The organism is Streptomyces canus, from assembly GCF_041435015.1.
GTDB lineage: Bacteria > Actinomycetota > Actinomycetes > Streptomycetales > Streptomycetaceae > Streptomyces > Streptomyces canus_G.
In genome coordinates, this window is record NZ_CP107989.1 from 7,586,549 (window position 1) to 8,503,682 (window position 917,134).

At 70.4% G+C, this 917,134-nt stretch carries 806 protein-coding genes, 9 tRNA genes, 6 rRNA genes, 16 pseudogenes and 3 riboswitches (2 of these 840 cut by a window edge); of the genes and pseudogenes, 524 read left to right on the forward strand and 313 right to left on the reverse strand.

Annotated features, from left to right (window positions below):
* Positions 1-48, reverse strand: partial view of a bifunctional metallophosphatase/5'-nucleotidase gene (locus tag OG841_RS34640; RefSeq protein ID WP_328637789.1) — the 5' portion only. It extends 1,752 nt beyond the left edge of the window; only the first 48 of its 1,800 coding nucleotides appear in the window; its start codon is at positions 46-48; its stop codon lies beyond the left edge, outside the window.
* Between the two features lie 127 nt (positions 49-175).
* Between OG841_RS34640 and OG841_RS34645 the strand changes: the two genes are divergently transcribed.
* Both OG841_RS34645 and pyk read left to right on the forward strand, forming a co-directional pair.
* The gene (locus tag OG841_RS34645) at positions 176-862 is read left to right on the forward strand and encodes an SIMPL domain-containing protein (protein ID WP_328637788.1); all 687 of its coding nucleotides are present in this window, start codon (positions 176-178) and stop codon (positions 860-862) included.
* A gap of 145 nt (positions 863-1,007) precedes the next feature.
* The gene (gene pyk / locus OG841_RS34650) at positions 1,008-2,444 is read left to right on the forward strand and encodes a pyruvate kinase (protein WP_328637787.1); all 1,437 of its coding nucleotides are present in this window, start codon (positions 1,008-1,010) and stop codon (positions 2,442-2,444) included.
* A gap of 6 nt (positions 2,445-2,450) precedes the next feature.
* On the opposite strand, the pseudogene OG841_RS34655 reads toward pyk, so the two are convergent.
* Positions 2,451-3,235: pseudogene (locus OG841_RS34655) on the reverse strand (helix-turn-helix domain-containing protein).
* A 105-nt stretch (positions 3,236-3,340) separates the two neighbouring features.
* A tRNA-Leu gene (locus OG841_RS34660) sits at positions 3,341-3,413 on the reverse strand.
* Positions 3,414-3,515: 102 nt separating this feature from the next.
* Between OG841_RS34660 and OG841_RS34665 the strand changes: the two genes are divergently transcribed.
* Positions 3,516-4,172, forward strand: coding sequence for an ANTAR domain-containing response regulator (locus OG841_RS34665; protein WP_031041938.1), 657 nt, complete (start codon positions 3,516-3,518; stop codon positions 4,170-4,172).
* Positions 4,173-4,245: 73 nt separating this feature from the next.
* Here OG841_RS34665 and OG841_RS34670 read toward each other — a convergent pair whose 3' ends face one another.
* The 8 genes from OG841_RS34670 to OG841_RS34705 form a co-directional block, all read right to left on the reverse strand.
* Complete coding sequence (locus OG841_RS34670) at positions 4,246-4,962, reverse strand: ABC transporter ATP-binding protein (protein ID WP_062038154.1); 717 nt, start codon at positions 4,960-4,962, stop codon at positions 4,246-4,248.
* A complete protein-coding gene (locus OG841_RS34675) occupies positions 4,959-5,807 on the reverse strand; it encodes an ABC transporter ATP-binding protein (protein WP_328643503.1) in 849 nt (282 codons plus the stop codon). Before OG841_RS34675 ends, OG841_RS34670 begins: the two co-directional genes overlap by 4 nt.
* Before the next feature lie 5 nt (positions 5,808-5,812).
* Positions 5,813-7,582: a branched-chain amino acid ABC transporter permease gene (locus OG841_RS34680; protein ID WP_328637785.1), complete on the reverse strand. Its 1,770-nt coding sequence runs from the start codon at positions 7,580-7,582 to the stop codon at positions 5,813-5,815.
* Between the two features lie 5 nt (positions 7,583-7,587).
* Positions 7,588-8,517: a branched-chain amino acid ABC transporter permease gene (locus OG841_RS34685; protein ID WP_057618429.1), complete on the reverse strand. Its 930-nt coding sequence runs from the start codon at positions 8,515-8,517 to the stop codon at positions 7,588-7,590.
* A gap of 134 nt (positions 8,518-8,651) precedes the next feature.
* Entirely contained in the window at positions 8,652-9,878 is a 1,227-nt protein-coding gene (locus OG841_RS34690) for a branched-chain amino acid ABC transporter substrate-binding protein (protein ID WP_328637784.1), read from the reverse strand.
* 227 nt (positions 9,879-10,105) lie between these two features.
* A complete protein-coding gene (locus tag OG841_RS34695) occupies positions 10,106-10,792 on the reverse strand; it encodes a hypothetical protein (RefSeq protein ID WP_328637783.1) in 687 nt (228 codons plus the stop codon).
* A gap of 223 nt (positions 10,793-11,015) precedes the next feature.
* Positions 11,016-11,477 (reverse strand): PaaI family thioesterase, encoded by a 462-nt coding sequence (locus tag OG841_RS34700; RefSeq protein ID WP_069763116.1) that lies wholly within the window; start codon positions 11,475-11,477, stop codon positions 11,016-11,018.
* A 53-nt stretch (positions 11,478-11,530) separates the two neighbouring features.
* Positions 11,531-13,810: an FdhF/YdeP family oxidoreductase gene (locus OG841_RS34705; protein WP_371568072.1), complete on the reverse strand. Its 2,280-nt coding sequence runs from the start codon at positions 13,808-13,810 to the stop codon at positions 11,531-11,533.
* A 168-nt stretch (positions 13,811-13,978) separates the two neighbouring features.
* Here OG841_RS34705 and polA point away from each other — a divergent pair, with 168 nt between their 5' ends.
* Both polA and OG841_RS34715 read left to right on the forward strand, forming a co-directional pair.
* A complete protein-coding gene (gene polA / locus OG841_RS34710; RefSeq protein WP_328637781.1) occupies positions 13,979-16,708 on the forward strand; it encodes a DNA polymerase I in 2,730 nt (909 codons plus the stop codon).
* Positions 16,709-16,916: 208 nt separating this feature from the next.
* Positions 16,917-17,357 (forward strand): hypothetical protein, encoded by a 441-nt coding sequence (locus tag OG841_RS34715; RefSeq protein WP_328637780.1) that lies wholly within the window; start codon positions 16,917-16,919, stop codon positions 17,355-17,357.
* On the opposite strand, the gene OG841_RS34720 is transcribed toward OG841_RS34715, so the two are convergent.
* Positions 17,290-18,135 (reverse strand): DUF4184 family protein, encoded by an 846-nt coding sequence (locus OG841_RS34720; RefSeq protein ID WP_328637779.1) that lies wholly within the window; start codon positions 18,133-18,135, stop codon positions 17,290-17,292. The two genes, OG841_RS34715 and OG841_RS34720, sit on opposite strands and share 68 nt — an antisense overlap.
* Before the next feature lie 308 nt (positions 18,136-18,443).
* Between OG841_RS34720 and OG841_RS34725 the strand changes: the two genes are divergently transcribed.
* From OG841_RS34725 to OG841_RS34735, 3 genes are all read left to right on the forward strand, one after another.
* Complete coding sequence (locus OG841_RS34725) at positions 18,444-20,177, forward strand: lytic transglycosylase domain-containing protein (protein WP_365118462.1); 1,734 nt, start codon at positions 18,444-18,446, stop codon at positions 20,175-20,177.
* 144 nt (positions 20,178-20,321) lie between these two features.
* Positions 20,322-20,456 (forward strand): SPW_0924 family protein, encoded by a 135-nt coding sequence (locus OG841_RS34730; protein ID WP_106409822.1) that lies wholly within the window; start codon positions 20,322-20,324, stop codon positions 20,454-20,456.
* Positions 20,457-20,471: 15 nt separating this feature from the next.
* Entirely contained in the window at positions 20,472-21,458 is a 987-nt protein-coding gene (locus OG841_RS34735; protein ID WP_328637777.1) for a DUF3068 domain-containing protein, read from the forward strand.
* On the opposite strand, the gene hrpB is transcribed toward OG841_RS34735, so the two are convergent.
* On the reverse strand, positions 21,448-23,922 hold the full coding sequence (hrpB, locus tag OG841_RS34740; protein ID WP_328637776.1) for an ATP-dependent helicase HrpB: 2,475 nt from the start codon (positions 23,920-23,922) through the stop codon (positions 21,448-21,450). The two genes, OG841_RS34735 and hrpB, sit on opposite strands and share 11 nt — an antisense overlap.
* Before the next feature lie 31 nt (positions 23,923-23,953).
* Entirely contained in the window at positions 23,954-24,937 is a 984-nt protein-coding gene (locus tag OG841_RS34745; RefSeq protein ID WP_328637775.1) for a class I SAM-dependent methyltransferase, read from the reverse strand.
* Between the two features lie 223 nt (positions 24,938-25,160).
* Here OG841_RS34745 and rpsA point away from each other — a divergent pair, with 223 nt between their 5' ends.
* The 4 genes from rpsA (at position 25,161) to OG841_RS34765 (ending at position 28,968) form a co-directional block, all read left to right on the forward strand.
* Positions 25,161-26,672: a 30S ribosomal protein S1 gene (gene rpsA, locus OG841_RS34750; protein WP_328637774.1), complete on the forward strand. Its 1,512-nt coding sequence runs from the start codon at positions 25,161-25,163 to the stop codon at positions 26,670-26,672.
* 237 nt (positions 26,673-26,909) lie between these two features.
* Positions 26,910-27,848 carry a PAC2 family protein gene (locus OG841_RS34755; RefSeq protein ID WP_057618419.1) on the forward strand — a complete coding sequence of 313 codons (939 nt, stop codon included), beginning with the start codon at positions 26,910-26,912 and terminating at the stop codon, positions 27,846-27,848.
* A 71-nt stretch (positions 27,849-27,919) separates the two neighbouring features.
* A complete protein-coding gene (coaE, locus tag OG841_RS34760; RefSeq protein WP_328637773.1) occupies positions 27,920-28,537 on the forward strand; it encodes a dephospho-CoA kinase in 618 nt (205 codons plus the stop codon).
* Between the two features lie 50 nt (positions 28,538-28,587).
* Positions 28,588-28,968, forward strand: a complete 381-nt coding sequence (locus OG841_RS34765; protein ID WP_328637772.1) for a tetratricopeptide repeat protein — start codon at positions 28,588-28,590, stop codon at positions 28,966-28,968.
* A gap of 13 nt (positions 28,969-28,981) precedes the next feature.
* Here OG841_RS34765 and OG841_RS34770 read toward each other — a convergent pair whose 3' ends face one another.
* Entirely contained in the window at positions 28,982-29,248 is a 267-nt protein-coding gene (locus tag OG841_RS34770; RefSeq protein WP_328637771.1) for a DUF6343 family protein, read from the reverse strand.
* Positions 29,249-29,324: 76 nt separating this feature from the next.
* Here OG841_RS34770 and OG841_RS34775 point away from each other — a divergent pair, with 76 nt between their 5' ends.
* Positions 29,325-30,224 (forward strand): acyltransferase domain-containing protein, encoded by a 900-nt coding sequence (locus tag OG841_RS34775; RefSeq protein ID WP_328637770.1) that lies wholly within the window; start codon positions 29,325-29,327, stop codon positions 30,222-30,224.
* 180 nt (positions 30,225-30,404) lie between these two features.
* Entirely contained in the window at positions 30,405-30,872 is a 468-nt protein-coding gene (locus tag OG841_RS34780; protein ID WP_328637769.1) for a DoxX family protein, read from the forward strand.
* Between the two features lie 121 nt (positions 30,873-30,993).
* Here OG841_RS34780 and OG841_RS34785 read toward each other — a convergent pair whose 3' ends face one another.
* The gene (locus OG841_RS34785) at positions 30,994-31,704 is read right to left on the reverse strand and encodes an RNA-binding S4 domain-containing protein (protein WP_328637768.1); all 711 of its coding nucleotides are present in this window, start codon (positions 31,702-31,704) and stop codon (positions 30,994-30,996) included.
* A 36-nt stretch (positions 31,705-31,740) separates the two neighbouring features.
* Between OG841_RS34785 and OG841_RS34790 the strand changes: the two genes are divergently transcribed.
* Together OG841_RS34790 and pip are read left to right on the forward strand one after the other, a co-directional pair.
* Positions 31,741-32,472, forward strand: coding sequence for a uracil-DNA glycosylase (locus OG841_RS34790; RefSeq protein ID WP_328637767.1), 732 nt, complete (start codon positions 31,741-31,743; stop codon positions 32,470-32,472).
* 9 nt (positions 32,473-32,481) lie between these two features.
* Entirely contained in the window at positions 32,482-33,450 is a 969-nt protein-coding gene (gene pip / locus OG841_RS34795; RefSeq protein WP_328637766.1) for a prolyl aminopeptidase, read from the forward strand.
* On the opposite strand, the gene OG841_RS34800 is transcribed toward pip, so the two are convergent.
* Positions 33,447-34,115, reverse strand: coding sequence for a GntR family transcriptional regulator (locus OG841_RS34800; RefSeq protein WP_328637765.1), 669 nt, complete (start codon positions 34,113-34,115; stop codon positions 33,447-33,449). The two genes, pip and OG841_RS34800, sit on opposite strands and share 4 nt — an antisense overlap.
* 156 nt (positions 34,116-34,271) lie before the next feature.
* Between OG841_RS34800 and OG841_RS34805 the strand changes: the two genes are divergently transcribed.
* A complete protein-coding gene (locus OG841_RS34805) occupies positions 34,272-35,750 on the forward strand; it encodes an NCS1 family nucleobase:cation symporter-1 (protein ID WP_328637764.1) in 1,479 nt (492 codons plus the stop codon).
* Between the two features lie 5 nt (positions 35,751-35,755).
* A complete protein-coding gene (locus OG841_RS34810) occupies positions 35,756-36,475 on the forward strand; it encodes an aspartate/glutamate racemase family protein (protein ID WP_365117947.1) in 720 nt (239 codons plus the stop codon).
* A gap of 21 nt (positions 36,476-36,496) precedes the next feature.
* Here OG841_RS34810 and OG841_RS34815 read toward each other — a convergent pair whose 3' ends face one another.
* Together OG841_RS34815 and OG841_RS34820 are read right to left on the reverse strand one after the other, a co-directional pair.
* Entirely contained in the window at positions 36,497-36,946 is a 450-nt protein-coding gene (locus tag OG841_RS34815; protein WP_328637762.1) for a GNAT family N-acetyltransferase, read from the reverse strand.
* Positions 36,943-37,356: a RidA family protein gene (locus OG841_RS34820; protein ID WP_266566218.1), complete on the reverse strand. Its 414-nt coding sequence runs from the start codon at positions 37,354-37,356 to the stop codon at positions 36,943-36,945. The genes OG841_RS34815 and OG841_RS34820 overlap by 4 nt, the downstream gene beginning before the upstream one ends.
* A gap of 610 nt (positions 37,357-37,966) precedes the next feature.
* On the opposite strand from OG841_RS34820, the gene OG841_RS34825 reads away from it, so the two are divergent.
* Positions 37,967-38,752 carry a nucleotidyltransferase family protein gene (locus OG841_RS34825; RefSeq protein ID WP_371568091.1) on the forward strand — a complete coding sequence of 262 codons (786 nt, stop codon included), beginning with the start codon at positions 37,967-37,969 and terminating at the stop codon, positions 38,750-38,752.
* Here the strand turns inward: OG841_RS34825 and OG841_RS34830 are convergent.
* On the reverse strand, positions 38,749-40,992 hold the full coding sequence (locus OG841_RS34830) for a UvrD-helicase domain-containing protein (RefSeq protein WP_365117942.1): 2,244 nt from the start codon (positions 40,990-40,992) through the stop codon (positions 38,749-38,751). The genes OG841_RS34825 and OG841_RS34830 overlap by 4 nt on opposite strands.
* On the reverse strand, positions 40,989-47,882 hold the full coding sequence (locus OG841_RS34835) for a DEAD/DEAH box helicase (protein WP_371568094.1): 6,894 nt from the start codon (positions 47,880-47,882) through the stop codon (positions 40,989-40,991). The genes OG841_RS34830 and OG841_RS34835 overlap by 4 nt, the downstream gene beginning before the upstream one ends.
* 187 nt (positions 47,883-48,069) lie before the next feature.
* Between OG841_RS34835 and OG841_RS34840 the strand changes: the two genes are divergently transcribed.
* The 5 genes from OG841_RS34840 (at position 48,070) to OG841_RS34860 (ending at position 55,286) form a co-directional block, all read left to right on the forward strand.
* Complete coding sequence (locus OG841_RS34840) at positions 48,070-49,173, forward strand: beta family protein (RefSeq protein ID WP_371568097.1); 1,104 nt, start codon at positions 48,070-48,072, stop codon at positions 49,171-49,173.
* Between the two features lie 137 nt (positions 49,174-49,310).
* Complete coding sequence (locus OG841_RS34845) at positions 49,311-49,736, forward strand: SseB family protein (RefSeq protein ID WP_365117936.1); 426 nt, start codon at positions 49,311-49,313, stop codon at positions 49,734-49,736.
* Positions 49,733-50,332, forward strand: coding sequence for a hypothetical protein (locus OG841_RS34850; protein ID WP_371568100.1), 600 nt, complete (start codon positions 49,733-49,735; stop codon positions 50,330-50,332). Before OG841_RS34845 ends, OG841_RS34850 begins: the two co-directional genes overlap by 4 nt.
* Positions 50,332-54,999, forward strand: coding sequence for a putative T7SS-secreted protein (locus tag OG841_RS34855; RefSeq protein WP_371568102.1), 4,668 nt, complete (start codon positions 50,332-50,334; stop codon positions 54,997-54,999). The genes OG841_RS34850 and OG841_RS34855 overlap by 1 nt, the downstream gene beginning before the upstream one ends.
* Entirely contained in the window at positions 54,996-55,286 is a 291-nt protein-coding gene (locus OG841_RS34860; protein ID WP_365117928.1) for a hypothetical protein, read from the forward strand. The genes OG841_RS34855 and OG841_RS34860 overlap by 4 nt, the downstream gene beginning before the upstream one ends.
* 597 nt (positions 55,287-55,883) lie before the next feature.
* Here the strand turns inward: OG841_RS34860 and OG841_RS34865 are convergent.
* The 3 genes from OG841_RS34865 to OG841_RS34875 all read right to left on the reverse strand — a co-directional run bounded on the left by OG841_RS34865 (position 55,884) and on the right by OG841_RS34875 (position 58,269).
* Positions 55,884-56,543, reverse strand: a complete 660-nt coding sequence (locus OG841_RS34865; RefSeq protein WP_365117925.1) for a hypothetical protein — start codon at positions 56,541-56,543, stop codon at positions 55,884-55,886.
* On the reverse strand, positions 56,543-57,748 hold the full coding sequence (locus tag OG841_RS34870; RefSeq protein ID WP_365117923.1) for an AAA family ATPase: 1,206 nt from the start codon (positions 57,746-57,748) through the stop codon (positions 56,543-56,545). Before OG841_RS34870 ends, OG841_RS34865 begins: the two co-directional genes overlap by 1 nt.
* An 86-nt stretch (positions 57,749-57,834) precedes the next feature.
* Positions 57,835-58,269: an ATP-binding protein gene (locus OG841_RS34875; protein WP_365117920.1), complete on the reverse strand. Its 435-nt coding sequence runs from the start codon at positions 58,267-58,269 to the stop codon at positions 57,835-57,837.
* 184 nt (positions 58,270-58,453) lie between these two features.
* On the opposite strand from OG841_RS34875, the gene OG841_RS34880 reads away from it, so the two are divergent.
* Together OG841_RS34880 and OG841_RS34885 are read left to right on the forward strand one after the other, a co-directional pair.
* Complete coding sequence (locus tag OG841_RS34880; protein WP_371570909.1) at positions 58,454-59,311, forward strand: helix-turn-helix domain-containing protein; 858 nt, start codon at positions 58,454-58,456, stop codon at positions 59,309-59,311.
* On the forward strand, positions 59,308-59,520 hold the full coding sequence (locus tag OG841_RS34885) for a DUF397 domain-containing protein (protein WP_365117918.1): 213 nt from the start codon (positions 59,308-59,310) through the stop codon (positions 59,518-59,520). The genes OG841_RS34880 and OG841_RS34885 overlap by 4 nt, the downstream gene beginning before the upstream one ends.
* Before the next feature lie 61 nt (positions 59,521-59,581).
* On the opposite strand, the gene OG841_RS34890 is transcribed toward OG841_RS34885, so the two are convergent.
* The 3 genes from OG841_RS34890 to OG841_RS34900 are packed head-to-tail and all read right to left on the reverse strand — an operon-like array spanning position 59,582 to position 68,721.
* Positions 59,582-64,612: a class I SAM-dependent DNA methyltransferase gene (locus OG841_RS34890; RefSeq protein WP_371568107.1), complete on the reverse strand. Its 5,031-nt coding sequence runs from the start codon at positions 64,610-64,612 to the stop codon at positions 59,582-59,584.
* Between the two features lie 21 nt (positions 64,613-64,633).
* A complete protein-coding gene (locus tag OG841_RS34895; RefSeq protein WP_328637746.1) occupies positions 64,634-67,453 on the reverse strand; it encodes a DEAD/DEAH box helicase in 2,820 nt (939 codons plus the stop codon).
* A 44-nt stretch (positions 67,454-67,497) separates the two neighbouring features.
* The gene (locus OG841_RS34900) at positions 67,498-68,721 is read right to left on the reverse strand and encodes a serine/threonine-protein kinase (protein ID WP_371568111.1); all 1,224 of its coding nucleotides are present in this window, start codon (positions 68,719-68,721) and stop codon (positions 67,498-67,500) included.
* Between the two features lie 291 nt (positions 68,722-69,012).
* Here OG841_RS34900 and OG841_RS34905 point away from each other — a divergent pair, with 291 nt between their 5' ends.
* Positions 69,013-70,962, forward strand: a complete 1,950-nt coding sequence (locus OG841_RS34905; RefSeq protein WP_328643501.1) for an FUSC family protein — start codon at positions 69,013-69,015, stop codon at positions 70,960-70,962.
* A gap of 13 nt (positions 70,963-70,975) precedes the next feature.
* Here OG841_RS34905 and OG841_RS34910 read toward each other — a convergent pair whose 3' ends face one another.
* Positions 70,976-71,956: an endonuclease/exonuclease/phosphatase family protein gene (locus OG841_RS34910; RefSeq protein ID WP_371568114.1), complete on the reverse strand. Its 981-nt coding sequence runs from the start codon at positions 71,954-71,956 to the stop codon at positions 70,976-70,978.
* 138 nt (positions 71,957-72,094) lie between these two features.
* Here OG841_RS34910 and OG841_RS34915 point away from each other — a divergent pair, with 138 nt between their 5' ends.
* The 4 genes from OG841_RS34915 (at position 72,095) to OG841_RS34930 (ending at position 75,845) form a co-directional block, all read left to right on the forward strand.
* Complete coding sequence (locus OG841_RS34915; RefSeq protein WP_371568117.1) at positions 72,095-73,447, forward strand: amidohydrolase; 1,353 nt, start codon at positions 72,095-72,097, stop codon at positions 73,445-73,447.
* Positions 73,448-73,534: 87 nt separating this feature from the next.
* A complete protein-coding gene (locus OG841_RS34920) occupies positions 73,535-74,704 on the forward strand; it encodes a cytochrome P450 family protein (protein ID WP_371568120.1) in 1,170 nt (389 codons plus the stop codon).
* A 93-nt stretch (positions 74,705-74,797) separates the two neighbouring features.
* Positions 74,798-75,487, forward strand: coding sequence for a DUF899 domain-containing protein (locus OG841_RS34925; RefSeq protein WP_328637741.1), 690 nt, complete (start codon positions 74,798-74,800; stop codon positions 75,485-75,487).
* 172 nt (positions 75,488-75,659) lie between these two features.
* On the forward strand, positions 75,660-75,845 hold the full coding sequence (locus OG841_RS34930) for a hypothetical protein (RefSeq protein WP_079162746.1): 186 nt from the start codon (positions 75,660-75,662) through the stop codon (positions 75,843-75,845).
* Between the two features lie 2 nt (positions 75,846-75,847).
* On the opposite strand, the gene OG841_RS34935 is transcribed toward OG841_RS34930, so the two are convergent.
* From OG841_RS34935 to OG841_RS34945, 3 genes are all read right to left on the reverse strand, one after another.
* Positions 75,848-77,791: an ABC transporter ATP-binding protein gene (locus tag OG841_RS34935; protein ID WP_371568123.1), complete on the reverse strand. Its 1,944-nt coding sequence runs from the start codon at positions 77,789-77,791 to the stop codon at positions 75,848-75,850.
* Positions 77,792-77,967: 176 nt separating this feature from the next.
* Positions 77,968-78,414 carry a hypothetical protein gene (locus tag OG841_RS34940; RefSeq protein ID WP_328637739.1) on the reverse strand — a complete coding sequence of 149 codons (447 nt, stop codon included), beginning with the start codon at positions 78,412-78,414 and terminating at the stop codon, positions 77,968-77,970.
* Entirely contained in the window at positions 78,405-79,067 is a 663-nt protein-coding gene (locus tag OG841_RS34945) for an ATP-binding protein (protein WP_328637738.1), read from the reverse strand. Before OG841_RS34945 ends, OG841_RS34940 begins: the two co-directional genes overlap by 10 nt.
* A gap of 249 nt (positions 79,068-79,316) precedes the next feature.
* On the opposite strand from OG841_RS34945, the gene OG841_RS34950 reads away from it, so the two are divergent.
* Entirely contained in the window at positions 79,317-80,177 is an 861-nt protein-coding gene (locus tag OG841_RS34950; protein ID WP_328637737.1) for a helix-turn-helix domain-containing protein, read from the forward strand.
* Positions 80,178-80,432 (forward strand): DUF397 domain-containing protein, encoded by a 255-nt coding sequence (locus OG841_RS34955; protein ID WP_007381290.1) that lies wholly within the window; start codon positions 80,178-80,180, stop codon positions 80,430-80,432.
* 116 nt (positions 80,433-80,548) lie between these two features.
* Here the strand turns inward: OG841_RS34955 and pdxR are convergent, their stop codons facing one another.
* Positions 80,549-82,000: a MocR-like pyridoxine biosynthesis transcription factor PdxR gene (gene pdxR, locus OG841_RS34960; RefSeq protein ID WP_371568125.1), complete on the reverse strand. Its 1,452-nt coding sequence runs from the start codon at positions 81,998-82,000 to the stop codon at positions 80,549-80,551.
* Between the two features lie 46 nt (positions 82,001-82,046).
* On the opposite strand from pdxR, the gene OG841_RS34965 reads away from it, so the two are divergent.
* Positions 82,047-82,526, forward strand: coding sequence for a carboxymuconolactone decarboxylase family protein (locus OG841_RS34965; RefSeq protein ID WP_371568126.1), 480 nt, complete (start codon positions 82,047-82,049; stop codon positions 82,524-82,526).
* 585 nt (positions 82,527-83,111) lie between these two features.
* Here OG841_RS34965 and OG841_RS34970 read toward each other — a convergent pair.
* The 3 genes from OG841_RS34970 to OG841_RS34980 form a co-directional block, all read right to left on the reverse strand.
* A complete protein-coding gene (locus OG841_RS34970) occupies positions 83,112-84,599 on the reverse strand; it encodes a glutamate synthase subunit beta (protein ID WP_328637734.1) in 1,488 nt (495 codons plus the stop codon).
* 179 nt (positions 84,600-84,778) lie between these two features.
* Positions 84,779-85,258 carry an anthrone oxygenase family protein gene (locus OG841_RS34975; RefSeq protein WP_328637733.1) on the reverse strand — a complete coding sequence of 160 codons (480 nt, stop codon included), beginning with the start codon at positions 85,256-85,258 and terminating at the stop codon, positions 84,779-84,781.
* Positions 85,259-85,483: 225 nt separating this feature from the next.
* Positions 85,484-86,197: a DUF2293 domain-containing protein gene (locus OG841_RS34980; RefSeq protein ID WP_328637732.1), complete on the reverse strand. Its 714-nt coding sequence runs from the start codon at positions 86,195-86,197 to the stop codon at positions 85,484-85,486.
* A gap of 125 nt (positions 86,198-86,322) precedes the next feature.
* Here OG841_RS34980 and OG841_RS34985 point away from each other — a divergent pair, with 125 nt between their 5' ends.
* The gene (locus OG841_RS34985; RefSeq protein WP_328637731.1) at positions 86,323-86,955 is read left to right on the forward strand and encodes a uridine kinase; all 633 of its coding nucleotides are present in this window, start codon (positions 86,323-86,325) and stop codon (positions 86,953-86,955) included.
* A 159-nt stretch (positions 86,956-87,114) separates the two neighbouring features.
* On the forward strand, positions 87,115-87,546 hold the full coding sequence (locus OG841_RS34990) for a CBS domain-containing protein (RefSeq protein ID WP_328637730.1): 432 nt from the start codon (positions 87,115-87,117) through the stop codon (positions 87,544-87,546).
* Positions 87,547-87,568: 22 nt separating this feature from the next.
* On the opposite strand, the gene OG841_RS34995 is transcribed toward OG841_RS34990, so the two are convergent.
* On the reverse strand, positions 87,569-88,696 hold the full coding sequence (locus OG841_RS34995) for a magnesium and cobalt transport protein CorA (protein ID WP_371568132.1): 1,128 nt from the start codon (positions 88,694-88,696) through the stop codon (positions 87,569-87,571).
* A gap of 241 nt (positions 88,697-88,937) precedes the next feature.
* Here OG841_RS34995 and OG841_RS35000 point away from each other — a divergent pair, with 241 nt between their 5' ends.
* Entirely contained in the window at positions 88,938-89,732 is a 795-nt protein-coding gene (locus OG841_RS35000; protein WP_371568135.1) for a class I SAM-dependent methyltransferase, read from the forward strand.
* A gap of 48 nt (positions 89,733-89,780) precedes the next feature.
* Here the strand turns inward: OG841_RS35000 and OG841_RS35005 are convergent, their stop codons facing one another.
* Both OG841_RS35005 and OG841_RS35010 read right to left on the reverse strand, forming a co-directional pair.
* Entirely contained in the window at positions 89,781-90,716 is a 936-nt protein-coding gene (locus OG841_RS35005; protein WP_328637727.1) for a carbohydrate kinase family protein, read from the reverse strand.
* Positions 90,713-91,621, reverse strand: a complete 909-nt coding sequence (locus OG841_RS35010) for a pseudouridine-5'-phosphate glycosidase (protein WP_365117882.1) — start codon at positions 91,619-91,621, stop codon at positions 90,713-90,715. Before OG841_RS35010 ends, OG841_RS35005 begins: the two co-directional genes overlap by 4 nt.
* A gap of 99 nt (positions 91,622-91,720) precedes the next feature.
* On the opposite strand from OG841_RS35010, the gene OG841_RS35015 reads away from it, so the two are divergent.
* Complete coding sequence (locus OG841_RS35015; RefSeq protein WP_371570912.1) at positions 91,721-92,149, forward strand: VOC family protein; 429 nt, start codon at positions 91,721-91,723, stop codon at positions 92,147-92,149.
* A gap of 60 nt (positions 92,150-92,209) precedes the next feature.
* Here OG841_RS35015 and OG841_RS35020 read toward each other — a convergent pair whose 3' ends face one another.
* From OG841_RS35020 to OG841_RS35030, 3 genes are all read right to left on the reverse strand, one after another.
* Positions 92,210-92,374: a hypothetical protein gene (locus tag OG841_RS35020; RefSeq protein WP_328637724.1), complete on the reverse strand. Its 165-nt coding sequence runs from the start codon at positions 92,372-92,374 to the stop codon at positions 92,210-92,212.
* 324 nt (positions 92,375-92,698) lie between these two features.
* Positions 92,699-93,253 carry a methylated-DNA--[protein]-cysteine S-methyltransferase gene (locus OG841_RS35025; protein WP_328637723.1) on the reverse strand — a complete coding sequence of 185 codons (555 nt, stop codon included), beginning with the start codon at positions 93,251-93,253 and terminating at the stop codon, positions 92,699-92,701.
* 56 nt (positions 93,254-93,309) lie between these two features.
* On the reverse strand, positions 93,310-94,179 hold the full coding sequence (locus tag OG841_RS35030; protein ID WP_371568141.1) for a glycerophosphodiester phosphodiesterase: 870 nt from the start codon (positions 94,177-94,179) through the stop codon (positions 93,310-93,312).
* A 279-nt stretch (positions 94,180-94,458) separates the two neighbouring features.
* Here OG841_RS35030 and OG841_RS35035 point away from each other — a divergent pair, with 279 nt between their 5' ends.
* The 7 genes from OG841_RS35035 (at position 94,459) to OG841_RS35065 (ending at position 103,210) form a co-directional block, all read left to right on the forward strand.
* Entirely contained in the window at positions 94,459-95,328 is an 870-nt protein-coding gene (locus tag OG841_RS35035; RefSeq protein WP_328637721.1) for an MHYT domain-containing protein, read from the forward strand.
* A gap of 74 nt (positions 95,329-95,402) precedes the next feature.
* A complete protein-coding gene (gene uvrB / locus OG841_RS35040; protein ID WP_328637720.1) occupies positions 95,403-97,538 on the forward strand; it encodes an excinuclease ABC subunit UvrB in 2,136 nt (711 codons plus the stop codon).
* Positions 97,539-97,672: 134 nt separating this feature from the next.
* Positions 97,673-98,251: a TerD family protein gene (locus OG841_RS35045; RefSeq protein WP_266566271.1), complete on the forward strand. Its 579-nt coding sequence runs from the start codon at positions 97,673-97,675 to the stop codon at positions 98,249-98,251.
* 52 nt (positions 98,252-98,303) lie between these two features.
* The gene (locus OG841_RS35050) at positions 98,304-100,403 is read left to right on the forward strand and encodes a TerD family protein (RefSeq protein ID WP_371568146.1); all 2,100 of its coding nucleotides are present in this window, start codon (positions 98,304-98,306) and stop codon (positions 100,401-100,403) included.
* A gap of 227 nt (positions 100,404-100,630) precedes the next feature.
* Positions 100,631-101,632, forward strand: a complete 1,002-nt coding sequence (locus tag OG841_RS35055) for a TerC/Alx family metal homeostasis membrane protein (protein ID WP_371568150.1) — start codon at positions 100,631-100,633, stop codon at positions 101,630-101,632.
* Positions 101,633-101,761: 129 nt separating this feature from the next.
* The gene (locus OG841_RS35060) at positions 101,762-102,064 is read left to right on the forward strand and encodes a hypothetical protein (protein ID WP_371568152.1); all 303 of its coding nucleotides are present in this window, start codon (positions 101,762-101,764) and stop codon (positions 102,062-102,064) included.
* Positions 102,065-102,109: 45 nt separating this feature from the next.
* The gene (locus OG841_RS35065; protein ID WP_371568154.1) at positions 102,110-103,210 is read left to right on the forward strand and encodes a calcium:proton antiporter; all 1,101 of its coding nucleotides are present in this window, start codon (positions 102,110-102,112) and stop codon (positions 103,208-103,210) included.
* Here OG841_RS35065 and OG841_RS35070 read toward each other — a convergent pair.
* Together OG841_RS35070 and OG841_RS35075 are read right to left on the reverse strand one after the other, a co-directional pair.
* Positions 103,200-104,471 (reverse strand): MFS transporter, encoded by a 1,272-nt coding sequence (locus OG841_RS35070; protein WP_371568157.1) that lies wholly within the window; start codon positions 104,469-104,471, stop codon positions 103,200-103,202. The two genes, OG841_RS35065 and OG841_RS35070, sit on opposite strands and share 11 nt — an antisense overlap.
* A 95-nt stretch (positions 104,472-104,566) precedes the next feature.
* Entirely contained in the window at positions 104,567-105,613 is a 1,047-nt protein-coding gene (locus OG841_RS35075; RefSeq protein ID WP_371568160.1) for a S66 family peptidase, read from the reverse strand.
* Positions 105,614-105,698: 85 nt separating this feature from the next.
* On the opposite strand from OG841_RS35075, the gene aroQ reads away from it, so the two are divergent.
* Positions 105,699-106,172 (forward strand): type II 3-dehydroquinate dehydratase, encoded by a 474-nt coding sequence (aroQ, locus tag OG841_RS35080; protein ID WP_371568162.1) that lies wholly within the window; start codon positions 105,699-105,701, stop codon positions 106,170-106,172.
* Between the two features lie 46 nt (positions 106,173-106,218).
* Here aroQ and OG841_RS35085 read toward each other — a convergent pair whose 3' ends face one another.
* From OG841_RS35085 to OG841_RS35105, 5 genes and pseudogenes are all read right to left on the reverse strand, one after another.
* Entirely contained in the window at positions 106,219-106,971 is a 753-nt protein-coding gene (locus tag OG841_RS35085; RefSeq protein ID WP_371568165.1) for an amino acid ABC transporter ATP-binding protein, read from the reverse strand.
* Positions 106,968-107,864 carry an amino acid ABC transporter permease gene (locus tag OG841_RS35090; RefSeq protein ID WP_371568168.1) on the reverse strand — a complete coding sequence of 299 codons (897 nt, stop codon included), beginning with the start codon at positions 107,862-107,864 and terminating at the stop codon, positions 106,968-106,970. The genes OG841_RS35085 and OG841_RS35090 overlap by 4 nt, the downstream gene beginning before the upstream one ends.
* Positions 107,861-108,745 (reverse strand): ABC transporter substrate-binding protein, encoded by an 885-nt coding sequence (locus OG841_RS35095; RefSeq protein ID WP_371568170.1) that lies wholly within the window; start codon positions 108,743-108,745, stop codon positions 107,861-107,863. The genes OG841_RS35090 and OG841_RS35095 overlap by 4 nt, the downstream gene beginning before the upstream one ends.
* A gap of 301 nt (positions 108,746-109,046) precedes the next feature.
* Positions 109,047-109,235 (reverse strand): annotated as a pseudogene (locus OG841_RS35100) (MBL fold metallo-hydrolase); the annotation flags it as partial.
* Between the two features lie 152 nt (positions 109,236-109,387).
* Positions 109,388-109,643, reverse strand: a pseudogene (locus OG841_RS35105) (Rv2578c family radical SAM protein); the annotation flags it as partial.
* Between OG841_RS35105 and OG841_RS35110 the strand changes: the two are divergent.
* Entirely contained in the window at positions 109,618-109,995 is a 378-nt protein-coding gene (locus tag OG841_RS35110) for a hypothetical protein (protein WP_328643778.1), read from the forward strand. The pseudogene OG841_RS35105 and the gene OG841_RS35110 sit on opposite strands and share 26 nt — an antisense overlap.
* A gap of 243 nt (positions 109,996-110,238) precedes the next feature.
* Positions 110,239-110,787, forward strand: a complete 549-nt coding sequence (locus OG841_RS35115; protein WP_328637711.1) for a GNAT family N-acetyltransferase — start codon at positions 110,239-110,241, stop codon at positions 110,785-110,787.
* Positions 110,788-110,938: 151 nt separating this feature from the next.
* Here the strand turns inward: OG841_RS35115 and OG841_RS35120 are convergent.
* From OG841_RS35120 to OG841_RS35135, 4 genes and pseudogenes are all read right to left on the reverse strand, one after another.
* Positions 110,939-111,868: pseudogene (locus tag OG841_RS35120) on the reverse strand (transposase).
* 387 nt (positions 111,869-112,255) lie between these two features.
* On the reverse strand, positions 112,256-112,405 hold the full coding sequence (locus OG841_RS35125; RefSeq protein WP_371568173.1) for a hypothetical protein: 150 nt from the start codon (positions 112,403-112,405) through the stop codon (positions 112,256-112,258).
* A 66-nt stretch (positions 112,406-112,471) separates the two neighbouring features.
* A protein-coding gene (locus OG841_RS35130; protein ID WP_328637499.1) for an IS3 family transposase occupies positions 112,472-113,634 on the reverse strand; the annotation gives its coding sequence in 2 pieces (ribosomal slippage) (positions 112,472-113,347 and positions 113,350-113,634; 1,161 coding nt in all).
* Entirely contained in the window at positions 113,562-114,593 is a 1,032-nt protein-coding gene (locus OG841_RS35135; RefSeq protein WP_371568176.1) for a glycoside hydrolase family 5 protein, read from the reverse strand. The genes OG841_RS35130 and OG841_RS35135 overlap by 73 nt, the downstream gene beginning before the upstream one ends.
* A gap of 545 nt (positions 114,594-115,138) precedes the next feature.
* Here OG841_RS35135 and OG841_RS35140 point away from each other — a divergent pair.
* Positions 115,139-115,594 (forward strand): hypothetical protein, encoded by a 456-nt coding sequence (locus OG841_RS35140; protein WP_371568179.1) that lies wholly within the window; start codon positions 115,139-115,141, stop codon positions 115,592-115,594.
* A gap of 203 nt (positions 115,595-115,797) precedes the next feature.
* Here OG841_RS35140 and OG841_RS35145 read toward each other — a convergent pair whose 3' ends face one another.
* Together OG841_RS35145 and OG841_RS35150 are read right to left on the reverse strand one after the other, a co-directional pair.
* Complete coding sequence (locus OG841_RS35145; protein ID WP_371568182.1) at positions 115,798-116,451, reverse strand: MBL fold metallo-hydrolase; 654 nt, start codon at positions 116,449-116,451, stop codon at positions 115,798-115,800.
* A 9-nt stretch (positions 116,452-116,460) separates the two neighbouring features.
* The gene (locus tag OG841_RS35150) at positions 116,461-117,147 is read right to left on the reverse strand and encodes a maleylpyruvate isomerase family mycothiol-dependent enzyme (protein ID WP_328637707.1); all 687 of its coding nucleotides are present in this window, start codon (positions 117,145-117,147) and stop codon (positions 116,461-116,463) included.
* A gap of 229 nt (positions 117,148-117,376) precedes the next feature.
* Here OG841_RS35150 and uvrA point away from each other — a divergent pair, with 229 nt between their 5' ends.
* Complete coding sequence (gene uvrA, locus OG841_RS35155) at positions 117,377-120,394, forward strand: excinuclease ABC subunit UvrA (protein ID WP_328637706.1); 3,018 nt, start codon at positions 117,377-117,379, stop codon at positions 120,392-120,394.
* Between the two features lie 149 nt (positions 120,395-120,543).
* Here uvrA and OG841_RS35160 read toward each other — a convergent pair whose 3' ends face one another.
* The 4 genes from OG841_RS35160 to OG841_RS35175 form a co-directional block, all read right to left on the reverse strand.
* Positions 120,544-121,455: a carbohydrate kinase family protein gene (locus OG841_RS35160; RefSeq protein WP_328637705.1), complete on the reverse strand. Its 912-nt coding sequence runs from the start codon at positions 121,453-121,455 to the stop codon at positions 120,544-120,546.
* Positions 121,452-122,588 carry a LacI family DNA-binding transcriptional regulator gene (locus OG841_RS35165; RefSeq protein ID WP_371568187.1) on the reverse strand — a complete coding sequence of 379 codons (1,137 nt, stop codon included), beginning with the start codon at positions 122,586-122,588 and terminating at the stop codon, positions 121,452-121,454. Before OG841_RS35165 ends, OG841_RS35160 begins: the two co-directional genes overlap by 4 nt.
* A 136-nt stretch (positions 122,589-122,724) precedes the next feature.
* The gene (locus OG841_RS35170) at positions 122,725-123,681 is read right to left on the reverse strand and encodes a hypothetical protein (RefSeq protein WP_365117851.1); all 957 of its coding nucleotides are present in this window, start codon (positions 123,679-123,681) and stop codon (positions 122,725-122,727) included.
* Between the two features lie 213 nt (positions 123,682-123,894).
* Positions 123,895-124,269: a response regulator gene (locus OG841_RS35175; protein ID WP_371568191.1), complete on the reverse strand. Its 375-nt coding sequence runs from the start codon at positions 124,267-124,269 to the stop codon at positions 123,895-123,897.
* A 207-nt stretch (positions 124,270-124,476) separates the two neighbouring features.
* On the opposite strand from OG841_RS35175, the gene OG841_RS35180 reads away from it, so the two are divergent.
* Together OG841_RS35180 and OG841_RS35185 are read left to right on the forward strand one after the other, a co-directional pair.
* Positions 124,477-125,859, forward strand: a complete 1,383-nt coding sequence (locus OG841_RS35180) for an ABC transporter substrate-binding protein (RefSeq protein WP_371568194.1) — start codon at positions 124,477-124,479, stop codon at positions 125,857-125,859.
* A gap of 193 nt (positions 125,860-126,052) precedes the next feature.
* Complete coding sequence (locus OG841_RS35185; RefSeq protein WP_371568197.1) at positions 126,053-128,794, forward strand: nitrate- and nitrite sensing domain-containing protein; 2,742 nt, start codon at positions 126,053-126,055, stop codon at positions 128,792-128,794.
* Positions 128,795-128,902: 108 nt separating this feature from the next.
* On the opposite strand, the gene OG841_RS35190 is transcribed toward OG841_RS35185, so the two are convergent.
* A complete protein-coding gene (locus OG841_RS35190; protein WP_328637699.1) occupies positions 128,903-129,064 on the reverse strand; it encodes a hypothetical protein in 162 nt (53 codons plus the stop codon).
* 246 nt (positions 129,065-129,310) lie between these two features.
* Between OG841_RS35190 and OG841_RS35195 the strand changes: the two genes are divergently transcribed.
* Complete coding sequence (locus OG841_RS35195; protein WP_328637698.1) at positions 129,311-129,985, forward strand: response regulator transcription factor; 675 nt, start codon at positions 129,311-129,313, stop codon at positions 129,983-129,985.
* Positions 129,986-130,126: 141 nt separating this feature from the next.
* On the opposite strand, the gene OG841_RS35200 is transcribed toward OG841_RS35195, so the two are convergent.
* Positions 130,127-130,333: a hypothetical protein gene (locus OG841_RS35200; protein WP_371568202.1), complete on the reverse strand. Its 207-nt coding sequence runs from the start codon at positions 130,331-130,333 to the stop codon at positions 130,127-130,129.
* Between the two features lie 301 nt (positions 130,334-130,634).
* Here OG841_RS35200 and uvrC point away from each other — a divergent pair, with 301 nt between their 5' ends.
* The 11 genes from uvrC to pgi all read left to right on the forward strand — a co-directional run bounded on the left by uvrC (position 130,635) and on the right by pgi (position 144,857).
* A complete protein-coding gene (gene uvrC, locus OG841_RS35205; RefSeq protein WP_328637696.1) occupies positions 130,635-132,689 on the forward strand; it encodes an excinuclease ABC subunit UvrC in 2,055 nt (684 codons plus the stop codon).
* Positions 132,686-133,645, forward strand: coding sequence for an RNase adapter RapZ (gene rapZ / locus OG841_RS35210; protein ID WP_062038358.1), 960 nt, complete (start codon positions 132,686-132,688; stop codon positions 133,643-133,645). Before uvrC ends, rapZ begins: the two co-directional genes overlap by 4 nt.
* Entirely contained in the window at positions 133,642-134,709 is a 1,068-nt protein-coding gene (locus OG841_RS35215) for a gluconeogenesis factor YvcK family protein (RefSeq protein WP_328637695.1), read from the forward strand. Before rapZ ends, OG841_RS35215 begins: the two co-directional genes overlap by 4 nt.
* On the forward strand, positions 134,700-135,689 hold the full coding sequence (whiA, locus tag OG841_RS35220) for a DNA-binding protein WhiA (RefSeq protein ID WP_020120074.1): 990 nt from the start codon (positions 134,700-134,702) through the stop codon (positions 135,687-135,689). Before OG841_RS35215 ends, whiA begins: the two co-directional genes overlap by 10 nt.
* Positions 135,690-135,835: 146 nt before the next feature.
* Positions 135,836-138,790 (forward strand): M14 family metallopeptidase, encoded by a 2,955-nt coding sequence (locus tag OG841_RS35225; RefSeq protein WP_328637694.1) that lies wholly within the window; start codon positions 135,836-135,838, stop codon positions 138,788-138,790.
* Between the two features lie 213 nt (positions 138,791-139,003).
* Entirely contained in the window at positions 139,004-140,014 is a 1,011-nt protein-coding gene (gap, locus tag OG841_RS35230; protein ID WP_057618359.1) for a type I glyceraldehyde-3-phosphate dehydrogenase, read from the forward strand.
* A gap of 122 nt (positions 140,015-140,136) precedes the next feature.
* Positions 140,137-141,348, forward strand: coding sequence for a phosphoglycerate kinase (locus OG841_RS35235; RefSeq protein WP_371568211.1), 1,212 nt, complete (start codon positions 140,137-140,139; stop codon positions 141,346-141,348).
* 5 nt (positions 141,349-141,353) lie between these two features.
* Positions 141,354-142,130, forward strand: coding sequence for a triose-phosphate isomerase (tpiA, locus tag OG841_RS35240; RefSeq protein WP_328637692.1), 777 nt, complete (start codon positions 141,354-141,356; stop codon positions 142,128-142,130).
* Positions 142,131-142,233: 103 nt separating this feature from the next.
* Positions 142,234-142,464, forward strand: coding sequence for a preprotein translocase subunit SecG (gene secG, locus OG841_RS35245; RefSeq protein WP_031057628.1), 231 nt, complete (start codon positions 142,234-142,236; stop codon positions 142,462-142,464).
* A gap of 214 nt (positions 142,465-142,678) precedes the next feature.
* On the forward strand, positions 142,679-143,014 hold the full coding sequence (locus OG841_RS35250; RefSeq protein ID WP_003957010.1) for an RNA polymerase-binding protein RbpA: 336 nt from the start codon (positions 142,679-142,681) through the stop codon (positions 143,012-143,014).
* Positions 143,015-143,201: 187 nt separating this feature from the next.
* Positions 143,202-144,857 carry a glucose-6-phosphate isomerase gene (gene pgi / locus OG841_RS35255; RefSeq protein WP_328637691.1) on the forward strand — a complete coding sequence of 552 codons (1,656 nt, stop codon included), beginning with the start codon at positions 143,202-143,204 and terminating at the stop codon, positions 144,855-144,857.
* 66 nt (positions 144,858-144,923) lie between these two features.
* On the opposite strand, the gene pgl is transcribed toward pgi, so the two are convergent.
* The 5 genes from pgl to tkt are packed head-to-tail and all read right to left on the reverse strand — an operon-like array spanning position 144,924 to position 151,618.
* On the reverse strand, positions 144,924-145,706 hold the full coding sequence (gene pgl, locus OG841_RS35260; RefSeq protein WP_371568216.1) for a 6-phosphogluconolactonase: 783 nt from the start codon (positions 145,704-145,706) through the stop codon (positions 144,924-144,926).
* Positions 145,703-146,854, reverse strand: coding sequence for a glucose-6-phosphate dehydrogenase assembly protein OpcA (gene opcA / locus OG841_RS35265; RefSeq protein WP_328637689.1), 1,152 nt, complete (start codon positions 146,852-146,854; stop codon positions 145,703-145,705). Before opcA ends, pgl begins: the two co-directional genes overlap by 4 nt.
* Positions 146,851-148,374 (reverse strand): glucose-6-phosphate dehydrogenase, encoded by a 1,524-nt coding sequence (zwf, locus tag OG841_RS35270; protein WP_328637688.1) that lies wholly within the window; start codon positions 148,372-148,374, stop codon positions 146,851-146,853. The genes opcA and zwf overlap by 4 nt, the downstream gene beginning before the upstream one ends.
* Before the next feature lie 4 nt (positions 148,375-148,378).
* Positions 148,379-149,497, reverse strand: coding sequence for a transaldolase (gene tal, locus OG841_RS35275; protein WP_328637687.1), 1,119 nt, complete (start codon positions 149,495-149,497; stop codon positions 148,379-148,381).
* A gap of 33 nt (positions 149,498-149,530) precedes the next feature.
* Entirely contained in the window at positions 149,531-151,618 is a 2,088-nt protein-coding gene (gene tkt, locus OG841_RS35280) for a transketolase (RefSeq protein ID WP_328637686.1), read from the reverse strand.
* Positions 151,619-151,972: 354 nt separating this feature from the next.
* On the opposite strand from tkt, the gene OG841_RS35285 reads away from it, so the two are divergent.
* From OG841_RS35285 to OG841_RS35300, 4 genes are all read left to right on the forward strand, one after another.
* Complete coding sequence (locus tag OG841_RS35285) at positions 151,973-152,926, forward strand: heme o synthase (protein ID WP_328637685.1); 954 nt, start codon at positions 151,973-151,975, stop codon at positions 152,924-152,926.
* Between the two features lie 44 nt (positions 152,927-152,970).
* Positions 152,971-153,303 (forward strand): hypothetical protein, encoded by a 333-nt coding sequence (locus OG841_RS35290; protein ID WP_328637684.1) that lies wholly within the window; start codon positions 152,971-152,973, stop codon positions 153,301-153,303.
* Between the two features lie 233 nt (positions 153,304-153,536).
* The gene (locus OG841_RS35295; protein ID WP_365117831.1) at positions 153,537-154,643 is read left to right on the forward strand and encodes an amidohydrolase family protein; all 1,107 of its coding nucleotides are present in this window, start codon (positions 153,537-153,539) and stop codon (positions 154,641-154,643) included.
* An 18-nt stretch (positions 154,644-154,661) separates the two neighbouring features.
* On the forward strand, positions 154,662-155,381 hold the full coding sequence (locus tag OG841_RS35300) for a nucleotidyltransferase domain-containing protein (protein WP_365117828.1): 720 nt from the start codon (positions 154,662-154,664) through the stop codon (positions 155,379-155,381).
* Here OG841_RS35300 and OG841_RS35305 read toward each other — a convergent pair.
* From OG841_RS35305 to OG841_RS35320, 4 genes are read right to left on the reverse strand one after another with little or no spacing between them, the layout of a single operon-like run.
* Complete coding sequence (locus tag OG841_RS35305; RefSeq protein WP_328637681.1) at positions 155,336-156,358, reverse strand: COX15/CtaA family protein; 1,023 nt, start codon at positions 156,356-156,358, stop codon at positions 155,336-155,338. The two genes, OG841_RS35300 and OG841_RS35305, sit on opposite strands and share 46 nt — an antisense overlap.
* A 38-nt stretch (positions 156,359-156,396) precedes the next feature.
* Positions 156,397-157,167, reverse strand: a complete 771-nt coding sequence (locus OG841_RS35310; RefSeq protein ID WP_328637680.1) for an ABC transporter permease — start codon at positions 157,165-157,167, stop codon at positions 156,397-156,399.
* The gene (locus OG841_RS35315) at positions 157,164-158,087 is read right to left on the reverse strand and encodes an ABC transporter ATP-binding protein (RefSeq protein WP_365117823.1); all 924 of its coding nucleotides are present in this window, start codon (positions 158,085-158,087) and stop codon (positions 157,164-157,166) included. The genes OG841_RS35310 and OG841_RS35315 overlap by 4 nt, the downstream gene beginning before the upstream one ends.
* Before the next feature lie 10 nt (positions 158,088-158,097).
* A complete protein-coding gene (locus OG841_RS35320) occupies positions 158,098-158,967 on the reverse strand; it encodes an aminoglycoside N(3)-acetyltransferase (RefSeq protein WP_365117820.1) in 870 nt (289 codons plus the stop codon).
* 161 nt (positions 158,968-159,128) lie between these two features.
* Here OG841_RS35320 and OG841_RS35325 point away from each other — a divergent pair, with 161 nt between their 5' ends.
* The 8 genes from OG841_RS35325 to OG841_RS35360 all read left to right on the forward strand — a co-directional run bounded on the left by OG841_RS35325 (position 159,129) and on the right by OG841_RS35360 (position 165,695).
* Positions 159,129-159,872: a helix-turn-helix transcriptional regulator gene (locus tag OG841_RS35325; RefSeq protein WP_328637677.1), complete on the forward strand. Its 744-nt coding sequence runs from the start codon at positions 159,129-159,131 to the stop codon at positions 159,870-159,872.
* Positions 159,869-161,293, forward strand: a complete 1,425-nt coding sequence (gene sufB / locus OG841_RS35330; RefSeq protein ID WP_266566365.1) for a Fe-S cluster assembly protein SufB — start codon at positions 159,869-159,871, stop codon at positions 161,291-161,293. The genes OG841_RS35325 and sufB overlap by 4 nt, the downstream gene beginning before the upstream one ends.
* A gap of 62 nt (positions 161,294-161,355) precedes the next feature.
* Positions 161,356-162,537 (forward strand): Fe-S cluster assembly protein SufD, encoded by a 1,182-nt coding sequence (sufD, locus tag OG841_RS35335; RefSeq protein WP_365117815.1) that lies wholly within the window; start codon positions 161,356-161,358, stop codon positions 162,535-162,537.
* Positions 162,537-162,854, forward strand: a complete 318-nt coding sequence (locus tag OG841_RS35340; protein WP_328637675.1) for a non-heme iron oxygenase ferredoxin subunit — start codon at positions 162,537-162,539, stop codon at positions 162,852-162,854. The genes sufD and OG841_RS35340 overlap by 1 nt, the downstream gene beginning before the upstream one ends.
* Positions 162,855-162,861: 7 nt before the next feature.
* Positions 162,862-163,626 (forward strand): Fe-S cluster assembly ATPase SufC, encoded by a 765-nt coding sequence (gene sufC, locus OG841_RS35345; RefSeq protein ID WP_059206187.1) that lies wholly within the window; start codon positions 162,862-162,864, stop codon positions 163,624-163,626.
* Positions 163,623-164,879 carry a cysteine desulfurase gene (locus OG841_RS35350; RefSeq protein ID WP_328637674.1) on the forward strand — a complete coding sequence of 419 codons (1,257 nt, stop codon included), beginning with the start codon at positions 163,623-163,625 and terminating at the stop codon, positions 164,877-164,879. The genes sufC and OG841_RS35350 overlap by 4 nt, the downstream gene beginning before the upstream one ends.
* A gap of 16 nt (positions 164,880-164,895) precedes the next feature.
* Complete coding sequence (sufU, locus tag OG841_RS35355) at positions 164,896-165,366, forward strand: Fe-S cluster assembly sulfur transfer protein SufU (protein ID WP_059206188.1); 471 nt, start codon at positions 164,896-164,898, stop codon at positions 165,364-165,366.
* On the forward strand, positions 165,363-165,695 hold the full coding sequence (locus tag OG841_RS35360; RefSeq protein ID WP_328637673.1) for a metal-sulfur cluster assembly factor: 333 nt from the start codon (positions 165,363-165,365) through the stop codon (positions 165,693-165,695). Before sufU ends, OG841_RS35360 begins: the two co-directional genes overlap by 4 nt.
* A 68-nt stretch (positions 165,696-165,763) precedes the next feature.
* On the opposite strand, the gene OG841_RS35365 is transcribed toward OG841_RS35360, so the two are convergent.
* Positions 165,764-166,582: an AbfB domain-containing protein gene (locus OG841_RS35365; protein WP_328637672.1), complete on the reverse strand. Its 819-nt coding sequence runs from the start codon at positions 166,580-166,582 to the stop codon at positions 165,764-165,766.
* A 306-nt stretch (positions 166,583-166,888) separates the two neighbouring features.
* Here OG841_RS35365 and OG841_RS35370 point away from each other — a divergent pair, with 306 nt between their 5' ends.
* From OG841_RS35370 to OG841_RS35395, 6 genes are all read left to right on the forward strand, one after another.
* Positions 166,889-167,209: a DMT family transporter gene (locus OG841_RS35370; RefSeq protein WP_371568228.1), complete on the forward strand. Its 321-nt coding sequence runs from the start codon at positions 166,889-166,891 to the stop codon at positions 167,207-167,209.
* The gene (locus OG841_RS35375; RefSeq protein WP_371568231.1) at positions 167,209-167,757 is read left to right on the forward strand and encodes a TetR/AcrR family transcriptional regulator; all 549 of its coding nucleotides are present in this window, start codon (positions 167,209-167,211) and stop codon (positions 167,755-167,757) included. The genes OG841_RS35370 and OG841_RS35375 overlap by 1 nt, the downstream gene beginning before the upstream one ends.
* A 646-nt stretch (positions 167,758-168,403) precedes the next feature.
* Positions 168,404-169,393, forward strand: coding sequence for a 2,3,4,5-tetrahydropyridine-2,6-dicarboxylate N-succinyltransferase (gene dapD, locus OG841_RS35380; protein ID WP_328637669.1), 990 nt, complete (start codon positions 168,404-168,406; stop codon positions 169,391-169,393).
* Between the two features lie 89 nt (positions 169,394-169,482).
* Positions 169,483-169,635, forward strand: a complete 153-nt coding sequence (locus OG841_RS35385) for a hypothetical protein (protein WP_328637668.1) — start codon at positions 169,483-169,485, stop codon at positions 169,633-169,635.
* Between the two features lie 150 nt (positions 169,636-169,785).
* Positions 169,786-170,355: a SigE family RNA polymerase sigma factor gene (locus OG841_RS35390; protein WP_328637667.1), complete on the forward strand. Its 570-nt coding sequence runs from the start codon at positions 169,786-169,788 to the stop codon at positions 170,353-170,355.
* A complete protein-coding gene (locus OG841_RS35395; RefSeq protein ID WP_365117802.1) occupies positions 170,352-171,578 on the forward strand; it encodes a WD40 repeat domain-containing protein in 1,227 nt (408 codons plus the stop codon). The genes OG841_RS35390 and OG841_RS35395 overlap by 4 nt, the downstream gene beginning before the upstream one ends.
* Here OG841_RS35395 and dapA read toward each other — a convergent pair whose 3' ends face one another.
* Entirely contained in the window at positions 171,579-172,472 is an 894-nt protein-coding gene (gene dapA / locus OG841_RS35400) for a 4-hydroxy-tetrahydrodipicolinate synthase (RefSeq protein ID WP_371568236.1), read from the reverse strand. It abuts the gene before it with no gap.
* Positions 172,473-172,627: 155 nt separating this feature from the next.
* On the opposite strand from dapA, the gene OG841_RS35405 reads away from it, so the two are divergent.
* From OG841_RS35405 to OG841_RS35420, 4 genes are read left to right on the forward strand one after another with little or no spacing between them, the layout of a single operon-like run.
* A complete protein-coding gene (locus OG841_RS35405; RefSeq protein WP_365117796.1) occupies positions 172,628-172,756 on the forward strand; it encodes a hypothetical protein in 129 nt (42 codons plus the stop codon).
* Complete coding sequence (locus OG841_RS35410) at positions 172,753-173,445, forward strand: hypothetical protein (RefSeq protein ID WP_365117793.1); 693 nt, start codon at positions 172,753-172,755, stop codon at positions 173,443-173,445. Before OG841_RS35405 ends, OG841_RS35410 begins: the two co-directional genes overlap by 4 nt.
* A gap of 52 nt (positions 173,446-173,497) precedes the next feature.
* Entirely contained in the window at positions 173,498-173,917 is a 420-nt protein-coding gene (locus OG841_RS35415; protein ID WP_328637663.1) for a phage holin family protein, read from the forward strand.
* On the forward strand, positions 173,914-174,450 hold the full coding sequence (locus OG841_RS35420) for a DUF3618 domain-containing protein (protein ID WP_328637662.1): 537 nt from the start codon (positions 173,914-173,916) through the stop codon (positions 174,448-174,450). The genes OG841_RS35415 and OG841_RS35420 overlap by 4 nt, the downstream gene beginning before the upstream one ends.
* Positions 174,451-174,505: 55 nt before the next feature.
* On the opposite strand, the gene OG841_RS35425 is transcribed toward OG841_RS35420, so the two are convergent.
* Positions 174,506-175,477 (reverse strand): YihY/virulence factor BrkB family protein, encoded by a 972-nt coding sequence (locus tag OG841_RS35425; protein ID WP_328637661.1) that lies wholly within the window; start codon positions 175,475-175,477, stop codon positions 174,506-174,508.
* Between the two features lie 115 nt (positions 175,478-175,592).
* Between OG841_RS35425 and OG841_RS35430 the strand changes: the two genes are divergently transcribed.
* The 3 genes from OG841_RS35430 to OG841_RS35440 are packed head-to-tail and all read left to right on the forward strand — an operon-like array spanning position 175,593 to position 177,687.
* A complete protein-coding gene (locus OG841_RS35430) occupies positions 175,593-176,294 on the forward strand; it encodes an antibiotic biosynthesis monooxygenase (protein WP_328637660.1) in 702 nt (233 codons plus the stop codon).
* Between the two features lie 58 nt (positions 176,295-176,352).
* Entirely contained in the window at positions 176,353-176,949 is a 597-nt protein-coding gene (locus OG841_RS35435) for an ArsR/SmtB family transcription factor (protein WP_328637659.1), read from the forward strand.
* A gap of 3 nt (positions 176,950-176,952) precedes the next feature.
* Positions 176,953-177,687 carry an SRPBCC family protein gene (locus tag OG841_RS35440; protein ID WP_328637658.1) on the forward strand — a complete coding sequence of 245 codons (735 nt, stop codon included), beginning with the start codon at positions 176,953-176,955 and terminating at the stop codon, positions 177,685-177,687.
* Between the two features lie 11 nt (positions 177,688-177,698).
* Here OG841_RS35440 and OG841_RS35445 read toward each other — a convergent pair whose 3' ends face one another.
* A complete protein-coding gene (locus tag OG841_RS35445) occupies positions 177,699-179,522 on the reverse strand; it encodes an endonuclease/exonuclease/phosphatase family protein (RefSeq protein ID WP_328637657.1) in 1,824 nt (607 codons plus the stop codon).
* 276 nt (positions 179,523-179,798) lie between these two features.
* Here OG841_RS35445 and OG841_RS35450 point away from each other — a divergent pair, with 276 nt between their 5' ends.
* The 6 genes from OG841_RS35450 (at position 179,799) to OG841_RS35475 (ending at position 187,773) form a co-directional block, all read left to right on the forward strand.
* Entirely contained in the window at positions 179,799-181,223 is a 1,425-nt protein-coding gene (locus OG841_RS35450; protein ID WP_328637656.1) for a hypothetical protein, read from the forward strand.
* Between the two features lie 196 nt (positions 181,224-181,419).
* Positions 181,420-182,865 (forward strand): alkaline phosphatase PhoX, encoded by a 1,446-nt coding sequence (locus OG841_RS35455; protein ID WP_328637655.1) that lies wholly within the window; start codon positions 181,420-181,422, stop codon positions 182,863-182,865.
* A gap of 452 nt (positions 182,866-183,317) precedes the next feature.
* Complete coding sequence (locus OG841_RS35460; RefSeq protein WP_328637654.1) at positions 183,318-184,898, forward strand: TROVE domain-containing protein; 1,581 nt, start codon at positions 183,318-183,320, stop codon at positions 184,896-184,898.
* 95 nt (positions 184,899-184,993) lie between these two features.
* Entirely contained in the window at positions 184,994-185,641 is a 648-nt protein-coding gene (locus tag OG841_RS35465; RefSeq protein WP_328637653.1) for a GntR family transcriptional regulator, read from the forward strand.
* A gap of 29 nt (positions 185,642-185,670) precedes the next feature.
* A complete protein-coding gene (locus tag OG841_RS35470; RefSeq protein WP_328637652.1) occupies positions 185,671-186,687 on the forward strand; it encodes a 1-aminocyclopropane-1-carboxylate deaminase in 1,017 nt (338 codons plus the stop codon).
* A 45-nt stretch (positions 186,688-186,732) separates the two neighbouring features.
* Entirely contained in the window at positions 186,733-187,773 is a 1,041-nt protein-coding gene (locus OG841_RS35475) for a LacI family DNA-binding transcriptional regulator (protein WP_328637651.1), read from the forward strand.
* A gap of 82 nt (positions 187,774-187,855) precedes the next feature.
* Here OG841_RS35475 and OG841_RS35480 read toward each other — a convergent pair whose 3' ends face one another.
* Positions 187,856-189,478 (reverse strand): PucR family transcriptional regulator, encoded by a 1,623-nt coding sequence (locus tag OG841_RS35480; RefSeq protein WP_328637650.1) that lies wholly within the window; start codon positions 189,476-189,478, stop codon positions 187,856-187,858.
* A 279-nt stretch (positions 189,479-189,757) separates the two neighbouring features.
* On the opposite strand from OG841_RS35480, the gene solA reads away from it, so the two are divergent.
* From solA to OG841_RS35550, 14 genes are all read left to right on the forward strand, one after another.
* Complete coding sequence (gene solA / locus OG841_RS35485; RefSeq protein WP_328637649.1) at positions 189,758-190,912, forward strand: N-methyl-L-tryptophan oxidase; 1,155 nt, start codon at positions 189,758-189,760, stop codon at positions 190,910-190,912.
* 112 nt (positions 190,913-191,024) lie between these two features.
* A complete protein-coding gene (locus tag OG841_RS35490; protein WP_328637648.1) occupies positions 191,025-191,705 on the forward strand; it encodes a haloacid dehalogenase type II in 681 nt (226 codons plus the stop codon).
* Positions 191,706-191,803: 98 nt separating this feature from the next.
* Positions 191,804-192,898: a polyamine ABC transporter substrate-binding protein gene (locus OG841_RS35495; RefSeq protein ID WP_328637647.1), complete on the forward strand. Its 1,095-nt coding sequence runs from the start codon at positions 191,804-191,806 to the stop codon at positions 192,896-192,898.
* Positions 192,891-194,057, forward strand: coding sequence for an ABC transporter ATP-binding protein (locus tag OG841_RS35500; protein WP_328637646.1), 1,167 nt, complete (start codon positions 192,891-192,893; stop codon positions 194,055-194,057). Before OG841_RS35495 ends, OG841_RS35500 begins: the two co-directional genes overlap by 8 nt.
* 3 nt (positions 194,058-194,060) lie before the next feature.
* Entirely contained in the window at positions 194,061-194,963 is a 903-nt protein-coding gene (locus tag OG841_RS35505) for an ABC transporter permease (RefSeq protein WP_328637645.1), read from the forward strand.
* A complete protein-coding gene (locus tag OG841_RS35510) occupies positions 194,960-195,799 on the forward strand; it encodes an ABC transporter permease (RefSeq protein WP_328637644.1) in 840 nt (279 codons plus the stop codon). The genes OG841_RS35505 and OG841_RS35510 overlap by 4 nt, the downstream gene beginning before the upstream one ends.
* A gap of 103 nt (positions 195,800-195,902) precedes the next feature.
* Positions 195,903-197,183, forward strand: a complete 1,281-nt coding sequence (locus OG841_RS35515) for an NAD(P)/FAD-dependent oxidoreductase (RefSeq protein WP_328637643.1) — start codon at positions 195,903-195,905, stop codon at positions 197,181-197,183.
* 41 nt (positions 197,184-197,224) lie between these two features.
* On the forward strand, positions 197,225-198,676 hold the full coding sequence (locus OG841_RS35520; protein ID WP_328637642.1) for an NAD-dependent succinate-semialdehyde dehydrogenase: 1,452 nt from the start codon (positions 197,225-197,227) through the stop codon (positions 198,674-198,676).
* A 1-nt stretch (position 198,677) separates the two neighbouring features.
* Positions 198,678-199,661, forward strand: a complete 984-nt coding sequence (locus OG841_RS35525) for a D-2-hydroxyacid dehydrogenase (protein ID WP_328637641.1) — start codon at positions 198,678-198,680, stop codon at positions 199,659-199,661.
* Between the two features lie 179 nt (positions 199,662-199,840).
* The gene (locus OG841_RS35530; protein WP_328637640.1) at positions 199,841-201,127 is read left to right on the forward strand and encodes an ABC transporter substrate-binding protein; all 1,287 of its coding nucleotides are present in this window, start codon (positions 199,841-199,843) and stop codon (positions 201,125-201,127) included.
* Between the two features lies 1 nt (position 201,128).
* Complete coding sequence (locus tag OG841_RS35535) at positions 201,129-202,130, forward strand: carbohydrate ABC transporter permease (RefSeq protein WP_328637639.1); 1,002 nt, start codon at positions 201,129-201,131, stop codon at positions 202,128-202,130.
* Positions 202,120-202,989: a carbohydrate ABC transporter permease gene (locus tag OG841_RS35540; RefSeq protein WP_328637638.1), complete on the forward strand. Its 870-nt coding sequence runs from the start codon at positions 202,120-202,122 to the stop codon at positions 202,987-202,989. The genes OG841_RS35535 and OG841_RS35540 overlap by 11 nt, the downstream gene beginning before the upstream one ends.
* 23 nt (positions 202,990-203,012) lie before the next feature.
* Positions 203,013-203,417, forward strand: a complete 405-nt coding sequence (locus tag OG841_RS35545; RefSeq protein WP_328637637.1) for an NUDIX hydrolase — start codon at positions 203,013-203,015, stop codon at positions 203,415-203,417.
* A gap of 61 nt (positions 203,418-203,478) precedes the next feature.
* On the forward strand, positions 203,479-204,045 hold the full coding sequence (locus OG841_RS35550; RefSeq protein ID WP_328637636.1) for a TetR/AcrR family transcriptional regulator: 567 nt from the start codon (positions 203,479-203,481) through the stop codon (positions 204,043-204,045).
* Between the two features lie 11 nt (positions 204,046-204,056).
* On the opposite strand, the gene OG841_RS35555 is transcribed toward OG841_RS35550, so the two are convergent.
* The 8 genes from OG841_RS35555 to OG841_RS35590 form a co-directional block, all read right to left on the reverse strand.
* Entirely contained in the window at positions 204,057-204,821 is a 765-nt protein-coding gene (locus OG841_RS35555) for a class I SAM-dependent methyltransferase (protein ID WP_328637635.1), read from the reverse strand.
* 115 nt (positions 204,822-204,936) lie between these two features.
* Complete coding sequence (locus OG841_RS35560; protein WP_371570917.1) at positions 204,937-206,172, reverse strand: TerD family protein; 1,236 nt, start codon at positions 206,170-206,172, stop codon at positions 204,937-204,939.
* Between the two features lie 72 nt (positions 206,173-206,244).
* The gene (locus OG841_RS35565) at positions 206,245-207,234 is read right to left on the reverse strand and encodes a zinc-dependent alcohol dehydrogenase family protein (protein ID WP_328637634.1); all 990 of its coding nucleotides are present in this window, start codon (positions 207,232-207,234) and stop codon (positions 206,245-206,247) included.
* A complete protein-coding gene (locus tag OG841_RS35570; protein ID WP_328637633.1) occupies positions 207,231-208,067 on the reverse strand; it encodes a carbohydrate ABC transporter permease in 837 nt (278 codons plus the stop codon). Before OG841_RS35570 ends, OG841_RS35565 begins: the two co-directional genes overlap by 4 nt.
* Positions 208,064-209,002 (reverse strand): carbohydrate ABC transporter permease, encoded by a 939-nt coding sequence (locus OG841_RS35575; RefSeq protein WP_328637632.1) that lies wholly within the window; start codon positions 209,000-209,002, stop codon positions 208,064-208,066. Before OG841_RS35575 ends, OG841_RS35570 begins: the two co-directional genes overlap by 4 nt.
* Entirely contained in the window at positions 208,999-210,372 is a 1,374-nt protein-coding gene (locus OG841_RS35580) for an ABC transporter substrate-binding protein (protein WP_328637631.1), read from the reverse strand. The genes OG841_RS35575 and OG841_RS35580 overlap by 4 nt, the downstream gene beginning before the upstream one ends.
* Before the next feature lie 77 nt (positions 210,373-210,449).
* A complete protein-coding gene (locus OG841_RS35585; protein WP_371568264.1) occupies positions 210,450-211,220 on the reverse strand; it encodes a DeoR/GlpR family DNA-binding transcription regulator in 771 nt (256 codons plus the stop codon).
* Positions 211,221-211,479: 259 nt separating this feature from the next.
* Positions 211,480-212,289 carry an NAD-dependent epimerase/dehydratase family protein gene (locus OG841_RS35590; protein ID WP_371568267.1) on the reverse strand — a complete coding sequence of 270 codons (810 nt, stop codon included), beginning with the start codon at positions 212,287-212,289 and terminating at the stop codon, positions 211,480-211,482.
* Positions 212,290-212,464: 175 nt separating this feature from the next.
* Here OG841_RS35590 and OG841_RS35595 point away from each other — a divergent pair, with 175 nt between their 5' ends.
* Together OG841_RS35595 and OG841_RS35600 are read left to right on the forward strand one after the other, a co-directional pair.
* A complete protein-coding gene (locus OG841_RS35595) occupies positions 212,465-213,406 on the forward strand; it encodes a 5-dehydro-4-deoxyglucarate dehydratase (RefSeq protein ID WP_328637628.1) in 942 nt (313 codons plus the stop codon).
* Positions 213,403-214,563, forward strand: coding sequence for a hypothetical protein (locus OG841_RS35600; RefSeq protein ID WP_328637627.1), 1,161 nt, complete (start codon positions 213,403-213,405; stop codon positions 214,561-214,563). The genes OG841_RS35595 and OG841_RS35600 overlap by 4 nt, the downstream gene beginning before the upstream one ends.
* Here the strand turns inward: OG841_RS35600 and OG841_RS35605 are convergent.
* On the reverse strand, positions 214,500-216,020 hold the full coding sequence (locus OG841_RS35605) for an MFS transporter (protein ID WP_371568270.1): 1,521 nt from the start codon (positions 216,018-216,020) through the stop codon (positions 214,500-214,502). The genes OG841_RS35600 and OG841_RS35605 overlap by 64 nt on opposite strands.
* Positions 216,021-216,154: 134 nt before the next feature.
* On the opposite strand from OG841_RS35605, the gene OG841_RS35610 reads away from it, so the two are divergent.
* From OG841_RS35610 to OG841_RS35705, 20 genes are all read left to right on the forward strand, one after another.
* Complete coding sequence (locus OG841_RS35610; RefSeq protein WP_365117748.1) at positions 216,155-216,739, forward strand: TIGR03086 family metal-binding protein; 585 nt, start codon at positions 216,155-216,157, stop codon at positions 216,737-216,739.
* 236 nt (positions 216,740-216,975) lie between these two features.
* A complete protein-coding gene (locus OG841_RS35615; RefSeq protein ID WP_371568273.1) occupies positions 216,976-217,731 on the forward strand; it encodes an MBL fold metallo-hydrolase in 756 nt (251 codons plus the stop codon).
* Between the two features lie 161 nt (positions 217,732-217,892).
* Entirely contained in the window at positions 217,893-218,549 is a 657-nt protein-coding gene (locus OG841_RS35620; RefSeq protein WP_371568275.1) for a GntR family transcriptional regulator, read from the forward strand.
* Entirely contained in the window at positions 218,546-219,457 is a 912-nt protein-coding gene (locus OG841_RS35625) for a dihydrodipicolinate synthase family protein (protein ID WP_326669660.1), read from the forward strand. The genes OG841_RS35620 and OG841_RS35625 overlap by 4 nt, the downstream gene beginning before the upstream one ends.
* The gene (gene araD, locus OG841_RS35630; RefSeq protein ID WP_371568279.1) at positions 219,454-221,184 is read left to right on the forward strand and encodes an L-arabinonate dehydratase; all 1,731 of its coding nucleotides are present in this window, start codon (positions 219,454-219,456) and stop codon (positions 221,182-221,184) included. Before OG841_RS35625 ends, araD begins: the two co-directional genes overlap by 4 nt.
* Positions 221,185-221,328: 144 nt before the next feature.
* Positions 221,329-222,264 (forward strand): carbohydrate ABC transporter permease, encoded by a 936-nt coding sequence (locus tag OG841_RS35635; protein ID WP_059206229.1) that lies wholly within the window; start codon positions 221,329-221,331, stop codon positions 222,262-222,264.
* Entirely contained in the window at positions 222,261-223,157 is an 897-nt protein-coding gene (locus OG841_RS35640; RefSeq protein WP_328637620.1) for a carbohydrate ABC transporter permease, read from the forward strand. The genes OG841_RS35635 and OG841_RS35640 overlap by 4 nt, the downstream gene beginning before the upstream one ends.
* Entirely contained in the window at positions 223,154-224,452 is a 1,299-nt protein-coding gene (locus OG841_RS35645) for a pectate lyase family protein (protein ID WP_328637619.1), read from the forward strand. The genes OG841_RS35640 and OG841_RS35645 overlap by 4 nt, the downstream gene beginning before the upstream one ends.
* Entirely contained in the window at positions 224,449-225,603 is a 1,155-nt protein-coding gene (locus OG841_RS35650) for a Gfo/Idh/MocA family protein (protein WP_328637618.1), read from the forward strand. The genes OG841_RS35645 and OG841_RS35650 overlap by 4 nt, the downstream gene beginning before the upstream one ends.
* On the forward strand, positions 225,600-226,445 hold the full coding sequence (locus tag OG841_RS35655; protein WP_328637617.1) for a PmoA family protein: 846 nt from the start codon (positions 225,600-225,602) through the stop codon (positions 226,443-226,445). The genes OG841_RS35650 and OG841_RS35655 overlap by 4 nt, the downstream gene beginning before the upstream one ends.
* Positions 226,442-227,941, forward strand: a complete 1,500-nt coding sequence (locus OG841_RS35660; protein ID WP_371568286.1) for a glycoside hydrolase family 43 protein — start codon at positions 226,442-226,444, stop codon at positions 227,939-227,941. The genes OG841_RS35655 and OG841_RS35660 overlap by 4 nt, the downstream gene beginning before the upstream one ends.
* A 33-nt stretch (positions 227,942-227,974) precedes the next feature.
* Positions 227,975-229,948, forward strand: coding sequence for a pectinesterase family protein (locus tag OG841_RS35665; RefSeq protein ID WP_371568288.1), 1,974 nt, complete (start codon positions 227,975-227,977; stop codon positions 229,946-229,948).
* Positions 229,949-230,021: 73 nt separating this feature from the next.
* Complete coding sequence (locus OG841_RS35670) at positions 230,022-231,365, forward strand: ABC transporter substrate-binding protein (RefSeq protein ID WP_371568291.1); 1,344 nt, start codon at positions 230,022-230,024, stop codon at positions 231,363-231,365.
* 115 nt (positions 231,366-231,480) lie between these two features.
* On the forward strand, positions 231,481-232,275 hold the full coding sequence (locus OG841_RS35675; protein ID WP_371568293.1) for a rhamnogalacturonan acetylesterase: 795 nt from the start codon (positions 231,481-231,483) through the stop codon (positions 232,273-232,275).
* A gap of 35 nt (positions 232,276-232,310) precedes the next feature.
* Entirely contained in the window at positions 232,311-233,630 is a 1,320-nt protein-coding gene (locus tag OG841_RS35680) for a pectate lyase family protein (RefSeq protein ID WP_365117729.1), read from the forward strand.
* Positions 233,631-233,737: 107 nt separating this feature from the next.
* Entirely contained in the window at positions 233,738-234,865 is a 1,128-nt protein-coding gene (locus OG841_RS35685; protein ID WP_371568297.1) for a pectinesterase family protein, read from the forward strand.
* A gap of 1 nt (position 234,866) precedes the next feature.
* Positions 234,867-235,895: a pectinesterase family protein gene (locus OG841_RS35690; RefSeq protein WP_328637610.1), complete on the forward strand. Its 1,029-nt coding sequence runs from the start codon at positions 234,867-234,869 to the stop codon at positions 235,893-235,895.
* Positions 235,882-237,036 (forward strand): dienelactone hydrolase family protein, encoded by a 1,155-nt coding sequence (locus OG841_RS35695; protein ID WP_371568298.1) that lies wholly within the window; start codon positions 235,882-235,884, stop codon positions 237,034-237,036. Before OG841_RS35690 ends, OG841_RS35695 begins: the two co-directional genes overlap by 14 nt.
* Before the next feature lie 73 nt (positions 237,037-237,109).
* Positions 237,110-238,222, forward strand: coding sequence for a right-handed parallel beta-helix repeat-containing protein (locus OG841_RS35700; RefSeq protein ID WP_328637608.1), 1,113 nt, complete (start codon positions 237,110-237,112; stop codon positions 238,220-238,222).
* Positions 238,223-238,316: 94 nt separating this feature from the next.
* Complete coding sequence (locus tag OG841_RS35705; RefSeq protein WP_328637607.1) at positions 238,317-239,114, forward strand: HAD family acid phosphatase; 798 nt, start codon at positions 238,317-238,319, stop codon at positions 239,112-239,114.
* On the opposite strand, the gene OG841_RS35710 is transcribed toward OG841_RS35705, so the two are convergent.
* Positions 239,111-241,309, reverse strand: coding sequence for a family 43 glycosylhydrolase (locus tag OG841_RS35710; RefSeq protein ID WP_371568302.1), 2,199 nt, complete (start codon positions 241,307-241,309; stop codon positions 239,111-239,113). The two genes, OG841_RS35705 and OG841_RS35710, sit on opposite strands and share 4 nt — an antisense overlap.
* A 208-nt stretch (positions 241,310-241,517) precedes the next feature.
* Between OG841_RS35710 and OG841_RS35715 the strand changes: the two genes are divergently transcribed.
* Positions 241,518-242,672, forward strand: a complete 1,155-nt coding sequence (locus OG841_RS35715) for a right-handed parallel beta-helix repeat-containing protein (protein ID WP_328637605.1) — start codon at positions 241,518-241,520, stop codon at positions 242,670-242,672.
* Positions 242,673-242,795: 123 nt separating this feature from the next.
* Here the strand turns inward: OG841_RS35715 and OG841_RS35720 are convergent.
* The 3 genes and pseudogenes from OG841_RS35720 to OG841_RS35730 form a co-directional block, all read right to left on the reverse strand.
* Positions 242,796-242,930 (reverse strand): annotated as a pseudogene (locus tag OG841_RS35720) (polysaccharide lyase family protein); the annotation flags it as partial.
* A gap of 81 nt (positions 242,931-243,011) precedes the next feature.
* Positions 243,012-243,863, reverse strand: a complete 852-nt coding sequence (locus OG841_RS35725) for a hypothetical protein (RefSeq protein WP_371568306.1) — start codon at positions 243,861-243,863, stop codon at positions 243,012-243,014.
* Entirely contained in the window at positions 243,860-244,426 is a 567-nt protein-coding gene (locus OG841_RS35730) for a SigE family RNA polymerase sigma factor (RefSeq protein ID WP_328637603.1), read from the reverse strand. Before OG841_RS35730 ends, OG841_RS35725 begins: the two co-directional genes overlap by 4 nt.
* 236 nt (positions 244,427-244,662) lie before the next feature.
* Between OG841_RS35730 and OG841_RS35735 the strand changes: the two genes are divergently transcribed.
* Positions 244,663-246,066, forward strand: coding sequence for an NCS2 family permease (locus OG841_RS35735; RefSeq protein WP_371568310.1), 1,404 nt, complete (start codon positions 244,663-244,665; stop codon positions 246,064-246,066).
* Positions 246,067-246,079: 13 nt separating this feature from the next.
* On the opposite strand, the gene OG841_RS35740 is transcribed toward OG841_RS35735, so the two are convergent.
* The 3 genes from OG841_RS35740 to OG841_RS35750 form a co-directional block, all read right to left on the reverse strand.
* Positions 246,080-247,531, reverse strand: coding sequence for a peptidoglycan D,D-transpeptidase FtsI family protein (locus OG841_RS35740; RefSeq protein ID WP_371568313.1), 1,452 nt, complete (start codon positions 247,529-247,531; stop codon positions 246,080-246,082).
* Between the two features lie 103 nt (positions 247,532-247,634).
* A complete protein-coding gene (locus OG841_RS35745; protein WP_057618262.1) occupies positions 247,635-248,105 on the reverse strand; it encodes a GNAT family N-acetyltransferase in 471 nt (156 codons plus the stop codon).
* A 3-nt stretch (positions 248,106-248,108) separates the two neighbouring features.
* Positions 248,109-248,882, reverse strand: coding sequence for an IclR family transcriptional regulator (locus OG841_RS35750; protein ID WP_007381154.1), 774 nt, complete (start codon positions 248,880-248,882; stop codon positions 248,109-248,111).
* Positions 248,883-249,003: 121 nt separating this feature from the next.
* Here OG841_RS35750 and OG841_RS35755 point away from each other — a divergent pair, with 121 nt between their 5' ends.
* The 6 genes from OG841_RS35755 (at position 249,004) to OG841_RS35780 (ending at position 255,171) form a co-directional block, all read left to right on the forward strand.
* The gene (locus OG841_RS35755) at positions 249,004-250,533 is read left to right on the forward strand and encodes an aldehyde dehydrogenase (NADP(+)) (RefSeq protein ID WP_328637600.1); all 1,530 of its coding nucleotides are present in this window, start codon (positions 249,004-249,006) and stop codon (positions 250,531-250,533) included.
* Between the two features lie 225 nt (positions 250,534-250,758).
* The gene (locus tag OG841_RS35760) at positions 250,759-251,367 is read left to right on the forward strand and encodes a DUF1349 domain-containing protein (RefSeq protein WP_328975713.1); all 609 of its coding nucleotides are present in this window, start codon (positions 250,759-250,761) and stop codon (positions 251,365-251,367) included.
* A 226-nt stretch (positions 251,368-251,593) separates the two neighbouring features.
* Positions 251,594-252,319: a DsbA family oxidoreductase gene (locus tag OG841_RS35765; RefSeq protein ID WP_371568320.1), complete on the forward strand. Its 726-nt coding sequence runs from the start codon at positions 251,594-251,596 to the stop codon at positions 252,317-252,319.
* A 99-nt stretch (positions 252,320-252,418) separates the two neighbouring features.
* Entirely contained in the window at positions 252,419-253,471 is a 1,053-nt protein-coding gene (locus OG841_RS35770; RefSeq protein ID WP_371568323.1) for an aminotransferase class V-fold PLP-dependent enzyme, read from the forward strand.
* A gap of 58 nt (positions 253,472-253,529) precedes the next feature.
* The gene (locus OG841_RS35775) at positions 253,530-254,138 is read left to right on the forward strand and encodes an RNA polymerase sigma factor (protein ID WP_371568326.1); all 609 of its coding nucleotides are present in this window, start codon (positions 253,530-253,532) and stop codon (positions 254,136-254,138) included.
* A gap of 34 nt (positions 254,139-254,172) precedes the next feature.
* On the forward strand, positions 254,173-255,171 hold the full coding sequence (locus tag OG841_RS35780) for a maleylpyruvate isomerase family mycothiol-dependent enzyme (RefSeq protein WP_371568329.1): 999 nt from the start codon (positions 254,173-254,175) through the stop codon (positions 255,169-255,171).
* A gap of 37 nt (positions 255,172-255,208) precedes the next feature.
* On the opposite strand, the gene thpD is transcribed toward OG841_RS35780, so the two are convergent.
* The 5 genes from thpD to OG841_RS35805 all read right to left on the reverse strand — a co-directional run bounded on the left by thpD (position 255,209) and on the right by OG841_RS35805 (position 259,820).
* The gene (gene thpD, locus OG841_RS35785; protein WP_328637594.1) at positions 255,209-256,102 is read right to left on the reverse strand and encodes an ectoine hydroxylase; all 894 of its coding nucleotides are present in this window, start codon (positions 256,100-256,102) and stop codon (positions 255,209-255,211) included.
* 8 nt (positions 256,103-256,110) lie between these two features.
* Positions 256,111-256,521 (reverse strand): ectoine synthase, encoded by a 411-nt coding sequence (locus OG841_RS35790; protein WP_266379969.1) that lies wholly within the window; start codon positions 256,519-256,521, stop codon positions 256,111-256,113.
* A 32-nt stretch (positions 256,522-256,553) separates the two neighbouring features.
* Positions 256,554-257,825 carry a diaminobutyrate--2-oxoglutarate transaminase gene (gene ectB, locus OG841_RS35795; protein WP_328637593.1) on the reverse strand — a complete coding sequence of 424 codons (1,272 nt, stop codon included), beginning with the start codon at positions 257,823-257,825 and terminating at the stop codon, positions 256,554-256,556.
* A gap of 29 nt (positions 257,826-257,854) precedes the next feature.
* Complete coding sequence (gene ectA, locus OG841_RS35800) at positions 257,855-258,379, reverse strand: diaminobutyrate acetyltransferase (protein ID WP_328637592.1); 525 nt, start codon at positions 258,377-258,379, stop codon at positions 257,855-257,857.
* 340 nt (positions 258,380-258,719) lie between these two features.
* Positions 258,720-259,820 (reverse strand): pyridoxal-phosphate-dependent aminotransferase family protein, encoded by a 1,101-nt coding sequence (locus OG841_RS35805; RefSeq protein WP_328643499.1) that lies wholly within the window; start codon positions 259,818-259,820, stop codon positions 258,720-258,722.
* Positions 259,821-259,994: 174 nt separating this feature from the next.
* Here OG841_RS35805 and OG841_RS35810 point away from each other — a divergent pair, with 174 nt between their 5' ends.
* The 11 genes from OG841_RS35810 to OG841_RS35860 all read left to right on the forward strand — a co-directional run bounded on the left by OG841_RS35810 (position 259,995) and on the right by OG841_RS35860 (position 271,748).
* On the forward strand, positions 259,995-260,846 hold the full coding sequence (locus tag OG841_RS35810; protein ID WP_328637591.1) for a transporter substrate-binding domain-containing protein: 852 nt from the start codon (positions 259,995-259,997) through the stop codon (positions 260,844-260,846).
* Complete coding sequence (locus OG841_RS35815) at positions 260,843-261,676, forward strand: amino acid ABC transporter permease (RefSeq protein WP_328637590.1); 834 nt, start codon at positions 260,843-260,845, stop codon at positions 261,674-261,676. Before OG841_RS35810 ends, OG841_RS35815 begins: the two co-directional genes overlap by 4 nt.
* A complete protein-coding gene (locus tag OG841_RS35820; RefSeq protein ID WP_328637589.1) occupies positions 261,673-262,455 on the forward strand; it encodes an amino acid ABC transporter ATP-binding protein in 783 nt (260 codons plus the stop codon). The genes OG841_RS35815 and OG841_RS35820 overlap by 4 nt, the downstream gene beginning before the upstream one ends.
* A gap of 55 nt (positions 262,456-262,510) precedes the next feature.
* Positions 262,511-263,302 (forward strand): PIG-L deacetylase family protein, encoded by a 792-nt coding sequence (locus OG841_RS35825; RefSeq protein WP_371568336.1) that lies wholly within the window; start codon positions 262,511-262,513, stop codon positions 263,300-263,302.
* A gap of 25 nt (positions 263,303-263,327) precedes the next feature.
* On the forward strand, positions 263,328-264,419 hold the full coding sequence (locus OG841_RS35830) for an amidohydrolase family protein (protein ID WP_328637587.1): 1,092 nt from the start codon (positions 263,328-263,330) through the stop codon (positions 264,417-264,419).
* A gap of 105 nt (positions 264,420-264,524) precedes the next feature.
* Positions 264,525-265,136, forward strand: a complete 612-nt coding sequence (locus tag OG841_RS35835) for a hypothetical protein (RefSeq protein WP_328637586.1) — start codon at positions 264,525-264,527, stop codon at positions 265,134-265,136.
* A gap of 190 nt (positions 265,137-265,326) precedes the next feature.
* Positions 265,327-266,181: an ABC transporter permease gene (locus OG841_RS35840; protein ID WP_326673143.1), complete on the forward strand. Its 855-nt coding sequence runs from the start codon at positions 265,327-265,329 to the stop codon at positions 266,179-266,181.
* Positions 266,178-267,065, forward strand: a complete 888-nt coding sequence (locus tag OG841_RS35845) for a carbohydrate ABC transporter permease (RefSeq protein WP_328637585.1) — start codon at positions 266,178-266,180, stop codon at positions 267,063-267,065. The genes OG841_RS35840 and OG841_RS35845 overlap by 4 nt, the downstream gene beginning before the upstream one ends.
* A 27-nt stretch (positions 267,066-267,092) precedes the next feature.
* Positions 267,093-268,730, forward strand: a complete 1,638-nt coding sequence (locus OG841_RS35850) for an extracellular solute-binding protein (RefSeq protein ID WP_371568341.1) — start codon at positions 267,093-267,095, stop codon at positions 268,728-268,730.
* Between the two features lie 43 nt (positions 268,731-268,773).
* Complete coding sequence (locus OG841_RS35855) at positions 268,774-269,847, forward strand: LacI family DNA-binding transcriptional regulator (RefSeq protein WP_328637583.1); 1,074 nt, start codon at positions 268,774-268,776, stop codon at positions 269,845-269,847.
* Positions 269,844-271,748 (forward strand): DUF2264 domain-containing protein, encoded by a 1,905-nt coding sequence (locus OG841_RS35860; protein WP_371568344.1) that lies wholly within the window; start codon positions 269,844-269,846, stop codon positions 271,746-271,748. The genes OG841_RS35855 and OG841_RS35860 overlap by 4 nt, the downstream gene beginning before the upstream one ends.
* On the opposite strand, the gene cobC is transcribed toward OG841_RS35860, so the two are convergent.
* From cobC to cobM, 6 genes are read right to left on the reverse strand one after another with little or no spacing between them, the layout of a single operon-like run.
* Complete coding sequence (gene cobC / locus OG841_RS35865) at positions 271,696-272,766, reverse strand: Rv2231c family pyridoxal phosphate-dependent protein CobC (protein WP_328637581.1); 1,071 nt, start codon at positions 272,764-272,766, stop codon at positions 271,696-271,698. The genes OG841_RS35860 and cobC overlap by 53 nt on opposite strands.
* A complete protein-coding gene (locus OG841_RS35870; protein ID WP_371568348.1) occupies positions 272,756-273,685 on the reverse strand; it encodes a sirohydrochlorin chelatase in 930 nt (309 codons plus the stop codon). Before OG841_RS35870 ends, cobC begins: the two co-directional genes overlap by 11 nt.
* Positions 273,682-274,272 carry a precorrin-8X methylmutase gene (locus tag OG841_RS35875; RefSeq protein WP_328637579.1) on the reverse strand — a complete coding sequence of 197 codons (591 nt, stop codon included), beginning with the start codon at positions 274,270-274,272 and terminating at the stop codon, positions 273,682-273,684. Before OG841_RS35875 ends, OG841_RS35870 begins: the two co-directional genes overlap by 4 nt.
* Positions 274,269-275,951 (reverse strand): precorrin-3B C(17)-methyltransferase, encoded by a 1,683-nt coding sequence (cobJ, locus tag OG841_RS35880; RefSeq protein WP_371568351.1) that lies wholly within the window; start codon positions 275,949-275,951, stop codon positions 274,269-274,271. Before cobJ ends, OG841_RS35875 begins: the two co-directional genes overlap by 4 nt.
* The gene (gene cbiE / locus OG841_RS35885) at positions 275,948-277,177 is read right to left on the reverse strand and encodes a precorrin-6y C5,15-methyltransferase (decarboxylating) subunit CbiE (protein ID WP_371568354.1); all 1,230 of its coding nucleotides are present in this window, start codon (positions 277,175-277,177) and stop codon (positions 275,948-275,950) included. The genes cobJ and cbiE (OG841_RS35885) overlap by 4 nt, the downstream gene beginning before the upstream one ends.
* Positions 277,174-277,995: a precorrin-4 C(11)-methyltransferase gene (gene cobM, locus OG841_RS35890; RefSeq protein ID WP_328637576.1), complete on the reverse strand. Its 822-nt coding sequence runs from the start codon at positions 277,993-277,995 to the stop codon at positions 277,174-277,176. The genes cbiE (OG841_RS35885) and cobM overlap by 4 nt, the downstream gene beginning before the upstream one ends.
* A 95-nt stretch (positions 277,996-278,090) precedes the next feature.
* Here cobM and OG841_RS35895 point away from each other — a divergent pair, with 95 nt between their 5' ends.
* Complete coding sequence (locus OG841_RS35895) at positions 278,091-278,819, forward strand: ZIP family metal transporter (protein WP_328637575.1); 729 nt, start codon at positions 278,091-278,093, stop codon at positions 278,817-278,819.
* Positions 278,820-278,851: 32 nt separating this feature from the next.
* Here OG841_RS35895 and cobI read toward each other — a convergent pair whose 3' ends face one another.
* From cobI to OG841_RS35940, 9 genes are all read right to left on the reverse strand, one after another.
* Positions 278,852-279,598 carry a precorrin-2 C(20)-methyltransferase gene (gene cobI / locus OG841_RS35900; RefSeq protein WP_328637574.1) on the reverse strand — a complete coding sequence of 249 codons (747 nt, stop codon included), beginning with the start codon at positions 279,596-279,598 and terminating at the stop codon, positions 278,852-278,854.
* On the reverse strand, positions 279,583-281,049 hold the full coding sequence (locus OG841_RS35905) for a cobyrinate a,c-diamide synthase (protein ID WP_371568359.1): 1,467 nt from the start codon (positions 281,047-281,049) through the stop codon (positions 279,583-279,585). Before OG841_RS35905 ends, cobI begins: the two co-directional genes overlap by 16 nt.
* Positions 281,046-281,645: a cob(I)yrinic acid a,c-diamide adenosyltransferase gene (cobO, locus tag OG841_RS35910; protein WP_069762938.1), complete on the reverse strand. Its 600-nt coding sequence runs from the start codon at positions 281,643-281,645 to the stop codon at positions 281,046-281,048. Before cobO ends, OG841_RS35905 begins: the two co-directional genes overlap by 4 nt.
* Positions 281,645-283,636 carry a putative cobaltochelatase gene (locus OG841_RS35915; protein WP_365117687.1) on the reverse strand — a complete coding sequence of 664 codons (1,992 nt, stop codon included), beginning with the start codon at positions 283,634-283,636 and terminating at the stop codon, positions 281,645-281,647. The genes cobO and OG841_RS35915 overlap by 1 nt, the downstream gene beginning before the upstream one ends.
* Positions 283,633-287,289 (reverse strand): cobaltochelatase subunit CobN, encoded by a 3,657-nt coding sequence (cobN, locus tag OG841_RS35920; protein ID WP_371568363.1) that lies wholly within the window; start codon positions 287,287-287,289, stop codon positions 283,633-283,635. The genes OG841_RS35915 and cobN overlap by 4 nt, the downstream gene beginning before the upstream one ends.
* Positions 287,286-288,797 (reverse strand): cobyric acid synthase, encoded by a 1,512-nt coding sequence (locus OG841_RS35925; RefSeq protein ID WP_365117684.1) that lies wholly within the window; start codon positions 288,795-288,797, stop codon positions 287,286-287,288. The genes cobN and OG841_RS35925 overlap by 4 nt, the downstream gene beginning before the upstream one ends.
* Positions 288,794-289,735: a cobalamin biosynthesis protein gene (locus OG841_RS35930; RefSeq protein ID WP_371568366.1), complete on the reverse strand. Its 942-nt coding sequence runs from the start codon at positions 289,733-289,735 to the stop codon at positions 288,794-288,796. Before OG841_RS35930 ends, OG841_RS35925 begins: the two co-directional genes overlap by 4 nt.
* A gap of 101 nt (positions 289,736-289,836) precedes the next feature.
* Positions 289,837-289,976, reverse strand: a riboswitch (cobalamin riboswitch).
* A gap of 150 nt (positions 289,977-290,126) precedes the next feature.
* Positions 290,127-290,348 (reverse strand): hypothetical protein, encoded by a 222-nt coding sequence (locus tag OG841_RS35935; RefSeq protein ID WP_020121372.1) that lies wholly within the window; start codon positions 290,346-290,348, stop codon positions 290,127-290,129.
* 26 nt (positions 290,349-290,374) lie between these two features.
* The gene (locus OG841_RS35940; RefSeq protein WP_328637568.1) at positions 290,375-291,613 is read right to left on the reverse strand and encodes an inorganic phosphate transporter; all 1,239 of its coding nucleotides are present in this window, start codon (positions 291,611-291,613) and stop codon (positions 290,375-290,377) included.
* A gap of 420 nt (positions 291,614-292,033) precedes the next feature.
* On the opposite strand from OG841_RS35940, the gene OG841_RS35945 reads away from it, so the two are divergent.
* The 3 genes from OG841_RS35945 to OG841_RS35955 all read left to right on the forward strand — a co-directional run bounded on the left by OG841_RS35945 (position 292,034) and on the right by OG841_RS35955 (position 295,906).
* On the forward strand, positions 292,034-292,726 hold the full coding sequence (locus OG841_RS35945; protein WP_328637567.1) for a class II aldolase/adducin family protein: 693 nt from the start codon (positions 292,034-292,036) through the stop codon (positions 292,724-292,726).
* 449 nt (positions 292,727-293,175) lie between these two features.
* Positions 293,176-294,351, forward strand: coding sequence for an alpha/beta hydrolase (locus tag OG841_RS35950; RefSeq protein WP_328637566.1), 1,176 nt, complete (start codon positions 293,176-293,178; stop codon positions 294,349-294,351).
* Between the two features lie 157 nt (positions 294,352-294,508).
* Complete coding sequence (locus OG841_RS35955) at positions 294,509-295,906, forward strand: hypothetical protein (protein ID WP_328637565.1); 1,398 nt, start codon at positions 294,509-294,511, stop codon at positions 295,904-295,906.
* 1 nt (position 295,907) lies between these two features.
* On the opposite strand, the gene OG841_RS35960 is transcribed toward OG841_RS35955, so the two are convergent.
* The gene (locus OG841_RS35960) at positions 295,908-296,321 is read right to left on the reverse strand and encodes a VOC family protein (RefSeq protein WP_328637564.1); all 414 of its coding nucleotides are present in this window, start codon (positions 296,319-296,321) and stop codon (positions 295,908-295,910) included.
* Positions 296,322-296,586: 265 nt separating this feature from the next.
* Between OG841_RS35960 and OG841_RS35965 the strand changes: the two genes are divergently transcribed.
* From OG841_RS35965 to OG841_RS35975, 3 genes are all read left to right on the forward strand, one after another.
* Positions 296,587-298,185, forward strand: a complete 1,599-nt coding sequence (locus tag OG841_RS35965) for an ABC-F family ATP-binding cassette domain-containing protein (RefSeq protein WP_326669751.1) — start codon at positions 296,587-296,589, stop codon at positions 298,183-298,185.
* Positions 298,186-298,547: 362 nt separating this feature from the next.
* Positions 298,548-298,769 (forward strand): helix-turn-helix domain-containing protein, encoded by a 222-nt coding sequence (locus OG841_RS35970; RefSeq protein ID WP_004002281.1) that lies wholly within the window; start codon positions 298,548-298,550, stop codon positions 298,767-298,769.
* Positions 298,770-298,898: 129 nt separating this feature from the next.
* The gene (locus OG841_RS35975; RefSeq protein WP_371568378.1) at positions 298,899-299,711 is read left to right on the forward strand and encodes an enoyl-CoA hydratase/isomerase family protein; all 813 of its coding nucleotides are present in this window, start codon (positions 298,899-298,901) and stop codon (positions 299,709-299,711) included.
* Positions 299,712-299,775: 64 nt separating this feature from the next.
* On the opposite strand, the gene OG841_RS35980 is transcribed toward OG841_RS35975, so the two are convergent.
* Positions 299,776-300,492, reverse strand: a complete 717-nt coding sequence (locus tag OG841_RS35980) for a nucleopolyhedrovirus P10 family protein (RefSeq protein ID WP_371568381.1) — start codon at positions 300,490-300,492, stop codon at positions 299,776-299,778.
* 86 nt (positions 300,493-300,578) lie between these two features.
* On the opposite strand from OG841_RS35980, the gene OG841_RS35985 reads away from it, so the two are divergent.
* Genes OG841_RS35985 through amaP form a run of 5 tightly spaced genes read left to right on the forward strand, consistent with a single transcriptional unit; the run spans position 300,579 to position 302,930 of the window.
* Positions 300,579-301,043 carry an Asp23/Gls24 family envelope stress response protein gene (locus tag OG841_RS35985; protein WP_280856739.1) on the forward strand — a complete coding sequence of 155 codons (465 nt, stop codon included), beginning with the start codon at positions 300,579-300,581 and terminating at the stop codon, positions 301,041-301,043.
* A 36-nt stretch (positions 301,044-301,079) separates the two neighbouring features.
* Positions 301,080-301,274 (forward strand): hypothetical protein, encoded by a 195-nt coding sequence (locus OG841_RS35990; RefSeq protein ID WP_059206289.1) that lies wholly within the window; start codon positions 301,080-301,082, stop codon positions 301,272-301,274.
* Positions 301,271-301,669, forward strand: a complete 399-nt coding sequence (locus OG841_RS35995; protein WP_328637561.1) for an Asp23/Gls24 family envelope stress response protein — start codon at positions 301,271-301,273, stop codon at positions 301,667-301,669. The genes OG841_RS35990 and OG841_RS35995 overlap by 4 nt, the downstream gene beginning before the upstream one ends.
* Complete coding sequence (locus OG841_RS36000; protein WP_328637560.1) at positions 301,666-302,346, forward strand: DUF6286 domain-containing protein; 681 nt, start codon at positions 301,666-301,668, stop codon at positions 302,344-302,346. Before OG841_RS35995 ends, OG841_RS36000 begins: the two co-directional genes overlap by 4 nt.
* Before the next feature lie 5 nt (positions 302,347-302,351).
* Positions 302,352-302,930 carry an alkaline shock response membrane anchor protein AmaP gene (amaP, locus tag OG841_RS36005; protein WP_371568387.1) on the forward strand — a complete coding sequence of 193 codons (579 nt, stop codon included), beginning with the start codon at positions 302,352-302,354 and terminating at the stop codon, positions 302,928-302,930.
* A gap of 6 nt (positions 302,931-302,936) precedes the next feature.
* Here amaP and OG841_RS36010 read toward each other — a convergent pair whose 3' ends face one another.
* Genes OG841_RS36010 through OG841_RS36030 form a run of 5 tightly spaced genes read right to left on the reverse strand, consistent with a single transcriptional unit; the run spans position 302,937 to position 307,940 of the window.
* Complete coding sequence (locus OG841_RS36010) at positions 302,937-303,692, reverse strand: SDR family oxidoreductase (protein WP_328637558.1); 756 nt, start codon at positions 303,690-303,692, stop codon at positions 302,937-302,939.
* 5 nt (positions 303,693-303,697) lie between these two features.
* A complete protein-coding gene (locus OG841_RS36015) occupies positions 303,698-305,509 on the reverse strand; it encodes a glycoside hydrolase family 15 protein (RefSeq protein ID WP_371568391.1) in 1,812 nt (603 codons plus the stop codon).
* Between the two features lie 33 nt (positions 305,510-305,542).
* Positions 305,543-305,845 carry a hypothetical protein gene (locus OG841_RS36020; protein ID WP_266566585.1) on the reverse strand — a complete coding sequence of 101 codons (303 nt, stop codon included), beginning with the start codon at positions 305,843-305,845 and terminating at the stop codon, positions 305,543-305,545.
* Positions 305,842-306,411: a SigE family RNA polymerase sigma factor gene (locus OG841_RS36025; RefSeq protein WP_328637555.1), complete on the reverse strand. Its 570-nt coding sequence runs from the start codon at positions 306,409-306,411 to the stop codon at positions 305,842-305,844. Before OG841_RS36025 ends, OG841_RS36020 begins: the two co-directional genes overlap by 4 nt.
* On the reverse strand, positions 306,408-307,940 hold the full coding sequence (locus OG841_RS36030; protein ID WP_328637554.1) for a sodium:solute symporter family protein: 1,533 nt from the start codon (positions 307,938-307,940) through the stop codon (positions 306,408-306,410). The genes OG841_RS36025 and OG841_RS36030 overlap by 4 nt, the downstream gene beginning before the upstream one ends.
* Positions 307,941-308,119: 179 nt before the next feature.
* Between OG841_RS36030 and OG841_RS36035 the strand changes: the two genes are divergently transcribed.
* The 4 genes from OG841_RS36035 (at position 308,120) to OG841_RS36050 (ending at position 311,763) form a co-directional block, all read left to right on the forward strand.
* The gene (locus OG841_RS36035; protein ID WP_266524998.1) at positions 308,120-308,335 is read left to right on the forward strand and encodes a DUF3311 domain-containing protein; all 216 of its coding nucleotides are present in this window, start codon (positions 308,120-308,122) and stop codon (positions 308,333-308,335) included.
* A gap of 112 nt (positions 308,336-308,447) precedes the next feature.
* On the forward strand, positions 308,448-310,547 hold the full coding sequence (locus OG841_RS36040) for a carbon starvation CstA family protein (protein ID WP_371568395.1): 2,100 nt from the start codon (positions 308,448-308,450) through the stop codon (positions 310,545-310,547).
* 8 nt (positions 310,548-310,555) lie between these two features.
* Entirely contained in the window at positions 310,556-310,744 is a 189-nt protein-coding gene (locus OG841_RS36045) for a YbdD/YjiX family protein (protein WP_069766455.1), read from the forward strand.
* 71 nt (positions 310,745-310,815) lie between these two features.
* Positions 310,816-311,763 carry a hypothetical protein gene (locus OG841_RS36050; RefSeq protein ID WP_371568398.1) on the forward strand — a complete coding sequence of 316 codons (948 nt, stop codon included), beginning with the start codon at positions 310,816-310,818 and terminating at the stop codon, positions 311,761-311,763.
* Between the two features lie 648 nt (positions 311,764-312,411).
* Here OG841_RS36050 and OG841_RS36055 read toward each other — a convergent pair.
* The 3 genes from OG841_RS36055 to OG841_RS36065 all read right to left on the reverse strand — a co-directional run bounded on the left by OG841_RS36055 (position 312,412) and on the right by OG841_RS36065 (position 314,572).
* Complete coding sequence (locus OG841_RS36055; RefSeq protein ID WP_371568401.1) at positions 312,412-313,209, reverse strand: SURF1 family cytochrome oxidase biogenesis protein; 798 nt, start codon at positions 313,207-313,209, stop codon at positions 312,412-312,414.
* A 48-nt stretch (positions 313,210-313,257) separates the two neighbouring features.
* Complete coding sequence (locus OG841_RS36060; RefSeq protein ID WP_266524968.1) at positions 313,258-313,491, reverse strand: hypothetical protein; 234 nt, start codon at positions 313,489-313,491, stop codon at positions 313,258-313,260.
* Positions 313,492-313,588: 97 nt separating this feature from the next.
* On the reverse strand, positions 313,589-314,572 hold the full coding sequence (locus OG841_RS36065) for a DEDDh family exonuclease (protein WP_371568404.1): 984 nt from the start codon (positions 314,570-314,572) through the stop codon (positions 313,589-313,591).
* A gap of 88 nt (positions 314,573-314,660) precedes the next feature.
* On the opposite strand from OG841_RS36065, the gene OG841_RS36070 reads away from it, so the two are divergent.
* The 4 genes from OG841_RS36070 to OG841_RS36085 all read left to right on the forward strand — a co-directional run bounded on the left by OG841_RS36070 (position 314,661) and on the right by OG841_RS36085 (position 318,361).
* Positions 314,661-315,374, forward strand: coding sequence for a VIT1/CCC1 transporter family protein (locus OG841_RS36070; protein WP_328637549.1), 714 nt, complete (start codon positions 314,661-314,663; stop codon positions 315,372-315,374).
* 342 nt (positions 315,375-315,716) lie between these two features.
* Entirely contained in the window at positions 315,717-316,583 is an 867-nt protein-coding gene (locus OG841_RS36075; protein ID WP_365122891.1) for a sterol desaturase family protein, read from the forward strand.
* Positions 316,580-317,281, forward strand: a complete 702-nt coding sequence (locus OG841_RS36080) for a lysoplasmalogenase (RefSeq protein ID WP_371568407.1) — start codon at positions 316,580-316,582, stop codon at positions 317,279-317,281. The genes OG841_RS36075 and OG841_RS36080 overlap by 4 nt, the downstream gene beginning before the upstream one ends.
* Before the next feature lie 36 nt (positions 317,282-317,317).
* Complete coding sequence (locus tag OG841_RS36085) at positions 317,318-318,361, forward strand: zinc-dependent alcohol dehydrogenase family protein (protein ID WP_371568410.1); 1,044 nt, start codon at positions 317,318-317,320, stop codon at positions 318,359-318,361.
* An 18-nt stretch (positions 318,362-318,379) separates the two neighbouring features.
* On the opposite strand, the gene OG841_RS36090 is transcribed toward OG841_RS36085, so the two are convergent.
* From OG841_RS36090 to OG841_RS36105, 4 genes are all read right to left on the reverse strand, one after another.
* Positions 318,380-319,387 (reverse strand): CopD family protein, encoded by a 1,008-nt coding sequence (locus OG841_RS36090; protein WP_365122887.1) that lies wholly within the window; start codon positions 319,385-319,387, stop codon positions 318,380-318,382.
* 111 nt (positions 319,388-319,498) lie between these two features.
* Positions 319,499-320,821 (reverse strand): CoA transferase, encoded by a 1,323-nt coding sequence (locus tag OG841_RS36095; RefSeq protein WP_365122884.1) that lies wholly within the window; start codon positions 320,819-320,821, stop codon positions 319,499-319,501.
* 43 nt (positions 320,822-320,864) lie between these two features.
* A complete protein-coding gene (locus tag OG841_RS36100) occupies positions 320,865-322,421 on the reverse strand; it encodes a S8 family peptidase (RefSeq protein WP_365122881.1) in 1,557 nt (518 codons plus the stop codon).
* A 47-nt stretch (positions 322,422-322,468) separates the two neighbouring features.
* On the reverse strand, positions 322,469-324,025 hold the full coding sequence (locus tag OG841_RS36105) for a S8 family peptidase (protein ID WP_365122879.1): 1,557 nt from the start codon (positions 324,023-324,025) through the stop codon (positions 322,469-322,471).
* Between the two features lie 253 nt (positions 324,026-324,278).
* On the opposite strand from OG841_RS36105, the gene OG841_RS36110 reads away from it, so the two are divergent.
* The 3 genes from OG841_RS36110 to moaA all read left to right on the forward strand — a co-directional run bounded on the left by OG841_RS36110 (position 324,279) and on the right by moaA (position 327,398).
* The gene (locus OG841_RS36110; protein ID WP_057618197.1) at positions 324,279-324,635 is read left to right on the forward strand and encodes a DUF485 domain-containing protein; all 357 of its coding nucleotides are present in this window, start codon (positions 324,279-324,281) and stop codon (positions 324,633-324,635) included.
* On the forward strand, positions 324,632-326,251 hold the full coding sequence (locus tag OG841_RS36115; RefSeq protein ID WP_328637542.1) for a solute symporter family protein: 1,620 nt from the start codon (positions 324,632-324,634) through the stop codon (positions 326,249-326,251). Before OG841_RS36110 ends, OG841_RS36115 begins: the two co-directional genes overlap by 4 nt.
* Before the next feature lie 157 nt (positions 326,252-326,408).
* Positions 326,409-327,398, forward strand: coding sequence for a GTP 3',8-cyclase MoaA (moaA, locus tag OG841_RS36120; RefSeq protein ID WP_328637541.1), 990 nt, complete (start codon positions 326,409-326,411; stop codon positions 327,396-327,398).
* Here moaA and OG841_RS36125 read toward each other — a convergent pair.
* Both OG841_RS36125 and OG841_RS36130 read right to left on the reverse strand, forming a co-directional pair.
* Positions 327,395-327,613, reverse strand: coding sequence for a hypothetical protein (locus tag OG841_RS36125; protein ID WP_328637540.1), 219 nt, complete (start codon positions 327,611-327,613; stop codon positions 327,395-327,397). The genes moaA and OG841_RS36125 overlap by 4 nt on opposite strands.
* 203 nt (positions 327,614-327,816) lie before the next feature.
* Positions 327,817-328,215: a DUF3099 domain-containing protein gene (locus OG841_RS36130; protein WP_328637539.1), complete on the reverse strand. Its 399-nt coding sequence runs from the start codon at positions 328,213-328,215 to the stop codon at positions 327,817-327,819.
* Between the two features lie 247 nt (positions 328,216-328,462).
* Here OG841_RS36130 and OG841_RS36135 point away from each other — a divergent pair, with 247 nt between their 5' ends.
* Positions 328,463-328,741 (forward strand): GlsB/YeaQ/YmgE family stress response membrane protein, encoded by a 279-nt coding sequence (locus tag OG841_RS36135; protein ID WP_371568419.1) that lies wholly within the window; start codon positions 328,463-328,465, stop codon positions 328,739-328,741.
* A 64-nt stretch (positions 328,742-328,805) separates the two neighbouring features.
* Here OG841_RS36135 and tyrS read toward each other — a convergent pair whose 3' ends face one another.
* Genes tyrS through OG841_RS36150 form a run of 3 tightly spaced genes read right to left on the reverse strand, consistent with a single transcriptional unit; the run spans position 328,806 to position 333,046 of the window.
* A complete protein-coding gene (gene tyrS, locus OG841_RS36140; RefSeq protein ID WP_371568422.1) occupies positions 328,806-330,074 on the reverse strand; it encodes a tyrosine--tRNA ligase in 1,269 nt (422 codons plus the stop codon).
* Positions 330,075-330,131: 57 nt separating this feature from the next.
* Complete coding sequence (locus OG841_RS36145) at positions 330,132-331,526, reverse strand: metallopeptidase TldD-related protein (RefSeq protein WP_328637536.1); 1,395 nt, start codon at positions 331,524-331,526, stop codon at positions 330,132-330,134.
* The gene (locus tag OG841_RS36150) at positions 331,523-333,046 is read right to left on the reverse strand and encodes a TldD/PmbA family protein (protein ID WP_328637535.1); all 1,524 of its coding nucleotides are present in this window, start codon (positions 333,044-333,046) and stop codon (positions 331,523-331,525) included. The genes OG841_RS36145 and OG841_RS36150 overlap by 4 nt, the downstream gene beginning before the upstream one ends.
* 251 nt (positions 333,047-333,297) lie before the next feature.
* On the opposite strand from OG841_RS36150, the gene fabG reads away from it, so the two are divergent.
* From fabG to OG841_RS36165, 3 genes are all read left to right on the forward strand, one after another.
* Positions 333,298-334,002, forward strand: coding sequence for a 3-oxoacyl-[acyl-carrier-protein] reductase (fabG, locus tag OG841_RS36155; RefSeq protein WP_125190472.1), 705 nt, complete (start codon positions 333,298-333,300; stop codon positions 334,000-334,002).
* Positions 334,003-334,007: 5 nt separating this feature from the next.
* Complete coding sequence (gene fabI / locus OG841_RS36160; RefSeq protein ID WP_059206314.1) at positions 334,008-334,775, forward strand: enoyl-ACP reductase FabI; 768 nt, start codon at positions 334,008-334,010, stop codon at positions 334,773-334,775.
* A 216-nt stretch (positions 334,776-334,991) separates the two neighbouring features.
* Entirely contained in the window at positions 334,992-335,345 is a 354-nt protein-coding gene (locus OG841_RS36165) for a hypothetical protein (RefSeq protein WP_328637534.1), read from the forward strand.
* On the opposite strand, the gene OG841_RS36170 is transcribed toward OG841_RS36165, so the two are convergent.
* Positions 335,320-336,015: a FadR/GntR family transcriptional regulator gene (locus OG841_RS36170; RefSeq protein WP_328637533.1), complete on the reverse strand. Its 696-nt coding sequence runs from the start codon at positions 336,013-336,015 to the stop codon at positions 335,320-335,322. The two genes, OG841_RS36165 and OG841_RS36170, sit on opposite strands and share 26 nt — an antisense overlap.
* Positions 336,016-336,085: 70 nt before the next feature.
* Here OG841_RS36170 and OG841_RS36175 point away from each other — a divergent pair, with 70 nt between their 5' ends.
* The 4 genes from OG841_RS36175 to OG841_RS36190 all read left to right on the forward strand — a co-directional run bounded on the left by OG841_RS36175 (position 336,086) and on the right by OG841_RS36190 (position 338,633).
* A complete protein-coding gene (locus OG841_RS36175) occupies positions 336,086-337,498 on the forward strand; it encodes a CynX/NimT family MFS transporter (protein ID WP_371568428.1) in 1,413 nt (470 codons plus the stop codon).
* 48 nt (positions 337,499-337,546) lie between these two features.
* A complete protein-coding gene (locus OG841_RS36180; protein WP_086724758.1) occupies positions 337,547-337,663 on the forward strand; it encodes an SGM_5486 family transporter-associated protein in 117 nt (38 codons plus the stop codon).
* Positions 337,664-337,842: 179 nt separating this feature from the next.
* Complete coding sequence (locus OG841_RS36185) at positions 337,843-338,049, forward strand: hypothetical protein (protein ID WP_069766417.1); 207 nt, start codon at positions 337,843-337,845, stop codon at positions 338,047-338,049.
* 65 nt (positions 338,050-338,114) lie between these two features.
* Positions 338,115-338,633 (forward strand): SixA phosphatase family protein, encoded by a 519-nt coding sequence (locus tag OG841_RS36190; protein ID WP_371568430.1) that lies wholly within the window; start codon positions 338,115-338,117, stop codon positions 338,631-338,633.
* 76 nt (positions 338,634-338,709) lie between these two features.
* Here the strand turns inward: OG841_RS36190 and serB are convergent, their stop codons facing one another.
* Positions 338,710-339,924, reverse strand: coding sequence for a phosphoserine phosphatase SerB (gene serB, locus OG841_RS36195; protein WP_328637530.1), 1,215 nt, complete (start codon positions 339,922-339,924; stop codon positions 338,710-338,712).
* A 1,540-nt stretch (positions 339,925-341,464) separates the two neighbouring features.
* Positions 341,465-343,084 (reverse strand): annotated as a pseudogene (locus OG841_RS36200) (streptophobe family protein); the annotation flags it as partial.
* 239 nt (positions 343,085-343,323) lie between these two features.
* Here OG841_RS36200 and OG841_RS36205 point away from each other — a divergent pair.
* The gene (locus OG841_RS36205) at positions 343,324-345,879 is read left to right on the forward strand and encodes an ABC transporter ATP-binding protein/permease (protein WP_365122864.1); all 2,556 of its coding nucleotides are present in this window, start codon (positions 343,324-343,326) and stop codon (positions 345,877-345,879) included.
* Positions 345,880-345,954: 75 nt separating this feature from the next.
* On the opposite strand, the gene OG841_RS36210 is transcribed toward OG841_RS36205, so the two are convergent.
* The 3 genes from OG841_RS36210 to OG841_RS36220 form a co-directional block, all read right to left on the reverse strand.
* Positions 345,955-346,710 carry a transglycosylase SLT domain-containing protein gene (locus OG841_RS36210; RefSeq protein ID WP_328637528.1) on the reverse strand — a complete coding sequence of 252 codons (756 nt, stop codon included), beginning with the start codon at positions 346,708-346,710 and terminating at the stop codon, positions 345,955-345,957.
* 298 nt (positions 346,711-347,008) lie between these two features.
* The gene (locus tag OG841_RS36215) at positions 347,009-348,085 is read right to left on the reverse strand and encodes an S-adenosylmethionine:tRNA ribosyltransferase-isomerase (RefSeq protein ID WP_328637527.1); all 1,077 of its coding nucleotides are present in this window, start codon (positions 348,083-348,085) and stop codon (positions 347,009-347,011) included.
* Complete coding sequence (locus tag OG841_RS36220) at positions 348,082-348,777, reverse strand: SDR family NAD(P)-dependent oxidoreductase (RefSeq protein ID WP_328637526.1); 696 nt, start codon at positions 348,775-348,777, stop codon at positions 348,082-348,084. Before OG841_RS36220 ends, OG841_RS36215 begins: the two co-directional genes overlap by 4 nt.
* Positions 348,778-348,963: 186 nt before the next feature.
* Between OG841_RS36220 and OG841_RS36225 the strand changes: the two genes are divergently transcribed.
* The 4 genes from OG841_RS36225 to OG841_RS36240 all read left to right on the forward strand — a co-directional run bounded on the left by OG841_RS36225 (position 348,964) and on the right by OG841_RS36240 (position 351,610).
* Positions 348,964-350,142: a GAF domain-containing sensor histidine kinase gene (locus tag OG841_RS36225; RefSeq protein WP_371568435.1), complete on the forward strand. Its 1,179-nt coding sequence runs from the start codon at positions 348,964-348,966 to the stop codon at positions 350,140-350,142.
* Complete coding sequence (locus OG841_RS36230) at positions 350,135-350,776, forward strand: response regulator (RefSeq protein ID WP_057618176.1); 642 nt, start codon at positions 350,135-350,137, stop codon at positions 350,774-350,776. The genes OG841_RS36225 and OG841_RS36230 overlap by 8 nt, the downstream gene beginning before the upstream one ends.
* A 157-nt stretch (positions 350,777-350,933) precedes the next feature.
* Positions 350,934-351,179, forward strand: coding sequence for a chaplin ChpE (chpE, locus tag OG841_RS36235; protein WP_323184347.1), 246 nt, complete (start codon positions 350,934-350,936; stop codon positions 351,177-351,179).
* Positions 351,180-351,370: 191 nt separating this feature from the next.
* Positions 351,371-351,610, forward strand: coding sequence for a chaplin (locus OG841_RS36240; RefSeq protein ID WP_371568439.1), 240 nt, complete (start codon positions 351,371-351,373; stop codon positions 351,608-351,610).
* Between the two features lie 156 nt (positions 351,611-351,766).
* Here the strand turns inward: OG841_RS36240 and OG841_RS36245 are convergent, their stop codons facing one another.
* Positions 351,767-352,555, reverse strand: a complete 789-nt coding sequence (locus OG841_RS36245; RefSeq protein ID WP_328637523.1) for a hypothetical protein — start codon at positions 352,553-352,555, stop codon at positions 351,767-351,769.
* A gap of 140 nt (positions 352,556-352,695) precedes the next feature.
* Between OG841_RS36245 and OG841_RS36250 the strand changes: the two are divergent.
* The 3 genes and pseudogenes from OG841_RS36250 to OG841_RS36260 form a co-directional block, all read left to right on the forward strand.
* Positions 352,696-353,226, forward strand: a pseudogene (locus OG841_RS36250) (ABC transporter ATP-binding protein); the annotation flags it as partial.
* A 361-nt stretch (positions 353,227-353,587) separates the two neighbouring features.
* A complete protein-coding gene (locus OG841_RS36255) occupies positions 353,588-354,019 on the forward strand; it encodes an NfeD family protein (RefSeq protein ID WP_280856700.1) in 432 nt (143 codons plus the stop codon).
* 130 nt (positions 354,020-354,149) lie between these two features.
* A complete protein-coding gene (locus OG841_RS36260) occupies positions 354,150-355,088 on the forward strand; it encodes an SPFH domain-containing protein (RefSeq protein ID WP_057618170.1) in 939 nt (312 codons plus the stop codon).
* A 158-nt stretch (positions 355,089-355,246) separates the two neighbouring features.
* Here OG841_RS36260 and OG841_RS36265 read toward each other — a convergent pair whose 3' ends face one another.
* The 3 genes from OG841_RS36265 to OG841_RS36275 form a co-directional block, all read right to left on the reverse strand.
* Positions 355,247-355,753: an HNH endonuclease gene (locus tag OG841_RS36265; protein WP_328637522.1), complete on the reverse strand. Its 507-nt coding sequence runs from the start codon at positions 355,751-355,753 to the stop codon at positions 355,247-355,249.
* A 151-nt stretch (positions 355,754-355,904) separates the two neighbouring features.
* Complete coding sequence (locus OG841_RS36270) at positions 355,905-356,444, reverse strand: YbhB/YbcL family Raf kinase inhibitor-like protein (RefSeq protein WP_328637521.1); 540 nt, start codon at positions 356,442-356,444, stop codon at positions 355,905-355,907.
* Between the two features lie 44 nt (positions 356,445-356,488).
* Complete coding sequence (locus tag OG841_RS36275; RefSeq protein ID WP_328637520.1) at positions 356,489-357,271, reverse strand: sporulation protein; 783 nt, start codon at positions 357,269-357,271, stop codon at positions 356,489-356,491.
* A gap of 142 nt (positions 357,272-357,413) precedes the next feature.
* Here OG841_RS36275 and OG841_RS36280 point away from each other — a divergent pair, with 142 nt between their 5' ends.
* From OG841_RS36280 to OG841_RS36300, 6 genes and pseudogenes are all read left to right on the forward strand, one after another.
* On the forward strand, positions 357,414-358,055 hold the full coding sequence (locus tag OG841_RS36280) for a DNA-3-methyladenine glycosylase (RefSeq protein WP_365122849.1): 642 nt from the start codon (positions 357,414-357,416) through the stop codon (positions 358,053-358,055).
* Between the two features lie 492 nt (positions 358,056-358,547).
* Positions 358,548-360,073, forward strand: a 16S ribosomal RNA gene (locus OG841_RS36285).
* 305 nt (positions 360,074-360,378) lie between these two features.
* Positions 360,379-363,499 (forward strand): 23S ribosomal RNA (locus tag OG841_RS36290).
* A 105-nt stretch (positions 363,500-363,604) separates the two neighbouring features.
* Positions 363,605-363,721: ribosomal RNA gene (gene rrf / locus OG841_RS36295) — 5S ribosomal RNA — on the forward strand.
* The 16S, 23S and 5S rRNA genes sit together here, the layout of an rRNA operon.
* Positions 363,722-363,783: 62 nt before the next feature.
* Positions 363,784-364,665: pseudogene (locus OG841_RS48665) on the forward strand (hypothetical protein); the annotation flags it as partial.
* Positions 364,666-365,109: 444 nt separating this feature from the next.
* Positions 365,110-365,895 (forward strand): hypothetical protein, encoded by a 786-nt coding sequence (locus OG841_RS36300; RefSeq protein WP_328643497.1) that lies wholly within the window; start codon positions 365,110-365,112, stop codon positions 365,893-365,895.
* 62 nt (positions 365,896-365,957) lie between these two features.
* On the opposite strand, the gene OG841_RS36305 is transcribed toward OG841_RS36300, so the two are convergent.
* On the reverse strand, positions 365,958-367,250 hold the full coding sequence (locus tag OG841_RS36305; protein ID WP_328637518.1) for a DUF1015 domain-containing protein: 1,293 nt from the start codon (positions 367,248-367,250) through the stop codon (positions 365,958-365,960).
* A gap of 72 nt (positions 367,251-367,322) precedes the next feature.
* Between OG841_RS36305 and OG841_RS36310 the strand changes: the two genes are divergently transcribed.
* The 4 genes from OG841_RS36310 to OG841_RS36325 all read left to right on the forward strand — a co-directional run bounded on the left by OG841_RS36310 (position 367,323) and on the right by OG841_RS36325 (position 371,385).
* On the forward strand, positions 367,323-368,351 hold the full coding sequence (locus OG841_RS36310; protein ID WP_371568448.1) for an HAD hydrolase-like protein: 1,029 nt from the start codon (positions 367,323-367,325) through the stop codon (positions 368,349-368,351).
* Between the two features lie 90 nt (positions 368,352-368,441).
* Positions 368,442-369,485 carry a FecCD family ABC transporter permease gene (locus tag OG841_RS36315; protein WP_371568450.1) on the forward strand — a complete coding sequence of 348 codons (1,044 nt, stop codon included), beginning with the start codon at positions 368,442-368,444 and terminating at the stop codon, positions 369,483-369,485.
* A complete protein-coding gene (locus OG841_RS36320) occupies positions 369,482-370,519 on the forward strand; it encodes a FecCD family ABC transporter permease (RefSeq protein WP_371568452.1) in 1,038 nt (345 codons plus the stop codon). Before OG841_RS36315 ends, OG841_RS36320 begins: the two co-directional genes overlap by 4 nt.
* The gene (locus OG841_RS36325) at positions 370,516-371,385 is read left to right on the forward strand and encodes an ABC transporter ATP-binding protein (protein ID WP_328637514.1); all 870 of its coding nucleotides are present in this window, start codon (positions 370,516-370,518) and stop codon (positions 371,383-371,385) included. Before OG841_RS36320 ends, OG841_RS36325 begins: the two co-directional genes overlap by 4 nt.
* Here OG841_RS36325 and OG841_RS36330 read toward each other — a convergent pair.
* On the reverse strand, positions 371,369-371,716 hold the full coding sequence (locus OG841_RS36330) for an SCP2 sterol-binding domain-containing protein (protein WP_266379689.1): 348 nt from the start codon (positions 371,714-371,716) through the stop codon (positions 371,369-371,371). The genes OG841_RS36325 and OG841_RS36330 overlap by 17 nt on opposite strands.
* 42 nt (positions 371,717-371,758) lie before the next feature.
* Between OG841_RS36330 and OG841_RS36335 the strand changes: the two genes are divergently transcribed.
* The 6 genes from OG841_RS36335 (at position 371,759) to OG841_RS36360 (ending at position 377,681) form a co-directional block, all read left to right on the forward strand.
* On the forward strand, positions 371,759-372,061 hold the full coding sequence (locus tag OG841_RS36335; RefSeq protein ID WP_371568454.1) for a hypothetical protein: 303 nt from the start codon (positions 371,759-371,761) through the stop codon (positions 372,059-372,061).
* A gap of 7 nt (positions 372,062-372,068) precedes the next feature.
* A complete protein-coding gene (locus tag OG841_RS36340) occupies positions 372,069-372,884 on the forward strand; it encodes a TlyA family RNA methyltransferase (RefSeq protein ID WP_328637512.1) in 816 nt (271 codons plus the stop codon).
* On the forward strand, positions 372,881-373,786 hold the full coding sequence (locus OG841_RS36345; RefSeq protein WP_062052107.1) for an NAD kinase: 906 nt from the start codon (positions 372,881-372,883) through the stop codon (positions 373,784-373,786). Before OG841_RS36340 ends, OG841_RS36345 begins: the two co-directional genes overlap by 4 nt.
* Before the next feature lie 107 nt (positions 373,787-373,893).
* On the forward strand, positions 373,894-375,612 hold the full coding sequence (gene recN / locus OG841_RS36350; protein ID WP_328643496.1) for a DNA repair protein RecN: 1,719 nt from the start codon (positions 373,894-373,896) through the stop codon (positions 375,610-375,612).
* Positions 375,609-376,364, forward strand: a complete 756-nt coding sequence (locus tag OG841_RS36355) for a hypothetical protein (protein ID WP_371568459.1) — start codon at positions 375,609-375,611, stop codon at positions 376,362-376,364. The genes recN and OG841_RS36355 overlap by 4 nt, the downstream gene beginning before the upstream one ends.
* Positions 376,365-376,544: 180 nt before the next feature.
* Positions 376,545-377,681, forward strand: a complete 1,137-nt coding sequence (locus OG841_RS36360; RefSeq protein ID WP_328637510.1) for a glycosyltransferase family 4 protein — start codon at positions 376,545-376,547, stop codon at positions 377,679-377,681.
* Between the two features lie 18 nt (positions 377,682-377,699).
* Here the strand turns inward: OG841_RS36360 and OG841_RS36365 are convergent, their stop codons facing one another.
* Both OG841_RS36365 and OG841_RS36370 read right to left on the reverse strand, forming a co-directional pair.
* On the reverse strand, positions 377,700-379,343 hold the full coding sequence (locus tag OG841_RS36365) for a PucR family transcriptional regulator (RefSeq protein WP_371568461.1): 1,644 nt from the start codon (positions 379,341-379,343) through the stop codon (positions 377,700-377,702).
* A 123-nt stretch (positions 379,344-379,466) separates the two neighbouring features.
* A complete protein-coding gene (locus OG841_RS36370; RefSeq protein ID WP_328643495.1) occupies positions 379,467-381,269 on the reverse strand; it encodes a glycoside hydrolase family 15 protein in 1,803 nt (600 codons plus the stop codon).
* Between the two features lie 469 nt (positions 381,270-381,738).
* On the opposite strand from OG841_RS36370, the gene OG841_RS36375 reads away from it, so the two are divergent.
* From OG841_RS36375 to OG841_RS36430, 12 genes are all read left to right on the forward strand, one after another.
* Positions 381,739-383,403 carry a CTP synthase gene (locus OG841_RS36375; RefSeq protein WP_266566689.1) on the forward strand — a complete coding sequence of 555 codons (1,665 nt, stop codon included), beginning with the start codon at positions 381,739-381,741 and terminating at the stop codon, positions 383,401-383,403.
* An 84-nt stretch (positions 383,404-383,487) separates the two neighbouring features.
* Positions 383,488-384,114 carry an NUDIX domain-containing protein gene (locus tag OG841_RS36380; protein WP_069761171.1) on the forward strand — a complete coding sequence of 209 codons (627 nt, stop codon included), beginning with the start codon at positions 383,488-383,490 and terminating at the stop codon, positions 384,112-384,114.
* A gap of 248 nt (positions 384,115-384,362) precedes the next feature.
* The gene (locus OG841_RS36385) at positions 384,363-386,426 is read left to right on the forward strand and encodes a tetratricopeptide repeat protein (protein WP_371568465.1); all 2,064 of its coding nucleotides are present in this window, start codon (positions 384,363-384,365) and stop codon (positions 386,424-386,426) included.
* Between the two features lie 144 nt (positions 386,427-386,570).
* Positions 386,571-387,686 carry an alanine dehydrogenase gene (ald, locus tag OG841_RS36390; RefSeq protein WP_311718501.1) on the forward strand — a complete coding sequence of 372 codons (1,116 nt, stop codon included), beginning with the start codon at positions 386,571-386,573 and terminating at the stop codon, positions 387,684-387,686.
* A gap of 413 nt (positions 387,687-388,099) precedes the next feature.
* Positions 388,100-389,227 (forward strand): ParA family protein, encoded by a 1,128-nt coding sequence (locus OG841_RS36395; RefSeq protein ID WP_266566697.1) that lies wholly within the window; start codon positions 388,100-388,102, stop codon positions 389,225-389,227.
* On the forward strand, positions 389,212-389,775 hold the full coding sequence (locus tag OG841_RS36400) for a hypothetical protein (RefSeq protein ID WP_266566699.1): 564 nt from the start codon (positions 389,212-389,214) through the stop codon (positions 389,773-389,775). Before OG841_RS36395 ends, OG841_RS36400 begins: the two co-directional genes overlap by 16 nt.
* Before the next feature lie 18 nt (positions 389,776-389,793).
* Positions 389,794-390,849 (forward strand): segregation and condensation protein A, encoded by a 1,056-nt coding sequence (locus tag OG841_RS36405; RefSeq protein WP_365123425.1) that lies wholly within the window; start codon positions 389,794-389,796, stop codon positions 390,847-390,849.
* Positions 390,846-391,499 carry an SMC-Scp complex subunit ScpB gene (gene scpB / locus OG841_RS36410; RefSeq protein WP_365123422.1) on the forward strand — a complete coding sequence of 218 codons (654 nt, stop codon included), beginning with the start codon at positions 390,846-390,848 and terminating at the stop codon, positions 391,497-391,499. Before OG841_RS36405 ends, scpB begins: the two co-directional genes overlap by 4 nt.
* Positions 391,499-392,620, forward strand: a complete 1,122-nt coding sequence (locus OG841_RS36415) for a pseudouridine synthase (RefSeq protein WP_328637504.1) — start codon at positions 391,499-391,501, stop codon at positions 392,618-392,620. The genes scpB and OG841_RS36415 overlap by 1 nt, the downstream gene beginning before the upstream one ends.
* A gap of 275 nt (positions 392,621-392,895) precedes the next feature.
* Positions 392,896-393,429: a TIGR03086 family metal-binding protein gene (locus OG841_RS36420; protein WP_371568472.1), complete on the forward strand. Its 534-nt coding sequence runs from the start codon at positions 392,896-392,898 to the stop codon at positions 393,427-393,429.
* 79 nt (positions 393,430-393,508) lie between these two features.
* Entirely contained in the window at positions 393,509-394,225 is a 717-nt protein-coding gene (locus tag OG841_RS36425; RefSeq protein ID WP_371568475.1) for an NUDIX hydrolase, read from the forward strand.
* Positions 394,222-395,241 carry an ADP-ribosylglycohydrolase family protein gene (locus tag OG841_RS36430; RefSeq protein WP_371568478.1) on the forward strand — a complete coding sequence of 340 codons (1,020 nt, stop codon included), beginning with the start codon at positions 394,222-394,224 and terminating at the stop codon, positions 395,239-395,241. Before OG841_RS36425 ends, OG841_RS36430 begins: the two co-directional genes overlap by 4 nt.
* Here OG841_RS36430 and OG841_RS36435 read toward each other — a convergent pair.
* The 3 genes from OG841_RS36435 to OG841_RS36445 are packed head-to-tail and all read right to left on the reverse strand — an operon-like array spanning position 395,238 to position 396,907.
* Positions 395,238-395,645: a Rieske (2Fe-2S) protein gene (locus tag OG841_RS36435; protein WP_328637500.1), complete on the reverse strand. Its 408-nt coding sequence runs from the start codon at positions 395,643-395,645 to the stop codon at positions 395,238-395,240. The genes OG841_RS36430 and OG841_RS36435 overlap by 4 nt on opposite strands.
* Positions 395,642-396,223 carry a DUF6529 family protein gene (locus tag OG841_RS36440; protein WP_371568481.1) on the reverse strand — a complete coding sequence of 194 codons (582 nt, stop codon included), beginning with the start codon at positions 396,221-396,223 and terminating at the stop codon, positions 395,642-395,644. The genes OG841_RS36435 and OG841_RS36440 overlap by 4 nt, the downstream gene beginning before the upstream one ends.
* Before the next feature lie 21 nt (positions 396,224-396,244).
* Positions 396,245-396,907 (reverse strand): hypothetical protein, encoded by a 663-nt coding sequence (locus OG841_RS36445; RefSeq protein WP_328637497.1) that lies wholly within the window; start codon positions 396,905-396,907, stop codon positions 396,245-396,247.
* A gap of 230 nt (positions 396,908-397,137) precedes the next feature.
* Here OG841_RS36445 and aroH point away from each other — a divergent pair, with 230 nt between their 5' ends.
* From aroH to der, 5 genes are all read left to right on the forward strand, one after another.
* Positions 397,138-397,506 carry a chorismate mutase gene (gene aroH / locus OG841_RS36450; protein ID WP_328637496.1) on the forward strand — a complete coding sequence of 123 codons (369 nt, stop codon included), beginning with the start codon at positions 397,138-397,140 and terminating at the stop codon, positions 397,504-397,506.
* Positions 397,503-398,588, forward strand: coding sequence for a prephenate dehydrogenase (locus OG841_RS36455; RefSeq protein WP_371568484.1), 1,086 nt, complete (start codon positions 397,503-397,505; stop codon positions 398,586-398,588). Before aroH ends, OG841_RS36455 begins: the two co-directional genes overlap by 4 nt.
* A gap of 114 nt (positions 398,589-398,702) precedes the next feature.
* Entirely contained in the window at positions 398,703-399,389 is a 687-nt protein-coding gene (gene cmk / locus OG841_RS36460; RefSeq protein WP_328637494.1) for a (d)CMP kinase, read from the forward strand.
* 71 nt (positions 399,390-399,460) lie between these two features.
* Positions 399,461-400,048: a lysophospholipid acyltransferase family protein gene (locus tag OG841_RS36465; protein ID WP_328643494.1), complete on the forward strand. Its 588-nt coding sequence runs from the start codon at positions 399,461-399,463 to the stop codon at positions 400,046-400,048.
* Between the two features lie 78 nt (positions 400,049-400,126).
* The gene (der, locus tag OG841_RS36470; protein WP_328637493.1) at positions 400,127-401,605 is read left to right on the forward strand and encodes a ribosome biogenesis GTPase Der; all 1,479 of its coding nucleotides are present in this window, start codon (positions 400,127-400,129) and stop codon (positions 401,603-401,605) included.
* Positions 401,606-401,655: 50 nt separating this feature from the next.
* Here the strand turns inward: der and OG841_RS36475 are convergent, their stop codons facing one another.
* Both OG841_RS36475 and OG841_RS36480 read right to left on the reverse strand, forming a co-directional pair.
* Positions 401,656-401,976 (reverse strand): hypothetical protein, encoded by a 321-nt coding sequence (locus tag OG841_RS36475; RefSeq protein WP_328637492.1) that lies wholly within the window; start codon positions 401,974-401,976, stop codon positions 401,656-401,658.
* A 61-nt stretch (positions 401,977-402,037) separates the two neighbouring features.
* Positions 402,038-402,820 carry a hypothetical protein gene (locus tag OG841_RS36480; protein WP_328637491.1) on the reverse strand — a complete coding sequence of 261 codons (783 nt, stop codon included), beginning with the start codon at positions 402,818-402,820 and terminating at the stop codon, positions 402,038-402,040.
* Positions 402,821-403,220: 400 nt separating this feature from the next.
* Between OG841_RS36480 and OG841_RS36485 the strand changes: the two genes are divergently transcribed.
* Positions 403,221-403,841 (forward strand): transglycosylase family protein, encoded by a 621-nt coding sequence (locus OG841_RS36485; protein WP_328637490.1) that lies wholly within the window; start codon positions 403,221-403,223, stop codon positions 403,839-403,841.
* Between the two features lie 32 nt (positions 403,842-403,873).
* Here OG841_RS36485 and OG841_RS36490 read toward each other — a convergent pair whose 3' ends face one another.
* From OG841_RS36490 to OG841_RS36500, 3 genes are read right to left on the reverse strand one after another with little or no spacing between them, the layout of a single operon-like run.
* Complete coding sequence (locus OG841_RS36490; protein WP_328637489.1) at positions 403,874-404,533, reverse strand: ABC transporter ATP-binding protein; 660 nt, start codon at positions 404,531-404,533, stop codon at positions 403,874-403,876.
* Positions 404,530-407,310 carry an ABC transporter permease subunit gene (locus OG841_RS36495; RefSeq protein ID WP_371568491.1) on the reverse strand — a complete coding sequence of 927 codons (2,781 nt, stop codon included), beginning with the start codon at positions 407,308-407,310 and terminating at the stop codon, positions 404,530-404,532. Before OG841_RS36495 ends, OG841_RS36490 begins: the two co-directional genes overlap by 4 nt.
* A complete protein-coding gene (locus tag OG841_RS36500; RefSeq protein ID WP_328637487.1) occupies positions 407,310-407,786 on the reverse strand; it encodes a hypothetical protein in 477 nt (158 codons plus the stop codon). The genes OG841_RS36495 and OG841_RS36500 overlap by 1 nt, the downstream gene beginning before the upstream one ends.
* A gap of 123 nt (positions 407,787-407,909) precedes the next feature.
* Here OG841_RS36500 and OG841_RS36505 point away from each other — a divergent pair, with 123 nt between their 5' ends.
* The 3 genes from OG841_RS36505 to OG841_RS36515 all read left to right on the forward strand — a co-directional run bounded on the left by OG841_RS36505 (position 407,910) and on the right by OG841_RS36515 (position 410,596).
* The gene (locus OG841_RS36505; protein WP_371568494.1) at positions 407,910-408,458 is read left to right on the forward strand and encodes a hypothetical protein; all 549 of its coding nucleotides are present in this window, start codon (positions 407,910-407,912) and stop codon (positions 408,456-408,458) included.
* The gene (locus tag OG841_RS36510) at positions 408,427-409,722 is read left to right on the forward strand and encodes an ABC transporter substrate-binding protein (RefSeq protein WP_371568496.1); all 1,296 of its coding nucleotides are present in this window, start codon (positions 408,427-408,429) and stop codon (positions 409,720-409,722) included. Before OG841_RS36505 ends, OG841_RS36510 begins: the two co-directional genes overlap by 32 nt.
* Before the next feature lie 70 nt (positions 409,723-409,792).
* Entirely contained in the window at positions 409,793-410,596 is an 804-nt protein-coding gene (locus OG841_RS36515) for a hypothetical protein (RefSeq protein ID WP_328637484.1), read from the forward strand.
* Here OG841_RS36515 and OG841_RS36520 read toward each other — a convergent pair.
* Entirely contained in the window at positions 410,585-411,739 is a 1,155-nt protein-coding gene (locus OG841_RS36520; protein ID WP_371568499.1) for an epoxide hydrolase family protein, read from the reverse strand. The genes OG841_RS36515 and OG841_RS36520 overlap by 12 nt on opposite strands.
* Before the next feature lie 62 nt (positions 411,740-411,801).
* On the opposite strand from OG841_RS36520, the gene OG841_RS36525 reads away from it, so the two are divergent.
* Positions 411,802-412,842 carry a helix-turn-helix transcriptional regulator gene (locus OG841_RS36525; protein ID WP_371568502.1) on the forward strand — a complete coding sequence of 347 codons (1,041 nt, stop codon included), beginning with the start codon at positions 411,802-411,804 and terminating at the stop codon, positions 412,840-412,842.
* Here the strand turns inward: OG841_RS36525 and ctaD are convergent.
* Positions 412,841-414,412: pseudogene (gene ctaD, locus OG841_RS36530) on the reverse strand (aa3-type cytochrome oxidase subunit I); the annotation flags it as partial. The gene OG841_RS36525 and the pseudogene ctaD sit on opposite strands and share 2 nt — an antisense overlap.
* 365 nt (positions 414,413-414,777) lie before the next feature.
* On the opposite strand from ctaD, the gene OG841_RS36535 reads away from it, so the two are divergent.
* The gene (locus OG841_RS36535) at positions 414,778-414,993 is read left to right on the forward strand and encodes an I78 family peptidase inhibitor (protein ID WP_365662427.1); all 216 of its coding nucleotides are present in this window, start codon (positions 414,778-414,780) and stop codon (positions 414,991-414,993) included.
* A gap of 98 nt (positions 414,994-415,091) precedes the next feature.
* On the opposite strand, the gene OG841_RS36540 is transcribed toward OG841_RS36535, so the two are convergent.
* A complete protein-coding gene (locus OG841_RS36540) occupies positions 415,092-416,126 on the reverse strand; it encodes a phosphatase PAP2 family protein (RefSeq protein ID WP_371568505.1) in 1,035 nt (344 codons plus the stop codon).
* A gap of 238 nt (positions 416,127-416,364) precedes the next feature.
* The gene (locus OG841_RS36545; protein ID WP_371568508.1) at positions 416,365-417,543 is read right to left on the reverse strand and encodes a mannosyltransferase family protein; all 1,179 of its coding nucleotides are present in this window, start codon (positions 417,541-417,543) and stop codon (positions 416,365-416,367) included.
* A 259-nt stretch (positions 417,544-417,802) separates the two neighbouring features.
* Here OG841_RS36545 and OG841_RS36550 point away from each other — a divergent pair, with 259 nt between their 5' ends.
* Together OG841_RS36550 and OG841_RS36555 are read left to right on the forward strand one after the other, a co-directional pair.
* A complete protein-coding gene (locus OG841_RS36550; protein WP_328637479.1) occupies positions 417,803-419,404 on the forward strand; it encodes an MFS transporter in 1,602 nt (533 codons plus the stop codon).
* A gap of 98 nt (positions 419,405-419,502) precedes the next feature.
* Complete coding sequence (locus tag OG841_RS36555; protein ID WP_371568512.1) at positions 419,503-420,675, forward strand: acyl-CoA dehydrogenase family protein; 1,173 nt, start codon at positions 419,503-419,505, stop codon at positions 420,673-420,675.
* Between the two features lie 36 nt (positions 420,676-420,711).
* Here OG841_RS36555 and OG841_RS36560 read toward each other — a convergent pair whose 3' ends face one another.
* Both OG841_RS36560 and OG841_RS36565 read right to left on the reverse strand, forming a co-directional pair.
* A complete protein-coding gene (locus OG841_RS36560; protein ID WP_328637477.1) occupies positions 420,712-421,152 on the reverse strand; it encodes a cell division protein SepF in 441 nt (146 codons plus the stop codon).
* Positions 421,153-421,430: 278 nt separating this feature from the next.
* Positions 421,431-422,357, reverse strand: coding sequence for an ABC transporter substrate-binding protein (locus OG841_RS36565; protein ID WP_371568515.1), 927 nt, complete (start codon positions 422,355-422,357; stop codon positions 421,431-421,433).
* Between the two features lie 431 nt (positions 422,358-422,788).
* Here OG841_RS36565 and OG841_RS36570 point away from each other — a divergent pair, with 431 nt between their 5' ends.
* From OG841_RS36570 to OG841_RS36600, 7 genes are all read left to right on the forward strand, one after another.
* Positions 422,789-423,646, forward strand: coding sequence for an amino acid ABC transporter permease (locus OG841_RS36570; protein WP_328637475.1), 858 nt, complete (start codon positions 422,789-422,791; stop codon positions 423,644-423,646).
* A complete protein-coding gene (locus OG841_RS36575; RefSeq protein ID WP_371568519.1) occupies positions 423,643-425,397 on the forward strand; it encodes an FAD/NAD(P)-binding protein in 1,755 nt (584 codons plus the stop codon). Before OG841_RS36570 ends, OG841_RS36575 begins: the two co-directional genes overlap by 4 nt.
* A gap of 28 nt (positions 425,398-425,425) precedes the next feature.
* Positions 425,426-426,187, forward strand: coding sequence for an amino acid ABC transporter ATP-binding protein (locus OG841_RS36580; RefSeq protein WP_371568522.1), 762 nt, complete (start codon positions 425,426-425,428; stop codon positions 426,185-426,187).
* Positions 426,187-427,248, forward strand: coding sequence for an LLM class flavin-dependent oxidoreductase (locus OG841_RS36585; RefSeq protein WP_371568525.1), 1,062 nt, complete (start codon positions 426,187-426,189; stop codon positions 427,246-427,248). Before OG841_RS36580 ends, OG841_RS36585 begins: the two co-directional genes overlap by 1 nt.
* Complete coding sequence (locus tag OG841_RS36590; RefSeq protein ID WP_371568528.1) at positions 427,238-428,533, forward strand: NtaA/DmoA family FMN-dependent monooxygenase; 1,296 nt, start codon at positions 427,238-427,240, stop codon at positions 428,531-428,533. The genes OG841_RS36585 and OG841_RS36590 overlap by 11 nt, the downstream gene beginning before the upstream one ends.
* A 4-nt stretch (positions 428,534-428,537) precedes the next feature.
* On the forward strand, positions 428,538-429,320 hold the full coding sequence (locus OG841_RS36595; RefSeq protein ID WP_371568531.1) for a DUF1684 domain-containing protein: 783 nt from the start codon (positions 428,538-428,540) through the stop codon (positions 429,318-429,320).
* Between the two features lie 210 nt (positions 429,321-429,530).
* Positions 429,531-430,439 carry a S1 family peptidase gene (locus tag OG841_RS36600; RefSeq protein WP_328637469.1) on the forward strand — a complete coding sequence of 303 codons (909 nt, stop codon included), beginning with the start codon at positions 429,531-429,533 and terminating at the stop codon, positions 430,437-430,439.
* Between the two features lie 75 nt (positions 430,440-430,514).
* Here OG841_RS36600 and OG841_RS36605 read toward each other — a convergent pair whose 3' ends face one another.
* On the reverse strand, positions 430,515-431,414 hold the full coding sequence (locus OG841_RS36605) for an alpha/beta fold hydrolase (protein WP_371568535.1): 900 nt from the start codon (positions 431,412-431,414) through the stop codon (positions 430,515-430,517).
* 89 nt (positions 431,415-431,503) lie between these two features.
* Between OG841_RS36605 and OG841_RS36610 the strand changes: the two genes are divergently transcribed.
* The 4 genes from OG841_RS36610 to OG841_RS36625 all read left to right on the forward strand — a co-directional run bounded on the left by OG841_RS36610 (position 431,504) and on the right by OG841_RS36625 (position 438,282).
* Positions 431,504-432,352, forward strand: a complete 849-nt coding sequence (locus OG841_RS36610) for a slipin family protein (protein ID WP_328637467.1) — start codon at positions 431,504-431,506, stop codon at positions 432,350-432,352.
* 233 nt (positions 432,353-432,585) lie between these two features.
* Positions 432,586-433,668 (forward strand): S1 family peptidase, encoded by a 1,083-nt coding sequence (locus tag OG841_RS36615; protein ID WP_328637466.1) that lies wholly within the window; start codon positions 432,586-432,588, stop codon positions 433,666-433,668.
* Between the two features lie 214 nt (positions 433,669-433,882).
* Positions 433,883-437,317 carry a DNA polymerase III subunit alpha gene (locus OG841_RS36620; protein WP_371568538.1) on the forward strand — a complete coding sequence of 1,145 codons (3,435 nt, stop codon included), beginning with the start codon at positions 433,883-433,885 and terminating at the stop codon, positions 437,315-437,317.
* Positions 437,314-438,282: a DNA polymerase Y family protein gene (locus OG841_RS36625; protein ID WP_328637457.1), complete on the forward strand. Its 969-nt coding sequence runs from the start codon at positions 437,314-437,316 to the stop codon at positions 438,280-438,282. Before OG841_RS36620 ends, OG841_RS36625 begins: the two co-directional genes overlap by 4 nt.
* Position 438,283: 1 nt before the next feature.
* Here the strand turns inward: OG841_RS36625 and OG841_RS36630 are convergent, their stop codons facing one another.
* A complete protein-coding gene (locus OG841_RS36630; protein ID WP_328637456.1) occupies positions 438,284-438,658 on the reverse strand; it encodes a cupin domain-containing protein in 375 nt (124 codons plus the stop codon).
* A 96-nt stretch (positions 438,659-438,754) separates the two neighbouring features.
* On the opposite strand from OG841_RS36630, the gene OG841_RS36635 reads away from it, so the two are divergent.
* Positions 438,755-439,198: a MarR family winged helix-turn-helix transcriptional regulator gene (locus tag OG841_RS36635; RefSeq protein WP_365120333.1), complete on the forward strand. Its 444-nt coding sequence runs from the start codon at positions 438,755-438,757 to the stop codon at positions 439,196-439,198.
* A 171-nt stretch (positions 439,199-439,369) separates the two neighbouring features.
* On the forward strand, positions 439,370-440,233 hold the full coding sequence (locus tag OG841_RS36640) for an esterase/lipase family protein (RefSeq protein ID WP_328637454.1): 864 nt from the start codon (positions 439,370-439,372) through the stop codon (positions 440,231-440,233).
* A 56-nt stretch (positions 440,234-440,289) separates the two neighbouring features.
* On the opposite strand, the gene OG841_RS36645 is transcribed toward OG841_RS36640, so the two are convergent.
* Positions 440,290-441,267 carry a lytic polysaccharide monooxygenase auxiliary activity family 9 protein gene (locus OG841_RS36645; protein ID WP_328637453.1) on the reverse strand — a complete coding sequence of 326 codons (978 nt, stop codon included), beginning with the start codon at positions 441,265-441,267 and terminating at the stop codon, positions 440,290-440,292.
* Positions 441,268-441,407: 140 nt separating this feature from the next.
* Between OG841_RS36645 and OG841_RS36650 the strand changes: the two genes are divergently transcribed.
* Positions 441,408-441,857 (forward strand): GNAT family N-acetyltransferase, encoded by a 450-nt coding sequence (locus OG841_RS36650; RefSeq protein ID WP_266526557.1) that lies wholly within the window; start codon positions 441,408-441,410, stop codon positions 441,855-441,857.
* A 21-nt stretch (positions 441,858-441,878) separates the two neighbouring features.
* On the opposite strand, the gene OG841_RS36655 is transcribed toward OG841_RS36650, so the two are convergent.
* Positions 441,879-442,013: a hypothetical protein gene (locus OG841_RS36655; RefSeq protein WP_020117828.1), complete on the reverse strand. Its 135-nt coding sequence runs from the start codon at positions 442,011-442,013 to the stop codon at positions 441,879-441,881.
* A gap of 140 nt (positions 442,014-442,153) precedes the next feature.
* On the opposite strand from OG841_RS36655, the gene OG841_RS36660 reads away from it, so the two are divergent.
* A complete protein-coding gene (locus OG841_RS36660; RefSeq protein WP_371568546.1) occupies positions 442,154-442,765 on the forward strand; it encodes a class I SAM-dependent methyltransferase in 612 nt (203 codons plus the stop codon).
* Here OG841_RS36660 and OG841_RS36665 read toward each other — a convergent pair.
* Positions 442,762-443,274: a DUF402 domain-containing protein gene (locus OG841_RS36665; protein WP_371568549.1), complete on the reverse strand. Its 513-nt coding sequence runs from the start codon at positions 443,272-443,274 to the stop codon at positions 442,762-442,764. The two genes, OG841_RS36660 and OG841_RS36665, sit on opposite strands and share 4 nt — an antisense overlap.
* Positions 443,255-444,184: a GNAT family N-acetyltransferase gene (locus OG841_RS36670; RefSeq protein ID WP_371568552.1), complete on the reverse strand. Its 930-nt coding sequence runs from the start codon at positions 444,182-444,184 to the stop codon at positions 443,255-443,257. The genes OG841_RS36665 and OG841_RS36670 overlap by 20 nt, the downstream gene beginning before the upstream one ends.
* Before the next feature lie 71 nt (positions 444,185-444,255).
* On the opposite strand from OG841_RS36670, the gene OG841_RS36675 reads away from it, so the two are divergent.
* Positions 444,256-444,627, forward strand: coding sequence for a GntR family transcriptional regulator (locus OG841_RS36675; protein ID WP_371568555.1), 372 nt, complete (start codon positions 444,256-444,258; stop codon positions 444,625-444,627).
* On the opposite strand, the gene OG841_RS36680 is transcribed toward OG841_RS36675, so the two are convergent.
* Positions 444,612-445,343, reverse strand: a complete 732-nt coding sequence (locus OG841_RS36680) for a DUF72 domain-containing protein (RefSeq protein WP_328637449.1) — start codon at positions 445,341-445,343, stop codon at positions 444,612-444,614. The genes OG841_RS36675 and OG841_RS36680 overlap by 16 nt on opposite strands.
* Positions 445,344-445,358: 15 nt before the next feature.
* Positions 445,359-446,453: a DUF5925 domain-containing protein gene (locus OG841_RS36685; RefSeq protein WP_328637448.1), complete on the reverse strand. Its 1,095-nt coding sequence runs from the start codon at positions 446,451-446,453 to the stop codon at positions 445,359-445,361.
* Between the two features lie 167 nt (positions 446,454-446,620).
* Here OG841_RS36685 and OG841_RS36690 point away from each other — a divergent pair, with 167 nt between their 5' ends.
* Positions 446,621-448,042 (forward strand): GH39 family glycosyl hydrolase, encoded by a 1,422-nt coding sequence (locus OG841_RS36690; protein WP_328637447.1) that lies wholly within the window; start codon positions 446,621-446,623, stop codon positions 448,040-448,042.
* A gap of 22 nt (positions 448,043-448,064) precedes the next feature.
* Here OG841_RS36690 and OG841_RS36695 read toward each other — a convergent pair whose 3' ends face one another.
* From OG841_RS36695 to OG841_RS36720, 6 genes are all read right to left on the reverse strand, one after another.
* Positions 448,065-451,913 (reverse strand): lipopolysaccharide biosynthesis protein, encoded by a 3,849-nt coding sequence (locus OG841_RS36695; protein WP_328637446.1) that lies wholly within the window; start codon positions 451,911-451,913, stop codon positions 448,065-448,067.
* The gene (locus OG841_RS36700; protein ID WP_328637445.1) at positions 451,906-452,706 is read right to left on the reverse strand and encodes a polysaccharide deacetylase family protein; all 801 of its coding nucleotides are present in this window, start codon (positions 452,704-452,706) and stop codon (positions 451,906-451,908) included. The genes OG841_RS36695 and OG841_RS36700 overlap by 8 nt, the downstream gene beginning before the upstream one ends.
* Positions 452,699-453,688 (reverse strand): glycosyltransferase, encoded by a 990-nt coding sequence (locus OG841_RS36705; protein WP_328637444.1) that lies wholly within the window; start codon positions 453,686-453,688, stop codon positions 452,699-452,701. The genes OG841_RS36700 and OG841_RS36705 overlap by 8 nt, the downstream gene beginning before the upstream one ends.
* A complete protein-coding gene (locus tag OG841_RS36710) occupies positions 453,685-454,506 on the reverse strand; it encodes a glycosyltransferase family 2 protein (RefSeq protein WP_328637443.1) in 822 nt (273 codons plus the stop codon). Before OG841_RS36710 ends, OG841_RS36705 begins: the two co-directional genes overlap by 4 nt.
* A gap of 362 nt (positions 454,507-454,868) precedes the next feature.
* Positions 454,869-455,990, reverse strand: coding sequence for a GNAT family N-acetyltransferase (locus OG841_RS36715; RefSeq protein ID WP_328637442.1), 1,122 nt, complete (start codon positions 455,988-455,990; stop codon positions 454,869-454,871).
* Position 455,991: 1 nt separating this feature from the next.
* Positions 455,992-456,387 (reverse strand): hypothetical protein, encoded by a 396-nt coding sequence (locus OG841_RS36720; RefSeq protein ID WP_328637441.1) that lies wholly within the window; start codon positions 456,385-456,387, stop codon positions 455,992-455,994.
* 186 nt (positions 456,388-456,573) lie between these two features.
* Here OG841_RS36720 and OG841_RS36725 point away from each other — a divergent pair, with 186 nt between their 5' ends.
* Positions 456,574-457,368: an SGNH/GDSL hydrolase family protein gene (locus tag OG841_RS36725; protein ID WP_328637440.1), complete on the forward strand. Its 795-nt coding sequence runs from the start codon at positions 456,574-456,576 to the stop codon at positions 457,366-457,368.
* Positions 457,369-457,375: 7 nt separating this feature from the next.
* Here OG841_RS36725 and OG841_RS36730 read toward each other — a convergent pair whose 3' ends face one another.
* From OG841_RS36730 to OG841_RS36745, 4 genes are all read right to left on the reverse strand, one after another.
* On the reverse strand, positions 457,376-458,953 hold the full coding sequence (locus tag OG841_RS36730) for a serine/threonine-protein kinase (protein ID WP_365120321.1): 1,578 nt from the start codon (positions 458,951-458,953) through the stop codon (positions 457,376-457,378).
* A gap of 75 nt (positions 458,954-459,028) precedes the next feature.
* Positions 459,029-460,714: an urease accessory protein UreH domain-containing protein gene (locus OG841_RS36735; protein WP_328637438.1), complete on the reverse strand. Its 1,686-nt coding sequence runs from the start codon at positions 460,712-460,714 to the stop codon at positions 459,029-459,031.
* Complete coding sequence (locus OG841_RS36740) at positions 460,711-462,168, reverse strand: tetratricopeptide repeat protein (RefSeq protein ID WP_328637437.1); 1,458 nt, start codon at positions 462,166-462,168, stop codon at positions 460,711-460,713. Before OG841_RS36740 ends, OG841_RS36735 begins: the two co-directional genes overlap by 4 nt.
* 115 nt (positions 462,169-462,283) lie before the next feature.
* Positions 462,284-463,819, reverse strand: coding sequence for a DUF4331 domain-containing protein (locus OG841_RS36745; RefSeq protein ID WP_371568567.1), 1,536 nt, complete (start codon positions 463,817-463,819; stop codon positions 462,284-462,286).
* 207 nt (positions 463,820-464,026) lie between these two features.
* On the opposite strand from OG841_RS36745, the gene OG841_RS36750 reads away from it, so the two are divergent.
* From OG841_RS36750 to OG841_RS36760, 3 genes are all read left to right on the forward strand, one after another.
* Entirely contained in the window at positions 464,027-464,569 is a 543-nt protein-coding gene (locus tag OG841_RS36750) for a sigma-70 family RNA polymerase sigma factor (RefSeq protein WP_328637435.1), read from the forward strand.
* Complete coding sequence (locus OG841_RS36755) at positions 464,566-465,390, forward strand: anti-sigma factor (RefSeq protein ID WP_371568569.1); 825 nt, start codon at positions 464,566-464,568, stop codon at positions 465,388-465,390. Before OG841_RS36750 ends, OG841_RS36755 begins: the two co-directional genes overlap by 4 nt.
* 126 nt (positions 465,391-465,516) lie before the next feature.
* Positions 465,517-465,786, forward strand: a complete 270-nt coding sequence (locus tag OG841_RS36760; protein WP_059207754.1) for a hypothetical protein — start codon at positions 465,517-465,519, stop codon at positions 465,784-465,786.
* A gap of 243 nt (positions 465,787-466,029) precedes the next feature.
* Here OG841_RS36760 and OG841_RS36765 read toward each other — a convergent pair whose 3' ends face one another.
* Entirely contained in the window at positions 466,030-466,812 is a 783-nt protein-coding gene (locus OG841_RS36765; RefSeq protein ID WP_371568573.1) for an ABC transporter permease, read from the reverse strand.
* Positions 466,809-467,747 (reverse strand): ATP-binding cassette domain-containing protein, encoded by a 939-nt coding sequence (locus tag OG841_RS36770; RefSeq protein WP_328637432.1) that lies wholly within the window; start codon positions 467,745-467,747, stop codon positions 466,809-466,811. Before OG841_RS36770 ends, OG841_RS36765 begins: the two co-directional genes overlap by 4 nt.
* 63 nt (positions 467,748-467,810) lie before the next feature.
* Here OG841_RS36770 and OG841_RS36775 point away from each other — a divergent pair, with 63 nt between their 5' ends.
* On the forward strand, positions 467,811-468,524 hold the full coding sequence (locus tag OG841_RS36775) for a TetR/AcrR family transcriptional regulator (RefSeq protein WP_328637431.1): 714 nt from the start codon (positions 467,811-467,813) through the stop codon (positions 468,522-468,524).
* Here the strand turns inward: OG841_RS36775 and OG841_RS36780 are convergent.
* Genes OG841_RS36780 through hmgA form a run of 3 tightly spaced genes read right to left on the reverse strand, consistent with a single transcriptional unit; the run spans position 468,521 to position 471,825 of the window.
* A complete protein-coding gene (locus OG841_RS36780; RefSeq protein ID WP_365120316.1) occupies positions 468,521-469,675 on the reverse strand; it encodes a type ISP restriction/modification enzyme in 1,155 nt (384 codons plus the stop codon). The two genes, OG841_RS36775 and OG841_RS36780, sit on opposite strands and share 4 nt — an antisense overlap.
* 26 nt (positions 469,676-469,701) lie before the next feature.
* Positions 469,702-470,451 (reverse strand): GntR family transcriptional regulator, encoded by a 750-nt coding sequence (locus OG841_RS36785; protein ID WP_371568577.1) that lies wholly within the window; start codon positions 470,449-470,451, stop codon positions 469,702-469,704.
* Positions 470,452-470,478: 27 nt separating this feature from the next.
* Positions 470,479-471,825 (reverse strand): homogentisate 1,2-dioxygenase, encoded by a 1,347-nt coding sequence (gene hmgA / locus OG841_RS36790; RefSeq protein ID WP_365120313.1) that lies wholly within the window; start codon positions 471,823-471,825, stop codon positions 470,479-470,481.
* 173 nt (positions 471,826-471,998) lie between these two features.
* Here hmgA and OG841_RS36795 point away from each other — a divergent pair, with 173 nt between their 5' ends.
* The 12 genes from OG841_RS36795 to OG841_RS36850 all read left to right on the forward strand — a co-directional run bounded on the left by OG841_RS36795 (position 471,999) and on the right by OG841_RS36850 (position 487,045).
* Positions 471,999-472,955 carry a hypothetical protein gene (locus tag OG841_RS36795; RefSeq protein ID WP_371568581.1) on the forward strand — a complete coding sequence of 319 codons (957 nt, stop codon included), beginning with the start codon at positions 471,999-472,001 and terminating at the stop codon, positions 472,953-472,955.
* A 64-nt stretch (positions 472,956-473,019) separates the two neighbouring features.
* Positions 473,020-473,640, forward strand: coding sequence for a TetR/AcrR family transcriptional regulator (locus OG841_RS36800; protein ID WP_326669955.1), 621 nt, complete (start codon positions 473,020-473,022; stop codon positions 473,638-473,640).
* A gap of 77 nt (positions 473,641-473,717) precedes the next feature.
* Positions 473,718-475,955, forward strand: coding sequence for a molybdopterin oxidoreductase family protein (locus OG841_RS36805; RefSeq protein ID WP_371568584.1), 2,238 nt, complete (start codon positions 473,718-473,720; stop codon positions 475,953-475,955).
* Between the two features lie 138 nt (positions 475,956-476,093).
* The gene (locus OG841_RS36810; protein ID WP_365120306.1) at positions 476,094-477,524 is read left to right on the forward strand and encodes a CitMHS family transporter; all 1,431 of its coding nucleotides are present in this window, start codon (positions 476,094-476,096) and stop codon (positions 477,522-477,524) included.
* A gap of 25 nt (positions 477,525-477,549) precedes the next feature.
* Positions 477,550-478,788: an MFS transporter gene (locus OG841_RS36815; protein ID WP_371568587.1), complete on the forward strand. Its 1,239-nt coding sequence runs from the start codon at positions 477,550-477,552 to the stop codon at positions 478,786-478,788.
* Between the two features lie 101 nt (positions 478,789-478,889).
* On the forward strand, positions 478,890-479,549 hold the full coding sequence (locus OG841_RS36820) for a hypothetical protein (protein ID WP_328637422.1): 660 nt from the start codon (positions 478,890-478,892) through the stop codon (positions 479,547-479,549).
* Positions 479,536-480,372: a class F sortase gene (locus tag OG841_RS36825; protein ID WP_371568592.1), complete on the forward strand. Its 837-nt coding sequence runs from the start codon at positions 479,536-479,538 to the stop codon at positions 480,370-480,372. Before OG841_RS36820 ends, OG841_RS36825 begins: the two co-directional genes overlap by 14 nt.
* Before the next feature lie 172 nt (positions 480,373-480,544).
* On the forward strand, positions 480,545-481,882 hold the full coding sequence (locus OG841_RS36830) for an ABC transporter ATP-binding protein (protein ID WP_328637420.1): 1,338 nt from the start codon (positions 480,545-480,547) through the stop codon (positions 481,880-481,882).
* Between the two features lie 671 nt (positions 481,883-482,553).
* Positions 482,554-483,006, forward strand: coding sequence for a DUF3574 domain-containing protein (locus OG841_RS36835; RefSeq protein WP_328637419.1), 453 nt, complete (start codon positions 482,554-482,556; stop codon positions 483,004-483,006).
* A gap of 102 nt (positions 483,007-483,108) precedes the next feature.
* A complete protein-coding gene (locus tag OG841_RS36840; protein WP_365120300.1) occupies positions 483,109-484,497 on the forward strand; it encodes an aldehyde dehydrogenase family protein in 1,389 nt (462 codons plus the stop codon).
* Between the two features lie 11 nt (positions 484,498-484,508).
* On the forward strand, positions 484,509-485,588 hold the full coding sequence (locus OG841_RS36845; protein ID WP_365120298.1) for a Zn-dependent alcohol dehydrogenase: 1,080 nt from the start codon (positions 484,509-484,511) through the stop codon (positions 485,586-485,588).
* 128 nt (positions 485,589-485,716) lie between these two features.
* Positions 485,717-487,045 carry an MFS transporter gene (locus OG841_RS36850; protein WP_365120297.1) on the forward strand — a complete coding sequence of 443 codons (1,329 nt, stop codon included), beginning with the start codon at positions 485,717-485,719 and terminating at the stop codon, positions 487,043-487,045.
* Here OG841_RS36850 and OG841_RS36855 read toward each other — a convergent pair.
* From OG841_RS36855 to OG841_RS36865, 3 genes are all read right to left on the reverse strand, one after another.
* On the reverse strand, positions 487,031-487,975 hold the full coding sequence (locus tag OG841_RS36855) for a DMT family transporter (protein WP_371570924.1): 945 nt from the start codon (positions 487,973-487,975) through the stop codon (positions 487,031-487,033). The genes OG841_RS36850 and OG841_RS36855 overlap by 15 nt on opposite strands.
* 70 nt (positions 487,976-488,045) lie before the next feature.
* Positions 488,046-488,765 (reverse strand): ArsR/SmtB family transcription factor, encoded by a 720-nt coding sequence (locus OG841_RS36860; RefSeq protein ID WP_328637414.1) that lies wholly within the window; start codon positions 488,763-488,765, stop codon positions 488,046-488,048.
* Positions 488,766-488,800: 35 nt separating this feature from the next.
* The gene (locus OG841_RS36865; protein WP_266566870.1) at positions 488,801-489,442 is read right to left on the reverse strand and encodes a TetR/AcrR family transcriptional regulator; all 642 of its coding nucleotides are present in this window, start codon (positions 489,440-489,442) and stop codon (positions 488,801-488,803) included.
* 76 nt (positions 489,443-489,518) lie between these two features.
* On the opposite strand from OG841_RS36865, the gene OG841_RS36870 reads away from it, so the two are divergent.
* From OG841_RS36870 to OG841_RS36880, 3 genes are all read left to right on the forward strand, one after another.
* On the forward strand, positions 489,519-490,673 hold the full coding sequence (locus OG841_RS36870) for an acyl-CoA dehydrogenase family protein (protein WP_371568599.1): 1,155 nt from the start codon (positions 489,519-489,521) through the stop codon (positions 490,671-490,673).
* 74 nt (positions 490,674-490,747) lie between these two features.
* Positions 490,748-491,035 (forward strand): YiaA/YiaB family inner membrane protein, encoded by a 288-nt coding sequence (locus tag OG841_RS36875; RefSeq protein WP_020117785.1) that lies wholly within the window; start codon positions 490,748-490,750, stop codon positions 491,033-491,035.
* 410 nt (positions 491,036-491,445) lie between these two features.
* The gene (locus OG841_RS36880) at positions 491,446-492,072 is read left to right on the forward strand and encodes a TetR/AcrR family transcriptional regulator (protein ID WP_328637411.1); all 627 of its coding nucleotides are present in this window, start codon (positions 491,446-491,448) and stop codon (positions 492,070-492,072) included.
* A 4-nt stretch (positions 492,073-492,076) separates the two neighbouring features.
* Here OG841_RS36880 and OG841_RS36885 read toward each other — a convergent pair whose 3' ends face one another.
* Entirely contained in the window at positions 492,077-492,538 is a 462-nt protein-coding gene (locus OG841_RS36885) for a MaoC family dehydratase (protein ID WP_328637410.1), read from the reverse strand.
* Between the two features lie 107 nt (positions 492,539-492,645).
* Here OG841_RS36885 and soxR point away from each other — a divergent pair, with 107 nt between their 5' ends.
* Positions 492,646-493,167 (forward strand): redox-sensitive transcriptional activator SoxR, encoded by a 522-nt coding sequence (gene soxR, locus OG841_RS36890; protein WP_328637409.1) that lies wholly within the window; start codon positions 492,646-492,648, stop codon positions 493,165-493,167.
* 33 nt (positions 493,168-493,200) lie between these two features.
* Here the strand turns inward: soxR and OG841_RS36895 are convergent, their stop codons facing one another.
* Both OG841_RS36895 and OG841_RS36900 read right to left on the reverse strand, forming a co-directional pair.
* Positions 493,201-493,923 carry a 3-keto-5-aminohexanoate cleavage protein gene (locus OG841_RS36895; protein ID WP_328637408.1) on the reverse strand — a complete coding sequence of 241 codons (723 nt, stop codon included), beginning with the start codon at positions 493,921-493,923 and terminating at the stop codon, positions 493,201-493,203.
* Between the two features lie 91 nt (positions 493,924-494,014).
* On the reverse strand, positions 494,015-494,617 hold the full coding sequence (locus tag OG841_RS36900; RefSeq protein WP_057614408.1) for a hypothetical protein: 603 nt from the start codon (positions 494,615-494,617) through the stop codon (positions 494,015-494,017).
* Positions 494,618-494,852: 235 nt separating this feature from the next.
* Here OG841_RS36900 and OG841_RS36905 point away from each other — a divergent pair, with 235 nt between their 5' ends.
* Complete coding sequence (locus tag OG841_RS36905) at positions 494,853-497,639, forward strand: penicillin acylase family protein (protein ID WP_371568605.1); 2,787 nt, start codon at positions 494,853-494,855, stop codon at positions 497,637-497,639.
* Positions 497,640-497,658: 19 nt separating this feature from the next.
* Here OG841_RS36905 and OG841_RS36910 read toward each other — a convergent pair whose 3' ends face one another.
* The gene (locus OG841_RS36910) at positions 497,659-498,972 is read right to left on the reverse strand and encodes a serine-threonine protein kinase (RefSeq protein ID WP_371568608.1); all 1,314 of its coding nucleotides are present in this window, start codon (positions 498,970-498,972) and stop codon (positions 497,659-497,661) included.
* 71 nt (positions 498,973-499,043) lie between these two features.
* Positions 499,044-500,279: an exo-beta-N-acetylmuramidase NamZ family protein gene (locus OG841_RS36915; RefSeq protein WP_371568611.1), complete on the reverse strand. Its 1,236-nt coding sequence runs from the start codon at positions 500,277-500,279 to the stop codon at positions 499,044-499,046.
* 188 nt (positions 500,280-500,467) lie between these two features.
* Between OG841_RS36915 and OG841_RS36920 the strand changes: the two genes are divergently transcribed.
* From OG841_RS36920 to OG841_RS36930, 3 genes are read left to right on the forward strand one after another with little or no spacing between them, the layout of a single operon-like run.
* Entirely contained in the window at positions 500,468-501,241 is a 774-nt protein-coding gene (locus OG841_RS36920) for an SDR family oxidoreductase (RefSeq protein WP_371568613.1), read from the forward strand.
* Positions 501,238-502,905 (forward strand): class I adenylate-forming enzyme family protein, encoded by a 1,668-nt coding sequence (locus tag OG841_RS36925; protein ID WP_328637403.1) that lies wholly within the window; start codon positions 501,238-501,240, stop codon positions 502,903-502,905. The genes OG841_RS36920 and OG841_RS36925 overlap by 4 nt, the downstream gene beginning before the upstream one ends.
* A gap of 26 nt (positions 502,906-502,931) precedes the next feature.
* Complete coding sequence (locus tag OG841_RS36930; RefSeq protein ID WP_266526460.1) at positions 502,932-503,525, forward strand: TetR/AcrR family transcriptional regulator; 594 nt, start codon at positions 502,932-502,934, stop codon at positions 503,523-503,525.
* An 8-nt stretch (positions 503,526-503,533) separates the two neighbouring features.
* Here the strand turns inward: OG841_RS36930 and OG841_RS36935 are convergent, their stop codons facing one another.
* The 3 genes from OG841_RS36935 to OG841_RS36945 all read right to left on the reverse strand — a co-directional run bounded on the left by OG841_RS36935 (position 503,534) and on the right by OG841_RS36945 (position 506,240).
* A complete protein-coding gene (locus OG841_RS36935) occupies positions 503,534-504,748 on the reverse strand; it encodes an acyl-CoA dehydrogenase family protein (protein WP_371568617.1) in 1,215 nt (404 codons plus the stop codon).
* A 5-nt stretch (positions 504,749-504,753) separates the two neighbouring features.
* A complete protein-coding gene (locus OG841_RS36940; RefSeq protein WP_365120285.1) occupies positions 504,754-505,788 on the reverse strand; it encodes a phosphotransferase family protein in 1,035 nt (344 codons plus the stop codon).
* 155 nt (positions 505,789-505,943) lie between these two features.
* Positions 505,944-506,240 carry a hypothetical protein gene (locus OG841_RS36945; RefSeq protein ID WP_365120283.1) on the reverse strand — a complete coding sequence of 99 codons (297 nt, stop codon included), beginning with the start codon at positions 506,238-506,240 and terminating at the stop codon, positions 505,944-505,946.
* Between the two features lie 127 nt (positions 506,241-506,367).
* Here OG841_RS36945 and OG841_RS36950 point away from each other — a divergent pair.
* Positions 506,368-506,601: pseudogene (locus tag OG841_RS36950) on the forward strand (NmrA family transcriptional regulator); the annotation flags it as partial.
* Positions 506,602-506,618: 17 nt separating this feature from the next.
* On the opposite strand, the gene OG841_RS36955 reads toward OG841_RS36950, so the two are convergent.
* The 4 genes from OG841_RS36955 to OG841_RS36970 are packed head-to-tail and all read right to left on the reverse strand — an operon-like array spanning position 506,619 to position 508,853.
* The gene (locus OG841_RS36955) at positions 506,619-506,954 is read right to left on the reverse strand and encodes a DUF202 domain-containing protein (protein ID WP_328637399.1); all 336 of its coding nucleotides are present in this window, start codon (positions 506,952-506,954) and stop codon (positions 506,619-506,621) included.
* On the reverse strand, positions 506,951-507,343 hold the full coding sequence (locus OG841_RS36960) for a YidH family protein (protein ID WP_311718617.1): 393 nt from the start codon (positions 507,341-507,343) through the stop codon (positions 506,951-506,953). Before OG841_RS36960 ends, OG841_RS36955 begins: the two co-directional genes overlap by 4 nt.
* Before the next feature lie 50 nt (positions 507,344-507,393).
* On the reverse strand, positions 507,394-507,909 hold the full coding sequence (locus OG841_RS36965; RefSeq protein WP_365120281.1) for an NUDIX hydrolase: 516 nt from the start codon (positions 507,907-507,909) through the stop codon (positions 507,394-507,396).
* Positions 507,910-507,959: 50 nt separating this feature from the next.
* The gene (locus OG841_RS36970) at positions 507,960-508,853 is read right to left on the reverse strand and encodes a DMT family transporter (protein ID WP_328637397.1); all 894 of its coding nucleotides are present in this window, start codon (positions 508,851-508,853) and stop codon (positions 507,960-507,962) included.
* Between the two features lie 471 nt (positions 508,854-509,324).
* Between OG841_RS36970 and OG841_RS36975 the strand changes: the two genes are divergently transcribed.
* The 4 genes from OG841_RS36975 (at position 509,325) to OG841_RS36990 (ending at position 513,281) form a co-directional block, all read left to right on the forward strand.
* Complete coding sequence (locus OG841_RS36975) at positions 509,325-510,275, forward strand: hypothetical protein (protein ID WP_328637396.1); 951 nt, start codon at positions 509,325-509,327, stop codon at positions 510,273-510,275.
* 29 nt (positions 510,276-510,304) lie between these two features.
* Positions 510,305-511,837, forward strand: coding sequence for an APC family permease (locus OG841_RS36980; RefSeq protein WP_328637395.1), 1,533 nt, complete (start codon positions 510,305-510,307; stop codon positions 511,835-511,837).
* Between the two features lie 111 nt (positions 511,838-511,948).
* The gene (locus OG841_RS36985) at positions 511,949-512,677 is read left to right on the forward strand and encodes a molybdopterin-dependent oxidoreductase (RefSeq protein WP_328637394.1); all 729 of its coding nucleotides are present in this window, start codon (positions 511,949-511,951) and stop codon (positions 512,675-512,677) included.
* Positions 512,661-513,281, forward strand: a complete 621-nt coding sequence (locus tag OG841_RS36990; RefSeq protein ID WP_328637393.1) for a cytochrome b/b6 domain-containing protein — start codon at positions 512,661-512,663, stop codon at positions 513,279-513,281. The genes OG841_RS36985 and OG841_RS36990 overlap by 17 nt, the downstream gene beginning before the upstream one ends.
* Positions 513,282-513,312: 31 nt before the next feature.
* Here OG841_RS36990 and OG841_RS36995 read toward each other — a convergent pair whose 3' ends face one another.
* Together OG841_RS36995 and OG841_RS37000 are read right to left on the reverse strand one after the other, a co-directional pair.
* Complete coding sequence (locus OG841_RS36995) at positions 513,313-514,710, reverse strand: GntP family permease (RefSeq protein WP_328637392.1); 1,398 nt, start codon at positions 514,708-514,710, stop codon at positions 513,313-513,315.
* 55 nt (positions 514,711-514,765) lie between these two features.
* A complete protein-coding gene (locus OG841_RS37000; protein WP_328637391.1) occupies positions 514,766-515,272 on the reverse strand; it encodes a gluconokinase in 507 nt (168 codons plus the stop codon).
* 157 nt (positions 515,273-515,429) lie between these two features.
* Here OG841_RS37000 and OG841_RS37005 point away from each other — a divergent pair, with 157 nt between their 5' ends.
* On the forward strand, positions 515,430-516,131 hold the full coding sequence (locus OG841_RS37005; RefSeq protein ID WP_328637390.1) for a FadR/GntR family transcriptional regulator: 702 nt from the start codon (positions 515,430-515,432) through the stop codon (positions 516,129-516,131).
* 37 nt (positions 516,132-516,168) lie between these two features.
* Here OG841_RS37005 and OG841_RS37010 read toward each other — a convergent pair whose 3' ends face one another.
* The 4 genes from OG841_RS37010 to OG841_RS37025 form a co-directional block, all read right to left on the reverse strand.
* Positions 516,169-516,561, reverse strand: a complete 393-nt coding sequence (locus OG841_RS37010; RefSeq protein ID WP_328637389.1) for a YchJ family protein — start codon at positions 516,559-516,561, stop codon at positions 516,169-516,171.
* Positions 516,558-517,934, reverse strand: a complete 1,377-nt coding sequence (locus OG841_RS37015; protein WP_328637388.1) for a M1 family metallopeptidase — start codon at positions 517,932-517,934, stop codon at positions 516,558-516,560. Before OG841_RS37015 ends, OG841_RS37010 begins: the two co-directional genes overlap by 4 nt.
* Positions 517,935-518,011: 77 nt before the next feature.
* Positions 518,012-521,875, reverse strand: a complete 3,864-nt coding sequence (locus OG841_RS37020) for a Pls/PosA family non-ribosomal peptide synthetase (RefSeq protein ID WP_371568628.1) — start codon at positions 521,873-521,875, stop codon at positions 518,012-518,014.
* Between the two features lie 280 nt (positions 521,876-522,155).
* A tRNA-Leu gene (locus OG841_RS37025) sits at positions 522,156-522,243 on the reverse strand.
* Positions 522,244-522,441: 198 nt separating this feature from the next.
* On the opposite strand from OG841_RS37025, the gene OG841_RS37030 reads away from it, so the two are divergent.
* From OG841_RS37030 to OG841_RS37040, 3 genes are all read left to right on the forward strand, one after another.
* On the forward strand, positions 522,442-523,767 hold the full coding sequence (locus OG841_RS37030; protein WP_371568631.1) for a M20/M25/M40 family metallo-hydrolase: 1,326 nt from the start codon (positions 522,442-522,444) through the stop codon (positions 523,765-523,767).
* Positions 523,768-523,903: 136 nt separating this feature from the next.
* On the forward strand, positions 523,904-524,137 hold the full coding sequence (gene chpH / locus OG841_RS37035) for a chaplin ChpH (RefSeq protein WP_007380902.1): 234 nt from the start codon (positions 523,904-523,906) through the stop codon (positions 524,135-524,137).
* Between the two features lie 149 nt (positions 524,138-524,286).
* Positions 524,287-525,153: a chaplin gene (locus OG841_RS37040; RefSeq protein ID WP_328637385.1), complete on the forward strand. Its 867-nt coding sequence runs from the start codon at positions 524,287-524,289 to the stop codon at positions 525,151-525,153.
* A 61-nt stretch (positions 525,154-525,214) separates the two neighbouring features.
* On the opposite strand, the gene OG841_RS37045 is transcribed toward OG841_RS37040, so the two are convergent.
* The gene (locus tag OG841_RS37045; RefSeq protein WP_007380901.1) at positions 525,215-525,403 is read right to left on the reverse strand and encodes a DUF5703 family protein; all 189 of its coding nucleotides are present in this window, start codon (positions 525,401-525,403) and stop codon (positions 525,215-525,217) included.
* 47 nt (positions 525,404-525,450) lie between these two features.
* Between OG841_RS37045 and OG841_RS37050 the strand changes: the two genes are divergently transcribed.
* On the forward strand, positions 525,451-526,143 hold the full coding sequence (locus OG841_RS37050) for a hypothetical protein (protein WP_328637384.1): 693 nt from the start codon (positions 525,451-525,453) through the stop codon (positions 526,141-526,143).
* 62 nt (positions 526,144-526,205) lie between these two features.
* Here the strand turns inward: OG841_RS37050 and OG841_RS37055 are convergent, their stop codons facing one another.
* Both OG841_RS37055 and OG841_RS37060 read right to left on the reverse strand, forming a co-directional pair.
* Entirely contained in the window at positions 526,206-528,590 is a 2,385-nt protein-coding gene (locus OG841_RS37055) for a helix-hairpin-helix domain-containing protein (protein WP_328637383.1), read from the reverse strand.
* On the reverse strand, positions 528,587-529,570 hold the full coding sequence (locus tag OG841_RS37060; protein WP_328637382.1) for an aldo/keto reductase: 984 nt from the start codon (positions 529,568-529,570) through the stop codon (positions 528,587-528,589). The genes OG841_RS37055 and OG841_RS37060 overlap by 4 nt, the downstream gene beginning before the upstream one ends.
* Positions 529,571-529,746: 176 nt before the next feature.
* On the opposite strand from OG841_RS37060, the gene OG841_RS37065 reads away from it, so the two are divergent.
* Both OG841_RS37065 and OG841_RS37070 read left to right on the forward strand, forming a co-directional pair.
* Complete coding sequence (locus tag OG841_RS37065; RefSeq protein ID WP_328637381.1) at positions 529,747-530,802, forward strand: LLM class F420-dependent oxidoreductase; 1,056 nt, start codon at positions 529,747-529,749, stop codon at positions 530,800-530,802.
* A gap of 252 nt (positions 530,803-531,054) precedes the next feature.
* Complete coding sequence (locus OG841_RS37070; protein WP_328637380.1) at positions 531,055-531,843, forward strand: ferritin-like domain-containing protein; 789 nt, start codon at positions 531,055-531,057, stop codon at positions 531,841-531,843.
* Between the two features lie 6 nt (positions 531,844-531,849).
* Here the strand turns inward: OG841_RS37070 and corA are convergent, their stop codons facing one another.
* Positions 531,850-532,845: a magnesium/cobalt transporter CorA gene (gene corA, locus OG841_RS37075; RefSeq protein WP_328637379.1), complete on the reverse strand. Its 996-nt coding sequence runs from the start codon at positions 532,843-532,845 to the stop codon at positions 531,850-531,852.
* Positions 532,846-532,907: 62 nt separating this feature from the next.
* Between corA and OG841_RS37080 the strand changes: the two genes are divergently transcribed.
* The 4 genes from OG841_RS37080 to mshC all read left to right on the forward strand — a co-directional run bounded on the left by OG841_RS37080 (position 532,908) and on the right by mshC (position 536,385).
* Positions 532,908-533,594: a histidine phosphatase family protein gene (locus OG841_RS37080; protein WP_328637378.1), complete on the forward strand. Its 687-nt coding sequence runs from the start codon at positions 532,908-532,910 to the stop codon at positions 533,592-533,594.
* An 87-nt stretch (positions 533,595-533,681) separates the two neighbouring features.
* Positions 533,682-534,272 (forward strand): DUF3090 domain-containing protein, encoded by a 591-nt coding sequence (locus OG841_RS37085; protein ID WP_266526379.1) that lies wholly within the window; start codon positions 533,682-533,684, stop codon positions 534,270-534,272.
* Positions 534,236-535,054: an SCO1664 family protein gene (locus OG841_RS37090; RefSeq protein ID WP_328637377.1), complete on the forward strand. Its 819-nt coding sequence runs from the start codon at positions 534,236-534,238 to the stop codon at positions 535,052-535,054. Before OG841_RS37085 ends, OG841_RS37090 begins: the two co-directional genes overlap by 37 nt.
* A gap of 101 nt (positions 535,055-535,155) precedes the next feature.
* Positions 535,156-536,385 (forward strand): cysteine--1-D-myo-inosityl 2-amino-2-deoxy-alpha-D-glucopyranoside ligase, encoded by a 1,230-nt coding sequence (mshC, locus tag OG841_RS37095; RefSeq protein ID WP_328637376.1) that lies wholly within the window; start codon positions 535,156-535,158, stop codon positions 536,383-536,385.
* 64 nt (positions 536,386-536,449) lie between these two features.
* On the opposite strand, the gene OG841_RS37100 is transcribed toward mshC, so the two are convergent.
* Entirely contained in the window at positions 536,450-537,019 is a 570-nt protein-coding gene (locus tag OG841_RS37100) for a hypothetical protein (RefSeq protein ID WP_328637375.1), read from the reverse strand.
* Between the two features lie 49 nt (positions 537,020-537,068).
* On the reverse strand, positions 537,069-538,787 hold the full coding sequence (locus tag OG841_RS37105) for a S8 family peptidase (RefSeq protein ID WP_371568643.1): 1,719 nt from the start codon (positions 538,785-538,787) through the stop codon (positions 537,069-537,071).
* A 271-nt stretch (positions 538,788-539,058) separates the two neighbouring features.
* Here OG841_RS37105 and OG841_RS37110 point away from each other — a divergent pair, with 271 nt between their 5' ends.
* A complete protein-coding gene (locus OG841_RS37110) occupies positions 539,059-539,988 on the forward strand; it encodes an SMP-30/gluconolactonase/LRE family protein (protein WP_328637373.1) in 930 nt (309 codons plus the stop codon).
* 68 nt (positions 539,989-540,056) lie between these two features.
* Here the strand turns inward: OG841_RS37110 and OG841_RS37115 are convergent, their stop codons facing one another.
* The 3 genes from OG841_RS37115 to OG841_RS37125 all read right to left on the reverse strand — a co-directional run bounded on the left by OG841_RS37115 (position 540,057) and on the right by OG841_RS37125 (position 542,880).
* Entirely contained in the window at positions 540,057-541,067 is a 1,011-nt protein-coding gene (locus OG841_RS37115; RefSeq protein WP_328637372.1) for a PAC2 family protein, read from the reverse strand.
* Between the two features lie 264 nt (positions 541,068-541,331).
* A complete protein-coding gene (locus tag OG841_RS37120) occupies positions 541,332-542,003 on the reverse strand; it encodes a FadR/GntR family transcriptional regulator (protein WP_266567015.1) in 672 nt (223 codons plus the stop codon).
* A gap of 133 nt (positions 542,004-542,136) precedes the next feature.
* Positions 542,137-542,880, reverse strand: coding sequence for a nucleoside phosphorylase (locus OG841_RS37125; protein ID WP_371568648.1), 744 nt, complete (start codon positions 542,878-542,880; stop codon positions 542,137-542,139).
* 331 nt (positions 542,881-543,211) lie between these two features.
* On the opposite strand from OG841_RS37125, the gene OG841_RS37130 reads away from it, so the two are divergent.
* Positions 543,212-544,207 (forward strand): phosphotransferase, encoded by a 996-nt coding sequence (locus OG841_RS37130; protein WP_371568651.1) that lies wholly within the window; start codon positions 543,212-543,214, stop codon positions 544,205-544,207.
* 73 nt (positions 544,208-544,280) lie between these two features.
* On the opposite strand, the gene OG841_RS37135 is transcribed toward OG841_RS37130, so the two are convergent.
* The 4 genes from OG841_RS37135 to OG841_RS37150 all read right to left on the reverse strand — a co-directional run bounded on the left by OG841_RS37135 (position 544,281) and on the right by OG841_RS37150 (position 549,524).
* A complete protein-coding gene (locus tag OG841_RS37135; protein ID WP_328637370.1) occupies positions 544,281-545,897 on the reverse strand; it encodes a glycerol-3-phosphate dehydrogenase/oxidase in 1,617 nt (538 codons plus the stop codon).
* A gap of 55 nt (positions 545,898-545,952) precedes the next feature.
* Positions 545,953-547,491, reverse strand: a complete 1,539-nt coding sequence (glpK, locus tag OG841_RS37140) for a glycerol kinase GlpK (RefSeq protein ID WP_328637369.1) — start codon at positions 547,489-547,491, stop codon at positions 545,953-545,955.
* A gap of 83 nt (positions 547,492-547,574) precedes the next feature.
* Positions 547,575-548,375, reverse strand: coding sequence for an MIP/aquaporin family protein (locus tag OG841_RS37145; RefSeq protein ID WP_328637368.1), 801 nt, complete (start codon positions 548,373-548,375; stop codon positions 547,575-547,577).
* 375 nt (positions 548,376-548,750) lie between these two features.
* A complete protein-coding gene (locus OG841_RS37150; protein ID WP_328637367.1) occupies positions 548,751-549,524 on the reverse strand; it encodes an IclR family transcriptional regulator in 774 nt (257 codons plus the stop codon).
* 284 nt (positions 549,525-549,808) lie between these two features.
* Here OG841_RS37150 and metH point away from each other — a divergent pair, with 284 nt between their 5' ends.
* The 4 genes from metH (at position 549,809) to OG841_RS37170 (ending at position 557,846) form a co-directional block, all read left to right on the forward strand.
* Complete coding sequence (gene metH / locus OG841_RS37155) at positions 549,809-553,330, forward strand: methionine synthase (protein ID WP_371568655.1); 3,522 nt, start codon at positions 549,809-549,811, stop codon at positions 553,328-553,330.
* Positions 553,331-553,445: 115 nt separating this feature from the next.
* Entirely contained in the window at positions 553,446-554,144 is a 699-nt protein-coding gene (locus OG841_RS37160) for an HAD family hydrolase (RefSeq protein WP_328637365.1), read from the forward strand.
* 434 nt (positions 554,145-554,578) lie between these two features.
* Entirely contained in the window at positions 554,579-556,183 is a 1,605-nt protein-coding gene (locus OG841_RS37165; protein ID WP_371568658.1) for an ABC transporter substrate-binding protein, read from the forward strand.
* A gap of 82 nt (positions 556,184-556,265) precedes the next feature.
* Positions 556,266-557,846 (forward strand): ABC transporter substrate-binding protein, encoded by a 1,581-nt coding sequence (locus OG841_RS37170; RefSeq protein WP_371568661.1) that lies wholly within the window; start codon positions 556,266-556,268, stop codon positions 557,844-557,846.
* Positions 557,847-557,942: 96 nt separating this feature from the next.
* Here OG841_RS37170 and OG841_RS37175 read toward each other — a convergent pair whose 3' ends face one another.
* Both OG841_RS37175 and OG841_RS37180 read right to left on the reverse strand, forming a co-directional pair.
* Entirely contained in the window at positions 557,943-558,614 is a 672-nt protein-coding gene (locus tag OG841_RS37175; protein ID WP_030606450.1) for a response regulator, read from the reverse strand.
* Positions 558,615-558,628: 14 nt separating this feature from the next.
* A complete protein-coding gene (locus OG841_RS37180; protein WP_365120683.1) occupies positions 558,629-559,600 on the reverse strand; it encodes a RecB family exonuclease in 972 nt (323 codons plus the stop codon).
* A 174-nt stretch (positions 559,601-559,774) separates the two neighbouring features.
* Here OG841_RS37180 and OG841_RS37185 point away from each other — a divergent pair, with 174 nt between their 5' ends.
* From OG841_RS37185 to OG841_RS37195, 3 genes are all read left to right on the forward strand, one after another.
* A complete protein-coding gene (locus tag OG841_RS37185; RefSeq protein WP_328637361.1) occupies positions 559,775-561,628 on the forward strand; it encodes a site-2 protease family protein in 1,854 nt (617 codons plus the stop codon).
* Positions 561,629-561,666: 38 nt separating this feature from the next.
* Positions 561,667-562,569, forward strand: a complete 903-nt coding sequence (locus OG841_RS37190; protein ID WP_057614329.1) for a tRNA (adenine-N1)-methyltransferase — start codon at positions 561,667-561,669, stop codon at positions 562,567-562,569.
* 216 nt (positions 562,570-562,785) lie between these two features.
* The gene (locus OG841_RS37195) at positions 562,786-563,364 is read left to right on the forward strand and encodes a hypothetical protein (RefSeq protein WP_365120689.1); all 579 of its coding nucleotides are present in this window, start codon (positions 562,786-562,788) and stop codon (positions 563,362-563,364) included.
* Between the two features lie 57 nt (positions 563,365-563,421).
* Here OG841_RS37195 and OG841_RS37200 read toward each other — a convergent pair whose 3' ends face one another.
* A complete protein-coding gene (locus OG841_RS37200) occupies positions 563,422-563,727 on the reverse strand; it encodes a ferredoxin (RefSeq protein WP_069761305.1) in 306 nt (101 codons plus the stop codon).
* A 244-nt stretch (positions 563,728-563,971) separates the two neighbouring features.
* On the opposite strand from OG841_RS37200, the gene arc reads away from it, so the two are divergent.
* From arc to prcA, 6 genes are all read left to right on the forward strand, one after another.
* The gene (gene arc / locus OG841_RS37205) at positions 563,972-565,738 is read left to right on the forward strand and encodes a proteasome ATPase (protein ID WP_057614326.1); all 1,767 of its coding nucleotides are present in this window, start codon (positions 563,972-563,974) and stop codon (positions 565,736-565,738) included.
* Between the two features lie 245 nt (positions 565,739-565,983).
* A complete protein-coding gene (dop, locus tag OG841_RS37210) occupies positions 565,984-567,495 on the forward strand; it encodes a depupylase/deamidase Dop (RefSeq protein WP_353964044.1) in 1,512 nt (503 codons plus the stop codon).
* A gap of 155 nt (positions 567,496-567,650) precedes the next feature.
* The gene (locus OG841_RS37215; protein WP_007380863.1) at positions 567,651-567,869 is read left to right on the forward strand and encodes a ubiquitin-like protein Pup; all 219 of its coding nucleotides are present in this window, start codon (positions 567,651-567,653) and stop codon (positions 567,867-567,869) included.
* 49 nt (positions 567,870-567,918) lie between these two features.
* Positions 567,919-568,524, forward strand: coding sequence for an endonuclease VII domain-containing protein (locus OG841_RS37220; protein WP_365120693.1), 606 nt, complete (start codon positions 567,919-567,921; stop codon positions 568,522-568,524).
* A complete protein-coding gene (gene prcB / locus OG841_RS37225; RefSeq protein ID WP_328637359.1) occupies positions 568,476-569,321 on the forward strand; it encodes a proteasome subunit beta in 846 nt (281 codons plus the stop codon). The genes OG841_RS37220 and prcB overlap by 49 nt, the downstream gene beginning before the upstream one ends.
* Positions 569,322-569,381: 60 nt before the next feature.
* Positions 569,382-570,137, forward strand: coding sequence for a proteasome subunit alpha (prcA, locus tag OG841_RS37230; protein WP_059207842.1), 756 nt, complete (start codon positions 569,382-569,384; stop codon positions 570,135-570,137).
* Positions 570,138-570,208: 71 nt separating this feature from the next.
* On the opposite strand, the gene OG841_RS37235 is transcribed toward prcA, so the two are convergent.
* Positions 570,209-571,225: a LacI family DNA-binding transcriptional regulator gene (locus OG841_RS37235; RefSeq protein ID WP_328637358.1), complete on the reverse strand. Its 1,017-nt coding sequence runs from the start codon at positions 571,223-571,225 to the stop codon at positions 570,209-570,211.
* Positions 571,226-571,313: 88 nt separating this feature from the next.
* Here OG841_RS37235 and OG841_RS37240 point away from each other — a divergent pair, with 88 nt between their 5' ends.
* From OG841_RS37240 to OG841_RS37295, 12 genes are all read left to right on the forward strand, one after another.
* Positions 571,314-572,573: an MFS transporter gene (locus OG841_RS37240; RefSeq protein WP_371568674.1), complete on the forward strand. Its 1,260-nt coding sequence runs from the start codon at positions 571,314-571,316 to the stop codon at positions 572,571-572,573.
* A gap of 9 nt (positions 572,574-572,582) precedes the next feature.
* On the forward strand, positions 572,583-573,944 hold the full coding sequence (gene pafA / locus OG841_RS37245; protein ID WP_059196529.1) for a Pup--protein ligase: 1,362 nt from the start codon (positions 572,583-572,585) through the stop codon (positions 573,942-573,944).
* A gap of 127 nt (positions 573,945-574,071) precedes the next feature.
* Complete coding sequence (locus OG841_RS37250) at positions 574,072-575,076, forward strand: FKBP-type peptidyl-prolyl cis-trans isomerase (RefSeq protein WP_328637356.1); 1,005 nt, start codon at positions 574,072-574,074, stop codon at positions 575,074-575,076.
* Positions 575,077-575,164: 88 nt separating this feature from the next.
* The gene (locus OG841_RS37255) at positions 575,165-575,536 is read left to right on the forward strand and encodes an FKBP-type peptidyl-prolyl cis-trans isomerase (RefSeq protein WP_020117713.1); all 372 of its coding nucleotides are present in this window, start codon (positions 575,165-575,167) and stop codon (positions 575,534-575,536) included.
* 176 nt (positions 575,537-575,712) lie between these two features.
* Entirely contained in the window at positions 575,713-576,666 is a 954-nt protein-coding gene (locus OG841_RS37260) for a helix-turn-helix transcriptional regulator (RefSeq protein WP_328637355.1), read from the forward strand.
* Between the two features lie 18 nt (positions 576,667-576,684).
* Positions 576,685-577,722 carry a helix-turn-helix transcriptional regulator gene (locus OG841_RS37265; RefSeq protein WP_306983962.1) on the forward strand — a complete coding sequence of 346 codons (1,038 nt, stop codon included), beginning with the start codon at positions 576,685-576,687 and terminating at the stop codon, positions 577,720-577,722.
* Positions 577,719-578,009, forward strand: coding sequence for a hypothetical protein (locus OG841_RS37270; RefSeq protein WP_328637354.1), 291 nt, complete (start codon positions 577,719-577,721; stop codon positions 578,007-578,009). Before OG841_RS37265 ends, OG841_RS37270 begins: the two co-directional genes overlap by 4 nt.
* Before the next feature lie 10 nt (positions 578,010-578,019).
* Positions 578,020-578,214, forward strand: a complete 195-nt coding sequence (locus OG841_RS37275; protein ID WP_328637353.1) for a hypothetical protein — start codon at positions 578,020-578,022, stop codon at positions 578,212-578,214.
* A gap of 258 nt (positions 578,215-578,472) precedes the next feature.
* Complete coding sequence (tatA, locus tag OG841_RS37280) at positions 578,473-578,760, forward strand: Sec-independent protein translocase subunit TatA (protein WP_328637352.1); 288 nt, start codon at positions 578,473-578,475, stop codon at positions 578,758-578,760.
* Between the two features lie 48 nt (positions 578,761-578,808).
* The gene (gene tatC, locus OG841_RS37285) at positions 578,809-579,759 is read left to right on the forward strand and encodes a twin-arginine translocase subunit TatC (RefSeq protein WP_328637351.1); all 951 of its coding nucleotides are present in this window, start codon (positions 578,809-578,811) and stop codon (positions 579,757-579,759) included.
* A gap of 30 nt (positions 579,760-579,789) precedes the next feature.
* Positions 579,790-580,680: a diacylglycerol kinase gene (locus tag OG841_RS37290; RefSeq protein WP_328637350.1), complete on the forward strand. Its 891-nt coding sequence runs from the start codon at positions 579,790-579,792 to the stop codon at positions 580,678-580,680.
* 58 nt (positions 580,681-580,738) lie between these two features.
* Positions 580,739-583,600 (forward strand): DEAD/DEAH box helicase, encoded by a 2,862-nt coding sequence (locus OG841_RS37295; RefSeq protein WP_328637349.1) that lies wholly within the window; start codon positions 580,739-580,741, stop codon positions 583,598-583,600.
* A gap of 13 nt (positions 583,601-583,613) precedes the next feature.
* Here the strand turns inward: OG841_RS37295 and atzF are convergent, their stop codons facing one another.
* The 4 genes from atzF to OG841_RS37315 are packed head-to-tail and all read right to left on the reverse strand — an operon-like array spanning position 583,614 to position 590,282.
* On the reverse strand, positions 583,614-585,260 hold the full coding sequence (gene atzF, locus OG841_RS37300; RefSeq protein WP_365120706.1) for an allophanate hydrolase: 1,647 nt from the start codon (positions 585,258-585,260) through the stop codon (positions 583,614-583,616).
* A 50-nt stretch (positions 585,261-585,310) separates the two neighbouring features.
* Complete coding sequence (locus OG841_RS37305; RefSeq protein WP_365120708.1) at positions 585,311-588,847, reverse strand: 5-oxoprolinase/urea amidolyase family protein; 3,537 nt, start codon at positions 588,845-588,847, stop codon at positions 585,311-585,313.
* Entirely contained in the window at positions 588,844-589,461 is a 618-nt protein-coding gene (locus OG841_RS37310; RefSeq protein ID WP_328637346.1) for an urea amidolyase associated protein UAAP2, read from the reverse strand. Before OG841_RS37310 ends, OG841_RS37305 begins: the two co-directional genes overlap by 4 nt.
* Positions 589,458-590,282 carry an urea amidolyase associated protein UAAP1 gene (locus tag OG841_RS37315; RefSeq protein ID WP_365120711.1) on the reverse strand — a complete coding sequence of 275 codons (825 nt, stop codon included), beginning with the start codon at positions 590,280-590,282 and terminating at the stop codon, positions 589,458-589,460. Before OG841_RS37315 ends, OG841_RS37310 begins: the two co-directional genes overlap by 4 nt.
* A gap of 359 nt (positions 590,283-590,641) precedes the next feature.
* Here OG841_RS37315 and OG841_RS37320 point away from each other — a divergent pair, with 359 nt between their 5' ends.
* The 6 genes from OG841_RS37320 to OG841_RS37345 all read left to right on the forward strand — a co-directional run bounded on the left by OG841_RS37320 (position 590,642) and on the right by OG841_RS37345 (position 596,165).
* Positions 590,642-591,283, forward strand: coding sequence for a TetR/AcrR family transcriptional regulator (locus OG841_RS37320; protein WP_328637344.1), 642 nt, complete (start codon positions 590,642-590,644; stop codon positions 591,281-591,283).
* A 274-nt stretch (positions 591,284-591,557) separates the two neighbouring features.
* Positions 591,558-593,147, forward strand: coding sequence for an ATP-binding protein (locus OG841_RS37325; protein ID WP_328637343.1), 1,590 nt, complete (start codon positions 591,558-591,560; stop codon positions 593,145-593,147).
* On the forward strand, positions 593,144-593,551 hold the full coding sequence (locus tag OG841_RS37330) for a roadblock/LC7 domain-containing protein (RefSeq protein ID WP_007380839.1): 408 nt from the start codon (positions 593,144-593,146) through the stop codon (positions 593,549-593,551). Before OG841_RS37325 ends, OG841_RS37330 begins: the two co-directional genes overlap by 4 nt.
* Entirely contained in the window at positions 593,548-593,970 is a 423-nt protein-coding gene (locus OG841_RS37335) for a DUF742 domain-containing protein (protein WP_328637342.1), read from the forward strand. Before OG841_RS37330 ends, OG841_RS37335 begins: the two co-directional genes overlap by 4 nt.
* Positions 593,951-594,571 carry a GTP-binding protein gene (locus tag OG841_RS37340; RefSeq protein WP_328637341.1) on the forward strand — a complete coding sequence of 207 codons (621 nt, stop codon included), beginning with the start codon at positions 593,951-593,953 and terminating at the stop codon, positions 594,569-594,571. Before OG841_RS37335 ends, OG841_RS37340 begins: the two co-directional genes overlap by 20 nt.
* Before the next feature lie 127 nt (positions 594,572-594,698).
* The gene (locus tag OG841_RS37345; protein WP_371568692.1) at positions 594,699-596,165 is read left to right on the forward strand and encodes a cytochrome P450; all 1,467 of its coding nucleotides are present in this window, start codon (positions 594,699-594,701) and stop codon (positions 596,163-596,165) included.
* Between the two features lie 16 nt (positions 596,166-596,181).
* Here OG841_RS37345 and OG841_RS37350 read toward each other — a convergent pair whose 3' ends face one another.
* On the reverse strand, positions 596,182-597,126 hold the full coding sequence (locus tag OG841_RS37350) for an RluA family pseudouridine synthase (protein ID WP_371568695.1): 945 nt from the start codon (positions 597,124-597,126) through the stop codon (positions 596,182-596,184).
* Between the two features lie 78 nt (positions 597,127-597,204).
* A complete protein-coding gene (locus OG841_RS37355) occupies positions 597,205-598,605 on the reverse strand; it encodes a hypothetical protein (RefSeq protein ID WP_328637338.1) in 1,401 nt (466 codons plus the stop codon).
* 1,166 nt (positions 598,606-599,771) lie between these two features.
* Between OG841_RS37355 and OG841_RS37360 the strand changes: the two genes are divergently transcribed.
* On the forward strand, positions 599,772-600,353 hold the full coding sequence (locus tag OG841_RS37360; protein WP_328637337.1) for a GNAT family N-acetyltransferase: 582 nt from the start codon (positions 599,772-599,774) through the stop codon (positions 600,351-600,353).
* 48 nt (positions 600,354-600,401) lie between these two features.
* Here the strand turns inward: OG841_RS37360 and OG841_RS37365 are convergent, their stop codons facing one another.
* Positions 600,402-601,928 (reverse strand): amino acid permease, encoded by a 1,527-nt coding sequence (locus OG841_RS37365; RefSeq protein WP_328637336.1) that lies wholly within the window; start codon positions 601,926-601,928, stop codon positions 600,402-600,404.
* A gap of 256 nt (positions 601,929-602,184) precedes the next feature.
* Here OG841_RS37365 and OG841_RS37370 point away from each other — a divergent pair, with 256 nt between their 5' ends.
* The 3 genes from OG841_RS37370 to OG841_RS37380 all read left to right on the forward strand — a co-directional run bounded on the left by OG841_RS37370 (position 602,185) and on the right by OG841_RS37380 (position 604,724).
* On the forward strand, positions 602,185-602,775 hold the full coding sequence (locus OG841_RS37370) for a PadR family transcriptional regulator (protein WP_328637335.1): 591 nt from the start codon (positions 602,185-602,187) through the stop codon (positions 602,773-602,775).
* A 186-nt stretch (positions 602,776-602,961) separates the two neighbouring features.
* The gene (locus OG841_RS37375) at positions 602,962-603,951 is read left to right on the forward strand and encodes an ATP-binding cassette domain-containing protein (RefSeq protein ID WP_365120727.1); all 990 of its coding nucleotides are present in this window, start codon (positions 602,962-602,964) and stop codon (positions 603,949-603,951) included.
* A complete protein-coding gene (locus OG841_RS37380; RefSeq protein ID WP_328637333.1) occupies positions 603,948-604,724 on the forward strand; it encodes an ABC transporter permease in 777 nt (258 codons plus the stop codon). The genes OG841_RS37375 and OG841_RS37380 overlap by 4 nt, the downstream gene beginning before the upstream one ends.
* A 117-nt stretch (positions 604,725-604,841) precedes the next feature.
* Here OG841_RS37380 and OG841_RS37385 read toward each other — a convergent pair whose 3' ends face one another.
* Complete coding sequence (locus OG841_RS37385; protein ID WP_371568702.1) at positions 604,842-605,687, reverse strand: siderophore-interacting protein; 846 nt, start codon at positions 605,685-605,687, stop codon at positions 604,842-604,844.
* A 93-nt stretch (positions 605,688-605,780) separates the two neighbouring features.
* Positions 605,781-606,710: a 5'-3' exonuclease gene (locus OG841_RS37390; RefSeq protein ID WP_355947136.1), complete on the reverse strand. Its 930-nt coding sequence runs from the start codon at positions 606,708-606,710 to the stop codon at positions 605,781-605,783.
* A gap of 194 nt (positions 606,711-606,904) precedes the next feature.
* Here OG841_RS37390 and OG841_RS37395 point away from each other — a divergent pair, with 194 nt between their 5' ends.
* The 4 genes from OG841_RS37395 to OG841_RS37410 all read left to right on the forward strand — a co-directional run bounded on the left by OG841_RS37395 (position 606,905) and on the right by OG841_RS37410 (position 612,133).
* Complete coding sequence (locus tag OG841_RS37395) at positions 606,905-607,954, forward strand: quaternary amine ABC transporter ATP-binding protein (protein WP_328637331.1); 1,050 nt, start codon at positions 606,905-606,907, stop codon at positions 607,952-607,954.
* Entirely contained in the window at positions 607,947-610,556 is a 2,610-nt protein-coding gene (locus tag OG841_RS37400; RefSeq protein WP_365120730.1) for an ABC transporter permease/substrate binding protein, read from the forward strand. Before OG841_RS37395 ends, OG841_RS37400 begins: the two co-directional genes overlap by 8 nt.
* Positions 610,557-610,850: 294 nt before the next feature.
* Positions 610,851-611,420 (forward strand): helix-turn-helix domain-containing protein, encoded by a 570-nt coding sequence (locus OG841_RS37405; protein ID WP_365120732.1) that lies wholly within the window; start codon positions 610,851-610,853, stop codon positions 611,418-611,420.
* Positions 611,417-612,133 carry a helical backbone metal receptor gene (locus tag OG841_RS37410; protein ID WP_371568706.1) on the forward strand — a complete coding sequence of 239 codons (717 nt, stop codon included), beginning with the start codon at positions 611,417-611,419 and terminating at the stop codon, positions 612,131-612,133. Before OG841_RS37405 ends, OG841_RS37410 begins: the two co-directional genes overlap by 4 nt.
* Here OG841_RS37410 and OG841_RS37415 read toward each other — a convergent pair.
* Positions 612,045-613,169, reverse strand: coding sequence for a TDT family transporter (locus tag OG841_RS37415; protein WP_371568709.1), 1,125 nt, complete (start codon positions 613,167-613,169; stop codon positions 612,045-612,047). The two genes, OG841_RS37410 and OG841_RS37415, sit on opposite strands and share 89 nt — an antisense overlap.
* Before the next feature lie 70 nt (positions 613,170-613,239).
* Between OG841_RS37415 and OG841_RS37420 the strand changes: the two genes are divergently transcribed.
* Both OG841_RS37420 and OG841_RS37425 read left to right on the forward strand, forming a co-directional pair.
* A complete protein-coding gene (locus OG841_RS37420; RefSeq protein WP_371568711.1) occupies positions 613,240-614,166 on the forward strand; it encodes a LysR family transcriptional regulator in 927 nt (308 codons plus the stop codon).
* A 65-nt stretch (positions 614,167-614,231) separates the two neighbouring features.
* Positions 614,232-615,194: an aminoglycoside phosphotransferase family protein gene (locus tag OG841_RS37425; RefSeq protein ID WP_328637325.1), complete on the forward strand. Its 963-nt coding sequence runs from the start codon at positions 614,232-614,234 to the stop codon at positions 615,192-615,194.
* On the opposite strand, the gene OG841_RS37430 is transcribed toward OG841_RS37425, so the two are convergent.
* Both OG841_RS37430 and OG841_RS37435 read right to left on the reverse strand, forming a co-directional pair.
* Entirely contained in the window at positions 615,181-615,870 is a 690-nt protein-coding gene (locus OG841_RS37430; protein ID WP_328637324.1) for a gamma-glutamyl-gamma-aminobutyrate hydrolase family protein, read from the reverse strand. The two genes, OG841_RS37425 and OG841_RS37430, sit on opposite strands and share 14 nt — an antisense overlap.
* A 67-nt stretch (positions 615,871-615,937) precedes the next feature.
* Positions 615,938-616,675, reverse strand: a complete 738-nt coding sequence (locus OG841_RS37435) for a FadR/GntR family transcriptional regulator (protein ID WP_371568716.1) — start codon at positions 616,673-616,675, stop codon at positions 615,938-615,940.
* 95 nt (positions 616,676-616,770) lie between these two features.
* On the opposite strand from OG841_RS37435, the gene OG841_RS37440 reads away from it, so the two are divergent.
* The 4 genes from OG841_RS37440 to OG841_RS37455 are packed head-to-tail and all read left to right on the forward strand — an operon-like array spanning position 616,771 to position 621,073.
* Positions 616,771-618,129 (forward strand): glutamine synthetase family protein, encoded by a 1,359-nt coding sequence (locus OG841_RS37440; RefSeq protein WP_328637323.1) that lies wholly within the window; start codon positions 616,771-616,773, stop codon positions 618,127-618,129.
* 11 nt (positions 618,130-618,140) lie between these two features.
* Positions 618,141-619,523 carry an aldehyde dehydrogenase family protein gene (locus tag OG841_RS37445; RefSeq protein WP_328637322.1) on the forward strand — a complete coding sequence of 461 codons (1,383 nt, stop codon included), beginning with the start codon at positions 618,141-618,143 and terminating at the stop codon, positions 619,521-619,523.
* Complete coding sequence (locus tag OG841_RS37450; RefSeq protein ID WP_371568720.1) at positions 619,520-620,302, forward strand: 3-oxoacyl-ACP reductase; 783 nt, start codon at positions 619,520-619,522, stop codon at positions 620,300-620,302. The genes OG841_RS37445 and OG841_RS37450 overlap by 4 nt, the downstream gene beginning before the upstream one ends.
* Before the next feature lie 21 nt (positions 620,303-620,323).
* Entirely contained in the window at positions 620,324-621,073 is a 750-nt protein-coding gene (locus OG841_RS37455; protein WP_328637320.1) for a DUF2510 domain-containing protein, read from the forward strand.
* A 1-nt stretch (position 621,074) separates the two neighbouring features.
* On the opposite strand, the gene OG841_RS37460 is transcribed toward OG841_RS37455, so the two are convergent.
* Positions 621,075-622,277 (reverse strand): amino acid deaminase/aldolase, encoded by a 1,203-nt coding sequence (locus OG841_RS37460; protein WP_365120739.1) that lies wholly within the window; start codon positions 622,275-622,277, stop codon positions 621,075-621,077.
* A 270-nt stretch (positions 622,278-622,547) separates the two neighbouring features.
* Between OG841_RS37460 and OG841_RS37465 the strand changes: the two genes are divergently transcribed.
* Together OG841_RS37465 and mycP are read left to right on the forward strand one after the other, a co-directional pair.
* Positions 622,548-624,650, forward strand: a complete 2,103-nt coding sequence (locus OG841_RS37465) for a hypothetical protein (protein WP_371568722.1) — start codon at positions 622,548-622,550, stop codon at positions 624,648-624,650.
* Positions 624,647-625,831, forward strand: coding sequence for a type VII secretion-associated serine protease mycosin (gene mycP / locus OG841_RS37470; protein ID WP_365120741.1), 1,185 nt, complete (start codon positions 624,647-624,649; stop codon positions 625,829-625,831). Before OG841_RS37465 ends, mycP begins: the two co-directional genes overlap by 4 nt.
* A gap of 14 nt (positions 625,832-625,845) precedes the next feature.
* Here the strand turns inward: mycP and OG841_RS37475 are convergent, their stop codons facing one another.
* Positions 625,846-626,844, reverse strand: coding sequence for a serine hydrolase (locus OG841_RS37475; protein ID WP_328637316.1), 999 nt, complete (start codon positions 626,842-626,844; stop codon positions 625,846-625,848).
* A gap of 150 nt (positions 626,845-626,994) precedes the next feature.
* On the opposite strand from OG841_RS37475, the gene OG841_RS37480 reads away from it, so the two are divergent.
* Positions 626,995-627,726: an SseB family protein gene (locus OG841_RS37480; RefSeq protein ID WP_328637315.1), complete on the forward strand. Its 732-nt coding sequence runs from the start codon at positions 626,995-626,997 to the stop codon at positions 627,724-627,726.
* Positions 627,727-627,741: 15 nt separating this feature from the next.
* On the opposite strand, the gene OG841_RS37485 is transcribed toward OG841_RS37480, so the two are convergent.
* Entirely contained in the window at positions 627,742-628,116 is a 375-nt protein-coding gene (locus OG841_RS37485; RefSeq protein WP_328637314.1) for a DUF1844 domain-containing protein, read from the reverse strand.
* Between the two features lie 333 nt (positions 628,117-628,449).
* On the opposite strand from OG841_RS37485, the pseudogene infC reads away from it, so the two are divergent.
* The 10 genes and pseudogenes from infC (at position 628,450) to OG841_RS37535 (ending at position 639,205) form a co-directional block, all read left to right on the forward strand.
* A pseudogene (gene infC / locus OG841_RS37490) lies at positions 628,450-629,146 on the forward strand (translation initiation factor IF-3).
* 110 nt (positions 629,147-629,256) lie between these two features.
* Positions 629,257-629,451 carry a 50S ribosomal protein L35 gene (gene rpmI / locus OG841_RS37495; protein ID WP_057614273.1) on the forward strand — a complete coding sequence of 65 codons (195 nt, stop codon included), beginning with the start codon at positions 629,257-629,259 and terminating at the stop codon, positions 629,449-629,451.
* Positions 629,452-629,552: 101 nt separating this feature from the next.
* Positions 629,553-629,936, forward strand: coding sequence for a 50S ribosomal protein L20 (rplT, locus tag OG841_RS37500; RefSeq protein WP_020132316.1), 384 nt, complete (start codon positions 629,553-629,555; stop codon positions 629,934-629,936).
* 96 nt (positions 629,937-630,032) lie between these two features.
* Positions 630,033-630,878 (forward strand): TrmH family RNA methyltransferase, encoded by an 846-nt coding sequence (locus OG841_RS37505; RefSeq protein WP_371568729.1) that lies wholly within the window; start codon positions 630,033-630,035, stop codon positions 630,876-630,878.
* Positions 630,879-630,926: 48 nt separating this feature from the next.
* On the forward strand, positions 630,927-632,045 hold the full coding sequence (locus OG841_RS37510; RefSeq protein ID WP_328637312.1) for a sensor histidine kinase: 1,119 nt from the start codon (positions 630,927-630,929) through the stop codon (positions 632,043-632,045).
* Between the two features lie 144 nt (positions 632,046-632,189).
* Positions 632,190-633,335, forward strand: coding sequence for a phenylalanine--tRNA ligase subunit alpha (pheS, locus tag OG841_RS37515; protein WP_371568733.1), 1,146 nt, complete (start codon positions 632,190-632,192; stop codon positions 633,333-633,335).
* Positions 633,335-635,845, forward strand: a complete 2,511-nt coding sequence (gene pheT / locus OG841_RS37520) for a phenylalanine--tRNA ligase subunit beta (protein WP_328637310.1) — start codon at positions 633,335-633,337, stop codon at positions 635,843-635,845. Before pheS ends, pheT begins: the two co-directional genes overlap by 1 nt.
* A gap of 146 nt (positions 635,846-635,991) precedes the next feature.
* Positions 635,992-637,050, forward strand: a complete 1,059-nt coding sequence (locus OG841_RS37525; RefSeq protein WP_371568736.1) for a PP2C family protein-serine/threonine phosphatase — start codon at positions 635,992-635,994, stop codon at positions 637,048-637,050.
* 194 nt (positions 637,051-637,244) lie between these two features.
* The gene (locus tag OG841_RS37530) at positions 637,245-638,585 is read left to right on the forward strand and encodes a transcriptional regulator (RefSeq protein ID WP_306984057.1); all 1,341 of its coding nucleotides are present in this window, start codon (positions 637,245-637,247) and stop codon (positions 638,583-638,585) included.
* Positions 638,586-638,659: 74 nt separating this feature from the next.
* Positions 638,660-639,205 (forward strand): NUDIX hydrolase, encoded by a 546-nt coding sequence (locus OG841_RS37535; RefSeq protein WP_266567110.1) that lies wholly within the window; start codon positions 638,660-638,662, stop codon positions 639,203-639,205.
* Positions 639,206-639,230: 25 nt separating this feature from the next.
* Here the strand turns inward: OG841_RS37535 and OG841_RS37540 are convergent, their stop codons facing one another.
* Both OG841_RS37540 and OG841_RS37545 read right to left on the reverse strand, forming a co-directional pair.
* Positions 639,231-639,488 (reverse strand): hypothetical protein, encoded by a 258-nt coding sequence (locus OG841_RS37540; protein WP_057614266.1) that lies wholly within the window; start codon positions 639,486-639,488, stop codon positions 639,231-639,233.
* A 210-nt stretch (positions 639,489-639,698) separates the two neighbouring features.
* Positions 639,699-640,598, reverse strand: coding sequence for a 3-hydroxybutyryl-CoA dehydrogenase (locus OG841_RS37545; RefSeq protein ID WP_328637308.1), 900 nt, complete (start codon positions 640,596-640,598; stop codon positions 639,699-639,701).
* Between the two features lie 158 nt (positions 640,599-640,756).
* Here OG841_RS37545 and OG841_RS37550 point away from each other — a divergent pair, with 158 nt between their 5' ends.
* Positions 640,757-642,016: a glycoside hydrolase family 10 protein gene (locus OG841_RS37550; RefSeq protein WP_371568742.1), complete on the forward strand. Its 1,260-nt coding sequence runs from the start codon at positions 640,757-640,759 to the stop codon at positions 642,014-642,016.
* Here OG841_RS37550 and OG841_RS37555 read toward each other — a convergent pair.
* Both OG841_RS37555 and OG841_RS37560 read right to left on the reverse strand, forming a co-directional pair.
* Positions 641,985-642,185: a DUF1918 domain-containing protein gene (locus tag OG841_RS37555; protein ID WP_328637306.1), complete on the reverse strand. Its 201-nt coding sequence runs from the start codon at positions 642,183-642,185 to the stop codon at positions 641,985-641,987. The genes OG841_RS37550 and OG841_RS37555 overlap by 32 nt on opposite strands.
* Positions 642,186-642,278: 93 nt before the next feature.
* On the reverse strand, positions 642,279-643,190 hold the full coding sequence (locus tag OG841_RS37560; RefSeq protein ID WP_365120760.1) for a DMT family transporter: 912 nt from the start codon (positions 643,188-643,190) through the stop codon (positions 642,279-642,281).
* Here OG841_RS37560 and OG841_RS37565 point away from each other — a divergent pair.
* The 3 genes from OG841_RS37565 (at position 643,189) to OG841_RS37575 (ending at position 645,777) form a co-directional block, all read left to right on the forward strand.
* Complete coding sequence (locus OG841_RS37565; protein ID WP_328637304.1) at positions 643,189-644,652, forward strand: aminotransferase-like domain-containing protein; 1,464 nt, start codon at positions 643,189-643,191, stop codon at positions 644,650-644,652. The two genes, OG841_RS37560 and OG841_RS37565, sit on opposite strands and share 2 nt — an antisense overlap.
* A 17-nt stretch (positions 644,653-644,669) precedes the next feature.
* A complete protein-coding gene (locus tag OG841_RS37570; protein WP_328637303.1) occupies positions 644,670-645,110 on the forward strand; it encodes a GNAT family N-acetyltransferase in 441 nt (146 codons plus the stop codon).
* 73 nt (positions 645,111-645,183) lie between these two features.
* Positions 645,184-645,777 carry a histidine phosphatase family protein gene (locus OG841_RS37575; RefSeq protein ID WP_326670175.1) on the forward strand — a complete coding sequence of 198 codons (594 nt, stop codon included), beginning with the start codon at positions 645,184-645,186 and terminating at the stop codon, positions 645,775-645,777.
* A 113-nt stretch (positions 645,778-645,890) separates the two neighbouring features.
* Here the strand turns inward: OG841_RS37575 and OG841_RS37580 are convergent, their stop codons facing one another.
* The gene (locus OG841_RS37580; RefSeq protein ID WP_328637302.1) at positions 645,891-646,388 is read right to left on the reverse strand and encodes a DUF6314 family protein; all 498 of its coding nucleotides are present in this window, start codon (positions 646,386-646,388) and stop codon (positions 645,891-645,893) included.
* 138 nt (positions 646,389-646,526) lie between these two features.
* Between OG841_RS37580 and OG841_RS37585 the strand changes: the two genes are divergently transcribed.
* Positions 646,527-649,004, forward strand: a complete 2,478-nt coding sequence (locus tag OG841_RS37585; protein ID WP_371568747.1) for an alpha-L-arabinofuranosidase C-terminal domain-containing protein — start codon at positions 646,527-646,529, stop codon at positions 649,002-649,004.
* Here the strand turns inward: OG841_RS37585 and OG841_RS37590 are convergent.
* Positions 648,991-649,428, reverse strand: coding sequence for a carboxymuconolactone decarboxylase family protein (locus OG841_RS37590; RefSeq protein ID WP_031056191.1), 438 nt, complete (start codon positions 649,426-649,428; stop codon positions 648,991-648,993). The two genes, OG841_RS37585 and OG841_RS37590, sit on opposite strands and share 14 nt — an antisense overlap.
* A gap of 182 nt (positions 649,429-649,610) precedes the next feature.
* Here OG841_RS37590 and OG841_RS37595 point away from each other — a divergent pair, with 182 nt between their 5' ends.
* The 6 genes from OG841_RS37595 to OG841_RS37620 all read left to right on the forward strand — a co-directional run bounded on the left by OG841_RS37595 (position 649,611) and on the right by OG841_RS37620 (position 657,089).
* Positions 649,611-652,193, forward strand: coding sequence for a YfhO family protein (locus OG841_RS37595; protein ID WP_365120772.1), 2,583 nt, complete (start codon positions 649,611-649,613; stop codon positions 652,191-652,193).
* A 65-nt stretch (positions 652,194-652,258) separates the two neighbouring features.
* On the forward strand, positions 652,259-653,287 hold the full coding sequence (gene argC / locus OG841_RS37600) for an N-acetyl-gamma-glutamyl-phosphate reductase (protein ID WP_328637298.1): 1,029 nt from the start codon (positions 652,259-652,261) through the stop codon (positions 653,285-653,287).
* Positions 653,284-654,435, forward strand: a complete 1,152-nt coding sequence (argJ, locus tag OG841_RS37605) for a bifunctional glutamate N-acetyltransferase/amino-acid acetyltransferase ArgJ (protein WP_328637297.1) — start codon at positions 653,284-653,286, stop codon at positions 654,433-654,435. Before argC ends, argJ begins: the two co-directional genes overlap by 4 nt.
* Positions 654,432-655,340: an acetylglutamate kinase gene (gene argB / locus OG841_RS37610; RefSeq protein WP_311719805.1), complete on the forward strand. Its 909-nt coding sequence runs from the start codon at positions 654,432-654,434 to the stop codon at positions 655,338-655,340. Before argJ ends, argB begins: the two co-directional genes overlap by 4 nt.
* Positions 655,337-656,524 (forward strand): acetylornithine transaminase, encoded by a 1,188-nt coding sequence (locus OG841_RS37615; RefSeq protein WP_328637296.1) that lies wholly within the window; start codon positions 655,337-655,339, stop codon positions 656,522-656,524. Before argB ends, OG841_RS37615 begins: the two co-directional genes overlap by 4 nt.
* 19 nt (positions 656,525-656,543) lie before the next feature.
* On the forward strand, positions 656,544-657,089 hold the full coding sequence (locus OG841_RS37620) for an arginine repressor (RefSeq protein ID WP_328637295.1): 546 nt from the start codon (positions 656,544-656,546) through the stop codon (positions 657,087-657,089).
* A 63-nt stretch (positions 657,090-657,152) separates the two neighbouring features.
* On the opposite strand, the gene OG841_RS37625 is transcribed toward OG841_RS37620, so the two are convergent.
* The 5 genes from OG841_RS37625 to OG841_RS37645 all read right to left on the reverse strand — a co-directional run bounded on the left by OG841_RS37625 (position 657,153) and on the right by OG841_RS37645 (position 662,045).
* Positions 657,153-657,953 carry an FAD:protein FMN transferase gene (locus tag OG841_RS37625; protein ID WP_328637294.1) on the reverse strand — a complete coding sequence of 267 codons (801 nt, stop codon included), beginning with the start codon at positions 657,951-657,953 and terminating at the stop codon, positions 657,153-657,155.
* Positions 657,946-658,734, reverse strand: coding sequence for an FMN-binding protein (locus OG841_RS37630; RefSeq protein WP_371568753.1), 789 nt, complete (start codon positions 658,732-658,734; stop codon positions 657,946-657,948). Before OG841_RS37630 ends, OG841_RS37625 begins: the two co-directional genes overlap by 8 nt.
* 28 nt (positions 658,735-658,762) lie before the next feature.
* Positions 658,763-660,145, reverse strand: a complete 1,383-nt coding sequence (locus OG841_RS37635; RefSeq protein ID WP_328637292.1) for a ferredoxin reductase family protein — start codon at positions 660,143-660,145, stop codon at positions 658,763-658,765.
* A 78-nt stretch (positions 660,146-660,223) separates the two neighbouring features.
* Complete coding sequence (locus tag OG841_RS37640; protein ID WP_328637291.1) at positions 660,224-660,682, reverse strand: FMN-binding protein; 459 nt, start codon at positions 660,680-660,682, stop codon at positions 660,224-660,226.
* Between the two features lie 10 nt (positions 660,683-660,692).
* The gene (locus tag OG841_RS37645) at positions 660,693-662,045 is read right to left on the reverse strand and encodes a ferredoxin reductase family protein (RefSeq protein ID WP_371568758.1); all 1,353 of its coding nucleotides are present in this window, start codon (positions 662,043-662,045) and stop codon (positions 660,693-660,695) included.
* Positions 662,046-662,195: 150 nt separating this feature from the next.
* Here OG841_RS37645 and OG841_RS37650 point away from each other — a divergent pair, with 150 nt between their 5' ends.
* Both OG841_RS37650 and OG841_RS37655 read left to right on the forward strand, forming a co-directional pair.
* On the forward strand, positions 662,196-662,936 hold the full coding sequence (locus OG841_RS37650; protein WP_328637289.1) for a response regulator transcription factor: 741 nt from the start codon (positions 662,196-662,198) through the stop codon (positions 662,934-662,936).
* Complete coding sequence (locus OG841_RS37655) at positions 662,933-664,375, forward strand: sensor histidine kinase (protein WP_328637288.1); 1,443 nt, start codon at positions 662,933-662,935, stop codon at positions 664,373-664,375. The genes OG841_RS37650 and OG841_RS37655 overlap by 4 nt, the downstream gene beginning before the upstream one ends.
* Before the next feature lies 1 nt (position 664,376).
* Here the strand turns inward: OG841_RS37655 and OG841_RS37660 are convergent, their stop codons facing one another.
* Both OG841_RS37660 and OG841_RS37665 read right to left on the reverse strand, forming a co-directional pair.
* Positions 664,377-664,964 (reverse strand): pyridoxamine 5'-phosphate oxidase family protein, encoded by a 588-nt coding sequence (locus OG841_RS37660; protein WP_328637287.1) that lies wholly within the window; start codon positions 664,962-664,964, stop codon positions 664,377-664,379.
* A 121-nt stretch (positions 664,965-665,085) separates the two neighbouring features.
* Entirely contained in the window at positions 665,086-665,985 is a 900-nt protein-coding gene (locus OG841_RS37665) for a hypothetical protein (RefSeq protein ID WP_328637286.1), read from the reverse strand.
* Between the two features lie 198 nt (positions 665,986-666,183).
* Here OG841_RS37665 and argH point away from each other — a divergent pair, with 198 nt between their 5' ends.
* From argH to OG841_RS37685, 4 genes are all read left to right on the forward strand, one after another.
* Positions 666,184-667,614, forward strand: coding sequence for an argininosuccinate lyase (argH, locus tag OG841_RS37670; RefSeq protein WP_328637285.1), 1,431 nt, complete (start codon positions 666,184-666,186; stop codon positions 667,612-667,614).
* Between the two features lie 137 nt (positions 667,615-667,751).
* The gene (locus OG841_RS37675; RefSeq protein WP_365120787.1) at positions 667,752-668,723 is read left to right on the forward strand and encodes an aldo/keto reductase; all 972 of its coding nucleotides are present in this window, start codon (positions 667,752-667,754) and stop codon (positions 668,721-668,723) included.
* 83 nt (positions 668,724-668,806) lie between these two features.
* Positions 668,807-669,373 carry a TetR/AcrR family transcriptional regulator gene (locus OG841_RS37680; protein ID WP_328637283.1) on the forward strand — a complete coding sequence of 189 codons (567 nt, stop codon included), beginning with the start codon at positions 668,807-668,809 and terminating at the stop codon, positions 669,371-669,373.
* A complete protein-coding gene (locus tag OG841_RS37685) occupies positions 669,370-670,893 on the forward strand; it encodes an MFS transporter (protein ID WP_328637282.1) in 1,524 nt (507 codons plus the stop codon). The genes OG841_RS37680 and OG841_RS37685 overlap by 4 nt, the downstream gene beginning before the upstream one ends.
* Before the next feature lie 36 nt (positions 670,894-670,929).
* Here OG841_RS37685 and OG841_RS37690 read toward each other — a convergent pair whose 3' ends face one another.
* The gene (locus OG841_RS37690) at positions 670,930-671,601 is read right to left on the reverse strand and encodes a lysophospholipid acyltransferase family protein (protein ID WP_328637281.1); all 672 of its coding nucleotides are present in this window, start codon (positions 671,599-671,601) and stop codon (positions 670,930-670,932) included.
* A 371-nt stretch (positions 671,602-671,972) separates the two neighbouring features.
* Between OG841_RS37690 and OG841_RS37695 the strand changes: the two genes are divergently transcribed.
* The 3 genes from OG841_RS37695 to OG841_RS37705 all read left to right on the forward strand — a co-directional run bounded on the left by OG841_RS37695 (position 671,973) and on the right by OG841_RS37705 (position 674,264).
* Positions 671,973-673,139 (forward strand): glycerophosphodiester phosphodiesterase, encoded by a 1,167-nt coding sequence (locus OG841_RS37695; RefSeq protein WP_328637280.1) that lies wholly within the window; start codon positions 671,973-671,975, stop codon positions 673,137-673,139.
* Positions 673,140-673,214: 75 nt separating this feature from the next.
* Positions 673,215-673,721: a sigma-70 family RNA polymerase sigma factor gene (locus OG841_RS37700; protein WP_328637279.1), complete on the forward strand. Its 507-nt coding sequence runs from the start codon at positions 673,215-673,217 to the stop codon at positions 673,719-673,721.
* A 45-nt stretch (positions 673,722-673,766) separates the two neighbouring features.
* Positions 673,767-674,264 carry a GNAT family N-acetyltransferase gene (locus OG841_RS37705; RefSeq protein WP_328637278.1) on the forward strand — a complete coding sequence of 166 codons (498 nt, stop codon included), beginning with the start codon at positions 673,767-673,769 and terminating at the stop codon, positions 674,262-674,264.
* A gap of 96 nt (positions 674,265-674,360) precedes the next feature.
* Here OG841_RS37705 and OG841_RS37710 read toward each other — a convergent pair whose 3' ends face one another.
* Together OG841_RS37710 and OG841_RS37715 are read right to left on the reverse strand one after the other, a co-directional pair.
* The gene (locus OG841_RS37710) at positions 674,361-674,789 is read right to left on the reverse strand and encodes a hypothetical protein (RefSeq protein WP_266526156.1); all 429 of its coding nucleotides are present in this window, start codon (positions 674,787-674,789) and stop codon (positions 674,361-674,363) included.
* Positions 674,770-675,129: a hypothetical protein gene (locus tag OG841_RS37715; RefSeq protein WP_057614223.1), complete on the reverse strand. Its 360-nt coding sequence runs from the start codon at positions 675,127-675,129 to the stop codon at positions 674,770-674,772. Before OG841_RS37715 ends, OG841_RS37710 begins: the two co-directional genes overlap by 20 nt.
* A 69-nt stretch (positions 675,130-675,198) precedes the next feature.
* On the opposite strand from OG841_RS37715, the gene OG841_RS37720 reads away from it, so the two are divergent.
* The 9 genes from OG841_RS37720 (at position 675,199) to OG841_RS37760 (ending at position 687,523) form a co-directional block, all read left to right on the forward strand.
* Positions 675,199-675,849, forward strand: coding sequence for an HAD family hydrolase (locus OG841_RS37720; RefSeq protein ID WP_328637277.1), 651 nt, complete (start codon positions 675,199-675,201; stop codon positions 675,847-675,849).
* A gap of 320 nt (positions 675,850-676,169) precedes the next feature.
* Positions 676,170-677,201, forward strand: a complete 1,032-nt coding sequence (locus OG841_RS37725) for a methionine ABC transporter ATP-binding protein (RefSeq protein ID WP_328637276.1) — start codon at positions 676,170-676,172, stop codon at positions 677,199-677,201.
* Positions 677,198-677,923, forward strand: a complete 726-nt coding sequence (locus OG841_RS37730; protein WP_328637275.1) for a methionine ABC transporter permease — start codon at positions 677,198-677,200, stop codon at positions 677,921-677,923. The genes OG841_RS37725 and OG841_RS37730 overlap by 4 nt, the downstream gene beginning before the upstream one ends.
* A gap of 67 nt (positions 677,924-677,990) precedes the next feature.
* Positions 677,991-678,821, forward strand: coding sequence for a MetQ/NlpA family ABC transporter substrate-binding protein (locus tag OG841_RS37735; protein ID WP_328637274.1), 831 nt, complete (start codon positions 677,991-677,993; stop codon positions 678,819-678,821).
* A 146-nt stretch (positions 678,822-678,967) separates the two neighbouring features.
* Positions 678,968-679,606, forward strand: a complete 639-nt coding sequence (locus OG841_RS37740) for a GNAT family N-acetyltransferase (RefSeq protein ID WP_328637273.1) — start codon at positions 678,968-678,970, stop codon at positions 679,604-679,606.
* Positions 679,607-679,726: 120 nt separating this feature from the next.
* Positions 679,727-680,938, forward strand: coding sequence for a precorrin-6y C5,15-methyltransferase (decarboxylating) subunit CbiE (cbiE, locus tag OG841_RS37745; protein WP_328637272.1), 1,212 nt, complete (start codon positions 679,727-679,729; stop codon positions 680,936-680,938).
* A 377-nt stretch (positions 680,939-681,315) separates the two neighbouring features.
* Entirely contained in the window at positions 681,316-685,230 is a 3,915-nt protein-coding gene (gene cobT / locus OG841_RS37750; protein ID WP_365120796.1) for a nicotinate-nucleotide--dimethylbenzimidazole phosphoribosyltransferase, read from the forward strand.
* Positions 685,231-685,398: 168 nt separating this feature from the next.
* Positions 685,399-686,640, forward strand: a complete 1,242-nt coding sequence (gene cobA / locus OG841_RS37755) for a uroporphyrinogen-III C-methyltransferase (RefSeq protein ID WP_328637270.1) — start codon at positions 685,399-685,401, stop codon at positions 686,638-686,640.
* 64 nt (positions 686,641-686,704) lie between these two features.
* The gene (locus OG841_RS37760; RefSeq protein WP_069761407.1) at positions 686,705-687,523 is read left to right on the forward strand and encodes a TrmH family RNA methyltransferase; all 819 of its coding nucleotides are present in this window, start codon (positions 686,705-686,707) and stop codon (positions 687,521-687,523) included.
* A gap of 61 nt (positions 687,524-687,584) precedes the next feature.
* Here the strand turns inward: OG841_RS37760 and OG841_RS37765 are convergent, their stop codons facing one another.
* Complete coding sequence (locus OG841_RS37765; protein WP_365120814.1) at positions 687,585-689,000, reverse strand: serine/threonine-protein kinase; 1,416 nt, start codon at positions 688,998-689,000, stop codon at positions 687,585-687,587.
* Positions 689,001-689,196: 196 nt separating this feature from the next.
* On the opposite strand from OG841_RS37765, the gene OG841_RS37770 reads away from it, so the two are divergent.
* The 4 genes from OG841_RS37770 (at position 689,197) to OG841_RS37785 (ending at position 691,755) form a co-directional block, all read left to right on the forward strand.
* Complete coding sequence (locus tag OG841_RS37770; protein WP_057614212.1) at positions 689,197-689,472, forward strand: hypothetical protein; 276 nt, start codon at positions 689,197-689,199, stop codon at positions 689,470-689,472.
* Between the two features lie 198 nt (positions 689,473-689,670).
* Positions 689,671-689,853, forward strand: a complete 183-nt coding sequence (locus tag OG841_RS37775) for a hypothetical protein (RefSeq protein WP_069761409.1) — start codon at positions 689,671-689,673, stop codon at positions 689,851-689,853.
* Between the two features lie 571 nt (positions 689,854-690,424).
* Positions 690,425-691,363: an aminoglycoside phosphotransferase family protein gene (locus OG841_RS37780; protein WP_365120800.1), complete on the forward strand. Its 939-nt coding sequence runs from the start codon at positions 690,425-690,427 to the stop codon at positions 691,361-691,363.
* An 80-nt stretch (positions 691,364-691,443) separates the two neighbouring features.
* The gene (locus tag OG841_RS37785; RefSeq protein ID WP_328637268.1) at positions 691,444-691,755 is read left to right on the forward strand and encodes a TFIIB-type zinc ribbon-containing protein; all 312 of its coding nucleotides are present in this window, start codon (positions 691,444-691,446) and stop codon (positions 691,753-691,755) included.
* 48 nt (positions 691,756-691,803) lie between these two features.
* On the opposite strand, the gene OG841_RS37790 is transcribed toward OG841_RS37785, so the two are convergent.
* From OG841_RS37790 to OG841_RS37810, 5 genes are all read right to left on the reverse strand, one after another.
* A tRNA-Val gene (locus OG841_RS37790) sits at positions 691,804-691,875 on the reverse strand.
* Between the two features lie 31 nt (positions 691,876-691,906).
* A tRNA-Val gene (locus OG841_RS37795) sits at positions 691,907-691,978 on the reverse strand.
* Positions 691,979-692,012: 34 nt separating this feature from the next.
* Positions 692,013-692,084: transfer RNA gene (locus OG841_RS37800), tRNA-Val, on the reverse strand.
* Between the two features lies 1 nt (position 692,085).
* Positions 692,086-692,159 (reverse strand) — tRNA-Cys (locus tag OG841_RS37805).
* 39 nt (positions 692,160-692,198) lie between these two features.
* Positions 692,199-692,271, reverse strand: a tRNA-Gly gene (locus tag OG841_RS37810).
* A 178-nt stretch (positions 692,272-692,449) separates the two neighbouring features.
* Here OG841_RS37810 and OG841_RS37815 point away from each other — a divergent pair.
* The 3 genes from OG841_RS37815 to OG841_RS37825 are packed head-to-tail and all read left to right on the forward strand — an operon-like array spanning position 692,450 to position 695,184.
* Positions 692,450-693,493, forward strand: coding sequence for a chorismate-binding protein (locus OG841_RS37815; protein WP_365120802.1), 1,044 nt, complete (start codon positions 692,450-692,452; stop codon positions 693,491-693,493).
* Positions 693,490-694,311, forward strand: coding sequence for an aminotransferase class IV (locus tag OG841_RS37820; protein WP_328637266.1), 822 nt, complete (start codon positions 693,490-693,492; stop codon positions 694,309-694,311). The genes OG841_RS37815 and OG841_RS37820 overlap by 4 nt, the downstream gene beginning before the upstream one ends.
* 48 nt (positions 694,312-694,359) lie before the next feature.
* Positions 694,360-695,184 (forward strand): GNAT family N-acetyltransferase, encoded by an 825-nt coding sequence (locus OG841_RS37825; protein WP_328637265.1) that lies wholly within the window; start codon positions 694,360-694,362, stop codon positions 695,182-695,184.
* A 7-nt stretch (positions 695,185-695,191) separates the two neighbouring features.
* Here OG841_RS37825 and OG841_RS37830 read toward each other — a convergent pair whose 3' ends face one another.
* Positions 695,192-695,713, reverse strand: a complete 522-nt coding sequence (locus tag OG841_RS37830; protein WP_328637264.1) for a DsbA family protein — start codon at positions 695,711-695,713, stop codon at positions 695,192-695,194.
* A 224-nt stretch (positions 695,714-695,937) separates the two neighbouring features.
* On the opposite strand from OG841_RS37830, the gene OG841_RS37835 reads away from it, so the two are divergent.
* Together OG841_RS37835 and OG841_RS37840 are read left to right on the forward strand one after the other, a co-directional pair.
* On the forward strand, positions 695,938-696,387 hold the full coding sequence (locus OG841_RS37835; protein WP_328637263.1) for a hypothetical protein: 450 nt from the start codon (positions 695,938-695,940) through the stop codon (positions 696,385-696,387).
* A 156-nt stretch (positions 696,388-696,543) separates the two neighbouring features.
* Positions 696,544-696,696: a hypothetical protein gene (locus OG841_RS37840; protein ID WP_167363017.1), complete on the forward strand. Its 153-nt coding sequence runs from the start codon at positions 696,544-696,546 to the stop codon at positions 696,694-696,696.
* Positions 696,697-696,776: 80 nt separating this feature from the next.
* Here OG841_RS37840 and OG841_RS37845 read toward each other — a convergent pair whose 3' ends face one another.
* Together OG841_RS37845 and OG841_RS37850 are read right to left on the reverse strand one after the other, a co-directional pair.
* The gene (locus tag OG841_RS37845) at positions 696,777-697,337 is read right to left on the reverse strand and encodes a CGNR zinc finger domain-containing protein (protein ID WP_365120809.1); all 561 of its coding nucleotides are present in this window, start codon (positions 697,335-697,337) and stop codon (positions 696,777-696,779) included.
* A gap of 211 nt (positions 697,338-697,548) precedes the next feature.
* A complete protein-coding gene (locus OG841_RS37850; RefSeq protein WP_004002642.1) occupies positions 697,549-697,962 on the reverse strand; it encodes an SsgA family sporulation/cell division regulator in 414 nt (137 codons plus the stop codon).
* A gap of 191 nt (positions 697,963-698,153) precedes the next feature.
* On the opposite strand from OG841_RS37850, the gene OG841_RS37855 reads away from it, so the two are divergent.
* From OG841_RS37855 to OG841_RS37885, 7 genes are all read left to right on the forward strand, one after another.
* Positions 698,154-698,615, forward strand: coding sequence for a TIGR02611 family protein (locus OG841_RS37855; RefSeq protein WP_328637261.1), 462 nt, complete (start codon positions 698,154-698,156; stop codon positions 698,613-698,615).
* Between the two features lie 76 nt (positions 698,616-698,691).
* Positions 698,692-698,763, forward strand: a tRNA-Val gene (locus OG841_RS37860).
* A 383-nt stretch (positions 698,764-699,146) separates the two neighbouring features.
* Complete coding sequence (locus OG841_RS37865; RefSeq protein ID WP_371568786.1) at positions 699,147-700,436, forward strand: extracellular solute-binding protein; 1,290 nt, start codon at positions 699,147-699,149, stop codon at positions 700,434-700,436.
* Between the two features lie 14 nt (positions 700,437-700,450).
* Positions 700,451-701,407 carry a carbohydrate ABC transporter permease gene (locus tag OG841_RS37870; protein WP_062045119.1) on the forward strand — a complete coding sequence of 319 codons (957 nt, stop codon included), beginning with the start codon at positions 700,451-700,453 and terminating at the stop codon, positions 701,405-701,407.
* Positions 701,404-702,276, forward strand: coding sequence for a carbohydrate ABC transporter permease (locus OG841_RS37875; protein ID WP_266378636.1), 873 nt, complete (start codon positions 701,404-701,406; stop codon positions 702,274-702,276). Before OG841_RS37870 ends, OG841_RS37875 begins: the two co-directional genes overlap by 4 nt.
* A 10-nt stretch (positions 702,277-702,286) precedes the next feature.
* A complete protein-coding gene (locus tag OG841_RS37880; RefSeq protein WP_365119973.1) occupies positions 702,287-702,883 on the forward strand; it encodes a hypothetical protein in 597 nt (198 codons plus the stop codon).
* An 87-nt stretch (positions 702,884-702,970) separates the two neighbouring features.
* A complete protein-coding gene (locus OG841_RS37885) occupies positions 702,971-705,706 on the forward strand; it encodes an exo-rhamnogalacturonan lyase family protein (protein ID WP_371568790.1) in 2,736 nt (911 codons plus the stop codon).
* Positions 705,707-705,774: 68 nt separating this feature from the next.
* Here OG841_RS37885 and OG841_RS37890 read toward each other — a convergent pair whose 3' ends face one another.
* On the reverse strand, positions 705,775-708,153 hold the full coding sequence (locus OG841_RS37890) for an SCO7613 C-terminal domain-containing membrane protein (protein WP_371568792.1): 2,379 nt from the start codon (positions 708,151-708,153) through the stop codon (positions 705,775-705,777).
* Between the two features lie 84 nt (positions 708,154-708,237).
* On the opposite strand from OG841_RS37890, the gene OG841_RS37895 reads away from it, so the two are divergent.
* Together OG841_RS37895 and OG841_RS37900 are read left to right on the forward strand one after the other, a co-directional pair.
* Positions 708,238-708,684: an SRPBCC family protein gene (locus tag OG841_RS37895; protein WP_328637256.1), complete on the forward strand. Its 447-nt coding sequence runs from the start codon at positions 708,238-708,240 to the stop codon at positions 708,682-708,684.
* Between the two features lie 39 nt (positions 708,685-708,723).
* Positions 708,724-708,795, forward strand: a tRNA-Val gene (locus OG841_RS37900).
* 49 nt (positions 708,796-708,844) lie between these two features.
* Here OG841_RS37900 and OG841_RS37905 read toward each other — a convergent pair.
* A complete protein-coding gene (locus tag OG841_RS37905) occupies positions 708,845-709,570 on the reverse strand; it encodes a 3'-5' exonuclease (RefSeq protein WP_328637255.1) in 726 nt (241 codons plus the stop codon).
* Positions 709,571-709,761: 191 nt separating this feature from the next.
* Here OG841_RS37905 and OG841_RS37910 point away from each other — a divergent pair, with 191 nt between their 5' ends.
* The 3 genes from OG841_RS37910 to thrS all read left to right on the forward strand — a co-directional run bounded on the left by OG841_RS37910 (position 709,762) and on the right by thrS (position 713,618).
* The gene (locus OG841_RS37910) at positions 709,762-710,328 is read left to right on the forward strand and encodes a DUF4365 domain-containing protein (RefSeq protein ID WP_328637254.1); all 567 of its coding nucleotides are present in this window, start codon (positions 709,762-709,764) and stop codon (positions 710,326-710,328) included.
* Positions 710,325-711,539 carry a hypothetical protein gene (locus tag OG841_RS37915; protein WP_328637253.1) on the forward strand — a complete coding sequence of 405 codons (1,215 nt, stop codon included), beginning with the start codon at positions 710,325-710,327 and terminating at the stop codon, positions 711,537-711,539. Before OG841_RS37910 ends, OG841_RS37915 begins: the two co-directional genes overlap by 4 nt.
* Positions 711,540-711,641: 102 nt before the next feature.
* Positions 711,642-713,618, forward strand: coding sequence for a threonine--tRNA ligase (gene thrS / locus OG841_RS37920; RefSeq protein WP_326670257.1), 1,977 nt, complete (start codon positions 711,642-711,644; stop codon positions 713,616-713,618).
* Between the two features lie 31 nt (positions 713,619-713,649).
* Here the strand turns inward: thrS and OG841_RS37925 are convergent, their stop codons facing one another.
* Positions 713,650-714,258 (reverse strand): potassium channel family protein, encoded by a 609-nt coding sequence (locus OG841_RS37925; protein ID WP_328643491.1) that lies wholly within the window; start codon positions 714,256-714,258, stop codon positions 713,650-713,652.
* A gap of 262 nt (positions 714,259-714,520) precedes the next feature.
* Between OG841_RS37925 and OG841_RS37930 the strand changes: the two genes are divergently transcribed.
* Positions 714,521-715,081, forward strand: coding sequence for an HIT family protein (locus OG841_RS37930; RefSeq protein ID WP_266526096.1), 561 nt, complete (start codon positions 714,521-714,523; stop codon positions 715,079-715,081).
* Positions 715,082-715,120: 39 nt separating this feature from the next.
* Here the strand turns inward: OG841_RS37930 and OG841_RS37935 are convergent, their stop codons facing one another.
* Positions 715,121-716,782: a hypothetical protein gene (locus OG841_RS37935; RefSeq protein ID WP_328637252.1), complete on the reverse strand. Its 1,662-nt coding sequence runs from the start codon at positions 716,780-716,782 to the stop codon at positions 715,121-715,123.
* 365 nt (positions 716,783-717,147) lie between these two features.
* A complete protein-coding gene (locus OG841_RS37940) occupies positions 717,148-719,346 on the reverse strand; it encodes an elongation factor G-like protein EF-G2 (RefSeq protein WP_328643490.1) in 2,199 nt (732 codons plus the stop codon).
* Between the two features lie 273 nt (positions 719,347-719,619).
* Here OG841_RS37940 and pgsA point away from each other — a divergent pair, with 273 nt between their 5' ends.
* From pgsA to OG841_RS38015, 15 genes are all read left to right on the forward strand, one after another.
* The gene (gene pgsA / locus OG841_RS37945) at positions 719,620-720,387 is read left to right on the forward strand and encodes a phosphatidylinositol phosphate synthase (RefSeq protein WP_365119960.1); all 768 of its coding nucleotides are present in this window, start codon (positions 719,620-719,622) and stop codon (positions 720,385-720,387) included.
* On the forward strand, positions 720,384-721,301 hold the full coding sequence (locus tag OG841_RS37950; protein ID WP_328637250.1) for a phosphatidylinositol mannoside acyltransferase: 918 nt from the start codon (positions 720,384-720,386) through the stop codon (positions 721,299-721,301). The genes pgsA and OG841_RS37950 overlap by 4 nt, the downstream gene beginning before the upstream one ends.
* The gene (locus OG841_RS37955; protein WP_328637249.1) at positions 721,298-722,467 is read left to right on the forward strand and encodes a glycosyltransferase family 4 protein; all 1,170 of its coding nucleotides are present in this window, start codon (positions 721,298-721,300) and stop codon (positions 722,465-722,467) included. The genes OG841_RS37950 and OG841_RS37955 overlap by 4 nt, the downstream gene beginning before the upstream one ends.
* Positions 722,468-722,692: 225 nt before the next feature.
* Positions 722,693-723,235 (forward strand): hypothetical protein, encoded by a 543-nt coding sequence (locus OG841_RS37960; RefSeq protein WP_328637248.1) that lies wholly within the window; start codon positions 722,693-722,695, stop codon positions 723,233-723,235.
* 115 nt (positions 723,236-723,350) lie between these two features.
* Positions 723,351-724,256, forward strand: a complete 906-nt coding sequence (gene pdxS, locus OG841_RS37965) for a pyridoxal 5'-phosphate synthase lyase subunit PdxS (RefSeq protein WP_280856425.1) — start codon at positions 723,351-723,353, stop codon at positions 724,254-724,256.
* Positions 724,257-724,262: 6 nt separating this feature from the next.
* On the forward strand, positions 724,263-724,868 hold the full coding sequence (gene pdxT, locus OG841_RS37970; protein ID WP_328637247.1) for a pyridoxal 5'-phosphate synthase glutaminase subunit PdxT: 606 nt from the start codon (positions 724,263-724,265) through the stop codon (positions 724,866-724,868).
* Positions 724,869-724,917: 49 nt separating this feature from the next.
* Positions 724,918-725,670 (forward strand): YebC/PmpR family DNA-binding transcriptional regulator, encoded by a 753-nt coding sequence (locus OG841_RS37975; RefSeq protein WP_328637246.1) that lies wholly within the window; start codon positions 724,918-724,920, stop codon positions 725,668-725,670.
* A 132-nt stretch (positions 725,671-725,802) separates the two neighbouring features.
* On the forward strand, positions 725,803-726,342 hold the full coding sequence (ruvC, locus tag OG841_RS37980; RefSeq protein WP_328643489.1) for a crossover junction endodeoxyribonuclease RuvC: 540 nt from the start codon (positions 725,803-725,805) through the stop codon (positions 726,340-726,342).
* Positions 726,339-726,944, forward strand: coding sequence for a Holliday junction branch migration protein RuvA (gene ruvA, locus OG841_RS37985; protein ID WP_328637245.1), 606 nt, complete (start codon positions 726,339-726,341; stop codon positions 726,942-726,944). The genes ruvC and ruvA overlap by 4 nt, the downstream gene beginning before the upstream one ends.
* Before the next feature lie 25 nt (positions 726,945-726,969).
* Positions 726,970-728,040: a Holliday junction branch migration DNA helicase RuvB gene (gene ruvB / locus OG841_RS37990; protein ID WP_328637244.1), complete on the forward strand. Its 1,071-nt coding sequence runs from the start codon at positions 726,970-726,972 to the stop codon at positions 728,038-728,040.
* A 174-nt stretch (positions 728,041-728,214) separates the two neighbouring features.
* Entirely contained in the window at positions 728,215-728,748 is a 534-nt protein-coding gene (gene yajC, locus OG841_RS37995) for a preprotein translocase subunit YajC (protein ID WP_328637243.1), read from the forward strand.
* Positions 728,749-728,879: 131 nt separating this feature from the next.
* A complete protein-coding gene (secD, locus tag OG841_RS38000) occupies positions 728,880-730,622 on the forward strand; it encodes a protein translocase subunit SecD (RefSeq protein ID WP_328637242.1) in 1,743 nt (580 codons plus the stop codon).
* Positions 730,623-730,624: 2 nt separating this feature from the next.
* On the forward strand, positions 730,625-731,731 hold the full coding sequence (gene secF, locus OG841_RS38005) for a protein translocase subunit SecF (protein WP_328643488.1): 1,107 nt from the start codon (positions 730,625-730,627) through the stop codon (positions 731,729-731,731).
* On the forward strand, positions 731,728-732,276 hold the full coding sequence (locus OG841_RS38010) for an adenine phosphoribosyltransferase (protein ID WP_328637241.1): 549 nt from the start codon (positions 731,728-731,730) through the stop codon (positions 732,274-732,276). The genes secF and OG841_RS38010 overlap by 4 nt, the downstream gene beginning before the upstream one ends.
* Before the next feature lie 427 nt (positions 732,277-732,703).
* On the forward strand, positions 732,704-735,238 hold the full coding sequence (locus OG841_RS38015) for a bifunctional (p)ppGpp synthetase/guanosine-3',5'-bis(diphosphate) 3'-pyrophosphohydrolase (protein WP_328637240.1): 2,535 nt from the start codon (positions 732,704-732,706) through the stop codon (positions 735,236-735,238).
* A gap of 54 nt (positions 735,239-735,292) precedes the next feature.
* Here the strand turns inward: OG841_RS38015 and OG841_RS38020 are convergent, their stop codons facing one another.
* Together OG841_RS38020 and OG841_RS38025 are read right to left on the reverse strand one after the other, a co-directional pair.
* Positions 735,293-736,522, reverse strand: coding sequence for a DUF349 domain-containing protein (locus tag OG841_RS38020; protein WP_057614175.1), 1,230 nt, complete (start codon positions 736,520-736,522; stop codon positions 735,293-735,295).
* 132 nt (positions 736,523-736,654) lie between these two features.
* On the reverse strand, positions 736,655-737,473 hold the full coding sequence (locus OG841_RS38025) for a peptidylprolyl isomerase (protein WP_328637239.1): 819 nt from the start codon (positions 737,471-737,473) through the stop codon (positions 736,655-736,657).
* 180 nt (positions 737,474-737,653) lie between these two features.
* Between OG841_RS38025 and OG841_RS38030 the strand changes: the two genes are divergently transcribed.
* The gene (locus tag OG841_RS38030) at positions 737,654-738,361 is read left to right on the forward strand and encodes an MBL fold metallo-hydrolase (RefSeq protein ID WP_328637238.1); all 708 of its coding nucleotides are present in this window, start codon (positions 737,654-737,656) and stop codon (positions 738,359-738,361) included.
* A gap of 11 nt (positions 738,362-738,372) precedes the next feature.
* Positions 738,373-739,635, forward strand: coding sequence for a histidine--tRNA ligase (hisS, locus tag OG841_RS38035; RefSeq protein ID WP_371568811.1), 1,263 nt, complete (start codon positions 738,373-738,375; stop codon positions 739,633-739,635).
* 41 nt (positions 739,636-739,676) lie between these two features.
* On the opposite strand, the gene OG841_RS38040 is transcribed toward hisS, so the two are convergent.
* From OG841_RS38040 to OG841_RS38055, 4 genes are read right to left on the reverse strand one after another with little or no spacing between them, the layout of a single operon-like run.
* Positions 739,677-740,300 (reverse strand): response regulator, encoded by a 624-nt coding sequence (locus OG841_RS38040; RefSeq protein ID WP_371568814.1) that lies wholly within the window; start codon positions 740,298-740,300, stop codon positions 739,677-739,679.
* Positions 740,297-741,496, reverse strand: a complete 1,200-nt coding sequence (locus OG841_RS38045; protein WP_371568816.1) for a sensor histidine kinase — start codon at positions 741,494-741,496, stop codon at positions 740,297-740,299. Before OG841_RS38045 ends, OG841_RS38040 begins: the two co-directional genes overlap by 4 nt.
* Complete coding sequence (locus tag OG841_RS38050; protein ID WP_328637236.1) at positions 741,493-742,338, reverse strand: ABC transporter permease; 846 nt, start codon at positions 742,336-742,338, stop codon at positions 741,493-741,495. The genes OG841_RS38045 and OG841_RS38050 overlap by 4 nt, the downstream gene beginning before the upstream one ends.
* The gene (locus OG841_RS38055; RefSeq protein WP_371568818.1) at positions 742,335-743,201 is read right to left on the reverse strand and encodes an ABC transporter ATP-binding protein; all 867 of its coding nucleotides are present in this window, start codon (positions 743,199-743,201) and stop codon (positions 742,335-742,337) included. Before OG841_RS38055 ends, OG841_RS38050 begins: the two co-directional genes overlap by 4 nt.
* Positions 743,202-743,346: 145 nt before the next feature.
* Here OG841_RS38055 and OG841_RS38060 point away from each other — a divergent pair, with 145 nt between their 5' ends.
* The 3 genes from OG841_RS38060 to rpsD all read left to right on the forward strand — a co-directional run bounded on the left by OG841_RS38060 (position 743,347) and on the right by rpsD (position 746,308).
* Positions 743,347-744,009 carry a vitamin K epoxide reductase family protein gene (locus tag OG841_RS38060; RefSeq protein ID WP_328637234.1) on the forward strand — a complete coding sequence of 221 codons (663 nt, stop codon included), beginning with the start codon at positions 743,347-743,349 and terminating at the stop codon, positions 744,007-744,009.
* Between the two features lie 46 nt (positions 744,010-744,055).
* A complete protein-coding gene (locus tag OG841_RS38065) occupies positions 744,056-745,411 on the forward strand; it encodes a replication-associated recombination protein A (RefSeq protein ID WP_365119951.1) in 1,356 nt (451 codons plus the stop codon).
* Positions 745,412-745,693: 282 nt separating this feature from the next.
* A complete protein-coding gene (gene rpsD, locus OG841_RS38070; RefSeq protein ID WP_086766745.1) occupies positions 745,694-746,308 on the forward strand; it encodes a 30S ribosomal protein S4 in 615 nt (204 codons plus the stop codon).
* Between the two features lie 30 nt (positions 746,309-746,338).
* Here the strand turns inward: rpsD and OG841_RS38075 are convergent, their stop codons facing one another.
* Positions 746,339-748,495 (reverse strand): ATP-binding protein, encoded by a 2,157-nt coding sequence (locus tag OG841_RS38075; protein WP_328637232.1) that lies wholly within the window; start codon positions 748,493-748,495, stop codon positions 746,339-746,341.
* A 161-nt stretch (positions 748,496-748,656) separates the two neighbouring features.
* Between OG841_RS38075 and OG841_RS38080 the strand changes: the two genes are divergently transcribed.
* The 13 genes from OG841_RS38080 to nusB all read left to right on the forward strand — a co-directional run bounded on the left by OG841_RS38080 (position 748,657) and on the right by nusB (position 761,601).
* Positions 748,657-749,082 carry a DUF948 domain-containing protein gene (locus tag OG841_RS38080; RefSeq protein ID WP_307073923.1) on the forward strand — a complete coding sequence of 142 codons (426 nt, stop codon included), beginning with the start codon at positions 748,657-748,659 and terminating at the stop codon, positions 749,080-749,082.
* A 10-nt stretch (positions 749,083-749,092) separates the two neighbouring features.
* Positions 749,093-749,419, forward strand: coding sequence for a hypothetical protein (locus OG841_RS38085; protein WP_328637231.1), 327 nt, complete (start codon positions 749,093-749,095; stop codon positions 749,417-749,419).
* Entirely contained in the window at positions 749,419-752,091 is a 2,673-nt protein-coding gene (alaS, locus tag OG841_RS38090) for an alanine--tRNA ligase (RefSeq protein WP_371568825.1), read from the forward strand. Before OG841_RS38085 ends, alaS begins: the two co-directional genes overlap by 1 nt.
* Complete coding sequence (ruvX, locus tag OG841_RS38095) at positions 752,091-752,555, forward strand: Holliday junction resolvase RuvX (RefSeq protein ID WP_007380695.1); 465 nt, start codon at positions 752,091-752,093, stop codon at positions 752,553-752,555. The genes alaS and ruvX overlap by 1 nt, the downstream gene beginning before the upstream one ends.
* A gap of 122 nt (positions 752,556-752,677) precedes the next feature.
* Positions 752,678-754,408 carry an endolytic transglycosylase MltG gene (gene mltG / locus OG841_RS38100; RefSeq protein ID WP_371568828.1) on the forward strand — a complete coding sequence of 577 codons (1,731 nt, stop codon included), beginning with the start codon at positions 752,678-752,680 and terminating at the stop codon, positions 754,406-754,408.
* Positions 754,389-755,228 (forward strand): shikimate dehydrogenase, encoded by an 840-nt coding sequence (locus tag OG841_RS38105; RefSeq protein WP_328637228.1) that lies wholly within the window; start codon positions 754,389-754,391, stop codon positions 755,226-755,228. Before mltG ends, OG841_RS38105 begins: the two co-directional genes overlap by 20 nt.
* Positions 755,229-755,412: 184 nt before the next feature.
* Positions 755,413-756,597 (forward strand): chorismate synthase, encoded by a 1,185-nt coding sequence (gene aroC / locus OG841_RS38110; RefSeq protein WP_059207963.1) that lies wholly within the window; start codon positions 755,413-755,415, stop codon positions 756,595-756,597.
* On the forward strand, positions 756,594-757,109 hold the full coding sequence (locus OG841_RS38115) for a shikimate kinase (protein ID WP_328637227.1): 516 nt from the start codon (positions 756,594-756,596) through the stop codon (positions 757,107-757,109). Before aroC ends, OG841_RS38115 begins: the two co-directional genes overlap by 4 nt.
* On the forward strand, positions 757,106-758,197 hold the full coding sequence (gene aroB, locus OG841_RS38120) for a 3-dehydroquinate synthase (RefSeq protein WP_059207965.1): 1,092 nt from the start codon (positions 757,106-757,108) through the stop codon (positions 758,195-758,197). Before OG841_RS38115 ends, aroB begins: the two co-directional genes overlap by 4 nt.
* Before the next feature lie 290 nt (positions 758,198-758,487).
* Positions 758,488-759,366 carry a Pro-rich N-terminal domain-containing protein gene (locus OG841_RS38125; RefSeq protein WP_371568833.1) on the forward strand — a complete coding sequence of 293 codons (879 nt, stop codon included), beginning with the start codon at positions 758,488-758,490 and terminating at the stop codon, positions 759,364-759,366.
* Between the two features lie 78 nt (positions 759,367-759,444).
* Positions 759,445-760,548 (forward strand): aminopeptidase P family protein, encoded by a 1,104-nt coding sequence (locus tag OG841_RS38130; RefSeq protein ID WP_328637225.1) that lies wholly within the window; start codon positions 759,445-759,447, stop codon positions 760,546-760,548.
* A 49-nt stretch (positions 760,549-760,597) separates the two neighbouring features.
* Positions 760,598-761,164 (forward strand): elongation factor P, encoded by a 567-nt coding sequence (gene efp, locus OG841_RS38135; protein WP_057614159.1) that lies wholly within the window; start codon positions 760,598-760,600, stop codon positions 761,162-761,164.
* Positions 761,165-761,166: 2 nt separating this feature from the next.
* Entirely contained in the window at positions 761,167-761,601 is a 435-nt protein-coding gene (gene nusB / locus OG841_RS38140) for a transcription antitermination factor NusB (protein WP_057614158.1), read from the forward strand.
* Between the two features lie 189 nt (positions 761,602-761,790).
* Here nusB and bldD read toward each other — a convergent pair whose 3' ends face one another.
* The gene (gene bldD / locus OG841_RS38145; protein ID WP_007380685.1) at positions 761,791-762,291 is read right to left on the reverse strand and encodes a transcriptional regulator BldD; all 501 of its coding nucleotides are present in this window, start codon (positions 762,289-762,291) and stop codon (positions 761,791-761,793) included.
* A 253-nt stretch (positions 762,292-762,544) separates the two neighbouring features.
* Between bldD and pyrR the strand changes: the two genes are divergently transcribed.
* From pyrR to OG841_RS38215, 14 genes are all read left to right on the forward strand, one after another.
* Positions 762,545-763,117 carry a bifunctional pyr operon transcriptional regulator/uracil phosphoribosyltransferase PyrR gene (gene pyrR, locus OG841_RS38150; protein WP_371568838.1) on the forward strand — a complete coding sequence of 191 codons (573 nt, stop codon included), beginning with the start codon at positions 762,545-762,547 and terminating at the stop codon, positions 763,115-763,117.
* Between the two features lie 87 nt (positions 763,118-763,204).
* A complete protein-coding gene (locus tag OG841_RS38155; protein ID WP_328637224.1) occupies positions 763,205-764,182 on the forward strand; it encodes an aspartate carbamoyltransferase catalytic subunit in 978 nt (325 codons plus the stop codon).
* Positions 764,183-764,187: 5 nt separating this feature from the next.
* The gene (locus tag OG841_RS38160) at positions 764,188-765,483 is read left to right on the forward strand and encodes a dihydroorotase (protein WP_371568842.1); all 1,296 of its coding nucleotides are present in this window, start codon (positions 764,188-764,190) and stop codon (positions 765,481-765,483) included.
* Positions 765,480-766,070 carry a PH-like domain-containing protein gene (locus OG841_RS38165; protein ID WP_371568845.1) on the forward strand — a complete coding sequence of 197 codons (591 nt, stop codon included), beginning with the start codon at positions 765,480-765,482 and terminating at the stop codon, positions 766,068-766,070. The genes OG841_RS38160 and OG841_RS38165 overlap by 4 nt, the downstream gene beginning before the upstream one ends.
* Positions 766,067-767,224 (forward strand): glutamine-hydrolyzing carbamoyl-phosphate synthase small subunit, encoded by a 1,158-nt coding sequence (gene carA / locus OG841_RS38170; protein WP_365119936.1) that lies wholly within the window; start codon positions 766,067-766,069, stop codon positions 767,222-767,224. Before OG841_RS38165 ends, carA begins: the two co-directional genes overlap by 4 nt.
* Positions 767,217-770,525, forward strand: a complete 3,309-nt coding sequence (gene carB / locus OG841_RS38175) for a carbamoyl-phosphate synthase large subunit (protein ID WP_371568848.1) — start codon at positions 767,217-767,219, stop codon at positions 770,523-770,525. The genes carA and carB overlap by 8 nt, the downstream gene beginning before the upstream one ends.
* Before the next feature lie 51 nt (positions 770,526-770,576).
* Positions 770,577-771,686 (forward strand): quinone-dependent dihydroorotate dehydrogenase, encoded by a 1,110-nt coding sequence (locus tag OG841_RS38180; protein WP_371568851.1) that lies wholly within the window; start codon positions 770,577-770,579, stop codon positions 771,684-771,686.
* Positions 771,683-772,522 carry an orotidine-5'-phosphate decarboxylase gene (pyrF, locus tag OG841_RS38185; RefSeq protein ID WP_328637218.1) on the forward strand — a complete coding sequence of 280 codons (840 nt, stop codon included), beginning with the start codon at positions 771,683-771,685 and terminating at the stop codon, positions 772,520-772,522. Before OG841_RS38180 ends, pyrF begins: the two co-directional genes overlap by 4 nt.
* A 323-nt stretch (positions 772,523-772,845) precedes the next feature.
* Positions 772,846-773,169, forward strand: a complete 324-nt coding sequence (locus OG841_RS38190) for an integration host factor (protein WP_003977346.1) — start codon at positions 772,846-772,848, stop codon at positions 773,167-773,169.
* Positions 773,170-773,228: 59 nt separating this feature from the next.
* The gene (gene gmk / locus OG841_RS38195) at positions 773,229-773,786 is read left to right on the forward strand and encodes a guanylate kinase (RefSeq protein ID WP_365119929.1); all 558 of its coding nucleotides are present in this window, start codon (positions 773,229-773,231) and stop codon (positions 773,784-773,786) included.
* A 65-nt stretch (positions 773,787-773,851) separates the two neighbouring features.
* On the forward strand, positions 773,852-774,124 hold the full coding sequence (rpoZ, locus tag OG841_RS38200) for a DNA-directed RNA polymerase subunit omega (protein WP_003988945.1): 273 nt from the start codon (positions 773,852-773,854) through the stop codon (positions 774,122-774,124).
* A gap of 125 nt (positions 774,125-774,249) precedes the next feature.
* Positions 774,250-775,452, forward strand: a complete 1,203-nt coding sequence (gene coaBC, locus OG841_RS38205) for a bifunctional phosphopantothenoylcysteine decarboxylase/phosphopantothenate--cysteine ligase CoaBC (protein WP_328637217.1) — start codon at positions 774,250-774,252, stop codon at positions 775,450-775,452.
* Between the two features lie 240 nt (positions 775,453-775,692).
* A complete protein-coding gene (gene metK / locus OG841_RS38210; protein ID WP_328637216.1) occupies positions 775,693-776,901 on the forward strand; it encodes a methionine adenosyltransferase in 1,209 nt (402 codons plus the stop codon).
* 161 nt (positions 776,902-777,062) lie between these two features.
* Entirely contained in the window at positions 777,063-779,222 is a 2,160-nt protein-coding gene (locus OG841_RS38215) for a primosomal protein N' (protein ID WP_328637215.1), read from the forward strand.
* 307 nt (positions 779,223-779,529) lie between these two features.
* Here the strand turns inward: OG841_RS38215 and OG841_RS38220 are convergent, their stop codons facing one another.
* The gene (locus tag OG841_RS38220; RefSeq protein WP_328637214.1) at positions 779,530-780,081 is read right to left on the reverse strand and encodes a hypothetical protein; all 552 of its coding nucleotides are present in this window, start codon (positions 780,079-780,081) and stop codon (positions 779,530-779,532) included.
* Between the two features lie 283 nt (positions 780,082-780,364).
* Here OG841_RS38220 and fmt point away from each other — a divergent pair, with 283 nt between their 5' ends.
* Positions 780,365-781,297 (forward strand): methionyl-tRNA formyltransferase, encoded by a 933-nt coding sequence (gene fmt, locus OG841_RS38225; protein ID WP_371568861.1) that lies wholly within the window; start codon positions 780,365-780,367, stop codon positions 781,295-781,297.
* A 716-nt stretch (positions 781,298-782,013) separates the two neighbouring features.
* On the forward strand, positions 782,014-783,432 hold the full coding sequence (locus tag OG841_RS38230; protein ID WP_328637212.1) for an RsmB/NOP family class I SAM-dependent RNA methyltransferase: 1,419 nt from the start codon (positions 782,014-782,016) through the stop codon (positions 783,430-783,432).
* A 1-nt stretch (position 783,433) separates the two neighbouring features.
* Here OG841_RS38230 and OG841_RS38235 read toward each other — a convergent pair whose 3' ends face one another.
* The gene (locus OG841_RS38235) at positions 783,434-785,590 is read right to left on the reverse strand and encodes an MMPL family transporter (RefSeq protein ID WP_328637211.1); all 2,157 of its coding nucleotides are present in this window, start codon (positions 785,588-785,590) and stop codon (positions 783,434-783,436) included.
* Positions 785,591-785,724: 134 nt separating this feature from the next.
* Here OG841_RS38235 and rpe point away from each other — a divergent pair, with 134 nt between their 5' ends.
* From rpe to OG841_RS38250, 3 genes and pseudogenes are all read left to right on the forward strand, one after another.
* Positions 785,725-786,411, forward strand: coding sequence for a ribulose-phosphate 3-epimerase (gene rpe, locus OG841_RS38240; RefSeq protein ID WP_062045012.1), 687 nt, complete (start codon positions 785,725-785,727; stop codon positions 786,409-786,411).
* 78 nt (positions 786,412-786,489) lie between these two features.
* A complete protein-coding gene (locus tag OG841_RS38245; protein ID WP_326670328.1) occupies positions 786,490-787,533 on the forward strand; it encodes a sugar-binding transcriptional regulator in 1,044 nt (347 codons plus the stop codon).
* A 39-nt stretch (positions 787,534-787,572) separates the two neighbouring features.
* Positions 787,573-787,821: pseudogene (locus OG841_RS38250) on the forward strand (ribonuclease domain-containing protein); the annotation flags it as partial.
* 1,053 nt (positions 787,822-788,874) lie between these two features.
* Here OG841_RS38250 and OG841_RS38255 read toward each other — a convergent pair.
* From OG841_RS38255 to OG841_RS38280, 7 genes and pseudogenes are all read right to left on the reverse strand, one after another.
* Positions 788,875-790,053, reverse strand: coding sequence for a cytochrome P450 family protein (locus tag OG841_RS38255; protein ID WP_328637210.1), 1,179 nt, complete (start codon positions 790,051-790,053; stop codon positions 788,875-788,877).
* A gap of 322 nt (positions 790,054-790,375) precedes the next feature.
* Positions 790,376-790,723: a hypothetical protein gene (locus tag OG841_RS38260; protein WP_371568868.1), complete on the reverse strand. Its 348-nt coding sequence runs from the start codon at positions 790,721-790,723 to the stop codon at positions 790,376-790,378.
* A gap of 234 nt (positions 790,724-790,957) precedes the next feature.
* Positions 790,958-791,113: pseudogene (locus OG841_RS48670) on the reverse strand (zinc finger domain-containing protein); the annotation flags it as partial.
* Positions 791,114-791,227: 114 nt separating this feature from the next.
* Entirely contained in the window at positions 791,228-791,659 is a 432-nt protein-coding gene (locus OG841_RS38265; RefSeq protein WP_371568870.1) for a VOC family protein, read from the reverse strand.
* Positions 791,660-791,700: 41 nt separating this feature from the next.
* Positions 791,701-792,453, reverse strand: coding sequence for an SDR family oxidoreductase (locus OG841_RS38270; protein ID WP_371568873.1), 753 nt, complete (start codon positions 792,451-792,453; stop codon positions 791,701-791,703).
* 73 nt (positions 792,454-792,526) lie between these two features.
* A complete protein-coding gene (locus OG841_RS38275; RefSeq protein WP_371568876.1) occupies positions 792,527-793,636 on the reverse strand; it encodes an NADH:flavin oxidoreductase/NADH oxidase in 1,110 nt (369 codons plus the stop codon).
* Between the two features lie 163 nt (positions 793,637-793,799).
* Positions 793,800-794,447 (reverse strand): NAD(P)H-binding protein, encoded by a 648-nt coding sequence (locus tag OG841_RS38280; protein WP_328637204.1) that lies wholly within the window; start codon positions 794,445-794,447, stop codon positions 793,800-793,802.
* Between the two features lie 90 nt (positions 794,448-794,537).
* Here OG841_RS38280 and OG841_RS38285 point away from each other — a divergent pair, with 90 nt between their 5' ends.
* A complete protein-coding gene (locus OG841_RS38285) occupies positions 794,538-795,221 on the forward strand; it encodes a GntR family transcriptional regulator (RefSeq protein ID WP_371568880.1) in 684 nt (227 codons plus the stop codon).
* 218 nt (positions 795,222-795,439) lie between these two features.
* Here the strand turns inward: OG841_RS38285 and OG841_RS38290 are convergent, their stop codons facing one another.
* Positions 795,440-796,036, reverse strand: a complete 597-nt coding sequence (locus tag OG841_RS38290) for a PadR family transcriptional regulator (protein ID WP_371568882.1) — start codon at positions 796,034-796,036, stop codon at positions 795,440-795,442.
* A gap of 134 nt (positions 796,037-796,170) precedes the next feature.
* Here OG841_RS38290 and OG841_RS38295 point away from each other — a divergent pair, with 134 nt between their 5' ends.
* The 8 genes and pseudogenes from OG841_RS38295 to OG841_RS38330 all read left to right on the forward strand — a co-directional run bounded on the left by OG841_RS38295 (position 796,171) and on the right by OG841_RS38330 (position 802,579).
* Positions 796,171-796,563 carry a nuclear transport factor 2 family protein gene (locus OG841_RS38295; RefSeq protein ID WP_371568884.1) on the forward strand — a complete coding sequence of 131 codons (393 nt, stop codon included), beginning with the start codon at positions 796,171-796,173 and terminating at the stop codon, positions 796,561-796,563.
* A 906-nt stretch (positions 796,564-797,469) separates the two neighbouring features.
* Positions 797,470-797,607, forward strand: a pseudogene (locus OG841_RS38300) (ribonuclease domain-containing protein); the annotation flags it as partial.
* A complete protein-coding gene (locus OG841_RS38305) occupies positions 797,604-797,918 on the forward strand; it encodes a barstar family protein (RefSeq protein WP_328637200.1) in 315 nt (104 codons plus the stop codon). The pseudogene OG841_RS38300 and the gene OG841_RS38305, both read left to right, overlap by 4 nt.
* Before the next feature lie 132 nt (positions 797,919-798,050).
* Positions 798,051-799,493 carry a GuaB1 family IMP dehydrogenase-related protein gene (locus tag OG841_RS38310; protein WP_328643487.1) on the forward strand — a complete coding sequence of 481 codons (1,443 nt, stop codon included), beginning with the start codon at positions 798,051-798,053 and terminating at the stop codon, positions 799,491-799,493.
* 71 nt (positions 799,494-799,564) lie between these two features.
* Entirely contained in the window at positions 799,565-800,080 is a 516-nt protein-coding gene (locus OG841_RS38315; protein ID WP_371568888.1) for a GNAT family N-acetyltransferase, read from the forward strand.
* 15 nt (positions 800,081-800,095) lie between these two features.
* Entirely contained in the window at positions 800,096-800,482 is a 387-nt protein-coding gene (locus OG841_RS38320) for a hypothetical protein (RefSeq protein ID WP_057614138.1), read from the forward strand.
* Positions 800,483-800,649: 167 nt separating this feature from the next.
* The gene (locus OG841_RS38325) at positions 800,650-802,116 is read left to right on the forward strand and encodes an amino acid permease (protein ID WP_365119914.1); all 1,467 of its coding nucleotides are present in this window, start codon (positions 800,650-800,652) and stop codon (positions 802,114-802,116) included.
* 10 nt (positions 802,117-802,126) lie between these two features.
* Positions 802,127-802,579, forward strand: a complete 453-nt coding sequence (locus tag OG841_RS38330) for an Lrp/AsnC family transcriptional regulator (protein ID WP_007380661.1) — start codon at positions 802,127-802,129, stop codon at positions 802,577-802,579.
* Here the strand turns inward: OG841_RS38330 and OG841_RS38335 are convergent.
* Both OG841_RS38335 and OG841_RS38340 read right to left on the reverse strand, forming a co-directional pair.
* A complete protein-coding gene (locus OG841_RS38335) occupies positions 802,572-803,030 on the reverse strand; it encodes a hypothetical protein (protein ID WP_365119911.1) in 459 nt (152 codons plus the stop codon). The two genes, OG841_RS38330 and OG841_RS38335, sit on opposite strands and share 8 nt — an antisense overlap.
* A 25-nt stretch (positions 803,031-803,055) precedes the next feature.
* Positions 803,056-803,796 carry a GntR family transcriptional regulator gene (locus OG841_RS38340; RefSeq protein ID WP_059207979.1) on the reverse strand — a complete coding sequence of 247 codons (741 nt, stop codon included), beginning with the start codon at positions 803,794-803,796 and terminating at the stop codon, positions 803,056-803,058.
* Positions 803,797-804,010: 214 nt separating this feature from the next.
* Between OG841_RS38340 and OG841_RS38345 the strand changes: the two genes are divergently transcribed.
* The 8 genes from OG841_RS38345 (at position 804,011) to OG841_RS38380 (ending at position 813,302) form a co-directional block, all read left to right on the forward strand.
* Entirely contained in the window at positions 804,011-805,156 is a 1,146-nt protein-coding gene (locus OG841_RS38345) for an ABC transporter substrate-binding protein (RefSeq protein ID WP_371568894.1), read from the forward strand.
* Complete coding sequence (locus OG841_RS38350; protein ID WP_371568896.1) at positions 805,153-806,049, forward strand: ABC transporter permease; 897 nt, start codon at positions 805,153-805,155, stop codon at positions 806,047-806,049. Before OG841_RS38345 ends, OG841_RS38350 begins: the two co-directional genes overlap by 4 nt.
* Positions 806,037-806,849: an ABC transporter permease gene (locus OG841_RS38355; RefSeq protein WP_057614133.1), complete on the forward strand. Its 813-nt coding sequence runs from the start codon at positions 806,037-806,039 to the stop codon at positions 806,847-806,849. The genes OG841_RS38350 and OG841_RS38355 overlap by 13 nt, the downstream gene beginning before the upstream one ends.
* A gap of 3 nt (positions 806,850-806,852) precedes the next feature.
* Positions 806,853-807,902, forward strand: coding sequence for an ABC transporter ATP-binding protein (locus OG841_RS38360; protein WP_328637193.1), 1,050 nt, complete (start codon positions 806,853-806,855; stop codon positions 807,900-807,902).
* Positions 807,903-807,922: 20 nt separating this feature from the next.
* Positions 807,923-809,329: an HAD-IA family hydrolase gene (locus OG841_RS38365; protein WP_371568901.1), complete on the forward strand. Its 1,407-nt coding sequence runs from the start codon at positions 807,923-807,925 to the stop codon at positions 809,327-809,329.
* Positions 809,330-809,434: 105 nt separating this feature from the next.
* Positions 809,435-810,655, forward strand: a complete 1,221-nt coding sequence (locus OG841_RS38370) for an MFS transporter (protein WP_371568903.1) — start codon at positions 809,435-809,437, stop codon at positions 810,653-810,655.
* Positions 810,656-810,772: 117 nt separating this feature from the next.
* A complete protein-coding gene (locus OG841_RS38375; RefSeq protein ID WP_328637190.1) occupies positions 810,773-811,561 on the forward strand; it encodes a carbon-nitrogen hydrolase family protein in 789 nt (262 codons plus the stop codon).
* Between the two features lie 40 nt (positions 811,562-811,601).
* Positions 811,602-813,302 (forward strand): flavin monoamine oxidase family protein, encoded by a 1,701-nt coding sequence (locus tag OG841_RS38380; protein ID WP_328637189.1) that lies wholly within the window; start codon positions 811,602-811,604, stop codon positions 813,300-813,302.
* A gap of 266 nt (positions 813,303-813,568) precedes the next feature.
* On the opposite strand, the gene OG841_RS38385 is transcribed toward OG841_RS38380, so the two are convergent.
* Positions 813,569-814,255 carry a DUF5995 family protein gene (locus tag OG841_RS38385; RefSeq protein ID WP_365119896.1) on the reverse strand — a complete coding sequence of 229 codons (687 nt, stop codon included), beginning with the start codon at positions 814,253-814,255 and terminating at the stop codon, positions 813,569-813,571.
* Positions 814,256-814,425: 170 nt separating this feature from the next.
* Here OG841_RS38385 and OG841_RS38390 point away from each other — a divergent pair, with 170 nt between their 5' ends.
* The gene (locus OG841_RS38390; protein ID WP_328643486.1) at positions 814,426-815,556 is read left to right on the forward strand and encodes a glycoside hydrolase family 6 protein; all 1,131 of its coding nucleotides are present in this window, start codon (positions 814,426-814,428) and stop codon (positions 815,554-815,556) included.
* A gap of 10 nt (positions 815,557-815,566) precedes the next feature.
* Here the strand turns inward: OG841_RS38390 and OG841_RS38395 are convergent, their stop codons facing one another.
* Positions 815,567-816,778: an MFS transporter gene (locus tag OG841_RS38395; RefSeq protein ID WP_371568907.1), complete on the reverse strand. Its 1,212-nt coding sequence runs from the start codon at positions 816,776-816,778 to the stop codon at positions 815,567-815,569.
* Between the two features lie 113 nt (positions 816,779-816,891).
* On the opposite strand from OG841_RS38395, the gene OG841_RS38400 reads away from it, so the two are divergent.
* The 10 genes from OG841_RS38400 (at position 816,892) to OG841_RS38445 (ending at position 825,921) form a co-directional block, all read left to right on the forward strand.
* On the forward strand, positions 816,892-818,064 hold the full coding sequence (locus tag OG841_RS38400) for an ROK family transcriptional regulator (protein ID WP_328637186.1): 1,173 nt from the start codon (positions 816,892-816,894) through the stop codon (positions 818,062-818,064).
* A gap of 264 nt (positions 818,065-818,328) precedes the next feature.
* Positions 818,329-818,459: riboswitch (FMN riboswitch) on the forward strand.
* Positions 818,460-818,607: 148 nt separating this feature from the next.
* The gene (locus OG841_RS38405; protein WP_328637185.1) at positions 818,608-819,213 is read left to right on the forward strand and encodes a riboflavin synthase; all 606 of its coding nucleotides are present in this window, start codon (positions 818,608-818,610) and stop codon (positions 819,211-819,213) included.
* Entirely contained in the window at positions 819,210-819,851 is a 642-nt protein-coding gene (locus OG841_RS38410) for a nicotinamide mononucleotide transporter family protein (protein ID WP_365119892.1), read from the forward strand. The genes OG841_RS38405 and OG841_RS38410 overlap by 4 nt, the downstream gene beginning before the upstream one ends.
* Positions 819,848-821,137: a bifunctional 3,4-dihydroxy-2-butanone-4-phosphate synthase/GTP cyclohydrolase II gene (locus OG841_RS38415; protein WP_328637183.1), complete on the forward strand. Its 1,290-nt coding sequence runs from the start codon at positions 819,848-819,850 to the stop codon at positions 821,135-821,137. Before OG841_RS38410 ends, OG841_RS38415 begins: the two co-directional genes overlap by 4 nt.
* A gap of 28 nt (positions 821,138-821,165) precedes the next feature.
* The gene (ribH, locus tag OG841_RS38420) at positions 821,166-821,651 is read left to right on the forward strand and encodes a 6,7-dimethyl-8-ribityllumazine synthase (protein ID WP_057614122.1); all 486 of its coding nucleotides are present in this window, start codon (positions 821,166-821,168) and stop codon (positions 821,649-821,651) included.
* Between the two features lie 34 nt (positions 821,652-821,685).
* Positions 821,686-821,958, forward strand: a complete 273-nt coding sequence (locus OG841_RS38425; RefSeq protein WP_020117406.1) for a phosphoribosyl-ATP diphosphatase — start codon at positions 821,686-821,688, stop codon at positions 821,956-821,958.
* Positions 821,959-822,003: 45 nt separating this feature from the next.
* The gene (hisG, locus tag OG841_RS38430) at positions 822,004-822,861 is read left to right on the forward strand and encodes an ATP phosphoribosyltransferase (protein WP_328637182.1); all 858 of its coding nucleotides are present in this window, start codon (positions 822,004-822,006) and stop codon (positions 822,859-822,861) included.
* A gap of 14 nt (positions 822,862-822,875) precedes the next feature.
* Positions 822,876-823,334, forward strand: a complete 459-nt coding sequence (locus OG841_RS38435) for a PH domain-containing protein (protein ID WP_307073878.1) — start codon at positions 822,876-822,878, stop codon at positions 823,332-823,334.
* A gap of 179 nt (positions 823,335-823,513) precedes the next feature.
* Complete coding sequence (locus tag OG841_RS38440) at positions 823,514-824,848, forward strand: hemolysin family protein (protein WP_328637181.1); 1,335 nt, start codon at positions 823,514-823,516, stop codon at positions 824,846-824,848.
* Entirely contained in the window at positions 824,845-825,921 is a 1,077-nt protein-coding gene (locus OG841_RS38445; protein ID WP_326670364.1) for a hemolysin family protein, read from the forward strand. The genes OG841_RS38440 and OG841_RS38445 overlap by 4 nt, the downstream gene beginning before the upstream one ends.
* 96 nt (positions 825,922-826,017) lie before the next feature.
* Here the strand turns inward: OG841_RS38445 and OG841_RS38450 are convergent, their stop codons facing one another.
* Both OG841_RS38450 and OG841_RS38455 read right to left on the reverse strand, forming a co-directional pair.
* Positions 826,018-827,880: an AAA family ATPase gene (locus OG841_RS38450; protein WP_365119885.1), complete on the reverse strand. Its 1,863-nt coding sequence runs from the start codon at positions 827,878-827,880 to the stop codon at positions 826,018-826,020.
* 432 nt (positions 827,881-828,312) lie between these two features.
* Complete coding sequence (locus OG841_RS38455; protein ID WP_328643485.1) at positions 828,313-828,933, reverse strand: uridine kinase family protein; 621 nt, start codon at positions 828,931-828,933, stop codon at positions 828,313-828,315.
* 233 nt (positions 828,934-829,166) lie between these two features.
* Between OG841_RS38455 and OG841_RS38460 the strand changes: the two genes are divergently transcribed.
* The 3 genes from OG841_RS38460 (at position 829,167) to OG841_RS38470 (ending at position 831,534) form a co-directional block, all read left to right on the forward strand.
* Positions 829,167-830,528, forward strand: coding sequence for a peptidase C39 family protein (locus OG841_RS38460; protein WP_371568916.1), 1,362 nt, complete (start codon positions 829,167-829,169; stop codon positions 830,526-830,528).
* Positions 830,529-830,668: 140 nt separating this feature from the next.
* Complete coding sequence (locus tag OG841_RS38465) at positions 830,669-830,809, forward strand: SCO1431 family membrane protein (protein WP_371568919.1); 141 nt, start codon at positions 830,669-830,671, stop codon at positions 830,807-830,809.
* Between the two features lie 65 nt (positions 830,810-830,874).
* A complete protein-coding gene (locus OG841_RS38470) occupies positions 830,875-831,534 on the forward strand; it encodes a TetR/AcrR family transcriptional regulator (protein ID WP_328637177.1) in 660 nt (219 codons plus the stop codon).
* A gap of 61 nt (positions 831,535-831,595) precedes the next feature.
* Here OG841_RS38470 and OG841_RS38475 read toward each other — a convergent pair whose 3' ends face one another.
* The gene (locus OG841_RS38475) at positions 831,596-832,828 is read right to left on the reverse strand and encodes a glycoside hydrolase family 18 protein (RefSeq protein WP_371568923.1); all 1,233 of its coding nucleotides are present in this window, start codon (positions 832,826-832,828) and stop codon (positions 831,596-831,598) included.
* A 342-nt stretch (positions 832,829-833,170) separates the two neighbouring features.
* On the opposite strand from OG841_RS38475, the gene OG841_RS38480 reads away from it, so the two are divergent.
* From OG841_RS38480 to OG841_RS38490, 3 genes are all read left to right on the forward strand, one after another.
* Positions 833,171-834,379, forward strand: a complete 1,209-nt coding sequence (locus OG841_RS38480) for an acyl-CoA dehydrogenase family protein (protein ID WP_371568924.1) — start codon at positions 833,171-833,173, stop codon at positions 834,377-834,379.
* A 337-nt stretch (positions 834,380-834,716) separates the two neighbouring features.
* Positions 834,717-835,829 (forward strand): hypothetical protein, encoded by a 1,113-nt coding sequence (locus OG841_RS38485; RefSeq protein WP_371568927.1) that lies wholly within the window; start codon positions 834,717-834,719, stop codon positions 835,827-835,829.
* Between the two features lie 30 nt (positions 835,830-835,859).
* On the forward strand, positions 835,860-836,954 hold the full coding sequence (locus tag OG841_RS38490; protein WP_371568930.1) for a phosphotransferase family protein: 1,095 nt from the start codon (positions 835,860-835,862) through the stop codon (positions 836,952-836,954).
* 10 nt (positions 836,955-836,964) lie between these two features.
* Here OG841_RS38490 and OG841_RS38495 read toward each other — a convergent pair whose 3' ends face one another.
* Positions 836,965-837,399 (reverse strand): hypothetical protein, encoded by a 435-nt coding sequence (locus tag OG841_RS38495; protein WP_328637172.1) that lies wholly within the window; start codon positions 837,397-837,399, stop codon positions 836,965-836,967.
* Between the two features lie 268 nt (positions 837,400-837,667).
* On the opposite strand from OG841_RS38495, the gene OG841_RS38500 reads away from it, so the two are divergent.
* The 4 genes and pseudogenes from OG841_RS38500 (at position 837,668) to fxsA (ending at position 841,759) form a co-directional block, all read left to right on the forward strand.
* Complete coding sequence (locus tag OG841_RS38500) at positions 837,668-838,108, forward strand: Lrp/AsnC family transcriptional regulator (protein ID WP_006136660.1); 441 nt, start codon at positions 837,668-837,670, stop codon at positions 838,106-838,108.
* A 69-nt stretch (positions 838,109-838,177) separates the two neighbouring features.
* Positions 838,178-839,773, forward strand: coding sequence for an amidohydrolase (locus tag OG841_RS38505; protein ID WP_371568933.1), 1,596 nt, complete (start codon positions 838,178-838,180; stop codon positions 839,771-839,773).
* 551 nt (positions 839,774-840,324) lie between these two features.
* Positions 840,325-841,119, forward strand: coding sequence for a polyprenol monophosphomannose synthase (locus tag OG841_RS38510; RefSeq protein ID WP_328637170.1), 795 nt, complete (start codon positions 840,325-840,327; stop codon positions 841,117-841,119).
* Between the two features lie 72 nt (positions 841,120-841,191).
* Positions 841,192-841,759, forward strand: a pseudogene (gene fxsA / locus OG841_RS38515) (FxsA family membrane protein).
* Between the two features lie 95 nt (positions 841,760-841,854).
* Here fxsA and OG841_RS38520 read toward each other — a convergent pair.
* The 4 genes from OG841_RS38520 to yczE form a co-directional block, all read right to left on the reverse strand.
* Complete coding sequence (locus tag OG841_RS38520; protein WP_003977404.1) at positions 841,855-842,229, reverse strand: RNA polymerase-binding protein RbpA; 375 nt, start codon at positions 842,227-842,229, stop codon at positions 841,855-841,857.
* A 267-nt stretch (positions 842,230-842,496) separates the two neighbouring features.
* Entirely contained in the window at positions 842,497-843,852 is a 1,356-nt protein-coding gene (locus OG841_RS38525) for an MFS transporter (RefSeq protein WP_371568940.1), read from the reverse strand.
* Between the two features lie 54 nt (positions 843,853-843,906).
* The gene (locus OG841_RS38530) at positions 843,907-844,674 is read right to left on the reverse strand and encodes a glycerophosphodiester phosphodiesterase (RefSeq protein WP_371568942.1); all 768 of its coding nucleotides are present in this window, start codon (positions 844,672-844,674) and stop codon (positions 843,907-843,909) included.
* Positions 844,671-845,324, reverse strand: coding sequence for a membrane protein YczE (gene yczE / locus OG841_RS38535; RefSeq protein ID WP_371568945.1), 654 nt, complete (start codon positions 845,322-845,324; stop codon positions 844,671-844,673). The genes OG841_RS38530 and yczE overlap by 4 nt, the downstream gene beginning before the upstream one ends.
* A 101-nt stretch (positions 845,325-845,425) precedes the next feature.
* On the opposite strand from yczE, the gene OG841_RS38540 reads away from it, so the two are divergent.
* Positions 845,426-846,925 (forward strand): SCO1417 family MocR-like transcription factor, encoded by a 1,500-nt coding sequence (locus OG841_RS38540; RefSeq protein ID WP_371568948.1) that lies wholly within the window; start codon positions 845,426-845,428, stop codon positions 846,923-846,925.
* A 142-nt stretch (positions 846,926-847,067) separates the two neighbouring features.
* Here the strand turns inward: OG841_RS38540 and OG841_RS38545 are convergent, their stop codons facing one another.
* Positions 847,068-848,711, reverse strand: coding sequence for a hypothetical protein (locus OG841_RS38545; protein ID WP_371568951.1), 1,644 nt, complete (start codon positions 848,709-848,711; stop codon positions 847,068-847,070).
* A 40-nt stretch (positions 848,712-848,751) separates the two neighbouring features.
* On the reverse strand, positions 848,752-848,946 hold the full coding sequence (locus tag OG841_RS38550; RefSeq protein ID WP_007380617.1) for a hypothetical protein: 195 nt from the start codon (positions 848,944-848,946) through the stop codon (positions 848,752-848,754).
* Positions 848,947-849,161: 215 nt separating this feature from the next.
* Here OG841_RS38550 and OG841_RS38555 point away from each other — a divergent pair, with 215 nt between their 5' ends.
* From OG841_RS38555 to OG841_RS38575, 5 genes are all read left to right on the forward strand, one after another.
* A complete protein-coding gene (locus OG841_RS38555) occupies positions 849,162-849,554 on the forward strand; it encodes an ankyrin repeat domain-containing protein (RefSeq protein WP_328637164.1) in 393 nt (130 codons plus the stop codon).
* A 300-nt stretch (positions 849,555-849,854) separates the two neighbouring features.
* Positions 849,855-851,273: a HEAT repeat domain-containing protein gene (locus OG841_RS38560; protein WP_328637163.1), complete on the forward strand. Its 1,419-nt coding sequence runs from the start codon at positions 849,855-849,857 to the stop codon at positions 851,271-851,273.
* 187 nt (positions 851,274-851,460) lie between these two features.
* Positions 851,461-852,594, forward strand: coding sequence for a glycosyltransferase family 4 protein (locus tag OG841_RS38565; RefSeq protein WP_328637162.1), 1,134 nt, complete (start codon positions 851,461-851,463; stop codon positions 852,592-852,594).
* A complete protein-coding gene (locus OG841_RS38570) occupies positions 852,591-853,754 on the forward strand; it encodes a glycosyltransferase (protein WP_328637161.1) in 1,164 nt (387 codons plus the stop codon). Before OG841_RS38565 ends, OG841_RS38570 begins: the two co-directional genes overlap by 4 nt.
* A 13-nt stretch (positions 853,755-853,767) precedes the next feature.
* Positions 853,768-854,625, forward strand: a complete 858-nt coding sequence (locus OG841_RS38575; RefSeq protein WP_328637160.1) for an SGNH/GDSL hydrolase family protein — start codon at positions 853,768-853,770, stop codon at positions 854,623-854,625.
* A gap of 72 nt (positions 854,626-854,697) precedes the next feature.
* On the opposite strand, the gene OG841_RS38580 is transcribed toward OG841_RS38575, so the two are convergent.
* Genes OG841_RS38580 through OG841_RS38600 form a run of 5 tightly spaced genes read right to left on the reverse strand, consistent with a single transcriptional unit; the run spans position 854,698 to position 859,134 of the window.
* Positions 854,698-855,588, reverse strand: a complete 891-nt coding sequence (locus OG841_RS38580) for a biotin-dependent carboxyltransferase family protein (protein WP_328637159.1) — start codon at positions 855,586-855,588, stop codon at positions 854,698-854,700.
* The gene (pxpB, locus tag OG841_RS38585) at positions 855,585-856,196 is read right to left on the reverse strand and encodes a 5-oxoprolinase subunit PxpB (RefSeq protein WP_328637158.1); all 612 of its coding nucleotides are present in this window, start codon (positions 856,194-856,196) and stop codon (positions 855,585-855,587) included. The genes OG841_RS38580 and pxpB overlap by 4 nt, the downstream gene beginning before the upstream one ends.
* Positions 856,193-856,951, reverse strand: a complete 759-nt coding sequence (locus OG841_RS38590; protein WP_328637157.1) for a LamB/YcsF family protein — start codon at positions 856,949-856,951, stop codon at positions 856,193-856,195. The genes pxpB and OG841_RS38590 overlap by 4 nt, the downstream gene beginning before the upstream one ends.
* Positions 856,952-856,996: 45 nt before the next feature.
* Entirely contained in the window at positions 856,997-857,842 is an 846-nt protein-coding gene (locus tag OG841_RS38595; RefSeq protein ID WP_328637156.1) for a putative hydro-lyase, read from the reverse strand.
* Positions 857,839-859,134 carry an MFS transporter gene (locus OG841_RS38600; protein WP_328637155.1) on the reverse strand — a complete coding sequence of 432 codons (1,296 nt, stop codon included), beginning with the start codon at positions 859,132-859,134 and terminating at the stop codon, positions 857,839-857,841. The genes OG841_RS38595 and OG841_RS38600 overlap by 4 nt, the downstream gene beginning before the upstream one ends.
* 130 nt (positions 859,135-859,264) lie before the next feature.
* Between OG841_RS38600 and OG841_RS38605 the strand changes: the two genes are divergently transcribed.
* From OG841_RS38605 to OG841_RS38620, 4 genes are all read left to right on the forward strand, one after another.
* A complete protein-coding gene (locus OG841_RS38605) occupies positions 859,265-859,957 on the forward strand; it encodes a GntR family transcriptional regulator (RefSeq protein ID WP_057614090.1) in 693 nt (230 codons plus the stop codon).
* Positions 859,958-860,089: 132 nt separating this feature from the next.
* Entirely contained in the window at positions 860,090-861,619 is a 1,530-nt protein-coding gene (locus OG841_RS38610) for a hypothetical protein (protein WP_328637154.1), read from the forward strand.
* 31 nt (positions 861,620-861,650) lie between these two features.
* A complete protein-coding gene (locus OG841_RS38615; protein ID WP_328637153.1) occupies positions 861,651-862,529 on the forward strand; it encodes a hypothetical protein in 879 nt (292 codons plus the stop codon).
* A gap of 37 nt (positions 862,530-862,566) precedes the next feature.
* Complete coding sequence (locus OG841_RS38620) at positions 862,567-867,261, forward strand: hypothetical protein (RefSeq protein ID WP_371568960.1); 4,695 nt, start codon at positions 862,567-862,569, stop codon at positions 867,259-867,261.
* A 34-nt stretch (positions 867,262-867,295) separates the two neighbouring features.
* Here OG841_RS38620 and OG841_RS38625 read toward each other — a convergent pair whose 3' ends face one another.
* Positions 867,296-867,832: a hypothetical protein gene (locus OG841_RS38625; RefSeq protein ID WP_328637151.1), complete on the reverse strand. Its 537-nt coding sequence runs from the start codon at positions 867,830-867,832 to the stop codon at positions 867,296-867,298.
* Between the two features lie 430 nt (positions 867,833-868,262).
* Here OG841_RS38625 and OG841_RS38630 point away from each other — a divergent pair, with 430 nt between their 5' ends.
* From OG841_RS38630 to OG841_RS38650, 5 genes are all read left to right on the forward strand, one after another.
* Positions 868,263-871,292 carry a nitrate- and nitrite sensing domain-containing protein gene (locus OG841_RS38630; RefSeq protein WP_365119853.1) on the forward strand — a complete coding sequence of 1,010 codons (3,030 nt, stop codon included), beginning with the start codon at positions 868,263-868,265 and terminating at the stop codon, positions 871,290-871,292.
* A complete protein-coding gene (locus OG841_RS38635; RefSeq protein WP_057614086.1) occupies positions 871,289-871,711 on the forward strand; it encodes a roadblock/LC7 domain-containing protein in 423 nt (140 codons plus the stop codon). The genes OG841_RS38630 and OG841_RS38635 overlap by 4 nt, the downstream gene beginning before the upstream one ends.
* Positions 871,712-871,720: 9 nt before the next feature.
* Positions 871,721-872,116 (forward strand): DUF742 domain-containing protein, encoded by a 396-nt coding sequence (locus tag OG841_RS38640; protein WP_328637149.1) that lies wholly within the window; start codon positions 871,721-871,723, stop codon positions 872,114-872,116.
* A 279-nt stretch (positions 872,117-872,395) separates the two neighbouring features.
* Positions 872,396-876,031: a hydantoinase B/oxoprolinase family protein gene (locus tag OG841_RS38645; protein WP_371568965.1), complete on the forward strand. Its 3,636-nt coding sequence runs from the start codon at positions 872,396-872,398 to the stop codon at positions 876,029-876,031.
* Positions 876,012-876,617, forward strand: a complete 606-nt coding sequence (locus OG841_RS38650) for a GTP-binding protein (protein WP_328637147.1) — start codon at positions 876,012-876,014, stop codon at positions 876,615-876,617. The genes OG841_RS38645 and OG841_RS38650 overlap by 20 nt, the downstream gene beginning before the upstream one ends.
* 71 nt (positions 876,618-876,688) lie before the next feature.
* On the opposite strand, the gene glpK (OG841_RS38655) is transcribed toward OG841_RS38650, so the two are convergent.
* The 5 genes and pseudogenes from glpK (OG841_RS38655) to OG841_RS38675 all read right to left on the reverse strand — a co-directional run bounded on the left by glpK (OG841_RS38655) (position 876,689) and on the right by OG841_RS38675 (position 881,206).
* Positions 876,689-878,200 carry a glycerol kinase GlpK gene (glpK, locus tag OG841_RS38655; protein WP_371568967.1) on the reverse strand — a complete coding sequence of 504 codons (1,512 nt, stop codon included), beginning with the start codon at positions 878,198-878,200 and terminating at the stop codon, positions 876,689-876,691.
* Between the two features lie 53 nt (positions 878,201-878,253).
* Positions 878,254-878,979 carry an MIP/aquaporin family protein gene (locus OG841_RS38660; RefSeq protein WP_328637145.1) on the reverse strand — a complete coding sequence of 242 codons (726 nt, stop codon included), beginning with the start codon at positions 878,977-878,979 and terminating at the stop codon, positions 878,254-878,256.
* A gap of 360 nt (positions 878,980-879,339) precedes the next feature.
* A pseudogene (locus tag OG841_RS38665) lies at positions 879,340-879,579 on the reverse strand (diguanylate cyclase); the annotation flags it as partial.
* 14 nt (positions 879,580-879,593) lie between these two features.
* Positions 879,594-880,784 carry a lipid-transfer protein gene (locus tag OG841_RS38670; RefSeq protein ID WP_365119979.1) on the reverse strand — a complete coding sequence of 397 codons (1,191 nt, stop codon included), beginning with the start codon at positions 880,782-880,784 and terminating at the stop codon, positions 879,594-879,596.
* The gene (locus OG841_RS38675) at positions 880,781-881,206 is read right to left on the reverse strand and encodes a Zn-ribbon domain-containing OB-fold protein (RefSeq protein WP_328643483.1); all 426 of its coding nucleotides are present in this window, start codon (positions 881,204-881,206) and stop codon (positions 880,781-880,783) included. Before OG841_RS38675 ends, OG841_RS38670 begins: the two co-directional genes overlap by 4 nt.
* Positions 881,207-881,341: 135 nt before the next feature.
* Here OG841_RS38675 and OG841_RS38680 point away from each other — a divergent pair, with 135 nt between their 5' ends.
* Positions 881,342-881,878: an NUDIX domain-containing protein gene (locus tag OG841_RS38680; protein ID WP_326670420.1), complete on the forward strand. Its 537-nt coding sequence runs from the start codon at positions 881,342-881,344 to the stop codon at positions 881,876-881,878.
* Between the two features lie 3 nt (positions 881,879-881,881).
* On the opposite strand, the gene OG841_RS38685 is transcribed toward OG841_RS38680, so the two are convergent.
* On the reverse strand, positions 881,882-884,248 hold the full coding sequence (locus OG841_RS38685) for a glycoside hydrolase family 31 protein (RefSeq protein WP_371568970.1): 2,367 nt from the start codon (positions 884,246-884,248) through the stop codon (positions 881,882-881,884).
* A gap of 212 nt (positions 884,249-884,460) precedes the next feature.
* Between OG841_RS38685 and OG841_RS38690 the strand changes: the two genes are divergently transcribed.
* Positions 884,461-886,428 carry an acetoacetate--CoA ligase gene (locus OG841_RS38690; protein WP_365119845.1) on the forward strand — a complete coding sequence of 656 codons (1,968 nt, stop codon included), beginning with the start codon at positions 884,461-884,463 and terminating at the stop codon, positions 886,426-886,428.
* Between the two features lie 9 nt (positions 886,429-886,437).
* On the opposite strand, the gene OG841_RS38695 is transcribed toward OG841_RS38690, so the two are convergent.
* A complete protein-coding gene (locus tag OG841_RS38695) occupies positions 886,438-887,757 on the reverse strand; it encodes an aminotransferase class I/II-fold pyridoxal phosphate-dependent enzyme (protein WP_371568973.1) in 1,320 nt (439 codons plus the stop codon).
* Positions 887,758-887,876: 119 nt separating this feature from the next.
* On the opposite strand from OG841_RS38695, the gene OG841_RS38700 reads away from it, so the two are divergent.
* The gene (locus OG841_RS38700; protein WP_371568976.1) at positions 887,877-889,085 is read left to right on the forward strand and encodes an MFS transporter; all 1,209 of its coding nucleotides are present in this window, start codon (positions 887,877-887,879) and stop codon (positions 889,083-889,085) included.
* A 22-nt stretch (positions 889,086-889,107) separates the two neighbouring features.
* Positions 889,108-890,001, forward strand: a complete 894-nt coding sequence (locus OG841_RS38705; RefSeq protein WP_328637140.1) for a hypothetical protein — start codon at positions 889,108-889,110, stop codon at positions 889,999-890,001.
* 71 nt (positions 890,002-890,072) lie between these two features.
* On the opposite strand, the gene ptsP is transcribed toward OG841_RS38705, so the two are convergent.
* Both ptsP and OG841_RS38715 read right to left on the reverse strand, forming a co-directional pair.
* Positions 890,073-891,743 carry a phosphoenolpyruvate--protein phosphotransferase gene (ptsP, locus tag OG841_RS38710; RefSeq protein WP_371568978.1) on the reverse strand — a complete coding sequence of 557 codons (1,671 nt, stop codon included), beginning with the start codon at positions 891,741-891,743 and terminating at the stop codon, positions 890,073-890,075.
* A gap of 73 nt (positions 891,744-891,816) precedes the next feature.
* On the reverse strand, positions 891,817-892,266 hold the full coding sequence (locus OG841_RS38715) for a PTS sugar transporter subunit IIA (protein WP_266378267.1): 450 nt from the start codon (positions 892,264-892,266) through the stop codon (positions 891,817-891,819).
* A 554-nt stretch (positions 892,267-892,820) separates the two neighbouring features.
* Between OG841_RS38715 and OG841_RS38720 the strand changes: the two genes are divergently transcribed.
* The 13 genes from OG841_RS38720 (at position 892,821) to OG841_RS38780 (ending at position 908,177) form a co-directional block, all read left to right on the forward strand.
* A 16S ribosomal RNA gene (locus OG841_RS38720) occupies positions 892,821-894,346 on the forward strand.
* 306 nt (positions 894,347-894,652) lie between these two features.
* Positions 894,653-897,773 (forward strand): 23S ribosomal RNA (locus OG841_RS38725).
* Positions 897,774-897,844: 71 nt separating this feature from the next.
* Positions 897,845-897,961: ribosomal RNA gene (rrf, locus tag OG841_RS38730) — 5S ribosomal RNA — on the forward strand.
* Positions 897,962-898,070: 109 nt separating this feature from the next.
* On the forward strand, positions 898,071-898,679 hold the full coding sequence (locus OG841_RS38735) for a CDP-alcohol phosphatidyltransferase family protein (RefSeq protein ID WP_266567473.1): 609 nt from the start codon (positions 898,071-898,073) through the stop codon (positions 898,677-898,679).
* 114 nt (positions 898,680-898,793) lie between these two features.
* On the forward strand, positions 898,794-901,289 hold the full coding sequence (locus OG841_RS38740; RefSeq protein ID WP_371568981.1) for a sugar phosphate nucleotidyltransferase: 2,496 nt from the start codon (positions 898,794-898,796) through the stop codon (positions 901,287-901,289).
* A gap of 164 nt (positions 901,290-901,453) precedes the next feature.
* The gene (locus OG841_RS38745; protein ID WP_371570937.1) at positions 901,454-902,290 is read left to right on the forward strand and encodes a DUF881 domain-containing protein; all 837 of its coding nucleotides are present in this window, start codon (positions 901,454-901,456) and stop codon (positions 902,288-902,290) included.
* Entirely contained in the window at positions 902,287-902,619 is a 333-nt protein-coding gene (locus OG841_RS38750; protein WP_003988855.1) for a small basic family protein, read from the forward strand. Before OG841_RS38745 ends, OG841_RS38750 begins: the two co-directional genes overlap by 4 nt.
* Before the next feature lie 5 nt (positions 902,620-902,624).
* Entirely contained in the window at positions 902,625-903,455 is an 831-nt protein-coding gene (locus OG841_RS38755; RefSeq protein WP_328637137.1) for a DUF881 domain-containing protein, read from the forward strand.
* A 61-nt stretch (positions 903,456-903,516) separates the two neighbouring features.
* Positions 903,517-904,422, forward strand: coding sequence for an FHA domain-containing protein (locus OG841_RS38760; RefSeq protein ID WP_280852756.1), 906 nt, complete (start codon positions 903,517-903,519; stop codon positions 904,420-904,422).
* 18 nt (positions 904,423-904,440) lie between these two features.
* Positions 904,441-905,178: a transcriptional regulator FtsR gene (ftsR, locus tag OG841_RS38765; protein WP_371568986.1), complete on the forward strand. Its 738-nt coding sequence runs from the start codon at positions 904,441-904,443 to the stop codon at positions 905,176-905,178.
* 77 nt (positions 905,179-905,255) lie between these two features.
* On the forward strand, positions 905,256-905,729 hold the full coding sequence (locus OG841_RS38770) for a bifunctional nuclease family protein (RefSeq protein ID WP_004002801.1): 474 nt from the start codon (positions 905,256-905,258) through the stop codon (positions 905,727-905,729).
* Between the two features lie 263 nt (positions 905,730-905,992).
* On the forward strand, positions 905,993-906,691 hold the full coding sequence (locus tag OG841_RS38775; RefSeq protein WP_328637135.1) for a MerR family transcriptional regulator: 699 nt from the start codon (positions 905,993-905,995) through the stop codon (positions 906,689-906,691).
* Positions 906,692-906,749: 58 nt separating this feature from the next.
* Complete coding sequence (locus tag OG841_RS38780) at positions 906,750-908,177, forward strand: DNA polymerase IV (RefSeq protein WP_328637134.1); 1,428 nt, start codon at positions 906,750-906,752, stop codon at positions 908,175-908,177.
* On the opposite strand, the gene OG841_RS38785 is transcribed toward OG841_RS38780, so the two are convergent.
* Entirely contained in the window at positions 908,093-908,470 is a 378-nt protein-coding gene (locus tag OG841_RS38785) for a PRC-barrel domain-containing protein (protein WP_328637133.1), read from the reverse strand. The genes OG841_RS38780 and OG841_RS38785 overlap by 85 nt on opposite strands.
* Positions 908,471-908,593: 123 nt before the next feature.
* A riboswitch (glycine riboswitch) is annotated at positions 908,594-908,689 on the forward strand.
* Between the two features lie 176 nt (positions 908,690-908,865).
* On the opposite strand from OG841_RS38785, the gene gcvP reads away from it, so the two are divergent.
* Positions 908,866-911,751: an aminomethyl-transferring glycine dehydrogenase gene (gene gcvP / locus OG841_RS38790; protein ID WP_365122998.1), complete on the forward strand. Its 2,886-nt coding sequence runs from the start codon at positions 908,866-908,868 to the stop codon at positions 911,749-911,751.
* Positions 911,752-911,792: 41 nt separating this feature from the next.
* Here the strand turns inward: gcvP and OG841_RS38795 are convergent, their stop codons facing one another.
* Positions 911,793-912,212, reverse strand: a complete 420-nt coding sequence (locus OG841_RS38795; protein ID WP_328637131.1) for a TOBE domain-containing protein — start codon at positions 912,210-912,212, stop codon at positions 911,793-911,795.
* A 96-nt stretch (positions 912,213-912,308) separates the two neighbouring features.
* Complete coding sequence (locus OG841_RS38800; RefSeq protein WP_328637130.1) at positions 912,309-914,261, reverse strand: amino acid transporter; 1,953 nt, start codon at positions 914,259-914,261, stop codon at positions 912,309-912,311.
* A 278-nt stretch (positions 914,262-914,539) separates the two neighbouring features.
* Here OG841_RS38800 and OG841_RS38805 point away from each other — a divergent pair, with 278 nt between their 5' ends.
* Entirely contained in the window at positions 914,540-915,121 is a 582-nt protein-coding gene (locus OG841_RS38805) for a potassium-transporting ATPase subunit C (RefSeq protein WP_328637129.1), read from the forward strand.
* A gap of 1,366 nt (positions 915,122-916,487) precedes the next feature.
* Positions 916,488-917,134, forward strand: the 5' portion of a protein-coding gene (locus OG841_RS38810) for an extracellular solute-binding protein (protein ID WP_328637128.1). Its footprint extends 649 nt past the window's final position; only the first 647 of its 1,296 coding nucleotides appear in the window; its start codon is at positions 916,488-916,490; the stop codon falls past the right edge of the window.

A 917,134-nucleotide genomic window follows, 5' to 3' on the forward strand; every position in this document is an offset into this window, starting at 1 on the left:
ACCGGTCACGGCGGACTTCTCCAGGAACTTCCTGCGGTTCAAGGGCATGTCTTGATCTCCTCGGGGAACGGTCAACAACGCGCGTAGATTCTGACCCGGTCATGCCCAACGGCAACAGGCCTCGCAGGTTTCGATCTGATGACCCCCTCTGTAAAAACTGACAGAGTGGGTCGTTATGACCGTTCCCTACGGCACCCCCGACGCCCCCCGCATCGCCGTCCGTGGCGAAGCCCACCTCGAAGTCGACCCCGAGATCGCCCGCATCGGCGTCACCGTCGCCGCCCGCGGCAAGGACCGCCGCACCGCCCTCGACGACCTCACCCGCCGCAACGCGAGCGTCCTGGACCTGCTGAAGTCCTACGGAGACGCAGTCGAACGCCTGGAAACCGGCTCCTTCTCGGTCACCCCGGAACTCAAGGAACACGGCCGCGGCGAACGCGTCCACGCCTACCACGGCCGCGTCCACATCACGGCCGAACTGACCGACTTCACCGCACTGGGTGAACTCACGACCCGGCTGGCCGACCAGGAGTTGACGACGGTCGACGGCCCTTGGTGGGCCCTGCGCCGGGACTCACCCGCCTACCGGGAAGCCCGGCAGCAGGCGGTGCGGGAAGCGGTCCAGCGGGCGAGGGAGTACGCGGAAGCACTGGGCACATCGCTGGCGGCCCTCGTCGAACTCGCCGACATCGGCGCCGAGGACCCCGAACCCCGCTTCGTCGGCAAGGCCAGCCGCGCACGCTCCATGGCCTACGAGGCCGCGGCGGACACCTCAGCCGCCCCCCTCGACCTCGAACCCCAACGCCAACACGTCCACGCCCAGGTCAACGCACGCTTCACCATGGCACCACCGAGGCTGTGAGCGACCGCTGGGATTTGCAAACGAAATGCTCATCAGAGCGGGATGGCGCACACTTCAACGCTTGTCAACAGCCCTTCACCCAAAGGTTGTTGAGTGGACATGCCTCCCCAATTCCCTACCCGCCGGTAAGGTCTAGTGTCGAAACATGCGCCGAGCAAAGATCGTCTGCACCCTGGGCCCCGCCACCCACTCGTACGACCAGATCAAAGCCCTGGTCGACGCGGGAATGGACGTAGCCCGCTTCAACCTCAGCCACGGCAGCTACGCCGAACACGAGGAGCGGTACCACCACGTCCGCAAGGCCTCCGACGAAACCGGCCGCAGCGTCGGCCTCCTCGCCGACCTTCAAGGCCCGAAGATCCGCCTCGGCCACTTCACGGAGGGGCCCGTACTCCTTGAACGCGGCGACACCTTCACCATCACGGTGGAAGAGGGCGCGGAGGGGGACCAGCGGTCCTGCGGCACGACATACGGCGGACTCGCCGAAGATGTTGCCGTGGGTGAGCGCATCCTCGTCGACGACGGCAAGGTCTGCCTCGAGGTCACGTCGGTGGAGGGCCCCCGCGTCCACACCAGGGTGATCGAGGGCGGCATGGTCTCCGACCACAAGGGCCTGAACCTCCCGGGCGTGGCGGTCTCCGTCCCCGCCCTCTCCTCGAAGGACGAGGAGGACCTCCGCTGGGCCCTGCGCATGGGCTTCGATGTGATCGCGCTGTCCTTCGTGCGGTCGGGCCGCGACATCAAGGGCGTCCACCGGATCATGGACGAGTCGGGGCGCCGGCTGCCGGTGATCGCCAAGGTGGAGAAGCCGCAGGCGGTCGAGGAGATCGACGACATCGTCGCGGCCTTCGACGGCATCATGGTGGCCCGCGGTGACCTGGGCGTGGAGATGCCGCTGGAGCAGGTGCCGCTCGTCCAGAAGCGGGCGATCAAACTGGCGAAGCGGAACGCCAAGCCGGTGATCGTGGCGACGCAGATGCTGGACTCGATGATCGAGAACTCGCGCCCGACGAGGGCTGAGGCATCGGACGTCGCGAACGCGGTGATCGACGGCACGGACGCGGTGATGCTGTCGGGGGAGACGAGCGTCGGCAAGTACGCGATCGAGACGGTCCGGACGATGGCGAAGATCGTGGAGGCGGCGGAGGAGGACATCCTCGCGAAGGGGCTGCCGCCACTGACGGAACGCAACAAGCCCCGTACGCAAGGGGGCGCTGTCGCTCGGGCGGCGGCGGAGATGGGCGATTTCCTGGGCGCGAAGTTCCTGGTCGCGTTCACGCAGAGTGGGGACACGGTGAAGCGGCTGTCCCGGTACCGGTCCCCGATCCCCCTGCTGGCCTTCACCCCGGAGCCGGCGACTCGGTCTCAGCTGAGCCTGACGTGGGGTGTGGAGACGTTCCTCGGTCCGCAGGTCGACTCCACGGACGCGATGGTGGACCAGGTGGACGAGCTGCTGCTGAAGTACGGCCGCTGCGAGCAGGGCGACGTGGTCGTGATCACGGCCGGCTCACCGCCCGGGGTGTCGGGGTCGACGAACCTGGTCCGGGTGCATCACATTGGCGAGGACGACAGTCCGAAGTAGTCGTGGTCAGTGTTTGGGGCCTACGTGGGTGTCCATGAGGGCGACTGAGGCTTTGCGGGCGACGGAAATGTTGTACGCGTTGCCGTGGCGGGTGCAGTGCGTCCAGTCGATGCCGAGCTTGTCGAGCGTGTCCGTATAGAGCTTTCGGATGTCGTCGGACACGTTGGTGAAGAAGTACCGGGGGTATTCATAGCGCTTGCGTTCACCGGCGACGGTGCGCGTCGTCCAGTTGATGATCCGGCAGCCGTCGGAATGGATGAGGCCGCGGATGAACTCCCAAGGGTGCGCGTCGACAATCTCTTGCTGCCAGGGTTCGAGGGCGATGGTGCGCTCGTGCTTCTTGCCGGGGCCATGCTGGGGGAACATACAGGTCCAGTCCAGTGCTTGGTGTACGACTTCACCTCGACGCAGCCGGTTTTGTAGCGCTGCTTGACGCTCGGCAGCGGCATCACTGTGCGCATCGCGTCTTCAGCGGCAGTAATCAGGCCGGTCTGTGTTGCGTTGCAGAACACGGATAGATGGTGCTGCTTGGGCTTCGAGATGATGTGGCCATCCCCGAGGTAGAGGCCCAGAAGGTAGGCGTACGCCGTTTCGTCGAACGGGCGCCCCGTACACCTGGGGCAGTCCGTTGGCTGCTCGTAAGTCTCACCCCGTGCCTTGCGGTCTTCGCTACGCCACCAGCCGACGGTCCCGCGTGGGATATTGAGGCGCTCCGCGACTGTTCGATTGGGGACGCCCTGACGCATCAATGCGATAGCTTGGGCGCGAATCGAAGGGCTGTACTGTTCCATGCCGACACTCTGTGAGAGTGATCGCGACGACACGCAGTAAAAAGCGGATGTTCACGAGAACGGGAACATCCGCTTTTGGTGGCGACCTTGGAATCCAAGGAAAAGTGCCCCGAGTCGGATTCGAACCGACGCTGTATGGGTTTTGAATCCATGGCCTCTACCGCTGGGCTACCGGGGCCCCTTCGATACGAAGGTCGGCGGTCACCCGCCTTGCCCCCACCTTACCGCAGCTAGGTACGCTCTTGTCAGCAGTACCCCTGCCCCTGAACGAGGAGCCCCCGTGACCGCCCCCGAGTCGCCCCAGCCCGTAGACGCGCCCGACGACGACAAGTCGCACGTGCCTCCGCTGACGACCCGTGTCGTCATTGCCGAGGACGAGGCCCTGATCCGCCTCGACCTCAAAGAGATGCTGGAGGAAGAGGGCTACAGCGTCGTGGGCGAGGCCGGTGACGGTGAGCAGGCCGTCGAGCTCGCCCGTGAGCACAAGCCGGACCTCGTCATCCTCGATGTGAAGATGCCCAAGCTGGACGGGATCTCCGCCGCCGAGAAGATCGCCGAGGAGCGGATCGCCCCGGTGCTGATGCTCACCGCCTTCTCGCAGCGGGACCTGGTGGAGCGGGCGAGGGACGCCGGTGCGATGGCGTATCTCGTGAAGCCCTTCAGCAAGAGTGATGTCGTGCCGGCGATCGAGATGGCCGTGTCCCGGTTCACGGAGCTCAGGGAGCTGGAGAACGAGGTCGCGGACCTGACCCTGCGCCTGGAGACCCGCAAGCTGGTCGACCGGGCGAAGTCGATTCTTCAGACGTCGTACGGACTGACCGAGCCCGCCGCGTTCCGGTGGATCCAGAAGACCTCGATGGACCGGCGCATGTCGATGCAGCAGGTCGCCGAGGCCGTGATCCAGGACGCGGACGAGAAGAAGGCCAACAAGGGCTGAACCCCGGCGGCCACAAAAGACCAAGGCCCGCGTCCCCAACAGGGGGCGCGGGCCTCGTCGTGCGGGCAGAGAGTCAGTCTTCGCCGAGGTAGGCCTTGCGGACCGACTCGTCGTGGAGGAGGTCCTGTCCGGTGCCGGACAGGACGATGCTGCCGACCTCCATGACGTGTCCCTGGTCGGCGAGGGAGAGCGCCGCCTGGGCGTTCTGCTCGACGAGGAGGATCGTCATGCCCTGGGACTTCAGTTCGACGATGGTCGACATGATCTTCTGCATCATGATCGGCGAGAGGCCCATGGAGGGTTCGTCGAGCATGAGGAGCTTCGGCTGGGACATGAGCGCGCGGCCCATGGCCAGCATTTGCTGCTCGCCGCCGGACAGGGTGCCTGCCGCTTGGTTGCGGCGTTCTCCCAGGATCGGGAAGAGTTCGTAGGCGCGCTGTACGTCCTTCTCGATGCCCTCCTTGTCCTTCCTGAGGAACGCTCCGAGCTGGAGGTTCTCGAAGATCGTCAGGCGGGGGAAGATGTGCCGGCCTTCGGGGGAGTGGGCGAGTCCGAAGGAGACGATCTTGTGGGCGGGGACGCTGCTGAGGGGCTTGCCGTCGAAGAGGATCTTGCCGGCGGTGGGCTTCAGCAGGCCTGAGAGCGTGCGCAGCGTGGTGGTCTTGCCGGCGCCGTTGGTGCCGATGAGGGTGACGACCTGGCCGGCTTCGACGCTGAAGGAGATGCCTTTGACGGCTTCGATCTTGCCGTAGGAGACCCGGAGGTCCTCGACTTCGAGGAGTGCGGTCACTGGGCTTCTCCCTTGGTGCCGGTGGTGCTCTGCGCTTCGGCCGCGTCGACCGCGGCGGCGTCCGCCGCGCCGGGGTCGCCTTCGAAGGGTTCGCCGAGGTAGGCGGCGATGACGCGTTCGTCGGCCTGGACGACTTCGGAGGTGCCTTCGACGAGTTTTTCGCCCTGGACGAGGACGGAGACGCGGTCGGAGAGGTTGAAGACGAAGCGCATGTCGTGCTCGATGAGGAGGACGGCGATGCCCTTGTCGCGGATGGCGAAGACCAGTTCTTCGGTGGCGCGCGTCTCTTGGGGGTTCATGCCGGCGGTGGGCTCGTCCAGGAGGAGCAGGCCGGGGTCGGACGCGAGCGCGCGGGCGATCTCGAGCTTGCGCTGTTCGCCGTAGGGGAGGTTGCGGGCGAGGTGGTCGCGCTTGCCTTCCAGGCCGATGAACTCCAGGAGTTCCATGGCCCGTTCCTCGCTGGCCCTCTCTGCCTTCTTGAAGCCGGGGCCGCGGAGCAGTGCCGACCAGAGGCCCTCCTTGGTCCGCGTGTGGCGGCCTACGAGGACGTTCTCGAGGACCGTCATGTTGGAGAACAGGCGGATGTTCTGGAAGGTGCGGGCGATGCCGGCCTTGGTCACCAGGTGGGGCTTGGGCGGCAGGACGGTGCCCTTGTAGGAGACCGTGCCTTCCGTGGGGACGTACAGGCCGGTGAGGCAGTTGAAGAAGGTGGTCTTGCCTGCGCCGTTGGGGCCGATGAGGCCGACGATCTCACCGGAGTTGACGGTGAAGTCGACCGAGCGGACGGCGGTGAGGCCGCCGAAGCGCATGGTGACGTTGCGGGCTTCGAGTACAGGTGTCGTCATGGTGCTCACGCCCCCGCCTTGGTGACGGCGGCCGGTTCGCCGGACAACGTCGTTTGTTCTGGTATGTCGAGTTGGCCGGTCTCGTGGAATTCGAGTTGGTTGCGGCGGTTGGCGATGATGCCTTCGGGGCGGAAGCGCATCAGCAGGATGAGGGCGATGCCGAAGGCCAGCAGCGACTTGTCCTGGAGGAAGACGAGCTTCTCCGGGAGCAGGTAGAGCAGGGCGGCGCCGAGGAGGGGGCCGGCGACGGTGCCCATGCCGCCGAGGACGACCGCGGCGAGCAGGAAGGCGGAGTTCGGGGGCGTGGAGCCGGCGAACTGATACGGCGTCGGGACGACGCTGTAGGTGACGTGGGCGCTGACGGTGCCGGCGAGGCCGGCGAGGGTGGCGCCGAGGGCGAAGGCGATGAGTTTGACGCGGAAGCCGTTGATGCCCATGGCGGTGGCGGCGGTTTCGTCTTCGCGGATGGCGATCCAGGAGCGGCCGATGCGGGAGTCGGCGGCGCGGGTGTAGACCAGGACCACGAGGGCCATGATCAGCACCATGAGGAGGTAGTAGTTGGCGAAGCGGCCGAGGGTGAAGCCGCCGATGTCGTGGGCTTCGCCGAGGTTGAACCCGAGGAGTTTGAGGTCGGGGATGGCCGGGATGCCGTTGGGTCCGTTGGTGAGGTCGGGGCCGGAGTCGCCGTCCATGTTGTTGACGGCGATGCGGAAGATCTCTCCGAAGCCGAGGGTGACGATGGCGAGGTAGTCGCCGCGCAGTCGCAGGGTGGGGGCGCCGATGAGGACGCCGAAGACGAGCGATGCGGCGGCGCCGGTGAGGGCGGCGGCCCAGAAGGGGAAGTGGACGCCGGAGAAGCGGGAGAACTCGGAGCCGGAGACGAGGGCGGCGGTGTAGGCGCCGACGCCGAGGAAGGCGACGTATCCGAGGTCGAGGAGGCCCGCGAGGCCGACGACGATGTTGAGGCCCAGGGCGACGGTCCCGAAGATCAGGATGTTGACGCCGATGTTGGCGTAGTGGTCGTTGGTCTGGGTGAAGGGGAACGCGATCGCGGCGGCGAAGCCCATGGCGAGCGTGAAGCTGCGGTTGCGGGCGACGATCCGGGAGAAGCGGTCGTTGAGGCCCGCGGTGTGCAGGGCCCAGACGGCGAAGACGACGACGATGAGGTAGCCGACGAAGAGTTCGCCGTACTCGGTGTCGATGCCGTAGGTGAACACCGCCAGGCCGACGATCGTGGCGAGGGTGATGATCGCGCGCTCGACCCAGGGGCTGATGGGTGCGGGGGCGGGGATGCCGTCGGGCTTGGCGAGGTACGCCTTGAAGTTCTCCTTGCCGCTCGCGGTGCGGGGCTCGGGGAGGGCGAAGGCGCCGATGACGGGCAGGAGGGAGGCGATGGCCGCGACCCAGCCGCCAGGTTCGAGGTTGGCGAGTCCGCCGAGTTCGGCGGCGATCGAGATGATCGTGTACCAGGTGACGCCGAAGGCGCCGAGGGCGGTGAGCACCAGGGGTGCGTTGTTGCGGGCGGGTATGAGGCCGCCGAGGCCGCGTATGCCGTAGGCGGCGAGGGCGAACAGGGTGGTGAGGAGGCCGGCGATGAAGGTCAGCCACTGGAGGCCGCCGGGGTAGCCGGTGATGGTGAGGTCGCCGGGGAACTCGCTGGTCCAGGTCCAGGCGAGGAAGGCGGAGGCGGCGGTGGCGATGCCCCCGGCGAGGAGGAGTGCGCGGGCCGCGGCGAGGGGCAGCGGGATCAGACCGCGGGTGGTGGTGTCGGTCATCGTGATCACGCCCTGTCCGCTACGCGTTCGCCGAGCAGGCCTTGTGGCCTGACGAGGAGGACGATGATGAGCAGGCAGAAGGCCCAGACGTCCTTCCAGGAGCCGCCGCCGAAGAGGTGCATGCCGGGGATGTCGTCGATGTAGGCGGAGGCGAGGGTCTCGGCGACGCCGAGGACGAGGCCGCCGAGCATGGCGCCGTAGATGTTGCCGATGCCGCCGAGGACGGCTGCGGTGAAGGCCTTGAGGCCCATCAGGAAGCCCATGCGGTAGTCGATGCTGCCGTACTTGAGGCCGTAGGCGACGGCGGCGACGGCGGCGAAGAACCCGCCGATGGCGAAGGCGATCACGATGATGCGGTTGGTGTCGATGCCCATGAGCTGTGCGGTGTCCGGGTCCTGGGCGGTGGCCTGCATGGCGCGGCCGGTGCGGGACTTGCGGACGAAGAAGGCGAGGGCGGACATGCAGACGATGGCGGCGACCACGAGGAAGATGTCGGCGTCCTTGATGGTGACGGAGCCTATGTCGTGGGTGCCGTCGAGGCCGGGGAAGGCGACGGCGCGGTCGGCGCGGGGGTAGAAGTTGCGGACGACTTCCTGGAGGGCCAGGGAGAGACCGATCGCGGTGATGAGCGGTGCGAGCCGTGGGGCTCCGCGCAGGGGCCGGTAGGCGAACCGTTCCGCTCCGACGGCGATGAGGATGGCGACGATACCGCCGCCTATCAGCATCAGGGGGACGGCGAGGGCCATAGAGGTGCCGTCGGGCAAGAGGTAGAAGTAGACCGTGAAGGCGCCGAAGGCCCCGGTCATGAAGATCTCGCCGTGCGCGAAGTTGATGAGCTGGACGATGCCGTACACCATCGTGTAGCCGATGGCGATCAGCCCGTACATCGAGCCCAGAAGCAGCCCGTTGGCCAGCTGCTGCGGCAGGGTGTTCACCGCGTGGCCTCCATTGTCGCTGGTGGTCGTGTGCACATATCGCGTGCTGGGGTGGGGTGTGGCAAGGGCCGCGCGGTCGGGGTCCCCTCCCGCGCGGCCCGTGGTGGTGTTGCTGTGTGCTGCTGGGCCCTGGACTAGCCGAGGTCGGCGGTGCCGGTCTTCACAGCCTTCCACGCACCCTTGGTGACCTGGTAGACGGTCAGCTGCTTGTTGGTGGTGTCGCCGTACTGGTCGAAGGCGACCTTGCCGGAGATGCCTTCGAAGTCGGACTTCTGGACGGCGTCGACGACGGAGGAGCGCAGGGCGTTGATGTCGCTGGGGACCTTGCCGCTGTTGGCGTCGACGGCGGCCTTCACGGCCTTGATGATGGCGGTGGTGGCGTCGTAGGAGTACGCGCCGTAGGCGCCGTAGTCACCCTTGTAGCCCTTGGACTTGTACGTCTCGATGAACGTCTTGGCGGCGGGCAGGGTGTCGGCGGGGACGCCGACGGCGGTGGCGAGGTCGCCCTCGGACGCGGTGCCCGCGGTCTCGATGTAGGTGGAGGCGAACATGCCGTCGCCGCCGAAGAGCGGGACCTTGACTCCGCCGCCCTTGAGCTGCTTGGTGATCAGGGAGGACTCGTCGTACTGGCCGCCGTAGTAGAGCAGGTCGGCGCCGGAGTTCTTGACCTTGGTGACGAGGGAACCGAAGTCCTTGTCGCCGGTGTTGACGTGGTCGGTGCCGACGACGCTGCCGCCGAGCTTCTTGAACTGCTCGTTGAAGATCTTCGCGAGGCCGGCGCCGTAGGTCTGCTTGTCGTCGACGACGAAGACCTTCTTCTTCTTGAGGCCGTTGTACGCGTAGTCCGCGGCGAAGCTGCCCTGGAGCTCGTCGGTGGTGGCGGTGCGGAAGTACGTCTTGTACGGCCGCTTCTTGTCCGTCTGCCAGTTCTTGCCCTGGGTCAGCTCGGGGTTGGTGTTCGAGGGGGAGATCTGGACCATGTTGGCCGAGGCGAACACCTGCTGCATCGTCTGGGCGACGCCGGAGTTCAGCGGGCCGACGGCGCCGACGGCGGTCTTGTCACCAGTGATCGTGGTGGCGTTGGACTGGCCGGTGGCGGGCTGCGCCTTGTCGTCGTAGGCCTTCAGTTTGAAGGTGACGCCGGGGACGAGCTTGGCCTTGTTGGCGTCGTCGACGGCGATCTGGGCGCCGTACTGGATGCCGAGACCCGTGGTGGAGTTCTCGCCGGAGAGCGGGGCGTCCACGCCGATCGTCAGGGTGGTGCCACCTCCGCCTTCGCTGTCGCCGCCCTTGTCGTCTCGGGAGCCGCAGGCGGTGAGCGTCAGAGCTCCAGTCGCGAAGACGGAGGTCAGTATCACCATGGAACGTCGCACAATCAGTCCTTTCCGCAGGCACACGCGCCCTCGTGGGTGCGGCCTTGTGCCGCGCTGGTACCGAACTCCCGATGGAGCGGTGACTGGCCGTGACTCTAAGCCCGGTTTGCAGGCAGGGGCATCGCTGTGCGCTGGCTTGTGACTTTCTTGTTATGACGGGGTGGATGGTGCGCTTCCGCGGAGGGGACTCTCAGCCGGTTTGGCGGAATTTCCCCTCAGTCCGCATTTTGAGAACCTGCACTTCCGCTTGGCCGTCCGGCCTGTGACGGCGTGGTCGTGGCGCAGGCGCCTCGAAGGAGCGCGAAAAGGTCGTGGGAGTAGGCCCGGCCGAAGATGAAACTGTGGTGCTGTATTGCGCGCGTGTTACGGAGCGTCACGTCAAGAAATGGTAGGTCGGCATTCAGCGGCAGACCCGAACAGTCGGAAACCGATATCTCCACGGTGACCCGGCGGGTCGTGCCGGCGTGCACGGTGAAGGCCTCGGGCAGGGCGTGGGCGGTGAGGCCGGTGAAGGCGGCGCCGGTGACCCGGAGGGTGACGGGGGGTCCGCTGTGGACGTCGACGGCGAAGCGGAAGCGGCCGCTGGTGGGATGGGCGCCGGAGATTTCGGGGAGTCCGGCGGGTCCGAGGTACCGCCATGCGGTGACGTTGGCGGGCCAGGGGACGGGGACGTCCGGGACCTCGGCGCGGTGCTCGTCGGCCAGGATGCGGGGGAGGAGGACTCCGGCCGCGAGCAGGGTGAACGCGGCCGTTGTCGCAGCTGTTCTGCGGGCCCTGGGCGACAACGTCTCCCACCGCGACGCCCAACGGTCCGTCAGACGTGCCTCGTCGGCGCCGATGACGTCGTGATTCTCCCCCGTCTCCGGTGAGTTGACGGGCTCGACGGGGCCGATACCGGTCATGGGAGAACGGTAGGGGTGCCGGGGGGCTCGTGCCCAGTCGGTGTGCGCCTCAGGGCCTGTCCCGCGGATCATGCCGACGTCGCGGGGTCTGGCACGCGGATCTGCCCCGTTGCCGTCCCTCTCCCCGCTCTCGGCCCCGCTCGAGCGGGGGGACGCCCATGACCCCGCTCACCTGAACCGATCAGGCACCGTTGCTTGAAGTCGGCCTGATCCGCCGGAGGCTCTAGCGGCCGGGGGCGTCCCGCAGGAGGCAGGTGAGCCGGGCGGTGCAGACGCGTCGACCTTCCTCGTCGCTGATCACGATCTCGTACGTCGCGGTGGACCGCCCCCGGTGCACCGGTGTGGCGACTCCGGTGACCAGCCCGGAGCGGGCTCCCCGGTGGTGTGTGCAGTTCAGGTCCACGCCCACCGCGATCTTCGAGCTCCCGGCGTGCAGCATGGAGCCGACGGAGCCCAGGGTCTCGGCGAGGACGGCCGAGGCGCCTCCGTGCAGCAGCCCGTACGGCTGCGTGTTGCCCTCGACGGGCATGGTGCCGACGACCCGTTCCGCGGAGGCCTCGACGATCTGCACGCCCATGCGGGTGCCCAGGTGGCCGGCCGAGAACATGGCGACGAGGTCGACGCCGAGCGCCGCGTACTCGTCGATGACCTCTTGGGGAAACGTGGCGTGCTGCTGCTCACCCATGGGGCGGGCTCCGTTCGTCCTGGTCGCTACGACTGCCTGCGCTGAGCAAACGCTCAGTCGGTGGCCGATTGTTCCAGACGTACGACGACGGACTTGCTGGCCGGGGTGTTGCTGGTGTCGGCGGTGGCGTCCAGCGGCACCAGGACGTTGGTCTCGGGGTAGTAGGCGGCCGCGCAGCCCCGGGCGGTCGGGTAGTGCACGACCCGGAACCCGGGTGCCCGCCGCTCCACGCCGTCCTTCCACTCGCTGACGAGGTCGACGTACGAGCCGTCGGCGATCCGGAGCCGGTCGGCGTCCTCGGGGTTGACCAGGACGACCCGGCGGCCGTTCTTGATGCCCCGGTAGCGGTCGTCGAGGCCGTAGATCGTGGTGTTGTACTGGTCGTGCGAGCGCAGCGTCTGCAGCAGCAGCCGTCCCTCGGGCAGTTCGGGGTACTCGACGGGCGCGGCGGTGAAGTTGGCCTTGCCGGTGGCGGTGGGGAAGCGGCGCTCGTCGCGCGGGGCGTGCGGCAGGGTGAAGCCGCCGGGGCGGGCCACGCGCGCGTTGAAGTCCTCGAAGCCGGGGATCACTCGCGCGATGCGGTCGCGGATCGTGGCGTAGTCCTTCTCGAACTCCTCCCACGGCACCCGGCTCTTCTCGCCGAGCACGCGGCGTGCCAGCCGGCACACGATGGCGGGCTCGGACAGCAGTTGCCGGCTCGCGGGTTCCAGGCGGCCGTGGGAGGCGTGCACCATGCCCATGGAGTCCTCGACGGTCACGAACTGCTCGCCACCGCCCTGGAGGTCGCGCTCGGTGCGGCCGAGCGTGGGCAGGATCAGGGCACGCGCGCCCGTGACCGCGTGCGACCGGTTGAGCTTGGTCGACACGTGCACGGTCAGCCGGGCGCGCCGCATGGCGGCCTCGGTGACGTCGGTGTCGGGGGAGGCGGAGACGAAGTTGCCGCCCATGGCGAAGAAGACCTTGGCCTCGCCGTCGCGCAGGGCGCGGATGGCGCGGACGACGTCGAAGCCGTGCTCGCGCGGCGGGGCGAAGCCGAACTCCTTCTCCAGGGCGTCCAGGAAGGCGGGCGCGGGGCGCTCGAAGATGCCCATGGTGCGGTCGCCCTGGACGTTGGAGTGGCCGCGGACCGGGCAGACGCCGGCGCCCCGGCGGCCGATGTTGCCGCGCAGGAGGAGGAAGTTGACGACCTCGCGGATGGTCGGCACGGAGTGCTTGTGCTGGGTGAGGCCCATGGCCCAGCAGACGATGGTCCGCTCGGACGCGAGGACCATGGAGAGGGCTTCCTCGATCTCCTTGCGGGACAGGCCGGTCGCGGTGAGCGTGTCGTCCCAGTCGGCGGCGCGGGCGGCCTCGGCGAACTCCTCGTAGCCGTGGGTGTGTTCGCGGACGAAGGCCTCGTCGACGGCCCCTTGCGTCTCCAGGATCAGTTTGTTGAGGAGACGGAAGAGGGCCTGGTCGCCGCCGATGCGGATCTGCAGGAACAGATCGGTGAGCGCGGCGCCCTTGAGCATGCCCTGGGGGGTCTGCGGGTTCTTGAACTTCTCCAGGCCGGCCTCGGGCAGCGGGTTGACGCTGATGATCTTCGCGCCGTTCGACTTGGCCTTCTCCAGGGCGGAGAGCATGCGGGGGTGGTTGGTCCCCGGGTTCTGCCCGGCGACGATGATCAGGTCGGCCTGGTAGAGGTCGTCGAGCAGGACACTGCCCTTGCCGATGCCGATGGTCTCGCTGAGTGCCGAACCGGACGACTCGTGACACATGTTGGAGCAGTCGGGCAGGTTGTTCGTGCCGAGTTCGCGGGCGAAGAGCTGGTAGAGGAACGCGGCCTCGTTGCTGGTGCGGCCGGAGGTGTAGAAGACGGACTCGTCGGGGGAGTCGAGGGCGGCGATCTCCTCGGCGATGATGTCGAAGGCACGCTCCCAGGTCACCGGTTCGTAGTGGGTGCCGCCCTCGGGGACGTACATGGGGTGGGTGAGCCGCCCCTGCTGGCCCAGCCAGTAGCCGCTCCTGGTCGCGAGGTCGGCGACGGGGTGCGCGGCGAAGAACTCCGGGGTGATCCGGCGCAGGGTGGCTTCCTCGGCGACCGCCTTCGCGCCGTTCTCGCAGAACTCCGCCGCGTGCCGGTGGTCGGGCTCGGGCCAGGCGCAGCCCGGGCAGTCGAAGCCGTCCTTCTGGTTGACCCGCAGCAGGGTCAGCGCGGTGCGCTTCACGCCCATCTGCTGCTGAGCGATCCGCAGGGTGTGGCCGATGGCCGGGAGGCCGGCCGCCGCGTGCTTCGGTTCGGTGACCTGTGGAGCGTCCTGAACCGGATCACCCTTGGGCGGCTTCGTGGCCATCGGACTCTCTCCTTCGCACACACATGTGAGGTAGGTCTCCGATCCTCGCACGCGCCGGTGACGACGGCGTTTGCCGGGCCTGCGGGAAGCGGTGGCAGAGCTTGTCCGTTCTGTGCCGTCGGCGGCGGGCGGGTCCGACTGTCAGTGGGGCGTGGCAGGATCGGGGGCGTGGCAGAGACAGCAGCGAAGAAGACCGACAACAGCCCCGGCGGCAGCCGCCCGCGTCTGATGCTCATGGACGGGCACTCGCTGGCCTATCGCGCGTTCTTCGCGCTGCCCGCGGAGAACTTCACCACCGCGACCGGCCAGCCGACGAACGCGATCTACGGCTTCGCGTCGATGCTGGCCAACACCCTGCGCGACGAGGCCCCCACCCACTTCGCGGTGGCCTTCGACGTGTCCCGCAAGACCTGGCGCTCCGAGGAGTTCACGGAGTACAAGGCCAATCGCTCCAAGACCCCCGACGAGTTCAAGGGCCAGGTCGAGCTGATCGGCGAGCTCCTCGACGCGATGCACGTCTCGCGCTTCGCGATCGACGGCTTCGAGGCCGACGACGTCATCGCCACGCTCGCCACGCAGGCCGAGGCCGAGGGCTTCGACGTGCTGATCGTCACCGGCGACCGCGACTCCTTCCAGCTGGTCACCGACCACACCACCGTGCTCTACCCGACGAAGGGCGTCTCGGAGCTGACCCGGTTCACTCCGGAGAAGGTCTTCGAGAAGTACGGCCTGACGCCCGCCCAGTACCCCGACTTCGCGGCCCTGCGCGGTGACCCGTCCGACAACCTCCCCGGTATTCCCGGCGTCGGCGAGAAGACCGCGGCGAAGTGGATCAACCAGTTCGGTTCGTTCGCTGAGCTGGTCGAGCGCGTCGAGGAGGTCAAGGGCAAGGCCGGGCAGAACCTCCGCGACCACCTGGAGGCCGTCAAGCTCAACCGCCGCCTCACCGAGATGGTGCGCACGGTGGAGCTGCCGAAGGCGGTCACCGACCTGGAGCGCGCTCCGTACGACCGCAAGACCCTCGCGATGATCCTCGACACCCTGGAGATCAGGAACCCCTCCCTGCGGGAGCGGCTCCTGGCCGTCGACCCGGGCGCCGAGGAGGCCGAGGGCACCCCGGTCGTCGCGCCCGGCGTGGAGCTGGACGGCACGGTGCTCGGCACCGGCGAGCTGGCGGGCTGGCTCGCCGAGCACGGCGCGCAGCAGGCTCTCGGCCTGGCCACGGTCGACACCTGGGCCCTCGGCACCGGTTCGGTCGCCGAGGTCGCGCTCGCCGCGTCCGGCGGTGCGGCCGCCTGGTTCGACCCGTCCCAGCTGGACGAGGCCGACGAGAGGGCGTGGGTCGCCTGGCTCGCCGACGCCGACCGGCCCAAGGTCCTGCACAACGCCAAGGGCGCCATGCGGGTCTTCGCCGAGCACGACTGGAGCGTCGCCGGCGTCGGCATGGACACCGCGCTCGCCGCGTACCTGGTCAAGCCGGGGCGCCGGTCCTTCGACCTGGACGCGCTGTCGCTGGAGTACCTGGGCCGGGAGCTGGCCCCCGCGGCGACGGCCGACGGACAGCTCGCCTTCGGCGCGGACGACGGTGCCGAGGCCGAGGCGCTGATGGTCCAGGCCCGGGCCGTCCTCGATCTGGGCACGGCCTTCGAAAGCCGCCTGGAGGAGGTCGGGTCCGCGGATCTGCTGCGGGACATGGAGCTGCCCACCTCCGCTTTGCTGGCTCGCATGGAGCGGCACGGCATCGCGGCCGACCGGGCCCACCTCGAGGCCATGGAGCAGATGTTCGCGGGCGCGGTCCAGCAGGCCGTGAAGGAGGCGCACGCGGCGGCCGGGCACGAGTTCAACCTCGGCTCGCCCAAGCAGCTCCAGGAAGTCCTCTTCGGCGAGCTGGGCCTGCCCAAGACGAAGAAGACGAAGACCGGGTACACGACGGACGCCGATGCCCTCGCCTGGCTGGCGAACCAGACGGACAACGAACTGCCGGTGATCATGCTCCGGCACCGTGAGCAGGCCAAGCTCCGGGTGACCGTCGAGGGGCTGATCAAGACGATCGCCGCGGACGGGCGTATCCATACGACGTTCAACCAGACGGTCGCGGCCACGGGCCGTCTGTCGTCGACGGATCCCAACCTCCAGAACATTCCGGTCCGCACGGACGAGGGGCGGGCGATCCGGCGCGGGTTCGTGGTGGGGGACGGCTTCGAGTCCCTCATGACCGCGGACTACAGCCAGATCGAGCTGCGGGTGATGGCCCACCTCTCCGAGGACGAGGGGCTCATCGAGGCGTTCACGTCGGGGGAGGACCTGCACACGACCGCCGCCTCGCAGGTGTTCGCCGTGGAGCCCGGTGGGGTCGACGCGGAGATGCGGCGGAAGATCAAGGCGATGTCGTACGGGCTGGCGTACGGGTTGTCCGCGTTCGGGCTCTCGCAGCAGCTGAACATCGAGGCGGGGGAGGCGCGGGCCCTCATGGACGCGTACTTCGAGCGGTTCGGTGGGGTGCGGGACTATCTGCGGCGGGCGGTCGACGAGGCCCGGGCGACGGGGTACACGGCGACGCTCTTCGGGCGTCGGCGGTATCTGCCCGACCTCAACAGCGACAACCGTCAGCGCCGTGAGGCGGCCGAGCGGATGGCTCTGAACGCGCCGATCCAGGGGACCGCGGCGGACATCGTCAAGATCGCGATGCTCAAGGTGGACGGTGCGCTGAGGGAGGCCGGCCTCGCGTCCCGCATGCTGCTCCAGGTCCACGACGAAATCGTGCTGGAGATCGCACCGGGGGAGCGGGAGGCCGCGGAGGAGATTGTGCGGCGGGAGATGTCCGATGCCGTGGATCTGCGTGTGCCGTTGGGGGTGTCGGTGGGGGATGGGGCGGACTGGGAGTCCGCAGCGCACTAGCCTCCGGCGGGGTGCCGGGTCAGGTCCGTCGAGTGGGTGCGGGTGCGTGGGGGCTGGTCGCGCAGTTCCCCGCGCCCCTGAGGCCCCCACCGGCCTGTACCCGCCCGGCACCCCCGTAGGCGCCCGCCTCAGGCCCCGTGTACGCGGCTGTCACTCGCGTGGACGCCACAACAACGCCCCCGACCGCACCCCCGGCCAGGATGCGCTCATGGGTATACGCATGCTCCACCGCCGGACGGCTTCCGCACAGGCGTACGCCGACCAGGCACCGTTCTCCGCGCAGCGTCCCGTTCCGGCCCATGCGGCCGCCGCAAGCACCGCCCGCATTCCCTTCGACCTGGCGACACTCCTGCGCCGAGTCCCGGCCCGCTTCACCAGCACCCTGCGCCATGCCGCCACAGAGCTACGGCACCGCGTCGCCCGCCGCGACCGGTGCGCCGTGGACGACGTGGAGGAAGAGCCGTCCGGCCATCGGCTGTGGGCCGAGCTGGCGCTCAGTTATCTGGCCCTTGCCCTCACCCTGCTGCCCCGGTCCCGTCCGATGCCCACGATGACGGTGTTCATGGCGACGGCGGACACCGTCAGCGAGCGAGCGGGAGTCCGGCCTCTTCCTCGGCACCGGACACCGGGGCCGGGCGCCACAGCCTGACCCCCGCGGCGTACAGCAGTATCCCGAGCACCAGGCCGGCGCCCGCGCCGAAGCAGAGGGCCGGAATCAGTTCCCAGGGCTTCGCGGTGGAGCCCCAGTACGCCCACCACCGCGAGGCCCGCTGCAACGCGCCCACCGTCATGCACCCGCCGATCACGGCCACGGCCCACCACCTGTCCCGCACCGACAGAACGGGGACACCGGACGGCTCGGCCGCCACGGGTGCCCGGCGCAGCGCGTGCACGCAGAACACGGTGATCACCACCGCGGCCAGTGCCGAACCGCCGTACTGGAGATACCAGTACAGAGGGGAGCCGGCCACCTCGCGGCCCAGGACGGGGAACAGCCGCACCCCCCACCGGTCGTGATGCGTGAACGCGTCCCACACGACATGGCTCAGCGCTCCTACGGCGGCGGAGGCGTACCAGCGCACGGCCAGTGCCGCAGTCACGCGCGCGCGTGGCGCCCCGCAGCGCAGCAGCGTCGCCACCCTGCCCTGTCGCCCTCGTGGCAGCAGGGCCACGAGCGGTTCTCGCAGCAGTAGCCACAGACCCACCAGTGCCCAGGCGACGAGCACGTCGATCGTGAAGACGCCCGGGAAGGAGTGCGTGACGGTGCCGAACTCCATCGCCCCGGGCACGACACTTGCCGCGTAATAGGTCATGTCGGGTGCGAAGGATCCGGCCACGAGGACGGCCGGAAGCAGTCGGCCCCGGCCCGTTCCGTCGGTGCGCACCGCGGGCAGTACCGCCGCCGCATGGCTCAGGGTGAACGGCAACGGGGCTCCTCGTGACGGGTGTTGGCCGGGCGGCGGCCCGGGTGATCGGTGCCGTCCAGTATGGGCGACGCGGGTCCGCACCGATCGAACATGGCCAACCGGTGAATATCGGGCACGAACCGGTGTCCGCGAAAAGGAAGTTGTCGTAGGGTCACACGGGTCACCGCGCTGGGAAGCTCGGGCGAACGTGCGACTCAGGAATTACCGCGCGTCACAGGGGCAACCTCAAGGACGGTTCGACTGTCTCAACGGGACGAGAGCGACAGACGGAGAAGGGCGCTCGGGCGTCCACGGGAGGGGTTCACTTTATGGCGGCGCAATTCGGCAGGAGGCTGCGCAAGGGAGCGGTGACCACCGCCGTGGCCGCGGCCGCGGTCGCGGCACTGTCCGCCTCCCAGGCCCCGGGGGCCACGGTCGACGACCACGGCAGATCCACCGCCGCCGACGCCCAGCCCTCTCCCGACGCGACCGCCGGTGACAGCGGCGCGACCGGCAACTCGCCGTACTACACGGACCTGCCGCCGCTGAACACCCCGAGCCCCGCGCCGACCGACGGCACCTCCACCGTCTCTCCGGTCGAGTCCGAGGCGGGCATACCCGCGACCGTCCTCGATGCCTACAAGAAGGCCGCGGCCGAACTCCAGGGGGCCAAGCCCGGCTGCAATCTGCCCTGGCAGCTGCTCGCCGCCATCGGCCAGGTCGAGTCGGGCCAGGCCCGCGGCGGCCGGGTCGACGCGGACGGCACCACCACCTCCAAGATCCTCGGCCCGCAGCTCGACGGCAACGGCTTCGAACTCATCAAGGACACCGACAACGGTGCCTACGACGGCGACACCGCCTACGACTCGGCCGTCGGGCCCATGCAGTTCATCCCGTCCACCTGGGCGTGGGCCGGCCGTGACGGCAACGGCGACGGGGTGAAGGACCCGAACAACGTCTACGACGCCGCTCTCGCCACCGGTCACTACCTGTGCCGCAATGGCTGGGACCTCTCGGACAGCGGTGACCTGGACAGCGCGATCCTCAGCTACAACCCCTCGCGGCACTACGTCAACACGGTCCTTTCGTGGCTGGAGTACTACCGCAAGGGCACCCACGAGATCCCCGACGGCACCGGCACCGTCCCGGGCAACCGCAGCGACGGCGGAACCGGCGGCGGCTCGGCCACCTCGCCGTCGTCGCCCTCGACTCCGAGCGCGCCGCACCCGTCGAAGCCGAGCAGGCCCGGCTCGCCGAGCCCGACCCCGCCGTCGACCACCCCGCCCCCGTCGGGGACCCCCACCACTCCGCCCCCGGCCCCTCCGGTCACGCCCACCCAGTCCGTGGACCACCTGGAGGACTCGGGCACCGCGAAGCTCACCGCCATCGCGGGCGACGCGTTCACCGAGCAGATCAGCACCAAGGCCGAGAACGCCGCCGGCAAGGGTGTCGCCAAGGTCCGGATCCGTTTCACGATCGTCGGCGACACCGACGCCGCCTTCACCGGCGGCGAGAAGGTCGCCACCGCGCTGACCAACAGTTCCGGCGTGGCCACCGCGCCCGCGCTCCAGGCGGGCGAGACCACCGGCGCCTTCACGGTCCGCGCCACCCTCATCGGCCGCACGGTCACCGGCCCGGACTACACGGCCACCGTCACCCAGCGCGTCGCCGACACTCTCGTGCGCACCAGCGACACCGCGCTGACCTGCACCCCGGGCGGTCAGTTCGCCGACGCGGTCCAGGTCAAGGCCAGCTACAAGGACGCCGTCGCCGACAAGGTCGCCGCCACCGCCACCCTGATCAAGTCGGCGGACGAGGCGACCGAGAACGACAAGGGCCCCTACTTCAAGGACGCCGACGGCAAGACCGTCCGCACCCTGACGGGCCTCACCACGGACGCCGACGGCCTGCTGAAGCTGCCGCAGCTCTACTCCGACGACACCACCGGCACCTTCGTGCTCCGCGTCACCACCGCGGGCGGCGCGACGCTCGACGTGACGCTGACCGTGGCGGCCGCTGAGACCTCCGCGAGCCCCTCGCCCAGCCCCAGCGCGAGTTCGTAGCCACCGGAGCCACTTCGAAGGGCGTCCTCTCCGCTACGGCGGACCGGGCGCCCTTCGTCCGTGCGCGAGCTGTTCTCATCTCGCCCGCCCGTTGCTACGGTGCCGGACCTGACGATGTATCAGTTCCCGTGCCGGGAGGTGGATATGCGCGCCCTGATCGCCGCCGCGACCGGTCTGGCCCTCGCGTTCGCGCTGGTCCTCACCATCACCGCACTCGGCACGCCGACCGGCGGGACGTCCCCGAAACCGCTGCTGACCACAGTGCCCGCACACCCGTGACCCCGGGAGGCCGAGATGCGCCGCAAGACCAGTCTGGTCCTGCTCGCCCTCGCCGTGTTCTTCGCGGCGCTGTCCCCGCTGCTGCGCTGGTACGCCTTCCCGCGCCTGGCCAAGATCCCCGCGAACCAGTACCAGGACATGGTCCTGGAGGCCAAGGACGCGACCCTCATCGACTACAACGACGGAATGAAGGCGAAGAAGGTCCCCAAGGTCACCATCGTGCAGACCCTCAAGGGCAACGTGGAGGCCTCGGAGGAGATCGAGAAGACGGCAGGGAAGGACGTCGTCGTCTGGGACGGCCTGTCCTACGTGGTCGGCCCCGACGGCAAGATGGTCTCCCGGATCCCCGAGCGCTACATCTTCGACGCCCACACCCAGGAACCCGTCCACGCCACCGGCGAGATGGTCGACGGCGACCCGGTCAAGCGTGAGGGCATCGAGTTCAAGTTCCCCTTCCTGACGGAGAAACGGGACTACGTGTACTTCGACGCCCAGGCGCGCACCTCGGCCCCCATCCACTACAAGGGCACCCGGACCTTCCGCGGCGTCGACGTCTACTACTTCGAGCAGACCATCCCCTGGACCAAGGTGCCCTTCCCGAAGACCATGCCGGTCCAGGGCATCACCCGCGAGTCCCTCGCCAAGACCGGCACCACCCGCTGGTACACCACGGTCCGCAAGTTCTGGGTCGAACCCCTCACCGGCGCCCCCGTCTACGGCGAGGAGCTCCACACGGAGGAACTGCGCGGCGGCACCCTCCTGGGCGGCCGCGACAAGGTGACCGTCTTCGCCGGCGACGTGAAGATGCGCGAGGACTACATCAGGCACACGGTCGACCTGGTCAAGTCGAACCGCACCCTCGTCCTCCTCATGACCTCGTACCTGCCGTGGGGCTTCCTGAGCCTGGGCCTCCTCCTGCTGGCGCTGTCGCTGTGGCTGGAAGCCCGCAGCCGCCGCCCGGCCGCCACGAAGGTCGAGGAACCCGAACCGGTCACGGCCTGAGCCGTGCCTTGGTGTGCCGCGTCGGCTCGGAGCCCGCCGGGTCCTCGGGCCACGGATGCTTCGGATACCGGCCGCGCAACTCCGCCCGGACGCCCGTGTAGCCGTCCTTCCAGAAGGACGCGAGATCGGCGGTGACGGCCGCGGGGCGGCCCGCGGGGGAGAGGAGATGGACGAGGAGGGGCACGCCGGCGATCCGGGGCGACTCCTGCAGCCCGAACATCTCCTGCAACTTCACCGCGAGGACGGGCTGTTCGGGGCTGCCGTAGTCGATCCGGATCCTGGATCCACTCGGTACGGCGATCCGCTCGGGCGCCAGCTCCTCCAGCCGTGTGGCCTCACCGGAGGCCCAGGGGAGGAGCCTTTGCAGTGCCTGTCCGGCGTCGATGCGCGCCAGGTCGGCCCGTCGCCGGGCACGGCTCAGCTCGGGCTCCAGCCACTCGTCCACGCGCGCGTGGAGCGCATCCTCGGACACCTCGGGCCACGGGTCGCCGAGGTGGTGGCGCAGGAACGCCAGCCGCTGCCGCAGTACCCCGGCGTCGGGCGTCCACCGCAGCAGCCGTAGCCCTTCCTGGCGGAGTCCTTCGAGGAGTGCCTCGCGTACGAGGACGGCGTCGGCGTCTCTCAACGGCCGTGCCGCGAGCTCGATCGCGCCGAGCCGCTCCACCCGCCGTGCCACGACGTCCCCGTCGGCCCAGTGCACCTCCTCGCGCTCGGAGTACAGGGACGCGGCCGCCGACCGGGCCGTGTCCTCGTCGATCACCGCGGCGAGCTGCACGCGCGCGTGCCCCTTTCCGACGGGCCGGTCCGCCACGGCGACGGCGAGCCAGGGCGAGCCCCGCAGCGGGGAGCCGTCGGAGAGTTCGGCGCGAGTGCCGGAGGCCATGAGATAGGAGCCCGAATCCGCTCTGGCGACCCGTTCGGGAAAGGCGAGCGCGGCGACGAGACCGTCGTTCCCGGCAGCCGGCTCGGTGAACTCCGCCGAGGCGGACCGCAGCCGCCGCAGCTCTGTGCGCCACCGTCCCGCATAGGCGTCACCGCCCCGCCGCGCGGTCCGCACGGCGGCCGCCAGGTCGTCGCCGTACTCCCGCGGCGGCTCCTCCGACAGCAGCGCGACCGTCTCGGCGCCGGCACCCGAGGTGTCCAGCAGCGCCCGCCCCAGCCGGGGATGCAGGCCCAGACGAGCCAGGCGCACACCCCGCGCGGTCGCCCGTCCGTCGGCGTCCACCGCCCCCACGGCGGTCAGCACGCCCCGGGCGGCCGCCATCGCGCCGCCCGGCGGCGGGTCCAGAAGAGCCAGCCCGGACGCGTCCGGATCGCCCCAGCAGGCCACCTGCAACGCGAACGCCGTCAGGTCGGCCACCTTGATCTCCGGCGACGGGAAGCGCGGCAGACGCGCGTCCTCGGCCTCCGCCCAGCACCGGTACACCGCACCCGGCGCCTCACGTCCGGCGCGGCCCGCCCGCTGGCGCCCGGCCGCCTGCGAGGCCCGTACCGTCGCGAGTGCGCTCAGCCCGCGCGCGTGGTCGACGCGCGGCTCCCGGGCGAGCCCCGAGTCGATGACCACCCGCACGCCGGGCACGGTCAGGGACGACTCGGCCACGGAGGTCGCCAGGACCACCCGCCGCCGCTCCCCGCCCGCCAGCACCGCGTCCTGCACGGCCGCCGGAGCCCGGCCGTGCACCTGGAGCACCTCCACGTCACCGAGACCGCCCAACTGCCCGGCCACGCGCGCGATCTCGCCCACGCCCGGCAGGAAGCACAGCACGTCCCCCTGCCGCTCGGACAGCGCCCGCCGTACCACCGACGCCACGTGCGCGAGCAGTGCGGGATCGACGCGCATGCCGTGCGGCGGCCGTACCGGACGGGCCGGCGGCGCCCACACGACCTCCACCGGATGCGGGACACCCTCCGCCTCGATCACGGGCGCGTCCCCCAGCAACCGGGCCCACCCCTGCGCGTCGGTCGTCGCGGACGCGGCCACCAGCCGCAGCTCCGGCCGCAGGGCCTGCCGTACGTCCCACAGGAAGGCCGCCGTCGTGTCCGCGTCCAGGTGCCGTTCGTGGCACTCGTCGAGCACCACGACGTCGACGCCCGCCAGCTCCTGGTCGCGCTGGAGCCGCTGAAGCAGCACCCCTGTCGTGACGACCTCCAGGCGCGCGTGCCGTCCCACCACCCGCTCACCGCGCACGCTGTAGCCGACGCTCCCGCCGACCTTCTCCCCCAGCAGCCACGCCATCCGCCGGGCCGCCGCGCGGGCGGCGATCCGGCGGGGCTCGGCGACGACGACCTTCCGCGCGGGTGCGTCCGAGTCCAGCAGGCCGGCGAGGGCCGGCGGCACGAGGGTCGTCTTGCCCGTGCCCGGCGGGGCGACGAGGACGGCCGTTCCGTGGCCTTCCAGGGCGTCGCGCAGCGCGGGCAGGGCACCGCGTACGGGAAGGGAGTCCAGGGCGTCGTAACGGATCACGCCCCCAGTGTCGTACGACTGACGGAACGCCTCAGTCGCGCTCGCACACGAAGATCGCGCTCCCGGGGATCAGATTCCCGCGCAGGGGAGACCAGCCGCCCCACTCCGAGGTGTTCCAGACCGGCCACTCCGGCTCGACCAGGTCGACCAGGCGGAAGCCGCCGGCGACCACGTCACGCACCCGGTCGCCGATCGTGCGGTGGTGCTCGACGTACACCGCGCGGCCCTCCTCGTCCTGTTCGACGTAGGGCGTGCGGTCGAAGTAGGAGGCGGAGACGGAGAGCCCCTCGGGGCCGGGCTCGTCGGGGAATGCCCAGCGGATGGGGTGGGTGACAGAGAAGACGAAGCGGCCGCCCGGGCGCAGGACGCGCCGCACCTCCTTGAGGACCAGTACCGGGTCGGCGACGAACGGCAGAGCGCCGTACGCCGAGCACGCCAGGTCGAACGAGGCGTCCGCGAAGGGCAGCGCGCCCGCGTCGGCGCACACCAGGGGGAAGGACGTACCGATGCGCAGGGCGTGCTGGAGCTGGCGGTGGGAGATGTCGAGGGCGACCGGGCGGGCTCCCTGCGCCGCCAGCCAGCGCGCGCACTGGGCGGCGCCGGCGCCGATCTCCAGGACGTCCCGGCCCTTGAGGTCCTCGGGCGGGCCCAGCAGCTCGGCCTCCACCTCGTCGAGGCCCTCGGGGCCCCACACGAAGCGGTCGTCGCCGAGGAACGTGCCGTGTTCGACCTGGTACTCGTCCGCGTTGCGGTCCCACCAGCCCCGGTTGGCCCGGGAGCTCTCGGTGACGTCCGCGTCACGCCGGGTGGCCTGCGACTCCGCGTCCGGACCGGTCTCCTGCTGGTGTGATGCGGGCTCTTGGATGATCGGCTCCCTCGTATTAGTCTGCGGGCTCTTCCGTCCGACCTTCGTGACGACGTCACGAAGGGGACGACGGCGGGTCCGCGTGGCCTCGTGAGACTGGTTTTCTGCCGGGTATGCGGCGATCCGCCCCGGGTGTGCGCCTTCGCGCATTGACCCTGTCCGGCTGCCCCCGTATGCTACAAGTTGCGCTGCGGGCCTGCGCTCCTCAGACGTAGCAGGCTGCGCTCGCATCTGTTGTATGTCCCCTCGGTTGTCGAGGCGCCACCAGTGATTGTGTGGCGCTTCCTTGGCTGTCCGGCTTCTTCAGAGCGAAACAGGCTCCCGGCGTAAGCAGTACCTACGACTCACTGTCCGTACCGGAGCCCTTTCCCACATGACGAGCAGCACCGAGACCACCTCTACCACTCCGCAGGTAGCGGTCAACGACATCGGTAACGAGGAAGCCTTCCTCGCCGCGATCGACGAGACGATCAAGTACTTCAACGACGGCGACATCGTCGACGGCGTCATCGTGAAGGTCGACCGGGACGAGGTCCTGCTCGACATCGGTTACAAGACCGAAGGCGTTATCCCGAGCCGCGAGCTCTCCATCAAGCACGACGTCGACCCCAACGAGGTCGTCGCCGTGGGCGATGAGATCGAGGCCCTTGTTCTCCAGAAGGAGGACAAGGAAGGCCGCCTGATCCTCTCGAAGAAGCGCGCCCAGTACGAGCGTGCCTGGGGCACCATCGAGAAGATCAAGGAAGAAGACGGCATCGTCACCGGTACCGTCATCGAGGTCGTCAAGGGTGGTCTCATCCTCGACATCGGCCTCCGTGGCTTCCTGCCGGCGTCCCTCGTCGAGATGCGCCGCGTGCGCGACCTCCAGCCTTACGTGGGCAAGGAGCTCGAGGCCAAGATCATCGAGCTGGACAAGAACCGCAACAACGTGGTCCTGTCCCGCCGTGCCTGGCTCGAGCAGACCCAGTCCGAGGTTCGCCAGACGTTCCTCACGACCCTCCAGAAGGGTCAGGTCCGCTCCGGTGTGGTCTCCTCGATCGTCAACTTCGGTGCCTTCGTGGACCTGGGTGGCGTCGACGGACTGGTCCACGTCTCCGAGCTCTCCTGGAAGCACATCGACCACCCGTCCGAGGTTGTCGAGGTCGGCCAGGAAGTCACCGTCGAGGTTCTCGACGTCGACATGGACCGCGAGCGTGTCTCCCTGTCGCTGAAGGCGACCCAGGAAGACCCGTGGCAGCAGTTCGCCCGGACCCACCAGATCGGCCAGGTCGTGCCCGGCAAGGTCACGAAGCTGGTTCCGTTCGGTGCGTTCGTCCGCGTGGACGAGGGCATCGAGGGTCTGGTCCACATCTCCGAGCTGGCCGAGCGCCACGTGGAGATCCCGGAGCAGGTCGTCCAGGTCAACGACGAGATCTTCGTCAAGGTCATCGACATCGACCTCGAGCGCCGTCGCATCAGCCTCTCGCTGAAGCAGGCCAACGAGGCGTTCGGTTCGGACCCGGCCTCGGTCGAGTTCGACCCGACCCTGTACGGCATGGCCGCGTCCTACGACGACCAGGGCAACTACATCTACCCCGAGGGCTTCGACCCCGAGACCAACGACTGGCTCGAGGGCTTCGAATCCCAGCGTGAGGTGTGGGAGAACCAGTACGCCGAGGCGCAGACCCGCTTCGAGCAGCACCAGCAGCAGGTCATCAAGTCCCGCGAGGCCGACGCGGCTGCTGCCGCCGAGGGCGGGGACACCGCGGGTGCGGCTCCGGCCGCCGGTGGTGGCGGTGGCGGTGGCGGTTCGTACTCCTCCGAGGGTGCGGACACCTCCGGCGCGCTGGCTTCGGACGAGGCGCTTGCCGCGCTGCGCGAGAAGCTGGCGGGTGGGCAGAGCTGACGCCCACTGAGCACTAGCTCCTGACTGAGGGGCCGTACCTTTCGGGGTGCGGTCCCTCAGTGTTTGTCCGACGGCCGGTGGGGGCTCGTCCCGCCGTTCCCCGCGCCCCTGACGGGGCGCGTTGTTCCTCCCCTGCCAGGAAAAGGGCGTAAGAGATGGCCTGATCAAGCGCTCGGGTGGGAATGCCGCTGTTCCAGGGCGCGTTGAAGCGTATGAACACGAGGAGGAGCGGTCACAGTGCTTGATCCGCAGGGTTTGTACGCATGGGAGCCCAAGGGCCTCGCCGTTGTAGACATGGCGCTCGCCCAGGAGTCGGCCGGCTTGGTCATGCTCTACCACTTCGACGGATACATCGACGCGGGCGAGACCGGCGACCAGATCGTCGACCGGCTGCTCGACTCGCTGCCCCACCAGGTCGTGGCCCGTTTCGACCACGACCGACTCGTCGACTACCGCGCCCGCCGTCCGCTGCTCACCTTCAAGCGCGACCGCTGGACGGAGTACGAGGAGCCCACGATCGACGTGCGGCTCGTCCAGGACGCCACCGGAGCGCCCTTCCTGCTGCTGTCGGGCCCGGAGCCGGACGTGGAGTGGGAGCGTTTCGCCGCGGCCGTCCAGCAGATCGTGGAGCGGCTCGGCGTCCGGCTGTCCGTGAACTTCCACGGCATCCCGATGGGCGTCCCGCACACCCGCCCCGTCGGCCTCACTCCGCACGGCAACCGCCACGACCTCGTCCCCGGCCACCGCAGCCCCTTCGACGAGGCGCAGGTGCCCGGCAGTGCCGAGGCCCTGGTGGAGTACCGGCTCATGGAGGCCGGTCACGACGTCCTGGGCGTCGCGGCGCACGTCCCGCACTACATCGCGCGCTCGACCTACCCGGACGCGGCCCTGACCGTCCTGGAGGCCATCACGGCCGCCACCGGCATGGTCCTGCCCGGCATCGCCCACGCCCTGCGCACCGACGCCCACCGCACCCAGACCGAGATCGAGCGCCAGATCCAGGAGGGCGACGAGGACCTCGTGGCCCTCGTCCAGGGCCTCGAGCACCAGTACGACGCGGCGGCCGGCGCGGAGACCAGGGGCAACATGCTGGCCGAGCCGGTGGACATTCCGTCGGCGGACGAGATCGGCCTGGAGTTCGAGCGCTTCCTGGCGGAACGGGAAGGCGACACCTGAGGCACGCGCCCCAGGTCTCCTTCCGTACCACCCCGCACCGCCCCCCAGGCGGAGCGTCTAGGCTTCCGGTCATGCTGAAGGTGGGCCTGACCGGCGGTATCGGCGCCGGCAAGAGTGAGGTGTCGAGGCTCCTCGTGGAGCACGGCGCCGTCCTGATCGACGCGGACCGCATCGCGCGCGAGGTCGTCGCGCCGGGCACGCCCGGCCTCGCCGCGGTCGTGGCGGCCTTCGGCGAGGACGTACTCGCCGAGGACGGCGGCCTCGACCGCCCCAAGCTGGGCTCCATCGTCTTCGCCGACCCGGACCGGCTCGCCGTACTGAACTCGATCGTGCATCCGCTGGTGGGCGCCGGTTCCCGCGAGCTCGAATCCGCCGCGGCCGACGACGCCGTCGTCGTCCACGACGTCCCCCTGCTCGCGGAGAACGCCCTCGCGCCGCTCTACGACCTCGTGGTCGTCGTCGACGCGAGCCCCGAGACCCAGCTCGACCGGCTCGTCAGGCTGCGTGGCATGACCGAGCAGGACGCACGCGCGCGTATGGCCGCCCAGGCGACACGCGAGAAGCGCCTGGAGATCGCGGACGTCGTGATCGACAACGACGTCCCCCTGGAAGAGCTGCGGCGACGCGTACAGGAGGTATGGGGCGATCTCGTACGCCGGGCACGCGCGTCCCGGACGTCTCCGGAATAGCGCCCCCCTGTCCGGGCGTTGAACCCCTCCAGTGAGGGAAGGACTTTGCCGTGCCCGAGACCAGCGGATCGACCGGACGTACTCCGGAGACCCATGTCATCGACTTCCGCGCAGCGGAGCAGTTGCTCTCCGCGCGGGACCCGCGGGGCGCGGTGAAGCTGCTCGACTCCGTCATCGCCGCCCACCCGGAGAACACCGCGGCCCGGCTGCTGCGCGCGCGGGCCTTCTTCGCCGCCGCGCAACTGCGGCCCGCCGAGCTGGAGTTCACCATCGTCCTGGAGCGCGAGCCGGACAATGCCTTCGCCCACTTCGCACTCGCCCGCACCTATGAGCGACAGGGCCGGTCCGACCAGGCCAGACGTCACTTCCGGCTGGCGGCCGCGCTGGACCCGAACCCGGAGTTCCTGAAGGCGGCGCGGTTCGACACCTGAGCGCGTCGGCCCGCTACCTGGGTCGGCTTTCCGGCGGGCGGTACGGCGGGATGTCGGGGCCCGGCTGGTAGTGCGGGCCCTGACGGATGTGCCGGAGGATCATCGCGAGGTCGGCGGTGATCACCAGCCACAGCACTCCGCAGGCGATCGCCCACCCCGGCCGGCCCGCCAGCGCGAACGCGACCGTACCGAAGACCGCCCAGACCAGTCCCCACACACTCAGCCACAACCGCATCCGCAGTGCACTGCGCGCGGTCGTCGGCTCACTGCCCGTACGCATCGGGATCACCACTCCTCCCTTGCAACGTACTCTTCGGAACGGACGTTGACCAAAGGGCGAAAGAGAGGGTCACCGCGTGCTTCCGGACGCCGATGAACTGGCCGAGGTGCTGGTGGAACTCGCTGTACCGCACGAGGACGTGGGCGAACTCGTACGGATGGGCCGGCGGGTCATGGACGACCCGGAGCTGCGGCGGTTCCTGGAACACTCCGTCGACGAACTCGTCCGGGACATGGGCAGGGCCGACGACCCGGTCGTCCTGCCCGAGCTCGACTGGCCGGCCGGCGCCCTCCAACGCTGCTTCCCCGTCTACGTGTTCGTGGCGGCGCTGCCCCACACGCGCGCGTACCACCGCTCGCGCGGCATCCCGGCCGAGGTGTCCCGGCGCACCCTCGCCGACCTCGGGCGGAACATGGCCGTGCACCGCAGGCGGTACGGCAGGACGGGTGTGCAGTCACCGCGCTGGCTGACCCGGCACTCCCGGGGCGAGCTGTACCAGCTGGGACGACTCCAGTTCGAGCGGACGCGGTACGGGCCGTGGAACAGTCGGACGCTGAAGCCTGCCGGGCTGGACATCGCCTCCGGCACGCCATGTCTGAGCCTGCACATCCCCGACTTCCTCGGCCCGCTGTCACCGGAGGCCTGCGAACGTTCGCTCGCCCTGGCCGCCGAGTTCTTCGCCCGGCACTTCGGGGAGGAGCCGTATGGTGCCGCGCTGTGCCATTCCTGGCTGCTCGACCCGCAGTTGAAGGGGTATCTGCCCGCGGACTCCAACATCGTCCGGTTCCAGGAGCGCTTCCGGCTGGCCCCCGAGGACCGGGAGCCGGAGGACGCCGAACCGGTCCAGTTCGTGTTCGGGGACCCGGAGCTGTCGGTGGAGAGCCTGCCACGCCGGACGGCGCTGGAACGGGCCGTCGGTGATCATCTGCGGGCCGGCGGGCACTGGTACATCGGACACGGCTGGTTCCCCTGGTAGCTCGGACGGGTGAACCTGAGCGACTCGGGAACGGCCGTGCGGACACGGGCCGTTGGACGGGTGCGGGCGGTGTTGGACGACGGGCTGAGGAAATCGGTCAGGGGGCAGCGATGAGTTCGAGCGTGGGCGCGGGTCTACCTCTGCGACAGCAACACGGACCGCTTCCCACAGGAGACCCCGATGTCCGAGACCACCGTCCCCGTCACCCGTACCGCCGCTTCCTCCGCCGTCTCCCCTGTCATCGCCGAGTCCTCGACCGGACGCGGCCGCCGGGCCCGGATCGCTCTGCGCACCCTGCAGGTCGTGCTCGCCCTCTTCTACGTCATCGCGAGCGCGCTCCCCAAGCTGATCGCGCACCCCTCGGCCGTCGAGGGCTTCGACGAGATGGGCTGGGGCAGCGCGGGGATGTACATCATCGGCGTGCTCGAACTGGCAGGGGGGATCGCCCTGTTGATCCCGGTGCTGCAGTCGGTGGCGGCCGTGGCGCTGAGCGGGCTGATGGTCGGCGCGTTCGTCGTCCAGCTCACCTACTTCGACGGGGAGAACGCGGCGACTCCGCTCATCCTGATCGTCCCGCTCGCCCTGATCGCCTGGGCCCGGCGCCGGCACAACGCGGACCTGCTGCGGCTGGTGCGACGACGGGCGTGAGGAGAGCGGCCCCACGGCCACCGCGGTGAGGCCGGTCCCTGCCCTTCGGGAGGGGACCGGCCTCACCGCGGTGGCCGACGGTTGCTGGTCCGCCGACGCCGGAGCAGCGTCCGGTTTCGCCTCAGCGTCCGGTTCTGCCCGAGTGACCGCCCCGGTTCGAGCGCCTGTCCCGGCCGGAGCGGCGTGCCCCGCCCGAACTGTCGGGGCCGCCCGGGCCGTCGGGTCCGCCTGAGTCGGCGATCGCGTCCGACTCGCCGGACCCGCCCGGGCCGCCGAAGCGGGTGCGGCGGTTGCCCTCCGTGAGGCCGCGCAGGCGTTCCAGCTCGCGGCGGTCGCGCTTGGTCGGGCGGCCGGTGCCGCGATCGCGGATGCCGGCGGGGGCGACGGCCGTTCGGGGCGGGGGCGGGGGAGAGTTGTCGACGTAGCACTGGACGGCCACGGGGGCGCCGACCCGCTTGCGAATCAGACGCTTGACGATGACGATCCGCTCCCGGCCCTCCTGCCGGACGCGCACCTCGTCGCCGACGCGCAGCGAGTGGGCGGGCTTCACGCGCTCGCCGTTCACCTGCACATGCCCGCCCCGGCAGGCGGTGGCTCCCGCGGAACGGGTCTTGGCCAGCCGTACGGACCAGATCCAGCTGTCGATCCGCACGCTCTCGCCGCTCTGCGGTCCGGCGGCCTCCGCGGCGGCGACCGCGGCGGCGATCTTCGGGTCGGGTGCCTCGGGGGCCGTGAGGCCGGGACCGGCGACCTTCGCGTCGGGACCCTCGGCCGTCGTTCCGGCCCGGTCCGTCCCACCGGTCTCGTTGTCGTCCGTACGATCCACAGCCATGGCTCCGACATTAGTACGTGCCCGTACCGTGGAGTCGTGAACGCCCTCGCTGATCTCGACCGCCGGATCGCGGGCTGTCGCGCCTGCCCGCGGCTGGTCGACTGGCGGGAGGAGGTGGCCCGGACCAAGCGGGCCGCGTTCGCCGACTGGACGTACTGGGGGCGGCCGGTGCCCGGCTTCGGGCCGGCGGACGCGCGGATGCTGATCGTCGGGCTCGCGCCGGCCGCGCACGGCGGGAACCGTACCGGGCGGATGTTCACCGGTGACCGTTCCGGGGACGTGCTGTACCAGGCGCTGTACGACATCGGGCTCGCCTCGCAGCCGACCGCCGTGACCGCGGACGACGGCCTGGAGCTGTACGGCGTGCGGATCACCTCGCCCGTGCACTGCGCCCCGCCCGCCAACAAGCCCACCCCCGGCGAGCGCGACACCTGCCGGCCCTGGCTGGTCCAGGAGCTGAACCTGCTGCGGCCCACGTTGCGGAGTGTGGTCGTGCTGGGTGCCTTCGGCTGGCAGGCCGCGCTGCCCGCGTTCGCGGAGGCGGGCTGGAGCGTGCCCCGGCCGCGGCCCGCCTTCGGACACGGCGCGCGCGTCCGGCTCGACGGTCTCGAACTCTTCGGCTGTTTCCACGTCAGCCAGCGCAACACCTTCACCGGCAAGCTCACGCCCGAGATGCTGCGGGACGTGCTGCGCACGGCTGCCGAGACGGCGGGACTGCGTGGCCGTACCGACGAAAACCGGACGACGAGACCGCCGTACGACGACTAGGGTCGCCGGATGCCCCTCTACCCGGAGATCGAACCGTACGACCACGGCATGCTCGACGTCGGCGACGGCAACCATGTGTACTGGGAGACCTGCGGGAATCCGGACGGCAAGCCGGCGGTGGTGCTGCACGGTGGGCCGGGGTCCGGCTGCACGCCGTGGGCGCGTCGGCTGTTCGATCCGGCCGCGTACCGGATCGTGCTCCTCGACCAGCGCGGCGCCGGGCGGTCGACGCCGCACGCGAGCGCGTACGACACCGACATGAGCGTCAACACGACCCCGCATCTCCTCGCGGACCTGGAGCTGCTGCGACGGCATCTGGGGATCGAGCGGTGGCTGGTGTGGGGCATTTCCTTCGGGTCGATGCTCGGGCTGCGATACGCGCAGACGCATCCGGAGGCCGTGACGGAGCTGGTGCTGACGGGGATCGCGACCGGCGCGAATCCCGAAGTCACCCTGCTCACCAGGGGACTCGGGAAGATCTTCCCGGCGGCGTTCGAACGGTTCGTCGGAGAGCTGCCGGCCGAGGAGCGGGCCGGGAACATCCCCGCCGCCTACAACCGGTTGCTGGAGTCGCCCGATCCGGAGGTGCGCGAGCGGGCGGCGCGGGCGTGGACCGATTGGGAGACGGCGATCGAGTCCGCGCCGCCGCGGTCGGTGCCGCGCTACGAGGACCCGGTGTTCCGTCAGGGCTTCGCCCGGACCGTCACCCACTACTGGGGCAACGACCACTTCCTGGGCGAGGGCAACGACGAGGGCGTCGTCCTGCGCGACGCGCCCCTCCTCAAGGACATCCCCGGCACCCTCGTTCAGGGCAGCCTCGACCTCGGCAACCTCCTCGGCACCGTCTGGCGGCTCCAACACGCCTGGCCCGGCAGCGAGTTGACGGTGATCGACGAAGGCGCGCACTTCGCGGGGGAGCGGGGCGTGGACGTGATGGTGGCGGCGACGGACAAGTACGCGCGCGGCCGGCCCCGTTAGATCTTCTCGGCCGTGTCCCCGAACAGCTGCCGTACCGTCGACTCGTAGTTGGTCCGCACGTGCGCGAGGGCGTGGGCGCGGGCCCGGTCGGGGTCGCCGGACGCGATCGCCTCGTACAGGTCCCGGTGTTCGACGAGGAGTTGGGGCCACTCCTCGTTCCGCCGGGTCATCCAGCGCAGCCGCCCCGCAACCGGTTCCAGGGCGTCGACCAGCAGGCTGTTGCGGGCCATGGCGACGATGCTGTCGTGCAGACGGCTGTTGACGTCCGTGATCGTCTCCGCGTCGCCCGCCTCGGTCGCGGTCGCCGCGAGGGCGAGGAGCCGCTCGACCTCGGCGAGGTCCTGAGGGGTCGCGCGCGTCGCGGCGAGGCCGGCGGCGTACACCTCCAGCGCCTCGCGCAGCTCGAAGAGTTCCTTGACGTCGTTCGGGGTCAGTCGCCGTACGACCGTCCGGCGGGGCGTCTCGAAGTGGACGAAGCCCTCGGCGACCAGCGCGCGGATCGCCTCGCGGACCGGCACCCGGGAGACCCCGAAGCGCTCGGCGAGCTCCCGCTCGACCAGCCGGTCGCCCGGGCGCAGCCCGCCCGCGATGATCTCCTGCCGCAGGGTGGCCAGGACGCGTTCGCGGACGGCGCCGAGGGGCTCGATGTTCGTCGTGGAGCTCATGGAGCCATCTTCTCCGACTCCGGAGCTGTTTTACGGAGCGTTAACGAACGCGACATCGGTCGGAACTCTTGACGGCGGGACCATGTCCGCAGTTTGGTATACCAAAACTGGATGCCAGGCGGCCGCCCTCCTCCTGTCCCCGTCCCTGGAGGCCCTGTGTCCCTCGCCGACCGTGCCGAAGTCACCGGCGTACCAGCGTTCGTCCCCGATCCCCGGCTCACCAACGAAGACCTGGCGCCGGCCGGCAAGCGCAACTGGAAGGTCTTCGACCTCTTCGCCATGTGGATGTCCGACGTCCACAACCTGGGCAACTACACCTTCGCGGCCGGTCTGCTGGTTCTCGGCATGAACGTGTGGCAGGTGTTCACGTCCCTGCTCGTCGGCTTCGTGCTGATCTACGTCGGCATGAACTGGATGGGGAAGATCGGCCAGCGCCACGGCGTGCCGTTCCCCGTCGTCAGCCGCATCAGCTTCGGTGTGTGGGGCGCCAACATCCCGGCCCTCATCCGGGCCGTGATCGCCATCATGTGGTACGGCATCCAGACCTATCTGGCCTCCGTCGCCGTCAACGTGATGCTGCTGGCCGCCTGGCCGGGCCTGGAGTCCTGGACACACAGCTCCTTCCTCGGCCTCGACGCGCTCGGCTGGGTCTCCTTCCTCTCCCTGTGGCTGATCCAGGCGCTGATCATCAGCCAGGGCATGGAGTCGGTGCGGAAGTTCCAGGACTTCTGCGGTCCCGCGATCTGGCTGGTCATGATCGCGCTGGCGATCTGGGTGCTGGCCAAGGCGGGCTGGAGCATCTCGCTCACCACCACACCGCACCCGGTCTCCGTCGGTGAGCAGTGGCGGCAGTGGTTCGGCGCGATCGGCCTGATCCTCGCCACGTACGGCACGCTGATGCTCAACTTCTGCGACTTCTCGCGCTTCGCGCCGGACTACAAGACCGTCCGCCGCGGCAACTTCTGGGGCCTGCCCATCAACTCCACGGCCTTCGTGGTCGTCTCCGTGATCGTCACCGCGGGCTCGCTGGAGGTCTGGGGCCAGGCCATCACCGACCCGGCGGAGCTCGTCGCCAAGGTCGGCAACACCTGGGTGATGGTCCTGGGCGCGCTCACCTTCGCCATCGCCACCATGGGCGTCAACATCGTCGCCAACTTCGTCTCACCGGCGTACGACCTCGCCAACGTCTGGCCGCAGAAGATCACCTTCAGGGTCGGCGGCATGATCAGCACGGTCGCCGCCCTGCTCGTGACCCCGTGGAACCTCTTCTCCAACCCCACGGTCGTCAACTACTTCCTCGGCGGCCTCGGTGCCTTCCTCGGTCCGCTGTTCGGCGTGATCATGCTCGACTACTACTGGGTCAAGAAGGGCCGCGTGGACGTCGACGAGCTGTTCAAGGCCGAGCCCGGCTCCCGCTACTACTACCGCAAGGGGGTCAACCCCAAGGCTTTGTGGGCGTTCCTGCCGGCGGCCGCGGTCGCGGGCGTCCTCGCCCTGGTGAAGACCTTCAGCGACGTGGCCCCGTACTCCTGGTTCATCGGTACGGCGCTCGCGGCCGGCCTGTACGCGCTGCTGTGCCGGAGCGAGCGAACGGCCGACTCCGCCGGTGTGACCGAGAAGCCTCTGGAGGTCTGAGGAACGTGCGGATCGTCGTCACCAACTGCAACACCACGCAGGAGATGACCGAGGAGATCGTACGAGGTGCCCGGGCCGTCGCAGGCCCGGGCACCGCCGTGCTCGGACTCACCCCGCGGTGGGGACCCGAGTCCGCGGAGGGCTGGCTCGACAGCTATCTCTCCGCGGCGGCGGTCATCGACCTGCTGCGCACGTATGAGGGTCCTCCCTACGACGCCGTCGTCATGGCCGGCTTCGGCGAGCACGGCCGGGAGGGCGTCCGGGAGCTGGTGGACGTACCGGTCGTCGACATCACCGAGGCCGCCGCCCATCTGGCCTGTCTGCTCGGCCGGCGCTACGGCGTGGTGACCACGCTGGAGCGGTCGTGCGGGCAGATCGAGGACAGCCTGGAGCTGGCGGGGGTGGGGCGCAACTGCGCCGCCGTGGTCGGGACCGGACTGGGGGTTCTCGACCTGGGCGACGCCGACCGCACGGAGGCCGCGTTCCTGGCGGCCGCCGAGCGGGTGCGGGAGGCGGGCGCCGAGGTCCTGGTGCTGGGGTGCGCGGGGATGACCGGGCTGCAACGGACGGTGGGGGAGAAGCTGGGGCTTCCCGTCGTCGACGGGGTGGGGGCGGCGGTGAAGCTCGCGGAGTCGCTGGTGGGGCTGGGGCTGAACACCAGTCGGGCGGGCGGGTATGCCAAGCCGGTGCCGAAGAGGCGGGTGTGGGGAGCGCGGTCGGACTGACCAGGTTCGAAGCGGCACGCTTCAGGGCCGCCACACATACCGCACGTCCGGCTCCCGCTCCTCGTTGCCGCTGCCGTCGGTGCGTTCGGCCTCGACGAAGCCGTGCCGTTCGTAGAAGCGGTGGGCCGGTTTGTTGACCTGGAAGGTCCACAGGCCCAGCCCCCGCGGACTGCGCTCCTTGGCGAGCGCGACGAACCGGTCGCCGATGCCGCGCCCTCGCCAGGCGGGGTCGAGATACAGCTGGGACAGCAGATCGTCGGCGAGGACCATGAGGCCCACGACCTGTTCCTCCGCCACGGCCACCCACGTCTCCCGCGACGGCACCACGACGTCCCGGATGTAGGCGCGCACCTCGTCGTCGGACCGGGGCCGTACGACCGTCGGCAACGCGGCGGCGAAGGAGCGCAGATAGACGTCGGCCGTGGCGGAGGCGTCGGAGGCGGTGGCCCGGCGGATGACGACCGCGCTCATCGCGAGGCCTTCTCCGGTACGACGGCCGTGGCCGTGATCTCCACCAACTGGCCGGTGTAGCCGAGGCAGGCCACCCCGATCAGCGTCGACGAGTGCGGGCCGGTGCTCAGCCCGGACGCCTCCACGACCTCCCACACGGCGGACAGCACCGCCGGCTCGCTGCTCACGACGTGCACGTCGGTGGCCAGCACGTGCTCCAAGTCGCTTCCCACCGCGTGCAGTTGCTCCCGAAGGTTCGCGATCACCTGCTCGGCCTGCCGCGCCGGATCCCCCTCACCGACGAGGTTCCCCTTCGCGTCCAGCGGAACGGACCCGGCCAGAAACGCGAGCTTCGTGCCGGCCTCGACGACGGAGGCGTGGGAGTAGGTCGGCGGCGGGAACAGGGCCGGGGCGGTGACGCGCTGGATCACGTGGACTCCTGGGGTGAACGGCGGACAACTTTCCGATCATCGGGGGCGGGGGACGGGACCGCACCTGAATTTCCGGGACCGGACTCCCGTTCGCCCGACCGGCGTTCACACTCCTGCGCAAGGTCGGGGTACCCCGGGGAGGACTCCGGGGGCCTGCCCCTCGCGATGCGTGCGAGCACCTCCCGCCGCCTCCGCGACGCGGCCTCCCTCACCGCGGCGGACCGCCGGGCGGCAACGGCCGAAACGGCTCTGAACTCCGCGCTCCGCTCAGCGGCCTCGACCCGCTCGACACTGTAGAGACGAATCGGCGGGGCCGTACGGGACAACGGGTTGGCCCGCCGCAGATCGGGCTCGCCCAGCAGCCGGCGGATCATGCCGGCGGTCCAGCCGCGAGCCCGTAGGCCGGCGGCGGAGAGATGCGTGCGGTGCGCTCGCGGGTCAGGATCCTTCTCGTACGTCGTCATCGCCGACTCCCCCGTTGCCGTAACACTGAGTGACGACTTCATTGATAACGCGTGCCACTGACAACGGCCCTCGCGGCTGTGCCGTGCGGAGGCGCCGGCCGCGTAATTCCGTGGAGGGCGGCCCCCGGGCTTCGTACGCTGCACCCATGCCCCCCACACACTCCGACGCCGCCTTCCTCGACACCACCGCCGACCGTCTCGCCGCCCTCCCCGGTGTCCGGGCCGTCGCCCTCGGTGGCTCCCGCGCCCAGGGGACCGCACGGCCGGACAGCGACTGGGACCTGGCGGTCTACTACCGGGGCGCCTTCGACCCGGCCGATCTCCGTGCCGTCGGCTGGGAGGGCGAGGTGTCCGAGATCGGCGGCTGGGGTGGCGGGGTGTTCAACGGGGGTGCCTGGCTGACGATCGACCAGCGGCGGGTCGACGTCCACTACCGGGACCTCGAGGTCGTGGAACGGGAGTTGGCGGAGGCGGAGGAGGGGCGGTTCCGGGTGGAGCCGTTGCTGTTCCATCTCGCGGGGATCCCCAGCTACTTGATCGTCGCGGAGCTGGCGATCAACAGGGTGCTGCGGGGCGAACTCCCGCGACCAGCCGCTTATCCCGAGAAGCTGCGCACTTCCGCCGCCGAACGCTGGCACGGCACGGCCCGTGCCACCCTCGCGTACGCAAAGGCGAACCACGCACCGGCAGGCCGCCTCACGGAGGTCGCGGGCGCCCTCGCCACCGCTGCCGTACAGGCCGGGCATGGAGTTCTGGCGGCTCGGGGGGAGTGGGTGACCAATGAGAAGCGGTTGTTGGAGCGGGTGGGGTTGCGGGGTGTCGACGACCTCTTGGCCGGGATGGGGCGGCAGCCCGAGGCGCTGGCTGCCGCCCTGTCTGAGGCCGAGGCGTTCTTCACCGGCGCTGGTGACCAGGGTCTGCTGAGGCGCTAGCTTGCGAGCAGTGGCTCCAGGAAGCGGCTGGGCGTTCCGTGCCAGAAGATCGCCAGCGAATCGCGTGAACGGGTGGCCGCGACGAAGAGGAGGGAGCGGGCCCGCTGAAGTTCACGGCGGTAACGCAGCGCGTCTGTGCGCCGCATACCGATCACCTCTGTGCGCGGCACAAGGCCTTCGCTCACCCCGGCGATGATCATGCGCTGGTACTCAAGTCCCTTGAACCGGAACATCGTGCCGATGTGCACACCGTCATCGCCGCGTGGGCCGTCCGGGCCGATCTCCACCGCACGGATGCCGGACTGGGCCAGCGACACCGCGACTTGTTGAGCCATGGCGTTGGTGGGCACGCAGATGGCGATCTGCTCCAGGGGGATGTCGTCCCACTGGGAGATCAGTTCGGTGATCGCCTCGCGTTCGGCCTCCCAGTCGGCGCTCGGGTGGAGTTCGGGCACTGCGCCGTTCAGGACGGACCGGTATCCGGCCAGAGTCTCCGCGTTGCCGTCGAGGTCGTCGAACGACTCGCCGCTCAGCACCCCGAGTGCCGAGCCGAGGATCTGCCGGGTGGTCCGGTAACTGAGGGTGAGCTTGGCGGACCGGCCGCGGATGTTGATGCCGAGGCTGCCCAGGGTCACCTGGTTGTTGTAGATGCGCTGGTGGGTGTCGCCGACGAGGAAGATGTCGTTGCGGTCTCTGGCGACCATGGCGCGCAGCATCTTCCAGTGCCCCGGCCGAAGGTCCTGGGCCTCATCCACGACGATGTGCCGGTAGCGGTAGCGCAGCCATCCGGCTGAACCGTCCTGGAGGTGGATGTTGTCCAGGCCGCCATGCTCCGCGCGTTGCTGCTCGACGATCTGCATGCGCCGCTCACGCTCCGTCTCCAGCCGCGCGGCCCGCTCGGCGACCTGCGCCCACGTCTGGCGCCCGAGACTGTCCAGCCGCTGGGTGAACTTCTCGGCCAGCTGCCAGATCTCGGCTCGCTCGGGCCGGGTGATGTTCCGTCCCCGGCCCGCCCGACGCGCCCGGAAGTAGTCGGTGCGGGAAGCAACGGCCTGGCCGAGGATCACTTGTGTCCACTCGTCCTGGAGGAACTCCGCGTCCCAGGTCGTCTCACCGAGCTCGTCGAGCATGGCGCGCCACTCGCGGAGCACCTGATTGTCGTCGATCGTCTGCTTGGTGCTGCCGGGCTCCGCCTCCCGGACCACGCGCAGTGCCAGTTGGTCGACATGGCTGATGTCCACGCGGGACAGCAGCCGCTCGCCACCGAGTTCCAGCAGCCGCGCACGGAGGTCCGCCGCGAGGTTCTTGTTGTACGTGGTCAGCAGCACCTGCTTGGTGCGGCCCTGGGGGAGTTGCTCGACCAGATGCTTCACGCGGTGCAGGGCGACGATGGTCTTGCCTGTCCCCGGGCCGCCGCCGACGCGGGCCGGACCGGAGTAGTCACGCTCGACCAGCTTGGACTGCGTGGGGTGCAGGAACACCTTCCAGCGCCCGAAGTCCTCGCCTTCCAAGGCCTCCCGCAGCGCCTCGTCAGTGGTGGTGACCATCGTCGCCGGGCGTTCGGCGGCGGTCTGGAAGTCCTCGGTGTCGACCGGTTCGGGTGCGGCGACCGGGGCCGTCACCTGCTCCAGCACGTCCTCGTACGACGTGCCATCGAAGAGCGACAGCAGGATCTCGCCGGTCAGCTGCGGCGCGTACTCGCTGAGTCCGAGCAGTTGTTCCTCGGTGGTGAGCGTGCGGATCACCGGTACGAGCGGCTCGGCCACGCCGAGGTCGGTGAGCTGCTGGTCCGAAAATAGTGCGAACAGCGGTTCCGGCTGCGCGGTTTCAGGCTGCGCACGGGGAGTCGGCCCGGCTGTCGGCGGGGCGGTTGCCGTCCGCCTGAGGACGCTCTCCTCGACGACCTGGAGGTCGACGTACTCGATGCCGCCGGTGACCTGGTTGATGCCATAGGAGAGGCGGTCGAGGTTCTCGTAGACCTCTTTGCGGTGCTTGACCGAGACGATCAGCCAGTCACTGTCGGCGAGGCGCAGCAGCAGGGCGCGGTACTCGTCGTTGACGCGCGCGGACCAGAGCCTGCTGTCGCCCTTCAGCTGCTTCAACTGGAGGCCGGTGGCCTGCGGGTTCGCCTTGAACTTGTGCTGGAAGTCGTACAGCGCGCCCTTGACCGTCCGGGGGAGCTTGAGGATCTCCTTGTCGGCCTTGTCGAGCAGACGCAGGGTCACGCTCGCGGTGTTCATCGGTGGGGCTCCCCCTGAGTCGTTCCGGTCGTTCCGTCTTCTCGCTGATCACGATGCCTGCCGGGCGCATATGGTTGCGGTTGCGCGGCCAGCCGTTCCGCCAGGTCTCCGGCCGTCCACTCACTCGCGGGACGTACGTCCCACCCCGCGCTGACGAACGCGGCGTCCCGGTCCTGAGCCTCGTAGTCCGGATCGGAGCCAACGGGACGGGGCGCCAGGACCACGGCGATCCTGCGGTCCGGCCAGGCGAGTTCGGCCATCCAGCCGCGGTCGTCGAGCTCGAAGCCGGCGACGGGCACGGGTGCCGCCATCGAGGCGAGCGCCACTGCCAGCAGCTGGAGTCCGGGCTCGTCCGGATCGAGGTACTCCAGCACGGAGTCCCAGCCGGTGGTCGCGGGCGCGCTTCCGCTCGGCTCCGTCGCGGTCGGCGTCGCCTCAGGAGCCTCCCGGAAGTCCGGCTCGGCAGGCTGCTCGCCGGCACCGATCCCGAGCTCGATCCGGGTGGAGGCCAGCCAGCCGGAGCCACCGGTCACCGCGAAAGTGTCGGCCGAGAAACCGTCCAGCAGGCTTGCGGTCAGCTGGGCGCTGTCGCCTCCGCCGTGCTCCAGGAACTGCAGCAGGTTGCTCCAGTACAGCCAGGCCCGCCAACGTTTGCGGTGAGCGTCGGCGTTCGCCACGGCTGTGGGGCTGTCGTCCAGCACGGTGGCCGCCGTCCAAGCGGGCGGCTTGTGCCGGGCGTCCGCGACAGCCGTGACGCAGCAGCCCGACCGGTCCACCGCGGCGAGGACGCGCAGCGGCCCGCCGCGGCCCTGCGGCGGGGTGCCGTGCAGGGCCGCAGTGAGCTGTGCCCCGACGGCTTCCTCGGATACGGCCGCCATGTGAGGGCGGGTCCCGGTGAGGCCGGCCACGACCGATTCCACACGTGCCAGCCATGCGTCGGCGTCCGGAGATCGCAGATAGGAGAGCAACAGATCCGCCGGGTTGATCCAGACCGTGTGGGCGAGCTCGCCCGGCAGGCCACCCCGCACCTCGTCGTAGTACTTCCGGGCCTGCTGCGTGCCGAGGTCGCCGTAGGGATGCCAGACCGGATCCGCGGGCCCGGCAGCGGCATAGCCGGTGTCGCGCACCCGGGTGCGCCACTCCTTCACGTCGAAGTAGGTGAGCTGGAAGACGCGCAGCCCTTCCGCACGCAGCCGAGTGCGCTTGGCGGCGTCATCGGCCAGCCGGTTGTGCTTCGGGGTGGCATGGAACTCGTAGCCGTCGAGGTAGAGCGCGAGGCGCGGGCCGGGAGCGTCGAGGCGCTCGAAGAGGACGTCCGGACGCGTCCCGTCCAGGGCTCGCTGCTGCGAGACCCGCCAACTGAGCGTCGAGCCGTCCGCGCCGGTCAGCCTGAGATCCAGTGAGTACGTGCCGGCCGTGGTCGTGTACGCGTCGGCGCTGGCGCGCGAGTCGGGATGCCCCGCCCATTCCTTGAGCGTCTCGATGAACATGACCTCCAGGTCGCTCTCCGCCTGACGCTCCAGCGGGATGTGGTGCGTGGCCGCGACGGGTGAGGTCTTCCAGGTCTCACCGGTCTTGCCGAGCAACTCGTCGAACATCTGCCGGACTTCGTTCCGGCTCACCCGGTCGTAGTCGCCCGCCGGGACGCGGCGCAGCAGACACCGGTGGCAGCCGTCCATGCCCTTCTCGATGCACGGGCAGCTCTCGATGACCTCGCGTGCCCTGAGCAGTACCTCACGGAAGCCGTCGGCCGACGCCAGCCGGTGAAGGTATCCGGTGCCGCCCGGCAGCCGGTCGTACACCACGAGGAAACGCCGGGGCCAGTCGGCGTCGCCGCCGTCGGGCATCGAGGCGGAGGCGATGTCGATGTGGTCGGGGTCGCCTCCGTACCGTGCCGCTATGCCCACGAACAGGGCGGCGGTGAACGATGCCAGCCGCTCCTTGGCACGAGCGACGGACGCCGGCAACAGGATGCGTACGGCCTCGGTGACCAACTCGTGGGCGAGCAACAGCGGCACGTCCTGGCCTTTGCCCTGCTGGTCTCCGGCGTCCCGTGTCTTGCGGCGCGGGCACCACAGCAGATGGTGGGCGCTCGCCCTGTTGCTCGTGGCGAGGGACTCCGTGAGCGCCCCTGATGCCTGGTCGACGACGGGGCGTCCGTCGGCGGTGGCACCCCCGCAACTCGTGCACACGTAGAAGGGGTTGAGCCGGACGTCGTCCCCCGCGACCGGCACGGTGCTGCCGCCGTCCTGCCGGTCGAGCCCGAGGTTGAGGGTTCTGATGACGGCGCGCCGGGTGAAGTCGACACCGAAGACGGCCGTTTCGTGCCGCCAGGAGCCGGGTGCCAGATGCACCGGATCGATGTCGACGGTCGTGAGCATCGCGTAGCGACGGCGGTCCCGCTCGTCCTTGTCGTCCCGGACCCTGGCGTCGTCGCGTTTGTCGCGGGCGATGACCCGCTTGGGCTCCATGACGTACTGGACGCATCCGGCGTCGGCGATCTCCCGTCCACCGCAGCGCGGGCACGGCGAGGTGTCCGTCCTCGCGTTCTCGGTGCGGGCGTAGCCGCACGCCGGGCACAGCCGCCACACGGACCAGGCGCGCCGCTCCGGGCTGCCGATGTCCAGGGCGCGTACGACGTGCTTGTAGCCGTTGACGTAGAAGCTGTTGCCCGGGGCGAGTTCGGAGAGGGAGAGCCTGCGGGATCGCTCGTAGTCCCGTACCTCGCTGCGGTACGTCTTCTTCGAACCCCCGGCTTCGCCCTCGCCGTCTTCGCCGTCAGCGCCTCGCTCCTCCGTCCAGTAGAGGGTGGCCTCCAGCTGGGTCGTCGTGTCGGCGAGGCTGTAGTTCGGCAGCAGGCCCAGATCGACGAGCGCGCTGTGGGCGCTGCTCTGGCTCAGTTCACGCAGCAGGTCGCCAGTGGCGCGGCGCTCGGCGATCAACTCGCGGTATTCACGGTCCTGTTCAGGGTCGGAGCGCACGAGTCCGCCCATCGCCGTGTCGATGGCCGCGATGCGCCGGCGCAGTTCCTCGCGCCGCCCCGTCCAGTCCTCCTCGGCCTCCTGCAGGGCCCGAACGATGCCGCCCGTCGCGTACGCGCGCAGCTCGTCGGCGGCGTGCTCGGAGATTCCCCAGCCGTCCGCCCCGCCGACGGGAAACAGGGCCAGGAAATCCTCGACCAGACGCGCGCCATGGGTGAGCGCGGCGTCCGCGAGGTCCTGGGACCAGCCGGTGATGCCGAAGAGCGCCGACACCAGCCGCGGCGCGGGCTGGAGCCGCTCCCCGTCGGCAGTGGTGAGCGAACCGAGGGCCGCCAGGTCCAGGAGATGCGCCGTGTACTGACGGCGCAGGATCTCCACCGCGGACAGATAGCAGCCGGGCGGCACGATGTCGCCCGCGATCATCTCCCGGGGCTCGTCCAGGTAGTAGAGGTCACGGGCACGCCTGCCACCGAAGGCGACGATCAGCGCGTTGCCGGTCTTTCGCCCGGCCCGCCCCGCCCGCTGCACATAGTTCGCCGGGCCCTTCGGCAGGGAGCCGAGCAGTACGGCCGACAAGTCGCCGATGTCGATGCCGAGTTCGAGAGTGGGCGTGCAGGAGAGCACGTTCGGGTCGGTGTAGTGCGTGCCCTCCCGGAAGGTCCGCTCGACGCGTTCGCGCTGCGGACGCGTGAGCATGCCCGTGTGCTCCGCGGTGACCACACGGAAGGTGCCGCCCGTCAGATACAGGCGCCGGTAGTAGTCGTTCCGGTAGTCGCGCTCCCGAGAGCCGCCGAAGCTGCCGGACGTGCTGGTGACGCTGACGGAGACGTCGGACTGCGGCGGCCGGAGCACGCCCGGGCAGCGGTACCGCGGACACGGATGCCCGTACCAGCGGGTTCTGCGCTCGGGCAGCACGACCTGTTCCCAGCCGCAGTCCCCGCAGCTGACGAAGGACTTGTTGACCACAGCGTCGTCGAGCAGCCGCACGTCGATGTGGCCGGGCTGGAGGCCGTACACCTTGGTGGTCCGGTCCTGTGCCGTGCGCACCGCGAGGACGTGTTCCTCCGCCAGCACCGGCAGCAGCCGGCGCAGATACTCGCTCGCGCCGGCCGAGTCCAGGCCGAGGCAGCGGCGAGTCCAGTCCTGGTACCAGCCCAGCCTGCCGGTGGCCGCGTCGAACGTCGACTTCTCCTTCGGCCCGTCCAGGAGGAATCTCGGAGCGGCCACCCCGTCCGGAAACGCCGGCATGCCGTCGGGCCGCCCGCCCCACACCTTGAACCGGGTCACGCCCGCGTCCCGCATCCACGGCTCCAGCCACCGGTGCCGGACGCCACCGCGCTGCCGTACCCGTTCCAACAGTCCGCGGACGAAGGCCAGATAGCGCTCGGGCGTGGGCAGCCCGCCCACCGCGACGAGCTGACCGGGCAGCGACAGATGCAGATCGCGCGCGAGCGCTGTGACGCGGTCCGGGTCCTCGATGACGACCTCGGCGGCGGCGGTACGGGTGAGTTCCAGCGTGCGCCCTTGACGCGAACGCAGACCGAACTCCATGACCGTGGCGAAGGCCAGCCGCTCACCGATGAGCTTCCACGTACGGGCATCCCCCGTGCCCCGCCCGGACAGCAGCCGGTCCACACCCGGCTCGTCGTGCAGGTCGGGCGGCACCACGGCCGCCAGCACCTGGGGGTCGTCGACGGAGTCGAGCACGTTCCCGATCAGGTCATTGAGCGGCACCGGCTCCGGCGAGTCGTCCAGAGCGTGCGCGAGCAGCGATCGCAGGGAGAACTTGTACGAGGCGTTGGCGACGTACCCCGCCCGGTGCGCGGCGTCCTGGGTGGAGTCGTTGAAGAGCAGCGTCTTGCGCTCCTCCGGGACGAGCGCGATGTCCCCGCCCGTGAACAGCTGGGTGATGGTGGCGGAGGCCAGCGCGGCGAGCGACGTGCCGAGGAAACGGATGCCGTTGTCCGCGTTGCAGGCGGGGCAGCGGTCCTCGACGGCGGCCCGGTCCGCGGACTTCTTGTCCGTGATGGCCAGTGCGAACCAGCCGTCCTGCAGTTCGTCGCGGTCCGCGGCCGTCGGCAGCCGGTACGTCCCCTGCGCACCGTCGAGTACGACGACGGAGAGCGGGTCGACGCCGCTTCCCGACGATGCCCTGGCACCGGTGAGGGCGCCCAGCGCTTCGTCCCGCTCGGCGGGCGTGGCGGAGATGAAGTACCGGATACGCCGCTTGTCGCGGCCGATTCCCGCGCGCCACACCTTGTCCTGGGCCATCACGAGCTGCTGCGGATCAGCCTCCGGAGACAGTGCGGCCCACCCGGACCGCCCGCAGTTGCGGCAGTAGACGGCGGGCAGATGTACGGCTGCGGGCCGCACCGCCGTGTCCGAGCCGGGCTGCGCCAGCGCCCGCCTCGCGTCACCGGACGGCCACGACCCGGACGACCGTTCGTCCTCGCCACCCCCCGCGGGCGGTGTGGCGAGGGCCGCCCTGCGCGCCGCGGTGCGGTCGTCCTCGTACCAGCGGAATTCCGGCGTCGGCCCCACGCCGCGCAGCACGCGCGTGACGGGCCGCACCCACAGATGTGCCTCCACGTGCAGCAGCGGCCGGGGCCGCTTCTCGTCCGACTCGGGATCTCGGGCGGCGGACAGCAGCGCCACGAAGCGCGACAGGGCTTGCAGCACGAGCCGCGGATTCTCCCGGGCGGCCCGCCCCCACGCATACCCGAACCGGCTCATCCGGTCCCGCAGTTCCCATTCGCCGAGCGGCTCGCCGTCCAGGAGCGAGAGCACTCCGTGGGTGAAGTCATGCCGCTTGAGAAGCCTGCCGAGCGCGAACGCGTCGAGCCCCCGCCGTCCGAGGAGCCTCTCCGCGAGCCCGTCGAGGTCCAGCAGGTCGGGGCGTGCTTCTACGCCGAGGCCGCCGGAGCAGTCGATGACCTCTTTCGGAGTCGGCGGCTCGGGCAGTTCGTAGTCCACCTCGCCGGTAAATTGTCCGGCGGACATACGCTCTTCACCGATCACGGCGTCCGCTGCGAACGGCATCCCGAAGACCTGAGCGGCGACATCGAGGAGGCCGACCTCCTGGCCGCCGCCGGAACCGCCCTCACCCAGGGTCGCGGACGTCGCCACCGGACAGATCGCCCCGAGCGGCCGCCCCGGCCTGCTCTGTCCGGTCGCCGAGGCGAGTCGGCGCAGCAGCATCGCGACATCGGTGCCTTGCGCCCCGTCGTAGGTGTGGAACTCGTCGAGCACCACGAACGCGATGTCGGCGCCCTCCCACAGGGGTCGGTCCTCGCCGCGCTGCAACAGCAGATCGAGCATCTTGTAGTTGGTGATCAGCACATCGGGCGGCGTGAGCCGCATCTCCTCACGCCGGGTCAGCACCCGCCGGAAGTCGGTGTCCGGCCGGTCACCGATGTAGAGGCCCGCGGTGACCTGGGCGAGCTCCGGCTGCGCGAGGTACTCGCCGATACGCCCCGCCTGGTCGGTGGCGAGCGCGTTCATCGGGTACAGCAGGACGGCCTTGAGCCCGCTCCGCCCACGCGCCTTCTCCCGCCGGCAGTGGTCGAGGACGGGCACGAGAAAGGACTCCGTCTTGCCCGAGCCGGTCCCCGTGGTGACCAACGTGGGCCGCGCCGGCCCGTGGAGCGTGCTCAGCCGCTCCCACGCCTTGGCCTGATGCCGGTACGGCGGAAAGCCGGGAGCCCATTCGAGATGCCGCTGCCAGCCGTCGTCGGCTTTGTGGAACGGCGTCCTGATCCGCAGATACGGACCGCGGAAAATGCCCGTCTCCGGGTGCCCGAGGAAGCGCTCCAGGGCGAGACGGGTGTCTCCGTCGGTGAGGGCGTACGTCGTCGTGAGGTACTGGATCAAACTGCCGCGGACCTGCGCTGCGGCCAGGGTCGGCCTCACGACGTACTCCTTCACCCCAGGATGTTGTACGGCCCAACCGTATAGCGGGCATCTGACAGCGTCCCCGGATTCACGGCTCACATGAGCGGCCCATGGCCGGAATCGCCTTCTTTCGTCACCGAGAGTCCCACTTCACCCTTCAACCAGGGGCGATACGGCGATGCAGCGGGGTCTGGGGGAAGCCGCGATGGTCGAGCCGATCTACGTACCGGTCCTGCCGGCACGGCGGGACGCCTGGAACGCCTACGCGGAACTGGACGTGCGCGTTCGACGGCGGATCGCTCCGTTGTGGACACTCGTCCCGCACACCGGACGGGAGCGCCCACGTGGCGGGAGGGCAGCACCGGCCCGTGCCCCGGACATCGCCCAGACCGCACTCGACCGTTGGCTCGCTCCGCGCACGGACCAACTGATCGAGGCGATGGACGGAATGCCCGGCTGGGTGGACCCCGTCCATGTCGAAGGCAGCCTCCACGCGGCGGCGGTGAGCCTGTGGCGACTGACGACCCGGAGCGCCCTACGACTGGTCACTGGCCCGGAGCGGGATCCCACTCTGCAGCGCTACGCCGCCGACCTCGCCTTCCTCAGCGGGCGCGGAATCGGCATACGCGTGCTGGTCGACACCCCGCCGGACGAGCCTCAGCGGACGGAGCTGCTGAGGTTGATCGACCGCCTCTGCCTGCCGCCTTCGCGGATGGACCTGATCCTGGACATCGGAGCGGTCGCGGACGCGGCGGAGGCGAGCAAGAGGGCCATCGCGGCCTTGGACCTCCTGGGTGCGCTGGTCCCGTGGCGGACGGTCGTGCTGACGTCCGGCGCCTTTCCCCGTCTGTACGACAGCCCTGGCGCGGAGTCCTTCTCCTACGTTGCTCCGCGCCACGACCGACAGCTGTACGGGGCGGTGCGGGCGGCCCGCCCGGCGTTCCCGAGAGCCCTGGTCTACGGGGACTACTCGACGGAGCACGCCTTCAGCGCGAACATCCCCCATGTGCGGGCGCCGGGGCCGCCGTGGGGACTGATGCGCTACACCGCACCGGACGGCTTCCTCATCGGGCGGGCCCCCACCCGGGGAAACGACCGAGTGGACCGGGTCCGTGCCACGGCCCGCTGGATCACGGAGTCCGAGGCGTTCCGGGGTGCCGAATACAGCGACGGCGAGCGCTGGTTGTCCGAGTGCGCGCGGGGAGCGGGCTCCAAGGGGTCGGGGAACGCGGAGACCTGGATCAGGGTGGGGCATGTCCAGCACATGAGCTTTGTCGTGCGCCAACTTGTCATGGGCGATCGCCCGTGAGTCGGCCACAAGGTGAGCGTGCGTGGAGTGGGACGGAGACTGACCGCGAGGGGTGTGATGACCGCTCGCGGCCGAGATGCGGCTGGTGTTCCCCAAACTAGGCGGTCTAGCATGATCGTTCACTTGTGCGACGTTCGATGAGGGCTACGACGGGGGCGGCTGGAGTGAGTGCCGAGGCGTTGCGGGGACGGCTGACGGACCTGGCGGCTGTGGGGCAGGGCAACCTGCGTGCGGTCGTGGGGGAGTTCCGGCGCAGCGAGGTGCTGGTGCCGGTGGTGGACGGTTCGTTGGTGTCGGTGGAGGCGGGCGGGATTCGCTGGCTGTTCGCGTTTACGGACGAGGCGGCGTTGGAGCGTTTCGCCGAGGCGCGGGGTGAGGCTGTGCCGGAGCGAATACCCGTGCACGGGGCGCGGCTGCTGGACCAGGTGATCCCGAAGGTGGGCGGCCCGGCGGGGGTCGCGGTGGACGCGGGCAGCCCGACGGGCCTCGCGCTGCCGCCGGTTGCGGGGATCGTGCCGGACGCGGTGGCTGTGGACGGCGCTTCGAAGGAGCCGGTGGCATGAGTGACGGCTACCAGGTCGATCCGGAGGCGATGGAACGGATCACCCGCGGCATCAACCAGGCGATGGCGGAGCTGAAGGAGTTCGGCTTCGACATCGAGGCGAACCTGGGCCGCGGCTTCGACGACCTGTCGATGACCGGCCTGGAGGTGGGCGACGACGGCCTCCAGCAGGTGTTCGGGGACTTCTGCGACCGCTGGGGCTGGGGTGTGCGTTCGCTGATGCGGGACGCGAACGAGTTCGCGGGCCGGCTGGGGCTGTCGGCGGGGATCTACCACGAGCAGGAGCAGTACGTCTCCGACACCTTGAAGTCGGTGTGGACGGCGGGCACGGGCAACCCGTACCTGTCCCCGGACGAGGTGAAGGCACGTTCCTGGTCGGAGACGCTGAAGGACAACCCGGTCAGCCAGGTGGCGAACGCGGACTACAGCGCGGAGTCGTTCACGTCGGGTGCGGACGAGGTGAAGGCGGCCTGGACCCAGGCGGCGGAGGACGTTTCGACATCGACGGTGACGCCGGACGCGTTCCTCGACCCGGATACGGACTGGCAGTGGAGCGGCCCGCCTCAGGCCTCTGCTGAGGGGGAGGGTGAGGGCTGATGGGGTTCGGGGATCTGGTCGACGACTTCGGCGACGGCCTGGAAAGCGCGGCCGACGGCCTGAACAAGGGCGTCGGCGAGGCCGTCAACTGGGGCACGGACAAGACGGCGGGACTGCTCTCGAAGGTGGGCGCGGACGGCGCGGCCGAGAACGTCCGGGACTTCGGCGAGAGCGTGAACAACCGCCTGGGCGGCACGGTCGCCGAACGCGCCTTGGGCGAGACCGAGGACCCGAAGGAGCTCGTCCATGGCAGCGAGCCGGCGCTGCGCGAACGGGCCGGGCATCTGCGGAAGTTCGCGGGCGCCTTCGAGAACGTCGGCCAGGGCATGCGGTCGCTGGACCCGGGGGAGTGGCGGGGCCAGGCCGCGGACGCGTTCCGCGCGAAGTTCGACGTACAGCCGAAGCAGTGGTTGACGGCGGCGGACGCGTGCACGTCGGCCGCGGCCGCGCTGGAGGCGTACGCGGACACGGTGGCCTGGGCGCAGGGGCGCGCGCAGGCGGCGATCGAGACGTACCGCGCCGCTCAGGACGCCTCCCGGCGGGCGGCGGACGCTTACGACGCGCAGGTGTCGGCGTACAACCGGGCGGCCGAGCGATACAACGCGACCGCCGAGGCGGGCGGCGACCCGGGCGTGAAGCCGACGAAGCCCGGCGATTTCGTCGACCCTGGGACGGCGGGCCGCCAGGAGGCGCAGGACATCCTGTCCGACGCCCGCAGCCAGCGTACGGATGCCGCTGGGGACGCCCGCCGCAAGATGGCCGCCGCCCTGGAATCGGCCCCACCGAAACCGGAGTTCACCGACCGTATGGGCGCGGATGCGGCGGACCTGTTCGTCGGCACCCAACTCAACTCGGTCCATGTCGCGGGAGGCCTCCTGCGCGGCGGCACGGACATGCTGAAGCTGGCCCGCACGGTCAACCCGCTGGACCCCTACAACCTCACCCACCCCGGCGACTGGGGCAAGAACTCCCAGCTGCTGCTGGCCGGTCTGGTGGGGACGGCGGCCCACCCGGAACGCCTGCCGATGTCGATCCTGGGCACGGGGTGGTCCAGCGACCCGGGGGACTCGGCGGGGTATCTGTTCTCGAACCTGATCGGCGGGAAGGGGGCGGGAGGGCTGGGCCGGGCGGCGCTCCTGCGGGACGGGCTGCGCGGGGTTGCCAAGGATGCGGCCACGGGAGCCGCGCGCCAAGGCACGCGCCGGGGACTCATGGACGTCGCGCGGGAACTGAAGTGCAGGCTGTTCGGCGGCGACCCGATCGACATGGCCACCGGCCGCATGTCCCTCCCGCAGACGGATGTGACGCTACCGGCCCGGCTTCCCCTGGTCTTCTCCCGCCAGTTCGAGTCGTCGTACCGGGCGGGCCGCTGGTTCGGCCCGTGCTGGACGTCGACGGCCGACCAGCGCCTGGAGATCGACGCGGAGGGCGTCGTCTTCGTCCGCGAGGACGGCTCGTTGCTGGCGTATCCGCACCCGGCGCCGGGCGTCCCGGTTCTGCCGCTGGCGGGCGCTTCCTGGCCGCTGACGGTGGACGAGTGGGGCGACTACACGGTCACCGACCCGGAGTCCGGCCGTCTCTGGGACTTCGCGGGCCCGGGCGGCGACGGCATAGCTCTGTTGGCGCAGGTCATCGACCGCTCGGGCAGCCAGTGGCTGACCTTCGAGTACGACGACGAGGGCGCCCCTACAGGCATCGTGCACTCGTCCGGCTACGACCTGAGGATCACGACCGACGGCGGCCGCATCACCGCCCTGCACCTGGCCGACGACGTCGAATTGGTCCGCTTCACCTACGACGCGCACGGCCACCTGTCGACGGTGACGAACTCATCGGGCCTGCCGACCCGTTTCACCAACGACGCGATCGGCCGGATCACGGCATGGACGGACACGAACGACTCCTCGTACCACTACGTCTACGACGACGAGGACCGGTGTATCTCGCAGGGCGGCGAGGCGGGCCACCTGCGCAACACGTACACCTACGGCGAACCGGACCCGACCACCGGTCTTCGAACCGTCGCAGCGGTCAACTCGCTGGGGCACAGCACCCGTTACGAGGTCAACGGCGAGCTTCAGGTGGTGGTGGAAACCACCCCGGACGGCGCCACGACCCACACCACCTACGACCGGGCCCACCGCCCGCTGACCGTCACCGACCCCCTGGGCCGCACGCGTGGCTATGCCTACGACCGGGCGGGCCGTACGGTCCTGGCGATCCGTCCGGACGGCTGCTATAACAGCGTCGGCTACAACGACCACGGCCTGCCGGTCGCGGTGACCGGCGCGGATGGCACCCACGTCACCCAGGAGTTCGACGAGTTCGGCAACCGCACGTCGGTGACCGACGCCTCGGGTACGACGACCCGTTTCACGTACGACGACCAGGGCCACCTGGAGTCCGTCACCAACGCCCTCGGGGACACCACCCGGGTCCGCTGCAATGCGGCGGGCCTGCCCCTGGAGATCACCGACCCCCTGGGTGCGGTGACCCGCTACGAACGCGACGCCTTCGGCCGCCCGGTGACGATCACGGACCCGACGGGTTCCGTCACCCGCCTGGAGTGGACGGTGGAGGGCCGCCTGTCCCGCCGTACGGCGGCGGACGGCTCGGCGGAGTCCTGGACGTACGACGGCGAGGGCAACTGCACCACCCACACGGACGCGTCGGGCGCGGTCTCCCGCTACGAGTACACCCACTTCGACCTGCTGGCGGCCCGCACGGGCCCGGACGGCGTGCGCTACGAGTTCGACCACGACACGGAACTACGCCTCACGCGGGTGCTGAACCCGCAGGGCCTGACGTGGAGTTACGAGTACGACCCAGCGGGCCGCCTCATCGCGGAGACGGACTTCGACGACCGCAGGCTGACGTACGAGCACGACCCGGCAGGCCAACTGAGCGCCAGCACCACGGCATCCGGAGAGCCGATCACCTTCTTCCGTGACGTCCTGGGCCGGGTGATCCGCAAGGAGGCGGCCGGAGCGGTCACGACGTACGCCTACGACCCGACGGGCGCCCTGACGGAGGCGACGGGCCCGGACGCGTTGCTGACCCTTCACCGGGACGAGGCGGGCCGCGTGCTGTCGGAGACGGTCAACGGCCGCACGCTCACGCACACCTACGACGTGCTCGGTCGCCGCACCGGCCGCACCACGCCCACCGGCGCGACGACGACGTGGTCGTACGATGCATCGGGCAACCGCACAGGAATGGCGGTGTCGGGCCGCACCCTCACCTTCACGCACGACGAGGCAGGCCGCGAACTGGCCCGCCACATAGGCGAGTCGGTGACCCTGACCCAGGCCTTCGACCCCCGGGGCCGCCTGACGAAACAAGACATCATCGGCCCGGCCGGCAGCCATCTCCAGCACCGCGCGTACACCTACCGGGCCGACGGCAACCTCACCGCCATCGACGACGATCTGAACGGCACCCGCCACTTCGACGTCGATGTGGCGGGCCGGGTGACGGCGGTGCACGCGGCGAACTGGACGGAGACGTACGCGTACGACGAGGCGGGCAACCAGACGTCCGCGAGGTGGCCCTCCACGCACCCTGGCCATGAGGCAACCGGCACCCGCTCCTACAACGGAACCCGCATCACCCGCGCCGGCACCATCCGCTACGAACACGACGAAGCGGGCCGCGTCACCCTCCGCCAGAAATCCCGCCTGTCCCGCAAGCCGGACACCTGGCGCTACGCATGGGACGCGGAGGATCGCCTGACGGCGGTAACGACCCCCGACGGTACGACGTGGCGCTACCGCTACGACCCGTTGGGCCGCCGCATCGCGAAGCAACGGATGGCCCCCGACGGCGAATCGGTCCTGGAACAGGTGGACTTCACCTGGGACGGCACGATCCTCTGCGAACAGACCGCGACGTCAGCGGATTTGCCGAATCCGGTCACGCTGACCTGGGACCACCAAGGCCTGCGCCCGATCACCCAGACCGAACGCATCACCGCGGCGGAAGCCCCCCAGCAGGAGATCGACTCCCGCTTCTTCGCCATAGTCACGGACCTGGTCGGCACCCCGACCGAACTCATCGACGAGGCGGGCGACATCGCCTGGCGCACCCGCAGCACCCTGTGGGGCACCACGGCATGGACCGCGGACAGCACCGCGTACACCCCACTCCGCTTCCCCGGCCAGTACTACGACCCAGAAACCGGCCTGCACTACAACTACTTCCGCCACTACGACCCTGAGACCGGCCGCTACACCGCCCCTGACCCCCTTGGGCTCGAACCCGCGCCCAACCCGGTTGCCTATGTAAGCAATCCCCACGTCTGGATTGACCCGCTCGGGCTGACGCCTTGTGAGCCTGGTGAGGGTGAGCAAAGTCTTTACAAGGCGCCCCAGAGAGGACAGGGGCAGCATCAGTACGACAATGGTTACCTGGCTGATGACTTCCCTGGTGGTCCCGACGACCCCTATATGAATGGAATGGCCTACTTTGCAAAGGAACGAGAGCTCGCTGAAAGTTACGCAAAGTTTTACAAAGAAGGTGTGATTGAGGTTAGGATACCTGTGGCTGAATATGAGCGATATTTTGCAAAATTTGAGCACCCGTACGAGGGTGGGCCCCTGACGGAGCTGGAGATCCCGAACACTGACGTGGAGCGTCTCAATAACTACCCAAGGGAGTGGCACAGGTGAGCGATGAAGAAGAGTGGCAACGAGCCAAAGAGATTTATGGGGTTGGCTCTCGGGCGGCTGGTGTCGTCGTTGCTCATTTCCCATTCGGATTCTTTGTGCAGCTGGATGAGGCTCCAAATGTAAAAGGCTTTGTGGATATCATCTCTTATAATCCTAGCGGGGGCTCATGTGGCCCTGAGAGCTGGCCCGCCGTGGGAGGGCGTGTTGATGGTGTAGTGGCGGACCTGGTCGATCGGGACCATCAGGTAAGGATCCGCGTTGAACATCCCTCGGAGAAGAGCGGATGATAATCCGATGCGTTAAGTGAAAAATTCCAGCCGTTCCGCAATTCGCATGTGTGCGTTTTCGGCCTTGCGCTCCTCGGGCCTGGTCTCTGGCTCAACACCCCGTTTCGGTAGCGCGTTCGCATAGAACTCGGGCGATTACCTGAACCGCCGTCAAGGGCCCTGTATGGCGCCGGGAAACCGCTTGACTGCAACTGTATGCATGGGCATAGTCGGAATACTCCGACCCACTGCCAGACCTGGATTGTTATGGAACCTGGCCGATGAAAGTTCTCCCTTTGTGGCCTGACTCTCCTCCGTGGCTGGCCGTTCCGGGCCCTATGCGGCTTTTTTGGGGCGGTTACTGCCCGGAAGCCCCGGCGACGACAAGGATTGCCGCGGCCAACTGGCCCAGGGGCTCCGCGAGGGCGGTGGCGCGTCGGCCGAGGCGGGACGCTGCTCGACTGGTTCGGGTCAGGCGGGTGCGCCATGCGGACTCGTCCGGTGACGGTTGGGCGTTGCTCGTGTATCACCTTGTTGCGGAAGGCATGGTGGTTGTAGGCCGCAGCACGGCGGTTGGCCGTAGGTGAGGGCGCTCCGTCGAAGGTTGACCGGATCTCGTCACTTCCACTGTGCGAGATCGGCCGCGAAGTCGGCGTAGGAGCGATTGCGGCTGGGGTCGCAGGAGGTCACGTAGCCGTACGCGACGGCCTTCTCGATCACTTCGGGGGCGTGGCTCTCGAGGTATGGGGGGCGGGTGAGGCGGCTTTTGAGGAGTTCCTTGGAGCCGCCGGATATGGTTCCCAGGTTTCTCTTACGGTCCTGCTGTGTGAGCTTCCACGTCGAGTTGAGCTTGGTGAACGCTTCGGGGAACAGCATCAGCCAGGCCTCCATCTCGTCGGCGGCGAGGGCGAGGGCCGTGTCGCAGCCGAAGGCCTTCCGGAGCTCGGCCGAGAGCTGTCGGCGACGATTTTCGTAGGCCTCGTCGATGACGGCGTCGAGGTCGACGTGCACGACGATGCCGGCGAGCTGGGCCTGGAGGCGCGTGGCCTGCCCCTGGGCGAGCAGATGCAGCCGTTCCAGACGTGGTGCCAGCTGGTTCTCCGCCTTCTTCAGCCGTACGGGCGTCTTCACTTCGATGATCTTCGGTGGGCGGGCAGCGGGCCAGCGGCACAGAACGGGGAGCAGATGCCGTAGAACGTCCCTGTCGTGCTGGCCCTCCCCGGCTATCGCGATCACCGGTTTGCCCTGGCCACGGCCTGCCTGCTTCTTGCCGGCCACTACAGCCCCCCGCCCAGCGCCCCCGAGAACCACAGCTCGCCCAGCGGCAGTCCTTCGGACGCGTCGACGACCTCGCGGATACGTTCCGTGCTGGTGGCCGGGATGTGGGAGGCCCCCTTCGCGTCGCGCTCGCAGATGACGATCTCCTCCGGTTCGAGCTGGTCCACGAGCACCGGGGCGTGGGTGGTGACGAGGAGCTGGGTGCGTTCGCTGGCCTCGCGGAGCCGCTCGGCGAGGAGCTCCAGGGCGTGCGGGTGCAGGCCGTGGTCGATCTCCTCGATGCACGTCATCACCGGCGGGTGCGGGTCGTGGAGGAGGGCGAACAGGCAGAGCATGCGTACGGTGCCGAAGGAGGCGTCGGCGAGGCTGGTCCGGCCGCGCAGGTTGCGTTCCTTGAGCTGGACGGTGGCCCGTCCGCTGGTGCCGGGGACCAGTTGTATGTCGATGTCCTCGATGGAGGGCACCAACGTGGTGACGTCCTCCAGGAGGGCCGCCCACGCGTCCGGCTCTTCCCGGAGTTTGAGGAGGAAGTCCACGAGATTGGACGCGTCGTCGGCGAGCAGCTGACCGGGCAGACCCACGGCCGCGGGCCGTCGGGCGGCACGTACGTCGGCGTCGAAGACGCGGACTTCGGTGAGGTGCTGGGCGAGCCCTCGTATGGCCGTGGCGGAGGGGGCGCCTTTGGGCAAGGGGAGTTCACCGCGCAGGCCGGTGGCCATGGGGTCGACCTTCGGCGGCCGGGGCAGCTGTTCGCCTGCGACCGCGCTGACGATCTCGGCCGTGGTGAGGCGGAGCTCGATCCTGGTCTCGGCGGCTTCCGTGTGCAGGACGAAGCCCTCACGGCGCGAGAAGTGGTAACGGCCCCTGTCCTCCCCGGGCACCCGACGGCGCAGCAGGCTCAGGCTGTACGCGTCGGGGGCCGACTCCGAGGCGTGCGGGCTCCAGATGCCTTCCAGGCCGATCCGGAGCCCTGAGCGAGTGTGGTTGCCGCCCCGGTAGGCGATTTCCTCGTAGCCGCCGAGTGTCTCCACCGTGGGTTCGATGCCGGCGCGGGCCACGCCGGCGAGGAACTCGAAGACTCTGAGGACGTTCGACTTGCCCACGGCGTTGGGGCCGACCAGGACGGTGAGGGGGCCCAGTGGGAGGTCCATCCGCGTGAGGGTGCGGAAGTTCTCCACGGTCAGGCGCAGAAATCGGCTGTTCAAGCGGCGGGCCAATCCGGACGGGGGCCACCGGCCGACAGCCGGTCGCGGGTGGTGAAGTGCCGGGTAAGGATATCCGCCGAAGATCCTCAATTTCCCCCGAGTCCGCCAACTCGCCCGGGATTTCCGCACCCTGACGGAACGTGGAACTCGGCCCACACGGTCTTGCCGGGACCCGTCGGGCGAGGGTCGACACCCCAGACGTTCGCGAGGGCGTCCACGAGGAGGAGGCCGCGGCCCGACTCGCCGTCGGGGGGTGGTGTGCCGGGGGCGGGCAGCTTCTCGGCGCGGGTGTCCGTGACCTCGATGCGGAAGCCGCTGCCGGTCGCTGTCCCGACGACGCTGAGGTGGAAGTCCCGTCCGGGGACGTGGCCGTGGCGGACCGCGTTCGCGGTGAGCTCGGCGGCGATGAGGGTGACGGTTTCGTTGGTGGGCGAGGCGTAGGGGTGGCCCCACTCGTTCAGGCGGTGCGAGACGAGTCGACGGGCGAGGCGTGCGCCGCGTGGTGTCGAGGTGAACCGCATCGAGAATTCGCGCCTTTGTGGGGGAACTGCTGGCTTCATGCTGTCAACGGTTGTGTCTGTGCGTAGCGTTGAACAGGCGTGATGCGCTGACGGTCACCGGTTGTACGCGGTCGGTGTGCGGCTGTACGTGGCCGGCGGCGTGACCGGGGTCCAGGGCGGTGCGTTGGTTGTGCTCGGCGGTGTGGTGCGTACGGGAGGTGTCGGGGTGGAGGAGCAGCAGGCTGAGGGTGAGCAGGAGTACGAGTTCGGTGCGGGCATCCTGCACGTGTGGCGGCGGCAACTGAAGCTGTTCCGGGAGCGGGCGGGGATGGACCGGGCGGAGCTCGGGGCTCTGACGGGGTACTCGGCCGCGACGATCGCCTCTTTCGAGCAGGGGAGGCGGATTCCACCGCCGAAGTTCATCGACCGGGTGGATGAAGTGCTGGATGCCGGTGGGGTGTTGAAGGCAGGGAAGGAGGATGTGGCTCGGGCTCAGTATCCGGCGTTCTTTCGGGATGCGGCGAAGTTGGAGGCCGAGGCGGTTGAGCTTCACGTGTACGCGAATCAGGCGGTGCCTGGGCTGTTGCAGACGGCGGAGTATGCGCGGGCTGTGTTCACGAATTGGCGGCCTTTGCTGGACGAGGAGACGGTGGAGCAGAGGGTGGCGGCACGTCTGGCCCGCCAGGAGATCTTCTGCCGAACGCCGTTGCCGACCATCAGCTTCGTCATCGAGGAGTCGGTGCTGCGTCGCCCCCTGGGCGGGTGGGGTGTCATGCGGGGCCAACTGGAGCAGATCCTGCTGCACGGTCACCGGCGTAACGTTGAAATTCAGGCGATGCCCGTCGAGCGGGAGGAACATGCTGGACTGGCTGGTCCGTTCACCTTGATCGAGACGAAGGAAGGACGGAGGATCGCCTACGTGGAGGCACAACAGGACAGCCGCCTCTACACCGCGCGGAAACCGGTCCGAGAGATCGAGGAGCAGTACGGCCTCCTCCGGGCACAGGCGCTCACTCCGCGCGAATCGCTGGCCCTCATTGAGAAGTTGCTGGGAGAGACATGAACGTCGAAGAGCCTCTGGCGTCAGTGCCCGAGTCGGCATGGTTCGTGAGCAGTTACAGCAGTGGGGCGGGCGGCGAGTGCGTCGAGGTTGCAGCCTGGACAGGCGCCTTGCATGTGCGTGACTCGAAGGACAAGGCGGGCCCGGTGCTGAGCCTTACGCCGGACGCCTGGACCGACTTCGTCGGGTTCGCCGCTCGGCACCCCGTGTAGCGCGTAGCACGACCTCGCCGTGCCCCGTGATCGTTCACGAACGGTCGCGGGGCACTGGCGTTCACGACCAGCGGCCGGCCGCGATCTCGGCGTCCAGGCGGGCCTGGAAGTGGGCGTGGGCGGCGCGCATTTCGGTCTCGCGGTCGGCCTTGTAGAAGGGGGCCTGGTAGCCGGCCGGAGGTGGAGTGTGCTCCGGGTCTTCCAGGTGGGCCATGAGGTCGAGGTAGTCCTGCTTGGTCTGGCCGTGGCCGTACGTGTTGAAGTCGGCGGCGATCTTGCGGCCGTTGGCGTCGAAGTAGGTTGCCGACTCGTAGTCGTACAGCTGTGGGTAGCGGGACTTGAAGATCGCGGCGAGCTGGTCGGCGGTGATGCCGAGCCATACAGCGACGAGGGCGTCGAGTTCGACGAGGGCGGCCCGGCGTTCGTGCTCGGTGCGGAGGGGGGTGTCGTACTCCCAGGTCGGCTTGAGGCTGGCGGCGAGGGGCTTCAGGCGGGGCCAGTTGGGGTTCGCCCAGTCTTCGTAGCCCGCCCAGCGGGGGTCGAACAGCTCTGCCCAGAGAGGCGCGTAGTGGGTGGTGAGGGCATTCAGACGGAGGGTGCGGAGGAGGAGGGCGGAGGCGAGGGGGTGTTTGGGGTCGGGGGCAGGTACTTTGTGGGCCTCGGCGGCGCGAAGGTGAGAGCGGCCGGTGATGCGAAGCAGGTAGTCCAGAGGTAGTGCTGCCCAGAAGCCTGCGTTAAGGGCGGTTGAGTGGTTGTTCGCAAGGGCCATCGAGTTTACGGCGTCTACGTGAGCGGGGCCGGGTGGGATGAGAGCGGCGTGCAGGCAGCGGCTACTGTCGAAGGGGATCATGACACGCCAGGCCAACCGAAAGTAGGCGGTGAACGGCCTTTCCGACCAGGTCTGTTGGTCCCCCAGGTACGTCGCTTCGTCGGTGGCCCGGACAAGGTTGGTCACCGGAACGTACCTCTCGGGCAGCTCCGTCGGCGCGAGCGAGTCCCAGTCTCTGTTGCTTCGGCAGGGGATCCTTGGCTCCTTTGAGAAGGGAAGCGCGGATGCGAAGTGCGGTCCCTGGAGGATGACATCTGCGAGTTTTGTGACGGCCTGATTGCCCCAGCGAATCAATCCGTCCTTCCTGGCCCCGGTTTCGTGGTATCCGCTTGAGATCATCGGGCCGTAGTCGGCCATGCTCTTGGGGTAGGCGGCCAATGCCTCAATTGCGCCTTGTTCGCCGACGAGGACCGGGTACAGCAGAGGGGCCTGTGCCGCTCCGCCCGTAGAGCCCGTCAGGGCTTGCCAACTGGCAAGCAGCGCAGTGTCTACATGCACGATGCGGTCGCGATGTGGCCTTATGTCCCACGAGCCGTTGTGTTTGATGCCGGGGCTTGTGCCCCGCCCATCGTGGGTCAGCGAATCTGGCAGGACATCGATGCCGCGGAGCTCGCTGACATGCAGGAAGTCAGGATCCTGTGGCGAGCCGTAGACATGCATCCCGAATTCTGCGGAACGGTTGAGGTCGTCGAATGCCCAGTTGGCCGAGTTCACAAAGTGCGCGTGAACCCGGAGATGCCGGTACGTGGCAGCCCGGATGGCGCCCTCGCGGACGCCACCGAAGTGTGTGTCCGGATGGATCATGCCTGCGCTGCCCTGCGGCGCGATCTGCCGCCACACCCTAGCCATGAAGGCCCGGTAGAGGTCGCCCTGAGTACCGATAAGAAGCGGGTACATCACCGGGCTGCCCAGCACAGCGACGGCACCAGCAAGGGCGGCCAGCTCATCGAGGAGGAAAGCCTGGCTATCGGCACGCGCGCCCAGCACCTCTTCTTTACGGAGCCGCCATTCCCCTGCACTCGGCTTCTCCGCCAGCGAAAACCAGGGCTCCAGCTCCGCCAGAACCAAATCCTCCTGCCACCGAGGCCTCACCCAAGGCGGATTCCCCACCTGCAAATCAAACCCACCCCGCGCAAATACCTGCGCGAACTCCAACTCCCAATGAAAGAACCCCTGCTGCCCAGCAACATCCTTCGCCACCGCAGCCCACGGATACTGCTCCTCCAGCCGATGAGCCCCATCCATGCCCATCAGATCCGGCAGCGCATCCTCATACGGCTCAAGCTCATCCAGCCGTTCGAACTCCGAGACCAACGAATCCGCCGGAACCTCCTGCCTCCCCAGCAAGGACTCCGCGAACTCCAGCCAGTCGTCCAGGTCCGCCAGCGGAACAGCCTCCCGCCGCCGCTCCTTGACCTGCTCCTGCCGTCGACCGGTCCTCCGTCGCTCCACCGCATCCCGCGTCAGACTCAGCTGCTTCGAATCGACCCCGAACCCAGGCAGCGCATCCGCCTCCCAGGCCATCAACACACCGTCGTCCGAAGCCTCGGCGTCATCATCGACAGGCGACTCCTCCTCACCCCCCTCCACCCACTCCGCCACCCGCCGGTACGCCCCATCGGTCCCGTCCAGCAGCGCAGCCCCCCGCACCGGCCAGAACCACAACGCACACCACGCGTCCATCAGCGTCTTCAACCGCCAGTACGGCGTATCGACCGCCTCAAGATCCGCCAGCACCTTCTCCCGCTGCACCGCCACCTCAGGCGCCCGCAGCGACCCGGCCTCCGCCCCCCACACGTCGATCCGCCGCGAGATGTCCCGCTCGGAGATCTCCAGGCGCCGTACGACAAGCCCCCACAGGTACTCAGCTCGCCGGGCCAGCCCCTGCAACCGCTCGGTCTGCTTCTTCGACGGAGACTTGGTGATCGCCTTCCGCCAGGCACCCAGCGCCTTGGCCGCCTCCGGCGCCAGTGCCCTGGCCTCCTTCTCGGCGGCGACCGCGCCCCACTCCTTCGCGGGCAGCAGGAAGTGATGCACGGCCCCGTCCGGCAGGCCACCCTCCACCCCCGTCTCCGTCAGCGGAAAGCGTTCCGGCGTGCTCCCCAGCCAGCCGCCCTTCTTCAACCTCTCCGCCGAATAGATCTCCCGCCGCCCACCGATCAGCGAGTTGCCGCGCCGCAGGTGCAGCCCGAACCACGGCGCTTCCATCCCCGGATGCATCGTGTTGAGCCACAGCGAGACCTCCGCCAGCTCCACAGCCGTCGAGTTCAGGTCCACGCCGTACGAGTTGTGCAGCGCGACATACGCCTTGGCCTTCTGGAGCTCGATCGCATACGTCTCCGTGTCGATGGCGACGCCCAACTCGTCCTGCCGCCGCCGCAGATACTCTGCCGCCACCTGATTGATGGCCTCGTTGAGGAACGCGCCCGAACCGAGCGCCGGTTCGCAGATCTTCCAGTCCAGCAGCTCCCGAGCCGCCGTAACCGAACCGTCCTGGTCCAGTCGATGCTGCAACGCCAGCTGCACGGTCACCTTCGTCAGCGACTCCGGCGTGTAGTACGAGGCCGATGTCTGCCGGTCCCGCCCGGACAGGCGGTACACGAACGACCCCGGCCGATACCGGACCCGTACGTCCGCACCCGTCTCCTCGTCCCGTCGCCGTACGAAGACCGAGTCGGCGTACTCGTCGGCCCGCGAGGCCGGCACCAGCCAAGAGCCGTCCTTCGGGTCGCCGGCCTTCGCGACCTCGTACAGTTCCTCGCTCGCCACGAAGCCCGAGTACGACATCAACCCCTCGTACACGGCGCCCAGTTGGTTGATGCCGAGCTGGGCGTACGAGATGAAGCCGCCGCGCTCGCCCTTCCTGCCGCGCGTGAGCATCAGCAGCCGCAGCACCCGGTACAGCGTGGCGTTGCGCAGGCGCGTGTCGACGTACCTGACCTCGCCGGTCTCGTCCTCGTCGAAGCGGGGGTCGGCCACCGAGCGGGCGCCGATCAGCTGGATGGAGTCCGGCTCGAACAGTTTGGAGTGGAGGGGCTCGAAGCGCAGGCCGATGTCCTCCGACGTGGGCGCCCCTTCGCCGTGGGTGCGCCGCGAGCGGTATCCCTCCTGCACCTTCCGGAAGAGCAGGTCCAGTGACTCGTAGAGGTAGAAGCCCTCGCGGGCCTTCTCGCCGACCAGGTCCCGTTCCGCCACCAGCTCGCCCAGCCGTCCGAGCCCGTATCCCTGGTGGTACTCCGGATAGTCCGAGGGCAGAATGCCCAGCTCGGGCCGCGCCTCCGCGTACAGCAGGAACAGGATCCGGTACAGATAGCGCAGTGATTCGCGCGTCAACTGCCTTGACAGTTCCGGGAGTTCCTTGACGTCCTGCGGGCGCAGGCCCGCCACCCGCAGCCGTTCCAGGATCTCGTTCGCGATCAGCTCCACCGACAGGCGCAGACCGTCGCGCAGGTCCGACGAGACGCCCACCGCGTGCCTGGTGGACTTGTCGACGAGGCCTGTCAGGGGGTTCTCGCCGCCCTCCTCCGGCGTCCGCAGGGAGTCCGCGCCGAACAGGGCCGCCAGCGTGTCGAGTTCGCCGCCCATGCGGACGTCGTTGCGTTCCAACGCCGCGTCCAGCGAGGCCGCCAGGTAGCGTCCCTCGCCCCACACCGCCCGGTCGGCCAGGATGATCACGCCGCCGACCAGCAGCAGCACATAGCGCGGTGCGTCCTCGCTCGCGAACAGGAACGACGCCAGCTTCGAGCCCGTCGTCAGCTCCGCGGACCCCTCCAGCTGGACCCGGTGCAACAACCGGCCCGCCCCGTCCGGTTCCAGCGCCGCGTCCGGCTCCGCCGCCCAGCCGCAGTCCAGCGCCATCAGGCCGGGCTCGGCGTGGGCGACCCGCACCTCGTACGCATGGTCCGCCCGCTGCACGGTCACGGTCTGCGGCTTGGCGTCGTAGCCGAAGGCGCGCAGCACCGACGCGTTCAGCTCCGTGGCCCGCTCCCGCCAGTCCGGGTTGTCGTACGTCGTCGCGTCGTCCGGCTCGGCCGCCGCCTCCGCGAAGAACGCCCGTGCCCGGAAGTACGGGCGGCGCAGCTCGCGCAGGCCCACGCGGGCAGTCACCGGCAGCGCGTCCGCCGCACTCTCGGTGTCGCGGGCGGCCTCCTCGCGCTCCTTCCAGGTCGCCAGGAGACCCGCCTTGAGGTCCTTGGGGAGGACCTCGGCCAGATAGTGCGCGGAGAAGTAGTCGCCGCGGTTGACGAGGGAGTCGTACGTCATGGCTGGGTGAACCTCGGGAGATCAGGCGGTGGAGTCGAGGACGGCGAGGATCCGGAGCATCGGGCGGCCGGTGGTGAGGAGCGAGTCGGCCAGGTCCGTGAGCTTCGACTTGGTGTCGGGGCCTGCCAGGGTCGGCTGCTCCCAGGTGCCCAGGCGTTCCTTGTACTTCTCGATCGGGTCGAGCAGCGCCCGGTCCCACTCGGCGCTGTGCCGGCGCAGGAAGTCCTCCGCCGCCTCCAGGGCGGCCGGGATGCCCGAGGTCAGCAGGTCGAGGTCGTGGCTGTGGAGCGGGTTGGCCATCGTGGGGCCGACGCCCGCGTCGCGCAGTACGCCCACCATGTCGTCGGTGACCGTGCGGCCCTGGACGGTCATCCACTTCACCACCGTCGGGCGGCCCAGCGCGTTGGAGAAGATCCCCTGGATCAGATAAACGGGCAGCTTCACGTTCGCCGTGATGACCGGGGCCTCCTGGCGGCCCAGGCGCACCAGGACCTTGTCCGTCAGCCACTCCATGACCGGATGGAGATCGGTGAGCAGGGAGATCTCCGGCCAGCTGGACGTCGAGGACTCCCGGGCGCGAATCAGCGCCAGGTCGGCGAGCTTGCGGTTGAGGGTCACCAACAGGCGTTCGTGGAGGCGCTGTTCGCGGCGGTAGTCCAGGGGCAGGGCCTTCAGCCGGTGGGTCAGGTCCGACGGCGGCCGGAAGGAGATCAGGCCCGTCTCCGGGTCCTGGTCCAGCTCCAACTCACGCTGTGACTCGGGGAAGGCCTCGCGCATCGCCTCGTCGATGAACTCGCGGGTGTTCGTGAACAGGCGGGGCACGTCGGCAGGGGCGGGCGGAGCGTCCCCGTCGACCTCGTCCGGGTCGTCGCCGACGGCTCCGAAGAAGTCCGCGAGGAAGTCGGTGCCGGAGTCCTCGGCCGCGGCCGCCTGTGCCGTCGCGTCGAGGGACTCGTCGACCGTACGGCCTCGCAGTAGATCCTGGATGAGGGACTTCTCCTCCGCGTCCGCCCGGTACAGACCCGAGACCGCCTCCGCCGTACCCATGCTGCGGTGCGCCTCGTCCTCGCGCTCCAGGAGCCGTTCGGCGACCGTACGGTCGTCCTTCGCGCCCTCGACCTCGCTGGTGAGGATCAGCGCGCGGAACTGCGGGGGGTGGGACTGGCCGTAGCGGTCGATACGGCCGTTGCGCTGCTCGATGCGGATCAGGGACCAGGGGACGTCGTAGTGGACGAGCTGGTGGCACTGGCGGTGGAGGTTGACACCCTCCGATGCCACGTCTCCCGTGAACAGGATGCGCACGGGGGTGTCCGCCAGGCCGAAGTCCTCGACACACTGCATCTGCTGCTCGTCGGAGAGACCGCCGTGCATGACCCGCGCGGCCTCCTGCAACGCCTTCCCCTTGAAGCCGAGAGCCGCCGGGACCGTCCTACGCAGCCACTCCAGCGTCTGGACGCGCTCGGAGAACACCACGACCCGGGTGTCGCTCTTCGGGCCGATTCCGATGGACCGGAGCTGCTCGACGAGGGTTTCGAACTTCGCCGAGTCCTGCTCCGACATGCCGGCCGTGAGGTCTTTGAGGCGGTGCAGCGCGTCCAGTTCGGGGCCTGGAACGGCGTATTCCTTCGTGGTGAGCGTCTTGATGCGCGCGTCGACCGTCGCCCCCAGAGCCACGTGTGAGGAGAGGAAGGACTTCAGCACCGTGTACGGGAACAGACGGCTCTCGCTCACCGAGGAGCGACCGTCCCGTGGCAGCCACACCTCTGCCAGTTCCTCGAAGACCCTCTCCTCGGCCGCCGTCGCGGCACAGTGCACCGACATGCTCGGGCCGCGGTCCGCCCACTGGCCCTTCATCTGCTCGCGGACCTCGGGGCTGATCTTCGTACGACGGATGAAGAGGTGCTCGATGTCGGCCGCCTCGTAGCGCTCCGGGTCGCGGATCGCGGCCGGGTCGAGGAGGGAGATCAGTTCGGCGAAGGAGCGGGCGTCGCCGTTGTGAGGGGTTGCCGAGGCCAGGATGAGCGCGTCGGTCTGCGGGGCGAGGATACGGGCCAGCTGGTTGCGGAGCGAGCCGCGGTTGATGAGGTTGTGCGACTCGTCGATGACGACCGCGTCCCAGCGGATGCGCTCCAGATGGTGCTTGTACTGGGCGGTGTTCTTGAGCGTGTCGATGGAGACGATGACACGCTTGAAGTACGTGAAGGGGTTGCGGCCCGCCGGGATCTCCCGCTGGATGCGCTCGATGCCCACCGAGTCGAGCCGGATGAGCGGGATCGCGAAGCGGGTCCACAGCTCGTGCTGGAACTGCTCCAGGACATGCTGCGGAGTGACGACGAGAATGCGCTCGCCACGCCCGCGACGGATCAACTCGGCGAGGGTCATGCCGATTTCAAGGGTCTTGCCGAGGCCGACCACGTCCGCGATGAGCATGCGCGGACGCAGGTTCTTGCCGGAGAGAGCGAGCTGTGCGGGGCGGTGTTGGTAGGGGAGCGAGTCGAGCAGGAAGCTGTCCGCCAGCGCCAGACCGCGTTCGGACTGGGGGAGCGGGGTCTTGCGCAGGACCGCTTCGAGGAAGAGGCGGCTGCGGCGGAAGTTGGGGGAGTCGTCCCTCGTCAGCCTGGTCCGGCGGGGGTCCATCAGCTGCACGTCGTCGAGCGCGGTGAAGAAGACGGCTTCCTGGTCCCGTACGAACTCCGAGACGCCCACCGCCTCGATCCGGTCTCCGTCGTGTGCCGTGGGCGTCACGTTCCGTACGAGCCACTCCTCGTCCCGGACCTCGATCTGCGAACCGGGCGGGTACTTGGCGGACTCCGCGGCGTGCGCAGCCTGGTCGACGGTCACGTGCACTGCCTCTCTTGTACTGATGGGGACTGTGCTGATGGGGACTAGAACTTCGCGCGCTGGGCGTAGACCTCGCGCAACTGCTGGGCCACACGCCTGGCTTGGACCGACGTACGGAGGGGTCCGGGGCCCGTGCGCTCCCGGCCGCGCTGGGCGGGCGGGGGAGTCCCTGGGGCCGCGACAGGACGGGCGGGCGGCAGGTCGTGGGCCGCCGGGGCCTGCTCGGCCTTGACCGTGCGGGTGTACGCGGCGGGAGGCAGCGTGTCCTGGGGGAGCGGGACAGTGGGGGCCGTGGTGTGCGTCGGCTGCTGAGGGAGCGTCTCCGTGGGGAGGTTCGCCACGGCCGCATCGACGACAGTGAGCGAGGCGGGGGGCACGGGGGGCGTGTCCGTCACCGTCGTCGCCGCGGTGAGGCGGCGCCTGGCCTGAGCGATCTTGAGGCCCTGCGCTTCGATCACGGCACGGCATTTCTGGACGACCTCGGGCAGCGCGGGCCGGTCCTGCGGGACGTACGTGAGCATCGACGTGAGGAGCGGGACCAACTCGGCCGGCGCTCCGGTCAGGTCTGCCTGTGCGTCCGCCTTGGTGATCAGGTGGAACAGCGCGTGGATGTTGTCCGCCTGGAACGGGTAGTGGCCGGTCGCCGCGTACAGCATGACGGCACCGAGGGCATACACGTCGACAGGCGCCGTGAGCGGCTTGACGCCGTTCGCCTGCTCGGGCGCCATGCATGCGGGCGTGCCCAGCACGGTGTTCGGGGCGGTGAGAGACGCGCTGGACTCCGTGAACACCGCGAGACCGAAGTCGATGATCTTCGGGCCGTTCGGGCCGAGGAGGATGTTGGCGGGCTTCAGATCACGGTGGAGCAGGCCCTGTTTGTGCACGCCCGCGAGGGCTTCCGCGAGCGTGGCGCCCAGGGAGGCGACCAGCACCAAGGGCAATGGACCGTGGGTGTTGATGTGCTTGCGCAGGTCCGGTCCGTCGATGTACTCCGTCGCCAGCCACGGCTGTTCGGCCTCCGCGTCCGCGTCGAGGAACGCCGCGATACGCGGACCCCAGATCGTCTTCAGGACCTCTATCTCCTGCGCGAAACGCAGACGGGTCTCCGAGTCCACCACCGACGGCTTGATGATCTTCACCGCCGCGGGCTCTCCACCAGGAGACTCACCGAGGTATACCTGACCCATGCCACCGTGGCCGATGCGCCCGAGGAGCTCGAAGCCGCCGAGTTCCGTCGGGTCCTCGGGGCTCAGCGGGGCCGCGTTCACGTAGGTCGTCCTTTCGCCCTGGTCAGCTGGTGTATGTCAGCAGTCGTAACCGTAGTCCAAGGTCTGATGGCGCGGACCGGGTCTTGCCCGATCGAGTCCGCGCCCGGTTGCGTTCATAAAGAAAGCGCCTCTCCGGCCAACCGTCACATGCCCGAAATACAACCACCCCATCCCCTCCACCATCGCGATCTACCGTGGACACCACAGCCCAACGCCCGGCCACCGTCGCCCGAAGGCACACCCCCGCCTCCCCCAGACGACAGGAGCCCCGTGTCCCGCCCCGCCGTACGGATGCACCTACCGCCCTGGCTCGCGCACGCCCTGCGTGCTCAGCGTGGGCCGATTCCCTGGAACGCCGTGGTGCGGGGTGCGCTGTCCGCCGGACCCATCCTCCTGGTGGCCGTCCTCGCCGACCGCACCTCCCTCGGTGTCGTCGCCGCCATCGCCGCCATGCTCGCCGGGATCAACGACCGGCCCGGGAGCCGGCGGGTCTCCGTCAAGCGGATCGGGGTGCCGGCGCTCGCGGGGGCGGTCGGGATGTTCGTGGGGACCACCGCCGGGGAGCACATCGGGGCGGTCCCACTGACCCTGCTGCTGACCCTTGTCGGGCTCGTGGCGGGGGGTGTCAGCGCCGTCGGACCCGTCGCCTCCGGGGCCGGTACGCAGCTGCTGGTCGCTTCGGCGATCGGGGCGGGCATGCCGTTGCCGGAGGAAGGGGGGCTGCGCGCCGTCGTGTATCTCGGCGGGGCCTGCTGGCTGCTCGCGCTGCGGCTCGTGCTGCCCACCCCCGGTGCCCTCGTCGGGGACTTCCGGTTCGACGGCGAGCGGGAGGCCGTCGCCGATGTGTATGACTCCGTCGCCGCTCTCCTGGACGCCGCGGGGAGTGAGGACGCCACCGCGCGGCGCGTCGCGCTCACCGCCGCCCTCGATCACGCGCAGGACGCGCTCACCGGGCCCCGGCTGCGGCGGTACGCCAGCTCGTCCGCCGAGCGGCGGCTGCACGCGCAGTACGCCGCCGCGCTGCCGCTCGCCGAGGCCGCCACCGCGCTCGCCTGGGCGGAGGAGGCGGTGCCCGGGCGGGCCTCCGCGGGACCCCGACGGCTCGCCGTCGCCGTACGGGAGAACACGCACACCGGGCCGTTGCCCGCGCCCACCCGGTCGGCGCCCGCGCTGCGGGCACTCGACGACGCGCTGCTGCGGGCCGCCGAGGCCTTCGACCGGGGCCGGGGCGGGGATCTGCACAAGCGCCGGCTCACCGTCCGGGGCGTGCTGCGGTCCGTTTTCGGGGCCGGCGGGCGGGAGTACGGGCTGCGGGTCGCCCTCTGCTTCGGGGCAAGCGTCGCCGTGGCACAGGCGCTGCACCACTCCCACTGGTACGGGGAGCACCAGCACTGGTACTGGCTGCCCGCCACCACCGTCTTCCTCGTCAAGCCCGACCTCGGACCGCTCGTCTCCCGGGTGCTGTGCCGGGCCGCCGGGACCGTCCTCGGAGCACTGGTCTTCGCCGGGTTCGCGCTCGTGCTGCCGCGGCCCGAAGGACTCATCGTGCTCGTCGCCCTCAGCGGGGCGCTCATTCCCGTGGCCACCCGGCACTTCGCCGCGCAGACCGCCGTCGTCACGGTCCTCGTCCTGGCGCTCGTGATGGTGGGCGGCGAGCCGCAGGCCTCCGCCGGCCGGATCACCGAGACCCTGCTCGCCTGCGCCATCGTGCTGATCGTGGGGCATCTGCCGATGCCGGGGCAGCGGGGCGGGGGCGTGCGGTCCCGGCTGGCCGCGGCGAGCGGCGCGGCCGAGGCGTACCTCACGCATGTTCTGCGGGAGACCGAACGCCCTGTTCCACGGGAGATGGCGCGGCTTGTGCCACGGCAGGCCGCGCGGCCTGTCCCACGAGGCGCCGGGACCGTCGTACGGGACACTCCCACCGACGACACCCGCGCCCGGCGCTGGACCCTCCGCCGCGAGGCCTACCGCGCGCTCGCCGAGGCCCGTACCGCCATCGCCCTCGCCGCCGCCGAACTCCCCGCGCTCGCCCGGCACTCGGAGGGCGCCGACGAGATCGTCGCCGTGCTCGAAGGGATCGTCGACACGACCACCGCGTGCGCCGTCCACCTCGACGACTCCGGGCGGCTCGCCCCCGAACAGGTCCAGCGGCTCACCGAACTCCTCGACGAACTCGGCCGACTCGACGAGGGGCGCGGGCGAGTGGGGGTCCGGCTGCCCGACGTTCCCCTCGCCGGTTAGGGCCGGTCGGGAGTCACACCCGTACCCACACCGGTGCGTGGTCCGACCCGGGCGTCCCCACCCGCTTCGTCGGATCCTCGTCCACGGACGGCAGTGCGAGGGCGTCGTCCTGCTGCTCGGGCAGGCCCGTCCCCGCCTCCACGATGCGGCGGGCCAGACGGTGGCTCAGCAGGACGTGGTCGATCAGTTCGGCGCGTCCGAAGCTGACGCGGGAGAAGCGGCGCTTTTCGGGTATGCGCGGGGCGATGTCCCACAGCCGGAACGGATCGCCGAGGTCGGCCTTGAGGAACGCGCGCTTTTTGTCGAGCTCGGAGCCGGGCGGACCGAGCAGGATCTGTGTGGTGGCGGCGTTCACCACGTCGTTCATGTCGCCGAGGACGATCACGTCCCGTTCGGTCCCGGCACCTTCGAGCAGGAAGTCCGCGAGGGCGCGCAGGGTCGTCGCCTCGGCCGCCCGCCGGTAGAGGGCGTAGGCGCCGAAGCGGGCCCGTTCGGCCTCGTCGTGGGGCTGGAAGCGGCTCCGGCCCCCGGTGCCCGGATACGACAGCAGCTTCGACTTGAGATGGGCGACCGCCACCTGGAGGACCCCGTCGTCGGTGTCGGTCTCCACGGCGAGGAAGCCTCGGCTGGTCTCCTTGTCGTGCGCGTCCGGCTCGGTGCCGTCGTCACCCTGCACGGGGCGCAGCCCGTCCGCGAACGCATGGGTGTCCCGCCGCATCCGCAGGGGGGTACGGCTGAGGAAGCCGACGCGGATGCCCCTGCGGTCCGCGTGCCGGGAGAGCGCGATGTGCCAATCCCCGCCGATCGCCTTGGCCAGATCGGCGAGTGTCTCCTCCTGCCTGACCTCCTGGACGCCCAGCAGCGCCGGGTCGAGCGCGGTGATCACGGAGGCGAGGGCGGCCACTTTCGCCTCGTACTCGGCCTCGGTCCCGGGTGCGCCGTCACCACTGTGCGGCAGCATCAGATTCTCTAGATTCCAGGTGCCGACGAGCATGCCGGACCCCTTCCGGAAGGCGTACGACGGGTGGTGCGGTGAGGCCAGGGTGCAGGTGTCCGCGCCGTCGCGACAGAGCGGCGACGGGATGCGCGGTTGACCCACTGCGAGGGCACGACCGCGTCGTACGGTGCCTGTATGACGCCTTCTCCCGCAGGTCTCATCATCACCCCGTGCACGGTGCTGACGCACGACGATCAAGAGCAGGTCGGGTTCGTGCACGACGCCGGGATCGTCGTACGGGAGGGTGTCGTCGAGTCGGTGATCAGCAGTGCGCAGGCCGAGGAACTGCCCGCGGCGGAGCGCATCGACGGGCGGGGGCAGGTCGCTCTTCCCGGGCTCGTCAACTGCCACACCCACGCGCCCATGGTCGCCCTGCGGGGGGTCGCGGAGGATCTGCCGACCGAGGAGTGGTTCAACGACGTCGTCTGGCCTATCGAGTCCAACCTCACCGAGAAGGATGTGGAGTTGGGGGCTCGGTTGGCCTGCGCCGAGATGATCCGGGGCGGTGTCACCTGCTTCGCCGACCACTACTTCTCGATGGACGCCGTCGCCGCGGTCGTCGAGGAGTGCGGGATCCGCGCGCATCTCGGGGAGGCGTACTTCTCCTCGCAGGGGCCCCAAGGGCGGGAGAAATCCCTGGAGTTCGCTCTACGGCACCGCGGCGGCGCCGGTGGCCGCATCACCACGGCGCTCGCCCCGCACGCGCCCTACACCGTGGACGACAGCGACCTCACCGCGACCGCCGCGCTCGCCCGGGAGCACGGCCTCCCCGTCCATCTCCACGCCGCCGAGAACCGCGACCAGACCGAGACGAGCCTCGCCCGGCACGGGGCGACGCCCATCGAGGTGTTGCGGCGCACCGGGATCCTCGACACGGACGTCCTGATCGCGCACGGCTCCGGCATCCTCGACAGTGACCTGCCGATTCTCTCAAGTGCCTCCGGTCGTACGGCTGTCGCGACCGCCCCGCGCGGCTACCTCAAGTTCGCCTGGCCCACCACCACGCCCGTGCGCGCCCTGCGTGACATCGGCATCCCCGTCGGACTCGCCACGGACGGGGCCGCCTCCAACAACTCCCTCGACGTATGGGAGTCGATGGCGCTCACCGCGCTGTTCCAGAAGTCGACGACCGGTGACCCGCGCTGGCTGACGTCCCGTCAAGCCCTGCACCACGCGACCCTCCAGAGCGCCCGCGCGGTCGGCCTCGGTGAGGTCGTCGGCAGCATCGCACCCGGCAGGCGTGCCGACATCATCCTGGTCGACCTCACAGGACCGCACACCCAGCCCGTCCACGACCTCGCCGCCACCCTGGTCCACAGCGCCCGCTCCTCCGACGTCCGTACGACGATCGTGGACGGCCGTGTGCTGATGCGGGACCGTGAGCTGCCGACCATTGATGTCCCGTCCGTGGCGGGGGAGTTGAGCAAGCGCCTGCCCGCCCTCCTCGACCGGAGCCACGGCAGGCGGATCCAGGACTACGACAACTGAAACCCGGCCCAGGAAGGGCGCTTCGGCGCCAACTGACGGTGACCGTTGGCGGCAGCCCGTGATCTCCGCGCCGCTAGGCTGACGCCCATGGACCCCGCCGACGGCCTTCTTGAGCACCCCTACGACGTGTACCGGCGCCTGCGCGACACCGCGCCCGTGCATCGGATCGCCGGGCCCGACGGGACGCCCGCCTGGATCGTCACGCGGTACGACGACGTGCGGGCGGCTCTCGCCGATCCGCGGTTGTCGCTGGACAAGCGGTACGCCACGGCGGGGACGTACAAGGGGTTCTCGTTGCCGCCCGCGCTCGACGCCAACCTGCTCACCATGGATCCGCCGGACCACACCCGGATCCGTCGACTGGTCGGGCGGGCCTTCACCCCGCGGCGGATCGAGCAGTTGCGCGGGCCGATCCGGCGCACCGCCGACGGGCTCCTCGACGCGCTCGGTTCCCATGGGACCACCGATCTCATCGCCTCCTACGCCGCGCCCCTCCCGATCACGGTCATCTGTGACCTGCTCGGCATTCCGGACGAGCACCGGCTGGACTTCCGGGTGTGGACCGACACGCTCGTCGCGCCGGACCCGGCGGCCGGACCCGCGGCGGCCAAGGAGGCGGTCGTGGCGATGCTCGGCTTCTTCACGCGGCTCCTCGCGGACAAGCGCCGGGAACCCGCCGACGACCTGCTCTCCGATCTGATCGCCGTCCGCGACGAGGGCGACCGGCTCAGCGAGGACGAGCTGATGTCGCTGGCCTTCCTCATCCTCTTCGCCGGGTACGAGAACACCGTGCAGCTGATCGGGAACGCGGTGCTCGCGCTGTTCCAGCACCCCGGACAGCTCGCCGCCCTGCGCGAGGACCCGGCCCGGCTCCCCGCGGCCACCGAGGAGTTCCTCCGCTACGAGGGCCCTGCCCTGCTGGCCATCCGTCGCTTCCCCGTCGAGGACGTCACCATCGGCGGGGTCACCGTCCCCGCGGGCGAGACGGTCTGGGTCTCCCCGTCCGCCGCCAACCGCGACCCCGACCGCTTTCCCGACCCCGACCGTCTGGACCTCGCCCGCGACGCCTCCGGCCACCTCGCTCTCGGCCACGGCATCCACTACTGCCTCGGCGCCCCGCTGGCCCGTGCCGAGACCGAGATCGCCCTGGCCGCGCTACTGGAACGGTTCCCGGATCTCGCGCTCGCCGAGCCCACCCCGAAGTGGCGCAACTCCCTGCGCGCCCGAGGCCTGCTCGCGCTCCAGGTGTCGTACTGAATCAACCCGTCCCGGAATTTTCCGTGACAGCGATGAGTTTCGCCCCTCCCCACGGTCACCACCCCGAACGGACCGTTGCACAGGAGGGACCCCATGGCGCTTCCGGAGATCGTCTCTCGGGACGAATGGCGCGCGGCGCGCGCGGAGTTGCTGGTAAGGGAGAAGGCGGCCACGCGCGCGCGGGACGCCCTCAACGCCGAGCGGCGCAGGCTTCCCATGGTCGAGGTCGAGGAGGAGTACGTCTTCGAGGGCGGTGACGGCAAGGCCACCCTGCTCGACCTCTTCGAGGGGCGCGGTCAGCTCGTCGTCTACCACTTCATGTTCGCGCCCGAGTGGGACGCGGGCTGCCGCAGCTGCTCCGCCTTCCTGGACCAGATCGGACACCTGGCCCATCTGAAGGCGCGGGGGACGACGTTCGCGGCCGTGTCGAGAGCGCCGTATACGAAGATCCTGCCGTTCAAGGCGCGGATGGGATGGACCGTGCCCTGGTACTCGTCGCACGGCGGCGACTTCAACGACGACTTCGAGGCCACCCTGGAGATGGACGACGAGCCGGCCGAGCGGCCCGGCATCAGTTGCTTCCTGCGCGACCGCGACCGGGTCTTCCACACCTACTCGACCTATGAACGCGGCCTCGACGGACTCGGCTCGACCACCAGCTTCCTCGACCTGACCGCACTGGGACGGCAGGAGGAATGGGAGGAACCCAAGGGGCGCGCCTCCGCTCTCGGGGCGCCCGCGGGCAGCGTACGCATGCGGTATCACGACGAGTACGAGGACTGACACGGAGGGTGAGGTAGATCGTCACACGGTGACAGGACCCTCACACTCCGGGGTGAACTTGTGTCGGCTACGTCTCAGTACGGCAACTCACCGAGGCTTTCGGGCCCTGGAAGGCGTTAACTCCTACAAGCGCTCCTACGGGGAGCGCAACGCTTTCTGGAGGTGCAGGGTGGTGAACGGGCGAACAGTGCTCGAACGCTTTCCCGCTGGCGGGCCGCGCGGATCGTGGCCGGCGGAGGAGTTCGCGCAGGCGAGGCGTCTTGAGGGGCTGCCGGCGGAGGTCGTCATGGACCTCGCGACGGACACGTTCCTGGTGATCGTCCGCAGTGGAGAGGCAGCGGTAGACGCTGTCGCGTGAGGTCAGCCCGCCTCCTTGGCGGGCACCTTTACCGTGAACTGCTCGGCCTGGAGCGAGTACAGCTCCGCGTAGACACCACCGGAGGCCAGGAGTTCGTCGGGCGTGCCCGACTCCACGAGCCGGCCCTGCTCCAGGACGTGCACCAGGTCCGCGTGGCGTACCGACGCCAGCCGATGGGTGATCAGGATGACCGTCTGACCGGTGCCGGACAGCGCGCGGATCTTCTCGAAGACCTCCAGCTCGGCCCGTGCGTCCAGGGCGGCCGTCGGCTCGTCCACGATCAGGATGCGCCCGCGCCGGTAGGCGGCCCGGGCGATCCCGAGCCGCTGCCACTGCCCGCCGGACAGCTCGTGCCCGCCGCTGAAGTTGCGGGCCAGCAGGGTGTCCAGGCCGCGCGGCAGATCGGCCAGCACCTCCCCGGCGCCGGCCTCGGCGACCGCGCCGGACACCCGTTCCTCGGTGAGCGGCACCGAGGAACGGCCCACCGCGACATTGACGCGGGCGGTGAACGGCCACCGCTTGAAGTCCTGGGCGACCATCGCGACCCGCTCGGCGAGCAGCTGCCGGTCCGCGTGCGCCGCGTCGAGGTCGTCCCACAGGATCCGGCCCCGGTCGGGGGCGTACAGCCCCGCGAGCAGCTTGACCAGGGTGGTCTTGCCGGAGCCGTTCTCCCCGACCAGTGCGACGATCTTGCCGAGCGGCAGGGTGAGGGTCACGTCGTCGAGCGCGGGGCGGGTCGCGTCACCCGGGTAAGTGAAGGAGACGTTCTCGAAGCGGATCTCGCGCGGCTCGTCCGGCAGCGCGGCCCCGCCCTCCGGGATCGCCCGCTCGGCCGCCTCCGCGTAGAGCCGCTGGAGGTCGCCGACGAACAGGGCCTCCTCGTGCAGTGCGTTCATCTCGATGACCAGGGTGTTCAGGCTCTGCGAGCCGGTGCGCACGGCGATCACGGCCGTACCCGCCACCGACAACGCCATCGCGCCCGCCAGCAGCAGCCCGCCCAGTGTCGCGTACGTCGCCACCGTCGCCAGGCCCGTCCAGGCCGCCGCTGTCAGACCCGTCCGGGCCGCGAGCCGGGCCAGTCGGGCCTGCTCCGCCTCCGCCGTCTCCGCCATCGCGCGGTAGTGCCTGAGCAGGAACGGCCCCACTCCGTGGACGCGGATCTCCGGCGCCGCCTCCGGCTCGATCAGCAGGGCGCCGAGGAGGCGGCCCGCCCGCACGTGCTGCACCCAGGTGTGGAAGGACTCGTACTGGCGGCGTGCGATGGTCAGCGCGCCCCAGCCGCTCGGGATCGTCATGGTGACCAGCAGCGGCAGCAGCGCCGGGTGCAGCACGGTCAGCACGCCCGCCGCCGCGATCAGCGAGATCATCGCGTTCACCACCCGCGTCGCGAACGAGATCATCCGGCGGGCCGAGGTGGCGCCGTACTGCGCGGTGTCCAGCAGCTTGTGGAAGGCGTGGTCCTCGATCGCCGCAAGCTCGACGGTGGCCGCCCGCTCCAGATACCGCTCGGTCGCCACCCGCTCCACCTTGGGCTCGAGGCGGCCGGTGGCATGCGTCGACGCGGCCCGCAGCAGCGCCCCGAGGAGCATCACGGCGGCCATGGTGACCAACGCGGGCACGGCCCCTCGCAGCCGGTCCTCCAGCGCGCCCCCGCCGATCAGCCGGCCCAGCACGCTGTTGACCGCGAGCAGACTCACCGCCTGCGCGAGACCCCGGGTCACCTCGGCGGCCAGCACGGTCCGCGCGGCCCGCCGGTCCGCCTGCCAGGCCAGCCGGAGACTCGCCGACAACAGCGACGGCAGCCGCACCACCATGGCCCGGAACCCCAGCTCCATGAACGCGTCGGGGTGGGAGTTCCAGCCCGTGTCGTACCTCAGCGGTCCTCCGAAGAGCAGCCGCTCCGACTCGGAGACTCCGGGCTGCTCAGTGCCACGCCGTTTCCCCACCACAGACCTCCCCCGATCCTGGACGGGGCAACTATGGCGGGGGCGGGCCGCAGGGAGGGAGGGCGCAAAAGGGAGCGGAGAAAACACGCGGGCGTACGACGCGCCGCAAAGGGGCGCGGAGAACTGTGGAGCCGGCCCTCACGGACCCGCTCCCGACAGACGGCCTTCCGGCGGAGCTAACCCGCTGAGCTGACCGGACGGGACCAACTGGGCGTGGTCCCCGTGAGCCGGCACAACGCCAGGTAGAGAGGGATGGGCGGCGTGTACGGCAACGTCCCCTCGGCCCGATGAACGAGAGACGGCACCACCGGGGCGTCCGGAACAACCGCCCCGGTGGCGTACTGGGCGGGCCTGGGCCATTCGAGTGCGTAGTCGGAGTCGGCGGGAACGATCCACCACCAGTGCGTGTCATCGGCGTACACACACCCGACCCGCGGCAACCGGGACACCAGCTCTCTGCTCAACTGCACCGGCACCCCCACCGCGTCGCAGCCCAGCGGCACCGTCATCCCCTCCGGGACGGCCAGTCTGCGCGGCGTCCCCGGCGCGCGCAGCCCGCGGCCGAGGCGGACCAGCGTGTCCATGGTCAGCACCTGGCCGCCGGATCCGCTGCTCACGCCCATGCGTCAGCGCCCCCCGCTCCGTGATCGCGTGCTTCACCCACGGGCGCCGCTCTGTGATGCTCCTCGGTCTCGTCCCCCTGGCCCGACCCCCCGGAGGGAAGCGGCTTCGGGCGGGCTCCCCAGCCCAGATCGTTGCGCGGTCCTGTGTCGTCGCGGGGCTTGTCCGCCTTGCGCGGCAGCTCCGCCCATACCAGCAGACCGGGGCCGTGCTCATGGGCGCCCCACGCGTGACAGAGGGAGTCGACGAGGAGCAGTCCCCTCCCGTGCTCCTCTTCGCCGCGCTGCGGGGACGGGTGCGGTTCACCCGGCGCGCAGCCCTCGTCACGTACGGCTATTCGCACCAGGTCGTCATCGTCGTGCAGCTCGCAGACCACACGGCTGCTCGCGGTGTGCACGATGGCGTTGGTGACCAGCTCGGAGACGACCAGGGCGGCCGAGTCGCAGGTGTCCTCGCAGACCGACCAATGGGTCAGCCGCGCCCTCGTCAGGCGTCTGGCCTGCGCGGGAGAACCCGGATGCGCGGCCAGCTCGAAACGGAACCGGCGCCGGGCAGCGGCCCTGTCGGGCCCCTTTCCCGCGACAGCACCGAGACCCTGGGGGCGGCCTACGGCAGCGTCTGTTCCTAAGGGCGGGGACGGAATCACGCTTGCCACTATCGCCCCGTCGTGAACACTTGGCAAGTGTCACTCTGAAAAATGCAGAGTGCCGTGTGACGCGGTGAGAGGCCGTGGCACACTGCTCGCAACAGCATCTTGAGCGGCGCCAGTTGGGATCACCGAAGATCCGTACGCAGCGGTATTTGTATTCGTACAGATCTTCGAATCAGGTCTTCGAATGGCGCCGCTGGGCTGTCAGCATGCAGGTGGTTGTGACGCCCGTACATGACTTCGTGGAGGTGGAGCGTGAGCGAACCGCGGTCCGCGCCGACGGTCGGCCAGGTCGTCCTCGGCCGGCGCCTGCTGGACCTGCGGGAACGTGCCGGGCTCAAGCGTGAGGAAGCAGCCCGTATCCTCCGTGTCGCCCCCGCCACCGTCCGCCGTATGGAGATGGCCGAGGTAGGGCTCAAGATCCCGTACCTCCAGCTCCTGCTGAAGGCCTACGGCGTCAGTGACCAGGAGGCCGAGGACTTCGTCCAGCTCGCCGAGGACGCCAACCGCCCCGGCTGGTGGCAGCGCTTCCACGACGTGCTGCCCGGCTGGTTCTCGATGCACGTCAGCCTGGAGGGCGCGGCCGCGCTCATCCGCGAGTACGAGCCGCACTTCGTCCCCGGTCTGCTGCAGACGGAGGACTACGCGCGTGGCGTCCTGCGCTCGGGCGCCATCGGCCAGACCAGCCCCGAGGACATCGAGCGCCATGTCGCCCTGCGCATGGAACGGCAGGGACTGCTCACCCGTCAGGACGCGCCCCGGTTGTGGGTCGTCATGGACGAGACCGTGCTGCGCCGCCCCGTCGGCGGTCCGGAGGTGATGCGTGCCCAGTTCGACAAACTGCTCGAGGCAACGAAGCTGCCCAACGTGACGCTCCAGGTCGCCCCGTTCGCCAACGGGCCGCACCCCGGCACGTACGGGCCCTTCGTGCTCTTCCGATTCGCCGTGCCCGAACTTCCGGACATGGTCTACAGCGAGTACCTGACCGGCGCGATCTATCTGGACGCGCGCGTCGAGGTGGCGACCCATCTCGAGGTCATGGACCGCATGGCGGCGCAGGCCGCTACGGCACATCGCACGAAGGAGATCCTCCGGGATCTCCGCAAGGAGCTGTGAATGAATCGCATCAAGCCGCGCCTACCCGTCTACAATGGCATGCCCGCCCGGGAGCTGGGGAGCGAAGGCTGGCACAAGCCGTGGAGCGGCGGCAACGGCGGCAACTGCCTGGAGGCGATGAAGCTCGCCGACGGCCGGATCGCCGTCCGCCAGTCCACCGATCCCGACGGACCGGCGCTGATCTACACCACCGACGAGATGACCGCGTTCATCGAGGGCGCGAAGGCGGGGGTGGCCGACTTCCTGCTCTCCTGACCTCAGTGCTCCCTTGATGAGTAATCGCTGAATGATTGAGATCGACCAACGGGGGTGGGCCGCTGCCGGCCCACCCCGGAGGCAGGGCCCGGGGGATCAGCGGATGCCGGTGTCTCCTACGGCACCTGCGTCTCACCCGGCGGCAGCGCCCCGCACAGGGCCTCCAGCGCCGCCGCGTACGCATGCTCGGAGGGGGTCGCGTACCCCACGACCAGGCCGTCGTGGGCCGGCATGTCCGTGTCCGGGTGACGGAACTCCGCCAGCCCGTCCAGCGCGACGCCCTGCCAGACCGCGGCCTTGACGGCGGACCGCTCGGTGCCCGGCGGCAGCCGCAGCACCGCGTGCAGCCCGGCCGCGACCCCGCTGACCTCGATGTGCGGCGCACGCTCGGCCAGCGCGGCGACGAGCCGGTCCCGGCGGCCGCGGTACCGCTGCCGCATCTGCCGGACGTGACGGTCGTAGGACCCCGAGACGATGAGGTCGGCGAGGGCCAGCTGGTCGAGCACGCTCGCCCAGGCCTCCCGCTCGCCCTTGGCCGCGAGTACGTCACCGACGTACCGCTCGGGCAGCACCATCCACCCCAGCCGTACCGCGGGAGACAGGCTCTTGCTGACCGAGCCGATCAGGATCACCCGCTCGGGGTCGAGGCTCTGCAGGGCGCCGACGGGCTTGCGGTCGTAGCGGAACTCCCCGTCGTAGTCGTCCTCCAGCACCACCGCGCCACGCGCGCGTGCCCAGTCGACCACCGCCGCCCGGCGTTCGGCGTGCAGTGGGCCGCCGGTGGGGAACTGGTGCGCCGGCGTGAGCAGTACGGCCCGCTCGCGGCTCAGCCGGTCGACGCGTGCGCCGTGTTCGTCGAGGGGGAGCGGCACGGTCCGGACGCCCTCCGCCGCGAGCAGCTCCCGGTGGAAGGGCAGGCCGTACGCCTCCACGGCCAGCGGGCCGCGCAGGGGCTGCCGGCCGCCTCCTCCTCCTCCTCCGAAGAGCAGCCGTAGGGCATGCGCGAACCCGGAGCAGATGACGATCCGGTCCGGCTCCGTCCGCACGCCGCGCGCGCGTGCGAGGTAGGCGGCGAGGGCCGCTCTGAGCTCCGGCCGGCCGGCGGGGTCGCCGGGCCCGAAGACCTCGTTGGGGGCCTGGTGGAGGGCCCGGCGGTAGGAGGCGAGCCAGGCGGTTCGGGGGAAGCCGGAGGCGTCGGGGGTGCCTTGGCGGAGGTCGTGGCGGGTGGCACGCGCGCGCGGGTCGGGGGCCGGCCTTCTCGGGCGTACGGCGGCGTGGAGCGGCGGCCGGGATCGTTCGGCGACGCGGGTGCCGGAGCCCTGGCGGGCGGTGAGCCAGCCCTCGGCGACGAGTTCGGCGTAGGCGTCGGCCACCGTGTTGCGGGCGACGCCGAGGTCGGCGGCGAGTGAACGGTAGGGCGGCAGCCGGGTGCCGGGAGCGAGCCGCCCACTGTGGACGGCGTCCCGCAACGCCCGGATCAGCGCGGCCCGCTTGCTCCCCGGAACGGAGAGCTCGAGGTGCAGGTCGGAGCCGATCCGCTCCGCGTAATTGACCCATGATTCCGCCATGGAAATGCACCCTACAGCCGGTCTTTCCGGCCCGTAGGTTGGTCACATGACGACGACGCACACGAACGTGACAGGTATGGCTCGGCTGAACTTCGCGAAGGCCGCCCCGAAGGTGTTCCGGGCCCTGATCGGCTTCGACGCGGCCGCCCGGGAAGGCCTCGACCCCACCCTCGTCGAGCTGATCCAGATCCGCGCCTCCCACCTCAACCACTGCGCCTACTGCCTCCACATGCACACCAACGACGCCCGCAAGGCCGGCGAGACGGAGGACCGCCTCCACATGGTCCCGGTCTGGCGAGAGGCCCGCCATTTCTTCACGGAGAAGGAACAGGCCGCCCTGGCCCTCACGGAGGCGGTGACGCTGGTGGCCGACGGCGGAGTCCCCGACACGGTCTACGCGGAGGCCGCGGCCCGCTTCGACGAGCAGGAACTGGCCCACGTACTGTCCCTGATCCTCGCGATCAACACTTGGAACAGGGTGGCGCTGTCGACGGCGAAGGTGGCGGGGACGGACGAGCGGGGGTGAGGTGGGCCCGGCCCGGTGGGGGAGCGGCGTCCGGCGGGGAGGGGGTGGGCGTGGGTGGGGGAGCGGCGTCCGGTGAGGGAGCTGGGCGGGCTTGGGTCGGTGCGGGCTCGGGTGGAGGCGCGACGCCTGGCGGGGGACCGCGTCGGAGGTGTCCTGCGGCTCCTGCCGGACGGGCGAGAGTTCAGAGCCCGGCCGCCCCAGGAGCCGCAGCACCGCCGGCGCGGGTCGGATCAGCCGGGTGAGCCTCGGCGGCGACGCGGCAGAGCGCCAGGGCCCCGCGCGGATCGGTCGCCGGTTCGCACCAGGTGGCCGGCACCAGGGCATTCGGGTCGCGGGGCCGCCGCGTGCGCCGGCCCCGGGCCGGCGTGGGCGTGGCCCGCGCGAGGACGACGACACGGTGACCGCGGCGGTTGCCGGCCGTCCACCGGTGTTCCGCAGAAGCCGCTCCACCTGGGCGATGGCGAGGTCCGAAGGTCCGGCGGTCCCCTCTCGCGCCGGCCCCTTCATCCGCCGTGACGGCGCGCAACTGCATCGGCGCGCTCCCGCGGTGCCGAACTCGCCGCGCCCCTCGGCCCGACCGCCGCCCTACACCGTCATCGGCCGGTCGTACGGCCCGATGGGCGCCGGCAGTCGCGAACTCCCCGTCAGATACCGGTCGACCGCCGCCGCGACCGCCCGCCCCTCGGCGATCGCCCACACGATCAACGACTGTCCCCGAGCGGCGTCACCCGCGGCGAACACCCCCGGCACGTTCGTACCGAACCCGGCATCGCGCGCGACCGTCCCCCGGGGCTCCATCCCCAGCCCCAACTGCTCCACGAGCCCATCCCCCCGATCCGGCCCGGAGAACCCCAGCGCCAGCAGCACAAGGTCGGCGGGAATCGTCCGCCCCGTCCCCGCCACCGGCCGCCGCGCGGCGTCCACCTCGACGAGATGCAGAGACCGCACATGCCCGTCCCCGTCCCCGGTGAAGCGCAGCGTGGACGCCGCGAACAGCCGCGCGTCCGCGTCGGCCGCGGGCGCGGTCTCCAGATCCCGGGCCTCCTCGTGCGCCGCCGACAACCGGTAGATCTTCGGATACGTGGGCCACGGCTCGGCATCCTCGTCCCGCTCACCCCCGGGCTGCGCATAGATGTCCAACTGGGTCACGGAGGCGGCCCCTTCACGCACCGCGGTCCCCAGACAGTCGGCCCCCGTGTCACCTCCACCCACGATCACGACATGCTTCCCGGAGGCCGACATCGGGGACTCCGCCAGATCCCCCTCGCGCACCCGGTTCGCCAACGGCAGATACTCCATGGCTTGCTGAACCCCGGCCAACTCCCGCCCCGGCACTTCCAGTTCGCGCCACGCCGTGGCCCCCGTGGCGATCACCACCGCGTCGTACCGCGACCTGAGCTCCGCCGCCCCGACGTCCCGCCCGACCACCGTGGACGTACGGAACTTCGTCCCCTCGGCCCGCATCTGCTCGATCCGCCGCTCCAGATGGTGCTTCTCCATCTTGAACTCGGGGATGCCGTACCGCATGAGCCCGCCGAGCCGGTCGTCCTTCTCGTAGACGGCGACCGTGTGTCCCGCCCGGGTCAACTGCTGTGCCGCGGCGAGCCCGGTCGGCCCCGACCCGATCACCGCGACGGTCCGCCCGGACAACCGGTCCGGCGGTCGCGGCGGCGTGAACCCGAGCTCCCAGGCCCGGTCGGCGACGGCAGCCTCGACGTTCTTGATCGTGACCGCCGGCTGGTTGATGGCCAGCACACACCCCGCCTCGCACGGCGCCGGACACAACTTCCCCGTGAACTCAGGGAAGTTGTTCGTCGCGTGCAGCCGGTCGGCGGCCTGCCGCCAGTCCTCCCGCGAGACCAGGTCGTTCCACTCGGGGATGAGATTCCCCAGCGGACAGGCGTCGTGGCAGAACGGGATGCCGCAGTCCATGCAGCGGTCCGCCTGTTTGCTGATGATGGGCAGCAGCGCCCCGGGGACGTACACCTCGTCCCAGTCCCGGACCCGCTCCTCTACCGGCCTGCGAGGCCAGTCCTGGCGAGGTGTGGTCATGAATCCCTTGGGATCGGCCATGGCCGTCTTCCTTGCTCGCGCTGGTGACGCCGACGCGTCCGCCGTGGCCGTGCGTCATCGGGCGGCACTCCTGCGGAACTCCTTTCGGCCACGATACGGCTGATCGGCCCCTCGTGCAGAGGGCCGGCCAGACGCCGGGACAGCGCTTTCTCGGCGATCGGAGGACGGGCGCGCAACGCTCACGTGAGGGCCAGCACATACGCCAGCGCCGCCGCGCCCGAGGCGACCGCGCGGACGTGGTTCCACATCGTCCACTCGCGCACGTACGTCGGCCAGTACGCCGCCGCCTCCGCAGTACCCGGGTCCAGCTTGAGCAGGGCGTCGTTGCGGGGCACGTTCGCCACCATCGTCAGCCCGAACGAGCCGAACAGATACAGCGCGCTGCCCACCAGCAACTCCACCGTCCCCTCGTCCGGCCACAGCACGAACGTCACCACCGCGATCACCGCGCACAGCACCGCGGAGCCCGCGAACACGGCCATGAACGGCGGCCGCACCGCGGTCACATTGATCGCGTTCATCGCGGCGACGCCCTGCGCGGGCGGCAACTCGGCGAGCCCCCTCATCACAAAGGTCGAGAACGCACAGAAGACCCCGGCCACCAGCCCGGTCCCGAGCACCCCCAGCACGACCAGTCCGAAGTAAGGCCCCTCGATCATCACCACACCAGCTCCCGCCTCCGGCCGAGCCCCAGGCCCAGCACCACCCGTCCCCACCAGTCAATCCCGCCCCCACCCTCCGAACCATGGCCTTGGCGCGCACCCTCATAACCAAACGTCCACCCCACCCGAACTCCTGAGTTGCGCCACACCGGTTGTTCCGCCGGTCCTCCGCGTCCGCCGGTCCTCCGTTTTCGCCGGTCCCAGCAGCCGGTGCCGGTGCCCTCAGCGCGGCGCCTGAGCCACCTCCTCCACCATTCCCAGGACCCGCCACCCCCTGAGCACCGTCTCCACACCCCCCGAGATCCGTCGCCGTGCCTCATGCCGCGTCACCCCGCTCATCAGCAACGCGTCATACGGCGTGTCCACGTGCCGCACGGAAGCCACCACCGCCGACACCACCGCGCCCTCCGACAAGGCTCGTCCCGCCGCGCTCCGCCCCACCCGCCCGCTGCCGCGCAGGGACGCGTGGGACGCGATGGCCCGAGCCCGCTCCTCGGGGCACGCCGGAAACAACCGCCGGATCTCCGCAGCGAACGCCTCGGCGAACCGCACGTCCTCCACCGCCCGCCGCCGCGCGTCCCGCACCCGGCGCCGCCGCCGCGCCTCCGCGTCAGCCAGGCACCGCTCCTCGGCCCGCGCCAGCCCCGCCTCCTCGACGAGGACGCCCTGCCGTTCGTAACGCCCCCTGCGCCGGTTGAACCGCACGACGACCGCCGACAGCGCGCTCTCCTCCCGCGAGCGGCGCGTGAGAGCCGTGTCCCCGCGCGGCAGGAACACCAGGTGCCCGAGGTCGGCGCAGTCGAGACACCGCGGCGCCCCGCCCTCGACGACGAGCATCGCCAACGGCCCGCCCCGGCACTCCGCACAGTGCCGTCTCCTCAACGGCTGGACGACAAGAATGCCGCCAGGGGTCGGGGGAGTCGCGAGGCCTGCCATGAGGGGTTCATTCCCAGCCACGCTCATTGCCGACACCGAACAACCGGCGCGGTGACCCCTGCCCGGCGCCCACCGGGTCCACGAGCGCGATGCCTTCGGAACATCGGCTGACGCATCATGGCCGTGTGCGACTCGAAGCGATCACCTGGGACCGGCTCGGCGAGCAGCTGGCCGACCGACTCCTCGACCTGAAGCCGGCCGACGGCAGCCCCTGGCCCCGCGTCGCCCTCGACGGCGCCCCGGCAGCCCGTCCCGGCGACCTCGCCGAGCGCGTCGCTGAGGCTCTGCGCATACGCGGCCGCCCTTCGCTCGTCGTCGGCATGGAGGGCTTCCTGCGCCCCGCCTCGCTCCGTCTGGAATACGGCCACCACGACCTGGAGGCCTACTACAGCGGCTGGTTCGACACCGGCGCTCTCTGGCGCGAGGTCTTCGGCCCCCTCGAACCCGGCGGCGACGGCCGAGTCCTGCCCGACCTGTGGGACCCGGTCAGCGACCGCGCCACCCGCAGTGCCTATGTCCAGCTCCCGCCCGGCGGCGTCCTGTTGCTGCACGGCCCCCTCCTGCTGCACCACTGGTTCCCCTTCGACCTGACCGTCCACGTCCTCCTCTCCGAGGGCGCCCTCCGGCGCCGTACTCCCGAGCCCGACCACTGGACCCTCCCCGCCTACGTGCGCTACGCCGACGAGACCGACCCGGCCGGCACGGCCGACGTCCTTGTCCGCGCCGACGACCCCCGCCACCCGGCGTGGAGCGGCTGAGCCGGGCCGTTCGAGGCCTGTGGCGTCGCTGCCCGAGACCGGCCGCGGTCACCGGCAGGTTCCGGGTGCGGGCCCCCGGCGGCGCGGCGAGAATGTAGGGCGTCGGGACTTGCGGTGCCGTCCGCGCCGCGCCGGCCGTCCGGCACCGGGAGGTACTCCATGACCACCGCCGGAGACATCATGCACCGGGGTGCCCAGTGGATCCCCGCCCACGAGACCCTCGACCGCGCCGCCCAGCTGATGCGTGAACTCGGCGTCGGAGCCCTGCCCATCAGTGACGCGAACGAACGGCTGTGCGGCATCCTCACCGACCGCGACATCGTCATCGGCTGTGTGGCCGTGGGCCACGACCCGGCCAAGGTCACCGCGGGCGAGATGGCCCAGGGCACACCCCGCTGGATCGACGCGAGCGCCGATGTCTCCGACGTCCTGCACGAGATGCAGGAGCATCGGATCCGCAGGCTCCCCGTCATCGAGAACAAGCGCCTGGTGGGCATGATCAGCGAGTCCGACCTGGCCCGGCACCTGACGGACGAGCAGATCGCCGACTGGACCGAGAGCGTCTACGCGCGCAGCTCCACCACCCACTGACCGTCCCCGCGGACCACCCCGGTCACAGCCAGCCGTTGCGCCGGAAGCCGCGGTACAGCACGCCACAGGCGACGGCTATCACGCCCATGACCAAGGGATAGCCGAACGTCCAGTGCAGCTCCGGCATGTGGTCGAAGTTCATGCCGTACACACCGCAGACCATCGTCGGGACGGCGATCACCGCGGCCCAGGCCGTGATCTTCCGCATGTCCTCGTTCTGCGAGACCGTCACCTGCGCGAGGTGGGCCTGCAGGATCGAGTTGAGCAGCTCGTCGAACGCGGCGATCTGCTCCTTGGCACGCAGCAGATGGTCGGAGACGTCGCGGAAGTACGCCTGTATCTCCGGGGCGATGACGTGGATCGGCCGCGTGGCGAGCTCCTCGAGCGGGCGGCTGAGCGGGACCACCGCCCGCTTCAGCTCCAGGAGTTCGCGCTTGAGCTGGTAGATGCGGCCCGGATCGACCCGGGCGCCGTTCTCCGCGAACACCGCCGTCTCGACCAGGTCGATGTCCGACTGCATCGAGTCGGTGACCTCCAGGTAGTCGTCGACCACATGGTCCGCGATCGCGTGCAGCACCGCGGCCGGCCCCTTGGCGAGCTGCTGGGGATCGGACTCCAGCCCCTCGCGCAGCGGACCCAGCGATCCGTGACTGCCGTGCCGAACCGTGATCACGAAGTCCTCGCCGGCGAACACCATGATCTCTCCGGTGTTGACCACCTCGCTCGTCGCCGTGAGCTCCTCGTGCTCGACGTAGCAGACCGTCTTGAACACCGCGAACAGCGTCTCGCCGTAGCGCTCCACCTTCGGGCGCTGATGGGCCTCGACCGCGTCCTCGACGGCCAGCGGGTGCAGGTCGAAGAGGTCCGCGATGCCCTCGAACTCATGGTCCGACGGCTCGTGCAGGCCGAGCCAGACAAAGCCGTCACGGCTCTTGCGCACCCGCTCCACGGTGTCGACCAGGTCACCGCCGACCGGGATGCGGGCCCCCTCCTTGTACGTCACGCAGTTGACGACCGAGGTGCCCAGCGGGGAGCGGGCGTGGTGGCTCAGGTCGACGCGCGGGCGCCGCCGGGCCAGCCGGGCCACCTTGCGCAGGCCGCCGACGCGGCCGAGGCTCGTGACCTTTCGCAGATTCCCTGCCATGGACATCCGGATCTCCTCGCGTGGATCTCCCAGCGACGCGTGTCCGCGTCCTGGCGGGCCAGTTTGCCAGGCCGACGTAAGCGTCGGGTGAGCCTGTGGGCGGGCGAGGTTCCGCTTGGTTCCCGCCTGTGGACAACCGGCCCGCGCCCCCCTCGGCGCCGTCGCCTCCTCGGACGGAGGCCGGCCATCTCGTCGTGGGACCGCGTCGTCCGTTTCGGACAAGCACGCCAACTGGGATCATCGCGGCATGACACGAACCGACCGGTATCTCCTCGACAACCGGCAGACGGAGGCGGGAGAGCGCTTCGACGCGTTCGCCACCCTCTTCGACCCCACGACCTTCCGGCACATCGAAGGATTCGGCATCGGAGCCGGCTGGCGCTGCTGGGAGGTCGGCGCGGGCGGCACGTCCGTGGTGTCCTGGCTGGCCAAGAAGGTAGGTCCGACAGGAAAGGTCGTCGCGACCGACATCGACACCACGCTCCTGGCCGCGGCGGCCCGCGCGCCGGTGGACGTCCGCGTTCACGACGTGAGCGCCGAGGAACCGCCGGGGAAGGATTTCGACCTGGTGCACGCCCGGCTCGTCCTTGTCCATGTGCCCGACCGGGAACGGGCGTTGCGGTCGATGATCAAGTCCCTGCGCCCCGGCGGACGGCTCCTGCTGGAGGACGCCGACCCCGCCCTGCAACCCCTGACCTGCCCCGACGAGTGCGGCCCCGAGCAGCAACTGGCGAACCGGCTGCGCCAGGGGTTCCGCCGGCTGCTCGCCGACCGCGGCGCCGACCTCTCCTACGGCCGCACCCTCCCGCGCCTGCTGCGCGAGGCCGGTCTGCGCCAGGTGGCGGCCGACGCCTACTTCCCGCTCGCCTCGCCGGCCTGTGCCGCCCTGGAGTCCGCCACGATCCGCCAGATCCGCGGGCAGCTGGTCACGGCGGGCCTCGCCACGGAGGAGGACATCGACCGCCACCTCGCCAATGTCGCCACCGGCACGATGGACCTGGCCACGGCCCCGTTGATCTCGGCGTGGGGCCGCAAGGCGTAGGACGGGAGCGGCAGCCGGGGCGCCGGGCCGGCGGTCGGCGGTCGGCGGTCACGGCATCGGAGGTCTCCCGCCCACCCGCTCCACCGCGAGCGCACCCGCCCGGCATCCGTCCGCCGCCGCGTCCTCGGGTGCGGCGCCCGCCAGCAGAGCCGCGAGGAACCCGCCCGTGAAGGCGTCGCCCGCCCCGGTGGTGTCCCGGGGCGTCGCCGCTACGGCGGGCACGCGGGCGTACACGGTGCCGGAGCGGGCGATCACCGCACCCTCCGCTCCCTGCTTGACGACCACCAGCGGGACGTGGCGGCTCAGTTTGGCCGCCGCGTCCGCCGGGTCGGGCAGCCCGGTGAGCAGGCACGCCTCGTCCCGGCTCGGCAGCAGGACGTCCACCCCCTCGACGAGCGAGAGACAGCGGTCCACCCCCAGCTCCCGGAGGAAGCCCGCCGACGCCGGATCAAGGCTCACCGGAACGCCACGCGCGCGTGCGGATTCCAGGGCCATCGCCACCAGCGCCCGGCTCGGCTCCGAGAAGAGCAGATAGCCCGACAGGTGCAGCCACGCCACGCCGTCGAGCAGCGCGTCCGACCAGTCGTCCGGCTCCAGCCGCAGCGAGGCGCCGCTGTCCGTGAGGAACGTCCGCTCGGCGGCCTCTCCCGTGTCCACGAGGCAGATCACCGTACCGGTGGGTGCCTCCGGATCGACGACGAGCCGCGGCCGTACCCCGCATTCGGCCAGCTCCCGCTCGTGCCACGCGGCCGCGTCCGCGCCCACCCGCCCCAGCAGCCGTACCTCCGCACCGCCCCCGCGGGCGGCCCAGCAGGCCACGTTGGCCCCTGCCCCGCCGGGCACCGTACGGATCGTGGCAGCGGTGTCCGTGCCCGCGGCGAGCGGCCCCCGGTGCCGGGCGACGACGTCCGTGATGACATCCCCGACGACCAGCAGGGCGCCACCCCGGCCGGCCGCGGCGGTACCGAGCGCGTCCGTCGTCACGCCCCGGCCCGGGCCGCCGCGATCCGCCCCGCCAGCCGCACGTTGCCGCGCACCGCCGCCAGGTTGGCGCTCAATGAGGCACCGTCGGTGTGCCGCACCAGGTAGCCCAGTAGAAACGGCGTGACCCCTTGACCGGTGACCCCCGCCTCCGCGCACGCCTGCAGCGCGGCCGCGAGCACCCGCGCGTGCAAGTCGGGATCCAGCTGCTCCTCCTCGGGGACCGGGTTGGCGACGATCAGCGCGGAGCCGGGCGCGCTCAGCGCTTCCCGCGCCCGCATGACGTCCGCGACCTGCTGCGGGGAGTCCAGCCGCCACTCCACGGGGTAGCCGGAGTCGGACAGATAGAAGCCGGGGAAACGGTCCGTCCCGTACCCGGCGACCGCGACCCCCAGCGTCTCCAGCCTCTGGAGCGTCGCGGGCACGTCCAGGATGGACTTCACGCCCGCGCACACCACGGTGATCGGTGTGCGCGCCAGCAGGCCGAGGTCGGCCGACTCGTCCTGGGTCGTCGTCCACTCCCGGTGCACCCCGCCGAGCCCGCCGGTCGCGAACACCTCCACCCCGGCCAGGGCCGCCAGCTGCGCCGTCGCCGACACGGTGGTCGCCCCGCTCACCCCCGCGGCCACCGCGAGCGGCAGATCCCGGTGACCCAGCTTGCGGATCCCGTCCTCGTTGGCGACCCGCTCCAACTGCTCCTTGTCCAGGCCGACCAGGGGCCGCCCGTCCAGTACGGCGATCGTCGCCGGTACGGCTCCCTGCCGCCGTACGACGTCCTCCAGCTCCAGCGCCACCTGCAGATTGCGCGGACGCGGCAGCCCGTGCGCGATGATCGTGGACTCCAGGGCCACCACGGGTCGACGCGCGTCGATCGCCTCGCGCACCTCTTCGGACACCACCAGCACCACGGGCCTGCCTCCTGTCGTTCGGTCTTCCCTCATCTCTGGCGGGCGGCACGTCCGGTCAAACCCTTGCGGGCTGTGGAGGACGACACCAGCCTGGAGTGCATGAAGGACAACTCGACACGTCTCGACCATGTCGTCCTCTGGGTCCGTGACCCGGTGGCCTCGGCCGACTTCTACGAGAAGACCCTGGGCATGGAATCCGTGAGACTCACCGACTTCGCCGCGGGGGCGGTGTCCTTCCCCTCCGTACGGCTCAACGACGAGACCATCTTCGACCTCATGCCGCTCACCATGGCGGACCACATGGAAATGGTCCCTGGCGCTGCCGAGAGCGCGGGACACCCCGTCAATCATGTCTGCCTGGCCCTGTCCGCCGACGATTTCGAGACACTCCGTGCCCGACTCGAGGAAGGGTCCGTGCCCGTCTCGGACTTCTCGCGCGACTCCTTCGGCGCCCGCGGAATGGCCCGGCGCAGCTTCTACTTCCGCGACCCCGACGGGAACGTCTTCGAGGCGCGCCACTACGACTGACGCGGACCGACGCGCGAAGGGGTCGCGCGCCACGCGTGTGTGGCCCCCTCCCGCGAGATGTCAGACCTGCGGTACGCCGGTCAGCGCTCCGTGCGGGTCGAGCACGTACTGACGACTGGCGCCCTGGTCGAACTCGGCGTAGCCGCGCGGCGCGTCGTCCAGCCCGATGACGGTCGCGTTGACCGCCTCGGCGATGTGCACACGACCGTGCAGGGTCGCCGTCATCAGAACTCCGGTGGTACTTCATCACCGGGCACTGTCCGGTCGCGAAGCGGTGGCTCTTGGCCCGGCCGAGCCCCAGCCGTACCTTCAGCGTCCCGCCCCTGGCGCCGTCGCCGACCCCACCGCGGTCATCGGTGACATACAGGCCCGGGATACCCAGCGCACCGCCCGTGATACGCGACTGTCCTGTTTCCGCTCATGTCTGATCGCCGTCCCTTCGGCTCCGATTCCTCGGATGCCAGTGGCTGTGCGCATGCCGGCGTCTGCCAGTCGGCCTTCCGGCCGGCCGTCGCGCGCGGGCCGTCACGAAGGGACGCGGGCCGCGCGTCAGAACAGCGGCTCGGGCAGCACGCCCTCCAGCGCGAGCAGTTTCCGCTTGGTCTCCAGGCCGCCGCCGAACCCGCCGATGCCGCCGTCGCTCTCCACGACCCGATGGCACGGCACGACCACCGGCAGCGGATTGGAGCCCATGGCCACCCCCACGGCCTGCGCGGCACCCGGCTGGCCGACCCGTCCGGCCAGATCGCCGTACCCGACGACCTGGCCGTACCGCACACCGGACGCCAGCTCGCGCAGCACCTGTCGGTTGAAGCCCGAGATCAGCGACCAGTCCAGGGGCAGCTCGAAGTCGTGCCGCTCGCCCGCGAAGTAGGCCTCGACCTGGCGTATCGCCTCGGCCAGCAGTGCGGAGCCGGGCGCCTCGACGGGCTCGGTACCCAGCCGGGACGCGAGCCGCTCCAGCGCTTTGCCGCGGACCGGTTCCGTGGCGTGGAAGACCACGTTGACCAGGCCCTCGTCGGTCGCGGCCAGCAGCAGCGGCCCGATCTCCGTGCCGACGACGGTCCACACGACCCGCTGCTCGTCCTGCCCTTGGCTGTTCATGCGTCCACCGTACGAGCCGGCACTGACAACGCCCGGCGGCGATGGCGAACAGGCCGCTACTCGCGCAGCGCGTCCCGGACCACGTCCGGCTTGTTGGTGATGATGGCGTCGACGCCATACCCGGCGACCAGCCGCGCGGCGCCCGCGGTGTTGACGGTCCAGGCGGAGACCTCGAGCGGTCTGCCGTGCGGACCCGTGAAGGCCTGGACCGCGGAGACGTACGCCCTGGAGACTGCGGCGTACGACGGGTTGATCTGGTCGGCGAATTCCGCGTAGGCGTGCAGGTCCGCCACGGACGGCGTTCCCAGGAAGCCGGTCTTCACAGCGGGCTTGAGATCGTGGACGGTCCGCAGACTGGCCGCGCTGAAGCTCTGCACGACCAGCCGGCTCCTGTGCTTCCGGTCGAGCCACCCCTCATTGCTGAGGAGCTTGAGGGTCTCGTGCTCGATGCCCGGATACAGCTCCGGGTTCTTGAGTTCGAGGAGCAGCTTCTGATGGTGAAGATCGACGCGGTGCACATACTGCTTGAGCGTCGGCACGCGCGCGCCCGCGTAGGCGGCGCCGAACCAGCCGCCCGCGTCCAGACGCGCGATTTCCGCGGCGGTGAAGTCCTTCACCTTCCAGGGCGCCCGACCGGGGAACACCTGCTCCACGTCGGTGGTGCGCCGGAGGCTGTCGTCGTGGAGGACGACGAGTTCGCCGTCCTTGGTGCGCTGGACGTCGTTCTCGACCCAGACCGCGCCGAGCCGTGCGGCCTTGTCGACGGCGGCCAGGGTGTTCTCGGGGGCGTAGGCGGAGGCGCCCCGGTGGGCGATGATCGCGGGCGGGGTGCCGTCCTCGACGGCTCGGACGTCGGTTGCGGGAAGCAGGAGGGCGGCGGTCCCCAGGAGCGCGGTGATCATGGAGGTCGCAGCGCGCGCGTGCATACGTACTCCTCGCGTCGAGCAATCACGTACAGCACAACTGTGACAGCACCGGGTCAACGGCGGTGGGGTACAGAATGGCCACATCCTGAATGGTCGTGTTCCAAGTCCGCTCACGGGTGCCGCACAACTGGGGCAAGGGCGTGTTTCTTTGCCGGAAAATCGTTCGACCATTCCGGTGAGGGTCATACTCTCTGCCTCGACCCCGACCGCTCGGGCGGTGCTGGGAAGAGGCACATTTCAGGGATTTCCAGGACGTAAGAGGGCGGAAGGTAGCCGCGCATGCAAGGCACGGTCGACGGATTCAGCTACGGACTCGTCACACCGCTGGTGGCTTACCTCATGGCCTGCCTCGGCGGCGCCCTCGGCCTGCGCTGCACCACCAGATCCATGCTGGTCAGCCGGTCCTGGCGACCCGGCTGGCTGGCCCTCGGCTCGGCGGCGATCGGCTCCGGCATCTGGACCATGCACTTCGTCGCGATGATGGGGTTCAAGGTCGAACAGGCGCCCATCCACTACGACAGGGCCATCACCTTCGCGAGCCTGGGCGTCGCCATCGTCATGGTGGGCGTCGGGGTCTTCATCGTCGGCTACTGGGGCGCGACCGGAACACCCCTGATGACCGGCGGTGCGGTCACCGGCCTGGGCATCGCCTCGATGCACTACCTGGGCATGGCGGGGATGCGCCTGAACGGGCAGCTGGAGTACAACACCGTCACCGTCGCCATCTCCGTGGTCATAGCCGTCGTCGCCGCCACCGCCGCCCTCTGGGCCGCCGGGCAGGTCAGGGGATTCCTGTGGAGCGTGGGCGCGAGCCTGGTCATGGGCCTCGCCGTCACGGGCATGCACTACACCGGCATGGCCGCCCTCAGCGTCCATGTGCACCGCACGTCCGCCCCCGTCGCCGGTGACTCGCCCACCTCCCTGCTCGCGCCCATGATGATCGGCCCGCTCGCCTTCCTGCTGATCGCGGGTGTCGTCGTGATGTTCGATCCGCTGATGGTCATGGGCAAACCCGTGTGGTCGCCCGCCGAGAACAAGCCCGGCGTCCCCGCGCGCGAACTCGTCCACCACCCGGCCGCCCGCCGCCCCTCGATCCGCCCCCGCCGGAACCTGGCCCACAGCGACGCCCGCACCCCGCAGAACCGCTGACCCCACCGGCCCCTCCTCCGCCCGGAGCCCCTGATCGGACCGCGTTGTCAGTGGGGAGTCGTACGGTGGACTCCATGCGGCCCGTTTCCCACATCGAACGTACGGTGGCGCCCTTCGAGGTCGTCAGCTCCTACCAGCCCAGCGGCGATCAGCCGGCGGCCATCGCCGAGCTGGCCAAGCGCATCGAGGCAGGTGAGAAGGACGTCGTCCTGCTCGGCGCGACCGGCACCGGAAAGTCCGCCACCACCGCGTGGATGATCGAGAAGCTCCAGCGCCCCACCCTCGTGATGGCCCCGAACAAGACGTTGGCCGCCCAGCTGGCGAACGAATTCCGCGAGCTGCTGCCGAACAACGCCGTCGAGTACTTCGTCTCGTACTACGACTACTACCAGCCCGAGGCCTACGTCCCGCAGTCGGACACCTACATCGAGAAGGACTCCTCGATCAACGAGGAGGTGGAGCGCCTGCGCCACTCCGCCACCAACTCGCTGCTCACCCGCCGGGACGTCATCGTGGTCGCGTCGGTCTCCTGCATCTACGGCCTCGGCACCCCGCAGGAGTACGTGGACCGCATGGTCCCCCTCAAGGTCGGCGAGGAGATCGACCGCGACCAGCTCCTGCGCCGCTTCGTCGACATCCAGTACACGCGCAACGACCTGGCCTTCACCCGCGGCACCTTCCGGGTGCGCGGCGACACCATCGAGATCTTCCCGGTCTACGAGGAACTCGCCGTCCGCATCGAGATGTTCGGCGACGAGATCGAGGCACTGTCCACGCTCCACCCGCTCACCGGCGAGATCATCAGCGACGACGACCATCTGTACGTCTTCCCGGCCTCGCACTACGTCGCGGGACCCGAGCGCATGGAGCGGGCCGTCAACGACATCGAGAAGGAGCTCGGGGAGCGCCTGGCCGAGCTGGAGAAGCAGGGCAAGCTCCTGGAGGCCCAGCGCCTGAGGATGCGCACGACGTACGACCTCGAGATGCTCCGCCAGATCGGCTCCTGCTCGGGCATCGAGAACTACTCGATGCACTTCGACGGCCGCTCGCCCGGTTCCCCGCCGCACACCCTGATCGACTACTTCCCGGACGACTTCCTCCTCGTCATCGACGAGTCGCACGTGACCGTGCCCCAGATCGGCGCGATGTACGAGGGCGACGCCTCCCGCAAGCGCACCCTCGTCGACCACGGCTTCCGCCTTCCCTCGGCCCTGGACAACCGCCCCCTCAAGTGGGAGGAGTTCACGGAGCGCATCGGCCAGACCGTCTATCTGTCGGCGACGCCCGGCAAGTACGAGCTCTCGCGCGGGGACGGCGTCGTCGAGCAGATCATCCGCCCCACCGGCCTGATCGACCCCGAGGTCGTCGTCAAGCCCACCGAGGGCCAGATCGACGACCTGGTGCACGAGATCCGCACCCGCACCGAGAAGGACGAGCGTGTCCTGGTCACCACGCTGACCAAGAAGATGGCAGAGGACCTCACGGACTACTTCCTGGAACTCGGCATCCAGGTCCGCTATCTGCACAGCGACGTCGACACCCTGCGCCGCGTGGAGCTGCTGCGCGAGCTGCGTTCCGGCGAGTTCGACGTCCTCGTCGGCATCAACCTCCTGCGAGAGGGCCTCGACCTGCCCGAGGTGTCCCTGGTGGCCATCCTCGACGCCGACAAGGAGGGCTTCCTGCGCTCCGGCACCTCCCTGATCCAGACCATCGGCCGCGCCGCGCGCAATGTCTCCGGCCAGGTCCACATGTACGCCGACAAGATCACCCCGGCGATGGAGAAGGCCATCGAGGAGACCAACCGGCGCCGGGAGAAGCAGGTCGCGTACAACACGGAGCGGGGCATCGACCCCCAGCCGCTGCGCAAGAAGATCAACGACATCGTCGCGCAGATCGCCCGCGAGGACATCGACACCGAGCAGCTGCTCGGCTCCGGCTACCGCCAGGGCAAGGACGGCAAGGGAGCCAAGGCCCCCGTGCCCTCCCTCGGCAAGGCGGCGGCCGGCACCAAGGCCGCCAAGAGCAAGGCCAAGGAGACCGTCCCGACCGACCGCCCCGCGGCCGAACTGGCCGAGCAGATCGAGGAGATGACGGCACGCATGCGTGCCGCCGCCGCCGACCTCCAGTTCGAGATCGCGGCCCGGCTGCGCGACGAGGTCTCCGAGATGAAGAAGGAGCTGCGACAGATGAAGGAGGCCGGCCTGGCCTGACCTCCATCGCGCTGTGTTGCAAGACCGACACAAAGTGCGCTTCGGGGTGCGTCACCGTCAGTGCCCCTGCGTAGGGTTCTGGACAACCGCGGGCACCGCGGTAACAGGGGACAGCAGCGAGAGGGGTTCGGCGCGTGACCGTCAACATGACCAAGGGTCAGGCCATCAGTCTGCAGAAGAACGACGGAGGCAGCCTGACCGCGGTGCGCATGGGCCTCGGCTGGCAGGCGGCCCCCCGGCGCGGCCTGTTCGGTTCGCGCACGCGGGAGGTCGACCTCGACGCCTCCGCCGTCCTGTTCGCGGACAAGCAGCCCGTCGACGTCGTCTTCTTCCGTCACCTGGTGAGCGACGACGGCTCGGTCAAGCACACCGGTGACAACCTCGTCGGCGGCGTCGGCCAGGGCGGGGACGACGAGGCGATCCTCGTCGACCTGGCCCGCGTCCCCGTTCACATCGACCAGATCGTCTTCACCGTGAACTCCTTCACGGGCCAGACCTTCCAGGAGGTGCAGAACGCCTTCTGCCGGCTGGTCGACGAGACCAATGGCGACGAGCTGGCCCGCTACACGCTCGCCGGCGGCGGCGCCTACACCGCCCAGATCATGGCGAAGGTGCACCGGACGGGCCCGGGCTGGACCATGACGGCCCTCGGCACCCCGGCCAACGGCCGCACCTTCCAGGACCTCATGCCGGCGATCCTGCCGCACCTGTAGCCGGCCCGCCGAGCGGCACCCGACCGACACCACGACACAGGGGGAGAAGGCGATGACGGCCGAGCTGGTGCGGGGGCAGAACCACCCGCTCTCCCAGGCCCGTCTCGAGATCCGGATCGCGGCCGGTACGCCGATCGTGGCCGGAGCCACGCTCGGCGACGAGCACGGCACGGTGCACGGCGTCGAGTGGGTCGTCCACCCGGGCGCTCCCGCCCTGCCGGGTCTGGAGGTCTCCCGGCAGGCGGCCTCCGACCACCGCCTCGCGGTCGATCTCGGCGCGGTGCCCGAGGCCGTCCACCGGGTCCATGTGCTGCTCGCCCTGCCCTCGGCGGGCGGCCCCGTGCGCTTCGGCGCCGTCGCCGCCCCCTTCGTCGCGGTCACGGGCCTCGACGGCATCGAGCTCGCCAGCTACACCATCACCGGCCTGGACGCCGAGTCGGCGGTCGTCGCGCTGGAGCTCTACCGCCGCCAGGGCGCCTGGAAGGTACGCGCCGTCGGCCAGGGCTACGCGGGCGGTCTCACCGAACTCCTCACCGATCAGGGCCTTCCCCAGGCCCACCAGCTGGCGAACACCATCCATGAGGCGGTGGCCCAGGGCCTGGCCCGAGCGGTGACGCCCCCGGCCCGCACGGCGGACGGCGACCGTGCCCGCCAGACGGCCACGCCGGCACCGGGCCCCGAGCAGGGCTCTTCCGCGACCCGGGGCGCCTCCGGTGCCGTACCCCCGCAGCCGCTGTCGCCGTACGGCACACAGCCCCCGGGCACACCGCCGCAGCCGACGACCCCGAACGGCGGCCCGGCCTCCGGCACATCGCAGCCCGCCTCCCCCTACGGCGCGCAGGGCGCCCCGGCAACCGGCGGGCCGCAGCCCGGACACCCCCAGGTGCCCGCTGACGCGTCCGCGGCTCAGCCTCCCGTGCCCACCGTCGGCGGCCCGGTCGACTACAGTCACCCCCGACGGCAGAACGCCGCCCCGCCCCCGCCTCCGTCGGCCGCGCCCCCCGTTCAGCCGGGACAGCCCGCGCGGCCCGTCGCCGGGGACGCGACCGGCTGGTCCATGGACGAGCGGCTCTACAACCAGGTGTGGGGCATGTTCGAGGACCTGGCCCGCTCCACGGCCGCGTACCGCAGCGCCGTCGACTTCGCCGACTCGCGCATGGAGAAGGAGTTCGACGCGGCCCTCGCCGACCCGCGTCATCGGATCGGCGGGCAGGGCGACGCCGCACGCGAGGCGTCCCGTGCCAAGCACGCCGAGCTCGTCGAACAGGCCCGCGCGGCCTACGACCGGGATCTCGGCCAGCTCACGGCCGAGTCCGAGGTGGTCGAACCCGCCCTGCCCCTGGCGTACGCCCGCTGGGACAACCCCGTCTGGCACGGCTACCGGGTGCCGTTCGAGGCACCCATGGCCGTGCGCCTGGGCGATCTGCATCTGCCCGAGTGCCCCGAGCTGCGTATCCCGATGCTGGTCCGGCTGCCGCTGGAGCGCGGCCTGTGGATCGACAGCGGAGCCGCCGGATCCCTCGACGGCTCGTTCTTCGACTCCCACGAACTGCACCGCCTCGCCATGGACACGGCTGTGGCGCTCGCGGCCCGGCTCCTCGCCGTCCACCCCGCGGGGGACTACACCCTGCACGTCATCGACCCGGCCGGGTCGGGGGCGCAGTCGCTCGCCCCGCTGGTGTGGGCCGGGGTGCTCGCGGCCCCGCCCGCCGTCGGCGCCGCGGGCGTGGCGGACGTCCTGGCCCGCCTCACCGAGCGCGTCGACCTCGTGCAGATGGCGGTGCGCGGCGGCGCGGCCGACTCCCTCCCGCCCGGCCTCGACACCTCCGAGCAACTTCTGATCGTCAACGACTTCCCGCACGGCTTCGACGACCGGGCCGTGACCCAGCTGCGCTACCTCGCGGACGAGGGACCGTCCGTCGGCGTCCACCTGATGATGGTCGCGGACCGTGAGGAGGCGTCCGCCTACGGTCCCCTCCTCGACCCCCTGTGGCGCTCGCTCATGCGACTGACGGCGGTGCCCGACGACCACCTCGCCGACCCGTGGGTCGGCCATGCCTGGACCTACGAGCCCGCGCTCGTCCCGCCCGGCAGCCAGGTGGTCCAACAGGTCCTGAACCAGGTCGCGGAGGCTCGTACCAAGTACACGTAAAGCAGCTCCCACCAGGTATTTTGACCTTTCTTTTGCCAACCGCTTTACCTTTACTTGGTGATTGAGGTACGGTGGGTGGCACGGAGGGGAGTACTCCCTGTCGACTGCGGCGTACCCGTCAATACGGATCAGGCCTGATCCCGGGGCGTCGGCCCACCGTGGGTGGAAGAGACCTCCGGCAGCGCGACGACGCTGGTTACTTGCCGTTACGTATTGCCGGAGGAACTGTGGATGTTTCCGTGACCCTGTGGGTCCTGACCATCGTGGGCCTCGCCGCCCTCATCGCGGTCGACTTCTTCATCGGCCGCAAGCCGCACGACGTGTCCATCAAGGAAGCGGGCATCTGGACGGTCGTCTGGATCGCCCTGGCCGGCCTCTTCGGGCTCGGTCTGCTCGTCTTCGGTGGCGGCCAGGCCGGTGGAGAGTTCTTCGCGGGCTTCATCACCGAGAAGTCCCTGAGCGTGGACAACCTCTTCGTCTTCGTCCTGATCATGGCGAAGTTCGCGGTGCCCTCGCAGTACCAGCAGCGGGTGCTTCTCGTCGGTGTCCTGATAGCCCTGGTGCTGCGCGCGATCTTCATCGCCGCCGGTGCCGCGATCATCGCCAGCTTCGCCTGGGTGTTCTACATCTTCGGCGCCTTCCTCATCTGGACCGCCTGGAAGCTCATCCAGGAGGCCCGGGCGGACGAGGAGGAAGAGGAGTTCGAGGAGAACAAGCTGCTCAAGGCCGCCGAGCGCAGGTTCGGCGTGGCCGACCGCTACCACGGCACCAAGCTGTGGATCGTGGAGAACGGCAAGCGGGTCATGACCCCGATGCTCGTCGTGATGCTCGCGATCGGCTCCACCGACGTGCTCTTCGCGCTCGACTCGATCCCCGCGATCTTCGGCCTGACCCAGGACCCGTACATCGTCTTCACGGCCAACGCCTTCGCCCTGATGGGTCTGCGGCAGCTGTACTTCCTCATCGGCGGTCTGCTGAAGAAGCTGGTCCACCTGAGCTACGGCCTGTCGCTCATCCTGGGCTTCATCGGCGTCAAGCTGGTGCTGCACGCCCTGCACGAGTCCGGGGTCCACGTCCCCGAGATCAGCATTCCGGTCTCGCTCGGCGTGATCTGCGCGGTCCTGATCGTCACCACGGTCACCAGTCTGATGGCCACCAGGAAGCAGGAGGCGGCCGAGGCGGCGCAGGCGGAGGGCGAAGGCGCTCCGAAGGACAGCATCGAGGCCTGACCACGGCGGACGGAGAAGAACCAGCACCGGGAGCGGAGCGCGGCGAATTGCCGGGTATCGCTCCCGGTGCTTGTTTGGTTCCAGAGCGCGTTCCCCGGCCCGGGGGCGCCGTGGCCGGCTGGAGACACCATGAAGTTCGTGCAGATCATCGGCTTCGAGACCGAGCGTATGGAAGAGATGCAGCAGCTGCTGCAGGAGGCGGGGGAGCGCAACGCGGGCAGGACGGGCGGCCCGACCCACCGCATGCTCCTGAAGGACCGGGACAAGCCCCATCACTATCTGGCGCTGATCGAGTTCGACTCGTACGACGAGGCCATGCGCAACAGTGACGACCCCGAGACGAGCAAACTCGCGGAGCAGCTGGGCGCGCTGAGCATCGGCGAGCGCGTCTACACCAACTGCGACGTCCTGGAGTCGGGCGAAATCAAGTAGCGCCGGCACGGTGCGGAGCCGATCGGCCTCTGCGACGATCACGGCATGATCGCTCGGCTCAGGTCGCTCGCCACGAGCTGGACGTCCGCCGTGCCGGTGCTCGCCGTCGTCCTGCTGGTGTTCACATGGGGACGCGATCTGCCCGGCGCGGTCGTCGTGCTCGTGAGCCTGGTCCTCGCGGGGGCCGTGCTGGCCGCCGTGCACCACGCCGAGGTGATCGCCCACCGGGTCGGTGAACCGTTCGGCTCCCTCGTCCTCGCCGTCGCCGTCACGATCATCGAGGTCGCCCTGATCGTCACCCTGATGGTGGACGGCGGAGACAAGAGCTCGACCCTGGCCAGGGACACGGTCTTCGCAGCCGTGATGATCACCTGCAACGGCATCGTCGGCATCAGTCTCCTCGTGGCCGCACTGCGTCATGGCACCGCGGTCTTCAACGCCGAGGGCACCGGCGCCGCGCTCGCCACGGTCGCCACCCTGGCCACACTGAGCCTGGTCTTGCCGACGTTCACGACGAGCAAGCCGGGCCCGGAGTTCTCCGCCACGCAGCTGACCTTCGCCGCGCTGTCCTCGCTGATCCTGTACGGCCTGTTCGTGGCGACCCAGACCGTACGGCACCGCGACTACTTCCTCCCGATCACCCGTCAGGGCGAGGTGATCACCACCGAGGACCACGCCGACGCACCCACCGCCCGTACCGCGCTGACCAGTCTCGGCCTGCTGGGCCTGGCCCTGATCGGGGTGGTCGGCCTGGCCAAGGGCGTGTCGCCCACCATCGAGTCCGGGGTCGCCAAGGCGGGTCTTCCCCAGGCCGTCGTCGGCGTGGTCATCGCCCTGCTGGTGCTGCTCCCCGAGACCATCGCCGCCCTGCGCTCGGCACGCCGCGACCGGGTGCAGACCAGCCTCAACCTCGCCCTCGGCTCGGCCATGGCCAGCATCGGCCTGACCATCCCCGCGGTCGCTCTGGCCTCCGTCTGGCTCTCCGGCCCGCTCGTCCTCGGCCTGGGCTCCACCCACATGGTGCTGCTGGCCCTGACCGTGGTGGTGAGCTCGCTGACGGTGGTTCCCGGCCGGGCCACACCGCTCCAGGGCGGTGTCCATCTGGTGCTGTTCGCGGCCTATCTGGAACTGGCGGTCAATCCATAGCGGGCTCCGCCGCCGCCTCGGGCACCGGCCGCGTCTCCGGCAGCAACGCGAAACACCCCAGGCTGAGCAGCGCGATCCCGGTCAGATACGCACCCACGCCCCAGGGCACCCGCCCGCCGTGCTCCACCAGCGCCGTCGCCACGATCGGCGTGAGCGCGCCGCCTACGACCCCGCCGAGGTTGTAGCCGACCGCGGCACCGGTGCAGCGCACCCGCGGCTCGTACAGCTCCGGCAGATACGCGGCGATCACCGCGAACATCGTGATGAAGGCGATCATCGCGCCCAGGAAACCGAGGAGCATCAGCAACGGCTGCCCGGTCGCGAGCAGCGCCACCATCGGGAACATCCACAGCGCTGCCGCCGCGCACCCGGCCAGACACAACGGCCGCCGTCCGTACCGGTCCCCGAGCAGCGCCGCCACCGGCGTGAGCGAGCCCTTCACCAGCACCGCGGCCATGATGCAGGTCAGCATGACGGCACGGCTCACCCCGAGCCGCTCGGTCCCGTAGGCGAGGGACCACGTCGTCACGGCGTAGAAGATCGCGTACCCGATCGCGAGCGCCCCGGCCGTCAGCAGCACGAGCCGCCCATGGTCGCGCACCACCTCGGCGAGCGGTACGCGCGCGTGGTCGTCGATCTCCAGGAAACCGGGGCTCTCCGGGACCGAGGAGCGCAGCCACAGCCCCGCCGCCGCCAGCACCCCGGCCGTCCAGAACGGCACGCGCCAGCCCCACGCGGCGAACTGCGCCTCGGACAGCGCGGTCGACAGCGCCAGCACCACGCCGTTGGCGAGCAGGAAGCCCAGCGCGGGCCCCACCTGCGGGAAGCTCGTCCACAGCCCGCGCCGCTCGGCGGGCGCGTGCTCCGCGGTCAGCAGTACGGCCCCGCCCCACTCCCCGCCGAGCCCGAGCCCCTGGAGAAAACGCAGCACCAGGAGCAGCACCGGCGCGGCCACCCCGAGCGTGTCGTACGTCGGCACACAGCCGACCGCGACCGTGGCGGCGCCGGTCAGCAGCAGTGAGGCCACGAGCACCGGCCGCCGTCCGCGCCGGTCCCCGATGTGCCCGAACAGCACCGACCCGAGCGGCCGTGCGAGGAACCCCACGCCGAAGGTCCCGAAGGCGGCCAGCGAACCCGCCAGCGGGGAGAACGTCGGGAAGAAGAGCGGACCCAGGACCAGTGCCGCGGCCGTCCCGTAGACGAAGAAGTCGTAGAACTCGATGGCCGTCCCGGCGAGCGAGGCGGCCGCGAGCCGCGGCATGGAGGGCGCCCTTACGGTGCGTACGTCGTGCATGCCGCGTCAACTACCCACAGTGATCGGGAGTTACGGGGGCGCGTGAGCGCGCTCGGGCGTGATCAGTAGGTGACGGTGATGCGCCGGGCGGGACCGTCGACTCGGACGAGACCGCCGTAGGGGAGGACGAGTTGTGGATCGGTGTGTCCGAAGTCCACATCGAAGACGATGGTGGTGTGCGGGGCATATACGCGCATGGCCCGCAGTACGGCCTCGCGCTGGTCGGCGGCGTAACGATCCGCCTCCTCGGGGCTGGTGGGGCGGTCGAGGGCCCACGTCTTGGGGCGGCCCCAGAGCAGTGCGGAGAAACGCTGGAGGAGTCCGCGCTCACCCATGTTGCGCAGGGTGCGGAAGACCTCGACGTCGCTCGGCATCTCCTCCGAGGTCTCCAGGAGCAGCACTCCGCCGTCGTACTGACCCAGGTCACGCGCGATCTCGCGGTCGGCCATGAGCAGCCAGCCCACGATCTCCAGACAGCCGCCCCAAGCCCGGCCCTCCACCGTCCGGTCGGCGTTCACCCAGGTCCAGCCGGTGCCGGGACGGGTCTCCGGTGCGGAGTCGAAGGTGGTGGGGTCCGCCCAGTCACGGTCGACGTCCCGCCAGCGGGCGGCGGGAGTCAGCTCGTACTCGCCCGAGGTGAACAGGGCCGCCCGCAGGGAGTCGGCGGTCAGCGCGCTCATGGCCACCGGCCGTCCGAGCGCGGTCATCACCGTCGCGCCGTGGTAGCCGACGATGCCGGTGCTGTACAGGAACGCGAGCAGGTTGGTGTTGTCGCTCATCCCGAAGAACGGCTTCGGATTCGCCCGGATCAACTTCCGGTCCAGGAACGGCAGCACGGTGATCTGGTCGTCGCCGCCGATGGACGCGATGATCGCCTTGACGCTCGGGTCGGCGAACGCGGCATGGATGTCGGCGGCGCGCTCCTGGGGCGTCGAACCCATCCTGCGGGTCGACGGATACTCGACCGGTTCCAGCCCGAACTCCTTGCGCAACCGCTCGAGCCCCAGCTCGTAGGGGCGCGGGAAGAGCCCCGGCAGGCCTGCGCCCGGGGAGATGACGGCTATACGGTCGCCGGGTACGGGCTTGGGCGGGTACGAGATCGTCGTCATGCCGGGAGGGTACGGGCGGCACCGCGCGCGGCGCACCGTGATAAACCGGGGTCCGAGCAGCCCGCCCGCACCGACCGGAGGAACCGTGCCCCGCACCCTGGCCAACGCCCCGATCATGGTCCTCAACGGCCCCAACCTGAACCTGCTGGGTCAGCGTCAGCCGGAGATCTACGGCAAGGACACCCTCGCCGACGTCGAGGCCCTGTGCGCCAAGGCGGCGGCCGCGCACGGCGGCACGGTGGACTTCCGGCAGTCGAACCACGAGGGCGAGCTGGTCGACTGGATCCACGAGGCGAGGCTCCAGCACTGCGGGATCGTCATCAACCCCGGCGCCTACTCGCACACGTCAGTCGCGATCCTGGACGCGCTCAACACCTGTGACGGGCTCCCGGTGCTGGAGGTGCACATCTCCAACATCCACCAGCGCGAGGCCTTCCGGCACCACTCCTACGTCTCGCTGCGCGCGGACGGAGTCATCGCCGGCTGCGGAGTGCAGGGATACGTCTTCGGCGTCGAGCGCGTCGCGGCGCTGGCGGGGCCGGCCCAGGCCGACGTGTAAGGACCGATGTCCTGGGCGCACGGTCCTTACCGCCGCTTCGTCACCGCTACAGTCGCCCCGCCTCCACGATCCGCTTCAGAAAGCGCTGCGTGCGCTCCTGCTGCGGGTCGCCGAAGATCTGCCCGGCGGTCCCGCGCTCGAGCACCACACCCGCGTCCAGAAAACACACCTGGTCGGCGACCTCGCGCGCGAAGCCCATCTCGTGCGTGGCCAGCACCATGGTCATGCCGTCGCCCTTCAGGTCGCGCACGACGTTCAGGACCTCGCCCACCAGCTCCGGGTCGAGGGCCGCGGTGATCTCGTCGAGCAGCAGCAGACGGGGGCGTACGGCGAGGGCCCGCACGATCGCCACCCGCTGCTGCTGACCGCCGCTGAGCCGGTCGGGGTACTCGCCGGCCTTGTCCGCCAGGCCGAGCCGCTCCAGGAGCTCACGGGCGTGCTCCTCGGCCTCCGCGCGGGCCGCTCCGTGCACCCGGCGCGGGGCCAGCGTGATGTTCTCCAGCACCGTCATGTGCGGGAAGAGGTTGTACGCCTGGAAGACCACGCCGATACGGCGCCGTACCGCGTCCTGGTCGGCGCGCGGATCGGTGATCTCCTCGCCGTCCAGCCAGATGGCGCCGTCGTCGATCTCCTCGAGGAGGTTGGCGCAGCGCAGCAGGGTCGACTTGCCGGAGCCGGAGGCACCGATCAGCGCGGTCACCGTGTGCGGGGCGACCTCCAGGTCGACGCCCCGCAGTACGACCGAGCCGCCGAAGGTCTTGCGGACGGACTCCATCCGCAGCACCGGTGCGTCGCTCATGTGGTCCCTCCCTGGGCCCGCCTGCGGTCCATCCGTGCCGTCACCCAGTCCGTGAAGCGGGTCATCGGGATGGTCAGCGCCACGAACACCAGGCCCGCGACGATGTACGGCGTGTAGTTGAGGCTGCGGCCGACGATGATGTCCGCGGCCCGTACGGCGTCGATCGCGCCGCCGATCGACACGAGACCGGTGTCCTTCTGGAGCGACACCAGGTCGTTCAGCAGGGGCGGCACCTGGCGGCGCACGGCCTGCGGGAGCACCACATGACGCAGCGCCTGCCGGTTGGACAGACCGAGCGAGCGGGCGGCGGCGCGCTGCGAGGGGTGCACGGACTCGATGCCGGCGCGGAACACCTCGGCCACGTACGCCGAGTACGTCAGCGTGAGGGCCGTACCGCCCAGCAGCACCGGATCGACCGTCACGCCCTGGAGCCGCAGTGCCGGAACGCCCAGGACGACGATCATGAGGTTGATGATGAGCGGAAGTCCGCGGAAGAAGTCCGTGTAGGCGGCGGCCAGGAAGCGCAGTGGGAAGAACACCGGGCCGCGCAGCGTGCGGGCGATGGCGATCAGCATGCCGAGCACCAGCACGGCGACACCGCAGATCAGCAGCAGACGGACGTTCAGCCACAGCCCTTCGAGGACCTTCGGGAACGCCTCACGCGCGTACTGCCCGTTGAAGAACGTCTCCTTGGTGCGCGGCCAGCCGGGCGCGCTGACGACGACCAGATAGAGCACGACGGCGGTGACCAGGGTCGAGACCGCGGCGATCGCCGTCGCGCGGCGGGCGCGGGCCCGCTTGAGACGCTCCCGCTCGATCCGCCGCTGCGACGGTGTGTACGAGTCGTCCGCGTCCGGTGTCGCGGCGCCGGACTCGTCCTTCGTGAGCGTCACTTGAGCACCGGGGCGTCGACGGCGTCCGACAGCCACTCCTGCTCCAGCTTGGCGAGCGTGCCGTCCTTGCGCAGGGCGTCCACGGCGGCCGTCACGCAGGAGGTGAGCGCGCTGCCCCTGTCGAGGACGAGTCCGAACTGTTCCGGTGTGCCGGCCTGGTTCTCGAACTGCCCGACGATCGTGCCGTCCGTCACCTCGGCCGCCGTGATGTAGAAGGCGGTCGGCAGGTCGACGACGATGGCGTCCACCTGGCCGTTCTGGAGCGCGGACTTGGCCTGGTCGTTCTTGGCGTACGCGGCGGCCTCCCGCGTCGGCTTCACCACGTCCTCGATGTAGTTGAGGCTGGTCGTGCCGACCTGGGCGCCCAGCTTGAGGCCCTTCAGGTCCGCGATGCTCTTCGCCTTGGCGGCCTTGGTGCCCTTGAGCGCGATGACGGCCTGACGCACGTCGTAGTAGCCGGACGAGAAGTCCACGGCCTTCTTGCGCTCGGCGCTGATCGACACCTGGTTGATGTCGAAGTCGAAGGTCTTCTCACCCGGCGCGAAGGCCTTGTTGAAGGGGACGCTCTGCCAGACGACGGCGCTCTTGCCATAGCCGAGCTGCTTCGCCACGGCGTAGGTGACGGCCGACTCGAAGCCCTTGCCGCTCGCGGGCTTGTCGTCCTTGAACCACGGCTCGTACGCGGGCTCGTCGGTCGCGACGGTCAGTTTTCCGGAGCTCTTGGTGGCCAACTTGCCCTTGGCACAGGTGGTTCCGGTCGACCCCGAGGCCTTGGCGTTCGCGTCGTCCTCCGGCTGAGGAGCACAGCCGACGGCGGTGGCGAGCAGGGCTATGGATGCCGCGGCGGCGGCGCGGCGCAGTGCGCGGGGGGCAAGGTGCATGGCGGGAGAGTGACAGTCCACTGTCCCGTTTGTCGAGGTCACAACGGCAATCGTCCGCATATTGGGAACGTATGTTGCATTCGTGTGAACGCTTTTCGGACAGGACGCCGGGGCCGCCGGTCGAGGGCGGGGATAGAAAGACCGGCGGCCCGTACCGCGCAGGAGCCGTCATCCTGTGCGGGGCTGCTTCCAGTTGACTGCGCAACCATGTGCGCCGGGAGCGCGTGCGTGACACCGGCGTGTGTGAAGAGTTCACACGGGGCGCGTGCGAAGGGTATGCGCAGGGCGCGTACCCCGGGGTTCACCACCCCCGCGCGCGCCACTCCGGCAGGTGCGGCCGCTCCGCGCCCAGCGATGTGTCGTTCCCGTGTCCCGGGTACACCCAGGTCTCGTCCGGCAGCGCGTCGAAGATCTTCGTCTCGACGTCGTGGAGCAGGCTGGCGAACGCCTCGGGATCCTTGCGGGTGCTGCCCACGCCTCCCGGGAACACCAAAGCTGACCGGGTAACACAGCAAATGTGACCGCCAACCTTGCCCCCGCCCGCACAGTGGCTGTTTCTGTACGCCCGTATCAACGAGGACCCCTGCGACCTGAAGCGCGGTGTCGACCGACAGATGGACGCCCCCCCGAGCCAACGCCCTCTCAGATCAGCGAGAGCTGCGTCGGTTCGGTCACGGGCGCCTCGCGCGGGTCGGCCGGCTCGGGAATCCGCCGGGGCATCCCCGCGCGCGGGACCGATGCCGTACTCCTGCGCCACGTCGTGGACCTGACGGGTGATGATCCGGCGCTGGTACCACTTCGGGGCGTACGAGCCCTCCGCGTACAGCCGCTCGTGACGGCGCACCAGATGTGGGTGCTGCCCGAGCCAGGCCATGAACCACTCGCGGGCACCCGCCCGATCGACGTCGGCCCAAAGCTGGGGGAACCCGATCGCCTCCGCGCAGGCCGGGACCATCCGCTCCGACGCGAGCCTGCCGCCCAACGTCAACGTGTCCCTGGGCAAGGCTGCCAAGGGACTGAAGACGGCACTCGTGTCCCCCCGCGCCGACACCTGCCGCACCACGAAGATCGGCCAGAACGACGCCTGGGCCACCATCGGCGAGGGCTTCCCGGCCGCCCCGGGCTACGGCACCACGCGCGGCACGGCGTGGATGACCCACAGCAACGGCTCCGAGGTCACCTACGGCGCGGCGGTCACCACGGACGGCACGACTTGGTCCGCACACGGTGGACGGAACTGTCGTCTGTGACGGAGAGCAGACCTGAGAAGTTGCCGAGTGCCGCATGGCGTCGCAACCGGCCGCCTGGCACAACTGAGCAGGACGGACCGGGAACAGCAAGCAACTGTGCCGCATCAGCGAACCTTCGCCCCGCCGGAGCGAGCGTTCGGTTCGGTTGCTGGTCCGGTGTGCAACTGGGCGGTCACTGGGCTCGTGTCTTTCCGGTTCCAAAACCGTGTGCGAGCCGCCCGAAGGGGCCTTTACCCTCCGGGCATGGATCTTCGCGAAGAACTTCCCAGCGACAGGCAGGCCGTGCGGGATGTTCACCTGCAGGCGTTCGGTGACCATGGCCTTGTCGTGGCCGACCTGGTCGATACCCTGCGGGACACCATCACACCCCAGGACGGTCTCTCGCTGGTCGCCGAGCACGACGGGCAGGTCGTTGGGCATGTCATGTTCACCCGCAGTCTTCTCGATGCGCCTCGTCGGCTGGTTGACGTGCAAGTCCTCAGTCCTTTGGCCGTGATGCCTGAGCTCCATAAGCGGGGTATCGGCTCGGCCCTGGTTCGACACGGCCTGGGGGTCCTCGCCGAGCGCGCTGTTCCGCTCGTCTTCCTGGAGGGTGATCCGGGCTATTACTCGCGTTTCGGCTTCGCGCCCGGTGGTGGCCTGGGCTTCCGAAAGCCGTCCCTGCGCATCCCGGACGGTGCCTTTCAGGTCATCAGGTTCCCGGGGCATGAACCATGGATGACGGGGACGCTGGTCTATGCAGAGCCGTTCTGGCGGCATGACGCGGTCGGCTTGCGTGACCCCAACGCCTAGCCTCGCCGTTTCGGTTGGTGGGATGAGGCGTGGCTGAGGGGTCGGCTGTCTCGTGGCGATGTGATTTCGGTGCTTGGGCGTGGCGGGGTCCCGGCGCGGTGGTCGGGTTCTCCAAGGTCCTTCGGGTCGCGGGCGGTCAGGGGGTTGCTGGTCAGCCGGCCGGGCGGGACAGTGTTGCGAGGCGGTGGAAGGCGGTGGCGAGTTCGTGTCGCCAGGGCCAGGTCGCCGATATTCGCAGGCGCAGGCGGCGGCCGCCGCGGGTGAGGCGGGCGGCGACGTGCAGTAGCCGGTAGCGGAGCTTCTTCGGCTCGGCAGTGGCGAGTTCGCCGTCCAGCAACAGGAAGCGCATCCAGGCCAGCAGGTCGATCGCCGCGAGGCTGAGTTCGAGCCAGGCGGCGTTGGCTTGGAAGTCGCGGGAGGGGAAGCGGCCGAAGCCGGTGGTCTTGCCGCACCGGACGCGGTCCTCGACCGTGGCGTGCCCGCGGTGGCGGGCCTCCAGGAATTGGTCGGAGCCGCCGCCGCAGTACGGGGTGTCGGTGAGGAACACCTGATGCCGCCGACCCTCGTCCTGATCGAACAGGGACAGTTGGGTTCCGGGGTGCGGCCGCTCCCGGCGCACGATGATGCGAGAGTCGGCCGGCTAGCCGGTCAGGTCGAGCATGCCGGTCAGCTCGGCGACCTCAGCGCCGTCACGCAGCGTTCCGTCCTGGTCCAGGGCGGGATGCCAGAGGTGGTTGGGCACGGCTTGAATGGCGCGGCGGACCGGCTCGGTGACCGCGTATCCGACCGAGAACCGCAGGTTGAGGCTGACCGGGCCGAACACTTCACCCTGGTCCCGCAGTACAGCCAGGTCCGCGATGGCCTCGCCGCCGTCGGCGAGCAACACCGCCAGGTCGGTGGCGATCCGGCCCGGATCGTGTCCGGTCCCGCGCGGCCGAAGCGGCCTGAGAGCGGCCGAGTACGCGGCCACCAGCCCGGTGGCATCCGCGAGATCTGCCGGCAACCGTGGCCCGGCATGCCCGACCACCCCCGAACCGTCGGCACTGACATGGACCTTGGGACGCAACCCGATAGCCTGCACGTGGAAAGTGCCCTCCGCTTGGACCGACCGATCCCCTCAGCAAGGTTCATCGTCCCAGGTCAGGAAGGTCACATTTCCGCCTCACCAGCCGCCGACCCAACCGAAACGGTGAGGCTAGAGCTCGGTGCAGAAGCGGCCGTTCCGGGACGTCGGCCAGTTCGTCGCCTGCCCTCTGCGAGTCAGTTCCCGCCGCCTACGCGGACCAAACGGTGAGGGCGCGGGGGCGGAGCCTTACTGGCTCTCCCGAGCTTTCCTGGACTTGTTCCTGCCCGCTGAACGGCTCTTTGTGGACGTGGGGCACCATCGTGCCGCCGGAGCACGCAGCGGGTCGTGCGGATGGGCGGGGCTGCTCCGGTGAGCCGGAGCAGCCCTCCGTCCGCACTCCGGTCAGCCGGAGGCGAGGCGGTTCTTGAGTCCCTGTCCGTAGGCGGTCGGGGTCCCGTTGTAGTCGGTGATGAGCGACGGGCCGGACTTGCAGTCCCACGTGTTCCAGGTCCAGCCCAGGTAGCCGAGATCTCGGCTATCCAGCCAGTTCATGAGGGTGTCGATGTAGCCGTGGGCGCAGTCGTTCGGGTCTGGTGCAGCTTTGGGTGACAGGTTCGGTCACGCGGCCTGGAGAGCCGGTGTGGTCATGACGCTCTCGAATTCGACGGGGGTCAGCCGGCCGAGCGAGGCTTGTCTGCGGCGCCGGTGGTAGGTCCTCTCGATCCAGGTCACGATCGCAATCCGCAGTTCCTCGCGGGTGGCCCACGATCGACGGTCGAGGACGTTCTTCTGCAGCAGGCTGAAGAAGGACTCCATGGCCGCGTTGTCGCCTGCCGCCCCGACCCTCCCTATCGAACCGACGATCCGGTGACGATCGAGCGCCCGGACGAACTTCCGTGACCGGAACTGCGACCCGCGATCGCTGTGCAGAATGCACCCGTCGACGTGTCCACGCCGGGCGACAGCGTTGTTGAGGGCTGTGACGGCCAGGCGGGACTTCATCCGCGTGTCCATCGAGTAGCCGACGATCCTTTTGCTGAAGACATCCTTGATCGCACAGAGATACAACTTGCCTTCGCCGGTGGCGTGTTCGGTGATGTCGGCGAGCCACAGCCGGTTCGGGCCAACCGCGGTGAAGTCACGGCGGACCAGGTCGTCGTGCACCGGCGGGCCGGCCTTCTTGGCCTTGCCGCGCTTCTTGCCGAACACGCTCCACCAGCGGTTGTCCCGGCAGATTCGCCACGCGGTCCGGTCCGCCATCACGGCCCCGGCACCGCGCGCTTCGTCTGCCAGGAAGCGGTAGCCGAACTCCGGGTCGTCACGGTGCGCGTCGAACAGCGCGTTCGCGCGGTACGCCTCCTCCAGCATGGCATCGGTCACCGGCTGGTCCAGCCAGCGGTAGTAGGGCTGCCTGGCGAGCTTCAGCACCCGGCACGCAACCGTGACGGGCACCCCGTCCCCGGCCAGCTCCTTCACGAGCGGGTAGATCCTTTTCCCGGCAGATGCGCCTGTGACAGATAGGCCGCGGCCCGCCGCAGAACCTCGTTCTCCTGCTCCAGCAGCTTGATCCGCCGACGAGCTTCCCGAAGCTCTGCGCTCTCCTGGCCGGTCGTTCCGGGCTTGGTTCCGTCGTCGATGTCCGCGCGACGCATCCACTTCCACAACGTCATCGGATGGACTCCGAAGTCGGTGGCCACCTGCTCGACCGTCACACCCGGACCGCGGTTCCTCGCGACCCGCACAACGTCCTGGCGGAACTCCTCCGGATAAGGCTTGGGCACAGCGACATCCTTCCCACCCGCCCCACAGGGCAAGCCAGTTCAGATGTCACCCGATCGTGCGGCAGACCCTTCTGGCCGATCTCGCCGACCACCAGCGGATAGCGGGCGGCAACGGGCGCGATCTGGGAGTCCCAGCAGCTCTGGGTGTTGCAGCTGTTGAAGTTGTACGAGTGCCAGGACACCACGAGCTTCGCGGCGGGGTCCGAGGGCGCGTACGTCAGCCACCCCGACAGGTCGTTGGAGTAGTTGATGCCGCCGACCATGATGTAGTTGGTCGCGCCGGTGGACCGCACGGCATCGATGAGAGTCTGCATACCAGCCACGGAGTAGAGGAAGCCGATGCATGCCGAACCGCCATCGCGCCAGCACTTCCACGAGGCGTTGTGGTCGAACATCACCAGGTTCGGGAAGGGCTCGTTGAACAGGTCGAAGACGACGGCCTGGTCGCTCTTGAAGGTGTTGGCCACCGACTTCCAGAAGTCCGGGGTGTGGTCGCTGTTGGGCATGGGCTTCTGGCACTGCGAGGCATACGTCCAGCAGCTGGAGCCGAAGCCTATGTGGACACCGCTGCTCCAGTGCAGTTCGAGGATGACGTACAGGCCGGCCTGGCGGAGCCGGGAGACGTAATCGGAGATGGCGTTACGGTAGTTGGTGCCGCTGTAGGCGGAGTTGACGCCGTTGGTGCCGAGCCAGCAGTCCTCGTTGAGCGGAACGCGGACGACGTTGGCCTGCCAGTTCTTGATCGCCTGGATCGAGGCGCTGTCAGCAGGGCCGTCGAAGATGCCCCGGTTCTGCACGCACATGAACTCGGTGCCGGAGCGGTTGACTCCGCGCAGCCTGGTGGGCAACGCCGCGGCGGAGGCGGAGGCGGCATGCCCGATGACGGACGTACCGCGGGCAGCCTGTGCCGCGGACACCGGCTCGGGCACGAGCAGCGCTCCGATCAGGCCCAGCAGCATGGCGAGAACGCCTGCTGCCCAGCGGCTTCCAGCAGTGGAGTGACGAACTCTCAACGTGTCTCCCGATGGGGGTGGTGCGTGGGGCGCATCCCCTATGCGCCCCACGCCTGGGAAATCGAGGGTGCGAGGTTGCTCAGCGGAAAGCGGACGCCATGGTCGCCGCGTGCTCTCGCAGGAGGCGCGTCGTGGATCGGGGGGCGTCGGCGGAGTCATTGTTCCAGGTGATCCGCAAGCCGTCATGGTCCGGGTAGATGGACCTTGGGACGCAACCCGACAGCCTGTACGTAGAAGGTGTCCTCCGCTTGGACCGACCGAACCCCTCAGCAAGGTTCATCGTCCCAAGTCAGGAAGGCACTTTCACATTTCCGCCTCACCAGCCGCCGACCCAACCGAAACGGCGAGGCTAGTGATGCGAGCGCCGATACCCCTGCTCGTGACGTGACGCTGCCCTTGCCCAATACCTCGTCCACGCAGGTGGGATCGGGTTTGGGCGTTGGCCGAGGCCGATCGAGTCGCCGGTATCGCGCGGCGCCGCTTGGCGCGGCATGATGATCGGTCGTGCTGCTGGGACTGGCGTACCTGGGTGTGACGAACGCGTTCGCGATGCTGCGACTGCTGCCGATGAGCGACCGGGAGAAAATGTCGAGACCCTCGCTCTGCGCCACCAGATCGGCGTTCTGGAACGGCAGCTGAACGGCCAGCAGGTCCGGTTCCACGCGAGCGACCGGGCGTTTTTGGCGTCGCTCCTCCATGGCCTGCCACGGGAAGTGCTGCGCCGGATGCGGCTGCTGGTGCGGCCGGACACGGTACTGCGCCGGCACCGCAACGTCATCGCCCGCCGACACGCTTCCCAGTCCCGGCCGAAGCGCGGAGGCCGGCCCCGCACCGTGCACTCGATCCGGGCGCTGGTGCTGCGCCTGGCCAGGGAAAATCCAAGTTGGGGCTATCGGCGCCTGCACGGTGAGCTGCCCGCCGGCACGCAGACGCCTTCACTGTCCTGATCGCGGCCGAAGAACAACGCTGCACGCGAAACGAGGGTGCCCCCGATCTTCGGGAACTCAGGGCAGGCTCGTGCACCGCCAGGTCGAAGCCCCCCCCCGCGAAGTCTTTGCCGTTCCGGGTGAGGGGGAGAGTGCCGACCGAACGCCCGGCCACGTCGCTGCGCGTGTGCGGGCTGGCCGTACAACCAGTCGTCGTTGAGTGGTTACCAGCCTCGTGCGCGCCATTCTGCGAGGCGGGGTCGCTCTGTGCCGAGGGTGGTGTCATTGCCGTGGCCGGGGTAGACCCAGGTCTCATCGGGCAGGGCGTCGAATACCTTGGTCTCCAGGCCGTCCATCAAGGAGTTGAAATCCTCCGGCCGTGTTGTCCGGCCAGGACCCCCCGGGAACAGGCAGTCCCCGGTGAACACATGGGGATGCCCGTGGGGGTCGTCGTAGACGAGGGCGATCGAGCCCGGTGTGTGCCCGACCAGGTGGCGCGCGGTCAGCTCCACACGCCCCACGCGGATGGTGTCGCCGTCGTCGACCAGGACGTCGGTGGGCACGGGGATGCCTTCGGCGTCGTCCCGGCCGGCGTACGTACGCGCGCGTGTGGCCGCGACGACCGCGGCGAGCGCCTGCCAGTGGTCGCCGTGCTGATGCGTGGTGACGACGGAGGCGATGCCGTCGTCGCCGATCATGCCCAGCAGGGTGTGCGCGTCGTTGGCCGCGTCGATCAGCAGTTGCTCGTCGGTGACCCGGCAGCGCAGCAGATAGGCGTTGTTGTCCATTGGACCGACCGCGATCTTGGTGATCATCAGGTCCTTGAGCTCGTGCACGTCGGCGGGCCCGCCGACCGTCACCTGTCCGCTGTACGTCATGGCGTCAGCCTATAGCGGGGGCAGTGAGGGGAGGGCGCCGCCGTGGACCGTCAGTGCCGAGCCGTCGCGGCGGCCGGCCAGCCAGCCGAGCAGGTCGGCCCGGCGCCCCGTGACGACGAGTGCGATGTCCTCGTGGCCGCCCGTCGGGATCCGGCGGCCGTCGTCCTCCTCGATCACGAGGGAAGGGACGTCGGGGTGCCCCAGGAACCGCTGCGCGAGGAAGTCGATCTCGCGCTGGACGAAGTCCTCCGGGAGATCCTCCAGCTCGTAGCCGATCCCGAGGTCCACGTGGTGCAGCTCCACCTCGACCCACCGCCGGAACGGCACCCGGGACGCCGAGTCGGTGACCCCGTTGCGGAGCTCGACCGTGCGCGACCAGTCGGCCGGTGCGGCCCCCACGTCCTGGAAGCGCTCGGCACTGTCGCGGAGGTCGGCGAGCTGGACGTCGAGGGGGCGCGGGGCGTCGCGCTCGATGTCGGCGTCGCGCGCTTCAGCGGAGGGGTACATGGGCTGTCCCCGCAGAACGTTCACGAGGGCGTCGGCATTGCGGGACAGGTGTGCGAGGACATGGCCGCGGTTCCAGCCCGGCAGCCGTGACGACTCGGTCACGGACGCGTTGTCCAACGTGGCGGCTGCGGTCAGGAGCCGCTCGGTCGCACCACGTACAGACACCAGGTCATGAGCGTGATCAATCATGGTGCTGACCCTAGCTCCGCCACCCCTTTGGGTGAAGGTGGTGAAGCAGTGCCGTAAATCGAAAGCGCGTGCTATATGGTCGAGTGCGGCGTCGGGCATGCTGGATGGTCGGGGATTGTTATGCCTCCGGGGAATCCGACCGGCGTTGTCAGTGGCTCCCCCTAGTCTGAGAAAGCACGGGGGCCCCGCCCCTGTCACTCCTCTCAAGCCAAGAAAGGTGCGGACCGGCGTGGCCGACCGTCTCATCGTCCGTGGCGCGCGCGAGCACAACCTGAAGAACGTCTCGCTCGACCTGCCTCGCGACTCGCTCATCGTCTTCACGGGCCTGTCCGGGTCGGGCAAGTCCTCCCTGGCCTTCGACACCATCTTCGCCGAGGGCCAGCGTCGCTACGTGGAGTCGCTCTCCTCGTACGCCCGCCAGTTCCTCGGCCAGATGGACAAGCCCGACGTCGACTTCATCGAGGGTCTCTCGCCCGCGGTCTCCATCGACCAGAAGTCGACCTCGCGCAACCCGCGCTCGACGGTCGGCACCATCACCGAGGTCTACGACTACCTGCGCCTGCTCTTCGCGCGCATCGGCAAGCCGCACTGTCCCGAGTGCGGCCGCCCGATCTCGCGCCAGTCGCCGCAGGCCATCGTCGACAAGGTCCTGGAGCTGCCGGAGGGGAGCCGCTTCCAGGTGCTCTCGCCGCTGGTGCGCGAGCGCAAGGGAGAGTTCGTCGATCTCTTCGCCGATCTCCAGACCAAGGGCTACAGCCGTGCGCGCGTGGACGGCGAGACCATCCAGCTCTCCAACCCGCCCACGCTGAAGAAGCAGGAGAAGCACACCATCGAGGTGGTCATCGACCGCCTCACGGTGAAGGAATCCGCCAAGCGCCGTCTCACCGACTCGGTGGAGACCGCCCTCGGCCTCGCCGGCGGCATGGTCGTGCTCGACTTCGTCGACCTCCCCGAGGACGACCCCGAGCGCGAGCGCATGTTCTCGGAGCACCTGTACTGCACGTACGACGACCTGTCCTTCGAGGAGCTGGAGCCCCGCTCCTTCTCCTTCAACTCGCCCTTCGGCGCCTGCCCCGACTGCTCCGGCATCGGCACGCGCATGGAGGTCGACCCCGAGCTGATCGTCCCCGACGAGGACAAGTCCCTCGACGAGGGCGCCATCCACCCCTGGTCGCACGGGCACACCAAGGACTACTTCGGCCGTCTGATCGGCGCCCTCGCGGACGCGCTGGGCTTCCGGACGGACATCCCCTTCGCCGGGCTGCCCCAGCGCGCCAAGAAGGCCCTGCTCCACGGCCACAAGACGCAGATCGAGGTCCGCTACCGCAACCGGTACGGCCGCGAGCGGGTCTACACGACCCCCTTCGAAGGTGCCGTTCCCTTCGTCAAGCGCCGGCACAGCGAGTCCGAGAGCGACGCCAGCCGCGAGCGCTTCGAGGGCTACATGCGCGAGGTGCCCTGCCCCACCTGTGAGGGCACCCGCCTCAAGCCGCTCGTCCTCGCGGTCACCGTCATGGGCAAGTCGATCGCCGAGGTCTCCGGCATGTCCATCAGCGACTGCGCGGACTTCCTGGGTGAGCTGAAGCTCAGCGCCCGTGACAAGAAGATCGCCGAGCGCGTGCTGAAGGAGGTCAACGAACGACTGAAGTTCCTGGTCGACGTCGGCCTGGACTACCTCTCGCTGAACCGCGCGGCCGGCACCCTCTCCGGCGGCGAGGCCCAGCGCATCCGTCTGGCCACCCAGATCGGCTCCGGACTCGTCGGCGTCCTGTACGTCCTCGACGAGCCGTCCATCGGCCTGCACCAGCGCGACAACCACCGGCTGATCGAGACCCTGGTCCGGCTGCGCGACATGGGCAACACCCTCATCGTCGTCGAGCACGACGAGGACACCATCAAGGTCGCCGACTGGATCGTCGACATCGGCCCCGGCGCGGGCGAGCACGGCGGCAAGGTCGTGCACAGCGGCTCCCTGAAGGAGCTGCTCGCCAACGCCGAGTCGGAGACGGGCCAGTACCTGTCGGGCAAGAAGGCCATCCCGCTGCCCGACATCCGCCGCCCCCTGGACCCGTCCCGGAAGCTCACGGTGCACGGAGCCCGTGAGAACAACCTCCAGGACATCGACGTGTCCTTCCCGCTGGGTGTGTTCACCGCGGTCACCGGTGTCTCCGGCTCCGGCAAGTCGACCCTGGTCAACGACATCCTGTACACCCACCTGGCGCGCGAGCTCAACGGCGCGAGGAGCGTCCCCGGCCGGCACACGCGCGTGGACGGCGACGACCTCGTCGACAAGGTCGTGCACGTCGACCAGTCGCCCATCGGCCGCACCCCGCGGTCCAACCCGGCGACGTACACCGGCGTCTTCGACCACGTCCGCAAGCTGTTCGCCGAGACCACCGAGGCGAAGGTCCGCGGCTACATGCCCGGACGCTTCTCCTTCAACGTCAAGGGCGGCCGCTGCGAGAACTGCGCGGGCGACGGCACGATCAAGATCGAGATGAACTTCCTCCCGGACGTCTACGTCCCGTGCGAGGTCTGCCACGGCGCCCGCTACAACCGGGAGACGCTGGAGGTCCACTACAAGGGCAAGTCCATCTCCGACGTCCTCAACATGCCGATCGAGGAGGCCACGGACTTCTTCGAGGCCGTCCCCGCGATCGCCCGCCACCTCAACACCCTCAAGGACGTCGGTCTCGGCTACGTCCGTCTCGGCCAGGCCGCGACCACTCTGTCCGGTGGCGAGGCGCAGCGCGTGAAGCTCGCCAGCGAGCTCCAGAAGCGGTCCACCGGCCGTACGGTCTACGTCCTGGACGAGCCGACCACCGGTCTGCACTTCGAGGACATCAGCAAGCTGCTGAAGGTCCTGTCCGGCCTGGTCGACAAGGGCAACACCGTCATCGTCATCGAGCACAACCTCGATGTGATCAAGACGGCCGACTGGGTGGTCGACATGGGACCCGAGGGCGGCGCGGGCGGCGGACTCGTCGTCGCCGAGGGCACCCCGGAGGAGGTCGCCGGAGTCCCGGCCAGCCACACCGGCAAGTTCCTCAGGGAGATCCTCGGCGCCGACCGGATCAGCGACGGGGCCGCGGTGAAGGCCCCGCGCAAGGCACCGGCCAGGAAGACGGCCGCGGCGAAGAAGACGGTCGCCGCCAAGTCGACGGCGAAGAAGACGGCGACGGCCAGGACGACGACAACCAAGAAGGCCGCGCCCGCCAAGAAGGCGACCCGGGCCCGCAAGGCCTGAGGCGCCGGGGCGGCGAGCCGTCCACATCCGGAGAAGACACGCGACGAGCGGTGCCCCGCGGGAAGTTCCCGCGGGGCACCGCTCGCTCCGTCGTCAGCTCCCTGGCTCGACGTGCCGCCCCCGCGGACCCGTACCGGTCTCCTCAGTGCCTACAGTCCGCCCAGCTCGGACGCGTACGGCGGCTGCGCCCCCGCCCGGGAGCAGGTGATCGCGGCCGCGCGTGCCGCGAACCGCAGCAGCCGGGTCCAGTCCTCGACGCCCAGGCCCGCGAGCCCTGCGGGGGACAGCGCGTCGAGGGTGCCCAGACCGTGCAGCAGGGCCGCGTTCACGGTGTCGCCGGCGCCGATGGTGTCCACGACGTCGACCTTCTCGCCCGGCACGGCAAGCGCCGCCCCGTCTCGGGTGAACACGGTGAGCCCGTCGCCGCCATGGGTGACCACGACGGCCGAGGGCCCCGAGGCCAGCCACTCACGCGGGGTGCCGCCCAGCCACAGCGCGTCCTCCTCGGAGAGCTTGAGCAGCGACACCGACGGCAGCCAGCTCTTGAACCGGGCCCGGTAGGCGTCCGCGTCGGGGATCAGCCCGGCCCGGATGTTGGGGTCGAGCGCGGTGAACACACCCTGCGCGGCCGCGGTCCGCAGCAGTTCCTCGTAGGCGCTCGCCCCCGGTTCCAGGACGAGCGAGCAGGTACCGAAGGACACCGCGCGCGTGTCGGTGGGGAGTGAGGCGGGGGCGGTGAACAGGCGGTCGGCGGTGCCGTCGACGTAGAACGAGTAGGCGGCCGAGCCGTTGGTGTCGATCGTGGCGACGGCGAGCGTGGTGGGTTCCGCACCGCGCTGCACGGGGGACACGTCCACCCCCGCCTCCCGCAGCCCGTCGAGCAGGGCCTCGCCGAAGGCGTCGAGCGAGGTGCGGGAGCAGAAGGCGGTGGCGGAGCCGAGCCGGCCGAGGGCCACGGCGGTGTTGTAGGGGCCGCCGCCGAGCGCGGGCGTGAGGCTCGCGAGGGCGCCCCTGCCCTGCGGTACCAGGTCGATCAGGGCCTCACCGGCGACGACGATCACGAGACGTTTCCTTTCTCGAACTGCGAGGGCTGGGAAGGCTGCGAGGACTGCGAGGACTGCGAGGGCCGCCCCCGCTCCCCGGAGTCGGGGCAACCGCATGACGTGCGGTGGACGAACGTGCAGTCGAGGCGCACGGTCCGGGCGGGCCGGTCCGGCGCGGCGAGGCGTTCCAGGAGCACACGGACCGCCTGCGCGCCGATCTCCCTGCTCGGCTGGGCGATCGCGGTGAGCCGGGGCGAGAACAGGTCGGCCCAGGCGAAGTCGTCGAAGCAGCACAGGGCGAGGTCGTCCGGCACCGACAGACCGCGGTCTTGCAGGGCGCGCAGGGTGCCGATGGTCATCGCGTTGTTGGCGGTGACGAGGGCGGTGGGCGGCTCGGCGAGGGAGAGCAGGGTGGCTGTGGCCCGCTCGGCTCCGGCCGACTCGGAGTCGCCGTGGACGACGAGGTCGTCGTCGTAGGGGAGACGGGCGGTGGTGAGGCCGTGGCGGTATCCGGAGATCCGTTCGGCGGTGGTGCTCAGCCCGGGCAGGCCCGCCACCAGGCCGATGCGTCGGTGGCCGAGTCCGGCGAGATGGGTGACCAGCCGGGCCGTCGGCCCGGTGTTCTCGGCGCAGACCTGGTCGAAGTGCTGCGGACCGTCCGCCGGGTCCTCGACCACACCGCCGACCACACCTTCGATCACTCCGTCGATCACACGGTCGAGGAACACCGTCGGGACCCGGTGGCGCCCGAGGTAGGAGACCAGCTCGCACGGGTCCGCCGAGGGCGCGACGATCATGCCGTCCACCCGCCTCTCGTGCAGCAGTTGGACGACCTTGCACTCGTGGTCGGGATCGTCGTGCGGATCGGCGATGAGCAGGCTGTAGCCGTGTTCCAGTGCGCCCGCCTCGACGCCCTGGAGGATCTCCGTGAAGTACGGGTTGCTGATCGCCGACACCGCGAGCCCGATGGAGCGGGTGCGGGAGGTCACCAGGGAGCGGGCGAGGGTGTTGGGGGTGTAACCGAGCTCGTCGACGGCGTCCAGCACGGCCTGGCGGGTGTGGGGCAGGACCGGCCGGGTGCCGTTGAGGACGTGCGAGACGGTCGCCACGGACACCCCGGCGCTACGTGCCACGTCGGCCATGGTCGGCATCGGGTTCCCCTCCCGGAAGGACGCCCACGGGGCACCGGAAGCAGTGACCCTCGGCCCGGAAGGTATCCCATTCAGCAGCGCACGTAAACGCTTGCGCAAACGTTTACGCGCAGCCGCCGACCTGACGTCACCCCGGTCACTCCCAGTCCCACCCGATCCCGACGACCCCCGACCGCACCCGCTGCTCGACGAGGTGCACCGAGTGGTGGTGGCCGGTGAGGGCCAGTTCCTGGCGGCCGCTGCGGGGCGCCGCGGGGGAGTGCTGGGCGAAGCGGTGGCAGCGCAGGGGCAGGGCGTTCTCGTCGAAGCGGACCTGGAGCGCGTACTGACCGCCCGGTGAGCCGAAGCCGCGCACGTACTCGCGGGACACCCCGGCCGTGCCGTCCTCGACGTGGTAGCGGAACAGGAAGGTGTCCCCCGCGCGCAGCCGGGCGTCGAGGAGCAGCTCGGCGACGAGCACCCCCGTGTCCTGGTGCGAACGGACGCGTCCCGTACGGCAGTTCTCCAGCGCATGCACGGTCATGAGATCGGGCCTGCACCCCGGGTCGCCGTGGTGGACGGCCATGAAACGGTCGACGCCCTCACGGTGGGCGCGCACGATGTGGTGCGACTCGCGGCCGCGTAGCTCGCGGCGCGCCCCGATGTCTATCCGCTCGTGGTGGCCGAGCGTGTGCAGCCCGCCGTCGGGCGGCGAGTCCAGCTCGCCCAACAGCTGTTCGAGGACGTCCGAGGCCGCGAGGAGGGAGCGGTAGGAGCGCGCCCCGGGCCGTACGGCGGCCGACCGGTCGTCGTGCTCGGCGAGCAGCCGGATCAGCGACTCCTCCGGCAGCTGCAGGATCTCCTCCAGCGCCCGTACGGCCCGCAGCGACTCGGGACGCTGCGGGCGCCGGGCACCCTGCTGCCAGTAGCTCAGGCTGGTGACGCCCACCCTGACCCCGTACCGCGTCAAATGATGCTGGACGCGCTGCAGCGGCAGCCCCCGGGCGGCGATCGCGGCGCGCAGCGCGACGTGAAAGGGGCCGCCTCGCAGGGCCGTGTCCAGTTCCGCGTCGGCGACGGTCGCGACGTCCGCGTGCTGTGTGGCGTGCGGCATGCAGGGGCCTTTCTGTGCAGGTCCGGGCGGCTGGTCAGGCCGTACGTGAGGGTGCGTCGGGGCCGTCCGCGGCAGTGCCGCATGGAGGCTTCACATCCGTACGCCGTCGTTCCCGGCCCCGAGTTCCCCCGCATTGAAGCGTGTTGACCAAGTCCCGACAACACCTGCCGCCGAACGATGGCGCACTCCCGGCCGGACGGCGGCCCCTTTGTTTCAGGCGGACGGGGCCTCCCCGTCGCCGCCCAGCGACTCCCTGATCGCCCGCGCCGACAGCGCCGACTTGGGCAGAAAGCCGCGCGCCGGACTGCCGGCGACCAGCTCCCGGACGTCGTCCAGCGCGTGTGTGGAGATCAGGATGATGACGCAGGAGACACTGCGGGCCAGCTCCGCCGCCACGTCGAACCCGCTCTCGCCGTCGAGGTCGAGATCGACCAGGACGACGTCCGGGGTCAGCTCCGTGGCCCGTGCGAGAGCCTCGGTACCGGACAGTGCGACGCCGACGACAGGTATCCCGTCGCGTTCCAGCAGACTGCGCGCGGCCTCCAGGAACCGGATGCTGTCATCGACGAGAAGACAGCGCATGGACATGCGCACAGGGTCCCAACCGTCCGGGGATCGCGCTTTCCGGCTACCCGGAAAGAGTCGGGACGGATTGCTTCCCGGCACCTGGAATGTGCTCGAGTCCTGTGCCGAACACGTCAGTTCCCGCTCACCCAGCGCAGCGAGGGGTGACGGGCGGTAGCATGTGGGCTGCCCTGGGGAGGCCGTGCGAGTCCGGTCGAGTGGGGGTGTGCCATGAATGTGCCGCTCGGAGACGTCGGAAGAGGCCGTGGGCGTCGCGCCCTGGCCTCGGGGCTGGTGGCAGCCGTGCTGCTGCTCGTCGCGTGCGGTGGCGGAGGAGGCGGCGGCGACAGGGGCGAGCGGACCCGTACCGACACCACCTGCGACGGCAGGATCGAGGGCACCGCGCAGGTCACCGTGTGGTTCCACGCGGGGCCGAGCGCCGAGTACAACACGCTGCGCCGCCAGGTCCAGGACTTCAACAAGGCGCAGCGGGAGGTGCGGGTCGAGGTCGTCACACTGCCCGAACAGCGGCCGTACAACGAACTGGTGCTCTCCGCCGCGGCCAGCGGCGACCTGCCGGACCTGCTCGACTTCGACGGACCCCGGCTCTACAGCTATGCCTGGTCCGGCAAGATCAAGCCGATCGACTCCTGTCTGTCCGACAGCCTGCGGAAGGACCTGCTGCCCTCGATCCGCCAACAGGGCACCTACGCGGGGAGGTTGTACGGGATCGGCACCTTCGACTCCGGGCTCGGGCTCTATGTGCGGCCGTCGGTGCTGAAGAAGGCCCGTATCCGCATTCCCCGGAGCGCCGAGGACGCCTGGACCGCCCGCGAGTTCACGGACATCCTGCGCACCCTGCGCAAGGCGGGGTACCGGTATCCGCTCGACATGGGCCTCGTCGACGCGAAGCCCGGCGAGGAGTGGAACACCTACGGCTTCGCGCCCGCGGTGTGGTCGGCGGGCGGGGATCTCATCGATCCCAGGACGTTCCGGACCGCCGACGGCTTCCTGAACGGACCCGAGTCGGTCGAGGCGCTCACCACCTTGCAGAGCTGGGTGCAGGAGGGTCTCGTCGAGCCCGGCAGGAGCGTTCATACCTTCCTCCAGGAGCGCAGTGCCATCTCCTGGACAGGCCACTGGTGGTACCCGGACTACACCAGGAAGTTCCCCGGTGACCTGGCGATCGTGCCGCTGCCCGACTTCGGCGAGGGCACCGTGACCGGGATGGGCTCCTGGCAATGGGGCGTGACCTCGGGCGGGGCCGACGGCGACGCCGTATGGCGCTTCCTCGCCTATCTGCTGAAGCCGGACCAGATCCACCGGATGAGCGTGGCCAACGGCGCGATCCCGGCCACGCGCAGCGCGGTGAAGCTCTCGCCGGAGTACGCCGAGGGCGGTGCCGAGCGCCTGTTCATCGAGCAGTTGACGGGCGGTGTGGCCCGGCCGAGGCCGCGCACCCCCGCCTACCCGGCGATCACCGAGGCGTTCTCCCGGGCCTTCCCGAAGATCATGATCGACAGGGCTCCGGTGAAGGCCACGCTCGACGAGGCGGTCGAGGCCATCGACAAGGACCTCGCCGTCCACGACGGTTACCCGAAGGACGGACCGTGAGCCGCCTCCGCGCCGGGTCGTGTGGCTCCAGGGACGCATGGACGGCAGCGGAGTTCGCGGGCATGCTGAAGAGGCCGGGCCACGACCGACCGTGCCCTGCACGGGCGCGTGAAAGCGCCCTCCACAAAGGGGTGTTCGCGTGACGGAACCCAGCGGCACCATGCATGGAAGCGTCGGCGCCTGAGGCCCGGTCATGAGCCGCTCACCGCTCAGACGAAGCTCCGGGGTCCCGCACCGCGTCCCGCTGCTCGCCCGGCTGCGCGTCGGCCGGAAGCTGATGCTGCTGGTCCTGCTGCCGGTGACCGGGCTGCTCGCCTTCACCGCCTTCAGTTCCGTGGCCCAGTGGCGGGAAGCGCGGACCCTGCGTGACTTCCACACCGGCACCGAGGTGTCGTTCGCGACGGCCGACGTCACCGACGCCGTGGCAGGCGAACGGCTCGCCGCCGTCACGGCCCGGCTGCGCTCCGGCCCGGACACGCCGACGGAACGGACCGAGGCCGAACGCGCCACCGACCGGACCCTGGAGCGCGCCGTGAACCGCGCCGCCTCGTGGTCCGGATCCGACATCGCCGGCGACCTCGACGCCCTCGGCCGTCAACTGCACTCCCTGCGCGTCCAGATCACCACCGGCTCGCTCACCGCCCCCGACATCGCGGAGCAGTACGGCAGCGTCGAGGACACCCTGCTGCACGACGTCACCGCGCTCGAAGCCGGCCGCCCCACCCGGGCCTCGGGCCGCGCCGCCGACGCCCACATCGCGCTCCTGCGCGCCATCGAGGCCGCCGACCGGGAGCAGGCGGAGGTCGCCGCCCTGCTCGCCGGGCCTGCAGGCCGGCCCACCGGCGCCGGACGCTGGCCCGCGCTCGAGACGGCCCAGCTGGACGCCTTCCGGGAGAACACCTCGGCCCAACTGCGGACCCAGCTCTACGTCATCCAGTTCCGGGACCCCGGCCGAGCCGTCCGCAGGGTCCGCGACCTGCTCGCCACCGCCCGCCCGGAGACCGACGCCTGGCCCTCGTACGAGCGCTGGCTCGCCGACTCCGGGGCCCGCATCGACTCCCTGCGCGGCATCCAGGACCGGGCCGCCCGCGCACTGGACGCCACGGCCGACCACGACCGCCGCGACGCGGAGGTCCGCGTGGTGCGCGACCTCACCGCCTCCTTGGCCGTGCTCGCCCTCGTCACCTTCCTCGCGCTCGCACTCAGCCGGTCGATCACCCGGCCCCTCGGTCAGGTCGCCGCGGGAGCCCGGGCACTGTCGTACGGCGATCTCTCGTACGACATCCGGTACGCCGGCCGCGACGAACTGGGCGATGTCGCCGACACCTTCCGCGAACTGCGCGTGACCACCGAGCGGCTGGCCGCCGAGATCCGCGCCATGAACACGGCGATCGACCACAACCGCCTCGAACACCGCGCCGACGAAGCCTCCTTCGAGGGCACGTGGAGCCAGCTGCTGGGCGGCATGAACAGCACCATGGCCTCCTTCGCGGCGGCGCACGGGCGGCGCGAGGAGGCCGAGCAGGAACTGGCGAGCATCTTCAACCTCTCTCTGGACCTGCTCTGCATCAGCGGGACCGACGGCTACTTCAAGCGGGTCAACCCGGCCTTCGAGCGCACTCTGGGCCACCCGCGCGAGACGATCCTGTCGATGCCGTTCATCGAGTTCGTGCACGAGGAGGACCGGGACACCACCCGTGCGGCTCTCGCACGGCTGGCCGACGGCGTCGAGGTGGCCGAGTTCGAGAACCGCTACCTGCGCGCGGACGGCACCGAGTGCTGGCTGCAGTGGAGCGCCCGGCCGGTCCCGGAACAGGGCCTCATCTACGCCACCGCCCGCGACGTCACCGAGAGCCGCCGCACCGCCCGGGAACAGGCCGCCCTGCGCCGGGTCGCCACCCTGGTCGCCCACGGCGCCCCGCCGTCCGAGGTGTTCGGGAGGGTGGCCGAGGAGGTGGGGGACCTGCTGGACACCACCGCGGCCGTCCTGCGGCAGGAGCCCGACGGCAGCCAGACGGTCCTCGGGACCGTGCTCGGCATCCCGGAAGATCTCGAAGAGGCCACGCGCAAGGAGCGCAGCGAGGCGGGGTACGAGGCGATCGACACGGTCACCCGGACCCGGCGCGCCGCCCACGTCGGCCACGCCGTGGGAGCGCCCATCGTCGTCGACGACCGGCTGTGGGGCTTCGTCGTCGCGGCCTCTCCCCTGGAGATGCTGCCGGTGGGCACCGAGTCGCGGCTGGCCGACTTCACCGAACTCGTCGCCGCTGCCATCGCCAACGCCGACAGCCGCGACCAGCTGACCGCCTCACGCGCGCGCGTGGTGGCCGCGTCGGACGCCTCCCGGCGGCGCATCGAGCGCGATCTGCACGACGGGGTCCAGCAGCGGCTCGTCGCCCTCCAGCTGGATCTGAGGCTCGCCGAGACCCTGGTGACCGACCGGTCCTCCGAACTCGCCGAACAGCTGGTGCATGTCGGCAAGGGCCTCGACGACGCCTTCCAGGACCTGCTCCAGGTGGCCCGGGGCATCCACCCGGCCATCCTCGCCAAAGGCGGCCTGGGGCCCGCCCTGCGCTCCCTGGCCCGCCGCTCCGCCGTCCCCGTCGAGCTCGACCTGAAGCTGCCCGCGGGCCGGCTGCCGGAACACCTGGAGGTGGCCGCCTACTACGTGACCTCCGAATGCCTCACCAACGCGGCCAAGCACGCGCACGCGCGCGTGGTGGAGGTCTCGGCGGAGATCCGGGGCGGCTTCCTGGAGCTGACCATCCGCGACGACGGCTCCGGCGGCGCCGAGCCGGGACGCGGTTCCGGGCTGATCGGTCTCATCGACCGGGTCGAGGCGATCGGCGGCAAGCTGGCGGTCAGCAGTCCGCCCGGCGAGGGCACGACCCTGGACGTGCGGCTGCCCCTGGGCGGGCCCTCGCCGGACCGGTGACCGCCCGGGGCGCACGCCGGGGAGTTCGTCCAGGTGGGGGAGCCTGAACTGGGTGACGTCGCGTACGCGCCGGGCGGTCCTGTCGGACGGAGAGGCATCCGTCCGGCTCTAGAGGCGGTGGGTTCCGCCGTTCTGTGCGGTCTGCAGGCGCTTGGCACGCACGACGTCCGGGTCCCTCGGGTCCAGGGCGTCGACGGTGCCGTACGTGTCGTCCGGGTACCGACGGGCACGGACCGGCCGCCGCTGCTTCTCGATCCGTGTCCGCCGCATGTCCCGCACCCTTCGGCCGTGCGACCTTCCGTCCCTCGCCCGGGACGGCCGGTCGGACTGCATCTGCACTCGTTCGAGAATCGCCCCGACACGTCCTGATGTCGTCACGGCAGGCCTCCAATTCCGCTTCCGGCTAGCCGTAAACCCAAGGGTGGGGCAGGCTGTTGGAGCGCGGGCAGCGGGCGGGGGCGGGGGAGCTCCGACCTCGGACGACGCACCGCACAGGCCGGGTGAGGGGGCTGGGGCATGGACGACGCATCGCAGCAGCCGGCACAGGGACGGGTTGTCCTCGCCGACGACGACATCCTGCTCAGGGAGGGTCTCGCCAGCCTGTGCGAGCGCCTCGGATACCAGGTCGCGGGCCAGGCCGGTGACGCGGTCCGGCTCCTGGAACTGGTCGACGAGGAACGCCCCGAACTGGCGATCGTCGACATAAGGATGCCTCCGGACCACTCGACCGAAGGCCTCAAGGCCGCCCGCACCATCCGTGAGCGCCACCCCGACACCGGCATCCTCGTCCTGTCCGCGTTCGTCGAGGTCGAGGAGGCCCTGGAACTGCTGGCGAGCGGCCGTAAGGTCGGTTACCTCCTCAAGAGCCGGGTCACGGTCGTCGACGAGTTCATCGAGGCCCTGGAGCGCATCCACCGGGGTGGCTCGGTGGTCGACCCCTCCCTGGTGCAGGAGCTGTTCTCCGCCCAGCGCCGCGACGACCCGCTGGCCCGTCTCAGCGCCCGCGAGCGCGAGGTCCTCGCCCTGATGGCCGAGGGCCGCTCCAACGCCGGCATCGGCCGTCGGCTGTGGGTGACCGAGGGCACCGTCGAGAAACACGTCCGCAGCATCCTCGGCAAACTCGCCCTCACGGAGGACACCGACGACCACCGCCGGGTGCTGGCCGTGCTGACGTTTTTGGAGTCCCGCTAGGGCCTCCGGCGGACATGGGGAAGGCCGCCTGCGTCGTCCGCGGACGTGTCACCGCGGTCGCGATCCGGACTCCGGCTCCGGACAGTCGCCGGAACGCCGCGATCGGAGCGGTGGCTCGTTCACGGCGGGCCAAGGCGCGCATCACCGGAAGGAAACGGTGACGAGCCACGGCGATGCGGTGAGCACGCGCTGGTCGAGCGGCATGGTCGACAGCCGGGCCGCCGCGAGCCCGGCGAACAGCGTCGAACGCCTCGGCCAGGACGTTGGGTCCGGCCGCCCTCCGCCCGCCTCACGGATCCGGAGCGGCACCGCAACGTACAGATCCGGCGCCGGGCCGACACCGGCCACGAAGTACGTGATCGCGTCGATGGGGGGCGGGCCCGCCGGGACCGGCTCGGCCGGGCCGCCGCTCGATGTCGAGGACCGCTCGGCCGGATGCCCGGCAGGCCGCTGACCCGAAACCGGTGCAGCGTGCTCGGCCGCTCCCGAGGTTCGGCCGGCAAGGGCGAGCGCAGCAGCACGGACGCGACCTCGGCGGTGTCTCGCCACGGCCGCCTCCGGCAGGCTCCGCACAGGATCCGCCCGACAGACCTTGGCCGTTGTCCACAGGCTCACCGGACTGTCAGCCCTCGCCAGTAGGGTGTGAGACATGGCCGACCCCTCCAGCTACCGCCCCAAACCAGGGGAGATCCCGGACTCTCCCGGGGTGTACAGGTTCCGCGACGAGCACCGACGGGTGATCTACGTCGGAAAGGCGAAAAGCCTGCGCCAGCGCCTGGCGAACTACTTCCAGGACCTGGCGAGCCTGCACCCCCGCACCCGCACCATGGTGACCACGGCCGCTTCCGTGGAGTGGACGGTGGTGTCCACGGAGGTCGAGGCCCTCCAGCTGGAGTACTCCTGGATCAAGGAGTTCGACCCCCGGTTCAACGTCAAGTACCGCGACGACAAGAGCTACCCGTACCTCGCGGTGACGATGAACGAGGAATTCCCGCGCGTGCAGGTGATGCGCGGCCAGAAACGCAAGGGCGTCAGGTACTTCGGGCCGTACGGGCACGCGTGGGCGATCCGCGACACCGTCGACCTCCTCCTGCGCGTCTTCCCGGTCCGCACCTGCTCCGCCGGCGTCTTCAAGAACGCCGCCCGCACCGGCCGCCCCTGCCTCCTCGGCTACATCGGCAAGTGCTCGGCGCCCTGCGTCGACCGCGTCTCCGCCGACGAACACCGCGACCTGGCCGAGGACTTCTGCGACTTCATGGCCGGCCGCACCGGCACCTACATCCGCCGTCTCGAGCAGCAGATGAGGGACGCGGCCGAGGAGATGGAGTACGAGCGGGCGGCCCGCCTGCGCGACGACGTAGGGGCCCTGAAGAAGGCCATGGAGAAGAGCGCCGTGGTGCTCGCCGACGCGACCGACGCCGACCTGATCGCGGTCGCCGAGGACGAGCTGGAGGCCGCCGTCCAGATCTTCCACGTGCGCGGCGGACGTGTCCGCGGCCAGCGCGGCTGGGTCACCGACAAGGTCGAGGAGATCACCACCGGCGCCCTCGTCGAGCACGCCCTCCAGCAGCTCTACGGCGAGGAGAAGGGCGACTCGGTCCCCAAGGAGGTCCTCGTCCCGGCCCTGCCCGACCCGGTCGAGCCGGTCCAGGAGTGGCTGACCGAGCGCCGCGGCTCGGGGGTCTCCCTGCGCATCCCGCAGCGCGGCGACAAGAAGGCCCTGATGGAGACCGTGCAGCGCAATGCCCAGCAGGCACTCGTCCTCCACAAGACCAAGCGCGCCTCCGACCTGACCACGCGCTCGCGTGCCCTGGAGGAGATCGCCGAGGCCCTCGACCTGGACAGCGCGCCCCTGCGGATCGAGTGCTACGACATCTCCCACCTCCAGGGCGACGACGTGGTCGCGTCCATGGTCGTCTTCGAGGACGGACTCCAGCGCAAGAGCGAGTACCGCCGCTTCCAGATCAAGGGCTTCGCGGGGCAGGACGACGTCCGGTCCATGCACGAGGTGATCTCCCGCCGGTTCCGGCGCTACCTCGCCGAGAAGGAGAAGACGGGCGAGTGGGTGGACGACCTCCCCGAGGAGGGCACCCCCGAGAACGGCCTCAAGGACGACGACGGCCGCCCGAAGAAGTTCGCCTATCCGCCCCAGCTCGTCGTCGTCGACGGCGGACAGCCCCAGGTCGCCGCCGCCAAGAAGGCCCTGGACGAGCTCGGCATCGACGACATCGCCGTCTGCGGCCTCGCCAAGCGCCTGGAGGAGGTCTGGCTGCCGGACGACGACGACCCGGTCGTGCTGCCCCGCACCAGTGAAGGCCTGTACCTTCTGCAGCGGGTCCGCGACGAGGCCCACCGCTTCGCGATCACCTACCAGCGCACCAAGCGGGCCCAGCGCTTCCGGTCGAGCCCCCTCGACGACGTCCCCGGCCTCGGAGACACGCGCAAGCAGGCCCTGCTGAAACATTTCGGGTCCTTGAAGAAACTACGATCCGCCACCATCGACCAGATCTGCGAGGTCCCCGGCATAGGCCGCAAGACGGCCGAGACGATCGCCGTGGCCCTCGCCCAGGCGGCCCCGGCCGCGCCCGCCGTGAACACGGCGACTGGAGAGATCATGGATGAGGAGGAACCCGGCACCACGGGTTCCGGTGGGGAACCCGTGACGGCGGGTGCCCCGGACGAACGACGGGGGCAGGAGACATGAATGTGAACGAGCACGAAGAACCACAGGACCAGGGCGGAGAGGACGCACAGGTGAGTACGGGCGCGCCCGCCGATGCCGCCGGAGTCCCGGAGGCGGCCATCCCCGAACTGGTGATCATCTCCGGGATGTCCGGCGCCGGGCGCTCGACCGCCGCGAAGTGTCTGGAGGACCTCGGCTGGTTCGTCGTCGACAACCTCCCGCCCGCGCTGATCCCCACCATGGTGGAGCTCGGCGCCCGCTCCCAGGGCAATGTCGCGCGGATCGCCGTGGTCGTCGACGTCCGCGGCCGGCGCTTCTTCGACAACCTCCGCGAGTCCCTCGCCGACCTGGCGGCCAAGCACGTCACCCGACGGATCGTCTTCCTGGAGTCCTCCGACGAGGCCCTGGTGCGCCGCTTCGAGTCCGTGCGCCGCCCGCACCCCCTCCAGGGCGACGGCCGCATCGTCGACGGCATCGACGCCGAGCGCGAGCTCCTGCGCGAGCTGCGCGGCGACGCCGACCTGGTCATCGACACCTCCAGCCTCAACGTGCACGAGCTGCGCGCCAAGATGGACGCCCAGTTCGCCGGCGAGGAGGAGCCCGAGCTCAGGGCCACCGTCATGTCCTTCGGCTTCAAGTACGGCCTCCCGGTCGACGCCGACCTGGTCGCGGACATGCGGTTCCTGCCCAACCCGCACTGGGTCCCGGAGCTGCGCCCCTTCACCGGCCTCAACGAGGAGGTGTCGGCGTACGTCTTCAACCAGCCCGGCGCCAAGGAGTTCCTCGACCGCTACGCCGAGCTGCTGCGTCTCATCGCGGCCGGCTACCGCCGCGAGGGCAAGCGCTACGTGACCATCGCCATCGGCTGCACCGGCGGCAAGCACCGCTCGGTCGCCACGTCGGAGAAGCTCGCCGCGCGCCTCGCGGCCGAGGGTGTGGAGACGGTGGTCGTACACCGGGACATGGGACGGGAATGACCGCACGTAGTCCGCGGCTGAGCAGGCTGCGCCGGGCCGTCCCCGAAGGGCGGGCGGCCCGGCCCGTCGAGGCCCGCGGGGCAAGACCCCGTCGGCGTGGTGCCCAGCCCAAGGTGGTCGCGCTCGGCGGCGGCATGGGCCTGTCCGCCTCGCTCGCCGCACTGCGCCGGATCACCGGCGACCTCACCGCCGTCGTCACCGTGGCCGACGACGGCGGCTCCAGCGGGCGCCTGCGCGACGAACTGGGCGTCCTGCCGCCCGGCGACCTGCGCAAGGCGCTGGCCGCGCTGTGCGGTGACGACGACTGGGGCCAGACCTGGGCCCGGGTCATCCAGCACCGCTTCCAGTCCAAGGGCGACCTGCACGAACACGCGGTCGGCAACCTGCTCATCGTCGCCCTGTGGGAGCAGCTCGGCGACCATGTCCAGGCCCTCGACCTGGTCGGCAGACTCCTCGGCGCGCACGGGCGCGTGCTGCCCATGTCCGCCGTACCCCTGGAGCTCCAGGCCCTGGTCAAGGGGCACGACCCGAACCGGCCCGAGGACGTGGAGACCGTCCGGGGACAGGCGACCGTGGCCCTGACCCCGGGTGAGGTGCAGTCGGTGCACGTCGTGCCGCACGACCCGCCCGCCGTCCCCGAGGCGGTGGAGGCGGTCCTGGACGCGGACTGGGTGGTCCTCGGACCCGGCTCGTGGTTCTCCTCGGTCATCCCGCATCTGCTGGTGCCCGAACTTTTGGACGCCCTCACCCAGACGAAGGCGCGCCGGGTACTCTCCCTGAACCTCGCACCGCAGCCGGGAGAAACCGATGGCTTCTCCCCGCAGCGTCATTTGGAGGTTTTGGGACGACACGCCCCTAAACTCGCCCTGGACGTGGTGCTGGCCGACCAGGCCGCCGTGCCCGACCGCGATTCCCTGACCGACGCCGCCAAGCGGTTCGGCGCCGCGGTCGAGCTGGCGCCGGTGGCCCGGCCCGACGGGACCCCGAGGCACGACCCGGAGCTGTTGGCCGCCGCGTACGACCGTATTTTTCGGATGCATGGAAGGATCGGCCCATGGCGATGACGGCAGCGGTGAAGGACGAGATCTCCCGGCTCCCCGTCACCCGGACCTGCTGCAGAAAGGCGGAGGTCTCCGCCATCCTGCGGTTCGCCGGCGGCCTCCACCTGGTGAGCGGGCGCATTGTGATCGAGGCGGAGCTGGACACCGCGATGGCGGCCCGCAGACTCAAGCGGGACATCCTGGAGATCTTCGGACACAGCTCCGAACTGATCGTGATGGCACCGGGCGGACTGCGCCGCGGTTCGCGTTACGTCGTCCGGGTCGTGGCCGGCGGTGACCAGCTGGCCCGCCAGACCGGCCTGGTGGACGGCCGGGGCCGCCCGATCCGGGGGCTGCCCCCGCAGGTCGTCTCCGGTGCCACCTGCGACGCCGAGGCCGCCTGGCGCGGTGCCTTCCTGGCGCACGGCTCGCTGACCGAGCCCGGCCGCTCCTCCTCCCTGGAGGTGACCTGCCCGGGCCCCGAGGCGGCGCTCGCCCTGGTCGGCGCCGCCCGCCGCCTCTCGATCGCCGCCAAGGCCCGTGAGGTCCGCGGCGTGGACCGCGTGGTCGTCCGGGACGGTGACGCGATCGGTGCCCTGCTCACCCGGCTGGGCGCCCACGAGTCGGTGCTCGCCTGGGAGGAACGCCGGATGCGCCGCGAGGTGCGGGCCACGGCGAACCGTCTCGCCAACTTCGACGACGCCAACCTCCGCCGCTCCGCGCGCGCGGCCGTGGCCGCCGGAGCCCGGGTCCAGCGGGCCCTGGAGATCCTCGCCGACGACGTGCCCGAGCACCTCGCCGCCGCCGGCCGGCTGCGCATGGACCACAAGCAGGCCTCCCTGGAGGAGCTGGGCGCGCTCGCCGACCCGCCGCTGACCAAGGACGCCGTCGCCGGCCGTATCCGCCGCCTGCTGGCCATGGCCGACAAGCGTGCCTCCGACCTCGGCATTCCGGGCACGGAGTCCAGCATCACCGAGGAGATGGCCGACAACCTGGTCGGCTGACCGTCACTCACCACGCCGGTGCCGACGCCCACTTGGGACGTCGGCACCGGCGTTTGCGTATGTGTGAGGCGCCCTTGACTGGATCATCAACTGTCATGAGCCTGGCATCTGTTCGCTGCTGTGGCGGACCACCGCAAGGGGGGCTCATGAGACGAAGAGCGAGACCGATCCTCGCTGTTGGCGCGCTCCTGCTCGGCGGCGCGGGCATCGCGCCCGTCGCCCAGGCCGCGGAGAGCGCAACCAGTTCTCCTGATCCGAACGAAGTCAAGGTCTTCCGCGCCGAGGTGACCAGCGGGCAGGTACCCCTGCTGCTGGCGGCCGGGCAGGACGGCCACGAACTGAGCGAGCAGGTGCCCGCGAAGGGCACCGCGACCGTCGAGGTCTACCTCACCGACCAGGAGGCCCAGAAGCTCGAAGGGCAGGGCGTCGAGCTCACCGAGCACACCCTGACCGCCAAGGCCGAGGCCCGCGTGGACAAGGCCGCCGAGGGCGTGTTCCGGCCGTACAGCGGAAGCGGCGGCCTCCAGGAGGAGATCCTCGCGACCGCCCGGGCCAACCCCGGCCTCACCAAGGTCGTCTCCATCGGCAAGACCGTGAACGGCAAGGACATCCTCGCGCTCAAACTGACCAAGAACGCGAAGAAGTCCAAGGACGGCGCCAAACCCTCCGTCCTCTACATGTCCAACCAGCACGCGCGCGAGTGGATCACGCCGGAGATGACCCGCCGGCTACTCCACCACTACGTCGACAACTACAAGAGCGACAAGCGCGTCAAGAAGATCGTCGACTCCACCGAGCTGTGGTTCGTCCTGTCGGCCAACCCCGACGGCTACGACTACACCTTCCAGAGCGACGACAACCGCCTGTGGCGCAAGAACCTGCACGACAACAACGGCGACGGCACCATAGGCGTCGGCGACGGCGTCGACCTCAACCGCAACTTCTCCTACAAGTGGGGCTACGACGACGAGGGTTCGTCCCCCAACCCCACCAGCGAGACCTACCGCGGCGCGGCCCCCTCCTCGGAGCCCGAGACCAAGGCGCTGGACGCCTTCGAGAAGCGGATCGGCTTCACGTACGGCATCAACTACCACTCCGCCGCCGAACTCCTCCTCTACGGCGTCGGCTGGCAGGTGGCCACCGACACGCCCGACGACGTGATGTACAAGGCGCTCGCCGGCACCCCGGACAACTCTGCGATCCCCGGCTACCGTCCACAGGTCTCCTCGGAGCTGTACACCACCAACGGCGAGGCGGACGGCCACGCGTCGAACGTCAACGGCCTGGCGATGTTCACCCCCGAGATGTCGACCTGCCAGACCGCCTCGGACCTCGACCCGAACGACCGGTGGAACGCGGCGGACTGCCAATCGGTCTTCAACTTCCCGGACGACGAGAAGCTGATCCAGCAGGAGTTCGAGAAGAACCTCCCGTTCGCGCTCTCCGTCGCCGAGTCCGCGGCCACGCCCGACCAGCCGAAGTCGTCGCTCGGTCTGAAGGCCGCCGACTTCACCCCGAAGCCGTTCACCACGTCCTACGCGCGCGGCGCGGACCAGGAGGTCTCCGTCGTCGTACGCAGGTCCGTGCGCGACAAGGAGCTCAAGTACCGCGTCAACGGCGGCCGTACGAAGGACGTGGCGCTCAAGGCCTGGAAGGGCGGAGAGACGTACGGCGGTGAGGACAACCTCTACTTCGACGAGTACCGTGCCAAGGTCGCCGACGGCGATCCGGGCGACAAGGTCGAGGTCTGGTTCACCGGCCGGACGAAGAGCAAGAAGCCCAGCTCCAGCGCGCACTTCACCTACACGGTGGCCGAGCGGCCGCGCGCCGACGTGCTCGTGGTCGCCGAGGAGGGCGCGACCGCCACTCAGGCGCAGACCTACGTGGACGCCCTCAAGGCGGCCGGCCGCAGGGCGATCGTCTGGAACGTCGCCACGCAGGGCGCGCCCGACGCGCTCGGCGTGCTGGACCACTTCCGGACCGTCGTCCACTACACGGGCGCGACCGTCCCGGGCAACCCCACCCAGCTCCAGCTGCGCGCCTTCCTGAACGAGGGCGGCAAGCTGGTCGAGGCGGGCGAGCGGGCCGGCGGCAACGTCGACCTGGGCGGCGGCACCCTGTCGAACGACTTCAGCCAGTACTACCTGGGCGCCTACACCCGTACGACGCTGCCGGGCGCCACGGCCTTCCAGGGCACCGGCAGACTCGCCGGAGCCGGCGCGAGCCTCGGGGCCGCCCCCGGCAACCCGCTGGACGCGGCCGGATCCTTCAGCGTCACCTCGGACAACCTGCCCGCGGCGACCTTCCCGCAGTTCGCGAGTGCGGGAGGCGGCACGTACCCCGGCACGCCCAACCCGTACGGACCGTACGAGGGCACGTCCATGGCGGCCGTCACGCACAGCGACTACGCCTGGAACCGCCTCACCCGCACCGTCGACCTCACCCAGGTGACCGCCGCGCAGGCGCCCACGCTGCGCACCCGGATGCTGTGGGACACCGAGGAGGGCTACGACCACGCCGTGCTGGAGGCGCACACCGCCGGGGCGGACGACTGGACCACCCTCCCGGAGAAGAACGGTGCAACCACCAGCGCCGTGCCCGCCGAGTGCGAGGCCGGGTTCTTCATCGCGGCCCACCCCGCTCTCAAGCGGTATCTGACCCTGGGCACCGGCGACTGCACGGCCTCCGGCACCAGCGGCCGGTGGAACAGCTTCACCGGGGCCTCGGCCGGCTGGCAGGAGGTCTCCTTCGACCTCTCCGCGTACGCGGGCAAGAAGGTCGAGGTGTCCTTCAGCTACATCACCGACCCCGGGTCCGGCGGTCGCGGCGTCCTCGTCGACAACACCTCGGTCGTCGTCGGCGGCCAGGCCGTCGAGACGGAAGGCTTCGAGACCTCGCTCGGCGCGTGGAGCGTGCCCGGGCCGCCCGCGGGCAGCCCCGCGGTCGTGAAGGACTGGGGGCGCGCCGGAGAGCTGTTCAAGACCTACGGAGCGGTCACCACGGACGACACCGTGCTGCTGGGCTTCGGCCTGGAGCACATCACCGCGGCGGCCGACCGCAAGGTCCTTCTCGCCAAGGCGCTCGCGGCGATCGGCGGGTGAACCCCGGGTGACTCGATGTAGTCATTTCGGGTGACCGGAGATCTCGGTCCAGGGCGGTCCGTACCCCTACTGGCGGGTACGGACCGCCCTGCCGTGTATGGGGCATCTCGATGTCACCACGCCGGGCTCAGGGAGGTAGGGTCGGGGGTGGTCGGGGACATCCCATACAGCTCGCCGGTCTCACAACCGGCGTACCAACGAGGAGATCGGTTCGTGACGATCCGCGTAGGCATCAACGGCTTTGGCCGCATCGGTCGTAACTACTTCCGCGCGCTGCTGGAGCAGGGTGCTGACATCGAGATCGTGGCTGTCAACGACCTGGGTGACACCGCGACCACCGCGCACCTGCTGAAGTACGACACCATCCTGGGCCGCCTCAAGGCCGAGGTGTCGCACACCGCCGACACGATCACCGTCGACGGTCACACCATCAAGGTGCTGTCCGAGCGCAACCCGGCCGACATCCCGTGGGGCGAGCTGGGCGTCGACATCGTCGTCGAGTCCACCGGCATCTTCACGAAGAAGGCCGACGCCGAGAAGCACATCGCGGGCGGCGCCAAGAAGGTCCTCATCTCGGCTCCGGCCAAGGACGAGGACATCACCATCGTGATGGGCGTCAACCAGGACAAGTACGACGCGGCCAACCACCACGTCATCTCGAACGCCTCCTGCACCACCAACTGTGTGGCGCCGATGGCCAAGGTTCTGGACGAGAACTTCGGCATCGTCAAGGGTCTGATGACGACGGTCCACGCGTACACCAACGACCAGCGCATCCTGGACTTCCCGCACTCGGACCTGCGTCGCGCCCGCGCCGCCGCCGAGAACATCATCCCGACCACGACGGGCGCCGCGAAGGCCACCGCCCTGGTCCTCCCGCAGCTCAAGGGCAAGCTGGACGGCATCGCGATGCGCGTCCCGGTCCCCACCGGCTCGGCCACCGACCTGGTCGTGACGCTGCAGCGCGAGGTCACCAAGGACGAGGTCAACGCCGCGTTCAAGAAGGCCTCCGAGGACGGCGACCTCAAGGGCTACCTGTCGTACACCGAGGACCCGATCGTCTCCTCGGACATCGTCAGCGACCCGGCCTCCTGCACCTTCGACTCCTCCCTGACCATGGTCCAGGAGGGCAACTCGGTGAAGATCCTCGGCTGGTACGACAACGAGTGGGGCTACTCCAACCGCCTCGTCGACCTCACGGTCTTCGTCGGCAACCAGCTCTGATCGACCGATCAGGCACCTAGGTGTGTGAGCAGGGCTCGGGCAGCGTGAGGACGCGTTGCCCGAGCCCTCACTCACGTGATCAGCTTTCGTACGATCCAGAGCCCTCCTCAGGAGTCCCCTTTATGAAGACGATCGACGAACTCCTCGCCGAAGGCGTGGCCGGCAAGCGGGTCTTCGTCCGCGCCGACCTCAACGTGCCGTTGTCCGGCACCACCATCACCGACGACGGCCGTATCCGAGCCGTTCTGCCGACCGTGAAGGCCCTCGCCGACGCGGGCGCCCGCGTGGTCGTCGCCTCGCACCTGGGCCGCCCCAAGGGCGCTCCGGACCCGGCCTTCTCCCTCGCCCCGGCGGCCGCCCGCCTCGGTGAACTCCTGGACGCTCCCGTGGAGTTCGCGACCGACACGGTGGGCGAGTCGGCCACCGCCACGGTCGCGGGCCTCGCCGACGGCCAGGTCGCGGTCGTCGAGAACCTCCGCTTCAACGCCGGCGAGACCTCCAAGGACGACGCCGAGCGCGGCGCCTTCGCTGACCAGCTCGCCGCCCTCGCCGATGTCTACGTCGGCGACGGCTTCGGCGCGGTCCACCGCAAGCACGCCTCGGTGTTCGACCTCCCGGCCCGGCTGCCGCACTACGCAGGCCACCTCATCGCCACCGAGGTCGGCGTCCTCAAGAAGCTCACCGACGACGTCCAGCGCCCCTACGTGGTCGTGCTCGGCGGCGCCAAGGTCTCCGACAAGCTCGCCGTCATCGACGAGCTGCTCGGCAAGGCCGACCGCATCCTCATCGGCGGGGGCATGGCCTTCACCTTCCTCAAGGCCAAGGGCCACGAGGTCGGCGCGTCCCTCCTCCAGGAGGACCAGATCCCGGCCGTTCTGGAGTACATCGAGCGCGCCGAGAAGACCGGCGTCGAGCTGGTCCTGCCGGTCGACGCGGTGGTCGCCCCCGCGTTCCCGGACCTGAAGACCAAGGCCCCGGCCGACTCCACCACCGTCGCCGCCGACGCCATCCCCGCCGACCGGATGGGCCTGGACATCGGCCCGGCGTCCGGCAAGCTGTACGCCTCGAAGATCACCGACGCCGCCACCGTCTTCTGGAACGGCCCCATGGGCGTCTTCGAACACCCCGAATTCGCCGAGGGCACCAAGGCGGTCGCCCAGGCTCTCCTCGACTCCCCGGCCTTCACGGTGGTCGGCGGTGGCGACTCCGCCGCGGCCGTCCGCACCCTGGGCTTCGACGAGAACGCATTCGGCCACATCTCGACCGGTGGCGGCGCCTCCCTCGAATACCTCGAGGGCAAGACGCTCCCCGGCCTCGCCGCACTGGAGGACTGACCTACATGAGCACGCGCACGCCGATCATGGCGGGCAACTGGAAGATGAACCTCAACCACCTCGAGGCCATCGCCCACGTCCAGAAGCTCGCCTTCGCCCTCGCGGACAAGGACTACGAGGCCGTCGAGGTCGCCGTCCTGCCGCCCTTCACCGACCTGCGCTCCGTGCAGACCCTGGTCGACGGCGACAAGCTCAAGATCAAGTACGGCGCCCAGGACCTCTCGGCGCACGACTCCGGCGCCTACACCGGCGAGATCTCCGGCTCGATGCTGGCCAAGCTGAAGTGCACGTATGTGGCGATCGGCCACTCCGAGCGCCGTCAGTACCACGCGGAGACCGACGAGATCGTCAACGCCAAGGTCAAGGCCGCCTACAAGCACGGTCTCACCCCGATCCTGTGCGTCGGCGAGGAGCTGGACGTCCGCGAGGCGGGCAACCACGTCTCCCACACCCTCGCCCAGGTCGAGGGCGGCCTCAAGGACCTCCCGGCCGAGCAGGCCGAGTCCGTCGTCATCGCCTACGAGCCGGTCTGGGCCATCGGCACCGGCAAGGTCTGCGGGGCGGAGGACGCCCAGGAGGTCTGCGCCGCCATCCGCGGCAAGATCGCCGAGCTGTACTCGCAGGAGCTGGCCGACCAGGTCCGCATCCAGTACGGCGGCTCCGTCAAGGCCGGCAATGTCGCCGAGATCATGGCGCAGGCCGACATCGACGGGGCGCTCGTGGGCGGTGCGTCCCTCGACGCCGACGAGTTCGTCAAGATCGTGCGCTTCCGGGACCAGTGAGTAGGACCTGGCGAGGATCCGTCGTACCCTTGCGGGGGCATGGCCCTGAAGGCCGTGCCCCCGTCGTTCATCCGAATCCGAGAGAGTTGGTCCAGCCGTGGTTATGGGGTTCTCGATCGCCCTGATCATCTTCAGCGGCCTGATGATGCTGCTGGTGCTCATGCACAAGGGCAAGGGCGGCGGCCTCTCCGACATGTTCGGTGGCGGTATGCAGTCCTCCGTCGGCGGCTCTTCGGTCGCCGAGCGCAACCTCGACCGGATCACCATCGTGGTCGGTCTGCTGTGGTTCGCGTGCATCATCGTGCTCGGTCTCCTCATGAAGACGAACAGCTGAGCGGCGACGCCACACACAGCACGTACATTCCGCACGTAAGGCCCCATGTTCGGTACGCGCAGCTGAGCGCGGCCTATCATGGGGCTTGCGTCTAGGTGTGGGGGCTGTAACTCCAATCACTGGACGCGCGTTGGGCCTTACGTAGACTGAGGCGCTCGCAACGAAGCGACACGCCGACTCGCTTCGCGGCACCATCACGCAGGGAGTTACGACCGTGGCAAGTGGCAACGCGATCCGAGGTAGCCGGGTCGGGGCGGGGCCGATGGGCGAAGCCGAGCGGGGCGAGTCCGCGCCCCGTCTGCGCATCTCCTTCTGGTGCTCCAACGGGCACGAGACGCAGCCCAGCTTCGCCAGCGACGCGCAGGTCCCCGATACCTGGGACTGCCCCCGCTGCGGCTTTCCCGCCGGACAGGACCGGGACAACCCGCCGGACCCGCCGCGCACCGAGCCGTACAAGACGCACCTCGCGTACGTACGGGAACGGCGCAGCGACGCCGACGGCGAGGCGATCCTCGCCGAGGCGCTCGCCAAACTGAGGGGCGAGATCTAGCGTCGACAGCCGGCCGGACACCGAGAGGTGCCTGGCCGGAGCGGTTTCAGGCTCGGCCGACGCGCTGCGTGGGTCCGCCTTGCCCTGTTCGCGACGGGCTTCTTCGTCCTGTTCATCGCCTGGCTGATGCGCTGATCAACTAGGTTGGAGCAGCTGGCACAGGTACGAAAGAAGGCTGAAGTCGGACATGAACGCAGACGGCCGTACCAGGCTCAACCGGACGCCCGAGTGGACCGCGCTGGCCGAGCACCGCGAAGAGCTCGGCGAGGTACGGCTGAGGGAGCTGTTCGCCGCCGATGCCGGACGCGGCACCGGGTACACACTGCGGGTCGGTGACCTGTACGTCGACTACTCCAAGCACCTCGTCACCGACGAGACACTGCGGCTGCTGCGCGAACTCGCCGCCGCGACCGACGTCTTCGGTCTGCGGGACGCCATGTTCCGCGGCGAGAAGATCAACACGACCGAGAACCGGGCCGTGCTGCACACCGCTCTGCGTGCCCCGCGGGACGCCGTGATCGAGGTGGACGGGGAGAACGTCGTACCGGGCGTGCACGCCGTGCTCGACAAGATGAGCGACTTCGCCGACCGGGTCCGCTCCGGCGAGTGGACCGGCCACACCGGCAGGCGCATCAAGAACATCGTCAACATCGGCATCGGCGGCTCGGATCTGGGCCCCGCGATGGCGTACGAGGCCCTGCGCGGCTTCACCGACCGCGACCTCACCGTCCGCTTTGTGTCGAACGTTGACGGCGCCGACCTGCACGAGGCCACCCGCGACCTGGACGCGGCCGAGACGCTGTTCGTCATCGCCTCGAAGACCTTCACCACCATCGAGACGATCACCAACGCCACCTCGGCACGCGCGTGGCTGCTCGGTGAGCTGAAGGCGGATCAGGAGGCGGTCGCCCGGCACTTCGTGGCGCTGTCGACGAACGCCGAGAAGGTGGCGGACTTCGGCATCGACACGGCCAACATGTTCGAGTTCTGGGACTGGGTCGGCGGTCGCTACTCCTACGACTCGGCGATCGGTCTGTCACTGATGATCGCCATCGGGCCCGACCGCTTCCGCGAGATGCTCGACGGCTTCCACCTCGTCGACGAGCACTTCCGCACCGCCCCGGCCGAGTCCAACGTACCTTTGCTCCTTGGTCTGTTGGGCATTTGGTACGGCAACTTCCACGACGCCCAGTCGCATGCCGTGCTGCCGTACAGCCACTACCTGTCGAAGTTCACCGCCTATCTCCAGCAGCTGGACATGGAGTCCAACGGCAAGTCGGTGGACCGTGACGGCAACCCCGTGGACTGGCAGACCGGGCCGGTGGTGTGGGGCACGCCGGGCACCAACGGGCAGCACGCCTACTACCAGCTCATCCACCAGGGCACGAAGCTCATCCCGGCGGACTTCATCGGCTTCGCCCGGCCGGTCGCCGAGCTGTCCGACGCCCTCAGGGCACAGCACGACCTGCTGATGGCGAACTTCTTCGCCCAGACCCAGGCGCTGGCCTTCGGCAAGACTCCGGACGAGGTGCGGGCGGAGGGGGTGGCCGAGGAGCTGGTCCCGCACAAGACGTTCCAGGGCAACCACCCGACGACGACGATCCTGGCCCGCGAGCTGACCCCGTCGGTCCTCGGCCAGCTCATCGCGCTCTACGAACACAAGGTGTTCGTCCAGGGCGCGATCTGGAACATCGACTCCTTCGACCAGTGGGGCGTCGAGCTCGGCAAGGTCCTCGCCAAGCGCGTCGAGCCGGCGCTCACCGAGGGCGCCGAGGTGCCGGGCCTGGACGCGTCGACGAAGGCCCTGGTGACGACGTACCGGGAGCTGCGCGGCCGGCAGTGAGAACGCGGACGCCGGGCCCCTCCTGGGAGGGACCCGGCGTCCGAACCGCCTTCTCGAAGGCGGCTGTTACGACGACGCCGGCGGATACAGCGACCTCGGCAGCTGGGAGGCCGCCGCCGAGTCCAGCAGCCACAGGGTGCGGGCCCGGCCACGGGCCCCGGCCGCCGGCGCCTGGATCTCACCCGCGCCGGACAGGGCGATCGCCGCGGCCTGCGCCTTGTCCTCGCCGGCCGCCAGGAGCCAGACCTCGCGCGCCGCGCGGATGGCGGGCAGCGTGAGGGTGACCCGGGTCGGCGGTGGCTTCGGGGCGCCGTGGACGCCGACGACCGTGCGCTCGGTCTCCCGTACCGCGGGGAGCTCCGGGAACAGGGACGCCACGTGGGTGTCCGGGCCCACGCCCAGCATCAGGACGTCGAAGGTCGGGACCGCGCCGTGGTTCTCGGGACCGGCAGCACGGGCCAGCTCCTCGGCGTAGGCCGCCGCCGCGGCCTCGACGTCGTGCCCGAAGGGACCGTCCGACGCGGGCATGGCATGCACACGCTTCAGGTCCAGCGGTACGGCGTCCAGCAGGGCCTCGCGGGCCTGCGTGACATTGCGCTCCGGGTCGCCCTCGGGCAGGAAGCGCTCGTCGCCCCACCACAGGTCCAGACGGCCCCAGTCGACGGCGTCCCGGGCGGGCGCCGCGGCCAGCGCGGCGAGCAGGCCGTTGCCGTTGCGGCCGCCCGTGAGGACCACCGACGCCGAGCCCCGGGAGGCCTGCGCGTCCACGATCTTCGTGATCAGACGGGCCGCGGCGGCCTGCGCCATCAGCTCCTTGTCGTGGTGCACGACCAGCTGCGGGGTGCTCACTTCGCCGCCTTCCCGGACAGCCCGGAGGGGACCGGCTTCAGCGATGCCGACGGCGCCGCTTCCTGCCCGGAAGCTTTCGCAGGGCCCTCGACAGGGGCTTTGACGGCGACTTCCGCGGAGGCTCCGGTTGCGGCCGGCTCCGCGGAGACGGAATCTCCGGAGCCGGGTTCTCCGGCATCGGAGCCAGGTTCTCCTTTGGGGGCCGGTTCCGGAAAGGGAGCCGACGGGTTCAGCCGTTCCACCCCGAACCGCAGCGCGGAGGCGTACGTGTCGTCCGGGTCCAGCCGGCGCAGTTCCTCCGCGATCAGCTCGGCGGTGTCCCGGCGCTTGAGCGCCACCGCACGGTCCGGCTGGCCCTGGATGGAGAGCGTGGCGAGCGAGCCGTCCGCGCGGTCCAGGACGATCGGACCGCTGTCCGTGTGCAGGCGTACGGCCGTGAGACCCGGACCGCCGGACAGCGACCGCTTCACCGGCACGTCCAGCCGGTCCGCCAGCCACATCGCCAGCAGCTCGCAGCTCGGGTTGAACTCCTCGCCCTCCACCTCGACGGCGTCCACCTTGCAGGTGACCTGGTCGAGCGCGGCGGCCAGCATCGAGCGCCACGGCGTGATCCGGGTCCAGGAGAGGTCGGTGTCGCCCGGGGTGTAGGTGTCGGCGCGTGCCGTCAGCTCGCGCACCGGCTGCTCGGAGGAGTAGGTGTCGGTGACCCGCCGCTGGGCGAGCGCCCCGAGCGGGTCCCCGGCCGGGTCGAGCGGTGCGGCCACCGGCCACCAGACGACGACCGGCGCGTCCGGCAGCAGCAGCGGGAGGACGACCGACTGGGCGTGGTCGGCGACTTCGCCGTACAGCCGCAGCACCACCGTTTCGCCGGTGCCGGCGTCGGCGCCCACCCGTACCTCGGCGTCGAGGCGGGACTGGGTGCGGTCACGAGGACTCCTCGACACCCGCTTGATGACCACCAGCGTGCGCGAGGGGTGCTCGCGGGACGCGTCGTTGGCGGCCTTGAGGGCGTCGTAGGCGTTCTCCTCGTCCGTGACGATGACCAGCGTGAGCACCATGCCGACGGCCGGTGTCCCGATGTCCCGGCGGCCCTTGACCAGCGCCTTGTTGATCTTGCTGGCGGTGGTGTCCGTGAGGTCTGTCTTCATGGCCGGCGCCAGCTCCGTCCCTCTCGTGCGAGCATTTCGTCCGCCTCGACCGGGCCCCAGGTACCGGAGGGGTACTGGGCGGGCTTGCCGTGCGTGTCCCAGTACTCCTCGATCGGGTCGAGGATCTTCCAGGACAGCTCGACCTCCTCCGTGCGGGGGAAGAGGTTGGAGTCGCCGAGCAGGACGTCGAGGATCAGGCGCTCGTACGCCTCGGGAGAGGACTCCGTGAACGACTCGCCGTAGGCGAAGTCCATGGACACGTCCCGGATCTCCATCGAGGTGCCCGGCACCTTGGAGCCGAAGCGGACGGTGACGCCCTCGTCGGGCTGGACGCGGATGACGATCGCGTTGGAGCCGAGCTCCTCGGTGGCCGTCGTGTCGAAGGGGGAGTGCGGCGCGCGCTGGAAGACCACCGCGATCTCGGTGACCCGGCGGCCCAGACGCTTGCCGGTGCGCAGGTAGAACGGGACGCCCGCCCAGCGGCGGTTGTCGATCTCCACCTTGATGGCCGCGTACGTGTCGGTCTTGGACCGGGGGTCGATGCCGTCCTCTTCGAGGTAGCCGACCGCCTTCTCGCCGCCCTGCCAGCCCGCCGCGTACTGCCCGCGCACGGTGGCGGTGCCCAGGTCGGCGGGGAGCCGGACGGCGCCGAGCACCTTGGTCTTCTCGGCGGCCAGCGCGTCCGCGTCGAAGGAGGCCGGTTCCTCCATGGCGGTGAGGGCCATGAGCTGGAGCAGGTGGTTCTGGATGACGTCACGGGCGGCGCCGATGCCGTCGTAGTAGCCGGCCCGGCCGCCGATGCCGATGTCCTCGGCCATCGTGATCTGCACGTGGTCCACGAAGGACCGGTTCCAGATCGGCTCGAACATCGTGTTGGCGAAGCGCAGCGCCAGGATGTTCTGGACGGTCTCCTTGCCCAGGTAGTGGTCGATGCGGAAGACCTGGTCCGGGGCGAAGACCTCCTCGACGGTCGCGTTGAGCTCCTCGGCCGACTTGAGGTCGTGGCCGAAGGGCTTCTCGATGACCGCGCGCCGCCAGGAGCCGCTCGACTGGTCGGCCAGCCGGTGCTTCTTCAGCTGCTGGATGACCACGGGGAAGGCCGACGGCGGCACGGACAGGTAGAAGGCGAAGTTGCCGCCGGTGCCCTGCGCCTTGTCGAGTTCGTCGATGGTGTCGCGCAGCCGTTCGAACGAGTCGTCGTCGTCGAAAGTGCCCTGGACGAAGCGCATCCCCTGGATGAGCTGCTGCCAGACCTCCTCGCGGAACGGCGTCCGGGCGTGCTCCTTGACGGCGTCGTGGACGACTTCCGCGAAGTCCTCGTTCTCCCAGTCCCGCCGGGCGAAGCCGACCAGCGAGAAGCCCGGTGGCAGCAGACCCCGGTTCGCGAGGTCGTACACGGCGGGCATGAGCTTCTTTCGTGACAAATCGCCCGTGACGCCGAAGATGACCAGGCCCGACGGCCCCGCGATACGCGGGAGCCGTCGGTCGGCGGGGTCACGCAGCGGGTTGCTGCTCGACAAGAGTTCAGCCCTCCGATGGGGCGAGGCGCTGAAGCTCCGCCTCGGTCGACTTGAGCAGGTCGTTCCAGGACGCCTCGAACTTCTCGACGCCCTCGTCCTCCAGGAGCTGCACCACCTCGTCGTACGAGATCCCGAGCTTCTCGACGGCGTCGAGTTCCGCACGGGCCTGCTCGTACGTACCGGCGACCGCGTTGCCGCGGATCTGGCCGTGGTCCTCGGTGGCGAACAGGGTCGCCTCCGGCATGGTGTTCACCGTGTTCGGCGCCACCAGCTCGTCGACGTACAGGGTGTCCTTGTAGGCCTTGTCCTTGACGCCGGTCGAGGCCCACAGCGGACGCTGCTTGTTCGCGCCGGCGTTCTCCAGCTTCGACCAGCGCTCGCCCGAGAAGACCTCCTCGTACGCCTGGTAGGCGAGGCGCGCGTTGGCGACGCCGGCTTTGCCGCGGGCGGCCTTGGCCTCGTCGGTGCCGAGCGCGTCGATGCGCTTGTCGATCTCGGTGTCCACACGGGACACGAAGAAGGACGCCACGGAGTGGATCTTCGACAGGTCGAGACCCCGCTCCTTGGCCTTCTCCAGGCCGGCCAGGAAGGCCTCCATGACCTCGCGGTAGCGCTCCAGCGAGAAGATCAGCGTGACGTTGACGCTGATCCCGAGGCCGATGACGTCGGTGATCGCCGGGATGCCCGCACGGGTGGCCGGGATCTTGATGAGGGTGTTGGGGCGGTCGACGAGCCAGGCGAGCTGCTTGGCCTCGGCGACGGTCGCCTTCTCGTTGTGCGCCAGGCGCGGGTCGACCTCGATCGACACGCGACCGTCCTGGCCGCCCGTGGCGTCGAAGACCGGGCGCAGGATGTCGGCCGCGTCCCGGACGTCCGCCGTGGTGATCATGCGGATGGCCTCTTCGACCGTGACCTTGCGGGCGGCGAGGTCGGACAGCTGCTGGTCGTAGCCGTCGCCCTCGGAGATCGCCTTCTGGAAGATCGACGGGTTGGTGGTGACGCCCACGACGTGCTGCTGGTCGATCAGCTCGGCGAGGTTGCCGGACGTGATCCGCTTGCGCGACAGGTCGTCCAGCCAGATCGCCACGCCTTCCTCGGAGAGGCGCTTGAGTGCGTCTGTCATGGAATTACATCTCCTACGTGTCGTATGTGAGCGTCAGCGCTGGGCGGCGGCGAGAGATTCCCGCGCCTTCGCGGCCACGTTCTCGCCAGTGAAGCCGAACTCCTGGAAGAGCACCTTGCCGTCCGCGGAAGCACCGAAGTGCTCCAGGGAAACGATGCGACCGGCGTCCCCGACGTACTTGTGCCAGGTAAGGCCGATACCCGCCTCGACCGCGACACGGGCCCTCACGGCCGGCGGCAGGACGCTGTCCCGGTACCCCTGGTCCTGCTCCTCGAACCACTCCACGGACGGCATGGAGACGACGCGCGTCGGCACCCCGTCGGCCTCCAGCTGCTCGCGTGCCTCGACGGCCACGTGCACCTCGGAACCGGTGGCGATGAGGATGACCTCGGGAGTCCCCGTGGAGGCCTCGAACAGGACGTAACCGCCCTTGACGGCGTCCTCGTTGGGCTCGTACGTCGGCACGCCCTGACGGGTCAGCGCCAGGCCGTGCGGGGCACCCTTGCCGAACTCCTTGGTCCAGCGCTTGAGGATCTCGCGCCAGGCGATCGCGGTCTCGTTGGCGTCGGCCGGGCGGACCACGTTCAGGCCGGGGATCGCGCGCAGTGCGGCGATGTGCTCGACCGGCTGGTGCGTCGGTCCGTCCTCGCCGAGGCCGATGGAGTCGTGCGTCCACACGTACGTCACCGGCAGGTGCATCAACGCCGAGAGCCGGACGGCGTTGCGCATGTAGTCGGAGAAGACGAGGAACGTACCGCCGTAGATACGGGTGTTGCCGTGCAGCGCGATGCCGTTCATCTCCGCGGCCATGGAGTGCTCGCGGATGCCGAAGTGGATCGTGCGGCCGTACGGGTCCGCCTCCGGCAGCGGGTTGTCCGCCGGGAGGAACGAACTGTTCTTGTCGATCGTGGTGTTGTTCGAGCCCGCGAGGTCGGCGGAGCCGCCCCACAGCTCGGGGATGACCGCGCCGAGGGCCTGGAGGACCTTGCCGGACGCGGCGCGGGTGGCGACACCCTTGCCGGGCTCGAAGACCGGAATCGAGGACTCCCAGTCCTTGGGCAGCTCACCCGCGGCGATGCGGTCGAACTCGGCCGCGCGCTCGGAGTTGTTGTTGCGCCACTCCTGGAAGGACTTCTCCCACTCGGCCTTCGCCTGACGGCCGCGCTCCAGCGCCTGGCGGGTGTGGTTGATGACCTCGTCGGACACCTCGAAGGACTGCTCCGGGTCGAAGCCCAGCACCCGCTTGGTCGCCGCGACCTCGTCGTCGCCGAGCGCCGAGCCGTGCGCGGCCTCGGTGTTCTGGGCGTTCGGGGCGGGCCAGGCGATGATCGAGCGCATCGCGATGAAGGACGGCTTGTCCGTCACCTTCTTCGCGGCCTCGATCGCGTTGTAGACGGCATGCGGGTCGATGTCGCCGTCCGGCTTCGGGGCGACGCGCTGCACATGCCAGCCGTACGCCTCGTAGCGCTTGGCCGTGTCCTCGGAGACGGCCGTCTCGGTGTCGCCCTCGATCGAGATGTGGTTGTCGTCCCACAGAAGGACGAGGTTGCCGAGCTTCTGGTGGCCGGCCATCGAGGACGCCTCGGCGGAGATGCCCTCCTGGAGGCAGCCGTCACCGGCGATGGCGAAGACGAAGTGGTCGAAGGGGGAGGTGCCCTCGGGGGCCTCCGGGTCGAACAGACCGCGCTCGTAGCGGGCGGCCATCGCCATGCCGACGGCGTTGGCGACACCCTGGCCGAGCGGACCGGTGGTCGTCTCGACGCCCTTGGTGTGGCCGTACTCCGGGTGACCCGGGGTCTTCGAACCCCAGGTGCGGAACGCCTTCAGGTCGTCCAGCTCCAGACCGAAACCGGCCAGGTACAGCTGGGTGTAGAGGGTCAGGGACGAGTGGCCCGCGGACAGCACGAAGCGGTCGCGGCCGACCCAGTCGGGGTCGGCCGGGTCGTGCCGCATCACCTTCTGGAAGAGGGTGTAGGCGGCGGGGGCCAGGCTCATCGCCGTACCGGGATGGCCGTTGCCGACCTTCTGTACGGCGTCGGCGGCCAGGACGCGGGCGGTGTCGACGGCCCGCTGGTCCAACTCGGTCCACTCGAGGTCTGTGGTGGTCGGCTTGGTGCTCACCCTGGGTCAGGGCTCCTCTCCACATGTCACGCATGTCGAAATGCCGGGGCACGGGACGCCCGGCCGTTGTCGAGCCTACCCCCGTAAGTACGTGCGTTTTTTCGAGTCATTCCAGACTGCCGGGCCGCGCGGACATCCGCCTCCCGACTGGCCCGTACCGCATTCGGCAACTGAATACGCAGCCGCTCGTAAGAGTGCTCAACCGAGTGCGCCGGAGCTCTTCCGGGGGCGCCCTCGGACACGACCCGACCCCCGCGAATATCGGGGTATGGGCAACGTCTACAGTGGCGTGGTACGCGCGAGCCTTTACCGGGACTTCACACGGGTGAGGCTTGCTGGGATGTCTCTGTAGGGGTGTGCGTGACGGCCGTCGAATCCCGTCCAGCGGGTGTGCTCGGTGCGAGCCAGAGCCCGGTTCACCGGCCGTTCGGGGCCCGTGTCAAGGCGTTCGTGGCGCTGACCAAGCCTCGGATCATCGAGCTGCTGCTCATCACCACCGTTCCGGTGATGTTCCTGGCGCAGCAGGGTGTGCCGGACCTGAAGCTGGTCCTGCTCACCTGTGTCGGCGGCTACCTCTCGGCCGGCGGCGCCAACGCGCTCAACATGTACATCGACCGCGACATCGACGCGCTCATGGACCGCACCTCGCAGCGTCCACTGGTGACCGGCATGGTGTCGCCGCGCGAGTGTCTGGCCTTCGGCATCACGCTGGCGGTCGTCTCGACGCTGCTGTTCGGACTCGCCGTCAACTGGCTGAGCGCCTGGCTCTCCCTCGGCGCGCTCCTCTTCTACGTCGTCGTCTACACGATGATCCTCAAACGCCGTACCTCGCAGAACATCGTGTGGGGCGGCATCGCCGGCTGCCTCCCGGTCCTCATCGGCTGGTCGTCCGTCACGAACTCCATGTCGTGGGCGCCGATCATCCTCTTCCTGGTCATGTTCTTCTGGACGCCTCCGCACTACTGGCCGCTGTCGATGAAGGTGCGCGAGGACTACGCGCGCGTGGGCGTGCCGATGCTGCCGGTGGTCGCCTCCAACAAGGTGGTCGCCCGCCAGATCGTCATCTACAGCTGGGTGATGGTCGCGGTCTCGCTGCTGCTGACGCCGCTCGGCTACACCGGCTGGTTCTACACGGCGGTCGCGCTGCTCGCGGGCGGCTTCTGGCTGTGGGAGGCGCACGGGCTGCAGAACCGCGCCAAGGCCGAGGTGACGGGCGCGAAGCTCAAGGAGATGCGGCTGTTCCACTGGTCGATCACCTATGTGTCGCTCCTCTTCCTCGCGGTGGCGGTCGACCCCTTCCTGAGGTAAGGGTCACGTCGCCGTTCCCTCTACCCGTCGGTAGCATCCTGGTCATGGCAGACACGCAGCAGGTTGACGCGAAGGCCGCGCGCAAGGTCGCCCGGCTCGCCAAGCAGATCAGCGCCTTCTCCAAGGAGCACGGCGGCGCCGAGGGCCAACTGGCCTACATCGGTGAGCGCGGCACCCGGATCGTCCTCGTCGGCGAGGACGGCGGCTGGGGCGACCTGGTGGCCCCCTCGTACGAGATCGCCGAGAAGGCCGTCGAGAAGTCCGGCATCACGGTTCACGAGGAGTTCGACGGCGAGTTCGCCGCGAAGGTGAGGACGGGGCCGTACGAGTGGACCCGGATGGCGGGCATCCAGGTCGGCGGCCCGAGCAACGGCTGATCAGACGCGCCCCGAAGGCGCGCGGGGCTTTGTCGACGTGCGGCTCCGCCGCGTGGGTGCGATCAGCCACGACGGGCCCGCCGTCGCGCGAAGGGCGGTGCCGTCCCTCACGGCGGGCGAAACGGCTCAGCCCGCGGAGCGCTTCGCACGGGGTGTGTGACACCAACACCTGATGCCCCGTTCACCCGTTAGGACCTGTGAGCAGCGACACGGTCCAGCAACGGGGAGCCCGGATGATCGAAACGCCGTCCCTCGTGGACCAGTACTGCCACGGCGTACTGAGGACGGAGCTGGGTCTCGGCACCTTCGAGACCCAGCTGGCCCGCACCGAGGGCCCGCCCGCCCCGGGGACCACGCTGTTCGACACCCAGACGGGTTTCGCCGTACGACGATGGTGCCCGCCCCTGCTCGGCCTGGAACCGCACTGTCCGCCCGCCCGCTATCTGGCCCGGCGCCGCGAGCTGGGCGTACTGGAAGCGGGCCGCAGGCTGCTGCGCGGCAGTGGAATCACGACGTATCTGGTCGACACGGGACTGCCTGGCGACCTCACCGGCCCCGCCGAGCTGGCCTCCGCCGCGGACGCCGAGGCCCGCGAGATCGTGCGCCTGGAGCTCCTCGCCGAACAGGTCGCCGACACCTCCGGCACCGTCGAGTCCTTCCTCGCCAACCTCGCCGAGTCGGTGCACGGAGCCGCCGCGAGCGCGGTCGCCTTCACGTCGGTGGCGGGGGTACGGCACGGCCTGGCACTCGCGCCCGAGCCACCCGGGCCGGGAGAGGTGCGGGGCGCGGCGGGCCGATGGCTGGCGGGCCGCCGGGTGGGCGGCGAACTGTCCGACCCCGTTCTGCTACGACACCTGCTGTGGATCGCGGCCGCCTCGGGCCTGCCCCTCCAGCTGCACGCCGGGCTCGGCGAACCGGGTCTGCGCATCGACCGCACCGACCCGGTGCTGCTCACCGACTTCGTCCGGGCCACCGCGGGCCTCGGCACCGACCTCGTCCTTCTGCACAGCTACCCCTACCACCGGCACGCCGCCCATCTCGCCGGCGTCTTCCCCCACGTCTACGCCGACTCCGGAGCCGCCCTCGTCCGCACCGGCGCCCGCGCGGCTACCGTCCTCGCGGAGATCCTGGAACTGGCCCCCTTCGGCAAGATCGTCTTTTCCAGCGGGGCCCACAGCCTGCCCGAACTGCATGTCGTGGGCGCCCACCTGTTTCGCGAGGCGCTGGCCCGGGTCCTGGGCGGCTGGGTCACGGAGGGGGCCTGGTCACTGGCGGACGCGCAGCGGGTGGCCGGCCTGATCGCGGCGGGGAACGCGCGCAGGGTGTACGGACTGGAGTGAGCTGTACAGGATGGGTGCATGCAGACAGAGGTGTTACTGGACCGCTTCCTGACCGGGCTCGCCCCGCTCGCCCCCGTCGCCGTCTGGGCCCACGGCTCCCTCGCGGGCGGTGACTACCAGGAGGGCCGCAGCGACCTGGACCTGATCGCCGTACTGCCCTCGCTGACACCCCGCACGGTCTGGCGGCTGGCGAAGGCGCACGCCCGGCTGCGGGCCGAGCCGCTGTCCGGGCAGCTGCACTGCACCTATCTGACGCCTTCGGCCGATCCGGGCCGCCGCCACCTCACCTGGGCGCACGAGGAGCTGTTCAAGCGGCCGGTCACCCAGGTGACCCTGCGCGAACTGCACAGCTTCGGACGGGTGCTGCTGGGGAAACCGCCCGCCGAACTGCTGCCGCCGGTATCGGACCGCGAGCTCGCCGACTTCATCGTCCGTGACCAGCGCGACTTCTGGCGCCCGGCCCTCGACAACGCCCCGCTGTGGACCCGGGACGTGTGGGTCGACGGGGGGCTGCTGACCTTCGCCCGCGCGAGCGTCACGCTGGGGGAGGGGCGACTGATCAGCAAGCGCGAGGCGCTGGAACTGCTGCCGGGGCTCGGGGCGCCGGTGGAGGTCGTCGAGGACATCCGGAGGCGCCGCTACGGCGAGCCCGGCGAACCCGCCGTCGAGAACAGGGCGGCGCTGACCCGCGGCTACCTGGGCCCGGCGATCGACGAACTGGTGGCGGCGTACGACTGAGCCGGGACCTCGGCCGGCTCACCCTCGGACCGCTCCCGCAGGGCCAGTAGGACACGCAGGACCGCGATCCACACCAGGGCCGAGCCGAGCATGTGCAGGCCGACCAGGAACTCGGGCAGGTCGGTGAAGTACTGGACGTAGCCGATGACGCCCTGGGAGAGGAGGACCAGGAAGAGCTCGCGGGTGCGGTGCAGGGGGCCCTTGGGGGCGTCGACCGCCTTGAGGATGAACCACAGGGCGAAGGTCAGCGACACCACGATCCAGGCCAGGACCGCGTGCACCTTGCTCACCGTCTCCCAGTCCAGCGGCATCCGCTCGACCTCGCTGGAGTCACCGGCGTGCGGTCCGGCGCCGGTCACGACGGTGCCGACGAGGATCAGCAGGGCGGCGGCCGCGACCAGGAACCACACCAGCTGCTGCACCGGCTTGCCGACCAGCGGACGGGGTGCCGTGTCGCCCTCGCGGGTGCGCTGCCACATCACCGCGGCGACCGTGATCAGGGCCGTCGTCGCCACGAAGTGGGCCGCGACCGTGTACGGGTTCAAGCCCACGAGGACGACGATGCCGCCGAGGATCGCGTTGCTCATCACGATCCAGAACTGCGCCCAGCCCAGCCGGGTCAGGCTGCGCCGGTACGGCTTCTCGGAGCGCGCGGCGATGATCGCCCATCCGACGGCGGCACACAGCACGTAGGTGAGCATCCGGTTGCCGAACTCGATGGCACCGTGGAAGCCCATCGCGCTGGTCGCGGTCAGCGAGTCGTCCGTGCACTTGGGCCAGGTCGGGCACCCGAGACCCGACCCGGTCAGCCGCACCGCCCCGCCGGTGACCACGATGACCACCGCCATGACGAGCGCGGCGAGGGCCGCCCGCTGAACCGTCCGGGAAGTCGGGGTCCAGCGTGCGGCGATGAAGGCGAGCGGGTTGCGGACGGCCGCTACGGCGTCGGCGCGGGTCAGGTTCGGCACGCGTTCCATCGTAGGGGGCCGCTTGTGCACGCGTTCACGAGGGCCCCCTACTCCCAGCGGAAGAAGCGTCCGGCCAGGGCCAGACCCGCCACGGCCCACACCGCCAGAATCCCCAGGTCGCCCCACGGCGTCCCGGCCCCGTGCTGCAGCACGTCCCGCAGGCCGTCCGACAGGGCGGTGATAGGCAGCAGACCCAGGACGTCCTGGGCGCCTGAAGGGAACTTGGACAGGGGGACCATCACTCCACCGCCCACCAGCAGCAGGAGGAAGACGAGGTTCGCCGCCGCCAGGGTCGCCTCCGCCTTCAGGGTGCCTGCCATCAGGAGGCCGAGGCCCGAGAACGCCGCCGTGCCCAGGATCAGCAGGAGCAGCACGGACAACGGATTGCCGTGCGGTGACCAGCCCAGCGCGAAGGCGACCGCGGTCAGCAGGATCACCTGGAGGATCTCCGTCACCAGGACCGATGCCGTCTTCGCCGTCATCAGGCCCCAGCGGGGGAGCGGGGAGGAGGCCAGACGCTTCAGGACGCCGTATCGGCGTTCGAAGCCGGTCGCGATCGCCTGGCCCGTGAAGGCCGTCGACATGACCGCGAGGGCGAGAACGCCGGGGGTGAGGAAGTCCACCGCCTTGCCCTCGTCCGTGTCGATGATGTCCACCGAGCTGAACAGGACCAGCACCAGGGTCGGGATCACCACCGTCAGCAGGAGCTGCTCGCCGTTGCGCAGGAGCATCTTCGTCTCCAGGACCGCCTGGGTCGCGATCATGCGTCCCAGCGGCGCCGCGCCCGGCTTCGGGGTGTACATACCGGTGGCCGTCACGCGCGCAGCTCCTTGCCCGTGAGTTCGAGAAAGACGTCTTCCAGGGTGTGCCGTTCCACCGAGATCTTCTCCGGCATCACGCCGTGCTGGGCGCACCAGGACGTCACCGTCGCCAGCAGTTGCGGGTTGACCTTGCCGACCACCCGGTAGGAGCCGGGGGTCAGCTCCGCCGCCGAGGAGTCGGCGGGGAGGGCCTTCAGGAGGGAGCCCACGTCGAGGCCGGGGCGGCCCATGAAACGCAGGGTGTTCTCGGCGCCGCCCCGGCACAGCTCCTCCGGGGAGCCCTGGGCGATGACCCGGCCGCCGTCGATGATCGCCACGTCGTCGGCGAGTTGCTCGGCCTCGTCCATGTAGTGCGTGGTGAGGATGACCGAGACGCCGTCCGCGCGCAGGTCGCGGACCAGGTCCCAGGTCGAGCGGCGGGCCTGGGGGTCCAGGCCGGCGGTCGGCTCGTCCAGGAACACCAGCTCCGGGCGGCCCACGACGGCCATGGCGAGCGCCAGCCGCTGCTGCTGGCCGCCGGACAGGCGCCGGTACGTCGTCCTGCCGCAGCTGCCGAGGCCCAGGCGCTCGATCAGCGCGTCCACGTCGAGGGGGTGTGCGTGGAGCTTGGCCACGTGCCACAGCATCTCGTCGGCCCGGGCGCCCGAGTACACGCCCCCGGACTGCAGCATCACGCCGATCCTCGGGTGCAGCTCACGGGCCTGCCGCACCGGGTCGAGGCCCAGGACCCGTACCGTGCCGGAGTCCGGCCGCCGGTATCCCTCGCAGGTCTCGACCGTCGTCGTCTTGCCCGCGCCGTTGGGCCCGAGTACGGCGGTCACGCCCGCCCGGGCCACCAGGTCGAGGCCGTCCACGGCGGTCTTCGTGCCGTACCGCTTCACCAGGGCGTGGACCTGGACCACGGGCTCACTTCGCATGGGCCCGAGTCTAGGTTCGCCACCCGCGCCGCAGACGGGCGGGTGCAGGATCTCCACCCGGACCTCCTCCCAGGGCGTTCCGGGGGGTGTCCTCCCGTGGCCGGTGCAGCGGCAGCCACCGCTGCGCGTACCGCACGGCCTCCGCCACCGGGAACAGCCGAGCGTCGGCCGCGCCCACCCTCCCCCGTACGACGACGGCCCGGTCGCGCTCGAAGTCGTGGCCCAGTTCGTCGAAGCGGTCCGAGGTGATCGAGACCTCCGTCACCACCTCCCACCCGTCCGGTCCCGGGCGGCCGACCCTCACCAGCGGGGTCGGGACGCGGTACTCGGCGAGATGGAAGCTCGTGCAGGTGTCGTAGCCCGCGCCGAGGAGCAGCACGCGCGCGTGGAGGTCCTCGAGGCGGGCCAGCGGGCTGTGCTCGCCGAGGCGGCAGTCGGGGGCGTGTCCGTCCAGGACCGCGTGCGCGCGGGGGCCTATCGCCGCGAAGGAGGTCTGCGGGTGCGCGCTGCGCCGGGCGCCGGGCCAGGTGCGCACCGTCTCCGGGATCACCCCGACCCCGCGCGAGGGCGTGACGAGGGGGTCGTAGGCGGGCATGGTCGCCCGGATCGTGTCCCACCACTCCTCGGGCACCGGCGGGTTGCTCCACACCGCCGGGTCGGAGAGGTCGCCGGTCTGGGTGGGGACCACGAGTGTGCCGTCCGGGCCGAGGGTGTCGAGCAGTCCCTGGACCACCGCTACCGGGCCTCCGCAGACCCAGCCGAGGGCGCTCAGGGAGGAGTGCACGAGGAGGATCTCGCCGCTGCGGACCCCCAGCTCGCGCAGCTGCCCCGCGAGGGTGTCGCGGGTGACAAGTGGGCCGGTGGGAGGTGGTATCGGCATGGTTCCGCAGTGTCCCTGACAGGGCCGCGACATGCCACCGGTTTGATCGATCAAAGATCGTTCTCCCAGGTCAGGTTAGGGATGCCTAAGTGATGCAGGGCACCGTCCACCGGATGGGACACGGCTTGCCCGGTCCTGAGGAATTACGCAACAATGGCGTTGTGAAAAACGTCGGCGAGGTTCGGGAGACCCCCACGGGGGCCCCTCAGGAGGAGCTCGCGACCGGTGAGCGGTCCACCCGCAACCGCGTCGCGCGATCCATCCTGGACCACGGCCCGTCGACCGTCGCAGAGCTGGCCGGCCGACTGGGCCTCACCCATGCGGCCGTACGACGTCATCTGGACGCCCTGGCGGCCGACGAGGTCGTGGAGGCGCGGGAGCAGCGGGTGTACGGCGCGCGGACGCGTGGCCGTCCCGCCAAGGTCTTCGCGCTCACCGACTGCGGCCGGGACGCCTTCGACCAGTCGTACGACAAGCTCGCCGCGGACGCCCTGAGCTGGATCCAGGAGCGGTTCGGCGGGGATGAGGCGGTCGTCGCCTTCGCACGCGCGAGGATCGCCGCGCAGGCCGAGGAATACCGCAAGGCCGTCGAGTCCGCCGCCCCCGAGGAGCGCACCGAAGCCCTGGCCAAGGCCCTGAGCGCGGACGGGTACGCTGCTACGGCGCGGAGCGCACCGGTCGGCGAGCAGCTCTGCCAGCACCACTGCCCGGTGGCCCATGTCGCTGAGAAGTTCCCCCAGCTCTGTGATGCGGAGACCGAGATCTTCTCCCAGCTGCTCGGAACGCACGTCCAGCGACTGGCGACCATCGCGCACGGCGACGGCGTCTGCACGACGTTCATCCCCAAGATTTCCCAGACCACTGATAACGCATCCGCAAGTACCGCCGGGAGGAACCCCGCATGACACTCCCCATCGAGGAGACCGCCCACCCTGAGCTCGAGGGTCTGGGCAACTACGAATACGGCTGGGCCGACTCCGACGTGGCTGGTGCCTCTGCCAAGCGCGGTATCAACGAGGACGTCGTCCGGGACATCTCCGCCAAGAAGAACGAGCCGGAGTGGATGACCAAGCTCCGTCTCAAGGGTCTGCGCCTGTTCGGCAAGAAGCCCATGCCGAACTGGGGATCGGACCTCTCCGGCATCGACTTCGACAACATCAAGTACTTCGTGCGCTCCACGGAGAAGCAGGCGGAGTCCTGGGAGGACCTGCCCGAGGACATCAAGAACACGTACGACAAGCTCGGCATCCCCGAGGCGGAGAAGCAGCGCCTCGTCGCCGGTGTCGCGGCCCAGTACGAGTCCGAGGTCGTCTACCACCAGATCCGCGAGGACCTGGAGGAGCAGGGCGTCATCTTCCTGGACACCGACACGGCCCTGAAGGAGCACCCGGAGCTCTTCAAGGAGTACTTCGGCACCGTCATCCCCGTCGGCGACAACAAGTTCGCGTCGCTGAACACCGCGGTGTGGTCCGGCGGCTCCTTCATCTACGTGCCGAAGGGCGTGCACGTGGAGATCCCGCTCCAGGCCTACTTCCGTATCAACACGGAGAACATGGGCCAGTTCGAGCGGACGCTGATCATCGTCGACGAGGACGCCTACGTCCACTACGTCGAGGGGTGTACGGCCCCGATCTACAAGTCGGACTCCCTGCACTCCGCGGTGGTCGAGATCATCGTGAAGAAGGGCGCCCGCTGCCGCTACACGACCATCCAGAACTGGTCGAACAACGTCTACAACCTGGTCACCAAGCGCGCCGTGGCGTACGAGGGCGCGACCATGGAGTGGATCGACGGCAACATCGGCTCCAAGGTGACGATGAAGTACCCGGCCGTCTACCTGATGGGCGAGCACGCCAAGGGCGAGACCCTGTCCATCGCCTTCGCGGGCGAGGGGCAGCACCAGGACGCCGGCTCCAAGATGGTCCACATGGCGCCGAACACGTCCTCCAACATCGTCTCGAAGTCCGTGGCGCGCGGTGGCGGCCGTACGTCCTACCGCGGTCTCGTCGAGATCGGCGAGGGCGCCCACGGCTCCAAGTCGAACGTGCTGTGCGACGCGCTGCTGGTCGACACCATCTCCCGCTCCGACACGTACCCCTACGTGGACGTCCGCGAGGACGACGTGTCCATGGGCCACGAGGCGACCGTCTCCAAGGTCTCCGAGGACCAGCTCTTCTACCTGATGAGCCGTGGCCTGAGCGAGTTCGAGGCGATGGCGATGATCGTGCGCGGCTTCGTCGAGCCGATCGCGAAGGAACTCCCCATGGAGTACGCCCTTGAGCTCAACCGGCTGATCGAGCTGCAGATGGAAGGCGCGGTCGGCTAAGACCGGTCTCCCCGCAAGCAGCTAGCGAATTCCGACGTAGGAAAGAGAGCAGACCGACAGCCATGGCTGAGGCTCAGAACATTCCGGTGGGATCCACCACCGCCGGCCAGATCGCGGTGGCCGCCGAGTCGACCGTCGCCACGCGCATGAGCGCGCCCCCGTCCTTCGACGTGGCGGACTTCCCGGTCCCCCACGGCCGCGAGGAGGAGTGGCGGTTCACGCCGCTGGAGCGGCTGCGCGGGCTGCACGACGGCTCCGCGGTCGCCACCGGCGACGGCGTGAAGGTCGACATCGCGGCCCCCGAGGGGGTCGTGATCGAGACCGTCGGCCGCGACGACGCCCGCCTCGGCAGGGCCGGCACCCCGGTGGACCGCATCGCCGCCCAGGCGTACTCGGCGTTCGAGAAGGCCGGCGTGATCACCGTCCCCAAGGAGACGGTCCTCACCGAGCCGATCCGGATCGCCGTGCACGGCGAGGGCGGGACCACCTACGCCCACCAGGTCGTGGAGCTCGGAGCCTTCGCCGAGGCCGTCGTCGTCATCGACCACACCGGTGACGCCGTACTCGCCGCCAACGTCGACTACGTCCTGGGTGACGGCGCCAAGCTGACCGTCGTCTCCGTCCAGGACTGGGACGACAAGGCCGTGCACGTGGCCCAGCACAACGCGCTGATCGGCCGGGACGCCACCTTCAAGTCCTTCGTGGTCACCTTCGGCGGCGACCTCGTCCGGCTGCACCCCCGCGTCGCCTACGCCGGCACCGGCGGCGAGGCCGAGCTGTTCGGCCTGTACTTCACCGACGCCGGCCAGCACCAGGAGCACCGCCTCCTCGTCGACCACAACACCCCGCACTGCAAGTCGAACGTCGCCTACAAGGGCGCGCTCCAGGGCGAGGGCGCCCACGCGGTGTGGATCGGTGACGTGCTCATCGAGGCCAAGGCCGAGGGCACGGACACGTACGAGATGAACCGCAACCTCGTCCTCACCGACGGCGCCCGGGTCGACTCCGTGCCGAACCTCGAGATCGAGACCGGCGAGATCGTCGGAGCCGGCCACGCGAGTGCGACCGGCCGCTTCGACGACGAGCAGCTCTTCTATCTGATGGCCCGCGGCATCCCGGCCGACGAGGCCCGGCGCCTCGTCGTCCGCGGCTTCTTCGCCGAGCTGGTCCAGCAGATCGGCGTCGACGACATCGAAGAGCGCCTTCTCGTGAAGATCGACGAGGAGCTGGAGGCCACAGTCTGATGGCCTATGTACGCGCCTGTGGGCTGAGCGAGCTGGAGGAGGACACCCCGAAGCGGGTGGAACTCGACGGCACGCCGGTCTCGGTCGTGCAGACCGAGGGGGAGGTGTTCGCGATCCACGACATCTGCTCGCACGCGAACGTCTCGCTCTCCGAGGGCGAGGTGGAGGACTGCCAGATCGAGTGCTGGCTGCACGGCTCCAGCTTCGACCTGCGCACCGGCAAACCGTCCGGCCTTCCCGCGACGCGCCCCGTCCCCGTATACCCAGTAAAGATCGAAGGGGACGATGTGCTCGTCTCCCTTTCCCAGGAGTCCTGAGGCACCCATGGCAACGCTTGAAATCCGAGACCTGCACGTCACCGTCGAGGCCGACAACGCCACGAAGGAGATCCTCAAGGGCGTCGACCTCACCGTGAAGCAGGGCGAGACGCACGCCATCATGGGCCCCAACGGCTCCGGCAAGTCGACGCTCGCCTACTCGCTCGCGGGTCACCCGAAGTACACCATCACCGGCGGCACCGTCACCCTCGACGGCGAGGACGTCCTGGAGATGTCCGTCGACGAGCGCGCCCGCGCGGGCCTGTTCCTGGCGATGCAGTACCCGGTCGAGGTCCCCGGCGTCTCCGTGTCCAACTTCCTGCGCACCTCCGCCACCGCCATCCGCGGCGAGGCCCCCAAGCTGCGGACGTGGGTGAAGGAGGTCAGGGAGACCATGGAGCGTCTCAACATGGACCCGGCCTTCGCCGAGCGCAACGTGAACGAGGGCTTCTCCGGCGGTGAGAAGAAGCGCCACGAGATCCTCCAGCTCGAGCTGCTCAAGCCGAAGGTCGCGATCCTCGACGAGACGGACTCCGGCCTCGACGTCGACGCCCTGCGCGTCGTCTCCGAGGGCGTCAACCGCGTCCGTGAGACCGGCGAGGTCGGCACCCTGCTGATCACGCACTACACGCGCATCCTGCGCTACATCAAGCCCGACTTCGTCCACGTCTTCTCCGGCGGTCGCATCGTCGAGTCCGGCGGCGCGGAGCTCGCCGACAAGCTGGAGAACGAGGGCTACGAGGCATACACGAAGGGTGGCGTATCCGCGTGACGCAGCTGCCGGGCCTCCTCGACACAGAGGCGATCCGCAAGGACTTCCCCATCCTGGACCGCCAGGTCCACGACGGTAAGAAGCTCGTGTACCTGGACAACGCGGCGACCTCGCAGAAGCCGCGCCAGGTGCTCGACGCCCTGAACGAGTACTACGAGCGCTACAACGCCAACGTCCACCGCGGTGTGCATGTGCTCGCCGAGGAGGCCACGGCGCTGTACGAGGGCGCGCGCGACAAGGTCGCCGCCTTCATCAACGCGCCGAGCCGCGACGAGGTGATCTTCACCAAGAACGCCTCCGAGTCGCTCAACCTCGTGGCGAACATGCTGGGCTGGGCCGACGAGCCCTACCGGGTGGACCACGAGACCGAGATCGTCATCACGGAGATGGAGCACCACTCCAACATCGTGCCGTGGCAGCTGCTCGCGCAGCGCACGGGCGCGAAGCTGAAGTGGTTCGGCCTGACCGACGACGGCCGGCTCGACCTGTCCAACATCGACGAGATCATCACCGAGAAGACGAAGATCGTCTCCTTCGTGCTGGTGTCGAACATCCTGGGCACGGTCAACCCGGTCGAGGCGATAGTGCGCCGCGCGCAGGAGGTCGGCGCGCTGGTCTGCATCGACGCCTCGCAGGCCGCGCCGCACATGCCGCTGGACGTACAGGCCCTCCAGGCCGACTTCGTGGCCTTCACCGGTCACAAGATGTGCGGCCCGACGGGCATCGGCGTGCTCTGGGGTCGCCAGGAGCTCCTGGAGGACCTGCCGCCGTTCCTGGGCGGTGGCGAGATGATCGAGACCGTGTCGATGCACTCGTCGACGTACGCCCCGGCGCCGCACAAGTTCGAGGCGGGCACGCCTCCGATCGCGCAGGCGGTCGGTCTGGGCGCCGCGATCGACTATCTGAACTCGATCGGCATGGACAAGATCCTCGCCCATGAGCACGCGATCACCGAGTACGCGGTGAAGCGCCTGGCGGAGGTCCCGGACCTCAGGATCATCGGCCCGGCCACGGCCGAGGACCGGGGCGCGGCGATCTCCTTCACGCTCGGCGACATCCACCCGCACGACGTGGGCCAGGTCCTCGACGAGCAGGGCATCGCGGTCCGGGTCGGTCACCACTGCGCGCGGCCGGTCTGCCTGCGGTACGGAATTCCCGCGACCACGCGAGCGTCGTTCTATCTGTACTCCACGCCGGCCGAGATCGACGCACTGGTCGAGGGGCTGGAGCACGTACGGAACTTCTTCGGCTGAAGGGCGTGCTGAAACCGTGAAGCTGGACTCGATGTACCAGGAAGTCATCCTGGACCACTACAAGCACCCGCACGGGCGTGGTCTGAGGGATGGCGACGCCGAGGTGCACCATGTGAACCCCACGTGCGGCGACGAGATCACCCTCCGTGTGAAGTACGACGGCAAGAGGATCGAGGACGTCTCGTACGAGGGCCAGGGCTGCTCGATCAGCCAGGCCAGCGCGTCCGTCCTGAACGATCTGCTGGTCGGCAAGGACCTGGCGGAGGCGCAGAAGATCCAGGAGACCTTCCTGGAACTGATGCAGTCGAAGGGCAGGATCGAGCCCGACGACGCGATGGAAGAGGTGCTGGAGGACGCGGTCGCGTTCGCCGGTGTCTCCAAGTACCCGGCCCGGGTCAAGTGCGCCCTCCTCAGCTGGATGGCCTGGAAGGACGCGACGGCCCAGGCGCTGGGCGCCGACGCCGAAGCCGAAAGGAAGACGGCATGACCGACACCGTTGAGATGAAGCCGGCCTCGGAGGAAGAGGTCCGCGAGGCGCTGTACGACGTCGTCGACCCCGAGCTGGGCATCGATGTCGTCAACCTCGGCCTGATCTACGGCATCCACATCGACGACGCGAACATCGCGACCCTCGACATGACCCTGACCTCGGCGGCCTGTCCGCTGACGGACGTCATCGAGGACCAGGCCAAGTCCGCCACGGACGGCCTCGTGAGCGAACTCCGCATCAACTGGGTGTGGATGCCGCCGTGGGGACCGGACAAGATCACGGACGACGGCCGGGAGCAGCTTCGGGCGCTCGGCTTCAACGTCTGAGCGACCCCGCACGTGGGAAAGCGGCGGCACCTTCCGGGTGCCGCCGCTTTCCTGTGTTCATCCGCGGCTCAGGACAGTCCGCCCACCAGCTGGAACGAGGAGTCCGCCAGGTACTGGGAGCTGTACTCGAAGCGTTCGAGGCGGACCACGAAGTTCTGGTGGCGGAGGAAGTAGCCGGGGAAGTTGACCGACTCCAGCATTTTCGCGCCGGAGTAGGAGGAGTCCCGGGGGCAGAACGTGGCGTCCTGCTTGAAGAGGGAGGAGCCGTCGTTGCGGTCGGCCCGCAGGACGAAGTTGCGGTGGCGCAGGTACGTGCCGTCGTGGGTGGTGAAGGAGTAACAGGAGCTGTTCGCCAGCCCCTTGACCTGGGTGAAGGTGGCGTCCTCGCGGAACTCCGAGCCGCCGACCGGGTCCAGGCCCACATAGCCGTCGTCCACGTGCCAGTACCGGGCGGGGTAGTTGACCGAGCGGACCGAGCGGTAGGTCACGGACGGGTGGGGCTTCGACGAACTGCCCTTGGACGCCGTGGACTTGGGCGGCTTCGGGTTGGCCGTGACCGTGGCGGTGGGCTCGGCTCCCTGCTGCCGGGGACCCCGGGGAGTGGGGGACACCGAGGAGAGGCCGCTGTCGCCCGGCGGGGGCGTGGTCGGTGCGGGGGGCTGCGAGGAGAAGGAGATCAGACCGGATCCCTCGTCCCGCGCGGTTTTCGCCGGTCCCCCGGACTTGTTGTCCGTGGCGGCTATCGCCGCCACACAGGCGATGATCGTGGCCACCGCCAACGCCCCGGCGAGATAGAGCCGTCGGGTGCCGGGCGTGCGGGAGGTGTCCAACGTCCAGCCGTTCTCCCAGGGGCGGTCCTGGGGCGGCCGGGACTTGTCTTCGGGCATGCGCTGTTCCTCCGGCGCGGCGCGAGGCGACGTGCCGCTGCTGTGGTGGCGCGGTATGTGAATGGTGAAACACAAGTGGTTCCGGGGGAACACTAGTGGTTACCGGCGGTCCCGAGCAGCCCTTTGAACCGGCTGCTTTCCACATTCCTCTCTCGGAGTGTTCACAGTGTGGCAGCGTGGTCAGGTCTGAACCCCCTTGTCCTGAACGGCCCGTCTTCGTCCTGTGCTGCCCCCGATCAGTGGCTGACGATCGATCAGATACGGCTGTGCGACGCCACCCGCGTTTCGTTATGTACGCTTGTACACATGGGATACCTGCTGCTCGCCGGAGCCATCGCCGCCGAGGTCGGAGCGACCACGGCCATGAAGTACACCGAGGGCTTCAGTCGGCTGGCGCCCTCGCTGCTGACCGTGCTGGGGTACGTCCTCTCCTTCGCGCTGCTCGCCCAGACGCTCAAGACGGTGTCGGTCGGCACGGCCTACGCGATCTGGGCCGGGGTGGGCACCGCGGCCATCGTCGGCATCGGGATGCTCTTCCTCGGGGAGGGGATGACGGCCACCAAGGCCGCCGGGATCGTGCTGATCATCCTGGGGGTCGTGGTGCTGAACCTGGGCGGGGCGCACTGATGGCGCGGCGGCACGACCCCGAGCGCCGGCAGCGGATCATCGACGCGGCCATCCGGGTCGTGGGGGAGAAGGGGCTCGCGGGGCTCAGTCACCGCAGCGCCGCCGCCGAGGCCGATGTGCCGCTCGGTTCGACGACGTACCACTTCAAGAGCCTCGACGAGCTGATGGTCGCGGCGTTGCGCCAGGCCAGCGAGGGCTTCGCCAAGGCGGTCGCCGCGCACGGAGCCCTGGACGACCCCGGTGGTGACCTGGCCGCCGACCTCGCCCGCGTGCTCGGCGACTGGCTCGGCGGCGACCGCACCGGCGTCGAGCTGGAGTACGAGCTCTACCTCGCCGCCCTGCGCCGCCCCGCCCTGCGCCCCGTCGCCGCTGAATGGGCCGACGACCTCGCCGAACGCCTCACCCGCCGCACGGACCCGGTCTCGGCACGGGCGCTGGTCGCCCTGGCCGACGGGATCTGCCTACAGGTACTGCTGACGGGGGTGCCGTACGACGAGGGGTATGCGCGGGAGGTGCTGGGGCGGGTGATTCCGGCCGACTGCGGGTGATTCCCGTTGGCCTGAGTGGTCTCCGCTGATCGCGGGTGGTTCCGGTCGGCGTGCGTGATCCGCGGGGCCGGGGGTGGCGCCGGGTCGATCGCGGGTGATCCGCTCGGCCCGGGTGGTCTTCACTGATTGCGGGTGACCCTGATCGGCGTGCGTGATCCGCGGGGCCGGGGGTGGTCCCGGTCGACCGCGGGAGATTTCCGTCGCGCCGGGTGGCCCCCGTCAATTGGCGGTGTCCCGGTCGGCACGGGTGGCCCCCGCCAGCTGCGGGTGGTCCCGGTCGGCCTGCCTGGGCGATCCCCACGACCGTGCGTGGTCCCCGCCCGATCACTGGTGACCGCCACGACCGCGGCTGGTCTCGGCCGATCGCCATGACCGCGGATGATCCCGGCCGACCGCGGGTGACCCCCTCGACTTCGGGGTGATTTCCCTCGGCCCGGGGGAGCTCCACCGGCCGGGGGTGGTCCCCGTCGGCCCGGGGTGTCCCCGCCGACCGTCCGTGACCCCCGCCGACCCGTGTGGTCCCTACCGGCCCGGGTGATCTTCTCCTGGGTGTCACGGGGTGCCGTCCGGGGGCCGGGCCGCTCGACTTCTGAGACGTCCCGTGCAGGGTTCGCATCGCATGGCCTGTGCCGGTTAGGTTTCCCTCATGACCGACACGACTGCTCCGCGCACCACCGGCGCCATCGCCGCAGGCCTCGCCACCGTCGCCGCCGACGGCACCGTACTCGACACCTGGTTCCCCGCCCCCGAACTCTCGGCCGAGCCCGGCCCCGCCGGTACCGAGCGGCTGTCGGCCGAGAAGGCCGTCGAACTGCTCGGCGAAGGCGCTGCCAAGGCGATCGGCCCGGACGCCCGCCGTGGCGTCGAGGTGATCGCGGTCCGTACGGTCATCGCCTCGCTCGACGAGAAGCCGCTCGACACGCACGACGCCTACCTGCGTCTGCACCTGCTCTCGCACCGTCTGGTCCAGCCGCACGGCCAGAGCCTGGACGGCATCTTCGGCCTCCTCCCCAACGTCGCCTGGACCTCGCTCGGCCCGGTCGCCGTCGACGAGATCGAGAAGGTTCGGCTCAATGCCCGCGCCGCGGGCCTGTACCTCACGGTCACCTCGGTCGACAAGTTCCCCCGTATGACGGACTACGTGGCCCCCAAGGGCGTCCGGATCGCCGACGCCGACCGGGTCCGCCTCGGCGCGCACCTCGCCGCGGGCACCACCGTCATGCACGAGGGCTTCGTCAACTTCAACGCGGGCACGCTCGGCACGTCGATGGTCGAGGGCCGCATCTCCGCCGGTGTCGTGGTCGGCGACGGCTCGGACATCGGCGGCGGCGCCTCCACCATGGGCACGCTCTCCGGCGGCGGCAACGTCCGCATCACCATCGGCGAGCGCTGCCTGATCGGCGCCGAGGCGGGCGTCGGCATCGCGCTCGGCGACGAGTGCGTCGTCGAGGCCGGTCTCTACGTCACCGCGGGCACCCGGGTCACCATGCCCGACGGCCAGATCGTCAAGGCCCGTGAGCTGAGCGGCGCGTCGAACATCCTCTTCCGCCGCAACTCGGTCACCGGCACGGTCGAGGCCCGCCCGAACAACGCGGTCTGGGGCGGCCTCAACGACATCCTGCACAGCCACAACTGAGCCGCTCCGGCACAGGCGAAGATCACTTACGGGTTACTCCGCGTGACCTCGGAGGTGTTTCGGCAACGGTCCTGGCGGCGGTGTGTCTCGTGCCCGTCGGCAACGCGCACGCCGACGAGACCAACACCGCCTCGCACAACGGGCCCCGGGTCGGCCTGGTCAACGTCGGCCAGGTCGACGATCCGATGGAGGACGTGCTGGAGCACCTGCTGCTGATCGGCGACGGGTACTCCTGGAACTGACCCGCGACCCCGTGTGGAAGTCGCCGTGGCGGATCGAATTTCCGCTACGGCGACTTTTTTTCGTGGCGGTGGCATAGCGGCGGGCCACGGCACGCGTCACAAGGGTCGGAGGGGTGGCGCACAGGCGTCGCCGGGGAAGAGAAGGTGACGATGAATGTCGAAGGGCTGGAGAGTTTCCGGGACTTCGTGGACAGCAGGTCGTCCGCCCTGCTGAAGACCGCCGTGCTGCTGTGCGGGGGAGACCGGCACGCCGGCGAGGACCTGCTGCAGAACGCCCTGGTGAAGGCGGCCGGGCGGTGGCAGAAGATCGACGAACCGGAGGCCTACGTACGGCAGGTCCTCTACCGCCAGCAGGTCAGCCGCTGGCGGCTCAAGTGGCCCCGCCGGGAGGTCAGTGTCGCCGAGCCGCCCGAACCGCCCGGCACCGGCGAGCCCGGCCCCGACACCGCCGCCGCGGCCGAACTGCGTCTGGTGATACGCGAGGCCCTCTCCCGGCTCACCGCACGCCAGCGCACCGTGCTGGTGCTGCGCTACTTCGAGGATCTACCCGAGGCCGACGTGGCCCGCCTGCTCGGCTGCTCGGTCGGCACCGTACGGTCCACCACCCACCGTTCGCTGGCCCGGCTGCGTCAGCTCGCCCCCGAACTGGCCGCCCTGGGGCCCGCGGAGGCCGAGCAGTTCGACGCCCGTGACTATTCGCCCGTGGAGGTGCGTCCGTGAACGTCGACGACATCGTGCGCGACGCACTGCGCGAACAGGCCGCCGAACAGCCCCCGGCGGCTGCGGGATTCGCCGACCGGGTGTTCGCCGTCCGGCGCCGCCGCCGCAACCGCAGGATCGCGGCCGCCGCCGTGACCGCGGTCGCCGTGGTCGCCGTCGGGGTGGCGGTGCCGCTGCTGGACTCCGGCAAGCACGACGTGCGCCCCTCGGGCGGCGGCGGGGTCGTGGTGGAGAAGAAGACCAAGGCCCACCCCGACCAGTCCCCGCCGCGCGAGGAGATCTCCGTCGGGGGCACGACCCTGGCCGGGTACTTCGTCCCGGAGACGGTCAAGAAGACCGCGGAGACCGCCGTCTACCGGCGCACCTACCACCTGCTGAACCCGAGGACCGGCGAGTACGCCAGGGCCGCGGACTGGTCCTGGGTCGCCGTCGCCCCCGGCGCGAAGACCGCCGTTGTCCTCGAACAGGACCTGCCCGCCTCCCGGATCGGTCTGCTCGACCTGACCACCGGCACGGTGGCGCGGTGGATCCCGGTCGACCACGGCGTCGGCGGACTCGCCTTCTCCCGCGACGGCCGCAAGCTGGTCGCCACGACCTACACCAAGAACCCCGATCTGCTGATCAAGACGCAGGACGGCGACGACTGGGTTCAGGAGAGGACATCGAGCCGCACCGGCTTCTACGTCCTCGACGTGGCCTCCGGGAAGGGCGCCTGGAACGAGGTGAAGCTCGCCTCCGACAACGGTGAGTTCGGGAGTGGCTTCCTCAACTCCCGCCAGGACTTCGCTCTGACCGACGACGGGCGGCACGTCTGGGCCGGGAACCCGATGGGGGACATCGGCAAGGAGTTCTGGGACCTCAAGGGCGTCAAGGTCCCCACGCCCGCGCAGGACAGGTACCCGGAGTGGTTCGTCGACGCGGGCAAGTCGCCCAGCGGCATGCTCGTCGCCGGTGACTTCGCGGGCAAGAAGTGGAAGACCTCGTCCTGGGTCCTCGACGCCAAGACCGGCGCCAAGACCGAGGTGCGTGGGCAGCAGTTGCTGGCCTGGGTGGGCAACAAGCAGCTCATCGCCTGGGACATCGGCGAGAACGACAAGAACGAGTTCCATCAGCGGCTCGTCCTGGTCACCATCGGCAGCGACAAGGAGGTCCCGCTCAGCGGCTTCCGCGAGGGCAACGACGGGGACGCCGGGCGCTGGGAGCCACTGTTCGCCCAGCCCTGATCAGGCGGCCACGAGGCGTTCGTACTCCGCCAGCAGCCCGTCGGCCGTCTTCCGGTCGGCGGGCCGCAGCGGGGCGCGGACCGGGCCCGCGGGCAGACCGAGCGCGTTCAGGAGGGCCTTGGCAGTGACCGTGCCGGGCAGGCCCGCCGACATCATCGCCTCGATCAGCGGCGTGGCCCGTTGTTGGAGGCGGGCGGACACGGGGGTGTCGCCCGCCTCGAACATGTCCAGGATCGCGCGGAGTTGAGCGGGGACCACGTTGGCCACCGTGCTGACGTAGCCCGCCGCACCCACCGCGTACAGGGCGAGGATGTGCTCGTCGCAGCCCGCGTAGTACGCCAACTCCGTGCGGTTCAGGACCTTTTGGGTGCCGAGAAGGTCGTAGGAACAGTCCTTGACCGCGACGATCCGGGGGTGCTCGGCGAGCCGGATCATCGTCTCCGGCTCGATGCGGGTGCCGGTGCGGCCCGGGATGTCGTAGAGCATGACGGGCAGTCCGGAGGCGTCCGCGATCTCCCTGAAGTGTGCCTCCAGCGCGTCCTGCGGCGGCCTGCTGTAGTAGGGGCTGACCACCAACACCCCGTCCGCGCCCGCCTTTTCGGCCGCGAGGGTCAGCTCCACGGTGTGCCGGGTGTCGAAGGTGCCCACCCCCGCCACCACCGAGGCCCGCTCGCCCACCGCCTCGCGCACGGCCGCCACCAGTGCCGCCTTCTCCGCGTCCGTCGTGGTCGGCGACTCGCCCGTGGTGCCGGAGAGGACGAGCCCGTCGCAGCCCTCCCTCACCAGGTGGTCGGCGAGCCCCTGCGCGCCGTCGAGATCGAGGGCGCCGGCCTCGTCGAAGGGCGTGATCATGGCGCAGAGGGCGCGGCCGAAGGGCGGGGCGGTTGTCGTCATACGCGTAGTCTCGGCAGACCGACCGTGAAGCTCCACTTAATTCTTCTACGGCGTACTGGTAAGTGATGCTGCGAAAAGAAGGTCCTATGTCCAAAGGGGGCCCGCATGGGTCACCATGGTCAGGACGGTGCACGACCCCTGGTCCTGGAGGCGTCATGAAGCTCGGCAAGGCACTCGCCACCGGAGTCGCGGAAGAGCGGCCCGAGATCCACGACGCGGAGCTCGAGCTCCCCGAGGAGATCAAGGAGCTGAAGGCTCCCGAAGAGGTTCCGGCGGCCCGATGAGACTGCGGCTTCCGGAGGAACGCCCGACGGAGCCGCCGACCGGATACAAGATCGCCCACCCGGTGCTGTCCCAGGACGGCACCCGGGCCGGGTTCACCGGTGTGTCGCTCGGCGGCGCGCTGCCGTACGGAGTCCTGGCCGACGCGTCCTGCGTCTACGGCCTGCGGCACCGGGCGCCGAGCCGTCGCTGCGACTGCGGCTTCCACTGCGTGCACGACCGCGCGGCGGCCGAGGCGCTGCTGTGCACGGCCGAGCACCGTACGGCCGTCCTCCTCGACGTCCTGGTCCTCGGCCGCTACCTCCGCTTCGAGCGCGGCTTCCGCTACGCCCGCCAGCGGGTGCGGACCGCCACCGTCGGACCCTGCGCCTGCGGCACGGTCGCTGCGGCCCTCGCCGACGCCGACTGGGGCAGACCCGGCTGGCGGGCCCTGGCGCCCTCGTGCGCGGGCTGCCTGCGCGGTCGTACGGCCGTCTCGCTCGCCGGGTTCGCGCGGCTGGCCGGAGAGGGGCTGCGGGTGGTGGCACGGCCGGCCACCGTGCTCACGCAAGGTGACCCCGGTCTGCCCGAGGGTCTCGGGGTGCCCGAACTCGCCGCCGAGGCGGCCCTGTTGCAGGCCAGGCTCGACTGGTTCCAGAGCCAGCTGGCCCGGCTCGGACAGCGTGGCCCGGACGGCGGTCCGCAGGGGTAGCGGGGGCCGGGCCGGGTACCCGGGAGTTCCGACCGAGAGGAGGCGGAACACCGTGACCGGAACCACGGCCCCCAGGCCGGTGCACGACGAACATCACTCGGTGGGCGAACTCGTCGGACAGGCCACCGAACAGGTCTCGCGGCTGGTGCGGCAGGAAGTCGCCCTCGCGAAGGAGGAGCTGGCCGAGAAGGGCCGGCGGGCCGGCAGGGGCGGGGGGCTGCTCGGTGCGGCCGGCGCCTTCGCCTACGCAGGACTGCTCGCCCTGGCCGGAACGGCCACCGCCGCCCTCTCGCTGGTGCTGTCGGTGTGGGCCTCGGCGCTGATCGTGACGGCCGTGCTGTTCGTGATCGCAGGGGTGCTCGCCGCCATCGGCCGCGCCCAGCTGCGCCGCGCCACACCCCCGACGCCCGAGGAGGCCCTCGGCAGCGTCAAGGCGGACGTCGAGGAGATCAGGGAAAGGGCGCACCGATGACGGACAGGACGAGCGGCGAGCCCCCCGTGACGGGGGCCAAGGGACCCGATGAGCTGCGCCGCCAGATCGAGCGGACCCGCAGCGAACTAGGCGACACGGTAGAGGAGTTGGCAGGCAAGATGGACGTGAAGGGCCGCGCGCGGGCTCGTGCGGCAGATCTCAGGGACAAGGCGGGCGCGATGACCGTGCAGCTGCGCAGCAGCGCCGCACAGGCCGGTCACACCGTGCACGACCGGGCCATGCAGGCCGGTCACAAGGTCCAGGACACGGCGGCGAAGACCGGCCACCAGGTCCAGGACAAGGCGGTGAAGACCGGTCATCAGGTCCAGGACCGGACGCAACGGGCCGGCCATGTCACCCAGGACAGGGCCTCGCAGACGAGTGCCGCCCTGGAGCGGAAGGCGCAGCACAGCGTGCCCGCTCCGGCCCGGCCCCTGGTCATGGCAGCGCTACGGCATCCGAGGCCGGTGCTGATCGTCGGCGCGGCCGTGGCCGCGGTCGTCGTGGTGTCGTGGCGGTACCCCAAGAAGTGAGCGATGCGTACGGCTGGGCGCGGGCGGTGGCCCGCGCCCAGCCGTGTGCCTACCGTCACCGCCCGCGGTTCGCCCGCAGCCTCGGCGGCCACTTCCGGGTGTCCCGGGGCTCCACGTACGGCTCCTCGGTCGGCTCGGCCTCGCCGGAGACGATCGCCCGCTCCCGGGCCAGTTCCGCGTCGAACTCCAGGCCCAGCAGGATCGCCAGGTTCGTCAGCCAGAGCCACACCAGGAAGACGATGGCGCCGGCGAGGGTGCCGTAGGTCTTGTTGTAGGAGCCGAAGTTGGCGGCGTAGAGAGCGAAGCCCGCGGAGGCGGCGAGCCAGACCAGGGTGGCGAGGACACTGCCCGGCGAGATCCAGTGGAAGCCGCGGCCGCGGACGTTGGGGGCCGCCCAGTACAGCAGCGCGATCATCAGGACGACCAGGAGCAGCAGCACCGGCCACTTGGCCACGCCCCAGAGCGCGATCGCCGCGTCGCCGAACCCCACCGCCCTGCCCGCCCGTTCGGCCAGCGGGCCCGTGAACACCACGATCAGCGCGCTCGCCGCCAGCATCACCATCAAGGTCACGGTCAGCGCCAGCCGCAGCGGCGTCAGCTTCCACACCGGACGCCCCTCGGGAAGGTCGTACACCGCGTTGGACGTACGGATGAACGCGGCGACGTACCCGGACGCCGACCACAGCGCGGCGAACAGGCCGACGATCGCGAGCACGCTGCCCGTGCCGCCGCTGTCGCCGAGTTGGACCACCGCGTCCCGCAGGATGTCCCGGGCCGGACCCGGCGCGAGGTCCCCGATGTTGTCCAGGATCTTGTCCGTGGCGCGCTGTCCCACCACGCCCAGCAGGGAGACCATCACCAGCAGGGCGGGGAACAGCGACAGGACGCCGTAGTACGTCAACGCCGCCGCGCGGTCGGCGAGTTCGTCGTCCAGCAACTCCTTCCCCGTGCGCCGCAGCGCCGCACGCCAGGATCGCGCGGGCAACTCGGAGGGGCTGTTCGGCTGGTCGTCGGCCTGCTCGTCCATGCCGTGGCGGGTCTCCCGAAACGCCCCCGCGAACCGCCGACTTGACCTGAATCTTGGTTGAGGTTGAAGGGTGGTGGCTGCACACATCGAGCAGCGATCCGAGGAGGCCGTGCGCATGACCCGCCGTACCGAAACCCATCCCGATCTCACCCGGCCCGAGGTGGGTGCGTCCCTTTTCAGTACCTGGCGGGTGGGCAACCCGCTGCGGCAGCGGCAGACCGTCGAGGCCGTCGCCGGTACCTGGGAACGCCGGCCGTGGCCCGCCGACGGACTGCTCGGCTACCACGTCTACACCGGACACGACACCGCGAGCCTCCTGCACTACTCGCAGTGGACGGACGAACAGACCTACGAGGCCTTCGCGCGGACACAGCGGCTGGAGCGCGTCGACGAGATCGACACCGCCGTCCCCCACATCGAGCGGGTGGGGCTCGGCCGCTACCGGCACTACCGCAGCGTCGCCCGGGACGGTGACCGGCGGGTCCCGGGATGCATCGTGATCGTCGACATCGAGTTCGACGGTCCCGACCCCGACCGGCAGCGGGCCTGGGTCGACGCCGTCCTCGAGGCGCTGGAGAACGAGCCGAACCCGCATCCCGGTGGCATCGGCGCCCACTTCCACCTCAGTACCGACGGCACCCGCGTCCTCAACTACGCCGAGTGGGAGAGCGCTCAGGCGCATCTCGACGCGCTCGCCGCGCCGGGGGACGGGATCGGCTCGGCCTCGGACCGCTGGGAGCGCGTGCAGACCTGGCCGGGGCTGAAGAGCAGCGTGGTCAGCCGGTACGACCACGCTCTCGGGCTGATTCCCGGCTAGGTCAACCGAAAACTCAAACCGTCTGGACAAAAAAAGTGTTCGGTGAGACGGTGGACCCATGCTGGACGTCACCGTGATCGAGGACCCCGAGGCCGCAGCCGTCTCCCTGGACCCCATAAGGGCGCGACTGCTCGCCGAGCTGGCGGCCGGCCCCGCGTCGGCCGCCATGCTGGCCGGCAAGGTCGAGCTGCCCAGACAGAAGGTGAACTACCACCTGAAGGCGCTGGAGCGGCACGGCCTGGTCGAGCTCGCCGGGGAGCGCCGCAAGGGCAACGTCACCGAGCGGCTGATGCGGGCGACCGCGGCGTCGTACGTGATCTCACCGCTCGCCCTCGCCGCCGTGCAGCCCGACCCGGACCGCTTCCGCGACCAGCTCTCCGCGCGCTGGCTGCTGGCGCTCGGGGCCCGGCTGGTACGGGATGTCGGTTCGCTGATCACCGGCGCGGCGAAGGCCCGCAAGCGGCTGGCGACGTACGCGCTGGACGGCGAGGTGCGCTTCGCCTCGGCCGCCGAACGGGCCGCGTTCATTGAGGAGTTGACGGCCGGCATCACCGGCCTGATCCGCAAGTACGACGCCCCGGACGCCGAGGGGGGCCGGGACCACCGGATCGTGGTGGCCGTCCATCCCACGCTGAAACAGACCGAGTTGGAGTAGATCATGTCCAAAGAGTTCGAGATCGCCCGCGAGTTCGAGGTCGACGCCACCCCCGAGCAGGTGTGGGAGGCGATCACCACCGGCACCGGTGGCTATCTGTGGCCGATGGAGCCGCCCGAGCCTCGCGTCGGCGGGACCGGCCCCTTCGGGTCCAAGGTCGTCGCCTGGGACCCGCCGCACCACTACACCAACCGGGTCGAGGACGTCGAGGGCATCTCCCAGCAGACCCTCAACCAGCTCGACTACACCGTCGAACCCCGCGACGAGGGCCGACGCGCCTGGGTGCGGTACGTCCACAGCGGGATCTTCGTCGACGACTGGGACAACCAGTACGACGGCGCCGCCAAGCACACCGACTTCTATCTGCACACCCTGCGCGAGTACCTGACCCACTTCGCGCCCCGCCCGGCCGCCTTCGCGACCTTCGACGGACCCGAGGCGTCCAAGGCCCCCGACGCCCTCGCCGCCGTGGGGCGGGCGCTCGGCGTCGGCGAGGACGTGGCCGCCGGGACGCGCGTGACGGTCCACGGGCCGGACACCTTCGGCGCCGTGGTCGACTTCCGCAACCCGTACTTCATCGGGCTGCGCACCGAGCGGAGCCTCACCCGTGTCTTCGGCCGCAACCACTGGGGCCACCCGGTCGGGATCTCCCTGCACGACTTCGCATCCGACACCGACATCAAGGAGTGCGAGAGCGAGTGGCAGGCCTGGCTGAACGGGGTGTTCAACCAGGCCTGACCCTTCGTGGGTTACGGCTTGAAGCGCAGCACCTGCGGGTCGTGGTCGCTGATCTGGTCGTTGAACTCCGAGTTGATGTGCACGCTGTCGTACTCGAAGTCGCAGCCGCGCCGGATCGACGGGCTGACCAGGATCTGGTCCAGGACCTGCTGGTTGCCCTGGTAGTCGTAGGTGTAACGCTCGCTCCTGGGCAGCGACTTGATCGCCGACCAGAGCTCGCCGTCACCCTCCAGGATCTTCGCGGTGTCGGAGAACTCGAAGTCGTTGATGTCGCCGAGGGCGATGACGTCCGCGTTCTTCTGGGTGTCGAGGATGTCCTTGACGAAGGCGTTGACCAGCGTCGCCTGCTGGTGGCGCTGGATCTCCGAGCTGCGCGGCACCGGCTGGGTCGCCGAGCTCAGACCGAAGTCGCCGCCCTTGGAGTTGAGGTGGTTGGCGATCACGAAGACCGTGCGGCCACGGAAGACGAACTCGCCGGCCAGCGGCTTGCGGCTGCTGTTCCAGGCCGTGTTCGTCGGGTCGATACGGCCCGGGGAGACCGTCAGCGCGGCCTTCCCGTGGGTCCTCGTCACGCCGACGGCCGTCGTGGCGTCGCCGCCCGCGCGGTCCGTGAAGGAGACCCGCTGCGGGTTGAAGAGGAACACCTGGCGGATGTTGCCGCCCGGCTCGCCGCCGTCGGTGTCGTTGGCCGGGTCGATCGAGCGCGACTCGTACCTCGGGCCGCCCGCCGCGACGATCGCGTCGATCAGCTTGTTCACCGTCACGTCGGCGGCGGTCGTGCCGTCGTCCTTGGCGCCGTTGTTGTCCTGGATCTCCTCCAGGGACACGATGTCGGGCGACTTCAGGTTGTTCACGATCGCGGAGGCGTGCTCCTCGAAGGTGGCGTCGGTCGGGTCGAGGTTCTCGACGTTGTACGTCGCGACCGCCAGCTCGCCGTTCTTCTGCTTCTGCGTGGTCTCCCGCTCGAGACCGGCGCTCTTCAGCGTGCCGATCTCGTTCGCCACCAGGGTGTAGCCGCCGAACTGGTTGTAGTCCAGCGGGCCCGCGGTGCTGCCGGTGAGGACGTCACCGACGTTCGCGACGGGGAAGGCGGAGGTCGAGCCCAGCGACTGGATCTGCAGCCGTCCGGCGTTCTGCGACGTGTAGGAGCCGTAGAGGGTGCCGCCGCGGCGGGTGGTGTTCTCGCGCGGCTTCACCGTCACCCACAGCTCGGTGTACGGGTCGGTCGCGCCGACCACGCGGGTGTCGGCGACCTTGACGTTCATGCCCTCCAGGGACTCGTAGAAGTCCAGGGCGTACTTCTTCGGCTCCAGCGTCAGGCCGTTGATCGAGTTGCCCGCGGCGGGGTCGCCCGCCGGGGCGTAGGCGGCCGGCACCGACCTCGCGTCGATCACCGTGGCCGCGGGGACCGTGTTGCCGCTGGAGACGACCGTGACGGTCGGCTTGGTGATCTCGGTCAGCGACTGGTTCCCGGTCGACGTGCCGCCCGGGACGTACTCCGAGACCGTGCCGGTGACCGTGACGGCGTCGCCGACGGCGACCTTCGGGGCGGAGCTGGTGAAGACGAAGACGCCCTCACTGGTGGCCGGGTCGGCGTCGGGGTTCGGATCCTGGATCCAGAAACCCTTGGAGGAGCCGTAGGTGCGCACACCGGTGACGATTCCGGCCACATCCGCGACCTTCTGACCGGCGTACGGGGATATCCGGGTCGCGCCCTGGATGTCATGGATGCTCACGCCGGCCGCATGGGCGGGGGAGACGAGGACGACGGTGGAAGCCGCCGACAGGGCGGCGACGGTGAGCGCGGCGAGACGCGCGGACTTCTTGCTCGGCAACGGGATCCCTCCGGGGACGAACGTAGGCGCCGGGACGAGGGTGAACGTGGAACGGTGGGAGCCGCGACCTGTGGGGCGGTGGCGACGCGCGTAGAAAATACAGTGAACAGATGTCCGCCGGATTTCTACGCGCGTCAATCTCCTGCCTGGTCAGCCCAGTTGTCAAGGTTTCAGCCATGTACGGACCCTGTCGGGAACATGAACCGGGCGGCATAGGTGGATATCCGTCTACGCTGAGCGGCTGAGTGGCACGACGCGTCCGAGGAGAACCAGCCGATGTCAGACAGCTCCCCCCTGCCGCCGGTGCGGCTGCACCCCGAAGCGGAGCTGGCGCGGGACGCCCTGTCCACGCCGCTGCTCGCCCGAGCCGCCCGGCTCGCCCGCTGGGCCGGCGAGGACACGCGGGTCGACGCCGGGGGCGGACTCGTCGAGGAGCAGCTGCCCGCGGCGGCCGCGCACCTCGGACTGACCGGGGACGAGGCGGCGGCGAGTGCGAGCGAGGCCTGGCGGGTGGCCCTCGACACCGGGCTCGTCGAGATCGTCGACGAGGAGGAGGGCACGGTCGCCACCAGCGAGGACCTGGCTCTGCTGTCCGGGTCCCCGCAGGACGTGCTCGGCGTGTGGCTGACGGCGCTGGAGACGGCGCTGGCCGACGCGAGCGTGCCCGATCTGGACGATCTGGTCGATGCCATGGACGACGGCGGCGAGGTCGACTTCGCCTCCCTGGACTGGGACCCGCAGGCCGAGCAGGAGTTCCTCGACGGTGTGCTCGGCAACCTCTACCTGCTCACGGTCAGCGAGGACGGCCCCGGCAACGGACCCGTGCCGCTGCCCGCCCTCGCCGCGTCGATGATCGTGCCGAGCGACATGGGCGAGCCGACCAACGACGTCCTGGAGCAGGTGTCCGACGCGATGATGCGGCTGGACGACCAGTTCCGGGTCCTGGAGCCGGTGGGGATCGTCGAGTACCAGCCCGTCGACGAGGCCCTGATGGCGGACACCGACGAGGAGCCCGCGGCGGTCGTCGACGAGACCGACGTCTCCCGGTACGGCATGGTCCGGCTCACCCCGCTCGGGCTGTACGGGCTGCGGTCGCGGCTGCTGGAGGCGGGCATCACGGCACCGGCCGTCGGCGACCTCGCCGACAAGGGAGCGGACGCGCTGCTCGACGGGACCTCGACATTCCCGCCCTCCGCCGCGCAGGCCGAGACCGAGCAGTGGCTGGACCGGCGTGAACCTCTCGCGGCGGTCCGGGAACTGCTGACGGCGGCCCGGGGGAGCGACTCAGGTGCGCCCCTGCGCAGGCTGCGGTGTCAGCAGGCGTTGTCCCTGGTCGGTGCGGTCGCCGAACCCGCGTTGCGGGAGGTCCTCGACGACGCCGAGCTGGGTGGGCTGGCCCGGGTCTGGCTGACCGAGCGGGGGTTCGGGGAGGTGCCCCCGCCTTCCCAGGACATGGTGTTCTGGCTGACCATCGACACGATCGCCGCGCAGCTCGCCGCTGAGGGGAACTCCGAGGAGCTACAGGCGCTGGTGGAAGGACTGGCCCAGCAGCACGGTGGGTTCTTCGCCGCGGCCTGGCGGGTCGACCACCCGGCCACCGCGGATGTGCTGGAGGCGATGGGGCGGTTGCATCCGGACAAGCGGGTGGCGAAGGAGGCCCGGAAGGCCGCGTTCAAGGCGCGGTCGCAGCAAGGGGGTTGAGGGCGGCTTGCGAGTCCCGGGGCTCACTGTGGCCGGTCACGCACCTAAAGGACTCCCCATCAACGTGTGTTGATTCATTCAAGCCACTCCACTGAATCCTCTCGCTGTTCAGCTGGCGTTCAGACATGGGCGGGACCGTAGCGCCGACCCGAGGTCCCCCACCCTCCACGGCATACCCACCGTCTCAGGAGACACCATGTCGCTCACCCGCAGGGATTTTGCCGCGAAATCCGCCATCACCGGAGCCGGTGTCGCGCTGGCGGGCAGTGTCGGCGCCCTCGCCACCGCACCCAACGCGCTCGCGGCCACCGACGTCGAGAGCGAGGGCGCGGAGATCGCGGGCGCCCACGGCGGCGTCGGCTACGGGCCGCTGATCGCCGACCCCGAGGGCCTGCTCGCGCTGCCCGCCGGGTTCACGTACAAGGTCATCACCTACAGCGGCAGGACCAAGCTGGAGTCCGGCGAGTTCACGCCGTCCAACCACGACGGTACGGCCACCTTCTGTGGCCCCCGCGGCGCGACCCTCCTGGTCAACAACCACGAGCTCAAGGGCCCGCGTGCCAACTGGCCCCACCCCGTGCCGCTCACCGAGGGCCTCGTCTACGACCCCGCCGCCTCCGGTGGCTGCACGGTCGTCGAGGTCCGTCACGGGCATGTCGCCGAGTGGGTCGGCATCGCCGGCACCTCCACCAACTGCGCGGGCGGCACCACCCCTTGGGGCACCTGGCTCACCGGCGAGGAGACCGAGGACAAGGCCGGCCAGAACGGCATGACCAAGGACCACGGCTACATCTTCGAGGTCGACCCCGAGGACCACCGCGCCAACCGCGACCCCAAGCCCGTCAAGGCGTTCGGCCGGTACGCCCACGAGGCGGTCGTCATCGACCCCAAGCGCGGCCACGCCTACCTGACCGAGGACGCTTCCGGCCCCAACGGCCTGCTCTTCCGCTGGACCCCGCCGGCGGGCTTCCACCACGGCCGCGGCAAGCTGCGCACCCTCGCGGACAACGCGGGGGTCCTGCAGGCCTTCAAGTGCTTCGACTCCGGCGGCAAGTTCGTCGACGACCTCTCCCGCGCCACGAAGATCGGTACGGTGTACGGCGTCGACTGGGTCGACGTGCCCGACCGCGACGCCAAGACGGTCTCCGTCCGCAAGCAGTTCACCGACGGCCAGGTCACCCGCGCCCGCAAGCTCGAGGGCATGTGGTGGGGCGACGGCGGCGCGTACGTCGTCTCCTCGTACGCCCGTGAGGAGAGCCCCGTCCAGCACGACGGCCAGGTCTGGTTCTACGACCCCAAGCGCCGCACCCTCACCCTGAAGGTCCTCCTCGGCGTCAACCCCGACCCGTCCAAGGACGGCGCCTTCGACGGCCCCGACAACATCACCGTGTCCCCGTACGGCGGCCTCGTGATCGCCGAGGACGGCGAGGGCGTCCAGCACCTGTTCGGCGCCACGGAGAGCGGCCGCACCTACCCGATCGCCCGCAACGAACTGAACCTCGGCACCGAAGAGGAGCCCGAGTACAGCGAGTTCACCGGCGTCACCTTCTCGCCCGACGGCCGGACCCTGTACGCCAACATCCAGACGCCGGGGATCATGCTGGCGATCACGGGGCCCTGGAAGCGGCAGAAGCGCGGCTGAATTTAATTCGCTCGCCAGTCCCGCGGCCCCCTCCTAAAGTGATGTATGTCCAGGTGCGAAGGCAGGACCTACTTCCACTCTTAATGGGGAGGCCGCGGGTTCGAATCCCGCCACCGGTACCACGTGCCGGTGTAGCTCAGAGGCAGAGCACCTAATGTCGGTTCCGCCGATCTGAACTCTGGACACCACAACTTCATGCACCTCCCGGTGCGAGCACTTTGATCTCGGGAGGCGCAGCTCATGGTGGGTGCCCGGTGCGCAGGCAGCGGATACTTCGGGAACTGGTGGGGGGAAAGCCCTCGTGCGGGTTCGAATCCCGTCATCGACCCAGGGTCGATGTGGCGGAACGGAAGACGCGCCAGTTTATAAGCACCGCAGTCGACTTCGACCTCGGGCACCCTCCTTTTGCTGCGTCTCCCTCCGAAACGGAAACGAATTCGGGGGAATTCACCATGACGCGATTCAACAAGAAGGCCGCACGGGCCCGCCCCACCTCGCGAGTGACGTCGACGGGACGCATCCTGCGGACCTACGAGGGCGGCCGGGGACATGAGCGTGACGCACGCTCCGAGCTCTTTCTGCTCGCGGTCGCCAACTTCGTCTCCCAGCAGACCTCTTACGAGTCCGGCGCGAACCGCGACGACCGGTTCGCCACGCTCGTACGGCAGCTCGCCGTCACCGACCCGGCCTGGACGGCCGGCCTGCTCGGCTGGCTGCGCGGCGAGGGCAACCTCCGTACCGCCTCGATCGTGGGCGCCGCCGAGTACGTCAAGGCACGCCTCGACGCGGGCACCACCGACGGCCCCTCGAACCGCCAGGTCGTGGCCTCCGTACTCCAGCGGCCCGACGAGCCCGGCGAATTCCTCGGATACTGGACGGCGCAGTACGGCCGTAACGTGCCGAAGCCCGTCAAGCGCGGGATCGCCGACGCCGTACGCCGTTTGTACAGCGGCAAGTCGCTGCTGAAGTACGACACCGCGTCCAAGGGCTACCGTTTCGGCGACATCCTCAACCTCGTGCACGCGGCCCCGGACCCGGACAAGCCGTGGCAGGGCGAGCTGTTCCAGTACGCCCTCGACCGCCGGCACAACCCGGACACGGCCGTGCCGCCCGAGTCGAGCCGGGTGCTCACCGCGCACCGCGAGCTGATGGCGGTGCCGCCCGGCCGGCGGCGTGCGCTGGTCACGTCCGAGGGCGGGGCCGAGCGGCTGGCCGCGGCCGGGATGACGTGGGAGGCGCTGGCCGGCTGGCTGCAGGGGCCGATGGACAAGGCGGCCTGGGAGGCGGTGATTCCGTCCACGGGCGCGATGGCATTGGCGCGTAACCTGCGCAACTTCGACGAGGCCGGAGTCTCCGACGAGGTCGCGGCCCAGGTGGCGGCCCGGATCAGCGACCCGGCGGAGGTCGCACGTTCGCGGCAGTTCCCCTTCCGGTACCTCGCCGCTTACCAGCACGCGCCGTCGCTGCGCTGGTCCTACCCGCTGGAGCAGGCGCTCGGCCACTCGCTGGCCAACGTGCCCGCACTGCCCGGCCGGACCCTGGTGCTCGTCGACCGCTCCGGCTCGATGTGGACGCGGCTGTCCGACCGCTCGCGGCTCAACCGGGCCGACGCGGCGGCGATCTTCGGCACGGCGCTCGCGCTGCGGGCGGCCGACGCGGATCTCGTCGAGTTCGGCACCACGAGCCGGCGTCTGACGTTCGGCGAGGGCGAGTCGGTGCTGAAGATCCTCGGCCGCTTCGGCGACCTGGGCGGCACCGACACCACCTCGGCCGTCCGCGCGCACTACCGGGGCCAGGACCGGGTGCTGATCGTCACCGACGAGCAGTACACGTACAACCGGCACGGCGGCCCGACCGAGCAGATCCCGGCCGAGGTACCGGTCTACACCTGGAACCTCGCCGGCTACCGGGCGGGCCACGGCCCTTCCGGCATCGGCAACCGCCACACCTTCGGAGGCCTCTCGGACGCGGCCTTCCGGATGGTTCCGCTGCTCGAGGCGGCCCAGGACGCCGACTGGCCCTGGGCCGCCTGAGCCCCGAGCGTGGCCCGCACCTCACGGGGGGTGCGGGCCACTCGCATGCCCGCACCCTTGTGCGCGGTCCTCATTGACATCTAACATTTCAGTCCATGGAAGCCATGCGTCCACTCGCTCGCACCCTTCTCCGGGACCGCGCCTACGCGTCCATCCGGGACGCCATCGTGGCCGGCGAGATCGAGCCCGGGGCGGTGGTGCGGGACGCCGATCTCGCCGAGCGGCTCGGGCTGTCACGGGCGCCCGTGCGGGAGGCCTTCGCGCGGCTCGTCGACGACGGGCTGCTGGAGAGCAAGCCGCAGAGCTACACGCGGGTGACCCAGGTCGTCGCCGCCGAGGTGCGGGACGCCGCCGCCGTGGTCGGGGCCATGCACGAACTGGTCACGCGGGTCGCCGTGCCCCGGCTGTTCGCCGCCGACATCGAGACGATGCGCGCGGCCAACGAACGGTTCGCGGCCGCCGTCACCGCCGGTGATGTGGACGAAGCCGTGCACGCCGACGACGCCCTGCACGACGTCCTCGTCCGCGTCAGCGGCAACCGCGCGGCCGCCGCCACCACCGCCCGCTACACCCCTCTCATCCGCAGGCTGGAGCGCCGGCGCTTCGGCGAGGGCGGCAACTGCCGCTCGGCGGGCCTGCACGACCGGCTGATCGAGGCCTGCACGGCCGGTGACGTGGACGAGGCGGTCCGGGTCACGGCGGAGATCTGGCGGGGCCTGGCCGAGCTGGCCGACAGCGACTGAGCCCACAGCGACCGACCCGGGAGGTCCCCGTGCCCCTTTCGTCCTACGACCGTTATCCCCTCCTCTTCGGACCGTCCCCCGTGCACCGCCTGGAGCGCCTCACCGCGCACCTCGGCGGCGCCGCGCTGTGGGCCAAGCGCGAGGACTGCAACTCCGGGATCGCGTACGGCGGCAACAAGACCCGCAAGTTGGAGTACCTGGTCGCGGACGCCCTTGCCAAGGGCTGCGACACCCTTGTCTCGATCGGCGGGGTCCAGTCCAACCACACCCGTCAGGTCGCCGCCTGTGCCGCCCGGGCCGGGCTCAAGTGCGTGCTGGTGCAGGAGAGTTGGGTGGACTGGCCGGACGCCGTCTACGACAAGGTCGGCAACATCCTGATCAGCCGGCTCGCCGGGGCCGACGTACGGCTGGTGAAGGCCGGGTTCGGCATCGGGTTCAAGGAGAGCTGGGAGCAGGCGCTCAGGGATGTCGAGGAAGGGGGCGGCACGCCGTACGCCATCCCCGCCGGCGCCTCCGACCACCCGCTCGGCGGCCTCGGCTTCGCCGCGTGGGCCTATGAAGTAGCCGATCAGGAACGCGAGTTGGGCGTCTTCTTCGACACGGTCGTGGTCTGCTCGGTGACCGGCTCCACCCAGGCCGGCATGGTCGCCGGGTTCCGGGCGCTGGAGGAGGCGGGCGGGCGGCCCCGGCGGGTGCTCGGCATCGACGCCTCCGCCAAGCCCGTCGCCACCCGGGAACAGATCGCGCGGATCGCCCACGGCACCGGGCAACTCATCGGCGTACAGAAGGAGTTGACCGAGGAGGACGTAGAGCTGGACGAGCGGTACCACGCGGGTGTCTACGGCATCCCCGACGACACCACGCTGGACGCGATGCGCCTCGCCGCCCGCACCGAGGGGATGGTCACCGACCCCGTGTACGAGGGCAAGTCGATGGCCGGGATGATCGACCTGGTCAGGCGGGGCGAGATCGGCGCGGACTCCACCGTGCTCTACGCCCACCTCGGAGGGCAGCCGGCCCTCAACGGGTACAGCGCGCTGTTCTAGCCCGGGCCGGGCCCGTCCCCGTGCCGGCTGGATACAGTGCACTGCATGTGGACCGACGAGCAGCAGCGGGAGCCCGGTGGTCAGGCGTCCGACGGTCCTCGCCGCCGGGCCACGATTCACGACGTGGCGCAGCTCGCGGGAGTGTCTCGGCAGACGGTCTCGCGGGCGGTGAACGACAAGGGCGAGATCGACCCGGACACCAAGGCGCGGGTACTCGAAGCCGTGCGGATGCTGGACTACCGGCCCAGCCGGTTCGCGCGCGGGCTGGTGCGGAAGGGGACGGTGACCGCGGGGCTGGTCATTCCGGATCTGATGAATCCGTTCTTTCCCGAGGTCGCGGCCGGGGTGCTGGAGGCCGCCGAGGAGCGTGGCTGGCAGGTGGTGGTGTGGGACACCCGCACCGACGGTGCCAAGGAGCGGGAGGCGCTCGGCGTGCTGTCCCACCAGGCGGACGCCGTGCTGGGCTACTTCAAGAACGACGACGAGGTCCTCGCCCGGTACCTCGGCGGTCTGCCGCTCGTCCTGCTGGAGCGCGGCCCGCAGCAGACCCGGTTCGCGGCCGTCGGTATCGACGCCGCCGCGGGCCTTGAACAGGGCATCGCCCACCTGGTCCGGGCAGGTCACCGCCGGATCGGCATGCTGGACGGTGACCGGCTCAGCCCCGGTCCCCGACGGGAGGCGTTCCTGGCCGAGGTGCGGCGGCACGGGCTGCCGGTCGACGACGGCTGGATCGCGATGTCCGACGGCCACGGCGTCGCGGGCGGCGAGGCGGCGATGGAGCAACTCCTCGACGCCCGGCCCCAGCTGACGGCGGTGTTCGGCTTCAACGACCTGATCGCCGTCGGCGCGATGCGGGCCGCCCGGCGCCGGGGCCGGCGGGTACCGGAGGACCTGGCCGTGCTGGGCTTCGACGGGCTCTCCCTGGGCGAACTGGTGGAACCCGCCCTCACCACCCTGCGGCTCGACAAGCGGCGGCTGGGGCGGCTGGCCGTCGAGCAGGTCGCTCGGCTGCGGGCCGGCGAGAAGCCGCTGACCGGCGCGGATGCCTGGGTGGCGCCTGAGCTGGTGGTACGCGCCTCGGCCTGAGAGCTGCCGGGGCCATCGCGCACGCGATCGCCTTGATCCTGGCCACGTCCGATGTCCGCACCGGTGACGGCCGGCGTGCCCCTCATGCGCCGGGAACTGTTGCTTCTTGTGCGTCCAGGACCAGCACCGCGACGTGCAGGGACGTGCGCTGCAGGCCCGATTCCAGGTCGCAGCCGAGGAGCCGTTCGATGGTGTGGAGGCGCTGGTAGTACGCCTGCCGGGACATGCCGACGCGTTTCGCCGCGACCGACTTGTTCCCGGCCGCCGTCAGATAGGCGCGCAGTGCCGGGAGCAGATCGCCGCTGTTGCGGTCGTCGTGCTCGATGAGGCGGGTCAGCTGCCGTTCCGCGTACCGCTGAAGACGGGTGTCCTGCCGCAGGACGCCCAGCAACTCCGGCAACTGCACGTCGGCGGGGACGTAGAACCACCGTTCCGGGGAGGCCGGTGTGATGGCCTCGGCCGTCTGCTCCGCCTCCTGCCACGACCGGGCGATCCCGGCGAGGTCGGTCACCCCGGGGCCGACGGCGACGACGGCCTCCGGCCCCAGCTCCTCCCGGGTCAGCCGGCCGATCCGCTCGGCGACCGGCTGCCAGGCGCTCGCCTGTGCCAGTGCCAGAAGCACGCCGATCCGGCCCGGGGCCGTCTCGCCGACCAGGGCGCGGACGCCGGTATGCGCCAGCGCCTTCGCGATCCGTTCGTCGAGGTGCTCACCCTCGGTGCCGGTGTACGTGTGGCGGATGACCACGGCGAACAGCCGGTGCCCGAGGGCCGGGAGCCCCAGCGCCTCGGCGCGGGCGCGCGCATCCGCGGGGGAGCGGAACCGCCGTTCGTACAGGTCCCGCAGTACGGAGCGGTGGGCCCGGCGCTCCCACCAGGCCGGCCCGGCCAGGCGCGCCATGGTCAGCGCGATCGCCGCACGCTCCAGCACCAGGACGTGTTCCGGGTCGGGCTCGGCGTTCAGCCGGCCCTCCAGCAGGACCAGCCGCCCCCACAGCCCCTGGTGGTCCTGCACCGGCGCGATCAGCCACCCCTCCGGGCCGCTCGGCGTGATCCTCTCCGGCGTCGGGGCGGCCCGCGAACGCCGCGACCAGGCCGACACCACCGGCTCGTACGGCCGGCCGAGCAGCTCGCACATCAGGACCCGGTGGGTGAGATCCTCCAGCACCACCGGGGCTCCGGTGAGCTCCGCCGTGGTGTGCACCAGTTCCTCGGGATCCGCGCCCCGCAGCGTCAGGGCGGTGAAGACGTCCTGGATGTCCCTCCCGCGCCGCAGCAGGGCCCCCTGGGCGTCAAGGATGAGCGCGTGCACCGTCTGCGTGACGTCGATGAACCGGACGCCCCGGGCCAGCTCGACCAGCGGCACGTCACGGGCACGGCACGCCGCCACCAGCTCGCCGGGCACCTTCCGGTACCGGTAACCGAGCTCCACGATGAGACCGGCCGCGCCGACGTCGGCCAACTGGTCGACATAGCCTCGCAGCTCGGAGGTGTCCTCGGGATGCGGCATGCCGGTCGTCAGCACCAGCTCGCCGCCCTCCAGGAAATCTGCGGGATTGAGCAGCTCCGTGACGTGCACCCAGCGCACCGCCCTGTCCAGCTGTGACTCACCGGCCAGCACGCGTGGCATCCCCTCGGTGAGCACGGGCAGCCGCAGTACCTCCGCGATCGTGGGGAAGTGCCCGTTTGCGGGCCGTCTGGGCGGCATGGGGGGTGCTTTCGTCCGAGGGGATCGGGCACACCCTCGCACCGGCCACTCACCGTGACAAGAGGGGGCAGACATTTTGTACGGCCCGGCCGTCCGCGGTGACAGACCGTCTCGAGAAGGCCCTCAGGTGGAACACAGTGTGGGTTGACCTGCAGGTTCCCCCGGGCCGAGAGTGAACGCCATCCCCAGCGGGACCCGAACCGGAAGAGTCCCCACGATGTCTTCACCGTGCTGGGGCCCGACTGCCACCCGGACCACACCATCGAAAGGAGCGACCTCATGCGCAACCCGAAGCGCGTCGCCGTGATCGGTGCCGGCAGCATGGGCAGCCAGGCCATGTGGCGACTGGCCGCCCGCGGAGCCGAGGTCATCGGCTACGACCGGTACGCGCCGGGTCATGACCGCGGTGCGGCCGGGGGCGAGACCCGCATCTTCCGAGCCGTCCACCTCGGCGAACCCCGCTACATCCCGCTGCTGCGGCTCGCCGACCGGATGTGGGACCACCTCCAGGAAGAGACCGGATTCTCACTGCGACGCCGCAGCGGATGCCTGGTGATGGGCGAAACCGCGTCGCCCTCCATGGGCCTCCTCCTCGCCGCCGGCTCCACCCACCGGCTGGATCACGAGGTACTGGACCGGGAGGAACTCGCCCGCCGCTACCCGCAGCACCGCCTCCCGGACGGGCACACCGCCGTCCTCGACCGGAGGGGCGCCGTCATCAGGCCCGAGGCGTCGATCCAGGCCGCCGCCACCCGTGCCGAGCAACTGGGCGCCCGGCTGCACCGCTACACCCCGGTGCGGGAGATCGCGCCCGCGGCAGGCGGCGGGGTGCACATCGTCACCGACCAGGGCACGGATCACGTGGACACCGCGGTGGTGACCGTGGGCCCCTGGATCAACACCCTGCTCCCGGACCTGCCGCGCGCGGTCGACGTCCGCCGGCTGATCAGCTCCTGGCACATCCCCACCCGCCACGACTGGTTCGCGGGCGGCGCCCCCGCCTTCGTACGCAGCACACCCCACGACTGCTACGGGCTCCCCTCGCCCGACGGCATGTCCGTCAAGCTGGGCCTCTCCTTCAAGCTGGGCGTCCACTCCGCGCGCCATCTGCCGGTATCCGACCCCGAACGGCTCGACCGGACGGTCCGTCCGGAGGAACTCGCCACCATGCGTGAGTTCATCAGCGAGCTGATGCCCGACCTGAACCCCGATCCCATCAGGATGTCGGCCTACATGGAGGGCTACACCGACTCCGGCGACCCGCTCGTCGGCCGCCTCCCCGGCGAGGACGACATCATCGTCATGGCCGGCTTCTCCGGCAGCGGCTTCAAACTGTCCCCCGCCATGGGCGAGATCGCCGCCGACCTCGCCCTGGACGGCACCACCGACCATCCCGTCGGCTTCCTGGCACCGGCCGCGGCCGACGCTGCCTGACCTGAAGTCACCCGCCTCCCCTCATGGGGAAGTCCGTCACCGATGTGCCGGACAAACAGCGACAAATGCTGAATCGAAACCTGTTCCTGCAGCAAAGAACTGGAGTTCGTCCATGCCCATTCCGTCGTTTCAGTTCCGGCCGAAGTACGTCTCGTTCGACTGCTACGGCACGTTGATCGAGTGGCCGATGACGCCCATCACGCGTGAGCTCGTCGGCGACCAGATCCCCGCGGAGCACTGGGACCAGTTCCTCCGGGAGTTCCGCGGCTACCGCTACGACCAGGTCCGCGGCGCGTACTACCCCTACGAGCAGGTGCTGCAGGACTCCTTCGAGCGGGTCTGCCGCAAGTGGGGTGTGAAGGCGGCGCCGGACGCGGGCAAGCGGTTCGCCGACGGCGTGCGCAGCTGGGGTCCGCACGCCGACGTGCCCGAGCCGCTGAAGAAGATGGGCGAGCACTACAAGCTGGTGATCTTCTCCAACGCTGAGGACTCCTTCCTGGAGGAGAGCGTGCCCCGGCTCGGGGCGGACTTCCACGCGGTCTTCACCGCGGAGCAGGCCGGCTACTACAAGCCCCGGTACGCAGCGTTCGAGTACATGCTCGACCAGCTCGACGCGTCCCCCGAGGACTTCGTGCACGTCTCCTCGCACACCCGCTACGACCTGATGCCGATGCACGACCTGGGCTTCCGCAACCTGATCCTCCTGGACCGGGGCTACGACCCGGTCACCCACGGCTACGACTACGTGCCGGTGAAGTCCCTGGACGAGCTCAACACCATGCTCGGCATCTGAATCTCCACGCACACCGTCCCGCACGGACCGCCCAGAAGGACCCCCCACCCAGTGTTTTCCGTTCCCCCGAATCCACACCCAGCACCAGGAGGCGCCCGATGGAAGCCAACCGAATAGGACGCAGAACCGTACTCAGCACCGCAGGCGCGCTGGCCGCCGCCACCGTGGTGACCGGCTGCGGCACCCTCATGGGCAGCAGCGAAAGCCGCGGCTCGGGCAGCTCCAAGAAGCGACTCGTCGTCAGCAACAGCGGTGGCGCCTACAACGACGCCCTGACCAAGGCGATCTACGAGCCGTTCGCCAAGGAGACCGGCATCACGGTCACGACGGTCAACTACCAGTCGGCGCAAATCATCGCCCAGGTCAAGCAGGGCCGTCCGCAGGTGGACCTGATGGACAACACACTGCTGAACTTCCAGAAGATGGCCCGCCTGGAGTGTCTGGAGCCGGTGGACCACGATCGGCTGAAGAGCGTCAAGGGCGCCGGGATCGCGGAGAACAACCTGCCGGAGCACGCGGTCGGCAAGAACGTGTGGGCGAGCGTGATGGCCTACCGCACGGACAGTCTCAAGCGCGCCCCGAAGAGCTGGGCCGACTTCTGGAACACGCATTCCTTCAGCGGCCCCCGGTCGCTGCAGAGCGCGGAGGCCGACCTGCCGGAGCTGGAGTTCGCGCTGCTGGCCGACGGTGTGCCGCTGGACAAGCTGTACCCGCTGGATGTGGACCGGGCGTTCGCGTCGATGTCGCGGATCCGCGGCGATGTGAAGAAGTTCTGGAACACCGGCGCCCTGCCGGCCGTCCTGCTCGGCCGCAAGGAGGTCGTCATGACCTCCCTGTGGGGCGGCCGCGCGGATGAACTGATCAAGCAGGGGCAGCCGGTCGCCTACCAGTGGAACGGCGCCCGCAGGATGACCAACGGCTGGGGCATCCCGAAGGGCGCGGACAACACGGACGCGGCCTACCGGCTGATCGACTTCTCGCTGCGTCCCGAGGTGCAGGCGGCGTTCGCCAAGCTCAGCCCCACCGGCGGCCCGGTCGTCCCGGCGGCGACCAAGCTGCTCTCGGAGGACGTCCTGGCCACGCTGCCGACCTCACCGCAGAACCTCAAGATCGGGTTCGACGCGGATGCCGCCTGGTGGGACAAGAACCGTGACGCCGTCACCAAGCGCTGGCAGGAGTGGGCCGATGCGTGAGCGGACCCAGACCCCGACCGCCGCGAAGCTGTCCGCCGACGACCTCGCCGCCGCCCTGGCCCCTCGCTCCTCCTCACCGACGGGCAAGTCGTTGTCGGTGACGGGGCTGTGCAAGTCCTACGGCGGGACGACAGTGGTCGACGGCGTGGACATGGACATAGCGGCGGGTGAGTTCGTCACCTTCCTCGGCTCCTCCGGTTCCGGCAAGACGACCACGCTGATGATGCTGGCCGGGTTCACCGAGCCCGACTCCGGCGCCATCGCAGTGGACGGCCGGGACATCACCGAACTCAACCCGGGCAAGCGGGACTTCGGTTTCGTCTTCCAGCAGTACCTGCTCTTCCCGCACATGACGGTCGCCGAGAACGTCGCCTTCCCCCTACAACTGCGAGGGGTGGACAAGGCGGAGATCCGCCGCCGGGTGGGGGAGACCCTGGAGGCGGCGGGCCTGTCGAAGTTCGCCGGCCGCAAGCCCCGTGAGCTCTCCGGCGGTCAGCAGCAGCGCGTCGCCCTGTGCCGGGTGCTGGTCTACCGCCCGCCGATCGTGCTGATGGACGAACCGCTGGGTGCGCTGGACAAGAGGCTCCGCGACCAGATGCAGACCGAGATCAAGTCCATCCAGCGCGAACTCGGCCTGACCGTCGTCTATGTGACGCACGATCAGGAGGAGGCGCTGGTTCTCTCGGACCGGATCGCCATCATGAAGGACGGCCGCATCGAGCAGTTCGACACCCCCCGCGGCCTGTTCGAACGCCCCCGTACCCCGTTCGTCGCCGACTTCCTGGGCGCCGCCAACTTCCTCACCGGCAAGGTCGAGGACGGCGGAACAGACGACTGCACCCGCGTACGGCTGGACACCGGCGGTGTCCTCACGGCCCGCGCCCACCCCTGCGTGCCAGGACAGAGCGTGCGCGCCGCGGTGCGGCCGGGCAAGCTGCGCCTGGTCGGCGCCGAGGAGGGCTGCTGCACCGGCACGGTCGAGACGGCCGTCTACGTCGGCTCGCTCACCCGGATCGGCGTCCGCCTGGACGGGGCCGCTCCGGGGACCCCGCCGCTGCGGATCGAGACCGCCGCCGTCCCGCCGCGCACGGGCGAGCGGGTGTGTGTCACCGCCGACCGGGACGACGTCAGCGTCTTCGACGCCACGGACGGGGGGTGAACCGTGGCCGGCACCGCTCTCGCACCCGGCAAGGTGCGTGTGAAGACGTCCGCGATGCGCGGGCACCGCTCCCGGCTCGCCCTGGTCAACGCCGTCCCCGTCACGGTGTTCCTGCTGGTGCTGTTCGTGTACCCGATCATCGGGGTGCTCTCGCTGAGCCTCAAGGGCGACAGCGGCGGATTCACCCTGCACTGGTACGCCGACGCTCTCAGCGGCGTGAACCTGTCCGTGCTGCTCTCCACCCTGCGGATCTCCGCGGAGACCGCGGTGCTCAGTCTCCTGGTGGGTTTCGTCCTGGCGCACGCCATCGCCCGGATGCGGCCCGTCTTCGCCGCGCCGGCCATGCTGATCGTGGTGGTGCCGCACTTCATCAGTGCCCTGGTGCGCACCTACGGGTGGATCATCATGCTCGGTGACCACGGCCTCATCAACACGCTGTTGACTTCGCTGCACGTGCCCGGAGCCCCGTTCCCGCTGCTCTACAACGAGACCGGTGTGGTCATCGGGACCACCTCGGTGATGCTGCCCTACACCGTCCTGATCCTGCAGGGCGTGATGCGCGGCGTCGACGGCCGGCTCCTGGCCGCGGCGGCCGGCTTCGGCGCGAGCCGGTTCACCATCTTCCGCAGGATCTACCTGCCGTTGGTCGCGCCCGGGATCGGCACCGCGGGACTGCTCAGCTTCATCCTGTGCCTGGGCTACTACATCACCCCGGCCCTGATGGGCGGCGACAAGCAGACCGTCGTCGCCGCGCTCATCGACCAGCAGGTGATGCAGCAGGACCAGTGGAACTCCGCCGCCGCCTTCGGCGTCATCCTGCTCCTGCTCACCTTCGCCGGCCTGGGCGTGCTCGGCCTGGCCAAGCTCCGCCGCAAGAAGGCACACGCCCGAAGGAGCAGCTCATGATGGAACTGCCCGCCACCCGGGCCGGACACATCGGCCGCGCCCTGAGCGCCACCGCGATCCTGCTGTTCCTGGCGATGCCCATCGTCATCATCCTGGTCACCTCCTTCGGCGCGGACGGCATCGGCACCTTCCCGCCCAAGGAGTACAGCACCCACTGGTACGAGCAGATGGCCGCGCCCGGCGGCAACTGGGCCACCTCCATCGCCCTGTCCAGCCTCATCGCCTCCCTCACCACGGTGTTCTCCCTCATCCTGGGAGCCACCGCCGCCACCGCCCTGGCCCGCGGCCGGCTGCCCCTGCACACGGCGGTCTACGGGCTGGTCCTGGCTCCGCTGCTCATCCCCCAAGTGGTCATCGCGCTCGGCCTGTTCCTGTTCTTCGAACCGGCCGGAATGCTCGGCAGCCCCCTGGCCATCGCCCTCGGCCACACCGTGCTCGCCGCGCCCATCGCCATCCTCATCATGATCTCCACGCTGCGGGGCATCGACGAACGGCTGGAGGACGCCGCCGCGAGCATGGGTGCCGGCCGGCTCACCATCGCCCGGCGCATCACCTTCCCCCTGGCCACACCCGGGTTGATCGCCGCCGCGGTGTTCTCGTTCATCACCAGCTTCGACGAGTTCTTCATCGCGCAGTTCATGTCGACCCCCGACACCCGCACCCTGCCGGTCCTCGTCTTCAACGCCCTGCAGTTCGACGTCGACCCGACCGTCACCGCGGTCAGCGCCGTCCTCATCGCCCTGGCCGTCCTGGCGCTCGCCCTGGTCGCCCTCGTCCGCAAACTCGGCGGTCACCGCGACGGCCGGAACGCCCTCCCCGTGGAACCGCTCGCCTGAGCCCTGCGCCGGCACGGGCCCGCGCTACCGCTGACAGCGCCGTGCCCCACCCCCGGTGTGCCCGGCCGCGCCCTCCCCGAACACATCCCGCAGGAGACCCGTTATGAAGACGATCCCGTACTGGATTGAGACCGCCGGTCCGTTTCCCGACCGCTCGGGCAAGCCCCTCTCCGAGGACGCCGACCTGGTGGTCGTAGGCGCCGGCCTGACGGGTCTGTCCACCGCCCTCCACACCGCCCGCAAGGGTGCTCGCGTCACCCTCGTCGAAAAGGGCCAGATCGGCTCCGGTGCCTCAGCTCGCAACGGCGGCATGGCCAACCTGGGCTTCACCATCGGTGTGGGCCAGGCCATCCGCCGGTACGGACTGGAGCGGGCCCGCGAGATCTACACCTCCTACGGCGAGGCCGTGGACACCGTCGAGCGGCTCGTGAACGAGGAGTCCATCGACTGCGAGTTCCGCCGCGTCGGACGCCTGGGTGTCGCGTCCCGCCCCGCGCACTTCGAAGGCAAGAAGGCCCAACAGCGCGACCTGGCCAAGCACTTCGGACACGAGACCATTCTGATCGGTAAGTCCGAGCTGCGTTCCGAGATCGGCTCCGACGCCTACCACGGCGGCCTGCTCGACCCGTTCAGCGCCGCACTGCACGTCGGCCGCTTCGTACGCGGCATGGCCGAGGCCTGCGAGCGCACCGGTGTCGAGATCCACGAGCGCAACGCGGCCATCGGTGTGCGGCGCACCGCCGGCGGCCGGTTCGAGGTCAGCACCGAGCGCGGTGTGATCCGCGCCGGGCAGGTCATGATGGCCACCGACGCCTACACCGACAAGAACTTCCCGTGGCTGCGCCGCCGGCAGGTCTGCCTGGGCAGCTTCATCATCGTGACCGAGCCGCTCGGCGAGGACCTCGCCCGGGACATCATCCCGAAGGCCCGCCTCATCGTCGACTCCAACCAGGTCTGCCACTACTTCCGGCTCACCCCGGACAACCGGCTGCTGTTCGGCGGCCGAGCCCGCTTCGCGCCGTCGGACCCCACCTCGGACAAGAAGAGCGGGGCCGTCCTGTTCCGTGAGATGTGCGAGATCTTCCCCCAACTCGCCCGCACGAAGGTCGAGTACGTGTGGGGCGGCTCCGTCGGCTTCGCGATGGACCGCATCGTGCACGCCGGGCAGACCGAGGACGGCGTCCACTACTCCATGGGATACGCGGGCCACGGCGTGCAGATGGCCACGCACATGGGCCAGGTCATGGCCGAGGTGATCGACGGCCACCCCGAGGTCAGCCCGGTCCGCGACCTGGCCCCGCCCCGCATCCCCCTCTACAACGGCACCGCCTGGTTCCTGCCCTTCGCGGGCGCCTACTACAAGACGCTGGACCGCATCCGCTGACCGGTCGGCAGCCCCTCCACACCTTCAAGGAGATACCCACGATGACTGTCGTCCGTGATGTTCCCAAGCAGCTGTTCATCGGCGGTGCCTGGCAGGACGCCGCGTCCGGCCGGACCCTGTCCGTCGACAACCCGGCCACCGGCGAGGAACTGTGCCGGGTCGCCGACGCCTCACCCGCCGACGGCCGGCGTGCCGTTGAGGCGGCGGTCGCCGCGCAGGCCGCCTGGGCCGCCACTCCGCCCCGGGTGCGCAGCGAGATCCTGCGCCGCGCCTACGACCTCATCATCGCGCGCACCGAGGACCTCGCGCTGCTGATGACCCTGGAGATGGGCAAGCCGCTGGCCGAGGCGCGTGCCGAAGTCGCCTACGGCGCGGAGTTCTTCCGCTGGTTCTCCGAGGAGGCCGTCCGTATCGACGGAGGCCTGACCACCGCCCCCGACGGCAGGAACCGCCTGCTGGTCACCCGTCAGCCCGTCGGCCCCTGCCTGCTCATCACCCCCTGGAACTTCCCCCTCGCGATGGGTACGCGCAAGATCGGCCCCGCCATCGCCGCCGGCTGCACCATCGTCCTCAAACCCGCCCCCCAGACCCCCCTGACCAGCCTCGCCCTGGCGGAGATCCTCACCGAAGCGGGTCTGCCGGCCGGTGTGCTCAACATCGTCACCACCACCGACGCCGCCGGCCTCGTCGAACCTCTCCTGCGCGGCGGGAAAATCCGCAAACTCTCCTTCACCGGCTCCACCCAGGTCGGCCGGATCCTGCTGGCCCAGTGCGCCGACACCGTCATCCGCACCTCGATGGAACTGGGCGGAAACGCCCCCCTCATCGTCTTCGACGACGCCGAGCTCGACGTCGCCATCGAGGGCACCATGGTCGCCAAGATGCGCAACATGGGCGAATCCTGCTGCGCAGCCAACCGCATCTACGTCCACACCTCCGTCGCCGACGAGTTCGCCACCCGCCTCGCCGCCCGCATGGCCGCCCTGAAGGTCGGCGACGGCACCGCACCCGGCACCGACGTCGGACCCCTCATCGACATCGCCGGCCGCAGCAAGGCCCACGACCTGGTACGGGACGCCGTCAAGCGCGGCGCCACCGTGCTCACCGGCGGTGAACTCCCCGACGGGCCGGGCTGCTTCTACCCGCCCACCGTCCTCACCGGCATCGCCGCCGAATCGGCGATCATCGACAGCGAGATCTTCGGCCCGGTCGCCGCGATCCGTACCTTCGACACCGAGGACGAGGCCGTCACCGCCGCCAACGACACGGAATTCGGCCTGGCCGCCTACCTGTTCACCCAGAACCTCGACCGCGCCCTGCGCGTCGCCGAACGCCTCGAAAGCGGCATGATCGGCCTCAACACCGGACTGGTCTCCAACCCCGCAGCGCCCTTCGGCGGCGTCAAGCAGTCCGGCCTGGGCCGCGAAGGCGGACGCGTCGGCATCGACGAGTTCCTGGAGTACAAGTACATAGCCGTCCCCGTCGGAGCCTGACATGCCCGAGCGACTCGTCGTCCTCCACCGCGGCAACCGGCCCCCCGCCACCGCACTCATCGAACGCCTCGCGGACACCGTCTACGCCACCGAGGAAGAACTGCCCTACCTCCTCCCCGGCGCCGACGCCCTCCTGGCCTGGGTCACCATCACCCCGGCCATCCGCGAGGCCTGGCCCGACAACCCGGACAAGGCACCCCGCTGGGTCCACGCGGCCTCGGCGGGCGTGGACTCCTTCCTGTTCCCCGCCCTGGTGGACGATCCGGGCGTTGTCCTGACCAACGCCCGCGGGGTCTACGACCAGCCGACCGCCGAGTACGTCCTCGGCCTGATCCTCGCCCTGGCCAAGGACTTCCCCGGCACCTGGGAGCACCAGCGGCGCCGCGAGTGGCGTCCGCGCCCCAGCGACGGCATCACCGGACGCACCGTGCTGGTCTGGGGGACGGGGCCGATCGGCCGGGCCATCGCCCGGCTGCTGCGCGCCGTCGGGATGCGGGTGTGCGGCGCGGGCCGCAAGGCCCGCACGGACGACCCCGACTTCGGCACGGTCCACGGTGCGTCGACCCTGCGCTCCGCCCTGACGGAAGCGGACTACGTCGTCCTGGCCGCACCCCTCACCCAGGGCACCCGGGGCATGGTCGACGCCTCCGTGCTCGCCGCCATGAAGCTCGGGGCACGGCTGATCAACGTGGGCCGGGGCGGACTCGTCGACGAGGAGGCGCTGGTCGACCATCTCGCCGCCGGACGGCTCGGCGGCGCGGCCCTGGACGTGTTCGCCCAGGAACCGCTGCCTGCCGTATCACCCCTGTGGGACATGCCCGGCGTGATGATCTCCCCGCACACGGCGGGCGAGACCACCAGCGAGCGGGAGGCGCTCGTCGAGGTGTTCCTCGACAACCTCACCCGGCACCTCGAGGGCCGGCCGCTGCGCAACGTGGTGGACAAGCGGCGCGGATACGTGGTCGACGGGACGCACCCCGCCTGAGGGCGGCACTATCGGCACAAAAGGACAGGCACTCAACACGTCGCGCCCGCACATGTCTTGACTCCTGTTTTCAGCCACCCCAATACTCGTCGGCAACGTTCACGTGAACGTTCACGGCAGCTTGACATCGTTGTCCTACCCGTCCGGAAAGCGAGTGCGCGCCCATGCCACACCGAACGATGTCCCGAAGGCGCCTGCTCGGTGCCTCTCTCGGCGGGGCGGGTGCCGCTCTGCTGGGCCTGTCGGGGTGCGGGAGCGCGAGCGGCTCGATCTCCGCGGGCACCGACCACCTGACGATCTGGTACTGGAACGGCTCGCTGAGTGCCAAGCTGCTCGCCACCTCCGCACGCGGCGTGCCGGGGGCGAGGGGGCTGAAGGTCAAGGGTGCCTCGATCGCGGGCGATTACCGGGGCAAGCTGCGGACCGTCATGGCGGCCCGTGCCTATGTGCCGGACCTGGCCTGTCTCAACTCCCCGATCGGGGACTACTTCCCGGACGAGAGCGAGTTCGTGGACCTGAAGGACCTGGGCGCGGACGCCGTCGAGGACGAGTACCTCGCCTGGAAGTGGAAGAGCTGCGTCAGCCCGTCCGGCCGGATGATCGGTTTCCCGCTGGACGCCGGTCCCACCGCGCTCTACTACCGACGTGACCTGTTCGAGCAGGCCGGTCTGCCCACCGAACCGGAGGAGGTCGCGGAGGCCACCTCGACCTGGGAGAAGTACCTCCAGGTCGGCAAGACCCTCAAGGCGAAGGCGCCGAGCCACCCGTATCTGGTCTCGCAGATCGCCTACGTGTTCCGGATGGCGCTCTACCAGAGCCCCAAGCAGTTCGTGGACGCCGACAACCGCTTCATCGGCGACCAGGAACACGTGAAGCGCGCCTGGGACCTGGCCGTGGAGACCTACCGGCAGGGGTTGAGCGCCCGGGCCCTGGACGGCACGCCCGACTTCAACTCGGCCCTCAGCGGCGGCCGTATCGGCACGATCAACAACGCGGTCTGGTACATCGGCGGCCTCAAGGACACCGCGCCCAGGACCTCGGGGAAGTGGCGGCTGACCACCATGCCGGACGGCCCGGCGAACTACGGCGGGTCCTACGTCGGCATCACCCGCTACTGCCGTGATCCGGAAGGGGCGTTCGCCTTCCTGAAGTGGATGCTCGGCCCCGCGAACCAGCTGAAGAGCTATCAGGAGATGTCGCTGTTCCCCACCACCCCGGCCGTGTACTCCCAGCCGGCGATGCGCGAACCGGACCCGTTCTTCGGCGGGCAGATCCCCGTCGACGTCTTCGGACCGGCGGCGAAGAAGGCCCCGGTGATCTTCTTCAGCGCCTACGAGAACACCGCGAACACCCCGGTCTACCAGGAGCTGACGAACGTGGAGACGCTCGGCAAGAACCCCGACAAGGCCTGGCGCGACGCCATGAACGCCGCCGAACGGGCGCTCGCCCAGCGGGGGGTGAGCTGACATGGCCACCCTGGCACAGGCACCTCCGTCCGACAGCACCGAGGAGCCGGCCCGCACGGAGGCACCGCGGGGGAGGTGGCGGCGTCATCTTCCGCCGTACGTCGCCATCTCGCCGTACTACATCCTCTTCGCCCTCTTCGGCGCCTTCCCGGTGTTCTTCTCGTTCTACCTGTCCTTCCACGACTGGGACGGCATCGGGAGCATGAAGTTCGTCGGGTTCCGGCAGTACTACTGGCTGCTGCATGACTCGGTGTTCTGGCACTCGATCGTCAACACCTTCGAGATCTGGTTCATGTCCACGGTGCCGATGCTCTTCCTGGCGCTGGTACTGGCGTTCCTGCTGCACTCGCAGGTGCGGTACTCGGCCGCCTGGCGGGTGGCGTACTTCATTCCGAACGTCACCTCCATGGTCGCCATGACCATCGTGTTCGGGTCGGTCTTCGCGCAGGCGGGGCTCGCCAACTCGCTGCTCAAGGCGGTCGGGGTGGACGGCATCGGCTGGCTGACCTCCTCCCTCGGGATCAAGTCGGCGATCTCCCTCATGGTCATCTGGCGGTGGGTCGGTTACAACGCCCTGATCTTCCTGGCCGGTCTCCAGGCCATCCCGAACGAGCTCTTCGAGGCCGCCCGGGTCGACGGGGCGAGCAGCCGCCAGGTGCTGTTCCGGGTCGTCGTGCCGCAGCTCAGGCCGGTGATCCTGTTCGCCATCATCACCTCCACCATCGGCGGCCTCCAGATCTTCACCGAGTCGCAGGTGCTCTTCTACTCGGACGACCCGGGCACCGCGGGCGGTCCCGGCCAGGAAGGCATGACGATCGTGCTCTATCTGTGGCAGAAGTCCTTCAACGACCTCCAGTTCGGCTACGGCGCCGCGATGGGCTGGATCCTCTTCGCACTGATCGCCGTCTTCGCCGTCATCAACTGGCGGCTGGTGTCCGGGGGCGACCGCGACGACCGCCGCGGTATCCCGCTGCTGCGCAAGGGAGGCCGCAATGGCCGCTGAGCACACGAACTCCCACGCCGGCCTCGCGATCGGCGCCGGCAGCAGGCGGACCCGGGTCCTGGTACGGGTCGCCCTGCTCCTCGGGGTGCTGGTCTCCCTCTTCCCGTTCTACTGGCTGGTGGTGATGGCCTCCGTCACCACCCAGGACATCCTGGCCTACCCGCCCCGGCTGGTGCCCGGCACCCAACTCCTGCACAACATGCGGGAGGTGATCGACCGGATCGATTTCTTCACCTCCCTCTTCAACACGGTCGTGGTGGCCACGGTCGGCACACTGCTGGTGCTGTTCTTCGACTCCCTGGCGGCCTTCGCCTTCGCCAAGTACGAGTTCCCGGGGAAGGGGATTCTCTTCGGCATCCTGATGGCGACGTACATGATCCCGTCGCAGCTGGCGCTGGTGCCGCAGTTCGTCACCATGGCCGAGTTCGGCTGGGCGGGCACGTTGAAGGCGTTGATCATCCCGGGGGCGGCCAACGCGTTCGGCATCTTCTGGATGCGCCAGTACGCCCAGAACTCGTTGCCGGACGAACTCCTCGACGCCGGCCGGATCGACGGCGCCGGCTTCTTCCGGCTCTACGCGCAGGTCGCGCTGCCGCTGTTCCGGCCCGCGCTCGCCTTCCTCGGCATCTTCACCTTCATCAGCCTCTGGAACGACTACATCTGGCCCCTGGTGGTGATGGTCAACCCCGACAAGGTCACCCTCCAGGTCGCCCTGGCCAACCTCAACATCGCCTACAACACCGACTACGCGGTGGTGATGGCCGGCGCGCTGATGAGCGTCCTGCCGCTGATCGTCGTCTTCCTGATCGGCGCACGGCACTTCCTGCGGGATCTCGCGGCGGGGGCGACGAAGATGTGAACGCGGGTGGGTAGGGTCCCGGGATGGGAAAGGGTGAGGGCGTTCCGGAGAAGGTGGCCTGGGTTCTCGTGCGTGACGGGCGGGTGCTCGTGACACGCAGCCGCGGTGTGGATGTCTTCTACTTCCCGGGCGGGAAGAGGGAGCCGGGCGAGTCCGATGCCGAGACCTTGGCGCGCGAGATCGTCGAAGAACTCCGGTCCCGGGTCGATACGACCACGATGGTGCACGTCGGCACCTTCGAGACGCGGAGGGACGACGGACGCACCGAGTTCCGGATGATCTGTTACACCGCCGAGTGCACCGGTCCGCTGGTTGCCTCGAGCGAGATCGAAGAGACGGACTGGTTCGGCTACGGCGACCGTGAGCGGGTCTCGGCCGTGGACCGGATGGTGTTCGACGCGCTGCACGCCTCCGGCCTACTGCTCTGAGGGGACAGGCCGGGGTTCGGTACCATGCGGGGAGAGTCTCCGGTTCGCGAGGAGTGTCTGGATGACGCCGGTCAGGCCCATGCGCGCGGACGCTCGGCGCAACTACGAGCGGTTGCTGAAGGTGGCGGCGGAAGCCTTCGCCGAGCATGGGGAGGGCGCGTCGCTGGACGACATCGCCAAGCGGGCCGGTGTGGGGTCCGGGACGCTGTACCGGCATTTCCCCACGCGGCAGGCCCTGCTGGAGGCGGCGTACGTGGACCGTGTCGAGGGGTTCGCGCGCCGGGCCGACGAGCTCGCGGAGGAGTTGCCGCCGGGGGAGGCGCTGGCGGAGTGGCTGTACGAGCTGTGCGTCGGGACGATTCAGGTACGCGGGCTGAAGACGCTGCTGGGGTCGGCGGTGGCGGACGCGAGCGATGCGGTGCTCACGGTGTGCGGGACGCATGTGCGGGGGGCGGCGACGCGGCTCGTGGAGGCGGCGCGGGCGGAGGGGACGCTGCGGGCGGATGTCGAGCCGATCGAGTTGCTGCGGCTGGCGCACGGGGTCGTCGGCGCGGCGGAGTTGGCGGACGGCGGGGGCGAGTCCATCCGGCGTTACCTGTCACTGCTCACGGAGGGGCTGCGGGCGTAGTCGGTCGTGGGTCAGCCTGCCAGCCGCGCTTTCCAGATCTCCTCGCTGGGCCATTGCCGGGCCCAGTCGGCGGAAACCTCCGGATAGTCCTGGTGGGCATGCCGGGGCGCTTGAATCTCCAGCAGGTCCTCGACGACGAAGCCGCAGGAGCGAAGCAGACGGAGCATCTCACCATGCGGCAGGATGAACTCCACGTGCGATTCCCGGTGCAGCCGGGTCAGGCCGAACTGCCCGCGGGACAGCGTGGTGGACACCGGTCCCTCGGACGGCACGCACAGCGCGAACAGCGGTGAGTAGCGCATGAAGACCAGCCGGCCACCGGGAACGAGGAGCCGGGCCGCCTCCGGGATCCACTGGTAGGGGTCGCACCACAACGAGGCGCCGAATTCGCTGATCGCCAAGTCGAAGGTGTTGTCCTCGTAGGGCACCTTCTCGGCATTGCCCAGGATCAGCGGGAAGTCGATGCCGAACTCCGCCTGCATCGCGCGAGCGGTGGCGAGCTGCTTCTCCGAGAGGTCGATCCCGACCGGGTGGGCGCCCGCTCCGGCGAGCCAGGCGGAAACGTAGGCGGTACCGCAGCCCAGCTCGATGGCGCGCATCCCGTCGATGCCGTCGGGAAGGACGCGGGCCTGCGACTCGGGGGTGGCCCACAGTCCCCAGGACGGTTCCGTGCGCGCCCAGTGATCACGGGCGAGCGGCCCGTGCCACGCGGCCGCCTCGTCATCCCAGAAGCGTCGGTTCTGCTCCAGATGGTCCGCAGGGCCGTCATGAGTCATGAAGGCATTCGATCGAAGATGCCGGTGCTGCGGCAACGCAATTACACAGTCGGTGGGGGGCCGACTCGCGCAGGCCCCCCACCACTCACCGCCTGGCCATGCACCGCATCGTGCACTAGAGCGCCTGTGCCGCCGGCTTCACCATCCCCCTCACCGTGCGGGACTTCACGAAGTCGCCGATCGCCGTCATCTCCCATTCACCGGAGAACTGCTTGATCAGCTTGGCCATCATGACGCCCGTCTGCGCCTCGGCGTTCGTGAGGTCGAAGCGGACCAGTTCCTCTCCGCTCGCGGCGTCGATGAGGCGGCAGTACGCCTTGGCGACCTCCGTGAACTTCTGGCCGGAGAAGGAGTTGACGGTGAAGACGAGGCCGGTGACCTCCTGGGGGAGCCGGCCGAGGTCGACGACGATCACCTCGTCGTCACCGCCGCCCTCACCCGTGAGGTTGTCACCGGAGTGCTTGATCGCGCCGCCGACGATGGACAGCTTGCCGAAGTAGCAGCTGTCGATGTGGTTGCGCTGCGGCCCGTAGGCGATGACGGACGCGTCGAGGTCGATGTCCTTGCCGCGGTAGGCGGGCTCCCAGCCGAGACCCATCTTGACCTGGGAGAGCAGCGGACGTCCGCCCTTGACCAGGGACACCGTCTGGTTCTTCTGGAGGCTGACCCGGCCCTTGTCGAGGTTGATCTTCCCGGCGCCGGGAGCGGGCGGAGCCGGGGCAGCGGGCGGCGCCGGCGGGGCGAGCCGCGGGTCCATGGCCGGGGTCGGCGGGGCCACCGGGGTCTGCATGGTCGGCGCGGGCGGCGGAGTCACCGGCTGCGGCGGGGCGACAGGGGCCGCGGCGGGCGCCGGGGCGGGTTCCTCCACCGTCACGCCGAAGTCCGTCGCGATCCCGGCCAGCCCGTTGGCGTACCCCTGCCCCACCGCCCGGGCCTTCCAGGCGCCGTTGCGCAGGTAGACCTCCACGATCACCAGCGCCGTCTCGGTGCCGAGCTGCGGGGGTGTGAACGTGGCCAGCACGCTGTTGTCGTCCGCGTCACGGATCGTGGCCGTCGGCTCGATGCCCTGGAAGGTCTGGCCCGCGGCGTCCGGGCTGGCGGTGACGACGATCTTCTCGATGCCCGGCGGTACGGCCGACGTGTCGACGGTGATCGCGTCGGGGGCCGTACCACCGCCCGAGCGGTACGTCACCCCCGGGCCGGAGGGCTGGTTGTAGAAGATGAAGTCGTCGTCGGAGCGCACCTTGCCGTCGGCGGTGAGCAGCAGGCCCGATACGTCGAGCCGCACGGGCGCGGCGACGTCCACCGTCACGCGGGCGGCGGACAGGGGGATGTTCGAGCCGGGGGTCATAGCTGTCATGCCCCGTGAACGATCGGGCCCACTTTGCCGTTCCCTTACCCGACGGCCAAATGGCCGAGCGGGCTACGGCACCACCACGATCTTGCGTCCCACCCCCGCGGCGAACTGCTCCAGGGCCTCCGGATACCGGTCCAGAGGCAGCCGGTCGCTGATGAAGATCTCCGGATCCAGGACACCGGTCGCGAACAGCTCAGCCGCGCGTTCGAAGCTGTGCAGGACGGCCATGGAGCCGGTGATGGTGATCTCCTGGTTGTAGATGCGGTACGGGTCGATCGTCACCCGCGTCGCGTAGTCGGCCACCCCGAACTGGAGGAAGGTGCCCGCCTTGGCCACCCGCTCCAGGCCGTCCTGGATCGCCGCCGCGTTGCCCGTCGCGTCGACCACCAGGTCCCAGCCCTGCGGACGGTCCAGCTCGTCCGGGTTCGCGGCGGACGCCGAGACGCCGAGGCTGCGGGCCGTCTCCAGGCGGGCCGGGTTCACGTCCACCATGTCCACGCTCGCCGCGCCCGTCCGCTTGGCCAGCTCCAGCATCATCAGGCCCATCGTCCCCGAGCCGTAGATCAGGACATGGGCACCCAGGCGGGACTGCAGGACGTCGTACCCCCGGACCGCACAGGACAACGGCTCCACCAGCGCCGCGTCCTGGGTACGGACGTGTTCGGGCAGCCGTACGCAATTGGCCACCGGCGCGACCGCGTACTGTGCCGCGCCACCCGCCGTCGTGACGCCGATCGCGGCCCAGCGTTCGCAGAGGTTGTTGTGGCCCGTACGGCAGTAGCGGCACTCGTAGCAGTACAGGGACGGGTCGACCGCCACCCGGTCGCCGACCGAGAGCTCGGTGACCTGGGTGCCGACGCCGACCACCTGGCCGGCGAACTCGTGGCCCGGCACGATCGGCAGCTTGGGGGCGAACTCGCCCTGGAGGATGTGCAGGTCGGTGCCGCACAGACCGCACGCGGCGACCTCGACGACGACCTCGCGCGGGCCCGGCGTCGGGTCCGGGACCTCGGCGACGACGGCACGGCCCACGGACTCGATGACGGCGGCCTTCATTTCACGGCTCCCAGCGACAGGCCCTGGACCAGTTTGTCCTGGGCGGCGAACCCCGCGGCGAGTACCGGCAGGGAGATGACGAGCGACGCGGCGCACACCTTGGCCAGGAACAGGCCCTGGCTGGTGATGAAGCCGGTCAGGAACACGGGGGCGGTCTCGGCCACCACGCCGGTCAGCACCCTCGCGAACAGCAGTTCGTTCCAGCTGAAGATGAAGCAGATCAGGGCGGTCGCCGCGATGCCGGGCAGGGCGATGGGGGCCACCACGCGCGCGAGGATCGTCGGAAGCCGGGCGCCGTCCACGCGCGCGGCCTCGATCACGGCCACCGGGACCTCGGCGAGGAAGGACTGCATCATCCAGACGGCGATCGGCAGGTTCATCGACGTGTAGAGGATGACCAGCAGCCAGATGTTGTCGAGCATGTCGGTGTTCTTCGCGAACAGGTAGATGGGGAGCAGGCCCGCCACCACCGGGAGCATCTTCGTCGACAGGAAGAAGAACAGGACGTCCGTCCACTTCCTGACCGGGCGGATGGAGAGCGCGTACGCCGCCGGGAGGGCCAGGAGCAGGACGAAGAGGGTCGAGGCCAGCGAGGCGACCGTCGAGTTGATCAGGGCCGGCCAGGGGCTCGCGCCGCCGCCGGTGCCGAAGAACTCGCGGTAGCCGTCCAGGGTCAGGGCGGCGCCGAAGGAGGGCGGGTTGGTGGCCGCGTCCGTCTCCGAGTGGAAGGACGTCAGGGCCATCCACGCGATCGGCAGGAAGAAGACGATTCCCAGCAGCCAGGCCACCAGACCCAGGCCAAGTCCCTTGCGTTTCACGGCGATCGTGCTCATGCCCGGCCCACCTCCTCACGGAACAGGGACGACACCACGCGCAGGGCGAAGGTCGCGATGATGATGGAGCCGATGACGACCAGGACGCCGGCGGCCGAGGCGAGGCCGTTCTCGTGGGCCTGGTAGAAGCTCTGGTAGACGGTGTAGGGGAGGTTGGCGGTCCCGAGGCCGCCGGAGGTGATCGTGAAGACCGCGTCGAAGTTCTGGACGATGTAGATCGAGCCCAGCAGGGCGCCCAGCTCCAGATACCTGCGCAGATGCGGGAGGGTCAGATAGCGGAAGATCTGCCAGTCGCTCGCGCCGTCCACCCGCGCGGCCTCCATCTGCTGCTGGTCGCGGCTCTGGAGGCCGGCCAGCAGGATGAGCATCATGAACGGTGTCCACTGCCAGACCAGGGAGGCCTCGACGGCGAGCAGCGGGGTGTTGGATATCCAGTCCGGCTGTGGGCCGCCCACATAGTGCAACAACCCATTGAGTAGGCCGTATTCGGGGTTGTAGAGCACATGTTTCCAGAGCAGTGCGGCTGCCACCGGGACCACCAGGAAGGGCGCGATCAGCAGCGTGCGGACCACGCCACGGCCTTTGAAGCGACGGTCCAGGAGCAGGGCCAGGAGCAGTCCGAGGACGAGGCTGACCAGGACCACCGTCACCGTCAGCAGGACCGTCGTCCACACGGAGTGGCGCAGGTCCGCGTCGGTGAGGACGTCCTTGTAGTTGTCGACGCCGGTGAAGTGACGGGCCTTGGGATAGAGGGAGTTCCAGTCGAAGAACGAGATCACCACCGTGGCCACGAACGGCAGCTGGGTGACCACGATCATGAAGATCAGGGCGGGGAGCAGCGGGGCGCGGGTGGCCCAGGCGCGGAGGCGGGCCTTCGACGGGTCCGCGGTGCGTACGGTCTGAGTGGCCGGCGGGGCCACGGTTGTCGCGGTCATCGTCCCTCGTACTCCTCGGAGATCTTCTCGGCGAGCTGCTGGGACTTCTTCAGGGCCGACTCGACGGACTGGCGTCCGGCGATGGCCGCGCTGATCTCCTGGGAGACCCTGGTGCCCAGATCGGTGAACTCGGGGATGCCGACGAACTGGATGCCGGGCGCGGGGCGCGGCTGCACCCCCGGGTCGTTCGGCCGGGCCTGCTCGATGGCCTCCTTGGTCATCTCCTGGAAGGCGGCGGCCTCTTTCACGTAGGCGGGGTTGGTGTACGTCGACGCGCGTTTGCCGGCCGGCACGTTGGACCAGCCGATCTGGTCGCCGACCAGCTGCTCGTACTGCTTGCTGGAGGCCCAGGAGACGAACTTCCAGGCCTTGTCGGGGTTGCGTGAGGCGTCCTGGATGCCCCAGGCCCAGGTGTAGAGCCAGCCGGAGGACTTCGTCTCCTCGACGGGGGCGGGGGCGTAGCCCACCTTGCCTTTGACCGGGGAGCCCTTCGCCTCCAGGGAACCCGCCGCGGAGGTGGCGTCGTACCACATGGCGACCTTGCCCTGGGTCATGTTGTTGAGGCACTCGGCGAAGCCGGACTGGGCGGCGCCGGACTCGCCGTGGTCGCGGACGAGGTCGACATAGAACTTCACCGCCTTCTCGAACTCGGGGGAGTCGAGGCGGGCCTTCCAGCCCTTGTCGAACCAGGTGCCGCCGAAGGTGTTCACGACCGTGGTGAGCGGGGCCATGACCTCACCCCAGCCGGGCAGGCCGCGCAGACAGATGCCCTTCATGCCGGACTCGGCGCCGTCCACCTTCGCGGCCAGGTCGGCCACCTGGGTCCAGGTGGGACGGGCCGGCATCGTCAGCCCTTTCTGCTCGAAGAGGTCCTTGCGGTACATCAGGAAGGACGACTCGCCGTAGAAGGGCTGGCCGTAGAGCTTGCCGTCGTCGCCGGTCAGCGACTGGCGCATCGGCGCGAGGACGTCCCTCTCGTCGTACGACGGGTCCCTGGCGACGTACGAGTTCATCTCGTGCAGCCAGCCGTTGCGGGCGTAGATCGGGATCTCGTAGTTGGACAGGGTCGCCACGTCGTACTGGCCGGCCTGGTTGGCGAAGTCCTGGCTGATCTTGTCGCGGACGTCGTTCTCGGGCAGGACGGTGAAGTTGACCTTGATCCCGGTCTCCTTGGTGAAGTGGGCCTTGGTCAGCTTCTGCAGCTCGGTCATCTGGGGGTTGTTGACCATCAGGACGTTGATGGCGTCGCCGCCCGACCCCGCCCCGCCGGCTCCGACCCAGCAGCCGGAGAGCAGCGGGGCGAGCAGCGTCCCTGCGGCGGCCATGGCGAGCGTGGCTCGCGGCGGCCGTCGTCGGCTCTGGGTTCGCATGGATCGCTCCTGGACATAGAGGGATATATAGGGCGCTTCATGGTGCGGAAGGCCCGCTGATCACGGCAGTTCGACGTTCAGACCCTGATGACCTGTGGTCCCAGCAGGGAGTACCGATGGGCCTCGGGCGAGGGCAGCAGCGTGCTCGTCACGATCGCCTCCAGCGCGCCGATCTCCGCGAAGCGGCAGAAGCTGACCGCGCCGAACTTGGTGTGCACGCCGGCGAACACGGTGCGGCGCGCGGCTCGGATCGCCTGTGCCTTGACCTCGCTGACCGCCGGGTCGGGGGTGGTGAGGCCGTGTTCGCGGGAGATGCCGTTGGCGCCGATGAAGGCCAGGTCGAGGACGAAGCCGGCCAGCATCTTCGTCGTCCAGTGGTCGACGGTCGCCAGGGTGCCGGGGCGGACCCGGCCGCCGAGCAGCAGGACGGAGGTGTGCTCGGCCTCGGCAAGGGCTCCCGCGACCGGCAGGGACGCGGTGACCACGGTCAGCGGCCGGTCCCGGGGCAGGGCCTCGGCGATGAGCTGCGGGGTGAAGCCCTCGTCGACGAAGACGGTCTCGGCGTCCCCGAGCAGCTCGGCCGCGGCGGCCGCGACCCGGCGCTTCTCGGGCACATGGCTGGTGGCCCGGAAGGCGAGCGTGGTCTCGAACCCGGCGCTCTCCACGGGATAGGCCCCGCCGTGCGTACGACGCACCAGCCCGTGGTCCTCGAGGGCGCGCAGATCCCGTCGTACGGTCTCCTTGGCCACGCCCAGTGCGGCGGCGAGCGCGTTGACGTCGACCGAGCCGGTGGCGCGCGCGGTGCGCACGATCTCGCGCTGGCGTTCCTCCGCGGTTCTCGCGTCCATGGCCGACACCCGCCTCTCGCACGCGCTGCTCTGCCCGTTCGGGCCCGGTGTGGCCCTTGGGGGAAGTTCTACAGCGGGTACGGGGGACTGACCAGGCCTGTTGCGGGTCCGATGCTGCCCGTGTGTGCCCGTTTGCGGAGCGGAGTGACCGCCTCGGACCTGCGGAGGCGTCCGAAAAGGCGTGGGATCGGGCACCGCCGGTGCCCGAAGACGGCTATGGGCGGGCCCGTTCGGTGCCCGCCCGTCCGTCTCGGGGGTGTCAGTACGGCCAGATCGGTGGGTCCGTCACGAACTGGCCGCCCAGGTAGGCGTGCCCCTCGTTGCCGTCCTGGAGCTCGCCCTGCTCGGCGATCAGCTTGTCCGCGTACGGCTCGGAGTCGTCCTGCGGGTCGTAGCCGAGCGCCCGCGCGGTGGTGAGGTCCCACCACAGACGGGTGTTGGCGGAGGAGCCGTAGACCACGCTGTGGCCGACCTGCTCGGCGGTCAGGGCCGCGTGGAGGAGGCGGGCGCCGTCGGCCGGGCTCATCCAGAGCGAGAGCATGCGCACGCTGGTCGGCTCGGGGAAACAGGAGCCGATGCGCACGGAGACGCTCTCCAGGCCGTGCTTGTCCCAGTAGAACTGCGCGAGGTCCTCGCCGAAGGACTTGGACAGGCCGTAGAAGGTGTCCGGGCGGCGCGGGGTGTCGATGGGGATGAGCGGGTCGGCGCCCTGGGGGCGGGGGGTGTAGCCGACGGCGTGGTTGGAGGAGGCGAAGACGATCCGTCCGACGCCCTCGGCGTGAGCGGCCTCGTACAGGTTGTAGGTGCCCTCGATGTTCGCCTTGAGGATCTTCTCGAAAGGGGCTTCCAGGGAGATGCCCGCGAGGTGGATGATCGCGTCGACACCCCGAACGGCTTCGCGTACCGCGTCCTTGTCGGCGAGGTCGGCGACGACCGCGTCCGGCTCGCCCTCGACGGGCCGCAGATCGAGCAGGCGCAGGTCGTAGCCGTAGGCCGGGAGCAGATCCCGCATCAGGGTGCCGAGCCCGCCGGCGGCACCGGTGAGCAGAACGGTACGGGGAGCGGGCATCCTCGGGTCTCCTTGGGGCGACGGCCGTATGAGTGCACGGTATTCACATTCGTGGACAAGCTAAGGATCATTCCGCTTCTCCGTCAAGGGTGGCGCGACCCATGTTCATAAATATAAACTTCGATCAGAATCCCGCACGCCCGTTCTTCTCGTCCACTCGTTCTAGGGAGAGCCTGTGACGTCTGCCGACCTCGCCCATCGACTCGGCATCCCCAGCGGGCCGCTGTTCTTCCCGGTCACGGCGTACGGCGCCGACGGCTCCGTCGACCTCGACACCTACCGCGCGCATGTGCGCCAGGGCGTGGCGGCGGGGGCCGCCGCCGTGTTCGCGTGCTGTGGCACCGGGGAGTTCCACGCGCTCACGCCCGAGGAGTTCGAGGCGTGCGTCCGCGCGGCCGTCGAGGAGACGGCGGGGCGGGTGCCGGTGGTGGCGGGCGCCGGATATGGCACCGCGCTCGCCGTACGGTACGCGCGGCTCGCCGAGGCGGCCGGGGCCGACGGGCTGCTCGCCATGCCGCCCTACCTCGTCGTCGCCGGGCAGGAGGGGCTGCTGCGGCACTACCGGGAGGTGGCCGCCGCGACCGCGCTCCCGGTGATCGTCTACCAGCGCGACAACGCCGTCTTCACCCCGGAGACCGTCGTCGAACTGGCCCGCACCGAGGGGATCATCGGCCTCAAGGACGGCCTCGGCGACCTCGACCTGATGCAGCGGATCGTCAGCGCGGTGCGCACCGAGGTACCCGGCGACTTCCTCTACTTCAACGGACTGCCGACCGCCGAGCAGACCCAGCTCGCCTACCTCGCCATCGGCGTCCCCCTGTACTCCTCGGCCGTCTTCTGCTTCGCCCCCGAGATCGCCCTCGCCTTCCACCGCGCGATCGTCGACGGCGACCGGGCCACCGTCGACCGCCTGCTCGACGGCTTCTACCGCCCCTTCGTCGAACTGCGCGCGCGTGGCCGTGGATACGCGGTCTCCCTGGTGAAGGCCGGCGTCCGGATGCGGGGCCTCGACGTGGGGGAGGTCCGCCCGCCGCTGCACGAGCCGGGCGAGGATCATGTGAAGCAGCTCGCGGAGATCATCGAGCGCGGATACGCGCTCCTGGAGGAGGCACAGTGAAGGCGTCCACGTTCGTCTACCCCTGGGACGTCAACGGGGACCCGGAGGCCGCGACGCGTATCGCCGGGCTCGGCGTACAGCAGGCGACCCTCGCCGCCGCCTACCACTCCACGCGCGCCCTGACCCCCCGCCACCCGCGGCACCGCATCGTCACCGCCGAGCACGCGTCCGTGCTGTATCCGACGGACGCACGCTGGGAAGGGCGTGCACTGCGTCCGTACGCGGCCGGCGACTGGGCCCCCGGCGACGCCTTCGGCGAGGCGGCCGCGCAGCTTTCCGAGGCGGGCCTCGACGTGCACACCTGGGTGGTCCTCGCGCACAACTCCCGCCTGGGCGCCGAGCATCCGGACACCTCGGTCGTCAACGCCTACGGTGACCGCTACCCGTGGGCCCCGTGCATCGCACAGCCCGCCACGCGCGCGTACCTGATCGACCTCGCCGTCGAGGCGGCGCTGCGCCCGGGGGCGGCCGGCACCGAACTCGAGTCCCTCGGCTGGTACGGCCTCCAGCACCTGCACGCCCACGACAAGACCGGCGGGGTGCCGCTCGGCGACGCCGGGATGTACCTCATGGCGCTCTGCTTCTGCGGGACGTGCCGCGAGGGGTACGGCGAGCAGGGGCTGGACGCCGACTCGCTGGCCGCGGCCGTGCGCACCGCCCTGGAGCCGCTGTGGCAGGGCGCGCCGGACGACGGGGGCTGGGCCGGGGTCGAGAAGCTCCTCGGCGCCGGTACGGCGGCGGCCACGCGCGCGTGGCGTGACGAGACCGCCCGTACGCTCCAGGAGTCGGCGGTCCGCGCGGTCCGCTCGGCCGCTCCCGAGGGCTTCCAGATCCTGCTGCACGCCGACCCCGTGACGTACCACGTCGGTGCCAACCCGGGTGTCGACCCCGAGCACATCCTGTCCGTCGCGGACGGTGTCGTCGTGCCCTGCGCGGGCGGACCGGACCTGCTCACGCCCTTTGCGCGGGCCCGCGAGGACGCGGTGATCGCCGCCAACTTCCCCGTCGTCTCGCAGATGGGCGGCAGCCCGGGCACGCTCGCGGCGGACGTGGCGCGGGCACGGGAGCTGGGAGCGACCGAGATCCGGCTGTATCACGCGGGGTTGGCGTCGGACGGCGACCTGGACGCGATCCGTGAGGCACTGGCCGGCCGCTGAAACAACGGCACTGCCGTGGCCAGCCAGGCCACGCCCAGGAGGGCCGACAGCGGCCGCTGGTCGACCAGTTCGACCAGGGCCGCGCCGGCCGCGAGGCCGAGCACGTTCGGGGTGTACACCAGCGTGTGCGCCGTGGCGACGGCACGGCCCAGGAGTGCGTCCGGGGTCTCGCCCTGTACGGCCGTGAGCGCGGCGATCAGCACACAGGGGAGACCCGCGCCGATCGCCGCACTGGACACCAGGGCCAGCGGGTCGGACGGGATCGCCCGCAGGCCGGCGGCGACGGCGGTCAGGGCGATGCCGTACGCGGCGAACCGGCGCTCGCCCAGCCGGCGCAGAGCGGGCCCGGAGACCAGCCCCACCGCCAGGGAACCGGCGCCCTGGGCGGCGTACAGCGCACCGGCGTACGCGGGGGAGTGGCCGAGTCCGTCGATCACGGCGTAGATCAGCGCGCCGTTGATCCCGGCGCACAGCATGGTGGTGCCGCCGGCCAGGACCAGCGGCCGGAGTATGGGGTGGGCCCATATGTGGCGGGCTCCGGCGCCGGCGGGGGTGCGCCTGGACAGCGTGCGGCGGCGGGTGGTGGCCGGGCCGAGGCCGGGTGTCTTGGGCGCGGCTGCCGTGCGTCTGAACAGTCTGGGGCGGCTGGGGGTGGTCGGGCCGAGGCCGGGTGTCTTGGGTGTGGCTGCCGTGCGTCTGAACAGTCTGAGGCGGCTGGGGGTGGTCGGGTCGTCGGGTGTTTTGGGTGTGGTTGCCGTGCGCTGTCCGGGGAGGCTCGTGGCGGTCGGGCTGCGGCTGGGTGACGGCGGCGGGGTCGCCGTTCGCCCGGACGGCTCGTCCCCGCTGCCAGTGCTCGTCGGCGGCGCGAGGGGATCCGGTCGGGTCTCGCGGACCCGCAGCCCGGCGTACAACAGCGCGGCCAGGACGAACGTGATCGCGTCCAGGAGTGCCACGCCCGGTCCGCCCTGGAGTGCGTAGAGCCCTGCTCCCGCCAGCGGCGCCACCAGCTTCATGCCCTCCGTGACCGCCATCCGCAGCCCGTTGAAGTCGCCGAGCAGGGACGGGGGGACGGCGCCGGCGACCAGGGCCGACTCCGCCGCGTCATGGACAACGCCCGCGGCGCCGTACACGAAAAGGACCGTGAGGACGAGCCACACCCGGTCGGGGCCGTCGACGGCGAGGAGGGCCGGGAGCAGGACCGCCATCAGGAGGCTGCCGCCGATCAGCAGGCGCTTGCGCGGGACCCGGTCGGCCAGTGCGCCGAGCAGCGGGCCCGCCAGGGCCGGTGCCCACATCGCGAGCATGCACAGCGCGGCCAGGCCGTCCGAGCCGGTGAGGTCCTTGACCCAGACGCCGGACACCAGCCACAGGGCCGAGGTGCCGAAGCCCGAGACGGTCACCGCGGTGAGAAAGAGCCTGGCGTTGCGGTCGTGGAACACCGCCCATGTCTTCGTCATGCCTGGACATCGTGGGCCTAAGGCCCCGGGCCCGGGATGGGGCAGGTGCCCTACATCCGCGGTCGTGCGAGCGATGAGTTCTCGGGGCGGGGGCGGTCTAACCCTTACGACACCGTGACCACGAGGAGTACCGCATGACCGTCCCACCCCTGGACCTCGGACCACAGACACGCGTCATCGCCCTTCTGGCCGAGGCCGTCACCGATGATCAGCTGGGGAACGCCACGCCCTGTCCGAAGTACGCGGCGCACCACATGCTCGGCCACCTGCTCGGCCTCTCCGCGGCCTTCCGTGACGCCGCCCGCAAGGACCTCGGCGCCACGACCGACACCCCGCCGACCGACTCCGTCCCGGACATCGGCCCCGGCTGGCGCGAGGAACTCCCCAAGGTCCTCGACGAACTCGCGGAGGCCTGGCGCGACCCGGCCGCCTGGACCGGAATGACCCGCGCGGGCGGCGTCGACCTGCCCGGAGAGATCGCCGCAGCCGTCGCCGTCGACGAACTGGTCGTCCACGGCTGGGACCTGGCCCGCGCCACCGGCCAGGCGTACGACCCGGACCCCGCCGCGCTCCAGGCGACGTACGACTTCCTCCAGGCCTCCGCAAAGGACCCGAGCCGGGACGCCATCTTCGGCCCGATCGTCCCCGTGCCCCAGGACGCGTCCCTGCTGGACCGGGCGATCGGCCTCAGCGGGCGGAACCCGGGCCGGACGTCGTAACAGGGCCCCCGGCTCTCGTGGACGCCGTCACGGGAGGCGCCCCCCGTCGGCGTCCCCTTCGCTGCCCGCGACACCGGCCTGCCCCGTCCGCCTCGCCGCGCCCGGGTGGCCATCGGGCCAGGACCGTCCCCGCGTCCCACGCGCGGCGCCCGGCTGCCGTAGACACCGGTACGACCCTGCCGTAGAGGAACGGAAACCGGCGGCGGGCGGCAGGCCCGGACCGTACGCTCCCCACCATGCCGCCCCTCAGCCTCACCGTCCTCGGTACCGCCTCCCCGCACCCGGCGCCGGGCCGCCCCTGCTCCGGCTATCTGCTGCGCGGCGGGGGCGCCGAGGTGTGGGTGGACGCCGGGCCCGGCACCTTCGCCGAGTTGCAGCGGCACACGGATCCCTCCCGGCTGACGGCGATCTGGATCTCCCATCTGCACGCCGACCACAGCGCGGACCTGCTGTCCGCCGTCTACGCCTTCGCGTTCGGCGGACTCACCCCGCCCGCCCCGATCCCGGTGTACGCGCCACCCGGCTGCGCCCATCGGCTCGCCGGGTTCTTCGGGCGGTCCGACGTGCGCTTCCTCGAGGGCATCCTCGCCTTCCATCCCCTGTACGACGGTCACACCGTCCGGCACTGGAACCTCCGGCTCGCCGCGCGGGCCGTCGCGCACGACGCCGAGGCGTACGGGCTGCGCGCCGAGTGCGCCGGACGCGTCTTCGCCTACTCCGGGGACAGCGGGCCCTGTGCCGCCCTCGTCGAACTCGCCGCGGAGTCGGACGTGTTCCTGTGCGAGGCGGACATCGACCGTCATCGCGAAGGCGAACAGACCCACCTGACGCCCGAGGACGCCGGCGGCATCGCCCGCAAGGCCGGGGTGCGCGAACTGATCGTCACCCACGTCGGACCCACGCTCACCAGGGAGGCGGCCACCACACGCGCGGCCGTCGCCTTCGCCGGGCGCACCAGCACGGCGTTCGAGGGCGCCACCCGGCTGGTCTGACCCTCGTCTTCACCGCAACTTCAACTTCCTCTGCCAGAAGCATTGACGAAACATCGCACCCCTCCCTACCTTCAACGCGTCGTACTTCATACGTCATATATGAGACGCGATATGCGAGATCAGATACGCAAGATCCGATACGCGAGATCCGAGAGGCGCGCATGACCTCTGTGCCCACGCCGATCCCCTCCCGCACGCAGTACGTGCTGGAGGAGATCAAACGCCGCATCCTCACCGGGCGCCTGACGCCTGGTCAGGCCCTGGTGGAGACCGAACTCGCCGCAGAGTTCGGGGTGTCCAAGACCCCGGTGCGCGAGGCGCTCAAGACCCTGGCCGGGACCGGGCTCGTCGTGATGAGCCAGTACAAGGGCGTCACGGTGCGCATGGTGGACGCGGACATGGCGCGCGAGGTCTACGACGTCCGGCTGCTCCTCGAACCCGAGGCGCTGAAGCGGGCCGTACGGCGCGGGGCCTCCCTCGACGCCGCACGGGACGCGCTGACCCGGGCCGACGACGCCACCGACACCGCCGAACGCTCCCTCGCCAACCGGGAGTTCCACCGCTCGCTCTACCTGCCCTGCGGCAACCCGCTGCTCGGCCGGATGCTCGACGAGGTCCGCGACCAGGCCGCCCTCGTCTCCGCCGTCGCCTGGGCGGCCTCGCCCTCCTGGGAACGGGAGGCGGGCGAGCACCGGGAGATCCTGCGGCTCGCCCTGGAGGGCGACGCGGACGGAGCGGCCCGCGCCCTGCACGCCCACATCGCGTCCTTCGTGGAACGAGCGTTCCCCGGAGTGCTGGACGAGGAAGGTCAGGAATGAGCAGCGAGACGTTCGAGACCCGGCGGGCGGCCCTGGCCGACGTGGTGGCGATCCCGGTGACTCCGTTCGCCGAGGACGGCACCGTCGACCAGGACACCCACCGGGCCCTGCTGCGTCGGCTGCTCGACGGAGGGATCACCACCCTCACCCCCAACGGCAACACCGGCGAGTTCTACGCTCTGACCCCCGAAGAGCGCCGCCTGGTCACCGAGTTGACCGTCGAGGAGGCCGGGGACCGGGCGAACATCCTCGTCGGCGTCGGTCACGACGTCCCGACCGCCGTGGCCTCCGCCCGCCACGCCCGCGAGCTCGGCGCCGGGATGGTCATGGTCCACCAGCCCGTCCACCCCTATGTCTCGCAGGGCGGCTGGGTCGACTACCACCGCGCGATCGCCTCGGCCGTCCCGGAACTGGGAGTCGTTCCGTACATCCGCAACGCCCAGCTCAGCGGCGACCGCCTGGCCGAACTCGCCGACGCCTGCCCCAACGTGATCGGCGTGAAGTACGCCGTCCCGGACGCGGCCAGGTTCGGCGCCTTCGCACGGGACGCGGGACTCGAACGCTTCGTGTGGGTCGCCGGGCTCGCCGAGCCCTACGCGCCCTCCTACTTCTCGGCGGGTGCCACCGGCTTCACCTCGGGGCTGGTCAACGTCGCCCCCGCCGTCTCGCTGAACATGATCGAGGCGCTCCGGTCCGGTGACTACCCGGCCGCCATGAAGGTCTGGGAGCAGATCCGCCGCTTCGAGGAACTCCGCGCCGCGAACGGCTCCGCGAACAACGTCACCGTCGTCAAGGAGGCCCTCGCCTCGCTTGGCCTGTGCCGCCGCGACGTGCGTCCGCCGAGCCGCGAGCTGCCCGAGGCCGAGCGCGCCGAGGTCGCCGCGATAGCCGCCGGGTGGTCGATATGACCGACAGGAAGCGTCCCGAAGAGCTCAGAAGCCATCAGTGGTACGGCACCGAGGGCCAGCTGCGGACCTGGTCGCACAACGCCCGTATGCGCCAGCTCGGTTACGAGGCCGAGGAGTACCGCGGCCGCCCGGTGATCGCCGTCCTCAACACCTGGTCGGACATCAACCCCTGCCACGTCCATCTGCGCGAGCGCGCCGAGGCGGTCAAGCGGGGGGTGTGGCAGGCCGGGGGCTTCCCGCTCGAATTCCCGGTCTCCACCCTCTCGGAGACGTACCAGAAGCCCACCCCGATGTTCTACCGCAACCTCCTCGCGATGGAGACGGAGGAGCTGCTGCGGTCGTATCCGATCGACGCGGCGGTGCTGCTCGGCGGCTGCGACAAGTCGACGCCGGCGCTGCTCATGGGCGCGGCCTCGGCCGATGTCACCTCGATCTTCGTGCCCGCGGGGCCGATGCTGCCGGGGCACTGGCGGGGCGAGACCCTCGGGTCCGGCACCGACATGTGGAAGTACTGGGACGAGCACCGCGCGGGCAACCTGACGGACTGTGAACTGCGCGAGCTCCAGGGCGGGTTGGCGCGCTCGCCCGGTCACTGCATGACCATGGGGACCGCGTCCACGATGACCGCGGCGGCGGAAACCCTGGGCATGACCCTGCCGGGTGCGTCCTCGATCCCGGCCGTCGACTCCGCGCACGAGCGGATGGCCGCGGCCTCCGGGCGCCGCGCCGTGGAACTCGCCTGGACCGGCCTGAAGCCGTCCGAGATCCTCACCCGCGAGGCCTTCGAGGACGCTGTCACCACGGTGCTCGGGCTCGGCGGCTCCACCAACGCGGTCATCCATCTGATCGCCATGGCCGGCCGGGCGGGCATCAAGCTCACCCTGGACGACTTCGACCGTATCGCGCGTACCGTGCCGGTGCTGGCGAACGTCCGGCCCGGCGGACAGACGTACCTCATGGAGGACTTCTACTTCGCCGGCGGTCTGCCCGCCTTCCTCTCGCGGATCACCGACCTGCTCCACCTGGACCGGCCGACCGTGAACGGCACCCTCGGGGAGCAGATCGAGGGCGCGGAAGTCCACAACGACGACGTCATCCGCACCCGGGACAACCCGGTCGCGAGCGAGGGCGGGGTGGCCGTCCTGCGCGGCAACCTCTGCCCGGACGGCGCCGTCATCAAGCACATCTCCGCCGAGCAGCACCTGCTCAAGCACACCGGCACCGCGGTCGTCTTCGACGACTACAGGACCATGCAACGCACCCTCAACGACCCGGCGTTGAACATCACCGCCGACAGCGTGCTGGTGCTGCGCAACGCCGGTCCCAAGGGCGGCCCGGGCATGCCCGAGTACGGGATGCTGCCGATCCCGGACCATCTGCTCAAGCAGGGCGTGCGGGACATGGTCCGGATCTCCGACGCCCGGATGAGCGGGACGAGTTACGGCACGTGTGTGCTGCACGTGGCGCCCGAGTCGTACGTCGGCGGACCGCTCGCCCTCGTGCGGTCGGGGGACGACATCACCCTCGATGTCGAGGCGCGCGTCCTCCAACTCAACGTGGACGACGAGGAGTTGGAGCGCCGACGGGCGGAGTGGACACCGCCGCCCGCGCGTGACGAGCGCGGCTACGGCGCGCTCTACAACGAACAGATCACCCAGGCGGACACCGGCTGCGACTTCGAGTTCCTCGCCCGCCCGGGCAAGGTCGCCGACCCGTACGCGAGCTGACCCACGACCCGCTTCCGCGGGCGGCACCATCGCACAGCACTACCTGGCACAGCACGACCTGGCACAGCCATGTGCAGAGAGAAAGCGCTTCCCGCACGACGAACGCACGTCGCACGTCCGACGTACTGAGAACGGAGAACAGTCATGGCCCAAGCCGCAGCCGTGGCGAAACCGCCCGCGCCACCCCGGCGGCGCCGTGCCTCCGCCACGCCGCGCAGACTGCCGTACCTGCTGATCGCGCCGGCGGCCCTGCTGATGCTGGGCTTCATCGCCTACCCGGTCATCAGCGTCTTCTACTACAGCCTGCAGAACTACAACCCCACCAAGCCGTGGCGGAACGGGTACGCGGGCTTCGACAACTTCGTCCAGATCTTCACCAAGGACCCGCAGTTCTGGGACACGCTGACCTTCAGCGCCAAGTGGGTCTTCGTCGAGGTCGGGCTCCAGCTGCTGTTCGGCCTGGCGCTCGCGCTGATCGTCAACCAGACCTTCGTGGGCCGGGGACTGGGGCGCGCGATGGTCTTCTCGCCGTGGGCCGTCTCCGGAGTGCTGACCTCCGCGATCTGGGTGCTGCTCTACAACTCCCAGACGGGCATCACCCGTTACCTCGCCGACATGGGCATCGGCTCCTACGGCACCAGCTGGCTGTCGGACACCTCCACCGTCTTCTCGGCGGCGGTCGTCGCCGACCTGTGGCGCGGTGTGCCCTTCTTCGCGATCCTCATCCTCGCCGACCTCCAGTCCGTCTCGAAGGACCTGTACGAGGCCGCCGAGGTCGACGGGGCCAGCCGCTTCAAGCAGTTCTGGCACATCACGCTGCCGCACCTGAAGGACGCGATCATCCTGTCCACGCTGCTGCGCGCGGTGTGGGAGTTCAACAACGTCGACCTGCTCTACACGTTGACCGGCGGCGGACCGGCGGGCGAGACCACCACGTTGCCGCTGTACATCGCCAACACCAGCGTCGACGCCCACAACTTCGGCTACGCGTCCGCCCTGACCACGGTCGCGTTCGTGATCCTGCTCTTCTGCTCGATGGTCTATCTGCGGCTGAGCAAGTTCGGAGGCGGTTCCAAGTGATCACCAAGGAGGCCACGGAGGTCGCGCCCGCGCCCGTGCGCGAGACACCCGAACCGCCGCGCTCGGTCAAGCACCGCCGTTCCTGGGACGAGGTCCCGCGCTGGCAGATCTACACACCGCTGTCGATCTACCTCGTCTTCACGCTCATCCCCTTCTACTGGATCCTGCTCTTCGCGCTGCGCCCGGCCGGCTCGACCTCGCTCGTCCCCTGGCCGATCACCTTCGACCACTTCAAGAAGGTGTGGACGGAGCGGGCCTTCGGCACCTACTTCGAGAACAGCGTGTACGTCGGCCTCGCCACCCTGGTGATGACGACACTCGTCGCCCTGGCCGGCGGATACGCCCTCGCCCGGTTCGACTTCAAGGTCAAGAACGCGTTCATGCTGGCCCTGCTGTGCTCGCAGTTCGTGCCGGGTGCGCTGCTCCTGGTGCCGCTGTTCGAGATCTTCGCCGAGCTGAAGATGATCAACTCGCTGGGCAGTGTCATCATCGCCGAGACGGTGTTCCAGCTGCCGCTGTCGATGATCCTGATCAGCAACTTCATCAAGAACGTGCCGTACTCGCTCGAAGAGGCGGCCTGGGTCGACGGCTGCAACAGGATGACGGCCTTCCGGATCGTCGTCCTGCCGCTCCTGCGGCCCGGTCTGATCGCCGTCGGATCCTTCGCCTTCGTGCACTCCTGGAACCACTTCCTGTTCGCCCTGATGTTCCTCAACAACCAGGACAAGCAGACGATCCCGGTCGGCCTCAACACCCTGATGAGCGCGGACAGCGTCGACCTCGGCGCGCTCGCCGCCGGCGGCATCATCGCTGCCGTACCCGTGGTGATCGTGTTCGCCTTCATCCAGAAGTGGCTGATCACGGGCTTCAGCGCGGGGGCGGTGAAGGGATGATACCCCGTCGGATCGGCGTCGACATGGGCTTGTTGGAGAGTCTCTGCGTCCCCGCTCACGCCGAGGCCCGTGACCTCAGCCGCGAAACCTTGCCACCGAACGACTGCTGGGCAGCCGCCGACGGCCGCATCACCGGCGGTGCGACGGTCGACGACGGTCACGTGTATACGGTCACCGACTGCGCCGGACTCGCCCACGCCCTGGACGGCAGCAGCGACGCCCCGGAAATCATCAAGATCGCCGGGACGATCGCCGCCAACACGGACGACACCCGCCCCCAACTGGACTGCGCCGAGTACGCCACTGGCGGCTACAGGACGAAGAAGTACCTCGCCGCCTACGACCGTTCCTGGGCGGTCGGCAGGAGTGAGCCCGCTTACTGGCACGCCCCGAACGGCCTTGGGCGTGCTGGGCGTCCGCCTTCGCCTCCGGAGGGCGACACGGATCCTGTCCGTGGTCCGGTCCTGGAAGGGCGGAGTCCCTCACGATCTGGCCATGTGGGTGCGGCCAGAGGCGACGGGGAGGCCCTGAGCCATCTCGCTGGTGGAGCAGGGGCCCCGCACGCTGGCACCGCACCCGGCGTCCCAGATCGCACAGCGACGCTACCTCGATCAGCCCAGTCCACCGCAAGCCTGCAAGCCGACGATCACACGATCGAGCTAAAGCGTCCCCCTGTATCCCCGGCGAACAGTTGCCACCCCGACGCCGACGAGCCCACCTACTTCGCCCGCAACTACCTCCGCCACGACGGCCTGCTGGACATCACCAACGGCTCCGACCTGGTCACCGTCTCCTGGAGCCGGTTCGCCGACCACGACAAGGCGATGCTCATCGGCAACAGCGACTCGGCCACCGGCGACCGCGGCAGACTCCGGGTCACCCTGCACCACAACCAGTTCGAGTCCGTCGTACAGCGCGCGCCCCGTGTCCGCTTCGGACAGGTGCACCTCTACAACAACCGGTACCTCGCCAGGAACGACGACTACCGCTACTCCCTCGGCATCTCCACCGAGTCCGCCGTCCACGCCGAGAACAACGCCTTCCACACCCCCGGCCACATCGAGGCGGCCGACCTCGTCAAGAGCTGGAACGGCAGCGCGCCGCACCAGACCGGCACCCTCTTCAACGGCTATCCGGTGGATCTGCTCGCCCTTTACAACGCCTACGACTCGGGCAGCGAGCGTGACCTCACGGCGGACGTCGGCTGGACGCCTACCCTGCACACAAAGATCGACAGCGCCGAAGCGGCCGACCGGCAGGTGGCCCGCGGCGCGGGCGCAGGGAGGATCCCATGAGCACCGTAGACATCGTCCTGGCGGGCGCGCGCGGCCACGGCCGCTGGCACCTGGAGAACATCCGCCGACTGCAGGACAAGGGGATCGTACGACTGGCCGGGATCTGCGAGCTGACCCCGCTGACCGGCGACGAGATCCCCGAAGGCCTGGGAACGCCCGAGCAGTCCGCCGACTTCGGCGCGCTCCTCGACGCGACCGGCGCCCGGATCGCGGTGATCTGCACGCCGATCCCGACCCACACGGACCTGGCACTCGCGGCGGCCTCCCGAGGAGTGCACCTTCTTCTGGAGAAGCCCCCCGCTCCCTCCTACGCCGAGTTCCGCCGCATGGCCGACGGAGTCGCCGCGGCCGGTGTCGCCTGCCAGATCGGTTTCCAGTCGCTGGGCTCGCACGCCGTGCCCGCGATCCGCGAGCTGGTCGAGGAGGGAGCGATCGGCGAGGTGACCGGGATCGGCGGGGCCGGTGCCTGGGCGCGTGCCGAGGCGTACTACCGGCGTGCGCCCTGGGCGGGCAAGCGGCGGATGAACGGCGTCGACGTGATCGACGGAGCACTGACCAACCCGCTCGCGCACGCCGTCGCCACCGCGCTCGCCCTGGGCGACGCGAGCCGCGCCGAGGACGTCACCCGTATCGAGACCGAGCTGCTGCGCGCGAACGACATCGAGTCCGACGACACCTCCTGTGTCCGCGTCACCACCGCGAACGGCCTCCAGGTGACCGTCGCCGTGACCCTGTGCGCGGAGGACCCCGACGAGCCGTACGTCGTCGTGCACGGCGACCGCGGCCGGATCACCTACTGGTACAAGCAGGACCGCGTGCTGCTCCAGCGGGCCGGCCACGGCCCCGAGGAGTACGAGTACGGCCGCACCGACCTGCTGGAGAATCTGGTCGACCACGTCACCGACGGCGACGACCTGCTGGTCGTCCCGGACGCGACCGGCGCCTTCATGAAGGTCGTCGAAGCCATTCGGCTCGCCCCCGACCCGGACCCGCTCCCGGCGACGGCCTGGCACCTGCTCCCCGACGAGGACCGCCGGGTCGTCCCCGGCATCGACGGACTCGTCGCGGCCGCCGCCGACAGTCTCGCCCTCTACTCCGAGCTGGGCGCCGACTGGGCCCGGCCACACGTCGCGAACGAGGTGAGCACATGACGACCCCCGATTCCCCGGTCCTGCGTGTCGCGGGCCGCCCGGTCGGCCGCTACGTCACCCGGCCCGAGCTGCCCGCCCGGCTCTCCCCGCGCCCCTACCTGCACCCCGTCACCACCCTGGCCGGCACGGCTGTCACCGAAGTCAGCCCCGCCGACCACATCCACCACCTCGGCGTCGGTGTCGCCGTTCCCGACGTCGAGGGGCACAACTTCTGGGGCGGGCGCACCTACGTCCGCGACCAGGGCCCGACCGAGCTCGACAACCACGGTGCCCAGCGCCACAACTCCTTCCAGCTCCGCGACCCGGACGGCTTCGTGGAGGAGCTGCGCTGGGTCGCCTCCGGAACCGAGCTGCTGCGCGAGCGCCGTACCGTCGCGGCCACCGAACTGACCGGCTCCGCATGGGCGTTGGACTTCACCTTCTCCCTCACCAACGTCACCTCGGACCCCCTGTCGATCGGCAGCCCCGCGACCAACGGCCGCCCGGGCGCGGCCTACGGCGGGTTCTTCTGGCGGGCCCGGAAGGAACAGGACGCGCCGGACGTCTTCACCGTCGACCGCGAAGGCGAGGACGCGATCCACGGCACCCGCGCCGACTGGGTCGCCCTCACCGGCGCCACCTGGACGCTCGTCTTCGCCGGGGCCACCGACCGGACCCGCCGCGACCCGTGGTTCGTGCGCGTCGGCGAATACCCGGGCGTCGGATCATCGCTGGCTTACGACTCAAGGCTGCCCATCCCGCCCGGCGAGACCGTCGTCCGCCGGATCGTCACCGTCGTGGCCGACGGACGCCTGCCCCGGCTCGAAGTGGCGGCCCTGGTACGGAAGGCGGTCAGCCAGTGACGTACACGAATCCGATCCTGAACGCCGACTGGTCCGACCCGGACGTGCTCCGCGTCGGCGACGACTTCTACCTCACCGCCTCCAGCTTCGGCCGGGTCCCCGGACTGCCGCTGCTGCACTCCCGCGACCTGGTCAACTGGACGCTGATCGGCCACGCCCTCCAACACCTGGAGCCTGCGGGGGAGTTCACGAAGCCCCGGCACGACTGCGGGGTCTGGGCCCCCTCGCTGCGCCACCACGACGAACGGTTCTGGATCTTCTGGGGCGACCCGGACCAGGGCATCTTCCAGATCAACGCCCCCGAGATCAGGGGCCCTTGGACCCGCCCGCACCTCGTCAAGTCGGGCAAGGGCCTGATCGACCCCTGCCCCCTGTGGGACGAGGAGACCGGCGAGGCCTATCTGGTGCACGCCTGGGCCAAGTCCCGCTCCGGCGTCAAGAACCGCCTCACCGGCCACCGCATGGACCTCGACGGCCGCGAACTCCTCGACGAGGGCAAGGTGATCGTCGACGGCGACCGGTTACCAGGCTGGTTCACCCTGGAGGGCCCCAAGCTCTACCGGCACGACGGCTGGTTCTGGATCCTCGCTCCGGCGGGGGGAGTGGAGACCGGCTGGCAGGGTGCCTTCCGCTCGCGCGGGTTCTTCGGCCCGTACGAGGAGAAGGTCGTCCTGGAGCAGCAGGACTCCGACGTCAACGGGCCGCACCAGGGCGGCTGGGTGCGCACCCCGTCCGGCCAGGACTGGTTCCTGCACTTCCAGCAGAAGGGCGCCTACGGCAGGGTCGTCCATCTCCAGCCGATGCGCTGGGGTGACGACGGCTGGCCGGTGATCGGCGACGACGGCGCCCCCGTCGCCGTACACGAGAGGCCCGACCTGCCGCCGCAGCAGGACGCGGCGCCCGCCACCGACGACGACTTCCCCGGCGGACGCTTCGGCCGCCAGTGGCAGTGGACCGCGAACCCGCAGCCCGGCTGGGCCACCCACCACTCGGGCGACGGGCTACGGCTCACCTGCGTCCGTTCGGCCGACGCGCCCGACCTGCGCAAACTGCCCAACGTTCTCACCCAGCGGCTGCCCGGCACACCATCGGCGGTCGAGGTGGAACTGCGACTGCGCAGCGAGGAGCCGGGGGCACGCGCCGGACTCGCCGTCCTGGGCGATGCCTTCAGCTGGATCGGGCTCCAGCGCGGGGCCGACGGGAGCGTCCATCTCGTGCACCGGTTCGCCGAGGGCGTCGCCGAGCAGGAGCGGGACGCCGACCATCCGCGGCCGGCGCCCACGGGACGGGCGCGGTTGCGGATCGAGATCGGCGCGGGGGCGCGCTGCCGTTTCTTCTCCGACGTCGGCGACGGCCTGCGCCCCAGCGGACCCGTCTTCGCCGCCACCCCCTGGCGCTGGGTCGGAGCCCTGCTCGGACTGTTCGCCCTCGTGCCCGTCGGAGGAGGGCACGCCGGGGCGGCAACCTTCTCGCACTTCAGGATCGACCCCCTGTAACGCACCGAACCCGTAAGCCTGTTGGGAGCCGCAATGACGCAGCACCTTCATAGCAAGCGCTTGCAGAGACCGGGATACGGCACGGTCCTGGCCGCTGTCCTCGGTCTGGTGGCCGCGCTGAGCCTCGGGGCGATCGGGCAGGCCAAGGCTGCCGAGAAGACTCCGGTCGACCGCTGGAGTGACCGGGCCCACGGCTTCGCCTCCCTCGCCGGCGGGACCACCGGAGGGGCCGGCGGCAAGGTCGTGACCGTCACCGACCAGGCCGCGCTGGCCACTTACGCGGCGGCCGAGGAGCCGTACGTCATACGGGTCTCGGGCGCGATAGCCGTCGAGCCCTTCGGCTCGGACATCGTCGTGGCCTCGAACAAGACGATCATCGGCGTCGGCGACACCGGCGAGATCGTCCACGGCGAGCTCCATCTCAACCCCGGCACGCACAACGTGATCATCCGCAACCTGACGATCCGTGACTCGTACGTCGAGGGCGACTGGGACGGCAAGACGACCGACTTCGACGCGATCCAGATGGACACGGTCGACCATGTCTGGATCGATCACAACCGCTTCACGCACATGGGCGACGGTTTGCTCGACATCCGCAAGGACAGCCGGTACATCACCGTCTCCTCCAACCAGTTCACGAACCACAACAAGGCGTTCGGGATCGGCTGGACCACCAATGTCCTCACCGAGATGACGATCGACCACAACTGGTTCCGCGGCACCAAGCAGCGCAACCCCTCGGCGGACAACCTCGCCTTCGCCCACCTGTACAACAACTACCTGTCCTCGCAGGTCGCCGACGGTGACCCGGTGTGGACGTACGGGAACTGGGCGCGCGGCAGGACCAGGATGGTCATCGAGAACAGCTACTACGACGGTGTCCAGCATCCCTACCAGGCCGATGCCACCGCCGAGTTGGTGCAGCGCGGATCGATCCTGAAGAACACGACCGGGCGCACGGACGCGTGGGGCACGGCATTCGATCCGCGGTCCTTCTACGACTACCGGCTGGACCCGGCCGCCGCCGTGCCCTCGCTGGTGTCGAGGTTCTCCGGTCCGCAGAAGCGGATCGGGGTGACCCTGCACGTCCCCGCTGACTACCCGACCGTGCAGGCCGCGGTGGACGCCGTGCCCGACGGCAACGCCGTGCCGGTGACGATCACCGTCGCGCCGGGCACCTACCGAGCCAAGGTCTACATCCCCGCGACCAAGCCCAGGATGGTGCTCCAGGGCACTGGACACGACCGGTCCGACACCGTCATCGTCTACGACACCCCCGCCGAGTACGGCGGTTCGACGGGCAGCGCGACGGTCCGGATCGCCGCGAACGACGTCACCGCCCGCCACCTCACCTTCAGCAACGACTTCGACGAGGCCGCGGTCGAGCTGAAGGGCGAGCAGGCCCTCGCGATGAAGACGACCGGCGACCGGATCGTCTTCGAGGACACCGCCTTCCTGGGCAACCAGGACACCCTGATGACCGACAGCCCCAAGCTGGACCTGATCAGCCGGGTCTACATCCGCGACTCGTACATCGAGGGCGATGTCGACTTCGTCTACGGCCGGGCGACCACGGTGATCGACCGGTCCGTGATCCGGGCGCTGAGCCGGGGCTCGGACACCAACAACGGCTACATCACGGCCGCTTCGACCTGGACGGGCAACCCGTACGGGTTCCTGATCACCCGGTCGAAGGTCGTGAGCGACGCGCCGGGCCAGTCCGTCCATCTGGGACGGCCGTGGCACCCGGGCGGTGAACCCGCCGCCGTGGCCCAGGTGCTGATCCGCGACACCGAGCTGCCGGCCGCCGTGAAGTCCTCGCCGTGGACCGACATGAGCGGTTTCTCGTGGAGGGACGCGCGGTTCGCCGAGTTCCGCAACTCCGGGCCGGGCGCGGCCCCGAGCGCGGACCGGCCACAGCTCGGCGCCGCCGACGCGAGGACCTGCACGCTCGCGAACTACCTCAAGGGCACGGACGGCTGGGCGCCGTACGCCGGCCACTGACTTCCGGGCGCCACCGACTTCCCCCCACAACTTCATTTCTCCGCTGGAATCAGAAGAAGAAGAGAGCCGATCAATGAAGATCAGTATCCGCAGAAGCAGGCGCGCTGCCACAGCCGTCGCCCTCGGGTCCGTCCTGGCGCTGACCGCCACCGCCTGCGGTGACGACGGCAGCGGGTCCGGCGGTGACAAGGGAGGCGAGGGCAGCGGCAAGGGCAAGATCGTCTTCTGGGACAACAACGGCGGTGTGCGCACCGACATCTGGAAGGAGATCATCGCCGACTTCCAGAAGGCGAACCCGGACATCAAGGTCGAGTACGTCGGTATCGCCTCCACCGAGTACCAGTCCAAGGTCGACACCGCCATCCAGGGCGGCGGCCTGCCGGACGTCGGCGGTGTCGGCGCGGCCATGCTCGCCGGGTTCTCCGCGCAGAACGCGCTGGAGCCGCTGGACAGCCGGCTCTCCAAGTCCTCCCTGAACGGCAAGCTCAACGAGGACATGGTCGGCGTGCTGAAGGCGGCGGGGGGTGGGGACGGGACGCTGTACTCGATCCCGACCTCCGCCAACAACGGCGTGCTGTACTACCGGACCGACCTGTTCAAGAAGGCGGGCCTCGACGAGCCGACCACCTGGGACAAGTTCTACGCGGCCGCGGACAAGCTCACCGACGCCAAGAAGAACGAGTTCGGTTACACCATCCGCGGTGGCGCAGGGTCCATCGCTCAGGCCCTGGACGCGATGTACGGGCAGAGCGGGATCACCTCGTTCTGGAACGGCGACAAGACCACCGTCAACGATCCGAAGAACGTGGCCGGGCTGGAGAAGTACGCGGCCCTCTACAAGAAGGTCACTCCGGCGGCCGACCTCAACAACGACTTCACCAAGATGGTCGCCCAGTGGGACTCCGGCACGATCGGGATGCTGAACCACAACCTCGGGTCGTACCAGGACCACGTGAAGGCACTCGGGGTCGACAAGTTCCGGGGCATTCCGCAGCCGATCGGCGCCTCCGGCAAGCGGGTCCAGGTGTCCAACCCCGTCGACGGGATGGGGGTGTTCAAGAGCTCGAAGAACAAGGACGCCGCGTGGAAGTTCATCGAGTTCGCGACCTCGGCCGCGGAGAACTCGAAGTTCAACAAGGCCGCCGGGCAGGTGCCGTCGAACAACGACGCAGCCAAGGACGCCTGGATCTCGGAGGCCGAGCCCACGAAGCTGGCCGCCGCCGCACTGACGGACGGTTCCACGACGATCGTCCAGCTGCCGTACTACCTGCCCGACTGGAACACCATCTCCAAGGCGGACAACGAGCCGAACTTCCAGAAGGTGCTGCTGGGTGACATGAGTGCGAAGGACTTCCTGGACACCATGGCCGACCAGCTGAACAAGGCTCAGGTCGAGTGGAAGGAACAGAACGGCTAAGAGCTCGGGGGTTCACTGTGCGGCCGGCCGCGGGTTCGTCGTGGCTGGTCGCGCCCCGCGGCGGAGCCGCACATCGATACAGCCCGCGCCCCTGAGGGAAGAGAGGCTACCCAAGGTGTCACTCACACGCAGACAGGTCACCGTGGCGGCGATGGCCGCCGTGCCCGTCGCTTTCAGCGCAACCGGTACTGCTCAGGCCAAAGAACAGCGCACCCTCTACATCGCCGGTGACTCCACCGCCGCCCAGAAATACGCCGACGCCGCTCCCGAGACCGGGTGGGGCATGGCGCTCCCCTTCTTTCTGCACAAGGACCGGCGTGTCGCCAATCACGCGGTGAACGGGCGGAGTTCGAAGTCCTTTGTCGACGAGGGACGGCTCGATGTCATCCTCGGCGCCATTCAGCCGGGCGACTTCCTGCTGATCCAGTTCGGCCACAACGACGAGAAGACCGCGGACCCGGCCCGCTACACCGAGCCCTGGACGACGTACCAGGACTATCTGCGCCTGTACATCGACGGTGCCCGCGCCCGTGGTGCCCGGCCCGTGCTGGCCACCTCGGTCGAGCGGCGGAAGTTCGACGCCTCCGGCAACGCCGTGCCGACCCACGGCGACTATCCGGCGGCGATGCGGGCGCTCGCCACCGAGGAGGGTGTCGCACTGCTCGACATCCAGGCCCTGTCGCTCGCGCTGTGGCAGAAGCTCGGGGTCGAGGAGACCAAGCGGTACTTCAACTGGACCGCGACCGAGCAGGACAACACGCACTTCAATCCGCCGGGTGCCATAGCCGTGGCCCGGCTCGTCACCCGTGAACTGCTGCGGCACCGCGTGCTGGCACCCCGGGACGTGTGCCGGCTCGATGCCGAGATCCCGGAGTCCTGGATCACCTGGCCGTCGTCGGCCACCGCCTGACCACTCCTTCTTCGTTGTCGAAAGAGAGCCGCACCATGAACGCACAGATATGGCATGGGCATGTCATTACAAGGGTGATGGCCGTGGCGGGTTGCGCCGCCCTGGTCCTCGCGGTCACCGGCCCCACCGCCCAGGCCAAGGGTCATGACGTCGCCCGCGAGACCCTCGCCACCGGCGACGGCTGGGCCTCCGAAGGCACCGGCACCACCGGAGGCGCGGCCGCCGACGCCGCCCACGTCTACACCGTCACCGACTGGGCCGGCTTCAAGGCCGCCCTCGCCGCCGGTGGCGGCGCCCCGAAGATCATCAAGGTGAAGGGGACCGTCGACGCCGTCTCCGAGGGCTGCGACTCCCTCGCGGCGCCCGGGTACGACTTCGACGCCTACCTCGCGAAGTACTCGCCCGAGGCCTGGGGCCTGGACACCGACCTGAGCGCCGAGCCCGACGACAGCCCCGAGGGGCTGCGCCGCGCCTCCGCCGCCAACCAGGACCAGACCATCAAGGCGAACGTGCCCGCCAACACCACGATCATCGGCGTCGGCAAGAACGCCGGGTTCAAGGGCGCGAGCCTGCAGATCAAGGCCGTCGACAACGTCATCGTCCGCAACCTCACCTTCGAGAGCCCGATCGACTGCTTCCCGCAGTGGGACCCGACCGACGGTGACAAGGGCAACTGGAACTCCGAGTACGACACCGCCGTCGTCTACGGGTCCACCCATGTGTGGCTGGACCACAACACCTTCACCGACGGCAGTCACCCCGACAGTGCCGCGCCGACCTACTTCGGCATGCTCTACCAGCAGCACGACGGCGAGCTGGACATCGTCCGCGGCGCGAACTACGTCACCGCCTCCTGGAACGTCTTCACCGAGCACGACAAGACGATCCTGATCGGCAACAGCGACAGCGAGTCCACGGCGGCGGGGGACCGGGGCAAGCTCAAGGTCACCTTCCACCACAACCTGTTCTCCGACCTCGTCGAGCGCGCGCCCCGCGTCCGCTTCGGCCAGGTCGACTCCTACAACAACCACTTCGTGGCGAACGACGACTACGCCTACAGCTTCGGCATCGGCAAGGAGTCCCAACTCGTCGCCGAGCACAACGCGTTCACGCTGCCTGCGGGGATCAGCGCGGCCAAGGTGCTCAAGCGGTGGAACGTCTCCCCGCTCACCGCCGCGGACAACTACGTCAACGGCAAGCCCACCGACCTGATCGCCGTCCACAACGCCGAGATCCCCGCCGAGACCCTGGAGTCCGGCGCGGGCTGGACGCCCACCCTGCGCACGAAGGTCGACCCGGCCAAGAAGGTGCCCGGGATCGTCGACCGCGGCGCGGGCGCCGGGCGCGTCTGCTGACACCCCCCTGACCGGCCGGGGCGGAATCCAGCGGCCGTCCCGGCCACCCACCTCACCCCCCACGCGAGGCACCCCACCCCTGAGCCGCATGTCCAAGGAGCACCCGCATGCCCTCGCACGACACCCGACTCCCCCTGTCCAGAAGGGGATTCCTGCTCGCGAGCACCGGAGCGGCGGCCGCGCTCGCCCTCGCGCCGGCCCCCGCGCACGCCGGCGCCCGGCGCCCGTTCGGCCGCTTCGGATCACCCGCCGCCCGGCTCACCCCGCAGACGCTGTACGTCGACCCGAAAGGCCGGGGCGACCACACCACCGTCAAGGACGCCGTCACCGCCGCCACCGGCAGCGGCTGGACCCTCGTCCTCGCCCCCGCCACCTACCGCGAGACCGTCGCCGTCGACATCACCCGCACCGACGCGACCTGGATCGGCGCCTCCGAGGACCCCCGGGACGTCGTGGTCGTGTACGACAACGCGGCCGGCACCCCCAAGCCCGGCGGCGGCACCTACGGCACCACCGGGTCGGCCACCACGACCGTGCAGGCCGACGGATTCACCGCCCGCTGGATCACCTTCGCCAACGACTGGCTGCGTGCCGACCACCCCGGCATCACCGGCACCCAGGCCGTCGCCATCAAGATCCAGGGCGACCGCTCCGCCTTCCACCACTGCCGCTTCCTCGGCCACCAGGACACCCTCTACGCCGACTCGATCGCCCTCACCTCCTTCGCCCGCCAGTACTTCTCGCACTGCTATGCCGAAGGCGACGTCGACTTCGTCTTCGGGCGGGCCACGGCCGTCTACGAGAACTGCCACTTCAGGACCCTGAACCGGACCGACCTGGCGGCTGCGCCGTACGGCTTCGTCTTCGCGCCCTCCACGGCGGGTGCCAACCCGCGCGGTTACCTCGTCACCAGGAGCCGCGTCAGCAGCGAAGCACCCGACGCCTTCTACAAGCTGGCCCGCCCGTGGGTGCCGAGCTCCGACACCACCGCCCGGCCCTCGCTCGTGGTGCGGGACACCTGGCTGGGCCCCGGCATCGACGCGGCCGCCCCCTACACCACCATGTCGGACGCCTTCCCCTGGCGGAACCAGCGCTTCGCCGAGTACCGGGACACCGGCCCCGGCGCCAGGATCACGGTCCCGGGGAACCGGCCCCAACTCACCGCCGAGCAAGCCCAGTCGGCCACGCGCGAGGCCTACCTCGGCGACTGGAAGCCGTGGCGGGAGGAGTGCTGACATGCGGCGACGAGCACTGATCAGCGCCGGCGTCGGCCTCGTCGTGGCGGCGTCCGCCCCGGCCCATGCGGGAACGCGCCGCGTCCTCCACGTCCGCCCCGGCGATTCCGTCCAGGCGGCCGTCGACGCGGTCATCGGCCCCGGCTGGACGATCGTCGTGCACCCGGGCACCTATCGCGAGATCGTCAACGTTCCCGCGGACAAGGCGGAGCTGACCCTGCGCGGCGCCGTCCGTGACCCACGCGCCGCCGTCATCGTCCACGACAACGCCAACGGCACCCGCAGGCCCGACGGTTCGGGCACCTACGGCACCGCGGGCTCCGCCACCTTCACCTCCGCGGCCCCCGGCCTCACCGTCCGCGACCTCACCCTCGCCAACGACTGGCTGCGCGCCGACCACCCCGACATCACCGGCACCCAGGCGGTCGCCGCCTACACCTACGGCGACCGCACCCACTTCGAGAACGTCCGCCTCCTGGCCCACCAGGACACCCTCTTCGTCGAGACGACCGCGCTCACCGCCTTCGACCGGCAGTACTTCCGCCGCTGCTATGTCGAGGGCGACGTCGACTTCGTCTTCGGCCGGGCCACCGCCGTCTTCGAGGAGTGCCACTTCCACACCCTCCAGCGGGACGTCGACTTCACCCCCAAGGGCATGGTCTTCGCCCCCTCCACCGCCCGCGCCAACCCCTACGGCATCCTCGCCGTCCGCTCCCGCATCACCTCCGGGGCCGAGGACGCGGCGTACAAGCTGGCACGGCCCTGGGTGCCGTCGTACGAGACGACCGCCTGGCCGTCCCTCGTGGTGCGGAACAGCCGGGTCGGGCCCGGAATCGACCCGGTCGCGCCGTACACCAACATGCGCGAGGCCTACCCCTGGCAGACCATGCGCTTTCGGGAGTACGCCAACTCAGGCCCCGGCGCGGTGATCTCCGTCCCCGGCAACCGGCCCCAGCTGACCGCCGAAGAGGCCGCCGTGCACACCCGGCGGACGTATCTCGGCGACTGGAGGCCCTATGAACGCCGGTGAGGTGGGCCGACGGGCGTTCGTGGTGGGCGCCGGAGCGGCCATGCTGGCCGGGGGAGCGGTGAGCCCCGCGGAAGCCGGGGTCGTCGACGGCCCGCTGCCCGACTTCCACCCGGCGCTCAAGGCCGAGCTGGACTTCCCGCTGGCCTGGGGGACTTCACCGGTCCGTGACTTCCGCGCCTGGCGACGGACCGCGCGTTCCACGGTCGAGGAGCACCTCCTCGTCGACCGCGAGGACGGGACGCCGTACGACGCCGAATTCGACCAGGGCCCCCAAAGCGAGGGCTACACGCGGGAGTTGGTCACCCTCTCCCTCACCCGTCACGAACGCGTCCGTGCCGCCCTGCTCACTCCGGACGGCCCCGGGCCGTTCCCCGCCGTGCTGCTTCTCCACGATCACGGGGCGAAGTTCGACATCGGCAAGGAGAAACTGGTCCGGCCCTGGTACGACGACACTCGGCTCGCCTCCGCGCAGACCTGGGCGGACAAGTACTTCAGCGGCCGTTTCGTCGGCGACGAGCTGGCCCGGCGCGGCCGTGTCGTCCTGTGCGCGGACGCGCTCGGCTGGGGCGACCGCGGACCGATCGCCTACGAACAACAGCAGGCCCTCGCCTCCAACTTCTACAACCTCGGCTCCTCCCTCGCAGGTCTCATGGCCCGCGAGGACGCCCGCGCCGCCGGCTTCCTCGCCGGTCTCGACCGGGTGGATGCCAAAAGGGTCGCGGCTCTCGGGTTCTCCATGGGCGCTCACCGCGCCTGGCAGACCGCCGCGCTGACCGACGCCGTCAAGGCCACGGCGGCCGTCTGCTGGATGACCGGCCTCAGGGAAATGATGGTGCCCGGCAACAACACCCTGCGCGGGCAGTCCAGTTACTACATGCTCCACCCGGGGCTGCCCCGGTTCCTCGACTTCCCCGACGTGGCGAGCATCGCCGCCCCCAGGCCGATGCTCTTCTTCAACGGCGGGCTCGACCCGCTGTTCCCCGCCGACGGCGTACAGGTCGCGTACGACAAGCTGCGCGCCGTCTGGCACTCCCGCCACGCCGAGGAGCGGTTGCACCTGAAGACATGGCCGGACCTTGGCCATGTCTTCGTCGACCGCATGCAGGACGAGGTCTTCGGCTGGCTCGACGCCGTCCTGTAACCCCGTCCCCGAAAGGCACGACTCCCCGAAAGGCACGACTCCCCCATAAGCACGGCGAAAGGACCCGCACTCCATGTCTCGTCGTACCGCTCTCATCGCCACGGCCGCCCTCGCCCTCGGCTCCGGCCTCGCCGTTCTCCCCACCCAGGCCCAGGCCGCGACGGTCGTCGTCAGCACCTCGACCGACCTGTCCAACGCCATCAAGAACGCCACCGCCGGCACCGTCATCCAGGTCCGCGGCGGCACCTACTACCCGACGGCCACCCTCCAGTCCACGGCAAACGGCAGCTCCTCCGCGCCGGTCACGCTCACCGCGTACGGCGCGGAGACCGTGAAGATCGACGGCTCGTCGCTCCCCGACGGCGACTGGATCTTCAAGCTGACCGCCGACTACTGGAACGTCTCCAACATCACCTTCCAGAACTCCCCGGACAGCGCGGTCGTCTGCCAGTCCTGCACCGGGACGGTCTGGAACAACATCAAGACCGTCAACGGCGGCGACTCCGGCTTCACGCTCACCGGAGACGGGACCGTCAACAACACGGTCAAGAACATCGACTCCTACGGCAACTACGACGCCGCGAACCACGGCGAGAACGCCGACGGCATCGCCGTGAAGTTCGGCTCCGGCACCGGCAACCTCATCACCGGTGCCCGCCTCTACAACAACTCGGACGACGGGATCGACTTCTGGTCCTTCTCCTCGCCCGTCACGGTCGAGCACACCTGGTCCATGGGCAACGGCGTCAACCGCTGGTCCGACTCCGCCTTCGCGGGCGACGGCAACGGCTACAAGCTGGGCGGCGACGGCGAGGTCGTCGCACACGTCATCAACAACTCCGCGGCCTGGGGCAACGCCGGCAACGGGTTCACCGAGAACTCCAACACCGGCGCGATCGTCATCAACCGCACCACCGCCTACGCCAACAGCAAGTGGGGCTACTACTTCGCCACCAGCTCCGCGAAACTCGGCAAGAACCTCGCGGTGAGCAACGGCGGCGGCTCGGTCAGCAAGGGCTCCAAGGTCACCTCGTCCGGCAACAACTGGGACAGCGGGATCAGCACTCCCGCGTTCAAGTCGACGGACGCCTCGACGACGTACAACGCCCGCAGCTCCAGCGGCACCCTGCCCGCCACCACGTTCCTGACGACGGGCAGCACCACCATCGGCGCCACCATGAACTGACGCCGCCTCCGAACACCCCGGCTCAGGGCGCTTGACCCGTTTTTTACCGGGCGGGTCTCGCGCCCACCAGGGTGACGCGCGTAGAACCTCTGTCATGCATAAGTCACTGCGTATCGCAGCCGTCGCCACCGCCTGTGCGGTCGCCGGCGGCGCCCTGTACGGCGCCGGCGCGGCCACCGCCGGTCAGTCCACGGCGAACTCCACGCACGAGCCCTACAACATCGGGCTCCTGGTCAAGGACATCGACACCTACTACGGCACCGCGGCCGACGCGAACGGTGTCTACCAGGCGTCCCCCACCAGCCCGTACGCCAAGGACCTCGCGTCCCTCGACAAGGCGGCCCGGAAGTACATCGACCAGGCCACCCGCAAGGCGCACCACAAGGGCGAGAAGCCCGCCGTCGTCTTCGACATCGACGACACGCTGCTGCTCAGCCTCGACTACGAGAAGCGCTACAACTACACGTACAACGCGACCACATGGGCCGACTACGTGAACCGGGCCGACCGCCCGGCCGTCTTCGGCAGCCCCGAGCTCGTGCAGTACGCCGAGAAGAAGGGCGTCGAGGTCTTCTACAACTCGGGTCTCAGCGAGGCGCAGCGCTCGGCGGCGGTCGAGAACCTGAAGAAGATCGGTGCCGACGTGAACCTCGACACCGACCACGTGTTCCTCAAGGACAAGGCGAACCCGCCGTCCTACCTGAGCGCCTGCGCCACGCCGGGCACCTGGACCTGCACCACCGTGCAGTACAAGTCCGGCACCCGCGCGCACATCGAGAAGGACCTCGGGTACGAGATCATCGCCAACTTCGGCGACCAGTACTCCGACCTCGACGGCGGTTACGCCGACCGGACGTACAAGCTCCCGAACCCGACGTACTTCGTGAGCTAGTTCTTCACCGGCCGGATCCCCTCGAGGGTCGGTACCACGGGCTTGATCGTGCCGTCCGCCGCGAACTCCATCCGGTCGATGGTGGTTTCGCGGTGCATTCCGTCGCCGCCGGGCTTCCCCGGCCCGTTCAGGGCGAACCGGTGATAGACGATGTACCAGTCGTCGGTGCCGGGGACGTTCACCACGGAGTGGTGGCCGGTGGCGAGGATGCCGTACTCGGGACGCTTGGACAGGATCGTCCCCTTCTTGGTCCACGGGCCGAGCGGGGACGGTCCCGTCGCATAGGCGACGTGGTAGTTCTCGCTGCGGGTGTCGTCCTCGGACCACATGAAGTAGTACGTGCCGTGCCGCTTGATCACGAAGGATCCCTCGCGGAAGTTGTCCGGGGTGATGTCCTTCACCGCGGCGGCGTCGTAGGACGTCATGTCGTCGTTCAGCGGGACGACATAGCCGTGCCCGTTGCCCCAGTAGAGGTACGACGTCCCGTCGTCGTCCGTGAAGACGGCCGGGTCGATCATCTGGCCCTGGAGCGAACCGCCCTTCGCCACCAGGGGTTTGCCCAGCGCGTCCTTGAAGGGACCGGCGGGGGAGTCCGCCACCGCCACGCCGATCTGCTGCTCGGCACAGAAGTAGAAGTAGTACTTCCCGTTCTTCTCCGCGATCGCCGGCGCCCACGCGTACTTGTCGGCCCACGACACGTCCGCGCCGAGGTCGAGGACGACCCCGTGGTCCTTCCAGTGGACCAGGTCCTTCGACGAGTACGCCTTGAACCGCGTCCCGCTCCAGCCGTTGAAGCCGTCGGTGGTCGGGTAGATCCAGTACTCGCCGTTCAGATAGTGCACGTCCGGGTCGGCGTTGAGGCCGGGGAGGACGGGGCTTCCGGTCCGCACCGCCTCGACCGTCCAGCTGCGGCTGGTGCCGTTGGCGGCTGTCACGGTGTACGACTGCGGCCTGCGGAAATCGCGCCGGGTACCGGACCTGGGGGCGATGCTCGCGCCCTCACCCACGGCGATCTTCGGAGCGAGGTGCGTGAGGTCGGTGTCGGTCTGCACCGGGAGCACGACCTTCGACGCGGCCTCGGTGACGATCGCGTACCCCTTCTGACCCGCGGCCGTCGCGTCCACGACCGAGGCGGGCGTCGACGGATACGCGGCCAGCAGCCGGTCGTACTCCTTCTGCGTCACCGGAAGCACCGTGCCGTGCCGGGGATTCGCGGGCAGCTGGTAGTTCGTGGACGGGGTCCACCTGCCCGAGTCGAGGTCGGTGGTCTCGAAGGGGACGTATCCGCGACCGCCGTACTCGTCGATGAACAGGTACCACTTCTTCTCCGTGTTCGACTTGAACACCGTCGGACCCTCACCGCGGTCCATCGCCCCGCTGCCGATGCAGTCCGCGACCAGGTCGTACTTGGTCGCGGTCAGACTCGTCGACTTCTCGCCGGTGATGAACTTGGCGCAGGGCGAGCTGGAGGTGGGGTCCCGCTCGTCCTTGGTGTAGCGGTAGTAGGTGTCCTTGTACTTCACGACCGTCGAGTCGATGACCGAGTAGCCGGGGTCGTCCCAGACCTTGGGCGCGCTGAAGGTGCGGAAGTCCTTCGTGGTCGCGTACAGCATCTTGTTGTACGTCGATCCGGTGTGCCCGGGGTCGTCGTCGGCGTACAGCTTCGACGCCCAGAAGACGACGTACTCACCGAGGCTGTCGTCCCAATAGGCCTCCGGCGCCCAGGTGTTGCCCGCGTTGTCCGGGGCGACCTTCACCAGGCGCTGGTCGGTCCAGTGGACCAGGTCGGTGGACTCCCAGATCATGATCGACTTGCTGCCGTGCCGCTGGACGTCGTCCCAACTGCCGCTGCTGTTCTTGTACATGCGCAGGTCGGTGGCGATCAGATAGAACTTGTCGCCCTTCGGGGAGCGGATCACGAAGGGGTCGCGCAGGCCCTTCTCGCCGATCGTCGACGTCAGGACCGGCTTGCCCTGGTTCAGCTCGCGCCAGTGCAGGGGGTCGTTGCCGCGGCTGAGGGCGTAGCGGATCTGCTCGCCGTCGGCGGTGCCCTCGCCGGTGAAGTAGGCGAAGAGGTAGCCGGCGTACTTGGGGTGACTCACGGGTGGTGCTCCTGAGTGGGCGGAACCGGCCGGTGCGGTGAGAAGGGCCAGCAGTAGCGAGAGACAGGCGACGAGGAGGATACGAGGGCGCATGTCGCTCCTGTGAGTGTGGGGGTGTGGGGGTTTCTGTTGGGGGCTGTGCGCGCCTTCGGAGTGTTACGAGCGGGAAACAGCACGTCAATCGATGAGCGCGCGAGGAGGAGCAGCGAAAGTTTCGATTGTTTTCGTTGGGGCCCGGCAACCTCGCCGGTCACGGCGGCGACTTCAGGGCGTCCCCATCCCCGAGGAAAGGAACGCCCCCGTGCGTCACAGCACCGGACGCCACCGCCGGACCCGCACGCTCTCCATCGGCGCGGCGGTCGCCGTCGCCGCGTGCGCGGGCGGCGTACATCTCGGTCTGTCGGGCGGCGGGGCCGAGGCCGCGTCGACGACGGTCACCGTGTCCGGCACGGCTCAGCTGGAAGCGGCCGTGAAGAACGCCACCGCGGGTACGGTCATTGAGGTCCGCGCCGGTACGTACACCCCGTCGGCCACCCTCAAGTCCACGGCTGACGGCACGAGTTCGGCGCGGATCACCTTGCGGGCGCACGGCAGCGAGAAGGTGAGGATCGACGGGTCCAGGCTGCCCGCAGGGTCCTGGCTCGCCGGGATCTACGGCGACTACTGGACCGTCCAGAACCTCACCTTCCAGAACTCCCCGGCCCAGGGCTTCGTCGTCACCTCCTCCGTGGGCGGCGTCTTCAAGAACCTCGTCACCGCGCACAACGGGGACTCCGGGTTCACGCTGCGCGGCGACGGCACCAGCGACAACCTCGTGCAGAACCTGGACAGTCACGGCAACTACGACCCCGCCGGGCACGGACAGAACGCCGACGGGATCGCGGTGAAGTTCGGGTCCGGCACCGGCAACCGGATCACGGGGGCCCGCCTCTACAACAACTCCGACGACGGGCTCGACCTGTGGCAGTTCTCCTCGCCGGTCACCATCGAGCACAGCTGGGCCTTCGGGAACGGCGAAAACCGGTGGGCGGACGGCGCCTTCGAGGGCAACGGCAACGGGTTCAAGCTGGGCGGCGGGGGCGTCACGGTGGCGCACCTCGTCAACAACAACGCGGCCTGGGACAACACGCTGAACGGGTTCACCGAGAACTCCAACACCGGGGCGATCGTGCTGAACCGCAACACGGCGTACTCCAATGCCGAGGCCGGCTTCTACTTCGCCACGGGCAAGGCCCGGTTGGCGCGGAATCTGGCGGTGAGCAACAAGGGCGGGCTGTCCGAGCGGGGTTCGTCCACGGTGTCCGCGGCGAACAACTGGGACAGCGGGGTGCCGACGCCGGCATTCAGGTCGACGGACGCCACCACGGCGTATGGCGCCCGCGAGCCGGGCGGTTCGCTGCCCTCGACGGCCTTCCTGACCACCGGCTCCACCACCATCGGCACCACGATGAACTGAGCGGGGAACGACGAAACGCCCCGCCTGTCGTCACAGGCGGGGCGTTCCTCGTGCCGGCCCGAGGGGGGCTCCAGCCGGCAGCTGCCGGCCGAGGGGGGCTCAGGCCGGCAGGTCCATGTACGTCCACGCACTACTAGGGACGTTGAAGAGGAACGAATGGTTGTTCCCCCGGTACGAACCCGTGGTGAAGGAGCGCGTGCCGGGCTGCGTGGGGGCCGTGGGGATGGCCGAAACCCAGCCGTTCACCGTCATCAGGGGACCGTGCACCCATTAAGTGGCCGCTGAGGACGAAAGGGTTGCCGCGCCGCCGGAGATTTTTTCAAGGCTCCGGCGACGGACCTAGGAGTCCCCTTCGTCCGCGCCGTCGGCCTGGGCCGCGAAGCCGCCCTTCACGGCGAGGTCCCCGGACTTCGCGGTCGCCGTCGCCGTGTAGCCGTCGCCCTTCGCGTCCCGGCCGCCGCGCGCGTGGTTGTACTGCCCGGCGAACACCCACTCGCCATTGGGGACCGTACGGCCGTCCTTGAGCACCCAGGTGTAGACGAGGAAGCCGTCCTTCTCGGCGACCGTCAGCGTGAAGTCGTCCTCGGGCAGTGAGCGCCAGGCGCCGGTGGTGGTGACACCGCCGGTCTGTTCGATCCTCAACTCGACCGTGAGCGCGGTCAGCTGCTCGGAGGTCCTGACGGTCACATCGCTCTGCGCCCAGAACTCGTTGCTGTGCGGGTCCATCGCACCGTCCGACCACAGCGGGCCGTCCTCGGCGCCGGACGCCTGCACCTCGGTGGAGGCGCTGGGCGTGCCCGAGGGCGGACCGCTCGGCTTCTCGGCCTCCCGCGTGGGGGTGGTCCTCGGCGTCGGATCCGCCGGCGGGGCGGGCGGCCGGCTGGTCGCGTCGGGCGACGGAGTGGGCGTGCCCGTGGCCGCGACCGACGTCTGCGCGGGTGTCTTGTCCCTGACCGCGGACGCCACCGCGTAACCGCCGAGGCCCAGCACACAGGCGACCGCGGCCGTGGCGCTCACCACCCGCACCCAGCCGTAGACCGGTGGCCGGGTCGCCCGGTGGTCGGGGCGGGTCTGCTCCGACATGCCGCGCTCGATCCGGGCGAGGATCTGCTCGCGGTTCGGCTCGTGCGCCTCGGCCGCGTCCCGCAGCCGGGCGCGCAGTGCGCCGTGCACGTCCCGCTGCATGGTCATCGGTCCCTTCCTCCGGCGTCACCGGTGCGCGCCATCGCGGCGTGCACCTTCAGCGGAGCGTTCTGAGGGCCGAGCAGCCGCTGCAACTCGGCCATCCCCTTCGAGGTCTGGCTCTTAACCGTACCGACCGACACACCGAGGGCCAGCGCGGTGTCCTTCTCCGAGAGATCGAACGCGTGCCGCAGCACGACACACGCCCGCTTGCGGAACGGCAGCCTGCGCAACGCCTCCTGGACGTCGACCACGCCCGCCACGTCGGGGTCCTCGACCTTCTCCTCGCGCTGGGACCAGAACAGGGCGATGCGCCGGCGCTCGCGGACGGCGCTGCGGATGCGGGTGCGAGCCAGATTGGCGACCACTCCGCGCGCGTACGCAGCCGGGTGGTCGGCCGCGCGCACCCGGTCCCAGCGGTGCCACAGCGCCAGCAGGGCGTCCGCCGCCAGATCGTCGGCGGCGTCCGGCTCGCCGGTCAACAGATGGGCGAGGCGCGACAGTTCGGCATAGTGGCGTTCGAAGAAGGCGTGGAACTCCACGGAGGCGGCGTCGTCGGCGACTGTGCCCACGGGCTCCCTCTCCTTTGCGTGTCATGTGAATGACATGTGGTCGTCCGGGGGTGGCCGGGCGGAGATGCGGAAGCGTAGCAGTGATCGAGTACGTGGTTTCGTACGGTCCTTCGAACGATGGATGACGGGGCGACCCCCGAATCCGTAACACGGGGAAAACCTGAAGCGCGTTCAACGCAGGAACAATCCAGCCAGCATCCGCACATCGATCATTCAGGCACCAAGGAGCATCGACCATGTCCGTCGACCGGTACTTCAGGATCTCCGAGAGGGGATCCACCTTCGCCCGTGAGATACGCGGCGGCTTCGCCACGTTCTTCACGATGGCCTACATCCTTGTCCTGAATCCCATCATTCTCGGCAGCGCGAAGGACAAGTTCGGCCACCAGCTGGATGCGGTGCAGTTGACCACCGCGACGGCTCTGGTGGCCGCGGTGATGACGATCATCATGGGCGTGGGCGGCAACCTGCCGCTCGCGCTCGCCGCCGGGCTCGGGCTGAACGCGGTCGTCGCCTTCCAGATCGCCCCGCTGATGAGCTGGGACGACGCGATGGGCCTGGTCGTCCTGGAAGGTCTGCTCATCTGTGTGCTGGTGGTCACCGGACTGCGGGAGGCCGTCATGCACGCCATTCCGCAACCGCTCAAGCAGGCGATCAGTGTCGGGATCGGGCTGTTCATCGCGTTCATCGGCTTCGTGGACGCCGGGTTCGTGAGCCGTATCCCCGACGCCGCGAACACCACCGTGCCGGTTCAGCTCGGGGGCACCGGCGCCCTCACCGGGTGGCCCATTCTCGTCTTCTGTCTCGGAGTGCTGCTGACGATCGGGCTGCTCGCGCGCAAGGTCAAGGGCGCGATCCTGATCAGCATCGTGACCATGACGGTCCTCGCGATGGTCATCAACTCCATCGCCGACATCAAGGCCTGGGGGCTGACGACACCGGCGTGGCCCGACAAGGTCGTCGACACCCCCGACTTCGGGCTGATCGGTCACTTCAGCCTGTTCGGTTCCTTCAGCGCGCCCGGCGTGGGGATCGTCACGGTCGTCCTGCTGATCTTCACGCTGATCCTGTCCGACTTCTTCGACACGATGGGAACGGTCGTCGGGATCACCGCCGAGGCGGGGCTGCTGGACGAGGAGGGCAAGGTGCCCAACCTCGGCCGGGTGCTGCTGATCGACGGGGCGGCGGCGGTGGCCGGTGGTGCGGCGTCCGCGTCCTCCGCCACGTCGTACATCGAGTCGGCGGCGGGCGTCGGTGAGGGCTCGCGCACCGGGTTCTCGAACCTCATCACCGGTGGGCTGTTCGGCCTGGCGCTGTTCCTGACCCCGCTGCTGACCATCGTCCCGCTCCAGGCCGCCGCTCCCGCCCTCGTCGCCGTGGGCTTCCTGATGATGACGCAGGTCAAGCACATCGACTGGGACAAGTACGACATCGCGATCCCGGCGTTCCTGACCATCGCCGTGATGCCCTTCACCTACTCGATCACGAACGGCATCGGGGCCGGCTTCCTGGCGTACGTCGTGATCAAGGTGGTGCTGGGGAAGGCCAAGGAGATCCACTGGCTGTTGTGGGCGGCCTCGGCGCTGTTCCTCGTGTACTTCGCGATCGACCCGATCGAGCAGATCCTCGGCGCCAAGTAGCCACCGGGACGCCTCAGTTCTTGAGGGCCGCCTCCATCACGGCCTTGGCCACGGGGGCGGCCAGCCCGTTGCCGCTCACCTCCGAGCGGGCCGCGTTCGACTGCTCCACGACCACCGCCACGGCGACTTCCTTCCCGTCGGCCTTCCCGTAGGACGTGAACCAGGCGTACGGCGTCTGGCTGTTGTTCTCGCCGTGCTGGGCCGTGCCGGTCTTGCCGCCCACCGTGACGCCGTCGATCAGGGCGTTCGTGCCCGTGCCCTTCTCCACCACCGTCTGCATCGCCGACTGGAGTTGTTCCGCCGTGTCGGAGCTGACGATCCGCTCGGTGCCCGCCTCGTCGTCGTAGTTCTTCAGGACGTCACCGCCGTGGTCGGTGATCGTCGACACCATGTGGGGCGTCACCAGCTTGCCGCCGTTGGCTATGGCCGCGGAGACCATGGCCATCTGGAGCGGGGTGGCCGTGACGTCGTACTGGCCGATACCGGTCAGGGCCGTCGAGGACTTGTCCATGCCGGACGGATAGACGCTCTCGTAGGCCCGCACCGGGACGTCCTGCGTGGCGTCGTTGAAGCCGAACTTCTCGGCCATCTCCTTCACCTTGTCCTGGCCGAGGTCGACGGCCATCTTCGCGAAGACGTTGTTGCACGAGTACTGCAGCGCGGTGCGGATCGTGGCGTTCTCGCAGGGCGCGGAGGTGTTCTCGTTCGCGAGTTCCCTGGTCGTCCCCGGCAGGGTGTACGGGTCCGGGCTCTCGGTCTTCTCGTCCACCGAGGAGTAGAGGCCGTCCTCCAGCGCGGCCGAGGCCACGACCAGCTTGAACGTCGAGCCGGGCGGCAGCGGCTGGCGCAGCGCGCGGTTGGTCAGCGGCTTGTCGGAGTCCCCGTTGAGCTGCTTCCAGGCACTGCCCGCGGTGTTGGCGTCCGTCAGCGAGGACGGGTCGTACGACGGTGTCGACACGACCGCCAGGATCTTGCCGGTCGTCGGGTCGATCGCGACGGCCGCGCCCTTCTTGTCGCCGAGCGCGTCGTACGCCGCCTTCTGCACGGCGGGGTCGATCGTCGTGATCACATCACCGGGCTCGGCCCGCTGATTGGTGATCGTGTCCATGACGGTCTTCAGCCGGCTGTCGGTGCCTTTGAGGAGGTCGGCGTAGATGCCCTCCAGCTGGGTCGGGGCGTAGGCCTGCGAGGCGTAGCCCGTCACCGCCGCGTACAGCTTGCCGTTCGTGTACGTCCGCTTGTACGCGAGGTCGCTGTCCGTCACCCTCTCGGAACCCGTGACCGCTCTTCCGGCCACGATGATGTTCCCGAGCGGCGAGGAGTACGTCTCGATCGCGTTCCGCCGGTTGTCGTTGTCGTCCGCGAGTGCCTGGCCGTCGTAGAACTGCACCCAGGTCGCTCGGATCAGCAGAGCGAACACCAGGAGCAGCGCGAAGACCGATGCGCGCCTGATCGTCTTGTTCATCCCACCGAGAAGACGATCAGGCGGAAGCGGATCGTTCCCATGCGTCCGCTTTTCTCATCGGACGTTCATCTGAGGCTTCTTGCGCGGCTTTTCTACGGCGGTCTCACGCGTCCAGCATGAGCACGGTCTCGTCGATCTCCGCCCCGCGCGCGTGGGCGTACCCCGACGCCTGTGCGGTCACCCGGAATCCGCACTTCTCCAGGACGCGCAGGGAGCCCGTGTTGTCGGCGGCCGCGCGGGCGTACAGGGGGCGCTCGGGCACCTGCCGGACCAGTTCCCGCAGCGCCTCCGTGGCGATGCCGCGCCCCCAGTAGGCCCGGTCGACCCAGTAGGTCACCTCGCGCTCGCCCGGCTCGCCGTACACCGACGCGCTGCCCACCACGTCACCGTCCACCAGGATCGTGCGGTGCACGGCGTCCGAGGCCCGGATGCGTTTCCAATGGGCGTCGAACGCGTCCCGGTCGGCCGGGTCCTTCGGGGTGAACGCGGCCATGCGCAGGGACTCGGGATCGTTCATCTGCCGGAAGAAGACCGGCAGATCGCTGTCATGAACCTCTCGAAGCGCGATCTGCATGCCTCAGAGCCTACGGGTGGCCAGTGTCAGCCGGTCCCGCGCGTCGAACAGCGCGTCCTTCACCATCTGCTCGTGGGCCGGGGTCAGTCGCGCCACCGGCACCGAGCAGCTGATCGCGTCACGCGCGGGCGTGCGGTACGGGATCGCGACGCCGAAGCAGCGCAGCCCCAGCGTGTTCTCCTCGCGGTCCACGGAGAAGCCCTGCTCCCGGATCTGGTGCAGCTCCTCGATGAGCTTCTCGCGGTCGGTGATCGTGTGCTCGGTGAGCGCGGGCAGGGTCTCCGGCAGCATCTTGCGGACCTGCTCGTCGGAGTACGTGCTGAGCAGCGCCTTGCCGAGGGAGGTGGAGTGCGCCGGGAGCCGGCGGCCCACTCTCGTGAAGGGCCGCAGGTAGTGCTGCGACTGTCGGGTGGCGAGGTAGACGACGTTCGTGCCGTCCAGTCGCGCGAGGTGGATGGTCTCGGTGGTGTCGTCGGAGAGCCGGTCCAGCGTCGGCCGGGCCGCCGCGACCACCTCGTCGCCGTCGATGTAGGAGGTGCCGACGAGCAGCGCCCGCACGCCGATGCCGTACCGCGTGCCCGTCGCGTCGGTCTCCACCCAGCCCAGCTCGACAAGCGTGCGCAGCAACATGTAGAGACTGGACTTGGGGTACCCGACGGCCTCCTGGACCGCCGCGAGGGAGTGCATGCCGGGACGTCCGGCGAAGTATTCGAGCAGTTCAACCGTCCGTACCGCGGACTTGACCTGTGACCCGCCGCCCGTCTCGCCAGCCGACATCGCCCTTGACCCCTTCGTTCGACGGGAAATAGTCTCCAACAGCATATTCACCATCAGGGACAGCGTTCAGCATATCGAACGGTCCTGGTGGCTGACCCAGATACACGTGGAGGGACCCGCGGTGGCAGCAGCACCAGTCTGGAGTGTCGACCCCCGAACCGGGAAGCAGCGCGAGCAGGTTGCGGTGGAGGCCACAGCCCAGGAGGTGGACGCCGCCGTCCGCGCCGCGCACGACGCGCGCGCGTCCCTCGCCGACCGCACCGTCCGCGCGGCCTTCCTGCGCACCGCCGCCGACCGGCTCCAGGACTCCAAGGATCACCTCGTCGAAGCCGCCGACGCCGAGACCGCGCTCGGTCCGGTCCGGCTGACCGGCGAGCTCGCCCGCACCAGCTACCAGCTGCGGGCCTTCGCCGACATCGTCGACGAGGGCGAGTTCCTCGGCGTGGTGATCAACCACCCCGACGACACCGCGACCCCGCCGATCCCGGACCTGCGCCGCTACAAGGTCCCCCTGGGCGTCGTCGCCGTCTACTCGGCCTCCAACTTCCCCTTCGCCTTCTCGGTCGCCGGCGGCGACACCGCGAGCGCGCTCGCGGCCGGCAACCCCGTGGTCGTCAAGGCCCACCCCGACCACCCGGCCCTGTCCGAGCTGGTCGCGTCCGTGCTGCGCCGGGCCGCCGCCGAGCACGGCATCCCCGCGGGCGTGGTCGGTCTCGTCCACGGCTTCGAGGCCGGCCTCGAGCTGATCAAGCATCCGCTGGTCGCGGCCGCGGGCTTCACCGGTTCCGTGAAGGGCGGCCGTGCCCTGTTCGACGCGGCGGCCGCGCGTCCGGTGCCGATCCCGTTCCACGGCGAGCTGGGCTCCCTGAACCCCGTCGTGATCACCGAGGAGGCGGCCGCCGAGCGCGCGGAGGCCATCGGCGCCGGGCTCGCGGGCTCCATGACCCTCGGCGTCGGCCAGTTCTGCGTGAAGCCGGGCCTGGTCCTCGTGCCGTCCGGCGCGGCGGGCGACGGCCTGCTGAAGTCCCTGACCGACGCCGTCAGCGACACCGAGGCGGGTGTCCTTCTCGACCACCGCATGCGGGACAACTTCGTCGCCGGGGTCGCCGAGCGCGTCGAGCTTCCCGAGGTCGAGTCGCCGGTGACGCCCGGAGCGGGCGGCGAGCACACGGTGAGCGCGGGCTTCCTCACGGTGGCGGCGGACAAGCTGACCACCGAGGGGGCGTACGACCTGCTCCTGGAGGAGTGCTTCGGTCCGGTCACCGTGGTGGCCCGCTACGAGGACGACGACGAGGCGCGGGCCGTGCTGTCCCGGCTCCCGGGCAACCTCACCGCGACGGTGCACCTGTCGGCGCAGGAGGCCGCGGGCGAGGGGCGTGGCGCCGAGATCCTCGCGGAGCTGACGCCGCTGGCCGGCCGGGTCCTGGTGAACGGCTGGCCGACGGGCGTGGCCGTGGCCCCGGCCCAGCAGCACGGCGGCCCGTACCCGGCGACGACGTCCACGTCGACGTCGGTGGGCGGTACGGCGATCGAGCGCTGGCTGCGACCGGTGGCGTACCAGAACGCGCCGGAGGCCCTGCTCCCGCCGGAACTGAGGGACGACAACCCACTGGGCCTGCCCCGCCGTTTCAACAACCAGCTGGAGCGCTAGGGCCTGCCGGCGGATCAGGCCGACCGCACGCAACGGTGCCTGATCAGCGCCGGTGAGCGGGGGGCTGGTGCGGGCAGCTGCACGGCGGGGGAGAGCGACGACAACGTCGCTGGGGGCGCCCCCTCCGGCAGGAATGTGCCAGGGCCCGCGACGTCGGCATGATGTGCCGACCGGGCCCTGGCACCCGGGAGTCGCGGGCGGAGAGGGAGCTGGAAAACTCTGAGGATGGACGTCGAACTTCCCGAACTCCCTTTCCCTCTCCGCACCTATGGCCCCGACGGGCACTGGGCCCACGAGGACGGCATCCTCTCCGGGTGGGCCGGCCCCCGGCAGGACCGGTTCGTGCCGCCCACCGGGGAGTCCCTGGACCCCGCCGCCGACGCGCCGCGGCTGCTCGGTGCCCCCGAGGGGGACTTCCAGCTGATAGCCCGGGTCACCGTGGGCTTCAACAAGTCGTTCGACGCGGGCGTGCTCTACGTCCATGTCGGCGAGCGGGCCTGGGCCAAACTCTGCCTGGAGAACTCCCCGGACGTGCCCACCGTTTGCACGGTCGTCACCCGGGGACACTCCGACGACTGCAACTCCTTCACCGTGGACGGCAGTTCGGTGTGGCTGCGGGTCAGCCGCACCGGCCGCGCCTTCGCCTTCCACGCCTCCCGCGACGGCAAGCGCTGGACCTTCGTCCGCCTCTTCACCCTGGGCGACGAGAAGGAGACCGGCGCGGCCCTGATCGGCTTCATGGCGCAGTCGCCGATGGGGGAGGGGTGTGTGGTGACGTACGACCACATCGAGTACCGGCCCGAGTGGCCGGCCGACCTGCGCGACGGAACCTGAGCGCTGCGCTGGGCCTGAGCCGGGCGCCATCCGGGGTGCCGGGTTCGGTCGTCGGGCGGCTGCGGGTGGGAGGGGGCTGGGCGCGCCCACGCGGCGGAGCCGCACATCGATACGGCCCCGCGCCCCTGAGCAGGTGCAGGCACCCGGGGAATGAGACCCGCTGCTTGAATGTTCACCCACTGAGCGGAGGGAGTCTCCGTACGTCCGACCTGGAGAGAGCCGAACCATGCGCGTCGAGATCTGGAGCGACATCGCCTGCCCCTGGTGCTACGTGGGCAAGGCCCGCTTCGAGAAGGCGCTGGAGGCCTTCCCGCACCGTGACGGGGTCGAGGTCGTCCACCGGTCGTTCGAGCTGGATCCCGGGCGGGACAAGGGCGACGTGCAGCCCGTCCTCGCCATGCTCGGCAAGAAGTACGGCATGAGCGAGGCCCAGGCCCAGGCCGGCGAGGAGAACCTCGGCGCCCAGGCCGCCGCCGAAGGGCTCGCCTACCGGACCCGGGACCGCGACCACGGCAACACCTTCGACCTGCACCGGCTCCTCCACCTCGCCAAGGAACAGGGCAGGCAGGACGAGCTCGTCCAGATCTTCTACCGGGCCAACTTCGCCGAGGAGAGGTCCTTGTTCACCGAGGGCGACGAGCGCCTCGTGGAGCTCGCCGTGGAGGCCGGCCTGGACGCCGACGAGGTCCGCAAGGTCCTCGCCGACCCCACCGCCTACGCCGACGACGTCCGCGCCGACGAGCGCGAGGCCGCCGAGCTCGGTGCCAACGGCGTCCCCTTCTTCGTCCTGGACCGCACGTACGGCGTCTCCGGAGCCCAGCCCGCCGAGGTCTTCACCCAGGCCCTCACCCAGGCCTGGGGCAACCGCTCCCCGCTGAAGCTGATCGACCAGGGCGACACCTCCGCCGAGGCCTGCGGTCCCGACGGGTGCGCCGTACCCCAGCAGGGCTGACAAAACACGCAGGTCGGCGCGGACGTATAAGCGTTCCTTGGCGAAACCGCGTAGAAATTCGCAATGGACCGAGAGGTCTTCCGGCCCCACAGTGGAGCCATGGAGACGTTCGAGAGCCTCGTCCGCGCCGAGTTCGCCCCGAAGAACACCTTCCTCAACACCGCGAGCAGCGGCCTGCTCCCCGCACGCACCGTGACCGCCCTCCAGGAGGTCGCGCTGATCCGCGCCGAGGGCAGGCCGCTGGACCCGCTGTTCCAGGACGTGGAGATGTCCCGCGCCGCGTTCGCCAGGCTCGCCGGCGTCCCGGTCACCCGGGTCGCGGCGGGAGCGTCCGTGTCCAGCCACTCGGGCCTGGTCGCCGCCTCGCTGCCGCCGGGCGCCGAAGTCCTCACCGCCGAGGACGACTTCACCTCCGTCGTGAACCCCTTCCACACCCGCGGCGACCTTAAGGTCCGCATCGTGCCGCTGGAACGGCTCGCCGACTCCGTCCGCCCCGGCACCGCCCTCGTCGCGGTCAGCGCCGCCCAGTCCGCCGACGGCCGGATCGCCGACCTGCCCGCCCTGCGGGACGCGGCCAGGGACCACGGAGCCCGCACCTACGTCGACTTCTCGCAGGCCGCGGGCTGGCTCCCGGTGGACGCGCGGTCGTACGACTACACCGTCTCCACCACCTTCAAGTGGCTGCTCGGCCCGCACGGCGCGGCCTTCCTCGCCGTGCCGGAGGACTTCGGCGACCTGAAGCCGGTGCTGGCCGGCTGGGTCGCGGGGGAGATCCCGTGGGACAGTTGCTACGGCCCCGTCGCCGAACTGGCCCACTCCGCCCGGCGGTTCGACGTCAGCCCAGCCCTGTTCACCTACACGGGCACCCGCCGTTCCCTCGAACTCCTGGAGGAGCTCGGCGTGGACGCCGTGCGCGCCCACGACCTCGCCCTCGCGGACATCTTCCGTACCGGACTCGCCGCCCTCGGCCACGCACCGCTGCCGGCCCCCGGCTCGCCGATCGTGTCCGTGCCCGGACTCGGCCACCGGCAGCGCGAGTTGAGCGCCGCCGGCATCGAGGTCTCCGACCGCGCGGGCAACCTGCGCGCCTCCTTCCACCTCTACAACACCGCCGCCGATGTCGACCGGCTCCTGGACGCCCTGTCTGCCTGAACCGCTGGCGCCGCGCCGCCCGGGACGCTAGGAAGGGGCATCAAGGGGTGGTGGTGCCGTGGAGTCCACGGACGGGACGACGTCCGTACAGCAACCCGCAGACGCGGAGCTGCACCGGCGGCTGGTGTACGGCGACGAGTCCGCGCTGGCCGAGGCGTACGGGGCGTACGGCGGGCTGGTGCGGGCGGTCGCGGTGCGCGTGACCGGCAGCCGGGCCGCGGCCGAGGACGTGGCGCAGGAGGTCTTCGCGCAGCTGTGGAGCAGGCCGTACGCCTTCGACGCGCGCCGCGGCACCCTGCGCACCTGGCTGTCGGTGCTGGCCCACCGGCGGGCCGTGGACTGGGTGCGCAGGGAGGCCCGGCACCGCAAGGACGTCCGCGCCGACGACCTGGCCCTGCACGGCATCCCGGACGCCTCTCCCGGCCCCGCCGAGGCGGTCGTCGACCGGGAGCGGTCCCTCCTGCTGCACACCGCTCTCGCCGAACTCCCGCAGTCGCAAAGGGAGGTGGTGCACCTCGCCTACTTCGCGGGCCGCACCTACCGGCAGGCCGCCGTCGAGCTCGGCATCCCCGAGGGCACCGCGAAGACCCGGCTGCGCACCGCCCTGCGTGCCCTCGCGGAGACTTTGGCCGACCCACCCGACCCGGCGTGGGAAGAGGGCGCATGATGGCGACAGGGGAACACAGGGAAGGGGGCGAGCGGTGACCGATCACGACGACGTACGCGATCTGCTGGCCGCCTGGGCCTTCGGCGCCCTGGAACCGGCCGAGGAGCGGCTGGTCCCACCGCATCTGGCCGAGTGCGAGAGCTGCGCGGCGGAGGCGGAACGGCTGCGCGCGACCGTACGGCTGCTGGACGGCCCGCCGCTCGACGAGCCGCCGTCCCCCCTCGGCACCCTTCTCACCGGAGCCCTCCGCGCCCGCCCCGCGCCACCCCGCGTGGCCCGGCACGCCGCCCCCTACGCGGCCGCCGTCGCCGGGCTCGAGGCGCTGCTGCCCGAGCTCGCGGGGCGCTGGTCGACGCCGGTCGTGCACGACTGGGACGTGCACGCGACCATCGCCCATCTGCTGGCCGCCGACGAACATCTGGCCCTGCGGCTCGGGATCGACGCCCGGGTGCCGGGCGCGTGGATCGACGAGGACGCGGACTGGGCGGACGCCTGGGAGAGGCGTACCGCCGAGGTGATCGCCCATGAATACGGCCGTACGCCCGAACAGACCATCGCCGACTGGTCCGCGCAGGCGGCCGCGCTCCTCGGCACCCCGCATGCCCTCGATCCCGAACTCGCCGCAGGAACAACCCTGTTGATGGGCCTCAGGCTGCCCGTCACCGAGCACTTCCTGGCGCGGGCCTTCGAGGCGTGGATCCACACCGACGACATCGGCCGCGCCCTGGGCCTGGCCGTGCCGCCGCCGCCCGAGGAGCACCTGGGGCAGCTGGTCAGGCTGGCCGTCCGCGTTCTCGGCACCGTCCTCGGGGCCGAGGCCCCGCCGGTGCTGTTGGGGCTCAGGGGCGGCGAGGAGTGGGTCCTGGGTTCGCAGAGCGACCCCGTCGCCGCCGAACTCACCCTGGACGCCGTGGACTTCTGTCTGCTGGTCGGCGGGCGGCACGCGCCGGACACGGTTCCCCGGGACACCACGGGCGACGCGGCCGCCGTACGGAACGTACTGGAGCGGGCCGCGTCGCTGTCGTGGCTGTGAGGGCCACCCCCGGGGTCACTCAGGGGTCACCGTGGGGTCACTTCACCGGCGTGAAGTCCCTCGCGCCAATGAACTCCGGCCGCCGGATGGGCGCCGCGAACGGCTCCACGGCCTGGTTCTCCACGCTGTTGAACACGATGAACACGTTGCTGCGCGGGAACGGCGTGATGTTGTCGCCGGAGCCGTGCATGCAGTTGCAGTCGAACCAGGTCGCCGAACCGGCCTTGCCCGTGAACAGCTTGATGCCGTATTCCGAGGCCATCGCGGTGAGCGCCTCGTCCGACGGCGTGCCCGCGTCCTGCATCTGCAGCGACTGCTTGTAGTTGTCCTTCGGGGTGGCCCCCGCGCACCCGAGGAAGGTGCGGTGGGACCCCGGCATGATCATGAGGCCGCCGTTGGTGTCGTAGTTCTCGGTCAGCGCGATCGAGACGGACACCGTCCGCATGTTCGGCAGGCCGTCCTCGGCGTGCCAGGTCTCGAAGTCGGAGTGCCAGTAGAAGCCGCTGGCCCCGAAACCGGGCTTGACGTTGATCCGCGACTGGTGGACGTAGACGTCCGAGCCGAGGATCTGCCGGGCCCGGCCGACGACCCGCTCGTCGCGCACCAGACTCGCGAAGATCTCGCTGATCTTGTGCACCTCGAAGACCGAGCGGATCTCCTTGGACGTCGGCTCGATGATCGAGCGTTCGTCCGCGCGGATGTCCGGGTCGGTGACGAGCCGCTCCAACTCACGCTGGTAGACGGGGACCTCGTCGGGGCCGATGATCTGGTCGACGGCGAGGAAGCCGTCGCGCTCGAACGCCTCCAGCTCGCCCGTGGCGATCGGTCCCGGCGCGCCGGGGGCCGACCAGACCACCGGGTCCTTGCGGGGCGTCGACACCTCGGTGGCGCCGCGGCTGGGGTAGAGATCGGTGACGGTGGTGGTGGTCATGGGTGCGGTCACACCTCCTCGGATTCGGGTTCGGTGAGCAGCGGGTAGACGCCGTTCTCGTCGTGGTCCTCCCGGCCGGTCACGGGCGGGTTGAACACGCAGATGCAGCGGAAGTCCTCCTTGACCCGCAGCGTGTGCCGCTCGTGACCGTCCAGCAGGTACATGGTCCCGGGCGTGATCGAGTGCGTCTGCCCGCTCTCGTGGTCGGTCAGCTCGGCCTCGCCCTCGACGCAGACGACGGCCTCGATGTGGTTCGCGTACCACATCGACGTCTCCGTACCCGCGTACAGGATCGTCTCGTGCAGCGAGAAGCCGACCCGCTCCTTGGCGAGCACGATGCGTTTGCTCTCCCAGGTGCCGGACGCGGCCCTCACATGCCGGTCGGTGCCTTCGATGTCCTTGAAAGAACGGACGATCACGGTGCTGCGATGCCTCCTACGTAGACGGTGATTCAGACGGTTTCGCGTACGGAACGGGCGAGGATGCTGAGTCCCTCGTCCAGTTCCTCGGGGGTGATCGTGAGTGCCGGAAGCAGCTTCACGACCTCGCTCTCGGGGCCCGACGTCTCGATGAGCAGCCCGAGTTCGAAGGCGCGGTGCGCCACCTTGCCGGCGCGCTCCTTGTCGTGGAACTCCATGCCCCACACGAGCCCGCGCCCGCGGTACTCCTTCACGTCGGCCAGGTTCTCCTCGGTGATGGAGATGAGCCCCTGCTCGACCTGCTCGCCGCGCTTGCGGGTCTGCTTCTCCATCGCGGACCCGTCCGCCCAGTACTGCTCCAGGGTGGCGGTGGCCGTGACGAAGGCGGGGTTGTTGCCGCGGAAGGTGCCGTTGTGCTCGCCCGGCTCCCAGATGTCCAGCTCCGGCTTGAACAGGCAGAGCGACATCGGAAGGCCGTAGCCGCTGATGGACTTGGACACGGTGACGATGTCCGGCGTGATGCCCGCCTCCTCGAAGGAGAAGAAGGCACCGGTACGCCCGCAGCCCATCTGGATGTCGTCGACGATGAGCAGCATGTCCTGCCGCTCGCACAGCGCGGCGAGCGCCTGCAGCCACTCCCGCCGGGCGACGTTGATGCCGCCCTCGCCCTGCACGGTCTCGACGATCACGGCGGCCGGCTTGTTCAGGCCCGAGCCCTGGTCCTCCAGGAGCCGCTCGAACCACAGGAAGTCCTCGACGGTGCCGTCGAAGTAGTTGTCGAACGGCATCGGCGTGCCGTGCACCAGCGGGATACCGGCGCCCGCCCGCTTGAAGGCGTTGCCGGTGACGGCCAGGGAGCCCAGCGACATCCCGTGGAAGGCGTTGGTGAAGGACACGATGGCCTCGCGCCCCTTGACCTTCCGGGCGAGCTTGAGCGCCGACTCCACGGCGTTGGTGCCCGTCGGGCCCGGGAACATGACCTTGTACGGCAGGTCGCGCGGCCGCAGCACGAGGTCCTGGAAGGTCTGGAGGAAGGCGCGCTTGGCGGTGGTCGACATGTCGAGCCCGTGCGTGACGCCGTCGCGCTCCAGGTAGTCGATCAACGCCCGTTTCAGCACGGGGTTGTTGTGGCCGTAGTTCAGTGAACCGGCGCCGGCGAAGAAGTCCAGGTACGCGTGGCCGTCCTCGTCGTACATGCGGCTGCCCTGCGCGCGGTCGAAGATGGTGGGCCAGCCGCGGCAGTAGCTGCGCACCTCGGACTCGACGGTCTCGAAGACGCTGAGGTCGGGCTGGGTGATGGTCACGAAGAATCGCTCCTCGGGTGCGTGGGGGGTCAGGCGGAGGGAGTGGGGGTGGGGGAGAGGGGCCCGATGCGGTAGAGGACCTCGGGGTCGTGCGGCCCGTCGGGGAACAGGCTCGCGTCGAACAGCACCTCGCGCTCCAGGCCGGCGCCACGGCGTTCGGCGAACGCCGTGAACAGCCGCTCGGAGGCGGTGTTGCCCGGCGTGATGGTGGTCTCGACGGTGGTCAGCCCGCGCTCGGCGGCGAGCCGCGCGGTCAGTCCGTCGAGCAGGGCGGCGGCGAGTCCGCGGCCGCGGTACGCCGAGTCCACCGCCACCTGCCAGACGAGCAGGGTGCCGGGTCGGTCCGGGCGGACGTACCCGGTGACGAAACCGATCGGCTCCCCGCTGTCGTTCCGTGCGACGGCCGACGTGGCGGCGAAGTCGCGGCACCACAGCAGATAGCTGTACGACGAGTTCAGGTCGAGGACCTCGGAGTCACGGGCGATCCGCCACAGTGCGGCTCCGTCCGCGACCGTCGGCCGGTCGATTTGCAGGTCTGCTTGTGCGGCAGTCATGCGAATTGAATTTACCGAGGGAAATTCAAAATTGCATCGCCGGGTGGGGTTACATGCGGGCGTTCCATGTGTTATCACGCGGGCGCGCGCCGACGCGCAAGAAGTGACCGTTTTGCACGGTTATGCCCGGCAGATAAGGGGCAAATGGATCACGATGTGTAACGCGTCACAGGCATGTAACCACCACGAGATCTCCCCGAATTCAGCCGGTTCGCGTTCGCAGAATCTTTGCGTTTAGGTCCAGGGAAAGCGGGCAGAAGAATACGGGAAGCTATTCTCTGATAAGCCCCGGAATTACTCTGTCAATTATGCACCCGTTAATGAAAGGGTCGGCCGAGGGTTACCGCCACGCTTCCTCCGCGGCGCGCAGCGCGCCTTCCACGTCCACCGCGAGTCCCTTCTCCCGCAGTGCCGCGCCCAGTGCCGCCAGGCTCGCCCGCACGGCCCCCCGCGTCGCGTCCACCCCGTAGTGGTTGACCCGGATCATCTCCTTGGCCAGCGCGCCCCCGCCCGCGGCCAGCGGCAGCGCGGGGTCGGACGCCAGGGCGCGGGCGACGAGTTCCGATGCCACCAGGCCGGAGGGCGAGCGCAGCGTCGTGGCGACGGGTGCGGCCTCGCGGTCCTCGTACACATAGGGCTCCAGGCCCGCGCCCAGCACCCGCGCCCCCGCCCGGGTCGCCGCGGCGGCGGCCCGGTGTCGGCCCATCACCGCGTCCAGTCCGTCCGCCTCGATCCGCTCGACGCACGCCTCCAGCGCCAGCATCTCCAGCTGCGCCGGAGCGTGCAGCAGGGCCTTGCGGCCGCCGTCGATCCAGCGCTCCTTCCAGTCGAGGAGAGAGAGGTACGACCGGCGCGGGGCCCTCGGGTTCGCCGCCATCCGGGTCCACGCCCGCTCGCTCACCGACACCGCCGACACACCCGCAGGGCCGCCCATCGCCTTCTGCGCCCCGATCACGCACAGGTCCACACCCCACGCGTCCGGCAGAACCGGCTCGGCGCCGACGGAGGCGACCGCGTCGAGGTAGAAGAGGGCGCCCTGCCGCCGTACGACGTCCCCGATCTCTGCCACCGGATTGGTGTTGCCGGTCGCCGCCTCCGCGTGCACCAGCGACACGAAGCCGATCGACGGGTGCTCCTCGAACGCCGCGGAGATCTGCTCGGCCGTCACCGCCGTGTGGAACGGCACCGCGAGGTCGATCACCGTCGCACCGCAGTCCCGCAGCCAGTTGCCGAAGGTCTGCCCGTACGGACCGGTGATGACGTTCAGCGCGGTCGTACCCGGACCGGCAGCGGAGCGGATCGCTCCCTCCAGCGGCAGCAGCGCCTCGCCCTGCATGATCACGACGTCCTGCTCGGTGCGCAACAGCCGCGCCACGCGGTCCTCGATCGAGGCGAACTGTGCCGCGCCGAGCGGGGCCAGATCCAGGAAGGGGTGCGTCACGACGGTGCTCTCTTCGCTCACTGGGGTAGACGTGACGAGCGTAACCGTTCCCCCTCCACCCCCGACGACCGGCGACTTCCTAGGCTGAACGGCCTCGCAACCATCGGTTTGGTTTGAGAGACTCAAACTTCTCCTTATAATCGGAACCCACAGTTCCCCCACAGGAGGCCTTCCGTGAACACCCTCTCCGGGCGCCGGACCCGCGTCCTGGCCGCCACCACCGCGACGGCCGGGCTCCTGCTCGTCGCTGCCTGTACCTCGAGCGACGACGGCGGCAGCGGTTCGAAGACCGCCGCGGGCGGGGTCGAACTGGTCAAGGGCGGACAGCTCACCACCTGTACCCACCTGCCGTACCCGCCCTTCCAGTCGGAGATCGACGGCAAGGTCCAGGGCTTCGACGTCTCGCTCATCGACCTGGTCGCCAAGGACCTGGGCGTGAAGCAGGAGATCCTCGACACCCCCTTCGAGAACTTCAAGACCGGCGCCTTCCTCAACTCCGGCTCGTGCGACCTGGCCGCGGCCGGCATGACCATCACCGAGGAGCGCAAGAAGAACGTCGACTTCTCGGACCCCTACTTCGACGCCACCCAGGCCCTCCTGGTCGCCAAGGGCAGCGGGATCTCCTCGCTCGCCGACGCCAAGGCGAAGAAGGTCAAGCTCGGCGCCCAGGCGCAGACCACCGGCGAGGACTACGTCAAGGGCCAGGGCTTCGACCCGGTCTCCTTCGAGTCCTCCGACGCCGTCCTCAACGGTCTGCGCTCCGGCCAGGTCAAGGCCGTCGTCATCGACTACCCGGTCGTCCAGGGCTGGCTCAAGAACAAGGCCAACGCCGACGCCTTCCAGGTCGCCGACAACATCAACACCGGTGAGCAGTACGGCTTCACGGTGAAGAAGGGCAACACCAAGCTGCTGGCCGCCGTCAACAAGGCGCTCGCGGACGCCAAGGCCGACGGCACGTACAAGAAGCTCTACGAGAAGTGGATCGGTCCGTACGACGAGTCGGTCGCGTCTCCCTCCGCCTCATGACCGCGACGGACGCGCAACTCACGCCTCGCAAAAAGGGCCTGACTCGACGTCAGAAGCGCAGCCTGTCCCGTGGCGTCCAGTACGTCGTCTTCGTCGGCGTCGTGATCGCCTTCGCGGTCTCGGCGGACTGGGGGCGGCTGAAGAACCAGTTCGCGCAGGCGGACATCGCCGACCAGATGTTCCCCGACGTCATCACCCTGGCGCTGAAGAACACCGTGCTCTACACGTTGTCCGGCTTCGTCGTCGGGCTCGTCCTCGGCATGGTCATCGCGCTGATGCGGCTGTCGTCGGTGGGCCCGTACCGCTGGTTCGCCGGCGTCTACATCGAGATCTTCCGCGGTCTGCCCGCACTGCTGATCTTCATCTTCATCGGCGTGGCCGTACCGCTCGCGTTTCCCGGTACGGAGATCATCGGCGGCACGTACGGCAAGGTCGCCCTCGCGCTCGGTCTGGTCGCGGCGGCGTACATGGCGGAGACGATCCGCGCGGGCATCCAGGCGGTGCCCAAGGGGCAGATGGAGGCGGCCCGCTCGCTGGGCTTCTCACCGGCCCGCGCGATGGTCTCGATCATCGTCCCGCAGGCGTTCCGGATCATCCTCCCGCCGCTGACCAACGAGTTGGTGCTCCTGTTCAAGGACTCCTCCCTCGTGCTGTTCCTCGGCGTCACCCTGGAGGAGCGGGAACTGTCCAAGTACGGCCGCGACCTGGCCAGTACGACCGCCAACTCCACGCCGATCCTCGTCGCGGGGCTGTGCTATCTGCTGGTGACGATCCCGCTCGGGTTCGTGGTCCGCCGTATGGAGGCCAAGGCCCAGGAGGCCGTGAAATGACCGTTGAGACGAGCCGGCCGGAGATCGAGGTACGCGGCCTGCACAAGTCGTTCGGCACCAACGAGGTCCTCAAGGGCATCGACCTGGAGATCGGCCAGGGCGAGGTCGTCTGTGTGATCGGGCCCTCCGGCTCGGGCAAGTCGACGCTGCTGCGGTGCGTGAACCTCCTGGAGGAGCCCACGAAGGGCCAGGTCTACGTGGGCGGCACCGAACTCACCGACCCCGACGTCGACATCGACGCCGTACGCCGCCGTATCGGCATGGTCTTCCAGCAGTTCAACCTGTTCCCGCACCTCACGGTGACCGAGAACCTCACGCTGCCGCAGCGCAGGGTCCTGCGGCGGGGCAAGGCGCGGGCGGCCGAGGTGGCCGCCGAGAACCTGGAGCGTGTGGGCCTGGCGGAGAAGGCGGACGCCTACCCGGCCTCCCTCTCCGGCGGACAGCAGCAGCGGGTCGCGATCGCCCGCTCGCTGTCCATGGGCCCCGAGGTGATGCTCTTCGACGAGCCGACCTCGGCCCTCGACCCGGAGCTGGTGGGCGACGTCCTCGCGGTCATGCGGATGCTCGCCCGGGAGGGCATGACGATGATGGTCGTCACCCACGAGATGACCTTCGCCCGCGAGGTCGCCGACCGGGTCGTCTTCATGGACGACGGAATGATCGTCGAGGACGGCACCCCGGCCCAGGTGATCGGCGCCCCGCGCCATGAACGCACCCGCCACTTCCTCTCCCGGCTCCTCGACCCCGCGATGGCCGACGTGGAGGAGGACGGCGACTGAAAAGGGACGTACGTTCCCCTGTCGCTCGACGCCGGACAACCGCCATCATTCGGGCATGACGACTCTCGACGACACGGGCGGCTTCGGAGCGGGCGGCACCCTGCCCCCGCTGCCGGAGGACTGGGAGCGCTGCCTGGCCGTGGCGGCGCACCCGGACGACATCGAGTACGGGACGGCGTCCGCGGTGGCCCGCTGGACGGAGCAGGGCAAGCGGGTCACCTATCTGCTGGCCACCCGTGGCGAGGCGGGCATCGACGGGCTGCACCCGGACCGGGCGGCCCCCCTGCGCGAGGCCGAGGAGCGGGCGGGCGCGCGTGAAGTGGGCGTGGACTCCGTGGAGTTCCTCGACCACCGCGACGGGATGATCGAGGAGGGCCCGGCCCTGCGCCGCGACCTCGTGCGGGTCATCCGCCGGCACCGCCCCGAGGTCGTGGTGACGGGGGCGTACACCGTGCGGATGGTCGGCGGGGTGGTCAACCAGGCCGACCACCGCGTGGTGGGCCTGGCCACGCTCGACGCGGCACGCGACGCCGGCAACCGGTGGATCTTCCCGGAACTCGCCGACGAGGGCCTCGAACCCTGGGGCGGCGTCCGCTTCGTGGCCGTCGCCGGCACCGACCGCCCCACCCACGGCGTGGACGTCACCGGCGAACCCCTGGAGCGGGGCATCGCCTCCCTGGCCGCGCACGCCGAGTACACCAAGGGCCTGGGCGCCGGAGCCTTCGAGCCGCGTTCCTTCCTGACCTGGGCGGCCCGGCAGGGCGGACCCGCCCTCGGCGTCGAGGCGGCGGTCCTCTTCGACGTCCACCAGCTCGCCTTCGAGGGACCACCGCCCTGGGAGCAGTGACCTCCCGCTGGCTAGGGTGCGATGCATGAACGATCACGCGGTGCTGCACGTGAAGGGCCGGATCCTGGCCGGCCCCGAGGACGTCCGGGACGAGCTGTGGGTGGTCGACGGGCGGATCTCCTACGACCGCCCCGTCGCCGCCCGTGACATCCGTACGGTGTCGGGCTGGGCGCTGCCCGGTCTGGTGGACGCGCACTGCCATGTGGGCCTGGGCCCGCACGGCCCGGTCGACCAGGACGTGGCCGAGAAGCAGGCCCTGGCCGACCGGGAGGCCGGCACCCTGCTGATCCGTGACGCCGGGTCGCCCTCCGACACCCGCTGGGTGGACGACCGCGAGGACCTGCCGAAGATCATCAGGGCCGGCCGGCACATCGCCCGCACCCGCCGCTACATCCGGAACTACGCCTGGGAGATCGAGCCCGAGGACCTCGTCGCATACGTCGCCCAGGAGGCCCGGCGGGGTGACGGCTGGGTCAAGCTGGTCGGCGACTGGATCGACCGCGAGGTGGGCGACCTCGCCCCCAGCTGGCCCCGGGAGGCGGTCGAGGCGGCGATCGCGGAGGCCCACCGCCTGGGTGCCCGGGTCACCGCGCACTGCTTCGCCGAGAACTCCCTGAAGGACCTGGTCGAGTCGGGCATCGACTGCGTCGAACACGCGACGGGCCTCACGGAGGACCTGATCCCGCTGTTCGTCTCCCGGGGCGTCGCGATCGTGCCGACCCTGGTCAACATCGCGACCTTCCCGAAGCTCGCGGACGGCGGCGAGTCCAAGTTCCCCCGCTGGTCCGCCCATATGCGACGGCTCCACGAACGCCGCTACGACACCGTACGGAACGCCTACGACGCCGGCATCCCGGTCTACGTCGGCACGGACGCGGGCGGCACCCTCCCGCACGGCCTGGTGGCGGCGGAGGTCGCGGAACTGGTGACGGCCGGCATCCCCCCGCTGGAGGCCCTGTCGGCCACGGCATGGGGTGCCCGGGCGTGGCTGGGACGCCCCGGCCTGGAAGAGGGCGCCGCCGCGGACCTGGTGGTCTACGCACAGGACCCGCGCACGGACGTACGCGTGCTGGCGAACCCGCTCCAGGTCGTGCTGAACGGCCGGGTCGTGCAGTAGGTCCCGGGCCGCCGCCGGGACTTCTCCCGGATGGCACGGCGGCCGTATCCCTGTCACCGTGGAAGACGAGGGGGTGGGCCCCGCCGGGGGGTGTAGGAGGTCCCCATGCGCATCGCACCCCTGACCGGTCTGGTGGCCGTGGTGTTCACGGTCATCGGCTTTCTGCTGTTCGGCGACACCCCGGCGTACGACGCCCCGGGCCGCCAGGTGAGGTTCTACTACTCCGACCACCAGGGACAGCTCGGCGTGGGCCTGTACTTCCTGGTCGTCGCCGCGGTGCTCTTCGTCTTCTTCGCCGCCCATCTCGCCCGGCTGGTCCGGGACATCGCGCCCGGTGACGGCTGGCTGCACCACGTCGTCTTCTCGGGCGGCGTCCTCGTCGCCGTGGGCTTCCTGGCGGGCGCGTCCCTCACCCTGGCCCTGCTGGACCTCTCGGACAAGTCCTCGGCGACCCCTGGGGCGCTCCAGGCGCTCAATGCCCTCAACGAGGACTTCTTCATCCCGTTCGTCGGTGGCATGGGCCTGATGCTGCTGGCCGCCGGCCTGGCCACGGTCCGCGCCCCGGACTCGCCCCTGCCCCGCTGGTTGGCCTGGGCGGCCGTGGTCGTCGGGGTGCTGGTGTTCATCCCCTGGGTCGGGTTCTTCGCCTTCATCCTCGCGGGCGTGTGGGTGGCCGTCGTGAGCGTCCTCATGGCACGCCGCCCCACAACCGACTGAGAGCGTTTTCACTCGCCGTTACGCTTCGGCGCGCCACTCTGACCTGCACCAACTCCCCAGCTTTGTCAGAACTGTTGACCCATGCATGAAAGCGCTTTAACTTCCTCTTCGGTCTGAGCCACCAGGAAGAGGGAGAGCCTTGGCAGTCGTCCGACGAAAACGCTTCCAGAGCAGAGCCCTCTTCCTGCTGATGCTGCCCGGCCTCGCCTACTTCCTGCTCTTCCACTACGGCGCGCTGGTCGGCAACGTCATCGCGTTCAAGGAGTACGTCCCCTTCGACGGCCTGTGGGGCAGTCCGTGGACCGGACTCGGCAACTTCCGGCGGATGTTCGAGGACACCGCGTTCTGGGACGCGGTGTTCAACACCGTCTGGATCGCCGTCCTCCAGCTCGTGTTCTACTTCCCGGTCCCGCTCGGCCTCGCCCTGCTGCTGCACAGCCTCACCCGGAGCAGCGTCCGCCGGTTCGTGCAGTCGGTCGCCTATCTCCCGCACTTCATCTCATGGGTGATCGTCGTCGCCCTCTTCCAGCAGCTGCTCGGCGACACCGGACTGCTCAACTCCGGCCTGGACGGCATGGGGTTGCACAGCGTCGACATCATCGGCAACCCCGACGCCTTCAAGCCGCTCGTCGTCGCCCAGGTCATCTGGAAGGACGCCGGCTGGGGCACGATCATCTTCCTCGCCGCCCTCGCCCAGGTCGACGAGCAGCAGTACGAGGCCGCCGCGATCGACGGGGCGGGCCCCTGGCGGCGCTTCTGGCACGTCACCCTGCCCGCCATCCGCCCGGTGATCGTGCTGCTGCTCATCATGCGGCTCGGCGACATCCTCTCGGTCGGCTTCGAGCAGATGCTGCTCCAGCGCGACGCGGTGGGCCCCGAGGCCTCCGAGATCATCGACACCTTCGTCTACTACCAGGGCATCGTCGGCGGCGACTACGGATTCGCCGCCGCCGCGGGCCTGTTCAAGGGCGTCGTCGGCGCCCTGCTCGTCTACGCCGCCAACAAGGTCGCCCACCGCCTCGGCGAACAGGGGGTCTACAAGTGAGTGCCCAGGCCCGTCCGGGATGGATGGAGAAACCGAAGCCGGTGACGCAGGCCGCGAAGGCGGTGGCCCTCGCCGTCGTCGTGCTGCTCGTCTGTGTGCCCTTCCTCGTCATCGTGTCGACCTCGCTCGCCTCCACCGAGGAGGTCGTCGACAACGGCGGCTGGGTGCTGTGGCCCACCGAGCCCTCTCTCCGGGCCTACCGCGACATCCTCGACGGCGGCATCGTCACCCACGCACTGGGCGTCAGCGTCGGCGTCACGGTCGTGGGAACCCTGCTGAGCCTCCTGTGCACGGTCACCCTCGCCTACGCCCTCGCCCGCCCCGGAGTCCTCGGCGGCCGGCCGGTACTCCTGCTGGTCCTGTTCACCTTCCTCTTCCCACCCGGCATGATCCCGAGCTTCCTGCTGGTCAAGGAGCTCGGCCTGCTGGACAGTTACGCCTCGCTGGTCCTGCCCGTCCTGGTCAACGTCTTCAACCTGGTCGTCCTGCGCGGCTTCTTCCAGGGCATCCCCGACGAGCTCTACGAGGCCGCGCGCCTCGACGGGGCGGGGGACTGGCGGGTGCTGGTCTCCGTCGTACTGCCGCTGTCCAAGGCCGCGTTGGCCGTCGTGGGACTCTTCTACGCGGTGGCCTACTGGAACTCCTGGTTCTACGCCTCCCTCTACCTGGAGAGCGACCACTGGCCCCTCCAGCAGGTGCTGCGCACCTACGTGGTGGCCGGTTCCGGGCTCACCGACGCCACCACCGGCGAGGGCACCGTCACCGCCCCGCAGACGGTGCAGATGGCGGTCCTCGTGATCGCCACCGTGCCGATCCTGCTGATCTACCCCTTCCTCCAGAAGTACTTCACCAAGGGCGTGCTCACCGGCGCCATCAAGAGCTGAACCAAGCCGACACGAGGTGATTCACCCATGCCCAGCCTGTCCCGACGCACCCTGCTGCTGTCCGCGGCGGCGGCCTCCGTCTCCGGTGCGCTGACCGCCTGCTCCACCGGCTCCGGCGACAGCGATGTCTCCAACGCGGGCAAGAAGCTGGCCCCCTGGCCCGCGTACAGGGCCACGAGCGGTCCCAAGCCGGACCTCGCCCCCACCGAGGCGGGCGTCCAGGCCGGATACACCGCCTACCCCGCCGACCTCGTCAGGTCCGTCTCCCGTACGCCCGGCGACGGCTCGACCGTCAAGGTCATGTCGGTGTCCTTCGGCACCCCGCCCAAGCCGGCCTCGGCGAACCGGTTCTGGGCGGCCGTCGAGAAGGCGCTGGGCGTGAAGATCGAGTACACGATCGTCTCCCAGGCCGACTACCAGAAGAAGATGGCCACGGTCATGGCGGGCGACCCCGACACCCTGCCCGACATCATCAACCTGTTCTCCGGCTTCGTCCTGCCCCGCGAGGCGGAGTTCGTGCAGCGACGGGCCGAGGACCTCACGCCGTATCTCTCCGGTGAGGCGATCAGCGCCTACCCGAACCTGGCCGGGATCCCCACCCATGCCTGGCAGGACATGGGTCGCGTCGGCGGTCGCATCTACGGCATCCCGCTCGAACGCCCGCTGCCCGGCTCCACCCTCTGGCTGAACCAGGGCATGTTCACCGACGCAGGCATGAAGGAGGGCTGGACCTCCGAGGACTTCGCCGCCGTCGCCCAGCGGGCCACCGGCGGCCGCACCTACGCGCTCGGGGCCGCCAACGGCTCCCTGTTCGGCAACGCCGTGCACGCCGCCGCCCACCACGCGCCCAACGAGTGGGCCGTCACCAAGGACGGCACCTTCCGGCACTGTGCCGCCGACGAACGCTACAAGGCGGCCATCGCCTACCAGGCCCGGCTCCGCAAGGGCGGCTCCTACTACCCGGACTCGACGTCCGTCTCCCAGATCGACCTCACCACCCTCTACTACAACGGCACGGTCGGCTCCATGCAGGACGGCTTCGGCGCCTACCTCCCCAAGTACCGTGAGTCCCAGGGCAAACTGACCCCGGCCGCGGCTCTCCCGTACACCGTGGACGGCAGGCCCGGCGGAATCGTCGCCGCCCGCCGCTCCTTCGGCTACACCGTCCTGAAGAAGGCCAAGAAGGAGCGCGTCGAACTCCTCCTGCGCATCCTCGACTACCTCGCCGCCCCTTTCGGCAGCCAGGAGTGGGAGCTCGTCCACTACGGCGTCGAGGGCACCCACTTCACCCGCGGCAAGGACGGCTCCCCCGAGCCCACCGAGCTGGGCGAGGTCGAGAACAACACCAACCTGCCGCTGAAGTACCTCGCCGAAGGCCCGCAGGTGCTGTTCGTGCCGGGCATGCCGGATGCCGTACGGGCCCTGCACTCCTGGCAGCGAAAGGTAGTGCCGTACGCCATCCGCAACGCCTCCAACGGCCTGCAGTCCCGCACCAAGAACGCCCAGGGCACCACCCTCAAGGCGATGCTCGACGACGCCGTCACCGGGATCGTGGCCGGGCGGCTGCCGCTGTCGGAGTGGGACGCGGTGGTCAAGAAGTGGCGGGCCCAGGGCGGCGACAGAATGGCCGGGGAGTTCGCGAAGGACTACGCGGCCAATACGTGAGGCGCCGCCGGTGGAACAGGAGACGCGGGGGATGGAGAACGACATGACGGACACGGGGTCCAGGCGGCGGGTCACGATCCGTGAGGTCGCCGAGCGCGCGGGGGTGTCGATGGCGACGGCCTCGCGCGCGCTCAGCGGCAACCATCCGGTGCCGGCCGCGACCCGGGCCCGAGTCCTGCGTGCCGCCCGCGATCTCGACTACGTCGCCAACGCGCATGCCCGGGCGCTGGTCGCCGGGGGCCGCAAGATGGCCGCCGTCGTCGTCCGGCAGGTCACCAGCCCCTTCTACGCCCAGGTAGCCGAGGGAGTGGAGGCCGAGGCCGCCGACCGCGGGTGGCTGTGCGTGGTCGGGGCGACCGGCGGGGATCCACAGCGGGAGATGGAGTTCGTGCAGCTGATGCGGGAGGAGGGGGCCCGGCTGGTGATCCTCGTCGGCGGGGTCGTCGAGGACGAGGCGTATCGCTCGCGCGTGGCCCACTACGCGCAGGCCCTCGACTCCTCCGGGGCGCGGCTGGTGCTGTGCGGCCGTCCCGCCCCGGATCCCGACATCCCGGCGCTGGTCGTCGAGTTCGACAACGAGGCGGGGGCCCGGGCGATCACCGGGCACCTGCTGTCCGCCGGACATCGGCGGATCGTCTTTCTCGGGGGTCTGCCGGGCAACACGGCCCTTGATGCGCGCGTCGCGGGATACCGGGCCGCGCTCGCCGAGCACGGGCTGCCCCCGGCGGCCGCGCGGGTCGTCGACTGCGGGCTGGGTCGGGCGGCCGGGGTGCGGGCGATGACCGAACTGCTCAAGGAGACCAGGGAGTTCACGGCGGTGGTCGCCGGGGACGACATGGTCGCGGCGGGGGCGTTGCGCGCCATCGCCGACGCCGGGCTCGGGGTGCCGGCGGACATCTCCGTCGTCGGCTACAACGACATCCCGCTCGCCGAGGACTTCAACCCGCCGTTGACGACGGTCCGTACGCCCGCCGAGGAACTCGGCCGCTCCGCCGTACGCATCGCCCTGCGCGACCCCGAACACGCCGCCGGGAGCCGTCATCTGCTGGGCACCCACATCGTCGTACGCAAAAGTGTCGCCCCACCACCGACCGACGGAGGACTCACCCCCGTATGACCGCGCCGCATGTGTCGCCCCCCGACGACCCGACGCACCACCCCGACCTCCCGCCCACCGACCGCCTCCTCTCCCCCCTCACCGGCTGGACCCGTGCCCACTGGGAAGCCGTCGCCGACCGGCTGCTCGACGGGCTCCTGCCCTATGCCACCCCGGGCTTCGCCCAGTACCGGCTGCCCGGGCCGCCCAGCCACTCCGGGGCCTGGTCCGACGGACTGGAGGGATTCGCGCGGTCCTTCCTGCTCGCCGCCTTCCGGATCGCCGGGTCGGCCGGGCGGGTCGGCCCCGCGCTCGTCGAGCGGTACGCCGCCGGACTCGCCGCCGGCACCGATCCGCACCACCCCGAGCGCTGGCCACCGATCGCCGACCGTGCCCAGCCGATGGTGGAGGCGGCCTCGATCGCCCTCGCGCTGCACGAGTCCCGGCCCTGGCTGTGGGACCGGCTCGACGACGGTGTGCGGAGCCGAGTGGCCGAGTGGCTCGGCCGGTTCGTCGGGGCGACCGCCAACGACTCCAACTGGCGGCTCTTCCAGGTGATCACGGAGGAGTTCCTGGCCTCTGTCGGCGCCCCGCACAGCCGGGAGGAGATCGACGCGGGCCTGGCCCGGCTGGACGACTGGTACCGGGGCGGCGGCTGGTACACCGACGGGGACGGGAAGAAGTTCGACTACTACAACGCCTGGGCGCTGCACCTGTACCCGGTGCTGTGGGCCCGGATCGCGGGACCGCGCGCCGCCCCGGAGACCGTGGCCCGCCACCGCGACCGGCTGCGGGAGTTCCTCGGCGTCCACCAGTACTTCTTCGGCTCCGACGGCGCCCCCGTCCACCAGGGCCGCTCCCTCACCTACCGGTTCGCGGCCGCTGCCCCGCTCTGGGCGGGAGCCCTCGCCGACGCCACCCCGCTGCCGCCCGGCGTCACCCGCCGCCTGGCCTCCGGCACTCTGAAGCATTTCACCGAGCGGGGCGCCCCCGACGAGCGCGGCCTGCTCACCCTCGGCTGGTACCGGCCGTTCGACGGAGTGCTCCAGCGCTACTCGGGCCCCGCCTCCCCGTACTGGGCGAGCAAGGCGTTCCTCGGCCTGCTGCTGCCGGCGGACCACCCCGTGTGGACGGCCCCCGAGGAGCCCGGTCCCGTCGACACCACCGACACCGTCCTCGCCCTCCCCGCCCCCGGCTGGCTGATCCACTCGACCGCTTCCGACGGCATCGTCCGCCTCGTCAACCACGGCACCGACCGCCTCCCGCCCCCGCCCGCGGCCGACGCCGACAGCCCGCACTACTCCAAGTTCGCCTACTCCACCGCCACCGCCCCCGAGACCCCCCTCGGTCCCGACAACCACCTCGCCCTGCTCGCCCCGGACGGCAGCCCGTCCCCCCGCGGCCGTCTCCACCCGCTGGACTGCGCAGGCCGCAGGGCCGCCTCCTGGCACCTCGCCCTCGGACACCGTGTCGAGACGGTGAGCCTGGTCCACGGGCCGTGGGAGGTACGTGTGCACCGCATCCCGGTGGCCGACGTCCCGGTGCGGGAAGGGGGTTGGGCTCTCGCCTGCGACACCGGGCCGCCGATCGCCGAGTCCGGGCCCGGCTGGTCGCGGGTCCGCCGGGCCGCGGACGGGCTGACGAGCACCGTCGTCGGACTGTACGGCTGGGGCGAGGCCGACGGCACGGTCGTGGCGGCCGAGGACACCAACGCCTGCGGCCGGTACTCGGCGACCCCCGTCCTCGAAGGCACCGGCGCCCTCCTGGTCACCCTCGTGGCTCTCGGCACCGACGTACCGGTCACCGGCGCGGCCGCCACGCTCACCCCCGGCGGCACCGTCGAGATCCGTTTCCCCGACGGCACCCGCCTCAGTGCTGGGCCAGCGTCACCGCCTGGTCCAGGGCCTGCAGGAAGGAGTTGACCGTCGCCCGGTCCCGCACCGCGAGCCGCAGCCACTCCTCGCCGAGCCCCGGGAACGTGTCCCCGCGCCGCACTGCGAAACCGAGATCGCGCAGATGCCGTCGTACGGCAGCCGCCTTCGGCAGTCGTACGAGGACGAAGGGGCCCTGGGCCGGCTCGACCACCCGGAGCCCGTCCGAGGCGAACTCCCGCAGCCCGGCGACGAGATGGGCCCGGTCGGTGGCCACCCGGTGGGCCGCGTGGGCGGCCTCCGCCACGGCACGTGGCTCCATGCACGCCAGGGCCGCCGCGAGGGCCGGAGTGGAGACCGGCCACAGCGGCTGGGCCCGCTCCAGGGCGGAGATCGTCTCCGGGGCGGCGAGGACGTAGCCGATCCGGAGCCCGGCCAGCCCCCAGGTCTTCGTCAGGCTGCGCAGGACGACGAGTCCGGGCACGTCCGTCCGCCCGGCCAGGGCCTCGCGCTCGCCCGGCACCGCGTCCAGGAACGCCTCGTCCACCACCAGTGTCCGCCCGGGGCGGGCCAGTTCGGCGATCGTGGCGGCCGGATGCAGGACCGACGTGGGGTTGGTCGGATTGCCGACGACCACCAGGTCGGCGTCCTCGGGGACGGCCGCCGGGTCGAGCCGGAAGCCGTCCTCCTCCCGCAGCAGTACCCGGTCGACGGTGTGCCCGGCATCCCGCAGCGCCGCCTCCGGCTCCGTGAACTGCGGGTGCACCACCACCGGGTGACGCATCGTCAGGCCGCGCGCGAGCAGCACGAACGCCTCGGCGGCCCCCGCCGTCAGCAGCACCCGTTCCACGGGCACGCCGTGCCGGGCCGCCACCGCCGCGCGCGCCGCCCGCCCGTCGGGATAGGCGGCGAGCCCGGCCAGCGATCCGGCGATCCGCTCCCGCAGCCAGACCGGGGGAGTGTCCGCGCGGACGTTCACGGCGAGGTCGGTGAGCCGCGCCCCGTCGTCCCGCACCTCGGCGTCGCCGTGGTGCCGCAGGTCGTGGCCGCCGGCCCGGTCAGTGCGCATGGGTGTGGGCGCCGTGGGGGTGCCCGTGGTGGTGATGGTGGCCGTCGTCGTCCGGGTGGAAGTGCGGCTGCTGCGGCAGACCCACCTTGTCCTCGAAGCCCGGCAGCGCGATGCGGTACACGCACGAGTCGCAGTTCATCCGCAGATCGCCCCTGACGGCCTCCTCGTACCGCTCCATCACCAGGTCGAGCAGCTCCGGCTCCGGACCGATGACCTCCGCCGAGCGCACCTCGACCTCCGGATGCGCGGCCGCCCAGCCCTCGGTCTGCTGCTTCACCCGGTCCGGCAGGATCCCGGTGAACAGGAAGTAGGGCAGCACGACGATCCTGCGCGCCCCCAGTGCCACACACCGGTCGAGCCCGCTCGGCACGTCCGGCGCGGCCAGCGACACGAACGCGGTCTCCACGCCCGCGTATCCGCGCCCCTCCCACAGCAGCCGGGCCGCCTTGTACACCTCGGCGTTGGCGTCGGGATCGGTGGAACCCCGCCCGACGAGCAGCACGGTCACGTCCGCCCGGTCCATCGGGGTGCGTCCGCCGGTGGCGCCCAGCGCCTCGTCGAGACGCCGCTCCAGGACGTTCAGCAGCGCCGGGTGCGGGCCCAGCGGACGCCCGTAGGTGTACGAGATCCCGGGGTGACGCTCCTTCTCGCGGGACAGCGCCGCCGGGATGTCGCCCTTGGCGTGTCCGGCCGACACCAGCATCAGCGGCACGGCGGCGAACCGGCGGACGCCGCGCTCCACCAGCTCGGCCACCGCGTCGCCCAGCGGCGGCGGGGAGAGCTCGATGAAGCCGCCCGCGACGGGCAGTTCGGGGTGGCGGGCCCCCAGCTCCCGGACGAAGTCACGGAACGCCTCGGCTCCGGCCTCGTCCCGGGTGCCATGACCGGCGATGAGCAGGGCGGGCGGCGGGGTGGTCACGATGTCTCCTCGGAAGGGTGAGTGGGGTGGTACAGCAGGGCGTTGAGCGCCGCGGAGGCGACCGCCGAACCGCCCTTCTCGGACACGTTGCTCACGGCGGGCAGCCCACTCTCGCGCAACGCGGCCTTGGACTCGACCGCGCCGACGAAGCCGACGGGCAGCCCGATGACGAGCGCCGGGGCCGCGTCCAGGGTCAGCAACTCCTCCAGCGCGGTGGGCGCGTTGCCGATCACCCAGATCGCCCCGGCGCCGACCTGCTCATGGGCGAGGCGGATGGCGTGGGCCGAACGGGTCAGCCCCGGCCCCGACTCGGCGTCCCTCAGCCGGCAGACGGTCTCCCGCCGGGTGATGCCGGCCGCGACCATCTCCACGTCCGTGACCACGGGCGCGCCGGAGTGCAGCGCGATGTGCGCCTTCTCCAGGTCGCTCTCGTCCATGACGAGATCGGTGGCGTACTCCAGATCGGCGGCGGAGTGGATGACCCGCTCCACCACCGCCCGGGTCAGCGGCGGGAAGTGCGAGGTGTCCAGGCGGGCGCGCAGCCGCCGGTAGGACTCCACCTCGATCGGGTGGACGACACGGTTCACTTGGCGCCCTCCTGCCAGCGGTAGCCGCGCGGCGTCACCATGCGCCCCGCGATGTCGCGGGTCGCCGTGTTGCCCACCGTCACGACCGTCATCATGTCGACCGTGGCCGGGTCGAGAGCGGCCAGTGTCGTCAGCCGGGCCGACTCGTCCGGCCGCGACGCGTTCCGTACGACACCGACCGGCGTCGCCGGCTCCCGGTGCTCGGCGAGGATCGCCAGCGCCTTGGGCAGCTGCCAGTCCCGGCCCCGGGAACGGGGGTTGTAGAAGGTGACCACGATGTCCGCCTCGGCCGCGGCCCGCACCCGCCGCTCGATGACCTCCCACGGCGTGTGCAGGTCGGACAGGCTGATGGACACGTGGTCGTGGCCCAGCGGGGCACCGAGGATCGCGGCCGCCGCGAGCGCCGCCGTGACCCCCGGCACGCCGATCACGTCGATGTCGTCGGAGGCCTCGGCGAGCGCGGGGGAGGCCATGGCGTACACGCCGGCGTCCCCGCTGCCGATGAGCGCGACCGCCCGGCCCTTGCGCGCCTCGGCCACGGCGGTCCTGGCTCGCTCCTCCTCGGCCCCGAGCCCCGACTCCAGGATCCGGGTGCCGGGCCGCAGCAGATCACGGATCTGGTCGACGTACTGGTCGAGCCCGACCAGCACCGAAGCGCGCCGCAACTCCGCCTTCGCGCGCGGCGTGAGCAGGTCCCGGGCGCCGGGACCGAGCCCGACGACCGCGAGCCGGCCGCGCGCGGGACGCCGTACGACGGCGCAGGTCGCCATGGCGGGCCGCGCGGCCGACTTCCGCTTGGGGACGAGGAGTTCACCGCCGCCGATCAGCGCGGCGGCCTCGGCGACGGACGGGGTGCCCACGGCGGCCAGGGGCGCGTCCGACGGGTTGGGCACCTCGACGGCGGCCAACTCCTCGGCGGAGTACGTGACCAGCGGCACGCCGAGTCGCCCGGCCGCCGCCACGATCCCCGGCTCCTGAGCCTTGGCGTCCACGGTGGCGAGTTCGGCGACGCTGAGAACGGACAGCCCCGCCTGTCGCAACGAGCCTTCGATCAACTCCACGATCTCCTCGGTGGGCGCGCCCCTGGAGGCACCCACGCCGACCACGACGGTGGGCGGACGCAGCACGACCTCCCGCTCGGAGAGCTCGACGAGCCGGTCCGTGACCCGGATGCCGTACGCCCCCTCCCCGGCGACCGGCAGCGGCGGCAGCGGCCAGAGCGACTCGTTGTGCAGGGCGACGGGTTCCCCGTTCAGCAGCGCCCGCGAGACGGCGGCCACCGCGCCCTCCACCGGCAGCCCGAGCGTGTCGAGCCCGGGCACCCCCACCGCGTCGGTCGCCGTCGTCACCACGGGCTCGGCACCCAGCAACTCCCCGGCCTCCCGGGCGAGTTCGTTGGCGCCGCCGCCGTGCCCGCCGACCAGGGACACGGCGAACCGCCCGCCCTCGTCGACACACACCACACCCGGGTCGGAGGCCTTGTCACCGAGGAGCGGCGCGATCAGCCGTACGACCGCCCCCGTGGCCAGGAAACACACGAGCTGCTCGCACTCCGCGAACGCCCGCCGTACGGCGTCGCCCACGGGCCCGTCGTACACGCGCGTACGGTCCGGCCAAGCCGCGGCCAGCCGGTCGCGTGCCGCCGCCCCCGCCGCGGTGGCGGAAATGAGGCCGATCACTGGGCAACTCCTTCATGAGAGACGGGGTTTCTGGCACCCCACAGCAGAAAGACCGGATTGGTCGCCGCGAGCCGGGTCACGTCCCCGGGCAGCGGTGCGAGGCGGGACGACTGCAGCAGTACGCCGTCGCAGTCGAACCCCGCGTCGGTGAGGGCCGCGCGTACGGCCGGCACCCGGTCGAGCGCGGCCATGGCGACGACGACGCTCCGCCGGGCCCGCCGCGCGCACACGGCGACGATGTCGGGCAGTTCACGTCCACCACCGCCGACGAACACGGCGTCGGGGTCGTCGAGTTCCGCGAGGGCGTCCGGTGCGGACCCGTGCACGATCCGCACGTCGACTCCGTGGGCGGACGCGTTGGCGCGGATCCGCTCGACACCGTCGGGAGCCTTCTCGACCGCGACGACGGCGGCACCGAGCCGCGCGCACTCCACGGCCACGGACCCCGAGCCCGCGCCGACGTCCCACACCAGATCCCCGAGCCGCGGCCCGAGCCGCGCCAGCGCCAGCGCCCGCACCTCGAACTTGGTGATCATCGAGTCCCGGTGGGTGAACTCGCCCTCGTCCAGGGCCCATCGGACGGGCTGGGCCGCGGGCCCGGCCACCGTGCGCACGGCACCGAGCGCCCGCGACTCGTCGAGACACAGCACGACACTCACCGCCGTACCCCAGTCCCGGACCGCGGCCTCGGCGGGGGTGACACGCTCGACGCGTTCGTCGTCGGTGCCCAGGGCGGAGGCGACGACGAGAACGCGGGTGTGGGCCGTGAGCGCGGCTCCCAGCTCGGCGGGACCCGCCCCCGGCCCCGTCAGCACCGCCACCTTCGGTCGCGCGCGGCACACGTTCACGGCCGTACGGAGATCACGCCCGTGCGCGCTGACCACCACCGCGTCGTCCCACGGCAGTCCGACCCGCGCGAAGGCGGCGGCGACGGAGGAGACCCCCGGCCGCACGTCCAGCGCGGCGGGCCCGAACCGCTCGGCCAGCACCCGCACGATCCCGAAGAACCCGGGGTCGCCGGAGGCCAGCACGACCACCCGCCGCTCCTTCTCCAGGTACTCCGCCATCGTGTCGAGGGCGGGAGCCAGCGGCCCGAGCACGATCCGCTCCGCGGCCTCCGGCAGCCGTACGGCATCCAGGTGCCGCCGCCCGCCGACCACCAGCTCGGCGCCGGCCAGGCACTCCTGGGGCGGCGCCCCCGTCCCCGTCCCCACGACCGTGATCATGTGCCGGCACCCCGCGCCGCGCGCAGCGCCCGCCGGGCCTCCGGATCGGCCTTGCGGTACCCGTGGAAGTGACCGGGGTGGTAGAGGTGCGACCGCGTGCCCTCGGCGTCCAGCGCCGGCCCGACCAGGAAGAGCGTGTGCTTCCAGAGCTTGTGCTCCTTGACGGTCTCCTCCAGCGTCTCGATCGTGCACCGCACGACCAGCTCCTCCGGCCAGGTCGCCTGGTAGGCGACGACGACCGGCGTGGAGGTCGGATAGCCGCCCTCGAGCAGCTCCCGCACCAGCTGTCCGCTGCGGGCCGCGGACAGGAAGATCGCCATGGTGGTGCCGTGCTTGGCGAACTCCCGCACCTCCTCGCCGGGCGGCATGGGCGTCTTGCCGCCGCCGAGCCGGGTCAGCACGACGGACTGCGCGACCTCGGGAATGGTCAGCTCGCGCTGCGCGAGCGCGGCGACCGCGGAGAACGCCGAGACACCGGGCACGACCTCGGTCCCGATGCCGATCCGCGCACACCGGTCGAGCTGCTCCTGCGTACCGCCCCACAGGGCGGGGTCGCCGGAGTGGATCCGGGCGACCTTCAGGCCCTCTTCGCGCGCCCGCTCGTAGACCGCGACGACGTCCTCGAGCGACATGGTCGCCGAGTCGAGGATCTCCGCGTCCTCGCGCGCGTGCTCGAGGACCTCCGCCTGCACCAGGCTCGCGGCCCAGATCACGACGTCGGCCTCGGCGATGGCGCGCGCGGCCCGGAACGTCAGCAGATCGGCGGCGCCGGGGCCGGCACCGACGAAGGTCACCTTGCCGGTGGGGGCATCGGCCATGGGAATCGGTCCTCTCATTGCAAAAGGTGTCAAGGGTGTCGCCGGTGCGATGGCCGGATGTGCGCGAACAGGGGTTGATCGGATACCAAGGCCCTATGGCGGTCTTCGTCGCGCTCGGCGCGTTCCTGATGACGCTGGCCGGAGGCTGGACGGCACAGCGGGTGACCGACCACCGTCATCTGGTCCTCGGTCTGGCCGGCGGCCTGATGCTCGGCGTGGTCGGCCTGGATCTGCTGCCGGAGGCGCTGCGCGCGGCCGGCGACGAGGTCTTCGGCGTCCCCGCGGCCCTGCTCCTCTTCGTGGCCGGCTTTCTGCTGGCCCATCTGGTGGAGCGTCTGCTGGCGGCCCGTCAGGCTGCGCACGGTGGCGAGGAGCGGAACGGCCGGGCGCCCGAGGTGGGCCTCACGGCGGCGGCCGCGATGGTCGGCCACAGCGCCATGGACGGCGTGGCGATCGGCGCGGCCTTCCAGGTGGGCGGCGGCATGGGCACCGCAGTCGCGCTCGCCGTCGTGGCCCACGACTTCGCGGACGGCTTCAACACGTACACGATCACGAGCCTGTACGGGAACGACCGCCGCAAAGCGCTGGGGATGCTGTTCGCGGACGCGGCGGCCCCGGTGGTGGGGGCCGCCTCGACGTCGTTCGTGACCATCCCGGAAGGTCTGCTCGGCGGCTACCTCGGCCTCTTCGGCGGCGCGCTGCTCTATCTCGCGGCGGCCGAGATCCTCCCCGAGGCCCACCACGAACACCCCGCCCGCTCGACCCTGCTGTGCACCGTCGCGGGCGTGGGTTTCATCTGGCTGGTGGTGGGCCTGGCCGGCTGATCCGGCGGCTCTGGAGGGGCTTGCGGAGGGTGTCACAACTTGCCACCCCGGGTGCCGTCCCGCCGCGCGGGCGCGATGAGGGTGGAGAGATACGGCAGGGGAGCCCCGTCGAGCTCACCGGCGGGCCGGATGGACTCGGCCTCCATGCCCAGCGCCGATCCCCATACGGCGTCCTCGATCCGCCCGGTCTCCCTGAGCGCCTCGGCCACCTCACCGGCCAGCCGCCCGAACTTGTACGCGACGACGGTCCCTGGTCCGTTGAGCGCCTCCTTGAGGACGGCGGAACCGGCGGTGACGGGCACCAGCGTCAGCGGCTCGGTGCCCTCGGTCAGCACGGCCCCGGAACGCGCGGCGAGATCCTGCATGGCGGTGATCCCGGGCACGGTCTCGACGACGGCGTCGGGCACGAGCTCGCCGATGGTCTGGGCGAGATAGGTGAAGGTCGAATAGACGTTGGGGTCGCCGATGGTGGCGAAGGCGACGCACGCGTGGGCGGCGAGCAACTCGGCGACCCGCTCCCCGGCCGCGTCCCAGGCGGCCTCGCGCCGGGCGTGATCACTGCGCTCGTTGAGGGCGAAGACGACCCGGACGATCCGCTCCTGGGGCACGTAGTGCAGAACGGTGGCCTCGGCCCGCCCCTTCTCACCGGTGTCCATGACCGGCACCACGACCACATCGGCGGCGCGCAGGGCGTTGACACCCTTGACGGTCACCAGCTCCGGATCCCCGGGCCCGACCCCGACCCCGATCAACCTGCTGCTGCTCATGACGTCCGGCACCTCTCCACGAACCGACGGGCGACACCGGGCACCGAGGCCCAGTGCGTGTGCAGATAACTCGCGTGCACACCACGCTGTACAAATCCTTCGAGCCGCCGCCGGGGCACCCGCACACCCCAGGCCGCGGCGTCCCCCGCCTCCGGCTCCACCACGGTCCGGTGGAACTCGTGCCCCTGCATCCGTGTCCCGGCGACAGCAAGTGAACTGTCGCTGACGGCGACGGCGTCCCGATACCCGAGGGTGAGCCTGTCCTCCATCCGGGCCGAGGCATCGAGCACCCCGCACATCGGCTGCCCGTCGAGCTCACGGCACAGATAGAGCAGGCCGGCACACTCGGCGGCGACGGGAGCGCCGGTCTCTGCGAGGGCTGAAACGGCCTTGCGCAGCGGTTCGTTGGCGGAGAGCTCGGCGGCGTAGACCTCGGGAAACCCGCCCCCGATGACCAGGCCGGCGGTCCCGTCGGGCAGCCGCTCGTCCCTCAGCGGATCGAAGGGAACGACTTCGGCACCGGCGGCGGCGAGCAGCTCGCTGTGCTCCGCGTAGGAGAACGTGAAGGCAGGACCACCGGCAACAGCGACCACCAGCCCGTCCGGCGTTTGAGGACGAGGCCCCTCAAGGGCCGACGGGGGTCTGGGGGCGGAGCCCCCAGGCGGGGTCGAAGGGGCGGCAGCCCCTGGGGACGGGACGGGTAGGGGCGGCGGGGGCGAAGAAGCCAACACCTCAGCCGCATCCCAAGCCGCGCACGACAACGCCCCCGCACCCCGGGCCAGCGAAACCAGCCCATCGAGATCGCACCCGGCACGGACCTGTTCCGCCATCGCCGCGACCGCATCCACCGCCGCCCCCCGCCGCTCGGCGACCGGCACCAATCCCAGATGCCGAGAAGGCGTGTCCACCTGGGCCACCCGCCGCAGCACCCCGAACACCGGCACCCCGGCCGACTCCAAGGCCTCCCGCAACAACGCCTCATGACGGTCGGACGCGACCTTGTTGAGGATCACGCCCCCCACCCGGACCTCGGGATCCCACGACGCGAACCCGTGCACCAGCGCGGCAACGGACCGGGACTGCGACGAGGCGTCGACGACCAGCACCACGGGCGCCCGCAACAGCTTCGCCACATGAGCCGTGGACGCCAGCTCTCCTTCCCCCGCGGCCCCGTCGAACATCCCCATCACCCCCTCCACGACGGCGATGTCACACCCGCGCGCCCCGTGCAGGAACAGCGGAGCCACCAGCTCCGGCCCACACAGATACGCGTCGAGATTCCGTCCCACCCGCCCGCTCGCGAGCGCGTGATACCCGGGATCGATGTAGTCCGGCCCCACCTTGTGCGGAGACACGGCGAGCCCCCGCGCGGCGAACGCGGCCATCAACCCCGTGGCAACGGTGGTCTTGCCGCTGCCGGACGACGGCGCGGCGATGACCAGCCGAGGGACGGAAGAAGTCACCACTCGATGCCCCTCTGCCCCTTCTGCCCGGCGTCCATGGGGTGCTTCACCTTGGACATGTCGGTCACGAGATCGGCGAAGTCGACCAGCTTCTCGGGCGCGTTGCGGCCGGTGATGACCACGTGCTGGGTCCCGGGCCGATTCCTGAGCACGTCAAGAACCTCATCCGTGTCCACCCACCCCCAGTGCATCGGGTAGGCGAACTCATCGAGCACATACAGCTGGTACGTCTCGGCGGCGAGGTCCCGCTTGACCTGCTCCCAGCCCTCCCGGGCCTTCTCCTCGTTGTCCATCTGGGCGTCGCGCTGCACCCAGGACCAGCCCTCACCCATCTTGTGCCAGTCGACCGACCCGCCCTCCCCGGACGCCCCCAGCACCCGCAGCGCGTTCTCCTCGCCGACCTTCCACTTCGCCGACTTGACGAACTGGAACACTCCGATGGGCCACCCCTGATTCCAGGCCCGCAGGGCAAGCCCGAAAGCGGCGGTCGACTTCCCCTTGCCGATGCCCGTGTGCACCACCACCAACGGCCGATTACGACGCTGACGAGTCGTCAGTCCGTCCTCCGGCACCACACTCGGCTGTCCCTGAGGCATTACGCGGCCCTCCTCTGTACGTCCTTCACCAGTCCGGCGATCGAGTCGGCCCGCAACTCGTCCAACGTCACCGCCGTGCCGTCCAGTTCACCCGCCAGCTGCCCGGCGAGCCCCAGCCGCACCGGCCCGGACTCGCAGTCGACGACGACGGAGGCGACGCCGTCCGCGGCGAACAGCCGGGCCGCCCGCCCCGCGAGCGCGACCGGTTCGGGCCCACCGGTGGCCCGCCCGTCCGTCACCACGACGACCAGCGCCCGCCGCGCGGGATCCCGCAGTCGCTCCACCCGCAGCACCTCGTGCGCCCGCAGCAGCCCGGCCGCGAGCGGGGTACGCCCACCGGTCGGCAGGGTCTCCAGCCGGGCGGCCGCGGCGTCCACCGAGGACGTGGGCGGCAGGGCGACCTCCGCCGCCGACCCCCGGAACGTCACCAGTCCCACCTTGTCCCGCCGCTGATACGCGTCGAGGAGCAGCGACAGCACGGCCCCCTTCACGGCACTCATCCGCTGCCGCGCCGCCATCGACCCCGAGGCGTCGACGACGAACAGCACGAGATTCCCCTCGCGCCCCTCCCGCGTCGCCTGCCGCAGATCGTCACGCCGGACGACGAGCCCGCGCCCCGTCCGTCCCCGCGCCCGCTGATGCGGGGCGGCCGCCTGCACGGTGGCCGCCAAGTGCAGCTTGGTCAGGGCCCCTTGGGGCCGCCGGGCACCGGTCGTCCGCCCGTGCTCGGTCCGCGCACGGGACCGTCGCCCGGCAGCGCCGTCGCCGAGCCCGGGCACGCTGAGCACCTTGGTACGGAAGGGCTCGGAAGCCCGCGCGGCGGACTGCTCCCCGGAACCGGCACCGGAGGCCTGCGGCTCGCCACCGTCCCCCGCCTCCGGCTGCGCACCGGAATCCCCGTCGGCCTGCGGCCCGTCGGACGACGGCGGCTGCCCGCCACCCCCACCGGGCCCGTCCGGGTCGGGATCCTCGTCGCCCTCCCCGCTGAACTCCTCCAGCGTCTCGTCGAGCTTGTCCTCGTCAAGTCCCGGCGCGTCGAAGGGGTTACGGCGTCGGCGGTGCGGCAGCGCGAGGAGCGCGGCCTGCCGCACGTCCTCCGCGAGCACATCGGTCCGCCCGGCCCACGCCGCCAGCGCGGTCGCCGTACGGGCCATCACGATGTCGGCCCGCATACCGTCCACCTCGAACGCGGCACAGGTCGCCGCGATCTGCCGGAGCGCCCCGTCGCCCAGCCGCACCGACGGCAACAACTCCCGTGCGGCGACGATCCGTTGCCGTACGGCACTCTCCTCGTCCGCCCAACGCGCCGCGAACCCGGCCGGATCGTCGTCGTAGGCGAGCCGCCGCCGCACGACCTCCACCCGCTGGTCCGGCTCCCGCGAGGCCGCGACCTCGACGGTCAGCCCGAACCGGTCGAGCAACTGCGGCCGCAGCTCGCCCTCTTCGGGGTTCATGGTGCCGACGAGCAGGAACTTCGAGGCGTGCCGTACCGAGACCCCCTCCCGCTCGACGTACGACGCCCCCATCGCGGCGGCGTCGAGGAGCAGGTCGACCAGGTGGTCGTGGAGGAGGTTGACCTCGTCGACGTAGAGGATCCCGCGGTGGGCGTCGGCGAGGAGTCCCGGCTCGAAGGCCTTCACTCCCTCCGCGAGCGCCCGCTCGATGTCGAGGGCGCCGACGAGCCGGTCCTCGGAGGCGCCGACGGGGAGTTCGACCATGCGGGAGGGGCGCATGCCGCCGTTGCCCGCCTCGTGCGGACCGTCCGGGCAGGACGGGTCCGGTGCGGCGGGGTCACAGGAGAAACGGCAGCCGGGGACGACCGCGACCTCGGGCAGCAGAGCCGAAAGGGCGCGCACCGCAGTCGACTTGGCGGTGCCCTTCTCGCCGCGCACCAGCACACCGCCGACCGCCGGCGACACGGCGTTCAGCAGCAGCGCGAGCCGCAGGTCCTCCTGGCCGACGACGGCCGTGAACGGAAACGGGGTACTCACTTCTCGTCACCCTCCAAGTCGCCCTCGAGCTCCAGGTACGTGGCCCGCAGCCGCTCCAGCGTGTCCGCGTCCGGCTCGGCCCACAGTCCACGGTCGGCGGCCTCCAGGAGCCGCTCCGTGATGCCCCGCAGCGCCCAGGGGTTGGACTTCTTCATGAAGTCCCGGTTCTCCGCGTCGAAGACGTACTCCGCGCTGAGCTTCTCGTACATCCAGTCGTCGACCACGCCCGCCGTGGCGTCGTAGCCGAAGAGGTAGTCGACGGTCGCCGCCATCTCGAAGGCGCCCTTGTAGCCGTGCCGGCGCATGGCCGCCATCCAGCGCGGGTTGACGACCCGGGCCCGGAAGACCCGGTGGGTCTCCTCGCCGAGCGTCCGCGTCTTCACCTGGTCGGGCGTGGCCGAATCACCCACGTACGCCTCGGGGTTGGCGCCCGTGAGGTGGCGCACCATGGCGACCATGCCGCCGTGGTACTGGAAGTAGTCGTCGGCGTCGACCAGGTCGTGCTCGCGGGTGTCGACGTTCTTCGCGGCGACGTTGATCCGCTTGAAAGCGGTCTCCATGTCCCCGCGCGCCGCCCGCCCGTCCAGCCCGCGCCCGTAGGCGTAGCCGCCCCACACCGCGTACACCTCGGCGAGGTCGGCGTCCGAGCGCCAGTTGCGGGCGTCGATCAGCGGCAGCAGACCGGCGCCGTACGCCCCCGGCTTGGACCCGAAGATCCGGGCCGTCGCGCGCCGCCGGTCACCGTGCTCGACGGTGTCCTCGTCGGCGTGCGCCTTCACGAAGTTCCGGTCGGCCGGCTCGTCCAGCTCGGCGACCTTGCGGACGGCGTCGTCGATCAGGCCGACGACGTGCGGGAACGCGTCCCGGAAGAAGCCGGAGATGCGGACCGTGACGTCGATGCGCGGACGGCCGAGCTCGGTCAGGGGAACGACCTCGAAGCCGGTGACCCGCCGCGAGGCCTCGTCCCACACCGGACGGCAGCCCAGCAGCGCGAGGATCTCGGCGATGTCGTCGCCCTGCGTACGCATCGCGGACGTACCCCAGACCGTGAGCCCCACGGACTTCGGGTACTCGCCGGTGTCGGCCAGGTACCGCTGCACGAGCGAGTCGGCGAGCGACTGTCCGACCTCCCAACTCAGCCTGGACGGAATGGCCTTGGGGTCGACGGAGTAGAAGTTCCGGCCGGTCGGCAGGACGTTGACGAGCCCGCGGGTCGGCGAGCCGGAAGGCCCGGCCGGGACGTAACCGCCGTCCAGGGCCTTGAGGATGTGGGCGATCTCGTCCGTCGTACGGGCCAGCCGGGGCACGACCTCGGTGCAGGCGAACTCCAGCACGGCGACGGCCTCGGGGAGTTCGGTGCCGAGGACGTCACGCACGAGAACGGGGACGGCTGTCACGTCCCAGGACACGGCCTCCATGCCCTCCGCGACCCGTCGGCACAGCTGCTCCAGCAGATCGATCGCGTCGGCGGCGCTGCGCGCAGGACCGTCGACGAGGTCCGAGAGCTCGACCGGAACCTTCACCGGCGCACCGGGCTCGGCCAGCAACTCCTTCTCGACCAGCCCGAAATGCTCCGCCAGCGAAGCCCGCAGCCCCGGCAGGGCGTTCGCCTGCCCGCCCCACACCTGAGAGGCGCGCAGCACGGCGAGCACGAGGTTGACCCGGGCCTCGTCGACCGGTCCGCCGCCGAGGATGTGCAGCCCGTCGCGGATCTGCACGTCCTTGATCTCGCACAGATAGCCGTCGATGTGCATGACGAACTCGTCGAACGCCGCGTCGTCCGGCTGCTCGTCCACATGCAGGTCGTGGTGGAGCTCGGCCGCCTTGACCAGCGTCCAGATCTGGGCGCGCACGGCCGGGGCCTTGGTCGGGTCGAGGTCGGAGACGAGCGCGTACTCGTCGAGGAGCTGCTCCAGCTTGGCGAGGTCGCCGTAGGTGTCGGCCCGCGCCATCGGCGGCACCAGGTGGTCGACCACGGTGGCGTGCCCGCGCCGCTTGGCCTGGGTGCCCTCGCCGGGGTCGTTGACGATGAAGGGATAGATCAGCGGCAGTTCACCGAGCACGGCGTCCGGCGCGCAACCCCCGCTGAGGCCGAGGCCCTTGCCCGGCAGCCACTCCATCGTGCCGTGCTTGCCCATGTGGACGATCGCGTCGGCGCCGAAAGAGTTCTCGAGCCACCGGTACGCGGCCATGTAGTGGTGGGACGGCGGCATGTCCGGGTCGTGGTAGATCGCGATCGGGTTCTCCCCGAAGCCGCGCGGCGGCTGGATCATCACGACGACGTTCCCGAACTGGAGCGAGGCCAGCACGATGTCGTCCCCGTCGACGTACAGCGAGCCCGGCGGCTCACCCCACGCGTCCACCATGGCCTGGCGAAGTCCCGGCTCCAGCCGGTCGAACCAGGCCCGGTAGTCGGCGAGCGGCACCCGGGCGGGAGCCGACGCCAACTGGTCCTCGGTCAGCCACTCGACGTCGTGTCCGCCGGCCTCGATCAGCCGGTGGATGAGCTCGTCGCCGTTGTCGGGGTACCCCTCGACGACGTACCCGGCATCCCGGAGCGAGTCCAGCACCCGCACCGCCGAAGCGGGCGTGTCCAGGCCCACCGCGTTGCCGACCCGCGAGTGCTTGGTCGGATACGCGGTGAAGACCAGCGCGAGCTTCTTCTCGGGGTTCGGCTTGTGCCTCAACTCCGCGTGCCGTACGGCGATCCCGGCGACCCGCGCGGCCCGCTCGGGGTCCGCCACGTACACCGGGACGTCGTCGGGCCCCTGCTCCTTGAAGGAGAACGGCACGGTGATCAGCCGTCCGTCGAACTCCGGGATCGCGACCTGCATGGCCGCGTCCATGGGGGAGAGGGCGGCGTCCGACTCGTCCCACGCCGCCCTGGACGACGTGAGGCAGAGCCCTTGCAGCACCGGCACGTCGAGGTCGGCCAGCGCCCCGATGTCCCAGGCTTCCTCGTCACCGCCCGCCGAGGCCTGCGAGGCGTGGGTGCCGCCGGCGGCGAGGACGGTGGCGACGAGGGAGTCGGCCCGGGCGAGGAGCTCGTAGAGCCCGGCGTCGGCACCGCGCAGTGAACCGCAGTACACGGGAAGGGCGTTGGCGCCCCGCGCCTCGATCGCGTCGCACAGGGTGTCCACGAAGGCGGTGTTGCCGCTGAGTTCATGGGCCCGGTAGAAGAGCACGCCGACGGTCGGGCGGCCGTTGTCCGGCGCCGGCGGGCCGTGGACGCCGTACTCCGGCATCTTCCGCGGCTCGGCGAACCCCTCGCCGGTCAGCAGCACGGTGTCGGACAGGAACCGGGCGAGTTCCTCCAGGTTCGCGGGCCCGCCCTCGACGAGGTACCTGAGTGCCTCGGCCACGACACCGGCCGGTACGGACGACTCGGCCATCAACTCGGCGTCCGGCACGGTCTCTCCGCCGAGCAGGACGGTCGGGACGCCGGAAGCCTTCAGCGCGGCGAGCCCGTCCTCCCAGGCCCGCTTGCCGCCGAGCAGCCGTACGACGGCGATGTCCGCGCCGTCCAGGAGTGCGGGCAGCTCGTCCGTGACGTCGATCCGCGTCGGGTTGCCGATCCGGTACTCGGCACCGGAAGCGGCCCGGGCCGCCAGCAGATCCGTGTCGGCGGTGGACAACAACAACACTGTGCTCATGCGGGCGCTCCCGGTGGAATGAAAGGCAGTCCTTGCGGCGCGCCGGACTCGATGAGTCGCCACAGCGCGTCCGTGTCCGCGTGCTCTTCGATCAGGTCGCCGAGCCGGTCGAGTTGCTCCTCGCGCAGCGCGGCGAACGAGGTGTGGGGGGCCGGCACGAACCGGCGGCCCGCGGCGGCCGCCACCTCCCGCAGGAAGGCCCGCCGGAACCCGTCCGACTCCAGCGAGCCGTGCCAGTGGGTCCCCCAGGTCTGGCCGACGCGGCAGCCGTCGAGGAAGGTTTGGCCCCCGTGGATGTCGGCGACCCCGTGATGGATCTCGTACCCCGCGACATGCTCGCCGAGGGCTTCGCCCTCCGGCCGGGTCAGGGTCTTCTCCCGCGCGAACCGCACCCGCACGGGAAGGACTCCGAGCCCCTCGACGTGCCCCCGCCGACTCTCGACCTCGTCCTCGATGTGCTCGCCGAGGATCTGGAAGCCACCGCAGATGCCGAGCACCGGGCGTCCTTGAGCGGCCCTGGTGACGAGGGCGTCGGCCAGCCCGCGCTCCCGCAGCCACTCCAGCGCCCGAACGGTCCCGCGGGTTCCCGGAATCACGACGAGGTCGGCGTCCGCCAGCTCCTCCGCCCGGTCCACGAACCGCACCACCACACCGGGTTCGGCGGCCAGGGCGTCGACGTCGGTGAAGTTGGACATCAGCGGAATCGCACAGACGGCGACCCGCAGCACGTCCTCACCCACCGGAGGGCTCACCGCGGACTCCCGGACCGTCCCCCGCAGGGACACCCGCAGCCCGTCCTCCTCGTCGATCCCGAGCCCGTGCCGGAAGGGCAGAACGCCGTAGGTGTGGCGTCCGGTGAGCCCGTGGAGCATGTCCAGTCCCGGCTCCAACAGCGAGACATCCCCCCGGAACTTGTTGACGAGGAACCCGGCGACGAGCGCCTGGTCCTCGGGGGAGAGCAGCGCGACGGTCCCGAAGAAGGAGGCGAAGACGCCCCCGCGGTCGATGTCGCCCACGACCAGCACGGGCAGCCCGGCGTTCCGGGCGATCCCCATGTTGACGATGTCGGTACGCCGCAGGTTGATCTCGGCCGGGCTGCCGGCCCCCTCACAGATCACCGCGTCATACGTGCCCCGCAACTCGCCGAGACAGTCGAGCACCGTCCCGAGAAGCTGCTGCTGCCGCCCCCCGTGATAGCCGCGTGCGCTCAACTCCCCGACGGGCTTCCCGAGCAGCACGACCTGACTGCTCTGCTCACCACCGGGCTTGAGCAGCACGGGATTCATCAGCGCGGTCGGCTCGATGCGGCAGGCCTGCGCCTGCATGGCCTGCGCCCGGCCGATCTCGGCGCCCTCGCGGGTGACGAACGAGTTGAGGGACATGTTCTGCGCCTTGAACGGCGCGACCTTCACCCCCTGCCGCACCAGCCACCGGCAGATCCCGGCGGTGACGACACTCTTGCCGGCGTCCGAGGTGGTTCCGGCGACGAGAAGACCCCCGCCACTCATGCCGTACGCCCCTTCACGAAGGCCCGCGCGGCGACACCGACGCCCAGCGCGAGCAGCCCGACGCGCCGTGACAGCCGTACGGCGCGCTCGATGTCGTACGTGGCGACGGCGCGCCCTTGCCGATGCAGCACTGGCCGATGCTCGACCCGCCCCGCGTACGAGAGCGTCCCCCCGAGCCGGACACCCAGCGCCCCCGCGAACGAGGCTTCCACGGGCCCGGCGTTGGGGCTCGGGTGCTTGGGCGCGTCCTCCCGCCAGGCCCGCACGGCACCCCGCGGACTGTCACCGGCCAGGGCGGCGAGTACGGCGGTCAGCCGCGCTCCCGGCCACCCGGCGAGGTCGTCGAGCCGGGCGGAAGCCCACCCGAAGCGGCGGTAGGTGACGGACCTGTGCCCCACCATGGCGTCGAGCGTGTTCACGGCCCGGAACCCGAGCAGCCCCGGCACCCCGGCGACGGCCCCCCACACAAGCGCCCCCACGACGGCATCGGAGGTGTTCTCGGCGACGGACTCCACGACGGCCCGCGCGATCCCGTCGGCATCGAGCGCCTGAGGATCGCGCCCACACAGATGCGGCAGCCGCTCCCGGGCCGCCTCGACGTCTCCGGCCTCCAGCGCCCGCCCGATGACCCGGGCCTCCCGCACGAGTGAAGTCCCGCCCACGACGGCCCAGGTGGCGGCGGCGGTGAGGGTGACGGAAGCGGTACGGGACGGACGTACGACGTTCTCCGCGACGGCACCGAGGCCCACGGCACCGCCCACACACACGGCGGTGTGCAGTGCACCCCACCCCCGGTGGTCCCGCCACAACACCCGCTCCACGGCGCCCGCGGCCCGTCCGAACGCGGCGACCGGATGCCCCCGACGGGGGTCACCGAGCAGAAGGTCGCCGATCAGACCGGCGGCGGCGCCGTACGCGAAGACGCGATCGGCACGCACCGGCTCAGCCGATCGCGGGGTCGTTCAAGTGCCTGGTACCGCAGGTGGATCGGCAGGCGAGCATCGCGTCATGTCCTCACTCAGGGTGTCCACGCCCTGGTTCGACGAGTCCGGCGGCGAGAGTTCCTGGCTCCCGGGGCTACCTACCCCGGTGACAGTGGCGGGACCGCGCCGGATTCGCACCGGCTTCCTCTTCTGCCGCCGTATATGGCTCCGGCAGTCCACCACGGCCCTTCGAGAGCCGTCAACTTGCTTCTGACCTGCGGCGGGGGAGTGTGCACAACCCCACATCGCCGGTCCGGCGGGACAGCGGACCGGAGGCGAAAGAACGGCCGGGAGGGTACGGAACGTTGAGTTCCGTACCCTCCCGGCCGTCGAGGGACCGGTGCCGTCAGGCCACGATCAGATAGATCCCGTACGCCACGGCCGCCGCGCACGCCGCGAAGCAGGCGTAGGCGCCGGTGACCGCGAGGGCGGCCGAGTCGCCCTGGGCGGTGGCCCGTTCCTGGCGGGACAGGCCCATGATGCCGAGGGTGAACAGGGCCACGAGGCCCACGGTGACGACGAGGCTGACGCCGAAGACGGAGCCGAGTGCTTCCCAGTCGATCTTCATGGTGAGGCTTCCTTAGTACTGCGGGCTCAGACGGCGGCCGGCGGGGCGGCCGGTTCCGTCGTGGCGGGCGGGGCCGGGATCGTGGCGGTGAGGGCCTCGGTCACCGTGCCCGCGGGCGGCGGGGTCACGGCGGCGATCGCCGTGGTCACCACGCCGGCCGGCTCGTCGGTGTGGTTGACGTTGGACGCGTCCACGACCTCGCGCCGCGAGATCTTCCAGATCGCCGCGCTGGAGGCGACGAGGAAGACCGCCACGACCGCCGTACCCCAGTCGCCGAGGTCCGTGACCGACTCCGCCAGGGCGCCCACCAGGGCCGCCGCCGGGAGCGTCAGGCCCCAGGCGACGAACATGCGGGTGGCCGTGGACCAGCGGACGACGCCGCCCTTGCGGCCGAGGCCGGCGCCCATCACCGAACCGGAGACGGAGTGCGTGGTGGAGAGGGAGAAGCCGAGGTGGGACGAGGCCAGGATGACGGTGGCCGCGCTGGTCTGGGCGGCGAAGCCCTGCTGCGGCTGGAGGTCGGTCAGGCCCTTGCCCATGGTGCGGATGATGCGCCAGCCGCCGAGGTAGGTGCCGAGCGCGATGGCGAGGCCCGCCGAGAGGATGACCCAGGTGGGCGGGTCCGAGTCGGGTGCGACGACACCGCCGGCGACCAGGGCGAGGGTGATGATGCCCATCGTCTTCTGCGCGTCGTTGGTGCCGTGGGCCAGCGAGACCAGACCGGCCGAGGCGATCTGGCCGGTGCGGTAGCCCTTCGCGGCGGCCTTGCCGTCGGCCTTCTTGCCCAGGCTGTAGGAGAGCCGGGTGGCCAGCATGGCGGCGATGCCCGCGACGATCGGCGCCGCGATCGCCGGGATCAGGACCTTGGTGATGAGCGCGTCACCGTGGACCGCGCCCATGCCCGCCGAGGCGATGGTGGCGCCGATCAGCCCGCCCATGAGGGCGTGCGAGGAACTGGAGGGCAGGCCCACCAGCCAGGTCAGCAGGTTCCAGAGGATCGCGCCGACCAGGGCGGCGAAGATGACCTCGGGACGGATGCCGGTCTCGTCGACGAGACCCTTGGAGATCGTGTTGGCGACCTCCACCGAGAGGAAAGCGCCCACAAGGTTGAGCACGGCGGACATGGCCACCGCGACCTTGGGCTTGAGTGCACCGGTCGAGATGGTGGTGGCCATCGCGTTGGCGGTGTCGTGAAAACCGTTCGTGAAATCGAACGCGAGTGCGGTTACCACCACAATCGCGAGGATCAGCGAGAAGTTTTCCATTTACCCAGGCAATCGTTCGAGGTCATTGGCCTGTTGAAGGTAAGTAACCTGGATGAACGGAAGGTGAACTGAGGCGGGCCGCACGGTGACCGTAATCTTCTGCTACGGCTTTGCTCGACCTCGCGGCCCCCGCGCGGCCCGTGCGCCCCACGGCTATGCCCCCGAACGAACCCCCTCGGCTGATGCGCCGACCCGTTTGAAGAGATTCCGGTCACCCGCCGAGTTGGAGCGGGCCATCCACGGACGTAGACGAACTCGGCACCCGTGGTCCTGGCCTTCTGCCCGTTGACGTTCTTCTGGTGCGGCGAGATGGGCAGGCTTGCGATCACGGGCCAGGTGTCCCCCGGAATGGCGTCGGATCTGTGCCCTACAGGGCCCCGGCCCGAGGCGAACCGGCGCCACGGCTGGCAGGATCGCGGCATGGCTGAGGAACAGCGGGATCCACGGGACGTACGGCGTGTCGGTGCCGAGGAGGCGGACGCCTGGGGGGAGTTGGTCGACACGGCCCGCCGGACGGTGTCCGACGGACTGGTCGTCGGAACCTCCGGCAACGTCTCGGTGCGCGTCGCGGACACGGTCCTGGTCACGCCCTCTGGCGTCCCCTACGACCGCCTCACGCCGGACGACGTCACGGGCGTCGACCTCGACGGCCGACAGGTCCTCGGCAGGCTGGTCCCGACGAGCGAACTCCCCATGCATCTGGCCGTCTACCGCAGCACCGACGCCCGCGCGGTCGTCCACACCCACGCCGTGCACGCCACGGCCGTCTCCACGCTCGTGCCCGAGCTCCCCGCGATCCACTACATGACCGGCGCGCTCGGCGGTGCCGTCCGGGTTGCCCCCTATGCCACCTACGGCACCGACGAGTTGGCCGAGAACATGCTCCACGCCCTCGCCGACCGCTCCGCCTGCCTCCTCCAGAACCACGGAACGATCGCCTACGGCGCCACCCTCTCCCAGGCCTACGACCGCACCGCCCAGCTGGAATGGATGTGCCACCTGTGGCTCACGGCCCGCGCGGTACCGGGCCTGACCCCGAACCTGCTGACGGAGGAACAGGTGATGGAGGCGGGGGAGCGGTTGCGGGGGTACGGGCAGCGGGGGCTGCGCTGAGCTTGAGCGGGAAGCCTACGGGGGTGCGACGCCGGGTCCTTGCGCGTGTGCGGGCCGGTGGGGGCTGGTCGCGCAGTTCCCCGCGCCCCTGAGGAGTTGCAGTCACCCGCGCCACAATGGACCGCTCGCCGCGTACGGCGCGCAGGGGACGGGCTGGGGGGTGTCCGCCCGCAGCGGCCGGCGTCCGATACCGAGCCCTGCTCAAGGGACCGAGCCCCGGACCGAGGACGGACACCCCCCACCCCGGCCCCGACCCACACACCACCCGCACGCGCTACATCCGCCCCCACCGAAGCCGAAACGGGCCGCCGCAGGCATCCAGGGGCGCGGGGAACTGCGCACAACGCCCACCCCCACCCAACCGAAGCAGGCCGCCGCAGGCACCCCCGCCCAACCGCCGGAGGCACGCCCACTGGCCGTCGACCGGGTCTGACAGGACACTGAAAGGCGTGCGTACTGTCAAAGCGACGGCCGCTGCCGTCACCGCAGCCCTGGCGGCCGGCACGGCCGGAATCGTCGCCGGGAGGATCGCCAGCGACGCCGGACTGAAGGCGCCACCGGGCCGCCCGCTGCCCGGTGAACCCCGGCTCACCGTTCACTCCGTCGCCGCCGGCCGTATCACCCTCACCCGCGACCTCGCCGCCCTCCGCCCCGGCCGATACGGCCTCGCAGGCGACGCCTCCCACGCCGTCGTGGGCCCCGTCCTCGCCGCGGAACCGCACTCCGCCGACACCGTCGTCCGCCGCCTGGAAAGCGTCACCCACGGCACCCTGGAACCGGGCGACAAGGTCTGGCTCACCCCGAACGCGTACGTCGGCAACCCGAAGTCGATCCTCGGCCTCGACCACACCGACGTCGAGATTCCGGGCGAACTCGGCGCCCTGCCCGCGTGGTTCATCCCGGGTGTACGCGACACCTGGGTCATCGCGGTCCACGGCCTCGGCACGACCCGCGAACACGCCATGAACCTCATGGAGTTCCTGCACGGCCTCCGCTTCCCGGTCCTCGCCCCCGCTTACCGCGGCGACGCGGGCGCCCCCCGCCCGCCCGACGGCCTGAACCACTTCGGCGACACCGAGTGGCGCGACCTGGACGCGGCGATGCGGTACGCCGTCGACCACGGCGCCCGCCAACTCGTCCTGCACGGCTGGTCCACCGGTGCCACGATGGCCCTGCGCGCCGCCGCCCACTCGGACCTGCGCGACCGCGTCAGGGGGCTGATCCTGGACTCCCCGGTCCTCAGCTGGGAGCGGACCCTGCGCGCCCTCGCCGCGGCCCGCCACACCCCCGGCGTCCTCCTGCCGCTCGCGGTGCGCGCGGCACAGGGCCGCACCGGGCTGCCCAGCGACCACTTCGGCCTGTACGCGGACCGCACCGTCCCCTACGCCGACCACGAGAACCGGACCGACGACATGGGCCCCGACCGGCCCCCGCCGCCGACCCTGATCTTCCACGGTCCGGACGACACGATCGCCCCCTGGGACCTCTCCCGCCGTCTCGCCGGCACCCACCCCGACCGGATCGCCCTCCACACGGTCCGCGAGGCCCCCCACGCGGCGATGTGGAACGCCGACCCGAGCGGCTACGAAGAAGCACTGCGCCGTTTCCTCACCCCCCTGATGTGACCTCCGGGCGCCCCGGTCCCACAGGTTCCGTTTAAGCCCGTACTACTGGCCTGATCTCGGCGTATGCCCCTTCGCGCGGCCCCGGCGTCGGCCCGCCCCGTCGCGCGCGGTGGCATTCCGTTTGGGTTTTCGGACCGTCAACCGGAAGACTGCACCCGTGACGTCCCGTATCCCGCGCGACTCCAGGCTTCGACTCGTCCGCCCGCGACCCCTGGCCGCCGCCCCCTCAGCCGTGAACCAACGGCGCCCACGCCGCCCCGCGCCCCGCCCGCCGGAAGGCACACCGGCCCCCGCGGAACTGGCCAGAATGGCGCGCTCCGGTCTCGCCGACGCGGCCCGTGTCGCGCACTGGGCCGACGGCGCCCTGGGCCCCGGCAGGGACGGCGCGGGCTCCGACGGCAAGGGCACCCTCTCCGACGAGACAGCCGGGCGCGCGGCCGGGGATCTCGGCCTGACCGCGGCTCAGGTCCGCGCCGCCTGGGACACCGCCCGCCTCGCCGGTCTGATCGAGGTGCATGGCGACAGCGCGCGCCCGGGCTGGCGGCTGCGCGCCTGGAACCGTGACGACAGCGCCGTACTGCGCGGCTGGGTCGCCCTCTTCGACGCCTGGTCGCTCGCCTCCCCGGAACCCACCGACCGCGAGCCCGCCGCCGTCGCCGAGGTCGTCTCGGCCATGCCCCAGGTGCTCTCCTTCCTCCAGCTGTCGGCCGGCCCCGTCCCGGTCGAGCAACTCCTGGACCTCCTGGAGCAGCGCGTCACCGAACTGCGCACCGCGCGCTGCGAGATCCCCTACGGTCCCCAGCCGGAGCCCGTGGAGGAGCCCGAGACGGCCGACGCCCCCCTCGCCCCCCTCCTCGACTGGGCCCTGCGCGCCCTCGCCTCCGTCGGCGCCCTGACCTACGGCGACGGGCAGGCCACCCTCACCCCGCTCGGCAGTTGGGCGGTGTGGGTCAAGCTGGAGCAGATCTGCGTCGCCGCGCAGAGTCCGGCCGGCAACATCGAGGTCGCCGCCGAGGAGATGCTGCGCGGCTGCGCCCAGCTGCGCCCCAACGCGGCCCGCGCCGAGTACCGCGCCTGGCTCGCGGCCCGTCCCGTCGGCAGCGCCGTCACCGAGCTGCTCGGCGCCGCCCGCGGTGACGACGCCCTGCTGCGCGGCCTCGCCTTCGAGGCCCTGCGCGTCGTCGGCGCCCCGGCCGAGCCCGACGTCCGCTCCGTGGCCGACGAGCCGACCCTGCGGCCGTACGCCCTGCTGTGGCTGGCCGAGCACGACGGGATCGACCCGGAGGACGCCCACGAGGTGCTCACCCGGGAAGAGGCCACCTGGCTGTGGGTCGACACCGCGGCCGCCGTCGCCGACCACGGCGAGGCCCCGATGCTGGTGCGACACCTGGAGTCCGCCCTCCAGCCGACCGTCCCCCGACTGCTCGACGAGGTCCGGGCCGTCGGCCACCCGCGCACCGTGCAGGTCCTGGTCGCCCTCGCCGCCGCCCACCCCGACCCGGCCCTCGCCAAGGCCGTACGCCGCGCCGCCTTCCAGGTGCACACGGGAGGATGAGTCAGGCGTGGATCTCCGGGGCGTACGTCCCGAAGCTCCACACATTGCCCTCGGCGTCCCTGGCCATGTAGTCCCGGGAGCCGTACTCCTGGTCCGTCGGGGGCATCAGGATCTCCGCGCCGTGCTCCACGGCGCGGCGGTGGTGGGCGTCGGCGTCGTCCACGACGACATACACCCCGGTCGTGCCCGCGTCCTTCATCGCCGCGTCGAAGACGCCGCCGCGGCCTTTCGAGCCGAGCATCACCGCGCCGTTGCCCTGCACCAGCTCGGCGTGCAGTACCGAGCCGTCCTCGCCCTCGTACACCGACAGCTCGGTGAACCCGAAGGCCTCCGTCAGCTGCTTGATCGCCGCCTTCGCGTCGGTGTACAGCAGCGTCGGGTAGATGCTCGGACGCCCACCGCTCGTGCCTGCCATGCCGATCACTCCCTCGTGATCAAGCGCCGGATCGGAAACCGGGCGCGTGCCGGGATTTCCCTCTGCCGACCAGTCTCGCAGCGACCACTGACAACGGCCCGACGGCAGCGACCGCTGAAGCGAGACGAACCGAACACCCGAACCCACAAAAGTGCTTGCACGCCACCGTTAGACTTGGCCCATGGCCATTCTCCTCGCGCATTAGACGGCGGGAACGTCCTCAGCCGCCCACCCGTCAATCCCGAATCCGCCCTGGAGTCTGTCCGTGATCTCCGCCTCCGGTATCGAGCTGCGCGCCGGCGCCCGAGTCCTCATCGAGTCCGCCACCTTCCGCATCGCCAAGGGCGACCGCATCGGCCTGGTCGGCCGTAACGGCGCGGGGAAGACCACCCTCACCAAGTGCCTGGCCGGCGAGGGCATCCCCGCCGCGGGCCAGATCACCCGCTCCGGCGAGGTCGGCTACCTCCCCCAGGACCCCCGCACCGGCGACCTCGACGTGCTCGCCCGCGACCGGATCCTCTCCGCGCGCGGCCTCGACGTCCTGCTGAAGAAGATGCGCGACAACGAACAGCGCATCGCCAACGGCCAGGGCGCCACCCGGGAGAAGGCGCTCAGGCAGTACGAGCGCCAGGAGACGGAGTTCCTCACCAAGGGCGGGTATTCCGCCGAGGCCGAGGCCGCCACCATCGCCGCCGCGCTGAACCTCCCCGACCGGGTGCTGGGCCAGCCGCTGCACACCCTCTCCGGTGGTCAGCGCCGCCGTATCGAACTGGCCCGGATCCTCTTCTCCGACGCCGACACCCTGCTCCTGGACGAGCCGACCAACCACCTCGACGCGGACTCGATCGTCTGGCTGCGCGACTACCTCAAGACCTACCGCGGCGGCTTCATCGTGATCTCCCACGACGTCGACCTGGTCGAGACGGTCGTCAACAAGGTGTTCTACCTGGACGCCAACCGCGCCCAGATCGACGTCTACAACATGGGCTGGAAGCTCTACCAGCAGCAGCGCGAGGCCGACGAGAAGCGCCGCAAGCGCGAGCGGCAGAACGCCGAGAAGAAGGCCGCGGCCCTGCATTCGCAGGCCGACAAGATGCGCGCCAAGGCCACCAAGACGGTCGCCGCGCAGAACATGGCCAAGCGTGCCGACCGGCTGCTCGCCGGCCTCGACGCGGTGCGCCAGCAGGACAAGGTCGCCAAGCTGCGCTTCCCCGAGCCCGCGCCCTGCGGCAAGACTCCGCTGATGGCGGAGGGTCTGTCGAAGTCGTACGGCTCGCTGGAGATCTTCACCGACGTCGACCTGGCCATCGACAAGGGCTCCCGCGTGGTCATCCTGGGCCTGAACGGCGCGGGCAAGACCACCCTGCTGCGTCTGCTGGCCGGGACCGAGCAGCCGGACACGGGCGCGGTCGTGCCCGGCCACGGCCTCAAGCTCGGCTACTACGCCCAGGAGCACGAGACCCTCGACCCCGAGCGCACGGTCCTGGAGAACATGCGCTCGGCGGCTCCCGACCTCGACCTCGTCGAGGTGCGCAAGACGCTGGGTTCGTTCCTGTTCTCCGGCGACGACGTCGACAAGCCGGCCGGCGTCCTCTCCGGCGGCGAGAAGACCCGCCTGGCGCTCGCCACCCTGGTCGTCTCGTCGGCGAACGTCCTCCTCCTCGACGAGCCCACCAACAACCTCGACCCGGCCAGCCGCGAGGAGATCCTCGGCGCACTGCGCACCTACAAGGGCGCGGTCGTCCTGGTGACTCACGACGAGGGCGCCGTCGAGGCGCTCCAGCCGGAGCGGATCATCCTGCTGCCGGACGGCGTCGAGGACCTGTGGGGTGCCGACTACGCGGATCTCGTGGCCCTCGCCTGAGTGAGCGCCGCTTGATCGAAAGCGTGATCCATGGCGTGATCCACGGCGTATGGATCATTCGGCCCACCGGTGATCCATCATCTGTGTGAGATCTCCTCGTACCGAGGTGTGTCCTACATCGATTTCACGGCCGAGCCCTTTATCGACAAGGGCTCGGCCGTCGTACGTCGCTGACCTGGCATTTCACAAAAGAACCCGTTCGGCGGTACGAACGACTCTGGGTGGAATTACAGATTCCGCTTGTGGGGATGCGCTCCTGTCGTCAAAACCCTGTCTTACGGACCTTGCCGAATGGGTGGCCATCGCGCCCCGGAGGGGTGATCATGAGGGGACCAGAGCGCACTTCCCATGAGGAGGCACGGGTGGCCGAGACTCTGAAGAAGGGCAGCCGGGTAACCGGCGCCGCGCGCGACAAGCTCGCGGCAGACCTGAAGAAGAAGTACGACTCCGGTGCGAGCATTCGGGCACTGGCCGAGGAAACCGGCCGCTCGTATGGCTTCGTGCACCGGATGCTCAGCGAATCGGGCGTCACGCTTCGTGGGCGTGGCGGAGCGACGCGGGGCAAGAAGGCCGCATCGTCCTGATCCGGGCGGCCATCGGCTTCGATGGTGGCCACCCGGTCGGTCGGCTGACTGACCGGGTGGTTACTGTGCAGTCACTTAGCTGTGCCGTCCTGCGGCACGGAGGATGACCGCACTCATCGGAGGCGCCCCATGGCGACGTCCAGCCAGGATGGCCAGGAACTCGTTCCCCTGCTCGACAAGGACGGCGTGCGGCTCACCGTCGAGGACACCCTCGCCACGGTGACGCTGACCAACCCGGCCAAGCGCAACGCTCAGAGCCCCGCTCTGTGGCGGGCGCTCGCCGAGGCGGGCCGGCTGGTGCCGGGCTCCGTCCGGGTCGTGGTGCTGCGTGGCGAAGGCAAGTCCTTCTCCGCCGGGCTCGACCGGCAGATGTTCACGCCCGAGGGGATCGAGGGCGAGCCGTCGTTCATCGACCTCGCCCGCAGTGGTGACGCCGAACTCGACGCCGCCATCGCTCAGTTCCAGGAGGGCTTCACCTGGTGGCGGCGCAGTGACGTCGTGTCCATCGCCGCCGTGCAGGGGCATGCCATCGGGGCGGGCTTCCAGCTGGCCCTCGCCTGTGACCTGCGCGTCGTCGCCGACGACGTGCAGTTCGCCATGCGCGAGACCAGCCTGGGCCTGGTCCCCGACCTCACCGGCACCCACCCTCTGGTGGGCCTCGTCGGGTACGCCCGGGCGCTGGAGATCTGCGCCACCGGGCGCTTGGTCACGGCCGAGGAGGCGGTGAACACCGGCCTCGCCAACCTCGCCGTACCGCTCGACCAACTCGACGCCGCCGTGCAGGACCTGGCGGCCGCGCTCCTGTCCGCCCCCCGCGACGCGGTCATCGAGACCAAGTCGCTGCTGCGGGGCGCCCAGGACCGCACCTACGACGAGCAGCGCGCCGCCGAGCGGGCGGCCCAGACCCGACGGCTGCGTGACCTCGCCGGAGTCGGCGACTAGGACCTGCCGGCGGATCGGGCAGACGTCAAGCAACGGCGACGTCCGCATGATCCGCCGGACAGCCCTAGGTCATCACGGCCGTCACCAGCACGGCCACCGTCGGACGATCCGACAGCACCTCTCCCACGGCGGCGCGGACCTCCCGGGCCACGTCCAGGGCCCGGCGGCCGGCGTCCACCGACAGTTCGACGCGGACATGCCGGCGCGGAAGCGAGCCGTCCCCGGTCTCCCCGTCCTCGATGTGCACCGGCCGCCCGAGCAGACCGGTCAGCCGGTCCACACCGGGCACCGCCAGAGCGGCGCCGGCCGCGAGAGCCTCGTCGCCGTGCCCCGCCGCCACGGCACGCGGCGGCTCGGGCCGTCGTACGGGAGACGGTTCCGCGTCCTCGTCCACGAGGGCCGTCACCCGCAGGTCCGCCTCGCCGAGTTCCAGCCCCAGCAGCCCCGTCGCCGCTCCGGCGAGTGCCGTGCGCAGCCGCTCCGCCGTCACCGGCAGCGGCCGTGCGGGGGTGGCCTCGAACTCCGCCGTGATCCGCAGCGGGCCGGGCGGCAGCGCGCTCGGAGGCGGCGGCACGGCGGGCTCGTGCGCGTCCTCCGGATCGGCGAGGCCGATGCGCACGGTACCGAGCCGTACCTCCGGTAGTTCTCGCACGGCGGCTCGCAGCACCCCCTGAGCCGCATCCTCGGAGATCCACGCCCCGTCGCGCGGCCCGCCCAGGGGCAGCAGCCGCCCCAGCCCCAGCTGATGCCGCACCGTCCGTGCCCACTGCTCCGCCGTCATTACTCCAGCCTGCCGCATCTCCGGCGCGCGATCGCGCAACCGCGCTTACGGTGGTCGAAGGAGGACGACCGAAAGGGGTGATGGTGATGACCGACATGACGCAGAACACCGAGGTGGAGTCGTCGGTGCAGCCGCGGAAGACCACCAAGCGCGGCGGCGGCGACGCGGCGACACGTGGGCGGACCACCATCGCCGACGGTGTCGTGGAGAAGATCGCCGGACTCGCGGCACGGGACGTCCTCGGCGTCCACGCCATGGGCAGCGGGCTGAGCCGCACCTTCGGGGCCGTACGGGACCGGGTGCCCGGCGGTTCGAAGTCCGCCACTCGCGGGGTCAAGGTGGAGGTCGGCGAGGTGCAGACCGCGCTCGACCTGGAGATCGTCGTCGACTACGGCGTCTCGATCTCCGACGTGGCCAGGGCCGTGCGCGAGAACGTCGTATCGGCGGTGGAGCGGATGACCGGTCTGGAGGTCGTCGAGGTCAACATCGCGGTGAGCGATGTGAAGCTGCCCGACGAAGAGGACGAGGAGCCGGAGACCCGGCTCCAGTAGCCCGACCACACTTCAGGGACTTTTAGGGAGCGTGCGATGAGCATGGCCGTGGTCGGCATGATCGCCGGCATGGCGCTGGGCTTCGCAGGGTATTTCGGCGGATTCGGCGCCTTCCTGCTGGTGGCGGCGCTGGGCGCCATCGGCTTCGTCGTCGGCCGGTTCCTGGAGGGGGACCTGGAGATCGGCGACCTCTTCCGTACTCGTGACGAGCGGCGTGACCGGCGGCGATGACGTCCGTGAGCAGCGAGGCAGGCGCGGCGGACGAGCTCCGCACACCCCTGAGCGCGACCGCCGTTCCGCCCGGTGACCGAGGGGCGACGAGGATCGCCGACCGGGTGGTCGCGAAGGTCGCGGGTCAGGCGGCCCGCGAGGCGCTCGGACGGCTCCCCGCCGAGGCCCAGCCCCCGTACGCCACCGTCGTCGTCCACCGCGAGGTCGCCCGGATCCGCATGCACCTCGAACTCGACTACCCCTGCGACATCGGCGCGCGTTGCCGAGAGGTGCGTCAGCACGTGGTCGAGCGGGTAGTCGCGTTGGTGGGCATGGAGGTGTCGGAGGTCGCCGTCCAGGTGGAGCGGCTGTATCCGGCACAGGCGCACGGTGTGGCACAGGGGAGGACGCGATGAGCGAGCCCCAGGGCTCCGAGGGCACTACACAACGACTGCCGGTCATCGAGAAGGCACCGGACCTGCGCGACCAGTCCGCGTCGGCGGCGGCGTACGGACCACCACCCGCCCTGGAGGACCGGGCGGGCGGCGGCGAACGCCGTTTCTGGTCGGCGCGCAGGGTCCCGGCGGGCATCGTGGCCCTGCTGCTCCTGCTCGTCGCGGGGATCTTCCTGTACGACATCGCAGCCGTCCGGGCCGACCGGCCGCCCATGCACTGGCGCCGCGAGCTCGCCCGGCAGCTCGCCGAACGCCCCCTGGACGACATCTGGGTCCTGGTGGGCGCCGGAGTCGCCGCGGCCCTGGGCCTGTGGCTGATCGTCCTGGCCGCCACACCGGGTCTGCGCGGCGTCCTCCCGATGAGCCGCACCCATCCGGATGTGCGGGCGGGCCTCCACCGGGACGCGGCCGCGATGGTCCTGCGGGACCGGGCCATGGAGGTGGCCGGCGTCCAGTCCGCACGCGTACGGATGCGCCGGAAGAAGGCCGACGTCCGCGCGGTCTCCCACTTCCGCGAACTGGACGACGTCCGGGCGGACTTGGACGTGACCCTCACCGAGGCGATCACGGCACTGGGCCTGGCCCGGCCCCCCGCACTGTCGGTGCACGTGGCGCGGACGACCAGGAAGAAGGGCTGAGGCCGATGCTCAGGACCGTCAACCGCGTACTGATCGGCCTGGTGGGGCTGGTACTGCTCGTCGTCGGCGGCTCGGTACTCGCCGTGGGCCTCGGTCTCGACCCGCCCTCATGGTGGATCCACGACGGCAAGAAGGACGTTCTGCTGAGCGACGCCGAGCGCACCCGCTGGGACGGCGAGGGCTGGTGGTGGCCGACGGTCATCGCCGCCCTGGCACTCGTGGTGCTGCTGACCCTGTGGTGGCTGACCGCGGTCCTCCGCAGGCGCTGGCTCACGGAGGTACGCGTCAACACGGGCGACGGCGAGGGTGCGCTCCTGCGGGGCCGGGCCCTGGAGGGCGTACTCGAAGGTGAGGCAGCCGAGGTGGACGGCGTCCACCGGGCCCACGCCCACCTGACCGGCCGTCCGGACGCGCCCCGGACCCGCGTACGACTCCTGCTGGAACCCCACGTGGACCCGGGAACGGCCCTTCACGTCCTGACGGCACAAGCCCTGACCCACGCCCGCGATTCGGCAGGGCTCGAGACACTCCCGGCCGAGGTCCGCATGACCGGCGTCAAGCACAAAGCGGAACGGGTCAGTTGAGAGCGTTCAGAAACCGTGCCTCATGCCCCCGTCGACAGGAAGCATGACCCCCGTCAGATAAGACGCAGCCGGCGACAGCAAGAACGCGGCAGCCCGCCCGAACTCCTCCGGCGTTCCGTACCGCCGCAAGGGAATCCGGGACTCGTTCGCGGCCCGGGTGGCCTCCGGATCCGCCGACAACGCGTCCAGCTCACGCACGCGATCCGTGTCGATACGGGACGGCAGGAGCCCGACGACCCGAACCCCCCGCGGCCCCAGTTCATCCGAGAGCGACTTCGCGAACCCGGCGAGACCGGGCCGCAGTCCGTTGGAAATCGTCAGTCCCGGAATCGGTTCATGCACGGAACCGGAGAGAACGAACCCGATCACACCGCCGGCTTCCAGCTCGGCCGCAGCCGCCCGGGCCAGCCGAACCGCTCCCAGAAACACCGACTCGAACGCGGACTGCCACTGCTCGTCCGTGTTGTCGGCGACGAACCCGGGCGCAGGCCCGCCCACGCTGATCAGCACCCCGTCGAAACCGCCGAAGTTCTCCCGCGCGGCGGCGATCAGCCGCTCGGCAGCCGACGGATCGGCATTCTCGACGGCCACCCCGAAGGCGTTCGGTCCCAACTCCGCCGCCGCGGCGAGCACACGCGTCTCGTCCCGCCCGGTCACGACGACCTTCGCCCCGTCGGCGACCAGCTCGCGCGCGGCCGCGTTGCCGAGCCCCCGGGTCGCTCCGGTGACGACGTACACACGGTCCTTCAGTCCAAGATCCATGGTTCCTATCCTGCCTCCTCGCCCCCGTACAGGGTGAGGGCGGTGTTCACCAGTCCGATGTGGCTGAACGCCTGCGGGAAGTTGCCGAGCTGGGCGCCGGCCACGGGGTCGTACTCCTCGGACAGCAGCCCCACGTCGTTGGCCAGCCCCAGCAGCCGTTCGAAGAGCTCCCGCGCCTCCTTCGTACGGCCCGTCATGTGGAGCGCGTCGGCGAGCCAGAACGAGCACACCAGGAAGATGCCCTCGCCGCCCGGCAGCCCGTCCACCGTCGTCTCCTCGGCGCTGTACCGCCGGACGAATCCGCCGTGGTCGAGCTCCGTGCGGATCGCGTCGACCGTGCCGACGACACGGGGGTCGTCGGGCGGAAGGAAGCCGACGCGCGGGATCAGCAGCAGGGACGCGTCGAGTGCGCGCGAGCCGTAGTACTGGGTGAAGGTGTTGCGTTGGCGGTCGTAGCCCTTCTCACAGACCTCGCGGTGCACCTCGTCGCGCAGCGCGCGCCAGCCGTCCGGGTCGCCGCTCAGATCCGGGAAGGCCTCCAGGGCGCGCACGGCGCGGTCGGCGGCGACCCACACCATGACCTTCGAGTGGACGAAGTCGCGGCGGCCGCCGCGCACCTCCCACAGTCCCTCGTCCGGCTGCCGCCACGAGGACCGGAGAAAGTCCAGCAGGACGTTCTGCAGGGACCACATGTGCGGTTTGGCGGGCAGGCCCGCCCGCCGGGCCAGCGACAGCGAGTCCATGACCTCGCCGTACACGTCCAGTTGGAGCTGCTTCACGGCCTCGTTGCCGATGCGTACCGGCGTCGAGCCGCCGAAACCGGACAGCCACGGCAGCTCGAACTCCGGCAGCCGCCGTTCTCCCGCGACGCCGTACATGATCTGGAGGTCCGCCGGGTCGCCGGCCACCGCGCGCAGCAGCCAGTCCCGCCAGGCCTCGGCCTCCTCCAGGTAGCCGCATTGCACCAGGGCGCCCAGGGTGAGGGTGGCGTCGCGCAGCCAGCAGTAGCGGTAGTCCCAGTTGCGCACCCCGCCCATCTCCTCCGGCAGCGAGGTCGTGGCCGCCGCCACGATGCCGCCGGTCGGCCGGTAGGTGAGCGCCTTCAGGGTGATCAGGGAACGGACCACGGCGTCCCGGTGCGGACCGTCGTAGCGGCAGCGCGCCGCCCAGGCCTGCCAGTCGGCCACGCTGCTCTCCAGCGCCTCGAAGGGGTCGGTCAGCGGGGGGCGCGGCTCGTGCGAGGGGTGCCAGGTGAGGACGAAGGCGACCTTCTCGCCCTCCTCGACGGTGAACTCCGAGTGCGTCCCGAAGTGCTCGCCCCAGGTGCGTACCGGGGGCTCGCTGCGCAGCCACGTCGCGTCGGGGCCCGCGACGGCCACCCGGTGCCCGTCGGATTGGCGCATCCAGGGCACGATCGAGCCGTACTCGAAGCGCAGCCGGAGCGTGCTGCGCACGGTGACCCGGCCGCGGAGCCCTTCCACGACGCGCACGACGTCGGGGGCCAGGTCGCGCTGGGGCATCAGGTCGGTGACGCGCACCGCTCCCTCGTCGGTCTCCCACTCGGTGTCCAGGACGAGGGTGCCGGGGCGGTAGGCGCGCCTCGTGCACCGGTCGGCGTTCTCCGGAGCGATCCGCCAGTGCCCGTTCTCCTCGTCGCCGAGCAGCCTCGCGAAGCAGGCCCCCGAATCGAAGCGGGGCAGGCACAGCCAGTCCACCGAGCCGTCCGTGCCGACCAGGGCGGCGGTCTGTTCGTCGCCGATGAGGGCGTAGTCCTCGATACGGGGGATCCGGGTGGCCGGTGGGGTTCGGGGGTGCACGGAGTGCGGGTTCCCTGCTGGTCGTGCGGGCAATCAGGGGTGCGGCCGGGGGAGTGACGCCGTCGTGCCGGAGAAGATCACCCCCGGGTGGGCCGGAGTCTGGTTCAGCACCCACAGACCGATCAGCGTCGCCAGCGCGAACACGACCGCGATGAGGACGGCGAGGACGAGCCGGCGGCGGCGCTCGCGGCGCAGCCACTCGCCGCGTGCCGTGCGGTAGGCGTCGGGGGCCGCGTGCACCCCGCCCGCCAGCGCGGCCAGGGCCTCCTGCAGCTCGCGCTCGGTGCTGCGGTCCGGACCGGTGCCACGTGACTCGGTCGCGTCTCGATGCGTCATCGCCGGGCCTCCATCGCCTGGGTCAGGGCGGCCAGGCCGCGTGCCGTGTGGGTCTTGACGGAGCCGCAGGAGATGCCCATCGCCGAGGCGATCTCGCTCTCCTTCAGCCCGAGCCAGTGCCTGAGCACCAGCGCCTCGCGCTGCCGGGCGGGCAGTCGCTGGAGCGCGTCGATGAGGACGCGCTGGTCGTCGTGGAGGAGCGCGGTGCTCTCGGCGGAGGCGACGAGCTCGTCCAGCGGGGCCGGGGGGTTCTCGACGTGCTTGCGCGCGACCTGGAGGTGCCGTATCCGCATCCGCGTCAGATTGCAGACCGTGGAGCGCAGATAGGCCTCCGCGGCCTCGGTGTCCCGCAGACGCCGCCACTTCCGGTAGATCTGGTAGTACGCCTCGGCGACCACGTTCTCCGGGTCGTCGGCGCCGAGCAGCACGGCGAGGCGGAGCATCGAGGCGTAGTGCAGCTCGAAAAGGCGGGCCACACCGGCCTCGCGCTCCAGTTCGGCCGGGTCGGCCGCCGCGGGGGCGAGCGGGAGGGGCCCGGGGGTGCCGTGTCTCAGATGCTGTTTCACGGGTTGTTCGCTCCCGTCTCGGGGCGCCGCCTGACGGTCAGGCGCGACGGTAGGTCGGTCAGGTCGGCGCCGCGCGGGACGCCGAGCCGTTCGAGGGCCGCGGTTCCGGCCAGGGCGACGGTCAGGTTGAGCAGAAGGGCGACGAGACCGGCGTAGATCTGGAAGGGTCCGCTGCCGAGCGACGAGAATCCCTCGCGGACCACGAGGAAGGTGCCGGCCAGCATGCCCGCGCCCCACCCGGCGAGCAGCGCCCGCGGATGCAGCCGCCCGGTGAACAGGCCCACGGCGACGGCCGGGAAGATCTGCAGGATCCAGACCCCGCCGAGGAGTTGGAGGTTGACGGCGTCCTGGTCGCGCAGCCCGAACACGAACGCCACCGCGCCCACCTTCGCGGTCAGCGACACCGCCTTGGCGATCCGCACCTGCCGTTTGGGCGTGGCCGTCGGGTGCACGTACTCGACGTAGACGTTGCGCACGAAACTGGTGGCCGCTGCTATCGACATGACCGCGGCCGGGACCAGCGCCCCCACGGTGATCGCGCCGAACACCAGCCCGGCCAGCGGCCCCGGCATCAACCGGTCCACCAGCATCGGTACGGCCGTCTCGGCGCCGCCCTCCGGTGCCCGCACCCCGGCCGCGAGTGCCGCGATGCCCAGGAACCCGAAGAGCGCGAGCAGCCCCGTCCAGGCGGGCAGGGCCACGACGACCTTGCGCAGGGTGCGCGGGCTGTCGGCGGCGAAACCCGCAGTCAGGACGTGCGGGTACATCAGCAGGGCGAGGGCGGAGCCGAGGGCGAGGGTGGCGTAGGCGGGCTGCTGCTGCGGGGAGAGGAGCAGGGCGGGTCCGCCCAGTCGCTCGGCGGCCCCGTCGAACACCGCGCCAGGACCGCCGAGCCGTTCCAGGACCAGCCAGGTGACGGCGGTGAGCGAGACGAAGACGGCGACCGCCTTGAGCGCGGAGATCACGGTGGGCGCCCGCAGCCCGTGCCGGTAGGTGGCCACCGCGAGGCCCGCGAACAGCGCCACCATCACCAGGTCACCGGTCGCGCCCCGCGGATACACGCCCCCCGCGGTCAGCACCGCCCGTATCCCGAGCAGTTGCAGCGCCAGGTACGGCATCGTCGCGAGGATCCCGGTCAGCGCGACCACCAGGGCCAGCGGCGGCGAACCGTAGCGTCCGCGCACGAAGTCGGCGGCGGTGATGTAGCCGTGCCGGCGGGCCACCTCGCCCAGGCGGCTGAGCAGCACGAAGGCGATCGGGCACACGATCACCGTGTACGGCACCGCGAAGAAGGCGGCCGCGCCGTTGCCGTACGCCAGTCCCGGTACGGCGGTGAAGGTGTACGCCGTGAAGATCGTGCCGCCGAGCAGCAGCCAGGTCCACACCGGCCCGAGACTGCGGTCGGCCAGCGCCCAGCCCTCCAGGGACGGCAGCCGGTCGCTGGGACGCAGGCGGCGCGCGGTCACGGCGAGCAGCGACGCTCCGCCGATCACGGCGAGGAACGTCGCGGTCATGGCGCTGTCGGCCATGGTCACCGTCCTTGGTGTGCCCGCAGGTATGGCTGGACCCTCGCGCAAGAGTTGCGCGGGCGGCCGGTTCGGAGGACAGGGAACCGGCGGGATATCTTCTGGACATTCGCTGTCAACCGTCTGCGACGGGTGGGCAACTCTTGCACAGACCCACAGCGATGGGGAGAGGAGCGCAGGTCATGGCACGGACCGGTCATCACCGGCTACGGCGCGTCGCGATCGCCGTACTGCTTCTCGCACCCACCGCGGGACTGCTGTGGGTTCCGATGTACGCCGGAGCGGAGCCGCGCCTGGCGGGCACGCCGTTCTTCTACTGGTACCAGCTCGCCTGGGTGCCGGGGTGCGGTCTGTGCCTGCTCGCCGCGTACGCGCTGACGGACCGACATCGCCGCTGAGTCTCTCTCCGCCTTTCCCGTTCCGCCTTTCCCGTTCCACCGTTTCCGGTGAGGAGCCGCCATGCCTGAAACCGTCCTTCAGCCTGCCCTCGAGGCGCCTGAAAAGTCACGTATGTCACCTCGGTCGATCCTGCTGTGGGCCGTCGTCGCGCTGCTCGGCGCGGTCGCCTGGGGCGTGCTCGCGCTGGCCCGGGGCGAGAAGATCTCCGCGGTCTGGCTGGTCGTCGCCGCCCTCGGCTCGTACGCGATCGCCTACCGCTTCTACTCCCGCTTCATCGCCCGCCGGGTCCTGAAGCCGGACGACCGTCGCGCCACTCCGGCCGAACGGCTGGAGGACGGCGTCGACTTCCAGCCCACCGACAAGCGGGTGCTCCTCGGCCACCACTTCGCGGCCATCGCGGGCGCCGGACCGCTGGTCGGCCCGGTGCTGGCGGCCCAGATGGGATATCTGCCCGGCACGCTGTGGATCGTCGCCGGAGTGATCTTCGCGGGGGCCGTACAGGACATGGTCGTGCTGTTCCTGTCCATGCGGCGGGACGGCACGTCGCTCGGGCAGATGGCCCGGGACGAGATCGGCAAGGCGGGCGGCGCGGCCGCGCTGATCGCGGTCTTCGCCATCATGATCATCCTGCTGGGCGTGCTGGCCCTGGTCGTGGTCAACGCCCTCGCGCACTCCCCGTGGGGCACCTTCTCCGTCGCCATGACCATCCCGATCGCCCTGTTCATGGGCTTCTGGATGCACCGCATCCGCCCCGGCCGGGTCGTGGAGACCAGCTTCATCGGCGTCGCGCTGCTGCTGCTCGCGATCGTCGGCGGCAGCTGGGTCCAGAACTCCTCGCTGGCCTCCACCTTCACGCTGAGCCCGACGACCCTGGTCTTCTGCCTGGTCGGCTACGGCTTCGTGGCGTCGGTCCTCCCGGTCTGGATGCTCCTGGCCCCCCGCGACTACCTCTCCACCTTCATGAAGATCGGCACCATCGCGCTGCTGGCCGTGGGTGTCGTGGTCGCCGCCCCGGTGCTGCGCGCGGACGCGGTGAGCGACTTCGCCACATCGGGCGCGGGGCCGGTGTTCGCGGGGTCCCTGTTCCCCTTCCTGTTCATCACCATCGCCTGTGGGGCCTTGTCCGGCTTCCACGCGCTGGTCTCCTCCGGTACGACGCCGAAGCTCATCGAGAAGGAGTCGCAGGTCCGTCTCATCGGTTACGGCGCCATGCTGATGGAGTCGTTCGTCGCGATCATGGCGCTGATCGCGGCGGCGACCCTGGAGCCCGGCCTGTACTACGCGATGAACGCCCCGGGGGGACTGCTGGGCGCGACAGCCGAGTCGGCCTCGCACGCGGTGGCGGGCCTCGGCTTCACCATCACACCCGACCAGCTGACCCAGGCCGCCAAGGCGGTCGAGGAACAGTCGCTGATCGCCCGGTCCGGAGGCGCCCCGACCCTCGCGGTCGGCATGTCGGAGATCTTCTCCGGGGTGTTCGGCGGTACCGCCATGAAGGCCTTCTGGTACCACTTCGCGATCATGTTCGAGGCGCTGTTCATCCTGACGACGGTGGACGCGGGTACCCGGGTCGGCCGCTTCATGCTCCAGGACATGCTCGGCAACGTGTGGAAGCCGGTCGGCCGGGTCAACTGGAAGCCGGGCATCTGGCTGTGCAGTGCTCTGGTGGTGGCGGCCTGGGGTTACTTCCTCTACACCGGAGCCACCGACCCCCTGGGCGGAATCAACCAGCTCTTCCCGCTCTTCGGCATCGCGAACCAGTTGCTGGCCGCGATCGCGCTGGCCGTGTGCACCACCGTCCTCGTCAAGTCCGGGAAGCTGCGCTGGGCGTGGGTCACCGGGGTCCCGCTGGCCTGGGTGGTCGCGATCACGTTCACCGCGGGCTGGCAGAAGATCTTCTCCGACGACCCGCGGGTCGGGTTCTTCGCCCAGCGGGCCAAGTACGCGGACGGCATCGACGCGGGCCAGGTGCTCCCGCCCGCCAAGACGCTCGACGACATGCACACGGTGGTCACCAACTCCACGGTCGACGGGGTGCTGATCGCCGCGTTCCTGCTGCTGGTCGCGGTCGTGATCGTCAACGCGGCGGTGGTGTGCGTGCGGGCTCTCCGGGCGCCGGGCGCGTCGCCGACCACCGAGGCGCCGTATGTCGAGTCGCGGATCGACGTGCCCGAGCAGGCCGGTGAGGAGCTCGTGGGAGTGCGCTCGTGACGGTGACCGTGACAGCGCGGCGGTGGGCGCGGGCCGTCCGGTGGTACCTGCGGGAGCTGACCGGGGAGGCGGAGTACGACCGCTACCGCGAGCGGCATCTGCGCCACCATCCGCTCGCGCCGGTACCGACCCGACGGGAGTACGAGGTGCTGCGCAGCCGGCACCGGGAGGCTCACCCGCAGGGGCGGTGCTGCTGACGCCGCCGTCGTGGACCACGGGGCGGGCGCACCGCCCGCCCCGTACGCCCCACTCACCTTTCGGGACCGAGATGTTCAGACGCCGCACCGCCCTGCTGGTCCACCCCGCCCTCGACGACGACGCGCTGCACACGACGCTGACCGAACTCCGGCCCACCCCTCAGCTGCACGGCCTCGGCGCGGGTTCCAGCCGTCCGCTCTGGCAGCCGGTCGCCGACCTGCTGCGGGACACGGGGCGGGACTGGGATCGCCGGTGGCACCGGATGTCCGTACTGGCGGACGGGTTGCCGCCCGCGGTGTGCGAGCGGTGGATCACCGAACGGCCCGGTGACGGGGACGCGCTGGCGTTGTGGGCCTGTGTCCGGTGTGTACGGCGGGCCCCGGCCGACGGGTGGACCGCTGCCCGGGACGCCGAGCGGGCGTGTCTGCGTGCCGCTGAGGTCTGCCCCGAGGATCCGACGCCCTGGCTGGCCCTCCTCGGCCTGATGCACTCCCTCGCCGTGCCGGCCCGGGACGCCGTGCCCGTCTGGACCGAGGCCGTGACCCGTGCCCCGTGGCACCGGGGCGCCTACCACCGGCTGCTGCGCTATCTGTCCCCGCGCGGACACGGCTCGGTCGCCGACATGATGGACTTCGCCCGTCAGGGCGCCGCCCGCGCTCCGCACGGCTCGCCCGTCGCCCTGCTCCCCGTCGCGGCCCGCGTCGAACTCGTCGCCCACCGGCAGCGGCAGACGTCGCTCGGGGCCGACAGTCACTGGAACGAACCCCTCGCCGGCGCCGAGATCGACTCGGCCCTGACCGACTGGTTCCACACCGCCGCGCCACCCCACGCCGAGGCGGTCGCCGACCTCAACATCCTGGCCTTCGCCCTCGTCCGCGCACACCGCCCGTCCGACACGGCACCCGTCTTCCGGCGGATCGGCCGCCGTATGACCCCGCATCCGTGGGAGCTCCTGCCCGAGCCGGAGCGCACGTTTCTCTACTGGCGGGACCGGGACCGGGGCCGTCCCGGCCGGTGAGGCGGAGACTGCGGTTGGTGCGTCGGGGGCGGGGCGACGGGCGTGAGGCCGACCGACGGCCACTCTGTGGTCGGCGGTCCGGGGCCCGGGGCTGGGGGGCACCGTGGTCGGCGATCTGGGGGTGGGCCGGGGCTTCACGTGGTGGCCGGCGTTGTGGGGTCGGGGCGGTGGGTCACGTCGCGGGGGCCGGGCAGGCGGCATCGTGGCCGGTGCTGTGGGGGTGGGCGGATGCGTCACGCCGCGGCCGATGCGTCGCCTGCGACTGACGTGGGGCCGGGCCGATGAGGCAGACCCTGCGGCCGATGTCGAGGCCGGGGCGATGGGGCGCACCCGGCCGGTGTGCCGAGACCGGGCCGACTGGGCACGGCGTGGTCGGCGGTCCGGCGTACCGGGCTGGTGGCATCGTGGTCGGGCTTGTGGGGGTGGGCCGGGGCATCACGTGATGGCCGGCGCTGTGGGGTCGGGGCGGTGCATCACACCGCGGTCGGCGCCGTGCGATGGGCCGGTGCGTCACCTGCGACTGACGTGGGGCCGGGTCGGCCGACCACACTGCGACTGACGTGGGACCGGGCCGGCCGACCACACTGCGACTGACGTGGGACCGGGTCGGCCGACCACACTGCGGTCGGCGTGGGGCCGGGCCGGTTGTCACACCGCGGCCGGTTCCGCCTTCGTCGTGCTGTCCTGATCCGCCTTCTCCCGGCGGTCGCGCAGTTCCCGCCGCACCAGGACCACCCAGCCGATCGGCACGCCGATGGAGAACAGCCACCACTGGATGGCATAGGCGTAGTTCAGCGCGGCGTCCTCCTTGCCGGGGTTGCCGCCCATCAGTTCCGGGCTGTCGCCCTTCGGCTCGGGTGCCGTCTGGGCGATGTAGCCGCCGAGCACCGTGGCGCCCAGCCGCTCGGCCTCCTGCTCGCTGTTGATCAGCATGACCTGCCGGTCGGGCAGCCCCTCGAGGTTCTTGATGCCGCTCGCCGCGGTCGTCTCGTCGGGCATCAGCCGCCCCGTGACGGTGATCTCACCCTTCGGGGGAGCGGGGATCTTCGGGAACGCGGTCTGGGTCGGCCCGTCCGAGGGGATCCACCCCCGGTTGACCAGCAGCACCTTGCCGTCGTCCAGGACGAAGGGGGTCAGGACGTGGTACCCGACCTCGTCGTCGGAGTTGGTGCGGCGCCGGACCACGACCTCGTCGTCCGTGTCGAAGTGCCCCTTCGCGGTCACGCTGCGATACCGGTCGTGGGTGGTGACGATGTGTCCGGGCGAGGTCATCCGCTCCACGGGCACCGGCTTCGCCGACATCGCGTCGGAGACCAGCTGGTTGCGGGCGGTGCGCTCCTCGTAACGGTGCATCTGCCAGATGCCCAGCCTGATCATCGTGGGGATGAGGAGCAGGGCGACCAGCGTGAGGATCACCCACTGCCGGGACAACAGGAAGCGGTACACCCCACGACCGTACAACTCGGACCGCGGGGTGTTCGCACAGGGGTGTGGTCAGACCCGGTCGACGATGCCCACCCTTCCCTCCGCGCGAGCGCAGTGCGCACCGCAGAACCAGTGGCCCTCGACCTCCACACCCTGCCCGATGATCTGCACACGACAGTGCTCGCAGATCGGTGCCATCCGGTGGATCGCACAGGAGAAGCAGTCGAAGACATGCACCGCACCCTGCGCGTGCACCTCGAAGGTCATGCCGTAGTTATTGCCGCAAACTTCGCAAGTCGCCATGCGCCACAGGGTGGGCCGTCGGCGCCGTGCGGACGAGTCGGCGCGGGGCGAGTCGTACGGCAAATCACCCGTCCGTACGGTCCTGGCTTCCGTACGGTCATCCCTCCGACGCCGGCTCCACATCCCTGAGGAGCTGCCCGAAGGCCGCCTCGTCGACGACCGGTGTGCCGAACTGCCGGGCCTTGACCACCTTGGACGTGCCCGAGTCCGGGTCGTTCGTGACGAGCAGACTGGTCAGCCGGGACACGCTGGTGGCGACATGCAGCCCAGCCTCGACCGCCCGGTCCTCCAGGAGGTCGCGCTCGATCGAGGTGTCCCCGGAGAACGCGATCCGCATGCCCTGCTTGAGCGGCTTGCCGTCCTCGTAGCGCCCCGGGTTGGGGTAGGGGCACGCGGGCCGCTTGCGCGCGGGCCGCCAACTCGTCGGCCGATAACTGCCGTAGCCCGCCGACTGCCTGGGCACCGCCCGGTCCGTCCACTCGGTCAGCGGCCGGCACTCGTGCAGGGGCAGCCGCACGCTTCGAGCGGCCGCCGCCCGCAGACTCGGCCGGAACGCCTCCGCGAGCACGCGCGCGTCGTCGAGCGCATGGTGCGCCCGCTGCTGTACGACGCCGAAGTGCGCCGCCAGCGACTCCAGCTTGTGGTTGGGCAGCGGCAGCCCCAGCTCCTTGGACAGGACGATGGTGCACAGTCGCTGACTCACCGGCGGCACCCGTCCCGCGCGCGCGTACTCGCGGGCGATCATCTGCCAGTCGAAGACGGCGTTGTGTGCGACGAGCACGCGACCGTCGAGACGGGCCGAGAACTCGTCGGCGATGTCCTGGAAGAGCGGCGCGCCGTCGAGTGCCTCGCTCGTCAGCCCGTGGATCCACACCGGGCCGGGATCGCGCTCCGGATTGACCAGCGTGTACCAGTGGTCCTCGACCTCGCCGCGCGCGTCCAGCCGGTAGACGGCGGCGGAGATTATCCGGTCGTCCCGGGCCAGGCCGGTGGTCTCCACGTCGACGACGGCGTATCCCTGCGGATACACGGCCGGCCACGTTGTGGGGGAGGACGCTGCGGTCGTCTGGTCTTCGAGCATGGTCCATGAGGATACGGGCCGCGACTGACAGTCCCTCACGGCGGCGTCGGTGCCCCGCTCGCGACGACCGGGGTGCCATCCTCCGGGGATGACCGAACCGACGCACGACGAGACCCATGGCGGCGCGCTCGGCGCCCGCCTCAACTGGCTGCGCGCGGCCGTCCTGGGCGCCAACGACGGCATCGTCTCCACGGCGGGGCTGGTCGTCGGCGTGGCCGGCGCGACGAGCGACCGCGCGGCGTTGCTGACGGCGGGTCTGGCGGGCCTGCTGGCCGGCTCGATGTCCATGGCGGCCGGGGAGTACGTGTCCGTGTCGACCCAGCGCGACTCGGAGATGGCCGCGCTGGCCGTGGAGAAGAGGGAGTTGAGGGAACAGCCGGAGGCGGAGCTGGAGGAGTTGACGGATCTTCTGGAGGAACGGGGGCTGTCGCGCGACGTGGCCCGTGAGGCGGCGGAACAACTGACGGAACGTGACGCACTGCGGGCTCACGCGCGCGTGGAGCTCGGCATCGACCCGGACGAACTGACGAACCCCTGGCATGCGGCCTGGGCGAGCTTCCTGGCGTTCACGGCGGGGGCGTTGCTGCCCCTGCTCGCCATCGTGCTGCCACCGTCGGGGTGGCGGGTACCGGTGACGGTGCTGTCGGTGGTGGCGGCGCTGGTGCTGACCGGCTGGAGCAGCGCACGGCTGGGGGCGGCGGCTCCTGGACGAGCGGTGCTGCGGAACGTGGGGGGTGGGGTGTTGGCGATGGGGGTTACCTACGGGGTGGGGGTGTTGCTGGGGGCGGCGGGGGTCAGTTGACGTAGAGGCGGTCGTCCCGGTCCGCGCACCAACGCCCGCCCGTCGGCGAGGAGTTCCTCCCCCCGGCCGTCGGGGGCGCACAGCCGCACCTCCGGTGACCGGCAGGCGTAGCAGGAAGGGCGTGCACCGGTTCCAGCCTGCGGGTGCTCCCGTAACCGATACGCCGGCCGCCCGGCATCCAGAATCCGCCGCGAACAACCGCTCGGCGTCCTGCCTCCGCAGCGTAAGACCGCCCACGGACACCCCTTGGTGGAGATCGCCAAGAAGCAAGCGCGTACCACCGGTAATACTTGTGGGTAACAACGTCTGGCGGCGCGCGACCGGCGGTTCTACGGTGCAGGCATGCCGAACCTCCCCGACGTCGTGGTCTGGTCCATACCCGCCTTCGTCCTGCTCACCGTCATCGAAATGATCAGCGTCCGCGTCCATCCCGACGAGGACGCCGCCGGCTACGAGACGAAGGACGCCGCCACCAGCATCGGCATGGGACTCGGCAGCCTCTTCTTCGACTTCCTGTGGAAGATCCCGATCGTGGCCCTCTACACGGCCCTGTACGAACTCACCCCGCTCCGCGTCCCCGTCCTGTGGTGGACGGTCCCCCTGATGCTGCTCGGGCAGGACTTCTTCTACTACTGGTCCCACCGCGGCCACCACGTCATCCGCATCCTGTGGGCCTGCCACGTCGTCCACCACTCCAGCCGGAAGTTCAACCTCACCACCGCGCTGCGCCAGCCCTGGACCACGCTGACCGTCTGGCCGTTCTACGTCCCCCTCGTCGCCGCCGGCGTCCACCCGGCCGCGCTCGCCTTCTGCTCCTCCGCGAACCTCGTCTACCAGTTCTGGATCCACACCGAACGCATCGACAAGATGCCCCGCTGGTTCGAGTTCGTCTTCAACACCCCGTCCCACCACCGCGCCCACCACGCCTCCCAGGGCGGCTACCTGGACCGCAACTTCGGCGGGATCCTCATCGTCTGGGACCGGCTCTTCGGCTCGTTCGTCGCCGAGACCGAACGGCCCGTCTACGGGTTGACCAAGAACATCAACACGTTCAACCCGATCAAGGTGGCCACCCACGAATACGTAGCGATCGTCAAGGACGTAAAGGAGGCACGGAGTTGGCGCGAGCGGGCGGGACGGGTCTTCAGGGGGCCCGGCTGGGCACCGGCACCGGTACCGGAGACGGCCGAGGAGACCGTGCCCGCGTGAGAATCCCGAGCGCCCGCGGGACCCACCGCACCCGCCGCGCACTCCTCACGGTCCTCGTTCTCGCCGCCGCCGTCGACCTCACCTCCCTGGCCACCGGCTTCGCTCCCGGGCACGCCGTCGCCAAGCCCCTTCTGATGCCCCTCCTGGCCGCGTACTCCGTCGCGTCCGCGGCGCCCCGGCTCCTGGTCGCCGCCCTCCTGTGCGGCTGGGGCGGCGACGTCCTGCTGCTGTCCGACGCCGACCTCGCCTTCCTCGCGGGCATGGCCTCCTTCGCGGCGGGCCACGTCTGCTACCTCGCGCTCTTCCAGGCGTACGGCAGCCCACGCGCGCGTGTCGGCCTCCTCGCACCCGCCTACGCCACCGCGCTCGTCGTCACCGTCGTGGCCCTGTGGCCGGACCTGCCCGCCGGACTGCGCGTGCCCGTCGCCGGCTACAGCGTTCTGCTCACGACCATGGCGTGCGCGTCGGCCGTGCGGTTCGGGGCGCTCACCGGAGTCGGCGGCGCGCTCTTCCTCCTCTCGGACACCCTCATCGCGACCGGCGTCGCCGACTGGCCCCAGCTTCCACGGCCCGAGTTCTGGATCATGCTCACGTACATCGCCGCGCAGTTCCTGCTGGCCAGTGGCACACTTCGAGCCCTCGAAGCGCGCCCGGGACCGCTGGCGACGTACGGTGAGGTGCGCTCGACCACCCCCTGAGCGCCGTCACGACCTCGCACGAGAAGGATCCTCGCCATGCGCGCCACCACCATCCACGCCCCGTACGACATGCGCGTGGAGGACGTGCCCGAGCCGGTGGTGCAGCTGCCCACCGACGCCGTGCTCCGGGTGCTGCGCGCCTGCATCTGCGGCAGCGACCTGTGGGCCTACCGCGGCGAGGCGGCCCGGCAGCCGGGTCAGCGGATCGGCCACGAGTTCCTCGGCATCGTGGAGGAGACCGGCTCCGAGGTCGGTACCGTCAGCCGCGGTGACCTCGTCGTCGCGCCCTTCATGTGGTCCGACGGCGTCTGCGACTACTGCCGCGAGGGCCTGACCACCTCCTGCGAGCACGGCGGATTCTGGGGTTCCGTCGGCTACGACGGCGGCCAGGGCGAGGCCGTGCGCGTCCCCTTCGCCGACGGCACCCTCGTACCGCTGCCCAAGGAGGCGGCTTCCGACGACCGCCTGCTGTCCTCCCTGCTGACTCTCTCCGACGTCCTGGGCACCGGTCACCACGCGGCCCTCGGCGCCGGAGCCCGCCCGGGCGCCACGGTCGCCGTCGTCGGCGACGGAGCCGTCGGCCTGTGCGCGGTGCTCGCGGCCAAGCGGCTCGGCGCCGAACGGATCATCGCCCTGGGGCGTCACCAGGTCCGCACCGACATCGCGCGCCGCTTCGGTGCCACCGACGTCGTCGCCGAACGCGGGGACGCGGCCCTCGAGGCCGTCCGCGAACTCACCCGCGGCCAGGGCGCGCACGCCGTCGTCGAGGCCGTCGGCACCGAACAGTCCATGCGTACGGCGGTCGGCATCACCCGCGACGGCGGTGCCATCGGCTTCGTCGGTGTGCCGCACGGCAGCGGCACCGGCGTCGACCTCGGCGTCATGTTCGACCGGAACATCGCCCTGCGCGGCGGGGTCGCGCCCGTCCGTGCCTACATCTCCGAGCTGCTCCCCGACGTCCTGGACGGCACCGTCGACGCGTCACCCGTCTTCGACATGACCGTCGACCTGGAGGGCGTCCCCGCCGGCTACAAGGCGATGGACGAGCGCACCGCCCTCAAGGTACTCGTCACCAACTAGCGCTCACCGAGCGGCATTTCACCAGCGGATCGGCAGCGGCAGCGCCGTCAGCAGCCCGGACACCACGACCACGAGTCCCAGGGCGACGACCTCCGCGCGTGCGGGTGCGCAGGCGGTCAGCGATGCGGGGGCGCGGTGCAGCCGGATCCGCGCCCACAGGGCGAGAGCGGCGACGACGGCCACGAGGAGCACCTTGGCGAGCAGCGTGCGCCCGTAGGCCGTGTCCGTCAGCTGCTCCAGAATCGTGCCGGGCGGCATCCGGCGCAGCGAACTCCACACGCCGGTCGCGGTGATGGCGGCGAGCAGAACGGCCGCCACACGCGCGTAGAGCGAGAGCAGCGCCGCGCCCGGCCCCGCGGGACCCCAGCGGCGCAGCGTCCGCAGCACCCGCAGCAGTCCGCCCGCCCACAGCGCCGCGCACGTCAGATGAACCAGCGTCAGTCCGGAGCCGGTCAGCGGACTGTGCTGGGTCGGGGGATGCGCGCGCAGGGCCTCGGCCACCACCACGGCCGCCAGCGGCCACAGTTGGGTGGCCGGGCGGCCCGAACGGGCGCACAGGCCGGCCACCAGGAACGCGTTGACCTCCAGGAGCGCCAACTTGCCGTCCCGCGACTCGTACAGACCGCCGACATTGATCTCGGAAAAGCTGTGCGGCACCAGATTGCCGGTCGCCACGACCGACGCCAGACCCAGCGCGGCGAGGAAACCGGCGGCGGCCGCGTAAGGGGCCCAGGAGCGCGGCACGTGCGGCGGGGCATCGGGCACGGAACGGGCCAGCAGGCCCACGAACAGCTCGCCCAGCGGCACACACAGCGCCGCGAACAGCACCGCCCGCAACAGGGCCACCCCGCCGGTCCCGGGTGCGGCGGCCTCCCCGGTGCCGTGCAGTGCGACGGACGGCCCGAACAGCGGTATCGCCACGGCCAGTACCGCCAGGACAAGGACGGCGACCGCCCGGCCGGTGCCGGGACGCCGGGTGGGGCCGCCCGCGTCGGTCGCCTCGGAGGTGGGTCTTATCAAGGTCACCCCTCGATCTTGACCACAACGGACAGAACCGGGCAACTGCAGTGAAACAAGTGGTGGTAAGGCATTCCACCCATAGGTACGTTGCCGGTGCCACGGTCGGTTCCGGCCCGCTCAGCGCAGGCGTGCGGCGTCCGTGCCCCACGGCACCGGCGGCCGTGCCCAGTCCCTCGGGCCGCCCTCGAAGGAGACCGGTGAGAGGGCGTATCGCAGCCGCCCGAGCGCGCTGTCCGTCTCCGCCAACCAGGGCTCAGGGCCGTCGTACGGCTCACTCACGACGTCGCCCGCCGCCGTGCCGTCCAGGCCGTCGGTCAGCCACTGGGCCGTCCGTGCCAGCGCCAGCCGCACGAACCGGCTCCCGCCCTCGTACGACTGCTCGGTCAGCGCCCGCAGCACGGCAGCCGCCAGCAGATAGCCCGTCCCGTGGTCGAGGGCCTGCGCGGGCAGCGCGCCCGGCCGATCCGGTGAACCCTCCAGCACCGCGATCCCGGTGGCCGCCTGGACGAGGCTGTCGAAGCCTCGCCGTTCGCGCCACGGCCCGTATCCGCCCCACGCCGACAACTGCGCCACGACCACCCCGGGCCGCCGCTCCGCCAGCGCTTCGGGTGACAGCCCGAACCGGTCCAGCGCGCCCGGCCGGTATCCGGTGACGACCACGTCCGCCACCGCGAGCAGCTCCTCGAATGTCTGCCGGTCGGCGGCCAGGTCGAGCGTCGCCGACCGCTTCCCGAAACCGGTGTCGGCGTGCTGGTCCGGCAGTTCGGGCAGGTGGGGCGCGTCCAGGCGCAGGACGTCCGCGCCGAGCAGGGCGAGGGTGCGGGTGGCGACCGGTCCCGCGAGGACCCGCGTCAGGTCCAGGACACGCAGGCCGGCGGCCGGCCGCAGGGGAGAGGTGCCGACCGGCGCGAACGCACGCACGCGTGCCGTGTCCAGCCGCCCCCGCTCGACCAGCGGCCGTTTCGCCACCTCGGCCGCCTGAGGGTGCACGGCCCACTCCTCGGGAGAGCGCAGGGCGACGGCGAGACCCCCGGCCGCGTACACGGCGTCCTCGACGTCCAGGGCGGACCGCTCGGCCAGCGCCGCCTCCACGGCCACCGGGTCCTCCGGCGCACCCAGCGCCCGGAGCAGCCGCGCGCGGTGGTGCGGATAGTTCGCGTGCGTGCGGACCCACCCGTCCGCCGTTCGCCAGAACCGGGACAGCGGCGCGAAGTTGACCGGCGCGCGACCATTGATCAACAGATGACGCTCGCTCAGGAAAGCGGTGGCGACCGCCCCGTCGTCCACCCGCACCGTCGGTGCTTCGGCGAGCCCGGCCCGCAGTGCCCCCAGTTCGGCGGCGGCCAGCGCGCACTCGCCGACACAAGTCCGCGCCAGCTGCTGTGCGGGAAGGCGCCCCTGAAGAGCACCCTCCCGCACCACAAACTTGATTCCCGTCATGACTGCACTATGCAGTATTGACGCAATCAATATATGGAGGGACCTACTTCGTCACCGCGTCCAGTGCGTCCACCGTGCCCCAGCCGTAGAAGCCATTGCGGTTCTTGGACCCCTCGCACACCGCGTCGACCTTGCCGTCGCCGTTGATGTCGTAGGGATCCGTGCACGGCGTGGCGTCGGCCTCGGCGTACAGCAGCGCCTTCACCAGGGCCGGCGGGGCGTACGGATGCCTCGACTTGATCAGGGCGGCCACGGCCGCGGCGTGCGGCGAGGCCATCGACGTACCGGCCATGTAGCCCCACTTGCCGCCGGGCAGCGTGCCCAGGATGAGCCCGCTGGTCGCGGGCGGCAGCGGCGTCTGGTAGGCCGTCGAGTCACCGCCGGGCGCGGCGACGTCGATGACGCCCAGGCCGTGGTTGGAGAAGGACGACTTGATGCCCTTGGCGCCGGTCGACGCGACCGTCACGACCCCCGGCAACTGGGTCGGTATGTCGAAGCACTTCGACGGGTCGATCACCCGGTCCGAGGGCGTGCCGTCGTTCGGCGAGACGGGATCGGTGATCTCGTCGGCCGCGAGGTCGTAGTTCTCGTTGCCGGCCGCGGCGACGTTGACCACGCCCTTCTTCTCCGCGTACCGCGTGGCCCGGGTGATGGCGTCCACGAGGGCCTTCTGGTCCGGGTCGTCGGTGCAGTTGAAGTACCAAGGGTCGGTGTAATAGCTGTTGTTGGTGACGTCGACCCCATGCGTGGCCGCCCACACGAAGCCGCAGACCACGGCCTCCGTGTAGAAGTAGCCGTCGGTGGTCGACACCTTGATGCCCGCCACCTTCACGCCGGGCGCGACCCCCGTCATACCGACGCCGTTCTTGGCGGCCGCGATCTCACCTGCCACGTGCGTGCCGTGCGGGCTCTCCGCGGCGCTCGGCCGCCACGCCCCGTCGGTGGTGTCCGGCTTGCCCGTCACACAGTTGACCGACGCGGCCCGGTCGAAGTTCGGCGCGAGGTCCGGGTGGGTGTCGTCCACGCCGGTGTCGATCACGGCAACCGTCACCTTGCTGCTGCCGAGCGACTTCTCATGCGCCTTGTCCGCCTTGATGGCGGGCAGGTCCCACTGCAAGGACTCCAGCGGGTCCTGGCCGGCGGCGGCGGCGGCCTGCGCGGCGGCCAGCTGCGCCGAGTTGAGCGCCTTCGGCGTCCCCTCGTCGGTCGTCGACTGCGCGGGAAGCGGCGCGTTGCGCGTGTTGCCTGCCGACTCGACCCCGCGGACCTTGCGGATCGTCTTGGCGAACTCGGGGTTCGACGAGTGGACGACGATCACGCCGATCTGGTCGTACGACGTCACGATCGTGCCGCCGGCTGCGGCGATGGCCTTCTTCACCTGGGCGGAAGGGCCGTGCCCGGGGCGGACGTTGACGACGTAGCTGAGCGCCGTGCCGTCCGCGTCGGCGGAGGCGAGGACAGCACCGGTGACATCGGCCGTGGTGCCGGGCAGGCCGGACGCGGACGCCGTGGCGCCCGGCAGGAACGCCATGGCCGTCGCCATGGCCATGCCGAGCGGGATCGCGAGCGCGCGCCGATGGCGCGAGTGGGGCCCTGTCATGATGAGAATCTCTCCACTTCGTATGCGGGACAAGCGGTGCGGGCGGGTCACTTGACCGCGCGCAGCGCGTTGACGATGCCGAAGCCGTAGAACCCGTTGGCCCGGGTGCCGCCCTCGCACACCGCGTCCTGTGTGCCGTCGCCGTCCTGGTCGTAGGAGGCCGGGCAGCTCGTCGCGGACGCCTGCGCCTTGAGCAGCGCCTGCAGTTGGGCCGGGCTCGCCTTGGGATGCGTCGACTTCAGCAGGGCGGCGACGCCCGCGGCGTGCGGCGAGGCCATCGAAGTGCCCTGCAGGAAGCCGTACGCGCCGTTCGGCAGGGTGGACAGGATGCGGCCGTTCTGCGACGGCGTGTCCGGGATCTGGTAGAGCCGGTCGCCACCGGGTGCCGCGACGTCGATGACGCCCTTGCCGTATGAGGAGTAGTACGACTTGAGGTTCTTGACGCCCGTCGCGCTGACCGTGACGACACCGGGCAGCTGCGTGGGCACGTCGAAGCACTCGTGCGGATCGACGGTGCGCTCCACCGGAGTGGAGTCGTCGGGGCTCGAGGCGTCGGCGAGCGCGTCGGAGTCCAGGTCGTCATTGGAGTTGCCCGCCGACGCCAGGCTCAGCGTGCCCTTGTGCTGTGCGTACAACTGCGCTCTGTTGACCGAATCAACGATGGCCCGCTGATCGGGGTCGTCCATGCAGTTGTACAGCCAGGGATCAACGTAGTAGCTGTTGTTCGTGATCTCGACGCCGTGGTCGGCGGCGAACACGAAGGCGCACACGACGCTCTCCGGGTAGAAGAGGCCGTTGCTCCGGTCGGTCACGTTGATGGCCGAGACCTTCACGCCGGGCGCGACCCCGGCCACGCCGACACCATTGCGGGCCGCGGCGATCTCACCGGCCACGTGCGTGCCGTGGTAGTCGTCCGCGGTGTACGGCCGCCAGGCGCCCGCGGTGGTGTCCGGGACACCACCGTCGCAGTTGGCCGACTGCGCGGCGGAGAAGTTCGGTGCGATGTCGGGGTGGGTGTCGTCGACGCCGGTGTCGATCACGGCGACGGTCACCTTGCGGCTGCCCGGGTTGATCTTGGCGGCCTTGTCGGCGCCTATCGCGCGCAGGTCCCACTGATCGGCCTCGAGAGGCTCGCTGTCCGGCGTGGTGGCCGAGGTCTTCGCGACCTGCGCGGCCTGCGCGTCCGACAGCACCTGGACCGCGCCCTCGTCCGTCGTGCCCGCCGGGGTCAGCGGCGAGGTGCGGGTGGCGCCGGCCGACTGCACCCCGCGCGCCGTGCGGATCTTCTGGGCGAAGTCCGGCGCGGAGGAGTGGACGACGATCACGCCGATCTTCTCGTACGCGATCACGACGGTGCCGCCGGCCGCCGATATCGCCTTCTTCACCGACGCGATCGTGCGGTGGTCCACCTTGGTGTTGACGACGTACGACAGGTTCGTCGCGTCCGCTGCCTGCGCTACGGACTCCGTGGCAGGGGCGGCCGAGGCCGCCGAAGGCAGGAAGCCGAGCGAGGCCGTGAGGGACAGCACGACGGGCACGGCGAGCGCGAGACGGTTTCTTGAACGTATGGAACGTCTCGAACGTCTGGAACGCGGCTGGGACATGGGGTCTCCACATCATCCGGAAACGAAACCGGCCCGAGACACAGGTGTCGCTCGGGCAGGTACATGACGGGTGGTGCAGGCCGAAGCTATCTCCCGAAGTCGCTGGCCAGCAATGACTTCCCCAAGGTGAGTTCGGAAAGAAGCAAAGCGAGTTGAACCGGTCCGCGCGTGCCGCCGTGACCTTGGGCAGGGAAGGCGAGGACACTCGCGCCCGATCCCCGTCACAACCGCATCCGCAACGCGAGGAGACTCCGTGGCCACCGACGCACCGCCACCCTCGAAAGAGACCCATAAACTCCCCACCACCGAGGAGTTCACCGAGGTGCAGGAGAGCGCGGAGTTCGGTGAACTGCGCCGCTCCTACCGCTCCTTCGCCTTTCCGCTGACCGTCGGCTTCATCGCCTGGTACCTGCTGTACGTCCTGCTGTCCAACTACGCGGGCGACTTCATGGGCACCAAGGTCGTCGGCAACATCAACATCGCCCTGGTCCTGGGCCTCGCCCAGTTCCTCACCACGTTCCTCATCGCCTGGTGGTACGCGCGCACCGCTGCCGCCCGCTTCGACCCCAAGGCCGAGGCGATCAAGTCCCGGATGGAGGGCGGCGCATGAGCCCCGCGATCACCCTGGCGGCCGGCGAGGCCAGCGAGCACCGAGGGCTGATCATCAGCCTGTTCGCGGTCTTCGTCCTCGCGACCCTCGTCATCACGATCTGGGCCGGACGCCAGACCAAGGACGCCTCCGACTTCTACGCGGGCGGCCGCCAGTTCACCGGCTTCCAGAACGGCCTCGCCGTCTCCGGCGACTACATGTCCGCCGCGTCCTTCCTCGGCATCGCGGGTGCCATCGCCCTCTTCGGCTACGACGGCTTCCTGTACTCCATCGGCTTCCTGGTCGCCTGGCTCGTCGCCCTGCTCCTGGTCGCCGAACCGCTGCGCAACTCCGGCCGCTACACGATGGGCGACGTCCTCGCGTACCGGATGCGCCAGCGCCCGGTCCGCACGGCCGCCGGCACCTCCACCATCGTGGTCTCGATCTTCTACCTGCTGGCCCAGATGGCGGGCGCGGGCGTCCTGGTCTCCCTGCTGCTCGGCATCACCAGCGACGGCGGCAAGATCGGCATCGTCGCCCTGGTCGGCGTCCTGATGATCGTGTACGTCACCATCGGCGGCATGAAGGGCACCACCTGGGTCCAGATGGTCAAGGCCGTGCTCCTGATCGCGGGCGCCCTGCTGCTGACCTTCCTGGTGCTGCTGAAGTTCGACTTCAACGTCTCCGACCTCCTCGGCTCCGCCGCCGACAACAGCGGCAAGGGCGCGGCCTTCCTGGAGCCGGGTCTGAAGTACGGCGCCACGGGCACCACCAAGCTGGACTTCATCTCGCTCGGCATCGCCCTGGTCCTCGGCACCGCCGGTCTGCCGCACATCCTGATCCGCTTCTACACGGTGCCCACCGCCAAGGCGGCCCGTAAGTCGGTCATCTGGGCCATCGGCCTCATCGGCGCCTTCTACCTGATGACCCTCGCCCTCGGCTTCGGCGCCGCGGCCCTGATCAAGCCGGACGAGATCATCGCCTCCAACAAGGCGGGCAACACGGCGGCGCCACTGCTGGCCCTGCATCTGGGCGGCGTCGACTCCAACTGGGGCGCGATCCTGCTGGCCACCATCTCGGCGGTCGCCTTCGCCACGATCCTCGCGGTCGTCGCCGGCCTCACCCTGGCCTCGTCGTCGTCCTTCGCGCACGACATCTACGCGAACGTCATCAAGCGCGGTCAGGCCACCGAGAAGCAGGAGATGAGTGCGGCCCGCTGGGCCACCGTCGGCATCGGCGCGGTCTCCATCCTGCTGGGCGCCCTCGCCCGCGACCTCAACGTCGCGGGCCTCGTCGCGCTCGCCTTCGCGGTCGCCGCCTCGGCAAACCTGCCGACGATCATCTACAGCCTCTTCTGGAAGCGGTTCACCACCTCCGGCGCCCTGTGGTCGATCTACGGCGGCCTCGTCACGGCGGTCGGCCTGGTGCTGTTCTCGCCGGTCGTCTCCGGCAAGCCCACCTCGATGTTCCCGGACGTCGACTTCCACTGGTTCCCGCTGGAGAACCCGGGTCTCATCTCGATCCCGGTCGGTTTCCTGCTCGGCATCATCGGCACCTACCTCTCCAAGGAGGAGCCGGACAAGGGCAAGTACGCGGAGCTGGAGGTCCGGTCGCTGACCGGTACCGGCGCGCACTGACACGCACCTCGAAGCGGCCGTGTCGTAGATCTCTACGACACGGCCGCTCCGTACGTCGTGGGATCGGGCACTGTCGTTGTCAGCGGCGTCACGTAGGCTCGCAAGTGACGGAAACCGATGGAGCCGGCACTGATCCGCGACGAGGGAGGGGGCCCACGTGCTCATCGACACCTACGGCCGGGTGGCCACCGACCTGAGAGTCTCGCTGACCGACCGCTGCAATCTGCGGTGCACGTACTGCATGCCGGAAGAGGGCCTGCAGTGGCTGGCCAAGCCGGATCTGCTCACCGACGACGAGATCGTCCGCCTGATCGACATCGCCGTCACCTCCCTCGGTATCGAGGAGGTCCGCTTCACCGGCGGTGAGCCCCTGCTGCGCCCCGGCCTGGTCGGCATCGTCGAGCGCGTCGCGGCTCTGGAGCCGCGCCCCCAGATGTCCCTCACCACCAACGGCATCGGCCTCAAGCGCACGGCCGGCGCCCTCAAGGCCGCCGGCCTGGACCGGGTCAACGTCTCCCTCGACACCCTGCGTCCGGACGTCTTCAAGACCCTCACCCGCCGCAACCGCCACCAGGACGTCCTGGAGGGCCTGGACGCGGCCCGCGAGGCGGGCCTGACCCCGGTCAAGGTGAACTCCGTCCTGATGCCCGGACTGAACGACGACGAGGCCCCCGACCTTCTCGCCTGGGCGGTGGAGCACGACTACGAACTGCGCTTCATCGAGCAGATGCCCCTGGACGCCCAGCACGGCTGGAAGCGCGACGGCATGATCACCGCCGGGGACATCCTGACCTCCCTGCGCACCCGTTTCGACCTCACGGAGGAGGGCTCGGACAAGCGCGGCTCGGCCCCCGCGGAACGCTGGATCGTGAACGGCGGTCCACACGTAGTGGGTGTCATCGCCTCGGTCACCCGCCCGTTCTGCGCGGCCTGCGACCGCACCCGCCTCACGGCCGACGGTCAGATACGCAACTGCCTCTTCGCCCGCGAGGAGACGGACCTCCGAGCCGCACTGCGTTCCGACGCCCCCGACGAGGAGATCGCCCGCATCTGGCGCGAGGCGATGTGGGGCAAGAAGGCGGGAGCGGGCCTGGACGACCCGACGTTCGTCCAGCCGGACCGGCCGATGTCGGCGATCGGCGGCTAGGCCCCTTCGGGCGCCTGCCAGTCCTCGAACGGCACGACATCCTTGAGGAAGCCCCGCACCCCGAGGAACTGCGACAGATGCTCCCGGTGCTCCTCACAGGCCAGCCACGTCTTGCGCCGCTCCGGCGTGTGAATCTTCGGGTTGTTCCACGCGAGCACCCACACGGCATCGGCGCGGCAGCCCTTCGCGGAGCAGATCGCGGTCTCGTCACTCACGGATTTCGTCTCACAAGCGGGGAAAGCGAGCGGGGAAAACAAGCGGGGAAAAGGCGACGCCGAGCAGCCACGGGGGGAGCTGCCCGGCGTCGGTCTGTCGCTCCGACGGGGGATGCGGAGCGCGTACGAAGTATGTCACGGGTAACCCGTCGTACGGCACTGGAACAACATGATTGATCTGAGCTTTCCTTGAGCTTGGTGCTTCAGGTCCGCTCGCGCGGTTCACCCCGTGCACCCGACGCCGCCCCGCCCGCACCGCCTTCCGGCACGGGTTCCGCGAAGTCGTCATCGGCTCGCGGCGGCAAGATCATCGGCCGGGTGGGAGCGGTCACGAAGGTCGACGGCAGCGAGGGCGCGTTCTCCCGCCCCGCGTTGGCGATGACGACGGCGATATAGGGCAGAACCGCCCCGAGCACCAGCGCGACGATCGCGACGTGCCGTTCGACGTTCCAGAGCGTGGCCGCGAGCACCACGGAAATCGTACGGACCGTCATCGAGATGACGTACCGGCGCTGACGTCCGCGCACGTCCTCCTGAAGGCTCGTCCTGGCTCCGGTGATCCGGAACACCTGGGCGCTGCCGCCGCCATGCTGCTTCCGCATCACATTCCACCATCCGCCCGCATCGGACTCTCCGCGTTCCCCGCATCCGCTCCGTACCCGGTGGAGGTACCGGGCCCGGACAACTCCCACGTTACGCCGCGTCTGCGCCGCCTACGAGACCGGGGCACCTCCCGCCCGGGCGAACCGGCTCGCTCCCGGCACGTACGGCCGCACCCGGCATGCGGCGTAGCCCGAACGGACCGACACTGACCGTAATGCTCACGTCGAGCCGTACGAGGAGGCAGCCATGGGCTGGTTGTGGGCGATCATCGTGGGATTCGTGCTGGGTCTCATCGCGAAGGCGATCATCCCCGGCAAACAGCACAGCCCCCTCTGGCTGACCAGCATCTTCGGCATGCTGGGCGCCGTGGCCGGCAACGCCATGGCGCGCGGGTTCGGCGTGGACGAGACGCCCGGCATCGACTGGAGCCGCCACGTCTTCCAGCTCATCGCCGCGATCGTCATCGTCGGCTTCGGCGACATGCTCTACATGGCGACGCTGGGCAAGAGGAAATTCCGGACCTGAGAGCCGTACGACGAAGGGGGCGCCCTCCACCGGGAGAGGCGCCCCCTTCTGCTGTGCTCAGGATCTAGGCCGAGGTGACCTCGACCGCGGCCAGGTTCTTCTTGCCCCGGCGCAGCACCAGCCAGCGACCGTGGAGCAGGTCCTCCTTGGCGGCCACCGCGTCCTCGGCCGCGACCTTGACGTTGTTCACGTAGGCCCCGCCCTCCTTCACCGTCCGCCGCGCGGCCGACTTGCTGGCCACGAGTCCCACCTCGGCGAACAGATCCACGACGGCACCGAGCTCGGCGACCCGGATGTGCGGCACCTCCGAGAGCGCCGCGGTCAGCGTCTTCTCGTCCAGCTCCGCCAGCTCCCCCTGCCCGAAGAGGGCACGGCTCGCGGCGATCACGGCGGCCGTCTGGTCGGCGCCGTGCACCAGCGTCGTCAGCTCCTCCGCCAGCGCCCGCTGCGCGGCCCGGGCCTGCGGACGCTCCTCGGTCTGCTTCTCCAGCTCCTCGAGCTCCTCACGGGACCTGAAGGACAGGATGCGCAGGTAGGTCGAGATGTCCCGGTCGTCCACGTTCAGCCAGAACTGGTAGAACGCGTACGGCGTGGTCATCTCCGGGTCGAGCCAGACGGCGCCGCCCTCGGTCTTGCCGAACTTGGTGCCGTCCGCCTTGACCATCAGCGGCGTCGCGAGACAGTGCGCCTCGGCCTCGGGCTCCAGCTTGTGGATCAGGTCGAGCCCCGCCGTGAGGTTGCCCCACTGGTCGCTGCCGCCCTGCTGCAACGTGCAGCCGTACCGCCGGTACAGCTCCAGGAAGTCCATGCCCTGGAGCAGCTGGTAGCTGAACTCCGTGTAGCTGATGCCCTCCTGGGACTCCAGCCGGCGTGCGACCGAGTCCTTGGTGAGCATCTTGTTGACACGGAAGTGCTTGCCGATGTCCCGCAGGAACTCGATGGCCGACATCCCGGCCGTCCAGTCCAGGTTGTTCACCATGACCGCGGCGTTCTCGCCCTCGAAGGACAGGAACGGCTCGATCTGCGCGCGCAGCCGGGACACCCAGTTCGCGACCGTCTCCGGGTCGTTCAGCGTGCGCTCGGCCGTGGGGCGGGGGTCGCCGATCTGCCCGGTCGCCCCGCCCACCAGCGCCAGCGGGCGCAGGCCCGCCTGCTGGAGCCGGCGCATGGTGAGGACCTGCACCAGGTGACCGACGTGCAGGCTGGCCGCCGTGGGGTCGAAACCGCAATAGAACGTGACGGGACCGTCCGCGAGCGCCTTGCGCAAAGCGTCCTCGTCAGTGGACAGGGCCCACAGCCCACGCCACTTCAGCTCGTCGACGATGTCCGTCACGGTTCTCGTATCTCCTAGAAAGGTCCTCGGGCAGTCGAGTGACTACCGGCTACGAGGTTATACGCCCTGACTGACAGAACTCATATTGAAATCCGGCACCCGCAGCGCCGGCATCGCGGCCCTGGTGAAGTAGTCGCTCCACTCCCTCGGCAGCGTCTTCTCCGTCCGCCCCGCCTCCGTCGCCCGCCCCAGCAGGCCGACCGGCGACTCGTTGAACCGGAAGTTGTTGACCTCGCCGGTCACCTCGCCGTTCTCGACGAGGTACACGCCGTCCCGGGTCAGCCCGGTGAGCAGCAGGGTGGCCGGGTCGACCTCGCGGATGTACCAGAGGCAGGTCAGCAGCAGCCCGCGCGTGGTGTTCGCGACCATCTCCTCGATCGAGAGGTCCGAGCCTCCGTCGAGGACGAGGCTGCCGGCCGCCGGGGCGACGGGCAGCCCGGTCAGGCCCGCGCTGTGCCGGGTCGTCATCAGATGCGCCAGCTCGCCCTGCCGGATCCAGTCGGTGGCGGCGACCGGCAGACCGTTGTCGAACACCGACTGATCGCCACCGGATGAGTGCGCGACCACGAAGGGCGCGGATTCCAGGCCCGGCTCGTGCGGGTCGCTGCGCAGGGTCAGCGGCAGCTCGGTCAGCCTCTCGCCGACCCGGGTGCCGCCGCCCGGCTTGGAGAACACCGTCCGCCCCTCGGCCGCGTCCCGGCCCGACGCCGACCACAGCTGATAGATCAGCAGGTCGGCGACAGCGGTCGGCGGCAGCAGCGTCTCGTACCGCCCGGCGGGCAACTGGTGGCGCCGCTCGGCCCATCCCAGGCGTACGGCGAGCTCGGCGTCCAGGACTGCCGGGTCGACGTCCTTGAAGTCCCGGGTGGAGCGTCCGGCCCAGGCCGAGCGGGTCCGGTCCGGCGACTTGGCGTTGAGCTCCAGCGTGCCGTTGGGCTGGTCGTGGCGCAGCCGCAACCCCGTGGACGTGCCCACATACGTCGACACGAGTTCGTGGTTGGCGAAGCCGTAGAGCTCGCGGCCACCCGCACGCGCGCGTGCGAAGGACTCGCCGAGCGCCGGCGCGAAGTCGGCGAAGACGGCCGAGGACGTCTCGGCGGGTGCGTCCGTGAAGTCCGGGGACTCCGGTACGCCCGTGACCAGCGGCTGGGCGTCCTCGGCGGGCGCGGCACCGCGCGCGGCGGCCTCCGCGGCCCGCACCAGCGGCTCCAACTCGTCCGCGGTCACCGCGGACCGGGAGACCACACCGGAGGCGGTGCCCTCCTTGCCGTCGACGGTCGCGACGACCGTCAGCGTGCGCCCGCGCGTGACGCCGTTCGTGGTGAGCGCGTTGCCCGCCCAGCGCAGGTTGGCGGTCGACTGCTCGTCGGCGATCACGACACAGCCGTCGGCCCGGGACAGCGCGAGGGCCCGCTCGACGATTTCGTGCGGCTTGTTGGTGCGGGCGCTCATCGACCGGCCTCCTGCGTGGTGTTCAGAATGTTGACGCCCTTGAAGAGGGCCGACGGGCAGCCGTGCGAGACGGCCGCGACCTGGCCGGGCTGGGCCTTGCCGCAGTTGAAGGCGCCGCCGAGGACATAGGTCTGCGGGCCGCCCACGGCGGCCATCGAGCCCCAGAAGTCGGTGGTGGTCGCCTGGTAGGCGACGTCCCGCAGCTGTCCGGTGATCCGCCCGTTCTCGATCCTGAAGAACCGCTGGCCGGTGAACTGGAAGTTGTAGCGCTGCATGTCGATCGACCAGGACCGGTCCCCGACGACGTAGATACCGCGGTCCACGCTCCCGATGAGGTCCTCGGTCGACATCCCGGCCGGGTCGGGCTGGAGCGACACGTTGGCCATGCGCTGCACCGGGACGTGCCCGGGGGAGTCGGCGTAGGCGCATCCGTTGGAGCGCTCGAACCCGGTCAGCTTCGCGATCCTCCGGTCCAGCTGGTAGCCGACCAGGGTGCCGTCCTTCACCAGGTCCCAGGACTGGCCCTCGACGCCCTCGTCGTCGTAGCCGATGGTCGCGAGGCCGTGCTCGGCGGTGCGGTCACCGGTGACGTTCATCAGCTCGGAGCCGTACCTGAGCTTGCCGAGCTGGTCGAAGGTGGCGAAGGAGGTGCCGGCGTAGGCCGCCTCGTAGCCCAGCGCGCGGTCCAGTTCGGTGGCGTGGCCGATGGACTCGTGGATGGTCAGCCACAGGTTGGACGGGTCGACGACCAGGTCGTACAGGCCCGCCTCGACACTGGGCGCCCGCATCTTCTCGGCGAGCAGCTCCGGGATCTGCTCCAGCTCGCTCTCCCAGTCCCAGCCGGTGCCCGTGAGGTACTCCCAGCCACGGCCGACCGGCGGCGCGATGGTCCGCATCGAGTCGAACTCGCCGCTGGACTCGTCGACCGACACCGCGGTCAGCTGCGGATGCAGCCGCACCCGCTGCTGCGTGGTCACGGTGCCGGCGGTGTCGGCATAGAACTTGTTCTCGTGCACGGTGAGCAGCGAGGCGTCGACGTGGTTGACCCCGTCGGCCGCCAGCAGCCGCGCGCTCCAGTCCGCGAGCAGCGCCGCCTTCTCCTCGTCGGGCACGGAGAACGGATCGATCTCGTACGACGAGATCCACGTACGGTCGGCGTGCACGGGCTCTCCGGCGAGCTCCACCTGCTCGTCGGACCCGGCCGCGCGGATCACCTGGGCGGAGAGCTTCGCCATGGCCACGGCCTGCGAGGCGACCTTGGCGGCGGCGTCCAGCGTCAGGTCCACGCCGGACGCGAAGCCCCAGGTGCCGCCGTGGACGACCCGCACCGCGTACCCGAGGTCGGTGGTGTCCGAGGACCCGGAGGGCTTGGCGTCCCTGAGGCGCCAGGACGCGCTGCGCACCCGCTCGAACCGGAAGTCCGCGTGCTCGGCGCCGAGCGCACGCGCGCGTGCCAGCGCGGCGTCGGCGAGGGCACGTAGGGGAAGCGCTGTGAAGGCTTCGTCGATCGTATGAGGCACCTGGGTCTCTTCCTGTCGGCGTGAGGGTGGGCGAGGGGCTGCCCCGATCATGTCGCGGCGACCGGTGTGCGGACCACACGTTTGTGACCGCTGTCGGCAACTTTCTGTAGGGACCCGACAGCGAGTCCCGTAAGCCACTGTCGGTGCCCGAATGTCCCCGACAGCGACCGGCCCGATAGGTTTTCGGGGAAGCCGCCTGCCATCCACGTGTTCGGGCGGGTGTGTCAGACCCCTATGGAAAGGGTGATCCGTTGAGCCGCTCGGTTCTCGTCACCGGAGGCAACCGGGGCATCGGCCTCGCCATCGCCCGCGCATTCGCCGACGCCGGCGACAAGGTCGCGATCACGTACCGCTCGGGTGAGCCGCCGGCCGGCTTCTTGGCCGTCAAGTGCGACATCACCGACACCGAGCAGGTGGAGCAGGCCTACAAGGAGATCGAGGCCGAGCACGGCCCGGTCGAGGTTCTGATCGCCAACGCCGGCATCACCAAGGACCAGCTCCTGATGCGGATGTCCGAGGAGGACTTCACCTCGGTCGTCGACACCAACCTCACCGGTACCTTCCGCGTGGTCAAGCGCGCCAACCGCGCCATGCTGCGCGCCAAGAAGGGCCGGGTCGTCCTGATCTCCTCGGTCGTCGGTCTCTACGGCGGCCCCGGCCAGGCCAACTACGCCGCCTCCAAGGCCGCCCTGGTCGGCTTCGCGCGCTCCCTCGCCCGTGAGCTGGGCTCGCGCAACATCACCTTCAACGTCGTCGCGCCCGGCTTCGTCGACACCGACATGACCAAGGCGCTCACCGACGAGCAGCGCGAGGGCATCGTGAAGCAGGTGCCGCTCGGTCGTTACGCGCAGCCCGAGGAGGTGGCCGCGACGGTGCGGTTCCTGGCCTCGGACGACGCCTCGTACATCACTGGAGCCGTCATCCCCGTTGACGGCGGACTGGGAATGGGTCACTGAACACCATGAGCGGAATTCTCGAGGGCAAGCGCGTCCTGATCACCGGTGTGCTGATGGAGTCCTCCATCGCCTTCCACGCCGCCAAGCTGGCCCAGGAGCAGGGCGCCGAGATCATCCTGACCGCGTTCCCGCGGCCCACGCTGACCGAGCGCATCGCCAAGAAGCTCCCCAAGCCCACCAAGGTCATCGAGCTCGACGTCACCAACGACGAGCACCTCGGCCGTCTTGCCGACATCGTCGGCGAGGAGCTCGGCGGCCTCGACGGCGTCGTGCACTCCATCGGCTTCGCGCCGCAGGACGCGCTCGGCGGCAACTTCCTGAACACGCCGTTCGAGTCCGTGGCCACGGCCATGCACGTCTCGGCGTACTCCCTGAAGTCGCTCACCATGGCCTGCCTGCCGCTGATGCAGAACGGCGGCTCGGTCGTCGGCCTCACCTTCGACGCGCAGTACGCCTGGCCGCAGTACGACTGGATGGGCCCGGCCAAGGCCGCCCTGGAGGCCACCAGCCGCTACGTCGCACGGGACCTGGGCAAGCAGAACATCCGCTGCAACCTCATCTCCGCGGGCCCGCTCGCCTCGATGGCCGCCAAGTCCATCCCCGGCTTCAGCGACCTGGCCGCCGTGTGGGACAACCGCTCCCCGCTGGAGTGGGACCTCAAGGACCCGGAGCCGGCCGGCAAGGGCATCGTCGCCCTGCTGAGCGACTGGTTCCCGAAGACCACCGGCGAGATCATCCACGTGGACGGCGGCCTGCACGCGATCGGCGCGTGACGCTGCCGCTGAGCCTCGGCCGATTCTGAGGGCCCCCACCCGTCGAGGGTGGGGGCCCTCGACGCTCGGGCCTCCGGCGCGACGGACGCGGCTCGGGGGTGTCCCGGGATGTCCCCCGTTCGGCCCACCGGCCGCGCGCGGACATCCACAACTGGGCACGCTGGATCACGGGTTCACCCGCGATTCCCTCCCCAGCACGGCCGAGGAGGTCCCCTTGTGCGCCTGTCCCGCAGTCTGGCCTCAGCGACCGCAGCCGTCTGTCTCGTGATCTCCTTGTCGTACGAAGCGATGCCGCACACGCGCGTGGAAGCGCCCGGAGCCGCGGCTTCGGAGCTGTTCGGCGCCTCCTGTCGCAGCAGGGTCACCGGTTCCCACGTGACCACCTACTGCCACAACCCCTATCCGCGCACCGACGGCGTCCGCCTGCACATCGAGTGCGACCGCTGGTGGGACCTCGACACCGACGGCGCCGAGGTCCAGGCGGGGCCCGCGCAGACCGTGCGGCTGACCGGCCGGTGCTGGAAAGAGGTCCGCTCGGTGTGGGTCAGCCACCGGAAGCTGGCGCGCTGAACCGTCCCGGACGGCACAGGAAGGGGTAACCGGCCGCCTCCACGGCGGCCGCCGCCGCGTCGCCCGCGCGGATCGCGTCGACGAGCCGGGCGTGGTCCATGTACGTCTCCGGCGTCAGCTTCTCGCCGACGTCCTCACGCAGCCAGTCCCGTAGCACCTCGCCGAGGTCCGCGTACATCTCGGTCATCACCTCGTTGTGGGAGGCGGCCACCACGGCCAGGTGGAAGGTGGCGTCCGCGGTCACGAAGGCCTCCGCGTCGCCCGACTCCCAGGCCTGATCGCGCCGGACGAGAAGCGCGTCGAGCTGCTTGAGATCCTTCTCGGTGCGCCGCTCGGCCGCCAGCCGCGCCGCGGACGACTCCAGGGTGGACCGCAGCTCGGCGATGTGCCGGGGGTCCGCGTCGGCGAACCGGCGGTGCATCACGCCGGCCAGCTCACTGGTCGCCACGACGTACGTCCCCGAGCCTTGCCGGATGTCCAGCAGGCCGTTGTGGGCGAGCGCGCGGACCGCCTCGCGGACCGTGTTGCGGGCGACCCCCAGCTGCTCGACCAGTTCGGGTTCCGTCGGGATCCGGGAGCCGACCGGCCATTCGCCCGAGGTGATCTGGTTGCGCAGCGCGGCGATGACCTGCTCGGACAGCGCCGAGCGGCGGGGATGGCTCAGGGGCATGGCACACCTTCGCACGGGCGGGACGAACGAGGACGCCCCGGGGATGGACAACCAATCATCCTATGATTCTATGATAGGCGGCATGGCACGCGAGGAAACCCGGACACCGAAGTCCACGACCGCACCCGGTTCCGCGACCGCACCCGGTTCCGCGACCGCACCCGGTTCCGCGATCGCACGCGATTCCGGTGTCGGGCCGCAGGAGGGAGCCGCGGTGCCCGCCACGCGCGCGTGGGCGGTGCGCCTGGTCGTCGTCGGCATCGTGCTGTCCGCTCTCAACCTCCGCCCCGCCATCACCAGCCTCGGCGCCCTCCTCGAAGAGGTGCGCGACGGACTCGGTATGAGCGGCAGCATGGCCGGCCTGCTCACCTCGGTCCCCCCGCTGTGCTTCGCCGTCTTCGGCGTCATGGCCCCGCGTCTGGCCCGCCGTTTCGGCGCGGGCGCGGTGGTGTGCGCCGGCATGGTCGCCATCACGGCAGGTCTGCTCATACGGCCGTACACGGGCTCCACGGCGGGCTTCCTGGCCGCCAGCGCACTCACCCTCATGGGCATCGCCGTCAGCAACGTCCTGATGCCGGTCATCGTCAAGCGCTGGTTCCCCGACCGGGTCGGCTCCATGACCGGCCTGTACTCGATGGCCCTCGCCCTCGGCACCGCGGCCGCGGCCGCAGTGACCGTGCCGGTGACCGAGGCACTGGGCGGGAGCTGGCAGTCCGGACTCACGGTGTGGGCCGGCCTGGCCGCCGCGGCCGTACTGCCGTGGATCCCGCTCGTACGGGACCGGGGGGCCGCCCCGGCGGAGCGGGAGGCCGTGCAAGGGGTCTCCCGGCATGTCCACGCGCGCGTGGACGGGGCGGGGCCGGTCCGGCAGACGCACGCGCGCGTGGAGCCGCCCACGCTGCGGATCACCCGGAGCCGGACCGCCTGGGCGCTCGCCGTGTTCTTCGGGCTCCAGGCCACCGCCGCCTACATCACCATGGGCTGGATGGCGCAGATCTTCCGGGACGCGGGCGTGTCCGCCGGCACGGCAGGGCTGCTGCTGGCCGTCACGATGGTGATGGGCGTCCCGCTGGCCTTCGTCATCCCGCGCGTGGCCACGCGGCTGCCGCACCAGGGCCCGATCGTGATCGCGCTCGGCGCCTGCGGCCTCGCCGGATACGCGGGCCTGTACCTCGCCCCGGCCGCCGGCGCCTGGGCCTGGGCCGTCCTGCTCGGCGTCGCCAACTGCGCCTTTCCGCTGGCCCTCACCATGGTCGGGATGCGGGCCAGGACCGGCGCGGGCGTGGCCCAGCTGTCCGCCTTCGCGCAGAGCACCGGCTATCTGATCTCCATCCCCGGACCGCTCCTGGTGGGCGTGCTGTACCAGCACAGCGGCGGCTGGGGCCTGCCGATCGCGCTCATGGTCGGCCTGCTGGTCCCGCAGATGGCGGTCGGGGTGCTGGCGGGCCGCGACCGCACGGTGGAGGACGAGGCGGCCCGCTGAGGTCACCCCGGCAGCCCCGGTAAGAGACCGGGGTGCGAGACTGGCCGTATGCCAGTGCTCGATCCGAACCCCCAAAACGGCCAGAAGAAGATGCTGCTGGTCTTCGGCTCGTTCTTCGCCATCTTCGTCGTCATCGCGATCATCGCGACGATCGCCTCGCCCTGATCCGGGCACCCGTTCCCGGCTCCGACGGTGGGGTTAACCCCCTGTCCCCTAGGGGGCGAGTGTCAGGGTCAACTGGGTGGATCTCCGGATGGGTTGAAGGCCCCCGGTTCCGTAACTTCGAGATGTGACCGCGCCACGCCGGTCACCGCCCAGGCCACTCGAAGACAGCGGAGGCACTCATGTCGGCCCCTACGCACACCCCGCCCCACCCGGCGTCCCGGGGCGGCGTCGACATCCGCCTGCCCTGGTGGGCCCTCGCCCTGCCGACGCTCGCCTTCGTGGTGCTCCTGGCCCTCATCCTCAACCCCGCCGACGCGCACGCGGCCTCCGGTGACCCGGCCGTCACCCAGTTCCTGGAGCGGGTCCAGCAGCTGATAGCGCGCTGAGCACCCATAAAGCCGCCCGTCAACTCCCTGCGCCCCATGGCCTGTTTCATGCGAAGCTGGATCCCATGAGCGTCGCAGAACCCCGCAGGATTGTCCTTTTCCGGCATGCGAAAGCCGACTGGCCGCAGGTGACCGATCATGAGCGGCCGCTCGCCGACCGTGGCCGCAAAGAATCAGCGGAGGCCGGACGACGACTGGTCGATTCCGGCATCCCCTTCGACCTGGCCCTCTGCTCCACCGCGACCCGGACCCGTGAGACCTGGAAGCTCGCCGTGCAGGAGTTCCCGCACCGGCCGAAAACGGTCTACGAGGAGCGGATCTACGAGGCCTCTCCCGGCGAGCTGATCGCCGTGCTGAACGAAACCCAGGACGACCTGCAGAACGTCGTCCTGATCGGCCACAACCCGGGTGTGCAGGGTCTCGCCGACGTCCTTGCCGGCGCCGCCGAGGGTGACGCCCGCCAGCGGATGAGCGCGCGCGGCTTCCCTGCCGCCGCCTTCGCCGTCCTGACGTTCAGCGGCCCCTGGAAGACCCTGGAGCCGGGCGTGGCCACCCTCGCCGACTACTGGGCACCGTCCGACTGACCGCGACCCCCACCGGCGCGTGACACGGCAGGGGCCCGGCACCGTCATGGTGCCGGGCCCCTGCCGATGTGCCGGGTCAGTCCTCCTCGTGCGCGTCCGCCGCCTCGACCTCTTCGCGGGTGACGCCCAGCAGGTACAGCACCGTGTCCAGGAAGGGCACGTTCACCGCGGTGTGCGCGGCCTCCCGCACCACCGGCTTGGCGTTGAAGGCGACCCCGAGCCCGGCCGCGTTGAGCATGTCCAGGTCATTGGCGCCGTCGCCGATCGCCACCGTCTGGGACAGCGGCACTCCCGCCTCCGCAGCGAACCGGCGCAGCAGCCGCGCCTTGCCCGCGCGGTCCACGATCTCCCCGGTGACCTTGCCCGTCAGCTTCCCGTCGACGATCTCCAGCGTGTTGGCCTGGGCGAAGTCCAGCCCCAGCCGGTCCTTCAGATCATCGGTGACCTGGGTGAATCCGCCCGAGACGACACCGACTTGGAAGCCGAGGCGCTTCAGCGTACGGATGAGGGTGCGCGCGCCCGGCGTGAGCCGTACTTCGGAGCGCACCTTGTCGACGACCGAGGCGTCCAACCCCTCCAACAGCGCTACGCGCGCGTGCAGCGACTGCTCGAAGTCCAGCTCGCCGCGCATCGCGGCCGCGGTCACCTCGGCGACCTTGTCCTCGCAGCCGGCGTGCGCGGCGAAGAGCTCGATCACCTCGTCCTGGATGAGCGTGGAGTCCACGTCCATGACGACGAGCCGCTGGGCCCGGCGGTGCAGACCGGCCGCGACGACGGCCACGTCGACGCCGAGCTTGGCGGCGTCCGTGACGAGCGCGGTGCGCAGCGCTTCGGTCGCCACGCCGGACACCGCGAACTCGACGGCCGTGACCGGGTACTTGGCCAGCCGGAAGATACGGTCGATGTTGCCGCCCGCCTGGGCGATCTTGGCGGCGATGGCGGCGGTGGCCTCCGCGGTGAGCGGGTGACCGAGCACGGTGACCAGGGAACGCCCCAGCCCGCGCGGCCGGTTGTCGCCGAGACCGGAGATGATCTCCGCCTGCATCTTGATCGACTCGGCCCAGCTGTGGACGGTCGCCCGCAGATCGCCCTCCAGCGTGCGGGGCGGCGCGGTCACGAGCGCGCACAGCACCATGCGGCCACGCGTGACGACCTGCTCGATGTCGACCACGTCGACGGAGTACGCGGCGAGGGTGTCGAAGAGGCCGGCCGTGATGCCCGGCCTGTCCTTCCCGAAGATCTTGACGAGAAGGGTGGGGACGTCGGAGGACGAGGTCTGCGAAGCGCTCATGGTGTTCCCACCGTATCCGGCACCCAGTGCCTTCTGCTCCCGCGGTCCGTCTGACGGACACGGAACACTCGGTGGCGGGCGGGTGGCGAGATCCTTACCAGCGGGACACGGCTTCGCTGCGGGAGGGGGCTTGAGGGAGCGGGATCGGGTCGGTGTTCAGCAGCGTTCCGCCCGGAGCCGGCGAGGCCAAGGGCCCGGCCGACGGCCGTGTCCTACGACTCCGCGAGGGCAGGAGCGGCCTTGATTCCGCCGGCTTCGAACGACCCCACCGCACGGCGGGAACACCCGGCCGGCGACCACGCCGTCTCCCCACACAGCCCTGCCTGCGACGGGCGCCGTGTCAGCGCCGCCCTTTCGGCTTCCCTGGCGGCGGCGGCGGCGGCGGCGGTGGCGGGGGCGGGGGAGGAGGTGGTGGCGGTGGCGGTGACTGACGGCCCTCGTCTCCGGAGGACGACCGTCGGCCACCCGGTCGCTGCCGGGGAGGCCGTTGCGGTGAACGAGGGGGCTCGTCGATCGGGCGAGCCATCGTGGGGGCGCCGTAGACGTTGTCGGGCGGTGGCGATCCGCCGGGCCGACGTGAATCGTCCGACGGCCGAGCGCTCTCCTCGGGGGGCTGCACCTCATCCTGCGGCCGAGGGCTGCCGCCGGGCCTGTCCAGCGGAGGCCTGCTGCCGAGCCCGTCCTGTCGTCGAGGGCTACTGCCGGGCCCGTCTTGTGGCCGAGGGCTGCCGCCCGGCGCGTCCGTCCCCTCGTCCTGCCGGTACCCGCCGGAGCCTTGCGGACCGGAGGCGGCCGGCGCCCCACCACCAGGCCACCCCCTGCCCGACACTCCCGGCCCCTCCCGCCCAGGTTCTTCCCGACGACCCTCACGCCGCGGCGCGCGCCCACCGTCCTCACGGCCCGGAGTCGGCCGACCGCCCTCCGGCCGAGGTGGGCGTTCGTTGTCCTGAGGGCCTGGTGTCGGCCGACCGCCCTCCGGCCGAGGTGGGCGCTCGTTGTCCTGAGGGCCCGGTGTCCGCCAACCGCCCTCTGGCCCAGGCGGCGCCTGCCCGCCGCCCTCGCGGCCCGGTTCTCGCCGACCCTCGCCACCGGGCCGTGCATCCTGAGGCCCCAGCAACTCATCCGGCACCCGCAGATACGGGTTCGTCGCCGGGTTCGGAGGCCGATGAGGCGTACCCCGCACGTAGGGTCCCGGCTCACCGTCGTACGGCCGTGGTCCACCGTCGTACGCCCCGGGCCCGCCCTCCTCGTACTCCCTGCCCCCACCCTCACCTCGACGCGGCCCAGCCTCACTCCCATACGGCCCGGCGCCGCTCCCGTAGGACGCGCTCCCGCTCTCATGCGGCCCGGCGCCGCTCCCGTAGGACGCGCTCCCGCTCTCATGCGGCCCGGCGCCGCTCCCGTAGGACGCGCTCCCGCTCTCATGCGGCCCGGCGCCACTCCCGTAGGACGCGCTCCCGCTCTCATGCGGCCCGGCACCGCTCCCATAGGCCGCGCCCCCACTCCCACGCGGCGCGCCCTCACTCCCGCCCGTCCCGCCCCCACTCGCGTACGGCCCGTCCGCCCGCTGATACGCCCCACCCGCACCGCCATACCGCGAGCCTCCGGCCGCTCCGGCCGCCTGCCCCCCGACCTCCCCAGCCGCCCGCACCCCCACAGCCCCTGCCCCCGCACCGCCACCCGCCAAGTCACCCAGTGCCGGCCCCGCCGCCCGGGCCCCCGCCGCCCCCGTCGCCCGGGCCAGCAACGCCCCCGCGGCCCCCGCCCCCGCACCCCACAGCGCCCCGAGCAGCAGCGCCATGCCCAGCTGCCCCCGCAGCCGGACCCCGGCGCCGAACGCGTCGAACCCCAGCACCGACAGCGAGGCGTCCACCGACACCGCCGTCAGCCAGGCGAGCAACGGCAGCGCCAACGCCGTGGCGATCCCCAGGCGTACCGCGCACCGCCCCGCGAAACCAAGGGCACCGGGATCACGTACGACCTCGGACCCCGCCCCCGCAGAACCGCTGCCCCCTTCCCGCCCGGCCCCCTTCACCCCGTCTCCCCGAACCCCCACCGGCGTCCGCACAGCGGTAAGCACTCCCGCCAGCAGCATCATCAGCGCCGCCCCCACCCCCAGCAGCCACACCCGCCCGTCCAGCTCCGCCAGGCGCCCCAGGGACACCGACTGGTCGGAGTCCGAGGTGAGGAGTCGGTCCAGTGGGTCCGGGAGGAAGTTCGTCAGCACCCCCGTGGCCCGGCCGTCGAAGGGGACGAACAGGCCGATCGGGATGCCCAGCCACACCCCGTTCGGCGCACCGAGCAGCGCCGCTCCCGCGATCCGCTTGGGGTGGTCGTCGCCGATCGCCGCGAACGCCGCCGCCGAGAGCCCCGCGGCCACTGCGACCAGCATCACCGTCACGAGGGCGGACACGGCCGGCCGTACCACGCGGTGCACGGCCTCCCAGCCGCGCGGCAGCGGCGTACGGCGGGACGCCAGCAGGGCGACCAGCAGGATCCCGGCCGACCAGCCGAGCCCGCCGAGCAGCGTCGGCGCGGTGTCCACCGTGAAGCCGACCGCGGCCTTCGCGTCGATGAGGCCCCCGATCTGGTCGGGCAGCAGCCCGCCGATGTCCCCGACGTCCCCCAGTCCGGGGATGTCGAGGCCGCCGCTCCCGCCCGCGCCGGGCAGCTTGTCGAGCCCCAGGGCGCCCCCGTCGATCGTGATGACGTCGTGCCCCGCCCAGGCCAGCCCGCCCATCATCGCCGTGAACAGGACGATCACCGACCCCCCGCGCGCGAGGAGTTCCGACGGCGCGATCACCGCTCCGGCGCCCCGCAGGGACCGTAGGAAGAACCATGACAAAAGCACCGCGCCGACGAGGCTGACGCCCAATGGCGTGATCTCGATGGCGGTAGTCGCCTCCGCCCCCGTCAACCCGAACGCGGACACGTCACCGGAGGGTGTCACCGAACCACCCGCCGCCAGGGCCACAACCGCCGCGGTCATCGGGCCCAGCGAGGCCGCGGAATCGGCCTCCAGCAGATGCAGACCGAGCGCGGCCGCACCCGCCATGCCGATCAACGCCCAGCTCACGGCGGCTATGGCGGACAGCAGGATGTCGCCCCACGGCAGCCTCACGCCGTGCTTCGTCGTCTCGGCGCTCATGGACGCACTCATGGCAGACCCCCCGATCCGCGGCGCGGACAAGACCGCGCTTGTCCCCCTCGCGTGGATTACCCACTCTCCGGGTCGGTTTCAACCCCGTCAACGGAACCGGCCGAAGCGCGCGAACGTGGTGTTCTCGGGGCTCAACTTTCGGTCAGGAGGTGGATCCTGAAATAGTTCCCGACGATGTTCGACATCCCTACACTCCCTGTGACGGGGGCAATGCGGGGGACTACTCAGTGGGGCTTGGAGTGCCGGAACTCGTACTGGAAGCGAACGGACGTACCTGGACGCTCGATCCGTCCAGGTCGTACAGCCTTGGACGCGATCCGCAGGGGGACATCGTGTTCGACGACGCCAGGGTGTCCTGGCGTCACGCCACGATCGTCTGGAGCGGGCGCGGTTGGGTCATCGAGGACCACAGCAGCACCAACGGCACGTTCGTGCAGGGCCAGCGGATCCACCAGACGGAGATCGGGCCGGGCGCGGCGGTCCACCTCGGCAACGCGAACGACGGCCCGCTGCTGAGCCTGTCCGGCACCGCGGCCCCGGTCGCCGAGCCGCAGCCCCGGCAGCAGCCGTACGTCGCGCAGAGCGCGAACCCCGGCTGGGCCCAGCAGACACCACAGCAGGCCCCGCACCAGCAGGCCTCGCCGTCCGGATGGCCCCAGCCCCAGCCCCGGCAACAGCCGCAGCCGCAGCCGTACGCGCACCAGCCGCCGCAGAAGATCCCGCAGCAGCAGGGACCCGGCGCGGGCGCGGGCGCGCCGCCGGTCTACGGCGACCGCAGCCCGACCACGTTCCACCAGTTCACCATCGGCCGCATCATGCGCATCGGCCGTGCTCTGGAGAACGACCTGGTCGTCTCCGACCTGCAGGTCTCCCGCAACCACGCGGAGTTCCACTCCACGCCCGACGGCCGCATGGAGATCCGCGACCTCGGCTCCCACAACGGCACGTACGTCAACGGCCAGCCCATCGCCAAGGGCGGCTCGACGATGCTCGGCCCGAGCGACATCGTCGGCGTCGGCCACTCCACGTTCCGGATCGTCGGCGACCGCCTCGAGGAGTTCGTCGACACCGGTGAGGTGACGTTCTCCGCCCGGCACCTGACCGTCACGGTCGACGGCGGCAAGCAGATCCTCAAGGACGTCTCCTTCGGCGTCCCGGAGAAGTCCCTGATCGCGGTCATCGGACCGTCCGGTTCCGGAAAGTCGACGCTGCTCAAGGCGCTCACCGGCTACCGGCCCGCCAACCAGGGCGACGTCCTCTACGACAACCGCAATCTCTACAAGCAGTTCGCCGAGCTGCGCCAGCGCATCGGTCTGGTCCCGCAGGACGACATCCTGCACAAGGAGCTGACCGTCAAGAAGGCCCTCAAGTACGCGGCCAAACTCCGCTTCCCGGCCGACACCACCGGCGCCGAGCGCGAGTCACGCATAGACGAGGTGCTGCGCGAGCTGAAGCTCGACATCCACAAGGAGAAGAAGGTCACCTCCCTCTCCGGCGGCCAGCGCAAGCGCGTCTCCGTCGCCCTGGAGCTGCTCACCAAACCGTCCCTGATCTTCCTGGACGAGCCGACCTCCGGCCTCGACCCGGGTATGGACCGCGATGTCATGCAGCTGCTGCGCGGCCTCGCCGACGACGGCCGCACGGTCCTCGTCGTCACCCACTCCGTGGCCGAGCTGGCGCTGTGCGACAAGCTCCTGGTGATGGCCCCGGGCGGCGCGGTCGCCTACTTCGGCCCGCCGGAGGAGGCGCTGAACTTCTTCGGCTACGACACATGGGCCGACGTCTTCTCCGCCTTCGAGAACTACCGCGACTACGACTGGGCCGGACGCTGGAAGGGCTCACAGCACTACCAGATGTACGCCGCGGACATCGACGCCGTCGCCGCACAGTCCGTACAGCTGCCTCCGATGCAGGCGATGAAACCGCCGAAGCCGCAGGGCTGGATGGGCCAGTTCGGGACACTCGTGCGCCGCTATGTCTCCGTCATAGCGTCCGACAAGGGCTTCCTGGCCCTGACGGTGATCCTGCCGCTCGTCCTCGGCGCGGTGAGCCTGCTCATCGACTTCGGCGACCCGCTGTTGCCCAAGCCGATCGACCCCAGGACCAAACTCCCCGAGCCCAACAGCACGGCCACCACCGTCCTGCTGATCCTGGCGGTCGGCGCCTGCTTCGCCGGCGCCGCCAACTCCGTCCGCGAACTGATCAAGGAACGGGTCATCTACGAACGGGAGCGGGCCACCGGCCTGTCCCGCTCGGCGTACCTGATGTCCAAGGTGTTCGTGCTCGGCGTGATCACCATCCTGCAAGGACTGATGGTCGGCGTCATCGGCTTCGCCAGCCGTGGCCTCCCCAAGGAGGGACTGGTCCTCGGCAGCGCCACCCTCGCGGAGCTGTGTCTGCCGATCATGGGCCTCGGGTTCACCTCGATGATGTTCGGCCTGATCATCTCCGCGCTGGTGAAGACGTCCGAGAAGACCATGCCGCTGCTGGTCATGTTCGCGATCGTCCAGGTCGTCTTCACCGGCTGTCTGTTCACCCTGCACGGCACGATCGGCGTCAACGAGCTCTCGTACCTCATGCCGTCCCGCTGGGCGGTCGCCGCCGCGGGCGCCACGCTGGACTTCAACCAGGTCAACCCGCCCGTCAAACCGGGCGACTCGACCGACCCGCTGTGGAACCACACCGTCGGCGTCTGGGGCCTCGACATGATCGCCCTCATCGCCATCGGCGTGGTCTGCGGCTTCTTCGTGGCCCGCTTCCTGCGCCGCCACGAGCCCGAGGTCATGCGCAAGTGATCACTGTCGTACCACGGTGAAGGGCGGCACCCCGACAGGGTGCCGCCCTTGTGCGTAGAAGAGGTCCGCGCGACCTCAGTACGCGCTGTTCACGTTGTCCATCGAGCCGTACTTGTCGGCCGCGTAGTTGGCGGCGGCGGTGATGTTGGCGACCGGGTCGTAGATGTTCCAGGACGTGCCCGCGACGTGGTACGCCCGGAACGTCGGCGGGATGACCTGGAGCAGCCCCTTCGACGGGATGCCGTTGATGGCGTTGATGTCCCAGTTGTTGATCGCGTTCGGGTTGCCCGAGGACTCCCGGAGGATGTTGCGGTGCAGGCCGTTGTAGCTGCCCGGGATGCCCTTGGCCTTCATGATGTCCAGGGACTCCTTGATCCAGCCGTCAAGGTTGTTGGCGTAGCTCTTGTGCACCGCGGCCTTGAGCTTGGCGCGATGCGCGGCCCGGCTCGCGGCCTTGGCCTTGCGCGCCTGCGCGGCCTTCTTGGCGGCGGCGGCGTGCGCGGCCCTCTTCTTCGCGGCGGCCGCGGCCTTGGCCTTGGCCTTCGCCTCGGCGTGCGCCTTCGCTGCCTTCGCCTCGGCGGCGGCCTTGCTCTGCAGGGCCTTGGCGGCGAGCTGCTCGCTGACGTCGGCCTGGCGGCTCTTGAGCTGCTCGGAGGAGTACTTCACCGGGGCCGAGGAGACGGTGGCCTCGGACGTGGTGGTCTCCGCGTTGCCCGGAACCGCGCTGAACACGACGGCGGCGGCACCGAGCGTGGCGACGCCGGCGACGGCGATCTTGTGGCGCTTGCTCAGCTCGCGACGATGACCACGGGTGAAAGGGTTCTTGGGCATGCGGGATGGACCTCTTCGAATAGCGCGGGAGGTCGCTCGCTGTCCTGGAGGACACGGGTGCTTCCGGCACAAACGCCGCGGTCGGAACCCGCGGCGCTGAGCGACGTTGGCCATTCTTAGCTGGCGCAAAACACCCGGGCAAAGGTGTGACGTACGACCCCGGATAGTGGACCGGGGGAGGACAAAAACGGACAGACTGGAACGTCTGTGCCGTTCACGACGTAAGCCTTTGTCTCCTATGTCGCTTCGTACGTGATCTGCGCCCTATGTGCGGGCTCACATCGCCCGCACATCGGTCTCACCGAAAGTTGCCTGAGCAATGCTCTGCGTGAGAACCCTCCGGGGGCAGGAGGAGATGCACGTCCCCGAACTCGTGCCACAGGTAGAGCCTGCGCAGCGCCTCCTCGTACCCGCGGTCGATCGCCGCCCGCCCCGCGACCGCCTCCAGCATCAGCAGATGCGAGGCCTCCGGCTCGTGCAGCCCGGTCAGCAGCCCGTCCACCACCCGCACCCCGCGCTCCGGGGTCACGACGAGGTCCGTCCATCCCTCACGCGCGCGTACGACCCCGTCGGCCCCGGCGGCCGACTCCACGGCCCGCACCGCGGTCGTCCCGACGGCGACGACCCTGCCGTCCCCGGCCCGCACCGCGTTGATCAGTCGCGCGGAGGCCTCCGGCACCGAGAACCGCTCCGGATACGGCGGCTCGTGCGCCTCCGTCGAGGCCACCCCCGTGTGCAGCGTGACCGGCGCGAACTGCACACCCCGGCTCACCAGCTCCGCCACCAGCCGCGCGGTGAAGGGCCGTGCCGCACTGGGCATCTCCGCACTGCCCGACCCGTCGGACGACGGCAGCGCGAACACCGTCTGATAGACGGACAACGGCTGGTCCCGCTCCGTATAGGAGTACCGAATGGGCCGCCCGTGCTCCCGCAGCAGCCCGAGAACCTCCCCGCCGCACACGCGCGCCCACCACAGACGCTCGCTCACCGCCTCCGCCAGGACCAGCCGCCCGCCCCCGGGCAGCCGCACCTCCGTCCCCGCGGGCCCTCCCGCACGCGCACGCGTGGTGCCCCTCCCGTCGGGATCCCGCAGCTCGACCGCCCACCGGCCGTCGTCCCCGCGCGTGGAGAAGTGCACCACCACACGCGCGTGCCCGATCCGCCCGTCGACGGCCGCGGCCAGCGTGGGGGAGGTGTTCACGACGAGCAGGTCCCCAGCCCGCAGCAACCGCGGAAGCTCCCCGAACGAGTGGTGCGACACCGCCGTACCCCGCGACACCAGCAGCCGTACGGCGTCCCGGTCGAGCCCCGGCCCACGCTGCTCGGCGGGCAACCGTGCCGACAGCTCCTCCGGTACGCGCACCGCGAGTGTCATCGCCCCTCCAGCAGCGAGGGCGCCCCGTACCTGCCGCTCGCCGGCCGCTCGTCCAGCAACCGCAGAAAGGCCGGCACCACGCTCGCCGGCTCCGGCCGCGGATCACCGTCGTCCGGTACGGCCGCCGCGTACAGGTCCGTCGCCATGTCCCCGGGATCGACGGCCCACACCCGCAACCGCGGCTCCTCCTCGCCCAGCACCGCCGCCAGGTGGTCCAGGGCGGCCTTGGACGCCCCGTAACCGCCCCACGTCTCGTACGCCTCGGCGGCGGCGTCCGAACTCACCGTGATCACCGTGCCGGCCTCCGACGCCCGCAACAGCGGCAGCGCCTCCTGAACCAGCCCGAGCACGGCCACCACGTTCACCTCCAGCGCGCGGCGCAGCCCGTCCAGGGGCAGCCCCTCGAGCCGGGCCAGCGGCTCGGCACCCAGCGCGCTCGCGTTGTTCACCAGCAGATCCACGCCACCGAGCCTCCAGGCCGCGGCCACCAGCTCCGAGCGGTGCGCCGGGTCCGTGACGTCCCCGGGCAGAGCCGTCACCCGGGTGCCGTGCCCGGCGAGCGCGGCCGCCGTCTCCTCCAGGACCTCCGCCGTCCTCGCGTCGAGCACCAGGTCCCAGCCCCGCGCGGCCAGGCCCTCGGCGAGCGCCCGTCCCAGCCCCTTCGAGGCCCCCGTGATGATCGCTACCGGCATGACACACGTCCCCTCGTCCTCCACGCCTCCTGATCGGCGTGCTCCCAACGTAGGAACGGGGCGGTCCCGGCCGCCTCGGACGCGGGCCGCAAAGCGGCGAGGCCCTTCGCCCTAGGTCGTTCGCCCTAGTCGGAGGCCGTCACAGGTCCGATCCGCGCTGTCACACCCCGCCCGTACTCTGAGGGCATGAGTCAAGGCCCCCGGTCCGGCCTCGCCGCGGTGAGCTCCGCGCTGCTGGCCATGAGCAGGCACCTCGAGGTGCGCGACGTCCTCAAGACGATCGTCGCCTCCGCCCGCCAGCTGCTCGACGCGCAGTACGCCGCCCTCGGCGTCCCCGACGACCACGGCGGCTTCGCCCAGTTCGTGGTGGACGGTGTCAGCGACGCCCAGTGGAAGGCCATCGGCCCCCTCCCGCGCCAGCACGGCATCCTCGCCGCGATGCTGCACGAGGCCACCCCCGAGCGCCTCGCCGACGTCCGCAAGGACCCCCGCTTCGAGGGCTGGCCGTCCGCCCACCCGGACCTGATCGACTTCCTGGGCCTGCCGATCCGCGACGGCGACGAGGTCATCGGTGCACTGTTCCTCGCCAACAAGCTGCGTCCTGTGGGGGGACACCCCCCACACCCCCCGTGCCCGAAGCCCGAGGGCAGCTGCGGCTTCACCGAGGAGGACGAGGAACTGCTCTCGATCCTCGCCCAGCACGCCGCGATCGCCCTGACCAACGCCCGCCTGTACGAACGCAGCCGGGAGCTCACGATCGCCGAGGAGCGCTCCCGGCTGGCCCACGAACTGCACGACGCGGTCAGTCAGAAGCTGTTCTCCCTGCGCCTGACCGCCCAGGCCGCCGCAGCCCTCGTCGACCGTGACCCCTCCCGCGCCAAGGACGAGATGCAGCAGGTGGCCACGCTCGCCGCCGAGGCCACCGACGAACTGCGCGCCGCCGTGGTCGAGTTGCGCCCCGCGGCCCTGGACGAGGACGGCCTGACCGCCACCCTCCGCACCCACGTCCAGGTCCTGGACCGTGCCCACACCGCGCGCGTGACCTTCGCCGCCCACAGCTTCCGCGCCCTGCCCGCCGCCCAGGAGGAGGCCATGCTCCGCGTGGCCCAGGAGGCCCTGCACAACGCGCTGCGGCACTCGGGCGCGGCCCACGTCGACGTGACCGTGGACCGGCGCGGCGGCGGAGCCGTCCTGCGCGTGACGGACGACGGCAGCGGCTTCGAGCCGCAGTCCATACGCCGCGCGGGACGCCACCTGGGTCTGGTCTCCATGCGGGACCGCACCAGCGGGGTCGGCGGCACGCTGACCGTGGAATCGGCGCCCGGCAAGGGCACCACGATCGAGATGGAGGTACCCGGTGGCTGACGCGATCAAGGTCCTGCTCGTCGACGACCACCAGGTCGTCCGCCGGGGTCTGCGCACCTTCCTCGAAGTGCAGGACGACATAGAGGTCGTGGGCGAGGCGGCCGACGGCGCCGAGGGCGTCGAGCGCGCCGAGGAACTGAAGCCCGACATCGTCCTCATGGACGTCAAGATGCCGGGCATGGACGGCATCGACGCCCTGCGCAAACTCCGCGAACTGAACAACCCCGCGCGCGTGCTGATCGTCACCAGCTTCACCGAACAGCGCACCGTGGTCCCGGCCCTGCGCGCGGGCGCCGCCGGATACGTCTACAAGGACGTCGACCCCGACGCCCTCGCCGGAGCCATCCGCTCCGTCCACGCCGGCCACATCCTGCTCCAACCCGAGGTCGCGGGCGCCCTGTTGTCCCAGGAGGAGAACAACTCCGGCCAGGGCAGAGGCGGTTCGCTCACCGAGCGGGAGCGCGAGGTGCTCGGGCTGATCGCGGACGGCCGCTCCAACCGGGAGATCGCCCGCGCGCTGGTCCTCTCCGAGAAGACCGTCAAGACACACGTCTCGAACATCCTGATGAAACTCGACCTGGCGGACCGGACCCAGGCGGCCCTGTGGGCGGTTCGTCACGGTGTGGCCGGTTGATCCACGAGACGCACGGCAATACGGAGGGTTCCGCTCCGGACTGAGATTCATACCGTCGTGGGAATGTCCCCCGGATGGCGCATCCTTCGTGGATCTCCGCCGTTCTCCAGTGCGTGCTGCGGCGACTGCCGCGGCAATCGCTAGGGAGGGCTTAGAAGTGAAGAACCTGAAGAAGGTAGCGGCCGTGACGATGGTGGCCGGCGGACTGGTCGCGGCCGGTGCCGGTATGGCCTCCGCCACCGACGGGTCGCACGCCGACGGCAAGGCCGTGGGCTCGCCCGGCGTCGTCTCGGGCAACCTCATCCAGGCCCCGGTGCACGTCCCGGTGAACGTGGTCGGCAACAGCGTGAACGTCATCGGCGCGCTGAACCCCGCCTTCGGCAACCTCGGCGTCAACCGCTGACTTCCCCCGAGCGGGCAGTGACTTCGGCCTCCCGGGTGCACCCCGCACCCGGGAGGCCGGTCCGTTTGTCGTTCGAATGATCCGAACGGGCACTCCTGCTCGTATCTCCGTACCGTCCCTTGTCCTTCCGCGTTGATCAGCGCACGACCCGCGGCCGGGTCGGACTCGCAAACGCAGGAGGAACGCTTCTCATGAACATCGCCAAGAAGGCTGCCGTGGCCCTGACCGTCGCCGGTATCGCCACGGGTGCCGCTGCCGGTGCCGCTGTCGCCGACGCGGGTGCCGACGGCGCGGCCGTGAAGTCGCCGGGCGTCGCCTCGGGCAACCTCATCCAGGCTCCGGTGCACGTCCCGGTGAACGTGGTCGGCAACACCGCCAACCTCATCGCCCTGCTGAACCCGGCCTTCGGCAACGCGGGTGCGAACGACTGACGTCAGGTCTGAGCAACGGGGCCTCATAAGTCAACGCGACTTGTGGGGCCCTTGGCGTTGCCGCCGTAGAAACGGACGGTGGGATGTGCCTCGCTGTGCCGGTGTGCGGGTGCGACCAGCCCCCACCGGGCCCGCAGCCGAACGATCAGGCACAGCTCACCGCACTCCCCGCTCCAGCTCCTCCACATACGCGTTGTACGCAGCCACCTGCGCGCGCCGCCCCGTCCGTTCCACCGGCCGCAACGCCTCCCCTCGAGCCCGCATCTCGGCGGAGCTGACCGCACCCCCGTGCCCGTTCTCATAGGCCAGCGACACCAACAGCCCCACCCGCTGAGCAAGCTCCAACACCCGTACCGCCCGAGGCGGATACCCGGGCGCCAGAACCTCCCGCCCCCGCTCGGCCCGAGCCCGGTACGCATCGATCGCCGCCTCCGCCACCGGACCCGAGCCGGCCAGGTCCAGCCCCGACAACACCTCGGTCGCCTCCCGGAGCGCCTCCGCGAGCTCGCGCTCGGCCTCGCCCAGCGAGGGAACATCCGCCGGCGGAGCCTCCCGCACCGGCAGCACATGCCACACCACCTCGACATGCACATCACCCGACGGCCCGGCCTCGTACACCTCCGGCACCAGCCCCAGCGCGGCGCCGTGACAGACCACCGCCTCCTCGGCGTCCAACGCCCGCGCGTTGAACTCCGGAGGCCCGCTCAGCCCCAGCGGATGCCCGGGAGCGGGGAGCGCGACCCGCAGTCCCGTCACGCCGAGCGACCGCAGCCGCCCCAGCGCCAGCGTCAGACCGACGGCCGCCGTCTCACCCGGCAGCCCTTCGACCCGGTGCACGGCATCGTCACCGACGATCGCCAGTACGGCGTCGTCCGGCGAGACAAGTCCGGCCAAAAGGCCGTTTCCCCAAGCGGCAAGGCGTCCAGAGCGCGGTTCCGAGAGCATGCCCCCAGCCTAAGGACCGGACCGATGGATGGGAGCGGCCGACCGGTGGCGTAGATTTCTTCGAGGGCTGCGCCCAAAAACGCGCACGCGACAGCCGAGACGCCGACACCGGTCACACTGCAAGGGGAGACAACGCGCTCATGAGCGATGTTCTGGAGCTTCAGGACGTATCCGTGGTCCGTGAGGACCGGGCTCTGGTGGACCAGGTCTCCTGGTCGGTCAAGGAGGGCGAGCGCTGGGTCATCCTCGGCCCCAACGGCGCCGGCAAGACCACGCTCCTGAACCTCGCCTCCAGCTACCTCTACCCCAGCAAGGGCACCGCCACCATCCTCGGCGAGACCCTCGGCAAGCCCGGCACCGACGTCTTCGAACTGCGCCCCCGCATCGGCATGGCCGGCATCGCCATGGCCGACAAGCTCCCCAAGCGCCAGACTGTCCTGGAGACCGTGCTGACGGCGGCGTACGGCATGACCGCGGGCTGGCAGGAGGAGTACGAGGACATCGACGAGCAGCGCGCCCGCGCCTTCCTCGACCGCCTCGGCATGACCGACTACCTGGACCGGAAGTTCGGCACCCTCTCCGAGGGCGAGCGCAAGCGCACCCTCATCGCCCGCGCCCTGATGACCGACCCCGAACTCCTCCTCCTCGACGAGCCCGCCGCCGGCCTCGACCTCGGCGGCCGCGAGGACCTGGTCCGCCGCCTCGGCCGACTCGCCCGCGACCCGATCGCCCCCTCGATGCTCATGGTCACCCACCACGTCGAGGAGATCGCCCCCGGTTTCACCCACGTCCTCATGATCCGCCAGGGCAAGGTGCTCGCCGCGGGTCCCCTGGAGCTCGAGCTCACCTCCCGCAACCTTTCCCTCTGCTTCGGCCTCCCCCTCGTCGTCGAGCAGGTCGGCGAACGCTGGACCGCGCAGGGCCTGCCTCTGTCGTGATCACGTGAAGTCCCCGCAAAAACACGGGTAAGAAGCCCCTTCCCACTCCATCGCGCCCTGTCCGCGGCGGTCCCCCGCACCTACCATGACCCATGTGAACGACATCGACGCATGGGTGTGGTGGCTCGTCGGCGCGGCTGCGCTCGGAATCCCGCTCGTGGTCACCGCGATGCCGGAGTTCGGCATGCTCGCTGCGGGCGCTATTGCCGCCGCGATCGCGGCCGGACTCGGCGGTGACATCGTCGTCCAGGTGCTCGTCTTCGCCGTCGTCTCGGTGGCCCTCATCGCCGTCGTACGGCCCATCGCGACCCGGCACCGCTCTCAGCGACCCCAACTTGTCACAGGTGTCGACGCGTTGAAGGGGAAACAGGCCGTCGTCCTGGAACGCGTCGACAACGCGGGAGGCCGGATCAAGCTCGCCGGCGAGGTCTGGTCGGCCCGCTCTCTCGACACCGGCCGGGCCTACGAAGTGGGCCAGGAAGTGGATGTCGTCGACATCGAGGGAGCCACGGCGATCGTCATGTGACCTCGCAGGATGCAACTGAACCGAACGCACTACGAGTTGCACGACGGTCTGTCAGACTCGACCAGCAAGATCTTCAACAACCATAAGATCTTCCGAGAACGCCGAGGCAGAGAAGGGCACGGGGAGCACGATGGAACCGGTCATCATCGTCTTGATCATCCTGGTGGTGTTGGTCTTCATCGCCCTCATCAAGACGATCCAGGTCATCCCGCAGGCGAGTGCCGCGATCGTGGAGCGGTTCGGCCGCTACACGCGGACACTCAACGCGGGCCTCAACATCGTCGTCCCATTCATAGACACCATCCGCAACCGCATCGACCTGCGTGAACAGGTCGTGCCGTTCCCGCCGCAGCCGGTGATCACCCAGGACAACCTGGTCGTCAACATCGACACGGTCATCTACTACCAGGTGACCGACGCCCGGGCCGCGACCTACGAGGTCGCCAGCTACATCCAGGCCATCGAGCAGCTCACCGTCACCACGCTCCGCAACATCATCGGTGGCATGGACCTGGAGCGCACCCTGACCTCCCGCGAGGAGATCAACGCGGCCCTGCGCGGCGTCCTCGACGAGGCCACCGGCAAGTGGGGCATCCGCGTCAACCGCGTGGAACTGAAGGCCATCGAGCCCCCGACCTCCATCCAGGACTCGATGGAGAAGCAGATGCGCGCCGACCGTGACAAGCGCGCCGCGATCCTCACCGCGGAAGGTACGCGCCAGGCCGCCATCCTCACCGCCGAGGGTGAGAAGCAGTCCCAGATCCTGCGCGCCGAAGGTGAGGCCAAGGCCGCGGCCCTGCGCGCCGAGGGTGAGGCCCAGGCGGTCCGCACGGTCTTCGAAGCGATTCACGCCGGAGACCCCGACCAGAAGCTCCTGTCGTACCAGTACCTCCAGATGCTCCCCAAGATCGCCGAGGGCGACGCCAACAAGCTCTGGATCGTCCCCAGCGAAATCGGCGACGCCCTCAAGGGCCTCTCCGGAGCCATGGGCAACTTCGGCAACTTCGGCGGCGGTTCGAGCGGAGGCAACGGCGGCTCGGAACGCCGGGAGACCCCGAAGATCGACTGACCCAGGGACGTCCGTACGACAAAGGGGCCCGCCTTCTCGACGAAGGCGGGCCCCAACGTACTCAGGGGCGCGGGGCTGTATCGACATGCGGCTCCGCCGCGGGGCGCGACAAGCCACAACGCACCCGCAGCCGCATCAGAACCGCACCCGGCGGATGACTAGGCGGCCTCTCCGGCCAGCCAGTCCGGCAGCGCGGAGAAGTCCTCGTGCCCCAGCGACAACAGCATCGCGTCAGCCGGAGTCGGCTCGAACGGCTCCCGCAGCAACGGCATCCCCGCCTCGGACGGAGTCCGGTTCGCCTTGCGGTGGTTGTCCTCCGCGCAGGAGGCCACCGTGTTCAGCCAAGTGTCCTGACCACCCTGGGACCGCGGCACCACGTGGTCCACGGTCGTCGCCCGCCGCCCGCAGTACGCGCACCTGTGCCGGTCACGCACCAGAACACCCCGCCGAGACCATGGGGCTTGTCTTCGGAAGGGCACCCGTACATACCTGCACAGCCTGATCACCCGGGGTGCCGGTATGTCGACCGCGGCTCCGCGCATGCGCAGTTCGGGGTGGGACTGCTCGACGACGGCCTTGTCCTGAAGCACCAGAACGACGGCTCGGTTCAACGTCACCGTCGACAGCGGCTCGAAGCTCGCGTTGAGTACCAGCGTGTCCCGCATACCAGCCCACCTCCCGTGCGCACCGGCCCACCCCTTGGCGGGCTTGGGCTTGGATCAACTCTGGCCGGGCACGCCGAGATGGACAACGCAATAAAAAGTGCCCGCCTCTGATCAATTCCAAGACCAGAGGCGGGCAAACGCTCAATGAACGTCAGTCTTCGGCGGGCACCTCGTACTCACCGATCAGCTGAGCACGCGCGATTGCGTGGAATCGCAGGTTGAAGCCCACAACGGCGGGAGAGGCATCGGAATCGGGCCCGAGCTTCTCCTGGTCCACGGCGTACACGGTGAAGACGTACCGGTGCGGCCCGTCCCCGGCCGGCGGCGCGGCCCCACCGAAGTCCTTCGACCCGTAGTCGTTCCTCGCCTGTACGGCACTCTCCGGCAGCCCCTCGAACTTGCCGCTGCCCGCACCCACCGGCAACTCGGTCACCGAGGCCGGGATGTCGAACACGACCCAGTGCCAGAACCCGCTGCCCGTGGGCGCGTCGGGGTCGTAGCAGGTCACGGCGAAGCTCTTGGTCTCCGGCGGGAAGCCCTCCCAGCGCAGCTGAGGAGAGGTGTTGCCGGCCGCGTAGACCTGAGCGTCCTTGAGCGTCGCCCCCTCGGCGACGTCCTCGCTCGTGACCGTGAACGACGGCACGGGCGGGTGGAAGTCGTGGGGGAGCGGCCGCCGCTTGAGCTCGGTCACCTCGGTACCTCCTGGATCGAGTACTGGAGTCAGTGGTTCCGAGCCTAGAACCAGTTGCGCTTGCTGCCGACCTCGGACAGCCACTGGTTGAGATAAGCGGCCCAGTCGGTGCTCTGGTAGTCGTGCAGACCCACCTGGAAGGACCGGAAGGTGTCACTGCCCTCGCTGAACAGTCCCGGCTTCTTGTCCATCTCCAGCACGACGTCCATCGCGTTGCCGTCCGCGACGAAGCTCAACTCGACCTGGTTGAGCCCGCGGTACTGCTGCGGCGGGAAGAACTCGATCTCCTGGTAGAACGGCAGCTGCTGCCGCGTCCCACGGATGTGGCCGCGCTCCAGGTCCGCGTTCTTGAAACGGAAGCCCAGCTGGACGAACGCGTCCAGGATCGCCTTCTGCGCGGGCAGCGGGTGCACGCTGACCGGGTCCAGGTCACCGGAGTCCACGGCACGCGCGATCGCCAGCTCGGTGGTCACACCGACGTTCATGCCGCGCAGGGCCTGGCCGTCGATCGTCGTGATCGGCGTCTCCCAGGGGATCTCCAGACCGAACGGCACCGCGTGCACCGCGTTCGCCTGAAGCGTGAAGGCACCGCCGAGCGAGACCTTGGTGAACTCGATGTCCTGCTTGTACTCCTGGTCGCCGCTCTCGACCTCGACCCTGGCCTGGAGCCCGACCGACAGCCCCTCGATCTCCTGGTCGACGGACCCACCCTGGATCCGCACCTCGCCCTGGACGACACCCCCCGGGACGACGTTGACCTCGGTCAGCACCGTCTCCACCGAAGCCCCGCCGGCCCCCAGGCTCGCGAGCAGCTTCTTGAACGCCATGTCTCTCCTCTTAAGAACGCGCGGATTCCTGATCCCTACAAACGCGATCCGGCCGCAGTCGGTTCCGCGCCCTCACCCTGGCAAGCGGACGGACCCCTTGACCACCCTTGGCACACACCCGTCTGGACTACGCTCGTACGCCATGATCACGCCCCCGGACCGTACGCCACTGCCACGAGAGTTCTTCGACCGCCCTGTACTGGAAGTCGCCCCCGACCTCCTCGGCCGCACCCTCGTCCGCACGACCCCGGCCGGTCCGATCACCGTGCGCCTCACGGAGGTCGAGGCCTACGACGGTCCGAACGACCCGGGCTCCCACGCCTATCGGGGCCACACGGCCCGCAACGGCGTGATGTTCGGTCCGCCTGGGCATGTGTACGTCTACTTCACCTACGGCATGTGGTTCTGCATGAACCTGGTCTGCGGACCGGAGGGCCGGGCGAGCGCCGTCCTGCTCCGCGCCGGCGAGGTCCTCGAAGGTGCGGATCTGGCCCGCAAACGTCGACTCTCGGCCCGAAATGACAAGGAACTGGCCAAAGGACCGGCCCGCCTGGCCACGGCCCTGGGCGTGGACCGAGCCCTGGACGGCACGGACGCGTGCGCGTCGGGTGAGACCCCTCTGAGGGCGCTCACCGGCACCCCAGTTGCCTCCGACCAGGTACTCAACGGTCCGCGGACCGGAGTGGCCGGCGACGGGGGCGTGCACCCCTGGCGGTTCTGGATCGCCAACGACCCGACAGTGAGCCCCTATCGCGCCCATGTGCCGAGGCGCCGCTCAAGTTGACTCGCTCTTGGAAGATGCGTAACGTGGCACGAGCCGCTTGAACCGGTTACGGCGATCGCCAGCAGCCGAGAGCGGCCAAACCACTACCTACGACATCCCCTCAGCGGGGGCGATTTCGGCATGCTCGCATGCTGAAATTCGAACTCGCGGACTCGATTATGAGTTGCCGAGGGAATCGGCTAACGTAGTGAATGTCGAAAGGCCCCGCCGACAGGGAATCAGGCCCGAAAGGATCTGATAGAGTCGGAAACGCAAGACCGAAGGGAAAAAGCCCGGAGGAAAGCCCGAGAGGGTGAGTACAAAGGAAGCGTCCGTTCCTTGAGAACTCAACAGCGTGCCAAAAATCAACGCCAGATATGTTGATACCCCGTCTCCAGCATCTGCTGGGGCGAGGTTCCTTTGAAGAAAACACAGCGAGGACGCTGTGAGCGACCGCCTTATTCCGGTGGTCGCTCCGCTCTCGTGATGTGTGCACCCGATTACGGGTAAACATTCACGGAGAGTTTGATCCTGGCTCAGGACGAACGCTGGCGGCGTGCTTAACACATGCAAGTCGAACGATGAACCACTTCGGTGGGGATTAGTGGCGAACGGGTGAGTAACACGTGGGCAATCTGCCCTTCACTCTGGGACAAGCCCTGGAAACGGGGTCTAATACCGGATACCACTACCGCAGGCATCTGTGGTGGTTGAAAGCTCCGGCGGTGAAGGATGAGCCCGCGGCCTATCAGCTTGTTGGTGAGGTAATGGCTCACCAAGGCGACGACGGGTAGCCGGCCTGAGAGGGCGACCGGCCACACTGGGACTGAGACACGGCCCAGACTCCTACGGGAGGCAGCAGTGGGGAATATTGCACAATGGGCGAAAGCCTGATGCAGCGACGCCGCGTGAGGGATGACGGCCTTCGGGTTGTAAACCTCTTTCAGCAGGGAAGAAGCGAAAGTGACGGTACCTGCAGAAGAAGCGCCGGCTAACTACGTGCCAGCAGCCGCGGTAATACGTAGGGCGCAAGCGTTGTCCGGAATTATTGGGCGTAAAGAGCTCGTAGGCGGCTTGTCACGTCGGGTGTGAAAGCCCGGGGCTTAACCCCGGGTCTGCATTCGATACGGGCTAGCTAGAGTGTGGTAGGGGAGATCGGAATTCCTGGTGTAGCGGTGAAATGCGCAGATATCAGGAGGAACACCGGTGGCGAAGGCGGATCTCTGGGCCATTACTGACGCTGAGGAGCGAAAGCGTGGGGAGCGAACAGGATTAGATACCCTGGTAGTCCACGCCGTAAACGGTGGGAACTAGGTGTTGGCGACATTCCACGTCGTCGGTGCCGCAGCTAACGCATTAAGTTCCCCGCCTGGGGAGTACGGCCGCAAGGCTAAAACTCAAAGGAATTGACGGGGGCCCGCACAAGCAGCGGAGCATGTGGCTTAATTCGACGCAACGCGAAGAACCTTACCAAGGCTTGACATACGCCGGAAAGCATCAGAGATGGTGCCCCCCTTGTGGTCGGTGTACAGGTGGTGCATGGCTGTCGTCAGCTCGTGTCGTGAGATGTTGGGTTAAGTCCCGCAACGAGCGCAACCCTTGTTCTGTGTTGCCAGCATGCCCTTCGGGGTGATGGGGACTCACAGGAGACCGCCGGGGTCAACTCGGAGGAAGGTGGGGACGACGTCAAGTCATCATGCCCCTTATGTCTTGGGCTGCACACGTGCTACAATGGCAGGTACAATGAGCTGCGATACCGTGAGGTGGAGCGAATCTCAAAAAGCCTGTCTCAGTTCGGATTGGGGTCTGCAACTCGACCCCATGAAGTCGGAGTTGCTAGTAATCGCAGATCAGCATTGCTGCGGTGAATACGTTCCCGGGCCTTGTACACACCGCCCGTCACGTCACGAAAGTCGGTAACACCCGAAGCCGGTGGCCCAACCCCTTGTGGGAGGGAGCTGTCGAAGGTGGGACTGGCGATTGGGACGAAGTCGTAACAAGGTAGCCGTACCGGAAGGTGCGGCTGGATCACCTCCTTTCTAAGGAGCATCTAGGCTGCCGGGCTTGCCCGGTGGTCCAGGGCCATTACGTCGGCACACGTTCGACGGTGGTTGCTCATGGGTGGAACGTTGATTATTCGGCACTTTCAGTCATCTCGGGCTGCCAGTACTGCTCTTCGGAGCGTGGAAAGCTGATCATGAGTGGCGAGGGTGTCGGGCACGCTGTTGGGTGTCTGAGGGAATGAACCCCCTCGATGCCGGCCCCAGTGAACTCGGAGTGAAGCTCCGGGGTGATGGGTGGCTGGTCGTTGTTTGAGAACTGCACAGTGGACGCGAGCATCTGTGGCCAAGTTTTTAAGGGCGCACGGTGGATGCCTTGGCACCAGGAACCGATGAAGGACGTGGGAGGCCACGATAGTCCCCGGGGAGTCGTCAACCAGGCTTTGATCCGGGGGTTTCCGAATGGGGAAACCCGGCAGTCGTCATGGGCTGTCACCCATACCTGAACACATAGGGTATGTGGAGGGAACGCGGGGAAGTGAAACATCTCAGTACCCGCAGGAAGAGAAAACAACCGTGATTCCGGGAGTAGTGGCGAGCGAAACCGGATGAGGCCAAACCGTATGCGTGTGAGACCCGGCAGGGGTTGCGCATTCGGGGTTGTGGGATCTCTCTTCTGTCGTCTGCCGGCGACAGGACGAGTCAGAAACCGTTGATGTAGGCGAAGGACATGCGAAAGGTCCGGCGTAGAGGGTAAGACCCCCGTAGTCGAAACATCAGCGGCTCGTTTGAGAGACACCCAAGTAGCACGGGGCCCGAGAAATCCCGTGTGAATCTGGCGGGACCACCCGCTAAGCCTAAATATTCCCTGGTGACCGATAGCGGATAGTACCGTGAGGGAATGGTGAAAAGTACCGCGGGAGCGGAGTGAAATAGTACCTGAAACCGTGTGCCTACAAGCCGTGGGAGCGTCGGACATCAAGCTTGCTTGGTGTCTCGTGACTGCGTGCCTTTTGAAGAATGAGCCTGCGAGTTTGCGGTGTGTTGCGAGGTTAACCCGGGTGGGGTAGCCGTAGCGAAAGCGAGTCCTAATAGGGCGTTTGAGTAGCACGCTCAAGACCCGAAGCGGAGTGATCTAGCCATGGGCAGGTTGAAGCGGAGGTAAGACTTCGTGGAGGACCGAACCCACCAGGGTTGAAAACCTGGGGGATGACCTGTGGTTAGGGGTGAAAGGCCAATCAAACTCCGTGATAGCTGGTTCTCCCCGAAATGCATTTAGGTGCAGCGTCGTGTGTTTCTTGCCGGAGGTAGAGCACTGGATAGGCGATGGGCCCTACCGGGTTACTGACCTTAGCCAAACTCCGAATGCCGGTAAGTGAGAGCACGGCAGTGAGACTGTGGGGGATAAGCTCCATGGTCGAGAGGGAAACAGCCCAGAGCATCGACTAAGGCCCCTAAGCGTACGCTAAGTGGGAAAGGATGTGGAGTCGCAGAGACAACCAGGAGGTTGGCTTAGAAGCAGCCACCCTTGAAAGAGTGCGTAATAGCTCACTGGTCTAGTGATTCCGCGCCGACAATGTAGCGGGGCTCAAGCGTACCGCCGAAGTCGTGTCATTCATACAATAGGGCCAACGCCTGTATGGATGGGTAGGGGAGCGTCGTGTGCCGGGTGAAGCCGCGCCGGAAGGCAGTGGTGGACGGTTCACGAGTGAGAATGCAGGCATGAGTAGCGATACACACGTGGGAAACGTGTGCGCCGATTGACTAAGGGTTCCTGGGTCAAGCTGATCTGCCCAGGGTAAGTCGGGACCTAAGGCGAGGCCGACAGGCGTAGTCGATGGATAACCGGTTGATATTCCGGTACCCGCTGTGAAGCGTCAAACACCGAACCTATTGATGCTAAGGCCGTGAAGCCGTTCCGGACCCTTCGGGGAATGGAAAGTGGTGGAGCCGCCGAACCAAGGTGGTAGTAGGTGAGTGATGGGGTGACGCAGGAAGGTAGTCCAGCCCGGGCGGTGGTTGTCCCGGGGTAAGGGTGTAGGACGTCAGGTAGGTAAATCCGCCTGGCAATAGTCTGAGACCTGATGCCGAGCCGATTGTGGTGAAGTGGATGATCCTATGCTGTCGAGAAAAGCCTCTAGCGAGTTTCATGGCGGCCCGTACCCTAAACCGACTCAGGTGGTCAGGTAGAGAATACCGAGGCGTTCGGGTGAACTATGGTTAAGGAACTCGGCAAAATGCCCCCGTAACTTCGGGAGAAGGGGGCCATCACTGGTGAGAGGACTTGCTCCTCGAGCTGGGGGTGGCCGCAGAGACCAGCGAGAAGCGACTGTTTACTAAAAACACAGGTCCGTGCGAAGCCGTAAGGCGATGTATACGGACTGACGCCTGCCCGGTGCTGGAACGTTAAGGGGACCGGTTAGTCACATTTCGGTGTGGCGAAGCTGAGAACTTAAGCGCCAGTAAACGGCGGTGGTAACTATAACCATCCTAAGGTAGCGAAATTCCTTGTCGGGTAAGTTCCGACCTGCACGAATGGCGTAACGACTTCTCGACTGTCTCAACCATAGGCCCGGTGAAATTGCACTACGAGTAAAGATGCTCGTTTCGCGCAGCAGGACGGAAAGACCCCGGGACCTTTACTACAGTTTGATATTGGTGTTCGGTTCGGCTTGTGTAGGATAGCTGGGAGACTGTGAAGCTTGGACGCCAGTTCAGGTGGAGTCGTCGTTGAAATACCAGTCTGGTCGTGCTGGATGTCTAACCTGGGTCCGTGATCCGGATCAGGGACAGTGTCTGATGGGTAGTTTAACTGGGGCGGTTGCCTCCTAAAGAGTAACGGAGGCGCCCAAAGGTTCCCTCAGCCTGGTTGGCAATCAGGTGTTGAGTGTAAGTGCACAAGGGAGCTTGACTGTGAGACCGACGGGTCGAGCAGGGACGAAAGTCGGGACTAGTGATCCGGCGGTGGCTTGTGGAAGCGCCGTCGCTCAACGGATAAAAGGTACCCCGGGGATAACAGGCTGATCTTCCCCAAGAGTCCATATCGACGGGATGGTTTGGCACCTCGATGTCGGCTCGTCGCATCCTGGGGCTGGAGTCGGTCCCAAGGGTTGGGCTGTTCGCCCATTAAAGCGGTACGCGAGCTGGGTTTAGAACGTCGTGAGACAGTTCGGTCCCTATCCGCTGCGCGCGCAGGAATATTGAGAAGGGCTGTCCCTAGTACGAGAGGACCGGGACGGACGAACCTCTGGTGTGCCAGTTGTTCTGCCAAGGGCATGGCTGGTTGGCTACGTTCGGGAGGGATAACCGCTGAAAGCATCTAAGCGGGAAGCCTGCTTCGAGATGAGTATTCCCACCCCCTTGAGGGGTTAAGGCTCCCAGTAGACGACTGGGTTGATAGGCCGGATCTGGAAGCCCAGTAATGGGTGGAGGTGACCGGTACTAATAGGCCGAGGGCTTGTCCATATTTGCTCGCGTCCACTGTGTTAGTTCTGAGGCAACGACTGTTGTCGGCTTTGAGCTAGAACGCATAACAGAAAAGTGTGCTTGTTCGCTCGAAACCATTAGGGTTTCGGTGGTCATAGCGTGAGGGAAACGCCCGGTTACATTTCGAACCCGGAAGCTAAGCCTTACAGCGCCGATGGTACTGCAGGGGGGACCCTGTGGGAGAGTAGGACGCCGCCGAACAATATTTGGAGGACCCCTGGTCCCAGCGTTCAGCTGGGACCAGGGGTCCTTTTGTTTTTAGAATGCTTGCAGTACCGAAGACAGGAGTCACCATGTCCACCAACTCTCCCGACGACCGACCGGAGCGCGACCAGCGGCGACGGGACAGTGGTGACCGTGGCGGTTTCCGTCGCGACGACAACCGCGGTGCCGGCGACCGTGGCGGCAATGAGCGCGGTGGCAATCGCGGTGGCGGCTACGGCCGCCGTGACGACAACCGCCGTGACGACAACCGCAGTGGTGGTTATGTCCGGCGGGATGACCGCGGTGGCGACCGCCGGAGCGATGACCGCGGTGATCGTGGTGGTTTCCGTCGCGACGACAGCCGTGGTGGCGACAGTCGTGGTGGGGACAACCGTGGTGGCGGTTATGGTCGGCGTGACGACCGTGACCGCGGTCCTCGTGGGGACGACCGTGGGCCTCGCCCCGCGTTCCGTCGCGACGACCGGCCGGCCGGGCCGCGCCGTGACGATCGTGACCGCGACCGTGGGTTCCGGCGTGATGGAGACCGGCCTGCCTTCCGCCGTGACGACCGAAGCGACCGTAGTGACCGAGGTGAGCGCGTAGAGCGTCGCGACAACGACCGTGGTGGCTTCCGTCGCGACGACAACCGCGGCGGTGGGTACAGGGGTCGAGACGACCGCGGTGATCGTGGTGGTTTCCGTCGCGACGACAGCCGTGGTGGCGACAGCCGTGGTGGGGACAACCGTGGTGGCGACAGTCGTGGTGGGGACAACCGTGGGGGTGGCTATGGTCGGCGTGACGACCGTGACCGTGGCCCTCGTGGGGACGACCGTGGGCCTCGCCCCGCGTTCCGTCGCGACGACCGGCCGGCCGGGCCGCGCCGTGACGATCGTGACCGCGACCGTGGGTTCCGGCGTGATGGAGACCGGCCTGCCTTCCGCCGTGACGACCGAAGCGACCGTAGTGACCGAGGCGAGCGCGTAGAGCGTCGCGACAACGACCGTGGTGGCTTCCGTCGCGACGACAACCGCGGCAGCTACGAGCGCCGTGACGATCGGCGGGACGACCGCCGGAGCGATGACCGCGGTGAACGTGGTGGTTTCCGTCGCGACAACGACCGGCGTGACGACAACCGGCGGGTCGACAACCGAGTCGGCGACCGTGGTGGCTTCCGGCGTGACGACAACCGGGACGACCGGGGCGGCTTCCGCCGCGACAGCGACCGGCGGGACGACCGTGGCGGGCGCAGTGGGCCGCGTAGGGACGACCGTGGTGGGCGGCCCGGCGGTTTCCGTGGACGGGACGACCGGCGCGGTGGCGACGACCGTCGTGGCGGCGGGCGTTTCCGCGACGAGCGGGAGCGCGATCGTGAGCCGATCAAGCGGCTGCCCATCCCCGAGGACGTCACGGGCGACGAGATCGACAAGGACGTACGGCAGGAGCTCCAGAGTCTGCCGAAGGGGCTCGCGGAGGATGTCGCCAAGAACCTGGTGATGGTCGCCCGGCTCATCGACGAAGACCCCGAGGGTGCCTACGGCTACTCCAAGGTGGCCCTGCGGCTGGCCTCGCGTGTCGCCGCCGTACGAGAGGCGGCCGGGTTCGCGGCGTACGCCAGCCAGAAGTACAGCGAGGCGCTCGCCGAGTTCCGGGCCGCGCGGCGGATGACCGGGAACGTGGAGCTGTGGCCGGTCATGGCCGACTGCGAGCGCGGGCTCGGGCGGCCGGAGAAGGCGCTGGACATGGCCGGGGCGCCCGAGGTGCACAAGCTCGACAAGGCAGGGCAGGTGGAGATGCGGCTCGTCGTCGCCGGTGCCCGGCGTGACATGGGGCAGCTCGACGCGGCCATCGTGACGTTGCAGAGTCCCGAGCTGGCCTCCAACTCGGTGCAGCCGTGGACTGCGCGGCTGCGGTACGCGTACGCCGACGCGCTGCTCGCGGCCGGTCGGGAGAGTGAGGCGCGCGAGTGGTTCGCCAAGGCCGTGGAGTCCGACAAGGACGGCAGCACGGACGCCTCCGACCGGCTCGCCGAGCTGGACGGGGTCGAGTTCGTCGACGCCTTCGACGAGGCTGAGGAACAGGCCGACAGTGAGGCCGCCGAGAAGGTCGTAGAAGTGGACGACGAACTCGCCGAAGAGGGCGAAGACGACGAGGACGGCGACCTCAAGGACTGACACGCGCGGTCAGTGAAGCAGTGAACAAGGGGCGGGATCCCATGATCCCGCCCCTTCGTGCGTTACACGTCCAGTGCGCGCAGGACCAGCCCCGACGCCGGTTTCGGGCCGAACGACGTCGACTTTCGGGGCATCGTGACGCCCTGGCGGGCGAGGTCGCGTACGACCTCCTCGCGGACCGGGTGCATCAGGACGGCTGTTCCGCCGTCGCGTTCCGCTTTCTCGACGGTGGCGGCCGTGTCGTGGATGTAGGCGATGCGGGCGGGGTCGTCCTCGGGGATGTGCCAGACGTGGGCGAGGAGCGTGGCGTGCAGGACCGTGGCGTCCAGGGTGCGCCAGGCGGTGGGGCGGTCCGTGGGGACCGTGCGGGACAGGAGGTCCGGGTCGGGGCGGTCCACGAGGTGGAAGGCGCCGTCTCCGGCGAGGACGAAGGCGTTGCCCGCGCAGGCCGAATCGGCGAGGGCGTCCAGGGCCTCGGCGAGGGGGACGTCGAGGCGTTGTACGCGGAAGAGACCGTCGAGGAGCGCCAGGGACCGGGCCACCGGGACGCCGTGCAGCAGGCGGTGGATGGCACGGACGCGGAGGGGGTAGCGGGCCGTGTCCACGAGGAGGACCAGGCCGTGGTCCCAGGGGCTCGGGGAGGCGTGCTCCGCGCGTAGACGGCGGTAGGTCGCCCAGCGGTGGTGGCCGTCGGCGATGAGGGCCTGATGCCGGCCCAGGTCCGAGCGGATGCGGGCCACTTCGGACGGGTCGGTGATCGACCACAGGCGGTGGCTGTAGCCGTCCTCGGTGGTCGTGGCCAGGAGCGGGGGCTGCCCGGCCATGCGTTCGATCGCGGTCGTCGTGACGGACTCCGAGCCGTTTCCGCGGTAGGTGAGGAGCAGGGGCTCCAGATTCGCCGAGGTGGCGCGCATCAGGGCCGCGCGGTCGGCGACGACATGCGGCATGACGTCCTCGTGCGGCAGGACCACGCCCTCCGACGGCTCCGAGAGGAGCAGGGTGCCGATGATCCCGCGCTGGAGCAGGCCGGCTCCGTCGCGCTGTTCGTACACGTACAGGCCGGGCTCGGGGTCGGCGGTCAGAATGCCCTCGGAGAGCCAGCCGCGCAGGGTGCGGGCCGCCTGTTCGTTGCGTTCGGCCGGGGTCGTCGCCTGCGGGAGAATCAGCCGGACGATGTTGTACGGGTCGTTGGACTGGAGTTGGTGCAGGCCGTCGGGGCGGACCACGACGTCGTACGGCGGTGATGTCACGGCGGCCAGGCTGCCGACCCGGTCGGGGTCGTAGCGCAGGCCTCGGAACGGGGTGAGTTCCAGGCCTCGGCGCGCCGTTGCTTCCGGGTGACCTGCTGTGTTCATCCCGGCATCGTACGGGTGTCGGTGGCATGGGGGATGATCGGGGGAAAGCCGTCGAACGAGGAGCGATGCGGAATGAGCCAGGGCGCGAGGACGAGGCCCGAGGGCAGTGGGCAGTCCCTGAGCAAGGCGTACGACACCGCACTGCTCGACCTCGACGGGGTGGTGTACGCGGGCGGGAACGCGATCGCGCACGCCGTCGACTCGCTCGCCACCGCGCGCGAGGGGGGTATGCACCTCGCCTACGTCACCAACAACGCGCTGCGCACGCCCGACACGGTGGCCGAGCACCTCACCGAGCTGGGGATACCGACGGGCGCCGATGACGTCATCACCTCCGCCCAGGCGGTCGCGCGGCTGATCAGCGAGCAGGTGCCGGCTGGTTCCCGGGTGCTCGTGATCGGGGGCGAGGGACTGCGGGTCGCGCTGCGCGAGCGGGGTCTTGAGCCCGTGGAGTCGGCGGACGACGACCCGGCTGCGGTCGTGCAGGGCTTCGGTGGGCCTGACCTGCCCTGGGGACGGTTCGCGGAGGCCAGTTATGCCGTTGCGCGGGGAGTGCCCTGGTTCGCGTCCAACACCGACCTGACGATTCCGAGCGGGCGCGGGATCGCACCGGGCAACGGAGCCGCGGTGGAGGTCGTGCGGATAGCGACCGGTGCCGAGCCGCAGGTCGCGGGCAAGCCGTTGCCTCCCATGCACCGCGAGACGATCCTGCGGACCGGCGCGACGCGGCCGTTGGTGGTCGGGGACCGGCTGGACACGGACATCGAGGGCGCGTTCAACGGCGAGGTGGACTCGCTGCTCGTGCTCACCGGCGTCACCGACGGCGCCCAGCTGCTGGCCGCGCCGCCGCAGCACCGGCCGACCTATGTGGACGCCGATCTGCGGGGGATGCTCACCGGGCAGCCCGAGGTCACCGAGGCGGGAGAAGGCTTCCGGTGCTGTGGCTGGACCGCGAGGGCCGGCGAGGAGCGACTGGAACTCGACGGTGACGGCGAGGCCCTGGACGGACTGCGGGCGCTGTGCGCGGCGGCCTGGACGGCGGCCGGAGACGGTGTGTGCGAGCTGGAGGGGGGGAAGGCGCTCGCCAGGCTGGGGTTGTGAGTCGTCGGGGCGGGCAGGCGACCCGGTGAGCCCGGGAACGTTCGGGCCTCGGGATCGTGGCCTGTTGGCAGGGTAGGCTAACCTAACTGCGTGTTGGTCGACAGTCCTCCCGAACAGCGCGCGGAGACCGCCCCCGTGCCCCCAACCCGCCGGGCGATACGAGTCCTTGGGCTCCTCGTGTCCGTCGTGATCCTGGTGCTCGTCGCGACGGCGAGCATCGCGGTCGGGGCGAAAGGGCTGTCCGTGGAACAGGTCTGGCACGGCCTGTTCCAGGACACGGGGACCTATGGCGACGTCGTGGTGGCCGACCGGCTGTCGCGGACCGTCCTCGGCCTGCTGGCCGGTGCCGCGCTCGGTCTGTCCGGGGCGGTGCTGCAGGCGCTCACCCGTAATCCACTGGCCGACCCCGGGCTGCTCGGCATCAACGCGGGCGCGTCCGCCGCGGTCGTCACCGCGATCACCTTCTTCGGTGTCACCTCGCTCAGCGGCTATGTCTGGTTCGCCTTTCTCGGTGCGGCCGCGGTGGGCGCCCTGGTCTGGTTCCTCGGCGGGAGCCGTGGTGCCACCCCGGTCAGGCTCGCGCTGGCCGGCACGGCGATCAGCGCGGCGTTGTACGGCTATCTCCAGGCCGTGATGATCACCGACGACCAGGCGCTCAACAAGATGCGGTTCTGGACGGTCGGTTCGCTGTCCTCGGCGAACAACTCGACCATCGTGCAGGTGCTGCCGTTCCTCGCGGCCGGCTCGCTCCTCGCCCTCGCGCTGGCCCGGCCGCTCAACGCGATGGAGATGGGCGACGACACCGCCAAGGCCCTCGGCGCGCACCTCAACCGCACCCGGGCGCTGGCCATGCTCGCCGCGACCGTGCTGTGCGGGGCCGCGACCGCCGCCTGCGGACCGATCGTGTTCGTCGGCCTGATGGTGCCGCACGTCGTGCGCTCCTTCACCGGCCCCGACCTGCGCTGGATCCTGCCGTACGCGACCATCCTGTCGCCCGTGCTGCTGCTGGGCTCCGACGTCATCGGGCGCCTCGTCGCGCGGCCCGCGGAGCTCCAGGTCGGCATCGTCACCGCGCTCGTCGGCGGGCCGGTCTTCATCTTTCTCGTACGACGGCGGAGGACGGCGCAGCTGTGAGGACCAACCGTGCCATCAGGACCCCCGGCGGCCTGTCCCTCCGGCTGGACGTCCGGGCCACCGTCGTCGTCGGACTGATACTCCTCGCCGCGCTCACCGCGAGCGTCGTGCTGATCGGCACCGGCGACTTCCCGATCCCCGCCGGGGACGTGCTGAAGACGCTGCTCGGGAACGGCAACGCGGGGCAGGAGTTCATCATCAACGAGCTGCGGCTGCCGCGAGTCCTCGTCGGGCTCCTGGTCGGCGCCTCGCTCGGGGTCGGGGGCGCGCTCTTCCAGGCCATCTCCCGCAATCCGCTGGGCAGTCCGGACGTGCTCGGGCTCAGCCAGGGGGCGACGGCCGGGGCGCTCACGATGATCGTGCTGTTCTCCGGGAGCGCGACCCAGGTCACCCTGGGCGCGCTCGTGGGCGGACTCGTGACCGGGTTCGCCATCTATCTGCTCGCCTGGAAGCAGGGCGTGCACGGATACCGGCTGGTCCTGGTCGGCATCGGCGTCTCCGCGATCGTCACGGCGGTCAACGGCTATCTGCTGACCCGGTCCACCCTCACCGAGGCGGCCCAGGCCGTCGTCTGGATGACCGGATCTCTCAGCGGCCGGGACTGGGCGCAGGTCTGGCCGCTGCTGTGGCTGTGCGCCGTTCTGGTCCCGCTCGTCCTCGCCAACGCACGCGGCCTGCGGATGACGGAGATGGGCGACGACGTGTCGAACGCCCTCGGGGTGCGTGTCGAACGCGTACGGCTGCTGCTGTTGGTCGCCGCCGTCCTGCTCACCGCCGCCGCCACCGCGGCCGCCGGACCGGTCAGCTTCGTCGCGCTCACCGCTCCGCAGCTGGCCCGCCGCCTCACCCGCTCACCCGGCCCCAACCTGGTGCCGTCCCTGTGCATGGGCGCCACCCTCCTGGTCACCGCCGACTGGGTCTCGCAGAAGGTCTTCGGCGCGGACCAGCTGCCCGTCGGCGTGGTCACCGGAGTCCTCGGCGGCGTCTATCTGCTGTGGCTCCTGGTCACCGAGCGCAGGGCGGGCCGGATATGAGCGCCGAGACCATCCTCACCAGCGGACTGAACAACCCAAGGAGCACCGTGAACCGCCTGTCCGCCGACACCGTCACCCTCGCCTACGACCAGCGGGTCATCGCCGAGCAGCTGTCGGTGGAGATACCCGACAACTCCTTCACGGTGATCGTCGGCCCCAACGCGTGCGGCAAGTCCACGCTCCTGCGGGCCCTCTCCCGCATGCTCAAGCCCAGCCAGGGCAAGGTGCTGCTCGACGGGCAGGTCATCCAGTCGATGCCGGCGAAGAAGGTCGCCCGCACTCTGGGTCTGCTCCCGCAGTCGTCGATCGCGCCCGACGGGATCACCGTCGCCGACCTGGTCGGCCGCGGCCGCTACCCCCACCAGGGCATCCTGCGCCAGTGGTCCACCGAGGACGAGCGGGTCGTCCAGGAGTCCATGCGGCAGACCGGGGTCGCGGAACTCGCCGAGCGGTACGTCGACGAGCTGTCCGGCGGTCAGCGGCAGCGGGTGTGGATCGCCATGGCGCTCGCCCAGCAGACCCCGCTGCTGCTCCTCGACGAGCCGACGACCTACCTCGACATCCAGCACCAGATCGACGTCCTCGACCTCTGCGCCGAGCTGCACGAGGAGCAGGGCCGCACGCTGGTGGCCGTCCTGCACGACCTCAACCACGCCGCCCGGTACGCCACGCATCTCATCGCGCTGAAGAGCGGGAAGATCATCGCCGAGGGGCGTCCGAACGACATCGTCACGGCCGAACTGGTCGAGGAGGTCTTCGGACTGCGCTGCCAGGTGATCGACGACCCGGAGACCGGGACGCCGCTGGTGGTGCCGGCAGCGCGCAAGGCACGCGTGCGCGTGGAGGCCGCTACAGAAGCTTCCTGAGCTGGAACAGGTCCCTGAGGCCCGCCTCCAGTTTCACCCGGCCCGAGCCCCAGGCCTTGGCGAAGTTCAGCTCGCCGTTCACCAGGGCCACCAGGTCGTCACCGGACATGGTGAGCCTGATCTGGGCCTTCTCCTTCGGAGGGCCCTGCAGGGTGTCGTGCACCACGATCCGGCCGCCGGTCATCCGGCCGACGAAGGTGACGTCGAGATCGGTGATACGGCAACTCACCGAGCGGTCCATGGACGCCGCCGTGGCGGCGTCCCCCTCGGCGTTCCGCATGTTGTCGGAGAGCTTTTCGAGTGCGGCGCGGCACTCCTCGATCGTGGCCATCATGATCGACGGTACCCCAGCGGTTCGGGGTAGCGTCTGGGCATGAGCGACGCTGTTCCAGAGCCTTCACAAGAGGTCCCGGTCGAACCCGGGTACGACCCGGCTGCCCCCGCCCCTCTGCACGTCCCTCGCACCCCCACCGGCAACGCCGAGGTGGACGCTCAGCTGGAGCGGCTGGGCGACGCCGACCACCTCGCCACGGACGGACACATCGAGGTGTACGAGGATGTACACCGGGGGCTGCGCGACGCGCTCACCGCGCTCGACGCCCGCCCGGGACCTCCGGCGCCCTCACCGTCGTATGACCAGAGGGCGCCCTCACCCTCGTATGGCACTAGGAGCTGAACCGAACGTGGCAGGAGTCGCACGCAACCGTCTGGACGCGGAGCTGGTCCGCCGGAAGCTGGCGCGCTCGCGCGAGCATGCCGGCCAGCTGATCGCGGCCGGGCGGGTCACCGTCGGCAAGACCGTCGCGACCAAGTCCGCCACCCAGGTGGAGACCGCGGCCGCGATCGTGGTGCAGAGCGACGACAGCGATCCCGGCTACGTGTCCCGGGGTGGGCACAAGCTCGCGGGTGCCCTTCAGGTGTTCGTGCCGCGGGGACTCGTCGTGGAGGGGCGGCGGGCGCTGGACGCCGGGGCCTCCACCGGCGGTTTCACCGATGTGCTGCTGCGGGCGGGGGCGTCGCACGTGGTCGCCGTCGACGTCGGCTACGGGCAACTCGCGTGGTCTCTCCGGAGCGATGAACGCGTCACCGTCAAGGACCGTACGAACGTACGCGAGTTGACGCTCGAAGCGATCGATGGGGAACCAGTGGATCTTGTCGTGGGGGATCTGTCCTTCATCCCGCTCGGACTGGTACTGCCCGCCCTGGTGCGGTGCGTGAAGCCGGACGCCGATCTGGTGATGATGGTGAAGCCGCAGTTCGAGGTGGGTAAGGAACGGCTGGGCAGTGGGGGAGTCGTGCGCAGCACGCAGCTGCGGGCCGAGGCCGTGCGCGGTGTCGCCGCGAAGGCGGCGGAACTCGGGCTCGGGGTGAACGGGGTCACGGCCAGTCCGTTGCCCGGACCCTCGGGAAATGTCGAATACTTTCTGTGGCTGCGTGCCGGGGCCCCCGCCCTGGACCCGGCCGATGTAGACCGTGCAGTTGCGGAGGGGCCGCGTTGAGCCAGAACCGAGCTCGTACTGTTTTCCTGCTCGCCCACACCGGGCGGCCCGCGGCCATTCGCAGTGCCGAGCTGGTCGTCAAGGGGCTGATGCAGTCGGGGATCGGCGTGCGCGTCCTGGAGTACGAGGCGGCCGACCTGCCGCTGCCGCCGGAGGTGGAGCTCGTCAAGGAGGCGACTCCGCAGTGCCTCGAAGGGTGTGAGCTGCTCATCGTGCTCGGCGGCGATGGGACGCTGCTGCGCGGCGCCGAGTTCGCCCGGGCGTCCGGGGTGCCGATGCTGGGCGTCAACCTGGGCAGTGTCGGGTTCCTCGCGGAGGCCGAGCGGGACGATCTCGACAAGGTCGTCGACCGGGTGGTGACCAAGGCGTACGAGGTCGAGGAGCGGATGACCGTCGATGTCGTCGTTCACCGCAACGGGGACATCGTTCACACGGACTGGGCGCTGAACGAGGCGGCCGTGCAGAAGGCCGGCGCGGAGAAGTTGCTCGAGGTCGTGCTGGAGATCGACGGGCGGCCGGTGACGGGCTTCGGGTGTGACGGGATCGTGCTGTCCACGCCCACCGGGTCCACGGCCTACGCGTTCTCCGCGGGTGGGCCGGTGGTGTGGCCCGAGGTGGAGGCGCTGCTGATGGTGCCGATCTCCGCGCATGCGTTGTTCGCGAAGCCGTTGGTGACTTCGCCGAACTCGGTGCTGGCCGTGGAGTTGTTGCCGCATATTCCGCCGGGTGTGTTGTGGTGTGACGGGCGGCGGACGTTCGAGTTGCCGCCAGGGGCGCGGGTCGAGGTGCGGCGGGGGGCTGTGCCGGTGCGGTTGGCTCGGCTGCATCATGCTTCGTTCACGGATCGTCTGGTGGCGAAGTTCGCGTTGCCCGTTTCTGGATGGCGGGGGGCGCCGCACTAGCGAGCAGTTCCTCGCGCCCCTGAACAGGTGGGTCCACTCGCCCGAGTGACAGGGGGCCTCGCATCTCGTCGTCCGGACCTCGTAAGGTCTTCACCGTGCTGGAAGAGATGCGGATACGGTCGCTCGGAGTCATCGATGACGCCGTCGTCGAGTTGTCGCCCGGGTTCACCGCTGTCACCGGTGAGACGGGCGCGGGCAAGACCATGGTGGTCACCAGCCTGGGGCTGCTGCTCGGCGGGCGGGCTGACGCGGCGCTCGTGCGGATCGGGGCCGAGAAAGCGGTGGTGGAGGGGCGGATCACCGTGTCCGCCGGCGACTCCGTCGTCGTACGGGCCGAGGAGGCCGGGGCGGAGCTCGACGACGGGGCGCTGTTGATCAGCCGTACCGTTTCCGCCGAAGGCCGGTCCCGGGCGCACCTGGGTGGGCGGTCCGTGCCCGTGGGGGTGCTCGCCGAGCTCGCCGACGAGCTGGTCGCCGTGCACGGGCAGACCGATCAGCAGGGGCTGCTCAAGCTGACCCGGCAGCGGCAGGCGCTCGACCGGTACGCGGGTGATGCCGTCGCCGTGCCACTGGCCAAGTACACCGAGGCCTACCGGCGGCTGCGGGCCGTCTCGGTCGAACTGGACGAGATCGTCACGCGCGCGCGTGAGCGGGCCCAGGAAGCCGACATGCTGCGGTACGGGCTCGACGAGATCGCCGGCGTGGAGCCTCGGGCAGGGGAGGACGTCGAGCTGGCCGAGGAGGCCGAACGACTCGGGCACGCCGAGGCGCTGTCGTCGGCCGCCACGGCCGCCCATGCCGCCCTCGCCGGGAACCCCGAGGACCCCGAGGGCATCGATGCCGCGACGCTCGTGGCGGGCGCTCAGCGGGCTCTGGAAGCCGTACGGTCGCACGATCCCGCGCTGGCGGCGCTCGCCGACCGGATCGGGGAGATCGGGATCCTGCTGGGCGATGTGGCCGGGGAGCTGGCGGGGTACGCCGACGACCTGGACGCCGATCCGCTGCGGCTGTCGGCGGTCGAGGAGCGGCGGGCCGCTCTCACCGCACTGACGCGGAAGTACGGCGAGGACGTCGCCACTGTGCTCACCTGGGCCGAGCAGAGTGCCGCGAGGCTCACCGAACTGGACGGCGACGACGAGCGGATCGACGAGCTGACCGCCGAGCGGGACGCGCTCAGGACCGAACTGGGCGGGCTGGCGCAGGCGCTGACGGACGCGCGCACGGAGGCCGCGGAAAGGTTTGCCGCCGCGGTGACCGCAGAGCTGGCCTCGCTGGCGATGCCCCACGCGCGCGTGTCCTTCGCCATCCGGCAGACCGAGGACCCGGAGGGTGTCGAGGTCGGCGGGCGCGCGGTCGCGTACGGGCCGGCCGGTGTCGACGAGGTCGAGCTGCTGCTCGCCCCGCATCCGGGTGCGCCGGCGCGGCCCATCGCCAAGGGCGCGTCCGGCGGTGAGCTCTCGCGCGTGATGCTGGCCGTCGAGGTCGTGTTCGCGGGGACGGACCCGGTGCCGACGTATCTCTTCGACGAGGTGGACGCCGGGGTCGGCGGCAAGGCGGCGGTCGAGATCGGGCGGCGGCTCGCGCGGCTCGCGAAGACCGCGCAGGTCGTGGTCGTGACCCATCTGCCTCAGGTCGCCGCCTTCGCCGACCGGCAGTTGCTGGTCGAGAAGACGAACGACGGGTCCGTCACGCGGTCCGGTGTGAAGGTCCTGGAGGGTGAGGAACGGGTTCGGGAACTGTCCCGGATGCTTGCCGGACAGGAGGACTCGGAGACGGCCCGCGCGCATGCGGAGGAGTTGCTGGCCACAGCTCGGGCGGACGCGTGAGGGGTACGTCCCTGGGAATCACCGCTGCCCTGACGCGCGTCGGCATCACCGCCCTTCGGGCAACGGCACCGGGCGGGCGGGGGCGGTGGGAGCGGACGAACTACGCCGGTCGGACGGTCGAGTTGTACGCCGGGCCCGCGACCGCGCTGGCCGCTGCGATCGGGGCCGGGCGGATTCGGCCCGCCGCGGGGCTGGCGGTGGCCGTCGCGGGGCTCTGCGGGGCGTACGACGACGTCGCGGGGGACCATCGGCGGGGGTTCCGGGCACACATGGCCGCGCTGCGGGACGGTGAAGTGACCAGCGGAGCCGTCAAATTGTTCGGGATATCGGCGGCCGGGCTGGTCGCGGGGGCGCTGATGAAGGAGCGGCTGGTGGACAAGGCGCTCGCGGGTGTGGTGATCGCCGGGGCCGCGCATTTCGTCAACCTCGTGGATGTACGGCCCGGTCGGGCGGCCGGAGCGGTGGTGGCGCTCGGGGTGCCGGGGATGGTGCGGTCGGAGGTGGCCGAGGTTGCCGTGGGCGCGGCGGGGGCTGTCTTGCCGGACGACCTCGGTGAGCGCGTGATGATCGGCGATGCGGGGGCGCACGCGTTGGGGGCGGCTCTGGGGGCCGCGGTGGTCGAGGGCAACGGGCGGCTGGGGCTGGTTGCGCATGCGGCCGCGGTTGTTGCTGCTGCTGTGTGGGGGTGCGGTGAGTCGTGTGTCGGCTGCGGGCACCTTCAGGTCGGAAGAGGCTTACCGTCACTCTTGTGAGTGACCCCGACTCGCCGCACACGCCGTTCCCCCGTTCTCCGCATTCACGGAACACCCGTACGTCCTGGCATCCTTGGCAGAGAACCCATCACGCGTAGGAAGCGCGCGGTACACCCCTCCGCTCGACACCTTCTGTACGTTTCCTCGTGACCGTCCGACCCGAACCAGGAGCCCGGCCACGTGACCCCCGTGAGCAGCCACTCACCGCACGGCCAGTCGCCGCTGCGCACCGTGCAGGTGCTGGGCGGAGGCAATGCCGGCAGCAGCGCGCATGTGCGCTCCCTGACCTCGGGGCTTGTCGCGCGGGGCGTGCGGGTCACGGTGTGCGCCCCCGCCGAGGCGGATCGGGCCTTCGACTTCTCCGGGGCCGGTGCCGACCATGTGCACGTGCCGCGCAGCAGCGACCCCACCTCCGTGGCGGTGCTGCGGGCGGCATGCGCGGACGCCGATCTGGTCCACGCGCACGGGCTGCACGCCTCGTTCCGCGCGGTGCTGGCGCTCAGCGGGCGGCGCACTCCGCTCGTCGTCACCTGGCACGACCGGGCGTACGCCGAGGGCGCGCGGGCTCATTTCGTGCGCCTTCTCGAACGCCGGGTCGTGAAGGCCGCCTCCGTGGTGCTCGGGTCCACCTCGGCGCTCGTGGACCGGGCGCGCAGGACCGGTGCCCGGGACGCGCGACTCGCCGCCGTCGCCCTGCCCGGGCCGCGTGCAGTCGCCGAGCAGGAGGATCCCGACCGGTTGCGGCCCAAGGTGCGAGCCGAACTCGGGGCCACCGGCCGCCCGTTGCTGATGGCGGTCGGCTCCCTGGACCGGCATCGGGGCTACGAGACCCTGTTGGACGCCACGCGCGCGTGGCGCCTTCTCGACCCGGTGCCGCTGGTCGTCATCGCGGGCGAGGGTCCGCTGCGCGCCGTCCTTCAGGGCCGTATCGAGGACGAGGGACTGCCCGTTCGGCTGATCGGTCGGCGCGACGACATCTCCGAACTGCTCGCCGCCGCCGATCTCGCGCTCCTGCCCAGCCGCTGGGAGGCGCGCTCGCTCCTCGCCCAGGAGGCCTTCCACGCGCGCGTGCCGCTTGTCGCGACCGAGGTCGGCGGCATCCCCGAACTCGTCGGCGACGCGGCCGAACTCGTCCCGTACGGCGACCCGGAGGCCCTCGCCGAGGCCGTCGTACAGCTGCTCGGGGATCCCGAGCGCCGGGAGCTGCTGAAGGAGCGGGGGGCGCGGCAGGCGGCGACCTGGCCGACCGAGGACGAGACCGTCGCGCAAGTGCTGAGTGTCTACGACGAGTTGACCCAGCCCCGGCCGCTCATCTGAGAGCCCTCCCGAACCGGGCTAGGGCACATGTCGGCGTGCCCGTAGTGCCAGGCTCAACGCCAGGACCGTCTGCGGGTCGTCAAGGTCCGTGCCGAGCAACTCGCCGATGCGGGCGAGGCGGTTGTAGAGCGTCTGCCGGTTGAGGTGGAGTTCACGGGCCGTCTCCGCCTTGCGGCCCGCGTGCGCCAGATAGGTCTGGAGGGTGGGCAGCAGCGGCGGCTTGGAGCGGTCGTCGTGGGCGCGCAGCGGGCCGATGGCGCGGTCCACGAAGGCCGCCAGGTCCGGGTGGTCGCGCAGCCGCCACAGGAGCAGGTCGATGTCGAGGCGGCGGGCGTCGTACCAGGGGCGGTCCGACAGGCCCTGCGCCGCGGTCGCCGTCTCGGCCGCGTGCCGCAGGCCCGCGGAGGCCGCCGCCCAGCCACCGGCGACTCCGACGACCACGACCGGCGCCTGGGCGCCCGGGCCTTGCGTCCCGGCCCGCTCCACACCCGCCCGCAGCGCTGCCGCGACCCGGTCCGCCACCGCCGACCGCTCCGACTCCGAGCGCAGACCGAGCAGGACGAGCACACGGCCCTCGACGGGCCGTACGCCGAGCAGGACGGGCACGCCGAGCGAGGCCAGCTCCTCGGAGACGGCCCGGGCCGGCAGCGCCCAGCCTCCCCCAGCGGTGGAGAGCGTGTCGCCCAGTCGCATCACCACGGGCAGCAGCGGGCCGGTGCCCGGCCTGAAGCCCAGCACGCGCGCCTGTGCCGGCGCGTCCTGCGCGGTGATGCGGCCCTCGGCGAGGTCGGTCAGGAAGTCGCCGCGTCCGCGTGCCGCGAGCTCCTCCTCCTGGCGGGCCTGCATCAGGACGACGGCCAGGATGCCGGCCGCCCGCTCGGCCGCCATGCGGTGCACGGGTGCCAGCGGTGCTCGTACGGGAAGCAGGACCAGCCGCGCCCGTACCGAACCCGCGCCGGGCCCGCCCCCGGGCACGTCCACGAGGACCGAGCCGGACGTCGGTGTGTCCTTGTGCTGGCCGCGCAGCCCTTCCCAGACCTGGAGCGGGTCGGCGCCCTCGGGGCCCTCTCCGGCGGCGTACAGGAGCCGTCCGTCCGTCGTCTCCAGGAAGACCGGGTTGCCGCTGAAGTCGGCCAGGATGCCGAGGGCCTGTGGGACACCGCCGCCGCCCAGCAGGGCCTCCGTGCAGCGGCGGTGCACCTCCTCCGCGCGCTGGAGCAGCGCGTAGTGCCCGTTGACGATCTCGGTGTGGATCTCCTCGGTGACCGCCACGAACGGCACCTCGCGGTGCAGCTGGACGAGCGGGAGGCCGGTCGCGCGAGCGGTGTCCACGAGGGCGGCCGGCAGCCGCGTGAAACGCGGGCCCAGCTCGACGACCAGGGCCGCGATGCCGCGCTCGGCCAGGGTGCGGACGAACGCGCGCTGCTCGGCCGGACGGGTGCCGAGACCGTACCCCGTGGTCAGCAGCAGCTCGCCGCCCTTCAGCAGAGAGGCGATGTTCGGGACCTCGCCCGCGTGCACCCAGCGCACGGTCCGGTCCAGCCGGTCCGCGCCCGCGAGGATCTCCGGGAGCCCGCTGCGCAGACCGGGCAGCTCCAGCGCCCGCTGCACGGTGATACCGGTGCCCTGGGTGTCGAAACCGCTGTTCGTCGCGCTGTCCATGAGCCGGACGCTACCCGAGGCGTGCCCGGCGCAGGGCGGGGCAGCGTCCGGTGCATGGACTTCGGCGTGGCCGCCGTGGCACGGGAGGACGACAGTCCGGTCGAGGAGCCGCTCAGGTCCTGTTCAGCCGCCGTACGCCCCCGACGCCGTCAGGCGCAGGGCCGTGTCGATGAGCGGAACGTGGCTGAAGGCCTGGGGGAAGTTGCCCACCTGGCGCTTCTGGCGCGGGTCCCACTCCTCGGCGAGCAGACCGAGGTCGTTGCGGAGCGAGAGGAGCTTTTCGAAGAGCTTCCTCGCCTCGTCCACGCGGCCGATCATCGCGAGGTCGTCCGCCATCCAGAACGAGCAGGCCAGGAAGGCTCCTTCGTCACCGGGGAGGCCGTCGACGTTCTCGTCGCCGCTCGAGGTCGGGTAGCGCAGGATGAAGCCGTCCGGCGTGGACAGCTCGCGCTGGATCGCCTCGATGGTGCCGATCACGCGCTTGTCGTCCGGGGGCAGGAAGCCCATCTGCGGGATGAGGAGCAGGCTCGCGTCCAGCTCCTTCGAGCCATAGGACTGCGTGAAGGTGTTGCGCTCCTTGTCGTAGCCCTTCTCGCACACGTCCCGGTGGATGTCGTCGCGCAGCTCGCGCCACTTCTCCAGCGGGCCGTCCGCGTCACCGGACTCGATGAGCTTGATGGTGCGGTCCACGGCGACCCAGGCCATCACCTTGGAGTGCACGAAGTGCCGGCGCGGGCCGCGCACCTCCCAGATGCCCTCGTCCGGCTCGTCCCAGTGCTGCTCCAGGTAGCGGATCAGCTTGAGCTGGAGCAGGGAGGCGTAGTCGTTGCGGGCCAGGCCCGTCATGTGACCCAGGTGCAGGGCCTCGGTGACCTCGCCGTACACGTCGAGCTGGAGCTGGTGCGCGGCGCCGTTGCCGACCCGGACCGGGGCGGAGTTCTCGTAGCCGGGCAGCCAGTCGAGCTCGGCCTCACCCAACTCCCGTTCGCCCGCGATGCCGTACATGATCTGCAGGTTCTCGGGGTCGCCGGCCACTGCCCTGAGGAGCCACTCGCGCCAGGCGCGGGCCTCCTCGCGGTAGCCGGTGCGCAGCAGCGAGGACAGGGTGATGGCCGCGTCGCGCAGCCAGGTGTAGCGGTAGTCCCAGTTGCGGACGCCGCCGATGTCCTCGGGCAGCGAGGTCGTCGGCGCGGCCACGATGCCGCCGGTGGGGGCGTACGTCAGCGCCTTGAGGGTGATCAGCGAGCGGATGACGGCCTCGCGGTAGGGGCCGTGGTACGTGCAGTGCTCGACCCACTCACGCCAGAAGTCCTCGGTGGCCTCCAGCGACTGCTCCGGCTCCGGCAGCGGGGGCGGCTGCTTGTGCGAGGGCTCCCAGGAGATGGTGAACGCGATCCGGTCACCCGGGGCGACCGTGAAGTCCGAGTACGTCGTCAGGGACTTGCCGTAGGTCTCGCAGTCGGTGTCGAACCACACCGAGTCCGGGCCCGCCACGGCGACCGTGCGCCCCTCGTGCTTGTGGACCCACGGCACGACACGGCCGTAGGAGAACCGCATGCGCAGGGCCGAGCGCATCGGGACGCGGCCCGAGACGCCTTCCACGATCCGGATGAGCTGCGGGGCGCCGTCACGCGGGGGCATGAAATCGGTCACTCTGACCGTGCCGCGCGGGGTGTCCCACTCGGATTCGAGGATGAGCGAGTCGCCGCGGTAGGTGCGCCGGGCCGCCGTGGGGGGCGCGGCGTCGGCCGCGTGCGCGGGCCCGAGGCGCCAGAAGCCGTGTTCCTCGGTGCCCAGCAGGCCGGCGAAGATGGCATGCGAGTCGAAGCGGGGCAGGCACAGCCAGTCCACCGTGCCGTCCCGGCAGACCAGGGCTGCGGTCTGCATGTCTCCGATGAGTGCGTAATCTTCGATGCGCCCGGCCACGTGCAACTCCAGTCGAACGGCCACGTCACCCCCTGCAGGAAAGGGGGCTGTCGCTTGGTGCGGTCAAGGGGGTCGTTGTAATGCGTCGTTGAGCGGTGAAGCAAAACAGTCCTGCCGCTGTGAGGCAAAACGACAACTGTTGCTCAACGAACTGACGAGCTCTCGTTGTTCCGGCGCTTACGGGTGGGGGTGGTCCCGAGTTTCCGGCCGGGCTCGGCAGTGAGTGTCCGAGCAGGATACGACGCACGTAGATGATCTGCGTGCCGCTCCGGGCAACGCGGCTGAGCCGAACGGGTGAGCAACGGGTGAGAAACGGGTGTGTTCGTGCGGGTCCGTGTCGGCGTGTGCGCGGAGCGTGGCCGGAAGCCATCTCCCCGAGGCGCTGATACCCTGGTAGCCCGTGGACCGGTGGGCGTCTGACCCCCGAACCGCACCTCCAGATCGCGACCACGGGAGCCCCCTCTTGGCCATGACCGCTGCTTTTCGAAACAGCACAGCCACGACGACCAAGCACATCTTCGTCACTGGGGGTGTCGCCTCCTCGCTCGGCAAGGGCCTGACGGCCTCCAGCCTCGGCATGCTGCTCAAGGCGCGGGGCCTGCGCGTCGTGATGCAGAAGCTCGACCCGTACCTCAACGTCGACCCGGGCACGATGAACCCCTTCCAGCACGGTGAGGTGTTCGTCACCAACGACGGCGCCGAGACCGACCTGGACATCGGCCACTACGAGCGCTTCCTCGACCGAGACCTCGACGGCTCCGCCAACGTCACCACCGGCCAGGTGTACAACACGGTGATCGCCAAGGAGCGGCGCGGTGAGTACCTGGGCGACACCGTGCAGGTCATTCCGCACATCACCAACGAGATCAAGCACCGCATCCGACGCATGGCGACGGACGAGGTGGACGTCGTGATCACGGAGGTCGGCGGCACGGTCGGCGACATCGAGTCGCTGCCGTTCCTGGAGACGGTCCGCCAGGTGCGGCACGAGGTCGGCCGTGACAACGTCTTCGTCGTCCACATTTCCCTCCTGCCGTACATCGGCCCGTCGGGAGAGCTGAAGACGAAGCCGACCCAGCACTCGGTTGCGGCCCTGCGGAACATCGGTATCCAGCCGGACGCGATCGTGCTGCGGTCCGACCGCGAAGTGCCGACCGCCATCAAGCGCAAGATCTCGCTGATGTGTGACGTCGACGAGGCCGCCGTGGTCGCCTGCCCGGACGCCCGTTCGATCTACGACATCCCGAAGACCGTGCACAGCGAGGGCCTGGACGCCTATGTCGTCCGCAAGCTGGACCTGCCGTTCCGCGACGTGGACTGGACGACCTGGGACGACCTGCTCGACCGCGTCCACAACCCCGACCACGAGATCACCCTCGCCCTGGTCGGCAAGTACATCGACCTGCCCGACGCCTACCTCTCGGTCACCGAGGCCCTGCGCGCCGGCGGCTTCGCCAACAAGGCCCGCGTGAAGATCAAGTGGGTCACCTCGGACGACTGCAAGACCCCGGCCGGCGCCGCCGCGCAGCTCGGTGACGTCGACGGCATCTGCATCCCGGGCGGCTTCGGCGACCGTGGTGTGCTCGGCAAGGTCGGAGCGATCCAGTACGCCCGCGAGAACCGGATCCCGCTGCTGGGTCTCTGCCTGGGCCTGCAGTGCATCGTGATCGAGGCCGCGCGCAACCTCGCCGACATCCCGGACGCCAACTCCACCGAGTTCGACTCGGCCACCGGCCACCCGGTCATCTCCACCATGGCCGAGCAGCTCGACATCGTCGCCGGCGAGGGCGACATGGGCGGCACCATGCGGCTCGGCATGTACCCGGCCAAGCTCGCCGAGGGCTCCATCGTCCGTGAGGTGTACGACGGCAAGGAGTACGTCGAGGAGCGGCACCGGCACCGTTACGAGGTGAACAACGCCTACCGTGCCGAGCTCGAAAAGAAGGCGGGCATCCTGTTCTCCGGCACCTCGCCGGACGGCAAGCTCGTCGAGTACGTCGAGTACCCGCGCGATGTCCACCCGTATCTGGTCGCCACGCAGGCCCACCCCGAGCTGCGCTCGCGCCCGACCAGGCCGCACCCGCTGTTCGCCGGCCTGGTGAAGGCCGCGGTCGAGCGGCAGAGTTCCAAGTAGCACGACAGTTGTACGGTGGCCGGGGCGCACGCATTCAAAGGCGAGCGCCCCGGCTTCTTTTGCGCACGTGGGGAAGGACAGGGAATGACGATCAAGGATGCCCCGGAGGAGTGGGAGATCCGGGCGACGGAGACCCCCTTCGTGGGCAACAAGACCTCCGTCCGCACGGACGAGGTGGTGATGCCCGACGGGTCGGTGGTCCGCCGGGACTACCAGGTCCACCCGGGTTCCGTGGCCGTCCTCGCCCTCGACGACGAGGACCGGGTGCTGCTCATCCGGCAGTACCGGCATCCCGTACGGCAGAAGCTGTGGGAGATCCCCGCGGGGCTGCTGGACGTGCCCGGTGAGAATCCGCTGCACGCGGCCCAGCGGGAGCTGTACGAGGAGGCGCACGTCAAGGCGGAGGACTGGCGGGTGCTGACGGACGTCTACACCTCGCCCGGGGGCTGCGACGAGGCGATCCGGATCTTCCTGGCCCAGGGGCTGTCCGAGGCCGAGGGCGAGCGCTTCGAGGTCGAGCACGAGGAGATCGACCTGGAGTACGCGCGCGTGCCGGTGCCCGAGCTGGTGCGGGGGGCGCTTGCCGGAGAGCTGCACAACGCCTGCCTGGTGGTGGGCGTGCTTTCGCTCGTCGCCGCGCGGGCCTCCGGCGGGGTGGACGGGTTGCGTTCGGCCGATGCGGAGTGGCCTGCGCGGCCTTTCGAGGCGTGAGGTCTTACGGGGTGCGCGGTTCGTTGCGGGTGCCGGTTCGTCGTGGCTGGTCGCGCAGTTCCCCGCGCCCCTGTCTACCGGAACTGCCGACTCGGTGATCATATGAACCGTTGATCCGATCAGGGGACTCTCTGGTCCCCGCCGCCGCGCTCTGCCGGGACCGTTGCACAGGGTGAACTAGGCTCTGAAAAGCCCGAACCGGGGTCACCGGCGGGCTTTGCGCGTGCGGTGGGACGGGAGTGTGGCCCGTGACGGATCAGGCGGTGGACACAGGCGGCGTACGGCTGTCGGGCGAGGGCCAATTCCTGGGGCGGACGCGAGAGTTGAAGGAGCTGCTCGCCGACATCGAGCGGGCGGGACTCGACACCCTCTCCGGCAAAAAAGCACCCCGCGCGCGTGTGCTGCTCATCGCGGGGCGCCCCGGATCCGGCCGTACCGCACTCGCCGAGGAACTCGTCCGGGCGGTAGCTGAACGTTACGACGACGGGTTGCTGCGCGCCCGGCTGAGCGAGCCCGACGGCACCCCTGTGCCGGTCGGGAACTCCGCCCGTGAACTGCTCACCGCGCTCGACGTGGCGGCGCCCGCCGGGGCCTCCGAGGACGACCTCACGGCGGTGTTGCGCGAGGCTCTCGCCGGCCGTCGCTCGCTGCTCCTGCTCGACGACGCGCTGGCCGCGGAGCAGGTGGACGCCCTGCTTCCGGATGCCCCGGAATGCCTGGTCGTGGCCGTCTCAGGAGGTCCGCTGACCGGGATCGCGGACGTTCGCCCGTGCACCCTCGGCGGCCTCGACACCAAGGCCGCGCTGGAGTTGCTGTCCCGGCACACCGGGTCGGTCCGCATCACCGTCGACCCGCGCGCCGCCGAGGGCCTGGTCGAGGAGTGCCAGGGCCACCCCGCCGCGCTGATGCTGGCGGGAGGCTGGCTCGCCGCCCGCCCCAAGGCGGCCGTCGCCGACCTGGCCAAGCAACTGCACACGGAGAGTGACGAAGGCAGTCCGCTCAGTCGGGTCTTCAAGCTCGTCTACACGTCCCTTCCCGCGACGGCCGCCCGGATACTGCGACTGCTCTCCCTGGCCCCGGCAGGACTCGTCGATCCGCACACCGCCTCCGCGCTCGCCGGCTGCTCGGTGAGCGGCGCCCGCTCCACCTTGGACGACTTCGTCGCCCTCGGTCTGCTGCACGCCGTGGAGTCGCCGCTGCCGCAGTACGAGGTCCCCAACTGCCTGTATCCCCTGCTCAAGGCCCTCGCCGACACCCAGGACCGCCCGGCCGAGCTGCAGCTGGCCCGGGCTCGCATGCTGGAGCGGACCGTGCGGCTGCTCCAGTCCTCCCGCGCGATCACCGAGACCGACAGCCCCGACGCCCGCGAGAAGCTCCAGGGCATGTCGCCCTCGGTGCGCTTCCCGAGCCCCAGGGCGGCCGAGGACTGGCTGCGCATCCGCAGGCCGGCCCTGCTCGCCGCGGCCCGGCACGCGGTCGCCGACGGGGAGCTGGACACCCTGGCCCGGCGCCTGATGGCGCAGCTCGTGCGCGCGATGGTGGCCCACTTCGGTATGAAGGCCGCCGCCCCCGACCTCTACGACATCCACGGTCTCGTCCTCGACGTGGCCGGGCGGCGTGCTCTGCCGCGCGAGAAGGCCGCCGCCCTGCTGAACCTCGCCGACCTCGACGCCCAGACCGGCCGGACCCGGGAGGCGCTGGCGCGCTATCGGGCTGCCCTGGACGCCGGACGGGAAGCGAATGACCTGTACGCGACCGGCCGCGCGATGGAATCCGTAGGCGGCGCGCATCTGGAGCTCGGGGACTACGACCGGGCGGCCGACTGGTTCGGCCGGGCCCTGGCCCAGCGGCTGGCCCGGGACGAGCGCGCGGAGGCCGCCCGGCTGTACGGCCGTATCGCCGCCACGCACACCTACGCGGGCCGCTACGGCGAGGCGGTCAGGAACTGGCGGGCCGCGCTCGCCGGACACCGCAAGAACGGCGATGTGGCCGCGCACGCACGGGCGTTGAGCGAACTCGCCCGCGTCCAGGAGTACGCCGGACGCCCCGAGGAGTGCCTGCGCACCTGCCAGGAGGCCGTGGAGTGGGCGCGCCGCGCCGAGGACGTCCGGCTGCAGGCCGCGCTCCAGTTGCGGCTCGCCGACACGCTGGACCGGCTCGGCGATCCCGCCGCCGCCCAGCTGCACCGCGCCGCCGCCGAACGGCTGCTGGGCGAGGAGGTTTCCGAGGAGGAACCGGGGTCTCAGCAGGTCGATGAGCCGAAACAAGCCGCTGACGCCTGCGAAATCCGTAGTACATCCGCAGAAGATTGATGCAATGAAAGGCTAGACAGCGGGAACACCTTCATTAGACTGGCTCTGCCGCACCTTCTCCTGCGGTGTCTCCTGGTGTGCTCACGCATGCCCGGGTATGTGTTGTATTGCCCCACACACTCTGAGCCAAGGACCGTGATCCACGTGAAGGTCGGCATCCCCCGCGAGGTCAAGAACAACGAGTTCCGGGTGGCCATCACCCCCGCCGGTGTGCACGAGCTGGTGCGCCACGGCCACCAGGTCGTCATCGAGCGGGGCGCCGGCGTCGGCTCCTCCATCCCGGACGAGGAGTATGTCGCCGAGGGCGCCCAGATCCTGGACACCGCCGACGAGGTGTGGGCCACCGCCGACCTGCTGCTGAAGGTCAAGGAGCCCGTCGCCGAGGAGTACCACCGCCTCCGCAAGGACCAGACGCTCTTCACCTACCTGCACCTGGCCGCCTCCAAGGAGTGCACCGACGCGCTGATCGAGTCCGGCACCACGGCGATCGCCTACGAGACCGTCGAACTGCCCTCGCGTGCGCTCCCGCTGCTCGCCCCGATGTCCGAGGTCGCGGGCCGGCTCGCCCCGCAGGTCGGCGCCTACCACCTCATGCGCTCGGTCGGTGGCCGCGGTGTCCTCCCCGGCGGCGTCCCCGGCACCCAGCCCGCGCGCGCCGTCGTCATCGGCGGCGGGGTCTCCGGCTGGAACGCCACGCAGATCGCCGTCGGCATGGGCTTCCACGTCACGCTGCTCGACCGCGACATCAACAAGCTCCGCGAGGCCGACAAGGTGTTCGGCACCAAGGTCCGGGCGATCATGTCCAACGCCTTCGAGCTGGAGAAGGCCGTCCTGGACGCCGACCTCGTCATCGGTGCCGTCCTCATCCCGGGCGCCAAGGCCCCGAAGCTGGTCACCAACGAGCTCGTCGCGCGGATGAAGCCCGGAAGTGTCCTTGTCGACATCGCGATCGACCAGGGCGGCTGCTTCGAGGACTCCCGCCCCACCACCCACGCCGAACCGACCTTCCAGGTCCACGACTCGGTCTTCTACTGCGTCGCCAACATGCCCGGCGCGGTGCCCAACACCTCCACCTACGCGCTCACCAACGCGACGCTGCCCTACATCGTCGAACTCGCCGACCGGGGCTGGGTGGAGGCGCTGCGCCGCGATCCGGCGTTGGCCAAGGGGCTCAACACCCATGACGGCAAGGTCGCTTACCGCGAGGTCGCGGAGGCGCACGGCCTGGAGCACGTGGAGCTCGAGACGCTGCTCGGCTGAGGCTGTGACCTGCCCGGATGGCTAAGTCACCTTTTCGTAAAGGCGATACGTCAACAAGGCGCGTCAACGAGGCACATGCGGCCGGACCTTGCCCCACAAGGTCCGGCCGGATGTGTGTATGGTCACTTTGCGACTCTCGGTCAACTCGCGTCGAACGTAACCCTTGAACCGATTCGTACACCGGCGAAACCTGCCGTGCGACTGCCGTACGCCCTTGACAGCGGGATGTTTCATTGCCGACACATCCTGCCGGGTCCGGCGGATTGTGTTGCTGTGAACACCCGACACGCCATAGAGTCGCCAACCGTCGGCATGGTGCCACGCTGACCTTGTCTAGAAGTTTCCTGGTCTCCAAGGAGGTAAGACGACTTGTGAATGAGTCGACATTTTCTCCCGGGGGTGGTCAACCAGGAATGCCTGCCGGGGCCCAGAGCCCCGCGGGGTTCGAGGCTGTCGGCTCCGTCGCGGTGCGCACCTTCGCAGCCCGTCAGAGTCCGCAGACCGTGCGGACAGCACACCAGAGCATGGATGGCCATCACGTGAACGCCATGGCCGGCGACGGAAGTGGCGCGCCCCACAACCACTTCGCCGACTACGACGAACTGCCCGAGGGGCACTTCTACGACCCCGACGCCGAGTACGAGCCCGATCCGGAGTACGCGGCCACGCTCGCGCCCGATGCGGCCCGCCAGCGCCGAGAGCGCGTCGGCCCGACCGGCCGCCCCCTGCCGTACTTCCCGATCCCGGGCCCGCTGACCGACCACGGCCCCGCGAAGATCATCGCGATGTGCAACCAGAAGGGCGGCGTGGGCAAGACGACGTCGACCATCAACCTGGGTGCCGCGCTCGCGGAGTACGGCCGGCGCGTGCTGCTCGTGGACTTCGACCCGCAGGGCGCGCTGTCGGTGGGTCTCGGTGTCAACCCGATGGAGCTCGACCTCACGGTCTACAACCTGCTCATGGAGCGGGGCATGGCGGCCGACGAGGTCCTGCTGAAGACCGCGGTCCCCAACATGGACCTGCTGCCGAGCAATATCGACTTGTCGGCGGCGGAGGTCCAACTGGTCTCCGAGGTCGCCCGCGAGTCGACATTGCAGCGTGCCCTGAAGCCGCTCATGGCCGACTACGACTACATCGTGATCGACTGTCAGCCCTCGCTCGGCCTCCTCACGGTCAACGCCCTGACGGCCGCGCACAAGGTGATAGTCCCTCTGGAGTGCGAGTTCTTCGCCCTGCGTGGTGTCGCACTGCTGACGGAGACCATCGAGAAGGTCCAGGAGCGGCTCAACCCGGACCTGGAGCTCGACGGGATCCTCGCCACGATGTACGACTCGCGCACCGTGCACAGCCGTGAGGTGCTCGCGCGCGTCGTCGAGGCGTTCGACGATCACGTCTACCACACGGTCATCGGGCGCACGGTCCGCTTCCCGGAGACCACGGTCGCCGGTGAGCCGATCACCACCTACGCCTCCAACTCCGTCGGTGCCGCCGCCTATCGCCAGCTCGCCAGGGAGGTGCTCGCCCGGTGTCACGCCGAGTGAGTCTGCCGGGGGCCGACGAACTGTTCCGTACGACAGGGGGGATGGCGCTCCAGGCGTCCACTCCCCGGCGGGGGACCAACGGCGAGGCCCGGGTGCCGGCTCCCGCGGGGGAGCCGGACGGGGCGGCCGAGGACGCGCCGCAGTCCGTGCCCGCACAGGGCGGGGACGGCGACGGGGCGGAGCACGTCGCGGCCGACGCCGAGGCGGGCGAGTCCCGCAGCCGGGCCGCCACCGCGGAACGCTCCGGGCCACGTCAGGAGGCGCAGGAAGGTTCTGCCCAGGCCTCCGGTGGCCAGCAGCGCGGCAAGCGCGGTCGCTCTCCCTCCCGGCGGCCCAGCGGGCGGGAACGGCACGACGAGAAGATCACCGTGTACGTGTCCGCCGAGGAGCTCATGGATCTGGAGCACGCCCGTCTGGTGCTCCGGGGTGAGCACGGGCTCGCGGTGGACCGCGGCCGGATCGTGCGGGAGGCGGTCGCCGTGGTGCTGGCGGACCTGGAGTCCCGAGGGGACGCGAGCATTCTCGTCCGTCGGCTGCGTGGGCGGTAGCGGTAGCCTGCGGGGGCTATGACCTCGAACGACGTTCCCGTGCCCGGCGGCTCCGCCGGCCGTCGGCGTGTGCTCGGCCGGGGGCCGGGGGCCGAGCCGGTCGCTTCACCGGCCGAGGTGGAGAGCGAGCCGGCCGAGGTGGAGAGCGAGCCGGTCGAGGTGGAGAGCGAGCCGGTCGCGGTGGAGAGCGGGCCGGTCGAGACGGAGAGCGAGCCGGTCGCCGAGGCCGAGGCTCCGGCCGGGACCGGCGAGCGGGAAGAAGCCTCCGACGGTGTCTTCAAAGTTCGGCTGGCCAACTTCGAGGGGCCCTTCGATCTGCTGCTCCAGCTGATCTCGAAGCACAAGCTCGACGTCACCGAGGTGGCGCTCTCCAAGGTCACCGACGAGTTCATGGCGTACATCCGCGCCATGGGTCCGGACTGGGATCTCGACGAGACGACCGAGTTCCTCGTCGTCGCGGCCACTCTCCTCGACCTCAAGGCGGCTCGGCTGCTGCCGGCCGCGCAGGTGGAGGACGAGGCCGACCTGGCACTCCTCGAAGCGCGGGACCTGCTCTTCGCACGGCTGCTGCAGTACCGCGCGTACAAGCAGATCGCCGACATCTTCAACCGGCGTCTCGACGAGGAGGCCCGGCGTTACCCCCGCACCGTCGGACTGGAACCGCACCACGCCGAGCTGCTGCCCGAGGTCGTCATCAGCATCGGGGCGGAGGGCTTCGCGAAGCTCGCCGTGAAGGCGATGCAGCCCAAGCCCAAGCCGCAGGTGTACGTCGATCACATCCACGCGCCCCTGGTGAGTGTCCAGGAGCAGGCGGGGATCGTGGTCGCGCGGCTCAGGGAGCTCGGTGAGGCCAGCTTCCGTCTGCTGGTGGAGGATGCCGACGGCACCCTGACCGTCGTGGCGCGCTTTCTGGCGCTGCTGGAGCTGTATCGGGAGAAGGCCGTGGCACTGGACCAGGAGACCGCGCTCGGGGAGCTGGTGGTGCGGTGGACCGGTGGTGCGGGGGAGGACGAGCCGGTGGTGACCGACGAGTTCGACCGACCGCCCGAGCCGCCCAAGGAGGACAAGGCGTGAGCGAGGACACCACCGAGGTGCCGACGGGACCGCCGACCGTCGCCGATCTCGATCTGAAGCCGGCGCTGGAGGCCGTCCTGATGGTCGTGGACGAGCCCGCGACCGAGGAGCACCTGTCGAAGATCCTGGAGCGGCCCAAGCGGCAGATCGCGAAGGCGCTCAGGGAGCTGGCCGACGACTACACCGTGCAGCGGCGCGGTTTCGAGTTGCGGTACGTCGCCGGCGGCTGGCGTTTCTACACCCGCGCCGAGTACGCCCCGGCCGTGGAGCGGTTCGTCCTGGACGGCCAGCAGGCCCGGCTCACCCAGGCCGCGCTGGAGACGCTGGCCGTGGTCGCGTACCGCCAGCCGGTCAGCCGCAGCCGGGTCTCCGCGGTGCGCGGCGTGAACTGTGACGGCGTGATGCGCACCCTGCTCCAGCGGGGTCTGGTCGCGGAGGCGGGCACGGAACCCGAAACAGGTGCGATCCTGTACGTGACGACGAACTACTTTCTGGAGCGGATGGGCCTGCGCGGTCTGGACGAGCTCCCGGAGCTCGCGCCCTTCCTCCCGGAGGCGGAGGCGATTGAGGCCGAGACCCAGGAAGCCGTACCGTCGTTCGATCCGGACGCCCCGGATTCCGAGGACGCAGACGACAAGACGGAACTTTGATGCGAAGCAGCAGCGGCAGGAACAGCAGCGGAAACAACGGCGGGAGCCGTGGTGGCAACAGCGGCGGCCGCGGCGGGAGCAGCGGTGGCCGCGGTAACCCCCGCGGTGCCGGGAACGACCGCGACGACAAGCAGGGGGGCCGGCCGAAGAGGCCCCGTCCCGAGGAGCGCCGCTACGACGTGGGCCCCGGCGCCACCCACGAGGGACCGAAGACCGGTCGCGGTGCCTCCGCGCGCGGCGGTGCCAAGGGCGGGCCGAAGCAGGGCCAGAACACCGGGCGTGGCCGTTCGGTGCCGGCGACCTCCCGCGAGTACGAGGCGCGGGCCGAGGAGCGCAACCGTGAGCGGTACGCCGGCAAGAAGGACGTGAAGCCGCCGAAGACCTTCCCGGGCGCCGAGCAGGAGGGCGAGCGGCTGCAGAAGATCCTCGCGCGCGCGGGCTACGGCTCGCGCCGGGCCTGCGAGGAGCTCATCGAGCAGGCGCGGGTCGAGGTCAACGGCGAGATCGTCCTGGAGCAGGGCAAGCGGGTCGACCCGGAGAAGGACGAGGTCAGGGTCGACGGCCTGACCGTGGCGACGCAGTCGTACCAGTTCTTCTCGCTGAACAAGCCCGCCGGTGTCGTCTCGACGATGGAGGACAACGAGGGCCGGCAGTGCCTCGGGGACTACGTCACCAACCGTGAGACGCGGCTCTTCCACGTGGGGCGGCTCGACACCGAGACCGAGGGCGTCATCCTGCTCACCAACCACGGTGAGCTGGCCCACCGGCTGACCCACCCCAAGTACGGCGTGAAGAAGGTCTACCTCGCGCACATCGTGGGCCCGATCCCGCGCGACCTGGGCAAGCAGCTCAAGGACGGCATCCAGCTGGAGGACGGGTACGCGAAGGCGGACCACTTCCGGGTCGTCGAGCAGACCGGCAAGAACTACCTCGTCGAGGTCACCCTCCACGAGGGGCGCAAGCACATCGTCCGCCGCATGCTCGCCGAGGCGGGCTTCCCGGTCGACAAGCTGGTGCGGGTCGCCTTCGGCCCCATCACCCTGGGCGACCAGAAGTCCGGCTGGCTGCGGCGGCTGTCCAACACCGAGGTCGGCATGCTGATGAAGGAAGTCGACCTGTAGTCCCCACGGACACACCCGCGCGTGCGGCCGGTTCCGGAAGTCTCCCGGGGCCGGCCGATGCGTTTTCTCCCTCCCTGCGGTCTGTATCGGTGACGGAAGGAGCGCGGGATGGACGGAGTGGGGATGGACACGAGGACCGGGATCCGTGACGAGGCGTGTCAGGCAGCGCTGGAGGGCCCTGTGCGGCCTTCGCGGTCCTGCGGGCCCCAGCGGGCCCAGGAGACCCCTGTGGGGCCGCTGAGGAGCTGCTGTGGCGTCCGGGCGGAGGTGCTGTCATGAGCGCGGGTGAGCTGCTGGAGCGCTCGCTCGCCTATTCGCTGGGCAGCGTGGCGGGGACGAAGGCCGTGAGCCTCGGCAGGGCCACGCCGTGTGCCGGGTGGAATCTCGAGGAGTTGCTGGGCCATCTCGACGACTCCCTGGACGCGCTGTACGAGGGGCTGACCGGCGGGCGGATCGGGCTGCTCCCGCACGCCGACCGGGTCTGCGGCTTCCGCACACGCGCGTGTGCCGTGCTCGGTGCCTGGGCCGCCGGTCCGCCGGAGGACGTGCTGGTGGGAGAACGGCCGCTGGACGTACGGGTGATGGCCGCCGTCGGCGCCGTCGAGATCACCGTGCACGGGTGGGATGTGGCCCGGGCCTGCGGCCGGCAGTGGCCCATTCCGGAGGGCCTCGCGGCCGAACTGCTGTCCGTCGCCCAGTGTGTGGTGGGGGAGGAGGACCGGGGCGTGCGGTTCGCGGAACCGGTCGCCGTGCCGCCCCGCGCACGGCCCGAGACACGGCTTCTCGCCTTCCTGGGGCGGCACCTCTAGGGGCTTGTGGAACACCCTCGCGCTCTTTATAGTCGTAAGGACTATTAGTCATCCTGACCATAAAAGGGGGCGAGCGCGAGTGGACTACGACAAGTACGCCCACGAACCCTTCGCCGTCACCGTCGACCTCGCCGTCCTCACCGTCGCGGAGGGCGCCCTGCACGCGCTGCTCGTCGAGCGGGGGCAGGAGCCGTACGCCGGACACTGGGCGCTGCCCGGCGGGTTCGTGCACCCGGACGAGTCCGCGGAGACGGCGGCCCGGCGCGAACTCGCCGAGGAGACCGGGCTGTCGGACGTCTCCGGGCTGCATCTGGAGCAGCTGCGGACCTACAGCGAGCCCGACCGCGACCCCCGGATGCGGGTCGTCTCCGTCGCGTTCGCCGCGCTGCTCCCGGATCCGCCCGAGCCGCACGGCGGCAGCGATGCGGCCGAGGCCCGCTGGGTGCCGTACGACAAGGCGGGGCCGCTCGCCTTCGACCACGACCGCATCCTGGCCGACGCCCAGGAACGCGTGGGGGCCAAGCTCGAGTACACCTGCCTCGCCACCGCCTTCTGCCCGCCGGAGTTCACTCTCGGCGAGCTCCAGCAGGTGTACGAGACCGTGTGGGGCACCACCCTCGACCGGCCCAACTTCCGCCGCAAGGTGCTCGCCACGCCCGGCTTCGTCGAGGCAGTCCCCGGCGCCGCACGTCTGACCGGCGGCCGCGGCAAACCGGCCGCGCTCTATCGCGCGGGGCCGGCCACCGCCCTGCACCCCCCTCTCCTCCGACCGTCCCCGGAAGGACGCCCCGCATGACCACGATCCTGACCAAACGCGCCGCCACCGGAACACTCGTCGGCCTCGCCCTCGGGGACGCCCTCGGCTTCCCGACCGAGTTCAATGACGTGCCGTCGATCCTCGCCAAGTGCGGACCCTGGCGGGAGATGGAGCTGCGGACCCCGGCGATCGTCAGCGACGACACGCAGATGACGCTCGCGCTGGGGAGGGGCCTGCGGACGGCGATGGACCGGGGGGTGCTCGGGCCCGAGCACCTGGAGCGGCCGCTGAGGGAGGAGTTCGTCGACTGGTATCAGTCACCGGAGAACAACAGGGCGCCGGGAAACACCTGTCTGCGGGCCTGCTCTCTGCTCAAGAACGAGCAACTGCCCTGGCAGGAAGCCAGCCAGATCAACTCCAAGGGCTGCGGCGCCAACATGCGTGTGGCACCCGTCGGACTCGTTCTCGGGCTCAGCGACGAACAGCGCGCGGGCGCCGCCCAGTTGCAGTCCGCGCTCACCCACGGGCATCCGACCGCGCTCGCCGCGTCCGACCTCACCGCGCGCGCCGTGCGGCTGCTTCTGCAGGGAGCCGAGCCGGGCGAACTGGTCGGGCTGCTGCGGTCGTACGCCCTGGTGAACCGGGGGCAGTACCACGAGCGCTGGCTCGGCGACCTGTGGACCCGCGGTCAGGACCGGACGCCCGGGCAGTTCATCGCGCGTGGCTGGGACGAGTGCCTGGCGATCCTCGACCGGCTCGACGACGCCGTGCGCACCGCCTCGCCCGAGGAGGACCCGTGTCTGGCCACCGGGGCGGGCTGGATCGCCGAAGAAGCCCTGGTGACCGGGCTGTTGTGCTTCCTGCAGTTCCCCGACGAGCCGCTGACGGCACTGCGGCGGGCCGCGTGCAGCTCCGGCGACTCCGACTCGATCGCCTGCCTGACGGGCGCCTTCGCAGGCGCCCACCTGGGGGCGGACGCCTGGCCGGCCGCGTGGGCCGACCGGATCGAGTACGGCAGTGAACTGATGACGCTCGGGGCGCTCTGGGACGCCTAGCCGAACTGGATCGAGTCCCCGCTGACCTTGATCTGCTTCTCGGGCAGCGGCTTGGTGGCGGGTGGGTTGGCCACCGAGCCGTCCGTGATGTGGTACTTGCTGCCGTGGCAGGGGCAGTTGATGGTGCCGCCGGACACGCTGGTCACCTGGCAGCCCTGGTGGGTGCAGATGTCCGAGAAGGCCTTGAACTCGCCCTCCTTCGGCTGGGTGACGACGACCTTCTCGTCCTTGAAGATCTTCCCCCCGCCGACCGGGATCTCGCTGGTCTTCGCCAGTTCGGTGCCGGCCTCCACCGAACTGGACCCGGAGTCGCCGTTCTCGTTGCCGTACTCGCTGCAGCCGACGGTCAGCGCGGCCGCGCCCGTCGTGAGAAGGATCGTGCGCCGCGTCGGGCTGTGCGTCATGTCGTGACTCCGAAGGTGCGGAAGAACCAGAGGGCCGAGGTCAGCCAGAGGACCGTGAGCGTGGTGAAGACGAGCCCGCCGACGATCGGCAACAGCCAGCCGGGAAGTCGCTCCGAGCGGAGCAGCAGCATCTTGGCACTGAACACACCGAAGAAGAAGCAACCCAGGAGGGAGTGCCACAGAACGCGTGATTCGTACGACTGGAAGCCCAGCGCGTACAGGCAGTGCACCGCGACCGGCACCGCGACCAGGAAGGCCACACGGCCGGACCAGCGGTGCAAGGTGGCGGACCAGCTCGGGCCCGGAAGCTTGCCGTACAGCATCAGGGCCGAGACGAGCTGCACGATCGCGAAGAAGAACGCGACCGTCGCGAGCCACGACTTCACCGCGCCCGTGCTGCTGAAGCCGGCGAGGTTGAAGGCCGTCCCCGTCGGGTCGTGGACCTTGCCGTACGCGCCCAGGGCGACCGCCACCGCGGCGGCCACGAGGGCGGGGATCAGATAGCGGGCCGGGCCGGAGCGGCGCTCGGGTTCGGGCGAGGGCCAGCTCTGGGTGGCCGCGTTCGGGTCGACGGTCATGATCGGCTCCTTCGCCCTAGGTCAGGGGGTTACCGGACGGGCCGTGAGCTGCTGTCCGTCGACCGTCACCGCACCGGTCTCCGGGTCGATCCTCGGTGCCGGGGAGGGCTTGCCGTCGCGCTTGAGGATGCCGACCTGCTCGCCGTCCGGAAGGACGATCCAGCCGCCTTCGATCTTCGCGCCGGCCACCGTGCTGTTCGCCCGGTAGAGCCCGGACGACTTCTTCGCCCTGCCGATGGTGAAGGCGTAGCTCCCGCTGCCGACGTGGGCCGTGCCGCGGATCTCCGTGGTCCCCTTCACCTTGCCGTCCAGGCTCGCGCCGCCCTTGCCGGTCAGCCGCAGGCTGCCGTCGTCCTTCACGTCACCCTGCAGCCACGACTCGATGTTGTGGCCGTCGCAGACGTAGGCGATCGCCTTGTCGTCGCGCACGGTGATCGCGACCGCGGAGGAGTCGTCGTCGGTACGGCCCGTGTAGACGCCCTCGGGCACGGGGGTCCGGGACGGGGACGGGCTGGGCGGCGCGGACGTCCGTGCCGGTGCGGTGCTCGCTGACGCCTTGGTGCTGGGCGACGGCTTCACGTACGACGAGGTGGCCTTCTCTCCCGTCGTGGCGTTGAGCGAGAGCATGAACAGGCCGACCAGCAATCCCGCGAGCAGGGTCAGCAACGGTCCGGAACGCTTCATGTAAGGGGCCTCCCCCGAGGCGAGTTTCCTGCCATCAGAGCGGACCCCGGGCCCCGAGTCCAGAGGCGCACAGGTGTGTTTTCACCCCAAGTAGCGGAACTGGGACATTCAGGTGACATTGGCACGGTCCGGGACGCCATCTCAGGGTGCGGGCGCCGTGCACCCGCCCCGCACGGGCTGACTAGGCTGGACGGTCAGGAGCCGAACGCACATCAGCAAGGAGCAACGCCGTGGCGGTACGAGCGGTCCGGGGCGCCGTCCAACTCGAAAAGGACGAGGCCGGCCACATGGACGAGCAGGTCGGGGCGCTGCTCACCGCCATCATGGAGCGGAACGAGCTGACCGCGGACGACCTGATCAGCATCTGGTTCACGGCCACGCCCGACCTGCACAGCGACTTCCCCGCGGCCGCGGCACGCAAGCTCGGCACCGGTTTCGCCGATGTACCGCTGATCTGCGCCCAGGAACTCGACATCGAGGGAGCCATGCCCCGCGTCGTCCGTGTTCTCGCGCACATAGAGTCCGACCGGTCCCGCGCCGACATCGCGCACGTCTACCTCGGCGCCGCGGCCGCCCTGCGCAAGGACATCGCACAGTGAGGACCGCACTCGTCGTCGGGACCGGGCTGATCGGGACGTCCGCCGCGCTGGCGTTGGCGGGGCGCGGTGTCACCGTCCACCTCGCCGACCACGATCCCGAGCAGGCCCGTACGGCCGCCGCGCTCGGAGCGGGTACGGACCAGGCGCCCGAGGGGCCTGTCGACCTCGCGATCGTCGCCGCGCCGCCCGCGCACGTGGCCGGGGTGCTCGCCGACGCGATGCGGCGCGGGGTGGCTCGCGGGTACATCGACGTGGCCAGCGTGAAGGGCGGGCCGCGGCGGGAGCTGGAGGCACTGGGGCTCGACCTCTCCTCGTACATCGGTACGCATCCGATGTCCGGTCGCGAGAAGTCCGGACCACTGGCCGCCTCCGGGGATCTCTTCGAGGGGCGGCCCTGGGTGCTGACCCCCACCCGGGACACCGATACCGAGGTGCTGAACCTCGCGCTGGAGCTGGTCTCGCACTGTCGTGCGGTGCCGGTGGTCATGGACGCAGACGCCCACGACCGTGCTGTGGCGCTTGTCTCGCACATGCCTCATCTGGTGTCCAGCATGGTCGCCGCGCGGCTCCAGCACGCCGAGGAAGCCGCCGTACGTCTGTGTGGGCAGGGGATCCGGGATGTGACCCGGATCGCCGCGTCGGATCCCGGGATGTGGATCGACATCCTCTCCGCGAATCCGGGTCCGGTGGCCGATCTGCTCACCGATGTCGCCGGGGACCTGGAGGAGACGGTGCGGGCGCTGCGCGCGTTGCAGTCCGCGGACGAGGCGAAGCGGCTCGAGGGCACGACCGGGATCGAGGACATGCTGCGGCGGGGGAACGCCGGGCAGGTCCGGGTGCCCGGGAAGCACGGGTCCGCTCCTCGGGTGTACGAGGTCGTGGCCGTGCTCATCGACGACCAGCCGGGGCAGCTGGCCCGGATCTTCGCGGACGCCGGGCGGGCGGGGGTCAATATCGAGGATGTGCGGATCGAGCATGCGACAGGGCAGCAGGCGGGGCTGGTGCAGCTGATGGTCGAGCCGTCGGCGGCGCCGGTGCTGGCGGCGTCCTTGCGGGAGCGGGGCTGGGCCATCCGGCAGTAGGGCAGGAGTCCGGACGAGGGCGTCCGGACGAGTGACGCGCACCCAGTAACCTTGTGCGGGGCACAGTCGCGTCCCCACACCACTCGCCAGACCGCACCCGAAAGGTGTCCCCCCGTGGAAAACGGCGCCGCCCAGCCCGTGATTGTCGCCATAGACGGCCCCTCCGGCACGGGCAAGTCGAGCACCTCGAAGGCTGTCGCCGCGCAGCTGGGGCTCAGCTACCTGGACACCGGGGCCCAGTACCGGGCGATCACCTGGTGGATGGTGACCAACGGGATCGACATCGACGACCCCTCCGCGATCGCCGCCGTGGCGGGGAAGGCGGAGATCATCTCCGGCACCGATCCGCAGAACCCGACGATCACGGTGGACGGGACCGATGTGGCCGGTCCGATCCGGACCCAGGAGGTCACCTCCAAGGTCAGCGCGGTGAGCGCGGTGCCCGAGGTGCGGGCCCGGATCACCGAGCTGCAGCGGTCGCTGGCGACCTCGGCCGAGAAGGGCATCGTCGTCGAGGGGCGGGACATCGGTACGACCGTGCTGCCCGACGCCGACCTCAAGGTCTTCCTCACCGCTTCGCCCGAGGCCCGCGCCGCGCGCCGCAGCGGGGAGCTCAAGGGTGCCGACGTCCACGCCACCCGCGAGGCGCTGATCAAGCGGGACGCGGCCGACTCCAGCCGGAAGACCTCGCCGCTCGCCAAGGCGGACGACGCGGTCGAGGTGGACACCACCGAGCTCAGCCTCGCGCAGGTCATCGAGTGTGTCGTCACCCTCGTCGAGGAGAAGCGGGCCGGGAAGTGAGTGCGGACTCTTCCGGCACGGTTCCTTCGACGAAGGGCGCCGAGGTCGGGCGACGGATCGGCGTCGGGCTGATGTACGGGCTGTGGAAGCCGCGTGTGCTCGGCGCCTGGAGGATGCCCGCGACCGGGCCCGCGATCCTCGCCGTCAACCACTCCCACAACATCGACGGCCCGATGGTCATGGGGGTGTCACCCCGGCCGACGCACTTCCTGATCAAGAAGGAAGCGTTCATCGGCCCGCTGGATCCCTTCCTGACGGCCATCGGACAGCTCAAGGTGGACCGCTCGGTGGCCGACCGCGGGGCGATCACCCAGGCGCTCGATGTCCTCAAGGCCGGCGGGGTGCTCGGTATCTTCCCGGAGGGCACCCGCGGCGAGGGCGACTTCGCCTCCCTGCGGGCCGGGCTCGCGTACTTCGCGGTGCGCAGCGGGGCACCGGTCGTTCCGGTCGCCGTGCTGGGAAGCTCCGAGAAGCCGGGACGGTTGATACAGGGGCTGCCCCCGCTGCGCAGCCGCGTCGACGTCGTCTTCGGCGACCCCTTCGATGCGGGCGACGGCAGCGGACGGCGTACGCGCAAGGCGCTCGACGAGGCGACCGAGCGCATCCAGAAGCAGCTCAGCGCCCACCTGCAAAACGCCAGGCGCCTGACCGGGCGCTAGGCCACACTGAGTAGTGGATCAATCCGGCGGAACAACCGGGGGTCCACCGATCACCACGATGAACGAGGTACGGACTTCATGAACGACCACATCCACTCCGAGGGCTCTTCCGAAGAGCACGACCACGGAGCGCTTGGCGATGCCGAGTACGCGGAGTTCATGGAGCTCGCCGCGGAAGAGGGCTTCGACCCCGAGGACGTCGAGGGTGCCATCGAGGCGGCCGGGCACGGCCCGCTGCCCGTGCTCGCCGTAGTCGGCCGTCCCAATGTCGGCAAGTCGACTCTGGTGAACCGCATCATCGGGCGCCGCGAGGCCGTCGTGGAGGACAAGCCCGGCGTCACCCGCGACCGTGTCACCTACGAGGCCGAGTGGGCCGGACGCCGCTTCAAGGTCGTCGACACCGGCGGCTGGGAGCAGGACGTCCTCGGCATCGACGCCTCCGTGGCCGCGCAGGCCGAGTACGCGATCGAGGCCGCCGACGCCGTCGTGTTCGTCGTCGACGCCAAGGTCGGCGCGACCGACACCGACGAGGCGGTCGTACGACTGCTGCGCAAGGCCGGAAAGCCCGTGGTGCTGTGCGCCAACAAGGTCGACGGACCGAGCGGCGAGGCCGACGCCTCCTACCTCTGGTCCCTCGGACTCGGTGAGCCGCACCCCGTCTCGGCGCTGCACGGCCGGGGCACCGGTGACATGCTCGACTCCGTTCTGGAGGCGCTGCCGGAGGCGCCCGAGCAGAGCTTCGGCACCGCGATCGGCGGGCCGCGCCGCATCGCCCTGATCGGCCGCCCGAACGTCGGCAAGTCCTCGCTGCTGAACAAGGTGGCCGGCGAGGAGCGGGTCGTCGTCAACGAGATGGCCGGCACCACCCGTGACCCGGTCGACGAACTCATCGAGCTCGGCGGTGTCACCTGGAAGTTCGTCGACACCGCCGGTATCCGCAAGCGGGTCCACCTCCAGCAGGGCGCCGACTACTACGCCTCGCTGCGCACCGCCGCCGCCGTCGAGAAGGCCGAGGTGGCGGTCATCCTGATCGACGGCTCGGAGTCCATCTCGGTCCAGGACCAGCGGATCGTCACCATGGCCGTCGAGGCGGGTCGCGCGATCGTCCTCGCCTACAACAAGTGGGACAGCCTCGACGAGGAGCGCCGCTACTACCTGGAGCGGGAGATCGAGACCGAGCTCGGCCAGGTCGCCTGGGCGCCGCGCGTCAACGTCTCGGCGCGCACCGGCCGCCACATGGAGAAGCTGGTCCCCGCGATCGAGACGGCTCTGGCGGGCTGGGAGACGCGTGTCCCGACCGGCCGCCTCAACGCCTTCCTCGGCGAGCTGGTGGCCGCCCATCCGCACCCGATCCGGGGCGGCAAGCAGCCGCGCATCCTCTTCGGCACCCAGGCGGGCACCAAGCCGCCGCGGTTCGTGCTCTTCGCCTCCGGGTTCATCGAGGCGGGCTATCGGCGTTTCATCGAGCGCCGGCTGCGTGAGGAGTTCGGCTTCGAGGGCACTCCGATCCACATCTCGGTGCGGGTGCGCGAGAAGCGCGGCGCGAAGAAGAAGTGACGTACACATGAGGAAGGGCGGCCCCCACCGGGGCCGCCCTTCCTCATGTGTCAGATCCCTCTGCGCGGAGGCGGCAGCGCCGCCGGGACGTGGCGCATCCCGCTGTGCTGTTGCCCGATGTGTCCCACCCGCTGCCACTGCGACTGCTGGCGGGCGCTGAACGCACCCGTGCTGTAGGCGCTGTACGAGCTGCTGAACGAGCCCGAGGCGTGCGGGGTGTTCCCGAACGCGGTGAAGCCCAGCTCCTCCTCGCCGCTGCGGTCACCCGGCAGCGAACGGAAGGCCTTGACGTACTCGGAGTAGAGCGCGTCGTAGATCGGCGTGGCCGATGGTCCGCCGGGAAACCGGCGCGGAGCGTCGTATGGGTGCACGTATGTCCAAACGACGCCGGGACCTCGGGGATGCGGTCCGGCGTGATCCTTCAGCCGGTTGTCAGGTCCCGGCGAGAGGCATCGCGGCCGCGACCAGCTTGCCGTTCGCCGCCGCCTTGTCGAGCGCGTCCCGCAGCAGATCCTCCCGGGGCTGGCGTCCGATGGAGCCCACCGGTGCCGCGAACATCAGCACCTGCTGGTGCTTGTTGGCGGCGGCCCGCCAGGGCTCGGTGACCTGGAGCGGCTGGTGCGCCTGCCACCAGGCCACCGGCTGCCCGCCGTTCGGCGACGGCTGGAGCACCGCGTGCAGCTGGCCCACCGCCAGCAGCACCGACCACCCGTGCAGCACGGACGGCACCGCCGCGATCGCCGTCAGCGGCATGAACCCCTGTTCGATCAGCAGCGGCAGGAAGTCGTCGCCGAGCCCCGTCGCGCCCGGCCGCACGATCGGCCCGGTCGGCTCCACGACCAGCGCCGGGTGCAGCTCCCCGGCGATCAGGATCAGCCCGCTGGTCACCCCGAGCACCGCCTGCTCGGGTACGACCTTGTCCGGGTCCAGGTCGACGGTGTCGCCGGTGATGGACTTCACCGCGCCCCGGAGCTGCTCCTCGGTGACCTGGACGACCTGTGAGGGCAGGCAGCTGGCGTGGGCGAAGGCCAGGACGGCGGTCTCGTCGCCGATGAACAGGACGGTGCTGGTGCGCTCCTGTGCGGAGTCGCCCTGGGTGCGGCAGGAGGTGCAGTCGTAGCTGCCGGGGGCGTTCTCTCCGGCGAGCAGCCGGTCGGCTTCTTCGTCGCCGATCTCGGCGCGAACCTCGTCGCTGACGTCGAGCATGCGCGGCACGGGTGACTCCCTCGGGAAGCGGTGCCCGGGTGGGTCCCGGGCTCATGAAGAAGACAACGGGCGATCTGTGGCGGGAGTCACGCCCCAGGGCGAACGGAATCGAACCATCCACCGCGCAGGGTCACCTCGGCTGCGGAATCGGGCACTCAGTGTCAAGTCGTTGGAAATCCAAGGAAGTTGGTTGCGTGAAGTGGGTCACAGGTCGACTGGGTGACAGGTCGACAAATCAGGAAATCAGCGAATGAAGTGGGTGGCCGGAAATTGCCGATACCTGCGGTAACGGGCAATCGGCCTGGAATGACGGGGCGTTGCTTGCTGGCGCCTCCACAGGCTCTCTACATTCCTCCGCCGTGTGCAACGAGCACCGCTCGGGACCCCGAGTCCTTCGAGAGGGAAATACATGTCCGAATGTGCTGATACCACGCGCGACAACGCTCGTAAGGCCCGAACCACCGCGGCCCTCGCCGGGGCCGTCCTGCTCGCCCCGCTCGGACTGCTGGCTGCGGCCGGCAACTCCGCGGCCGCGGACGGCGGAGTATGGGACCGCATCGCCCAGTGCGAGAGCGGCGGGAACTGGCACATCAACACCGGAAACGGCTACTACGGAGGACTCCAGTTCTCCGCCGGCACCTGGCGCGCGTACGGCGGCACGGCCTACGCGCCCACCGCCGACCAGGCCACCGAGGCGCAGCAGATCGCGGTGGCCACCAAGGTGCAGCGCGCCCAGGGATGGGGCGCCTGGCCGACCTGCTCGGCACGCGCCGGGGCGTACGGCAGCGTGCCCGCCGCCTCGTCCGAGACCAAGGCCGCTCCTTCCAAGCCGGCGAAGGCGCGGGCCCGTTCGGAGAGCCACACCAACCGCGGCGCCTCCCGTGGCGACTACACCGTCCGCCCGGGCGACACGCTCAGCGAGGTCGCCGCACGGCACGGGACCACCTGGCAGAAGGTCTACGCCGCCAACAAGGCCGTCATCGGCGCCGATCCCCACCTGATCGTGCCCGGGCAGCGCCTCGACATCTGAGAGCTCCCTGTGGGCGGGGCGGGGCGGGGCGGTCAGCCCCGCCCCGGTCGCAGCTCCGCCGCCTCTCCGCCGAACGCGACCACACCGCGCCGCAGTTCGTACACGATCACCGTCCGGTCGCGGAGCGCGGGTGGGAGCCGTTGCTCGGCCACGACCACACACGCGTCCAGTGCGGCCAGGAGTTCGTACGTGCGGGCCGCGACCGTGGGAGACATGCCTTGCGCGGGTTCGTCGACGAGGACCACCCGCGCTCGTGCCAGGAGGGCTCGGGAGAGCGCGAGCATGCGTTGTTCGCCGCCGGAGAGGGTGCCGGCACGGCGGGGGAGCAGGCGGGCGAGCTGAGGGTAGGCGTCCAGGGCCAGGTCGTGGGTGGGGGCGGCCAGTTCGAGGTTCTCGCGGACCGTGAGGGAGCCGAACACCGACCGGCGTTCGGGGACCAGGCACAGACCGCGGCGGGCCCGCTCGTACGCCGGTACGCGGGTCACGTCGGTGCCGTCCCACACCACGCTGCCGTCGGTGAGCGGCACTGTTCCGGCCAGGGCGCGCAGAGTCGTCGTACGGCCGGAGCCGTTGCGGCCCAGCAGGACGGTGAGGCCGGGGCCCGGTGCGGTGAGGGTGATGCCGTGCAGGGCCTCCAGGGGGCCGTAGCGCACGCGCGCGTGGCGGAGGGAGATGGCCGTGACGGCTGTCATGAGGCGGTCTCCCGGGCGGCGAGTGTGTCCAGCACGTGGGCCGGAGGGCCGGAGGCGATGATGCGGCCCGCGCTCATGACGTGCACGACGTCCGCGAGGTCGGCGACCAGGTCGAGGTCGTGTTCGACGACGAGGAGGGCGGTGCCGTCGGCTGCGAGGGCCCTCAGGATGCGGGCCAGGGCGGTCACCTCGGCGGTGTCGAGACCGGCGGCGGGTTCGTCGAGGAGGAGGACGCTCGGGGTGCCGGCGAGGGCTCTGGCGAGTTCCACCCGACGCAGGGTGCCGGTGGGCAGGTCGGCCGCGGGGGCGTCGCGCAGGGGGCCGTCGAGGGCGAACAGTCTCAGGGCGCGGTCCGCTGCGGCCGGGTCTGTCGTCCGGCCTTGCTCGGCGCCGACCCGGACGTTCTCCGCCACGGTCAATGTGGGGAAGACCGCGAGTTGTTGGAAGGTGCGGGCGATCCCCAGGCGGGTCCGGGCGTGGGCGGGGAGACGCGTGATGTCACGGTCGCCGTAGCGGACTCGGCCCTGGGAGGGGCGGACGGTTCCTGCCAGGCAGTGGAAGAGCGTGGTCTTTCCGGCGCCGTTGGGGCCGATGATCGCGGTGATTCTGCCCGGTGGGACCGTGAGGTCGACTCCGTCGAGGGCGGTGAAGCCGTCGTAGCGGGCCCGGAGGTCGTGCGTGGTGAGAACCGCCCGGCCTCGGGCCGGTGGCCACGGTGGAGAGTCGTTGCCGGCGTGCGGCGCGGGGGGTCGGCTCCGGCGGGACGGGTCTTGTTCGACACCGCCGGGATCGGCGCGGAGTGGCGTGCCGGGTCGGGCGCCGCCGGGATCCGCCGTCGGGGTGTTCGCCGGGGCGGCAGGGAGAGCGGTGCTCGGCTCCTGGCTGTGCCTCGCGCCCGCGCCCGATGCCGCGGTCGGGGGCGTCGCGGTCCGCAGCGCCCGTCGCAGTCGTCTCCGTGCCTGGAGGCCCGCCGTCGTCAGGCCCGCCTCCCGACGTGGCCGCAGCCTCCGCACCGCCTCGTACGGCCCCCCGGGAAACCGTCCCACCAGCACCGCCAGTACCCCGACCAGCGCCGCCGCCACCCCTCCCCGAGCCCCCGCGTCCAGGCCGACCAGGAGGGCCGCCGCGGTCAGGGCGCCCAAGGTGCTGTCGGCGCCCAGGACGACCACCGCCGCGAACCAGAGGAGGCCGCGGACGGGGTCGTAGGCGGTGGGGTCGAAGGCGCGCAGGCCCATGCCGAGCATTCCGCCGCCCAGGGCGGCCAGGGCGGCGCCCGCCACGAAGGCGAGGAGCTTCAGGGCGGGGACCTGGACGCCCGCCGCCGAGGCTCCCGACTCGTGGTCGCGCATGGCGGCCAGCGCCCTGCCCGTCCGGCCTCTGCGCAAGGCGTGGGTGGCCATGAGGGCGAGCGTGAGCAGGGCCAACTCCATGACGTAGTACGCGCGGTCGCCCTCGAAGCCCGCCGGGCGGCCCAGGGACAGCCCGGACGTGGCGTACGGCTGGGCGAAGACGAAGCGGCTCACGCCGACGCCGACCGCGAAGGTCGCGAGGGCCAGCGCCAGCCCCCGGCGGGTGATCGCAGGCCAGCCGGTCAGCAGGCCCAGGGGGGCCACCAGGACCACCGCCAGCGCCAGCGCCGCCAGTTCCGGCAGCCGGGGAAGGCCCGGGAAGCGGCCCGCCGCCAGCAGGGCGGTGAACAGGGCGCCCAGGCCCGCGTAGGCCGCCTGCCCGAGGGAGATCTGGCCGCCCCGGCCCGTCACGACCACCAGGGAGAGCAGGACGACGCCCAACGCCGGTACCTGGACCGAGGTGTGCAGGTCCGAGCCCGCGAAACCCAGCGGGATCAGGAAAAGGATCACCGCGACGATCCATGCGCCCTGAGGCGTCGGCACGCGCGCGGTGGCCGTCCGGGGGAGCACATCCCGGGTACCGATGCGGGGGAGTGCCAGGCACGCGACCAGGAGGGCCACGACGAACAGGTTCGCCCCCACCGCCTGGAGCAACGGTTCGGCCCGGCCCGAGGGGTGCAGTCGGGTCAGCTGGCTCTGGGCCACCCCGATGCCCAGCGCCACCACCACGGCCACCGGCAGGCTGCGCATCCGCGCGGCCACCGCGACCGCCACCACCTCCATGACGAGCAGGGGCAGCCCGTACGGGTCCAGGCGGACGAAGGGGGCCAGCAGAACGCCCGTCAGGCCCGCCGTGAACGCCCCGAACGCCCAGCCGGCCGCCGCCACCCGGTCGGCGTCGATCCCGCCGAGCACGGCCAGCCCGCGGTCGTCCACGACGGCCCGCAGCTCCCGTCCGAAGCGCGTCCAGCGGATCACCGCGCCCACGCCGGCCGCCAGGACCAGGACGACCGCCAGCTGCCCCCAGGGATCCGCGGACACCAGCTCCGGAGCGTCGTCCCGTGCGCCCTGGCCCCACAGCAGCGCGGCCCCGCCCACCAGCAGCACGAAGACCCCGATGGAGGCCACCAGGGTCTGGGCCGGATCGCCGCCCAGGACGGACAGGGGCCGGAAGACGAAACGCTCCAGCACCACGCCCATCACCGGCGCCAGGATCAGCAGGGTCACCACCGCCCCGGCCCACAGCGGCCAGCCCCACTCCACCACGCACTGCCGCAGCACGTACGCGCACACCATCGCGATCGCCCCGTGCGCGAAGTTCAGCACCCCGGTCGCGCGGTACGTCACGATCAGGCCGACTCCGGTGAGCGCGGCCGCGCTGCCGACCGACAACCCGGCGAGGGTGAGGTCGTAGGTCAGCGACGACATCAGTCGGTTTCCTCGACGGGCTCGCAGATCGGACAGGGGCCCAGCTCTCCGCTCGCCAGGAGCTTCGCGTCCACCGGGACCGACTCGACCTTCCCGGCGACCAGCGGGCAGTCCGCGCGGTGCCAGAGCGTGCCGCCGGGCACCATCAGCAGGTCCCCGCTGACCGCCAGGGGCGCGCCGGCCGCCGTGCCGGACTCCTCGGCCTCATCGGGCTCCGCGGTGACCAGGAGGCCGTACAGCTCCTCCACGCGCGCGGCGGCGAGCGCGCCCCGGCCGTGGGTGAGCAGCACCGCCCCGGCGACGATCAGGGCGGCGCCGGGCACCGTGCAGGAGGCGAGGTAGGGCAGCTGCCGCTCGGCGTAACGCTCGCCCGAGACGCCGTACCAGCCGAGGACGCACAGCACCGCGCCCGCGGCGAGCGCGGCCCAGCCGGCCCACAGAACGGGGTGCACGGTCCGCAGTCGGGCTGTCCGCATCTCTGGCTCCCACATGTCGCGTGCCTGTCCATGTAAGCCAATCGCTTGCACTATGCCTTCTGGAAGCTGACCCTGAAAGCACCGGGCGCACGTGGCCCGGACCGACACCCGGTGGTGAGCCAGATGGTTCTCGGGAGCGACCGCACGTGGGGGAACGGCAGCCGGGGGCTGATGGCGGTGGGGTTCGTCCTCACCGTGGCCCTCACGGCGTGCAGCGACGACAGCGGCGGCGGCAGCGAGAGCCCGCCGCCGACGCCTTCCGTGGAGCGGACCACACCTTCCGCGGCCCCGTCGCCGAGCGGACCCGCCGACGCGGCGGCCGCCCAGCGGGAGATCAAGACGAACTGGGAGAAGTTCTTCGACCCGAAGACCTCCACCAAGGACAAACAGGCCGTCCTGGAGAACGGCGACGAGATGGGGCCGGTGCTCCAGGCCTTCAGCGGTGACCAGCGCGGCGGACAGGTGCAGGCGAAGGTCACGAAGGTCGGGTTCACCAAGCCGACGGCGGCCGACGTGACGTACACCCTCATGCTGAACGGCGCCACCGCCCTTCCGGACGCCTCCGGAACGGCGGTCGAACAGGACGGCACCTGGAAGGTGTCCGTCAACACCCTGTGCGCACTGGTCCAGTTGAGCGGCAATGCCACGGCGTCGGCTCTTCCGGGCTGCTGAGGCCGCCCTCGCGGTCCTGCTGCTCACGGTGGGCACGGCGTGCGGCAGCCGGCTGCCGGAGAGCGACTTCGAGCACCGGGAGCGGGCGACCCCCGCCCAGGACGACACCCCGATCCGGGTCGGCATCGTCACCAGTGCCACCAGTCCGGTCGGCGGCAGCGCCTTCACCGGCCCGCGCGACGGTGCCAAGGCGTACTTCGAGCGCCTCAACGCGCGCGGGGGCGTCGACGGCCGCCGGATCGAGGTGCGCGAGTGCGACGACGGCGGCAGCGGGGTCGGCAACAACACCTGTGTGCACCGGCTGATCGACGAGGACAAGGTGGTCGCCCTGGTCGCGACCACCGCCCTCGACTACGCCGGCGCCTCCCGCGTCTCCCACGCGCGCGTGCCCGACATCGGAGGCCAGCCCCTCGGCGCCGCCTACGACACCTGGCCGCACCTCTACGGCATCTACGGCAGCCTCGCGCCCCGGCGCGGCACGACCGGCTGGGGCGGAAAGCAGTACGGCGGCACCGAGGTCTACCGCTATTTCAAGCGCGAGCACGGGGCCCGTACGGCGGCTGTCGTGTCGTACAACCAGGCCGCGTCCGCCGCCTACGCCCGGCTCGTCGAGCAGGGGCTGAAAGCCGAGGGGTACAAGGTCGTCACCGAGCAGGTCGACTTCGCGCTGCCCAACTTCCGTGCCGTGGCGGCCGACCTGAAGGATCAGGGCGCCGACCTGGTCTTCGACGCCGTCGACAGCCATGGCAACGCCCAGCTGTGCGAGGCGATGGACGCGGCGGGCGTCGAGGTCACCGCCAAGGTCACCAACGTCCAGAACTGGACCTCGACCGTCCCGCACGACTACAAGGACGCCCCGCGGTGCCGCAACGCCCTGTGGGCGACCGGGGCCAGCCGCAACTACGAGGACACGGACCACGCGGCCGTACGGGAGTTCAGGGAGGCCACGAAGAGCCTCGAGACGCACTCCCAGTGGCAGTTGGAGGGCTGGGCGGCCGCGATGTGGTTCACGGACGCCGCGACATCATGCGCTGAGGCCCAAGGCATCACGCGCGCGTGTGTCGACGCCTACATGAACCGCAGCCGGGACCACACCGCGGACGGCCTCCTCGTCCCTGTCACCTTCGAGCACCTCGCCGAGCCGCCGAAGTCCCGCCGGACCTGCCTGTCGGTGGCCCGCTGGGAGGACGGGCGGGGTTGGGTCTCCCAGGGCGAGATGGACCACACCTGCTTCGACGTTCCGCAACTGGCCTATCGACAATGAGTCACCGGCCGCACGCAACCAAAGGGGGCCCACGACGGTCTGACCGGACACCATGAACCACGGGAGGACCATGCCCGCAGGGCACGACGTGTCACTGCGCGCCGACTGTGTCGCCGACTCCGCGGGCGGACTGACCTTCGACGTCACCGCCGACGGGGCGAGCAGGACGGCCCATCTGGTGCTGCGCCGACGCGACGGGGACGAGGAGGTGGGACTGCCGCTGGCCCCGACCGCCGACGGAACGCTGCGCGCCGCCCTGCCCAGCACCGTCGCCCTGCCCGAGGGCCGCTGGGACGCGTACGCGCGCGTGGCCGACGACGAGCCCCTGCGCCTCGCGCCCGGCGCCACCGACCTGCGCGCGCTCACCGCCCGCACCCCGAGCGGCTCCCGCGGCCATGTCGCCGTGCGCATCCCGTATGCGACGCGGCAGGGCAAGCTCACCGTCCGCAGCTGGCTGCGCGCCCCGCACGCCGAGGCGGGCGAGCTGCGCGTCGAGGGCGCCGGACTGACCGTACGCGGGCGGCTGTACGGCGCCTGCTTCGCCCCCGACGCCTACGCCGAGGTGCGCCCCCGGCACTCCCCGGGTCCCGCGCGCCGCAGCGACGTCGCCGCCGACGAGGCTCGGTTCGCCTTCCCGGTGTCGTACGCGGCGCTCGGACCCGGAGTCTGGGACCTGTGGCTGCGGCCGCACGGCGAGAGCGGGCCGCGGGTGCGGATCGCGCGGCTGCTCGACGACGTCGCCGACAAGAAGCCCGTGTTCACCTATCCACGCGCACGCGTGGAGACGGCGTACGGCCCGGTGGAGGCCGGGCCGTACTACACGCGGGACAACGACCTGTCGGTGTCCGTCACCGCGTGCCCCTCACCGCAGTGAGCCGAAGAACTCCCTGACGTCACCGGCCAGCAGCTCGGGGACCTCCAGGGCCGCGAAGTGGCCGCCGCGGTCGAACTCCGTCCAGCGGACCAGGGTGTTGGCCTGCTCGGCCCAGCGGCGGATCGCCACGTCCTCGCCGAAGTTGGCCACCGCGGTCGGCACCCCGGAGGTCGCCGTCGGGAACCAGTCCGGCACATGGCTGTTCTCGTAGTACATGCGGGCCGCGGAACCGGCCGTGCCGGTCAGCCAGTACAGCATCACGTTGGTGAGCAGGGTGTCCCGGTCGATCGCGTCCTCCGGCAGCGTGGCCGAGGAGTGCGTCCACGCCTGGAACTTCTCCATGATCCACGCCAGTTGGCCGACGGGCGAGTCGGTGAGGGCGTAGGAGAGCGTCTGCGGACGGGTCGACTGCAGGGCGTTGTAGCCGAAGCCGTCCGTGGTGAACTCGGCGATGCTCGCAAGGCTTTGCCGCTCGCGGGCGGTCAGCCCCTGCTGCGCCTCCTCGTCGACCGGGCCGAGCGGGATGAACCCGACCGAGGCGGCGTTCACATGGACACCGGCCACGGACTCGGGAGCGACCCGGGCGAGCGCTGGGGAGATCAGCGCGCCCAGGTCGCCACCCTGGGCGCCGTAGCGCTCGTAGCCCAGCCTGCGCATCAGCTCCGCCCAGGCGCGGGCGACCCGGTTGACGTTCCAGCCCTTGTCGCGCGTCGGCCCGGAGAAGCCGAAGCCGGGAATGGACGGGATCACCAGATGGAAGTCCTCGCTCAGCGAGCCGATCACACCGAGGAACTCGACGATCGAACCCGGCCAGCCGTGCGTCAGGATCAGCGGGAGCGCGTCCGGCCGGGACGAGCGGACGTGCAGGAAGTACACCTGGGTGCCGTCGATCTCGGTGACGAACTGCGGCAGCTCGTTGAGGGCGGCCTCGTGCTTGCGCCAGTCGTAGGCACCGCGCCAGTACGCGGCGAGATCGCGGAGATACGGCAGGGAGGCGCCGTACTCCCAGCCGGCGTCCGGCAGCTCGTCCGGCCAGCGGGTGAGGTCCAGGCGGGTGTGCAGGTCGTCGAGCCGCGCCTGAGGGATGTCGATCCGGAAGGGGCGGATCTCACGGGTCTCTGTGGTCGCGCTGTTGTCTGCCATGAGTCCAAGCTAGGAAGGCTTGCGGACAACAACTGTCCGCAATGGCTGGCAGACTCGATTTTATGTTGGAGACCTCGGCACGACTCCTGCGCCTGCTCTCGCTCCTGCAGGCCCACCGCGAATGGTCCGGCGCCGCCCTGGCCGACCGCCTCGGCGTCACCCCGCGCACCGTGCGCCGGGACGTGGACCGGCTGCGCGAGCTCGGCTACCCCGTCAACGCCAGCCCGGGCACCGGTGGCGGCTACCAGCTGGGCGCGGGCGCCGAGCTGCCGCCGCTGCTCCTGGACGACGACGAGGCCGTCGCGGTCGCCGTCGGCCTGCGCACGGCCGCGGGGCAGGGCATCGAGGGGATCGGGGAGACCTCCGTACGGGCCCTCGCCAAGCTGGAGCAGGTCCTGCCGAGCCGGCTGCGCCGCCGGGTGGGCGCCCTGAACGCCTTCACCGTGCCCATGCTGCGCGGCACCCAGCCCTCCGCCGTCGACCCGGGCGTCCTCACCGAGCTCGCCAACCTCTGCCGGGACGCCGAGCGGCTGCGCTTCGAGTACAGCGACCACGGGGGCGCGTCCAGTCGCCGTACCGTCGAACCGCACCGCCTGGTGTGCAGCGAGCGGCGCTGGTATCTGGTCGCCTGGGACGTGGACCGTGACGACTGGCGGACCTTCCGGGTCGACCGGATCACCCCCAGGCCGCCGCACGGTCCCCGGTTCACTCCGCGCACCCCGCCGGCCGACGATCTCGCCGCGTACGTCTCGCGAGGCGTCTCCACGCGCGCGTACGCCTCACACGCGGTCGTGCGGCTGCTGGTGCCCAAGGAACGGGCCGCCGAGCGGATCTCGCCGAGTGCCGGGGTGCTGGAGGCGGAGGGGCCCGACAGCTGTCTCCTGCACACCGGGGCCTCGAGTCTCGACGTGATGGTGATCCACGTGATGATGACGGGCTTCGAGTTCGAGGTGCTGGAGCCGGCCGAGCTGACCGAGGCGATCAGGACGGCTCACGACCGGCTTGCTCGCTCTTTGGCTCGGGCTGCGGAACCTGGGCCGCGTACTGCGGATGGTGCAGGTCGAATGCCGGGGACTCGGAGCGGATCCGGGGCAGTGTCGTGAAGTTGTGCCGCGGCGGCGGGCAGGACGTGGCCCACTCCAGGGACCGGCCGTAGCCCCAGGGGTCGTCGGTCTCCACCTTCACGCCGTACTTGGCGGTCTTCCAGACGTTGTAGAGGAACGGCAGCGTCGAGGCGCCCAGCAGGAACGCCCCGATCGTCGAGATCGTGTTGAGCGCGGTGAAGCCGTCCGCGGCGAGATAGTCCGCGTACCGGCGGGGCATGCCCTCCGCGCCCAGCCAGTGCTGCACCAGGAACGTGGTGTGGAAGCCGACGAACAGCGTCCAGAACTGGATCTTGCCGAGTCGCTCGTCGAGCAACTTCCCGGTGAACTTCGGCCACCAGAAGTACAGCCCGCCGAAGATCGCGAAGACGACCGTGCCGAACACCACGTAATGGAAATGTGCCACGACGAAGTAGGTGTCCGAGACATGGAAGTCCAGCGGTGGCGAGGCCAGCAGCACCCCGGTCAGGCCGCCGAACAGGAACGTCACCAGGAACCCCGTCGCCCACAGCATCGGCGTCTCGAAGGACAGTGAGCCCTTGATCATCGTCCCGGTCCAGTTGAAGAACTTCACGCCCGTCGGGACGGCGATCAGGAAGCTCATGAAGGAGAAGAACGGCAGCAGCACCGCGCCGGTGACGAACATGTGGTGCGCCCACACCACGATCGACAGACCGGTGATCGACATCGTCGCCGCGACCAGCGTCAGATAGCCGAAGATCGGCTTGCGGCTGAAGACCGGGATGATCTCCGTGATGATGCCGAAGAACGGCAGCGCGATGATGTACACCTCGGGATGCCCGAAGAACCAGAACAGGTGCTGCCACAGCAGTGCCCCGCCGTTGTCCGCCTCGAAGACCTGCGAGCCGAAGCGCCGGTCCGCCTCCAGGACCAGCAGTGCGGCCGCCAGCACCGGGAACGCCAGCAGGACCAGGATCGACGTGAACAGCGTGTTCCAGGTGAAGATCGGCATCCGGAACATGGTCATGCCGGGCGCGCGCATCCCGATGATGGTGGTGATGAAGTTGACCGCGCCGAGGATCGTGCCGAAGCCGGCCAGCGCGAGGCCCATGATCCACAGGTCGGGGCCGACGCCGGGGGAGTGCGCGGAGTTGTTCAGCGGCGCGTAGGCGAACCAGCCGAAGGCGGCCGGACCCGACGGCACGAGCAGCGAACCCAGCACGATCAGGCCACCGAACAGGAAGAACCAGTAGGACAGCATGTTCAGCCGCGGGAAGGCCACGTCCGGGGCGCCGATCTGCAGCGGCATCAGTTCGTTGGCGAAGCCCGCGAAACTCGGGGTCGCGAACAGCAGCAGCATGATCGTGCCGTGCATCGTGAACAACTGGTTGTACTGCTGGTTGTCCAAGATCTGCAGTCCCGGCCGGGCGAGTTCGGCCCGCATCAGCAGGGCCATGACGCCGCCGACCAGGAAGAACACGAACGACGTGATCAGATAGAGGTGACCGATCTTCTTGTGGTCGGTGGTGGTCAACCAGTCGACGACCACCCGCCCGTGCCCCTTGGTCCGCACGGGTCGTGCCGTCGCGTGCACGGTCTGCGTCCCCATCGCTCGCCCCTTCGCTCGGCTCACGCCATGATGCTCGCGCGGTCGTGCGCGGCGACAGAGGGCGTAAGGGGGTTCTGTGCCGGAACCGTGTATTTCCTATGCGGTGTCAGCTTCCGTGGCCCTGTCCGGAATGCGTGGGCAAAGGGCCCGGGTCGGTTCTCGGACAAGCCTTCTCACGGCTCATTCGGGGAAGTCCTACGACACGCGGAAATTGCGTTCGAATACCTGCGGAAGGGTGAGGGAAACGCCCGTCCGTGTGACGCAGTGCGAGGGAAACGCGTGTCGTGATCCTGTGACAGAAGCGTGACAGGAGGCGTGCGGGATCCGGACTTCCGCGGCCGCCGGGCAGGGCCTAGCGTGGCGGTATGGCATCCATTCCGACACCGCCCGCCGAACCCCAGGACAGCCCGGACACCTACGTCGGCCTCGACTCCGCCTCCGCCGAGCGCACCGCGCGTGAGCGGGGCTGGTCGACGGTCAGGTCACTGCCGCCGGGGGCGATCATCACGATGGAGTACCGCGCGGGCCGGCTGAACTTCGAGGTGAAGGACGGCCGCGTGGCGCGGGCCTGGAAGGGCTGAACCGCATGACGCAGGCCCCGGTTCCACGCAGGGGAACCGGGGCCTGCGTCATGCGCGGGGTGGTGGTGCGTACCGGCCCCGCCGTGTCGGAGGCGGGATCAGCCGCCGGTCACCGGCCGGGTGGCCGGCGCGTGGGGCGTGCCGCGCGCGATCCGGTCCGACTGCGGCGGGCGGCGGCTGCCGACCGGGGTGACCGGGGTGCGCTCCGAGCGGGTGGTGTGCGGGCCCGGGGCCAGGTAGGCGGGTGACCTGGGGCCACGCGTCGGCGTGGTGGCCTCGCGGGCCGCCGTCTCGTTCTGTGGGGCCGTGAGCGGCTTGAGGCGGGCGGGCGCGGGCGCCGTGACGGGGGTGACCGGGGCCGGTGTCCTCGCACCGCCGCGGGCCCGCCAGCGGTCGCGCAGGTCGAAGGCGTAGGTCTCGGCGCGGGCGATCAGCGGCTCGAACCAGGGCAGCGCGAGCAGGATCAGCAGACCGGCGACCCATCCCAGCACGACGTCGCTCAGCCAGTGCGTACCGAGGTAGACGGTGGCCATGCCCACGCCCAGCGAGGTCACCGCGGAGATGGCGGAGAGCCAGCGGCGGGCCCTCGGGGTGGAGGCCAGATACGCCAGGATCCCCCAGGTCACCACGGCGTTGGCGGTGTGACCGCTGGGAAATATATCGCCGCCCAGGCCCATCTCGTTCGAGCCGATGACGGTCGCGTAGTGCGGTCCGAGTCGTCCCATGCCGTACTTGGCGGCGCCGACCGTGATGTTCAGCAGCAGCAGCGAGGCGCCCAGGGTCAGCAGCGGGCGCACGGTGTGCTGCCGCCAGGAACGCCAGCCCAGCCAGGCCGCGACCATCACCGCGGTCGGGCCGCGCTGGCCCAGCACCACGTAGTAGTCGACGAACCAGTGGATGGACGCCCACTGCTGGTACGGCCGGAAGAACATGACCTGCCAGTCGAGGCGGACCAGCCACGAGGTGGTCACCACGAGCCACACGATCGCCAGGTAGAAGGCCAGGGCGGCGATCACCAGGACGGTCCGGTGCCGGCTCGCCCTGGGCACGCTGAGGTGGGCCGGTCGTTCCGGCTCACGGTCCAGCCTGGCGAACACCCGGTCCAGACGGGTGAGGTTTCGTTCGGTACGCACCCAATCGACGTTACAGCGAGTGAGCTCTGTTCCCTGTCGAATCAGCGGCTTTGTGATGACGATGTGATGTGGGATTCCTCTCAGCCGGGGGTTTATTTCCAGGGATTCCGCAAAAGCAGGTGGCTGCGTCCTTCAATTCCTTTGATCATTCCGGGGCCGGGTTTATTGGCCCTTATGAATTAGTTCACCGAATCATGGGACGGAATTCTCCGGGTGCTCATCGACGCCCCGGAGCCGATCATGGCGGACCGGAGCCGTTCAGCCAGAAGGCGCCGTACAGGGCGGACGCGAGGGCGATCACCACGACGACCCCGGCTGACCTGCGGGTCCTCGAGCGCGCGAGGGCCAGGGCGAGGGGGAGCAACAGGGGAAAGGCGGGCATCAGCAGGCGCGGCTTCGAGCCGAAGTAGCTCGACGCGCACAGGGCGAGCGCCGTGACGACCCCGGAGTACACCAGCAGGGGCAGCGGCTGGCCCTGCCGCACACAGGTGGCATACAGCCACACGACCAGCCCGACCCCGACGATCAGCCCCACGCCGGCGAGGGCCGACGGGAACGACGTGAACTTGTCGGCGACGAAGCGGGCGAAGGCGTATCCGCCGTCGAATCCGTTGCGCCACCCCGCCTGCACGTCGAGATAGCCGAGCGGCCCTCCGCCGGTGCGGTGACCGACCCACAGGACGTAGGCGGCGGCACCGAGGGGGGCGAGGGCCATGCCCGCGGCCCGCGTGGCTGTGGTCGCCCCGGCCGGCGTGACGCGCTCCGACCCGGACGCGGCGCGGTTCCCTCGGTCCCGCAGGAACGCGGCGATCCCCGCCGCCCACACCGCCGCGACCACCGCGAGGCCCACCGGGCGCGTCAGGCCGGCCAGGGAGGCCAGCAGGCCCGCCGTCAGCCAGCGGCCGGTCAGCAGGGCGTAGAGCGACCAGGCGGCCAGCGCGGTGAACAGGGACTCGCTGTACGCCATCGACTGGACGATCCCGACGGGCAGGACGGCCCACAGCAGGACTGCGCAGACGCCGGCCCGGCGGCCGTACACATGATCCGTCACCGCGAAGACGCCCCAGGCCGCGAACAAGGAGGCGAGCAAGGAGACCGCGAAGCCCGCGTCGGCGTACGACAGCGGCGTCACCGCGGACAGCAGCCGCTCCAGCCAGGGCAGGAGCGGGAAGAACGCCAGGTTCGAGTGCACGTCGCCGTTCGGCAGCCGCACCTCGTAGCCGTAACCGAGGTCGGCGACCCTCGTGTACCAGAGGGCGTCCCAGCGGGCCGTCAGCAGGGTGTACGCGCTCTTGTCGCGCGCCGCGCTCCACAGGGCCAGGGTGACGAGGCCCAGGGCGCGTACGGCCGCATAGCCGAGCAGCGCCGGGGCGGCTCGGCGCAGGGCCGGTTCGGTGCGCGTTCCAAGATCGGTCACGGCCCCGATTATCGACCGCGCGCCGAACCGGCACGCCCGCCGGGGCGTGGGACCCGATGAGAACGTGGTGTACGCCACACGTGTTCCGCGCGAAGTGTGAGAGGTCCGCCACTGGGCCGACGCGAGAACTCGCGTACCCTGACGTGTCACCCGCCGTTCGCTGCGCGGGCCGGAGACACCGCTCCTCTCCGGCCGAGATCACGGGTCCCCACCCCGTGTGCCCGCCGAACGTGCCAGGGAACATCTGGGAGGTACGTGCATGTCCGGGACGACCACGGCCGCCGCAGCGCTGCGCCGTCGGGCGGCCGGGGCCGGTGCAAACCGCTGGGTCGTCCTCGTCGTCCTCTGCGTCAGCCTGCTCCTGGTCGCCCTCGACGCGACCGTGCTGCACGTGGCGGTGCCCGCCGTCACCGAGGACCTCAAGCCCGGCGCGATAGAGCTGCTCTGGATCGTCGACGTCTATCCCCTCGTCTGCGCCTCGCTGCTGATCCTCTTCGGCACGCTCGGCGACCGCGTGGGCCGCAGGAGAGTCCTCCTCCTCGGCTACGCCCTCTTCGGCGTCGCCTCCGGTGTCGCCGCCCTGGCGGACACCGCCCAGGTGCTGATCCTCGCGCGGGCGCTGCTCGGCGTCGGCGGCGCGATGATCATGCCCGCCACCCTCTCGATCCTTCGCCAGGTCTTCCCCGACCGGCGCGAGCGGGCGCTCGCGATCGGTATCTGGAGCGCGGTCGCCGCTGTCGGCGCGGCTGTCGGACCACTGCTCGGCGGCTTCCTCCTGGAGCACTTCTGGTGGGGGTCGGTCTTCCTCGTCAACATCCCGCTGATGCTGGTCAGCCTGCCGGTGGGCCGCCTGCTGCTGCCCGAGTCGAAGGGCGCCGCGAACGGTCCCTGGGACGTCGTCGGCGCGCTGATGGCAGCCGCCGGGCTGTTCGGCCTCGTCCTCGGCGTGAAGCAGCTCGGCGCCGGGGAGCTCGACGCGTTCACCGCGGTACCGCTGGTCGTGGGCGCGGTCCTGCTTGTCCTGTTCGTACGGCGGCAGAAGCGGCTCACACATCCCCTGGTGGACCTGCGGATGTTCGCGCGCCCGGCCTTCAGCACCTCGGTCGGCTGCATCGTCCTGGCGATGCTCGCCCTCGTCGGGCTCGAACTGATCGCGGCGCAGTATCTCCAACTGGTCCTGGGCCTGTCCCCGCTGGAGACCGGCCTGCGGCTGCTGCCGCTGACGATCGCCGCGATGGCGGCGGGGCTGGCCGGAGCGCGTCTGCTGCGGAGATTCGGGCCGCGCCGGATGGTCAGTGCCGGGTTCTGTCTCACGGCCGTGGCCGTACTGCTGCTGACCGCGATGGGCGACGCGGACAACACGGGCCTGCTGGTGTCCGGGTTCGTCCTGCTCGGGTTCGGTCTGGAGACGACGCTTTTCGGGGCGTACGAGTCGATGCTCAGCGAGGCGCCCCCGGAGCAGGCGGGCGGGGCGGCGGCCATCGGCGAGACCTCGTACCAGCTCGGTGCGGGCATCGGCATAGCGCTGCTCGGCAGTGTGATGAACGCGGCGTACACGCCCGGCCTCTCCGGCGTACCGGGTGTCCCGAACGCGGCGTCCAAGTCGGCCGGACACTCCCTGGGCGAGGCCTACGAGGTCGCCGGACATCTCGGTGGACCCGCGGGCGTGGCCCTGCGCCGGGCCGCCCAGGACTCCTTCGTGCACGGGTTGCACGTGACCTTGCTGGTGAGTGCGGGGTTGTTGGTGCTGGGCGCGGTGATGGCGCTGCGGCTGCCGCGTGCGATGCAGTGCGGCGAGTCCCCGACGGCGGTGGAGCTTCCGTCGCCGCGGGAGGTCGCGGAGTCCCGCGTCTCGGCCTGACGCCAGGCATCTGGACGTGCGGGACACCGCGTCGTAACGTCAGCCGGGAAGCGTAACTAGCGATGCTAGTTTTGAGCTGGCTCTCGGAGGATGTGCTCATGGCCCCGTTCGACCCCGCCGACCCCCTCGGTATCGACGACCTGCTGGAGCCGGAGGACCTGGCGATCCGCGAGACCGTGCGGACCTGGGCCGCCGACCGTGTCCTGCCGTATGTCGCGGACTGGTACGAGCGGGGCGAGCTGCCGGAGATCAGGGAACTCGCCCGTGAGCTCGGGGAGATCGGCGCCCTCGGGATGTCGCTGAGCGGCTACGGGTGCGCGGGCGCCTCCGCCGTGCAGTACGGGCTCGCCTGTCTGGAGCTGGAGGCCGCCGACTCCGGGATCCGGTCCCTCGTCTCGGTGCAGGGCTCTCTGGCCATGTACGCCATCCACCGGTTCGGCAGCGAGGAGCAGAAGCAGACCTGGCTGCCGCGCATGGCCGCCGGAGAGGTCATCGGCTGTTTCGGGCTCACCGAACCCGATCACGGCTCCGACCCCGGATCCATGCGGACGTACGCCAAGAAGGACGGCACGGACTGGGTGCTGAACGGGCGCAAGATGTGGATCACCAACGGGTCGGTCGCCGGGGTCGCCGTCGTATGGGCGCAGACCGACGACGCGATCCGCGGCTTTGTGGTGCCGACCGATGCGCCGGGCTTCTCGGCGCCCGAGATCAAGCACAAGTGGTCGCTGCGGGCCAGCGTCACCAGCGAGCTCGTCCTCGACGACGTACGGCTGCCCGCCGACGCGGTGCTGCCCGAGGTCACCGGGCTCAAGGGGCCGCTGAGCTGTCTGTCGCACGCCCGGTACGGGATCGTGTGGGGAGCGATGGGGGCGGCGCGGTCGTGTTTCGAGACCGCCGTGGACTACGCGAAGACGCGGGAGCAGTTCGGGCGGCCGATCGGGGGCTTCCAGCTCACTCAGGCCAAACTCGCCGACATGGCGGTGGAACTGCACAAGGGGATTCTGCTCGCCCACCATCTGGGGCGGCGCATGGACGCCGGCCGCCTGCGTCCCGAGCAGGTCAGCTTCGGCAAGCTCAACAACGTCCGTGAGGCGATCGAGATCTGCCGTACGGCGCGGACGATTCTCGGGGCCAACGGGATCTCCCTCGAATACCCCGTCATGCGGCACGCGACGAACCTTGAGTCGGTGCTGACGTACGAGGGCACCGTGGAGATGCATCAGCTGGTGCTGGGCAAGGCGCTCACCGGACTGGATGCCTTCCGGTAGACCCTGCGCGGGGCAGGGCCGGCGAGCGGCCCTGCCTCAGCTCTGGTTGAAGAAGCCGTCCGTGCGGTGCACGGCCGGGTCGCCGTTCACGATCTCCGTGTTGGCGGGGGACAGCAGGAACACCCGGGTGGACACGCGCTCGATGGAACCGCGCAGTCCGAAGATCAGCCCGGCCGCGAAGTCGACGACGCGCTTGGCGTCGGAGGCCTCCATCGCGGTGAGGTTCATGATGACGGGCACGCCTTCGCGGAACAGTTCGCCGATGGCGCGAGCGTCCCGGAAGCTGTCCGGGGTCACCGTGCCGATCCGGCGGCCTTTCTCCTCGGCGACGTCCGAAGCCACCTTGACCCGCGGGTCGGTGACCCAGGCATCCCCGGGCTCGGTCCCTTCGGAGTATCCGTCGTCGTCGTAGTAACGCTCGTCATCGTTGTCGTCAACGAGGCCCAGCCAGGCACTCGCTTTGCGCACCGATCCCATGGACGCCTCCTCTCACAGCGGTCTCTCTTGCTTCTGTATCCCTATGGTCATCCATGATGCGGATCGCGCGCCAAGTGGATAGCCGCCGCGCGGGGGGTTTGTGACGGTACTGGTGCACAGCGAATACGTCGAGAGGCCAGGTACCCCAAGGGTCGTATCCCATACGGCTGCTGACTGTGAGTGAAATATGATTCTTCACGGCGTACGGGTGAGAGGTGGGGCGTACGGGTGAACGGGTCCGACAGCGCTCAGCTCTGATGAAGCCTCAGGTCAGAGCGCTACTTCAGTTCGGGTGGGGAGATGCGGGAGACGGTCGTCGCCGAGCCTGTGGTGCCCCATTTCTTGAGGATCCTGGCGTAGGTGCCGTTTTTGATGAGGTCATTCACGGCCGCCTGGAACGCCTTGGCCAGGGGCGTGCCCTTCTTGAAGGCGAAACCGACGTCCAGGCGGTGGTACTCGTTGAGGAACTTCACGCCCTGCTGGTGGGCCACCGCGTACCGCAGGCCGTTGATCGTGGACATCACGACGTCGCTGCGGCCCTGTTGGAGCGAGGACCAGATCGCGCCCTGCTCGTTGTAGGTCTGCACCTTGTAGGGCTTTGTGCAGAGGTGCTTGTTGTCCTCCAGCGTGGCTTCGAACGTCGTGCCCGCGCCGGTCGCCACGTTCAGGCCGCACAGCTGGGTCAGGTCGGTGATCCTGGTGAGCTTGCTGTCGCTGCGGGTGGCGAAGCCCTGGCCGTCGTTGATGTAGGTGACGAAGTCGATCGTCCTGCGGCGCTCGTCGGTCACGCCGAAGTTGCCGACGCCGAGGTCGTACGTGCCGCTGTCGAGGGCCGGCAGGATCGCCTCGAAGCTCGCCTGCTCGGTCTTCAGCCTGATGCCGAGGACCTTGGCGACCGCGTTGGCGAAGTCGACGTCCTGGCCGGCCAGGGTCTTGCCGTCGTCCAGGATCGAGGTGCCCGGCGGCTGGCCGGAGACGCTGACGGCGAGGGTCAGGCTCGTGGTGCCGGACGGCAGCAGCCTGGCCGCCGCATCGTCCTTCTTGATCGCGGAGACGACGTCGGTGGTGGGGATCGTGTCGGCGCGGGCCGAGGCCGGGGCGGTGTCGTCCGCGCCCGAGCCGCACGCGGTCAGAAGCAGAGTGCCCGCCGTAATGAAGGCAAAGGGGATGAGCAGACTATTTCGGGCATGGGTGGGTGGGCGCACAGTGGGGCGGTCTCCTGGAAGCGAGGAACGCTGAATGAGGGGAGGGCGCGTGTGAAGGCGGGGAGGATGCGCGAAGGCGAGGAAGGAGAACGCGAAAGGCGCCCTGGGGAATCAGGGCGCGCAGTGGGTCAGCTCAACAGGAAGAGGACCACACGCGACCGAAGTCGATGTGGGAGCGCTTGACCAGCCACTGCTGTGGATGCATGGGGCAAGTGGAACAGGCATCCGGTTTGCCGTCAACTGGCATGAGACGTACGGCTCACAGTGTGGACAGCCTTGACAGCGAGGGGAAACGCAGCCGTAGTCTCGAAGGGCGGCCCTGCTGAGGGGCTCGGCCGCACCCGTGTGAAGGCACCCGTCCGAGTTCTACGGTCCCCCACTCTCGACTTCGCTCGAGCGGGAGGGGCCCCCACTCGCCCCGGAGCCCTCGCATGTCCTCCGACACCCTCGCCAAAGCCTCCTCCGCACCCGGCATACCGGAGTACGCGGATTCCCTGCGGATCGTCCCACGTCGCCGTCTCGGCCAGTGGGCGGCCGCCGTCGCCGTTCTCGTGCTGCTCGGGCTCGCCCTCAACTCCGTTCTGCGCAACGACGCCTTCCAGTGGGACGTCGTCGCGGACTACTTCACCACCGACGCGGTGCTGCGCGGACTGTGGCTCACGCTCTGGCTGACCGCGGTGGTGATGACGCTCGGCTTCGTGCTGGGCGCGCTGCTCGCGGCGGCCCGGCTGTCTGCCAACCCGGTTCTCAGAAGCGTGAGTTGGGGATACGTCTGGCTGTTCCGGTCGATCCCGATCCTGGTGCAGCTGCTGCTCTGGTTCAACATCGGGGCGCTGTACCCGCGGATCCTCGGGGTGCGGACGGTCGACCTGCTCGGCCCGGTCACCGTCGCGGTCATCGGTCTGACCCTGCACGAGGCCGCCTACGCCGCCGAGGTCGTGCGCGGCGGGATCCTCTCCGTCGACCGCGGGCAGATCGAGGCCGCGCAGGCACTCGGGCTCAGTCGATGGCGGCGCTGGTGGCGGATCGTGCTGCCGCAGGCGATGCGCTCCATCGTGCCCCCGGCCGGGAACATGCTGATCGGCACCCTCAAGGGCACCTCCATCGTCAGCGTGATCGCCGTGCAGGACCTGCTCTACTCCGTGCAGCTCGTCTACCACCGCACCTACCAGGTCATTCCCCTGCTGATGGTCGCCACCGTCTGGTACACCGTCGTCACCTCGGTGCTCGGCGTCGGCCAGCACTACCTGGAGAAGCACTACGCCCGGGGCTCGGAGCGCACCCGATGAGGCGCTCGCTGGTGATCGTCGGTGCCGGGCCGCGGGGGACCGGGCTGATCGAGCGGATCGCCGCCAACGCCCCCGAGTTGTACGACGGTCGGGGCCTCGACCTGCACCTTGTGGACCCGCACCCGCCCGGCGCCGGACGCATCTGGCGCGCGGCGCAGTCGCCGCTGCTGTGGATGAACTCGCACGCCGAGGACGTCACCATGTTCACCGACGAGACCGTGGACATGGCCGGACCCGTCCGCCCCGGCCCCACGCTGCACGAGTGGGCCGGGATCGACGGCCGCACCTTCGCGGACCGGCAACTCCAGGGCGCGTACCTGCGCTGGGTGCATGAGCAGGCGGTGGCCGCGCTGCCGGACGGCGTCGTCGTCCACCACCACCCCAGGCGCGCCGTACGGGTCAGCGGCCCGCGCGAGGGCCGGCAGCAGGTCTGGCTGGAGGGCCTGGCGCGTCCGCTCCCCGCCGACCTCGTCGTCCTGGCCCTCGGCCACCTGGACGCCGAACTGGACGCCGAACAGCGCGCGTTGGCCGCGTACGCCCGGGAGCACGGCCTCGTCCACCTGCCACCGGACTTCACCGCCGACAGCGACCTGTCCGCGCTCGCGCCCGGTGCACCGGTCCTGGTCCGCGGATTCGGGCTCGCCTTCGTCGACCTGATGGCGCTGCTGACCGAGGGCCGGGGCGGGCGGTACGACGGGGACACCTACGTCCCGTCCGGGCGCGAGCCGGTTCTCTACGTCGGATCGCGGCGCGGAGTGCCGTACCACTCGAAGATCGGCTACGACTGGTCCGGTGAGCGGCCGCCGCTGCCCCGTTTCCTGGGGCCGGCCGAGATCGACGGACTCCTCGCCCGGCCGGAGGGCTTCGACTTCGGGCGGGACGTGTGGCCGCTGGTGGTGAAGGAGCTCGGATTCGCTCACTACCACCGGCTGTTCACCGTGCATCCGGAGCGGACCGCGATGTCCTGGACCGACTTCGAGGAGAAGTACACGGCCGGGAGCGAGACGGACCTCCAGGTTCTCGTCGCCTCCGCGGTGCCCGACCCCCGCGACCGGCTCGACCTCGCCGCGCTCGACCGGCCGCTGGAGGGGGTGCGGTACGCGACGCACGAGGAGTTCCAGGACGGGCTGCGGCAGTACGTCCAGGCAGACCTGGACCGCCGTCATGACCCCGGACACAGCCCGGACCTGGCCGTCTTCCTCGGGCTGCTCTCCGTCTACGGGCAGCTGGTCCGGCTCGGGGACATCGGCGGATGGTGGCACGGGTTCTTCAGCTATCTGGCCTCCGGGCCGCCCGGACCCCGGCTGCGGCAGCTGCTCGCGCTGTCCCGGGCCGGAGTGCTCAGGTTCATGGGGGCGGACATGGAAGTCCGCGCCGAGGACGGGGTGTTCCGGGCGTCGAGCCCCACCGTGCCGGACTTCTCGGTCCGGGCGCGGGCGCTGGTCGAGGCGCGGCTGCCCGAGCCGACGATCCGGCGGGCCCTCGATCCGCTGCTGCGCGAGCTGCACGCCGAGGGGGCCGCCGAGACCCCGGACGGGCTGCTGCGCGTGGACCGAGCCGACGGGAGGGTCCTGGACCGGTCCGGACGGCCCCACCCACGACGCTTCGCGCTCGGGCCGCACACCGACGGCCGTACTCCCGGCGCCTTCACCCGGCCGCGCACCGGCGGGCCCGCGTTCCGGCAGAACGACGCGACCGCGCGGGCCGCGCTGCTGTTCCTCAGCGAGCTCGCCGGTCGTGCGGCCGCCTAAGTCACCTGGAAAGCAGGGAAGTTCAGCGATGAGTGTCATGGTCGACATCAGGTCCGTCCACAAGAGCTTCGGATCACTGGAGGTGCTCAAGGGCATCGACCTCGCCGTGCGCACCGGCGAGGTCACCGTGATCCTCGGCCCGTCCGGCTCCGGCAAGTCGACGCTGCTGCGCACCGTCAACCACCTGGAGAAGGTGGACCGGGGCACGATCAGCGTGGACGGCGCGCTGGTCGGATACCGGCGTTCCGGCGACAAGCTGTACGAGCTGCCCGAGCGCGAGGTGCTCAGACAGCGCACGCGGATCGGGTTCGTCTTCCAGAACTTCAACCTGTTCCCGCATCTGACCGTGCTGGACAACGTCGTCGAGGCCCCGGTCTCGGCGCTGAAGCGGCCGCGCAAGGAGGCCGTCGAGGCGGCACGGCGGCTTCTCGACCGGGTGGGGCTCGCCGACAAGGCAGACTCCCTTCCCCGGCAGCTCTCCGGCGGCCAGCAGCAACGGGTCGCGATCGCACGGGCGTTGGCGCTGGAACCCCGGCTGCTGCTGTTCGACGAACCGACCTCCGCGCTCGACCCCGAACTGGTCGGCGAAGTCCTCGACGTCATCAAGGACCTGGCCCGCCAGGGCACCACGATGATCGTCGTCACCCACGAGGTCGGCTTCGCCCGCGAGGTCGCCGACACCGTCGTGTTCATGGACGACGGACGCATCGTCGAACAGGGTCCGCCGGCCGACGTGTTGGACACCCCGGACCACGAACGCACGCGGTCCTTTCTCTCGAAGGTGCTGTGATGCTGCACCTGTCGGCCGCTGTCGACCAGCCGTCCGCCTACGACGCCGCCTCCTACCTCACCCTCGCCCGGCTCGCCGAGCGCGGCGGGCTCGACTTCGTGACGCTCGAGGACAGCTTCGCCCGGCCCGGTCCCGACGCCCTCGCCGTGCTGGCCCGCCTCGCGCCCGCCACCAGCCGGATCGGCCTGGTGCCCACCGTCACGACCACGCACACCGAGCCCTTCCACGTCCAGGCCGCCGTCGCCACCCTCGACTGGGTCAGCCGGGGCCGGGCCGGCTGGCGGATCGACGTGTCGACCACCGAGGGCGAGGCCCGCCTCTTCGGCCGCCGGCAGGCGGCTCCGTCCGACGCACTGTGGCAGGAAGCGGGTGAAGTCGCCGACGTGGCCGCGAAGTTGTGGGACAGCTGGGAGGACGACGCCGAGATCCGGGACGCGCCGACCGGCCGCTTCATCGACCGGGACAAGCTGCACCACGTCGACTTCCGCGGCACGTCCTTCTCCGTCAAGGGCCCCTCGATCGTGCCGCGGCCCCCACAGGGCCACCCGGTCCGCGTGGTCGACGCCACCGACGGTCCCGCCCGCAGGACCGCCGCCCGGTACGCCGACGTGGCCCTCGTCCGCGCCACGAGTGCCCCGCAGGCCGCCGCTGTGCGGAACCAACTCCGCTCCATGACAGCGGATTTCGGGCGCCACCCCGACCAGCTGCGGGTCCTCGCCGGCCTCCTCGTCGATCTCGGCGACGGCGAGCACGCGGCCGAGCCTGGGCACGGCGGGGGCGGCCCCCGACAGACCCCGCAGGGGCCGCTCTACCGCGGCGGCCCCGTGGACCTCGCGGAACTGATCGCCACCTGGCACGGCGAGGGCATCGTCGACGGCTTCCACCTCACGCCGGTCGAACCGCTGCGCGACCTGGAACGGCTCGTCAACGGAACCGTGGCACTGCTCCAGCACCGCGGACTGTTCCGCACCTTCTACCCGGGCAGTTCGCTCAGGGAGCACCTGGGCCTCGCCAGGCCCGCCAACCAGTACGCCACAACGGGAGCGCGTCATGAGCCGTAGGCGGATGCATCTGGCCGCGCACTTCCCGGGCGTCAACAACACCACCGTCTGGACCGATCCGGAGTCGAGGTCCCAGATCGAGTTCTCCTCCTTCGCGCACCTGGCCCGCACCGCCGAACGCGGACTGTTCGACTTCTTCTTCCTCGCCGAGGGGCTGCGGCTGCGCGAACACAAGGGCCGTATCCACGACTTGGACGTCGTCGGACGCCCCGAGTCGATCACCGTGCTCAGCGCGCTCGCCGGTGTCACCGAACACCTGGGGCTCGCCGCCACGGTCAACGCGACCTTCAACGAGCCGTTCGAACTCGCCCGCAGGTTCGCGACCTTGGACCACGTGAGCGGCGGCCGGGCCGCCTGGAACGTGGTGACCTCCTCGGATGCCTTCACCGGGGAGAACTTCCGGCGCGGCGGTTTCCTCGACCGGGCCGACCGGTATACCCGGGCCGCCGAATTCCTGGAGACGGCCAGGGAGTTGTGGGGCTCCTGGACACCGGACGGCATCCCGCGGCCGTTCGCGCACCGCGGGCGGCACTTCGACATCGCGGGCGAGTTCACCGTGCCGCGCTCGCCGCAGGGGAACCCGGTCGTCATCCAGGCCGGGGACTCCGACGAGGGACGGGAGTTCGCCGCCTCCGCCGCCGACGTGGTCTTCGCACGGCACAGTTCGCTGGAGGAGGGCCGGGTCTTCTACGCCGATGTGAAGCGCCGCCTCGCCAAGTACGGCCGTACACCCGAAGACCTGAAGATCATGCCCGGGATCGGCGTCGTGCTCGGCGACACCGCCGCCCAGGCCCAGGAGAAGGCCGCCGAGATCCGACGGCAGCAGACCTCACCGCAGACCGCGCTCCGCACGCTGGAGCAGATCTGGGGCGTCGACCTGTCCTCCTACGACCCGGACGGCCCGCTGCCCGACATCGATCCGGTGGCCGATCCGGCCCTCACCCAGGGGCGGACCCGGCGCGGCGACACGGTCGCGATCGCCGAGAAGTGGGCGGCTCTGGCCCGCGAGAAGGGCCTGTCGATCCGGCAGACCGTGATCGAGGCGGGCGGCCGGCAGTTCTTCATCGGCACCCCGGACGCGGTGGCCACCGAACTCGACGAGTTCGTGCAGCGCGAGGCCGCCGACGGCTTCGTCCTCGTACCCCATCTCACCCCGGGCGGCCTCGACCAGTTCGTCGACGAAGTGGTCCCGCTGCTCCAGGAGCGCGGCGCGTTCCGCACCGCATACCGGGGCACCACCCTGCGCTCCCACCTCGGGCTCCCCGACCCCGTACGGAAAGGCTGATCACATGACCACCGACGCGTCCGACGACTGGAAGCTGTGGCACGAGCACCGCGTCGAAGCGGTGTCCGAGCCCTATGGGCCGCTCGCCCTCATCGGCACTCACTGGTTGGACGACCATCCGGACGGCCGACTCCCAAGTCTCCCCGGTACCTGGGCTCTCGCGGACGACGCCGTCGTGCTGACCGCAACCGGGGCGGACGGCCTGACCGTCGACGGGCGGCCCTTCGACGGCGAGGTACGGCTGAGCGCCGACCCCGGTCCGGCCGAGACCGCCCGGGTGGCGTACGGCGAGCGCAGACTGGTCGTGCTGGTGCGCGAAGGCGTGTGGGGCGTACGGGACTTCGACCCCGCAGCCCCGGCCCGGCGGGCGTTCCGCGGCATCGAGGCCACACCGTACGATCCGCGCTGGTCGGTGCCGGGGCGCTTCACGCCGTACGACGCGCGGCGGACCGTTCGTGTGCCGAACGCGGACGGGGTCGAGCGCGGGCTCGGGCTCGGCGGCGAAGTGGCGTTCATGCTCGACGGACAGGAACTGACACTGAAGGCCGCGGTCCGGGACGACGGCTCGCTGTGGGCGGTTTTCGGCGATACGACGAGCGGGGACGGCAGCTACCGGTTCCGGTTCCTGTACCCCTCCGCACCGGACGCCGAAGGACGTACGACGGTCGACTTCAACCGGGCGCTGCTGCCGCCCTGCGCCTTCGCCGACCACTTCATCTGTCCGTTCCCGCCGCCTGGGAACACTCTGGGTGTCGCCGTCGCGGCGGGGGAGCGCGACGTGATCTGAAGGATGAACGTTCCCTCTCGATCGCAAAGGTGTTTCAAAGGTTGCGGCTGAAAGGCGCCCTTGCGGCGACCGGTCGTTCGGCCGAATACTCCCCCTCAGCGCTTGTCAGGGGCACGGCGTGTTCGAAATCCGGACGGCCGGACCGCTGACTGCGCCTCACGGGCCCCGACCCCACGCGGGCCCCCGACTTCCCCTGGGAGGGAACGAAACGTGAGGATCAAGCGCACCACCCCCCGCAGTGGCATTGCGAGACGGACGCGGCTGATCGCCGGTACCACCGGCCTCGTGGCCGCGGCCGCCATCGCGGTCCCCAGCGCGAACGCGACCGCTGCGACCCCGTTCAGCACCGCCGAACTCAAGAGCGCCAGTAGCTCGGTACTCAAGGCCGACATCCCGGGCACCGCCTGGGCCGTCGACAGCAAGACCAACCGTGTGGTCGTCACCGCGGACAGCACGGTCTCGCAGGCCGAGATCGCCAAGATCAAGCAGCAGGCGGGCAGCAACGCCGACGCGCTCACGATCAAGCGGACTCCGGGCAAGTTCAACAAGCTGATCTCCGGCGGCGACGCCATCTATGCGAGTAGCTGGCGCTGCTCCCTCGGCTTCAACGTCCGCAGCGGCAGCACCTACTACTTCCTGACCGCCGGTCACTGCACCGACGGCGCGGGCACCTGGTGGTCGAACTCCGCGCACACGACCACGCTCGGTTCGACGGCCGGGTCCAGCTTCCCGACCAACGACTACGGCCTCGTCCGCTACTCGTCCAGCTACCCGACCTCGTCGATCTCCGGCACCGTCGGCAGCGTCGACATCACCAGCGCCGCCACCCCGAGCGTGGGCACCACGGTCAACCGCCGCGGTTCCACCACCGGCATCCACAGCGGGCGGGTCACCGCGCTCAACGCGACCGTCAACTACGGCGGCGGTGACGTCGTCTACGGCATGATCCAGACCACGGTCTGCGCCGAGCCCGGCGACTCCGGCGGCCCGCTGTACGGCAGCAACGGCGTCGCCTACGGTCTGACCTCCGGCGGCAGCGGCAACTGCTCCTCCGGCGGCACGACCTTCTTCCAGCCGGTCACCGAGGCCCTGAGCGCGTACGGCGTCAGCGTCTTCTAGGCCCGCAACGGCCCGCATCGCAACCGGCACCTGGTGGACCCCCGTACGCATCTGCCGTACGGGGGTTCGCCGTGATCACGACGTGGTCTGTTTCGACGTGGTCCGTCTCGGCGGGGCGCAGAGCCAGTCCAGTACGGCCGGCAGGGCCTCCAGCGCGCCGAAATGGCCGGTGTCCTGCTGGAGGACGGGGCGGACGCGGGGGATGCGGTCCGCCAGCCACGTGAAGTGGCCGACCGGGGAGAACCTGTCCTGGGCGCCGTGCCACAGCAGCACGGGCCGGATGACGGCCGCCGGGTCGAAGCCCCAGTCGCTCAGCAGGGCGAGGTCGTCGTCGAGCCAGCCGTACGACGAACCGCGCAGCGCCTCCCGGTAGGCGCGCAGCAGCATCTCGCCGATCGCCGGGTCGGAGACGATCCGCCGGTCGGAGTCCGTGAGCCCGTCGCGCAGGGAGACGAGCAACTGCGCGGGGTCGCGGCGGATGTCGGCGGCGCGGGCGGCGAGGCGGCCGGCGAAGGCGAGCGGGTCGGTGAGCGCCCGGGTGAACTCCTCGACGTGGGACTCGGCCATGCCGTCGAACCAGCTCAGGTCCCGCGCGTCCGGCGGAGCGGGGGACGCCAGCACCGCCGCCCGCCGTACCCGGGAGGGCAGCAGCGCGGCACAGGCCAGGGCGTGCGGGGCACCGCCGGAGTGGCCGAGCACCGAGAAGCGGCCGAGCCCGAGGGCGCCGGCCAGCTCCGCCACGTCCCGGGCGGCGTCGGCCACACGGCGTCCGGGCAGACGGTCCGAATCGCCGTAGCCGGGGCGGTCGTAGGCGATGAACCGGATGTGCGGGCGCGCGGCGACGACGTCCCGGGGTACGACGCCGAGGCGGCAGCCCGGGGTGTCGTGCAGCAGTACCACCGGTGTGCCGTCCGGGTCGCCGTACTCCTCGACCGTCAGCCGGCGGCCGTCCTGCGTCCTGATGCCGTGGACCACCTGTGTCCTCCGTCTCCCCTTCGTGTACACAGCGGAGTTACCGTCGAAGTACACACCTTGAGCGCCTGGTTCGGACCCTGGGGGTCGCGATGGTCGAGGAGCTGGTGGCGGCGGGCGTGACGCTCGTGTCCGCCGGAGCGGTGTACGTGATGGCGGCCGCGCGGGTCGTCAAGCAGTATGAACGGGGCGTGGTGTTCCGCCTCGGAAAGCTCCGGCCGGAGGTGCGCGGGCCGGGGTTCACGATGATCGTTCCGGGCGTGGACAAGCTCCGGAAGGTCAACATGCAGATCGTGACGATGCCGGTGCCCGGGCAGGAGGGCATCACCCGGGACAACGTCACGGTGCGGGTGGACGCCGTCGTCTACTTCAAGGTGACCTCGCCGGCCGAGGCGGTCGTCCGGGTCGAGGACTACCGGTTCGCGGTCGCGCAGATGGCGCAGACCTCGCTGCGGTCGATCATCGGCAAGAGCGAGCTGGACGATCTGCTGTCCAATCGCGAAAAGCTCAACCAGGGGCTGGAGTTGATGATCGACAGCCCGGCGGTGGAGTGGGGCGTCACGATCGACCGGGTCGAGATCAAGGACGTCTCGCTGCCCGAGACCATGAAGCGGTCCATGGCCCGGCAGGCCGAGGCGGACCGGGAGCGGCGGGCCCGGGTCATCAACGCGGACGCGGAGCTCCAGGCGTCGAAGAAGCTGGCCGAGGCGGCCAAGGAGATGTCCGAGCAGCCTGCCGCGCTGCAACTGCGGTTGCTGCAGACGGTGGTGGCGGTGGCGGCGGAGAAGAACTCGACGCTGGTGCTGCCGTTTCCCGTGGAGCTGCTGCGGTTTCTGGAGCGGGCGGCGCCGACGCCGCAGCAACCGCTGCAGGAGCAACGTCCGTCTCTGGAGCCCCGACTGGATTCGGATCCTGGAGGGTCGAATTCAGGACAGGACTAGACCTCACGGGCTGATGGGGTGTTACTCGCTCGTAGTGTTTGCAGCGTGAATGGCCTGGGGTGACCGTGGACTGTCAAAAATGTCAGAGGCGCGCAACCGCGTTCTACGCGCGTCCGGAAGTCACCCTTGTGCGCTCCCTGTGGGGTTCGGAAGAGTAAGGGCTCGTCAACCAGCCTTCCGGCCCGTGAGGTCCCCACAATCTCCCGGGCCGACCCCCCACAGGAGGACGCGAGTTGAAGCATCGACGCATACCCAGGCGCCGGATCGTCGTGGCAGGTGCGGGCATCACCGCACTGGTCGCCGCGGGTGTCACCTTGCAGACTGCGAACGCCAGCGAGACGCCGGCCACGCCGGAAGTCAAGACCCTCTCGGCCCTCGCGGCCGGAAAGCTCGCCTCGACGCTCGGGGCGGATCTCGGCGCGGACGCGGCCGGGACGTTCTACGACGCGAAGACCAAGAGTCTCGTGGTGAACGTGCTCGACGAGGACGCGGCACGGACCGTGTCGGCGGCCGGGGCCTCGGCGAGAATCGTCTCGAACTCTCTCGCCGAGCTGAAGAGCGCGCGGACGACGCTGTCGAGCGACGCGACCATCCCCGGGACGTCCTGGGTGACCGACCCCACCACCAACAAGGTCGTCGTCACCGCCGACCGCACGGTCTCCGCCGCCGAATGGACCAAGCTCACCAAGGTGGTCGACGGGCTGGGCCCGGTGGCCGAACTCCAGCGCAGCAAGGGGGAGTTCAAGCCCTTCATCGCGGGTGGTGACGCGATCAGCGGATCCGGCGGGCGGTGCTCGCTGGGATTCAACGTGGTCAAGGGCGGGGAGCCGTTCTTCCTCACCGCCGGGCACTGCACCGAGGCGATCTCGACGTGGTCGGACTCGAGCGGAAAAGAGGTCGGCACCAACTCGCTGTCCAGCTTCCCGGACAACGACTACGGGCTGGTGAAGTACACGGCGGAGGTCGATCACCCCAGCGAGGTGAACCTCTACAACGGGTCCGCGCAGGCGATCACGGGGGCGGCGGCCGCGACCGTCGGTCAGTCGGTGACGCGCAGCGGGTCCACGACCCAGGTGCACTCCGGAAAGGTCACCGGGCTGGACGCGACGGTGAACTACGGCAATGGCGACATCGTGAACGGGCTGATCCAGACCGACGTGTGCGCGGAGCCCGGGGACAGCGGAGGCTCGCTGTTCTCCGGGAGCAGTGCGATCGGGCTGACGTCCGGTGGCAGTGGTGACTGCACCTCCGGCGGGGAGACGTTCTTCCAGCCGGTGACAGAGGCGCTGTCGGCGACCGGGGCGTCGATCGGCTGACGTTCGTTTCGGTGGTGAGTGGAGTCCCGTCCCCTCTTTGGGGGCGGGACTCTCGCGTTTCGCGGAGGCCGCGACGTCAAACGCCGCAATCCGGGTCCGAATAGCTGTTTCCGCAGGTGAGAGGTGATTCGACCCTCGTCGTACACACGTTCGGTTTTTGGTCTATGGTGGAGGTGAGGCGATAGGGAACTGATGTTCGACAGTGGAGGTGCGGATGCCTGGCTTCACTCATCTGCACACCGTCTCCGGGTTCTCCCTGCGCTACGGCGCCTCGCACCCGGAGCGCCTCGCCGAGCGCGCCTCCGAGCGGGGGATGGACGCCCTCGCCCTCACCGACCGTGACACCCTCGCGGGTACGGTCCGGTTCGCCAAGGCCTGTGCGAGGGCGGGGGTGCGGCCGTTGTTCGGGGTGGGGCTGGCCGTGGAGGAGGCCCAGCCCGTACGACAGGAGCGGCGCCGTGCTCCCGTGCGCGGAGGTGCCTTCGTCGACGAGTCGGCTCCCCGTGTCACCTTTCTCGCCCGGGACGGTGCCCGCGGCTGGGCCGACCTGTGCCGGCTCGTCACGATGGCGCACTCGGACAAGGGTGAGCAGGGCACGCCGCTGCTGCCCCGGGCCGAGAACCGGGGGGACGGGCTGACCGTGCTGCTCGGACCCGCCTCCGATGTCGGCCGGGCCCTCGCCGTCGGCCGCCCCGACCGGGCCGCCCGGCTGCTCGTTCCCTGGCGGGAGACCTACGGTGACGCCCTGCGGCTCGAAGCCGTCTGGCACGGGCGGAAGGGCACGGGGCCGGGCTCCCTGCGGCTGGCCGCCCGTACGGTCGGCTTCGCCGCCGAGCAGCGGATCCGTCCCGTGCTCAGCAATGCCGTACGGTACGCCGACGCCGGCCTGGGCCCGGTCGCCGACGTCCTGGACTCGGCCCGCCGCCTTGTCCCCGTCGGCGCAGTCAAGGAACTGGACTCCGGCGAGGCCTGGCTCAAGGACGCGGGGGCCATGCTGGCGGCCGCCGAACGGATCGTCGAGGCCGCGGGCTTCCGGCGCGACATCGCCCACCGGCTGCTGGAGCAGACACAGGCGACGGCCGCCGAGTGCTTGGTCGACCCCGAGGACGACCTCGGGATCGGCACCGTCCACTTCCCCGAGCCGCACCTCGTCGGCGCGGGCCTCCGCACCGCCCAGCGGTCCCTGGCCTCGCGGGCGGCGGCCGGAATGGTGCTGAAGGGGTATGCGGGCAAGCCCGCGTACTGGGAGCGGATGCACGAGGAACTGGACATCATCGCTTACCACGGATTCGCCTCCTACTTCCTGACGGTCGCTCAGGTCGTCGATGACGTGAGGGACATGGGCATCCGGGTTGCCGCTCGGGGCTCCGGCGCCGGTTCCCTGGTCAATCACCTTCTCGGGATCGCCCACGCCGATCCCGTCGAGCACGGGCTGCTGATGGAACGGTTCCTGTCCACCCGGCGGCTCGTTCTGCCCGACATCGACATCGATGTGGAGTCCGCGCGCCGCCTCGAGGTCTACCGGGCGATCATCGGGCGGTTCGGGACCGAGCGGGTCGCCACCGTCGCGATGCCGGAGACGTACCGGGTGCGGCACGCGATCCGGGACGTGGGGGCGGCCCTGTCCATGGACCCCGCCGACATCGACCGCATCGCCAAGTCCTTCCCGCACATCCGGGCGCGCGACGCCCGCGCGGCCCTGGAGGAACTGCCCGAACTCAAGGCGCTGGCAGAAGAGAAGCAGCGTCACGGCAGGTTGTGGGAGCTGGTCGAGGCCCTCGACGCTCTTCCCCGGGGGATCGCCATGCATCCGTGCGGGGTGCTGCTCTCCGACGCGACCCTGCTGCGCCGTACGCCGGTCATGCCGACCAGCGGCGAGGGGTTTCCCATGTCGCAGTTCGACAAGGAGGACGTCGAGGATCTCGGGCTGCTCAAGCTCGATGTGCTGGGCGTGCGGATGCAGTCGGCGATGGCGCACGCGGTCGCGGAGGTGGAGCGGGCGGCGGGGGAGCGGATCGACCTGGACGCCGTGCCGCCGGGCGACCCGGCGACGTATCGACTCATCCGGTCCACCGAGACGCTCGGGTGCTTCCAGATCGAGTCGCCGGGGCAGCGGGACCTGGTCGGCCGGTTGCAGCCGGCCACCTTCCACGATCTCGTCGTCGACATCTCGCTCTTCCGGCCCGGCCCGGTCGCCGCCGACATGGTGCGGCCGTTCATCGAGGCACGGCACGGGCGGGCGCCCGTCCGGTATCCGCACCGGGATCTGGAGCGGCCGCTGAAGGGGACGTACGGGGTCGTCGTCTTCCACGAGCAGATCATCGACATCGTCGACATCATGACCGGGTGCGGGCGCGGCGAGGCGGACCGGGTGCGGCGCGGGCTGTCCGACCCGGAGTCGCAGGGGCGGATCCGGTTCTGGTTCGCGCAGCACGCGGCGGCGAACGGATACAGCGCGGAAACGATTCAGCGTACCTGGGAGATCATCGAGGCCTTCGGGTCGTACGGCTTCTGCAAGGCGCACGCGGTCGCCTTCGCCGTACCGACGTACCAGTCGGCGTGGCTGAAGGCGCACCACCCGGCGGCCTTCTACGCCGGGCTGCTCACGCACGACCCCGGGATGTATCCGAAGCGGCTGCTGCTGGCGGACGCGCGGCGGCGCGGGGTGCCGATCCTGCCGTTGGACGTGAACGAGTCGGGGGTCGCCCATCGGATCGAACTGGTGTCTGAATCTCCTGCCGTGTGGGGACTTCGGCTGGCCCTCTCCGACGTGCACGGCATCAGCGAGGCCGAGGCGGCACGGATCGCCGAGGGACAGCCGTACGCCTCACTGCTGGACTTCTGGGGGCGGGCGCGTCCGAGCCGTCCGGTGGCTCAACGTCTCGCGCAAGTAGGGGCGTTGGATGCCTTCGGCGCCAACCGGCGTGATCTGCAACTGCACCTGACCGAGCTGCACCGGGGCGCTCGCGCGGGCCGTGGGGCCCAACTCCCCTTGTCCGGCGGCCGGAAGACTGCCTCGGTCGGACTGCCCGATCTCTCCTCCGTGGAGAAGCTCAGCGCCGAGCTGGGGGTGCTGTCGATGGACGTCTCGCGCAATCTGATGGACGACCACCAGGAGTTCCTGACGGAGCTGGGCGTGGTCAGCGCGCGACGGCTGCGGGAGGCGCGGCACGGTGAGGCCGTACTGGTCGCGGGGGCCAAGGCGGCCACTCAGACGCCGCCGATCCGGTCCGGCAAGCGGGTCATCTTCACCACCCTGGACGACGGCACCGGCCTGGTCGACCTCGCCTTCTTCGACGACTCCCACGACGCCTGCGCGCACACCGTCTTCCACTCCTGGCTGCTGCTGGTGCGCGGGGTGGTGCAGCGGCGCGGCCCGCGCAGCCTCAGCGTGGTGGGCGCGGCCGCCTGGAACCTCGCCGAACTGGTCGAGCTGCGGGACGGGGAAGGCCTCGACGCGGTGGCGGCACGGCTGGCGGAGCCGGTGCCGGTCGGGGCCGGTGACGCGGCCGAGGATCCGACCGGCGGCAGACGAATCCAAATGCCGACGGGATACGAACTGCATCCATGGGCCGATCTGCGACCGGCGGGTCAAGAGCCTTCACAGATACGGAAGTTGTGGCACCAGAGCCCGGGGAGTGCGGGATGACCATCCTCTGCGTACGTTTCCAGCTGCCGCCGACGCGGGAGGCGGCCCTGCCCGAACTGCTCGGCCTCCTCGAGGAGTTCACGCCGGTCGTCGAAGCGCTGCCGCCGGACCGGGCACTGGCCGATCTGCGGGGCGCCGAACGGTACTTCAAGCGGGACGCCGTCGAACTGGCCTCGGTGATCCGGGTCCGCGCCCTCGCCCTGCACGGCGTCGACTGCGCGATCGGCGCCGGGCCCGGGCCGATGCTGGCCCGCATGGCACTGAAGGACGCCCGGCCCGGGGTGACCTGTGCGGTCCCCGGGGACGCGGTGGCGGACTTCCTCGCCGGCCGGCCCGTCGCCGCGCTCCCCGGCGTCGGCGGCGCGACCGCCCGCGTCCTGTGCGAGTACGGCCTGGACACCCTGGGCCGGGTCGCCGCCGCACCCCTGCCCACGCTCCAGCGCCTGGTCGGCGCCAAGACCGGCCGCGAACTGCACGAGAAGGCGAACGGCGTGGACCGCGGCAGGGTGGTCCCGAACGGCGTCTCGCGCTCCCTCGCCACCGAACGCCCCTTCACGCGCGACGAGTTGGACCCCGATCAACATCGCCGCGCGCTGCTCTCCGCCGCCGAGGAACTGGGCGCCCGGCTGCGCGCCCTCGACAAGGTCTGCCGCACCCTGACCCTCACCGTGCGCTACGCCGACCGCACCGCGACCACCCGCAGCCGCACCCTCGGTGAACCCACGGCCCACTCGGTGGCCCTGACCAGGGCGGCGTACGACATGTACGAGGCCCTCGGTCTCCAGCGTGCCCGAGTCCGCTCCGTCTCCCTGCGCGCCGAGGGCCTCGACCCCGCCGAACAAGCCTCCCACCAGCTCACCTTCGACCCCACCGACGACAAGCTCCGCCGCATCGAGGAGGCCGCGGACCGGGCCCGCGCGAGGTTCGGGCCGCTGGCGGTGCTGCCGGGAACCCTGGCCGCGTAGGTCAGTTGGCCCACGGCGGAGTGATACGGGTGCCGTCGGCCAGTTCCGCCTCCAGGCCGATGGAGGTGGTGACCCAGGTGAGGGCGGTGTGATCGGTGGGGTTCTCGACGGCGAAGGTCACGCCGGGGTTGACGATCACCGTGTCGCCCGCGGTGATCCGATGGGCGGTGTCGCCGAGAGTGATCAGGAGTTCGCCGATGAGCAGGTGGAAGATCTCCTCGCGGTTGACGGTGTGAGCCGGCGCCTTCGTTCCCGCGGGGATCTCGCCGCGCCAGGCGCAGAGCTCCTTGGCGCCGCTGAGGGGAGTGGCGTACGAGACGAAACGGGCCCCGTGGATCTCGTGGGTGACGGCATCGGACGAGTGGACTACGGGCATGCGGGGCCTCCGGGTCGTAGATGGTCAAGCAGATTGACTATATGTATCCATGGTCAAGCTGCTTGACCAAATCGTCAAGGGTGTTTCAATGCCTGAGTGCAGAACTCCGAAGCCCTCGCCCTGGCCGCCGCCCTGCTCGCCGCCGCCGGTGACCTGACCCAACGCATCAACGATGGGGTCGTCGCCCGTGGGTTCGAGGCGCGGCCGGCCTGGGGCTTCGCGTTCGCGCGGCTCGCGCCGGACGGGGCCACGGTCACGGAGCTGGCCGGTCATCTCGGTGTGACCAAGCAGGCCGCGAGCCAGCTGGTCGACGAGATCGTGCGCAAGGGGTATGCCGAGCGGCGGCCGCATCCCGGGGACGCGCGGGCCCGGCTGGTCGTGCTGACCGAGCGGGGATGGGCCTGCACCCGTGCGGCGGAGGAGGCCGCCGCGGAGGCCGTGCGGTCGTGGATCGATGTACTCGGTGAGAGTGATGTGCGCGCGTTGCGCGACCGATTGGGGCGGATTGCTCCCAAGGGTCCCATCAGGCCCGCCTGGTGACGGTTCATCAGTGGATGCATCCGGCGCGGTTAACACTGCAAGTTTTTACTGACGCGTAACTTCACAAGTGCACTACTCGTCCGTAACTTTCGAATTGAACAGCATCCTCGTGATCCGGGTCACAGGGCGTACAGCCATCGCAACTCCCTTGAGCCGCAAGGAGATCACCCGATGCTGCCCTGGAAACGACTGCTCAGACCCCTCGCCGCCCTGCTCCTGACCGCCGCGGTCGCCGTCGTCCCCGCCGCCGGAGCCGCCCAGGCGGCGACCGCCCCAAGTAGCGGATGGAACGACTACACCTGCAAGCCCTCCGCCGCGCACCCCCGCCCCGTCGTCCTCGTCCACGGCACCTTCGCCAACTCCGTGGACAACTGGCTGGCCCTCGCCCCCTATCTGGAGAACCGCGACTACTGCGTCTTCTCCTTCGACTACGGCCAACTGTCCGGAGTGCCCCTCTTCCACGGCCTCGGTCCCATCGACAAGTCGGCGGAGCAGCTGAAGACCTTCGTCGACAAGGTGCTCGCCGCCACCGGCGCCCCCGAGACCGACCTCGTCGGTCACTCGCAGGGCGGTCTGATGCCCCGCTACTACCTCAAGTTCCTCGGCGGAGCCGCCAAGGTGAACGCCCTCGTCGGTATCGCCCCCGACAACCACGGCACCACCCTGTCGGGTCTGACCAGCCTGCTGCCGTACTTCCCGGGCATCCAGGACCTGCTCACCACCCACACCCCGGCCCTCGCCGACCAGGTCGTCGGCTCCCCCTTCCTCGCCAAACTCAACGAAGGCGGCGACACCGTCCCCGGCGTCACGTACACCGTCCTCGCCACCAAGTACGACGAGGTCGTCACGCCGTACCGGAGCCAGTTCCTCAGCGGATCCGGCGTCCACAACGTCCTGCTGCAGGACCTGTGCGCGCTCGATCTCTCCGAGCACGTGGCCATCGGGCTGTTCGACCGGATCGCCTTCCACGAGGTGGCCAACGCCCTCGACCCCGCCCACGCCACCCCCACCACCTGCGCGTCGGCGTTCAGTTGACCGATGCCGGGGCCTGTCCGGCCTGAGCCGCCGGTCAGGCCCCGGAGCTCATGCGGTCAACGGCCCCGCCGTGCACCGCCGTTCACCGCGCGCCGCCGCACCGAACCGAACAGGATCGCCGCGCCGGCCGCGAGCGTGGCAGCACCGCCCATCGCGAGATACGACGTGCTGCTGTCCCCACCCGTCTCGGCGAGGTTCTGCGAAGTTCCCGCCGCCTGAACGTCGTTGGCCGGGAGGCTCGCCCTCCCGGCCAACGGCTCCGCCGACGTACTGGCGTCGTCGTCACCGTGCCCGTCGTGCTCCACCGTCGACTTGCCGGTGCCGTCCTCGATCTGCTCCTCAGAGGGAGCGGAGGCGCTCGGGGCCGGGGTCGGACTGCTCGCCGGGCCACCGGAGTCGCCGCCGAACGTCACGTCCGAGCAGGAGTAGAACGCCTCCGGGCTGTCCGAGCGCTGCCAGATCGCATACAGGAGCTGCTTCCCGGAGCGCTCCGGGAGCGTGCCGGAGAACGTGTAGAAGCCGCCCGAGGCGACCGGGTCGGTGGCCGTCGCGACCGGGTTCGACAGGTCCAGGTCGCCCCAGCCCAGCGGCTGCGCCGGGTCGTAGCCCGGCTTGGTGAGGTACACCGTGAAGGTGCCCTTGTGCGGAGCGGTCACGCGGTACTTGAAGGTGTACGACCCACTGCTCACACTCGTCGCCGGCCAGTCGGCGCGGGCCAGGTCGAGCCCCTTGAACTCGTCGTTGTTCGCGCTGCACAGCCTGCCGTCCGGGATCAGCGCCTGGTGGCGTCCGTTCGCGTCGCCGATGCGGATGCCGTTCCAGTCGTAGAGCGCCTGCGTGCCGCCCGCCGCGATCGCCGCCCTGCACGCGTCCGACGTCGGGCTCTCGGGACCCTCCGCGTAGCACTGCGAGACCCGGCTGACCGGGTCGCCCATCGAGCCGTGCGCGGACGCGGGCCCGGCGGCCAGTGCGGTCAGGGCGAGCGGGGTCAGGCCGACGGCGACGACGGCTGTGGCCTTGCGGCGTGCGGGCATGGGGGATCTCCTCGGAACCGGTACTGATGGGTGCCGGATCAAAGAAACCGTGAAATCCCCAGCTTGTGACGGGCGGTGGCGATCTTTATGGCCCTCTTAAGGGAGTGCTGAGGCGGAGATCAGACAGCTACCGTGCGCGCATGACGAACGAGGAGATCCGACCCGCCGTCGCGGCCGACGTACCGACCGTGAAAGCCCTGACCGACGCTGCGTACGAGCACTACATCGAGCGCATCGGACGCGTACCGCAGCCCATGGAGCGGGACCACGCGGCGAACGTGGCCGCGGGGCAGGTGTTCGTCACCGGTGACCCGGTGGTCGGGCTCGTGGTGGTCGAGGAGTACCCCGACCATCTCTATCTCGACAACATCGCCGTCCGCCCCGACGCCCAGGGGCAGGGCGTGGGGGGACGGCTGCTGCGATTCGTCGAGGCACACGCGCGTGCGCTGGGGCTGCCCGAGGTCAGGCTCTACACGAACGCGATGATGTGGGAGAACCAGGAGATCTATCCGAAGTTCGGTTATGAGGTCGTGGAACGGCGAGTGGACGGGCCCTATGACCGCGTCCACTACCGCAAGCGACTGGTCTGATACGGGGCGCGCCTGCCGCCGTCAGCCGTCGGGCCACCAGGTCCGCGCGATGTCCTTGCGGACCTCGGGTCGTCCCGCGGGGCGCTCGTCGGCCTCCTCGGGGAGTCGCCGGGCGTCTGTCCTCTTCAGGGGCTTCTGCACGGTGGTACGGCGCATGACTGCCTCCTTCAGTGCCTACCGTGTTCCGCGTTCTCACGGAGGTAGACCCTTTTGGGGAGAGTTCCTCATCGGTTACCGGTCTGTCAGTGGCGGCTGTCACGATTCGAGTGTCAGTGGCGGGTGTCACTCTTGGGTGCATGACGGAGAACAGTGACGGCAGGGGTGGCGCGGCGGACGTGGACTGGGACGCCGAAGCGGGGTCCTTCGACGAGGAGCCGGATCACGGGTTGCGGGACCCCGGGGTAAGGGGCGCTTGGGCCGAGCGGCTGCGGGGGTGGCTGCCGGGAGGGGCCTCCGACGTCCTCGATCTCGGGTGCGGGACCGGGAGTCTGTCACTCCTCGCGGCCGAGCAGGGGCATCGGGTGACCGGGGTGGATCTTTCTCCGGCCATGGTGGAGCTGGCGCGCGCCAAGCTCGCCGGGCGTGACGCGGCGTTCCTGGTCGGTGACGCCGCGCATCCTCCGGTGGGGGAGCAGCGGTTCGATGTGGTCCTTGGCCGACACGTGCTGTGGGCGTTGCCGGATCCCGGGCGGGTGCTGCGGCGGTGGTGGGGGTTGCTGCGGCCGGGTGGGCGGTTGGTGCTGGTGGAGGGGGTGTGGGGGGCGGTGGGGATATCGGCCGAGGTGGTGAGCGGGTTGGCGGAGCCGCTGGGCGGTCATGTACGGGTGGAGCGGTTGTCGGGGGACTCTTTGCTGTGGGGGAAGGACGTGGATGACGAGCGGTACGCGGTGCTGGTGAGGGGCGACTAAGAGATCGGGGGCCAGTGTGGTGCCTCGGTCGAAAAGCGGTGGGCCAAGGCCTCCAGCTCGTCCAGGGCCGTCATTGCCGCCGACGCCGCCTCCGGGTCTCTCTCCGCCAGGCCGCTCTCCTCGAACTCGTCCTCGTCCAGGCGCAGCACGTCCGTGCCGTCGGTCGAGACCCACAGGTCCAGGTCCAGGTCCTCCACGACCAACTCGGTGCCGTTCAGTGCCGCCGGGCGGGTGATGTCGCAGTACCAGCCCTTCAGAGTGCCGTCCGAGGAGCGGACCTCCTTGACGGCGTACCAGCGGTCCCGCCAGTAGTGCTCGGTGAAGATGTCGCCGGGCTCGAAGCGGACGAAGCCGAAGTCACGGAAGCCCTCGCCCGCCCATGGGGCTCGGACGGTGATGCGGGTGCCGTCGTCGGTGAGGAGCTCGGCCTCGTAACGGATCTTCGTGCGGCCCGCCTTGAGCAGGACGACGTCCACACGCTGCAGGGGCTCAGGTGAGTTCGCGGACATGACGTACCTCCGTGGCGCAGATCTCGTATCCGAACCACTTGTTGATCGCGAGCATGGGTTCGTTGCCGGCGTCGTTGCCGGTGAGGGCCTGCGTGCATCCGGCGGCGCGGGCGCGGTGCAGGGAGGCGTTCTTGGCGAGCTTGGCGAGGCCCCGGCCGCGGAAGGCGCGGGCGGTTCCCGTCATGGCGGTGGCATAGCGGCCGGCGCCGTCGGTGTGGGCGACGCTGAAGGCGGCGGGGCGGCCCTCGACCAGGGCGATGGTGGTCAGGGCATGGTCGAGGAGCGGATGTTTCCAGTTCTCCTCGATCCACACGTCGTAGTCCGTGAACTCGATGCCCACATCGCTCGGTTCGTCTTCCGCCGTCTCCGCGTCCAGCTCGAAGAAGGGGCGCGGGTCGTCGGCGAAGTCGGCCGCGGTGCGCAGTTCGACGCCCGGGGGAGGCGTTTGCAGCGGGGGCAGCGTGCCGTTCGTCAGGTCCAGGCGCAGGAAGTGCGCGGAGCGGCTGGCCCGGTAGCCGTGCCGCTCGGCGAACGTGCGGTTCTGCGGCTCGTCCAGCACCCAGGAGTACAGCCTGGTCGCGCCGTGTGCCGCGAGATGCTCCTCGGCGGTGCGGGCGAGGAGGCTACCGGCGCCGCGCCGCACGCGGTCCGGGCGTACGTAGATGTTGAGGTAGCCGTGGCCCGGCTCCGGGCTGTCGTGGGCGAGGCCGACCTGGGCCGTGCCGATCACCTCTCCGTCCTCCTCCGCGACGAAGGAGCGGTAATGGGCGTCCGGGTGGGTGTGGACCGTACGGTGAATGACGCCGGCCGGGGTCCACAGCACGTGGGGAAGGGCCAGATGGCGGGCGTGCGTGAAGTCCTCGACGTCGGCCGGGTCCTGGGGGCGCAGGTCGCGCACGATCACGGTCATGAAGGCGCACGTTACGTGGGGGCGTCGCACGAGTGCCTCTCATTTTCCGGTGGGTGCGGGACAATCGGCTCGTGACCTTGAAGATCCACATCGACGACAGTGCGCCGCCGTACGAGCAGGTGCGGGTGCAGATCTCCGAGCAGGCGCGGGCGGGGGTGCTGCCGGTGGGGTACCGGCTGCCGACCGTGCGCGGGCTCGCCGAGTCGCTCGGACTCGCCGCGAACACCGTCGCCAAGGCCTACCGGGCGCTGGAGAGTGACGGGGTGATCGAGACCCGGGGGCGCAACGGCACGTTCGTGGCCGCCGCCGGCTCGGCCGCCGAACGGGAGCTGGCGTCGGCCGCCCAGGCGTACGTCGAGCGGGCCCGGCGACTCGGGTTCACGGAGAGGGACGCGTTGGCGGCCGTACGGGATGCGCTGCGGGCGGCTTACGGGGAGGGCTGAGACAGCGCGGCGAACAGCCGCGCGTTCCGTACGGCGGCTCCGTTCGGGTCGTTGTTGAAGTACGCGTACACGTCCTCGTTCCCGGCCCAGGTCTTCTCGATCCGCTCGGCCCAGGTCTCCAGGGAGCGTCTGCCGTAGTGCGGCCACGCCCGTGCTCGGCCTTCGTGGAAGCGGACGTATCCCCAGTCGGCGGTGCGCCAGAGCGGGGTCACCGGGCGGGCGCGGACGTCGGCCCAGCACAGGGCCGCGCCGCGGGACTCCAGCACCTTTCGGGTCTCCGGTGTCCACCAGGAATCATGGCGGGGTTCCACCGCGACCCGGGTCGACGACGGGAAACAGGTCAGGCAGGCGTCCAGCAGCTGCGGGTCGGCCCGCAGGGTCGGGGGGAGCTGGAGCAGCACCGGGCCCAGACGCGGGCCCAGCCCCTCCGCGTGGCTGATCAGGCGGTGCACCGGCTCCTGCGGGTCCTTCAGCCGCTTGATGTGGGTCAGGTACCGGCTCGCCTTCACCGCCACCACGAAGTCCCCCGGCACCCGCTCCCGCCACGCCTCGAAGGTCTCGCGGGTCGGCAGCCGGTAGAACGCGTTGTTGATCTCGACCGTCGGGAAGTGCTCCGTGTACTGCTCCAGCCAGAGCCGCATGGGGACGTCGGCGGGGTAGAGGACGCCCCGCCAGTCCTTGTACTGCCACCCCGACGTGCCCACGAACAGGGTCATACACCCATCAAAGCACTACAGATACAGCCCCGCGTCCGCCCCCGGGCGCGGCTCCGGCACCGCCGTCGGTGACGTCCCCCGGCGCAGTGCGTACAGCTCCGCCAGGGTCGCTCCCTCACGGCCCACGCCCTCCTCGGTGCCGAGCCAGCCCACCGCCTCCCGGTGGGTCAGCGGGCCCACCTCGATGCGGGCCAGACAGCGGCCGGGGCGGACCACGGCGGGGTGCAGGCGCTCGAGGTCCTCGTTGGTCGTGACGCCCACCAGGACGTTGCGGCCCTGGCCCAGCAGGCCGTCGGTGAGATTCAGCAGACGCGACAGGGCCTGGCCCGCCGTGTGCTTCGCCTCGCCGCGGATCAGCTCGTCGCAGTCCTCCAGGAGCAGGAGCCGCCAGCGGCCCTTGCCCGTCGAGTCCTCCTCGCCGATCGCGATGTCCATCAGATAGCCGACATCGCTGAACAGCCGCTCCGGGTCCAGGACGCAGTCCACCTGGCACCAGTCCCGCCAGGAGCGGGCCAGCGTTCGCAGGGCGGAGGTCTTGCCGGTGCCGGGCGGGCCGTGGAGCAGGAGCAGACGGCCCGCGATGTCCTCCGGGGTCGTCTTCATCAGGGTGTCCATCGCGTCCGCGACCGGTGCCGTGTAGTTGTCCCGGACCTCGTCCCAGGTGCCCGCGGAGATCTGGCGGGTCGTGCGGTGCGGGCCGCGCCTGGGGGAGACGTACCAGAAGCCCATCGTCACGTTCTCCGGCTGGGGCTCGGGCTCGTCCGCCGCGCCGTCGGTGGCCTGGTCGAGGACCTTCTTGGCCAGCTCGGGGTCGGTGGCCGTGACGGTGACGTCGGCGCCGCGGTTCCAGCGGGAGATCAGCAGGGTCCAGCCGTCGCCCTCGGCGAGCGTCGCGCTGCGGTCGTCGTCGCGGGCGACGCGCAGCACGCGGGCGCCCGCCGGCAGGAGCGTGGCCCCGGTGCGGACCCGGTCGATGTTGGCCGCGTGGGAGTACGGCTGCTCGCCCGTCGCGAAGCGGCCGAGGAACAGCGCGTCGACGACGTCGGACGGTGAGTCGCTGTCGTCGACGTTGAGCCGGATCGGCAGAGCGTCGTGTGGGTTCGCAGACATGCCGCCCATGATCCGGCACGGGACCCCCACCCGCACCCGGTTTCCGTGGTGCGCCGGTCGTGTCGCGGCTGTCCCGTGTTTCCGGTCCGCCCTCAACGTCCTGTTACGGAGCTGTGCATCTCCGACATCTGCCCGCACAGGCGTGTTCGCGGATACCGTTGCCCTCAATGGGACGTCATGGGTGGAATTCGGGGGCACTGCGGTGGCGGCTCACCGCTCTGCTCGGTGTGGGCGCGGTGGCTCTGGCGCTGGTGGTGACCCTCCTCAACACGCTTCCGGGCAGTGGCGCGGGCACCGACGGCACCTCGCGCAACGGCGACAAGGTCCACGGCACTCCGACGTCCACGCCGGACGCGGAGACCCCGGAGGTGGGCTGGGGGTTCACACACACCCAGTTCAGTGCCGACGAGGGCAGCTCCACCGCCACCGAGCGCGTCGAGGGACTGCTGGCAGACGCCGGCGGAGTCCCGCAGAACCAGCACATCATGGGCTGGGGCGCCGCCAACCCCGAGCCGGTCAAGGGGCGTTACGACTTCGAGGACCTGGACCGGCGCATCGACTTCATCCGTGCCTCAGGCTCCACACCGATCGTGACCCTGTGCTGCGCTCCGGACTGGATGAAGGGCGGCGAGGCGGGCGTCGGCAACACCGACTGGAGCAAGGCGGCACTGGAGACCGCGCCGGATCCCGCGCACTTCAAGGACTACGCCGCGCTCGCCGCGACCGTCGCCAAGCGCTACCCGGACGTACGCCACTTCATCGTATGGAACGAGTTCAAGGGCTTCTGGAACGACGCGAAGGCCCGCTGGGACTACGAGGGGTACACCCAGCTGTACAACCTGGTCTACAAGGCGCTGAAGAAGGTCAACCCCAAGATCATGGTGGGCGGACCCTATCTCGTGATGGACAGCGTCGACCCGCGCTCCGACGACGCCTCCGCCACCTTCAAGGGGGCCTGGGGCGCGATGGATCAGCGGATCCTCGACGCCTTCGACTACTGGAACAGGAACAAGGCCGGCGCCGACTTCGTGGTCGTGGACGGCTCCAGCTACACCAACGACGACGAGCTGCTGCCGGACGAGTTCGCGGCCACCGACAAGTTCACCGCGGTGAGCCGGTGGGTGCGGCAGCAGACCGGGAACCTGCCGCTGTGGTGGGCCGAGTACTACGTCGAGCCCGCCGACAGCCGGGACGAACGCGAGGGCTGGTCCGAGAACCGCCGGGTCGCCGTGCAGGCCGCCGGAATGATCGCGCTGGCCAAGGGTGGCACCACGTCCGCCCTCTACTGGAACCCGGAGAACGAGAAGGGCACGGACTGCGCGGGCTGTCTCTGGACGCCGACCAGCGGCAGCGGCGGCGGTCGAAAGCTGCCGATGTTCGACCTCGTCAGCCGGTTCAGCAAGGCCTTCCCGCCGGGGAGCGGGTACGAGAACGTCTCCGTCGCCGCCGACGACGTGCCCAACGTCCGGGTCCTCGCCACCGACAAGTCCGTCCTGGTGGTGAACACCTTGAATCGGCAGATCAGCGCCGAGATCGACGGGAAGCGGTTCGACATGCAGGCGTACGAGGTCAAGTGGCTCACCCGCTGAGCCACTTGACCTCCGAAGGGCGTCACTTCATCGTCAGGAACCGCTGCACCAGCGCCGCCAGGAACACCGCGAGCAGCGGCAGCGCGAACCAGAAGCTGCTCTGCAGCCACCGCAACTGCCGCACGCCCGGCCGCACCGCGACCCGCACCACCTCACGGGCCGAGAGCAGCAGGATCAGCGCCAGCGCCGCCAGCGCCCCCACCACCGACCAGGGAGTCCAGGTCACCTGCGGCCCGATCGGCCCGGGATCGGCCTTCGGGACCTTCCCCGCGGGCTGGTCCCGCAGGGCGTACATGGTCACGTCGTCGTTGGTCAGGACCCGCTTGAGGTCCTTGCGGCTGTCGAGGTTGTCGAGCAGCCTCGGCTCCCACGTCCTCGAATAGCCCACGTCCAGACGCAGATACGTGACCTGGCTGACGTTGACCATCAGATACGAGTTCGGGCCGGCGTCCTTCAGCGACTTCACCAGCCCGGACACCAGCACCGGGTCGGTCGGCGCCAGCGTCGGCACGTAGGACACCTTCTCCATGTCCTTCGCGCCCCACGGCATCGCCGGCGTCACATTGTTGAGGGTGTCGTTGGACAGCCACAGCACCCGGACCGTCGGATCGTCGTGCGCGTAGACGTAGTCCATGGCGGCGACCTCGCCGGGCTGGATCCGCTCGAACGGCTCGTTGCCCCACCGGGCGACCAGGAAGCCGCCGACGAGCAGCAGACCCGCCATGAGCGCGGCCACCGGGGCGAGGCTGACCCGGTCCTTCTCGCGTTCCTTCGCGGTGACGCCGGTGCGCGGGAAGAGCGCCAGCGCGGCGAGCAGACCGGCGCCCGGCAGGGCGAACATGAAGACCCGCAGGGCCATCTCGCCGCCGTACGACTGCATGCCGAAGCCGAGGAACGGCACGAAGGTGAGGACGAGCAGCGCGGCTTCCCGGTACTTGTGGTCGCGCCGCCGCCACCAGCCGTAACAGGCGAGGGCCATCACCCCGCCCGCCAGCAGCACGCGCACGTACAGGACCAGCTTGTGGGTCGAACTGCCGCCCTCGATACGGCCGGAGACCGACGAGGAGACGTTGCCGCCGACGCCGCCGACCCCGCCGAACAGGTCGTCGAAGTGTCCCGACCAGTACGGCTCGGCCATCCAGCCGATCCAGGCGGCCACCATGACGGCGAACAGGATGGGCAGACCGCGCAGTTCGCTGCGCCCGATCAGCACGAGCACCGCCAGCACACCGAGCATCACGAACGGCGTGAGCTGGTGGGCGGGCACGCTCGCCGCGAACAGCCCGATCAACACCGCGAGCAGGACGGCTCGTTGGCGGCGGTTCGTGGGTTCGACCTCGGCCTCGCCGGGCCGCCGCTTCGTCCAGATCACGCGCGGGGCGCGGAACCAGACGAGCAGGACCGCCACGAACACCAGGTACAGCAGATAGGTGAAGCCCTGCGGGGAGAAGTAGTCCTGGCCGACCCAGCCGCTGAGCACGAAGATCCAGATGCCGGTCCACTTGGCCCGCCAGCTCGCCCGCATGTGCCGTACGAGCAGGAACATCGGTACCAGATAGAGGAGTTGGATCGCCGTCGGCCACCAGCGGATGACCTCGGTGAAGTCCCTGACCCCGCAGGCCTGCGCGACGAACGCGGCCGCCGCGAAGAAGCCCGGCCAGCTCCAGCGGGCGTCCAGGTCGGGCACCGCGGAGCCGGTCCGGTCGATGTAGTCGATGAACCCGAGGTGCTGCCAGGCCGTCGCGAACCGCGGCTCGGCCTCGATCACCGCGGGCAGCGCGTGCAGCGAGAACACGGTCGCCACCAGCGTGACCAGCAGCAGCGCCTTGTGCTCACGACCCAGCCAGAGCAGCGAGGCGAAGACCACGACCAGGAGCGCCGCGCCGACCAGCGTGGGCAGCGGCAGGATCGAGATCAGCCCGAGCCCGCCCATCCGGTCCAGGTCGGCCTCGCCCAGGCCGAGGGCCGGCACCCAGTACAGGAGCAGCGCGACGGCCAGCAGGCAGCCGAGGAACACACCGAGCCAGGTGGGTTGCAGCCGCTCCCGCCAGGACAGCGGCCGCGGCGGCTCCGCGGACTGTGGCGCCTCCTCCGGTACGGCGGACTCCTCCGGTACGTCGACCTTCTTGCCGGTGTCGAAGGCCACCTCGAACGGCGCGTCCACCTCCGTCTCGGACGGCCCGAGGGAGGACTCGGAGCCAGGCTCCCTCCCCCACTCTCGCATTCGCTCGAGCGGGGGGACCCCCATCTCCACCGGCAGCCCCAGGTCGGACGGCTTCTGCAGCGCCCACGTCGGCCGGTCGCGCGTCACGCCCGGCACGGGCGTGCCCGTGGGCGGGGTGCCGGGACCCGGGCGTACGTCGGGACGGCGTTCCTGGTGGTCGAAGTCGACGTGGATGCCCAGCGCGAGGGTGTCCTGGTCGAGCGCCCAGCCGGGACGGCGGGTGCGGCCGGCGGCCGGTACCTCACGCGCCCCGAGGTCGGCGAGGTCACCGTCGGGAGCCGCGCTCGCGGGGACCTCGGCGGCCGGTGCGTGCCGGATCGTCCGGTACAGCTTGGGCGCGGCGATGGCGACGATCACCGCGAGCGAGGAGATCTCGGCGACGCCCGCTCCGGTCAGCCCCATGCGGGGCAGGAGCAGCAGAGTGAGGCCGAGCACCATGAGGCACAACAGGCCCTGCAGCCAGGCGAGTCCGGAGGTGCGGCTCTGCGCGCGCAGCACCGCGAAGTACGTCTCCATGACGACCCGGAGCACCGCGCCGACGGCGAACCAGCGCAGCAGCGGGGTGGCCGCGTCCGCGTAGCCCGATCCGAACACACCGAGGATCCAGGGCGCCCCGAAGAACAGGACGCCGGCCACCGGCAGCATGATCCGCGCCATCCGCTTCAGTGCGGCACGGGTGTTGGCGGCCAGGCGTGACGGGTCGTGCGAGCCCTCGACGGTCAGGGAGGCGCCCATGTTGATGGCGAGCAGGTTGCAGGTGCCGCCGATCGTCGTGGTGATGTAGAAGTACGCGTTGTCCTGGGAGCTGACCTGGGAGGCCACGATCACCGGGACCAGGTAGACCACGGCGAGCGAGAACAGCGAGCCGGTGTAGTCGCCCGCGAGGAAACGCCCGATCTCCCTGAGGGAAGGCGGCTTCGCGTGGTCCTCGGTCGCCTTCTCGTGGCGCGGCGCCAGGCGCCGGAACACCAGCCAGCCGAGCGGCAGCACGGAGACGGCGATCGCCGCGACCCACGACACGAAGACACCGGCCGTCGGGATCGCCACCGCGAACGCGACCAGGAGTCCCAGCTTCACCGCGGAGAACACGGTGTTGCCGACCGGCACCCACAGCGCGCTGCGCAGGCCGGTCAGCACCCCGTCCTGGAGGGTGAGCACGTTCCAGGCGACGACGGCGGCGATGAAGCCGAGACCGTTCACCGTCCCGTGCAGGAAGCGGTACGACGGCCCCCACATGTCCAGGGTGAGCAGGAAGACGGCCGCGGCGATCGTGACGATCACCGAACTGCCCGCGTACGTACGGGCGATGAGGCGCCCGGTGGCCCGGCCCGCGACCGGTATGAAGCGGGCCAGCGCCCCGGTCAGGGTCACCGCGGTCAGTCCCGCGAGGAGTTTCATCGCGGCGATCGCGGCGGAGCCCTGGCCGACCGCCGACTCGGAGTAGTAGCGGGCGGCCGCCAGCCAGAAGCCGAGGCCCAGCACCGCGGAGATACCGGTGTTGAGCATCAGGGCGTAGGCGTTGCGGAACAGCTGGTTGCCGCCTTGCGCGCCCCTGCCGAGGCCGGGCAGCCGAAGACGGCGCCCCGACTGCTCGGGCGCCTTCGCCGCGGTCGACTCGGGCTCGGTCGTGGTCGTCGTGTCAGACACGGGAACGGGAGACCTTCCGGCGGACCTGTCGTGCTCTTCGGACCAACGCGTACCCCTTGGTGAGGGCACGGTCCCTGGCGAAGTCCCGGGCGATCGCACGGCCCTGGACGAGCCGCTCGAACTCCTCGGCCGTGGTGCTGCGGCGCACGGTGAGGCGGGTGAGCGCATACGGCCCCTGGCTCCGGCGCGCCAGGCCGTTGTTCACGGCGAGCGCCTGGCCGTACCCCGTCTCGCGTACCGCCTCGCGCACCCGGCGGCTGGAATAGCCGTACGGGTAGGCGAGCGAGGCCGGCGCGGTGCCGAGTTCGTCGGTGACGATCTCCCTGGAGTGGATCAGCTCGTGGCGCAGTTCGCTGTCCTCGAGCTGGTCGAGCTGCGGGTGCGTGTGGGTGTGGCCGCCGATCTCGACGTCCGCCGCGGCGAGTTCGCGGACCTGGTCCCAGTCCAGCATGGTGTCCAGGCCGCCGCCCGTGTCGTGGGCACCCCGGATCCAGCCGGTGGAGACGAACACCGTGGCCGTGAAGCCGTGCTTGGCGAGCACGGGCAGGGCGTGGCGGTGGCTGCCTTCGTAGCCGTCGTCGAAGGTGATCAGGACGGGCCGCTCGGGCAGCGGTCGGCCTTCGCGCCAACAGGCGGCGAGGTCGGCGGCCTTGACCGGCGTGAACCCCGACTCGGCGACGATCTCCATCTGCCGGGCGAAGGCCTCCGGGGACACCGACAGCACCCGGGTGGCGGCGTTCGGGTCGGTGGCGACCGCGTGGTACATGAGGATCGGTACGGGCGGCTCAGCCATCTCTCTCCCCCTCGATGTCCGCCACCGTGAACGTGGCTCCGCCCCGCCGCGCCCGGACGGTGCCGACCACATACCCGCCGGCGGCGGTGAGCACCCCGGCGACGATCGCGCCCGCCCGCCCCGCGCCCCCCGGGCGGGACAGCGCGGCGTCCCGCAGCCCGCGCACCACCCCGGCCGGCAGCACCCGGGTGGCGTACCGGCGCTCGGACTCAAGTCCCTTGTCCGCGCCGACACTTCGGGCCACGAGTGCCTTCGACAGGCCCTCCGCGTACGCGCGCGTGCGGAAGTACCCGAAGTGCTCGCGCGCCTCGGGCACCCGGTGGTGGATCACCGCCCGGTCGTCGATCAGCAGGACCGCGTCCGGTCTGGCCCGGCTCAGCCGGATGCACAGCTCCGTCTCCTCGCAGCCCAGCGGGCGTTTGTCGCCGTCCCGTCCGATGCCGGTGGCGAAGCCGCCCGCGGCGTCGAAGGCGCTGCGGCGGAAGGAGGCGTTGCCGCCCAGGACGTTGCGCACCCGGACCAGGCCGGACGGGATGCCCTTGTAGGTGCAGCCGACCACCCAGTCGAACTCCTCGGGGAACCAGACAGGCCGGCGCCCCGACGCCCAGATCGGCATCGTACGGCCGCCGACGGCCATGACCCGCGGGTCCGCGTATCCGGAGGCGAAGTGGCGCAGCCAGTCCCGCTCGGCGACGGCGTCGTCGTCCAGGAAGGCGATCACCTCGCCCCGCGAGGCGGCGATCCCCGTGTTGCGGCCCGCGGACAGGCCGCGGGGGCCCGCGTTGGCGAACACGCGGACCTCCCGAACTTCCTTGTACTCCTTGGCCAGTCGGTCCAGAAGTACCGGATTGTGGTCGACGACCAGCAGTGTCTCCAGGGCCGGATACGACTGCGTACGCACCGAGGTGACCGCCGCGAGGATGTCCTCCCAGCGGTCCTCGGTGTACACGCAGATCACGACGGAGATGTCGGGATCGCTCAAGACACCTCTCCCCGGCGCGAGTCGAGCATCGGCGAGTGATGGGCACGGCGGCGCAGCGCACGCCGGTTCGACCGCTCCCCGAGGATCACCTTGAGCACCCGGAAACCGTCCCGGACGGCCCGCAGATTGCTCGTGCCGTGGATGCGGAGGTACTCGTAGCTCGGTATCTCCTGCACCTTGAGCCCCGCCTTGACCACCCGGATGTTCATCAGGGTCTCCACCTCGAAGCCCGTGCAGTCGAGGTCGATCTTGTCGAGGCAGTGCCGCCAGAAGGCGTTGTACCCGTAGCAGAGATCCGTGTAGCGGGCGCCGAACTTGCGGTTGACGATGGTGCACAGCGCCCAGTTGCCGAGTTTGCGGATGAAGGTCATGTCGTCGGTGCCGCCGCCGTTGGCGAAGCGGGACCCCTTGGCGAAGTCCGCGCCCGAGACCAGGGCGGACACATAGGAGACGATCTCGTTGCCGTCGGCCGAGCCGTCCGCGTCGATCATGACGACGATGTCACCGGTGCAGGCCTCGAACCCGGTGATCAGCGCGTCCCCCTTGCCCTTGCCGTGCTGCTTCACGACCTTCACCTCGGGCCAGAGCTCGAGGGCCACCGCGACGGTGTCGTCCGTGGAGTTGCCGTCCACCAGAACCACTTCGTGGATCCAGTCGGGCAGCGTCTTGAAGACGTACGGAAGGTTCTCCGCCTCGTTCATGGCGGGTATGACGACACTCACCGGTGGCGTGATGGCCAGGTGAGTGGAGATGGGCCGGTACTGGCTGGCTGTCGGCACATCCTGGCCCGCAGTCGCCGGGCGCAGAACTGAACTCATGAGTCTGGTTCCCTCTCGTCCGGTGGACCGCCCGCCCCTGGGCGGTCCGGTTTGTTGCTCCGGTTCGAAAGGGGGGTTCTCACGCGCGGCATGCCGGAAGGAATCTCCGTACCTGCCGGGTGAGCTGGCAAAGCTGGCCGACCGCCGTCGTGCTGTGCTTGCTTCAAAGAAACGACAGCCGGTCGCGCGGCACGACTCGGTGACAAGTGCGGTCACCGAGCACGGCACCCCCCTACCGCGCCCCGCGCCCCCGTCGCGGTCCTTGAGCCCTCCCCTAGAGCCGCTCGATGACGGGACGGTGCGGGTGTGATGTATGACGGTATTGACGATTGAACCCGTATGGCAAGACCTGGAACGAGGCCTCACGTTTTTGTTGGTTTGACCGTTACAGTCGCGCCAGAGCGGATCTTTCCCATTTTCTTCAGCAGCCTGTCGGCGGGTTCGAACAGCTCCGGCCGCACCACCACGGCGTTGCGCAGTGCCCGCGCCGGAGCCCGGCGGACGCGGTGTCCGACCGCGACCGGGTGCCGACGGGTCACCCACCCCTCCGACACGGTCAGTTCCCGTGTCTTCAGGGAGTCCTTGTACTCCTTCTGACCCCGGCCCAGATCGAGGTACGCGACGCCGTCGGCGGCGGCCGCCTCGGCCATGCGCAGATGCAGGATCAGGCCCGGCGAGTACTTCGCGTAGTGCGGGTCGTACGCCGGGAACCAGCACGCGAGGACGCGCTCGGTGCGCAGCCCGAAGTGGGCGGCGACCGGCTTCCCGTCGGCGTACAGCACCGACAGGATCCCCGCGAACGGATCGGACCGGGTGTGGAACAACTGCTCCACCAGCCGGGCGATCCACTCATGCGCGAAGCGGTCGCTGCGGCCGGTCCTGCGGTACTGGGCGGACTTCCAGCCCATCAGGACGCGCAGGGCGGCCGGGTCGCGTTCGTCGTGGACGTAGCGCAGCTCGGTCGCCGTGCGGGCCAGCCGGCGTTCCTTGGCGAGTGTGGTGCGGGTGAACTTCGGTGAGCGTTCCCGCAGACCGGCCAGATACGTCTCGTACCCCTGGTCGACGTCCATGACCGGAGAGGGGAACCTGCCGGAGCCTTCCGCCTCGAACGGCCCCTGGCCCTCCACCAGATGGTCGAACTCCCAGACGGCGAGCCCGCAGGCGCGCAGTAGCTCCCGGGCGTCCCAGGTGAATCCGGGCCGGTGCACCAGTCCCTGGGCGTCCGAGATGCCGAGGCCGACGGCCCGGCCGACACCGGCGGCGGTTCTCCGGAACGGGAAGAACGCGGCGGGCTCGCCCTGCTCCCGTACGACGGCGATCCGCACGCCCCGCCTGCACCGGCCCACCGCGAGCGCGAACTCGGGGGACAGGAACGGGTTCGCGAGCTCTGGCGAGCCCTGCAGATGGGCCTTGGACTGCATGGCGCTCCATGCCGCCCGGTCGGCGGCACTCAGCTCGCCGGGGCGGTACACGCTGATGTCCACGTCAGGCGTCCTGGCCCTTCACCGTACGGCGCCGCCGCATCAGCACCAGCAGCAGGATGAGGGCACTGATCACGGCCATCGCCATGACGCCGCCGCGCGCCGACCAGCGGTGCGTGGCCAGCATGCCCTGGGCCACCAGCATGTTGAGGACGACCGAGCCGGCCAGTGAGGTCAGCACCCGGGCGAACGGATCGAAGCCGCGCAGTGCGGCGGCGATGCCGGCGGCGGGTGCCGCGAGCAGGAAGAAGAGCGTGAGTGGGGCGCGCAGTGGTGAGTCGGAGCCGGTGAACGCGAGCAGCGCGCCGAATCCCCCCACGGCGGTCGCGGCGCCCGCGAGCAACGGCGTCAGGTCTCTCCCCGACGCCTTCGAGGATGTTCCGATACGTGTCGTCTGCATGGGCGACCTTTCCCCCCAGAAAGCGCCGGATGCCGGGCTTCAATGTCGCGCAGTGCCTGGGGGAGCGTCAAGAGCGCGCAGCGGCACGGTCCATGGCGTCGGCACCGATTTTGGCATGGACACTTCCCGTTGCTGCGTGTCGTTGCTACGACGGATACGGCAGAGATCCTGCTAAAGGGAGGTTCCATGAGACGTTCCCGATTTGCCGCGTACGTCGGCTCGCTCCTCCTCGCCCTCGCCGCAGTCCTCACCGGGACAGGCACCGCCCACGCCGCCGAGGGCCCCTATGTGGCCCTGGGAGACTCCTATTCCTCGGGTGTCGGCGCAGGCAGCTACATCAGTTCGAGCGGCGACTGCAAGCGCAGCACGAAGGCCTACCCCTACCTCTGGGCGGCCGCCCATTCACCCTCGTCGTTCGCGTTCGCCGCGTGCTCGGGCGCCCGTACGGGTGATGTTCTGGCGAACCAGCTGACCCCGCTCAGCTCCGCCACCGCACTCGTCTCCATCAGCATCGGAGGCAACGACGCCGGTTTCGCCGACGTCATGACGACCTGTGTGCTCCAGTCCGACAGCTCCTGCCTCTCCCGGATCAACACCGCGAAGGCGTACGTCGACTCGACGCTCCCGGGCCAACTGGACAACGTCTACTCGCAGATCAGCGGCAGGGCCCCCAACGCTCACGTGGTCGTCCTCGGCTACCCCCGCTTCTACCAGCTCGGCGCCACCTGCCTCGGCCTCTCCGACACCAAGCGGAAGGCGATCAACGACGCCGCCGACTACCTCGACACCGCGATCGCCAAGCGGGCCGCGAACCACGGCTTCGCCTGGGGAGACGTCCGCCCCACCTTCACCGGCCACGAACTCTGCTCCGGTAGCGCCTGGCTGCACAGCCTCAACCTGCTCAACATCGGCGAGTCCTACCACCCGACGGCGGCCGGCCAGTCCGGCGGCTATCTCCCGGTCCTGAACAGCGCGGCCTGATCACCCTTCACGGGGACGCAGTGGGGGAGGCCTCGCCGGTGTCGGTCGGGGTCTCCGCCACGCACGTCAGCGCGAAGGGGACCGAGTTGGACGTCTTCTCGACGGGGTCGCGGACCTCCACGCTGATGGTGTCCTCGAACGTCCCGCTGTTGTCCTGGGTGGTGATGAACCGTCTGTCCTGCTGAGTCTTTCCGCCACCGGCCGGGAACGTGAGCGTCTTCCAGCTGCCGTTCACCGAGCCGTTCTTCGACACCCAGCGGTAGGTCACCGTCGCCGGGAGCCGCCCGACCTCCAGCGTGACCGTGAAGGTGGGGGCCGCCGATCTGTCCGGCGGGCAGCTGCCCGTGTAGTCGGTGTTCGAGCCCGCCAGCGAGACGTCCACCGACTGCGGCGGGGGCGCGCTCGTGGTGCTCTTGCTCGGACTCGGCGAGGGGGAGTCGCTGGGCTCGTCCGTCTTGGTCTGCGCGGGTGAACTCACCGCCGGGGTGGTGTCCTTGGCGGTCTCCCCGCCCTTGTCGCCGTTGTCATGGTTCAGCAGCGCGTACGTCAGCCCCGCGATCGCCAGCGCGAGGGCCAGCACGCCCGCGACCAGGACGACGGTCGCGCGACGGTTGCGCTCCGGGGGCCCGGAGGCCGCGACGGGGGTGGAGGTGGGAGTGGGCGCCGGCCGGTACGGGGCCGTCGGCGGCTCCTGCGGGAAGGGCGCCGCCATGGTCGGGGCGTAAGGGCCCGCCTGCACGGCATCCGCCCGGGGCGTGCCTCCCGCCCCGATGATCCGCAGCTCCTGCTCGGCCCGGTCGGCCGGCAGCCGCTGCGCGGGATCCTTGCGCAGCAGCCCCTCGATCACCGGCGTGAGCGGGCCGGCCCGGTACGGCGGCGGCAGCTCCTCGTCCACGATCGCGCGCAGGGTGCTGAGCGGGGTGTTCTGCCGGAAGGGGGAGTTGCCCTCCACGGCGGCGTACAGCAGCACGCCCAGCGACCACAGGTCGGACTCCGGGCCCGGTGTGCGGCCCAGCGCCCGCTCCGGGGCGAGGAACTCGGGCGAGCCGATGACCTCGCCGGTCATCGTCAGTGCCGAACTGCCCTCGACCTGGGCGATGCCGAAGTCGGTGAGCACCACGCGGCCGTCGTTCGACAGCAGCACGTTGGCGGGCTTCACGTCCCGGTGCAGGACCCCGGCCTCGTGCGCGGCCCGCAGCGCGGAGAGCACCTCGGCGCCGATGTGCGCCGTCCGCTGCGGGCTGAGGGGGCCCTCCGCGTCCAGGAGCTCGGCGAGCGAGATGCCGCGCACCAGCTCCATGACGATCCACGGGCGGCCGTCCTGGGTGGCCACGTCGTACACCGTCACCACGTTGCGGTTGGCGACCCGCGCCGCCGCCCACGCCTCGCGCTCGAGGCGGGCGTACAGCCGCTCGACCTCGGACGTCGCCAGTCCGTGCGGCGCGCGCACCTCCTTGACCGCGACCTCGCGGTGCAGCACCTCGTCACGGGCGCGCCACACGGTTCCCATGCCGCCCTCGCCGAGCGGGGACAGGAGTCGGTAGCGGCCCGCGATCAGTCGTTCACTGCCCGGTTCTTCGGACACGGGCGTCCCCCATTCGCATCCGGGCGAAATCTCCACTCCGCGTGATGTTGCACGTGAATTCTGTACAAAAGTAGCTCAGCCGAGTGCGGATGCCGCCCCCTTGAGCACCAATCCTGCCCCGAGAGCCACCACGACGAACGCCGACATCAGGGGCGCGGTCCTGCGCACCAGGGCGGTCATCGGGCTGGCGGCCAGGCGGGGGCGCCTGTCCAGCAGCCGTGTGACTCCACTGCCCAGCCTGACGACGGCGAATCCGGCCGCGGTCAGGGTCAGGGCCAGTCCGACGCCGTACGCCACGACCAGCAGCAGACCGAACCAGGCCTGACCGAGCGCGGCGGCACCGACGAGCACGACGACGGCGGAGGGGCTGGGCACGAGACCACCGGCGAAGCCGAGGAGGATCGTGCCGCGGAGGGTGGGGGCGACGGCGTGGGTGTGGGTGAAGCCGCCGTGCGTGTGTTCGACGGTGGAGGGATGGGGGTGCGGGTGGTCATGGTCGTGGGTGTGGCCGTGCGGGTGGTCATGGTCATGGTCGTGCGTGTGCCCGTGCCCGTGCGGGTGGTCGTGGGTGGGGGCGGGGGCGTGTGCGTGCGTCCGGGTCTCGGCCCCTGCCGTCGCCGGAACGGTCTCCGTGTGGGCGGCGACCAGGACCAGGGAGCGCTCCTCGGGCTCCCCGGCGTCGTGCGGGTGGGCGTGGTCATGCGTGGGCCCGTGCCCGTGCGGGTGAGGGCGGGTGCGCAGGGCCCGGCGCAGGAGGGTGACGCCCGCCGCGGTCACCAGCACCCCGCTCGCGATGCCCAGCCAGGCGATCACCGACGGGGCCGCCGCCGAGCCGGCCGTGACGAGGAGGCCCAGCGCGACCACGCCCAGGGTGTGGGTGACGGTCACGGAGGCGGCCAGCGGCAGGACGTCCTTCATCCGGGCCTTGCCGCCGCGAGCCGCCGCCACCGCGGCCATCAGGGTCTTGCCGTGCCCCGGGGCCAGCGCGTGCATCGCGCCCAGGACGACCGCGATGAGCAGGGCGAGCGCCGCGAAGCCGACGGTGAGGTCGTGCCGGGCGACCAGGGAGTCCAGGGCGCGGGTCCAGCGGTCGGCGCCGCGAGGCAGCACGGAGGCGGCGGGGGCGTCCGACTGCTCTTCGGCGAGGGCGGGACCGCCGGGCCGCACGCGCAGCGAGGCGGTCACGGTGTCGGCGGGGGAGGAGAGCAACTCCTGCGGGTAGGTGGTCAGTTCGTCCGAGACCGACTTCGTGGGCACGTCCGACCTCGTGAGCGTCGTCCGGTCGCCGCGCGCGGTGATCTCGCGCCAGCCGGGCCCCGAGTCGGTGCCCGCGCTGTGGAAGCCGAGGGCGACGGTGGCGTCCTCGGGCAGCGGGGCGGTCAGCCGGCACTCCACGCGGAGGGTGTCGAGCCCGGCCTGACCGGGACGCACCCGCGCGTGGCCGGCCCGCACGGTCAGGGCGACCGTACGGCCGTCGACGGTGACCTTGCTGCCCTCCGCCGCCTTTCGGCAGCGCTGAGCGGCCCACTCGGTCATGCCGAGCTTCTCGATGTCCGGCTTGGCCTGGGTGGCCGGGATCTCGGCGAGGTCCTCGACGTGGTCGACGCGGAGTGCGCCGGGGGCGGCGACGAGACCGTCGTACCGATTGACGGTGAAGTTGCCGAGGGGGTGGGCGCTCGCGCTGCTGGAAGGGAGCAGCGCGAGCGCACAAGCCGCCGTCAGGACGGCCGTGACGGACGCGAACAGACGGCGGGGCCTCACTTGGACGCCTCCTTGAGAGCCTTGCGGGCCTCGCGGGCGCCGAGGGGGGAGAAACCGGGGTTGAGTTTCAGGGCGGAGCCGAGATGACTCCGGCCTTCCTTCCGGTCGCCCGCGGCGAGTTCGATGATCCCGCGGTGGTAGAGGAAGGAGGCGTTGCGGTAGCCGGTGGCGGTGGCCTGGCGGGCGTACGGCAGGGCCTCCTTGTCGCGCCCGTTCACGTGCAGGGCCCAGGCGAGGGCGTCCGCGGTGTGCACGGTGTGCCGGCGCGCCCACTCGGCGCGGGCGGCGCGCAGGGCGGACGCCTTGTCGCCGTGGTCGGCGGCGGCGAGCGCGGTGTCGAGATCGGCGTTGACGCCGTTGGCCCGGGCGAGGGCCGTCCAGGCGTCCACGAGCGCGTACTGGTCCTTGGCCTTCGCCTCGTCACCGTCGGCGCCCCGGTCCTCGTACAGCTCTCCGAGCCCGACGAGAGGCCCGGGCAGCGGATACCGGGCCACGACGGCCTCCATACCCTTGATCGCGGCGGCGCGGTCCCCGTTCGCGGCCTGGGCACGGGCCCGGCCCTCCAGTGCGGGAAGGTAGGCGTCGTCGGCGGCGAGGGCGCGGGCGTAGTCGGTGAGGGCCGTGTCGTAGTCGCCCTGGTTCCAGGCGAGCTGGCCCAGCGCGGTGGCCACGTAGGCGATGTCTCCCGGAGTGGTCGCGGTGGACAGGGCCTGTTCCAGGACCGTGCGGGCGGTACGGACGTCGCCGCGGAGCTCGTGGACGTACGCGTAGCGGGTGAACACCGGGATGCCGGGCCGTCGTTCGTCCGCGAGGTCGGCGGCCTTCGAGGCCTCGTCGTAGCGGCCGAGTTCGACGAGGGCGTCGATCCGGGAGGACAGGGCGCGCTCGCTGTAGGGGTTCTGCTTCAGCACCCGGTCGGCGTAGGCCAGGGCATCCTTGAAGTCGTGCCGCGCGGCGGCGAGTGCGGCGAGGCCGGCGAGCCCCTGCTCGTTGTCGGCCTTCAGCTCCAGCGACTTCTTGAGCGCCTGCTGGGCCTGCGGATACCGGGAGGGATCACCCTTGGTCCGCGCCTGCTCGACGTAGGCGAGTCCGAGGGTGGCCCAGCTGCCGAAGTCCTTGGGCTGACCGCGCAGATGGGCCTGGAGGGCCCTGATGCCCGCGTCGAGGTCCCCACTGGCCATGAGCCCGGGCGAGACCGCCGACGACGACGAACTGGCCACCGTGGCGGTGCCACCGTCCCGCAGCGCTCCGATGGCGATCGACCCACCGGTCAGCGCGACGGCCAACAGAGCCGCGCACCCGGCGAGTTGAGCGGCCCGCCAGCGCCGCCCGGCCTCCGAGACCCGCCGTACGGCGGTGACCTTCTCCTCGGCGCCCTGAGCAGAGGGCTCCGCGGTCTCCGACGATCCGTCGTGCTCGTTCTCGGGTGCGCTGTCGGTCGTAGACCCGGACATGCCCTCTCCTGATTGGCTCGTGATCGTGTGGTGCGGCGCGGCCCGCACCGTGGGGGATGAGTGATGTGCGGGCCGCGCCAGTGAAGGGGGGACTTGCAGGTTCCTCAGGCGGCGCTCAGTACGCCCGTCGCCGCATCCGGCGCCACCACATGAGCGCCGCTCCGATGAGCACGATCCCGGCCGCACCGGCGCCCGCGGACCCGGCGATCAGGGACATGTTGTCGCCGGAACCGGAGGCACCCGCCGGAGACAGCGCGTCCCCGAGCTGGTTGCGGACGTCGTTGCCCGACGACGTCCCCTTGGCCAGCGGCCCCCGGGACCCCTCGGTCGGCAGTGCCACGTACGGGAACGACTTCTCGAAGTCCTTGTCGTTCTTGTCGACGGCGTCACCGAGGTCGTTCTTGGACCCGACCAGCTCACCCTCGACGACCTGGAGCGACGCGTCGATCACGTCGTCCGTCAGCCGCCGTCCGTTCGGGAATCCGGCGTTGTCGCCATCAAGCACACCGAGCCGCTTCGGAGAATCGGTGGGCTTGATGGACGTGTTGAGGCGCAGCTCCTCCGCGGGGCGCACGTAGGGCGGCTGGTTCAACCCCTTCACACCCTTGAGGAACACGTCCACGAGGTCGTTGCGAGGCTCCTTCGGGGCGGGGATCTTGTAGATCGCCTCGATGAGCTTCGGCAGTTCGGGGTTGGTCACGTTCTTGAGGAACTGGGCGTCGTCCCACGGCGCGGACGCGTTGAACTTGTCCTTGTCCTTCAGCGGGTTGACGACCTCGTTGACGAGCGGGTTGCCCAGACGCGAGACCTGGGAGTAGTACCCCTGCGCGTTCCTGCGCTGGGTCGTCGACCAGATGCCCACGACCGGCTGGTGCGAGGACTCGGTGATCATGTCCGTCGGGACCTGCAGGGCGATCGAGTTGACGTTGTAGCCCTTGAGCGTGTCGTTGCCGACCTCGGTGAGGTTCCCGCCGTACAGAAGGTCGAAGACGCGCAGGTCGGCGAAGAACGGGTCGTCGGCCTGGCCGGCGAACGACGTCGAGTCGTTGGGAAGCTTGTAGACCGCCTGGTCGCGCAGCTTCTCGTAGTTCGGCATGGAGGCCTTGCCGACGTTCGACGGCGCCACCGGGATGTCGTCGGCGAGCTTCGTCTTGTACTTGACCTTCTGGTTCTTCAGCTGGAACAGCTCGATGTCGTACGTCTGCGTGACGTTCAGGTCGGGGTCGTCGAGGCTCTCGACCGCGCCCGTGTTGTACAGGAACGACTTCTTGTTCTTGACGTGCGTCTTGAAGGTGAAGCGGTACAGCAGATCGCCCTGACCGTCACCGTTGTTGTCGATGTGGAGGTCGTACTGCGCGTCCTCGGCGAACTGGTAGAAGTTCGGGCCGCCGCCGGGCTCCTCGAAGGGGATCCAGTTGGCGACGATCGTCGTCGAGTCGGGCTTGTCGGGGCTGACGAACGCGTACAAGTCCGTGTTGTCGTGCTGGGGGTCGCCCGAGATCAGCGGGGCCTCCCGGTGACTGGAGGCGGAGGCCGCCCCGGGTTCCAGCGTGGCCACGCCGGCGGCTGCGAGCCCAGTGGCGGCCAGCGCGCCACAGATGAGGGTCGCAAGGCTGCTGCGTCCCGAGCCGTTCCTGGAGATAGGTGTCATGCCGTCCGTCCTCAGTCCAACTTGCCTGACGCCCGGTGATTCGGAGTGGTGGGCGGGTCGGATTGGTCGAATCTCAAAACTTCTTTTCTGCTGCTCGACCCGCGTTTTCGGCCTTCTGATCCGTAACCCCATACGGAGGTGTGTGCGTTGCGAGTACCTCGTGGGACGGGACGGCCCAGGTGCGGGTTTGCGGGAGGGGGCGGCGAGTTGGAGGCGGACGAGCTTCTGATGCTCGTGGCGGGAGGGGACCAGAGGGCATTCGAGGAGCTCTACGGGCTCGTGGCCGGGCCGGTGTTCGGGCTCGTACGGCGTGTGGTGCGTGATCCGGCGCAGTCGGAGGAGGTGTCGCAGGAGGTGCTGCTCGAATGCTGGCGGTCCGCCGCGCGGTTCGACCCGCGCCGGGGCAGCGCGCTGTCCTGGGTCCTCACCCTCGCGCACCGCCGTGCCGTCGACCGGGTGCGCAGCGCCCGCGCGGCCGGTGAACGCGATCAGCGCGAGGCACGCCGGTCCCATCACCCCGCCTTCGACATGGTGACCGAGGAGGTCGAGGCGGGCCTCGAACGCGAGTGGGTGCGCCGGTGTCTGGAGCGTCTGACCGAACTCCAGCGCCAGTCCGTCACCCTCGCCTACTACGACGGCTACACGTACCGTGAAGTGGCCGAGCGGCTCTCGCTGCCGCTGGGCACGGTGAAGACGCGGATGCGTGACGGACTGACCCGCTTGCGGGAGTGCCTGGGAGGTGCGGCGTGAGCCTCTTCCGCCGGGAAGATCTGCACTCCCTCGCGGCCCCGTACGCTCTCGACGCCCTGGAGCCCGCCGAGCGGGCCCGCTTCGAGAGGCACCTCAAGGACTGCGACAGCTGTGCGGCGGAAGTGCGTGCGCTGTCCGAGGACGCGGTGCGGCTCGCGTGGTCGGCCGCCGCTCCGCCGCCGATCGCGATGCGCGACCGGGTGCTGGCCGCCGTCCGCACCCTCCCGCAGGAGCCCGCCGTACGGCCGGAGCCGGTACGGGCGCGGCCGGAGCCGGTACGGGCGCGCAAGTCGCAGCTGCCGCCCCATGTCTGGGGGGCCCAGCCGCCGCCCAGGCAGCGTCAGAGGCGTCCGCTGTTCGTACCGTTCGCGACGGCCACCGCGGCCGCGGCACTTGTCGTCGCCTCGCTGTTCGCCGTTCAGGCCAACCGGACACAGGACGAACTGGACGCGCAGAAGGCCCAGGCCAGTGAGATCGCCCACGTTCTCCAGGCCGCGGACGCAGCGGCGACCCGGGGGCAGGACGCACAGGGCCGCACCATCGGAGTGATCGCTTCCGCATCGGAGGGGCGCGCGGTCGTCACCCTGAGCGGGTACAGCGCGCCCCCGAGCGGCCGCGTGCGCCAGCTGTGGCTCATGCGCCCCAACGAGCAACCGCGCTCCCTCGGGCTCTTCGCCGCCGACACGCCCTTGGTCGCGACCGGACTCGACAAGTCCGCGACATCACTCGCTGTGACCGTCGAGCCCGATGGGGGCTCCCCGCAGCCCACTACCCAGCCAGTTGTCCAACTCGCCCTGAAATCGGTTGGATTCGGAGAGTAATCATGGAGGGGTCGTCAACACCCTTGCGGGGAAGGTGAATCCTGTGACGCCGATACACGTGTGCCCCGACGGGGCGATAGGGTTACCCTGCCCGGGCCGGGTGGACTCGTACGGGTGGGGAGTGACATGGAACAGATAGCAGTGCGCAGGGCGAGGGTCCCTGCGATCACCTGCGGGAGCAGCGCGACCAGTTCGCGCCTCGACCGCCATCTCTCGGTGCTGTCGGGACCTGCCGTCCCGCAGCGAGAGGCGGCCGAGGCGACGTCGCTGATGCGTGAGCTGACCGCGCGTGACACCACCAAGCAGGAGCGCAGTGACAGGGGTGCGCGGGTGCGCCGCGTCTCGCTGTTCGCGCCCCTGCGCCGACTGCGCCGTTCGCTGTTCGGCGGGCGCTGAGCCGTACGGCTCGCCGGGCCCCCTGGGCTCGGACGTCCCGACCCGCGCTCGGCCGGTCGCGCCACCCCGGCGTCGTGCTGCCCTCCCGTCCGTCATCCCCACGGCATGCAGCACGATCCAGGTGAATCGGTCGAGCGCGGGGCACGTCCCCACCTCAGTCCACAAGCACACCAGACTTGTCATGCACTCCGAGGTCGGCCCGGGCCCCGGCAGGGCCCGAACTCCCCTCCCGGCAAGAGGCGTTCAGCCCTCGCCCTGCGCGTACCGCCGTACGGCCAGCGGCGCGACGACCGCGAGCAGCACCGCACACCACATCAGTGACCCGGCGATCGGGTGGGCCACCGGCCAGGCGGCCCCCTCCGGCACCGGGGCGTTGCCGAACAGGTCCCGCAGGGCCGTGGTCACCGCGCTGATGGGGTTCCACTCGGCGAGGGTGCGCAGCCAGCCGGGCAGCCCCTCGGTCGGGATGTACGCGTTGGACAGCAGCGGCAGGATGAACGTCGCACCGCCCAGTTGACCGGCGGCCTCCTCGCTCCGGGTGAGCAGGCCGAGGTAGATGCCGATCCAGGTGGTCGCGAACCGGAACAGCAGCAACAGCCCCACGGCGCCCACCGCTTGCAGCGCGGACTTCTCCACGCGCCAGCCCACCGCGAGCCCCACCAGCAGGAACGGCACCATGCCGGCTGCGGTGACCAGCACGTCCGCGACCGACTGTCCCAGCGGCACGGCCGCCCGGCTGATCGGCAGGGTGCGCAGCCGGTCCGTCACGCCCCGGTGGACGTCCTGGGCCGCCTGGAACATCCCGGTCATGATCCCGTTCGCCGCCGTCGCCACCAGCAGGCCCGGCACCAGGAAGGACCGGTACTCCTCGCCCGGCATCGCCAGCGCGCTGCCGAAGACATAGCCGAAGAACAGCAGCATGGTGATCGGCATGGTCTGGGTCAGGATCAGCAGCCCCGGGGTGTTCCGGATCCGCTGCAGCTGACGGCCCAGCATCGCGGTGCCGTCGTGGGCCAACATGCTCATGCCGCAACCTCCTTGGTGAGTCGCAGGAAGACGTCGTCGAGGGTCGGTGGCCGGATGCTCGCGTCGAGCAACGGCACCCCCGCCGCGTCCAGTTCACGCACCAGCCGGGGCAGCGTGAGCGTGGTGTCCCGGGTGACCGCGCCGACCGAGTTGCGGACGTGGTCGAACGACGGCTGCCCGCCGGTGAGTTGGTCGAGGACCCCGGCCGCCTTCGTCAGGACCTCCGCGTCCGCGACGACGACCTCGACATGCGCCCCGATCAACGCCTTGAGCTGGGACGGCGAACCCGTGTGCGCGACCCGCCCCTTGTCCACCAGGGCGATGTCATGGGCCAGTTGGTCGGCCTCCTCCAGGTACTGCGTGGTCAGCAGCACGGTCGTGCCGTCCGCGGTGAGGTCGCGCACGGCGTCCCGGATGAGGTTGCGGCTGGCCGGGTCGAGGCCGGTCGTCGGCTCGTCGAGGAACAGGATCTCGGGGCGGCGGATCAGGCTCGCCGCCAGGTCCAGACGGCGGCGCATGCCCCCCGAGTAGGTGGACGCGGCCCGGTCGGCGGACTCGGTCAGCCCGAAGCGTTCGAGCAGCTCGGCGGCCCGCTCGGCCGGCCCCCGCACGCGGTGCAGCCGGGCGAACAGCCTGAGGTTCTGCCGCCCGGTGAGGTCCCCGTCGACCGAGGCGTACTGCCCGGTGACGGCGATGGCGCGGCGTACGGCCTCCGGTTCCCGGACGAGGTCGTGTCCGGCGACCCGCGCGGAACCGGCGTCCGGCCGCAGCAGCGTGGTCAGCAGCCGTACGGCCGTGGTCTTGCCCGCGCCGTTGCTGCCGAGGATGCCGCAGACCGTGCCCGGCGCGACCGCGAGATCGAGACCGCGCAGGGCATGGACCTCCCCGAATCGCTTCTCCAGACCTTCACTAAGTACAGCGTACGTAGAAGTCATGGCAGGACCATAGCGCACTACGTACGCTGTACGTAACTAGGATGGTGGCCGAGGTGATGATCGATGGCGGGCCGAGCGGCCGTACCCGAAGTGATCTGGGCGCGTCCTGAGCGGACGGGGCGTGGGCCCAGGCCCGCGTTCACCAGGGCGGACATCGCTGCCGCGGCGGTGCGGCTCGCGGATGCCGGGGGCCTGGAGGCGGTGTCCATGCGGCACGTCGCGGCCGAACTGGGTTGCGGGACGATGTCGCTGTACAACTACGTCCCCCGTAAGGAGGACCTGTACGAGCTGATGGTGGACGCGGTCAGCGGGGAGCACGAGCTGTTCGAGCCGACCGGTGACTGGCGGGCCGACATGCTCCGCAACGCGCGCCAGACCAAGGCGCTCATGCACCGGCACGCCTGGATGGTGCGGCTGATGTCAGGGGTGTACGGCTTCAGCCCCAACGCCCTGCGCTATCTGGAGCACTGCCTCGCCTGCCTCGACCCGCTGGACGCCGCCAGCGGCACGAAGATCGAGCTGGTCGCGATGCTCAACGGGTGTGTGACGACGTACGTCTCGAACGAGTTGTCCACGGCGGAGCGGGTGCGGTCGCTGCCGTGGTCGCAGGAGCAGGAGAACGCGGTGCGGATCGCGTATCTCGGTAGTCAGGTGGCGTCGGGGGCGTATCCGCGGCTGGCGGCGTCGTTCATGGAGGACGCGGGGCCGATCGATCTGGACGCGGTGTTCGAAAGGATGCTGGAGCGGGTCCTGGACGGCTTCGCGCCCAGAAGCTAGAGCAGGGTGAGCTGCCCCTCCGGCCCCTCCTCGTGGCCGTCCAGGACCGAGGCCGGCCTGCGGGCCGAGTCCGGGACGGGCAGGACCCCCGCCTCGCGCAGATCGCTCGCCGTGATCCGCGACGTCGATGCGTCCTGGAGGGGCTGGAGATCCGCCAGCAGGGCCAGCACGGTGATCAGTTCGAGCAGCTCCGATGTCCACGGCTGCGGCCACGTCGCCGGACGGATCGCGGCCAATGTGCCCGGCTCCGGTTCCGTGACGCGGGCCGTGAACCACTGCTCCAGGACCCGCACTCCGCCGGCCTCGAAGTCCCAGGCCTTCGGCGGTACGGGGGAGATGCGGCCCTCGCCCAGCAGCAGGGCCTCCTCGTCGCGGTCGTAGTCCAGGGTCAGGGGACGGGACGGCAGGGGTGCGCGGACGTAGGGGCGGCGGCCTCCGGGCAGCTTCGGGCGGTCGCCGTCGCGGCGCATCAGCCAGAGGACGCGGTGACCCGACTCGACGCCGCGGGACCACAGTTCGGGATCGTCGGTGAGCGGGACGGTGAGGTCCGGGCGGACCGCCGCCACGATCCAGGCGAGCACGTCCAGGGGTTCCACCGTGGTCCCGAGGCGCGTCCGCAGGTGCTTCAGGAGCCCCGGTGCCAGGTTCGGCTCCGTGCCGCCCGGGCGGCGGTACAGGGGGCGGACCCGGCCGGGACGGAGCAGGGGGAGGAGGGAGGTGGCCAGGAGCTGGGGTCCGTGGCCGTCCGTGGGGGTCTCCACCACGAAAACCTGGTCCTCGTCCGCCACTCGCCAGAGCTCGGGCCGGGCCGCGTCGATCAGCCGGTGGTCCGGGATCAGCCACTGCTCGTCGAAGGGCGCGCGCAGGACCCGTAGCGGCTCCGGGCAGGGCCCGGTGGCGCGCGCGAGCTTCTCCGTGCCGCCCGTCCGTCCCGGCAGCTGCCCGATCGCCGAGCGCAGGGTACGGGAGCGGGTGGGCTCGAACAGGGCTTCCCGGTCGGGACCCTCGGCCTTCAACAGGGTGTCCCAGCGGGCTTTCAGGGAGGCCGCGTCGGGCCCCGTCGGCCACCCCCGGCCGAGCCGCGGCGGTGCGACGGACCACGGCATGAGGTCCGCCAGCGGCGGAGCGTCGTCGTGCGTCACGCTGGGCATCGTACGACCTGTGACAGACAGTGCGGTCACGTGGCGTCCAGGGTGACGGTGAACGAGAACCGGTCGCCCCGGTAGTGGATCACCGCCACGTCGAGCACCCGGCCGTCCGTGTCGTAGGTGACCCCCGTGTAGTGGAGGATCGGGCTCAGCAGCGGGACTTGGAGCAGCCGAGCGGTCTCGGGATCCGCGAGGCGCGCCTCCACGGTGTCCGTGATGCGGCTGATGTCCGCCCCGACGACGTCCCGCAGCACCTTGGTCATCGGCCGGCGCGCCAGATCCGACGGGTCGATGCGCGCGGCCAGTTCGGGGCGGACGTAGTTGCGGGCATGGTTGGTCGGCTCACCCGTCTGCTCGTCGCTGCGCAGTCGGTGGTACGCGGCCACCTCGTCCAATTCCGGGAAGTACTCGGCGAGTTCGGGCGGCACGGGCGACTTGCCGTGCTCCAGCAGCTCGGTCGTCATACCGGACTGCTGGGCCAAGATCGCGTCCACCGAGCCGAGCAGCCGGACGGGGGTGCCCCGACGGGCGTCCGGCTCGATGAAGGTGCCCCGGCGACGGTGGCGGCTGATCAGCCCCTCGTCCTCCAGCTCCTTCAGCGCCTGCCGCATGGTCAGCACGCTCACGCCGTAGTGGCCGGCCAGCTGTTCCTCGGTGGGCAGGCGCAGCGGGTCCTGCGGTGAGCGGCCGAGTATCGAGGCGCGCAGGGACTGCGACACCTGGTACCAGAGCGGCAGCTTGCGGTTCAGGACGATCGAGTCCGGGGCGAAGGAGGTCACGGGCTATCCGTACCTTCCGCGGATCGGTCAGTGCAACGGGCGGAAGTGACGTTCGAGGCCGCGCCACACGTCGTCGTAGTGCGGCTGGAGGTGGTCCGCCCGGGCCGCGTGCGCGGTGAGCGTCACCGGCCAGCGCGTCTCGAACATGAACGCGAGCCCGTCGTCGACCTTCTGCGGCTTCAGCTCGGCCGCGCTCGCCCGGTCGAACGTCTCCCGGTCCGGCCCGTGCGCCGACATCATGTTGTGCAGCGAGCCGCCGCCGGGCACGAAGCCCCCTTCTCCGGAGGACTTCGCGTCGTAGGCGCCCTCGATCAGTCCCATGTACTCGCTCATCACGTTCCGGTGGAAGTACGGCGGCCGGAAGGTGTCCTCGCCGACCAGCCAGCGCGGTGCGAACACGACGAAGTCGACGCCGGCCAGCCCGGGGGTGTCCGACGGGGACGTCAGTACGGTGAAGATCGACGGGTCGGGGTGGTCGTAGGAGATGCTGCCGATGACGTTGAAGCGGCGCAGGTCGTAGACGTACGGCACATGGTTGCCGTGCCAGGCGACCACGTCGAGCGGGGAGTGGTCGTAGGTCGCGGTCCAGAGGTTGCCGCAGAACTTGTTGACCACCTCCACCGGCCCCTCGACGTCCTCGTAGGCGGCGACGGGAGCCCGGAAGTCACGGGGGTTGGCGAGGCCGTTGGCGCCGATCGGCCCCAGGTCGGGGAGTTGGAAGGGCGCCCCGTAGTTCTCGCACACATAGCCGCGCGCGGACTCGTCCAGCAGCTCCACACGGAAGCGGACCCCGCGAGGGATCAGCGCCACATGGCCCGGCTCCACATGCAGGAGTCCGAACTCCGTGCGCAGCAACAGCCCGCCGCGCTCCGGGACGATCAGCAGCTCGCCGTCGGCGTCGCTGAAGACGCGGTCCATGGAATCGGTGGCGTGGTAGAGGTGCACGGCCATACCGGTGCGCTGGGTGACGTCGCCGTTGCCGCCGAGGGTCCACAGGCCGGCGAGGAAGTCGGTGCCCTCGGCCGGCTCCGGCAGGGGGTTCCAGCGCAGCCGGTTGGGGTCCGGGACCGACTCGGTGAAGGGGGCCGTGCGGATCCGGCCGTTGTGGGTGTGGGTGAACGCCGGGTGCGCGGCGGAGGGGCGGATCCGGTACAGCCAGGAGCGGCGGTTGTGGGCGCGGGGCTCGGTGAACGCCGTACCGCTGAGCTGCTCCGCGTACAGGCCGAGGGGGGCGCGCTGCGGGGCGTTGCGGCCCTCGGGCAGGGCGCCCGGGACGGCCTCCGAGGCGTGCTCGTTGCCGAATCCGGAGAGGTGGGCCAGGCCCTCGGCGGCCTTGCGTGCGTCGCCGCGCGTGATCGCTGTGTCCCCGGTCATGATCGCTCCCTTGCGGTCTGATTCCTATGGAACACCGTAGGATTGCGGTTTCATCGGCGCAAGAGGCCGTTCCGTGGAACCGATCTCCCCGCCGTGACCTCCTCAGGGAGGAGAGCGAGAACCAGACCCCAGGGGGATTCGCGGTGTCGGACCTGTGTTCTACGCTCCCGGGCATGTCGTGGACGCGGGGACTCATTGCCCTGCTCGCGGTCTGTGTCGTGCTGGTGACCGGATCCGTGAGCTGTGGCGCCAGTGGGGCGCAGGAGCGCAAGGACGGACAGTCGGTCTCACCGGTGGGCAAGGTCCTCGACGACACCGATGAGGAGGGGCGGCACTACCGCGAGGTGGACAAGGGCAACGCCCCCGACGTGGGCATAGAGGTGCAGCCGAACACCGACGACAGCTGGTCGCTGCGCCTGACCGTCGAGCACTTCACCTTCTCGCCCACCGGGACAAAGGCGAAGGCGGTCTCCGGCCGCGGCGTCGCCGTCGTCTTCGTGGACGACCGTCCCGTCACCACCCTCCGCGCCCCGTCCTGCCGCCTCGCGGCCGCGTACGTCCCCCAGGGCACCCACAAGGTCACCGCCCGGCTGTACGCCGACGACGGCACCGTGTGGGCCGTGGACGGCGCCCCGGTGGAGAGCACGGCGGACGTCACGGCCTCGGAACCACAACCGACGGGGAGCGGCGCTGCGGACCCGCAGGCCGGGGGAAGCGCGGACGGCGGCTCGGAATCGCGGACCGCGGCGAGTGCGGGCGGCGGCTGGGAATCGCGGGCCGGTACTGGTGCGGGCGGCGGTGCTTCCGGTGCGCGACTGATCATGCGCGCGGGCGGCGATGTTCCGGGTCCGGAGGGCGGTGTGAGCGCTGGTGGTGCGGCTTCGGGGTGGCGGTCGGCCATGGGTGCGGGTGGCGGTGCCTGGGAGGTGCGGACCGTGGCGAGTGCGGGCGGCGGTGTTCCGGGCCCGGTGGGTGGTGTGAGTGCTGGTGGTGCGGCTTCGGGGTGGCGGTCGGCCATGGGTGCGGGTGGCGGTGCCTGGGAGGTGCGGACCGTGGCGAGTGCGGGCGGCGGTGTTCCGGGCCCGGAGCGCGAAGCGCGGCTCGCGGCGAGCGTCGGCGGTGGCCGATGAGTGCCGCAGGCCCCCGGACCCGTACCAGGTGGCAGGGTTCACCGGACCGCGGCGGAAAGGCATCATGAAGCCTGTGCCCCAAGCGACCTCGCTTCGCCGCGCCCCCGTGCAGCGGCGCAGTGCCGAACGGCTGACCAGAATTCTCGACGCCTGCGCCGACCTGCTCGACGAGGTCGGCTACGACGCCCTCAGCACCCGTGCCGTCGCCCTGCGCGCCGGCGTGCCCATCGGCTCCGTCTACCGCTTCTTCGGCAACAAGCGGCAGATGGTCGACGCGCTGGCCCAGCGCAACCTGGAGCGTTTCACGGAGGGCGTCACCGACCGCCTCAAGGAGTCGGGCGAGGAAGGAGGCTGGCGTACGGCGATGGACGTCGTCCTCGACGAGTACCTCGCCATGAAGCGCACCGCCCCCGGCTTCTCCCTCGTCGACTTCGGCAACCAGATCCCCGTCGGCGCCCGTCACGCGGAACCCAACCACCGGGTCGCCGACCGCCTCACCGAGCTCCTGTCCGGCTACCTCGCCCGGGAACCGGACGACGACCTGCGCCGCACCTTCCTCATCGCCGTGGAGACCGCCGACACCCTGGTCCACCTGGCCTTCCGGATGGCCCCCGAGGGGGACGAGCGGATCATCCAGGAGACCCGGGAGCTGCTGCGCGCCTATCTGGCGAGGGTTCTGGACTGACCGTCCACACCCCCTCCCCTCCATCCGTACCGGTCGGTATGCTCACCTCGACAGGCACCGCTGCCCCGGGAGGACCCGTGTCCCGCACCGCTCTGCGTATCTGCCCCCTGTGCGAGGCCACCTGTGGTCTGACGCTCACCGTCGAGGGGACCCGGGTCACCGGCGCCCGCGGCGACCATGACGACGTGTTCAGCAAGGGGTTCATCTGCCCGAAGGGGGCGTCCTTCGGCGCCGTCGACGGGGACCCCGACCGGCTGCGCACACCCCTCGTCCGACGGGACGGGGAACTGCGCGAGGCCACCTGGGAGGAGGCCTTCGACGCGGTCGCCGCCGGAATCCGGGGCGTCGTCGACCGCCACGGGGCGAACTCCGTCGGGGTCGTCCTCGGCAACCCCAACGTGCACACCATGGCCGGCGCCCTCTACCCGCCGGTGCTGCTCGCCGGGCTCGGCACCCGGAGCGTGTTCACCGCGTCCACGGTCGACCAGATGCCCAAGCACGTCTCCAGCGGGCTGTTGTACGGCGACGCCAACGCGATCCCCGTGCCGGACCTCGACCACACCGACCATCTGCTGCTCATCGGCGCCAACCCCCTGGAGTCCAACGGGAGTCTGTGCACCGCCCCCGACTTCCCCGGCAAGCTCAAGGCGCTCAAGGCGCGCGGTGGCACCCTCACCGTCATCGACCCCCGCCGCACCCGCACCGCAAAGCTCGCCGACCGGCACATCGCCATCCGGCCCGGTGCGGACGCGCTGCTTCTCGCCGCCATGGTGTACGTGCTCTTCGAGGAAGGCCTCGTGGACACGGGGGAGTTGACCCCACACCTCCAAGGACTCGACGAACTCCGGGAAGCCGTACAGGACTTCACTCCCGAAGCCGTCGCCGACGCCTGTGACGTGGACGCCGACGTGACACGCGCCCTCGCCCGCGAACTGGCCGCGGCTCCGACCGCCGCCGTATACGGCCGCATCGGCAGCTGCACCGTCCCGCACGGCACCCTGGCCAGCTGGCTCGTCGACGTGCTCAACATCCTCACCGGCAACCTCGACCGGCCCGGCGGCGCGCTCTTCCCGCAGGCGGCCACCGACCGGACGCCCCGGCCCGCGGGACCCAGCCACGGATTCGCGCTCGGGCGCTGGCACTCCCGGGTGAGCCGACACCCGGAGGCCAAGGGCGAGTTGCCGCTCTCCGCGCTCGCCGAGGAGATCGACACCGCGACCACGGAGGGCGAGCCGGTCCGCGCGCTGATCGCCGTCGCCGCCAACCCCGTGCTGTCCGCCCCCGACGGCGACCGGCTCGACAAGGCCCTCGGCTCGCTCGACTTCATGGTCAGCGTGGACCCGTACCTGAACGAGACCTCGCGCCACGCCCACGTCGTGCTGCCGCCGCCCCCGCCCTCCCAGAGCCCGCACCACGACTTCGCCTTCAACACCCTCGCCGTGCGCAACCAGGTCCGCTACACCCGCCCCGCCGTCCCGCTGGAGCCCGGCCGGATGGCGGAGACGGAGATCCTCGCCCGGCTGGTCCTCGCCGCGACCGGCATGCACGGCGCCGACCCGTCCGCCGTGGACGACCTGGTGATCGGCCAGACCCTCGGCAAGGCCGTCAAGGACGCCCACTCGCCCGTGCACGGCCGCGAGCCGGACGAACTCGCCGCCGCACTCGTCGGCGACACCGGCCCCGAGCGGCGGCTCGACATGATGCTGCGCCTCGGCCCCTACGGCGACGGTTTCGGCGTACGACCGGACGGGCTGAGCCTCACCAAGCTGCTCGCGCATCCGCACGGCATCGACCTCGGACCGCTCGGGTCCCGGCTGCCGCAGCCGCTGAAGACCAGGAGCGGCAAGGTCGAACTGCTGCCGGGGCCCCTCGCGGACGACCTGCCCCGGCTGCGCGAGGCCCTGCGGCATCAGGCCGACGGGCTCGTCCTTGTCGGCCGCCGGCACCTGCGCTCCAACAACAGCTGGATGCACAACGTCCCCGCCCTCACCGGCGGCACCAACCGCTGCACCCTGCAGATCCACCCCGAGGACGCCGAGCGGCTCGGACTGAAGGACGGCGCCGCGGTGCGGGTCAAGGGCGCCGGGGGAGAGGTGGTCACCGAAGCCGAGGTGACCGACGGCGTGCGCCCCGGCGTGGTCAGCCTGCCGCACGGCTGGGGCCACAACCGGCCCGGCACCCGGCTCAGCCATGCCCTCAAGGACCCCGGCGTCAACGTCAACCAGCTCCTCGACGGCAGCCTGCTCGACCCGCTCTCGGGCAACGCGGTCCTCAACGGCATACCCGTAAAACTGGCCACCGTAGCGGCGCTGTGAGCAGCGCAAAGCTGTGACCAGCAGTTTTGCGCTTATTGCTCGCATGTCAACGTCTTGTTAACGCCGCTTGACGGGACCTAACGTCATCGCACTGCCGACTCCGGTGGGAGTTCAAGGGCGAACGTTAGGTATCCACTCATGCTGACCATCCTCGGCTTCGCCATGATCGCGACCTTCCTGGTCCTGATCATGATGAAGAAGATGTCGCCGATCGCGGCGCTCGTACTGATTCCGGCGCTGTTCTGCGTCTTCGTCGGGAAGGGCGCCAAGCTCGGTGACTACGTCATCGACGGCGTCACCAGCCTCGCCCCCACCGCGGCGATGCTCATGTTCGCGATCGTCTACTTCGGCGTGATGATCGACGTCGGCCTCTTCGACCCGGTCGTCCGCGGCATCCTGAAGTTCGCGAAGGCCGACCCGATGCGGATCGTCGTCGGCACGGCGATCCTCGCCGCGATCGTCTCCCTCGACGGCGACGGCTCGACCACCTTCATGATCACCGTCTCGGCGATGTACCCGCTGTACAAGCGCCTGAAGATGAGCCTGGTCGTGATGACCGGTGTCGCCGCCATGGCCAACGGCGTGATGAACACGCTGCCCTGGGGCGGCCCGACGGCCCGCGCCGCCACCGCGCTGAAGCTCGACGCCAGTGACATCTTCGTCCCGATGATCCCGGCCCTGGCCGTCGGCCTGCTGGGCGTCTTCGTCCTCTCGTACGTGCTCGGCAAGCGCGAGCGCAAGCGGCTGGGCGTGCTCACCCTGAACGAGGTCCTGGTCGAGGAGAAGGTCGAGGAGACCGAGACGGTCCTGGTCGGCGCGGGTTCCGGTGCCTCTGGCCCCGGTGCCTCCGGTACGGACAAGGTCACCGGCGGCTCCGGCTCCGGCACCGACGCCGACGCCGACGCCGAGGAAGGCGACGCGGAGCGCTTCCAGGTCCTCGACCCGAACCGGGCCACCCTGCGTCCCAAGCTCTACTGGTTCAACGCGCTGCTCACGCTCACCCTGCTCACCGCCATGATCATGGAGTGGCTGCCGATCCCGGTGCTGTTCCTGATCGGCGCCGCGCTCGCGCTCACCGTGAACTTCCCGCACATCCCGGACCAGAAGGCCCGCCTGGCCGCCCACGCCGACAACGTCCTCAACGTCTCCGGCATGGTCTTCGCCGCCGCCGTGTTCACCGGCGTCCTCCAGGGCACCGGCATGGTCGACCACATGGCACGCTGGATGGTGGACGTCATCCCCGAGGGCATGGGCCCGCACATGGCCCTCGTCACCGGCATCCTGAGCCTCCCGCTCACCTACTTCATGTCCAACGACGGTTTCTACTTCGGCGTCCTCCCGGTCCTCGCCGAGGCCGGCGCGGCGCACGGCGTCACCCCGCTGGAGATGGCCCGCGCCTCCCTCGTCGGCCAGCCGCTGCACATGTCGAGCCCGCTCGTCCCGGCCGTGTACGTCCTGGTCGGCATGGCCAAGGTCGAGTTCGGCGACCACACCAGGTTCGTGGTCAAGTGGGCGGCGCTCACCTGTCTGATCATCCTTGGGGCGGGCATCCTCTTCGGGATCATCTGACCTGCTTCCACGGAGGACTTGAACCATGGCGCCCGGTGGGAACCGCGGCTGGCTGCTCCGCCTCGTCATCGCCTTCAGCTTCGCGCAGGGGGCGGTGTCGATGGCTCGGCCCGCCGTCTCCTACCGGGCTCTCGCGCTGGGTGCGGACGAACGGGCGATCGGTGTCATCGCCGGTGTCTACGCGCTGCTCCCGCTGTTCGCGGCGGTCCCGCTGGGCCGCCGTACGGATCACGGACGTTGTGCGCCGCTGCTGCCCGTCGGTGTGGTCCTGATCTCCGGCGGCTGTGCGCTCAGCGGCCTCGCCGACTCGCTGTGGACGATGGCGGTCTGGAGCGGGGTGATGGGCCTCGGCCACCTCAGCTTCGTCATCGGTGCCCAGTCGCTCGTCGCCCGCCAGTCCGCACCGCACGAACAGGACCGCAACTTCGGCCACTTCACCATCGGCGCCTCTCTCGGCCAACTGGTCGGCCCGATCGCGGCGGGCGCGCTGATCGGCGGCTCCGACATGGCGGGCACGAGTGCGCTGGCGCTGCTCGTCGCGGGCGCCGGAGCGGCGGTCGCGTGCACGTCGTTGTGGCGCATCGAGCACCGCGACACGGCGGCCACGTCCCGTACCGGACCAGGCGACCGGGTTCCCGTCGGGCACATCCTGCGGTCCCGGGGCGTGCCCGGGGGCATCTTCGTGAGCCTGTCCGTGCTGTCCGCCACGGACATCCTCACCGCGTACCTTCCGGTGGTCGGCGAACACCGGGGCATCGCCCCCTCGGTGATCGGCCTGCTACTGAGCCTGCGCGCGGCCGCCACCATCGCCTGCCGCCTGGTACTGACTCCCCTGCTACGGCTGCTGGGGCGCGCGTTGCTGCTGACCGTGACGTGTGTGCTGGCGGCCCTGCTGTGCGCGGGCATCGCGCTGCCGGTCCCGGTGTGGGCGCTGGCCGTCATGCTCGCCGTGCTCGGCTTCTGTCTCGGCGTCGGACAGCCGCTGTCCATGACGACGGTCGTCCAGGCCGCCCCCGACGGCGCCCGCTCCACCGCGCTCGCCCTGCGGCTGACCGGCAACCGCCTCGGCCAGGTCGCCGCACCGGCCACCGCGGGCCTCGTCGCGGGCGTCGTGGGCGCGGCGGCGCCGTTCGTGATGCTCGGGACCTTGCTGCTGCTCTCGGCGGGAGTGGCACTGCGGTCGCCGGGGCCGCCCGAAAAACCGGGGTCGGACGCGGGAAAGCGGCCGAAACGCCCGGGATTGCGCCGCACGAGCGATATCTGACGGCGCGCCGGGCGTCGATGCGCATGACCGCTGCGCACATAAAGGAGAGTGCTGCCGAAAGAGCGATTTGTATGGAAATCGTCTGAATCGGAGGACCGCGCATGCCCACCCTGACACCCCCACGTACCTTCCGCGTCCGCGCGGGCGCCACTGTCGTCCTCACCGCCCTCGCCGCGGCCGGCGCGTCCTGGGTGGCGGCGCCGACCGCGTCTGCCGTGGGCGAGAACGGCGACATCAGGATCCACCGCGTGGGCGTGCCTTTCGGCGTCTCGAAGGATGATCCCAAGGTCTGCAAGTTCTACCTGGATGCCGTCAACTTCGACATCCTCACCACCATCGCCTACACCATCACGCCTCAGCCGCCGCTGCCCAGCGCCGCCACCGTCACCGGCGCCATCCAGCTCGCGGGGGGCGCCGGCCACACCGACCCGCTGGGGATGGCGGACGGGCAGTACAAGATCACCTGGATCGTGGCGGGCGTCCCCAAGGAGAAGGTCTTCCGCGTCAACTGCCACGACGGCAGGCACGGCGGGGAGCGCCGGCCGGGCGACCAGATCGAGGACCGGCAGAACGACGGCGCGGGCTGGGGCAAGAACGACTCCAACGGCCCCAAGGGCGGTGTGCACGCGGGCGGCGGCGGTCTCGTCGACACCGCGGCCGCGTTCGCGCCGGTGACCGCCGCGGGAGCCGTCGGCCTGGTGGCGGTCGGCGGTGTCGCGTACTTCCGGCTGAACCGCCGTCGGCCCAATGGCGCCGCGTAGGCGTAGACGCAGGCCCTGGTACCGGACCCGCGCCTACCGCCTCACCAGGACGGCCCTGCTCACGGTCGTCCTGGTGACGGTGGGGGTCCGGTGCACCGGTGACCACAAGTCGACCGCGCCGTACGGGCCCGACGGCCAGGGCGTCGTGGCGGCCGCAGGCCCGGACGCCCAGGTGGCTGCCGGCCCGGACGCCGAGGTACCCCGTGAACCCGACACCGGGGCGCCCGGTGAACCCGACGCCGAGGTGGCCCGTGAGTCGGACGCCGAGGTGGCCCGTCGTCCGGCCCCCTCCGCCCGCCCCACGCCCACCCGCACGCCCGCTCTCCGCCCGCTGCCCCGGTCCCGGCCGACGACCTTCCGCATCCCGTCCCTGGGTATCGACGCCCCCATCACGGGCCTCGGGCTGATCAAGGGACGGGAGTTGGCCACACCGCCGGTGGACAAACCGAAACTCGTGGGCTGGTACCAGGGCGGCCCCACGCCCGGGGAGCCCGGCACGGCGATCGCCGTAGGCCACCGCGACACCAGGACCGGTCCCGCCGTCTTCGCCGCGCTCGCCCAGGTGAAGCCCGGCAAAGTGATCGAGGCGGGGCGCGCGGACGGCCGTACCGCCGTCTACACCGTGGACCGGGTGAAGGTCTTCGACAAGGAGGGCTTCCCCGACAAGGAGGTCTACGGCCCGGCCCGGCGCCCGGAGCTCCGCGTGATCACCTGCGGTGGACTCTTCAAGTGGCGGACGGGCTACACCAGCAACGTCGTCGTGTTCGCCCACCTCACCCGGACCCGTGAGCCGCAGCCGCCGACGGGCACGACGGCCCGCTGAATCCGTCCGTCCGTTTTCTCACTGGCTGGACTGGAGCGCCTGATACCGCCCAGTCTCTTCCCCTGGCCGGGCGCGTTCCGTTAACTTCCGTGACTCACAGCCCCGTACGACCCGCCCGGGGCCTCTCGACCGCGGAGCACCAGCGCCTGATTCAGCCCTCGGGGGCACCGTCATGACACGCGCCATCTCCTTGCACGACGTGAGCAAGACCTACACGCGAGGAAGCCGGGTGGTGGACCGGCTCTCGCTGGACATCGAGCCCGGCGAGTTCCTCGTCCTGCTCGGCCCCTCCGGCTGCGGAAAATCCACCGTCCTCAGGATGGTCGCCGGCCTGGAGGAGATCACCGAGGGCGAGCTCCGACTCGACGGCGAGTACGCCAACGACCTGCTGCCCGCCGAGCGGCGGATGGCGATGGTGTTCCAGAACTTCGCCCTCTACCCCAACATGACCAGCCGGGGGAACATCGGCTTCCCGCTGCGCATCGAGGCCCCCGATGAGGATCCCCGCGCACGCGTGGACGCCACCGCCCGCATGCTGGGCATCGAGGACCTCCTCGACCGCTACCCAGCTCAGCTCTCCGGCGGCGAACGCCAGCGGGTGGCGATGGGCCGGGCCATCTCCCGCCACCCCTCCGCCTTCCTGATGGACGAGCCGCTGTCCAACCTCGACGCCAAGCTCCGCAACCACCTGCGCGCCGAAATAGCCGGCCTCACCCAGGAGTTGGGCGTCACCACGGTCTACGTCACGCACGACCAGGCCGAGGCCATGTCGCTCGGCGACCGGGTCGCCGTGCTGCGCGGCGGAGTTCTCCAGCAGGTCGGCACCCCGCGCTCGGTCTACGCGCTGCCGCGCAACGTCTTCGTCGCCGCCTTCATCGGCACCCCGCGCATCAACCTCCTGCGCGGCCTGGTCCGGGCTCCGCTGGACGGCGCGATGACCATCAGCCTCGGCAAGCAGTACCTGCGGCTGCCCGAACCCCTCTCCCTGGACCACCAGTTGCTCCGCGTCCAGCAGGGCCGCGAGGTGATCGTGGGCCTGCGCTCGGAGGCGATCCGCATCGCCGAACGGACCTCCGCGCGTCCGGGTGAGATGCCGATCACCGGCCTGGTGGAGCACGTGGAGTTCCAGGGCCACGAGGTCCTCGTCCACTTCAACACCGGCTCCCGCCCCGCCCTCGTCCCCGACCTGGAGGCCCCGCGTCCCGCTCCACGGCCGACCCGGCGGCGCCGCCGCGACGGGACGGTCCTGGAGCGTCTGCGGGATCGCGCCGGCTCCCTGCGGGCGGGCCCGGTGGTGGTCCTGGAGGACCCGGCGGACTCCGGCCCCGAGCCCGCCCCGTCCGACGCCCGCCTCCCCGGTGACCTCGTGGTTCGCACCACCCCGGACCTCGACCTCCGCCGCGGCATGCAGGTCCCCCTTCTCGTCGACATCTCCCACCTCTTCGTCTTCGACCAGCACGGAGAACGCATCTGCCCGTCCCCGGACCACCTTCCGGACCTGGACGAGTGAGGGTCCGGGTGGGGAGGGGCGCGGCTCGGCGTCGAGTCCACCATCCCTCCGCCGCCCGGCCACCGTCCCCACCCGCCGTCGATCCGCCGCACCGTTTCCGTCCGCTCCGGCTCTGGTTGTCGTGGTGGTGTCGTGCCGTTTCCGTCCGCCCCGGTCCCGCCCGTCGTGGTGGTGTCGTGCCGTTTCCGTCTGGCCGGGTTCCGCCCGCCATGGTTCTGCCGTGCCGTTTCCGTCCGCCCCGGTCCCGCCCGTCGTGGTGGTGTCGTGCCGTTTCTGTCTGGCCGGGTTCCGCCCGTCGTGGTTCTGCCGTGCCACTTCCGTCCGTCCCCGGCCCCGCCTGTCGTCGATCCGCCGCACCGTTCCGCCCGCTCCGGCTCTGGTTGTCGTGGTGGTGTCGTGCCGTTTCCGTCCGCCCCGGTCCCGCTCGCCGTCGTTCTGCCGTGCCACTTCCGTCCGCCCCCGGTCCCGCTCGCCGTCGATCCGCCGCACCGTTTCCGTCCGCCCCGGCCCGGCCCGTCGTCGATCCTCCGCACCGCCTCCGTTCGCCCGGGCCTCCACTGACCGACTCCTCCACCGCCCTCCAGGCCGCCCCCCGGCCCGCTTCGGCCTGGTGGAGTGAACCGAGGGCGCGGCAGCCGGGCCGGGCGGCGGTGGTCCGCTAGGCAGGGCGCATGAACGTGCATCTCACCAGGACCAGGGCGCTCCTCACCGGCGCCGCCCTCCTGCTCGCCGTCGCCGCGCCCACCGCCCACACCACCTTCGCCGGGGCCGACGCCCCGGTGCCGGAGCGCGGGGTGCCGTACGTCGAGACCCAGCTCTTCTTCGGCACCGAGCGGCCCGGCGGTGGACCGGCCGTCACCGACCGGCAGTTCACGGCCTTCGTCGACAAGGAGGTCGCGCCCGGCTTCCCGGAGGGGCTGACCGTGCAGTCCGGGCGCGGGCAGTGGCGGGACGTGAGCGGGAGGACCGAGAAGGAGCGGTCGTACGAGCTGATCCTGCTGTATCCGGCCGGGCAGGCCTCCGCGAGCGACCGGCGGATCGAGGAGATCCGGCGGGCGTACGAGAAGACGTTCGGGCAGGAATCCGTGGGGCGGGTGGACGACCGGGCCCGCGCCGACTTCTGATGTCCCTGGACGGTCCGGTCCCGCTCTGGCGCGAAAAAACTATCGTCGCTAGTTTATGAGGCCGGACGACACCACGCACGGCCCAGCCCGGGAGGACGCACCATGAAGGCGCACGACGGCATGTACATCGACGGCGAGTGGCGCCCGGCCACCGGCCCGGACCTGATCGAGGTCGTGAACCCGGCCGACGAGCAGGTCCTCGGCCGGGTCCCGGCCGGCACCGCCGAGGACGTCGACCTCGCCGTACGGGCCGCTCGCGCCGCCCTCCCGGCCTGGGCCGCGACCGCACCCGCCGAGCGGGCCGCCCGCCTGGCCGCCCTCCGGGATGTCCTGGCCGCCCGCAAGGACGAGATCGCCGAGACCGTCACCGCCGAACTCGGCTCGCCCCTGAAGTTCTCGCAGAACGTCCACGCCGCCGTCCCCGTCGCGGTCGCCGCCTCCTACGCGGAACTCGCGGCCACGCACCCCTTCGAGGAGAAGGTCGGCAACTCCACCGTCCACCAGGAGCCCATCGGCGTGGTCGGCGCGATCACGCCCTGGAACTACCCGCTCCACCAGATCGTCGCCAAGGTCGCCCCGGCCCTCGCCGCAGGCTGCACGGTCGTGCTCAAGCCCGCCGAGGACACCCCGCTGGTCGCCCAGCTCTTCGCCGAGGCGGTCCACGAGGCCGGTGTCCCGGCAGGCGTCTTCAACCTGGTCACCGGCCTCGGCCCGGTCGCGGGGCAGGCGCTCGCCGAGCACCCGGACGTGGACCTGGTCTCCTTCACCGGTTCCACCGCGGTCGGACGGCAGATCGGCGCGACCGCCGGTGCCGCCCTGAAGAAGGTCGCCCTGGAACTCGGCGGCAAGTCCGCCAACGTCATCCTGCCGAGCGCCGACCTCGCCAAGGCGGTCAACGTCGGCGTCGCCAACGTGATGTCCAACTCCGGCCAGACCTGCAGTGCCTGGACCCGGATGCTGGTGCACACCGAGCAGTACGACGAAGCTGTCGACCTCGCCGCCGCGGCCGCTGCGAAGTACGGCGAGCGCATCGGCCCCGTTGTCAGCGCCAAGCAGCAGGCACGGGTGCGCGGTTACATCGAGAAGGGCGTGGCGGAGGGGGCCCGGCTGGTCGCCGGAGGCCCTGAATCCCCGCGCGAGCAGGGCTACTTCGTCGCCCCGACCGTCTTCGCCGACGTCACCCCCGACATGACGATCGCGCAGGAGGAGATCTTCGGCCCGGTCCTGTCCGTCCTGCGCTACGAGGACGAGGAGGACGCCCTGCGCATCGCCAACGGCACGGTCTACGGCCTCGCGGGCGCCGTCTGGGCCGGCGACGCGTCGGAGGCGGTGGCCTTCGCCCGGCGGATGGACACCGGCCAGGTCGACATCAACGGTGGCCGCTTCAACCCCCTTGCCCCCTTCGGCGGTTACAAGCAGTCCGGGGTGGGCCGCGAGCTCGGCTCGCACGGTCTCGCCGAGTACCTCCAGACCAAGTCCCTCCAGTTCTGAGGAGCCTTCCCGTGGTTCGTGCCGCTGTTCTTCCCGCCGTGGGCGCTCCCCTGGAGGTCACCGACATCGACCTGCCGGACCCCGGTCCCGGCCAGGTCCGCGTCCGGCTCGCCGCCGCCGGCGTCTGCCACTCCGACCTGTCCCTGTCCAACGGCACCATGCGCGTCCCCGTCCCGGCCGTCCTCGGCCACGAGGGCGCGGGTACGGTCGTCGCCGTGGGGGAGGGGGTCAACGGGGTGGCGCCCGGTTCCCGAGTCGTCCTCAACTGGGCTCCCGCCTGCGGTAGTTGCCATGCCTGCGCGCTCGGCGAGGTCTGGCTGTGCGCCAACGCGCTCAACGGCGCCGCGGACGTCTACGCCCGCACCGCCGACGGCACCGACCTCCACCCCGGCCTGAACGTCGCCGCGTTCGCCGAGGAGACGGTCGTCTCCGAGTCCTGCCTCCTGCCCCTGCCCGAGGGCATCCCGCTCACCGATGCGGCCCTGCTGGGCTGTGCGGTCCTCACCGGCTACGGAGCCGTCCACCACGCGGCACGGGTCCGGGAGGGCGAGACGGTCGCCGTGTACGGCGTCGGGGGAGTGGGCCTGGCCGCGCTCCAGGCGGCCCGTATCGCGGGCGCCTCGCGGATCGTCGCGGTCGATGTCTCCCCGGAGAAGGAGGAGTTGGCGCGCGCGGCCGGAGCCACCGACTACGTGATCGCCTCCGACACCACCGCCCGCGAGATCAGGGGCCTGACCGGAAAGCAGGGCGTCGACGTCGCCGTGGAGTGCGTGGGCCGCGCGGCGACCATCCGCACGGCCTGGGACTCCACCCGCCGCGGCGGCCGTACGACGGTCGTCGGCATCGGCGGCAAGGACCAGCAGGTCACCTTCAACGCCCTGGAGCTCTTCCACTGGGGCCGCACCCTCGCGGGCTGTGTCTACGGCAACGCGAACCCGGCCGAGGACCTCCCTGTGCTCGCCGAGCACGTACGGGCGGGCCGCCTGGACCTCGGCGCCCTGGTGACGGAACGGATCGCGCTGGACGGGATTCCGGCGGCGTTCGACAACATGCTGGCGGGCAAGGGCGGCAGGGCCCTGGTGGTGTTCTGATCGACGGTTGCCCGGAGCCTCATCTCGGGTGCTCCGGGCAACCTTCCCGCACAACCGTTGACCCCATACCGTCCGGTCAGTATGTTCAGCCGCCAACGTCCCCACGCACCCACCGGAGTGTGCACCGCATGGACACGGCCCCTTCCGCTCACCAAACTTCCGTCACCGCGCCGGCGACTCCCCACCGCCGTCGCGTCGCCACGGCGGCCGCCCTGGCCTCCGCCGTCGAGTGGTACGACTACTTCGTCTTCGGCATAGCCGCCGCCCTCGTTCTCGGCGATCTGTACTTCCCGTCGGGCAGCTCCACCGCCGGCGTCCTCGCCGCCTTCGCCACCTTCGCCGTCGGCTTCCTCGCCCGCCCGATCGGCGGCATCGTCGCCGGCCACCTCGGCGACAAACGGGGCCGCAAGCCGATGCTGGTCCTCGCGCTCACCCTCATGGGCGTCGCCACCACCGGCATCGGCCTGCTGCCGACGTACGACACGATCGGCGTCGCCGCCCCGATCCTGCTCGTCCTCCTCCGCGTCGTACAGGGCGTCGCGGTCGGTGCGCAGTGGGGCGGCGCGATGCTGCTGGCCACCGAGTACGCCCCCGAGGGCAAGCGCGGACTCTACGGCAGCGTCGTCCAACTCGGCGTCCCCATCGGCGTGGTGACCGCCAACACGGTGTTCCTGCTGGCCGGGGCGTTCACCACGGACGCCGGGTTCGCGGCCTGGGGCTGGCGCGTCCCGTTCCTCATCGGCCTGTTCGTCCTCGCGCTCGCCTGGTACATCCACGCCAAGGTCGAGGAGACCCCCGAATTCCGGCAGGCGGAACAGGAGTTGGCCGCCAAGGAGAAGAGCGGGCAGAACTCCCCGCTGCGTACGGTCCTGCGCCACCACCTCGGCACGGTGCTGCTCGCGGGCGGCTCCTTCGCCGTGAACACCGCGACCTTCTACATCCTGATCACCGGGGTCCTCGACTACACCACCCGCGAACTCGGCATGAAACGCAGTGCCGTTCTCACCGTCTCGCTCTGCATCAGCCTCACCCAGCTGGTGCTGATCCCGGCCGCCGCCGCGCTCTCCGACCGCCTCGGCCGGATCCGGATCTACGCCATCGGCGCGGTCGGCGTCGCCCTGTGGGCGATACCGATGTTCCTGCTCATCGACACCGGGTCGCTGCTGTGGCTGGCGGTCTCCACATTCGTCGCCGGATGCTTCCTCAGCATCATGTACGGCCCGCAAGCGGCCCTGTTCGCCGAGCTGTTCACGCCGGAGATGCGGTACACCGGCGCCTCCCTCGGCTACCAGATCGCCGCCGTGCTCGGCGGTGGGCTCGCGCCCTTCCTGATGGTGCTGCTGCTGGAGACCACGGGCACATCGATGGCGGTGTCCGGGTACATCATCGGGCTCTCGGTGATCGCGCTGCTCTGCATCAAGGTGCTGGCGAGCAGGGCGCGTTCACGCGGGGTCTGAGGCGCTCTCGGGTTGCGGCTGCGGCTCCGGTGCGGTCACCGGGGCCGCAGCCGTCCGTCGCGTTCGGGAGCGGGACACCGCCACGCCTGCCAGGCACAGCGTCCCGCCCGCGAGCGTGAGCAGACCCGGGACCTCACCGAGGGCCAGCCAGGACATCAGGACGACCAGGGCGGGAACCGCGTAGGTGGTGGCGCCCATGCGGCTGGCGGTCGTACGGGCGAGCGCGTAGGCCCACGTCGTGAAGGCCAGGGCGGTCGGGAAAACGCCCAGGTAGACCATGTTGAGGGTCGCCGAGGCCGGGGCGTCGGCCGCCTCCGACACCAGTTGGCCGGCGAACGGGAGGCAGACGACGGCGCCGGTGAAGCAGCCGAACGTCGTCACCTGCAGCGGGGTCGCGGAGCCGAGTGCCGGCTTCTGTGCGACGACTCCGCCGGCGTAGGCGATCGCCGCGAGCAGGCACAGGATGACGCCGAGTACCGAGGAGCCGCCGTCGTCCGACATCGACAGGCCCACGGTGACCGCGCCGGCGAAGGAGACCGCCATACCGGCCAGCAGGCGGGGCGGCATCGCGTCTCCGAGCAGCCGGGCGCCGAGCAGGGCGATCAGGAGGGGGCCGATGTTCACGACCAGGGCCGCGGTGCCCGCGTCCACCTGCTGTTCGCCCCAGTTCAGGACGACCATGTAGAAGCCGAACCACAGGACGCCGGAGACGGCGATGCCGCGCCAGGCGGAGCGAGGGGGGAGCCCTTCCCGGCGGATCAGGCAGATCACGCCCAGCGCGAGTGCGCCGGAGAGGAGCCGGCCGAGGGCCAGGGCGCCGGGGGAGTAGGCGGCACCCGCGCTGCGTATGGAGACGAAGGCGGAGGCCCACAGGATGACGGTGACGGTGGCTGCGCCGGCTGCGAGGAGTTCGGTGCGGCGGTGGTTCATCATGCTCCTGAGGTTAGGTAGGGGAGGGTGCGGAAGCTCGCGGATTTCGGACGGGTTGCCCCCGGCAGCCTCAGCGCAGTGTCGCCGCGTCGATTCCCAGGAGGTCGGTCAACGCCCGTTCTCCTGTCGCTGTCACCTTCACCGCTCGCTCCGAGCCGATGCGTACGCACCAGCCCTCGGCCAGGGCGTGCCGGCACAGGGCCGCGCCCGCGACCCCTGCCAGGTGCGGGCGTCGTTCGGTCCAGTCCAGGCAGGCTCGGGCCAGGGGGCGCCGGCCTTTGCGGTCGAGCGAGATGCCTGTGGCGTCGAACCACGCCAGACCCGCGTCCGTGAGGGCGAAACCCGTTTCCTGAAGCAGGAGTTGACGGGATGTCAGTGCGTCCGTCACCGCGATGCCCAGTCGTCCTGCCAAGTGGTCGTAGCAGGTACGGCCCCGGGCCATCGCGGAGCCCGCGCTCGACTCCCGCAGGTTCCGCGGGCGTGGGACCGCGTCCGGGGAGACCTGTGCCACCAGGTCCTCCACGAGGTGGGCCACCCTCGCGTCGGCCAGCCGGACATACCGGTGGCGGCCCTGCCGTTCCTCCGTCAGCAGCCCGCCTGCGACCAGCTTGCCCAGGTGTTCACTCAGGGTGGACGCGGCCACACCCGCGTGGCGGGCCAGCTCGCCCGCGGTCCAGGCCCGGCCGTCGAGGAGGGCCAGGAGGCAGGCCGCCCGGGTCTCGTCGGCGATCAGTGCGGCGAGCCTCGCCAACTGAGGTGCCTGCGGGTCCTTGGTCATGTGGTCCAGCATCGCGGAGAGATACTTCGGCGCCCACCGAAATATGCCTACGCGGTGGGTCCGACCTGCTCGTACTGCTGGGCAAGGCCGTCCAGCAGAGCCCTGAGCCCCGTCTCGAACGCCCGCTCGTCGATCTTCTCCTGCTGCTCGGCGAGAAGGTGCGCCTGGCCGAGATGGGGGTAGTCCGCGGGGTCGTAGGCGCTCTTGTCGTCGACGAATCCGCCCGCGAAGGAGCCGAGCGCCGAGCCCATGATGAAGTACCGCATCAGCGCTCCGATGGACGTGGCCTGCGCCGGTGGCCAGCCCGCGTCGACCATCGCGCCGTAGACCGCGTCGGCGAGCCGGAGGCCCGCGGGACGGCGGCCGGGGCCCCGGGCCAGGACCGGGACGATGTTGGGGTGGTCGCGCAGGGCGGTGCGGTAGGAGACGGCCCAGTCGTGCAACGCGGTCCGCCACGCGCGGCCGTCCTCGAACATCGACAGGTCGACCTGGGCGCTCACCGAGTCGGCGACCGCCTCCAGGATCTCGTCCTTGGTACGGAAGTGGTTGTAGAGCGACGGGCCGCTGACGCCGAGTTCCGCCGCCAGCCGGCGTGTGGACAGTGCCGCGAGGCCTTCCGCGTCCACGAGCGCGCGGGCCGTCTCGACGATCCGGTCGGTGCTGAGGAGGGGCTTGCGCGGTCGGGCCATGGCGCACATAGTAGGGCTGCGGAACGGAAACTAGCAGTGCTAATTTAAAGGCGCGGCTCTCAAGTGAGGTGATCTCGTGGTCGACCTGGGGTTGAGTGAGGAGCAGGCTGCCGTACGGCGGCTGGCGCGGGAGTTCGTGGACCGTGAGATCGCCCCCCACGTCATCGCCTGGGATCGCGCCGAGGAGGTCGACCGGGCCATCGTCAAGAAGCTCGGCGAGGTCGGGTTCCTGGGGCTGACGATCGACGAGGAGTACGGCGGCTCGGGCGGCGACCATCTCGCGTACTGCCTGGTCACCGAGGAGCTCGGGCGCGGTGATTCGTCCGTGCGTGGCATCGTCTCCGTCTCGCTGGGCCTGGTGGCCAAGACGATCGCCGCGCGGGGGAGCGAGGAGCAGAAGCGGCGGTGGCTGCCGGGGCTCACCTCCGGCGAGTACGTCGGCTGCTTCGGCCTCACCGAGCCCGGTACCGGGTCCGACGCGGGAAACCTCGCCACGCGCGCGGTGCGGGACGGCGACGACTACGTCATCGACGGCACCAAGATGTTCATCACCAACGGGACGTGGGCCGATGTGGTGCTGTTGTTCGCCCGGTCGACCGACGCTCCGGGCCACCAGGGCGTCTCCGCCTTCCTCGTGCCCACCGACACGCCCGGTCTGACGCGCCGCACCATCCACGGCAAGCTCGGCCTGCGCGGACAGGCCACGGCCGAACTGGTGCTTGAGGGCGTGCGCGTGCCCGCCACCGCGATGGTCGGCGAGGAGGGCAAGGGGTTCTCCGTCGCCATGTCCGCGCTGGCCAAGGGGCGGATGTCGGTGGCGGCGGGCTGTGTGGGGATCGCCCAGGCCGCGCTGGACGCGGCCGTCCGGTACGCCGGTGAACGCGAGCAGTTCGGCAAGCCGATCGCCGGGCACCAGCTCGTCCAGGAGCTGATCAGCGACATCGCCGTCGACGTGGACGCGGCCCGGCTGCTGACCTGGCGGGTGGCCGACCTGATAGACCGCGGGCTGCCCTTCGCCGTCGAGTCCTCCAAGGCCAAGCTGTTCGCTTCGGAAGCCGCCGTACGCGCCGCGAACAACGCCCTCCAGGTCTTCGGGGGCTACGGCTACATCGACGAGTACCCGGCGGGCAAACTGCTGCGCGATGCCCGAGTGATGACGCTCTACGAGGGCACCAGCCAGATCCAGAAGCTGGTCATCGGGCGGGCGCTGACGGGTGTCTCGGCGTTCTGAGCAGCCGTTCTGAGTAGCCGTTCTGAGTATCTGAGCGGATGTGGCAGGGGTCACCGGTCGCCGAGACTCGGGCCATGAGTGACACACCGGTCAAGCAGCAGAACACGGCCGCCTTCTACGGCCAGGCCGTCGCCTCCTTCGCCGTGGCCATGGCCGCCACGGCCGTCGGCATCTTCCGCCTGAACGCCGACGCCTGGGTGCGCGGCTTCCTCGCGATCGCCGTCCTGTACCTCGTCACCTCGGCCTTCACCCTGGCCAAGGTGATCCGCGACCGCCAGGAGGCCGGCCAGATCGTCAGCCGCGTCGACCAGGCCCGCCTGGAGAAACTGCTCGCCGAACACGACCCCTTCGAGAAGCTGTGACGGGGGTTGGCCGGGAGGGGGTTCGACCTGGGAGTTGACGTCGAGCGGTCTGGCGCCGGCCGGCTGGCATGGGGCGGCCCTGGCCGGGGGTCGGCTCCGAGTGGTCGGATGGTGGTTGGTCTTGTGGGGGTTGGCCCGAGGTCGGCTTCGGGCGGGCCTGGCCCGGGGCCGGCGGTGAGCGCTCTGGCGGTGGCCGGCTTCGGGGGTCTGGCCCGCGCCCATACCCCCCGCTCCTCCAGTCCCCGTTCCGTACCCCCCGTTACTCCAGTCCCAGTTCCCGACCCGCACCCTCCGTCGCTCCGGCCCACGCCCCGCACCCCGCCGCTCCAGCCCGCGCAGCACGGGGTGGCTAAGCGCTCGCTCAGGTTCGGCGGTATGGTGGGGGTTCTGACAGTGGAGAGGGGCGTGCGATGAGTACGGCGAAGGAGACGGCCGACGGCGAGACGTCGGCGTGGGGCGAGGTCACGCCCGACGCGGCGCGGCGGCTGCTCATTGCCGCGGTGGAGGCGTTCGCCGAGCGCGGCTATCACGCCACCACGACCCGGGACATCGCGGGCCGGGCCGGTATGAGCCCCGCCGCGCTCTACATCCACTACAAGACCAAGGAAGAGCTGCTCCACCGCATCAGCAGGATCGGCCACGCGAAGGCGCTGGAGATCCTCCAGGTCGCGGCCCGCCGCGAAGGCACCGCCACCGAGCGGCTCACGGAGGCCGTGAGCTCCTTCGTCCGCTGGCACGCCGGTGGTCGCACCACCGCCCGGGTCGTCCAGTACGAACTGGACTCGCTCGGCCCCGACGCCCGCGCCGAGATCCTCGCGCTGCGCCGGCAGTGCGACGCCGAGATCCGCGGGATCATCGAGGACGGCATGGCCACCGGAGAGTTCGACGTGCTCGACGTGAAGGGCACCACCCTCGCCGTCATGTCGCTCTGCATCGACGTGGCCCGCTGGTTCAACGTCGACGGGCCCTGGACGCCCGACGAGGTCGGCGCGCTCGACGCCGACCTCGTCCTGCGGATGGTGGGCGCGACCAAGTAGCCGCCTACAGGTAGTACCGCGACACCGACTCCGCGACGCACACCGGCTTGTCCCCGCCCTCGCGCTCCACGCTGAAGGCGACGGTGACCTGGACACCGCCCGCCACGTCGTCGACGCCGGTGATCTGCGCGGTGGCACGCAGGCGGGAGCCCACGGGTACCGGCGCGGGGAAACGCACCTTGTTCGTCCCGTAGTTGACGCCCATCTTCACGCCCTCGACCTTGATCAGCTGCGGCCCGAACAGCGGCAGCAGGGAGAGGGTGAGATAGCCGTGCGCGATGGTGGTGCCGAAGGGGCCGGAGGCGGCCTTCTCCGGGTCGACATGGATCCACTGGTGGTCACCGGTGGCCTCCGCGAACAGATCGATGCGCTTCTGGTCGACCTCCAGCCAGTCGGTGTACCCCAGCCGCTCGCCCACCGCCGCCTTCAGGTCGTCCGCACCCGTGAAGATCCTCGGCTCTGCCATGTCCCGGCCTCCTCGCCACATCATATCTAAGCGACTGCTTAGCATGGTCGGCCGAGGGCCCCCTGTCAACGGACCGCGAGGGTGACGGGATGGGTAGGCTTCGAGGGGTGCCCCAGATTCCCGAGAAGATCCATGAGCTCACGGTCGGCCAGCTCGCCGCCCGCAGCGGTGCCGCCGTCTCCGCCCTGCACTTCTACGAGTCCAAGGGCCTGATCCGCAGCCGCCGCACCACGGGCAACCAGCGCCGCTACTCCCGTGACGCGCTGCGCCGGGTCGCGTTCGTCCGGGCCGCCCAACGCGTCGGCATCCCGCTGGCCACGATCCGCGACGCCCTCTCCGAACTCCCCGAGGAACGCACCCCCACCCGCGAGGACTGGGCCCGCCTCTCCGAGGCCTGGCGCTCCGAACTCGACGAACGCATCAAGCAGTTGAACCGTCTGCGGGACCATCTGACCGACTGCATCGGTTGCGGCTGCCTCTCCCTCGACACGTGTGTGCTCTCCAACCCGGACGACGTGTTCGGCGACCGGCTGACGGGGTCACGGCTGCTGGTGGAGCAGAGCGGGGGCCGACGGAAGAACGGGCGCCGGGAGCCGGAACGGCAGGAGACGACGGACGAGCGCTGCTGAGTCGTCGTACGACCACTTCGGCGAGAGCCCTGCCTACGACGAGCGCCGGGCCCACCCGTATTGGAGCAGTCCCTCGGCCACCAACTGACCGTTGGACAGGGCCCGTCGGCCGTCCGGCAGGACCAGTGTGTCCTCCAGGCCCACTCGGGTCGCGAGGCCCAGACGGCCGGCCAGCCGCAGCACCGGCCAGGCGCCGGCGTCCTCGCCGTGCAGCAGCACGGGGCGGCCGTGGGCCGGACCGAGCTCGGCGAGGAGCGTGCGCGCGGAGGTCTCCGCCGTGTCGGTGTGCGTCACCTCCGCGAGGACCCGCAGCACCTTCGGTCCGAGCGGTGACACCGCGAACCTCGCCGCCGCGTCCGTCCCCGACCAGATACCGGCCTCCACGCCGACTCCGAGGTCGATCAGTGCGGTGGCGATCTCCTCGGCACCCGGCTCGTGCCAGTTCACCGAGGCGTGGTCGGGCAGCACGGTCCAGCCCCGGACGCGGGTGAGCCGGGCCGCTGGATCGGGTTCCGCCCAGGCGCCGGTGGTCACTCCGACCGGGACCGACACCCGCGCACGGATCGCCTCAAGTGTCGCCGCTACCACCCGCGGCGACAGACTGTCCCGCCCACAAGGTGTCTTGGGGTGGACATGGATGTCCGTGGCGCCCGCCGCGACGGCCTCGGCCGCCGCCTGCGCCATGGACTCGGGCGTGAGCGGCACCGCCGTTCCGTCGGCGGCCCCGCGCGGGCCGTTGAGACACACCTGCACCATTCCTCGATGGTGCCAGGCGGCACCGACGGTTCAACCCCGTCAATACAGGGGGTGCGGCATCCCCGGCGCACCCCCGGTGCGCTCACACGCTCTAGGCCGACATCAGCAACCGTCCGCGCCTGGCGTCCGCCAGGGCGTCGGGTGTGAGCACGGGCCGCGGCACCAGGATCCCGCAGTCCGTGCAGACCGGTCCGGTCGAGGGTTCGTGGTCCAGTTCGTACTTCCAGACGAGCCGCTCTCCGTCGCACACCGGGCACACCGCACCCGGTTCGCGCTCCAGCGCGGAGATCAGCCTGCGCAGCACCTCGGCCAGTGAGTCATCGGGGTGCACCCGGGGATCGTCGCACCATGCGACTCCGAAACCGCCCCAGGTCAGCCGGTGCCAGTCGTCCACACTGCCCGGCCTGCGCAACCCGTCGTGCTTCTCCTTCTTGCGTCGCTCGGCGAACTCGACCTCGTAGGCCAGCCAGACCGAACGCGCCTCCTCCAACTCCTCCAGTGCGGCCACGAGCCGCGCTGGGTCGGGGGAGCGGTCCTCGGGACCGAATCCCGCCCGGGAGCACAAGTGGTCCCAGGTCGCCCTGTGCCCGTAAGGAGCGAACCGCTCAAGGCACTTGCGCAGCGAGTAGCGCCGAAGCGCCAGATCGCACCGCGGATCCCGCACCTGTCTCGCCAGACTCCGGAAACCGGCCATCGCCCTGCACCTCCGTCACACCTGCACCTGTACTTCGGTCACTTCGGCGTTGTCGCCGTGCGGACTTCGCACGACGTTGCCGAATAGACGTATCGACAAGCGATTTGGCTCCATCCGATTTCCGATGCCCCCCATAAGCTCGAGAACCCCTGTCAAAACTTGACGCATGTTCATCTTCAATCTCGGGGATACCGGCGGTAACGTCCGGCCACACCCCCCGTCGGTTGGAGCTGCCATGCCACGGCGCACCTCACGCACCGCACTCGACAGACTGAGAACTCCCGGCAGACTCACCGGGTTCCTGAAGACCGCATCCATATGCGTCCTGATTGCCGGTCTTTTGTCCCCGCTTGCTCAGACGGCGTCGGCCGCCGAGGCCACGGCGGCGAACGACTACTGCGGCGGCCAGTGTTCCGACATCCTGCCGCCCGGCGAGAACGGCAACGCGACCCTCGCCCAAGTCCTCCTCAATCAGGCCTTCGGTACCCAGCCCGACCACGCCGAGGACCAGCTCGGCCCCTACGCCAACCTGGCCAAGGGCTACTCGGCGCTCACCAACTCCACGATCAACACGTTCTTCAACGACGCGTCGTTCGGGGTCCCGTCCGATCAAGTCGCCTCCACCCTGAGTCCCGCGGGCCGCACCGACGTGAAGATCGTCCGTGACAAGATGACGGGCGTGCCGCACATCACCGGTACCACCAGATACGGCACCGAGTTCGGCGCCGGCTATGCGGCGGCCCAGGACCGGCTGTGGCTCATGGACGTCTTCCGGCACGTCGGTCGCGGCCAGCTCACCGCCTTCGCGGGCGGCGCCGCCTCCAACCAGGGCCTGGAACAGCAGTTCTGGCGCAACGCCCCCTACAGCGAGGCCGACCTCCAGGCCCAGATCGACAACGCCGTCGCGAACAACGGAACCCGCGGCCAGCAGGCCCTCGCCGATGCCAACGCCTACCTCGCCGGCATCAACTCCTACATCGACGCCTCCGACAGCGGCCGCTACTTCCCCGGCGAGTACGTCCTGACCGGCCACAAGGACTCCGTCACCAACGCGGGCACCATCGACCACTTCAAGATCACCGACCTGGTCGCGTTGGCCTCCGTCATCGGCGCCCTGTTCGGCTCCGGGGGCGGCGGCGAGGTCAACAACGCGATCTCCCTGCTGGCCGCCCAGGAGCAGTACGGCGTGACGAAGGGCACCGAGGTCTGGGAGTCGTTCCGCGAGCGCAACGACCCCGAGGCCGTCCTCACCGTCCACAACGGCGAGAGCTTCCCGTACGCCACCAAGCCCGCGAACCCGCAGGGCGAGGCGCTGCCCGACGCCGGTTCGGTGAGCACCGAGCCCCTGGTCCACGACGCCACCGGCACCGGAGCCGACCAGAGCGCGAGCGCGGCCTCCGCCACGGCGACCGCGAACGCCCTCACCTCGGCCAAGCGCGGCATGTCCAACGCCCTTGTCGTCAGCGGCAAGTACACGGCCAGCGGCCACCCGGTCGCCGTCTTCGGACCGCAGACCGGCTACTTCGCGCCCCAACTCCTCATGCTCCAGGAGATCCAGGGCCCCGGCATCAGCGCCCGCGGCGCCTCCTTCGCGGGCCTGAGCATGTACGTCGAGCTCGGCCGCGGCCAGGACTACTCCTGGTCCGCCACGACCTCCGGCCAGGACATCATCGACACCTACGCCGTCGAGCTGTGCCAGGACGACTACCACTACCTCTACCACGGCACCTGCACGGCCATGGACAAGATCGAACAGAAGAACTCCTGGGCCCCGACCACGGCCGACGGCACCGCCGCGGGGTCGTACACCATGAGGGTCTGGCGCACGAAATACGGTCCTGTCGAGTACCGGGCGACCGTCGGCGGCAAGAAGGTCGCCTACACCACCCTGCGCTCCTCCTATCTGCACGAGGCCGACTCGATCATCGGCTTCCAGATGCTGAACGACCCGGACTACGTCAAGAGCCCGCAGACCTTCCAGAGCGCGGTGCAGCACATCAACTACACCTTCAACTGGTTCTACGCCGACTCCACGCACACCGCGTACTACAACAGCGGGAACAACCCGGTGCGCGCGTCCGGCGTCGACGCCGAGTTCCCGGTGTGGGCGCAGGCGGCGTACGAGTGGAAGAACTGGAACCCGACGACGAACACCGCCGACTACACGCCGGCCTCCGCGCACCCCAACTCGATCGACCAGGACTACTACGTCTCCTGGAACAACAAACAGGCGCTCGACTACGCGACGGCCTCCTGGGGCGACGGGTCCGTGCATCGCGGCAATCTGCTGGAAGACCGCGTGAAGAAACTGGTCGCCGCGGGCGGGGTCACCCGGGCCTCGCTGGTGAAGGCCATGGCGGACGCGTCCCTCGCCGACCTGCGCGCGGAGGACGTCCTCCCCGACCTGCTCAAGGTGATCAACAGCTCGGCGGTCACCGACTCCACGGCCGCGGCCGCGGTGAGCAAACTCCAGGCGTGGCTGACCGCCGGCGGCAAGCGCACCGAGACGTCGGCGGGTTCGAAGAAGTACGCCGACGCCGACGCGATCCGCATCCTGGACGCGTGGTGGCCGCTGCTGGCCCAGGGCATCTTCGAACCGGGCCTCGGCACCGGCCTGTACACCGCCCTCCAGGCCAACCTGCCCGTCGACGAGTCCCCTTCGGCCGCGCACGGACCCACCGGCGCGCACGCGGGCAGCTCCTTCCAGTACGGCTGGTGGAGCTACGTCGACAAGGACGTCCGCGCGGTGCTCGGTGAGAGCGTGCGGGGTCCGCTGGCGGACAAGTACTGCGGCGGCGGCAGTCTCGGCGCCTGCCGGGACATCCTGATCAGCACCTTGAAAACCGCGGCCGGCAAGACCGCGGCCCAGGTCTACCCCGGCGACGACCTGTGCTCGGCGGGCGACCAGTGGTGCGCCGACTCGATCGTGCAGCGCACCCTGGGAGGCATCAAGCACTCCAACATCAGCTGGCAGAACCGTCCGACCTTCCAGCAGGTGGTGGAGTTCACTTCGCACCGTTAGACCGACGGCAGGCGGCGGGTCAGTGGATACGGCCCGCCGCCAGCACCAGTTGGGCCAGTTCGCGATGGCAGATGTCGTTGTGCGCGCCCGAGGGCGGTCCGCCGCGTCTGACGACGACCGCCACGTCGACGTTCACGCAGCCCTTCGCGGGCAGCTTCCCGAGGGCGTCGGCCAGCTTGAAGGACGGCGTGTCCGGCACTGCCTGCACGCCGTCATGGCCCATCGCCCCCCACTTCGCGCCCAGGGTCCGGCCGAGGTCGAAGGCCGCCACGCCCTGGGCGTCACCCGCCATGCGCGAGGCCAGCGGATACAGGGTGCCGAGCGCCGAGTCATGGCTGGAGAAGCAGCACACGAGCGGCCCGTCGACGCGGTTCTGCTGTCCCTGGAGCACACCTCCCGCACGCGTGTCGTGCGGCAGTCGGGTCGCGAACGCGTAGTGCGAGAAGGCCCCTTGGAGCAGCGTGACGGACTTGACCGTCCGCACCCCCTCCGGCAGCCCGCGCAGTGCGAACGACGCCAGCCGGCCCCCGAAGCTGTGCCCCACGAGGTGCACCCGCACCCCGGGCGCCGCCTTCGCGAGCTGTCCGATCACCCGGCCGAGCCCGCGCTCGCCCACCGTGCCGGCGCGTCTCTTCATCGCGTAGTACGTCCCCTGCCGCAGCAGTTCGTGCGCCCCGTCCCATGGGTTGGGAATCGTGAACCCCTCTGCTCCGCCCGGGGATTCGAGCTGGGCGAGGGCTCGCGCGAACTCCTCGCACACCGTCGCCGCGGACCCGCCGAACATCTCCGGCTCGTCCTGTGGCACCCCCTCCGCCAGCGTGTCCGCCGCGAACAACGCCTGGGGCCCGGGCGGCTCGACGTCCACCAGCATCCGCACCAGCCGCCCGAACTCCTCCAGCTCGGCCTCTTCGGGAGGCTGCTGATCGAGCAGCCGGGACAACTGGTCGATCACGGTGGCCCGTCCGGGGAAGGTCTCGAGCAGTGCGTGCCGGGTGTCCTTGTCGAGCACCGGACGCGGCGGCATCTCGGCGGCCACGGACCGCGGGAAGTCCGGGATCGGCTCGTCGCAGAACCGCATCGACGGCCATACGACCCCCACGTACCCGAGTCTCGCCGCCGGAGCGAGCCGCGGGAACGGGGCGAAGAAGCTGCTGTAGAGCCGGGTCGCCGCCGAGCGGTCGCTGTTCCAGCCGTGCGCGAAGACGACCAGGTCGTCGACGCCCCGCTCCACCACCTCCGCGAGCAGCCGGTCCCGCCGGCCGGTGTCCGGGTCGCCGTCCGCGTCGAACGTCAGCTCCCAGTAGGGCGTCACACTCATCGCCGGATCCGCCATCACCGACCACCTCGTCCCCGTAGTGGTGCGCATCGTCCTGCTACCGGGCGAAGTTGGCCATACTCCACGGCTCATCCGTAGAGGAGGTAATTCTTTCGAATCCGCCGGAAAGCCGTCAGCTCCTCCCGCCAGCTCGCCACGACCTCGTCAGCACCGGCGCCGGCGTCGATCATCGTGCGGACCCGGGTGGAGCCGGTGAGCTTGTCGATCCAGTTGTCCGCGCGCCAACCGAAGCCGGACCAGGCCTTCTTGGCGGTCACCAGCAGGGCGATGCCGGTGCGGGCGGGGTCGTAGCCGGACCGGTCGTGGACGTGGATCTGTACGCCGCCGACCGTCCTGCCCTGGAACTTGGAGAAGGTGGGGGCGAAGTAGGCCTCCCTGAAGTGCACACCGGGCAGGCCGAGTTCGTTCACGGCAGCGGCCCAGCGGCCGTCCAGGCCCTCCGCGCCCAGCAGTTCGAAGGGGCGGGTGGTGCCGCGGCCCTCGGAGAGGTTGGTGCCCTCGAAGAGACAGGTGCCGGAGTACACCAGGGCGGTGTCGGGGGTCGGCATGTTCGGGCTCGGGGGGACCCAGGGGAGGTTCCAGGCGTCGTAGAACTCCGAGCGCTTCCAGCCCGTCATCAGGACCGTGCCCAGGGGGACGGGCGAGGTGAGGAACTCCCCGTTGAAGAGACGGGCCAGCTCCGCGACGGTCATTCCGTGTGCCTGGGAGATGGGCTGTCTGCCCACGAAGGTCGCGAACTCCCTGTGCAGGACCGGGCCCTGGGCCGCACGGCCGGTGACCGGGTTCGGGCGGTCCAGGACGACGAAGCGCTTCCCCGCGAGCTGTGCCGCCTCCATGCAGTCGTACAGGGTCCAGATGTACGTGTAGAAGCGCGCGCCCACGTCCTGGATGTCGAAGACGACGGTGTCCACACCGGAGGCGGTGAAGATGTCGGCGAGGGGCCTGCCGCTCTTGAGGTACGTGTCGTAGACCGGGAGGCCGGTCGCGGGGTCGTCGTAGCGGCCCTCGGAGCCGCCCGCCTGCGCGGTGCCCCGGAATCCGTGTTCGGGGCCGAAGACGGCGGTCAGGTCGACGCGGGGGTCGGCGTGCATCACGTCGACGATGTGCCGGACGTCTCGGGTGACGCCGGTGGGGTTGGTGACGATGCCGCATCGCTGGCCGCGGAGTTGTTCGTAGCCGGATGCGGCGAGGTTCTCGAAGCCGGTTCGCCTGCGGCCGGGCCGGGCCGCGTGGGCGGGTGGGGCTGAGGTCAGTGAGGCTGCTGCCGTTGTCGCTGCGAGGAGAGCTCGTCTGGATAGGCGCATGGGTGGCACGGTATGCGCTCCCGCGGGTTGTGGGGAGGCTGCGGGTGGTACGTCGCTTGTCGCGCCCACGCGGCGGAGCCGCACATCGATACAGCCCCGCGCCCCTGGGTGGGTCCTCCTCGCCCTTCCCTCCAACATACCGACCGGTTAGTCTGGGCCTGCAGTCGAGCCGGAGTCGAAGGAGACCGATGGTGGAAGCCCTGCAGGGTGCCGGAGTGGTTGTGACCGGAGCGGGAGGTGGCATCGGGGCTGCGCTGGCCCGGCGGTTTGCTGCGGAAGGGGCCCGGGTCGTCGTCAATGACCTCGATGCCGGCCGCGCCAAGGCCGTGGCCGAGGAGATCGGGGGCATCGCCGTCGCCGGGGACGCCTCCGCCGTCGTCTCCGACGCCCGCGACGCGCTCGGCGGCAACGTCGACGTCTACTGCGCCAACGCCGGTGTCGCCTTCGGTGGAGGGAACGCCGACGAGCCGCTCGACGAGACCGGCTGGGCCACTTCCTGGGACGTGAACGTCATGGCGCACGTACGGGCAGCTCACGCGCTGCTCCCGGGGTGGCTGGAGCGGGGGAGCGGGCGGTTCGTGTCGACCGTTTCCGCCGCGGGGCTGCTGACCATGATCGGGGCCGCTCCCTACGCCGTCACCAAGCACGGGGCATACGCCTTCGCCGAGTATCTGTCGCTGACCTACCGGCACCGGGGCATCAAGGTGCACGCGATCTGTCCGCAGGGCGTGCGGACCGACATGCTCGCGGCCACCGGGAGCGCGGGAGATCTGGTGCTCCAGCCGACCGCCGTCGAACCGGAGGACGTGGCCGAGGCGCTGTTCCGGGGGATCGAGGAGGACCGGTTCCTGATCCTGCCGCACCCGGAGGTGGCCGAGTACTACCAGGTGCGGGCCGCCGAGCCCGATCGCTGGCTGGCCGGCATGAACCACCTCCAGCGCAAGTGGGAGGAAGCCCGATGAGCGAGTCCCGGTACGCCGCCAAGCCCTGGCTGGCGCTGCTCAGTGAGGCCCAGCGCGGGCCGGTCGAGCCCGCCGACTCGCTCGTGCACGCCCTGCGGCGGGCCGTCGCCGAGGCGCCGGAGCGGCCCTGCCTCGCCTACTTCGACGGGCGGCTCAGCTACCGCGAGGTCGACGAGCTGAGCGACTCCGTCGCCGGGCACCTCGCCGCTCGCGGTCTGGAGCGCGGGGACCGGGTGGCGGTCCTGCTCCAGAACTCCCCGCTCTTCGTGCTCGCGCTGCTCGGTGCCTGGAAGGCGGGCGCGGTCGTCGTGCCCGTCAACCCCATGTACAAGTCGGGGGAGGTCGGCCATGTCCTGCGGGACGGGGAGGTGGCCGCCCTGATCTGCTCCGACCGGGCCTGGGAGTCGTATCTGCGCGAGACGGCGGCCGGTTCGCCCGTGCGGATCGTGCTGACCGGGTGCGAGTTGGATTTCCAGACCCGCGGGGACGCGCGCGTGCTCACCTTCGAGCGGCTGTCGCAGGCCGAGGACGCCGACGACCTGGTCGCCGTCGCCCGTGCCGGGCACAAGGCGCCCGAAGGACGGGACGTCACGCCCTCCGACATCGCGTTGATCAGCTACACCTCGGGGACGAGCGGCACGCCCAAGGGCGCCACCAACACACACGGCAACATCATGTACAACGCCGAGCGGCAGCGGACCGGGCTCGGGCTGCCCGAGGCGCCCGTGTACTTCGCGCTGGCGCCCCTGTTCCACATCACCGGGATGGTCTGCCAGCTCGGGGCGTGTCTGAACAGCGTGGGCACGCTCGTGCTGGCGTACCGCTTCGAGGCGGGCGTCGTGCTGGAGGCCTTCGCCGAGCACCAACCGCACTACACGGTCGGCCCGTCGACCGCCTTCATGGCCCTGGCCGCCCACCCGGACGTCACCCGCGAGCACTTCTCGTCGTTCGTCAACATCTCCTCCGGCGGGGCCCCGCTGCCGCCCGCCCTGGTGGAGAAGTTCCGGGCCGGCTTCGGGCCGTACATCCGCAACGGCTACGGGCTGACCGAGTGCTCCGCGCCCTGCGCGTCCGTGCCGCCGGAGCGGGAGGCGCCCGTCGACCCGGTGTCCGGGACGCTCGCCGTGGGCGTGCCGGGGCCCGAGACGGTCGTACGGATCGTCGACGACAGCGGCGCCGAGGTGCCCTTCGGCGAGCAGGGCGAGATCCTCGTGCGCGGGCCGCAGGTGGTGCCCGGCTACTGGCGGCGGCCGGAGGCGACCGCCGAGACCTTCCCGGACGGCGAGCTGCGCACGGGTGACATCGGGTTCATGGACCCCGAGGGCTGGCTGTACGTCGTGGACCGCAAGAAGGACATGATCAACGCGTCCGGCTTCAAGGTGTGGCCGCGCGAGGTCGAGGACGTGCTGTACACGCATCCGGCGGTGCGCGAGGCGGCCGTCGTCGGCGTGCCCGACGGGTACCGCGGGGAGACCGTCAAGGCGTACATCAGCCTCCGTCCGGGTGCGGAAACCGACCCCGATGCACTCGCCGCGTACTGCAAGGAGAGACTGGCGGCCTACAAATACCCGCGGCAGGTGGAGATCCTGCCCGACTTGCCGAAGACGGCCAGTGGGAAGATCCTCCGGCGGGAACTCCGTTCCCCACCGCACAACAGCGAATGACCTCTCGGAAGGCAGGTGGCGGCACAGTGCCCAGGACGACGGACGGAGACGGTACGCCCGTCCCGCAGCGGCTGCTGGCCGCCGCCACCCGGCTCTTCGCCGAGCAGGGCTACGACCGCACCTCCGTGCAGGAGATCGTCGAGGCGGCCGGCGTCACCAAGGGGGCGCTGTACCACTACTTCGGCTCCAAGGACGACCTCCTGCACGAGGTGTACGCGCGCGTGCTGCGCGTCCAGCAGGAGCGCCTCGACGCGCTCGCGAACGCCGACGAGCCGATCGAGAAGCGGCTGCGGGCGGCGGCCGCCGACGTCGTCGTCACCACGATCGAGAACCTCGACGACGCGATGATCTTCTTCCGCTCGATGCACCACCTGAGCCCCGAGAAGAACAAGCAGGTACGCGCCGAGCGGCGCAAGTACCACGAGCGCTTCCGCGCCCTCATCGAGGAGGGCCAGGAAGCGGGCGTCTTCTCGAAGGCGACCCCGGCCGATCTCGTCGTGGACTACCACTTCGGGTCCGTCCACCACCTGTCGACCTGGTACCGCCCGGACGGCCCGATGGGCCCGCAGGAGGTCGCCGACCACCTGGCCGACCTCCTCCTGCGGTCCCTGCGGCCGTAGAGCGCCTCCTAGAGGTACTTCTTCAGCTCCCGTCGCGCGAGCGAGCGCTGGTGGACCTCGTCCGGGCCGTCCGCGATCATCAGGGTGCGGGCGCCGGCGTACAGCTCGGCCAGCGGGAAGTCCTGGCTGACGCCGCCCGCGCCGTGCAGCTGGATCGCCCGGTCGATGATGTCGACGACCGCGCGGGGCGTGGCGATCTTGATGGACTGGATCTCGGTGTGGGCACCCCGGTTGCCGACCGTGTCCATCAGCCAGGCCGTCTTCAGGACCAGCAGGCGGAGCTGTTCGGCGGTCACGCGCGCGTCGGCGATCCAGTTGTGGACCACGCCCTGCTGGGCCAAGGCCTTGCCGAAGGCGTCACGGGAGACGGCCCGGCGGCACATCAGCTCGATCGCCCGCTCGGCCATGCCGATCAGCCGCATGCAGTGGTGGATCCGGCCGGGGCCGAGGCGGGCCTGGGCGATGGCGAAGCCGCCGCCCTCCTCGCCGACGAGGTTCGAGGCCGGTACGCGCGCGTGGTCGAAGATCACCTCGGCGTGGCCGCCGTGGTAGTGGTCCTCGTAGCCGAAGACCCGCATCGCGCGCTTGACCGTGACACCCGGGGTGTCCCGGGGAACCAGGATCATGGACTGCTGGCGGCGGATGTCCTCGCCGTCCGGGTCGGTCTTGCCCATCACGATGAAGATCTTGCAGTCCGGGTTCATCGCCCCGGAGATGTACCACTTGCGGCCCGTGACGACGTACTCGTCGCCGTCCCGTTCGATGTGCGTGGTGATGTTGGTGGCGTCGGAGGACGCGACCTCCGGCTCGGTCATCGCGAACGCCGAGCGGATCTCACCGGCCAGCAGCGGCTCCAGCCACTGCTTCTTCTGCTGCTCGTCGCCGAACTGCGAGAGCACCTCCATGTTGCCGGTGTCGGGCGCCGCGCAGTTCAGCGCGGTGGGCGCGAGCTGCGGGGAGCGACCGGTGATCTCGGCGAGCGGGGCGTACTGGAGGTTGGTGAGGCCGGCGCCGTACTCGGCGTCCGGGAGGAACAGGTTCCACAGGCCCTGCCTGCGTGCCTCGGCCTTGAGCTCCTCGACCACGGCCGGGGTGTCCCACGGCGAGGCCAGCAGGTCGCGCTGCTCCTCCGCGACGGCCTCGGCGGGGTAGACGTACTCGTCCATGAAGGCGAGCAGCTTGGCGCGCAGCTCCTCGGTGCGCGCGTCGAACGCGAAGTCCATGCGGATCAGCCTTCCTGGATGCCGTGTCGAAGCGTGGTCAGACCGTGCTGGATGAAGACCGGGACGAGGTCGCCGATGCGGTCGAAACCGCGGCCGACCGTCTGGCCCAGGGTGTAGCGGTAGTGGATGCCCTCCAGGATCACGGCGAGCTTGAACCAGGCGAACGCCGTGTACCAGGACACCGCGGAGACGTCCCGTCCGGAGCGCTCGGCGTACCGCGCGACCAGTTCGGCCGGATCCGGGTGGCCCGGGGCCTCGGCGGTCGTGGAGACGGGGGAGTCGGGCATGCCCAGCGGCATGCTGTACATGACCAGCAGGCCGAGGTCGGTGAGCGGGTCGCCGAGGGTCGACATCTCCCAGTCGAGGATCGCCTTGATCTCGTCGTCGTCGCCCATCAGGACGTTGTCGAGACGGTAGTCGCCGTGGACGACCGTGGCCGCGGGGGACTGCGGGAGACGGCGGCCGAGGGTCGCGTGCAGCTCGTCGATGCCGGCGAGGTCGCGGTTGCGGGACGCGTCCAGCTGCTTGCCCCAGCGGCGCAGCTGGCGGTCCAGGAAGCCCTCCGGGCGGCCGAAGTCCGCGAGGCCGACCTCCGCCGGATCCACCGCGTGCAGTTCGACGAGGGTGTCGACGAGGGACAGCACGGCGTCGCGGGTGCGTTCGGGCCCGAGGGGGGCGAGTTCGTCGGCGGTGCGGTACGGGGTGCCCTCGACGAACTCCATGACGTAGAACGGCGATCCGAGCACGTCCTCGTCCTCGCACAGCAGGACCGGCCGCGGCACCGGCACGTCCGTGGGATGCAGGGCACTGATGACCCGGTGCTCGCGCTTCATGTCGTGCGCGGTGGCCAGGACGTGGCCCAGCGGGGGCCGTCGTACGACCCACTTCGACGTGCCGTCCGACACCGCGTAAGTGAGATTCGACCGTCCGCCCTCGATCAGCCGGCCGGTCAGGGGGCCGTGCACCAGGCCGGGCCGCTCGCGGTCGAGCAGGCCGCGCAGCCGGTCGAGATCGAGTCCTGGTGGATGATCGGGGCTCATCTGTGCTCCTTATGCGCGCGTGAACGGTCCCGACCATCATGCCGACTGGTCGGTATGTCGTCCAGAGGGCGCGGGGAACGTGATCCGGACCACGATAGGCCGACAGCTCCCCGCGCGGTGCGTCGGGGAGCTGTCGGCGGTGCCTGTCGGTCGGGTCAGTGGTCGTCCCAGTGGCCCTCGTGGGCGGCGTGCCGGTGGCCGTCGTGGACGTAGTCGACGTGGTCGCCGTGCAGGACGCTCTCATGTCCGCAGTCCTGGCCGTGCCGGTGCTCGTGACCGTCGTGCGAGACATGTCCGCCGGGTTCGCACTCGTCCCAGTGGCCCTCGTGCTCGCGGTGCAGATGTCCGTCGTGCGCGTAGTCGACGTGGTCCTCGTGCGGCACCTCGGCGTGTCCGCAGCCCGGACCGTGGGTGTGCGCGTGCGAGGCGTGTTCGTGGTGGAGGGTGGTCATGGTGCTCACCTTCGAAGCGACGGGCGATGACGTCGGACAGGCTGTCACGCGAAAGGTGCGTATGCGGATATTACGGTCTGCGTGGCGTACGGGTGCCCCGTAGGGGCGAGGGTGGGCACGGCCGGGCGCGTGTGGGGCGGTCGCTCGGGAGGCGGTGGGATCGGCGTACGGCGGCTGGTGCTGCTGTCGTCGCGGGGGCAGGACCGGGCGCGGCACGCCGAGGAGGCGCTGCATGCGTCGGGGGCCGACTGGACGGTCGTACGGGCCGCGTGGTGCGCGCAGAACTTCAGCGAGGGCCCGTTTGGTGGAAGGGCTTCGGCTGAGCGGGGAGCTGGTGTTTCCGGCGGGTGAGGCGCGGGATGTGGGGCGCCGAGCCGCTCAGAACACCAGCGCCGCCCCGCACACCGCCGTCGCCACCGTGCACAGGACCGCCGCCATGGCATGTCGCGAGGTGAGGGCCCCTGGCGTGTCCGATGAGGTCAGGGCGCGGATGCGGTGGTGGGCGAGGGAGAGGAAGCCCAGCCAGAGGGCGCAGCACAGGGCGCAGGCGACGAGTGTGGCGGGGGACGGGCCGCCGTGCAGGGCCGTCTTCACGGCGAGTACCGCCGAGACCGTGCCGGAGAGGGTCGTACGACGCCAGGCGAGCCGGGTGCGTTCGGGCTGGAGCCCCGGGTCACGCTCCGCGGCGGAGGCCTCCGCGGTGCCCTCGCTCATCCCTCCCACCCGACGAGCACCACGACGACCATGGCCACGGCCACCACCGCGACGACCAGGCTCAGCAGCGCCGGGAACCGGGACACCGGCAGATCCTCGCCGCGCCGCATCGCCCGCTCGCACCGTACCCAGTGGTTGACCGCCCGCAACGAGCACAGCACGCCCGCCGCGAGCAGCGCGAGTGCCAGGCCCACCCGCCAGCCCCAGCGCAGATCCGGCAGGAACTGGTCCACGGCGAAGCCGCCGCCGATCAGTGCGAGCGCGGTGCGCAGCCAGGCCAGGAAGGTGCGTTCATTGGCCAGCGAGAACCGGTAGTCGGGGGTACGGCCCTCCTGCCGGACCTCCTCGGGGGCGAACCAGACGCGGACGTTCCGTGCGAAATCGATCACGCGCACGAGCCTAGCGGCCGGGTTCCCGAACGACGTGGTGCGGGCCCCGCTCAACCCCTCGACCGGTACGCCTTGAGCCGCTCGTACGCGGCCAGCCCGTCCGGCACCCACTCCCAGTCCCGCAGGCGCAGCTCCACCTCGTCCTCCGGCAGGAAGTCGTGCCAGGCGACCTCCTCGACCTGCGGGCTGACCGGCAGCTCGCAGCGGACCTCGTAGACCGCGGACCACCAGGTCCGGCCGGCCCCGTCGTCGTACAGGAACTTGAAGAGGAACTCCGGGCGGGGCAGCCCGCTCACGCCGAGTTCCTCCTCGGCCTCGCGCAGGGCCGCGTCGTCGTAGGACTCGCCCGCGCCGACCACGCCGCCGACGAACATGTCGTGGAGCGACGGGAAGACCAGTTTGGTCGGTGTGCGGCGATGGACGAAGAGGCGGCCCTCGACGTCCGTGGCCCGGATGAAGACGCAGCGGTGGCGCAGCCCCTCGGCGTAGGCCTCGCCGCGTGGGGACTGGGCGACGACGTTGTCGTTCTCGTCGACGATGTCGAGGATCTCGTCAGCAGCGCTCATGTCCCCATCCAAGCAGCAGCGCCCGGCGCGTCCGTCCCACAAGGCGCGCGTCAGCTCGGCTGGAGGTCGCGCGCGGGTTCCGACCGGTCGGCCCCGCGCGGCATCGCGGGGTGCATCCCCAGCAGCACGATGCCCGCGACGACGGCCGCGAGCCCCAGCGCCTCCCAGGTCAGCGCGGCGGTGTCGGTGCGCAGCCGGTCGCCCAGGAAGCCCACCCCGCACACGATCCCGGCGAGCGGCTGGGCCGCGGTCAGCGCGGGCAGCGACATCCGCAGGGGTGCGGTCTCGAACGCGCTCTGCACCAGGACGAGCCCGGTGATCCCGAGGACCAGCACGGCGTACGGCTGCCAGCCGGTCAGCAGCTCGACGAGGCCGCCCTCGGAGAAGCGCTGGCCGCTGACCCGGGTGAGGGCGTCCTGGACGCCGTACAGCAGACCGGCGGCCAGGGCCAGCAGGACCGGGCCCGAGCTGAGGCGGGAGCGTTTGGCGTACGTCGTGAGCAGCAGGGCGAGGCCGATCATGGCGCCGATGATGAGCCAGTGGCGGAAGGGATCGGTGACCGCCGTACCGCCGCGTGGCTCACCCGCCACGATGAACGCGGTCACCCCGCCCGCGAGCAGTGCGAGCCCCGCCCAGCCCTGGCGGCCCAGCGGCTGCTTCGTCTGCTTGCGGGAGAGGGCCAGGGCGAAGAGGAGGTTCGTGGCGAGGAGGGGTTCGACCAGGGAGACCTCGCCCTGGCCCAGCGCGATCGCGCCGAGGATCATGCCGGCCACCATCAGGCCGATGCCGCCGAGCCAGCGCGGCACCTTCACCAGGTCCAGGAGCAGCCGGGGCGAGAGGAAGTCGCTCAGCGGGGCCTGACGGGCCGCGTTCTGCTGGAGCACGAAGCCGAAGCCCAGGCAACAGGCAGCACTCACGGCGAGAATCAGAACCAGTACCGACACGCTGCGTACCTCGATCGTCCGGCCGGGCGGCGGAGGGGTTGTCGCCGACTGTAGCGTCCCAGCGTCCGGCTTGCCCCTGGGAGTACCCGTATTCGGGCTGTCGACTCGGCCGCCGCGTCGTTCTCGGCAGCGGGGTTCCCGCCATGGTGCGGTGCGAGGAGGCGCGGCGCCATGGCGTACGCCACAGACGTGGGCCCTTGACCCGGTCCCACCAGCACCGCTTCGCCACAACTTCCTCTCAGGTATGGATAGTTGACGCGTGTAATGCGCCGTCGGCTCTTGACGCAAACCATTGGCGGGCGGTTGGCTGTCCGTGATCAGTCGATGGCGGTGCGAATCGGCCCGCCGACCTGCCCACATCGACGGTCGGCCTGCCCGCATCCGCTCAGGCACCCCTTCCGCCCCACCCCTTCCACCTCGCTCTTCCGCCCCACCCGTCACGCGCCATGTTCCGTGAGGAAAACCCACACGGTGTCCCCGCCCCCGCCGCCCTTCGGCCGCAGTCGAAAACGCGCCGCCCAGGCCTTCGACGCGGCCCTCGACGACGCCGAACTCATCGACGCGCGTTCCGCGTTGGCGCAGGGCAGATGGCAGGCGGCCCGTGCGCTGCTGGCCCGGACGGGTGACGAGTGGGACCGGCGGGGCCACCGGATCACGGTTCTCGCGGCCGAGCCGTACAGCGATGCCTGGGCCAGGGACTGGCTGGTGGCCGAGCCGGACTCCGGCGACGCCGCCGTACTGCTCGCCCTCGCCCTGGTCCAACGGGTGCCGCGGGGCAAGGGGAAGCCCGCCGCCGCCCGCGAGGCCTGCCGCACCGCGGCCCGCCGGCTGCCCGCCGACCCCACCCCCTGGCTCGGCCTGCTCCTGCTGGAGCGCGACCTCGGGGCGGCGGACGAGGTGGCCGACGTCTTCGGCGAGATCCGGCAGCGGCACGCCGACCACCACCACGCCCACCATCTGATGGTCGCCCGGCTCGCCGAGCGCCGGGCCGAGGCGGGCCCCGACCCGTTGCACGAGGTCTACGACTTCGCGAACTGGGCCGCCGAGCAGGCCCCCGCCGACTCGCCGCTCGCGATCCTGCCGGTCATCGCCCACGCCGAGCGCTACCGGGCCCTGGCCGCCGCCGGGCACGAGCCGCGCGACCCGGCCGCCTCGGGCCACTGGACCGGACGCCGGGCCCGGCAGGTGATGAAGGCGGCTTTCGACTGGTGGCTGGAATGGGAGCACGAGGGTCACCCCCGCCGCCTGGTCGACCTCAACTTCCTCGCCCACGCGAAGGTCTGCGAGGGCCGCGGCGCCGAGGCCGCCGCCCTCTTCCACCGCATCGGCGAACGCCCCACCCCGGCCCCCTGGTCCTATCCGGACCACGAGCCGTACTCCGCCTTCCTTGCCGCCCGCGACAGCGCGCTCGGCACGGTGTAGCACCCCCGAACCCCAGAAGGACGGTCCCCATGGCCACCGAGAGTTCCAGTAAGAGCAGACCGGACATCAGTACGTTCAAGGGGCAGGACCGCGCGCTGCGCGCCGGCCGCCTCGGCACCGGAGGCCTGCTGCTCTCCGTTCTCGCCGCGACCGCCCCCCTCATGGTCGTCGCGGGTGTCATGCCCACTACATTCGCGGTGATGGGGATCGTCGGCCAACCCCTCCTCTACGTCGTCCTCGGCGTGGTCCTCGTCCTGTTCAGCGTCGGCTACGCCGAGATGAGCCGGCACGTCCACAACGCGGGAGCCTTCTACGCCTACATCTCCCGCGGTCTCGGCGGCACGGCCGGGGCGAGCGCGGCCCTCGTCGCCCTGGTCGCCTACAACGCCCTCCAGGTCGGCATCTACGGCATCTTCGGCTTCGAGGTCTCCGGACTGTTCGCCACCTACGCCGACCTGTCGGTGGCCTGGTGGATACCCGCGCTGGTGGCCGCCCTGGTCGTCGGCGCGCTGGGCTGGCTGAAGATCGACGTCAACGCGCGCGTGCTCGGCGTCCTGCTCATCGTCGAGGTCGCCCTGGTCGTCATCTTCGACATCGCCGCGGTCGCCGACCCCGCGGCCCAGGGCCTGTCCCTGCACGCCTTCAACCCGGACACCCTCAGCGGCGCCGGCGTCGGCACCGCCCTGTGCTTCTGCATCGCCGCCTTCCTCGGCTTCGAGCAGGCGCCCGTGTACGCCGAGGAGACCAGCCGCCCGCACATCCTGGTGCCGCGCGTGATGTTCCTGGCCGTCGGCGGCGTCGCCGTCTTCTTCGCGCTCAGCAGCTGGGCCCTCACCGTCGCCACCGGGCCCTCCGCGGTCGTCGCCGAGTCGCAGAAGCAGAGCGCCGGACTGCTCTTCGGGCTCACCGAGTCCCGCCTCGGCGGCACGTTCACCGACGTCCTGCACGTGCTGTTCGTGACCGGCATGTTCGCGGCCATGCTCAGCTTCCACAACGTGGTCGCCCGCTACGCCTTCGCGATGGGCCGCGAGGGACTGCTGCCCGCCGCCTTCGGCCGCACGAACAGTGCGAGCGGCGCGCCCGGCACCGGCTCGCTGCTCCAGACCGCCGTGTCCGTGGTGGTCGTGGTCGTCTTCGCGATCGCCGACGACAAGCCCACCGGCGACCCGACCGTGCCGGTTCTGCACCTGTTCACCTGGTTCGGCAACATCGGCTCCCTCGGCGTGATCCTGCTGATGGCGGCGGCTTCCGCCTCCGTGATCGCCTTCTTCGTCCGGCGCGGCGCGGCGGGCGCCCAGGCCTGGCGGCTGGTCACCTCGGCCCTCGCGGGGATCGCCCTGCTGGTGATCGCCGTGTACACGGTGAAGGACTTCGACGTCCTGGTCGGCGCGGGCCCGGGGTCCTCGCTGAGCTGGGTGCTGCCCGGCATCATCGGGCTCGCCGTGGTGGTGGGCCTGGCGCAGGGCCTGCTCCTGCGGGCCCGCAGGCCCGAGGCGCACGCCCGGATCGGGCTCGGCAACGAGGCGTTCCAGCTGGAGAAGGCGGCGGGGGAGGTGTCGTAGCCCTCCGCGAACCCGGTGCTCGCTGAGATCCGGGTGAGAAGTGGTTACGGAAGTCTGACGAGCACCCGCGATTCCTGGTCCCGCAGGCCTCGCGGGTGTTCGAATGAGGAGGTGAACTCCGAACAGCCCGAGGAACAGCGCGGTACGCCGATCGGCCGCCGTGTCCTCCTCGGCACCCTCGGCCTGGGCGCGCTCGGCGTGGTCGGCGCGCCCACCCTGCAACGCGGCCTGGAGGCATTCCTCGGCAGCGCCGCCGACAAGGACCCCACCGGGCTGACGGGACTGCTCCCCAACGGCGGCGGCTTCCGCTACTACTCGGTGACCTCGTCCGTGCCGCACAAGAACGCCGAGAACTACCAGCTCAAGATCGACGGCCTGGTCTCGCGCCCGCGGACGTACACCCTGGCCGACCTGCGGGCGATGCCCCAGACCCGGATGGTCAAGGACGTGCAGTGCGTGACGGGCTGGCGGGTCCCGGACACGCCGTTCGAAGGCGTACGGCTGTCCCGGCTGCTGGACGCGGCCGGGGTGAGAGCGAAGGCGGGCGCCGTCCGCTTCACCTGCTTCGACGGGGCGTACTCCGAGAGCCTCACCCTCGACCAGGCCCGCCGCTCGGACGTCCTGGTGGCCCTGCGCATGCAGGACAAGGACATCGGCCACACCCACGGCGGCCCGGTCCGCCTCTACGTGGCTCCCATGTACTTCTACAAGTCGGCCAAGTGGCTGTCCGGCATCACCGTCACCGAGGACGTGGAGCCGGGTTACTGGGAGGACCGGGGCTACGACGTGGACGCCTGGGTGGGCCGATCGAACGGGCGGGACGATGATCCTACGAGCTGATGCCCCACCGCAGGCACATGTCCGGCGTTTCGGGCGCAGCCAGAAGTGGGTCCACCGCGCGACCGCCGCGCTGATGGGCGTCTGCGTGGTGACGGCGGCCTGCCTCTACGTCCCCCAGCTCGCCGAACTCGTCGGCCGCCGTGAGCTGGTGGTCCGCGTCCACGAGTGGGCGGGCCTGGCCCTGCCGGTACCGGTCCTGGTGGGCCTGGTCTCCCGCGCCTTCCGCGCCGACCTGGGCTTCCTGAACCGCTTCGGCCCGCACGACCGGGTCTGGCTGCGGGCCGCGTTGCACCGCGACAAGCGCCGGGCGGCCCGTCCCGCGGGCAAGTTCAACGCGGGTCAGAAGGTCTACGCCGCCTGGATCGCGGGCGCGAGCCTGGTCATGCTCGGCACGGGCCTGCTGATGTGGTTCACCCACCTCACTCCGATCCAGTGGCGCACCAGCGCGACCTTCGTCCACGACTGGCTGGCCCTGTCGATCGGCATCGTCCTCGCGGGCCACATCGGCATGGCGCTGGGCGATCCGGAGGCGAGGAGGGGGCTCAGGACCGGAGAAGTGAGCCGGGAGTGGGCGGAACGCGAACACCCCCTGTGGCGGCCGTAGGCCGACAGGGGGCGCCGCAGCCGCCGTACGCCTAGATGACCAGCGAGAGCAGCAGCACCAGACCGCCCGCGAACACCGAGATGATCGTCTCCATGATCGACCAGGTCTTGACGGTCTGGCCGACGTCCAGGCCGAAGTACTCCTTGACCAGCCAGAACCCGGCGTCGTTGACATGGCTGAAGAAGAGGGAGCCGGCGCCGATGGCGAGGACGAGCAGGGCCGTGTGCGTCGTCGACATGTTCGCGGCGAGCGGGGCGACCAGGCCGGCCGCGGAGACCGTGGCCACCGTCGCGGAGCCGGTCGCGAGACGGATCGCGACCGCGATCAGCCAGGCGAGGAGCAGGGCCGGTATGGACCAGTCCTCGGATATCTCCAGGATCATCCGACCCACGCCGGAGTCGATCAGGGTCTGCTTGAACCCGCCGCCGGCGCCGACGATCAGCAGGATGCCGGCGATGGGCGCGAGGCCCTTCTCGACGAGCGGGGCGAGGCGCTCCTTGCCGAAGCCGGCCGGGCGGAGCAGCGTGAAGATGCCCACGAGCACCGAGGCCAGCAGGGCGATCAGCGGCGAGCCGACGACGTCGAACACGCGCTGCCCGGTGTTGTCGGGGTCGTCGATCACGATGTCGACCAGCGCCTTGGAGAGCATCAGGACGACCGGCAGGAGGATCGTGGCGAGGGTGGCACCGAAACCCGGCCGCTTCTCCAGGTCCTCCGAGGCGCGCTGGGGGATCATCCGGTCGGGCGCGGGGACGTCCACCCAGCGGGCCGCGACCTTCGAGAACAGCGGCCCGGCGACGATCACCGTCGGGATGGCCACCAGCACACCGAGCGCGAGCGTCACACCGAGGTTGGCCTGTACCGCGTCGATCGCGACCAGGGGGCCGGGGTGCGGCGGGACCAGGCCGTGCATCACGGAGAGACCGGCGAGGGCCGGGATGCCGATGCGCATCAGGGAGTAGTTGCCGCGCTTGGCGACCATGAGCACGACCGGGATCAGCAGCACGACGCCGACCTCGAAGAACAGCGGCAGACCGATGACGGAGGCGATCAGAACCATCGCCCACGGCATCGAACGGCCGCCCGCCTTCGCGAGGATCGTGTCGACGATCTGGTCGGCCCCGCCCGAGTCGGCGAGCATCTTGCCGAGGATCGCACCGAGGGCGATCAGCACGCCGACGCCGGCGACCGTGGTGCCGAGGCCGGTGGTGAAGCTGGTGATGGCCTTGTCGAGCGGCGCTCCGGCGACCGCGCCGAGCACGAGCGTGCCCAGGGTCAGCGCCAGGAAGGCGTGGAGCCTGAACTTGGTGATGAGTACAACGATGACGGCGATGCCCGCCAGTACGGCGATGCCCAGCTGAGCGTGACCGGCCGAGGTGATCGGCTCCGGTGCGTCCGCTGCCAGCATCTCGACGCTGAGTCTGGTCACGGGGGTCCCTTGCAGGTACGGGGATGTGCTTCGGAAAAGGGTGTGGAAAGGGGTGTTACGGGAGTTCGGCGAGCGCCTTCACGGCCCGCCCGGTGATCTCCTCCGGGCTGCCGGACACATCCACCACGACCCCGGCCTCGTCCGCCTGGAGGGGCTGGAGCGTGGCGAACTGCGAGTCCAGCAGCGCGGTGGGCATGAAGTGCCCCTGCCGGTGCGACATCCGGTCCTCGATGAGGGAGCGGTCGCCCGCCAGGTGCACGAAGACGACCCCGGGCGCCTCGGCCCGCAGCCGGTCGCGGTACGAGCGCTTCAGCGCCGAGCAGCTGACCACCCCGCCGAGCGCCGCCCGCCCGTGCGCCCAGGAGCCGATGGCGTCCAGCCACGGCAACCGATCCTCGTCGGTGAGCGGGGTGCCGGCCGACATCTTGGCGATGTTGGCCGGCGGGTGGAAGTCGTCGCCCTCGGCGTACGGAACGCCGAGCCGGGTCGCGAGCAGGGGACCGATGGTGGTCTTCCCGGTGCCCGCGACGCCCATGACCACGACGACCTTCGGGGTACTCATCGCTGCCTCACTGTCTGCGTGTCCTCTTCGACAACTGATGCCGACTCATGCCGACTGATGCAGACGCAACTGAAACCGATTAGGTACGACGAATCAAGAGGCTGTGATGAATAAGTCTGACTTTTTCTTGGTGTGACACGCCCCGTACTCTGAGTGCATGAGCACATCGGGCCGGGGGCTGCACGGCCGCGTACTGGAAAGCCTCGGCCCCGCCATCACCGCGGGCGACTACCCGCCGGGCAGCGTTCTGCGCACGGACGAACTGGCTCAACGCTTCGACGTCTCCCGCTCGGTGATGCGCGAGGCGGTCCGCGTCCTGGAGTCGATGCACCTGGTCGAGTCCCGCCGACGCGTGGGCGTGACGGTCCGCCCCAAGGCCGAGTGGAACGTCTACGACCCCCAGGTCATCCGCTGGCGACTGGCCGGCGCCGACCGGCCCCACCAGCTGCGCTCACTGACCGTGCTGCGCTCGGCGATCGAGCCGGTGGCGGCCGGCCTGGCCGCGAAGCACGCGACGGCCGAGCAGTGCGCCGAACTCACCGAGTGCGCGCTCGGCATGGTCGCCCACTCCAAGGGCCACCGCCTCGAGGGCTACCTCTTCCACGACATCGCCTTCCACCGCGTGATCCTCAACGCCTCCGGCAACGAGATGTTCGCCCGCCTCGGTGACGTGGTCGCCGAGGTCCTCACCGGCCGCACCCGCCACGAGGTCATGTTCGAGGACCCCGACCCGGCCGCCGTCACCCTCCATGTCCGGCTCGCCGAGGCGATCCGCGCGGGCGACGCGACTCATGCGGAGGAGCTGACCCGCGAGATCGCCGAGGGCGCCCTCCAGGAGCTGGACATACTCGCGCCGTAGATCACGTAGATCACGTAGATCACGTAGATCACGTAGATCAGTCGAGGAACTCCCCGTCGACGTACACCCAGGCTCCGCCGACGCGCTCGAAACGGCTGCGCTCGTGCAGGGAGCCGCCCTTGAACGAGGCGCGGAACGTCACCGTGCCCGTGCTGTGGAACGCCGAGCCGTCGGCCGTGCCGAGGATCTCCAGGCCGGTCCAGCGCATGCCGGGATCGAGATCGACACCCGGCGGCCGGGTCCGCGGGTGCCACGTGCGCAGCAGATACGCCTCGTCGCGCTTCACGAAGGCGCTGTAGCGCGAACGCATCAGCGCTTCCGCGGTGGGCGCCGCCGACTCACCCCGGTGGAAGCGGCCGCAGCAGTGGTCGTACGTCTCCTCGAGGCCGCAAGGACAGGGGGGCCGTTGCCCGGAGCCACGCCGGCTCACGGCTGCACCGTGCCGGTGTTGGTGGGCGGATGCGCCGGCCGTGCCGGAATCACCGTCGGCAACGACGGCAGCGCCGTCCCGTACACCCACGCGTCGAACAGCCCGGTCAGCGGCTCGTCCGCGAACCGGTTGACGTGGGCCGTGAACGTCGTCGTGGTCACGGCCCCGCCCCGGTGCAGCCCGGCCCAGCCGCGCAGCATCCGGAAGAACGCCTCGTCACCCATCGCGCAGCGCACCGCGTGCACGGTGAGCCCGCCGCGTTCGTAGAGCCGGTCGTCGAACATCGACTTGCGTCCCGGGTCGGCCAGACGCAGGTCCTGGGGGAGCGAGGACAGCAACCGGTGTGCCGCGGCGGCCAGTTGCTGGGCGGTACGGCCCCCCGAACGCTCCGACCACAGCCACTCGGCGTACTTGGCGAACCCCTCGTTCAGCCAGATGTGCCGCCAGTCCGCGATGGACACACTGTTGCCGAACCACTGGTGCGCCAGCTCGTGCGCCACCAGCCGCTCCCAACCCCGGGCGCCGTCCACGTGGTTGGCGCCGAACAGCGACAACCCCTGGGCCTCCACGGGCACATCGAGCTCCTCCTCCGTGACGACCACCGCGTACTCGTCGAACGGATACGGCCCGAACAGCTCCTGGAACAGCTCCATCATCTGCGGCTGCCGCGCGAAGTCCCGGGAGAACTCCGGCAGCAGATGCGCCGGGATGTGCCCGTGCTGCGGCACCCCGCCCGGCCCCGGGTCGCCCAGCAGCACCGTCTGGTACTTGCCGATCGACAGCCCGACGAGATAGCTGGACGTGGGCGCGGCCTGCTCGTACACCCAGGTCGTCGTGGACGCCTTGGTCGTACGGGTCAGCAGCCTGCCGCCCGCCACCACCGCGTACGCCGACGGCGTGGTGATCGAGATCTGGTACGACGCCTTGTCCGCGGGCCGGTCGTTGCACGGGTACCAGGACGGCGCCCCGATCGGCTGGCTCGCGACCAGCGCCCCGTCCTCCAGCTCCTCCCAGCCGAGCCCGCCCCAGGGGCTGCCGACCGGCTTGGGGTTGCCCGACCAGTGCACCTCGACCGTGAACGCGGCCCCGGGCCGCACCGGCTTCGCCGGACGGACCCGCAGCTTCCCGCCCCGGTGCGTGTAGCGCGCCTGCCGGCCGTCCACCCGCACCCGGCCGATCTTGAAGTCGGACAGGTTGAGCATGAACTCGGCGAGCGGCGAGCGCCCCGCTATGGCGTTGATCCGGGCGCTCCCGGCCAGCCGGTTCGGGCCCGGGCGGTAGTCCAGGGCGAGCTCGTAGCGGTGCACCCGGTACCGGGCGTCACCGTGGTCCGGGAAGTACGGGTCCGGACCCGCCGCCTGCTGAACTGCCACTGCCGCTTCTGCTCCCTGCGCTGCGTTCCCACTCGGATCCACCGGTACACCGCTCACCGACTCCGAGTGGCCCGCGTTCAGGGCCGCCATGCCTCGATCGGGTTGCCGAGCCAGCGGGTGTCGTCCGGGACGGACTCCGCGGCCATGACGAGCGACGCGGGGCCCAGCGTGGTGCGGGCCCCGATCGTGCTGCCGGGCAGCACGATCCCGCCAGGGCCCAGCGTGGCACCCTCACGGAGAACAACAGTATCCGTCCGCAAGATCCGGTCGTGGAAGAGGTGGGTCTGGAGCACACAGCCGCGGTTCACGGTCGCCGCGTCCTCCAGGGTCACCAGATCGGTCTCCGGCAGCCAGTAGCTCTCCACCCAGACGCCCTTGCCGATCCGCGCGCCGAGCCCCCTGAGCCACGCCGTCAGCACCGGCGTACCGGGCACGGAACCCGCCAGCCACGGCACCGCGAGCACCTCGACGAAGGTGTCCGCGAGCTCGTTGCGCCACACGAAGCCGCTCCACAGCGGGTGCTCCCCACTGCGGTGCCGCCCCACGAGCAGCCACTTCGCGACCACCGACACCAGCCCCGCCGCCGCACCGGCCACGAGCAGTACCACTCCCGCCAGCGGCCAGGCCCACGGCCCGAGCACACACAGCGCGGCCACCGTCAGCACGGCCAGCCAGGCCGAGCAGAACACGGGCACGATCCGGCACAGCTCCACCAGACCGCGCGCCCACAGCAGCCCCGCCGAGGGCTCGTACGTCCGGCTCTGGTCGCTGTCGGCCGCGCTGCGCGGCAGTTTCACCGGCGGCAGCCCCAGATACGACGTGTCCTTCTTCGCCTTCTTCGGCGTGGCCGACAGCACGCCCACCAGCCCGCCGTCCGGCACGGTCCGCCCCGGCGCGGTCATCCCGGAGTTCCCGAGGAACGCCCGCCGCCCGATCTCCGCGCGCCCGATCCTGACCCAGCCGCCACCCAGCTCGTACGGCGCGGTCAGCGTGTCGTCGGCGAGGAACGCACCCTCGCCGACCGTCGTCAGGCTCGGCAGCGCGAGCACCGTCGACACCTCCGCACCGCGTCCGATCCGCATCCCGAGCAGCCGCAGCCACACCGGCGTGACCAGCCCGGCGTACAGCGGGAACAGCGTCTCGCGCGAGCGGTCCATCAGCTGTGTGACGGTCCACGCCTGCCACCCGACCCGGCTGTGCGTCGGATACGTCCCCTCGCGCAGCCCCAGGCTCAGCAGCCGTACGGCGACCAGGATCAGCAGCGCGTACGCCAGCCCGAAGGCGAGCGTGGCCGGGACGAGGGCCAGGGCGGCGCCCTTCAGGGGCGCGTAGGCGGCGAGGAACGGACGGGCGACCAGGAAGGCCGCGCCACCCGCCAGCACCGGGAGCATGCTCATGGAGAGGCCGGCCAGGCCGTACATCACCCGCCAGTACGTCCCCCGCGCCGGCCGCTCCTTCGGCCAGTTGCGCTTGGCCTTGCCCAGCTTGACCGCGGGCGCGCCCGCCCAGCGCTGGCCGGTCGGGATCTGCCCGGTGACCGCCGAACCCGGCGCCACCTCGGCCCGCTTGCCGACCCGGGCGCCGGGGAACAGGATGCTGCGCGTGCCGACGACGGCGTGCGCACCCACCTTGACCTGGCCGACCTCCAGCCGGTCGCCGTCCAGCCACCAGCCGGACAGGTCCACCTCGGACTCGACGGCCGCGCCCCGGCCCAGCTTGAGCATGCCGGTGACCGGCGGCAGCGAGTGCAGGTCCACGTCCGGGCCGAGCCTGGCGCCCAGCGCCCGCGCGTACCGCTCCAGCCAGGAGCCGGTCAGCGAGGTCGCCCCGGTGAACTCGGCGAGTCGCTCGGCCGTCCACAGCCGCAGGTGGACGCCGCCACCGCGCGGGTAGCGGCCGGGCTGCACCTTGCGCAGCAGCACGCGCGCCCCGCCCGCCGCGATCGCCAGCCGTCCGGGCGGACTGAACAGCAGCAGGGCACCGGCCCCGACCAGCCACCACGAGGTGCTCGGCAGCCAGGAGTACGGCAGGACGTTCCCGAGCGCGGCGAGCGGCACCAGCCAGCGCAGTCCGAGCAGCGTGAACAGGGGGAGCAGGACGAGAAGTTGGATCACCTGGGCCTTGAGCGGCACCGGTGCGATCACCCGCGCCGCTCCGTCGTCCTGCGCGGACTCCTCCAGGTGGCGGGCCAGCTTGCGCAGCGTGGGCTGCTGGTAGATGTCGAGGACGGCGGCGCTCGGGTAGCGGGTGCGCAGCCGGGTGGTCAACTGGGCGGCGGCCAGGCTGCTGCCGCCGATCGCGAAGAAGTCGTCGCGGGCACTGGAGACCGGGATGTCGAGGACTTCCGCCCACTGCTCGGCGAGCCAGGCCTCGGTGCCGTACAACTCCTCCGCGGGGCCGCCGGTTTCGAGCCCCTCGAGCGGCCAGGGCAGCGCGTTGCGGTCCACCTTGCCGGAGGTCCGCGTCGGCAGGTCGTCGACGGGAGCGATCAACGGCACGAGCGCGGCGGGCAGTGCGGCCCGCAGCTTCTCCACGGCTGCGGCATGGTCCCAGCCGTCCTGCGTGACGACGTACCCGACGAGAAGCTGGTTGCCGCTGCGGGCGGTGCGGACGGCGGCGGCCGCTCCCGCGACCCCGGGCAGGGCCTGGAGAGCCGCGTCGACCTCACCCAGCTCGATCCGCCGGCCTCCGAGCTTGATCTGCTCGTCGGCCCGGCCGAGGAAGACCAGCCCCTCGGGCTCCGTCTTCACGAGGTCACCGCTGCGGTACGCCCGTTCCCAGCCCAGCGACTTCAGCGGCGCGTACTTCTCCGCGTCCTTCTCGGCGTCCAGGTACCGGGCCAGCCCGACCCCGCCGATCACCAGCTGTCCGCTCGCGCCCATCGGGACGGGTTCCCCGGCCTCGTCGACGACGGCCAGCTCCCAGCCGTCCAGCGGCAGCCCGATCCGGATCGGCTCCTCGCCGCTCATCAGCGAGGCACAGGCCACCACGGTCGCCTCGGTGGGCCCGTAGGTGTTCCAGACCTCGCGCCCCTCCGTCACCAGCCGCTGCGTCAGCTCGGGCGGGCACGCCTCACCGCCGAAGATCAGCAGCCGTACGTCGTTGAGGGTCTCGGGCTCCCACAACGCGGCGAGCGTCGGCACCGTGGAGACGACGGTGATCTCCTGCTCGACCAGCCAGGGCCCGAGATCGGCCCCGCTCCTGACCTGCGAACGCGGCACCGGCACCAGACAGGCCCCGTACCGCCAGGCCAGCCACATCTCCTCGCAGGACGCGTCGAAGGCGACCGACAGCCCCGCCATGACCCTGTCAGCGGGACCGATGGGATCGTCGGTGAGGAACAGGGCGGCCTCGGCGTCCACGAAGGCGGCCGCGCTGCGGTGCGAGACGGCGACCCCCTTGGGCCGGCCGGTGGAGCCGGAGGTGAAGATGATCCACGCGTCGTGCTCGACGCCGGGTCGGGCGGCGGGGGAGTCGCAGCGCCCGTTGACGGTCAGCTCGTGCCCGGCGCCGACCACGGCCCGGACCTCCGCCTCCCCGAACACCAGCTCGGCCCGCTCGTCGGGGTCCTCGGCGTCGACGGGGACGTACGCGGCGCCCGCCGCCAGCACGGCGAGGATCGCGACGTACAGGTCATTGGTGCCGGACGGGACCCGGATGCCGACCCGGTCGCCGAGTCCGACCCCGGCCTCGGCGAGCCGCCGCCGCAGCCGCTCCACCTCGACGGCCAGCGCACGGTAGGTGAGCCGGGTGGTCCCGTCGTCCAGGGCGAGCTCGTCGGGGTAGGACCGGACGGACGCGTCGAAGACGTCGACGAGCGTGCGCGGGGAGGCGGCAGGGCCCCCGGAAAAACGGGCCGTGTCGCCGAACTGTTCGCGGATCTCTGCGCTGAGCTCTTCGTTGAGCAGGCCGAGAGCGCTGCTCTCGTGTATCGCTGCCATCGGTCCTCGCGTCTCGATCCCGGAGCCCTCCGGGGCGCTGGCGGGCCGCAGGTCTGCCTGGGGTTGTCCGGCACCAGCTCGTAACAAGCCGGAAATTTTAGTACGACGCTAGGTTCGAACCTCCGAAACGGCCACTGGGGACGGCTGTTCGAGGGGTGCGGCAGCTCTGCCGCGCGCCTGTGACCTGGTGATCTTCACGCCGAGCGAGAGATGCCCCACATACAGCGAACAGGCCGTATACGACGAATCCCCCGGCCGCTGAGCGGCCGGGGGATTCGGCTGGTGTCCGAGGGGGGACTTGAACCCCCACGCCCGATAAAGGGCACTAGCACCTCAAGCTAGCGCGTCTGCCATTCCGCCACCCGGACAAGGTGTCTGTCGCGCGGGGTTCCCCTCGCGGCGACGAAGGAAACATTACCAGGCTTTCGAGGGGCCCCGATCACCCCCCGTTCCCGTCCCCGGCCCCGCGTGAACGGCGTGTGACGGGCCGGGTCCGGTCTTGGGGAGGACCGGACCGCGGGGGGAGGATGAGGGGAACCACCAGCAGTGACAGCGGGAGGAACAGCGTGAGCGACACGGACACGGCCAGGGGCGTCACCGGCGAGGACGAGGTCGTGGACCTCTGCCGCGAGCTGATCCGGATCGACACCAGCAACTACGGCGACCACTCGGGGCCGGGTGAGCGCAAGGCGGCCGAGTACGTCGCGGAGAAGCTCGCCGAGGTGGGCCTCGAACCGCAGATCTTCGAGTCGCACCCCGGTCGCGCCTCCACGGTCGCCCGGATCGCGGGCGAGGACCCGTCCAGGCCCGCGCTGCTGATCCACGGGCACACCGACGTGGTGCCGGCCAACGCGCAGGACTGGACCCACCACCCCTTCTCCGGCGAGGTCGCCGACGGGTGTGTGTGGGGGCGGGGCGCCGTCGACATGAAGGACATGGACGCGATGACCCTGGCGGTCGTCCGTGACCGCCTGCGCAGTGGGCGCAGGCCGCCCCGGGACATCGTCCTCGCGTTCCTCGCCGACGAGGAGGCGGGCGGCAAGTTCGGCGCCCGGCACCTCGTCGACCACCACCCGGAGCTCTTCGAGGGCGTGACCGAGGCGATCAGCGAGGTCGGCGGCTTCTCCTTCACGGTGAGCGAGCAGCGGCGGCTCTACCTGATCCAGACGGCCGAGAAGGGCATGCACTGGATGAAGCTGACGGTGGCCGGCACCGCCGGGCACGGCTCGATGATCCACCGGGACAACGCCATCACCGAACTGTCGGAGGCGGTCGCGCGGCTCGGACGGCACACGTTCCCGGTCCGGGTCACCAAGACCACGCGCGCCTTCCTCGACGAGCTCGGCGACGCGCTCGGCACCGAGCTGGACCCGGAGGACATGGAGGGCACGCTCGCCAGGCTCGGCGGCATCGCCAAGCTCATCGGCGCGACCCTCAGCAACACCGCCAATCCCACCCAGCTCGGCGCCGGCTACAAGGTCAACGTCATCCCGGGCGAGGCCACCGCACACGTCGACGGGCGCTTCCTGCCCGGCTTCGAGGAGGAGTTCCTCACGGACCTCGACAAGATCCTCGGGCCCAAGGTCAGGCGGGAGGACGTGCACTCCGACAAGGCCGTGGAGACCACGTTCGACGGGGCGCTGGTGGACGCCATGCAGTCCGCGCTGGTCGCCGAGGACCCGGCCGCCAAGGCGATCCCCTACATGCTCTCCGGCGGCACCGACGCCAAGTCCTTCGACGAGCTCGGCATCCGCGGCTTCGGCTTCGCGCCGCTGAAGCTGCCCCCGGAGCTGGACTTCGCCGGGATGTTCCACGGGGTCGACGAGCGGGTGCCCGTGGACGGGCTGAAGTTCGGCGTGCGGGTGCTCGACCGGTTCATCGACGCGAGTTGACGCGGTAATTCGCCCGCTCGTGCGACATCGGCCGGGAAGGGTGAATGTGCTCATACGCTCGTATCCCCATTACTCCCTCCTCGTTACAGGTGATGCGATCCGCTACTTGGGGTCGCTTTGCCAACAAGGAGGAATAATGATCAAGAAGGTCGTCGCCGCTGCGGCTGCCACTGGTGGCCTGGTTCTCGCGGGCGCGGGCCTTGCCGTCGCCGATGCGGGTGCTCAGGGTGCCGCTGTGGGCTCCCCGGGTGTTCTGTCCGGCAACGTCGTCCAGGTTCCCGTGCACGTCCCGGTGAACGTCTGCGGCAACACGGTCTCCGTGATCGGCCTGCTGAACCCCGCCTTCGGCAACACCTGCATCAACAAGTGACGTTGTGCCTCGCCCTCGCTGAAGAGGGGTGAGCCCGTCGGCCCCGGAGCGCACGCCATGCGTTCCGGGGCCGACCGGCCTTTTCGAAAAGAAAAAGAACCGCGATGCGGCGGTATTTCGAGACAGGGTCGAAAGCAGGGATTCAGCAGATGCGACAAGTCACCCGCAAGAGCCTGATGACAGTGGCGGCCGCGACCGGCGTGATCGCCGCGGCCGGAGGCGCCGCCCATGCCGACTCGGGCGCGAGCGGATCAAGCACGAACTCTCCCGGCGTACTGTCGGGCAACACCGTGTCGGTGCCGGTGCACGTGCCGGTGAACGCGTGCGGCAACACCGTGGACGTCGTCGGGCTCCTCAACCCCGCGATGGGCAACAGCTGCGGCAACAAGGGCGGCGGCTCCGGAGCACACGGCGGCGGTCACCGGGGTCACGGACATGGCGGGCACGGCGGACATGGCGGGCACGGCGGACACGGTGGCTCAGGCTCCGGCGAATCCGGGGGTTCGCACGCCGGCGGACACACCGGTGGCTCACCCGGCGTGGGCTCGGGCAACCACGTGGAGGCGCCGATCGACGTTCCGGTGAACGTCTGCGGCAACAGCGTCGACCTCATCGGCATCGGCAACCCCGCCATGGACAACGACTGCGGAAACGGCTCCGGAACCGGCTCCGGCGGCGGGCGGCACACCCCGCCCGGCGGCGGCCACCAGACGCCGCCCGGATCGCCGGAACAGCCCGGCAGTCCGGGCCACCCGGGTCACCCCGGCCACCCGGGTCACCCCGGCAACCCGGTGGAGCCCGGCCACCCCGGCTTCCCCGCCACCCCGCCGGGCGCGGGCCACCGGACGCCGGTCGGCGGCAACCACCCCGGTGCCCAGACGGTCACCCAGCCCCTGGGCAGCGCGCAGCTCGCCCAGACCGGCAGCGACCTGCCGATCGGCCTGGCCCTCCCGGTGGGCGCCGGAGCGCTCCTCGCCGGCACGGTGCTCTACCGCAGGGCACGGGCCTCGGCCTAGGGCACACCGCGAGAAGCGGAGCGGGCCCCGCCGCGGCGGGGCCCGCTCCGTTCTGCCTGTCTCACCACGTGGCACGCACCTGGCGGATGATCCGCCGGCGCAACCGCACCCTGCGGCTGCCATCGCGCATCAGGCTCAGTCGGTCCAACTCCCAGTGTCCGTACTCGGCATGGTCCGTCAGCAGACGTGTGGCGTCCTTGCGGGAGACCCCCCGCGGTACGTACACGTCGACAAATTCGTATTCCGGCATCGCATCTATTGTGCGGTCCGGGGCCCGGTACGGATAGCGTCTGCACTATGTCTGATGCTGTGCAGCCCACCGCTGCCGAGGTACGTGCCGCCGCCGAGGCGGTCAAGACCGCGCTCGACCGCCACCTGGCCGCGGTCGAACGGAGGTCGGGGGAGGACGACCCCGGCGTCTACGAGGCCTTCAACGAACTGGCCGCGGCCGCCGAGGTGTACGACGAGCTGCTCTACGACCGTTACGACGAGGTCACCCCCTTCGAGATCCCCGGCGCGGAGGACACCGCGCCGTACACGGGCCCGGAGGAGCCGAACGCGCTGAGTGTGCTGATCCGCCGTGACTACGCCGTGGCGGAGCCGCAGCGGCTGCTGGCGCAGGCCCAGCGGATCGAGGCGGCGGACGACACCGTCGCCACGGAGGCCTCCGGCACGGTGCACGGCGCGCTGGGGGTGCTGTTCGGCGAGTTCGAGCCCGACGAGATCGCCTCCCGGCACAAGGAGTTCGGCCTCGAGGAGGGCGACTCCACGCTGTGGGTCACCGCGGCCGACGAACCGGCCGAGCCGGGGGAGTGGCTGGAGGCCCCGTTCGAGCCGGTCGACGTGGAGCGGGTGGTGTGCCGGTTCGATGTCAGCGCGGTCTTCGACGACGACCTTGAGGACGACCTCGACGACGACGTCGATGACGAGGCCGACGGTGCCGACCTCGAGGACGAGGACCTGGAACCGCTGGACGTGGATCGTCGCTGAGACGAATGAGGCGCGGCCCCGGAGGAATGATCTCCGGGGCCGCGCCCCTTTTTCGGACGGGGTCAGCCGGCCGTCGGTGTCTGTGCCCTGAGGAGGACGGGCAGCCGAGTCGTTCGCGGCTTGGCCGGGATCTCGGCCACCGCCCTCGGCAGGGCCTGTTCCGCGCCCTGGACCACGGACAGGTGACGGTCCGCCCTGCCGAACGCCGTGTAGACCCAGGGGCGGGACAGGGCCTGGGTGGCGTCGCCCGGCAGTACCGCGACCACCGCGGGCCAGCGGCACCCCACCGCCTGGTGTGCGGTCAGGGCCCAGCCGTGACGTACGGACTGCTCCACGCGCTCCTTCGGTACGACGACGGGCTCGCCGGCGCAGGTCAGACGCAGGCCGTCCGCGTCGGCCCCGACCACGTGGCCCGGGAGCGTACGGCCCGGTGCGGGGGAGTAGGCGACGCGGTCACCGGGGTCGAATCCGCCGAAGCGACCGGGGCCGGGGTTCAGGCGCTCCTTCAGGGCCGCGTTGAGGGCGCGGGTGCCGGCGGCGCCGCCGTGGCCCGGTGTGATCACCTGGGTCTCGTCGGCGGGCACCCCGAGTGCCCGTGGCACCGAGTCCGCGACCAGCTGCACGGTCCGGTGCACGGCCTCGCCCGCGTCCCGCACCGGCACGATCACGACCTCCTTGCCGGGGGCCTCGACCTGGTTCAGCTCACCGATGCCGATACCGGAGACCAGCTCGCCCAGGGGGCCGGGGTCCGGCCTTCGCGAGGCGACCTGCGGACAGATCCGCGCGGCGAGCAGATCCGCGAACACCCGTCCGGGCCCCGCCGACCACAGCACGGCCGGATCTCCGCCCAGCACCAGCCGCGCCCCGTCCGGCATCGACTCCACGAGCAGCGCGGCCGTCTCGACGTCCAGCTGCGGCGCGTCGAGCACCACGAGCAGGTCGAGATCGAACGCCCCGTCTCCGTCCCGACCGGGCCCTTCAGCACCGGAGAGGAGCCCGGCGACGGTGGCGACGGGCCGGGTGCCGGCCGGGATGCCGCCTGCTGGGCCTGTTACCGGGGGAACGTCGTCCTGCCGCGCGGCCCCGTCCGAGCCGGAGGCGCTCGGCCGGTCGCCTTGGAGCAGGGCGCTGAAGCGGTCGCGGCCCAGTGGGCTGTGCGTGGCCGCCCATGCCCGCAGCCCCAGCCCTCGCGCCGCTGTCAGCAGCGCCGCGGGTTCCGTCAGGGACGCCTGGCCGCCGGTGTGCAGGACCAGGCCGCCCGCCGCGACGGCGCGGATCAGCTCGGCGGCCGAACCCTTGGCCGACAGGGCGGCACGCTCCCAGTCCTCGGCCGAACCGTCCTCCTTGGGCACGGAGTTGATCAGCCGGGCCAGACCGTCGGCGAGGCTCTCCTCCGCGAGGGCGTAGCGCTCGAGCCCGACCAGGATCCGGACCGGCTGCTCCGCGCCCTCCTCGTCGTCCTCCGAGGGTTCCGGGGCCGCCGGGTCGAGCGCGTCCTGGAAGACCAGGGCCTCGGCCTCGGCGATGGTGCTCTGTACGGCCGCGTCGGCGTCCGGCACGCCCCGCTGGGCCAGCGCGGCGGTGAGCGCCGGCATCTCCAGCGCGGTGTGTCCGGCGAGTGCCGCCTGCTCCAGGAGCCAGACGGTGACCGCCCGCCCCCGTCGCTCGTCGTCCGGCGCGCACTCCGCGCCGAGCAGTCCCCGGGCGAACCCGTCGGCCTGCTCGGGCCGCACGCCCATGACCCGCAGCAACTGCCAGGGATCCGCCCGCAGCTCCTCGTCGGCCCCTTCCCCGAGGACTGCGGCGACCTGCGACGCGAGGGCCGTGGGCGCCCCGCCCTCGGCCAGTACACGCTGTACGGCCTCCACGGTCTCCGGCGCGGTCCCGCCGACCGCGACACCTACGCCACCGCCGACCCCGGTCGCCTCCGCCGGCACCGGCCGTGGCCGCACCGGCTCCCGGGCGGGCCGACGCGGCGGCTCGGGCTCGCTGAAGACGGCGGCCACGGGCTTCGCCCCGCTCTCCACCGCCCGTACGGCCGCGAGGAGATCGGCCGCCTTCCCGCTGAGCTTGGCTCCGCTCTCGACGGGCCGCTGCTTCTCGGCCTTGCGCCGCGCGATCCGCTCCCGCTCGAGCTGCTGAGCCGCCAACTCGGCCTCGGCCTCGGACAACTGCGCCTTGCCCGCACCGTCCGCGTCCGCGCCGGCCGAGTCACCGCCCTCGCCCGCGTCGGCCTCCGGTTCCTCGCCGCCGACAGGCCGGTCGCTCACGCCTTCAGCGGCCTCGCCCGCGGCCGCGTCCACGTCACCGCTCTCCGCCACGGAGTCTCCCGCTGATGCGACGCCGTCCGTCGCCCGGCCCGGCGCTCCCCCCGTGCCCTCCGGCTCCGGTGCGGTGCCCCGCGTCCCCGGCTCGGTCTTCTCCGTGGGCTCCGGCTCCGTGCTCACAGCGTGCTCCAGTCGTGATCGGGATAGCGGTGCACGGGCACCGACACATCGTCGAGCGCCCGGCAGATCTCGTCAGGAAGACTAAGGGCCTCCACTGACAATGCCGCCGTGAGCTGCTGCGAGTTGCGCGCGCCGACGATCGGCGCGGTCACTCCCGGCCGGTCCCGGACCCACGCGAGGGCCACCTGGAGCGGCGTCACCGCGAGCCCGTCGGCCGCCGTGGTCACCGCGTCCACGATGCGGCTCGCGGTGTCGTCGAGGTAGGGCGCGACGAACGGGGCGAGATGCTCCGAGGCACCCCGCGAGTCGGCCGGAGTGGAGGTGCGGTACTTGCCCGTCAGGACACCACGGCCCAGCGGCGAGGAGGGCAGCAGCCCGATGCCCAGATCGAGCGCGGCAGGCAGTACCTCCCGCTCGATCCCGCGCTGGAGCAGCGAGTACTCCAGCTGCGTGGCGGCCAGCCGGGTGCGCGTCCCGGGCGCCGCCAGCTGCCAGGTGCCCGCCTTGGCGAGCTGCCAGCCGCAGAAGTTGGAGACCCCGGCATAGCGGACGCGGCCGCTGCTGACGGCCAGGTCGAGGGCCTGGAGCGTCTCCTCCAGCGGGGTGCAGGGGTCGTAGGAATGGATCTGCCAGATGTCGACGTAGTCCGTGCCGAGCCGGGCCAGCGAGTCGTCCAGCGCGGCGAGCAGGTGCCCGCGCGAGCAGTCGACGCGGACGTCCGGGTCGGGCACGCTGCCCGCCTTGGTGGAGATGACCAGGTCCCGGCGCGGGACCAGGCCTTCTATGAGACGTCCGAGCAGATACTCGGCCTCCCCGTCGCCGTACACGTCCGCCGTGTCGACCAGCGTCCCGCCCGCCTCCCAGAAGGTTTTCAGGAGGTCCGCCGCGTCGTGTTCGTCGGTGTCCCTGCCCCAGGTGAGGGTGCCGAGTCCGATGCGGGACACGCGCAGGCCGGTCCGGCCGAGATGCCTCTGCTCCATGAACGCCGAGATTACTGGCCAGAACCTGTCGCGTGGGTGCCTGTGGACAACGGATTCCGACAGGCGCGCGGAGATCGCCGTCCGCTCATCGGCACGGGCCGCGACCTGCCCCGGTGCGCCCTGCCGCGCTATGGTCTGCCGACAAGGACGTTACTGATCGGTAAGGGGAATCGGCCATGCAGCTCGGGATCAACCTCGGCTACTGGGGCGCCGGAATGGACGCGGACAATCTCGCCGTCGCCCAGGAGGCCGACCGGCTCGGATACGCCGTCTGCTGGGCCGCGGAGGCCTACGGATCGGACGCGGCCACCGTGCTCACGTGGGTCGCCGCCCAGACCGAGCGCATCGACGTCGGCTCGGCCATCTTCCAGATCCCGGCCCGCCAGCCGGCGATGACCGCGATGACCGCCGCCACCCTCGACTCCCTCTCCGGCGGCCGCTTCCGGCTCGGCCTCGGCGTCTCGGGACCGCAGGTCTCCGAGGGCTGGTACGGCGTCAAGTTCGACAAGCCGCTGGCACGCACGCGTGAGTACGTCGAGATCGTGCGCAAGGCCATGAGCCGCGAACGCCTCACCCACGACGGCGAGCACTGGACGCTCCCGCTGCCCGGCGGCCCCGGCAAGCCGCTCAAGCTGACCGTGCACCCCGAGCGCGAGCACATCCCGCTGTACATCGCCGCGATCGGCCCGAAGAACCTGGAGCAGACCGGCGAGATCGCCGACGGGGCCCTGCTGATCTTCCCCTCCGCCGAGCACCTGGAGGACACCGCGATCCGGCATCTGCGTGCCGGGCGGGAGAAGGCGGGCAAGACCCTCGAGGGGTTCGACATCGCCCCGACGCTCCCGCTCGCCCTCGGCGAGGACAAGGACGTGACCACGCTCGCCGACACCTTCCGCCCCTACACCGCGCTGTACGTGGGCGGCATGGGCAGCCGCAAGCAGAACTTCTACAACCAGCTCGCCCAGCGGATGGGCTTCGAGGCGGCGGCCGCCGAGATCCAGGACAAGTACCTGGCCGGCGACAAGGACGGCGCAGCGGCCGCCATCCCGCACGACCTCATCGACAAGACCGCCCTGCTCGGCTCCGTGGACCGCATCGCGGACCGGATGAAGGAGTACGCGGCGGCCGGCGTCACCACCCTCACCCTGGCCCCCGCCGGCTTCACCCTCGACGAGCGGCTCGCCTCGCTCAGGGCCGGCACCGAGGCCCTGGAGCGGGCCGGGCTCGCATAACGGCGCCTGCGCACGGACAAACGGTTCGGCCACCGGAGGTTTCCGCGGCCGTGGTGGGGGCTCGGGGGTCTTCCCCGCCACGGCCGTCACGGGCTTCAACGCGCACGCGCCCTGTGCGGTTACGCCCCTGTCGTGACCCCGGACGTCATCCTTTCGGCGGAGTTGTCCGCCGCAGCTGTTGCCGCACCCCTCGCGCCGCATTTGACTCTTTCTTTGCGGATTGCCGCCAGTCCGGCAGAGAGGTGCCCCACGATGCTTTCGGCCAAGAGTCTGTTCCAGGAGATCCTCGACCACGACGAGTCCTTCCGGCTGTTCTGCTCCATCGCGGCCAGCGGGGAGTCGCAGGGCGGCTGGGAGAACGCCCGCATCGCGGCGCTGGTACCGCCGAGCGAGCGCGCGCTCGCCCCCAAGATCACCCGGCACGGCGCCGACGAGGACAAGCACGGGCGGATCTTCAACGCCCTGATGAGGAAACGCGGTCTCGAACCCGTACCCGTCCCGCCCGAGACGGACTACACGATGCTCCTGGAGAAACACGGCATCGGCCTGGCCCACGAGAAGCTCAAGGGCGACGAGCCGCTGACCGTGCGGGACATCGTCACCTACCTCGCCCACAGCAGGGTCACCGAACAGCGGGCCTCCGAGCAGATGGAGCTGCTGCGCAGGCACTTCGCCGACCACCCCGAGCTCGGCCGGGCGGTGAAGATGATCTCGGGCGACGAGGACAACCACCTCGCCTACTGCCACGAGGAACTGCTGCGCTTCGCCCAGGCCGGCCACGGCCGCGCCATCCGGCACACGCTCAGGGAGTGCGCGCTGGCCGAGATCCGCGTCTACCGGGACGTCAGCCTCGCGGTGATGGCCCACATGGGAAGCATCCTCGGCTGGTCCCGGGCGAAGTCCGCCGTCCTCGCCGCGGGCATCCACGGTGTGTACGCCTACGAACGTGCCGCGGGCTGGCGCCGCATGGTCTCCTTGACGCCACCGGAGCGCCGAGACGCCCTCGGCGGACCCGCCACCTCCGCCCCCGAGTTCGCCTGAGAACCCCTACAGCCAGCCCCGGCGCTTGAACAGCCGGTACAGCAGCACTTCCAGAACGCCCATCAGCACGATCACCGCCGGATACGCCCACACCCAGTGCAGCTCCGGCATGTGGTCGAAGTTCATGCCGTAGATCCCCGCGATCATCGTGGGGACCGCCGCCATGGCCGCCCACGCGGAGATCTTCCGCATGTCGTCGTTCTGCCGGACGCTCATCTGCGCGAGATGCGCCGACAGGACGTCCGACACCAGCCGGTCCAGGCCCTCCACCGACTCGTTCACGCGCGCGAGGTGGTCGTTGACGTCCCGGAAGAAGGGCCGCGCCCTGTCGTTCACGAACGGCACCGTCCCGCCGTACGCCCCCACGCCCGCGAGCCGGGTCAGCGGCATCGAGAGCGGGACGGTGGCGCGGCGGAACTCCAGGACCTGGCGCTTGAAGGTGTAGATCCGGGACGCGGTGTGCCGCGAGCCGCCGCCGTCCGGCGAGAACACCTCCGCCTCCAGCTCCTCCAGGTCGGTCGCCAGCTCCGTCGCCACCTCCAGGTAGTGGTCCACGACGGCGTCGGCGACCGCGTACAACACGGAGGTGGGTCCCTTGCCGAGCAGCTGCGGCTCCTGCTCGAGGCGCTCCCGTACCGCCTTCAGCGGTGAGCCCACGCCATGACGGACCGTCACCACGAAGGCGTCGCCGAGGAAGAGCATGACCTCGCCGGTGGAGACGGTGTCGCTCTTCGGCTCGTACACCACCGGCTTGAGGACCACGAACAGCGAGTCGTCGTACACCTCCAGCTTGGGCCGCTGATGGGCCTTGAGAGCGTCCTCCACCGCCAGTGGGTGCAGTCCGAACTCCCGGGTGACCAGGTCGAACTCCTTCTCCGTCGGCTCGTGCAGGCCGAGCCAGACGAACCCGCCCGCCGATCGCGCCTCGTCCAGCGCGTCGGACAGGTCCTCGGGCCCCTCCGAACGACGCCCTTCCCGGTAGATGGCACAGTCAACGATCACGGAGTGTGTTCTCCCGTCGCTCGAAGGACGCCGCGGTTCGGCGTACGCCTACCCTGGGCCGCATGCCCACGTTGATCCTTGTCAGGCACGGACGATCCACCGCGAACACCGAGGGGCTGCTCGCCGGGTGGACGCCCGGGGTGGCCCTCGACGAGCGCGGCACCGCACAGGCCGCCTCGCTGCCCGGACGGCTCGAAGGAGTGCCGATCTCCGAGGTCGTCGCCAGCCCCCTCCAGCGCTGTCAGGAAACGATTCAGCCGCTGCTCGACGCCCGGCCCGGCCTCCCGGCGCACAGCGAGGAACGCATCGGGGAGTGCCACTACGGCGACTGGTCCGGCCGCAAGCTCGCGGAGCTGGGTGACGAGCCGCTCATGGAGGTCGTCCAGGCGCATCCGTCGGCCGCCGCGTTTCCCGGCGGTGAGTCCATGCGAGCGATGCAGACGCGCGCGGCGGAGGCCGTACGCGAGTGGAACGCGCGCGTGGAGCGCGACCACGGAGCCGACGCCGTCTATCTGATGTGCTCGCACGGCGACATCATCAAGTCGCTCGTCGCGGACGCACTGGGTCTTCATCTCGACCTCTTCCAGAGGATCTCTGTCGAACCGTGTTCCATCACTGTCATCCGATACACACGTCTGCGGCCGTTTCTCGTCCGCCTCGGCGACACCGGTGACTTCGCGTCCCTCGTGCCGCGAGAGGGGGCCGCGGGCGGTGACGCCGCGGTCGGTGGTGGTGCGGGCGCACCGTGATCGTCGGGCGCAGTAGGGTGAAGCGGTTCACACAAGCGCGTTCACGCATGGACGTTCCCGTACTCACGAATCCAATGGAGACAGGACGTGTCCCGTCAGGTGTTCCTCTATGACCCGCCGGACCGCTTCGTGGCCGGCACGGTCGGACTGCCCGGGCGCCGTACGTTCTTCCTCCAGGCCACGGCCGGCCCCCGAGTGACCAGCGTGGCCCTGGAGAAGACGCAGGTGGCCGCTCTCGCCGAGCGGATGGAAGAACTCCTCGACGAGGTCGTGCGCCGCAGCGGCGGCAGCGCCCCGGTGCCGGCGGTGTCGCCCACCGAGGTCGCCGACACCGCCCCCCTCGACACTCCCATCGAGGAGGAGTTCCGGGTCGGCACCATGGCCCTCGCCTGGGACGGCGAGGAGCAGCGCATGATCGTCGAGGCGCAGGCCCTCGTGGAGCTGGAGGCCGAATCCGAGGAGGACCTCGCCGAGGCCGAGGAGAAACTCCTCCAGGACGAGGAGAACGGCCCCCCGATGCTGCGGGTCCGGCTCACCGGCGCGCAGGCCAGGGCCTTCGCCAAGCGTGCCCTGGACGTCGTCAACGCCGGGCGGCCGCCGTGCCCGCTGTGCAGCCTCCCGCTCGACCCGGAAGGACACGTATGTCCGCGCCAGAACGGATACCGCCGCGGAGCGTGACCACGGCAGAGCTGCTCGCCAGAGGTGAGCTGACGGTTCGCGGACAGATCCGCGAAGCGTCCAACGCGGTGCTGCACTGTTCCGTCTCCCACGACGGACAGGAGGCCCTCTGCGTCTACAAGCCGGTCCGCGGCGAGAGGCCCCTCTGGGACTTCCCGGACGGCACCCTCGCCCAGCGCGAGGTCGCAGCGTACGAGGTGTCCGAGGCGACCGGCTGGGGGCTGGTCCCGCCCACCGTGCTGCGGGACGGACCCTACGGCGAGGGCATGTGCCAGTTGTGGATCGAGGGCGTGCCGGGCAGCGAACTGCTCGCCCTGGTCGACGCCGAGGAACCCGAACCCGGCTGGAGGGCCATCGGCCTCGCCGAGGTCGACGAAGGCAGGACCGCGCTCCTGGTGCACGCGGACGACGAGCGGCTGCGCCGGCTCGCGGTCCTCGACGCGGTGATCAACAACGCGGACCGCAAGGGCGGCCACCTGCTGCCCGCCGAGGGCGGCCGTCTCTACGGCATCGACCACGGAGTGACCTTCAACACCGAGAACAAGCTCCGCACGCTCCTGTGGGGCTGGGCCGGGGAACCCCTGACGGGAGAGGCGGTCGAGGTCCTCAAGGGCCTCAGGGAGACGCTCGGCCCCTCGGGAGCGCTCGCCCGGCGTCTCGCCGTACTGATCACGGCCGCCGAGCTCGACGCCACACGCGCGCGTGTCGACGCGCTGCTGGACTCCGGGAAGCACCCGGAACCGAGCGGTGAGTGGCCGGCCATTCCCTGGCCGCCCGTTTAGCAGCACACTGCACACAGGCCCGTACCGCGCAAGAAGGCCTTACCGGCCATCCGGCCCGGTCCGGTTCGTATACGGAACATCCGTCCGGTTAGGCTCATGACATGCATGCCTGGCCCGCTTCCGAGGTCCCCGCCCTGCCTGGTCAGGGCCGCGACCTGAGGATCCACGACACCGCGACCGGTGGCTTGGTCTCCCTCGACCCCGGTCCCGTCGCCCGTCTCTACGTCTGCGGCATCACGCCGTACGACGCCACCCACATAGGGCACGCGGCGACCTACAACGCGTTCGACCTCGTGCAGCGCGTGTGGCTCGACACCAAGCGCCAGGTGCACTACGTCCAGAACGTCACCGACATCGACGACCCGCTCCTCGAGCGCGCCGAGCGGGACAGCCTCGACTGGGCCGCCCTCGCCGAGAAGGAGACGGCCCTCTTCCGCGAGGACATGACCGCCCTGCGGATGCTGCCCCCGCAGCACTACATCGGCGCGGTCGAGGCGATACCCGGGATCGTGCCGCTCGTCGAGCGGCTGCGGGACGCCGGTGCCGCGTACGAGCTCGAAGGGGACGTGTACTTCTCCGTCGAGTCCGACCCGAACTTCGGCAAGGTCTCGAACCTCGACGCGGCCGCCATGCGGCTGCTGTCCGCCGAGCGCGGCGGCGACCCGGACCGTCCGGGCAAGAAGAACCCGCTGGACCCGATGCTGTGGATGGCCGCCCGTGAGGGCGAGCCCAGCTGGGACGGCGCTTCGCTCGGCCGGGGACGCCCCGGCTGGCACATCGAGTGCGTCGCGATCGCCCTGGACCACCTCGGCATGACCTTCGACGTCCAGGGCGGCGGCTCCGACCTCGCCTTCCCGCACCACGAGATGGGCGCCTCCCACGCCCAGGTGCTGACCGGCGAGTTCCCCATGGCCAAGGCGTACGTCCACGCCGGCATGGTCGCCCTCGACGGCGAGAAGATGTCCAAGTCCAAGGGCAACCTGGTCTTCGTGTCGCAGCTGCGGCGCGAGGGTGTCGATCCCGCCGCCATCCGCCTGGCGCTGCTCGCCCACCACTACCGGGCCGACTGGGAGTGGACCGACCATGTCCTCCAGGACGCCGTGGACCGGCTGGGCCGCTGGCGTGCCGCCGTCTCCCGGCCCGACGGTCCGTCCGCCGAGAGGCTCGTCGAGGAGATCCGCGAGGCCCTCGCGAACGACCTGGACGCCCCCACCGCGCTGGCCGCCGTCGACCGTTGGGCCGCCGCGCAGGAGGAGCGGGGCGGAGCCGACATGGGCGCGCCCGGCGTCGTGACACGTGCGGTGGACGCGCTGCTCGGCGTCGCGCTGTAAGGCGGTACGCAAAGGGGCGCTTCCTCCGCGGTGAGGAAGCGCCCCTTTGTCTTTCGGCCGCCGGTCAGATCCGCTGGATCCGCACGCTGCGCAGGACGTTCGGGGACTGGGCGTCCCAGATGCCGATCACCTGGTGACCGAACGCGAAGGCCTCCTGGATCTGCTGGTGGATCTGCGGGCTCGGGTTGTTCAGGACCCGGAACTGGTTGTTGATGCGCAGGAAGACCTGCTGGGGCTGGCCCTGGAGCGGGTGCACGATGTCGATGAAGCCGTTCGCCACACCGGAGGCGAGGGCCTGCGCCTGCACCTGCTGGACGATCTGCTGGACCACCTGCTGCGCGAGCTGCGTCAGCTCCTGCTGCACCTGACGCTCCTGCTGCTGCGCCTGCTGGTCCTGCTGCGGTGCCTGCCCGAAGGGCTGCTGCTGATGTTGCTGGCCGCTCAGCTGCTGCAACAGCTGCTGGAACGGCTGCTGCTGACCGAGCTGCTGGAGCTGCTCCATGGAGCCGGCACCCATGCCGAAGCCCTGCTGGCCGCCCTGCGGTCCGAAGCCCTGCTGCTGGTAGGGCGAGGTCGTCGGGAACTGCTGACCCTCTTGCTGTCCCTGCCGGCCCATCTGCGGGGTGATGCTCATGCGGATGTCACCTTCCGTTTGATGTGACGGGACGTGCCGTGCCGGACCGTCAGCCGGTGATCACCAGGCCGACGATCTCGTCGTCCGAGAACCACACCCGGACGTCGGGCCGTCCACCCGCGAAGGCGGTGTGGACCGCCTGCCTGATCTCGGGGGACGGGTGGTTGAGGTTGCGCCAGGCACCGGCCACGAACAGGCGCAGGCGCGGCGGGAGTTCACGGGGTAAGGGCAGAAGCTCGTCCCAGTACCTTTCAGCCTGGCCCGAGCCGACGGCCTCCGGCAGCAGCCGGGTGACCGCCGCCTTGATGTCGGGACGGTTGCCGATCCGCTGCGAGGCGGGACGGCCGGGTGCGTCCTGCTGCGGGGAGCCCGTGGCGCGCAGCACCGTACGGGCGCGCTCCGGGGACATCGGCGGCTGGCCGGCCGCCTTGAGCATGCCCTGCAGCGCGGCCAGCGCGCCGACCACCACCGGGGAGGCGGAGGAGGTCCCGGAGAACGTGTCCGTGTACCAGGCGATCTCCTCGGGCCCGCCCTGAAGGTCGCCGGGCTTGTCCCAGAAGCCGCCGGTGGTCGTGACCTCGCGTCCCCAGCCCTGCGCGTCCACGCGCGCACCGTAGTTGGAGAACGCCAGGCGAGAGCGGTCCGGGCCGTGGTCACGGCCGTGCGTGCCGGGCGGCGGGGCGCCCGCGCCGACCAGGACGGCACCGGAGGACCGGTTGGAGGGGTTGAACGGGTTGCGCCACCACGCGGGGAACTCGTCGGGGCGGCGCTCGTAGACGGCGTCGTCGAGGGACTCGCCGCCGTTGCCCGCGGCCGCCACGACGAGAACGCCCTTGGCGGTCGCGTACCGGACGGCCGCGTAGTCGTCCGGCCACCACTCGAGCGCGATGTAGCCCTTCTGGTCGTCTCGGAGCGCGTGGTCGAACCGCGGTCCGGGACGGTGCAGTTCGACCAGGACGACGTCACCGGGGCCGAGCCGGTCGGCCGCCGCCTGGATCGCGGCGGCCGTGCCGATGCCCTGGAAGGACGCGGCCGCCGTCACCGCCTCCGGCGCGATCCCGGTCACGCCGCGCTCGCCCGGGTCGCCGCCGATGACGCCGATCACGGCGGTGCCGTGGTTGCGCCAGGCCAGGTCGGTCAGCGGGGTGCCGACGACGACACCGGCGAGCTTGGCGGCCAGGTCCTCGTGGCCCAGCTGCCAGGCGCCCTCGACGTCGATCACCGTCACCCCCCGACCCGTCCCACCGGGGCGCTGCCAGGCCCAGTGGGCGTCTATCCCCTCGGGTGCGGGGCGCAGATAGCCCTGCCTGCTGGTGAAGTCGGGCGTGACGGGCGCGCCCTCCTTCAGCCGGCGGTCGTCGTCCACCGTCGCGGGCACGGCGGGCGGTTTGACGTACGCCGTGTCGATGCCCGGCAGCGCGGCGATCCGCGCCCGCAGTTCCGCCGCCCGGTCCTCTCCGCCGCGTACCCGGTAGAACCGCGCCAGATCGGGCACGTCCTCGGCGCTCGGGACGGCCGACTGCTGCAGTCGCTCCTCGCTGCCGAACAGCGGCTCCAGGGCGAGCTGTTCGTCGCTGAGGAACATGTTGAGGGCCGACACGTCCGCGCCCGCCGCGGAGCGGACGCCCTCGGCCCCGGCACGCAGCCGGGCCTCGGAGCGGGCGACGACGATCAGTTCCTGTTCGGCTCCCCGGTAGCTGAATCCCGCTCCGTCGGGGCCCGGCCCGGAGGCTCCCGGGCCCTGTGGCGGCTGTACCTGCTCGGTCATCGGGTACCGCTCCCTTCGTCCGTGCGGGTTCTGCGGGTGCCTTCCGTGTCTTCGGGGGACAACCAAGCACCGCAACGGCGGCTCGTCCAGCCCTGGTTCGCCAACTCGGTTTGAAACAAGTTGAATTGGGTAACGTGTGCAATCCGTCCGGAAGCCGATGTCACGCCACAATCCGGCCAAAGGCTGTGGAGGCAGCGGTCATGTGATGGGGTGGGAGCTTCGCGCACCCGTTCGGCCGGCCGTGCGCCGGCCCCCGGCGGAAGGACGCACCGTGGCACTCGCAGACCGTTCCTTCGCACGTCGCACACTCCTGACCACGACCGCCGCGCTGACCGGAGCAGCCCTGCTCGGCGGCACCGCGCACGCGGCCGAGACCCGGCACGCCGCGTGGCCCGCGCAGTTTTCCCTCCCCGACGGCTTCCAGCCCGAGGGCATCACCATCGGCTCCGAGCCCTGCGCCTACTTCGGCTCCCTCGCGAACGGAGACATCTACCGGGCGAGCCTCGCCACCGGCCGCGGCAAGATCGTCGCCAAGGGCGCCGGACGCCCGACGGTCGGTCTCAAGATCGACCGGCACGGCAGACTCTTCCTCGCCGGCGGCGACAGCGGCGAGATACGGACCGTGGACGCCCGCTCCGGCGAGACCGAACAGGTCTACGCCACCGGCGGCACCTTCGTGAACGACGTGATCCTCACCCCGGGCGCCGCCTGGTTCACCGACTCCTTCAAGCCGGTGCTCTACAAGCTGGCCCAGGGCGCGGTGACGACCGTACCGCTGACCGGGGACTGGCAGCAGGGACCCGACTTCACGGCCAACGGCATCGAGCGCACCCCCGACGGCCGCGCCCTGCTCGTGGTGAACGACTACGCGAACGGCGGCGGCCTCATGCGGGTCGACCCGCGCACCGGCACCGCCCGCGCCGTCGACCTGGGCACGGCGAAACTGCCCAACGGCGACGGCCTGCTGCTGCTCGGCCGGATCCTCTACGCCGTCCAGCAGCAGCAGAACGCGATCGACGTGTTCCGGCTGAACGACGTCGGCACCCGGGGCACCGCGCTCACCCGCATCACCGACCCGCGCTTCCGCATCCCGACGACGGTGGCGGCCTGGGGCAGGCACCTGTATCTGCCCAACGCGCGCTTCGACGTGGAGCCGACACCCACCACCGAATACGACGCGGTGGCGGTGCCACAGGTCTGACACGGCAGAGGGCGGCGCGCATCCCGCGCACCGCCCTCACCGGCCCGGTTCTCGGCTCAGCCCTCGGCTCAGTCCTCCGACGACGAGTCCTCGTCGTCCGTCTCCGGTTCCGTCCCGGCCTCTGTCTCCGGCTTCTGCGGCTTGGGAGGCTTCGCCCGACCGCTGGGGCCGTCCCGCAGATAGGCAGCGCTGTCACTGCCGTCCGCGGTCGCGTGACCGCCCGGCTGCCCCGGCTGACCGCCGTCCCGGCGCCGCAGATACCGCTCGAACTCCCGGGCGATCGCCTCGCCCGAGGCCTCCGGCAGCTCCGCGGTGTCCCGGGCCTCCTCCAGCGTCTGGACGTACTCCGCGACCTCGGTGTCCTCGGCGGCCAGCTGGTCCACGCCCACCTGCCAGGCGCGCGCGTCCTCGGCCAGCTCGCCCAGCGGGATCCGTACGTCGATCAGGTCCTCCAGACGGTTCAGGAGGGCCAGCGTCGCCTTCGGGTTCGGCGGCTGCGACACATAGTGCGGTACGGCCGCCCACAGCGACACCGCGGGTACGCCCGCATGGGTGCAGGCCTCCTGGAGGATGCCGACGATGCCCGTGGGGCCCTCGTACTTGGTCTCCTCCAGGTCCATCCGCTGGGCCAGGTCCGCATCGGACGTGGTCCCGCTGATCGGGACCGGACGGGTGTGCGGGGTGTCGCCGAGCAGCGCGCCGAGGATCACGACCAGCTCCACGCCCAGTTCGTGGGCGAAGCCCAGCAACTCGTTGCAGAACGAGCGCCATCGCATCGACGGCTCGATGCCTCGGACGAGTACGAGATCGCGCGGCTTGTCGCCGCCGACGCGGACCACCGACAACCTTGTCGTCGGCCACGTGATCTTGCGCACTCCGCCGTCCAGCCACACCGTGGGGCGGTTCACCTGAAAGTCGTAGTAGTCCTCGGCGTCGAGCGCCGCGAACACCTCGCCCTTCCACTCCTTGTCCAGATGTGCGACCGCGGTGGAGGCGGCGTCGCCGGCGTCGTTCCAGCCCTCGAACGCGGCCACCATGACCGGGTCGATCAGCTCGGGAACCCCCTCGAGCTCGATCACCCAGCGCCTCCTTCCGACGTGCCCTCGCCTAACGCACCAACCTTACGGCGTCCGGCGGGGGCGCCCGCAGCCCCCTTGCACGGGGGAGTGAACGGATCACTGCCCCGTTCGCCACCCTGAAACACCCGGGCCTCTCACCCGGGGGCTGTCCCGACCTCAGGGCGCGGGAGGTGTCGATATGCGGCTCCGCCGCGTGGACGCGACCAGCGACAACGAGCCGGCACCCGCACGATGACGCGCACCCCTACAGTCCCCGCCGCGAACTCACAGAGTGGATCGCAGCCACTGCTCCACGCTCGCGATGTGCACCGTCGCCCACGACCGGGCCGCCTCGCCGTCCCGGTCGCGCAGGGCGGCGAGGATCGCGCGGTGCTCGTGCAGGGTGCGGCTGACCGCGTCCTCCTGGGTCAGTCCACGCCAGATCCGGGCCCGCGTAGTAGGACCCGACAGACCGTCAAGAAGCGAGCAGAGGACGGAGTTTCCGGAGCTCTGCACGATCCCGCGGTGGAAGTCCAGGTCGGAGGCCACCAGCTCCTCCACCGACGGGCTGTCGCCGAGCTTGTCCAACTGGGCGGAGAGCGCGTCCAGTTGCTGCTCACTGATCCGGGAGGCGGCCATCGCCGTGGCGGCCGGCTCCAGGATGCGGCGCACGGCCAGGAACTCCAGGACCGTGTCGTCGCGGTGGAAGTCGACGACGAAGCTCATCGCCTCCAGCAGGAGTTGCGGATCCAGGCTGGTCACATACGTGCCGTCGCCCTGCCGTACGTCCAGGATGCGGATCAGCGACAGCGCCCGCACGGCCTCGCGCAGCGAGTTGCGGGACAGCCCCAGCTCGGAGGCGAGCTCGCTCTCCTTGGGGAGCCGGTCGCCGGGGCGCAGCGCGCCGGAGACGATCATTCCCTTGATCTTCTCGATCGCCTCGTCGGTGACAGCCATGTCGGCCTCCTTCTCGCCCCGCATCGCGCTGAGACCTCGGATGTCTCAGCTTCATTATGAGGTCTGCTCGGACGAGAGCCTCCAGATCGGCGATCAGGGCCCGCTCGTCGCCGTGAACCGCGTACACCACGCTTCAGGACTCGGCGAGCAGCCGCAGTGCCTCCAGGGAGACCACCGCACCCCGCTCGGCACCGGCCACGACGACCTCCCGGTGCGGGTCGTAGACGCTGGTGCCCTCCTCGTCCACCAGCTCGTCCGCGTTCGCCCCGTCGATCACGAGCACACCACCGGCGACGAGCCCTCGCAGCGAGGCGGTGACCAGCAGCGCCGACAGCTCCATCTCGATCGCCGCGAGCCCGGCGCCGCCGTAGGAGAAGAGGGGAAGGAGACCGGGCTGGAAGGCCGCCCGTGTCCAGACGATGCCCCGGTGGTGCGGTGCCCCGGTCTCTCGGGCCGCGCGCTGGAGCGCGAGGACCGCCTCGGGTGCCGAGACCGCCGGGTACTCAGGGGGCAGCAGCTGCTGGGTGACCCCGTCGTCCCGTACGGCGGCCTCCGCGATGACGAGATCGCCGTCGCCGATCCCGGGCTTCATCGCGCCCGCCGTGCCGAACCGCAGGATCGTGCCGGCCCCCGCGTCGGCCAGCTCCTGGAACAGCAGGATCGCACCGGGGCCGCCCACGCCGTGCGAGGCGACGGCGACCGGCACGCCCTTCCAACTGCCGCTGAACACACGGTATTCGCGGTGGTACGACACCTCCTCGGCGCCGTCGAGGAGGGCGGCGACGGCGGCCGCGCGGGCCGGGTCGCCGACGACGACCGCGTGCGCCGGGAGCCCGGTGCGGGGTATGCGGGTGACGGGCAGCAGGTCCTGGCTCATGAGGCGGCTCCGGAAGGGCGGACAGGGCGACGGCGGCGGGCCGTCGCGAGGAAGAGGGCGCCGAGCGTGACGACGTAGGGGCACGGCGTCGGTCGTCTGGTGGGGCAGACGCAGGCCCTGGAGGGGGAGGCCACCCCGTCTCGATCCGCGGACAGGGTACTGGACTCCCACACGACTTCTCAGACATCTGTACGACCGTCTCGAACTATGGTTCCCCCAGGTCAGGGCCTGCCGTACTACACCCAGGACGTCGTCGAGGGCGCGGTCCTCATCCTCGCCCTGGTGTTCAGCTTCACCCTGTCCAAGCGCCGTACGTCCTGAGGAGACACGCATGGGCTACCGCATCCTGGAGACCGACGACATCCCGGCGTACCTGAGCGAGCGCGGCCACTGGGAGGACCTGGACGACATCGCCGTACGGGAGGTCTCCGACGGCAACATGAACCGGGTCTTCCTCGCCTCCTCGGCCGACGGCACCCGCAGCCTCGCCGTGAAGCAGGCCCTGCCCTGGGTGCGGGTGGCGGGCCCGTCCTGGTACGGCACCCACACCTCGGCCCGCATCGGTGAACTGGTCGCTCAACTCTCCTTCGCCACGAGCGACTTCGGTATGCCGTCGGCGGAGCGCAAGGCCCTGATCGCGGCCTCGGTGAGCCCCGAGCTCTGCAAGATCACGGAAGACGTGGTGTTGTCGGAGCCGTACCTCGAGCACGAACACAACCACTGGCACGAGGGCGTGGCCGACCTGGCGGTGTCCTTCCGGACGGACGCGGAGCTCCGCACGGAGGTGGCCGAGCTCAGGCACCTGTTCATGACCGGCGCCCAGGCCCTCCTGCACGGCGACCTCCACACCGGCAGCGTCATGGTCAGCATCCGTGACGGCGCCCCCGTGGTGCGGGTCTTCGACCCCGAGTTCTCCTTCGTGGGACCCATCGGCTTCGACCTGGGCCTGTACTGGGTCAACGCCCTGGTCTCGGAGGAACGGGCCCGCGCGCTGGGCGGCTTGACGGACCACGCCGACCAACTCCGGCTGTCCTGGAAGGCGTTCGAGAGGGAGTTCCGCCGCCTGTGGCCGACCCGGGTGGACACGTTCTTCGACGACGCCTACCTGGACCGCTTCCTGAGGCAGGTCTGGACGGAGTCCCTCGGCTACGCGGGCACCGAAATCATCCGCAGGATCATCGGCTTCGCCCACCTGACCGACCTGACGACACTGGAGGACCCGGTCGCGGCGTCACGCAGAGCACTGTTCATCGGCCGCGAACTGATAGTGAATCGCCGGGAGTTGACCGACGTGGAGTCCGTGCGGGCGGTCGTACGGGCCATGTAGGCCGGGCCGTATCGACCTGCGGCTCGAAAAAGGGCGGCCCCTCGACGAGGAGCCGCCCTTCCCGTGTCACCGCTCACTTCTTGTCGAGCAGATCCTGAACCTTCGCCCGGACGTCGTCCGTGGCAAGCCCCCGAATCGTCAGCGTGGTCCTGCGCCGCAGCACGTCGTCCGTGGTCTCCGCCCATTCGTTGTCCCGCGCGTAGACGACCTGCGCCCAGATCTCCGGCGCATCGGGATGCACTCGCTGACCCAGTTCAGGGCTCTCGTTGGCCAGTCGGGCGATGTCGAAGGCCAACGAACCGTAGTGCGTGGCCAGATGCTTCGCCGTGTCGGCGGCCATGCGCGGACCCGGTGCCGGGTTGTCCACCAGCAGGCGGTGCGCGATCGCGCGCGGGTTGGCGACACCGGGCAGCGGAAGCTTCTTCGGCAGGGACGCGATGGGCTCGAAGTCGTCGCCCAGCGGAGCGCCCGGCAGCGCCTCCAGCTTCTGCATGACCGTACGGCCGATGTGCCGGAAGGTCGTCCACTTGCCGCCCGCGACGGACAGCATGCCGCCACGGCCTTCCGTGACCACGGTCTCCCGCTTGGCCTTGGCGGTGCTGCCGGGGCCGCCCGGCAGCACGCGCAGACCCGCGAAGGAGTATGTGATCAGGTCACGGGACAGCTGCTGGTCGCGGACCGAGAACGCGGCCTCGTCGAGTATCTGGGCCGTGTCCTTCTCGGTGACCGCGACATCGGCCGGGTCGCCCTCGAACTCCTCGTCGGTCGTGCCGAGCAGGAGCATGTCCTCCCACGGGAGGGCGAAGGTGATCCGGTACTTGTCGATCGGGGTGGCCAGCGCGGCCTTCCACGGAGACGTCCGCTTCAGGACCAGGTGAGCACCCTTGGACAGACGGATGGAGGGAGCCGCGTTCGGGTCCTCCATCTTGCGCAGGTGGTCCACCCACGGCCCGGTCGCGTTCAGCACGAGCCGCGCGTTCACGCCGAACTCGTCACCGGACTGCCGGTCACGCAGATCCGCGCCCGTCACCCGGCCCTTGGTGAACCGGAGGCCGGTCACCTCGGCGTGGTTGAGCACGACCGCGCCCGCCTCGACGGCCGCGCGGACCGTCATCAGCGCCATGCGCGCGTCGTTCATCTGGTCGTCGCCGTACACGGCCACGGCCTTGAGGTTGTCGGTGCGCAGCTCGGGCACGTCCTGCGCCGCCTTGGCGGGGGACAGGAGGTGACCGACACCGTCACCGAACGCGGAGAGCGCGGAGTAGGCGAAGACGCCCGCCCCGAGCTTCGCGGCGCCGTGCGGCCCGCCCTTGTACACGGGGAGGTAGAAGGTGAGCGGGTTCGCCAGGTGGGGAGCCACCTGGCGGGAGACCGCACGGCGCTCGAAGTGGTTCTCCGCCACCAGCTTGACCGCGCCGGTCTGCAGATAGCGCAGACCGCCGTGGAGCAGCTTGGAGGAGGCGGAGGAGGTGGCGCCGGCGAAGTCGCCGGCGTCGACCAGTGCCACCCTGAGGCCGGACTGCGCGGCGTGCCAGGCGGTGGAGATGCCCAGGATGCCGCCGCCGATCACGAGAAGGTCGTACGACGCCTTGGAGAGCTGCTCCCGGGTCTCGGCGCGGCTCGGGTGGGAGCCGGAGGCCGGGCGCGTACCGAGGGCAGGTACGGACTGCAGGGTGGACTGACTGGTCATGTGGGGTTCTTACTCCTCATCAGAACTTCGAGATGAGCTGTGGTGAGCTCTCCCGTCAGTTCTCGTCCTCGAGCCAGCCCATGGTCCGCTCGACGGCCTTGAGCCAGCTCTTGTACTCACGGTCGCGCTTCTCCGCGGCCATGTTGGGGGTCCACTCGGCGGCCCGGCGCCAGTTGGCGCGCAGGTCGTCGGTGCTGGTCCAGAAGCCGACGGCGAGACCGGCGGCGTAGGCGGCACCGAGGCAGGTGGTCTCGGCGACCATCGGGCGCACCACGGGCGCGTCCAGGAAGTCCGAGAGCGTCTGCATCAGCAGGTTGTTGGAGGTCATGCCGCCGTCGACCTTGAGTGCCGCGAGCTCGACACCGGAGTCCTTGGTCATGGCGTCGCTGATCTCACGGGTCTGCCAGGCGGTGGCCTCCAGGACCGCGCGGGCGATGTGCGCCTTGGTGACGTACCGGGTGAGGCCGGCGATCACACCGCGGGCGTCCGGGCGCCAGTAGGGGGCGAAGAGCCCGGAGAACGCCGGCACGAAGTACGCGCCGCCGTTGTCCTCGACCGAGAGCGCGAGCGTCTCGATCTCGGCGGCGGTGGAGATCAGGCCCATCTGGTCGCGCATCCACTGCACCAGCGAACCGGTGACGGCGATCGAGCCCTCCAGGGCGTAGACCGGTGCCTCGTCGCCGATGCGGTAGCCGACGGTCGTCAGCAGTCCCGAGTACGAGTTGATGATCTTGTCACCGGTGTTCATCAGCATGAACGTGCCGGTGCCGTACGTCGACTTGGCCTCGCCCTCGGCGAAACAGGTCTGGCCGAACAGGGCCGCCTGCTGGTCACCGAGCGCCGAGGCGACCGGGATGCCGCCGAGCAGGTCGCCCAGCTTGCCGCCGGTGACCTCGCCGTAGACCTCGGCGGAGGAGCGGATCTCGGGGAGCATCGACAGCGGCACGCCGATGGACTCGGCGATCTTCTCGTCCCACTCCAGCGTGTGGAGGTTCATCAGCATGGTGCGGGAGGCGTTGGTGACGTCGGTGACGTGGTGACCGCCGTTCACACCGCCCGTCAGGTTCCAGATGACCCAGCTGTCCATGGTGCCGAAGAGGATGTCGCCGCGCTCGGCGCGCTCACGCAGCCCCTCGACGTTGTCGAGCAGCCAGCGGGCCTTCGGGCCGGCGAAGTACGAGGCGAGGGGAAGACCGGTCTCGCGGCGGAAGCGGTCCTGGCCGACGTTGCGGCCGAGCTCCTTGCACAGCGCGTCGGTGCGAGTGTCCTGCCAGACGATGGCGTTGTGGACGGGCTCGCCGGTGTTCTTGTCCCAGAGGAGAGTGGTCTCGCGCTGGTTGGTGATGCCGATGGCCTTGATGTCGTCGCGGGTGATGCCGGCCTTCTGGATGGCTCCGGCGACGACTTCCTCGACGTTGGTCCAGATCTCGGTGGCGTTGTGCTCGACCCAGCCCGGCTTCGGGAAGATCTGCTCGTGCTCCTTCTGGTCGACCGAGACGATACGGCCGTCCCTGTCGAAGACGATGCAGCGGCTGGAGGTGGTGCCCTGGTCGATGGCGGCGATGAACGGGCCGGCGGTGTGGGCGTCGGTCACTGTGTGCTCCCGGGGTTCCGTGAGTAAGGGGACGGGCTACGACTGATCTACTACGGCTTTGCTCTGCGGCTGCGCCAGATGTTCTAAGCGAAAGCGATGTTGTAGATGCCCGCAGCGATCGCGCCGCCGATCAGCGGACCGACGACCGGGACCCAGGCGTAGCTCCAGTCGGAGCCGCCCTTGTTGGGCAGGGGCAGGAGGGCGTGCACGACACGCGGACCGAGGTCACGGGCCGGGTTGATCGCGTACCCGGTCGGCCCACCGAGGGACAGACCGATGGAGACGACGACGAGCGCGGTGATCAGGGCGCCCAGGGTGCCCAGGCCCTTGCCGTCACCGTTGAGACCCTGCGTGAGGACGGCGAGCACCAGCACGAACGTGCCGATGACCTCGGTGGCGACGTTCTGCCAGGCGACCCGGATCTCGGGGCCGGTGGAGAAGATGCCCAGCACCGGGCCGGCGCCCTTCTCCTGTGCCTCGACGGCCTTGGCGCTCGTGGCCTGCGCGCCCGGAGCGCCGACGATCTCCTTGTCGGTCAGGTGCGCGTGGAACTGGCCGTAGTAGACGATCCAGACCAGCGCCGCACCGATCATGGCGCCGAGCAGCTGCCCGCCCCAGTAGATCGGGACGTCACTCCAGGGGATGCCGTCCTTCTTGAGCGCGAGGGCGAGCGTCACGGCCGGGTTGAGGTGGGCGCCGGAGAGGGGCGCCGAGGTGTAGACGGCCGTCAGAACGGCGAAACCCCACCCGAAGGCGATGGCGAGCCAGCCGGCGTTACGGGCCTTGGAGGCCTTCAGCGTGACGGCGGCGCACACGCCGCCACCGAGCAGGATGAGTATGGCGGTACCGATGGTCTCGCCGATGAAGATGTCGGAGCTGGACACCCGCGACTCCTTTGTCCTTCGTCCAGGGGACCGAACCCCGGGTCCCTCCGGAGGTTCGAGCTGCCCTCGGGGGTGAGAGCGATGCCGGCCCTTGGCGTTGTCACACTCTAGCGCGTATTGCCGGTAGGTGTTCGACAATGCCGACCGATGGACGGGAGTCTTGCTCCGGCGTTACGCGCACGTCAAGGGTTCTGTTATCGAAAGTGCGATCGTTATTGATCGCTGTCGGTTGCCGATCTTGCGGGCCGACTGCGCAGGGCACGACGCCGGACACGCTGTGTGCCGACCGGGCGGTATGCCCGTTGTGTCAGCGTACGGCGAGGACCGGGACGCCGCCCGACGCCCGGTCCTCGCCCGCTGACTCTCACGTACTTCTCAGAACCGCCCGGCGCCCAGATCCCGCGAGACCGCGCGGGCGCAGTCCCGCACGGCCGCGATCAGCTCCGGGCGCAGCGCGCCCTCCTCGTCGGGCCGGCACAGCCGCTCCACCGCGCCCGTGATGCCGACCGCGCCGACCGGCATGCGCCGCCGGTCGTGGATGGGTGCGGCGATGGACGCGACACCCTCCCAGGTCTCCTCGACGTCCGCCGCGTACCCACGCGCGCGCGTGACGTCAAGGAGCTGCTCGAAGTCCTCCAGGTCGCACACGGTCCGTTCGGTGAACGCCTTGCGGTCGCTCTCCAGCGCCTCGCTGTGCGCGACCGGGTCGAACGCCGAGAGCACCTTGCCGAGCGCCGTGCAGTGCAGGGGCTGCATCGCCCCGATCTCCAGCACCTGCCGGCTGTCGTCGGGCCGGAAGACGTGGTGCACGATGAGGACGCCGTGCTGGTGCAGCACGCCCAGATGGACGCTCTCGCCGCTGGAACGGGCCAGGTCGTCGGTCCACACGAGCGCACGCGCGCGCAACTCGTGCACGTCCAGGTAGGTCGTGCCCAGGCGCAGCAGTTCGGCGCCCAGCTGATACCGCCCGGAGGCCTCGTCCTGCTCCACGAACCCCTCCGCCTGGAGGGTGCGCAGGATGCCGTGCGCGGTGCCCTTGGCCAGGTCCAGGGACGAGGCGATGTCCGACAGGCCGAGTCTCCGCTCGCCGCCCGCGAGCAGCCGCAGCATCGCGGCCGCCCGTTCGAGCGACTGGATGTTCCGTGCCATCGCCGTCCTGCCTCCGTCCGCTTCGACACCCGAGTGTTACGGCGCCGCTGCCGCTGTTCGGCAATGTCGAACACTACCGGTCCATGCCGACCTCCCGCTAATGGTCGGTCGGCAACTGTTGCGTCACTGGTATCCCGTTGATGACCTGGCCGCCATCCTCGTCCGTCCCGTGGACGTGCCGAACATCCAGCCGGGGACCCGGCTACCCTGGCGTGGTGCGCCCGGCGTGGGACGTCTCGCGGGCGCCTGAAGCCGACAGCCGTCGCAACTGAGGGAGCCCTTTCATGGCCTCGTCGCCACTGACCCCTTCCGCCGACAGCCGGACCCGTGTGTCCGCGCTCCGTGAGGCCCTTGCCACCAGGGTGGTGGTCGCTGACGGAGCGATGGGCACCATGCTGCAGGCGCAGGACCCCACGCTCGAGGACTTCGAGAATCTCGAGGGTTGCAACGAGATTCTCAATGTGACGCGCCCGGACATCGTGCGTTCCGTCCATGACGCGTACTTCGCGGTGGGCGTCGACTGCGTGGAGACCAACACCTTCGGGTCCAATCACACGGCCGCGTCGGAGTACGACATCGCCGATCGTGTGCACGAGCTGTCCGAGGCGGGTGCCCGGATTGCCCGTGAGGCGGCCGACGAGTACGCCGCCCGTGACGGCCGCCAGCGCTGGGTTTTGGGTTCGGTGGGGCCCGGTACCAAGCTGCCCACCCTGGGCCACATCGATTACGCCACGATCCGCGATGGTTATCAGGCCAACGTGGAGGGGCTGCTCGCCGGCGGCGCCGACGCTCTGATCGTGGAGACCACGCAGGACCTGCTCCAGACGAAGGCGTCGGTGCTGGGTGCCCGTCGCGCGCTGGAGGCGACCGGCTCCGATGTGCCGCTGGTGGTCTCGATGGCGTTCGAGACGACCGGCACGATGCTGCTGGGTTCCGAGATCGGCGCGGCGCTGACCGCGCTGGAGCCGCTCGGCATCGACATGATCGGCCTGAACTGTTCGACCGGGCCGGCCGAGATGAGCGAGCATCTGCGTTACCTTGCCCGGCATTCCCGTATCCCGCTGCTGTGCATGCCGAACGCGGGTCTGCCGATCCTCACGAAGGACGGGGCGCACTTTCCGCTGGATCCCGAGGGCCTGGCCGATGCCCAGGAGAACTTCGTCCGTGACTACGGCCTGTCCCTGATCGGCGGCTGCTGCGGTACGACACCGGAGCACCTGCGCCAGGTCGTCGAGCGGGTCCGTGGGCTCACGCCTTGCGAGCGCAGCCCGCAGCCCGAGCCCGGTGCCGCTTCCCTCTACCAGACGGTCCCGTTCCGCCAGGACACCTCTTACCTGGCGATCGGTGAGCGCACGAATGCCAACGGCTCGAAGAAGTTCCGTGAGGCCATGCTGGAGGCCCGCTGGGACGACTGTGTGGAGATGGCCCGTGAGCAGATCCGTGAGGGCGCCCACATGCTGGATCTCTGCGTGGACTATGTCGGGCGTGACGGTGTGGCGGACATGAGGGAGCTGGCGGGCCGTTTCGCCACCGCTTCCACGCTGCCGATCGTCCTGGACTCCACCGAGGTTCCCGTCATCCGGGCCGGTCTGGAAAAGCTCGGCGGCCGCGCGGTCATCAACTCCGTCAACTACGAGGACGGCGACGGCCCGGAGTCCCGTTTCGCGAAGGTCACCCAGCTCGCCCAGGAGCACGGTGCCGCGCTGATCGCGCTGACGATCGACGAGGAGGGCCAGGCCCGCACCCCCGAGCACAAGGTCGCCATCGCCGAACGGCTCATCGAGGACCTGACCGGCAACTGGGGTATCCACGAGTCGGACATCCTCATCGACGCCCTGACCTTCACCATCTGTACCGGACAGGAGGAGTCCCGCAAGGACGGCATCGCCACCATCGAGGCGATCGGTGAGCTCAAGCGCCGCCACCCGGAGGTTCAGACCACGCTGGGTCTGTCCAACATCTCCTTCGGTCTCAACCCGGCCGCCCGTGTCCTGCTCAACTCGGTCTTCCTCGATGAGTGTGTCAAGGCGGGCCTGGACTCGGCGATCGTGCACGCGTCGAAGATCCTGCCCATCGCCCGCTTCAGCGAGGAAGAGGTCCAGACGGCCCTCGACCTGATCTATGACCGTCGCGCGGAGGGTTATGACCCGCTCCAGAAGCTGATGGCGCTGTTCGAGGGCGCCACCACCAAGTCCCTGAAGGCGGGCCGTGCCGAGGAACTGGCGGCTCTGCCCCTGGACGAGCGTCTCAAGCGGCGCATCATCGACGGCGAGAAGATGGGCCTGGAGGCCGACCTCGACGAGGCCCTCCAGACGCGCCCCGCTCTCGACATCGTCAACGACACCCTCCTGGACGGCATGAAGGTCGTCGGTGAGCTCTTCGGCTCCGGCCAGATGCAGCTGCCGTTCGTCCTGCAGTCCGCCGAGGTGATGAAGACCGCGGTGGCCTATCTGGAACCGCATATGGAGAAGGTCGAGGGCGACGAGGCCGGCAAGGGCACCATCGTGCTCGCCACGGTCCGCGGCGACGTTCACGACATCGGTAAGAACCTCGTGGACATCATCTTGTCCAACAACGGCTACAACGTGATCAACCTCGGCATCAAGCAGCCGGTCTCCGCGATCCTGGACGCCGCCGCCGAGCACCGTGCCGACGTCATCGGCATGTCCGGGCTCCTGGTCAAGTCCACGGTGATCATGAAGGAGAACCTGGAGGAGCTCAACCAGCGCGGCATGGCCGCCGACTTCCCGGTCATCCTGGGCGGAGCCGCGCTGACCCGGGCCTACGTCGAACAGGACCTGCACGAGATCTACCAGGGCGAGGTCCGCTACGCCCGCGACGCCTTCGAGGGCCTACGCCTCATGGACGCCCTCATCGGCGTCAAGCGGGGCGTGCCCGGCGCCAAGTTGCCCGAGCTCAAGCAGCGCAGGGTGCGCGCGAATGCCGTGACCGTCGAGGAGGAGCGGCCCGAAGAGGGGCACGTCCGCTCCGACGTGGCCACCGACAACCCGGTGCCCACCCCGCCGTTCTGGGACACCCGTGTCATCAAGGGCATCCAGCTCAAGGAGTACGCCTCCTGGCTCGACGAGGGCGCGCTCTTCAAGGGCCAGTGGGGGCTCAAGCAGGCCCGCACCGGCGAGGGGCCGACGTACGAGGAGCTCGTCGAGACCGACGGGCGGCCCCGGCTGCGCGGTCTGCTGGACCGGCTGCAGACCGAGAACCTGCTGGAAGCCGCCGTCGTCTACGGCTACTTCCCGTGCGTGTCCAAGGACGACGACCTGATCATCCTGGACCAGGAGGGCAACGAGCGCACCCGCTTCACCTTCCCGCGCCAGCGCCGCGGCCGCCGGCTCTGCCTCGCCGACTTCTTCCGTCCGGAGGAGTCGGGGGAGACCGACGTGGTCGGCCTCCAGGTCGTCACCGTCGGCTCCCGGATCGGCGAGCAGACCGCCCAGCTCTTCGAGGCCAACGCCTACCGCGACTACCTCGAACTGCACGGCCTGTCCGTCCAGTTGGCCGAGGCGCTCGCCGAGTACTGGCACGCGCGCGTGCGTTCCGAGCTCGGCTTCGCGGGCGAGGACCCCAGTGACGTCGAGGACATGTTCGCCCTCAAGTACCGGGGCGCCCGCTTCTCCCTCGGCTACGGCGCCTGCCCCAACCTGGAGGACCGCGCCAAGATCGCCGACCTGCTCCAGCCGGAGCGCATCGGCGTCCACCTGAGCGAGGAGTTCCAGCTCCACCCCGAGCAGTCCACCGACGCGATCGTCATCCACCACCCGGAGGCGAAGTACTTCAACGCCCGCTGAGCCACATCCCGGCTCGCCAAGCACACTGATCGGATAAGTCGTACACTGGTCGGTCCACCGCAGGCCGGTTCCCTTCGTGGGAACCGGCCTGCTCGTCCCTCAAGGAGGTACGTGGATGACCAGCACGGTCCCCGCGCCATTGACCCGTACGGCGGACGGCTCCGCCCTCCAGGCCGTACTCCTCGACATGGACGGCACCCTGGTGGACACCGAGGGCTTCTGGTGGGACGTCGAAGTCGAGATCTTCGCGCGCCTCGGCCACACCCTCGACGACTCCTGGCGCCATGTCGTGGTCGGCGGCCCCATGACCCGCAGCGCGGGCTTCCTGATCGAGGCCACCGGCGCCGACATCACGCTCGCCGAGCTCACCGTCCTGCTCAACCAGGGCTTCGAGGAGCGCATCGGCCACGCCCTGCCCCTGATGCCGGGGGCGACCCGGCTGCTGGCCGAGCTGTCCACGCACCGGATCCCCACCGCCCTGGTCTCCGCCTCGCACCGGCGCATCATCGACCGCGTCCTCGCCACCCTGGGCCCCCAGCACTTCGCCCTCACGGTCGCCGGAGACGAGGTCCCGCGCACCAAGCCGCACCCGGACCCCTACCTGTTCGCCGCCGCCGGACTCGGCGCCGATCCGGCCAGATGCGCGGTGGTCGAGGACACCGCCACCGGTGTCGCCGCGGCCGAGGCCGCCGGCTGCCAGGTCGTGGTCGTGCCCTCGGTCGCCCCCATCCCGCAGGCCCCCGGACGCACTGTCGTCGGCTCCCTCGAAGAGGTCGACCTGACATTTCTGCGCGGCCTGATCACCCTTCGATGACGGAAATGCCTCGGCCGTTCACCCAGCGTGCAGCGCGGATAACGCGGTAATTCCCCAGGTCCCTGTCGCAGGAATTCAAAGCGCGCCGGATGGCCGAATTCCGGTCCGGCGCCCTCCCGTTACGGGTGTGAGGTTCCCCACTCGACGGGGCCTCGACAGGTGACCGAGGCTGTGCCGGACGCCCCGCTTCGAGGGGTGCGGACGCGCCCATGTGTCCCGATTGGTGAAACACTGCACCAATCCTTCCCCTGACGGGTTTTCGGTGCGTCCACACCCGGTTCCGCTGTGTGATGGAAGCCCAACTCCGGTGGCCGCGAACCCTCCTGCAGGTGCGGACTAATCTCCTGGTGAGAACATCGCCCTAACCCCGTGATCCGCCGCACCACCCATGCATGCCGGGTACACGGACTGAACAGCTGTGGAGAAACTCGAGCATGAACCGCAAGACTTTGGTGCTGCCGGCCGTCATCGGTCTGCTCGCGCCGGTGCTCGCCGCCTGCGGCGGCTCCAACAGCGGCAGCGGCGGAGGCGACGCGATCGCTGTCGGCACCACCGACCGGTTCACCGCCACGAAGGACGCTCCCGCGCCGCTCGACCCCGCCTACGCCTACGACGTCGGCACCTGGAACGTCCTGCGCCAGACCGTGCAGACCCTGATGATCCAGCCCAAGGGCGACGGCAACCCCGTGCCCGAGGCGGCCCGGTCCTGCGGCTTCAGCGACAGCGGCAACGAACGCTACGTCTGCACCCTGCGCGACGGCCTGAAGTTCGCGAACGGTGACGCCATCACCGCGGCCGACGTGAAGTACTCCATCGACCGCGCCCGCGCCCTCAAGGCGGACTCCGGCGTCTTCGCCCTGCTGTCCACCATCGACACCGTGGAGACCAAGGGCGACCGCGAGGTCATCTTCCACCTCAAGACCGCCGACGCCACCTTCCCGTACAAGCTGTCGACCCCGGTCGCCGGCATCGTCAACCCCGACGACTACGCGAAGAACAAGCTCCGCGACGGCTTCGACGTCGACGGCTCCGGCCCCTACACGATGAAGTCCGACGTCAAGAACGACGAGCTCGTCGACGCCGTGTTCACCAAGAACCCCAACTACAAGGGGTCGTTGACGGTGAACAACGACAAGGTCGAACTGCGCTCCTACTCGGACGCCGACGACATGGGCACCGCCCTCGAAAAGGGCGACATCGACCTCATCACCCGCACCATGTCGCCGCAGCAGATCAAGAAGCTCTCGAACGAGTCCGGCGGCGACGTCGACCTCGTCGAGATGGCCGGCCTGGAGATCCGCTACCTCGCCTTCAACACCAACGCCCCGGCCGTGAAGTCCCGTGCCGTGCGCCAGGCGATGGCTCAGCTCATCAACCGCAGCGAACTCGTCTCCAGGGTCTACGGCATCCAGGCCCAACCGCTCTTCTCGCTGGTCCCGGCCACCATCACCGGCCACTCCAACGCGTTCTTCAACAAGTACGGCGACCCGAGCGTCACCAAGGCCAAGTCCCTGCTGGCCCAGGCCGACATCACCACGCCGGTGAAGCTGACCCTCCATTACACGACCGACCACTACGGCTCGGGCACCAAGGAGGAGTTCGAGGACCTGCAGAAGCAGCTCAACGACAGCGGGCTCTTCGACGTCAGCATCCAGGGCGCGCCCTGGAGCACCTTCCGCCCGGCCGAGCAGAAGGGCAAGTACGACGTCTACGGCATGGGCTGGTTCCCGGACTTCCCCGACGCCGACAACTACCTCGCCCCGTTCCTCGACAAGGACAACTTCCTCGGATCGCCGTACGACAACGGCGAGATCCGCAACACTCTGATCCCGGACTCCCGCCGCGAGGCCGACCGCATCGCCGCGTCCGGAAGCCTGACCGAGATCCAGGACATCGTCGCCGACGACGTTCCCGTGCTGCCGCTGTGGCAGGGCAACCAGTACGTCGCCGCACGCGACGACGTCACGGGCACCGCCTACGCGCTCAACTCCTCGTCGACGCTGCAGCTGTGGGAACTCGGCCGAGGAGTGAGCGGCTGACCGACCGCGACGCCTCCAGCACCCCGGGCCTCGGTGGACGGGCCCGGGGATTCCACAAGAATCGACGACAAGGCACTCGCACGTGAACAAGCGCATCCAGTGGCAGGTCCTGCCCCTCGTGGCGGGCCTGGGCGCCGGTCTGCTGACCGGTTGCGGCACGGAGTCGGGGGACTCCGGTTCCGGCGGCTCCTCCGTGGTCATGGGGATGTCCGACGACGTCCTCGCCACCGACCCGGCCTCCGGCTACGACCCCGGCTCCTGGTTGTTGTTCAACAACGTCTTCCAGTCGCTGCTCAGCTTCCCCAAGGGCGGCACGGAACCGGAGCCGGACGCCGCCCAGAGCTGCGAGTTCACCGACACCAGGACCCAGGTGTACGAGTGCACGCTCAAGGACGGCCTCAAGTTCAGCAATGGCGACTCGCTGACCTCCGAGGACGTCAAGTTCTCCTTCGACCGCACGTTGAAGATCAACGACGACGCCGGTCCCGCGATCATGTTCCCGATGCTCGACAAGGTCGAGACTCCGGACGAGAAGAGGGTCGTCTTCAAGCTCAACACCCCGGACGCCACCTTCCCGAGCAAGATCGCCTCCGGCGCCGGCTCGATCGTCGACCACACGCAGTACGACGCCGACGGCCTCCGCAAGGACGGCAAGGCGGTCGGCTCCGGCCCCTACCAGCTCGACTCGTTCGACGACGACCAGGCCGTGTTCTCCGTCAACGAGAACTACAAGGGCACCGCCGACCCCCAGAACTCCGGTGTCACGCTGAAGTTCTTCCACGGCGACCAGAGCGCCCTGAAGACCGCCCTGACCGACAAGAAGGTCGACATCGCCTACCGCGGCCTGACCGCGGGGGACATCACCGACATCGAGAACGCCTCGCCCGACTCCGGCGTCGAGGTCGTCGAGGGCACCAGCGCCGAGGTCCAGCACCTCGTCTTCAACATGGACGACCCGGTCGCGGGCCGACTCGGCGTCCGCAAGGCGATCGCCTACCTGATCGACCGCGAAGCCCTCATCCACGACGTCTACCAGGGCACCGCGACCCCGCTCTACTCGATCATCCCGGCCGGTATCGGGGGCCACAACACGGCCTTCTTCGACACCTACGGCGCCCAGCCCTCCAAGTCCAAGGCAGCCGCCGCCCTCGCCGAGGACCACATCACCGGCAAGGTGAAGCTGACCCTGTGGTCGACACCGTCCCGCTACGGCCCGGCCACCGGCCAGGAACTGAAGACGATCGCCCAGCAGCTCAACGCCAGCGGCCTGTTCGACGCCGACGTGAAGTCCGTGGCCTTCGACCAGTACGAGAAGGACATCGCCGCCGGAAAGTACGGCGTCTACGTCAAGGGCTGGGTGCCCGACTACCCGGACGCCGACAACTTCACGGCCCCCTTCTTCGGCAAGGGCAACGTGCTGGACAACCACTACAGCAACAACGAGATCACCCGCTCGCTCATCCCGCAGACCGCCGCCCAGCCGGACCGCTCCGCGACGGACGACCCCTTCGCCACGCTCCAGGACATCGTCGCCGAGGACGTCCCCGTCCTGCCCGTGTGGCAGGCCAAGCAGTACGCCGTCGTCCGTGACGACGTCTACGGCCTGGAGTACTGCCTCGACGCCTCCACCGTGTTCCGCTTCTGGGAGCTCAGCAAGGGCTGATCCGACGGCGAGGACTGATCCCCCGACGGCCGCAGACACGAAGAGGGCGCCCCCCGTCAGGTGGGGGACGCCCTCTTCGCTCCGTACCGCTCCCGGCTACTGCGCGCCGGGACGCACCAGCCCGCTCTCGTACGCGTACACCGCGGCCTGCACCCGGTCCCTGAGCCCCAACTTGGTCAGGACGTGACCGACATGCGTCTTCACGGTGGTCTCACTGACGAACAGGTCCGCGGCGATCTCCGCGTTGGACAGCCCGCGCGCCACCAGCTTCAGCACCTCGACCTCGCGGTCGGTGAGCGTGTGCAACGTGTCCGGCACCGGCTCGTCGCCGGACGGCAGATGCGTGGCGTACTTGTCGAGCAGCCGACGCGTGATGCTCGGCGCGAGCATCGCCTCACCCGCGGCCACCACCCGGATCGCCTGCACGAGCTCGTTGGCCGGGGCGTCCTTGAGCAGGAAGCCGCTGGCCCCCGCCCGCAGCGCCTCCACCACGTACTCGTCGAGGTCGAAGGTGGTCAGCACGAGCACCTTGGCAGGGCCGTCCCGCCCGGGCCCGGTGATCTGCCGCGTCGCCTCGACACCGTCCATCCGAGGCATACGGATGTCCATGAGGACCACGTCGGGCTGGAGCGCCCGTACCTGGTCGAGAGCCTGCAGGCCGTCTCCGGCCTCGCCCACGACCGCGAGGTCCTGCTCGGCCTCCAGGATCATCCGGAAGCCGGTGCGCAGCAGCGGCTGGTCGTCGACCAGTAGGACGCGGATGGCCACGTAAGTCTCCTTCGCTAGTCCGGCCCCATTCTGCCCTGCTCACCGATCGCGGGCGTCACCGGCAGTGGGTACGGCGGGGGAGTGCCGCCGAACTCCGGACAGTGCTCCTGGTGGTCGCACCAGCCGCACAGCTTGGTCGGGCGCGGCCGCCAGTCGCCCGTCTCCGTGGCCTGCCGGATCGCCTCCCACAGCGCCAGCAGCTTGCGCTCGACGCGCTCCAGGTCCGCGAGGACGGGGTCGTACGTCAGGACGTCACCGCTGCCGAGGTAGACGAGCTGGAGCCGACGCGGGATCACGTTCTTCAGCCGCCACACCACCAGGGCGTAGAACTTCATCTGGAACAGCGCGCCCTCGGCGTACTCGGGCCGGGGCGCCTTGCCGGTCTTGTAGTCGACGATCCGCACCTCGCCGGTCGGCGCCACGTCGACCCGGTCGATGATCCCGCGCAGCCTCAGCCCCGAGTCCAGCTCCGCCTCGACGAACAGCTCCCGCTCCGCGGGCTCCAGGCGCGTCGGATCCTCCAGCGTGAACCACCGCTCGACCAGCCGCTCCGCCTCACCGAGCCACAGCGCCAGTCGCTCGCCGTCCGGATCGTCGGCGAACAGCTCCACCACCTCGGGCCGGCTCTCCCTGAGCCGGTCCCACTGGCCGGGGACGAGCGACTTGGCCCGGGGCGCGGTCCGCTCCGTGGCCGGGGCGTCGAAGAGCCGCTCCAGCACCGAGTGCACCAGGGTCCCCCGAGTGGCCGCCTCGCTCGGCTTCTCGGGGAGCCGGTCGATCACCCGGAACCGATACAGCAGCGGACACTGCATGAAGTCATTGGCACGAGAAGGGGAGAGGGAGGCCGGCGCTATGGCGGCCGGCCGCGAGACCTCCACCGCCTCCTCCGCCGTACCCTCTGCCGTCGGCTCGCCCGTGACCGGCTCCACCGCCGCCCCCGGGTCGCCGCTCGCGGCCTCCGCCGTGTCCTCGGTGCTCGTCTCCATGACCACAGACCATACGGGTCGCCACTGACAGTGACCCACTCGCGGCCGGACCGCCGTGACACCTGAGGAAACACAGGGGGTGCCGGGGCGGAACGCGTCGCCACCGCCGCATACCATCGACCCGAGACCCTTCCGCACGGCAGGCGCGGAAGACGCTTCGAACGAGGGGACATCGTGGACGAGAGCGGCGGGAGCGGGCAGCCGCGGTCCGGCAGGGACCGGCCGGCCAAGCCCCACGCAGGGCCCACGGCCCAGACCACCGACCCCACGACCCCCGACCCGCACGAGCACGGAGACCGGGCGTCCGCCACGAACCCCGCCAGCGCTTCCGCACAGGGCGCCGGCACACCCCGACCCGACGGGGGCTTCGACGGCACTGACGGTGCCCCGGCCGACGACCGTCCCACCCCCGAGGCCGCACCGGAGCCCGCCGCGGATGGCAACCCCGCCCAGGAACCGCCGACGGCCGACGACACCGCCGAGGCCGGCGGCCTCCCGGAGACCGGTGCTGGGCCGGAGGGGAGTGGGCGCCCGTCGGAACCGCCGGTGGCGGGCACCCGCGGCCCTTCGCCACGAGCGGCCGACGACACGTCCGAGGCCGATGCTCCCCTGGAGGCCGACGATGCGCCCGAGGGAAGTCAGCGCCCGTCCGACGCCCCCGCACCCGCCCCGGAGGCCGAAGGGCCGGAAGGCGAGGGCGTGAGCGCGGATCATGAGTCCGCCCACCCCCACGGCGGTCCCCGACAGCCCTCACCCCCCACCGACCTGCACAAACCCGAAGAGCCGGACGCCGACCACGCCCGTCCGGCCTACCACGACGCCCACCGCACCCTCGCCCACTCCGGTGCCCCCAAGAGCCCTCCGCCCCAGTCCCCCCAGCCCCGGGGCGGCCTGCTGATGGGCCGCCCCTTCGGTGTGCCCGTCTACGTCGCCCCCAGCTGGTTCCTCGTCGCCGCGCTCATCACCTGGGTGTTCGGCGGACAGCTGGACCGCGTGCTGCCGGAGCTCGGCGCCGCCCGCTACCTCGTCTCCCTCTTCTTCGCGGTCGCCTTCTACGCCTCCGTCCTCGTCCACGAGTTGGCGCACACCGTCGCGGCACTGCGCTTCAAGCTCCCCGTCCGCCGCATCCAGCTCCAGTTCTTCGGCGGCGTCTCCGAGATCGAGAAAGAGGCCGAGACCCCTGGCCGGGAGTTCGTGCTGGCCTTCGTCGGCCCGCTGCTCTCGCTGATCCTCGCCGGCCTCTTCTACCTCGCCATGCAGCCCGTAGAACCCGGCACGGTCCCCGGCGTCCTGCTCGCCGGCCTGATGGCCTCCAACCTCATCGTGGCCGTCTTCAACCTCCTGCCCGGCCTCCCCCTCGACGGCGGCCGCATGCTCCGCGCCGTCGTCTGGAAGATCACCGGCAAGCCCATGAGCGGCACCGTCGCCGCCGCCTGGGTCGGCCGCGCCCTCGCCGTCTGCGTCCTCATCGGCCTCCCCCTGCTCACCCAGTCCGGAGCGCTCGGCTCCTCCGCCGAGGACAACGTCGGCATGGACACAGTCATGGACGCCCTGCTCGCCGCGATCCTCGCCGCGATCATCTGGACCGGCGCCGGCAACAGCCTGCGCATGGCACGCCTGCGCGAACACCTCCCCGAACTGCGCGCCCGCACCCTCACCCGCCGCGCCGTCCCCGTCGAGACCGACACCCCCCTCTCCGAGGCCCTGCGCCGCGCCAACGCCGCCGGCGCCCGCGCCCTGGTGGTCGTCGACGCCGAGGGCACCCCGCTCTCCCTCGTCCGCGAGGCCGCCATCGTCGGCGTACCCGAACACCGCCGCCCCTGGGTCGCCGTCAGCGGCCTCGCCCAGGACCTCACCGACGGCATGCGCGTCTCCGCGGAACTCGCCGGCGAGGACCTGCTGGACACCCTGCGCGCGACCCCCGCCACCGAGTACCTCGTGGTCGAGCAGACCGGCGAGATCTACGGCGTCCTGTCCGCGGCCGACGTGGAACGCGCCTTCGTGAAGGCCATGGCCAGACCGTCCTAGTGGTCGGCGGCCCCTCCGGGGACCGGTAGGCTGTTCACATGTCCGAACCGACCGGTGCCGCCCGCAGGCGCGGGCCCTTCAAGGTCGGGGACCAGGTTCAGCTGACCGACCCCAAGGGCCGCCACTACACGTTCACGCTCGAAGAGGGAAAGAACTTCCACACCCACAAGGGTTCCTTCCCGCACGACGAGCTGATCGGCGCACCCGAGGGCAGCGTTGTCCGCACCACCGGTAACGTCGCCTACCTCGCGCTGCGCCCCCTGCTCCCCGACTACGTCCTGTCCATGCCCCGCGGCGCCGCCGTGGTCTACCCGAAGGACGCGGGGCAGATCCTCGCCTTCGCCGACATCTTCCCCGGCGCCCGCGTCGTGGAAGCCGGCGTCGGCTCCGGCTCGCTCAGCAGCTTCCTGCTGCGCGCCATCGGCGACCAGGGCATGCTGCACAGCTACGAGCGCCGCGAGGACTTCGCCGAGATCGCCCAGCAGAACGTGGAGCGCTACTTCGGCGGCCCGCACCCCGCCTGGCAGCTCACCGTCGGCGACCTCCAGGACAACCTGTCCGACACCGACGTCGACCGCGTCATCCTCGACATGCTCGCCCCCTGGGAGTGCCTGGAGGCCGTCTCCAAGGCGCTCGTCCCCGGCGGCATCCTGTGCTGCTACGTCGCCACCACCACCCAGCTCGCCCGGACCGTCGAGTCCATCCGCGAGATCGGCTCCTTCAACGAGCCGACCTCCTGGGAGTCGATGATCCGCAACTGGCACGTGGAAGGCCTGGCCGTCCGCCCGGACCACCGCATGATCGGCCACACCGGCTTCCTGCTCACCGCCCGCCGCCTCGCCGACGGTGTCGAGCCCCCCATGCGCCGCCGCCGCCCCGCCAAGGGCGCCTACGGCGAGGACTACACCGGCCCCAACGCCGACGGAGGCTCCGGCCGCTAGGGCGGCCCCGTGCCGCAGTCAACGTACAGGCGCCGGGGTGGAGTTCCCGCAGACCAGGGGAACTCCACCCCGGCGCTTCCGTGTTGAGGGGGCGACGGAAACCGCCGTACGGCAACCCGCACAAGTACCCACCCCGCCGTTCCCCCGACCTGTGACGTGTGGCACCATCTTGGCCACCCCACCCCCACCGGCACGCCCTCACAGGAGACGCTCCTAGTGCAGCAATCCGCCGTCCCGGAACTGGCACACACGCACACCCGCCCGATCCACTGGGTCGCCACCGCCACCGCCGTGGCAGGCGTCGTGGCCTTCTCCGCGGTCCTCCAGCCCAACCCGGCAACGGCGGCCCAGGCGGCCGGCCCCGAGGCCAGACCCGCCCCCGTGGCCACGACCGCACCCGATCCCGCGGACGTCCACTTCCCGATCGACTGCGGACCCGTCAAGGCGAAGATCCAGAAACAGGTCTCCGGAGACCTCGACGGCGACGGACGGCCGGAAACAGTCGTCGTGGTGCACTGCGACGCCCCCATGGGCACCCCGCCCGACGCCGTCTACGTCATCACACGCGCGAAGGGCACCGGTGAACCCCGTGTCGTCGCCACCCTGCTGAGCCCGAAGACCCGCAACACCGTCACCGACTTCACGGTGAGCGACGGCACCGTCCTCGCGACCCTGCTCGGCTACTCCACGTCCGACGTACCCAGTTGCTGCCCGGATGTGAAGGACAAGGCGAAGTGGCAGTGGAAGGACGGCGCGTTCGTCCGCTCGACCCCCGCGGGCACGCACACCGTCTGACCGAAGCGATCACATCTGTGAGAAATCAGACAGTGGTCACGCACCGTGCCGTTCGGGTCACTCCGCGTCCGGTCCGTAGATCTCGACCCTGTCCGAAACTCGACGTACATGGATGCAGTCGCCAGGACACTCCTTCGCGGAGTCGACCACATCGTTGAGAAGCGGCAGAGGTACGGGCGTTGTGGCGCCCCTGTCCTGCAGAAGCTCGTCGTCCGAGCCCTTCACATAGGCCAGACCGTCGATGTCCAGCTCGAACACCTCGGGCGCGTACTGGGCACAGATGCCGTCACCGGTACAGAGATCCTGGTCGATCCAGACCTCCAGGGTCTCGCCGTCGGCCCCGACCTCCTGCTGCACTCTCATCTCTCCTGCCGTTTATGCGTCGAGCCGAACGGGAATCCGGCCAGCTCTGACGGGTGTTGAACAGTTCGACCCTACCTTCGGCAGCTTTCCAATCTTGTTCGGTGGGTATTCCCCTGGCGTGAGGGAGAGCGCAAGGGTGAAGATCGGACACACCTCGACAGTCTTTGTGATCTAGGGGTTTCAATCGACACCCACCCAGGTAGGGTCTGGAAGCGTCCAGCTCCCCTTGGAGGAGGTGAGGACCGTGGCAGCCCACGACGACGACATGAACCGCGGCATCCGCCCGGGACGAGGGTCCGACGACCCGTCCGGGCAGATTGCCTACCTTGAGCAGGAGATCGCCGTCCTGCGACGCAAGCTCGCCGACTCTCCGCGACACACGAGGATTCTCGAAGAGCGGATCGTCGAGCTGCAGACCAACCTGGCCGGCGTGTCCGCCCAGAACGAGCGACTCGCCAACACGCTCCGTGAGGCCCGCGACCAGATCGTGGCCCTCAAGGAGGAGGTCGACCGGCTCGCACAGCCCCCGGCCGGCTTCGGCGTCTTCCTCGAAGCGAACGAGGACGGCACCGCCGACATCTTCACCGGCGGCCGCAAACTGCGGGTGAACGTCAGCCCCAGCGTCGAACTCGAAGAGCTCCGGCGCGGCCAGGAAGTGATGCTCAACGAAGCTCTCAACGTGGTCGAGGCCATGGAGTACGAGAGCGTCGGCGACATCGTCACCCTCAAGGAGATCCTCGAGGACGGCGAGCGCGCCCTGGTACAGGGCCACACGGACGAGGAGCGGGTGGTACGGCTCGCCGAACCGCTGCTCGACGTGACCATCCGCCCCGGCGACGCCCTGCTCCTCGAACCGCGCTCCGGCTACGTCTACGAGGTCGTGCCCAAGAGCGAGGTCGAGGAACTCGTCCTCGAAGAAGTCCCCGACATCGGCTACGAACAGATCGGCGGACTCGGCGGCCAGATCGAGGCCATCCGAGACGCCGTCGAGCTGCCGTACCTCTACCCGGACCTGTTCAAGGAGCACGAACTGCGCCCGCCCAAGGGCGTCCTGCTCTACGGACCCCCCGGATGCGGCAAGACGCTCATCGCCAAGGCCGTCGCCAACTCGCTGGCCAAGAAGGTCGCCGAGGTCACCGGCCAGGCCACCGGCAAGAGCTTCTTCCTCAACATCAAGGGCCCCGAGCTCCTCAACAAGTACGTCGGCGAGACCGAGCGGCAGATCCGCCTCGTCTTCCAGCGTGCGAGGGAGAAGGCCTCCGAGGGCACGCCCGTCATCGTCTTCTTCGACGAGATGGAATCCCTCTTCCGCACCCGCGGATCCGGTGTCAGCTCGGACGTGGAGAACACCATCGTCCCCCAGCTGCTCGCCGAGATCGACGGCGTGGAAGGCCTGCAGAACGTGGTCGTGATCGGCGCCTCCAACCGTGAGGACATGATCGACCCCGCCATCCTGCGTCCCGGCCGCCTGGACGTGAAGATCAAGATCGAGCGTCCCGACGCCGAGGCCGCCAAGGACATCTTCGCCAAGTACCTCACCGAGCGCCTCCCGCTGCACTCCGACGACGTCGGCGAGCACGGCGGCAGCAAGGCCACCACCGTCCAGAGCATGATCCAGACGGCTGTGGAACACATGTACGCGGAATCCGAGGAAAACCGCTTCCTGGAAGTCACCTACGCCAACGGCGACAAGGAAGTCCTCTACTTCAAGGACTTCAACTCCGGCGCCATGATCGAGAACATCGTGGGCCGCGCCAAGAAGATGGCGATCAAGGACTTCCTCGATCACAACGCCAAGGGTCTCCGCGTCTCCCACCTCCTCCAGGCCTGCGTGGACGAGTTCAAGGAGAACGAGGACCTGCCCAACACCACCAACCCCGACGACTGGGCCCGCATCTCCGGCAAGAAGGGCGAGCGGATCGTCTACATCCGTACGCTCATCACCGGAAAGCAGGGCGCCGACACCGGGCGCTCCATCGACACGGTGGCGAACACCGGTCAGTACCTGTAAAGACAGGGCGGCTGCGGGTGCCCTCACCGGGGTACCCGCAGCCGACTGTTTTTCAGGCAACTAACCGGACCAAAGGCGAGCAAGGCAATGACGCAAATGATCTCCCCACCAGCGCAGAGCCGTTCTAGGCTCTTCGGTACCGCCGAGTCGCGCAGTGCGGGGACGGGCACCGCACACGCACCGGAGCGCCAGCGGTACTTGAGCGGCGCCCCCGACCGAGGGCGCTGCCGGGCAAGGAGGGCCGCATGACCGTACGGCGAGTAATGGGCATCGAGACGGAGTACGGGATCTCCGTCCCCGGCCACCCCAACGCCAATGCCATGCTCACCTCGTCCCAGATCGTCAACGCCTACGCGGCGGCGATGCACCGGGCCCGCCGGGCCCGCTGGGACTTCGAGGAGGAGAATCCGCTGCGGGACGCACGGGGCTTCGACCTCGCCCGCGAGGCCGCCGACTCCAGCCAGCTCACCGACGAGGACATCGGCCTGGCCAACGTCATCCTCACCAACGGCGCACGACTCTACGTCGACCACGCACACCCCGAATACAGCAGCCCCGAGGTCACCAACCCACGCGACGCCGTCCTGTGGGACAAGGCCGGCGAACGCATCATGGCCGAGGCCGCCGAACGCGCCGCCCAGCTCCCCGGCGCCCAGCCCATCCACCTCTACAAGAACAACACCGACAACAAGGGCGCCTCCTACGGCACGCACGAGAACTACCTGATGAAGCGGGAAACCCCCTTCTCGGACATCGTGCGCCACCTCACGCCCTTCTTCGTCTCCCGCCAGGTCTTCGCAGGCGCCGGCCGCGTCGGCATCGGCCAGGACGGACACGAACACGGCTTCCAGCTCAGCCAGCGCGCCGACTACTTCGAAGTCGAGGTCGGCCTGGAGACCACCCTCAAGCGCCCGATCATCAACACCCGCGACGAGCCCCACGCCGACGCCGAGAAGTACCGCCGCCTCCACGTGATCATCGGCGACGCGAACCTCTCGGAGATCTCGACGTACCTGAAGCTCGGCACCACGGCTCTGGTCCTGTCCATGATCGAGGACGGCTTCATCGCGGTGGACCTCGCGGTCGACCAGCCGGTACGGACCCTGCACCAGGTGTCGCACGACCCCACCCTCCAGCGCCTGGTCACCCTCCGCAGCGGCCGCACACTCACCGCGGTCCAGCTCCAGATGGAGTACTACGAGCTCTCCCGCAAGTACGTCGAAGAACGCTTCGGCGCCGACGCGGACGACCAGACCAAGGACATCCTGGCCCGCTGGGAGGACACCCTCAACCGCCTCGAGAACAACCCCATGAGCCTCGCCGGCGAGCTCGACTGGGTCGCCAAGCGCGAACTCATGGAGGGCTACCGGCGCCGCGACGACCTCGACTGGGACGCCGCGAAACTGCACCTCCTGGACCTCCAGTACGCCGACGTACGGGCCGACAAGGGCCTCTACAACCGCCTCGCGGCCCGCGGCCGCATCAAGCGCCTCCTCGACGAGAACGAGGTCGAGCGGGCCCGCACCAAGCCCCCGGAGGACACGCGCGCGTACTTCCGCGGCCGCTGCCTGGAGCAGTACGCCGACGACGTCGCCGCGGCCTCCTGGGACTCGGTGATCTTCGACCTCCCGGGCCGGGACTCGCTCCAGCGGGTCCCAACCCTCGAACCGCTTCGCGGAACGCGAAATCACGTCAAGGAGCTCCTGGACCGCTGTCGCACGGCAGAAGACCTGGTCAGGGTGCTGTCGGGCAGCTGAGAGGGTCCTGGGGCCGGGCGGTCCCGCAGGGTGGAAAACCCGGCCAGAGGGAATCATCGAGATGGCCCCCGTACGTTGTAGGAACTGCGGGGCCGATGTCGGACCCTGCTTGTAGGGTCTGATCAAGAACGTCGAACCGAGCGGGGTGAGGGGTTATGGCGACCAAGGACACCGGCGGCGGACAGCAGAAGGCCACGCGCAACACCGAGGAGGTCGAGGAGCAGACTGCGGAGACGCAGGGTTCCGAGGACCTCAAGGAGCGCCAGGAGAAGCTCAGCGACGACGTGGACTCCGTCCTGGACGAGATCGACGACGTACTCGAAGAGAATGCCGAGGATTTCGTGAGGTCCTTCGTGCAAAAAGGCGGAGAGTAGAGGCTGATAGGTCACTTTGCCTTCGAAGTGAAGGTTGCGGGGGAATCAAGTGGCTGAAGAGCCCGACGCCAAGGAATGCAGGAAGTGCGGGCGGGATCTACCTCTTGCGGCCTTTGCGCGTGACAGGAATCGGCGTGACGGCCTCCAGGTGCACTGCCGGGAGTGCGTGGCGGAGTACAGCGCCGCGCACTACCGGCGGCGCCGGGAGGCCATGGGTAAGCCGGTTCGGGAGCAGGTTGACGTCCCGGACGGGCACAAGCTCTGCCGCACGTGCGCAGAGATCAAGCCGTGGAGCGAATGGCATCGCAACACGACGGCCTCGGACGGGTTGTCGACGCGCTGCAAGGCGTGCCGCGCGGCTCAGGGTCGGCGAGACCATTTGAAGCGTCAGTACGGCCTCACCGAAGACGAGCGTGACAAGTTGATCGCCTCTCAAGGGGGCGTCTGCTGCATATGTTTGGCGGCCGTGCCCGAGCATGTGGATCACTGCCACAAGACGGGTAGGGTCCGAGGCGTACTGTGCTTCAGCTGCAATGCCGCACTGGGGCAGTTCAAGGATCGGCCCGATGCCATAAGGCGGGCTGCTGCTTATGTGGAAGGAATCGCGTGGAAGCCAACACTCGTAGCACCGGGCGTCTACCAGCTGCCTTCCTGACGCCTGGGTCGTCGTCCTTCATGGACTTCCTGTCCGAGCACCAGCCGGAGATGCTCCCGGGCAACCGGCAGCTGCCGCCCATGCAGGGTGTGATCGAGGCGCCGCACGGCACCACGATCGTGGCGGTCACCTTCCCCGGAGGTGTCGTGCTCGCCGGTGACCGTCGCGCCACGATGGGCAACGTCATCGCTCAGCGGGACATCGAGAAGGTGTTCCCCGCCGACGAGTACTCCGCCGTCGGGATCGCCGGCACCGCCGGTCTCGCCGTCGAGATGGTGAAGCTGTTCCAGTTGGAGCTGGAGCACTTCGAGAAGGTCGAGGGCGCCCAGCTGTCGCTGGAGGGCAAGGCGAACCGGCTGTCCACCATGATCCGTTCCAACCTCGGCATGGCGATGCAGGGGCTGGCCGTGGTGCCGCTGTTCGCGGGATACGACGTGGACCGCGGCAGGGGGCGGATCTTCTCCTACGACGTCACCGGCGGCCGTTCCGAGGAGCACAACTTCGCCGCCACCGGTTCCGGCTCGATCTTCGCGCGCGGTGCCATGAAGAAGTTCTTCCACGACGGTCTGACCGAGGCCGAGGCCACGATGCTCGTGGTGCAGGCCCTGTACGACGCGGCCGACGACGACTCGGCGACCGGTGGTCCCGATGTCGCCCGCCGGATCTACCCGATCGTCACCGTGATCACCGAGGACGGCTTCCGCCGGCTCACCGACGACGAGTCCTCCGAGATCGCCCGTTCGATTCTCGAGCGGCGGCTGGAGCAGCCCGACGGCCCGCGGGCCGCGTTGCTCTAGGCGCCACCCGTCTTGTTCAAGGTGATCGCAGTGACTTCCACAGAAAGGGACGGATAACCGGTGTCGACGCCGTTCTATGTCTCCCCCCAGCAGGCGATGGCCGACCGGGCCGAGTACGCCCGCAAGGGCATCGCCCGTGGTCGCAGCCTGGTCGTGCTGCAGTATGCCGACGGCATTGTGTTCGTCGGCGAGAATCCGTCCCGCGCGCTGCACAAGTTCAGCGAGATCTACGACCGGATCGGCTTCGCGGCCGCCGGCAAGTACAACGAGTACGAGAACCTGCGGATCGGCGGCGTCCGGTATGCCGACCTGCGTGGCTACACCTATGACCGTGACGACGTGACCGCCCGTGGTCTCGCCAACGTCTACGCCCAGACGCTGGGCACGATCTTCTCCTCGGCCGGTGAGAAGCCGTACGAGGTGGAGCTGGTCGTGGCCGAGGTCGGTGAGACGCCGGACGGCGACCAGATCTACCGGCTGCCGCACGACGGTTCCATCGTGGACGAGCACGGCTCGGTCGCGGTGGGCGGCAACGCCGAGACGATCAGCAGCTATCTGGACCAGCGTCACCAGGACGGCATGAGCCTGGCGGAGGCGCTGAAGCTGGCCGTGCAGGCGCTGTCCCGTGACACGAACGGCAGTGAGCGGGAGATCCCCGCGGAGCGGCTGGAGGTCGCGGTGCTGGACCGGACGCGTCCGCAGCAGCGCAAGTTCAAGCGCATCGTGGGGCGTCAGCTCGGTCGGTTGCTGGAGGCCGGCGGTGCGTCCACCGAGGCGGAGAGCGCGGACGAGGCGGAGGGTTCCGAGGACGAGTAGTCCCGGGGCGTCCCGCCCGACCATTACCCCTTCTGCGCCCCGGCCGACCTTGAGGCCGGGGCGCCGGGCGTTCAGGGGGTGCTGGGCGGGGCCGTGGAGCCCCGGACGACCAGCTCGACGGGGATGTCCCCCGCCTGCGGTGTACGGCCTTCCAGGACGGCCAGGAGGGCTTCCATGCCGCGTTCGCCGAACAGCTCGGCGTCCAGTCGTACGGTCGTCAGCTCCGGGTCGATGGCGGTGGCGAGGCCGAGGTCGTCCAGGCCGGTGACGGAGATGTCGTCGGGGATGCGCAGGCCGAGCCGTCGTACGGCCTTGTAGGCGCCGGCGGCGAGTTTGTCGTCGTCGCAGACGAGGGCGGTGGGCCGGGGGCCCGGGGTGGTGAGGGCGGCCTCGGTGGCGGTCAGGGCGCCGTCGATCGAGATGGGTGCGTGGGCGGTGCGGACGGAGGTGCCGGGGACCGCGTCGAGCTGTTCGGCCAGTTCGCGCGCGCGGACCTCGAAGGTCCAGGAGGGCACGTCGGCCGCGAGGTGCAGGAAGCGGCGGTGGCCGAGGTCCAGGAGGTGCGCGGCGACCTGGCGGATGCCGTCGGCGATGTCCAGGTTGACGGTGGCGGCGCCGAGGCTGCCCGAGGGGTCGCTGTCGAGCATGACGAGGGGGAGCTGGTCGCCGCGGATGGCGGTGAGGGCGTCGGCGGCCATGGAGGAGGCGATGACGCCGTCCAGGGCGGCCTGGGCGGACGCGAAGGGGTCGCGGGCGGGGCCGATGCCCTCGGGGGAGGGGTACAGGACGACGCCGAAGCCGTGGTCGGCGGCCACGCGTGCGGCGCCGGTGTAGACGCCGGCGAAGAACTCCGTGGTCAGGGCCGGGACGACGAGCAGGACCGTGCGGGTGTGGCCGAGGCGGAGGTTGCGGGCGGCCAGGTTGGGCCGGTAGCCGAGGTCGCGGGCGGCTTCTCGGACCCGTTCGGCGGTGGTTTCGGAGACCCGGCCGCGCCATTTGTCGCCCAGCACGAGCGAGACGGCAGCCTGGGACACCCCGGCTGCCTGTGCGACGTCACGGCTGGTCGGGCGCGTACTGCTGCGTGCCACCGTGGGTCCGCTCCTTCGTCTGGACGTCCGAACAGCGCACATGGTACGTATGGGAGTCGAGGTTATACGTATGACTTGGAGGCGGGACATGGCCGCGGGATACCTGGAGATCCTCAGGGCGAGGCACGCGGCGCGCCTGCTGGCGGGAACGCTGGTGGGCCGGCTGCCGAACGCCACGGCGGCGATCGCCATCGTGCTGTTCGTCCGGGCACAGGGCGGCACGTACAGCCTCGCCGGGGGTCTGGCGGCCGTGTACGGCGTGGCCAACGCCGTGGGGCAGCCGGTGCTCGGGCGGCTCGTCGACCTGCGCGGCCAGCCCCGTGTCCAGCTTCCCTCCGCCGTGCTGTCGGCCCTCGCGATAGCTCTCTTCGCCTTCAACGGCACCGACCCGCTCCCGCTCGCCTACGCGGCGGTGGCCGCCGCCGGGCTCTTCACGCCGCCGCTGGAGGGCGGTTTGCGGGCCCTGTGGCCGAGCGTGCTGCGCAAGGAGGGCCAGGTGCACACGGCGTACGCCATGGACGCCGTGGCGCAGGAAGTCATGTTCGCCGTGGGGCCCTTGCTGGTGACGTTGTGCGCGTCGCTGTGGTCGGCCCGGGCGGCACTGCTGGTGCTGAACGTCGTCGGAGTGCTGGGCGCTCTCTCGGTCGTCGTGTCGCCGCCCTCGCGCGCGTGGCGCTCGGCACCGCGTGAGGCGCACTGGCTCGGCGCGCTGCGCTCTCCCGGCCTGCTGGCGATGCTCGGCGCGTTCTTGTTCGTCGGCATCGCGCTCGGGTCCATCACGGTCGCCTCCGTGCCGTACGCGGACGAGCACGGCGGGGACGCGGTGTACGGCTGGCTGATGGCCGGGATCGGTCTGGGTGCCCTCGTGGGCGGCCTGGCGTACGGTGCGCGGCAGTGGGCCGGTGAGCCCGCGCGGCGACTCCAGGTCCTGGTGGGCTTCCTGGCGGTGTGTTACCTGCCGCTGACCCTGATGCCGGGCGCGGTGGCCATGACACTGCTGACGGTGCTCGCCGGAGTGTTCCTGGCGCCCGTCATCGCGTGCGCCTTCGTCCTGGTCGACCGGCACGCGCCGACCGGGACGGTCACCGAGGCCTTCTCCTGGCTCGTGACGACGTTCACCGTGGGCGCGTCGGTCGGAACGGGCCTCGCGGGCCCGGTCGTCGAGCGGGGCGGGGCCCTGTGGGGCTTCGTCGTGCCGGGGGTGGCGGGGGGCGTGTCGTTGCTGGTTCTGCTGGTCACGGGAGGCGTCCTCACAGCTCCCGTGGTGCGGGGGGTGGTTGCCTCTTCATGGGAAAATGATCCAAACCGTGCTGCCGAACCCCGTTTCAGCTCGGGGGATCGGGCGTAATGTTCACTCATGGACCGCCGCATTTTCGGGCTGGAGAACGAGTACGGCGTCACGTGTACGTTCAGGGGACAGCGACGCCTGTCTCCCGACGAGGTGGCGCGGTACCTCTTCCGCCGTGTCGTGTCATGGGGCCGCAGCAGCAATGTCTTTCTGCGAAACGGCGCCCGCCTCTATCTCGATGTCGGGTCACATCCGGAATACGCGACACCCGAATGTGACAACGTGACCGAACTGGTCACGCACGACAAAGCAGGCGAGCGCATTCTCGAAGGACTCCTGGTGGACGCCGAACGACGCCTGCACGAGGAAGGAATCGCGGGCGACGTCTACCTCTTCAAGAACAACACGGACTCGGCCGGCAACTCCTACGGCTGTCACGAGAACTATCTCGTCGCACGCCACGGGGAGTTCTCCCGGCTCGCGGACATCCTCATTCCCTTCCTTGTCACCCGTCAGCTGCTGTGCGGCGCGGGCAAGGTTCTGCAGACCCCGCGGGGCGCCGTGTACTGCGTCAGCCAGCGGGCCGAGCACATCTGGGAGGGCGTCTCCTCGGCGACGACCCGTTCCCGGCCGATCATCAACACCCGCGACGAACCGCACGCCGACGCCGAGCGCTACCGCCGCCTGCACGTCATCGTGGGCGACTCGAACATGTCCGAGACGACCATGCTGCTGAAGGTCGGCGCGACCGACCTGGTGCTGCGCATGATCGAGGCGGGCACCGTGATGCGGGATCTGACCCTGGAGAACCCGATCCGGGCGATCCGCGAGGTCAGCCACGACATCACCGGCCGGCGCAAGGTGCGTCTGGCCAGCGGCCGGGAGGCCTCCGCCCTCGAGGTGCAGCGCGAGTACTACGAGAAGGCCGTCGACTTCTGCGAGCGCCGGGGCATCCGTACCGGCACCGTCGAGCAGGTCCTGGAGCTGTGGGGCCGCACGCTGGACGCGATCGAGGCCGAGGACCTCGACCGGATCGGCACCGAGATCGACTGGGTCATGAAGTACAAGCTCATCGAGCGGTACCGGGCCAAGCACAACATGACCATGTCCCACCCGCGGGTCGCGCAGATAGACCTCGCGTATCACGACATCCACCGCCGTCGTGGCCTCTACTACCTTCTGGAGAGGAAGGGTCAAGCCGCCCGTATCTGCAACGACTTGAAGATCTTCGAGGGCAAGTCGGTTCCGCCGCAGACCACTCGGGCCCGGCTGCGCGGTGACTTCATCCGCAGGGCCCAGGAACAGCGCCGGGACTTCACCGTCGACTGGGTCCACCTCAAGCTCAACGACCAGGCGCAGCGCACGGTGTTGTGCAAGGACCCGTTCCGTTCGGTCGACGACCGGGTCGAGAAACTGATCGCCGGAATGTGATCGACGCGTTCCGTGTCAGTGTCGGAACGCAACACGGGCGCCGTACGTTTCACGTACGGCGCCCTTCTCACGCCGTAGAGTTGCGCGCACGCCATCAACAAGATCGACCGATTACGAGGCCCCCACCGTGCGCCGACGCTCACTCCTCATTGCCGTTCCCGCAGGACTGGCCACACTCGCCGCATGCGGTGACGACAAGTCCGACTCGAGCAAGGCGAGCGACAGCGCGTCACCCTCGGCGTCGTCCTCGGCCTCGCAGGCGCCACCGCCGAAGATCGTCGACGGTCCGCTGCCGGCGATCACGGCGGGCACGAAGTTCGGTGAGAAGCCCACGGTCGCCAAGGGCACCGGCGATCCGTCGAAGGATCTCGCGGTCAAGACGGTCATCGCGGGCGGCGGCACCACCGTCGCCGAGGGCGACTACATCCAGGCCCACTACCTCGGCCAGATCTGGAGCACGGCCAAGGTCTTCGACAACTCCTACGACCGTAAGACGGCGCTGGTCATCCAGCTCGCGCCGAACAGCATCATCGACGGCTGGCGGTACGCCCTGACCGGCAAGAAGGCCGGCAGCCGGGTCGAGTTCTCCATCCCGCCCACCTGGGGGTACGGCAAGGAGGGCAACGCGCAGGCGGGTATCAAGGGCACCGACACGCTGGTGTTCGTCGTCGACATCCAGGACACGTTCAACGCGAAGAGCTCCGCCAAGGGCAAGGACATCGCGCAGAGCGACGCGGATCTGCCCAAGGTCGGCACCAACACCGACGGCAAGGCTCCCTCCATCGAGATCCCCAAGGCGGACGCGCCCACCAAGCTGGTGTCGGAGTACGTCATCGAGGGCGACGGCGACGAGGTGGCGGCCGACAGCACGCTGCTCGTGCAGTACAAGGGCGTGGTGTGGGACACCGGCAAGGAGTTCGACTCGACGTACAGCCGCAAGCAGTTGGCGTCGTTCTCGCTCCAGCAGGTCGTCAAGGGCTGGGCGCAGGGGCTGACCGGCAAGAAGGTCGGCAGCCGGGTGCTGATCTCCATTCCGCCGAAGCTGGGCTACGGCGACAAGCCGCCGGCCGGCAGCGGGATCGAGAAGGACTCCACGCTGGTCTTCACCGTGGACATCCTGGCGAAGATGTGACGCACGGGGGACATGCGCGAAGGTCCCGGCCGCGGGGATGTAAGACTGGTCCCTGTTGCCTTTCCGTGAACCAGCAGGAGCGAGTGACGTGAGCATCGACAAGCCCGAGATCGACTTCCCGGGCGGCGAGCCCCCGGCGGACCTGGAGATCAAGGACATCTGGGAGGGCGACGGCGAGGTTGCGCAGGCCGGCCAGACCGTCACCGTCCACTACGTGGGCGTCGCCTTCAGCACCGGCGAGGAGTTCGACGCCAGCTGGAACCGTGGCCAGCCGTTCCGCTTCCCGCTGGGCGGCGGCCGGGTCATCAAGGGCTGGGACCAGGGCGTGCAGGGCATGAAGGTCGGCGGCCGCCGCCAGCTGACCATTCCCGCCCACCTCGCCTACGGCAACCAGAGCCCGACCCCGGCGATCAAGCCCGGTGAGACCCTGATCTTCGTGGTCGACCTCCTCGGCGTCTGATCGTCGTACCGGAGTCATAAGGGATCGCGTCGCGGTCGGATCGTCGTACGACATCCGACCGGACCTGATCAACCGGGGTCCATGCCCGTCCGGGCATGGGCCCTCGGCTTTTGCCCTGCTCCTTCGGGGCGGTACGGTCATCGTCCGTAAGCACCATAGGGAGGCGAAGGGCGTCGATGGCCATTGCCAAGGCCGAGCGGCTGATGAACCTGGCGCTGTGTCTGCTCGGGACGCGACGGCCGCTCAGCAAGCGTGAGCTTCGGGAGTCCATCGAGGCCTACCTGGAGGCGAATTCCGACGACTCCTTCAACCGGATGTTCGAGCGCGACAAGGACGATCTGCGTGAACTCGGGCTCGTGATCGAGACCGTTGAGAACCTGGACGGCGAAGTGGGCTATCTCGCCCGCCGCGACAGCAACCGGCTGCCGCCCGTCACCCTCGACGCCGAGGAGGCCGCCGCGCTGGGGCTGGCCGCCAAGGTGTGGCAGCAGGCCCGGCTCGCCGGCGCGGCCAGTGGTGCCCTGCAGAAACTGCGCGCGGCGGGGCTGCCCGAGGACTTCGACCCGTACGAGGCGCACGGCGCCCTGGAGCCGCGCATCCCGGTGCACGAGGCCTCCTTCGAGCCGCTGATGCTCGCCTGCCGGGACCGCCGCCCGGTCGTCTTCGACTACCGCAAGGCCACCGCCGCCCGCCCCGAGCCCCGCCATGTCGAACCATGGGCGCTGGAGTGCTGGCGCGGCCACTGGTACCTGGCCGGATTCGACCGCGACCGGGGTGCCGAGCGGGTCTTCCGGCTCTCCCGGATCACCGGCAAGGTGCGCTCGCGCGGCGCGCGCTTCACGGCCCCGGTCCCCGACGTCGTGACCGTCCGTGAGACCGTCGCGAGCTGGGCGGGGGAGACCGCCGACCGCAGCGCGCGGATCCGGCTGCGCACGGGCGCCGGGTACCCGTTGCGGGCGAAAGCCACCTCGGTGCGGGAACTGGGCGACGGCTGGGACGAGTTGGAGATTCCGTACGGCCACGGCCTGGACGCCTGGCTGGTGGAGTTCGGCCCGGACGTGGTGGTCCTGGAGCCCGCCGAGTTGCGGGCCGACGTGGTGGACCGGCTGCGTGCCGTGGCCAAGGGCTGAGGGGGAGCGGAAGAGATCATGGCAGGCAAACCGGTCAGGCCGGCGAACGCCATCGACCAGACCCGGCGGATGCTCTCCCTGGTGACCTATCTCAGGGAGCGCCCCGGCGCCCGGGTCGAGGACGTCGCCCGCGCCTTCGGGATCACCGAGGACGAGCTGGTCTCCGACCTCGATGTGCTGCCGATGTGCGGCACCAGCTTCCGCGGCGGGGATCTGCTCGACATCGACACCGACGGCGAGCGGATCTGGTGGCACAACCCCGATGACGTGGCCGAGCCGCTCAGGCTCGCCGCCGACGAGGCGACCGCGCTGCTGGTGGCCGCCCGCGCCGTGTCCACGCTGCCCGGGCTCCGGGAGAGCGACCGGCAGGCGCTGCTGCGGGCGACCGCCAAGGTGGAGACCGCGGCCGGTGAGACGGCCGGTGCCAGCGCGCGGCTGTCGGTGACCTTCGAGTCCGAGGGCGGGGTCTTCGCGGACGTCGACCGGGCCATCTCCGAGCGCCGGCGCCTGTGGATCCGCTACTACTCGCCCGCCCGCGACGAGCTCACCGAGCGTGAGATCGACCCGATCCGCCTGGTCAGCGTCGGCCACACCTATGTCGAGGCCTGGTGCCGCCGTTCCGAGGCGCGGCGCACCTTCCGGCTCGACCGGGTCGCCGAGATCAAGATCCTCGACGAGCCGTCCGCGCCGCCCGAGGTCGAGCTCAGGGACCTGTCCGAGGGGCTCGTGCAGCCCGCGGCCGAGGACCCCGAGGTGGTCGTCGAGGTGGGCCCCGGCGGCCGCTGGGTCGCCGAGTACTACCCGCACGACAGTGCGGATGAGCTTTCCGACGGCGGGCTGCGTATTACCCTGCGCACTCCCGACCCGGCATCGCTGCGGAGGCTGGCGCTCCGGCTCGGCCGTGACGGCCGCATCGTCTCGCCGCGCGACCTCGCCGACAGCGCCCGCGAGGCGGCCCGCGAGGCGCTGGCCGCCTATGACGGGGTCGAGGCGCAGGACACCCCGGGGACGCGGGTGCACGACGGTCGGTACGACAGGCAGGAGCAGGGGCTTTGAGCGAGTCGGCGACGTCTGGTGCGGACATGACGGTGGCTGCCGCCTTCGCGGGGATGAAAAGCGCGGCTCCGGTGTCCTTCAAGGCGAGCTGCCCGGACTGCCGGGAGCGGTTCGAGCTGGCCGCCGCCGCCCTGCGCCTCGCCATCGGAGCGACCAGCCGCGCCACCTTCTACTCCTTCACCTGCCCCGAGTGCGGCGCGGCCGTCCGCAAGCCCGCCGGCGAGCGGATCGTGGAACTGCTGACCGGCGGCGGGGTCCGGACACTGCGGCTGCACTCCACCCTCTAGGCTCGGTGCCATGTTCTGGCCGATGTTCGCGGTAGCACTGGGTTTCTTGGGTCTCGCCGTCCTGGGTGTGCTCGCCGTCCGGGTCTTTCTGGAGGCGCAGCGTCTGGGGCGCCAGGTCACGGACTCCGCGCGGCGGATCAGCCGGGCCGCGGAGGACCTGGAGCGGGCGGCGGTGAGCACGGCCCGTTCTGCGGACTCACTGTGAGTACGGCTGAGAGTTGGGTGTGAGTCGAGCGGCGCATGCGTTTTGGGCCACTTCGACCTGTCACCTTGGCCCGGTCGGCAGGTACGCTGCTGGTCGCGGTTCGGATAACGAGGCTCGGCCGCGAACCGGGAGTACGCACAGGGATTGCCAGGCGTTCACCCCTGAGCGTTACGATCGCTGTCAGCACGACTGATCGGACACACGTCCGACCGGTCGGACAGCACCCCACAAGCCGCCTCGGTGAGAAGGTAAAGACTTATGTTCGGAAGGCTCGGCGCCCCCGAGATCATTCTCATCCTCGTCGTCGTCATCCTGCTGTTCGGCGCGAAGAAGCTTCCCGACATGGCGCGCTCGCTCGGCAAGTCCGCTCGCATCCTCAAGAGCGAGGCCAAGGCGATGAAGGACGAGGGCAGCAGCACGGCCACTCCGGCCGGTCCGCCCAACACCGACGAGCAGACCCCTGCTCAGCGCACCATCCAGGCCGCGCCCGGCGACGTGACGAGCTCGCGCCCGGTCACCGAGCCGACGGACACGACCAAGCGCTGACGCGGGGCCGGTGACCTCCGGCCCGCCCGCACGAGATGGGAACGTGGGTTGCTGAAGTCTGCCCGCAGAGAAGAGAGGGATCCCGAGGGGCGGATGCCTCTCGCGGATCACCTTCGTGAGCTCCGCAACCGGCTCGCGAAGGCGATGCTGGCCATCGTCATCGTCACGGTGGTGGCCGCCTTCTTCTACAACGACATCATCAACTTGATCACCAAGCCGATCCTCGACTCGGTCGGCTGTGACAAGTCCTTCGCGGAACTGGCCAAGTCGACACAGTCGACCAAGCCGTGCGCCGAGATCACGATCAACGGTCTGCTGACGCCCTTCACGCTGGCCCTGAAGGTGTCGCTGATGGCCGGCGTCGTCGCGGCCTCGCCGGTCTGGCTCTACCAGCTGTGGGCCTTCGTCGCACCCGGCCTGCACCGGCACGAGAAGAAGTACGCCTACGCGTTCGTCGGCACGGGCGCCCCGCTCTTCCTCGTCGGCGCCTACTTCGCCTACTCGGTCCTGCCGACCACGGCGCAGGTGCTGATCGGCTTCACCCCGGGCGGCACCGCCAACCTGCTGCCGTTGGACGACCTGCTCGACCTCGTCCTGCGGATGGTGCTGGTCTTCGGTCTCTCCTTCGAGCTGCCCCTGCTGCTGGTCTTCCTCAACCTCACCGGGCTGATCACCGGCAAGCGGATGCTCGGCTGGTGGCGCGGCATGATCATGGCCATCACCGTGTTCGCGGCTATAGCGACACCGAGCACCGACCCGCTGACGATGCTGGCCCTCGCCGCGCCGATCTGGATCCTGTACTTCGGGGCGACCGCCTTCTCCCTCCTCAACGACCGGCGCAAGCGCCGTCGCGAGGCCGAGGGCCCCGACGACGACGAGGCCTCCGACCTGGATCTCACCCCCGAGGACATCGGCGAGGTCGAGACCGTCTCCGCGAGCCGGGCGCTGCCCGAGCAGTCGGGTGCGGACCGGGTCAACGGTTATGACGACGTGACCTGACGAGGGGACTCGGCTCGTAAGGTCACTTCCGTGACCAGCGAGATCACCCTCTTCGTCAACCCCACCGCGGGCCGCGGCCGGGGCGCCCACGCGGCGCAGCCGGCCGCTTCCGCTTTGCGGGCGGCCGGATTCGCGGTGCGGACCGTGCTCGGCGAGGACGCCGCCGACGCCCTCGCACGCGCGCGTGCCGCCGTGGACGAGGGCACAGGGGCACTCGTCGCCGTCGGCGGCGACGGAATGGCCAACCTCGCCCTCCAGGCCGTGGCCGGCACCCGCACCCCGTTCGGCCTGGTCGCCGTCGGTACCGGCAACGACTTCGCCCGCACGCTGGGCCTGCCGGTGCGCGATCCCGCCGCCGCGGGCCGGCTGATCGCCGGCGCCCTCAAGGAGGGCCGGGTCCACGACATCGACCTGGGCCGGGTCGGTGACCACTGGTTCGGCACCGTCCTCGCCTCCGGCTTCGACTCCCGGGTCAACGACCGCGGCAACCGCATGAGATGGCCCGCGGGCCGCCTCAAGTACGACCTCGCGATGCTCGCCGAACTGGCCGGCTTCCGGCCCGTCCCGTACCGGATCACGCTCGACGACGGCCGGGTCCGCGAGGTCGAGGCGACCCTGGTGGCCGTCGGCAACGGATCGTCGTACGGCGGTGGCATGCGGATCTGCCCGGGCGCGGACCTCACCGACGGGCTCTTCGACATCACCGTGGTCGGGGACTGCAGCCGTAGGACCCTGCTGCGGGTGTTCCCGAGCGTGTACCGGGGCACCCATGTCGACCACCCCAAGGTGACCGTGCTGCGGGCCGCGCGGGTCGAGATCGCCGCCGAGGACGTCACGGGCTATGCGGACGGCGAGCCGCTCGGGCCGCTGCCGCTGAGCGCGCGCTGTGTGCGCGGGGCGGTGTCCGTGGTGGGCCCGTGAACTGCGGTGGGCCCGTGAACTGCGTGAAGAGCAGGTTTCGCGGACTCCGATCCGGATAATGATCGTCCTGTTGTCAGTGCCGCCGGGTACGCTCGAAAGCACGATGACAGAGGACCTCTCACCGGCCGAGCGGTACGCGGCAGCCCGCCTGCGGGCAGCCGAGCAGGCCACCGCGCTCGCGGGCTTCCGCGAGATGTACGACTTCGGTCTCGACCCCTTCCAGATCGAGGCCTGTCAGGCCCTCGAAGGGGGCAAGGGCGTGCTGGTCGCCGCTCCCACCGGCTCCGGCAAGACGATCGTCGGCGAGTTCGCCGTCCACCTCGCCCTCCAGCAGGGCAAGAAATGCTTCTACACCACACCCATCAAGGCACTGTCCAACCAGAAGTACGCGGACCTGAGCCGCCGTTACGGCGCCGACAAGGTCGGCCTGCTCACCGGTGACAACAGTGTCAACTCCGACGCCCCCGTGGTCGTGATGACCACCGAGGTGCTGCGGAACATGCTGTACGCGGGCTCGCAGACCCTCCTCGGCCTCGGATACGTGGTCATGGACGAGGTGCACTACCTCTCCGACCGCTTCCGGGGCGCCGTATGGGAAGAGGTGATCATCCATCTCCCCGAGTCGGTGACCCTGGTGTCGCTGTCGGCGACCGTGTCCAACGCCGAGGAGTTCGGCGACTGGCTCGACACCGTCCGCGGCGACACCCAGGTGATCGTCTCCGAGCACCGGCCCGTGCCGCTGTTCCAGCACGTGCTCGCCGGGCGCCGGATGTACGACCTGTTCGAGGAGGGCGAGGGCAGCAAGAAGGCCGTCAACCCCGACCTCGCCCGGCTGGCCCGCATGGAGGCCCAGCGGCCGTCGTACCAGGACCGCAGACGCGGCCGGGCGATGCGCGAGGCCGACCGGGAGCGCGAGCGGCGGCAGCGGTCGAAGGTGTGGACGCCGAGCCGGCCCGAGGTCATCGAGCGACTGGACGCCGAGGGCCTGCTGCCCGCCATCACGTTCATCTTCAGCCGCGCCGCCTGCGAGGCGGCCGTACAGCAGTGCCTGTACGCGGGGCTGCGGCTCAACGACGACGAGGCACGCGGGAAGGTGCGCGCCCTCGTCGAGGGGCGCACGGCCTCCATCCCGACCGAGGACCTCCATGTCCTCGGGTACTACGAGTGGCTCGAGGGCCTGGAGCGCGGTATCGCGGCCCACCACGCGGGCATGCTGCCGACGTTCAAGGAGGTCGTCGAGGAGCTGTTCGTGCGCGGCCTGGTCAAGGCCGTGTTCGCGACCGAGACGCTCGCGCTGGGCATCAACATGCCCGCGCGCTCGGTCGTGCTGGAGAAACTCGTCAAGTGGAACGGCGAGCAGCACGCCGACATCACCCCCGGTGAGTACACCCAGTTGACGGGGCGTGCCGGGCGGCGCGGCATCGACATCGAGGGTCACGCGGTGGTGCTGTGGCAGCGCGGGAGCAGCCCGGAGCACCTGGCCGGGCTGGCCGGCACGCGCACCTACCCACTGCGTTCCAGCTTCAAGCCGTCGTACAACATGGCGGTCAACCTCGTCGAGCAGTTCGGTCGGCACCGCTCGCGCGAGCTGCTCGAGACGTCGTTCGCGCAGTTCCAGGCCGACAAGTCGGTCGTCGGGATCTCGCGTCAGGTGCAGCGCAACGAGGAGGGCCTCGACGGCTACAAGGCCTCCATGACCTGCCACCTCGGCGACTTCGAGGAGTACGCGCGGCTGCGCCGCGAGCTCAAGGACCGCGAGACCGAGCTGGCCCGGCAGGGCGTCGCCCAGCGGCGGGCCGAGGCTGCCGTGGCGCTGGAGAAGCTCAAGCCGGGCGACGTCATCCATGTGCCGACGGGCAAGTACGCCGGTCTCGCGCTGGTGCTGGACCCGGGCCTGCCCGCAGGGCGGTCCAACGGCCACCGGGGCTTCGAGCACCACGACGGCCCGCGGCCGCTGGTGCTGACCGCCGAGCGGCAGGTCAAGCGGCTCGCGTCGATGGACTTCCCGGTGCCGGTCGAGCCGTTGGAGCGGATGCGGATCCCGAAGTCCTTCAACCCGCGCTCACCGCAGTCCCGTCGGGACCTGGCCTCCGCGCTGCGCACCAAGGCGGGGCACATTCCGCCGGAGCGGGCCCGTAAGCAGCGCTCCCAGGCGGCCGACGACCGCGAGATCGCGCGGCTGCGGACGGCGATCCGGGCGCATCCCTGCCATGGGTGCAACGACCGTGAGGACCACGCCCGTTGGGCCGAGCGGTATCACCGGCTGCTGCGGGACACCTCGCAGCTCGAGCGGCGCATCGAGGGGCGTACGAACACGATCGCCCGCACCTTCGACCGGATCGTGGCACTCCTGACCGAGCTGGACTATCTGCGGGCCGACGAGGTCACCGAGCACGGCAAGCGGCTGGCCCGGTTGTACGGCGAGCTCGACCTCCTGGCCAGCGAGTGCCTGCGCGAAGGGGTCTGGGAGGGGCTCGCCCCTGCCGAACTGGCCGCATGCGTCTCGGCGTTGGTGTACGAGTCCCGGGTCGGCGACGACGCCATGGCACCCAAGGTGCCGTCCGGCAAGGCCAAGGCGGCGCTCGGTGAGATGGTGCGGATCTGGGGGCGGCTCGACGCCCTCGAGGAGGACTTCCGGATCAACCAGACCGAGGGGGTCGGGCAGCGGGAGCCGGATCTCGGGTTCGCCTGGTCCGCGTACATGTGGGCCAGTGGGAAGGGGCTCGACGAGGTGCTGCGGGAGGCGGAGATGCCTGCCGGGGACTTCGTGCGGTGGTGCAAGCAGGTGATCGATGTGCTGGGGCAGATCTCGGCGGCGGCTCCGGTGTCGGGGGGTGGGAATTCCTCCGTCGCGAAGAACGCGCGGAAGGCTGTCGATCTGTTGCTGCGGGGGGTTGTGGCCTACTCGTCGGTGGGGTGAGGGATCGGTCGACCTACTCGGCTTTCAGATAGGACCGCCAGCCTCCGCATGACGTGATGTCCTCGGCGTCCGTGAGAGCGGACGGCTCGCACAGGAAGCCGGGAACCTCGGTGCCGTCGGCCAGTTGCACACTGCCCAGCGTCATCGGGCGGGGGAGCGCGGTCAGGAGGCGGCCGAGGCCCTCCGCCGGCAGCCGCCACACCTCCGCTTCGATCGCGGCGCCGCCCTCGCCCACGTGGACCAGGCCCGGCTTCGGTGGGGCCGTCCGCAGGGCGTGCAGGCGGTAGACCGGCGCCGTGGTGGTCGTACGGTCCAGGCGGGCGCCCAGCGCGAGGAGTTGGGGGTTCAGCGGCTGTCCCGTCAGGTGCGCGCCGACCACCGCGAGCCGGGTCTCCGGCTGGAGCAGGCTCGCGATCCTCGCCAGCCGCTCATCGGTGTACGCCGGCCCGATCAGCATCACGCCGAACGGGAGGCCGTTCACCTCGCCCGCCGGGACGGCTGCCGCGGCCAGGTCGAAGAGGTTCGTGGAGTTGGTGAAGCGGCCCAGGCGGGCGTTGGCCCCCAGGGGATCGGCGGCCACCTCGGCGAGGGTGGGGTGGCCGGGGGTCGTGGGCAGGAGGAGGGCGTCCGCGTCGGCCAGTTCGGCCAGCGCGCGCGTGCGGAGCGCGGCCAGGCGGTCCATGTCGGCGTAGAGCTGGTGGGCCGGGAGGTCGCGGGCCCGGGTGATGATGCCGGCGACCGTGGGGTCCAGGGAGTCGTCGCCCGCTGCTGTCGCCTTGTCGACAAAGGCTCCCACCGCCGTGTAGCGCTCGGCCACGAAGGCGCCCTCGTAGAGCATCGCCGCGGCGTCCGTGAACGGCGACAGATCCAGCTCGCGGAGCGTCGCGCCCGTCGCCGCAAGCTGCGCCACCGCTGCCTCGTACGCCTGAGCCCAGCCCTCGTCCAGTTCGCCGAGTTGGTCGCGCGCGGGAACAGCGATCCGCCACGGGCCGGGGCGGCGTGCGGGGAGGGGCGGGGTCGTGCCGGTCGCCATGTGGGACAGGGCCTGCTCGGCCTCCGGCAGGGTGCGGGCGAACACCGTCACGCAGTCGATCGAGGCGCAGGCCGGGACGACTCCGGCCGTCGGGACCAGACCGCGGGTGGGTTTGAGGCCGACGATGCCGTTGAAGGCGGCCGGGACCCTGCCCGAGCCCGCCGTGTCGGTACCGAGGGCGAAGTCGACGATGCCCAGGGCCACCGCGACGGCCGAGCCGGAGCTGGAGCCGCCGCTCACCTTGGCCGGGTCGTACGCGTTGCGGACCGCGCCGTGCGGGGAACGGGTGCCGACCAGGCCCGTCGCGAACTGGTCCAGGTTCGTGGTGCCGAGCACGATCGCGCCCGCCGCGCGGAGACCTGCGACGACCGGGGCATCGGCCTCCGGATGGTAGGCGTACGACGGACAGCCCGCCGTGGTGGGAAGGCCGGCCACGTCGATGTTGCCCTTGGCCGCGAGCAGGCGTCCCGCGAGGGGGAGTCGCTCGCCCTTCGCGAGCCGTTCGTCGATCGTCCGGGCTTCCCGCTCGACCTCCTCCCGGGGGCGCAGGTCGATCCAGATCTCGGGGCGGTCCACGGCCTCGATGCGGTCATAGGCGGCACGGACCCGGGTGACGGTGGTGGACATGGCTCGCTCCTCATTCACTGTGCGACCAGGTTTTCCTGTGCGGCCGGGCTTCACTGTGCGGCCGGGGCCAGGACGAGCAGTGCCGTCCCCGCCTCCACCTGGTCGCCCGGCCTGGCCAGGATCTCCGCGACCACGCCGTCCGTCGGCGCGTGCACCCTGGACTCCATCTTCATCGCCTCCAGGGCGAGCAGCGGCTGGCCGGCCGCCACCTCGTCGCCCGGCTCGACGTTCAACTGCCATACGGAAGCGGCGAATTCGGCCTCGATGAGACGTCCGCCCGGAGGGACCGTGACCTCGGCGGAGGGGACAGCCGGTGGCGACGTCTCCGCTGCCCGCGCGAACTCGCCCGCCGCTTCCCACGCGTCCCGCTCCGCGGAGAAGGCCACCTGCTGCTGTGCCCTGAACTCCGCTATGGACTCGGCGTGTTCGGCGAGGAACGACTGGTACGCGGCGAGCGAGAAGGTGCCCTCCTCGATCCGGGGAACGAAGCGGCCGGACGTGATGTCGGCCCGCAGCTCCAGGAGTTCGTCCGCGTCCACCGGATACCACCTGATGCGGTCGAAGAAGCGCAGCAGCCAGGGCGAGCCCGGCTCGAACGCGCCGCGCTGCTGCCAGGGCGACCACACCTGGGTCGTACGGCCCACGAACTGGTAGCCACCGGGGCCCTCCATGCCGTAGACGCAGAGATACGCTCCGCCGATCCCGACGGAGTTCTCGGCCGTCCAGGTGCGCGCCGGGTTGTACTTCGTGGTCACCAGGCGGTGGCGCGGGTCGAGCGGGGTGGCCACCGGGGCGCCCAGGTAGACGTCGCCCAGGCCCAGGACGAGGTACTCCGCGTCGAAGACCGTGCGGTAGACGTCGTCCACCGACTCCAGGCCGTTGACGCGGCGGATGAACTCGATGTTCCAGGGGCACCAGGGCGCGTCGTCCCGAACGCCCGCCATGTAGCGGGCGATCGCCTCGCGGGTGGCGGGGTCGTCCCAGGAGAGGGGGAGGTGGACCGTGCGGGAGCGGACGACCAACTCGTCGGACGGGGGCAGGGATGCGGTGATCTCCCGTACGACGGCGAGGAGTTCGTGCTGGGGGAGGCGGCCGGGGTCCGTCTGGATCTGGAGGGAGCGGATGCCCGGGGTGAGGTCGGTGACGCCGTCGAGGCCCTGCTCGGCCACCGCGTCCATCAGCGCGTGGACACGCATGCGCAGCGCCAGGTCCAGCTGCATGGGGCCGAATTCGACCAGCAGGTTGTCGTCGCCGCTGCGGCGGTAGGTCACGTCACCGTCGCGGGTGAGGACACCGCCGTCCACGATCGCCGGGCGGGGCTCGCCCGCGACGTCCACCGGCATGAACCGCACGGTGTCGCCCGGGCGCAGCTGGCCCAGCTTCCAGCGCTCGGTGCTGATGACGGTCGCCGGGCACACGAACCCGCCGAGGGAGGGCCCGTCCGGGCCCAGCAGCACCGGCATGTCGCCCGTGTAGTCGACCGCGCCGACCGAGTAGGGGGTGTCGTGGATGTTGGAGGGGTGCAGGCCGGCCTCGCCGCCGTCGCTGCGGGCCCAGCGGGGTTTGGGGCCGACCAGGCGGACACCGGTGCGGGCCGAGTTGAAGTGGACCTTCCAGTCGGCGGCGTAGAAGTCGCGGATGTCGTCCTCGGTGAAGAACTCCGGGGCGGCGTGCGGGCCTTCCACGGCGGCGATGTGCCAGGTGGAGGTGTAGGAGGGACGGTCCTCGACCGGTGTTCCTTCGGCCTGAGCCTCTGCGAGCAGCGGCCCCTCGGCCTGGCGGCCTCCGTGCAGTACGTCGCCCGTCCGCAGGGCCCGGCCGCCGTGTCCGCCGAAGCGGCCCAGCGTGAAGGTGCTCGCGCTGCCGAGGAAGGCCGGGACGTCGAGGCCGCCCGCGAAGAGGACGTACGTCCGCAGACCGTGTTCGGCGGGTGCGCCGACCTCCAGGACACCACCTGCGGGCACGGTCACCGGCTCCCACTGGGCGACCGGAGTGCCGTCGACGGCGACCGGGGCGGGGGCGCCCGTCACGCAGACGGTCGTGGCGTGGGTGAACCTCAACGACGGGCCCTGCAAGGTGCACTCGAGGCCGGGAGCACTTTCCGGGTTGCCCAGCGCCGTGTTGCCGAGCCGGAAGGAACGGTCGTCCATCGGGCCGCACGGGGGTACGCCGACCTGCCAGTAGCCGGTACGGCCCGGCCAGTCCTGCACGGTGGTGAGGGTGCCGGCGGCCATGACCTCGATGCGTGGGGTCGGGTCCTGAACCTGGGAGAGAGTCGCCGTCGAGTGGGTCGCCCTGGCGAGGCGCTGGTCCGCGAGCGCCGCCCGGACCAGGCCCAGGTTGGTCTCGATGCCGTCGACACGGGTGCGCTCCAGGGCTTCGTCCAGCCGTCGGAGGGCGTGGGCGCGGTCGGGGCCGTAGGCGATGATCTTCGCGAGCATCGGGTCGTACGACGTCGTCACCTCGGTGCCCGTCTCCACCCAGCCGTCGACCCGGACTCCGGTGGGGAACTCGACCCGCGTCAACAGCCCGGCGCTGGGCCGGTGTTCACGCGAGGGATCCTCGGCGTAGATGCGTGCCTCGACGGCGTGGCCGTGCGGCGGATCCGGTTCGCGTACGACATCCCGCTCGCCGCGGGCCAGTCGGAGCATCCAGGCGACCAGGTCGACGCCGTAGATCTCCTCGGTGACCGGATGCTCCACCTGGAGGCGGGTGTTGACCTCCAGGAAGTACGCCTCCTCGCGGGCGGCGTCGTAGACGAACTCGACGGTTCCCGCGGAGCGGTAGCCGACGGCGGCGCACAACTCACGTGCGCTGTCCGCGAGTTGTGCGCGGACGTGCGAGGGGAGACCTGGTGCCGGAGCCTCCTCCAGGACCTTCTGGTTGCGGCGCTGGAGGGAGCAGTCGCGGTCGCCGAAGGTGACGACCCTGCCCTCGCCGTCGCCGAAGACCTGTACCTCGACATGGCGGGCGTGCTCCACGAGCCGTTCCAGGAAGACGCCGGCGGAGGAGAAGGAGGCCGCGGCGACGCGCTGCACCCGGTCCCAGGCGTCGGTCAGTTCGTCGGCGGAGTGGCAGGCCGACATGCCGATGCCGCCGCCACCGCCGGTGGCCTTGAGCATGACGGGATAGCCGATGGCCGCCGCGGATGCGAGAGCCTCGTCGAGAGACGGCAGCAGTCCCGTGCCCGGTGCCAGGGGCACCCCGGCCGCCTCCGCCGCCGCCCGTGCCGTGTGCTTCGCGCCGAAGAGCTCCAACTGCTCGGGCGTCGGACCCACGAACACGATCCCCGCGTCCTCGCAACGGCGGGCGAAGGCGGCGTCCTCGGACAGAAAGCCGTAACCGGGATGGATCGCGCCCGCGCCCGAGTCCTTGGCGGCCTTCAGCACCAGGTCGGCGTCGAGGTACGACTCCTTCGCGGGTGCGGGGCCGAGGCGTACGGCCTGGTCGGCGAGTCGGACGTGCGGTGCGGCCCGGTCGGCGTCGGAGTACACCGCGACCGTCCGCAGGCCCACCTCGCGGGCCGTGCGGATGATCCGGACCGCTATCTCGCCCCGGTTGGCGACGAGGAGGGTGTCGAAGGTCATCGTGCGTCCCCGATCGTCGTCTCGGCGGCCTCGATCGTCATCTCCACGGGTGTCGGGTCGAAGCCGTTGCACGGGTTGTTGATCTGGGGGCAGTTGGAGACCAGGACGAGGACGTCGCGTTCGGCGCGCAGGGTGAGCGAGAGGCCCGGGGCGGAGATGCCGTCGACGATGCCGAGGGTGCCGTCCTGCTCGACCGGCACGTTCATGTACCAGTTGATGTTGGAGACGAGGTCGCGCTTGCCGAGACCGTGCTTCGCGCCCTCGGCGAGGAAGTTGTCCACGCAGGCGTGCTGCGACCAGGTGTGATGGCCGTAGCGCAGGGTGTTCGACTCTTTGGAGCAGGCGCCGCCGACGGTGTCGTGGCGGCCCACGTCGTCGGCGGTGACCGTCATCAGCGGGGTGTGCTCGCCGGACATCAGCACGCTGCCCGTGGTGAGGAAGATGCCGCCCTGCGCCTGGACGGTGTCGGGGGCGCTGTAGCGGACCGCCGTGTCGTGGGCGTCGTAGACGAGGAAGTCCACGGCCTGGTTGCCGTGCAGATCGGTGATGGTGAGCGTCTCGCCCTCGCGGATGACGCGGGACCAGGCGGCGCGGGCCGGAACCACGGTCTTCATGCGCGTCCCTTCGAGGCCAGGAATTCGGCGGTGTTGAGGAAGGCGCGGCGGCCTTCGGGGGTGGCGTCCCAGAGGGCGTCGCCGGCGCGGGTGGGTTCGGCGCGCCAGGCGAGGACTTCCAGGGGGGTGCTGAGGTAGTCGGGCCGTGGGTCGGCGGGGTGCGGGACGTTCGCGATCAGTACCGTCACGTCCTGTTCGGCGCGAAGGGTGACGCTGCCGCCGGGGCCCGCCGAGCCGGTGAAGTCGAGCGTGCCGTCCTCGCGGATCCGGACGCCCTGGAAGAAGGACAGGGACGGGGGGAGATCGCGGGGTTCGAGGCCGTTCTTCGCGGCGGCCAGTTTGAAGAGCTCACGACCGGCGGGGGAGGGGCTCTGGGGGGTGCCGTCGCCGTAGCGCCCGGTGTTGCTGACCAGGGTGGAGGTGCCGCACAGGGCGTCGTGGCGACCGGAGGTGTCGACGACGACGCTTGCGAGGACGCGGCCCTGGTCGGACAGGAGCAGTTGGCCCTCGCCGAGGTAGGCGTTCCACTGGACCTTGACCGTGTCGGCGACGTTCAGACGCTCCCAGGGGCGGCCCTCCGCGTACAGGAGGAGGTGGGCGCAGGCGTCTCCGTGCGGGTCGGTGAGGCGCAGTTCGGTGCCGCGGGCGAGGACGCGGTGGGTGTAGTTGCCGCCCGCGACGGTCTCCGCCCACACCAGGTGGCCCGCCTCGCAGGGCGGGTCCGGCCAGTTGCCGGCCGGGACGACGGGCATGGCCTCGGCGCGGGTGCCCTCCTGGGCACGGGCGTGGTCTCGGGCTCCGTACGTGGTCTGCGTGGCCATGGCGGGACCTCCGGCTCCGGGGGTTATTTCTGTCGCTCGACAGAAATTAGGTGCGCCGCGGGTCGGAGGGATTGCTCGGGCGTTGCGAGAGGGTTACCGGGGGCTCACAGGCGTGTCGTCGGGGTGTGGGGCGGTGGGGGCTGGTCGCGGCCGCGCGGCGGAGTCGCGAGTCGATACGGTCCTGCGCTTTTGGGGAGGCTGGAGCATGCGGGGGTCTCTGCGGCCGCCCCGGGGCTGGGGATCACTCGCAGATCCTCGTGCTCCTGGGGGGGGCTGGAGCATGCCGGGGTGTCGGCGTCCGTCTGGCGCTCGTGGATCACTCGCAGATCCCCGAGCCCCCGTGTGCGAGGATCGCACGCATGGGTACGACAGGCGGTGCGGCGGAGTCCGGGCGACGGGTCGGCAGGCCGCGGGCGGCTCGGCGGCCGGACACAGGGCTGGCGCCGCGTGACGAACTCCTCGTCGCCGCAGCCGAGTTGTTCACCTCGCTGGGCTACGCCGCCACCAGCACCCGGGCGGTCGCCGAGCGCGCCGGCATGCGGCAGGCGTCCATGTACCACTACGTCTCCGGCAAGGAGGAGCTCCTCGCCGAGCTCCTGGAGTCCACCGTCACGCCCTCGTTGGCGTACGCCCGCGAGCTCCTCGCCGACGACACGGTCCCGGCCGAGAACCGGCTCTGGGAGCTGTGCCGCGCGGACACCGAGGTGCTGTGCGACGGGCCGCACAATCTCGGCGGCCTCTATCTGCTGCCCGAGGTGCGCGCCGAGAGGTTCGCGGGTTTCCATGCCGTGCGCGCCGAACTCAAGGATGCCTACCGGCAGTTGCTCGCGGCCACGTCGGCGGGAGGTGCCCTCGCCAAGGGTGAGCTCGATCTCCGCACCGACCTGTTGTTCGGCCTGATCGAGAGCGTGATCCTGATCCACCGCTCCGACCCCGAGCGCCCCGTCTCGGTCTTCGCGGAGGCCACCGCGGACGCGGCCCTGCGCATCGCCGGGATCTGAGTCCGGTACCCGACCGGAGGTCGAGCTTCACCCGTCGCGGTGAGTGGGTCTCGTACGTGCGTACGCCCTAACTGAACGTGTTCGATCTGTGTCGGAGCGTATAAATGGGGCCGAGGGTACTCCAGTCGCAATGCCCGTTTCAGGCGCTTGCTGAATATGACACGGCGATGATCCGGTCGGACTAAGCTCGCCCGCAGCGCACCGAGTTGATGTGTATTCGTGCGCTTGTTCCCTATATGTGCGACTCCCCGTCGATACGTCTCAGAGGGCCCACATGGTGAGTGTTCAATCCCCGCCAGGACGCCGTGAACTGCCGTATGCGCGCGTGCTGTTGCTCCCCGCCATAGTCATGGCCGCGGCGACCGGGGCCGCCGTCGCGGCAGTGCAGCAGCCCGCCCGGGCCGCTGTCGGCTGGTGCGGTGCCATCGCCACACTGCTGGTGATCGCGGTGGCGGCCGAAGCCGTCCGGCGCGGTCGTGAACTGCGGGACCAGCGACTCGAGCACGACCGTCACACCGCGGATCTGCAGCGGCGCATCGCCGACCAGGACCAGGAGCTGATCCGGTTCGCGAAGGAGATCGCGCCCACCGCGCTGGACTGGCTGCGCCGCGGAAGTTCCCCCGGAGAGGTGATTCGCCAACTCGGCGACATCGACCCCGCGTGGGCGGACCTCCCCGAGGCGCAGATCCGCCTGCTCAAGACGGTGCTCACCATCGTCGACACCGAGGAGATCATGCGTGACGCCGCGCAGCGCTCCTTCGTGAACATCGCGCGTCGCGTCCAGGCCATCGTCCACCAACAGGCCAACGAACTGCGGGAGATGGAGGAGGACCACGGCCGCAACCCCGAGGTCTTCGACGACCTCCTGCGCATCGACCACGGCACCGCGCTGATCGGCCGCCTGGCCGACTCCATCTCCGTCCTCGGCGGCGGCCGCCCCGGACGCCAGTGGCCGGAGCCCGTCGCGCTGTACAGCGTGCTGCGCGGCGCCATGTCGCGGATCCTGGAGTACCGGCGGATCGATCTGTCCTCGATCGCCAAGGTCAACGTCAAGGGCACCGCCGTCGAGCCGGTCATCCACGCCGCGGCCGAACTCCTCGACAACGCCACGCGCTACTCCCCGCCGCAGAGCAAGGTGCACGTCACCGCCACCGAGGTGCAGACCGGCGTCTGTATCGAGATCGAGGACGCCGGCGTCAGCCTCAGCGAGGAGGCCCGCCTGAGGGCCGAGGGCATGCTGGAGCGGGCCAAGGCCGGTGTGGACCTCCAGGATCTGGGTGAGTCGCCGCGTCTCGGCCTCGCCGTCGTGGGCCGGCTCTGCCAGGCGTACGACATGCAGGTCTCCCTGCGTGCCTCCGCGTACGGCGGCGTGCGCGCCATCCTCGTCGTGCCCAGCGACATGCTCACCGACGAGCCCGGCGTCGGACTCGCCCACGGCATCGGCGCCACCGCCGTGCCCAAGGCCGAACTGGGCGCCCTGCCCGGCCCCAAGCGCACGATCAAGAAGCGCCGCCCCACCAGCCCCAAGTTCACGACACCGGTCTCCATGGAGGACGACGTCCCGGAGGTCACCGAGTGGACGGCCAACGGGCTGCCGCAGCGCCGCAGCCGGGTCAAGACCTCGCTCACCCAGCGCTACGCCGAGCAGGCCGAGATCGAACGCGCCGAGCGCGAAGGCCGCCCGACGATCTGGTCGACGGCCCAGCGCGAGCCGGAGCCGGAGCGGAAGCCGGACGACACCCCGCCCGGCCTGTGGGTCCAGGCGTTCATGGACGGCCTCAAGCGGCCCACCTCTTCCACAGTCACCCAGCAGACCGACGAACCGGCCCGTACCGAGGCCGAAGACGAGGGGAACCTCAAGTGATCCAGCAGCGAGGCAACTTCGACTGGATGCTCCAGGACCTCGCCAAAGGCGTACCGGGCATCCAGATGATCGTGGTGCTCTCCGCCGACGGCCTGCGCATCGCGCGGCACGGCGGAGACCCGGACACCGCCGACCGCGTCGCCGCCGCCTGTGCGGGCCTGCAGAGCCTGGCGGGCGCCGTGGCCGGGGAGATCCCCGGCAGCGACGGCAAGATGAAGATGGTCCTCATCGAGATCCACGGGGGCTACTTCTATCTGATGGCCGCCGGCCCCAACGCCTATCTCGCGGTGCTCTCCGACATCATCACCGAACCCGGCCACATGAGCGCCCGCATGAGCGACCTGGTCGTCCGCATCGGCGCGCACCTCACCAGTCCGCCCCGGCGCAACGGGCAGACCGTATGACTCCTCCACAACGCCGACGGCGATTCCCCAAGGCCAGTCCGGAACCGGCGCCGCAACCCCCGCAGGAGGGCCAGGACCCACCCGAGGGACCGAAGAAGAACCCCGAGCGGCTGTACGTCATCACCGGCCCCGACGGAGCCGAGCGCTCGGAACTCGACCTGGTCACCTTAATCGTGGCGCACGCCGACCCGCCGCCCTCCGCCACGCCTGAGCAGGCGGCGCTGCTCAGGCTCTGCACGGCCCCCCTGTCCGTGGCCGAGCTGTCCGCCTATCTCAGCCTGCCGTTCAGCGTGGTGACCGTCCTGCTCACCGAGCTGCTGACGGCCGAACTGGTGACGGCCCGCGCCCCGGTCATCCGACAGGCGCTGGCCGACCGTTCCCTCCTCGAAGCGGTGATGCATGGACTTCAAAGGCTCTGACACCATCCCCGGTCCGCGCACAGAGGACCACCTTCCCCAAACCGCCGAAGCCGCGGTGAAGATCGTCATCGTGGGCGGCTTCGGCGTGGGCAAGACGACCATGGTCGGCTCGGTCAGCGAGATCAAACCGCTGACCACCGAGGAGACCATGACCCAGGCCGGCATCGGGGTCGACGACAACTACGGCTCCGAGACCAAGACGGCCACCACCGTGGCCATGGACTTCGGGCGCATCAGCATCACCGACCAACTGGTCCTCTACCTCTTCGGCACCCCGGGCCAGGAGCGCTTCTGGTTCCTGTGGAACGGCCTGTTCGAAGGCGCACTCGGAGCGGTGGTCCTCGTGGACACCCGACGCCTCGAAGTCAGCTTCGACGTCATGGACCGTCTGGAGGAGCGCGGCGTGCCCTTCGTCGTCGCCGTCAACACCTTCCCCGACGGCCCCCGCCACCCGCTCGACGACCTGCGCGCCGCGCTCGACCTCAGCGAGGACATCCCCATCGTCGAGTGCGACGCACGCCGGCGGGCGTCCAGCCGGGACGTGCTGATGACGTTGTTGCAGTTCCTTCATTCGCTGGCTTTGGAGAAGGCTCCGGTGTGAGGGGTGGCTCGGCAGAGCCGTACCGCCGCCCCCTCTCCCAAGCTCCCGGCTTCGCTCGAACCCATCGGACCGGGGCAGCCCATCACTTCCTGTACACCAGATCGATCTCAGCTTCGGAGCGACCATCGTGACGCCTGAATCCTTTTCCCCGGCCGGTACGGACGACCCCACGGCCGCCCCTCCCCCCGGCTGCCCCGCACACGGCATCGGCGTCGGAGGACTGCGTCGGCTGTACGGCCCGGGGGCGGAGGACCTGGAGGCCGTGTACGAGACGCTCCGCGCCGAGTACGGAACGGTGGCTCCGGCGCTGCTTCACGATGATGTGCCGATCTGGGTGGTGCTCGGGCACGGCGAGAACATGCACATGCTGCGTACTCCCTCGCACTACAGCCGCGACACCCGGTTGTGGGCCCCCATGCAGGACGGCACGGTCAAGCCGACTCACCCGATGATGCCGCATCTTGCCTGGCAGCCGCTCTGCTCCCATGCCGAGGGCGACGAGCACCTGCGGCTGCGCGGCGCGGTTACCGGCGCCATCTCGACCATCGACCACCGGGGGATCCGCCGTCACATCAACCGCGCGACCCAGCACTTGGTCAACAAGTTCTGTGAGCAGGGCAGGGCCGACCTGGTCAGCCAGTTTGCCGAGCGCCTGCCGATGATGGTGATGTGCGAGATCTTCGGCATGCCCGAGGAGTACAACGACCGGATCGTGGAGGCCGCCCGCGACCTTCCCAAGGGCACCGAGACAGCCATCGAGAGCAACGCGTACATCATGGATGTCCTCACGCGGCTCACCGCCCGCCGACGGGCCGCACCCGAGGACGACTTCACGAGCCACCTCATCAACCACCCGGCGCGGCTCACCGACGAGGAGGTCAGCCAGCACCTGCGCCTGATCCTGATCGTCGCGTACGAGAGCACCGCCAACCTTCTCGCCAACGTACTGCGGGTGGTGCTCACCGACCCGCGGTTCCGTGCCCAGTTGAACGGCGGCCAGATGACGGTGCCCCAAGCGGTGGAGCAGTCCATGTGGGACGAGCCGCCGTTCAGCGCGATCCTGGGCTACTTCGCCAAGCAGGACGCCGAGTTGGGCGGCCAGCGCATCCGCAGGGGCGACGGGCTGATCCTGGGCATCGCGCCGGGCAACGTCGACCCACGGGTTCGTCCCGACACCAAGGCGAACATGCAGGGCAACCGCTCCCACCTCGCCTTCAGCGGCGGCCCCCACGAGTGCCCTGGCCAGGACATCGGCCGTGCCATCGCCGACGTCGGCGTCGACGCGCTGCTGACCCGCCTTCCCGACGCGGAACTCGCTTGCGAGGAGGACGAGTTGCAGTGGACGGAGACCATCTCGAACCGGCATCTGGTGGACCTGCCGGTGAAGTTCGTGCCCAAGCCCCAGCAGGACGTCATGGCGCTCCCGGCGCACCGCATGCCGTCGCAGCGCTCCAACGACTGGCAGGTCAGCACGCCACTCCCGCAGGCGACACCTCCCGTACCGAGCGTGCCGACGCCCGCACCGACGCCCGACGAACCGGTCGGGCACCCCGGGGTCTTCCAGCGCCTGCTGCGCTGGTGGCGTGGAGAGTGAGCCGACCGGCACCGACCTACCCGGGGGCCCACTCCTCGTAGGAGGACCACGCCCGCAGCACGCGAGAGCTGACGAAGTGGTGCTCGCGTCCCGTGACCGGATCGGTGAACTCCAGTACCCGTGCCAGCAGTTGGAGCGGACGCCGGAAGTCGCCGGACGCAATGGGGTCGGTGACCACCGGATAGAGGGGATCGCCGAGGATCGGCACGCCCAGAGCGCTCATGTGCACCCGCAATTGATGCGTCTGCCCGGTGCTCGGCGTCAGTCGGTACCGGGCGCGCTCGTCCCGGTGCTCCAGCAACTCGATCCGGCTGATCGCGTTGGGCTCGCCCTCGATCTCCCGGGCCGCCAGGACTCCGCGTTCCTTGACGATCCGGCTGCGCAGGGTGCGTGGCAGGGGCAGCGCCGGGTCGTAGGGGGCCACCGCTTCGTACTCCTTCGCCACCTGTCTGTCCCGGAACAGCGACTGATAGGCGCCGCGTTCCTCGGGCCGCACGGTGAACATCACCAGGCCGGCCGTCAGTCGGTCCAGCCGGTGTGCGGCGCCCAACGTGGGGATGCCCAGCTGTCGGCGCAGCCGTGCCAGGGCCGTCTCGGCGACGTGGCTGCCGCGCGGGGTGGTGGCCAGGAAATGCGGCTTGTCGGCCACCACGACGTGTTCGTCCCGATAGAGGACGTCGATCGGGAAGGGGACCCGCTCCTCGTCGGGCAGCTCCCGGTGGAACCACACGAACATCCCCGGCACGTACGCCATGTCGCGGGTCACCGGACGCCCGGCGGCATCCACGATCCGCCCCGCCTCCAGCAACCCGTCGATCACCTCGGCCCCGGCCGCGAGCCGCGCCATGAGGTGATCCCGCACGGTCGCCCAAGCATCACCGATCGGCAACCGCACTCGCACCGGATCGACCCCGTCGCGCTGCGGCAGGGGAGAGGGCGGGGGCGGTGTACGGCGTCTCATCACGATCAAGCCTACGACGGGGCGGTGAGGGGAATGGGCCGTGCCGCAGCTCAGCGCTCTCAGGGCGGCGGACCTGGCTCAAGGGATCACTTCTGCTCCGTTCCGGCCGGAGAAGAGCGAGCTCCTGCTCCGTACCGCCGATGCGCAGGCGAGACCGAGCCGCTGGAGTTCTGTCACGTCGATGTGCGCATCCCAACGGCCGTGCAGCCAGCCGCGCACAATGGTCGAGCTGTCGGCGTAGAGCCTGTCGAGTTCCGGCCCGATGTTGACGGGACCGGCCTGGTCCGTGCAGGCGCACTCGGCATGCGAGAAGTACTCGGCCAGCCTGGGCGCGTATGTCCACTCCACACTCGGGCGAAGCTTCTTGCGCACGATTGTCGCGCTGCCGTCGTGCACTCGTTCCCGGCCTCCCCGTGCATACAGGCACGTGCCCACCACGAAACCCGCGACGACACGTTGCCACTGCTCTCCGCCGATCGCGCAGGTATGGCTCAGACAGACCTCCAGGATGTCCCAGAGCTGTGTCCTGTCGGGCAGTCGCAGTGCCAGATTGTTTCGGTTGCCGTTCTCGGTATCACGTCCTTGGTCGATCAGGTCATGAGCGAGTACGGCGACCATCGTGGTTTCGTCGACGATCTTCCGAAAACGTTCCGAGCTGTCGTCCTGGACGGTATAGATGTGCACCCCGATGTCGGCGCCCCTGATGCGGATGTACTCCTCGGTGTCGAAGAGATCGGGCAGTTGGAGGATTCCGGTCAGGTTGTCGACGAGCTGAACCGCGCCGCACTCCATCTGCGCAGCAACTACCAGTTCGCCTTCTTGCCCGTGCAGCCGCACGCATTGCCGGGAAGCGACCACTGCATCCCGGGCGAGCCGGCTGATCTCCTGCACATGCGGCGTGGTTCCGGCGTAATACTCGCTGACTCCCGCCAGTACGCCCCACAGGAACGTGGTCTTGGCTTCGAGTGCGGTGCTCGACTCGGGTGCGGTGCACAGAGCGGTGAAGAGACCCGCCATCTCCATCGCGAAGGAATAGTGAGCCGTATGACCCACGGCTCGTTGGCACCACTGCTGGGCCCGGTCGACGGAGAGCTCTCCCCGTACGCCGATCAGCGGCGGGGTCTCCGAGCTGCGCATCAGCCGGTCGTACGCGAGGGTCAACAGCCCACCCGTGTCCCTGCCGAGGAGGGACTGCCAGTTCACCTGCCGTTGCTCACGGCGCAATAGTGCACGTACGGCCCGGAGGCCGGGAGGCCGAACCGCATCGAGATGCGAGCTGGGCGACCTCAGTGCGGATCGACTGCCATTGGCGGTCTCCGCCTCGATCGCATGGCAGAGCATTCCGGACAATGTCATGGCGTGCGGATCGGTGAGGAGAGAGTCAACCGAATTCCGCCACTTCGCGGGTTCGAGCCTCGATATGACCTGACCATGAGTTCCAGGGCTCAGGGCGCCCGTCAAGCCCGCCAGATCACTCACCTGACGCTCCCTCTGCTCGGAGCCCGCCTCCCCTGGTGCGCCTGTGTTTGTGAATCGCCTTGTGCGACGATAGGCCGGAAAAGAGCCCCATACTGTGCATCCACGCATAAGGTATCGGGGACGAGGTAATACTCATCGTGCTGATCTCCCGTCGCGTATTCAAGACCTGGAATGATCAGTCCCTTTCAGGTCCTTCGGCTTGGGTAGAACACGGGATCAGAGGCGTTCCGGGGTGTTCGGGACGCGAGGGGCGCATGTCACGGCCAGGGTGACGTGTGCCGACCGAGGTGAGCGTGCCCGATCAGTGGAACGGCCCAGGCAACTCGCCTGGGGCAAAGTCATTCATGCTGCCCTCCGGGTGGCGGAGTCGACCAAGTCCATGAACTACGCGTTGTGTTCCATACGCTGCGACCGCAGCGTGGCTGAACTGGTGCATGAACCAGGCCTCGTCAACTGCGCGCGGCGGCAGCCGGGCGGTGCGGAGAGTCAGTGGCCACCACCGCCACGACAGCGTTGTCGCAGGCGAGGTCGTGGATCATCCCTACCTTCCAGTGCCGCCGTGGGTTTCGTCAACGGTGCGGGGCGAGTTGGCGCTGGTGTGAGGCACCGTGACGGGTCGATGCGCGGGGCATGTCGGGTGGGAGCCGGGTCACTGTTCTCGGTGACATTCCGGACAGCCCGGTCGGGAGGACGCAGGCGCTCGCCCCGGGCGCATTCGCACTAGTGTACGGCCGTGTCGACCGCATCGGTACGGTGCGCGGAGCACGTACCCGAGCCGCACCGCCGACCATCGCAGGCATCCGGCCACCATCCTCACGGGCCCGGGTGCGACACCGCTCATGCCGGCAATTCACCTGACAGCCCACCACTTCGCACCATGCGACGATTTCCGGCCGTGCGAAAGGGGGCGCAGCCCCGGCGCACGGAGCGGATCCCCTGGCCGCCGGATGCACGGCCGCGCATTCCAGCCTGTCGGTGCGCCGCGGGTACCACCGTCGTTTGCGGCTGTTGGGAAGCAAGTTCGTCCGGGGACGGGCCGTCCCACTCGAGCGCCCAGGACGTGACCATGGTTCAGTGCGAGGGTGGGACATCGGGGCCGCGTCCCATCGCCGTCAAGGGTAAAAACTCGTTGGGACGGATTCCGTGCGGTTGGCAGGATGAGGCTCATGCCGTACCTCACCCGCTCGGTCCTCGCGCCAGGCGCCCTCTCCAGCACCGTGCAACCCACCCTCCCCACCGGTGACGGTCTGCTCCTGCGCCCCTGGCGGGCCGAGGACGCGCCCGCGGTCCACGCCGCGTTCCAGGACCCGGTGATGCACCAGTGGCACGCCCGTGCCGCCGACTCCGTGGACGAGGTCGGCGGCTGGATCGAGGAGTGGCGGGAGGCCTGGGCCCAGGAGAAGACCGCTCAGTGGGCCGTGGTGGACGCGGACACCGAGCTGCTGCTCGGCCGGGTGGCGCTGCGAGAGATCAATCTCGACGACGGGCAGGCCGAGATGGCGTACTGGACGACCGCGGAGGCGCGTGGGCGGGGTGTCGCGGCGCGTGCCACGGTCGTCCTGTCCCGCTGGGCCCTCGACGACATCGGGTTCCATCGCCTCGAGCTCATGCACGCCGTCCGGAATGAGGCCTCGTGTCGTGTCGCGACCAAGACGGGCTTCGTTCTGGAAGGGACCAAGCGCAGTGCGGTCCTGCATCCGGACGGTTGGCATGACATGCATCTGCACGCGCGTGTCCGGGGTGACTGAGGGGCCGCCACGGCGGACCTACGGGGGTCCGCCAAGGGGCTGCGCCCCCTACCCCCTCGGCGTACGCCCGCGAACCGCCCGCCATGCCACGCCCACTGCCAGCGTCGCGGCCAGGAACAGCACCGTGAACCACTGGAAGTACCAGTGCCCGCCCGCCGGGTCGTACACCTCTGCCCGGGGCCAGGCCAGGTTGACGGTCATCAGGAGGCCGTAGAGGAGGGCCAGGGCGTTGACCGGGACGCCCCAGCGACCCAGGGAGAACAGGCGGGCGCCCGTCTCGTCCGTGCCCTCCGACGTGAACTCCCCTCGCACGCGCCGGATCAGCAGCGGGCCCGTGACCATCGCGTACGCCAGGTAGAGCATCACGATGCAGGTCGTGCCGATCGCCAGGAACGCCTCCGGGGAGGCGAAGTTGAGCAGGAGGAGCGCGGCGGCCAGGATGCCGACGACCAGGGCGGGGGCGGTGGGCATGCCCGTGCGGGGGTTCACCCGCGCGAGGCGGCCCGCGAACGGCAGTTGGCCGTCGCGCGCCATGGAGAAGAGCATGCGGCAGGCCGCTGTCTGGATGGCGAGGGTGGCCACCGCGATCGCGACCACCACGTCGGCCAGCAGGGCCTTGCCGACGCCGTCGCCCAGGCTGCTGGTGAGGACGTAGCTGAGGCCGTCGACCGACAGGTGCCCGTCGGTGAGGCTGGGGGCGGCGAGCAGGCCGCCCAGGACGAGCAGGCCGCCGAGCACGCCGGCCGCGCCGAGCGCCGTGAGGATCGTGCGGGGCGCGGTGCGGCGCGGAGCGTGTGTCTCCTCGCTCATCTCGCCCGCGCTGTCGAAGCCGATCATCACGTACGCCGCCGCGAACGAGCCCACCAACAGGGCCCCGAACAGGCCGCTCTGCGCGGCGCCCGTGGTGTGGAAGGTGATGCTCGGCGTGCGCTCGGAGTGGGTCAGCAGGAGCACGATGATCAGGACCGCGCCGATGATCTCGGCGGTGACGCCGACCCGGTTGATCAGGGACATCACACGGTTGTCGAGGACGTTCACGACGGTCGTCAGGACCAGCAGGATCACGCCGAGGAGTGCCGCGTTGGCCGCCCCGTCGGCCGAGGTCGGCGCCGGGTCGGTGCCGACCAGCTGGAAGCCGGACCAGATCGCGGGGAGCACCATCTGCAGGGCGAGTGCCGCCGCGGCGACCACGACGATCTGCCCGATCACCATGATCCAGCCGGCGAACCAGCCGAAGGCCGGGGTGGAGAGGCGGGACGACCACTGGTAGATCGCGCCGGACAGCGGGTAGCGCGCCGCCAGTTCCGCGAAGCAGGCCGCCACCAGCAGCTGCCCGACCAGTACCACCGGCCAGGCCCAGAAGAAGACGGGGCCGCCGAACGCGTACCCGAAGGCGAAGAACTGGAAGACGGTCGTCAGGACCGAGATGAAGGAGAACCCGGCCGCGAAGGACGCGTACCGGCCCAGGCTCCGGTGCAGTTCCTGCTGGTAGCCGAACTCGGTGAGGGTGCGGTCGTCGGGGGCGGGGGAGTGCGGAGGATCGGGACGGACGTCGGAGGGGCTGGCTGTCGTCACGGCGGCACCTGCCTTCGGCGGCATGAGAGCGGAGAGCGGAACAGCGGTGCGGGAGCTGAATTCCTGTCGGGTGACAGAAATTAAGGAGGCGCTGTTTCGGGTGCGTGACGCAGGCATGTCGAAGTGGCTCCCAAGTCCTCACGCTCTTGTGCCGGGCACCTAAACGCGATACATCGTGTCTATTGACCGCCCTTGTGGGTCGCGATATGTTCGGTCACGGATATTCGGGTACGAGGTTCGGATGGGAGGTGGAGTCATGGGGCGCCGCAAGCTCCGCAACCCCCTGGCGCTCGCCGTGCTGGCGACGCTGTGGCAGAAGCCGATGCATCCCTACGAGATCGCCCAGACCCTGCGCCGCCAGGGCAAGGACGCCAGCACGAAGATCAACTACGGCTCGCTCTACACCGTCGTCCAGAGCCTGGAGAAACACGGGTTCGTCGAGGTCACGGACGTGGAGCGGCAGGGCAACCGGCCCGAGCGGACCGTCTACGGCATCACCGCGGCCGGGCGCCAGGAGATGACCGAGTGGATGTCGGACCTGGTCGCCTTCCCGGCCAAGGAGTACCCGATCTTCGAGACCGCGCTCTCGCTGCTCGGCGTGCTGCACCCCGACGAGGTGGTGCCGCTGCTGGAGCAACGGCTCGACGCCCTGGAGGTACAGATCGCCGGCGGCCGAGGCGCCCTGGAGAAGCTCTACGAGACGCTGCCCCGGCTCTTCCTCGTGGAGAACGAGTACCAGCTCCACATGGTCGAGGCGGAGGCGGCGTGGGTCCGCGGCTTCCTCGGCGAACTCAGAGAGGGCAGGCTGCCCGGCATCGAGGAGTGGAAGGCGTTCCACGCACCATGACCTGACGAGAACAGGCCCCGGCACGGCTGTTGCAGCAGCCCGCCGGGGCCTCGAACCCCGAACTGAATCCGCTCTGAGGCACATCCAGGCGATCGAGGTGCGGCATGCCCAGGATAGCCCGGTGCTCCTCACGCGGATCAGTTGTCATCCCTTCACCGGATCCGCTCACCCAGGAGGACACCTGCCATGAACACCCGTGCGCCCGCGATCGAGGCGCGTCAACTGATCAAGACCTACGGCGGTGAGGTCACCGCACTCAACGGCATCGACGTGGTCGTCGAGCGGGGCAGCGTCTTCGGCCTGCTCGGCCCGAACGGCGCCGGCAAGTCCACCACCGTCAAGATCCTCACCACCCTGGCCCGCCCCGACTCCGGCTCGGCCACCGTCGCGGGCCACGACGTGCTGCGCCACCCGGACCGGGTCCGCCGGGCCATCGGCGTGGTCGCCCAGGGCTCCGGCGCCGACCCGGTCGCCACCGGCCAGGAGAACCTCCGACTCCAGGGCAGGCTCTACGGCTTGCGGGGCGCCGCGCTCGAACGCCGGGTGGACGAGCTCCTCGACCGCTTCACGCTCACCGACGCCGCCCGGCGCCCGGTCAAGGGCTACTCCGGTGGCATGCGACGCCGACTCGACGTCGCCCTCGGCCTGGTGCACCGCCCCGAGGTGCTCTTCCTCGACGAGCCGACCACCGGACTCGACCCCGAGGCCCGCAGCGCGATGTGGGACGAGATCGGCCGGCTCGCCGGTGAGGAGGGGCTGACGATCCTGCTCACCACGCACTACCTCGAAGAGGCGGACCGGCTCGCCGAGCGTGTCGCCGTCGTCGACCGGGGCCGGATCGTCGTCGAGGGGACTCCGGACGCGCTGAAGGGCGAACTGCGCGGTGACGCGGTGCACTTGGAGCTGAGCGAGCCGCTCGGCGACGCGGGCCGCACCCTGCTGACCGGCGCCCTGCACGGGGTGCCGGGCGTGCACGAGGTGCTGGCCGACGGGCACCGCGTCAGCGTCCGCGCCGACGACGGGGCCGCCGCCGTACCCGCCCTGCTCACCGCCCTGGAGCGGGCCGGGGTCAGGGTGGCCACCGTGACCGTCGCCCGTCCCTCACTCGACGACGTCTATCTGCGCTACGCGGGCCGCCGTTACGCGGAGGCCGAAGACCTGGTGGGTGCCCGATGAGCATGGCCGTCTCCCAGACCTGGTACATGACGCAGCGTCAACTCATGGTGTTCGTACGGCAGCCCGCGTACGCGATCATCACCCTGGTCCAGCCGGTGATCTGGCTGTTCCTGTTCGGCAGCCTCTTCAGGAAGGTCGTCGAGCTCGGCGGCTTCGGCACCACGTCCTACCTGGACTATCTGGTCCCCGGTGTGGTGGTGATGAGCGCGCTCGGCTCCAACATGTGGGCGGGGATGACCACCCTGGACGAGATCCAGCGCGGCACCCTCGACCGCTTCCTGACCACTCCGGTCAGCCGGGCCGCCCTGATGAACGGCAACGTCGTCAACAACGGCCTGGTCACCGCCTTCCAGTCGGTGGTCATCGTGCTGCTCGGGCTGCTGGGCGGCGCCGACTACCCGGGCGGAATCGCCGGGATCGCCGTGCTGGTCCTCGCCTCGGTGCTGCTGGGCACCGTCTTCGGGGCGCTGTCCAACGCGCTCGGCATGCTGGTGCGGGAACGGGAGTCGATCATCGGGATCAACACCTTCCTGCTGCTCCCGCTCACCTTCCTGTCCAGCGCCTTCATGGCGCCCTCGCAGATGCCCTCCTGGATGCGGCACATCGCCGACTTCAACCCGTTGAACTGGGCGATGGTGGCGGGCCGTTCGGCCCTGTCCGCGGACCCGGACTGGGGCGTGGTGCTGGGCCGCGGGGGAGCGCTGCTCGGGCTGGCGGTCGTGGCGGTGTGGCTGTCGATCCGGACCTTCCGGTCGTACCAGCGGTCGGTGTGAACGCGCGAGAGGGGCGGCACCTTCGAAGGTGTCGCCCCTCTCGCGGCCGAGCCCAAGCGGCCGCATGCCTGAAGCGGGACTGCGCTGAAGCAGCCGTACGGGAGAACGGCCGTACGCCTAAGCGGCCGGCGCCGCCCCCTCCTGCTCCGCCTCGATGCGCGCGTTCCAGTCCCGCTTGGAGGCCTGCCAGCCGTCCTCGTTGTGGCCCAGGCGCCAGTAGCCGGAGATCGACAGGTCCTCGCGCGGGACACCGCGCTCGACGCGCAGCAGATGGCGCAGCTGCTTCACGAAGTGCGCCTCGCCGTGCACGAACGCGCACAGCCGGCCCTCCGGGAACTCCAGCGCGCGCACGGCCTCGACCAGCGACTCCCCGACCGGGCGGGAGCCGCGGTGCAGCCACACGACCTCCACGTCGGAGTCGATCTTCTGCTCCTCCGCGGGCCCGGAGACCTCGATGAAGGCGTGTGCCCGGGCGCCGTCGGGCAGCGACTCCAGGGAACGGGCGATCGCGGGCAGCGCGCTCTCGTCACCGACGAGGAGATGCCAGTCGGCGTCCAGGTCGGGGGCGTAGGCGCCGCCCGGGCCCATGAAGCGCACGGTCTCACCGGGCTGGACGCGCACCGCCCAGGGGCCGGCGAGGCCCTCGTCGCCGTGGATCACGAAGTCCAGGGTGAGCTCGCGGTGTTCGGCGTCAAAGTGGCGCACGGTGTAGGTGCGGGTCACGGGCCATTGCTCGCGCGGGAACTCCTCGCGGATCCGCTGTATGTCGAAGGGCTCGGGATAGGTCGCGCCCTCGGCCGGGAAAAGGATCTTGACGTAGTGGTCGGTGCAGGTGTCCGCCGCGAAGTCCGCGAGTCCGTCGCCGCCGAGCACCACGCGCTGCATGTGCGGGGTGAGGCGTTCGGTGCGGACGACCTGTGCGGAGTGAGGCTTCCGCGGCTTGCGTCCCGGTCCTTCTGCCATGTCGGCCTCCCAATTCCCTACGCTTAGGCTTACCTAAGTTAGCATCCACCCCCCTGGTGACGGCATGCCACTCGTGGAAAGCGCGGGCAATATTTACGCGCCGAGCGTCGCCATCAGCCGCTGCAGTGAGCCACCCAGCCCCCATCGGTCTGCCAGCTTCTCCAGTGCCGCGGGATCGCGCGGCGTGCGCGGAACCGCGGTCTCCACCTGCGGCAGCGGGACGTCACCGGCCACCAGCACCACCTTCGGTGCCACGGCGACGTACGGCCGCGACTCGTCGAGCCGCTTGCGCTGCGAGGGTGTGAGCTTCGCCTTCGGGTCGTCGACCGCGGCCATGATGCCGGCCAGGTCGCCGAACTCGGCGAGCAGTTTGGCAGCCGTCTTCTCACCGATACCGGGGACACCCGGCAGGCCGTCGCTCGGGTCGCCCCGCAGCGTCGCCAGATCCGCGTACCCACGGCCGTCGACGCCATACTTCTCGCGCAGCCAGGCCTCGTCGGTCAGCTGGAGCGTGCCGACGCCCTTGAGGGGATACAGCACGCGCACCCCGCGCTCGTCGTCCACCAGCTGGTACAGGTCGCGGTCGCCGGTGACGATGTCGACCGGGCCCGTCGCCCGCGCGGTGAACGTGCCGATCACGTCGTCCGCCTCATAGCCGGCCACACCCACACGCGCGATGCCGAGCGCGTCCAGGACGGCCTCGATGACGGGCACCTGCGGCGAGAGCGTGTCCGGCACCTCCTCCTCGTCCGGGCCGCTCTCGCGCTCCTCGGCGACGCGGTGCGCCTTGTAGGAGGGGATGAGGTCGACCCGCCACTGGGGGCGCCAGTCCGCGTCCATGCAGGCCACCAGCAGGTCGGGCCGGTGGTCCTTGACCAGGCGGTCGATGAATTCGAGGAGGCCGCGCACGGCGTTCACCGGCGTGCCGTCCGGTGCCTTCACCGACTCCGGCACGCCGAAGTAGGCACGGAAGTAGAGGGAGGCGGTGTCGAGGAGCATCAGTCGTCCGGTCACGCTTCGCATCATGCCGTACGGCACCGACACCGGCCCTCGTCCCTTGCCACGTCCAGCGGGTGTGAGCGTCCTGTGAACTGGACCACCGGTGCGTTTGGCCGAAAGGCATCGGGGCAGGCGCCGCCTCGGAGCGAGGCAGGTTGCACCTTCAACTGTCGCGGCCCTTCGTCTCCCCCCAGTGGTCGAAGAGACGAGAGGCACGCGTGTCATCAAGGCTTGAGGCAGAGCAGCTGTACAAGGTGTTCGGAAGACGGCCGGGCGAGGCCGTCGAGCGGCTCCGCGAGGGCGCCGACCGGGAGGGACTGCGCGCCGAGGGCACCACCGCCGCGGTGATCGACGCCTCCTTCACCGTGGAACCGGGCCAGATCTTCGTCGTCATGGGTCTGTCAGGCTCCGGCAAGTCCACGCTGCTGCGCATGCTCAACGGCCTCCTGGAGCCAACCGCGGGCCATGTCCGCTTCGACGGCCAGGACCTCACCGCGCTCACCGACCGCGAGCTGCGCGCCGTACGCGCGAAGAAGATCAGCATGGTCTTCCAGCACTTCGCGCTCTTCCCGCACCGCAGCGTCCTGGAGAACGCCGCCTACGGCCTCGCCGTCCAGGGCGTCGCCAAGGCCGAGCGCGTCGAGCGGGCCACCGAGGCCCTGGAGCTGTGCGGTCTCAAGGGCTGGGAGAAGTCCTGGCCCGACGAGCTGTCCGGCGGCATGCAGCAGCGCGTGGGCCTGGCCCGTGCCCTCGCCACCGACGCCGACCTGCTCCTCATGGACGAGTCCTTCAGCGCGCTCGACCCGCTGATCCGCCGGGACATGCAGGACCAGCTCCTGCAGCTCCAGCAGACCCTGAAGAAGACGATCGTCTTCATCACCCACGATCTCAACGAGGCCATGCGGCTGGGCGACCGGATCGCCGTCATGCGCGACGGCCGGATCGTCCAGATCGGCAGCGCGGAGGACATCCTCGTGCGGCCCGCCGACGACTACGTCGCCTCCTTCACCAAGGACGTCGACCGCTCCCGCGTCCTGACCGCGTCCGCCGTCATGGACACGGACGTGCGCGGCGACGAGGCCGACTGCGGCTGCGCGAGCGACTGTGAGACCGCGACGCCCGACACGCCGTTCACCGAGCTCTGCGCGATGAGCGCCCGGTCGACACATCCGGTGGCCGTCCTCGACGAGCACCGCACACTCGTCGGCGTGATCCCGCAGCAGCGACTGCTCGGCTTCCTCGGCGACGCGGAGGTGGCCCATGCCTAGGATCCCGCTCGGCGACTGGGTCAACGACACCGTCGACTGGCTGCTCGACCACGTGTCCTGGCTCTTCGACTTCCTCAAGACCGTCTTCACCGGCACCTACGACGGCATCGACGCCGTCCTCCAGGCGCCCCAGCCCCTCCTGCTCGCGGGCATCTTCGCCGTGATCGCCTTCTGGCTGCGCGGCACCCTGGCCGGCCTCCTCACCTTCGCGGGATTCGCCTTCATCGACTCCCTCGAACTGTGGGAGGACGCGATGACGACCCTCTCGCTGGTCCTCGTCGCCACGATCATCGCGCTGGTGATAGCCGTCCCGGTGGGCATCTGGGCGGCCCGCTCGAACCGGGTCAGCGGAGTCGTCCGCCCCGTCCTGGACTTCATGCAGACGCTGCCCGCGATGATCTACCTCATCCCGGCGATCCTGTTCTTCGGCACCGGCGCCTCCGCGGGCATCGTCGCCACCCTGATCTTCGCGCTCGCCCCCGGTGTCCGGATGACCGAGCTCGGCATCCGCCAGGTCGACAAGGAGCTCGTCGAGGCCGCCGAGGCGTTCGGCACCACCCCTCGCGACACCCTCCTGCGCGTGCAGCTACCCCTGGCGCTGCCCACCGTGATGGCGGGCGTCAACCAGGTCATCATGCTCGGCCTGTCGATGGCCGCGATCGCCGGCATGGTCGGCACCGGCGGCCTCGGCGGCGACGTCAACGAGGCGATCGGCCAGCTCAACGTGGGCCTCGGCTCCGAGGCCGGTGTCGCCATCGTGATCCTCGCGATCTACCTCGACCGCATGACCAGCGCGCTCGGCACCCAGGTCTCCCCGCTGGGCCGGCGCGCCGCCGCCAAGGCGCGCGCGTCCCAAGGCGGGCTGAAGATCTGGTCCTACCGTCCCAGCCCCCAGATCGCCGTGATCGGCGTCGTCGTCCTCGCCCTCGTCGCGGGCGGCATGGGGATCTTCGGCGGCGCCTCGGGCGAGGCCACGGCCGTCTCCGGCGGCAAGGACGTCGGCCAGGGCAAGAAGATCAGCATCGGCTACGTCCCCTGGGACGACGGCGTCGCCTCCACCTTCCTCTGGAAGGAGATCCTGGAGGAACGCGGCTACCAGGTGGACGCCAAGCAGTTCGACGCCGGACCGCTCTACACCTCCCTCGCCTCCGGCAACGCCGACTTCATGACCGGCGCCTGGCTGCCGACGACCCACGAGCAGTACTGGAAGAAGTACGGCAGCAAGCTCGACGACCTCGGGGCCTGGTACGACAAGACCTCTCTCGAGCTGAGCGTGCCGTCGTACATGAAGGACATCAACTCCCTGGCCGACCTCAAGGGCAAGGCCTCGCAGTTCGGCGGGAACATCACCGGCATCGAGTCGAGCGCCGGCGAGATGGCCCTGCTGAAGAGCAAGGTCCTGAAGGCGTACGGCCTCGACAAGGAGTACAAGGTCGTCGACAGCTCCACGCCCGCCATGCTGGCCGAGCTCAAGCGGGCGTACGCCCAGAAGGACCCGATCGTCGTCACGCTCTGGTCGCCGCACTGGGCGTACAACGACTACGACCTGAAGAAGCTCAAGGACCCCAAGGGCGCCTGGGGCTCGGGTGACGGCATCCACACGGTGGCCCGCAAGGGCTTCGCGGCCGAGAACCCGGTCGTCGGACAGTGGCTGAAGGGCTTCAAGCTGGACGAGAAGCAGCTCACCAGCCTGGAGGCCGAGATCAACAAGGCGGGCAAGGGCAAGCAGCAGGACGCCGTGCGCACCTGGCTGAAGCAGCACCCGGGCCTGGTCGACAAGATGGCCCCCGTCCAGAAGACGGCGGCGGAGACGAAGCGCCCGGTGAACGTGGCCTGGTTCCCCTGGGACGAGGACATCGCCGTCACGTATCTCTGGAAGAACGTCCTGGAGGCTCGCGGCTACAAGCTCAACCTCAAGCAGATGGACGTGGGCCCGGTCTACACGGGCCTCGCCTCCGGAGACCTGGACCTCAACTTCGACGCCTGGCTGCCGTACGCCCAGAAGAACTACTGGGACAAGAGCAAGGACAGACTCGCCGACCTCGGCACCTGGTACGAGCCGACCTCGCTGGAGGTCGCGGTGCCGTCGTACGTCAAGGGTGTGAAGTCCTACGAGGACCTGAAGGGCAAGGCCGCCCAGTTCGACGGGAAGATCATCGGCATCGAGCCGGGCACCGGCGAGATGAACCTCCTCAAGAACAAGGTCCTGCCCGGCTACGGACTCGACAAGGAGTACGACGTCGTCGACGGCTCCACGCCCGCGATGCTGGCCGAGCTCAAGCGCGCCTACGCCAAGAAGCAGCCCGTCGCCGTCGTCCTGTGGTCCCCGCACTGGGCCTACAGCCAGTACGGCCTCACCAAGCTGAAGGACGACAAGAAGCTCTTCGGCGAGGGCAACACGATCCGCACGATCGCCAACGAGGAGTTCCCCTCGCAGTATCCGCAGCTCACCAAGTGGATCAAGGGTTTCCACATGAGCGAGAAGGAGCTCGGTACCCTGGAAAGTGAGATCAACAGGTACGGCCAGGGTCACGAGGAGCAGGCGGTCGCCGCCTGGCTGAAGGAGCATCCGGGGATGGTCGGGCGGATGACACCGTCATAACCGCTCCGGGAGCACGGTAAGGATCCGGCCAACCACATAGAGCTATGTCATCGCCTGAACTTCGCTGACGACAAGGGGACTTGAGCAGCGGGCGACGGGTGAGCGCCCGGCTTCCGGCCCCCTGGTGATCCACCGGGGGGCCGTTCGGCTGGCGTGAAGTGAGAGGTACGGTCGCACGCGGTGTGACATCGATGTGACGGCCGCGTGAAACGGTTTGCCGAACATGCGTAGGGTGCAGACAACTCATCAGGGGACGTGTCACAGGACCGACGAGCGGAGGAGGGAGCCGGAGCCATGGGCGACCACAAAGAACAGCCCCTTCGGGTCGGCGCGGCCGTGCGCCGCAGGCGCCGCGCGCTGGAGCTCACCCTCGCCGTCGTGGCCGAGCGCAGCGGCCTCTCGGTCCCCTTCCTGAGCCAGATCGAGAACGAACGCGCCCGCCCCAGCCGCAGCTCCCTGGAGAAGGTCGCCGACGCCCTGCGCACCACCGCCGTCGAACTCCTCGCCGCCGCCGACCCGGCGTGCAGCGTCGACGTCGTGCACGCCGAGGGCCCGGAGCCGGACTTCGCACCCCGGATGCGTTCCCTGGTGCGCGGTCACCACCAGATGCACGCCCAGGAGTTCACCGGCGACCATGACGCGGGCCGTGAATTCCAGTACCGCAACGACCAGTTGATGTATGTCGCCGACGGCGCGGTGGACGTCGAGGCGGAGGGGCGCGCCTACCGGCTGGGCCGCGGTGACACCCTGTACCTCACCGGAGGGGTGCGGCACCGCTGGCGGGCGACCGTGGCGGACACCCGCGTGGTCGTCGTCGCCGTGGCCGAACACATCGAGGCGGTCCGGGACCGGCCCCGGCAGTGAGAGTCGTCTCCCTGGTCCCCTCGCTGACCGAGGCGATCGCCCGCTCCGCACCGGGCGCCCTGGTCGGCGCCACCGACTGGTGCACCCATCCGGCGGGCCTCGACGTCACCCGCGTCGGCGGCACCAAGAACCCGAAGCTCGACCGGATCACCGCCCTCGCGCCCGACCTGGTGGTCGCGAACGAGGAGGAGAACCGGGAGCCCGATGTTGCCGCTCTGCGGGAGGCGGGCCTGGAGGTCCTGGTCACCGAGGTCCGGGACGTCCCGCAGGCCTTCCAGGAGCTGGCCCGGGTCGTCCAGGCGTGTGGCGTCGTACGGCCGCGCTGGCTGGACGAGGCCGAGGAGTCCTGGTCGGCGCTCGCGCCCCTCGCGCGCCGCAGGACGGCCGTCGTACCGATCTGGCGGCGGCCCTGGATGGTGCTGGGCCGGGACACGTTCGCGGGCGATGTGCTGTCCCGCCTGGGCGTGGACCACGTGTACGCCGGCCACGAGGACCGCTATCCACGCATCCCGCTGGAGGAGCTGCGGGCGGCGGCACCGGATGTGGTCGTCCTCCCCGACGAGCCGTACCGCTTCACCCCCGAGGACGGCCCGGAGGCCTTCCCCGGCCTGCCCTGCGCCCTCGTCAGCGGACGGCACCTGACGTGGTACGGACCCTCACTGGCAGAGGCGCCACGTGCGCTGGGCGAGGCCCTGCGAGCAGCGCGCCGCTGACGACCCCGCGCGCGGTGTGCAGGGCGGCGGTGGCCCAGGCGGCGACGAGAGCGAGGAAGAGACCTGTGGCCAGCCAGTCGTAGACGACGAGTCCCGTGTGCCGGGCCAGCGCCTCGGCCCCCGTGACACAGGTGCCGACCGGGAAGGTGAAGGCCCACCAGGTCATCGCGAACCGCATCCCGTGCCGGCCCGCACGGACGACGTGCGCGGTGGCGAGCCCCAGCCACAGCAGCGCGAACCCCATGACCGGAACGCCGTACAGCACCGCGAGGACGCCGAAGCCCTGGCTGTAGGGGGCCGCCACGACACCGGGGGCCACGTCCGCGAACTTGCCGACGGCGGTGGTGGACTGGCCGAGCGGGCCGAGGACCAGGAAGAGGGTCGGGGTGAGGGCGAGGGGGAGCGGCCCGCCGGTGACGATCCGGGCGAAGACGAGCGGCAGCATGGCCAGGGTCGCGAGAAGGCTGAGCCCGAACATCGCGAAGCACGCGAGGAGCAGGGTCTCGCGCGGCTGACCGGCCGGGAGATGCGGCACGAGAAGCGGCCCGAGCGCGGCGGACACCATCGGCGCGACGAGGGGGAGCAGCCACACGGGTGTGGCCTGCCGCGGGTCGGCCTTCTGCCGTACGGCCATGAGGTACGGCACGGTGATCGCGGCGGCGAGTCCCACGGCCGTACCCGAGGTGAACAGCACGGCGTCGAGGGCGACCGCAGCCGGCGTCCCGATCCAGTACCGGCCGACGGTGAGGGCACCGCCGCCGACGGCCAGCAGGGCCATGGCGAGGCAGCCGTAGAAGGGGGCCATGGCGGCATCGAGGAGGTGGGCGCGGGCCTGGTCGCGGTGGTGGCGCCAGTGCAGGGCGCGGGCGCAGAGAAGGATGAGCAGCACGGCGAGGGACAGGAGCCAGACGGCCGCGCAGATCGTGCGCAGGCCGGGGAGGTGCACGGGGAGCGCGATGCCGGCGGTAGCGACGATCGCGGTGCCCATGACAGAGGCGTACCAGTTCGGCCCGAGGTGACGGACGGCGGTGACCATGCCTCCACGGTGTCGTGCGGGACGGGTCGCGACCAGGGAGTATGGCTCTATGAGGGCATAAGCTGTCTTTATGAGCGGTGTGGATCAGCAAGGAGCGGCGGTGGGCGGCGGCCTGGCCCACCGGGTGCCGGATCTCGGGGCGCTGGAGCTGCTGCTGGCCGTGGCGCGGCTCGGGAGCCTCGGCGGGGCGGCGCGGGAGGTCGGCATCACCCAGCCGGCGGCGAGCAGCCGGATCCGCTCGATGGAACGGCAGTTGGGAGTGGCCCTGGTCGACCGCTCGCCCCGCGGCTCCCGGCTCACGGACGCCGGGGCGCTGGTGACGGACTGGGCGCGGCGGATCGTGGCGGCGGCGGAGGCCTTCGACGCGGGGGCGCAGGCGCTGCGGGTCCGGCGCGACTCCCGGCTGCGGGTGGCGGCGAGCATGACGATCGCGGAGTACCTGCTGCCGGGGTGGCTGCTGGCGCTGCGTGCCGGGCGGCCGGACACGGCGGTGTCCCTGCACGCGGGGAACTCGGCGACGGTGGCCGAGCGGTTGCTGTCGGACGAGGCGGACCTGGGCTTCGTGGAGGGGCTGACGATCCCTCCCGGCCTCGACTCGGTGGTGATAGCCCACGACCACCTCATCGTGGTGACCGCCCCGGGACACGCGTGGGCCCGCCGCCGACGTCCTCTGGCCGCCACCGAACTGGCCACGACACCGCTGATCCTCCGCGAGAAGGGCTCGGGCACACGGCAGGTGCTGGACGCGGCCCTGGGCGGCCTGGCCCGCCCGCTGATCGAACTCTCCTCCACCACGGCGGTGAAGGCGGCGGTGGTGAGCGGGGCGGGTCCGGCGGTCCTGAGCGAGCTCGCGGTGGGGGAGGAACTGGCGATGCGCCGCCTGGTGCGGGTGCCGGTGGAGGGAGTGTCCCTGGCACGCGACCTGCGGGCGGTGTGGCCCACGGGCCACCGACCGGTGGGCCCGGCGAGGGACCTGCTGTCGCTGACGCGGGCGTAGGACGGTTCCTCGCGGGGGCGAAAACCCTTGGCGAGCCGGCACAGCGGACCCGCACCATGAACCGCATGACCGCCACCGCCCCGCCCGCAACGGGCGTCCGCACCCCCTGGGAGGACCTCCCCGAGGCCGTACGCGATGCCGTCGCGGACGTGCTCGGCGGACGGGTCACGCATGCCACCACCCAACCCGGCGGATTCTCCCCGGGCGCCGCCACCCGCGTCCGCTCCGCCACCGGCCGCCGGGCCTTCGTCAAGGCCGTCAGCGGCGACACCAACCCCGACAGCCCGGAACTGCACCGCACCGAGGCACGGAACGCCGCCGCGCTGCCCGCCGCGGTCCCGGCGCCCCGTCTGCTCGGCACCTACGACGACGGCACCTGGGTGGCCCTCGTGTACGAGGACGTCCCCGGCCGCCAGCCCCGCATCCCGTGGCAGAACGCCGAGTTGGCACGCGTCCTGGACGCGGTGGCGGAACTGAGCCGCACCCTCACCCCGTCCCCGCTCGACGCGCCGCCCGCCGCCACGGCCCTCGCCCGCACCTTCGGCGGCTGGCAGCGACTCCTGGACGGTGAGCACGAGGACCTCGCGGAACGCCTAGGCCCCTGGACCGCCACCCATCTGCCCCGGCTCGCCGAACTCGCCGCTCCCTGGCCCGAGGCCGTCACCGGCGACACCCTCGCTCACGGGGACCTGCGGGCGGACAACATCCTGCTCACCGACGCCGGCCGTACCGTGTTCGTCGACTGGCCGCACGCCCTGCGTGCCACGGCCTGGTTCGACCTGCTGGTGATGCTGCCGTGCGTCCGCGCCCAGGGCGGCCCGGACCCGGAGGAGCTGTTCACGGCACATCCGCTGGGCGCGGCCGCCGACCCGGACGCCGTCACCACCGCCCTCGCGGCCGTGACCGGCTACTTCCTGTACCACTCCCTGCTGCCCGCGCCGCCCGGCATTCCCACCGTCCGGGCCTTCCAGCGGGCCCAGGGCGACACGGCGCTGGCCTGGCTCCGGCGGCGGCTCACCGGGCGCTAGCGGCCGCCACCAGCCCCCGCATCACCCGCAGGTCCGTGCCCATCTCCGGATGCCACTGCACACCCAGCACCCAGGGCGGGCCGGGGAGTTCGACGGCCTCCACCGTGCCGTCCGGGGCGTGCGCCGACGCCAGGAGGCCTTCCCCGAGGCGGTCCACCGCCTGGTGGTGGTAGGTCGGTACGGAGGTCTCCTCCGGGGCGAGGTCGCCGTACACCGTGCCCGGTACGGGCTTGACCGGGTGGTGGCCGAAGACTCCCGGCACCTCCGCGTGGCCGTCGATGTGCTGGACGAGTGTGCCGCCGAGAGCGACGTTCAGCAGTTGCATGCCGCGGCAGATGCCCAGGAGGGGGACGCCGGCCGCCAGCGCCGCCTGAATCAGGGCCAGCTCCCAGGTGTCCCGGGCGCGAGCGGGCGGGCCCGTGCGGGGGTCCGGGGCGGCGCCGTATCGGACGGGCTCGACGTCCGGGCCGCCCGCGACGACCAGACCGTCGAGGCGGGCCACCGCCGCGGCCGCGTGCTCCGGGGCGTCCGGCGGGAGCATCGCGGCGAGACCACCCGCGTGTTGGACGAGTCGCGGATACCCTGCCGGCAGCAGTGCCGCCTCCAGCTCCCAGACGCCCCAGCGCGCGCCGGCCTCCAGATACGTGCTGACACCGATCAGCGGTCGTACGGTCACACGGCCCTCCCAGGCTTGCAATGGCCCACGCCCATACCTTTGCGCCTGACGGTGTCAAGAATCAAGGTCACGCCAGGAAACCGCGCAGCAGCGCCGCCGTCCCCGCGCAGTGCTCCCGCATCATCTCCCGGGCCCCGTCGGCGTCCCCGTCCAGCACCGCCTCGACCAGCGCCGCGTGCTGCCGCTGGGAGTGCTCCAGGTTGCGGACCAGGAGCGGGATGTAGTCCAGGAGGTCGTTCACCGAGGCCCGCACCGCCGCGTACTGGGCGGTCAGCGTGGGTGAGCCGCACAGCTCCGCCAGCGTGAGGTGCAGCAGCGTGTCCAGACGCCGGTAGTCCGCCAGCGGAGCCTCCTGGGTGGCCGCCAGGGCCTCGCGCAGCCGCTGCGCCTGCTGGTCGGTGAGGCCGTGCGTCGCGCACAGTCCCGCCGCGCCCACCTCCAGGACCTCCCGGAAGCGCAGCACGTCCTCGATGTCCGCCTCGGCGATCCGGCGCCGCAGTTCCTCCTCGCCGACCGCGTCCTGCGCCCGGGGCAGGACGAACGTGCCGCCGTAGCGCCCGCGCCGCGACTCCACCAGCCCCTGGTCCTGGAGCACCTTCAGCACCTCGCGCAGTGTCACCCGGCTGATCCCGAGCCGCTCCGCGAGCTCCCGCTCGGCCGGCAGCCGCCCGCCCCCCGGTACCAGGCCGAGCCGCACGACCTGGAGGATCTGCTCCAGTGCCTCCTCGAAGCCGTTGCCCGCCCTGACCGGCCGCAGCACCGGCGTCAACCGGTCGTCCGGGCCGCCGTCAGCGTCCACCGACATATGGCCGAGCCCCCTTCCCAAGCAATGGTTCAGAGCAATACCTTATGGCTCCCGGCCCGGTCGGAAAAACGCGCAGCAGCCGAAGGAGCTCTCCCGTGGCAGACCGCACACCCCCGCTCGGCGTCGAGGAGCTGCATGCCCTCGTCGCGAGCGGTGAGATCGACACCGTCGTCCTGGCCTTCCCCGACATGCAGGGCCGGCTCCAGGGCAAGCGGTTCGCCGCCCGCTTCTTCCTCGACGAGGTACTCCACCACGGCACCGAGGGCTGCAACTACCTCCTCGCCGTCGACACCGAGATGAACACTGTCGCCGGCTACGCGATGTCGTCCTGGGACCGGGGGTACGGCGACTTCGCCATGCGCCCCGATCTGAGCACCCTGCGCCGGGTGCCGTGGAACGCCGGTACGGCCCTGCTGGTCGCCGATCTCGCCTGGGAGGACGGTTCCCCGGTCGTCGCCGCGCCCCGCCAGATCCTGCGCCGCCAGCTGGAGCGGCTCGCCGAGCTCGGCTACACCGCCCAGGTCGGCACCGAGCTGGAGTTCATCGTCTTCAAGGACACCTACGAGCAGGCCTGGGACGCGAACTACCGGGGGCTGACCCCGGCGAACCAGTACAACATCGACTACTCGGTGCTGGGCACGGGCCGCATCGAGCCCCTGCTCCGCCGTATCCGCAACGAGATGGCGGCCGCCGGGCTCACCGTCGAGTCCGCCAAGGGCGAGTGCAACCCCGGCCAGCACGAGATCGCCTTCCGCTACGACGAGGCCGTGGTCACCTGCGACCAGCACGCGATCTACAAGACCGGTGCCAAGGAGATCGCCGCCCAGGAGGGCGTGTCGCTCACCTTCATGGCCAAGTACAACGAGCGCGAGGGCAACTCCTGCCACATCCACCTCTCGCTCGCCGACGCCGCCGGCAACAACGCGATGGCCGGTCCGGACGGGATGTCGGACGTGATGCGGTACTTCCTCGCGGGGCAGCTGGCGGCCCTCAGGGACTTCTCGCTCCTCTACGCCCCCAACATCAACTCCTACAAGCGGTTCCAGCCGGGCTCCTTCGCCCCCACGGCGGTGGCGTGGGGCCACGACAACCGCACCTGCGCCCTGCGAGTCGTGGGCCACGGCCGGTCCCTGCGCTTCGAGAACCGGCTGCCCGGCGGTGACGTCAACCCGTACCTCGCGGTCGCCGGGCTGGTCGCGGCGGGGCTGTACGGCATCGAGCAGAAGCTGGAGCTGCCCGAGGCCTGTGCCGGCAACGCCTACACCGCCGAGTACGCGCACGTCCCCACCACCCTGCGCGAGGCCGCCGAGCTCTGGGAGAACAGCCCGATCGCCAAGGCCGCCTTCGGCGACGAGGTCGTCGCGCACTACCGCAACATGGCCCGCGTCGAGCTCGAAGCCTTCGACGCGGCGGTCACCGACTGGGAGCTGCGCCGCTCCTTCGAACGTCTGTGAGAGGTACTTCGTTGTCCCCGTCGTCTTTCGAGCATGAGCTGACCGTCCTCAACCCGGCCACCGAGGAGGTCGTCGCCACCGTCCCCGCCGCCACCGCGGCCGACGTGGACGCGGCCGTCACCAGGGCTGCCAAGGCGCAGGCGAAGTGGGCCGCGCTCGCGCCCGCCGACCGGGCCCGGCTGCTGCGCCGGTTCGCCGACGTCGTCGACCAACACGTCGAGGAACTGGCCCGGTTGGAGGTCCGCGAGGCCGGTCACCTCCTCGGCAACGCCCGCTGGGAGGCGGGCAACGTCCGTGATCTGCTGGCCTATGCGGCCGGGGGGGTGGAGCGGCTGAACGGCCGCCAGATCCCGGTCCCCGGCGGACTCGACGTCACGATCCTCGAACCGCTCGGGGTCGTCGGGGTCATCGCGCCCTGGAACTTCCCGATGCCCATCGCGGCCTGGGGTACGGCCCCCGCGCTCGCCGCCGGCAACGCCGTCGTCCTCAAGCCCGCCGAGACGACCCCGCTCACCGCCCTGCGGCTCGCCGAACTCGCCCTGGAGGCGGGGCTCCCGGACGGTCTGTTCCAGGTGCTGCCGGGCCACGGCCCGGTCGCCGGCACCGCCCTCGTCGAGCACCCCGGCGTCGCGAAGATCGTGTTCACCGGCTCCACCGCCACCGGCCGTGCCGTCATGGAGCGCTGCGCCCGCCAGGTCAAGCCGGTCACCCTCGAACTCGGCGGCAAGAGCCCCAACATCGTCTTCGCGGACGCGGACCTGCGCACGGCCGTCGACCCCTTCTCCTTCCTCGACAACTCCGGCCAGGACTGCTGCGCCCGCACCCGGATCCTGGTCCAGGAGTCGGTCTACGACGAGGTCCGCGAACTGCTCGCCGACGCGGTGAACGCCGTGGTCGTGGGCGACCCCGCCGACGAGAAGACCCAGATGGGCCCGCTGATCTCCCGTCAGCAACGCGACCGCGTACGGGCGTTGGTGCCGGAAAGCGCCCCCGGCCTGCGCGGCAGCGCGCCCGACGGGCCAGGCTTCTGGTTCGCGCCGACCGTCCTCACCGGCGAGGCGCCCGACTCCGAGGCCGCCCGCGAGGAGATCTTCGGACCGGTCGCCGTCCTGCTGCCCTTCACCGACGAGGAGGACGCGATCCGGCTCGCCAACGACACCCCGTACGGCCTCTCCGGTTCCCTCTGGACCCGCGACCTGGGCCGCGCCCTGCGCGTCTCCCGGGCGGTCAAGGCGGGCAACCTGTCCGTCAACTCCCACTCCAGCGTCCGCTACTGGACCCCCTTCGGCGGTTACAAGCAGTCCGGACTCGGCCGCGAGCTCGGCCCGGACGCCCTGACCGCCTTCACCGAAACCAAGAACGTCTTCATCAGCACGGAGGGCCCCGCACAGTGACCGATCAGATCGTGTGCCGTCGTCTCGTCGGCCGCACCGCCGTCATCACCGGAGCCGGCAGCGGCATCGGTCTCGCCACCGCCCGCCGGCTCGCCTCCGAGGGCGCCCGCGTCGTCTGCGCCGACGTCGACGAGACCCGCGGCAAGGCCGCCGCCGACGAGGTCGGCGGGCTCTTCGTCAAGGTCGACGTGACCGACCAGGAGCAGGTCGAGGCCCTGTTCAAGACGGCGTACGACACCTACGGAAGCGTCGACATCGCCTTCAACAACGCGGGCATCTCCCCGCCCGACGACGACTCCATCCTGGAGACCGGTCTCGAGGCCTGGAAGCGCGTCCAGGAGGTCAACCTGACCTCCGTCTACCTGTGCTGCAAGGCAGCGATCCCCTACATGCGGCGCCAGGGCAAGGGCTCCATCATCAACACGGCGTCCTTCGTGGCCCGGATGGGCGCGGCCACCTCGCAGATCTCGTACACCGCCTCCAAGGGCGGCGTGCTCGCCATGTCCCGCGAACTGGGCGTGCAGTTCGCGCGGGAGGGCATCCGCGTGAACGCCCTCTGCCCGGGCCCGGTCAACACCCCGCTGCTCCAGGAGCTGTTCGCCAAGGACCCCGAGCGGGCCGCGCGCCGGCTCGTGCACATTCCGGTCGGCCGGTTCGCCGAGGCGGACGAGATCGCCGCCGCCGTCGCCTTCCTGGCCAGCGACGATTCCTCCTTCGTCAACGCCAGCGACTTCCTCGTGGACGGCGGCATCTCGGGGGCGTACGTCACACCGCTGTAGGTCTCGTCCTACAGTGCCCCCATGAGCAGGACGCTCCCGCCCGGCTGGTACCCGGACCCCAACGCTCCGCATCTGGAGCGCTGGTGGGACGGGACGGCCTGGACGGACCACCGGCGCGCCGCGGAGGGCCCCGGCCCGCCACGGCCGGTCGGCGGGGCCTCGGGGCGCGCGAAGGCCGTAGCCCTGACGACCTCGGGAGTCGTCCTCCTCGCCGCGATCGTCAGCGGGGCGTTCGCCCTCGCCCGGGGCGACGGGGACGACGTCGTGGCGGACACGGCACCGACGGTCGCGACGCCCCCGCCCTCCACGGCCCCGTCCCGCCTGGACGACGAACTCGACGGCATCAGCCTGCCGTTGCCCGACGGCTGGGCCCCGGCGAAGTACGTCACCCGCGACAACGTCGTGATGACCACCGACGGCGGCAAGGTCTTCACGCACACCCTGCCCGCCAACCCCGGGGCGTCCCCGGCGTCCCTCGCGAGGAAGGACATACCGCAGGCCGCCCGCAGTTCCTACGCCGGCATCCGCAGCCACCGGGTCGTCGGATCGGAGCGCGTCGCCGTCGCCGGATGCACCGGTTACCTGGTGCGCTGGCGGGTGAAGGCGGCCCAGGGATCCGAGGGTTACGTCCAGTCTCTGGTCTTCGCTCCCGCCCCCGGCGGACCTCAGGACGCCGTCGTCGTCCGCTTCGCCTTCGACGCGGGTCCTGAGGGTCCGCCCCTGGCCGACATGGACCGGATCACCGACGGGATCCGGTCGGTCCGCCGTTGACCTAGAGGAACGTGTGGCCTTCCCCGCGGTACGTCGGGACGGTCGCCGTCACCGCGTCCCCCTCGATCAGGTGCAGCCTCTCGAACCGCTCGCACAGCTCACCGGCCTTGGCGTGCCGGAACCACACCTTGTCGCCGAGCAGCAGATCGTCCGCGGGTGCGCCGAGCAGCGGGGTCTGCACCTCGCCGGGCCCCTCCTGCGGGTCGTACTTCAGCCCCTCCGGCAGATACGGCACCGGCAGCCGGTCGGGTCCGGCCGCGCCGGAGGCCGGGTAGCCACCACCGAGGACGGTCACGACGCCGACCCCCGGCCTGCGCACGACGGGCTGGGCGAAGAGCGCGGCAGGACGTCCGCTGAAGGACGTGTAGTTGTCGAACAGCCTCGGGACGTACAGCCCCGACCCGGCGCCGATCTCCGTGACGGCGTCCTCGGCGGCGGTGTGCTGCACACTGCCCGTGCCGCCGCCGTTGACGAACTCCAGGTCCGGCACGACGGTCCGCACCGCGCGCACGACCGCGGCGCGCCGCTCGGCGAGCTCCCGGCGGGCGGTGGCCTGCATCAGCCGGACGGCCCGGGAACGCAACGGCCGTCCGGCCACCGAGTCCCCGACACCGGCGATGTGCCCCTCGTAGGCCATGATCCCCACGACCTGGAACCCGGGGCGCCGAGCCACCGCGCGTGCCATGTCGGCGACCTGGGCGGGGGAGTGCAGCGGCGAACGCCGGGCACCGACCCGCACCTTGCCGCTCAGCAGCCTCAGCGAGGTGTCCAACTCCAGGCAGACCCGGATGACTTCGGTGCCGCCCGCACGGGCCCCGTCGATGAAGGCGAGCTGCGCCGGATCGTCGACCATCACCGTCACGGCGGCGGCGAGCTTGGGATCGGCGGCGAGTTCGGCGTATCCGGCGCGGTCGGCCGAGGGATAGGCGAGCAGGATGTCGTCGAAGCCGCCCCGGGCCAGCCACAGGGACTCCGCGAGCGTGAAGGACATGATCCCCGCGAATCCGTCCTTCGCCAGGACGCGTTCGAGCAGCGCCCGGCACCGCACGGACTTGCTGGCGACGCGGATGGGTTTCCCCGCCGCCCGGCGGACGAGATCGTCCGCGTTGGCGTCGAAGGCGTCCAGGTCCACGATCGCGAGGGGGGCGTCGAGATGGGCGGTGGCCCGGTCGTAACGGGCCCGGTCGGCGGCGCGCGCAGTCATGAACGAAGACTGCCAGACAGGATTACCGCAGGGTAGGGGGACGTTCCGGGCAGATGCCCCCGGCCTGGTGGACTGGTTCCCGTTCGCCCAGGAACAACCCGTAGAGTGACGCGCACGCACGCAGGGCTGTTCGCCCCCGTCGCCGCCGCGCCGGGATGCCGGCCCTTCCGTGCGGGTATGCGTGCCCGGACGGCTGTCTTTCCTGCCGGCGACTCCGACGAGGGCCCGCGCACGACCGAACGGCCCGGACATGAGGGAAACGGGGGGTGCATGAGCACCGAAGCACGCCGCGCCTCGATTCCTCCACGCCCGACGACCCCGCCGAGACCGGCCCAGCCGCCGGCGGCGGGCGAGGACGGGCCAGGTTCGGAGCCGTCCGAGGAGCCGGGGCGCCGGGAAGCCGTCGAGCCGGGCCGGCGGGAGATCGTCGAGCCGGGCGGGCGAATGAGCGAGGACACCGACTGGCAGGCGTTCGGCGAGCGGAGCCGACGAAGCCCGGGAGCGCAGGGCCGGGCGACCTTCGGCGGGTTCGACTGGCAGGAGTCCGAGGAGAGCGGCGCACGGGTGCCCGCTGGTCCGGACACGTCGGGTCGCCGGACACCCGGTGACGCTGGCCGACAGGACGCCGCCGCCACGTTGCCCCGCGCCTTCGGCGACACGAACAAGCGACGGGAGACCGACGCGCCGGGCGGGGAGCGGTCCCAGGCCACGGGTGCCACCGGTCGGCCGCCGATACGAACGACCGACGACGCGGGCTCCGGCTCCACACCGCCCCACGGTGAGGCATGGTCCGCGTCGGACGGCCGCGGGGCCGAGGGCGCACCACTCCGCACCGGCAACGCACCCGCGAACCCTCCTACGGGCACGGGGCGGCCCCAGGCCCCTTCCGGCACCGGCGCCCGGTCCGGCCCCCGGAACTCGAGCACCCCGTTCCCCGGCAGCACCCCGCCTCCGCCCCCGGCCTCGGCCCGCTTCCCGGACACTCCTCCGGCGCCGGAGGCGAACACCCCCGGGGTTCCGGCGCAGGGTTCGCCGTCGGCGTCCGGTGTCGTGCCGCCCCGGCCCGGCACTCGGCCCTCCGTGCCCCCGCGTCGTGCCGACGCCCCCGCCGAGAGCCCGGCCGAGACGACCTTCCGGATGCGGCCGGTGCCGACGGGGCCGGCCGATGGTGACGGGCGTACCGGCTCGGCGTCCGCGCCCTCCGCGTCGCGGGGGGCTTCCGGCGGCACCGCCATACCGCCCGTGCCCGACGCCCGCCCCGGCTCCGGTCGTCCCGGAGCCGATCCACACCGTCCGGGCGCACCCGCCCGCCCCGGATTCCCGCCGCGTCCCACGCGTGAGGCGCCGGGCGCCGGTGCCCGGCGCACGTCCTCGGCGCCCGCGAGCCCGCCGACCGTGCCGCCGGCGCCCACCAGCCGGCCTTCCACACCTCCAGTACCTCGCGGCCGGCCCTCCACGCCCCCGACCCCCGCGGAATCGTCGGCCACCTCCCTCGCACCCGACCCCGCCCTCTCCTGGAGCGCCCCCATGCCCCCGCATGCCGGAATGCCCGGCAACGGGCGGCCCGTTGTGTCGTTCGGGGAGCCCGAGGTCGGCTACAAGGAGCGGTCCTGGGGGGTGCGGATCCCTCCCCGGATCGCCGCCGTGGCCGCGTGTGCCGTACTGGGCCTCGGGCTCATCGGCGGTGCCGTGACCGGGAGTTGGCTGATCGGGGACTCCAATGACGAAGGCGGCGGCGACCGGTTCGCCCAGGCCGGTGAGCTGTGGCACAGCGTGCCCGTCGACCAGCTGTTCCCGCCGACCGTGGACGGCCAGGGCGCCGGGCCCGGCGGAGCCGACCGCACATGGACGCGGATCGCCGTCGCCCCCGACAGCAACTGCACGAACGCCTTCGACCCCCTGCTGCGCAAGGCCCTCGCCCCCGTCGGCTGCGAACGTCTCCTGCGCGCCACCTACACGGACGCCACCCAGAGCTACGTCACCACCGTCGGCCTCCTCTTCACCGACGCCGACGCCACCGCCATGCGCGACCTCGACACGCGTTTCACCCGCGAGGGACTGGCCGACCGCACCGATCTGATGCCCCTCCCGTACGCCGCGAAGAACACCCTCGCCGCGGACTTCGGCGCGGCGCAGCGGGCCTCCTGGACGATCTCCGTCCTCACCGACGCCCCCGTGGTCGCGTTCGCCGTCTCCGGCTGGGCGGACGGCCGTACGGTCGACACCCCGGAGCCCGCCGAGAAGGCCATGGAGTCCGGCGACACCACCCCCGCCGCCCAGGCCGGTCTCGGCAACGAGGCCCAAGGGCTGGCCGACCGTGTCGAACGCGCCCTGCGCAAGACCGTCACCTCGCCCCCGGAGCAGTCCTCATGAGCGTCACGACCCGCCGGGCAGGTCTCCTGAGCGTCCTCCTCGCCGCCTCCGTCGCCCTCGTCCCGCCCACCGCCGCGCACGCCGACGGTATCCGCGCCAAACAGTGGGCCCTGGAGGCCATGCACACCCAGGAGGCCTGGCAGACCACCAAGGGCGCGGGCGTCACCGTCGCGGTCCTGGACACCGGCGTCGAGAACGACCACCCCGACCTCGTCGGCAACGTCCTCACCGGTAAGGACATGATCGGATTCGGAGCCGTGCGAGGGCAGCGGCCCTGGGCGCGGCACGGCACCGCCATGGCCGGCATCATCGCCGGTCACGGACACGGCGTGGGCAACGGCGACGGTGTCATGGGCATCGCCCCGGAGGCCAGGATCCTCCCCGTCCGTGTGATCCTGGAGGACGGCGACCCGGCCCGCTCCAGGGCCCGCAACACCCGCGGCAACGCCCTGGCCGAGGGCATCCGCTGGGCCGCCGACCACGGCGCCGACGTCATCAACCTCTCCCTCGGCGACGACTCCGCGTCCGCGCACCCCGAGGCCGGCGAGGACGACGCCGTCCAGTACGCGCTCAAGAAGGGCGCCGTCGTCGTCGCCTCGGCGGGCAACGGCGGCGAGAAGGGCGACCACATCTCCTACCCGGCCGCCTACCCGGGCGTCATCGCCGCCACCGCCGTCGACAAGTTCGGCACCCGCGCCTCCTTCTCCACCCGCCGCTGGTACGCCACGGTCGCGGCCCCCGGCGACGACGTCGTCATCGCCGACCCCGACCACAAGTACTACGAGGGCTGGGGAACCAGCGCCGCCTCCGCGTTCGTCTCGGGCGCGGTCGCCCTCGTCAAGGCCGCCCACCCGAGCCTGACGCCCGCACAGATCAAGAAGCTCCTGGAGGACACGGCCCGCAACGCCCCCTCGGGCGGCCGCGACGACTCCCGCGGCTTCGGCTTCGTCGACCCCGCTGCAGCCCTGAAGGCCGCGGCCCGCCTGAAGCCGCAGGGCCTGCAGCCGGCGTCCTACGGCGAGAAGTACTTCGGCTCCGGCCCCGATGCCGCCACGTCGGAGAGCGACACGGCCAGTTGGGCGGCCCCGCTCGCGGGCGGTCTGGGTGTGGCCCTGCTGGTCACCGGAGTGGTCCTGTGGCGCGGCCGCCGGGGCCCCCGCCGGTCCCACGAGGGCTTCTGAGGCGGGGCGAAGCCTCAGCGGGCCGCCGCACTCGTGGCGTTCGCCGACGCGGATGCCGAGACATCCTCTCCCGTGAACACCGACACCGCCGCCTTCGCGGCCGCCTCCACCAGCGAAATCCCCTTCGCCTGTGTGGAGTTCCCCTTCGAGAGCACGGCCACCAGATACGCGTGGCCGTCCACCGTCACCCGCCCGATGCTGTTGACGTCCCACAGCCCGGTCGTGCTGCGCGGCAGCCAGCCGTTCTTCAGCGCCCACCCGGATCCGTCGGCCGCGGCCGACACCCCCCACTGCTGGTCGGCCTCTATCCGGCCCATGAGCCCCTGAAGGTACGACCGCGAGGCCTCGCTCAGCTCCGAGCCGTCCCCGAACACCTGCTGGAGCAGGGTGAGCTGGTCGGCCGCCGTGGTCTGGGTCAGCCCCCACAGCGCCCCGTCGCCGCCCTCCGTGCCGGTCAGCCCGAACTTCTCGTTGGCGGCGTCGAGCCCGGAGGCCCTCCCGATGATGTCCCACAGCGCAGACGCCGAGGTGTTGTCGCTGTTCTCGATCATCATGGTGGCGTACGCCTTCTCCCGCGCGCTGAGCTCTGTGCCCGCCTCCTGGTGCCGGAGCAGCAGCGCCGCCAGGATGTCGACCTTCACGATGCTCGCCGTGTCGAAGGCACCGTCGCCGTACACCGCGCTGTCGCCCGAATCCAGGTCGAGCACGGCCGCCGAGACGTGCTCGTCGCCCGTCACGCTCACCGCCTTCATGGCGTCCGACAGCCGCTCGTCGAGATCCACCACCGGCTCCGCCACAGCCGCCGCCTCCTCAGTCGTGGCCGCCGGGGAGGACGAGAACGACGGCGTCGGCGCCGACGATACGGTGCCGCCCCCGGAGTGCGCCTGCGCCTTCACGTACACGGTGCCCCCGGCCGTGAGGCCGGTGACGGCGACGCAGGCGAGCGCGGTGTACAGCAAAGGCCGCAGGGGGGACCTGCGGACGCGGCGTCTGGCGGCTCTGGAGGACTCCATGCCGCCGATCGTCGGGGCGCCGACTGTGCGGGCCGTTAGACGGACGTTAGAGCTGTGTCAGCGAACTCTGAGAAACCCGTGAAAGCGGTCACGGGCGGGTTTCCGGGCCCGCACAACCGCAGCAGCAAGCCCCCTATAGGGTCGGTGACCGTGGCGAACAAGAACATTCCCGACCCCGGCTTCTCCGACGACGACGGCTCCGCCGATCCCCGGCTGAGCGCGGCGCTCGCGGCCTGGGCCGAGGACCGCGCCGCCGTGGGCCCGGTCCTGGACGCCCTCAAGGGCGCCCGGCTGCTCGTCCCCGTGGTGGCCGTGCTCGGCGAGGTCGAGGAGGACGAGAACGGGCTGCGCCGCGAGAAGAGCAGCGACATGGCCGTCCCCACTCTCAAGGCCGGATCCCGGACCGCCCTGCCGGCCTTCACCTCCACCGCGTCGCTGGCCCGCTGGGACCCCGAGGCCCGCCCCGTCGCCGTACCCTTGCACCAGGCGCTGCAGGCCGCCGCGCACGAGAAGGCCGACACGGTCGTACTGGATCTGGCGGGGCCGGTGCCCTTCGAGCTGACCGGCTCCGCGTTGCTCGCCCTCGCCGAGGGACGGACCACCGCGGACCCGCTCGCCGACCCGGCGGTGGTGGACGCGGTGCGCGCCGTGGTCGCCGACGTGCGCGCGGTGCTGCGTGCCTATCTCGGCCCGGGCGGGGCCGACGGCACCCTCGCCCTGGTCTTCGAGCCGGCCGTGCCGCACGAAGCCGGCGTCCACGCGGTCGCGCGGCGCCTGGCCGCCGACGAGACACTGAGGGCCCGCCTGGTACGCGGCCTCGACCTGGCAGTCCTGCCGGCCGGGGCCACGCCGCCGGGCGAGCCCTTGTACGTACGAGGGTGAACCAGTGCCCCGGCGCTAGCCGTAGACCGGGCCCGTGTACTTCTCGCCCGGGCCCTGACCCGGCTCGTCGGGGACGAGGGACGCCTCGCGGAAGGCCAGCTGGAGGGACTTCAGACCGTCGCGGAGCGGGGCCGCGTGGAAGGAGCTGATCTCGGTCGCGCTCGCGTCCAGGAGGCCGGCCAGGGCCGCCACCAGCTTGCGGGCCTCGTCCAGGTCCTTGTACGTGTCGCCCTCCTCGGTCAGACCGAGCTTCACCGCGGCGGCGCTCATCAGGTTGACGGCGACCGTCACGATCACCTCGACGGCGGGGACCTCGGCGATGTCGCGGGTCATCTCGTCGAAGTCGGGGGAGCCGGGGGAGCCGGCAGACGCGGGAGGGGTGTCACTCATGTCCCCCACGATAGGGCCCGGCGCACGTCGGTTCGCACCACCCCCGGGTTGCTGCTAACCTTGTGTAACGACCGGCTGGACATTCGCGTGTCCGGCCCACAAGTGGAGGCTCCGATCTCCCACCCGGCCATCCCTTGGGACGGCGGGTCACCCCGGTCAGGCGGCCACCATCGTTCCGTACGGACGATGGAGTCGCCCGAAAGTGCGCCCCGCGTCATCGCGGCGGTGCTCCGGCAGTGTTGGAGCCCCGTCTGTGATCCGCCGGGGCATTTTTTGTTCCTCGGTGCGGTTAGGTCTGACGAAAAGACATACGCGGCTGTCCGCCAGACCGCCGTGTGGTGCTAACCGAGGAGGATCCATCAGCGCCGAGCCCCGCATCAACGACCGGATTCGCGTTCCAGAGGTGCGACTTGTCGGTCCCAGTGGCGAGCAGGTGGGCATCGTCCCCCTGGCCAAGGCACTGGAGCTTGCGCAGGAGTACGACCTGGACCTGGTCGAGGTGGCGGCAACCGCCCGTCCGCCTGTGTGCAAGCTCATGGACTACGGGAAGTTCAAGTACGAGTCGGCCATGAAGGCCCGTGAGGCGCGCAAGAACCAGGCGCACACGGTCATCAAGGAGATGAAGCTCCGGCCGAAGATCGACCCGCACGACTATGACACCAAGAAGGGTCACGTCGTCCGGTTCCTCAAGCAGGGCGACAAGGTCAAGATCACGATCATGTTCCGTGGTCGCGAGCAGTCCCGGCCCGAGCTGGGCTACCGACTGCTGCAGCGTCTCGCGGAGGACGTCCAGGACCTCGGCTTCATCGAGTCGAATCCGAAGCAGGACGGCCGAAACATGATCATGGTTCTCGGTCCGCACAAGAAGAAGACCGAGGCGATGGCCGAGGCCCGCCAGGCGCAGGAAGCCCGCAAGGCAGACGCGAAGGCCAACCCCGGCAAGTCGCAGAACGCCGCGGAGGGCGACCACGTCGAGGACGAGGCCGAGGTCGAGGTCGAGGCCCCGGCAGAGGCTTCCGCCGAGGCGTGACCCCGGGGGACGCGAGTCCCCAGGACACCAACCGATACAAGAGCGACGCTCACCGTGCCCGGTTTCAGGACCGGGCACCGGAGCGCCACCGACGAGGAGAGAACGGCGCTATGCCGAAGAACAAGACGCACAGCGGTTCCAGCAAGCGCTTCAAGATCACCGGCTCCGGCAAGGTGCTCCGCGAGCGCGCCGGCAAGCGCCACTACCTCGAGCACAAGACGTCGCGCCTGACGCGTCGCCTCACCGGCAACGCCGAGATGGCCCCGGGCGACGCCAAGAAGATCAAGAAGCTTCTCGGCAAGTGACGTACGCGGCGCCTTCACTGAGCGCCGTACGTCTGGACCGGGACCCCATCGATACCGGGCCGTGTGAGTCCAACCACGGCCCCGCTACAAGGAGTTAACAAGTGGCACGCGTCAAGCGGGCAGTCAACGCCCACAAGAAGCGCCGGGCGATCCTCGAGGCGGCCTCCGGCTACCGCGGTCAGCGTTCGCGCCTGTACCGCAAGGCCAAGGAGCAGGTCACCCACTCGCTGGTCTACAACTACAACGACCGCAAGAAGCGCAAGGGCGACTTCCGTCGGCTGTGGATCCAGCGCATCAACGCCGCTGCCCGCGCCAACGGCATCACGTACAACCGCTTCATCCAGGGTCTGAACGCGGCGAACATCGAGGTCGACCGCAAGATCCTGGCCGAGCTGGCCGTCAACGACGCGACGGCGTTCGCCGCGCTCGTCGAGGTCGCGCAGAAGGCTCTGCCGGCGGACGTGAACGCGCCCAAGGCCGCGTGACGCCGCGCCGGCCCTAGGCCGACGTGACTGGGTGGACCCGCAGGCAGTGATGCCTGCGGGTCCGCTGTTTCCGGAACACATCCGAAGGTGAAGAGCATGCCCCCCGTCACCCCCGAGCTGATCTCCCCCCGTTCCCCCCGGGTCTCCGCCGCGCGGCGGCTCGCCAAGCGGAACTTCCGGGGGAAGGAGCGGCTGTTCCTGGCCGAGGGACCGCAGGCGGTACGGGAGGCCGCCGGGCACGGTCTGGTGGAGCTGTTCGCCACCGTGGAAGCGGCGGAACGGTACGCCGACATCATCGGAGAGGCCCGGGCCGTCGGGGCCCGTGTGCACCTCGCCGCCGAGGACGTCATCGCCGACATCTCGACGACCGTCACCCCGCAGGGGCTCGTCGGGATCTGCCGCTTCCTCGACACCCCCTTCGAGGAGATCCTCGCCGCCCGGCCCCGACTCGTCGCGGTGCTCGCGAACGTGCGGGACCCCGGCAACGCCGGCACCGTGCTGCGGTGCGCCGACGCGGCCGGTGCCGAGGCCGTCGTCCTGACCGACGCGTCCGTCGATCTCTACAACCCCAAGGCCGTACGGGCCTCCGTGGGCTCCCTCTTCCACCTGCCCGTCGCCGTCGGTGTGCCCGTGGAGGAGGCCGTCGAGGGGCTCAGGCGGGCCGGTGTGCGGATCCTCGCCGCCGACGGGGCCGGGACCGACGACCTCGACGCCGAGCTCGACCAGGGCACGATGGGCGGGCCGACCGCGTGGGTGTTCGGCAACGAGGCCTGGGGGCTCCCGGAGGAGACCCGCTCACTCGCGGACGCCGTGGTGCGCGTCCCGATCCACGGGAAGGCCGAGAGTCTGAACCTCGCCACCGCGGCCGCCGTATGTCTCTATGCGTCAGCCCGTGCACAGCGCGCCCCCGGAGGGTGCCGCTCCGTCACCGAGAACCAGTAGGGTGACCAGCTCGGGGGCCCTGCGCCGTCGGAGAGGTGGGGTACGGGGATGAGTGTCGGCACGAGGAGCGCCCAGGACGTGTCCGAAGCCTGTGCCGGTGGTGCCGCCGAACTCGGCATCGATCCCGACCAGCTGCCCGACGGTCTCGTCGTCGCGGACGAGCAGGGCCGCGTGATCTGCTTCAACGCCGCCGCGGCGCGGATCACCGCCCTCCCCGCCGAGGACGCCCTCGGACAGCGGCTGGAGAAGGCCCTTCCGTTAGAGGACCTCGAGGGACGGCGCTGGTGGCAGCTGACCGATCCGTACGGCGGCCTCGCCATCCGCAGGCGGCAGCCCGAACGGAATCTGCTGCTGCCGGGCGGCCGTGAGGTCCTCGTCTCCGCGCAGTACGTGCGCACCCGGCCGACCGGGCCCGTCCACCGTGTCGTCGTCGCCCTGCGGGACACCGAGGCCCGCCGCCGCACCGAGCGCAGCCACGCCGAGCTGATCGCCACCGTGGCCCATGAGCTCAGGTCCCCGCTCACCTCCGTCAAGGGCTTCACCGCGACTCTCCTGGCCAAGTGGGAGAGGTTCACCGACGACCAGAAACGGCTGATGCTGGAGACCGTCGACGCCGACGCCGACCGGGTCACCCGGCTCATCGCCGAGCTCCTCGACATCTCCCGCATCGACTCCGGGCGCCTGGAGGTCAGGCGCCAGCCCGTCGACATCGGCGCCGCCGTCGGGCGCCACATCCAGGCCTACGTCGCCGCGGGCCTGGCCGCCGACCGGTTCCTGCTCCGCCTCGAGCAGCCGCTGCCCGCCCTGTGGGCCGATCCCGACAAGATCGACCAGGTGCTCAGCAACCTGCTGGAAAATGCGGTGCGGCACGGCGAGGGAACCGTCACCATTGACATCACGCCCACGGAGTCACCCCGCGAAGGGGAGGACACCGGCACGTCGGTCACGGTGAGCGACGAGGGTCCCGGCATCCCGGAGGAGTCCATGAACCGCGTCTTCACCCGCTTCTGGCGGGGCAGCAAGCGCGGTGGCACCGGCCTCGGGCTCTACATCGTCAAGGGCATCGTCGAAGCCCACGGCGGCACCATCACGGTCGGCCGCGGCTCCCAGGGCGGCGCCGAGTTCCGATTTACGTTGCCCGTGAGCGCTCCGGCCTATCTCACCTGAGATCCGCCCGAGCCGCCCGCGGGCGCATTCGTATATCTCCACCCCGTTAGACTCGGCCTTTGGCACCTTTGTGTCCCATGGACGGCCCTCCGAGTGCATCGGTGACGGGGACCTTCAGCCAGCCAATCGGAAGCACGGGAAGAGATGTCGGCACCGAACAAGTCGTACGACCCTGTAGAGGTCGAGGCCCTGAAACCGGAAGAGATCGAGCGCATGCGGGACGAGGCGCTCGCCGCCTTCGCCGTCGCGGACTCCCTCGACGCGCTCCAGGAGGCCAAGGTCGCCCACACCGGGGGCACGTCCCCGCTGGCCCTCGCCAACCGCGAGATCGGCGCCCTGCCCCCGCACGCCAAGGCCGCCGCCGGCAAGCTCGTCGGCCAGGCCCGGGGCGCGGTGAACAAGGCCCTCGCCGGCCGTCAGGCCGAGCTGGAGGCCGAGCGCGACCAGCGCGTGCTGGTCGAGGAGGCGGTGGACGTCACGCTGCCGTACGACCGCGTACCGGCCGGCGCCCGCCACCCGCTCACCACGCTCTCGGAGCGCATCGAGGACGTCTTCGTGGCCATGGGCTACGAGGTCGCCGAGGGCCCGCAGGTCGAGGCCGAGTGGTTCAACTTCGACGCGCTCAACATCGGCCCGGACCACCCGGCCCGCGGCGAGCAGGACACCTTCTTCGTCGAGGCTGCACCTAATAGCGGCTCCGCCGCGGGCTCAGGCGGCACCGAGTCCGGTGTCGTGCTGCGCACCCACACCTCGCCCGTGCAGATCCGCTCGCTGCTGAGCCGTGAGCTGCCGGTGTACGTGATCTGCCCCGGTGTCGTCTACCGCACCGACGAGCTGGACGCCACGCACACCCCGGTCTTCCGCCAGGTAGAGCTGCTGGCCGTCGACGAGGGCCTGACCATGGCCGACCTCAAGGGCACCATGGACCACATGGTCCAGGCCCTGTTCGGCGAGGGCATGAAGACCCGGCTGCGCCCGAACTTCTTCCCCTTCACCGAGCCGTCCGCCGAGATGGACATGGTGTGCTACGTCTGCCGCGGCGAGTCCGTCGGCAACCCCGACCGCCCCTGCCGTACCTGCTCCTCGGAGGGCTGGATCGAGCTGGGCGGCTGCGGAATGGTCAACCCCAAGGTGCTGACCGCCTGTGGCGTCGACCCGCGGAAGTACAGCGGCTTCGCCTTCGGATTCGGCATCGAGCGGATGCTGATGTTCCGCCACAACGTCGAGGACATGCGAGACATGGTCGAGGGTGACGTCCGGTTCACCCGGCCGTTCGGGATGGAGATCTGATGCGGGTCCCGCTTTCTTGGCTGCGGGAGTACGTCGACCTGCCGGCGACCGAAACCGGCCGTGACGTCCAGGCCAAGCTCGTTTCCGCAGGGCTCGAGGTCGAGACCGTCGAGCACCTCGGCGCCGACCTCAAGGGCCCCCTGGTCGTCGGCCAGGTGCTGACCATCGAGGAGCTGGAGGGCTTCAAGAAGCCGATCCGCTTCTGCACGGTCGACGTCGGCCGGGCCAACGGCACCGGCGAGCCGCAGGAGATCGTCTGCGGTGCGCGGAACTTCCAGGTCGGTGACAAGGTCGTCGTCGTGCTGCCCGGCGCGACGCTGCCCGGCGGTTTCTCGATCGCCGCCCGCAAGACCTACGGCAAGACCTCCCACGGCATGATCTGCTCCGGCGACGAGCTGGGCATGGGCGACGACGGCAGCCACGGCATCATCGTGCTGCCGCCGGAGACCGAGGTCGGCAAGGACGCCATCGAGCTCCTGGAGCTGGTCGACGAGGTCCTGGACATCGCCGTCACCGCCAACCGCGGCGACTGCCTGTCCATCCGGGGCGTGGCCCGCGAGGCCGCGATCGCCTACGGCCTGCCGCTGCGCGACCCGGCCCTGCTCGACGTCCCGGGTCCGAACGCCTTCGGCTACCCGGTGCAGGTCTCCGACCCGCTCGGCTGCGACCGCTTCACGGCCCGTACGGTGACCGGCCTCAGCCCCGAGGCCCGCTCCCCGCTCTGGCTCCAGCGCCGGCTCCAGAAGGTCGGCATGCGCCCGATCTCGCTCGCCGTCGACGTCACCAACTACGTGATGATGGAGCTCGGCCAGCCGCTGCACGCCTACGACCGTTCGCTGGTCCAGGGCACCATCGGCGTGCGCCGGGCCGCGGAGGGCGAGCAGATCGTCACCCTCGACGGCGTCGAGCGGAAACTGCACGCCGAGGACCTCGTCATCACGGACGAGCGTGGCCCGATCGGCCTCGCCGGCGTGATGGGCGGCGCCAACACCGAGATCGCCGACCACGCGGAGACCGAAGGCACGACCGACGTCGTCATCGAGGCCGCCCACTTCGACGCGGTCTCCATCGCGCGTACGGCCCGTCGCCACAAGCTGTCCTCCGAGGCGTCCCGGCGCTTCGAGCGCGGTGTCGACCCGCAGGCCGCCGCCGCTGCCGCGCAGCGCACGGTCGACCTGCTGGTGCTGCTCGCGGGCGGCACCGCCGAGGCCGGTGTCACCGAGGTCGTCGCCCCGTCGGCCCCGCACACCATCAGCGTCCCGGCGGACCACCCGGACAAGGTCGCGGGTGTCTCCTACGGCCGCGAGACCGTCGTACGCCGTCTCCAGGAGGTCGGCTGCGACGTGTACGGGCAGGACGAGCTGATCGTCACCGTGCCGTCCTGGCGTCCTGACCTCCAGGAGATCAACGACCTGGCCGAAGAGGTCATCCGGCTGGAGGGCTACGAGAACCTGCCCTCCACGCTGCCCAGGCCGCCGGCCGGCCGCGGCCTGACCCACCGCCAGCGGCTGCACCGCAGGGCCGGGCGGGCGCTCGCCGGTGCCGGGTATGTCGAGGCGCCGAACTACCCCTTCGTCGCCGAGCAGGTCTTCGACCAGCTGGGCCTGGAGGCCGACGACCCGGCTCGCCGTGTCGTCCGGCTGACCAACCCGCTGAACGACGAGGAGCCCGCGCTGCGTACGTCGCTGCTGCCGGGGCTGCTCGGTGCCCTGCGGCGCAACGACGGGCGGGGTTCGCACGATCTGGCGCTGTTCGAGACCGGGTTGGTCTTCCTGCCGCGCTCGGAGCAGCGGGTCGCCGCGGTGCTGCCGGTGGACCGGCGTCCCACGGACGCGGAGATCGCCGAACTGGACGCCGCACTGCCGGAACAGCCGCGGCACGTGGCCGTGGTGCTCGCCGGTGCGCGGGAGCAGGCCGGCTGGTGGGGCAAGGGCCGTCCGGCCGACTGGGCCGACGCGGTCGAGGCCGGGCGCCTGGTCGCGCGTGAGGCCGGCGCCGAGCTGGTCGTGCGGGGCGGTCAGTACGGGCCGTGGCACCCGGGACGCTGTGCCGAGTTCGTGGTCGTCGTGGACGGCGCCGAGACGGTCGTCGGTCACGCCGGTGAGCTTCATCCGCGGGTGGTGAAGGCGTTCGGGCTGCCGGCGCGCACCTCCGCGATGGAGCTGGACCTGGATGTCCTCGAGGCGGTCGGCGACGACACCCCGCAGGCGCCGGCCATCTCCACGTTCCCGGTGGCCACGCAGGATGTCGCCCTGGTCGTCGACAAGTTCGTGCCGCACGCCGACGTCGAGACCGCGCTGCGTGAGGGCGCGGGTGAACTCCTCGAGGGGATCCGGCTGTTCGACGTGTACGAGAACGAGGAGCAGCTGGGGGACGGCAAGAAGTCGCTGGCCTACGCGCTGCGTTTCCGTGCGGGGGACCGGACCCTGACCGTGGACGAGGCTTCCGCGGCCCGGGACGCGGCGGTCGCCCTCGCCGGGGAGCGTACGGGGGCTGTGCTCCGAGGCTGAGTGTGCGGAGCGTGCGGCCACCTCACTCGATAGGGTGAGTTCCCCCGGCGATCTGGCCCTTTTGGCCCATGTGGTCGACAGAATCGGACCGGCCTTTCGAGGTCGGTCCGATTGCGTGTGCAGGGCCTAGTTGGGGGGCCATCGGCATGATGTGCTTGAGGGCTGCGGTGCCTCGTGTCGTCGGGCGTGCCGCTCGCCTCGCGGTCCGCAGAGGCCACCGGACGTCGCGCCGTGCGCTGACGCTCGGGCTGCCCACGGTGTGGGGCGCCGCCGCGATCACGTACAAACTGACCTGCCCGCTCGCACAGCAGAACGGCCTGGGCGCGCGAGTCGCCGGCAGCGCCGTGTTCTTCGCGGTGGGCACCGGGCTGATCGTCCATGTCCGGCGGACCCTGCTGCGTGAGCTCAGACAAGCCCGCCAGGTCGCGGGCGCCGCCCAGAGCGCGCTGCTGCGCCCGTTGCCGCCGCGCATCGACGGGCTCACCGTGGCCGCGGCCCAGCTGTCCGCCGACCGGGGCGCCACCATCGGCGGCGACCTGTACGAGGCCGTCGCCACGGAACACGGTGTACGGGTCGTCATGGGCGACGTCCGCGGCCACGGCCTCACCGCCATCGGTACGGCCGCCGCGGTCCTCGGCAGCTTCCGCGAGGCTGTCCACGACGAGCCCGAACTCGCCGGGGTGCTGCGCAGACTGGACCGTGCGCTCGCCCGGCACCTGAGGGAGCGCGCCGAACATGACGGTACGGTCGCCGAGGAGTTCGTCACGGTGCTGCTGCTGGAGATCGGCAGGGACGGTGGGCTCCACGCCCTCAACTGCGGCCACCTGTGGCCGTACCTGTTGAGTGGCCCCGGGGTCGAGCCTCTGTCGTGCGCGGATCCGTTGCCGCCCCTCGGCCCGTTTCGGCTGCCGTGGGACCTTCAGCCCCTGGAGTGCGGCCATCTGCTACCGGGCGAGACCCTGGTCCTGCACACGGACGGTGCAGAGGACGCGAGGGACGCTCATGGCCGGTTCTTTTCGCTGCCGGAAGTACTTCGTGAGGCTGCGCGGGGCGCTCCCGACGTCGTACTCGGTGCTGTATTCTCCGCTCTCCTGAACCACACGGGTGGCACCCCGACGGACGACGTCGCCCTCCTGGTGCTGAGAAACGAACGGCACCACTCAGCTGCCTCGGGAACTGCGCGACCAGCCACGACGCACCTCTGAAGCCCACGGCCGGGCCACCGCACTGTACGAGGGGGAGCCGGCGGCCCGGCCGGCCTCTTGCGAGGTATTTCAGTCAACCGGGCGGAAACTCTCCGCGACAGTGCGCACACCCTGCGGATTCGAGCACTCCGTTCACACCCCGTGTGAAGACGAACCCACTAATCTGTCGGCACCGAGCCACCCGGGGGGCATATATGCAGCCCAACACTCTGCTCGACGCGATCCTCGACGAAGCCGGGATCTCGCACGCCGGGCTTGCCGCACATGTGAACCAGGCCGGGAGGGCACGCGGTCTCGCGCTCAGGTACGAACACACCGCCGTGGCACGGTGGTTGAAGGGCCAGCGCCCGCGCGGTCAGGTGCCCGACCTGATCTGCGAGGTGCTCGCGGGCCGGCTCCAACGTCCCGTCACCCTCGACGACATCGGCCTCGGCGTGCCCGGCGAACCCTCCGCCCCGCACGGTACCTCGCTGTCCGGTTTCGTCGAACGGGCCACCGCTCTGTGGCGCTCCGACGAACAGCAGCGTCCGCACATCCTGGGCGCCCCCGCGGTCACCGGCACCCCCGCCGTCATGCCCGTGTGGGAGTGGGAGAACCCGCCGGAGGACGTCGACGTCTCCCGAGGCGGCCGGCACCGGGTCACCCACTCCGACATCGCGATGCTCCGCGCGGCCCGCACCCACTACGAGCAGATGTACCGCAAGGCCGGCGGCATAGCGACCCGCACCCGGATCGTCGGCTTCCTCAACGCCGAGGCCGCCCCGCTGCTGCGCGGCAGCTACACCGACGAGACGGGCCGCCAACTGCACCGCGCCACCGGCGGGTTGGTCGCCGTCGCCGGAATCTGCGCCTACGACTCCGACGCCCACGGCCTCGCCCAGCGCTACTTCCACCAGGCCCTCAGGCTCGCCAAGGCCAGCGGCGACCGCGGACTCGGCGCGTATGTCATCGCGCTGCTGGTCAACCAGGCCCTGTTCATGCGGGAGTACCGCCAGGCCGTCGCCTTCGCGGAGGCCGCGCTGCGGGCCGCAGGCAAGCACATCACCCCGGCGCTCGCCTGCGACCTCTACGCGATGCAGGCCAAGGCGTACGCCCACCTCGGTGACGGTACGACCGCGCTGTCCTGCATCCGGCGGGCCGAGCAGGCCGCCGAACGCATCCGGCGGGGGTACGAGCCCGATGAGACCGGCTATGTCCAGCCCGGCCTCGTCAACGTCCAGGTGGCGGAGGCGCTCCTCAGCCTCGGCGAACTCGCGGCGGCCGCCGCGCACGCCGCGGCCGCCGTCGACAACCCGGCCCACGACCGCGGGCGGGTGCACCGCCTCGCCATGCTCAGCACGATCGAACTGCGTCAGGGCAACGCCGACAAGGCGGTGGCCACCGCCGTGCAGATGGCGGAACAGGCCCGGGGAATGGAGTCCCAGCGCCTGCGCGACAGACTCAGAGCGGTCCGCGAACACCTGGTCCGCAGCGGCTGCGCGGGCACCGCCGAGGCAGCCGAACTGATCGACGGCGCACTGCGCGTACCGCTGTAGGAGGGCACGCGTACGCCGACAGCCACAGTCCCTGCTGCGATATTGCCACTTACTCGACGGAAGGTGGCAGAACCGTGCAGTGGACGAAACAGAACGAACAAACTGTGTATGAAAACCGCTGGTTCAGCGTCAATCTCGCCGATGTCGAGCTGCCGGACGGCCGGCATCTCGACCACTTCCTGATACGACTGCGGCCCGTCGCCGTCGCCACGGTGGTCAACGAGGCCAACGAGGTCCTCCTGCTGTGGCGTCACCGTTTCATCACGGACAGCTGGGGCTGGGAACTCGCCGCGGGTGTGGTCGAGGACGGCGAGGACATCGCCGTCGCGGCCGCCAGGGAACTCGAGGAAGAGACCGGCTGGCGACCGGGCCCGCTCCAGCACCTCATGAGCGTGGAGCCCTCCAACGGGCTCACCGACGCCCGGCACCACATCTACTGGGCCGACGAGGGCGAGTACATCGGGCACCCCGTGGACGACTTCGAGTCGGACCGCCGGGAATGGGTCCCCTTGAAGCTCGTTCCCGACATGGTCGCCCGTGGGGAGGTCCCGGCCGCCAACATGGCGGCCGCGTTACTCCTGTTGCACCATCTGAGGCTCGGTCAGGACGCTCAGCCCTGATCCCCCACCCGAGCGTCCCGATGCCTCAGTGGCCGAGAGCCTGCCAGATCGCCACGACGAGCGCGCCCACGGCGGTGATCGCCGCAACCGCGGGAAGCGGCCAGCGGGCGTGCTCCAGGGCGATGATCCGTGCGCTCAGATCGTCGATCTCCTTGTCCGTCTCCTCCGTACGGTGACTGAGCAGAGCGAGGCCTCCCTCGACGCGTGCGTACGCGACATCGAGGCGGCGTCGTAACTCTGCGAGTTCTCCATGGATCACGGGATGCTCCGGTTCGGCGGTCACAAGTCCGCTCCTTTCCGTAGTCATCACATCCCTTGCATGCGCATCAAGAGTCAACTCGCCTGGTGGACGCGTGGGGAGAGTGTGCGACGGGCATATGCGGGCCCGCCGTGCACACGGTGTGTGAATGCCACGGGCCCGGCACTCGCAAGAGCGCCGGGCCCGTGTTCGTAGCACTGTGTCATCAGCACCCTGGAACGGACAGAGTGCGGGTCAGTCGTAGGAGTAGAAGCCCGAGCCGGACTTCCGGCCGAGCCGGCCCGCGTCGACCATGCGCTGGAGCAGCGGGGGAGCGGCGTACAGCGGCTCCTTGTACTCCTCGTACATCGAGAAGGCGACCGAGGCGACGGTGTCCAGGCCGATCAGGTCGGACAGCTTCAGCGGGCCCATCGGATGGGCGCAGCCCAGCTCCATGCCGTTGTCGATGTCCTCGCGGCTCGCGATGCCCGACTCGAACATCCGGATCGCGGACAGGAGATACGGGATCAGCAGCGCGTTGACCACGAAGCCGGAGCGGTCCTGGGCGCGGATCGCGTGCTTGCCGAGCAGCTTCTCGGCGAACTGCTGGGCGCGGGCCAGCGTGCCCTCGGACGTCGTGAGCGCCGGGATCAGCTCGACGAGCTTCTGCACCGGGGCCGGGTTGAAGAAGTGGATGCCGACGACCTGGTCGGGCCGCGAGGTGGCGACCGCCAGCCGCACCAGCGGGATGGAGGAGGTGTTGGAGGCCAGGATCGCGTCCGGGCGGGTCACCACATGGTCGAGCACCTGGAAGATCTCGGTCTTGACCTGCTCGTTCTCCACGACGGCCTCGATGACCAGGTCGCGGTCGGCGAACTCGCCGAGGTCGGTGGTGAAGCTCAGACGTGCCTGCGTCTCCGCCAGCTCGTCCGCCGTGATCTTGCCGCGTTCGGCGGCCTTGGTCAGGGAGTTGAACAGCCGGGTGCGGCCGATCTCCAGGGCCTCGCCGGTGGTCTCGGCGACCTTCACGTCCAGGCCGGCGCGGGCGCACACCTCGGCGATGCCCGCCCCCATCTGGCCGCAGCCCACCACTCCGACGCGCGCGATGTCTCCCGCCGGGAAGTCCGTCACTTCGTCCCTTTCGCTGATCTTCACCTGGTGGCAGGTCGGCCGTTGTCCGGTTCCTGCTCCGTTCGTGCACGTTACTCCCAAGTATCGATGATCGATCGCCGGGGTCCGTCATCCGTCGGGCATTCTGGGGCGCGGAGACGATCCGTGACCGAGCGGATCCATGGTGTTGGGGGAGTGTGCACATGGGGCGTCTGTCGCGCCGGGCCTTCGCGCTGGCCGCGCTGTCGACCATGACCTCGGCCTCGGGAGCGGCGGCGGCACCGCGGCATCCGAGACGGGCTGTGACCGGGATGCGGGGCGTGTGGCTCGCCACCGTGTCCAACCGGGACTGGCCGTCGAAGCCGGGGCTGACCGCCGCACAGCAGCGCGCGGAGCTGATCGCCCACCTCGACCGGGCGGCGGCGGACCGCCTGAACGCGGTGATGTTCCAGGTACGGCCCACCGCCGATGCCCTGTGGCCCTCGCCGTACGAGCCCTGGTCGCAGTACCTCACCGGGACCCAGGGCAGGAACCCCGGCTGGGACCCGCTCGGCACGGCCGTGGCCGAGGCGCACCGGCGGGGCCTGCAACTGCACGCCTGGTGCAACCCGTACCGCATCGCCAACCACGGCGACCCGACCCGGCTGGTCTCCTCCCACCCCGCCCGCCGGCACCCGGACTGGGTGGTGACGTACGGCGGGAAGCTCTACTACAACCCCGGGCTGCCCGAGGTCCGCGCCTTCGTCCAGGACGCCATCCTCGACGCGGTGCGCAAGTACCCGGTGGACGCGGTCCACTTCGACGACTATTTCTACCCGTATCCGGTGGCGGGCCAGACCTTCGACGACGACGCGGCCTACGACGCGTACGGCGGCGCCTTCGCGAACCGGGCCGACTGGCGGCGGGACAACATCGACAAGCTGGTCCTGGAGACCGCGGCCCGCATCAAGCGGATCCGGCCCACCGCACAGTTCGGCATCAGCCCCTTCGGGGTGTGGCGCAACGCCGCCACCGACCCGCTCGGCTCGGACACGCGCGCGGGTGTGCAGTCGTACGACGACAACTTCGCGGACACCCGCAAGTGGGTGCGCGAGGGCTGGATCGACTACCTCGTGCCGCAGCTCTACTGGAACATCGGCTTCGCCGCCGCCGACTACGCGAAGCTCGTGCCCTGGTGGGCGAAGCAGGCGCAGGGGAGCAGGACCAAGCTGTACCTGGGCGAGGCCCTCTACAAGGCCGGGGATCCGGCGCAGCCCACTGCCTGGCAGGACCCCGCGGAACTGTCCCGGCACCTCACGCTCGCGCGCGACTACAAGCAGGTGCGCGGACATGTCTTCTTCGCCGCGCGGGAGGTCACCTCCGACCCGATCGGGGCGATGGCGCGGGTGGTCGCCGACCACTACCAGGTGCCGGCGGTTCCCCCGCGCCGTATCACCGGCCGGTCTGCTGGAGCCGGTGCCTGATCTCGGTGTCGGGGCCGGGTGAGCACACGCCCTCGTGCCCGTCCTCGAAGCGGACGCGGTACGGGGGGTTGCCCTCCTGACCCATCACTTCGACGATCTCGCCGATCTTGTCCTGCTGTCCGACCACCCTGCCGTGCTGGACAAGCTGGTCGCCCACGGTTGCACGCATCGTCTGGGGCCTCCTCACCAAGTGCGGGAGCAGCGGTCCGTGGCCCCGATTTTACGGCGCGGGGACGCGGTTGGACCGGCGCGTGCGCGCCGTTCAGCCCCGCGCCCGCTGGGTGACGGCGATGCACACGAGCACCGCCGCGGCCGTCAGCGGGGCGGCCACCGTCAGGTGCTCGCCGAGCAGCAGCACCGACCACACCAGTGTGAGCAGGGGCTGGGCCAACTGCAACTGGCTGGCCTTGGGGATCCCGATCGCGGCCATGCCCCGGTACCAGACGACCAGGCCGAGGAACTGCGAGCCCGCCGCCACCCACAGCAGCCCGGCGACGCTGTGCGCGGTGAGGTGCACCGGCTCGTACGACAGCGCGAGCGCCGCCGCGGGCACGCCGATCGGCAGGCACAGCACCAGCGCCCAGGCGATGACCTGCCAGCCGGGCATGACCCGGGCCAGCCTCCCGCCCTCGGTGTAGCCGGCGGCGCACACCAGGAGCGCGGCGAAGAGATACAGGTCGGCGGTGGTCAGGGCGCCCCCGCTCTGCTGCACCGTGAAGGCGACCACCGCGGCCGCGCCCGCCAGGGCGGCCGTCCAGAAGGTGCGCGAAGGGCGTGTGCCCATGCGCAGGGCCGACAGCAGCGCGGTCGTCAGGGGGAGCAGACCCACGACGACGGCGGCGTGCGCGGTGGTCGACGTCTGCAGGGCGAGCGTGGTCAGCAGCGGGAAGCCGACCACCACCCCGGCGGCGACGACCACGAGCCCCGGCCAGTCCCGGCGGCTCGGCACCGGGACCCGCAGCGCCGCCAGACAGCCCGCGGCGATGAGGGCCGCGAGGACGCTGCGCACGGCGACGAGGGACCAGGGCCCGAAGCCTTCGAGGCCCCATGCCGTGGCGGGGAAGGTGAGGGAGAAGGCGGCGACGCCGAGGGCGGCCTGGAGGGTGCCGAAGCTCTTGGTGGGAGCGGGGACCGCTATCCCAGTCGGTGCGATAGCGCTACTCTGTACTCTCATGCAAGAGCGTAGCAGCGTCACCGAGCTGGCAGAACAGCTGCGGCGAGAGCTCGACCGCTACTCTCCCGGTGGAAAGCTCCCGTCGAGCCGGTCCCTGGTCGACCGGTTCAGGGTCAGCCCGGTGACCGTCTCGCGTGCCCTCGCCCAGCTCGCCGCCGAGGGGCTCGTGGTCACCCGGCCGGGCGCGGGTGCCTTCCGGGCGGCGGCGCGCGCCTTGGCCGCTCCGGCCGGGGACACCTCCTGGCAGGAGGTCGCGCTCAGCGCTGACGGCGCCGCCGACCTCGTACCGCGCTCGGTGGACGCGTCCGGTGTCCTGGTCTCGCTGGCCGCCCCGCCGCCCGGGGTGATCGAGTTCAACGGCGGCTATCTGCACCCTTGTCTGCAGCCGGAGCGCGCGATGTCCGCGGCCCTGGCCCGCGCCGGCCGCCGCCCCGGAGCCTGGGGCCGACCGCCGACGGAAGGTCTGCCGGAGCTGCGCGAGTGGTTCGCGCGGAACATCGGCGGCGCCGTCACGGCCGCGGAGGTGCTGATCACCGCGGGCGGCCAGTCGGCGCTCACGACGGCGTTGCGCGCGCTGGCCCCACCCGGCGCTCCCGTGCTCGTCGAGTCGCCCACCTATCCCGGCATGCTGGCGATCGCGCGTGCCGCCGGCCTTCGCCCCGTCCCCGTCCCGGTGGACGCGGACGGCGTGAAACCGGCCCTGCTCGCCGACGCCTTCCGGGCGACCGGCGCCCGGGTGTTCGTCTGCCAGCCGCTGTTCCAGAACCCGACCGGCGCGGTGCTGGCCCCCGAGCGCCGGGGCGAGGTTCTGCGCATCGCCCGCGAGGCCGGCGCCTTCGTCGTCGAGGACGATTTCGTACGACGGCTCGTGCACGAGGACGCCGGCCCGCTGCCGCGTCCGCTGGCCGCCGACGATCCCGACGGCGTCGTCGTCCATGTCGGCTCCCTGACCAAGGCGACCTCGCCCAGCTTCCGGGTGAGCGCGCTCGCCGCACGCGGCCCGGTACTGGAGCGGCTCCGCGCGATCCAGATCGTCGACACCTTCTTCGTCCCCCGCCCGCTCCAAGAGGCGACCTTGGAACTCGTCGGCTCCCCGGCCTGGCCCCGTCATCTGCGCACGATCTCGGCGGAGTTGAAGGCCCGCCGGGACGCCATGACCGCCGCCCTCCGTCTCGGACTGCCCGAACTCGCCCTCCCGCACATCCCGTCGGGCGGCTACCACCTCTGGCTCCGCCTCCCGGAGGGCACGGACGAGACCGCCCTGACCGCCGCGGCCCTGCGCGCGGGCGTCGCGATCACCCCCGGCCGCCCGTACTTCAGCGCGGAACCCCCGGCGGGCCATGTCAGGTTGAGCTTTGCGGCGGTGGCCGGGGTGGGGGAGATCGCGGAAGGGGTACGGCGCCTCCGCACGGCCTGTGACGAGGTACTCCCGGCGAAAAACGTTCGACTCCGCCGTCCGTGACTGCCAACGTCACGCCCATGACCGACACCCCGCCCCTCGCCGAGGGCTACGAGATCTCCACCGACCCCGACCGCATCGATGCCGGGCGGGTGCACCACTGGCTGTCGACCGACGCCTACTGGGCGATCGGCCGACCTCGGGAGAAGCAGGACCGGGCGATCGCCGGGTCGCTCAACTTCGGGGTGTACGCGGTGGAATCGGGGGATCAGGTGGCTTATGCCCGCGTGATCACCGACCTGGCCAGTTTCGCCTGGCTGTGCGACGTGTACGTGGACCGGTCCGTGCGGGGCGAGGGGATCGGTACGGCGTTGGTCGGTGCCGTGCGCGAGCACCTGCGACCCTACGGCCTCAAACGCATCCTGCTCGCCACCCACGACGCCCACGGGGTGTACGAGAAGCTCGGGTTCGCACCGCTCGTCACGCCGGCTCACTGGATGGCGCTCGTCTTCGGGCAGTGAACCCCGGCGCACCCTGGGTAACTCCCCGGTAACGCCTCTTGACCTGCGCACTTTCACGGCTCACGATCGCCGCATGCAACTTCGGGTCACGTTCGTCGCCGCCGCGCGCAGCTCCTCGCTGCTCGCCGAGCGGTTCGAGGACGACCGTCCGCTCGACCAGGCCGGGTGGGACGAGGTGCTGGGCGTGGCGCACGATCTGCTGCCGCTCGCGGCCGCCGAGCTGCGGTACTGCTCGCCCACTCCGCGCAGCCGTGCCACCGGGGACGCCCTCGGTTACTCCCCGCTGGTCCAACTCGCTCTGCGTGACTGTGACATGGGGCGCTGGCGCGGGCTGACCCTGGGCGAGGCGATGGCCCGCGAGCCGGAGTCCGTGGACGCCTGGCTCGCCGACCCGAGGGCGACCCCGCACGGCGGCGAGTCACTGCTCGACTTCATCACCCGCGTCGGGGGCTGGCTCGACACCCGGCCCGTCGGCGACGGCGGCCGTATCGTGGCCGTCGCCGAACCGGCCGTGATCCGCGCCGCCCTGGTCTACGCGCTGAAGGCCCCGCCGTCGACCTACTGGAACATCGACGTACGTCCGCTGTCGGCGACCACCGTGACCGGCAGGGCCGGCCGCTGGAACCTCCGTTTCGAGGGCGCCCCGGCTCAGCCTGCGCGGACATAGCCAGGGGCTTGGCGTGGTAGTCCGCCGGCCGTCGTGTGCGGGTGGCCGCCGGGCGGTCCCGTGCGGTGAGTCGTCGGCCGCCTTGTGGCGGCGCGGCCGGTGGTCTCGCGCGGTCAGTGGTCGGGCATGCCGCCCGCGTGGCCGCCGGCGGGCTCGCGTGTGTAGTCGGTCGTCAGGACCAGGTCCTTTGCCGGGCCGCCGACCCGCCACACCGTGCGCCAGTGGTCCACGTCCAGGACGCTGAACTCGCCGCGGTAGAGGTCCGCAGCGCAGGGGTGGTCGGCGACATGGTGGCCGGACGTCAGATCCAGGTCGTGGAAGGGGCGCCCGTCGGAGAAGCGGACGTCGGCCGTGCCCGGTGTCCTGCCCGGCAGGAAGCGGAGCGTCCGTTCCGCGGGGCGCGGGACGCCCTGCCAGACGAAGACGCCCGACTCCTGGGACAGCAGTCCACCGCCTTCGGACAGACGGCCGCCCTCTTCCGGTCGGCCGAAAGCGGTCGTACCGGAGAACTCCCCTTCGTCTCCGCTCGCCAGATCCCGCACGGTTCGCTCGGTCCGCCAGGTCCCGGCCAGATACGCCAGCACATCCGCCACTGGCCAGAACCCGCTCATCCGTCCCTCACTTCCGACACTTTCGGTCCCGCGCGACCCGTTGACGCTCCCCGGCACCCTCCCTATCTTGCCGTTCGAAGTGCTGATCATCGTTTGGTATTTCGAACGTCACTTTCGACAAAGAGCCGCGGAGTATTCATGTCACGCACCCGCTGGAGACTCGGTCTCGGCGCCACCGCCTTCCTGGTGGCCGCCGGTCTGGTCCCCGCCCCCGCCCATGCCGAGGACGTCACCGACTACGCGATCACGGTCGACCGGGCCGCCCGGGGCGCGAAGATCGACGACACGATGTACGGCGTCTTCTTCGAGGACATCAACCGGGCCGCCGACGGCGGTCTGTACGCCGAGCTCGTGCAGAACCGGTCCTTCGAGTACTCCACCGCCGACAACTCCTCGTACACCCCGCTGACCTCGTGGACGGTCTCGGGCGCCGGCCAGGTGGTGAACGACGAGGGGCGGCTGGGCGAGCGCAACCGCAACTACCTCTCCCTGGGCGCCGGTTCGTCCGTCACCAACGCCGGATACAACACCGGCATCCATGTGGAAGAGGGCAAGAAATACGACTTCTCGGTATGGGCCCGCGCGGACGCCGGTACGGCCCTCACGGTCTCCTTGCAGGACGCCGACGGGACGCTCGCCATCGCCCGCAGGGCGACCGTGACGAAGAGCGGCTGGGCCCGGTACAAGGCCACCTTCACCGCGACCCGGACCAGCTCCGGCGGTCGCCTCACCGTGGCCTCCTCCGCCGCGGCCGCCCTCGACATGGTGTCCCTCTTCCCGCGCGACACCTATCGCGGTGAACCCAACGGGCTGCGCAAGGACCTGGCCGAGAAGATCGCAGCCCTGCACCCGGGCTTCGTGCGCTTCCCCGGCGGCTGCCTGGTGAACACGGGATCCATGGAGGACTACAGCGCGGCCTCCGGCTGGCAGCGCAAGCGCTCGTACCAGTGGAAGGACACCATCGGCCCGGTCGAGCAGCGCGCGACCAACTCCAACGTCTGGGGCTACAACCAGAGTTACGGGCTCGGCTACTACGAGTACTTCCGCCTCTCCGAGGACATCGGCGCCATGCCGCTGCCCGTGGTCCCCGCGCTGGTGACCGGCTGCGGTCAGAACAAGGCCGTCGTCGACGAGGCGTTGCTCAAGCGGCACATCCAGGACACCCTCGACCTCATCGAGTTCGCCAACGGCCCGGCGAGCTCCACGTGGGGCAAGGTGCGGGCGAAGATGGGCCACGCCAAGCCCTTCCGTCTCACCCACATCGAGGTCGGCAACGAGGAGAACCTGCCGAACGAGTTCTTCGCCCGGTTCAAGGAGTTTCGCGCCGCCATCCAGGCGAAGTACCCCGACATCCAGGTCATCTCCAACTCCGGCCCGGACGACTCGGGTACGACCTTCGACACGGCCTGGCAGCTCAACAAGGACGCCAAGGTCGACATGGTCGACGAGCACTACTACAACAGCCCGCAGTGGTTCCTGCAGAACAACGACCGCTACGACTCCTACGACCGCGGCGGCCCGAAGGTCTTCCTCGGCGAGTACGCCTCCCAGGGCAACACCTTCAAGAACGCCCTCACCGAGGCGGCGTTCATGACCGGCCTGGAGCGCAACGCCGACGTCGTCAAACTCGCCTCCTACGCCCCGCTGTTCGCCAACGAGGACTACGTCCAGTGGCGCCCGGACCTGATCTGGTTCAACAACCACGCCTCCTGGAACTCCGCCAACTACGAGGTCCAGAAGCTGTTCATGACCAACGTCGGCGACCGCGTGGTGCCCTCGACGGCCACCGGCACGCCCTCGCTGCTCGCCCCGATCACCGGAGCCGTGGGCCTCTCGACGTGGGCGACGACGGCGGCGTACGACGATGTGCGGGTCACCGGCGCCGACGGGAACACCCTGCTCACCGACGACTTCAGCGGTGGTGCCTCGCAGTGGACCCACACCGGCGGCGGCAGCTGGAGCGTCCAGGACGGGCAGTACGTGCAGACGGACGTGACCGCCGAGAACACCATGGTCTCGGCGGGTGACCCGTCCTGGCACGACTACGACCTGAAGGCGAAGGCCACCAAGAAGGCCGGCAAGGAGGGCTTCCTCGTCGCCTTCGGCGTCAAGGACACCGGTAACTACTACTGGTGGAACATCGGTGGCTGGAACAACACCCAGACCGCCGTCGAACAGGCCGTGGACGGCGGCAAGTCGACGCTGATCTCCAAGGCCGGATCGGTCGAGACCGGCCGTGCCTACGACATCGACGTCAAGGTGCGCGGCCGTCAGGTGACCCTCTACCTCGACGGACAGGAGTGGGGCAGCTTCACCGACGACAAGCCGGCCGAGCCGTTCCGCCAGGTGGTCACCAGGGACCAGAAGACCGGTGACCTGATCGTCAAGGTCGTCAACGCCCAGAACGCGGCGGCCCGCACGGCGATCGACCTGGGTGGTGCGAAGGTCGCGTCCAGGGCCCGGGTGACCACGCTGGCGGCCGGCCCGGACGCCGTGAACAGTGAGACGTCGACCGCGGTCGCCCCGGTGAAGTCCACCTTCGACGGGGTCGCCGGGAAGTTCTCGTACACCTTCCCGGCGAACTCGATCACCTTCCTGAGGATCAGGCAGAGGTAGCCGACGGGTCGGCGGGCTGCTGTCCGACGGGCAGCAGCCCCCGCTCGCCGAACACCTTCTTCGCCACGGCCGTGGCGTTGAGGGCCCTAGGGAACCCGCAGTAGCCGGCCGACTGCAACAGTGCCTCGACGATCTGCTCGGGGGTGAGGCCCACGTTGAGGGCCGTGTTGATGTGCACCTCCAGCTGGGTCTCGCAGCCGCCGAGCGCGGTGAGCATGCCGAGCGTGACCAACTGGCGGTCACGGGGCGCGAGTTGTGGCCGCGAGTAGATCTCGCCGAACCCCCAGGCGATGACCTGGTGGCCCATCTCCGGGCTGATGTCGGCGAGTGAGTCGACGACCAGTTGTCCCACCTCGGGATTGACGCTCCCCAGCATCTCCAGGCCGCGCGCGAAACGCTCCTCGCGGGTGGTGCTCTCGCTCATGTCAGCTCCCTCTGCTCGTACGGTCCCCTCGGCCACCGTCGCCTCCGGGTCGTACGGAATTCACTGCACCGCCATCTGCGGTAGGACAACCAACCGTATGCACCCCCGGTCTAAATCGGCGCAGCAACAACGCACGGGGCGAACGCCCCGGACGGGGGCTTGAATTGACCAGCAAACAGGGCGTGCGACCGACCGTCCCGCCCGAACCGAAGACCGCGGACGACCACATAGGGGAGCGGCCGCCGCCCGGACCGGGGCAGGCGGCTCTGCTGGCGGCGACGATCACCGTCGTCGTGCTGTGCGCGGCCGACGCCGTCGCCCGCAGCTACCCCTTCGGACCGCGCACCCGGAACGTCAACGACCTGGGAAACCAGTACGTGCCGTTCCACGCGCACCTGTGGGACCTGCTGCACGGACGGGGCACTGGTGGGCTCCTCGTCAACTGGCAGTCGGGATTCGGCGCCGGCTTCCTGCCCGACCTCGGCACCTACCTCACCAGCCCGTTCGCCCTGCTCGTGGCGGTGTTCCCGAGGGACGAGATCGACCTCGCGGTGTACGTGATCACCGTGCTGAAGATCGCGTGCGCCGGTGCCGCCATGGCCTGGCTGCTGCTGAGGCTGCGCCCCGGACGCTGGTGGGCGGCGGGCCTGCTGGGCGCGTCCTACGCCCTGTGCGGATGGACCGTGGCGACCGCCTCGTACAACCTCATGTGGCTCGACGGGCTGATCGCCCTGCCGCTGCTGTGCCTGGTCGGGGAATGGATCCTGAGCGGCAGGCGCCCGCTTGTCGGGGTGCTGGTCGTGACGGCCGCCTGGATCGCCAACTTCTACACGGCGTACATGGCCACCCTCGCCGCCGCTCTCGTGTTCCTGCTGCGGCTGTGGCTGGCCGATCTGCCCCGCCGCCGCAGGCTCAGCGCCGCGGGCCGGGCCGCCCTGACCTTCGCACTCGGCATGGGCCTGGCCGCACCCCTGGTGACGGTCGTGTACTTCGGCAGCGCGCACGCCTCCGAGGGCCGCTTCACCCGGTTCGCTCCGGTGGGTACGGAGGACCTGCTGGCCCGGCTGCTGCCGACGACGTACAGCTTCGGCTCCCCGGCCCTCTTCGTCGGCACCACGGCCCTGTTGCTCGCCCTCGCCCTGCCCTTCCACCGTGCGGCACCCCGCCGGGTGCGCGCGGGGTGGACGCTGCTGGTGCTGGTCGTCACCCTGTCGATGCAGTGGGGCCCGACCCATCTGCTGTGGCACGCCTTCGCCGCACCGCAGGGCAGTTCGTACCGCCAGACCTTCGTGGTGTGCGCGCTGCTGGTGATCGCCGCCTGGCACACGCTCTCCTACGGCCCCCTCGACCGGCGGGCCCTGGCCTCGGCGGCCGGACTGCTCGCGCTGATCGCGGTCGTCGCGAGCGGCAGCGGGCTGGTCCGCTCCTTCGCCTGGCCGGTGTTCCTGATGGCGGCCCTGGGCGCGCTGCTCGGGCTGATCCTGCTCGGCCGCAGGCGACCCGTACTGCGTATGGCCCCAGCGGTGCTCGCCGCCGTACTGCTCGTCGGAGCGCAGCTGGGCGAGGCCATCGCCACCGACGCCGTGGCCACCCGGATGCGGTTCGGGCACATGGACGACTACGCCCCCTGGGGCGCCCGGCAGCAGGACCAGGCCGACGCGGTCGCGCAGGCCGACGGCTGGCCCCGCTACCGCACCGACCCGGGCCGGGAGCAGACCGTCGGCAACGACCCGCTGGAGGTCGGCGGCCAGGGCGCCCAGTACTACAGCAGCCACACCTCCGCCGTGCTCAGCAGTACGCTCACCGCCCTCGGCGGCGGCTGGACCTCCGGCGGCCGCAGCCTCCAGAGCCTGGACAACGCGGTGACGGACGTCCTCTTCTCCGTCGGCGCCCGGGTGCACTCCCCACCGGACCCGCATCAGAACTGGTTCCCGCAGGACGGCACCGGGGAGACCGTGACCCGCGAGGACGTCCCGCCCCTGGTGACGGTGCGGCCGGCCGCCGCGACCGGTGCCTTCGGGCCGTCGCCGTACCGCAACCAGGAGCTGCTGCTGGGCGCCCGTGTCTACACCCTTCCGCACCTCACCGTGCTCAACGCCGTCGGGAGGGACGCGGACCGCAGCACCGACCGGCGCCAAGGCGTGCGGGTAGGGGGAAAGGCGACGATCACCGCCCGGTGCCGGGCGGGCAGCGAGGTCTACCTCTGGGCGCCGTACTTCGTGGGCACGGCCCGGCTCGCCGGCCCCTCCGCCCACGGCCTGACGGGACGGTTCCGGGCCGACTGGCGGCCCCTCACCAAGATCGCCGCCATGGAGCGGCTCGGCACGGTTCCGGACTCCGGGCGCCTCACGATCGAGCTGTCCGCGAACCGGCTGGGCGTGGTGCCGGACCGGGCGGTCGGCTGCCTGGACACCGACCGCCTGCACACCGTCGTACGACAGCTGAAGGCCACCGGCGCCACCAAGGTGACCGTCTCCGGCTCCGGCGGCACGATCCGGGCCCGGCTCCCGGAGGGCAGCAAGGGGGTCGCCGTCGTGGCCGCGCCCCGGATCGCCGGCTGGCGCTGCGCCGCCGGAGACGCGGCCGCCGTACCCGCGAAGGAGTACCACGGGCTGATCGCCGTGCCGCTCGACGGCACCTCGTCCAGTGTCACCTGCAACTTCCATCCGCCCGGTCTGCGGCTGGGGACGGCGGTGGGGGGCGGCGCGCTGGTCGCTCTCGTCGGGCTCGGCGCGTTCGGGGCCCTGCGCCGACGGAGGGCGTGAGTATGCACGCGGTTGCATAAACGTGCAGCGAAACGTATAGTCATGCCATCCAGGAGGAGGATGACATGGCGGTACGTGCGGCGGTGGCCGGAGCGAGCGGATACGCGGGCGGTGAGGTCCTGCGGCTGCTCCTGGCGCACCCCGAGGTCGAGATCGGTGCCCTGACCGGCAACTCCAACGCCGGGCAGAAGCTCGGCGCGCTGCAGCCGCACCTGCTGCCGCTGGCCGACCGGGTACTCCAGGAGACCACGGCCGACGTCCTCGCCGGACACGACGTCGTCTTTCTCGCCCTGCCCCACGGACAGTCCGCCGCCGTCGCCGAACAGCTCGGCCCCGACGTCCTCGTCGTCGACATGGGCGCCGACTTCCGGCTCGAGGACGCCGCCGACTGGGAGAAGTTCTACGGCTCCGCGCACGCCGGCACCTGGCCCTACGGCCTCCCCGAACTGCCCGGTGCCCGCGCCGCGCTGGAGGGGACCAGGCGGATCGCGGTGCCCGGCTGCTACCCGACCGCCGTCACGCTCGCCCTCTTCCCGGCCTACGCCGCCGGAATCGCCGAGGACGAGGCCGTGATCGTCGCCGCCTCCGGCACCTCCGGCGCGGGCAAGGCGCCCAAGCCGAACCTGCTGGGCAGCGAGGTCATGGGGTCCATGTCGCCGTACGGCGTCGGCGGCGGCCACCGGCACACGCCCGAGATCGTCCAGAACCTCAGCGCGGCGGCCGGTTCCCGGGTGAGTGTCTCCTTCACGCCGACCCTCGCGCCGATGCCCCGCGGCATCCTCGCCACGTGCAGCGCCAAGGCGAAGCCCGGCGTCACCGCCGAGTCCGTCCGCGCCGCGTACGAGAAGGCTTTCGCCGACGAGCCCTTCGTCCATCTGCTGCCCGAGGGCCAGTGGCCCGCCACGGCATCCGTCTACGGTTCGAACGGCGTTCAGGTGCAGGTCGCCCTGGACGAGTCCGTGGGCCGCATCATCGCGATCAGCGCCATCGACAACCTGGCCAAGGGCACCGCGGGCGGTGCCGTCCAGAGCATGAACATCGCCCTCGGTCTCCCCGAGGAGCTCGGTCTTTCCACGATCGGAGTCGCACCGTGAGCGTCACGGCAGCCAAGGGATTCCAGGCGGCGGGCATCGCCGCCGGAATCAAGGAGAACGGCAACCCGGACCTGGCCCTCGTGGTCAACACCGGGCCCCGCCGCGCCGCCGCCGGCGTCTTCACCTCCAACCGTGTGAAGGCCGCGCCGGTGCTGTGGTCCGAGCAGGTCCTCAAGAGCGGTCAGCTGTCGGCGGTGGTCCTCAACTCCGGTGGTGCCAACGCCTGTACGGGTCCCAAGGGCTTCCAGGACACGCACGCCACCGCCGAGAAGGTCGCCGAGGTGCTGGACATCGGCGCGGGTGAGGTGGCCGTCGCCTCCACCGGGCTCATCGGCCTGCTGCTCCCGATGGACAAGCTCCTGCCGGGAGTCGAGGCCGCCGCGGCTCAACTGTCCGAGCACGGCGGTGAGAAGGCCGCCATCGCCATCAAGACCACCGACACCGTCCACAAGACATCGGTCGTCACCCAGGACGGCTGGACCGTCGGCGGCATGGCCAAGGGCGCGGGCATGCTCGCTCCCGGCCTCGCCACCATGCTGGTCGTCCTGACCACCGACGCGGACCTGGAGAGCGAGGCCCTGGACAGGGCCCTGCGGGCCGCCACCCGGACCACCTTCGACCGCGTCGACTCCGACGGCTGCATGTCCACCAACGACACCGTGCTGCTGCTCGCCTCCGGCGCCTCCGAAGTCACCCCGGAATACGCGGAGTTCGCCGAGGCGGTGCGCACCGTCTGCGACGACCTCGGCCAGCAGCTGATCCGGGACGCCGAGGGCGCCAGCAAGGACATCAAGGTCGAGGTGGTGGGCGCCGCGAGCGAGGACGACGCCGTCGAGGTCGGCCGCTCCATCGCCCGCAACAACCTCCTCAAGTGCGCGATCCACGGCGAGGACCCCAACTGGGGCCGCGTCCTGAGCGCCATCGGCACCACGAAGGCCGCCTTCGAGCCCGACCGGTTGAACGTCGCCATCAACGGCGTCTGGGTCTGCAAGAACGGCGGCGTCGGCGAGGACCGCGACAAGGTCGACATGCGCTACCGCGAGGTGCACATCGTCGCCGACCTCGCGGCCGGATCCGAGACCGCCACCATCTGGACCAACGACCTCACCGCCGACTACGTCCACGAGAACAGCGCCTACTCCTCATGAGCACCACGCGAAAGCACACCGCGCTCCCCAAGGCCCAGATCCTCATCGAGGCGCTGCCCTGGCTGGTCCGCCACAACGGCAAGACCGTCGTCATCAAGTTCGGCGGCAACGCCATGATCGACGAGGACCTGAAGGCCGCCTTCGCCCAGGACGTCGTCTTCCTGCACCACGCCGGGCTCAAGCCGGTCGTCGTGCACGGCGGCGGCCCGCAGATCAGCGCCGCCCTCGACAAGCACGGCATCGTCAGCGAGTTCAAGGCCGGCCTACGGGTCACCACCGAGGACGCCATGGACGTCGTACGGATGGTGCTGGCCGGGCAGGTGCAGCGCGAGCTGGTCAATCTGCTCAACGAACACGGGCCGCTCGCCGTCGGATTGACCGGCGAGGACGCCCACACCATCAGCGCCACCAAGCACCGGCCCGAGATCGACGGAGAGTTGGTCGACATCGGGCGGGTGGGCGAGATCACCGCGATCGACACGGGCGCGATCGAGGCACTGCTCGCCGACGGCCGCATCCCGGTCGTCTCGTCGATCGCCCGTAGCCAGGACGACGGACATGTCTACAACGTCAATGCTGATACGGCGGCTGCGGCACTCGCTGCTGCTCTTGACGCCGAAACCCTCATGGTCCTCACGGACGTCGAGGGCCTCTACGAGGACTGGCCGCACAGCGACGAGGTGATCAGCCGCCTCACGGCTTCCCAACTGGAGAAGCTGCTGCCGGAGTTGAGCTCCGGCATGGTCCCGAAGATGGAGGGCTGTCTGCACGCCGTACGCAACGGCGTGACCACGGCCCGGGTCATCGACGGGCGGGTCCAGCACTCGATCCTGCTGGAGATCTTCACCGACGAGGGGATCGGCACGATGGTCGTGCCGGACGCACAAGAGGGGGATGCCGTATGACCGACAATCAGGAGCTGACCCAGCGGTGGCAGGGCTCGCTCATGAACAACTACGGCACCCCTCGCCTCCCTCTCGTCCGCGGCGCGGGACTCAAGGTCTGGGACGCCGAGGGCAAGGAGTACCTCGACTTCGTCGGCGGGATCGCCACCAACGCGCTCGGACATGCCCACCCGGCGATCGTCGAGGCCGTCGGCAGGCAGATCGCCTCCCTCGGCCACATCTCCAACTTCTTCATGGCCGAGCCGACCGTCACCCTCGCCGAACGGCTGCTCCAGCTCTTCGGCCGGGACGGCAAGGTCTTCTTCTGCAACTCCGGCGCCGAGTCGGTCGAGGCGGCCTTCAAGATCGGCCGGCTGACCGGGCGCACCCACATGGTCGCGACCGAGGGCGGCTTCCACGGCCGGACCATGGGCGCCCTCGCGCTCACCGGCCAGCCCGCCAAGCAGACCCCCTTCCTGCCGCTGCCGGGTGACGTCACCCATGTGCCGTACGGCGACGCGCAGGCGCTGGCCGCCGCGGTCACCGAGGACACCGCGCTCGTCGTCATCGAGCCGATCCAGGGCGAGAACGGCGTCGTGGTGCCCCCGGCCGGCTACCTCAAGGCGGCCCGGGCGATCACGGCGGCCAAGGGCGCGCTGCTGGTCCTCGACGAGGTGCAGACCGGCATCGGCCGTACCGGACACTGGTTCGCGTACCAGGCCCACGAGGGCGTCCTCCCGGACGTCGTCACCCTCGCCAAGCAGCTCGGCGGCGGACTGCCGCTCGGCGCGACCGTCGCCTTCGGGCGGGCCGCGGACCTGCTGCAGCCGGGGCAGCACGGGACGACGTTCGGCGGGAACCCGGTCGCGTGTGCCGCCGGCCTCGCCGTCCTCGACACCATCGCGAACGACGGGTTGCTGGAGAACGTCAAGCAGCAGAGCGAGAGGCTGCGGGACGGAATCGACGCACTCGGACACCCCCTGATCTCCCACGTCCGGGGTGCGGGGCTCCTCCTGGGTATCGTGCTCACCGAGCCGCTCGCACCGAAGGTGCAGCAGGCGGCTCAGGAGGCCGGATTCCTGGTGAACGCGCCCGCCCCCGACGTCGTACGGCTGATGCCGCCGCTGAACCTCGGCGACGACGAAGTGGACGCGCTTGTTCAGGCTCTCCCCGGCATCCTGGGTGTCGCCGAGGGAGACGGATGATCCGGAGAATGAGACGACGATGAGTCATGCGCAGGATCACGAGCACAACGGGGTCGCGGGACCTGCCGTGCCGCAGACGCGTACCGCGCGCCACCGCCGGATCGTGGACATCCTCAACCGGCAACCGGTGCGGTCGCAGAGCCAGTTGGCCAAGCTGCTGTCGGACGACGGGCTGAGCGTCACCCAGGCGACGCTCTCCCGGGACCTCGACGAGCTGAACGCGGTGAAGATCCGTAACACCGACGGGGATCTCATCTACGCGGTGCCCAGTGAGGGGGGTTTTCGGACCCCTCGGGCGCCGTTGGGGGAGTCCGCCAAGGAGGAGCGGATGCGGCGGCTCTCTCAGGAGCTGCTGATTTCCGCGGAGGCTTCGGCGAATCTCGTGGTCCTGCGGACTCCTCCGGGGGCCGCGCAGTTCCTGGCGTCGGCGATCGACCAGGCTGAGCTGCACGACATCCTTGGGACGATCGCCGGGGACGACACGTTGATGCTGATCAGTCGGGATCCCGTGGGGGGACAGTCGTTGGCCGAGCACTTGTTGCGGTTGGCTCAGAACGGGCATTGAGGTTGTGTGTCGGGTGCGGCTGAGTGGGGGCTGGTCGCGCAGTTCCCCGCGCCCCTAAAGCGCTTAACCGAGCCTGGCTGCCAGGCCCCCCGTGCACCGCACCTCATCGCCCGCGGTGATCAGCAACGCCTCCACGTCCGGCAGGCTCTCCAGCCAGGCCAGGCCCTCCCGCGAACCCATCGCGAAGGCCGCCGTGGCCCAGCAGTCCGCCCAGGTGATGGTCGGGGCGACCACCGTCACCGCCACCAGGTCCGAGACCGCGGAGCGGCCCGTGCGGGGGTCGACGATGTGGGTGCCGCGTTCCACCGTGCCGGAGGTGGCCACCGCCAGCTCGGCCGCGCCCGCCGCCGAGACCACCGCCGCCAGGCCGCCCGGACGCAGGGGGTCCGAGACGCCGACCCGCCACGGGCGTTCCGGGCCCGGAACGCCCAACAGCTGTACGTCTCCGCCGCCGTTGACGCTCACCCCGGTCGCCCCCGCGCGAGCCATCCGACGGGCCGCGCGTTCCACCGCCCAGCCCTTGACGATGCCGGTGGGGTCGAGGCGGCCCCCGTAGCGCAGGCTGAACCAGCCGTCGCTCAACCGCTCGGCCTCGGCGCCGAGTTCCAGGACCTCGGCGACCTCGGGATCGCACTCGGCGACCGTCAGCTCGCCGCGGGCCAGGCGGGAGACCTGGCTGTCGTCGCGGTAGGTGCTGAACACCTCGTTCACGCGGTGCAGCCCCGCCACCGCCTCCCGCAGTGCCGCCTGCACGGCAAGGGGGTCCCCGCCGCGGACGTCGAAGGAGAAGACCGTCCCCATGACCTCCTCCGCGTGACGCACCGCGGCGGGAGCTTGTGCCGACTCGGCCACCGTGTCAGCCACCGGCCTGGTCCAGCGCCGACTGCAGCGACTTCTTGTAGCCCTCGCTGGTGTAGGTGGCACCGGACACCGAGTCGATGTCCGCGCTGCCGGACGCCACGGCCTCCTGGTTGAGCTTCGGGATGGACAGCGCCGTCTTCTGGTCGCTGGTCCCGCCCTTCGGGGCCTGCACGGCCTCGGCCTTGGTGACCTTGCCGCCGCTGACCGTGATCCGGACCTGGACCGGCCCGTACTGGGTCTGGGAGACCGCACCGGTGACCGTCTTCGCGGCTGCCCCGGCGCTGCCGCCGGCCGGCTGGGAGGGCTGAGCCGACGGCTGGGCCGGAGCGGCCGCGTTCGCCTTGTCGATCGCCGACTGGAGCGACTTCTTGTAGCCCTCGCTCGTGTAGGTCGCCCCGGAGACCGTGTCGATCTGCGGGCTCTGCTTGGCGACCACGGCCTGGTTGAGCTTCGGAACGGACAGGGCGGTCTTCTGGTCGCTCTCGCCGCCCTTGGGCGCCTGGACCGCCTCGGCCTTCATGATCTTGTTGCCGCTGACGGTGATACGGACCTGGACGGGACCGTACTGGGTCTGGACCACGTCCCCGGTGACCGCGCCGCCGGCGGCCGCCCCCGTGCCGCCCTGGGCCGACTCCTGTGCCGCCGCCGTCTGCTGCGGGATCGTTCCGCCCGCCTGGGCGGACGCCGGGTCCGAGGACGGCTTCAGCGACAGCAGCAGCACGACACCGGAGACGGTGGCGGCGGTCGCGAGCACGACTCGACGGACGGGGTGACTCTTCCTCATCGCTTCAACAGCTCCTGAATTCCCGTCGTCACATCTCGAACGACTCGTGATGGATGCGGCGGGCGGGCACACCCGCGCCGCGCAGTGCTTCGTACACGGACTGCGCGAAGCCGTTCGGCCCGCACATGAACACGTCGTGCTTGTCGATGTCGGGGAGCTTGCGCTGGAGGGACTCCGCGGAGATGTCCGGACGCTCCCCGTCCGGACTGTTGACCGCGTACATCAGCCGGGCGCCGCGCTCGTCCGCGATGGCGGCGAGCTCGTCCCACAGGGCCAGGTCCTGGGTGGTGTTGGCCCGGTACAGCAGGGTGATGTCACCGGCCGCGCCGGGCAGCGTCTCGAACAGGGCCCGCATCGGCGTGATGCCGACCCCGCCGGCCACCAGCAGCACCTTGCCCCGGCTGCGGCGCTGGGCGGTGAGCGCGCCGTACGGTCCCTCGGCCCACACCTTGGTGCCGGGCACCAGCTCGCGCAGCCGCTCGCTGTGGTCGCCGATCGCCTTCACCGTGATCCGCAGCATGCCCGGTCGGGGCGCGGCGGAGAGCGAGTACGGGTGGGAACTGAACCGCATGCCCGGTGCGAGGAAGCGCCAGCGGAAGAACTGGCCGGCCTCCGCGCCCATCCGGTGCAGCTTGCGCCCGCCGATCAGCACGGACACGACGCCCGGCGTCTCCTCGACGACCGCCTCGACGTACATCCGGTGGCGCAGGTTCAGCCGGATCGGCGTGAGGATCCGGTACCAGACGACGAGCGCGGTGACCGAGCCGTACAGCGCGTACCAGACGGTCTTGGCGACCGGCTCGACCGCGAAGTCGTTGCCGGTGGTCAGCTGGTGCCAGAAGGTCAGGAAGACCGCCGCGTACGTCAGCAGGTGCACGTGGTACCAGGTGTCGTACGGGATCCTGCGGCGCACCCCGCCGATCGACATCAGGCCGATGAGGAACAGCAGACCGGTGCCGATGGCCGCCTTGCCCATGTCCGGCAGCTGGTTGATGGAGTCCATCGTCTGCTGGACGATGTCGCCGAGCCCCTTGCCGGCCTGCAGGGCGTAACCCCACATGATCAGGAAGACGTGGGCGACGACCAGGCAGAGGGTGTAGCGGCCGGTCATCGCGTGCCAGCGGGCGACCCGGTCGGAGCCCACCCGGCGTTCCAGCGCGGGCACCCGGGCCATCTGCAGCACCACGAGCGCCATCAGATACCCGGCCAGCAGACCGGTGATCCGGCCCGCGTTGAGGATCTTGCTGTTGTCGTCGGCGACGGACGGTGTGTTGTGCCACCACAGCCACAGCACACCGGCCGCGCCCGCCCATACGGCGAACAGCAGGACGGTCGCCGGGGAACGGCGCGGGCGGATGCGGCGCATCGTCTGGCGGCGGGCGGCGCGGCCGCCTGCGAGCGTCGTGGTCACGTTTCCTCCGGGGGCGGGGGCAAGGGGGGGTGGGCGTGGTCCCTTGGTCCTCAGATACGTGCCGTGACCCCGGTGTGTTCAGCTGCCCGCGGAGTCCAGTGCGGACTGGAGTGACTGGCGGTAACCGTCGCTCGTGTAGGTGGCCCCCGAGACCGTGTCGATCTCCGCGCTCTGGGCCTGCAGTGCTTCGGTCCGCAGCCGCGGGAGCGCGTAGCTGTTGATCTCCTGGTCCCGGGGGTTGTCCGTCGGGTAGGTGACCGCCGTGACCTCGGTGAGCTTGCCGCTCTTGATGGTGATGCGGACCTGGACCGGCCCCCAGCGGGTCTGGACGGTGTCGCCGGTGACGGTCTTCGTGCCGGTGGCGGCCGATCCGGTGCCGCCCGACGCACTCGCGCTGCTGGAGGGCACGGGCAGCGCCAGGGCGGTCTGCGGCGACGCGTGCGGCTTCAGCGACAGCAGCATCACCATGCCGGAGACGGTGGCGGCGCTCGCCAGCACGATCCGGCGCAACGGGCGGTTCTTCTTCAACGCGTGCACGTGTGAGGCCTCACAGCTCGAAGGATTCGTGGTGGATACGGCGATCGGGAACTCCCGCGGCGCGCAGCTCCTCGTACAGGTCGCGTGCGAACCCGTGCGGGCCGCAGAGGTAGACGTCGTGCTCGGCCAGGTCGGGCAGGGCCGCCCGCAGCGACTCGGCGGTGATACGCGGTCGTTGGCCCCCGGGGCCGTTGAGCAGGTAGTGCAGCCGGGCCCCGCGCCAGCGCGCGACGGCCTCCAACTCCCCGCCCAGCGCGAGGTCTTCGACCGTGTGCGCCCGGTACAGGAGGGTCACCTCACCCGGCAGCGTCTCGAACAGTGCCCGCAGCGGGGTGATGCCGACGCCGGCGGCGATCAGCAGCGACTTCGGCGAGGTCTGCCGGTCCCCGGTCAGCGAGCCGTACGGCCCCTCCGCCCACACCCGGGTGCCGGGCCGCAGCAGCGCGACGGCCGCGCTGTGGTCGCCGAGCGCCTTGACCGTGATCCGCATCCGGTCGCGACGCGGCGGCGCCGACAGCGAGTACGGCGTCGACGTCCAGCCCATGCCCTCGCCGAGGAACCGCCAGCGGAAGAACTGACCCGCCCGCGCGTCCAGTTCGTCCAGCCACCGGCCGCGTATGACGACCGAGTACACGCCCGGCGCCTCCTGGTGCACGGACTCCACCCGCAGCCGGTGCCGCAGGTTCAGCCGCACCGGCGCGAGGAGCCGGAACCACAGCACCAGGGCCGCGACACCGAGGTAGAGCACGTACCAGGCCGCCGTGGCCGCGGTGTTGCCGTTGAAGTCGTTCCCGAGGGCCAGCTGGTGGCCGAAGGCGAGGAACACGGCGGCGTACGTGAGGAGATGGACGTAGTACCAGAACTCGTGGCTGGTCCGACGGCGTACCGCCCGTGCCGAGGTGACGCCGACGGCGAGGAGGATCACCGTGCCGGCGGTGGCCTTGAGCATCTCGGGATAGTCCAGGACCACCGTGACGGTCTCGTGCCACAGCGAGGCGCCGTCCTGAGCCGCGTACCCGGAGAGGATCAGCCCGATGTGCGCGAGCAGCAGGCAGACGGTGTAGCGGCCGGCCATCGCGTGCCAGCGGGCCACCCGGTCCGAGCCGACCCGCCGCTCCAGGAGCGGGACCCGTGCCATCAGACCCACCAGCACCGCGCAGGCGTACCCGCACAGCAACCCGGCGATCCGCCCGGCGCCGGTCAGCCATCCGGCCGTACCGACCACGGAACCGGTGTCCGCCCACCACAGCGCGAGCACGGCCGCCGCCCCGGCCCACAGGAGGGCGAGCACGGCACCCGCGGGGGAGCGTCGCGCGGGCGGCGCCACGGCCGGTGCGGCCCGCCGCTCGGAGACTGTGGTCATATGAGCGTCCTTTCGTCTGTACGGGACGCAACTGTGCAAGGGGAACTTCTCAGGACCCTCTGAAAGGGCACCCCGCAGAGCGCACTCAGAGGAAACTCAGAGCTTCCCCGGGCCCCCGCCGCCCCGGTCAGGGGTGATCCTGGAGAGGTCATGAACACCGCACGCTCCGGCCGCCCCGCTCTCACCCGCCCCGACGGCACCCCGCTGCGGGTCCTCGTCGTCGACGACGACCCTGACCTCGCCGAGGTCCTCTCCGGCGCCCTGCGCTACGAGGGCTGGCAGGTCCGCACGGCCGGCGACGGCGCCTCGGCGGTGGCCGCGGCCCGGGAGCTGCTGCCCGACGCCGTCGTCCTGGACGTGATGCTCCCGGACACCGACGGCTTCGCGGTCCTGCGCGCCCTGCACACCGTGAAGGCGGACGTGTGCGTGCTCTTCCTGACCGCCCGGGACGCGGTCGAGGACCGCATCAAGGGCATCACGGCGGGCGGCGACGACTACGTCACCAAGCCCTTCAGCCTGGAGGAGGTCGTCGCCCGGCTGCGCGGGCTGCTGCGCCGCGCGGGCATGGCCCGGCAGCTCGACGAGGGTCCCCGGCTGACCGTCGGCGACCTGGTCATGGACGAGGAGGCCCGCGAGGTCGCCCGGGGCGGCGAGCTGATCGAACTCTCGCCGACCGAGTTCGAGCTGCTGCGCTTCCTCATGCGCAACCCGCGGCGCGTGCTCAGCAAGGCGCAGATCCTCGACCGGGTGTGGTCCTACGACTTCGGCGGCCGCGCCCATGTCGTCGAGCTGTACATCTCGTATCTGCGCAAGAAGGTGGACGCGGGCCGCGAGCCGATGATCCACACCGTGCGCGGGGCGGGGTACGTGATCAAACCGGTGACGCCATGAGAAGCCTGCGGCCCCACACGCTGCGGGCCCGGCTCACCCTCGGGCTCCTGGTGCTCCTCGCGGTGAGCTGTGCCGCCGTCGGGCTGGCCGCCGTCGTGGAGCTGAACGGCTTTCTCACCAGCCGGCTCGACGAGCAGCTGACCGAGGCCGGGAACAGGTTCGCGGTCAGCCTGGAGCACAAGCAGGAGCTGCCGAAGGACGACCACGACGGTGACGAGCGCGCCGACACCCGCCGGCAGGCCTCGGGCACGTTCGGCGCCCGGCTGGTGGACGGCACGGTCACCAACGCCGCGGTGGTCCGCCCCACCGGCACCCTGAACGTCGGCCTGACCGCCGCCGACCGGGAGCGGCTCGCGGCCGTCCCGGCCGACGGCCGGGGTCACAGCGTCGGCCTCTCCACCCTGGGGGAGTACCGGGCGATCGCCACCCGGGGGCTGGACGGCGACGTCCTGATCACGGGGATGCCCCTGGAGCCCGTCGAGGCCGCCGTTCACCGCCTGGAGCTGGTCGCCGGGATCGTCTTCGGCGCCGCCCTCACCGCCGCCGGTGTCGCGGGCGCCCTGTGGGTGCGCTGGTCCCTGCGCCCGCTCAGCCGGGTCGCCGCGACCGCCACCCGGGTCAGCGAACTCCCGCTGGCCAGCGGCGAGGTGGCCCTTCCGCCCCGCGCCCCCGAGTCCGACCCGCGCGGCGAGGTGGGCCGCGTCGCCGGCGCCTTCAACCGCATGCTCGGCCATGTCGAGGACGCCCTCACCAAACGCCACGCCAGCGAGGAACGGCTGCGCAGCTTCGCCGCCGACGCCAGCCACGAACTGCGCACCCCGGTCGCCTCGGTACGCGGCCACGCCGAACTCGCCCTGCTGCACCCCGGCCCGCTGCCGCCGGAGATCACCCGGGCCCTGCAACGCATCGCCGCCGAGTCGACCCGCATGGGCGCGATGGTCGACGACCTGCTCCTGCTGGCCCGCCTGGACGCGGGCCGCCCCCTGGAGACCGCCCCCGTCGACCTGACCCGGCTGGTCCTCGACGCCCTCACGGACGCGCGGGCCACGGGTTCCGGTCATCGCTGGGAACTGGACCTCCCCGAGGACCCGGTCACGGTGACGGGCGACGCACACCGCCTCCATCAGGTCCTGGCCAACCTGCTGTCCAACGCCCGGCTGCACACCCCTGCCGGCACCAAGGTGACGGTGACCCTGGAGACCGACGGCACCACGGCGTCGTTGAAGGTCCACGACGACGGCCCCGGCATCCCCGAGGACATCCAGTCGGGCGTCTTCGAACGCTTCACCCGCGCCGACCGCAGCACCAAGGCGGAGACCGGCGGCGCGGGCCTGGGGCTGTCGATCGTGGCGGCGGTGGTGGAGGCGCACGGAGGGAGCGTGACGGTGGAGAGCGAGCCGGGCTCGACGACCTTCACCGTCCGGATCGCCAAGGCGTGAATCAGACCTCGGACGGCGGCAACGGCAAGGGCAGCCCCGGCAGGCCGTCCAGGCTCGTGGCGATGTGCTCCTTCTTGGTGAAGTACTCGCTGAGCGAGGCGTCGTCCTCGCGCGCGAACCGCTTGCCGTGCAGCTCGCGGTCGCCCTCGTACGCCATGTACGGCACCGCGTAACCGCAGGAGTCGCGGACCACTTCGGCCGTCACGACGACGATCGCCCGCAGTCCGTGCGCGGTCGGGTCGATGTCCGGGAAGCGGGAGAGCAGTTCCCTGAAGCGCGGGTCGTCCCGGAAGACGGGCTCACCGCGCCCGTGCACCCGGACGATGTTCGGCGGCCCCTGGAACGCGCACCACATGAGGGTGATCCTGCCGTTCTCCCGCAGATGCGCGACCGTCTCGGCGTTGGAGCCCGCGAAGTCGAGGTAGGCCACGGTGAGTTCGTCGAGGATCGCGAAGGAGCCCCGCAGTCCCTTGGGGGAGAGGTTGACCGTGCCGTCGCCGGACAGGGGCGCGGTCGCGGTGAAGAAGAGGGGCTGCGCCTCGATGAAGGAGCGGAGCCGGCCGTCTATGCGCTCATAGGTCTTTCCCATGTCCAGGCATTATGGGCGCAGACCTTTCGCCTGTCTAAGGAATTCGGGCGTCCCCTTGCGGGAGGACGCCCGTGGCCGCCCCGGCCGGCGCTCACACGGGGCGGCCACAGCGCCTGTCACGTCACTGGGTGAGCGTGCAGGCGGCCAGGGAGTCGAGGCCCTGCGGCTTCTCCGCGGTACGGCCGATGGAGATCGCGATGCGGTCGATGGTCGACTTCCGCTTGTCGGCCAGCGGGCCGAGGATCGCGTTCTGGACGAAGTTCTGACCGCCCTGGCCGACGGTGTCGACGAGCCGCTTGTTCGCCTCGGCGAGCTGCGTGTCGAGCAGCGCCAGGTTGCGGTCCACCTCGGCCTGTGCGGTGGCGGGGATCGCCGGCAGCTGCGAGGCCACGTCCGGGCAGGAGATGGCGCCGGTTCCGGCCGCCTCGCCCGCGTCGCCCGCGCCCTGCGCGTTCCCGGTGTCCTCGGCGCCGCCGGCCGCCTCCGAGGCCGCCTCGCTCGGCGTGGCCCCCGCCTCCGCGCCGGCCCCGGCCTCAGCGCCCGCGCCCGCCTCCTCGCCCGTGCCGGCGGCACCGCCGGCGTTGAGGGTGCAGGGGGCCAGGGCGTCGAGGCCCTGCGGCTTGTCGGCCGTACGGCCGATGGCGGTGGCGATGCGGTTGACCGTGGCGATCCGCTTGTCCTCCAGCGGGCCGAGGATCGCGTTCTGGACGAAGTTCTTGCCGCCCTGGCCGACGGTGTCGACGAGCCGCTTGTTGGCCTCGTCGATCTGGGTCTGGAGCAGGGTCAGGTTGCGGTCGACCTCGGCCTGCGCGGTGGCCGGGATCTCCGGCAGCTGGGAGGCCACGTCCGGGCACGTGATGCTGCCGACGTCGGCCAGCGTGCGGGCGGTGGGGGTGGCGCTCTTGGAGGTCTCCCCGGCGAGGGCCGTACCGGCGACGATCGCCCCGGTCAGTGCCACGGCGGCGGCGCCGCCGATGATCGCCACGCGGCGCTTGTTGTACTTAGGAAGAGCCCTGGACATGCGGATGCCTCACTCGGGGTCGGGAGTGGTCTTCGTTGACAAACGCGGCGCCTGCGTTCGGCGGGAAGTACGGGCAAGCGGTTTCCCGTGTTCAAAGGGAGCGCAAATTCCTTGCCGCCCGGACCCCGGATTGACGAATCATGCAGGACTCTGCATAATCATGCATAACGTTGAGTGCAGCCGTGAGGAGCAACGCAAGTGAGCAGCAACAGCGGTGACGTCCGGCTCTGGGGCGGCCGTTTCGCCGACGGTCCCGCCGAGGCCCTGGCCAAGCTGTCCGCGTCCGTCCACTTCGACTGGCGGCTCGCGCCGTACGACATCGCCGGTTCGCGTGCCCACGCGCGCGTGCTGCACAACGCGGGACTGCTGAGCGAGGACGAGCTCCAGCGCATGCACGCGGGGCTCGACCAGCTCGAAGCCGACGTGGCCGACGGTTCCTTCGTGGGCACGATCGCCGACGAGGACTGCCACACGGCCCTGGAGCGGGGCCTGCTGGAGCGGGTCGGCCCCGACCTCGGCGGCAAGCTGCGCGCCGGCCGCTCGCGCAACGACCAGATCGCGACCCTCTTCCGCATGTACCTGCGGGACCACGCCCGCATCATTGGCGGCCTGATCGCCGAGCTCCAGGACGCGCTGGTCGGCCTGGCGGAGGCCCACCCGGACGTGGCGATGCCCGGCCGCACCCACCTCCAGCACGCCCAGCCGGTCCTGTTCGCCCACCACGTCCTGGCCCACGTCCAGTCCCTGTCCCGGGACGCGGAGCGGCTGCGCCAGTGGGACGAGCGCACGGCCGTCTCGCCGTACGGCTCGGGCGCACTGGCCGGTTCCTCCCTGGGCCTGGACCCGGAGGCGGTCGCGAAGGACCTCGGCTTCGAGCACGGCAGCGTCGGCAACTCCATCGACGGCACGGCCTCCCGTGACTTCGCCGCCGAGTTCGCCTTCATCACCGCGATGATCGGCGTCAACCTCTCCCGGATCGCCGAGGAGATCATCATCTGGAACACGAAGGAGTTCTCCTTCGTGACCCTGCACGACGCGTTCTCCACCGGCTCGTCGATCATGCCGCAGAAGAAGAACCCGGACATCGCGGAGCTGGCCCGTGGCAAGTCCGGCCGTCTGATCGGCAACCTGACGGGTCTGATGGCGACTTTGAAGGCCCTGCCCCTCGCCTACAACCGCGATCTCCAGGAGGACAAGGAGCCGGTCTTCGACTCCTGCGACCAGTTGGAGGTCCTGCTCCCCGCCTTCACCGGCATGATGGCGACCCTCACCGTCAACCGCGAGCGCATGGAGGAACTGGCCCCGGCCGGCTTCTCCCTCGCCACCGACATCGCCGAGTGGCTGGTCAAGCAGGGCGTCCCCTTCCGTGTGGCCCACGAGGTGGCGGGCGAGTGCGTCAAGGCGGCGGAGGCCGAGGGCAAGGAACTGAGCGACCTGACGGACGATCAGTTCGCCAAGATCTCCGCCCACCTGACCCCGGAGGTCCGCACGGTCCTCAACGTCCCGGGCGCGCTCGCTTCCCGCAACGCCAGGGGCGGCACGGCTCCGAGCGCGGTGGTGGTCCAGCTGGCGGAAGTGAAGGCGGACGTGGCAGCACAGCACAAGTGGGCGGAGGCGAAGCGCCCGTAGGGGCAAGCCGCAACGGACCCGCACCCGCCAACAAGCCAGTACCCACCGAGCTCTTGGGCGCGCGGTTCCTTCACCGAAGGTCATCGCGGGTTACGTTGGTCGGAAGCCGTACCGGACCCGACCGAACGGAGCCCGTGATGCCCTTCGCCCGACTGGCCGCAGCGACAACCCCCACCTGCCACATCGGACTCGGCCTCGCCGCCGTCGGACGCCCCGGCTACATCAACCTCGGCCGAGACGAAGACCTCGGAGACGACCGCAGCGTGGAGAGCCTCCGCACCCGCACCCACGAACTCCTCGACGCCGCCTACTTCCAAGGCGTCCGCTACTTCGACGTGGCCCGCTCCTACGGCCGCTCCGAGGAGTTCCTCGCGGACTGGCTCGACAAGAACCCCGGCATCGACGATGTGGTCGTCGGCAGCAAATGGGGCTACACCTACACCGCCGACTGGACCACCGACGCCGAGCGCCACGAGGTCAAGGACCACAGCGTCCAGACCTACGACCGCCAGCGCGGCGAATCCGCCGAACTGCTCGGCGACCGCCTCGACCTCTACCAGATCCACTCGGTGACCCCGGACAGCCCGGCCCTCACCGACAAGGAACTCCACGCGAGGCTCGCCGAGGCGGCCGCCCAGGGCACCTCGATCGGCTTCTCCACCAGCGGCCCCGCCCAGGCGGACGCGATCCGCGCCGCCCTCGCCGTGACGGTCGACGGCGAGCCGCTCTTCCGTACCGTCCAGTCGACGTACAACGCCCTGGAGACCTCGGCCGCCCCCGCCCTCGCCGAGGCCCACGACGCGGGCCTCACGGTGATCGTCAAGGAGGGCATGGCCAACGGCAGGCTCGCCGAACCGCACGCCCCGGACGCCCTGAAGGCCGTAGCGGCGGAAACCTCCCTGGGCTGTGACGCCGTGGCCCTCGCGCTCGTCCTCCGTCAGCCCTGGGCCGGAGTCGTCCTCTCGGGGGCCGCCACCACCGTCCAGCTCGCGTCCAACCTGCACGCGGCCGTCGTGGACCTCGACGACGAGCAGCTGTCCCGGCTGGCAGGGCTGGCGGAGGAGCCGGGCACGTACTGGGAGCGCCGCGGCCGACTGCCCTGGCACTGACGAGCTCTCGGTTCGGCGGTCGCCCATGAGACATCTATGGCCGTCGTGAGACATGAATGTCTCACATGGTCTATAGTCGTCTCATGGCTGTCGACCGTGACCATGTGCTGCGCAGTGCCGCGGCCCTGCTGACCCGCCGATCCACCGCGACCATGGACGAGGTCGCCAAGTCCGCCGGGATCAGCCGGGCCACGCTGCACCGCCACTTCGCCGGACGCGACGCGCTCGTACGGGCACTGGAGTCGCTCGGCATCGAGGAGTGCGAGAAGGCGCTCGACGCCGCCCGCCTGGACGAGGGGCCGGCGAGCGAAGCCGTACGGCGCCTGGTCCGCGAGGCCGAACCCGCGGCCGGACTCCTCGCCTTCCTCTACACGGAGAACCAGCTCTTCGAGGGCGAGGAGCAGCACGACGGCTGGGCCCGGATCGACGCCCGCATCTCCGCACTGTTCCGGCGCGGCCAGCAGGACGGCGAGTTCCGCATCGACCTCACGCCCGTCTGGCTCACCGAGGCCCTGTTCGGCCTGCTCGCCTCCGCCGTCTGGCTGCTCCAGAGCGGCAAGGGCGCCCCCAAGGACTTCCACCACATGACCGTCGAGCTGCTGCTCGGCGGCGCACTGCGGCATTCCGTACGACCGATAGAGGAATCATGACCAGCACCCTGCAGCCGGCGACCGCGACCGAGGCGGTGAAGCGTCCCGGCCGTTGGCTCGCGCTGTCCGTCCTGGTGCTCGCCGTGCTGCTGGTGGCCGTCGACGCGACCGTCCTCGGCCTCGCGACCCCGTACATCAGCGAGGACCTCGAGCCGACCGGCACCCAGCTCCTGTGGATCGGTGACGTCTACTCGTTCGTCATCGCGGGCCTGCTGGTGTCGATGGGCAGCCTCGGCGACCGCATCGGCCGCAAACGGATCCTGCTGCTGGGCGCGACGGCGTTCGGCGCGATATCGATCCTCAACGCCTATGCGACGACACCGGAGTTGTTGATCCTGGCGCGGGCGCTGCTCGGCGTCGCGGGCGCGACCCTGATGCCCGCCACCCTGGCCCTGATCCGCAACATCTTCCACGACCCGCGCGAACGCAGCCTCGCCGTCGGCATCTGGGGCGCGGCCGCCTCCGCCGGTACGGCGATCGGCCCCATCGTCGGCGGCTTCCTCCTCGAACACTTCTGGTGGGGCTCGGTCTTCCTGATCAACCTGCCCGTGATGGCGGTCCTCGTTCTCGTCGGCATCAGGTTCCTGCCCGAGTCCCGCAACCCGAACCCGGGCCCCTGGGACATGGCCAGCGTCGCACTGTCCCTGGTCGGCATGATCGGAGTGGTCTACGCCGTCAAGGAGACCGCCGCGCACGGCATCACGTGGCAGCCGGTCGTCGCGGGAGTCCTCGGAGCGGCGGCCCTGTACGCCTTCGTCCGCCGCCAGCTCACCCTCCCCGCGCCCCTGCTGGACATGCGCCTCTTCCGCAACCACGGATTCAGCGGCGCCGTCCTGGCCGACCTCCTGACCATCCTCGGCCTCTCCGGGCTGGTCTTCTTCCTGTCCCAGTACCTGCAACTCGTCCAGGGCAGAGGCCCGTTGGAGGCGGGTCTGGCCGAACTCCCGGCGGCGGTGGGCGCGGTGGCGGCGGGCCTGGTCGCGGGCACGATGGCCCGCCGTTACTCGGTGCGCGCGGTCGTCTCAGGAGGCCTGGCGGCCATCGGCGTGGCCCTGGCGGCCCTGACCCTGCTCGACCAGTCCACGGGTTACCCCCTGTTGGGCGCCGCCCTGCTGGTGGTCGGCGTGGGTGCGGGCTTCTCCTTCACGGTGACCGCCGACGTGATCCTGTCGAGCGTCCCCAAGGACCAGGCGGGCTCGGCATCGGCGGTGTCCGAGACGGCGTACGAACTGGGCGCGGCCCTGGGCATCGCGGTACTGGGCTCGATCGTGACGGGCGTCTACCGGGACTTCGCGGCCCCCGCGGGCACGCCGGAAGGGGCGCGCGAGTCCCTGGGCGGCGCGGTGGAGGCAGCGTCCGCCCTGCCGACGAACACGGCTCAGGACTTGCTGTCGTCAGCTCGTGAGGCCTTCGTGGACGGCCTCACCATCGCCGCGGGCGCGGGGGCGGCGGTCCTGCTCGCGACCGCGGTAGCGGCCTGGTTCATGCTGAGGGACCAACGGCTCGACAGGGGTTTCTAGGCGCACGGGCCGTGTCGAGGTGCGGCTCCGCCGCTCCTAGGCAGCCTTCGCCTTGGTGGCGTACATGTCCACGTACTCCTGCCCGGACAGCTGCATGACCTCGGTCATCACGGAGTCCGTCACGGCCCGCAGCACGTACCGGTCCCGGTCCATGCCCTCGTACCGCGAGAACTCCATCGCCTCACCGAAGCGAACCGTGACCCGCCCCGGGCGGGGCATCCCCGCACCCCCGGGCTGCAACTTGTCCGTGCCGATCATCGCGAAGGGAACCACCGGGGCCCCCGTCATGAGCGTCAGACGGGCGATACCGGTGCGTCCCCGGTAGAGCCGGCCGTCGGGCGATCGCGTTCCCTCGGGGTAGATCCCGAAGACCTTGCCCTCCTCCAGCACCCGTCGGCCGGTCATCAGCGCGGCGACTCCACCGCGGCCGCCGTCGCGGTCCACCGGGATCATGCCGACACCGGTGAAGAACCAGGCCATGAGCCGGCCCTTGAGGGTCTTGCCGGTGACGTACTCGTCCTTGCCGATGAAGAACACCTGCCGGTCGCACACCAGAGGAAGGATCATCGAGTCGATGAAGGTGAGGTGGTTGCCGGCCAGGATGACGGGACCGTCACCCGGGATGTGCTCCGCGCCCTCCACCTGTGGGCGGAACATCAGGCGCATGATCGGTCCGAGCACTGCCTTGATGAGCGCGAAGCGGGACAACGGGCCCTCCGGTGTCAAGAGAACGGCCAGGGAAACTGTATGAGTCTGTGCAGGTGAGGACATTACTCGCGGCTCGGGGGATCGTGCACATCGAGCGCCCGCGGTTCACCGAGGTCTTACGCACTGTTGACACTCGTTTACCTGCGGATGGACCGCGTTGCCTCCCGGAAACCCGGGCGGAACGGTGTGACGGAGGTCGCCCCGAACGACGCGTACCCCGCCCTCCGCTCCCGAAGCCGACGAGTCGTCAGACATCTGTTCCCATGCGACATCCCACGTCACCCGCGTGTTCCGCCGGAGGTCTCCCGTCCGTCATGGACACGCACCTACGATCGGCCCGCATCGAAGAGGCGACGGCAGGAGGGGTCCCCATGGGATCGCAGGACGAGCACACGGACGGCACCGGGCGGCGGGCACTTCTCGGGGCCGCCATGTTCGGCGCCGGGGGAGCGGTCCTGGGCCTGCCCGGTACCGCGAGAGCCGCCGGGGCCGGTTCCGCCGGGCACGGCGGCGGGTTGAAGAGCCTGCCCGTGCCGACGGTCATCGGTCACCGGGGCGCCAGCGGCTACCGCCCCGAGCACACCTTCGGCTCCTACCAGCTCGCCCTCGACCTGGGCGCCGACATCGTCGAGGCCGGCGACCTCGTCCCCACCAGGGACGGTCACCTGGTCTGCCGCCACGAGCCGGAGATCGGCGGCACCACGAACGTCGCCGACCATCCCGAGTTCGCCGGCCGCAGGACCACCAAGGTCCTCGACGGCGTCTCCACGACCGGCTGGTTCACCGAGGACTTCACGCTCGCCGAGCTCAAGACGCTCCGCGCGATCGAGCGCATCCCGGCCAACCGCCCGCACAACACGCTCTACAACGGCCGCTGGGACATCCCCACCTTCGAGGAAGTCCTGAAGTGGCAGGACGAGCAGACCCGCAAGCGCGGCAAGCAGGTCTGGATCTACCCCGAGACCAAGCACCCCACCTACTTCCGGGGGCTCGGCCTCGGCCTCGAGGAGCGGGTCGCGAAGCTCCTGCACCAGCACGGCAAGGACAAGCGGAACTCCCCGGTCATCCTGCAGTCCTTCGAGCCGACCAGCATCCAGCGCCTGAACAAGCTGGTCGACAACCCCCTGGTGGTGCTCCTGTCCGCGGCGAACACCCGGCCCTGGGACCTCGTCGAGAAGGGCGACCCGCGCACTGTCGCCGACCTGATCACGCCCAAGGGCCTCAGGGAGATCGCCGGCTATGCCCAGGGCATCGGCCCGACCCTCGACCTGGTCATCACGAAGAAGGCGGACGGCACCCTCGACAAGGAGACGACCCTCGTCGCCGACGCCCACAAGGTCGGGCTGATCCTGCACCCCTACACCATGCGCAACGAGAACCCCTTCCTGCCGGCGGAGTACCGCAGGGGCACGGACGCGGACGCCTTCGGCGACGCCTTCGGCGCGTTCAAGAGGTACTTCGCCACCGGCATCGACGGCGTCTTCACCGACAACGCGGACACGGGCGTCCTCGCCCGCGCGGACTTCGTCAACGGCTGAGCCACCGTGCCCCGATCGGGGTGACTTTCCGCCGCCCGGGCAACCCAATGCCCGGGCGGCCGTGTCGTACCGCATATGACGCACGACTTGGTCACCACCCTGCGGCCACTGCTGACCGCCGAGGCCTCCGCGGAGGCACATGCCACCGGTACGGAACCGGCCGATCTGGAGCAGGCGGTGTGGCTCCGCCTGCTGGAGCATCTGGAGACCCAGGGCCCGCCCCTCGACCCGCCCGGCTGGCTCCGCCACGCCGTCCGTTCCGAGTCCCGCCGCAGCCGTCTTACCGCCCGCCTGGAACGGCCGTACGACACCGAACCCGCGGCCGACGACGACCGCACCCCCGAACAGCTCACCCTCGCGGCGGCCCGCCGCCGGGCCCTGCACGACGCGGTGCGCCGACTGCCCGGCCGCTGCCCCTCCCTCATGGCGGCCCTCCTCTCCCCGCGGGACCTGACCTACCGGGAGATCGCGGGGGAGTTGGGTATCTCACAGGGCAGTCTCGGTCCGGAACGTTCCAGATGCCTGGGATGTCTTCGCAGATTGCTCACACCGGAGGTTGCGACACACCGGGGGCGGGGATAGGAGTGGGGGACAACAGGCGATCAGGTGAGCGGGAGGCGTGCGCACATGGGCATGAGCGTGACCATCTCTGCGGCGGCCGAGCAGGACGCGGAGCAGATCTTCAGGCTGCAGTACCTGTGCTTCCAGAGTGAGGCGGCGCTGTACGGCAACTACCGCATCGATCCGCTCGTCCAGAGCCTGGACTCGGTCCGCGCGGAGGTGGTCGCGGACTGCGTCTTCGTGGCCCGCCTGGGCGAAGAGGTGGTCGGCTCGGTCCGCGGCCACGTCACCGAGGACGGCTCGGCCGCCATCGGCAAACTCTGCGTCCACCCCCGCCTCCAGGGCCACGGCATCGGCGCCCGCCTTCTCCGGGCGGCCGAAGCCGCCCTGGCGGAGGAGCGCGGCGCCACCAGCTTCCGCCTCTTCACCGGCCACCGCAGTGAGGGCAACCTCCGCCTCTACCGCAAGGTCGGCTACCAGACGGTGGGCACGTCGGAGGGCGCGGACGGAGTACCGATGATCGTCCTGGAGAAGCCGGCCGGCACATATGCGGCAACGGCTTGAGGGCTTTAGCTTTTAGGGGCGCGGGGCTGTATTGATCTGCGGCTCCGCCGCGTGGGCGCGACCCGCCACAACGGACCGGATGCCGCCAGACGAACCTCAGGCGGCATCCCCGTTCGGCGCACCCTTCCGCAGCCAATAGATCGCCGACAACGGAAGCAACACGGGGATAAAGAGGTACCCGATCCCGAAGTCCGACCACACGGTCGCATCCGGAAACGCCGACGGCTCCACCAACGTCCAGGTGCCCACGGTCAGCACACCCAGCAGCTCAACCACACAGCACACCAGCGCCGCCTTACGGGCCGTCTCACCACCGCGCACCAGCGAGTACGTGATGAAGCCGTACACGACACCCGCGACGGCGGACAGCGAATAGGCCAGCGGCGCCCGGTCGAACTCCGTGGAGATCTGCACGGCGGACCGAGACACCGCCCCGACGACCATCACCCCGTACAGCCAGACGAGCAGCGTCCCCGGCCCACTGGTCAGCCGTCGCCGACTCACGTCAGCCTCCCCAGATGTCATAGAGCCGCACCTCCAGAACGGCCAGCACCACACCGCCGGCCGCAACCGTCACCGATCCCCACCGCGTCCGCTCCGTGAGCGACATGATCCCCGCCGCCGGCACACACGCGAACGCCCCCAGCAGATAGGCGACGAAGATCGTCGTTCCCTGCTCGGGCTTCTCGCCCCGCGCGAGCTGCACGATCCCGATCACCAACTGGACCAGCGCCAGCACCGACACCACGGCCATCCCGATGAAGTGCCAGTCCTTGGTCGGCTGATCACGGTACGCGGCCCAGCCGCACCAGGCGGCCAGCAGCAGCGCGGCGACGCCGGTCACCAGCGTCAGGGCATCAAACATGCGGCGAGCCTATTACGGCCCAAAAGGCCTGATGCGGCCGCCCCCGCACGGCACCGTAGGGTCGACGGCATGAAGATCCCGGCGGAAGCCCTCCTGTTCGACAACGACGGAACCCTCGTGTCCTCTCTCGAATCCGTCCATCGCTGCTGGACGCGCTGGGCCGAGGAGTTCGGCATCACCGCCGACGAGTTCGCCCGTGTCGAACTGCATGGGCGACCGGCCGTCGAGATAGCCGCCGACCTGCTCCCCGCCGACGTCGTTCCGCAGGCTCTCGCGCGGATCGAGCAGCTGGAGGTGGAGGACGTGCCCAACGGCGGTGTCCATCTGCTCCCCGGCACCAGGGCCTTCCTCGACGCCCTGCCCGCCGACCGCTGGGCCGTCGTCACCTCCGCCACCCGCCGGCTCGCCGAGGCCCGACTCGAAGCGGTCGGCATCCTCCCCAAGACGCTGGTCGCCGCAGACGACGTCACCCGCGGCAAGCCGGACCCCGAGCCCTATCTGCTCGCCGCTCGCGAACTCGGCGTCGACCCGGCCCGTTGTGTCGTCTTCGAGGACGCCCCCGCGGGCCTGCGCGCCGGCCGGGCCGCCGGAATGACCACCGTGGCCTTGACCACAACTCATCAGGCCCACGAGCTCGACGCCGACCTGGTGGTCGAGAATCTGTCGGCCTTGTCGGCACTGGTCACCGGCGGGAACGTGCAGATCTCCGTCCGGTCCTGAAACGTGTCCACCGTTGTCCGTCATTCGGACAACGGGTTCTTGGTCGCTCCCATACGTCTGCTTTACTGATCGCATGACCACGACGAGCTGCCGCACCCTTGCGACCGAGGCGACCATGACGCCCGGTGCTCGTTGTATGTGTCGAATGTGCGCCTGTTAGAGGGCCCCCGCACCACCCCCCTGAGCTCGCGCCCCGAAGCGAGCCGCCCCGGCACGTCCGTACGCCGCGAACGCCGTACGTGACCCATGTGCCCGCGCACGACTTCTCTCCCGTACCGGGGCACACCCACGCCCGCGTACTCGACAGTGACGGAACCCCAGTGATCACGACAACAGGCCTCACGAAGGTCTACCGCTCACGCGGGCGAGAGATCACCGCCCTCGACGGCGTCGATCTCCATGTCCGCGAAGGCGAGGTGTACGGCGTCATCGGCCAGTCCGGCGCCGGCAAGTCCTCGCTCATCCGCTGCGTCAACCTGCTGGAGCGCCCCACCGCCGGCACGGTGACCGTCGCCGGACAGGACCTCACCGCCCTCGCGGGGCGCGGACCCCGCGCCGGCAAGGAGCTGCGGCAGGCGCGCAGCCGTATCGGCATGGTCTTCCAGCACTTCAACCTGCTGTCCACCCGGACGGTGCAGGACAACGTCGAGCTGCCGCTCGAGATCCTCGGCAAGTCGGGCAAGGAGCGCTCCCGCAAGGCACTTGAGCTGCTGGACCTCGTCGGACTCGCCGACCGGGCGGGTGCCTACCCGGCCCAGCTCTCCGGCGGCCAGAAGCAGCGCGTCGGCATCGCCCGTGCCCTGGCCGGCGACCCCAAGGTGCTCCTGTCCGACGAGGCCACCAGCGCCCTCGACCCGGAGACCACCCGCTCGGTCCTCCAGCTGTTGCGCGACCTGAACCGGCAGTTGGGCCTCACCGTCCTGCTCATCACTCACGAGATGGACGTCGTGAAGTCGGTCTGCGACTCGGCCGCCCTGATGGAGAACGGCCGCATCGTCGAGTCCGGCACGGTCGGCGAGCTGCTCGCGACCCCCGGCTCCGAGCTGGCCTCCGCGCTCTTCCCCGTCGGCGGCGAGGCCACCGGCGAGGACCGGACCGTCATCGACGTCACCTTCCACGGCGAGGCCGCCACCCAGCCGGTCATCTCCCAGCTCTCACGCACCTACAACATCGACATATCGATCCTCGGTGCCGCCATCGACACCGTCGCCGGCCTCCAGATCGGCCGGATGCGGATCGAACTGCCCGGCCGCTACGAGGACAACGTCGTGCCGGTCGGCTTCCTGCGCGAACAGGGTCTTCAGATCGACGTCGTCGGTGCGCCCCAGCTGGTGAAGGAAGGTGCCAGGTGACCTGGTCCGAGATGCGGCCCCTGCTGGAGCAGGCGTGTTGGGACACCCTCTACATGGTCGGCTGGTCCACGCTCATCGCCGTCGTGGGCGGCCTTCCGCTCGGCGTCCTCCTCGTCCTCACCGACCGCGGCGGACTCCTCCAGAACGTCGTCGCGAACAAGGTCATCGGGCAGGTCGTGAACGTCGCCCGCTCGATGCCGTTCATCATCCTGATGGTCGCGCTGATGGGCTTCACCCGCTCGATCACCGGGACGACCATCGGCCGCGAGGCCGCCATCGTGCCGCTCGCCATCGGCGCGATCCCCTTCTTCGCGCGCCTCGTCGAGACGGCTGTCCGCGAAGTGGACGGCGGGCTCGTGGAGGCCGTGCAGTCGATGGGCGGCAACACCTGGACGATCGTCCGCAAGGTTCTGGTCCCCGAGTCCCTGCCCTCGCTGATCGCCAGCACCACCACCACGATCGTCGCCCTCATCGGCTACTCCGCGATGGCCGGCACGGTCGGCGCCGGCGGCCTCGGTGACGTCGCCATCCGCTACGGCTACCAGCGCTTCGAGACCCAGCTCATGTGGATCACCGTCGCGATCCTCGCCGTGGTCATCTCGGTCATCCAGTTCGCCGGCGACTACGCGGCCCGCTCGCTGCACAGCCGCGGCGGACGCTCGGGCCCGGCGCCGAAGCTGCGGCTGCTGAAGGCCTCCACGGCGGACACCAAGACCGTCTGAGACACCCCGAAATCTTCCCGTGCACCCCATCACGGGATCGCTGCACCCAAAAGGAAAGGCACTTTTCGTGCGTAACGCCACAAAGCTCACCACCGCCGCCCTCGCCGCCGGAGCCCTCACCTTCGGGCTCAGCGCCTGCGGTTCGTCCGGCTCGGACTCCGCCTCCGACACCAGCGGACCGCTGGTCGTCGCCGCGAGCCCGACCCCGCACGCCGAGATCCTGAACTACATCAAGGAGAACCTGGCGAAGAAGGCGGGCCTCGACCTGGAGGTCAAGGAGTTCAGCGACTACACGACGCAGAACCCGGCGACCGAGGACGGCTCGGTGGACGCCAACTACTTCCAGAACCAGCCGTACCTCGACGACTACAACAAGAAGAACGGCACCCACATCGTGCCCGTCGTCACGGTCCACCTGGAGCCGCTCGGCCTCTACTCCCGCAAGGTTCAGAGCGCCGACGCCCTCAAGAGCGGTGCGACGATCGCCGTCCCCAACGACAGCGTGAACGAGGCCCGTGCCCTCAAGCTGCTCGACGCCAACGGGATCATCACGCTCAAGGACGGCGCCGGCAACGAGGCGACCCCCTCCGACATCGCGAAGAACCCGAAGAACCTCACGTTCAAGGAGCTGGAGGCGGCCCAGACCCCGCGCTCCCTGGACGACGTCGACGCGGCCGTCGTCAACGGCAACTACGCCATCGAGGCCGACCTCAAGCCCGCCTCGGACGCCCTCGTGCTGGAGTCCCCCAAGAACAACCCGTACGGCAACTTCCTCGCGGTGAAGGACGGCAACGAGGACGACCCGCGCGTGAAGAAGCTCGCCAAGCTGCTCACCTCCGCCGAGGTGAAGAAGTTCATCGAGGACAAGTACGCCGGTTCCGTCCTCGCCTCCTTCTGATCGCCGGCGCGTATACGACGTATCGCCACGCACGGGGTCCACTCCGTCACCAGGTGTGGGCCCCGTGATGCGGTTCGGTGCTTTCATGCTGCATGCTGGGCAGTTCAGCAGGCCCTGCAGGTTTTCCGACGGTTACGGAGTGGCGCATGACTGGCACCTTCCCCAACATCTCCATCAGCACGGAGCGGTTGGTGCTGCGCCCTCTCGACGAGGACGACGTGCCCGCGCTGGCCGAGATGATGAACGACGAGCAGGTCGGGGCCTGGACCGAGGTGCCCCAGCCCTACAGCGAGGAACAGGCGCGCGCCTGGATCACGCAGTACGCGCCGACCGAGCGGGAGGCCGGCCGCGGACTCGACTTCGCCGTCACCGAGTTCCTCACCCAGCGCCTGGTCGGCATCGTCCAGCTCGCCAAGACCAACTGGCACGTACGCTCCACGGAGTTGTCGTACATCATCGCCCCCTGGGCCCGCGGCGAGGGCTACGCCTCCGAGGCGGCGCTCGCCACCGCCCAGTGGCTGTTCACCGACCAGAAGTTCGAGCGGATCGAGCTGCGCACGGCGGCCGACAACACCGCCTCCCAGCAGGTCGCCCAGAAGATCGGCTGTATCAGCGAGGGCGTCCTGAGGAACGCCTGCATAGCGCACGTCCGCGCCGACGACGGCACCTGGAGCGACGTCCGCACCGATTTCATCGTGTGGAGTCTGCTGCCCGAGGACCTCGACGGAGCGGGCGATCAGCTGGCCGACACGGACGGCTTCACGACGTACTCCGACTGGAACTGACACCATTCGTACTCAGGCCGGCGAAAGCGCTTCCGAGGCGCAGCGGGTACCCTCACGGAGCCGCCCGCGGGCTGCCCACCGACGAAGGCCTGCGCACACCCCCCTGGAGACTGAGAGACGATGGCCGACCGGGTCACGGTGATCGGCTGGGACGGCTCGCCGCTGACCGCCGCGGCGCGCTCCGCCCTCGGCGCCGCCACGCTGGTCGCCGGCGCCGCCCACCATCTGGCACTCCCCGAGGTGCCACCCGCCGCCGAACGCATCCGCCTCGGCAGCGTCGCCCTCGCTGCCCGCCGCATCACCGGCCACCGCGGCACCGCGGTCGTGCTCGCCGACGGCGATCCCGGATTCTTCGGAGTCGTACGAACCCTGCGCGCACCCGAGTTCGGCCTGGAGGTCGAGGTCGTCCCCGGCGTGTCCTCGGTCGCCGCCGCCTTCGCGCGGGCCGGTATGCCCTGGGACGACGCCCAGGTGGTCGTCGCCCACCGGCGCACCCTGCGACGCGCGGTGAACGTGTGCCGAGCCCACACCAAGGTCGCCGTCCTCACTTCGCCCGGCGCCGGACCCGCCGAACTCGGCCTGCTGATGGAGGGCGTCCACCGCACCTTCGTCATCTGCGAGGAACTCGGCACCGACCGTGAACAGGTCACCGTCGTCACCTCCGACAAGGCTGCCGACCACACCTGGCGCGACCCGAACCTCGTCATCGTCATCGGCGGCACCGCCGCCGTCACGGAAGGCGGCGGATGGATCGCCGGGCGCGACCCGGCCGCCGCGCCGCGCGGCTGGACCCTGCCCGCCGAGGCCTACGGCGGCCTCATGGGCGAAGGCGAACTGGAACCGCTCCGCGCGGCCCAACTCGCCCGGCTGGGACCGCGCGTCGGCGACCTCGTGTGGGACATCGGCTGCGGCAGCGGCGCCTTCGCCACCGAGGCTGCCCGGGCCGGGGCGGCCGTCATCGCCGTCGACCGCGACCTGAGGGCCTGCGAGCGCACCGAGGCCAACGCCCGCGCCTTCGGACTCCAGGTCCAGATCGTCCCCGGCACCGCCCCGCACGTCCTGGAGAACCTTCCCGAACCGGACGTGGTCCGCGTCGGCGGCGGGGGAGTGGCCGTGGTCTCCGCGGCCGCCGACCGGCGTCCGCAGCGCATCGTCGCCCACGCGGCCACCCGCGACGAGGCCGAACTCGTCGGCCGGGACCTCACCGAGCACGGCTACCGCGTCGAGTGCGCCCTCCTCCAGTCCGTCGAACTCGACACCCGCGCCTGGACGGAGACGGAACGGAGTGTCGCGTTCCTGCTCAGCGGGGTGCTCCCGGACCGTACGGCCTGACCCCGCCGGTCGCTGTTCCGCCGTCCCCGTGATCCTGTTGTCGTACTGCGCGCGGTAGGCTGGCCGACTGTTGTACCGCTCCTGGCTGCCCGGCATTCGTTCGTCAATGTCCGGAAAGCGCGCCCGTTTTGGGGTGGGTGTGGTACGGCAGAACCGGAGGACGCGCAACGTGGCGCAGTCCACAGCGGGCTGTCGCGGATCAACCTGTCGCGACGGGGAAACGGCCGGGACAATGCCAGTTAATGGCTTTGTCGTCTTTCTCGGCGGGCCGTTCGTGCCGCTGGGCACGCACGCTCGTTCTTCACTGCGGGGGCGGTCGGTGCGCCGTCCCCGGCGAGCTGGTCGTAGAAGCACTAACCGATGGGCGAGGGGTACGCATGACCGACACCGGCCAGGTCCCGGGCGAGGGACTGCCGGAGAACGCAGGCATGGTGGAACAGCCGGGCGTCCCGGGTGCGTACACCTACCTCTCCGAGACCACCGCCGAGGACGAAGACCTGTTGCTGCTGCCGGGCGCCCAGAGCCCGTGGGGCAACGAGGTCGCCCCGCCCGCCCCGGAGCCGGTCGTCGAGACTGTCCACGAGCCGGGCCCGCACGAGATGTCCGGGCGCGACAGCGGAGCGCATGATCTGAGCGCCGTCCGCACGCCGCAGCTGCAGGCTCCCTCGACGCCGATCCCGCCCATCACGCCTCGCCGGCCGCTGCACCTCGGTCCGCCGATCCCCGACGCCTCCGCGAGCCCGGTCCGCTCCCTCGCCGACCGCGGCCCCGCGGGCGCACCGATGCGGCAGCCGGCCGCGGCCGTGCCCGGCCCCGAGTACTTCGACGCGCCGCAGCCGCAGGGCGCGGTCCCGTGGGGCGCCCCGGTCCCGGCCGCCGTCCAGACGCCGGTGAGCACGGTGGCCCCGGCTGCCGAAACGGTTGTTCCGGCCCAGGAGCCGGTGGGCGCCGCCCAGGCTGCGGTGACCCCTCCCGCTTCCGAGGTGGAGACCGCGGCGTACGAGGCTCCCGAGGCCCCGGTGCCGGATGCCGTACCGGGCCCGGAGGCCGGGTACGCGCCGGAGCCGGTGCAGACCCCGGTCGCCGAGACGGGTCAGGTCCTGGCGGACGGTCCCGGGGCTGACGACGTTCAGGCCGGGGAAGACGAGCCCGCATCCGTCGTGGGCGCCGACCTGGGCGGGGGACAGATGCCGGGAGACGGCTCCCTACCCGACGGTGTTCAGCTCGCTCCGGCCGCCGGTGCGGAGATGCCCGCGAACCAGGTCCTGGCTGCGGGCCCCGCGGCGACCGAGGCGGTCCCGGATTCCGGTGCCGACGCCGAGCAGGCGCCGGGCAGTGGCCCCGTCGTCGGTGCCGCTGAGGACGCGGTCGCCGTGCCGGAACCGGTCGACGCCGCTGAAGCCGAGCCGGTGCCCGCGCCCGAGGCCGTGCCTGTCGTGGAGGCGCCCGCCGCCGCGGTGGACGCCGACGCCACCACGCCGGTCGCCGAGGAGGTAGTGGCCGAGCCGGAGGCCGTCGCCGTCCAGGAAGCGGTCGCTTCGGAAACGGTGACCGCCGAGGACGCCGAAACCGGCACGGTCCAGGAAGCGGACGCGGCTCACCAAGCTCCGGTAGCTCCGGAAGCCGAAGCCGCGACGGAGGAAGCCGCACCCCTCGTCGATGAAGCCGCCTCCGTGGCCGAAGACGTAACGCTCCAGGCCCCCGTGGAGGCCGAGCAGGCTCCGCAGCCCACGGATGTCGTCACCGCACCCGCCGAAGTCCCCTCCGCACCGGCGGCGGACTACTCCGCGGCCGAGGTGCCCGAGCCACTCGCCGTCGAGGAGGCAGCACCGGCGCCGGAGCCGATCCCGGAGCCCGCCCCCGCCGAGGCCCCGCAGGACCCCGTCGGAGGGCCGGCCGACGTCCCCACCCAGGAAGCGCCGGAGCCGTCCGCGGCGGACGTGCCCGACACCGACGTACAGGCGGTGGACCCGGCGGCCCCGGCGGACGAGGTCCAGCCGTCGGACCCGGTCCCGCAGGAGGAGTTCCCGGCTGCCCCGGACCAGGCGCCGCAGGGCCCGCAGACGCCGGCGGCCCAGCCGCTCCCGGCGGACGAGGTCCAGCCGTCGGACCCGGTCGCGCAGGAGGAGTTCCCGGCTGCCCCGGACCAGGCGCCGCAGGGCCCGCAGACGCCGGCAGTCCAGCCGCTCGCGGCGGAACTCGCCGATGCGCAGACCCAGTTCGCGTACCCCGCCGCCGCCGAGGCCCCCGCCGTGCTGCCCGCCGGAGTCCCCTTGGAGCCCCGACCGGGCGAGCCCTTGGGCGAGTTCGTACCGGTGGACGGCTCGGTGCCGACCACCCCGCACCTCGCGCCGACCCCGCCGCACCCGCTGTCGCTCCCCACGGACGACGCACAGCAACCCGTGGTCCCGGCGCCGCGTGAGGCGGGCGGCGGCCCCGGAGTCGCACAGCAGGCGGACGACCTGGACACCCGGGCGGCCGATCAGGAAGACGAAGAAGTCCCGGAAGTCCAGGAAGAAGTGAGCACGGCCGCCGTGGAAGAAGTACGACAGTCCACGGGCCCCGCCGCGCCCGCCTACGACGACGCCGAGCGCGAGGCCGTCCTCAAGGTCATGCGTGAGCGCCGTGACATCCGCAACGGCTTCCGCGGCGACCCGATCCCGCACGAGGTGCTGCTCCGTGTCCTGGAGGCCGCCCACACCGCGCCCTCCGTCGGCCACTCACAGCCCTGGGACTTCGTCGTCATCCGCTCCGCCGAGACGCGCGCCGCGATGCAGGACCTCGCGCAGCGCCAGCGCGAGGCGTACGCCAAGTCGCTGCCCAAGGGCCGGGCCAAGCAGTTCAAGGAACTGAAGATCGAGGCCATCCTCGAGACCCCGGTGAACATCGTCGTCACCGCCGACCCGACCCGCGGCGGCCGCCACACCCTCGGTCGGCACACCCAGCCGCAGATGGCCCCGTACTCCGCCGCGCTCGCCGTGGAGAACCTGTGGCTCGCGGCCCGCGCCGAGGGCCTCGGTGTCGGCTGGGTCAGCTTCTTCGACGAGCGCGAGATGGTCCGTGCGCTGGGGCTTCCCGAGCACCTGGAGGTCATCGCCTACCTGTGCGTCGGGTACGTCGACGAGTTCCCGGACGAGCCCGAGCTGATGCAGGCCGGCTGGTCCAAGCGCCGCCCGCTGTCGTGGGTCGTGCACGAGGAGACGTACGGCCGCCGTGCCCTGCCCGGCGAGGAGCCGCACGACCTGCTCGGCGAGACCGTCGCCCAGATCCGCCCGCTGGACGCCAAGGCGCTCGGCGAGGCCTGGGAGCGGCAGAAGCGGATGACCAAGCCGGCCGGCGCGCTCGGCATGCTGGAGATCATCTCCGCCCAGCTGTGCGGGCTCTCGCGGCAGTGCCCGCCGCCCATTCCGGAGCCCGCGGCCGTCGCGATCTTCGCCGGTGACCACGGTGTGCACGCCCAGGGCGTCACCCCCTGGCCGCAGGAGGTGACGGCCCAGATGGTCGCCAACTTCCTCGGCGGCGGCGCGGTCTGCAACGCCTTCGCCGCTCAGGTGGGCGCCGAGGTGTGCGTGGTGGACGTCGGCGTGGCGTCCGAACTCCCGGCCACGCCCGGCCTGTTGCCCCGCAAGGTCCGTGCCGGCACGTCCGACATGACCGCCGGTCCCGCGATGAGCCGCGAGGAAGCCAAGCAGGCCATCGAGGTCGGCATCGAGACCGCGCGTGACCTGGTGGCCGCCGGCAACAAGGCGCTCCTCACGGGCGAGATGGGCATCGCGAACACCACCGCGTCCGCCGCCCTGATCTCGGTCTTCACGGGAACCGATCCCGCCGACGTGACCGGTCGCGGCACGGGCATCAACGACGAGACCCTGGCCCGCAAGACCGAGGTCGTCCGCCGCGCGATCGAACTCCACCAGCCGGACCCCGCGGACCCGATCGGCGTCCTGGCGGCGATCGGCGGCTTCGAACACGCGGCGATGGTGGGCCTGCTGCTGGGCGGCGCATCCCTCCGCACGCCGGTCATCCTGGACGGCGTCAGTGCGGGCGCCGCCGCCCTGGTGGCCCGCGCGATCGCCCCGGAGGTCCTCGCGGCCTGCATCGCGGGCCATCGCAGCGCGGAACCCGGACACGTGGCCGCCCTGAACAAGCTCGGCCTGCGCCCCCTGGTCGACCTCGACCTCCGCCTCGGCGAGGGCACGGGCGCCCTGCTGGCCCTCCCGCTGGTCCAGAGCACGGCGCGGGCAATGCATGAGGTGGCGACCTTCGATTCCGCAGGAGTGACCGAGAAGTAGGCGCTGCGAGGGGGGATCCGGGGACGCGCTCCCCGGATCCCCTTCGCACGTGGGTCCGTGCCCGGCAACGACGCCCAGCCAACGGACACCTGAGCCGCTCTCCCCGCCCACCCCGTAAAATCCGCACGTCAGGGCCACTGCACCGCCGTAAAGAGGAGCCGCACCCTCATGGCCGAAAACCCCGCCTACCCCGTAGGCCTCCGCCTCACCGGCCGCAAGGTCGTCGTCCTCGGCGGCGGCCAGGTGGCCCAGCGCCGTCTCCCGGCCCTGATCGCAGCGGGCGCTGACATCGTCCTGGTGTCTCCCTCGGCTACCCCCTCCGTGGAGGCGATGGCGGACGCGGGCGAGATCACCTGGGCCCGGCGGCCCTACCGGGAAGGCGACCTGGAAGACGCCTGGTACGCCCTGATCGCGACCGGTGACACGGAGGCGAACACCCGTGCCTCAGCCGAAGCGGAGCGCCATCGCGTCTGGTGCGTCCGTTCCGACGACGCCGACGCCGCCACCGCGTGGACCCCGGCGACGGGCCACAGCGAGGGCGTCACGGTCGCCGTGCTCACGACGAACGCGAAGGGCCGGGACCCCCGCCACACGGCGGCCATCCGGGACGCGGTGGTCGAGGGCCTGCGCGACGGCACCCTCGTCGCCCCCCACCACCGCACCCGCACCCCCGGCGTCGCCCTCGTCGGCGGCGGTCCCGGCGACCCCGACCTGATCACGGTCCGCGGCCGCCGTCTCCTCGCCGAGGCCGACGTCGTCATCGCCGACCGCCTCGGCCCCCGTGACCTCCTCGCCGAGCTCCCGCCGCACGTCGAGGTCATCGACGCGGCGAAGATCCCGTACGGCCGTTTCATGGCCCAGGAGGCCATCAACAACGCCCTGATCGAGCACGCCAAGCAGGGCAGGTCGGTCGTACGGCTGAAGGGCGGGGACCCCTATGTCTTCGGCCGGGGCATGGAGGAGCTGCACGCCCTCGCCGAGGCCGGAATCCCCTGCACCGTCGTCCCCGGCATCTCCAGCTCGATCTCGGTCCCGGGCGCGGCCGGCATCCCGGTCACCCACCGGGGCGTGGCCCACGAGTTCACGGTGGTCAGCGGCCATGTCGCCCCTGACGACGAGCGTTCCCTGGTCGACTGGCCCTCGCTCGCCAAGCTCACCGGCACCCTGGTGATCCTCATGGGTGTCGACAAGATCGGCCGGATCGCCGAGACCCTGGTGGCCCACGGCAAGTCGCCCGACACCCCGGTCGCCCTGGTCCAGGAGGGCACGACGGCCGCCCAGCGCCGGGTCGACGCCACCCTGGCGACGGTCGGCGAGGTGGTCGTCGCCGAGGACGTGAGGCCTCCGGCCGTCATCGTCGTCGGCGAGGTCGTCGCCGTGGGACCGCGATTGTCGGAGGCCTCGGAGTAACCCGGGGTAACACAACCTGTTCCCAGCCGTTGGCACCGCTCCCAGGACAAGGCAGTATCACCCTGTGGCCGATCTCATCACCGTCGAGGACCCCGACGACCCGCGCCTGCACGACTACACGGGCCTGACCGACGTCGAACTGCGGCGTAAACGCGAGCCGGCCGAGGGCCTGTTCATCGCCGAGGGCGAGAAGGTCATCCGCCGGGCGAAGGACGCGGGCTACGAGATGCGCTCCATGCTGCTCTCCGCGAAGTGGGTCGACGTCATGCGTGACGTCATCGACGAACTCCCGGCCCCGGTCTACGCCGTCAGCCCGGAGCTCGCCGAACAGGTCACCGGCTACCACGTGCACCGCGGCGCGCTCGCCTCCATGCAGCGCAAACCCCTGCCCACGGCGGCCGAGTTGCTCCAGACCGCCCGCCGCGTGGTGGTGATGGAGTCGGTCAACGACCACACCAACATCGGCGCGATCTTCCGCTCGGCGGCCGCGCTGGGCATGGACGCGGTGCTGCTGTCGCCCGACTGCGCCGACCCCCTGTACCGCCGTAGCGTCAAGGTCTCGATGGGCGCGGTCTTCTCCGTCCCCTACGCCCGCCTCGACTCCTGGCCCAAGGGCCTGGAGTCGGTCCGCGAGGCCGGCTTCACCCTCCTCGCCCTCACCCCGGACGCCAAGGCCAAGACCCTCGACGAGGCCGCCCCGCACAGGATGGACCGGGTCGCGCTGATGCTCGGCGCCGAGGGCGACGGCCTGACCACCCAGGCTCTGGTCGCCGCCGACGAATGGGTCCGCATCCCGATGGCCCATGGCGTCGACTCCCTCAACGTGGGAGCGGCGGCCGCGGTCGCCTTCTACGCGGTGGCCACGGGGCGTCCACAGGGCTGACCGGCAGGTCGGCCAGGTCCGCCCAGGGTGTCGTTCCGCGCCGGCGATCCCGGCGAAGTGCTCAGTCGGTTCCGTCAGTGACCGACTGCTGCGGCGGTTCCTGGGGCGGCGGCGCGTGCACCTGTCCCTGCCGCTGCTCCCGTACGACTCCGCTGTCGCCGCCGAGTCCGCGCGACGGCCCCTGACAGCCCTGGGCCGCCGCGATGCCCAGGGCCACGAGCAGCGTCACGACGACGAACACGAACAGTCGCTGACGCAGGAGACGGGGGTTCGCGGGGCGCAGTCCCGTCTTGGTGTTCCTGGGGGAGGGCCGACCGGTACCGCTGCGCGGTGCGGGCCGGCTTCCGCTGCCGGACCGGGTCGTGTTCCGCGAGGAGGCCGGGGTGGACCGGGGGCCCGGGCGGGAGGAGGGCGCACCGTTGCCGCGCGGGGTGCCGGCGCCGCGTGACGGGGTCCCGCCGCGGGCGGGGGCCTGGCCGCGGATCTGCCCGGAACCGCGGGCCGGAGGGGTTCCCTGAGAGCTGGGATTGCCCGGCTGACCCTGGGGGCGTCGTTGGGCGGCGCGCTCCGGGTAGGTGTCGGCGATGCGTCCGGTGGGCCGGTCCGCTTCGCCGGCGCGCGGGGCGGGCGGCCGCAGATCCGGCAGGCCCTGTGCCTCGCGGGCCGCGATCTCCTTGAGCCGCAGCGACAGTTGGAGCGTGCTCGGCCGCTCCTCGGGGTCCTTCGCCAGACAGGCGCGGATGAGGGGGGCCACCGCGTCGGGCACGCCGTGCAGCTGCGCCTCCTCGTGGACCACGCGGTACAGCATCACCTCGGAACTGCCGTGCCCGAAGGGCGAGTCGCCCATCGACGCGTACGCCAGGGTCGCGCCCAGGGAGAACACGTCGGTGGCCGGCGTCACCGCGGCGCCGCGCACCTGCTCGGGCGCGAGGAAGCCGGGGGAGCCGACGGCGGTGCCGACATGGGTGAGGGTGGAGGCTCCGGTCGCCCAGGCGATACCGAAGTCGATGATCCGCGGGCCCTTGGGGGACAGGAGGATGTTCGACGGCTTGAGGTCACGGTGCACCACCCCCGCCTCGTGCACGGCGACGAGCCCCTCCGAGAGGGCGGCCCCGATGGCGGCGACCTCGGCCGCGCCCAGGGATCCCTCGTCGGCGACCTTGTCGTGGAGGGAGGGGCCGGGGACGTACTGGGTGGCGAACCACGGACGGTCCGCTTCCAGGTCCGCCGCCACGAGCCGGGCGGTGCAGCCGCCGCGGATCCGCCGTGCGGCGGAGACCTCGCGCGCGAAGCGCGACCGGAACTCCTGGTCCTCCGCGAGATCGGGCCGGATGACCTTCAGCGCGACCCGCTGCCCCTTGCGGTCGGAGCCCAGGTAGACGACGCCCATTCCGCCCGCGCCGAGCCGTCTGTGAAGTTTGAACGAGCCGACGACGCGCGGGTCCTCGCGCCTCAGGCGCATCATCGCCATGTTCATCCCCGCTGCCCGGTCCGTGTGACGAGCCACAGCTTACGTTTCCGCGGGCCGCCGCGCGCAGAGGCCGCGCCCTCTCGTCCCGATGGATTGTCAGTGCCGGGTGGGAGACTTGAGAGGTGGTCAGGGAGCCGGAGGGCGGGCGGACTTCGGCACGGATGTGATCCCAACCACCCGTCGCAGAAGGGGGATTGAACCCGTGAAGGGTGATCGCGTGGAGATAGTCGTGGACGCAGGGGACACGACGCGCACATACGAGGTGGTGGCGAGCAGGGCGGGCCGCCGGGTGGAGACGGCGGTGCGACGAGGCGTCGTGGAAGTGAGCGAAGTCACGCGGAACGGATCGGTGGTGCGGACGGCCCGGTTCATGGCGACCCGGGTGCTCGCTCTGGTGGAGCAGCCGGTGCCGCGTGAGGACGGCTCGGAGAAAGCCGGACAGACCGGACGACCCCTCCGGGAAGACCCGGAGACCTAGGTCCCCGTCTCCACCCACGGGAGTACTCCGCTGGTCATGGCTCATCCTCGGGGAGGCCCGGCAATCGGTACGAGGGCATGACGTGCGGAGAGCCCCTGACGCCTAGATTTGAGGTCAAGCGGCGGGTGCAGCACTCGTCCCCCGAGGTCAGACACCCGCCGCTGCCAGAACGACAACAGAACGGTCAGGAGAGGGACCATGGCTCTTACGGCACCGCGGACACTGTCCCGCACATCCAAAACCCGCCGTACGGGCCGCCGTCACCCGCTGGTGGCGACGCTCATGGCCCTTCCTCTGGCGGTCCTGCTCCTCGTCGTCTTCGACGGCTGGGAGACAGTGACCACACAGGCGTCGTCCGTGGGAGTGATGCTGGGGCGCTGAGCGGCGACCCCAGGCCCGGAAGAGCGGTCCGGGCGGGGACATCAACCCATGAAACCCCGTGGGGACGGGGGTGCGGCGGACGGCAAAATGCCGGCGCAGCTGGGGAGCTGCGCCGGCATTGCTTTGCCCTCCGGCGGTTGAACGGGATGCCTGCGGCGGCCTGTGCGGGTTCGGTGGGGGTGGGCGTTGTGCGCAGTTCCCCGCGCCCCTGAATGCCTGCGGCGCCGGTGGGGCGGGTGTAGCGCGTGGGGTTCGGTGGGTGGGTCGGGGCCGGGGGGGGGGGCGTCCGTCCTCGGTCCGGCGGTAGCTGTTTCCTCAGCAGTACTGGGTAACGGACGCCGGCCGCCGCGGGCGGACACCCCCCACCCCGTCCCCTGCGCGCCGTACGCGGCCAACGGCCCGTCGTAGTGCGGGTGACTGCACTTCCCAGGTGCGCGGGGATCTGCGCGACCAGCCACCACGCACCCGCACCCGCCCGACCACCCGGCCCGGCACCCCTGTAGGCGCCCAGCTCAAGCCCGGCGCAGCGGCTACGCTCGCGAACAGACCACACCGCCGCCCAGGGAGTCCCGTGACCACGCACGCGCTGCTCACCGAGCTCACCCTCAGAGCCGGAACCGAGGCTCACTCCCGCGGGCGGTCGGCGTGCCCCTGCGGAGCGACCACCCTCGCCGACCGCCCCGACGCCACAGTCGTCCGGCACGCGGACACCGTCGCGAAGGCCCACGGCCCCGACACCACCCCCGCCGACCTGACCCCCCGCCTCGCCACAGCCGCCGACCTCCCCGGCATCCTCCTGCCTCCCCTCGGCAGGACCCCCGTCGACCTGCACGGCAGACTCGTCACCTTCTGGCCCTACGGCGAACCCGTGGACCCCGAGAACCCCGACGCCGCCCCCTGGGAAGCCGCCGCCACCCTCCTCGCCCGGCTCCACCGCACCCCCGCCCCACCCGGCCTGCCCCCCATGCGCGGCCCCGCCAAAGCGGCCCTCGCCGTTGCCCGCCTCCTCGCCACCACCCGCCAACGGCACGCCGTTCCGGTCCTCCGCGCCTGGCGCACCCTCCCGGCCTGGGCCCGCGCCGAGACCCCCATGTCCGACACGACGACCCTCTGCCACGGTGACCTCCACCTCGGTCAACTCGTCCGCCACCCCGCCCCCGACGGCCCCTGGCGCCTCATCGACGTCGACGATCTCGGCGTAGGGGAACCCGCCTGGGACCTCGCCCGCCCCGCCGCCTGGTACGCCTGTGGCCTGCTGTCGCCCGACGACTGGTCCTGCTTCCTCGGCGCCTACCGAGCGGCAGGCGGCCCCGCGGTCCCCGCCGACGGCGACCCCTGGCCGGCCCTGGACGTAGCCGCCCGCGCCCTCACCGTGCAGACGGCGGCCCGGGCCATTGCCAAGGCGGCCGAGGCGGACCGTGCGCTGGACGACGTGGAGCAGGCGGTCGTCGACGCCTGTGACCGAATGGGTTCTGCCCCGCCGCAGTTGGCGGGCGGTTTCGCGAAGTAGGGTGCAACCGACCAGGGCCGGACGGAGTCTGTCCTGGCGTAACGCGAAGCAGGACCAACGGGCGAGGAGTTGAGCCGACGATGCAGTGTCCGAAGTGTCACGCACCGATGCACACCTACAACCGCAACGGTGTTCAGATCGAGCAGTGCAGCGGCTGCCGTGGGATCTTTCTCGACTACGGCGAGCTGGAGGCGCTGACCCGTCTGGAGGGCCAGTGGGGCGGCGGCCCCGCCGTTCCACCGCCCCCGGCCGCTCCGCAGTACCCTGCCGCGCCCGGCGCACCGGCCTGGGGCGCGCCGCAGCACGGAGGTGGTCACTACGGCGGCCACGGTGGTCATCACGGCGGGCACCACCGCAACCGCGGCTTCGGCCACATGCTGTTCTCCAGCTGACCGGGCAACGAGGAAGCCCCCGGCCGCAGGGCCGGGGGCTTCGGTGTGTGCGCGATACTGGGATTGAACCAGTGACCTCTTCCGTGTCAGGGAAGCGCTCTCCCGCTGAGCTAATCGCGCGGGAACCACGATCGAGATCGTGAACACTGCGTGCGCGATACTGGGATTGAACCAGTGACCTCTTCCGTGTCAGGGAAGCGCTCTCCCGCTGAGCTAATCGCGCGGGTCAGACCTTCGATGATCTGCCGAAGATCCAGTGGACGATACTGGGATTGAACCAGTGACCTCTTCCGTGTCAGGGAAGCGCTCTCCCGCTGAGCTAATCGTCCTTGGAGGTGGAGACGGGATTTGAACCCGTGTAGACGGCTTTGCAGGCCGTTGCCTCGCCTCTCGGCCACTCCACCAGGAGTGCAGGGGCTCGGGAAGATCCCCTGTTTCCATCGAGCGGACGACGAGGCTCGAACTCGCGACCTCAACCTTGGCAAGGTTGCGCTCTACCAACTGAGCTACGTCCGCTTGTCGTTTCGTTCCGCTCTCGCGGCCCGGCGACGAGTTGAACTCTAGCGGATTCCGGGGCCAGTACAAAAACGCGTTTGCGCAGCGTGCTGCGGTGCGCATGTCGACGTACCTGGTCAAGGCGGCCTGAGGGACATGGCCAGGTCACCCGCAGGACACCCGCCATAGACTCGACAGTGTGCTCGACCTCGCTCCTCTCGCCCGTTTCGGCGACCGCGTCGCCACCGGTCTCCTCGATGTCACCAGCGATCCCGCGGCTCTGGACTCCACCGGCTTCTGGGCCGTCGCCGCGGACTTCGAGGGCGGTCTGACCTGCGCCCGCTTCGCCGACGTACGTCAGGAGCCGGTGCCTTCGCCGCGGCCCGGAGCATGGCGAGGACCCCTGGCCGGTGACTGGATGTCATCGCTGGATCGCACCGCGTACATGGAGGGCGTACGGCGGATTCGCGCGCACATCGCCACCGGCGAGGTCTACCAGGCCAACCTCTGCCGTGTGCTGACGGCGCCCCTCGCACCCGGCGCCGACGTGGACGCGCTGACCGCGCTGCTGGCCCGCGGCAACCCGGCGCCCTTTGCAGGAACGATCCGGCTGCCCGGACACGGGGTAGAGATCGCCACCGCGTCCCCCGAGCTGTTCCTGCGCCGGGAGGGCCGGATCGTGGAGTCGGGGCCGATCAAGGGGACCGGGCGGACCGAGGGCGACCTGCTGGCCAAGGACTACGCCGAGAACGTGATGATCGTGGACCTGGTCCGCAACGACCTGGGGCGCGTGTGTGCCACGGGCACCGTCACCGTTCCCGACCTGTGCGCGGTGGAGAAGCACCCCGGTCTCGTCCACCTCGTGTCGACCGTGCGGGGTGAGCTGCGCGAGGGCGCCGGCTGGGCCGAGCTGCTCGACGCCGCCTTCCCGCCCGGCTCGGTCACCGGCGCGCCCAAGTCCAGCGCCCTGCGGATCATCGACGCCCTGGAGACCGCGCCCCGGGGGCCGTACTGCGGAGGCGTCGGCTGGGTCGACGCCGACCGGGATACCGGGGAGCTGGCCGTCGGCATCCGTACCTTCTGGATCGACCGTGGCGAAGGTGTGCTGCGCTTCGGGACCGGCGCCGGTATCACCTGGGGGTCCGACCCCGAGGGGGAGTGGCGGGAGACCGAGCTGAAGGCGTCCCGGCTGCTCGCGATAGCGTCGGGAACGTACGAGGTGAGTGGAGGGACCCTTACGTGAAGATCTGGCTCGACGGCGGGCTGCAGGACACCGAGACCGCCCGCGTCTCCGTCTTCGATCACGGGCTGACCGTGGGCGACGGCATCTTCGAGACGATCAAGGCGGTGGACGGCCGCCCCTTCGCCCTCACCCGGCATCTCGACCGGCTGACCCTGTCGGCGCGGGGCCTGGGGCTGCCCGACCCCGATCACGACGAGATCCGCCGCGCCTGTGCCGCCGTACTCGAAGCGCATCCCGTGCCGCTCGGGCGGCTGCGCATCACGTACACCGGTGGCCATGGCCCTCTTGGCTCCGACCGGGGAGAGCAGGGGCCGACCCTGGTGGTCGCCCTCGGCGAGTCCGCCCCACGACCCGACTCCACGGCCGTGATCACCGTCCCGTGGACCCGTAACGAGCGCGGCGCTCTCACCGGGCTCAAGACCACTTCGTACGCCGAGAACGTCGTCGCACTCGCCCGCGCGCGTGCGGACGGCGCTTCCGAGGCGCTGTTCGCCAACACGGTCGGACAGCTGTGCGAGGGCACCGGGTCCAACGTCTTCGTCGTGCTCGACGGCGAGATCCACACTCCGCCGCTCGCCTCCGGCTGCCTCGCGGGCATCACGCGCGCGTTGACCGTGCAGTGGACCGGAGCCAAGGAGACCGACCTGCCGCTCGACGTCTTGGAGCGGGCCGACGAGGTCTTCCTCACCTCGACCCTGCGGGACGTCCAGGCCGTCCACCGCGTCGACGCGCGCGAACTGCCGGGCGCGCCCGGCCCGGTGACCGCGAAGGCCATGCGGATCTTCGACGAGCGGGCCGGGAACGACCTCGATCCGTAAAGCCGGAATATTGGGCTGACCTGGCGCGCGTCAGAGGGTAGAACTCCGGTGATGACCACCACCCTGCGGCCGACCGAGCCGCTTCAGCACGGCTCCGACGGGGCGCTGTCCCGCCACTACACGGTGTGCGTGAACAGCCGTCCCGTCGGGGCGATACACCTCGCGACCCATCCGTCGTTCGGGCCGGTCGTGGCCCAGATCCGCGATCTGCGGATCGAGGAACCGGACCGCGGGCGCGGCCGGGGCACGGTCGCCGCGCTCGCCGCCGAGGAGGTGGCGCGGGGCTGGGGCTGCGGGCAGCTGGAGATCAGGGTCCCCGCCGACGCCGAGCCCGCGCTGCGGCTCGCCACCGTGCTCGGATACGTGCATCGCAACCGCGGTATGGAGAAGCGGCTCGGCGCCGCGCCCGAACTGCCCGCGGGCAGTCGCGGCAGGCCCATGACGAAGGCCGAGTTCGGGCCGTGGGCGGAGCGCGGCATCGCGGAGTACACCCGGGACTGGGCCGACCGCGGGGTGCCCGAGACCGAGGCGAGGGCGAGGTCGGAGAGGGACAACGAACGGTTGACGGAGCGCGGCCTCGCGACCGAGGACGCGCTGTTCAGCGTGCTGGAGCACGACGGGGTCCGGGTCGGCATCCTGTGGGTGGAGTTCGTCGGCGACAAGGCGTTCGTCTACGACGTCGAGACCGAGGAGGCCTTCCGCGGCCATGGGCACGGCCGTTCGCTCATGCTGCTGGCCGAGGCCCAGACGATCGCCTCCGGCAGGCGGGTCCTTGGCCTCAACGTCTTCGCGGGCAACACACCGGCAGAGCGGCTGTACGAGTCGCTGGGCTACGAGACGGTGGGTTACTCGATGTACAAGAGCCTGCTCTGAGGCCGGCTCACTCAGGCCCGGCGAGCAGCCGGTCCGCGATCCGTTCGATCCGCTCGCGCAGCCCGTCCTGGCTCTTGCCGCCGTCGAGACGCTCGCCGTCGATGACGTACGTCGGGGTCCCGCTCACGCCGATCGCCTTGCCCTCGGCCTGGTCGGCGTCCACGATCAGGATGTGCCGGCCGTCGATCAGCGCGGTGTCGAACTCCTCGGCGTCGAGCCCCAGTTCACGGGCGACCTCGACCAGGAAGGGTTCGCCCGCACGGTCCAGCTCCTCCACCCGCCCCAGCACGGCCTCGACGAACTCCCAGCCCCTGCCCTGCTCCAGAGCCTCCTCGGCGGCCTGCGCGGCGGCGAAGGAGTGCTTGTTCTTCTCCAGCGGGAAGTGCCGCAGCCGCAGCTCCAGACGGTCGCCGTAACGGGCACGCAGGGCCCGGACGTCGTCCAGCGCGCCACGGCAGTCCGGGCACTGCAGGTCGCACCAGACATCGAGAACGGGCACGGCCGGACGGACGGGGGAGGGGTCGCTCATGGGCCCAGTCTCCCAGCTCCGGGCCACCCGTCCGAACCGACCCCGGACGTCCACGACGGCATCCGCCTGCTTCGTCGGTACGACCCCGACCGGCACCTCGGGAGGAGGTGACCCGGAGATGTCCCTGATGTCCTGCCGGGGCATGGCCCGGCAGGGGTCGGGAGGTGCAGGATGGATAGGGACGAAGCGGCACGTTGCCGATCGAGCACCGCCTGGAGGGCCGGATGATTGCCGAGACCGTCTGTTCCGCCGTCGCCGCGGCCGGCCTGGGCATCGCGGCGGTCACCGCGTACCGGAAGCGTTTCCTCGCGGCCACCCGTATCGCGGCCTACTCCCTTGTCCCGCTCGGCCTCGTGATGACCGGCGTCGTCGACTGGCTCGCGGACACCGCCTTCAGCCCGACGGCCTGGGCGGGCTTCTGCGTGCTCGGGCTGTCGTGGGTGCTGTTCTCGACCACGCGCGCGGTGGAGCGCCGCCGCGGCGGCACCCGCAAGGAGCGCAAGGCGGCCCGTGGCGCCCAGCAGGAGGCGGTGGCTCCCGCGGCCTCGGCACCCTCGCTCGGCCCGGCCGCCCGCACCCCGGCGGCCCGCCCCGCGGACAAGCCCCGGGCCACCGGGTCCGCCGGGGAGGACTTCAGTGACATCGAGGCCATCCTGAAGAAGCACGGCATATGAGGGTCGCGCGGTGAACTGAAACGTTCGCAGTAGGGTCCGCACCCGTCCGTAAGCGATCACGACTCGAAACGGACATCACGGAATCCGGCGAACTCCCGCCCATTTCGGGCGTGTTGATCGCGCCGGGGCCGTCGGCTGCGCCATCATCGCCGCGAGATGCTGGACACCGAACAGAGCGACACCGCGCCGCCGCAGGACGAGCCGCGTGGATGCCTTTTCGCCCTTTCCCAGCCACCGCTGATGATCTTCCTTGCGGTGATCGGGTGTCTGCTGCTCATGGCTGCGCTGCACGACCTGCTGCTGCTCTGAGCCGTACCCGTGGGTCCCCGGCGTCACCCGCCGGGGACCACGTCGACCATCCCGCCGACGCCAAGCCCGGCCGCCGGGCCTCAGCCGGCGGCCTCCTTGCGCCGCGCCCGATAAGCGGCCACATGCAGACGGTTTCCGCAGGTCCGGCTGTCGCAGTAGCGCCGTGAGCGGTTGCGGGACAGGTCGACGAAGGCCCGTCGGCAGTCGGGCGCCTCACAGCGCCGCAGCCGCTCCTGTTCCCCGGCCACCACGAAGAACGCCAGCGCCATCCCGCAGTCGGCCGCCAGGTGGTCGGCGACGGAGGCGCCCGGCGCGAAGTAGTGCACATGCCAGTCGTAGCCGTCGTGATCCGTGAGCTGGGGGGTGGTGCCCGCGGCGGCGACCAGGTCGTTGATCAGCGCGGCGGCTGCCCGGGCCTCCGGGGCGGCGAAGACCGAGGCGAACCGGCCGCGGATCTTGCGCACGGCGGTCAGATCGAACTCCGAGAGCACCCCGACATCACTGATCTCGTGGTTTCGTACGAAATCCTCGAGCGCCGCGACATCCGGCAGCCCGTCCGGCGCCGCGTCGTCCTCCGGTGCGGTGTTCACCAGATCGACCACGGTGTCGAGGGCGCACCGGGTGTCGTGGGTGATCAGCACGATTCGCTCCCTGGCCTGGGGGTCGGGCGAACGCCCGCCGATGCTGGCCGATGGTAGTGGCTCGCCGGACCCCGGTGACGGGTAGCACGACAGGCGCCGTGGCTGCGGAGCGCTCCGCAGCCACGGCGCCTGTCGTTCCCTATGCGGTTGTACCTGCCCGAGCCGTCTCCCCGAGTGGACGGCGCCGGGCGGCTCTGTGGGACCTCGCCCCCTAGCTTTCCGCCAGGATGTGCGAGAGCTCCTGATCCAGATCGAAGTGCCGGTGCTCCGTGCCCGGGGGCACGGCGGCGTCCGTCCGCTTCAGGAACGATTCCAGGGCCCGCGCCGGGGCCTCGAGCAGTGCCTCGCCCTCAGGGGAGCTCAGGGCGATGCAGACGACGCCCTGACCGTGACTGCGCGACGGCCAGACTCGGACGTCGCCGGTTCCGGTGGGCCGGTGCAGGCCCTCCGCGAGGAGGTCGCGGGCGAACACCCACTCGACGGTTTCCTCGGCTCCGGTGTGGAAGGTGGCGTGCACGGCGTAGGGGTCGGCCGTGTCGTACCGCAGGCCTGCGGGGACAGGCAGGGAGGACTCGCTCGACACAACGAGGCGCAGGTGCAGCTCGCAGCTGACCGTGGTGTTCATAAGCGCCAGGGCCTTTCGCTCAGTGTGCGCTCGGGGATTCGCACGTCGGCGAAATCGACATGCCACCTACGGTGCCGTTGTAAACCCCTCTGAGTGTTTTGCGTGCCTTTACGTAACTCTTCCGGCCGAGCGCCTCTTCGAGAGGTACGACCATTCCGGTGACTGGTTTCTCTCGGGTAGGGTTTGGCTGTATGAATACGGGGAGTGACGAGCCGGGCGAGGTCGCCGTGTCAGCGGACGAGGGGACCGGCGAGAAGCCGGACGGGGCGAAGGACGGTCAGGGGCTCGGCTCGCGGGCGCCGGAGTTCGTCAAGGCGCGTCGCCTGTTGCATCTGAGCTGGCAGGTCCTCATCTTCGTCATCGGCCTGGCGGTCGTGGTGGCGGGCATCATCATGCTGCCGCTGCCCGGACCCGGGTGGGTCGTGATCTTCGGCGGTATGGCGATCTGGGCGACCGAGTTCGTCTGGGCCCAGCTCGTGCTCCGCTGGACCAAGCGCAAGGTGACCGAGGCGGCCCAGCGCGCCCTCGATCCCAGGGTGCGGCGGCGGAACATCACCCTGACCGTGATCGGCCTGGTGATCGTGGCCGCGATCCTCGGGGTCTACCTCTGGAAGTTCGGCTTCGAGATGCCCTGGAACATCAAGAACCAGTGAGCCGCGCGGGGGTGCCCAGGCTGTCACCGCTGTTCACGGGCACCCCCTGACATGGGGTAATCTTCTTCCTGCGTCCGGGCGATTAGCTCAGTGGGAGAGCGCTTCGTTCACACCGAAGAGGTCACTGGTTCGAACCCAGTATCGCCCACCCGGACCGACGGCCCGTCTGCGAGAACGCGGACGGGCCGTCGGCATGTCCGGGGGTCGATGCGAAGGCCGGGAGCCGCCGGCCCCGCTCGCGTGACCGTCCGCAGCGACGCCCCCGCGCCGCCCGTTCTTTTTCGGCCGCCCGCCGATCCCGTACGGCGGCCTGCGTCCTGTTCGACGGGCCGATCCCATGTCTCTCACCTGGGTAGTCGTCAGTTCCCGGACGGCACCCGGCTGTTGGAGGCGCGCCGACGTCTCACCACACTCAGAAGAAATTCCTGTCCGAATCATTGACGCACTCCCGGGCCCTCCGTAGCTTGTGCCAGCAAGCGCTTACTTGAAACGATTCATGCAGGCGGCGACGCTGCGGGGAGGGGCCCGACTGTGGGAACCAGCAGGAATGTTGAGAGGCGAACGATCCTGAAGGCGGCCGGGGCTACGGCGGCGACGCTGGGGCTGGCCGCGACGACCGGGTGCGGAGGTGGCAGCGGCAGTTCCGGAGACGGAACGGTGACACTGCGTTACGCCTGGTGGGGTGGCGAGCCGCGCACCATCGCCATCAAGAAGACCATCGCGCTCTTCGAGAAGAAGTACCCGAAGATCAAGATCAAGCCTGAATTCACCGACTATCAGGCGTTCTGGGAGAAGTTCCAGACCCAGGCCTCCGGCGGGAATCCGCCGGACGTATTCCAGAATGCGGTCGGTTTCCTGCGCAAGTACGACAAGCGCGGAGTTCTGCTGGATCTCAAGTCGCAGGCGGACGCCGGGAATCTGAGCCTGGACAACTTCCGCAACGGCATTCTGGTGAACGGTCAGGTCGACGGCAAGCAGCTCGGTATCCCCGTCGGCGCCAACACCATGGCGCTCGTCATCGACCTCAAGGCCTTCAAGAAGGCGGGCGTCGAGGCGAAGATGGGCTGGACCTGGGACGAGTACTTCGCCGCGCTCCAGACGATCCAGGACAAGCTGAAGATCTCCGGTGACACCGGTTACCACGGCATCATGTACCTGTACGACCTGTATCTGCGGCAGAACGGCAAGGCGTTCTTCACCGACTCCGACCTCGGTTTCACCGAGGACGATCTGACGCAGTGGTGGACGGACGCCTACAAGCGCGTGAAGTCCGGGCTGGTCGCCGACCCGAAGAAGATCGAGCAGGTCCAACCCAAGTCGGGTCTGTCGGCCGGGCTCGCCGCTTCCGAGTTCACCTGGGACAACTTCTCCATCCGCTACGAGGGTGAGGGCGAGTCGGACTACGGGCTCGCGCCGATCCCCACCACGGACGGCAAGCACACCGGCCAGTACCTCGGTTCGCTGATGCTCAGCGCCTTCGCCGGGACCAAGCACCCCAAGGAAGCCGCCCAGTTCATCTCCTTCATGGTCCACGACCCCGAGGTCGGCAAGATCATGGGCTACGACCGCGGCATCCTCGCCACGACCGAGCAGTACGACGCGTTCACGCCCACCGACGCCAACAACAAGGGCGTCAAGGCGTACGAGGAAGAGGTCGCCAAGGCCGGCGTGCTCGGGAAGATCACCCCGCACCCGTCGGGCGCCGATGTCATCGAGGCGGCGTTCCTGCGGATCGGCGGCGAGGTCTCCCAGGGCAAGACCAAGCCGGCCGACGCCGCCAAGGCGCTGTTCAGCGAGTCCAAGGCCGCGTTCGCGGGCTGAGGGGACGTACCACCATGACGCTCGTCAAGGAAGCGCCCGTGCGCCCGGCGAAGAAGCGGTCCGCCGCTCCTGCCGCCGGGCGGCGCGGGCGGCGCCGCGAGAACCTCGCCGGCTATCTCTTCATGTCGCCGTGGATCGCGGGGTTCCTGGTCCTCACGGCGGGGCCGATGATCGCGTCGCTGTACTACGCGTTCACCCGGTACAACCTGTTCACCCCGCCCGAGTGGGTGGGCTTCGACAACTTCACGACGATGTTCCAGGACCCGCGCTGGCAGAAGTCGGTCGAGGTCACGCTCAAGTACGTCGTCGTGGCCACACCGCTGAAGCTGCTGCTCGCGCTCGGCGTCGCGCTGCTGCTCGCGCAGAAGCGGCGCGGGCAGGGGCTGTACCGGGCCGCGTTCTACATGCCCTCGCTCATCGGCGCCAGCGTCTCCGTCGGCTTCGTGTGGCGGGCGCTGTTCTCGGACGACGCGATCGTGGATCGCACGCAGAAGGTCTTCGGACTGGACGTGGGTGGCTGGATCGGTAACCCGGACTACGTCCTGTACTCCCTGGTGGCCCTGAGCATCTGGCAGTTCGGCGCGCCGATGGTCATCTTCCTCGCCGGTCTCAAGCAGGTGCCGCAGGAGCTGTACGAGGCCGCCGAGATGGACGGGGCCGGTCCCCTCCGGCGGTTCTGGAACATCACGCTGCCGATGATCTCCCCGGTGCTGTTCTTCAACGTGCTGCTGGAGTCCATCCACGCGTTCCAGGTGTTCGGGTCCGCGTACGTGGTCTCCAACACCCAGTGCGGGCCGGCCGACGCCACCCTCGTCTACACCTGCTACCTCTACCAGAAGGGCTTCAAGGAGGCCCAGATGGGCTTCGCCTCCGCGATGGCCTGGTCGCTGGTGGTCGCGGTGGCGCTGGTGACGGCGGTGCTGTTCTGGTCGCAGAAGAAGTGGGTGCACTACGAGGAGGCCGCCAAGTGACCACCGTCAGCCCTCCCGTCGTGCGCACCGCGAACGAGCGACGGCGCACCGGATCGATCGCCTGGCACGTGGGCGCGCTCGCCGTCCTCGCGGTCGTCCTGTACCCCGTGATCTGGGTGCTCGGCGCCTCGTTCAAGCCCAGCAAGGACATCATCGCCAGCATCGACCTGCTGCCGTCCAAGCCGGTCTGGGCGAACTTCTCCGGTCTCGCCGACGGCATCTCCGGCATCTCCATCGGCACGTTCTTCACGAACTCGCTGATGTACGCGGGCCTCGCCGTGGCCGGTGTCGTGATCTCCAGCTCGCTGACCGCGTACGCCTTCGCCAAGATCAGGTTCGCCGGGCGGAACCTGCTGTTCACCCTGATGATCGGCACACTGCTGCTGCCGTATCACGTGCTGCTCATCCCGCAGTACGTGATGTTCCGCAAGCTGGAACTCGTCGACACGCTGGTGCCGCTCGTGGCCGGCAAGTTCCTCGCGACGGAGGCGTTCTTCGTCTTCCTGATGGTGCAGTTCATGCGCGGACTGCCGCGCGAGCTGGACGAGGCCGCCAAGCTCGACGGCTGCGGGCACCTGAGGACCTACTGGTCGATCGTGCTGCCGCTGTGCCGCCCCGCCCTCATCACCAGCGCCATCTTCACCTTCATCAACGCGTGGAACGACTTCATGGGGCCGTTGATCTACCTCAACACTCCCGACAAGTACACCGTCTCGCTGGGCCTGATGATGTTCCGCGATCAGGAGGGCATCTCCAACTACGGCAGCATGATCGCGATGTCGCTGGTGGCGCTGGTGCCGGTCATCGCCTTCTTCATGGCCTTCCAGCGCTACCTCATCGACGGCATGGCGACGTCCGGACTGAAGTGAGGCGGTCAGCATGGCGCAAGCGCGTGTGAAGGCGCGTCGCAGGTCCTCCGTGTTCGGCGGCGAGCGCTTCGCTCTCTTCGCCGAGACCCTGCTCACCGGCGTGTGGATCGCCGTGACCTGTCTCGGACTCGTCACCTACCCGGCGGCCTTCGCCGCCGGGGCACGGCATCTGCGGCGTCGTACGGGCCATGAGGGCGGCGGCTGGCGGGAGTTCGTCGCGGACTTCCGTACGGCCGTGCGCCGCGGGTGGCTCGTCGGGGTCGCCGGGTGGGTCGCGGGGGCCGCGGTCTGGGTGGACGTCCAGGCCGCGCGGGCCGGGATCCCCGGCGGCCCTCTCGTCGGGGCCGTCGGCCTGTTCGCGCTGATCGGCCTCGCGGTGGCCGGGCTGCGCGCGGCGGCGGTCTGGACACCGGGCGCGTCCTGGCGGGCGCTGCTCGCGGACGCCGTACGCCGGACCCTGCGCGACCCCGCCGGGTCCTTCCTGATCGTCGCCGGCCTGGCCGTCGTGGCCCTGTCCGCAGGGTTCATCGCGCCGCTGGCGGTCCCGGTCCTCGGGGCCGTCGCGGCGGCGGCCGTAGCCGTGGAGGAACGCTACCGGCGCCGCTGACGCGCGGTGCCCCGATCCAGGTCGGCGCCCGGGCGCCGCACCTCTCTCTGTCATGCCCCTGACCATCCGCACATGGAAGGAATGGCCATGTCCCCCATCCCCCGCAGGTCCATCCTCAAAGCCGCCGCCGTCGCCGGTGCCGCCGCGCAGTTCAGCTGGGCGCTGGGAGCCAAGGACGCGCAGGCCGCGCCGAGAGCCGCCGAGGCCGACGACTCTCCCGTGACCCTGGACTGGCTGGAGGACGGCGGCCTCGGTGCCGCGCCCGGCTCCACCGTCGGTGTCCCCTGGCCCAAGGGCGTCTATCAGCAGGACCAGAAGTTCGCGGTCACGGACGCCGACGGCAAGGCCGTGCCGGCTCAGTCCTGGCCGATCGCCTACTGGCCCGACGGTTCGCTCAAGTGGACCGCCCACGCGGTCAGTTCGGGCAACGGCAAGCTGTCGCTGAGCGCCGGTGACGCCGCCGTACCTGACAAGAAGGTCACCGTCGACAAGAGCGGCGGCTCGATCACGGTCTCCACCGGGGTCATCACCGCCAGGATCGGCAAGTCGGGCGCCACGCTCATCAAGTCGGTCACCCGCGGGTCGACGGAGATCGCCAAGAACGGGCGGCTCGTGCTGATCCGCCAGCCCGAGATCGAGGACGAGGACCAGGGCACGGTCAGGACCGAGCGCTTCGAGGGGGCCATCTCCGAGGTCACCGTCGAGCAGTCGGGCCCGGTCCGCGCGGTCGTCAAGATCGACGGCAAGCACCGCAAGGGCAGCCGGAGTTGGCTGCCGTTCTCGATCCGGCTCTACTTCTACGCGGGGGCCGACTCCTTCCGCATGGTGCACACCATCACCTACGACGGCACCCAGGAACCCGGCAAGGCGAGCGGCGACTTCATCCGCGGCCTCGGCGTCCGCTTCACCGTGCCGATGCGCGACCAGGCGTACGACCGTCATATCCGCATCGGCGGCGAGGGCACCGGTCTGCTGCGCGAGGCCGTCAAGGGCATCACCGGTCTGCGCCGCGACCCCGGCATCGCCGTGCAGGAGGCCCAGTACGCGGGCAAGAAGCTGCCCGATCCCTCCACCTGGGACCAGCGGGTCACCACCCGGCTCCAGTACATCCCCGAGTGGGGCGACTACACCCTCTCCCAGCTCTCCGCCGACGGCTTCACCCTGGGCAAGCGCACCAAGAAGGGACACGGCTGGGTCGGCGCCGGCGGCGGCAGGCGGGCCTCCGGGTTCGGGTACGTCGGTGGCGCGAGCGGCGGATTCTCCTTCGGCCTCAGGGACTTCTGGGAGAAGCACCCCGCCCAGCTCGACATCCGGGACGCCCAGACCGACGAGGCCGAGGTCACCCTCTGGCTCTGGTCGCCCGAGGCCCAGCCCATGGACCTGCGCTTCTACCACGACGGCATGGGCCAGGACACCTTCGCGGAGCAGCTCGAAGGCCTCAACATCACCTACGAGGACTACGAGCCCGAGTTCGGCACGCCCTACGGCATCGCCCGTACCTCGGAACTGCTGTTCTGGGCCAACGAGTCGACGCCGTCGCCCGAGGCCCTGGCCCAACAGGTCGAGGCCGTACGCGTCTTGCCCCAGCTCGCCGCCCCGCCCAAGCAGCTCATCAAGGCGAAGGTCTTCGGACCCGGCCTGTACTCCGAGCCCGACCGGTCCACGCCCGCCAAGGCGAAGATCGAGGACCACCTCGACTTCCTCTTCACCTACTACAAGGACCAGGTGGAGCAGCGCCGTTGGTACGGCTTCTGGGACTACGGCGACATCATGCACACCTATGACACCGTCAGGCACCAGTGGCGGTACGACATCGGTGGCTATGCGTGGGACAACTCCGAGCTGTCGCCGGACCTCTGGCTCTGGTTCGCGTACATCAGGTCGGGTCGCGCGGACATCTTCCGGTTCGCCGAGGCCATGACCCGGCACACCGGTGAAGTGGACGTGTACCACCTCGGGCAGTGGGCCGGACTCGGCACCCGGCACGGTGTGCAGCACTACGCCGACAGCGCCAAGCAGCAGCGCATCGCCAACACGACGTACCGGCGCTACTACTACTTCCTCACCGCGGACGAGCGCGTCGGCGACCTCATGCACGCCAACGTCGACTCCGACGAGACGTTCCTCGTGCTCGACCCGCTGCGCAAGGTCCGCACCGACCCCTACACACCCGACCGGCACGCCCTGTCGGTCGGTTTCGGCACGGACTGGAGCGGGCTGGTCTCGGCCTGGCTGACCGAGTGGGAGCGCAAGGGCCCCAAGTGGGAGAAGGCCAAGGCCCGAGTGCTGTCGACGATGGAGGGCATCGCCGCCCAGCCCAACGGTTTCGTGCAGGGAAGCGGACTGTACGACCTCGACACGGGCAAGTTCGCGGTGGCCTCGGCGCCCGTCGTCGGAGTCTCGCACCTCTCCGCCGTGTTCGGGCTCAACGAGCTGTGCGCCGAGCTCATCGACCTCGTCGACATGCCGAAGTTCAACGAGGCGTACTTCGACTACTGCCGCTACTTCAACGCGACCAAGGCCGAGCAGGCGGCGCGGTACGGGTCCAACTTCGGGTCGCTGCTGCTGTTCCAGGGACACTCGCGGCTGGACGCCTACGCGGCCGTGCAGACCGGGGACGCGAAGCTGGCCACACGCGCGTGGGACAAGTTCTACAACTCCGACGGGTACAAGGAGTCCGCTCCCTGGAAGACGGAGGCGTTGAGCGGGCCGGTCTCGTTGGTCGCGGGCAGTGAGGCGGCCTGGGTGTCGACGAATGACACCGCGTTGTACGGGCTGGCCGCCATCGAGAACCTGGCGTTGCTCGGGGACAGGATGCCGTAACGGTTCGTGGGGAACTGCGGGCCCGTTGTGGCTGGTCGCGCAGTTCCCCGCGCCCCTGAAGGGGCGCTTCAGCGCATCTTGGTCAGGACGCTCCGCACTCGTCGGGCATCCCTCAGGCGTTGTTCGTACGTCGCTCCCAGGGCCAGGAGCAGGAGGCCGGCCAGGGCCGGGGGCACCCAGCGGGGGAGGGCGTCGGTCACCTGGACGAGGTACGGGGCCAGTTCGTGCAGGGCGTCCAGGAGCAGTACCGAGCCTCCCAGCAGCAGCGGGGCCTGGAGGTGGTGGCGGGCGCCTGCCAGGGTGACCAGCAGGGCCGCCACACCGAGCAGCAGGGGGCGCGTCCAGTGAGGGTCGCCCCAGGCCGCGAAAAGGCTCGGTACGAGAGTGGCGGCCAGGCCGGGGGCGTACGCCGTCCAGGACGAGGTCTGCGGGTCGCGGCGGTGGCGCAGGGCACCGACCAGCAGCGCGGGGATCGTGACCGGGAGCGTGTAGGCCTCCGGGGTGTCCACCTCCCAGCCCGCCAGACGGACCCAGGTGGCCGCGAGGAACAGGGCCGCGGCCGCGTAGCCGACGGGGCGGCGGTCCGTACGGATCGCCGTGCCCGCGGTGATCACTCCGCACAGGGCCAGGACGGTGGCGAGCAGGGGCAGGTCGGTCGCCGCCAGCGCGATGGCGAGCAGCCCGGCCGCCGCTCCGGACCCCTCCACCGGCACGGTTGCCCTCGAGTCGCCGAGTCGCCCGGCGAGCAGGGCCGCCGCCGTGGGGACCACCAGGACCAGCAGGGCGGTGTGCGCCGGGGACCAGTGCGCGGCGGCGCCGGTCGCGACGGCCAGCGCGGCACCGTAGGCGAGAGCGGTGGGGGCGGTGAAGGGGGCCAGGCGCCATGAGGCCGCCGTGAACAGCGCGACCAGACCACAGAGCACGGTGATCGTCGCCGTCTGGGAGGCGAGGGCGAGGCAGGCGAGGCTCGCGGAAGCGCCCAGTGCCAGGACCAGGGCGGTGAGGCGCTGCCGTGGGAACACGGCTGCCGTGAGGATTCCGGCTGTTGTGGCGCCTTCGATCAACAGGCCCGCGACGTAGGGGAGTTCGAGCACGGCAGGGAGGGTGATTGCGGTGGCCCAGGCCAGGCCAAGCGCCCCTGCCGTCGCCTTGGGGCGCCAGGTCGTGTCCCGTACCGTCAGGGCGAGCACGGCCGCGACGGCTGCCAGGACGAGCGGTGCCGCCTCCGCATGCGGCGGCCAGGTCACGTCGACGGTCACCGCGGTACGCGCGTTCGACGGGGCGCCGGTCCACGCCCGCGAAGCCCAGGCGAGCGGGCCCAGCACGACGACACCGACGACGGGCAGGGCCCACAGCAGGGACAGCGCCTGTACGGCTGCGGCGGCCCAGGCCAGACCCCGCCGTACCGTGTCCGGCAGTCGGTCGAACCTGAGGGCAGCCAACAGGGCGGTCCCGAAGGCCAGATGGGCCGGAACGGTCCACGGCTCGGGCAACAGGGACCGTGCCGTGCCGCCGAGGGCGACCACCGCGAGCAGTCCGGAGGCGACAGCGAGCCCGAGGGCCTGCCCGTTCGCCCGCGCTGCCGTACGACCGCCCTGCCACGCGGCGGCCAGGGCGATCGCGCTCGCGAGGAGAAGGAGCGCCGCCGCACGGGCGGCGGCGCTCGGGCCGGAGGCTGTCCAGGTCAGCATGCCGGCCGCCAGTGCGCCCGAGGCGCCCACTCCGTACGCGCCGATCGCGGCGACCACGCGTACGGACCCGGGCGTCGTCCGGAGCGCCACAACCGTGTCGAAACCGGCCGTCACCAGGAGCGCGGCCGAGAGACCGTAGGCGCCAGTTTCGGCCGCGATCGCCCAGAAGAACAACGGGAGTTGGGCCGCGACCAGGGCGGCCGGGCGGGGCAGGCGCAGGCCGGTGGCGCCCGGCAGGAGGCCGTACGCCGTCCAGAGCGCAGCGAGGAGGGCCGAGGCGACCGCCGTGTACGGCGCCCCGGGTGTCTCAAGGAAGACGGCTCCGTGCAGCGCGACCGCGTCCAGGACCGTCAGTGCCAGCCCCAGTCCCGCCACGGACTCGGCCGTCGAGCGCAGCCCGCGCTTCAGCAGCGGGAGCGGTGCGGCGAGGGCGGCCACCGTGACCGCGCCGAGCACCAGGGTCCGGCCGGTGATCCCCAGGTGACCCCAGCTGACCAGGGTGAACACCATCGCCGCGATCGTGAGCAGGACACCGCCGAGCACCAGGAGCACGTTCTGTACGCTCGGTGCGCTCGCCTCGGGGCGAGGGGATGCGGCGGACCTCGGTCCGGTCGGCTGCGGCGCCTGCCACTTCGGCTGGAGCGCCGCGACCAGCCAGGCGCGGCGGGCCAGCAACTGGGTCCGCCGAGCGTCCAGTTGCCACAGCTCGGCGTCGAGAAGGCGGAGCTCCTCGGCCGGGGGCGGGATGTGCGTCATGCCCTGAAGTGTGGGCTGGGTCACGCGGCGCGACATGAGTACGCGTACTCAAAACCTCCTCGGATCCGATGCCAGACTCTGTCCATGGACTGGACCCGATACCGCTTCCGCAGCCTGTGGTCCCTGCCCGCGAAGCCCGCCGTCGTCTACGACGTGCTGGAACGCGCCGAGGAGTATCCGCGCTGGTGGCCCCAGGTGCGCGAGGTGCAACAGCTCGACGACACCCGCGGCGTGATCACGATCCGCGCCGTGCTGCCGTACGACCTGGTCTTCACCGCGCGCGAGGTGCGGCGCGATCCGGAGGCCGGGGTTCTGGAGATCACGATGGACGGTGATCTCGAGGGCTGGGCGCGCTGGACGATCACCGCGGACGGGGACGGCAGCCTCGCCCGCTACGACCAGGTCACCGAGGTGAACAAACCGCTGCTCCGGCGCTTCGCCGTGCCCGGACGGCCGGTCTTCCTGGCCAACCACCGTTGGATGATGCACGCCGGACGGCGGGGGCTCGTCGCCTACTTGAAAGCGGTTTGAAGGAAACCCGCGGGGACCTGTATTGTTCAGTGCGTTCCCGGGCGATTAGCTCAGTGGGAGAGCGCTTCGTTCACACCGAAGAGGTCACTGGTTCGAACCCAGTATCGCCCACCGGGAAAAGCCGGCCCGTCTCAGACGGGCCGGCTTTATTCATGCTCGGTCACGCCGCCGCCGGCAGATCCGGGCGCAGCGGCCACGCCGGGTCCACCGACTCCTCCGACCCGCTGCGCGCGAACCACGCCTGCAGGCCCCGCGCCTGGGCCGCGTGCCACACCGCCTGCAGGTTGTGCAGCTCCGGCGGTGCCAGCCGCTCCAGCCGGGCGGCGAAACGGCGCCCCAGCGCCCGTACGACATCCAGCGAGGCCTGCGCGTCGGCCGCCGCGTCGTGCGCGCCCGCCAGTTCGACGCCGTAGTGCTCACACAGGTCGGTGAGGGTGCGGCGGCCCTTGCGGTAGCGGTCCAGATGCTTGTCGAGGACCCGCGGATCCAGCACCAGCAGCGGTGCGGAATCGAGCCAGCGGTCCAGGGACGAGGCGCGGTGGCGACGCAACTCCCGGTCCAGCAGCGTCAGATCGAACGGAGCGTTCATCACCACCAGCGGACGGCCCGCCGCCGCCTGCTCGGCCAGCACCTCGGCTATCTCGAACATCACCGGCGCCGGCCAGCGGCCGTTGAGCTGCAGATGCTCATCCGTCAGCCCGTGCACCGCCGTCGCCCCGGCGGGCACCGGCACACCCGGATTGACCAGCCACCGGCTCACCCGTGGCCGGGTGCCCGCCGCGTCCTGGACGACGACGGCGGCCGACACGATCCGGTCGGTCTCGACGTCCACGCCCGTCGTCTCGGTGTCGAAAGCGGCCAGGGGCCCTTCGTACCAGCACGTCATAGCTACACAACCCCTCGTTCACCCACGGCAGCTGACGCCCCGTCTTCTGCCTGTTTGGTGATACCCGGGCTGTTTGCGCCGTACGCCGGAAGGACACAACAGGAGTACGGGTCTTTGCAGTTCAGCGGCTCGGCGCGGGATTCATGTGGCCCATGTGTGGGCATGTCACTTGGCTTGGAAGGCTGTTGGTCATGGCGATAGCGCAGCCCGAGCGGGGCGGGCTGCTGCCCGAACGCACGGGCCCTCTTCGCGGCACGCTCGCCACCACCGCCTGCATGGAGACACTGCAGGTGGGCTATCTGCACGCCGTCGCGGCGGCAGCCGGCTGCTCGTTGTCGCAACCCTTTCCGGACAACGGCATCGACTGGCACGTCAGTCACGGCTCGCCCGGACACACCGTCGACGACGAGGTCACCATCAAGGTGCAGCTCAAGTGCACCTACCAAGTCGCGCCCAACCCACCGGGCCGCTCCTTCTCCTTCACGCTCGACAACGACCATCTGCGCAAACTCGCCCGCACCCCGGTGTCGGTCCACAAGATCCTGGTGGTCATGCTCGTGCCGCGAACCCAGGACGACTGGCTGCGCGCCGGGCACGACCGCCTGGACCTCAGACACTGCTGCTACTGGGTCAACCTGGCCGGCCACCCGATCACCGGCCGGACCCGGACCACCGTGCGGATCCCCACCAACCGCATCTTCGACGACCGGGCGCTGTGCGAGATCATGACGCGCGTCGGGACGGGAGGCAGACCATGACCCACCGCCCGCTGGAGGAGCCACTGCGTGCGGTACGGCCCCACCCGCAGGCCCACTGGGACCGTTCGCCGACCCCGGAAGAGGTCGACCCGGCCGTCCTGAGCGCCCTGCTGCACCGGCACGGCTGGCAGCGGCGCGGCGGCGCCCCCGGCCGTTACGGCCGATGGACGCCACCGGGGCCGGGTGCGGGCGGCACCAGCCTGCTCGTGCCCGAGAGCCGCGCCTTCCCCGACAGCGAGGACCTCCTCGGCGAGGCCCTTGTCGCCCTCTCCCGCAGCGGCACGCCCTCCGCGCGCGAGGTGCTCGTCGGCCTCGCCGTGCCCAGCGACGAGATCCGCTGGTGGCGGGACGTGCCGACCGGCCCCGCCGACGCCACGTCCTGGACCGTCGAGGAGCACCTGCGCGCCGCCGCCCGCCAGACCCTGCTGGCCGGCGCGCTCGCCACACGCGCGCGTGCCGGCTACTACGGCGCCCGTTATCGCCGTACGGCAGCCGCGTCCCTGGAAAACGTCCTGGTCGGCTCGGCCGCCGGTGGCCGCCGGCTCACCGCCTTCGTGCCCGTCGGCACCACCCGCCCCCTCGCCGTCCGCCTCCACCAGGCCCTCTACGCCACCCGCGAGGCCATCGACTACCAGCGGGCCACCGGGGGCATGGACGCCTTCGACGGCGCCGTCGAGGCGGGCGTCAGCCGTGAGCTCACCGAGGCGCTGATCGCCCTGGTACGCGGCACGGAGGGCGCGCGGATCGCCGTCGAGTGGGCGCCCGCTGCCGGGGTGCCCGACGGATGCGCTGCGTCGTCCGAGGCCGTGGAGTTCTCGCCCGGCGACCTGCCCGTGCTGCGCGAGGCCGGGGCCCGCTTCCTGCGCGAGGAGCCCTCCGTCCCGGTGCGGATCACCGGCACGGTGGTGCGGATGGGAAGGTCGGGGCCGCGTGGGGACGGGTCGGTGCGGCTGCGGGTGATCGCCGGCGCCGAGATCCCGCACCTCCGGCTGACCCTGGACGAGGAGGCGTACCGGATCGCCGGGCACGCCCACCTCGTCGGGCTGCCGGTGCGGGTGCACGGCAGGCTGGAGAGCCGCGGCGGCTTCCGCAGGCTCACCGGGGCCACCGGGGTCGTGCCCGTACAGGTGGACGAGGCCGAGCGGGACCGGCTGATGAAGTCCCTCCAGGAGAATCTCGACTTCTTCGAGGAGGCCTGCGGAGGGGAGTGAGACCGGGACTGATTTCGCGGAGGTGGGGGCGGGGTCGGTACGATCCCCTATTGCGCGCGCTCCCGGTATGGCGCCGCACCCACCTTCAGTCAGGAGAGACCGGTGTCAGACGTCCGTGTGATCATCCAACGCGATTCCGAGCGGGAAGAACGCGTGGTGACGACGGGCACTACGGCCGCCGAGCTCTTCGCCGGCGAGCGCTCGATCATCGCCGCGCGCGTGGGAGGCGAGCTCAAGGACCTCGCGTACGTCCTGTCCGAGGGCGAGGAGGTCGAGGGCGTCGAGATCTCCTCCGAGGACGGTCTCAACATCCTGCGCCACTCCACCGCGCACGTGATGGCGCAGGCCGTGCAGGAGCTCTTCCCCGAGGCCAAGCTGGGCATCGGCCCGCCGGTCAAGGACGGCTTCTACTACGACTTCGACGTAGAGAAGCCGTTCACGCCCGAGGATCTCAAGGCCATCGAGAAGAAGATGCAGGAGATCCAGAAGCGGGGGCAGAAGTTCTCCCGCCGGGTGGTGACCGACGAGTCCGCCCGCGAGGAACTGGCCGACGAGCCCTACAAGCTGGAGCTGATCGGCCTCAAGGGCTCCGCGTCCTCCGACGACGGCGCCGACGTCGAGGTCGGCGCCGGTGAGCTGACGATCTACGACAACCTCGACGCCAAGACCGGCGACCTGTGCTGGAAGGACCTCTGCCGCGGTCCCCACCTGCCCTCCACCCGGAACATCCCGGCGTTCAAGCTGATGCGCAATGCTGCCGCCTACTGGCGCGGCAGCGAGAAGAACCCGATGCTCCAGCGCATCTACGGCACCGCGTGGCCGACCAAGGACGAGCTGAAGGCGCACCTCGACTTCCTCGCCGAGGCCGAGAAGCGCGACCACCGCAAGCTGGGCTCCGAGCTCGACCTGTTCTCCATCCCGGAGCAGATCGGATCCGGCCTCGCCGTGTTCCACCCCAAGGGCGGCATCATCCGCCGGGTCATGGAGGACTACTCGCGCCGCCGCCACGAGGAGGAGGGCTACGAGTTCGTCTACACCCCGCACGCGACGAAGGGGAAGCTCTTCGAGCAGTCCGGGCACCTGGACTGGTACGCCGACGGCATGTACCCGCCCATGCAGCTCGACGAGGGCGTGGACTACTACCTCAAGCCCATGAACTGCCCGATGCACAACCTGATCTTCGACGCGCGCGGCCGCTCCTACCGCGAACTGCCGCTGCGTCTCTTCGAGTTCGGGACCGTGTACCGGTACGAGAAGTCGGGCGTCGTGCACGGCCTCACACGCGCGCGTGGCTTCACGCAGGACGACGCGCACATCTACTGCACCCGTGAGCAGATGTCGGAGGAGCTCGACAAGACGCTCACCTTCGTCCTCGGCCTGCTGCGCGACTACGGCCTGACCGACTTCTACCTGGAGCTGTCCACCAAGGATCCGGAGAAGTTCGTCGGCTCGGACGAGGTCTGGGAAGAGGCCACGGAGACGCTGCGCCAGGTCGCCGAGAAGCAGGGGCTGCCCCTGGTCCCTGACCCGGGCGGCGCCGCCTTCTACGGCCCGAAGATCTCCGTCCAGACCAAGGACGCCATCGGCCGTACCTGGCAGATGTCGACGATCCAGCTGGACTTCAACCTGCCGGAGCGCTTCGAGCTGGAGTACACCTCGCCGGACGGCTCCAAGCAGCGCCCGGTCATGATCCACCGCGCGCTGTTCGGCTCGATCGAGCGGTTCTTCGCCGTGCTCCTGGAGCACTACGCGGGCGCCTTCCCGGCGTGGCTGGCCCCGGTCCAGGCGGTCGGCATCCCGATCGGCGACGCGCACGTCGAGTACCTGGAGAAGTTCGCCGCGGCCGCCAAGAAGCAGGGTCTGCGGGTCGACGTCGACTCCTCCTCGGACCGGATGCAGAAGAAGATCCGCAACGCCCAGAAGCAGAAGGTGCCCTTCATGGTCATCGCGGGCGACGAGGACATGTCGGGCGGCTCGGTGTCCTTCCGCTACCGCGACGGCTCGCAGGAGAACGGCATCCCGTTCGACGAGGCCATCGCGAAGATCGTCAAGGTCGTGGAGGAGCGGGCGCAGGTCTGACGCCTGTTGCGCGGCGAGGCCCCCGGGAGGCTCAGCTTCCCGGGGGCCTTTCGTCGTCCTCCCGCGCGAACACCTGGAGCAGCCAGGAGGCGAAGGTCCCCGTCACCGCGCCGAGCAGGGCCAGCCCGATGGCCATCACGCCGACCGCGATCAGGCGTCCGAGCGGCGTGACCGGGACCACGTCGCCGTAGCCGACGGTGGCGAGGGTGGCGCAGGTCCACCAGACCGAGTCCCCGAAGGTGCGGATGCTCGCACCGGGCGCGTCGTGCTCCTGCTGGTAGACGGCGAGGGCGCCGGTGAAGCCCAGCAGAAGGGCCGCCATACCGGCGTACACGATCACGCGCGCGTGCAGGGCGAGCCGGGGCTGTCCGTGCCGGCGCTGCACGGTCTCGTACAGCTTCACGACCCTGAGCGGGCGCAGCAGCGGCAGAAACAGCACGACGGTGTCCAGCATGTGCGTCCGTACGAAGCGCAGGCGCTGCCCGCTCAGGCGCCGGCGCACCGCGTAGTCGACGGCGAACAGCGCCCAGGCGGCCAGCATCACCGCCAGGCAGAGATCGAGCGCGGCCTTCTGGGGATGGGCCAGGACCTGGAGCGCGTATGCCGCGAGAAAGGCCAGGGAGGCGAGGGCGAGAGGGATCTCCGTGCGGGCTTCCCAGCGGGCCTGGCGGCTGTCGGGGGTGTGGGAGCTGTCGGCCCTGTGGGCGTCGGTGCCGGTCCTGTGGGCGTCGGTCGTGCGGGGCTCGCGGATGTCGGCGCCGTCCGTCTCGTGAGCCTCGGTGCCGTCGGTCCCGCCGGTGTCCGGGCTGTCGGTTCCGCGGCTTTCGTCGTCCACCCGTCCAGCTTGGCCCGGACCGCTTTTCCCACAACCCCGCCGACACGGCGCGAACGGGCGAAGTCATATGCTGCACTGCATGACGAGTGAGCCGGAGCAGCAGTTGGGAGTGGGGACGCAGGACGCGTTCCAGCGTCTGTGGACCCCCCACCGGATGGCCTACATCCAGGGCGAGAACAAGCCGACCGGCCCGGGTGCCGACGACGGCTGCCCCTTCTGCTCGATTCCGGCCAAATCCGACGAGGACGGCCTGATCGTCCGGCGCGGCCGGCTGGTGTACGCGGTGCTCAACCTCTACCCGTACACCGGCGGCCATCTGATGGTCGTGCCCTACCGTCATGTGGCCGACTACACCGACCTCACCGAGCCGGAGACCGCTGAGCTGGCCGCGCTGACCAAGCAGGCGATGACGGCCCTGCGGACGGCCTCCGGGGCGCACGGCTTCAACATCGGCATGAACCAGGGGACGGTCGCCGGGGCCGGCATCGCCGCCCACCTCCACCAGCACATCGTCCCGCGCTGGGGCGGCGACACCAACTTCATGCCGGTCGTCGGCCACACGAAGGTGCTGCCGCAGTTGCTGGGCGACACCCGCAAGATGCTGGCGGAGGCCTGGCCCAGCGAGTGAGGCACGGGGGCCGGCGCACGCGCGGCCCCCGCCTCGCACCTACGCGTCGTACACGTCCGCCTTTCGCGGTGACACGTCCTGGACCTGCGTGCTCAGGAAGCCCGCCCGCGTGCCGAACTTCTCCGTGTCCACGCCGTTGTCCGACAGGACCCGGATCGCCGCGGAGTGCACGACCCTCAGTACCGGGGTCGCGGCGCGCAGCGCGTCGTCGGCCATGAAGCGGTGCCGCCACGGCCGGTCCGCCCAGGCGTGCCGCAGACCGAAGGGCTCGGGAAGGGCGAGCGAGCCGCCGAGCCAGTTGAGCAGCGGGGGGTAGCGGGTCAGGGGCGCCCGGGCGGTGAGGCGGACCACCTCGTCCGGGTCGACCAGCGGGAGCTTGATCTTCTTGGTCTCCCAGAACCTGAGCTGCTTGGCGACTTCCTTCTCCTTGGCCGCCGGTTTCGAGGTGAACAGCCCGTGCACGGGCCCCAGGGCGTGTCCGGTGACCTCGATGCGCAGCGTCTCGTGCAGGACGGTCACCGTGATCAGCATGGTGAGGACCAGCTGCCCCTCCCAGAGCGTCCATTGGACGCCCAGGTAGTGCCGGTCGCCGCCGCCGAACTGCTGCTTGTTGCAAATGTCCTGTATGGCATGGGTCTTGACCTGGTAGGCGTCCACGTCCGTGCCCCCGGGCCGGGACACCTCCTTCGAGCCCTCCGCGATCGGGGTGACGACCCAGTGACGTACGGACGGCTTCGGGAAACCTCCGGTGTTGATGGTGTTGCGTTCCAGCATGCGCAGTTGGTCGTGGATGGAGCGGATGACGTCCCAGCTGCGGAAGGGGTGGATCTCCCGGGTAGGGTCGGCGGACACCAGGTCCTCGGCCAGCTGCCAGCTGCCCCACCGGGTGCCCATACCGAGTATCCCCTTGGGGCCGGCGTAGAAGACGGAGTTGGACTGCTGCTCGGCGCTGAGCATCGCCAGGGACTGGCGCAACTGCTCGGCCGCGGTCTCGCCGGGGTTGCTCGGCACCGCCTCGGGCACCTTGGCGCCGACGCTGCTGCCTGCCAGCAGACTGTCCCAGCGGCCCCGCAGATCCTGCGCCGTGCGCTCGCAGATCTGCTTGGCCCAGAACCAGCCGACCACGGGAAGGACCACGCACGCGCGTGCGTACCAGCCCCAGAACCCGCCGAACGGCATCTTGATCAGGAAGAGCACGGCGAGCGCGCCCATCGCGACGAGCAGCGCGGTGGCGAGCGCTCCGGCCTGCTTGTCCTCGCGCTTGGCGATGTTGGTGCGCAGCGTGAAGACCAGCAGCCAGACGAGCAGCCCCGGCAGGAAGAGCACACCGCACAGCACCATCACGGCGGTCAGCCAGTTGTCCCGGTCCCGGCGGATGTTGTTCGCCGCGAGGCAGTGCTCGACCACGACCTGCGGCTCGGCGCCGAAGGACTGGATGAGGGGCTTGCGGCCCTTGCCGAGCATGCGGGTGATCACCGCCGTGGAGAAGGCCTCGCCCAGGTTGGGGCGGAAGATCTTCGCCCAGCTGCGGCCGCCCTTGACGGCCGACTCGTGCCACTCGTTGTTGGCCTTGAGGATCTCCTCCACCGGATTGTCCCGATAGGCCGCCGAGGCCAGGGCGAACGTCGCCGTCTGCGCCTCGTCGCCCGTGCGCGGCACCTGCGGACCGAAGAAGTCCGCGTAACCGCTGTCAACGGTCATTCCCGCCCCCGATCGCCGCTGGTGTCACCCACTGCGGCCTTCCCGACTTCCTTGCTTCGCACACCTGTTGATCAGGTCATCAGCGTATCTGCACGTGCTGACATTCGTCGGCGGACGGCCGAAGCCGTCCGCCGATTCGGAGGGGAGCGTTCCATAAACGTCACTTGTGGGGCGCGGAACGTCATGTGTGGGGCACCGGAGGCCACTTGTGCGGCACCGACGACCGCGCGTGCGGCACGGACGGCCACTTGTCCGTGGCCCGGTGCCAACTCGTGCCCCGGCAGGCAACGTTCGCCCCGTCGCGACCCCCGGCACGCCCTCTCGGCTGCCGACCGAAAGCCGGGCAAACGTTGCCTGCCGAGGGACTACGAGGCGTCGCGCGCCTCCCCGCGGATCCTCTCTGCGATCTGTGGCGGCATGGGCTCGTGCCGCGCGTAGGACCGACTGAAGCGCGCGGTGCCGTGCGACAGGGACCTGAGGTCCACCGCGTACCGCCCGATCTCGATCTCCGGCACCTCGGCCTTGATCAGCGTGCGCCCGCCGTTGGTCTGCTCGGTGCCGAGCACCCGGCCGCGCCGTCCGGACAGGTCGCTCATCACGGCACCCACGTAGTCGTCGCCGACCAGGACGGACACCTCGGCGACCGGCTCCAGCAGATGGATCCTCGCGTCGGCCGCGGCCTCCCTGAGGGCCAGCGCCCCGGCCGTCTGGAACGCGGCGTCAGAGGAGTCCACGGAGTGCGCCTTGCCGTCCAGCAGCGTCACCCGTACGTCGATGAGCTGATGGCCGGACGCGACCCCCTTGGCAGCCTGTGCCCGTACGCCCTTCTCCACGGACGGGATGAACTGTCGTGGCACCGCGCCCCCGACGACCTTGTCCACGAACTCGATGCCCGAGCCGCCCGGCAGCGGCTCCACCTCGATCTCGCAGATGGCGAACTGCCCGTGCCCGCCGGACTGCTTCACATGGCGCCCGCGCCCGGTCGACTTGTCGGCGAACGTCTCGCGCAGGGAGACCCGGTGCGGTACGACGTCCACCTGCACGCCGTAGCGGCTGCGCAGTCGCTCCAGAGCCACGTCCGCGTGCGCCTCGCCCAGGCACCACAGGACGACCTGGTGGGTGTCCTGGTTCTGTTCGAGACGCATGGTCGGGTCCTCGGCGACCAGCCGGGAGAGGCCCTGCGAGAGCTTGTCCTCGTCCGCCTTGCTGTGCGCCTGGATGGCGAGCGGCAACAGCGGGTCGGGCATCTCCCACGGCTCCATGAGCAGCGGGTCGTCCTTGGCCGAGAGGGTGTCGCCGGTCTCCGCGCGGCTCAGCTTCGCCACGCACGCGAGGTCGCCCGCGATGCAGTGCGTGAGGGAGCGCTGCTGTTTGCCGAAGGGGGCGGACAGCGCGCCGATGCGTTCGTCGACGTCGTGGTCCTCGTGCCCGCGGTCGGCGAGCCCGTGACCGGAGACATGGACCGTCGCGTCCGGGCGCAGGGTGCCGGAGAAGACCCGCACCAAAGAGATCCGGCCGACGTACGGATCGGACGCGGTCTTCACGACCTCCGCGACCAGCGGCCCCTCGGTGTCGCACGCCTTGATCTCGCGCGGCTTGCCGTCGATCGTCGTGACGCCCGGCGTGGGGTGCTCGAACGGCGTCGGGAAACCGCCGGTGACCAGCTCGAGCAGTTCGACCGTGCCGAGCCCCTGCCGGGCACCGTCGGCCGCGGGGGCGGCGGCCAGGACCGGGTGGAACACCCCGCGCGCGACGGCCCGCTCCAGATCCTCCACGAGCGTCTTGAAGTCGATCTCCTCGCCGCCGAGGTAGCGGTCCATGAGGGTCTCGTCCTCGCTCTCCGAGATGATCCCCTCGATCAGCCGGTTGCGGGCCTCCTCGATGCCCGGCAGCAGGTCCTCGCCCGGCTCTGCCTCCTTGCGCTCCCCGGACGAGTAGTCGAACAGCTTCTGCGACAGCAGACCGGTCAGCCCGGTCACGGGCGCGTGCCCGTCGGGCCCCTGCGGGCCGTGCAGCGGCAGGTAGAGCGGGAGTACGGCGTCGGGATCGTCGCCGCCGAAGGCCTCCGCGCAGATCCGCGTCATCTCCTCGAAGTCCGCCCGGGCGGCCTCCAGGTGCGTGACGACGATCGCCCGGGGCATGCCGACGGCCGCGCACTCCTCCCACACCATGCGTGTGGAGCCGTCCACCCCGTCCGAGGCCGAGACGACGAAAAGGGCCGCGTCCGCCGCTCGCAGACCGGCCCTGAGCTCCCCGACGAAGTCGGCGTATCCGGGGGTGTCCAGAAGATTGATCTTGTACCCGTCCCATTCGACGGGCACCAGGGAGAGCTGCACCGAGCGTTGCTGCCGGTGCTCGATCTCGTCGTAGTCGGAGACGGTGCCGCCGTCCTCCACGCGGCCCGCCCGGTTCACCGCCCCCGCTGTCAGCGCGAGAGCTTCCACCAATGTCGTCTTGCCCGAACCGGAGTGGCCGACCAGCACCACATTCCGTACGGACGCGGGGTGGTCGGCCGCTGCTGCCCTGCCGGCGGCTCCGGGGTGTGCGTTCGCCTTGTCGCCCATGGCCTTGCCTCCCGTGCACGGTGAGGTCTCTGTGGGCGCGGACATGCGGACCCGCGTGCGGTGCGGCTCCGGTGACGCCCGCGGTCCTTCGAGCTTTCCACTCCCGTCACGGTGCGTCCATACGACGGACGCGATCGCCCGGTGGCCCGGATGGCGCGGGCCCGTGACACGGGCTCCGGGTGCCCGGCCGTCGCCCACGCGCGCGCGTGGCTACGATGGGCCAGCCGGTGGCCAGCAGGGGCCGAGCCGGCCACACCGACCGTCGGGAAGGCCATGCTGAACAAGTACGCGCGTGCATTCTTCACGCGTGTTCTCACGCCGTTCGCCACATTTCTGATCAGAAGGGGCGTCAGCCCCGACACGGTCACGCTCCTCGGTACCGCCGGAGTGGTCGCGGGCGCGCTGGTCTTCTACCCCATGGGTGAGTTCTTCTGGGGCACGGTCGTGATCACGCTCTTCGTGTTCTCCGACCTCGTCGACGGCAACATGGCCCGCCAGCTCGGCCGCTCCAGCCGTTGGGGCGCCTTCCTCGACTCCACCCTCGACCGCGTCGCCGACGGCGCGATCTTCGGCGGCTTCGCCCTCTGGTACGCCGGGGGCGGCGACGACATCGCGCTCTGCGCGGTCTCCATCTTCTGCCTGGCCAGCGGCCAGGTGGTGTCGTACACGAAGGCCCGTGGCGAGTCGATCGGGCTGCCGGTCGCCGTCAACGGCCTCGTCGAGCGCGCCGAGCGCCTGGTGATCTCGCTGGTCGCGGCCGGATTGGCGGGCCTGCACAAGTTCGGTGTGCCGGGTATCCAGTACCTGCTGCCGATCGCGCTGTGGATCGTCGCCGTCGGCAGCCTGGTCACGCTGATCCAGCGGGTCGTCACGGTCCGCCGGGAGTCGGCGGAGGCCGAGGCCGAGGCCGACGCCGCTGAGCCGGGTGCCGTCGCGTCGGGAGCGGCGGAGTCGGACACCGCCGAATCGGCGCCTCCCGAGTCGGCCGCCGTCGAGGAGAAGCAGAAGTCGCAGGAACAGGGGAGCGAGGCCGCGAAGTGAGCGCCCAGGAGCGGCTGACGGACTCGCTGTACGGCCTGGGCTGGGGCGTGGTCAAGAAGCTCCCCGAGCCGGTCGCCGTGCGCCTCGGCCGGAGCATCGCCGACCTGGCCTGGAAACAGCGCGGCAAGGGCGTGCTCCGACTGGAGAGCAACTACGCGCGCGTGGTGCCCGACGCGAGCCCCGAGCGCCTCGCCGAGCTCTCGCGCGCGGGCATGCGCTCGTATCTGCGCTACTGGATGGAATCCTTCCGGCTGCCCGCCTGGAGCAAGGAGCGCATAAAGGGCGGCTTCGACCCGAAGGACCTCCACTATCTGACCGAGGGGCTCGCGGCCGGCAAGGGCGTCATCCTCGCGCTGCCGCACATGGCCAACTGGGACCTCGCCGGCGCCTGGGTCACCACCAAGCTGGAGACACCGTTCACGACGGTCGCCGAGCGGCTCAAGCCGGAGACGCTGTACGACCGTTTCGTCGCCTACCGCGAGGGCCTGGGGATGGAGGTGCTCCCGCACAGCGGCGGCACCGCCTTCGGCACGCTGGCCCGGCGGCTGCGTGACGGCGGTCTGGTCTGTCTGGTCGCCGAGCGCGACCTGTCGTCGTCCGGGGTCGAGGTGCGGTTCTTCGGCGAGGCGACCCGTATCCCCGCGGGCCCGGCCCTGCTCGCCCAGCAGACAGGCGCGCTGCTGCTGCCGGTGACACTCTGGTACGACGACTCGCCGGTCATGCAGGGAAGGGTGCATCCGCCGGTCGAGGTGCCCGAGACAGGTACGCGGGCCGAAAAGACGTCTGTCATGGCACAGGCGCTGGCCGATGCCTTCGCCACAGGGATCGCCGACCACCCGGAGGACTGGCACATGCTGCAGCGCTTGTGGCTGAAGGATCTCGAGCCGCGTCCGTCGGACGGGGCCCGCCCGTGAGAATCGGCATCGTCTGCCCGTACTCCTGGGATGTGCCGGGTGGCGTCCAGTTCCACATCCGCGATCTCGCCGAGTACTTCATCCGTCTCGGCCACGAGGTGTCCGTCCTCGCCCCGGCCGACGACGACACCCCGCTGCCGCCGTACGTCGTCTCGGCCGGCCGCGCGGTTCCGGTGCCGTACAACGGCTCGGTGGCCCGCCTCAGCTTCGGTTTCCTGTCGGCGGCACGGGTGCGCCGCTGGTTGCATGACGGCGAGTTCGACGTGGTCCACATCCATGAGCCGTCCTCGCCGTCGCTCGGCCTGCTGACCTGCTGGGCCGCACAGGGCCCGATCGTCGCCACCTTCCACACCTCGAACCCGCGCTCCCGGGTCATGATCGCCGCGTACCCGATCCTCCAGGCCGCCCTGGAGAAGATCAGCGCCCGGATCGCCGTGAGCGAGTACGCCCGCCGCACGCTCGTCGAGCACCTCGGCGGGGACGCGGTGGTGATCCCGAACGGCGTGGACGTCGACTTCTTCGCCAAGGCAGAGCCGAAGCCCGAGTGGCAGGGCGACACGATCGGCTTCATGGGGCGCATCGACGAACCACGCAAGGGCCTGCCGGTGCTGATGAAGGCCCTGCCGAAGATCCTCGCCGAGCGTCCGCGGACCCGGCTGCTGGTGGCCGGGCGCGGCGACGAGGAGGAGGCGGTGGAGTCGCTCCCCGAGGAGCTGCGCGCGCGCGTGGAGTTCCTCGGCATGGTCAGCGACATGGACAAGGCCCGCTTCCTGCGGAGCGTCGACCTGTACGTCGCCCCCAACACGGGCGGCGAGAGCTTCGGGATCATCCTCGTCGAGGCCATGTCGGCGGGCGCCCCGGTGCTCGCCTCCGACCTCGATGCCTTCGCCCAGGTCCTCGACCACGGCGCGGCGGGCGAACTCTTCGCCAACGAGGACGCGGACGCACTGGCGGCGGCGGCGCTACGGCTCCTCGGGGACCCGGCGAGGCTGACCGAACTGCGAGAGCGCGGCAGCGCGCACGTCCGGCGGTTCGACTGGTCGACGGTCGGGGCGGACATCCTGTCGGTCTACGAGACGGTGACGTCGGGCGCCGCAGCGGTGGCCGCGGCGGATGTCGACCGCGGCCCGGGATTGCGCGCCCGACTCGGACTGGCCCGCGACTGACCGCCGCGCGGGGCGCCGACTGCGGCGGGGGACCGGCGGGGCACGGGGTCGTTGATTCGCTTGCGGTGGGCCGGTGGGCCGGTGGGCCGGTGGGGCACGGGATTGCGGGTTCGGCTGTGGTGGGCCGGTGAGGCACACCCTCGGGCGGGCCCTCATGACGGCTGCGTGGCTCCGCCCCGTGCCTGACCCGTCCCGCCCCAACCCGCCCCGATAGCCTTGCTGCCCGTGACTCCCACCCTCATCTGGATTCTCGTCGCGCTCGTCGCGATCGGCCTTTATCTGAGCTGGACCGCGGGCCGTCTCGACCGGCTGCACGCCAGGATCGACGCCACGCGCGCGGGCCTGGACGCGCAGTTGCTCCGCCGTGCCTCCGTGGCCCAGGAACTGGCCACCTCGGGCGTGCTCGACCCGGCCGCGTCGATCGTCCTGTACGAGGCCGCACACGCCGCCCGGCAGGCCGAGGAGGAGCAGCGGGAGGTCGCCGAGAGCGATCTGAGCCAGGCGTTGCGGGCCGTGTTCGGGGAGCCGGCCCAGGTGGAGGCGGTCCGCGAGGCGCCCGGGGGAGAGGCGGCGGCCCACGAACTCACCGAGGCGGTACGACGGGTCCCGATGGCCCGCCGTTTCCACAACGACGCGGTCGGCGCCGCCCGCCGCCTGCGCCAGCACCGCAAGGTCCGCTGGTTCCGCCTGGCCGGTCACGCCCCCTTCCCGATGGCCTTCGAGATGGACGACGAGCCCCCCGCGGCCTTGGTCGACCGGGCAGCGTAGGACCAGGGCCGCACCAAAACGATCCACCATCTCTCCATTGGCCCTTGCTGTGGCCTGGTCCGGTGACGTTTCCTCGGTGCTGCAGCAGTCCCTTTCACTTCAGCGAGGTCAACCCGTGTCCAGCACCGAGAACCAGGCTCCCGAGACCGGCACCGCGCGCGTGAAGCGCGGCATGGCGGAGCAGCTCAAGGGCGGCGTGATCATGGACGTCGTCAACGCCGAGCAGGCGAAGATCGCCGAGGACGCGGGCGCCGTGGCCGTCATGGCCCTGGAGCGGGTTCCGGCCGACATCCGCAAGGACGGCGGCGTGGCCCGCATGTCGGACCCGACCATGATCGAGGAGATCATCGAGGCCGTCTCGATCCCGGTCATGGCCAAGTCGCGCATCGGCCACTTCGTCGAGGCCCAGGTCCTGCAGTCCCTCGGCGTCGACTACATCGACGAGTCCGAGGTCCTCACCCCGGCCGACGAGGTCAACCACTCGGACAAGTGGTCCTTCACGACGCCCTTCGTCTGCGGCGCCACCAACCTGGGCGAGGCCCTGCGCCGCATCGCCGAGGGCGCGGCCATGATCCGCTCCAAGGGCGAGGCCGGCACCGGCAACGTCGTCGAGGCCGTCCGCCACCTGCGCCAGATCAAGAACGAGATCGCCAGGCTGCGCGGCTACGACAACCACGAGCTGTACGCCGCCGCCAAGGAGCTGCGCGCCCCGTACGAGCTCGTCAAGGAGGTCGCCGAACTCGGCAAGCTCCCGGTCGTGCTGTTCTCCGCCGGCGGCGTGGCCACCCCGGCCGACGCCGCCCTGATGCGCCAGCTCGGCGCCGAGGGCGTCTTCGTCGGCTCCGGCATCTTCAAGTCCGGCGACCCCGCCAAGCGCGCCGCCGCCATCGTGAAGGCCACGACCTTCTACGACGACCCGAAGATCATCGCGGACGCGTCCCGCAACCTCGGCGAGGCCATGGTCGGCATCAATTGCGACACCCTCCCCGAGACCGAGCGCTACGCCAACCGCGGCTGGTAACCACTCATGAGCACTCCTGTCATAGGCGTCCTGGCCCTCCAGGGCGACGTCCGGGAGCACCTCGTAGCCCTGGCCGCGGCCGACGCCGTGGCCAGGCCGGTGCGGCGCCCCGACGAACTCGCCGAGGTGGACGGCCTCGTCCTTCCCGGCGGCGAGTCCACCACCATCTCCAAACTGGCGGTCCTGTTCGGCGTGATGGAGCCGCTCCGCGCGCGTGTGCGTGCCGGGATGCCTGTCTACGGCACCTGCGCGGGCCTGATCATGCTGGCCGACAAGATCCTCGACCCGCGCTCGGGCCAGGAGACGATCGGCGGCATCGACATGATCGTGCGCCGCAACGCCTTCGGACGTCAGAACGAGTCCTTCGAAGCGGCGGTCGACGTGAAGGGTGTCGAGGGCGATCCTGTAGAGGGCGTCTTCATCCGCGCCCCCTGGGTCGAGTCCGTCGGCGTCGAGGCCGAGGTGCTCGCCGAGCACGAAGGCCACATCGTCGCCGTGCGTCAGGGCAACGCGCTCGCCACGTCGTTCCACCCGGAACTGACCGGCGACCACCGCGTGCACTCCCTGTTCGTCGACATGGTGCGCGCGAACCGGGCGGCCGAGTCCTTGTAGGATCTCTGGCGTTCGTTGTGTGTAGGGGTTACGCGAAGGAGACAGGCAGATGTCCGGCCACTCTAAATGGGCTACGACGAAGCACAAGAAGGCCGTGATCGATGCCAAGCGCGGCAAGCTCTTCGCGAAGCTGATCAAGAACATCGAGGTCGCGGCCCGCATGGGCGGCGTCGACATCGAGGGCAACCCGACTCTCTACGACGCCATCCAGAAGGCGAAGAAGTCGTCGGTCCCGAACAAGAACATCGACTCCGCGGTCAAGCGCGGCGGCGGTCTCGAGGCCGGCGGCGCCGACTACGAGACGATCATGTACGAGGGCTACGGCCCGAACGGCGTCGCGGTGCTCATCGAGTGCCTCACCGACAACCGCAACCGCGCAGCCTCCGACGTCCGTGTCGCCATGACCCGCAACGGCGGCTCCATGGCCGACCCCGGCTCGGTGTCCTACCTCTTCAACCGCAAGGGCGTCGTCATCGTCCCCAAGGGCGAGCTGACCGAGGACGACGTCCTCACCGCGGTCCTGGACGCAGGCGCCGAGGAGGTCAACGACCTGGGCGAGTCCTTCGAGGTGCTCAGCGAGGCCACCGACCTGGTCGCCGTCCGCACCGCCCTCCAGGACGCCGGGATCGACTACGACTCCGCCGACGCCAACTTCGTCCCGACCATGCAGGTCGAACTGGACGAGGAGGGCGCCAAGAAGATCTTCAAGCTGATCGACGCGCTCGAGGACAGCGACGACGTGCAGAACGTCTTCGCCAACTTCGACGTGAGCGACGAGGTCATGGAGAAGGTCGACGCCTGAGCCGACACTCAAGCTTCGAACGGGCCGACGGGACACCCCCGTCGGCCCGTCGCGTTGCCGGGCGTCGCCGACCCCCGTTGTCGGTGGCACCCGATAGCCTGCACAAACAGGAGAGCGAAGGGCGGGGTGAGCGTGCGCGTACTCGGGGTGGACCCCGGACTGACGCGGTGCGGTGTCGGTGTGGTCGAAGGCATCGCCGGCCGGCCGCTCACGATGATCGGCGTCGGGGTCGTACGCACGTCGGCGGACGCCGAGTTGGGGCAGCGGCTCGTCGCCGTCGAGCAGGGCATCGAGCAGTGGCTGGACGAGCACCGGCCCGAATGCGTCGCCGTGGAGCGGGTGTTCAGCCAGCACAACGTCCGTACGGTGATGGGCACCGCCCAGGCCAGCGCCGTCGCGATGCTGTGCGCCGCCCGCCGCGGCATCCCCGTCGCCCTGCACACCCCGAGCGAGGTCAAGGCCGCCGTCACCGGCAGCGGACGCGCCGACAAGGCCCAGGTCGGCGCCATGGTCACCCGCCTGCTGCGGCTCGACGCGCCGCCCAAGCCGGCCGACGCGGCCGACGCCCTCGCGCTCGCCATCTGCCACATCTGGCGCGCGCCCGCCCAGAACCGACTCCAGCAGGCCGTCGCCCTGCACGCAGCCACAGCACGGAAAGGCCGTACGGCATGATCGCCTTTGTGAGCGGCACGGTCGCCGCACTCGCTCCCGACGCCGCCGTGGTCGAGGTCGGCGGTGTCGGCATGGCGGTGCAATGCACGCCGAACACGCTGTCGACGCTCCGCCTCGGCAAGCCCGCCAAGCTCGCCACCTCCCTCGTCGTGCGGGAGGACTCCCTCACCCTCTACGGCTTCGTCGACGACGACGAGCGCCAGGTCTTCGAACTGCTGCAGACCGCGAGCGGAGTCGGCCCGCGGCTGGCCCAGTCCATGCTGGCGGTGCACGCGCCCGACGCGCTGCGCCGAGCGGTGGCCACGGGCGACGAGAAGGCGCTCATCGCCGTGCCCGGCATCGGCAAGAAGGGCGCCCAGAAGCTGCTCCTGGAGTTGAAGGATCGACTGGGCGAGCCGATCGGCGCGCCCGCGATCGGCGCTCCGGTCACCCAGGGCTGGCGCGACCAGCTGCACGCCGCCCTGATCGGCCTCGGATACGCCACGCGCGAGGCCGACGAGGCCGTCACCGCCGTCGCCCCGCAGGCGGAGGCGGCCGAGGGCACCCCCCAGGTCGGTTCGCTGCTGAAGGCGGCCCTCCAGACCCTGAACCGCGCCCGCTGACCCACCCGACACAGAGGCACACCACATGAACTGGGACGACACCACCGACGCGACCGCCTCCGAGCGGCTCGTCGGTGCGTCCGCCGACCGTGAGGACCAGGCGGTGGAGGCCGCCCTGCGCCCCAAGGACCTGGACGAGTTCATCGGCCAGGAGAAGGTGCGCGAACAGCTCGACCTGGTGCTCAGCGCGGCACGCGCGCGGGGGGCCACCGCCGACCACGTGCTGCTCTCCGGCGCCCCCGGCCTCGGCAAGACCACCCTGTCGATGATCATCGCGGCCGAGATGAACGCCCCGATCCGGATCACCAGCGGCCCCGCCATCCAGCACGCCGGTGACCTCGCGGCGATCCTCTCCTCCCTCCAGGAGGGCGAGGTCCTCTTCCTCGACGAGATCCACCGCATGTCGCGGCCCGCCGAGGAGATGCTCTACATGGCGATGGAGGACTTCCGCGTCGACGTCATCGTCGGCAAGGGCCCCGGCGCCACCGCCATCCCGCTGGAGCTGCCCCCGTTCACGCTGGTCGGCGCCACCACGCGCGCGGGCCTGCTGCCGCCTCCGCTGCGCGACCGCTTCGGCTTCACCGCGCACATGGAGTTCTACGAACCCGCCGAGCTGGAACGCGTCATCCACCGCTCGGCCAACCTGCTCGACGTCGAGATCGGTTCCGACGGCGCCGCCGAAATCGCTGGCCGCTCCCGCGGCACGCCCCGTATCGCCAACCGTCTGCTGCGCCGGGTCCGGGACTACGCCCAGGTCAGGGCTGACGGAGTCGTCACGCGCGACATCGCCGCGGCAGCGCTCAAGGTCTACGAGGTCGACGCCCGCGGCCTCGACCGCCTCGACCGCGGAGTCCTGGAAGCCCTGCTCAAGCTCTTCGGCGGCGGCCCGGTCGGCCTGTCCACCCTCGCGGTCGCGGTGGGGGAGGAGCGCGAGACCGTCGAGGAGGTCGCCGAACCCTTCCTCGTGCGCGAGGGTCTCCTCGCCCGTACGCCCCGTGGACGGGTCGCCACTCCCGCCGCATGGGCGCATCTCGGCCTCACCCCGCCCCGCTCGGCGTCCACAGGAAACGGACAACAAGACCTGTTCGGGACGTGACGCGATCGTGACGGCGCGGGCATTGGCCGGGTCAGGAACCCTGGTGCCATGCTGAGCGTTGTTCACTGCGCGCGGACTCGCTTAGACTCCGCCGATGCCGCCTTTGTCGGCGGCAGACATACCCCCAACCATCAGGCCGCTCACATCGCGGTCGCGTGAAGGAAGTACCGACCCGTGAGTCTCGTGACCCTCCTCCCGTTCATCGTGCTCATCGGGGCCATGTTCCTGATGACCCGCTCGGCCAAGAAGAAGCAGCAGCAGGCCGCGAGCATGCGGAATGACATGCAGCCCGGCAGCGGCGTCCGCACCATCGGGGGCATGTACGCCACGGTCAAGGAGGTCAACGAGGACACGGTCCTCCTCGACGCCGGTCCCGGCATCGATCTTCTCTTCGCGAAGAACGCCATCGGTGCCGTCCTGTCCGACGACGAGTACAACCGCATCGTCCACGGCATCGAGCACGACCTGAAGTCCGACTCCGACGTCGTCCCGGACGACGCCTCCTCCCTCACCGACACCGAGACCGACGAGTCCGCCGACGAAGCTGCCGCCGCCTCCGACGAGAAGTCCGTCGACCTCGGTAAGAAGGACACGGCCGAGGAGCCCGCCGACGACGCGCCCGCCAAGGCCGACGCCGAGACCGAGGCAGCCGAGGCGAAGTCGGACGACGAGCCGAAGAAGACCGACGGCGACTCCGGCGCGAAGTAGTCGCACTCCGGGGTGCGCGGACCAGCTCCGCGCGCCCCGGATCTGCGCGGCTCGCACGGGATCCCGACACCAGTCATGGCCGCCCGCCCGCCGACCCGGCGCGAGAGCGGCCCGAGAGGGAGTACGAGAAGGTGGCAGCACCCAAAAGGGGCCGGAGCGCGAGTGCCCAGAGCAAGCCAGGGCGCACGCTGGCCCTGATCCTGATCGCCATCGTGGCGCTCACCGGTGGAATGTTCCTCTCCGGACACACCACCCCGCGTCTCGGCATCGACCTTGCCGGAGGCACCAGCATCACGCTGGAGGCAAAGGCCGACCAGGGGTCCGCGCTCAACAAGGCCAACATGAACACCGCGGTCGACATCATGAACCGCCGCGTCAACGGCCTGGGCGTCTCCGAGGCGGAGGTGCAGACCCAGGGTGATCGCAACATCATCGTGAACATCCCCAAGGGCACCAACTCCAAGGAGGCCCGCGACCAGGTCGGCACCACCGCCAAGCTGTACTTCCGTCCGGTCCTCGCGCAGGATGCCACCGGCAGCGGCGCGGCCTCGCCGAGCCCGTCCGCCAGCGGCTCCTCGACCGCCTCGCCGAGCCCCTCCGCGAGCAAGTCCGGAACCGGCGAGAAGGCGACCTCGTCGTCCTCCCCGTCGGCCTCCGCCACCTCGCAGGGCCGCGCCGTCACCGACGCGCTGAAGGCCGACGCCACGCCGTCGGCGTCCGCGAGCGCGTCGACCTCCGCCTCCCCGTCGGCCCCCGCTCCGTCCGCCGCCCAGGCCAAGCTCCAGGCCCAGTACACCGCCCTGGACTGCTCCAAGAAGGCGCAGCGCACCACCGCGGGCGAGGGCGCCAAGCCGGGCGACACCACCGTGGGCTGCGGCGAGTACAACGGCGTCTGGTTCAAGTACGTGCTCGGCCCGGCCGCCGTCGCCGGCACCGAGGTCAAGAAGGCCCAGGCGGTCTTCGACACCCAGAACGCCGCCGGCTGGCAGGTCAACATGACCTTCAACAGCAAGGGCGCGAAGAAGTTCGCGGACATCACGGGCCAGCTCGCGAAGAACACCCAGCCGCAGAACGAGTTCGGCATCGTCCTCGACGGCCAGGTCGTCTCCAGCCCCACCGTGAGCTCCTCGATCGCCGGCGGCAACGCCCAGATCTCCGGCAGCTTCACGCAGGACGAGGCGCAGAACCTCGCCAACATGCTGTCGTACGGCGCCCTCCCGCTCTCCTTCCAGGAGCAGAGCGTGACCACCGTGACCGCGGCGCTCGGTGGTGACCAGCTGCACGCCGGTCTGCTCGCCGGTGCCATCGGCCTCCTGCTGGTCGTGATCTACCTGGTGGCCTACTACCGGGGTCTGTCGCTCGTCGCGATGGCCTCGCTGCTGGTCTCCGGCATCCTCACCTACGTGCTCATGGCGCTGCTCGGCCCGGCCATCGGCTTCGCGCTGAACCTGCCGGCCGTGTGCGGTGCCATCGTCGCCATCGGTATCACCGCGGACTCGTTCATCGTGTACTTCGAACGCATAAGGGACGAGATCCGCGAGGGACGCTCGCTGCGCCCCGCCGTCGAGCGGGCCTGGCCGCGTGCCCGGCGCACCATCCTGGTCTCCGACTTCGTGTCGTTCCTTGCCGCCGCGGTGCTGTTCATCGTGACGGTCGGCAAGGTCCAGGGCTTCGCGTTCACGCTCGGTCTGACCACCGTGCTCGACGTCGTCGTGGTCTTCTTCTTCACCAAGCCGCTGATGACGCTGCTGGCCCGTCGGAAGTTCTTCGCGAGCGGCAGCAAGTGGTCCGGCCTCGACCCGAAGAGTCTGGGTGCCAAGCCGCCGCTGCGCCGCACCCGCCGTTCCGCCCCCGTTGAGACGAAGGAGGCGTGAGCATGTCGAAACTCGGCAATCTCGGCGCCCGACTGCACCGTGGCGAGATCAGCTACGACTTCATCGGTCACCGCAAGCTCTGGTACGGCATCTCGATCCTGATCACCATCACGGCGATCCTGGGCCTCGCGGTACGCGGCCTCAACATGGGCATCGACTTCCAGGGCGGCGCGGTCTTCACCACCGAGAAGACCAGCGTCTCGGTCTCCCAGGCCGAGGACTTCGCGAAGGAGGCCTCCGGCCACGACGCCGTCGTGCAGAAGCTCGGCAACAACACGCTGCGCATCCAGATCGCCGGCATGGACACCAAGCAGTCCGACCAGATCAAGACGGACCTGGCCAAGGACTTCAAGGTCGACCCGGAGACCATCGCCGCCGACCTGGTCGGACCCAGCTGGGGCGACCAGATCGCCAACAAGGCCTGGCAGGGTCTGGCGATCTTCATGGTCCTCGTCGTGATCTATCTGGCGATCGCCTTCGAATGGCGCATGGCCATCGCGGCGCTCGTCGCCCTGATCCACGACATCACCATCACCGTCGGCATCTACGCCCTCGTCGGCTTCGAGGTCACGCCGGGCACGGTGATCGGTCTGCTGACCATCCTCGGTTACTCGCTCTACGACACGGTGGTCGTCTTCGACTCCCTCAAGGAGCAGACCAAGGACATCACCAAGCAGAACCGCTGGACCTACAGCGACATCGCCAACCGCTCGATCAACGGCACCCTGGTCCGTTCGATCAACACCACGGTGGTCGCGCTGCTTCCGGTGGCGGGTCTGCTGTTCATCGGTGGCGGTTTCCTCGGCGCGGGCACGCTCAACGACATCTCGCTGTCGCTGTTCGTCGGTCTCGCCGCCGGTGCGTACTCCTCGATCTTCATCGCCACACCGCTCGTCGCCGACCTCAAGGAGCGCGAGCCGGCGATGAAGGCCCTCAGGAAGCGGGTCCTGGCCAAGCGTGCCCAGGCGTCCGTCGAGGAGGAGGTGGCCGACGCGCGTCCCGTCTCCGACGATCCGGACGACGACGCCGCCCCCGCGGTCGTCGGTCCGCGCACCCAGCCCGCGTCCCGGGGCCGGGGCCGTGGCCGTCCTTCGGGGAAGCGCCGATGACCGAACTCACCGACATCACGGCGTTGCTGCTCAGCCGTATCCGTGATGTGGCCGACTATCCGGAGCCGGGGGTGATGTTCAAGGACATCACTCCGCTCCTGGCGGACCCTGCGGCGTTCTCGGCGCTCACCGACGCTCTGGCGGTGGTCGCGGCGAACACCGGCGCCACGAAGGTCGTCGGCCTGGAGGCCCGGGGCTTCATCCTCGGCGCCCCGGTCGCGATCCGCGCGGGCCTCGGCTTCATCCCCGTCCGCAAGGCGGGCAAGCTCCCCGGGGCGACCCTCAGCCAGGCGTACGACCTGGAGTACGGCTCGGCGGAGATCGAGGTGCACGCGGAGGATCTGTCCGCCGACGACCGCATCCTGATCGTCGACGACGTCCTGGCCACCGGCGGCACCGCCGAGGCCTCGATCGAGCTGATCCGCCGGGCGGGCGCCGAGGTCGCCGGCCTCGCGGTCCTGATGGAACTGGGCTTCCTGGGCGGCCGGGCCCGCCTGGAGCCGGCCCTGGCCGGAGCCCCCCTGGAGTCACTCCTCAAGGTTTGACCCACACCCCCGCACGAACGGCCGTCCCCCTTCGGGGACGGCCGTTCGCATGTGAACGAGGAGCGAGTGGAGCCACGCGGCTTCTGTGCGAGCCGAGAAGCACTCACCACCTTCAGGCCCTTCAGGAACGCTCACGCCGGTGAAATCCTCGCCCGTCCCCACCGCCCAGGACCCACGCGCCCACCCCGCCCCCGCGGATCCACTCGCTTCGGCCCGGCCTCCCCGCCATCCGCAGGCCACCCACGGGTCCCGCGCCGCACACCTCCACGCCACCCTCAGGAATCACGCGGCAGCCCCTCTTGTTGCACGTGTAGACGTCTCTCACATCGGGCTGAAGGCGATCCCGGGGCGCGGGATCGCTACCATGGGGTCTCCGGAGCCTGACCCGGGGACCCGGATCGACCCGGATCGCGCACGAGGAGTCCTCTTGCCAGACGAGGCCCAGCCACTTACCGCCGCCAAGCCCGAGCCCGCCTCGGCGCCCGCGGCCAAGCCCGCGCCGGACGCGAAGAGCGCGACGAACGACGCCCGCGGGCCGGTCGAGCACGCCCAGTCGGCGCCCGTCGAGAAGCCGGCCGAACCGCCCCGGCCCAAGCCCGCCGCTCCCGAGCACTCCACATCGGCGACCCCCGCGGCCCGTCCGAACGCGGGCCAGCCCGCCCGTACCGGCTCCTCCAACCGCGTCCGCGCCCGTCTCGCCCGCCTCGGCGTCCAGCGCTCCAACCCGTACAACCCGGTCCTGGAGCCCCTGCTGCGGATAGTGCGCAGCAACGACCCGAAGATCGAGACCGCGACACTGCGCCAGATCGAGAAGGCCTACCAGGTCGCCGAGCGCTGGCACCGCGGCCAGAAGCGCAAGAGCGGCGACCCGTACATCACCCACCCCCTCGCGGTGACCACGATCCTCGCCGAGCTCGGCATGGACCCGGCCACCCTCATGGCGGGCCTGCTGCACGACACCGTCGAGGACACCGAGTACGGCCTCGACCAGCTCCGGCGCGACTTCGGCGACTCCGTCGCCCTGCTCGTCGACGGCGTCACCAAGCTGGACAAGGTCAAGTTCGGCGAGGCCGCGCAGGCGGAGACCGTGCGCAAGATGGTCGTGGCCATGGCCAAGGACCCGCGCGTCCTGGTCATCAAGCTCGCCGACCGCCTGCACAACATGCGCACCATGCGCTATCTCAAGCGCGAGAAGCAGGAGAAGAAGGCGCGCGAGACGCTGGAGATCTACGCTCCGCTCGCCCACCGCCTCGGCATGAACACCATCAAGTGGGAGCTGGAGGACCTCGCCTTCGCGATCCTCTACCCCAAGATGTACGACGAGATCGTACGGCTGGTGGCCGAGCGGGCGCCCAAGCGTGACGAGTACCTGGCCATAGTGACCGACGAGGTGCAGTCCGACCTGCGCGCGGCCCGGATCAAGGCCACCGTCACCGGGCGACCGAAGCACTACTACAGCGTCTACCAGAAGATGATCGTCCGCGGCCGCGACTTCGCGGAGATCTACGACCTGGTCGGCATCCGAGTCCTCGTCGACACCGTCCGCGACTGTTACGCCGCCCTCGGCACCGTGCACGCGCGATGGAATCCGGTCCCCGGCCGGTTCAAGGACTACATCGCGATGCCCAAGTTCAACATGTACCAGTCGCTGCACACCACGGTCATCGGCCCGAACGGCAAGCCGGTCGAACTCCAGATCCGTACGTTCGACATGCACCGCCGCGCCGAGTACGGCATCGCCGCGCACTGGAAGTACAAGCAGGAGGCCGTCGCCGGTACCTCCAAGGTGCGCTCGGACCAGCCGCGGACCACCGGCAAGGACGACCACCTCAACGACATGGCGTGGCTGCGCCAGCTCCTGGACTGGCAGAAGGAGACCGAGGACCCCGGCGAGTTCCTGGAGTCCCTGCGCTTCGACCTCTCCCGCAACGAGGTCTTCGTCTTCACCCCCAAGGGCGACGTCATAGCGCTGCCGGCCGGTGCCACACCGGTGGACTTCTCCTACGCGGTGCACACCGAGGTGGGCCACCGCACCATAGGAGCCCGGGTCAACGGCCGTCTCGTACCGCTGGAATCGACCCTGGACAACGGCGACCTCGTCGAAGTCTTCACGTCCAAGGCACCCGGTGCCGGTCCGTCCCGGGACTGGCTGAACTTCGTGAAGTCGCCGCGGGCGCGCAACAAGATCCGCGCCTGGTTCTCCAAGGAGCGCCGCGACGAGGCGATCGAGCAGGGCAAGGACGCCATCGTCCGCGCGATGCGCAAACAGAACCTGCCGATCCAGCGCATCCTCACCGGCGACTCGCTCGTCACGCTCGCGCACGAGATGCGGTACTCCGACATCTCCGCCCTGTACGCGGCGATCGGCGAGGGGCATGTCTCCGCGCAGAACATCGTGCAGAAACTCGTCTCCGCGCTCGGCGGCGAGGAGGCGGCCACCGAGGAGATCGACGAGGCGGTCCCGCCGAGCCGCGGCCGTCGCAAGCGGCGCTCCAACGCCGACCCGGGCGTCGTCGTCAAGGGCGTCGACGACGTGTGGGTCAAGCTGGCCCGCTGTTGCACACCCGTCCCGGGCGACCCGATCATCGGCTTCGTCACCCGCGGTAGTGGCGTATCGGTTCACCGCAGCGACTGTGTCAACGTGGAGTCACTGTCCCGCGAGCCCGAGCGCATCCTCGAGGTCGAGTGGGCGCCCACGCAGTCCTCGGTCTTCCTGGTCGCCATCCAGGTCGAGGCCCTGGACCGCTCCCGGCTCCTCTCGGACGTCACCCGCGTCCTGTCCGACCAGCACGTCAACATCCTCTCCGCGGCCGTCCAGACCTCCCGCGACCGCGTCGCCACCTCCCGCTTCACCTTCGAGATGGGCGACCCGAAGCACCTCGGTCACGTCCTGAAGGCGGTCAGGGGAGTCGAGGGCGTGTACGACGTGTACCGCGTGACCTCGGCGCGGAACCGGTCGTAGAAGACACGGGAAAGGGCCCCGCACCCACGGTGCGGGGCCCTTTCCGATACGGCCTCAGCCGCCGAACTCCTGGAGACCCTTGAGCGCCTGGTCCAGGAGCGCCTGGCGGCCCTCCAGCTCACGCTCCAGCTTGTCGGCCCTGGCGTTGTTGCCCTGGGCGCGTGCCTGGTCGATCTGGCCCCTGAGCTTGTCCACAGCGGCCTGGAGCTGGCCGGTCAGACCCGCGGCACGCGCGCGTGCCTCCGGGTTGGTCCGGCGCCACTCGGTCTCCTCGGCCTCCTGGAGGGCGCGCTCGACGGTGTGCATCCGGCCCTCGACCTTAGGACGGGCGTCCCGAGGGACGTGACCGATGGCCTCCCAGCGCTCGTTGATCGCGCGGAAGGCGGCGCGTGCGCTCTTCAGGTCGCCGATCGGCAGGAGCTTCTCGGCCTCCTCGGCCAGCTCCTCCTTCAGCTTGAGGTTCTCGGTCTGCTCGGCGTCCCGCTCGGCGAAGACCGAGCTGCGGGCGGCGAAGAACACGTCCTGGGCGCCGCGGAAGCGGTTCCACAGGTCGTCCTCGTGCTCGCGCTGGGCGCGGCCGGCCGCCTTCCACTCGGCCATCAGCTCGCGGTAGCGCGCGGCCGTCGGACCCCAGTCCGTCGACCCGGACAGTGCCTCGGCCTCGCCGACCAGGCGCTCCTTGGTCCTGCGGGCGTCCTCGCGCTGCGCGTCCAGCGACGCGAAGTGGGCCTTGCGGCGCTTGGAGAACGCCGAGCGCGCGTGCGAGAAGCGGTGCCACAGCTCGTCGTCCGACTTGCGGTCCAGGCGCGGCAGACCCTTCCAGGTGTCCACCAGCGCGCGCAGCCGCTCACCGGCGGCCCGCCACTGGTCGGACTGGGCCAGCTCCTCCGCCTCGACGACCAGCGCCTCCTTGGCGTGCCGGGCCTCGTCGGACTGCTTCGCGCGCTGCTGCTTGCGCTCCTCGCGGCGCTTGTCGACGGTCTCCACGAGCTTGTCCAACCGCACCTTGAGCGCGTCCAGGTCGCCGACCGCGTGATGCGCGTCGACCTGCTCGCGGATGTGGTCGATGGCCGCCTGAGCGTCCTTCGCCGACAGGTCGGTGGTCTTCACTCGCTTCTCGAGGAGGCCGATCTCGACAACCAGGCCCTCGTACTTGCGCTCGAAGTAGGCCAGGGCTTCCTCGGGGGAGCCGGCCTGCCAGGAACCGACGACCTGCTCGCCGTCGGCCGTACGCACGTACACGGTCCCCGTCTCGTCGACGCGGCCCCACGGGTCGCTGCTCACAGCGCCTCCTCCACATGATGCCGAGAGGCTTCAGCGCCCCCGGGCATCGTCCACAGTTTCGTCACGGCCAACATAGGCGACCGGCGGGTTGCCTGTCCGCATCCCGCGCGACCGAAATTTCGCACTTGGCGGTCAGGATTTGGTGACCGTCGCCTTGTTGATCACGACGGTCGCGTTCGGCGCGCCGTCGCCCGCGCCGGTGCTCTCACCGGCCGCGGCGATCTTCTTCAGCACCTTCATACCGGATTCCGAGATGGTGCCGAACGGGGTGTAGCTCGGGGGCAGCTGGCTGTCCTGGTAGACGAGGAAGAACTGGCTCCCACCGGTGTGCGCCTGCCCCGTGTTCGCCATCGCGACGGTGCCCGCCGGGTAGACGTTGCTCTTGAGGCTCTTGTCCTTCAGGTTCTCGTCCGGGATGGTGTAGCCCGGTCCGCCGCTGCCGGAGCCCGTCGGGTCGCCGCACTGCAGGACATAGATGCCGTTGGTGGTGAGCCGGTGGCACTTGGTGTGGTCGAAGAAGCCCTTGTTCGCCAGGAAGTCGAACGAGTTCGCCGTGTGCGGGGCCGCCGACGCCTTCAGCGCGATGTCGATCTCACCGCAGGTCGTGGCGAGGCCAAGGGTGTACTTCGCCGACTTGTCGATGGACATCGCCGGCTCCTTCTTCCAGGTCTCCGTCTTGACCTTGCCGGCGGCGGGCTTGTCGCACGGGTCCGGCGCCTTGCTGGTCGGCGCCGCGCTGGGAGTGGTCTCCGCGCTCGCGCTGGCCTTGTCGTCGTCCTTCATGACCCCGGACGTGTAGAGCGCCAGGCTGCCCACCAGGATCACGCCGAGCACCGACGCGATCACAGAGTTGCGTACACGGGCCTTGCGGCGCGCGGCCGTGCGCCGCTGCTGCTGCCGCAAGAACTTCTCCCGCGCGAGCTGCCGCTTCCGCTGTTCCTGGGTGACCACGGGGTTCTCTCCTCATGCGTCTCGTCCGCCGACCGGTACGCATGCGTCCTATGAACCGACCGCCTGCGTGTGCCCCGTACCGTATATGGGTTCGCTGAGGAATCGGCAGCGCCGGTAGGCTCTGACCACTGGGGCAGCCGCCCGGAAGACCGCCCGTATCTAGACAAACCGAGGACGATCGTGCTCATTGCCGGGTTCCCCGCCGGGGCCTGGGGGACGAACTGTTATCTCGTCGCCCCCGCCGCCGGTGAGGAGTGCGTGATCATCGACCCGGGCCACCAGGCCGCCGAGGGAGTCGAGGAGACGCTGAAGAAGCATCGGCTCAAGCCCGTCGCCGTCGTCCTCACCCACGGCCACATCGACCACGTGGCCTCGGTCGTCCCGGTGTGCGGCGCGCACGGCGTACCGGCGTGGATCCACCCCGAGGACCGCTACATGATGAAGGACCCGACGATGGGTCTCGGGCGTTCCATCGGGATGCCGCTCATGGGCGAGATCACCGTGGGCGAGCCGGACGACGTCAAGGAGCTGACCGACGGCGCGAAGCTGGAGCTCGCGGGCCTGGAGCTGTCCGTCGCGCACGCGCCGGGCCATACCAAGGGGTCGGTGACCTTCCGGATGCCGGAGACCGCGGAGATCCCTTCCGTGTTCTTCTCCGGGGATCTGCTCTTCGCCGGCTCCATCGGACGCACCGACCTGCCCGGCGGTGACATGGCCGAGATGCTCGACTCGCTGGCCCGCGTGTGCCTGCCGCTCGACGACTCGACCGTGGTGCTGTCCGGCCACGGCCCCCAGACGACCATCGGCCAGGAGCGCGCCACCAACCCGTATCTGCGGGACGTGGCCGCGGGCCAGGGAGCCTCCGAGGCTCCCCGACGAGGAATGTGACAAGAGACTTCGTGAGCACCTTTCAGGCCCCCAAGGGCACGTACGACCTGATCCCGCCGGACAGCGCCAAGTACCTGGCCGTCCGGGAGGCGATCGCCGCTCCGCTGCGCACGTCGGGCTACGGATACATCGAGACGCCCGGCTTCGAGAGCGTCGAGCTGTTCGCGCGCGGGGTCGGTGAGTCCACCGACATCGTCACCAAGGAGATGTACGCCTTCGAGACCAAGGGCGGCACCAAGCTGGCGCTGCGCCCCGAGGGCACGGCCTCCGTGCTGCGTGCGGCGCTGGAGGCCAACCTGCACAAGCTCGGCAACCTGCCGGTCAAGCTCTGGTACTCCGGCTCGTACTACCGCTACGAGCGTCCGCAGAAGGGCCGCTACCGGCACTTCTCGCAGGTCGGTGCCGAGGCGATCGGCGCGGAGGACCCGGCGCTCGACGCCGAGCTGATCATCCTGGCCGACCAGGCGTACCGCTCGCTGGGCCTCAGGAACTTCCGCATCCTGCTCAACAGCCTGGGCGACAAGGAGTGCCGTCCGGTGTACCGGGCCGCGCTCCAGGACTTCCTGCGCGGCCTGGACCTCGACGAGGACACGCTCCGCCGCGCCGAGATCAACCCCCTGCGCGTCCTCGACGACAAGCGGGAGTCGGTGCAGAAGCAGCTCGGGGACGCCCCGCTGCTGCGCGACTACCTCTGCGACGCCTGCAAGGCGTACCACGAGGAGGTCCGCGAGCTGATCACAGCGGCGGGCGTGGTCTTCGAGGACGACCCGAAGCTGGTGCGCGGCCTCGACTACTACACCCGTACGACCTTCGAGTTCGTCCACGAGGGCCTGGGCTCCCAGTCCGCGGTGGGCGGCGGTGGCCGCTACGACGGCCTGTCGGAGATGATCGGCGGCCCGGCCCTCCCGTCCGTGGGCTGGGCGCTGGGCGTCGACCGCACGGTCCTCGCCCTGGAGGCGGAGGGCGTCGAGCTCGAACTCCCCTCGACGACCAGTGTGTTCGCGGTTCCGCTGGGGGAGGAGGCCCGCCGGATCCTGTTCACCAAGGTCACCGAACTCCGCAAGGTGGGCATCGCGGCGGACTTCTGCTACGGCGCCAAGGGCCTCAAGGGCGCCATGAAGAACGCCAACCGCAGCGGCGCCCGCTACACGATCGTCGCCGGCGAACGCGACCTCGCCGAGGGCGTCGTACAGCTAAAGGACATGGAGTCCGGGGAGCAGTCGGCGATCGGGGTCAACGAGATCGTGGCCGAGCTGGAGTCACGCCTGGGCTGAGCGCGACGGAGTGAGGGGGACGAGTTCCCTCACGAGCCCCCTCACTCCAACAGCCCGAACCGCATGGCGCTCGTCACCGCTGCCGTCCGGTCGTCCACTCCCAACTTGGCGAAGACGCGCAGGAGATGGGTCTTCACCGTCGACTCGCCGATGTACAGCCTGCGGCCGATCTCCGCGTTCGTGCAGCCCTCCGCCACCAGACGCAGCACCGCTGTCTCGCGCTCCGAGAGCCGGGGCCGTTCCGGCCTGGTGCGCAGCTGGTCGACCAGGCGGGCCGCGACGGTCGGCGCCAGGACCGTCTCGCCTCGGGCTGCGGCCCGTACGGAATCCGCCAGTTCACCCCGCGGCAGGTCCTTGAGCAGATAGCCGGCGGCGCCAGCCTCCACGGCCCGCAGGATGTCCCGGTCCGTCTCGTACGTCGTCAGGACGATCACCCGGCAGGGCAGCCCCGCCTCCGTCATCCGTACGATCGACTCCACGCCCGAGCCGCCCGGCATCCGTAGGTCCATCAGCACGATGTCGGGCCGGAGTTCGGCCGCCAGCGCCTCCGCCTGCGGTCCGCTGGACGCGTCCGCGATCACCTCCAGGTCCGGTTCCGCGCTCAGCATCGCCCGCAGGCCCTCCCGCACGACCGGGTGGTCGTCGGCCAGGATGATCCGGATCATGAACAGCTCCTCGGAGGCGGCACGGGCAGGCGAACGGTGACCCTGGTGCCGCCGCCGGGCGCGCTGTGCACCCGCACCGTCCCGCCGACCTCGGTGGCGCGGGCACGGAGCCCCGCCAGACCGTAGCCGTCACAGGCGGCCCCCGGGTCGAAGCCGTGACCGTCGTCCCGTACGGACAGGGTGAGGCTCTCGTCGGCATAGTCGAGGTCGATGGTCACGGTCGCCGAACTCCCCGCGTGCTTACGGCAGTTCGTCAGCGCTTCCTGGCAGGAGCGCAGAGCGACGACCTCGGCGCCCGCGGGCAGCGGACGGACCTGGCCGGTCACGGCGAGCTTCGCGGAGTGCCGGGCCGTCAGCCGGAACAGGGCGTCCGGCAGCGTGGCGCCGTCCAGGTCGGCGGGGGTGCCGTCGGTGACCAGGGCCCGTGCCTCGGCGAGGTTCAGCCGGGCCGTCTCGTCCATCAGGGCCAGATGACGGCGGGCCTGCGGCATGTCGTAGTCGAGCTCGGCCTCGACGGCCTGGATCAGCATCAGCAGGCTGGTGAAGCCCTGGGCGAGGGTGTCGTGGATCTCCCGGGCCATCCGCTGCCGCTCGGTCAGCGCCCCGTGTGCCGCGGACAGCCGCGAGACCTCGTGCCGGCTCGTGTCCAACTCGGCGATCAGAGCCGCCCGTTCCTGGCTCTGCTCGATGATCCGGATGACATAGCTGCCGACGGCCACCGAGAAGACCAGGGTGACGACGGCGAACAGGCCGTTGAAGAAGACGTCCTGCTCGCTCGGCCGCCACAGCAGCGCCCAGCCCGCCACGGGGGCGAGATTGATCACCGCCACGGCGGTCGGAGCCCACCGCATCCGCAGCGTCATGAAGCACTGGGGGACGAGAGCGAAGGTCATCAGCCGGGTCTCGCCGACCAGGATCGCCGACGGCAGGAACAGCGCCATCATCGCGCCGAGGTAGACGAGAGCCTTGCGCGCGTCGGGCGGATCCTGCCGGAGCAGGGGACGCCCGACCCGTACGAAGAGCGGGACCAGCGGGACCAGCAACGCCGCCGCCGTGACGCGGACCGGCCACCCGGGGTGCCCCGCGCCCAGCACGAACACCAGGGTGGCCAGCCAGATCAGCGCGAAGTAGGTGTCCCAGAGCCGGAAGGAACGGTCCCACGAGTACGCGCCCACGGCGTCGGCCGGAGCGGTCATCCGTCGCGCCGGTTCTTCCACCGGAAGGTCAGCAGACACAGCAGCAATCCTCCGACGCACCACGCCCCCAGCACCAGGGCGGTGCGCCCGAACTCCCAGCCGCCGGCCTGCTCCAGGACCTGCGCCGAGTCCGGCAGGAACACCCCGCGCAGCCCCTGGCACATCCACTTCAGGGGGAACAGCGCGCCGATGTTCAGCATCCAGTCCGGGATCGTGTCGATCGAGATGTACACCCCGGAGATGAACTGGAGGACCAGGAAGGGCAGGACGACCACGGAGCTCGCGCTCTTGCTGGACTTGGGCACCGAACTGATCGCGATGCCGAGCAGCGCGCACCCCGTGAGACCGAGCACGAAGATCCAGGCGAACGCGAACCATTTGCCGGCGTCCGACGGCAGCTCGACGTCGTACAGCGTGGTGCCGACGAGCAACAGGAGCGCCGTCTCCAGGATGCCGGTGAACAGAACCAGCCAGATCTTGCCGAGAAAGTACGCCGCCGGCGGCATCGGGGTCCCGCGCAGCCTGCGCAGCATCTTCTCGTCCCGCTCGACGGCGATCGAGATGCCGAGCGACTGGAAACTCGTCGACATGATGCCGGCGGCCATCATCGCCGGCACGTACAACTGCGAGGCCTTGATGCCGGCCCCCTCCACGTCGTCGCTGAAGATCGACGCGAACAGGAACAGGAAGACCACCGGAAAGGCGAAGGTGAACACCACCTGGTCGCGCTGGCGGAAGAACTGCCTGATCTCCAGGGCGCCCCGCCTCAGTCCGAGCCCCCAGACTCCGGGCAGCCTCGCGGTACGAGCATCGGTCCGGGACCGTACGGCGGTCGTGGTCATCGCGCGTCCTCCTGTCCGGTGAGCCGGAGGTAGACGTCCTCCAGCGTGGGGCGGCTGACCTGGAGCCCCGGGATCTCGCCGTCGAAGCGGCGCATCAGCGCGGCGACCGTCCTGGTCGGGGTGGCGGTGCGCTCCGTGCGCGGGTTGCCGTCCGGCTCGGTCCACTCGACGGTGGCGCCGGTGCCGTACCGCTCCCGCAGAGCGGCGGGCTCGTCCTCGGCGACGACCGTGCCCCGGGAGATCACGGCCAGCCGGTCGGCGAGCGCCTCGGCCTCCTCCAGGTAGTGCGTGGTGAGCAGGATCGTCGTGCCCTCTTCGGACAGTTTGCGGATCAGGTCCCAGAACTGGCGCCGGGCCGCCGGGTCGAATCCGGTCGTCGGCTCGTCCAGGAGCAGCAGCTCGGGGCCGCCGATCACACCGAGCGCCACATCGAGCCGCCGCCGCTGCCCGCCCGACAGGGCCTTGATCCGGCTGCCCGCCTTGGCCTCCAGACCCACCAGCCCGATGACCTCCTCCGGGTCCCGCGGCCGTGGGTAGTAGCGGGCGAAATGCCGGACGGTCTCCGTGACCGTCAACTCGGCGGGCGCGGATTCGTCCTGCCAGACGATTCCGACTTTTGCACGCCACGCGCGCGTGCCGTGCGCCGGGTCCACGCCGAGCACGGACACCTCACCCGCGTCCCGGTCCCGGTTGCCCTGGAGAATTTCCACCGTGGTGCTCTTGCCCGCGCCATTGGGCCCGAGCAGGCCGAACACCTCGCCTCTGCGGATGCCGAGATCGATCCCGTCGACCGCGGTCACGTCGCCGTACTGCTTGCGCAGCCCCCGAACGTCCACCGCGAGTTCGTTCGCCTGTGTGGTCATGCCTGTGAGCATCGGCCGGAACCGAACGTTCAGGGCCGACCGTGCGTACTTCCTTATGTCCACCGAACGGTGGACAAGCCTCCGGGTGCGGCACAATGGCCCCTGCCCGAAGAAGGTCCAACTCTCAAGCAGACGGATCGGCGTGATGAGCAAGACCACAGTGAAAGACGTCTCCACGGAGCCCGGGCCCTCGTCGGCGAGCGACGACGGCGCGCCCCGGACGGTGGGCGGCAGCCGTGCCTTCGCGCTGTTGCTGGTGATCACCGGCGCCGCCGGACTGCTCGCCGCGTGGGTCATCACGATCGACAAGTTCAAGATCCTCGAGGGCAAGGTCAGCGGCAAGACGTTCACGCCGAGCTGCTCCCTCAACCCGATCGTCTCCTGCGGCAGCGTGATGGAGAGCAAGCAGGCCGCCGCCTTCGGGTTCCCCAACCCGATGCTCGGCCTCGTCTGCTACGGCATCGTCATCTGCGTCGGCATGACCCTGCTGGCCCGTGCCACCTTCCCGCGCTGGTACTGGCTCACCTTCAACTTCGGCACGCTCTTCGGCGTGCTCTTCGTCACCTGGCTCCAGTTCCAGTCGCTGTACCGGATCAACGCGCTGTGCCTGTGGTGCTCGCTGGCCTGGGTCGCCACGATCACGATGTTCTGGTACGTGACCTCGTTCAACATCCGCAACGACCTGCTGCCGTCCCCGGGCTGGCTCAAGCGCTTCCTCTCCGAGTTCACCTGGGTCCTGCCGGTCACCCACTGCGGCATCATCGCCATGCTGATCCTGACCCGCTGGGGCGACAAGCTCTGGGCCTGACCGACGGCCCACGGCGTTGTCAGTGGCGTGACATAGGGTTTTGAACGTGGAGCCCGATCTGTTCACCGCCGCGGCAGAAGAACGCCAGGAGAAGGACCCGGCCGGCAGCCCCCTGGCGGTCCGGATGCGCCCGCGCACCCTCGACGAGGTGGTGGGCCAGCAGCACCTGCTCAAGCCGGGTTCGCCGCTGCGCCGACTGGTCGGCGAGGGCAGCGGCGGTCCCGCCGGACCGTCCTCGGTGATCCTCTGGGGCCCGCCCGGCACCGGCAAGACGACCCTGGCCTACGTCGTCTCCAAGGCCACCAACAAGCGCTTCGTGGAGCTCTCCGCGATCACCGCCGGCGTCAAGGAGGTCCGCGCGGTCATCGACGGCGCCCGCCGCGCCACCGGCGGCTTCGGCAAGGAGACCGTCCTCTTCCTCGACGAGATCCACCGCTTCAGCAAGGCCCAGCAGGACTCCCTGCTCCCCGCGGTCGAGAACCGCTGGGTGACCCTGATCGCGGCGACCACCGAGAACCCGTACTTCTCGATCATCTCCCCGTTGCTGTCCCGGTCCCTGCTGCTGACCCTCGAACCCCTCACCGACGACGACGTCAGAGGACTGCTGAAGCGGGCGCTGAGCGACGAGCGCGGCCTGAAGGGCGCCGTCGCCCTCCCCGAGGACACCGAGGACCACCTCCTGCGGATCGCCGGCGGCGACGCCCGCCGTGCCCTGACCGCCCTGGAGGCCGCCGCCGGGGCAGCCCTCGACAAGGGCGAGCCGGAGATCACCCTCACCACGCTGGAGGAGACGGTCGACCGCGCGGCCGTGAAGTACGACCGCGACGGCGACCAGCACTACGACGTGGCCAGCGCCCTCATCAAGTCCATCAGGGGCTCCGACGTCGACGCGGCCCTGCACTACCTGGCCCGCATGATCGAGGCCGGTGAGGACCCCCGCTTCATCGCCCGCCGACTGATGATCTCCGCCAGCGAGGACATCGGCCTCGCCGACCCGAACGCCCTGCCCATCGCGGTCGCCGCCGCCCAGGCCGTGGCGATGATCGGCTTCCCCGAGGCCGCGCTGACATTGAGCCACGCCACCATCGCGCTCGCCCTGGCCCCCAAGTCCAACGCCGCGACGACGGCGATCGGCGCGGCCATGGAGGACGTACGCAAGGGGCTGGCCGGGCCGGTACCGCCGCATCTGCGCGACGGGCACTACAAGGGCGCCGCCAAGCTCGGTCACGCGCAGGGGTACGTCTACCCGCACGACCTGCCCGAGGGGATCGCCGAGCAGCAGTACGCCCCGGACGCCATCAAGGACCGTGCGTACTACGAACCCACCCGGCACGGCGCCGAGGCCCGGTACGCGGACGCCGTGGAGTGGACCCGCAAGCACCTCGGTCGCAAGCGGTCCTGAGCACCCTGTAGAATCCTCGAAGCGCTGTGTCCCGTGCAGTCAGAACGGGACGGTCAGCCGGAACCCCCCAGTGGGGTTCCAGGAGCGTCGCGCACCGTTCGAATGGTGTCGCGGGCAGCCCACCACCGCTCGCGGTAGGTGGGCCACTCGCGTGCTGCACATATGTGCCCAGACCAGGGGAGCGGCTGCCCACCAGGTTCCTCGAGGACCCGGCGGGTTTCCCCGGCTGCGGATGCGACCTCCCATAACTCTGACGAGCCGAACACCAAGAGATGAGAGATTGTGGCGAACCAGCCCCGCCCCAAGGTCAAGAAGTCGCGTGCCCTCGGCATCGCGCTGACCCCGAAGGCCGTCAAGTACTTCGAGGCCCGTCCCTACCCCCCGGGTGAGCACGGCCGTGGCCGCAAGCAGAACTCGGACTACAAGGTCCGTCTGCTCGAGAAGCAGCGTCTGCGCGCGCAGTACGACGTGTCCGAACGTCAGCTCGTCCGCGCCTACGAGCGTGCCGCCAAGACCCAGGGCAAGACCGGTGAGGCCCTGGTCATCGAGCTCGAGCGCCGTCTCGACGCGCTGGTCCTGCGTTCGGGCATCGCCCGCACGATCTACCAGGCCCGCCAGATGGTCGTCCACGGCCACATCGAGGTCAACGGTCAGAAGGTCGACAAGCCGTCCTTCCGCGTCCGCCCCGACGACGTCGTGATGGTCCGCGAGCGCAGCCGCAGCAAGACGCTGTTCGAGGTCGCCCGCGCCGGTGGATTCGCCCCCGACGGCGAGACCCCGCGCTACCTCCAGGTGAACCTCGGCGCCCTGGCGTTCCGCCTGGACCGTGAGCCGAACCGCAAGGAGATCCCGGTGATCTGCGACGAGCAGCTCGTCGTCGAGTACTACGCCCGCTGATCACCGGCAGGCCGTAGGACACGCACCACTTCAGCCCGCCGTCTCCCCGCCCTTCCGGGTGGGCGAGGCGGCGGGTTGCTGCATGTCGAGGGTCACGCGCGCGTGCCGCACCGAACCCCGCGGCGCCGGCAGCCCCTCGAGCGGGCGGGTGCGGCGCAGCGCCCGTGACACCGCGGCGTCCCGCCCGAGCGACCGGCCCTGTCGTACGCACTCCTCGTACCGTTGGTCGCCCAGCCGCTCCCGGGCCGTCGCCTCGCACCGCTCGTGCGGGGCGTCGTAGTGGACCGAACCGAACAGGGGCAGGCCCACCGACGGCCACAGCGAGGCCGCCGCGCCCTGCAGCACGGCCGCCTCGGCCGGATCGCCCTCGGTCACGGTGACCAGAGCCAGCAACTCGATGGACAGGACCGAGCCGAGCAGGTCGTGGAAGGCGTGCGCGCAGGCCAGGCAGTCGGTGAGCAGCTCACGCGCGCGGGCCGCGTCCCCCTCGCTCCAGGCCGCGTAGGCCAGGACGTACAGCGCGTACGACCGGGCCCATCGCTCGCCGTGGTCCTCGCACACCTGGCGCACGTCCTGGCACAGCCGCACCGCGTCCGGAAGATCGCCCAGGAAGGCGCGGGCCATCGCCAGCTCGACCTGCGCCATCAGCACGTTGCTGTTGAGCTCGCCGATCTCCTGGTAGCGCGCCAGCGAAGAGCGCAGCAGCCTCTCCGCGCGGGGCATGTCGTCCGAGACGAGCGCCAGACAGCCGGTGCGGTGTTCGGCGTACGCCACGGCCGTCGGATTCGCGGAGCGCTCCGCCTCCTCGCGGCACTCCTGGAGCGCCGCCAGCGCCGGCACGGTGTCGCCCTGGAGGATCGCCACATGGCCGAGGACCCACAGGGCCTTCAGGCGGGCGGGCTCATGGCCGGGCTCGAGTTCGACGCTGCGCTCCAGCCAGTGCCGCCCCTCGGACAGCCGGCCGCAGCCGACCCAGCAGAACCAGAGGGAGCCCGCGAGATGCAGGCCCAGCTCCGCCCCGTCCGGTTCGGTCAGGCAGTACTCCAGGGCGCAGCGCAGGTTCGGCAGTTCGGCCTCGATCCGTGCGGCCACCTCGTTCTGCCGCGGGGAGAACCACTCCAGCTCGCACCAGGTCGCCAGGCCCACGTACCAGTCGCGGTGCCGCCTGCGCAGCCGGACCGCGTCACCCGTCGCCTCCAGCCACTCGGCGCCGTACGCACGAACCGTGTCGAGCATGCGGTAGCGCACGCCGGTCGCGGTCTCCTCACGGGTCACCACCGACTGGGCGAGCAGCGCGGACAGGACGTCGAGGACGTCGTCGGCGTGCAGACCGCCGCCGCTGCACACGTACTCGGCGGCCTCCAGATCGAACTGTCCGGCGAACACCGAGAGCCGCGACCACAGCAACCGCTCCCCGGGCGTGCACAGTTCATGGCTCCAGCCGATCGCCGTGCGCAGTGTCCGATGGCGGGGGAGGGCGTCCCTGCCGCCGCCCGTCAGCAGTCGGAACCGGTCGTCGAGCCGCTCCAGCAACTGCCCGGGGGACAGCGCTCCCAGCCGGCCCGCGGCCAGCTCGATCGCCAGCGGGATGCCGTCCAGACGCCGGCACAGCTCCCGTACGTGCGGATCGCCGCCGGCCGTCGCCACCCCGTGCCGCCCGGCGCGCTCCCGGAACAGTTCCGCTGCCTCGTCCTCGCTCAGCGGGCCCAGCGCGAACACCTGCTCGCCGGACACGGCCAGCGGTCGGCGTCCCACGGCGAGGACGGCCAGGCCCGGCACCTTCCCCAGCAGATCGACCACCAGAGCCGCGCACGCGTCCACCAGATGCTCGAAACCGTCGAGGACCAGCAGCAGTCGACGCCCGGCGAGGTGCGCGAGGAGCGTCTCGCGCGGCAGCCGCGTGGTGTGGTCCGTCAGACCCAGCGCCTCCACGACGGCGTAGTCGACGAACTCCGGATCGCGCACGGCGGCCAGTTCGACCCTCCCCCACGGCGCGCACCGCCCGCTCGCCACCCGCGCCGCGAGCCGCGACTTGCCGATACCGCCAGGACCGGTCACCGTCACCAGCCGCGAGGTGTCGAGCGCCCGTGCCAGCCTGGAGAGTTCCGCGCTCCGGCCGACGAAGCCGTCGAGCTCCAGGGAGGGATTGCCGTTCACCTCGGTGCCCTCGGGCTGATCACTGCGCATGGAACACGGAGCGTACTCAAGCGTGTTCACCGCGTACAACCGCTGCGGGACGGCCCGCGTGCGGGCGAGGGGTAATCCGGTGCGGAGCGCCGTCCCCGGCGCGATAGGCTCGGCGGAGACTTTTTTCATAGACAGCACGTTTCAGGGAGCGGGTGCACACAGTGTCCGGTGGAGAGGTTGCCGGGATCCTGGTGGCCGTCTTCTGGGCGATCCTGGTCTCCTTCCTCGCCGTCGCGCTGGCGAGGCTGGCCCAGACGCTCAAGGCGACCACCAAGCTCGTGGCGGACGTGACCGACCAGGCCGTCCCGTTGCTGGCCGATGCCTCCACCGCGGTACGTTCCGCGCAGACCCAGATCGAACGGGTCGACGCGATCGCCTCGGACGTCCAGGAGGTCACGTCGAACGCCTCCGCGCTGTCCACCACCGTCGCCTCCACCTTCGGCGGCCCCCTGGTCAAGGTCGCGGCCTTCGGCTACGGCGTGCGCCGCGCGATCAGCGGCCGCAAGGACGACGTGCCCGCCAAGACACCCCGGCGTACCGTGATCGTGGGCCGGGCGGTTTCCCGGGGCCGCGGGAAGAAGGACTGAGGCTCAAGAGATGTTCCGCCGTACTTTCTGGTTCTCCACGGGCGTGGCCGCGGGTGTCTGGGCCACCACCAAGGTGAATCGCAAGCTGAAGCAGCTGACCCCCGAGAACCTCGCCGTGACCGCGGCCAACAAGGCGATCGAGACGGGTGCCCGTCTCAAGGACCGCGCGGTCGGCTTCGCGCTCGACGTCCGGGACAACATGGCCCAGCGGGAGGCCGAGCTGACGGATGCCCTCGGTATCCACGACAGTCCCGAACTCCCCGCACCCCGGCGCGTCGCCGCCATCGAGAACACGACGTACACCACGCACTCGTACAACCGGAATGAGGACCACTGATGGAGTCGGCCGAGATTCGCCGCCGCTGGCTGAGCTTCTACGAGGAGCGCGGGCACACCGTCGTCCCTTCGGCGTCGCTCATCGCGGACGACCCGACTCTGCTCCTGGTCCCCGCCGGCATGGTGCCCTTCAAGCCGTACTTCCTCGGTGAGGTCAAGCCCCCGTGGGCGCGCGCCACCAGCGTCCAGAAGTGCGTGCGCACGCCTGACATCGAAGAGGTGGGCAAGACCACCCGGCACGGCACCTTCTTCCAGATGTGCGGCAACTTCTCCTTCGGCGACTACTTCAAGGAAGGCGCCATCAAGTACGCCTGGGAGCTGCTCACCAGCCCCCAGGACAAGGGTGGTTACGGCCTGGAGCCGGAGAAGCTCTGGATCACCGTCTACAAGGACGACGACGAGGCCGAGCGCATCTGGCACGAGATCATCGGCGTGCCCAAGGAGCGCATCCAGCGCCTCGGCATGAAGGACAACTACTGGTCCATGGGCGTCCCCGGACCCTGTGGCCCCTGTTCCGAGATCAACTACGACCGCGGCCCCGAGTTCGGCGTCGAGGGCGGCCCCGCCGCCAACGACGAGCGGTACGTGGAGATCTGGAACCTCGTCTTCATGCAGTACGAGCGCGGTGAGGGCATCGGCAAGGACAACTTCGAGATCCTCGGCGAGCTCCCCAGCAAGAACATCGACACCGGCCTCGGACTCGAGCGCCTCGCGATGATTCTGCAGGGCGTGCAGAACATGTACGAGATCGACACCTCCATGGCCGTCATCAAGAAGGCCACCGAGCTGACCGGCGTGGCCTACGGCGACGCCCACGACTCGGACGTCTCGCTGCGCGTGGTCACCGACCACATGCGCACGTCCGTGATGCTCATCGGCGACGGTGTCACCCCCGGCAACGAGGGCCGCGGTTACGTCCTGCGCCGCATCATGCGCCGCGCCATCCGCAACATGCGCCTGCTCGGTGCCACCGGCCCGGTCGTGCTCGACCTGATCGACACCGTGATCGCCATGATGGGCCAGCAGTACCCGGAGCTCGTCACCGACCGCGAGCGGATCGAGAAGGTCGCCGTCGCCGAGGAGAACGCCTTCCTCAAGACGCTGAAGGCCGGCACGAACATCCTCGACACCGCCGTCACCGAGACCAAGCAGTCCGGTGGCACGGTCCTCGCCGGCGACAAGGCGTTCCTGCTCCACGACACCTGGGGCTTCCCGATCGACCTCACCCTGGAGATGGCCGCCGAGCAGGGCCTGTCGGTGGACGAGGACGGTTTCCGCCGCCTGATGAAGGAGCAGCGGGAGCGCGCCAAGGCCGACGCCCAGGCCAAGAAGACCGGTCACGCCGGTGCGGGCGCCTACCGCGAGATCGCGGACAAGGTCGGCGAGACCGACTTCATCGGCTACAGCGACACCGAGGGCGAGTCCACGATCGTCGGCATCCTCGTCGACGGCGCCTCCTCCCCGGCCGCCACCGAGGGCGACGAGGTCGAGATCGTCCTGGACCGCACCCCGTTCTACGCCGAGGGCGGCGGCCAGATCGGCGACACCGGCAGGATCAAGGTCGACTCCGGTGCCGTCATCGAGGTCCGCGACTGCCAGAAGCCGGTTCCGGGCGTCTACGTCCACAAGGGCGTCGTGCAGTTCGGTGAGGTGACCGTCGGGGCCAAGGCCCACGCCTCGATCGACAGCCGCCGCCGTACCGCCATCGCCCGCGCCCACTCGGCCACCCACCTCACCCACCAGGCCCTGCGTGACGCGCTCGGCCCGACGGCCGCCCAGGCCGGTTCCGAGAACCAGCCCGGCCGCTTCCGTTTCGACTTCGGTTCCCCGTCCGCCGTTCCGACGGCCGTGATGACCGACGTCGAGCAGAAGATCAACGAGGTGCTCGCCCGCGAACTCGACGTCCGCGCCGACGTCATGGGCATCGACGAGGCCAAGAAGCAGGGCGCCATCGCCGAGTTCGGCGAGAAGTACGGCGAGCGGGTCCGTGTCGTGACCATCGGCGACTTCTCCAAGGAGCTGTGCGGAGGCACCCACGTCCACAACACCGCCCAGTTGGGCCTGGTGAAGCTGCTCGGCGAGTCGTCCATCGGCTCCGGTGTCCGCCGTATCGAGGCGCTCGTCGGTGTCGACGCGTACAACTTCCTCGCCCGTGAACACACCGTCGTCGCCCAGCTCCAAGAGCTGATCAAGGGCCGTCCGGAGGAGCTCCCGGAGAAGGTCTCCGCCATGCTCGGCAAGCTGAAGGACGCCGAGAAGGAGATCGAGAAGTTCCGTGCGGAGAAGGTGCTCCAGGCCGCCGCCGGTCTCGCCGAGTCCGCCAAGGACGTCCGCGGGATCGCCGTGGTCACCGGTCAGGTGCCGGACGGCACCACCCCGGACGACCTGCGCAAGCTGGTCCTCGACGTGCGCGGCCGCATCCAGGGCGGCCGGGCCGCGGTGGTCGCCCTCTTCACCGTCAACAACGGCAAGCCGCTGACGGTCATCGCCACCAACGAGCCCGCCCGCGAGCGCGGCCTCAAGGCCGGTGACCTGGTCCGCACGGCCGCCAAGACCCTCGGCGGCGGCGGTGGCGGCAAGCCGGACGTCGCCCAGGGCGGCGGCCAGAACCCGGCCGCGATCGGTGAGGCCGTGGACGCCGTGGAGCGCATGGTCGGGGAGACAGCCAAGTAATGCGCAGAGGCCGCAGACTCGCGATCGATGTGGGGGACGCCCGCATCGGGGTCGCCTCGTGCGACCCCGACGGGATTCTCGCCACTCCGGTGGAGACGGTCCCGGGCCGGGACGTCCCGGCGGCTCATCGTCGGCTGAAGCAGCTGGTCGAGGAGTACGAACCGATCGAGGTCGTCGTCGGCCTCCCTCGCTCCCTCAAGGGGGGCGAGGGCCCGGCCGCGGTCAAGGTCCGCGGCTTCGTCCAGGAGCTCGCCCGGGGGATCGCGCCCGTCCCGGTCCGGCTCGTCGACGAACGGATGACCACCGTGACGGCCAGTCAGGGACTGCGCGCATCCGGAGTGAAATCCAAAAAGGGCAGATCGGTCATCGACCAGGCAGCCGCCGTGATCATTCTTCAGCAGGCGCTGGAATCCGAACGGGTGTCAGGTAAAGCACCCGGCGAGGGCGTCGAAGTGGTCATCTGATCGCGGTACGGTAACGTTCCGCGCGATGCGGCGACATTCGAACAGTCACCGCACAGAAAGAGGCGAAACGGTAGCCGGATGGTGAGAGAAGGAGACCGCCGCCTCGCGGCTCTAGGGGATCGATGACTGAGTATGGCCGGGGCGAAGGCTCCGAACCGTGGCATCCCGAGGACCCGTTGTACGGGGACGGTGGATGGGAGGGGCAGCAGGCCGACGCGGGTCAGCAGTCCCCCTACGGCGGCCAGCCGCAGCACTATCCGCAGCAGCCGCAGCCGCAGCCGCAGCAGCAGTACGACAACGGTGGCTGGGGTGACGGCCAGCAGGCCGCCTATGGTCAGGCGCAGCAGCAGTATCCGCAGCACGACGGCCAGTACGACCAGCACCAGCAGTACAACCAGCAGCATCAGCAGCAGTACGACCAGCAGGCGTACCAGGGCCAGCCGCAGCAGTCGTACGACCAGAACGGCAACGGCTGGGCGACCGGCACGCAGGCGCAGGTGCCGTACCCCGCCGATCCCTCGGACCCGTACGGACAGCAGGCGGCCGCGTACGGCGCCGGGCAGCAGGACTACTACGGCAGCCCGGACGCGTACCCGCCGCCGGAGCCGCCGAGCCGCCGAGCCGCCGAGCCGGAGCCGCAGATCGACTGGGATCCGGGCCCGGATCAGGGAGAACACGCCTTCTTCGCGGGCGACGACGACAGCGAGGATGACTCCGACGACGCCAAAGGCGGCCGCGGCGACCGGCGCGGGCGAGGTGGCAAGGGCGGCAAGAAGCGCAAGAGCGGGTGCGCCTGTCTGGTGGTCCTGCTGGTGTTCGGCGGCGGTACCGCAGGCGTCGGCTACTTCGGCTACCAGTTCTACCAAAATCGTTTCGGCGCGGCCCCGGACTATGCCGGGGACGGCACGAGCGTGGTGGTCACCGTCCAGGTCCCCAAGGGCGCGGGCGGGTACGCGATCGGCCGGCTGCTGAAGGACGCGGGTGTCGTGAAGAGCGTCGACGCCTTTGTGTCCGCCCAGGAGCAGAACCCGAAGGGGAAGGCGATCCAGGCCGGCGCCTATCTGCTGAAGAAGGAGATGTCCGCCAAGAGCGCCGTCGTGATGATGCTCGACCCGGACAGCCAGAACAACGTGCAGGTCACTCCGGGGTTGCGGAACGTCTCCGTCTACACGAGGATCGACGAGAAACTCGATCTTGCTTCCGGCGCCACGAAGAAGATCGCCGAAAAGAAATACAAGAGCCTCGGGCTGCCGAGCTGGGCGAACGACAACGAGGGCATCAAGGACCCGCTGGAGGGCTTCCTCTATCCGGGTACCTATCCTGCGGCGAAGGGCATGAAGCCCGAGACGGTACTGAAGGAAATGGTCACCCAGGCCGCCGAGGCATACGGCAAGTACGACCTGGAGGCGAAGGCCAAGGCGCTCAAGCTGGACAATCCCTTGCAGGTCATCACGGTCGCGAGCCTCGTCCAGGCCGAGGGCAAGACCGAGGACGACTACCGCAAGATGGCGGAAGTGGTCTACAACCGGCTCAACCTCGCGAACCCCGAGACCTACGGGTTCCTGCAGTTCGACTCGACCTTCAACTACGTGAAGAACGAGAGCAACATCGAGATCTCCGAGAAGGAGATCAACAGCAACAAGGACCCGTACAACACGTACACGAACAAGGGTCTGCCGCCTGGGCCGATCGGCAATCCGGGCGACACCGCGTTGAAGGCGACACTGAATCCGACCGACGACGGCTGGTACTACTTCGTTGCGACCGACGGCGTGAACAAGACCGAATTCGCCAAGACGCATGCCCAGTTCCTGCAGCTCAAGGAAAAGTTCAATGAGAGCACGGGCAGCTGACGCCCGCCGGGCCGCCGTTCTCGGAAAGCCCATCGCCCACTCCCTCTCGCCGGTCCTGCACCGGGCCGCCTACGAGGAGTTGGGGCTCACGGGCTGGTCGTACGACCGGTTCGAGCTCGATGAGGCCGCACTGCCCGGGTTCGTCGGGCACCTCGGGCCGGAGTGGGCCGGGCTGTCGGTGACCATGCCGCTCAAGCGGGCGGTCATCCCGCTGCTCGACGAGATCAGTGAGACGGCCGCCTCGGTGGAGGCGGTCAACACCGTCGTGTTCACCGAGGACGGCCGCCGCCTCGGCGACAACACCGACATCCCGGGGATGGTCGCCGCCCTGCGCGAGCGAGGCATCGAACAGGTCGAGTCGGCGGCGATCCTCGGCGCCGGCGCCACCGCCTCCTCCGCGCTCGCCGCGCTCGCCCGGATCTGTACCGGTGAGGTCGTCGCCTATGTGCGCAGCGAGGCCCGGGCCGCCGAGATGCGGCAGTGGGGCGCACGTCTCGACGTCGACGTGCGCACGGCGGACTGGGCCGACGCGGCCGAGGCCCTGGACGCTCCGCTGGTGATCGCGACCACCCCCGCCGGGGCGACGGACGCTCTCGCCCACGCCGTACCGGAGCGCCCCGCGGCCCTCTTCGACGTGCTCTACGACCCGTGGCCGACCGAGCTGGCGGCCCGCTGGTCGATGATCGGCGGGGCCGTGGTCAGCGGTCTCGACCTGCTGGTGCACCAGGCGGTGCTCCAGGTCGAGCAGATGACGGGTCTCGGGCCCGCGCCGGTGGAGGCCATGCGCAAGGCGGGCGAGCATGCGGTGGCGGCTCGCTGAGCGGATGGCCCGAGGGCTGTCCGTGTGTCCACGTCCGTCTGCTGGACCTGTGACCGGCTCCCGGCGCCGAACGTGGGAGGATCGGAGGTGGCGGGCCGGGGCCGCGCACCTGGTCGCGCCGTTGCCGTACGCGAGGACGCGCGTAAGCAGGGCAGTACCAGGGCGCGAGCACTGAGGAGCACCGTTGAGCAGGTTGCGCTGGCTGACCGCGGGGGAATCCCACGGTCCCGCACTCGTCGCGACGCTGGAGGGCCTTCCCGCCGGCGTGCCCATCACCACGGAGATGGTGGCGGACCACCTGGCGAGGCGGCGGCTGGGCTATGGCCGCGGTGCCCGGATGAAGTTCGAGCGTGACGAGGTCACCTTCCTCGGCGGCGTCCGGCACGGCCTCAGCCTGGGTTCCCCGGTCGCGATCATGGTGGGCAACACCGAGTGGCCCAAGTGGGAGCAGGTCATGTCGGCCGACCCCATCGACCCGGAGATCCTGGCGGGTCTCGCGCGCAACGCGCCGCTGACCCGGCCGCGGCCCGGTCACGCCGACCTCGCGGGCATGCAGAAGTACGGCTTCGACGAGGCCCGGCCGATCCTGGAGCGGGCCTCCGCCCGGGAGACGGCGGCCCGGGTGGCGCTGGGCGCGGTGGCCCGGTCGTACCTGAAGGAGACGGCCGGCATCGAGATCGTCAGCCATGTCGTGGAGCTGGCCTCGGCCAAGGCCCCGCAGGGCGTGTACCCCACCCCGGCCGACGTGGAGAAGCTGGACGCGGACCCGGTGCGCTGCCTGGACGCGGACGCGTCCAAGGCGATGGTCGCGGAGATCGACCAGGCCCACAAGGACGGCGACACCCTCGGCGGAGTGGTCGAGATCCTGGCGTACGGCGTCCCCGTGGGTCTCGGCTCGCACGTGCACTGGGACCGCAAGCTGGACGCCCGCCTGGCGGGTGCGCTGATGGGCATCCAGGCGATCAAGGGTGTCGAGCTCGGCGACGGCTTCGAGCTGGCGCGGGTGCCGGGCTCGAAGGCGCACGACGAGATCGTGAACTCGCCCGAGGGCATCCGGCGCGTCTCCGGCCGCTCGGGCGGGACCGAGGGCGGACTGAGCACGGGTGAGCTGCTGCGGGTACGGGCCGCGATGAAGCCGATCGCGACCGTGCCACGCGCCCTGCAGACCGTCGACGTGACCACCGGCGAGGCCGCGCAGGCCCACCACCAGCGCTCCGACGTGTCCGCGGTCCCGGCCGCCGGCATCGTCGCCGAGGCCATGGTCGCCCTGGTCCTGGCGGACGCGGTGGCGGAGAAGTTCGGCGGCGACAGCGTGCCCGAGACCCGCCGCAACGTGCGGTCCTACCTCGAGAACCTGGCCATCCGATGACCGGTCCCCAGGTGGTGCTGGTCGGTCCGATGGGCGTGGGCAAGTCCACCGTCGGGCAGCTGCTGGCCGAGCGGCTCGGCGTCGGCTACCGGGACACCGACGACGACATCGTCGCCGACCAGGGCCGCACGATCGCGGAGATCTTCGTCGACGAGGGCGAGCCGGCCTTCCGGGCGATCGAGAAGGCCGCCGTGCGGCAGGCGCTCGCCGAGCACGACGGTGTCCTCGCGCTGGGCGGCGGCTCGATCCTGGACGCGGACACGCGCGCGCTGCTGGCCGGGCAGCAGGTGGTGTACCTCTCGATGGACGTCGAGGAGGCGGTCAAGCGCACCGGCCTGAACGCCGCGCGTCCGCTGCTCGCGGTCAACCCGCGCAAGCAGTGGCGCGAGCTGATGGAGGCGCGCCGCCACCTGTACGAGTCGATCGCCACCACGGTGGTCGCCACGGATGGCCGTACACCCGAAGAAGTCACCCGAATCGCGCTGGACGCACTGGAGTTGAAGGAAGCATGAGCGAGGCAGTGACGCGCATCCAGGTCGGCGGCACCGCGGGCAGCGAGCCGTACGAGGTCCTGGTGGGACGTCAACTCCTGGGTGAGCTCGGCGCGTTGATCGGGGAGAAGGCGCAGCGGGTCGCGATCATCCATCCCGAGGCGCTCGCCGACACCGGTGACGCGCTGCGCGCCGACCTCGCCGGACAGGGGTTCGAGGCCGTCGCCATCCAGGTCCCGAACGCGGAGGAGGCCAAGACCGCCGAGGTCGCCGCCTACTGCTGGAAGGCGCTCGGACAGTCCGGCTTCACCCGCACCGACGTCGTGGTCGGCGTCGGCGGCGGCGCCACCACCGACCTCGCCGGGTTCGTGGCCGCGACCTGGCTGCGCGGGGTGCGCTGGATCGCCATCCCGACGACCGTGCTCGCCATGGTCGACGCGGCCGTCGGCGGCAAGACCGGCATCAACACTGCCGAGGGCAAGAACCTCGTGGGCGCCTTCCACCCGCCCGCCGGCGTCCTGTGCGACCTGGCCGCGCTGGACTCCCTGCCCGTCAACGACTACGTCTCCGGACTCGCCGAGATCATCAAGGCGGGCTTCATCGCCGACCCGGTGATCCTGGAGCTCATCGAGTCCGACCCGCAGGCCGCGCGCACCCCGGCGGGCCCGCACACCGCCGAGCTCATCGAGCGCTCGATCCGGGTCAAGGCCGAGGTCGTCTCCTCCGACCTCAAGGAGTCGGGTCTCAGGGAGATCCTGAACTACGGTCACACGCTTGCCCACGCCATCGAGAAGAACGAGCGGTACAAGTGGCGGCACGGCGCCGCGGTCGCCGTAGGCATGCACTTCGCCGCCGAACTGGGCCGTCTGGCGGGCCGGTTGGACGACGCGACGGCCGACCGCCACCGCACCGTCCTCGAATCGGTCGGCCTGCCGCTGCACTACCGCTACGACCAGTGGCCGAAGTTGCTGGAGACCATGAAGGTCGACAAGAAGTCCCGCGGCAATCTGCTGCGGTTCATCGTCCTCGACGGACTGGGCAAGCCCACGGTCCTGGAGGGCCCGGACCCGGCGGTCCTGCTCGCCGCGTACGGCGAGGTCGGCCAGTAAGTCCCGCGACGGGCGTTCCGCCTGATTCGCCTTGCCCCAGGGGCACTTCGGGGCGCCCCCGGCCGTTTCACCAAACGTAGGCCGGGGGCGGTACCGTTCGGTGACGAGCGGGGTATGTACCACCCCGTAACCAGCGCCGATCAGCCTGCCGCGAGTGAGCCGGAGGGGCGCGTCGGAGACGAGAGGACGAGCGAGCACAGGCCTTCGGGCCGAGCACGGTCGGGCTCCCGGCACCGACGCGAGCGCCCCGGAGGCGAGCAAGCCGAAACGACGAGACGGAGTGGCACCGGATGCAGCACGCAGTGGGTTCTCCGCTGCCGCCGCCCCATCAGCCGGGGCACGGACCCGCCGCCGGCTGGTCGCCGGCCGCACACCACCCGGGACCGCATCACCCGGGTGCGCACCAGGGTTCCGCCCCGGTGCCCCCACCGCCTCCGGCACCCGGTTTCACCCCGGCCCCGGTTCCGCCGACGCCGCAGCACTCTCCGGTCCCGCCCGCACCGCAGCACTCACCCGCGCCGGTGCCGGACACCACCGGCCATGTGCCGCTGCCGCCCGGCGCCCCCGTGGGCGCCCCCAGCGCCCCGCCCGCGGTCGTGCCCGATCCCGCGGGCACCACCCTCGCCGTGCTGCTCATCGGCCCGGCGGGCGCCGGCAAGACGAGCGTCGCCAAGTACTGGGCCGACCACCGCAGGGTCCCCACCGCCCACATCAGCCTCGACGACGTGCGGGAGTGGGTCCGCTCGGGCTTCGCCGACCCGCAGTCCGGCTGGAACGACCACTCCGAGGCCCAGTACCGCCTCGCCCGCCGCACCTGCGGCTTCGCCGCCCGCAACTTCCTGGCCAACGGCATCTCCTGCATCCTCGACGACGCCGTCTTCCCCGACCGTCCGGTGGTCGGCCTCGGCGGCTGGAAGCGGCACGTCGGCCCGGGACTGCTGCCCGTGGTCCTGCTGCCCGGCCTGGAGATCGTCCTGGAGCGCAACGCCGAACGCTCGGGCAACCGCCGCCTGACCGACGAAGAGGTCGCCCGGATCCACGGCCGGATGGCCGGGTGGTACGGCTCGGGCCTGCCGATCATCGACAACAGTCAGATGGACGTGGCCCAGACGGCGAGGGTCCTGGACGACGTGCTGGCGCGGTCGATCGCGAGCCCACCGAGCTGGTGATCGCAGAGGATCCGCACCGAACCCCCACTCGGCCTCTCCCGAACGGCGCCGCACCCGTATGACTCCTACGCTCGTGTCATGTCAGAGGTGTACGTCACCCGGAGAACGAAGCTCAGGGCCCGCTGTCAAGCCAGCGGCAGCGCCAGCGCGCTGATCTCCCGCCCCGCCAACGTCCGCTACCTCGCGGGCACCGCCCCCCGCGGCGCCGTCCTCCTGCTCGGCGCACGTGAGGACGTCCTGCTCTGCCCCGGTCCGCTGGACGACCGCATGGACGGCCGTCCCGACGAGGCCCTGCGGATCCACACCCTCCCCGGCGCCGCCGGCGACCCGGCCGTCGCCGCGGCCGACCTCGCGGCGGGGCAGCACGCCGACACCCTCGCCGTCGAGGAACACCACCTCACCGTCGGCCGCCACAGAGCCATCCGCTCGGTCGTCCCGCGGCTGCTCCTCGCAGACCTCGCGGGCGCGGTCGAACAGCTCCGCGTCATCAAGGACGAGGAGGAGATCTCCTGCCTGCGCATCGGCGCCGAGATCGCCGACCAGGCACTGGGAGAACTCCTGGAGTCCATCCTCGTCGGCCGCACCGAGCGACATCTCGCCCTCGAGCTGGAGCGCCGTCTCGTCGACCACGGCGCCGACGGCCCGGCCTTCGCCACGTCCGTGGGTACCGGCCCGAACGCCGGCCGCCCCGGCCACCGTCCCACCGACCGCCGTGTCGAGGAGGGCGATTTCCTCTCCGTCTGCCTGGGCGCGAGCTATCGCGGATACCGCTGCGAGATCGGCCGTACCTTCGTCATCGGTACGTCCCCCGCCGACTGGCAGATCGAGTTGTACGACCTCGTCTTCGCCGCTCAGCGGGCCGGACGCGAGTCGCTGACACCCGGTGCGGCCTACCGCGACGTGGACCGTGCGGCCCGTCAGGTACTGGAGTCCGGGGGCCACCACGAGGGCCTCCCGACCCTCACCGGACACGGTGTGGGACTGGAAATCGACGAGGACCCGCAGTTGGCCCCCGCGGCCATGGGTAAACTGGACGCTTGCGTGCCGGTCACCGTCGAACCGGGGGTCCACCTCCCGGGACGGGGCGGCGTCCGGATCGATGACACGCTCGTCGTACGCCCCGAGGCGGACGGCGGACCCGAGCTACTCACCATCACGACCAAGGAGCTGCTCGCGCTGTAGGAGTGCGTGCGCCGGGGTCGTCCACGTCAGTCCAGGAGATTCCGCAACCGTGGCTTCCACGAACGACCTCAAGAACGGCCTGGTGCTCAAGCTCGAAGGCGGCCAGCTCTGGTCCGTCGTCGAGTTCCAGCACGTCAAGCCCGGCAAGGGCCCTGCATTCGTGCGCACCAAGCTCAAGAACGTGCTGTCCGGCAAGGTCGTCGACAAGACGTTCAACGCCGGCGTCAAGGTCGAGACGGCCACTGTCGACAAGCGCGACATGCAGTTCTCGTACATGGACGGCGAGTACTTCGTCTTCATGGACATGGAGACCTACGACCAGCTGATGATCGACCGCAAGGCCGTCGGCGACGCCGCCAACTTCCTGATCGAGGGCTTCACCGCCACCGTGGCGCAGCACGAGGGCGAGGTGCTCTTCGTCGAGCTGCCGGCCGCCGTCGAGCTCGTCGTCCAGGAGACCGAGCCGGGCCTGCAGGGCGACCGCTCCACCGGCGGCACCAAGCCCGCCACCCTGGAGACCGGTCACCAGATCCAGGTCCCGCTCTTCATCACCACCGGTGAGAAGATCAAGGTCGACACCCGCACGAGTGACTACCTCGGCCGGGTGAACAGCTAACCGTGGCTGCCCGCAACACGGCCCGCAAGCGCGCCTTCCAGATCCTCTTCGAGGGCGACCAGCGCGGAGTCGACGTCCTGACGGTCCTGGCGGACTGGATCCGGCTTTCCCGGGAAGACACCCGGCAGCCGCCGGTGAGCGAGTACACGATGCAGCTGGTCGAGGGCTACGCGGAGCACGCGAAGCGCATCGACGAGCTGATCGCGCAGTACTCGGTCGGCTGGACGCTGGACCGGATGCCGGTCGTCGACCGCAACATCCTGCGTCTGGGCGCCCATGAGCTGATCTGGGCCGATGAGACCCCGGACGCGGTGGTGCTCGACGAGATGGTGCAGCTGGCGAAGGAGTTCTCCACGGACGAGTCGCCCTCGTTCGTGAACGGCCTGCTGGGTCGGCTCAAGGACCTGAAGCCGTCACTGCGCCGGGACGAGGCGTAGGTCAGGACGACGTCGGCACGACGCGCAAGAGGCGTGAAACGCCTGAGGGCCCGCAGCGAGACCGCTGCGGGCCCTCAGGCGTCCGCGTACGCGCAGGCCCCGCAAGGCGCGCAGAAAGCCGCCGGGGTGGCCGGAACCGTGAAGTTCCGGCCACCCCGGCGGCACGTTTCTGCTGAGGCTGGGAGCGGTTCAGCTGTCCTCGTGGGACACCGCGCGACGCGCGTCCGCGTCCAGCACGCCCCAGCTGATCAGCTGCTCGGTGAGCACCGAGGGGGACTGGTCGTAGATGACGGCCAGTGTGCGCAGGTCGTCCTGGCGGATCGAGAGCACCTTGCCGTTGTAGTCACCACGCTGGGACTGGATGGTGGCCGCATACCGCTGGAGGGGGCCGGCCTTCTCGGCCGGGACGTGGGCCAGCCGCTCCAGGTCCAGGACCAGCTTCGGCGGCGGCTCGGCGGCCCCGCCCGGAGTGGTGCCGGGCAGCAGCTCCTGTACCGGAACGCCGTAGAAATCCGCCAACTCGGCAAGACGCTGCACCGTCACCGCGCGGTCGCCGCGCTCGTACGAACCGACCACGACCGCTTTCCAGCGTCCCTGGGACTTCTCCTCGACACCGTGGAGGGAAAGGCCCTGCTGGGTGCGGATGGCCCGGAGCTTGGCCCCGAGCTGTTTGGCGTATTCGCTGGACATATAGCTCCCCGGACACTGGATCGACGCGGCCGCAGTGGTTTCGAGCCGCGCGTCTGGTAACTCACTGTGAGGTTACGCAGCGTGACTCTTCTGCGTCAAGCCGAATGGTCCACACCGACGCTTCCGTGAGAGTGGTGGCTGATTGGGCCAAGGGGGTGATCAGGGACGTCGTTCCGGCCTGCTACCGTGGATGGCGCAAATCCGACGTCCTTTAAGGTCCGTCCCGTGAGGCGGAGAAGGAGGTCCGTTTCGTATGGACAATCAGGACACTTCCGACCACCAGGCGTCCGATGCCCGGCCCGTTCTCGAAGGCCCCGACATCGCACGCGTGCTGACCCGTATCGCCCACGAGATCGTCGAACGCGCCAAGGGCGCCGACGACGTGGTGCTCCTCGGCATCCCCACCCGAGGCGTCTTCCTCGCCCAGCGGCTCGCCGTCAAGCTCGAGGAGATCACCGACCGCAGGATTCCGGTCGGTTCGCTCGACATCACCATGTACCGCGACGATCTGCGCATGCACCCGCCGCGTGCGCTGGCCCGCACCGAGATCCCCGGTGACGGCATCGACGGCCGTCTGGTCGTCCTCGTCGACGACGTGCTCTTCTCCGGCCGCACCATCCGCGCCGCCCTGGACGCCCTGAACGACATCGGGCGCCCCCGCGCGGTGCAGCTCGCGGTCCTCGTCGACAGAGGCCACCGCGAACTGCCCATCCGCGCCGACTACGTCGGCAAGAACCTCCCCACGTCGCTGCGGGAGACGGTCAAGGTCCAGCTCGCCGAGGAGGACGGTCGCGACACCGTGCTGCTCGGTGTGAAGCAGACCTAGCGGCAGACGGACCGGGTACGCCCCTTCCGGCGTGCCCTCGCCTGCCCGGAATCTCCCGATCCTGAACTGCCTTACGGAGCCTGAAAGATGCAGCGTCATCTCATCTCGGCCGCCGACCTCACCCGCGACGACGCCGTCCTGATCCTCGACACCGCCGAGGAGATGGCCAGGGTCGCCGACCGGCCTATCAAGAAGCTGCCGACCCTGCGCGGCCGCACGATCGTCAATCTCTTCTTCGAGGACTCCACGCGCACGCGTATCTCCTTCGAAGCCGCCGAGAAGCGTCTCTCGGCGGACGTCATCAACTTCACCGCCAAGGGCTCCAGCGTGTCCAAGGGCGAGTCCCTCAAGGACACCGCACAGACCCTGGAGGCCATGGGTGTCGACGCCGTCGTCATCCGCCACGGCGCCTCGGGGGCGCCGTATCGCCTCGCCACCTCCGGCTGGATCGACGCGGCCGTCATCAACGCCGGTGACGGCACCCACCAGCACCCCACCCAGGCCCTGCTGGACGCGTTCACCATGCGCCGCCGGCTCGTCGGCCGGGACGCGGGAATCGGCCAGGACCTCGCCGGCAAGCGCATCACGATCGTCGGTGACATCCTGCACAGCCGGGTCGCCCGCTCCAACGTCGACCTGCTGCACATCCTCGGCGCCCAGGTCACCCTCGTCGCCCCGCCCACCCTGGTGCCGGTCGGCATCGAGACCTGGCCCTGCGAGGTGGCGTACGACCTCGACAGCACCCTCGCCAAGTCCGACGCGGTGATGATGCTGCGCGTGCAGCGCGAGCGGATGAACGCCGCCTTCTTCCCGACCGAGCGCGAGTACTCGCGGCGCTACGGCCTGGACGGCGACCGCATGGCGCGGATGCCGGAGCACGCCATCGTGATGCACCCCGGCCCGATGGTCCGCGGCATGGAGATCACCGCCGAGGTCGCCGACTCCGACCGCTGCACCGTCGTCGAGCAGGTCGCAAACGGAGTCTCCATCCGGATGGCCGTTCTGTATCTGCTTCTCGGTGGCAACGAACCCGCCGTCTCCCACACCCGTATCGAGGAGAAGTAAGTCACATGAGCAAGATCCTGATCCGTGGTGCGAAGGTCCTGGGCGGCGAGCCGCAGGACGTGCTGATCGACGGCTCGGTCATCGAGGCGGTCGGTACGGGGATCTCGGACGAAGGCGCCGAGGGTGCCGAGGTCGTCGACGCGGCCGGAAAGGTGCTCCTGCCGGGCCTCGTCGACCTGCACACCCATCTGCGCGAACCGGGCCGCGAGGACTCCGAGACCGTGCTGACGGGCACACGCGCGGCCGCCTCCGGCGGCTACACCGCCGTGTTCGCCATGGCCAACACCTTCCCGGTCGCCGACACCGCCGGTGTGGTCGAGCAGGTCTACCGGCTCGGCCAGCAGCACGGCTACTGCGACGTGCAGCCCATCGGTGCGGTCACCGTCGGCCTGGAGGGCCGCAAGCTCGCCGAGCTCGGTGCCATGCACGAGTCGGCCGCCGGTGTGACCGTCTTCTCCGACGACGGCAAGTGCGTCGACGACGCCGTGATCATGCGGCGCGCACTGGAGTACGTGAAGGCCTTCGGCGGGGTCGTCGCCCAGCACGCCCAGGAGCCGCGGCTGACCGAGGGCGCCCAGATGAACGAGGGCGTCGTCTCCGCCGAGCTGGGGCTCGGGGGCTGGCCCTCGGTGGCCGAGGAATCGATCATCGCCAGGGATGTCCTGCTCGCCGAGCACGTCGGCTCCCGCGTCCACATCTGCCACCTCTCGACCGCCGGGTCCGTCGAGATCGTCCGCTGGGCCAAGTCCCGCGGCATCGACGTCACCGCCGAGGTCACCCCGCACCACCTGCTCCTCACCGACGAGCTGGTCCGGTCGTACAACCCCGTCTACAAGGTGAACCCGCCGCTGCGCACCCAGCAGGACGTGCTCGCCCTGCGCGAGGCCCTGGCCGACGGCACCATCGACATCGTCGCCACCGACCACGCCCCGCACCCGCACGAGGACAAGGACTGCGAGTGGGCCGCGGCCGCCATGGGCATGGTCGGCCTGGAGACCGCGTTGTCGGTGGTGCAGGAGACCATGGTGGACACCGGGCTCCTCGACTGGGCCGGGGTCGCCGAGCGCATGTCCTTCAAGCCCGCCGAGATCGGTCGGGCGAAGGGGCACGGGCGTCCCGTCTCGGCTGGTGAGCCCGCCAACCTCATGCTCGTCGACACGGAATACCGTGGGTCCGTGGACCCCGCGGGCTTCGCCTCGCGCAGCCGCAACACTCCGTACGAGGGGCGTGAGCTGCCGGGCCGTGTCACGCACACGTGGCTCCGGGGCAAGGCCACGCTCGTCGACGGGAAGCTCACGTGACACCTGCAACTCTGCTCGCCAACGGATTCGCCACCGGCCTCGCCGCCGAGAAGAAGTCGGCCGAGGTCACCGACTGGGCCGCCCGCGTCGGCTGGCTCGTCGGCCTCGCCCTCTTCGTCGCGCTCGTCTACTGGCTGATGCGCGAGGGCTGGAAGTGGCGCGGCACGCTCCAGGGCGATCTGCCCGAGCTCCCCACCGCGCCGGACGCCCCCGGCCCGGTGAGACTGGGCATGAGTGGCCGCTACCACGGCTCGACCACCGCGGGGCAGTGGCTCGACCGGATCGTGGCGCACGGCCTGGGCGCCCGCAGCCGGGTCGAGCTCACGCTGACGGACGCGGGACTGGACGTCGTGCGCCCCGGTGCGACCGACTTCTTCATCCCGCGCGAGGCCCTGCGGGAGGCCGTGCTCGGCAAGGGCATCGCCGGCAAGGTCCTGACCGAGGGCGGGCTCCTCGTGGTGACCTGGGCCCACGGCGAGCGTCTGATCGACTCAGGGTTCCGCTCCGACCACGCGGCCGAGCACACCGACTGGGTCGACGCCATTAACTCCATGATCAACAAGACGGAAACGGAAGGCGCACGATGACGACCTCCACAAGGGGGGCCTCGAAGGCTCCTGCGGTACTCGTCCTGGAGGACGGCCGGATCTTCCGCGGCCGTTCCTACGGGGCCGTGGGGGAGACCTTCGGCGAGGCCGTCTTCTCCACCGGCATGACCGGCTACCAGGAGACCCTGACCGACCCGTCGTACGACCGCCAGATCGTCGTCGCGACCGCCCCGCAGATCGGCAACACCGGCTGGAACGACGAGGACGACGAGTCGAGCCGCATCTGGGTCTCCGGCTACGTCGTGCGCGACCCCGCGCGCGTGCCGTCCAACTGGCGCGCCAAGCGCTCCCTGGACGACGAGCTGGTCGCGCAGAACATCGTCGGGATCTCCGGCATCGACACCCGCGCGCTCACCCGCCACCTGCGCGAGCGCGGCTCGATGCGCGCCGGGATCTTCTCCGGCGAGGCGATCGCCGCCGAGCCCGAGCTCGTCGCGCGCGTGCAGGCCCAGCCGCACATGAAGGGCGCCTCGCTCTACGAGGAGGTCGCCACCAAGGAGGCGTACGTCGTCCCCGCGGTCGGTGAGAAGAAGTTCACGGTCGCCGCGATCGACCTCGGCATCAAGGGCATGACCCCGCACCGCATGGCCGAGCGCGGCATCGAGGTGCACGTCCTGCCGGCCACGGCCACCGTGGAGGACGTCTACGCCGTCGCCCCCGACGGAGTGTTCTTCTCCAACGGGCCCGGCGACCCGGCCACCGCCGACGGACCGGTCGCGCTGATGACCGCCGTCCTGGAGCGCAGGACGCCGCTGTTCGGCATCTGCTTCGGCAACCAGATCCTCGGCCGCGCGCTCGGCTTCGGCACCTACAAGCTGAAGTACGGCCACCGGGGCATCAACCAGCCCGTGCAGGACCGGACCACCGGCAAGGTCGAGGTCACCGCGCACAACCACGGATTCGCCGTGGACGCGCCGCTCGACAAGGTCAGCGAGACCAGGTTCGGGCGCGTGGAGGTCTCGCACGTCTGCTTGAACGACAACGTCGTGGAGGGACTCCAGCTGCTCGACCAGCCGGCCTTCTCCGTCCAGTACCACCCCGAAGCGGCAGCGGGTCCGCACGACGCCGCCTACCTGTTCGACCGCTTCACGTCTTTGATGAACACAGTTCCGATGGAGGGCCAGCGTGCCTAAGCGCACCGATATCCAGTCCGTCCTGGTCATCGGCTCCGGCCCGATCGTCATCGGCCAGGCCGCCGAGTTCGACTACTCCGGCACGCAGGCGTGCCGGGTCCTGAAGGCCGAGGGTCTCAGGGTGATCCTGGTCAACTCCAACCCGGCGACGATCATGACCGACCCGGAGATCGCCGACGCCACCTACGTCGAGCCGATCACCCCGGAGTTCGTCGAGAAGATCATCGCCAAGGAGCGCCCCGACGCCCTGCTGCCCACCCTGGGCGGCCAGACGGCCCTCAACACGGCGATCTCGCTGCATGACGCCGGGACCCTCGACAAGTACGGCGTCGAGCTGATCGGCGCCAACGTCGAGGCGATCAACAAGGGCGAGGACCGCGACCTGTTCAAGGACGTCGTGGAGGAGGTCCGCAAGAAGATCGGGCACGGCGAGTCCGCTCGCTCGGTCATCTGCCACTCCATGGACGACGTCCTGCAGGGCGTCGAGACGCTCGGCGGCTACCCCGTCGTCGTCCGCCCGTCCTTCACCATGGGCGGCGCCGGCTCCGGCTTCGCGCACAACGAGGAGGAACTGCGCCGCATCGCCGGACAGGGCCTCACGCTCTCGCCGACCACCGAGGTGCTCCTGGAGGAGTCCATCCTCGGCTGGAAGGAGTACGAACTGGAGCTGATGCGCGACAAGCACGACAACGTCGTGGTCGTCTGCTCCATCGAGAACTTCGACCCCATGGGCGTGCACACCGGCGACTCGATCACCGTCGCCCCCGCGATGACGCTGACCGACCGCGAGTACCAGGTGCTGCGTGACGTCGGCATCGCGATCATCCGCGAGGTCGGCGTCGACACCGGCGGCTGCAACATCCAGTTCGCGGTGGACCCCGAGGACGGCCGCGTCATCGTCATCGAGATGAACCCGCGCGTGTCCCGCTCCTCGGCGCTCGCGTCCAAGGCGACCGGCTTCCCGATCGCCAAGATCGCCGCGAAGCTCGCCGTCGGCTACACGCTGGACGAGATCCCGAACGACATCACCGAGCAGACCCCGGCCTCCTTCGAGCCGACGCTCGACTACGTGGTGGTCAAGGCCCCCCGGTTCGCCTTCGAGAAGTTCCCGTCCGCGGATTCGACGCTGACGACCACCATGAAGTCGGTCGGCGAGGCCATGGCGATCGGCCGCAACTTCACCGAGGCCTTCCAGAAGGCCCTTCGCTCGCTGGAGAAGAAGGGCAGCCAGTTCACCTTCGTCGACGAGCCCGGCGACAAGACCGCCCTCCTGGAGGAGTCGGTACGGCCCACCGACGGCCGGGTCAACACCGTCATGCAGGCCATCCGCGCGGGTGCCACGCCGGAGGAGGTCTTCGCGTACACGAAGATCGACCCCTGGTTCGTCGACCAGCTCTTCCTGATCAAGGAGACCGCGGACGAGCTGGCCTCCGCTGAGCGTCTGGACGCCGATCTCCTCGCCGAGGCCAAGCGGCACGGCTTCTCCGACCAGCAGATCGGCGAGATCCGGGGCCTGCGCGAGGACGTGGTGCGCGAGGTGCGGCACGCGCTGGGCGTGCGCCCGGTCTACAAGACCGTCGACACCTGCGCCGCCGAGTTCGCCGCCAGGACGCCGTACTTCTACTCCTCCTACGACGAGGAGAGCGAGGTCGCGCCCCGGACCAAGCCCGCGGTGATCATCCTGGGCTCCGGTCCGAACCGCATCGGCCAGGGCATCGAGTTCGACTACTCCTGCGTGCACGCCTCCTTCGCGCTGTCCGACGCCGGGTACGAGACGGTGATGGTCAACTGCAACCCCGAGACCGTCTCCACCGACTACGACACCTCCGACCGGCTGTACTTCGAGCCGCTCACGCTCGAGGACGTCCTGGAGATCGTCCACGCGGAGCAGCAGGCCGGTCCGGTCGCGGGCGTGATCGTGCAGCTCGGCGGGCAGACCCCGCTGGGTCTGGCGCAGGCGCTCAAGGACAACGGCGTGCCGGTCGTGGGCACCCCGCCCGAGGCGATCCACGCCGCCGAGGACCGCGGTGCCTTCGGCCGTGTCCTCGCCGAGGCGGGCCTGCCGGCCCCCAAGCACGGCACCGCCACCACCTTCGCCGGCGCCAAGGCCATCGCGGACGAGATCGGCTACCCGGTCCTCGTACGGCCCTCCTACGTCCTCGGCGGCCGCGGCATGGAGATCGTCTACGACGAGACCCGCCTCGAGGCCTACATCGCCGAGTCCACCGAGATCAGCCCTTCGCGCCCGGTCCTGGTCGACCGCTTCCTCGACGACGCCATCGAGATCGACGTCGACGCCCTCTACGACGGCCAGGAGCTCTACCTGGGCGGCGTGATGGAGCACATCGAGGAGGCCGGCATCCACTCGGGCGACTCGGCGTGCGCACTGCCGCCGATCACGCTGGGCGGCTTCGACATCAAGCGTCTGCGGGCCTCCACGGAGGCCATCGCGCGCGGGGTGGGCGTCCGGGGCCTGATCAACATCCAGTTCGCCATGGCCGGTGACATCCTCTACGTCCTTGAGGCCAACCCGCGCGCGTCCCGCACCGTCCCCTTCACCTCGAAGGCGACCGCCGTGCCGCTCGCCAAGGCCGCCGCCCGGATCTCGCTGGGCGCGACCGTCGCCGAACTGCGAGCCGAGGGCCTGCTTCCGGCCAACGGCGACGGCGGCGAACTCCCGCTGGACGCGCCGATCTCCGTCAAGGAGGCGGTCATGCCGTGGTCGCGCTTCCGCGACATCCACGGCCGCGGCGTCGACACGGTCCTCGGCCCGGAGATGCGTTCCACCGGCGAGGTCATGGGCATCGACTCCGTCTTCGGCACGGCGTACGCCAAGTCGCAGGCCGGCGCCTACGGACCGCTGCCGACCAAGGGGCGTGCGTTCATCTCGGTCGCCAACCGTGACAAGCGCTCGATGATCTTCCCGGCGCGCGAGCTGGTCGCCCACGGCTTCGAACTGCTCGCCACCTCCGGCACCGCCGAGGTCCTCAAGCGCAACGGCATCAACGCCACCGTCGTGCGCAAGCAGTCCGAGGGCACCGGCCCGAACGGCGAGAAGACCATCGTCCAGCTCATCCACGACGGCGAGGTCGACCTCATCGTCAACACCCCGTACGGCACCGGCGGCCGCCTCGACGGCTACGAGATCCGTACGGCGGCCGTGGCGCGGTCGGTCCCGTGCCTCACGACGGTCCAGGCGCTCGCCGCCGCCGTCCAGGGCATCGACGCCCTCAACCACGGTGACGTGGGCGTCCGTTCGCTCCAGGAACACGCCGAACACCTGACCGCGGCCCGCGACTAGCAGCCCTGAGGGGGACACCGGAAACGGTGTCCCCCTCTTGGTGAGGACACCATGTACAAGACCTTTTTCAATCTCGTCTTCAAGCACCTGGACCCCGAGCAGGCCCATCACCTGGCCTTCCGGTGGATCCGCCTCGCCGCCCGCGTTCCCGTGCTGCGCACCTTCGTCGCGGCCGCTCTCGCACCCCGCCACAAGGAGCTGCGCACCGAGGCCTTCGGGCTGCGCATGCACGGCCCCTTCGGACTGGCCGCAGGCTTCGACAAGAACGCGGTCGCGATCGACGGCTTGACGATGCTGGGCTTCGACCACGTCGAGATCGGCACGGTGACCGGGGAAGCCCAGCCGGGCAACCCCGGGAAGCGGCTTTTCCGCCTGGTGCAGGACCGCGCGCTCATCAACCGCATGGGCTTCAACAACGAGGGCTCGCTGGCCGTGGCGGCCCGCCTGGCCTCCCGTGAGCCGGTTTTCAAGACCGTGGTGGGCGTCAACATCGGCAAGACCAAGGCCGTCCCGGAGGCCGAGGCGATCGGCGACTACGTGAAGTCGGCGGAGCGGCTGGCGCCGTACGCCGACTACCTGGTCGTGAACGTGTCGTCGCCCAACACGCCCGGCCTGCGCAACCTCCAGGCGGTCGACCATCTGCGTCCGCTGCTGACCGCTGTCCGCGAGGCCGCCGACCGCAGGGTGGCCTCCCGTCGCGTCCCGCTCCTGGTGAAGATCGCGCCCGACCTCGCCGACGAGGACGTCGACGCGGTCGCCGACCTGGCCGTCGAGCTCGGTCTGGACGGCATCATCGCCACCAACACGACCATCGCGCGCGAGGGACTCGGCCTGACATCCGGACCCGCCCTGGTGAAGGAGACGGGCGGCCTGTCCGGGGCACCCCTCAAGGCGCGCTCCCTGGAGGTCCTGAGGCGCCTGTACGCGCGCGTGGGCGACCGGATCACCCTGGTGGGCGTCGGTGGCGTCCAGGACGCCGAGGACGCCTGGCAGCGCATCCTGGCGGGCGCCACGCTGGTCCAGGGCTACAGCGCGTTCATCTACGAGGGTCCCTTCTGGGGTCGGGCCATCCACAAGGGGCTCGCCGCGCGCCTGCGCACGAGCCCGTACGCCACTCTCGCCGACGCGGTCGGCGCCGACGTGAGGAAGACCACGGTATGACCGAGCCCTTCGGCGCACGCCTGCGCCGAGCCATGGACGAGCGCGGCCCGCTGTGCGTGGGGATCGACCCGCACGCCTCACTGCTCACCGAGTGGGGCCTGAACGACGACGTGGCCGGTCTGGAGCGGTTCAGCCGCACGGTCGTGGAGGCGCTGTCCGACCGGGTCGCCGTGTTCAAGCCCCAGAGCGCGTTCTTCGAGCGCTTCGGCTCGCGCGGCGTCGCCGTACTGGAGAAGACCGTCCAGGAGGCCCGCGCTGCCGGCGCACTGGTCCTCATGGACGCCAAGCGCGGTGACATCGGCTCGACCATGGCCGCGTACGCCGAGGCCTTCCTGCGCAAGGACTCCCCGCTGTTCTCGGACGCCCTGACCGTGTCGCCGTACCTCGGTTACGGCTCGCTCTCGCCGGCCGTCGTGCTGGCGCGCGAGAGCGGCGCGGGCCTGTTCGTGCTCGCGCTGACGTCCAACCCGGAGGGCGGCGAGGTCCAGCACGCCGTCCGCGCGGACGGCCGGAACGTCGGCGCGACCATGCTGGCCCATCTGGCCGCCGAGAACACGGGGGAGGAGCCGCTGGGATCCTTCGGTGCCGTCGTCGGGGCCACGCTCGGCGATCTGTCGTCCTACGACCTGGACATCAACGGTCCGCTCCTCGCGCCCGGCGTCGGGGCCCAGGGGGCCACTCCGGCCGATCTCCCCGGGGTCTTCGGGGCGGCGATCCGCAATGTCGTCCCGAACGTCAGCCGGGGCGTGCTGCGGCACGGTCCCGACGTCAGTGCGCTGCGCGCGTCCGCCGAGCGGTTCGCCGGCGAGATCAGGGCCGCGCTGCCGACGGGTTGAGGAGTCGGCGAGGACCGGATGAGGCATCCGCGACGGTCGTCGCGGATGTTCGACACCCCCGTTCGAGTCCTCCGACGCGTGGTTCGGGGCCCGCTTGAGTCTGAATACATCCTCAAATCCGGGGCAATATGTCAGGAATGTCCGACCTGGCGGAGGCTGACCAGGACTTTTCCGCTGTTCTCGCTGACTCTGGCGGACTTGCCCGCTAGTCTCCGACGCAGAGTGAACGGGCAAGCGTGTTGCTCGTGGCTCCCCAGGTGTGGGGCGACTAGGTTCCTCACCGGTCCGTATCCGACAAGATCGACATCCGAGGTGACGTAGGCGTGGCTCTTCCGCCCCTTACCCCTGAACAGCGCGCAGCCGCGCTCGAAAAGGCCGCCGCGGCTCGCCGGGAGCGGGCCGAGGTCAAGAATCGACTCAAGCACTCCGGCGCCTCCCTTCACGAGGTCATCAAGCAGGGCCAGGAGAACGACGTCATCGGCAAGATGAAGGTCTCCGCCCTGCTGGAGTCCCTGCCGGGCGTGGGCAAGGTCCGCGCCAAGCAGATCATGGAGCGACTCGGCATCTCCGAGAGCCGTCGTGTACGCGGCCTCGGCTCCAACCAGATCGCTTCGCTGGAGCGTGAGTTCGGCAGCACCGGTTCCTGAACCGGGTCACTCCGGGAAGGGAGTCCCGGGCACTCCGGGATTGCTGGAATAATCGCTGCATGAGTGAACGTCCGCGGCTGACCGTGCTCTCCGGCCCCTCAGGGGTCGGCAAGAGCACGGTCGTCGCCCATATGCGCAAGGAACACCCCGAGGTCTGGCTCTCGGTGTCGGCGACGACCCGCAAGCCTCGCCCCGGCGAAAAGCACGGTGTCCAGTACTTCTTCGTCACCGACGAGGAGATGGACAAGCTGATCGCCAACGGTGAGCTGCTGGAGTGGGCGGAGTTCGCCGGCAACCGCTACGGCACGCCGCGTGCGGCCGTGCTGGAGCGGCTGGAGGCGGGTGAGCCCGTCCTGCTGGAGATCGACCTCCAGGGCGCCCGGCAGGTCCGTGAGTCCATGACGGACGCCCAGTTGGTGTTCCTGGCTCCTCCCTCCTGGGAGGAGCTGGTGCGCAGACTCACCGGACGTGGCACCGAGCCGCCCGAGGTGATCGAACGCCGCCTGGAGGCGGCGAAGGTCGAACTGGCGGCTGAACCCGAGTTCGATGTGAACTTGGTCAACACCTCCGTCGAGGACGTGGCGCGCGAGCTGCTAGCCTTGATGGATGTGGTGTGATCCCGCCTGCTCATTGAGGCTTGCTCCATCGCACTGAATCTTTCCCATCCATCGGAAGGTAGAGCGTGTCCTCTTCCATCTCCGCGCCCGAGGGCATCATCAACCCGCCGATCGACGAGCTCCTCGAGGCCACGGACTCGAAGTACAGCCTCGTGATCTACGCGGCCAAGCGGGCCCGCCAGATCAACGCGTACTACTCGCAGCTCGGTGAGGGCCTGCTTGAGTACGTCGGTCCGCTGGTGGACACCCATGTCCACGAGAAGCCGCTCTCGATCGCCCTGCGCGAGATCAACGCGGGTCTGCTGACGTCCGAGGCCGTCGAGGGCCCGGCGCAGTAGTAGTACTTTCAGCTTTTCGCTGACTTATCCACAGGCCCGGCAGCGCGACTGCCGGGCCTGTGGTGTGTGATGGACCCGTACATCGCAGTCGTACGTTGCCGAGCGGGGAGAGACGGGGAGAGACGGTGGACAAGCCGAAGGTCGTGCTGGGGGTCAGTGGCGGCATCGCCGCGTACAAGGCCTGTGAGCTGCTGAGAAGGCTCACGGAGTCCGGCCACGACGTCCGCGTCGTCCCCACCGCCTCCGCACTGCACTTCGTGGGCGCCGCCACCTGGTCCGCCCTTTCCGGCAAGCCGGTCTCGACCGAGGTCTGGGACGACGTCCACGAGGTCCCGCACGTCCGTATCGGGCAGCACGCCGACCTGGTGGTCGTGGCCCCGGCGACCGCGGACACCCTCGCCAGGGCGGCGCACGGCCTGGCGGACGACCTCCTCACCAACACCCTGCTGACGGCCCGCTGCCCGGTTGTCTTCGCGCCCGCCATGCACACCGAGATGTGGGAGCACCCGGCCACTCAGGAGAACGTGCAGACACTGCGCCGTCGCGGCGCGATCGTGATCGAGCCGGCCGTCGGTCGGCTGACCGGCGTCGACACCGGCAAGGGCCGGCTGCCGGAACCCGCCGAGATCTTCGAGGTCTGCCGCCGGGTGCTCGCCCGGGGCGTCACCGAGCCCGACCTCAAGGGCCGGCACGTGGTCGTGAGCGCCGGCGGCACCCGCGAGCCGCTCGACCCCGTCCGGTTCCTCGGTAACCGCTCCTCAGGCAAGCAGGGCTACGCCCTCGCCCGCACCGCGGCCGCGCGCGGCGCCCGGGTCACCCTGATCGCGGCGAACACCGGCATGCCGGACCCGGCGGGCGTGGACGTGGTCCCCGTGGGGACGGCCGTGCAGCTGCGCGAGGCGGTCCTGAAGGCGGCGGCCGACGCCGACGCGGTCGTCATGGCGGCGGCGGTCGCGGACTTCCGCCCGCAGACGTACGCGGCCGGAAAGATCAAGAAGAAGGACGGTCAGGACCCCGAGCCGATCGTCCTGGTGCGTAATCCGGACATCCTCGCCGAGATCTCGGCCGAGCGCGCCCGCCCCGGCCAGGTGATAGTCGGCTTCGCCGCCGAGACCGACGACGTCCTGGCCAACGGTCGTACGAAACTGCGCCGCAAGGGCTGCGACCTCCTCGTCGTCAACGAGGTGGGGGAGCGCAAGACCTTCGGGTCGGAGGAGAACGAGGCAGTGGTGCTGGGCGCCGACGGCAGTGAGACCCCGGTACCGCACGGCCCGAAGGAGTTCCTGGCCGAAACCGTGTGGGACCTGGTGGCACAGCGCCTCACGTGAATGTTTCCTTCGCTTCTCGGTCACCACAAACCTCTGCCACAGTGGCGTGGCGCCCCTGGCCAAGCCCGCTCGTCATTGGGCACAATGCCCGTGCCGCAGGTCACAGCACTCCCGAGTGGCGAGACGGGGGAGCCGGTGGCCGAGCACGACCGATAAACTGTTCTCGGACGATGCCGGGCGCAGCCCCCGAGCCCGTCCGCCAATGATCAGCCAGCAGCCGCTGCAACCCCAGGGAGCGTTGTGTCCCGTCGTCTGTTCACCTCGGAGTCCGTGACCGAGGGCCACCCCGACAAGATCGCTGACCAGATCAGTGACACCATCCTCGACGCGCTCCTCAAGGAGGACCCGACGTCCCGGGTCGCGGTCGAGACCCTGATCACGACCGGTCTGGTGCATGTGGCCGGTGAGGTCACCACCAAGACCTACGCGCCGATCGCCCAGCTGGTGCGCGACAAGATCCTGGAGATCGGTTACGACTCCTCGAAGAAGGGCTTCGACGGCGCCTCCTGCGGTGTCTCGGTGTCGATCGGCGCGCAGTCCCCGGACATCGCGCAGGGCGTCGACACGGCGTACGAGAACCGGGTCGAGGGCGACGAGGACGAGCTCGACCGCCAGGGCGCGGGCGACCAGGGTCTGATGTTCGGCTACGCGACGGACGAGACGCCGACCCTGATGCCGCTGCCGATCTTCCTGGCGCACCGCCTGGCCAAGCGCCTGTCCGAGGTCCGCAAGAACGGCACCATCCCCTACCTGCGCCCCGACGGCAAGACGCAGGTCACCATCGAGTACGACGGTGACAAGGCCGTCCGTCTCGACACGGTCGTCGTCTCCTCGCAGCATGCGTCCGACATCGACCTGGACTCCCTGCTCGCACCGGACATCCGCGAGTTCGTCGTCGAGCCGGAGCTGAAGGCGCTGCTGGACGACGGCATCAAGCTGGACACGGAGAACTACCGCCTCCTGGTCAACCCCACCGGGCGCTTCGAGATCGGCGGTCCGATGGGTGACGCCGGCCTGACCGGCCGCAAGATCATCATCGACACGTACGGCGGCATGGCGCGTCACGGCGGTGGTGCCTTCTCCGGCAAGGACCCGTCCAAGGTCGACCGCTCGGCCGCGTACGCCATGCGCTGGGTCGCCAAGAACGTGGTCGCCGCGGGGCTGGCGTCCCGGTGTGAGGTCCAGGTGGCCTACGCCATCGGCAAGGCCGAGCCCGTGGGCCTGTTCGTGGAGACCTTCGGCACCGCGACGATCGACACCGACAAGATCGAGAAGGCGATCGACGAGGTCTTCGACCTGCGTCCGGCCGCCATCATCCGCGACCTGGACCTGCTGCGCCCGATCTACTCCCTGACGGCGGCGTACGGCCACTTCGGCCGCGAGCTGCCCGAGTTCACGTGGGAGAAGACGGACCGCGTGGAGGAGCTGAAGAAGGCCGCAGGCCTGTAAGTGCATAGGTAAGCCCCCAGCGGTTTGCCGCGAGGCCCGGTGTCCCCTTGGGGTGCCGGGCCTCGGTGCGTCGCCGGCTGGACGAGCGCGGGCCCGTGCCGGACGGGTTCTTCGGGTTCGGGCGGCGTCGGTTGTCAGTGGGGTTTGGTAAAAATGCAAGCGTGAGCAGCGAGAACGGGTCCGTGGACGGTGGCGCCGAAGGAGCGCAGCCCGAGCAGCTTGCCTTGATTCGGGAGAGTGTGCGGAAGGCCAAGGTGCCGCGGGCCAAGCCGCGGACGTGGCGGGGGGCCGCGTTGGCCAGGGAGTTGCCGGTCGCGCGGGTGCTGGTGGACAAGGGGGTGCTGCACCTTGACCGGTACTTCGACTACGCCGTGCCCGAGGAGCTCGACGCGGACGCGCAGCCGGGGGTGCGGGTGCGGGTGCGGTTCGGGGCCGGGCGTGGGCGGGTCCGGGACGGGCGGCGTGAGGGCGGGGGGCTCATCGACGGGTTTCTGGTCGAGCGGCTTGCCGAGTCGGACTACTCCGGGCCGCTGGCGGCACTTGCTCAGGTCGTCTCGCCGGAGCCGGTGCTCAGTGAGGAGCTCCTGGGGCTCGCTCGGGCCGTCGCCGACCGGTATGCGGGGAGCCTCGCGGATGTGCTGCAGCTTGCCGTCCCGCCGCGTAGCGCTCGCGCCGAGCAGCGGCCTTCGCCCGAGCCGTTGCCGCCGCCCGCGGCGCCCGAGGTGGGGTCCTGGGGGCGGTACGAGCGGGGGGACGCGTTTCTGGAGTCGCTGGCCTCGGGGGGTGCACCGCGCGCGGTGTGGAACGCCCTGCCCGGGCCGGAGTGGTGTGAGGAGCTGGCGCGGGCCGTTGCCGCGACCTTGGCTTCGGATCGGGGGGCGCTGGTCGTCGTGCCGGACGGGCGGGCCGTCGCGCGGGTCGACGCCGCGCTGACCTCGGTACTGGGAGAGGGGCGGCATGCGGTCCTGACCGCCGACGCCGGGCCCGAGAAGCGGTACCGGGAGTGGCTGGCCGTGCGGCGGGGGGCCGTGCGCGCCGTGGTCGGGACGCGAGCCGCCATGTTCGCACCGGTGCGCGATCTGGGGCTCGTCGCGCTCTGGGACGACGGCGACGACAGTCACAGTGAGCCGCATGCTCCGCAGCCGCATGCGCGTGAGGTGCTGCTGTTGCGGGCCGCGCAGGACAAGTGCGGCTTTCTGCTGGGGAGTTGGAGCTGCACGGTGGAGGCAGCGCAGCTTGTGGAGAGCGGTTGGGCGCGGCCGCTCGTCGCCTCGCGGGAGCAGGTACGGGCCGTCGCTCCGCTGGTGCGGACCGTGGGGGACCAGGATCTCGCGCGGGACGAGGCGGCTCGGGCGGCCCGGCTGCCGACGCTCGCCTGGCAGGCCGTCAGGGAGGGCTTGCGGCACGGACCGGTGCTGGTGCAGGTGCCGCGGCGGGGGTACGTGCCACGGATGGCCTGCGCCAACTGCCGGGAGCCCGCGCGGTGTCGGCACTGTGCCGGGCCGTTGGAGGGTCAGGAGTCCGGGGCGGCGCTGCGGTGCGGGTGGTGTGGGCGCGAGGAGGCGGCCTGGCACTGTCCGGAGTGCGGGGGCTTCCGGTTGCGGGCGCAGGTGGTGGGGGCGCGGCGTACCGCGGAGGAGTTGGGACGGGCGTTTCCGGCTGTTCCGGTGCGGACGTCCGGGCGTGAACATGTGCTGGACACCGTGCCGGGGGCGCCGGCGCTCGTGGTGAGCACGCCGGGGGCGGAGCCCGTCGCCGAGGGCGGGTATGCGGCCGCGCTGTTGCTGGACGGGTGGGCCATGCTCGGGCGTCCGGACCTGCGGGCCGGGGAGGATGCGCTACGGCGGTGGATCGGGGCGTCGGCGCTGGTGCGGGCGCAGGAGGCCGGGGGCACGGTGGTGGTGGTTGCCGAGCCCACGCTGCGGCCTGTGCAGGCGTTGGTGCGCTGGGACCCCGTGGGGCATGCGGTCCGGGAGTTGGGGGAGCGGGCCGAGTTGGGGTTTCCGCCGGTGTCGCGGATGGCCGCGGTGTCGGGGACGGCGGAGGCGCTTGCCGAGTTTCTGGCGGCCGTGGAACTGCCTGGTGAGGCTGAGGTGTTGGGGCCTGTGCCGTTGCCGGTGACGGTGGCGGGGGGGCCTCGGAGGGTGGGGGCGCCACCGGTGGGGGAGCGGTGGGAGCGGGTGCTTGTGCGGGTGCCGCCGGGACGGGGGGCGGCTTTGGCGTCTTCCCTGAAGTCGGCGCAGGCCACGCGGATGGCTCGGGGCGGGAGTGGCGGTGAGGGAGCGGTGTGGGTGCGGATTGATCCGCCTGACATCGGGTGACGTTCGGGGGGCGGGTGCGAGAGGCGGGCTGTACGACCTGGGCGTGGGGGCAGGGGTCCGCGAACGTGGCCGCGGCCGCGAAGCCGCGGCGATCTGGGATGGCTGCGGGGCCTGCGTAGGTCGGGGGGTGTGAGGTGGGCCGTACGACCTGGGTGCGGGGACAGCGAGTCCAAGCGATCGTGTGGTTGCAGGCGGTCGCATCTGGCCGCATGGCCGCGGGGCCGCGGGGCGCGCGGAGGTCGGGGGCGTGAGGACATGCGTCTGCCCTCCCGGTCGTGGGGTGGGAGGGCAGAGAGGGGGGAGTGGGTCAGCCGTTGCGCGGGCCGGGGAAGGCGGTGGGGCGTGCCTCGTCACGGAGGGTGGGGCTGCCCGCGGTGGGTTGGGTCGGCATGGAGCGGGCCGCGGGAACGGTCGGAACCGCAGGCACCGAGGGGATGCCGGTGTTGACGCTGACCGTGCGGGCCCCCGACGTCTCCGTGGCCCGCTCGGCCTCGGCTGTCGCCTGGGCCGCGGCGCGGCGGGCGCCGTAACGACGGTGGACCGCCTGCTTGGTGACGCCGAGGGCGGAACCCACCGCGTCCCACGAGAAGCCGAGCGAGCGGTCGAAGTCGACCGCGGCCGTCACCAGGGTCTCGACGCTGTCCCGCAGTTCCTGCGCGAGACGGACCGTGGGGGCGGGGGCGCGTCCGTAGACGACGAAGCCCGTGGAGGGGCCGGAGCGGCGCGGGCGGTAGACGTTGCCCAACTGGGCGGTCAGGGTGCGCAGTGCGTCCACCTGCCGGCGGACCCGCTCGATGTCCCGCACCAGCAAGTGCAGGCTGGCCCGAGCCTGGGCGTCGTGGGTTGCGTGGTCGGCCATGAACAAGCCTCTCGAACCGGCGTTGAAAAGGATGGGGCCGCGATCGCGGCCCGTTGTGGTCAACTCTTTCTTGACCAACGCGTTTACGCTCCGCTGGTCACGCATTGGGGGCGTACCGGCATATGCGCGCGCCGGGGGTGGGGGGTTCGCGCCTTGATCGGGAACACGGCCCTCGCCCGTGGGGGTCCCTCTCCGGCCGTGCGGCTGTCGGAGCTCGCCATAGACTTGTGTGTTGCTCGTCGTCACCCGTCCGAGTCACCCGTCCGAGAGGCCCTGCCCACCCATGAAGCTCGTCTTCGCCGGTACCCCCGAGGTCGCCGTTCCCGCTCTGGACGCTCTCATCGCCTCCGGGCGGCATGAGGTCGCCGCCGTCGTCACCCGGCCGGACGCGCCGGCCGGGCGGGGGCGCAGGCTGGTCGCGAGCCCGGTCGCGGAGCGGGCGGAGGAGGCGGGGATCGAGGTACTGAAGCCCGTCAAGCCGCGTGATCCGGAGTTCCTCGAGCGGCTTCGTGAGATCGCCCCGGACTGCTGCCCCGTGGTCGCCTACGGCGCCCTTCTGCCCCGCGTCGCCCTCGACATCCCCGCCCACGGCTGGGTCAACCTGCACTTCTCGCTGCTGCCCGCCTGGCGTGGGGCCGCTCCTGTGCAGCACTCCATCATGGCGGGGGACGAGATCACGGGTGCTTCGACCTTCCTCATCGAGGAGGGGCTCGACTCCGGGCCCGTCTACGGCACCGTCACCGAGGAGATCCGGCACACCGACACCAGCGGTGACCTGCTGACCCGGCTCGCCTTCGCCGGTGCCGGGCTGCTCTCCGCGACCATGGACAGTATCGCCGACGGCACGCTGAAGGCGGTACCGCAGCCTGCGGAGGGCGTCACCGTCGCCCCGAAGATCACCGTCGAGGACGCGCGGGTCGACTGGGCCGCGCCTGCCGTGCGGGTGGACCGGGTCGTGCGGGGGTGCCACCCCTCGCCCGGTGCCTGGACGACCTTCCGCGGCGAGCGGCTCAAGCTCATCCAGGTCCGGCCGGTTCCCGACCGGACGGATCTCGCCCCCGGGGCGCTCGCCGTCGGCAAGAACAGCGTCCACGTCGGTACCGGGTCGTACGGCGTCGAGTTGCTGTGGGTGCAGGCACAGGGGAAGAAGCCGATGAAGGCCGCGGACTGGGCGAGGGGCGTCAGGATCTCGGACGGGGAGACCGTCGGCGGGTGACGCGACAGCGACAGCGTGGGCGGGTCGCCGACGGTGGCCGGTCAGCCTGGTCGGCGACGGTGGGCCGCAGGGCGCCTGTCTCCCACACGGGCCTGTTGTGCCGGACCAGGCCGCGACGCGGGTCAGGACGGCGAGCGTGAGGGCGGCCTGATGCCGGAAGGCGTGCCTGCCGGCCGGGTCGCGTCGGCCGTTGGCGTGCCGGGGTCGTCGCTCCGCCGTGCGGCGGTGGTCGGTGGATCGGGTGGGTGGTTGCGTCGGTGGCCGGTGGCCGGTGGCGTGGTCGTTGGCGTGCCTGTGTCCTGGGCAGGTCGTGCGGGCAGAAGGCCTGAATCGGGGTTGGTCGCGTCCCTGTCGGCGTGCCCGGATCGAGGCTCTGTCGCGCGGCGGTGGTCGGTGGATCGGGTGGGTGGTTGCGTCGGTGGCCGGTGGCCTGGGTCCTTGCGGGCAGGAGGCTGGAGTCGGGGCTGGTGGCGTCGGTCGTCGGAGTGCCGGGGCCGGCTTCCGTCGTGCGGTGGTGGTCGGTGGGATCGGGCGCGAGCCAGGCTCCGGTATGTGTCGTCTCGCCTTGGGATCACCCGGCGCGGGATCGGGCGCGAGCCAGGCTCCGGTATGTGACGTCCCGCCTCGGGATCACCCGGGCCCTCGAAGGGCGACGTCGCCTCCCGCGGACGTACGCTTGGGGCGTCACCAGAACTTGAATCCGGAGCACCTTTTTCGTGAGCGACCAGCCCCGTCGGCCCCACAAAACCGGCAAGCCCTACCGTCGGCCTCAGAAGGACCCCGTCCGCATCCTCGCCTTCGAGGCGCTGCGGGCCGTGGACGAGCGGGACGCGTACGCCAACCTCGTCCTGCCGCCGCTGTTGCGGAAGGCGCGGGAAAAGGGCGGCTTCGAGGCGCGGGACGCGGCGCTCGCCACCGAGCTCGTGTACGGGACACTGCGCCGGCAGGGGACGTACGACGCGATCATCGCCGAGTGTGTCGACCGGCCGCTGCGCGAGGTCGATCCGCCGGTGCTCGACGTGCTGAGCCTCGGGGCGCATCAGCTGCTCGGGACGCGCATCCCGACGCACGCCGCCGTGTCCGCCTCCGTCGAGCTCGCGCGGGTCGTACTCGGGGACGGCCGCGCCAAGTTCGTCAACGCCGTGCTGCGGAAGGTCGCGCAGAACGACCTCCCCGGGTGGATCGCCAAAGTGGCGCCGCCCTACGAGGACGATCCCGAGGACCATCTCGCCGTCGTCCACTCCCACCCCCGCTGGGTCGTCTCCGCGCTGTGGGACTCCCTCGGCGGAGGGCGGGCCGGCATCGAGCGGCTGCTGGAGGCCGACAACGAGCGGCCCGAGGTGACCCTCGTCGCCCGGCCGGGGCGGTCCACCGCCGAGGAACTGCTCCGCGAGGAGTCCGCCGTGGCAGGGCGTTGGTCGCCGTATGCCGTACGGCTGTCGGAAGGCGGTGAGCCCGGTGCCGTCGACGCCGTACGGGAAGGCCGGGCCGGGGTGCAGGACGAGGGGAGCCAGCTCGTCGCGCTGGCCCTCGCGAACGCGCCTGTCGAGGGCCGGGACGAGAAGTGGCTCGACGGGTGTGCGGGGCCCGGCGGCAAGGCCGCGCTGCTCGCCGCACTGGCCGCCGAGCGGGGGGCCATGCTGCTCGCCTCCGAGAAGCAGCCGCACCGGGCCGGACTCGTCGCCAAGGCGCTCGCCGGGAATCCCGGGCCGTACCAGGTCATCGCCGCGGACGGGACCCGGCCGCCGTGGCAGCCGGGGAGTTTCGACCGGGTGCTGATGGATGTGCCGTGCACAGGGCTCGGGGCGCTGCGGCGGCGGCCGGAGGCGCGGTGGCGGCGCCGGCCCGAGGACCTGGAGGGGTTCGGGCCGTTGCAGCGGGGGTTGTTGAGCACCGCACTGGATTCCGTCCGGGTGGGCGGAGTCGTCGGATACGCGACCTGTTCGCCTCATCTCGCGGAGACGAGGGCCGTTGTCGAGGACGTGCTCAAGCAGTGGCCGGCCGCCGAGCTAGTCGATGCGAGGCCGTTGTTCCCCGGAGTGCCGGAGCTGGGGGAGGGGCCGGATGTGCAGTTGTGGCCGCATGTGCACGGTACCGATGCGATGTATCTGGCGGTCATCCGTAGGACAGGGTGATCTAGTCGTGGGTCCGCGGCGCCGTCGTGGCTGGTCGCCCGGCTCCCCGCGCCTCTGGGTCGGTCGGCTCACCGTTGGCCAGTTTGCTGGGCCACCACACCTTCTCGCCCACGTCCAGGAACAGGGACGTGACCAGCACCGACCGCACGATGAACGTGTCCAGCAGGACGCCCAGCGCCACCGTGAAGCCGATCTCCGCGAAGGCGACCATCGGCAGGGTGCCGAGAGCGGCGAAGGTGCCGGCCAGGACCAGGCCGGCGGAGGTGATGACGGCGCCGGTCGCGGCCAGACCCGTGATCACGCCCGCGCGGGTGCCTCCGTGGGCCGCCTCCTCGCGGATGCGGGTGGTCAGGAAGATGTTGTAGTCGATGCCGAGGGCCACCAGGAAGACGAAGACGAACAGCGGGAAGTCCGTGGTCTCGCCCGCGTAGTCGAACACGTGGCGGAAGGCCAGGGCGCTGATGCCCAGGGCCGCCGCGAAGGACAGGATCACCGTCCCGACCAGCAGCAACGGGGCGATCAGGGCGCGCAGCAGGCCGCACAGGATCAGCAGGACGACCGCGAGCACCAGCGGGATGATCAGGATGTTGTCGTGCGTGGTCGCCTTGTCCATGTCCAGCAGGGCGGCCGTACCGCCGCCGACCCGGGCGTCGGCGTCCGGGACCGCGTGGACGGCGTCCCGGACCCGCTCCACCGTCTGTTTCGCGGCCTCGCTGTCGGCCGGGGCGGTCATCGTCGCCTCGAAGAGGACCTTGCCTTCGTGTGACGGTTTGGTGCCCGGTGGCAGGCCGAGGGACGTGGGCACGACTCCCCGTGTTCCGGCGACCGCCTCGCCGACCTGTCGTGCCTGGGCCTGGTTGCTGACGACGACCAGGGGATCGCCGCTGCCCGCCGCGAAGTACTTCGCGGAGACCTGCTGGCCGACGATGGAGTCCGGTTTCCCGGTGAACGCGTCCGCGTTGCTGATGCCTTCGGCGCGCAGCTGGATCAGGCCGAGCGAGCAGATCACGAGGGCCGCTGCCGTGGCGCTCCAGACCATCCGGGGGCGGAGGGCCATACGGCGGCCGGCGCGGGCCCAGAGGCCGGTCTCGATGCGGTCGGGGTCGCCGAAGCGCGGGATGGTCGGCCAGAAGATCCAGCGGCCGAAGATCACCAGCAGGGCCGGGAACAGGGTCGTCATCGCCAGCAGGGCGACCGCGACACCGATCGCGGCGACCGGACCGAGGCCCCGGGTCGAGTTCATCTCGGCGGTCAGCAGGACCAGCATGCTCAGGACGACGGTCGCGCCGGAGGCGAGCACTGCCGGGCCCGCCCGGTGCAGGGCGCGGACCATCGCCTCGTGGCGGTCCTCGTGGTGGTGCAGTTCCTCCCGGTAGCGGGCGACCAGCAGCAGGGCATAGTCGGTCCCCGCCCCGAAGACGAGCACGGTCAGAATGCCCGCGCTCTGGCCGTTGACGGTCAGTCCCGCGTGCGTGGCGAGCAGATAGATCAAGGCCTGCGCGGTGAACAGCGCGGCGACCACGGAGAGCAGCGGGACCAGAAGCAGGGTGGGGCTGCGAAAGGTGATGAGCAGCATGACGATGACGACGGCCATCGCCGACAGCAGCAGCGTCGAGTCGATGCCCTCGAAGGCCTTGGAGAAGTCCGCGGACGTGCCGCCGGGGCCGGTGATGTGCACGGCGAGGCCGTCGCCGCCCTTGCCCACGATGTCACGGAGGGAGTCGACCGCGGGCGCGATCTCCTTCCAGCCCTTCTCGTCCATGGTGACCGGGACGAGGATCTGGGCCGCGCGCGGGTCGCTTGGCCGGTCGTAGATCGGGCCCCGGGTCTCCGAGCCGCGGACGCCGTGTGCCGTCAGCTGCTTGATCTCGGCCGTGTCCTTGGCGATCGAGGCGCGCTCCTGCGGCGTGAGGCCGCTCTCGCGCGCGTAGACGACGACCGCGGGGATCTGTTCCGGCCTGAAGTCCTCGGAGAGCTGGAGGACCTGGGTCGACTCCGCGGAGCCGGGCAGCCACGAGGCCGCGTCGTTGTCCTGGGCGTCGGTGAGCTTGGAGGCCAGGGGCGCCGTCAGGAACAGCACCACCAACCACAGTGCCAGCACCACCCACTTGGCACGCCGTCCGCAGACGAAGTGCGCGATGCCCCGATTCCCGGTCATGGCCACCCCCGGCGCCACCTGTCGAGCCGATCAGCCGCCCAGCATGACACGCACAGGTCGTTCACAACATCCGATGAACGGCTTAGGTCTGGACCGGCGCGCCCCTTCGCGCCCCGGCATGGGAGGCTTGGGGCATGGCCGCGCAGATCAATCCCAGCATCCTGTCCGCCGACTTCGCCCGCCTCGCGGACGAGGCGAAGGCGGTCGAGGGAGCCGACTGGCTCCACGTAGACGTCATGGACAACCATTTCGTCCCGAACCTCACGCTCGGTGTGCCGGTCGTAGAGTCTCTGGCCCGTGCGACGGACACCCCGCTGGACTGCCATCTGATGATCGAGGCCCCCGATCGCTGGGCGCCCCAGTACGTAGAGGCGGGGGCTTCCTCCGTCACCTTCCATGTGGAGGCTGCCGCCGCTCCGGTCCGGCTCGCCCGGGAGATCCGGGCCAAGGGCGCCCGCGCCTCCATGGCGCTGAAGCCCGCGACGCCCATCGAGCCGTACGAGGACCTGCTCCCCGAGCTCGACATGCTGCTGATCATGACGGTCGAGCCCGGTTTCGGGGGACAGGCCTTCCTCGACATCATGCTCCCCAAGATTCGCCGGACCCGCGAGTTGATCAGCAAGCACGGCCTTGAGCTGTGGCTCCAGGTCGACGGTGGCGTCTCGGCCTCCACCATCGAGCGCTGCGCGGACGCGGGCGCCGATGTCTTCGTCGCCGGGTCCGCGGTGTACGGGGCGTCCGACCCGGCCGAGGCGGTACGTGTATTGCGCAACCAGGCGGAGGGGGCGACCGCTAAGGCTTCGTGGGCGTGCGACCACTGAGCCAAGGGAACGTGAACGGCTTCGATCAGGGCTGATCAAGTGCGCCGGATCTGCAAGGATGAACGGCGAATCCAGAGTGTGAACAGCAGTGAGGAGATCGCCGTGTCGGGTATGTCGGCTGGCCGGTCAGCCATGCGGATGGGACCCGCTGAGCTGGTGCAGGCGGCGGCCATGGCCCGCCGCTTCTACCTCGAGGGCAAGTCCAAGATCCAGATCGCGGAGGAGTTCGGCGTCAGCCGCTTCAAGGTGGCCCGGGTCCTGGAGACCGCCCTCGAACGGGATCTCGTACGCATCGAGATCCGCGTGCCGGCCGAGCTGGACGCCGAGCGCTCCGACGCGCTCCGCGCCCGGTACGGCCTCAGGCACGCCGTCGTGGTGGAGTCCCCGGCCGAGGCCCAGGACTCGCCGGACCCCGAGAACCTGGGAGAAGTGGCCGCCGACCTGCTCGGCGAACTGGTCGACGAGGGCGACATCCTGGGCCTGGCCTGGGGTCGTTCCACCATCCACATGGCGGCCGCCCTCGACCGGCTGCCACCGTGCACGGTGGTGCAGTTGACCGGTGTGTACGACGCCGGGACCGCCGAGCGCGGTTCGGTGGAGGCGGTGCGGCGGGCCGCCCAGGTGTCCGGCGGGGACGCCCACCCCATCTACGCGCCGATGCTGCTGCCGGACGCGGCCACCGCGGCCGCGTTGCGCAACCAGACCGGGATCGCCCGGGCCTTCGAGTACTTCGACAAGGTCACGGTCGCCTGTGTCTCCATCGGCTCCTGGGAGCCGGGCATCTCGACGGTGCACGACATGCTCAGCGACGAGGAGCGCGGCCACTACGCCTCGCTCGGCGTCGCCGCCGAGATGTCCGCGCACCTCTTCGACTCCGAAGGGCGCCGGGTCGGGCGGGACCTGGGCGAGCGGTGCATCACCGTCAAGGCCGACCAGCTCCGCCGTATCCCCGAGGTCGTCGCGATCGCCGGGGGACAGCGCAAGGCGGCCGCGATCGACGCGGTGCTGCGGTCCGGACTCGTCACCAGCCTGGTGACGGACACCTCCGCCGCGGACTACCTGATGACGGCGGGGACGACCCCGAAGCCGGCACTCAACAGGGCGGACCCGGACGGGCCCTGACGGAAGGCCATGAGGGACGGCCGCGGCAGCATCGAGCGCATGCTGCTGCGGTTCGTCTCCCGAATGCTTCTGTGTCTGCTCGTCCTGACGGGGTGTTCGGCCACCGGCACCGAGCCGTCGACGGGCGGCGGCCTGGCCACCGTCCAGGAGTCGAAGCTCCCGGCCGAGGCCCGGCAGACCCTCGAACTCATCGACAGGGGCGGGCCGTTCCCGTACGCCAAGGACGGCTCGGTCTTCGGGAACTTCGAGCGACTGCTGCCCGCGCGCCAGCGCGGTTACTACCACGAGTAGCTGCCTCTGACTGTCTCTGACTGCCTCGCGTCCTCATATGCGCAGATCGGATGGGTGTGTCAGGGGTGCCTGAAGGTGTGGGGTCGATTCAGGGTCGAAGTGGCTGCCCGGTAAACGGCAATTCTCTGGAAGGCTGGGGAATCTCATCCTGAGAGTTGGCGATCGGTGAGCCAGGACCGGCTCCGCCTTGAGCTGAACCCGGCGTACAGCCCGACTCGTCTGCCGCCAGGCGCTCCTGACCAGTGAAAGCACCGGCCAAGGGCCCTTTTTGCCGTACTAGGGGCTTGTTCGGATCCCGTTCCGCACCGGGTCAAACCGGACCGCGCGGCTACGTAAATAGCCACGAGAGTAACCGTGCATAGGGGGCCGGAGGTTGGCGGCTGCGCGGCCTGACCTGGTGCCGGCGCCGCTGCCCTCCGAGACGGCGACGATGTAGAGCCTAGGTGGGCAGCAATGCTGCTCAGCCCCAGGACGCCACTGGTGTGAACGAAATGTCCTGCCGGACTGCTCCGGCACGTCGTTCAGCACCGTTGTAGAGGTCGTTGCCGCGGCGCAGGGTGACGCTCTGATGGTCTCGGGCCAGCCGATCCCATACCCAAGGGGTCCCGGCCGGCGTGTTTCTGTCAGCTGGGCCTTGGACGCCGTACGGATGCCGGGCGACGCCCTACGACGGCACCGAGTCACCGGACCGGTCACCCGCCGTTGCACCAGGCCCTGTGCCGTTGCACAGGCCCCGTGCTTGCGGCGCCCCACTCGACCTTGCGGCGCTCCACTCGACGCGGTGCCCCCGCCGGGCCTACCTTCGAGGTCCTTCGTCCTTCCCGTGCAGGGGGACCCATGCGGTCACACAGACCAACGCCGTGGGCGGCAGCGCGGTTGCTGATGTCCGTACGGCTGCTGCTCGCATGGGGTCCCATCCTTCCGGGACATCCATGGCCCGACAACGGACTGTACCTGTGGGTGTGCAAGGGGGAGGGGGCTGCCGGTGGGCGGAGTTCCTGCCGATCGAACCCTCCGACTACTTCCACGAATTCGCGCTGCGTCGGGCGGCTACACCAGGACGGGCAGCGATACGAGCCCGCGGACGAGACGCGTGTGGCGCCACTCCAACCGGTCGGCTGGTCCCGCGAGACGGATTCCGGGAAACCGGCTCAGTACCGCCCGCAGGGCGATCTCCGCCTCGGCCTTGGCCAGGGGAGCGCCGACGCAGCGGTGGATGCCGTGGCCGAAGCTGAGGTGGGCGGTGGCGTCCCGGTCCAGGTCGAGCAGGTCCGGTGACGGGAAGCGGGCCGGGTCGCGGTTGGCGGCTCCGAGGGCGATCAGTACCGGGGCGCCGGCCGGGATGTCGGTACCGCCGAGCGTGACGGGTTTTGTGGTGAACCGGAAGGTGGCGGTACTGACGGGGGAGTCCCATCGAAGCAACTCGTCGAGTACGGCCGGGACATCGTCCGGATTCTTCCGGAGGCGATCCAGCTCGGCGGAGCGCTGGAGCAATGCGAGGGTGGCGTTGCCGAGGAAGTTGGTGGTGGTCTCGTGCCCGGCCACGAGCAGCAGTACCGCCAGGGAGACCAGTTCCTCTTCGCTGAGATGGTCGCCTCCGTCGCGAGCCGAGATGAGTCCGTCGAGGAGGGAGTTGCCGGGGTTCAGGCGCTTGGCGGCGATGAGGGTCGTCATGTAGTCGGCCAGGGAATGCGAGGCCGCGTCGATGGAGTCGGGGTTGCCTGCCGCGAACAGCTCTCCGGACCAGCGCCGGACGTCGGGTCGGTCTCCCGCAGGCACTCCGAGCAGTTCGCAGATCACGATGACCGGCAGCGGCACCGCCAGGCCGGCCACGAAGTCGAACCGTTCGCCGACGGGCCACTGATCCAGCAACTCGTCGGTGACGCGGGCGATGAACGGGCGCAGCTGCGCGACGGCTCCGTTCGTGAATGCCTTGGTCACCAGCTTGCGCAGCCGGGTGTGCTGGGGTGGATCGGTGGCCAGCATGGTGTGTGCCACCGCCGGGTGCAGCCGACGCCGTGGCTCCTTGCCCGCGAAGAACGCGGCCGTGTCCTTCGAGAGCCGAGCGTCGCCGAGGGCATCCCGGGCTTCCGCGTAGCCGGTGACCACGTAGCTGGGGTGACTACCGGACCCGGTGGGCAGGGGCTGCACGGGGCAACTGGACCGCATGGCCGCGTAGGTGGGGTAGGGGTCCTGGAGGAAGCGGGGGTCTTGGCTCAGGTCGGTCATGCTTTCAGGCTGCAGCCCGCTCCGGCTGGTCGTCATCCCCGACACGCCCAACACAGGGCCCGCAGGCGTCGGTTGGCCGGTTGCCAGGAGGAGCAGGAGCCGCTTCGTGTCCGCGCGGACGTCCTGGTGGGAGACGGCCTTCGCCGACGGCAGGACGACCTCGTCGGCGAACCGGCCGGTCTTCGAGGCGGGCGGCGCTGCCTTCACAACCACCGCTTCGACCGCCGTGGCTCCTTGCTCCGTTCCAGCGCCGAACGCGGCCTGGGCCATCTCCCGCACCCGGACCGGTACGGCCGAAGGACGAGGACCAACCGGTCCAGATTCACGCGGAGATGAGTCCCGTCATCCGCGGAGTGGGGCGCATCAGCTGCACGACGCTCGCCCGCCGGTACCTTCCGCGCATGGGCGTTGCCCTCGTCCCCTGCACCGCACAGGACTTCATCAACGCCATAGCAGCGTAAGTCTTCACGCCGATCGTCCCTGCGCCGATACGCTGTGACGACCATGCAGGTGCCTTCAGTTCGCCGGTGAGGAACTCCAGGCCGACGTCGCTCGCCTTCAGCTCCTCGGCGAGCATGGCAAGTTCGATGCCGCGGCCGGGCTGCTTGTGCTCGTGGACGACGAGGGTCACGGCGACGCCGGAGGAGCGAATCTCCCAGGCGAGCTTCACAGCACCTTCCGGTTCGGGGCGTCGGGTGGCGCGGGTGGAGACTTCTCCGAAAAGACGCGGGTCACCCCAGCCTTGGCGAGGGAGTCGAGCTGCGCGTCCAGGGACTGCCGGGCGGTCGAGGCACGGGGCGTATCCGAGGCGGACGTGCCCGACCGGCTCGGCGCCGGCGTTCGCGGGCCGGGGCAGCTCGGCCCATACCGACCCCGCCTTGCGTACGGCGGGGGTCCGCACACTGAGCGCCTTGGAGAGTTGGGGCACGAGGCGGAAGCGCGCGGTGTGGTACTCGATGGCCACTCTGCCCTTCCCGGTCCGGCATGGGGAGCCCGCCGGGGTGGCGCAGGTGGACATCGGGCAGTCGTGGGATTCCACGCGCTTGCAGTCGTCGCTCACGACCCCAAACTGTTTTATGAGGGTGTTTCACGAGCGACCACCTAGAAAAGTGGGACTGGCCAATGGGATAGGCAGGCAGCCCCTCCGAAAGCCCTCCACAGACCACAGAAGATGTCAGGCGGCGAACACTTGGGAGTCGTCGGCGAACGCCTTGAATTCCAGGGCGTTGCCGGCCGGGTCGAGCAGGAACATCGTCCATTGCTCGCCGGTTTCGCCTGCGAAGCGCACGTAGGGCTCGATGACGAATTCGGTGTCCGCGGCGCGCAGCCGGTCGGCGAGCCGGTGGAAGGCGTCGATGGTCAGGATCAGCCCGAAGTGCGGTACGGGGACGTCGTGGCCGTCGACCGGGTTGTGTATCTGTCCGGTACGGGCAGGGGCGAGGTGGGTGACGAACTGGTGGCCGTGCAGATTCCAGTCCACCCAGGTGTCGGCGCTACGGCCCTGCTCCAGGCCGAGCGTCTCGCCGTAGAAGCGGCGGGCGGCGTCCAGGTCGTCGACCGGGACAGCGAGGTGGAAGCGGGGGATGGGGGAGGTGAGAACGGACATGGGTCTGGGGTTCCTTCCTTGCGGCGAGGAGTGCCTGGTCCTTACCAGCTCTGGCGGGTGGGGGAAATGATCAGGTCGTTGACAGTGACGTCGGCGGGCTGGGCGAGGGCGTAGACGACGGCGTTGGCGACGCTTTGCGGGCTGATGGCGATGGCGTTCAGTTCCTGGGCCGCCGTTCGTCCGGCGGGGTCGGTGACCTTGTCGGCCCAGCCGGTGTCGATGACGCCGGGGCTGATCGTGGAGGCCTTGATGCCTTCGCGGACGCCGAGTTCCCTGCGCATGGACTCGGTCATGGCCCGGACGAAGAACTTGGTGGAGCTGTAGACACCGGCGCCGTCTCCGACCTGGTGGCCGGCGACCGAGTCCATGTTGAGGATGTGGCCGGCCTTCTGGCGAAGCATGACCGGAAGGACGGCGTGGACGCCGTTGAGGTAGCCGCGGATGTTCACGTCGATCATCCGGTTCCAGTCGTCCATCGCGCCGTCCTTCCAGAAGGAGAACAGCATCAGGCCGGCGTTGTTGACCAGGACGTCGATCCGGCCGAACCGTTCGACAGCGAAGTCGGCCAGTGCCTGCATGTCCACGACGTCGGCGGCGTCGGCGACGTCGGCGAGCCTGGCGACGGCGGTGCCGCCGGTCATGTTGATGTCGGCGACCAGTTGGTCGAGGGTTTCCTGGCCGCGGGCGGCGGCGACGATCTTGGCGCCGCGGGCTGAGAGGGCCTTGGCGCTGACGGCGCCGATGCCGGAGGAGGCGCCGGTGATGACGACGACCTTGTCCTGCAGGTGGTTCATGGGGATCTCTCAGTGCGGTGGTTCAGCGCGCCTTCCCTGGTGAGGGCAGCGTGGCGGAGGCTGTAAGGGGGTGTCAGCGCTTGCGGCGCTCGACGACGTAGGCGTACTGGTCGGGCCAGGTCGGCTCGGCGTCGAGCGTGAGCGCGGCGTGCTGTGGCCAGTAGGGGTTGCGCAGGAGTTCACGGCCGAGGAGGACGGCGTCGGCCTGCCCGCTGGTGAGGATGTCCTCGGCCTGCTGCGGCTCGGTGATGATGCCGACGGCGCCGGTGGGGATACCGGTGGCCTGGCGGGCCTGGGTGGCGAAGGGCACCTGGTAGTTGGGCCCGGCGACGATCTTGGCGTCGGGGACCATGCCGCCGGTGGACACGTCGAGCAGGTCGACGCCGTGGGCTTGGAGTTCCTTGGCGAGGCGGACGGTGTCGTCCCCGGTCCAGCCCTCGCGTTCGTCCTCGGGATTCTCGGTCAGCCAGTCGGTGGCCGAGGTGCGGAAGAAGACCGGCAGATCCTCGGGCCACACCGCGCGGACGGCGTCGACGACCTCCAGGGCGAAGCGGAGGCGGTTCTCGAAGCTGCCGCCGTAGGCGTCGGTGCGGTGGTTGGACGCCGGGGAGAGGAAGGAGTTGATCAGGAAGCCGTGGGCGCCGTGCACCTCGACCACCTGGAAGCCGGCGGCCAACGCGCGCCGCGCGGAGTCCGCGAAGTCCCGGACAAGCTGCTGGATCTCCTCCACGGTCAGTTCATGAGGAACAGCCAGTCCGCCGAACGCGATGGCGCTGGGCGCGACGGGCTGCCAGCCGCCCTCGGCCTCGGGCACGTACCGGTCGGAGAGCCAGGGCTTGTCCATCGACGTCTTGCGGCCGGCGTGCGCGAGCTGGATGGCCGGGACGGCGCCGTGCGCCTTGACGGCCTCGGCGATGCGGGTGAACGCCTCCTGCTGGCGGTCGTTCCACAGGCCCAGGTCCCAGGGGCTGATGCGCCCGTCGGGCCGCACGCCGGTGGCCTCGGCCATGACCAGGCCCGCACCGCCCGCGGCGCGGGAGGCCAGGTGGGTGAGGTGGAAGTCGGTCGGCACACCGGTGTCCGGGCCTTGGGCGGCGGCGGAGTACATGCACATCGGGGACATCCACACCCGGTTGGGTATCCGAAGCGAACGCAGGGTGAAGGGGGTGAACAGGCTACTCATGCAGGTGGTGCTTCTTTCGTGGTCGGTGATCACCGGACGGGCCGGCTGCCGTCCGGTGTCAGGCGATGATCGTGTGGAGGCCTGCGCCAGCGGGGCGTAGGCCGCTTCGGGGCCTCGCCCAGGACGCCGTGGAGATGCGGGGGCGCGGGCAGGAGGGCCGGGTTCAGGCGAGGCGGGTGACCGCGTCTGCGACGGGGGTGTCGCCGGAGGTCAGCTCGACGATGACGCGGCTGAGGGCGGGCTCGTGCAGGGCGGCGTCGATGAACGCGGCGACGTCGTCGCGGTGTACGTCGCCGTACTCGACGGCGGGCCCGGCGGCGACCCGCCCGGTACCCGGTCCGTCCAGCAGCGTGCCGGGGCGGACGATCAGCCAGTCCAGACCGGTGCGGGTGAGATGGACGTCGGCACTCTTCTTGACCCTGACGTAGTGCTCGAAGCCTTCGGACGCTCCAGCGCCGCGCAGGGCGTCGGGGAACACGGAGACGAGGACGAAGCGCGGGACTCCGGCGGCCTCGGCCGCAGCGGCTGCCTTCTCCAGGCCTTTGCCGTCGATGAGCGTGGTCTTGTCCATGCCGGTTCCGTGGGCGCCGGCCGAGAACACCACTGCGTCGTGCCCGGCAAGCTTGCCTGCGAGCTCTTCCACGGAGTCGGCGATCAGGTCGCCGGTCACCGGCGTCGCGCCGTTCGCGCGGATCGTGTCGGCCTGGGCCGGGCTGCGGTGCATGCCGGTCACCTCGTCGCCGCGCTCGGACAGCAGGGCGGCGAGCCTGCTGCCGACACCTCCGGCGGCACCTATCTGGAACACCTTCATGGGAATCGCCTCTCTCCTTGCCGGGCCATCGGCCACCCCCGTTGTCCTAATGTTGACATTGCGACAACGGGGGAATGTTAACATCACGACATGGAGAAGAGTCAACCCACAGGAGATCGCGTGGTGGCCCCCGCCCGCCGCCGCGGACTGGCCGACGAGGTCGCCGACCGGATCCGGGAGGCGATCTTCAGCGGTGCATACGCCCCCGGAGCACCGCTGCGAGAGGTCGAACTCTCCGGCGCACTGCAGGTCAGCAGGGGACCGGTGCGTGAGGCTCTGCGCGTGCTGGAGCGCGAGGGGCTCGTGCACTGCGCCTGGCACCGCGGCACCGTGGTCACGACGCTGTCCGCCGAGGATGTCGCCGAGCTCGACAGCCTGCGCGGCGCGCTTGAGGACCTCGCCGTCCAGCAGGCCATCGCGTACGCCTCCGAGGAGGACCTCGCCGGCATCGAGAAGGCAGCCGACGTAATGGACCGCACGACGGACCCGCATGCCATGGTCCGTCTGGACATCGCCTTCCACGACGCCGTGTTCGCCGCCACCGGCCACCAGCGTCTCGCCGCGGCCTGGGAGACCATCCGCTGCCAGGTCCACCTGTTCCTGCTGACCCGCATCGGCCTCAGCACCGAGGGCTACCTCGACTGCATCCCCCAGGAACACCACGCACTGGCCGCCGCCCTGCGCACCCGCGACCCCCAGGCCGCACTCCCCCTCTTCGCCGTCCACCGCCGCCACGCCATGGACGTCGTGGCCGGCACGTCGAACCCCGCCTGACGACCGGTCCGCCCGCACCTGAGCACCGCCCAGCGCTGACGAAGCCTGCTCGTCATCGCCCGCACCGGCACCCATGGACATGTGTGACGGCAATCGGTCGCAGGTGGCCACCGTGTCCTGCCGGCGCAGCTCGACCGGTCCGTCGCTTCAGCGCCTCACTCCCGAAAGCTGCCCGCGCTCGGCCGAGATCACCCAACGCAATGAAGCACTACTGGTCGTTACCCGCGTTTGTCGCCGGGCCGGCCGTTCGCCTGGAGAGCGGTCGCACGCTGGTCGAGCCTGCGCACCGCGATTGCCCCCCACTGAAGGTTCTCCCGTTCGAACGACATCCCGCGCAGCAGGGTGAGGTAGGGGCCGATGCGCTCGGCCTCGGCGAAGTAGGCCTCCTCGGAGCGCCCGTCGAGCAGGCGCTGCCGGAGCCGCTCATAGCGGGCCAGTTTGTCGGCTGCCCACTCCATACGCTCGGTGATGGCCTTGCGGACCGCATGGATGTCGCCCGCGTCCAGGCACTGCACCTTGACCATCAATTCGTCCCGGATCACCGCAGGCTTGCCCAAAGGCTCTGCCGTGTAGGCGTGTACGGCTTCACGCCCGGCCTCGGTCAGGGAGAACAGTCGCTTGTTGGGGCGGCGCTCCTGCTCGACGAGGCGGGCCGTGACCAGCCCTTCGGCCTCCATGCGTTCCAGCTCCCGGTAGAGCTGCTGGGGTGTCGACATCCAGAAGTTGGCGACCGTCGCGTCGAATCCCTTTGCAAGGTCGTAGCCGGACGCCTCGCCCTCGATCAGCGCGGCCATCACCGCGTTCCGCAATGCCATGGGTACACACTAGCAACCACCGAGACTAGTCAACTAGGTGACTAGAGATCGGCCCCGGAGTCTATGGACAGCGCGTTGGTATTCGCTCTATCCTCAAAGCGAATATTCAATTTGTTGAGTATGCGAGGTGGCTCATGCATCCGTTCCGCAAGGCCGTCGAGAGCGGTGACGTGGACGCCGTGGCCGGCTTGCTGGCCGACAACGTCGTCTTCACCAGCCCGATCGCCTTCAAGCCGTACTCGGGCAAGGCGATCACCGCCGCGGTCCTGCGTGGTGTCTTCCGCGTCTTTGAGGACTTCACCTACATCCGCGAGATCGCCGGTCCCGCCGGCCGCGACCATGTCCTCGTCTTCACCGCGACCGTCGCCGGCAAGAAGCTCCAGGGCTGCGATCTCCTGCACTTCGACGAGAAAGGCAGGATCGACGACTTCACTGTGATGGTGCGCCCGCTCTCCGCCGCCCAGGCGCTGGCCGAGGCCATGGGCGCCCAGTTCGAGCGGATCGCACGCGAGGCCGCCGAACAGTGACCACGAACGCGTTGCACCTCGGTGACACAGGGACCGCGGAACATGCCACACGCCTTTGATGCGGAACCTGGTGGAAACCCCCTGCCACGACATGGAACGCACCAGCCCGGCGGAGACCGAGAGAGGGACGCGCCTGTTCCACGCAGGTGGCGGCGGCCACTCGCGATCTGTGCAGGCACTTTGACCCTCCTGGCGTGCGTCACGGTCTCAGTCGCCGCGGCCCACCACCGGACGGGGCAGCCGCAGCCCTCGTCCTGCCTGCCCCAGCAGGCTGCAGACACCTACACGTCGACGCCGACCCCCCTGCGGAGCCCTCTCGGCACCCCCATGGCCGGCCCGTCCTGTGACGCGACGGCCCCCGACCACGCCCCGGCCCCCGAACCAGCACCCATGGCGGGCCCTTCGCCGAATTAGACGGATGCCTCAGCAAGGCCCACCCTCAGTTCGCAGCCAAGGGTCGCTTAACCCGGTGCTAGCTGGACACCTCGTCACACTGGCGGCGCAGCGCCTCCCGCGGCGAGTCGGCTGAATGGATGAGTGGTCTGCCGCTGTGGTTCTGCACGGTGAGGTCGTCCCGCAAGGACAAGGGCGCCACCCAGGCCCGCTAGAACCAGGGGTGGTACCCGGAACCGACCTCCGATCGGTGCCGGCGATGCCTCCAGGATTGCCGTCCTGGAGGCATTCGTATGCCTGGCCCCGCTCTGGAGGCAGGCGTCCCCATCGCAACTCGACCAAGGCAGGAACAGAGAGCCGTCGAGGTCACCGCTGCTGATCGATCTCCGTCAACTCGGGTCTCTCGGAGGCAAGTTGCAGAGGTATTGTCTCTGACTGCCTCCGATCGTCTCCGCAACCCGTCCTAGCAGGTCACAGCCGTTTCGACCTTCATCAGTCCAGGTCAGAGGGGTGCGGTCGGGTTACCACGAGTACACCGTCCCCACGCCGGGCTCGCGCGATCGTGGGGCCCGGCGCATCGTCACCGGGCAGGGTGGGGAGATCTACTACACCGATGATCACTACGACTCGTTCAGGGCGGTACTGAGATGACGGCACGCGTGGTCATGCTGGACCTCGACGGGGTCGCGGACAAGGCGGGCCTGATGGAGCGCTGCGTCCGGGACCTGCGGCTGCCGGACTGGTTCGGCCGTAACTGGGACGCGCTGGCCGACGTCCTCTCCGACCCGGGCCTGTGGTCCGAGGACGGTTCCGAGGACGCTGGCGAAGAGGAGACCGTCGTCGTCGTACGGAACTGGGACCGGTACGCGGGTGCGCGGCCGGACGAGTGGGAGACCGCGCGCGAGGTGTTCTCGCAGGCGTCCGCGCTCACCGTGGCGCTCGCCCTTGGAGGTTCGTCCTAAGGCCCCTCCGGGCGGTCTGGACGATTCGCCCGTGGGTGGTATTCCGGCCGGCATGGGAGAATGAAGTACGTGCTCTTTCCCCCTGGCTGACCTGTCCGGGGGCCACCTCTGATCGACTGGGATGTGCAGCACGTGCGTTTCCTCAACGACATCCAGCCCCCGTACGACCTGACGTACGACGACGTCTTCATGGTCCCGAGCCGCAGCGCCGTCGGCTCGCGGCAGGGTGTGGACCTCAGCTCCCCGGACGGCTCGGGCACCACGATCCCGCTGGTCGTCGCCAACATGACCGCCATCGCCGGGCGTCGCATGGCGGAGACCATGGCCCGCCGCGGTGGCCTCGTGGTCATCCCGCAGGACATCCCGATCGAGGTCGTCACCGAGGTCGTCTCCTGGGTGAAGAGCCGCCACCACGTCCTGGACACCCCGATCGTGCTGGCCCCGCACCAGACCGTCGCCGACGCGCTGGCCCTGCTGCCCAAGCGCGCGCACAACGCCGGTGTGGTCGTCGACGAGGCGGGCCGGCCCGTCGGTGTCGTCACCGACCAGGACCTGACCGGGGTCGACCGTTTCACGCAGCTCGCCGAAGTCATGTCGCGCGATCTGCTGCTCCTCGACGCGGACATCGACCCCCGTGAGGCCTTCAACCGCCTCGACGCGGCCAACCGCCGCTACGCCCCCGCCGTCGACCAGGACGGCCGCCTCGCCGGCATCCTCACCCGCAAGGGCGCCCTGCGGGCCACGCTGTACACCCCGGCCGTGGACGCCCGGGGCAGGCTGCGCATCGCCGCCGCCGTGGGCATCAACGGCGACTTCGCGGAGAAGGCCAAGCAGCTGCTCGACGCGGGCGTCGACACCCTGGTCATCGACACCGCGCACGGCCACCAGGAGTCGATGATCACCGCGATCAGGACGGTCCGGGCGCTCGACCCGCAGGTGCCGATCGTGGCCGGCAACATCGTGGCCGCCGAGGGTGTGCGGGACCTGGTCGAGGCGGGCGCGGACATCATCAAGGTCGGTGTGGGGCCCGGCGCCATGTGCACCACCCGCATGATGACCGGCGTCGGCCGGCCGCAGTTCTCGGCCGTCCTGGAGTGCGCGGCCGAGGCGAGGAAGTACGGCAAGCACGTGTGGGCCGACGGCGGTGTCCGGCACCCGCGCGACGTCGCCATGGCGCTGGCCGCCGGCGCGTCCAACGTGATGATCGGGTCGTGGTTCGCGGGCACCTACGAGTCGCCGGGCGACCTCCAGCAGGATGCCAGCGGACGGCTCTACAAGGAGTCCTTCGGCATGGCGTCCGCGCGGGCGGTGCGCAACCGCACGTCGGACGAGTCGGCGTACGACCGGGCCCGCAAGGCGCTGTTCGAGGAGGGCATCTCCACCTCCCGGATGTTCCTCGACCCGGCCCGCCCGGGTGTCGAGGACCTGATCGACTCGATCATCGCGGGCGTCCGCTCCTCCTGCACCTACGCCGGTGCGGGCTCCCTGGAGGAGTTCGCCGAGAAGGCGGTCGTCGGTATCCAGAGCGCGGCCGGCTACGCCGAGGGCAAGCCGCTGCACGCCAGCTGGAGCTGAACCCGTCCGCTGTGCGGGGCCCCCGTCGAAAATCGGGGGCCGTTCGCCTTCCCGGTCCGTACGGTCGTCGTATGGAGATCAGCGTCTGCCGGAGCGGCGATGTCGCGCTGCTGGACCGGTACATGGGATCGCCCGGAGCCACGTCCTTCCACGCCCGGCGGTTCGCGCGGCAGGAGGCGGGGGAGTGCACGTATCTCGTCGCCCGGCTGGAGGGGCGGCCCGTGGGGCACGCGGAGATGCGCTGGATCGGGTGTGCCGCCCCCGAGGTCGCCCTGGACTGCCCCGAGATCGGCGGCCTCGCGGTCGCCCCCGAGGAACTGCGCTCACGGGGGATCGGCACCGAGCTGATCCGGGCCGCCGAGGAACTGGCCCGCAGGCGGGGTCTGACGACCGTGGGCATCGGGGTCGGGCAGGACAACCCGCGCGCGGCGGGCCTGTACGCACGGCTCGGCTACCGGCCGGCGACGAACTACCTGGACCGCTACTCGTACCGGGATCACGACGGCACGACCCGTGAGTGTGTCGACGCCTGCACGTTCCTCGTCCGAGAACTCTCGTCAGGCCACCTTGACGTCAAGCCTGCTTGACGCAAGCCTGGGAGCATGACGACACCCGAGAGCATCGAGCCGCAGTACACCCTGCTGACCGCCGTCTCCCGGCTCGACGAGCTGCGCATGCGGGAAGCGCTGGGCGGGGCCACGGACACCCCCGACCGGGCCGAACTGCTCGAACTCCTCGCGCTGAGCGAGGTCGTGGCCCGCAAGGCGTCCTACGGCCGTCAGCTGACCGTGCGCGCGGCCCGCGAGGCCGGCGCCTCCTGGTCGCAGATCGGGGCGGCGACGGGCACCAGCAAACAGGCCGCGTGGGAGGCCCACACACGCTGGATCGACGCCCAGCGGGAGGCGTACGGCAAGCCCGGCCAGATGGGGTTCGACGAGGCGGACGTGGCTGAGGCGCGGGCCGTGGCGGGGGAGCCGGAGGACCGCTGACGAGGGCTGACGGGTGCCGGGCGGGGGCACGCGCAACGAACGCCCGCCCATCGGCCCGGAACGCAACGATCTTGCGACTGCGTGCAAGGTTGCTGCATTACGACTGTGACGTCCGGGCTCGTAGGGTGCTGCGCTGTACTCACCTGCAGCGACGAAGGAGTCAGCGCGTGCTCGACCAAGGTGCACCCACGCACCACCGCACCCAAGAAGCCCCCACGTCCCCGGGGCTCGGCGCGCGCCTCATGCGGCGCAAACCCGTGGAACGCCTGGTCGCGGAGGGCGGCCAGGGCGAGGGAGGGGCCCTCAGGCGCTCCCTCGGACTGTGGCAGCTGACGATGATCAGCATCGGCGCCACCCTCGGCACCGGCATTTTCGTCGTGCTGGGCGAGGCCGTGCCGAAGGCAGGTCCCGCCGTCACGCTCTCCTTCGTGATCGCCGGCCTCACGGCCCTCTTCTCGGCCCTCTCCTACGCCGAGCTCGCGGGCACCATCCCGGTCGCCGGGTCCTCGTACTCGTACGCGTACGCAACCATGGGCGAACTGATCGCCTGGATCTGCGGCTGGTGCCTGGTCCTGGAGTACGGCGTCTCGGTCGCCGCCGTGGCCGTCGGCTGGGGCGAATACCTGAACGAGCTCCTGGACGGGACCATCGGCGTCACCATCCCGGACGCGCTGTCGGCCCCGCCCGGCGACGGCGGCATCTTCAACCTGCCGGCGCTGATCGTCGTCCTCCTCGCCATGGCCTTCCTGCTGGGCGGGGCCCGCGAGTCCGCCCGCGCCAACACCGTCATGGTCGTCGTGAAGATCGCCGCGCTGGTGCTGTTCTGCGCGATCGGCATCCAGGGCTTCCGCTCCGGCAACTACGCGCACTTCATGCCGCTCGGGATGGCCGGGGTCAGCGCGGCCGGTGCCACGCTCTTCTTCTCGTACATCGGCTTCGACGCCGCCTCCACGGCCGGTGAGGAGGCGAAGAACGCCCAGCGCGACCTGCCCCGCGCGATCATGCTGTCGCTGGTCATCGTGACCGCGCTGTACGTGCTGGTCGCCGCCGTCGCGGTCGGCGCGAAGCCCTGGCAGCACTTCAACGACTCCGAGGCCGCCCTCGCCCAGATCATGCGCGAGGTCACCGGGCAGAGCTTCTGGGGCACCCTGCTGGCGTTCTGCGCGGTCATCGCCATCGCGAGCGTCGTCCTGACCGTGCTCTACGGCCAGACCCGCATCCTCTTCGCGATGTCCCGGGACGGACTCGCACCGAAGGTGTTCGGCCGGGTCCACCCGAAGACCGGCGCGCCCCGGGCGAACACGGTGATCGTGTCCCTGTTCTGCGGGGTGCTGGCGGCGGCCATCCCGCTCGGCCAGCTCGCGGACGCCACCAGCATCGGCACGCTCTTCGCCTTCGCCCTGGTCAACATCGCCGTCGTGGTGCTGCGCCGGACCCGCCCCGACATGCCCCGCACCTTCCGCGTCCCGCTCTCGCCGGTCTTCCCGGCCCTGGGCTTCGCCTTCTGCCTCTGGATGATGGGCAGCCTGTCCGCCGTCACCTGGGTGGTCTTCGGGGTCTGGATGGCCGTCGGGCTCGTGTTCTACTTCCTGTACGGCCATCGCCGTTCCCGACTCGCAACACCCGAAGGCTGATCCACCCACCGTGCTGAACGATCTCGACGAACGCATCGTGCACGCCCTCGCCGAGGACGCCCGCCGCTCCTACGCGGACATCGGGCAGATCGTCGGCCTGTCCGCGCCCGCCGTGAAGCGCCGCGTGGACCGGCTGCGCGCCACCGGGGCCATCACCGGATTCACCGTACGGGTGGATCCGGCGGCCCTCGGCTGGGAGACCGAGGGGTTCGTCGAGATCTACTGCCGGCGCAACACCTCCCCGGAGACCATCCAGCGGGGTCTGGAGCGCTACCAGGAGGTGGTGGCCGCCTCCACCGTCACCGGAGAGGCGGACGCGGTCGTCCAGGTCTTCGCCTCCGACATGCGGCACTTCGAACGGGTCCTGGAGCGGATCGCGGGGGAGCCGTTCGTCGAGCGCACCAAGTCGGTCCTGGTCCTCTCCCCGTTGCTGCGTCGCTTCTCCTCGGGCTCGCCTACCTGACCTGCTCGGCACGCCGCCGGACCGTCGCCAGCAGCCGCCCGGTGAGCAGGGCGTGCGCGCCGGAGGAGATGACCAGCAGCCGGTAGAGGGCACCGCCGGGCCCGGGGAACCGGGCCCGGGTCTCGGCCTGCAGCCGGGTGCGCCCTGGGCTGGTCTCCTCGAGGCGGAAGACCAGGGCGTACGTCGAGAAGTGGTGCCGTCCGACGAGGACCAGCTCCTGTCCCGGGATCGCGTCGGCCACCCGGAACCCGGGAAAGGCCGACCCCTCGGCAAGGGGCCGGGGCCCGGACGCCGTACGGTCGACGACTCCGACGAGACGGGCGTAGCGGGCGGAGCGGGGTCGGCCGAAGGACTGTTCCAGGGTCTCGCCGAGCGCATCCCAGACCTCGACGACCGTCGCCGAGACGATCACCGCATGCTCGTCGACCGGGGGCAGCATACCGATGTCCAACGGAACCTCCTGTCGGGCGGGAGCCCTACTCCGCTGTCTTCCGTGCCAGCGCGTTGTTGCCGATCGAGTTGTGCACGCTGAAGCTCACCGCGTCCGAACGGTAGCGGTCGTCCGACCACTCGACCGGGCGTCCTTCACGGGTGGTGGTCACCCGGCGGACCCTCAGGAGCGGGCTCGTGCGCCGGACTTCCAGCAACTCCGCGTCCTGCGCTCCCGCCGCCACCGCGTCGATGACGTGTTCCCCGTAGGCGAAGACCAACCCCGTGTCGTCGTACAGGCGTTGGGTGACCGAGGGACACTCGGGCTCGATGGACTCGACGGTCGGGGAGATCCAGTCGGCGTACACCGTCCGCTCCAGCAACACCGGTTCGCCGTCCAGTCCACGCACCCGTAGGACATGCAACACCGGTGTACCCATGGCCAGTTGGAGGCGCACCGAGTCCTCCTTCGTGGCCGGACGGTACTCCTGGGCCACCACCCGCCCGGTCGCCGCACGGCCCATCGCGCGGGCCCATTCGGCGAAACTCCTGAGCTCCGCGAAGCTCTGGCTGCGGCGACTGGCGAGAACCACGCGACGGGCACCCTGCCGGGAGCCGATCAGGCCCTCCGTGGTCAGCGCCGCGACCGCCTGACGGACCGTCCCGCGTGAGACGCCGTAGTGCGCCGCGAGCTCCGTCTCGGCGGGCAGCAGACTGCCGACGGTGTACTCCTCGCGGTCGATCGCCCGACGCAGTTCGTCGGCGATCTCCTCGTGTCGCGCCCCCATGCTTCCCCTCTGAGTCGGTCTCTGTGCACAGCGTGACCAGGGTAGTCGACATTCCGAGGCATCCGGAGAGGGCTCAGATTGTGCGGGAATTCGGGGTCAGCGTTTCGCCAGTGTTTACCGGCGCGACACCAGCGGCAGCCTTACTGAGGCCAACTTGTTCAGACAAGTCATCCCTCTTTGGCTCCTGCACCCTCGCGCGTCCCCTGGAGAAGCCGTGACCGTGTCCCTCCCGAGAACAGCCGCCCTCGGCGTCCTCGCCGCCCTCGCCCTGAGCGCGTGCGGCGCAGCCCCCGACAACGCGTCGACCACCGCCGACGGCAAGAACGCCGCCACCGCCACCTCGGCCGCCGACTTCGGCGGTATGGACAAGCTGGTCGCCGCGGCGAAGAAGGAGGGCACGCTCAACGCCATCGCACTGCCCCGCGACTGGGCCAACTACGGCGCCCTCATCGACGGCTTCACGAAGAAGTACGGCATCAAGATCTCCGTCGAGAACCCCGACGGCTCCAGCCAGGACGAGATCAACGCCGTGACCTCGCGCAAGGGGCAGTCCCGGGCGCCCGACGTCCTCGACCTCGGCAGCTCCTTCGCCCTCAGCGCCGCCCAGCAGGGCCTGCTCGCGCCGTACAAGGTGGCGTCCTACGGCGACATCCCCACCGGGCAGAAGGACCTGCAGGCCCGCTGGTACAACGACTACGGCGGCTACATCTCCATCGGCTGCGACGCGAAGCGGGTCAAGACCTGCCCCACCACCTTCGCCGACCTGCTCAAGCCGCAGTACAAGGGCCAGGTCGCCCTCAACGGCAACCCCACCAAGTCCGGTTCGGCCTTCGGCGGTGTCTACGCGGCCTCGCTCGCCAGCGGCGGCTCCTTCGACGACATCCAGCCCGGCCTCGACTTCTTCGCCAAGATCAAGAAGAACGGCAACTACACGCCCGTCGAGTCGACCCCGGCCACCGTCGAGAAGGGCGAGACGCCGATCAGCATCGACTGGGACTACCTGAACGCCGGGTACGCCGACGAGTTCACGTCCAAGGGCGTCGACTGGAAGGTGTCGGTGCCCAGCGACGGCCAGTTCTCGCAGTACTACTCCCAGGCCGTCAACAAGGACGCCCCGCACCCTGCGGCCGCCCGCCTGTGGCAGGAGTACCTCTACAGCACCGAGGGCCAGAACCTGTGGCTCAAGGGATACGCCCGCCCGGCCCTGATGACCGCCATGGAGAAGGCCGGCACGCTGGACAAGACAGCCGCCGCCAAGCTGCCCCAGGTCACCGGCACCCCGTCCTTCCCGACCGAGGCCCAGCAGGACAAGGCCAAGACGGTCCTCGGACAGGGCTGGGCGAAGGCCGTCTCCGGATGACGGCCACCGCCGTACGGGTGGACACGGCGCCCGCCGCGCAGGTGAAGCGGCGGCGCCGGTCCCTCGGCTGGATCGCCGTCGTCCCGCTGCTCGCGTTCGTCGCGGTCGCCTTCGGGCTGCCAGCGATCGCCATGCTGGACGGCGCCTTCACCGCCAAGAACCCGGCCACCGGAGCGACTTCGTACACCGTCGACAATCTGACGGCCTCCCTCAAGGGCGCGTATCTCACCGCGCTGCTCGGCAGCGTGAAGCTGTCGGCCGTGTCCGCCGCCCTGGCGACGCTCTTCGGTCTGCCGCTGGCGCAGGCCGTGGTGTCCTCCCGCTTCCGCGGGCTGCGCGAGGCCGTGCTCACCGCGTCCGGAGTCCTCGCCAACTTCGGCGGAGTCCCGCTGGCCTTCGCCTTCGTCGCCACGCTCGGCAACGCCGGCGTGCTGACCCGGCAGCTGGGCCTCACCGACAAAGGCTGGGACCTCTACAGCTTCTGGGGCCTCGTCATCGTCTACCTGTACTTCCTGATCCCCCTCATGGTGCTCACGATCACCCCCGCCCTGGACGGACTGCGCACCCAGTGGCGCGAGGCGGCACAGAACAACGGGGCGACGGGCACGCAGTACTGGCGCTTTGTCGCCCTGCCCGTCCTGCTGCCCACGCTTCTCGGCGGGTTCGTGCTGCTCTTCGGCAGCGCCTTCGCCGCGTACGCCACCGCCGCCGCGATGGTGGGCAGCTCCATCCCGCTGGTCACCCTCCAGATCGCCGACGCGATCTCCGGCAACGTGCTCGTCGGCCAGGAGAACGTGGCGCTCGCCCTCAGCCTCGACATGGTCCTGGTCGCCGGCCTGGTCATGGCCGTCTACCTGCCCCTGCAGCGGAGGAGTGCGCGATGGCTCGCCTGAACCTGTGGCGGTGGGGCGTGCTGGGCCTCGCCGGACTGTATTTCCTGGTGCCGCTCGCCGCGTCCGTCGTCTTCACCGTCGACGTGCCTGGCCAGGGGATCACCTTCGACGCGTACACACAGATCTTCTCCACCGACGGCTTCGTCTCCAGCCTGCTGCTCTCGCTGGAGCTGGCCCTCGCCACCATCGCCGTCGTCCTGCTGCTGATGGTGCCCGCGATGGTCGCGCTGCGGCTCGGCGCGCCCCGGCTCAGGCCGCTCGTCGAGGTGGTGTGCTCGCTGCCGCTGGTCGTCCCGCCGATCGCGTTCGTAGCCGGCCTCGGCACGGTCCTCAAGTGGGGGCCCGACCACCTCTCCCGCACCCCGCTGTTCGAGACCTTCGTGGCGATCCAGAACCCCGACTTCCCTTTCGTTCTGGTCCTGGCCTACGTCGTGATGGCGCTGCCGTTCGTCTATCGGGCACTGGACGCCGGGCTCCGCGCCGTCGACGTCCGCACCCTCGTGGAGGCCGCCCGCAGCTGCGGTGCCGGCTGGCCGCAGGCCCTCGTCCAGGCTGTACTGCCCAATCTGCGCGGCGCCCTGCTCAACGCCTCCTTCCTCACGCTGGCCCTCGTGCTCGGCGAGTTCACCGTGGCCCAGCTCCTGGGCTTCAGGCCCTTCGCCGTGTGGATCGTCAACGTCAGCGGCTCGCAGGCCCAGTTGTCCGTCGCCGTGTCCGTGCTCAGCCTGCTCGTGACGTGGGTGCTGCTCCTCGTCCTGGCCGGCTTCGGCGGCCGCACCCGTACTACTTCCCGGGGATGACCCATGCTTGAATCAGCGGCAACCGTCGAATTCCGGGGGATCAGGCGGGAGTTCGGCCCGACCGTCGCCCTCGACGGCCTCGATCTGACCGTCCGGCCCGGTGAGCTCGTCGCCCTGCTCGGCCCGTCCGGCTGCGGCAAGACCACCGCGCTCAGGATGCTCGCCGGCTTCGAACACCCCGACTCGGGGGACGTGCTGGTGGACGGCGAGGACGTCACCCGGGTTCCGGCCCACCGCCGGGACGCCGGGATGGTCTTCCAGTCGTACAGCCTCTTCCCGCATCTCGACGCGCTCGACAACGTGGCCTTCGGACTGCGGATGCGCAAGGTCCGGACGGCCGAACGGCGGTCCAGAGCCGCCGAGTTGCTGGAACTGGTCGGTCTCGCCGAGAAGGGCGGGCGGTTCCCGCACCAGCTCTCCGGCGGTCAGCAGCAGCGCGTCGCGCTCGCCCGGGCCCTCGCCCTGCGCCCGCGCGTGCTGCTGCTCGACGAGCCCTTGTCGGCGCTGGACGCCAAGGTGCGGCTCGCCCTGCGCGAGGAGATCCGGCGGCTCCAGCAGGAGCTCGGCATCACCACCCTGTTCGTCACCCACGACCAGGAGGAGGCCCTGTCCATGGCGGACCGGGTCGCCGTGATGCACGCAGGGAAGCTCGAACAGTGCGCGGCGCCGAGCGAGTTGTACAGCCGCCCCGCCACCGCCTTCGTCGCCGAGTTCGTCGGCACGATGAGCCGGATCCCGGGACGGCTCGCCGACGGGACGGTCGACGTGCTCGGGCAGCGGCTGCCGGTCGACGGCCCGGTGCCGTCCGCGACCGAGGTCGACGTGCTGGTGCGGCCGGAGGCCGTGCGGGTACGGGCCGCGGCCGACGGGAAGTCCCGCGTGGTCGCCACGTCCTTCCTGGGCGCGGCCGTCCGTGTCACCGTCCGGCTCGCCGACGGCACCGCCGTGAAGGCCGATCTGCCCGCGCACGAGGCCGCCGAGCTCACGGCGGGTGCCGCGGTGAGTGTGTCGCTGCCGGAACGGCCGGTGCTCGTGGCCGAACGTACGTCCTGAACTTCCAGAAAGAGGCACCCGTGAACCGACTCCCGCTCCAGGCCGTCCTGTTCGACATGGACGGCACGCTCGTCGACACCGAGCGGCTGTGGTGGGAGGCGGTGGAGCAGGTCGCCGGGCGGGTCCTGACCGAGGAGGACCGGCCCGAGGTGCTCGGCCGCCCGGTCGAGTACACGGCCGCCTGGCTGGCCGCGCTCACGGGCACGGTGGCCGCGGACCTCGCCGAGACCCTCCACCGGGAGTTCGCGGACCGCGTCCGCACCGGCATCGTGCCCCGCCCCGGCGCCCTCGCCCTGCTTGACGCCCTGGCCCGCGAGGGCGTCCCCACGGCTCTGGTGACCGCGTCCCCCCGGGCCGTCGCCGACACCGTGCTCGACGCGCTCGGCGCCGATCGCTTCGCGGTCTCCGTCACCGCCGACGACACGCCACACACCAAGCCGGCCCCCGACCCCTACCTCGCCGCGTGCCGGACGCTCGGCGTCGATCCGGCGGGCTGCGTGGCCGTGGAGGACACGGAGACCGGCGTCGCCTCGGCGGAAGCGGCGGGCTGCGCGGTGCTCGCGGTGCCCTCGCTCGCCCCCATAGAGCCCGCGCCCGGCCGGACGGTACTGGCCAGCCTGGAGGGCGTCACCGTCGACAGGCTCCGCTCCCTGCTGCCCCACCGGCTCCGCGTGATGACCTGGAACCTCTGGTACGGCGGCACCAAGGTCCGCGATCACCGGGCCAAGCAGCTCAAGGTCATCGCGGAGACCGACGTGGACGTGGTCGGGCTCCAGGAGACGTACGGCGGCGCCGCCGAGGAACTTGCCGAGGCGCTCGGCTGGCACCACCACAGCGCGGGACCGAACCTCGGCATCATCAGCCGGTTCCCGATCGCGGCCGTGCTGGGCGACCCGGACGTCGGTTTCTACGGGGCCGCCGGGGCCCGGATCGCCGTAGGGGATCAGGAGGTCGAGGTCTGGACGGCACACCTCGACGCCGAGCACTACGGGCCCTACGCGTCCGAGCCGCTCGCCCATGAGGAGGTGCGGACCGGGCAGATGCGGGACACGCTGCGCCGGATTGCGGGTGCGGCGCCCGTCGTCCTCGTCGGCGACTTCAACAGCCCCTCCCACCTGGATCGGCCGGACGTCGAGTGGCCGGTGACCAAGGCGGCGGAGGAGGCGGGTTTCGGGGACTCCTTCCGGCAGGCCCGTCCCGATGTCGTACGCGACCCGGGCCACACCTGGTCGCCGGTGCACGCTCACCCCGAGCCGCAGGACCGGATCGACTTCGTCCTCCACCGCGGCCTGCGGGTTCTCCACTCCCGGACCTACGTCAGCGGCACCCCGCGGACCTGGCCGGACGTCGAGGACAACGACTGGCCGTCCGACCACGCCGCGGTGATCACCACATTTTCGCTGGGCAGCGGGCCCGGGACTGTCTAACATCGGTGCCATGACCTGGCGACATTGATCCACCAGCCGTGCCTCCCGAGGGCCACCTCGGACGCCGTACCGACGACGTCCGAACCGCCCTTCCGGGAAGGCCTCATGACACTCTCACCCGCACGTGTGCCCGCGACCGGCGTCCGCCGGCTGACGACCACGCTGTACGGCTACGCGTTCCTCGACGATCTCGTCCTGCTCTACCCGGTGTACGCGCTGCTGTTCGCCGACACCGGCCTGCCGCTCTGGCAGATCTCCTCACTGTTCGCCCTGTGGTCGATCACGGCCGTCGTCCTCGAGGTGCCCTCCGGCGCCTGGGCCGACACCGTCTCGCGCCGCAGGCTGCTGTGGATCGGCCCGCTGCTCACGGCCGTCGGCTTCACGCTGTGGGTGACCATCCCGTCGTACGGGGCCTTCGCGGTGGGCTTCATGCTGTGGGGTGCCGGCGGCGCGCTCGGCTCGGGTGCGCTGGAAGCCCTCGTGTACGACGAGCTGGAGCGACTCGGGGGCGCCGAGCGGTACGCGCGCGTGATGGGGCGGGCCCGGGCGGCCCGGCTGCTGGCCACCGTCGTGGCGATGGGCCTCGCCGGACCGGTCCTCGCACTGGGCGGTTACGAGGCCGTGGGCGCCGCGAGTGTCCTGGCCTGTCTGCTGGCCGCGGTGACGGCGACCCGGCTGCCGGAACACCGGGTACCGGCCGAGAAGGGGAGCACGCGCTGGGCGGCGACCCTGCGGGCCGGTGTCGCCGAGGCTCGTGGGGACCGGACCGTCCGGGGCGCCCTGCTGCTCGTCCCGGCCGTCGCCGCGGTGTGGGGCGCGCTCGACGAGTACGTCTCGCTGCTGATCCGCGACCTCGGCGTGGCCGACGCGACCGTGCCCTATCTGGTCCTGCTGGTCTGGGCGATCGTCACCGTCGGCAGCCTGTTCGCCGGGCCGGCCGAGCGCCTGGGCACCCGGGGCCTCGCCGCCATGATCGCGGGCTCCGCACTCGCCCTCGCCATGGGCGCCGGGGTCCGCACCCCCGCCGGCATCGTTCTCGTGGGCCTCGCCTTCGCGGGCTTCCAGCTGGCCGAGGTGCTCGCCGACGTCAGGCTCCAGCACCGCATCGACGACGCCCGCCGGGCCACGCTGACCTCGGTGGCGAGCCTGGGCACGGAACTGGTCACGGTCGCCGTGTTCGGTGCGTACACCCTGCTCGGGGCGTCCCTGGCGCACAGCACGGTGTTCGTGATCCTCTCGGTGCCGTATCTGGTGACGGCGCTGGTGCTGGGCCGGGGCGGCGGCGCACGCAACGAATCGCCGGGGGGCCGCCCGCGCACGCAATGAAACGCTTACCGGCGCGCAACGGCTCCTCCTTGTCCGCCCTGGTGAGCCGCCCGTACCGTCTAGGTGGCCCCTCTCTGTGGCCCCCACGACCACCTTCCGCCCCGGTGAGGATCACGCATGCGCACCGCCCTGCTCCAGAGCTCCGGCCGCCCCGGCTCCGTCGAGGGGAACCTCAAGGTCCTCGACGAGGCCGCGGGCCGGGCCGCCGCCGCGGGCGCCGCGCTGCTGGCCGCGCCGGAGATGTTCCTCACCGGGTACGCGATCGGCGACGACATCGCCCGCCTCGCCGAACCGGCCGACGGCGACTCCGCGGACACGGTCGCGGAGATCGCCGAGCGGCACGGGATCGCGATCGCGTACGGCTATCCCGAACGTGTCTCCCACGCGGTTCACAACTCCGCCCAGCTGATCTCCGCCGACGGTGTCCGTCTCGCGAACTATCGCAAGACCCACCTCTTCGGCTGCTTCGAGCGCGACCACTTCGAGCCCGGTGAACAGCCGGTGATCCAGGCGGAGCTGGGCGGACTCACCGTCGGCCTCATGATCTGCTACGACGTCGAGTTCCCGGAGAACGTCCGCGCCCACGCCCTCGCCGGTACCGACCTCCTCCTCGTGCCGACGGCCCAGATGCACCCGTTCCAGTTCGTCGCCGAGTCCCTCGTGCCGGTGCGGGCCTGGGAGAGCCAGATGTACGTCGCCTACGTCAACCGGGTCGGCCAGGAAGGGGAGTTCGAGTTCGTCGGGCTCTCCACGCTGGCCGGCCCCGACGGGGTGGCCCGGGCCCGCGCCGGACACGGCGAGGAGCTGGTGTTCGCCGACGCCGACGCCGCCCTGCTGGCCGACTCCCGTGCGGCGAACCCGTATCTGACGGACCGCCGGCCCGGCCTCTACAGGTCCCTCGTCTGACGTCCGAACCACCCTCATCGCTTCAAGGAGTCCGTACCCCATGACGTCCACCGTGCCCAACGCCGTCGAGCACGCAGACGCGCAGCAGCCGCCGATCACCATGTTCGGGCCGGACTTCCCGTACGCCTACGACGACTTCCTCGCCCACCCGGCGGGCCTCGGTCAGATACCGGCGACCGAGCACGGCACCGAGGTCGCGGTGATCGGCGGCGGTCTCTCCGGCATCGTGGCCGCGTACGAGCTGATGAAGATGGGCCTCAGGCCGGTGGTGTACGAGGCCGACCGGATCGGCGGGCGGCTGCGGACCGTCGGCTTCGACGGCCAGGGCACCCAGGGACTCACCGCCGAGATGGGCGCGATGCGCTTCCCGCCCTCCTCGACGGCGCTCCAGCACTACATCGACCTCGTCGGCCTGGAGACCCGTCCCTTCCCCAACCCCCTCGCGGAGGCGACCCCTTCGACGGTCGTCGACCTCAAGGGCGAGTCCCACTACGCCGAGACGATCGCCGATCTCCCGCAGGTCTACCGCGATGTCGCCGAGGCCTGGAACAGGTGCCTCGAAGAGGGCGCCGACTTCACCGACATGAACCGGGCCCTGCGCGAGCGGGACGTGCCGCGCATCCGCGAGATCTGGGCACGGCTCGTCGAGAAGCTCGACAACCAGACCTTCTACGGATTCCTCTGCGACTCGGAGGCGTTCAGGTCCTTCCGCCACCGCGAGATCTTCGGGCAGGTCGGCTTCGGCACCGGCGGCTGGGACACCGACTTCCCCAACTCCATCCTGGAGATCCTGCGCGTCGTCTACACCGAGGCCGACGACCACCACCGGGGGATCGTGGGGGGTTCCCAGCAGCTGCCGCTCAGGCTGTGGGAGCGCGAGCCGGAGAAGATCGTGCACTGGGCCCAGGGCACCTCGCTCGCGGCACTGCACCAGGGTGGCGAGCCCCGCCCGGCGGTCACCCGCCTGCACCGCACGGCCGGCAACCGGATCACCGTGACGGACGCGCGAGGAGACATCCGCACCTATGCGGCGGCGATCTTCACCGCCCAGTCCTGGATGCTGCTGTCGAAGATCGCATGCGACGACTCGCTCTTCCCGATCGACCACTGGACGGCGATCGAGCGCACCCACTACATGGAGTCCAGCAAGCTGTTCGTGCCCGTCGACCGGCCGTTCTGGCTCGACAAGGACGAGGAAACCGGGCGTGACGTCATGTCGATGACGCTCACCGACCGGATGACGCGCGGGACTTACCTCCTCGACGACGGTCCCGACAAGCCCGCCGTCATCTGCCTCTCCTACACCTGGTGCGACGACAGCCTGAAGTGGCTCCCGCTGTCCGCGAACGAGCGGATGGAGGTCATGCTGAAGTCGCTCGGCGAGATCTATCCCAAGGTCGACATCAGGAAGCACGTCATCGGCAACCCGGTGACCGTCTCCTGGGAGAACGAGCCCTACTTCATGGGCGCGTTCAAGGCCAACCTGCCCGGCCACTACCGCTACCAGCGGCGCCTGTTCACGCACTTCATGCAGGACCGGCTGCCCGAGGACAAGCGGGGCGTCTTCCTCGCCGGCGACGACATCTCCTGGACGGCCGGCTGGGCCGAGGGCGCGATCCAGACCGCGCTGAACGCGGTCTGGGGCGTCATGCACCACTTCGGCGGCGAGACCGACGCGACCAACCCGGGTCCGGGGGACGTGTACGAGGAGATCGCGCCGGTCGAGCTTCCCGAGGACTAGCGCCGAGGCACGGGATCCCGACGGCACGCGCCTACTCGTACAGCTCGGCGGCGAGGTCACGCAACTGACGCCACTCCTCGGCGAGTTGCCGATGCCCGACCAGGACGTTGGGCATCCAGCCGTCGGCCCGGTCGACCGGCCGGAGCATCGCCTTCCTGTTGTAGGAGGGCAGTAGGACGGATCGGCTACGAGGATGTGCGCTCCATTGCGTCGGGTCGCATCGAGCGGTTCACCGGCCAACGTAAGCCGGACACACGTGAGGTGGTTCAGTCTGGCAGCGGAGTGAGCAGCATGCGTCCCGCGAATCCCACCGCCGTGTCCAGGCGCTGGGTGAACTCCTCGGCCACGTCGGGCAGTCCGCGCAGCGCCCACAGGGCCCGTGCCGCGGTCCAGGTGGCCTCGCGGGCGCGCTCCAGGCTCCAGGCGCCGAGCAGATGGGTGAGCGGATCGGCGATCTGCAGCAGGTCGGGGCCCGGCATCAGATCTTCGCGGATGCGCTCCTCCAGCGAGACGAGGAGATCACCCACGCGGTCGAACTCGTCCTCCACGTCGGCGGGTTCGCAGTCGAGGCTACGACAGGTGTCCACGACGGCGAGCGCCAGGTCGTGGCCGATGTGCGCGTTGATGCCCGCGAGCGCGAACTGCAGTGGTCGTACGCCGGGATGACGGCGGAACTGGAACAGGGGCCGCCAGCAGGCCGGCGGACGGCGTTCGCGGGCGACCGCGTCCACCGCCGCGAGATAGCGCTCCGCGAACCGCACGTCCAGCGTGATCGCGGCCCGGGCGTCCGCGAACCGGCCTCCGTCGACGCACCGGTCGACCGCCTCGGTGACGGCGAGGTAGACACGGTTGAAGACCGCTACGCCGTCCCGGTCCGGCAGGTCCTCCTCCAGGGCGCGCATACGGGAGACGACCGCGTCGAGGGGAGTGGTGAACTGTTCCAATTGCGCCATAGCGGCAGGGTCCCAGTCCTAGGGTGGCCGGAGTACCGGCGGGCCCGACGCTTCCCCAGAACGGGGGAACATTCCCTGCCGTGCGAGGGGGCGACAGGGTGTCAGGCCTACGTGCCCAGCGGCTGGCCGCGCGCCGGGCCGCGCGCAGGCGCGCCATGGGCCGCGGCGCGATGGTCGCGGCGGCCTCCGTGGTGGTCGCCGTCGGCACCGCGACCGGGATGCTCTCCGCGCTCGGCGACCGGGGCGGCTCCGACGAGGCGCGGCCGGGGCTCGTCAGCGGCTCCCCGAGCCCGGACTCGACGCCCGTCCTACCGTCGGCGTCCGAGCCGGCCCCTCCCTCCGCCTCCGCCCCTGCCTCGCCCTCGGCGAAGGTGAGCGCGTCCCCGTCCCCCGAGAAGGCGAGCCCCGGTTACGGGAAGACCCGGACCAGCACCGCCACCCGCCTCTACCGCTACCCCTCCTCCCAGGTGCTCGACTGGGTGCAGGACAATCCGCGCGACCGGCGTGCCTATGTCATAGAGTCCCGCATCGCCGACCGGCCGGCCGCCGTCTGGTTCGCCGACTACGCCCCGGCGACCATCACCTCCAGGGTCCGCGCGGTCACGTCGGGAGGTGCCGCGCACGACCGGGTCCCGGTGGTCGTGGCGTACGCGATCCCTGACCGTGACTGCGGCGGCGCCTCCCAGGGCGGGGCGCCGGACCTCGGGGCGTACGACGCCTGGATCGACAGGTTCGCCGCCGGGCTCGGCTCCGGCGAGGTCGTCGTGGTCCTGGAGCCCGACTCGATCGCCCAGTCGGAGTGCCTCCCGGCCGCTCGAAGGGCAGACCGCTTCGCCTCGCTGGCCCGCGCGGGCCGGGTCCTGAAGGCCGCGAACCCCGAGGCACGCGTCTACTACGACGCCGGTCACTCCGGCTGGCGTCCGGCGGCCGAGCAGGCGGCCCTGCTGAAGCAGGCGGGCGCAGCCTCGGCCGCCTCCTCCGACGGGATCTTCAGCAATGTCTCCAACTTCCACACCACGGCTGCCGAGATCGCCTACGACCGCCAGATCCTCGACGCCCTGGACGGACCGCCCGGCCTGGGCGCCGTCATCGACACCAGCCGCAACGGCAACGGTGCGCCGCCCGGCGGCGAGTGGTGCGACCCGCCCGGCCGGAAGATCGGTCGGGCACCGACTCTGGACACCGGCGAGCCGAGGATCGACGCCTATCTGTGGGTGAAGCTCCCGGGGGAATCGGACGGCTGCAAGGGGACACCGGGCACGTTCAGCCCGTCGTACGCCTATGAGCTGGCCTCGCCCTAGAGCTACGGCTTCAGGACTGCCGGTCGGGAACTGCCGCGGCCGTGGGGCTCAGCTTCGGGCGGTCGCGGTCTCCGGCGCGCAGGACGCCCGCGAAGGCGACGAGGCCCCCGGCCAGGACGGTCACCAGGACGAAGGAGACCGTCAGGTTGGTGGCCTGGGCCACCCCGCCCAGCAGGCTCGGCGCGATGAGCCCCGAGGTGTAGGTGATGGTCGCGACGCCCGCGATGGCCTGGCTCGGATTGGGCCCGCTGCGCCCCGCCGCCGCGAAGCACAGTGGCACGACCACCGCGATGCCGAGACCCATCAGGGCGAAGCCGGTCATGGCCACCGCCGGATGGTTCGCGACGACGATGAGCAGCCCGCCGCCGGCGGCCAGGACACCGCCCAGGCGGACCGTGCGGACCGACCCGAAGCGGTTGACCACGGCGTCGCCCGCGATCCGGGCCACCGCCATGGTGAGCATGAAGCCGGTCGTGCAGGCGGCGGCGAGTCCTGCCGAGGAGTCCAGCCGGTCCTTGAGATACACGGCGGACCAGTCCAGGCTCGCCCCCTCCGCGAACACCGCGCAGAAACCGACCGTACCGATCAACAGGGCCGACTTCGGGGGCAGCGCGAACCGGGGCGGCGGCTCCTCGTCCGCACCGGCCTGCACGTCGAGGACCCACCGGCAGGCCAGCACACCGAGCACGGTGAGGCAGGCCGTCGCCAGCGCGAAGTGCACGCGCGCGTCCGCGCCCAGATGCGCGGCGAGCGTGCCGCCCGCCGAGCCGACAAGCGCACCCGCGCTCCACATGCCGTGCAACCCGGACATGATCGACTTGCCCAGCAGGTTCTCCACCTCGACACCCAGCGCGTTCATGACCACGTCGGCCATACCGGCGCTCGCGCCGTACACGAACATCGCCAGGCACAAGGTGTAGAGGTTGGGCGCGAGCGCGGGCAGAACGAGGGACAGCGTCCACAGCACGATCAGCCCGCGCAGGGCCGTCCGGCTGCCGAAGCGGTGGCTGACCCGGGCCGCCAACGGCATCGCGCAGGACGCGCCGAACGCCGTGAAGGCCAGGGCGAAGCCCAGTTGACCCGCGCCGACCGAGGCATGGTCCTGGATCCAGGGCACCCGCGTCGCGAACGAACCGGTCACGGCCCCGTGCACGGCGAACACGGCGGCCACGGCGTACCGGGCCCGCCGTACCTCTGCCGACGCGCGCACCACATCGCTCATTGTCGGGCCCCTCCCCGGATCCTCGTCGTCCCGCTGCCGCCGCGTAAACTATCAGGAACCCTGCCTGATAGATAGCGCACTTTCGGCACTGCGAATCTGAGAGGATTCCCGGCATGCCCGCATCCCCGAGCACCGCCCGGGCCATCAACGACCGGCTCGCCCTGCGACTGCTCCAGCAGGAAGGCCCGCTGACGGCAGGGCAGTTGAAGCAGCTCACCGGACTGTCCCGGCCGAGCGTCGCCGACCTCGTCGAGCGCCTCGCCGCCGCCGGACTGATCGACGTGGTCGGGGAGTCGGGGGAGCAGCGCCGCGGCCCCAACGCCAGGCTGTACGGCATCGTCGCCGACCAGGCCCACCTCGCGGCTCTCGACGTGCGCACCGAGGGTGTCTCCGTCGTCGTCTCCGACCTGCTGGGTCGGGTGCTGGCCGAGGCGTCGGTGCCCATCGAAGGGGACATGGGGACCGGGCCCGCGGTCGAGCGGGCGGTCGCGCTGGTCGAGCGCGCGGCGAAGGAGGCGGGGGTGCCGGAACTCCATACCGTCGGCATCGGCGCTCCCGGCCTCATCGACCCGGTCACCGGCGAGCTCCGCGACTCCGGTGGCCTGCCCGAATGGCACCGGCGCCTGGTGCTGGCGTTGCAGGAGCGGCTCCCGAACACGCGCATCCACGTCGAGAACGAGACCAACCTCGCGGCGCTGGCGGAGCAGCGCGACGGGGCGGCCCGGGACCGGGACACCTTCGTCCTGCTGTGGCTCGGCCACGGCACGGGCGCGGCGGTCGTCCTGGACGGCATCCTGCGCCGGGGCGCGTCGGGCGGCACCGGGGAGATCGGTTTCCTGCCGGTGCCGGGGACGGTGGGACTGCCCTCCGCGGTGGACTGTGAGGGGGGCTTCCACTCCCTCGCGGGGTCGTCGGCGATCGTGAGACTGGCGGAGCGGCACGGGCCGGCGGTCGAGGTGGACGGGCACGAGCCTCCGGCCGCGCACGTGGTGCGGGAGGCGGTGGCCGACGGCTCGGCGGACTTCCTCGACGCCCTCGCGGACCGCCTGGCCATAGGGGTCGCGTCGGTCGTGGCCATTCTCGATCCGGGTTGCCTGGTCCTGGGCGGCGAGGTGGGCCGGGCCGGCGGGGCGGACCTCGCGGCACGGGTGGAAAGCCGGGTCCGCCGTATGTCACCTCTGGCCACGGAGGTGAGAGCGAGCACGCTGGGCGGAGAAGCGGTCCTGCGAGGAGCCCTGCTCACGGCGAGAGACAGGGCTCAGGACGACTTGTTCGCACCGCGCTAGGGTCGCGGGGCCCGCAGGTGGTGGCCCCCCAGGGGGAGGCCCGGCGGCGGGCAAGGGCCGTCGTCACCGCCGCCGGACCCGTCTCTACGGGTGTCCACGCAAGGCGACCCTAAAAAGGACTAGACCAATAGTCAATGGATCTGCGCCATCCGCCACTTGGGAGTGCGGGCCTGAAATGTCCATCGGTACTGTCTGTGAGCCACCCCACACCCTTCGCCCATATGGACGTCGATCAGGCGTGGCACACTGGCTCTGTACCAGAAGCAGCGCACTCCGGGGTCGGTGAAAGTCCGAACCGGCGGTTACAGTCCGCGACCCGACCGCTTCCAGCGGCCGGTTGACCAGGTGAAATTCCTGGACCGACGGTTAAAGTCCGGATGGGAGGCAGTGCGCGGCGGGCGGGCATTCGTGCGCGCCGCCGTATCGGTCCGTCCTTCGGGACGGGTGCGTCCGGCGTCGCCCCCGGTGTCCCTGCTCGTTTCATTCTGTCGTCATCGACAGCCCCGGAGTCCGTGCCCCCATGAGGCAGGGAGGACCCGGGACGTGTTCACCGGAATCGTCGAAGAGCTGGGCGAGATCACCGCCGTCGAGAACCTCGGCGACGCCTGTCGCTTCCGACTGCGCGGCCCCGTCGTCACCGAGGGCGCGAAACACGGGGACTCCATCGCCGTCAACGGCGTCTGCCTCACCGTCGTCGACCACGAGGGCGACGAGTTCACCGCCGACGTGATGGCCGAGACCCTCGACCGATCGAGCCTCGGCGCCCTGGGTGTCGGCTCCCGCGTCAACCTCGAGCGTCCCACCGCCGTGGGCGCGCGCCTCGGCGGGCACATCGTGCAGGGGCACGTGGACGGCACCGGCGAGGTCCTGGAGCGCAAGCCCTCCGAGAACTGGGAGATCATCAAGATCTCGCTGCCCGCGGACCTCGCGCGCTACGTCGTGGAGAAGGGCTCCATCACGGTCGACGGCATCAGCCTCACCGTCGTGGACGCCGGTCCGGACTACTTCACCGTCAGCCTCATCCCCACCACCCTCGCCCTGACCACGCTCGGCCTCAAGCAGCCCGGCGCCCCGGTCAACCTCGAGGTCGACGTCGTCGCCAAGTACGTGGAGCGCCTGCTCGCGAGCAATCAGGGGGCGGGGAAGTGAACTCCCTCAACACCGAGGCCTTCACCCTGTTCGGCCAGCACATCCTCTGGTCGGACATGATCGGCAACATCCTCGGCCTCATCGCCCTCGCCCTCGGCTGGCGGCGCAACCTGTGGAGCTGGCCGGTGCAGTTCGCCTCCGGCCTCATCCTCTTCGGCGCCTTCTTCGGGCACCTCACCGGCAGCGCCGGTAAGCAGACCGTCGTCATGGTCGTCGCGCTGTACGGCTGGTGGCAGTGGAACCGCGACAAGACCAAGTCCGGGGACGGCCACATCGCCCCGCGCTTCGCCACCTGGCGCGAGCGGGCCGCCCTCGTCGGCGCCGCCGCCGTCGGCACCGTCGCGGTCGCCCTGCTCTTCAAGGCCTACCCGACCCTGTCCTGGGACCCCTGGCCGGACGCCTACATCTTCGTCGGCACCGTGGTCGCCATGTACGCCCAGGCCCGCGGCATGGTCGAGTTCTGGTTCGCCTGGCTCCTCGTCGACCTCGTCGGCGTCCCGCTGAACTTCGCCAACGGCTACGCCTTCTCCGGCTTCGTCTACGTCATCTACGGCGCGCTCGTCCTGTGGGGCATGCGCGACTGGTGGCTGCGCTCCCGTGAGTCCGCGCAGCCCGCCCTGGAAGGAGCGCCGGCATGAGTGCCGCACCCATTCTGTACAGCACCGACGGCTTCGAGGACTTCGCGCTTGACCCGGTCGAGCAGGCCATCGCCGACATCGCGGCCGGCCGCCCCATCGTGGTCGTCGACGACGAGGACCGCGAGAACGAGGGCGACCTGGTCGTCGCCGCCGAGAAGGTCACCCCCGAGATCGTCGCCTTCATGATGAGCGAGTGCCGCGGCCTGATCTGCGCCCCCATGGAGGGCGACGAACTGGACCGGCTCAAGCTGCCGCAGATGGTCGACGACAACACCGAGTCGATGAAGACCGCGTTCACCGTCTCCGTGGACGCCTCCGGTGCTCACGGAGTGACCACCGGGATCTCGGCCTCCGACCGCGCGACCACGCTCCAGCTCCTCGCGAGCGGCGCGGCCGAGCCCACCGACTTCGTCCGGCCCGGCCACATCTTCCCGCTGCGTGCCAAGGACGGAGGCGTCCTCACCCGCAACGGCCACACCGAGGCCGCCGTCGACCTCGCCCGGCTCGCGGGACTGCGCCCGGCCGGAGCGATCGTCGAGATCGCCGGCGAGGACGGCCGGATGCTCCGGCTGCCCGAGCTGATCCCCTTCGCCCGCAAGCACGGCCTGACGATCATCTCCATCGAGGACCTGATCGCCTACCGCCGGACCAGCGAGCCCACGGTCCGCCGCGAGGCCGAGACCCGGCTGCCCACCGCCCACGGCACCTTCAGGGCGTACGGCTACCGCTCCACCGTCGACGGCGTCGAGCACGTCGCCCTGGTGCACGGCGAGATCGGCGACGGCGAGGACGTCCTGGTCCGCGTCCACTCCGAGTGCCTCACCGGCGACATCTTCGGCTCCCTGCGCTGCGACTGCGGCCCCCAACTGGACGCCTCCCTGGAGCGCATCCAGGCCGAGGGCAGGGGAGTGGTGGTCTACCTGCGCGGCCACGAGGGGCGCGGCATCGGCCTGCTCTCCAAGCTGCGCGCGTACGAACTCCAGGAGCAGGGCCACGACACCCTCGACGCCAACCTGGAACTCGGCCTGCCCGCCGACGCCCGCGACTACGGCGCCGGCGCGCAGATCCTGGAGGACCTCGGCGTCCACAGCCTGCGCCTGATGACCAACAACCCCGACAAGTCCGACGCCCTCCTGCGGCACGGACTCAAGGTCACGGGACGGGAGCCGATGCCCGTACAGGCGGGCGAGCACAACCTCCGCTACCTGCGCACCAAGCGGGACCGGATGGGCCACGACCTGCCCTGGCTGGACACCACCCCCGTGTCCACCTGCAGCAACCAGTAGCACAAGCACCTCGAGGAGACTGAAGAACGTGAGCGGCAAGGGCGCACCGGAGCTGTCCGTACGCAACGTGGGTGACCTGCGGGTCGCCGTCATCGCGGCGCAGTGGCACGAGAAGGTGATGGACGGACTGGTGGACGGCGCCCTGCGCGCCCTGCACGACCTGGGCATCGACGAGCCGACCCTGCTCCGGGTCCCCGGCAGCTGGGAGCTCCCGGTCGTCGCCAAGGTCCTCGCGGGCCGCGGCTACGACGCGATCGTCGCCCTCGGCGTCGTCATCCGCGGCGGCACCCCGCACTTCGAGTACGTGTGCCAGGGCGTCACCCAGGGCCTCACCCAGGTCTCGGTGGACACCGGCGTCCCCGTCGGCATGGGCGTCCTCACCTGCGACACCGAGGAACAGGCCCTGGACCGCGCGGGCATCGAGGGCTCCAACGAGGACAAGGGGCACGAGGCGGTGACCGCCGCGGTGGCCACGGCGGCCACCCTCCGCTCAGTATCTGAACCATGGCGTTAGGTGGTGCGGGCTTACGCGTAAAGTGGGCGCCACCATGTCCAATAAGACGTTCGAGGAGCTCTTCACCGAGCTCCAGCACAAGGCCGCCAACGGCGATCCCGCCACTTCCCGCACCGCAGAGCTGGTCGGCAAGGGCGTCCATGCCATCGGCAAGAAGGTCGTCGAAGAGGCCGCCGAGGTCTGGATGGCCGCCGAGTACGAGGGCAAGGAGGCGGCCGCCGAGGAGATCTCGCAGCTGCTGTACCACGTCCAGGTGATGATGGTCGCGCGCGGGATCTCCCTCGACGACGTCTACGCCCACCTGTAAGCCACTCGCCGCAACAAACCCCTGAGAGCAAAGGAAGCCGACCTCATGCTGCGCATCGCCGTCCCCAACAAGGGTTCCCTGTCAGGCCCCGCGGGGGAGATGCTGCATGAGGCCGGCTACCAGCAGCGCCGCGAGTCCAAGGAACTGCGGATCGTCGACCCGGTCAACGACGTGGAGTTCTTCTACCTCCGCCCCCGGGACATCGCGATCTACGTCTCCTCCGGCCAGCTCGACATCGGTATCACCGGCCGCGACCTGCTGATCGACTCCGGAGCCGACGCCGAGGAGATCCTTCCGCTCGGCTTCGCCCGCTCCACCTTCCGCTTCGCGTCCAAGCCCGGTGAGGCGAACGGCGTCGAGGACCTGAAGGGCAAGACGGTCGCCACCTCGTACGAGGGGATCGTCGCGGGGCACCTCGCCGACCACGGCATCGACGCCTCCGTCGTCCACCTCGACGGCGCCGTCGAGACCGCCATCGAGCTCGGGGTCGCCGAGGTCATCGCCGACGTCGTCGAGACCGGCACCAGTCTGCGCAACGCGGGCCTGGAGGTCTTCGGCGAGCCCATCATGAAGTCCGAGGCCGTCGTCATCCGCCGCACCGGCGCCGACAGCGACGAGGCTGCCGAGTCGAAGGTTCAGCAGTTCCTGCGCCGCCTCCAGGGCGTCCTCGTGGCCCGGACGTACGTGATGATGGACTACGACTGCCGCGTCGAGCAGCTCGAGAAGGCCGTCGCACTCACGCCGGGCCTCGAGTCCCCGACCGTCTCCCCGCTGCACAACGAGGGCTGGGTCGCCGTCCGCGCGATGGTCCCCGCCAAGGAGGCGCAGCGGATCATGGACGACCTGTACGACATCGGCGCGCGGGCCATCCTGACGACGGCCATCCACGCCTGCCGTCTCTGAGGGGCGTACCGCAGATGTCCTCCGAACTGCCCACTCTTCCCGTCACGTTCCGGCCGAGCCGCACGCGCGCGGTGCTGCTCACCGCGGGCGTCGCGATCTTCGTGACCATCACGGTGATCGCGCTGCTCCTCGAGCAGCTGGGACCCGGCGAGCGCCTGAGCTTCATCTTCACGGCGGCCCTGCTCGCCGGTGTGCTGTTCCTGCTGGCCAGGGTGAAGGTCGTCGCCGACGAGTCCGGTGTCACCGTCCAGAACATCGCCGGCAGACGGCATCTGGAATGGGCCGAGATCATCCAGGTGAACCTCCGACCGGGCGATCCATGGGTGTTTCTCAACCTCAGCGACGGCACCAGCCTGCCCGCCCTCGGCATCCAGCCGGGTATCGCGAAGCAGCAGGCCATCGCCGACGCGAAGGCCCTGCGCGCGCTCGCTGAGGCCCGTTCCACAGCCCGCTCCGACGAAGATCAGGGCTGACTCGGGGGCTTCCACCCTGCCGCAGTCGGCCATGTCTTGATTAATCTGTTGGCGGAGGCGTTTTCCTTGCGCCTCCGCCTCTCGTTGTTCCTGCTACCCGAGGAGTGACTCCCTCCAGCGATGGACGGATCGTCCTGTAGTACCTGCGCCGCCCCCTCCCGGCATATCGAGGCGGCGGCATGACCATCCCCTTGCTGCTCCTCGGAGCGGCGTTTCTGCTGATCCTCGCCAACGGCTTCTTCGTGGCGGCCGAGTTCGGCCTCGTCACCGTCGAGGCCACGGATGCCGAAAGGGCCGCCGCGGAAGGCGACCGACGGGCCCGTCGCGTCGCCGACTCGCTCAAGGAGCTGTCCTTCCAGCTCTCCGGCACCCAGCTCGGCATCACCATCACCTCCCTCGTCGTCGGCATGCTCGCCGAACCGGCGCTCGCGGAACTGCTGCACGGCCCGTTCACGGCCATCGGCATCCCCGAGGGCGCGGTCTCCGGCGTGGCCGTCGTCGTCGGCATGCTGCTGGCCTCCGCCGTGCAGATGGTGATCGGCGAACTCGTGCCCAAGAACTGGGCCGTGTCCAAGCCGATGCAGGTCGCCCGCTTCGTCGCCGGCCCGCAGCACGCCTTCGCCCGGTTGTTCCGGCCGGTGATCGCCGCCCTGAACGCGGTCGCCAACCGCCTCGTCCGCGCGCTCGGCATCGAGCCCGCCGACGAACTGGCCTCCGCCCGCACCCCCGGCGAGCTCGTCTCCCTGGCCCGGCACTCGGCCCAGGCCGGCGCCCTGGAGCAGGACACCGCGGACCTCTTCGTCCGCACGCTGTCGCTCGCCGAGCTGACCGCCCAGCACGTCATGACCCCGCGCGTGAAGGTCAGCTCGCTCCAGGCCTCGGCCACCGCCGAGGACGTCGTCAACCTCACCCGCGCCACGGGCCTGTCCCGCTTCCCGGTCTACCGCGAGAAGATCGACGAGATCGTCGGCATGGCCCACCTCAAGGACGCCCTGGCGGTCCCCGTCCAGGACCGTCTGCGCACCCCTGTATCCCGCATCGCCCGCCCGGCCCTGCTGGTGCCCGAGACCCTCCCGGTCCAGCCCCTCCTCGCCCAGCTGCGCAGTGAGCAGCCCATCGCCGTCGTCGTCGACGAGTACGGCGGCACGGCGGGCGTGGTCACCCTGGAGGACATCGTCGAGGAGATCGTCGGCGAGGTCCGCGACGAGCACGACGGACAGGACGTCCCCGAACTCGCCGCCGCCCCGTCGGAGGACGGCCGCCTCACCTGGGACGCCGACGGCAGCTGCCGGGTCGACATCCTCCAGCGCATAGGCCTCGACGTGCCCGAGGGGCCGTACGAGACCGTCGCCGGGCTGGTCGCCGACCTGCTCGGCCGCATCCCCGCCGTCGGCGACCGGGCCGAGCTGCCCGGCTGGCGGCTCACCGTCCGCCAGGTCGGGCACTACCGCGCCGAGCGCGTCCGCCTGGTCCGCCTGGTGCCCACGGTCAACGTCATGGAGGCCGCCCGATGAGCGTGCTCCAACTCCTCTTCGCGGCGCTGCTCGTGCTCGCCAACGGGTTCTTCGTCGGCGCCGAGTTCGCGCTCGTCTCCGTGCGCCGCAGCCAGATCGAACCGCTCGGCACGGCGCGGGCCCGACAGGTGCTGTACGGCCTCGAGCGGCTCCCGCAGATGATGGCGGCGGCCCAGTTCGGCATCACGGTGTGCTCGCTGACGCTCGGCGCGGTCGCCGAACCGACGGTCGCGCATCTGCTGGAGCCGGTCTTCGAGTGGATCCACCTTCCGACCGGCGTGATCCACCCGCTGGGGTACGTCATCGCCCTGGCCGCGGTGGTCTTCTTCCACCTCGTCATCGGCGAGATGGTCCCGAAGAACCTCGCGATGGCGGCCCCGGAGAAGGTCGCGCTGTGGCTCAGCCCCGGCCTGGTCTACTTCGCCCGCTTCTGCAGGCCGATCACCATCGCCCTCGGCGCCTGCGCCCGGGCCATCCTGCGGCTCTTCCACGTCGAGCCCAAGGACGAGGTCGAGGCCGTCTTCACGAGCGAACAGCTGAACCGGCTGGTCGAGGACTCCGGCCAGGCGGGCCTGCTCGACCCCGAGGAACAGGAACGCCTGGAGGACGCGCTGGAACTGGGCTCGCGCCCGGTGACGGATGTCCTGCTGAAGCGCGAGTCCCTGGTGACGGTCCGCCCCTCGGTGACCCCGGGCCAGATCATCGAACTCACCGGCCGTACCGGGTACTCACGCTTCCCGGTCGCCGCGGAGAACGGCGCCTTCATGGGGTACCTGCATGTGAAGGACGTACTGGATCTGGAGGACTCGCAGCGTGCGGTGCCCCAGCAGATCTGGCGGCCGATGACGAAGCTCCGCTCCGACCTGCCGCTGGATGACGCCCTGACGGTGATGCGGCGCGCGGCCACACACCTGGCCCAGGTGGCGGACGGGTCCGGGAAGGTGCTGGGTCTGGTGGCCCTGGAGGACGTACTGGAACTGCTGGTCGGTGAGGTACGAGACCCGGCGCACCGGGAGCTGCCGGAGGTTCGGGTCACCGAGCCCCGTAGCAGCGAGGAGGCGCTGGCGTCATAGCGCAGTTCTCCGCGCCCCTGGGTGGGTGCAGGCACGCCTCTTCAGGGGCGCGGGGAACTGCGCGATCAGCCCCCCGCCGGCCCTCAGACGAAGGACTCACATCGCCGACGGATCCTGCGGCCCGCGCCCCGACAGGACCTCCCCGTACGCCTGCATCAGATCCGGCAGCCGCAACGTCGACAAGTCGTCCCGGCTCAGCATCCCCGGATATGTCGACAACCGAAGATCCCGATACGCGCAGCTCTTCTCGTACAGCGTGCGCAGGAACCGCCCGTTGCCCAGTTCGTCGATCCACCCCTGGTCCACCACGTGCCCGGCGATGGAGCGCAGCTCGTCCAGCGCCTCCTCGTCCCAGATGTCGCCGTTCTCGGCCGCCAGCACCTCGCCGATGGAAGTGAGTTCGAGAGGGCGGTACGAGGGAAAGTCGACGCGGGTCGTGAAGCGGGACGACAGTCCGGGGTTCGCGGCCAGCAGGCGGTCCATGCCCTCGGGGTAACCCGCCAGGATCACGACCAGGTGGTCCCGGTTGTCCTCGGCCCGCTTCAGCAGCACCTGGAGCGCCTCGTCGCCGTACGCGTCCCCCTTGCCGTAACCGGAGTTGGAGAGCGAGTACGCCTCGTCGACGAAGAGCACCCCGCCGAGGGCCGAGTCGATGAGTTCGTTGGCCTTGACCGCCGTCTGGCCGAGGTACTCCCCGACCAGATCCGCCCGTTGCGCCTCGACGAGATGGTCACCGCCGAGCAGTCCGAGGGCGTAGAAGACGCGGCCCAGGATGCGGGCCACCGTGGTCTTGCCGGTGCCGGAGGGGCCCGAGAAGACGAAGTGACGCTTGGGCGGCTGGACGGGCAGGCCCTGCCCGGTGCGCAGCCGGGCCATGTTCAACTGCGCGGAGAGCGCTTTGACCTGGCGCTTGACCGGTTCGAGCCCCACCATGCGCTCGAGTTCGGTGAGCGCCTCCTCCAGTAAGACCGGATCGGTGGGCCCCGCGGGCAGCGGCCCCACGGGTGGGCCGGACCTCTCGCGTCCTGCCGGGTCGGTCATCGAGGGCAGGGGACCGGTCGGCGGCTCCGGATCGGAGAGCTTCAGCTCCCGCCCCTCGATGCCGAACAGCGGATCCATCCCGTCGGGCCCCTCCAACATGTCCTGCCCGAACCCCGTGAGCGTGATCGCCGCGAGGTCGGCGGAGTCGTCGTACCCGTCGCTCTCGGCGATCGCGGCGAGCCGGGCCGAGGTGTCCATGAAGGCGGGGTCGACGCGGTGCACGGCCCGGTACAGGGGGAGGGCGGCCGCGGACCGCCCCGTGCCCTCGTGGGCCCTGGCCAGCCAGTACCGCAGTTCCTTGCGCTGGGGCTGTTCGCTGCGGCAGCGCATCAGGGCCGCCGACAGCAGCGGTTCGGCCTGGCCGTACATCTCCAGGCGGACCCGGGCCATGCCGCCGAACAGTCCGGCCTCGATGCCGAGCATGGCGTCGTCGATCAACGGGTCGGTGTGCCGGACCAGTTGCTCCCAGTCCTTGACGAGATAGGCACGGCAGGCGTGCAGGAAGCGAACCTGGTGGTCGGTGTCCACCGGGGGCAGGCCCGCGAGGGCCCGGTCCAGTTCGGGGACATGGCGGCCGTCCAGCCAGTGCGAGGCGTGCGCGAGGAGCAGGTCACGCGGGCTCTCCAGCACCGGTTGCACCCACCAGCCCAGCCAGTACCAGGAGTTGAGGGTGCGCCGGTGCCGGGCGCGCTGTTCGCCGAAACGCTCGCGGTGCCGGAACATCCGCAGCAGCGCGGTCGTCGTGTCGACGCGCAGCGCGTGCAGTCCGAGCCAGCCGTCGGCCATCCCGGGATCGATCCGCACCGCGGCCCGGAACTCCTCCTCGGCCTGCGGATAGGCGCCCATCGTGTAGGCGTCCACACCTCGCAGCCAGGCGAGGTCGGCCGGGGCCTCGGGGCCCTGCGTGCCGAAATCCATCACGTCCCCCACAAACCGTGCCCCCGTGGTTTCACCACCGGGCCGACGCCCGGTGGCCGCCTTCGTTCAACCGCTGTGCCGCGGACCGGAGTTGCAACGGTGCGCAGAGCAGTCGTCCGAAGGTCGCACCGAGGGCATCGTACCTGCGGTGGTGTCGCCCGCCGTAGGGTGCCGCACAGGCCGTTTGACGAGGTGGGAGCAGATGGGGCGCACGACGGATGGTGACCGAGGGTGAGCGAATCGCGCCTCACGGCGTCCGAAAATCCGTGTCAGGGCAGAACGAAGCCCCCGATCACGGGGGAACAACCGGGGGCTTCGCGACTGCGGGCGGCCTCGAACGGCCGCACATTCAGAACGTAAGACCTGTACGGCCCCTCGGTCAAGCGGAGTTGGGCGACTCAGGCAAGTTCCTACTGAGGGGTCTTCACAGGTTCAACACATCGCCGATGGGTCGTCACCGTGTGTGACATCGCGGTCCGGTCCAACGGTCTCCGCAGGCCCACTGGTGATCGCGTACCCCTTTTGACACTGCCGTACCAGGAGATCGGCGAAGGGCCTGGAGGGGTCTTCGGCGAAATGCCGCTGTTCCGCCGCGACCCATCCCTCCCAGAACTCCCGCAGCTCCGCCCCGTCCCGGGAGCGGCCACGTGCCCAGGACTCCTCGCGGGGCAGGTCCATCCACAGCAGCCGCGCCAAATGCGGTCGCAGTACGCGGCGGCCCGCGCCGACCCCTTCCAGAAGGATCACCGGCGCGGGCGGCAGGGCGCGGGACGGTCCGAAGCGGCGGGCGTGCCAGTCGTACACGGCGTAGTGCGCGGTCTCGCCGTGGCCGAGCGGGGTGATCACCTCGCTCAGCAGCCGCCCGGTCCAGGCGAACAGTTCGTCGTGACTGGCGATGTCGTCGAGGCGCAGCACCGGCGCGCCGCCGAGGGCGTCGGCCAGTTGTCCGGCGAACGTGGACTTTCCGGAGCCGGCGTGCCCGTCGACGCCGATCAGGCGGACCGGACCGCAGGACGGGGGCAGTCGGCGGAGCCGGGAGGCGAGGTCGTGGATCACGGTTCCTGGGGACGGACGAAGGGGCGGACGGGTGGTCGCGGCCAGTCTAGTGACGGCCCGCCCCCGGCAGCGGAACCACAGGTTCCCAGGTCATGCCAGTGGACGAGACCAATATTCGTGGGCGTGGCATGGGCCGAAGTGCTGGCAGGAGCATGCCGCCTGATCCATAGTTGGCGCACAACCGTGCATTGGACCCGCCCGACTCGGACACCCTGGGGGTCTTCCCACCCATGAGCAGAGCCGAACAGCCGTCCCGCAGAACCGTCCTGGCCGTCGCGGTCGCCGCCGCGGTGACCGGCAGCGCGGGCCCCGCGGCCGCCGCCGGCAGTGCGGCCGACGCGGCACCCGACGAGACTGCCGCCCACCTGGTGGACAACCACGCCTGGACCACGTACAGCGACTGGCGCAGTGGCGCCGCGAAGGGCACCCGTGCAGTCGCCGGCAGCCGCCCCGGAGTCGTGATCGGCGCCCCCGCGGGCACCACCGAGTACACCGACCCGCATACCGGGACCACCGCCACCTGGGAGTACGCGACCTGGACCTCCCCGGTCCACGAGCTCGCCGTGCCCGCGACCGAGGTGATCGCCTCCTGGAGCGCCCGCACCCCGGCCGGCAGCTGGATCCAGATCGAGCTCCAGGGGACGTACTCCGACAGCGCGGCCACCCCCTGGTACGTGATGGGGCGCTGGGCGGCCGGCGACGGGGACATCAAGCGCACCTCGGTCGACGACCAGACCGACGACAAGAGCACGATCTGGACGGACACCTTCGCCATCGACGACCCGTCGACCGGGCTGCGCCTGTCGTCGTACCGGCTGCGGCTGACCCTGTACCGCAAGCCCGGCACGAAGACCACACCGACCGTCTGGCGGCTGGGCGCGATGGGCTCGGACGTCCCCGACCGCTTCACCGTCCCGGCCTCCGCACCCGGCCTCGCCCGGGAGCTGATCGTCCCGCGCTACTCGCAGGAGATCCACGCGGGTCAGTACCCGGAGTACGACAACGGCGGCGAGGCCTGGTGCAGCCCCACCTCCTCGCAGATGATCATCGAGTACTGGGGCGGCCGGCTCACCGAGGAGCAACTGGCCTGGGTCGACCCGTCGTACGCGGACCCGCAGGTCTGCCACGCGGCCCGCTACACCTACGACTACCAGTACGCGGGCTGCGGCAACTGGCCGTTCAACGCGGCCTACGCGGCCACCTTCAAGGACCTGCAGGGCGTGGTGACCCGGCTCGGCTCGCTCACCGACCTGGAGACGCTGATCGCGGCCGGTATCCCGGCCATAACGTCCCAGTCGTTCCTCAAGGAGGAGCTCACCGGGGCGGGTTACGGCACCTCCGGCCATCTGATGACCGTCATCGGCTTCACCGCCGAGGGCGATGTGATCGCCAACGACCCGGCCTCGCCCGGCGACGCGGCGGTGCGGCGCGTCTACAAGCGGCGCGAGTGGGAGAACATCTGGCTGCGCACCAAGCGGTACAACGCCAGCGGCAAGGCCGTCTCCGGCACCGGAGGCGTCTGCTATCTGTACTTCCCCGCCCGGCCGACCGCGCGCCAGCGCAAGGCGCTCGCGGCGGTGGGCGTGCGCTGAGCTCCTCGGTACGGCCCCCGGCACCTGTCGGGGGCCGTTCGCTGTGACCAAGCTCTCGGCCGCAAAAGCGACCAGGAATGGCAAGGTGGACGAATCGGCGGGGGGATTCCGACCACTACATCCGAGATCAGCGAGACGCCATGACCGCACACTCAGCCACAGCCGCCCGCGCCCGTACCGGCGGCCCCAAGGACGACGGTCCGAAGGTCCTCGAGCATATCGCGGGCTGGACCCTCGTCGCCGTGATCGCGATGCTGGTCACGCAGCTCGGTCTGCTGTGACCTGATCCGTCGTTGACTGACATACTGCGGATGTCCCGCCGCCAGCCCGAGATCAGGGTCGAAACTTGAATATCAGTGATCAGCGTGAAGCCCGGCCGCGGGCGCGCGGCACCGAGCGCTCGGTGGCTCGCCGCGCCGAACTCATCGCCATCGGGCGCAAGTTGTTCGCGGACACGTCCTACGACGCGCTCTCCATGGATGACATCGCCCGCCAGGCGCATGTCGCCAAGGGGCTGATCTACTACTACTTCCAGTCCAAGCGGGGCTACTACCTGGCGATCATCCAGGACTCCGTCGCCGACCTGGTCACCTATGCGGCGAGCGGCCTCGAAATGGAGCAGGTGGACCGCGTCCACCGCACTCTGGACAGTTATCTGCGCTACGCCGAGCACAACCAGGCGGCCTACCGCACCGTCGTCAGCGGCGGTGTCGGTTTCGACGCCGAGGTGCACGCCATCCGGGACGGGGTGCGCGACGCGATCGTCGCGACCATCGCCGACGGGGCGTACGGCCGTACCGACATCTCCCCGCTGGCCCGCATGGGCCTGCTCGCCTGGGTGTGCAGCGTCGAGGGCGCCACCCTCGACTGGATCGACGGTCCGCCCCAGCTCTCCCGCGACACCATGCGCGACCTGCTGGTGAAGACGCTCGGCGCCTCGATGCGTGCCATCGAGGAGATGGATCCGGCCCATCCGGCTCCGGCTCCGGCCCGCCGCGACGGCTGACCGGCCGACCGGTTGGGGCGGAGGCTCGTGGTCCCCCGCCCCAAGTCCTGCTCTCGTTCGGCTAGTTGATCGCCCTGATCAGCTCTCCGCCCGAGGTGTCCCCGCTCAGCTCCCAGAAGAACGTGCCGCCAAGGCCCTGCTGGTTCTTGTACGTCATCTTCGTCGCGATGGTCGCGGGGGTGTCGTAACTCCACCAGTCGTTCCCGCACTTGGCGTACGCCGTGCCGCCCACCGTTCCCGTCGCCGGGCACTTGGACTTCAGCACCTTGTAGTCGTCGATGCCCTGTTCGTAGGTGCCCGCCGCCGGGCCCGTCGCGGTGCCGCCCGGCGCCGACTGGGTCACGCCGGTCCACCCGCGGCCGTAGAAGCCGATGCCGAGCAGCAGCTTCGAGGCCGGGATGCCGAGCCCCTTGAGCTTGGCGATGGTGGCCGAGGTGTAGTAACCCGCCCGCGGGATGCCGGAGTAGGAGTTCAGCGGTGAGTGCGGGGCCGTCGGTCCTGACGCGTCCCAGGCACCGAAGTAGTCGTACGTCATCGGGTTGTACCAGTCGACGTACTGTGCCGCGCCCGCGTAGTTCGCCGCGTCGATCTTGCCGCCGGCCGTGGCGTCCGCGGTGATCGCGGCGGTGACCAGCGACCCGCTCCCGAACTTCGAACGCAGCGCCGCCATCAGGTTCTTGAACGCCTCCCTGCCGCTGGTGTCACAGGTGTTGCCGCAGGCGTTGGGGTACTCCCAGTCGATGTCGATGCCGTCGAAGACATCGGCCCACTGGGAGTTCTCGACCAGGTCGTAGCAGGACTGCGCGAACGCGGCCGGGTTGCGGGCGGCCTCGCCGAAGCCGCTCGACCAGGTCCAACCGCCGAACGACCAGAGGACCTTGAGGCCGGGGTGCTTCTTCTTCAGCTCGCGCAACTGGTTGAAGTTGCCCCGCAGCGGCTGGTCCCAGGTGTCGGCCACGCCGTCCACGGACTCGGCCGCGGTGTACGTCCGGTCGGTCGCCGCGTAGGCGTCGCCCATCGCGCACTTGCCTGCGGTGACGTTGCCGAAGGCGTAGTTGATGTGGGTCAGCCTCGCCGCCGAGCCGGAGGTCTCGATGTTCTTGACGAAGTACTTCCGGTCGTAGGTGCCCCATTCGGTGAAGTAGCCGACGACCTTGGAGCCGGCGGCCTTCGGGCTCGCCTGGGGTGCGGCGGCGGTGGCGCTGCTCGCGCCGGCCAGCAGGCCCGCGCCGAGGACCGCGCAACACGCGGCGGAGATCAGCGCCCGCAAACGGGCGCGGTGGGGAACGTGCATCGGTGTCTCCTCGTGGGGGAGAGGGGAACGCCAGCCGATTGGCATGAACGCGAAAAAGCGTTGCCGGAACAGTAGGAGGACTAGACCACCGCGTCAATGGTTCGGACCAATCCGGAGCCGATTCCTGGCCGACTGTGAGCGCCCTGGGATATCTTGAAGTAAGCGGTCGTTAACCAGTGACCGGGTGTCTCCGATCGGGCATACTCACAGGACGCAGCCGCTGGTCAGCAGCTTCCGTGACCCGGGAGACGCGAGCAGCGACCGGCGTTCAGTGATACCGGCGGAGCCGTCCCACCCCACGGCGTGCGTCCGTCAGCGCCCTACAGGGAGGAGAGCGTCGCCATGCCCGACCGCGCCCCGCAGCCGGTGGACCGGCAACTGCCCACGGACGAGGCCCGGGATCTGATCTCGCTCGTCCGCGACATCGCGCAGCATGAGATCGCCCCGAAGGCGGCCGAGGAGGAAGGCGCCGGGCACTTCCCGCGCGAGGTCTTCACCCTGCTCTCCCGGACCGGCCTGCTCGGTCTGCCCTACGCCTCCGAGCACGGCGGCGCCGACCAGCCGTACGAGGTCTATCTCCAGGTCCTCGAAGAACTCGCCGCCGCCCGCCTCACCGTCGGTCTCGGCGTCAGCGTGCACACCCTCTCCTCCTACGCGCTCGCCACCTACGGCACCAAGGAACAGCAGGTCGAGTTCCTGCCCGCGATGCTGGGCGGCGGACTGCTCGGCGCCTACTGCCTCTCCGAGCCCTCGTCCGGTTCGGACGCGGCCTCGCTGCGGACCAGAGCGGTCCGGGACGATGGGGGCCCCTCCCGCGTGAGCGCAGTCGAGCGTGGGGGAGACTGGGTGATCACCGGCACCAAGGCCTGGATCACGCACGGCGGCGTCGCCGACTTCTACACCGTCATGGCGCGCACCGGCGAGGAAGGGCCGCGCGGGATCACCGCCTTCCTGGTGCCCGCCGACGCGGAGGGCGTGAGCGCCGCGGCGCCGGAGAAGAAGATGGGCATGAAGGGCTCGCCCACCGCCCAGGTCCACTTCGACGGTGTGCGGGTCCCGGACGGGCGGCGCATCGGCGACGAGGGGCAGGGTTTCGCGATCGCCCTGTCCGCGCTCGACTCGGGGCGGCTCGGCATCGCGGCCTGCGCGATCGGAGTGGCCCAGGCGGCCCTCGACGAGGCGGTGGGCTATGCCACCGGGCGGCAGCAGTTCGGGCGTCCGATCGCCGACTTCCAGGGCCTGCGCTTCATGCTCGCCGACATGGCGACCCAGATCGAGGCGGGCCGGGCGCTGTACCTCGCGGCGGCGCGGCTGCGCGACGCCGGACGGCCCTTCGCCAAACAGGCGGCCATGGCCAAACTGCACTGCACCGACACCGCGATGAAGGTCACCATCGACGCCGTCCAGGTCCTCGGCGGCTATGGCTACACCGCGGACTTCCCCGCCGAGCGGTACATGCGCGAGGCCAAGGTCCTGCAGATCGTCGAGGGCACCAACCAGATCCAGCGGATGGTCATCGCCCGTCACCTAGCGGGTCCGGAGACCCGCTGAACTGACCCGGTCTGACCTGCGGCGCCGCCAGCCGGACCCACTCCGGGTCGTGGCGTCCCGGAAGGGTCCGGCCGCGGTTGGCCCACGTGCGCATCAGGTCACGGTAGATGGGCGGGTCCTGAGGCGGCGGCGGGGCCGGGCGGAAGGGGGACGGAGCCGACGGAGCCGATTCTGCGACCGGTGCATACGTACGGGTCATACCGGGGCAACGCGGAAACCGGTGGCCGGGTCACCGCTCCCCGCAATCGAGAGTGAGTTCGCGGACGTCCGGCCGGACATCTGGCCAGTCACAGCGGTCTGACATACCGTCAGCCAACTGCCGGCAGGGAGGTTGGCCATGACCGACGACCGCCCCGTACCGCTCGACGAGTACCCCGTGCACCAGGTGCCCCTGTCCATGAAGTACGTCGCGACGGGGGACCGCAACGCCTACGACCGCTGCATCTTCCACGTCCTCGACCACGACGGTCGCGCCCTGCTGATCCTCGGGCTCGGTGTGTACCCCAACCTCGGGGTGATCGACGCCTACGCGACCCTCCGCCTCGGCGAGACCCTGCACGCGGTGCGCGCCTCGGACGCCCTACGGGACGACTCGCGCACGAACCTGGCCGTCGGCCCGCTGCGCATTCTCGTCGAACGCCCCCTGCGCGACTTCGTGTTGAGCTGCGAGGCGGCTCCCGACGACCCGGACGGGCTGTCGTACGAGATCAACTGGAGCGCCGACTTCCCTGCGCTCTGGGAACCGCACCACCTTCAGCGGCGGGGCGGCCGGCTCACCCTGGAGGGGAGGCGTTTCGCGCAGGCCGGTCACTGCGACGGCTGGATCCGGGTGGGCGGGCGCGAGCTGCGCGTGCGGGGCTGGACCGGGACCCGGGACCGCAGCTGGGGTGTGCGGCCGGTGCCGGGGGAGGAGGGCGGCCGGCTCGCCGAGGAACATCCGACTGCGGGCTTTCACTGGATCTGGTGTCCGGTCCGCTTCGAGGACCGCTTCCTCATGGTGATCGTCCAGGAGGACGCCGACGGCCACCGCTCGCTCAACGACGCGACTCTGGTCCGACCGGGCCACCGAGACCGCCAACTCGGCTGGCCCCAGACCGAGATCACCTACCGCTCAGGCACCCGCCACCCGGAACGCGCTCTCGTCCACCTTGGTGACCTCCGCAAGCCCATGGAGCTGGAGGTGGAGGTCCTCACCTCCTCACCGCTCGCACTCGGCGCCGGCTACCCGCCTGCCGACGACTGGCAACACGGCACCTGGCAGGGCCGCGACTGGACCGACCGCCGCACCTACGACCTCGCCGAGCCGCACCCCCTGGCCGCGTTCGGCGTCACCGACCACGCGGCCCGCTTCCGGCTGGACGGCCGGATCGGCCACGGCATCTTCGAACACGGATCATTCGGACGGCACGACCCGAGCGGTTTCACCGGCTTCGACTCGGTGGCTCCGTGAGGCAGTCCCGGAGACAAGGGAGTTGACGACGTGGCCACGGCACCCCGCCCCCGCACCACCACCCGCGACCCGGAGGAACTCGCCCACCGCCTCACCGCCTGGCTCGGCACCCGCCTGCCCGGCGCGAAGGCCGTCGACGTGACGGTCCCCGCCTCGAACGGCCTGTCCAGCGAGACCCTGCTCTTCGACATCGAGCACCCCGAACCGCCCCTCCGCTCCTGCGCGTTGCGGCTCGCAGCGGATCCGTCGGCGTACACGGTCTTCCCGGTCTACGACATGGTCCGCCAGTACCGCACGATGGAAGTGGTCGGCCGCTCGTCGGAACTCCCGGTCCCGAAGGTGCGGTGGCTGGAGGAGAACCCGGGCCCGCTCGGGGCACCGTTCTTCGTCATGGAGCGCGTGCGGGGACGCGTACCGCCGGATGTCATGCCCTACACCTACGAGGGCAACTGGCTGCACGCCGCGAGCGACACCGAACGCGAACACCTCGAGACCGCCACGGTCGGGCTGTTGGCGCACCTCCACGACCAAGTCCCCGTGCAGGAAGCGGGGTTCCTGGAGCTGCCCGGCGAGGGCGACGCGCTGCGCCGCCATGTCACCGCCCAACGCGCTTACTACGACTGGGTGGTGGACGGACTCGCCCGCTCACCCCTCATCGAGCGTGCCTTCGACCGGCTGGAGCAGCTCTGGCCGCCCGACCCGGGCCCACCCGTCCTCAACTGGGGCGACGCACGCATCGGGAACGTGATCTACGACGGCTTCGACCCCGTCGCCGTCCTGGACTGGGAGATGGCGGCCCTGGCCCCGCGCGAGGTCGACCTCGGCTGGACCGTCTATCTGCACCGCTTCTTCCAGGACCTGACGGTCGCCTTCGGCCAGCGCGGACTGCCCGACTTCCTGCGCCGCGACCGGGTCGAGGCCCGCTATGCCCGGCTCACCGGCCACACGCCGCGCGACATGGACTTCTTCACGCTGTACGCCGCGCTGCGGCACGCGATCGTCATGCTGCGCATCGCCCACCGCCAGGCGTTCTTCGGCGAGGTGGACCTCCCGGCGGACCCGGACACACTGATCCTGCACCACGGCAGCCTGCGAGCCATGGTGCACGGCAGCTACTGGGACTGAGCGAGGCGGCTCAGGCGGCCTGACGGCGCATCACCGGCACGCGCATGGGGCGCGAACCCGGGCCACCGACGTGCGAGAACGGCTGGGTCCGCCAGTCGAGTCCCTGCGGGAGCGTCAACAGGAGGGCGGTGTGCTGCTCCTGGGGCTCCGCCGACTCGTCCGCCGACCGGGCCTCGGAGGCCTTACGGCCCGTACCGGCGCAGACCGTGAGGCCGAAGGGGTTCCACGGCGAGGCGCACAACGCGTGCTCCGGCAGCACCTCCTCGTCCGCCAGCAGGGCGATGGGCTGCGCGCAGTCCGGGCAGATCACCCGGTACATCTCGAAGGTGTCGTACGCGTCGAAGTCGTCGTCGAGAGCGTCGGGTTCGACGCCCTCCGGCTCGGACTGGACAACCGCCTGGAGGCGCTTGGGCGCGGTACGACCAGGGCGCTGAAGACTCTGCATTGGGTTCTCCCCCTCGGACTGGGCCGTGACGGCGCTGCGGTCTCGACCACAGCAAGCACTTCCCGTCCCGTCATCGCGGTAATCACGAGAACATCACGGAGGCCGTTCGGTGGGTGTGGCCTTCGTCACATGCCGCTCGCAGATGCCCGTGGCGGTCGCTTTGTCCCTCAGGTGGCTCACAGGCACCTCTCGGTCACATCACGAACCGGGCATGACCTGGGGCGCTCAGGTATCCGAGGAGATCAGGCGCACTGTAGGTTCTTGCGCCATGGAGGAGCTGGACCGACAAATCGTGCAGCTGCTCGTCAAGGACGGGCGGATGAGTTACACGGACCTGGGCAAGGCCACGGGCCTGTCCACCTCGGCCGTGCACCAGCGGGTGCGACGGCTGGAGCAGCGTGGTGTCATCCGCGGGTACGCCGCGGTGGTCGACCCCGAGGCGGTGGGCCTGCCCATGACCGCCTTCATCTCGGTGAAACCGTTCGACCCCAGCGCCCCCGACGACATCGCGGACCGCCTGGCCGGCGTCCCCGAGATCGAGGCGTGCCACAGCGTGGCGGGCGACGAGAACTACATCCTGAAGGTTCGCGTGGCGACCCCGCACGAGCTGGAGGAGCTGCTGGCGAGGGTCAGGAGCCTGGCGGGGGTCTCGACGCGTACGACGGTGGTCCTGTCGACCCCGTACGAGGCAAGGCCACCGCGCATCTGAATCGGCGAGGGCTGTGCCGGCTGAGGGGCGCGGCTCCACGGCGGGACCGCCCCTGAAACACTGTCCCCCATGAGCGCACAGCACACCGTCCTCCTCCGCCGAGGCGAAGTCCACAGCCCCGCCGACCCTTTCGCCACCGCGATGGTCGTCGAGCGCGGACAGGTGGCCTGGGTCGGTTCTGAAGGCGCCGCCGACGCCTTCGCGGACGGCGTCGACGAGGTCGTGGACCTGGACGGCGCTCTGGTCACCCCTGCGTTCACGGACGCACATGTGCACACGACCGCCACGGGTCTTGCCCTCACCGGCCTGGACCTGTCCACCGCACCTGATCTGTCCGCCGTCCTGGCCCGCGTGCGAGACTTCGCCGCCGCCCGCCCCGACGACCACGTCCTCCTCGGCCATGGCTGGGACGCCTCCCGCTGGCCCGACAGCCGCCCTCCCACACGCGCGGAACTCGACGCGGCCACAGGCGGCCGCCCCCTCTATCTGAGCCGCATCGACGTCCACTCGGCGGTGGCGACGACGGCACTGCTCGACATGGCGTCCCTCGGAGCGGTGGACGGTCCCCTGACGGCCGACGCCCACCACGCGGTCCGCTCCAAGGCGCTCGCCTCCGTCTCCCCGGCCCAACGCGCGCAAGCGCAGCGCGCCGCCCTCGCCCACGCCGCCTCCCTCGGTATCGGCACGCTTCACGAATGCGCAGGCCCCGAGATCTCCTCCGAGGACGACTTCACCGGACTGCTGCGGCTCGCGAGCCAGGAGCCGGGCCCGAGGGTGGTCGGCTACTGGGCCGAGCGGGCCGATGAAGGCGTTGCCAAGGCGCGGCAGCTCGGTGCCCTCGGCGCCGCCGGAGACCTCTTCGTCGACGGCGCTCTCGGTTCCCACACGGCGTGCCTGCACGAGCCGTACACCGACGCCGACCACACCGGGATCGCCTACCTGGACGCCGCCGCCGTGGCCGATCATGTGACCGCCTGCACCGAGGCGGGCCTGCAGGCCGGCTTCCACGCGATCGGCGACGCGGCGGTGGACGCCGTGGTCGAGGGCGTCCGCGCCGCCGCGGAGAAGCTGGGCCTCGCCCGCGTCCGTGCCGCCCGGCACCGTGTCGAGCACGTCGAGATGCTCACCCCCGAGGCCGTCGCCGCCTTCGCCGAACTCGGTCTGACCGCCTCCGTCCAGCCCGCCTTCGACGCCCTGTGGGGCGGCGAGGACGGCATGTACGCCCGGCGCCTGGGCCGGGAGCGGGCGAGTCGTCTGAACCCCTTCGCGGCCCTCCTGCGCGCCGGTGTCCCGCTCGCCTTCGGCTCCGACAGCCCCGTCACGCCCCTCGACCCGTGGGGCACCCTGCGTGCGGCCGCCTTCCACCGCACCCCCGAGCACCGGGTCTCGGTGCGCGCCGCCTTCACCGCGCACACCCGCGGCGGCTGGCGGGCGATCGGCCGGGACGACGCGGGAGTCCTGGTGCCCGGCGCCCCCGCGGACTACGCCGTGTGGCGCACCGACCAACTGATCGTGCAGGCCCCCGACGACCGGGTCGCCCGCTGGTCCACCGACCCTCGCTCCGGCACCCCCGGTCTGCCCGACCTGACGCCGGGCCGTGACCTCCCCGTCTGTCTGCGGACCGTGGTCGGCGGACGGACGGTCTTCGTACGGCCGGGCGAGTGATCTCCGGGGGTGGCGGGGCACGGATCGTCCGCCGCCCCGCTGTCGCGCGACCTGCGCATCCTCCGCTCTGACCAGGGCGTTGTCGACAGACGTGCAGGTCAAACGACTGTTGACAGCCGACGGCAGGAGGCCGGTAGGTTCGGCCGGGTCCACCACCGGACGCCCGACCGGGGAATCTCCGCCCAGTCGTCGCAGCGCCGCTGGGTCAGGGACGGTGTGCCGCACCGGAACACCGTCACTGGGAGCCAGGCCCAGCGCTCGCGCCACGGCGAGGAGACGTTCCGTCCGGCCGGGGAGGTGTGACCCGGGTGGGGCCCGGGCGCTCAGTAGACAACGGCTTTCGGTCGACCCGCAGCCAGCGGGCCCCAGGTCGGCCCGAAGGGCGCCGGGCCCCCATCCGCAGCGAGGGCGGTGATTCCGCCATCATGGCCGAAACCATTATTCTTACCCCACTCTTGAGAAAACGACACCAGCATACGAACGCCTTGTCACGTCATCGCAGGCCGTGCGCACTATGGTGGACGCCTGCGCATTGACTCGAAGGGGCAGCAGTGAACGACGGCGACGGGACCCTCACGGGCCAGGAGAGGCGATTCGGCCCGCTCGGCACGGCGTTGGTGATCATTCCGACCTTCAACGAGGCGGAGAACATCAAGGCCATCGTCGGCCGGGTGCGCAAGGCCGTCCCGGAGGCGCACGTGCTCGTGGCCGACGACAACAGCCCCGATGGCACCGGCAAGCTCGCCGACGAACTGGCCGTCGAGGACGACCAGGTCCAGGTGCTGCACCGCAAGGGCAAGGAGGGCCTCGGCGCGGCCTATCTCGCGGGCTTCCACTGGGGCCTGGAGCACGGCTACGGCGTCCTGGTCGAGATGGATGCCGACGGCTCCCACCAGCCCGAGGAACTGCCCCGCCTGCTGACCGCCCTCAAGAATGCCGACCTGGTCCTCGGCTCCCGCTGGGTGCCCGGCGGCCGGGTCGTGAACTGGCCCAAGTCCCGCGAGTTCATCTCCCGCGGCGGCAGCCTCTACTCACGCGTGGCCCTCGACCTTCCGCTGCGTGACATCACCGGCGGCTACCGTGCCTTCCGCCGCGAGACCCTCGAAGGCCTCGGCCTCGACGACGTCGCCTCCCAGGGCTACTGCTTCCAGGTCGACCTCGCCCGCCGCGCGGTCAAGGCCGGTTACCACGTCGTCGAGGTGCCGATCACCTTCGTGGAGCGCGAACTCGGCGACTCCAAGATGAGTCGCGACATCCTCGTGGAGGCCCTGTGGCGGGTCACCACCTGGGGCGTGGGGGAGCGGGTCGGCAGGATCACCGCGCGGGGAAAGCGCGCACAGCCGTAGTCCTACCGCCTCACAGCCGCGGCTGATCGTCCCCTTATCCCGTGCTGAGCCGCACCCAGGCACACTGGACGTATGACGACAGGCGCTTCCGACCCCCACGTACCCCGCCCGGCCCCGCCGCTCCCGTACGCGCACCTTCCTGCCGCTGGGCGTCGCCGCCTGGCTGGTGCTGGAGATCTGGCTGCTGACCGTGGTCGCGAGCGCGACGAGCGGATTCGCGGTGTTCCTGCTGCTGGTCGCGGGCTTCGTGCTCGGCTCGGTGGTGATCAAGCGGGCCGGCCGCCGCGCCTTCCAGAACCTGAACGAGGCGCTTCAGCGGGGCGGGGCCCCCTCGAGCTCCGGCAGTAGTGGCAACGGCCTGATGATGCTGGGCGGCCTGCTCCTGATGATCCCGGGCCTGATCTCCGACGCCGTGGGCCTGCTCCTGCTGATCCCGCCGGTCCAGAAGGCCATCGGCCGGTACGCCGAGCGCACCTTCGACCGCAAGCTGCGCGAGGCCGCTCCGGGCACCCTGGGCGATGCCTTCCAGCAGGCCCGTATGCAGCGCCCCGACGGCAAGGTGGTCCAGGGCGAGGTCATCGTCCGGGACGAGCCGGGCGGCGACACTCCGCAGGAGCCGCGGCCGCCGCTCACGCGCTGAGGCGGTCGCGGGCAACCGCGGGCAGCACAAACCGCGGGCGCGGTACGTGAATCACGTACCGCGCCCGCGGTTACTTGTATGTGCTGTGTTCCCGCTCAGGCCGACTTGCGGCTGTCCCGGGGATGAACAGCGATGTTCATCGCGCCGGAACGCAGAACCGCCAGACGCTCCTCGAGGACCTCTTCGAGTTCCTCTCGGGTGCGTCGCTCCATCAGCATGTCCCAATGCGTACGCGCGGGCTTGGCCTTCTTCTCTTCAGGGCCGTCGCCGTCCACGAGGAGTGCCTGGGCCCCGCAGACCTTGCACTCCCACTCCGGCGGGATCTCCGCCTCGACCGAGAAGGGCATCTCAAAGCGATGTCCCTTCTCGCATGCGTACTCCACGGCCTGGCGCGGGGCCAGGTCGATGCCGCGGTCCGTCTCGTAGCTGGTCACCACGAGGCGCGTGCCGCGAAGAGCTCGCTCACTCATGAATCGTGCCTCCCGGGCTTGTCGCCCACAGGACAGGTGTCGCTGTCGTCGTCATCCGGTCAACGTCCGGTCGGCGGTAAAGATTCCCGTTCCGGGTCCCGTCCCGGGCAATGCATCGCCGTCGTAGCCGCCCCTTGTTGTACCCACCAGTGCCCGGTTTGTCACATCTACTAACAGATGTCACCCAGCGTTTCGGTATCTTTGACGCGCAGTAACGGTACGCCTGGCAGGCCAAACGCGTACACTACAGCGCTTTGGTGTTGAACGCTAAATCCTTTCGGGTACGGGATTGCCCGCGTCGCTGATCGCCCGCCGCACCGGAACCCGTGCGAGCAGGGCGAATCCGATGACGAAGAAGGCCACCAGCGAGATGATCGCGTCTCGATAACTTCCGGTTACCTGGTAGGTGATCCCGAACAGGAGCGGGCCCAGCCAGCTCATGCCGCGGTCGCTCATCTCGTACGCCGAGAAGTATTCGGCCTCCTTGCCGGGCGGGACGAGATGCGAGAACAGGGAGCGGGACAGGGCCTGGCTCCCGCCGAGGACGAGTCCGATGCCGGAAGCCAGGACGAAGAACCACACGGGTGCGCCGGCGGGCAGGAAGTATCCCGCGCCCAGGACCACCGCCCAGGCGACCAGGGATCCGAGGATCGTGCGCTTGGCCCCGTACACCCGGGCGATCCGGCCGAGCGCCAGCGCCCCCGCCACCGCGAGCACCTGGACCAGGAGCACGGCCGCGATGAGCGTCGACTGCCCGAGGCCCAGCTCCTCCGAGCCGTAGATCGACGCCTGGGAGATCACGGTCTGGATGCCGTCGTTGTAGACGAGGTACGCGAGCAGGAAGGCGAGGGTGAGCGGGTGGCGGCGCATGCCGCGGACGGTGGCCGCGAGCTGCCGGAAGCCGGGTGCCGTCGTTTCCGTCGGCCCTTCTTCGCGGGAGCGGCGATCTCGCAGCCGGCGGAGCGGAATCAGCGCGAAGGCGCCCCACCACAGTCCGGCCGAGGCCAGACAGATGCGGACGGCGGCACTCTCGGAGAGGCCGAAGGAGTCGTGGCCCGTGTAGAGAACGAGGTTCGCGACCAGGACGAGGGCGCCCGCCGCGTAGCCGAAGGCCCAGCCCTTGGAGGAGACGGCGTCGCGTTCCTCGGGTGGGGCGATCTGCGGGAGGTAGGAGTTGTAGAGCATGGTGCCGACGGCCGCCGCGGCGTTCGCGACGACCAGCAGGACCCCGCCGAGGAGATACCGGTCGCCGCCGAGGAAGAACATGCCGGTCGTCGCGGCGGCCCCGGTGTAGGCGGCGGCCGCCAGGAGGGGCTTCTTACGGCCGCTGCGGTCGGCGGCGGCCCCCACCAGGGGCATCACCAGCACGGCCACGATCACCGACAGGGACACCGAGTAGGCGAAGAAGGAGCCGGCCCGCACCGGGACGCCCAGCGGATGGACGTAGCCGTCCGGGTCCGCCGCCTTCTTGGCGACCGACGTCAGATAGGGGCCGAGGAACACGGTGAGGACGCTCGTCGAGTAGACGGAGCACGCCCAGTCGTAGAAGTACCAGCCGCGCTGCTCGCGCCGCCGGTCGGCGGCCTCGTCCGTCGAGCCCGCCCGCACGGTGTCGGTGCCCACCCGTGCCCTCGCTTCCCCGTGAAGGTGCCGTGCGCGGCCCGGGAGCGGGACGGGTCAGACCCAGACGCCCCGCTCCTCCATGACCTTGCGCAGTGTGTCGATGTGATCGGTCATGATGCCATCGACGCCCAGGTCCAGAACCCGGTGCATGCGATCGGGTTCGTTGATGGTCCACACGTGCACCTGCAGCCCACGCGCGTGTGCGGCGCGCACGAAGCGGTGGTCGACCACCTGGATGCCGGACTGGGCCTCGGGCACCTGTGCGGCGACGGCCGAGCGGCGCAGTGCGGCGGGGACTCCCCAGGAGCGCAGCCGCAGGTTCAGTACACCCCGGGTGCCGTACGACGTCGCCAGGCGTGGCCCGGCCAGCCGCTGGGCGCGCATCACCCGCGCCTCGGAGAACGAGCCGACGCAGACGCGGTCCCAGGTGTCGGTGCGCTCGATGAGGTCCAGGAACGGCTGGAGGGCGGGCCCGGCCTTGATGTCCACGTTCCAGCGCGCCTCGGGGAAGGTCTCCAGGAGCTCCTCGAACAGCGGCACCGGTTCCTTGCCCGCCACACGCGCGTGCCGTACGTCGGCCCAGGGCAGGTCGGCTATCCGGCCCGCCCCGTCGGTCACCCGGTCCAGGGTCGCGTCGTGGAAGGCGACCAGCCTGCCGTCCGCCGTGGCGTGGACGTCGGTCTCCAGGTACCGGTAACCCGCCTCGACCGCCCGCCGGAACTGGAAGGCGGTGTTCTCCAGCCCGTCCGCCGCCCCGCCCCGGTGGGCGAAGGGGATGGGGCCGGGATGGTCGAGGTAGGGGTGGCGTATCCGCGAGGTCACGGACGCAGTATCGCTCCCCGCGGTTGCCCGCTGGCAACGACCGTGCTGCCCTCGGATGCCGGGAGGACGGCGAACACACGCAGGAAGAGCTGGGCGAGGGGGCCGATGGACACCGCGTACAGGACGGTTCCGATGCCGATGGTGCCGCCGAGGACGAATCCCGTGACCACGACGGCCACTTCGACCGCGGTCCGCATCAGCCGGATCGAGCGTCCCGTCCGCCGGTGCAGCCCGGTCATGAGGCCGTCCCTGGGGCCCGGACCGAAGTCGGCGGCGATGTAGAGGCCGGTGGCCATGCCGTTGAGGACGATGCCGGCCAGCAGGAGAGGGGTCCGTATCGCGAGACCGTGCACCTCGGGGACGGCGGCGAGGGTGGCGTCCATGGCGATGCCGACCACGAAGACGTTGGACACCGTGCCGAGTCCCGGCCGCTGGCGCAGCGGGATCCACAGGAGCAGTACCGCCGCGCCCACGATGATCGACACGACCCCGATGGACAGTCCCGTCAGCTCGGCGAGGCCCTGGTGCAGCACGTTCCAGGGCTCGAGGCCCAGGCCCGCCTCGACGAGCAGCGCCGAGCTGGCCCCGTAGAGGGCGAGTCCGACGTACAGCTGGATCAACCGTCGTCCGCGACGGTTCTGCGTGGACAAGGCGCGGTCCCCCTGTGGTGGTAGTGGCCTGACGCATGACACCCTGTGGCTTGGGATGACACGCCATCCATGGCCAATTCGGGGAAGGTGGACTGATTTCAGTGGCGCAGTGGACCTCGGCGGTGGGTGCGGCGCAGCTCGCCCGGCTGCTCAACTCCCAGCAGGACCGTCCGGCGGGCCCCGGCACGCGCCGCCCACCGGCCTACCGCGCGCTCGCCGACGGCGTCCGCCTGCTGGTCCTGGAGGGCCGCGTTCCGGTGGCCGCCCGCCTGCCCGCGGAACGCGAACTGGCCCTCTCCCTGTCCGTCAGCCGTACGACCGTGGCGGCGGCCTACGAGGCGCTGCGGGCCGAGGGTTTCCTGGAGTCCCGGCGCGGCGCGGGCAGCTGGACGGCGGTCCCGGCCGGCAATCCCCTCCCGGCGCGCGGTCTCGAACCCCTCCCTCCCGAGGCCCTCGGGTCGATGATCGACCTGGGCTGCGCGGCACTGCCCGCGCCGGAGCCGTGGCTGACGCGGGCGGTGCAGGGGGCCCTGGAGGAACTGCCGCCGTACGCCCACACGCACGGCGACTACCCGGCGGGTCTTCCGGCACTGCGGACGATGATCGCCGAGCGGTACACCGCGCGCGGAATCCCCACGATGCCCGAGCAGATCATGGTCACGACCGGGGCGATGGGCGCGATCGACGCGATCTGTCATCTGTTCGGTGGCCGGGGCGAGCGCATCGCTGTGGAGTCCCCGTCCTACGCGAACATCCTCCAGCTGATGCGGGAGGCGGGCGCCCGGCTCGTGCCCGTCGCGATGGCGGAGGGGCTGACCGGATGGGACGTGGACCGCTGGCGGCAGGTGCTGCGGGACGCGGCGCCGCGGATCGCCTACGTCGTCGCCGACTTCCACAATCCGACCGGCGCGCTGGCCGACGAGGACCAGCGGCGGCGGCTGGTGGAGGCGGCACGGTCCGCGGGGACCGTGCTGGTGGCCGACGAGACGATGACCGAGCTGTGGCTGGACGAGGACGTCTCGATGCCGCGGCAGGTGTGCGCGTTCGACCCGGCCGGCTCGACCGTGGTCACCGTCGGCTCTGCCAGCAAGGCGTTCTGGGCGGGGATGCGGATCGGGTGGGTGCGGGCGGCGCCGGACGTGATCCGCAGCCTGGTCGCCGCGCGGGCCTATGCCGACCTGGGCACGCCCGTGCTGGAGCAGCTGGCCGTGAACTGGCTGTTCAGCACCGGGGGGTGGGAGCAGGCCGTGGAGCTGCGGCGCGGACAGGCCCGGGAGAACCGGGACGCGCTGGTGGCGGCGATGCGCAGGGAACTGCCGTCGTGGGAGTTCGAGGTGCCGCAGGGTGGCCTGACGCTGTGGGTGCGGGCCGGGGGATTGTCCGGCTCGCGGCTGGCGGAAGTGGGGGAGCGGGTGGGCGTACGCGTGCCGTCGGGACCGCGGTTCGGGGTCGACGGGGCCTTCGAGGGCTATGTGCGTCTGCCGTTCACCGTCGGGGGAGCGGTGGCCGACGAGGCCGCGGCGCGGTTGGCCGCGGCGGCGCGGGTGGTGGAGAGCGGCGGGTCCGGGGGCGGGGAGGCGCCGCGTACGTTCGTCGCGTGAGACGGAGCGAGTGGCAGGTCGGGGTGGTCGGGGTCGTCGCAGCCTCGGCGCTGTGGGACTGACGGCAACTGCCCCGGCCCAGGGGCGCGGGGAACTGCGCGATCCCCCCACGCACCCGCAGCCGCACGACAACCGCTGATGGTCACGGCGCTTCCGCGGCCACCGCTTCCGGCTCCGCTTTCGACAGGACTGGCTCTGCTTTCGAGAGGACCGGCTCTGCTTCCGAGGGGGCCCCTTCCGGCTCCGCTTCCGCGGTGACCGTCTCCCCGTCGGCCGGAGTCGTCCGCGCCGGCAACAGCGCCAGCACCGCCTGCCGGTCCGCCTCGCTCGTTGCTTCGTCGTACGGGTCCGGTGTGGCCGGCACCTGGAGACGATGGACCGGTCCCGTCCCCAGACGGGCGTACCCGCGGCCGGGCGGGACCTGCCCCGCCGGGGTCGTGTGCGGGGGCGCCCCCAGGAACGTCTCCAACTGGTCCGGCGTCGCCGGGCCCAGCACGACACGCGCGCGTGTGTGCTGCCGTACCGGATCGCTCAACGCCTCCGCGCTGTCGAACTGATCGGCCACCACCACCGTGACATTCGCCGCACGACCGTGCCGAAGGGGGACCTGGAGGAGGGTCTGCGGATCCTTGCGGCCGTCCGCGGCGGCCAGGTGGATGAAGGCGCTCGGGCGGTCGAGGAGGATCCACAGCGGGCGCTTGGTGTCGTCCGGCGAGGGCCGGCCGGCCTGACGGGCCTGGTTGGTCGCGATGAGACGGCGCTCCGTCTCGGTCGCCGCCCACTCCAGGCTGGCCAGTGCTCCCGCCAGTCCGCACTCGACCGCGAGGACCCCGTCCCGCCCGGTCAGGCACGCGTACTCGCCGGTGCCGCCGCCTTCGACGATGACCACATCGCCGTACTGAAGGGCCTGGAGCGCGATGGAGCGGAGCAGGGTCGAGGTGCCGCTGCCCGGCTGGCCCAGGACCAGCAGGTGCGGCTCGGTGGAGCGGATGCCGGTGCGCCAGACCACCGGCGGGACGTCGCGCTGTCCGTCGCCGTAGCCGAGCGGCAAGGTGCGCTGGACCTGGGTGGGGTCGGTGAAGCCGAGGACCGTCTCGCCCGGCGCGGTGACGAAACGCTGGGCGGCGATGTCGGTGGGCAGCGGGGCGAGGACAGTGACCGTGAGCTGGTTGCCCTCCTCGTCCCAGGTGAAGTGGTACTCGCGGCCGCGGCCCGACTTGGCGTGCAGGAGCTGCTCGACGCGGGCCCGGGCCTCGGCCTCGCCGTCGGCGAAGTACGCCGGGTAGCTGATCAGCAGATGGGTGATGCGACCGGTGCCGTCGAAGTCGTACGCGGGGAAGGCCTTCTCCCACTCGCCGCCGTGCGCGTACAGCGGGGCCGGGTCCTCGGCCGCCGAGAAGTACGGGACGAGCGCTTCGTACAGCGACTGGAGGCGCTGTGTCTGCGACTCGTCGGGTCCTTCCGGCTCCGACGGCTTGCGGTCCCGGCCCTGCCAGGCCGCCGCCGCCATCAGGCTGATGACGGCGAGCAGCGGACCGTACGGTACGAGCGCCACGACCAGGACCACCGAGGCCACCAGGAAAAGCAGCGGCCCGCGCTTGTCCTTGGGGGCCTCGGCCCACTTGCGCCGCCCGGCCGAGGCCAGCCGGCGCAGACCGCGAGTCATCGTGATCAGCGGGTGGAGGACGTCGGTGGCGCTGTCGGCCGCCGTCCGGGCCAGCTCCCGGCTCCGGGCGATCTGCGCGCTGCCTGTGCTCAGGATGCGGGGGAGGGGGCGGCGGGCCACAGCTGTCTCCTGGAGGTGCGTACGGACGGGAGGGGCGGCGTCAGAACTTGATGCCGCCGAGGAGGCTCGCCAGGCTCTCGCCGCCGGCCTTGATGCTCGGGGCGATGGCGGTGCTGGCCAGGTAGAAGCCGAACAACGCCGAGATCAGGGCGTGCGAGGCCTTGAGCCCGTCCTTGCGGAAGAAGATGAAGACGACGATGCCGAGCAGTACGACGCCCGAGATGGAGAGGATCATTTGGTGCTCCTGGTTCGTGGGGACAGTCACCATGAGTACTTCCAGGATCACAGCATGTATCCATACGACAAAAGGTGCAAATGGATGAATTTCCCGGGTTTTCACTTGGTTGGCAGAGCCGTGGTGTCCTGACGTCCGGCACTTCGGGTCATGTGGCGCGTGAGCCAGTACCCTTGCGAATCACCTGAACGGTTGTATGAGAGGCGGATCGGCCGATGACTGAAGCCCCCGACCCCGAGGTCGTGGAGCTGGCGACCAAGATCTTCGATCTGGCCCGACAGGGACAGACCGAGGCGCTCGTGGCGTACGTCGACGCGGGTGTTCCCGCAGGCCTCACCAACGACCGCGGGGACTCACTCGTGATGCTCGCCGCCTACCACGGTCACGCTAACGCGGTGCGTGCGCTCGTCGCCCGCGGGGCGGCGGCCGGCGGCGTCAACGACCGGGGGCAGACGCCCCTCGCCGGGGCTGTCTTCAAGGGCTCCACGGACGTCATCAAGGCCCTGTTGGAGGGCGGCGCCGATCCGGCCGAGGGCACCCCCTCGGCCCTCGACACGGCCCGGATGTTCGGCAGGGCGGAACTGCTCGAATTGTTCGGCGCATACTGATCCGTATGTTCTGACCAGCGAAAACACAGACAACGGGGGAGGCGGTACAGGGCCGCCGAAATTTCGGTCGCGGCAGATGGAAGTGCCGAGTCATCATGACGTCGTGGTTCACGGACGTGATGGCAGGGCAGGTGATGCCGCACCGCGCGGACCGTGATCGGGTCCGCATGGGCCACCGACGAGAGGCAGAGGAAGATGGCTTACAGCAAGCAGGAAACGGCGGGCGCCCCGACGTGTTGTCACGCGGCCAGGTAATGCACGTCCCCGGTTGCGTCGACGCTTGATGTGAGGCTGTTTCCCATGTTCGATCCGGTCATAGCGCCCAGCGGTACGCTGCTCGGCCTGCTCCAGCGGGGCCGCGGCGACGGCACACTGCACGCGCTCACCGCCCCGCGCGCCGAGGCGCTCGCGGCCCTGAATCACTGCGTGCTGCGCGATCCCCGCCACGACTGGCAGGTGGAGAACCGCTCGCTGTACTACGCCCGTCTCTTTCTCGACCTCAACGGTGAGCTGGACGAGATCGAGTCGCACCTCTTCGAGGTGGACGACGTCTTCGACACCGAGGAGTCGCGCACAGGCCTCGCCCTGGCCGTCCTCGGTCACCTCGCCTCCTACGGCAGGCGGGACGCGCTCGAACTGCTGCGCAGGTACGCCGCCTCGGGCTCCAACTGGGCCTGGGCCCTGGACGAACTGGCGCTGCGGGACGACGACGCCGGTCTGCGCGCCCTCGCCGCGCCCGTACTCGCGCGCTTCGCCACCGATCCCGAGGGCGAGGCCGAGCTGGCCGCCGTCGTCCGCGACGCCTTCGAACCGAGGCCGTGGCGGCTGTGGGCCGACGACCCCCGCGAATCCGTCTCCACGCGTGTGCGTGCCGCTCAGGAGGCCGGCTGTTTCGACCGCTGGCAACGCCAGATGCGACCCGCCGGGCCCCGCCCCGGGTGGAGCGTGCAGGCCGTCTTCGAGTGGGCCCAGCAGGGCGTCGAGCGGGGCGCCGCGCTGCATGTGCCCGCCGCCCGCTGTCTGTCCGCCGTCGCGGGCCCCGAGGACGGGCCCGAGATCCTCGCGGCAGCCAAGGACGGCACCGACGGGGCCCGGGCGACCGCTCTGCGCTATCTCGCCGACAGCAATGATCCCGACGCCTTCGATCTGATCGAGCTGGCCGTCGTCACCGGCTCACCGGTCGTCGTGGAGGCCGCCCTCGACTCGTTCGAACGCATGCGCAGTATCGCCGCCGTCGACCGTGCGCGTGGCTGGGCCCGACGGCCCGATCCGCTGGGCGCCGCCGCCGGACGCATGCTCGCCTGTCTGGGCGGCGCCCAGGACCGGGACCTGGTGCTCGCGGCCCTCCGGGAGGCCGTACGGGGCGAGGGCCCCGACGCCCCCACCCTGTGGACCCTCGTCGACGGCACCGGACGCCTCGGCATCGCCTGCGCCGCGCCCGTGCTGCGCCACATCTACCGGGAGACGGCCTCCTCCCATCTCCGTGGCCGCGCCGCCCGTGCGCTCGCCGCCACCGACCCCTCCTTCGCCACCGGCTTCGCCGTCGAATGCCTCTGGGACTGCGAGGAGACCACCCGCGAGATCGCCGCCCGGCACGCCGAGACCGGAGACGCACGGGTCGTCGAGCGACTGCGCCGACTGGCCGCCGATCCGGCCGAGGAGGCCGAGGTCCAGACGGCCGTCCGCAGCCGTATCGGACCGGACACCGCGGCCATGTGACACCACCTCGGATGCGCACCCCCGGGCCCTGTCACACCCGCCCGGTGAACTCGGGGTGACTCGCGGGTCAGGTCGTCATGGACACGGCCTGACCTGCTCGGGTGTGCAGCGGAACGCTCACGGGACGTTCACCGCTCGCAAAGATCCACGTTGACGCGAGCACGTCCAGTGCGGCGAGAACTCCCCTATGCGTGTCGTCATAGTGACCGAATCCTTTCCCCCCGATGTGAACGGCGTGGCCCACTGCGCGCTCCAGACCGCCCGGCACCTCGTAGATCGCGGTCACCTTCCGCTCGTCGTCGCGCCGGCCACCGCGTCCGGCCCCGGGCACGCCGTGGACGCTCTCGCGCCGTGCCCCGTCGTCCGTGTCCCCTCCCTCCCCCTCCCGGGCTACCCCCAGGTCCGCGTAGCCCTCCCCAGCAGGCGCGTGGCCGCGGCGATCGCCGAGCACCGTGCCGATGTCGTCCACCTGGCCAGCCCCTTCGTCCTCGGCGTCCGCGGCATGGCCGCCGCCGCCCGGCTCGGCATCCCCGCCGTGGCCGTCTACCAGACCGACCTCGCCGGATACGCCCGCACCTACGTGCACGCGGGAGAAGCCGCCGCCTGGCGCCGTATCCGCTCCGTCCACGCCGCCGCCGACCTCACCCTCGCCCCGTCCAGCGCGTCCCTGCACGACCTCGAGGCGCACGGCGTGCCCCGGGTCAAGCTGTGGCCACGGGGCGTGGACACCGTCCGCTTCCGCCCCGACCTGCGCGACGAGGCGCTGCGCCGGCAACTCGCCCCGAACGGTGAGCTGATCGTCGGCTACGTCGGGAGGCTGGCGCCCGAGAAGCACATCGAGCTGCTGGCCGACGCGTGCCGTCTGGAGGGTGTCAAGGTCGTCGTGGTCGGCGACGGGCCGAGCCGGCCGAACCTGGAACAGGCCCTGCCCGGCGCGGTCTTCCTGGGCCGCCGTATGGGTGACGAACTGGCCCGGATCTTCGCCTCATTCGACGTCTTCGCGCACACCGGCCCCTTCGAGACCTTCTGCCAGACCGTGCAGGAGGCCATGGCGAGCGGTGTGCCCGTCGTCGCGCCCGCCGCCGGCGGTCCGCTGGACCTGGTCGCCCACGGGCGCACCGGGTTCCTCGTCCCTCAGCGCGATCCGGCTGCCGTACGGGACGCGGTGTGGTCCCTGGCCGCCGACCCCGAGATGCGCGCCTCGTTCGGAGTCACCGCGCGGGCCATGGTCGAGGGGCGCACCTGGGCGGCCGTCGGCGATCAGCTGATCGGCCACTACGCCGCCGTGCTCACCGGCCGGAAGACGGCGGTGGCGGCATGAGCGGACAGTCGCTGCGGATCGTCCGCCTCGCCAACTTCGTCGCTCCCGCCTCGGGCGGCCTGCGCACCGCATTGCGCGAGCTCGGCAAGGGCTACCAGGCGGCCGGACACGAGTCCGTGCTCATCGTGCCGGGTGAGCGCGCGAGCGACCGCCTGACCGAGCAGGGACGGATCATCACCCTGCCGGGCCCGCTGCTGCCCGGCACCGGCGGCTACCGCGTCCTCGCCGACAAGCGGCGCGTGGCCCGGGTCCTGGAGGAGCTCGCCCCCGACCGCCTGGAGGTCTGCGACCGTACGACCCTCAGGTGGACCGGCAAATGGGCCCGGCGCGCCCGCGTCCCCGCCGTGATGGTCTCCCACGAGACCGCCGACGGCGTGCTCCGCACCTGGGGCCTGCCGGAGGGAGCGGCCCGGCGGGCCGCCGACGCCCTCAACGTCCGTACGGCGCACACCTACGCGCGCGTGGTGTGCACCACGGAGTTCGCCGAGCGGGAGTTCGTGCGGATCGGCGCGCGCAATGTCGTACGGGCCCCTTTGGGCGTCGACCTGGTCGAGCGGCGCCCGGCGCTGCACGACGCGGGACTGCGGGCCCGCTACGCGCGCGAGGCCGAGACGCTCCTCGTGATCTGCACCCGGCTGTCCGTGGAGAAGCGGCCTGGCACCGCGCTGGACGCCGTGGAGGCGCTCGTACGACGCGGTCGGCGGGCGGTGCTCGTGGTGGCCGGGGACGGGCCGCTGCGGCCGCGCCTGGAGCAGCGGGCCCGGGAGCGCGGGCTGCCGGTCACCTTCCTCGGGCACGTCTCCGACCCCGGGTTGCTCGGCGCGCTCCAGGCCTCCGCCGACGTGTGCCTGGCTCCTGGGCCGGCCGAGACCTTCGGGCTCGCCGCGCTGGAGGCCATGGCGTGCGGTACGCCGGTGGTGGTGAGCGCCTCCTCCGCGCTGCCGGAGGTCATCGGATCGGCCGGGGCCGTCGCCGCCGACCGCGGGGAGGCCTTCGCGGACGCCGTGGACATGCTGCTCGAACGTCCCGAGGCCGAACGCCGCGGAATCGCACGCGCGCGTGCCGAGTGCTTTGGCTGGGACACGGCGGTGCGGGCGTTCCTCGCCGCGCACGACGCGGAGGTCTTCCTACGGCGCTCCGTGCCCGGAGGCGTGGCATGAGCGGGGGCGCGTCATGAGAGGCCTGCGCTTCGTCGCCCTCGGTGACTCGCTCACCGAGGGCGTGGGGGACCCGGTGGGGGACGGGTGGCGCGGCTGGGCCGCACTGCTCGCCGACGGGCTCTCCCCGGCGGGCGTGGACTTCACCAACCTCGCGGTGAGCGGAGCGCAGACCCGGGACGTGCTGGAACGGCAACTGCCCGAGGGGCTCGCGCTGCGGCCGGACGTCGTGTCCGTGGTCGTCGGCGTCAACGACACGCTGCGCTGCACCTTCGACATCCACGCCGTGGCCACCCGGCTCGACGCGGTCTACGCGGCCTTTCGCGCCCAGGGCGCTGTGCTGCTGACGGCGTGTCTGCCGGACCCGGGCACGATGCTTGGTCTGCCCGGGGCGTTGGCGCGGCCGCTGGCTCGGCGGCAGCGGGCGGTGAACGCCGTGGTGCACGCCCTGTCCGAGCGGTACGGAGCCCTGCACCTGCACGCCGCTGAGGGGGCCTGGACCACCGAGCGTGCGATGTGGAGCGCGGACCGGTTGCACCCCAGCGAGCGAGGGCACCGGCAACTGGCCGTGCGCTTCCATGAGGTGCTGGTGGAACGGGCGGTCGCGTCCGGAGCGGCGCCCTCGGCCGAGCCGGAGTTTCCCGTGCCCACCAAGTCGGCGAGTCTGTGGTGGCTGGCCACGGCGGGGACCGGGTGGGTGGTGCGGCGGTGTACGGATCTGCTGCCGCAGTTGGTGACGTTGGCCGTGGACGAGATGCGGCACCGCGCGCGGGGGACGAGCGGGCGGCTCGACCTGCGGGCCGCGCACGCGGTGGCCATGGCGTTGGCCGCGCTGTCGGTGGCGTCGGGGGAGCAGCAGGTGGAGGCGGCTTGAGCGGACCGGTGGATGCGGGCGCGTCGTGGACGGCTGCGCCGTTTCGCCCCTGCGGGCCGATACCTCTAGCGCCTACGTACCTCTGTGAAGCGCATAGCGCCTACGTATCTCTGTGAAGCGAACCGGAGTCCCCGGTACCGCCTGGGCTGCCGCCGGGAGGTCTGTCTCGCGGACCACTCCGATCACCGGGTAGCCGCCGGTGGTCGGGTGGTCGGCCAGGAAGACCACCGGCCTGCCGTCGGGGGGCACCTGGACGGCGCCCAGGACCATGCCCTCGCTGGGGAGTTCGCCTTTGAGTCTCCGCTCCAGGGCGGGCCCCTCCGTGCGCAGGCCGATGCGGTTGCTCGCCGAGGACACCTGGAATGGGCGGGAGGTGAAGGCCCGTACCGCTTCCGGGGTGAACCAGTCGTCCCGGGGGCCCAGCGTGACGCGCAGGACGAGTTCCGCGGGGGGTGCCGGCTGCGGCGCCGTGTCCACGCGCGGGTGGAGGGAGTTCGGGGCGCCCAGGGGCAGTACCGCGCCGTCCGTGAGGGGGGCCGGGCCCAGGCCCGACAGGAGGTCGGTGGAGCGGCTGCCCAGGACCGGCTCCACGGTGATTCCACCGGAGACGGCCACATAGCTGCGCAGTCCTGAGACGGCCGTGCCGACGGTCAGCAGTGCTCCGGCCGGCACATGCACGGGTGCGCCCCAGGCTGCCGGGCGGCCGTCCACCGACACCCTGCAGGGGGCTCCCGTCACGGCCACGGTGACCGTCGAACGGGGGCGTACCGCACAGCCGTTGAGAGTGGTCTCCAGGACGGCTGCCTCGGGGCGGTTGCCGACCAGACGGTTGGCGAGCGCCGCGGCGGGGCCGTCGAGGGCGCCCGAGAGGGGCACACCGAGGTGGGCGTGGCCCGGGCGGCCCAGGTCCTGGACCGTGGTCAGGGCTCCGGACCGGACGACGGAGAGGGCGCGGTCCGTCATGCCGCACCCACGAAGCGCACCCGTGTACCCGGAGCCAGCAGCGCGGCCGGCACGCGCGTGTGGTCCCACAGCACGGCGTCCGTGGTCCCGATGAGCTGCCAGCCGCCCGGCGACGAACGCGGATAGACGCCGGTGTACGGGCCCGCGAGCGCCACCGAGCCCGCCGGGACGGCCGTACGAGGGGTGGCCCGGCGTGGGACGTCATAGCGGGAGGGCAGGCCGGTGAGGTAGCCGAAGCCGGGGGCGAATCCGCAGAAGGCGACGGTGAATTCGGTGCCGACGTGGATGCGGGCCACCTCCTCGGGGGAGACACCCCAGTGCGCGGCAACGTCGGCCAGGTCGGGACCGTCGTAGCGGACCGGGAGTTCGATGACCGCACGCGCGCGCGGGGGAGCGGGCGGTACGTCGGAGGCGGTGAGTTCGGCGGCCAGGCGGGCCGGGTCGGCGAGGCCGTCGAGGAGGACCGTGCGGGCCGCGGGGACGATCTCGCGGACGGACAGCGAGCCCTCCGCGCGGCGCCGCACCAGCTCCGCGTGCAGCGCCTGGGCCTCGTCGCCGGAGGACACCTCGACGAGCAGGGCGGCGTCTCCGACCTGCAGTGCCCTCATACGAAGGCCTCCACCCGGACGCCCGACGTCTCCAGACGCTGCCGCACCCGGCGGGCCAGCTCCACCGCGCCCGGCGTGTCCCCGTGCAGGCACAGGGAACGCGCTTCGACCTCGATGCGGGCGCCCGAGCGGCTGGTGACCACGCGGTCCCGGGCCAGGCCGAGCGAGCGTGCCACGACCGCTTCCGGATCGGTGACCACGGCACCCTCCTGGCTGCGCGGGACCAGCGTGCCCTCCTCGGTGTACGCGCGGTCCGCGAAGGCCTCCGTGACGCTCTCCAGGCCCGCCTTGCCGGCTGCCTCCAAAAGGCGTGAGCCGGGCAGGCCCAGCACGGGCAGCGTGGCGTCCGCGAGGAGCACGCCGTCGACGACCGCGGCGGCCTGCTCCTCGTCGTGGACGACCCGGTTGTAGAGCGCGCCGTGCGGCTTGACGTACGACACGCGCGTGCCCGCCGCCCGGGCGAAGACCTCCAGGGCGCCGATCTGGTAGGCCACTTCGGCCGTCAGTTCGGCGGACGGCACGTCCATCGTGCGCCGCCCGAACCCCGCCAGGTCCCGGTAGGAGACCTGCGCGCCGATCCGGACCCCGCGCACGGCCGCCAGCTCGCACACCCGTCGCATGGTGGCCGCGTCCCCGGCGTGGAACCCGCAGGCCACGTTGGCGCTGGTGACAACGGACAGCAGTTGCTCGTCGTCGGTCAGCCGCCAGCGGCCGAAGCCCTCGCCGAGGTCGGCGTTGAGATCGATCGTCGTCATGGGAACTTCGCGTCTCCTTCTCGGGCCATTCGGTACTGCTCGTCCTCAGGCCACTCGGTACTGCTCGTCGCGGGCGTCCGTCAGGAACATCTGGCCGGGTGCGTGGGTGAGGGCGAACGGCGGGCGCGAGGCCATCACCGCGGCCTGCGGGGTCACTCCGCAGGCCCAGAACACCGGGATGTCGTCCGGTTCGGCGTCCACCGGATCGCCGAAGTCGGGGCGGTCGAGGTCGTCGATGCCGAGCGCCGAGGGATCGCCGCAGTGCACGGGGCTTCCGTGCACCGCCGGGAGCAGGCTGCTCTCCCGCAGCGCGGCCGCCAGGTGTTGCGGCGGCACCGGACGCATGGACACCACCATGGGGCCGTGCAGCCGCCCCGCGGGACGGCACTGTCGACTGGTCACGTACATGGGAACGTTCCGGCCCTGCTCAATGTGCCGGATCGGGACGCCCGCCCCGGAGAGTGCCCACTCGAAGGTGAAACTGCACCCGATCAGGAACGAAACGAGGTCGTCGCGCCAGTGCGCGCGCACGTCCGTCGGCTCGTCCACCAACTCGCCGTTCTCCCATACCCGGTAGCGGGGGAGATCGGTGCGCAGATCGGCGCCGTCCGCGAGGACGGTGGTCCAGTCACCGGCGTCCGTGACGTCGAGGACCGGGCAGGGCTTGGGGTTGCGCTGGCAGAACAGCAGCATGTCGTACGCCCAGTCGGCGGGCACCGAGATCAGGTTGACCTGGGTGTGGCCGGCCGCGACTCCGGCGGTGGGGCCTGTCAGGCCCGCGCGGATGCGGGTACGCGCCTGGGCTGGGCTCCACGCGTGCGCGTGCTCGTCCACCAGGGTGAGGGGGCGGTCTTCCGTCAGGGTGAGGGGGCGGTCTTCCGTACGGTTCACGCGAGTTCCTTCCCACGGGTCTCGGGCAGCCCGAGCAGGGCCAGTGCGGCGATGCCGTAGCCGATGGCGCCGAACACCAGCGCCCCGCCCACACCCCAGCTGTCGGCGAGGAAGCCGACGGTGGTGGGGAAGACCGCGCCGACCGCGCGGCCCGCGTTGTATGTGAAGCCCTGTCCCGAACCGCGCACCGCCGTCGGGTACAGCTCGCTCAGATAGGACCCGAAGCCGCTGAAGATCGCCGACATGCAGAACCCGAGGGGGAACCCGAGGACCAGGAGCCAGGTGTCGGCTCCGCTGGGGATGTTGCCGTACGCCACGATGCAGACGGCCGACAGCAGGGCGAAGAGCCAGATGTTGCGCCTCCGGCCCAGGCGGTCGGTGAGGTAGCCGCCGGTCAGATAGCCGAGGAAGGCGCCGGAGATCAGGAAGGTCAGATAGCCGCCGGTGCCGACGACCGACAGTCCGCGGTCGCTCTTGAGGTACGTCGGAACCCAGGTGGCGAGCGTGTAATAGCCGCCCTGGACTCCGGTGGACAGCAGCCCCGCGAAGATCGTCGTACGCAGCAGGTCCGGCTTGAAGATCGCCGCGAACGAGCCCTTCCCGGCACTCTTCTCGCGCACCGCGATCGCCTCGGGGGCGTCCTGGACCTGGCGCCGCATCCAGACGACCAGCAGCGCGGGCAGCGCGCCGGTCCAGAACATCACACGCCAGGCCATGTCGGCGTCGAAGACCGAGAAGACCAGCGTGTACACGATCGCGGCCAGTGCCCAGCCCACGGCCCAGGAACTCTGGATCGCGCCCAGGGTGCGGCCCCGGTGCTTGGCGCTCGCGTATTCGGCGACCAGGATCGCGCCCACCGCCCACTCGCCGCCGAACCCGAGGCCCTGGAGGGCGCGGAAGACCAGCAGTGACTCGAAGTTGGGCGCGAAGCCGCAGGCCACGGTGAAGATCGCGTACGTGACCACTGTGATCATCAGCGCCCGGACCCGGCCGGCCCGGTCCGCCAGCACCCCTGCCAGGGCTCCGCCGATGCCGGAGGCCAGCAGGGTGACGGTGGTGAAGAGACCGGTCTGGCCGCTGTCCAGGCCGAAGTAGGCGGCCAGCGCGACCATGCTCAGCGGGAGCGTGAAGTAGTCGTAGGAGTCGAGGGCGTAGCCGCCGAACGCGCCGGCGAAGGCGCGACGGCCGCGCGGACCGAGTGCGCGGTACCAGCCCAACGCCCCGTCTTCGGCGGGGCGTTCGGTTGCTGTGGGGTGATCGGTCAGGGCCTGTGGGGGCGGGGTCGTGCTCATGAGCACCTCGCAGAAGGGGGGACGGAGGATGCGGAGCTGGGCCGTGCAGTGAGAGCAACGTAGAGGATCGTTCAACGATCCTTCAATACCCGTGTTGTTTCGTTCTCGTGTCTGCGGTTGAATTCCGGGCATGGCAGAGCAGCTGAGCGGACTGGCCGACGACCGTGCCCTCCTGGGCCGTACGAGCACGGCCGAGCGGGTCTCGGACATCCTCAGAAGTCGCATCGCCGAGGGGTATTTCCCGCCAGGGACCCGGCTGTCGGAGGACAGCATCGGAGGGGCACTGGGTGTGTCCCGCAACACACTGCGCGAGGCGTTCCGCCTGCTCACGCACGAGCGCCTGCTCGTCCACGAGTTGAACCGAGGCGTGTTCGTCCGGGTCCTGGCCGTCGAGGACGTGGAGGACATCTACCGGACCCGCGCCCTCGTGGAGTGCGCCGTCGTCCGCGGGCTGGGCGAGCCTCCGTACGCCCTGGACGCGCTTGCCGAGGCGGTCGTGGAGGGGCAGCGGGCGGTACGCGAAGGTGACTGGAAAACGCTGGGCACGGCCAACATCCACTTCCACCGGGAACTCGTCGCCCTCGCGGGCAGCGACCGCACCGACGAACTGATGCGCAGCGTCTTCGCCGAACTGCGGCTCGCCTTCCACGTCGCGGACGACCCCAAGGCCCTCCACGAGCCCTACCTGGCCCGCAATCAGCAGATCCTGGGAGCTCTTCAGGCTGGTGACAAGGATGAGGCCGAAAAGCTGCTGGCGGTGTATCTGCGCGACTCGCTGGAACGAGTGGTCGATGTCTACCTGCGCAGGGTGAGCGCCCCGTAGGGGCGCGGGGAGCTGCGCGACAAGCCACCACCGGCCTGCCGACGCAACACAACCGGTGGTCCCTCGTTCAACCGCCGGAGGCGATCCGCGCCGTTTGGGGAGTTGTCAGACCGAGGACCTAGTCTGTGCACCGTGACTTCGCCTGCGACGACGGACAGCGTTCCGCCCCAGTTCAGCGCGGGGCCGCGCCCCGCACCGGGCCCGGCCGCCGACGAGGGACTGGCGCGGCGGCTGCGCGCGCTCGCCTGCACCGCGCCGCTGCACGACCTCGACACCCGCAAGGCCAATCTCGCCGGTGAGTACTCGGTGTACGGCATGGCGGAAGTGGCCCTCTCCGCCATCGACCTGGTCACCCTGAACATGGACTTCGACACCGGCGCAGACCATGACCAGATAGTCGCCCGCCTCATCCCGCGTATCGCCGCCCAGGCCCCGCAGCGGCCCGTGGCCGAGCATGAGCGCGTGGCCCGCTGGGTCCTGGAGAATCTGATCAACGTCGGCAGTGTTGATCGCGGTTTTCGCGCGGTTTACGGCACTTTCGCACCGGACGGGACCTATGTCCGGCGTGACTACGACTTCAAGCTGATCGAGGAAGTGCCCGGGCCCGGCGGCTCGGTGTACCTCCGCACCACGGACGAAGCGGTCAACGTCCTCGTCGGTGCCCTCGACACGGACGTCACCAGCGCCCAGATCGCCGCCGAGGTCAAGCTGGAGGTGCTGATCAGCCGCGGCCGTCTCGCCGACGCCCAACTCGCCGCCGAGCAGGCCCGGTACCGGACCGTGCAGTACTCCGAGACCCTGCGCAGGGCACTGGACGCCACCCGCCGCAATGTCCGGGCCGTCGACTGGCTCAACGCCGTGCCCGACATGATCGCCGAGGCCCTCGACCACGTCGCCGACCGGTACCGCCACGAGAACGCCATCCTGACCAACATCCGCAAGGCGCGGGACGAGTCCGAGGACGCCGAACAGAAGCGGCGGGCCGCCGAGCTCGTGGACATCGTCAAAGACTGCATCCGGCGCCACACCCAGCTCCAGTCCCGACTCCTCGAAGCGGGGCCACTGTTCCGCGCCGAACAGGACCGGCAGGCCTTCGCCACGCCGATGACGACGTCGGGAATCGATCTGTACGGCCACCTCGTCGCGCCGGTGCTGCCGCTGCCGCTGGAGCAGGCCACCCGGGTCACCGACGCGTTCTTCGCGCGCGGGACCGGCATGCGCACGCCGGTGTCGGTCCGGGTGGGCGATCTCGTCGACATACTGCTGACGCCGCCGATGGAGCGGGAGCACCTGGGCGCGGAGATGCCGGAGCCGGACCTCATCGCCACGCCGGACGACAGCCGGTTCAGCGAGGAGCAACTGGCGTCCGCGAAGGAGCTGCTGGACCTCCCGGCCGACGCCCCGCGACGACTCTCGGGACTGCTCGCGCAGGCCCGCAGAACCGGCGGCTTCGATCTGGCCTACCTGGTCGCCCTGTTGGCGGTTCACGCGGCGAGCCCCGCCGTCGGCACCGCCTACCGCCAGGGCGAGGAGAAGCTGCTCTTCGCGGTGGACGACGGGACGGAACTGGACGATCCGGACTTCGGTGGTGCCGACCTCATCGTCGGCACCGCCCTGCTGGACGCCGTCGGGATGGCGGCGGACCGGACGGAAGCAGCATGAGTGAGCAAGAGCGTGACAAGGAGCCCAAGCCGTGAATGAGCATGTCGAGTGGAGCGACACGGAGGTCCCCACCCCGTCGGCGCCCGCCGCCGTCACCCCGGCCGACGCCGCCGACGCCGCTCGGCTCGTCGCCTTCGGACTGCAGCCCAAACTGCAGCCCGCGCGGGACCAGGAGTACGCCGAACTGCTGCGGCGCTACCGGGAGGACTCCCCGTTCGCGCGGCTCGCCGACGCCGTCGCCGCCGGGCTCGGGCTGGTCGTCCTCGAAGTGTCCCCCCGCGCGGGCATGGCCGTGACCGCCGCCGAGGACTCCGTGTTCGCCGTTCGTATGGGGGACTACGCGCGTCGTACGTCCGCCGACGGCGGGGACCGGTTCCTGCACGGCCTCGCCCATCTCGCCGTGGCCGCCATGGCGTTCCCCCGGCCCGAGGACCTCGCCGACGACGGATACATCGGGCGCGTCTCGGTCAACGGCGTCGACGCCTTCGTACGGCAGGCCTGCCGACGGCTGGAGGAGCGGGCCGAGGAGGTCGGTGAGAACACCGACCCGGCCACGGACGCGCCGGGCCTCGAGGCGGCCTGGCGGATCTGGGCCAGACGCAGCGCGGCCGGCGCGACCAAGGACGCGCGCCGGCTCGCCGGGTCCACGACCGGCATCGTGGGCAAGGCCGCCGCCTTCCTCACCGAATCCGGGTTCCTGCAGCGCACCGGGGACGACAACGGCGGTACCTACCGGACCACGGCTCGTTACCAGCTCCAGGTGCGGGACATGGCCGGAAGTGCCGCCATGGCCGAGCTCCTCGAACTGGGTGTCGTCCCGGTCACCGACGGCACGCCGACCCTGCTGCCCGCCGAGGACCGCGACGACCTGGAGCTGGCGGCCGATGCCGGGCTGCCGTTCCACTCCTGAACTTCCCTGCCCTGCCGAAGACTTACGAGAGTCCGCCATGTACGAGCTGTCCCGGGTCCGCCTCTACTCCATCGGTCCTGCCGGTGCGCGCTACGCCGACACCGTGCTTGACCTGCGCGGCGTCGGCGCGGAAGTGCCCGACCCCGCGCCCACGCAGGCGGAGTTCTTCGAGGAGGAGCCCGTCGGCCCGCCCCGCCGGCCCGCCCCGGCCGGGGTGCTCTTCCTGGAGAACGGCGGCGGCAAGTCGGTGCTGCTCAAGCTGATCTTCTCGGTGATGCTGCCGGGCCACCGGAACACGCTCGGCGGTGCCAGCTCCGGTGTGCTGCGGAAGTTCCTGCTGGCGGACGACTGCGGGCACGTGGCCCTGGAGTGGCAGCACACCCTCACCGGCGAGTGCGTCGTCGTCGGCAAGGTGAGCGAGTGGCGGGGGCGCCAGGTCTCCAACGACCCGCGGAAGTTCGCCGAGGCCTGGTACTCGTTCCGGCCCGGACCGGGGCTCAGCCTCGACAACCTGCCCGTCGCCGAGTCCACCGCCGTACGGCCGCCCGCCGAGGGCCAGTCGGCCGCACAGGGCCGTCGCCGGACCATGAAGGGCTTCCGGGACGCCATCACCGAGGCGGGCAAGGCGTATCCGCATCTGGAGGTGCACTGGGAGGAGATCCACGACCGGTGGATCGAGCATTTGGGCGACCTCGGCCTTGACCCCGAACTGTTCCGCTATCAGCGGGAGATGAACGCCGACGAGGGCGAGGCCGCCGGCCTCTTCGCGGTGAAGAAGGACTCCGACTTCACCGACCTGCTGCTGCGTGCGGTGACCGACACCCGCGACACCGACGGGCTCGCCGACCTGGTCGGCGGATTCGGCAACAAGCTGGGGCGACGCGCCGAACTGATCGCCGAACGGGACTTCACCGCGGGGTCCGTGGACCTGCTGGGCCGGATCGTCGAGGCCGCCGAGGCGCGCTCACGCGCGCGCGACATCCACGCGGGCGCCGAACGCCGTACGCGGACACTGGCCCGACGGCTGTCCGCGCGGGGCGTCCAGGAGCGGGTGCGGGCCGGTGACCTCGCCCAGCGGGTCACCGCCGCCGCGTACGCCGTCACACACGCCGAGGCGGGCCGGGAGCGCAGTGCGCTGATCGCCGCCGAACTCGCCTACCGGCACGCCTCCCTGGCGCTCGCCGCCGCCGAGAAGTCGGCCGCCGCCCAGAAGCGCGAACTCGCCGAAGCGCGCACGCTGCACTCCGCCTGGCAGGCCGCCGAGGCCGTCCTGCGCCACCGTGCCGCAGCCGACCGGATCGCGCGCGTGGCCGCCGCCATCCAGGAGGCCGAGCGGGACGCGGCGCCCGCGCTCGCCGCCCGGGCCAAGGCCGCCGTCGACCTCGTCCGGGCCCTGCACGCGGCCGCCGAGAGCGCCGAGGCCCTCGCCAACGAAGGGGAGGAGCGGTCCGCCGCCCTTCAGGAGGTCGGCGAGTCCGCGTACCGGGACTCCACCTCGGCCGCGACCGAGGCGCAGCGCGCCCGCAGCGAGATCGGGCATCTGCGCCAGCGGCTGAGCGAGGTCGAGCAGGAGACCGCCGAGGCGGTCCGCGCGGGCTGGCTCGACGACAGCGCGCCCGACGCCGACCCCGCGCGCGCGGCCCTCGCCGCGAGCGACGCCGAGAAGACCGCCGTCGCCGCCTGGGACACCGCCCGCGAGGCCTCACACCGAGCCGCCGAGCACGCGCGGGAGGCAGCCTCCGCCGAATCCCGCGCGGAACTCACGGCCGCTCGCGCGGAGGACGCGGCCACCGCGGCCGCGCGGTCCTACGAGGCCGAGCGGCGGCTCGCCGAGGGGCTGGCCGGCGAGGATCGGCTGGCGGAGATCCTGAGCCTGACCGGGGCCGTCGGGGGAGTGCCCGGCCCGCGGACGGCGGCCGAGGGCACGAAGCCGAACGGTGCGGCCGGGCGCGAGGGTGCCGGTGCCGGACAGGGCACCGACCCGCACGCCGGCTCCCCGGGTGCTTTCGCCGACGACGGTCTGAACCCCGAGGACCTCGACCGTTTCGCCGACGAACTGCGGGAACTGCTCGACGACTCCGTCTCCTCCGCCGAACGCCAGCTCTTCGAGCTGCGTACGGCCGCCGCGGACGATTCACGCATCCTCGGCGCGCTCGGTGACGGCGGGCTGCTGCCGCCGGGACCGGACGTGCTGGCCACGGTCGAGTTCCTCGGTGAGAACGGCATCCCCGCCCTGCCCGGCTGGCGCTATCTCGCCCAGGCCGTCGACCCCACCGACCACGCGCGCGTGCTGGCCGCAAGGCCGGAACTGGTCGACGGCGTGATCATCACCGACCCCGACACGCACGCACGCGCCCGCGAGGTCCTGAACGACGCGGCACTGCTGCCCCGGTCCGCCGTCGCCGTGGGTACGGCGGCTGCCCTCCTCGCGCCCACTCCGGCCCCCGAGTCGGACAGCGGGGCCGTCTTCCTCGTACCGCCGAACCCGGCCATGCACGACGAGCATGCCGCCGACGAGGAGCGGCAGGCGCTGCGCGCGCGTGCAGGCGAGCGGGACGAGGAGATCCGGTCGCTCGCGGCCCGCCTCGCCAAGGACCGTGAACTGTCCGCCCGGCTCGCCTCCTGGCGTACCGGCTGCCCGGCCGGCCGCCTCGTCGAGCTGGCGCAGGCCGCCCGGGACACACGCGCCTTCGCCGAGGAGGCGGAGGCCGAACTGGCCGAGGCGCGCACCGTGCGGGCCGAGGCCGACGAAGCCGCCGCCGAGGCCGCGCAGACGCGCGACGAGCGGCAGGAAGCCGCACAGAAGGCGCGGCGCGCCGCCGACGCCCTCGCCGGGCTGGCCTACCGACTGCGCGAACGGGCCGGCTGGCAGGTCAAACTGCGCGAACTGGCCGACGAGGCCACCGAGTCGGAGGCCCGCGCCCAGACCTGTCTGGAGCGGGCCCGCGCCGCCGACGAGGACCGGCGCGGTGCCCAGCGGGCCGCCGACGACGCCCGTCGCACCGCCCGTGCGCTGCGCGCCGAGCGCGCCGAGATCGCGGGGGCCCCCGACGACGTACCGGACAGCGACTCGGAGGCCGCCAAGGCATCCCTGCCCGCGCTCCGCGAGGCCTATCGGGCCGCCTCCCAGCTGTACGAGAAGGTGGGTGTCGGTGCCGACCTGCGGGCCGAACAGGCTCGGGCGGAGAGCGACGAGAGCGCGGCCCTGGCCGAACTGGACCGGCTGAGCAACAAGGTCCGCACGCGCGCGGCGCAGCTGCTCCAGTCGCCCGACGGGTCCGACGGGCCCTCCCGGCAGGCCGCGGCTGCCCGTGCGGAGGAGCTGGTGCAGCTCCTGGAGACCCGTGTGTCGACCGCGAGCGAGCAGCTCGGGCGGTTGCGCGGCGAGGCCGAGCGGCACGCCCCCGAGGACGGCGAGGCGCACACTGAGCTGTCGCCGGAGCTGGAGCCGCGCGACGCCGAGCACGCACAGGCGCTGCTGCGCACGGCCACCGCCGAACTCGCCTCCCGCACCGAGGCGTTGGCGCAGGCCCGGGAGGCACACGCGGAGCTGCTCGGCGCCCACCGGGCCGCCGAGGACGCGGCGGGCGGCTTCGACGAGATCGCCGCGATGCTCCGCGACCTGCTGCGCGAGCACCACATGGAGGACGAGCAGGAGGAAGCGGAGCCGTATCCGGGCAGCCCCGAGGAAGCCCGTCAAGCCGCCGCCGAGGCCCGCCGGTCGCTGCGTGGCTGCGCCGCCGACCTCTCCGCCGCGGAGGCCGCCGTGCGCGAGGCGAGCGACGTACTCGTCCGGCACGCCAACTCCACGCGCTACGAGCAGGTCCGCACTCCCGCACGGCAGCAGATCCGCGAGCTGCCCGCGTCCGCGCTGCCCGAGCACGCACAGAAGTGGGCGGATGCCTTCGCGCCCCGACTCCGGGTGCTGACCGACGAGTTGGCCCAACTGGAGCGGAACCGGGACTCGATCGTGGACCGGCTGCGGGGGCTCGTGGAGTCCGCCCTGGCCACGCTCAGGTCGGCCCAGCGGCTGTCCCGGCTGCCCGAGGGGCTCGGCGAGTGGTCCGGGCAGGAGTTCCTGCGGATCCGCTTCGAGGAGCCCGACCAGGCGACACTGACCGAGCGGCTCGGCGAGGTCATCGACGAGGCGACCCGGGCCGCGGTGAAGAAGAACTCCGACCTGCGGCGGGACGGAATGTCCCTGCTGCTGCGGGGAGTCGCGGCAGCGCTGCAGCCCAAGGGCGTGGCCGTGGAGATCCTCAAACCGGACGCCGTGCTGCGTGCCGAGCGCGTGCCCGTCGGGCAGATGGGCGATGTGTTCTCCGGCGGCCAGCTCCTCACCGCGGCCATCGCGCTGTACTGCACGATGGCGGCCCTGCGCTCCAACGACCGGGGCCGGGACAAGCACCGGCACGCCGGCACGCTGTTCCTGGACAATCCGATCGGCCGCGCCAACGCGACCTATCTGCTGGAGCTCCAGCGGGCGGTGTCGGACGCGCTGGGTGTCCAACTCCTTTACACCACAGGCCTGTTCGACACGACCGCACTCGCAGAGTTCCCGCTGGTCATCCGCCTGCGCAACGACGCGGACCTCAGGGCCGGCCTGAAGTACATCAGCGTGGAGGAACACCTCCGCCCGGGCCTGCCTCAGCAGCCCCAGGCGGGGGAGGCGGTACGCAGCGAGATCACGGCGACCCGGATGTTCAAGCGTCCGGCGCCGGTCACTCCGTAAGGAGGCTCAGCCGCCCGTAAGGAGGCTCAGCCGCTCAGGAGTGGGACAGCCGCCCTGTGCCGCCTTGTCGCCGTATGCGCTCCTGCGTCCGCTCGGCAACACGCGCCTGCCGCCGGGCCTTGCGCCGCTCACGCCGCAGTGCGCGCGCCGTGCTGCTCGGGGTCGACACGACGCCGTGGCGCTGGTTCCACACCTGGCGGGTCACCCAGACGTCCAGGGCGCCCCAGGTGGCCACCACGGTGCTGGCCACACTGCTGAGCACCATCGGGAACGCCAGCCAGGAGCCGGCCAGGGTGCACAGGAAGGCCACCATCGCCTGGAGCAGGGTCACGGCGATGATGAGCACCGCCCGCACCGCGGACGTCCGCACCGGATCCGGCAGCCGACGCCTGCGTGCGGGTTCCTCGACCCACAATGGCCGGTACGGCTCCTCCCGGGCCGCACCGCGTCCGCTCGGCGCGTCCGACCCCGCCGGTATGTCGAGAGCCCGCGCTTCGGGGCGCCGTGACGCCGTCGGACTCGCCGTCTTCACGCCGCTTCCCGGCGCCTCCTGCCGTTCCGCCGTCCCCATCACCGTGTCACTCCCCACCGCCGGCAGACCTTTCGTCCCGGTGTCTGTGGACCGGGCTTCAAGGTGGCTGCCCGGCTTGCGCTGCTTTACGCCGCCCAGTTGCAGATGCGGCTCCTGTGGCCGAATCCACCGCCATTTCCCGAAGGGAAGGACGAACAAGACCTCTTCAAGATTCCCGCACGACGTCAAAGAAACGAAAAAATCCAGCCAACCACCCACCCTGGCCGATCGGTTCCGGTCGGACGCGGACCACCTGATCGCAGGAGGCAATCTCCCGCAATGGGAGGACAACTCCCCATGTCGCGATACCAGAGCGGAAGTTCGGGTTCCGGACGCAACTTCGAGTTACGTGTGCGTCGGTAGTAGGCTCGCGCCGTTTGTTGACGTACATGTGTACCCCCGGCCGGCGGGGGTCGAGCTGGGGGAGGCCATGCGCTTTCGCGGGAAGTCGATCCGCCGGAAGATCGTGGCGCTGCTTCTCGTGCCGCTGGTGTCCCTGATCGCGGTGTGGGGCTTCGCCACGGTACTGACGGGACGTGAGGTCGCCCAGCTGTTCCAGGTGTCGACCGTCACGGAGAAGCTCGGTTATCCCATCGAGGACACCGTGCGCGTGCTCCAGCAGGAACGGCGCCAGACGCTTGTCTATCTGGCTGATCCGCGCGCGTCGGACGCCCTGTCCGCGCTGCGCAGCACGAGGAACGCCTCCGACGACGCCATCGCCAAGTTCCGGCAGAACGCGCGCGATCCCGATGCCCGCGACGGACTGGACCAGGACGACGACGAACGCCTCACCGCCGTCCTGGACGCGTTCGACGGCATCGACTCACTGCGCCGCAGCGTCGAGGAGGGCACGGTCACCCGCCTCCAAGCGTTCGACCAGTACAACCGCCTCGTCGACCCCGCCTACGCCCTGCTCGCCACCCTCGACGGCGTCGACAGCGTCGAGTTGGACAAGCAGGCACGAGCTCTGGTCAACGTCACCCGGGCCCGCGAACTGCTCTCCCGCGAGGACGCCCTGCTCGGCTCCGCCCTGGTGGTGGGCAAGCTCACTCGCGACGAGATCCGGGATGTCTCCGACCTCGTCGCGCAGCGGACCCTGCTGTACGACATCAACCTGGGAGTGCTGCCGACGTCGGAACGCGAGCGGTACGAGCGCTTCTGGAAGAACGCCGGAACCGCCCCGCTGCGCTCCGCGGAGCAGTCCGTCGCCGGTGCCGATCCCGGCGCCGACGGCGACATCAGCGCCAAGAGCTGGGACGCCGCCGCGGGCAGTGTGCTCGACGAACTCGCCAAGCTCGACGACCAGGCCGGCGACCGCCTTCAGGACCGTGTCCGGCCGGACGCGATGGGCGTGATCATCAAGGCGGCCGTCGTCGGCGTTCTCGGCCTGGTCGCCCTGCTCTTCTCGCTCGTGCTGTCCGTGCGCGTCGGCCGCACCCTCATCCGCGACCTGAGGCAACTGCGCCTGGAGGCCCACGAGGCCTCCGGCGTACGGCTGCCCAGCGTGATGCGCCGGCTCTCCGTGGGCGAACAGGTGGACGTCGAGACCGAGGTCCCGCGCCTGGAGTACGACAAGAACGAGATGGGTGAGGTCGGCCAGGCCCTCAACACCCTCCAGCGCGCGGCCGTCGAAGCCGCCGTCAAGCAGGCAGAGTTGCGCGCCGGGGTCTCCGAGGTCTTCGTCAACCTCGCCCGCCGCAGCCAGGTCCTCCTGCACAAGCAGCTCACGCTGCTCGACACCATGGAGCGCCGCACCGAGGACACCGACGAGCTCGCCGACCTCTTCCGCCTCGACCACCTGACCACCCGTATGCGCCGGCATGCCGAGGGTCTGGTGATCCTCTCCGGTGCGGCCCCCTCCCGGCAGTGGCGCAAACCAGTCCAGCTCATGGACGTCGTCCGCGCCGCCGTCGCCGAGGTCGAGGACTACGAGCGCATCGAGGTCCGCAGGCTGCCCAGGGTGGCCGTGACCGGGCCGGCCGTCGCGGACCTCACACATCTCGTGGCCGAACTCCTGGAGAACGCCACGGTGTTCTCCCCGCCGCACACCGCCGTCCAGGTCCTGGGCGAGCGCGTCGCCAACGGCTTCACCCTGGAGATCCACGACCGCGGACTCGGCATGGCAGCCGACGCGCTGCTGGACGCCAACCTCCGGCTCGCCGAGACACCGGAGTTCGAGCTCTCCGACACCGACCGGCTGGGTCTGTTCGTGGTCAGCCGGCTCGCCCAGCGGCAGAACGTCAGGGTCTCGCTGCAGCCTTCGCCGTACGGCGGCACGACGGCTGTCGTCTTCATTCCCGACGCGCTGCTGACCGACGACGTCCCGGACACCAACGGCATCGGCTTCCGTCTCGACCGCCCCCGGCCGTCGAAGGAGGCCGAACTGGACGAGGCCCAGCGCGTCTCGCTCACCCGGGGACCGGCCCAGCTGGCGGGCAGGCCGCCCGCGATCCTGGACGGCCCGGTCGAACTGGAGGCTCCTGTCGACCTGGACGCCCTGAACGACTTCCCGGGTGTGCTCGACTCCGACGACAGCGAGCGTGGCGGACTGTTCCGCCCGCGCCGCTCCCTGGCCCAGGTCGACGACGAAGCCCCGGGAACCGACGGGGCAGACATCGGCGACGGCGGCCCGGACGCCCCGGTGTCGCTGTCCCGCCGCCGCACTCCCAAGCTGGTCACCTCCCACGGGCGTCCGGTCACTGACGAGCGGACGGGACGCGAGGAGACGGACGAGCCACCGGCGATCGGACCGGGCACGTCCCGGCCGCACACGGCCCCCTCGGCCGGGCAGGGGCCCGCGCGCTCCGAACCTCCCACGCTGCCGAGCCGCCGTCGCGCCGCGGCCCTGCGCCGGGGCACCGGCGTGGCAGACCGCCTCGACGAGCTGACGGAATCACCGACCTCCTCGGCATCCCCGAGCCGTGAACCCGGCGGGCCGTCCGGCGCTCCGGTCCTGCCCCGACGCACCCGGCGCGCCGAAATCGCGTCCAGCGGCACGGGCCCGGACTCGGGCGACTCCGCCACCGGCGACACCGACAGGCCGGACACGCCCGCACTTGGCCCCGTCGCGTCCGCACCGGGCGCCCTCGGCAGGGGCGGCCCCGCAGACTCCGCCCCGGACGGCGTCGTACGTCCCGGCTGGGGCGAGTCCGTCCGCGGCGCCTCCGGTTCGGGCAGGCCGCCCCTCGGCGCCGCACGTGGGTCCCAGGACGCCGCGTCCGGCACCGCCCCGCTGCCCCGCCGTGTAAGGCAGGCCAACCTGGCTCCCCAGCTCAAGCAGGCTCCGGAGCGGCGCCCCCAGAACCAGGCGGAGCCCACCGAACGGGACGCCGACGAGGTACGCAGCCGCATGGCCTCGCTCCAGCGCGGCTGGCAGCGTGGCCGTGAGGAGAACGCCGTGGGCGACGACACGCCAGGCGGCACAGCACCACAACGAACGACTAAGGGGGACGGTCGATGACCGCACCGAAGGCGACCGACAAGTCCGGCGAGCTGAACTGGCTCCTCGACGACCTGGTGGACCGCGTCGCGAGCATCCGCAAGGCCCTGGTGCTCTCCAGCGACGGCCTCCCGACCGGCGTGTCCAAGGACCTGACCCGCGAGGACAGCGAGCACCTCGCCGCCGTGGCGTCCGGGTTCCACAGCCTCGCCAAGGGGGTGGGACGGCATTTCGAGGCGGGAAACGTCCGGCAGACGGTCGTGGAACTGGACGACGCCTTCCTGTTCGTGACGGCCGCCGGTGACGGCAGCTGCCTCGCCGTCCTCTCGGACGCCGATTCGGACGTGGGCCTCGTCGCGTACGAGATGACGCTCCTGGTCAAGCGGGTCGGTGTGCATCTCGGTGCCGCCCCGCGCACCGATCTGCCTCAGGGCGGGTAGTGAGATGGCATGAGCACAGAAGGTCAGGGAAGAAGCCACTGGTTCGACGACGAGGCCGGACCGGTGGTCCGTCCGTACGCCATGACACGCGGCCGTACCACGAGTGCCGGGCAGCACCGTCTCGACCTCATCGCGGTCGTCGTGGCCGAATCCCATACGGACGATCCCGAAGGGGACCACTCGCTGTCCCCCGAGCACGTGGACATCGTCGACCTGTGCCGGGACACCCCCCAGTCGGTCGCCGAGCTGTCCTCCGAACTGGACCTGCCCATCGGGGTCGTACGGGTCCTCATAGGCGACCTCGTGGCCTCGGAGTGGGTCCATGTGAACCGGCCGGTGCCGCCCGCCGAGCTTCCGGACGAGAGCATCCTGCGTGACGTGATCAACGGCCTCAGAGCCCTGTGACCGTCCGGCCCGCCCTCCCGGGGGCCGCTCCGGCGGTGCCGCGAGACGCGCACGGACGGCGTCGGGGCACGGCGCCGCCCGGCGCGCCCACCGCGCGCGCCTGACCTCGGTGAACACCGAGGACGTGCCACGGACCCACGGCGGGGGTCCCCACCGGTCCACGGCGGGCGCCGGAACACCCCTGCCGATATGATCTGACTGATCGTCGACGACCATCCGCGGACGGCCGCCCACCAGTCCGCGGACATGGTTGCGAGCAGTGCGATCCGGGAGACGGACGTGACGACAGGCTGGCAGTTCTGGGTCGACCGAGGCGGCACCTTCACCGATATCGTCGCGCGACGCCCGGACGGCCGCCTGCTCACCCACAAGCTGCTGTCGGAGAACCCGGCCCGCTACGCCGACGCCGCGGTCGCCGGGGTCCGCGCGCTCCTGGACGGCTCCGGGGAACCCGTCGACGCCGTTCGCATGGGCACCACCGTCGCCACCAACGCCCTGCTGGAGCGCAAGGGGGAGCGGACCCTCCTCATCATCACCCGCGGTTTCCGCGACGCCCTGCGCATCGCCTACCAGAACCGCCCCCGCATCTTCGCCCGCCGCATCGAACTCCCCGAGCTCCTCCACGAGCGGGTCGTGGAGGCCGACGAGCGCGTCGCCGCCGACGGCACGGTGCTGCGCGCCCCCGACCTGGACGCCCTCGCGGGTCCCCTCCAGGAGGCGTACGACGACGGGATCCGGGCCGTCGCCGTGGTCTGCATGCACAGCTACCTCCACCCCGCCCACGAGCAGGCGATCGGACAGCTCGCCGCCCGCGTCGGCTTTCCGCAGATCTCGCTCTCCAGCGAGGTCAGCCCGCTGATGAGACTCGTCCCGCGCGGGGACACCGCCGTCGTCGACGCCTACCTGTCGCCGGTGCTGCGCCGATACGTCCGGCACGTCGCGGACGAACTCGAAGGCGTGCGGCTGATGTTCATGCAGTCGAACGGCGGCCTCGCCGAAGCTCGGCAGTTCCGCGGCAAGGACGCCATCCTGTCCGGCCCCGCAGGCGGCATCGTCGGGATGGCCCGCATGTCCCAACTGGCCGGTTTCGACCAGGTCATCGGTTTCGACATGGGTGGCACCTCCACCGACGTCTCGCACTTCGCGGGCGAGTACGAACGCGTCTTCACCACCCAGATCGCCGGTGTCCGGCTGCGCGCCCCCATGCTGGACATCCACACCGTCGCGGCCGGCGGCGGCTCGGTCCTGCACTTCGACGGCTCCCGCTACCGTGTAGGGCCGGACTCGGCGGGCGCGGACCCGGGCCCGGCCTGCTACCGGGGCGGCGGCCCGCTCGCCGTCACCGACGCCAACGTGATGCTCGGCCGCATCCAACCCGCCCACTTCCCCGGGGTGTTCGGCCCGGACGGCGACCAGCCCCTCGACGCCGAACTCGTCCGCGACCGCTTCACCGCCCTCGCACGCGAGATCCGCGAGCGGACCGGTGACGACCGGACTCCCGAACAGGTCGCCGAGGGATACCTCCAGATCGCCGTCGCCAACATCGCCAACGCCGTCAAGCGGATCTCCGTCCAGAAGGGCCACGACGTCACCCGCTACGCCCTCACCACCTTCGGCGGGGCGGGTGGCCAACACGCGTGCATGGTCGCCGACTCGCTCGGTATGCGCACGGTCCTGGTGCCGCCCATGGCCGGTGTTCTGTCCGCGCTCGGCATCGGACTCGCCGACACCACGGCCATGCGTGAACAGTCCGTCGAGGCCCCCCTGGAGCCCGCCGCGATGTCCGGTGTCCTCAAGACCGCCGATGACCTGGAGAGCGCCGCCCGCGCCGAACTCCGCGCCGAGGACGTCCCCGAGAAACGTATCCAGGTCACTCGCCGCGCCCAGCTCCGCTACGACGGCACCGACACCCCCCTGACCGTCGAGCTGAGCGAACCGACCACGATGAGGCACGCCTTCGAGGAACGTCATCGCGCCACATACTCCTTCACCCTCGACCGCCCGCTCGTCGTCGAAGCCCTCTCCGTCGAAGCCACCGGCATCACCGAACCCCCCGATCTCTCCGCCCTGGCCCTCTACCAGGGCGGTCCCACCGCCCCCGAAACCGTCCGCCTCCACACGGCCGGCACCTGGCGCGACGTCCCCCTCCACCGCCGCGAGGACCTGCCCCCCGGCGAGACCGTCACCGGCCCCGCGATCATCACCGAGACCAGTGCGACGACCGTCGTCGACGACGGCTGGCGGGCCGTGACGACCGACGACGGGCATCTGGTCATGGAACGCATGACGATTACGGAGAGTTCCGATCTCGACACACATGCCGACCCGGTTCTGCTCGAGGTCTTCAACAACCTCTTCATGTCCATCGCCGAACAGATGGGCGCCCGGCTGGAGTCCACGGCCCAGTCCGTCAACATCAAGGAACGCCTGGACTTCTCCTGCGCCCTCTTCGACCCGGACGGAAACCTGGTGGCCAACGCCCCACACATCCCCGTCCACCTGGGTTCCATGGGCACCAGCGTCCAAGAGGTCATCCGCAGGCGCGGGTCGTCCATGAACCCCGGGGACACCTACGCGGTCAACGACCCGTACCACGGCGGCACCCACCTGCCCGACGTCACCGTGATCACCCCGGTGTTCGACGCGAAGACCACGGAGAGTGAGCAGAGGATCCTCTTCTACGTCGCTTCCCGCGGCCATCACGCCGAGATCGGCGGCATCGCCCCCGGCTCCATGCCCGCCGACAGCAGCACCATCGAGGAGGAGGGCGTCCTCTTCGACAACTGGCTGCTCGCGGAGAACGGTCGCTTCCGAGAGGAGGAGACCCTCCGTCTGCTCACCGAGGCGCCGTACCCCTCCCGCAATCCGAAGACCAACCTCGCCGACCTCCGCGCCCAGATCGCCGCCAACCGCAAGGGCGTCGACGAAGTCGGCCGCATGATCGAGAACTTCGGTCTCGACGTCGTCCAGGCGTACATGAAGCACGTCCAGGACAACGCCGAAGAGGCCGTGCGCCGGGTGATCGACGCACTGGAAGACGGCGAGTACGCCTACGAGACCGACTCGGGCGCCGTCATCCAGGTCCACGTGCGCGTGGACCGCGAAAACCGCTCCGCCACCGTCGACTTCACCGGTACGTCCGCCCAGCTGACCACCAACTTCAACGCGCCCTTCGCGGTGGTCAACGCGGCTGTCCTGTACGTGTTCCGGACGCTCGTCGACGACGACATCCCGCTCAACGACGGCTGTCTGCGCCCGCTGGACATCGTCGTACCGCCCGGCTCCATGCTGGCGCCCGAACCGCCGGCCGCCGTCGTCGCGGGCAACGTGGAGACCTCGCAGGCCATCACGGGCGCCCTGTATGCGGCGCTAGGCGTCCAGGCCGAGGGCTCCGGCACCATGAACAACGTCACCTTCGGCAACGAACGGCACCAGTACTACGAGACCGTGGCCTCCGGGTCCGGCGCGGGCGAAGGCTTCCCCGGCGCGCCCGCGGTCCAGACCCACATGACCAACTCGCGGCTCACGGATCCCGAGGTCCTGGAGTGGCGACTGCCCGTACAGCTCGACGAGTTCGCGCTGCGGCCCGGCAGCGGCGGCGCCGGAAAGTGGCGCGGCGGAGACGGTGCCGTACGTCGTATCCGGTTCCACGAGCCCATGAAGGTCTCCACCCTGTCCCAGCACCGTAGGGTGCCCCCGTACGGTATGGCGGGCGGCGAGCCCGGTGCGCTGGGCGCCAACCGCGTGGAGCACGCGGACGGTACGGTCACCGAACTCGCCGGTCGTGACTCGGCGGACGTCGGCCCCGGCGACGTACTCGTCATCGAGACCCCCGGCGGCGGAGGCTATGGCCCGCCGTCGACCCAACACCCCCAGCAAGCAGGAGAAGAGACCAATGATCTTCGGGCGTTCTGAGCGCGGCAAGCCCCCGGTCGAGCCCGTCACGCTCAAGATCCTGGTGGCCGGCGGCTTCGGCGTGGGCAAGACCACGTTCGTCGGCGCGGTCAGCGAGATCAGGCCGCTGCGTACCGAGGAACTGCTGACCGAGGCAGGACGCCCGGTCGACGACACGAGCGGTGTCGAGGGCAAGCGCACCACCACCGTCGCCATGGACTTCGGGCGCATCACCCTGCGCGACGACCTGGTGCTGTACCTGTTCGGCACACCCGGGCAGGAACGGTTCTGGTTCATGTGGGACGAGCTCTCCGAAGGTGCCCTCGGAGCCGTGGTGCTTGCCGACACCCGCCGCCTGGAGGACTGCTTCGCGGCCGTCGACTACTTCGAGCGCCGCTCCATACCCTTCCTCGTCGGTGTCAACTGCTTCGAGGGAGCTATCCGTTACCCGGAGGAGGATGTACGCCAGGCCCTCGACCTCGACGCGGACGTACCGATCGTGCTGTGCGACGCCCGGCACAAGCAGTCGGTCAAGGACGTCCTGGTAGGCGTCGTCCAGCACGCCATGGCGTACTCGGCGCGGCGCCGTCAGACCGTCACCACCTGAGACACGGGTGCGGCCCGTACCCCCGCCGACAGGGGTACGGGCCGCGGCTTCTCGGCACCACGCGCGCGTGCCTAGTTCTCGCCGTCCTCTTCCCAGCCGAAGCTCTTCTCCACGGCCTTGCGCCAGTTGTGGTACTGACGGTCCCGGACGGACGCCTCCATGCTCGGCGTCCACTCGACGTCCTTCTGCCAGTGGGACTTCAGCTCGTCGAGGTCGTTCCACACGCCGGTGGCGAGCCCGGCCGCGTACGCGGCACCCAGGCACGTGGTCTCGGAGACCTTCGGCCGGACCACCGGCACGTCGAGCACGTCCGCCTGGTGCTGCATGAGCAGGTTGTTCTTGGTCATGCCGCCGTCCACCTTCAGGGTGGTGATCTGCACCCCGGAGTCCTGATACATGGCGTCCACGACCTCGCGCGTCTGCCAGCTCGTCGCTTCGAGCACCGCGCGCGCGAGGTGCGCCTTGGTGACGTACCGCGTGAGACCCGTGACGACGCCGCGCGCGTCGGAGCGCCAGTAGGGCGCGAACAGGCCGGAGAAGGCGGGCACGATGTACGCGCCGCCGTTGTCCTCGACGCTCGCCGCCAGGGGTTCGATCTCGTCGGCGGTACGGATGATGCCGAGCTGATCGCGGAACCACTGGACCAGGGCGCCCGTGATGGCGATCGACCCCTCCAGGCAGTACACCGGCGCCTCACTGCCGATCTTGTAACCCATCGTCGTCAGCAGCCCGTTCTTCGAAGGGACCGGCCGATTGCCCGTGTTGAGCAGCAGGAAGGATCCCGTGCCGTACGTGTTCTTCGCCGTACCCACGTCGTAGCAGGCCTGCCCGAACACGGCGGCCTGCTGGTCGCCCAGCGCGGACGCCACGGGCACGCCCGCCAGTTGGCCGACCGCGGTGCCGTAGACCTCGGCGGACGACTTGATCTCGGGCAGCACGGCGTCGGGCACGTTCATCGCGGACAGGATGGACTGATCCCACTGGAGGGTCTCCAGGTTCATCAGCATGGTCCGTCCGGCGTTCGTCACGTCGGTGACGTGCTGTCCGCCGTCCGTGCCGCCGGTGAGGTTCCAGATCAGCCAGGAGTCGATGGTGCCGAAGGCGATCTCACCGTTCTCGGCCCGTGCGCGCAGCCCCGGCACGTTGTCCAGCAGCCAGGCCGCCTTCGGTCCCGAGAAATACGTGGCCAGCGGCAGTCCGGTCTGCTCGCGGAACCGGTCCTGCCCGTCGGAGCCGCCGAGTTGCCTGGTCAGCGCCGCTGTGCGGGTGTCCTGCCACACGATCGCGTTGTGCACGGGCTTGCCCGTCGCGCGGTCCCACAGGACCGTCGTCTCGCGCTGGTTGGTGATGCCGAGCGCGCTGAGCTGGTCGGCCCGCAGCCCGGCCTTGGCGATCGCTCCGGCGACGACGGCCTGCACCTTGGACCAGATCTCGGTGGCGTCGTGCTCCACCCAGCCGGGCTTGGGGAAGATCTGGCGGTGCTCGCGCTGGTCGACGGCCACGACCGCGCCGTCCTGGTTGAAGATGATGCAGCGGCTGGAGGTGGTGCCCTGGTCGATAGCGGCGACGAACTTGTCCGTCATGACGTCCCCTTCGTCGGTTCCTGCACAAGGCTGCGTTTCGCAAGGGCTGTGTTTCAGAAGGCCGCGTGGAAGATCACCCCGGACAGCGCCCCGCCGATCAGCGGTCCCACCACCGGGATCCACGCGTAACTCCAGTCCGAGGTGCCCTTGTTGGGAATCGGCAGCAGGGCGTGGACGATGCGCGGGCCCAGGTCACGGGCCGGGTTGATGGCGTATCCGGTGGGCCCGCCGAGCGACAGACCGATGCCGACGACCAGGAAGGCGACGACGAGGACCGCGGTACCGGACTCGCCGAGTCCCTTGGTGAGGCCGAAGGCCAGGATCGGCAGGACCAGGCCGATCGTCGCGATGATCTCCGTGATCAGGTTCGCCACGGGATTGCGGATCGCGGGCGCGGTGGAGAAGATCCCGAGCGTCGGCTGGGCGATCTCCTCCTCGGCGTTGGCCTGGAACTGCGCGAAGTAGACCAGCCAGCACAGGACCGCCCCGAGCATCGCGCCGACCATCTGACCGGCGATGTAGACGGGAACCTGGTCCCAGTCCCCGGTGTCGACGGCGATCCCGAGGGTCACAGCGGGGTTGAGATGCCCGCCGGACAGCGGTGCGGCGGTGTACGCCCCGGCGAGCACGCCGAAGCCCCAGCCGAACGCGATGACGACCCAGCCGGAGTCCTTCGCCTTGGAATAGTTGAGGACGACGGCAGCGACCACGCCGGCGCCGAAGAGGATCAGAATCGCCGTACCGATGACCTCGCCGAGGAATACGTCTCCGTTGCTCATGGCGGCTCCTAGGCCCTGGCCCGGGACGTTCCCGCCCCGGTCCTCCGTGCAGGGTTGCGGTTCCCTTGGCGAACTGCCGAGAGCAGGGAGAATCCCGCGCCCCGCCCGGCGTCCGCGACGAGCGTGCCGTCGCAGCCGAATCGCCCGTGGGGGAATGGGCCTGAGCTCGTGGGGGGCCCGCGCGGCGTGGTGCCTGGATGCGCCGAGAATGTACGGCGATGTCGACTGACACCGGAAGTGTTCACCGGGCCCCGGGGGGCGTCAAGGTCGCCGACGGCAACGGTTGGGACGCGCGGTCGAACCGCCTCGCCCCATGGGCAGCGCCGGCCGGAGCCCGAACGGCGCCCACCGGTCGTGCCTTCAGCCCCTGCCCGGCTCCGCCACCGCATACACCGTCGAAGGGGCCTCAGCGCCCCCTGCGCGCCGGATCTCGTGCCCAGGCAGTCCTGCCCGCCCCACGACCCAGATCGCCCCGCTGAGCGTCTTCGCGGCCTTCTTCAGCGGCGCCAGACACGCGGCCGCCTCCCTGCGGTCCGCGACACTGCCGGGCAGGCACTCCACGGTGGCCAGGGACAGGGGCACGGGCCGCCCGCCCGCGGACCGGGTCCCTCCGATCACCTCACGGTGATCACCGCGGAACCGTGTCCGAACAGCCCCTGGTTGGCGGTGATTCCCACGCGCGCGTGCTCGACCTGCCGGGCACCCGCGTCGCCCCGCAACTGCCAGGTGAGCTCGCAGACCTGGGCGATCGCCTGGGCCGGGACCGCCTCGCCGAAGGAGGCGAGTCCGCCGCTCGTGTTGACGGGTATGCGTCCGCCCGGCGCCGTCGCCCCCTCGCGCAGGAGCTTCGCGCCCTCGCCCTCCGCGCACAGTGCGAGGTCCTCGTACCACTGCAACTCCAGGGCCGTGGACAGGTCGTAGACCTCGGCGAGGGAGAGATCCTCCGGCCCGACGCCGGCCTCCTCGTAGGCCGCGCGCGCGATCGACGCACGGAAGGTGCCGTCGGCGGGCTCGACCGCGGCGGCGGAGTCCGTCGCGATGTCGGGCAGGTCCAGCACCGTGTTCGGATACGTCGGCGTCACCGTCGACACCGCCCTGATCCGCACAGGCTCGGCCACACCCCTCCGACGCGCGAACTCCATACTGGAGAGCACGAGCGCCGCACCGCCGTCCGAGGTGGCGCATATGTCGAGCAGCCGCAGTGGATCCGCCACGACGGCGGAGGCCGCGACCTCTTCCGCGCTCACCCGCTTGCGGTACCGCGCATACGGATTCAGCGCCCCCAGGGCCGCGTTCTTCACCTTGACCTGGGCGAAGTCCTCCACCGTGTCCCCGTGCACGGCCATGCGCCGCCGCGCGTACAGCCCGAAGTAGGTCGGGTTGGTCGCGCCGAGAACCCGGAAGCGCAGCCAGTCCGGATCGTCGGGCCGGTCGCCGCCCGCGGGGCGGAAGAACCCCTTCGGTGCGGCATCGGCCCCCACCACGAGCACCACGTCGGCCAGTCCCGCGAGGATCTGGGCCCGCGCGGCGGCCACCGCCTGCGCCCCGGACGCGCATGCCGCGTACACGCTGGCGACACGGGCCCCCTGCCAGCCGAGCGCCTTGGCGAAGGTCGCCCCCGCCACATAGCCCGGATAACCGCCCCGCACGGTGTCCGCGCCGACGATCGAGCCGACGTCCCGCCACTCGAGGCCCGCGTCGGCCAGCGCCGCGCGGGCGGCCGCCACGCCGTACTCGACGAATCCGCGCCCCCATTTGCCCCATGGGTGCATGCCCGCGCCGAGCACCGCCACCTCTCCCGTCATGCCGTCACCCCCGTCGGCCGCCAGTGCCATGTCGTCCAGATCGTCTCGCCGTCCTCATGGAGCACACCGGGGACGACCTCCACCTCCGCGCCCACTGCCAGGTCGGCGACCGTGACCCCGGGAACCGCCTGCCCCAGCACCACGATCCGCTCGGCGGCCAGCTCCACAGCGATCAACGTGTACGGCTCCCACGGAAGTTCCGGAACGGTCACATACGGTGACGGAGGCCGGTACCGGCTGTCCGTGTACGACCAGACGCGACCGCGCCGCGAAAGGGGAATCTCCGCCAGATCGCCACTGTCGCATCCGGGGTTGCGACAGTGGCTGTCCTCGCGCGGGAAGAAGACCGAGCCGCAGGCGGAGCAGCGGGTCCCGAGAAGCGTGAAGTCGTCTCCCTCACCGGCGAACCACCCGGTGACCACAGGTGTGCGTGTGCGCGGCAAGACCCCTCCCCGGGCCGAATCTGACGGAACGTCAGAAGTGTCGCACGGGCGGCTCCAAAGAGGCAGAGGGCCCAACGGAACCGGAGTACCCGATGATCAGATACAGTCCGCCGCGTGTCCGAAACTCAGCACTCCACCCCCAACTCCGCACCCGGCTCCCACTGTTCGAGCTGCGGAGCGCCCTACGGAGAGGGCGTCGCGGGCTGGCCCCGCACCTGTCCCGCCTGCAACACGGTGGCCTACCGCAACCCCCTGCCGGTCGCCGTCGCACTCCAGCCCGTGTACGACACACAGGGCACCGCCCTGGTCGTCATCACCCGAACCATCGCCCCTGCGCGCGGAGGCATCGCCCTGCCCGGCGGTTACCTCGACGACCGCGAGGACTGGCGGCACGCCCTGGTTCGCGAACTCAAGGAAGAGACGGGCATCGACGCGGCGAGCCGCGACGTGCGGCTCGTAGACGCGCTGAGCTCGCCTGACGGGCACCTGCTGCTGTTCGGGGTGTTGCCGGAGCGTCCCGCCGACGGCCTCCCACAGCCCGCCGCCACCGACGAGACGGAGGGCTGGCACCTCCTGCGCAGGCCGGAGGAGCTCGCCTTCCCGCTGCACACGCTGGCCGTACGGGCCTGGTTCGAGGGCCGCTACGTCTGATCCTCAGCGCGCTCCCAGCCCGCGCAGCCGCACCGGGTGGGACGGCTCGCTCACGCCGTCCTCGCCCTCCCGCTGAACGACCACCTTCCGGCCCTCCCAGCGGGCGACGTAACGTTCGATCTCCGGTTCGTCCCAACCGTCGCCCGCGTCCGCAACGACCAGTCCGCCCCCGCTCCGCCCCCGGGCGGGCGCCCACACCTCCAGTTCGAGACCGCCGTCGTCCCCCTGTACCGGAATCACGGCGCCCGCGCGCGCGAGTACCGGGATCCGCGACAGCGGGGCGTCGACGAGCACCTGTCCCGGCCCCTCGTAGACCTTTTCCGTGGCCGTGTCGTACCAGCGTCCCCGCGGCAGTTGAACCGCACGCCGGTCGCTGCCCGGATCGAGCACCGGTGCCACGAGCAGGCAGTCACCCAGCAGAAAGGCGTCCTCGCAGTCCCGCAGGGCACGGTCCTCGGGCGCGGACCACCACACGGGCCGGACATAGGGCGCACCGGTACGCCGGGCCAACTGCGCGAGCGTCATGAAGTACGGCAGCAGCCGCCGGCGTTCCACGAGCGCCACGCGCGCGTGCTCCAGCACCTCGGCTCCGAACTCCCACGGCTCCCTGCGCCCTGCCCGCAGACTCGCGTGGGTCCGGAACAGCGGCAGGTATGCGCCGAGTTGGAACCAGCGCAGATACAGCTCGGGCGAGGGGTGCCCGTCGTAGCCGCCCACGTCGGGCCCCGAGTACGGCACCCCGCACAGCCCGAGCCCCATCACGAGCGACAGCGAAGCCCGCAGCCCCGGCCAGCCGGTGGCCACGTCACCGGACCAGGTGCCGCCGTATCGCTGTATGCCGGCCCATCCGGAACGCGACAACAGGAAGGGCCGCTCGTCCGGCACCAGGTCGCGCAGTCCCTCGTATCCGGCCTGAGCCATGCACAGCGCGTAGATGTTGTGCGCCTCCCGGTGGTCACCGCTGCGGCCCTCCAGGGAGTGCCTGGCCGACCGCGGCAGGGTGGACTCGCCGAACGCGTTGAAGGACGTGGGCTCGTTCATGTCGTGCCAGAAGCCTGTGAACCCCGCCGTGAGCCTCTCCTGGTAGAGGCGACCCCACCAGGCACGCACGCGTGCGTGCGTGAAGTCCGGATAGACGGCCTCACCGGGCCACACGACCCCTTCCACGAGCCGCCCCGACGCGTCCCGCACGAAGGCGTCCTCGGCCGTCCCGCTGTCATGGACCGCGTTGCCGGGCGCGGCCTTGACCGCCGGGTTGACGATCGACACCAGCCGGATCCCGTCCCGCAGCAGTTCCTCGGCCAGTTGGGGCAGCTTGGGAAACCGCCCCTGGTCGACCGTGAACACCTGGTGCTCGTCGTAGTGGTCTATGTCCAGATGGACGGCATCGAGCGGCAGCGCCCGCTCCTGGTAGCCGGCGACGATCCGCCGCACCTCCTGCTCACTGCCGAAGCCCCAGCGGGCGTGATGATGGCCGAGCGCCCACGACGGCGGCAGCGCGGGCGCACCGGTCAGCGAGGCCCAGGCGAGCAGCACGCGCGCGGGAGTGCCCACCATCACCCAGCAGCGCAGCGGACCGCCGGCCATCCGCACCTCGGACATCCCCACCAGGTCGTGCCCTGAGCCGGCGCCCTCCTCGCCCTCCCGCAGGGTCACGGTGCCGTCCCACGAGGTGTCGTGGAACACGAGGTGGGTGGCGGCGTCGGCCACCACCAGCTGCACCGGCATCGTGACGTACAGCGGATCGTCGCCCGGCCCGAACGCCCGGCCCGGGTCGGTGTTCCACAGCCGGTACGTTCCGTCCCGCAACCTAGGCCCCGACGCCCGTCCCCCCAGCCCGAAGAACCGTGCGTCGGCGGCCACCTCCGACCGCTGCATCCAGCGCGCCTCGCCGCCGCCCACCGGCTCCCACCAGCGGGGCGGCAGATCCCGGCGCAGGGTCACCCCGCCGGGCGTACGTACCTCGACCGCTCCGTGCCGCGACACCACGACTGTCGCCCGCTCGGCCACGACCCGCCAGCCGCCGTCCTTGTCCGGCTCCAGAACCGCCCGGGGATCCGGCTCCGGACAGCGGCCCGCCAGCGCGTACGACGGCTCCGGCTCGGCCCCGTCCCACCCCCAGAAGACCGCCCCGTTCACCGCCACGACGATCCGCAGCTCGGAGCGGCTGAACCGGACGACACCCCCACCGGGACCCGGCTCGACGTCCTGCATCAGCCCCGGCACCCGCGCCCGCTCGGCCCCCCGCTCCGGCAGCCCGACGGCGTCGGTACGCCTCCTGCGCCACGCGGCGCGCACGGTACGCAACCCCTGGGGCGCCCCCGCCGAACCAACCGCCTTCACCGAACGCACCAGGTCACGACCGTTCATGCTGTTCACCCTGCCACTCACTGCTTCACCCGCGCGTGTCGTTCAACTGGCGTTCACCCGTGCCGGGGCCACATCTTCACGACACGGACTATGTGGGGCGCACCCTGGCGTAGAAGTTGATCACATGGCATCGTCCCTGTCAGCCGCGTCACGCGCACACCCCTGGCCCGTGCGCGGGAGACGCACACGACGCGCAGAGTCCGGGAGCCCCCATGTCGACCGAGAATCCCCAGCCGCTCTGGCAGCCAGATCCGCAGCGCATCGCCCGGTCCCAGGTCACCAGGTTCCAGGCGTGGGCGGCCGAACACCACGGCGCCCCGGCCGACGGAGGCTACGAGGCCCTCCACCGCTGGTCGGTGGACGAGCTGGAGCCGTTCTGGGAAGCAGTCACCCAATGGTTCGACGTACGGTTCTCGACGCCCTACGCGCGCGTGCTGGGCGACCGCTCGATGCCCGGCGCCGAGTGGTTCCCCGGCGCCACCCTCAACTACGCCGAGCACGCCCTGCGCGCGGCCGCGACCCGCGCGGACGAACCCGCCCTCCTTTACGTCGACGAGACCCATGAGCCGCGCCCGGTGACCTGGTCCGAGCTGCGCCGCGAGGTCGGCTCCCTGGCCGCGGAGCTGCGCGCTCTCGGCCTCCGGTCCGGAGATCGTGTCAGTGGCTACCTCCCGAACATCCCGCAGGCGGTCGTCGCCCTGCTCGCCACGGCCGCGGTGGGCGCCGTCTGGACCTCCTGTGCCCCCGACTTCGGCGCTCGCAGCGTCCTGGACCGTTTCCAACAGGTGGAGCCGGTCGTCCTGTTCACTGTCGACGGGTACCGCTACGGCGGCAAGGAGCACGACCGCCGCGAGACGGTCGCCGAACTCCGCCGCGAACTGCCGTCCCTGCGCGCGGTCGTCCACATCCCGCTCCTCGGCACCGAGGCTCCGGAAGGCGCCCTGGAGTGGGATGCCCTCACGAGCGCGGACACGGATCCGGTCTTCGAACAGGTGCCCTTTGCGCACCCCCTGTGGGTGCTCTACTCCTCGGGCACGACAGGCCTGCCGAAGGCGATCGTCCAGTCCCAGGGCGGCATCCTCGTCGAGCACCTCAAGCAGCTCGGTCTGCACTGCGACCTCGGCCCCGAGGACCGTTTCTTCTGGTACACCTCCACGGGCTGGATGATGTGGAACTTCCTCGTCTCCGGCCTCCTCACGGGCACGACCGTCGTCCTGTACGACGGCAGCCCCGGCTACCCCGACACGGGCGCCCAGTGGCGGGTCGCCGAACGCACGGGCGCCACGCTCTACGGCACCTCGGCCGCGTACGTCATGGCCTGCCGCAAGGCCGACGTGCACCCAGGCCGCGACTTCGACCTGTCGAGGGTGCAGTGCGTGGCCACCACCGGCTCACCGCTTCCGCCCGACGGCTTCCGCTGGCTGCACGACGAGGTTCGTGAGGATCTGTGGATCGCCTCCGTCAGCGGGGGCACGGACGTGTGCTCGTGCTTCGCGGGCGCCGTACCGACCCTGCCCGTGCACATCGGCGAGCTCCAGGCACCGAGCCTGGGCACCGACCTGCAGTCCTGGGATCCGAGCGGCCAGCCCCTGATCGACGAGGTGGGCGAGCTCGTCGTCACCAATCCCATGCCGTCGATGCCGATCCGCTTCTGGAACGACCCCGATGGAAGCCGCTATCACGACAGCTACTTCGACACCTATCCCGGAGTGTGGCGGCACGGCGACTGGATCACCGTCACCTCGCGCGGCTCGGTCGTCATCCACGGCCGCTCCGACTCGACGCTCAACCGCCAGGGCGTCCGCATGGGTTCGGCCGACATCTACGAGGCCGTGGAGCGACTCCCCGAGATCAAGGAGTCCCTGGTCATCGGTATCGAGCAGCCCGACGGCGGGTACTGGATGCCGCTGTTCGTGCAACTGGCTCCGGGAGCCGTCCTCGACCAGGCACTCCTCGACCGCATCAAGGCGACGATCCGCGAAAACCTCTCACCCCGCCACATCCCCGACGAGGTCATCGAGGTCCCCGGCGTCCCGCACACCCTCACCGGGAAGCGCATCGAGGTCCCCGTCAAGCGCCTCCTCCAGGGCACCCCTCTGGAGAAGGCGGTCAACCCCGGCTCCATCGACAACCTCGAACTGCTCCACTTCTACGAGGACCTGGCCCGCAAACGCGCCTGACGGAGCGGTTCATCCACCGTAGGTGGCCTCGGACTCACCGAGCACGCCGGCGAAGTCCGAGGCCAGCCGCGCCGCATCGGCCGGCTCCAGCTCAGCGGCCGTGATCCGCACGCCCGGACCGGCCGACAGCCGGAACCTGGCCCCGGCCGCCACCCACCAGCCGTACGACCGCAGTCCGTTCACCACGGCCGACTCGTCCCGGACGGGCACCCACACATTCATCCCGCTCGCCCCGTGCGCCTTGATGCCACGGTCGCCGAGCTCCCGTACAAGAGCGTTCCGGCGCAGCGCATAGGTCTCCTGGGCACGAGCGACCAACGCGCGCGTGCTGTCGTCGGTGAGAAGCCCGTACACCGTCTCCTGGAGCAGATGACTGACCCAGCCGGACGTCAGCAACAGCCGACCGTCGTGCCGACCCAGTGTGATCGGATCACACGCGGCGGCGGCCCATCTCAGGTCCGTCCCCAGGAACTTGCTCACCGTCCGCACATGCACCCAGCGCGGCAGCCCTGCGCCGGTCAGCGTCCGCAGGGGTGCGTCGGCGACGGCGGACGCATGATCGTTCTCCACGACCAGCACCTCGGGGTGTTCCCGGAGCACACCCAGCAGTGCCTCCTGACGCTCGGCGGAGAAGCGACCGCCGTACGGATTCTGCGCCCGCGGACTGCACACGAGCGCCCGCGCCCCGGCCCGCAGCGCTTCACGTACGGCCTCGGGCAACACTCCCTCGTCGTCGACGGCGACGGGGACCATGCGCAGCCCCAACGCCGTGACCAGATCCAGCAGGTGGTGATATCCGGGATCCTCCATGGCGACGGCGTCACCGGGCCGTAGCTCCACGGACAGCAGCCGTCCGACCAGATCCAGCGCCCCGTGTGCGAAGGTCACGTGCTCCACAGGTACGCCCTCGGGTCGCAGCCACGCGCGAACGGCGTCCTCGAGTCGTGCCAGCCGGGGCGTCGAACGGTGCGAACGAGCGCCGGGGGACAGCCGGGAGGGTGGCACCAGTCCGGGGAGCAGCTGCGGATCGGGGTGACCACCCGCCAAGTCCCGCAGACCCTCGGGCACTTTGGGCGGCCGACGAGACGCCACCGTCGGGGCCGGTGCCACCACGGTCCCACCCCGACCCTGGGTGACCACGATCCCGCGCTGCCGCAGTTCCTTGTACGCCGTCGCGACCGTCCCCGGGCTCACGCCGAGGTCGTCCGCGAGGCGGCGCACCGGAGGCAGTGCGGCTCCGGGCGCCATGGAGCCCTCAGCCACGGCTCGTTCGGCGGACTCCGCAATTCCCTTGGCCGTCGTCCCACTGATCCCATATTGTGTTGCCACATTACAGAGTATGTATCAGTACATAACTGAAAGCAAGCAGGCAAGGGGGAGCAGTGCATCCGCTACGGCGCGCGGCAGCTTGGTCGAGAAGCGTTCCCGGAGGTCGCGACGGGCGCAGAATGCTCGCCATCGCGCTCGTCGACCGGATCGGCAGCGGACTGTGGGCCTCCGTCTCCGTCCTCTACTTCACCTACGTCTCAGAGCTCTCCCTGGCCCAGGTCGGCACCCTGGCCGCTGCCGCAGGCGCGATCGGCATCGCAGGGGCACCGTTCGGCGGCAAGCTCGCCGACCGCTTCCCCATCACCCGGGTCCTGCTGACCGTCCAGCTCATTCGTGCCGTGGCCTCCTGCGCACTGCTCACCACCGACAACTACGCACTGCTCATCGCCTTCTCAGCGGTGGGCAGCCTCGGCGACCGCGCCGCCAGCATCCTCACCAAGCTCTACGCCACCCGGGTCGCAGGGCCGGACCGCGTCCGCTACCAGGCCTTTCACCGCACCGTCGCCAACGCGGGCTGGGCGCTGGGAGGCCTCACCGCCGCAGCGGCCCTGGCGCTCGCCACCACCACCGCCTACCAGTGGCTCCTCGCCGGCGACGCCCTGTCCTTCATCGCCTCAGCACTACTCACCCTGCGTTGCGGCGAACCCTCGTCCCCCTCCCGCACCGTCATCACCTCGAAGCACCCGGCCCCGACCACCAGACCGACGAATCCGTGGCACGACCGCACCTATCTCGCCTACGTCGCCACTGAGACCGTCCTCTTCCTCGACGACGCCGTGTTCAAGGTCGGCCTGCCTCTGTGGATCGCACACGAGGCCAACGCACCGAACGGACTCGCACCACTCCTGATGGTCCTCAACAACGTCATGGTCGTGGCACTCCAGGTCCCCCTCGCCCGATTCGGCACCACCACGGCGGCTGCCCGGAACCTCCTCCTCCCGCTCTCCGTCACCTTCGCCCTGGGCGGCACCGTCATGGCACTCGCGGCCACGGGCGGAGCCGTCACCGCCACAGCGCTCCTCACCGTCGCGGCAGCGGCCTTCACCATGGCGGAGATGCTGCACGCCACCGTCTCCTGGGAACTCTCCGTCGCCCTCGCCCCCGACACCGCCCAGGGCACCTACCTCGGCGTCCACGGCCTGGCCCAGTCCGTGCAGCGCACCTTCGGACCACTCGCAGTCACCGCGGCCATTGCCACCGGCCCGGCAGGATGGGCCGCCTTCGGCACAGCCATAGCCCTGACCTGCACAATCCAGCATCGGCTGGTCCGCGCACGTCTCACTCAGACCTCATTGTCAGTGCCGCCGGTTACTGTGAGTGAGAATTGATCGACTGCGCACAGGGGGAAACATGGCGCACACCGACCACCAGACAATGCGACGCGTCCTGCGCCGCGAAATCGCCGGAACCATCGGCCTGCTCACCGACGAACACGACTTCCGCGCCATGCGGCGCTACCGCAGCTTCACCTTCGACGACCACGCGACGTACCTGAAACAGGTCGAAGACCTCCTGAGGACCCGCGCCTCACAGGGCAGCCACACCACCGTCGCCCTCTTCGACCCCCAGGAGTACGCCGAGTTCTGCGAGGAGACGGGCCTCAACCCGGACGTCCCGTCGAGCCGAACACGCTTCACGGCAGAACTCGCCAACACCGGACCGACGCTCCCGTACGAGGGCCAGCCTCTCACCGACCTCGTGCCCGCCCTCGTGGATGAAGCCGTCCGCCAGGCCACGTGGGAGTACGCGACCACCCTCCTCGCCCGCCTCGGTGCCTGCGGTTCCTGCGGGGAGGACATCGGCCGCGCGGCCTTCACCCGCGCCTCCGACCTCCTCGTCCGGATCCTCGACACGGCCCGGCCGGGCGAACACCACCTCGTCTGCAGCGTGACCGGCACACCGGAAACCCTCGTCGCCGTCCTCCACTCCGACGAGAACACCGAGGGGGCCGTCCAACTCGACGAGGCCGAGGCCCTCGAATTCACCACGGTCCTCGCACTCGGCATCGCCACCCAGAGCCCCGGCGGACTCGTCATGCGCACCAGCGCCCCCGGGACCACCGACCGCATCTACGGCTGGCGTCTGCGCGGCGACGGCCTCGAGCCCCTCACCGCGGGAGAAGTCTTCGACGCCTACTGCACCGATATCGACTCCGGCGACCTGATCTCCCCGGAATCGGACGTCGACTACTGCGTGCCGCCCGACCTCGGACCGGAAGGACAGACGTCGCGCCACAGTCACTGAACACAAAGAGGGCGCTCCACCCACGGGTGGAGCGCCCTCCAGGAACCTTCAGCCAGACCTCTCCGGTTCGACTACTCGCCCGACAGCACCGCCTGGGCCGCGTCGCGCGCGTCCTCGGCACTGTCGGCGGCCCGCGCGGCGGCGGCAGCACGCTCGCACTGAGCCAGCGTGTACTTCGCCAGCGTCGCCCGGACATAAGGGAGGGACGCCGCACCCATGGAAAGCGAGGTGACCCCGAGACCGGTCAGCACACAGGCGAGCAGCGGGTCGGACGCGGCCTCACCACAGACACCACAGCTCTTGCCCTCGGCCTTAGCTGCCTCGGCGGACAGTGCGACCAGGTCGAGCAGCGCCGGCTGCCACGGATCCTGCAGCCGCGACACCGCACCCACCTGACGGTCGGCGGCGAAGGTGTACTGCGCGAGATCGTTGGTCCCGAGTGAGAGGAACTCGACCTCCTGCAGGATCGACCGCGCCCGCAGAGCGGCCGAGGGAATCTCCACCATCGCGCCGAACTTCGCCTGCAGCCCTGCCGCGCGGCACGCGTCGGCGAACGCCCTGGCATCGGCGCGGTCCGCCACCATCGGGGCCATGACCTCAAGGTAGACGGGCAAGCCCTCGGCGGCCTTCGCGAGCGCCGTCAGCTGAGTCCGAAGCACGTCGGGGTGATCGAGCAGCGTCCGCAGTCCACGCACACCCAGCGCCGGGTTCGGTTCGTCGGACGGCGTCAGAAAGTCCAGCGGCTTGTCCGCGCCCGCGTCCAGCACACGGACGACCACACGCCCCTCGGGGAACGCCTCGAGGACCTGGCGATACGCCTCGACCTGCTTCTCCTCGGACGGAGCGTTCTTGCTGTCGTCGAGGAAGAGAAACTCGGTACGGAAGAGACCGACGCCCTCGGCTCCCGCTTCGACCGCGGCGGGCACGTCGGCCGGACCACCGACGTTGGCCAGCAGCGGCACCTTGTGGCCATCGGCGGTGGCACCCGGACCCGTCGATGCGGCGAGCGCGGCCTTCCGCTCGGCGGCAGCGGCCTCCAACTGGGCCTTCTTCTCATCGCTCGGGTTCACGAAGATGTCACCGGTGCTGCCGTCGACAGCGATGACTGTGCCCTCGGCCAGCTCACCAGCACCCGGCAGCGCCACAACGGCCGGCACACCCAGCGCCCGCGCCAGAATCGCGCTGTGGCTGGTGGGTCCGCCCTCCTCGGTGACGAAACCGAGAACGAGCGTCGGGTCCAGCAGAGCGGTGTCGGCAGGCGCGAGATCACGCGCCACCAGCACGTACGGCTCGTCACTGTCCGGGACGCCAGGCATGGGCACCCCGAGCAGACGGGCGACGATACGGTTCCGCACGTCGTCGAGGTCGGCGACGCGACCGGCCAGGTACTCGCCCGCGCCCGCCAGCAGCTCGCGGTACGCGGCGAACGCGTCGTACACGGCGCGCTCGGCCGTGCTGCCGACGGCGATACGCCGGTCCACGTCTGCCATCAGCTCGGGGTCCTGGGCCATCATGGCCTGCGCTTCGAGCACCGCCTGGGCTTCACCCCCCGCCAGATTGCCGCGCGCCAACAGGTCGGCCGCCACAGCCTCCACGGCCTTGCGGGCGCGCCCCTGTTCACGCTCCGCGTCCTCCGACGGAATCTGCTTGGCAGGCGGCTCAAGTACCGCCGTTCCCATGTGCCGAACCTCGCCGATCGCCACACCGTGGCTCACGCCGACGCCTCGCAGCGTTGTCTCCATCTCACCCGTCTCCGATAGTGCGGCGGGTCCCGCCGCCGCGGTGGTTACTTGCCGTCGTAGGACGGTACTGACGTCACTTCCATACGAAGAGGCTGTCGTCGGCCTTCACATCGCCGTCCTCACGGAGTTCGGAGAGGGCCTCGGCCGTGGCCTCCAGAGCCACGACCGGGCAGACCGCGGACTTTCCGGCGGCCTCGACGGCGGCCGGGTTCCAGCGCACGATCGCCTGACCGCGCGTGACGGTGTCGCCCTTGTTCACCAGCAGCTCGAAACCCTCGCCGTTGAGCTGCACGGTGTCGATGCCGAGGTGGACGAGCACGCCGTGTCCCTGTTCGTCCACGACGACGAACGCATGGGGGTGGAGAGAGACGATCACACCGTCGACGGGGGCGACGGCCTCGGACGGTTCGCGCACGGGATCGATCGCCGTACCCGGGCCGACCATGGCCCCGGAGAAGACCGGATCGGGCACGGCGGCCAGTCCGATGGCGCGTCCGGCAAGAGGGGACGTCACGGTGGTCATGGGAAGCCTCCCAGGGGTGGAGCTGCGTATATGCACCGTCGCTGCTTGTCCCGGACGGCGCTGTCCAGCAGCGTATGGCATGTGAAGTGCGGGTTCCGCAGAAAAGATACCGCTAAGTGGTCTAGACCACCAGCCCAACGGATTTGCACCCTCTTCGCGGCCCCGTGTACAGTCGTACCCCTGCTTGAGGCCGAGCGGCGCCACCGAGCGTCCCAGCCTGGCAGCACCCAACTTGTCAGATCCTATCTCTGGATCATCTTCTGCATGCTTGCAGGACGGTGGTCAGAGGGCCGGAAAAACACTGATAGAGTTTGGGAACACCGAAGGGAAGCGCCTGGAGGAAAGCCCGAGAGGGTGAGTACAAAGGAAGCGTCCGTTCCTTGAGAACTCAACAGCGTGCCAAAAATCAACGCCAGATATGTTGATACCCCGTCTCCAGCATCTGCTGGGGCGAGGTTCCTTTGAAGAAAACACAGCGAGGACGCTGTGAGCGACCGCCTTATTCCGGTGGTCGCTCCGCTCTCGTGATGTGTGCACCCGATTACGGGTAAACATTCACGGAGAGTTTGATCCTGGCTCAGGACGAACGCTGGCGGCGTGCTTAACACATGCAAGTCGAACGATGAACCACTTCGGTGGGGATTAGTGGCGAACGGGTGAGTAACACGTGGGCAATCTGCCCTTCACTCTGGGACAAGCCCTGGAAACGGGGTCTAATACCGGATACCACTACCGCAGGCATCTGTGGTGGTTGAAAGCTCCGGCGGTGAAGGATGAGCCCGCGGCCTATCAGCTTGTTGGTGAGGTAATGGCTCACCAAGGCGACGACGGGTAGCCGGCCTGAGAGGGCGACCGGCCACACTGGGACTGAGACACGGCCCAGACTCCTACGGGAGGCAGCAGTGGGGAATATTGCACAATGGGCGAAAGCCTGATGCAGCGACGCCGCGTGAGGGATGACGGCCTTCGGGTTGTAAACCTCTTTCAGCAGGGAAGAAGCGAAAGTGACGGTACCTGCAGAAGAAGCGCCGGCTAACTACGTGCCAGCAGCCGCGGTAATACGTAGGGCGCAAGCGTTGTCCGGAATTATTGGGCGTAAAGAGCTCGTAGGCGGCTTGTCACGTCGGGTGTGAAAGCCCGGGGCTTAACCCCGGGTCTGCATTCGATACGGGCTAGCTAGAGTGTGGTAGGGGAGATCGGAATTCCTGGTGTAGCGGTGAAATGCGCAGATATCAGGAGGAACACCGGTGGCGAAGGCGGATCTCTGGGCCATTACTGACGCTGAGGAGCGAAAGCGTGGGGAGCGAACAGGATTAGATACCCTGGTAGTCCACGCCGTAAACGGTGGGAACTAGGTGTTGGCGACATTCCACGTCGTCGGTGCCGCAGCTAACGCATTAAGTTCCCCGCCTGGGGAGTACGGCCGCAAGGCTAAAACTCAAAGGAATTGACGGGGGCCCGCACAAGCAGCGGAGCATGTGGCTTAATTCGACGCAACGCGAAGAACCTTACCAAGGCTTGACATACGCCGGAAAGCATCAGAGATGGTGCCCCCCTTGTGGTCGGTGTACAGGTGGTGCATGGCTGTCGTCAGCTCGTGTCGTGAGATGTTGGGTTAAGTCCCGCAACGAGCGCAACCCTTGTTCTGTGTTGCCAGCATGCCCTTCGGGGTGATGGGGACTCACAGGAGACCGCCGGGGTCAACTCGGAGGAAGGTGGGGACGACGTCAAGTCATCATGCCCCTTATGTCTTGGGCTGCACACGTGCTACAATGGCAGGTACAATGAGCTGCGATACCGTGAGGTGGAGCGAATCTCAAAAAGCCTGTCTCAGTTCGGATTGGGGTCTGCAACTCGACCCCATGAAGTCGGAGTTGCTAGTAATCGCAGATCAGCATTGCTGCGGTGAATACGTTCCCGGGCCTTGTACACACCGCCCGTCACGTCACGAAAGTCGGTAACACCCGAAGCCGGTGGCCCAACCCCTTGTGGGAGGGAGCTGTCGAAGGTGGGACTGGCGATTGGGACGAAGTCGTAACAAGGTAGCCGTACCGGAAGGTGCGGCTGGATCACCTCCTTTCTAAGGAGCACTTCTTACCGATCCCTACGGGGTGAGGTCAGAGGCCACTACGCAGGCACACGTTCTGCGGTGGTTGCTCATGGGTGGAACGTTGATTATTCGGCACTTTCAGTCATCTCGGGCTGCCAGTACTGCTCTTCGGAGCGTGGAAAGCTGATCATGAGTGGCGAGGGTGTCGGGCACGCTGTTGGGTGTCTGAGGGAATGAACCCCCTCGATGCCGGCCCCAGTGAACTCGGAGTGAAGCTCCGGGGTGATGGGTGGCTGGTCGTTGTTTGAGAACTGCACAGTGGACGCGAGCATCTGTGGCCAAGTTTTTAAGGGCGCACGGTGGATGCCTTGGCACCAGGAACCGATGAAGGACGTGGGAGGCCACGATAGTCCCCGGGGAGTCGTCAACCAGGCTTTGATCCGGGGGTTTCCGAATGGGGAAACCCGGCAGTCGTCATGGGCTGTCACCCATACCTGAACACATAGGGTATGTGGAGGGAACGCGGGGAAGTGAAACATCTCAGTACCCGCAGGAAGAGAAAACAACCGTGATTCCGGGAGTAGTGGCGAGCGAAACCGGATGAGGCCAAACCGTATGCGTGTGAGACCCGGCAGGGGTTGCGCATTCGGGGTTGTGGGATCTCTCTTCTGTCGTCTGCCGGCGACAGGACGAGTCAGAAACCGTTGATGTAGGCGAAGGACATGCGAAAGGTCCGGCGTAGAGGGTAAGACCCCCGTAGTCGAAACATCAGCGGCTCGTTTGAGAGACACCCAAGTAGCACGGGGCCCGAGAAATCCCGTGTGAATCTGGCGGGACCACCCGCTAAGCCTAAATATTCCCTGGTGACCGATAGCGGATAGTACCGTGAGGGAATGGTGAAAAGTACCGCGGGAGCGGAGTGAAATAGTACCTGAAACCGTGTGCCTACAAGCCGTGGGAGCGTCGGACATCAAGCTTGCTTGGTGTCTCGTGACTGCGTGCCTTTTGAAGAATGAGCCTGCGAGTTTGCGGTGTGTTGCGAGGTTAACCCGGGTGGGGTAGCCGTAGCGAAAGCGAGTCCTAATAGGGCGTTTGAGTAGCACGCTCAAGACCCGAAGCGGAGTGATCTAGCCATGGGCAGGTTGAAGCGGAGGTAAGACTTCGTGGAGGACCGAACCCACCAGGGTTGAAAACCTGGGGGATGACCTGTGGTTAGGGGTGAAAGGCCAATCAAACTCCGTGATAGCTGGTTCTCCCCGAAATGCATTTAGGTGCAGCGTCGTGTGTTTCTTGCCGGAGGTAGAGCACTGGATAGGCGATGGGCCCTACCGGGTTACTGACCTTAGCCAAACTCCGAATGCCGGTAAGTGAGAGCACGGCAGTGAGACTGTGGGGGATAAGCTCCATGGTCGAGAGGGAAACAGCCCAGAGCATCGACTAAGGCCCCTAAGCGTACGCTAAGTGGGAAAGGATGTGGAGTCGCAGAGACAACCAGGAGGTTGGCTTAGAAGCAGCCACCCTTGAAAGAGTGCGTAATAGCTCACTGGTCTAGTGATTCCGCGCCGACAATGTAGCGGGGCTCAAGCGTACCGCCGAAGTCGTGTCATTCATACAATAGGGCCAACGCCTGTATGGATGGGTAGGGGAGCGTCGTGTGCCGGGTGAAGCCGCGCCGGAAGGCAGTGGTGGACGGTTCACGAGTGAGAATGCAGGCATGAGTAGCGATACACACGTGGGAAACGTGTGCGCCGATTGACTAAGGGTTCCTGGGTCAAGCTGATCTGCCCAGGGTAAGTCGGGACCTAAGGCGAGGCCGACAGGCGTAGTCGATGGATAACCGGTTGATATTCCGGTACCCGCTGTGAAGCGTCAAACACCGAACCTATTGATGCTAAGGCCGTGAAGCCGTTCCGGACCCTTCGGGGAATGGAAAGTGGTGGAGCCGCCGAACCAAGGTGGTAGTAGGTGAGTGATGGGGTGACGCAGGAAGGTAGTCCAGCCCGGGCGGTGGTTGTCCCGGGGTAAGGGTGTAGGACGTCAGGTAGGTAAATCCGCCTGGCAATAGTCTGAGACCTGATGCCGAGCCGATTGTGGTGAAGTGGATGATCCTATGCTGTCGAGAAAAGCCTCTAGCGAGTTTCATGGCGGCCCGTACCCTAAACCGACTCAGGTGGTCAGGTAGAGAATACCGAGGCGTTCGGGTGAACTATGGTTAAGGAACTCGGCAAAATGCCCCCGTAACTTCGGGAGAAGGGGGCCATCACTGGTGAGAGGACTTGCTCCTCGAGCTGGGGGTGGCCGCAGAGACCAGCGAGAAGCGACTGTTTACTAAAAACACAGGTCCGTGCGAAGCCGTAAGGCGATGTATACGGACTGACGCCTGCCCGGTGCTGGAACGTTAAGGGGACCGGTTAGTCACATTTCGGTGTGGCGAAGCTGAGAACTTAAGCGCCAGTAAACGGCGGTGGTAACTATAACCATCCTAAGGTAGCGAAATTCCTTGTCGGGTAAGTTCCGACCTGCACGAATGGCGTAACGACTTCTCGACTGTCTCAACCATAGGCCCGGTGAAATTGCACTACGAGTAAAGATGCTCGTTTCGCGCAGCAGGACGGAAAGACCCCGGGACCTTTACTACAGTTTGATATTGGTGTTCGGTTCGGCTTGTGTAGGATAGCTGGGAGACTGTGAAGCTTGGACGCCAGTTCAGGTGGAGTCGTCGTTGAAATACCAGTCTGGTCGTGCTGGATGTCTAACCTGGGTCCGTGATCCGGATCAGGGACAGTGTCTGATGGGTAGTTTAACTGGGGCGGTTGCCTCCTAAAGAGTAACGGAGGCGCCCAAAGGTTCCCTCAGCCTGGTTGGCAATCAGGTGTTGAGTGTAAGTGCACAAGGGAGCTTGACTGTGAGACCGACGGGTCGAGCAGGGACGAAAGTCGGGACTAGTGATCCGGCGGTGGCTTGTGGAAGCGCCGTCGCTCAACGGATAAAAGGTACCCCGGGGATAACAGGCTGATCTTCCCCAAGAGTCCATATCGACGGGATGGTTTGGCACCTCGATGTCGGCTCGTCGCATCCTGGGGCTGGAGTCGGTCCCAAGGGTTGGGCTGTTCGCCCATTAAAGCGGTACGCGAGCTGGGTTTAGAACGTCGTGAGACAGTTCGGTCCCTATCCGCTGCGCGCGCAGGAATATTGAGAAGGGCTGTCCCTAGTACGAGAGGACCGGGACGGACGAACCTCTGGTGTGCCAGTTGTTCTGCCAAGGGCATGGCTGGTTGGCTACGTTCGGGAGGGATAACCGCTGAAAGCATCTAAGCGGGAAGCCTGCTTCGAGATGAGTATTCCCACCCCCTTGAGGGGTTAAGGCTCCCAGTAGACGACTGGGTTGATAGGCCGGATCTGGAAGCCCAGTAATGGGTGGAGGTGACCGGTACTAATAGGCCGAGGGCTTGTCCATATTTGCTCGCGTCCACTGTGTTAGTTCTGAGGCAACGACCGTGTCGTTTTTCCGGTCTAACTTCATAGTGTTTCGGTGGTCATAGCGTGAGGGAAACGCCCGGTTACATTCCGAACCCGGAAGCTAAGCCTTACAGCGCCGATGGTACTGCAGGGGGGACCCTGTGGGAGAGTAGGACACCGCCGAACTCCTTTTAGAGCTCTGGCTCTTGGGCACGCAGCCCAAGAGCCAGAGCTTTTTTGCGTTGAGGTAGGGTCAGGGGGCATCGTTGGCACGTTTCCCACAGGAGGCCCCCGGGTGGAGGTCCAGGAGACCCGCGTCCAGACGGACCGGGTCCTCACCATCCCCAACATCCTCAGCATGGCGAGGCTCGTTGGGGTGCCGCTCTTCCTGTGGCTGATCCTCAGGCCCGAGTTCGGAGGGCCGAAGAGTGACACCTGGGCGTTGCTGGTACTCGCTCTGAGCGGGATCAGCGACTACCTGGACGGCAAGCTCGCCCGACGGTGGAACCAGATCAGCAGTCTTGGCCGGCTGCTCGATCCCGCGGCCGACAGGCTCTACATTCTCTCGACTCTGGTCGGCCTCACCTGGCGCGAGATTCTGCCAATCTGGTTGACGGCTGCACTGCTCCTGCGAGAGCTGGTTCTCCTGGTGATGGTGGGCATCCTCAGGCGCCACGGTTATCCCCCACCACAGGTGAACTTCCTTGGCAAAGCTGCCACCTTCAACCTGATGTACGCCTTCCCGCTGCTCCTGCTCAGTGACGGAACTGGATGGATCTCGTCACTCGCTGCTATTTTCGGATGGGCGTTCGCCGGATGGGGTACAACGCTGTACTGGTGGGCAGGAGTGCTCTACGTGGTACAAGTCCGCCGCCTGGTCCGTGCGGACGCCAAGGCCGACTGACCCCACCCAATGGCACGGCCGTGGCGGCTCGATGGCCCCCGGCAGAAAAGTGCGGGACAATCTGGACGGGTGAAGTCGGCTAGACCGTCGTCTCTTAAGGAGGACGCTTCCGACATGAAGGCCGTCGTGATGGCCGGAGGCGAAGGCACACGCCTTCGTCCCATGACCTCGAGCATGCCCAAGCCGCTCCTGCCGGTGGTAAACCGGCCGATCATGGAGCACGTGCTGCGGCTGCTCAAAAGGCATGGGCTCAACGAGACCGTCGTCACCGTCCAGTTCCTGGCCTCACTGGTCAAGAACTACTTCGGTGACGGTGAAGAGCTCGGCATGGAGCTCTCTTATGCCAATGAGGAGAAGCCACTCGGTACCGCCGGAAGCGTCAAGAACGCCGAAGAGGCGTTGAAGGACGACGCTTTTCTCGTCATCTCCGGTGATGCGCTGACCGACTTCGACCTCACCGAGCTCGTCAACTTCCACAAGGAAAAGGGTGCGCTGGTCACCGTCTGTCTGACCCGTGTCCCCAATCCGCTCGAATTCGGCATCACCATCGTCGACGAGGAAGGCAAGGTCGAGCGCTTCCTGGAGAAGCCGACCTGGGGGCAGGTCTTCTCGGACACCGTGAACACGGGCATCTATGTCATGGAGCCCGAGGTCTTCGACTACGTCGAGCCCGATGTGCCCGTGGACTGGTCCGGCGATGTCTTCCCGCAGCTGATGAAGGAAGGCAAGCCGATCTACGGCTATATCGCGGAGGGATACTGGGAGGACGTCGGCACGCACGAGAGCTATGTGAAGGCGCAGGCAGACGTCCTGGAGGGCAAGGTCGACGTCGAGATCGACGGCTTCGAACTCTCCCCGGGCGTCTGGGTGGCTGAGGGTGCCGAGGTGCATCCCGATGCCGTTCTCCGTGGTCCGCTGTACATCGGGGACTACGCGAAGGTCGAGGCTGGCGCCGAGATCCGCGAGCACACCGTCGTGGGCTCGAACGTGGTCGTCAAGAGCGGCGCGTTCCTGCACAAGGCCGTCGTGCACGACAACGTGTATGTCGGGCAGCAGAGCAATCTTCGTGGCTGTGTCGTCGGGAAGAACACCGACATCATGCGTGCGGCCCGTATCGAGGACGGCGCGGTCATCGGTGACGAGTGTCTCGTCGGCGAGGAATCGATTATCCAGGGGAATGTACGGGTCTACCCGTTCAAGACCATCGAGGCCGGCGCCTTCGTCAACACCTCGGTCATCTGGGAGTCCAGGGGCCAGGCGCATCTCTTCGGTGCCCGGGGAGTCTCCGGCATCCTGAATGTCGAGATCACCCCGGAGCTCGCCGTGCGGCTCGCCGGCGCCTACGCGACGACCCTGAAGAAGGGGTCGACCGTCACCACCGCCCGTGACCACTCCCGTGGCGCGCGGGCACTGAAGCGGGCGGTCATCTCCGCTCTGCAGGCCAGCGCCATCGACGTACGCGACCTGGAAAACGTACCGCTGCCCGTGGCGCGGCAGCAGACCGCTCGCGGGAGCGCCGGCGGCATCATGATCCGGACCACGCCCGGGGTGCCGGACTCCGTGGACATCATGTTCTTCGACGGGCGGGGCGCGGACCTTTCTCAGGGCAGTCAGCGGAAGCTGGACCGGGTGTTCGCGCGGCAGGAGTACCGGCGCGCGTTCCCCGGTGAGATCGGAGACCTGCACTTCCCGGCGAGTGTCTTCGACTCGTACACCGGTTCACTGCTGCGGAACGTCGACATCACCGGGATCTCCGAGTCCGGGCTGAAGGTCGTCGTAGACGCGTCGAACGGCAGTGCGGGTCTGGTGCTCCCGAGTCTGCTCGGCAAGCTCGGGGTGGATTCGCTGACCATCAACCCGGGGCTCGACGAGTCCAGGCCGACGGAGACGGCGGACGCCCGTCGCTCGGGTCTGGTGCGGCTGGGGGAGATCGTGGCCTCCGCGCGGGCGGCGTTCGGGGTGCGGTTCGACCCCGTGGGTGAGCGTCTGTCCCTTGTGGACGAGAAGGGGCGGATCATCGAGGACGACCGGGCGCTGCTCGTCATGCTCGACCTGGTCGCCGCGGAGCGGCGTAGCGGCCGTGTGGCGCTGCCCGTGACCACCACGCGGATCGCCGAGCAGGTGGCGGCGTACCACGGCACGCAGGTGGAGTGGACGACCACCTCACCCGACGACCTCACCCGGGTCGGGCGCGACGACTCGACGATCTTCGGTGGTGACGGCAAGGGCGCCTTCATCATCCCGGAGTTCAGCAGTGTCTTCGACGGCGCGGCGGCCTTCGTACGGCTGATCGGGCTGGTGGCGCGGACGCAGCTCACGCTCAGCCAGATCGACGCCCGGATTCCGCGGGCCCATGTCCTCAAGCGGGATCTGGCGACCCCGTGGGCCGTCAAGGGACTGGTGATGCGCAGGGTCGTGGAGGCGGCAGGCGATCGCTTTGTCGACACGACCGACGGTGTCCGGGTCGTGGAGACCGACGGACGCTGGGTGATGGTGCTGCCGGACCCGGCGGAGGCGGTCACCCATCTGTGGGCCGAGGGGCCCGATGACGCGTCCGCGCAGGCCCTGCTGGACGAATGGTCGGCGGTCGTGGACAGCGCCGGCCGCTGAGACACGCACGCGTGCGTGCCGGACAGGTGTCCCCAAGGGGGCCTGTCCGGCACGCCGATGGGGCCATTCGGAGGTAGGGGCCGCGACGTGCGACGATGTGCGGCATGCCGCAGCAGCCCCCCATTCGGAGCACCCCCACGCGCCCCACGCGCCCGGACGCCTCCATGTCGCTGCTCACCAATGTCATGGATCACAGCCTTGACGACGGGTACGCCGAGGCTGCGGCCCGCAAGAAGGCCGCCGGTGACGGCGGGCTGCCCAAGACCTTGCGGGCGAGGCTGGGGCTGGCTGTCGGCCTGGTCCTGGCCGCTCTCCTGGTCACCGTGGGGGCGGCGCAGGCGCGGGTGGCGGCTCCGGTCGTCGCCAAGGAGCGCGAGGAGCTCATCGACCGTATCGAGACCGAGACCGAGACGGCGGACAAGCTCGAGAAGAGCGTCGACCAACTGCGCGGCGACGTGAGTACGCGGCAGCGCGAGGCGCTCAAGCAGAGTGGCGACAGCGGCCAGGCCGACCTCGTGGGCATCCTGTCGGGCGCAGTGGAGGTGCACGGCCCGGGCGTCAAACTGGTCGTGAACGACGCCAAGGAAGCCAGCACGGGCGGCGACGGGAATCCGCGTGAGACGTCGGGGTTCTCCGACACCGGGCGGGTGCGCGACCGTGACATGCAGCGGGTGGTGAACGGGCTGTGGGAGTCGGGCGCGGAGGCCGTGTCCATCAACGGACAGCGGCTGACCGCGCTGTCGGCGATCAGGGCCGCGGGTGACGCGATACTGGTCGACAACAAGCCGCTGGTTCCGCCGTATACGGTGCTTGCGGTGGGAGACGGGCAGCGGCTGAGCACCAGGTTCCAGGACAGTGCCGACGGGCTGTATCTGCACGCCCTGCAGGAGAACTACGGCATCCGGACCGCCATCTCCGTGGAGGACGACCTCCGGCTGCCGGCCGCACCGAGTGTGATCGTACGTACAGCAGAGCCGAGAACTGAGAAGGGCACATCGTGATCGCCGTACTGGGCCTCGTCGTGGGAGTCGTGGCCGGCCTCTTGGTCCGGCCGGAGGTTCCGGCGGTCGTCGAGCCTTATCTGCCGATCGCCGTGGTGGCGGCGCTCGACGCCGTCTTCGGGGGCCTGCGGGCCATGCTCGACGGCATCTTCGACGACAAGGTGTTCGTCGTGTCGTTCCTGTCCAACGTGGTCGTGGCCGCGTTGATCGTGTTCCTGGGCGACAAGTTGGGCGTGGGCGCCCAGCTCTCGACCGGTGTCGTCGTCGTGCTCGGCATCCGGATCTTCTCGAACGCCGCGGCGATCCGTCGACACGTCTTCCGGGCGTGAGGCCGATGAGCGACCAGGAAGAGACGCCCGGCAACGGGCTGCGCAAGGAACTGCCCGAGGAACTCCCGGCGACCCCTCCCGAGGAGGCGGGGACCACGGCGTCGGAGGCAGGGCTCACCGGCCGTCAGCGGCTGGTGAAGGGGTTGTGGCCGCCTCGCGTGACCAGGGCCCAACTCATCGTCGCGGTGCTGTTGTTCGGCCTTGGATTCGGCCTCGCCGTCCAGGTGGCCTCGAACAGCGACAGCGACAGCGCGCTGCGGGGGGCGCGGCAGGAGGATCTCGTGCGCATCCTCGATGAACTGGACGACCGTACACAGCGTCTTCAAGACGAGAAGCAGGGTCTCGAGAACCAGCGGGACGAGTTGGAGAACAGCTCCGACCAGGCCGAAGAGGCCCGCAAGCAGACGGTCGAGAAGGAGCGGCAACTCGGCATCCTCGCGGGCACGGTGGCCGCGCAGGGGCCGGGCATCACGATGACCATCGACGACACCAAGGGGACGGTCGAGGCGGACATGCTGCTCGACGCGATCCAGGAGCTGCGCGCGGCCGGCGCGGAGGCGATCCAGGTGAACGGCGTCCGGGTCGTCGCCAACACCTTTCTGTCGGACTCGGGCAAGAGCGTGAGTGTCGACGGGAACAAGATCACCGCACCTTTTCGTTTCAAGGTCATCGGCAATCCGCAGGACCTCGAACCGGCGCTCAACATCCCTGGAGGCGTGGTGCAGACTCTTGAGAAGGAGCAGGCCACCGTTACCGTCGAGCGGTCGGACAAGATCGTCGTGGACGCCTTGCGAGCGGCGAAGCGGCCTGACTACGCTCGGTCGTCCCCCCGGTGAACCGGGGGTGCATGGGGGGCGTCCGGCCAGGGCATGAGGTTGCGGGGGGTCGCCGCACCGAATGGGTGGTGCGTGGTGGAAACTGTCTGGTGGAAACGGACGTTGTGAGGATGTCCGGGTCGACCGGTGTGTTCAATCAGGGTTCGTCCTGCCCCACGGGCGGGTCTGTTTCGGTCAAGGGGAATCGCCCGTGAAGTTGTTTGCGAAGTTGTTCGGCAAGAGCGCGCGAGAAGGTAGCGACAACGCGACCGCTCGTCATCGCGCACAGCCCGACGCCGAGGGTCAGCGCCCGCTGTTCCGGGACCAGGTGGCCGGTCAGGGTGGCGACATTTCCGGAGGTCAGGGCGTGCCGTCTGTTGACCCTGCCCAGTCCGGCGGCATAGGTTTCGGGCAGCCGTCAACCTCAAGTACGGGTGGAGGGTTTTCCCCTATGTCGGCCCTGGTGTGTACGAGGTGCGGTAACCGCAACGCGGAGAACAGCCGCTTCTGCTCCAACTGCGGCGCCCCGCTGCGGGCCGGGGCCGTGCCCGAGCGTCCCTCGGAGACGACCTCCACGATCTCCATCTCGGGACTCGAGGCGTACGACTCCGAAGTCACCGGCCAGACGCAGATGCCGGCGCTCTCCCCGGAGGCGCAGGCTGCCGTCGACGCGCTGCCGTTGGGCTCGGCGCTCCTGGTCGTGCGTCGTGGGCCCAACTCGGGCAGCCGCTTCCTGCTGGACGGCGAGCTGACCACGGCCGGCCGGCACCCGCAGAGCGACATCTTCCTCGACGACGTCACCGTCTCGCGTCGGCACGTGGAGTTCCGCCGCGGTCAGGACGGCTCGTTCACGGTGTCCGACGTGGGCAGTCTCAACGGCACGTACGTCAACCGTGAGCGGATCGACTCGGTCGCTCTGAACAACGGCGACGAGGTGCAGATCGGCAAGTACCGGCTGGTCTTCTACGCGAGCCAGCAGGGCTACTGACCCTCCCAGGGAAGGTCCATGCTTCAAACACCGAGCGGCGGTGCCGGACACGGCACCGCCGCGACGGACAGTGGGCTGATGAGCATCGGCACGGTGCTGAACGTGCTGCGTGACGAGTTCCCCGAAGTCACGATCTCCAAGATCCGTTTTCTGGAGTCCGAAGGCCTCATAGAGCCGCAGCGGACTCCCTCCGGGTACCGCAAGTTCAGCGACCGGGACGTGCAGCGCCTCGGCCATGTCCTGAGGATGCAGCGGGACCACTATCTGCCGCTCAAGGTGATCAGAGAGCATCTCGACGCCATGGAGCGAGGCGAGGCCGTCGCGCTGCCCACGGTCGGCCGCCAGCGGGACGGAGAAACGGTCCTGGAGGTCCCTGAAGGCCCCACAGCGGCCCGGATCGGCCGGGCCGAGCTGCTCGCCGCCGCCGAGATCGGCGAGTCGGAACTGGCGGAGTGGGAGTCGTACGGGCTCGTCACGCCTTTTCCCGACGGGGCCTACGACGCGGAGGCGGTCACCGTGGCTGCGCTTGTCGTCGAGCTCGGCCGGTTCGGGATCGAGCCGCGGCATCTGCGAGCGATGAAGGCCGCCGCCGATCGTGAGGCCGGACTGGTGGACCAGGTCGTGGCCCCGTTGAAACGCCACCGCAACCCGCAGACCCGTGCACACGCGGAAGCGCGCGCCAAGGAACTCGCGGGGCTCACTGTGAAGCTGCACGCGACGCTCGTGCAGACCGCGCTCGGGGTACGCCTGCCCTGAGGGTGGCCGGGCACCGGATCGTCCCCCGTTTCCTGCCCGACTACCCAAACGTCCCGGGCACGGCCTAGGGTTGCTGTGTGAACGAGCTCGATGTCGTAGGTGTCCGGGTCGAAATGCCCTCCAACCAACCGATCGTGCTCCTGCGTGAAGTGGGAGGCGACCGCTACCTCCCTATCTGGATCGGGCCGGGGGAGGCGACTGCGATCGCCTTCGCGCAGCAGGGCATGGCCCCCGCACGACCGCTGACCCACGACCTGTTCAAGGACGTGCTGGAGGCGGTCGGCCAGGAGCTCACCGAAGTGCGCATCACGGACCTGCGTGAGGGCGTCTTCTACGCGGAGCTGGTGTTCGCCAGCGGGGTCGAGGTGAGCGCGCGGCCGTCCGACGCCATAGCGCTGGCCCTGCGCACCGGGACGCCGATCTACGGCAGCGACGGAGTGCTCGACGACGCCGGCATCGCGATTCCGGACGAGCAGGAGGACGAAGTGGAGAAGTTCCGCGAGTTCCTCGACCAGATCTCCCCCGAGGACTTCGGCACCAGCAGTCAGTGAGGCGGACGCGGCCGATCCGGCGGATCAGTGGTCCGTGACGGGTCGGCCGTGTCCGGTCGTCACTGAAATGCTGGCATTTGCCACCGGTGTGTGAGAGCGTCCTGCGGCCCGCCAGGAGCGCATTCGGCTAGCCTTTCCCCGCGGTGGGGTACGGGAAACCACTCCTAGGGTGATTATCACTCGGCGTGCCGAGTGTGGCGATCGTTGACGCACCCCTGGTGACTGCCTACCGTCGAGAAGGCAGGTCAAGGACGGAGGTCGGCGTGAGAAGCAGCGGCGACGGTACGGCTGGGGGTGCCCCCGGACGGAGTCTCGGGGTAAGCGGTCCGTACCCTCCCCCAAGCTCTCAACTGCGTTCGAGTTGGGGGGATCCCCATCACGGCGGCCCTTTTCAGGGCAGCGCGGCCGATCACGCTCCGCAGCGACCGGCGGCCGTGCCGAGCAGCGGAGGGGCGACGTCCATGGCGTCCGAGCAGATCGGCTATCGCGGCCCTACGGCGTGCGCGGCGGCCGGCATCACCTACCGGCAACTCGACTACTGGGCGCGCACCGGCCTCGTCGAGCCGAGCGTGCGGCCCGCCCACGGGTCGGGGACGCAGCGGCTCTACAGCTTCCGGGACGTCGTCGTCCTGAAGATCGTCAAGCGGTTCCTCGACACGGGTGTGTCGCTGCAGAACATCCGCACCACGGTCCAGCACCTGCGTGAGCGGGGATTCCAGGACCTGGAGCGGATGACGCTCATGAGCGACGGCGCCACGGTCTACGAGTGCACCTCGCCCGACGAGGTCCACGAGCTGCTCCAGGGCGGTCAGGGCATCTTCGGGATCGCCGTGGGTGTCGTGTGGCGGGACGTCGAGAGCGCCCTGTCACAGCTGCACGGGGAGCGCATCGACACCGGCGAGACACTCGTGGGGCACAACCCCGCGGACGAGCTGGCGCGGCGGCGCAACAGGGCGGTCTGAAGCCTGCCCCGCTCCCTCGGGCGGGGCATTGTCAGTGGCGTAGGGCAGCATCGGACATGTGAGGAAAGCGCCCACGATCCTGCATCTCGACATGGATGCCTTCTACGCCTCGGCGGAGCAGGCGTCCAAGCCGAGTCTGCGCGGGAAGGCCGTCGTCGTGGGCGGGCTGGGGCCGCGGGGCGTGGTGGCCACCGCGTCCTACGAGGCCCGGGTGTTCGGGGTGCACTCGGCGATGCCCATGGGCCAGGCGAGACGGCTCGCGCCGAATGCCGCGTATCTGGTGCCGCGCTTCGGGTTCTACAAGGCGATCAGCGAGCAGGTGATGGGGCTGCTGCGGGAGCTGTCGCCGCTGGTGGAGCCACTGAGCCTGGACGAGGCGTTCGTGGATCTGGAGGCCGGGGGAACGGCCTGGGACGAGGCGTCGGCGCGGCTGGCCGGGGCGAGGCTGCGGGCCGACATACGGGCCGTCACGGGGCTCACGGGGTCGGTGGGGCTGGCCGCGTCCAAGATGCTCGCGAAGATCGCCTCAGAGCAGGCCAAGCCGGACGGGCTGGTGGTGATCGAGCCGGGGACCGAGCGGGCGCTTCTCGGGCCGTTGTCGGTGCGGATCCTGCCGGGAGTGGGGCCGGCGACCGGCGATCATCTGAGGCGGGCCGGGATCCATACGGTCGACGAGATCGTGGAGGCGGGCGAGGACGAGCTCGTACGACTGCTCGGGAAGGCCCATGGGCACGGGCTGTACGCGATGGCGCTGGCGTACGACGAGCGGCCCGTGGTGGCTGAGCGGGAGACCAAGTCCGTGTCGGTCGAGGACACCTACGACGTGGACATCCATGACCGGGTGCGGGTGAGCCTGGAGGTGCAGCGGCTGGCGGACCGGTGCGTGCGCAGGCTGCGGGGGGCCGGGCTGTCGGGGCGGACCATCGTGCTGAAGGTGCGGCGCTACGACTTCTCGACGTTGACGCGGTCGGAAACCCTTCGGGGGCCCACCGATGACCCTGCGGTCGTGCGGGAGGCTGCCCTGCGGTTGCTGGAGGGCGTGGACTCGACGGGGGGTGTGCGGTTGCTGGGGGTGGGGGTGAGTGGACTCGCCGACTTCACCCAGGAGGATCTGTTCGCTCAGGCCGCGGGGGAGCGGGTGGAGGCGGCGGCCGAGGAGGAGGTCGATGATGTGGCGGTTCCCGAGGTGACGGCTGCTGCTGAGCGACGGTGGGTAGCCGGGCACGATGTGCGGCATGCCGAGTACGGGCACGGGTGGGTGCAGGGGAGCGGGCTGGGGCGGGTGACCGTGCGGTTCGAGACGCCGGATTCGGAGCCGGGGCGGGTACGGACGTTTCTCGTCGAGGATCCTGCGCTGGAGCCCGCTGAGCCGTTGCCCCTGACAGAGGAGGTGCCGGGCGTTCAGGTCTCCGCGTCCTCCGTACCCGCCAGCTTGCCGAAGTCCCGGTCCGGGAACGAGGGCGGTGAGGCCACGTCGAGACGGTAGTGGTGGTAGAGCTGGAGCTCCTGGTCGGGGGAGAGGTGGCGGCCAACGCCGAAGTCGGGGGCGTCTTTGATGAGGGCGCGGTCGAAGGGAATGTGCAGGCTGCCGTCGACCAGTTCGCTCGGCCCCAGGGGGACGAAGGCGTCCCGGGAGAAGAGACCGGTGCGTATGGCGGCCCACTCCGGCACGCCGGTCGCGTCGTCGAGGTAGACCTCGTCGACGGTGCCGATCTTGGTGCCGTTGCGGTCGAACGCCTTGCGGCCGATCAGATTGCGCGGATCGATGTCGGTCAGCACGGGCCCTCCACTTGGTCGCAACTCATCCGAAGCGGTCGTAAGCACTACGAAAGAGCACATCGGGGTGTGCGGCCACTCGAAGACTCGTGCGGTGGCCTCGCTGGTAGGCTTGCGAGCGGCTGCTGACCCCGCGCGGGAGAGTCCTCCAGACACCATCGGAGGCGCCGAAGGAGCAAATCCTCCCCGGAATCTCTCAGGCTCACGTACCGCGCGGACGAGGTCACTCTGGAAAGCAGGGCGGGTGTCGACAGCTTCCGCTCTCACCGACGGTGCAAGCCGGCGGCCCTCGGGCGGCCCGGTGAAGCTCTCAGGTTGAGATGACAGAGGGGGAGGCCGTCGGGGTACCCGCGCCGGGGTACCCCTCACAGGTCGCGCCAGACCAGGAGGCCTCCGCAATGACCGCCCATCGCATTCCGCTCTCCGAGCTCGAACAGGGCATTCCCTTCGAGCAGCGTCACATCGGCCCTGATCATGAGGCGCGGGCCAAGATGCTCGCGCAGGTCGGCTACGGCTCGCTGGACGAGCTCACCGCCGCCGCGGTGCCGGATGTGATCAAGAACGCCGATGCCCTGGAGCTGCCGGACGGGCGCACCGAGGCCGAGGTACTGGCCGAGCTGCGGTCGCTGGCCGACCGGAACCAGGTGCTCGATTCCATGATCGGGCTCGGCTACTACGGCACCTTCACGCCGCCCGTCATCCTGCGCAATGTCATGGAGAACCCGGCCTGGTACACCGCCTACACGCCGTACCAGCCGGAGATCTCGCAGGGACGCCTCGAGGCTCTGCTCAACTTCCAGACCATGGTCGCCGACCTCACCGGGCTGCCCACCTCCGGCGCCTCGCTGCTCGACGAGGCGACCGCGGCGGCCGAGGCCATGGCTCTGTCCCGCCGCATGGGGAAGAACAAGAAGGGGCTCTTCCTCATCGACGCCGACACCCTGCCGCAGACCATCGCCGTGATCGAGACCCGGGCGGAGCCGACCGGTGTCGAGGTCGTGGTCGCCGACCTCGGCGACGGGATCCCGGCCGAGGTCGCCGGACGTGAGATCAACGGTGTGCTCGTCCAGTACCCCGGCGCCTCCGGGGCCGTACGCGACATCAAGCCGCTCATCGACCAGGTTCATGAGCTCGGCGCGCTCGTGACCGTGGCCGCCGATCTGCTCGCGCTGACCCTGCTGAAGTCGCCCGGTGAGCTAGGGGCGGACATCGCGATCGGTACCACGCAACGGTTCGGTGTGCCGATGGGGTTCGGCGGGCCGCACGCCGGCTACATGGCCGTGCACGAGAAGTTCGCGAGGAGCCTGCCCGGGCGGCTCGTCGGTGTGTCCGTGGACGCCGACGGGAACAAGGCCTACCGGCTCGCGCTGCAGACACGTGAGCAGCACATCCGTCGGGAGAAGGCGACCAGCAACATCTGCACCGCTCAGGTGCTGCTCGCGGTCATGGCCGGGATGTACGCCGTCTACCACGGGCCTGAGGGGCTCAAGGGCATCGCGCGGCGGACTCACCGGTACGCGACCCTCCTTGCCGCGGGCCTGACGGCCGGTGGGGTCGAGGTCGTGCACGGCTCGTACTTCGACACGCTCACCGCACGCGTGCCCGCGAGGGCCGCCGAGGTCGTCTCCGCCGCGCGGCGGAACGGCGTCAACCTGCACCTCGTCGACGCCGACCATGTGTCCGTCGCGTGCGACGAGACCACCGCGCGGGCCCAGGTGGGTGCCGTGTGGAACGCGTTCGGCGTGGAGGCGGACATCGAGGCGCTGGACGCGGCCACCGGGGAGGCCCTGCCGGACGCGCTGCTGCGCGACGACGACTTCCTCACCCACCCCGTCTTCCACCAGTACCGCTCCGAGACCGCGATGCTGCGCTACCTGCGTCGGCTCGCCGACCGCGACTACGCGCTCGACCGCGGCATGATCCCGCTGGGCTCCTGCACCATGAAGCTCAACGCGACCACGGAGATGGAGCCGGTCACCTGGCCCGAGTTCGGCCAGTTGCACCCCTTCGCGCCCGCCGAGCAGGCGCAGGGTTATCTGACGCTGATCCGGGAGCTGGAGGAGCGGCTCGCCGAGGTCACCGGGTACGACAACGTGTCGCTGCAGCCGAACGCCGGGTCGCAGGGCGAGCTGGCCGGGCTGCTGGCCGTACGCGGGTATCACCGGGCGAACGGTGACGAGCAGCGGACCGTGTGTCTCATCCCGTCCTCGGCGCACGGGACCAACGCCGCCAGCGCCGTCATGGCCGGGATGAAGGTCGTCGTCGTGAAGACCGCCGGGGACGGCGAGATCGACGTCGACGACCTGCGGGCGAAGATCGAGCAGTACCGGGACGAGCTGTCCGTACTCATGATCACGTACCCCTCGACGCACGGTGTGTTCGAGGAGCACGTCGCCGACATCTGCGCGCAGGTGCACGAGGCCGGCGGGCAGGTGTACGTCGACGGGGCCAACCTCAACGCGCTGGTGGGGCTGGCCAAGCCGGGCCACTTCGGTGGCGACGTCTCCCACCTGAATCTGCACAAGACGTTCTGCATTCCGCACGGCGGCGGTGGCCCGGGTGTGGGTCCTGTCGGCGTACGGGCGCACCTGGCGCCGTATCTGCCGAACCACCCGATGCAGCCCGCGGCCGGCCCGGAGACGGGCGTCGGGCCGATCTCGGCGGCTCCCTGGGGATCCGCGGGGATTCTGCCGATCTCGTGGGCGTACGTCCGGCTCATGGGCGGTGAGGGGCTGAAGCGGGCCACGCAGGTCGCGGTGCTTTCCGCCAACTACATCGCCAAGCGGCTCGAGCCGCACTACCCGGTGCTCTACACCGGCCCCGGCGGACTGGTCGCGCACGAGTGCATCATCGATCTGCGACCGCTCACCAAGGCGACCGGGGTGAGTGTCGACGATGTGGCCAAGCGGCTCATCGACTACGGCTTCCACGCCCCGACCATGTCGTTCCCGGTGGCCGGGACGCTCATGATCGAGCCGACCGAGTCCGAGGACCTGGCCGAACTCGACCGGTTCTGTGAGGCGATGATCGCCATCCGCGCCGAGATCGAGAAGGTCGGCTCGGGGGAGTGGGCCGCCGAGGACAACCCGCTGCGGAACGCTCCGCACACCGCCGGTGCGCTGGGCGGTGAGTGGGAGCACGCGTACTCGCGGGAGGATGCCGTCTTCCCGGCCGGGGTCTCGGTCGCGGACAAGTACTGGCCGCCGGTGCGGCGGATCGACCAGGCCTTCGGCGACCGGAACCTGGTGTGCTCGTGCCCGCCGCTGGACGCGTACGAGGACTGACCCGAGGTGATGAGGGCCCCGTCTCGGCGGGGCCCTTTCCCTTACGCCGTGGCCAGTGACACCTCTGTCGACTTGATCAGGGCGACGACCGGGGCGCCGGCGACGAGGGCGAGGTCGGCCGCGGCGTCCGCGGTGATCGCGGACGTGAGGACGCCTCCCTCGACAGCGATCTTGACGGTGGCCATGGCAGCTCCCCTGGCGACGGCGGTGACCGTGCCGGGCAGCTGGTTGCGGATGGACACGTTCTGGACCGGGGCGGTGGCGAGGGAGACCTCCGTCGACTTCACCAGGGCGTGTACGGGCGAGCCCTGGGTGAGGCCGAGTTCGGCGATGGACTCGAGGGTGATCGCGGCCGTGAGGTCCTGGCCGCCGTCCAGACGGATCCTGACGGTTGCCATGGCCTCGCCCGGGGTGACGGTGGTGACGGTGCCGGGGAGCTGGTTGCGGATGCTCAGGGTCATGGGCATCAACGTAGGGCGTGTGGTGGACCGTGGCGGGGATGTGTGCGGTCACGCCGTTTTGGACGGTTCGCGTGCGTGCCCCGGTACGTGACGGCGTCAGCCCGTGTGGACCCGGGGGCGGCGCGCACGGTCCGGTTCTGCCTCTCGCAGCACCTCTCGGGTGACCGGGGCCACCTCGCCCTGGCCGAAGAGGAAGAAGCGGAGGAAGTTGGCGAAGGGGTTGCCCTCGGTCCACTCGAAGTAGATGTGGGGGGTGCAACGGGTGGTGTCGCGGACGTGGAGAAGGAGGGCGGCGAGGGCGTTGGGGATGGAGGAGGACTCCAGGGTCAGGACGCGGTAGCGGTTGTGCAGGACCTCGCCCCGGACCGTCAGGCTCGCCTCGAACTCCGAGGGGTCCAGGACCGTGACCTCCACGAATACGAAGTCCTCGCCGGGGATGTCGTTGTCCTCGCGGATCTGCTCGATCTTGTCGCGGTACTCGGCCTTGTCGCGCTGGTCGGGCTCGTTGGCGATGAAGCGTATCTTGCGGCTGGCCATGTCCCGGATGAAACGTTCCGCCATGTCGTCGAGCGTCACGTCGGTCACGCGGAGTTCGAAGGCGCGGGCCAGGCGGGACAGGAGAGAGACCAGGATGATGCCGGCGATGAAGCAGGCGCCGATCTTCACGCCGTCGGGGCGTTCGATGACGTTGACGACGGTCGTGTAGAGGAACACGGCGGAGATGACGGCGAAGCCGACGGTCCAGTTGCGCTGCCCGGCCTTGCGGGCGGCGATGGTCACCGCGATCGCCGCCGAGCTGATCAGCACCAGCACGCCGGTGGCGTACGCGCCGCCCTGGGCGTCGACGTCGGCGTCGAAGATCCAGGTGACCAGGAAGGCGATCAGGGTGAAGACGATGACCATGGGGCGCACGGCACGGGCCCAGTGCGGTGCCATGCCGTAGCGGGGCAGGTAGCGCGGCATCAGGTTGAGCAGGCCGGCCATCGCGGAGGCGCCGGCGAACCACAGGATGGCGATGGTCGAGACGTCGTAGACCGTGCCGAAGACGCTTCCGAGGTAGTTGTGGGCGAGGTAGGCCAGGGCGCGGCCGTTGGCCGGGCCGCCCGACTCGAAGTCCTTCTCGGGGATGAGGAGGGTGGTGATGAAGCTGGTGGCGATCAGGAAGCAGCTCATGACGAGGGCGGCGGTGGTGAGCAGCTTCTTGGTGTCGCGGATCCGGCCCTCGGGGTTCGCCTCGGTGTCCTCCGGGTCGCCCTTGACGTGAGGCATGACGGCGACGCCGGTCTCGAAGCCGGAGAGGCCGAGGGCGAGCTTGGGGAAGACGATCAGGGCCACGCCGATCATCACGAAGACGTTGCCGTGCTCGGCCGTCAGAGCGCTGGACCAGTCGGTGACGACATGGCCCGCGGTGATGACGTGCCACAGGCCGACGAGCACCACGACGACGTTGAGGGCGAGGTAGATGCCCACCAGGGCGACGGCGACGCCGATCGCCTCCAGGAAGCCCTTGAGGAAGACCGCGCCGAGCAGGGCGACCAGGAAGAGGGTGATCAGCATCTTGTGGTCGTGCAGGGTGCTGGTCAGGTGCGGGTTCTCGATCAGGTGGGTGGAGGCGTCGGCTGCGGACAGCGTGATGGTGATCAGGAAGTCGGTGGCGGCGAAGCCGAGCAGGGTGAGGACGAAGAGCTTGCCCTGCCAGAAGGACAGCAGCCGTTCCAGCATGGAGATCGAGCCCTCGCCGCGGGGGCTCTCCTCGGCCACCCGGCGGTACACGGGCAGAGCGCCCGCGAGGGTGACGATCACGAGGACGATCGTCGCGATGGGGGAGAGCAGGCCGGCCGCGAGGGCGGCGATGCCGGGCTGGTAGCCGAGGGTGGAGAAGTAGTCGACGCCGGTCAGGCACATGACCCGCCACCAGCGCTGGCCCTGATGGGCGGGTTCCGGCGCGGCGTGGGGGCCCGTGTGGCCGCCGTCCCTGCCCATGTCGGACAGGCCCTCCAACATCCAGGAGCGCAGGCGACTGGAAGGAGGGTGTTCGGTGGTGGCCATCGGTGGTGCTCCTGCGGTGCGGCTCAGCGGGGTTCCGGCCGCCCGGCTGACGGCGGGACCAGCGTAAGCGGAGAGTGACGCCTGGGCCCACGGATGGGGGGCGCCGGGGCGTCAAGCTTCCGTTAAGACTCGGTCGGCGAAGGCCTGCGACGGGCGACTGGGCTGTTGTGAGGCTCGTATCCGACCCGTGGGCCCGTACGGGCGGGTGGGTGGGGGTGGACACGCAGCGTCATGGGGAGGGGCACGTTGAACGTGCCTGTATCGCCGTAGGAGTTCAGGTGACGGCCGCCTCCGTGGCCGTAAGGGAGCCGTCAAAGGTCTGCTGGGCGCCGTATGGGACCCGTCAACAGGAGCCGTTTCCGGCCACGAAGCCTGTTTCCTCGAAGGACGGCAAGATCGTCGGGTCCTCGCTGATCGGCCAACAGGACTACGGCCTCGACTACTTCCAGCCCCGGCCTGCGAACGGTCTCGGAGAGAACTCGGTCAACACGCAGTACAAGCTGATCCTTTCCGGTGCCACCAACCGCTCCGCCGACAACCCCGAGCTCGTCGCGTCGGTGAAGGCGGCCAAGGCCAAGGTCGTCAGGGACAACTCCACCGCCGACTACAAGGTCGAGCCCTCCCAGGTCCCCGCGGACGCGGTCACCTCCTCCGGCTCCGGCCTCGACCCGGACATCTCCCCGGCCTACGCCGAGCTCCAGGTCCACCGCGTCGCCGAGCGCAACGGCCTGTCCGTCGCGCAGGTCGAGAAGCTGGTCCGGAGCCAGGCCGAGGGGCGCACGCTCGGCTTCATCGGGGAGCCCCGGGTGAACGTCCTCGAACTCAACATCGCGGTCAGGGCGCTTGCGGCGAAGGGCTGACGGCGTCACACGGCGTCACACGGCGACCCGGGTGGGAGTCGGCGGCCGGTTCCGGCATGCCTGACATGGAGCGTCGACGTGATGCGTGCGCTGCTAGGCCGGAGCCGGATGCCGATCCCGTGACGTCGGCCCGGCGGGGTTCCGACGGGCGGGCGGCCGTGCTGGGCCGACGCGGCCGAGGGCGAGGCCGGCAAGCCGTTCGGCATGGACGAGTGGCTCGCCCACTCAGGGCCGCGGTCCGCCGCAGCGAGGAGCCGCCGCTCGCGCCTGGGTGCTCCAGGAGGTCTGGGGGTGTCACAGAACGGGTGAGCGGGGGGCCGGGGTGGCTGGTTCCCGTCTGAACGTCCTCGTACAGTCCGTTCCGTAAGGTTCGCCGAATAGATCGAATGTTTCGGGCGAGCCGGAAGGGCCGACGCCGATACGGACGGACGGACGGACGGACACACGGACGGACGGGCGACGGCGCGGTGATCGTCGGCTTTCGCCCGGATCGCAGAGTCTGCCAGTGGGCGGGGACCGTACGGGCGCCGGATCGGCAACATTCGCGATCGTCGGGACCTCCTGGTCGTCGCGGGCGGCACCGTGCGCGGCCGCGTCTCCATCGACCGCGCCCGGTCGCCCCCGAGGGCGTACGACCCCCCTGGCGCCCGAAATTCAACTCCCTGCGGACCGCGGTGACTTCAAGCCCGTCGAGTCGGCGCCGTACCGGATCTTCCCGTGCAGCGGGCTCGCCGGCCCTCGGTCGCTGGCGGACCGTCCCGGACACCAGGCCCCGCACGTCACGTGCCCCCTTTCTCGGTGGCCCTCAGCGGCGTCCCGAACTGCCGTGCAGCCGCCCGCCCGCCCGAACGCCGCGACAGGCTGCACGAAGGCCCAGTGCCTCGACGTCGAGGTGGGCACGACGTCGAGGTGGGCTGGGGGAGAGGCGAGCGTGATCGCCCGGAGTGGCCCGGTGCGGCAGTTCCTCGCGCGGTGTACTCGTCGAGGAGGAGCCGCCCACTCCGACGGGCGAGATCCGCACCGGCCGCCTGCTGCTCCCGACGGGGCCGCGGATGCCGTGCATGGGCGGCCCCGACCTGCTCGTCCCCGGCGCTGACGAGTCCCTTCGGTCGCACACGACGGCCGGCGTCTCTCCGTGCAGGTGGTCGGAGGGCTTCACCCTCCGGGCGATCGGCACGGACGTCAGCGAGGGTGCCGTGGCCTTCGACTGGTTCGACTCCTCAACATTCCCTGTGCACAAGGGGTTGCCACCGTTTGGCAGCTGTCTCTAGGGTGCGGCAGCAGCGAAGCTTTCTGGATCATCTCCGAAACTTTCGGACCGCAGGACGGACAAGGACGGCTCCGTCCCGTACCCAAGGAGCGCATCATGGGCGACCCGGCACTGTCCCGCCGTGGCTTTCTGGCGGCATCCGCCGCGGCCGGTCTGGGCATGACGACACTGACCGGCTGCGGCGGCGACTCGGACGGAGGATCGTCCGACGGGACGACCACGGTGGAGTGGTGGAACATCTCCACCACCGAGCCGGCGAAGAGTGTCTGGGCGGCCCTCGCCAAGAAGTTCGAGGCCGCGAACCCCAAGATCAAGATAAAGATCGTCCAGCTGGAGAACGACGCCTACAAGTCGAAGATGACGGCGCTGACCGCCTCCGGGAAGCTCCCTGACATCTTCCACACCTGGGGTGGCGGCGTCCTCAAGCAGCAGGTCGACGCCGGGCTCGTCGAGGACCTGACGGACCGGACCAAGCCCTGGGCCGACGGTCTGCTGAAGGTCACCAAGGAGCCGTACATCCTCGACGACAAGGTCTACGGCATCCCGTTCGACATGGGCATGATCGGGTTCTGGTACAACAAGGCGCTCTTCAAGCAGGCCGGCGTCAGCGAGCCGCCCACCACCTGGGGCGGGTTCCTGGAGGCCGTGAGCAAGCTGAAGTCCAAGAACATCACGCCCATTGCCCTCGCGGGCAAGGAGAAGTGGCCCGGCATGTACTACTGGGCCTACCTCGCGATGCGCAC

What these genes read in the sequence shown, in the direction of transcription:
- sufB (WP_266566365.1), top strand. Translation starts at nt 159,869, where the DNA reads ATGACACTCCCCATCGAGGAGACCGCCCACCCTGAGCTCGAGGGTCTG.
- OG841_RS35430 (WP_328637660.1), top strand. Translation starts at nt 175,593, where the DNA reads ATGACCCGCCGTACCGAAACCCATCCCGATCTCACCCGGCCCGAGGTG.
- OG841_RS37570 (WP_328637303.1), top strand. Translation starts at nt 644,670, where the DNA reads ATGACCGACACCCCGCCCCTCGCCGAGGGCTACGAGATCTCCACCGAC.
- OG841_RS37070 (WP_328637380.1), top strand. Translation starts at nt 531,055, where the DNA reads ATGCTTTCGGCCAAGAGTCTGTTCCAGGAGATCCTCGACCACGACGAG.
- OG841_RS37380 (WP_328637333.1), top strand. Translation starts at nt 603,948, where the DNA reads ATGAGCATGGCCGTCTCCCAGACCTGGTACATGACGCAGCGTCAACTC.
- OG841_RS37575 (WP_326670175.1), top strand. Translation starts at nt 645,184, where the DNA reads ATGCAACTTCGGGTCACGTTCGTCGCCGCCGCGCGCAGCTCCTCGCTG.
- OG841_RS36050 (WP_371568398.1), top strand. Translation starts at nt 310,816, where the DNA reads ATGTTCAGACGCCGCACCGCCCTGCTGGTCCACCCCGCCCTCGACGAC.
- OG841_RS35360 (WP_328637673.1), top strand. Translation starts at nt 165,363, where the DNA reads ATGACCGACACCGTTGAGATGAAGCCGGCCTCGGAGGAAGAGGTCCGC.
- OG841_RS38320 (WP_057614138.1), top strand. Translation starts at nt 800,096, where the DNA reads ATGACGACACCCGAGAGCATCGAGCCGCAGTACACCCTGCTGACCGCC.
- OG841_RS34845 (WP_365117936.1), top strand. Translation starts at nt 49,311, where the DNA reads ATGAGGGCTACGACGGGGGCGGCTGGAGTGAGTGCCGAGGCGTTGCGG.
- OG841_RS34890 (WP_371568107.1), bottom strand. Translation starts at nt 64,612, where the DNA reads ATGACGTACGACTCCCTCGTCAACCGCGGCGACTACTTCTCCGCGCAC.
- OG841_RS38495 (WP_328637172.1), bottom strand. Translation starts at nt 837,399, where the DNA reads ATGCAGAGTCTTCAGCGCCCTGGTCGTACCGCGCCCAAGCGCCTCCAG.
- OG841_RS37160 (WP_328637365.1), top strand. Translation starts at nt 553,446, where the DNA reads ATGACCAGCACGGTCCCCGCGCCATTGACCCGTACGGCGGACGGCTCC.
- OG841_RS38570 (WP_328637161.1), top strand. Translation starts at nt 852,591, where the DNA reads ATGAGCGGACAGTCGCTGCGGATCGTCCGCCTCGCCAACTTCGTCGCT.
- OG841_RS35405 (WP_365117796.1), top strand. Translation starts at nt 172,628, where the DNA reads ATGAAGCTCGGCAAGGCACTCGCCACCGGAGTCGCGGAAGAGCGGCCC.
- OG841_RS35465 (WP_328637653.1), top strand. Translation starts at nt 184,994, where the DNA reads ATGGAAGCCATGCGTCCACTCGCTCGCACCCTTCTCCGGGACCGCGCC.
- OG841_RS34850 (WP_371568100.1), top strand. Translation starts at nt 49,733, where the DNA reads ATGAGTGACGGCTACCAGGTCGATCCGGAGGCGATGGAACGGATCACC.
- OG841_RS36555 (WP_371568512.1), top strand. Translation starts at nt 419,503, where the DNA reads ATGGCCCCGTTCGACCCCGCCGACCCCCTCGGTATCGACGACCTGCTG.
- OG841_RS35770 (WP_371568323.1), top strand. Translation starts at nt 252,419, where the DNA reads ATGGAGACGTTCGAGAGCCTCGTCCGCGCCGAGTTCGCCCCGAAGAAC.
- OG841_RS36820 (WP_328637422.1), top strand. Translation starts at nt 478,890, where the DNA reads ATGCCCACCCTGACACCCCCACGTACCTTCCGCGTCCGCGCGGGCGCC.
- argC (WP_328637298.1), top strand. Translation starts at nt 652,259, where the DNA reads ATGGCGGTACGTGCGGCGGTGGCCGGAGCGAGCGGATACGCGGGCGGT.
- OG841_RS36955 (WP_328637399.1), bottom strand. Translation starts at nt 506,954, where the DNA reads ATGAGCGAGGGCACCGCGGAGGCCTCCGCCGCGGAGCGTGACCCGGGG.
- OG841_RS37565 (WP_328637304.1), top strand. Translation starts at nt 643,189, where the DNA reads ATGCAAGAGCGTAGCAGCGTCACCGAGCTGGCAGAACAGCTGCGGCGA.
- OG841_RS35850 (WP_371568341.1), top strand. Translation starts at nt 267,093, where the DNA reads ATGCCCAGCCTGTCCCGACGCACCCTGCTGCTGTCCGCGGCGGCGGCC.
- OG841_RS36920 (WP_371568613.1), top strand. Translation starts at nt 500,468, where the DNA reads ATGGTGGAAGCCCTGCAGGGTGCCGGAGTGGTTGTGACCGGAGCGGGA.
- OG841_RS36415 (WP_328637504.1), top strand. Translation starts at nt 391,499, where the DNA reads ATGCGAAGCAGCAGCGGCAGGAACAGCAGCGGAAACAACGGCGGGAGC.
- OG841_RS37765 (WP_365120814.1), bottom strand. Translation starts at nt 689,000, where the DNA reads ATGAACATGGCGATGATGCGCCTGAGGCGCGAGGACCCGCGCGTCGTC.
- OG841_RS34920 (WP_371568120.1), top strand. Translation starts at nt 73,535, where the DNA reads ATGGACCCCGCCGACGGCCTTCTTGAGCACCCCTACGACGTGTACCGG.
- OG841_RS37425 (WP_328637325.1), top strand. Translation starts at nt 614,232, where the DNA reads ATGACCGCCACCGCCCCGCCCGCAACGGGCGTCCGCACCCCCTGGGAG.
- OG841_RS35305 (WP_328637681.1), bottom strand. Translation starts at nt 156,358, where the DNA reads ATGGAACGCGTGCCGAACCTGACCCGCGCCGACGCCGTAGCGGCCGTC.
- OG841_RS37050 (WP_328637384.1), top strand. Translation starts at nt 525,451, where the DNA reads ATGTCTGATGCTGTGCAGCCCACCGCTGCCGAGGTACGTGCCGCCGCC.
- OG841_RS38605 (WP_057614090.1), top strand. Translation starts at nt 859,265, where the DNA reads ATGGCAGAGCAGCTGAGCGGACTGGCCGACGACCGTGCCCTCCTGGGC.
- OG841_RS36105 (WP_365122879.1), bottom strand. Translation starts at nt 324,025, where the DNA reads ATGTCCCAGCCGCGTTCCAGACGTTCGAGACGTTCCATACGTTCAAGA.
- OG841_RS35190 (WP_328637699.1), bottom strand. Translation starts at nt 129,064, where the DNA reads ATGCGGCGGACACGGATCGAGAAGCAGCGGCGGCCGGTCCGTGCCCGT.
- OG841_RS37650 (WP_328637289.1), top strand. Translation starts at nt 662,196, where the DNA reads ATGAACACCGCACGCTCCGGCCGCCCCGCTCTCACCCGCCCCGACGGC.
- OG841_RS37505 (WP_371568729.1), top strand. Translation starts at nt 630,033, where the DNA reads ATGCCCCCCGTCACCCCCGAGCTGATCTCCCCCCGTTCCCCCCGGGTC.
- OG841_RS35000 (WP_371568135.1), top strand. Translation starts at nt 88,938, where the DNA reads ATGACACGAACCGACCGGTATCTCCTCGACAACCGGCAGACGGAGGCG.
- OG841_RS38520 (WP_003977404.1), bottom strand. Translation starts at nt 842,229, where the DNA reads ATGAGTGAGCGAGCTCTTCGCGGCACGCGCCTCGTGGTGACCAGCTAC.
- OG841_RS37275 (WP_328637353.1), top strand. Translation starts at nt 578,020, where the DNA reads ATGTTCTGGCCGATGTTCGCGGTAGCACTGGGTTTCTTGGGTCTCGCC.
- rapZ (WP_062038358.1), top strand. Translation starts at nt 132,686, where the DNA reads ATGAATGTGAACGAGCACGAAGAACCACAGGACCAGGGCGGAGAGGAC.
- OG841_RS36860 (WP_328637414.1), bottom strand. Translation starts at nt 488,765, where the DNA reads ATGCTGGACCACATGACCAAGGACCCGCAGGCACCTCAGTTGGCGAGG.
- OG841_RS36420 (WP_371568472.1), top strand. Translation starts at nt 392,896, where the DNA reads ATGAGCGCGGGTGAGCTGCTGGAGCGCTCGCTCGCCTATTCGCTGGGC.
- OG841_RS35565 (WP_328637634.1), bottom strand. Translation starts at nt 207,234, where the DNA reads ATGAAGGCCGCCGTCATCGAGTCCGTGGGCCGTGCCGTCGTCGCCGAG.
- OG841_RS35290 (WP_328637684.1), top strand. Translation starts at nt 152,971, where the DNA reads ATGGCAGACACGCAGCAGGTTGACGCGAAGGCCGCGCGCAAGGTCGCC.
- OG841_RS35510 (WP_328637644.1), top strand. Translation starts at nt 194,960, where the DNA reads ATGATGGAACTGCCCGCCACCCGGGCCGGACACATCGGCCGCGCCCTG.
- OG841_RS34910 (WP_371568114.1), bottom strand. Translation starts at nt 71,956, where the DNA reads ATGCTCGTCGGCACCTGGAATCTAGAGAATCTGATGCTGCCGCACAGT.
- OG841_RS35525 (WP_328637641.1), top strand. Translation starts at nt 198,678, where the DNA reads ATGCCCGAGCGACTCGTCGTCCTCCACCGCGGCAACCGGCCCCCCGCC.
- cobN (WP_371568363.1), bottom strand. Translation starts at nt 287,289, where the DNA reads ATGAGCACAGTGTTGTTGTTGTCCACCGCCGACACGGATCTGCTGGCG.
- OG841_RS38435 (WP_307073878.1), top strand. Translation starts at nt 822,876, where the DNA reads ATGTCCTCCGAACTGCCCACTCTTCCCGTCACGTTCCGGCCGAGCCGC.
- OG841_RS35075 (WP_371568160.1), bottom strand. Translation starts at nt 105,613, where the DNA reads ATGACGACGATCTCGTACCCGCCCAAGCCCGTACCCGGCGACCGTATA.
- OG841_RS35735 (WP_371568310.1), top strand. Translation starts at nt 244,663, where the DNA reads ATGTCCGTCGACCGGTACTTCAGGATCTCCGAGAGGGGATCCACCTTC.
- OG841_RS34840 (WP_371568097.1), top strand. Translation starts at nt 48,070, where the DNA reads ATGGTCGAGCCGATCTACGTACCGGTCCTGCCGGCACGGCGGGACGCC.
- OG841_RS38685 (WP_371568970.1), bottom strand. Translation starts at nt 884,248, where the DNA reads ATGAACGGTCGTGACCTGGTGCGTTCGGTGAAGGCGGTTGGTTCGGCG.
- pafA (WP_059196529.1), top strand. Translation starts at nt 572,583, where the DNA reads ATGGACCGCCGCATTTTCGGGCTGGAGAACGAGTACGGCGTCACGTGT.
- OG841_RS35135 (WP_371568176.1), bottom strand. Translation starts at nt 114,593, where the DNA reads ATGCTGCTGGGCCTGATCGGAGCGCTGCTCGTGCCCGAGCCGGTGTCC.
- OG841_RS34970 (WP_328637734.1), bottom strand. Translation starts at nt 84,599, where the DNA reads ATGGCCGATCCCAAGGGATTCATGACCACACCTCGCCAGGACTGGCCT.
- OG841_RS37060 (WP_328637382.1), bottom strand. Translation starts at nt 529,570, where the DNA reads ATGGAGCAGAGGCATCTCGGCCGGACCGGCCTGCGCGTGTCCCGCATC.
- OG841_RS36180 (WP_086724758.1), top strand. Translation starts at nt 337,547, where the DNA reads ATGCCAGTGCTCGATCCGAACCCCCAAAACGGCCAGAAGAAGATGCTG.
- OG841_RS37415 (WP_371568709.1), bottom strand. Translation starts at nt 613,169, where the DNA reads ATGGTCACCGCCGTCCGTCACCTCGGGCCGAACTGGTACGCCTCTGTC.
- OG841_RS37405 (WP_365120732.1), top strand. Translation starts at nt 610,851, where the DNA reads ATGGGCGACCACAAAGAACAGCCCCTTCGGGTCGGCGCGGCCGTGCGC.
- OG841_RS37935 (WP_328637252.1), bottom strand. Translation starts at nt 716,782, where the DNA reads ATGACCGTTGACAGCGGTTACGCGGACTTCTTCGGTCCGCAGGTGCCG.
- OG841_RS35295 (WP_365117831.1), top strand. Translation starts at nt 153,537, where the DNA reads ATGATCGAAACGCCGTCCCTCGTGGACCAGTACTGCCACGGCGTACTG.
- ftsR (WP_371568986.1), top strand. Translation starts at nt 904,441, where the DNA reads ATGCTTCAAACACCGAGCGGCGGTGCCGGACACGGCACCGCCGCGACG.
- OG841_RS38380 (WP_328637189.1), top strand. Translation starts at nt 811,602, where the DNA reads ATGACGTCCACCGTGCCCAACGCCGTCGAGCACGCAGACGCGCAGCAG.
- OG841_RS37020 (WP_371568628.1), bottom strand. Translation starts at nt 521,875, where the DNA reads ATGGCAGCGATACACGAGAGCAGCGCTCTCGGCCTGCTCAACGAAGAG.
- OG841_RS37975 (WP_328637246.1), top strand. Translation starts at nt 724,918, where the DNA reads ATGTCCGGCCACTCTAAATGGGCTACGACGAAGCACAAGAAGGCCGTG.
- OG841_RS36900 (WP_057614408.1), bottom strand. Translation starts at nt 494,617, where the DNA reads ATGGCCGGTTTCCGGAGTCTGGCGAGACAGGTGCGGGATCCGCGGTGC.
- OG841_RS36855 (WP_371570924.1), bottom strand. Translation starts at nt 487,975, where the DNA reads ATGAACCACCGCCGCACCGAACTCCTCGCAGCCGGCGCAGCCACCGTC.
- OG841_RS38660 (WP_328637145.1), bottom strand. Translation starts at nt 878,979, where the DNA reads ATGAGCAACGGAGACGTATTCCTCGGCGAGGTCATCGGTACGGCGATT.
- OG841_RS34830 (WP_365117942.1), bottom strand. Translation starts at nt 40,992, where the DNA reads ATGAACACCGCGAGCGTGACCCTGCGTCTGCTCGACAAGGCCGACAAG.
- OG841_RS38740 (WP_371568981.1), top strand. Translation starts at nt 898,794, where the DNA reads ATGAAGGCCGTCGTGATGGCCGGAGGCGAAGGCACACGCCTTCGTCCC.
- OG841_RS37555 (WP_328637306.1), bottom strand. Translation starts at nt 642,185, where the DNA reads ATGCGTGCAACCGTGGGCGACCAGCTTGTCCAGCACGGCAGGGTGGTC.
- OG841_RS35370 (WP_371568228.1), top strand. Translation starts at nt 166,889, where the DNA reads ATGGGATACCTGCTGCTCGCCGGAGCCATCGCCGCCGAGGTCGGAGCG.
- OG841_RS37375 (WP_365120727.1), top strand. Translation starts at nt 602,962, where the DNA reads ATGAACACCCGTGCGCCCGCGATCGAGGCGCGTCAACTGATCAAGACC.
- araD (WP_371568279.1), top strand. Translation starts at nt 219,454, where the DNA reads ATGACCGACAGGAAGCGTCCCGAAGAGCTCAGAAGCCATCAGTGGTAC.
- cobC (WP_328637581.1), bottom strand. Translation starts at nt 272,766, where the DNA reads ATGCGCACTGACCGGGCCGGCGGCCACGACCTGCGGCACCACGGCGAC.
- OG841_RS36550 (WP_328637479.1), top strand. Translation starts at nt 417,803, where the DNA reads ATGTCCGGGACGACCACGGCCGCCGCAGCGCTGCGCCGTCGGGCGGCC.
- OG841_RS35570 (WP_328637633.1), bottom strand. Translation starts at nt 208,067, where the DNA reads ATGAGCACGATCGCCGTGAAACGCAAGGGACTTGGCCTGGGTCTGGTG.
- OG841_RS37475 (WP_328637316.1), bottom strand. Translation starts at nt 626,844, where the DNA reads ATGGAGTCCTCCAGAGCCGCCAGACGCCGCGTCCGCAGGTCCCCCCTG.
- OG841_RS38355 (WP_057614133.1), top strand. Translation starts at nt 806,037, where the DNA reads ATGGCTCGCCTGAACCTGTGGCGGTGGGGCGTGCTGGGCCTCGCCGGA.
- OG841_RS35165 (WP_371568187.1), bottom strand. Translation starts at nt 122,588, where the DNA reads ATGCCGACCATGGCCGACGTGGCACGTAGCGCCGGGGTGTCCGTGGCG.
- OG841_RS36170 (WP_328637533.1), bottom strand. Translation starts at nt 336,015, where the DNA reads ATGCCCCTGAGCCATCCCCGCCGCTCGGCGCTGTCCGAGCAGGTCATC.
- OG841_RS37840 (WP_167363017.1), top strand. Translation starts at nt 696,544, where the DNA reads ATGCTGGACACCGAACAGAGCGACACCGCGCCGCCGCAGGACGAGCCG.
- OG841_RS38085 (WP_328637231.1), top strand. Translation starts at nt 749,093, where the DNA reads ATGTTCCGCCGTACTTTCTGGTTCTCCACGGGCGTGGCCGCGGGTGTC.
- OG841_RS36495 (WP_371568491.1), bottom strand. Translation starts at nt 407,310, where the DNA reads ATGTCGTCGCTGACCTACGACCTCACCCTCGCCGGGTTGTCGGTCGGC.
- OG841_RS34700 (WP_069763116.1), bottom strand. Translation starts at nt 11,477, where the DNA reads ATGGGTGAGCAGCAGCACGCCACGTTTCCCCAAGAGGTCATCGACGAG.
- OG841_RS37310 (WP_328637346.1), bottom strand. Translation starts at nt 589,461, where the DNA reads ATGAAGACCGTGGTTCCGGCCCGCGCCGCCTGGTCCCGCGTCATCCGC.
- OG841_RS38580 (WP_328637159.1), bottom strand. Translation starts at nt 855,588, where the DNA reads ATGACGGACCGCGCCCTCTCCGTCGTCCGGTCCGGAGCCCTGACCACG.
- OG841_RS35235 (WP_371568211.1), top strand. Translation starts at nt 140,137, where the DNA reads ATGAAGACGATCGACGAACTCCTCGCCGAAGGCGTGGCCGGCAAGCGG.
- OG841_RS35030 (WP_371568141.1), bottom strand. Translation starts at nt 94,179, where the DNA reads ATGCACGCGCGCGCTGCGACCTCCATGATCACCGCGCTCCTGGGGACC.
- OG841_RS35745 (WP_057618262.1), bottom strand. Translation starts at nt 248,105, where the DNA reads ATGCAGATCGCGCTTCGAGAGGTTCATGACAGCGATCTGCCGGTCTTC.
- OG841_RS35060 (WP_371568152.1), top strand. Translation starts at nt 101,762, where the DNA reads ATGAAGTTCGTGCAGATCATCGGCTTCGAGACCGAGCGTATGGAAGAG.
- hisG (WP_328637182.1), top strand. Translation starts at nt 822,004, where the DNA reads ATGCTGCGCATCGCCGTCCCCAACAAGGGTTCCCTGTCAGGCCCCGCG.
- OG841_RS36375 (WP_266566689.1), top strand. Translation starts at nt 381,739, where the DNA reads ATGACCGCTGCTTTTCGAAACAGCACAGCCACGACGACCAAGCACATC.
- cobA (WP_328637270.1), top strand. Translation starts at nt 685,399, where the DNA reads ATGGCCGAAAACCCCGCCTACCCCGTAGGCCTCCGCCTCACCGGCCGC.
- OG841_RS38045 (WP_371568816.1), bottom strand. Translation starts at nt 741,496, where the DNA reads ATGACCGCTCCGGCCGACGCCGTGGGCGCGTACTCGTGGGACCGTTCC.
- OG841_RS37930 (WP_266526096.1), top strand. Translation starts at nt 714,521, where the DNA reads ATGCTGCACTGCATGACGAGTGAGCCGGAGCAGCAGTTGGGAGTGGGG.
- OG841_RS37215 (WP_007380863.1), top strand. Translation starts at nt 567,651, where the DNA reads ATGGCGACCAAGGACACCGGCGGCGGACAGCAGAAGGCCACGCGCAAC.
- OG841_RS38105 (WP_328637228.1), top strand. Translation starts at nt 754,389, where the DNA reads ATGAGAGCACGGGCAGCTGACGCCCGCCGGGCCGCCGTTCTCGGAAAG.
- ruvA (WP_328637245.1), top strand. Translation starts at nt 726,339, where the DNA reads ATGATCGCCTTTGTGAGCGGCACGGTCGCCGCACTCGCTCCCGACGCC.
- OG841_RS38565 (WP_328637162.1), top strand. Translation starts at nt 851,461, where the DNA reads ATGCGTGTCGTCATAGTGACCGAATCCTTTCCCCCCGATGTGAACGGC.
- OG841_RS37350 (WP_371568695.1), bottom strand. Translation starts at nt 597,126, where the DNA reads ATGAGACGCCGTACACCGCCCCCGCCCTCTCCCCTGCCGCAGCGCGAC.
- OG841_RS38220 (WP_328637214.1), bottom strand. Translation starts at nt 780,081, where the DNA reads ATGGCCGACCACGCAACCCACGACGCCCAGGCTCGGGCCAGCCTGCAC.
- OG841_RS36240 (WP_371568439.1), top strand. Translation starts at nt 351,371, where the DNA reads ATGAACATCGCCAAGAAGGCTGCCGTGGCCCTGACCGTCGCCGGTATC.
- OG841_RS35935 (WP_020121372.1), bottom strand. Translation starts at nt 290,348, where the DNA reads ATGAAGATCGACTGGGAAGCACTCGGCTCCGTCTTCGGCGTCAGCCTC.
- OG841_RS36535 (WP_365662427.1), top strand. Translation starts at nt 414,778, where the DNA reads ATGGCATCCATTCCGACACCGCCCGCCGAACCCCAGGACAGCCCGGAC.
- rpmI (WP_057614273.1), top strand. Translation starts at nt 629,257, where the DNA reads ATGCCGAAGAACAAGACGCACAGCGGTTCCAGCAAGCGCTTCAAGATC.
- cobO (WP_069762938.1), bottom strand. Translation starts at nt 281,645, where the DNA reads ATGCCTCAGGGACAGCCGAGTGTGGTGCCGGAGGACGGACTGACGACT.
- OG841_RS35700 (WP_328637608.1), top strand. Translation starts at nt 237,110, where the DNA reads ATGTCTCGTCGTACCGCTCTCATCGCCACGGCCGCCCTCGCCCTCGGC.
- OG841_RS38560 (WP_328637163.1), top strand. Translation starts at nt 849,855, where the DNA reads ATGTTCGATCCGGTCATAGCGCCCAGCGGTACGCTGCTCGGCCTGCTC.
- OG841_RS35425 (WP_328637661.1), bottom strand. Translation starts at nt 175,477, where the DNA reads ATGGACGAGCAGGCCGACGACCAGCCGAACAGCCCCTCCGAGTTGCCC.
- OG841_RS38060 (WP_328637234.1), top strand. Translation starts at nt 743,347, where the DNA reads ATGAGCAAGACCACAGTGAAAGACGTCTCCACGGAGCCCGGGCCCTCG.
- OG841_RS37125 (WP_371568648.1), bottom strand. Translation starts at nt 542,880, where the DNA reads ATGAGCCAGGACCTGCTGCCCGTCACCCGCATACCCCGCACCGGGCTC.
- OG841_RS36595 (WP_371568531.1), top strand. Translation starts at nt 428,538, where the DNA reads ATGACCACCGACGCGTCCGACGACTGGAAGCTGTGGCACGAGCACCGC.
- OG841_RS37065 (WP_328637381.1), top strand. Translation starts at nt 529,747, where the DNA reads ATGCAGCTCGGGATCAACCTCGGCTACTGGGGCGCCGGAATGGACGCG.
- OG841_RS38265 (WP_371568870.1), bottom strand. Translation starts at nt 791,659, where the DNA reads ATGTCCGTTCTCACCTCCCCCATCCCCCGCTTCCACCTCGCTGTCCCG.
- OG841_RS36585 (WP_371568525.1), top strand. Translation starts at nt 426,187, where the DNA reads ATGCTGCACCTGTCGGCCGCTGTCGACCAGCCGTCCGCCTACGACGCC.
- OG841_RS36925 (WP_328637403.1), top strand. Translation starts at nt 501,238, where the DNA reads ATGAGCGAGTCCCGGTACGCCGCCAAGCCCTGGCTGGCGCTGCTCAGT.
- OG841_RS36720 (WP_328637441.1), bottom strand. Translation starts at nt 456,387, where the DNA reads ATGCAGACGACACGTATCGGAACATCCTCGAAGGCGTCGGGGAGAGAC.
- OG841_RS36575 (WP_371568519.1), top strand. Translation starts at nt 423,643, where the DNA reads ATGAGGCGCTCGCTGGTGATCGTCGGTGCCGGGCCGCGGGGGACCGGG.
- OG841_RS38640 (WP_328637149.1), top strand. Translation starts at nt 871,721, where the DNA reads ATGAGCACAGAAGGTCAGGGAAGAAGCCACTGGTTCGACGACGAGGCC.
- OG841_RS36510 (WP_371568496.1), top strand. Translation starts at nt 408,427, where the DNA reads ATGCCACGGCGTCGGCTCTTCCGGGCTGCTGAGGCCGCCCTCGCGGTC.
- OG841_RS34955 (WP_007381290.1), top strand. Translation starts at nt 80,178, where the DNA reads ATGAATCGCATCAAGCCGCGCCTACCCGTCTACAATGGCATGCCCGCC.
- OG841_RS35340 (WP_328637675.1), top strand. Translation starts at nt 162,537, where the DNA reads ATGGCCTATGTACGCGCCTGTGGGCTGAGCGAGCTGGAGGAGGACACC.
- OG841_RS36935 (WP_371568617.1), bottom strand. Translation starts at nt 504,748, where the DNA reads ATGGACTTCGCGTTCGACGCGCGCACCGAGGAGCTGCGCGCCAAGCTG.
- OG841_RS37260 (WP_328637355.1), top strand. Translation starts at nt 575,713, where the DNA reads ATGGCCATTGCCAAGGCCGAGCGGCTGATGAACCTGGCGCTGTGTCTG.
- pyrR (WP_371568838.1), top strand. Translation starts at nt 762,545, where the DNA reads ATGGACAATCAGGACACTTCCGACCACCAGGCGTCCGATGCCCGGCCC.
- OG841_RS35615 (WP_371568273.1), top strand. Translation starts at nt 216,976, where the DNA reads ATGCCGCCCCTCAGCCTCACCGTCCTCGGTACCGCCTCCCCGCACCCG.
- OG841_RS34695 (WP_328637783.1), bottom strand. Translation starts at nt 10,792, where the DNA reads ATGACCGGTATCGGCCCCGTCGAGCCCGTCAACTCACCGGAGACGGGG.
- OG841_RS35490 (WP_328637648.1), top strand. Translation starts at nt 191,025, where the DNA reads ATGCCCATTCCGTCGTTTCAGTTCCGGCCGAAGTACGTCTCGTTCGAC.
- OG841_RS34980 (WP_328637732.1), bottom strand. Translation starts at nt 86,197, where the DNA reads ATGGCAGGCCTCGCGACTCCCCCGACCCCTGGCGGCATTCTTGTCGTC.
- mltG (WP_371568828.1), top strand. Translation starts at nt 752,678, where the DNA reads ATGACTGAGTATGGCCGGGGCGAAGGCTCCGAACCGTGGCATCCCGAG.
- OG841_RS37940 (WP_328643490.1), bottom strand. Translation starts at nt 719,346, where the DNA reads ATGGGCGACAAGGCGAACGCACACCCCGGAGCCGCCGGCAGGGCAGCA.
- OG841_RS35070 (WP_371568157.1), bottom strand. Translation starts at nt 104,471, where the DNA reads ATGCCGCGGCTCGCGGCCGCCTCGCTCGCCGGGACGGCCATCGAGTTC.
- fmt (WP_371568861.1), top strand. Translation starts at nt 780,365, where the DNA reads ATGAAGCTCGTCTTCGCCGGTACCCCCGAGGTCGCCGTTCCCGCTCTG.
- OG841_RS37525 (WP_371568736.1), top strand. Translation starts at nt 635,992, where the DNA reads ATGATGTGCTTGAGGGCTGCGGTGCCTCGTGTCGTCGGGCGTGCCGCT.
- dapA (WP_371568236.1), bottom strand. Translation starts at nt 172,472, where the DNA reads ATGACGACAACCGCCCCGCCCTTCGGCCGCGCCCTCTGCGCCATGATC.
- OG841_RS35150 (WP_328637707.1), bottom strand. Translation starts at nt 117,147, where the DNA reads ATGATTGATCACGCTCATGACCTGGTGTCTGTACGTGGTGCGACCGAG.
- OG841_RS38635 (WP_057614086.1), top strand. Translation starts at nt 871,289, where the DNA reads ATGACCGCACCGAAGGCGACCGACAAGTCCGGCGAGCTGAACTGGCTC.
- OG841_RS34735 (WP_328637777.1), top strand. Translation starts at nt 20,472, where the DNA reads ATGCGCCGCAAGACCAGTCTGGTCCTGCTCGCCCTCGCCGTGTTCTTC.
- amaP (WP_371568387.1), top strand. Translation starts at nt 302,352, where the DNA reads ATGCTCAGGACCGTCAACCGCGTACTGATCGGCCTGGTGGGGCTGGTA.
- OG841_RS38295 (WP_371568884.1), top strand. Translation starts at nt 796,171, where the DNA reads ATGCATCCGTTCCGCAAGGCCGTCGAGAGCGGTGACGTGGACGCCGTG.
- ruvX (WP_007380695.1), top strand. Translation starts at nt 752,091, where the DNA reads ATGCGCAGAGGCCGCAGACTCGCGATCGATGTGGGGGACGCCCGCATC.
- OG841_RS38705 (WP_328637140.1), top strand. Translation starts at nt 889,108, where the DNA reads ATGGCGCACACCGACCACCAGACAATGCGACGCGTCCTGCGCCGCGAA.
- OG841_RS35945 (WP_328637567.1), top strand. Translation starts at nt 292,034, where the DNA reads ATGGCTGAGGAACAGCGGGATCCACGGGACGTACGGCGTGTCGGTGCC.
- OG841_RS35695 (WP_371568298.1), top strand. Translation starts at nt 235,882, where the DNA reads ATGAACGCCGGTGAGGTGGGCCGACGGGCGTTCGTGGTGGGCGCCGGA.
- OG841_RS36405 (WP_365123425.1), top strand. Translation starts at nt 389,794, where the DNA reads ATGACCTCGAACGACGTTCCCGTGCCCGGCGGCTCCGCCGGCCGTCGG.
- OG841_RS38550 (WP_007380617.1), bottom strand. Translation starts at nt 848,946, where the DNA reads ATGATCCTCTCCATCTCGGGCGTCGTACTGCTCGGCATCGTCGTCTTC.
- OG841_RS35015 (WP_371570912.1), top strand. Translation starts at nt 91,721, where the DNA reads ATGAAGGACAACTCGACACGTCTCGACCATGTCGTCCTCTGGGTCCGT.
- OG841_RS34915 (WP_371568117.1), top strand. Translation starts at nt 72,095, where the DNA reads ATGACGCCTTCTCCCGCAGGTCTCATCATCACCCCGTGCACGGTGCTG.
- OG841_RS36910 (WP_371568608.1), bottom strand. Translation starts at nt 498,972, where the DNA reads ATGGCGGATCCGGCGATGAGTGTGACGCCCTACTGGGAGCTGACGTTC.
- OG841_RS38360 (WP_328637193.1), top strand. Translation starts at nt 806,853, where the DNA reads ATGCTTGAATCAGCGGCAACCGTCGAATTCCGGGGGATCAGGCGGGAG.
- OG841_RS36175 (WP_371568428.1), top strand. Translation starts at nt 336,086, where the DNA reads ATGATAGGCGGCATGGCACGCGAGGAAACCCGGACACCGAAGTCCACG.
- OG841_RS37150 (WP_328637367.1), bottom strand. Translation starts at nt 549,524, where the DNA reads ATGGCACGGAACATCCAGTCGCTCGAACGGGCGGCCGCGATGCTGCGG.
- OG841_RS35960 (WP_328637564.1), bottom strand. Translation starts at nt 296,321, where the DNA reads ATGGCAGGCACGAGCGGTGGGCGTCCGAGCATCTACCCGACGCTGCTG.
- OG841_RS37895 (WP_328637256.1), top strand. Translation starts at nt 708,238, where the DNA reads ATGGACTGGACCCGATACCGCTTCCGCAGCCTGTGGTCCCTGCCCGCG.
- OG841_RS35215 (WP_328637695.1), top strand. Translation starts at nt 133,642, where the DNA reads ATGACCGCACGTAGTCCGCGGCTGAGCAGGCTGCGCCGGGCCGTCCCC.
- OG841_RS38115 (WP_328637227.1), top strand. Translation starts at nt 756,594, where the DNA reads ATGACCGGTCCCCAGGTGGTGCTGGTCGGTCCGATGGGCGTGGGCAAG.
- pheS (WP_371568733.1), top strand. Translation starts at nt 632,190, where the DNA reads ATGTCGGCACCGAACAAGTCGTACGACCCTGTAGAGGTCGAGGCCCTG.
- OG841_RS36685 (WP_328637448.1), bottom strand. Translation starts at nt 446,453, where the DNA reads ATGTCTGCGAACCCACACGACGCTCTGCCGATCCGGCTCAACGTCGAC.
- OG841_RS35555 (WP_328637635.1), bottom strand. Translation starts at nt 204,821, where the DNA reads ATGACTCATGACGGCCCTGCGGACCATCTGGAGCAGAACCGACGCTTC.
- OG841_RS35820 (WP_328637589.1), top strand. Translation starts at nt 261,673, where the DNA reads ATGACCGTTGAGACGAGCCGGCCGGAGATCGAGGTACGCGGCCTGCAC.
- OG841_RS37850 (WP_004002642.1), bottom strand. Translation starts at nt 697,962, where the DNA reads ATGAACACCACGGTCAGCTGCGAGCTGCACCTGCGCCTCGTTGTGTCG.
- OG841_RS36130 (WP_328637539.1), bottom strand. Translation starts at nt 328,215, where the DNA reads ATGCGGAAGCAGCATGGCGGCGGCAGCGCCCAGGTGTTCCGGATCACC.
- OG841_RS37835 (WP_328637263.1), top strand. Translation starts at nt 695,938, where the DNA reads ATGATTGCCGAGACCGTCTGTTCCGCCGTCGCCGCGGCCGGCCTGGGC.
- argB (WP_311719805.1), top strand. Translation starts at nt 654,432, where the DNA reads ATGAGCACCACGCGAAAGCACACCGCGCTCCCCAAGGCCCAGATCCTC.
- OG841_RS35320 (WP_365117820.1), bottom strand. Translation starts at nt 158,967, where the DNA reads ATGCCGATACCACCTCCCACCGGCCCACTTGTCACCCGCGACACCCTC.
- OG841_RS37180 (WP_365120683.1), bottom strand. Translation starts at nt 559,600, where the DNA reads ATGGAGACGAGCACCGAGGACACGGCGGAGGCCGCGAGCGGCGACCCG.
- OG841_RS35980 (WP_371568381.1), bottom strand. Translation starts at nt 300,492, where the DNA reads ATGACGGCGGAGCAGTGGGCACGGACGGTGCGGCATCAGCTGGGGCTG.
- cobM (WP_328637576.1), bottom strand. Translation starts at nt 277,995, where the DNA reads ATGGCCGATGCCCCCACCGGCAAGGTGACCTTCGTCGGTGCCGGCCCC.
- glpK (WP_371568967.1), bottom strand. Translation starts at nt 878,200, where the DNA reads ATGACGGACAAGTTCGTCGCCGCTATCGACCAGGGCACCACCTCCAGC.
- OG841_RS34875 (WP_365117920.1), bottom strand. Translation starts at nt 58,269, where the DNA reads ATGCGGTTCACCTCGACACCACGCGGCGCACGCCTCGCCCGTCGACTC.
- OG841_RS37090 (WP_328637377.1), top strand. Translation starts at nt 534,236, where the DNA reads ATGTCCGCGCCAGAACGGATACCGCCGCGGAGCGTGACCACGGCAGAG.
- OG841_RS36040 (WP_371568395.1), top strand. Translation starts at nt 308,448, where the DNA reads ATGTCACCTCGGTCGATCCTGCTGTGGGCCGTCGTCGCGCTGCTCGGC.
- OG841_RS38760 (WP_280852756.1), top strand. Translation starts at nt 903,517, where the DNA reads ATGGGTGGTGCGTGGTGGAAACTGTCTGGTGGAAACGGACGTTGTGAG.
- OG841_RS37200 (WP_069761305.1), bottom strand. Translation starts at nt 563,727, where the DNA reads ATGAGAGTGCAGCAGGAGGTCGGGGCCGACGGCGAGACCCTGGAGGTC.
- OG841_RS38280 (WP_328637204.1), bottom strand. Translation starts at nt 794,447, where the DNA reads ATGAAGGTGTTCCAGATAGGTGCCGCCGGAGGTGTCGGCAGCAGGCTC.
- OG841_RS38340 (WP_059207979.1), bottom strand. Translation starts at nt 803,796, where the DNA reads ATGGGGGCGCGACACGAGGAGATCGCCGACGAACTGCGTCGGGCGATC.
- OG841_RS37295 (WP_328637349.1), top strand. Translation starts at nt 580,739, where the DNA reads ATGATCGTCCTGTTGTCAGTGCCGCCGGGTACGCTCGAAAGCACGATG.
- OG841_RS36810 (WP_365120306.1), top strand. Translation starts at nt 476,094, where the DNA reads ATGCTGACCATCCTCGGCTTCGCCATGATCGCGACCTTCCTGGTCCTG.
- OG841_RS35540 (WP_328637638.1), top strand. Translation starts at nt 202,120, where the DNA reads ATGGCCGCTGAGCACACGAACTCCCACGCCGGCCTCGCGATCGGCGCC.
- OG841_RS37620 (WP_328637295.1), top strand. Translation starts at nt 656,544, where the DNA reads ATGAGTCATGCGCAGGATCACGAGCACAACGGGGTCGCGGGACCTGCC.
- OG841_RS35975 (WP_371568378.1), top strand. Translation starts at nt 298,899, where the DNA reads ATGGCGACGTCCAGCCAGGATGGCCAGGAACTCGTTCCCCTGCTCGAC.
- OG841_RS34975 (WP_328637733.1), bottom strand. Translation starts at nt 85,258, where the DNA reads ATGATCGAGGGGCCTTACTTCGGACTGGTCGTGCTGGGGGTGCTCGGG.
- whiA (WP_020120074.1), top strand. Translation starts at nt 134,700, where the DNA reads ATGGCGATGACGGCAGCGGTGAAGGACGAGATCTCCCGGCTCCCCGTC.
- OG841_RS36000 (WP_328637560.1), top strand. Translation starts at nt 301,666, where the DNA reads ATGAGCGAGCCCCAGGGCTCCGAGGGCACTACACAACGACTGCCGGTC.
- OG841_RS37710 (WP_266526156.1), bottom strand. Translation starts at nt 674,789, where the DNA reads ATGACATCTGGGGAGGCTGACGTGAGTCGGCGACGGCTGACCAGTGGG.
- carA (WP_365119936.1), top strand. Translation starts at nt 766,067, where the DNA reads ATGACGACCTCCACAAGGGGGGCCTCGAAGGCTCCTGCGGTACTCGTC.
- OG841_RS36280 (WP_365122849.1), top strand. Translation starts at nt 357,414, where the DNA reads ATGATCACGCCCCCGGACCGTACGCCACTGCCACGAGAGTTCTTCGAC.
- OG841_RS35315 (WP_365117823.1), bottom strand. Translation starts at nt 158,087, where the DNA reads ATGCGAAGTGAGCCCGTGGTCCAGGTCCACGCCCTGGTGAAGCGGTAC.
- OG841_RS38445 (WP_326670364.1), top strand. Translation starts at nt 824,845, where the DNA reads ATGAGCGTGCTCCAACTCCTCTTCGCGGCGCTGCTCGTGCTCGCCAAC.
- cbiE (WP_371568354.1), bottom strand. Translation starts at nt 277,177, where the DNA reads ATGATCACGGTCGTGGGGACGGGGACGGGGGCGCCGCCCCAGGAGTGC.
- OG841_RS36185 (WP_069766417.1), top strand. Translation starts at nt 337,843, where the DNA reads ATGTCGGCCCCTACGCACACCCCGCCCCACCCGGCGTCCCGGGGCGGC.
- OG841_RS38690 (WP_365119845.1), top strand. Translation starts at nt 884,461, where the DNA reads ATGTCGACCGAGAATCCCCAGCCGCTCTGGCAGCCAGATCCGCAGCGC.
- OG841_RS36075 (WP_365122891.1), top strand. Translation starts at nt 315,717, where the DNA reads ATGCCGAACCTCCCCGACGTCGTGGTCTGGTCCATACCCGCCTTCGTC.
- aroB (WP_059207965.1), top strand. Translation starts at nt 757,106, where the DNA reads ATGAGCGAGGCAGTGACGCGCATCCAGGTCGGCGGCACCGCGGGCAGC.
- OG841_RS36500 (WP_328637487.1), bottom strand. Translation starts at nt 407,786, where the DNA reads ATGCGGACAGCCCGACTGCGGACCGTGCACCCCGTTCTGTGGGCCGGC.
- OG841_RS36660 (WP_371568546.1), top strand. Translation starts at nt 442,154, where the DNA reads ATGACGGAGAACAGTGACGGCAGGGGTGGCGCGGCGGACGTGGACTGG.
- OG841_RS36840 (WP_365120300.1), top strand. Translation starts at nt 483,109, where the DNA reads ATGAAGGCGCACGACGGCATGTACATCGACGGCGAGTGGCGCCCGGCC.
- OG841_RS35140 (WP_371568179.1), top strand. Translation starts at nt 115,139, where the DNA reads ATGATGATCGGTCGTGCTGCTGGGACTGGCGTACCTGGGTGTGACGAA.
- OG841_RS36260 (WP_057618170.1), top strand. Translation starts at nt 354,150, where the DNA reads ATGGAACCGGTCATCATCGTCTTGATCATCCTGGTGGTGTTGGTCTTC.
- OG841_RS35610 (WP_365117748.1), top strand. Translation starts at nt 216,155, where the DNA reads ATGACCGTCCCACCCCTGGACCTCGGACCACAGACACGCGTCATCGCC.
- sufC (WP_059206187.1), top strand. Translation starts at nt 162,862, where the DNA reads ATGGCAACGCTTGAAATCCGAGACCTGCACGTCACCGTCGAGGCCGAC.
- OG841_RS35750 (WP_007381154.1), bottom strand. Translation starts at nt 248,882, where the DNA reads ATGTCGGCTGGCGAGACGGGCGGCGGGTCACAGGTCAAGTCCGCGGTA.
- OG841_RS35365 (WP_328637672.1), bottom strand. Translation starts at nt 166,582, where the DNA reads ATGCCCGAAGACAAGTCCCGGCCGCCCCAGGACCGCCCCTGGGAGAAC.
- OG841_RS35530 (WP_328637640.1), top strand. Translation starts at nt 199,841, where the DNA reads ATGTCCCGAAGGCGCCTGCTCGGTGCCTCTCTCGGCGGGGCGGGTGCC.
- OG841_RS38625 (WP_328637151.1), bottom strand. Translation starts at nt 867,832, where the DNA reads ATGGGGACGGCGGAACGGCAGGAGGCGCCGGGAAGCGGCGTGAAGACG.
- secG (WP_031057628.1), top strand. Translation starts at nt 142,234, where the DNA reads ATGGGGTTCTCGATCGCCCTGATCATCTTCAGCGGCCTGATGATGCTG.
- OG841_RS37775 (WP_069761409.1), top strand. Translation starts at nt 689,671, where the DNA reads ATGGCTCTTACGGCACCGCGGACACTGTCCCGCACATCCAAAACCCGC.
- rpsA (WP_328637774.1), top strand. Translation starts at nt 25,161, where the DNA reads ATGACGAGCAGCACCGAGACCACCTCTACCACTCCGCAGGTAGCGGTC.
- OG841_RS37390 (WP_355947136.1), bottom strand. Translation starts at nt 606,710, where the DNA reads ATGCGAAGCGTGACCGGACGACTGATGCTCCTCGACACCGCCTCCCTC.
- OG841_RS36655 (WP_020117828.1), bottom strand. Translation starts at nt 442,013, where the DNA reads ATGCGCCGTACCACCGTGCAGAAGCCCCTGAAGAGGACAGACGCCCGG.
- OG841_RS38800 (WP_328637130.1), bottom strand. Translation starts at nt 914,261, where the DNA reads ATGGCCACCACCGAACACCCTCCTTCCAGTCGCCTGCGCTCCTGGATG.
- OG841_RS35670 (WP_371568291.1), top strand. Translation starts at nt 230,022, where the DNA reads ATGAAGATCAGTATCCGCAGAAGCAGGCGCGCTGCCACAGCCGTCGCC.
- OG841_RS36850 (WP_365120297.1), top strand. Translation starts at nt 485,717, where the DNA reads ATGGACACGGCCCCTTCCGCTCACCAAACTTCCGTCACCGCGCCGGCG.
- OG841_RS35195 (WP_328637698.1), top strand. Translation starts at nt 129,311, where the DNA reads ATGGACGACGCATCGCAGCAGCCGGCACAGGGACGGGTTGTCCTCGCC.
- fabI (WP_059206314.1), top strand. Translation starts at nt 334,008, where the DNA reads ATGAGCGGAATTCTCGAGGGCAAGCGCGTCCTGATCACCGGTGTGCTG.
- OG841_RS36645 (WP_328637453.1), bottom strand. Translation starts at nt 441,267, where the DNA reads ATGCCCGCACGCCGCAAGGCCACAGCCGTCGTCGCCGTCGGCCTGACC.
- OG841_RS38315 (WP_371568888.1), top strand. Translation starts at nt 799,565, where the DNA reads ATGGAGATCAGCGTCTGCCGGAGCGGCGATGTCGCGCTGCTGGACCGG.
- OG841_RS35740 (WP_371568313.1), bottom strand. Translation starts at nt 247,531, where the DNA reads ATGAACAAGACGATCAGGCGCGCATCGGTCTTCGCGCTGCTCCTGGTG.
- OG841_RS37705 (WP_328637278.1), top strand. Translation starts at nt 673,767, where the DNA reads ATGGGCATGAGCGTGACCATCTCTGCGGCGGCCGAGCAGGACGCGGAG.
- OG841_RS36640 (WP_328637454.1), top strand. Translation starts at nt 439,370, where the DNA reads ATGCTGCCCTGGAAACGACTGCTCAGACCCCTCGCCGCCCTGCTCCTG.
- OG841_RS36670 (WP_371568552.1), bottom strand. Translation starts at nt 444,184, where the DNA reads ATGACCGTGATCGTGCGCGACCTGCGCCCCCAGGACCCGGCCGACGTC.
- OG841_RS38270 (WP_371568873.1), bottom strand. Translation starts at nt 792,453, where the DNA reads ATGAACCACCTGCAGGACAAGGTCGTCGTCATCACCGGCGCCTCCTCC.
- OG841_RS37700 (WP_328637279.1), top strand. Translation starts at nt 673,215, where the DNA reads ATGACGCACGACTTGGTCACCACCCTGCGGCCACTGCTGACCGCCGAG.
- OG841_RS37135 (WP_328637370.1), bottom strand. Translation starts at nt 545,897, where the DNA reads ATGACCAGTCAGTCCACCCTGCAGTCCGTACCTGCCCTCGGTACGCGC.
- OG841_RS38375 (WP_328637190.1), top strand. Translation starts at nt 810,773, where the DNA reads ATGCGCACCGCCCTGCTCCAGAGCTCCGGCCGCCCCGGCTCCGTCGAG.
- OG841_RS38125 (WP_371568833.1), top strand. Translation starts at nt 758,488, where the DNA reads ATGCAGCACGCAGTGGGTTCTCCGCTGCCGCCGCCCCATCAGCCGGGG.
- OG841_RS37855 (WP_328637261.1), top strand. Translation starts at nt 698,154, where the DNA reads ATGAATACGGGGAGTGACGAGCCGGGCGAGGTCGCCGTGTCAGCGGAC.
- OG841_RS38010 (WP_328637241.1), top strand. Translation starts at nt 731,728, where the DNA reads ATGACCGAACTCACCGACATCACGGCGTTGCTGCTCAGCCGTATCCGT.
- OG841_RS34705 (WP_371568072.1), bottom strand. Translation starts at nt 13,810, where the DNA reads ATGGCCACGAAGCCGCCCAAGGGTGATCCGGTTCAGGACGCTCCACAG.
- OG841_RS37880 (WP_365119973.1), top strand. Translation starts at nt 702,287, where the DNA reads ATGGCGCAAGCGCGTGTGAAGGCGCGTCGCAGGTCCTCCGTGTTCGGC.
- OG841_RS35895 (WP_328637575.1), top strand. Translation starts at nt 278,091, where the DNA reads ATGGCGGTCTTCGTCGCGCTCGGCGCGTTCCTGATGACGCTGGCCGGA.
- OG841_RS36395 (WP_266566697.1), top strand. Translation starts at nt 388,100, where the DNA reads ATGCCTGCCGGGGCCCAGAGCCCCGCGGGGTTCGAGGCTGTCGGCTCC.
- OG841_RS35025 (WP_328637723.1), bottom strand. Translation starts at nt 93,253, where the DNA reads ATGAACAGCCAAGGGCAGGACGAGCAGCGGGTCGTGTGGACCGTCGTC.
- OG841_RS38130 (WP_328637225.1), top strand. Translation starts at nt 759,445, where the DNA reads ATGTCAGAGGTGTACGTCACCCGGAGAACGAAGCTCAGGGCCCGCTGT.
- OG841_RS36800 (WP_326669955.1), top strand. Translation starts at nt 473,020, where the DNA reads ATGAAGCCTGTGCCCCAAGCGACCTCGCTTCGCCGCGCCCCCGTGCAG.
- OG841_RS36795 (WP_371568581.1), top strand. Translation starts at nt 471,999, where the DNA reads ATGTCGTGGACGCGGGGACTCATTGCCCTGCTCGCGGTCTGTGTCGTG.
- OG841_RS35545 (WP_328637637.1), top strand. Translation starts at nt 203,013, where the DNA reads ATGGGAAAGGGTGAGGGCGTTCCGGAGAAGGTGGCCTGGGTTCTCGTG.
- ptsP (WP_371568978.1), bottom strand. Translation starts at nt 891,743, where the DNA reads ATGGAGACAACGCTGCGAGGCGTCGGCGTGAGCCACGGTGTGGCGATC.
- OG841_RS35460 (WP_328637654.1), top strand. Translation starts at nt 183,318, where the DNA reads ATGACGCGATTCAACAAGAAGGCCGCACGGGCCCGCCCCACCTCGCGA.
- OG841_RS36520 (WP_371568499.1), bottom strand. Translation starts at nt 411,739, where the DNA reads ATGGCAGACAACAGCGCGACCACAGAGACCCGTGAGATCCGCCCCTTC.
- pdxR (WP_371568125.1), bottom strand. Translation starts at nt 82,000, where the DNA reads ATGGCGGAATCATGGGTCAATTACGCGGAGCGGATCGGCTCCGACCTG.
- OG841_RS37590 (WP_031056191.1), bottom strand. Translation starts at nt 649,428, where the DNA reads ATGAGCGAGAGCACCACCCGCGAGGAGCGTTTCGCGCGCGGCCTGGAG.
- OG841_RS38155 (WP_328637224.1), top strand. Translation starts at nt 763,205, where the DNA reads ATGCAGCGTCATCTCATCTCGGCCGCCGACCTCACCCGCGACGACGCC.
- OG841_RS38285 (WP_371568880.1), top strand. Translation starts at nt 794,538, where the DNA reads ATGGAGAAGAGTCAACCCACAGGAGATCGCGTGGTGGCCCCCGCCCGC.
- OG841_RS38670 (WP_365119979.1), bottom strand. Translation starts at nt 880,784, where the DNA reads ATGACGGGAGAGGTGGCGGTGCTCGGCGCGGGCATGCACCCATGGGGC.
- bldD (WP_007380685.1), bottom strand. Translation starts at nt 762,291, where the DNA reads ATGTCCAGCGAATACGCCAAACAGCTCGGGGCCAAGCTCCGGGCCATC.
- OG841_RS37560 (WP_365120760.1), bottom strand. Translation starts at nt 643,190, where the DNA reads ATGAGAGTACAGAGTAGCGCTATCGCACCGACTGGGATAGCGGTCCCC.
- OG841_RS38465 (WP_371568919.1), top strand. Translation starts at nt 830,669, where the DNA reads ATGACCGCACACTCAGCCACAGCCGCCCGCGCCCGTACCGGCGGCCCC.
- OG841_RS36245 (WP_328637523.1), bottom strand. Translation starts at nt 352,555, where the DNA reads ATGCTCTCGGAACCGCGCTCTGGACGCCTTGCCGCTTGGGGAAACGGC.
- OG841_RS36885 (WP_328637410.1), bottom strand. Translation starts at nt 492,538, where the DNA reads ATGGCAGAGCCGAGGATCTTCACGGGTGCGGACGACCTGAAGGCGGCG.
- OG841_RS35125 (WP_371568173.1), bottom strand. Translation starts at nt 112,405, where the DNA reads ATGAACTGGCTGGATAGCCGAGATCTCGGCTACCTGGGCTGGACCTGG.
- OG841_RS36895 (WP_328637408.1), bottom strand. Translation starts at nt 493,923, where the DNA reads ATGGTGCAGGTGTGTCTCAACGGCCCGCGCGGGGCCGCCGACGGAACG.
- OG841_RS35620 (WP_371568275.1), top strand. Translation starts at nt 217,893, where the DNA reads ATGACCTCTGTGCCCACGCCGATCCCCTCCCGCACGCAGTACGTGCTG.
- OG841_RS35655 (WP_328637617.1), top strand. Translation starts at nt 225,600, where the DNA reads ATGACGACCCCCGATTCCCCGGTCCTGCGTGTCGCGGGCCGCCCGGTC.
- OG841_RS37435 (WP_371568716.1), bottom strand. Translation starts at nt 616,675, where the DNA reads ATGTCGGTGGACGCTGACGGCGGCCCGGACGACCGGTTGACGCCGGTG.
- OG841_RS38350 (WP_371568896.1), top strand. Translation starts at nt 805,153, where the DNA reads ATGACGGCCACCGCCGTACGGGTGGACACGGCGCCCGCCGCGCAGGTG.
- dop (WP_353964044.1), top strand. Translation starts at nt 565,984, where the DNA reads ATGACCGTACGGCGAGTAATGGGCATCGAGACGGAGTACGGGATCTCC.
- OG841_RS38555 (WP_328637164.1), top strand. Translation starts at nt 849,162, where the DNA reads ATGACTGAAGCCCCCGACCCCGAGGTCGTGGAGCTGGCGACCAAGATC.
- OG841_RS36435 (WP_328637500.1), bottom strand. Translation starts at nt 395,645, where the DNA reads ATGACGCACAGCCCGACGCGGCGCACGATCCTTCTCACGACGGGCGCG.
- OG841_RS37510 (WP_328637312.1), top strand. Translation starts at nt 630,927, where the DNA reads ATGAGTGTCGGCACGAGGAGCGCCCAGGACGTGTCCGAAGCCTGTGCC.
- OG841_RS36880 (WP_328637411.1), top strand. Translation starts at nt 491,446, where the DNA reads ATGAGTACGGCGAAGGAGACGGCCGACGGCGAGACGTCGGCGTGGGGC.
- OG841_RS34995 (WP_371568132.1), bottom strand. Translation starts at nt 88,696, where the DNA reads ATGTCCATGGCAGGGAATCTGCGAAAGGTCACGAGCCTCGGCCGCGTC.
- OG841_RS35550 (WP_328637636.1), top strand. Translation starts at nt 203,479, where the DNA reads ATGACGCCGGTCAGGCCCATGCGCGCGGACGCTCGGCGCAACTACGAG.
- OG841_RS36980 (WP_328637395.1), top strand. Translation starts at nt 510,305, where the DNA reads ATGGCCACCGAGAGTTCCAGTAAGAGCAGACCGGACATCAGTACGTTC.
- OG841_RS36580 (WP_371568522.1), top strand. Translation starts at nt 425,426, where the DNA reads ATGAGTGTCATGGTCGACATCAGGTCCGTCCACAAGAGCTTCGGATCA.
- OG841_RS37000 (WP_328637391.1), bottom strand. Translation starts at nt 515,272, where the DNA reads ATGAGTACCCCGAAGGTCGTCGTGGTCATGGGCGTCGCGGGCACCGGG.
- OG841_RS36070 (WP_328637549.1), top strand. Translation starts at nt 314,661, where the DNA reads ATGACCGAACCGACGCACGACGAGACCCATGGCGGCGCGCTCGGCGCC.
- OG841_RS35605 (WP_371568270.1), bottom strand. Translation starts at nt 216,020, where the DNA reads ATGACGAAGACATGGGCGGTGTTCCACGACCGCAACGCCAGGCTCTTT.
- pgi (WP_328637691.1), top strand. Translation starts at nt 143,202, where the DNA reads ATGAACGCAGACGGCCGTACCAGGCTCAACCGGACGCCCGAGTGGACC.
- OG841_RS35115 (WP_328637711.1), top strand. Translation starts at nt 110,239, where the DNA reads ATGGATCTTCGCGAAGAACTTCCCAGCGACAGGCAGGCCGTGCGGGAT.
- OG841_RS36505 (WP_371568494.1), top strand. Translation starts at nt 407,910, where the DNA reads ATGGTTCTCGGGAGCGACCGCACGTGGGGGAACGGCAGCCGGGGGCTG.
- OG841_RS35520 (WP_328637642.1), top strand. Translation starts at nt 197,225, where the DNA reads ATGACTGTCGTCCGTGATGTTCCCAAGCAGCTGTTCATCGGCGGTGCC.
- OG841_RS36145 (WP_328637536.1), bottom strand. Translation starts at nt 331,526, where the DNA reads ATGAGCGCCCGCACCAACAAGCCGCACGAAATCGTCGAGCGGGCCCTC.
- OG841_RS35480 (WP_328637650.1), bottom strand. Translation starts at nt 189,478, where the DNA reads ATGCCGCCCAGACGGCCCGCAAACGGGCACTTCCCCACGATCGCGGAG.
- OG841_RS38440 (WP_328637181.1), top strand. Translation starts at nt 823,514, where the DNA reads ATGACCATCCCCTTGCTGCTCCTCGGAGCGGCGTTTCTGCTGATCCTC.
- cbiE (WP_328637272.1), top strand. Translation starts at nt 679,727, where the DNA reads ATGGCCGACCGGGTCACGGTGATCGGCTGGGACGGCTCGCCGCTGACC.
- OG841_RS35435 (WP_328637659.1), top strand. Translation starts at nt 176,353, where the DNA reads ATGCTGGACGTCACCGTGATCGAGGACCCCGAGGCCGCAGCCGTCTCC.
- OG841_RS38235 (WP_328637211.1), bottom strand. Translation starts at nt 785,590, where the DNA reads ATGACCGGGAATCGGGGCATCGCGCACTTCGTCTGCGGACGGCGTGCC.
- OG841_RS36725 (WP_328637440.1), top strand. Translation starts at nt 456,574, where the DNA reads ATGAGACGTTCCCGATTTGCCGCGTACGTCGGCTCGCTCCTCCTCGCC.
- OG841_RS37325 (WP_328637343.1), top strand. Translation starts at nt 591,558, where the DNA reads ATGGTGAGTGTTCAATCCCCGCCAGGACGCCGTGAACTGCCGTATGCG.
- OG841_RS36650 (WP_266526557.1), top strand. Translation starts at nt 441,408, where the DNA reads ATGACGAACGAGGAGATCCGACCCGCCGTCGCGGCCGACGTACCGACC.
- OG841_RS36630 (WP_328637456.1), bottom strand. Translation starts at nt 438,658, where the DNA reads ATGCCCGTAGTCCACTCGTCCGATGCCGTCACCCACGAGATCCACGGG.
- OG841_RS38395 (WP_371568907.1), bottom strand. Translation starts at nt 816,778, where the DNA reads ATGAGCGATGTGGTGCGCGCGTCGGCAGAGGTACGGCGGGCCCGGTAC.
- OG841_RS38400 (WP_328637186.1), top strand. Translation starts at nt 816,892, where the DNA reads ATGCCCGCATCCCCGAGCACCGCCCGGGCCATCAACGACCGGCTCGCC.
- OG841_RS36990 (WP_328637393.1), top strand. Translation starts at nt 512,661, where the DNA reads ATGATCCTACGAGCTGATGCCCCACCGCAGGCACATGTCCGGCGTTTC.
- OG841_RS35175 (WP_371568191.1), bottom strand. Translation starts at nt 124,269, where the DNA reads ATGTCCATGCGCTGTCTTCTCGTCGATGACAGCATCCGGTTCCTGGAG.
- OG841_RS36745 (WP_371568567.1), bottom strand. Translation starts at nt 463,819, where the DNA reads ATGACACCTATCTCCAGGAACGGCTCGGGACGCAGCAGCCTTGCGACC.
- OG841_RS36445 (WP_328637497.1), bottom strand. Translation starts at nt 396,907, where the DNA reads ATGAAGCGTTCCGGACCGTTGCTGACCCTGCTCGCGGGATTGCTGGTC.
- OG841_RS38745 (WP_371570937.1), top strand. Translation starts at nt 901,454, where the DNA reads ATGTCGCTGCTCACCAATGTCATGGATCACAGCCTTGACGACGGGTAC.
- pheT (WP_328637310.1), top strand. Translation starts at nt 633,335, where the DNA reads ATGCGGGTCCCGCTTTCTTGGCTGCGGGAGTACGTCGACCTGCCGGCG.
- OG841_RS38480 (WP_371568924.1), top strand. Translation starts at nt 833,171, where the DNA reads ATGCCCGACCGCGCCCCGCAGCCGGTGGACCGGCAACTGCCCACGGAC.
- OG841_RS38050 (WP_328637236.1), bottom strand. Translation starts at nt 742,338, where the DNA reads ATGACCACGACCGCCGTACGGTCCCGGACCGATGCTCGTACCGCGAGG.
- OG841_RS38650 (WP_328637147.1), top strand. Translation starts at nt 876,012, where the DNA reads ATGATCTTCGGGCGTTCTGAGCGCGGCAAGCCCCCGGTCGAGCCCGTC.
- OG841_RS35635 (WP_059206229.1), top strand. Translation starts at nt 221,329, where the DNA reads ATGGCCCAAGCCGCAGCCGTGGCGAAACCGCCCGCGCCACCCCGGCGG.
- OG841_RS37615 (WP_328637296.1), top strand. Translation starts at nt 655,337, where the DNA reads ATGACCGACAATCAGGAGCTGACCCAGCGGTGGCAGGGCTCGCTCATG.
- OG841_RS38370 (WP_371568903.1), top strand. Translation starts at nt 809,435, where the DNA reads ATGACACTCTCACCCGCACGTGTGCCCGCGACCGGCGTCCGCCGGCTG.
- OG841_RS36485 (WP_328637490.1), top strand. Translation starts at nt 403,221, where the DNA reads ATGTCCGAATGTGCTGATACCACGCGCGACAACGCTCGTAAGGCCCGA.
- OG841_RS38505 (WP_371568933.1), top strand. Translation starts at nt 838,178, where the DNA reads ATGAGCGCACAGCACACCGTCCTCCTCCGCCGAGGCGAAGTCCACAGC.
- OG841_RS36570 (WP_328637475.1), top strand. Translation starts at nt 422,789, where the DNA reads ATGTCCTCCGACACCCTCGCCAAAGCCTCCTCCGCACCCGGCATACCG.
- OG841_RS35085 (WP_371568165.1), bottom strand. Translation starts at nt 106,971, where the DNA reads ATGAGCGACGCACCGGTGCTGCGGATGGAGTCCGTCCGCAAGACCTTC.
- OG841_RS34785 (WP_328637768.1), bottom strand. Translation starts at nt 31,704, where the DNA reads ATGGCTGTGGATCGTACGGACGACAACGAGACCGGTGGGACGGACCGG.
- OG841_RS36115 (WP_328637542.1), top strand. Translation starts at nt 324,632, where the DNA reads ATGAGCCCCGCGATCACCCTGGCGGCCGGCGAGGCCAGCGAGCACCGA.
- alaS (WP_371568825.1), top strand. Translation starts at nt 749,419, where the DNA reads ATGGAGTCGGCCGAGATTCGCCGCCGCTGGCTGAGCTTCTACGAGGAG.
- OG841_RS38415 (WP_328637183.1), top strand. Translation starts at nt 819,848, where the DNA reads ATGAGTGCCGCACCCATTCTGTACAGCACCGACGGCTTCGAGGACTTC.
- OG841_RS35145 (WP_371568182.1), bottom strand. Translation starts at nt 116,451, where the DNA reads ATGACGTACAGCGGACAGGTGACGGTCGGCGGGCCCGCCGACGTGCAC.
- OG841_RS35110 (WP_328643778.1), top strand. Translation starts at nt 109,618, where the DNA reads ATGAACCACTCGCGGGCACCCGCCCGATCGACGTCGGCCCAAAGCTGG.
- OG841_RS37530 (WP_306984057.1), top strand. Translation starts at nt 637,245, where the DNA reads ATGCAGCCCAACACTCTGCTCGACGCGATCCTCGACGAAGCCGGGATC.
- OG841_RS34905 (WP_328643501.1), top strand. Translation starts at nt 69,013, where the DNA reads ATGCACCTACCGCCCTGGCTCGCGCACGCCCTGCGTGCTCAGCGTGGG.
- OG841_RS35440 (WP_328637658.1), top strand. Translation starts at nt 176,953, where the DNA reads ATGTCCAAAGAGTTCGAGATCGCCCGCGAGTTCGAGGTCGACGCCACC.
- OG841_RS38620 (WP_371568960.1), top strand. Translation starts at nt 862,567, where the DNA reads ATGTACGAGCTGTCCCGGGTCCGCCTCTACTCCATCGGTCCTGCCGGT.
- gmk (WP_365119929.1), top strand. Translation starts at nt 773,229, where the DNA reads ATGAGTGAACGTCCGCGGCTGACCGTGCTCTCCGGCCCCTCAGGGGTC.
- OG841_RS37485 (WP_328637314.1), bottom strand. Translation starts at nt 628,116, where the DNA reads ATGAGTGACACCCCTCCCGCGTCTGCCGGCTCCCCCGGCTCCCCCGAC.
- OG841_RS34690 (WP_328637784.1), bottom strand. Translation starts at nt 9,878, where the DNA reads ATGGTGATACTGACCTCCGTCTTCGCGACTGGAGCTCTGACGCTCACC.
- OG841_RS36945 (WP_365120283.1), bottom strand. Translation starts at nt 506,240, where the DNA reads ATGACCACCCTCCACCACGAACACGCCTCGCACGCGCACACCCACGGT.
- OG841_RS37165 (WP_371568658.1), top strand. Translation starts at nt 554,579, where the DNA reads ATGAACCGCAAGACTTTGGTGCTGCCGGCCGTCATCGGTCTGCTCGCG.
- OG841_RS35835 (WP_328637586.1), top strand. Translation starts at nt 264,525, where the DNA reads ATGCGCATCGCACCCCTGACCGGTCTGGTGGCCGTGGTGTTCACGGTC.
- OG841_RS37335 (WP_328637342.1), top strand. Translation starts at nt 593,548, where the DNA reads ATGACTCCTCCACAACGCCGACGGCGATTCCCCAAGGCCAGTCCGGAA.
- OG841_RS36030 (WP_328637554.1), bottom strand. Translation starts at nt 307,940, where the DNA reads ATGGCCGACAGCGCCATGACCGCGACGTTCCTCGCCGTGATCGGCGGA.
- OG841_RS36770 (WP_328637432.1), bottom strand. Translation starts at nt 467,747, where the DNA reads ATGACTTCTACGTACGCTGTACTTAGTGAAGGTCTGGAGAAGCGATTC.
- atzF (WP_365120706.1), bottom strand. Translation starts at nt 585,260, where the DNA reads ATGTCCACCACCGTCACCCGGGTCCGTGCCGCCTATGACCGCATCGAG.
- mshC (WP_328637376.1), top strand. Translation starts at nt 535,156, where the DNA reads ATGCATGCCTGGCCCGCTTCCGAGGTCCCCGCCCTGCCTGGTCAGGGC.
- OG841_RS36700 (WP_328637445.1), bottom strand. Translation starts at nt 452,706, where the DNA reads ATGGCTGAGCCGCCCGTACCGATCCTCATGTACCACGCGGTCGCCACC.
- OG841_RS36940 (WP_365120285.1), bottom strand. Translation starts at nt 505,788, where the DNA reads ATGAGCCCCGATCATCCACCAGGACTCGATCTCGACCGGCTGCGCGGC.
- OG841_RS35300 (WP_365117828.1), top strand. Translation starts at nt 154,662, where the DNA reads ATGCAGACAGAGGTGTTACTGGACCGCTTCCTGACCGGGCTCGCCCCG.
- OG841_RS35825 (WP_371568336.1), top strand. Translation starts at nt 262,511, where the DNA reads ATGACGACTCTCGACGACACGGGCGGCTTCGGAGCGGGCGGCACCCTG.
- OG841_RS36775 (WP_328637431.1), top strand. Translation starts at nt 467,811, where the DNA reads ATGGCGGGCCGAGCGGCCGTACCCGAAGTGATCTGGGCGCGTCCTGAG.
- coaE (WP_328637773.1), top strand. Translation starts at nt 27,920, where the DNA reads ATGCTGAAGGTGGGCCTGACCGGCGGTATCGGCGCCGGCAAGAGTGAG.
- OG841_RS38700 (WP_371568976.1), top strand. Translation starts at nt 887,877, where the DNA reads ATGCTCGCCATCGCGCTCGTCGACCGGATCGGCAGCGGACTGTGGGCC.
- OG841_RS37885 (WP_371568790.1), top strand. Translation starts at nt 702,971, where the DNA reads ATGTCCCCCATCCCCCGCAGGTCCATCCTCAAAGCCGCCGCCGTCGCC.
- OG841_RS35500 (WP_328637646.1), top strand. Translation starts at nt 192,891, where the DNA reads ATGCGTGAGCGGACCCAGACCCCGACCGCCGCGAAGCTGTCCGCCGAC.
- OG841_RS36225 (WP_371568435.1), top strand. Translation starts at nt 348,964, where the DNA reads ATGAGTCAAGGCCCCCGGTCCGGCCTCGCCGCGGTGAGCTCCGCGCTG.
- OG841_RS36365 (WP_371568461.1), bottom strand. Translation starts at nt 379,343, where the DNA reads ATGGACAGCGCGACGAACAGCGGTTTCGACACCCAGGGCACCGGTATC.
- OG841_RS36275 (WP_328637520.1), bottom strand. Translation starts at nt 357,271, where the DNA reads ATGGCGTTCAAGAAGCTGCTCGCGAGCCTGGGGGCCGGCGGGGCTTCG.
- OG841_RS35840 (WP_326673143.1), top strand. Translation starts at nt 265,327, where the DNA reads ATGCTGCCCGGCCTCGCCTACTTCCTGCTCTTCCACTACGGCGCGCTG.
- OG841_RS36335 (WP_371568454.1), top strand. Translation starts at nt 371,759, where the DNA reads ATGAGCGACGCTGTTCCAGAGCCTTCACAAGAGGTCCCGGTCGAACCC.
- solA (WP_328637649.1), top strand. Translation starts at nt 189,758, where the DNA reads ATGCGCAACCCGAAGCGCGTCGCCGTGATCGGTGCCGGCAGCATGGGC.
- OG841_RS36490 (WP_328637489.1), bottom strand. Translation starts at nt 404,533, where the DNA reads ATGACAGCCGTCACGGCCATCTCCCTCCGCCACGCGCGCGTGCGCTAC.
- OG841_RS38460 (WP_371568916.1), top strand. Translation starts at nt 829,167, where the DNA reads ATGAGCAGAGCCGAACAGCCGTCCCGCAGAACCGTCCTGGCCGTCGCG.
- OG841_RS35580 (WP_328637631.1), bottom strand. Translation starts at nt 210,372, where the DNA reads ATGCGAACCCAGAGCCGACGACGGCCGCCGCGAGCCACGCTCGCCATG.
- OG841_RS38485 (WP_371568927.1), top strand. Translation starts at nt 834,717, where the DNA reads ATGACCGACGACCGCCCCGTACCGCTCGACGAGTACCCCGTGCACCAG.
- OG841_RS37385 (WP_371568702.1), bottom strand. Translation starts at nt 605,687, where the DNA reads ATGGCAGAAGGACCGGGACGCAAGCCGCGGAAGCCTCACTCCGCACAG.
- OG841_RS35710 (WP_371568302.1), bottom strand. Translation starts at nt 241,309, where the DNA reads ATGCGCCCTCGTATCCTCCTCGTCGCCTGTCTCTCGCTACTGCTGGCC.
- OG841_RS38450 (WP_365119885.1), bottom strand. Translation starts at nt 827,880, where the DNA reads ATGGATTTCGGCACGCAGGGCCCCGAGGCCCCGGCCGACCTCGCCTGG.
- OG841_RS35065 (WP_371568154.1), top strand. Translation starts at nt 102,110, where the DNA reads ATGATCGCTCGGCTCAGGTCGCTCGCCACGAGCTGGACGTCCGCCGTG.
- OG841_RS37630 (WP_371568753.1), bottom strand. Translation starts at nt 658,734, where the DNA reads ATGAGGAAGAGTCACCCCGTCCGTCGAGTCGTGCTCGCGACCGCCGCC.
- OG841_RS37105 (WP_371568643.1), bottom strand. Translation starts at nt 538,787, where the DNA reads ATGACCGAGCAGGTACAGCCGCCACAGGGCCCGGGAGCCTCCGGGCCG.
- OG841_RS37720 (WP_328637277.1), top strand. Translation starts at nt 675,199, where the DNA reads ATGAAGATCCCGGCGGAAGCCCTCCTGTTCGACAACGACGGAACCCTC.
- OG841_RS38180 (WP_371568851.1), top strand. Translation starts at nt 770,577, where the DNA reads ATGTACAAGACCTTTTTCAATCTCGTCTTCAAGCACCTGGACCCCGAG.
- OG841_RS35475 (WP_328637651.1), top strand. Translation starts at nt 186,733, where the DNA reads ATGTGGACCGACGAGCAGCAGCGGGAGCCCGGTGGTCAGGCGTCCGAC.
- OG841_RS35765 (WP_371568320.1), top strand. Translation starts at nt 251,594, where the DNA reads ATGCGCGTCGAGATCTGGAGCGACATCGCCTGCCCCTGGTGCTACGTG.
- OG841_RS37890 (WP_371568792.1), bottom strand. Translation starts at nt 708,153, where the DNA reads ATGACGCACATCCCGCCCCCGGCCGAGGAGCTCCGCCTTCTCGACGCC.
- OG841_RS36905 (WP_371568605.1), top strand. Translation starts at nt 494,853, where the DNA reads ATGCCACGGCGCACCTCACGCACCGCACTCGACAGACTGAGAACTCCC.
- dapD (WP_328637669.1), top strand. Translation starts at nt 168,404, where the DNA reads ATGACCGACACGACTGCTCCGCGCACCACCGGCGCCATCGCCGCAGGC.
- ectA (WP_328637592.1), bottom strand. Translation starts at nt 258,379, where the DNA reads ATGACTGCCGCACAAGCAGACCTGCAAATCGACCGGCCGACGGTCGCG.
- OG841_RS35995 (WP_328637561.1), top strand. Translation starts at nt 301,271, where the DNA reads ATGACGTCCGTGAGCAGCGAGGCAGGCGCGGCGGACGAGCTCCGCACA.
- opcA (WP_328637689.1), bottom strand. Translation starts at nt 146,854, where the DNA reads ATGAAGACAGACCTCACGGACACCACCGCCAGCAAGATCAACAAGGCG.
- OG841_RS35035 (WP_328637721.1), top strand. Translation starts at nt 94,459, where the DNA reads ATGCAAGGCACGGTCGACGGATTCAGCTACGGACTCGTCACACCGCTG.
- OG841_RS36380 (WP_069761171.1), top strand. Translation starts at nt 383,488, where the DNA reads ATGACGATCAAGGATGCCCCGGAGGAGTGGGAGATCCGGGCGACGGAG.
- OG841_RS37655 (WP_328637288.1), top strand. Translation starts at nt 662,933, where the DNA reads ATGAGAAGCCTGCGGCCCCACACGCTGCGGGCCCGGCTCACCCTCGGG.
- OG841_RS37675 (WP_365120787.1), top strand. Translation starts at nt 667,752, where the DNA reads ATGCCCTTCGCCCGACTGGCCGCAGCGACAACCCCCACCTGCCACATC.
- OG841_RS36265 (WP_328637522.1), bottom strand. Translation starts at nt 355,753, where the DNA reads ATGCGGGACACGCTGGTACTCAACGCGAGCTTCGAGCCGCTGTCGACG.
- OG841_RS36915 (WP_371568611.1), bottom strand. Translation starts at nt 500,279, where the DNA reads ATGCGCCTATCCAGACGAGCTCTCCTCGCAGCGACAACGGCAGCAGCC.
- sufD (WP_365117815.1), top strand. Translation starts at nt 161,356, where the DNA reads ATGGCTGAGGCTCAGAACATTCCGGTGGGATCCACCACCGCCGGCCAG.
- OG841_RS36190 (WP_371568430.1), top strand. Translation starts at nt 338,115, where the DNA reads ATGAGCGTCGCAGAACCCCGCAGGATTGTCCTTTTCCGGCATGCGAAA.
- OG841_RS36210 (WP_328637528.1), bottom strand. Translation starts at nt 346,710, where the DNA reads ATGCCCAAGAACCCTTTCACCCGTGGTCATCGTCGCGAGCTGAGCAAG.
- OG841_RS35680 (WP_365117729.1), top strand. Translation starts at nt 232,311, where the DNA reads ATGAACGCACAGATATGGCATGGGCATGTCATTACAAGGGTGATGGCC.
- OG841_RS35420 (WP_328637662.1), top strand. Translation starts at nt 173,914, where the DNA reads ATGACGGACAGGACGAGCGGCGAGCCCCCCGTGACGGGGGCCAAGGGA.
- OG841_RS34825 (WP_371568091.1), top strand. Translation starts at nt 37,967, where the DNA reads ATGCCCCCCACACACTCCGACGCCGCCTTCCTCGACACCACCGCCGAC.
- OG841_RS36865 (WP_266566870.1), bottom strand. Translation starts at nt 489,442, where the DNA reads ATGGCCCGACCGCGCAAGCCCCTCCTCAGCACCGACCGGATCGTCGAG.
- pgsA (WP_365119960.1), top strand. Translation starts at nt 719,620, where the DNA reads ATGCTGAACAAGTACGCGCGTGCATTCTTCACGCGTGTTCTCACGCCG.
- OG841_RS36065 (WP_371568404.1), bottom strand. Translation starts at nt 314,572, where the DNA reads ATGCTCGAAGACCAGACGACCGCAGCGTCCTCCCCCACAACGTGGCCG.
- OG841_RS37320 (WP_328637344.1), top strand. Translation starts at nt 590,642, where the DNA reads ATGGGTACGACAGGCGGTGCGGCGGAGTCCGGGCGACGGGTCGGCAGG.
- pyrF (WP_328637218.1), top strand. Translation starts at nt 771,683, where the DNA reads ATGACCGAGCCCTTCGGCGCACGCCTGCGCCGAGCCATGGACGAGCGC.
- OG841_RS38590 (WP_328637157.1), bottom strand. Translation starts at nt 856,951, where the DNA reads ATGACGACGATCGATCTCAACGCCGACCTCGGCGAGGGCTTCGGCCGC.
- OG841_RS34925 (WP_328637741.1), top strand. Translation starts at nt 74,798, where the DNA reads ATGGCGCTTCCGGAGATCGTCTCTCGGGACGAATGGCGCGCGGCGCGC.
- OG841_RS35180 (WP_371568194.1), top strand. Translation starts at nt 124,477, where the DNA reads ATGAATGTGCCGCTCGGAGACGTCGGAAGAGGCCGTGGGCGTCGCGCC.
- OG841_RS37370 (WP_328637335.1), top strand. Translation starts at nt 602,185, where the DNA reads ATGGGGCGCCGCAAGCTCCGCAACCCCCTGGCGCTCGCCGTGCTGGCG.
- OG841_RS37715 (WP_057614223.1), bottom strand. Translation starts at nt 675,129, where the DNA reads ATGTTTGATGCCCTGACGCTGGTGACCGGCGTCGCCGCGCTGCTGCTG.
- OG841_RS36965 (WP_365120281.1), bottom strand. Translation starts at nt 507,909, where the DNA reads ATGAGCGCTGCTGACGAGATCCTCGACATCGTCGACGAGAACGACAAC.
- OG841_RS35575 (WP_328637632.1), bottom strand. Translation starts at nt 209,002, where the DNA reads ATGACCGCGACAACCGTGGCCCCGCCGGCCACTCAGACCGTACGCACC.
- OG841_RS37420 (WP_371568711.1), top strand. Translation starts at nt 613,240, where the DNA reads ATGAGCGGTGTGGATCAGCAAGGAGCGGCGGTGGGCGGCGGCCTGGCC.
- OG841_RS35690 (WP_328637610.1), top strand. Translation starts at nt 234,867, where the DNA reads ATGCGGCGACGAGCACTGATCAGCGCCGGCGTCGGCCTCGTCGTGGCG.
- OG841_RS35375 (WP_371568231.1), top strand. Translation starts at nt 167,209, where the DNA reads ATGGCGCGGCGGCACGACCCCGAGCGCCGGCAGCGGATCATCGACGCG.
- OG841_RS37645 (WP_371568758.1), bottom strand. Translation starts at nt 662,045, where the DNA reads ATGACCACAGTCTCCGAGCGGCGGGCCGCACCGGCCGTGGCGCCGCCC.
- OG841_RS37910 (WP_328637254.1), top strand. Translation starts at nt 709,762, where the DNA reads ATGGCGATAGCGCAGCCCGAGCGGGGCGGGCTGCTGCCCGAACGCACG.
- OG841_RS37005 (WP_328637390.1), top strand. Translation starts at nt 515,430, where the DNA reads ATGAGCACATCGGGCCGGGGGCTGCACGGCCGCGTACTGGAAAGCCTC.
- OG841_RS36560 (WP_328637477.1), bottom strand. Translation starts at nt 421,152, where the DNA reads ATGGGATCGGTGCGCAAAGCGAGTGCCTGGCTGGGCCTCGTTGACGAC.
- OG841_RS35050 (WP_371568146.1), top strand. Translation starts at nt 98,304, where the DNA reads ATGACGGCCGAGCTGGTGCGGGGGCAGAACCACCCGCTCTCCCAGGCC.
- OG841_RS38500 (WP_006136660.1), top strand. Translation starts at nt 837,668, where the DNA reads ATGGAGGAGCTGGACCGACAAATCGTGCAGCTGCTCGTCAAGGACGGG.
- OG841_RS36830 (WP_328637420.1), top strand. Translation starts at nt 480,545, where the DNA reads ATGACACGCGCCATCTCCTTGCACGACGTGAGCAAGACCTACACGCGA.
- OG841_RS35515 (WP_328637643.1), top strand. Translation starts at nt 195,903, where the DNA reads ATGAAGACGATCCCGTACTGGATTGAGACCGCCGGTCCGTTTCCCGAC.
- pdxT (WP_328637247.1), top strand. Translation starts at nt 724,263, where the DNA reads ATGAGCACTCCTGTCATAGGCGTCCTGGCCCTCCAGGGCGACGTCCGG.
- OG841_RS37120 (WP_266567015.1), bottom strand. Translation starts at nt 542,003, where the DNA reads ATGGCTGTCACCGACGAGGCGATCGAGAAGATCAAGGGAATGATCGTC.
- OG841_RS35990 (WP_059206289.1), top strand. Translation starts at nt 301,080, where the DNA reads ATGAGCATGGCCGTGGTCGGCATGATCGCCGGCATGGCGCTGGGCTTC.
- OG841_RS37190 (WP_057614329.1), top strand. Translation starts at nt 561,667, where the DNA reads ATGTCCGAACCGACCGGTGCCGCCCGCAGGCGCGGGCCCTTCAAGGTC.
- OG841_RS38715 (WP_266378267.1), bottom strand. Translation starts at nt 892,266, where the DNA reads ATGACCACCGTGACGTCCCCTCTTGCCGGACGCGCCATCGGACTGGCC.
- thpD (WP_328637594.1), bottom strand. Translation starts at nt 256,102, where the DNA reads ATGACCACCACCACCGTCACCGATCTCTACCCCAGCCGCGGCGCCACC.
- rpe (WP_062045012.1), top strand. Translation starts at nt 785,725, where the DNA reads ATGGCCGCGCAGATCAATCCCAGCATCCTGTCCGCCGACTTCGCCCGC.
- uvrC (WP_328637696.1), top strand. Translation starts at nt 130,635, where the DNA reads ATGGCCGACCCCTCCAGCTACCGCCCCAAACCAGGGGAGATCCCGGAC.
- OG841_RS35560 (WP_371570917.1), bottom strand. Translation starts at nt 206,172, where the DNA reads ATGACCCCCGGCTCGAACATCCCCCTGTCCGCCGCCCGCGTGACGGTG.
- OG841_RS38055 (WP_371568818.1), bottom strand. Translation starts at nt 743,201, where the DNA reads ATGACCACACAGGCGAACGAACTCGCGGTGGACGTTCGGGGGCTGCGC.
- gcvP (WP_365122998.1), top strand. Translation starts at nt 908,866, where the DNA reads ATGACCGCCCATCGCATTCCGCTCTCCGAGCTCGAACAGGGCATTCCC.
- pip (WP_328637766.1), top strand. Translation starts at nt 32,482, where the DNA reads ATGCCCCTCTACCCGGAGATCGAACCGTACGACCACGGCATGCTCGAC.
- OG841_RS37460 (WP_365120739.1), bottom strand. Translation starts at nt 622,277, where the DNA reads ATGACTGCGCGCGCCGCCGACCGGGCCCGTTACGACCGGGCCACCGCC.
- OG841_RS36765 (WP_371568573.1), bottom strand. Translation starts at nt 466,812, where the DNA reads ATGAGCATGTTGGCCCACGACGGCACCGCGATGCTGGGCCGTCAGCTG.
- OG841_RS36465 (WP_328643494.1), top strand. Translation starts at nt 399,461, where the DNA reads ATGTACGGGCTGTGGAAGCCGCGTGTGCTCGGCGCCTGGAGGATGCCC.
- OG841_RS36625 (WP_328637457.1), top strand. Translation starts at nt 437,314, where the DNA reads ATGACCATCCTCTGCGTACGTTTCCAGCTGCCGCCGACGCGGGAGGCG.
- OG841_RS37130 (WP_371568651.1), top strand. Translation starts at nt 543,212, where the DNA reads ATGGGCTACCGCATCCTGGAGACCGACGACATCCCGGCGTACCTGAGC.
- OG841_RS36835 (WP_328637419.1), top strand. Translation starts at nt 482,554, where the DNA reads ATGAACGTGCATCTCACCAGGACCAGGGCGCTCCTCACCGGCGCCGCC.
- OG841_RS37045 (WP_007380901.1), bottom strand. Translation starts at nt 525,403, where the DNA reads ATGCCGGAATACGAATTTGTCGACGTGTACGTACCGCGGGGGGTCTCC.
- OG841_RS34715 (WP_328637780.1), top strand. Translation starts at nt 16,917, where the DNA reads ATGGGTATACGCATGCTCCACCGCCGGACGGCTTCCGCACAGGCGTAC.
- OG841_RS37360 (WP_328637337.1), top strand. Translation starts at nt 599,772, where the DNA reads ATGCCGTACCTCACCCGCTCGGTCCTCGCGCCAGGCGCCCTCTCCAGC.
- OG841_RS37080 (WP_328637378.1), top strand. Translation starts at nt 532,908, where the DNA reads ATGCCCACGTTGATCCTTGTCAGGCACGGACGATCCACCGCGAACACC.
- tpiA (WP_328637692.1), top strand. Translation starts at nt 141,354, where the DNA reads ATGAGCACGCGCACGCCGATCATGGCGGGCAACTGGAAGATGAACCTC.
- OG841_RS36215 (WP_328637527.1), bottom strand. Translation starts at nt 348,085, where the DNA reads ATGACACTCGCGGTGCGCGTACCGGAGGAGCTGTCGGCACGGTTGCCC.
- OG841_RS38600 (WP_328637155.1), bottom strand. Translation starts at nt 859,134, where the DNA reads ATGAGCACGACCCCGCCCCCACAGGCCCTGACCGATCACCCCACAGCA.
- ruvB (WP_328637244.1), top strand. Translation starts at nt 726,970, where the DNA reads ATGAACTGGGACGACACCACCGACGCGACCGCCTCCGAGCGGCTCGTC.
- OG841_RS36010 (WP_328637558.1), bottom strand. Translation starts at nt 303,692, where the DNA reads ATGGATCTTGGACTGAAGGACCGTGTGTACGTCGTCACCGGAGCGACC.
- OG841_RS34645 (WP_328637788.1), top strand. Translation starts at nt 176, where the DNA reads ATGACCGTTCCCTACGGCACCCCCGACGCCCCCCGCATCGCCGTCCGT.
- OG841_RS35495 (WP_328637647.1), top strand. Translation starts at nt 191,804, where the DNA reads ATGGAAGCCAACCGAATAGGACGCAGAACCGTACTCAGCACCGCAGGC.
- OG841_RS34940 (WP_328637739.1), bottom strand. Translation starts at nt 78,414, where the DNA reads ATGGGCGTGAGCAGCGGATCCGGCGGCCAGGTGCTGACCATGGACACG.
- OG841_RS38385 (WP_365119896.1), bottom strand. Translation starts at nt 814,255, where the DNA reads ATGGCGCAATTGGAACAGTTCACCACTCCCCTCGACGCGGTCGTCTCC.
- OG841_RS34815 (WP_328637762.1), bottom strand. Translation starts at nt 36,946, where the DNA reads ATGAGCGCGGTCGTCATCCGCCGGGCCACCGCCTCCGACGCCTCCGCC.
- OG841_RS37915 (WP_328637253.1), top strand. Translation starts at nt 710,325, where the DNA reads ATGACCCACCGCCCGCTGGAGGAGCCACTGCGTGCGGTACGGCCCCAC.
- cobT (WP_365120796.1), top strand. Translation starts at nt 681,316, where the DNA reads ATGACCGACACCGGCCAGGTCCCGGGCGAGGGACTGCCGGAGAACGCA.
- OG841_RS37660 (WP_328637287.1), bottom strand. Translation starts at nt 664,964, where the DNA reads ATGGGAAAGACCTATGAGCGCATAGACGGCCGGCTCCGCTCCTTCATC.
- OG841_RS37340 (WP_328637341.1), top strand. Translation starts at nt 593,951, where the DNA reads ATGGACTTCAAAGGCTCTGACACCATCCCCGGTCCGCGCACAGAGGAC.
- OG841_RS37455 (WP_328637320.1), top strand. Translation starts at nt 620,324, where the DNA reads ATGAGCAGGACGCTCCCGCCCGGCTGGTACCCGGACCCCAACGCTCCG.
- OG841_RS37400 (WP_365120730.1), top strand. Translation starts at nt 607,947, where the DNA reads ATGCCTAGGATCCCGCTCGGCGACTGGGTCAACGACACCGTCGACTGG.
- OG841_RS34680 (WP_328637785.1), bottom strand. Translation starts at nt 7,582, where the DNA reads ATGACCGACACCACCACCCGCGGTCTGATCCCGCTGCCCCTCGCCGCG.
- OG841_RS35725 (WP_371568306.1), bottom strand. Translation starts at nt 243,863, where the DNA reads ATGACCATGCAGCGGGACGTGCACGGCGCACTGCGCGCCCGGCTGCGG.
- OG841_RS35095 (WP_371568170.1), bottom strand. Translation starts at nt 108,745, where the DNA reads ATGCACCTTGCCCCCCGCGCACTGCGCCGCGCCGCCGCCGCGGCATCC.
- OG841_RS34675 (WP_328643503.1), bottom strand. Translation starts at nt 5,807, where the DNA reads ATGACGACACCTGTACTCGAAGCCCGCAACGTCACCATGCGCTTCGGC.
- OG841_RS35705 (WP_328637607.1), top strand. Translation starts at nt 238,317, where the DNA reads ATGCATAAGTCACTGCGTATCGCAGCCGTCGCCACCGCCTGTGCGGTC.
- OG841_RS37265 (WP_306983962.1), top strand. Translation starts at nt 576,685, where the DNA reads ATGGCAGGCAAACCGGTCAGGCCGGCGAACGCCATCGACCAGACCCGG.
- OG841_RS35665 (WP_371568288.1), top strand. Translation starts at nt 227,975, where the DNA reads ATGACGCAGCACCTTCATAGCAAGCGCTTGCAGAGACCGGGATACGGC.
- OG841_RS36325 (WP_328637514.1), top strand. Translation starts at nt 370,516, where the DNA reads ATGAGCGCCGAGACCATCCTCACCAGCGGACTGAACAACCCAAGGAGC.
- OG841_RS35450 (WP_328637656.1), top strand. Translation starts at nt 179,799, where the DNA reads ATGTCAGACAGCTCCCCCCTGCCGCCGGTGCGGCTGCACCCCGAAGCG.
- OG841_RS36430 (WP_371568478.1), top strand. Translation starts at nt 394,222, where the DNA reads ATGACCACGATCCTGACCAAACGCGCCGCCACCGGAACACTCGTCGGC.
- OG841_RS37100 (WP_328637375.1), bottom strand. Translation starts at nt 537,019, where the DNA reads ATGAGCATCACCCCGCAGATGGGCCGGCAGGGACAGCAAGAGGGTCAG.
- OG841_RS37040 (WP_328637385.1), top strand. Translation starts at nt 524,287, where the DNA reads ATGCGACAAGTCACCCGCAAGAGCCTGATGACAGTGGCGGCCGCGACC.
- OG841_RS35185 (WP_371568197.1), top strand. Translation starts at nt 126,053, where the DNA reads ATGAGCCGCTCACCGCTCAGACGAAGCTCCGGGGTCCCGCACCGCGTC.
- OG841_RS36515 (WP_328637484.1), top strand. Translation starts at nt 409,793, where the DNA reads ATGCCCGCAGGGCACGACGTGTCACTGCGCGCCGACTGTGTCGCCGAC.
- OG841_RS36310 (WP_371568448.1), top strand. Translation starts at nt 367,323, where the DNA reads ATGAGCCAGGGCGCGAGGACGAGGCCCGAGGGCAGTGGGCAGTCCCTG.
- OG841_RS37665 (WP_328637286.1), bottom strand. Translation starts at nt 665,985, where the DNA reads ATGTCCAGGGCTCTTCCTAAGTACAACAAGCGCCGCGTGGCGATCATC.
- pyk (WP_328637787.1), top strand. Translation starts at nt 1,008, where the DNA reads ATGCGCCGAGCAAAGATCGTCTGCACCCTGGGCCCCGCCACCCACTCG.
- OG841_RS37685 (WP_328637282.1), top strand. Translation starts at nt 669,370, where the DNA reads ATGACCAGCACCCTGCAGCCGGCGACCGCGACCGAGGCGGTGAAGCGT.
- OG841_RS37305 (WP_365120708.1), bottom strand. Translation starts at nt 588,847, where the DNA reads ATGACCTTCGACACCCTCCTCGTCGCCAACCGGGGCGAGATAGCGGTC.
- OG841_RS35585 (WP_371568264.1), bottom strand. Translation starts at nt 211,220, where the DNA reads ATGGACGCGAGAACCGCGGAGGAACGCCAGCGCGAGATCGTGCGCACC.
- OG841_RS37585 (WP_371568747.1), top strand. Translation starts at nt 646,527, where the DNA reads ATGTCACGCACCCGCTGGAGACTCGGTCTCGGCGCCACCGCCTTCCTG.
- OG841_RS35225 (WP_328637694.1), top strand. Translation starts at nt 135,836, where the DNA reads ATGAGACGAAGAGCGAGACCGATCCTCGCTGTTGGCGCGCTCCTGCTC.
- OG841_RS38255 (WP_328637210.1), bottom strand. Translation starts at nt 790,053, where the DNA reads ATGACCGACCTGAGCCAAGACCCCCGCTTCCTCCAGGACCCCTACCCC.
- OG841_RS36690 (WP_328637447.1), top strand. Translation starts at nt 446,621, where the DNA reads ATGGGACGTCATGGGTGGAATTCGGGGGCACTGCGGTGGCGGCTCACC.
- OG841_RS36760 (WP_059207754.1), top strand. Translation starts at nt 465,517, where the DNA reads ATGGAACAGATAGCAGTGCGCAGGGCGAGGGTCCCTGCGATCACCTGC.
- recN (WP_328643496.1), top strand. Translation starts at nt 373,894, where the DNA reads ATGCGGATACGGTCGCTCGGAGTCATCGATGACGCCGTCGTCGAGTTG.
- OG841_RS38425 (WP_020117406.1), top strand. Translation starts at nt 821,686, where the DNA reads ATGTCCAATAAGACGTTCGAGGAGCTCTTCACCGAGCTCCAGCACAAG.
- OG841_RS37905 (WP_328637255.1), bottom strand. Translation starts at nt 709,570, where the DNA reads ATGACGTGCTGGTACGAAGGGCCCCTGGCCGCTTTCGACACCGAGACG.
- tatA (WP_328637352.1), top strand. Translation starts at nt 578,473, where the DNA reads ATGTTCGGAAGGCTCGGCGCCCCCGAGATCATTCTCATCCTCGTCGTC.
- OG841_RS34770 (WP_328637771.1), bottom strand. Translation starts at nt 29,248, where the DNA reads ATGCGTACGGGCAGTGAGCCGACGACCGCGCGCAGTGCACTGCGGATG.
- OG841_RS36330 (WP_266379689.1), bottom strand. Translation starts at nt 371,716, where the DNA reads ATGGCCACGATCGAGGAGTGCCGCGCCGCACTCGAAAAGCTCTCCGAC.
- OG841_RS35535 (WP_328637639.1), top strand. Translation starts at nt 201,129, where the DNA reads ATGGCCACCCTGGCACAGGCACCTCCGTCCGACAGCACCGAGGAGCCG.
- der (WP_328637493.1), top strand. Translation starts at nt 400,127, where the DNA reads ATGAACGACCACATCCACTCCGAGGGCTCTTCCGAAGAGCACGACCAC.
- OG841_RS36825 (WP_371568592.1), top strand. Translation starts at nt 479,536, where the DNA reads ATGGCGCCGCGTAGGCGTAGACGCAGGCCCTGGTACCGGACCCGCGCC.
- OG841_RS38795 (WP_328637131.1), bottom strand. Translation starts at nt 912,212, where the DNA reads ATGACCCTGAGCATCCGCAACCAGCTCCCCGGCACCGTCACCACCGTC.
- OG841_RS35940 (WP_328637568.1), bottom strand. Translation starts at nt 291,613, where the DNA reads ATGGAAAACTTCTCGCTGATCCTCGCGATTGTGGTGGTAACCGCACTC.
- OG841_RS37680 (WP_328637283.1), top strand. Translation starts at nt 668,807, where the DNA reads ATGGCTGTCGACCGTGACCATGTGCTGCGCAGTGCCGCGGCCCTGCTG.
- tal (WP_328637687.1), bottom strand. Translation starts at nt 149,497, where the DNA reads ATGACAGACGCACTCAAGCGCCTCTCCGAGGAAGGCGTGGCGATCTGG.
- OG841_RS34780 (WP_328637769.1), top strand. Translation starts at nt 30,405, where the DNA reads ATGTCCGAGACCACCGTCCCCGTCACCCGTACCGCCGCTTCCTCCGCC.
- OG841_RS36220 (WP_328637526.1), bottom strand. Translation starts at nt 348,777, where the DNA reads ATGCCGGTAGCGATCATCACGGGGGCCTCGAAGGGGCTGGGACGGGCG.
- OG841_RS36440 (WP_371568481.1), bottom strand. Translation starts at nt 396,223, where the DNA reads ATGACCGTCGACCCGAACGCGGCCACCCAGAGCTGGCCCTCGCCCGAA.
- OG841_RS35455 (WP_328637655.1), top strand. Translation starts at nt 181,420, where the DNA reads ATGTCGCTCACCCGCAGGGATTTTGCCGCGAAATCCGCCATCACCGGA.
- hmgA (WP_365120313.1), bottom strand. Translation starts at nt 471,825, where the DNA reads ATGACCGGGGACACAGCGATCACGCGCGGCGACGCACGCAAGGCCGCC.
- secF (WP_328643488.1), top strand. Translation starts at nt 730,625, where the DNA reads ATGTCGAAACTCGGCAATCTCGGCGCCCGACTGCACCGTGGCGAGATC.
- OG841_RS36060 (WP_266524968.1), bottom strand. Translation starts at nt 313,491, where the DNA reads ATGGCGACTTGCGAAGTTTGCGGCAATAACTACGGCATGACCTTCGAG.
- OG841_RS38390 (WP_328643486.1), top strand. Translation starts at nt 814,426, where the DNA reads ATGGTCGCGGCGGCCTCCGTGGTGGTCGCCGTCGGCACCGCGACCGGG.
- OG841_RS37550 (WP_371568742.1), top strand. Translation starts at nt 640,757, where the DNA reads ATGGGGCGTCTGTCGCGCCGGGCCTTCGCGCTGGCCGCGCTGTCGACC.
- mycP (WP_365120741.1), top strand. Translation starts at nt 624,647, where the DNA reads ATGAGCGTCACGACCCGCCGGGCAGGTCTCCTGAGCGTCCTCCTCGCC.
- OG841_RS35390 (WP_328637667.1), top strand. Translation starts at nt 169,786, where the DNA reads ATGAATGTCGAAGGGCTGGAGAGTTTCCGGGACTTCGTGGACAGCAGG.
- pxpB (WP_328637158.1), bottom strand. Translation starts at nt 856,196, where the DNA reads ATGAGGGCACTGCAGGTCGGAGACGCCGCCCTGCTCGTCGAGGTGTCC.
- OG841_RS35410 (WP_365117793.1), top strand. Translation starts at nt 172,753, where the DNA reads ATGAGACTGCGGCTTCCGGAGGAACGCCCGACGGAGCCGCCGACCGGA.
- OG841_RS36100 (WP_365122881.1), bottom strand. Translation starts at nt 322,421, where the DNA reads ATGACAGGGCCCCACTCGCGCCATCGGCGCGCGCTCGCGATCCCGCTC.
- OG841_RS36035 (WP_266524998.1), top strand. Translation starts at nt 308,120, where the DNA reads ATGGCACGGACCGGTCATCACCGGCTACGGCGCGTCGCGATCGCCGTA.
- OG841_RS34725 (WP_365118462.1), top strand. Translation starts at nt 18,444, where the DNA reads ATGGCGGCGCAATTCGGCAGGAGGCTGCGCAAGGGAGCGGTGACCACC.
- OG841_RS36525 (WP_371568502.1), top strand. Translation starts at nt 411,802, where the DNA reads ATGTTGGAGACCTCGGCACGACTCCTGCGCCTGCTCTCGCTCCTGCAG.
- OG841_RS36620 (WP_371568538.1), top strand. Translation starts at nt 433,883, where the DNA reads ATGCCTGGCTTCACTCATCTGCACACCGTCTCCGGGTTCTCCCTGCGC.
- OG841_RS38630 (WP_365119853.1), top strand. Translation starts at nt 868,263, where the DNA reads ATGCGCTTTCGCGGGAAGTCGATCCGCCGGAAGATCGTGGCGCTGCTT.
- OG841_RS34855 (WP_371568102.1), top strand. Translation starts at nt 50,332, where the DNA reads ATGGGGTTCGGGGATCTGGTCGACGACTTCGGCGACGGCCTGGAAAGC.
- OG841_RS37740 (WP_328637273.1), top strand. Translation starts at nt 678,968, where the DNA reads ATGACTGGCACCTTCCCCAACATCTCCATCAGCACGGAGCGGTTGGTG.
- OG841_RS38075 (WP_328637232.1), bottom strand. Translation starts at nt 748,495, where the DNA reads ATGCGCAGTGATCAGCCCGAGGGCACCGAGGTGAACGGCAATCCCTCC.
- OG841_RS36095 (WP_365122884.1), bottom strand. Translation starts at nt 320,821, where the DNA reads ATGACGGGAATCAAGTTTGTGGTGCGGGAGGGTGCTCTTCAGGGGCGC.
- OG841_RS35020 (WP_328637724.1), bottom strand. Translation starts at nt 92,374, where the DNA reads ATGACGGCGACCCTGCACGGTCGTGTGCACATCGCCGAGGCGGTCAAC.
- OG841_RS36740 (WP_328637437.1), bottom strand. Translation starts at nt 462,168, where the DNA reads ATGTCCGGGTCTACGACCGACAGCGCACCCGAGAACGAGCACGACGGA.
- OG841_RS34990 (WP_328637730.1), top strand. Translation starts at nt 87,115, where the DNA reads ATGACCACCGCCGGAGACATCATGCACCGGGGTGCCCAGTGGATCCCC.
- OG841_RS38575 (WP_328637160.1), top strand. Translation starts at nt 853,768, where the DNA reads ATGAGAGGCCTGCGCTTCGTCGCCCTCGGTGACTCGCTCACCGAGGGC.
- OG841_RS38475 (WP_371568923.1), bottom strand. Translation starts at nt 832,828, where the DNA reads ATGCACGTTCCCCACCGCGCCCGTTTGCGGGCGCTGATCTCCGCCGCG.
- OG841_RS34745 (WP_328637775.1), bottom strand. Translation starts at nt 24,937, where the DNA reads ATGCGCGAAGGCGCACACCCGGGGCGGATCGCCGCATACCCGGCAGAA.
- OG841_RS35815 (WP_328637590.1), top strand. Translation starts at nt 260,843, where the DNA reads ATGACCGCGACGGACGCGCAACTCACGCCTCGCAAAAAGGGCCTGACT.
- OG841_RS36020 (WP_266566585.1), bottom strand. Translation starts at nt 305,845, where the DNA reads ATGACGCATCGAGACGCGACCGAGTCACGTGGCACCGGTCCGGACCGC.
- OG841_RS38160 (WP_371568842.1), top strand. Translation starts at nt 764,188, where the DNA reads ATGAGCAAGATCCTGATCCGTGGTGCGAAGGTCCTGGGCGGCGAGCCG.
- OG841_RS34965 (WP_371568126.1), top strand. Translation starts at nt 82,047, where the DNA reads ATGACGACGACGCACACGAACGTGACAGGTATGGCTCGGCTGAACTTC.
- OG841_RS37830 (WP_328637264.1), bottom strand. Translation starts at nt 695,713, where the DNA reads ATGAGCGACCCCTCCCCCGTCCGTCCGGCCGTGCCCGTTCTCGATGTC.
- OG841_RS36085 (WP_371568410.1), top strand. Translation starts at nt 317,318, where the DNA reads ATGCGCGCCACCACCATCCACGCCCCGTACGACATGCGCGTGGAGGAC.
- OG841_RS38290 (WP_371568882.1), bottom strand. Translation starts at nt 796,036, where the DNA reads ATGGCATTGCGGAACGCGGTGATGGCCGCGCTGATCGAGGGCGAGGCG.
- OG841_RS35625 (WP_326669660.1), top strand. Translation starts at nt 218,546, where the DNA reads ATGAGCAGCGAGACGTTCGAGACCCGGCGGGCGGCCCTGGCCGACGTG.
- OG841_RS35760 (WP_328975713.1), top strand. Translation starts at nt 250,759, where the DNA reads ATGGACGTCGAACTTCCCGAACTCCCTTTCCCTCTCCGCACCTATGGC.
- OG841_RS35855 (WP_328637583.1), top strand. Translation starts at nt 268,774, where the DNA reads ATGACGGACACGGGGTCCAGGCGGCGGGTCACGATCCGTGAGGTCGCC.
- OG841_RS34730 (WP_106409822.1), top strand. Translation starts at nt 20,322, where the DNA reads ATGCGCGCCCTGATCGCCGCCGCGACCGGTCTGGCCCTCGCGTTCGCG.
- OG841_RS34885 (WP_365117918.1), top strand. Translation starts at nt 59,308, where the DNA reads ATGAACGTCGAAGAGCCTCTGGCGTCAGTGCCCGAGTCGGCATGGTTC.
- OG841_RS36710 (WP_328637443.1), bottom strand. Translation starts at nt 454,506, where the DNA reads ATGAGTTCAGTTCTGCGCCCGGCGACTGCGGGCCAGGATGTGCCGACA.
- OG841_RS36680 (WP_328637449.1), bottom strand. Translation starts at nt 445,343, where the DNA reads ATGACCCTGTTCGTGGGCACGTCGGGGTGGCAGTACAAGGACTGGCGG.
- OG841_RS34800 (WP_328637765.1), bottom strand. Translation starts at nt 34,115, where the DNA reads ATGAGCTCCACGACGAACATCGAGCCCCTCGGCGCCGTCCGCGAACGC.
- OG841_RS35985 (WP_280856739.1), top strand. Translation starts at nt 300,579, where the DNA reads ATGACCGACATGACGCAGAACACCGAGGTGGAGTCGTCGGTGCAGCCG.
- OG841_RS38305 (WP_328637200.1), top strand. Translation starts at nt 797,604, where the DNA reads ATGACGGCACGCGTGGTCATGCTGGACCTCGACGGGGTCGCGGACAAG.
- OG841_RS38275 (WP_371568876.1), bottom strand. Translation starts at nt 793,636, where the DNA reads ATGAGTAGCCTGTTCACCCCCTTCACCCTGCGTTCGCTTCGGATACCC.
- chpH (WP_007380902.1), top strand. Translation starts at nt 523,904, where the DNA reads ATGATCAAGAAGGTCGTCGCCGCTGCGGCTGCCACTGGTGGCCTGGTT.
- OG841_RS35860 (WP_371568344.1), top strand. Translation starts at nt 269,844, where the DNA reads ATGACCGCGCCGCATGTGTCGCCCCCCGACGACCCGACGCACCACCCC.
- serB (WP_328637530.1), bottom strand. Translation starts at nt 339,924, where the DNA reads ATGAGCGCTTCGCAGACCTCGTCCTCCGACGTCCCCACCCTTCTCGTC.
- OG841_RS36135 (WP_371568419.1), top strand. Translation starts at nt 328,463, where the DNA reads ATGGGCTGGTTGTGGGCGATCATCGTGGGATTCGTGCTGGGTCTCATC.
- OG841_RS37870 (WP_062045119.1), top strand. Translation starts at nt 700,451, where the DNA reads ATGACGCTCGTCAAGGAAGCGCCCGTGCGCCCGGCGAAGAAGCGGTCC.
- OG841_RS36665 (WP_371568549.1), bottom strand. Translation starts at nt 443,274, where the DNA reads ATGTCCGCGAACTCACCTGAGCCCCTGCAGCGTGTGGACGTCGTCCTG.
- OG841_RS38755 (WP_328637137.1), top strand. Translation starts at nt 902,625, where the DNA reads ATGAGCGACCAGGAAGAGACGCCCGGCAACGGGCTGCGCAAGGAACTG.
- OG841_RS37580 (WP_328637302.1), bottom strand. Translation starts at nt 646,388, where the DNA reads ATGAGCGGGTTCTGGCCAGTGGCGGATGTGCTGGCGTATCTGGCCGGG.
- OG841_RS36815 (WP_371568587.1), top strand. Translation starts at nt 477,550, where the DNA reads ATGGCGCCCGGTGGGAACCGCGGCTGGCTGCTCCGCCTCGTCATCGCC.
- OG841_RS35170 (WP_365117851.1), bottom strand. Translation starts at nt 123,681, where the DNA reads ATGCCGCACGCCACACAGCACGCGGACGTCGCGACCGTCGCCGACGCG.
- OG841_RS38040 (WP_371568814.1), bottom strand. Translation starts at nt 740,300, where the DNA reads ATGATCCGGATCATCCTGGCCGACGACCACCCGGTCGTGCGGGAGGGC.
- OG841_RS35925 (WP_365117684.1), bottom strand. Translation starts at nt 288,797, where the DNA reads ATGAGTGGCGGGGGTCTTCTCGTCGCCGGAACCACCTCGGACGCCGGC.
- OG841_RS36590 (WP_371568528.1), top strand. Translation starts at nt 427,238, where the DNA reads ATGAGCCGTAGGCGGATGCATCTGGCCGCGCACTTCCCGGGCGTCAAC.
- OG841_RS37465 (WP_371568722.1), top strand. Translation starts at nt 622,548, where the DNA reads ATGAGCACCGAAGCACGCCGCGCCTCGATTCCTCCACGCCCGACGACC.
- OG841_RS36610 (WP_328637467.1), top strand. Translation starts at nt 431,504, where the DNA reads ATGGTCGAGGAGCTGGTGGCGGCGGGCGTGACGCTCGTGTCCGCCGGA.
- OG841_RS35590 (WP_371568267.1), bottom strand. Translation starts at nt 212,289, where the DNA reads ATGCCCGCTCCCCGTACCGTTCTGCTCACCGGTGCCGCCGGCGGGCTC.
- OG841_RS35685 (WP_371568297.1), top strand. Translation starts at nt 233,738, where the DNA reads ATGCCCTCGCACGACACCCGACTCCCCCTGTCCAGAAGGGGATTCCTG.
- OG841_RS35645 (WP_328637619.1), top strand. Translation starts at nt 223,154, where the DNA reads ATGATACCCCGTCGGATCGGCGTCGACATGGGCTTGTTGGAGAGTCTC.
- OG841_RS36875 (WP_020117785.1), top strand. Translation starts at nt 490,748, where the DNA reads ATGAGTGACACACCGGTCAAGCAGCAGAACACGGCCGCCTTCTACGGC.
- uvrB (WP_328637720.1), top strand. Translation starts at nt 95,403, where the DNA reads ATGCGGCCCGTTTCCCACATCGAACGTACGGTGGCGCCCTTCGAGGTC.
- OG841_RS35650 (WP_328637618.1), top strand. Translation starts at nt 224,449, where the DNA reads ATGAGCACCGTAGACATCGTCCTGGCGGGCGCGCGCGGCCACGGCCGC.
- OG841_RS36305 (WP_328637518.1), bottom strand. Translation starts at nt 367,250, where the DNA reads ATGAACACAGCAGGTCACCCGGAAGCAACGGCGCGCCGAGGCCTGGAA.
- OG841_RS37695 (WP_328637280.1), top strand. Translation starts at nt 671,973, where the DNA reads ATGGGATCGCAGGACGAGCACACGGACGGCACCGGGCGGCGGGCACTT.
- OG841_RS37785 (WP_328637268.1), top strand. Translation starts at nt 691,444, where the DNA reads ATGCAGTGTCCGAAGTGTCACGCACCGATGCACACCTACAACCGCAAC.
- OG841_RS37315 (WP_365120711.1), bottom strand. Translation starts at nt 590,282, where the DNA reads ATGGCCACGCAGACCACGTACGGAGCCCGAGACCACGCCCGTGCCCAG.
- metH (WP_371568655.1), top strand. Translation starts at nt 549,809, where the DNA reads ATGGCCTCGTCGCCACTGACCCCTTCCGCCGACAGCCGGACCCGTGTG.
- OG841_RS37240 (WP_371568674.1), top strand. Translation starts at nt 571,314, where the DNA reads ATGGCCGCGGGATACCTGGAGATCCTCAGGGCGAGGCACGCGGCGCGC.
- OG841_RS35830 (WP_328637587.1), top strand. Translation starts at nt 263,328, where the DNA reads ATGAACGATCACGCGGTGCTGCACGTGAAGGGCCGGATCCTGGCCGGC.
- OG841_RS36780 (WP_365120316.1), bottom strand. Translation starts at nt 469,675, where the DNA reads ATGCCCAGCGTGACGCACGACGACGCTCCGCCGCTGGCGGACCTCATG.